Source organism: Brachybacterium kimchii, from assembly GCF_023373525.1.
GTDB lineage: Bacteria > Actinomycetota > Actinomycetes > Actinomycetales > Dermabacteraceae > Brachybacterium > Brachybacterium kimchii.
The window spans coordinates 509,382-1,415,612 of sequence record NZ_CP097218.1 but is presented as its reverse complement, the minus strand read 5'-3'; the positions used below and the strand labels follow the sequence as shown (position 1 = coordinate 1,415,612).

The following is a 906,231-nucleotide window of genomic DNA, read 5'->3' as shown; positions in this document are numbered from 1 at the left end:
CACCTCCCTCGGCTCCCGCGCGACCCGCCCCGAGGAGGCGCCGGACGCGCGCGACGCCGTTCGTGAGCTGGGGCGATGGGGTAGGGCACTCGCCGTCGGCGGCGTCGGCGCGCTCGGTGCGTTCGCCCTCAGCGCAGGGGCGCTCGCGGCGGGGGCCCGGCTGCTCGCGAGGGTCCCGCTGACCCCGCAGACGTCCCAGCGCGGGAAGCTCGACCAGATGGTGCGGGCCGCGTATCCGGACCGTGTCCACCTCGATCGGACGGCGGAGGCCGTCCGCGGAGGCGTGATCGCCCTGCGCCGCTCCGGCGGGGCCGTCCACGTGCGCCTCGGCCCGGTCGACGGCGAGCCGACGCCCACCACCGTCTCCCGCCCGATCCTCGCCCGCGACACCGACGAGCCGATCGGGATCGGTCCCGTCGGCCTCGACGGCTTCTTCTGGCCCGGCACGCCCGAGACGTCGCTGGGCCTGCCCACCCGGGAGGTCGAGGTCTCCTCGCCCGTCGGCCCCATGCCGGCGTGGCTGGTGCCGGGGCGCCCCGGCATCTCGGGGGAGGAGCCCGGTGCCTCGAGCGAGGACGGGGCCTCGCGGGAGGACGGCGCAGCGGGGCCGACGGGCGACACCTGGGCCGTGCTCACGCACGGTCACGGCGCCACGCGCGGGGAGACCCTGCGCGCCATGTCCCTGCTGCACGAGCTGGGCCTGACCTGCCTCGCCCTGACCTACCGCAACGATCTCGGATCGCCCGCGTCGGCCGATCGGATGCACCATCTGGGCCTGGACGAATGGGAGGACACCGAGGCGGGCATCGAGTACGCCCTTGCCCACGGGGCGCGCCGGATCGTGCTCATGGGCTGGTCGATGGGCGGAGGCATCACGCTGCGCACCTCCGTGCACACCGCGCATCCGGAGGCGATCGCCGGACTCGTCCTGGACTCGCCGGCCGTGGACTGGCAGGACATTCTCACCTACCACGCGACGGCGCTCCGCGCCCCCGCGCCCATGCGGCGCCTGGCCCTGTGGATGATGACGAGCCCGCTCGGAGCGCGCCTGGTGCGCCTGCACGAGCCGCTCGCGCTCGCCGAGATGCGCGCCGAGCACTACGCGCAGCACCTGCGTCACCGCACCCTGCTCATCCACGCCCTCGAGGACACGACGGTGCCGCCGGCGCCGAGCGCCCGCCTGGCCGCGCTGCGCCCCGACCTCGTGGAGTTCGTGCCCTTCGCCGGCGCGAGCCACACCCGCGAGTGGAACCGCGATCCCGCCCAGTACGAGCGGCTGCTCGCGGACCACCTCGTGGACCTGCTGGACCTGGACGTCGACGTCGAGGCCATGGAGCTGCCCGTGCGCGACCCCGCGGCCGCGCCCCTGGAGGGGTCGATCGGCGCCCGGGTGTGATCCGTGCGCGCGGGGCCGGTCCTCGCGACCGGGCCGATCCTCGGGATCAGGCCCGGTCGCGCACCGTCCGGTCGCGCACGTAGCGGGAGAGCGTCGCGTGGGCGCCGACCGTGAGGGAGCCCAGCTCCCACACGCCCTCCGCGTCGACGCCGCGCATCACCCGGGAGGCGTCCCCTCCGACCGTCCGATGGGTCACCGAGAAGCACAGCTCGTCGAGCTCCCCGGCGCCGGCGAAGCGCGCGAGAGCGCTCGGGCCGCCCTCGAGCTGGATCCCGCGGTGCCCGAGGCCGGCGAGGGCGCGGCGGATGCCCTCCGGATCCTCCGCGAGGATCAGACTGCTCTCGGGCAGACCGCTCGCGGCGAGTGCCCGCTCGCCGTGCGCGGCGTCGGTCACGAGGTACGTCGGCCACGCGGGGTCGATGCTCGCGGGCAGCCGACCGGACTGCGACATGATCGCCAGGGCCGGGCGCTCACCGCCGGCCGGCCGCAGCGACGGGGCGAGCAGGTCCGAGCGGCCCTGGGGGCGGCGGTAGTCCTCGACGCGCACCGTCTCGGCGCCCACGAGCACCACGTCGGCGAGCGCGCGCAGCACGCCGAAGGCGAAGGAGTCGGTGGGATTGCGCAGGGGACCGCTGGTCCCGTCGGCACCGGTGATCGCGCCGTCGATCGTCGTGTTCATCATCGCCCGCACCCACGTGCGGTCCGCGGAGTACGCGTAGACCTCGGCGAGCGCGCGTGCGCCGGCGGCGTCCTCGGTGATCTCGCGCGGCGCGGCCAGCGCGCGCCCGTCGTCCCAGAGCAGCTGCATGGCCTCGATCCTCTCGTCGTGCGGGCACTGCGTGCTCTCCGGATCATCCCGCACCTGGGACGGTCCCGCGGACCGACGCGCGATCGTGGACCTGCCCACAGGGGATCTGCCCGGATCGGCCGTGCCCCTAGACTTGGCGGCCGTGACCGAGTCCCTCACCGCGCGCACCCCAGCCCCCTCCCTCGAGCGCCTGGTCGCCGACCTCGTGCCGCCGCCGCGCTTCGCGAAGGCGCGGCTGGACAACTACGTGCCCGATCCGCAGTACCCCTCCCAGCAGGAGGCCAAGGAGCGGATCGCCGAGTTCGCGCGCGGCATCGGCCGCAGCGGCGGCTCGAAGGGCCTGCTGGGCATGTTCCGCAAGCGGCCGCAGGCGGCGCGCGGCCTCTACCTCGACGGCGGCTTCGGCGTGGGCAAGACCCACCTGCTGACCTCCCTGTTCCACATCACCGACGGGAACCCCGTCTACGGCACCTTCGTCGAGTACACCAACCTCGTGGGCGCTCTGGGCTTCACCCGTGCCGTGGACCTGCTGGGCGGCTCCTCGCTCGTGTGCATCGACGAGTTCGAGCTCGACGACCCCGGGGACACCCTGCTGATGACGCGGCTGATCCGTGAGCTGTCCGATCGCGGCGTCGCGATCGTGGCGACCTCGAACACGCTGCCGGAGGCGCTCGGCGAGGGGCGCTTCGCCGCCCAGGACTTCCTGCGCGAGATCCAGTCGATGTCCGAGCGCTTCGACGTGCTGCGGATCGACGGCGAGGACTACCGGCGGCGCGAGGCCGTCGCCGAGGCCCCCGCCCTGCCCGAGGAGACCGTGCGCGAGCACGCCGAGGCCACGCCGGGTGCGACGCTCGACGATCTCCCCTCCCTCCTCGCGCACCTCAAGACCGTGCACCCCTCCCGCTACGGGGCGATGCTCGACGACGTCTCGTTCGCCCACCTCACCGAGGTGTCCACGATCGCCGACCACAACAACGGCCTGCGCTTCGTGGTGCTCGTGGACCGGCTCTACGACCGGGAGATCCCGGTGCTCGCGAGCGGGCAGGACGCGGCGGGCATCTTCACCGAGGAGCTGCTGCGCAGCGGCTACCGCAAGAAGTACTACCGCTCCCTCTCGCGCCTGACCTCGCTCGCGCGCGACGGCGCGAAGGACCTCGAGGGCGCTGCTCAGGACGCCTCGGCCGACTGAGCCGCAGCGGCGCTCCCGCGGACGACGAGCGCGCCGGGGCCCGCGAGGCCGGCGACCCGCTCCCGGGCATCGCGGCGCAGCGCGCCGAAGGAGGCGAGGACCTCCCCGCCGGCAGCGGCGTCCGACCCGGGCATCCCGGCCCCTCCCTCCGCGCGGCTGACGAGCACGTGCACGTCCCCGCGCCGCAGCACGAGGGACTCCTCGTCCAGCACGACGGCCTCGACGCGGCGGAGGTCAGGATCCCTGAGCTCCGGCAGCGCGCGGCGCAGGCCGATGAGCGTGCGGTACCACTCGAGCATCGTGCCGTGCGCGCCCTCGTGCCTCTCCTCCCAGTCGAGGAAGGAGTCGGTGAACGTGGAGCGCGACTGCGGGTCGGGCACGTCCGATGAGTCCCAGCCCATCTGCGCGAACTCCTCGCGCCGCCCGGCGGTGACCATCGCCCCGAGCTGCTCGCCATGGTCGGTGAAGTACCGGAACGGGGCGCTGCACGCCCACTCCTCGCCCTGGAAGAGCATGGGCGTGGGGGCACCCAGCAGGATCAGAGCGATCGCGGCGGCGTGCTCGGCGGGGGAGAGGAGCTGGTGGACGCGGTCCCCGCGGGCACGGTTGCCCACCTGGTCGTGGTCCTCGAGAAAGGCCACGAAGGAGTGCGCGTCGTAGGCGTCGGTCGCCGGATCGACGGGCGCGCCCCACACCCTTCCGCGGAAGGTGGAGCGGGTCCCGGCGTGCTCGAAGACGCGGGTGAGGGTGCGTGCGAGCACCTCGGCGCTGCCGAAGTCGACGTAATAGCCCTGCCGCTCGCCGCTGATCCACGCGTGGACGGCGTGGTGGACGTCGTCGGCCCACTGCATGTCCATGCCGAGACCGCCGCGAGCGGTGGGGGTGACGGTCGCGGGGTCGTTCCGGTCCGATTCCGCGATCAGGGTGAGCGGCCTGCCGGTCTCCCGCTCCCAGTCGGCGACGGCGTCGGCGAGCTCGGCGAGGAAGTGCCGGGGCGAGTCGTCCTGCAGCTCGTGCACCGCGTCCAGGCGCAGACCGTCCAGCTGCATGTCCACGAGCCAGTGCCGGGCGACCCCGCGCAGGAAGGCGCGCACGTGGTCGCTGCCCGCGTCGTCGAGGTTCACGGCCCAGCCCCACGGGGTCTCGTGGCGGTCGGTGAAGTAGGGGCCGAAGGCGCTGAGGTGATTGCCGTCGGGACCCAGATGGTTCAGCACCACGTCGAGGACCACCGCGAGGCCCCGCGCATGGGCCGCCTCGACGAAGCGGGCGAGGGCGGCGGGACCGCCGTAGGCCGGGTGCACGGCCATGAGGTCCACGCCGTCGTACCCCCAGCCGCGCTCGCCGGGGAAGGTCGCGAGCGGCATCAGCTCCACGGCGTCGACGCCGAGCGCGACCAGGTGTTCCAGGCGCTCGATCGCGGTGTCCAGGGTGCCGGTGCCGCCGTCGGCGGGCGGCGCGAAGGTGCCCACGTGCAGCTCGTAGACCACGCCGCCGCGGAAGGAACGTCCCTCCCACGGCGCGTGCGGGAACAGCCCGGGGTGCACGACCTCGCTCGGGCCGTGGACCCCGTCCGGCTGGGCGAGGCTGCGCGGGTCGGGCAGCCAGTCGCCGTCCCCGTCCAGGCGGAACGCGTAGCGGACGCCCGTGCCGGGCACGGCGGCCGGGCCCTCGGCGTCGGCCCCCTCGTCCCGCAGCCGGTGCCAGCCGTCCCCGACGGGCTCGAGGGTGCGCACGTGCGCGTCCTCCGGGTCGGGGACGGACTCGGTCTCGCCGCCGCGGAGCGGGGCCTCGAGGCGCACCTGCACCGTCCGTGCGCGCGGCGCCCAGACCTCGAGGGCGCCGTCGCTGTCTCGCACCGGCAGGGGAGCGGGGCCCGACGGGGGTCTCGTCGTGGAGGGGGACGGCGCCGTGCGCGTCCCCTCGGTCCCGGCCGCGTCGCTCGCGTGCTCACTCATGCGTTCCCCTCGTCCTCGTCTTCGTCCTCGATGTCGTCCTGCCCGGACGTCCCGTCGGTCCTCACCAGCAGCGCCGCCGGCCAGTCCTCGAGCAGAGCCGCCAGGCGCACCTGGCCGCCGTCCGTCTCCCGGCCGCTCAGCAGATCGCGCCAGCGGCCCTCGGGCAGCACGAGGACGGCGTCGCCGAAGCCGCCTCGCTGGGCGAGGCCGTGCGCGAGGCGGGTGACCACCGTGACCACCTCGAGGGGGCCGTCCTCGAGGGCGCGGCCGAAGGCCACCGCGTGCGCGGTCGACGTCGGCACCGGGCGGTAGACGGCGGAGCGCCCGCGGAAGAGCTCGGGACGCTCGCGGCGCAGGCGCAGCGCGCGATGGGTGAGCCAGAGCTTCTCGTCGGCCACGCCGTCGGGCCGCGCGCCCTCGCGCATGCGGGCGAGCCGCGCCTCGTGGCCGGCGTGATCGACCTCGCGGCGGTTGTCGGGGTCGACGAGGGAGAGGTCGATGGACTCGCACCCCTGGTAGACGTCGGGCACTCCCGGCATGGTCAGCTGCACGAGCTTCTGGCCGAGGATCGCCGCACGCTGCGCGCCGAGCGTCCTGCGGGTGAGGTCCTCGAGGATCGACGCGACCTCGGAGGAGTCGAGGGCCGCGCGCCCCAGCTCCCGGACCTGGTCCTCGTACTCGGAGTCCTGGTCCGTCCAGGTCGTGCGGGTCTTCGCCTCGCGCATGGCCTTCTCGAGGTAGCCGATCAGCCGGTCCTCGTCGATCCGCTCGCTGCTCCCGCCCGGCAGGTCCCAGGTCCCCAGCAGCGTCTGCCACAGCAGCAGGCGCAGGGCCCCGTCCACCCGGTCACCGATGTGCGCGGCGACCGCCCGTTCGAGGTCGAGCACCGCGAGGCCCCACTCGTGGGGGACCTCGGTGAGCACGGAGAGACGGGCGCGCACGTCCTCGCTGCGCTTGGTGTCGTGCGTGGAGAGGGTGGTCATGGAGTCCGGGCGCGTGTGCACCATCGTCGCGCAGTGGTCGTGGAGGTCGTCGGGCTCGACGCCGATGCGGTCGGGATCCGCCCCCACCTCGGTGACCGGCAGGAACCGCGGATAGCGGTAGAAGGCGGTGTCCTCCAGGCCCTTGGCGTGCACGGGCCCGCAGGTCTGCGCGAAGCGGATGATCAGCTCGGCGCGGTCCGCGTCCGCCGTCCGGCCGGCGCTGCCCACCTCGTCGCCGCACACGAGCGCGAGCACCACCTCGAGTGCGGCCCGCAGGTCCGCGTCCTCGCCCAGGAGGCCGCGGGCGCGGGAGGCGGCCGCCTCGAGCACCGCGCGCTCCGCACCGCTCGTGCTCTCACCGGGGACGATGTAGGCGCGATAGCGGTCCATCGAGGCGAGCATCGCGACCAGCACCCGCTGGATCTGGCGGCGCGTCGTGTCGCGCAGGCGGATGTCCTCCGCGCAGATGCGGTGGACGAGGTCCGTGAGGCGCTCGACCTCCGCCCACAGGCTCGTGGAGATGATCAGCGCCGTGGACTCGGCGGCGATCTCCTCGAACGGACGCAGGTCCCCCGTGGTGCGCTGCCAGACGTGCGTGAGCCCCAGGGCCCCGCGCGGGTCGTGGAAGAGGCCGCCCACGCGCCACAGGGCGTCGTACCCGGTCGTGCCGTCGCACGGGAAGTCGCCGGGCAGCTGCTCGTCGCCCTCGAGGATCTTCTCCACCGCGGTCCAGGCGCCGCCGGAGGCCTCATGCAGGTCGCGCAGGTAGCCGCGCGGATCGGCGAGGCCGTCGGGATGGTCGATCCGGTAGCCGTCGACGACGCCCTCCGACTGCAGCTGCAGGAGCAGCGCGTGGGTCGCGGTGAACACCTCGGGCAGCTCCACGCGCACGGCCGCGAGGGTGTCGACGTCGAAGAAGCGCCGGTAGTTCAGCTCGTCGTCGGCGACCTTCCAGTAGGCCAGTCGGTACCACTGGCGCTCGAGCAGGTCGACGAGCCCCAGGTCCTCGGTGCCCGGAGCGATCGGCAGCACGTGGTCGTAGTAGCGCACCACGCTCTCCTCGCGCGTGCCGCCGTCGCGCTGGGGCACGTCGGCGCGCGACACCTCGATCTCGCCGTCGGCGAGGACCTGGCCGATGGGGCGCCCCAGCACGGGCATGAGGATCGAGTTCTGGGCGGTGATGTCCACGTCGAACCAGTCGGCGAAGGGCGAGGCGGGGCCCTCGCGCAGCACCGACCACAGGGCGCGGTTGTGCCAGACGGGCGTGGGGATCGCCATGTGGTTGGGGACGACGTCGACGATCAGGCCCATGCCGTGGGCGTGGACGGCGGCGGCCAGTCTGCGCAGGGCGTCGATCCCGCCGATCTCCTGGCCGATCCGCGTGTGGTCCACGACGTCGTAGCCGTGGGTGGAGCCGGGGGCCGCCTGCAGCACCGGGGAGCAGAACACGTGGCCCACCCCGAGGTCGGCGAGGTAGGGGACGATCGCGGCGGCGTCGTCGCACGTGAAGCCCGCGTGCAGCTGCAGCCGGTACGTGCTGGTGGGGACGATCCGGGAGGGGGCGGGGAGGGTGACCATGTGCTGCGTGCTCCTTCGCGGGTCGGGACCGGGGCGGGACCGCGGTGGGCCGAAGGGGTCAGCGCCGCGGATGCGAGGCGCTCGTGATCCGCGGCGCGGCGAGCGGGCCGGGGGACTGCGAGGACGCGCTCGTGTACGCCGGTGCGCGCGGCGGCAGGGCGGCCTCCGAGGACCCGTCCTGCTCCTCGGCCTGCGCACCGCCGGTCTCGTCCGCCGCGGGCTCGGCGGGGTGCCGTCCCAGGATCAGCACGGAGTGGGCGGGGCGCGTGATCGTCTGCCCGGGCTCGAGCCTCTCGCCCAGATCGAGCTGGTGGGCCGTGCCCGAGGCGACGTACCAGGCGGCGCCGAACTCCTCGGGCGGGACGCGGAAGTCCACGTCGTTGCCCGCCCAGTTGAACATGAGCAGCGCGGAGTCGTCGATGATGCGCTCGCCGCGGGTGTCCGGCTCGGGGATCGCGGAGCCGTTGAGGAACACGTCCACGCACTTGTTCTGCGGGTCGTCCCACTGCTCCTGCGTCATCTCGGTGCCGTCGGTCGCGAGCCAGACCACGTCCGGCAGCGACTCATCGCCCTCGCAGGGGTTCTGGCCGCCCAGGAAGCGCCGGCGCCGGAAGATCGGGTGCGCCCGGCGCAGGGCGATCATGTGCCGGGTGAAGTCGAGCATGTCCTGCTGGTCGTCGTCGAGGTCCCAGTCGACCCACGAGATCTCGTCGTCCTGGCAGTAGGTGTTGTTGTTGCCCTGCTGGGTGCGGCCCATCTCGTCGCCGTGGAGGATCATCGGCACGCCCTGGCTGACCAGCAGGGTCGCCATGAAGTTCTTCGCGCGGCGCAGGCGCAGCGAGGTGATGGCGAGGTCCTCCGTCGGACCCTCGGCCCCCGAGTTCCAGGAGCGGTTGTGGCTCTCGCCGTCGTTTCCGCCCTCGCCGTTGGCCTCGTTGTGGCGCTCGTTGAAGGAGACGAGGTCGCGCAGGGTGAAGCCGTCGTGCGCGGTGACGAAGTTGACGGAGGCGATCGGGGTGCGGCCCGTGTGCTGGTACAGGTCTGAGGAGCCCGCGAGGCGCGAGGAGAAGTCCGGCAGCACGCCCGGCTCGCTGCGGCCCGCGTCGCGCACGGTGTCGCGGTAGCGGCCGTTCCACTCCGACCACAGGGGCGGGAAGCCTCCCACCTGGTATCCGCCCTCGCCGAGGTCCCAGGGCTCGGCGATGAGCTTGACCTGGGAGATGATCGGGTCCTGCTGGATGATGTCGAAGAAGGCGGAGAGCCGATCCACCTCGTGCAGCTCGCGGGCGAGCGTCGAGGCGAGGTCGAAGCGGAAGCCGTCCACGTGCATCTCGCTGACCCAGTAGCGCAGCGAGTCCATGATCAGCTGCAGCACGTGCGGGGTGCGCATGAGCAGGGAGTTCCCCGTGCCCGTGGTGTCGTAGTAGTGGGCCTTGTCGTCCTCGACGAGCCGGTAGTAGGAGGCGTTGTCGATGCCGCGGAAGGAGAGGGTGGGTCCCTTGTCGTTGCCCTCGGCGGTGTGGTTGTAGACGACGTCGAGGATCACCTCGATGCCGGCGGCGTGGAGGTTCTTGACCATGGTCTTGAACTCCTGGACCTGCTGGCCGGCGTCCCCCGCGTAGGAGTACTCGTTGTGCGGGGCGAAGAAGCCGATCGTGTTGTAGCCCCAGTAGTTGCGCAGGCCCTTCTCGACGAGGTGGCCGTCCTGGACGAACTGGTGCACGGGCATCAGCTCCACGGCGGTCACGCCGAGCGACTGCAGGTGGCGGATGATCTCGGGGTGGCCCATCGCCACGTAGGTGCCGCGGATGGACTCGTCGATCCCCGGGTGCTGCATCGTCAGGCCCTTGACGTGCGCCTCGTAGATGACGGTGTCGTGGTACTCGTGGCCGGGGGAGTGGTCGCTGCCCCAGTCGAAGTAGGGGGACACCACGATCCCCAGCATCGTGTGCGGCGCCGAGTCCTCCTCGTTGCGCTGCTCGGGATCCTCGAAGTCGTAGGAGAAGAGCGAGGGATGGTTCGTGGCCATCCCGCTGATCGCCTTCGCGTACGGGTCCAGCAGCAGCTTGGACGGGTCGCAGCGCTGGCCGGCGGCGGGATCGTAGGGGCCGTGGACGCGGTAGCCGTAGCGCTGGCCGGGCTGGACCGCCGGAAGGTAGACGTGCCAGACGAACGCGTCGACCTCGGTGACCTGCACGCGGGTCTCGGTGCCGTCCTCGTCGAACAGGCACAGCTCGACCCGCTCGGCCGCCTCGGAGAACAGGGCGAAGTTGGTGCCGCCGCCGTCGAAGGTCGCGCCGAGGGGGTACGGCTGTCCCGTCCAGATCTGCATGTGTGCACAGTACCCGGGCCCGCCTGGGGCCGGACGGGGCGCGGCGGGGGCCGACGGCGCTCTCAGGACCCCTCGGGCCAGTTGCCCGGGCTGTCGGCCCCGCCCTCGACGACCTCCTCGTGCGCTCCGGGGAAGGCGGTCCAGTCGTCCTGCGGGCGGTACCCCAGCTCGAGCATCGTGTCGGTGATGTCCCAGCGGCGATTGGGGTTGGCGGAGATCGCGTAGTAGATGCCGAAGGGGACGTCGGCCTCGAGCGCGCTGCGGACGGCCCGGGCCGCGTCGTCCGGGGAGAGCCACATGGCGCGCAGTAGGTCCACGTCGGTGGACAGCGGGTCCTCGCTCATCCATCCGATGCGCAGGGCGATCACCTCGAGGCCGAAGGCGTCGTGGTAGTGGCGCCCCAGGGCCTCGCCGAACACCTTGGAGACCCCGTAGAGGGAGTCCGGCCAGGGCGGCATGTCGCTGTGCACGGGCCACTGCTCATGGCGGTCGTAGCCGCCCATCGCATGGTTCGACGAGGCGAGCACGACCCGGCGCACGCCCGCGTCCCGCGCCGCCTCCAGCACGTTGCGCTGGCCCACGATGTTCGGGCCCAGCACCGCTTCCCAGTCGGACTCGGGGGAGGCCGATCCCGCGAGGTGGACGACCGCGTCGATCCCGTCCATCAGCGCGCGGACCTGGTCGTAGTCGGTCACGTCGGCGATGCGCAGCCGGTCGCGCAGCCCTTCGGTGCGTGCGTGCCGACCCTGCGGGACGATGTCGTACTCGTCGTCGAGCCGGGCGAGCAGCGCCGTGCCCACCCCGCCCGTCGCCCCGGTCAGCAGGATCCGCTTCTTCGCGTCATCGCTCATGGGGCCATTGTGGGACGTGCGCGGGGAGCTGGCCAGAGCCGGGCGCGGACACGAGAAAGGCCCCGGTCGATGACCGGGGCCTTCAGCGTGGGCGATACTGGGATCGAACCAGTGACCTCTTTCGTGTCAGGAAAGCGCGCTACCACTGCGCCAATCGCCCATGCAGCCGAGCTGCGAGGGGACGGAGCGGACGACGGGACTCGAACCCGCGACCCTCACCTTGGCAAGGTGATGCTCTACCAACTGAGCCACGTCCGCGCATCTGCCGGATCCATCGCTCCCGGATCGCCCCGGAGCGGGTGGTTCCTGCTGACGAGGAGACACATTACGGGTGGGTGCGCGCCGTGTGCAAATGCACGTGATGCGCGGCACCAGCCCTGCGGGGCGTCGACCGGGGTGGCTCACGCCACAGCCCGAAGTGGTCTCTGACGTTCGGATCTGCGCCGCCGGTGGTGTAATCTCGTCCAGGTCCGATCGGGAGCCCGGCTCTCGCAGAGGACGTCGGAGGGCTCGCTCACGGGCGGCCCGACGGGCGATTGGCGTAGTGGTAGCGCGCTTCCTTCACACGGAAGAGGTCACTGGTTCGATCCCAGTATCGCCCACGACAGGATCCTCGGATCCTCGTCATGCGGACGTGGCTCAGTTGGTAGAGCATCACCTTGCCAAGGTGAGGGTCGCGGGTTCGAGTCCCGTCGTCCGCTCCGGGAGGCGGCGCGCCCGACACTGTCGGGAGCGCCGTTCCTCATGAGGGGCCGTCCTCGCGTCGGTCGCTCGTCCGGTGGGTTGGCCGAGAGGCGAGGCAACGGCCTGCAAAGCCGTGTACACGGGTTCGAATCCCGTACCCACCTCCGCTTCCGCCTCCGTGCGGAGGACGATCAGGGCGATTGGCGCAGTGGTAGCGCGCTTTCCTGACACGAAAGAGGTCACTGGTTCGATCCCAGTATCGCCCACCCTTGAAGGCCCTGACCGGCGCATCCGGTCAGGGCCTTCGTCATGTCCCGACCGTTCCCGAGCTCTCCCGACCGTCTCCGGACGGCCTCGGGCAGGTGTCGCCGCGGCGCCGGCCCGAATGGTCCGTGCGCCGCCGCCGACCGTGTAGCGTCTGCACGTCCGGTCCTCACGATGCTGTGCAGGAGACCGGTATCGCCCCGCCCCTTTCCCCCGAGCTCGATGCTGAGGAGCCCGCCATGTCCGTGCTCGAACGCGACGCGATCGTCGCGCCCGTGAAGTTCAACCGCTGGCTGATCCCGCCCGCGGCGCTCGCCATCCACCTGAGCATCGGCCAGGTCTACGCGTTCTCCGTGTTCAAGGCCCCGCTCATCGACCACTTCGGCTTCGACGAGGGCAGCGGCGAGGTCGCGACCGGGTGGATCTTCTCCCTCGCGATCGCGATGCTCGGCATCTCCTCGGCGATCGCGGGCGCGTGGGTCGAGAAGGTCGGCCCGCGCAAGTCGATGGTGGTCTCCGGCGCCTTCTGGGTGGCGGGCTTCCTCGTGGCCACCCTGGGCGTCGCGACCAGTCAGCTCTGGCTCGTGTACGTCGGCTACGGAGTCATCGGCGGCATCGGGCTCGGGATCGGCTACATCTCGCCGGTGTCCACGCTCATGAAGTGGTTCCCGGATCGTCCGGGCCTGTCGACAGGGCTGGCGATCATGGGCTTCGGGGGCGGCGCGCTCATCGCGAGCCCCACCTCGAACGCGCTGATGGCCCTGTACGGCGGCGGCGCCGATCATCTCGGCGACGGCATCACCGGCACCTTCCTCACCCTCGCGGTGATCTACCTGATCGTCATCGCCCTCGGCGCGTACGTCATCCGCCTCCCGCATCCCGACTGGGCGCCGGCCGGATTCGACGCCTCGCGCGCCACGGCCAAGCCCATGCAGTCGGCGGGCAACGTCTCCGTCCGGGGAGCGATGCGCACTCCGCAGTTCTGGCTGCTGTGGATCGCGCTGTTCACCAACGTCACCGCCGGCATCGGCATCCTCGAGTCCGCCTCGCCGATGATCCAGGGGTCCTTCGCCGGCATCACCGCGGTCGCCGCCGGCGGCTTCGTGGGGCTGCTCTCGATCTTCAACATGGGCGGCCGCTTCGTGTGGTCCACGGCCTCGGACTACCTGGGCCGGAAGAACACGTACCTGGTGTTCCTCGGCGGCGGGATCCTCCTGTACCTGCTGCTGGTGACCATCGGCTCCCAGGCCCTCGCGATCTTCGTGCTCTCGGCGCTCGTGATCATCTCCTTCTACGGGGGCGGCTTCGCCACGGCGCCCGCGTACCTCAAGGACCTGTTCGGCGTGTATCAGGTGGGCGCGATCCACGGCCGCCTGCTCACGGCGTGGTCCGCCGCGGGCATCGTGGGCCCGCTGATCGTGAACTCCGTGGTCGAGCACCAGAAGAGCGCGGGCCAGGAGGGCTTCGGCCTCTATCGCCTGGCGCTGATCATCATGATCGGCATCCTCGCCGTCGGCTTCGTCGCGAACCTCCTGATCCGCCGCCTCGACCCGCGCCACTTCGAGGCCCCGGAGGTCGTCGCGAAGAAGGCCGAGCACGACCGCGAGGCCGCGGCCAAGGCGTCCGCCGCCCGGCACGGCGCCGACGGGGCGGCGTCCGCGAGCGGTGCGCACACCGCCGCGGCCGGCGTGCTCGCGCTCATCGTGGTCGCGGCGCTGGCCTACGGCGTCGTCAAGACGCTCATCACCGCCGTCGGACTGTTCACGGGCTGATCCCGCGGGGCCCGGTCGCGCGCCGCCCCCGGTCCCGCGTCGCGCGCGTCTCGCGGCGGTCGAATGCGGTTCTCGGGGGAGGCGGAGGCCGGATACGATCGTCCGCGGAGCCGGCATCGTCGGCCGGCTCGAACCGACCAGCAAGGAGCACCCCGTGGCCCAGATCGCCATCACCCTCGACGGATCCCCCCAGCAGATCGAGGAGGGGACCACGGGCACCGAGCTGTTCGAGGGCCAGGGCACGATCGTCGCCCTGCGGGTCGACGGCGAGCTGCGTGACCTCGCGACCGCCGTGGCCGACGGCCAGGAGATCGAGGGAGTCGAGCTCGGCAGCGAGGACGGGCTCTCCATCCTGCGCCACTCCACCGCGCACGTGCTCGCCCAGGCGGTGCAGCGCGTGAACCCCGAGGCGAAGCTGGGCATCGGACCGCCCATCACCGACGGCTTCTACTACGACTTCGACGTCGAGACCCCCTTCACCCCCGAGGACCTCAAGGACCTCGAGAAGCAGATGGGGCGCATCGTCAAGGAGAACCAGCGCTTCGTCCGCCGCGAGGTGAGCGACGACGAGGCCCGCGCCGAGGAGTCCGGCGAGCCCTTCAAGCTCGAGCTGATCGGCCTCAAGTCCACGGCCGACGACGCCGCCGAGGGCGCGAGCGTCGAGGTCGGCGCCGGCGGACTGACCATGTACGACAACGTCTCCAAGAAGGGCGAGGTGGTCTGGACCGACCTCTGCCGCGGCCCCCACCTGCCCTCGACCAAGCACATCGGCAACGGCTTCGCCCTCACCCGCTCCGCCGCCGCGTACTGGCGCGGGAGCGAGAAGAACCCGATGCTGCAGCGCGTCTACGGCACCGCCTGGCCCACCAAGGACGAGCTCAAGGCCTACCAGGAGCGGATCGCCGAGGCCGAGCGCCGCGACCACCGCCGCCTGGGCTCCGAGCTGGACCTGTTCTCGTTCCCCGACGAGATCGGCTCCGGGCTGCCCGTGTTCCACCCCAAGGGCGCGATGATCAAGATGGAGATGGAGGACTACTCCCGCCGTCGTCACGTCGAGGCCGGCTACTCCTTCGTCTCCACCCCGCACATCACCAAGAAGAACCTCTTCGAGACCTCCCGCCACCTCGAGTGGTACGCCGACGGCATGTACCCGCCCATGCATCTCGACGAGGAGCAGGACGCGGACGGCAACGTCACCAAGCAGGGCCAGGACTACTACCTGAAGCCCATGAACTGCCCGATGCACAATCTCGTCTACCGCTCCCGGGGACGCTCCTACCGCGAGCTGCCCCTGCGGCTGTTCGAGTTCGGCAGCGTCTACCGCTACGAGAAGTCCGGCGTGGTCCACGGCCTCACCCGCGCGCGCGGGTTCACCCAGGACGACGCGCACATCTACACCACGCGCGAGCAGATGCGCGACGAGCTCGCGAGCCTGCTGACCTTCGTGCTGGACCTGCTGCGCGACTACGGGCTCGACGACTTCTACCTCGAGCTGTCCACCCGCGATCCCGAGAAGTCCGTGGGCGACGAGGCGACCTGGGAGGAGGCGACCCGCACCCTCGAGGAGGTCGCGCGGGAGTCGGGCCTCGACCTGGTGCCAGACCCGGGGGGCGCAGCCTTCTACGGACCGAAGATCTCGGTGCAGGCCAAGGACGCCATCGGCCGCACCTGGCAGCTCTCGACCATCCAGCTCGACTTCTTCGAGCCCGAGCTGTTCGAGCTCGAGTACACCGCGTCCGACGGCTCCCGCCAGCGCCCGGTGATGATCCACCGCGCGCTCTTCGGGTCGATCGAGCGCTTCTTCGGCGTGCTGCTCGAGCACTACGCGGGCGCCTTCCCGGTCTGGCTCGCCCCCGTGCAGGTCGTCGGCATCCCGGTGGCCGCCGAGTACGCCCCCTACCTCGACCAGGTCGCGCAGCGGCTGCGCGAGCGGGGCGTGCGCGTGGAGGTCGACGCCTCGGACGACAGGATGCAGAAGAAGATCCGCACGCACACCAAGGAGAAGGTGCCCTTCCTCCTCATCGCCGGCGGCGAGGACCAGGAGAACGGCGCGGTCTCCTTCCGCTTCCGCGACGGCAGCCAGGACAACGGCATCCCCGTGGACGAGGCCGTCGAGCGCATCGTCGAGTCGATCCGCACCCGCGCACTGGTCTGAGGAGGTCCGATGGGCACGCCCGAGCAGAACGGCTCCGCGGAGCAGAGGGCCCAGGACGAGCGGGCCGACGAGCCCGTGCGCGTCGAGGCCCCGAGCGCCTTCGCCGGGGAGGATGACGGCATGGACCGGCTGTGGACGCCCCATCGGATGGTGTACATCCAGGGCGAGGGCAAGCCCGAGGACCCCGACGACGGCGAGCAGTGCCCCTTCTGCGCGGGGCCCGCGAAGAGCGACGAGGACGCGCTCATCGTCCATCGAGGGTCGCTCGCGTTCGTCATCCTCAACCTCTTCCCCTACAACAGCGGCCACCTCATGGTGTGCCCGTACCGCCACGTCGCGGACTACACGGATCTCACCGAGGACGAGGTCGTCGAGGTCGCGGACCTCACCCGGACCGCGATGAGGGTGGTGCGCGAGGTCTCCCGTCCCGACGGCTTCAACCTGGGCATGAACCAGGGCGAGGCCGGCGGGGCGGGCATCGCCGCCCACCTCCACCAGCACGTCGTCCCGCGCTGGATCGGTGACGCGAACTTCCTGCCCGTCATCGGGCGCACCAAGGCGCTGCCCATCCTGCTCGCCGACACCCGCGCCCAGTACGCCGCGGCCTGGCCCGGCGGGGTGGGGGAGGGCGAGCGCGCATGACCGCGCCGGGGACCGCCGCCGACTACGGGTACGACGTCGATCGCACGGACCCGCAGGCGCCCGGGCACCTGCGTCCGGGCGCGGCACGGCGCACCCGCAGGCGGCGCCCCTGGGTGCAGCTCCTCGTCTGGGGAGGGGCGATCGCGGCCCTGATCCTGGTCGCCGCCGGCGTGTGGTTCTTCACGATCCGGCCGCTCGGCACGGGCACCGCCCTGGTCGCGTTCACCGCCGCGCTCGTGCCCGTGAGCCTCGTGCTCGCCGCCGTGTGGTGGCTCGACCGCTACACCCCGCAGCCGCGCATCACCCTCGTCTACTCCTTCGTGTGGGGCGCGGCCGGATCGGTCGCGCTGACCTTCGTCATCGGCGGCGCCGTGACCTGGTGGATCACCCCGCAGGACGCGGGCGAGAACACCGCGAACTTCCTCGCCGCCGTGGTCCAGGCCCCCCTGGTCGAGGAGTCGATGAAATCCTCCGGGCTCATCGCCCTGCTGATCTGGGGGCGCCGCTTCATCGGCGGGCCGATCGACGGCGTGGTCTACGCCATGCTCATCGCCGGCGGCTTCGCCTTCACCGAGAACGTGCTCTACTTCGGGCGCGCCTTCCAGCAGGCCCAGGCCTCGGGCACCGTCGACGCCTTCTGGCAGACCTTCCTGCTGCGGGGCCTGCTCTCCCCGTTCGCCCACGCGAGCTTCACCTCGCTGTGCGGGCTGGGGCTGGGGATCGCCGCCGAGCGCCGCTCACTCATGCTCTACTTCGGACTGGGCGTGGGCGGTCTGTCGCTGGGCATGTGCCTGCACGCCCTGTGGAACGGCTCCACCTTCTTCATCGAGGTCGACCAGGCGGCGCCGATGTCGGGCTTCCTGCGCTACTACCTCGCGATCCAGCTCCCGCTGTTCCTCCTGCTCGCCGGCATCATGACCTTCCTGAGGCTGCGGGAGAAGCGGATCGTGCGCACGCAGCTCTCCGCCTACGGGCGCGCCGGATGGTTCGCTCCCCGCGAGGTGGACATGCTGGTCTCGATCCGCGCCCGCCGCCGGGCCGAGAAGTGGGCGTCCGCGCACGGGGCCGTGCCGCGGACGGCGATGCACGACCTCATCCTCGCCTCGGTGGACCTCGCCATCACCCGCCACGGCGTGCTCCACGGGAAGCCGACGGCGAAGACCCGCGAGCGCGAGCGGGAGCTGCTCGAGCGGATCACCGCGGACCGTCGGCTGATCGGCGCGCTCAGCCGACCCGTCGCCCCCGCCGCACCCGCCGCGGACGGCTGAGGGCCGCGCCGGCCGTAGACTGTCGGGGTCCAGACCGAAGGATCGACCAGCCGAGGAGACACATGTCGGGTCACTCCAAGTGGGCGACGACCAAGCACAAGAAGGCCGCGATCGACGCCAAGCGCGGCAAGCTGTTCGCCAAGCTCATCAAGAACATCGAGGTGGCGGCGCGTACGGGCGGGCCGGACCCCGCGGGGAACCCGACCCTGTACGACGCGATCCAGAAGGCCAAGAAGACCTCGGTCCCCAACGACAACATCGACCGCGCCGTCAAGCGCGGCGGCGGGCTCGACGGCGGCGGCGTCGACTACCAGACGCTCATGTACGAGGGGTACGCGCCCGGCGGCGTGGCGCTGCTCGTCGAGTGCCTCACGGACAACAAGAACCGCGCCGTCTCCGAGGTGCGCCTGGCCTTCACCCGCAGCGGCGGCAACATGGCGGACTCCGGCTCGGTGGCCTACATGTTCAACCGCAAGGGCGTCGTCGCGGTGCCCAAGGAGGGCAACACCGAGGACGACCTGCTCGAGGTCGTGCTCGACGCGGGCGCCGAGGAGATCAACGACGAGGGCGAGACCTTCGAGATCATCTCCGAGGCCGGCGACGTGGTCGCCGTGCGCACCGCCCTCCAGGAGGCGGGCATCGACTACGACAGCGCCGAGGCGCAGTTCGTGCCGAACATCCGCACCGAGGTCGACCTCGACGGCGCCCAGAAGGTGCTGCGGCTGATCGACGCGCTCGAGGACAGCGACGACGTGCAGAACGTCTACTCGAACCTCGACATCCCCGAGGACGTCGCCGCGCAGCTCGAGGACGAGGACTGATCCTGCTGTCCCTGCGCACGGAGTCCCCGTCCGCACCCGGAGCGTCGCAGCGATGACGCTCCGGGTGCTCGGCGTGGATCCCGGGCTCACGCGCTGCGGCTACGGCGTCCTCGACGCCGGGCGCGGCCGCTCGGCGTCCCTCGTCGACGTGGGCGTCGTGCGCTCCAGCCCGGAGGAGGGCATCGACCAGCGTCTGCTCGTGATCTCCCGGGGCCTCGAGGAGAAGATCGAGGAGCACGCACCGGACGTCGTCGCCATCGAGCGCGTGTTCAGCCAGAACAACACCTCGACCGTGATGGGGACCGCCCAGGTCTCCGGGGTCGCGATCCTGCTGGCCGCGCAGCGCGGCATCCGGATCGCCATGCACACGCCCTCCGAGGTCAAGGCCGCTGTCACCGGCAGCGGGCGCGCCGACAAGAAGCAGATCCAGACCATGCTGGTCAAGCTGCTGCACCTCGAGGCCCCTCCGAAGCCGGCCGACGCCGCCGACGCCGTCGCGATCGCACTCACCCAGCTCTGGCGCGGACCCGGACCGGTGCGCCTGGACGCGAGCGGCCGCGCCCGCACGAGCGCGCAGTCCGTGTGGGCCGAGGCGGAGCGCAGCGCGCGGCGCGCCCGGGAGTCCTCGACCTCCCGCTTCTGATCGAACACGCGTTCTAGGGTGGTGCCGTGATCGCTTCTCTCACCGGGACGGTGGCCTCGATCGGCCTCGATTCCCTGGTCCTCGACGTCCAGGGCGTGGGCTACCTCGTGCGCACCACGCCCGCCGCCCTCACCCAGACCCGGCATGGCGCCCCGCTGACCCTGCACACCGAGCTCGTCGTGCGCGAGGACTCGATGACGCTGTTCGGCTTCCCCTCCGCGGAGGACGCGGAGACCTTCCGGATCGTGCAGTCGGTGAGCGGCATCGGCCCGCGCCTCGCTCTCGCCGTGCTCGCGGTCCTGTCCCCGGAGGACCTTCGCCGCGCGGTCGCCGCGCAGGACGTCAAGGCCATCACCCGCACGCCCGGGATCGGCCCCAAGGTCGCGAGCCGCATGATCCTCGAGCTCGGGGGCAAGCTCGCCCCGCCCGCCGAGGAGCAGGGCGAGCCGCAGGTCGACGCCGCCGGAGCCCCCGTCGCAGGTGCGAACCCGCTGGACGACCAGGTGGTCACGGCCCTCGTCGGCCTCGGCTGGCCCGACAAGGCCGCGGCCGACGCCGTCGCCGGCGTCCACGGCGAGCCCGAGGACCCGCAGGACGCCGCCGGGCTGCTGCGCGCCGCGCTGCGCCGTCTCGGAGGCAGCCGGTGAGCGCGTCGACGGAGGGCTTCGACGAGGCCGACGACGGCGGGCGCACCCTCACGAGCGCGGAGTCGGGCGCCCTCGAGCGGGCCGCCGAGGCCGCGCTGCGTCCGAAGAGCCTCGCGGACTTCGTCGGCCAGGAGGTCGTGCGCGAGCAGCTCTCGCTGGTGCTCGACGCCGCCAAGGGCCGTGGGCGCGCGCCCGAGCACATGCTCCTCTCGGGCCCCCCGGGGCTCGGCAAGACGACCCTCGCGATGATCATCGCGACCGAACTGTCCGTCCCCCTGCGCATCACCTCCGGTCCCGCCGTGCAGCACGCGGGGGACCTCGCCGCGATCCTCTCCGCCCTCGAGGAGGGGGAGGTGCTGTTCATCGACGAGATCCACCGGCTCGCGCGTCCCGCCGAGGAGATGCTCTACATCGCCATGGAGGACTTCCGCGTCGACGTGGTGGTCGGCAAGGGCGTCGGCGCGACCTCGATCCCGCTCGAGCTGCCGCCCTTCACCGTCGTCGGCGCGACGACGCGCGCGGGTCTCCTGCCCGCGCCGCTGCGCGACCGCTTCGGGTTCACCGGACACCTCGACTACTACCGGGCCGAGGAGCTGCACCGCGTGGTCACCCGCTCGGCCGGGCAGCTCGCGGTCGAGATCGAGGACGAGGCGGCCGGCGAGATCTCCTCCCGCTCGCGCGGCACGCCCCGCATCGCCAACCGCCTGCTGCGGCGCGTGCGCGACTGGGCGCAGGTGCGCGGCGACGGACGGCTCGACCTCGACGCCGCCCGTCGCGCCCTGGACGTCTACGAGGTGGACGCGAGAGGCCTGGACCGCCTCGACCGCGCCGTGATCTCGGCGCTGTGCAAGCGGTTCGCCGGGGGACCGGTGGGGCTGTCGACCCTCGCGGTGTCGGTGGGCGAGGAGACGGAGACCGTCGAGACGGTCGTCGAGCCGTACCTCGTGCGCGAGGGCTTCCTCACGCGCACGCCGCGCGGCCGCATCGCGACCCCGCTGGCCTGGTCGCACCTGGGGCTCGCGGCCCCCGAGCCCGCACAGGGCGCGACCCCGCCGCTCGGGCGGTTCTGAAGGATCGGACGGCCGCCGGCCCGCCCTCGCGCCGCCGCGGCCACGTTCCGAGGGGACGTTCGGGGACGGCAGGTAGAGTGGTGCGGGTGCGCGTGCGGCCGAGCCGCCCCGCGCCCGCCCGTGCGGCTCCTCCGCACCCGTCGATCAGCTCGCGCCCCGCGCCTCCGGTGCCAGGCGGCGCTCGAAAGGACCCCCATGCAGTCCATGATCCCCCTCATCGTGATGTTCGGTGCGATGATCCTGCTGATGGTCTGGATGTCCAGCCGCCAGCGCAAGGCCCAGGCCGCCCAGCAGGAGAAGGTCCGGGCGCTCGGCGTCGGGGACGAGGTCCGCACCCACTCCGGCTTCTTCGGGCTCATCGTCGAGGAGTACGACGACGTCGTCATCCTCGAGACCGAGTCCGGCGCGCACACCAAGTGGGCCCGCCAGGCGATCGCCGGCGCGGCGGATCCGAACGCCGCGCACAACGACGCCCCCGCCCCCGAGGGCGAGACCGTCGAGAGCACGGAGGGCTCCGAGGCCTCGCGCCCCACGCAGGACGCCACCGCGCTCGACTCGACCGCAGGCGGCGCCGAGGATCGCGCGGAGTCCCTGCCCGACTTCGACAGCGAGTCGCCGGCATCGGCCGATGCCGGCCGCGAGGGCGAGATCCCCGGCGTCACCACCCGGGGCGACGAGCCCCGCACCGCACGCTGACACGCCCTGACACGTCGCCCCGCTGAGGAATCGCATATCGCATGAGCGCACGTCGCACGTCCCTGGGAGGACTCGTCCTCCTGATCGTGATCCTGATCGGCATCGTCGGTGCCGGGGTCTGGAAGGGCGGCTGGCAGGCCTCCCCGAAGCTCGCCCTCGATCTCGAGGGAGGCACGCAGATCATCCTCCAGGCGAGCACCACCGATGGCTCCGCCATCGATGCCGACTCGATGGATCAGGCCCGCGAGATCATCTCCCAGCGCGTGAACGCGATGGGTGTCGCCGAGACGGAGATCAGCGTCCAGGGCGGCACCAACATCGTCGTCGACGTGCCCGGGAACCTCGACGAGGAGACGCGCGAGGCGCTCGGCGCGACCGCGGCGCTGTCGTTCCGGCCCGTGCTCGCCACCCTCGACGCCTCGGGGACGGGCACCGCGAAGGCCAGCGACGACGGGGGCTCCGACCCCTCGGACGAGGTGTTCACCGGCGCGCTCACGCTGGACGACCCGTATGCGCCGAACTCGACCGCGCAGGCGACCGGCGCCTCCGATGCGTCCGACGGCGCCTCCGACAGCGGCGGCGACGGCTCGTCCTCCGACGTGCCGGCCGCGTGGTCCTCGGACTGGGCGACCACGGCGCTGCAGTCGCAGGCGGCCGCCGTGGACTGCACCCATCCCGAGGCGCAGCAGGAGATCGCGTCCTCGGCCCCGAACTCCCAGCCCGTCGTGGCCTGCAGCGACGACGGCTCGGCCAAGTACCTGCTGGGCCCGGAGGTCCTGCCCGGCACCGTGGTGACCAACGCCAGCGTGGGCAGCGACACGAACTCCTCGGGTCAGTCGACCGGCGCCTACCTGGTGAACATGCAGTTCACCTCCGAGGGCAGCAAGACCTTCGGCACCATGACCGATGCGCTCTACAACAAGAAGGGCGCGACCGACTCCTTCGCGATCGTCCTGGACGGCCAGGTCGTCTCCGCCCCCTACGTGCAGACGCCCTCCTCCAACGGCGCCTCGATCAGCGGCAACTTCGACCAGGACACCGCGAAGCAGCTGGCCGACCAGCTGAAGTTCGGCGCCCTGCCGCTGCAGTTCGACATCCAGTCGGAGCAGCAGATCTCCGCGACGCTCGGCGGCGACCAGCTCGAGAAGGGCCTCATCGCAGGCATCATCGGACTGGTCCTCGTGGTCGCCTACGCGGCCCTGCAGTACCGGGTGCTCTCGATCGTGACGACCTCGAGCCTCGTGGTCACCGGTGTGCTCACCTATCTGACGCTCACCGTGCTCTCGCACATCCCGGAGATCGGCTACCGCCTCTCGCTCGCGGGTGTGACGGGTCTGATCGTCGCGATCGCCTTCACGGCCGATTCGTTCATCGTCTACTTCGAGCGCGTGCGCGACGAGATACGCGACGGCCGCGGCATCGTCGCGGCCGTCGACCACGGCTGGAACCGCGCCAAGCGCACCATCCTCGCCTCGGACACGGTGAACCTCATCGCCTCGATCGTGCTGTACATCCTGTCCACGGGCAGCGTGCGCGGCTTCGCGTTCACGCTGGGCCTCACCACGATCATGGATCTCGTGGTGGTGTTCCTGTTCACCCACCCGCTGCTGCAGACCCTCGTGCGCAGCCGCTTCTTCGGCAAGGGGCACCCCATGAGCGGGCTCGATCCCGCCCAGCTCGGGCGCCAGGTCCCCGCCTACGCGGGCCGCGGGCGCGTCCGCTCGGCCGCCGAGCGCGGCCCGGTCGACGGCGCGGACGACGAGGCCCCTGTGCGCGAGACCCTCGCCCAGCGCAAGGCGCGCCTGGCACGCGAGGCCCGCGAGGGGACGGCGACGGGGGAGACGACCCGGAAGGGGGCGTCCGCGGACACCGGCCCGGATCCCGGCGGCGAGGACAGCGGATCGCAGGGCGACGAGGACGGGAGTGACGCACGATGAGGCTCAGCACGGCGAATCTCGGCAACGACCTGCACACCGGTGCGGTCTCCGTCCCCATCGTGCGGCGCCGGCGCACCTGGTACCTCATCAGCGTCATCGTCGTCGTCATCCTCGGCAGCATTGCGCTGGTGCGCGGCGTGAACCTGGGCATCGAGTTCACCGGCGGATCCGAGTTCCAGGTTTCCGGCGTCAGCTCGTCCCAGGAGTCGCAGGCGCGCGACGTCGTGCGCGAGGTCGTCAGCGACAACGAGCCGAAGGTGACGATGATCGGCGGCAGCACGCTCCGCGTGCAGACCGCCCAGCTCGACACCCAGCAGACCCAGCAGGTCGCCCAGGACCTGGCGGACACCTACAGCGTGCCCGTCTCCGACGTCTCGACCTCCTACATCGGCCCGGTCTGGGGCGGCGACGTCACCACCAAGATGGCCCGTGGCGTGGCCGTGTTCATCGTCCTGGTCGCCGCCGTGATGGCGCTCTACTTCCGCAACGTGAAGACCTCGCTCGCCGCGATGATCACACTCGTGCACGACATGCTCTTCACCGCCGCGGTGTACGGCGTCGTCGGCTTCGAGATCACCCCGGCCACCGTGATCGGCTTCCTCACGATCCTCGGGTACTCGTTGTACGACACCATCGTCGTGTTCGACAAGATGCGCGAGAACACCGCGCACCTGACGGACCAGAACCGCAGGACCTACGCGGAGTCCGTCGAACTCGCGGCGAACCAGACGCTCATGCGCTCGCTGAACACCTCGATCGTCGCTCTGCTGCCCGTGGGCTCGATCCTCGCGATCGGCGCCTTCGTGCTCGGCGCGGGCACCCTCAAGGACATCTCCCTGGCCCTGTTCATCGGCATCTTCGTGGGCACCTACTCCTCGGTGTTCCTCGCTCCCGGCCTCGTGGTGACCCTGCGCGGACGCGAGAAGGACATCGCCTCCCACAGTCGCAGGGTCCTCGAGGCCCGCAGCGCGGGCAGCGAGGGAACCGGCGAGGACGACGCCTCCGACGGTGACCTCGAGACCGCCGGGGGCTCCACGACCACCACGACCAGGAGACGCCGATGACCCCCGCCCTCGCGAGCCCCGCAGGCTCGACGCCGATCGGCCCCGCGACCGCCGGTGCCGGCGTCGGCGGCCGGCCCACCGTCCGGCTCGGCCCTGAGCAGGTGCGGGAGCTCATGGCCTCCCACATCGACACCTACCAGGACTTCCCCGAGCCCGGGGTGCTCTTCCGCGACATCACCCCGCTGCTGCGCGACCCCGAGTCCTTCCACGCCGTGATCGGGCACTGGAGCGCGATCCTGCCCGAGCAGGTGGACCTCGTGGTCGGCGTCGAGGCGCGCGGCTTCGTGCTGGGCGCGCCCCTGGCCTACGAGATGGGCGCCGGCTTCATCCCCGCGCGCAAGGCGGGCAAGCTGCCCGGCGCCCCGCGCTCGATCAGCTACGACCTGGAGTACGGCAGCGCCCAGATCGAGATCGCGGTGGACGCGCTCCCGCGCGGCGCGCGCGTGGTGGTGGTCGACGACCTGCTGGCCACCGGCGGCACCGCCGCGGCGACGATCGAGCTCGTGCGACGCTTCGACGTCGAGCTGCTGGGCGTCTCCTTCCTCCTCGAGCTCGAGGGGCTGGGCGGGCGCGATCGCCTTCCCGCGGACGTCCCCGTGGTCACCGTGGAGTCCGTCCCGAACTGAGCCGCCGGACCGCTCCGCCCCCGCCGCGGCACGGCGCTCGGATCCCTCCGGATCCGGAGGGCTCCGCCGTCCGCGGACGGCGGACACCACCACTCCCTACGGGGTCGTAGACTCGGGTGACTGCGCAGGAGGTTCGGATGAGTGAACACGGGACCACCCCCCGGTCGGAGTCGCGCCCGGCGCCCGTCCATCGGCGCTCGCGGTCTCCGTTCTCGTTCCTGGTCGGACGCACGTCGCCGACCAGTCCGAACCCCTCGTCGGCCTATTTCGAACCGCTCGTCCAGGCGGTGACCGCGGCCCATCCCAAGGAGGACCTGGGACTCCTGGAGCGCGCCTTCGCCGTCGCCGAGAGGGCCCACCAGGGACAGTTCCGCAAGAGCGGCGACCCGTACATCACCCACCCGGTGTCGGTCGCGATGATCCTCGCGGAGCTCGGCAGCCCGCAGGAGGTCCTCGCCGCGGCCCTGCTCCACGACACGGTCGAGGACACCGACTACTCGCTGGACCAGCTGCGGGGCGACTTCGGTGACGAGATCGCCCTGCTCGTCGACGGCGTCACCAAGCTCGACAAGGTCACCTACGGCGACGCGGCCCAGGCCGAGACCGTGCGCAAGATGATCGTGGCCATGAGCCGCGACATCCGTGTGCTGCTCATCAAGCTCGCCGATCGCCTGCACAACGCCCGCACCTGGCGGTACGTGCCCGCCGCGTCGGCGGAGCGCAAGGCGCGCGAGACCCTCGAGATCTACGCCCCGCTCGCGCACCGCCTCGGTCTGAACACCATGAAGTGGGAGCTCGAGGACCGCTCCTTCCAGGTGCTCTACCCGAAGGTGTACGCGGAGATCGTCTCCCTGGTCGCCCAGCACGCGCCAGCCCGCGAGCAGTACCTCGCGAGCGTGTCCGGGCAGATCCAGGACGACCTGCGCAAGGCGAAGATCAAGGCATCCGTCACCGGGCGCCCCAAGCACTACTACTCGATCTATCAGAAGATGATCGTGCGCGGCCGCGACTTCGCGGACATCTACGACCTGGTGGGCATCCGCGTGCTCGTGGACACCGTGCGCGACTGCTACGGGGTGCTGGGCATCCTGCACGCCCGATGGTCGCCCATCCCCGGGCGGTTCAAGGACTACATCGCCCTGCCCAAGTTCAACCTCTACCAGTCGCTGCACACGACGGTCATCGGCCCCACCGGCAAGCCCGTCGAGGTGCAGATCCGCACCCGCGAGATGCACCGCCGCGCCGAGTACGGCGTCGCCGCGCACTGGAAGTACAAGGCGATGGCGGGCCCCGACCCGGCCCCGACGGCGAAGTCGGGGGAGATGGCCTGGCTGCGCCAGCTCATGGACTGGCAGAAGGACACCTCCGACTCGGGCGACTTCCTGGACTCCCTGCGCTTCGAGATCAACAGCCAGGAGGTCTACGTCTTCACCCCGAAGGGCGACGTGATCGCTCTTCCCCAGGGGGCGACGCCCGTGGACTTCGCCTACACGGTGCACACCGAGGTGGGCCACCGCACCATCGGGGCGCGTGTGAACGGCAAGCTCGTGCCGCTGGACTCGGCGCTGAGCACGGGGGACGTGGTCGAGGTCTTCACCTCGAAGGCCGACGGGGCCGGACCCAGCCAGGACTGGCTGGGCTTCGTGAAGACTCCGCGCGCCCGTACGAAGATCCGCCAGTGGTTCTCGAAGGAGCGGCGCGAGGAAGCGCTCGAGAAGGGCAAGGACGAGCTGTCCAAGGCGCTGCGCCGCCAGGACCTGCCGATGCGCCGCCTGCTCACCCACGAGACCCTGCAGTCGGTCGCGCTGGACCTCGACCAGAACTCCGTGGACGCCCTCTACACCGCGATCGGCGAGGGACACGTCGGCGCCCAGAACGTCGTCGAGAAGCTCCGGGCGACCTTCGGCGGGACCGCCGGGGCCGAGGAGGACGTGGTCGAGACGACCCTGCCCTCGAAGGTTCTCGCGCGCCCCTCCGAGGCGCAGCGCCACACCAGTGAGACCGATCAGGGCGTCATCGTCGACGGGCAGAAGGACCTGTGGGTCAAGCTCGCCAAGTGCTGCGCACCCGTGCCGGGCGATCCGATCATCGGCTTCGTGACCCGCGGCTCGGGCATCTCGGTGCACCATCGCGAGTGCTTCAACGCCACGCAGCTGCAGGAGGAGCAGCCCGATCGGATCGTGGACGTCCACTGGTCCGGCCGCATGGGCTCGGTCTACCTCGTGCACATCAAGGTCGAGGCGCTCGATCGGGACCGACTGCTCACGGACCTCGCCCTGGTGATCGCCGACCAGCAGGTGAGCCTGCAGTCCGCCTCGTGCCAGTCGCACCGTGACCGTCTGGCCACGGCGTACTTCTCCTTCGAGCTCGCCGACCCCTCGCACCTGCAGGCCGTCCTCGCGCAGGTCCGCAAGGTGGAGGGCGTCTACGACGCCTACCGGGTCACGGCCGACGGCAAGGTCGTCGAGGGCAGGGGAATGGTCGAGGCCTGAGCCCCGTATCCTCGGCGCGCCCAGAGCTCCACCTCCCGCACCCGCAGCACGGCGCGCTCGCGCGTGTCGGCGTCCTCCGCGCCCGCGGGAGCCGACTCGCAGCGCCGCACGATCTGCTCGAGAAGCCTGCGGGCGATCCTGCTCCCGGAGCCTCCGCGCGCCGCCGCCAACCGCTCTCCGATCTGCTCTCCCGTGCACAGGCCGGTGCGCACGAGCACTTCCACGCCCGCGAGCGCGGCCTCGCCGTCGGAGCGCAGCAGGTCGGCGCCCGTCTTGGCGGGAGTCGTCACCGGCGTGCCGGCGATCTGCTCGATGTCCGAGAGCACGACGCCGGAATGGTGGACGCGCACCCCCGGAATCACGCTGCGGTGGGAGAGGGTCATCAGATCGATGGGATCGGGGAACGCCGCACCCGTGTGCACCCAGTGCGCCGACCAGAGGGCGATCACGTGATCGCTGCGCAGCCTCGCGCCGACGGCGCAGCCCACCAGCAGAGCCCGGTCCGAGGCGTGCTCGGCGAGGTAGAAGGGGACCAGCCGTCCCTTCCCGACGGGCACCAGGGCTCCCGTGCGCACGTCGTCGTAGTGGGAGAGCGTCGCCGGCCAGCGGGCGACCTCCTGCTCGAGGGGGACGGCGAGCTCGGCAGCCTGCTGCGACCATGCCGCACACGGAGCATCGGCCCACGGCAGGGACGGGGACTCCTGGGCGGAGATCGCAGGGGAGGGGGCGGCTGGGCCGGCTGGGCCGGGCGAGGCGGACGGAGTGGACGAGGCGGCGGCGGGGGAGGGCGACTGGGGCGGAGGCATGCGCCGAGCATTCCGGGTGGGAGTCCGCGCATCAAGGCGCCCGCCCGTCCTGTGGACGAGCGGGCGCTGTGGAGGAGCGGGAGCGGCGCGCGGAGGCCGCGCCCGATCAGCCCAGATCGCGGGCGGAGCGCTCGATGACCTCGAGCCACTCGCGCCGCGCGCGCAGCGCCTCCTCGGCCTTCGCGATCTTCGCGGGGTCGCCGGTCGCGCGTGCCTTCTCGAGATCGTCCTCGTAGCTGGAGATCGCCTCCTGGAGCTGCGAGGACGCCCCCTCGACGCGGGCCCGGGTACGAGGATCGGTGCGACGCCACTCGGCGTCCTCCGCCTGCTTGAGCGAGCGCTCGAAGGTGCGCAGGCGATCCTCGATGCGCCGCATGTCGCCGCGGGGCACCTTGCCGGCCTCGTCCCAGCGGTCCTGGATCCGGTGCAGCGCCGCCCGGGCGCCGTCGAGGTCCTCGGCCGGGTCGACGGCCTCGGCCTCTGCGAGGAGAGCCTCCTTGACCTTGAGGTTCTCCTTCTGCTCCGCGTCGGAGGCGGCGAGGTCCTCATTGCGCGCCGCGAAGAAGGTGTCCTGGGCCGCCTTGAAGCGGGCCCACTGGGCGTCGTCCTTCTTGCGGTTCCCGCGCGGCGCCGCGCGCCACTCGTCCATGAGGGAGCGGTAGGCGCGGACCGTCGGGCCCCAGTCCGTCGAGTCCTTCATCTCCTCGGCGCGGCGGATGATGTCCTCGCGGACCTTCTCCGCCTCCGCGTGCTGCTCGTCGAGGTGGGAGAAGAACTGTCGACGCTTGCGGTCGAAGGCGCTGCGTGCCGTCGAGAGCCTCTTCCACAGCGCGTCCTCGGTGGAGCGCTCGAGGGAGGGCCCCTCCTTCTGCATCGACTTCCAGGTGCCGACCATGCCGCGCATGGTCTCGCCGGCGCTCTTCCAGCTCATCCGCTCCGGCTCGGTCTCCACGAGCTGCTCGATCGACTCCACGAACGCGGTGCGCTCGGCGGTCGCCGCGTCGCGGGCCTGCAGACGCTCCTCCTCGAGGGTGTGGATCTTCTCCTTGGCGTTCTCGCGCAGCTCCGACGCCCGGGCGCGCAGCGCCGGGATGTCGCCGATGACCTGCGGTTCCTTCATGTTCTTGCGAAGGTTCTCGAGCAGTCGGTTCAGATCGGCCTGCGTGAGCTGCGGTGCCGCCAGCCGCTGCTGGGTGACGTCGAGGAAGGCCACGAGATCGAGGTAGGCGCGTGCGAAGGGCGCCAGCGCCTCCTCGCGGTCCGTGGAGGCCGCGGTCCCCAGCGAGCGCTTCTGCGTGCCGTCCTGCACGCTGACCGTGCCGTCCTCCTCGAGCGTGCCGAAGGCCAGGGCCTCCTGGATCGCCGCGTCGTCGTACTCCTGCACGGGAGGCGCGACGGGGATCAGCGGGGCCGACGGGCGCCGACCGGCGAGTGCGGCCGGGCTCGGCGTGCCGGGACGAGGCGTCGGCCGAGGCGTCGGACGCGGAGCCGGGGCGGCGGGAGCCGCGGACTCGGGCGCAGCGGCCTCGGACGTCCCGCTCTCGCTCTCGGTCGCGGACTCGGGCGTCGTCGCCTCGTCGTCGGCGTCCGACGTCGCGGTCTCGGGCGCGGTGTCGGGCGTCGCCCCCTCGGCCGCGGCATCCGGCGTCGCCGCCTGGGTCGTCGCGCCGTCGGACGTCGCGCCCTCGGTCGTCGAGGCGTCGGGGGTCGCGCCGTCGGGCGCGGTGGCATCGGGAGTCTCGGACTCGCTCACGGGGGAGCTCCTTCTCTCGTTCCGCTGGATCGCGGGTCACTGCCGTCGCCGGGACGGCGTCATGGTCGTGGCGCGGAACACCACGCCAGGGAACTCTACCGCCGATCGCGCACGCATCCGCGCGCGTCCCAGCGGCTCGCATCCTGCGGGTCCCGTCCGGTCGCCCCGGGCCCCCGCAGCAGATCCCGCCCGTCCGCCCGCCACGCGGGCGCGGTCCCGGGCGAGGGGCTCATGGGTCGATAATGGGTCCTCGGCGCGCGGGCACCCACCGCCCATGCGCCCCGCACGCCGCACCGGTCGCGCCAGCACGCGCGGTCCGCCGCACGCACAGCACGCAAGGAGCACACCCGTGGCGAAGATCAGCGCCCTGTCCGGATTCCCCGAGCACCTGCCCGAGCAGCGTCTCGTCGAGCAGCACGTCATCGACGTGTTCCGCCAGGTCGCCGAGCTCCACGGTTTTTCCGGCATCGAGACCCGCGCGGTCGAGCCGATGAGCCAGCTGCTGCGCAAGGGCGAGATCGACAAGGAGGTCTACGTCCTCCGGCGCCTGCACGCCGAGGAGGACGACGGGTCCGACGCCGATCCCGATCGTCAGCTGGGCCTGCACTTCGATCTCACCGTGCCGCTCGCGCGCTACGTGCTCGAGAACGCCGGCAGGCTCGCCTTCCCGTTCCGCCGTTTCCAGATCCAGAAGGTCTGGCGCGGGGAGCGTCCGCAGGAGGGCCGCTATCGCGAGTTCTACCAGGCCGATCTCGACATCATCGGCCAGGACTCCCTGCCCTCCCACCAGGAGGCCGAGGTCGTCGTGGTGATGGCGGAGATCCTCTCGCGCCTCCCGCTGCCCCCCTTCACGATCCGTGCGAACAACCGGAAGCTCTCCGAGGGCTTCTTCCGCTCGATCGGCCTCGAGGACTTCGAGGGCGTGCTGCGCACGATCGACAAGCTCCCGAAGATCGGTGACGAGGCTACCGCGCGCCTGCTCGTCGAGGACGCCGGCGCGAGCGAGGAGCAGGCGCGCACCTGCCTGGCCTTCGCCTCGATCCGCACCCACGACGACTCGTTCGCCCAGCAGGTGCGCGATCTGGGCGGCGAGGGCGAGCTGCTCGAGGAGGGCATCGCCGAGCTCGCCGCCGTCCTCGAGCAGGTCGAGGCGGCCGTGCCCGGAGTGATGATGGCCGATCTCTCCATCGCCCGGGGGCTCGACTACTACACGGCAGGGGTCTTCGAGACCTTCCTCGAGGGCAGCGAGGCGCTGGGCTCGATCTGCTCGGGCGGTCGCTACGACCGGCTCGCCGCGGACAACCGCCACACCTACCCCGGTGTGGGCCTCTCGATCGGGCTCTCGCGCCTGGTCTCGCGGATGCTCTCGGTCGACCTCGCGCGCCCCAGCCGCGCGGTCCCCACGTGCGTGCTTGTCGTCGTGGAGAGCGAGGAGACCCGGCGGCGCAGCGAGGCCGTCGCCCGCGACCTGCGCTCCCGAGGCATCCCCACCGAGGTGTCGCCGACCTCGGCGAAGCTCGGCAAGCAGATCCGGCACGCCGACCGCCGCGGCATCCCCTTCGTGTGGTTCCCGCACGAGGACGAGGCGGACGCGGTGCGCGACATCCGTTCGGGCGAACAGGTCGAGGCCCGTGCCGACTCCTGGCAGCCCCCGCACGAGGACCTCCACGTGCAGGTCCTCGCGGGCCCCGGCGGCGAGGGCTGACCCGCTCGCGCCGCACCGCCGGACGCCCCGGTGCCGGGAGACATGGGTCACCGGGCGTCCGCACGGGAATGTGCGAACGGCCCGGGGCGTTGTGGGGGGCATGGCTACAGTCACGCTGACGTCCGAGAACCACGACGAGACCGTCAAGGACGGCGTCGTCCTCATCGACTTCTGGGCAGGATGGTGCGTCCCCTGCCAGCGCTTCGCGCCGATCTTCGAGCAGTCCTCGGAGGATCACGGCGATGTCACCTTCGCGAAGCTCGACACCGAGGACCAGCAGGAGCTGGCCATGCGCTACGGCGTGACCTCGATCCCGACCCTCGTCGCCTACCGCGACGGCGTGCCCGTCTTCCAGCAGGCCGGCGCCCTCCCGCAGGCGGCGCTCGAGGACCTCATCTCCCAGGTCCAGGGCCTGGACATGGACGAGGTCCGCAAGGCCTACGCCGAGGCGCAGGCCCAGCAGTCCTGACCCTCCCGCCGGCAGGCGGCCGGCGGTCCCACCACGCGGAACGGCCCCGCACCCATCGGGTGCGGGGCCGTTCTCCGTCCGTTCGGGGGCGCGACGCGTCGCCCGGGCCGGCGTGCGCGTCGCGCTGCGCGCTCAGCGGCCGCCGTGTCCGCAGCTGTCGCGGCGGGGCCCGCCCTCATGGCGCGGTCCGCCGAAGCGCCGGCCGCCCTCGTGGCGTCCGCCCTCGCGGGAGTCGGGACGACGCGAGCCGTGCTCGCGGCGGCCGCCGGTGCGCGGGCCGCGGTCCTCGCTGATGCGCAGGGTGCGCCCGGCGATCTTCGCGTGGCCGATGCGGTCGATCTGGTCGTCCTTGAGGGACCCGCGGATCTGGACCAGGGAGAACGAGCCGAAGATGTCGATCTTGCCGATCGACTTCCCGTTCAGGCCGCCCTCGCCCGTGATCGCGCCGACGATCGCCGCGGGCTTCGCCCCGTGGGAGTGGCCGACGGACACGCGGTAGCTCGTGAAGCCCTTCTCGGGCTGGCCGGGCGCGGGACGGCCCTTGCCGTCCGACTCCCGATCACGGTCGGAGCCCTTGAGGTGGGCGCCGGTGAACTCCTCGTCGCCCTCGGCCTCGGCACCCGGCCCGTCGTCGCCGACGGCCGTCGCGGCGAGCACTGCCGCGAGCATCCGCGGCTCCATGCCGCTGCTCTCGAGGAAGGCGTCGACCTTCTCGAGGTAGAGATCGAGGCGCCCGCGCTCGGCGCGCTCGGGCACGGAGGCCAGCAGCTTCTCGGTGCGGTGGGCGGAGACGTCCCGCGGGGAGGGGATCGAGATCTCCTGCAGGGTCTGGCGCGTGGTCTTCTCGATCGCGCGCAGCTTGCGCCGCTCGTGCGGGGCGACGAAGGTGAGCGCCTCGCCGGTGCGGCCCGCGCGGCCGGTGCGGCCGATGCGGTGGACGTAGGCCTCGGGCTCGCCGGGGACGTCGAAGTTCACGACCAGGCCGATCTTGTCGACGTCGAGGCCGCGAGCGGCGACGTCGGTCGCGACGAGGACCTGCAGCGAGCCCTCGCGCAGGCGCTCGACGATCTTCTCGCGCTCTTTCTGTGGCACGTCGCCGCTGATGGTCGCGGCGACGACGCCCCGCGAGACGAGCGCGGTGCCGACCTCCTCGGCGGCCGAGCGCGTGCGCACGAAGACGATCGCCGCCTCGGCGTCGGAGGTCGCGAGCACGCGGGCGAGCGCGCCGGTCTTGTGGCGGAAGGGCACGACCGCGAAGCGCTGGGAGACGTTGGTCGTGGTGCTCGCCTGACGCGACACCGAGACCCGCACCGGCTCGCTCATGTGCTCCTCGGCGACCCGCTGGATCGCGGGCGGCATGGTTGCGGAGAAGAGAGCGACCTGCTTGGACTGCGGGGCGTGGGAGAGGATCTCGTCGACGTCCTCGGCGAAGCCCATGCGCAGCATCTCGTCGGCCTCGTCGAGCACCAGGTACCTCAGGGTCTCCAGGTGCAGGTTGCCGCGCTTGAGATGGTCGATGACGCGTCCTGGGGTCCCCACGACGACCTGGGTGCCGCGCGAGAGCGCGCGCTCCTGGGGGCCGTAGGGCGAGCCGCCGTACACGGAGGTCACCGAGAGGCCGTCGACGTCCTGGGCGAAGGTGCTGATCGCCTCGGCGACCTGCATGGCGAGCTCGCGGGTGGGGGCGAGCACGAGCGCCTGGGCCGCGCGCTCCGAGGGATCGACCGCGGTGAGCATCGGCAGGCCGAAGGCGGCCGTCTTGCCCGTGCCGGTCTGGGCCACGCCGATGACGTCGCGTCCCGCCAGCAGCTGCGGGATCGCCTCGCTCTGGATGGGGGAGGGGCGCGTGAAGCCGAGCCGGTCCACCGCGCTCTGCAGCACGCCCGGCAGGTCCAGGTCCGCGAAGGTCGGCTCCTCGGGAGCGGCCGGGGCCGCAGGGGCCGACGGCGCCTCGGACGCGGACTCCGCGACCGGGCCGTTGGGCTCGTCGGTCGAGGGGGTCTCGGGTGTGGGATCTGTGGCGGAGGGGCGTGCGTCGTTCATGGTGTCCTTCGACTGCGGGGCGGGGTGGACCCGCCAGCGGTGCAGGTCGGGACAGATATCCAGGATACGGAGCGGGCATGCCGGGGCACAGGGGCGCAGGGGGCGAGATCGCTCACCCCGCGATAGCATCGGGGCGACCGCATCCCTGAGACGAAGGACTTCTTCCGTGCTGCGCACCCATCATGCCGGTGAGCTCCGAAGCGAGCACATCGGCCAGACCGTCACCCTCACCGGCTGGATCGCCCGCCGCCGCGACCATGGAGGCGTGACGTTCCTGGATCTCCGCGACGCCAGCGGCGTCGCCCAGGTCGTCGTCCGCGAGGACGAGGCCATGCACCTGCGCAACGAGTACGTGCTGAAGGTCACCGGCACCGTGGACCGTCGTCCCGAGGGCAACGAGAACCCCGCCCTGCCGACGGGCGAGATCGAGGTCACCGCGAGCGACGTCGAGGTGCTGAACCCCTCGGCGCCCCTCCCGTTCCAGCTCGACGACCACGCCGAGGTGGGGGAGGAGGCGCGCCTGCGCTACCGCTACCTCGACCTGCGCCGCTCGGGTCCGGCGCGCGCGCTGCGCCTGCGCTCCGACATCAATCGGGCCGCTCGCGAGACCCTCCTGGACGACGGCTTCGTCGAGATCGAGACGCCCACGCTCACGCGCTCGACCCCGGAGGGCGCGCGCGACTTCCTGGTGCCCGCGCGACTCGCCCCGGGCTCCTGGTACGCGCTGCCGCAGTCCCCGCAGCTGTTCAAGCAGCTGCTCATGGTCTCGGGGATGGAGAAGTACTTCCAGATCGCCCGCTGCTACCGCGACGAGGACTTCCGCGCCGACCGCCAGCCGGAGTTCACGCAGCTCGACGTCGAGCTGAGCTTCGCGGAGCAGGAGGACGTGATCGCCCTCGCCGAGGAGCTGCTCGCGAACGTCTGGAAGGTGGCCGGGCACGACATCACCACGCCGATCCCGCGGATCACCTACGAGGAGTCGATGCGCCGCTACGGGTCGGACAAGCCCGACCTGCGCTTCGACCTCGAGATCACGGAGATGACCGAGTACTTCGCGGACACCCCCTTCCGCGTGTTCCAGTCGCCGTACGTCGGCGCGGTCGTCATGGCCGGCGGCGCCTCCCAGCCCCGCCGCCAGCTCGACGCGTGGCAGGAGTGGGCCAAGCAGCGCGGCGCCAAGGGCCTCGCGTACGTGCTCGTCCAGGAGGACGGCACGCTGACCGGTCCGGTCTCCAAGAACATCTCGGACCAGGAGAAGGCGGGCCTCGCGGCGCAGGTCGGCGCGAAGCCGGGCGACTGCGTGTTCTTCGCGGCGGGCGAGCCGAAGTCCTCGCGCGCCCTGCTGGGCGCCGCGCGCAGCGAGATCGCCGAGCGCCTGGGGCTCATCGACCACGATGCCTTCGCGTTCGTCTGGGTCGTGGACGCGCCCATGTTCGAGCCCGCGAGCGAGGCGGTCGCCGCGGGCGACGTCGCCGTCGGCTCGGGTGCCTGGACGGCCGTGCACCACGCCTTCACCTCGCCCAAGCCCGAGTTCATGGACACGTTCGACACGGATCCGGGCAGCGCGCTGGCCTACGCCTACGACATCGTCTGCAACGGCAACGAGATCGGCGGCGGCTCCATCCGCATCCATCAGCAGGACGTGCAGGAGCGCGTGTTCCGCGTGATGGGGATCGACGAGGAGCAGGCGCGCGAGAAGTTCGGCTTCCTGCTCGACGCCTTCGCCTTCGGCGCCCCGCCCCACGGCGGCATCGCCTTCGGCTGGGACCGCATCGCGGCGCTGCTCGCCGGCACCGACTCGATCCGCGACGTCATCGCCTTCCCGAAGTCCGGCGGCGGCTACGACCCGCTGACCCAGGCGCCCGCTCCGATCACCGCGCAGCAGCGCAAGGAGGCGGGTGTCGACGCGAAGCCCCGCAGCGACGGGGCGAAGGACGGCGCCGAGACGAAGGACGGCGCCGCCCGGGACGCCGACGGGAGCGCCCCCTCCGGGCAGGCCTGATCCCGGAGCGGCCCGCTCCGCCCGCGGAACGCACAGGGCCGGAACGCACAGGGCGCCGGCACCCCGAGGGGTGCCGGCGCCCTGTGCGTCATCCGCCCGCCGAGAGCGGGGGAGCGGGAACGATCAGCGCGGGTCCTCGCCGTGGCGCACCTGCGCGCGCGGCAGGCGCCACCGGCGGATCTGCAGCGAACGCATGATGCCGTACCCCACGAGCCCCCGGCGGACCTCGCCGAAGCGCTCGGTCAGTCGCGCGCGGATCCTGCGGCGCAGGATGAGCGAGTCGACCACGCACAGCAGGATCCCGCCCCACAGCACGACGAGCATGATCACGCTCATGGACGTGTAGAGGCCGGGCATGACCAGCGGGAGCACGAGCGCCACGATCATCAGGATCAGGGCGACGGGGAAGAAGAACTCCGCGATGTTGCGCCGCGCGTCGACCAGGTCGCGCACGAAGCTGCGGTCCCGCCCGCGGTGCTGGGCGGGCATGTTCGCTTCGTCGCCCGACATCAGGGCCTGCTGGGAGCGCTGGCGCTCCTGCGCGGCCGCCTGGCGGTCCCGGCGCCGGGCCTCCTTGCGGTCGGTCTCCACGATGGGACGCCGACGAGCGGCCTCGGCCTCCTTCCGCGTGCGGGTGGGGCGGCCCTTCCCGGCGGAACCGGCGGGGTCGCCCTCGGGCGACGAGGTCACGCCGGGCACCTCCCCGCGGCTGCGGCCGCGGCGGCGCGGCGAGGGGGACGTGTCGGCATCGGACGTGTTGCGGGGACTCACACCTCCAGTCTAGGCGGAGCACGGCGCCGCCCCGACCATCCGCGGCGACGCACGCCGCACGCCGGGGCGCCCGCGGGCGCCCCGGGCGGCGATAACGTGGGAGCCATGTCCCACGAACCCGCCCCCGAGGGCGACACTCCCCGTCCGTCCGACCGCCCCGCGGCCCCCGAATCCGCCGTCGGCCCCGCCGCCGCGCCCCAGGAGGAGGTCGAGGGACTGCGCGCGCGCCTCGAGGGGATTCTCCCGCGCGCGATCGAGGACCTCTCGGCCCTGGTGCGGATCCCGTCCATCGCGTTCCCCGGATACGACCGCACCCCCGTGCACGAGAGCGCCGAGGCCGTCGCCGCGCTGCTGCGCGGCGCCGGGATGCCCGAGGTGACCATCACCCACGTCGACGAGGGCGCCCCTGCCGTCATCGCCCGCCGGCCGGCCCGCGACGGCCTTCCCACCGTGCTGCTCTACGCCCACCACGACGTCCAGCCGACCGGCGACCCGCAGGCCTGGACGACCGATCCCTTCACGCCCGCGCGCGAGGGCGACCGGCTGTTCGGCCGCGGCGCGGCCGACGACAAGGCCGGCGTGATGGCCCACGTCACCGCGCTGCGCCTGGTGGGGGAGGAGCTCTCCGAGCTCGGCGTCGGCGTGACGGTGTTCGTCGAGGGCGAGGAGGAGGCGGGGTCCCCGACCTTCCGGCGCTTCATCGAGGCCCACAGGGACCAGCTCGAGGCCGACGCGATCGTCGTCGCCGACTCCGCGAACTGGGCCGTCGGCACGCCCGCGCTCACCACGAGCCTGCGCGGAGTGGTCGACCTCACGGTGACCGTGCGCGTGCTCGAGCGCGCCGTCCACTCGGGCATGTTCGGAGGGCCGGTCCTGGACGCGCTCACCCAGATGGGACGCATGGTGGCGACGCTGCACGACGAGAACGGCGACGTTGCCGTCGAGGGACTCGTGCGCGCGGACGCGCCCGAGGTCGAGATGCCCGAGGCCGACTACCGGCGCGACGCCGGCATCCTCGAGGGCCAGCCCCTCGCGGGCACCGGCTCGATCACCTCGCGCCTGTGGTCCGCACCCGCTCTCTCGGTGATCGGCATCGACGCCCCGTCGGTGCGCGATGCCTCCAACACGCTCGTGCCCGCGGCGCGCGCCAAGATCTCGCTGCGCATCCCGCCGGGCCAGGATCCGCAGGCCGCCATGGACGCGCTCGTCGCGCACCTCGAGTCCCACGCCCCGCGCGGGGCCGTCCTCGAGATCGCCCGGGGCGAGCAGGGACGCCCCTTCCTCGCCCCCTCGGACACCCCGGCCATGCGGCTCGCGCGCTCCGCCTTCCGCGATGCCTGGGGCACGGAGCCCGTGGACACCGGCCTCGGAGGGTCGATCCCTTTCATCGCCGACCTGCTCGAGGTGTTCCCCGGGGCGGAGGTGCTGGTCACCGGTGTCGAGGACCCCGACTCCCGCGCCCACGGCGTCGACGAGTCCCTGCACCTGGGGGAGTTCGCCAGGGTGTGCCTCGCCGAGGCGCTGCTGCTGCGCGGCGCGGCGGGGCTCGAGAGGCGACGCGGCTGACCGGGCGCGGAGCATGTGACGTGACGGACGCTGTCCCCGGTCGCGCCCGGCGAGGCGTAACCTGGAGGCACCTGCAGTGAGGAGGAACCCAGATGACCACCACCATCGACACCGAGGCCCCCGCGCACGGCGTGACGCTCACCGGCGAGGCCGCGGCGAAGGTCACGTCCCTGCTCGAGCAGGAGGGGCGCGACGACCTGCGACTGCGCATCGCGGTGCAGCCGGGCGGATGCTCCGGCCTGATCTACCAGCTCTACTTCGACGAGCGGCTGATGGACGGTGACTCGACCGTCGGCTTCGACGGCGTCGAGGTCGTCGTCGACCGCATGAGCTCGCCGTACCTCGCGGGAGCGACGATCGACTTCGCCGACACGATCGAGAAGCAGGGCTTCACGATCGACAACCCCAACGCGGGCAGCTCGTGCGCCTGCGGGGACTCCTTCAGCTGACGTCCGCGTCGGCGCCCTGCGCGAGAGCGCAGCAGCTCGACGGGCCCGCCCTCGCTCCGCATGTGAGCGAGGGCGGGCCCGTCGGCGTCTGTGCACGTCGTCACCCCCGACGACACCGGAACCTGAATGCTGAACCGAGTCCGGGAAACACGTATGATGACGCTGTGCCGTCATGTTCGTCCCGCGTGATGCGATCAGCTGTCGCCGACGGTGAGGGTCCCGCCCCCGCCGGCCTGCTCGACGCCGCCGCCGTCGGGCCGCGCACGACGCACGTCCCCGGGTCTGCCCCGACCCGCGAAGCACCCGCCCTCCCCGCGCGTGCGACGCGCTGCCCCCAGCAGGCAGCACGCCGCGCCTCCTCCCGGAGGGCCGACGAGTGGAAGGTCATCCTGTGATCCCCCAGGCCACACAACGCCGCCGGCGCCTGCGCCGCGTGGCGGCCGTACTCGCGCCGGCGATGCTCGCGCTGTCCGGCTGCACCGCGGAGCAGAAGCGCGGCTTCCTCCCCGGTGCCGACGACGGCGTCCAGATCACCGACAAGACCGAGCGCATCACCCAGCTGTGGACCGGTTCCTGGACCGCTCTCGTGCTCGTCGGTCTGGTCGTGTGGGGCCTGGCGATCTGGAGCGCGATCGCGTACCGGCGTCGCAAGGACGACACGGGCTTCCCCGTGCAGCTGCGCTACCACATGCCGATCGAGATGATCTTCACCCTCGTCCCGGTCGTCATGATCATGACGCTGTTCTACTTCACCCAGCGCGACGTGGGCGAGATCGAGGACACCTCGGCGAAGCCCGACGTCACGGTGAACGTGGTCGCCAAGCAGTGGAGCTGGGACTTCAACTACGTGGACGCCGACGTCCACGAGGACGCGGGGGTGCAGTCCTTCGAGACCGGCACTCCGGGCGCCGCGGAGTCGCTGCCCGTGCTCTACCTGCCGGTGAACCAGACCGTGCGCTTCGACCTGGACTCGCGCGACGTCGTGCACTCGTTCTGGATCCCGGACTTCCTCTACAAGAAGGACATGTTCCCGGGGCACACCAACACGTTCCAGGTGACCCCCACGCGTGAGGGCACCTACGCCGGCAAGTGCGCCGAGCTCTGCGGCGAGTACCACTCGGACATGCTCTTCAACGTGAAGGTCGTCTCCCAGGAGGAGTACGACCAGCACATGAAGGACCTGCGCGACAAGGGCAACACCGGTCAGCTCTCCGTGGACCTCTCGAGGAACCTCGAGGACTGGAACATGCGCGAGAAGGACGACGCGGCCAACGGCCGCACGGGAGATGAGGTCCAGAAATGAGCACCCAGGTCCCCGCCGCGCCGGCGCGCGCGACGGCCGTTCACCAGCCCGTCCGTGAGACGTCTCTGGGCAGGAACTTCGTCCGGATCATCACCTCGACCGATCACAAGGTGATCGGCCTGATGTACCTGGCCATGGCGTTCAGCTTCTTCTGCATCGGCGGCGTGCTGGCCCTGATGATCCGCGCCGAGCTCTGGGAGCCCGGCCTGCAGGTCGTCGTCTCCAAGGACCAGTACAACCAGCTGTTCACGATGCACGGCACGATCATGCTGCTGATGTTCGCGACCCCGCTGTTCAACGGCTTCGCGAACTACTTCATGCCGCTCCAGATCGGCGCCGTCGACATGGCGTTCCCGCGCCTGAACATGTTCGCCTTCTGGATCACCCTGTTCGGCTCGCTCATCGTGCTCGCGGGCTTCCTCACCCCCCAGGGCGCCGCCTCCTTCGGATGGTTCGCCTACGCCCCGCTGTCGGACACGACGTTCACACCGGGACTCGGCGGTGACCTGTGGGTCTTCGGCCTGGGGCTCCAGGGCTTCGGCACCATCCTCGGCTCGGTCAACTTCATCACCACGGTCATCTGCATGCGCATGCCCGGCATGACCATGTTCCGCATGCCGATCTTCACCTGGAACGTGCTGATCACGGCGCTCCTGGTGCTCATGGCCTTCCCGCCGCTGGCCTCCGCGCTGTTCGCCCTCGGCGCCGACAGGAAGTTCGGAGCGCACATCTTCGACCCGGAGAACGGCGGAGCGGTGCTCTGGCAGCACCTGTTCTGGTTCTTCGGGCACCCCGAGGTGTACATCATCGCCCTGCCGTTCTTCGGCATCGCGACCGAGATCTTCCCGGTCTTCAGCCGCAAGCCCGTCTTCGGCTACAAGACCCTCGTCTACGCGACGATCTCCATCGCGGCCCTCTCGGTCACGGTGTGGGCGCACCACATGTACACGACCGGCGCCGTGATGCTGAACTTCTTCAGCTTCATGACCATGCTGATCGCGGTGCCGACGGGCGTGAAGTTCTTCAACTGGGTGGGCACGATGTTCCGAGGGTCGTTGACCTTCGAGACACCGATGCTGTTCTCGCTCGGCTTCCTCACGACCTTCCTCTTCGGCGGTCTGACCGGCGTGATCCTCTCCAGCCCGGCGCTGGACTTCCACCTCTCCGACACCTACTTCGTGGTCGCCCACTTCCACTACGTGGTGTTCGGGACGGTCGCCTTCGAGATGTTCGCGGGCTTCTACTTCTGGTGGCCCAAGATGTTCGGGTACAAGCTGAACGAGAAGCTCGGCAAGTTCCACTTCTGGATGTTCATGATCGGCTTCCACATGACCTTCCTCATCCAGCACTGGCTGGGCGTGGAGGGGGCTCCCCGCCGTTACGTGAACTACCTCGCCGAGGACCAGTTCGACTGGATGAACAAGCTCTCCACCGTGGGCGCCTTCATCCTCGGCGCCTCGACGCTGCCGTTCCTCCTGAACGTCGTCATCACGCACGTCCAGAAGAAGAAGATCGAGGTGGACGACCCCTGGGGCTACGGCGCCTCGCTCGAGTGGGCGACCTCGTGCCCGCCCCCGCGCCACAACTTCCACTCGCTGCCGCGCGTGCGCTCCGAGCGACCCGCCTTCGATCTGCACCACCCGGAGGTCGGCGCCCAGTCGCATCTGCTCGCGGAAGAGCCGATCAAGAACCCGAGGAGCAACTGACACATGCGCACCACTGCATTGATCTTCTGGATCCTCGCCGCGTTCTTCCTCATCGTCGGCGTGGTCTACGGCGTCTGGACCGGCGGGTACGCCCCGCTCGGCATCGAGACCGCGGGCTTCCCGGCCCTGCTCATGGCGACCCTGCTCGCGGCGATGATCGCCACGACCCTCACCTGGGCCTCCAAGCGGTTCCCGGACCGGGCCGAGGAGAACCTCGAGGCCGAGGTCTCGGACGAGGCCGGCGTGCAGGGCAGCTTCGCCCCGTACAGCTGGTGGCCCCTCTGGGCCGGGATCGGCTGCGGTCTCGCGTTCCTGGGCGTCGCGGCCGGCTGGTGGATCCTCGCGATCGGCTCGGTCTTCGTGATCGTCGGCGTCGTCGGCTGGGTCATGGAGTTCTCCCGCGGCCAGCACGCCCACTGATCATCCGGCGCTCCCCTCCCGAGGGGGCGCACTCCTCGACGGCCCGTCCACCGCATGGTGGGCGGGCCGTCGTGCTGTGCGCGTGGGATCATGGCCGCAGGATCCGGCCGCACCGCAGAGCGGGGAGGCGAGCCGGGGAACGGGGGACAGGATGGCGCTGCGCAGACACATGATCGGCGGTCTGCCACGGGACGTCCGGGACGCGGGACTCGTGGTGATGGGCGTCTTCGCGGACGACGGGGCGCTCGAGCGGGCCCGCGCATGGGCGCGGGACGTCCTCGCCCGACGACGTCTCGACGCCGAGAGGTCACCACTGCGGGCCAGCCGGGCGCTGCGAGCGGAGGATCCGCGTCTCACGCTCGCTGCCGCGCGCTGGCTCGTCGCCCACCTCGAGGAGGACCCCGGCGGGGCTCCGGAACGAGGGCCGCGACCGGGACGGCTGCACTGAGTCCGAGCGCCCCACGGGTGAGCGGGATCACATAGGCTTCGTCGTGAGGGACCGGCGGACGGTGACGTCCTCCTGGTGTCCACTGAGAACGGCCCGGTCGATCCGGGCCCGAACCGAGGAGAACTCATGGCGAGCAACGCATCCATCCCTCAGACCGGCCAGCAGCGCGAGCGGGCCGTCGCACGCGCCCAGGAGGCCGATGAGAAGCAGCAGGACCAGCAGCAGACCGCTGCACCCCGTGGGCCCCTGCAGACGGACCGCGGCGTGACCACCGTCGAGGAGACGGTCGTCGCGAAGATCGCCGGCATGGCCGCCCGCGAGGTCCCCGGCGTCTACGACATGGGCAATGCCATGCGCCGGGCATTCTCGGCCGTCACCGACCGCATCCCGAACTCGCAGACCAATGTCACCGGCGGCATCGGCGTCGAGAAGGGCGAGACCCAGGCCGCGATCGACGTGACCGTCGTCGTGGAGTACGGCGCCTCCGTGGTCGAGGTCGGCAACGCGATCCGTCGCAACGTCATCGAGCAGGTCGAGAAGGCGACCGGACTCGAGGTCATCGAGGTCAACGTCAACGTCGTCGACGTCCACCTCCCGGACGAGGACGACGAGCAGTCCGGCGGCGAGCAGCGCAGCAGCGACCTGCGCTGAACGAGCCTCCGCGCCGGGCGCTGACCTGCGCCGGGCGCAGAACCTCGGCGGGCCGGGCACGACGCCCGGCCCGCCCCTGATCGAGGAGCACACATGAAGACATCACAATTCGCCGTGCTCGTCGGGCTCCTGCTCGGCGCCGCACTCGCCTTCGGATCGTTCGGCCAGTTCTTCCTCGTCCTCGTGTTCGGTGCCATCGGCCTCGCCGTCGGCATGGTCATCGACGGACGGATCGAGATCCGCGGGCTCACCGACCGCTGGAGGCGGTGACCGTGGCGTCCGTGCAGGAGGCGACCACATCGGGAACGGACCTCTGGTCGCAGGACGATCACGCGGGCGATCCGAAATCCGCTCCCGGCGCGGGCTCCGGCGCCGCCGGACGGCCCGCGGAGTCCCGCGGCACCACCACGGTGCCCGCACGCGTCGTCGCGCGGATCGCGGAGCAGGCCGCGAGCGAGGTCCCGCACATCGGCTCATCGGCCGGGGGAGTGCTGGGCGTCGGCGCCCGCCGTGACTTCGGCACCAGACCCTCCGTCCACTGCGACCTCTACGGCCGCACCGCCGTGCTGCGCGTTGACGTCGGCGTCGCCTTCCCCGCTCCGCTGCACGACGTGCTCGCGCAGCTGCGCTCCCACGTGGAGCGGACGGTGAGCACCCTGACGGGCCTCGAGGTCGGGCGCATGGACGTCGAGATCTCCTGGCTGAATCCCGAGACCACGAGGAGGGCCCTGCGATGATGACGACACCCCGCCGCCTCGACCGTCGGCCCGCCCGCACGACGCCCGTCGTGCTCCTCGCCCTGGTCCTGCTCGTCCTGGGCGGGCTCGGCGTCTGGACTCTCGGCGCTCTCGTGATCGACGGCGCGTGGCCCGCATCGGCATCCTCCGCGGTCGCCGACCTCGGAGCCCTGCGACTCGACTCGACCCCGGTCCTCGTCACCGGCTGCGTGCTCGCGGTCCTGGGCCTGCTCATGGTCCTCGCCGCGATCCTGCCCGGCGGCCGATCGCGCATGCACCTGCTCGAGGACGACGTCCCCGGCAGCACCGTGATCTCCCGCCGTGACCTGGCGAACCGGGTGCGCGCCCGCACCGAGGAGGTCGACGGCGTGCAGGGCACCCAGGTCGACGTCGGCCGGCGCACGGTCACCGTCCGCGCCCGCACCGTCGTCGACGAGGTCGGACCCGTCGAGTCCGGCGTGCGCGACGCCGCGCAGGCGGCCGTCGCCGAGCTCCGCCCCGACACCATGCCGAGCATCCGCGTGCGGATGCGTCGGATCGACTGAGAGGAGGACGTATGCGTTCCGTCTCCGGAGTCCGCAACAGGCTCCTGCTCGTCCTTGCGGGCATCATCGCCCTTTTCGCGGGCCTCTGGCTCGCTGCCGGGCGTCTGGATCTGGCCGGGCGCTGGCCGGGTGCCGACGCCGTGCTCCCGCACGGGGATTCCACGCCGGCCGCGCTCGCGGAGGCCCACCACGCGTGGATCCTCCCCGTCGCCTGCGTCCTCGCGGTGCTCGCCGTCATCGTCGGAATCTGGCTGCTCGTGATCCAGGTGCCTCGGAGGACTCCCACCGTCCCGCTGAGGATCACGGCCGAGGGCAGCAGGCCCTTGGGCACCCTCGCACCGTCCGTGCTGGAGCGGGCGCTCGCGGAGCACGTCGAGGGCATCCCCGGCGTTCTCGACGCGTCCGTCCAGGTGAGCGGCGCGACGTCGTCGCCGTGGGTGCAGGCGTCGGTGAGCACGAGCCAGGATGCCGAGACGGCATGGGTCGTCGAAGGCGCGCGCCGGCTGCTCGCCGACGACGTCGCCACCGTGCTCGGCGCAGCGCCTCGTCACGTGGACCTGCTCCTGACCCTGCGCTCGGCGACCTCGTCCACGAGGACCAGGATCGACGAGGGGCCGGCGACCGCCACCGGCGGCCCCGGCACGATGAGGAAGGCCGCCCCCGTCCCCGCTCCCTGAGCGTCGTCGGCGCGAGCCCCCTCGGCGTGCGCCGGCCCGACAGCGGGATCACGTCCCCCGGGCCCCGTCCGCCTCCCTGCTCCGGCAGGGAGGCGGACGGGGCCCTCGTCGTGCTCCTGCAGGGGCGCGGAGCGAGGGGTGGAAGCGTTCGGTGGGGGTGGTGCCGGGCGACGCTCGTCGCGACGCCGTCGGCTGTGCACCCCTGCATGTCGCGGGGCCGTTCGCGCCGTGCTGCGCGGGCGGGCGCTGTGCAGCGCGCGGACGCGGGGCGACACCGGGACGAGGACGGGCCCGGAACGCCATGGGCGCCGGGGACGGCACGCGGAGCCGGCGGTCGGGTCGACGTCCGACGCGGGGCACTGCGTGCACGGCCCGGCAGAGGAGCCCGATGATCACGCCGGGAGGCGGCAGGGCCCGGGGAGTGGGCAGGGCCCGGGAAGCGGACAGGGTCAAGGGAAGCGACGGGCCCTGGGGGAGCGGCGCAGCCGGGACGTGAGAGGGCCCGGACGGCAATGCCGTCCGGGCCCTCTCACGTCGGGGAGCTCGTGCGTCAGTGCGAACGCACGTCCGGAGTGCGGTAGTCGCCGCCGGTGAGCTCATCGATCTTGTGGCGCTCGTGGCCCGCGTGCTCGAGGGCCTCCCGGAGCTCGGTCGGGGTGACCGGGGCCAGCTGGTCCTTGAAGAAGAACGAGGTGGCCGCGGCGCGCAGCGACGAGACGCCCTTGCCCGCCTTCAGCGGACGGTAGTCGTCGTGCTGGACCAGGACCCAGCGATCGAACTCGTTGAGCGGCTCGTGGATCTCGATCATCTCGCCGTTCTCCATGCGGACCACCTTGGAGGTCTCCTCGCCGTGCAGGGCGAGGTCCCGCTTCTGGCGCTGCATCGCCAGGCACAGGCGCTTGGTGATGTAGAAGACGATCACCGGTGCCAGGAAGAAGGCGATGCGGAACGTCCACGTCAGGTCGTTGATCGAGAGGTGGAGCTTCACCGCGATGAGGTCGTTCGTGGCGGCCATCGCGAGGATCAGGTACTCGGTGATCCAGGCGACGCCGATGCCGGTGCGGACCGGGGCGTTGTACGGCAGATCCAGGAGGTGGTGCTCGCGGTCGTCGCCCGTCACCCACGACTCGATGAACGGGTAGAGGGCGAGGAACGCCAGCAGACCGCCGTAGACCACCATCGGCAGCAGGATGTTCAGCGACACCGTGTAGCCGAAGACGGTGAACTCCCAGCCCGGGATGAGGCGCAGGCCGCCGTCCGTCCAGAGCATGTACCAGTCGGGCTGCGATCCGGCCGAGACGGGGGAGGGGTCGTACGGCCCGTAGACCCAGATCGAGTTGATCGCCGTGGTGGCCGAGATCAGCGTGATGATGCCGAACACCAGGAAGAAGAAGCCGCCGGCCTTCGCCGCGTACACCGGGAACACCGGGAAGCCGACGACGTTGCGCTCGGTGCGGCCCGGGCCGGGGTACTGCGTGTGCTTGTGCAGCACCAGCATCACCATGTGGATCGCGATCAGACCCAGGATGGCCGCGGGGACCAGCAGGATGTGGATCGTGAAGAACCTCGGGATGATGTCGTGCCCGGGGAACTCCCCGCCGAACAGCAGCATCGAGATGTAGGTGCCGACGATCGGGATGCCCTTCATGAGGCCGTCGACCACGCGCAGGCCGTTGCCCGAGAGGACGTCGTCCGGGAGGGAGTAGCCGGTGAAGCCGGCGACCATGCCCAGCACCATGAGGGCGAAGCCGACGAGCCAGTTGAGCTCGCGGGGCTTGCGGAACGCGCCGGTGAAGAACACGCGGAACATGTGCACGAAGATCGCGACCATGAACACTAGGCAGGACCAGTGGTGCATCTGCCGGAACAGCAGTCCGCCCTTGACCTCGAACGAGATGTGCAGCGTGGACTCGTAGGCCTTCGACACGTGGGCGCCCTGGAGGGGCGCGTAGATGCCGTTGTAGACGACCTCATCCATCGAGGGGACGAAGAACATCGTGAGGTACGTGCCCGAGATCAGCAGGATCACGAAGCTGTACAGCGCGACCTCGCCGAACATGAAGGACCAGTGGTCCGGGAAGATCTTGCGCCCGAAGAACCGGACCAGGCCCGCGCCGGAGACGCGGCGGTCCAGCCAGTCGCCGCCGACGGCGCCGAGCTTGAGCATGCGGCCCTCGGAGCCGGAGTCCGCGGGGGCCTCCGTGCGAGGACGGGTGGGAGTCGTGGTCGCCATCAGATCACTTGTCCTTGTGCAGGTTCCAGAAGCTGGGACCGATGGGCTCGGGGAAGTCGCCGCCGGCGACGAGGTAGCCCTCGGCGTCGACTTCGATGGGGAGCTGCGGGAGCGGGCGGTGCGCGGGGCCGAAGATCACCTTCGCGCCGTCGGTGACGTCGAACGTCGACTGATGGCACGGGCACAGCATGTGATGCGTCTGCTGCTCGTACAGCGCGACCGGGCAGCCCACATGGGTGCAGATCTTCGAGAAGGCGAGGATGCCCTGGTACCCGTGGTCCAGGCTGTCCTGGTTCTGCCCCAGCGCCGGGTCGATGCGGATGAGCACCGCAGCCGCCTTCGCGCGCTGCTCGAGGTAGTCCTCCATGTCCTCGGTCAGGCCCTCGGGCATGACGTGGAAGATCGAGTTCATGGCGACCTCGGAGGCCTTCACCGGGGTCCCGTCGGTGTCGCGGGTGATCCGCAGACCCTTCTTCCAGAACGTGTGGTGCAGCTTGTTGCCCGGGAGGGGGCCGAAGGTCGACAGGGGCGCGAGCACCGCGATCGGCAGAGCGGTGAGCGCGGCGACCATGGCCGTCACGATCACGGGGCGACGCCCGACGCCGGACTCCTCGAGGCCGTCGGTGATGATCGACGCGGCGACCTCACGGGTCTCGTCAGAGCCCTCGATGTGGTGACGCTCCTCGACCCATTCCTCATCGGGCATGAGGGTCTTGGCCCAGTGCACCGCGGCCGCGCCGATGAAGAACACGGCGACCGCGAGGCCGAGGCCGGTGAACAGGTTGGACCAGTGCACCGCGTGCAGCGTGCCCGGCGTGCCCAGCAGGTTCGTCCCCAGCGGCGTGAAGATGAAGTAGCTGGCGACGAACAGGACGGTGCCCAGGACGGAGAGCACGAACATCGCGGCGACCATGCGCTCGGCGCGCTTCGCGGCCCGCGGGTTCTCGTCGGCCTGGCGGTGGACGTGGGGAGGGAGCCCGGGGTTCGGGAAGCCGCCGCCCTCCTTGGGAGCGATCGTGCTCACCGAGGAGGACCGTGCCTCCGACTCGCGGTTCTCGTTCACGTGGTCGCTCACTTCGCCTTCGCCCCCAGCCACACGGCGCAGCCGACGAGGAGGGAGAGCACGATGGTCCAGGCGTACAGGCCCTCGGTCACGGGACCGAAGGAGCCCAGCGAGATGCCGCCGGGGGAGCCCTGCTCATCGAGCGCCTTGAGGTAGGCGACGACGTCGCGCTTGTCGGAGGCGGAGATGTTGTCGTCGTTGAAGACGGGCATGTTCTGCGGGCCGGTCTCCATGGCCTCGTAGATGTGCTTCGACTCGACGCCGCTGAGCGACGGCGCGAACTTGCCGCGGGTCAGGGCGCCGCCGGCGCCGGCCGCGTTGTGGCACATGGCGCAGTTCACGCGGAAGATGTTGCCGCCGTTCTCGAGGTCGGCGTCCTTCGAGTCGAGCGCCTCCTCGTCGGGGACCGACGGGCCGGGGCCGAGGGAGGCGACGTAGGCCGCGAGCTGACGGGTCTGCTCGTCGTTCATCTGCGGGGGCTTGCGCCACGCCTGCGCACCGGAGTTCTGCATCGGCATGCGGCCGGTGCCGACCTGGAAGTCGACCGCGGCTGCGCCGACGCCGATCAGCGACGGGCCGAGCGTGTTGCCCGAGTCGTCCTGCATGCCCTGCGCGTTGGTGCCGTGGCAGCTCGCGCAGTTGGCCAGGAACAGATCTTCGCCTTTGTCGACGTCGTCCTGGGTGTACGACTCGGCCTGGGCGCTGCGCGGCTGGAACGCGGCGTACAGGCCGCCGGTCGCGACGAGCGCGAGCAGCAGGATCGCGACGAACGCCAGCGGGTGGTGTCGACGCGCTGCGAGTGCCTTCACGATGAGGACCTCGTTTCGGTGTGCGGGGCGGGCGGGAAGGGACCCCCGGGGCCGGGGGATCCGGAGGATCAGAAGAGGGAGGAGAAGAACTCGAAGTTCCACGGGACCGTGCCGTTGAGCAGCGGGTCCATCAGGTACACGACGAAGAACAGTCCGATCCAGACCACGTCCACGAAGTGCCAGTAGTAGGAGATGCAGATGGCGCTGATCTTCTCGTGCTGGGTGAACTCGTTCGCGGAGAACGCCCGGGCGAGGACGAACAGGAACGCGATGAGGCCGCCGATCACGTGGAGGCCGTGGAAGCCGGTGGCGAGGTAGAAGACCGAGCCGAAGGGCGAGCTGCTGAGGGAGACGCCGGCCTCGGCCAGCTCGGTGTACTCGAAGGCCTGCCCGGACACGAAGACCGCGCCCATGAGGAAGGTCAGGGTGTACCACTCGATGACGCCCCACCCGGCGATGTTGAAGATCGAGCCGGTGCGGCCCTTGCGGGACTCGCCCTTGGCCCAGGGCAGCACGCCCTCGGCGGCCATGACGCCGATCTGGCAGGTCACGGAGCTCAGCACCAGGATGATCGTGTTGGCGATCGCGAAGTCGTGGGTGAAGTGCTCCTCGCCCGCGACGAACGTCTCGGGGACCATCGCGTGCAGCGTGAAGTACATCGCGAAGAGGCCGGCGAAGAACATCAGCTCGCTGGAGAGCCAGACGAGCGTGCCGATCTGCGTGGAGTTCGGGCGGCCGACTGCGGGGGCAGGGCCTGTGCGCTGGGGCAGAGTCGCAGTAGTCACGTCACCATTATGCCGTGTCGTCAGATTCGATGCCCCGGGTACACGGCCGACCTGGGGAACCGCTGGGGCGCGAGGCCCTGACGGACCCCGCCAGCATAACCCTCACGACACGCTGTCACGAACCTGGACACGCTCTGTGGCGAGGGCCTCTCAGCTGGGGATCCTGACATCCGGGCGCACGCGCACGAGCGGGCCCGGGATGGGATGATCGGCACATGTCCGCCACCGCATCCGCGCCCTCGCCGACCTGGGCGTCCCTGACCGCCCGACTGGTCCGCCACGAGGATCTCGACGCCGCGCAGGCGGCCTGGGCGATGGACGAGGTCATGTCCGGGAACGCGTCCGCGCTCCAGCTCGCCGGCTTCCTGGTCGCGCTCGAGTCGAAGGGCGTGACGAGCGTCGAGCTCGGCGCGCTCGCGGACACGATGGTCGCGCACGCGCGGGAGCTCGACGTGGACCGCCGGGCGGTCGACATCGTCGGCACCGGAGGGGACCTCGCGCACACGGTGAACATCTCCACGATGGCCTCCGTGATCATCGCCGCGAGCGGGCGGCGCGTGGTCAAGCACGGCAACCGCGCCTCCACCTCGCGATCGGGATCGGCCGACGTGCTGGACGCCCTCGGGGTGCGGCTCGACCTGCCGGCCGAGCGCTCCGCGCAGCTGCTCGACGAGCTCGGGATCGCGTTCCTGTTCGCGCAGGTCTTCCACCCCTCCATGCGGTTCGGGGCGGAGGCGCGCAAGGGACTCGGCATCCCGACGGTGTTCAACGTGCTCGGTCCGATCACGAACCCCGGGAAGCCCCTGGCGAGCGCGGTCGGCGTCGCGAGCTCCGTGATGGCCCCGGTCGTGGCCGGGGTCTTCGCCGGGCGCGGCACGAGCGCTCTGGTGTTCCGCGGCCAGGACGGCCTCGACGAGCTCACCGTGGGCGCGCCCTCGGACGTCTGGGAGGTGCGCGGCGGGAGCGTGCACGAGCACGTGCTGGATCCGGAGGCGCTGCTCGGCATCCCCCGTCATGGGGCCGAGGCCCTGCGCGGCGGCTCCGCCGACGAGAACGCGCAGGTGGCTCGCGACCTCTACGCGGGAGAGGGGACGTCAGCCGTGCGGGACGCGGTGCTCCTCAACGCCGCGGCCGGACTGCTCGCGCACGATGGCATCGGCGCGGGATCCGGGACCGCGGGCGAGGACGCGGCCTTCGAGGACCGCTTCCGGCGGGCCTTCGAGGAGGCGAGCGCCGTGCTCGACTCCGGGGCGCCCGCCCGACTGCTCGAGGCCTGGGCGCGGACCACCCAGCGCTTCGTCGGCGAGGAGCGGTAGCGCAGGTCGGGACGCGGTTCGGCTCGGGAGACGGGCGGCCTCAGCCGTCGGAGCCGAGGTCGAAGGCGACCTCGAGGTCCTGGCTGGAGTAGGTGCGGAAGGCGATGTTCGTGGAGGTGTCCACGACGCCGTCGATCTTGCTGATGCGGTCGGCGATGACGCCCGCGAGATCCTCGTGCTCGCGCACGCGCACGATCGCGATGAGATCCACGTCGCCCGTGACCGAGTAGACGTGGTCGACGCCGGGGACGGCGGTGATCTCCTGGGCGGCCTCCGGGATGCGGTCGCTGCGGGCGATGATCGAGACGATCGCGGTGATCATGCTGTCCTCCAGGGTGTCGGCCGGGCCTCGGGTGCGTGCTCAGCCTAGTCGGCGCTCGTGAAGGCCGCCTGCAGCGTCTGCGGATCGAACCGGGCGCGCAGGGGCACCGCCCAGGTCCCCTCGACGGCGACGAGGCGCATCCCCTCGCCCTCGAGCCAGTGGAGCAGCAGCTCGGACTCCTGATGATGGCCGTGGCACAGCGGCCCCGACGGGAGCTCCTCGAGCGGGATCCCGGCGCCGCGCCGCGCGAGCTCGCGCGCGACCGGCACCGGATCCGTCCCGCGGGGCACGATCGCGGTGCCCGCATGGCGCCCCGCGCGCACCGCCAGCAGCTCCCATGCACCGGCGGGATGGCGACGCGGCTCGGCGGGTCGCGCGGCGACGAGCATCGGGCAGGCCGCGAGAGCGCGCAGCCGCTGGGCGCGCTGGGCAGCGGCCAGGAAGGCCTCGGCCTGCCCCTTGATCCTCGCGGCGTCCTCGAAGCGATGCGCTCCGACGTGCGCGCGCATCCGTGCCGCGGCGTGCGCGATCACCGGTGCGGGATCCTCGAGCATCGCCCGTCGGATCCGTGCATGGGGCTCGGGATCCAGGCGGCGTCCCGCCCCGGTCGCGCCGGAGCCGCCCGCGCCCTCGAGGGAGGCGCCGCGGCCCATCACCGCGTCCGTGAGCAGGGCTCGCAGCGGCTCCACGTCATGGCGCGAGCGCAGCGGACCGATCTGCGCCGAGCCGTCGTCCTCGCTCCGTGCGATGCGGGCCGCGCGCAGACCGTCGGCCCCCGGGCCCAGGCGCAGCCAGAGCGCCTTCTCCGGCTTCAGGCCCTGGCGGTTGGCGGGCGGCTGCTCGCGGGCGATGATCCGCAGCTCGCGCACGGACGCCTCCAGACGGGAGGCGCACTCGATGGTGCGGATCTCGTGGAGCCGCGGGAGCACGTCGAGCACGCGGCGGCGGGTCTCCGAGGCGCTGAAGTAGGTGCGCACCCGCGAGCGGAGGTCGTGCGAGGTGCCGACGTACAGCACGCCGCCCTCGCGGTCGACGAACTGGTAGACGCCCGGCACCGGCGGCACGGTGTCGGCGAGGTGGCGCTTGCGGGCCTGGACGGGAGAGACCTTGCGATGGGCCGAGGCGAGGTCCTCGACCGTGCGCGCGCCGCGATCGCCCAGCCGGGCGATGATCGCGTGCAGCACGTCGACCGTGGCGCGCGCGTCGGACAGGGCCCTGTGGTCCGGCGTCACCTGGGCGCCCACATGCGCGGCGAGGGTGCCGAGCTTGTGGTCGCGCACCTCGTCGCGCTTGAAGACGCTGCGAGCGAGGGCCAGGGTGTCCAGGACGGGAGGGGAGGGCCAGGTGATCTCGAGCCGGGCCGCCTGGGAGCGCAGGAAGCCGACGTCGAAGCGGGCGTTGTGAGCGACCAGCACTGCGTCGTGCGCGAAGTCCAGGAACATCGGGAGCACCGCCTCGATGCGCGGCGCCCCGCGCACGGTCGCGTCGGAGATGCCGGTGAGGGAGGCGATGTAGGCGGGGATCGGGCGCTGGGGGTCCACGAAGCTGCGGAACTCGCCGAGCACCTCCCCGCCGCGCACCTTGACCGCGCCGATCTCGGTGATCGCGTCCTGCGACGGATCGGTGCCCGTGGTCTCGAGGTCCACGACCACCATCTCGGCCTCCTCGAGCGGAGTGCCGAGATCGGCGAAGCTCAGCTGCCGGCGGCGGCCGGAGCGCAGGGGAGCGGTCATGATCGAAGACTAGGACGAGGGGCGGACATCCGGGGCGGCGCCTCCGGCGGGGGAGCGCCGGGGCGTCACGGACGACGGCTCAGGACCGACGGCGCACGACCGTCGTCTCCTGGCCTCAGTCCTTCTTCGGGCGGGAGTAGATGGTCTCGATGAGGTCCGCGTAGTCCTTGGTGACGACGTTGCGCTTGAGCTTGAGGGAGGGGGTGAGGTACCCGTTCTCCTCGGTGAAGTCGGTGTCGATCACCTCGAACACGCGGATCGACTCTGCGCGGGACACCGAGGTGTTCGCGGCGTCGACCGCCTCCTGCAGGGCCCCTCGGACGGTCTCGTCCTCCGCCGCCTCGGCGATCGTCATCTCGGGCAGGCCGTGGTTCTTCAGCCAGGTGGGGAGCATCTCCTCGTCGAGCGTGAGGATCGCGGCGACGAACGGCTTCTGGTCGCCCACGACGATGCACTGGCTGATGAGCGGGTGGGCGCGCAGGGCGTCCTCGAGCGGGGCGGGGGAGACGTTCTTCCCGCCGGCGGTGACCAGCAGCTCCTTGGTGCGGCCGATGATCGTGATCGAGCCGTCGTCGTCCAGGGTCGCGAGGTCGCCGGTGCGGAACCAGCCGTCCTCGAAGGCGGCCCGGGTCGCCTCGGGGTTCCCGTGGTAGCCGCGGAAGACCATGACCCCCTTCACGAGCAGCTCGCCGTTGTCGGCGATCGCGACGCTCCCTCCGGGCAGCGGCGGGCCGACGGTGCCCGGCTTGACGTCCCAGGGCAGGTTCACGGCCACGGGCGCCGTGGTCTCGGTGAGCCCGTACCCCTCGAGGATCGTCACGCCGATGCCGCGGAAGAAGTGCGCCAGACGGTCGCCCAGCGGCGCCCCGCCGGAGACGGACCAGCGCACGTGCCCGCCCATGGCCCCGCGCAGCGTCCGGTACAGGACGAGGTCGAAGAGCTTGTGCTTCGCGCGCAGGGCGAGGGGCACCCGGCCCGCGCTCAGCGCCTTCGAATAGGCCACCGCGGTGTCGGCGCCGGCGGCGAAGATCTTTCCCTTGCCCCCCGTGATCGCCTTCTGCTCGGCGCCGTTGTAGACCTTCTCGAAGACGCGCGGCACGGCCAGCAGGAAGGTGGGCTGGAAGGCGGCGAGGTCGGGCAGCAGGTTCTTGGTGTCCGGGGTGAAGGCGGTGGTCGCCCCCGCGAGCGTCTGGGTGACGTGCAGGAGGCGCGCGAAGACGTGCGCGAGGGGGAGGAACATCAGGGCGCGGGATGCCGTCGGCAGCACCTCGTCGCCGAGGAAGCCGACGGCGCTGCGCGCCGTGTCCACGAAGTTGCCGTGCGTGAGCTCGACGCCCTTGGGCCGCCCCGTCGTGCCCGAGGTGTAGATGAGGGTCGCGACATCGGCCAGGCGCCGCGAGGTCCTGCGCTCCTCGAGCTCCTCGGCGCTGATCCCCGAGCCGCCGTCGGTGATCGACGTGAGGTCGCCGTCGTCGATCACCCAGATCTTCTCCAGGTCCGGCAGCTCGCCCCGCACCGACTCGAGGTCCTCGCGGTGGCGGGAGGACTCGACGACCGCGAAGCGCGCCCCGGAGTCGCTCGCGATCCACTGCACCTGCGAGGGGGAGGAGGTCTCGTAGATCGCGACGGAGACGGCACCGGAGAACCACAGCGCCCAGTCCACGAGCACCCAGTCGAAGCTCGTGCGGGCCATGATCGCGACGACGTCGCCCGGCTTCACGCCCGCGGCGATGAAGCCCTTGGCCAGCGCCTGCACCTGCAGCAGGAAGTCGGTGGAGGAGAGCGGGCGGAAGGGCCCGTCGCCCTCGCGCAGCTCGAAGATCGGGGTGCCGGAGTGACGCGCGTGGCGCTCCAGCAGCAGATCCGTGGTGTTCTCGTCCTCGCGGCTGCGGTGATTGGCCGGGGTGCCGTACTGCTTCACGGAGGCTCCTTCGATCGGGACCCCGTGGGGCGGTCCCGGACGTTCTCGTCGGCGGACCCATCTGCGCGCCGGCCGCGTCGCCGGCGCTCTCGGGACCTGGTCTGGCCTGCATCCTACGGCAGGCGAGACCGTACGATGGGCGGGCGCGGCGGAGCGTGGGGGCCGCTTCCCGCGGCGCCCCGGCGACACGCGCAGCGTCCACCATGCGCATCGCGCTCCGCGCGCACGGCGCACAGACCGGAAGGGGTCCCATGCACTCGATCGGCGTCGACATCGGCGGCACGAAGATCGCCGCAGGCGTCGTGGACGAGGAGGGACGCATCGTCGCGAGCACTCGGCGCGTGACCCCTGCCACGGACCAGGACCTCATCCAGTCCGCGGTCGTGGACGCCGTGCACGAGCTGCGCGAGGACCACGAGGTGGCCGCGGTGGGCATCGGCGCGGCGGGATTCGTGGGCGCCGACCGCCGCACGATCGTCTTCGCGGCGAACCTGGCCTGGCGCGACGCCGCGATCGCCGACGAGGTCGAGGGACGCATCGACCTCCCGGTCGTCGTCGAGAACGATGCCAACGCCGCGGGCTGGGCGGAGTTCCGCTTCGGCGCCGCCCAGGACGCCTCGGACATGCTCATGCTCACCGTGGGCACGGGGCTGGGCGGGGCGCTCGTCCTCGATGGCCGCCTCGTGCGCGGCAGCGGCGGCTTCGCGGGGGAGGTCGCGCACATGAACCTCGTGCCCGAGGGCCAGTGGTGCGGCTGCGGCCGTCGCGGCTGCCTCGAGCAGTACACCTCGGGCACGGCGCTCGTGCGCGCCGCCCGCGCCCGCGCCGTGTCCTCGGAGCCGCTCTACGCCCCGCTGCTCGAGCGGGCGGGAGGGGACGCATCCGCGATCGACGGCCCGATGGTCACCCATGCCGCCCAGGAGGGCGACGAGGGGGCGCTCGCGCTGCTCGCCGAGCTCGGCCACTGGCTCGGATACGGAGCGGCGAGCCTGAGCGCCGTGCTCGATCCCGAGATCTTCGTCGTCGGCGGGGGCGTCAGCAGCGCCGGGGACCTGCTGCTGGATCCCGCCCGCACCGCGTACGCCTCCGAGCTCGTCGCTCGCGGGCACCGGCCGCTCGCCCGCTTCGCGGTGGCCCGCACGGGCAACGGCGCCGGGATGATCGGCGCCGCCGACCTCGCCCGTCAGGACGCCTGAGACCGCTCAGACCTGGGCGCCGTCCGTCGGGTCGGAGCGATCCGGCGGGACACGGGCGATCAGCGCGACGAGGCCTCCGACGGCGGCGATGCCGCCGAGGGCGCCGGCCCACGTAGGGATCGAGTCGAGCACGGCGGCGAGGAGCGCGAGCAGGACGCCCCCGATGAGAGCGGTCCACGACCACACCGCGTAGTCCGAGGCCGGGGGCAGATCGGGGTCAGGGGGCTCGAAGTCCCCGAGCAGCACCTCGTCCTCGGGGTCCTCGGGGTCGTCGGGATTCTCGGGCTCGTCGCGGATCCCGGGGGCCGACGCGGAGGGCGCCTCGGGCCGCGGGGCGATCCCCTCGGCGTCCACGATCCGGGCGAACTCCTCGTCGAAGTCGCGGCGGCCGCCCTCGTCGCCCGCCTCCTCCGGCTCCGGAGCCGGCGTGCTCGGCGTGCTCATCGGCGTGTCTCCGTGCTCGTCGGCATCCGGCGCACGAGATGGGCGCGGGAACGGGCGAAGAGGTCCTCGGCGTCGTGGTCGAGGGTCGCCAGGTGCCCGCTCGCGCCCAGCGTCATCCTCTCCACGGGGCCCGCGACCCGGGAGGCGATCACGTCGCTCGAGCGCGGCGGGACCGTGCGGTCCTGCGGGGAGACCGCCACGAGAGCGGGAGCCGTGATCCGGCCGAGGCCCTCGCGGGTGCGGCGCACGAGGGCCCGCAGCTCGCCGACGGCGCGCAGCGGTGTGCGGTCGTAGGCCTCCTCGACGACGTCCTCGCGGCGGATGTCCCCGGCGATCGCCCCGACGGAGGGCACGAGGCGGGAGAGCGCGGGTGCGAGGGCCCAGACGGGGGAGTCGACCATGGCGGCGTTGACCAGGACCAGCGCACCGATGTGCGGTGCGACGGCGGGGTCCTCGGCGAGCGCGGCGGCCAGGGTCCCGCCCATGGAGATGCCGCCCACGCCGATCGTGCCGTGCTCGCGCTGCAGCTCCAGGGCGCTCTCGCGCACCGTCCGGTACCAGTCCTGCCAGGTGGAGGCGGACATCTCCTGCCAGGTGCTGCCGTGCCCGGGGAGCAGCGGAGTGCGCACGTCCCAGCCGTGGGCGGCGTGGTCCTCGGCCCAGGGGCGCACGGCGTGCGGCGTCCCGGTGAAGCCGTGGCACAGGAGGAGACCGCCCGCCGGGTTAGAGTGGGGCGCGCTCCGCCACGGCTGGGACAGCTCGCTGAAGGCCATGCCCCCATGGTCGCACCTGGCCCGCACCGATGGGGCCCGCCCGAGGACAGAACGATCGACGAGGACACCGCCGATGCTCTACGAGGTCGCGAAGCCCGTGGTCGCCGCCGTGCTGCGCGTGGTCTACGCGCCGCGGATCTCCGGTGCCCGGCACATTCCCGATGAGGGCCCCGCGATCCTCGCGAGCAGTCATCTCTCCGGCGCCGACACCGTCTTCATGCCCGCCCAGGTGCGGCGCACCGTGCATTTTCTGGCCAAGTCCGACTTCTTCTCCGGCACCTCCCTGGCCTCCCGCGGCTTCGGGCGCCTCATGCGCTCCCTGGGGGTGATGCCCGTGGACCGCAACGGGGGCAGCGCCTCGGAGGGTGCGATCGAGGCCGGCCTGCGGATCTTGCGCAGCGGGGAGCTGCTGGGCATCTATCCCGAGGGGACGCGCAGCCCCGACGGCCGTCTGCATCGCGGCAAGACGGGGGCTGCGCGCCTCGCGATCGCGACCGGGGCCCCGCTGGTCCCGATTGGCATGCTCGGCAGCTTCGAGGCGCAGCGCGGGCGGCGGATCGTCCCGCGCCGGCGCCCGCGCATCGAGGTGCTCGTCGGGGAGCCGATCGACCCCGCCGACGCGCTCGGGGACCTCGAGGCGGCCCGCGCGGATCCGCAGGCCGCGCGCTTGCTCACCGACCTGCTCATGCTGCATGTCCAGCAGCTGACGGGTCAGGACTACGTCGACACGTATGCGGCCGACGTCAAGGCCGCGCTCGCGCGCGGGGAGTCCGCCCCGCGGACGACGCGCGCGTCCCGCTGACCGCGTCGGACGGGGCCGACCGGCCCCCGCCGCTTCCGCACCGCCGGTGTGCGATCCGTGCGACGGGCCGCCGCGCACGGGCGCCCGCGCGCGGTGCGCGCGGTTCTCGGTAGGGTGACCCGGTGACCTCCACGACCCACCACACGCCGGCCCGCGCCCACGCCTTCTCCCTGTCCTCGACGAGCGAGGAGCTCGCCGCGCTCGGGACCTGGCGCGAGTATCCCCGGGTGCAGCAGCCGTCGTGGCCCGACGAGGGCGAGCGCGCAGCCGTCTTCGACCGGCTCCGCGCCGCCCCGCCGCTGGTCTTCGCCGGTGAGGTCGACGTGCTGCGCTCGCGCCTGGCCGACGCCGCGCGCGGAGAGGCGTTCCTGCTGCAGGGCGGCGACTGCGCCGAGACCTTCGCGGACTCCACGGCGGACCGCATCCGCGCCAAGATCCGCACGATCCTGCAGATGGCGGCCGTCCTCACCTACGGCGCGTCCGTCCCCGTGATCAAGATGGGGCGGATGGCCGGCCAGTTCGCCAAGCCCCGCTCGTCGGACATGGAGACCCGCGACGGCCTCACCCTGCCCACCTACCGCGGCGACGCCGTCAACGGCTTCGAGTTCACCCCCGAGGCGCGCCGCCCCGATCCGCAGCGCCTGTGGGAGATGTACACCACGAGCGCCCAGAGCCTGAACCTCATGCGGGCCTTCACCAGCGGCGGCTTCGCGGACCTGCGCGAGGTGCACAGCTGGAACCAGGGGTTCGTGCGCGGCCCCGGCTACGACCGCTACGAGCAGATCGCCCGCGAGATCGACAAGGCCGTGCGCTTCATGGAGGCCATCGGGGCCGACTTCGAGGCCCTGCAGAGCGTCGAGTACTACGCCTCGCACGAGGCGCTGCTGCTGGACTACGAGGAGGCGATGAGCCGCATCGACTCCCGCACCGGCGAGATCTACGGCTGCTCGGGCCACTTCCTGTGGATCGGCGAGCGCACCCGTCAGCTCGACGGCGCGCACGTCGAGTTCATGTCGCGCCTGCGCAACCCCATCGGCGTGAAGCTCGGCCCGAGCTCGACCGTCGACGACGCGCTGCGCCTCATCGACACCCTCGACCCCGAGCGCGAGCCCGGGCGCATCACGTTCATCTCCCGGATGGGCGCGGGGAAGATCCGCGACGTGCTGCCCGGCCTCGTCGAGGGCGTGCGCGACGCGGGCGCCACCCCGGCCTGGGTCACCGACCCCATGCACGGGAACACGATCACCTCGTCCAACGGGTACAAGACGCGACGCTTCGAGGACATCCTCGAGGAGGTCCGCGGGTTCTTCGAGGTCCACAGGGCGCTGGGCACGGTCCCGGCGGGCCTGCACATGGAGCTCACCGGCGACGACGTCACCGAGGTGCTCGGCGGCACCGGGCACATCGACGAGGCCGGCCTCGAGCGCCGCTACGAGACGCTCGTCGACCCGCGGCTGAACCACCAGCAGTCCCTCGAGCTCGCATTCCTCGTCGCCGAGATGCTCGGACAGGACGTCCGCTGAGGCCCGCGGACCGCGACGTGGGTCGCTGAACGACGCGGCAGGAGGGCCGACGGGGAACCGTCGGCCCTCCTGCCGTCTCAGAACACCGAGATCGTGATGGTCGAGCCCTTCGCGGCCTTCTCGCCGCCGTTGGTCGACTGCGCGTAGACGGTGCCCAGCACGGGCGCGCCGCGGTCGTACTGGACCTTGGGCGTGAAGCCCGCCTTCGTCAGGGCCGCCTTCGCGTCCTTCTCGCTCTTGTTGAAGACGTTCGGGACCTTCACCATCTCCGGTCCGGAGGAGATCACGAGCTGCACCGTGTCCCCGCGGTGCGCGCTGCCGCCGGCGGGCGACTGGGAGGCGACCTTGCCCTTGGCCACGTCCGAGTGCTTCGTGGACGTGGTCACGGTGAAGCCTGCGTCCTCGAGGGCGCTGCGCGCCTGGTCCTCGCTGCGCCCGGTCTGGTCCGGGATCGAGATCGGCACGCGGCCCTTGGAGACGACCACGTGCACCTCGCCGCCCTCGGGGAGTGCGTCCTGGGCCGCCGACTGGGAGATCACCTGGCCGGAGGGCACCTTCTCGGAGTACTCGCCGTCGTCCTGGACGAGGGTGAGCCCCTGGTCCTCGACGGCCTTCTTCGCGTCCTCGAGGCTCTTCCCGGTGACCGTGGGGACGGGGAACGTCTCGACCCCCTTGGAGACGACGAGCTTCACGCTCTCGTCCCTCTTGAGGAGGGTCCCCGCCGCGGGGGTCGAGGAGATCACGTGCCCGGCGGGCACGGAGTCGCTGAAGGCCTCGCTCGTCGCCGTCTCGAGGTCCTGCGAGGTGAGGGAGGCGTCGGCCGCATCGAGGTCGGTGCCCGCGAGGGCGGGGACGGTGCGATCGCCGCCGGGCCCCTCGTGCAGGTACCAGTGACCGGCGCTCGCTCCGCCCGCGGCGAGCGAGCCGACGACGGCGAGCACGGCCGCCGCCCGCAGGCCGCGCGAGGTGCCGCGCAGCGGGCGGGCGAGGTGCCGGCCGCGTCGCGGGCGCACCGCGGGCAGGGCCACCTCGCGGGAGGAGGCTCCGGCGTCCTCCGCGGAGGACGCGTCGTCCTGTGCGGGGGAGGCGGTGTCGGCGGGGGCGGCGGGGGCGGCGCCCCCTGCTTCGGCGGCCTCCGGCTCGTCGATGCGGGCCGGCCCGCTCTCGGCGCCCCCGTTCTCGTCGTCGTCCGGCGCGTCGTCGGCGCCGAGGCGGGCGGCGAGCGGGAAGGCGCGGGCGGCGGCCTCACCGGCGAGGTCGACGTCGTCCAGGTGCGCGGTCAGGCGCGGAACGTCCTGGGTGTCGACGTCGTGGAGCTCGGAGGGCGCGGCGTCGAGCACCGCGGCGGGCAGGGTGCGCAGGAGGTCGCGGACGCCCGCGAGCAGATCGCCGGCGCCACGGGGACGGTGCTGCGGATCGCGGGCGCACGCCCAGGTCACCAGGGAGTCCACCTCGCGGGGGACGGTCGAGACGCGGGCCGACGGTGCGGGCATGTCCTCGTGCACGTGCTGGAAGGCGATGTGCACCGCCTGCTCACCGGTGTACGGCTGGATCCCGGTGAGCATCTCGTAGAGGACCACGCCCAGCGAGTACAGGTCGCTGCGCGCATCGCAGTGCCCACGGGTGACGACCTCGGGGCTGATGTAGGCGACCGTCCCCAGCAGCGTGCTGCTGGCCGACGTGTTCGCGGTGCCGATGGCGCGGGCAAGCCCGAAGTCGGCGACCTTCACGGAGCCGCCGGGGGCGAGCAGGATGTTCTCGGGCTTGATGTCGCGGTGCACGATGCCCGCGGTGTGCGCGGCGTCGAGCGCCTCGAGGATCTGCTCGGTGTCCTCGAGGGCCTCGCGGACGGTGAGCCGCCCGGCGTCGGTGATGCGGTTGCGCAGCGTCCCGCCCTCGATGAGCTCCATCGAGAGGTAGATGCGGTCGTCGTCCTCGCCCTGGTCGAACACCCCGACCACGTGCGGATGGGCGAGTCGGGCCGCACTGCGGGCCTCGCGGGCGAAGCGGCGGCGGAACTGCTCGTCGACGGCGAGGTGCGGATGCATGATCTTGAGGGCCACGGTGCGGTCCAGACGTTCGTCATGTCCGCGATAGACCGTGGCCATACCGCCGCGGGCGATCAGCTCCTCGACGGCATAGCGGTCGTCGAGGAGCACGCCGGTGTCAGGGGAAGTGGCAGGCGCGCTCACGAGGCTCACTGTACGGCCGCACGCGCACGCCGTCCCGCAGCGACACGAGCACTCAGGAACCGCTCAGGCTGTCGGCGGGAACCCGCGGGGCGTGGCACCCTTGAGGGGTGAGCGCACAGCACGAGACCCCCGAGACCTCCCTGGACGATCTGATCGGCAGCTGGCTGCCGCTGCCCGACGCGGCCGAGGAGCTCGGCGTCGAGGTGTCGGCCGTGCGGCGGATGGTCGACGACGGCTCCCTGGTCGAGATCCGCCGTGGTACGCCGAAGGTGCGCTGCGTGCCCGCCGAGCTCATCAAGGACGGTGAGCTCACGCCGTACGTCGCGGGCACCATCACCGTTCTGCGCGACGCCGGCTTCGAGGACGAGGAGCTGCTGCGCTGGCTCTTCACCCCGGACGACTCCCTGCCCGGCCGGCCGATCGACGAGCTGCGCGCGGGGCGGCGCGGAGAGGTCCGCCGCCGCGCCCAGGCGCTCGGCTTCTGATCCGTCCACGATCCGCTGGGCCGCGGGCGCCCGGGACCCCCTCGGTGCGGGGCGCTGGTGCGTGCGGCGCGTCGGCCCGTGAGCCCGCCTAGCGGTCGACGTCGAGGCCGGTGAGATCGGTCGCCGCGCGGCCGAGCCGCACGAGGCCCTCGCGCCCCTCCGCCTCGAGGCCGGGAGCGCCGGCGAGCTCGGCCTCGGCCCGTGCCGACAGCGCACGGATGTCCGCGGCGACGGAGGAGACCGCTCCGGTGGCGTGCATGAGGTCGTGGACGGCCTCGATCGCGTCGTCGTCGGCATCCTCGCGGCCCACCACCCGGTCCAGCAGGTCGAGCCCGCGCGCGTCCTCGTGGGCCGCCGCGCTCGCGCGCGTGCGCGCCAGGAGGACGGTGCGCTTGCCCTCGCGGACGTCGCCGCCGGTGGGCTTCCCCGTCGAATGCTCGTCCCCCACCACGCTGAGCAGGTCGTCGCGCAGCTGGAAGGCCGTGCCGATCGCCTCCGACCAGGCATCGAGCTGCTGGCGCACCGCATCGTCCGCCCCCTGCTGTGCGGCTCCCATGAGCACCGGGCGCCGCACGGAGTAGGAGACCGTCTTCCAGCGGATCACGGCGAGGGCCGCCGCCTCGTCGTCGGCGGGGGAGCGGAACCCTCCCTCCTGATGCAGCACGTCGAGGAACTGGCCGGTCATGACCTCCGTCGCGAGCGAGGAGAACTGGGCGCGGGCGTCCCGCATGCGCGTCTGAGCCCCGGGGAGGGCATCGGCATCGGCCAGGTCGCGCGCCCAGCTCAGCGCGAGATCACCGAGGATGATCGCGACGGCGCCCCCGAAGCGGTCGGCCTCGCCGCGCAGTCCCTGGGCGCGATGCAGCTCCGCCATCTCCACGTGCACGGCGGGTCTGCCGCGCCGGGTGGGGGAGCGGTCGATGAGGTCGTCGTGCAGCAGGGCGGCGGCCTGCAGCAGCTCGATCGCGCCGCCGAGGCGAGCCAGGGCGAGCAGCTCGTCCGGGTCCTCGGCCGACGTCGAGCACGCGCGCGCCGCACCGAAGCACAGGCGCGGGCGCAGCAGCTTGCCTCCGACGAGGAAGGCGCGCAGCGAGTCCACGAGCCCGGAAGCCTCGGGGGCGATCGCCGCGAGCTGAGCGCGACGCGCGTCGAGCTCATCGGTCAGCACCTGCTGCAGCAGCTCGTGGAAGCTCGCGTCGAGCTCGCTCGGGGCGGACGGAAGATCGGAACTGGTCATCAGGGGCTGCTCCTTCGGCGGGACGTCCTGATCCTCCCATGTCCGCAGGCGGGAGGACCGCGCTCCCTCCGGCGCCGAGCCGCCTCGAGCCGGGCCCTGGGCCTCCCGTGCGTCCCCCATCGGTCCTCCCCAGCGCGCACTTGTCCCCAATCCGTTCCGGGGCGTGGTCGTGGAGGAGATGGCGAGGAAGCCTCGGGGGCATGAGCACATCCCCCGCGCACCGCCTCCCCTCCGACTCCTCGTCAGGCTCCCCTGCGGGGGCCTCGAGGACACCTCCCTCTCCGTGCGCGACGGACGGCCCGCTGCCCCGGGACCGGCAGGCCCCGCGGTCCCGCCCGGTCCGGCAGGAATCGCCCCCTCGGGAATCGGCCCCGCGCACCCTGCGGGCGGACGATCCCTCCGAGCTCCTCGCCGAGGCGCGCGTGACGCTCGGCTGCGTGCCGCGCGACTGCCTGGTGATGATCGGGCACAGCGGCCGCCGTCTCTCGCCCCTGGCCACCCGTGTCGCCCTGCGCGACGTCGGCGACGGGCCGGGAGGCGTGGACCTGCCGCGCCATCTCGCGCTCCTGGACCGGGCGGGCTGCGACGGCGCCTTCGTGCTCGTGCTCGCGGGGGACGGGTGGGAGGCCGTCGAGCAGTCCCGTGCCGACGACGCCCGCAGGGTCGCCCTGGAGGTGGTGCGCGCGGCGGCGCTGTGCGGGCCGGACGGGTTCGACGTGCCCGAGGCCTGGGTGGTCTCGGGCGGATGCGCGGACTCCTTCTCCCTCACGCCGGAGGAGGACGGCACCTTCGCCCTGCGCGTCCAGCAGTGGCCCGCACCGCTGACGGCCCCTCGCGACACCCTCGTGGGCGTCCAGGAGATCCATGCCGGGCGTCGGGTTCCCGAGGACGACCCCGCCGCCGAGCGCGGGCTGCGGCAGCTCGGGGACGTCCTGCGGGGCCTCGCCTCCGCGGAGGGCGTGCCCGGGGGCCGCCCCGGGGCCTTCGAGACCTCTGCCCGCTGGCATGCCCTGCCGGCGGCGCTGCGGCGGGCGCGCACCCGGGGAGCGGCCGCCGACCTCTCGATGTCGCACTGTGAACCGCTCGCCGGGATGCGCGATCTGCTCGCCGCGCCCGACGCCGCGCTCTCGCTCCTGCACGTCCTCGCGGGCCTCGAGGAGGACGGGGCCGACGGTGGTATCGACGGGCTGGTGGGGCTCGTCGCGAGGCTCGCCGCCGACCCCTCGCTTCGACCCGCATCCCGTATCTGTGCAGGTGGGGAATGGTTCGAGGCGCTTCATGAGATGCGGATGGCATGCGAGGGGACCGGGAGGGCGCCGATGGTCGGGGCGAGCGCCGAGGCGTGGGTCGCACTGGGAACGACGCTCGCCGTCCTGTCCTGGTGGAACCACCGCTTCGCGACCGCCGACGATCTCGCCCAGGAGATCGAGATGCGCGGAGAGGACGAGGTTCTGGCACTCTTCCTACTGCAGATCGCCCGCGCCAGGGTCCGCCCCGCCTGGAGACCCGCGACCGCCTGAGGCGGTCCCGGGCCCGTCATCCGGCGGACGGCGGCGGGCGAGAGCGCGGAACCCGACCACCCCGACCCCTGGAGGGCTCATCGCATGACCGCCTCGACCGTCCCGAGCACGTCGGCCGCTCCGGCACGAGCGCGGGTCCATGGCTCCGGTCCCGAGGTCCCTGCGTCCGGCGCCTGGCGACCCGAGCACGGACCGGGGCACCGTCGCTTCGCCCGGGTCGGCGCGCTCGAGCTCGAATCCGGAGAGCGCCTCGACGACGTCGAGCTGGCCTTCGAGACCTGGGGCGAGCTCGCCCCCGACGGTTCCAACGCGGTGCTCGTGCTCCACGCGCTCACCGGCGACTCCCACGTGATCGGCGAGGCCGGGCCCTCCCACGCGACGGCCGGCTGGTGGAGCGATCTCGTGGGTCCCGGCCGCGCCGTGGACACCGACCGCTTCTTCGTCGTCGCACCCAACGCCCTGGGCGGCTGCCAGGGCACCACCGGTCCCAGCACCGCCGCCCCCGACGGGCGCCCCTGGGGCGCGCGCTTCCCGCGGGTGACCATGCGCGACCAGGTCTCGGCGGAGCAGCTCCTGGCCACGCAGCTCGGCATCGAGAAGTGGGCGCTCGTGATCGGCGGCTCCATGGGCGGCATGCGCGCCTTCGAGTGGGCGGTGAGCGCGCCCGAGCAGGTCGAGCGTCTGGCCGTGATCGCCTCCTCGGCCAGGGCGAGCGCCGATCAGATCGCCTGGAACAGCGCCCAGATCGCCGCGATCCGCGCCGACGCCGGGTTCCACGGCGGCGACTACTACGACCGCTCCGACGGCGAGGGCCCCGATCAGGGGCTCGGCGCAGCACGCCGCATCGCCCACATCACCTACCGCACCGGCGCCGAGTTCGAAGAGCGCTTCTCCAACCGGTCCCAGGGGGAGGAGGACGTGCTCGACGGGGGCCGCCATCAGGTCACGAGCTACCTCGACCACCACGCGGACAAGCTCGCCCGCCGCTTCGACGCGAACTCCTACGTGCGCCTCGCCGAGTCCATGAGCACCCACGACGTGGGCCGCGGCCGGGGCGGCACCGCCGCCGCGCTGCACCGCGTGCAGGCGCGCACCCTCCTGGTCGCGATCTCGAGCGATCGCCTCTTCCCGCCGGATCTCGTGGCCGAGGCCGCCCAGGAGATCCCCGACGTGCACCACCACGTGATCGACAGCCCGCAGGGCCACGACGGGTTCCTGCTGCCCCACCCCTCGCTGCGCGAGTGGATCGGCGACCTCCTGGAGGGTTAGGCTCCAGACCCAGCCACGCCATCGGCGTCCCGCGGCCGGCAGGCAGGACCGCAGATGCGGGCCCACCGGCCAGGACGTCCCGACAGAAGGGTCCGGGTGCTCCATGAGCGTCGTCGTCGGATACTCCCCGTCAGCCCAGGGGGACGCGGCGCTCGCCGCCGCGGCCCGGGAGGCGAAACGGGGCGGTGACACCCTCGTCGTCGCGTCCCATGCGTACCACGACCCCGAGGCGGGGCGGACCGTCGCCGATGCGGCGAGGGTCGGCGCCGCGATCGACGCCCTGGGCATCGCCGAGCCGCCGCAGGTCGAGGTCCGCACGGGCGAGGACCTCGACGTGGGCGACTTCCTGCTGCAGGTCGTCCATGAGGCCGGCGCCCGCATGATCGTGATCGGCCTGCGTCGGAAGTCCCGCATCGGCAAGCTCAATCTCGGGGCGTCCGCGCGGCGCGTGGTCCTCGAGAGCCCGTGCCCCGTGCTCGCCGTGAAGCACGCCGACGCGATCGCCGCCTGAGACCCAGAGCCCCGGGCGCCGCGCCACCCCGGTGCGGAGACCTCCGTCACACGGGAATAGATCCCGCTGGGGCGTCGTTGCACTCCCCGAGGCTTGACGGCACCGCCCCTTCGTGCGCCCTCACGCAGGTATCCTTCGGGTCGGGTGGTGCATCGGCCCGTGCACCATCGTTCGCCCGCGAGACACCGGTCCGGCCCTGCGAAGGACCGGCGGAAGAAGGAACTCAGTGACTGCTTCGCACACCACCGTCGACGACAAGACCGCCGTGACCGATGACGCGAAGGACGCCGCGCCCGTGAAGGGGAAGGCGACGGCCTCGTCCGCGAAGTCCACCAAGAAGGCCCCCGCCAAGAAGACGGCCGCGAAGAAGACGGCCGCCAAGAGCGCCGCGGGCAGCACCGCCGGCAAGAAGAAGACGGCCTCGAAGGCGAAGGAGGCCGCGGTCGAGGAGGACCTCGAGGCGACCGCGGAGGACGAGCAGGCGCCCGAGGAGGGCGAGGAGACCGAGGAGAAGGACCCCAAGGGCGTCCACAAGGCGAACCAGAAGTCGGACGAGGAGTCCGGCGGCCTGGTCATCGACTCCTCCGAGGACGACTCCCCGGCCCAGCAGGTCGTCACCGCCGGGGCCACCGCGGATCCGGTCAAGGACTACCTCAAGCAGATCGGCAAGGTCGCGCTGCTGAACGCCGCCCAGGAGGTCGAGCTGGCCGAGCGCATCGAGGCGGGCCTCTTCGCCGAGCAGCTCCTCAAGCGCGACGAGAGCATCGTGCGCACGAAGAAGGGCCGCGAGCTCGGCATGATCGTCGAGGACGGCCGCGCCGCCAAGGACCACCTGCTCGAGGCGAACCTGAGACTGGTGGTCTCCCTCGCCAAGCGCTACACCGGCCGCGGCATGCTCTTCCTGGACCTCATCCAGGAGGGCAACCTGGGCCTCATCCGTGCGGTCGAGAAGTTCGACTACACCAAGGGCTACAAGTTCTCGACCTACGCGACCTGGTGGATCCGTCAGGCGATCACCCGCGCCATGGCCGACCAGGCACGCACCATCCGCATCCCCGTGCACATGGTCGAGGTCATCAACAAGCTCGCCCGCGTGCAGCGCCAGATGCTCCAGGACCTCGGTCGCGAGCCCACCCCGGAGGAGCTCGCCAAGGAGCTCGACATGACCCCCGAGAAGGTCGTCGAGGTCCAGAAGTACGGGCGCGAGCCCATCTCGCTGCACACCCCGCTCGGCGAGGACGGCGACAGCGAGTTCGGGGACCTGATCGAGGACTCCGAGGCGATCGTGCCCGCGGACGCGGTGAGCTTCACCCTCCTCCAGGAGCAGCTCCACTCGGTGCTGGACACCCTCTCCGAGCGCGAGGCCGGTGTGGTCTCCATGCGCTTCGGCCTTGAGGACGGCCAGCCCAAGACGCTCGACGAGATCGGCAAGGTCTACGGCGTGACCCGCGAGCGGATCCGCCAGATCGAGTCGAAGACCATGAGCAAGCTGCGCCACCCCTCGCGCTCGCAGGTCCTGCGCGACTACCTCGACTGAGAACCCCTCCCGCAGCAGTCGACGGCCCGGCACCTCCTGCAGGTGCCGGGCCGTCGTGCATGTCGCGGGCATGGCGCCGCGGACGGGGCGTGAACACCCGACGAACATCCGTTCCGGATGTTCCGGAGAGTCTGGTCACCCGTTCCAGCGCGGCCTAGGCTCGCACCGTGATCCCGGACACCCCGCCGCTGTCGACCTCCCTGCATCCCGCCGGGGGTCCCGTCGTGGTCTTCGACTTCGACGGCACCGTGTGCCTGGGTGATGGTCCCGTCCTCGCCTACGCCGAGGCGGCCTGCGCCCGCATGCAGGCGGACGACGCGCGCAGCGTCCGCTCCCGCTTCGAGGACTGGATGGCGGGCCGCTCGTCCGACCATCACGCCGACGCCTACGTCGCCCTCGCCGCGCTCGCCCGACCGATCCTCGGTGCCGAGCTCTCCGAGGCCTACCTCGACTCCCGCCGCCGTCTCGTCCACGACGACCTGGGCGTGCGTCCCCCGGAGGGCCTGCTGGACCTCCTGGACGAGCTCTCCGAGGCCGGCGTGCGCCGCGCCCTGCTGACGAACTCTCCCGCCGTCGGCATGGACGAGACCCTCGTCCACCTGGGCGTGCGCGGGCGCTTCGACCAGATCGTCGTCGGCGCGAAGAAGCCCTCCCGCATGCCCGAGCACCTGCGCGCCGTGCTCGGCGACGAGCCCGCGCACCACCTCGTCTCGATCGGCGACAACTGGCGCAACGACGTCGCCCCCGCCGTCGACCTCGGCGCCGTGGGCATGCTCATCACCGGTGCCTGGGGGGACAGTGCACTGCCTCCGCAGGCCCTCGCCGTCCAACGGGGCCACCAGCTGTCCGAGCTGCTGCCGGCCCTGCGCCGCTTCGCCGCCGACGCCGAGGCCTTCGCCCCCAGCCGGGACCTCGCCCGATGAGCGCACCGCGTTCCTCGACCCGCGCGAGCGCGACCGCGCTCGCCCCCGCGCTCGCCTCCCGCCTCGCGGCCGCCGCGCCCACCCTGGGCCCAGCCGAGGAACAGGTCGCACGCGTCCTCCTCTCCCACGCCCAGGAGCTGCCGGAGCTGTCCACCGCCCAGGTGGCCGAGCTCTCGGGCACCTCACGGGCGAGCGTCGTGCGGACCTGCCAGCGCCTCGGGTACACCGGCTTCCAGCAGCTGCGGGTGCTCGCCGTGCGCGACGCGGCCGGTGAGCGCAGCGGCGCACAGGCGGCCCCGGACACGGTGATCGGCGCGGCCCGAGCCCTCGCCGAGCAGACGGTGCAGGCCACCGACATGCTCGAGGAGGATCCTCTGCAGAGCACCGTCGCCGATCTCGCCACCGCCCGCCGGGTGCTCGTGGTCGCCGGCGGGCTGAGCGCCTCCGTGGGCGGGGCGCTCAGCGCTCGCCTGCTGCGCCTGGGGGTCACCGTGGTCTCGCCGTCCGACCCCTTGGACGCGGAGATCGCCGCGGCCGCGCTGGGACCCGAGGACCTCTGCATGGCGATCTCCGCCTCCGGTGTGAACGCCCAGACCCTGCGCTGCGTGCGCGCGGCCGCGGGTGCGGGTGCGCGCACCATCGCGCTGACCGCCTTCCTGGGCACGCCGCTGGAGCAGGCCGTCGGCCGCACCCACATCACGCCGCTCCCGCACCGTCACTACCAGGACGAGTTCCACAGCCCCTCGCGGCTGGCGCAGCACGCGCTCGTCGAGGCGCTCGGAGGGGCCCTCGAGCGCCGGCTCGGCGAGGGCGCGGGAGCCGTCCAGGACCGGATCCTCGAGGTGGTGAGCGGCCATGTCGACGAGTGAGAGCTCCCTCCCGCAGACGCTCCCGCGGACCGGGGCCGGCCGGCCGGGGAACCCCGCGCCCCGCACCGGCCCCGCCCGCCGCCGCAGCCGTGCCCGCCGCGCCCTGACCTCGCCGATCGCCTACCTCTTCGTGGCCCCTGCGATCGCGATCTTCGGGATCTGGACGATCTTCCCGACGCTGTACACCTTCCGGGTCTCGGCCTTCGACTGGAATCAGCTGAACCCCGCGATGAGCGAGTTCATCGGCCTGGGCAACTACCGGGACATGCTCTCGGGAAGCACCAACCCGTCGTTCTGGCAGACCTTCGGCGTCTCCTGCTACTTCGTGATCGCCAACGTCGTCGTCGGCACGATCCTCGCCCTGCTGCTCGCACTGCTGGTGCGTCGCGGCTCGAAGATCATGGCGGCAGCCCGCACCAGCTTCTTCCTCGCCTACATCGCCCCGGGGGTCGCCACGGCACTGATCTGGCTGTGGATCTTCAACCCGCGCTTCGGACTCGCCAACGGGATCCTCTCGCTCCTGCACCTGCCGGTGATCGACTGGCTGGGCGACTCCCGCTACGCGATGCTCTCGATCATCGTCTACTCGGTCTGGCACGAGGTCGGATTCCTGGTCCTCGTGTTCGTGGGCGGACTGATGACCACGAGCGGGGAGCTCTCCGAGGCGGCGAAGGTCGACGGCGCGAACCCCTGGCAGGAGTTCAGCCGCGTCACCCTCCCGCAGCTCATCCCCTACGTGGCGTTCGTCGTGATCATCTCCTCGATCTCGTCCCTGCAGGCCTTCACCCAGTTCTTCGTGCTCACCGGGGGCGGCCCCGGCTACTCGACCTCCACGATCGGCTTCCAGCTCTACCAGCAGGCGTTCGTGCTCGGGAACACCGGGTACGGGGCGGCCCTCGCGGTGGTCCTGTTCCTCATCACCCTCGTGCTCTCGATCATCCAGCTGCGGATCTCCGCGAGGCTCTCGCGGTGATCGGCCGCCCTCCGCCGACCCGCCCGCCGCGCCCTCGACCACCCCGCTTCCGACGACCTCTGCCACTCATCGCCCCGCCGTGCCCACCCGCACTCTCACCCAGGAGAACCCGATGAACGCCATGCGCCGCACCTCCGCCCGCACCGCACACAGCATCTCGTCCCGCATCGCATCGGCGCCCACGCGCCGCACCGTCCTCGCCGGCGCCGCCGCCTCGGCGAGCGCCCTGGCCCTCGCCGCCTGCTCCTCCGGGTCCTCCGGCTCCGGCGACGGCGACGACTCCGGCAGCGACGCCGTGCCGTCCTTCGACCCCGACGCGAAGACCACCATCACGTTCATGCACGCCATGGCCTCGGGCGACCAGAAGACCGCTCTCGAGAAGATCGTCTCCGACTTCGGGAAGGACCATCAGAACGTCACCATCGAGCTGCAGGACCAGCCCGACTACGGCACCCTGCAGACCAAGACCAAGGCGCAGGTCGGCGCCGGCAGCGCGCCCACGATCGCCCAGGCCTACGGCAACTGGGCCAGCGAGTACGCCGACTCGAAGGTGATCGTGCCCCTGGACGCCTACGCGAAGGCCAACGAGGACTTTGCGGACTTCGCCGAGGCCGTGAAGAAGGACATGCAGCTCACCGACGGCAAGATCTGGATGTGGCCCTTCAACAAGTCCGTCGTGGTCGTCTACCGCAACGCGGAGATGGTGAAGGAGGAGCCGAAGACCTGGGACGACTTCGCGAAGGTCAGCAAGGACGTCTCGAAGGACGGCGTGGTCGCCCTGTCCATCGACCCCGGCAGCGCCAAGGGGCCGGCCGGCGGGACCGCCCTCTACGAGATCCTCGCCGAGTCCATGGGCAGCACGGTCTTCGCCGACGACGGCACACCGCAGTTCTCCGAGGACGGCTGCGTGAAGGCCCTCGAGTACCTCGTGGACCTCAAGGACGCGGGCGCCCTCGCGATCGCCTCGGGCTACCCCGGCCAGGAGGCCCTCGGCGCCGAGAAGGGCGCCTTCGACGTCTCCTCCGTGGCCTCGTTCCCGTTCAACGAGCAGGCCGTCGGCGGGAAGTTCGAGATGGGCGTGAGCGCCCTCCCGGAGGGGCCCTCCGGCGCGGCGAACCAGCTGGCCGGCACGAACATCGTCCTGTTCGCCGATGCGAGCGATCAGGAGCGCGCCGCCGCCTGGGAGTTCATGCAGTTCATCACCACCCCGGAGCAGCAGGCCTCCTGGGCGGCCGCCACCGGCTACCTCCCTGTCAGCTCCGCCTCCCTCGAGCAGGACGCCATGAAGAAGGTCGTCGAGGAGCGCCCGTGGATCACCGACGCCGTCAAGCAGCTCGACACCGCGCGCGCTCTGCCGCCGGTCACGAGCGTCACCGAGGCCTCGGGCCTGCTCTCGGTCGCCCTGCAGGACGCCCTGCAGGGCAAGGCGAAGCCGGCCGACGCCCTCGCCGACGCGCAGAAGAAGGCCGAGGCGCTGGGCTGACGCGGCGCGAGCAGGGACCACGAGGACCACGGGTGACACGAGGGACGGGGAGGCGAGCGAGCCGATGACCAGCACGAGCACCACGCTGCGCAGCAGCACGGGGGAGGAGATCCCGCGCAGGCGCCGCCGGACCCGCCCCGCCCAGCGGGTGCTGTCGGCCCTCGCCGCCCTCGCGGCGCTCGCCTTCCTCTTCCCCCTGCTGTGGACCCTGTACACCTCGATCTCCACGCCCGACGACGTGTACACCCTCCCGCCGCGGATCCGACCCCCCGGCGAGTGGGGCCACTACATCGAGGCCGCCGCGCAGAACTATGCGCGGGCGTGGGCGGCCGCGCCCTGGCCGCGCTACTTCGGCAACACGGTGTTCATCGCGGTGTGCGTCGTGGGGCTGACGCTGCTCACGGGACTGCTCGCGGCCTTCGCCTTCGCACGCATGAGGTTCCGCGGCCGCGGTGTGCTGTTCCTGCTGGTGATGAGCGTGATGATGGTCCCGCAGACGGTGCTGCTGGTGCCGAACTTCCTGCTCGCCCAGAAGATGGGCCTCTACGACACCTATGCGATCCAGATCCTCCCGTGGGGCGCGTCCGTGTTCGGCATCTTCCTGCTGCGGCAGTTCTTCCAGACCCTGCCCGCCGAGATCTTCGAGGCCGCCGAGCTCGACGGCGCGGGCCCGGTGCGCATGCTCGCGCAGGTCGCCGGGCCCCTGGCCGTGCCCACGATGATCCTCGTGGGCCTGAACGCCTTCATGGGGTCCTGGAACTCGTTCGTCTGGCCCTACTTCATGACGAAGTCCGATCAGCTGCGCCCCATCGAAGTGGGACTGCAGACCTTCCAGTCCGAGAACGGCAACGACTGGACCGGGATGAGCGCCGCGGTCGTCTTCACGACGATCCCGGTGATCCTGCTCTTCCTGTTCCTCCAGAAGTACTTCGTGCGCGGCGCCTTCTCGACCGACGGGGCGGTGCGCGGATGAACGGGCGGGAGAGCGGGTGGGGGAGCCGGCCGACGGGAACGACGAGGAGCGAGCCGATGGACGACCCGACGGGCACGAGCATAGAGATCCACGGCGGGGTGCGCGTCATCGGCGGCACCAAGGTGCTGATCAGCACCGCGCGCGCCCGCGTGCTGCTGGACATCGGCGAGGACATCCCGGGCGAGGCGGACCTGCTGCGCGACAGCACCCATGCGCGCGGGGGCCACGGCCTCGCCGATCGCCTGCGTCTGGGCGGGGCGCCGCGGATCACCGGGCTGTTCGCGCCGGAGGAGCTGCGCGCCGTCGGCCCCGGGGCGCAGGAGGTGCACGCGCTCGCGGCCGCGGATGACCGACCGCTCGTCGTCGTCCTCTCCCATGCCCACATCGACCACGACGGACTGCTGGCGCACCTGCGGCCCGAGGTCCGCGTCCTCGCCCATCCCGACACCATCGCCCTGCACCACGCTCTCGAGGAGGCGGGTGCCACGACGCCGGGCACCTCCGCTCGCCTCACCCCGATCGCGGAGGGGCAGGAGGTCGCCGTCGAGGATCTCGCCGTCACCGTGCACCGGGTGGACCACGACGTGCGCGGTGCGATCGGGACCATCGTGCGCGCCTCCGACGGCGTCCTCGCCTACACCGGGGACGTGAACCTGCACCGCGAGGGCGGGATGCACACGCGCGCCTTCCTCGAGGCCGCGCGGGGGGCCGACGTGCTCGTATGCGAGACGACGATGCTGAGCTTCGACCCGCTGCCTCCCGAGCCCCGCAGCGAGGAGGAGATCGCGCGCGTCGTCACCGAGACGCTGACCGGCAGCGAGGACCTCATGCTGCTCAGCGCGTACGAGCGGGACGTCGACCGCGCCGCACTGCTCATCCACGCCGCCGCCGACGCCGGTCGCACGCTCGTGTGGCCGGGACGCCACGCCGCCGTGCTCACCGCGATGGGCATCGGGGGAGTCGTCACCTGGGACGGGACACGGCCCCAGTCCGGGAGCCAGCGCCGGGCGGGGGAGCTCGCGACCGGTCGCGGGCCGCACGCGGCGCGCACCGTCGGCATCGACGAGGTCCTGGCGGCCCCCGGGCGCTTCCTCGTCCAGATCGATCCCGAGGACTTCACCTCCCTGCTCGATCTCCCGCTGGGGCCCACGAGCGCCTGGATCCATTCCCAGGGCGAGCCGCTGGGACCGTTCATGCGCGATTGGGACGTGTGGCAGGACTGGCTCGAGCGCCTCGGGCTCACGACGGTCCCGGCCGGGTCCACAGGGCATGCGGGCCCGCTCGCCCTGTGCGAGATCGTCGAGCGGATCGGCCCGGCCCGGTTGATCGCCCTGCACGGCTTCCACCCCGAGCGCCTCGAGGTCGACGGCGTGCAGACGGTCCTGCCCGAGATCGGCGCAGCGATCCCGCTGCGCGGCGACGGCACGCGCTGATCGGGGCCCGCCGGACGCGCGAGGGCCCCGCATCCGCGGCGGATGCGGGGCCCTCGGGAGTCAGGTCGTGTGCGGGATCAGTCCTCGACCGGCACCGGACGGGCGTGCAGGCGCTCGGTCTCGTCGATGACCTCCGAGGCGAGCGGACGGAAGGCGTCCTCGTGCGCGCGGGCATGGTGCCCGCAGAACAGCAGCTCGCCACCGGCGGAGAGGGAGACCTTGACGTAGGCCTGGGCGCCGCAGCGGTCGCAGCGGTCGTGCGCGGTCAGTCGCGGGGCTTCGACGGTCGTGTTCATGCCCCACATTCAAGCACCGCGCGGGCGTCAGCGGCGTGATCCGCGCCTCCGGTTCGCTCACCGCGCAACGCCCGTGCGCCCCGCCACGCCGGGGACGCCCGTCGGCCCTGGTCGTCCGGCTCGCCGCCGTAGAATGACGCGCGTGTCAGACACCACCGCGTCCTCCGAGTCCCCGGCCGCCGACTCCTCGTCCCCGGGGCGCTCCGCGTCGTCATCCGCGAAGCCCGCCGCGAAGAGCTCGACGAAGGCCCCCGCGAAGACCGCCTCGAAGCAGGCGGCCTACGACGCCCGCCATCTGCAGGTGCTCGAGGGCCTCGAGGCCGTCCGCAAGCGCCCGGGCATGTACATCGGGTCGACGGACTCGCGCGGCCTCATGCACTGCCTGTGGGAGATCCTCGACAACTCCGTGGACGAGGCCCTGGGCGGCAACGGCGAGAGCATCGAGGTCATCCTCCACGAGGACGCCTCCGTCGAGGTCCGCGACTCCGGGCGCGGCGTGCCCGTCGACACCGAGCCGCGCACGGGCCTGACCGGCGTCGAGGTCGTCTACACGAAGCTGCACGCGGGCGGGAAGTTCGGCGGCGGCTCCTACGCCGCCTCGGGCGGCCTGCACGGCGTGGGCGCGAGCGTCGTCAACGCGCTGTCGGCCCGCCTCGACGTCGAGGTCGACCGCGCCGGGGTCACCTATGCCATGAGCTTCCAGCGCGGCGTCCCGGGCGTCTTCGCCGACGGGGCCGACGGGCCGGGGCCCGACGCCCCGTTCACCGCCGCCGACGGCCCCGCCGAGCTGCGCAGGGTCGGGAAGGTCAAGCGCGGCGTCTCGGGCACCCGCGTGCGCTACTGGGCCGATCCCCAGATCTTCATCAAGGGCTCCCACTTCTCGAGCGAGGAGCTCGTGCGCCGTGCGCGCCAGACCGCGTTCCTGGTGCCGGGCCTGGGGATCACGATCTCGGACCGTCGGCCCGAGCGCAGCCCCGATCAGGACGAGGAGCGCTCCTTCCGCTACGACGGCGGCATCTCCGAGTTCGTCGAGTACCTCGCGCAGGACCAGAAGATCACCGACGTGATCCGCCTGCAGGGCAGCGGCGACTACACGGAGACCATCCCCGTGCTCGACTCCAAGGGCCACATGGTCTCCAAGGACGTCGACCGCACGTGCGAGGTCGATGTCGCGCTGCGCTGGGGCGCCGACTACGACACCACCCTGCGGTCCTTCGTGAACATCGTGGCGACCCCCAAGGGCGGCACCCACACCTCCGGCTTCGAGCAGGCGCTGCTGAAGACGCTGCGCAAGCAGGTCGAGAACCAGGCGCGCCGCGTGAAGTTCAACGCGAAGAACGAGAAGATCGAGAAGGACGACGCGCTCGCGGGACTGACGGCCGTGGTCACCGTGCGCCTCGAGGAGCCGCAGTTCGAGGGCCAGACGAAGGAGGTGCTGGGCACCCCCGCGGTGCGCCAGATCGTCTCCAAGGTCGTCGAGCAGCAGCTCACCGGCTTCCTCACCTCCACCAAGAAGGAGGAGAAGGAGCAGGGAGCGCTCGTCGTGGACAAGGTGGTCTCCGAGATGCGCGCCCGCATCGCCGCGCGCATGCACAAGGAGGTCTCCCGCCGCAAGAACGCCCTGGAGTCCTCGACGATGCCCACGAAGCTCGCCGACTGCCGCTCGACCGACGTCGAGCGCTCCGAGCTGTTCATCGTCGAGGGCGACAGCGCACTGGGCACCGCGAAGAACGCGCGCAACTCCGAGTTCCAGGCGCTGCTGCCGATCCGCGGCAAGATCCTGAACGTCCAGAAGGCCTCGATCACCGACATGCTCAAGAACACCGAGTGCGCGGCGATCATCCAGGTGCTCGGCGCGGGATCCGGGCGCACCTTCGACCTCGAGCAGGCGCGCTACGGGAAGATCATCATGATGAGCGACGCCGACGTCGACGGCGCCCACATCCGCACCCTGCTGCTGACCCTCTTCCACCGCTACATGCGGCCCATGCTCGAGGCCGGGCGGATCTTCGCCGCCGTGCCGCCCCTGCACCGCGTGGAGATCATCCACGGCGGCAAGAAGAAGAACGAGTACGTCTACACGTACTCGGAGAACGAGCTGAACCGCCTGCTGAAGAGCCTGGACAAGCGCGGCAAGCGGTACAAGGAGCCGATCCAGCGCTACAAGGGCCTGGGGGAGATGGACGACGACCAGCTCGCCGACACCACCATGGACCCGCGCCACCGCACCCTGCGCCGCGTGCGCATCGAGGACGCGGAGGCCGCCGCCTCGATGTTCGACCTGCTCATGGGCAGCGACGTCGCCCCGCGCAAGCAGTTCATCATCGAGGGCGCCGAGGAGCTGGACCGCGAGAGGATCGACGCATGAGCCTCGCCGTCCGCGTCATCCCCTGCCTGGACGTGGACGACGGCCGCGTCGTCAAGGGCGTGAACTTCCAGGGCCTGCGCGATGCGGGAGATCCTGTCGAGCTCGCCCGCCGCTACGGCGAGGAGGGAGCCGACGAGCTCACCTTCCTCGACGTGAGCGCCTCTGCGAGCGGACGCGGCACCATGCTCGACGTGGTGCGGCGCACCGCCGAGCAGGTGCTGATCCCACTCACCGTGGGCGGGGGAGTGCGCTCGGCGGAGGACGTCGACCAGCTGCTGCGCGCCGGAGCCGACAAGGTCGGCGTGAACACCGCCGCCATCGCCCGGCCGCAGGTGATCACGGAGATCGCCGAGCGCTTCGGCAACCAGGTGCTCGTGCTCTCGGCCGACGTCCGCCGTGTCACCGAGGAGACGCCCGACGGCCCCGCGCGCTCCGGCTCGGGCTTCGAGGTCACCACCCACGGCGGCCGCCGCGGCACCGGCATCGACGCGATCGCCTGGATCGCCGAGGCCGCGCAGCGCGGCGCCGGCGAGATCCTGCTGAACTCGATGGACGCCGACGGCACCACCAGCGGCTTCGACCTCGAGCTGATCCGCGCCGCCCGTGCGGCGGCGGACGTGCCGCTCATCGCCTCGGGCGGTGCGGGCCACGCGGAGGACTTCCCGCCGGCGGTGCGGGCGGGCGCCGACGCCGTGCTCGCCGCGAGCGTCTTCCACTTCGGCACCCTCACCATCGGCCAGGCGAAGGAAGCCCTCGCGGCCGACGGTCTGCCCGTCCGCTGACGGCACCCGTCGGGTGACCGCGCGGATCCGACGACGGCCGGTCTCCGCGCCCGCCGAGCAGGCGCTCCGAGCGTCCGGGCTCAGCTCCGAGCGACCTCGTAGCGCGCCTTGAGGCAGTGGGTCGCGCCGGGGGCGAGGGAGACGAAGCCGTCCTTGGCGACGGCGGTCTCCACGCACACGAACTGCTTCCATGCATCGAGCGGCATGTCGTCGAGGTGCGCGGCGCCGTCGCTGAACGGGTTCCACAGCACGGTGCGGCTCGAGCCGTGCGGGCTCACCACGATGTCGCGCTCGAGCACCGGGTCGTGCACGGTGACGGGACCGGAGACCTCGTACACCCGGTCCACGGGGCCGTCGATCTCGGGCTCGCCCTCCTGCACGGCCGGCGTGAGGTCACGGAGGTTGTCGAGATAGGAGGCGCCGGCGAGGCCGGTGAAGCGCGCCGCCTCGACGTCGCCCACGGAGAGATACGTGTGCAGGGCGGCCTCGAGCTCGAGAGGCTCGTCGCCGGCGGTCACGTCCAGACGCACCTGGAGATGATCCGCGCCGATCACGAACTGCACCTGCGCGGCGATGCCCTGCCCGGAGGGATCCGCCCCCTCGAGGCCCAGGGTGATCGCGACGGAGTCCGAATGCACCACGTCCGCGTCCTCGTCGGCCCAGCCGTGGAAGTGCTCGCCCGCGACGACCTCCCAGCGGTGGTTGCGCAGCCAGCCGTGGGAGGGCGTGGTGCGCCCGTCGCGGCCGGGCCCGAACCAGGGGCCGATCAGCGGGATGCCGCCGCGGATCGGCTCGCCCTCCGCGTAGACCGCGTCGGGGCTGGTCCACAGCACGTCGTCCTCGCCGTCGGGCACCCAGGAGGTCAGGTGGGCGCCGTCGAGGTGGATGACGGCGGAGCAGGCCGGGATGTCCACCACGAGCGCGGGCGTGCCGTGCAGGTCCTCGAGGGTGACTCCCTGGGGCAGGTCTTCGGGGCTGGTCGTGGTGCTCATGCCCCTATGGTCGCACCGTTTCGGCCCGTGGGTGCAGGGGTGGGGACCAATCCGTCCGGAGCGTCCGGTGCCCGGGTCCCGTCAGGAGCTGCGGACGAGCCGGACGGCCTCGTCGACGGCGGCGGCGAAACGGATGTCGGCCGGGCGCGGCGGCTCCGTCCGGGGGGAGTCGGGAGAGGGGATCTCCTCCTCGCCGATGAGGACGACGTCCGGGGTCCGACGGGCCGGATCTCCCAGTCTCGCCCCGCGCACCTCCGCGGCCGGCCACTGCCGGCGCACGCGGTAGGCCATCTCGCCCTGCATCTCGAGGAATCTGCGGTCGGTCATCACCCAGATGCGCTTCGCGTCCATGAAGGTCTGATCGGTGCCGCGGGTGTCGAGGGCGAGCCCCTTGTCCCAGCGCTGGGCGGCGAGCGGCACCTCGTCCGGGTCGAGGCGGGCGATGATGTCCGTCGCCTCTCCGGCGACGCTGCTGCCGTCCCGACCCCGCAGGAACTCGAGGGCCTCGAGCCGGGGGTCCATGCGTCGTGGCGTGATCCCGGTGATCTGCTGCCAGTGCTCGGCGAGGGAACCGCCCCGGGAGAGGACGTCGAGAGCGGCCTGCGCGCGGCGGACGACGTCCTTGGCGCCGGCACGGCTGCGATCGGCCACGTCCAGGTCCGTGCCGTCTCGGAAGCGCACGCGGATGCCGCGCAGGCCCTTCCGCGAGATGTCGGTGACCTGGTCCCATGTCCACTCGCGATGCTCGGTGGGCAGCTGCGTCGTGAGCTCGCCGTGCTGGCGGTGGACCATGATCCGACGGTCGGTGAGGATGAGCGGTCGCATCTGGCGCAGCGGAGCGGCGACCGCGATCGTGAGCTCGCCGGGCGCCATGAGCAGGTCCGGCAGGAACCAGATCTCCCAGGGAGTGATGGTGTGTGCGGAGGTCCGCGTCAACCGGTCGGAGCAGATGTCCCGCAGGCAGCGCGCGCTGTCGAGATTGCGCAGAGCGTGCTGGGGATAGGCGACGGGCATGACGGTGATGATACGTACGACGGGATCACCCCCGGCGGATCATCCGCGGCGGATCGCCTCGACGGCCTCGTTGATGGCCGAGACCGCCCGGATGTCGCTCATCGTGGGCCTCTCGACGCTGGGTGCGCTGGGGAAGGGGATCTCGCCGGCGGTCGTGATCAGGGTGTCGGTCGTGCGGCGCTCCGTGTCCCGCAGGCGCGCTCCGAGGATGTCGCGGGCGTCCCACTGGCGGCTCACCCGGAAGGACGTGTCCCCCTGGAGCTCGAGCAGGCGGCGGTCGGTCATCACCCAGATCCGGGTGCCCTGGGCGAGGAGCTCGTCCGTGCCGCTGCTGTTGACCGTGAGGCCCCGGCTCCACTGCTGCGCCGAGAGGGGTACCTCGTCCCGCTCCAGCGCCTTCATGATGTGCCAGCTGTTCCCGGAGACGGAGCTCGTGTCCCTGCCGCGCAGATACTCGAGAGCCTCTATGCGGGGATCGCGGGACTGCGGCGTCATCCCGGTGATGCCCTGCCAGTTCTCTCGCAGCGACCCGCCGGCGCGGTGGACGTCGAGGGCTCGACGCAGTCGTTCGACGACGTTCTTCGCGACGGAGCGCTTCCTGTCCCGCACGATCGTGCGGCTGCCGTCCTTCCACCCGAGTCGGATGCCCGTCCACCCCGTCGACCCGACCTCGGCGAGCTGGTCCCACGACCACTCCTGATGCACGAGCGGGGCGTTGTGGAGGTAGCCGCCGTGCTCCCGGTGGAGCATGATCCGCCTATCGGTGGCGAACAGCGGCATGATCGGCTTCGTCGGTGCGGCGACGGCGATCGTCAGCTCGCCGGGGGCGAACGAGCGCTCGGGGACGAACCAGATCTCCCAGGGCGTGAGCGTCGGCCTCATCGACCTCCGCATCCTGTCGTCGCACACGTCGTACAGGCATCGGGCGCTGGGCAGGTTGCGCAGGGCGCTCTGGGGGAAGGCGACGGGCATGACGGCGATGATACGCACGGAAGTACCCGAGATCCGCTCCTCGAGCATGGGGACTTCTCCCCATCGCCGGTCCCCAGTGCTCACGGCTAGCCTCAGCACCGCGGTGGTCGCGGCCGCGACGTCCGCGGCACGGAAGACGACGGAGGGGACACGCATGACGAGCTTCTGGGGTGCCAATACGGAGCTGCTGCGCGACTTCGCCTCCACGGTCTCGGACCGAGCAGGGGACCTGGGCAGGATCCGAGCCGACATCGGCGGCACCGTGGCCACCGCGGCATGGGAGGGGCCCGACGCCGAGAGCTTCCGCAGCGACTGGGTGCGCACGAGCAGCACCATGGGACAGGTCGAGGAGAAGCTGCGGGCGCGCTCCGAGGAGCTGATCCGGCATGCCGACGAGCAGGATCGCGCCTCGAGCCCGGACGGCGACGGGACCGGAGATGGCGCGGAGTCCTCGCAGCCGTGGTGGAAGCGCGTGATGGACTTCGGCAGGGGCCTGTGGGACCGGTTGCCGATCACCGCTCTCACGACGCTCTACACGGGAGCCAAGCTGGTCTTCCAGCAGATGAAGAACCTGAAGGAACTCAGCGCGGCCTGGAGAGCGTACCGAGCCGGCAACCAGCAGCTCTGGAAGGACTTCGTCTACGGCAAGACCGTGGGGAAGGTGTTCTCGTCGCTCTGGTCGTGGACGAAGAAGGGCCTGGGCCTGGTCACCGGGGGACTCTCGGACAAGGTCCTGAAGGTCCTCGAGAGCGGCGTCGGGAAGTCCGTGCTGGGGAGGATCTTCTCCGGGACCAGCCAATTCTTCAAGAACGTGGGGGAGGCGTCGAAGGCGATCTACGAGACCGGTCGGACCATCGAGGAGGTGACGAGCGAGTTCGGCAAGTGGGCCACTCGCTTCGGGAAGTTCGCCAACGTCGTCGGTAAGGCCGTCCCCGGGCTGGACATCCTCACCGGCGGATTCGGGCTGGTCAGTGCGATCAAGGACGGTGACACATACGGCGCGATCGCCAACGGGCTGGTCACCGCGGGTGGCGTGGTGGAGGCGATCGGCCTCGCGTGCGACGGAACGGTCTTCGGCGCGCCGGTCGGCGTCGTCCTCAACATCGTCGGCGGCGTCCTGGTCGTGGGCGGCCTGGGTATGGAGCTGGGCCGCGACATCTACCGCAACTGGGACAAGATCACCACGGGCGTGAAGGACAGCGCGTCATGGGTCAAGGACCGCGGCGCCGACGCGGTGGATGCCGCCAAGGACGGCTACCGTGCGGTGTCGTCGAAGGCTCACGAGGTGGCCGACGACATCGGCAACGGCGCCAAGAGCACGATCGACCACGTGAGCAGCGGCGTGGGCAAGGCCATGGACTGGGCCTTCGGCTGATCCCTGCAGCCACGCCCGCCATCGACCGCGACAGCACCAGGAGCAGACATGAGCACGAGCACCGCATGGGAGCCCACCGGAGCCCCCAGCACCGGTCCCGTCTTCGACGAGCGCGACTACTATTGCGCGACCGGCCTGCTGGCCATGGCCGAGGACCGCATCGGCGACCTCCTGGTCCTCACCGACGAGGAGGTCATGGCACTGGACGGCGCGGACCGCCCCACCCTCTCGGCGACACCGCTGCTCGATCTCGCGGGGGAGGGCCTGGACCGGCCCCAGGCGGCGCTCGCCGTGCTGCGCGGCCTCGTGGCCCGCGGCCTGCTGGGGCCGGACACCTTCGATCCCACCTTCCTCAAGGTGTTCGGGAAGGACCTGCCGCCCGAGCGGGTCGCCGCGATCGCCGCGGATGCGGGCATGGCCGACGACTACGTCCTCGCGCCCGCGCTCGCCGGCATCCACTGCCTGCGCCACCGGCCCGATTCCCTGCTCGATGTGCTCGTGACCCGGGGCGCCCGCCGCACCGAGTGGATGTACTACCTGCACGCGGGCGGCGGAGTGCTCGAGGAGAAGATCCTCCAGGACGGCTTCCACGTCTTCTCCCTGCTCCCGCTCACGGATCTGCCGGAGCGCGTCGCTGGACTGATGGATCCGCAGGGCGTGATCGCGCGCGCTGGCGGAGCGGCCGACGCGGACGGCGAGACCTCGGGAACCGATCAGCGGGAGGATTCCGTGCCCGGACGGATCGCGGACCGCACTCTCACTCTCCGACGCGAGGGCGAGGACCCCGCTGAGCTGGGCGAGCTGCCGACGATCTCGGTGCTGAGCGCCTTCGGGGTCTTCCCGGATGACATCGAGGCCGAAGCGCCAAGCGCCCGGGGTGATGCCTCCTGGGACAGCACGGCACCTGGCCTCGAGGACGTCGACCCCGGGACCGCCGAGCCCCGCGGACGGCGGTTGGTGGTCGCCGCAGGGGCCGACGGCGTGTACGGCGCGGCGATCGAGGACGAGAGGCCGGATCTCTTCGACGCCGACGGGACGCTCGTCCTCGACGAGACCACGCGCGAGGAGCTCCTGGGATCGATCCTGATGGCGTCCCCGCTCGCTCGCCTCGAAGGCGAGATCCTGCGCACTGAGCCCGACACCTCGGGACTCTCCCGGGACGGCGACCGCAGCGGCGCCCGCGCCGCGACCCGCGTCATGCTGCAGGTGCTCTCCGAGGCCACCGAGGCCACCGAGGCCGCCGACGCGGCTGCCCGCCCGCGGTCCGACGCCGACTGAGCAGCGGGGCGGAGGGTCGAGGCCGACGCCGACGGGCCGACGCTCCCCGCCACCAGGCGGCAGCCGGCCCGACGGCCGGACGGCCGGCCCGTCAGCCGACGGCGGCGATCGGGACCGCGACCGGAGAGCCCGAGCCGTCGCGCCGCCCGACGGGGCCGGGCAGGTCCACGGGCTGGCCGGCCTCGGAGCAGGCACGGGCGGGGGAATTGACGGCCCAGGCGCCGATCAACGCGTCCTCGCCCCGCAGGAAGCGGTGGCAGCGCACGCCGCCGGTCGCACGGCCCTTCGCCGGGTACTCGGTGAAGGCGCTGACCTTCAGAGATCCCGTCTGGGTCATCGGCAGCGCGCCCGAGGTGCCGGAGATCGTCACGACCTCCGCCTCGCGGGTGACGTCGACAGCCCCGAAGGAGACCACGTGCGCGCCCTCGGCGAGCTTGATGCCGGCGACGCCGCCCGCGCCGCGGCCCTGCGGCCGCACCCCTGCGGCGGGGAAGTGCAGCAGGTGGGCGTCGGAGGTGATGAGGACCAGGTCGGTGTCGCCCGCCGCGGAGTCCTCGGGCAGGTCCACGACCCCCACGACCTCGTCACGATCCTTGAGCGAGATGATCTCGAAGCCGTCGCCGCGCGGGAAGTCGAGCGTCACCCGCTTGACGATGCCCTGGCGCGTGCCGAGCGCGAGGCTGCCGCCGCGCTCGAGATCCGCGCCCGCCGCGCGCACGAGCCCGATCACCCTCTCGCCCTTCTCCAGGGTCAGCAGGTCGGAGAGCTTCGTGCCTCCCGCGAGGCTCGGCGGGCCCGCCGTCGGGGCGAGCGCGGGCAGCTCCACGACACCCACGTGCAGCAGGCGCCCGAGGTTGGTCACCGCGCCCACCTGGGAGCGGGCGGTGGTGAGGACGTCGGCGACCACCACGTCGTGCGAGGAGCGGCCGCCCTCGCGGACCACGTCCTCCGCGTCGCTCGTGCGGGCGATGAGCCCGCTGCCGGAGAGCAGCACGCGGCAGGGCTCGTCGGCGACCTCGAGCGGTGCGGCCTGCGAGGTCGCCTGCTGCGACCCCGCCTCCAGGAGCACCGTGCGGCGCGGGGTCCCGTGCTCGGCGGCGACGTGCGCGAGCTCGTCCGAGACGACCTGTCGCAGCAGTTCCTCGGAGTCGAGGATCTCCTCGAGCCGCTCGATCTCGGCGCGCAGCTCGTCGCGCTCGGTCTCGAGCTCGATGCGGGAGAACTTCGTGAGGCGGCGCAGGCGCAGCTCGAGGATGTACTCGGCCTGCGCCTCGGACAGGTCGAAGGCGGCCATCAGGGCGGTGCGGGCGCGCTCGCCGTCGTCGGCCGCACGGATGATCTGGATGACCTCGTCGATGTCGAGGATCGCGATCAGCAGACCCTCGACGAGGTGCAGGCGCTCCTTGCGCTTGCCCAGGCGGTGGGCGGTGCGCCGGCGCACGACGTCCAGACGGTGCGCGATGAACACCTCGAGCAGCTGCTTGAGGCCGAGGGTGCGCGGCTGCCCCTCGACGAGCGTCACGTTGTTGATGCCGAAGGACTCCTCCATCGGCGTGAAGCGGTAGAGCTGCTGCAGCACCGCGTCCGGGTTGAAGCCCGACTTCACCGTGAGCTCGAGGCGCAGCCCGTGGCGGCGGTCGGTGAGGTCCTGGTAGTTGCTGATGCCCTGGACCTTCTTGGACTGCACGGCGTCGCGCAGCTTCTCGGCGAAGCGCTCGGGCCCCACCTGGTAGGGCAGCTCGGTGACGATGATGCCCTTCTTGCGGCTGGTGATGTTCTCGACCTTGGTGGTCGCGCGCATCTTGAAGGAGCCGCGTCCTGTGCGGTACGCGTCGCGCACGCCGTCGAGGCCCACGATCCGCCCGCCCGTGGGCAGGTCCGGGCCGGGGACCAGGCGCATGAGGTCCTCGAGGTCGGCGTCGGGGTGGGTGATCAGGTGGCGGGCCGCCGCGATGACCTCCACCAGGTTGTGGGGCGCCATGTTCGTGGCCATGCCGACGGCGATCCCCGAAGCACCGTTGACCAGGAGGTTCGGATACTGCGCAGGGAGCACGGAGGGCTGCAGCAGCTGGTTGTCGTAGTTCGGGATCATCTCGACGACGTCCTCGTCGAGCGAGGCCGTCATGAGCTGCGCGGCCTTCGCCATGCGCGCCTCGGTGTAGCGGGCGGCGGCCGGGCCGTTGTCGAGCGAGCCGAAGTTGCCGTGGCCGTCCACGAGCGGCATGCGCATCGAGAAGCTCTGCGCCATGCGCACCAGGGCGTCGTAGATCGCGCTGTCGCCGTGGGGGTGGAGCTTGCCCATCACCTCGCCGACCACGCGCTGGCTCTTGACGTGCCCGCGATCGGGGCGCAGCCCCATGTCGTCCATCATGTAGAGGATCCGGCGCTGGACCGGCTTCAGGCCGTCGCGGGCATCGGGCAGGGCGCGCGCGTAGATGACGGAGTACGCGTACTCGAGGTACGAGGTCTCCATCTCGCTGGTGACGTCGACATCGACGACGACGCCGTCGATGTTCTCGTCCTCATCGCTGCCTGCGGTGCTGCTGCGTCGTGCCATGACGTTCATCCTGCCGTATCCGTGCCCAGGAACCGTGCAGGCGGGGGCGGTGATGTCGCCGACGCCGCGGCCGCGGTGCCCGCTCGCGCGGCCGGCGGGGCCTCCCGCCGAGGACCGTCGGGACCATGGACCCGCACTCGGGACGGCGGGCGCTCAGTATGATCGGGGCATGGGAGCACGACGCGACGCGGGCTCCGGCGCGGGCGCCGGGGCGACCGCGGCCTCCGCCGCCTACCCCGCCCACTGGGAGGCGGACATCGCGCTCAGCGACGGCAGCGCCGCCCACCTGCGGCCCATCCTCCCGAGCGACGCCGACGCCCTCCAGCGCTTCCACACCGCGCAGTCCGAGCACTCCCGGTACCTGCGCTTCTTCGCCCCGATGCCGGAGCTCTCCCCGCGGGACCTCACACGCTTCACGGTCGTGGACCACCGCGACCGCGTCGCCCTGATCGTGCTCATCGGCGAGGACATCGTGGCCGTCGGCCGCTTCGACCGCCTCGAGGGCACCTCCGAGGCCGAGGTCGCCTTCAACGTGGCCGATTCCCAGCAGGGCAAGGGCCTGGGATCCGTGCTCCTGGAGCACCTCGCCGCTGCCGCGCGCGAGCGCGGGGTCGCCACGTTCGTGGCGGACGTGCTCCCGCAGAACAGCCGGATGATCAACGTGTTCACCGACGCGGGCTTCGACGTGCGCCGCACCTACGACGACGGCGTGGTCGTCGTCGAGTTCAGCATCGACCCCACCGAGCGCTCCCGCGCCGTGATCGCCGAGCGCGAGCACCGTGCGGAGGCCCGCGCCATGGAGCGCATGCTGCACCCCGCCTCCCTCGCCGTGCTCGGGGTCTCCTCCCATCGCGACTCGATGGGCGGGAGGATCCTGCGGCACATCGAGCAGGCCGGCTACGACGGCGAGCTGCACGTGGTCGCCAGGGACGCCCTCGAGCTGCAGGGACACAGCACCTATTCCCGGATCGCCGATGTCCCCGGGCCCGTCGATCTCGCCGTCATCGCCCTCGCGCGCGCCGAGGACTGCATCGCCGCGGTCGAGGAGTGCGGGCGCGCCGGGGTGCGCGCCGTGCTGCTGCCCACCGAGGCCTTCGCCGAGACCTCGGGGAGCGGGGCGGCCGGCGGTCGCGGGGCCGATCCGTCGGGCGCGGGGGAGAGGCCCTCCCTGCAGCGCCGTCTGGTCGGCGCGGCGCGCCGCGAGGGCGTGCGCGTCCTGGGTCCCGGCTCCCTCGGGTTCCTGCGCACCGGGGAGCACTCCCTGAACGCCTCCCTCGTCCCGCACCTCCCGCGCGCGGGAGGCGTCGCGCTCGCCGGCCAGTCCGGGGCGCTCTCGGCGATGCTGCTGGGCGGCGTCGAGTCCCGCGGCATCGGCGTGCACGAGTTCGTGTCCGTGGGCAACCGCGCCGACGTCTCCCTCAACGACACCCTCCAGCACTGGCAGGACGACGAGGACGTGCGCGTCATCGCGCTCTCGCTCGAGTCCATGGGCAACCCCCGCAAGTTCACGCGCATCGCGCGGCGGATCACGCGGAAGAGGCCGCTCGTGGTGCTGCGCCCGCCGGGGACCACCACGGCGGCCCCTCCCGGGCACGACGTGCGCTCGTCCCAGCTGCCCCGACGGGCGCTGGACCAGGTGCTGCTCTCCGCCGGGGTCGTGCCGACCCTCAGCGTCGACCAGCTCACGGACGTCGTCGACGCCCTCGACCGCCAGGGCGTGCCGCCCGGAGACCGCGTCGGGCTGCTCGCGAACACGGCGGCGCTCGGGGAGTCGCTGCGGGGCGCGGCCGACGCGGCCGGGCTGCGCGTCGTGCGCGACGAGCGACGCGCCCTGCTGAGCACGGACCCCCGCTTCGTCGAGCGCGCCTTCACCTCGCTCGCGGCGCTCGGCGAGGTGGACGTGGTGGTCCTCGCCGTCCTCGACGCCCTGGGCGAGGATCTCTCCGCCTCCCTGGCGCGGATGGCGCGCACCGCCCGCGGGGCCGACGTGCGCCTGGTGGTGTGCGCGGTGACCGACCTCGACCGCTTCGAGTCCCTCGAGCGGGCCACCCGCGCCGACGACGAGATGCCGCCGCTGCACCCCACGCCGGTGCTCGCCGTGCGCGCGGCCGCGGGCATGCTCGCCGCCCGGCGCGGCGCCGTCGGCGGGGACGAGCCCGCCTTGCGCGAGGGCATCGACCGGGAGGCGGCCCGCCGCATCGTCCAGACGGAGATCTCCGCGCCCGGGGCCCCGGGGACGGCGCCCCGCGCGCTCGACCAGGAGCGCACCTCGGCCCTGCTCGAGACCTACGGCCTGCACCTGCTGCCCTCCCGCACCGTCGCCGATGCCGACGACGCCGTGCGCGCCGCCTCGGAGATCGGGTATCCCATCGCCCTCAAGAGCACCGACCCCGTGCTCAGCCACCGCAGCGACCTCGGCGGGGTGCGCCTGGACATCCCCGACGCCGTGCAGCTGCGCCACGCCTTCGCCGCCATGCGCCGCGACCTCGCCTTCTCGAGCGCCGACCTCGCCGTCCAGGCGATGGCGCCCCCCGGTATCCCGGTCGTGGTGCGCAGCGTGGAGGACCCGTCCCTGGGGCCCGTGCTCGCCTTCTCCCTGGCGGGGGACGCGACCGACCTCCTCGACGACGTCGCCTACGCGATCCCGCCGCTCGACGACGAGTCGGTGACCCGGCTCATCGACGGCCCCGCGACCTCCGTGAAGCTCCGCGGCCACCTGGGACTGCCGGCCGCGGACCGCGCCCGGCTCGAGGACCTCGTGATCCGCGTGGGCCTCATGGCGGAGGACCTGCCCGAGCTGCACTCCCTCGTGCTGCACCCCGTGGTGGTCGGCCGCGGAGGGTGCACGATCATCGGCGCCCGCGCCGAGGTCGCCCAGGCGCCCAACCGCACCGACAGCCTGCGCCGCACCCTGAGCGGGCCCGCGAGCGCCTGAGAGCACCCGGCCGGGCGTGCGCGAGCGGTCACGGGCGCGGTCACGGGCCGCGTGCACGCGTGGAAGGATGGACCCCATGTCCACCGCACTTCCCACGGATCTCCTCGGCGAGCTCGAGAGCGCCGGGTACTTCCCGCAGACCGCCGCCGCCTGCGTGCAGCGCGCCCTGCGCGCGGCGCCGGTGCGCGCCCACCTGGTGCGGCCCGAGACCACCTTCGACGGGCCCGAGGTGCGGCGCCACCTCACGGTCCTCGTGATCACCGACCGCCACCTCGTGGTCACCCATCTCGACGACGATCCGGCCGACGAGCTCAACCCCAGCCAGGTCGTCTCCACGACCGAGCGCGTGCGCCTGGACCGTGTGCACACCACGGGCATGTCCCAGGTGTTCGACTCCGACGGCACGCGGGTGCGCGGCAGCGAGGCCGAGGTCACCCTCGCGGTCACCTGGGGCGGCAGTCGGCGCCTGGACGTCGAGCGGGCCTGGTGCGACGACCCCGAGTGCCAGGCGGAGCACGGCTGGAGCGGCACTCTCGCGCCCGCCGATCTCGCGCTGCGCGTGAGCGCGCTCGCCGACGGCCAGGACGCCGTCGACGCGGCCGTGCGCTTCCACGACCGCCTGCTGGACGCGATCGACGCCGTCGGATGACCCCGGCAGGCGACGCCTCCGCCTCCCCCCGCGGGGACCGGGCCGGGACGACCTTCCCGTCGGCCCCCGACCTGCTGTCCGCGCCGTTCGCGGGCGGCGCCCGCCCGGGCCAGCTCGACATCGTCCCGCCCCTGCTCGCGCGGGCCGACGGCGGGCGCGACCTCGTGGTCCTCGTGGACGGGCTGGGCAGCGAGCTGCTCGAGGAGCACCTCGCGCTCACCCCGACCCTGCGCCGACTGCGCGACGAGGTGCGCACGGTGCGCACCGTCGCCCCGTCGACGACCGCGACCGCGATGACCTCCCTGATCACGGGCCTCGCACCGCTCGAGCACGGAGTCCTCGGCTACCTCACCCGGGACCCGCGCAGCGGCCGGGCCGTCAATCAGCTCACGGGCGCCGCGGGCATCGATCCTGCGCAGTGGATGCCGTGCCCCGTGCCCGCCGAGAGGACACGGCGGCGCGCCCTCCAGGTCGCCCCCGCGAAGCACGCCGGCAGCCTGCTCACCGGGAGCGCCTTCCGCGGCTGGGAGTTCTTCGCGCAGGCCGAGCGCGGTGACCGGACGGGAGCGGCCCTCGCGGCCCTGCGCGCGGGCGGCGACGACGCGCTCGTGCATCTGCACGTGGACGACGTCGACCACGCCGGCCACAAGCACGGGGTGGACTCGGACGCCTGGCGCGACGCGCTGGCCGGCGCGGACTCCCTGATCGGGACGCTGCTGCGGCGCGCGCCCACGGGAACGCGCGTCCACGTCACAGCCGACCACGGCATGGTCGACACCGCCCCCGAGCGCACGATCGACCTCGCCCGCGTGCCCCAGGTGCGCCGCGGCCTCGCGATGGTCGCGGGGGAGCCGCGTGCGCTCGTGCTCTTCGCCCGTCGTCGCGAGGACGCCCCGGCCCTGGTCGAGGCGACGCGGGAGGCGGTGGGGGAGCACGCGGTCGTGCTCTCGCGCGAGGAGATGCTCGGCGCGGGTCTGCTGGGACCTGGGACGTCCCCCTCGATCCCCCCGCACCTCCACGGCCGAGTGGGCGATGCGATCGTGCTGGCGCGCGGGCGATGGGTCGTCGACGACTCGCGTCGTCATGCGTCCTCACGCCGGCCGGAGACCGGCGTGCACGGCTCGCTCACCAGTGCGGAGTCCCTGGTGCCGCTGCTCACCGTGGAGGTGTGAGCGGACCTCGGAGCGACGGAGCCCGGGGACCGGGCCCGACGTCAGTCGTGCTTCGAGCCGAAGACGATCTCGTCCCAGCTGGGGATGCTCGAGCGCTTCGCCCGCGAGGACGACGACTTCTTCTCGCCCTTGCCGGACTTCTTCTCCTTGCTCCCGGAGCGCTGGCCCGTGGCCTTGCCCTGCTGGCCGTCGCCGCCCTCGGGAGCCTGCGCGTCGGAGTCCTCCGCGGGGGAGTAGGCGACGTCGTCGAAGCCCGGAAGGGGAGTCAGGTCCACGGTGTCGTTCGCCGCGGGGGCGACGCCGGAGCCGAGGTCCTTCCCGTCGGAGCCCGAGGCCGCGGACGGCTCGTCCTCCGCTCCGCGATCGCCGGTGGCGACGGACTCCTCGAGCGTGCGCCCCGGGACCACGAGGGGCTCCGGCTCGGCGTCCGTGTCCTCGGCGCCCGAGCCATCGCGCTCCGTGTCGACGTCGCCCTCGGGGCCACCGGTGACCTCGAGGTCCTCGTCATCGGCCGAGGCGCCGCCGTCGACGTCGTCCTCGTCGACGTCCTCCGGCAGGTCCTCGCGGGGGGAGTCGGAGTATTCGCGCAGCGCGTCCTCATCGGCCGAGCGGGTGCTGCGCTCCTCGTCCTCCTCGAGGGTGGACCAGGTCGGCTCGTCGTCCAGGGAGGCGGGGACGGACCGCAGGCCGCGGCGGGCGTTGAGCGCGTCCAGGGCGTCCTCGTCGAAGGCGTCGCCCCGCGCTCCGCGCGCGGAGGGGCCGGAGGATGCTCCGGCTCCGGTCGCGCCGCGCGAGGGGTGGTCCTCGTGGGCAGGGGCCTGGCGGCCGAGGCTGCGCGGCGCCGTGCGACGAGGACGGGCGGAGGCGCCGTCGACGTCGGACTCCTGGTCGTAGACGGAGCTCTTGAGCGAGGTGAGTCGCGCGCGACCCGCGACGGGCTGGTCGAGCGCGTCGTCGTCGAGGCTCAGCCAGCGGGCCTCGTCGTCCTCCGCGACCACGACCTGGCGGGTCATGTCGGCGATCCAGTGCGCCTCGCGATCCCGGCCGCCGGAGCGGAAGACCAGTTCGAGGTTCCAGGTGCCGTCCGGCAGGCGCCAGGCGTCCCAGCGCAGGCCCTCGAGGGCCTGCCGGGCGGCCAGCCGTTCGGTGACGATCTCGTCGAGGACCGGGCCGCCGGAGCGGTCGACCTTGAAGGTGCGGGCGCGCTCGGCGGTGAAGCCGCGCTCGGCGAGGACGGGGCCCTCGTAGCGGCGCACGTGCTCCACGTCGATCGAGGCCATCTCGGAGATCTCGTCGGCCGTGCGGCCCCCGCGCAGCAGCGCCTGGATCTCGCGCGGGCGCAGCGCCGTCGCCTCCGAGGACTGGATCAGCCCCAGGGCCGGTCGGTCGCGGCGCACGGCCGCGCGCAGCGCCTCGTCGATCCTCAGCGTGTACTGCTCGCCGTCGAGATCGCGCAGGACGATGTGCTCGCCGTCGTCATGGATCCCGTCGAGCTCGAGCTCTCGCATCGTGGTCCTCTCCCGTCGCAGCATGGTCCGCGACGTGATCAGATCATAGATCGCGCCCGGCCCGCGACCTCGGCGGACGCGCCCGCCGGACCCGGTCGGATCCTCCGTGTTGTGATATGACACCCGCTCTGCAATAATCGCGCCGCATCCGGCGTGGACAACACCGAGGGGCACGCCGGGGGAGCTGACAGCCATGCAGGCCAGACACTCCTTTTGTGCCCGGACTCCCGACTCTTCTCCTGATCGAGGTATTGACTTCCGATGGCCACTGATTACGACGCACCGCGCAAGAACGACGACGAGTCCTCCGAGGATTCGATCGAGGAGCTGAAGGGCCGCCGGAACGAGGCCGCGACCCCCGCGGTCGACGAGGACGAGGCCGAGGTCGCCGACGGCTACGAGCTCCCGGGGGCGGACCTCTCCGGCGAGGAGCTGTCCGTGCGCGTGCTCCCGCGCCAGGCGGACGAGTTCACCTGCGGGAGCTGCTTCCTGGTGAAGCACCGCAGCCAGATCGACCATGTCGAGGGCACGGTCATCATCTGCAAGGAATGCGCCTGAGGGGACGCATCCCGCGCCCTGCGGCGCCGGCGCTCATGAGAACGGGGCGGCACACCATGTGGTGTGCCGCCCCGTTCCTCGTCCCGTCGTGATCACGGACCCGATCGGATGATCGGGCCCGCAGATCGGGGGTCGGGGCCCCGCGGGTCAGGAGCGCTGGGAGCGCGCGCTGCGCAGGGCCAGGGCGAGATCCTCGGGCCGACGCGTGGAGAGCACCCACGCCGGGGTGGGATCCGCCTCGTCGAGCACCGGCACGCGCACGCCCGTGTGCACCCACCCGCGCGTGAGATGGAAGGCGAGGGGTTCGAAGCCCACGGACATCGCGACGGTCCAGCCCTCCTTGTCGAGGACCTCGGGCTCGCCCAGCAGATCCACGGGGATCTGCGCGCGTCCCGCCCTCAGGGCGGCGCCCGAGACCTCGAGGACCGGGCTCGCCATCGCGAGCATCACGCACACGCCGACGACGCCGACGATCCCCACGGCCAGCGAGAGCGCATGGGACAGCGGCACCAGGATGACCCCCAGGACGCTGCCGAACGCGACCCCCACGATCCAGACGCCGATGCTGGGCAGGAGCCTCTCGCGATGGAGCGGGGCGGCATCGGAGAGCGCGCGGGGACGGGCGGAGTCGGCGGAGGCGTCGGGCATGCGCCAATCGTCTCACGCGCACCGGAGAGCATTCTGCGGCACCCGGGTGCGCCTAGTCTGGAGTCATGACCATCGACGAACAGGCCGCGGCCGAGCCCGGGGGAGCGCCCCGCATGCCGGTCGTGCTCGCGGAGGAGGCCGTGCTGCCCTACCGCGCGCACGCGCACGACGCCGGCTTCGACCTCATCAGCTCCGAGGAACTCGTGATCCCCGCCCTGGGCAGGGCCCTGGTGGGAACGGGCGTGAGCCTCGCCCTGCCGGAGGGGACGGTGGGCCTGGTGTGCCCGCGTTCCGGGCTCGCCGTGCGCCACGGGGTGACCGTTCTCAACGGACCCGGCGTCGTGGACGCCGGCTACCGCGGCGAGGTCAGGGTGCCGCTGGTGAACCTCGACGGCGAGCAGGAGTTCGCGGTCCACCGCGGGGACCGCATCGCGCAGCTCGTGGTGGTGCCCTTCGTCGCACCGCGCCTCGAGGTGGTCGCCGACCTCGAGGAGAGCGAGCGCGCCGACCGCGGCTTCGGCTCGAGCGGCGGCCTGCGGGCCGCCGAGGATCCGGGCGTGACCGTGATCTCGACCGAGGGCGCCGCCGCGACCGCGGCCGGCGCCGACGGGAAGGAGTGAGCATGGGACTGTTCTCCCGCAAGGACAAGGACACAGGCAGGGCCGAGGAGACAGGAACGGCCGAGGGCCGGGACGACGAGGCCGCCGCCGAGCAGGCGCTGTCGACGGACGAGAAGGACGACGCCTCGGCGTCGATGACGTCCGGCGATGCCGCGGTCGGCCCCGAGCAGGCGAGCTCGGAGGCCCAGGAGCCCGCCGCCGGGGACGAGGCGCTCGGCGGCGACCACCTCGAGGACGGGCCCCTCGACGCGGCCGATGCCCCCGAGGAGGACCGCATCGACCTGGGCGGACTCCTCGTGCCGATGATCGAGGGCATGGAGCTGCGCATGGAGATGGACCAGCGCACCCGGGCCGTCACCGGGGCGAACCTCGTCATCGAGGGCTCCTCATTGCAGGTCCAGGCGTTCGCGGCCCCGAAGTCGCGCGCGCTGTGGGACGAGGTGCGCACCTCGCTGCGCGGCTCCGTCGTCGAGCAGGGCGGCACCGCGGAGACCCGGCCGGGCCCCTTCGGCACCGAGCTCATCGCGCGCCTGCCCGTCAAGCGCTCCGACGGCCGCGTCGGCTACCGGCCCGCGCGCTTCATCGGGGTCGACGGCCCGCGCTGGCTGCTGCGGGCGATCCTCTCCGGCCCGGCCCTCGGCGACGCCGAGGCCTCGCGCGCCTTCGAGACCCTGATCTCGCGCATCGTGGTGGTGCGGGGCAGCGATGCCATGGCTCCCCAGGAGCTCATCCCGCTGAACCTCCCCGGGCAGCGACCCGGTCTGGTCCCCGCCGAGGACACCACGCTGAACCCGCTCGAGCGCGGGCCCGAGATCACGGAGATCGGCTGAGGGTGACCCGATGAGGACCAAGGAATCACGGAACCAGGATCCCCGGGCCGCGGAGGCGCGGGCCCGCGCGGGAGAGCGCCACGGCCGCGCCGAGCAGCTCGCCGAGCGCCTGCGCGGCCACTTCGTGGACAGCGAGGTGCTCGACGCCCGCGAGGCCGGCCGGCGCGCCCGGGAGGACGGCTTCGACTGCGCCCAGGACATCGAGCGCCGACGGGAGGTCCGCGTCACGGGCTTCGTCAGCTCGATGGTGATCCCGCCGACGAGCGCCCCGCAGTCCTTCGAGATCGACGTGTTCGACGGCACCGGCACCGTGACGGCGATCTGGCTCGGCCAGTCGCGGATCCCCGGGGTCGGACCCGGCACCCGGCTCGTGCTCGAGGGCGTGGCCGCCCGCCGCGGCCACCACAAGGTCATGTACAACCCGCGCTACGAGATCACCGGCCTGCCGGGCGAGGAGGAGGACGCGTGAGCTCTGCGCAGCGACCGGAGGAGAGGGCCGCTGGGCGCGCCGAGGACGCGACCGCTGGGCGGCCGGGCCGCGCCGCGCCGCGCTCGGACCACGCCGCGCCGCGCTCGGGAATGGGCGCTGTGCTCGCGGGCGAGGAGTTCTCCGTCGGCGACGCCCTCGGCGGCCCGCGAGGGATCGTCGAATCCGTCCTGCCCACGGCGCTGTTCGTGGTGCTGTTCGTGATCACCCGGTCGATCCCGATCGCGGGCGGGGCGGCCGTGGCCGTCGTCTTGGTCGCGCTCGTGGTGCGGCTCGTGCAGCGTCAGAACCCCTCGCAGGTGCTCGGCGGGCTGATCGGCGTGACCGTCGGCGCGATCTGGGCGCTGCGCTCGGGACAGGGCACCGACTTCTACGTGCCCGGGCTGATCACGAACGCGGTGGCCGCCGCCGTGCTCGTGGTCTCGATCCTGGCGCGCTACCCGCTGGTCGGCGTCGTCGTCGGCCTCCTGGACCCGCGCGTCGCCGCCTGGCGCGGGAAGCCCCTCGCCCGGCGCGCCTACACGCAGGCGACCTGGCTGTTCGTCGGCCTCTACGTGCTCAAGCTCGCCGTGCAGCTCCCGCTCTACCTGAGCGGGCAGGTCGCCGCGCTCGGCGTCGCGAAGCTCGTCATGGGACTGCCGCTGTTCGCGCTCGTGGTGTGGCTGGTGTGGATGCTGCACCGCTCGGTGCGCGCCCGCCTCGAGGCGGAGGCGGAGAGCGCCCCGGACGCGACGGTCTGAGCCCGCGCTCAGCGCTCCTCGGGGCGCACGCTGGGCATCTCCTCGGTGCGGATGCTCGGCAGCTCCTCGGGGTCCTGCGGTGCGCTCGGCGGTGCGAGCAGCTCCTCGAGGGCCTGCAGGTGCTCCGACTCGGCGAGGAACATGAGCTCGTCGTGCGCCTCGAGGGCGTCGTGGGCCGACGGGGCGATCGGCTGCCCGTCGCGGATGATGCCCACGAGCACGCACGAGGCGGGCCATCGCATCGAGCCCACCAGGCGTCCGACGATCGGGCTGCGGCGCGGGATCGTGATCTCGACCATGTCGGTGCGCGAGCCGGAGAAGCTGAAGATCTTCACGATCCGGCCCACGCTCACGGCCTCCTCGACGAGGGCCGTCATCGTGCGCGGCGTGGAGACCGCCACGTCCACGCCCCACATGTCCCCGAACATCCACTCGTTCGAGGGGTGGGAGACGCGGGCGACGGTGCGCGGCACCAGGAACTCCGTCTTCGAGAGCATGGAGGCGACGAGGTTGACCTTGTCGTCGCCGGTCGCGGCGACGACCACGTCGGCCGAAGCCACGTCGGCCTCCGAGAGCACGGCGAGCTCGGCCGCGTCGCCCTCGACCCACTGCACGCCGGTGACCGAGGTGCGCTTGTCCGGGGAGACGGAGCGGTCGACGAGCGTGACCGAGCGGCCCTTGGTCAGCAGCTCGCGGGCGATCGAGCGGCCCACGCTGCCGGCGCCGATGATGACGACCCTCATCGCGTCTCCTCCTCGGCGCCGCCGGTCCCGACCCTCCCGGCGGGGCCGCCGGTGTCGCCGCCGCGCGCATGGGCGAGGGTGCTCTCGATCTCGGGCAGGCGCGGTGTCGGCACCATCAGATGCAGCACGTCCCCCTCCTGCAGGCGGGTCGCGGGACCCGGCAGCACGCCCTCGCCGAGTCGGGTGAGCAGCGCCACGCGCGCCCCGGTCTCCTGTTCGATCCTGGACAGCGGCGCGGCCATCCAGGACTCGTCGGGCACCACGGCGATCATCGTGACCTTCCCGGAGATGTCCTGGTACTCGCGGCTCGCAGCGCCGGGGATCAGACGCCCCAGCATCTGGGCGCTCGTCCAGCGCACGGTCGCCACGGTCGCGACGCCCAGGCGCTCGTAGACCTCGGCGCGGCGCGGGTCGTAGATGCGGGCGACGACGTTGCGCAGCCCGTACTCCTCGCGCACCACACGGGCGGCGATGATGTTGGAGTTGTCGCCGCTGGAGACGGCCGCGAAGCCCGCGGCGGAGCGAATCTCGGCCTCCTCGAGGGTCTCGCGGTCGAAGCCGATGCCCGTCACGCAGCGGCCGGGGAAGTCACGTCCCAGGCGCTGGAAGGCCACGGGATCGCGATCGATCACCGTGACCTCGTGCCCGATGCGGAGGGTCTTGTGGGCGAGCATCGCCCCCACGCGTCCGCAGCCCATGATCACGAAGTGCACGGGGCCACGATAGTCCGCGCACATCCTCGGCGCGCACGCGGTCGTCGCGTCGTCGGTCCGGGAGCGCCGGGCTCCCGGTCCGCGTCCTCCCTCGGTGCGACGCCGACCGTCGGTGCAACTAGAGTGGACGTCGTGCCTGGCCCCTCCGGCGCGTTCAAGCGTCTCGTCCTCGGGCGCGCCTTCGCGACGGATCGCCTGTCCCGGGAGCGCCTCCCCAAGCGGCTCGCGCTTCCGACCTTCTCCTCGGATGCGCTGAGCTCGGTCGCCTATGCCCCCGACCAGATCCTGCTGACCCTCGCCCTCGCGGGCGTGACGGGCTACGTCATCAGCTGGTGGGTCGCCGTCGCCGTCGTGCTGCTGATGGCCGTCGTGGTCCTCACCGGTCTCAACACGGTGCGCGAGTATCCCGGCGGGGGCGGCGACTACGAGGTCGTGCGCACGAACCTCAACAGGGGAGCGGGACGCCTGGTCGGCTCCGCGCTGCTGGTCGACTACGCGCTCACCGTCGCGGTCTCCGTCGCCCAGGCCGCGAACTACACCTCGGGCATCCTGCCCTTCCTGCACAGCCACGAGATGTGGGTCGCGCTCGTGCTCATCGCCCTCATCGCGCTCGTGAACCTGCGCGGGGTGCGCCAGTCCAGCTCGCTGCTCGCGATCCCGGTCTATCTGTTCGTCGCCGCGATCGGCCTGATGGTCGTGATCGGCGCGATCGAGTCGTTCACCGGCGGCATCGGGCGCGCACCGAGCGCGGACCTCGATCTGGTCGCCGAGCCCGGGTACGCGCAGGGGCTCACGGCGCTCGGCGGCGCGCTCCTCGTGCTGCGCGCCTTCTCGAGCGGCAGCGCCGCGCTCACCGGCGTCGAGGCGATCGGCAACGGCGTGCCGTCCTTCCGTCCGCCCAAGGCGCGCAACGCCGGGATCGTGCTGCTCGCGCTCGGCGCGATCTCCTCGGCGATGATCCTGGGGATCATCGCGCTGGCCGCCCGCACGGGCGTGCGCTACGTCGAGGACCCCGCGAGCGAGCTCGTGCGGGACGGCGCCCCGATCCCCGACTACCAGCAGCTGCCGGTCATCGGACAGATCGCCCAGGCGCTCTCCGGCCCGGGGTCCCTGCTCTTCTACGCGGTGACCGCCGTGACCGGCATCGTCCTGTTCATCGCCGCGAACACCGCCTTCAACGGCTTCCCCAACCTCGCGAGCGTGCTCGCCGCGGCCGGCAGCTTCCCCAAGCAGATGCGCGTGCGCGGAGACCGCCTGGCCTACTCCAACGGCATCATCCTGCTCGCGGTCGCCTCCGGGCTCCTGGTGTGGTGGACCGGCGCCCGCGTGAGCGTGCTCATCCAGATGTACATCGTGGGCGTGTTCGTCTCCTTCAGCCTGGGGCAGCTGGGGATGGTCCGCCACTTCACGCGCGCCATCCGCCTCGAGATCCGCGGCGGCATGCGCCGCACCCTGCGCCTGCGCCGCGTCGTCAACGTCATCGGCTTCGTCGTCGTCACCGCCGTGCTCCTCATCGTGGTCACCACGAAGTTCACGCACGGCGCCTGGGCGGCGGTCGTGATCATGGGCGCCCTCTGGGTGCTCATGAGCCTCATCGAGCGCCACTACGCCTCCGTGCGTGCGCAGCTCGCGATCCCCGCACTCGCCGACGACGGGCCCGACGGTCCCGACGGCGACGGGGCCGAGGGGGAGAGCGCGGACGCGGACGGCGCGGGCCGGTCCGATGCCGTCGCGGGAGGCGACGCCGACGCCGTCCCGTCGGCCGCGGGGGAGGGGACGCTCATCGGTCCCCGCCTGCCCGGCCAGGGCGTGGACGACCCGACCGCACTGCCCTCCCGCTCCCATGCGATCGTGCTGGTCTCGGGGCTGGACCGGCCCACGATGCGCGCGCTGTCCGTCGCCTCCGCCGCTCGGCACTCGACCCTCGAGGCCGTCGCCGTGCACGACGAGGACGCCGATGCGCGCCGCGCCGTCGAGCGCTGGCGCTCCCTGGGGATCCAGGTGCCCCTGCGCGTGCTCTACTCTCCCTATCGGGACGTCAACGGTCCGGTCCTCGCCCACGTGCGCAGTCTGCTCAAGCGCAACCCGCGCGACGTCGTGATCGTCTACCTCCCCCTGTTCCTGGTGGGACACTGGTGGCTCTCGCCCCTGCACAACCACTCAGTGCGCCGTCTCGGCGACCGTCTCGCGCACCTGCCGCGCGTGGTCGTCGCGAGCGTGCCGTGGCAGCTCGGGCGGGACGGCGGACCCGACCGCCCGCAGCAGACCGACATCCTGGCGAGCGCGGGCACGGCCACCGCACAGGACCATCGCCGCGCCCGCCGGGCGCGCGAGGAGGCGAGGAGCGCACGGCTCCTGGGAAGGTGAGGACGATGGCACGGGACATGCGGCGCGCTGCGAGCGCCGAGCCCGAGCGGACCGCGCTGGGACGGCTGCTCACGCTCACGGTCGGCGCCCCGGCCGCCGGCGGCACGTTCGTGGCCCGCCATGAGGGCCGCGTCGTGTTCGTGCGCGGCGCAGTCCCCGGTGAGACCGTCGTCGCGCGCCTGCTCGAGGACGCGAAGAACTCCGCGAAGGCGCGCTTCTGGCGCGCCGAGACCCTCGAGATCCTCGACCCCAGCCCGGACCGCGTGCCCAGCGTCTGGCCCGAGGCGGGGACCGACGGCGTCGGCGGGGCCGAGTGGGCGCACATCGGCCTGCACGCGCAGCGCCGCCTGGCCACCGAGGTCCTCCAGGACCTGCTGCGCCGTGCGGGCGTCTCGACCCTCGCGACCGAGGAGGCGCAGGTCGAGCCCGCGCCGCATGACACCGACGGACTGGGATGGCGCACCCGGGTGCGCCTCACCCGTGGGGCCGACGGGCTGCTCGGCATGCGCGGCTGGCGCTCCCACGAGGTCCACCCGGTGGGGGAGAACCCCCTGGCTGCGGTAGAGATCCGCGAGCTCGGCCTGCCCGATCTCGCGCTGCCCGACGCCGTGGAGGCCGTCGATGCGGTCGCGCCGTCCGTCGGCCGTCCCGCCGTCGTCCTCATCGGCCGGGGCCTCTCGGCCGCAGGCGCCGGCGCCTCCGGCGGGTTCGAGGTCCCCGAGGGCCTCGAGGGCGTCGATCTCGCCGTCCAGGGGCCGACGGGTCTCACCGCGGTCTCGGGCGACGGCATGGTCACCGAGGAGGTCCTGGGACGGCGGTTCCGCGTGGGCGCGACGGGCTTCTGGCAGGTCCACCGCCAGGCCCCCGAGGTGCTCACCTCCGTGGTGCTGCGCGACATGGAGGCCCGCGAGGGCGACACCGTCTGGGACCTGTTCGGCGGCGTCGGGCTGTTCGCGGCCGCGCTGGCCGACGAGGTCGGGTCCGCGGGCCGCGTGCTCAGCGTCGAGGGCGACCGCCGCGCCGGGGCGCTGGCCGAGGAGAACCTCGCGGCCCTCCCGCAGGCGAGCGCCGAGACGGCCGACGTCACCGCGTGGGTGCGCGCCCAGGAGAAGGACCCCGATCGCGTGGTCATCGACCCGCCGCGCGCGGGTCTCGGCCCCGAGCTGATGACGATGCTGTGCGCGCGCACCCGGGAGCGGATCGTCTACGTCTCCTGCGAGCCCTCGACGCTCGCGCGCGACCTGAAGGCGGCCGAGGAGGCCGGCTGGCGGGTCGAGGACCTGCGCGCCTTCGACCTGTTCCCCCACACGCATCACATCGAGTCGGTGGCGGTTCTGACGCGCGCGTCATGATATATTTATCTTGACGTCAAGAGATAAAGTCCGGGCGGACGGCCGGCGTCGGCCGCCGCGCACCCCCTGATCGGGGGCCGGACGAGCACTGCGAGCCGTCGGATCACGCACGCCCCTGCGGATTACGATGGCACCACGCCCCACAATCGAAGGAGTTGCGCTCCGTGAGCACCGTGAACTCGTTCGGCGCGAGGGAGACCCTCGCCGTCGGCGACACCGAGTACGAGATCTATGGCATCGACACCGTCGACGGCCACGAGAAGCTGCCCTACAGCCTGAAGATCCTGCTGGAGAACCTGCTGCGCACCGAGGACGGTGCGAACATCACCGCGGACCACGTGCGCGCCCTCGGGTCCTGGGACCCCAGCGCCGAGCCGGACACCGAGATCCAGTTCACGCCCGCCCGCGTGATCATGCAGGACTTCACCGGCGTCCCCTGCATCGTCGACCTCGCCACCATGCGCGAGGCCGTCTCCGACCTCGGCGGCGACCCGGAGCGCATCAACCCGCTCGCCCCCGCCGAGATGGTCATCGACCACTCCGTGATGATCGACGTCGCGGGCCGCCTCGACGCGCTCGAGAAGAACATGGAGCTCGAGTACGAGCGCAACCGCGAGCGCTACCAGTTCCTGCGCTGGGGCCAGACCGCCTTCGACGACTTCAAGGTCGTCCCCCCGGGCACCGGCATCGTCCACCAGGTCAACATCGAGTACCTGGCCCGCACCGTCATGACCCGCGAGGTGGACGGCGTGCTGCGCGCCTACCCCGACTCGTGCGTCGGCACCGACTCGCACACCACCATGGTCAACGGCCTGGGCGTGCTGGGCTGGGGCGTCGGCGGCATCGAGGCCGAGGCCGCGATGCTCGGCCAGCCCGTGTCGATGCTGATCCCGCGCGTGGTCGGCTTCAAGCTGACCGGCGAGATCCCGGCCGCGGCCACCGCGACCGACGTCGTCCTCACGATCACCGAGATGCTGCGCCAGCACGGCGTGGTCGGCAAGTTCGTCGAGTTCTACGGCGAGGGCGTCGGCCAGGTGCCGCTCGCCAACCGCGCGACCATCGGCAACATGAGCCCCGAGTTCGGCTCCACCTGCGCGATCTTCCCGATCGACGACGTCACGGTCGACTACCTGCGCCTCACCGGCCGCTCCGAGGAGCAGCTCGCGCTCGTCGAGGCCTACGCCAAGCGCCAGGGCCTCTGGCACGACCCGTCGACCGAGGCCCAGTACTCCGAGTACCTCGAGCTGGACCTCTCGACCGTCGTCCCCTCGATCGCCGGCCCGAAGCGCCCGCAGGACCGCATCATCCTCACGCAGGCCAAGGAGAGCTTCCGCGAGGTGCTCCCGAGCTATGCGGCCGACGAGGAGCCGGCCGAGGCCGAGAGCACCGTGGTCCCCGAGGACGAGGGGACGTTCCCCGCCTCCGATCCGGCCTCGCTCGGCTCGGACAACGACTCCGGCGGCGACGCGCCCGTGCTGGACCTCAAGGTCCACGGCCGCGCCTCGAAGCCCACCGCCGTCGAGGGCAAGGACTTCTCGATCGATCACGGCATCGTCTCGATCGCCTCGATCACGTCCTGCACCAACACCTCGAACCCCTCGGTGATGATGGCCGCCGGCATCCTCGCCAAGAACGCCGTCGAGAAGGGCCTGGTCTCGAAGCCGTGGGTGAAGACCTCGCTGGCTCCCGGGTCGCAGGTCGTCACCGGCTACTACGAGAAGTCCGGTCTCACCGAGTACCTCGACGCGCTGGGCTTCCAGCTCGTCGGCTACGGCTGCACCACGTGCATCGGCAACTCGGGCCCGCTCGCGCCGGAGATCTCCGACGCGATCAACGAGGCCGACCTCGCCGTCACCTCGGTGCTCTCGGGCAACCGCAACTTCGAGGGCCGCATCAACCCCGACGTGAAGATGAACTACCTCGCGTCCCCGCCGCTGGTCATCGCCTACGCGCTCGCGGGCACGATGGACTTCGACTTCGAGAACGACGCGCTGGGCCGGGACGAGGACGGGAACGACGTGTTCCTGCGCGACATCTGGCCCTCGCCCACCGAGGTCGAGCAGACCATCGCCGAGAACATCACCCAGGAGATGTTCAAGGACGACTACGCCGACGTCTTCACGGGCGACGACCGCTGGCGCTCGCTGGACACCCCCGAGGGCGCGACCTTCGACTGGGAGGGCGACTCCACCTACGTGCGCAAGCCCCCGTACTTCGAGGGCATGGGCAAGGACCCGGAGCCGGTCGAGGACATCTCGGGCGCCCGCGTGCTCGCCAAGCTCGGCGACTCGACGACCACGGACCACATCTCTCCCGCGGGCGCGATCAAGGCCGACTCCCCGGCCGGCCGCTACCTGCGCGAGCACGGCGTGGAGCGCAAGGACTTCAACTCCTACGGCTCCCGCCGCGGCAACCACGAGGTGATGATCCGCGGCACCTTCGCGAACATCCGCATCAAGAACCAGCTGCTCGACGGCGTCGAGGGCGGGTACACGAAGAACTTCCTGACCGGTGAGCAGGAGTTCATCTACGACGCGGCGCAGGCGTACGCCGAGAAGGACATCCCGCTGGTCGTCCTGGCCGGCAAGGAGTACGGCACCGGCTCCTCGCGCGACTGGGCCGCCAAGGGCACGAAGCTCCTGGGCGTCCAGTCCGTCATCGCCGAGAGCTACGAGCGCATCCACCGCTCGAACCTCATCGGCATGGGCGTGCTGCCCCTGCAGTTCCCCGCGGGCGAGACCGCCGAGTCCCTCGGCCTCACCGGCGAGGAGACCTTCGACATCGCCGGGATCACCGCCATCAACGACGGCGCGACCCCGAAGACCGTGAAGGTCACCGCGACCCGCGAGGGCGCCGACCCGATCGAGTTCGACGCGGTCGTGCGCATCGACACCCCCGGCGAGGCGGACTACTTCCGCAACGGCGGCATCCTGCAGTACGTGCTCCGCTCGCTCGTCGAGGCCTGAGCCGCCGCAGTCGCACCCGACGGGCGCGGTGCCGGGCGACGAGCCCGGGCGCCGCGCCAGTCTCGTGCGTCGGCCCGCCGGATCGCCGACGGGCCGGGTCGCCGGCCCGCCGAACTGTCTGACCGCCGAACTGTCGGACCGTCGGTGCCACGATGGCCAGGATCTATGTCGTTCTGATGCCCAGAACGTCATAGATTCTGGCCATCATGCATTCCGAGGGCGACGGGGTTCCGCCCTCGCCCGAGATCTCCGTTGCGAGGCCGGGGAGGTCCGGTCATGCTGGGCCGATGGCCGACGAGACGGACACTGCAGGAGCCCGGGCGCATGCCGCAGGCTCGCCCGAGGCGCTCCGAGAGCTCTTCGACCTCGCAGAACTGGAGCCGGTGAGCCTGACGCGATTCGCCCGCGTGCACAGGGGGAGAACGGACGGCGGCGAGTCCGTCGTCGTCAAGGTCACCGATCGCCGTGCCGAGGCGATGGCTCGGTGGACGCGCGCCCTCGCGACGCGCGGGATACCCGTCGTCAGCCCGGTCCGCGGGCCTCGCGAGCACGCGGGGGAGCACTGGGTCGTCTACCCGTACATCGAGGGCGAGGTCTACGCGGGTCGTTCCGGACAGATCCGCAGTGCGGGCGATCTGCTGGGCAGGCTTCACGCGAGCGACGCACCCACCGCTGGGCTGGGGGAGTACGGGCACCCCGGGACCCGTCGGGCAGAGGTCGACAAGGATCTCATGGGGCTGCGCGAGGTGTTCGACGCGAAGCTCGCCCCTGACGCCGCGCGCCAGGCCCGAGCCATCGTCACCACCCTTGCCGAACGATGGTGGTCACGGTCGTGGCCGCTTCTGAAGGAACGCGACGAGGAGCTGCCGCGATGCGGAGTGAGCTCGGACTTCAAAGCCTCCAACCTCGTCTTCGCATCGCTCGGCCCCGTGCTCATCGATCCCGACAACGGCGGGGTCGAGCCGCGCCTCTTCGACCTCGCTGAGGCGCTCGTCCTGTTCCACTACGAGTCCCCGGGCGGCCCCGCGCGCATGATGGCGCCGTACGAGTGGCGGACCTTCGTCGCGGCGTACTCCGAGCACGTCTCTCTCACCCCCGCCGAGCGGGAGCTCTGGCCTGCTGCGATCGATCACCTCTGGTGGGAGGAGGGCACGTGGGTTCTCGCGGACAACGACGACGCCGCCTGGGCGGACCCGGTCCAGGGCGGCTACCTGCGCTCGCTCGCCCTGTGGGACCCGGAGCGCTATGGGCTGCCTGCTGAGGCGGCGTGATCTTCCCGCGTGTCGACGGATCACGACATTGCGGTGCGTTCGGCCGTGCGAGAGCAGCCAGCGGAAAACGGCGGGATCACCTGCTCGCACACGCTGTTGCGCCATCTGATCTCGGCGCGCCAGCCGTGCGGTGAGGCATGGGACCGCGACCCCTGTGATCGAGGCGAGTGGTGGATACGTGGAGAGCGCCACGAGTCGGAGCAGGCGACGCTCGAGTCTGTCGGAGTTCTGCTCGAGCTCGGCGATCTCGAGGTGACTCGGCAACTCCGAACGGGAGGCGAGAGACACGGGTCCGCGCTCCGTGCGGGCTCTGGGGGGATCTGTCAGGCCCTCTCGGTGGTCGGCCCGATTGCGGTGCACTGTATGAGGGCTTCTTCGGCCATCCGGCAGTGACAGGCGCCCACGATCACCGAATGAAGGGAACACCATGACGATCCTCGACGAGACCTTGACGATGAACGACGGCCACGAGATCCCGACGCTGGGGCTCGGCACCTGGATGATCGATGATGACGTCGTCGCCCAGGCCGTCCGCGACGCGGTATCGCTCGGCTACCGACACATCGACACCGCGGAGGGCTACGGCAACGAGCGCGGCGTCGGCGAGGGCGTCCGGACCTGCGACGTGCCGCGCGAGGAGCTGTTCGTGACGACGAAGCTGCAGGCCGATTTCAAGACCTACGAGGAGGCGAAGGCGGCGATCCAGGAGTCCCTGGAGCTGCTGGACATCCAGTACATCGATCTGATGATCGTCCACAGCCCGCAGCCGTGGGCGCAGTTCCACGGCGAGGACCGGTTCTTCGAGGGCAACCTCGAGGCGTGGCGGGCGCTGGAGGAGGCCCGTGCCGCCGGGCAGATCCGCTCGATCGGCGTGTCGAACTTCGAGCCGCGGGACATGGAGAACATCCTCGAGCGCGGCACCGTGGAGCCGGCCGTGAACCAGGTCCTTGCGCACGTCGGGAACACTCCGTTCGAGACGCTCGCGTTCTGCCGGGAGCACGGCATCGTCGTCGAGGCGTACTCGCCGATGGGCCACGGGGAGATCCTGGAGCACCCCGCGGTCGTGGCGACGGCCGAGAAGTACGGTGTCTCCGTTCCGCAGCTGTGCATCCGGTACACGCTGCAGCTGGGGGCGGTGTCGCTGCCGAAGACGGCGAATCCTGAGCACATGCGCTCCAACGCTGAGGTGGACTTCGAGATCTCGGCCGAGGACATGGAGGCGCTGAAGACGGTGGAGCAGGTGACCGACTACGGCGAGTCCAGCGAGTTCCCCGTGTACTGGCAGAAGGACTGAGCCGTCCATGATGGGCTGGGCAGGGAGAATCGACGCATGAGCACGAAGGACGAGATCCGCGACTTCCTGACCTCGCGGCGGGCGAACGTGACGCTCGAGCAGGCCGGGCTGCCCGACTGGGGCGACGAGCGCCGGGTGCCGGGTCTGCGCCGCGAGGAGGTCGCGCAGCTGGCCGGCGTGACGGCGGACTACTACACGCGCCTGGAGCGGGGGAACCTGCAGGGCGCGTCGGACAGCGTGCTGAACGCGCTCGCGCGGGCGCTGCGGCTGAGCGACGTGGAGCGCGAGCACCTGTTCGCCCTCGCCCGGCCGGTCCCGTCCAGGGAGAGGCCGGCCCCGGCGAAGGGGGTGCGGGAGTCATTGCAGCGGATGCTGGACTCGTTCACCGGCCCGGCGGTGATCTACGACGTGACCCAGGAGATCGTGGCGTCCAACGTGCTGGGCCGGGCGCTGTTCGCGCCGCTGTACGAGGCGGGGCGGCCGAACATGGCCCGGTTCACGTTCCTGGACTCCCGTGCGCCGGAGTTCTACCAGGACTGGCTCCTGGTGTGCTCGATGACGGCGGCGACGCTGCGGTTGGAGGTGGGCCGGGATCCGCTGAACGAGGAGCTGACTGCGTTGATCGGCGAGCTGTCCACGCGCAGTCCGCAGTTCCGGCGTGACTGGGCCGACAACGACGTGCACGAGCACCGGACCGGCACCAAGGGCTATCGGCACCCTGTTGTGGGCGAGCTGGAGCTGCAGTTCGACAACCTCGAAGCGCCGGGGGAGCCGGGGCTGCAGATCCTCGCCTACACCGCCGAGCTCGGGAGCCCGTCGGCGGAGAAGCTGACGATGCTCGCCTCCTGGGCCGCCAGCCAGGAGCTGGGAGACCGAGCCGAGGGGGAGTGATCCCGCTGGCCGGGGGTGACTGACAGGTCCTCTCACCCCGGGGCGGGTCCGGGAGACGCTTGATGCGGCGGCGCGAGAACGCGCCGCCGCATCCCGCATGGAAGGACCTGGTCGTGACGATCCCCGCCCTGGAGCTCCGCGACGGCAGCCGCATCCCGCAGCTCGGCTTCGGTGTCTGGCAGATCACCGGCCGCCGCACCGTCCCGACGGTCGCCGCGGCGCTGGAGGCCGGCTATCGGCACGTCGACACCGCCGCCGCCTACGGCAACGAGCGCGGCGTCGGCGAGGCGATCCGTGGCTCCGGGATTCAGCGCGAGGACCTGTTCGTCACCACGAAGCTCGACACGTCCGACATGGGCCGGGCGCGCGCGGCACTCGAGGAGAGCCTCGAGGAGCTGGGCCTGGAGCAGGTCGACCTGTACCTGATCCACTGGCCCGTGCCCCGGCACCGGCTCCGCTTCGATGCCTGGGAGGCGATGCAGCGGGCGCAGGCCGACGGGCTGGTCCGCTCGATCGGGGTCTCGAACTTCACCGAGAAGTACCTGCAGGAACTCGTTGACCTCGGCGGTGCGGTGCCCGCGGTGAACCAGGTCGAGTATCACCCGGGCTACCAGCAGCGCCGGCTTCAGCAGTTCGCCGCCGAGCACGGCATCGCCACCGAGGCGTACTCGCCGCTGGGCATGGGCTCCGGACCGAAGAACGAGGCGGTGGCGCGGATCGCCGACACGTACAGCCGGACGCCGGCGCAGGTGATCCTGCGCTGGCACCTGCAGCAGGGCCGGATCGCGATCCCGAAGACAGCCACGGCCTCGCGCATCGTCGAGAACTTCGCCGTGACGGGCTTCCAGCTCTCCGCCGACGACATGGCGGCCATCGACTCCCTGGACACCGGCCGGTACGTCGGCTGGGACCCCGAGCACGTCTGAGAGAGGACACGACATGCGCAACGCCACCAAGACCACTACCGCCTTCGCGGCCTCCGCGGTCGCTCTCGCCCTCGCGCTGACCGGCTGCTCCGGCGAGTCGAGCGCGGACCAGGGCACGGCGGCCCCGACCCCGTCGCAGAGCTCCCCGCAGGCGGGCGACGGCGGCTCCACCGCCCCGAGCCCGGCCCCGTCGGACTCGCAGGACGGGTTGCGGACGCTCTCGGGCCACAGGGTCTCGATGACCGTGGACGGGCACGACTACACGATGACTCTCTACGACAACCCGACGGCGGACTCGCTGCTGGAACAGCTCCCTCTCACGGTCACGTCCGACGACTACCCCGGCTACGACGAGAAAGTCCTCCGCCTGGAGAAAGGCCTGTCGATGGAGGACGCGCCGAAGGGCGACGACCCGCAGCACCCGGAGGTCGGCTGGTACCAGCCCGGCGGGTGGATCGCGCTCTACTACGGCCACATCGGCTACTTCGACGGCAAGGTCCCGCTCGGGCGGATCGACGCCACCGACGACCAGCTGCGCAGCATCCCCGTCGGCGCGGACGTCACCTTCGAGATCCAGGACTGAGAAAGACACGTCCCCATGACCACCACCACGACTCCGCATAGTTGCATGGCGTCGCGCCTGCTGCCCTGGTTGCTGCTCCTGCTGACGACCTTCGGGCCCATCTCGATGGACCTCTACCTCCCGGCGCTGCCCGCGCTCACCCGCGAGCTCGGCGCGCACACCTCCATCGCCCAGCTGACCGTGACGGCCTGCCTGATCGGCCTCGCCGCCGGGCAGCTCGTCTCCGGACCGATCTCCGACCAATTCGGACGCCGCCTGATCCTCCTCGTCGGCGTGATCGCCTACATCGTCATGTCGGTCCTGTGCGCCGTCAGCCCGAGCGTCGAGGTCCTCATCGCGGTGCGTTTCGTGCAGGGTCTGGCCGGGGGAGTGGGCATCGTCATCGCCCAGGCCGCAGGCCGCGACGTCTTCGACGGCAAGGAGCTGATCCGCTTCTACGGCCGCCTCGCGGTGACCGGGTCGATGGCAGCGATCGTCGGCCCCATGCTTGGCGGCCTGCTCACCTCGGTCGTCGACTGGCGGGGGCTGTTCGTGTTCCTGGCCGTCCTCGGCGCGCTGATCCTGGTCGCGGTGCTCGTGATGTTCCGCGAGACGTTGCCCGTCGAGCGGCGCACCAGCGGCGGCTTCGCCCAGACGGCGCGGGACTACCGGACGCTGTTCGGCGACCGGGTGTTCGTCGGCGCGGTGCTGAACCAGGGCTTCATGTACGCCGCCGTGTTCGCTTACCTGGCGGGCTCCACGTTCGTGCTGCAGGACATCTACGGGCTCTCCCCGCAGCGGTACGCGGCGTGCTTCGCGCTCAACAACGTCGGCGGGGTGATCGCGGGCTGGCTCGGCGGACGCCTCTCCGAGCGCTGGAGCGTCGTCGGTGCCCTCGTGATCGGCATCGTCGTCGGCGGACTGGGAGCGCTCGGTCTCCTCGTCGCCGGGCTCGTCCACGTGCCTGTCGGCGTGGTCATCGCTGCACTGTTCTTCCTGGCGTTCGGCGTGCTGGTCTCCGGCCCGCCCGCCACGACCCTCGCCCTGGCCGAGTACCCGCAGATGGCCGGTACCGCGGGATCGGTGCTCGGCACCGTCCGCTTCGGCTTCGGCGGCGTCGCAGCCCCGCTCGTCGGCCTCGCCGGCTCCCTGAGCATTCTTCCGCTCGGGCTCGTCACCACTGGAGCGGTGCTCCTCGCTGGCGCGTCGTGCCTGATGCTGATCGGCAGGACGCGGCTGCCACAGGAGGAGGAGTCCTCCGCCGTCGGCACTGCGTCGACCTGAACTTTGTGTTCGGATCCGGGCCCGACTCCGTGCGGAAATCAAAGGGCGGGCCAGGCCACCGTTCCGGACACATCCGCGAGCAGTTCAGAGAGTGAGCAGAACCTTGGTGGCGCGGCGCTCGTCCATCGCCTTGTAGCCCTCGGCAGCCCGTTCGATGGGCAGCTCGAGGTCGAAGACGACGCCGGGGTCGATCTGGTCGGTCATGATCAGGTCGATCAGCTCGGGCAGGAACCGTCGCACCGGAGCGGGGCCGCCGAGCAGGCTCACGGTGGCGAAGAACAGGTCCTGTCCCTGGAGCTCGACGCCGTGGGAGACGCCGACGTAGCCGACGTGGCCGCCGGGGCGGGTCGCGCCGATGGCCTGCGCCATGGACTCCTGGGTGCCGACGGCCTCGATGGTGGAGTGCGCTCCGTAGCCGCCCGTGAGCTCCTTGATCCTGGCGATTCCCTCCTCGCCGCGCTCCTCGACGATGTCGGTCGCGCCGAATTGCGTGGCGAGGTCCTGGCGGTCGGTGTGGCGGGACATCGCGATGATCCGCTCCGCGCCGAGGCGCTTGGCAGCGAGGATGCCGAGGAGGCCGACGGCTCCGTCGCCGACGACGGCGACGGTCTTGCCGGGGCCGGCCTCGGCGGCCACGGCGGCGAACCAGCCGGTGCCGAGGACGTCGGAGGCGGCCAGCAGGCTCTTCGTCTGGGCCGCCGTCGGTGTGCCGGGGACCTTCACCAGGGTGCCGTCGGCCAGCGGGATGCGGGCATAGTCGGCCTGGGTGCCGATCGCGCCCATCATGACCTGGTGGACGCAGCGGGACTGGAAGCCCGCCTGGCAGATCTCGCAGGTGTTGTCGGAGGCGACGAACGAGCCGACGACGAGGTCGCCGACCGCGATGTCCTTCACCTCGTCCCCGATCTCCTCGACGACGCCGATGTACTCGTGGCCCATCGGGGAGGGCCGGTCCACGTTCTCGATGCCGCGGTAGGGCCACAGGTCGGAGCCGCAGATGCAGGCGGCGGTGACGCGGATGACCGCGTCGGTGGGTTCGACGACGGCGGCCTTGGCGACCTCATCGGTGCGGACGTCTCCGGGGGCGTGCATGACGACTGCGCGCATGAGCTTGACTCCTCAGGTTCTCGATCATTCGACCCGTCTACGACACCACCTCCGGGACCGGGATGGGAGTCCCTGTCAGGGCCCCCGTCCCGGAGTCGCGCTCGTCGGATCGTCGCCTGCTCGTCCGCCGCGATCTCAGCGTGCCTCCCGAGCCGGCGGCGCATCCCGCGTGCGGACGAGGGAGAGGGCTGCCAAGGACGCCGTCATGACCGCGATGCTGAGCACCCCGAGGGTGGTGCCGATGCGGGCGTCGCCGAAGAGGCCGACGACCGGGGCGGCAGCAGCGCCGAAGGCGTACCGGGCGAGGCCGAGCAGCGAGGACGCGGACCCGGCGGCATCCGGGTTGGCCGCCATGCCCAGGGAGGTGGCCGCCGTCGTGGCCGCGGCGATACCGGACACCATCACCAGCAGCGCGGCCATCATCGCCGCGAGCGGCAGGTGGAGCAGGGCCGTGGCGAGGACACCAGCAGACCCGGCCAGGCCGACGACCACGCTGAGCAGGAGCGACCTCCCGGTGGACCAGATCGTGCCGACCCGGCCGGCCAGCCAGCCGAAGAGCATGTAGACGCCGGAGATGATCCCGATCAGCACCGAGTAGGCCTGCGGGCCGACGCCGTACGTGGATTGGAGGATGAACGTCGATCCGGACAGGTAGGCGAAGAGCCCTCCGTTGACGAGGCCCATCACGAGCACGATGCCGAGGAACCTGCGATCTGCCAGCAGACCGAGCACCGAGACGTCCCTGCCTCCTCCGAGTCTCCTCCGCTCCGGTCGCAGCGTCTCGGGCAGGCCGAGCACCACGGCCAGCAGAACGACCGCGCCGAGGATCGTCAGGGCGAGAAAGGTACCGCGCCAGTCGGTGAACAGGGCGAGCAGCCCGCCGAAGACCGGGCTGATCGCGCCTGCGAGGCCCGACAGGACGGTGAACCGTCCGTAGTAGGCGACCAGCCGGTCGCCCGAGTAGACGTCGCGGCCGGCCGCCAGGGCGATGACCACGCCGGTGGACGCGGCCACGCCCTGCAGCAGTCGGCCGACCAGCAGCACCTCGATCGATGGGGCGGCCGCGCACAGGAGCGACGTCACCACGTAGGCGACGACGCCGACCAGCAAAGGCAACCGACGTCCGTACCGATCCGACAGGGGACCGGCGACGAGCTGACCAGCGGCCAGGCCGATCAGGCAGCCCGTGATCGTCAGCTGGGCCAGCGCCGTCGTCGTCTCCAGGTCGTGGGTGAGCCCCGGAAGCACCGGGAGGTACAGGTTCATCGAGAACGGTCCGAACACGGCCAGCAGGCCGAGCACGACCGCTACGACGAGCGGTCTGCGTGTCCCCGCAGCCGGTCGTGGTCCGGCCGAGCGATGCTCCACAGCGGCCCTCATGCCTCGGGGATCACCATCGGCGACTCATCGGGGTCCAAGGTCTCCGGGTCGGGTCCGCCGCGATGGCCGGTGTCGAGTGCATCGATGGCGTCGAGCTCGACCGTGGTGAGCTCGAAGTCGAAGACGTCGAAGTTCTCCGCGATGCGTCCGGGGTCGGTGGACTTCGGGATCGCGGACCGGCCCTGGTCCAGGTGCCAGCGCAGCATCGTCTGCGCCGGAGTCTTGCCGTGCGAGCGCGCGATCTCCTGGATCGTCGTGTCGTCCAGGGTGCTCCTGCGATCGTCCCCGAAGCCGGGGTAGAAGGTGATCCCGCCGATCGGCGACCACGCCTGCGACACGATTCCGTGCTCCTGGTTCGCCTGCTGGGCGGCGGTCTGCCGGAAGTAGGGGTGGATCTCGATCTGGTTGACCGCGGGCACCACGTCGGCGGCGGCGAGGAGCCGCTCCAGGTGCTCGGGCATGAAGTTACTGACCCCGATCGCGCGCACCCTGCCTTCCGCCAGGAGCGATTCCAGGCCCTTGTAGGCGTCGATCGTGCGCTCGAAGCGCAGCGGGACGGGCTGGTGAAGGATCAGCAGATCGATCATCTCGACGCCGAGCTTGCCGGCGGCCTTGTCGAACGCATGCCGGGTCGCCTCGTAGCCGTAGTCGGTGGCCCAGACCTTGGTCTCGACGAAGACCTCGTCCCGGCCGAGTCCGGAGCGGCGGATGCCCTCGCCGACCTCGCGCTCGTTGCCGTAGGCGGCGGCGGTGTCGATGTGCCGGTATCCGGTGGCCAGGGCGGTCTCGACCGCCGTCGCCGTCTCCTCCGGCGGGGACTGGAAGACGCCGAAGCCAAGAGCGGGCATCGTCACGCCGTTGTTCGTGGTCACGGATGGAACGGTGGTCATGAGGGTGTCTCCTTCGCAGTTGTGCTCATTCGAGTCCGCGGAGCATCTCGAGCATCCGCGGGTCACGGTGGGTGAAGCCGGCGATCGGCTGCTGACGATCGAGGTCGGCGATGCGTTCCATCTCGTCGCCGCTGAGCGAGAAGTCGAAGACGTCGAGGTTCTCCCGCAGCCGATCCTCATGCGTCGACTTGGCGACCACGGCGATGTCGCGCTGGATCAGCCAGCGCAGCATCACCTGCGCGACCGTCCTGCCATGCGCCGCGGCGATCTCCGCCAGGGCCGGGTCGCCGTGCGCCTCAGGGTCTCCCTGGACGAGAGGCGCCCACGCCTGGAGCACGGTGCCATGCCGGCGGGCGAGGTCGAGCATGTCCTTCTGCTGGTTGAACACGTGCGTCTCGCGCTGGTCGACCGCCGGAACGATCCGGTTGTGGGCGACGAGGTCGGCGTAGCGGTCGGGATAGAAGTTGGACACGCCGATCGCGCGGACGAGGCCCTCGTCGAGGAGGTCCTCCATCGCCCGCCATGCGCCGTAGTAGTCGCCGAAGGGCTGGTGGATCAGCCACAGATCGAGGCGGTCGAGGCCCAGCTCGTCCAGGGAGACCCGGAGGGCGTCCTTGGTCTGCTGGTAGCCGTGGTCCTTGAACCACAGCTTGGTGGTCACGAACAGCTCCTCGCGCGGCACCCCCGATTCTGCGATCGCGCGGCCAACGGCTTCCTCGTTGTAGTAGCGGGAGGCGGTGTCGATGAGCCGGTAGCCGGCATCGAGGGCCTTCGGCACGGTCTCGAGGACCTGCTCGTCGTTCATCTGGAAGACGCCGAGGCCGAGCTGGGGCATCTCGACGCCGTTGTTCAGGGTGATGGACTGCATCTGCTTCCTGCTCTCTGTCTCGTCATGGGGTCGGGAGGGGAGGGCACGGCCGTGCTGCTCCCAGTGCGCGGTTCACGCCCCGCGGACGACCTTGATGTTGAAGTCGAAGGTGTCCAGGACTCCGGCGAGGGTGAAGTAGAGACGCGAGTACATCTCCGCGCCTCGGGCACCGGTGATGCCGCCGAGATCGATGATCGCGCCGGTGGGCCAGCCGAAACCCTCGAGCAGGCTGCGCACGGCGGCCTTCGCGTCCTCGTGGTCCCCGGCGACGAAGACGCTGTGCTCGCCCGGCACCCGGGACGGATCCACCATGACGGGGAAGGCGACCGAGTTCAGGGACTTGACGACCTTCGCCTCGGGGTAGGTGCGCTGGATCTGCTCGGCGAGGCTGTCGGTGTTCGCCACTGTCAGCGTGGGCGGCATGCCCTGCGACAGGTCCAGGGGCAGCGCGACGTCCAGCAGGACCTTGCCGTCCAGATTCTCCGCGCCGACGGCCTCGAGGGCCGTGAGGGAATTCGCGCCGTTGGTCGCGTTGAGGACGATCTCGCCGAATGCGCCGGCCTCGGCGAACGGGAGCAGCTGGATGTCGGTGTGCTCCTGCTGCCACTGGGAGTAGGGCGGATTGCCGAACACGTCCGGCTCGGTGCGGGCGAGCGTGTTCTCGACGCTGCGGGTGCCGACGGCGACCTCGTGGCCGAGGGTGGCGAGGGCCGCGGCGAGGGTGCGGCCGACGCCGCCGGTGCCGATGACTGCGATCTTCATGGGTGGATACTCATTCCGTTCTTCGTGGGGTGGTTCAGACTGCGGGCGCGACGTCGACCGTGGCGGCGCGGGCGCGGGAGGAGACCATGGGCGGGAGGTACGGGCTGCCGGCGTACTTCTCCTCGTAGGCCTGGTCGATCCGGTCGTCGAGGGCGGGGTCGGCGGGGGCGAAGGCGACGTCGTGGGTGGCGCCCGCGGCGTCGATGCGGCCGGCGCGCTGGGCGATCGCCGAGCGGTGCCAGCGGCCGTCGGTGCCGTGGTAGGCACGGACGAACAGCCGTCCCTCGACGACCACCGACCAGATCCACGTCGGGGTGCCGTAGGTCCTCCCGTCCTCACGGAAGGGATAGATGTGCAGGTCGTCGGTGGATGCGATCTTCTCGATGACGTCCGTCGGCCATGCGGGCATGGGGTCCTCCTTCGTCGATTGCGACGCCTCGCGCGCATGCTGCGCCGCGTCGTCCTCATCCATCGTGGGACGGGCCGGGTGCGCCTGACAGGCACTGTCGGGGACCCCCAGGGGCGGAACAGCGGCCGTAGCCTGGAACGCATGGAGATCAAGCGAGAGGTCAGGGACTTCCTGATGAGCCGACGCGCCCGGGTCACGCCGCAGATGGCCGGGCTGCCCTACGCCGGGGGCGGCGACCGGCGCGTTCCGGGGCTGCGTCGCGAGGAGGTCGCGATGCTCGCGGGCGTGAGCGTCGAGTACTACACGCGGATGGAGCGCGGCGCCCTCGGCGGCGCGTCGGAGAGCGTGCTCGAGGCGCTCGTGTGGGTGCTGCAGCTCGACGACGACGAGCGAGCGCATCTCCACGACTTGGCCCGCAGCGTCGGAGCGCCGTCCCGGACGCGGGAGAGGCCCGGGCGGGAACCGGCGGTCACCGATGCGGTGCAGCAGGTGCTCGACTCGATGAGCGTGCCCGCGGTGGTGATGAACACGCGGATGGACCTGGTCGCTGCCAATGACCTCGGCCGCGCGCTCTACCCGGGGCCGTTCAGCATGGCTGGTCAGGCGAACTTCGCCCGCTTCGCGTTCCTGGACTCCCGGGCCGCCGACTTCTACGCCGACTTCGAGGGGGCGAAGAACTTCACCGTCTCCTTGCTGCGCGCCGCGGCGGGACGGGACCCGCTGGACACCGAGCTCAGCAACCTGATCGGCGAGCTCGCCGCCCGCAGCCAGGACTTCTCGGCCCGGTGGGGCAAGCACAACGTGCACCGCCACACCCAGGGCCGCAAGACCTTCCACCACCCCGGTGTGGGGACGCTCGAACTCGTCTACACCGACCTCGCGCTGCCGGGGGATCCCACGATCTCCATGACGACGTACACAGCGGCCCCGGACAGTCCCAGCGCGGACGCGCTCGAGCTGCTGGGAGCCTGGGCGCGGACGCAGCAGGAGGAGCAGGGCCGCGCGGAGGCCGGCCCCGACTCGCGCGAGCAGGAGCAGGGGAGCGCGCACCACGGCTGACCCTCTCCCTCGACCCCTCGCAGGGCATGCCGCCCGCCCTGACGGTGGCGGACACCGACAGCCTCGGCGAGCGGATCCAGCGCGCATTCCCCGACGCCCGCGTCGTCACGTCCCTCAGCACCGTCCTGGCCGACCTGATGGTGGAACCATCCCGTCTGCCCGGACCCCACAGCATCTTCGTCGCCGGCGACGACACTGACGCCAAGGCCACGGTCCGGGGCCTGCTGGAAGCCTCCGGCTGGCCCGCGGCGGAGATCATCGACCTCGGCAGCATCACCGCCGCACGCGGGGCCGAGATGTACGCCGGCCTGTCCTTCGCCCTGTTCGGGGCGTTGGGCACCTTCGAGTTCAACATCGCCGTCATTCACCGAGCAGGAGCAGAAGCATGAGCACAAAGATTCTCCAGCACGCCTTCGGAGGCCCCGAGGTCCTCGAGATCATCGATGCGCCAGCACCGACCGCCGCCGATCTCGGCCCGGGCGACGTTCTCGTCGCCGTCACCGCGGCGGGCGTCAACACGATCGACGTCATGACCCGCGAGGGCGGAGGCATGGCGGCGGCCGGGGTCGTCACGCTGCCGTTCACCCCCGGCTGGGACGTCGCCGGCACCGTCGAGGCAGTCGGCGCTGACGTCACCGGCCTCGAGGTCTGCCAGCGTGTTCTCGGGCTGGCCCGGTTCCCGCGCGAAGGCAGCGCGTACGCCGAGCACGCGGTCGTCCCCGCCGATGACCTCGCTCTGACGCCGGAGAGCCTGACCGATGAGCAGGCCGGGGCGCTGCCGATGGCGGCGATGACGGCCTGGCAGGCCTTCGCCGACACGACCTCGGTCGGGCCCGGGCAGCGCGTGCTCATCACCGGGGCCGGTGGAGGGGTCGGCCACCTCGCCGTCCAGATCGCCCACCTCCTCGGCGCGCACGTCGTCGCGATCGCCAGCGAGGGCAAGCACGACTGGCTGCGAGGTCTCGGCGCGGACGAGACGGTCGACTACCGCGATCCCGAGGCCGTCGGGGCCCTGGCGGGAAGCGTGGATGTCGCGCTGAGCCTCGCCGCCGGCTCACGCGAGGCGGCGCTGCGGGCCGTGCGCCCCGGAGGGACGCTCGTCGCTCTCGGCGGGGGAGCCGGGGACCTCGAGGCGGACGCGGAGCGCGCCGGCGTCCGGTTCGCCGCCACCCACGTCCACACCCAGCGCGAGTGGCTCGAAGGCGTCGTCCGCCTGGCCGCCGACGGCGAGCTGGTGCCGACGGTCTCCGAGACGTTCGCGCTCGCCGACGTCGCCGATGCCCACCGGGCCGTGGAGTCAGGTCACAGCACCGGCAAGGTCGTCCTGCTCACCACGCCCCAGCTCTGACCCACGCACGCGTCGAGGAGGGACGAGACGCTCCATGACCGACCACTTCACGCTGAACAACGGCGTCGAGATCCCGGCGACGAGGTTCGGCCCGATGACCGACCCGACAGGGTTCGATGCCGGGTGCACCTGACAGGGACTCCCGCAGGGCGCTGACGCCCGCTTACCGTTGTGGCATGACCTCGAAGGACGAAGCGCGAGCGTTCCTAGTCTCCCGCCGCGCCCAGATCACGCCCGCCGAAGCCGGCGTGCACGACCACGGAGACGAGCGGCGGGTCCCAGGGCTGCGGCGCGAGGAGGTCGCAGAGCTGGCCGGCGTCAGTGTCGGGTATTACAAGCGGCTCGAGCGCGGCGAGCTCGGCGGCGCATCGGAGAGCGTCCTCGACGCGGTCGCGAGGGCCCTTCGCCTCACGAACATCGAGCGCGAGCATCTTCTCGACCTCGCACGGCAGGCCTCGACGTCCCCGTCGCGGTCCGAAGTGCACGGGACCGCCGAGGTCCGGGCGTCCCTGCGCCGCCTCGTCGAGAGCATGGGCGTCCCGGCGATCGTCCAGACACCGCGTCTTGACCTGGTCGCGGCCAACGACCTGGCCCGTGCACTGTTCTCGCCCGTCTTCGAGGCGCAGGAGCCGAACTTCGCGCGGTTCAACTACCTCGACCCGCGCGCCCGGGACTTCTACGTCGACTGGCCGCTGGCGCGGCGCACAGGGGCGGCGATCCTGCGCCGGGAAGCGGGCAGGGACCCGCGGGACAAGGGTCTGACCGAGTTCATCGGGGAGCTGACGACGCTCAGCCCGCTGTTCCGCGAGGACTGGGCCCGGCTCGACGTGCACGAGCACCGCACCGGCACGAAGCGGTTCGTCCATCCGGACGTCGGTCGTCTCGACCTGGCCTTCGAGGTGCTGGAAACGCCCGGCGACTCAACGCATCGGCTCGTCACCTACAGCGCCGAGCCCGGCACCGAGGCCGACGAGAAGCTCGCGATCCTCGGCAGTCTCGCCGCCGAGCGCCGCCCCTGATCCCCCTGACCGGAACCATCCGGGCGCTCCTCGGCCAACCGGCCGCGCCCGACCCTGAACAAGGAGAGAGCACATGAAGATCGTCGTCATCGGCGGATCCGGGCACATCGGCACGTTCCTGGTCCCGCGCCTCGTGCGCGCCGGCCACGACGTCGTCAGCATGACCCGGTCCGGGCGCACGCGGTACGCGGCGTCCCCCGAGTGGGAGGAGGTCACGCACGTCGCCGTCGACCGCGAGGAGCAGGACACTGACGGGACCTTCGGACGGACCGTCCTGGCGCAGCGCCCGGACGTCGTCATCGACCTGCTCTGCTTCACCATCGAGTCCGCCACCGCGCTCGTGGACGCGCTGCGGGGCGAGGTCGGTCATCTCCTCCACTGCGGCTCGCTCTTCCGCTACGGCCCGACGGTCAAGTACCCCATCCACGAGGGCGGCGGGACCGAGGCGATCGACGAGTACGGCCGCCAGAAGGACGCCATCGCCCGGATGCTCATCGCCGAGTCCGCCTCGCCGGGTGGCCTCACGACCACGTCGATCCATCCGGGGCACATCGTGGGCCCGGGCTGGCTGCCCATCAACCCCCTCGGCAACACCGACGTGAGCGCGTGGCACCGCATCTCCTCCGGCACGCCGCTGCGGGTGCCCAGCCAGGGCGGCGACACGATGCACCACGTCCACGCCGACGACGTCGCGCAGCTGTTCCAGCTCGCGGTGGAGAACCGCGAGGCGGCGGCCGGCGAGGACTTCCACGCCGTGGCCCCGTCCGCGCTGACCGTCCGCGGCTACACCGGGATCGCCGGCGGCTGGTTCGGTCGGCCGGGCGAGATCGAGCCGATCACCTGGGAGCAGTACCGCAGCGAGACCACCGAGGCCTTCGCCCAGCACAGCTGGGACCACCTCCACCGCAGCCACTACCTCAGCATCGACAAGCCGAAGTCCGTGCTCGGCTATGCCTCTGCCTACGAGCCCGAGCAGGCGATCCTCGAGTCCGTGCGCTGGTTGATCGAGCACGGCGAGCTTGAGGTGGCACGCCCGCTCCGGGTCTGAGCGGGACGCCGGGTGTCGGGCGGGACGATCCCCGCTCACCGCATGCGCGGACGTGCCGCGCGCGCGGACGTCACCGCGGCGGCGCGACCCCCACGGGAAGGTCCTCGCCCTCACGAGCGGTGAGCACGATCGGCTCGCCGTCGGTGACCTGCAGGGTGTGCTCGGCGTGCGCGCCTCGCGAGCCGTCGTCGGACATGACCGACCACCCGTCCCGGTCCGTGATGTGCACGGCGTCGGTCGAGTGCATGAGGAACGGCTCGACCGTGAGCAGCATGCCCGCCTCGAGCACCGGTCCCGTCCCGGCCGTGCCGTGGTTCGGGACGAAGGGCGCCTCGTGCATCGTGCGTCCCACGCCGTGCCCGCCGAACTCGTGGTTGATCACGTGGCCCAGGCGCTGCGCGGCGTCCTCGACGGCACGGCCGATGTCGCCCACGTGCGCGCCCGCGCGGACCTCCGCGATACCCGCCCACATGGTCGTCTCGACGTCGGGGATGAGGGCGAGGTCCGCCGGGTCGGCGGCGCTCCGCGGTCCGACCACGAAGGACAGCGCCGAATCCGCGACCCAGCCCTCGAGCTCCACCGCGAAGTCCAGGGAGAGCAGATCACCGGCCTCGAGCACGCGCTCGTACGGCCTGCCGTGCAGCACGGTGTCGTTGACCGAGGTGCACATGACGCGGCCGAAGGGGTAGGCCCCGAACCGAGGATGGTAGTCGAGGTAGCAGCTGGTCGCGCCCGCCTCTCGGATCATCCGATGCGCCTCGGCGTCGATGTCCAGCAGGGAGTCGCCGGCGGCCACGGTCTCGCGCAGGTGCGAGAGGACGTCGGCGACGAACCGCCCGGCGGGGGCGGCCTCGGCGGTCGTGGGCCGCTCCGGTGCGGGGCGCTGGCGGCGACGACGCAGGATCATCGGCGACGCGCCTCCTCGTCGGCCGACGTCGCCGGGCTCGTCGCGCCGGCGACCACGTGCACGTCGGCGGCGGACGGGGCGAGGTCGGTCCACGAGAAGCAGGTCGAGACGATCGCGGTGACGGCCGCGGTGAACAGCGCGGCACCGGTCATGTGGAGGCCGACGAGTACCTCGGGCAGTCCGGTGAAGTACTGCGTGTAGCCGATGACGGCCTGCAGCAGGGTGACCGCGACGACGAGCCAGGCGGTGCGACGGGGGCGGCGCGGGGCCTTCATGAGGTGCAGGCACAGCACCAGGCCGACGAGCAGGCCGCAGAACAGCATCACCGAGTCCGCGTGCAGCCAGGAGACGGTGCGCGGGTCCAGGCCCAGCCGCAGCGTGGCGCCGATGTCGCCCGAGTGCGGCCCGGAGTTCGTGGTGAGGGTCCCCAGGAACAGCACGGCGGCGGCGACGACGGCCATCACCGCGGACAGCGCGACGAGCGGGGTCGGCACCACGCGGCGCAGCCGCCCGTCGCCGTCGTGGACCCGGACCACGAGGATCGCCGAGACCACCACCAGGGCGATCGAGATGAGGAAGTGCGGGGCGACGGCGATCGGGTGCAGGTCGAGCTTCACGACCGCCATCCCGACGATCGCCTGCGCCGCGGTGCCGACGAGCGGGAGGATCGAGAGCACGATGAAGGAGGTGCCCTTCCGGCGCAGCCACAGCAGCGCGACCACGAGCAGCGCGATCGCGAAGATGCCGAGCACCCCGGTGAGCGTGCGGTTGCCGAACTCGATGAACGGGCGGATGCCCATGTCCGGCGAGTAGCGGGGCGTGAACTGGCCGGGCTCGCAGCTGGGCCACGTGGTGCACCCCAGTCCGGACTTCGTCAGCCGCACCACGCCGCCGGTGACGATGATGCCCATCTGGCAGATGAGGTTCCCCCAGAAGACCACCTGCACGAGTCGGCGCTTCCACGGCGCGAGCGCGGCGAGGGAGGCGGAGACGGTGCCGGGGCGGGCGGAGCCGGACGCGACGGGGGCGGTGGTCATGGGGCGGTCCTCGCGAGTGGGAAGGGACGACGGGGCGATGAGGGGGCGGTGATCGCAGGCGCGATCGGCACCTGGTCGGGGCTGCTCACTCGGGTGCTCACGCGGAGGTCCAGCGGAACCAGCGGGCCACGGCGAGGGACGCCGCGACCGCCCAGAGCACGAGCACCACGAGCGAGCCGACGGGGAAATGCCCGCCCGCCAGGACGGCGCGCAGCAGCTCGCCGAGCGCCCCGGAGGGCAGCAGGTCGACGAGGCCGCCGAGCATGCGCGGGTAGGCGGCCGAGGGGATCGCGACACCGCCCACGGCCACGAACAGCACGAACAGGACGTTGGAGACGGCGAGGACGGCCTCGGTGCGCAGCGTGCCGGCGACCAGCAGGCCGAGGGCCCCGAAGGCGATGGTGCCCACGAGCCAGATCGGGACGGCCTCGAGCAGCCCGACCGGATGGGGCCTCCACCCCAGGATCAGCGCGATCACGCCCAGCACCACGACCTGCAGCACGTGCACGCAGAGCGTCGCGAGGATCTTGCCGGCGAGGTAGCCGTCACGGCCCAGCGGCGTGGTCGCGATCCAGCGCAGCACCCCGCCGCGGCGGTCGAAGCCGGTCTGGATGGCCTGCGAGGTGAAGGAGGTGGAGATCAGGGCGGTCGCGGCGGTGGCGGCGACCGCGGTGTCGATCGAGGCGAGGCCGTCGACGCGGCCGACGGGCACGAAGCGCAGTGCGAGCAGCACGAGCGCGGGCATGAGGATCGCGACCATGAGCTGCTCGCCGTTGGTCAGCAGGATGCGGGCCTCGAGCCCGGCGTGGGCGAGGATGCGGCGAGTTCTCGGCGCGGGCGCCGCGCGGTGCTCGGTGGCGGGGACCGTGGTCATCGGGCGTGCTCCTGCGCTTCTCGCTCGTCGATGAGATCCAGCAGGACGCTCTCGAGGTCGGCGGCGCCGCCGGTCGTGATCTCGAGCTCGGCGCCGTGTCGGGCGGCCGTCTCGCGCAGATCCTTCGCGAGGACGTCGGCCATCGAGGGGTCGATGCCGCGGGCGCGGGCGCTGAGCGTGAGCGTCGCGTCGGGGGCGCGGTGGGCGGCGATCACCTCGTCGACGGTCCCGGCGGCGACGGTGCGTCCGTCGGAGATGACGACGACCTGGTCGGCGAGCCCCTCGACGTCGTCCATGAGGTGCGTGGTGAGGAGGACCGCGGTGCCGGTGCGGGCGAGCGCCCTGATCAGGTCGCGCACGGTGCGGCGGATCGCCGGGTCCATGCCGGCCGTCGGCTCGTCGAGGAACACCAGCTCGGGGCGGCCGATGATCGCGAGCGCCAGGGCGAGGCGCTGGCGCTGCCCGCCGGAGAGACGCCGCACGAGCGTGCCGCCGAACTCGGTGATGCCCAGGTGCTCGGCGACCTCGTCGACCGCGAGCGGGTCGGCGTAGAGCTCCGCGCCGTAGCGCAGCAGCTGCAGGGCGGTCGCGCCGGAGGCGAGCCCGCCGTCCTGGATCATCACGCCCACCCGCGCCCGCAGCTCGGCGCCCGCGCGCCACGGGTCCTCGCCGAGCACGCGCACGGTGCCGGCGTCGGGATGCAGCAGACCGGTCGCGCAGCCGATGGTGGTGGTCTTGCCGGCGCCGTTGGGACCGAGCAGTGCGGTGACCTCGCCGTGGCGCGCGCAGAACTCGACGCCGTCCAGGGCGCGCACGGAGCCGAAGCTGCGCGTGAGGCCCTGGGCCTCGAGAGCGGGGGAGTGGTCGTTCATGACGCCGACCATGCTAGGCCCCCGCTCCCGGGAGGTCCCTGCACCTGTGACCCGGCTCCATCCATTGGGCCCGGCCTCATCCGACGGGCCCGACCTCATCCAACGGGCCCGACCTCATCCCACGGGCCGGACCTCTCGGCCCCCGGGACGTCGGGGAGCCTCAGCGACCCGTCGGATGCAGGGGAGTGTGCGCGGGATCGACGACCTCGTCGGCCTTCGGAGGCAGCGGCGCCGTGCCGCCGGGGCCCCAGGTGTCGGTGTCGAAGCGGTCGCGGTCGTGGGGCTCGAGGAAGATCGAGGTGTCCGGTCCCAGCGGCACGATCTGCGTGGGGTTCAGATCGGTCTGCACCACGTAGTAGTGCTCCTTGATGTGCTGGAAGTCGACGGTGTCGCCGAAGCCCGGCGTCTGGAACAGGTCCTTCGTGTAGTTCCAGAGGTTGGGCATGCTCGCGAGCGGCTGACGGTTCGCCTTGAAGTGCGAGTGGTAGACGGGATCGAAGCGCACCAGGGTCGGGAACAGGCGCACGTCGGCCTCGGTGATCGCGGGGCCCATGAGATAGCGCGAGCGGGAGAGCCGGTCCTCGAGCGCGTCGAGGCTCTCCCAGAGGTCCGTGTACGCCTTCTCGTAGGTCTCCTGCGAGCCGGCGAACCCGGTCTTGTACACGCCGTTGTTCACGTGGTGCAGCACCCAGTGGTTGAGCTCGTCGATCTCCCCGCGCTGCCCCTCGGGGTAGAGGTCGGGCGCGCCCTCGCGGTGGAAGTCCGTCCACTGGGTCGCGAAGTCCAGGGTGATCCGGTTGAAGTCGTTGGTGACCACGCCGCCGGTGGGGACGTCCACCATCGCGGGCACGGTGATGCCGCGCGGGTAGTCGGGGTACCGGGCGAAGTAGGCCTGCTGGAGGCGCTCGATGCCCAGCACCGGATCCTTGCCGCCCGGGTCGAGGTCGAAGGTCCACGAGCGCTTGTCGTGCGTGGGGCCGGCGATCGCCATCGAGATCGCGTCCTCGAGGCCCAGCAGGCGGCGCGAGATGATCGTGCGGTTGGCCCAGGGGCAGGCGCGCGAGACGGCGAGGCGGTAGCGGCCCGCCTCGACGGGCCACGGGCTCGACCCGTCGGACGTGATGCGGTCGGGGATGTAGTTCATGTCGCGATCGAAGGCCTCGCCCGCGTGGACGTACGAGCCGGTCTGGTCGTGGGGGTCCTTCTCCATCTCCATGTCTCCTCCTCCGTGACGGTCCGGGGCGTCTCCCGGACACCGACCATGATAGTTGAAGGATGAACTATGTGCACGGGGTGCGGGGCGCGGGGCGCAGGGGCGATGCGACAAGGGTTGCGGCGCCGATCGTCGGGTCGGATCGCCGGTGCGCCTCGATGCGCTGCCGCGCCGCCGACCTGCGGTGAGCCTTCCCTAACGTGGGCAGACGCACGTCGGCCCTTCGATGCCCCCTGCCTTTTCGCAACGTTCGGGTTGTAAAATCGGGCATGTCGGCGTCGCCCGCGTCGACCCCGCAAGGGAAGGAGGGCATCCGATGGCAGCGCACGCAGCGGCGCAGCAGCGCGACTCCGCCGCGCCGCACGGAACTCGAGAACAGCCCGACCACCAGGACCAGGCCGAGCACCAGGACCGGACCGGTCACCCGGACGACACCGAGCAGCACGATCGGGCCGAGCACCGGGACACCCGCGAGCGGCTCATCGATGCGATCTCCGCCCACGGCCCGATCTCGGCCCGAGCCCTCGCCGAGATGTTCGGCCTCACCAGCGCAGCCGTTCGTCGGCATCTCTCCGCCCTCGAGGCCGACGGCGTGATCGAGGAGCACGACGTCCCCGTGCACCAGCGCGGGCGCGGACGCCCCTCCAAGAGCTTCGTGCTCTCGGCCTCCGCGCACGAGGACCTCGGGAGCGAGTACGACGATCTGGCGATGCTCGCGCTCGACGAGCTCGCCCGCCGCGGCGGGGGAGAGGCGCTCACGCATCTCGCCTGCGCACGCGTCGCCCCCTGGGAGGAGGACCTCTCCGCCCGCGTCGACGAGCTCGAGGAGGCGGGCGAGGAGGTCTCCCGCGCGCGCCGCGTCGAGATCCTCGCCGACATCCTCACCGAGCGCGGCTACGCCGCCACGGTGCGCCCCGTGACCGTGACCATCCCGGCCTCCGGCACGTCCGGCAGGCCGCGTACGGTGGAGACCGCCCAGCTGGTCCAGGGCCACTGCCCGATCCAGGACGTCGCCGCTCGCCACCCCGAGCTGTGCGAGGCGGAGACCACGGCCATCGGCCGGATGGCGGGAGCGCCCGTCCAGAGACTCGCGACACTGGCAGGCGGCGCCCACGCCTGCACGACCCACATTCCGCTCACGGAGGGAAACACACCACGATGACGAGTGCACCCGAGCAGCAGATGAGCCAGGACGAGATCATCTCGTCCATCGGCAACTACGCCTTCGGCTGGCACGACGAGGACGCCGCCGGCGCCTCGGCCCGCCGCGGGCTGAACGAGGAGGTCGTGCGCGACATCTCCGCGAAGAAGAGCGAGCCCGAGTGGATGCTCGAGCGCCGCCTGAAGGGCCTGCGCCTGTTCGACAAGAAGCCGATGCCCCAGTGGGGCGCCGACCTCTCCGGGATCGACTTCGAGAACATCAAGTACTTCGTCCGCTCGACGGAGAAGCAGGCCGCGTCCTGGGACGACCTCCCGGACGACATCAAGGAGACCTACGACCGCCTGGGCATCCCCGAGGCCGAGAAGCAGCGCCTCGTGGCCGGCGTCGCCGCCCAGTACGAGTCCGAGGTCGTCTACCACCAGATCCGCGAGGACCTCGAGGCCCAGGGCGTCATCTTCATGGACACCGACACCGGCCTGAAGGAGCACCCGGAGCTCTTCGAGGAGTACTTCGGCACCGTCATCCCCGCCGGTGACAACAAGTTCTCCGCCCTGAACACCGCGGTGTGGTCCGGCGGCTCCTTCGTCTACGTCCCGCCGGGCGTGCACGTGGAGATCCCGCTCCAGGCCTACTTCCGGATCAACACCGAGAACATGGGCCAGTTCGAGCGCACCCTGATCATCGCCGACGAGGGCTCGTACGTGCACTACGTCGAGGGCTGCACCGCGCCGATCTACCAGACCGACTCGCTGCACAGCGCCGTCGTCGAGATCGTCGTGAAGAAGAACGCCCGCGTGCGCTACACGACCATCCAGAACTGGTCGAACAACGTGTACAACCTCGTCACCAAGCGCACCACCGTCGAAGAGGGCGGGACCATGGAGTGGGTCGACGGCAACATCGGCTCCAAGGTCACCATGAAGTACCCCGCGGTGTGGCTGATGGGCGAGCACGCCCGCGGCGAGACCCTGTCGATCGCCTTCGCGGGCGAGAACCAGCACCAGGACACCGGCTCGAAGATGGTGCACATGGCGCCGCACACCTCGAGCTCGATCGTCTCGAAGTCGGTCTCGCGCGGCGGCGGCCGCTCGAGCTACCGCGGGCTCGTGCAGGTGATGCCGGGCGCCGAGCACAGCGCCTCGACCGTGCTGTGCGATGCCCTGCTGGTGGACACGATCTCCCGCACCGACACCTACCCCTACGTCGACGTGCGCGTCGACGACGTGCAGATGGGCCATGAGGCCACCGTCTCCAAGGTCTCCGAGGAGCAGCTCTTCTACCTGATGAGCCGCGGCATGGAGGAGACCGAGGCGATGGCGATGATCGTGCGCGGGTTCATCGAGCCCATCGCGCGCGAGCTGCCCATGGAGTACGCGCTCGAGCTGAACCGCCTGATCGAACTGCAGATGGAAGGAGCCGTCGGCTGATGACGACGACCGATGTGAAGGGTCCCGAGAGCTCGGGGGACGAGCAGGCCAACGAGGCGGTCGGCGGCGCCGCGGGCGCCGCGCCTGTCGCCGCTCAGGACGTGCTCGTCGAGGACGAGGACCGCGGCGAGGCCGGGCGCACCGTCCGGGCGGAGCTCGAGGACGAGGGCATCGCACTGCCCGGCTCCCCGGCCTCCGGAGAGGATTCGCACGCCACCCGCGCGAACCGGGTGCGCTCCTTCGAGGTCGCGGACTTCTCCCGGCCGACGTCCAAGGACGAGGAGTGGCGCTTCACGCCGCTGCGTGTGCTCTCCCCGCTGTTCGAGGACCTGCCCACCGAGGACCTCGAGGGCGATCCGGCCGTCGCCTACGAGGTCGGCGTCCCCGAGGGTGCGCCCGAGGCCTCGACTCTCGCCCCGGGCCAGAGCCCGCGCGGCACCGCGCTCGTGCCCGAGGACATCGTCTCCGCGGTGGCCTCGGCCCGCACCGAGCAGGCGCTGCACCTGCGCGCTCCCCGCGGCGCCGAGCTCTCCGACCCGTTCCGCGTGGCGATCGCCGGACGCGGCGCCGAGCGCCGCGGCAACGCCCACGTGGTGCTGGAGACCGAGGAGTCGTCCGTCGCGACCTTCGTGCTGGACCACACGGGCAGCGCGCGGTTCGCCGAGAACGTCGAGATGATCGTCGGCGACAACTCGCAGATGACCGTGATCTCCCTGCAGAACTGGGACGACGACGCGCTGCACATCTCGGCCCACCACTCGCGCCTGGGACGCGATGCGCGTCTGAAGCACATCGTGGTGACCCTCGGCGGCCGGGCGGTGCGCATCAACGCGATCGGCGAGTTCAGCGCCCCCGGCTCGGAGCTCGAGAAGCTGGGCCTGTACTTCTCCGACGAGGGCCAGTTCCTCGAGCACCGCATCTTCGTGGACCACGCGGCCCCGAAGTGCACCTCGAACTCGGCCTACAAGGGCGCGCTGCAGGGCAAGGGCGCGCGCTCGGTCTGGGTGGGCGACGTGCTCATCCGCAAGGAGGCCGAGGGCACCAGCACCTACGAGCTCAACCGCAACCTCGTGCTCACCGAGGGCGCCCGCGCCGACTCGGTGCCGAACCTCGAGATCGAGACCGGGGAGATCGAGGGCGCCGGCCACGCCGCCGCCACCGGTCGCTTCGACGACGAGCAGCTGTTCTACCTGCGCGCCCGCGGCATCCCCGAGCTTGAGGCCCGCAGGCTCGTCGTCCGCGGCTTCTTCGCCGAGCTGATCCAGCAGATCGACGTCCCCGAGATCCGCGAGGCCCTCACCGACTCGATCGAGGCGGAGCTGCAGCGGAGCATGAACTGATGAGCGACTCCTTCGTCCCCGTCGCGCGCCTCACGGACCTCGCCCCCGGCGAAGCCCTGGGCCTCGAGGTCTCCGGCCTCGAGATCGCCCTGGTGCGCGACGAGGACGGGGGAGTGCACGCCCTCGCGGACATCTGCTCCCACGACGACGTCGCGCTGTCCGACGGCGACGTCGAGGGATGCACGCTGGAGTGCTGGAAGCACGGGAGCCAGTTCGACCTGGTGACCGGACGCCCCCTCCAGCTGCCCGCCGTCCGTCCCGTCCCCGTCTATCCCGTCCGCGTCGACGCGGACGGCCAGATCGCCGTCGACCCCGAGCACGCGCTCACCGGGTCCGCGGGCTGAGCGGCCGTCCTCCCGACGCACCGAACGTCCTGTCACTTCCGAAGGAGACCACCCACCATGTCGATCCTCGAGATCCGCGATCTGCACGCCACCGTCGAGACCCCTGAGGGCACCAAGGAGATCCTCAAGGGCGTCGACCTCACCATCCGCAGCGGCGAGACCCACGCGATCATGGGCCCCAACGGCTCCGGCAAGTCCACGCTCGCCTACTCGATCGCCGGCCACCCCAAGTACGAGATCACCTCGGGCACCGTGACGCTCGACGGCGAGGACGTCCTCGCGATGAGCGTCGACGAGCGCGCCCGCGCCGGCCTGTTCCTGGCCATGCAGTACCCGGTCGAGGTCCCCGGCGTCACCGTCTCGAACTTCCTGCGCACCGCCAAGACCGCGATCGACGGCGAGGCCCCGGCCCTGCGCACCTGGGTCAAGGACGTGCGCGGCGCGATGGACAACCTGAAGATGGATCCCGTCTTCGCCGAGCGCAACGTCAACGAGGGCTTCTCCGGCGGCGAGAAGAAGCGCCACGAGATCCTCCAGATGGAGCTGCTGAAGCCGTCCATGGCGATCCTCGACGAGACCGACTCCGGCCTCGACGTCGACGCGCTGCGCGTGGTCTCCGAGGGCGTGAACCGCGCCAAGGACACCACCGACGTGGGCGTCATGCTGATCACCCACTACACGCGCATCCTCAACTACATCAAGCCCGACTTCGTGCACGTGTTCGTCAACGGCCAGGTCGCCGAGCAGGGCGGCCCCGAGCTCGCCGAGCGCCTCGAGGCCGAGGGCTACGAGCGCTTCCTCACGGGTGCCAAGTGACCGCCCCGGCGAACGACGGAGCGGACGCCCAGGTCCCGGCCGAGGGCGCGGTCCCGGCCGACGGCGCAGCTCCGGCCGACGGCGCAGCCCCGGCCGATGGGGCGCCCGCATCGGACGGCGCCGCCGTGACGGAGGGCGAGCCCTCGACCTTCGTGAGCGAGGAGGAGGTGCGCGAGTCCCTCAAGGACGTCATCGACCCCGAGCTCGGGATCAACGTCGTGGACCTCGGCCTCGTCTACGGCATCACCGTGGACCAGGGCAACGCCGTGGTCGACATGACGCTGACCTCCGCCGCGTGCCCGCTCACCGACGTGCTCGAGGAGCAGACGTTCGCGGCGCTCGACCCCATCTGCGAGACGCACCGCATCAACTGGGTGTGGATGCCGCCGTGGGGCATGGAGATGATCACCGAGGACGGTCGCGAGCAGCTGAGGGCCATCGGCTTCAACCTCTGACGGCCGGGCTTCGGGCGTCCGCCCCGTTCCGCGGCGGGCCCTCCGGCATCCCGTGCCAGGCGCCCACTCCCGGCCAGGCTCTCGCTGAGACCACTCGCGCGACCGCACGTGAGCGGTGCCGGTGAGGGCCATGCACCGAACAGTGCTGCGCAATCGTCGTTATGGAGCCTCATAACGACCATTGCGCAGCACTGTTCGTGGTTCGGGGGTCGGTGAGCGGGCGGCGACCGGTCTGGCACGTACGTCTCGGAGCACGTCGACATCGCGCCGCCCCGTGACCGCGTGCGCGAACGCCGCGCGGTCGCCCCGCCCTCAGCCCAGCACGACGGCCGGCTCGACCGCGTCGATCCCGTGGGCCTCGCCGACCCCGGTGTTGGTGAGCGTCCCGGCGTGGGCGTTGAGCCCCTTGGCGAGCGCGGCGTCCGCGCGCAGCGCGTCGCGCCATCCGGAGCCGGCGATGCGCATCACGTAGGGGAGCGTCGCGTGCGTGAGCGCCGCGGTCGCCGTGACCGGAACGCTGCCGGGCATGTTCGCCACGCAGTAGAAGTTCGTGTCGTGCACGCGGAACGTGGGTGCGTCGTGCGTGGTGGCGTGGGAGCCCTCGAAGCAGCCGCCCTGGTCGATCGCGACGTCCACGAGCACCGAGCCGGGCTTCATCGTGCTCACCATCTCGTCGGTCACGAGCTTGGGGGCGCGCCTGCCCGGGATCAGGACGGAGCCGATCACCACGTCGGCCTGCCGGATCATCTCGGAGAGGTCCAGGCGCGTGGAGTAGCGGGTGAGGATGGCGCCGGAGTGGACGGTCGCGATCTCCTGGAGCCGCGCGAGGTTCACGTCCATCACGGTGACGTCGGCATGGAGGCCGTTCGCCATCACCGCGGCCTGCTCGCCCACGACGCCGCCGCCGATCACGAGGACCTTCGCCTCGCTCGTGCCGGGCACGCCGCCCATCAGCACCCCCGAACCGCCCAGCGGCTTTATGAGGTGGTAGGCCGCGACCTGGGTCGCGAGCCGCCCGGCGATCGCGCTCATCGGCGCGAGCAGCGGCAGCGAGCGGTCGGCCCTCTGCACCGTCTCGTAGGCGATGGCCGTGGTCCCGGAGTCGAGGACCGCGCGGGTGAGGGACTCGTCGGCGGCGAGGTGGAGGTAGGTGAACAGGATCTGCCCCGCGCGCAGCAGCGCCTGCTCGCTCGGCAGGGGCTCCTTGACCTTCACGACCATCTCGGCCCCGCCCCACACGTCGGCGGCGTCGGGCACGATCCTCGCGCCGGCCTCCGCGAAGTCCTCGTCGCGCACGCCGGCGCCGAGGCCCGCGGAGGCCTCCACGAGCACCTCGTGCCCGGCGTGGGTGAGCTCGTGGACGCCGGCGGCGGTCAGCCCCACCCGGTACTCGTTGTTCTTGATCTCGCGGGGGACCCCGATGATCATGCTCGCTCCTTCGACGACGCGATCTGCGGCCCCCGGCGGCGCGCCCCGCGGACCGGAGGACCTCGATGTCCTCCTCACCACATCACAGCACACGGGAGCGGTGTTCGGGGGCGTCCTCGGCAGGTGAGGATCTAGGGTGGACCGGGCCCCGGAGCGGGGTCCCGTCCACTGCGCGAGGAGCCCTTCCGTGATCACCGTCTCCGACCTCGAGATCCGCATGGGAGCGCGGCTGCTCATGAGCGGAGTGTCCTTCCAGGTGACCGCGGGCGACCGCATCGGTCTCGTCGGCCGCAACGGCGCCGGCAAGACCACCCTCACCAAGGTCCTCTCCGGCACCATGCAGCCCACCGAGGGGCGCGTCGAGGTGAGCGGGGAGCTCGGCTACCTGCCGCAGGACACCCACACCGGCGATCCCGATCAGCTGGTGATCGCCCGCATCCTCTCCGCCCGCGGCCTCGACGACATCATGCAGCGCCTCCACCGGGCCGAGCTCGACATGGCCGACATGACCATCTCCGACGCCAAGCGCGAGAAGGCCATGGATCGCTACGTGCGGATCGACGCCGAGCTCACCTCGCGCGGCGGTTACGCCGCGGAGTCCGAGGCCCGCCGGATGGCGGCGAACCTGGGCCTCCCGGACCGCCTGCTCGAGCAGGGCCTCGGCACGCTCTCGGGCGGCCAGCGCCGTCGCGTCGAGCTCGCGAGGATCCTGTTCTCCCAGGCGGACACGATGATCCTCGACGAGCCGACGAACCACCTCGACGCCGACTCGATCATCTGGCTGCGCGACTACCTCATGACCTACAAGGGCGGGCTGATCGTCATCAGCCACGACGTGCAGCTCGTCGAGCAGGTCGTGAACAAGGTCTTCTACCTCGACGCGAACCGCGGCGCGATCGACATCTACAACATGGGCTGGAAGCTCTACCTGCGTCAGCGCGAGGACGACGAGAAGCGGCGCCGGCGCGAGCGGCAGAACGCGGAGAAGAAGGCCACCCAGCTCACCGCGCAGGCGGAGAAGATGCGCGCGAAGGCCACCAAGGCCGTCGCCGCCCAGAACATGCTGCGGCGCGCCGAGCGCATGCTCGACGGCGTCGAGGGGGAGCGTCAGCAGGACCGCGTCGCCTCGCTGCGCTTCCCGAAGCCGGCCTCCTGCGGGAAGACCCCGCTGATGGCGGAGGACCTCTCCAAGTCCTACGGGAGCCTGGAGATCTTCACCGGGGTCGATCTCGCGATCGACCGCGGCAGCCGCGTCGTCGTCCTGGGGCTGAACGGCGCGGGCAAGACCACGCTGCTGCGGGTGCTCGCCGGCGTCGACGAGTCCGACACCGGCCGCATCATCCCGGGCCACGGCCTGCGCGTCGGCTACTACGCGCAGGAGCACGAGACGCTCGACCCGGACCGCACGGTGCTCGAGAACATGATGACGGCCGCCATCGAGCTGCCCGAGGTCGAGGCCCGCAAGATCCTCGGCTCGTTCCTGTTCAGCGGGGACGACGTGCACAAGCCAGCGGGCGTGCTCTCGGGCGGGGAGAAGACCAGGCTCGCCCTGGCCACGCTCGTGGTGTCGAGCGCGAACGTGCTGCTCCTGGACGAGCCGACGAACAACCTCGACCCCGCGAGCCGCGAGGAGATCCTCGGCGCGCTCGCGGCCTTCGAGGGCGCCGTCATCCTGGTCTCCCACGACCCGGGCGCCGTCCGCGCGCTCTCGCCCGAGCGCGTGCTGGTGATGCCCGACGCGGTCGAGGACCTGTGGAACCAGAGCTACGAGGAGCTCATCGAGCTCGCCTGACAGCAGAACACGGCTGTATGCCGCGTCATCGAGTCTTTCATGCGTGGTGCGGCTAGACTCGCGGTCATGTTCGTCCTCACCGTCGACCAGCACGACAGCCGGCGCACCACCGATCGCGTGCCCGAGCTGATCGCTGCCCTGCACGACGTGCCCCTCCGTCTGCGTCCCGAGCGGACGGCGGGCGACGAGGTGCAGATGCTCGCCGACTCGGCCGACCCGGTGCTCGCCTGCGTGCTGCGCATGCTCGAGCTCGGCGGCTGGAGCGTGGGAGTGGGCATCGGACCCGTCGAGCTCCCGCTGCCGGCCTCCGTGCGCGAAGGGCGCGGAGACGCCTTCATCGCCGCGCGCCGGGCGGTGGAGAGCGCGCGGCGCACCAGCTCGATCCCCGTGAGCGTGCGCACCGCCGATCCCCGTCAGCGGGAGCAGACCGAGGAGCTTCAGGCGCTGCTGCGTCTGGTCGGACGCGAGGTCACCTCCCGCAAGCCCGGGCAGTGGCGCGTGGTCCACGCGATGCGCGAGGACCCGTCGGCCACGCAGGCGCAGATCGCGGAGCGCCTCGAGGTGACCCAGCAGACCGTCTCCCGGGCCTTCACCACGAGCGGCTGGCGCGAGGAGCAGGCCGTGCACCCGCTGGTGCGGCGCCTGCTCGCGATGCTCGACCTCACGTCGGACCGCTCGATGGACCGTCCGGGCCATCTGCCATGATCCAGGACATGCTCACCCACCTGCCCGAGCTCGCGGTGATCGTGCTCGCCCTGCTGCTCGCCTCGCTCGGCGGCTGGCCGCTGTCCTCGTTCGTGCTGCGTCTCTCGCGCTCGCCCCGGCGCGCACGCCCGGCCGCGCGCCGACCGGGCGAGGTCCCTGTCCTCGAGGCGCCCGCGCATCCGGCGAAGGAGTGGAGCACCCCGGAGCTGCTGCGCGGAGGACTCTGGATCGGACTGCTCGAGAGGGTCGCCGTGACCGCCTGCGTGCTCGCCGATCACCCCGAGATGATCGCTGTCGTCGTCGCGCTCAAGGGCCTCGGTCGGTATCCCGAGCTGCGCTCCCACGAGGGCGCCTCCGAGCGGTTCCTCGTGGGCACCTTCGCCTCCCTGCTGTGGGCGGTCGCGATCGGCGCGATCGGTCTCGCCCTGCTCCGCACGGTCGCCTGACGGGGCGGCGCGGGGTCGAGCGATGCGAGCTTCGCTACGTCGGGGCGTCCGCGAGCGGCCCGGGGGAGCGGAGGATGCGGGTCCAGGCGGTAAAGTGAATGAGCCTGCGGCGTGACCTCGATCGCGCCGCACGCGCACCGCAAGGCGCGAGAGCGCACACCGGGCGAGACGCCCGTCGACTCCCGAGGAGACCCATGGCGACGACCAACGACCTCAAGAACGGCATCGTGCTGAACCTGGATAACCAGCTCTGGCAGGTCGTCGAGTTCCAGCACGTGAAGCCGGGCAAGGGCCCCGCCTTCGTGCGCACCAAGATCAAGAACGTGCTGTCGGGCAAGACGGTCGACAAGACCTTCAACGCCGGCGTGAAGGTGGAGACCGCGACGGTCGACAAGCGCGACATGCAGTACTCGTACCTCGACGGCGACCTCTACGTCTTCATGGACACCTCCACCTGGGAGCAGACCAACGTCCCCGGCGACGTCGTCGGCGATGCCAAGGACTTCCTGCTCGAGGGCGCCGACGTCGTGGTCGCCTTCCACGACGAGAAGGTGCTCTACGTCGAGCTGCCCGCGAGCGTCGTGCTGGAGATCACGCACACCGAGCCCGGCCTGCAGGGCGACCGCTCCTCCGGCGGGACCAAGCCGGCCACCCTCGAGACCGGCCGCGAGATCCAGGTGCCGCTGTTCCTCGAGCAGGGCACCAAGGTCAAGGTCGACACCCGCTCCGGCGACTACCTCGGGCGCGCCTGACGTGCAGGATCCGCTGAGTCTTCCCCTGCCCGGTCGCGAGGGCGAGGAGGTCGAGCTGCTGGAGACGCATCCCGCTAACCCCAAGCGCCTGACCTCCCGCTCCCGCGAGCGGGTGCGGGCGATCGACGTCGTCTTCGAGGCCGACGCCCGCGAGCGCGACCTGGGCGATGTGCTCGCCGAGCGGCGGCTGCGCACGGCGGCCCAGACCGCCCTTCCCGAGCGCTCCGCGCACCTGGTCGAGCTCGTCGCCGCGCACCGCGAGGAGATCGACGAGCAGCTCTCGACCCACAGCCGCGACTGGCCCCTGCACCGCATGCCCGCCGTGGACCGCGCGATCCTGCGCACCGGTGCCGCGGAGATCCTCCACGACACTCCGGCCGACGGCGTCGGCCCCGTGATCGGCGAGTACGCGACGATCGCGCGCGAGCTGTCCACCGAGGACTCCCCGCGCTTCGTCAACGGCCTCCTGCAGCGCATCGGCGAGATGCGTGACCTGCTGGGCTGAGCACCGCCCGTCGACCCGCTCCTCTGAGACGTCCGCAACAGCTCCCGCCACCACCTGAGACGACGCGCGGGAGCGTGCGCCCCGCGCGCTACGATCAACAGCGATCGCACCGATCCACCACCCTTTAACCTCGCGTCCCGTGAGACGCGGAAGGGAGAAGATCATGACCGCAGATCGACCGGGCCCCACTGCGCCCGGGAGCGAGAAGACCGTCCTGGATCAGGACGACATCTCCCGCTCCCTCACGCGCATCGCCCACGAGATCATCGAGACCGGCCACGGGGCCGACGACCTCGTGCTGCTGGGCATCCCGCATCGCGGCGTCCCCCTCGCGCGGCGCATCGCCGCCATCATCGCCGAGGCCGAGGGCGCGGGACGCGACCCGGACTCCCTGGCCGGCGCCCTGGACATCACCCTGTACCGGGACGACCTGCGCCGCAGCCCCGCGCGGCTGCCGCACCCCACGCACATCCCCTCCGGCGGGATCGACGGGAAGGTCGTCGTCCTCGTCGACGACGTCCTCTACTCCGGGCGCACCGTGCGCGCCGCCCTCGACGCTCTCTCCGCGATCGGCCGGCCCGCCGTCGTGCGCCTCGCGGTCCTCGTGGACCGCGGCCACCGCGAGCTGCCGATCCGCGCCGACCACGTCGGCAAGAACCTCCCCACCTCCCGCAGCGAGCGCGTGGGCGTGCTGCTCACGGAGACCGACGGCGAGGACGCGGTGAGGATCTCCCACCCCGCGTCCCCCGAGGACGAGGGGGCGCGGCGATGAAGCACCTGACCGGCATCGGCGACCTGGACCGCGCCTCCGCGATCGAGCTGCTGGACACCTCGACCCGCATGGTCGCCACCCAGGAGCGGCAGATGCGCAAGCTGCCCACCCTCGTCGGCACCACCGTGGTGAACCTCTTCATGGAGGACTCCACCCGCACCCGCATCAGCTTCGAGGCCGCCGCGAAGCGCCTCTCGGCCGACGTCATCAACTTCTCCGCCAAGGGATCGAGCATCTCCAAGGGGGAGTCGCTCAAGGACACCGCGCTGACCCTGCGCGCGATGGGGGCCGACGCCGTGGTGGTGCGCGCTCCCGCTTCGGGCGCGGCGCACAAGCTCGCGCACTCCGGCTGGATCGACGTCCCGATCGTCAACGCCGGCGACGGCACGCACCAGCACCCCACCCAGGCGCTCCTGGACTCCTTCACCCTGCGCCGCCATCTGGGCGGGGAGCAGAGGGCCGGGGAGCGCTCGGGCAGCGTCGATGGGAAGGGCCTGGACGGCCTGCACGTGGTGATCGTCGGCGACATCATGCATTCGCGCGTCGCGCGCTCGAACGTGCAGCTGATGACGCTGCTCGGCGCGCGTGTCACGCTCGTCGCGCCGCCCTCGCTGGTCCCCGTGGGGGCCGACGTCTGGCCCTGCGACGTTCTCTACGACCTCGACGAGGCGATCGCCCTGGCCCCCGATGCCGTGATGATGCTGCGCGTCCAGCGCGAGCGCATGCTCGGCGGCGGCTACTTCCCGAGCGCTGCCGAGTACACCCGGCGCCTGCAGCTCACGCAGGAGCGTGCCGACCGCCTGCCCGATCACGCGATCGTCATGCACCCCGGCCCGATGAACCGCGGCTTCGAGATCGCCGGGGGAGTGGCCGACGGTCCCCGCAGCGTGATCGTCGAGCAGGTCGCGGCGGGCGTGAGCGTCCGCATGGCCGTGCTCTTCCACCTGCTGGCCTCCAACGCGAGGGAGGAATCATGACCCCCACCACCGCTTCCGCCGCCGATGCCGCGACCACCGCCGCCGCCGCAGCCGCACTGCTGATTCGCGGCGGCCGCCCCTACGGCGAGGACGTCGCCGACGTCCTGGTCGAGGACGGGACGATCACCGCCGTCGGCCCCGACCTCTCCGCCCCCGAGGGCGTCGAGGTCGTCGACGCCGAGGGCTGCATCGTCCTGCCCGGCCTCGTCGACCTGCACACGCATCTGCGCGAGCCCGGCGGCGAGGAGGCCGAGACCGTCGAGACCGGCACCCGCGCCGCGGCCCGCGGCGGCTTCACCGCCGTGCACGCGATGGCCAACACGACGCCCGTCGCGGACACCGCGGGCGTCGTCGAGCAGGTCCTCCAGCGCGGGGAGGACGCCGCCTGGTGCGCCGTCCACCCGATCGGCGCCGTCACCGTGGGGCTGGGAGGGGAGCGCCTCGCCGAGCTCGACGCGATGGCGGGCTCCCGCGCCCGGGTGCGCGTGTTCAGCGACGACGGCAAGTGCGTCTCCGACCCGGTGCTCATGCGCCGCGCCCTGGAGTACGTGAAGACCTTCGACGGCGTCATCGCCCAGCACGCGCAGGACCCGCGACTGACCGAGGGCGCGCAGATGCACGAGGGCCGCGTCTCCGCCGAGATCGGCCTCACCGGCTGGCCCAGCGTCGCCGAGGAGTCGATCATCGCCCGCGACGTGCTGCTGGCCGAGCACGTCGGCTCGCGCCTGCACGTCTGCCACCTCTCGACCGCCGGCAGCGTCGAGATCGTCCGCTGGGCCAAGCAGCGCGGCGTGGACGTGACCGCAGAGGTCACCCCGCACCACCTGCTGCTCACCGACGAGGAGGCGCGCGGCTACGACGCGGTGTACAAGGTGAACCCGCCGCTTCGCACGCAGGCCGACGTCGAGGCCGTGCGCGAGGGACTGGCCGACGGCACGATCGACATCGTCGCGACGGACCACGCCCCGCACCCGGCCGATGCCAAGGACCGCGAGTGGGACACCGCCGCGTTCGGCATGACGGGCCTGGAGACCGCGCTCGGGATCGTCCAGCAGACGATGGTCGACACCGGGGTCCTGAGCTGGCGGGATGTGGCGCGGGTGCTCTCGGAGACCCCCGCCCGGATCGCCCGTGACGTCGACCAGGGTCGCCCTCTCGCGGCCGGCGAGGTCGCCCACGTGCTGGTGTGGGATCCGCGGCCGGCCGCCGAGGTCGACCCCGAGGAGCACGCCTCCCGCGGACGGAACTCGCCCGTGGCGGGCCGCACCCTGCCCGGACGCAACCGGCTCACCCTGCTCGCGGGCCGCCCCACGGTGCGGGACTCCCGCCTCGCGGAGCACTGAGCGGGCGAGCATGGACCTCACCCGCTACCTCCCGCCCGTCCTCGCCCTGGTCGTCGTGCTCGCGCTGTGCGTGCTGCTGGCCTGGTGGGGCTGGCGGCGACGCGCCGCCCGCCAGGGCGATCTGCCCGAGCTCCCGCAGCCCGTCGCCGGCGGCAAGGCGCTGAGCTGGGGGAGCGAGCCCGGCTCCGCGGAGGGCGTCTACGTCGCCACCACGCTCGCCGGCCGCCCGCTCGAGCGCGTCACCGCGCGCGGCCTCGGCCCTCGCAGCCGGGCGTCGGTCTCCGACGCGGACGACGGCGGACGGCCCGTCCTGCACGTGGAGCGCCAGGGCGCCGCGAGCTTCCTCGTCCCCTGGGCCGACGTCCGCTCCGTCCACACCGCCTCCGGCATGGTCGGCAAGTGGATCGGCGGCGACGGCCTCCTCGTCGTCCGCTGGCAGCTGGGCTCGACCGAGCTCGACACCGGCTTCCGCCTCGACGAGCGCGCCGACCAGGACCGCTTCCTCGCCCTCGCCGCCCGGCGCCTGCCCGCCGACCAGCGCCCGTCCGCCGACCCGTCGGGCCCGCCCCCGTCGGACCCCGCACTCCCGTCCACCGACCCGCAGCCCCGGAAGGAGCTCCCATGACCACCACCGCCCCCGACGCCCGCGTCGGCCGCGCGCGCCGCACCCCCGACCCCGCCCTCCTCGTCCTCGAGGACGGCACCGTGCTGCGCGGCGAGGCCTACGGCGCGCGCGGTGCGCGTCTGGGCGAGGTCGTCTTCGCGACCGGCATGACCGGCTACCAGGAGACCCTCACCGACCCCTCCTACGCGGGCCAGATCGTCGTGCAGACGGCGCCGCACATCGGCAACACCGGCGCCAACGCCGAGGACATGGAGTCCCGGACGGTCTGGGTGCGCGGCTACGCCGTGCGCGAGGCCAGCCGCGTCGCCTCGAACTGGCGCAGCGAGCAGAGCCTCGACGACCTGCTGGTGGGCAGCGAGGTCGTCGGCATCTCCGGGATCGACACCCGCATGCTCACGCGCATCCTGCGCGAGCACGGGTCCATGCGCGGGGGCATCTTCTCCGGCAGCGCGCTGGAGGACGCGAGCGAGCAGCAGCTGCTCGAGCGCATCCAGGCCGAGCCCGCCATGGAGGGCGCGAGCTTCGTCGAGGAGGTGACCATCCCGCAGCCCGTGGTCCTCGAGCCCGAGGGCGAGGCGATCGGCACGGTCGCCGCCGTCGACCTCGGCATCAAGGGCGCGACGCCGCGCAACATGGTCGCCCGCGGCCTGCGCGTGCACCTGCTGCCCGCGACGACCTCCCTCGAGGAGCTGCTGGCGACCGAGCCGGACGCGGTGTTCTTCTCGAACGGCCCCGGCGACCCCGCGAGCGCCGAGGCCCAGGTCGAGCTGCTGCGCGGCGTCCTGGACCAGGGCCTGCCCTTCTTCGGGATCTGCTTCGGCAACCAGCTGCTGGGCCGCGCGCTCGGCTTCGGCACGTACAAGCTCAAGTACGGCCACCGCGGGATCAACCAGCCGGTGCTGGACCGCGAGACCGGCAAGGTCGAGATCACCGCCCAGAACCACGGCTTCGCCGTCGACGTCCCGCTCGAGGGCGAGCACACCGCTCCGCACGACGGCGGCCGCTACGGCCGGGTCGTCGTCTCCCACGTGGGCCTGAACGACGACGTGGTCGAGGGCATCCGCTGCCTCGACCTGCCCGCCTACTCCGTGCAGTACCACCCCGAGGCCGCGTCGGGCCCGCACGAGGCCTCCTACCTGTTCGACCGCCTCGTCGACCTCGTGCGCGTGCACCGCACCGGCACGGCCGACCAGACCCCCGCCGCCTCCGAGAAGAAGGACTCCTGATGCCCCGCCGCGACGACATCGCCTCCGTGCTCGTGATCGGCTCCGGGCCGATCGTCATCGGCCAGGCCGCCGAGTTCGACTACTCCGGCACCCAGGCCTGCCGCGTGCTGCGCGAGGAGGGCCTGCGCGTCATCCTCGTGAACTCGAACCCGGCGACGATCATGACCGACCCGGACATCGCGGACGCGACCTACATCGAGCCGATCGACCCCGACGTCATCCGCTCGATCATCGCGAAGGAGCGCCCCGACGCGGTGCTGCCGACCCTCGGCGGCCAGACCGCGCTGAACGCCGCCATCGCCCTCGAGGAGCGCGGCATCCTCGCCGAGTTCGGGGTCGAGATGATCGGCGCCTCGATCGACGCGATCCAGAAGGCCGAGGACCGCCAGCGCTTCAAGGGCGTCGTCGAGCGCGTGGGCGGCGAGTCCGCCCGCTCGCGCATCTGCCACACCATGGACGACTGCCTCGAGGCCGCCGAGGACCTCGGATACCCGATGGTCGTGCGCCCGAGCTTCACCATGGGCGGGCTCGGCTCCGGCATGGCCTACGACGAGGCGGACCTGCGCCGCATCGCCGGCGACGGCCTGCACTACTCGCCGACCACCGAGGTGCTCCTGGAGGAGTCGATCCTGGGCTGGAAGGAGTTCGAGCTCGAGCTCATGCGCGACCGCAAGGACAACTGCGTGGTCGTCTGCACGATCGAGAACGTCGACCCCGTCGGCGTGCACACGGGCGACTCCGTGACCGTGGCCCCGGCCCTCACCCTCACCGACGTCGAGCAGCAGAGGCTGCGCGACCTGGGCATCGGCATCATCCGCGAGGTCGGGGTGGACACCGGCGGCTGCAACGTGCAGTTCGCGATCCACCCCACCACCGGGCGCATCGTCGTGATCGAGATGAACCCCCGCGTCTCGCGCTCCTCGGCCCTCGCCTCGAAGGCCACGGGCTTCCCGATCGCGAAGATCGCCGCCCGCCTGGCGCTGGGCTACACGCTCGACGAGATCCGCAACGACATCACGGGCACCACCCCGGCGAGCTTCGAGCCGACGCTGGACTACGTGGTCGTGAAGATCCCGCGCTTCGCCTTCGAGAAGTTCCCGGCCGCCGACCCGACCCTCACCACCACCATGAAGAGCGTGGGCGAGGCGATGGCGCTGGGCCGCAGCTTCACCGAGGCCTACGGCAAGGCCCAGCGCTCCCTGGACGTGAAGGCGGCGAACGTCGACTACACGGGACCGGCACCGGACGCCTCCGAGGTCGCCGAGCTCGTCGAGGCCGTGCGCATCCCCTCCGACACCCGCATGGTGGCGATCGCCCGCATCCTGCGCGCGGCCGCCGCGGGCGTCGTCGACCCCGCCGAGACGATCGAGCGGCTCTACGAGACCACCGCCATCGACCGCTGGTTCCTCGACCAGTTCCTGCTCGTCGCGGAGATCGCCGAGGAGGTCCGCGCGGCCGAGGTGCTCGACGCCGGCCTCCTGGCCCTGGCCAAGCGCCACGGCATCTCCGACGACCAGATCGGGCAGCTGCGCAGCGTCTCCGGCGACGTCGTCAAGGGCGTGCGCGAGGCGCTCGGCGTGAACCCGGTGTACAAGACCGTGGACACCTGCGCGGCGGAGTTCGCCTCCCGCACCCCGTACCACTACTCGAGCTACGACCAGGAGAGCGAGGTCGAGCCCCGCACGAAGCCCGCGGTGCTGATCCTCGGCTCCGGCCCCAACCGCATCGGCCAGGGCATCGAGTTCGACTACTCCTGCGTGCACGCCGCGATGGTGCTGGGCCGCGACCTCGCCGAGGGCGGGGGAGGCTTCGAGACCGTCATGGTCAACTGCAACCCCGAGACGGTCTCGACGGACTACGACGTCGCCGACCGGCTCTACTTCGAGCCCCTGACCTTCGAGGACGTCGTAGAGGTCTATGAGGCCGAGCGCGCCGCCGGGCCCGTCGCGGGCGTCATCGTGCAGCTGGGCGGGCAGACCCCGCTCTCCCTCGCGCGGCGCCTGGAGGACGCGGGCCTGCCGGTCATCGGCACCTCGCCCGGCGCGATCGACATGGCCGAGGACCGCGGCGCCTTCGGCGGCGTCCTCGCCCGGGCCGAGCTGCCCGCCCCTCCCTACGGCACCGCCTGGGCCCTGGCCGACGCGATCGACACCGCCCGCGAGGTCGGGTACCCCGTTCTCGTGCGCCCGAGCTACGTGCTCGGCGGGCGCGGCATGGAGATCGTCTACGACGAGGCCGGGCTCGTGGACTACGTGGGCCGCAACATCCCCGAGGGCGGTCGTGCCGAGGCGCCGATCCTCATCGACTCGTTCCTGGACACCGCGACCGAGATCGACGTCGACGCGCTGTACGACGGCGAGGAGATGTACCTCGGCGGGATCATGGAGCACATCGAGGAGGCCGGGATCCACTCGGGCGACTCCGCGTGCACCCTGCCGCCCGTGACCCTGGGCGCCGGCGTGCTCGAGCAGATCCGCCGCTCGACCGAGGCGATCGCCGAGGGCGTGGGCGTGCGCGGCCTGCTCAACGTCCAGTACGCGCTCGCCCACGGCGTGCTCTACGTGCTCGAGGCCAACCCGCGCGCCTCCCGCACCGTCCCCTTCGTCTCCAAGGCGACGGGCGTCCACCTGGCCCAGGCGGCCTCGCTGATCATGGCGGGCCGCTCGATCGCCGAGCTGCGCGCCCAGGGCGCGCTGCCCCGCGAGGGCGACGGCGGGGACCTCCCCGCGGACACCCCGATCAGCGTCAAGGAGGCCGTGCTGCCCTTCAAGCGCTTCCGCACCCACGAGGGCCGCAGCGTCGACGCGCTGCTCGGCCCCGAGATGCGGTCGACGGGCGAGGTCATGGGCATGGACGCGACCTTCCCGCTGGCCTTCGCGAAGTCGCAGCTGGCGATCTCCGGGCAGGGCCTGCCCACCTCGGGCTGCGTCTTCGTCTCGGTCTCGGATCGCGACAAGCGCGGCGTCGTGCTCCCGGTGGCGCGTCTGGCGGCGCTCGGCTTCGACATCCTCGCGACCGTCGGCACCGCCTCGGTGCTGCGCCGCTCCGGGGTCCCGTGCCGCACCATCGCCAAGGCCTCCGAGGCCGACGCCTCCGGCAGCGTCATCGAGCTCATCGAGGGCGGCCAGGTCGTGCTCGTGCTGAACACGCCCTCGGGCTCCGACGCCCGCGCCGACGGCTACGAGATCCGCGCGGCCGCGACCTCGATGGACGTCCCGATGATCACCACGCTGCAGGAGTTCCAGGCGGCCGTGCAGGCGATCGAGGCGCTGCCCAGCGGCGCCTTCGACGTCGAGAGCCTGCAGGACCACATCGCCTTCCTCTCGCGCCACCGCGGCGAGACGGTGCGCGCGTGAGCGGGGGAGGGGCGAGCCCCGTGCCGGGCACGGCCCGGACCTTCGGCGAGCGGCTGCGCGCGGCCGTCGCGGAGCGCGGCCCCCTCGTCGTGGGCGTCGACCCGCACGCCTCCCTGCTCGCGCAGTGGGGCCTCGCGGACGACGCGGACGGTCTGCGGGCCTTCGCCCGCACCGTGCTCGACGCCTGCGCGGCGCACGCGTGCGCGCTCAAGCCCCAGTCCGCCTTCTTCGAGCGCCACGGCTCCCGAGGCATCACGGTGCTCGAGGAGCTGCTGGGCGCCGCCCGCGAGCGCGGCGTGCTCACGATCCTCGACGTCAAGCGCGGGGACATCGGCTCGACCATGGGCGGGTACGCGGACGCCTACCTGCGTCCGGGCGCCCCGCTCGAGGCCGACGCCGTCACCGTGAGCCCGTACCTGGGCTTCGGCTCGCTCGCCCCGGCGCTCGAGCTCGCCGCACAGCACGGCAAGGGCGTGTTCGTGCTGGCCCTGACCTCGAACCCCGACGGGCCCGAGGTCCAGCACGCAGCGAGAGCGCACGTCCCTGCGGCTGACGCCGCGCCCGCCAAGGGCTCTCCCGCGGGGAGCGGCGGGACAGATGCATCGTCCGTCGCCCGCACGATGGCCGACCACGCCCGCGCGGCGAACCTGGCGGAGATCGCCCAGGCGGGACTCGACCCCGCGCAGGCGTGGGGGAGCACCGGGCTCGTCATCGGCGCGACCGTGGGCGAGGCCCTGCGCGAGCTCGGCATCGTTGTCGCAGCGACCCGCGCCCCGGTGCTCGCCCCCGGCTACGGCGCCCAGGGCGCCGGACCCGAGGACCGTGCCGCGGTCTTCGGGGCCGCCGCCGATCGGGTCCTCGTCTCGCTCTCGCGCGGAGTGCTCTCCGCCGGGCCCGATCCGCAGGCCCTCTCGACCAGGGCCGAGGAGCTCGCCGCCGCGTACGCGCTCTGATCCCGCGGCTCCGTCTCGAGCGCGCGGCACGGGCCCGGCTTTTCGCCACACTTGCTGGTGCTCGCGTCAGAACAAGGGGCCGAAAGCCGTCCGAACTGGAGCGACGCGCCGAGAAGGGGCGAAATCCGCCGATCATCGGGTTACAGTCGTGCCACCGCACCCGCCCGAGACGTGCAGGTCCGCGAGGATCCCTGGTGATCAGGACCCGGATGGTCGGAGGGCGCGGTGGGACCCGGTCCCCGGGACCCTGGCATCAGGACACCCGTCACCGAACCAAGAACTGAGGTACGACAGTGGCTCTCCCTCCTCTCTCCCCGGAACAGCGCGCCGAAGCCCTCAAGAAGGCCGCCGAGGCCCGACGTGAGCGCGCAGCCATCAAGTCCCGCCTGAAGGAGTCCACCGGCCGCCGCGGCGAGGAGATCGCCAAGGTACTCAAGGAGGCCGAGGACAACGAGGTGATCGGTCGTCTCCGCGTCGCCGCTCTCCTCGAGGCCCTCCCGGGCGTCGGCAAGGTCAAGGCGCAGCAGATCATGGAGGAGATCGGCATCTCGCCCTCGCGCAAGGTGCGGGGCCTCGGCTCCCACCAGGCGGAGAAGCTCATCGCCCATTTCTCCGAGTGACGGAGAGCGTCGCGGCCGGAGCCCCGCGCTCCGGCCGCGTCCCTGTCACGGTGCTCGCCGGCCCGACGGCCGTCGGCAAGGGCACGGTCTCGGCGGCGATGCGCGAGCGCTATCCCGACGTGTGGCTGTCCGTCTCGGCGACCACGCGCGCTCCGCGGCCCGGTGAGGTCGACGGCGTGCACTACTCCTTCGTCAGCGACGAGGAGTTCACCCGCCTGGTCGAGACCGGGCAGATGCTCGAGTGGGCGATCGTCCACGGGCGCAACCGCTACGGAACGCCCCGCGGCGCGGTGGAGCAGCGCGTCGCCGACGGCCGCCCCGTGCTCCTGGAGATCGACCTCGCCGGAGCGCGGCAGGTCCGCGAGACCATGCCCGAGGCGCTCTTCGTGTTCCTCGCCCCGCCGGACTGGGAGACGCTCGTCGAGCGGCTCGTGGGCCGCGGCACCGAGGACGCCGAGGAGCGCGAGAGGCGCCTGGCCACCGCGCGCGTCGAGCTCGCCGCCGAGAGCGAGTTCGACGTCACCATCGTCAACGACACGGTCGCCGACGCCACAGATCGTCTGGCCGCTCTCATCGGCGTCGCCCCGCAGCACGTCTGAGCATTCGGCCGGGAGCACCCCGCTGCACGCGCTCCGCGCAGGCCGGGGAGCGACTCCTCCGGACGGGGCGTGACGCAACCCGCCCGCCCCCCGCTCGCCAGCGCGCGGATCGGGGCGTATCCTGGGTGGTCGCATGCGGCGCGCTCCGCGAGCTCAGCTCACTGCCGGACCGGCAGCGCCGTGCACATCGTCAATCGAAGGGACCTTCCGTGTTCGGAACCGTCGCCCAGCCCGAGGGCATCACGAACCCGCCGATCGACCGCCTCCTCGAGGACGTCGACTCGAAGTACGCGCTCGTGCTCTACTCCTCGCAGCGCGCCCGCCAGATCAACGCCTACTACTCGCAGCTCTCCGAGGGCCTGCTCGAGTACGTCGGCCCCCTCGTGGACGTCGAGAACCAGGAGAAGCCGCTCTCCATCGCCCTGCGCGAGATCGACGAGGGCCTGCTGGTCGCCCGTGAGATCGACGAGGCCGAGCTCGAGGCCAAGAAGCAGGCCGAGTCGGAGTCCTCGCTGGCTCCTCTGCAGCTCGGCGAGGACGCGCCCGAGCCGCCGTCCACCGACTTCTCCTTCTGAGCACACTCGGGGGAGTCCCCTCGAGATCCGCCGAGCATCGCGAGGATCCTGCTGAGATGACCCAGATCGCCGATGGGATCCGCGGAGCCCGCGTCCTGCTGGGCGTGAGCGGCGGCATCGCCGCCTACAAGGCCGCGCACGTGGTGCGCGGCCTTGTCGCGTCCGGGGCCGACGTCCGCGTGGTCCCCACCGCCTCCTCCCTCGAGTTCGTGGGCGCCGCGACCTGGGAGGCCCTCAGCCACCACCCGGTCACCACGAGCGTCTTCGAGGACGTCGACGAGGTCGCCCACGTGCGGCTCGGGCAAGAGGCCGACCTCGTCCTCGTCGTCCCCGCGACGGCCGACCTGCTGGCCCGGGTCCGCGGCGGACGGGCCGACGACCTGCTGAGCGCGACCCTGCTCATGGCCGGCCCGCGGGCCCTCCTCGCGCCCGCCATGCACACCGAGATGTGGGAGAACCCGGCGACCCGCGAGAACGTGGCGGTGCTGCGCGAGCGCGGCGTGCGGGTCCTCGAGCCCGCCGTCGGCCGGCTCACCGGCCCCGACAGCGGACCCGGCCGCCTTCCCGAGCCGGAAGCGATCCTCGACGCCGCCCGCGCGCAGCTCACCGCCCCGCGCGACGAGCACGGCGCCGTCGTGCAGGATCTCGGGGGAGCGCGCGTGCTGATCAGCGCCGGCGGCACCCGCGAGGAGATCGACCCCGTCCGCTTCCTCGCCAACCACTCCTCCGGCAAGCAGGGCTTCGCCCTCGCGCACGCGGCCCTCGCGCGCGGCGCGGAGGTCACCCTGATCGCTGCGAACGTCGACCTCGAGACGCCGCCCGGCGCCCGCCGCGTGGAGGTCTTGAGCGCCGCCGAGCTCGCGGAGGCCGTCGCCGCCGAGCGCGAGGACGCCGACGCGCTCGTGATGGCCGCCGCGGTGGCCGATTTCACCCCCGCCGAGAGGGCCGAGGAGAAGATCAAGAAGACCGGTGAGGACGACGTCCCCGTCCTCGCGCTGCGCCGCACCGAGGACGTGCTCGCCGCGAGCGTGACGGACCGCCGGCAGCGTCGCGGCGAGGCCGGAGCTCCCGCGGGAACCCGCGTGAACCCGCATGTCATCGTCGGGTTCGCCGCGGAGACCGGGGGAGAGGGGCGCACCTCCCTCGAGCTCGCGCGCGAGAAGGCGCGCCGCAAGCAGGCCGATCTGCTGGTGTTCAACGACGTCAGCCGCGGGGTCTTCGGCGCGGAGGACACGGCGATCGAGATCCTGGACGCCGAGGGCGCGGACGTGGACCGCGCCGAGGGGTCCAAGACGGCCGTCGCCCACGCTGTGCTCACGCAGGTCGCGAGCAGGCTGGGCAACGTACGCTGGACCCCATGACATCGCACGACCTGCGCAGCTTCACCTCCGAGTCGGTCACCGAGGGGCACCCCGACAAGATCTGCGATCAGATCTCCGACGCCATCCTCGACGACATGCTCGGCCAGGACACCGGCGCGCGCGTCGCCGTCGAGACCATGGTGACCACGGGGCTCGTCCACGTCGCCGGGGAGGTGCGCACGTCGGGGTACACCGACGTGCAGCGGATCGTCCGCGACGTCATCCGCGAGATCGGCTACGACTCCTCCGCGAAGGGCTTCGACGCCGACAGCTGCGGCATCGAGGTCTCCATCGGCTCGCAGAGCCCCGACATCGCCGCGGGCGTCGACACCTCCTGGGAGCGGCGCGACGGCGGCTCCGCCGAGCGCTTCGGCGACCTCGGCGCGGGCGACCAGGGGCTCATGTTCGGCTACGCGTGCTCGGACACGCCGACCCTCATGCCGCTGCCGATCCACGCCGCCCACCGCCTCTCCTCGAACCTCTCCGAGGCGCGCCGCAGCGGAGTCCTGCCCTACCTGCGACCCGACGGGAAGACCCAGGTCACCATCGGCTACGACGAGCACGACGTCGCCCGCAGCGTCGAGGCGGTCGTGGTCTCCACCCAGCACGACGAGGACGTCGACATCGCCGCGCAGCTCGACCCCGGGATCCGTCAGGTCGTCATCGCCCCCGTCCTGGAGGAGCTCGAGGGCATCGGCCTGGACACCTCCGAGGTGCGCTTCCACATCAACCCCTCCGGTCGCTTCGTCGTCGGCGGCCCCAAGGGCGACGCCGGCCTCACGGGCCGCAAGATCATCGTCGACACCTACGGCGGGATGGCCCGCCACGGCGGCGGCGCGTTCAGCGGCAAGGACCCCAGCAAGGTCGACCGCTCGGGCGCCTACGCCATGCGCTGGGTCGCCAAGAACGTCGTCGCCGCGGGGCTCGCGAAGCGCTGCGAGGTCCAGGTCGCCTATGCGATCGGCGTGGCCGCGCCCGTGGGCCTGTACGTCGAGACCTTCGGCACCGGCACCGTGCCCGACCACCAGATCGCCCGCGCCATCGAGAAGGTCTTCGATCTGCGTCCGGCCGCGATCATCGACGCCCTGGACCTGCTGCGCCCCATCTTCACGCTGACCTCGGCCCACGGCCACTTCGGCCGCGAGCTGCCCGAGTTCACCTGGGAGCGCACGGACCGTGCCGACGAGCTCGCGAGGGCGCTGTGAACGACGCCCCGGCACTCGACCCGGCGATCGCGCAGCGCCTCGCCCACGACGCCGCGGGCCTCGTGCCCGCCGTCATCCAGGACCACGAGGACGGCCGCGTCCTCATGGTCGGCTGGATGGACGACGAGGCCCTGCGCCGCACCCTGACCGAGGGCCGCGTGACGTTCTGGTCCCGCTCGCGCCAGGAGTACTGGCGCAAGGGCGACACCAGCGGGAACGTGCAGTACGTGCGCTCGGCCGCCCTCGACTGCGACGGCGACACGCTGCTCGTCCAGGTCGATCAGATCGGACCGGCCTGCCACCGCGGCACCGACACCTGCTTCGTCGGCGGCGAGCTCGGCGTCCGCGTGCTCGCGGAGGCCGAGCGCACACCGGCCGCAGACGCCGCCGGGCCCACCACGGCCACCGCCGCGACCGCCACCGCGACCGCCACCGCGCACCGCCCCGAGGAGGACACCGAGGGATGACCACGACCGATCAGCCGCTCCCGGATCGCACTCGTCCATCTGCCCCCGGGGGGCCGGCAGCGGTCCCCGAGGGGTCCGCAGCGGCCTCCGAGGGCACCGGCGCAGGAGCGTCCTACCCGGAGCTCGTCGGCGGGATCGAGGGCGATGCCCTCGGGGTGATCCAGCCCGATCGCGAGACCTTCCGGGCGCTGGCCGCCCAGCAGCGGATCGTCCCCGTGACCCTCCGCGTGCTCGCCGACGAGGACACCCCGCTCACGCTCTACCGCCGCATCGTCGACCAGGAGGACCCCCGCGGCACCTTCCTGCTCGAGAGCGCGGGGGAGGGCGAGGCCTCCCGCTGGTCGATCATCGGCGCCCGCGCCCGCGCCGTCCTCACCGAGAAGGACGGCCAGGCCCACTGGATCGGCGACGTGCCCGCGGGCGTCCCCGAGGACGGCGACCCGATGCAGGCCCTCGCCTCCGTCGCCGACGCGTTCCGCTCCGCGCGCCTCCCGCAGCTGCCGCCCTTCACCGGCGGACTGGTCGGCGTCGTCGCCTACGACGCCGTGCGCCACTGGGAGAAGCTGCCCGACGCACCGCCCGACGAGATCGGCGTCCCCGACCTCTCGATGATGCTCGCCCAGGACGTCGCCGTGCACGATGCGCACGACGGCACCGTGCTGCTGGTCGCCAACGCCCTGAACCTCGACGGCACCGACGAGCGCGTCGACGAGGCCTACGACGACGCCCTCGCGCGGTTGGACGCCCTGCGCGGCGCGCTGCACCGTCCGCTGCCCGCCCGCCCCGCCGTCTACGACACGGTCCGGGAGGTCGAGCCCAAGCCCCGCACGGCCGAGCTGGAGTACCAGGAGTCCGTGCGCGAAGCCGTCCGCGACATCGTCGACGGCGAGATCTTCCAGGTCGTGCCCTCGCAGCGCTTCTCTCTGCCCACCGCCGCGGATCCGCTGGACGTCTACCGGGTGCTGCGGCGCATGAACCCCAGCCCGTACATGTACCTGCTGCGGACCGTGGACGGCGACGGCGCGCCGATCGACGTGGTGGGCGCGAGCCCCGAGGCGCTCGTCACCGTGCGCGGACGCACCGCCGGCACGCACCCGATCGCCGGCTCGCGGCCGCGCGGGGCGACCCCCGAGGAGGACTCGCGCCTCGCGGAGGAGCTGCTGGCCGACCCCAAGGAGCGCAGCGAGCACCTGATGCTCGTCGACCTCGCGCGCAACGACCTGCAGAAGGTCTGCGAGCCCGGCAGCGTCACCGTGCGCGACCTCATGCACATCGAGCGCTTCAGCCACATCCAGCACATCTCGAGCGACGTCACCGGCACCCTGCGCGCCGACGCGAGCGCATGCGACGCCCTGCGCGCGACGTTCCCCGCCGGCACGCTCTCCGGGGCGCCGAAGCCGCGAGCGATGCAGATCATCGACCGGCTCGAGCCGGTGCGCCGCGGGGTCTACGGAGGCACCGTGGGGTACATCGACTTCGCCGGGGACATGGACATGGCCATCGCGATCCGCACCGCCGTCATCAAGGACGGCACCGCGCACGTGCAGTCCGGGGGCGGGATCGTCGCCGACTCCGATCCCGTGACCGAGCACCGCGAGTCCCAGACCAAGGCCGCCGCCGCCCTCCGCGCGGTCGCCTCCGCGCAGACGGTGCGCGACGCATGAGGGCGCTGCTGACCCGGCGCAGCCTCGTGCTCGCCGCCCTCGTCATGTCCCTCGCGCTCGCGGGGATGACCCGCGCGACCTGGACGACCGCCCTGGCCGCCGGCTTCACGGGCGCGAAGCAGAGCGTCGACGTCACCGGGCAGGACGCCGCCCCCGCGGTGCTCGCCCTCGCCCTCGTGGGCGGCGCCGCCGCGGTCGCGACGACCCTCGCCTCGCGCTGGGTGCGCTTCATCACCGGGCCCGTGCTGATCCTCGTGGGCATCGGCGCCGCTGTCTCCTCGATCAGCGTGCGCGCCGATGCCGTGAGCGCCTCGACCTCCGCGGTCGCCGAGGCCACGGGCGTGGTCGGCGGCTCGGTCGACGCCGAGGCGAGCATCTGGCCGCTCGTGGCCCTCATTCCCGCCGCGCTGCTCGTGGTCGTCGGCGTGCTCGTGCTGGCCGTCGGGGGGCGCTGGCCCCGGCGCCGCTCCCGCTACCAGCGCGACGCCTCCCGCGAGGTCGCGCCCGCCGAGCTCGACCCCTCCGACGACCCGGCGGCGGCCTGGGACGCGCTGAGCCGCGGCGAGGATCCGTCCGATGCGGCGGTCGAGGAGCCCTCCGCCGATGCTGCCGGCGGTGGGGTCCACGACCCGTCCGACGAACCGGCCGACGATACGGCCGAGCACCCGTCCGACGACACACGGACCGAGCCGCCGGGCGACTCCGGGCGCGTGGCAGAATAGGGCCATCCGCCCCCTGCACACGAGAGGTCACCCATGCCCCGCACGTACGCCGTCCCGCCGCCGCCCCCGCACAACGAGGGCAGCACCGTCGCCGCTTGGGTGAACACCGTCGGCTGCGTCCTCGGGGCGATCGTCGCGGCGCTCGGCATCGTGCTCGGCGACATGCCGATCATCATCGGCGGCGCGGCCGTCGTGGTGATCACGATGATCGTGAGCTTCGTCCTGCGCCTCGCGGGCTTCGGCCAGAAGCGCACCCGGGCCTCGGCGCAGTGACCCGGCGGGCCGGCGCCCGGGGAGCGGTGCTGCCGCTCGCCCTGGCGGCGGCCGCGGCCGCAGCGGCGATCGGGGTGCAGGCGGTCTTCGACCCCTTCACCCAGGACGTGCCGCTGTGCCCCCTGCACGCGCTCACCGGCCTGGACTGCCCGGGCTGCGGCGCCACCCGCGCCGTGCACGCGCTGCTCGCGGGCGATCCGCTGCTGGCCCTGCACAGCAACGCGCTGATCGTGCTGGCCATGCCCGTCGTGCTCGCCCTCTACGTGCGCTGGATCGTCGACCGCGTCCGCGGGCGCGGTCGCATCATCGATCCGCCCAAGGGCATGCTCCTCGGGCTGGGCGCCCTGGTGGCCGTCTTCACGATCGCCCGCAACCTCCCGGGCCTGGAGTTCCTCTCCGCGCCCTCGCTGGTCCCCGGGGCCTGAGCCCCGCGAGGCCGGCACGCAGCACCGGCGCCGAACGGGCACGCGGCCCGTCGGCGCCGCATCCGCATCGTCCGCGCAGACCAGGCTCCACGAGCCGGGACCAGGAGGGTCCGTGACAGCGACAGGCACCGTCCTCGACAGCATCATCGAGGGGGTCCGCGAGGACCTCGAGACGCGCCGCGCGCAGCTCCCGCGCCCCGCCCTCGAGCGCCTCGCCGCGCAGACCGCCCCCGCCCGCGACGCCCGCGCGAGCCTGGAGGGCGACGGCAGCACGCTGGGCCTGATCGCCGAGGTCAAGCGACGCAGCCCCTCGAAGGGCGACCTCGCCGAGATCGCCGATCCCGCCGCGCTCGCCCGCATCTACGCGGGCGCCGGCGCGAGCGCGATCAGCGTCCTCACCGAGCAGCGCCGCTTCGGCGGCAGCCTCGCCGACCTCGACGCGGTCCGCGAATCCGTCGACGTCCCCGTGCTGCGCAAGGACTTCACCGTCGAGGACTACCAGGTGCTCGAGGCCCGCGCCCACGGGGCGGACCTCGTGCTGCTCATCGTCGCGGCCCTCGACGACGCCCTCCTGAAGGACCTGCACGACCTCACCCGCGAGCTCGGCATGCAGGCGCTCGTGGAGACCCACACCGCCGCGGAGCTCGAGCGCGCCCTCGCCCTGGACCCCGCCATCGTGGGCGTGAACGCGCGCGACCTCACCACCCTCGACGTGCACCTGGACCGGGCGACCGCGCTGCTCGGCGACATCCCCTCGGGGATCCTCGCGATCGGGGAGTCCGCGGTCGCCTCGGTCGCCGACGTCGAGTCCTACGCCCGCGCCGGGGCCGACGCCGTGCTCGTGGGCGAGGCCCTCGTGACGGGGCCCGACCCCCGCCGCAGCGTCGAGGAGTTCCGATCCGTCCGCCGCCACGGCCGCGCCGTCGGCTCGAGCCCGAACGCGGCCGGCACCAGCACCACGACCCCCGGAGGCGACGCATGAGCCAGAGCCTGTTCCCGCGCCCGGACACCCCGCTGCGCAGCGAGGCCGGCCCCTACTTCGGCGACTTCGGCGGGCGCTTCCTGCCCGAGGCGCTCGTGCCCGCGCTCGACGAGATCCGCGAGGCCTACGAGAAGGCGATCGTCGACCCCGACTTCATCGCCGAGCTCCAGCGCCTCTCCCGCGAGTACACGGGCCGCCCGTCCCTGCTCAGCGAGGCGCCGCGGTTCTCCGCCCTCGCCGGCGGCGCCCGCGTGCTGCTCAAGCGCGAGGACCTCAACCACACCGGCAGCCACAAGATCAACAACGTGCTGGGCCAGGCCCTGCTCACCCAGCGCATGGGCAAGACCCGTGTGATCGCCGAGACCGGCGCAGGCCAGCACGGCGTCGCGACCGCCACGGCGGCGGCCCTGTTCGGCCTGGACTGCACGATCTACATGGGCGAGGAGGACACCGAGCGCCAGGCGCTGAACGTGGCCCGCATGCGCCTGCTGGGCGCCGAGGTCGTCCCCGTGACCCACGGCTCGCGCACCCTCAAGGACGCGATCAACGAGGCCTTCCGCGACTGGGTCACGAACGTCGAGACCACCCACTACCTGCTGGGCACCGTGGCCGGCCCCCACCCGTTCCCCGTGATGGTCCGCGACTTCCACCGGGTGATCGGCGAGGAGGCCCGCGAGCAGGTCCTCGAGCGCACGGGCGCCCTGCCCGACGCCGTCGTCGCCTGCGTGGGCGGCGGCTCCAACGCGATGGGCATCTTCCACGCCTTCCTCGACGACGCCGACGTCCGGCTGATCGGCTGCGAGGCCGGCGGGGACGGCGTCACCACCGGCCGCCACAGCGCGACCATCGGCGGCGGCAGCCCGGGCGTCCTCCACGGCGCCCGGAGCTTCGTCATGCAGGACGACGACGGCCAGACCATCCCCTCCCATTCGGTGAGCGCGGGCCTGGACTACCCGAGCGTCGGCCCCGAGCACGCCTGGCTCGCCGAGATCGGCCGCGCCGAGTACCGCGCGATCGACGACGACGCGGCCATGGACGCCTTCGCCCTGCTCTCCATGACCGAGGGCATCATGCCCGCGCTCGAGTCCGCGCACGCCCTCGCCGGGGCGCTCGCGCTGGGCCGCGAGCTCGGCGAGGGCTCCACCCTCCTGGTGAGCCTCTCGGGACGAGGCGACAAGGACGTGGACGCCGCCTCCCGCTGGTTCGGACTCCTGGACGATCCGTCCGACGGGTCCGACGGGTCCGAAGGGTCCGACGGGTCCGACGGCGCCGCCGCTCCTCGCGGCGACCTGGCCGCCCTGCGCGACCTCGCCCGCAGCACCCTGCCCACCGACCGCGCCGCCGCACCGACGGCCACCGCCGCGGCCGATCCCGCAACGCCCCTCACCGAGGAGGAGAACCGATGAGCACCACTGCGCGGCTGCGGGCCGGAGACGTCCTCGAGCGCACGCGCGAGGAGGGCCGCCCCGCGCTCGTCGGCTACCTGCCCGTCGGCTTCCCCGATCAGGAGCGCTGCATCCAGGCGGCGCGCACCCTGGTGGACAACGGCGTCGACGTGCTCGAGCTGGGGCTGCCCTACTCCGACCCCGTGATGGACGGGCCCGTCATCCAGCAGGCCGCGACCGCGGCGCTGGCCGGCGGCACCCGCACCCACCACGTCCTCGAGGCCGTCGAGGCGCTGCGGGGGAGCGGCGCGGCCGTCCTCGTGATGACCTACTGGAACCCCGTCCTCGCGCAGGGCGTCGCCTCCTTCGCGCAGCGCCTCGCCGCCGCGGGCGGCGCCGGGCTCATCACCCCCGACCTCATCCCCGACGAGGCAGGGGACTGGCTCGCCGCGAGCGAGGAGGAGGGGCTGGACCGCGTGTTCCTCGTGGCCCCCAGCTCCCCGCGCGAGCGACTCTCGCACGTCGTCTCCCACGCGTCCGGCTTCGTGTACGCCGCCTCGACCATGGGCGTGACCGGCACCCGCGACTCCGTCGGCGAGGCCACCCGGGGGCTCGTCGAGCGCACCCGCGCCGCGGGCGCCCGCAACGTCTGCGTCGGCCTCGGCGTCTCCACCGGGACCCAGGCGGCGGAGGTCGGCGCCTACGCCGACGGCGTCATCGTCGGATCGGCCTTCGTCAAGGCGCTCATGGAGGACCTCGCCGCGGCGGGAGCCGACGGGGCGGACCCCGGGGCGGAGGCCTCCCTCGATGCCGCTGTGCCCATGCCACGCCTCGCGGCGAAGGCGCGGGAGCTGCGCGAGGGCGTCGAGAGCGCCCGGAGCGGAGTGCGCGCATGATCCTCGCCGACATCCCCAGCCCCACGATCTCCGCGATCCACCTGGGCCCCCTGGAGATCCACTTCTACGCCCTGTGCATCCTCGCCGGCATCGGCGTCGCCCTCTGGTGGGCCACCAAGCGCTGGGAGTCTCGCGGGGGCAAGGGCGAGGACATGTTCGACATCGTCTTCGCCGCCGTCGTCGCCGGCATCATCGGCGCGCGCATCTGGCACGTGCTCTCCTCTCCCGCCCCCTACTTCGGGGCCGACGGGAACCTCCTGGACGTGCTCAAGATCTGGCAGGGCGGCCTCGCGATCTACGGCGCCGTCGCCGGCGGGGCCGTGGCCGTGTGGTTCATGGCCCGCCGCAAGGGCATCTCCTTCGTGGCGCTCGCGGACACGATCGCACCGACCCTCATGGTCGCCCAGGCGATCGGCCGTCTGGGCAACTGGTTCAACCAGGAGCTGTTCGGCCCGCCGACGACTCTGCCGTGGGGACTGGACATCTCCTGCGTCCAGAACGGCGGCACCATCCCCGGCTGCGTGCCCGGCACCTACCATCCGACGTTCCTCTACGAGCTGCTGTGGAACCTCATCGGCGTGGTCGTGCTGCTCGCGATCGCGAAGCGACTGCAGCTGGGCGGGGGCCGCGTGTTCTGGCTCTACGCCGCGATCTACTCGGCCGGCCGCGCCTGGATCGACGCCATGCGCACCGAGCCCGTGGCGATGATCGGCCCGCTGCGCATCCACACCGTGCTGGCCCTCGTCGTCCTCGTGGTCGCGATCGTCGTGCTCGTGGTGCTCACCCGGCGCAGGCGGCGGCGCGGGGGAGAGGTCCTCGCGGCCGACGGCTCGTGGACCCTGCCCGTCGCGTCGCCGGCGGGCCCGTCGGCCTCCGCGGAGGGGTCGGCCCCCGCGGACCCGTCGGCCGCTGACGGTGCCGACGGTGTCGAGCGGACCGTCGCCCCCGATGCGCGCCGCGGGCGGCGCAGGCGCCGCGACTGACCCGGCGCCCCGCGGGGCGCACGCCCGGCGGACGGGCGTCTCACGATGCGACTGCTGAGATTCCGCACGACGGACGCAGGCAGTACGCTGTCCCGACGGCAATCGGGGCCCCGGGCGGCCCCCTGCCCTCCGGGACCCGCGTCGCGGCCCCTCTGCGGGCCACGGTCCACAGCACCGGCCCCGGAAGGAACGCCCATGATCCCCCTGCGTTCGCGGTTCTCCGCGCAGCCCCCGGCCACCGGCCTGTACAGCCCCGAGGACGAGCACGACGCCTGCGGCGTCGCCATGATCGCCACTACGCGCCGCACCCCCGGGCACGTCATCATCGAGCACGCGCTCACGGCGCTCGAGAACCTCGACCACCGCGGTGCCGTCGGCGCCGAGGAGACCACCGGCGACGGCGCCGGGATCCTCCTGCAGGTGCCCCACCGCTTCCTCTCCGACGCGGCGGCCGAGGCCGGGGCCGAGCTCCCCGCGCCGGGCGCCTACGCCGTCGGCCAGGCCTTCCTCGCCCAGGACCCCGATGCGCGCGCCCTCGAGGTGGAGCGCGTCGAGCGCATCGCCGAGGACGAGGGCCTGCGCGCGATCATGTGGCGCGACGTGCCCGTGGTCGACGGCCTCGTCGGCCCCAGCGCCCGCGCCGCGCAGCCGCACTTCGCGCAGGTGATCCTCGAGGACGCCGCGCACGAGCGCACGGGACTCGATCTCGAGCGCGCCGCCTTCGCCGTGCGCCGCCGCGTCGAGCACTCCACGGGCGCCTATTTCGCGAGCCTGTCCACGCGCACGCTCGTCTACAAGGGCATGCTCACCACCACGCAGCTCGGCGAGTTCTACCCCGACCTGCGCGATCCGCGCCTCGAGTCGACCGTCGCGATCGTCCACTCGCGCTTCTCGACCAACACCTTCCCCGCCTGGCCGCTCGCGCACCCCTTCCGGATGCTCGCCCACAACGGCGAGATCAACACCGTGGTCGGTAACCGCAACCGCCTGCGCGCGGCGGAGGGGCGCCTGGCCTCGCCACTGTTCGGCGAGGACCTGGGCCGCCTGCTGCCCGTGAACTCGGCCGGCGCCTCGGACTCCGCGAGCCTCGACGAGGCCCTCGAGCTGCTGAACCTCGCGGGCCGCTCCGTTCCCCACGCGATGATGATGCTGGTCCCGGAGCCCTGGGAGAACGACACCTCGATGGACCCCGACCTGCGGGCGTTCTACGAGTTCCACGCGATGATCCAGGAGCCCTGGGACGGCCCCGCCGCGCTCGTCTTCACCGACGGCGACATGGTGGGCGCGAAGCTCGACCGCAACGGCCTGCGGCCGCTGCGCTACTGGGTGAGCGACGAGGGCCTGGTGGTCCTCGGCTCCGAGGCCGGCATGATCGAGATGGAGCCCGAGCACGTCGCACGCAAGGGTCGTGTCGCCCCCGGCGAGATGTTCGCCGTCGACCTGGTCGGCGGTCGCGTGCTCACCTCCCACGAGGTCAAGGACGAGGTCGTCGCGAGCCGCCCCTGGCGGCGCTGGCTCTCCGAGCAGAAGGTCGACATCGCCGATCTCCCGCAGCGCGAGCCCATCTGGCACTCGCGCTCCTCCGTGGTGCGCCGCCAGCAGACCTTCGGGTACTCCGAGGAGGAGCTGCGCATCCTGCTCGGTCCGATGGCGGCCAAGGGCGCCGAGCCCATCGGGGCGATGGGCACCGACACCCCCACGGCCGTCCTCTCGGACCGCCCGCGCCTGCTCTTCGACTACTTCACCCAGCAGTTCGCCCAGGTCACGAATCCGCCGCTCGACTCGATCCGCGAAGCCGTGGTCACCAGTCTGGGAGTCGCGATCGGCGAGTCGCGCAACCTGCTGGACGCGACCGCGCTGCACGCGCGCCAGCTGTCCCTGCCCGCGCCCGTCATCGACAACGAGCAGCTCGCCCGGATCCTCACCATCGACTCCGATCCCGGGACCGCGGACTTCCACACCACCCGCCTGCGCGGCCTGTACCGCGTGAGCGGGGGAGCCTCCGCCCTCGAGGAGCGCATCCAGGAGATCTGCGAGGAGGCGGTGCGCGCGATCGACGACGGCGCGACCTTCCTCGTGCTCTCCGACCGCGACTCCAACGCCGAGCTCGCCCCGATCCCCTCGCTGCTGCTCACGAGCGCCGTGCAGCACCACCTCATCCGCACCGGCCGGCGCACCCGCGCCGCCCTCCTGGTCGAGGCGGGCGACGTGCGCGAGGTCCACCACGTCGCGCTGCTCATCGCCTACGGCGCGAGCGCCGTGAACCCCTATCTCGCCATGGAGAGCGCCGAGGACCTCGTCGGTCGAGGGGTCGTCGGCGACATCAGCGGCGAGCAGGCGGTCGCGAACCTCCTGCAGGCCCTCGCCAAGGGCGTCCTGAAGATCATGTCGAAGATGGGCATCTCGACGGTCGCCTCCTACCGCGGCAGCCAGCTCTTCGAGGCCGTGGGCCTCTCGCGCGAGCTCGTCGAGCGGTTCTTCCCGGGCACCACCAGCCGCATCGACGGCATCGGGCTCGACGTCATCGCCGAGGAGAACGCCTCCCGCCACGCCCTCGCCTATCCGCGAGACGGCCTGCGCAACGCCCACCGCCGCCTCGACGTCGGCGGGGAGTACCAGTGGCGCCGCGAGGGTCCGCCGCACCTGTTCACGCCTGAGACGGTGTTCCGCCTCCAGCACTCCACGCGCTCGCGGCAGTACGAGGAGTTCCGCCGCTACACCGAGCTCGTCGACGACCAGTCCACGCAGCTGATGACCCTGCGGGGCCTCATGCGCCTGCGCACGGACGAGGCCTCCCCGGTGCCGCTGGAGGAGGTCGAGCCGGTCTCCTCGATCGTGAAGCGGTTCATGACCGGAGCGATGAGCTACGGCTCGATCTCCCGCGAGGCCCACGAGACCCTCGCGATCGCCATGAACCGCCTGGGCGGCATGTCGAACTCGGGGGAGGGCGGAGAGGAGCCCGACCGCCTCCATGATGCCGAGCGCAACAGCGCCATCAAGCAGATCGCCTCGGGCCGCTTCGGCGTGACCAGCGAGTACCTGACCTTCGCGCGCGACATCCAGATCAAGATGGCGCAGGGCGCGAAGCCCGGCGAGGGCGGCCAGCTGCCCCCGGAGAAGGTCTACCCGTGGATCGCCCGCACCCGGCACTCCACGCCCGGCATCGGCCTCATCTCGCCGCCGCCGCACCACGACATCTATTCGATCGAGGACCTCGCCCAGCTCATCCACGACGCGAAGTCCGCTAACCCTGCGGCCCGCGTCCACGTGAAGCTCGTGTCCCGCTTCGGCGTGGGCACGGTCGCCGCGGGCGTCTCCAAGGCCCACGCCGACGTCGTCCTGGTCTCCGGGCACGACGGCGGAACCGGCGCGAGCCCCCTGAACTCCCTCAAGCACGCGGGCACCCCCTGGGAGCTCGGCCTCGCCGAGACCCAGCAGACCCTGCTGCTCAACGGCCTGCGGGACCGCATCACCGTGCAGGTCGACGGGCAGATGAAGACAGGGCGCGACGTCATCATCGGCGCGCTCCTGGGCGCCGAGGAGTTCGGCTTCGCGACCGCCCCGCTCGTGGTCTCCGGCTGCATCATGATGCGCGTGTGCCACCTGGACACCTGCCCCGTGGGCGTGGCCACCCAGAACCCCGAGCTGCGTGCGCGCTTCACCGGGCAGGCCGACTTCGTGGTCACCTTCTTCGAGTACATCGCCGAGCAGGTCCGCGAGCACCTCGCCTCCCTCGGACTGCGCTCGCTCGACGAGGCCGTCGGCCGCATCGACCTGCTCGACGTCGAGGACGCCCGCCGCCACTTCAAGCAGCAGGGCCTCGACCTCGCGCCGGTGCTCGCCGCCCCCGAGGTCTTCGCGGGCGACCACGTGCGCCGCATGCGCGGTCAGGACCACTCCCTGGAGAAGGCGGCCGACGTCCCCTGGATCGCCGCCGCCGAGCCCGCGCTCGAGCGCGGGGAGGCCGTCGTCATCCGCGATCGCGTCCGCAACGTCCAGCGCACCGTCGGCACCCAGCTGGGCCACGAGGTCACCCGGCGCCACCGCGCCGAGGGGCTGCCCGAGGACACCATCCGCCTCGAGCTCGAGGGCACCGGCGGCCAGTCGCTCGGCGCCTTCCTGCCGCGCGGCATCACCATGGAGCTCACGGGCGACGCCAACGACTACGTCGCCAAGGGCCTCTCCGGCGGCGTGGTCGCGATCGGCCACGGCGAGGGCACCCCGTCGTCGCTGACCTCCGCGACCATCGCCGGCAACACCTGCGGCTACGGCGCGACCAGCGGCAAGCTGTTCCTCGCCGGCGCCGCGGGGGAGCGCTTCGGCGTGCGCAACTCCGGCGCCACGATGGTCGTCGAGGGCATCGGCGACCACGGCGCGGAGTACATGACCGGCGGCGCCGTCGTCATCCTCGGCGCGACCGGCAGGAACCTCGGCGCCGGCATGAGCGGCGGCACCCTGTTCGTCCTCGACCTCGACGAGAGCGACCTCAACCCCGCCGACGCCGCGACCTTCGAGATCACGCCCGTGCGCGAGGACCACCGCGAGTTCGTGCTCGAGGCCGTGCGCGAGCACGCCCGGCGCACCGGCTCCGACCGGGCCCACGCGCTGCTGGCGGACGAGGACGACCTGATCTCGCGCCTCGTCGAGATCGCCCCCCGCGCGTTCCTGCGCGTCACCGAGATCCGAGACCGCGCCCAGGAGGCCGGCATCGACCCCGATTCCCACGAGGTGTGGAACGAGATCCTGGAGGGTTCCCATGGCTGATCCCCGCGGCTTCCTGAAGACCCGCGACCGCGAGCTGCCTACGCGTCGGCCCGTGCCCCTGCGCCTCATGGACTGGCGCGAGGTCTACGAGTCCCGCGAGCAGGGTCGGCTCGGCGTCGTCTCCCGCCAGGCGGGCCGCTGCATGGACTGCGGCATCGCCTTCTGCCACCAGGGCTGCCCGCTGGGCAATCTGATCCCCGAGTGGAACGAGCTGGTCTACCGCGAGGACTGGCGGGACGCCTCCGAGCGCCTGCACGCGACCAACAACTTCCCCGAGTTCACCGGACGCGCCTGCCCCGCCCCGTGCGAGTCCAGCTGCGTGCTCGGCATCAACCAGCCGCCCGTGACCATCAAGAACATCGAGGTCTCGATCATCGATCGCGCCTTCGACGAGGGCTGGGTGACGCCCCAGGAGCCCGAGCGTCAGACCGGCCGCTCGGTCGCCGTCGTCGGCTCCGGGCCCGCGGGCCTCGCCGCCGCGCAGCAGCTCACGCGCGCCGGCCACTCCGTGGTGGTCCTCGAGCGCGACGACCGCATCGGCGGACTGCTGCGCTACGGCATCCCCGAGTTCAAGCTCGAGAAGCGCCACGTGGACCGCCGCCTCGAGCAGATGCGCGCCGAGGGCACCCGCTTCCGCACCGGAGTGGACGTGGGCGGCGACGACGAGGGCGCGATCAGCATGGAGCAGCTGCGCCGCCGCTTCGACGCCGTCGTGCTCGCGACCGGTTCGCAGATCCCGCGCGAGCTCCCGGTGCCCGGGCGCGAGGCCGCCGGCATCCACCCCGCCATGGAGTACCTCACCCAGGCGAACCGCCGGGTCGAGGGCGACGAGGTCGCCGACCAGATCAGCGCCGAGGGCAAGGACGTCATCGTCATCGGCGGCGGCGACACCGGCGCCGACTGCCTGGGCACCGCCCTGCGCCAGGGCGCCCGCTCCGTCACCACGCTCGCGATCGGCTACCAGCCGCCCACCGAGCGCGACGAGGCCCACCCCTGGCCCACGCACCCCGTGCTCTTCGAGGTCACCGGCTCCCACGAGGAAGGAGGCGAGCGCAGCTACCTCGCCTCCACGACCGGCTTCGAGGTCGGCGAGGACGGCGCGGTCACCGGCATCCGGGTGGCGCGCACGAGCGTCCAGGACGGCCGCCGCGTTCCCACGCCGGGCACCGAGAAGGTCCTTCCCGCCCAGCTCGTCCTCATCGCGATGGGCTTCACCGGCCCGCGCCGCGAGGGAGCGCTCGAGGAGGCCGGCGTCGCGCTCGACGACCGCGGCAGCATCGTGCACGACGAGACCTGGCGCACGAGCGCCGACGGCGTGTTCACCGCGGGCGACTGCGCACGCGGGCAGAGCCTCATCGTCTGGGCGATCGCCGAGGGCCGCTCGTGCGCGGCCGCCGTGGACGCCCACCTGATGGGATCCACGGCCCTCCCGCAGCCCGTCGAGCCCCACGCCCGGGCCCTGTCCGTCTGACCCGGAGGCCGTCGGCGGTCGCGCCGGGCGCGCTGCCCCGGATCGTTCGCCCGTGCTCCGACCGCTGGCCGGTCGCACCGCCCGGCTCCGCCGCGCGGACAGTACACTGGACGGCGACGGATCACAGCGGTGCGACCCGTGGCAGCGCGTTGCCCGGATGCACCCCGCTGCGACGGGGATGCGCGCCCCCACTTACCTCCGATAGATGGGTTGACATGCGAAAAGCCAAGATCGTCTGCACACTGGGCCCGGCGACGAGCTCGTATGAGCAGATCCGCACGCTGATCGACGCCGGGATGAACGTGGCCAGGATGAACCTGAGCCACGGCACCCACGACGACCACGAGAAGGTCTACGCGAACATCCGCCGCGCAGCCGATGACCTGGGGCGCAACGTCGCGGTCCTCGTCGACCTCCAGGGACCCAAGATCCGGCTCGGGAACTTCGCCGACGGCCCCCATCGCCTCGAGGTGGGCGATGAGTTCACCATCACCACCGAGGACGTCGAGGGCACCAAGGAGCGCGTCTCCACGACCTTCAAGGGCCTGCCCGGCGACTGCCGTCCCGGCGACGTCCTCCTGATCGACGACGGCAAAGTGTCGGTGCGCGTGACCGACGTGTCCGACACCGAGGTGCGCACCGTCGTCGAGGTCCCCGGGCCCGTCTCGAACCACAAGGGCATCAACCTGCCCGGCGTGGCCGTCTCGGTCCCCGCCATGAGCGAGAAGGACATCGACGACCTGCGCTGGGGCCTGAACCTCGGCGCCGATCTGATCGCCCTGTCCTTCGTGCGCGACGCGCACGACATGGACGACGTCCTGCGGATCATGCAGGAGGAGGGCCGCCGGGTCCCGGTCATCGCCAAGATCGAGAAGCCCCAGGCCGTGAGGGCGCTGCGCGCGATCGTCGGCGCCTTCGACGGCATCATGGTCGCCCGCGGCGACCTCGGCGTCGAGCTGCCGCTCGAGCAGGTTCCGCTCGTGCAGAAGCGCGCGATCGAGCTGGCCCGCCGCAACGCCAAGCCCGTCATCGTGGCCACACAGGTCCTCGAGTCGATGATCGAGAGCCCGCGCCCCACCCGCGCCGAGGCCTCGGACTGCGCCAACGCCATCCTCGACGGGGCCGACGCGGTCATGCTCTCGGGCGAGACCAGCGTGGGCAAGTACCCCTTCGAGGCCGTGCGCACCATGGCGCGCATCGTCACCAACACGGAGGAGAACGGCGCCGACCGCATCCTCCCGCTGGGCACCATCCCGCACACCCGCGGCGGCGCCATCACCCGCGCGGCGGCGGAGATCGGCAGCCAGCTGTCCGCCCAGTACCTGGTCACCTTCACCGAGTCGGGGGACACCGCGCGCCGTCTCGCACGCCTGCGCCCGTCGATCCCCCTGCTCGCCCTCACCCCGTACGAGCACGTGCGCCACCAGCTCGCACTCTCCTGGGGCATCGAGGCGCACCTCGTGCCGATGCAGAAGAACACGGACGAGATGGTCCTCGTCGTCGACGAGCTGCTGCGCGAGCACAAGGGTCTGCAGAAGAACGACCTGGTGATCGTCGCCGCCGGCTCGCCCCCCGGGGTCCACGGCTCCACGAACACCCTGCGCGTGCACCGCATCGGAGACCTCGACGGCACCGAGTCCGCACGGATCGAGGCCGACCGCATCGCCTCCGGCACCCAGGAGTCCTGAGCCCCTCCCCGGAGGCCCGGAGGCGCATCCGTCGCGCACCACGAAGGGCCCCGTCCCGGATCCGATGCTCGGATCCGGGACGGGGCCCTTCGTGCGTCCTCGCGTACCGGGTGCGGGACTCGAACCCGCACGCCCTTGCGGACAGCGCATTTTGAGTGCGCCGCGTCTACCATTCCGCCAACCCGGCGCGTCCGCGGGGGAGAGGGGCGCGGGAGCTCCCGTGACCCTGCTCGCCGTGCGGACCCGCGTGATCGCTCACGACGGGCCCTCGCGGGACAGCTGGTCTAGGATAACGCGTGTGCGACGCGCGCCGAGCGGGCGTCGCGACCTCATGCATCAGCGCCCCGGCCAGCACCGGAGCGAGCCACAGGAAGTGAGCGCGTACCCCATGAACGATGTCACCCCCGACGAGGTCCCCCTCGATCTCGATGCCAAGGCTCCCGAGGAGGAGGCCCCTGCGAAGGGCCGTCGCACCGCCGTCGTCGCGGAGGACGAGAGCCTGATCCGGATGGACATCGTCGAGACCCTCACCGAGGCCGGCTTCGACGTCGTCGCCGCCGTGGGCGACGGTGTGAGCGCCGTCGAGAAGACCCGCGAGCTGCGCCCCGACATCGTCGTGCTCGACGTGAAGATGCCCAAGGCCGACGGCGTCACCGCCGCCGAGAAGATCGGCGAGGACAACCTCGCGCCGGTCGTCATGCTCACCGCCTTCTCTCAGGGCGAGCTCGTCGAGCGGGCCCGCGACGCGGGCGCCATGGCGTACGTCGTCAAGCCCTTCACCGCGGCCGATCTGCTGCCGGCGATCGAGATCGCGATCTCCCGCCACGCCCAGATCGTCGAGCTCGAGAACGAGATCGAGGACCTCGGCGAGCGCTTCGAGACCCGCAAGCGCGTGGACCGCGCGAAGGGCCTCCTGCAGACCAACATGGGACTGAGCGAGCCCGAGGCCTTCCGCTGGATCCAGAAGACGTCCATGGACCGTCGTCTGACCATGCGCGAGGTGGCCGACGCCGTCGTCGATCAGCTCGGCGGGCGCGGCAAGGACTGACGAGGACCCCACGGCCCGCCGTCCGCGGCGGACCGTGGACCCTCCGCTCGCCCACGACCCCGCAGCCCGAGTCGCGAGAGAGGCCGCCGCATGAGCATCTCCCGGCGCGCTCTCGCGCGCTCGCTCGTCGCCGGCGCCCTCGGCACCACCGTGCTCGCGGGCTGCAGGATCGGGCCCCTGGGGCGGGACGACCCGACGACTCCCGCCGCGGGCGAGCTCTCGGAGACCATGCCGGACGAGCCCCTGCGCATCGGCGCGATCCTCACCACCGCCGGCCCCGTCGGCCAGGCGCATCCGCAGGTCATCGCCGCGATCAACCAGGCCATGCGCGAGATCAACTACGACGGCGGCGTCTTCGGGCGCGAGGTCGAGCTGCTCGAGCCGCGCATCGTCGAATCCGCCGACGACGACCTCGGTGCGATCGCCGAGGAGCTCGCCGCGGACAGGGCCTCCGCCCTCGTCCTCTCGGTGGACGACGCCCAGCTCGTCACGCACCTCCAGGCGATCGCCGACACCGGGATGGCGCTCGTCTCGCCGACCTCCACCTCCACGCGCGTGCGCTCGGGCGCCGCCGGGTCCGGTCTGCTGACCCGGCTGGCGCCGACGCAGGAGGCGATCGCGCGCCACCTCGTGGAGGAGTCCGTGGGCCTCCACCCCCAGAAGGGCGGCGCACCGGGGACGATCGCTTTCCTCGGCACGGATGACGAGGCGTCGGAGAACCTCCGCGACCAGCTCACCACCCAGGGGAGGCCCCACGGCGCGAAGCTCGTGCTCGAGGAGACCTACCCCTTCGGGAAGCTCGGGGACGCGAAGGCACGTGCGAAGAGGATCGCGAAGGCGAAGCCCGCGATGCTCGTGCTCACGGGCGGCGAGGAGACCGGGACCCTGCTGGGCGCCCTCCACCACGAGCTCGCCGACGACGACGGCCGGCCCCGCTTCGACATCGCCGTGCGGCTCCCGGGCCTCGGTGCTCGCGATCACGCTGGCGAGCACCTGCCGAAGGAGACGCTCAAGGGGGCCCAGGCGATCCAGGCCGGGGGAGCGGTGTCCGAGACCTTCCGCCTGATGATGCTCAATGCCGACTCGGACCTGGTCGAGCTCGGCCCGCCCGCCATGGGCGCGGCCACGCAGGCCTACGACGCGGTGGCGCTCCTGTGCCTCGCGGCCCAGCAGGCGCTCTCCCTGGAGGGGACGACGATCGCCGGCGCCATCCCGGATCTGCTAGACGGGGAGACGGAGTGCGCCGACGTCGGCGAGTGCGTCGACCAGCTGCGCTCGAGCCTGCAGTACGACGAGACCGCCTCGATCGCCTATGCGCTCGCGACCGGTGATCTCGCCCTCGGCAAGGAGGGCGACCCCGTCTCCGGCGCGCTGCGGACCTTCACCTTCGCCGAGGACGGGGCGATCTCCGCGCCCACCCCCGCGACCTTCGACCTCTCCGGGTAGGCGGGGATCCGGGGAGACGGGGCTGGGCCCCGCCCCGGGTCTCAGCCCCGCGGCGGCAGCAGCATGGTCGAGACCTGGATCGTGGACAGCAGGCGCTCCTGCTCGTCGACGACCTCGACGAGGTAGGAGGCGACCTGCCGGCCCAGGTGCAGGGCCCGGCAGTGCGCGGTGACGATCCCGCTGCGTCCCGAGCGGTGATGGGTGGCGGAGATCGAGGTGCCCACCGCCAGCGCCTCGTCGCCGTGGACGGCGCGGGCCTGCAGAAGGGCGGCCATCGAGCCGATGGTCTCGGCCAAGGCGATCGTCGCGCCGCCGTGGAGGAGACCGGCGGGCTGCAGATTGCCCTCGACGGGCATCGTCATCTCCCCGCCGTCGGGCCCCAGACGCACGCAGCGCATGCCCATGGTCTCGCTCAGGGTGCCGTGCAGCGCGCCCGCGGCGAGCGCGGCGGCGGCCTGATCGTCGGCGGATGTCTCGTGGGGATCCGTGGAGGTCATGGGGCCAGAGTGCCACAGCGGCGCGCGCGTCCGGGGGCGCCCCGTGCGAGACTTGACCCATGACCTCGAGCGAGCATCCCGGCAGCGACCAGGCCCCCGTCCGCCTCCTCCTCATCGACGGCCACGCGATGGCGTTCCGCGCCTTCTTCGCGCTGCCCGCGGACGGCTTCACCGACGGACGCGGCCAGTCCACGAACGCCGTCTACGGCTTCGCGCGGATGCTGTTCAACGTGGTCGCCTCCGAGCAGCCCACCCATGTCGCCGTCGCCTTCGACATGGCCGGCGGCACCTTCCGCGATCGGATCTACGACCAGTACAAGGCCGGGCGCGACGAGACCCCCGCGCAGTTCGTCGGCCAGATCGCGCTCATCCAGAAGACGCTCGACGCCCTCGGCGTCACCTGGCTCGAGGTCCCCGACTTCGAGGCCGACGACATCATCGCGACCCTCGCGACCCGCATGCGCAGCCGCACGCAGGAGGCGCTGATCGTCTCCAGCGACCGCGACGCGATCCAGCTCGTCGGCCCCGGGGTCACCCTGCTCCAGCCCGTCAAGGGCGTCACCGAGATGCGGCGCATGGACCCCGCCGCCGTCGAGGAGAAGTACCAGGTCACGCCCGAGCACTATCCGGACCTCGCGGCGCTCGTGGGGGAGAGCGCCGACAACCTTCCGGGCGTGCCCGGCGTCGGCCCGAAGACCGCCGCCAAGTGGATCGGGAAGTACGGCGGCCTCGAGAGCCTCCTGGAGCACGCGGAGGAGATCACCGGCAAGGCCGGCCAGTCGCTGCGCGACCACGTCGAGGATGTGCGCCGCAACCGGGTGATGAACGCCGCCGTCACCGATCTCGAGCTTCCGGACGACGAGGTCGTCTTCACGCTGGGCCGCGGCGACCGCGCCGCCGTCCACGCGGTCTTCGACGACCTCGCCTTCGGAGCGACCATCCGCCGCGACCTCCCCGCGGTCTTCCTCCCAGAGGGCGAGGACGGGGCCGCCCCGGCGACCGACGAGCAGGCGGCCGAGCTGCCCGAGATCACCCGCCCCCAGGGGAAGGAGCTCGCGGCGGCGCTCGGCGGGCCGTTCGCGGGCGGTGCGGCCCTCGGGATCGACGGCACCTGGGAGCTCGGACTGGGGGAGGCCCGCCGCCTTGCCCTGTCCACCGAATCCGCTCTGGCCGTCATCGATCTCGAGCGGCTCGACCCGGACGGGGAGCAGGCCCTCGCGGCCTGGCTCTCCGACCCCTCGATCCGCAAGGACGCGCACGACGCGAAGCTCGCCGTGCACGAGCTGTCCGCCCGCGGGCTCGACGTCGAGGGCTGGGGCACGGATCTCTCCCTCGCCGAGTTCCTGTGCCGGCCCGACCAGCGGCCGACGGACCTCGCGGGCCTGGTCATGCGGCACCTGCAGGAGGAGCTCGAGGCCGAGCAGGCAGCGCCCCAGCAGACCCTCGACCTCGAGGGGGACGACGGCGCCGCGGACGAGAGCCTCGCCCGCGCGGCCGACGCCGTGCGGCGGCTCGTCCCGCTGCTGCGCAAGGACCTCGAGGAGCACGAGGCGAGCGCCCTCCACGACGATCTCGAGCTGCCGCTCGCGACCGTCCTCGGGGAGATGGAGGCCGTGGGCATCCAGGTCGAGGACGAGGTGCTCGCGGATCTCGACGCCGAGCACGAGCGCCGGCAGAGCGAGGTCGCCGAGGCCGCGTTCTCCGAGATCGGCGGGGAGCGCATCAACCTGGGCTCGCCCAAGCAGCTCCAGGAGGTCCTCTACGAGAAGCTGGGCATGCCCAAGGGGCGGCGCACGAAGACCGGGTACAGCACCAACGCCGAGACCCTCACGGACCTCTTCGAGAAGACCCAGCACCCGTTCCTCGCGCATCTGCTCGCCCACCGCGACGTCACCAAGATGCGGCAGATCATCGAGACCCTGCGGCGGTTCATCGCCGAGGACGGCCGCATCCACACGACCTTCCACCAGAACATCGCCGCGACCGGCCGGCTCTCCTCGAACAACCCGAACCTGCAGAACATCCCCATGCGCACCGAGGAGGGGCGGCGCATCCGCAGCGCCTTCGTGGTCTCCGAGGGGTACGAGCAGCTGCTCACCGCCGACTACTCGCAGATCGAGATGCGGATCATGGCGCACCTCTCCGAGGACGAGGGCCTCATCGAGGCCTTCCGCTCGGGCGAGGACCTGCACCGCTTCGTCGCCTCCCGCGTCTTCGACGTCGCCCCCGAGGACGTGAGCGCGGCGATGCGCTCGAAGACCAAGGCCGTCTCCTACGGGCTCGCCTACGGGCTCAGCGCCTTCGGCCTCGCCCGCCAGCTGCACATCCCCCAGTCGGAGGCCACCGGCCTGCGCGATGGGTACTTCGAGCGCTTCGGCGGCGTGCGCGACTTCCTGCGCGAGAGCGTCGAGCAGGCGAGGAGCACCGGGTACACCGAGACCATCCTGGGGCGGCGCCGCTACCTCCCCGACCTCACGAGCGACAACCGCCAGCGGCGCGAGAACGCCGAGCGCGTCGCCCTGAACTCCCCGATCCAGGGGAGCGCGGCCGACATCATCAAGCTCGCCATGCTGCGCGTCGCGGCGGACCTGCGGGAGGCCGGGCTGCGCAGCCGCGTCCTGCTCCAGGTCCACGACGAGCTCGTCCTCGAGATCGCCCCGGGCGAGCTCGAGCAGGTGCGGGACCTCGTCGTCACCGGGATGGGCGACGCCTACGAGATCTCGGTGCCCCTGGAGGTCGGCGTCGGCGTCGGACGCACCTGGCTCGACGCCGCGCACTGAGCCGCTGCCCGGCTCGATCGGGCCCGCTCGGGCGCGACCGGACTCGATCGGGCCCGATCCGGCTCGTCCCGGCCCCGCCGGGCGTCGCGCAGACCACTCCCGCCCGCCCGGATCGCGGGTCGCGCCCGAGGCCGCGTGCTGGTACTCTGGACGGGTCTGTGCGCACCTGCGCCCGGGCACCAGATCGTCCACCCACTCATATCTGTCCCTACGGAGTTCCGACCTACATGACCGACACCACGACCCCCCAGATCGCCATCAACGACATCGGCGATGCCGATGAGCTCATGGCCGCCATCGACTCGACCATCAAGTACTTCAACGATGGCGACATCGTCGAGGGCACCGTGGTGAAGGTCGATCACGACGAGGTCCTGCTCGACATCGGCTACAAGACCGAGGGCGTCATCCCCTCGCGCGAGCTCTCGATCAAGCACGACGTCGACCCCGGCGAGGTCGTCGAGGTCGGCGACGAGATCGAGGCGCTCGTCCTCCAGAAGGAGGACAAGGAGGGTCGCCTGATCCTGTCCAAGAAGCGCGCGCAGTACGAGCGCGCCTGGGGCACGATCGAGCAGATCAAGGAGGACGAGGGCGTCGTCACCGGTCACGTCATCGAGGTCGTCAAGGGCGGACTCATCGTCGACATCGGCCTGCGCGGCTTCCTCCCGGCCTCCCTCGTCGAGATGCGCCGCGTGCGCGACCTGCAGCCGTACGTCGGCCAGGAGATCGAGGCGAAGATCATCGAGCTCGACAAGAACCGCAACAACGTGGTCCTCTCCCGTCGCGCCTACCTCGAGGAGACCCAGTCCGCGGTCCGCTCGGACTTCCTGCAGACCCTGCAGAAGGGCCAGGTCCGCGAGGGCGTCGTGTCCTCGATCGTCAACTTCGGCGCCTTCGTCGACCTGGGCGGCGTGGACGGCCTCGTGCACGTCTCCGAGCTGTCCTGGAAGCACATCGACCACCCGAGCGAGGTCGTCGAGGTCGGTCAGAAGGTCAAGGTCGAGGTCCTGGACGTCGACATGGACCGCGAGCGCGTCTCCCTGTCGCTGAAGGCGACCCAGGAGGACCCGTGGCAGCTCTTCGCCCGCACCCACGCCATCGGCGAGGTCGTGCCGGGCAAGGTCACCAAGCTCGTCCCCTTCGGCGCGTTCGTGCGCGTCGAGGACGGCATCGAGGGCCTCGTCCACATCTCCGAGCTGGCCCAGCGCCACGTCGACCTGCCCGAGCAGGTCGTGTCGGTCGACCAGGACGTGTTCGTCAAGGTCATCGACATCGACCTCGAGCGTCGCCGCATCTCGCTGTCGCTCAAGCAGGCCAACGAGGGCGTCGACCCCGAGGGTGACGACACCACCTTCGACCCGGCGCTGTACGGCATGGCCGCCGACTACGACGAGAACGGCGAGTACAAGTACCCCGAGGGCTTCGACCCGGAGACCAACGAGTGGCTCGAGGGCTACGAGACCCAGCGCGAGGAGTGGGAGGGCCAGTACGCGGCCGCCTACGAGCGCTGGACCGCCCACAAGGCCCAGGTCGCCGAGGCCATCAAGGCCGACGAGGAGTCCGCGAACCAGCCGGCCAGCACCTCCACCGCCTCGACGAGCAGCAGCTCGTCCTCGCAGGAGTCGGCCCCGCAGTCCTCGTACCAGTCCGCTTCCTCCGACGAGGGCACGCTGGCCTCCGACGAGGCGCTGGCCGCCCTGCGCGCGAAGCTCACCGGCAACTGATCGGCTGATCACCGGCCCGGCCGGCGGGGAGCATCCCCGCCGCTCGGATCCCGGAGCCCACGACGGGCGTCACCCCTGAGGGTGGCGCCCGTCGTCGCATGCGGGGGAGCGGGAGGGCGACGTCGCACCTGCGGACGAGCCGCAGGACAGGGCACACTAGGGGCATGACCACCGCTCTCGAAGACCACCCCGTCCACACCTGGCTCACCGACATGGACGGTGTCCTCGTCCACGAGCAGTCGGCTCTGCCGGGCGCCGCGGACTTCATCGCCGCCCTCCAGCAGTTCGACCGCCCCTTCCTGGTGCTCACGAACAACTCGATCTTCACGCCCCGGGATCTGCGGGCACGTCTCTCGCGCAGCGGCATCGACATCCCCGAGCAGGCGATCTGGACGAGTGCGCTGGCCACCGCCCGCTTCCTCGCCGAGCAGGCGCCCGGATCCTCCGCCTACGTGATCGGGGAGGCCGGACTCACGAGCGCCATGCACGAGGAGGGCTTCATCCTCGCCGACACGGACGTCGAGTTCGTGGTCCTGGGGGAGACCCGCACGTACTCCTTCGAGTCGATCACCCGGGCGATCCGCCTCATCGACAAGGGCGCGAAGTTCATCGCCACCAACCCGGACGTGTCCGGCCCGAGCGCCGAGGGGCCGCTGCCGGCCACCGGCTCGGTCGCCGCGATGATCACCGCCGCCACGGGCACCCACCCGTACTACGTGGGCAAGCCCAACCCGCTCATGATGCGCACGGCCCTGAACCGCATCGGAGCGCACTCCGAGACCTCCGTGATGATCGGCGACCGGATGGACACCGATGTGAAGTCCGGTCTCGAGGCGGGCATGCGCTCCGTGCTCGTGCTCACGGGCTCGACGGCGCAGCGGGACATCGAGAAGTACCCGTTCCGGCCGACGACCGTGCTGCCCGGCATCTCCGACCTGGTCCCGCTCATCGAGCAGCTCACCCCGCACGAGGCCGTCGAGCTCGACGAGGACTGAGGGAGCCGGCGCCCCGGCGCCTCCCGGCTGGGACGGCGCGACCCGCGCCCACCTGCACGTGAGAGGATCGGGGTCATGCTGCGCTGGCTCACGGCCGGGGAATCCCACGGCCCCTCCCTCATCTCCCTGCTCGACGGCGTCCCCGCCGGGATCGAGCTGACCAGTGACGATCTGCGCTCCGCTCTCGCGCGCCGCCGCCTCGGCCACGGCCGCGGCAGCCGCCAGAAGTTCGAGCAGGACGTGGTCGCGATCCACAGCGGCCTCCGTCACGGCCTCACCCTGGGCTCCCCGCTCGCGATCGAGATCGCGAACTCCGAATGGCCCAAGTGGGAGAAGGTCATGTCGGCCGACCCCGTGCCGCGCGAGGACCTGCTGATCGACGCGGGCACGGGCGACGAGCGCGAGATCGCCCGCAACCGCCCCCTCACACGGCCCCGCCCGGGCCACGCCGACCTCTCCGGCATGCTCAAGTACGGCTTCGAGGACGCCCGCCCCGTGCTCGAGCGCGCGAGCGCCCGCGAGACCGCCGCCCGGGTCGCCGCCGGACGCGTCGCCGCGGCCCTGCTCGAGCAGGCCGCCGGCATCCGCCTGGTCTCCCACACCCTGGCCGTGGGCACGGTGCGCGTTCCGGAGGACGCCGACCTCCCTCAGCCGGCCGACTCCTCGCGCCTGGACGAGGACCCCCTGCGCTGCTTCGACCCCGCGACCTCGGAGGCCATGGTCACCGAGGTCGACGCCGCGAAGGCCGACGGCGACACCCTGGGCGGCGTCGTCGAGGTCCTCGCCTACGGGGTGCCCGTGGGTCTGGGGTCCCACACCCAGTGGGACCGCAAGCTCGACGGCCGGCTCGCGCAGGCGATCATGTCGATCCAGGCCATGAAGGGCGTCGAGATCGGCGACGGCTTCACGACGGCCGCCCGGCGGGGCTCCCGCGCCCACGACGAGATCCTGCCCGCGCAGGACGCAGGGGAGGACCGCGAGTACCCGCGCGTGACCAACCGCGCCGGCGGTCTCGAGGGCGGCATGAGCAACGGTCAGGTCATCCGCGTGCGCGGCGCCCTCAAGCCGATCTCGACGGTGCCGCGCGCCCTGCGCACCGTGGACGTCGCGACCGGCGGCGAGGCCACCGCGAACCACCAGCGGTCCGACGTCTGCGCCGTCGCGCCCGCCGCGGTGATCGCCGAGGCCATGGTCGCGCTCGTCCTCGCCGACGCCCTGCTCGAGAAGACCGGCGGCGACAGCGTCGAGGAGATCCGTGCCCACCTCGCCGAGACCGTCGCCCAGCAGTCGCGCCTCGGCGGCGCCCCGTCGGCGTGAGCACGGTGCCCACCGACCCGACCCCGGCGGCGCCCGCGCCCGGCGGAGAGGATCCCGTCCCCACGACGCCGCGCGGTCCGCGCCTGGTGATCATCGGCCCCATGGGTGCGGGGAAGACCACCATCGGCAGGGAGGTCGCGCGCCGGCTCGGCGTGCCCTTCGCCGACCTCGACGAGCTGATCATCGAGGCCGCGGGCCGCAGCATCCCGGAGATCTTCGCAGCCCAGGGCGAGAGCGCCTTCCGCGACCTCGAGGCGCGGGTGCTCGCCCTCGCGCTCGAGGCGCACACGGGAGTGCTCGCCCTGGGCGGCGGCGCCGTCGTCGCCGAGGACTCGCGCGCCCTCGTCGCCGCCAGGCCAGCCGTGCTCCTCGAGATCGACGAGGAGACGGCCCGCTCCCGCGTGGGACGGGGCCGGGGCCGGCCGATGCTCGGCGGCGAGGACCCGCTGGGCCGCTGGCGCACCCTCACCGATGCCCGCATGCCGCTCTACCGCGAGGCCGCGCGCTGGAGCATCGACGCGACCGACGGCGGGATCGACCGGATCGCCCGCCGCATCATCGAGACCCTGGAGGGCGCCGAGCCGCCCGCACCGAAGGAGCACGCATGAGCCCCGAGAACCCCACCGGCACCGACGCCACCATGGACGGCGCCGACGTCACCGACGGCGCCGACGTCCCCGACACCACCGTGATCCCCGTGGCCACGCCCACGGGCAGCTACGACGTCGTCGTGGGCCGCGGGCTGCTCGCGGACCTGCCGCAGCGCATCCCCGCGCGCGCCCGCCGCGTCGTCATCGTCCACCAGCCCAGCCTGCGCACCGTCGCCGAGGAGCTGGTCGAGGCCGTCTCCGCGACCGACCGCTCCGCCTTCCTCGCCGAGATCCCCGATGGCGAGGAGGCGAAGACCGCGCAGGTCGCGGGCTTCCTCTGGCAGGTGTGCGGACAGGCGGAGATCTCCCGGAGCGACCTCGTGATCGGGCTCGGCGGCGGCGCCGCGACCGACGTCGCCGGCTTCGTCGCGGCGACCTGGCTGCGCGGCATCGACGTGCTGCAGGTGCCCACCACGGTCGCCGCCATGGTCGATGCGGCCGTCGGCGGGAAGACCGGCATCAATACTGCCGAGGGCAAGAACCTCGTGGGCTCCTTCCACCCGCCGATCGCCGTGATCGAGGACCTCGATGTGCTCGCCGGGCTCGGCGCGCACGACGTCGCCGCGGGCCTCGCCGAGGTCGTGAAGGCCGGCTTCATCGAGGACACGCGCATCCTCGAGGTCGTCGAGGCCGACCCCGCCGCGGTGCTCGACATCTCCACCCCCGCCTTCCGCGAGATCATGGAGCGCGCCATCCGCGTGAAGGCCCGCGTGGTCTCCGCCGACCTCACGGAGACCGGGGAGCGCGAGATCCTCAACTACGGCCACACCCTGGGCCACGCCATCGAGCACAACGAGCGCTACCAGTGGCGCCACGGCGCCGCGGTGTCCGTGGGCATGATGTTCGCGGCCGAGCTCGCGCACCTCGCCGGCAAGCTCTCCGAGGCCGACGTGGACCGCCACCGCGACGTCCTCGTCTCCCTGGGACTGCCCACGACCTACCGCGGGCGCCAGTGGCCCAAGCTCGAGGAGGCCATGAAGCGCGACAAGAAGTCGCGCGCCGGCCTGCTGCGCTTCGTGGTCCTCGACCGCGTCGGCAAGGTCTCGCGCCTCGAGGGGCCCGACCCTGCGCTGCTGCTCTCCGCCTACTCCGCGATCGCCGAGGACTGAGAGCGGTGGGGGCGACGGAGCACTCCGCGCACGCCGGCGGCGCCGGCGGCGACGGAGCCGGGGGCGTCGTGCGCGTGCGCGGGATCGAGCTCGGCACCGGCGTCCCCGAGATCATCGTCCCGCTCACCGGCGCGGACGAGCGCAGCGTGCTCGCCCAGGCCGAGCGCGCGCGCACGGCGCCGGCCCGGATCATCGAGTGGCGCGCAGACCTGCTCGCCCCGTCGGCGCCCGCGGCCGAGCACCGCGAGCGCGTGCTCGGCGCCCTCCCCGCCCTGCGCGAGGCCCTCGCGCCCGAGCAGGCGCTCCTGCTCACCGTGCGCACCGCCGCCGAGGGCGGAGGACGGGCCCTCACGGACGCGGACCTCTCCGCGCTGCTGCGCGCCGGGATCGCCCTGCGCGGCGCGGACGACACCGCGCTCGTCGACCTGGTCGACGTGGAGACCGCGCGCGCACCGGAGGCCGTCGGCGCCGTGATCGACGCAGCCCATGAGGCGGGCGTCGCCGCGGTCGGCTCCTTCCACGATTTCGCCGCCACGCCCCCGCGCGAGGAGATCCTCGCGACGCTGCGCGCGCAGCGGGCCCTCGGGGCCGACGTCGGCAAGATCGCCGTCACCCCGCGCACCGCGGACGACGTGCTCGTCCTGCTCGCGGCGAGCCTCGAGGCCGCGCGGGACGGGGCGGGGCCCCATCTGGCGATCTCGATGGGATCCCTGGGAGCGGTCAGCCGCGTCGCGGCCGAGGTGTTCGGATCCTGCGCGACCTTCGCGACGGCGGGAGAGGCCTCCGCGCCCGGTCAGCTCGGGGCCGACGAGGTCTCCCGGATGCTCGCGGCGCTGCGCCCCTGAGGACGCTCAGCGGCGCCCGTCGTCCTCGGACGCGTCGGGCTCCCGCTCGTCGTCCCCGGGCGCACGGTCCTCGTCCGCGGGCGAGTCCAGTGGCTCCGAGGAGTCGGGCGAGCCCGGCGTCGGATCGTCCTCGGGCGCCGGTGTCGGCTCGGCGTCGACGATCCCGGTCGGGAAGTCCACCGGGTCCTCCGGCGGGAGGGCGGTTCCGGCGCTCTCCCCGTCGCCGAGAGCGCGGCGCTCGAACTCCGCGGCGTCGTCGTCCGGGATCGTGGAGTCGTCCGCGAAGTCGTCGACCGACTCGTCCACCACCGGGATGGCGCCCGTCTCGAGGGCCACGCGGTGCCGCTCGTCCTTGCGCACCCGGCGCACGAGCGATTTCATCTGCGAGGCCGAGAGCGTCACCTGCCACTCGCCGTGGGAGGGCAGGTGCCAGCGGCGCCAGGCCGCGAGGCCCGCGAGCAGAGCACCCAGCGCGACGGCCGCCAGCACCCAGGCGGAGGGCAGCCCCAGCGCCACGACGCCCCAGGTCGCGACGGCCGTGACCAGCGCGCCCGTCGCGTACAGCGGGCCTCCGCCGAAGATCGCGGGGACACGCCCCACGAGCACGTCGCGGATCACGCCGCCGCCCACGGCGCTGGTGACGCCCAGCAGGACCGCCGGCAGCGGCTCGAGGCCGTATCCGATCGACTTCGCGGTGCCGGTCGCCGCCCACAGCGCCATCGCGAGGATGTCCAGACCGGTGACGGCGCGCCGCCACCAGGTGGCCTCGGCCGCGATCAGGTAGGAGAAGGCGGAGCCGGCGAGGGCGCACGCGAGATAGAGGGGCCCGTCGAACGCGGCGGGCGGGTCGACGCCGATGATGAGGTCGCGGACGATGCCTCCGCCGAGCCCGGCGACGATGCCGATGATCGCGAAGCCCACCGCGTCGAAGTTCAGGCGGGAGGCGAGCGCACCCGCCGCGACACCCATGATGAACACGCCCGCCAGGTCCAGCCCGCGGAGGAGGTCGTTGGTGACCAGCAGTTCGAGGGGATCCACGAGCACGACCGTAGTATGCGCGGGCCCTCGGGGCGATGGGTCCCGGACGGGATGTGACGGCGATGACCGGCGTCCTCCACTGCCCGTACGATCGGGAGCATGCACAGTCCGACCACCGGCGCGGCCTCCGCGCGCGCCGCCGACGCCGGCGACGACGACCTCCGCGCCGTCCGCGATGCCGGCCGCGACGTGGCTCCCGGGCTCGTCCGCCTGGGCCTGACCGGCGGCATCGGCGCCGGGAAGTCGAGCGTCGCCGGGATCTGGCGGGAGGCCGGGACCACCGTCATCGATCTCGACGCGCATTCCCGCGCGGTGCTGGACGTCCCCGGTGAGGGCGTCGAGGAGGCGGTGGACCGCTTCGGCGAGGAGTACCGCGCGCCCTCGGGCACGATCGACCGGTCGGCCCTCGCCCGCCTCGTCTTCGCCGACGCAGCGGCCCGCGCGGATCTCGAGGAGATCGTGCTGACGAGGGTCGATGCCGCCGTCGAGGAGGCGGAGCACGAGGCCGCCGCGGCGGGGGAGCGGCTCGTCGTCCACGACAGCCCGCTGCTGCTCGAGAAGCACCACGAGGACGAGTACGCGCGCGTGATCGCGGTGCTCGCCCCCCGCGAGGAGCGGATCGCCCGCGTCGTGCGCGACCGCGGCCGCGACCGCGCCTACGTCGAGTCCGTGATGGCGGCGCAGGCCACGGACCTCGAGCGGATCCGGCGCGCGGACCGCCTGCTCCTGAACAACGCCGACGCGGGCACCCTGCGCACACGCTCCCTCACCCTCCTCGAGGACCTGCGCCGGGAGCTGCTCGGCCCACCCGCCGTCCCGCCCGTCGGTCCCGTCGGCCCCTCTTCGCGGACTGCACGCGTCCGCTCTCACACGCAGGATGTCCGGCCCGGGACGTAGGCTCGAGGCATGCGCCCCGTCACCGACCTCACCCGCTCCGTCAGCCCCTTCGAGGTGGTCTCCGAGTACCGTCCGTCGGGCGACCAGCCGCAGGCGATCGACGAGCTCGCGCGCCGGATCAACGGGGGCGAGCAGGACGTCGTGCTACTGGGCGCGACCGGCACCGGCAAGAGCGCGACCACGGCCTGGCTGATCGAGAAGCTGCAGCGGCCGACCCTCGTGATGGCGCACAACAAGACCCTGGCCGCGCAGCTCGCGAGCGAGTTCCGCGATCTGCTGCCGCACAACGCCGTCGAGTACTTCGTCTCCTACTACGACTACTACCAGCCGGAGGCGTACGTCCCGCAGTCGGACACGTACATCGAGAAGGACTCCTCGATCAACGCGGAGGTCGAGCGCCTGCGCCACAGTGCCACGAACTCGCTGCTGACCAGACGGGACGTTGTCGTGGTCTCCTCCGTGTCCTGCATCTACGGCCTGGGCACGCCGCAGGAGTACGTGGACCGCATGGTGCGCCTCAAGCGCGGCGACGAGGTGGATCGCGACGACCTGCTGCGGCGCTTCGTGGACATGCAGTACGACCGCAACGACGTCGAGTTCGTGCGCGGCACCTTCCGGGTGCGCGGGGACACCGTCGAGATCATCCCGATGTACGAGGAGCTCGCGATCCGCATCGAGTTCTTCGGCGACGAGATCGACGCGATCTACACCCTCCACCCCGTCACCGGCGAGGTGATCCGCGAGGAGGAGGACATCCACATCTTCCCCGCCTCCCACTACGTCGCCGGCCCCGAGCGGCTCGCGAGGGCGATCGACTCGATCGAGTCGGAGCTGGGGGAGAGGCTCACGGAGCTCGAGGGGCAGAACAAGCTGCTCGAGGCGCAGCGCCTGCGCATGCGCACCGCCCACGACCTCGAGATGCTGCGCCAGGTGGGCACCACCAACGGCGTCGAGAACTACTCGCGCCACCTCGACGGCCGTGGCCCCGGCACCCCGCCGAACACCCTCATGGACTACTTCCCCGAGGACTTCCTGCTGGTCATCGACGAGTCCCACGTCACCGTCCCGCAGATCGGGGCGATGTACGAGGGGGACCGCTCCCGCAAGCGCACGCTCGTGGACTTCGGCTTCCGCCTGCCCAGCGCCCTCGACAACCGCCCCCTGACCTTCGGCGAGTTCACCGAGCGCACCGGCCAGACCGTCTACCTCTCGGCGACGCCCGCCGACTACGAGCTGGGCCGCAGCGACGGGGTGGTCGAGCAGATCATCCGGCCGACGGGCCTCATCGACCCCGAGGTCATCGTCAAGCCCGTCAAGGGGCAGATCGACGACCTGCGCGCCGAGATCGAGAAGCGCGTCGAGCTCGACGAGCGCGTGCTCGTCACCACGCTCACCAAGCGCATGGCCGAGGACCTCACCGACTACCTGCTGGAGAACGGGGTGCGCGTGCAGTACCTGCACTCCGACGTCGACACCCTGCGGCGCGTCGAGCTGCTGCGCTCCCTGCGCCAGGGCGAGTACGACGTGCTGGTGGGCATCAACCTGCTGCGCGAGGGCCTGGACCTCCCCGAGGTCTCCCTGGTCTCGATCCTCGATGCCGACAAGGAAGGGTTCCTGCGCTCGCGCACCTCCCTCATCCAGACCATCGGCCGCGCGGCCCGCAACGTCTCGGGCCAGGTGCACATGTACGCCGACACCGTCACGGACTCCATGCGCGAGGCGATCGACGAGACCAACCGCCGCCGCGAGAAGCAGATCGCGTACAACACCGAGCACGGCATCGATCCGACCCCGCTGCGCAAGAAGATCGCGGACGTCACGGACATGCTCGCCCGCGAGGACATCGACACCGACACCCTGCTCGCGACCGACTACCGCTCGGGCAAGGAGCGCGTCAGCCGCGACCGGGCCCGGGCGAACGTCGTGGACGCGGTCTCCTCGCGCACGGTGGACCTGGGCGACGACCCGGTGGGCGCGCTCAGCGAGATGATCGACGAGATGACAGCCCAGATGCACCAGGCTGCGGAGACCCTGCAGTTCGAGGTCGCGGCACGCATGCGCGACGAGGTCCAGGAGCTCAAGAAGGAGCTCAAGCAGGTCCAGCGCAGCGCATCCTGAGCCCGGCCCCGCCCGCCGCGGACGGCATGACGGGCGGGCGGGGCCCCGCGACGTCTCAGACGCCCTGGAGCCAGGCGGCGATGTGCGCGGGCTCGCGCACCGCGAGGTCCCGGGCGCCCGTGCGGCGCACCACCCAGCCGCGATCGACGAAGGCATCCGCGACCGCGGCGCCCAGCCCGCCGGCGAGATGGTGGCGCTGCTCGGTCCAGTCCGAGCACACCCGCAGCAGCGGGCGGCGCCGGCCCTCGAGGTCCGCGAGGTCGATGCCCAGCGCCCCGAACGCGTTGTCCGCGCGCGGTCCGAGCGCATAGGGGGAGCGGGGGACCGGCGCGCTGACCGGATCCCCGTCTGCCCGGCCGGTGCCCTCATGGCCGTCGGTCCGCACGAGCGCCCCGCCCTCGACGAGGCCCGCGAGCACGTCGGTGCCCAGGCTGCCCGCGAGATGGTCGTAGCAGGTGCGCGCGACCCGCAGCCGCTGCCAGCGCATCGAGGACCGCAGGCCGACGGCCGGCGGTGTCTCCGCGAGCGCCAGCAGCGCCTCGAGCAGCACGACCACCTGCGGGTCGGCGATCCGGAACCGTCGGTGCCGCCCCTCGCGGCGGACCTCGATGAAGTCCGCCTCCTGCAGCCGCGCGAGATGCGCGCTCGCGGTCGAGGCGGAGACGGCGGCCGCCTCGGCGAGTCGGCTCGCGGGCCTCTCGCTGCCGTCCACGAGCTCCATCAGCATGGCGGCGCGCGACGCATCCGCGACGAGCTCGGCGACGCCGGCGATGTCGGGCATCGGGTCCATGGGCCCAGTGTGCACCGACGACGCTTCGCCGCCCGTCGAAGCGTCCCGGACGCAGACTCGCCCCATGACCGGAGAGCCGCACCCGCCCGCCCTCGACACCCCGTTCCACGACCACCCCGGCCCGTCCCGGCTGCTGCTGCCCACCCTGTGCATCCCGATGTTCCTCGTCCTGCTGGACGTGATGGCCATGAACGTCGCGATGCCCTCCCTGGGGCGGGCCCTCGGCGTCGGCCCCGCCTCCTGGCCGCAGGTCGTCGACGCGTACACCGTCCCGCTCGCCCTCGCGCTCGTGCCGGCGGGTCTGCTCGTCGACCGTCTCGGTCCCCGGCGCTCCCTGCTCGCGGGCCTGCTGGTCTGCGTGGCGGCCTGCGTTCTCGGCGGCATCGCAGACAGCTGGGGGACGGTGCTGCTCGCGCGCCTGGTCCAGGGGATCTCCGCGGCCGTCATGCTCCCTGCGGGCCTCGCCGCGCTCACCCTCACCTGGACCGAGCCCGTCCCACGCGCCCATGCGCTGGGCCTGTGGTCCGCCGTGAGCGCGCTCGCGACGGCGATCGGACCGGGCGTCGGCGGCCTGCTCGTGGGCGCGGTGGGATGGCGGGCCGTGTTCTGGGTGAACGTGCCCCTCCTGCTGCTCGCCCTCGCGGGCACCGCCCGCCTGCTCCCCGGGCCCCGCCCACGGACCGACCGCGGGCCGAGGCCGGACCCGGGGCCGAGAGACGAGCACGGGCCGACGGCCGACGGGGGAGCGGCGGACGCGTCCCCGTCCCCGTCGGCGTCCGGGGCCTCGCCCGCTCTCCGTCCGCTGCTGGTCTCGATCCTGGTCGCGGCGATGATGACGAGCGGCGCGAACGGCACTCTGCAGGCGATCACCGTCCACCTCCAGCACTCGCTGCGCATCGCGGCCGCGCCGGCCGGTGCGGTGCTGCTGCTCGCGACCGCCCCGTTCGTCGTGCTCGGTCCGCTCTCGGGACGACTCGTCGCCGGGCGGGGCCGACGGGCGACGGCCACCGCCGGGCTCGTCCTGGGCGGCTGCGGCCTGCTCACCCTCGGTCACCTCGGCTCCGGCGCGGACGTGGTCTCCCTCGTGCCCGCGCTGCTCGGCATCGGCGTCGGCCTGGGGCTCATGACCTCTGCGATCGTCGGCGAGACCATGGCCGCGTGGTCCTCCCGCCCGGGGCTCGCGGGCGGGCTCAACAACGCGCTGCGCCAGGCGGGGACGAGCATCGGCGTCGTCGTCGGCGGAGCGGTCGCGGCCCACGACGCCGGAGCGGGGATGCTCACACGCGTGGGCGGCGCGGCGGGCACCTGGTGGCTGCTCGGCGCCGTCCTCGTGCTCTGCGCGTTCGGGCGGGGACGGGATGCGCGGTGACCCTCTCCCGGGCGCGAGCCGTCACTTCTCCGCGGAGCGCTCCACGATCTGCAGGTCCAGCAGGAAGTCGACGTCGCTCGCGGGGAAGAGCAGGCGCCCCGCCGCGTCGGCCGCCTCCTGCACGGCCCGCGCCGCCGTCTCCGCCTGCGCGGCGGGGGCGTGGACGATGACCTCGTCGTGGAGGAAGTAGGCGAGGTGCGCCCGGCGTGCGAAGGCCGGGCCGGACGGCGTCGCCGCCTGCTCAGGCTCCACCGGGTCGAGCGCGGCGAGGGCGAGCCGCAGCCCCGCCATCCAGGCGAGCGCCCATTCGGCCGCCGTGCCCTGCACGATGAAGTTGCGGGTGAACCGTCCGCGATCGCGGGCCGCGCGGCGCGAGCGCTCCTGCTCGCCCTCCTGCGCATCGGGCGAGTTGGCCCGCAGCTGGGCCTCGGACCAGGCCGGGTCGGGAGGGGGTGAGGAGCGTCCCAGCCAGGTGGTGACGGTGCCGCCGCGCTCCCCGGTCGCGGCGGCGTCGTCGACCAGTCGCATGGCCCGGGGGAAGCGTTCGCGCAGCCGCGGCACCACCCGCGCGCTGTCCCCGGTGGTGCCGCCGTAGAGCGCGCCGAGCACGCCGATCTTGGCCTCCTGGCGGGTGGCGACGATCCCGGCGTCGACGATGCCCGAGTAGAGGTCCTTCCCCGCGCCGGCCGCGGTCATCGCCCGGTCGCCGGACATGGCGGCGAGCACGCGCGGCTCGAGCTGGGAGACGTCGGCGCTGACCAGGCGCCACCCCGGGTCCGCCCGCAGTGCAGGTCGCAGTCGCCGCGGGATCTGCAGGGCGCCGCCGCCGCTGCTCGCCCAGCGCCCGGTGACCACCCCGCCGGGCACGTACACGGGCCGGTAGCGGCCCTCGTGCACCCACTCCTCGAGCCAGTGCCAGCCGTTCGCGGTGAGCAGCCTCGACATCTTCTTGTACCGCAGCAGCGGCTCGATCACCGGATGGTCGATCTCCTGGAGCTCCCACTGGGAGGTCGAGGAGACGTCGATGCCGACGCGTCGCAGCGCGCGCAGCAGACGCGGCGGGGAGTCGATGCTCAGCAGCGGATCGTCCAGCGCGGTGCGGACCTCGGCGGCGGCCTCTGCCATCCGGGCGGGCACCTGGTCGCGTCGCGGTCGCGGTCCCAGGGCCTCGGTGAGGATGCGGTCGTGCTCGACGACGTCCCAGGGGATGCCCGCGGCATGCATCTCCGCGGCGACGAGCGCGCCCGCCGACTCGGAGGCGAGCAGGAGCCGCATCCGCGAGGGCTCGGCGCAGCCAGCGACCGCCGCCTGCTGACGGGCGTGCTCGGCGAGCACCTCGTCCACGCCCTGGGGGACGCCTCCGGTGCGGCCCGCCGCGTCGAGATCGAACAGGGTCGCCCCGGAGCCGCGGCCCTCCCGCTCCGCCTCGACGAGGTCCTCGGGGGTCTCCCAGGCCCGCGCCTCGATCAGCGGCGCCGCCTCCGGGGCGCGCACGAGCGCGGAGCGCGCGAGGACGGTGTGGGCGAGGCGCAGGTCGTGGCAGCGTCTCAGGCGCACCCCGGCGCGCAGCAGCGCGGGGCACCAGGTCGCGGCGTCCGGCAGCACCCAGCGCGGGGACGACGGCGGCCCCAGGGCGGCGCCGTCGTCCTCACCTCCGCCGCTCTCGATCTCGCGGGCGCGATCCGGCCAGGCCTCGTAGGCGACCGTCTCGAGTCCGACCCTCTCGCCCTGCGCATCGAGTGCGACAAGCACGATCCGGCCCTCGGCCCCGCGCGCGACGACGATCGACGCCGGCGGGGGTCCCTCGGGATCGGGCGTGCTCACCAGCCCCGCTCGCGCCAGTCGCCGAGCTGCGGGCGCTCCGCGCCCAGGGTGGTGTCGTCCCCGTGGCCGGGGTATACCCAGGTGCTGTCCGGGAGCGCGTCGAAGATGCGGTGCTCGACGTCGTCGAGCAGCGAGGTGAAGCGCTGCGCATCGCCCTGGGTCGCACCGACGCCGCCGGGGAAAAGCGAGTCGCCCGTGAACAGGTGGTCGCCGTCCTCGCCGCCGCGCCACAGCAGCGCGATCGAGCCGGGGGTGTGGCCGCGCAGACCGATCACGTGCAGGTCGTTCACCCCGACGCGGATCAGCGCGCCGTCCTCGAGGGGCTCGTCCGTCGGCGTCGGGATGTCGCGCACGTCGGCGGCGCCCGCGAAGGTGCGCGCGCCCGTGGCCGCCACGAGCTGGGAGAGGGCGCCCACGTGGTCGTGGTGGCTGTGGGTGGTGACGATCGAGTCGAGGCGGCTCGAGGGGGAGCCCTCGCGCACCAGGCGCAGCAGCCGCGGGAGATCGGCCGCGGCGTCCACGAGCAGCTGCGCGCCGGACACCCGGCAGGTCAGCAGGTAGCTGTTGTTGTCCATGGGGCCCACGGACGCCTTGCGGATCACGAGGGTCGTCATGCGGCGGGTCGCCGTGGGGCCGTCGACCTCGACGTGGCCGTCGTAGGCGCTGCCGGCGTGGCCCCCGGTCGCGGAGACGACGTCCTCGTCCTGGGTCGGAGTGCGGTTCTCGGGCGCGGGGTGCTCGCTCATGCTCCTCAGTATGGCGCGCCGCGCTGATCTCTCCCATCGCGCGCCTCGCCACGCGAGAATCGGCCGACGGCGTCAGCGGACATGCGCGTGTCCGCGGAGCGCGGAATCGGGGTGGCAGCGGACTCACCGGGCCCTCGCGCGTCGGTCCCCGCTCGTAGGATGGGACGTGTGAGTGACACCCTCCTGGTCCGCGGCGCACGCGAGCACAACCTCAAGAACGTCGACATCGAGATCCCGCGCGAGCACCTGATCGTCTTCTCCGGCCTCTCGGGGTCCGGCAAGAGCTCCCTGGCCTTCGACACCATCTTCGCCGAGGGGCAGCGCCGCTACGTGGAATCGCTCTCGGCCTACGCCCGCCAGTTCCTGGGGCAGATGGACAAGCCGCGCGTGGACCTCATCGAGGGCCTCTCGCCGGCGGTCTCGATCGACCAGAAGTCCACCAACCGCAACCCGCGCTCGACGGTCGGCACGATCACCGAGGTCTACGACTACCTGCGCCTGCTGTTCTCCCGCACCGGCGTCCAGCACTGCCCCGTGTGCGGGGCGCGCGTGACGAGCTCGAGCGCGGAGCAGATCGTGGACGTGCTGCTCGGCGAGGAGTCCGGGACCCGCTTCCAGCTGCTCGCGCCGGTGGTGCGCGGGCGCAAGGGCGAGCACGCCGACCTGCTGAGCTCCCTGCGCTCGGAGGGCTATGCGCGCGCCCGCGTCGACGGCGAGGTGCGCCGCCTGGACGAGGAGATCTCCCTCGACAAGAAGTACAAGCACACGATCGAGGTGGTCGTCGACCGCCTGGCCGCGAAGCCCGACGCGCGCCGCCGGCTCACCGACTCCGTGGAGACCGCGCTGCGCCTGGCCGACGGCCTGCTCGTCGTGGACTTCGTGGACCGCGAGGCCGACGCCGAGGACCGCTCCCGCCGCTTCTCCGAGAAGCGCGCGTGCCCCAACGACCACCCGCTCACCCTCGACGACATCGAGCCGCGCTCCTTCTCGTTCAACGCCCCCTACGGCGCGTGCCCCGAGTGCACAGGCCTGGGCATGCGCCTCGAGGTCGACCCGGAGCTCGTGATCCCCGACGAGGACCTGAGCCTCGCGGAGGGCGCGATCGCCCCCTGGACGATGGGCCACGCCGACCACCACCAGCAGGTGATGGCGGGCCTCGCCGAGGAGCTCGCGTTCTCCCTCGACACCCCGTGGCGGGCGCTGCCCGAGCGCGCGAAGGAGGCGCTGCTGCACGGCAACGACTTCAAGGTCCACGTGCGCTACCGCAACCGCTTCGGCCGCGAGCGCACGTACTCCACGGGCTTCGAGGGCGTCATCCACTACCTCGAGCGCCGCCACGAGGACACGGAGTCCGACTGGGCCAAGGACCGCTACGAGCAGTTCATGCGCGAGGTGCCCTGCCCCGCCTGCGGCGGCGCCCGCCTGCGGCCCGAGGTGCTCGCGGTCACCGTGGGGGACCGCTCGATCGCCGAGGTCTGCGACCTCTCGATCCGCGAGGCGCACGCCTTCCTCGGAGGCCTCGAGCTGGGCGTCAAGGAAGCGCAGATCGCCTCCGAGGTGCTGCGCGAGATCGAGTCACGCCTGGGCTTTCTGCTCGACGTCGGCCTGGACTACCTGACGCTCGCCCGCGCGGCCGGCACCCTCTCGGGCGGGGAGGCGCAGCGCATCCGCCTGGCCACCCAGATCGGCTCGGGCCTGGTGGGCGTGCTCTACGTGCTCGACGAGCCGTCGATCGGGCTGCACCAGCGGGACAACGAGCGCCTCATCGGGACCCTCACACGCCTCCGGGACCTCGGCAACACCCTGATCGTCGTCGAGCACGACGAGGACACCCTCAACGCCGCCGACTGGATCGTGGACATCGGCCCCCTCGCCGGGGAGCGCGGCGGCCACGTCATCCACTCGGGCGACCTCGCGGGCCTCAAGTCCAACCCCGAGTCCCTCACCGGCCAGTACCTCAGCGGGAAGCTCTCGATCCCGGTGCCGCCCGTCCGCCGGCCCGTCGACAAGGAGCGCCGGGTCACGGTGCACGGCGCCCGCGAGAACAACCTCAAGAACGTCGACGTCTCCTTCCCGCTCGGCACCTTCACCGCCGTCACCGGCGTCTCCGGCTCGGGCAAGTCGACTCTCGTGAACGACATCCTGTACTCGGTGCTCGCCCGCGAGCTCAACGGCGCGCGCACCGTCGCCGGCCGTCACAAGCGCGTGACGGGGCTCGAGAGCCTCGACAAGGTCGTGCACGTCGACCAGTCGCCCATCGGGCGCACCCCGCGCTCGAACCCGGCGACCTACACGGGCGTGTGGGACCGGGTGCGCACCCTGTTCGCCCAGACCTCCGAGGCGAAGGTCCGCGGCTACAAGGCCGGGCGCTTCTCCTTCAACGTCAAGGGCGGGCGCTGCGAGACCTGCTCGGGCGACGGCACCATCAAGATCGAGATGAACTTCCTCCCCGACGTCTACGTGACCTGCGAGGTCTGCCACGGGGCGCGGTACAACCGCGAGACCCTCGAGGTGCACTTCAAGGGCAAGAACGTCGCCGAGGTCCTCGACATGCCGATCGAGGAGGCCGTCGAGTTCTTCGACGCGGTGCCGGCGATCCGGCGCCAGCTGCAGACGCTCGACGACGTGGGCCTGGGCTACGTCCGCCTCGGCCAGAGCGCGACCACGCTCTCCGGCGGCGAGGCCCAGCGCGTGAAGCTCGCCTCCGAGCTGCACAAGCGCTCCAACGGACGCACGATCTACGTGCTCGACGAGCCCACCACCGGGCTGCACTTCGAGGACGTCCGCAAGCTCCTCGAGGTCCTCGGTGGCCTCGTCGACAAGGGCAACACCGTGATCGTCATCGAGCACAACCTCGACGTCATCAAGAGCGCCGACCACGTCATCGACCTGGGGCCCGAGGGCGGGGACGGCGGCGGCCGCGTGGTCGCCACCGGCACCCCCGAGGACGTCGCGCGCGTGGGCGCCTCCCACACCGGCCGGTTCCTGCTGCCGGTCCTCGAGGCGGGGAGGCAGTGACCGCCCTCCATGGCTGATCCGTCGACCTACCGTCCCGCCACCGGGACCATCCCGACCTCCCCGGGCGTCTACCGCTTCCGCGACGCCGACTCCCGGGTGATCTACGTCGGCAAGGCGAAGAATCTGCGGGCGCGCCTGTCGAACTACTTCCAGGACCTCTCGGCCCTCCACGAGCGCACCCGGCGGATGGTCACCACGGCGACCGGCGTCGAGTGGACGGTGGTGCGCACCGAGGTCGAGGCGCTGACCCTCGAGTACACGTGGATCAAGGAGTTCGATCCGCGGTTCAACGTGAAGTTCCGCGACGACAAGTCCTACCCCTACCTCGCCGTGACGATGGGGGAGGAGGTGCCGCGCGTGCACATCACGCGCCGGCCGCGCACCAAGGGCGACCGCGTCTTCGGCCCCTACACGCAGGTGTGGGCGATCCGCGAGACCCTCGACCTGATGCTCCGCGTCTTCCCCGTGCGCTCGTGCACCCCGGGCGTCTACCGCCGCGCCGAGAGGTCCGGGCGGCCCTGCCTGCTGGGCTTCATCGGCAAGTGCTCGGCGCCGTGCGTGGGCGACATCTCGGTGGAGGACCACCGCCGCCTGGCCGAGCAGTTCAGCGACTTCATGGCCGGCAACACCGGCGCCTACCTGCGGCGCATCGAGAAGCGCATGCGCGAGGCCGCCGCCGCCCAGGACTACGAGACCGCCGCCGGGCTGCGCGACGACCTGCAGGCGCTCGAGAAGGTCATGGAGAAGAACTCCGTGGTGCTCTCCGACGCGACCGACGCGGACCTCGTCGCCCTCGTCCAGGACGAGCTCGAGGCCTCCATCCAGGTCTTCCACGTGCGCGGCGGCAGGATCCGCGGCCAGCGCGGCTGGACCGCCGAGATCCTCGACGAGTCCGGTCCCGGCGACCTCATGGAGCGCGCGCTGGCGACGCTGTACACCGACGGGGAGGCCCCCGCCGAGGTGCTCGTGAGCGAGATGCCGACCAACGCGGACCAGGTGCGGGAGCTCGTCGGCCGCCGGGTCGACCTGCGCGTGCCCCGCCGCGGGGAGAAGAAGGAGCTGCTGGAGACCGTCGGCGCCAATGCGGAGGAGGCCCTGCGCCTGCATCGGCTGCGCCGCACGGGCGACCTCACCGCCCGCACCAAGGCTCTCGAAGACCTCGGGGAGGCGCTCGACCTCGCGGAGCCCCCGCTGCGCATCGAGTGCTTCGACATCTCCCACTCCCAGGGCACGAACGTCGTCGGCTCCCAGGTGGTCTTCGAGGACGGGCTGCCCAAGAAGAGCGAGTACCGCCGCTACTCGGTGACCGGGGAGGCCGCGCGCGACGACACCGCCTCCATGTACGACGTCATCCGCCGCCGTCTCCAGCGCCACCTCGATCCCGCCCCCGCGGACGACGAGGACGCCCGGCGCTTCGCCTACCCGCCCGCGCTGATCCTCGTCGACGGCGGGCAGCCGCAGGTCGCGGCCGCGCAGCGGGCCTTCGAGGACCTCGGCGTCGCCGACATCGCCCTCGCCGGCATCGCCAAGCGGCTCGAGGAGATCTGGCTGCCCGGCGACGACTACCCCGTGATCCTGCCCCGCACCAGCGAGGCGCTGTTCCTCGTCCAGCGCCTGCGCGACGAGGCCCACCGCTTCGCGATCTCCTACCACCGCTCCAAGCGCGGGCGCGCGATGCAGGCGAGCGCCCTGGACGGCGTGCCGGGCCTGGGCCCCGCCCGTCGGCGCGCCCTGCTCGATCGCTTCACGACGGTCGCGAACATCCGCGAGGCCGACGAGGAGACCCTCCAGGAGGTCCAGGGCATCGGGCCGCAGCTCGCCGCGCAGATCCTCGCGACCCTGCGCGGGGACGAGCCCGGTCCGGCGGTCGACATGGCGACGGGCGAGATCCTCGAGTGAACCGTGCGCGGCGCCGGGGCGATCCTCACCACGGATCCCTCGGCGTCCATCCGCGGGCGGTACCCTTCACCAGCACGAGGACGAAGACGACGACCCCCGACCCCGACCCTGACGAAGGAGCAGCATCCATGTCGCAGGACAGCAGCGTCCCGGAGTCCGCGCCCGCCGAGGGCGCAGCGGAGCCGGAGCCCGATCGGGCCGCGCCGCCCGGCGACGTCGTGATCATCACGGGCCTCGCGGGCGCAGGTCGGGAGACGGCAGCCCATGCGCTCGAGGACCTGGGCTGGTACGTCGTCTACAACATCGCGCCGCAGCTGATCCCGCGCCTCTACGAGCTCCAGCAGCAGGCCGAGGGCCGCGAGACCCGCTTCGCCGTGGTCGTCGACCCCCGCTCCGGTCCGTTCTTCTCCGAGCTGTCCCAGGTGATCGAGCAGATGCGCGCCTCCGAGATGCGGGTGCGGCTGGTCTTCCTCACCGCCGACGAGCACACCCTCGTGCGCCGCTTCGACTCCGTGCGCCGTCCCCACCCGCTGCAGGGGGAGGAGGGCGTGCTCGAGGGCATCCGCCGCGAGCGCGAGATGCTCGCGCCCTACCGGCGCCTGGCCGACGTCGCGATCGACACCTCGCCGCTGAACGTGCACCAGCTGACGATGAAGATGCGCACCACCTTCGGCTCCCACAGCGAGCAGGCGCTCACCGTGAACGTCATGTCCTTCGGCTTCAAGTACGGGATCCCGATCGAGGCCGACCACGTCAGCGACGTCCGCTTCATCCCCAACCCGTACTGGGTGCCCGAGCTGCGCTCCCAGCGCGGCACGGACCCGGCGGTCGCCGAGTTCGTGCTCGCCGACCCCAACGGCGCCGAGTTCGCCGCCCGCTACCTCGACATGATCCGTCCCGTGCTGCGCGGGTACTCGGCGGAGAACAAGCACTTCACGACGATCGCGATCGGCTGCACGGGCGGCAAGCACCGCTCGGTGGCGATGGCGGAGAAGATCGGGGAGGACCTGCGCCAGGCGGGCTTCGCGGTGCGCGTGCGCCACCGGGATCTGGGGCGCGAGTGAGCGCCGGACTGCCCCCGCACCTGCGCCGCGGCCCGCGCCGGGCCCTGTCCGCGCCGCGCCGCGCGGTCGCCCTCGGCGGCGGCCACGGGCTCGCCGCGAACCTGCGCTCCCTGCGGCTGCTGGTCGACGACATCACCGCCGTGGTCACGGTCGCCGACGACGGCGGCTCCTCGGGGCGCATCCGCGCCGAGCTGCCCGTGCTGCCCCCCGGGGACCTGCGGATGGCGCTCGCGGCGCTCTGCGAGGATTCCGACTGGGGCGCGTTCTGGCACGACGCCGTCCAGCACCGCTTCGTCACCGACGGCGACCTCGACGGCCACGCCCTCGGCAACCTCATGATCGTGGCCATGTGGCAGATCCTCGAGGACCCGATCGCGGGACTGGACCGGATCGGCGAGCTGCTCGGCGCCCGCGGACGGGTCCTGCCCATGGCCCTGGATCCGCTGGACATCGAGGCGCAGGTGGCCTTCGCGGACGGCACCCGCGGCACGGTGCGCGGCCAGGCGCACGTCGCGAAGGTCCCCGGACGGGTCGAGTCGATGCGCCTGATCCCGGAGCGGCCGCGGGTTCCCCAGGAGGTGCTGCGTGCGATCGCCGACGCGGACTGGGTGATCGTCGGCCCCGGCTCCTGGTACACCTCGGTGCTGCCGCACCTGCAGATCCCCGAGATCGCGGAGGCCCTGCGCACCACCCGTGCCCACCGCTGCGTGGTCATGAACCTCTCCTCCGGGGGAGAGGAGATCGAGGGGATGCGCAGCACGGATCTGCTGCGCGTGCTGCTGGACAGCGCGCCCGAGACGAGCTTCGACACCGTGATCGCTGATCCGACGGCCCTCGAGGACGCGGTCGAGCTTGCGGAGTTCGCGCGCACACGAGGAATACGTACCCTGCTGAGGCAGGTGAGCGTGGGCGGCGGGGTGCCGGTCCACGACCCGGTGCGGCTCGCCGCCGCTTACCGCGACGTGTTCGACGGCGTGTACGGGGATGTCGAGGGGACGCAGGACGAGGAGGAGGGGACTCAGGATGGCATTGACCGCTGACGCCAAGGAGGAGCTGTCCCGGATCGACGTGGCGCGCCCGTCGGCCCGCAAGGCGGAGGCCGCGGCGATGCTGCGCTTCGCGGGCGGCCTGCATCTGCAGGGCGGGCGCGTGGTGATCGAGGCCGAGCTGGACAGCGCGGCGACCGCGCGGCGGCTGCGCGCGATCATCGCCGACGTCTACGGGCACGGCAGCGAGATCGCGGTGCTCGCGCCGTCGGGGATCCGCCGCTCGACGACGTACATCGTGCGGGTGCACGGCGACGGGGCGGTGCTCGCCCGCCAGACGGGCCTGCTGGACGCCCGCGGGCGTCCCGTGCGAGGGATGCCGCCCGCCGTCGTCGGCGGCGCCGCGGTGGACGCCGAGGCCGCCTGGCGCGGCGCCTTCCTCGCCCGCGGCTCGCTCACCGAGCCGGGCCGCAGCTCCGCGCTCGAGCTCGGCTGCCCGGGGCCCGAGGTCGCGCTCGCGATGGTGGGGGCCGCCCGGCGCCTGGGCATCGCCTCGAAGGCCCGCGAGGTCCGCGGGGGCGACCGCGTGGTGCTGCGCGACGGCGACGCGATCGCCGCGCTGCTCACGCGCATGGGCGCCCACCAGACCGTGCTGGTCTGGGAGGAGCGGCGCACGCGCCGCGAGGTCCGCGCGACCGCCCACCGCCTCGCGAACTTCGACGACGCCAACCTGCGCCGCTCGGCGCGGGCCGCGGTCGCCGCGGGGCAGCGCGTGGAGCGGGCGCTGGAGATCCTGGGGGACGAGGTCCCCGAGCACCTGCGCGAGGCGGGCCGCCTGCGCGTCGAGCACCGCCAGGCGAGCCTCGAGGAGCTGGGCCGCCACGCCGATCCGCCGATGACCAAGGACGCGGTCGCGGGGCGCATCCGCCGCCTGCTCGCGATGGCGGACAAGCGCGCCGAGGAGCTCGGCGTCCCCGGCACCGACGAGGTCGGCGAGGGCGGGGAGGACGCGCGCTCCTGAGCCGGGGGCCGCGCCGCGGTCCAGGGAGCGGACCCGTTCCGACGTGACCCAGTGCATTGATAGACTGATCCGCGGTCGTGATCGTCGTCTCGGGTTCCCGGGAGGCGCCGCGGTCGTCCGAGCGTACGAGGGCGTGCGCGACACATATCCCCGCAGCCTCCTGGGCTGCGATCCAAGGAGGAACCGTGACCACTAAGGTCGGAATCAACGGATTCGGTCGCATCGGGCGCAACTTCCTGCGCGCCGCCCTCGAGCAGGGTGCCGACATCGAGGTCGTGGGCGTCAACGATCTGACGGACAACGCGACGCTCGCCAACCTCATCAAGTACGACTCCATCGGCGGCGTGCTTCCCTACGAGGTCAGCCACGACGACGACTCCATCACCGTCGGCGACCTCACCTTCAAGGCCTTCGCCGAGCGCGACCCGAAGAACATCCCGTGGGGCGAGATCGGCGCGGACGTCGTCATCGAGTCCACCGGCATCTTCACGGACGCCGAGAAGGCCAAGGCCCACCTCGAGGGCGGTGCGAAGAAGGTCATCATCTCCGCTCCCGCGAAGAACGAGGACGCGACCTTCGTCATCGGCGTGAACGAGGGCGACTACGACCCGGCGAAGCACGACATCGTCTCGAACGCCTCGTGCACCACCAACAGCCTCGCCCCCGTGGCCAAGGTGCTGAACGACGAGTTCGGCATCGTCAAGGGCCTCATGACCACGGTCCACGCCTACACCTCGGACCAGGTCCTGCAGGACGGCCCGCACAAGGACCCGCGCCGCGCCCGCGCCGCCGCCCTGAACATCGTGCCCACCACGACCGGCGCCGCCAAGGCCGTCGCGCTCGTGCTGCCCGAGCTCAAGGGCAAGCTCGACGGCTACTCGCTGCGCGTGCCGGTCCCCACCGGCTCGATCACGGACCTCACCTTCGAGGCCTCCCGCGAGGTCACCGCCGAGGAGATCAACGCCGCGGTGAAGAAGGCCGCCGAGGGCCCGCTCAAGGGCATCCTGCGGTACACCGAGGACCCGATCGTCTCCAAGGACATCGAGCACGATCCGCACTCCTCGATCTTCGACAGCCAGCTCACCAAGGTGAACGGCAACCTCGTCAAGGTCTTCACCTGGTACGACAACGAGTGGGGCTTCTCCAACCGCCTCGTCGAGCTCACCTCGCTCGTCGGCAAGAGCCTCTGACCCTCTCCCTCACGGAGATCGGGTCCGACGGAGCCCGTCCGGCGCCGCCCCTGCGAGGCGCGGCCCGGGCGGGCTCCGTCGCACGCACCCCTCGACACTAGGAGCCAACCCCGTGCTGAAGACCATCGCGTCGCTCGGCGACCTGCGCGGCAAGCGGGTCATCGTCCGCGCCGACCTCAACGTGCCGCTGGACGGCACCACGATCACCGACGACGGCCGCATCCGCGCCGCCCTGCCCACGATCTCGACGCTCACAGACGCCGGTGCGCGCGTCGTCGTGATCTCCCACCTCGGCCGACCGAAGGGCGCCCCCGAGGAGAAGTACTCGCTGCGCCCCGTCGTCGGGCGGCTGTCCGAGCTCCTCGGCGCCGACGTCGCCTTCGCGACCGACACCGTGGGCGACAGCGCCCGGGAGACCGTGGACGGCCTCGCCGACGGCCGGGTCGCGATCCTCGAGAACCTCCGCTTCAACCCGGGGGAGACCTCGAAGGACGAGGGCGAGCGCCGCGCGTTCGCCGAGCAGATCGCCGCGCTCGGCGACGCCTTCGTCTCCGACGGCTTCGGCGTCGTCCACCGCAAGCAGGCCTCCGTGTACGAGCTCGCGCAGCTGCTGCCCTCCGCCGCCGGCGAGCTCGTGAGCAGCGAGGTCGAGGCGCTGCGCAAGGTGACCGACGACCCGGAGCGCCCCTTCGTGGTGATCCTCGGCGGCGCCAAGATCGCCGACAAGCTCGGCGTCATCGAGAACCTGCTGACCAAGGCCGATCGGATCCTCATCGGCGGCGGCATGGCGTACACCTTCCTCAAGGCCCAGGGCCATGAGATCGGCAAGTCCCTGCTGGACGCCGAGCGCGTCGACACCGTGCGCCAGTACCTCGAGACGGCGCAGCGCAACGGCGTCGAGCTCGTGCTGCCCGTGGACACGGTCGTCGCGCGGGAGTTCTCGGCCGACGCGGAGCCGACGACGGTCCCCGCCGACCAGATCCCCGCCGACCAGGAGGGCATGGACATCGGCCCGAGGACCGCGGAGCTGTTCGCGGAGAAGATTGCCGATGCGCGCACCGTCTTCTGGAACGGCCCGATGGGGGTCTTCGAGTTCGAGACCTTCGCGCGCGGCACGAAGGACGTCGCCACGGCCCTCGCCGGGGCCGACGGCTTCACCGTGATCGGCGGCGGCGACTCCGCGGCCGCCGTGCGCACCCTGGGCTTCGACGAGTCCGCGTTCTCGCACATCTCGACCGGCGGCGGTGCGAGCCTCGAGCTGATCGAGGGCAAGGAGCTGCCGGGCATCGCCGTCCTGGAGGAGGACCACGCATGAGCACCACCCGCACCCCGCTGATGGCGGGCAACTGGAAGATGAACCTCGACTGGAAGCAGGGCCTGTCCCTCGTCGAGGACCTGGGCGATGCCCTCAAGGGGCTGGACACCTCCGCGGTCGAGGCGGCCGTGCTGCCTCCGTTCGTGGACCTGCGCACCGTGCAGACGGCCGTGGACGCCGGGAAGCTCCCGATCTCCTACGGGTCCCAGGACGTGTCCGAGCACGAGTCCGGTGCGTTCACCGGCGAGGTCTCCGCCTCCATGCTCACCGCCCTCGGCGCGACCTACGCGACCATCGGCCACTCCGAGCGCCGCCAGTACCACGGTGAGACCGAGCAGGTCACGAACGCCAAGGTGAAGGCGGCCCTCGGCGGAGGGCTCACGCCGATCCTCTGCGTCGGCGAGCCGCTCGAGGAGCGGAAGGCGGGCACGCAGGTCGAGTACACGCTCGCCCAGCTCGAGGGCGGGCTCGAGGGCGTCGACGCCGCACAGGTCGGTTCCCTCGTCGTCGCCTACGAGCCGGTCTGGGCGATCGGCACCGGCGAGGTCGCGACCCCGGACGACGCCCAGGAGGTGTGCGGCGCGATCCGCGACTGGGTGCGCACCGCCCACGGCGAGGCCGCGGCGGATGCCGTGCGCGTCCTCTACGGCGGCTCCGTGAAGTCCTCGAACGTCGCCGAGCTGATGACGAAGCCCGATGTGGACGGCGCCCTCGTGGGCGGTGCCTCGCTGAAGGCCGACGAGTTCGCGAAGATCGTCCGCTACCAGGACGCCTGAGCGGCGCGACCGGACGAGGAGCCGAACGGCTCACATCCGGCGGGGCGGGTCCGGCGACGGATCCGCCCCGTGTCGTATCCTGGCGCAGTTCCAACGTCCCGTGAGGAGAGTCCGTGGACCTCAACCTGCTCAAGCTGATCCTGCAGATCGTGCTGGCGATCACCGGCGTCGCAGTGATCCTGCTGGTGCTGCTGCACCGCGGCAAGGGCGGCGGCCTGTCCGACATGTTCGGCGGCGGCGTGTCCTCCTCCGCGAGCGCCTCCGGCGTCGCCGAGCGCAACCTCGACCGCCTCACGGTCACCCTCGCCGTCGTGTTCGGCGCCGCGGCCGTGGGCCTGGGAGTGATCGAGCGCTTCATGTGATCGTCCGACGCGCAGCGCGCGTCGGCAGCCGTCCGAGAGGCCGGGAGGATTCGATCCTCCCGGCCTCTCGTCACTCTCGGCAGCGGACGTGCCCGGAGCCGATGGGGCCGAGCAGCGACGCGACCGAGGAGCGGCGCGGCCGAGCAGCGACGCGGCCGAGCGGCGACGCGGCCGAGCGGCCACGCGGCCGAGCAGCGACGCGGCGCGCCGCCGCACAGCGAGAGGGCCCGACCGCGCACATGGCGCGGTCGGGCCCTCTCGCTGCTCCGGGCGGTCCCGGGGTGCGGTCAGCCCGTCAGCCCTTCCGCAGGCCCGTCGCCGAGGACTCGTCGAGGTACCAGGTGGTGGACTCGAGCCCGCGCACCGAGGAGGCCGGGACCTCCCACGGGTCGATGCCCCGGTGGGCGCGCGCGACCGCGTCGGCCTTCTCCGCGCCGGCGGCCAGCAGGCCCACGTGGCGCGCGGAGTTCAGCACGGGCCAGGTCAGCGACACCCGCAGCGGCGGCGGCTTGGGGGAGTCGACCACGGCCACGGCGCTCGCGCCGTCGAGCTGCTGCGCGGGATGGCGCGGGAACAGCGAGGCCACGTGGCCGTCGGGACCGACGCCCAGCAGCAGCACGTCGAAGAACGCCTCGCCGCGGGTGCGGAACGGACGGTCGCCGCCCGCGCGATCCAGCTCCTGGCCGTACCAGGCGGCGGCCTCGTCGAGGGACATGCCGCTCGAGGTCGAGGGGACCGGATGCACCTTGCCGGGTGCGAAGGCGATCTTCTCGAGGAAGCCGACGCGCACCGACTGGTCGTTGCGGTCCTCCGAGTCGGCGTCGACGAAGCGCTCGTCGCCCCACCACACGTGCACGGCGGCCGGGTCGACCTCGTGCTCGACGAAGGCGACGGGGAGGGCGTCGGCGGTGGCGGTGCCGATGGTGCCTCCGGTGACCACGAGGTGCGCCTCGCCGCGCGCCGAGATCGCCTCGGCGAGGCGGGCGGCCACGTCGTCGGCGGCGCGCACGGCGGCGGCCTCGAGGGACTCGGAGACGGCGTCCGTCGGCTCCGGCTTGCCCTTCGCGAAGGTCGAGGCGTCCTCGACCTTGGAGAAGGCGTGGGCGAGGACCTCGCCGTAGACCTCGTCGGGGTCCAGGCGGCGCAGCTCCTCGGCGAGGAGCTCGTAGAGAGAGCTCGCGGGCACGGGGACGCGCTGGTCCTCCTGGTCGCCGGGCAGGGAGATGATGACGCTGTCGCCCTCGCCGCGGCGCAGGGCCACGGTCCCGTCCTCGCGCTCGAAGACGAGGGACTGGGGGCCGGCGGGGCAGCCGTCGACGGTCTCGATGTCGACCTCGAGGCCGAGCTCGAGGGCGAGCCATGCGGCCAGCAGGCGCACCGAGGGATCGCCCGCGGGGCCGGCGACGCTCACGCTGCGCGGGAGGGAGATCGGCGGGGTCTCGTAGGCCGTGGCGGCCAGTCCGCGCCAGCGGGTGATGCGGGCCCAGGAGAGGTCGGAGTCGCCGCTGGAGTAGCCGCGGCGCAGGCGCTTGAGGGTCGCGTCGGGGTCGCTCGAGGAGGCGGCGTCGGTGATGCGGCGCTGGGAGATCGAGCCCAGGACGTCGTGGACGGGCGAGGACGGGGCGTCCTCGGGCCACCAGGTGACGATCGGGGCGTCGGGCAGCAGCAGCGGGGTGATGAGGGTGTCCAGGCTGGACATGACGTCGCCCCGGGCGCGGAGGATGACGATCTCGCCGGCTCCCGCGTCGCGGCCCACGCGGATCTCCGCGTCCAGTCCGGTCTCGGCGTCGGTGTCGGCATCGACCACGATGACCCGCGAGGGGTGCTCGTGGCTGGCCTGCACGGCGGCCTGCAGGGGCTGATCGATGTCCTCGCCGGTCGCGACGATGATCAGCGTGAGCACGCTGCCCACGGTGGTCGCGCCGAAGGTCTCGCGCATCTGCGTCATCTTCTTGTCGACGGCGGATGCGGTGGTGTCGTTCAGAGTGGTGATCACGGTCGCCTCCAGGCGCGTCCGTCGCGCGTGAGCATCTCGTTGGCGGTCTCCGGGCCCCAGGTGCCGGGGCGGTACGGAGCGGGCGGAAGGTTCTTCGCCCAGTAGTCGGTGATCGGGTCGAGGATCTCCCAGGACAGCTCGACCTCCCGCTGGCGCGGGAACAGCGGCGGGTCGCCCAGGAGCATGTCCAGGATCAGCCGCTCGTAGGCCTCGGGCGATTCCTCGGTGAACGAGGACCCGTACTGGAAGTCCATGTTCACGTCCCGCACCTCCATCTGGGTGCCGGGGACCTTGGAGCCGAACCGCATGGTCACGCCCTCGTCGGGCTGGACGCGGATCACGATCGCGTTCTGGCCGAGGTCCGCGGTGTCCGTGGAGGAGAACGGCAGGAACGGGGCGGACTTGAAGACCACGGCGATCTCGGTGACGCGGCGGCCCAGGCGCTTGCCCGCGCGCAGGTAGAACGGGACCCCGGCCCAGCGGCGGGTGTTCACGTCCAGGCGCATCGCGGCGAACGTCTCGGTCGTGGAGTCGGCGGGGATGCCGTCCTCCTCGAGGTAGCCCTTGACCTCCTCGCCGCCCTGCAGTCCCGCGACGTACTGCCCGCGGGCGGTGTGCAGGGAGAGGTCGTCGGGCAGGGAGATGGCCTCGAGGACCTTCTCCTTCTCCGTGCGCAGCTCCTTCGCGTCGAAGGAGATGGGCTCCTCCATCGCGGTCAGCGCGAGCAGCTGCAGGAGGTGGTTCTGGATGACGTCGCGCGCGGTGCCGATGCCGTCGTAGTAGCCCGCACGCGAGCCGATGCCGATGTCCTCGGCCATCGTGACCTGCACGTGGTCGACGTAGTTCGCGTTCCAGATCGGCTCGAACATCTGGTTCGCGAAGCGGAACGCGAGGATGTTCTGGACCGTCTCCTTGCCCAGGTAGTGATCGATGCGGAAGACGTCCTCCGGGCGGAAGACCTTCTCCACGACGTCGTTGAGCTCCTTCGCGGAGGCCAGGTCGTGGCCGAAGGGCTTCTCGATGACCACGCGGCGCCACGAGCCGTCGCGCGGGGTGTTCAGTCCCGAGTTCGCCAGCTGCGAGCAGACCTGCGGGAACGCGTCCGGCGGGATCGAGAGGTAGAAGGCGTGGTTGCCGCCCGTGCCGCGGGTGCGGTCGAGCTCCTCGACGACCTCCGTGAGCTTCTGGAAGGCGGCCGTGTCGTCGAAGGTGCCGGTGACGAAGCGCAGGCCGCCGCGCAGCTGCTCGAAGGTCGACTCGTCGAACTCGGTGCGGGCGTGCTCGGTGACGGACGTGCGGACGTAGTCGGCGAAGTCGTCATGGCTCCAGTCGCGGCGCCCGTAGCCGACCAGGCCGAAGCTCGGGGGCAGCAGGCCCCGGTGGGCCAGGTCGTAGATCGCGGGGAGGAGCTTCTTGCGGGCGAGGTCTCCGGTGACGCCGAACATCACCATCGAGCTCGGACCCGCGATCAGCGGCAGGCGCCGATCACGGGGATCGCGCAGCGGATTGCGCGGAGTGGGGGTCGTGTTCACGATCATCCTTCCGGCACGTGGCGGAGCCGACCCGTCGGGGCGGCTCCGCCGTGTGCTCGATGGAGTGAGGACCGCCGCCCCCCCCTCCCCGCGCGGCGCCGCGGGCGGCGCTCAGGAGCGGACGGAGGAGGGGAGGCGGCGGGGTGGGATCAGGCCGAGGCGATCTGCGCCGCGACGGTCTCGAGCAGCTCGTTCCAGGCCTTCTCGAACTTCTCGACGCCCTCGCGCTCGAGGACGGCGTAGACGTCGTCGAGGTCGACGCCCGCGGCGGAGATCTTCTCGAGGTCCGCGGCCGAGGCCTGCGCGGCCTCCGCGTCCAGGGCCTTCCCGAGCTCGGAGTGGTCGGCGACCGCGTCGAGCGTCTTCTCCGGCATCGTGTTCACGGTGGGGGAGGCGACCAGCTGGTCGACGTACATGGTGTCGGCGTACTCGGGGTTCTTCACACCGGTCGAGGCCCACAGCGCGCGCTGCACGCGGGCGCCCTTCGCGGCCAGCTTCTCGAAGCGCTCCGAGGAGAACTTCTCGAGGTACACGCCGAAGGCCACGCGGGCGTTCGCCACGCCCGCCTTGCCGCGCAGCTCCAGGGCGTCGCCGCCCAGCTTCTCCAGGCGGGCGTCGATCTCGGTGTCGAAGCGCGAGACGAAGAACGAGCCGACCGAGCGGATGGTCGAGAGGTCGATGCCGGCGGCGTCGGCCTTCTCCAGGCCCGCCAGGTAGGCGTCGATGACCTCGCGGTAGCGGTCCACGGAGAAGATGAGGGTCACGTTGACGCTGATGCCCGCGCCGATCACCTCGGTGATGGCCGGCAGGCCCTCCTTGGTCGCGGGGATCTTGATCATCACGTTGCTGCGGTCCACGATCTCGCTGAGGCGGTGGGCCTGCGCGATCGTCTTCTCGGTCTCGTGCGCCAGGCGCGGGTCGACCTCGATCGAGACGCGGCCGTCCTGGCCCTCGGTGGCCTCGGCGACCGGGGCGAAGAGGTCGGCGGCGGAGCGGACGTCATCGGTCGTGAGCTTCTCGACGACCGCGTCGACGTCCTTGCCGGCCTTCGCGAGCTCGGCGATGTCGGCGTCGTAGTCCTGGGCGCCGGAGATGGCGGCCTGGAAGATCGAGGGGTTGGTGGTGACGCCCACGATGTTCTTCGTGTCCACGAGCTCCTGGAGGTTGCCGGAGGTCAGGCGACCGCGGGAGAGGTCGTCCAGCCAGATCGACACGCCGGCGTCAGAGAGGGCCTGGGTGCGGGTGTTCTGGGTCATGAGGGGAATCCTTCCTCGGCGCGCGCGGCGCCGATCAGATCATGGGGAGTCGGAGACGGATGGTCGCCGTGGATGCGCGGGGCGGGTGCGGGGCCCGAGGGCCGACGGCGGGCTCCCGCGCGGGCACGGCGAGAAGAGGGGGCGGGACCTCTGGGGTCCCGCCCCCGTCGGCGGATCAGCTCTGTGCGGCCTCGATGGACTCCTTCGCGGCGGCCACCACCGCGTCGGCCGTGAAGCCGTACTCGCGGAAGAGCGTGGCCGCGTCCGCGGAGGCGCCGTAGTGCTCGAGGCTGACGGCGCGGCCCGCGTCGCCCAGGTACTTGAACCAGGACTGGGCGATGCCCGCCTCGACGCTCACCCGGGCGCGGACGCCGCGGGGGAGGACCGACTCGCGGTAGGCTTCGTCCTGGTCCTCGAACCACTCGACGGACGGCATGGAGACCACGCGGGTCGGCGTGCCGGCCTCCTCGAGCTGCTTCTGCGCCTCGACGGCGTACTGCACCTCGGAGCCGGTGGCGATGAGGATGACCTCGGGCTCGCCGCTGCCGGCGTCCTTGAGGACGTACCCGCCCCGGGCGACGCCGTCGGTGCTCGCGTACTCGCTGCGGTCCAGCGTCGGCAGGGCCTGGCGGGAGAGGATCAGGCCGATCGGGCGCTCGCGGCGCTCGATCGTCGCCTTCCAGGCGGCGGCCGTCTCGTTGGCGTCGGCCGGGCGGACGACGTCCAGGCCCGGGATGGCGCGCAGCGCGGCGAGGTGCTCGACCGGCTGGTGGGTGGGGCCGTCCTCGCCCAGGCCGATGGAGTCGTGGGTCCACACGTAGATGTTGTCCACGCCCATCAGGGCCGAGAGGCGCACGGCGCCGCGCATGTAGTCCGAGAACTGCAGGAACGTGCCGCCGTAGGCGCGGGTGAGCTCGTCGAGGTTGATCCCGGAGAGGATCGCGCCCATGGCGTGCTCGCGGATGCCGAAGTGCAGCGTGCGGCCGTACTCGTCGCCCGAGAACTCCTTGGTCGAGCGGTCCTTCGGGATGAAGGAGGGCTCGCCGTCCATGGTGGTGTTGTTCGAGCCGGCGAGGTCGGCCGAGCCGCCCCAGAGCTCGGGCAGCACCGGGGCGAGGGCGTTCAGCACCTTGCCGGATGCGGCGCGGGTGGCCAGGCCCTTGGCGTCGGCCTCGAAGGTCGGCAGGGCGTCGGCCCAGCCGTCGGGGAGCTTCCCGGCGACGAGCCGGTCCAGCAGCGCGGCGCGGTCGGCGTTGGCCTCGCGCCAGCTCGCGAGCTTCTCGTCCCAGGCGGCGTGCGCCTCCTTGCCGCGCTGCACGAGCTCGCGGGTGCGGTCGAGGACCTCGGCGGGGACGTCGAAGGTCTTCTCGGGATCCAGGCCGAGCGCCTTCTTGAGGCCCGCGACCTCCTCGTCGCCCAGGGCGGATCCGTGGGCGGCGCCGGTGCCCTGCTTGGTGGGAGCGGGCCAGGCGATCACGGTGCGCAGGGCGATGAAGGACGGCTTGTCGGTGACCTTCTTGGCGTCCTCGATGGCGGTCTTGAGGGCGGCGACGTCCTCGACGTACTCGGTGCCGCCGTGGGTCCAGTCCACGTGGTGGACGTCCCAGCCCAGCGCCTCGTAGCGGGCCGCCGTGTCCTCGGTGAAGGCGATGTCGGTGTGGCCCTCGATCGAGATGTCGTTGTCGTCCCACAGGACGATCAGGTTGCCCAGCTCCTGGGTGCCGGCGATCGAGGAGGCCTCGTTGGTCACGCCCTCCTGCATGTCGCCGTCGGAGGCGATCGCGTAGGTGAAGCGGTCGAAGGGGCTCTCGCCCGCGGGGGCCTCGGGGTCGAACAGGCCGCGCTCGCGGCGCTGCGCCATGGCCATGCCGACGGCGGTCGCCAGGCCCTGGCCGAGCGGGCCGGTGGTGGTCTCCACGCCCTTGGTGTGGCCGACCTCGGGGTGGCCCGGGGTCTTCGAGCCCCAGGTGCGCAGGGACTCGATGTCCTCGAGCTCGAGGCCGAATCCGCCGAGGTAGAGCTGGATGTACTGGGTGAGGCTCGAGTGGCCTGCGGAGAGGACGAAGCGATCGCGGCCCAGCCACCCGGTGTCCGAGGGGTCGTGGCGCATGATGTCCTGGTACAGCAGGTAGGCGGCCGGGGCGAGGCTGATCGCCGTCCCCGGGTGGCCGTTCCCGACCTTCTGGACGGCGTCCGCCGCGAGGGTGCGCACCGTGTCGATCGCGCGCTTGTCCAGGTCGGTCCAGCCGTCGATTCCCTTGAACGATTCGCTCACGAGTTGTTCTTCCTTCCGTCAGGAGCTGCAGGAGCGGCTCGCGTCGCCCGGGTCCCGGGGCGCGCCGCTCAGCGACCATTCGATCCTATCGCCCCGCCCCGTGGCCAGGGGTTGCCGCGACTTCTCGTGGGACGCGCAACCGGTGAGCCATGTCATGCGAGGTCAGGGACTCTCACGCCCCGAGCAACGGATCGGGCGGCCGCGAAGATGTCCGGAGGTGACGAGAGGCACGCGGTGTGGCGCGTCGAGCATCGCGGCGGCGATCCGCGGGGCCGGCCGCCGGGTAGTATCGGGCCCGTTCGCCCCCTCGGCGCAGACGCGTCGGTCGCAGCAGGAAGGACGGTGGACGGTGACCGCTCCCCACGGCACCCCCGCTCCCGGGACCGCCCGGCGCACCCCGCAGACGTCGCAGACCCCCGGGTCGGAGTCGGCACCGTCCGCCTCGACGGCCCCGGCCTCGTCGGACACGGTCTCGTCGCCCCCGGCCCCGTCGGCCCCCGAGGGCCGCCGCGGCATCGGCCGCACCGTGCGCGCCTACGTCGCGCTCACCAAGCCGCGGATCATCGAGCTGCTGCTGATCACGACGATCCCCACCATGTTCCTCGCGGCGGGGGGCTTCCCGCACCCGCTGCTGATCCTCGCGACGATGATCGGCGGCTACCTCGCCGCCGGCGGCGCGAACACGCTGAACATGTACCTGGACCGCGACATCGACGCGAAGATGAAGCGGACGAAGAACCGTCCGATCGTCACCGGTGAGGTCTCCCCGCGGGCCGCCGTCGTGTTCGGCGTGGTGCTGTCGATCGTCTCCGCCCTCTGGCTGGGCCTGCTCGTGAACTGGGCCTCCGCCGTGCTCGCGATCGCCGCGATCCTGCTGTACGTCCTCTTCTACACGATGTTCCTCAAGCGCCGGACCTCGCAGAACATCGTGTGGGGCGGGATCGCCGGCTGCATGCCGGTCCTGATCGGCTGGTCGGCCGTCACCGGCACCGTCTCCTGGACCGCGTTCCTGCTGTTCCTCGTCATCTTCTTCTGGACGCCGCCGCACTACTGGCCGCTCGCCGAGAAGTTCACCAAGGACTACGAGACCGCGGGCGTGCCCATGCTCCCCGTGGTCAGCTCCCGCACGAACGTCGCCCACCAGATGGTGCTGCACAGCGTGCTCATGGTCGCCTCGAGCCTCGCGATCATCCCGCTGGGGCACACCGGCTGGGTCTACGCGGTCGCCGCCGTGGCCTCGGGCGCCTGGTTCCTCTTCCTCGTCGTCCGCTACGCGGTGCGCACCCACAGGGGGCTGACCGGCAAGAAGCTCGGCCCGATGGTCGTCTTCCACGGCTCGATCACCTACCTGACGCTGCTGTTCGTGGCGCTCGCGATCGACCCGTTCGTCCGCTTCTGAGGAACGTGCCCGTGGTCGCCGCCGACGCCGACCCCGCCGAGGTCCGCACGGACGACGCCCGCGATCTCGAGCAGTACCTGAGCCATCTGCGCGTCGAGCGCGGCCTGTCCGCGAACACGCTGGCCGCCTACCGGCGCGACCTCACCCGCTACCTGCGCCACCTCGCCCGCGAGGACCGCGCGCTGCACGCGATGACCCCGGAGGACGTCTCGGCCTGGCTGCGGACGGTCCGCTCGGGGGCCGACGGGGGATCGGCGCTCGCGGCCTCGAGCGCCGCCCGGGCCCTGGCCGCGGTCCGCGGCCTGCACGCTTTCCTCGACGCCGAGCGCACCTCCAGCACCGGGGATCCCACGCGGCTGCTGCCCGCCCCGAGCCGACCGCGCACCCTGCCGCACCCGATCACGATCGACGAGGCCGCGCGGCTCGTCGAGGCCGCGGGCCGGCCCGGCACCGGCGCGCTCTCCGCCGAGCGCGCCCTGCGGGACCGGGCCCTGCTCGAGGTGCTCTACGGGCTCGGGGCGCGGATCTCCGAGGCGATCGGCCTGGACGTGGACGACGTCGATCCGCTCGAGCGCGCCGCGGTGCTGCGCGGCAAGGGCGACAAGCACCGCGCGGTGCCCGTCGGGCGTTTCGCCCTCGAGGCGCTGGAGGCGTATCTCACCCGGGCCCGGCCCTCCCTCGCCTCCCGGGGACGGGGCACCCCGGCGATCTTCCTGGGCTCGCGCGGCACCCGTCTCACCCGGCAGGCGGCGTGGCAGATCGTGCAGCGCGCCGCCGCCGACGCGGACCTCGAGGGCGCGATCGGACCGCACACCCTGCGCCACTCCTTCGCGACCCATCTCCTGCACGGCGGCGCCGACGTCCGCGCTGTCCAGGAGCTGCTGGGGCACGCCTCGGTCACCACCACCCAGCTCTACACCCAGGTGACCGTCGACTCCCTGCGCGAGGCCCACGCGGCCGCCCATCCGCGCTCCCGCGACCGCGGCTGAGCCGGGGCCGAACGCCCGCGGCGGCGGCGCCGCGGGCTCCGCGGGCGGGACCGGCGGGCCCGAGGAACCCATGGGGCTTAGACTTGCGGGGCGATCCGCGGCCCCGCCACGTGCGGCGGAGCCGCCCCGCGTCCGCCGCGCGCACCGCGGCGGGACCCGAGCAGCGGGTCCCGATCGGCAGGATCGGCGCAGCAGCGCAGCAGTACGACGCCCGGACGAGCAGACGACAGGAACACCACGTGAGCGACTCCTCCAAGTTGACCCTGGACATCGACCTGGGACCCACGGGTCTCCCGCGGCCCGATTTCCCCGAGCCCCCGGCGCTGGAGAGCCACGGCCCCGCGCGCGTGATCTCGATGGTCAACCAGAAGGGCGGCGTCGGGAAGACCACGAGCGTCATCAACCTCGGCGCGGCCCTCGCGGAGATGGGCCGCAAGGTGCTCCTCGTGGACCTCGACCCGCAGGGCGCGCTCTCCGCCGGCACCGGCGTGAACCCCTACGAGCTCGACATCACCGTCTACAACCTGCTCATGGACCGCAGCCATGACGTCCACGACGTCATCCAGTCCACGAGCACCGACGACCTCGACGTGCTCCCGGCGAACATCGACCTCTCCGCGGCCGAGGTCCAGCTGGTCAACGAGGTCGCCCGCGAGATGGCGCTGGCCCGCGTGCTGCGCCCCGTGATGGACGAGTACGACGTCATCATCATCGACTGCCAGCCCTCGCTGGGCCTGCTCACCGTCAACGCGCTCGCGGCCAGCCACGGCGTGATCATCCCGCTCGAGGCCGAGTACTTCGCGCTGCGCGGCGTCGCCCTGCTCGTGGAGACCATCGAGAAGGTGCAGGACCGCATCAACCCCCGCCTCGACATCGACGGCATCCTCATCACGATGTTCGATCCGCGCACCCTGCACGCCCGCGAGGTCAGCCAGAGGGTCGTCGAGGCCTTCCCGGACCGGGTCTTCCGCACCACCATCAATCGCACGGTGAAGTTCCCCGATGCGTCCGTGGCGGCGGAGCCGATCACGTCCTTCGCCTCCTCCACCAAGGGCGCGGAGTCCTACCGGCAGCTCGCGCGGGAGCTCGTCGCGCGCGGCTGCGCCGCCTGATGGCCGAGCGCCGCCGCAGCGCCTTCACCCCGCCGCGCAGCGTCCGCCTGCGCGACAGCGACGGACGGCCGGCGCCCGCCGCCGAGTCCGCGTCGGCCAGTGGCGAGCGCCTGCAGAAGGTCCTCGCCCGCGCGGGCTTCGGCTCCCGGCGCGCCTGCGAGGCGATCATCTCCCAGGGCCGCGTGAGCGTCGACGGCGAGACCGTGCTCGAGCAGGGCGTGCGCATCGATCCGGCCCGCCAGGTCGTGCACGTGGACGGTCGCCGCCTCCAGCTCGACGGGGGCAAGCGCACCGTCGCCCTGAACAAGCCCCGCCACGTGGTCAGCGCGATGTCCGACCCGGAGGGCCGTCGCGACCTCACCGAGTTCGCGGAGCGCTTCCCGGAGCGGCTCTACCACGTGGGCCGCCTCGACTTCGAGACCGAGGGCCTGCTCCTGCTCACCAACGACGGCGAGCTCGCACACCGCCTCACCCACCCGAGCTTCGACGTCGAGAAGACGTACGTCTGCCGCTTCCCGCTCACCGGAGCCTTCCCGCGCGGCCTGCTCAAGGCGCTGCGCGAGGGCGTCGAGCTCGAGGACGGCCCCGCCCGCGCCGACCGTGCGCGGCTCGTCGCCCACGACGGGCGCGAGGCCGTCGTCGAGGTCACGCTCCACGAGGGCCGCAACCGCATCGTGCGCCGCATGTTCGCCTCCCAGGGCCACGAGCTCACGGCGCTCGTGCGCACCCGCATCGGCCCGATCCTGCTCGCGGACCTCGCGCCCGGCGAGACCCGCGAGCTCGAGCCGAAGGAGCTCGGCACGCTGATGGCGGAGGTCGGCCTGTGAGCGAGGCGCCTGCCGCTCACGACGCGCCCCTGCTGCCGAGCCCGGTCCTCGTCATCGGCACCGGCCTGATCGGCGGGTCCCTCGGACTCGCCCTGCGGGGCGCGGGCGTCGAGGTCCACGTGCAGGACGTCTCCCCGGGCACCACCTCGCTCGCGGTCGAGCTCGGCGTCGGACGCGTCCGGCGCGCGGACGACGCCGACCCCGCGCTCGTCGTCGTCGCCGCTCCGCCCGACGTCGCCGCCGCTCTCGTCGCCCAGGCGCTCGGCACCTACCCCGAGGCCCTCGTCGTCGACGTCGCGAGCGTCAAGCGGGTGGTCCTCGAGGGCCTGCGCGCACGCGCCGCGGCCGGCGAGATCACCGCGGACGACCTCTCCCGCTACCTCGGCACCCATCCCATGGCCGGTCGCGAGGTCTCCGGCGTGATCGCCGCCCGCGCCGACCTGTTCCTGGGACGCCCCTTCGTGATCTGCCCGCACGAGGGCACGCGCCGCGGCGCGGTCGCGAGGCTCCGCCAGATCGCGACCGAGCTCGGATCCCTGCCCGTGGTGATGGAGGCGGCCCGCCACGACGAGGCCGTCGCCCGCGTCTCCCACGCCCCGCAGGTGCTCGCGAGCCTGCTCGCGACCGGGCTGCTCGACGCCGAGGAGCAGGCGCTCGAGCTCTCCGGCCAGGGACTGCGCGACACCACGCGCATCGCCGCCTCGGACCCGCGGCTGTGGGTCGAGATCCTGGGCGCGAACGCCCGGGCCCTGCTCCCGGTGCTCGGCGACATGCAGGAGCGGCTCGCGGGCGTCGCGGACGCCCTGGCCACCATGCAGGGCGATCCGGACCCGTCCGTCGGCTCGCGCCGCGAGCTCGCGCGCCTCATCTCCGACGGCAACCGCGGGGTCGCCCGCATCCCCGGCAAGCACGGCAGCGGCACCGACGCCTTCGCGACGGTGTCCGTGATGGTGCCCGACAGCCCCGGCGAGCTCGCGCGCCTGCTCACCGAGACCGGACAGATCGGCGTCAACCTCGAGGACCTCCACCTCGAGCACTCGCTCGGCCAGCGGGTGGGCGTCGCCCACATCGCGGTGATCCCGAGCCATGAGGATCTGCTCACGAGGGAGCTCTCCCGGCGCGGATGGAGCGTGCTCGAGGGCTGAGCGCCCGTATCCTAATCCGATGGAGTCCTCCGCAGCCCTGCCCGCATCCGAGCACGCCGTCACGTCGGACGCCGCGCCCGCCGGCGCGCCCCGCGGCGTGACCGTCGCGATCGACGGCCCCGCGGGCTCGGGCAAGTCGACCGTGGCACGCCGCGTCGCCGAGGTCACCGGCGGCGGGTTCCTCGACACCGGCGCCATGTACCGGGCCGTGACCTGGCAGTGTCTCCGCGGCGACATCGACCTCGAGGACCGCGAGGCCGTCGCGCACGTCGCCGAGACCCTCGACCTGGACCTCGGGACCGACCCCGCCGGGGCCACCGTCGCGGTCGGCGGTCAGGACGTGACCGCCGAGATCCGCACCCAGGGCATCAGCGGCAGGGTCTCCGCGATCGCCACGAACACGGCCGTGCGCCCGATCCTCCAGCGCCGCCAGCGCGAGATCCTGCGGGAGACCGCCGATCTCCGCGGCCTCTGCGCCGCCGAGGGCCGCGACGTCACCACCGTCGTCGCTCCCGACGCCGACGTGCGCGTGCTGCTCACCGCGAGCGACGAGGCCCGCATGGCCCGGCGCGCCGCCGAGCTCGGCCTCGACGACTCCGAGGAGAGCCGCGAGCGCATGCGCGACCAGGTGCTGCGCCGCGACCGCGACGACTCCACGGTCTCCGAGTTCCTCACCGCCGCCGAGGGTGTCACCCCGATCGACACCACCGACCTCACGATCGAGCAGGTCATCGAGCGCGTCCTGGCCCTCGTGGACGAGGCCCGCGCGCGCCACGAGCAGGAGGCCGACGCGCAGGACGGCCCGCAGGAGTCCGACGCGCAGGACGACCCCGAGGTGCACTGGACGGGCGGCCCGGACCTCGCCGCCGTCCCCGGGGGCGAGCCCACCGACGAGGAGATCGCCGAGGCCTGGCGCGCCGGGCTCGAGGACTACGCCCTGGACGAAGAGGACCTCGCCCTCCTGACCGAGGGGGACGAGGAGGCGCCCGTCGGCCGCGCGGCGAAGAACCTGCCGGTCCTGGCCGTGGTCGGCCGCCCGAACGTCGGCAAGTCGACCCTCGTGAACCGCATCCTGGGCCGCCGCGAGGCCGTCGTCGAGGACGTCCCGGGCGTGACCCGCGACCGCGTCTTCTACGCGGCCGAGTGGGCGGGCACCGACTTCTGGCTCGTGGACACCGGCGGCTGGGAGGACAAGGTCCAGGGCATCGCCTACCGGGTCGCCGAGCAGGCCGAGGTCGCGATCGAGCTCGCCGACGCCGTCCTCTTCGTGGTCGACGCGACCGTCGGCATCACCACCACCGACGAGCAGCTGCTCAAGGTGCTGCGCCGCTCGGACCGCCCCGTGATCCTGGCGGCGAACAAGGTCGACGACGAGCGCGGCGAGCTCGAGGCCGCGGCCCTGTGGAACCTGGGCCTGGGGGAGCCGCACCCGGTCTCCGCGATCCACGGCCGCGGCTCGGGCGACCTGCTCGACGCCGTCCTCGCGGCGCTCCCGGAGGAGGGCCGCGGCGCGGCCCCCGACGACGGCCCCCGCCGCGTCGCGCTGCTGGGCCGCCCGAACGTCGGCAAGTCCTCCCTGCTCAATCGCCTCGCAGGGGAGAACCGCGTGGTGGTCGACGATCTCGCGGGCACCACCCGCGACCCGGTCGACGAGAAGATCGAGCTGGGCGGACAGGTCTGGACCTTCGTGGACACCGCGGGCATCCGCCGCCGCGTGCTGCAGTCCCAGGGCGCCGACTTCTACGCCTCCCTGCGCACCCGCTCGGCGCTCGACCGGGCGGAGGTCGCCGTGGTGCTGCTCGAGGCCTCCGAGCCGATCTCCACGCAGGACCTCAAGATCATCGACATGGTGCTCGAGTCCGGGCGCGCCCTCGTGCTCGCCTTCAACAAGTGGGACCTCATCGACGAGGACCGGCGCCGCCAGCTCGAATGGGAGATCGAGAAGGACCTCGCGCACGTCGCGTGGGCGCCGCGGGTGAACATCTCGGCCCTCACCGGACGCCACGCCGAGAAGCTCGTGCCGGCCCTGCGCACCGCCCTGGACTCGTGGGACACCCGCGTCGCCACCGCCCGCCTGAACGCCTTCCTGGGCACCCTCGTCGCCGCGCATCCTCACCCGCTGCGCGGCGGCAAGCAGTCGCGGATCCTCTTCGCGACGCAGGCCCGCACCCGGCCCCCGCGGATCGTCATCTTCGCGACCGGCTTCCTCGAGCACGGCTACCGGCGCTTCATCGAGCGCCGCCTGCGCGAGGACTTCGGCTTCACGGGCTCCCCGATCGAGATCGGCGTCCGCATCCGCGAGAAGCGCTTCCGCTGACCCGAACGGGAGCACCGCGGCCCGCGTCGACCGTCGATCCCACCCGCCCAGCACGACCGCCCGACCCGCACTGAGGAGCAGACCATGAGCCAGTCCTGGCAGCAGGTGCCGCCGCCCCAGCCCCCGGGCCAGGGCGCTCCGCTCCCCACGCCCCCGGTGCAGTATCCGGACCGCCAGTCCCTGCAGACGCAGGCGATCGTGCAGATCGTGATCGGCGCTGTGTGCGGGGCGATGATCCCGTCGATCCTCGGCATCATCGCGCTCGTGAAGCTCGACGAGCCCACCACGGCGCGCGCCCTCGTGAAGTGGGGCTGGATCTCGATGATCATCATCGCCGCGCTGATCGTCCTCGTGTTCCTGGTGACCCTCGTGGTGCCCCTGGTCATCACCCTGATCACCGTCGGCGCGGCGTCGGCGAGTTGAGGGAACCCATGGCGACCCCCGACTTCGTGCTCGCGCTGCGCGAGCACATCGGCCACGACCTGCTGTGGATGTCCGGCGTCACCGCGATCGTGCTCGACGCCGAGCGGCGGCGCACTCTCGTGGTGCGCCGCGCCGACACCGGCGACTGGACCCCGGTCACGGGCATCATCGATCCCGGCGAGCAGCCCGCCCGCGCCGCCGTCCGCGAGGTCGCCGAGGAGGCCGCGCTCACGGTGCGCCCCCTGCGGCTGATCGAGGTGCGCACCCTGCCGGAGACCACCTACGCCAACGGCGACCGGGCGCAGTACCTCGACCTGTGCTTCGTCCTCGAGCACCTCGACGGGGATCCCCGGCCGGCGGACGGCGAGAACACCGAGGCGCGCTGGGCGGACCTCGACGACCTCCCGCCGATGCCTGGCCGGTTCCGCGAGCAGATCGCGCTCGCCCTCGAGGACCGCCCCGAAGCGGTGTTCCGGGCATGAGCACCGCCACCAGCTCCGCGCGTCCCGGCGACGTGCTCGCCCTCGCCCTCACCCAGCGCACCGGGGACGAGGCCCGCGTGCGGCTGCTGCTGGATCAGCGCACGCTCGCCGACCGCGTGCCGGACGCCGCCGAGCACCTGGCCGCCTTCGGCGACGGCGTCCTGGTCGAGGTGCGGGTCGGCGAGCGCCTCGCGCTGCCGGGCGTCTGGGTCGAGCGCAGCGTGCTCGACCTGCGCCCGACGGGGGAGCACGAGCCCGTGCGCGAGGAGGACCTGCGGCTGCCCGCCGCCGTGGTCGGCGGCACCGGGCAGACCTCTCTGGCCTGGGGAGAGACCCGCTGGCCGCTGCCCCTGGACGCGACCGTCGCGATCCCGTCCTCGTGCCGGCCCGGGCCCCACTCCCTCCCGGAGCTGCGCCGTCTCGCCCTGCACGCGGCCGGTCGCCGCGCCGAGATCGCGCTGACGCTCTGGCAGGACCCCGGCTTCGACGTGCCCTGGCGCGATGTGCGCCTGGTCCCGCACGCCTCCTGGTGGTTCGAGATCGCGCAGGTCCCGCCGGGCACCCGCTACGCCGACGCCGCCGCGGGGCAGGGCGTCGAGGCCGCGCGGCTGCTCGCCGCCGTCCGCGACTGACCCGGCGGACACGCCCGCGCCCGGCCTCCAGGGCCTGCCGCGCTCCGCCTGTAGGCTGGCTCACAGCCACGCGCCGCTCGCGGGACGACCACGCGTCCCGCGGCTGCCGCCCCTCGATGTGGAGGAGCCTTCCCCATGGTCACCCCGGGACCGACCCGCCCCGACAGACGCACCTTCCTCAGGATCACCGCCGGCGCAGCCGTCGTCCTGCCGCTCGCCGCGTGCTCCTCGGACGCGGGAGCGGACACCGTGCGGATCGCCTACCAGCAGTTCGGCTCGGGCACGAACCTCAAGGACTGGCTGAGCGCGAGCGCGAAGACGTTCACCGCCGCCCATCCCGGCCTCAGCGTCGAGCTGGTGCCGATCGTCGCCGCGGAGAACGACTACTTCACCAAGAACGAGCTGCTCATGTCCTCGCCGCGGACCTCGGCCGACGTCGTCTACGAGGACTCCTTCATCATGCTCTCCGACGTCGGCGCCGGATACCTGCGGCCGCTCGACGCGCACATCAAGACCTGGGACCACTGGGGCGACGTGGTGAAGGCGTCCCGCGAGGCCTTCACCGCAGAGGACGGACACGTCTACGGCGCCCCGCAGACCACCGACACCCGCGCCCTCTTCTACCATCGCGACGTCTTCGAGGAGGCCGGGCTGCCCAGCACCTGGGAGCCGACCTCCTGGGACGACATCCTCGAGGCCGCCCGCGCGATCAAGGACTCCGATTCCGAGGCCGCGCCGCTGTTCATCTTCAGCGGGAAGGCGCAGGGCGAGAAGGCCTCGATGCAGGGCTTCGAGATGCTGCTCTACGGCACGACCTCCCGTCTGTACGACGAGGACACGAAGAAGTGGGTCCTGGGCTCGCAGGGCTTCGTGGACTCGCTCTCCCTGCTGCGCATGATCTTCGAGGAGGAGCTGACCCTCCCGGTCTCCCAGCACCTCGACCCGAACATCAGCGAGAGCATCTACTCCACGATGATCCCCGAGGGGAAGCTCGGCATCCTGCTGGACGGCTCGTGGATCACCCGGAACTGGGCCGAGGGATCGCCGGGGGAGTGGCCGGAGTGGACCGAGAAGGTCGGCCTGGCGAAGATGCCCACGAAGGACGGGCAGGACCCGGGCACGCTGACCCTCGCGGGCGGCTGGGGGCTCACCATCCCCCAGCACTGCCGGGACGAGGACGCCGCCTGGGCGTTCATCGAGGCGGCGACGTCGACGGAGAACTCGCTGGCCTTCGCGATCGCGGACAACCACATCACCGTGCGCAAGGACGTCGCGGCGAAGAAGGAGTACCAGGAGTACGCGCCCAGCGTCGAGTTCTTCACGGATCTCCTCGCGACCGCCTACTACCGGCCGGCCCTGCCCGCCTACCCCGAGGTCTCGGCGGCGATCCAGGAGGCCATGGAGGCGGTCATGTCCGACGCCGCGGATCCGAAGAAGGCCGCGGCCGACTACGACGCCGCGGTCACGGACATCGTCGGCGCCGAGAACGTGCAGGAGGAGTCCCGATGAGCACCCTCGCCCCCGAGCGCCCCGCGACCGGGCCCGTGCGACCCCGCCGTCGGCGCCCCGCCGGCATCGGCGACCGCCTCACCCTGCGGCGCGCCGCGCCCATGATCCCCGCCGCCGTGCTCCTGGTGCTGTTCATGGCCGGCCCCATCATCTACTCGCTCGACCTCGCCTTCACCGACAAGGCGATCCGCGGGGACGGCGCCTCGAAGACCTCCTTCGTGGGCGTCTCGAACTTCACCGACGCCCTCACCGATGGCGACTTCTGGAACTCGGTCGTGCTCACGATCCTGTTCACCCTGATCTCCGCCGTGATCGGGCAGAACCTGCTGGGGCTGCTGCTCGCCCTGCTCATGGAGCGGGCGAACCGGGTGATCAGCTTCGCGATCACCTCGATCGTGATCGCCGCCTGGATCCTGCCCGAGGTGGTCGCCGGCTACCTGCTCTACACCTTCTTCGCCGAGGGCGGCAGCCTCGACGGCATCCTCGGCCTGGTGGGCATCCCGCCGCAGACGCTGCTGTTCAGCGCCCCGATCGTCGCGGTGAGCTTCGCGAACGTCTGGCGCGGCACCGCCTTCTCGATGCTCGTGTACTCGGCGGCGCTCGGCGCGATCCCCGGCGACGTCCAGGAGTCGGCCGCGATGGACGGGGCCGGGCCGATGCGCCGCTTCACCTCGATCACCCTGCCGCTGCTGCGCCCGGCGCTCGCCACGAACCTCATGCTCATCACCCTGCAGACACTCTCCGTCTTCGGGCTGATCTTCATCATGACCGGCGGCGGGCCCGACCGGAAGAGCCAGACCCTGCCGCTGTACATGTACGAGCAGGCCTTCTCCTACGGCCAGCTCGGCTACGGCACCGCGGTCGCCCTGCTCCTGCTGCTGATCGGGGCCGCCGCCTCCCTCGTCTACCTCCGCCTGCTCCCCGAGGAGGAGAAGCGATGACCTCCACCGCAGCGGCCGACGCCGCCTCCGCACCCGCCTCCCCGTCCGCCGCATCCGCCCCGGGCCCCGCGACCGCGCGCCCCCGCCGCGGCCACAAGGGCGGCAAGGGGCCGCGCGAGCGCACCGCCGAGCTCGCCTCGAGCCTCGCGATGATCGTCATCGGCGTGGCGTTCCTGATCCCGCTGCTGTGGGTCGTGCTGGCCTCGTTCAACGAGAGCGCCACGCTCTCGGTCAGCTGGCCCGAGAAGTGGAGCCTGGGCAACTTCCGGGCGATCTGGAACACCGAGACCACGTTCCGCCCGCTCGGGAACTCGCTGCTGCTGTGCGGCGGGGCGACGATCGTGACCATGGTCGCCGCGGTCCTCTGCGCCTACCCGTTCTCGCGGTACCGCTTCGCGGCCAAGCGCCCGCTGCTGCTGACCGTCATCTTCGCGACCGGCCTGCCGATCACCGCGATCATGATCCCCGTCTACTCGCTGTTCGTGCAGGTGAACCTCATCGACTCGATGTTCGGGGCGATCCTCTTCCTGGGAGCCTCGTCCCTGCCGTACGCCATCTTCCTCACCAAGGGGTTCATGGACTCGGTGCCCGTGGAGATCGAGGAGTCGGCGTGGACGGAGGGCGCGGGCGTCCTGCGGACCCTGTGGTCCGTGGTGCTGCCGCTCATGCGCTCGGGGCTCTCCGTGGCGACGATCTTCACGTTCGTCGGCATGTGGGGCAACTTCTTCGTCCCCTTCATGCTGCTGCTGAGCCCCGATCACCTGCCGGCGGCGGTCACCCTGTACACGTTCTCCTCGCAGTACGGGCAGGTGGCCTACGGCCAACTCGCGGCCTTCTCGATCTTCTACTCCCTGCCCGTGGTCGCCCTGTACCTGATCATGGGCCGGAGCCTGGGCACGGGCTTCGCGGCCGCCGGCGGCGTCAAGGGGTGATCGGCCGACGGGCCGTGCGCCGGGGCGCGGGCAGCAGCGCCCGCGGCCTGCGGTGCCCGTTCAGCCACCGCCCGATCCAGGTGCTGCGCACCATCAGGTCGTAGGCGAGCAGGAGGATCCCCGTGGTGAGGAGCAGGTTCAACGCGACCTTCACGAGCGGGGGCAGCGGCATCTGGGCCATCGCCAGGCCCAGGGCCACGACGATCGGCAGGTGCAGCAGGTAGATCCAGTACGAGGCGTCGGCGAGGTAGCGGATCGCGAAGACCTCGCGGTCCATCGCGCGCGCGGCGACCCCGAGGAGCCCGCGCACCCAGGCCCACCCGGCCAGCGGGACGAGCACGAGGGTGAGGACGGGAGACCCGGGAGTCCCCGACCCGCCCACCAGGAGCGGCGCCGTGAGCAGGCAGGCGAGGGCGAGGCAGAGGGGCCACCCCCGGGCCATCCGCTCCAGGGAGGTGCTCTCGGCCTGGAGGAACCAGCCCACCAGGAACGCGCCGCCGTAGGCGAGCGACGCGCCCGGGACCGGCACCAGGGTGGTCGGCTCCTGGATGCCGCCGATGATCGTCCCCTGGGCGGCGAGGCCCGCCGCGTAGGGGAGCGCGGCCAGCAGCAGGCCCGCGGGGCTCGAGAGCACGCGGCCGAGCGCACGGGCGGGGCGGCCCGCGCGCTCGGCGCCCAGGGCCTTCACCAGCAGCGCCCGGACCAGGACGACCACGAGGATGATCTCGAGCAACAGGAGCAGGAACCACAGCTGGCCCGGCGTGAGCAGATCGAGCAGCCCCGGCGCGCCCCCGTCCGCCCCGCCCTGGGCATCGCCCGTGTCCCCGGCCCCGCCCTGCACGGCCCCGGGCAGGGGGCGGCCCAGCAGGGCGCTGCCCGCGACGATGACCACGGGAAGAGACAGCACCGCGAGGGGCCAGAAGGCGATCAGCGGGGCCCCGATGCGCAGCAGGCGGTCGCGCACGTACGACCCGGTCCCGCGGCGCATGAGCACCATGCGGCCGAAGTAGCCGGCCAGCATCATGAACAGGATCATCCGGAACAGGTGGATCACGACCATCACGGGCAGCGCCCACCATGCGGTCCGGGTGTCCTGGAAGAGCCAGGCGGCGCCGGGGACGAACCCGAGCACGGTGTGCAGCACGACGCCCAGCAGCAGGGCGCCGGCGCGGAGGGCGTCCAGATGGTGCAGTCGCGCGGACGGTGCGCGCGGTCCTGTATCGGTCGTCGGCGAGGGTGACGTGGACGGATGCGCGGGGGAGGCCATGACCACGACGCTAGGCAGGGGCGAGGAAGGACGGATCCCCTCACCGGCCTCCGCACCCTCCGCCGATCGGGGGATGCCCCGACGCTGGCGCCCGGTGCATGCGCGGGGGAGACTGGGGCGCATGCCTGTGGCGACTCCGCGTCCGACGGCGGGCGCGCGCCCGACGGGGCTCGCGGCCCCGCTGCCGATCCCCGTCCGCGGAACAGACGGCGAGGCGACGATCCCGACCGGTCCTCTCGGGCGGCTGCTGACCGTGTGGCTGCCGCCCCTGCTCGCCGCGGTCTCCTGGACCGTGGGTCTGCTCGCCTCCGACGCCCTCGGGTTCCGGCACCTGATCCTCTGGGCCCTCGTGCCCACCCTCGCGACGCTGCTCCTGCGCGTCGGGCTCACGCGCAGGGCGCGCGTGCACGGGGCGGGGGAGTCGGGTCTCGTCGCCCTGTTCGCCGTCCACCAGGCTCTTCTCGTGCTCGCGGTCGCCCTGAACCCTCTCGCCTGCATCTACGCCTTCGTCGGCTACCTCGACGCGCCCCGCTTCCTGGCCGGCCGGGCGATCCCGGTCTCGGTCGGGGTGACGGCGCTGATCTGCGCCTTCGGCCAGACGGGCGGAACGGCGGGCGTGGCCGCCGCGCCTGCGCTGTTCGTGATGCTCGTGCTGGTCAACGTCCTGCTGAGCCTCGGCATGATGCACCTGGACAAGGAGCGCGAGCGGGAGATGCTCACGCGTGAGGCGGCCGTCCGGGAGCTGACCGAGGCGTATCGCGAGAACTCGGCGCTGCACGAGGAGCTGGTGCGCCGCGCCCGCGAGCGCGGCGTGGCCGAGGAGCGCACGCGCCTGGCACGGGAGATCCACGACACGGTGGCCCAGGGCCTGGTCGGCGTGATCCGTCAGCTCGAGGCCGTGCCGCAGGAGGGCCTGGACGACTCCGCGCGCCGACGGATGCGGACGGCGGAGCAGGCGGCGCGCGAGAGCCTCGTGGACGCGCGCCGTGCGGTGGAGGCCCTGGCCCCTCAGCAGCTCGAGGGGGAGGACCCTCTCGAGAGCCTCGCGGAGCTCGTCGCCCGCTGGTCGCGGACCCACAGGATCGTCGCGACCTTCGACGCCGACGCGGCGCCGAGCCCCCTCCCGCATCCTCACGCGGTGGTGCGCGTGACGCAGGAGGCGATGGCGAACGCAGCCCGCCACGCCCGGGCGGGCGCGCTCGAGATCGTGCTCGAGGGGGAGCCCGACGCGCTGGTGCTGCGGATCCGCGACGACGGCCGCGGCTTCGACCCGGCGGAGGCCGCCGCCCGCGGCCGCGGGCACGGGATCCCGGGCATGCGCTCGAGGATCCGCGAGATCGGCGGGACCCTCGACGTGGACTCGGCGCCCGGCGAGGGCACCCTGCTGACCGCCAGGATCCCGCGGTGAGCCCCGCGGAGAGCCCCGCGGAGAGCCCCACGTGGGGACCCGCGGGGAGCCCCACGGTGAGGGTGCTCGTGGTCGACGACCATCCGGTGGTCCGCGACGGACTCGTGGCGATGCTCGGCGCCGACCCCGGGATCGAGGTGATCGGCGCCGCGGAGGACGGCGCCGAGGCGCTCGCCCTGATCGCCCGCGATCACCCGGACGTCGTGCTCATGGACCTGCGCATGCCGGGGGTGGGCGGCGTCGAGGCCATCCGCGAGCAGCGCCGCCGCGGGGGAGAGCAGCCGCGGCTGCTCGTCCTCACCACCTACGACACGGACCGCGAGATCCTGGGGGCGCTCGAGGCGGGGGCCGACGGCTACCTGCTCAAGGACGCGCGCGGAGAGGACCTCGCGCGGGCGGTCCACGACCTCGCCGCCGGGCGTCCCGTGCTGGTCCCGGCGGCGCTCGCGGCCCTCACCGCCCAGCGCGGGCCGCGCCCCGCGCTCAGCGACCGCGAGAGCGAGGTGCTGCGCCTCGTGGCCGAGGGATGCACGAACCGGGCCGTCGCCCGTCGCCTGCGCATCGGCGAGGCGACGGTAAAGACGCACCTCGCGCACGTGTACGAGAAGCTCGGCGTCGGGGACAGGGCCTCGGCCGTGCGGACGGCGTGGGAGCAGGGGCTCGTCTAGCTCCGACGAGCCCCTGCTCCCGGCGTCGTCCCGGCGCGACCGTCTCAGCGCGAGGCGACGAGGACGCCGCCCACGAGGGAGGCCTCCGCGGCGGCGCTCCCCGAGCCGCCGGACGAGGAGGTCGAGGAGCTGTTCTGCGTCCCGCTCGCGCTGCCGCCGTCGGATTCTCCGCCGTCGGACGCGCCGCCGCGAGGCGTGCCGCCCTGACCGCCGCCGTCGGACGGAGGCGCACCCCCGCCGTCGGACGGCGGCGTGCCGCCCTGTCCGCCGCCCGCGCCGAAGGCGTCGGTGGACTGCCCGGGCTCGGTGCTCGGGTCGATCGCGACGGGCAGCGTCACCGTGAACCCGCTGTCCGCGTCGCCGTCGACGTCGGCGAGCTGGAGCTCCCCGCCGTCGTCCCCGAAGACGTTGTCGGAGTCCAGGGTGACCTGCGCGAGGTTCTCGGCCGAGCCGTCGTACTCGTCGAGCGCGTAGACGGTCTCGCAGACGTCCTGGGGGAGGGCGACCTGCGAGGTGGCCAGCAGGTTGTCGGTGCTGGTGATGGAGTCCGCGTCGGGGTAGACCTCGAAGTGGATGTGGGGCCAGCGACCGGTGTAGCAGGCGGGGAAGATGCTCGTGAAGGTCACCTGCCCCTTCTCGTCGGCCACCTGGACGCCGCGCAGGTAGTTCTCGTCCTCGAGGCCCTCGGAGTACAGCGAGTACTCCCCGGCGGCGTCGCAGTGCCACACGTAGACGGCGACCCCCTCGTAGGGGTCGTTGTCCGCCTCGAGGTTCGTGAGGGTGAGCGTGAGCGTCATCGGTACGCCGTCGGCCCTCGCGCTCGCGTCGCCGAAGCTCGAGGTGATGTCCGAGCGCACGATCCCGGCCTCGGTGAGCACGTTCGCGCCGTTGGTGCCGTCGGCCGGATAGGGGCCGTTGGTCTCCTCGGGGATCTCCCCGTCGCTCGTGCCCGAGCCGCCCCCGTCCGAGGCGGAGGACGAGGCAGCGTCGTCGGAGGCGTCGGACGTGCAGGCCGCGAGGCCCACGGCGGCGGCCCCGAGCCCGAGGCCCGCGAGGGTCCGACGGCGTGAGAGCAGCGTGGCGAGGTCGAAGCCCAGGCCCTGGTCGGCCAGCGGCTCCTCGGGGTGGGAGAGGTCGCGTCCCTGGTAGCTCACGCGGCCGTCGCCGGCCACCTCCACGCGGGAGTCCTCGGTGTGCGAGGGATGGCGGCGGGGCTCGTCCGGCTGCGGGTTCCGCTCCGGCTGCGGCTGCGGGGTCTGCGGGCTGTGCGTGGTCATCGCAGGTCCTTCGGTCGTTCTTCTGGGGCGAGAACGATCCTGCGGGGCGAGCCCGTGCTGGAGGCAGGTCCCGCCTGTGCCGACGCTGTGCGACGCGGGCCGTGCGTCCGGGGAGGGGCGTCAGCGGAAGATGACCGTGCGCATCCCGTCGAGCAGCACGCGTGACTGCGCGAACCAGGTGACCGCCCGCCGCAGCGCGAGGCACTCCTGGTCCTGGCCGATCTCCCGCAGCTGCGCGACCGAGTGCGAGTGCTCCACGCGCGTCACGTTCTGCTCGATGATCGGGCCCTCGTCGAGGTCCGAGGTGACGAAGTGGGCGGTCGAGCCGATGAGCTTCACGCCGCGCTCGTGCGCCTGCCGATAGGGGTTCGCGCCCTTGAAGCCGGGGAGGAACGAATGGTGGATGTTGATGCAGCGACCGGCGAGGGCCTCGCACAGCTCGGGGGAGAGGATCTGCATGTACCGGGCGAGGACCACGAGCTCGATGTCGTGCGCGTCGACCGCTTCGAGCACGGCGCTCTCGAAGGCCTCCTTCTGCTCCGGGTCCGCGACGGGCAGGGAGTGGAAGGGGACGCCGTGGAACTCCACGAGGTCGCGCAGGGTGTCATGGTTCGCCATCACGAGCGGCACCTCGATCGGCAGGTGCCCGGAGCGCTGGTGGAACAGCAGGTCGCTCACGCAGTGGGCGGCCTTCGAGGCGAGGATCAGGGTCCGTCGGGGTCTGCCCGCGGCGTCGAGGGAGGCCTCGAGGCCGAAGCGCTCGATCACCGGGGCGAGCGCGCCCTCGAGCGCGTCGCGCCCCGTGTCCGAGGCGATCTGCAGGCGCATGAAGAAGCGCCCCGTGTCGGGGGAGGCGAACTGCTGGGACTCGGTGATGTTCCCGCGCGCGGCGACGACGGCGCCGCTGACGGCGTGCACGATCCCGGGCCTGTCCTCGCACGCGAGGGTGAGCACCCAGGTGGTCGGCGCGGTGGTCGGCTCCGCGGGGTTCTGGGAAGCGGTCGTGGGGCCGACGGGCGCGGCGGCCTTCTCGGCGGGGGTCTCGGGCATGGGAGGAGTCTAGGGAAGAGCGGGGCCGCCCCGGTGGCTCGGACCGCGGGATGGGCTGGTCGAGGGGCTGGACTTCTCCCCGAGGGCGGGGGACGATCTCGGTATCCGTGCACCGCGCTCCCGCGCGGTCGGGGGAGGGAGGTCAGTGATGATGGACGCGACCCCCACCGTCGTGGTGGGTGTGATCCCTGGACAGCACTCCCGGGTCGTCGCCGAGGCGGCGACCTTCGCCGAGCGCTTCGGCGCCGAGCTCGTGTGCGCGAGCGTCGACGCCTCGAGCTACACGCTCGAGAGACGGCCCGACGGCACTGTCACCGCACTGCCCGTGGACCCGGACGCCTTCGAGGAGATCGTCGAGGTCTTCGACCCGGCCCTGCACCGGGCGATCGCCGAGACGCTCGCCGACCGCGGCGTGCACTGGTCCACGGTGGCCCTCGCGGGCCCGCCGGCGCAGGAGCTCATGCGCCTGGCCGACCAGCTGGACGCGGCGATGATCGTGGTGGGCACCCGGGAGTCGGGCCTCCGCGCCTCCCTGCGGGAGTTCCTCAGCGGCTCCGTCGCCGTGCACCTCGCGCACCACCAGGAGCGGCCCGTGGTCGTCGTGCCGCTCGCCTCCCACGGCGAGGACCTCACCCTGCCCTGGGAGGACGAGAGCTGATCAGGGCGCGCCTCGCGCCTCAGCGCGGGGCGTCGGTGATCTGGAGCGTCGGCCGACGGCGGTGCACGGTGAGGTGGCGCAGCCCCTCCGGTCCCGCGGTGAAGGCGCGGCGCGAGCGGCGGGGGAGCAGCACCAGCTCGCCCGGCGCGACCTCGACCTGATCGCGCTCCGTGGTGATCGTGCCGCTGCCGGCGAGGACCACGACCAGCACGTCGTGATCCGGCCCGACGTGCTCGCCGATGCCGCCTCCCGCGGGCAGGATCACGAGGTTCGAGTCCAGGTCGCGCGGCTGCACGCCGATCGACCAGGCGGCTCCGCCGGCCGTCCCCTCGGGCAGCTCGACCTCGGCGGTGTCCACGAGCACGCGGGGGAGCGCGGTCGAGGCGAGCCGCGAGATCCGCACGCGCCAGTCGCCGTCCTCCGTTCCCTCGTACTCCCAGTCGAAGCTGCCCGGCTGGTCCCGCTCGAAGTCGTCCCGCAGGTGCAGGGGATCGTGGTCGTTGACGAGCACGAACGACTCGCCGACCCCGAGCTGCTCGAAGCGCGCGAAGATCCGGCCGTGCCGCTGGGGCTTCGGCACCTCGCGCACGTCCAGGATCGCGGGCTGCGGGGTGCGCGTGGAGTGCGGATCGGTCGACGGGGAGGGCACGGGGGACTCCTTCTCCGAGTGGGGCGGGAGGCGGTATGACCGCACCCTACGCGCGGCGCAGTACCCTCGAGCCGACGAAGGTCCCGGCGGCGAGGGAGGCGCGATGAGGGAGGGCGAGCCGGTGCGCGTCGAGGGCGGGGAGCCCGCCTGCTGGCTGCAGCGCGTGTGCCCGGACTGCGGCGCACTCACCGAGCAGCCCGGCGTGACCTGCTGGCGCTGCGGGCGCCGCCTCGAGGACTCCGAGGACGAGTCCGGGGCGTGATCCGCGGTCCGTCGATCCCCCTGCGTGCCCACGCGGTCTTCCGAGCGACCGGGATCGACCCGGGACAGGGGGCATGATCTTGAATCCTCTCCGGTCCGCCTCGGCGCCGAGCCGGTGGACCGACCGGTATCGGGTGCTAGATGCCGCTGTGGAACCGCTCGAATGCGGCGGCCGAGCGAGCGAACGCCAGGCTGTCCGGCGCCGTGAGCTCCCGGAACGGCTCGATGGTCGCCGTGGTGCGCCCGGCGGAGTCGGACCGTCGCCATGTTGCGATGACTCTGCCGCGGGCGAGCACCGTGGGGTGGAAGATGCCGTTGCGGCCGGTGGTGACACGGTCGACGTATTCCTCCGGGATCGCGGCGGAGCGGTCCCGGTAGCCGAGCAGATACTCGTCGTACCCGGGCAGCGCGTGCGTGGTCTTCGGGATGCGCAGTCGACGGACGACGTGGTCGCTCGCCTCGTCCATCGTCCGCGCGGTGGCCCAGTGCGTCACGCCGCGGTGCTGGAGCTCGATGAGGTCGGCGCCGGCCAGTCGGATGGCCGTGCGGGCCTGGGAGAGCGGCATTCCCGCCCACCAGGCGAGGTCCGAGTCCGTGGCAGGGCCGTGTCCGGCGAGGTACCGACCGGCGAGCTCGCGGAGGGCATCGTCGCCGGCCAGTTCGACGGAGTCGCCGATCCATTCCTCCGTCAGGACGAGCCCCTGTCCGGTGCCGCGTGCCGGTCCCCAGCAGACGATGCCGCTCTGCGACAACCACCAGATCAGGTGATAGCCGCGCTGCCCGCCCGTCGGGATTCCCGCAGCCTCCAGACCGCGGAGGTATTCAGCGCGGGGAAGGGCGGTGCGGTCGCCGAGAAGCGACTCGGTGACGGAGCGTGCACGGCGCAGCGCCGGGTCGTCGAGCTCGAACTGGCGAAGTCGCGGGCCGGCCGCAGCGATCTCCCGTGGAGCGGTGATGCCGAGCATCCACCGCAGATCTCGTGCGGCGAGGAAGTGGAGAGTGCCGCGAAGCGACGAGGCGCGGATGAGCTCTCCGCGCTCGAGCGCGCGGTGCACGTCGCGAAGAGCCGATCCGCGAGCGCGGATGCCGAGCGCCCATGCGCCCTGCGCGAGGTCCTGGGCCTGCACGGCCAGCATCCTGGTGGCGACGTCGTGGACCGAGAGCCTCGGACCCCGTGCCATGAGACCGTGGCTGCGCAGCCGGAGGGCGAGGAGCTGCGCTGTCGCGATCATCGATGACCTCCACCACGCCGACGGTCGTCTCGGTTCGAGACATTACCTCGTCGGCCGGCGCATGCTCACGGACTGCGCGCACACCGCCTCGTCGTCCCGCGGGGATGCACGGTCGCGCAGCGCGGTCTCGTGACACGGCCCTGTGCCACGGCAGAGCGAGAGGCCCGCCCCGGCGCTGGTCGGGTGCGGGCCTCTCGGTCCATCTATGCAGGTCGCCGATGTTTCCGGCGACCGATTCTCTCGGTCGGGCTGACAGGATTTGAACCTGCGACCCCTTGACCCCCAGTCAAGTGCGCTACCAAGCTGCGCCACAGCCCGGAACCTCCACGGCGGGAGGACCGGGATCGATGCTACCCCGGAAGATGCGTCGAGAGCGAATCCGCGAGCGCGTGACCTGCGGCACCCCTGTCGATCGCCCGTCGCTGCGCGCGTCAGCGGTGCGCATGCGATAGTGAGGCCAGCCCCGTCGGCAGGAGGTCCGAGGATGGATCAGCAGCACAGCGAGCACCCGTCGGCGCCGCGCGAGGAGATCCCCGGCGCGCCCGTGCCCGACCTGCTCGAGCAGAGCCCGGGCCTCGACCTGCCCGAGCTGCCCTGGCGCGTCGCGCAGACCGCGAGCGCGCTCGCCCAGCTCTCCCACCACGTGCTCGCGATCGGGCCGCGCGCCGCGCGCCTCCTCGCCCGCCTGCGGGGCACGCTCGCCGAGGAGGGCGTCGCCGCACTGCTCGTCGGTCCCGCACACTCCCGGACCCGTGAGCACCTGGGCTCCCTGGGTCTGGAGGTCCTCGACCACGATCCGTCGGACGTCGGTGCGACGCTGCCGTTCCCGCCCGAGCGCTTCGACCTGGTCATCGTGCTCGACGCTCCCTACGACCCTCGCGAGGTCCATCGCGTCCTCGCGCCCGAGGGGATGCTGCTCGCCCAGCAGCGGGGTCCCGGCGATCTCGCAGAGCTGGGATCCGAGGGCTCGCTGGACACGCTCGCCGAGCACCTGCGCCGCGTCACCGAGGCGGGACTCGAGACCGAGCACTCCGACACCTTCCACGGCGAGGGGCGGGTCACGACGCGCGAGGGTCTGCGCGCCCTGCGCGAGGGGGAGGGCCTCGCCCTCCCTCCGGCCGGCGACCCCGGGGCCCTGCCGCTGCGGATCACGCTCTCGCGGTACCTGGTCCAGGCGCGTCGCCCGAGCCGGCCCGCTCCGGCGCGCACCGACTTCGCCGAGATGCTCGACGACCCCCTCGAGGTTCCCCGCGTCTGACGCGACCCCGGGGCTGACCACCCGCGATGGACCGCGTGTCCACGATGCCCGATTTCGCGGACCGGGCGCGCAACCGGTCTCGGTCAAGTGTTCGTCAAATCTCCACAGCATTGTCCTTGCACCTCCCGGGAGCCCTCGTCCACATGGGAGGATGGTCCGACCTAGGGAAGGGGAGCTTCAGTGACCGAGAACGCCGACGGCACCTACGACAGCCTCGACAAGACCTCGACGCTGCACGCCATCCCCACGCAGGATGCGCTCGAGGAGCCGGAGCACGGCCTCAACCAGCAGGACCGTGCGGCGATCGAGAACCTCCCCGACGGCAGCGCCCTGCTGATCGTCCGCAAGGGCCCGAACCTTGGCGCGCGCTTCCTCCTGGACGCGGAGAAGACGGTCGCCGGCCGTCATCCCAACAGCGAGATCTTCCTGGACGACGTCACCGTCTCCCGCAAGCACGCCGCCTTCCTGCAGCAGGGCGCGGACTTCGTGATCCGCGATCTCGGCTCGCTCAACGGCACCTACGTGGGCATGGAGCGCGTGGACGAGGCCGTCCTGCGCAACGGCCAGGAGGTCCAGATCGGCAAGTACCGGCTGACCTTCCACCTCAAGCCCGGGAAGGACTGAGCCCGTGGCGGCATCGGCCTCGCGCAGGCCGACCCCGTCCGGCAGTGCGCGCCTGAGCATCGGGCAGGTCCTGGACGTCCTGCAGGAGGAGTTCCCCGACCTCAGCCACTCCAAGCTCCACTACCTCGAGGCGGAGGAGCTGATCTCCCCCGAGCGCACCGCGAGCGGCTACCGCAAGTACTCGCGCGCCGACGTGGACCGGCTGCTGTTCGTCCTGCGGGCCCAGCGCGATCGCTTCTGGCCGCTCAAGGTCATCAAGGAGCACCTGCTCGAGCACGGGGTCGACGACGACGTCACGTCGATCGCCTCGCGCCCCGGGCCCACCTCCCAGATCCAGCCCGTCCGTCTCGACCGGCGCGGCCTCCTGCGCGAGGCGCAGGTCGACGAGGAGCTGCTCGAGGAGCTCGAGAGCTACGGCATGCTCGAGGAGGGTCTCGTCTTCTACGGGGCCTCGGAGCTCGAGATCGTGCGCGCTGCCCGTGTCCTCGCCGACGAGGGGCTGCACCCGCGCCACCTCGTGATGGTCCGCACGTCCGTCGAGCGGCAGGCGCACATGCTGCGCTCCGTCGCCCAGCCCCATTCGCGGCCGACGGACGCCGCCGCCCGCGGCCAGGCGCAGAGCCTTGCGGAGGAGCTCGGTGAATCCTTGAACTCCCTGCACAACGCCCTGCTCAGGAAGCAGATCCACCGCGGCGGGTGACTCTGCCCCCCTTTCCGTCCCTCCCGATGGCGCGTCCGCGCGGCGGTGTCCGGATCCTCCGCGCGCGCCCGGATTCGTCGGCGACACGCGCGGGACGGGGAGGACGCCCGCGCGAGGAGACGCTAGGCTGTCAGCGTGCTCTCACCCTTCCCCATAGGAGAGCCGCTACCGGAGGCGAATGTGAACAGCGATCAGCGCGCGGACCGCACGACGCAGTCGACAGTGCCCGCCGAGGACGCGCAGGGCGTGCTCTTCGACGAGCTCGTGGATGCGCCCGGCGAGTTCGGCTACCGCGGCCCCGCAGCCTGCAAGGCCGCCGGCATCACCTACCGCCAGCTCGACTACTGGGCCCGCACCGGCCTCGTCGAGCCCGGCGTGCGCGCCGCGAGCGGCTCGGGCAGCCAGCGCCTCTACGGCTTCCGCGACGTGCTCGTGCTCAAGGTCGTCAAGCGGCTCCTCGACACCGGCGTCTCCCTCCAGCAGATCCGAGTGGCGGTCAGCGCGCTGCGTGAGCGCGGCGTCGAGGACCTCGCCCAGATCACCCTCATGAGCGACGGCGCGTCGGTCTACGAGTGCACGTCCGCGCAGGACGTCTTCGACCTGGTCCAGGGCGGCCAGGGCGTCTTCGGCATCGCCGTGGGCCGCGTCTGGCGCGAGGTCGAGAGCGAGCTCTCGGTGCTGCCGAGCGTCGATCCGGCCGACGACGCCGAGATCGCCCTGCACGACGAGCTCGCCGCGCGCCGGCGAACGCGCCACGCGGGCTGAGCGGACCACGAGCGGCACCGCCGCAGCAGACACGCACGAGGGCGGGCACCCGGGAAGGGTGCCCGCCCTCGTGCGATGAGTGGAGCGGAGCGCGCGCCGGGAGGCGCTGCTCAGCTGTCCTGGCGGGAGTCCATCACGCGCTTCAGCAGGGCGTCGAAGTCCTCGGTGAGCCGCGCGCCGCTCGCGCCGTGGTACTCGTGCAGGGGGACCGCTCCGCCCTGCGCCTGCTGCAGGCCCACGCGCTCCTCGATGATGGGGTCGAGCACGAGGTCGCCGAACAGCTCGCGCAGCTCCGCCAGGCGGTACTGGTGCTCGACGGAGCGCGGGCGGTAGCGGTTCACGACGAGGCCCAGCGGCTGCAGACGCGGCGCGAGATCCCCCTCGCGCATCTCCTGGGCGAGCTTGAGCGCCCGATCGGCCGCGGTGACGGCGAAGAAGCCCGGCTCGCAGACCACGAGCGAGCGGTCGGAGGCGGACAGAGCCATCTGCGTGAGCCCGTTGAGCGAGGGCGGGCAGTCCACGATGACGAGGTCGTAGCGGTGGGTGCGGCGGTCCAGGGCGTCGCGCAGGCGCCGCACCTCCCGGCCCTTGGGGGCGGGGGAGTCGACGAGCACCGAGCGGTGGCTGCCGGGGATGATGTCCAGGTGCGAGGAGGAGTCCTTCGACCACGGGGCCGGGATGATCGCGCGGTCCACGGTCTCGGTGCGCGGCGAGGACAGCACCTCGGCGACGTCGGTGGTGGTGCCCGGCTCGCCGAGCAGGCCCAGGGTCGCGTCCGCCTGCGGGTCAAGGTCGATGACGAGCGCGTTCACCCCCTGATGGAGGGCCGCGGACGCGAGGCCCAGGGTCACGGACGTCTTGCCGACGCCACCCTTGAGGGAACAGACGCTCACAGTGAACACACGGGGAGTCTACCGATCCCGAGCCGCTCGGCCCGCACCGGCGCACCGACGATGTGCCTCGGGTTACCGTGAGTGGCCGCCCGTCACCGTGCCGCGCCGCCCACGCCGTCTCACCCGCTCCAGGAGGGGCCCATGACAGCCGATCGCCCGGACCCCGCAGGCGAGCTGGTCCTCGAGGTCCTCGAGGGCTGCGGCCCGCTCGCCCGGCGCGAGGCGGAGCAGCTCGGCACCGTCGTCTCCGAGGAGCCGACGGAGCTCCGGCTCGCGGTCCCGGATCTGACGGCAGCGATCCCCGTCGCACGCTCCTGGCGCCGGGTCGTCGCCGCCTCCGCGGTGCTCGCCCTGCCCGCACGTCGACCGCGCGAGCTCCTCGAGACCTCCGCGCAGCAGCGCATCGGCGAGCTGATCGAGCAGGTGCGGCGCGCGAGGCCGCGCCAGCGCTTCGGTGCGCTGCGTCTGCGTGCGGCCGGCGCCGACAGCCCCGACATGCGGCGCCTGTCCGCGGCGATCGCCGAGCGAGTCGGGCTCCCGGTCGCGGACGACGGCGACCTCGTGGTCCGGGTCCGCCGGGCGCCGGCGGCGGGGGAGTGGGAGCTTCTCGTGCGCCTCACCCCGCGTCCGCTCTCGACCCGGTCCTGGCGCACGGGCGATTACCCCGGCGCCGTGAACGCGACGATCGCCGCGAGCTGCCTCGATCTGCTCGGCGTCGGCCCTCAGGACGAACTGCTGGACATGACCTGCGGCTCGGGCACGTTCCTCATCGAGCAGCTGCACGAGGTCGCGCCCCGTCGGGCCGTGGGCGTCGACCTCTCCGAGCAGGCGCTCGAGCTCGCGCGCGGCCATCAGCGGGCCGCGAGGCGCCGCGGCCGCATCGACTGGGTGCACGGGGACGTCCTCGAGACGCCGCTCGAGGGCGGCTTCACGCGCCTCGTGACGAATCCGCCCTGGGGCACCCTGCACGGGGAGCACGAGAGCAACGAGCAGCTGCTCGGGGCCCTCATGTCACGCGCCGCGGAGCTTGCGGCGCCCCGGGCGCGCCTCGCGATCCTCACCCACGAGATCCGGCGCATGCACGCGGCCCTCGAAGGGCGCGCGGGCTGGCGCCTCGTGGACGAGCACAGGTTCTTCCAGAAGGGGCATCATCCCCGGCTCTTCCTGCTCGCGCGGGGCTGAGCGGCGCGGGCGAGCACGGCCCCCGAGGGGCCGCGGTCCCGCCTCAGAACCCGCGGTCGCCGCGACGCAGCACGAGCAGCGCCTCGGGGTCGCCCTCGAGGCGCACGCGGGAGACGCGATCGCGGCCGAAGGCCCACAGGGTCAGCTCGGTCGGGCTGCCGTGCACGCGCACGGAGCCGATGGGGTCCTTCGACGGCACGCGCACCCCGCCGAGCGGGGAGACCAGGGTGACGTCGACGTCGGTGCGCACGAGCGGGCGCGCCATGCGCTTCAGATGCGTCCACAGCTCCTGGTCATGGGCCTCGGAGAGCGTCCGCGGCTCCCAGCCGGGGCGCGCGCGCAGCAGGTCCTCGTGATGGACGAGGTACTCGACCGTGTTCGCGAGCGAATCGACGAGGCGGAACGGGGAGAAGCGCGGCGGACCGCTGCGCAGCATCTCGACGCGATCGGCCCAGGTGCGCTCCTGGAGCCGGCGCAGGGCGGCGTACGAGCGGTCGGCGATCGGGCCGACGGGGAGCTTGGGGCCGATCATGAGGTCCTGGCGCTGCTCGCGCAGGATCAGATGCTCGAGGAGCGCGGACGCGTCCCACTCGTCGATCACGGTGGGGGCGTCGGGCCCGAAGGACACGAGGTCGTCGGCCAGGGCGGCGCGCTCGTGGCGGGCCAGGGGCTCGGAGTGGGGGGACATGGCGCCATGATAGGCGCGGCGGATCGGCGGACGCCGGGTGCGCCCTGTGTGTCCGCCGACCGCGCGCGGGAGCCTCACTCCTGGTTGCTGAAGGCGGCGTCGAAGGCGGCGTCGGACACCGGGTAGTCCAGGGACTTCAGATGCTCGATGGCCTCGGCGGCGCCGTGCAGGCGGTCCATGCCCGCGTCCTCCCACTCGACCGAGAGCGGCCCGTCGTAGCCGACCGACCGCAGCGCCCGCAGGCATGCGTCGAAGGGCACGTCGCCGCGCCCGAAGGAGACGAAGTCCCAGCCGCGGCGCGGGTCTCCCCAGGGCAGATGGGAGGACAGCCGTGTGTTGCGCCCGGTGATGCGCACGCGCACGTCCTTGCAGTGCGCGTGGTAGATCCGGTCGCCGAAATCGGTGATGAAGGAGACCGGATCGATCTCCTGCCACATCATGTGCGAGGGGTCCCAGTTCAGGCCGAAGGACTCCCTGTGGCCGATCGCCTCGAGGGTGCGCTGCGTGGTCCAGTGGTCGTAGGCGATCTCGGAGGGGTGGACCTCGAGGGCGAAGCGCACTCCGCACTCCTCGAAGACGTCGAGGATCGGGTTCCAGCGCTCGGCGAAGTCCTCGTAGCCCTTCTCGATGACGTCCGCGCCGACCGGCGGGAACATCGCCACGTACTTCCAGATGCTCGAGCCGGTGAAGCCCGTCACCGTGCTCGCGCCGAGCGCTCTCGCGAGCCGCGCGGCGTCCTTCATGTCCTCGGCGGCGCGCTGCCGCACGCCCTCGGGCTCGCCGTCGCCCCACACGCGCGAGGGCACGATCCCCTGGTGGCGGAAGTCGATCGGGTCGTCGCAGACGGCCTGTCCCACGAGGTGGTGGGAGATCGTCCACACCTTCAGGCCGTAGCGGTCGAGGATCTCCTTGCGTTCGGCGATGTACTCCTCGTCGTCCCATCGGGAGGCGTCGAGGTGCTCGCCGGAGATCGCGATCTCCAGGCCGTCGTAGCCCCAGCCCGAGGCGAGCCGCGCGACCTCCTCGAGCGTGAGGTCGACCCACTGGCCGGTGAACAGGGTGTGCGGCTGAGGCATGTCTGATGCTCCTTCGGATCGGACGGTGCGTACTTCGGTGGATGGAGTGGGCGTGCCCCGGGCCGATCACGCTCGGCCGGCGGGCATCAGGTGACGGGCGTCAGCCGACGGGCGTGCTCGCCCCGTCGGCCGCGTCGGAGGCGATGACGGCGTCGAGCACGCGCTGCAGGGCGAGGCCCTCGGCGAAGTCGGGGGAGAAGGGCTCGCCGCCCGTGATCGCGACCAGCAGGTCGTGCGCCTGGTTCGTGAAGGCGTTCTCCCAGCCCAGCGCGTGCCCCTGCGGCCACCAGCCCTCGAGGTAGGGGTGCTCGGGCTCGGTGACGAGGATGCGCGTGAAGCCCTGCTCGGCGACCGGGACGGTCCGATCCAGGAACCAGAGCTCGTTGAGCGCCTCGAGGTCGAAGCGCAGCGCACCCTCGGTCCCGAAGAGCTCCACGACCAGCTCGTTCTTGCGGCCGGTCGCGAGGCGGCTGGCCTCGATCGAGGCGATCGCCCCGCCCTCGAGCTCGAGGGTCGCCCACGCGGCGTCGTCGACCGTCACCGGCTCGAGGGCGCCGTCCTCCCCGGGCCGCTCGGGGACCGCGGTGGTGAGGCGACCCCGCACCGAGGTCGCGCGCAGCCCGGTGAGGAACTGGATCTGGTCGATCGCGTGGGAGCCGATGTCCCCGAGGGCCCCCGACCCGGCCGTCTCGCGGCGCAGCCGCCAGCTCATCGGGGCGCTCTCGTCCACGAGCCAGTCCTGCAGGTAGCTCGCGCGGGCCTGCAGGATCCTGCCCAGGCGCCCGGCCGCGACGAGACGGCGCGCCTGTGCGAGCGCGGCCACCCGGCGGTAGGTGTGGCCGAGCGCCGCGACCTGGCCGCGCTGCTGGGCGGCGTCGGCCGCGGCGACCATCCGCTCGGCCTCGGCGGTGTCGTTCGCGATCGGCTTCTCGCAGAGCACGTGCTTGCCCGCCTCGAGCGCGGCGATCGCGATCTCGGCGTGCAGGAAACCGGGCGTGCAGATGTCGACGATGTCGATGTCGTCCCGCGAGATCGCGCGCCGCCAGTCGGTCTCGTGCTCCTCCCAGTCCAGGCGGCGCGCCGCCTCGGAGACCTTCTGCTCGTCGCGTCCCACGATCACCCGGCGGGCGACGGGAGGGCCGTCGAAGGCGGCGCCCAGGGTGCGCCAGGCCTGCGAGTGGGCGCGTCCCATGAACTCGTAGCCGATGAGGGCGATCCCGAGCGGACGCTCCTCGCCCTCTCGGGGATGCTGGTCAGGGGTGGTCATGCGTGCTCTCCTCCGCTGATGCTCGTCGGTGCGCTGCCGTGCTCTGCTGTGCCCTGGAGTGCTCCGCAGGGCCCTGCAGTGCCATTCCCGGGGCTGCTCAGAGCGTCGACGCGCTCGGGTCGAAGTCGGCGGGCAGCGGCTCGGGGACGACGGTCGTGGAGGCGACGGCGACGGGCTGCGCCGTCGCCACGGCCTCGTCGATCGAGACCATGACGTCCAGCACGTGCGCGGCGAGCTCGCCGGTGAGGCGGTGGGGGACCCCCGCGCGGATCGCGCGCGCCATCTCGAGGGTGCCGAGCCCTCGTCCGGTGGCCGGGCCGCTCTCGGGCCGCGGCTTCCAGGTGTCGCCGCCCGCGCCCGCCTCCTCGCGCAGCGAGAGCATGCTCGCGCCGTCGAAGACGTTCGGGTCGGGAGCGGCGATCGTCCCGAGCGAGCCCGTGAGGTCGAGCTCGGCCGGGTAGGCGGCGCCGGAGTCGAAGGTGAGCATGACGGTCGCGGTGGTGCCGTTCTCGAAGGAGAGCAGGGCGCTGACCTGGGTGGGGACCTCGACGGGGAAGTCCTGGCCGGCCTTCGGGCCGGAGCCGATGGTGCGGGCGGTGACGGCCTGCGTGCCGACGGCCGTCACCGAGGCGACGGGGCCCTGGGCGAGCACGAGCGAGGTGAGGTAGTAGGGGCCGATGTCGAACAGCGGGCCCGCGCCGAGGGCGAAGAGGAAGGCGGGGTTCGGGTGCCAGGACTCGGGGCCGGGCACGCGGAACAGGGCGAGGCCGAAGCGGGGCTCCCCGATCGCGCCGTCGGCGATCTGCCGCAGGGTCGACTGGATGCCGGCGCCGAGCACCGTGTCCGGCGCGCCGCCCACGCGCAGTCGCTTCTCCTTCGCGCTCGCGAGCAGTGCGGCGGCGCTCTCCCGGTCGGTGGTCAGGGGCTTCTCGCTCCACACGTGCTTGCCGGCGGCGAGGATCTGCTCGGAGACCTCGAAGTGGGCGGCGGGGATCGTCAGGTTCACGACGATCTCGATCTCCGGATCGTCCAGGACGACCTCGGGTCCGCCGAAGGCGGGGACGCCGAACTCCTCGGCGCGCTGAGCGGCGGCCTCGGGGACGATGTCCCCGATCGCCCGCACGTCCAGGTCGGGGAAGGACCCCAGGTGCTCGAGGTACTGGGCGGAGATGGTGCCCGCTCCGATGATCCCGACTCCGACGCGTCCGGTTCCGCTCATGCTCGTTCTCTCCTCGGTTCTGCCGGCCGGTCGGCCGTGCTGATGGGTGGTGGGGCCTGTGGGTGCTGCGGGTGCTGAAGCTGCTGCGGGTCCCGCGAGGGCTGCGGGGAGGCTCAGCGCCCCTCGTCCAGATGCGCGAGCGAGGCGGCGATGCCTTCGAAGATGTCGCCCGCATAGTCGTCGAACTCGATGACGCCCAGGTGCCCGGCCTCCTGCGAGGCGGCGATGATCGCGTCGACGTCGATCTCGCCGCCGCCCAGCGGCTGCTGGGCGTCCTTGCGCCCGTCGCGCGGGCCGTCCTTGAGATGGACGGCGCGCACGCGGTCGCCGAGCGCGGCGAGCAGCGCGACGGGATCCGATCCGCCGACGGCCGCCCAGTAGGTGTCGACCTCGAGGACGACGTCCGCGCCGAGCGCCTTGTCGAGGACCTCGAGGCCCGTGCGGTCCGCGAAGACGGGCTCGGCCTCGAAGCCGTGGTTGTGATAGCCGACGGCCACGCCCTCGGAGCGCCCGACTTCGGCGGCGGCGTCGAGCAGCTCGGCCGTGCGCCGGATGTCGGCCTCCTGCGTCCACAGCGCGGGATCGCGGTGCGGCTGGATGACGGTGCCGATGCCGAGCTCGGCGGCGGTCGCGAACAGCGCCCGCTGGTCCTCGGCGCCGAGGACATCGGCGTGCGTCGTCGGCGCGCTGAGGCCGAGTGCGCCGAGGTGCTCCCGCAGCATGTCCGCGTGCTCGGCGAGGCCGAAGGGCTCGACGCGGGTCAGGCCCAGGTCGCGAAGACGCGCGAGGGTCCCGGCCGGATCGGCGGCGAGGGCCTCGCGCACGCTGTAGAGCTGGACGGAGATCTGCACGGGGGCTCCTTCGACGCGGTGCGGTGACGCGGCAGCAACCGGTTTCCTGTGCGCCGCGTCACCAGCCTACGAGGTCGAGGGGCCTGCCACAACGACCGCCCGCGACGCGGTCTCTCAGGCCTCGGGCGCGTCGTGCCCGGGGTCGCCGTCCGCGGGGCCCTCGTCGGCGGCGCCGTCGTCGCCGTCGTCGAGCCCCTGCAGGAACTTCTCGACCTCGGCGGCGATCTCCTCGGCGTCGGGGACGTCGGTGTCGTCGAGCGCTCCCGAGATCCCCATGCGGTCCACGTTCTCCTCGAGGGAGGAGACCATCTCCTGGAGCTGCGGGGAGGCCTCGACCTGCTGGGCGATCGACTCGCGCACGCTCTCGGCCATCGGCTTGAGGGCGGCGGCCGGCAGCAGCGGCCCGCCCTCCTCGCCGACGGCGCGCAGCAGGGAGATCGCGGCATCGGGGTACTCGAGCTCGTGCAGGTACTGGGGGACCTGCACGGCGATCCCGACCACCGTGTGCCCCGCCTCGTGCAGACGCATCGTCAGCAGCGCGGTGAACGGGGCGCGCAGGCGGAAGGTCGCGGGCACGGGGTGCGGGCGGGTGATGTCGGCGCGGTCGCCGGCGAAGCGGCTGACCTGCAGGGCGCGGGTATGGGGCACGGGCGCGGGGAAGCTCTGGGCCACCAGGGTGCGCTCGACGCCGAGCTGCTCGACGACGATCCGCAGGGAGGAGGCGACCCGCTCCCACTGGAACGACGGCTCGGGCCCGGTGAGCAGGAAGAAGGTCTCGCCGCTGGGGTCGGTGACCTCGTGCAGCAGGATCTCCGGCTTGTCGTACTCGGCGAACTCGTCGCGCTCGAGCGTGATCGAGGGCCGGCGGCCCGTGTAGTCGTGGACCTGGTCCATGTCGAGGCGGCCGACGACCCTGTTCTCCAGGGTGTTCAGCAGGTGGTCGTCGACCAGCCGCTGGGCGTGGCCGGCGTCGCCGAAGGCGCCGAGGGTGACCACGAGCGTGCGGCCGCGCAGCGCGCGCGAGTCGACATGGCGTTCGTAGCTGAACAGTGCTGTCGGGTCCATGGTGCGCCTCCTGGTCCTGCCGCTCGGTCGGTGCCGGCGCGGTCGATGCGGATGTCCAGGTCAACGTCCCCGGCGGATCCCGTATTCCGGTCCCGGGGCGCGCAGAGTGTGAGACGGGAGTCATCGGGCCGACGGCGCCTCCTCGCGGCCGCCCACGAGCCTGATCGCGAGCGCGGCGAGCGCCGCGAGCAGTGCGAAGGCCCAGAACGTCAGGCCGTACCCGCTCGCGCCGAGCGCGGCCAGGGCGAGCAGGGGACCGGTGAGGATCGCGCCCGCGCGACGCGAGTTGAGGTAGACGCCGGAGGCGAGGCCGGGCCTGTCGATCGCCTCCTGCATCCACGCGAGTCCGACGCCGGTGAGCGCCGCGATGCCGAGTGCATTGGGGATCTGCAGCGCCACGAGCGCCGCGGGGGAGGCCATCAGCGGCACGAGCGCGTAGTAGAGCGCGGCGAGGAGGGCGCCGGCGGTCAGGAGGGTCGTCGGCCGGATCGTGCGGGTGAGCCGGCCGAGCAGCAGGAGCGCGGGCGCCTCCAGCGCGGCGCAGACGCCGAGCGCGACGCCGGCCCAGACCGTGGCGAGGTGCAGGTGCTCGGTGACCAGCAGGGGCATCGCCGTGACGGATCCTGCGTTGCCCGCCTGCAGCGCGGTGATCGCGAGCACCACGACGACCAGCTCGAGCCGGCGGGCCGGCCTCCGTGGCGCTGCGGCCCCGTCGTCGGCATCGTCGGCCCGCCCGTGCGCGCGGCCTGTCCCCGTGCCGTCGGCCCGTCCCCTCGCGTCCTCGCCCTCCGCCGGCCCCGTGCGCGCGGCCGCGCGCCGCACGCTCCGCCGGATCGCGACGCTGAGGGCGAGCGACCCGAGGGCGACGGCGGCGATCAGCAGCAGCACCGCCCGATCGCCGAAGCCCGTCATCACACCCGTCGCGAGCGGCGGACCGGCGACCCATGCCACCGAGAACACGGCGCGGGTGCGCACCACCTGCTCGGAGCTCGACCCCTCGGAGCGCTGCAGCGCGAAGAGCATCCCCGACCACACGCCGGCGGGCCCGGCGAGCACCACGAGCACGATGCCCGCCACGGTGAGGCTCGTGGTGGCGGCGAGGCTGAGCACGGTGGCGAGCGTGAGCGCCGCGCACAGGATCATCGGGCCCGCGTAGTCGCGTCGGCGGTCCGCCCAGGCGGGGATCACGAGCGCGGCGAGGAAGCCGCTCGCGTTCATGATCGCGAGCACGAGGCCCACCTGTCCGGGGTCCGCGCCGAACAGCGCGGAGAGCAGCAGCGCGATCACGGGGTTCAGCAGGGCGAGCTGCAGTCCGCCGACGAGGGCGGAGGCGGGGATCAGGTAGCGGCTCACCCCGTGAACGATACGGAGCGCTCCGTGCGGGGCGAGTCCCGGCCGACGGGGGCACCGCCGCTGCCCCCGTCGGTCGTGCCCCGGTGGCCGGGGCCCCGGTCTCGCGGCCGATCGGGGCCCCTCGCGGCACGCGAGCGCATACGGTAACCCCCGAGCGGTGCCCTCTCGGCGCCGCGGACGAGGGGATGGGGAGGAGGCGATCTCGATGAGCTCGACGCTGAGCGATGTGGCGCGGGAGGCGGGAGTCTCCAAGGGGACGGCCTCCAAGGCGCTCAACGGCCGGTCGGGGGTGTCCGCGGCCACCCGGGAGCGCGTGGTCGCCGCCGCGGAGGATCTCGGGTGGAAGCCGTCGTACGCCGCGCGGGCGCTCTCGCGCTCGGCGACCGGGGTGTTCGGGCTCGCGATCGCGCGCTCGAGCGAGACCGTGGGCGCGGAGAACTTCTTCATGGCGTTCGTCGCCGGGATGGAGGAGGAGCTCTCCCACAGCGACCGGGCGCTGCTCATGCAGATCGTGCCCGACGTGGGCGCCGAGGCGGTGCTGCTCGAGCGCTGGGCGGCCGAGCGGCGGGTGGACGGGATCGTGCTCATGGACGCGCGCGTGGACGACCCCCGGATCCCGGTCGTCGCCGCCGCGGGAGTGCCGACGGCCGCGATGGCCTGCGAGGACCTGGGGGCGGGCATCGCCATGCTGCTCGTGGACGAGGAGGAGCGGATGCGCACGATGCTCGAGCACCTCGCCTCGCGCGCCGGGGGCGGCCATGAGCGCATCGCCTACGTCGCGGGGCCGCCGGAGTTCCTGCACGTGGCCCGCCGCCGTCGCGCCTTCGAGGAGATCTGCGAGGCCCGGGGGATCGGGGCGAGCGTGCTCACCTCGGACTATCGGCGCGCGTCCGTCGCGCGCTGGGGCCGCGAGATCCTCGCCCTGCACGAGGACGAGGGCTGCCGTGCCGTCATCGTGGACAACGAGCTGCTGGCCGCGCAGCTGCTCGCCCAGCTCCGCGGGGCCGACCTCGCCGTGCCGCGCGATCTCGCGGTCACCGCGCTCGAGGACTCGATCCTGTGCACGGTCACCGATCCGCCGCTCACCGCCCTCGGGAGGGACGTGGGCGAGAACGGCAGGCAGCTCGCGCGCCTGCTCGTCGAGCTCGCCGAGGAGGGCCAGGCGGGCGTCGTGGTCGCGGATCCGGGAGCGGTCGTCGAGCGCGGAAGCAGCTGAGCGGATCCGCTGAGCGCCCGTGCGCTCGCGAGCGGCGGAACGCGCACAGTCGCGCAGGTCACGGAAACCGGTTGCGATCGTTATTAGTTCGTGACCCCGGATTCGGTGCGGTGACCGACGGCACAGCCTAGATTCTGGAGCCATCGGATCAAGGCGGATCCGCGGCTCCAACGGCGGGGCCGATCCTTGAGAGGCCACGGTCACCATGTCCCACCTCGATTCATCCCAGCGCATCCTTTCCGGCTCCACCCGTCGCGGCTTCCTCGCCGCCTCCGGCGCGGCCGGCGGCGTCCTCGCCCTGGCCGCCTGCGGCGGCAAGAGCGGGGGAGGAGCAGGCGCGTCCGACGACCTCGTCGGCGTCGGCAACAACGGCATGGCCGGCAAGGGCCGCAGCGGCGATGCCGCGGACCAGCTGTTCATCGCCGGCTTCCAGTGGAGCCCGCCCACGAACTTCAACACCTTCGCCGCGGCGCCCGCGTGGCCCGCCTCGAACAACGTGGCCCAGTACGTCTACGAGACCCTGCTGCGCTACGACATCGTCTCCGGTGATCTGCTGCCCGGACTGGCGGCGAAGTACGAGGTCGACGGCACGTCCTCGATCACGCTCACCCTCCAGGACGGCATCACCTGGCACGACGGCACCGAGTTCACGGCGGACGACGTGCTGTACACCTTCGAGCTCGGGAAGATCGACGAGAGCCTGGGCGTCGCCTCCTTCTGGGTCGAGGTCGACGAGGTGACCGCCGACGGCAGCACGATCAGCATCGCGATCAACAAGGACCGCAAGAACGTGGGCATGGTGCTGGCGACCCTCGCCCAGCAGTTCGTCGTGCCCAAGGCCGTCTTCGAGAAGGCCGCGAAGGAGACCGGCAACAAGCTCGCCTCCTGGGAGACCAAGGAGTGCATGGGCACCGGTCCGTACACCCTCGAGAAGGCCGACCAGACCCAGATCATCCTGGCCCGCAACGAGAAGTACTGGGGCAAGGACTTCTACGGCGGCCTGCCCGCGCCCACGAAGGTCATCCATCCGATCTTCAAGTCCAACGAGGACGGCAACCTGAAGTTCCAGAACGGCGAGCTCGACGTGATGCAGCAGTTCATCCCGCAGATCTCGAAGATGTGGGACTCCGGCAAGCCCGTGGGCACCTACCTCCAGGAGGAGCCCTACTTCGTGCCCGGGTCGATGCCGATGTTCGTCATCAACACCACCAAGGACGGTCTCAAGGACCCCGAGGTGCGCCGCGCGATGGCCCATGCCGTCGATTACGCGTCGATCGCCGAGACCGCCATGTCGGGATACTCGGCGGACGTGCTGGCCTCGCTCATCGTCCCCGGCGGCGCCGAGGACCAGTGGCTGGACAAGGACAAGGCGAAGTCCGACGGCTGGAGCTACGACCCGAAGAAGGCCGAGCAGATCCTCACCGACGCCGGCTACGCGAAGGGCTCGGACGGCATCTTCGCCAAGGACGGCGTGAAGCTGGGTCCCTGGAAGCTCATCACCCCGCAGGGATGGACCGACTGGAACGCGGCCCTCGAGATCGTGGCCAAGAGCTTCACGGCCGTCGGCATCTCCGCGGCCACGAACTTCCCGCAGCAGGCGCAGGTGACGACCTCCATCCAGAACGGCGACTTCGACCTCGCCTGCTGGTCCGTGGCGGGCTCGAATCCGGCGACGCCCTGGCAGCGGTTCAGCGACGTGATGAGCAACGTCGAGATGGTCGCGCTCGGGAAGACCGCCTACCGCAACTATGGCCGCTGGGAGAACGACGAGGTCAACGACCTGCTCGAGGCCGCCGCCGCAGCCGCGGACGACGACTCCAAGAAGAAGGCGCTGACGGCCCTCGACGACCTCTTCCGCAAGGAGGTCCCGGCGTTCCCGCTCATGTACCGGCCCGACGAGTTCTTCGAGTTCAACGCGAGCAACTGGTCGAACTGGCCCACCGAGAAGAACGACTACGCGCCGCCGATGTTCCGCGGCGCCGGCAACCAGTGGATCTTCAAGATCCAGAAGATCGGCGGCTGAGGCACCGCCGTGAAGCTCGGACGCTACATCGCACGCAAGACGATGTGGTACCTGGTCGCGCTGGTGGCAGCAGTGTCCCTGAACTTCCTGCTGCCCCGGCTCGTCCCGGGCAACCCCGTCGACGTCATCGTCTCCAACCTCACCCGCGGCGGCTCCATCACGGGTGATCAGCAGAAGCAGATCTACGACAGCTTCGTCACCGAGTTCGGTCTGGACCAGCCCCTGTGGCAGCAGTTCCTCACCTACCTCGGCAAGGTGTTCACGGGTGATCTGGGCACGTCCTTCGGCTCGTACCCGACCTCGGTGAACACGCTCATCGGCGACGCCCTGCCCTGGTCGATCGCTGTGCAGCTGCCCGCGATCATCATCGGCTGGCTGCTGGGCAACCTGGTGGGCGCCGTCGCGGCGTTCCGCGGCGGCAACTGGGACCGCAGCGTGTTCACCTCCTCGCTGTTCCTCTCGGCCATGCCCTACTACTGCCTGTCGATCCTGCTGCTCTACGGCCTCGCCGTGGTCGCGGGTGTGTTCCCCGTGGGCGGCGCGTACTCGCTCGGCGAGACGCCCTCGCTCAGTCCGTCCTTCCTCATGGACGCGCTCAGCTACTACTGGCTGCCGTTCCTCTCGCTCGTCGTCGTCTTCATCGGCGGGCAGGCGGTGGGCATGCGCTCGATGGCGATCTACGAGCTGGGCGGGGACTACGTGAACTACGCCCGTGCGATGGGCATCGGCGACAACAAGATCACCCAGTACATCTTCCGCAACGCGATGCTCCCGCAGATCACGGGCCTCGCCCTGTCGATCGGCACGCTCGTCGGCGGCGCCCTGATCACCGAGCTGGTGTTCAACTACCCGGGCGTCGGGACGCTGCTGTTCACGGCGATCTCCAACAACGACTACCCGGTGATCCAGGCGATCACCCTGATCATCACGGTCGCCGTGCTGGTGGCGAACTTCTGCGTCGAGATCGTCTACGGCATCGTCGACCCGCGCATCCGCGCGGCGGCCACAGGGGAGAAGTGACATGTCCGCTCCGAACGCTCCCCTCACCGACGAGAAGGCCGCACCGCGGTCCAACCCGTTCCGCAGCATCAACCTCTCCACCCGGTTCTGGGTCGCCCTGGTCCTCGTCGCCTTCGTGGTGGTTCTGGGCATGGCCGGCTGGGTCTACCCGACGGGCCCGGGCGAGAAGGTCGGGTCCCTCTACGACCCGCCCGGCGACGGGCTGCTCTTCGGCACCGACAACTTCGGTCACGACGTGGTCTCCGTGCTCATGGCCGGCACCCGCACCTCGCTGATCATCGGGCTCGTGGCCGGCATCGTCGCGACCACGATCGGCGTGGCCGTCGGGCTGGTCTCCGGCTTCGTGGGCGGCTGGCTCGAGGAGCTCCTGATGGGCGTCACCAACGTGGTGCTCGCGATCCCCTCGATCATCGTGCTGATCCTGATCTCGATCTCGCTGCCCCAGAGCACCATCTGGTCGCTCGCGATCGTCATCGGCATCACCGCGTGGCCCTGGACGGCGCGCGCCGTGCGCGCACAGGCCAGCAGCGTCGCGACCCGTGAGCACATCGACGTCGCCCGGCTCTCCGGCTCGCGACTGCCCTCGATCCTGCTGCGGGACGTGCTGCCCTACATCCTGTCGTACACGGTGATGGCCTTCGTGCTGCAGGTCTCCGGCGCGATCCTCGCCGAGGCGGCGCTGTCGATGCTGGGGCTCGGCCCGTCGGGCGCGAACTCCCTGGGCACTCAGCTGCACTGGGCGCTCGCCTTCCAGGCCGTCGCGAGCGGCGCCTGGTGGGCGTTCCTGCCGCCGACCATCATCCTCACCCTCGTGTCCTTCGGCTTCCTGCTGCTGCAGGCCAGCCTCGACGAGGTCTTCAACCCGCGCCTGCGACGCGGCAAGCGCCGGCAGATGAAGCAGTCCGCCGCCCGCCGTGCCGAGGACGCCCGTGCGCTCGCCGCCTCGCGCAGCGAGCAGGACGGGGACGACGCACAGGATCCCGAGAGCGAAGCCGTCCCGGCCGCTGGCCGCGGCATCCAGGAAGGAGGCGTGGCATGAGCCTCGCCGCACCGGCCCCCGAGACGCCCTCCCGCCGCGAGGGGATGCTCGCCCGCGCCGTCGACGTCACCGCCGTCTACGGCGGCGGTGAGAAGGACTTCACCGCCGTGGACGCCGTCTCCCTCGAGCTGGGGGAGGGGCAGATCCTGGGCCTCGCGGGCGAGTCCGGCTGCGGGAAGACGACGCTCGGCAACTCGCTCGCGATGATCGCGACCCCGCCGCTGTACGTCCTCGGCGGGCGGCTCGAGATCGACGGTCAGGACATCGACCTCACCACCGTCCACGGCGCGGCCGACGTCAAGCGCCAGCGCCCCTACCGCGGCGGCACCGTCTCGATGCTCCCGCAGGGCGCGATGAACGCCATCAGCCCGACGGTGAGGATCCGCTCCCTCGTGCACGACGTGATGCGCGCGCACGACCGCTCGGTCACCAAGGAGCAGGCGCTCGACCTCGCGCGCGACAGGCTGAAGATGCTCGAGCTGCCCGTGCGGGTGCTCGACTCCTACGCGCATCAGCTCTCCGGCGGCATGAAGCAGCGCGTGATCACCGTGATCTCGACCCTGCTGAACCCGCGCCTGCTGATCGCCGACGAGCCGACCTCCGCGCTCGACGTCTCCAGCCAGCGCATGCTCGTGGAGATGCTGCTCGCGATGGTCGAGGAGGGCATCATGTCCGGCGTCGTCTTCGTGACGCACGACCTCCCGGTGCTCTCCCAGGTCTCGGACAGGCTCGCGATCATGAACGCCGGCCGGATCGTCGAGACCGGGCCGACGGAGCAGCTCGTCCACGACCCGCAGCACCCCTACACCAAGAAGCTGCTCTCCTCGGTGCTCGACCCCACCGAGGAGACCCGGCAGCGTGGCCAGGCCCGGGCGCGCGGGACGACGCCGTCCGCGGTGCCGGCCCCGACCCCTGAGCGAGAGGCGTGAGCACCATGGAGCAGATCACGACGGCCGAGGCGACCGGCGACCGGACCGATGACATGTTCAGCCACAGCGTGGTGACGGGGGAGGCCGTGCTGGCCTGCCAGAACGTCACCAAGGAATTCAGCGTGGCGGGCGGGAAGATCGTCGCGGTCGACGACGTCTCCCTGCAGTTCCCCGCCGGCAGCGTGCTCGCGGTGGTGGGGGAGTCCGGGTCGGGCAAGTCGACGCTCGCCCGCATGCTGCTGCGGCTGATGCCCGTCACCTCGGGCAGCATCACCTACCGCGATCAGGACGTCACGCGACTGCACGGTCGTCAGCTGCGCGGGTACTGGCGCGAGGTGCAGGCCGTGTTCCAGGATCCCTTCGCCTCCTTCAACCAGTTCTTCACGGTCGGCTCGCTGCTGCGGCGCAGCCTGCACCTGACGGAGGTCCCCAAGGACGAGGCCGACGACCTCATCGAGCAGTGCCTGGGCTACGTCGATCTCACGCCCGACGAGGCGATGGGGAAGTTCCCGCACCAGCTCTCCGGCGGCCAGCGCCAGCGCGTGATGATCGCCCGCGCGCTGATGATGAAGCCGACGGTGCTGCTCGCCGACGAGGCGACGAGCATGCTGGACGCGACCCTGCGCGTGAACGTCCTGAACGTGCTCCACGACCTCAAGCACGACCTGGGCCTCACCGTCCTGTTCATCACCCACGACATCGGCCAGGCCTGCTATCTCGCGGACCGCGTCGCGGTGATGGAGCACGGGCGCGTGGTCGAGCGCGGCACCACCGAGGAGGTCATCTTCGACCCCCACGGCGACTACACCAAGAGACTGCTCTCGGACGTCCCCGACCTGAAGGGGAGCCTCAAGCGCAGCGCCTGAGCCGACCGCGCGCGTGGGAGCATCGGGGCATGCGGGATCGGGACGGCGACGGCGATGGGGACGGGGACGGGGCGAGCATCATCTGGGACCTCGGCGGGACGCTCCTGGACACCTACCCGGACGTGGACCGGGCGCTGGCCCGCGCGGTCTTCGGCGACGACCCGTCGGGCCCCGCGCCGGGGCGGATCGCCGAGGTCGCGCGGCTGACGCGGATCTCGAGCGCCCGCGCGAACGACGAGCTGAGCGTCCGCCACGGCGTGCCGCGCCATGAGCTCCAGGAGGCGTACGACCAGGTGAAAGAGCACTGGCGAGAGCATCCCGCGCCCGCGATGCCCGGTGCCCGTGAGGTCATGGATGCCGTGCGGGAGGGCGGGGGAGCGAACCTGGTGGCCACGCATCGCGACGCGTTAAGCGCACGCATGCTCCTGGACGCGGCGGGGCTCGAGGTCGAGGACCTCGTGTGCGCGCCCGACGGCTTCGCCCGCAAGCCCGACCCGCAGATGCTGCAGGCGCTCATCGCGCGCCACCGCCTGGATCCCGCACGGGTGCTCGCGGTGGGGGACCGGAGCGCGGACGTCGAGGCCGCCCGCGCCGCCGGCGTCCCCGCCGTACTCCTCGAGACCCCGGGAATCCATCTGCCGGCGGGCTCCGCCCCGCGGATCACCCGCCTCGCCCAGCTGCTCGACATGCCGCCGCTCACCGCGCGCCGATAGGCTGGGCGAGGCGTCCGCAGCGGGCGTCGACCCAGGGAGAGGAGTCGCACCGTGGGCGCGATCACGCCATGGCATCTCCTCGCACTCGGCGAGATCGGCCCCGAGGAGCACGCGCGGCTCCGGCGGATCCTCGACTCCGAGAACGGAAGGAATCCATGACCGCGACCTCCCGGCCCGCACACCTCACCTGGGACACGCTGCGCCTCGACGACGCCGAGCAGCTGTGCTCGCTGATGAACGACATCGGCGAGGCCGACGGCACCGGCGAGATCATCTCCCTCGAGTCGACGCGCGAGTTCCTCGGGACGCCGGGCACGGATCTGGCCCGCGGGTCGATCGCCGTGCGCGAAGGCGATCGACTGGTCGGCTACGGCTGCGTCGACGTCGCGGCGCAGCCCGATCGCGAGGGACGTGCGCGGTGCCGTCTGCCGGGAGGGGTGCATCCTTCCCGCCGGCACCGGGGGATCGGCGGCCGGATCCTCGATGCCCAGCAGGGGATCGCCGAGCGCCTGGCGGCGTCGGAGCACCCGGGCCGAGCCGGTCACATGCACGTGGGCGGAGGGCTCGAGGGCTCGGACGTGCGTCCGCTGCTCACCGCCCGCGGTTTCGCGCCCGTGCGCTCCTTCCTGGAGATGCTCCGCGGGCTGCCGGGGGAGCAGGTGCCGCCCTCGCCGCCGATCGCGGGCATCGAACTGCGCGCCCCCGGTGACGCGGACTCCGAGTCCGTGCACGCCGCGCATGTCGCCGCCTTCGCCGACCACTGGGGATCGGCGCCGTCGTCCCCGGAGCGCTGGGCGCACATGTGGAGCGCCTCGACCCGTCGCCCCGAGTTCTCCTCGGTCGCGGTGGACGGGTCGGGTCGCGTCCTCGCCTACGTGATGACCGATGTGTGGGAGGACCGCCGCCTCTACATCGCGCTGGTCGGCACCCGGCCCGAGGCCCGCGGGCGCGGGATCGGCACCGCCGTGCTCGCCCGCACCCTGCGCCTCGCTGCGGCGGCGGGGGAGTTCGACGAGGTCCAGCTCGAGGTCGACGGCGAGAGCCTCACCGGAGCGACGCGGCTCTACGCGCGACTCGGCTTCGTGAAGGACAAGCAATTCACGCTGTATAGTAAAGATCTGTAGAAAAAGGCTGTATAGATGGCGATCATCCACAGGGCGCAGCTGACGCCCTCGAAGCCCGAGATCCTGCGCGGCCTGCTGACCTCCCGCGGCTGGCTCGAGGACGGGGACCTCACGGTCCTCGGTGCCTATAGATTCGATGATCCTGCAGGTCAGGTGGGTATCGAGTGTCATCTGGTGCGCACGGGGGAGACGGTCTTCCATCTGCCGCTGACGTATCGCAGCGCACCGATCGAGGACGGCCGCGCCGACGCCGACGTCGACGCCGTCGAGGTCGTCACGACCATGGAGCACTCGGTGCTCGGCACGCGCTTCGTCTACGACGCCCTCGACGACGAGGTGGCGCTCGACGCGTTCTGGCGCGCGCTGTGCGACGAGCAGCAGCAGGCGGAGCTCGACGTCTACGACGGCGACCGGCTCGTGGAGCGCCGCAGCCAGTCCGTCGAGCTGCGGCTCGAGATCGACGCGGGAGCGCAGGCGCCGCGCCTCGGACAGCTCGAGGACGACGGCGCGTCGTTCACGATCGCCCAGAGCATCGGCGGACTCGACGGCGCGGTCCGTCTCGTCGCCGACTGGGGAGAGGGCAGCGGGGTGATCGCCGCGTACGACGGGGACTGAGCGGCGCCCGTCGCGGGTCTTCCGCTCTACTTTACATAACGTGCATTATCGGCGTTGCGCGGAGTGCTCGCCACGTAGGCTCTTCCGCACGCCCGCGCACCAGAACCCACTGCAGAACCCGCTGACCTCGACGAGGAGACTCCGCATGCTGTTCGGCCCGGCCGACCCGAAGCACCTGCACCTGATGTCCTTCAACATCCGCATGGCGTCCGACGAGACGCGTCCGGGCGACAGCGACCACTGGCCGGACCGCGCGCCGCTCCTGGACGCACTGCTGCGCACCGAGCAGCCGACGCTCCTGGGCATCCAGGAAGGGACCTTCCCGCAGCTGCCCGTCGTCCAGCGCGCGCTGCCCGGCCACCGGATGGTCGGCTCCGGGCGCGAGGGTGGCAGCGCCGGAGAGCACGCGGCGATCTTCTTCGATGCCGAGCGCCTGCACCTCGAGGCCTGGGACCAGCTCTGGCTCTCGGACACGCCGCGCCTCGTCGGCTCGCGCACATGGGGCAACCAGGTCACCAGGATCCTCACCTGGGCGCGCTTCCGCGACGCTGTCACAGGAATCGTGTTCGCGCACGTCAACACGCATTTCGACCACGAGGTGGAGCATGCGCGCGTGCGCAGTGCGGGGCTCCTGGCGGGACTCGTGACGAGCCCGGAGCTCGCCGAGCTGCCGATCCTGGTGACGGGGGACTTCAACTCCCCCGCGCTCTCCCCCGCCTGGCAGGCGCTCGTCGCCCGCGGCCCGCTCGTCGACCTCTGGGAGTCGGCCGACCGTCGGGTCACGCCCGCGTGGGGATCCTTCCCCGACTACGGGCCTCCGGTCGAGGGCGCCGAGCGCATCGACTGGATGCTCGCCTCCCCGGACGTCCATGCGGAGAAGATCGGCATCGGCGCGGTCCCCGCCGGGCGGCCCGCGCCCTCGGACCATGCGCCCCTGCACGCGCTGATCCGCCTGGGCTGAGCCTCACGGCGGCCCGGGCGGATCAGGATCGGGCACCCCTCGGGCGCCCGGAGCGGGGATCTCCGGTCAGATCCCGCGCGGCGCGTAGTCCTTGTCGGAGACGAACGAGGTGAATGCGCTCTCCGAGCCCTGGAAGACGCTCGAGTCCCCCGCGAAGGGCGCGGAGTCGGAGAACTGCCACATGTCCCAGTCCCACCAGCGTCCGGGCAGGTTCGTCGGCTTCTTCGAGCTGTAGTACGCGATCTGCATGGGCGTGTGCGCGGGAGCGAAGTCCCCGACGTACTTGTCCCACCAGTTGGCGTTGGTATAGATCATCGGCCGACGGCCCACGGCGCTCCTGTACGCCGAGATGAAGCCGGAGATCCAGGTCTGCATCTCCTTCTGGCTGAGCCCGAAGTTCGCGGGCACGCCGGAGACGGACTCGAGATCGAGCATGCCGGGCAGCGTCCGACCGTCGGCCGACCAGCCGCCTCCGCCGTTCAGGAAGGCGTCGACCTGCTTCTCCGGACCGCCGGAGTCGGGGCGCGCGAAGTGGTAGGCGCCGCGGATGATCCCGGCCTTCGTCGCCGAGCTGTACTGCTGGCTGAAGGTGCTCGAGTGCCAGGTGTTGCCCTCGGTCGCCTTGATGAAGGCGTAGCGCGAGCCCTTGGACATCTGCGCCTTCCAGTCGACGCTGCCCTGGTAGGTGGAGACGTCCTGGCCGGGGATGCCGGCGGGGATCGAGGCGGCGAGCGCCGGTGCGGTCGCGAGTCCGCCGACGGTGAGCGCGGAGACGCCGACCGCTCCCCCGCGCAGCAGGGCGCGGCGGGAGGCGGGGTGCCGGGAGTCGGAGGTCGGAAGGGGGCGGGAGGGGCCTGTGGCGCCGGCGGCACGCGCGTGCCGGGGAAGATAGCGGGTCACGGGGATGCTCCTGAGGTGGGGGAAGTCGCGACTGCGGAGCGAGCCGCGCCCGGTCACCGTAGCGGCCTTGGAGGCCCAGGTCACTCCCCCGGCGCCCGTGTCGCCGGATTCGCCGGAACCTCGGGACGTCGATCCCGGGCCGCCGTCACGCGCTCGTCGCGCGCTGTTCGCCCGCCCGTCCACGCCGTTCACGCCGCGTGCGACGACGACCGAGCATCGCGAGGACCGCGACCACGAGGAGGTCGAGCCCCAGCATCCCGAGCACCCATGGCCCGCCGGCGCCGCCCGCCGCGGAGCGGTCGATGACGATCCCGCCGTCGCCCACCGTGAGCGCTGCGAAGAGCATGAACACCATGTTGTTGCCCACGTGGAAGGCGATGGAGGCCTCGATGCCTCCCGTGGCGATCGCCAGCAGGGCCCCGCACAGCCCGAAGCCCGTGTAGTAGAGCGCGAGCCAGGGATCGGTGGCGCCGTGGACCAGGCCGAACAGCACGGTCGACAGCGCGGTGCCCAGGATGATCGCCCCCAGCGGGCGATGTCGGATCCAGGAGCCCAGCAGCGGGAGCAGCGTCCCCCGGAACATGATCTCCTCGCCGGCCGCCTGCAGAGGCGTGGTCAGCAGGGTGATGAGCACCAGCGGCAGGGTCGACGCGCCGACCTGCACGGCGCTCTCCGCGCGCAGGTCGGGGCTCGCGAGGAGGGCGGCGCCCAGGGCGAGGGCGATCACGAGCAGCACGATCACGACGCCGCGCAGCGCCCGCCCCCAGGAGAAGGGCCGCGCGACGGCCAGGGCCGCCCGCCACGGCACGCCCGCGATCCAGCGCAGGGCGAGCAGCGAGACGGGGATCAGCAGCGCGAGGCAGAGGTTCGTCAGCAGCATCAGGGACGGGGACAGTCCGCTCCCCGCCGGCGCCGCCCCGTGCAAGGCCATCGTCGCGATCACCCAGAGGATGCCGGCGGCGATCTGCGAGGAGAACATGATCGCCATGAGCGCGACCAGAACGGCGATCGGCGCCCACCAGCGCGTGCGGACATGCGCCCCGAACGGCCGATCGCGGAGCACCGACGCCCGGGCTTCCGCGTGCGGTGCGGGCGGGGTCGGCCCGACGGGCGGGCCGGGCGCCCGGCCCGTCGAAGGAGGAGTCTGCGGGGCATCGGAGGAGGTCATGGCTCCACCCTTCCGGAGCCCTGCCCCTGCGGCATCCGCCTCTCGGCCAGGGGACGTCGGCCGATCGCGACCGGTGCCGGTGCCCGGCCGCGACTTTCGTCGCACGGCCCCTGGGCCGAGCGGCGACTCAGCTCGTCTGCTCGCGCCCGCTCCCCCGTCCCGCGATCACGAAGCACGTCACGGAGATCAGCGAGCCGATCACCATGACGACCGCCATCGGCAGGGAGGACTCGGTGCCGCCCAGTCCCACGAGGGGCGCGGCGAGGGAGGCGGCGATCGAGAAGCCCAGCCCCAGCATCGCCGAGCCCGTGCCGGCGACCTCGAGGGCGGCGCGGGAGGCGAGAGCGCCGCCGTTGCCGAAGATCATGCCCTGCGGGGCGACGGTGAGGAAGAAGGCCGGCAGCACGATCCATGCGGGCGTGTCGAGGAAGAGGCTGCCGATGAGCAGGGCGAACGACGCGCACACGACCACGCAGAGGCCGATCCGGATCAGCGGGCGCGGATGGATGCTGCGGGTCAGGCGTGCCGAGAGGAAGGACATGGCCATCATCCCCATCGAGTTGATCGCGAAGCTCACCGAGTACGCGGACGAGGAGAAGCCCAGCATGTTCTGCACGACGAACGAGGAGGCCGACACGTAGGCCATGAGCGCGAACGCCGAGAACGCGTTGACGAGCATGTAGGCGACGAACTGACGTCGCCGCAGCAGCATCGCGCAGTTGTGGGCGAAGGTGCGCAGCCCTCCGCTGTGGCGCCGCGAGGCCGGGAGCGACTCCGGGATCAGCAGCAGCGTCCCCACCAGGGAGAGCAGCGACATCGCGGCGATCACCCAGAACACCTCGCGCCACTGGCCGAAGAGCAGGATGATCCCGCCCAGCAGCGGCGCGACGATCGGGGCGATGCCGCCCACGCCCTGCATGATGTTCATGACCCTGAACAGCTCCGGCCCGTCGGTGAGATCGATGAGCACGGCGCGCCCGAGCACCATGCCGAAGCCGCCGCCGAAGCCCTGGAGCACGCGGAAGGCCAGCAGCACGCCGACGTTCGGGGCGAGGGCGCAGACGATAGACGCCGCCAGGCACAGGGAGATGCCGAGCAGCAGCGGGATCCGCCGCCCCACGCGGTCCGAGAGCGGCCCGGCGATGATCTGCCCGCTCGCGGTGCCCAGGAAGAAGGCGGTGATGGTCAGCTGCATCCGCGAGGCCGTCGTCCCCAGGTCGCCCGTGACCTCGGGGAAGGCGGGGATGTACATGTCGGTCGCGAGGGGGCCGATGGCGCTGAGCGTGGTGAGCACGAGGATCACGAGCGCGGTGACGCGGCCGCGGGTTCCTGCGAGCTCCTCGGAGCTGGGCAGGTGGGCGAGCTCGCGGTCCACCGCGTCCTCGAGGACGGGGATGCCGGAGGTGATGGTGGGCACCGCGCCGGTGATGGTCGGCACGTCGCCGGTGAGCGTGGGCAGGCCGCCGGTGGCGGTGCACGTGTATTCGGGGTCGCCGGGGCGCGAGGACACGGAGGGCCTTTCGAAGGGCATGCGGAGACGGGGAGGGGAAGGAGTCTGCGACCGCTCATCCCACGTGGGAGTGTCCGAGAAGCCTAGTCGCGCCGTTCCCCGCGCGCATCCTCCGCGCGGCGCCGTCTCATCGCTCGAGCACCGAGCAGCGCGGCGAGGGCGGCGATCGCCGCGTACAGGGTCCCGAGCCCCGCCGCCGCGAGCCATCCGCTGTGCTCGTAGCCGACGGAGCCCAGCGCCGATCCGGCCGTCGCCCCCACGTAGTAGGCGGTGAGATAGAGGGCCGACGCGGTCGAGCGGGACGAGGCCGGGGCGAGGCGGGCGACCGTCGCCGAGGCGCTCGAGTGGCCGAGGAAGAACAGTGCCGTCATCAGGCCGAGGCCGACGACGACCCACAGCAGCTGGGAGGGCAGGGCGATCCAGTAGCCGGCGGCCACCGCGACCGCGGAGAGCAGCAGGGCGGGCACCAGCCCGATCCGGCCGACGATCCCGCCGGCCCGGGCCGAGGTGAGCGTCCCGAGCAGATAGAGCAGGAACACGGCGTTCGCCGCGGCGGGGCCCAGCCCGAGCTCGGGCCCCTGGAGCCGGAAGCCGACGACGGTGTACGCGCTGTTGAACGCCGCCATCAGCGCGGCCCCGATCACGCACGCCGCGAGCACCCCGGGGATCGAGAGCGACTCCCGGGCGGCGCGGAGCGTGCGGGCGACGGCCCGCTCCCCCGTCGCCTGCTCCCCTGCTGCCTGCTCCCCCGTCTCCGGCCGCCCCCGCGCCCCGGCCGACGTCGAGCCCGCGCCCGCCGCCGCCCCGCGGGGACGCAGCAGCGCGACGCCCAGCCCGCACGCGAGGCACAGCACGGCCATCACGCCCATCGCCCAGCGCCAGGACGCGAACTCGGCGACGGCGCCGGGGATCAGACGCGAGCAGAGCCCGCCCACGGTGTTGCCGGCGAGGTAGATGCCGGTCGCGGCGGTGATGGCCTCGGGAGCGATCCTCTCGCCGATCAGGGCGAGCGCGCTCGCCGGCACCAGGGACACGGCGATGCCCTGCAGGAGCCGCGCCGCCACCAGCGACCACAGCGAGGGCATGAGCGCGCAGGCCAGGCCGATCACGCCGGAGAGGACGAGGAACACGAGCATGCGGTGGAACAGCCCGCGGCGCAGACCGACGGTGCTCAGCGGGATCATCCCGAGCGCCATGCCGAGCGTTGTGGCGGCGACGCTCCAGCCGGTCGCCGCCTCCCCCGCGCCGAAGCCCGCGCCGATCTGCGGCAGCAGGCCCTGCGTGTCGTACATGACGAGGAAGACCGCGAAGCCCGCGAGGAACACGGCGCCCACCACGCGGCGGTAGCCGGGCGAGCCCTGCGGATACGGGGCGGACGGGACGGGAGCGGTGTCGGCCGAGGTCATGAGGCGGCTGCCAGCGCCGCCTGGTAGGTCGGGTCCACGCGCTTGAGGAAGCGGATGACCGCGGCGGTGATCGGGATGACCGCGTACTGCACGGCCACCTTGTAGACGAAGCCCAGCACCGTGTACTCGGCCCAGTCGCCCACGCCGGTGATGCCGATCGCGGCGGCCGCGATCGTGCAGAAGAGGATGGTGTCCACGAGCTCGCCGGCGCCGCTCGCGGAGAACAGGCGGCCGATGAGGCCCCGCTCCCCCGCTCGTCGCTTCATGCGGCTCATGATCAGGGAGTTCACGCTCTGCCCGGCGGCGAAGCCCACGAGGCCCGCGAGGACCACGATCCACACCGGGCCGAGCGCCATCTCGATGGCCTCCTGCTTGGCCAGCCCGTAGTCGTCGGGGAACGGGGGCAGGGCGATGATCACCTGGTAGCAGATCGCGGCGAGGATGTTCACGACGAAGCCCATGATGATCGCGCGCCGCGCCGCGCGCACCCCGTAGAGCTCCGTGATGATGTCCCCGACGATGTACGCCAGGGGGAAGAGGAAGAAGCCGCCATCGGTGATGATGTCGAAGCCGATGCCCGGGATCGTCCCGAAGAAGACGCCCTTGGCGGCGCCGATGCCCGAGAGGATCACCACCGCGCACATGATCATGGCGAGGATGTCGTAGTGCGAGGAGCCCCGGTCGGCGTAGGCCACGCCGGCCGGGCGTCCAGAGTGCTCGGGGCTCTGCGGGGTCTGCGCGCTCTCGGCGCGCGGGGTCGGGGCGGTGCTCATGCGGTCCCTCCGGGGGTCGGTGCGGGGCCGACGGATCAGTCGGCCGTCCGGCATTCTCCCCCGTCGGCGGCCCCGGCGCAGACAGCGCCCGCCATGCCCTCCTCGCCCGGCTGCAGGAACGCGCGCAGCGTGCCCAGGATCGTCGTCGAGGCGAGGGCGGAGACGTCCTCGCTCTCGAGCTGCTCGCGTGTGATGAGGTCGATGAACACGCCGATCAGCAGCTGGGCGAGGTCCTCGAAGCCCAGCCCCTCGCGCGGGCCGACGCCGGGGGCGGTCGAGGCGAGGACCCCGGCGACCGTCGAGCGCAGCAGGCGGCGCTGGGAGACCAGCTCGTCGCGATCGGCCTGGGAGCGCAGGGAGTGGGTGACGGCCTCGGTGTGCAGCAGGCACCACTGCCGGCCGAAGGGGCGCATCGCCTCGAAGAGGTCGAGCATGAGCGCGGCCTCCTCGGTGCGCGCGCCCTCGTCGACCCCGTCGCCGGAGGAGGCGCCGGGGACCACGGATCCGAGCGGGCCGTGCGCGGCGCGCGCCTCGTCCACGCGCTCGTGCATGATCTGGATCACCTGCTGGGTCGCGAGCGCGAAGGCCGCCCGGAACACCTCGTCCTTGCTCGAGAAGTTCGAGTAGAACGCCCCGCGCGTGAATCCCGCGGCACGCACGAGGTCGTCGATCGTCGCCCCGTCCAGGCCCTTCTCCGCGAACACCTGCACGGAGGCGCGCACCAGCCGCGACCGGGTGTTCTCCTTGCGGCGGGTCTCGTCCCCGGCGGGCACGTTCCCCAGGAGGTCCGGCACGGGGTCGACCACTTCCGGATGTCCAGCTTCCATGAGTAGCATCCTACCGATACATTCGTGTATCGAGCGGACTCTCTGCGCACCTCACGGTCGCCGCCCGTCGGCCCAGCCCATCGACACCGCCCGTCGACACCGTCCGTCGACATTCTCCGCCGGCCCGATCCGTCGGCCCCGCCCATCCTCTCCCCGCCGCCGAACGTCAGGAGATCCCTCCGTGTCCTCCACCCTGTACCGCCTCGGACGCGCGATGGCCCATGCCCGCTGGAAGGCCGTGGGCGTCTGGGCACTGCTGCTGGTGGTCCTCGGCGGGCTCGCCGTCGGCCTCGGCGGCTCCTTCTCGAGCCAGTTCGAGATCCCCGGCACCCAGGGCCAGGAGGGGCTCGACGAGCTCGCCGACCGCTTCCCGCAGATGAGCGGCACGAGCGGCCAGCTCGTCTTCCTCAGCGAGGACGGGACGAGCATCGACGACCACGAGGCGCAGATCGACCGGGTCATGGACAAGGCGGCCGACGTCGACGGGGTCGAGGCCGCCCCCTCCCCCTTCGACGAGAACAGCCCCGGCACCCGCAACGACGGCGACACCGCGATCATCGGCACCGTGCAGCTCTCGGGCAGTCCCGGAGGCTTCGCCGACGGCGCCCTGGAGAAGCTCCAGAAGATCTCCGACGACGGGAACTCCGGCGGTCTGCGCGTCGAGCTCGGCGGACAGATCCTGCAGAGCTCGGACATCCCGATGGGCTCGAGCGAGATCATCGGCCTGCTCGCCGCGCTCATCATCCTCGCGGTGACCTTCCGCTCCGTGGTGCCCGCCTTCGTGCCCATCGTGAGCGCCGTGGTGGGCGTCGGGGTCTCGATGCTCGCGGTGATGGCGCTCTCGGCCGGGATGGAGATCCCCTCGGTCACCATCTCGCTCGGCGCGATGCTGGGCCTGGCGGTGGGCATCGACTACGCCCTGTTCATCCTCTCCCGTCACCGTGGGCAGCTGAAACGCGGCATGGACGTCGTCGAATCGATCGGCGAGGCGATCGCGACCTCCGGCAGCGCCGTGATCTTCGCGGGCCTCACCGTGGTCATCGCGCTCGTCGGGCTCTTCGTCACCCGCATCCCCTTCCTCACCATCATGGGCATCGCGGCGGCGGCGACCGTCGCGCTCTCCGTGGTCGTGGCCCTCACCCTGCTGCCGGCGATCATGGGCCTGCTGGGCGAGAACCTGCGCCCCCGCCGCGTGCGCCGCCTGATGGCCGAGAACGGCGGCGCGCTGCCGGAGCCCGAGCAGCCCGAGGAGGGCGAGGAGGGCAAGGGCGAGGGCAAGGGCTCCGCCGCGAAGCGCGCCGGCGGCAGCCGCTGGGTCCGCATCGTCACCAAGGTCCCGGCGCTCACGATCATCCTGGTGATCCTCGTGGTCGGCTCCCTCGCGATCCCGATCAAGGATCTGCGCCTGGGCCTCCCTGACCTGGGCACGGAGAAACCCGACACCCAGGCCCGACAGACCTACGACCTGGTCGCGGACGAGTTCGGCGCCGGTTACAACGGCCCGCTGCTGGTCACCGCCGACATCATCAACTCCGACGACCCCCTCGGCGTCGTCGACGACCTCAAGAAGCGCATCGGCGACCTGCCGGACGTCGAGGAGATCCAGCTCGCGACCCCGAACGAGGGCGCGGACATGGCCGTGGTCGTCGTGATCCCCGAGGGCTCACAGACCGACGAGTCGACCTCCGACCTCGTGCGGACCCTGCGCTCCGACTCCTCGACCTGGGAGAAGGACCTGGACATCTCCGACGTCCGCGTCACCGGGCAGACGGCCGTCGCGATCGACATCACCGACCGCCTCTCCGAGGCGCTGCTGCCCTTCGCGGTGTTCGTCGTGGGGCTCTCCCTGATCCTGCTGATGGTCGTCTTCCGCTCGATCTGGGTGCCGATCAAGGCCTCGCTCGGCTACCTGCTGAGCGTGGGCGCCGCCTTCGGCGTCGTCTCGATGGTCTTCGAGTACGGATGGGGCAACGAGGCGCTCGACATCCACGTGGTGGGCCCGGTGATCGCGTTCATGCCGATCATGTGCATGGGCGTCCTGTTCGGGCTCGCCATGGACTACGAGGTCTTCCTCGTCTCCCGCATGCGCGAGGAGTACGTGCGCACGGGCGACGCCCACGGGGCGATCGAGCGGGGCTTCTCCGCGAGCGCACCCGTGGTCATCGCCGCGGCCCTCATCATGTTCTCCGTCTTCGCGTCCTTCGTCCCCGGCGGCGCGTACATGCTGCAGCCGATCGCGGTCGCGCTCGCCGTCGGCGTGCTCGTGGACGCCTTCGTGGTGCGGATGACGCTCGTGCCCGCCGTGCTCGCCCTGCTGGGCCGCTACGCCTGGTGGCTGCCGAAATGGCTGGAGCGCCTGCTGCCCGTGGTCGACACCGAGGGCGAGGGCCTGGGCGCGGTGCTCGAGCACCGGCGCTGGACCGAGGAGCACGGCGACATGGCGCTGCGCATGGAGGACACGATCGTCCCGCTCGTCGGCGAGCCCGGGGTGCTCGGCCCGCTCACCGGAGCGGTCGACCCCGGTGCGCTGCTGGTGGCCCGCAGCGCGGACGACGCCGCCCGCGAGACCTTCCTCGACCTCGTCTCCGGGCGCATCGCGCCGACCTCGGGCGTCTTCGCCGTGCACGATCGCCTCTCCCCCGCGGACACCGGCGCGATCCAGGCGCGCGTGCACCGCATCGGCCCCGGCGAGGACGTCGCCGGGCGGATCGCGCAGATCAGCCCGCGCCGCGCCGCGCGGGAGATCGTGGTCATCGACCTCGTCACCGACCTCGCCCACGCGAGCGTGATCACCCAGGGGCGCGCGGTGCGCACGCTCGAGGAGCTCATGCGCCAGGGCGTCGCCGTGGTCACGGGATCCCGGGTGGACCTGGGCCTCGAGACCTCCCAGCCCGAGCAGACCGTCGTCGACGCCCTCGAGGACCCCTCCCGGCACGTCGCCCTGCGCGTGCACCGCAGCGCCTCCCGCACCTCCGTCTCCGCCACGTCCTCGCATTCCGATTCCACCCCCGTCGTGGAAGGAGCCCACGCATGAGAACGCTCTCCCGCCACATCCCCTCCCTGGTCATCGTCCTGCTGCTGCCCCTGCTGGTCGCCGGCATCGGCATGTGGGCCCTGACCGGTCGCGTGGACAACATCGACCGGGTGCCGGCCGCCGTGGTGAACCTCGACGAGGGCGCCACCATGAAGGTCGACGGCAAGGACCAGGAGGTGCCGCTCGGCCGCACTCTCGCGGGCGCCCTCACCCAGCCCTCGACCGCGAAGGACTCGGATCAGCAGACCGGCTTCGACTGGCAGCTGACCTCGCAGGACGACGCGAAGGACGGACTGAAGGACGGCTCCTACTCGGCGATCATCGTGATCCCGAAGGACTTCTCGAAGAACCTCGCCTCGATCGGCTCGACGGACGCGGCGAAGGCGCAGGTCCAGGTGCTCACCGACGACTCCTCTGGGATGCTCGACGGACTCATCGGCAACGCCGTCGCCACGGCCGCCTCGCAGTCGATGGGCAGTCAGTTCACCGAGCAGTACCTCGATCAGCTGTACGTCGGCTTCAACGACATGCACGACAACTTCAAGGACGTGGCCGACAGTTCGGCGGACCTCTCCGACGGCGCCGACCAGCTTGATGACGGCGTGAAGAAGTCCGCCGACGGCACCCACGACCTCGCCGACGGCGCGGGCGACCTCTCGGACGGCTCCCAGGAGCTCGCCGACTCCACGCCCGAGCTCGCCGAGGGCGCGCACGGCGTCGCCGACGGCAACAAGAGCCTCGCGACGGGGCTCGGCACCCTCGCCGACGGCACGGACTCGCTGTCGAGCGGCACGAGCGATCTGGCCGACGGCCTCGACGACCTCTCCGACGGGGCCGACGGGCTCGCGGACGGCACGAAGAAGCTCTCCGGCGGCCTCGACGACCTCTCCGACGGCTCCCGGGGCGTGGCCGACGGCGTGGGCGCCCTGAAGACCGGACTGCGCGGCGACGGCACGAAGAAGAACCCCGGCCTGGTCCCCGCGGCCGACGCGATCACCCAGGGCATCGCCGGCGACGGCACGAAGGAGAACCCCGGCCTCGCCGAGGGCGCGAAGCAGCTCGCGGACGGCGCCGAGCAGGTGGGCGACGGCGCGGACAAGGCCTGGAACGGGGACGGCACGGAGCAGAACCCCGGCCTGAAGGGCGCGGGCGACGGACTGGGCGAGGGATCCCAGGACGTGGCCGACGGCCTCTCGCAGCTCCAGACGGGGCTGAAGGGGGACTCGTCCCAGGGCGCACCGAGCATGGAGGACGCGGCGTCGAGCAATCGCGACGCTGTCTGCAAGATGGCGGAGGCTCAGCCGGACGACGAAGATCTCGCGGGCCTCTGCAAGCAGGCGAAGCTGCTCGTCAAGTACTCGGATTCGGTCGACGGCGCCCTCGCGGGCGACGGTTCGGACGAGAACCCGGGCCTCGTCGCCGGCTCCCAGGGCGTCGCCGACGGCATCGACCAGTACACCTCGGGCGTCTCCCAGGTCTTCGAGGGCGACGGCACCGCGAAGAACCCGGGTCTGGCGGCGGGCGCGAAGCAGGTCGCCGAGGGTTCGGACACCTTCAGCACCCAGGTGCCCGATCTCGTCGACGGCCTGCAGGAGTTCGACAAGGGCCTGCACGGCTTCGCCGGCGGCGTCGACGACCTCTCCGACGGCGCGACCAAGGTCGCCGACGGCACGGCGTCGAGCGCCGAGGGCGCGTCGGACCTCTCCGACGGCGCCACGAAGCTCGCCGACGGCACCGGCAAGAGCGCGAAGGGCGCGCACTCCCTCGCTGACGGCGCCTCGGACCTCTCCGACGGCGCGCGCTCGAGCGCGGACGGCGCGGACACTCTCGCGGACGGCTCCTCGAAGCTCGCCGACGGCACCGACCAGCTGGTCACCGGCACCCAGGGCCTCGCCGACGGCGCCTCCGGGCTGGCCGACGGCACCGAGAAGCTCGCCGACGGCAACGACAAGCTCGCCGACGGCGCGGACCAGCTCTCCGACGGCACCGGGAAGCTCTCGGACGGCCTCGCGAAGGGCGCCGACCAGATCCCGAGCTACTCCAAGGGCGAGCGCGAGAAGATGTCGACGATGGGCGCCCAGCCGATCTCGACGTTCTCCTCGCGCGCGAACGAGGCCTCGGGCGCGGCCACCGCGACCTTCCCGTTCGTGGCGGCGCTGGCCCTGTGGCTGGGCGCCTTCGGCGCCTTCCTGCTGATGCCCGCGCTCTCCAAGCGCCTCCTGGACGGCGCGGTGCCCATGTGGAAGGTCGTGCTGCGCTCGCTCGTGCCCGGCCTGCTGCTGGCGGTCGTGCAGACCGTCGCGGTGCTCGCGGTGATCACGGCGATCGGGATCTCCCCGGTCTCGCCGCTCGCGGTGGGGCTCGTGTGCCTGGCGGGGGCGGTGATGTTCGCGGCCTTCCACCAGGCGCTGCTGGCCCTGCTCGGGGACAGGATCGGCAGGATCCTCTCGATCGTGCTGATGGTGCTGCAGGTGGTGGTGCTCGTGGGCATCCTGCCGCTGCAGACGGCCCCGGAGCTGCTGCAGTCGGTGAGCGGGCTGATGCCGATCACGATCGTCAGCCGGGGCCTCGTGCACGCCTCGCTCGGCGGATCCCTCACCTCGACGACGGCGACGCTGCTCGCGATCGCCGCCTGGTTCGTGGTCTCGGTGCTCGTCACCCTGATCGCCTCCCGGAACGCGCGCACGGTGAAGCCCGCGAAACCGCCGAAGCACGCGCGCGGAGGCGCCCACGCGGCGGCCTGAGCCCGTCGGTCCCGGGGCCTCCCGCCCTCAGTGGAAGTCCCGGGACCTCCCGGCGCCGGCGAGCTCGAGCACCTCGACCCCGTCGGCCACGAGGTTCACCGCCCCGGTGAGGTTCTCGACGATCCCGCGGACCACCACCGAGCGCGAGGTGCGCAGCACCGCCCGGTGCCGTGACCAGAACCCCTTCGAGCAGACCACGTTGAGGATCCCGGTCTCGTCCTCGAGGCTGAGGAAGGTGATGCCGCTGGCCGTCGCGGGCCGCTGGCGGTGCGTGATCACCCCGCCCACGCGGATGCGCGTGGAGTCCTCGGCCTCGCGCGCCCCGCGGATGGAGAGCACGCCCGCCTCCTCCATCTCCTCGCGCACGAGCACCATCGGGTGGTCGGCGAGCGTGATGCCCGTGGCCCAGGAGTCGGCGGCGGCGAGCTCGGCGTCGCTGAGCCCGGGCAGCATCGGCGCGTCGGCCCCGATGGCCAGGTGCGGCAGCACGTCGGGCGACTCCTGCGCCGCAGCGCCCGCGGCCCACAGGGCCTGCCGGCGCGAGGACGCGAGGGCGTCGAGCGCCCCGGCGGTCGCGAGCGCCTCGAGCTGACGGGCGCTGAGGCGCACCCGCCGCGCGAGGTCGCTGATGGAGGCGAAGGGCCCCTCCTTCTCGCGGGCGCTCACGATCTCCTCGGCCTTGTCCTCCCCGATCCCGCGCACCTGCGCCAGCCCCAGCCGGATCACCGGCCCCCGTCGCGCCGCCTCCCCCGTGACCTGCGGTCGCGCGGCGCGCAGGGCGTCCTTCTCCGGATCCGTCCAGCCCTCCGGGCCCCGGTGCCGCGCGGCCGGGCCCAGCACGTCCTCGTTGCCGGGCAGCGTGTACGCGCGATGCCCCGTTCCGTCCCCTGCGCCTCCCGTGTCCCCCGTGTCCCCCGCGTCGGTCTCGAGCCCGGTCTGCACCTCGGAGACGGTGACGTCGACCCCGCGGGTGAGGACGCCGTGGCGGCGGGCGTCGGCCACGAGCGACTGCGGGGAGTAGAAGCCCATCGGCTGGGAGCGCAGCAGCGCCGCGGTGAACGCGGCCGGGTAGTGGCACTTGAGGTAGGCGCTCGCGTACACGATGTAGGCGAAGGAGTAGGCGTGCGACTCGGGGAAGCCGTAGTTCGCGAAGGCCAGCAGCTTGCGCTGGATCGCCTCGGCGTCCTCCCCCGTGATCCCGTGGCGCGCCATGCCCGCGAACAGCTGGTCCGAGAGCGCGAGCATCTTCTCCGTGGACCGCTTGGAGCCCATGGCGCGGCGCAGCTGGTCCGCGAGCGCCGGGGTGAAGTCGGCGACGTCGACCGCCATCTGCATGAGCTGCTCCTGGAACAGCGGCACCCCGTAGGTGCGGCCCAGGGACTTCTCGAGCAGCGGATGCAGGTAGGTGGTCTCCTCCTCCCCCGTCCGACGGCGGATGTAGGGGTGCACGGAGCCGCCCTGGATGGGGCCGGGACGGATCAGGGCCACCTCGACCACGAGGTCGTAGAAGCACACGGGACGCAGCCGCGGCAGGGTCGCGATCTGCGCGCGGGACTCGACCTGGAAGACGCCCACGCTGTCGCCCGCGCACAGCATGTCGTAGACCGCCGGGTCCTCCTGCGGGAGGGTGCGCAGACCGTGGTGCTCCCCGTGGTGCTCGGCCACGAGGCGCAGGCAGTGGTCGATCGCGGTGAGCATCCCGAGGCCCAGCAGGTCGAACTTCACCAGGCCCGCGTCGGCGCAGTCGTCCTTGTCCCACTGCAGCACGCTGCGGTCCTCCATCGCCGCCCACTGCACGGGGCAGATCTCGATCACGGGGCGGTCGGCGAGCACCATGCCGCCGGAGTGGATGCCCAGGTGGCGCGGCGCGTCGCGCAGACGGTGGGCGAGCTCGACGACGTCGGCGGGGATGTCGGCATCCGCGAGGGAGCGGAAGGAGCGCTCGATCCGCTTGGACCATGCGTCCTGCGTGCCGACGTCGTAGCCCAGCGCCCGTGCCGCATCGCGCACCGCGAGCTTCGCCCGATAGCTGATGACGTTGGCGACCTGGGCGGCGCACTCGCGGCCGTAGCGCTCGTAGACGTGCTGGATGACCTCCTCGCGGCGGTCGGAGGCGATGTCGAGATCGATGTCCGGTGGCCCGTCCCGCTCGGGCGCGAGGAAGCGCTCGAAGAGCAGGTGATGGCCGACGGGCTCGACGGCCGTGATCCCGAGCGCGTAGCAGACGGCGCTGTTGGCGGCCGACCCCCTGCCCTGGCACAGGATCTCCTCCTTCTCGCAGAAGGCGACGATCTCGCGGACGATGAGGAAGTAGCCGGGGAAGTGCAGGCCGGAGATGACCTGCAGCTCCCGGTCGATCTGCGCCCACGCCCCGGGGACCTGCTCCTCGTCGGCCGGCGCATCGGACCTGTCCGTCCCGTCGGCCCCGTCGGACCCGGAAGCCCCGCCCTTCCTGCCCGACCCGGGCCGCGGCCCGTAGCGCTCGCGCCCGCCCTGCTCGACGAGCTCGCGCAGCCAGCTGTCCTCGGTGTGCCCCGCGGGCACGGGGAAGGGCGGCAGGTCGGGGGCGAGCAGCTGCAGGTCCAGCGCGCACTCCTCGGCCATCCGCGACGCGGCCGCGACCGCCTCGGGATGGCGCGGGAGCAGCTGCGCCATCTCCTCGCCGCTGCGCAGGTGGCCGGGCCTCGAGGGCAGGTGCGGATCGGCCTCGGCGAGGGACGTGCCCGCGCGCAGGGCGGCGTGGACGTCCACGAGGCGCGTGTCCGCAGGGCGGGCGCAGTGCGCGTTCGTGGTCGCCACGAGCGGCAGGGTGAGCTCGTCCAGACCTGTCTCCTCGCGCACGAGGCGCGCGCCCTGGGCGAGGGCGTCGTGGATCTCGTCGTCGAGCTCGTCCCCGCCGACCATGAGCTCGACGGCGACGTTCCCGTGCCCGTACAGCTCGAGCAGCCGGGCGATCTCGCGCTGCGCCGCGCGGGCCGCGCCCTCGCGGTCGCCGTCGGCCACGAGCGGGCGCACCGCCCGCAGCACCGCTCCCTTGCGGCAGCCGGTGAGCACGAGCCAGTGCCCCTCGCGGGCGATCCGGGAGAGCTCGGCGAGGCGGTAGCGGGGCGTGGCCTTCCGCCTGCTGTCGAGGTGGGCGCGCGCGATCGCGGCCGACAGCGCGCGGTACCCCTGCTCGTCGCGCACCAGGACCAGCAGGTGCTCGCCCTCCGGGTCGGGGACGCCGGTGCGCTCGGGCGAGAGCACGGGGGTGCTGCTCGCATGCTCGCTGCCGGGCTCGCTGCCCAGGGTGAGCTCGGCGCCGAGCACGGTCGCGAGGCCCGCCTCGCGCGCGGCGCGCGAGAAGCGGACCGCGCCGGGCAGCCCGTCGTGGTCGACGAGGGCGAGCGCGCGCAGCCCCAGCCGCGCGGCCTCGGCGACCATGTCCTCGGGGCTCGAGGCGCCGTCGAGGAAGCTGAAGTGCGAGTGCGCGTGCAGCTCGGCATAGGCGATGTCGGTGCCGGGGCGCCCGTCGGACGACGGGGCCGACGGGCCGGGCTCCCCCTCCCCCGGCTCCCCCGCCGGCGCATGCTGCGGCGGCAGCGCGCGCTCGGACGGCACGGGGCGGTCCGAGAGCAGAGCCTCGAGATCGTTCCAGGAGGGCGGACCCAGGAACCAGCGGCTCATCGGGACTCCTCCGCCACGGATCCCCTCGTCATGGATCCCCTAGTCATGGATCCCCTCCACGCTCCAGGCGCCCTCGCGGCTGAGCAGCACGAGGGCGCGGCCGGGCTCGATGACGACGGCGAGACGAGCGGCGCGCTGGCCATCGGGCCGCCACCAGCGCTCGTCGAGGACCGTCGGCGCCCCGTGGGCGAGCACGCGGTGGGTTCTGCCCGCGGCGACGCCGTGGCTCACGAGCGCCTCGATCCCGTCGGCCCCCGTGCTCCCCGCCCGCGGCACCTCGAGGACCGCGGGCGAGGCGCTCAGCAGGGCGCGGGCGGTGACCACGACCTCCGCGCCCTCCGCGTCCCGCAGCACCACGAACGGCGGGGTGCGCAGCACGACCGACGGCAGCGGGCGCGGCATCGACCCCGGCCACGGCCCGGGCCGCGCCGTCGGCCGCTCGCTGCGCCAGGGCACCAGCGCCACCTGCTCGGCGAGCAGACGGCCCCCGACCTCGACGGGGACGAGCACCGCCTCCTCCCCCGCGAGCCCCTGGGCGCGGGCGAAGGCGCGGCCGGCCCGCTGCGCGGCCTCCCCCGCGCTCCCCCACAGCGCCGGTGCGCCCTCGCCCGCGGGGAGCAGCTGCACGGGCTGGAGGGCGAGCCGCGTGATCTGCCCGGTCTGCTCGCCGCGCAGTCGCGCCCGGGTGATCCAGCCGTCGCACTGCCAGCGGATGCGGTCCACGACGTCGGCCGGGGACAGGGCGCCGTCGTGGCGCCAGGTGCGCTCCATCTCCTCGCCCGAGGCGGTGAGCGCGAGGATCCGCAGGCGCGTGCAGATCAGCCCGCGCGCGACGAGCATGCCGTGCAGCTCCTCGGCCATCGGCCGCGCCGCGAAGGCCGCCTGGTCCACGCGCACGAGCGGCGGGTCCAGGGTGCGCGCGACCTCGAGGGGCTGCGTGGGATGGTGCGCCTGGGGCGGGGTGGGCTCGCCCCCGCGCGCGAGCAGGTGCAGCTGGGCGACGTCGGGCCCGAAACGTGCGGCGACGGAGGTCGCGGGCAGGTCCGCGAAGTCCCCGAGGGTGCGGATTCCCAGGCGCTCGAGCAGGTCGATGACCTCGGCGAGATCCACGCGGCGGGTGCGGCCGGCATCGGCCGCGGGCTGATCGCGGTGCCCCCATCCGGGGCCGACGGGCGCGTCGCGCAGGGCGGCGATCGCATGCGGGCCCAGGTAGTCCCGGCTGCGGCCGGGGCGCACGATCCTGCCCGAGCGCGCCGCCAGGAGCGCGGCGAAGGGGCCGTCGGCGATGCCGACGACGGCGTCCCAGCCGGTGAGCTCGGCGACCGCGTCGACGATCGCCTCGGCGAGGGCATCCTCCCCGCCGCGGTGGCGGGCGGGCCCGCGTGCGGACATCAGCAGCACCCCCGGGCGCAGCACGTCCACGCCCGCGGCGACGGTGTCCACGGCGGCCGCGACCAGCTCGAACAGGGCGCTCTCGTGCTCGACGTCGGCCTCGACCACGACGGCCTCGGGACACGCGGCCTGCGCGGCGCGGCGACGCATCCCGATCCCGACGCCCACCTCGAGGGCGGCGGCATCGGCATGGGAGACCCGGTGGCGATCCATGACCACGACGGGAGTCGGCGCCCCCTCCTCCGCGACCCCGGCCCCGCTCCCCGCCCCGGCGGCCTTCTCCCGGGCGAGCTTCTCGCGCGCGGCGAGGAGCGGCCAGGCGGGGACGACGACGGCCGCGATGCGCGTCGCGGGCGGGGTGCCGCCGTGCTCCGCCTCGTCGCCGTGACCCGTCTCGTCGACCTGATCCTCCTCGCCCGCGGGCAGGACCCCGGGCAGCAGGAGCTCGCTCCCGTTCATCCCGCCCTCCGGATCACGCGCAGCGGTGCGGGGTCGGCCTGGTCGGGCACGGCGACCTCGGCGAGGAGGCCGTGCACCTCGGGCAGCACCACGTCCACGGCGCGGCCCTCGGGGATCCCGCGCCCGGCGGCGCTCACCCGCAGAGTGCGCCGGCGCAGACGGCCGGTGCCCCGTCCCAGCCCCTCCCACGACTCCGCCTCGGCGCGCAGGTGCAGGTCGGCGCGGGCGACGGGGGCGGCGGCGAGGACCAGGGTGTCGTGCGCCCGCGCGCGATCGGTCAGGCTGCGCCAGAGGGAGGCCGTCAACCGCAGTCGCGGGCCGAGCACGAGCACGCCGACCCCGTCCACGAGCGCGGACAGCACCTGCGGCAGCTGCGGCATCTCCTCGACGGCGGTGGCCGGGGCGATCGCGAGGCGCTCGAGATCGAGCCCGGCGTCGCGCGCGGCGCGCAGGCCGAGGTCCGGCATGCCTGCGAGCGCGCACCAGCCGTCCTCCCCCGCCGCCGCGGCGGCCATCGCGAGCATCAGGGAGACCGAGCAGGAGCCGTCGACCGCGACCGTGCTCCCCGCGCGCAGGGATCCGTAGGGAGCGAGCGGGGCGAGCGGCGGGGGCAGGGGCACACGGCTGTGTTCGTCGGCCGCCTGGACCCGTGCGGTCCCCGCGCCGGCATCGGACGCCGGGGCCCGACGGGACGCTCCCCCGGGACCGGCGGAGCCGACGATCCCCGTCGGCCCGCCGAGGCCGGTCGGTCCGTCGAGGCGCGCCGACTCGCCGGGACCCGTCGTCCTGACGGCGGAGAACGCGGTGCGGTCGATCCTCCCGCCATGACGCGCGGTGGTGCGCTCGGCGGCACCGAGCGCGGCGCGAGCGCGGGCGAGCCGCTCCTCCTGAGTGCCTCTTCCCGCCGTCCTCGGCGGCGTCCTCTCCTCGTGCGGCGCCGATGCCTTCCCCTGCGTCGGCGCCTCGTGCATCTGCAGATGCGTGCTCATGCTCCACCTCCTCCTGTCCGGCCGTCATCCAAGATCGAACACGCGTTCGAATTCTACGCCCGCCCCGACGCGCCGGGGCGGGCGCGGTGGTCGCGCGAGCCTCGCGCTGCAGGGTCGTCGAGGAGTCTTGATCACCGGACCGACATCTGAACTGGAGTGATCCCTCTGTCCGGTGAGCCATATCACACTAGAACATGCGTTCGAGCACTGGTGCTCGGACGGGTGATGGTGTTGCATAGAGCTATGGACATTTCGGGCACGATGCGGTGCATGCCGATGAGGGACGGCGGGGACGACCCCCGCCGCACCCCTGGTCGTGCCCGTCAGCTCGTGCTGCGCGATGCGCCCACGGAGGCCGAGCACGTGTGCGAGATGGTCGCGGCGGATGCGGCGCCCGGGAACGGGCTGGAGCTCCTCGACATCGCCCACGCGCTGGGAGAGCTCGCGAAGGGTCCGGACGGCCCCTTCGGCGCCGCGGACGCCGGCCTCACGGCCTTCGAGCTCTCCGACACCCTCGCCGCCTTCGAGCAGCTGCGCTCAGCCCTCGGCGCGCTCGAGATCCGCGTGACCACCGCCCTCGACGAGCGTCTGCGCGAGGAGGACTCGGCACAGGGCGTCGCCGAGCGCGATCACGGGCGCCGCACCGCCGGGGAGATCCGGATGGCCTCACGGGTCTCCCCTGCCATCGCCTCTGCGCGGCTGCACTCCGGCAGGCGGCTCGTGCGGGACATGCCGCGCATGTTCGAGGCGCTGGCCGACGGGCGCATCGGACTCGATGCCGCCCACGCGATCGGGCGCAGCAGCGGCCCGCTCCGGCCGGAGCAGCGGCGGGAGGTCGATCGGATCATCGCCTCGCGCGAGCCCGATCTCGACGGCGCCTCACCGGCTCAGTGGGGCCGGGAGGTCTCGGCCCTCGCTCAGCAGCTCGACCCCCGTGGCGAGGACGGGCGCCACGTGCGGGCGCGCATGCAGCGCGGCGTGACGGTCACGCCGGGGCCGCACGGCATGGGGCACGTCCACGCACATCTCCCGGCGCTCGACTGCGCCGCGATCCAGCGCAAGCTGACCATCGAGGCGCAATCGCTCAAGGCCCAGGGGGACACACGCACCCACGCGCAGATCATGGCGGACCTCCTCTCCGACACCCTGCTGGGGCGCGATGAGCAGATGGACCCCGTGCACCTGGAGGTCGGCGTCGTCATCACGGAGCGCACTCTGATCGCGCCGGATCACGGCGACCCGGCGATGATCGAGGGCTACGGAGTGGTGCCGCCGCGCACCGTGCGCGACGAGATCGTCCAGCGGCTCCCCCGCCCCGAGCGCGACGCCCCGGAGAGCGCACCCGCACAGGGCGTGCCCGTCACGGCCGACGCGACGCCGGAGGACCGCCGAACGCTCACCGACGACGACCTGCTCCCGCCGCAGGAGCCCGCGGAGACCGCCGCGGCGGACCCTTTCGACGAGGAGTCCCGGCTGACGCTCCGGCGTCTGTTCACCCATCCCGCTTCCGGCGAGCTGATCGCCATGGAATCCCGCGCCCGCGCGTTCCCCGCCAGGCTCGGGTACCTCGTCCGGCTCAGGGACTTCCGCTGCGCGGGGCCCTACTGCGCGTCCTCGATCCGCCAGATCGACCACATCCAGCCCCACGCGCAGGGCGGTGCGACCAGCGCCGACGACGGGCAGGGTCTGTGCGCCCACTGCAACAGCACCAAGGAGCTCCTCGGGACGGCCGAGAGGGTCGGTGAGGAATCGGATCCGCACCGCGTGCACTGGAGATCGAAGCTCGGACGCACCGCCATGGTGTCCCCGAGCCCGCTGGCAGGGCTGCCGCCGGGCGGCCCTCCCGTCGAGGCCCCACCACCCGGTATGACCCCTCCGGGCACGCCGCCATCGGCCATGCCCTCATCGGCCATGCCCCCGAAAGCCATGACCACACCCGAGGACGATGCGTCCGACGGGGAACCCGCCCTGCTCCCGCCGATCCACCGGATCGAGGACCTGCGCTGGGAGCGCGACCGCCGACGCGCCGCGGGGATCCGCGACGAGGAGCGGCGGCCCGACATACGCAGTGCGTGAGCAGCCCGCGCACTGACGCGCGCCCGAAGCGCCCCGACCCGCCGCGCGAACGGCCCTGTCCCCGTGTCCACCCGCCCCGTAACCTGGCCGGAACCATTCCGAGGAGGAGCGAGACATGCGTGCACTGGTGCTGCAGGAGAAGGGCCGGATGGGGATCGAGGACGTACCCTCCCCCGGCGCCCCGGGACCCGGGGAGGTCCGGATCGCGATGCACACGGTCGGGATCTGCGCCTCCGACGTCCACTACTGGACCGAAGGCCGTATCGGCCCCTTCGTCGTCGAGGCGCCGATGATCCTCGGGCATGAGGGCGCGGGCACCGTGGCAGAGATCGGCGAGGGCGTCACGGGCCTGTCCGTCGGCGATCGTGTCGCGATGGAGCCGGGCGTCCCCGATCCCGCCTCGCGGGCGACGCTCGAGGGCCGCTACAACGTCGACCCGGCCGTGCGCTTCTGGGCGACCCCGCCGATCGACGGCTGCCTCGCCGAGGAGGTCGTCCACCCCGCCGCCTTCACCTACCGCCTGCCCGATGCCCTCAGCTTCGCCGAGGGCGCGCTCATCGAGCCCTTCGCCGTCGGCATGTTCGCCGCGACGAAGGCGCAGATCAGCCCCGGGGACGTCGTCGCCGTCATCGGCAGCGGGACGATCGGCATCATGACCGCGCTGGCCGCGCGCGCCGGCGGGGCGAGCCGGGTGTACATCAGCGACGTGCAGAGCGCGAAGCTCGGCCTGCTCGACGGCCTCACGGGCATCATTCCGGTCGACGCCACCCAGGAGGACCTCGGCGAGCGGGTGCGCGCGGAGACCTCGGGATGGGGTCCGCAGGTCGTGATCGAGGCCTCGGGCGCCGCCCCCGCGTACAAGGGGCTGTGGACTGTCCCCGCGCCGGGCGGACGCGTGGTGCTCGTCGGCATGCCCGTCGAGCCCGTGGCCTTCGACGTCGCCACGGCGCAGAGCCGCGGGATCTCGATCGAGACGATCTTCCGCTACGCCAACGTCCACCAGAAGGCCATCGATCTCGCCGCGAGCGACGCCGTGGATCTGGGCCGCTTCGTCACCGAGACGTTCGCGTTCGAGGACTCGGAGAAGGCCTTCGAGCGCTTCCTCGAGGGGCGTCCGACGGACGTGAAGCTGCAGATCGCGTTCTGACCGGAATCGCTCCCTGACCGGAGTCGCTCCGACCAGCGCCGATCCTTGTGGAGGAACGGTGGTGTGGATGACCGGGAGGGGCGCGGGGAGCACAGCGCCATGCTTGCCGCATGCTCTATCGACTCGGATTCTGGCTCGGCCCCGTCCCCTCTGATCCCATCGACGCCTGCGCCGCCCTCAACCAGCACATCTTCGCCGCCGATCACGCCTGGGGCGAGACCGGCACGGCGGTGCCGCCGGTGCCTCGGATCGCCGCCTTCGTGCGGGAGGCGCTGCGGCGATATCCCCTCGACGAGGGCGACGAGAGCGGTGAGGGCGGTGATGCCGCGGGCGGTGGGCAGGGCATCCCCATCTGGAAGTACACCGACGTCGAGGCGTGCGCCGCGGGCCAGGCATTCCATGCGAACCTCACCGGGCTGGGCGCCGAGATCGCACGGCACGACCTCGCGGAGCTCGCCGCATCGCTCGACATCAACGCCTTCGACCTCGTGCAGCACAGGATCCTCCCCGACCGCCGTCCGGGCGCCGCGCCCGGCGAGCAGCACCCGCACCCGGACGTGCTGCCCCCGTTCCTCGCCCGGGAGGAGCGCGACGACGTGGGGACGGGCGGACCCCTCAGAAGCGGGACCGGAGGAGAGGCGCGGGACTTCCTCGCCCTCGAGCGCGCCGCCTACTCCCCTGGTGCTCGTGTGTGCGACGGGCCCGAGCGCGCGCAGGAGGCGCTCGGGCTGCACGGCGTCGAGATCCCCCAGCCCACCGGGGCGAGGCCGCTGTTCTGAATCAGCAGCGCACCCGGCACTCGTCGAAACGCCTGGACAGCGCGCTCGACGAGTGCTTGCCTCCTTCCATGGACACCAGTGACCCCATGGACGCCCGCGAAGCCATGGGCACCTACGACGAGACCCGGCGCGCATGGGACGACGCCTCCCACAAGCACGTGCGCGAGTACGAGAGCCTGCTCGTCGAGGCGCGCACGGCACGTCTGCTGCAGTGCGAGGAGCGTCTCCTCAGCGGGCTCGTCGAGCATGCCGAGGTGATCCACCCGCAGAGCGGGCACGGCATCGACGACCACGCGCTGCTGCGCCTCGGCGCCGCCTCGGTGCTGGGCGTCGACTACTCGCCGACAGCGGTGACGGCGGCGCAGCGCCGGGCCGACGAGCTGGGCGTCGCCGCGCGCTACACCGTCGCGGAGCTCCCGGACACGGGCCTCGATCCCGCGTCCGCCGACCTCGTCTACACGGGCAAGGGTGCACTGATCTGGAACGAGGACCTCGAGGCGTGGGCGACGGAGATGCACCGGCTGCTGCGGCCCGGCGGCCACCTGTTCGTCCATGAGGCGCACCCGCTCGTGCCGCTGTGGACGTGGGACGCCGATGCGCCGCGCGTGAGGGAGGACCGCGGCTATTTCGCGTCCCGCCACGTCAACGACACCTTCCCCGCTCGCGGGGCCACCGAGCATCAGCGCACGCTCGCCGGGACCGTGATGGCGATCGTGCGGGCGGGCTTCGTCCTCGAGCAGCTCGAGGAGCATCCGGAGCCGTTCTGGCGACCCGACGACGCGGAGCCCGCGGCGGCCTGGGACGGTCGCCTCCCCAACAGCTTCAGCCTGCTCGCGCGCCGCGGCAGCTGACCAGCGGGAAGCGGGTCGAAAGAGGGTCTCAGCCCGCCCTGACGGCCGCCCGTCGCTGCCAGAACACCACGGCGCTCGCGGCGGCGACGTTGAGGGAGTCGACCGCGCCGCTCATGGGGATGACCACGTGCTCGTCGACCGCTTTCAAGGTGGACGGCTCGAGGCCGTGGCCCTCGGCGCCGAGGACGAGCGCGACCTTGCGGCCGGCACCCAGGTCCACCTCGTCGAGCGCCGTGGCCTGCTCGGTGAGCGCCAGGGCGAGCACGTCGAAGCCGGCGTCGTGCAGCAGGTCGACGCCGTCGTGCACCGTGTCCTCGCCCGGAGGATGCGGCGCATGCGGCCAGGCGCCGAGGCGCGTCCACGGCACCTGGAAGACGGTGCCCATCGAGACGCGGAGGGAGCGGCGGTACAGGGGATCCGCGCAGCGCGGGGTGACGAGCACGGCGTCGACGTCGAGCGCGGCGGCCGAGCGGAACATGGCGCCAACATTCGTGTGGTCCACGATGTTCTCGAGCACCGCGACCGTGCGCGCCGTGCTCAGCAGCTCCGCAGCGGTCGGCAGCACGGGCCGCTGCATGGCCGCGAGCGCACCGCGGTGCAGGTGGAACCCCGTGAGGGACTCGAGCAGGGCCTCCTCGCCCACGAACACCGGCACCTCGGGGAAGCGCGTGAACAGGGGCGCGAACTGCTCCACCCAGCGGGAGGACATGAGGAAGGAGCGCGGGACGCAGCCGGCGTCCATCGCCCGCTCGATCACGTGGAAGCTCTCCGCCATGAACAGTCCGCGCTCGACCTCCATGCTCGCGCGCAGCCGCACGTCGGTCATGCGCAGGTAGTCGTCGAGCCGGGGGTCCTCGAGCGTCGTGATCGGGACGATCTGCGAACCGGGGGCGTCGGGGCCCTCCGGTGCCGATGCTCCCATCTCAGTCCAGCTGCACGGAGCGGGCGCTGAAGCGCTCGCCGTGGCGCTCGACCACCAGCGGCAGCCCGAAGGTGCGCGTGAGGTTCTGCGAGGTGAGGGTCTCGTCGATCGGGCCGGCGGCGACCGCCTTCCCGTCGCGCAGCAGCAGGGCGTGCGTGTACCCCGGCGGGATCTCCTCGACGTGATGGGTGACCAGCACGGTCACCGGGGTCGCCGGATCCTTCGCGAGGCGCGCGAGGTTCCGCACGAGCTCCTCGCGGCCGCCCAGGTCCAGACCCGAGGCGGGCTCGTCCAGGAGCAGCAGCTCGGGGTCGGTCATGAGGGCGCGCGCCGAGAGCACGCGCTTGCGCTCCCCCGTGGAGAGGGTGCCGAAGGCGCGGCCCTCGAGGTCGAGGACGCCGAAGGCGTCGAGCAGCATGCGCGCGCGGTCGAGATCGAGGTCCTCGTACTCCTCGCGCCAGCGGCCGACGACCCCGTAGCCGGCGGTGACCACCACGTCGAGGACCTTCTCGTGCCCGGGGACGGTGTCGGCGAGCTCCTGGCTCGCGAGGCCGATGAGGGGCCGCAGCTCGAAGACGTCGATCCTGCCCAGGCGCTCGGCGAGCAGTTCGACCGCGCCGGAGGTGGGGTGCATGCGGGAGGCGAGCAGGCGGATCATCGTCGACTTGCCGGCCCCGTTGGGGCCCAGCACCACCCAGCGCTCACCCTCCCCGATGCTGACGGTGAGCCCGTCCAGCAGGTTCCTCCCGCCACGGCGGACGACGACATCGGTGAGTGCAGCAGCCTCGGACATGGCTGAAAGCCTATCGGCTCCGGGACCGACTCCCGTGCAGCGACCCGACCCGGCCCGAACGCAGGACCGACCGTCGTCCTGGCCCTCGATGCGTCGCGACCGTCGACGCGCCCCGACCGCCTGCCCGATCTCCGGAGAAGCCGCTCGCCCCGGTGACCGGGACGGTAGGGTGCCCGGGGTCGCGGACGCCGTGCGCGGCGCCGATCCCCTGATCCCCCCGATCCCTTCTCCTCCTACCCCCCCCACGACGCGAAGGAGCGCCACCATGGCACATCCCGACCCGGCCGCCGACCCGTCGGCCCCGATGCCCCGCGAGGAGTCGTCGACGCCGAAGCGCCGACGGGTCAGCCCGCACTTCCTCTACATCGCCGTGATCGTCGCGGTGCTCGCGGGCATCGGCTTCGGTCTCGTCGCGCCGGAGACGGCCGCCTCGTTCAAGATCCTCGGCGACCTCTTCGTCTCCCTCATCAAGATGATGATCGCGCCGATCATCTTCTGCACGATCGTGCTGGGGATCGGCTCGGTGCGCAGTGCGGCGACGGTCGGCCGCATCGGCGTCCTCGCCCTCGTCTACTTCCTCGTCATGTCCACGTTCGCCCTCGCGATCGGGCTGGTCGTCGGCAACATCCTGCAGCCCGGGCAGGGCCTCACGATCCCCACGGACGGCGACGTCAGCAAGTACGTGAAGGACGCCGAGGAGGCCGGCGGACTCGCCGACTTCGTCGCCTCGATCATCCCCGAGACCCTCGCGAGCTCCCTCACCGAGGGCTCCGTGTTGCAGGCGCTGCTCGTGGCGCTGCTCGTGGGCTTCGGCATCCAGGGCGTGGGCGGACGCACGGCCGAGGTGGCCCTCGAGGCCGTCGAGATCGCGCGCCGCGTCATCTTCCGCGTGCTGATGATGATCCTCTGGCTCGCCCCGATCGGTGCGTTCGGGGCGATGTCCGCCGTGGTGGGCTCCTCGGGCGTGGGCGCCGTGTGGGAGCTCGTGAAGCTCATGATCGGCTTCTACATCACGTGCATCATCTTCGTGGTCGGCATCCTCGGCCTGGTGCTGTTCGCCGTGGCCCGCGTGAACGTGTTCTCGCTGCTGAAGTACCTGGTCCAGGAGTTCATCCTCATCGTGGCCACGAGCTCCTCGGAGTCCGCGCTGCCCACGCTGATGGCGAAGATGGAGCACATGGGCGTGAAGAAGTCGACCGTCGGCATCGTGGTGCCCACGGGCTACTCCTTCAACCTCGACGGCACCGCGATCTACCTGACGATGGCGTCGATCTTCGTGGCCGATGCCATGAAGATGCCGATGACGATCCCGCAGCAGATCGGCCTGCTGGTGTTCATGATCATCGCCTCGAAGGGCGCCGCGGGCGTCTCCGGGGCGGGCCTCGCGACGCTCGCGGGCGGTCTCGCGGCGCACCGGGCGGACCTCGTGCCGGGCGTCGCGGTGATCGTGGGCATCGACCGCTTCATGTCCGAGGCGCGCGCGATCACGAACTTCGCGGGCAACGCGATCGCCACCGTCGTGATCGGCACGCTCACCCGGACGATCGACCGCGAGCGCGTCACCGAGGTGCTCTCGGGCCGGGTCCCCTTCGTCTCGGCCGACGAGATCGAGACCGAGGACGCCCAGCACGTCGTCGCCGAGGAGGGCGGGCGCTCGTAGACTGACCGGGCCCGATCCCGGCCCTGCGAAACAGGAGGCCGCCGTGCCCCACCGTCCCGTGTCCCTGCGCGCCCCGAAGGGCTCCGTCGCCGCCTCGGAGATCGCCGCCGCGATCGACGCGCTGCTCGCCGACGCCGCGGCCGACGGCGCGCCGAGCGTCGAGTTCCCCGCCGAGGTGCTCGCGGCCGCCGAGGCGGCGGCCGGCGCCTGGCGCGAGGGCGCCGACGCCCATGAGGACGCGACCGACGTCCCCTTCGTGACGCTCGACCCGGCGACCTCGACGGATCTCGACCAGGCCATGCACCTCGAGCGCACGGAGGACGGCTATCGGGTGCGCTACGCGATCGCCGACGTGCCCCTGTTCGTCGCCCTGGACTCCGTGCTCGACGCCGAGGCCCGCCGCCGCGGCGAGACCGTCTACCTCCCCGACCGCAGGATCCCCCTGCACCCGACGGCGATCTCCGAGGGCGCGGCCTCGCTGCTGCCGGACCAGGCGGCCCCCGCGTTCGTGTGGGACCTGCGCCTGGACCGGAGCGGGACGGTCACGGGGACGTCGCTCGGACGGGCGGTCGTCCGCTCGCGCGAGAAGCTCGCCTACGACGCCGTGCAGGACGGGATCGACGCCGGCGACGGCCACCCGATGATGCTGCTGCTCCAGGAGATCGGCGCCCTGCGCACCCGGAAGGAGGCCGAGCGCGGCGGCGCGAGCCTCAACATCCCCGAGCAGGACGTCGAGGCCGACGGGGACCGCGTGCGCCTCACCTGGCGCAGCATCCTCCCCATCGAGGACGCGAACGCGCAGATCTCGCTCATGACCGGCATGGCCGCGGCCGATCTCATGATCCGCGGGGGCGCGGGCATCCTGCGCACGATGCCGCCAGCCCCCGAGGAGAACGTCGAGCGCTTCCGCCGCCAGGCCGCGGCCCTCGGCGTGCCCTGGTCCGAGGACCTCGACTACGGCGCCTTCCTGCGCACCCTGGACTGGCACGATCCCCGCCATCTCGCCCTGCTCAACCAGGCCGCGTCGCTGTTCCGCGGCGCCGCCTACGCGGCCTTCGCCCACGCCGACGAGCTCCCGGAGGACGCCGAGCAGGCGGCGCTCGGCGCGCCCTACGCCCATGCGACCGCGCCCCTGCGCCGGCTCGTCGACCGCTTCGTGCTGCTGACCTGCCTGCACCATGCGCGCGGCGAGGAGGTGCCGCCCGCGCTCGCGGCGGCGCTCCCCCTGATCCCCGAGATCATGCAGGCCACGGGCTCGGTGGCGGGCAGCCTCGAGCGCCGTGCCCTGGACCTCGTGGAGCGCACCGCGCTCGCCGGGCTCGTCGGCGAGACCTTCGAGGGGACGATCATCGACCGCCGCGGGGGCGAGAAGAAGGACGACGAGAAGCACGAGGGCGGGAAGAGGGACCACGGGACGTCCCCGGTCCGCGTCGAGGTGCAGCTCCTGGATCCGCCCGTCACGGCCTGGGTCGAGACCGACGGCGAGCTCGGCGAGGCCCTGCGCATCCGGCTCGAGGCCGTCGACGTGGCTGGGGCGGGAGCGCGTTTCGTGCCCGTCGGGGCCGACGGGGCCACCGCGGGCGCAGCGGACGAGGGGCCCGCGTCATGAGCTCCCTGCCCGAGCACGACGAGACCGGTGCGCGACCCGATCCCGAGGCCCTCGCGCTGCCGCGCGCCGCGGCGCTCGTGCTGTGGAGCGCCGCCTATCTGCGCGGGGACATCGGCCCCGACGACGCGGCGGTGCTGTCCCAGGGCAGCGGGCACCGGCAGACGACCGGGGGCGGCGAGGACCTCTTCGACTGGATGACGGGGCTGCGCCGCCTGCCGCTCGCCCAGGTCCACCTCGTGCTCCCGGTCGCCGGGCGCATCGCGGGGCTCGTCGGCCCGCCCGAGGCCGTCGCCTCCGCTCTCGAGGCCGAGCAGGCGATCGTGGTGAGCGCGGCCGGGATGGCCGACCACACGCTCGTCCCCCTCACCGACGCGCTCGGCCCGGACGGCACCCGCGGGACCCTCGTCTCCTGGCGGCGGATCCCCGCGCGCGGCGGCGCCCCCGCACCGGTGCCGAGTTCCGGAGGGGCCCGGGACCAGTTCCTGCGGTCCCTGCAGCGCGCGGCCTCGGGCACCGTCGAGCTCGACCTCGTCCCCGAGGAGGCGATCGGGCTGCAGGCGCTGCCGGCGACCTGGACCTCCGTGCCCCTGCCGCGGCACGTCGGCCCCGCGGCCGAGCATCTGCTGACGCTCGCCGCGCGCACCCTGCTGCTGGCCGATCAGGAGCTCGACACCGGATCCGCGCTCACCCGCGGCCTCGGCGAGGAGACCGAGCGCCGCGAGGTGCTGCGCGACCTGCGCGACGGGGCGCGCGAGGCGCTCACCGAGACCGTCGGCCTCGTGATCGCCGACGAGCTCGGCTGACGCGCGGCCCGATGGCCGCGGCGGGTCAGCTCCGCGCCGCGTGCTCCTGCAGCACCGTCTCGTAGACCTCGAGCGTGCGCTCGGCGATCGCCGTCCACGAGAAGTGCTCGGCGGCGCGGCGACGCGAGGCCGCACCCATCTGCCGGGCGCGCTCGGGGTCGCCGATCATGCGGGTGAGGGCGCCCGCGAGATCCGCGACGAAGCGCTCGGGGTCGAGCGGCGTCCCGGTGCCGTCCTGCGCCTGCTCGAGGGGCACCAGGTACCCCGTCTCCCCGTCGACCACGACCTCGGGGATGCCGCCCGTCGCGCTCGCGACCACCGGGATCCCGCACGCCATGGCCTCGAGGTTCACGATGCCCAGCGGCTCGTAGATGCTCGGGCACACGAAGGTGGTCGCGTGACTGAGGATCTGGGTGAGCTCGCCGCGCGGGAGCATCTCCGAGATCAGGTGCACGCCCTCGCGCGTGGACTGCAGCTCGGAGACCAGGGAGTCGACCTCGGCGGCGATCTCCGGGGTGTCGGGAGCGCCCGCGCACAGCACGACCTGGGCCTCCGGCGGCAGCTCTCGCACCGCGCGCAGGAAATAGGGCAGGCCCTTCTGGCGGGTGATGCGGCCCACGAACACGATCATCGGGGCGTCGGGGTCGATCCCCCGGGAGGTCAGGGCGTCGGTCGAGGGGTTCGGCTGCCAGGTGTCGATGTCGATCCCGTTGTGCACGACGTGCACCTTCGCGGGATCGACGCTCGGGTAGGAGCGCAGGATGTCCGCGCGCATGCCGGCGGAGACCGCGATGACGCCGGCGGCGCCCTCGTAGGCGGTGCGCTCGACGAAGGAGCTCAGCGCGTAGCCGCCGCCCAGCTGCTCGGCCTTCCACGGGCGCAGCGGCTCCAGCGAGTGGGCGCTCAGCACGTGCGGCACGCCGTGGAGCAGGGAGGCGAGGTGTCCCGCGAAGTTCGCGTACCAGGTGTGGGAGTGCACGAGGTCGGTGCCCGCGCAGTCCGCGGCCATCGGCAGGTCCGTGCCCATGGTGCGCAGCGCCGAGTTCGCGCCCTCGAGGTCCGCGGGAGCCTCGTAGGCCGTGGTGTCCGCCTCCTCGCGGGGCGCGCCGAAGCAGCGCACCTGGACCTCGACGTGCTCGCGCAGCACCCGGGTGAGCTCGGCGGCGTGCACGCCCGCTCCCCCGTAGATCTCCGGCGGGTACTCCTTGGTCAACAGGTCGACGCGCATGGGCTCCTCCTGGTCTGCGGGGCGGGGTGGGCTGCGGGGCGTGGTCGTCCGTGGGGCGTCCGGCCCGGGGGCGACGGGACGTCTCGCCTCGGGCGACGGGACGATCGGCGGTCCGGTGTGTGAGTGCCCCCACATGGGCATTATGCTCGGTTCATGTCTACCGTGCTCGCCATCGTTCTTGCCGGGGGCGAGGGCAAGCGGCTGATGCCGCTGACCCTCGATCGTGCGAAGCCGGCCGTCCCGTTCGGGGGCATCTACCGGCTCATCGATTTCGCCCTGTCCAACATCGTCAACTCCGGGTACCTGCGCATCGTCGTGCTCACCCAGTACAAGTCGCATTCGCTCGACAAGCACATCGCCTCGACCTGGCGGATGAGCTCCCTGCTGGGGAACTACGTGGCGCCGGTGCCCGCCCAGCAGCGCATGGGCAAGCACTGGTACCGCGGCAGCGCCGACGCGATCTACCAGTCCCTGAACCTCATCGAGGAGGAGAAGCCGGACTACGTGGTGGTCGTCGGCGCGGACCACGTGTACCGCATGGACTTCTCCCAGATGGTCGACGCCCACATCGCCTCCGGGAAGGCCTGCACCGTCGCCGCGATCCGACAGCCCCTCGAGGAGTCGGACCAGTTCGGGGTGATCGAGACCGATCCGGCCTCGCCCGAGGTGATCTCCCGCTTCGTCGAGAAGCCGAAGGAGACCGCCGGGCTCGCCGACGACCCCAGCCAGGTCCTGGCCTCCATGGGCAACTACGTCTTCACGGCCGACGCCCTCGTCGAGGCCGTGACCGAGGACGCGGAGAACCCCGATTCGGCCCATGACATGGGCGGGGACATCGTCCCCTACTTCGTCGACCAGGGCGAGGCGGGCGTCTACGACTTCATCCGCAACGACGTGCCCGGCTCGACCGACCGCGACCGCGACTACTGGCGCGACGTCGGCACGCTCGATGCCTTCTACGAGGCCCACATGGATCTCATCTCGATCCATCCCGTCTTCAACCTCTACAACGAGAAGTGGGCGACCTTCGCGGGCACGCGCAACGTGCCGCCGGCCAAGTTCGTGCACGCCGGGCCGGGCCGCGTGGGCTCGGCCGTCGACTCGATCGTCTCGCCCGGGGTGGTGGTCTCCGGTGCGCAGGTCTCGAACTCGGTGCTCTCCCCCGGCGTGCGCCTGCACTCGTGGTCGAGCGTCTCCGACTCGGTGCTCATGGACGGCGTCTCGGTGGGCAGGCACTGCCAGGTCCACCGGGCGATCATCGACAAGAATGTGGTGATCCCGCCCCGCACGCAGATCGGGCTGGACGCCGAGAAGGACCGCGCCCGCGGCTTCCACGTCACCGAGTCCGGTCTCACCGTGATCGGCAAGGGAGTCGTCATCACCCCGTCGTGATCCCCGACCGCCCGCGCCGAGCAGCTGTCGGGGAGGCGTCGGGCGGCCGACGGGACCGAGTCCGACGAGACCGAGGAGAGCGTTGAACCAGTCCCCCGAGAACTCCACGACCCCGTCGACCCCCGGTGCGCACGCCCCTGCTCACCATGCCCCCGCGCGGGCACTGCTGGTCAGCGACGTCGACTCGACCTTCCTCACCCAGGAGGTCATCGAACTGGTGGCCGAGCATGCGGGCGCCCGCGAGCAGGTCGCGGAGGTCACGACGCGCGCGATGCGCGGCGAAATGGACTTCACCCAGTCCCTGCACGCGCGGGTCGCGACGCTCGCGGGGCTCCCCGTGAGCGTGCTCGCCGAGGTCCGCGCGGCGCTCGTGCCCACCCCCGGCGCGCTCGAGCTGGTGGAGCGCTGCCGCGCGGCGGGCGTGGTGACGGCGCTGGTCTCCGGCGGATTCCACGAGGCGATCGACGAGCTCGCCGCCTCGGCCGGGATCGACCACGTGCTCGCGAACCGCTTCGAGGTCCGGGACGGCCGCCTCACCGGGCGGGTGAGCGGGCCGATCGTCGACGCGCAGACCAAGCGCCGCACCCTCGAGGAGCTCGCGGCGCGCCACGGAGTCCCGATCGAGCGGACGGTCGCCGTCGGCGACGGTGCGAACGACGCGCCCATGGTGCGCGCCGCCGGCATCGGCATCGCCTTCCGCGGCAAGCCCGCGCTCGTCGAGGTCTCCGACGTGCACCTGGAGGGTGAGAGCCTGCTCGACGTGTGGCCGCACCTCGAGAGGATCCTCGAGCGCGACTGAGGGACCCGGCCCCTCAGCCGCGGACGACGGTGTGCAGCGTGAGGGACTCCTCCCCCAGGTCCGACCAGTGCGGGACGCTGCCCGAGAGCACGCAGAGCGCGCCGGTGGGCAGGCCGATCCGGGTCTGGGCGACGGATCCGGGGTCGGAGTCCTCCGCGGCCAGGCCGTGCGTGAGCGAGGCCATGGTCGGCTCGTGGCCGATGACCATCACCACGTGCTCGGCGTCGTCAGTGGCGCGGACGAGGTCCAGCACCTCCGCGGGGCCGCCCTCGTAGATCTCCGGGAGGAAGTCCACGGTGCCGTCGAAGCCGGGCATCGAGGCGAGCACGCTCTCCCAGGTCTCCCGCGTGCGGACCGCGTCGGAGACGAGGACGCGCGTGGGCCGCACGCCCTGCGACTCGAGGTACTCGCCGGTCATCCGGGCCTGCGTGCGGCCGCGGTCTGTCAGCTCCCGCTCATGATCCGGATCCTGCGCGCTGTCCGCCTTGCCATGGCGCATGAGCAGGAGCAGGCGACTGTCGGGGTCGGAGGGCATCGGGTCGAGTCACGCCTTCTGTCTGGAGTGTCCGGTGGCAGGGGTCGCAGGTGCGCCGGACGCGCGGTCGCTGCGGGACTCAGTGTCCCATGCCCAGGCCGCCGTCGACAGGCACGACGGCGCCGGAGATGTAGGACGCGTCGTCGCTCGCGAGGAAGGCCGTCACGCGGGCGACCTCGGCGGGCTCGGCGAAGCGACCGGCGGGGATCTGCGAGAGGTAGTTCTTCTGCAGGTCCTCCGGCAGTGAGTCGGTCATGTCGGTCGCGATGTACCCGGGGGCGACGACGTTCGCGGTGATCCCGCGCGAACCGAGCTCGCGGGTGATGGAGCGCGCGATGCCCAGGAGGCCGGCCTTGGACGCCGCGTAGTTCACCTGCCCCGGCGAGCCGAGCTGGGCGACCACGGAGCTGATGAGGACGATGCGGCCCTTCTTCTTGCGCATCATCGACTTGATCACCCGCTTCACGGTGCGGAAGGAGCCCGTGAGGTTCGTGTCCACGACCTTCTCGAAGGACTCGTCGCTCATGCGCAGCAGCAGCTGGTCGTCGGTCATGCCGGCGTTGGCGACGAGCACCTCGATGGGGCCGTGCTCGGCCTCGGCCTGCTTCACCGCGGCGTCGAGCGAGTCGCCGTCGGTGATGTCCGCGGTCACGGTGAGGGTGCCCTCGGGACCCTCCTGGCCCGAGCGCGAGGTGATCGCCACGCGGTCTCCGCGGCGCACGAACTCCTCGGCGATCGCGCGGCCGATGCCGCGGTTCCCGCCGGTGATGAGGACGCTGCGGGGTTCCGTGCTCTCGAGGGACATGCGTGGTGCTCCTTGCTGTGCGGGATGATGCGGATGCTGTGGGTGACGCGGGGCGCGCGCAAGCGCGGCCGGGGACGGCCGGTGCTCTAGCATACGTAGGGACCAGTGCACGGGGATCCGCCACACGCGGTCCCGGCAGGACGTACAGCATCCCTTCCGGAAGGTTCCTCCCTGATGGCTTACCGCTTCAACCCCCCGCCGAACTGGCCGATCGACGAGGAGGGCTGGACGCCGCCGCCGGGATGGCAGCCCGACCCCGCCTGGGGGCCGGCCCCCGAGGGATGGAACTTCTGGGTCGCCGACGAGGTGCCGCAGGCCCCGACCCAGCAGGCGGGCGAGGATGCGCACGTGCAGTCCGGCCCCGATGACGAGGCGACGCGGGTCGCCGGCGCCGCGTCCGCACAGGACATGTCCTCGGAGCAGGGCGTCGCGGCGGAGCAGGGCGCCGCTGCGGAGCAGGGGGCCGACAGCGGAGCGGGCACCGATCCCGAGGCGACGTCGTCTCCCGAGACCGCCGTGTACACGGGCCCGAGCGACGAGGAGACCTCCGCGGCGCTCGCCGGCTCGGCGCCGTACGAGAGCGCCGAGCCCGAGAACGACGAGGCCGGTCGGGCCGCGGCCGAGGCCGCGCAGGACGAGCGGTCGGACGGCGCGCCCGCCGCGGGCGAGCAGGCTCCTGCTGGTGCTTCCGATCCCGCTGCCGAGGAGCCGGTGTCCGCGTACGGCCAGCAGCCTCCGGTCACCCCCGCGTACGGGGCTGCCGCCCAGGACGGCGCGGCCTCCCAGCCGGCGCAGGGCTACGGGTCCCAGGTCCAGGAGGAACAGGGGTTCGGCCAGGGATCGCCCGCGCAGGGATACGGCCAGGACCCGCACGGCTACGGCCAGCCGTCGCCCGCGCAGGGATACGGCCAGGGATCGCCCGCGCAGGGATACGGCGCCGGCGACCAGCAGGGTCAGGGATACGGAGCCCAGGGATACGAGGGCCAGGGATACGGCGCGCAGGGGTACGGCGCCCAGGGCGCACCGGCGTACGACCAGGGCGGGGCTGCCCCGGGCCAGGGGTCCCCGGCCTACGGGCCCTCGTCGGCCGGGGCCTACGGATCGCCCGATCCCGGCCCCGCGAGCGATCCGCAGGCCCAGTGGTCGACCGTGCCGAACGCGGCGGAGCCCGCGAAGAAGGGCGTCATCGCGCGGTTCTGGTGGATCGGCTGCATCGTGCTGCTCGTTCTCGCGATCGTCCTCGTCGTCCTCGGCATCTTCGCAGTCCGCGCGCTCGGAGGCTCGGACGACCCGAGCCCCTCGGCCGGGGCGACCACCAGTCAGGACGCAGCCTCCGAGGATCCCTCGCAGTCCGAGTCCGTGAGCGAGGACGCCGAGCCCACCGTCACCCCGTCCGTGCTGCCCACCGTCGACCCGTCGGCGAAGGAGATCGACGTCGTCGGTCCCGAGGGCAAGGGGAAGGTCCAGGTGTCCATGGAGTGGAAGAACGCCGAGGATCTCGACACGCAGTATGAGATCGATGACGCGAAGTACGGCCCCTACCTCGTGGTGACCACGCACCTCGAGGTCACCGAGGGCACGATGGACTGGGCGAACTGGGACTACTCCGTGGAGACCCCGTACGGCGGCACGGTCCAGTCCGACACGAACACCTACGCGCTGAAGAACTCCGGGATCGAGGGCAACAGCCCCTACGAGTTCTCCGAGGGCGACGAGTACTCCATGACGATGCTCTTCGCAGTGAAGCGCGCGGGCGGCAACAAGCTCGTCATGGACTCCGGAAGCGACACCTACAGCTGGGACATCAAGAAGTGACCTCGTCCTTCAATCCGCCACCCCACTGGCCGGAGCCGCCCGAGGACGGCTGGCTCCCGCCGGAGGGGTGGCGCCCCGACCCCCGATGGGGTCGGGTGCCCGCCGGATGGCGGGTCTGGATGGACCGCACGCGGGCAGGAGGCGCCGAGGACGGCCCTCTGCTCCTCTCCGAGGACGTCCCCGCGAGCGGTGCCCGCGTGCGCCGCCGCATCCCCAGCTATCCCGTGACGGTCATGAACCCCGGGATCTGGTCGGAGAACCAGCTCGAGCACGAGGACTACGGCTTCCCGGAGCCGGCCGAACGCCGCGCGCGTCCCCGACTGCGCCTGGGCATGACGATCGTGGCGACCGTGGTCGGACTGCTGATCGCCGCCGGCACCGCGGTGCTCTTCGTGCAGCTCATGCACTACGCCAGCGATTCCCTGCCCGCGACGTCCATGCCCGCGACGTCCCAGTCGACAGCTTCCCAGCCCGCCGCGCCGGCCGCCCCCACGGCCCCGACGTCCCTCGCCGAGGTCACGACCGCCGCATGAGAATGGCCCTGAAGATCCTGCGTCGCCTCTTCACCCGCGACGCCCTGGGCGCCGTCCTCGGCGTCGTCCTCGCCGCCGCCGTCTGCATCGGCCTCGGCTTCTGGCAGTGGCACCGCTTCGAGGGAAAGCGCGAGAACGCCGACGTCATCGAGACCAACTACAGCGCCGCGCCCGTCGGCCTGGACCAGGTGCTCCCCTCCCCCGGCACGCCGCTGGCCTCCTCCGACCGCTGGAAGCAGGTCGAGCTGACCGGCAAGTACTGCACCCAGCCCGACTGCCTGCTGTGGGTGCGCAACCGTCCGCTCTCGGACTCGGTGGGCTTCTGGCAGCTCGTCCCCTTCACGACCGACCAGGGCACGCTCCTCGTCGTGCGCGGGTGGGTGGACGGCGCCGAGACCTCCTCCACGCCTGCGAGCGAACCGCCCGTGCCCGAGGGCCGCACCACCATCGTGGTGCGCATGCGCGTGGTCGAGCCGACCCTGGAGAACCGGCGGAACCCCCCGGGACAGGTCCAGACCGTCACCCCCAGCGCGATCGCCCCCGAGCTCCCCGATCTCGGCGGCAGCGTCTACACGGGGGCCTTCGGCGAGCTGGTCTCGGAGGACCCGTCGGTCAGCCCGATGCCCCACGTCCTCGAGGAGCCCGACACGAGCCTCGGCCCGCACCTCTCCTACGCCGTGCAGTGGTGGCTGTTCGCAGCCTTCTTCCCCATCGCCCTGGTGGTGCGCACGCGCCGCCAGATCCTCGACGAGGAGAGCGGGGACGACGAGAGCGGCGGCGAAGGCGGCGGCGAGGACGGGGCACGGAGCGGACCGGCGGAGACGACACGGGAGGCCGCGACCACCGCGCCGCGGGCGGCCTCCGCCGAGCTGCGCAAGGCGCGCCCGCGCACGCAGGACGAGGAGGAAGAGGATGAGCTCCTGGACCACGGACGCCGCTGAGCGCGGACGGTTCCTGCCCGGACCGCGACCGCGGCGCATCGCCCACCGCGGGCTCGCGCTCGACGGCGCCGAGAACACGCTGCGCGCGTTCTCCGACGCGCTCGACGCCGGCGCCGACATGCTCGAGACCGACACCCGGGCCACGGCCGACGGGGTCGCCCTCGCCGTGCACGACCCCGACCTCACGCGCATCGCGGGCGACCCCCGGAGCATCGACGTCCTGCACGAGAGCGACCTCGAGGGCATCCGGGTCGCCGGGAGCGAGCCCCTCGCCCGACTCGAGGACGTGCTCGGGAGCTTCCCGGAGGTCCCGGTGAACATCGACGTCAAGGACGAGGCGGCCGTCGGCCCGGCGGTCGAGGCGATCGCCCGCACCGGCGCCGCGGGGCGCGTGTGCGTGACGAGCTTCCGCGGCTCCGTCGCCTCGCGCGCCGTGCGCGCGGTGCGGGGCGTGACGGGGGCGACTCCCGTGCGCAGCCCGTCGCGGGAGGTGATCGCGGGCTTCGTCCTCGCCCGGGCGCTCGAGCTGCCCGACCCCGCGCTGCGCTCCCTGCTGCGCCCCTACGGCGCCCTGCAGGTGCCCGTCTCCCAGTCGGTGCTGCGCATCGTCACGCCCGCGAACGTCGCCGCCGCCCATCGCGTCGGCTGCGAGGTGCAGGTGTGGACGATCGACGAGACCGCGCGGATGAGGGACCTGCTCGCGATCGGCGTCGACGGCATCATCACCAATCGCGTCGATCGCCTGAGCGCCCTGCTCGACGGGACGGAGCCGCCGACCGGCGACGTGATGTGACCCACGCCGCGGCCCGGGAATGTTCCGTGCCCACGGGACGTTCTGGTCACTGTCGCGCCGCAGTGCGCGTGCGACCGCCGCCCCCGGAACCGTCAGGAAGGCACCATCGGATGAACAGCCGCAGCCTGCGAGGAACCCGCCTCGGATCCTTCAGCATGGAGACCGACGAGAACGTCCTCGCCGCCCCGCGCCAGGAGGCCGTCTACGACTGCCCCAACGGCCACACGATCATCCTCCCCTTCTCCGTCGAGGCCGACGTCCCGGCGATCTGGGAGTGCCGCTGCGGCAACACCGCCGTCCTGCGCGACCACGAGAAGCCCGAGGCGAAGCCGGGCAAGCCCCAGCGCACCCACTGGGACATGCTCCTCGAGCGCCGCAGCGAGGAGGATCTGCAGGTGCTCCTCGATCAGCGCCTCGACCTCCTGCACGCCGGCAAGCTGCATCAGCGCCGGAACCTCTGAACCACGGGCCCTGCGCCCGGCGGCCGTGCGCCGCATCCATGAGAAGGGCCCCGCGACCGTCATCGACGGCTGCGGGGCCCTTCTCGTGATGCGCCGGCGCGGCGGCGGGCGCCTCAGTCCTGGGTGATCAGCGGCGGGCCGTCCGGTGACTGGCCGGACGAGGCGCCGCCGGAGGGCTTCTGCGGCGTCACCACGATCTCGCCGTCGATCACGCCTCCCGAGCTGCGCCGGAAGAGGACGCGGTGCGCGGCGTCGCCGCCGCCGGACAGGCCGAGTCCCTCGACCGTGCGGCGCTGGACGGGCGTGAGCAGCAGGATGATCCCGACGATGTCGGTGAGGACGCCCGGGAAGAAGAAGCACGCGGCGGCCAGCACCGTGAACGCGGGGCGGCTGAGATGCTTCTGCACGTCCCCCGTGCCGCGCACGGCCCGCCACAGGGAGCGCGCACGGGAGAGGGACTGCTGGCCCGCGGCGATCAGCAGGGCGACGCCCACGATCCAGCCCACGACGATGATGAGCAGCGACCACCACAGCGAGGTCTTCACGCCGATGAGGATCAGCAGCGCGATCTCGACGATGCCCAGCACGAGCGCCGCATAGGGCAGCAGCGCGGCCAGCCTGGAGCGCCTGCCCGACGGCGGACGGCCGTGCGACGCGCCGGTGGACGAGCCTGCGGAGGAGCCGCTGGTCGAGCGGCCGCTGGACGAGGAACTGCTGGGAGACGAGAAGGTGGAGCTCATGGGATCACCTGCCGGACGGGAGCGAACTCTCACGTGATGCGTGGCGACCAGGGTATCGGAGCAGGGTGAGGAGCTGCTGGGAGCGGCGCTGCAACCCCCACCAGGTGACCTTCACGAGGGCTTCGCGCACGATCGCCGAGCTCATCTTGCTGGCGCCCTCGGTGCGCTCGTCGAAGTCGATGGGGACCTCGCGGACGACGGCGCCGCGCGCCGCGGAGCGCCGCGTCATGTCGACCTGGAAGCAGTAGCCCTGGGACGCGGGTCCGGACTCGACCAGGATCCGCGCGAGCGGGGCGCGGTAGGCGCGGAAGCCCGCGGTGGCGTCGTGCACCCGCAGACCCAGGGCGAGGCGCGCGTAGACGTTCGCGGCGCGGGAGAGCAGCAGGCGGCGCAGCGGCCAGTCGTGGACGCGTCCGCCCGGCACCCATCGCGAGCCGATCGCGAGGTCCGCCCCGCCCTCGACCACGTCGAGGAGGCGCGGGAGCTGCTCGGGCCGGTGGGAGGCGTCGGCGTCCATCTCCACGAGCACCTCGGTGCCGCGCTCGAGCCCCCAGCGGAAGCCCGCGAGGTAGGCGGGGCCGAGGCCCTCCTTGCCCGCGCGGTGGAGGACGTCGACCTGCGGGTCGTCCTGCGCGAGGGTCTCGGCGAGCTCGCCGGTGCCGTCCGGGGAGGCGTCGTCGACCACGAGCACGTGGGCGTCCGGGACGGCCGCCCGCAGACGCGCGAGGGTCGAGGGCAGGGTCTCGCGCTCGTCGTAGGTCGGGATGACGACGAGGACCCGGGCGCTCACCGGGAGCTCCCGCCGCGCGCGGCGGCGCGCTCGCGACGGCGCACCGCGGGGGCGACGGCCCGGCGTCCGCCGGCGCCCGCGAACAGCACGCCCGCGATCGCGAGGGCGGAGAGCACGATCTCCGGCCAGCGGCCGGCCGCGACGGCCGGCGTGGTCCCGGTGCGCAGCGGCACCTCGCCGATCACGGATCCCTGCGTCCAGTGGTCCTGGTAGTCGAGGGTGCGGCCCTCCGGGGTGAAGATCGCGCTCTGGCCGACGGTCGAGACGTGCACGACGCTGCGGCCGCTGACGACCGCGAACACCTTCGACTCCGCGACCTGCTGGATCGCCTCGTCGGAGTCGCCGAACAGGGCGTTGTTGGACTGCACCACGATCACCTGGGCGCCGTCGTCCACGACGTCGTCCACGAGGTCCTGGTAAGCGATCTCGAAGCAGATGAGCACGCCCACGCCGTGCCCGTCGACGTCGAAGACGCCCGGCTGCGTGCCCGCCTTCATGTCGGAGGAGACGAGGTCGACCTTGTCGCTCAGGGTGCGGAAGAACGAGCGGTAGGGGATGTACTCGCCGAAGGGCACCGGGTGGCGCTTGGCGTAGACGCCGGCGACGGTGCCGTCCGTCGTCCACAGCAGAGAGTTGTTGTACCTGCCGCCGTCGTCCGTGGGGGTCTGGGTGCCGACCATGATCGGCGCCTGGGCGTCCTGCGCGGCGGCGGTGATCGCCTGGCCGCGGGAGGCGTCCGCGCGCGGGTCCCAGCCGGTGGAGTCCTCGGGCCAGACCACGAGGTCCAGCTGCCCGCCGTCCTCACGCACCTGCTGGACGGCGTCGGCCGTGGCCGTGAGCTGGTTCGGGAAGATCTCGGAGGGCATGGCGAGGCTCTCCGGGTCGATGGGCGGCACGTTGCCCTGGACGCCCGCGATGGTCATCGAGCCGTCGTCCGACGGGGCGGGGTTCTTGGGCAGCGGGACCACCATGGTGCCGATGACGACGCCGACGACCGTCGCCATCGGCCACACCCCGCTGAGCCCCCTGACGCCGCGATGGCGCCGACCCAGCAGGGCGAGCGCTCCCCCGCACAGGAACTGCGCCAGTAGGGCGACCACGAAGGACAGACCGGCGGTGCCGATCCACGGGCCCAGGTTCAGCAGCGGCGAATCGCTGAGGGCGAAGGCCACCGAGCCCCACGACAGCCCGCCCCAGGGGAAGGTCGAGCGCAGGGTCTCGACGGCCACCCAGAGCGCGGCCAGCACGATCCCGGAGCCCAGCCCGATGCCGCGGCGCACCAGCACGGCGCGCGCGGCGAGCCCGTAGAGGACGATGTAGAGGGCCTCGAAGGCGCCGAGGGCGAGCCACGGAGCGGGGCCCGCGTAGGTCTTCGCCCAGATGGTCAGGGGGACGAAGAAGGCGAGCCCCCAGAGCAGGGAGGCCAGGGCCGCGACGTGCCAGCGCCGCGTGAGCACGCACGCGTTGAGGGCGGCGATCGCGAAGGGCAGCAGCATCCACAGGTCGTAGGGCGGGAAGGCGGCGAGGGCCCCGAGGCCGCCGAGGACGCCCAGCACGAGCGCCGCGAGCGCGGGCGTGGGCGCCACCTGGTCGCGCGGGGTGCGCACGCCGCGCCGCACCGCCGGGTGGGCGCCGCGGGCCCCGCTCGTGGTCCGTGTCATCAGCCGAGGGCCCCCGGCACGTCGTGGACGATCTCCCCGCGCACGAGCGTGCGCAGCGCCCGCGGCGCGCCCTCGGTGAGGTCGGGGAGCATGGGGGTGCGCGAACGGGGGTCGACGGACCAGGCGTTGGTGCGGATGTCCGAGGAGTGGACGGTGAAGTCCCAGGGCTCCCACACCACGAGCGTCGCCTCGACGCCGAGGTTCAGGGCACCGGGATGGGGCACGTCCAGCAGCCGCAGGCCCGCGCGTGTGGAGGCGAGGAAAGCTGCCCGGTCGCTGATGCGCTGGGCGGGATCCCCGCCGTGGGCGGCGGCGCGCACCCAGCTCCACGGGTCCAGGGCGTCCTCCGCCCCGAGCGAGCCGAAGGCCAGCGGGACGCCCTGCGCACTGAGGTCCTTGAGCGGCAGCGGCTCGGCGACGGGGCTCAGCACGCGCATGCCCTCGCGCGTCCCCGCGCTCCCGGGGACGGCTCCGGTGATGCCGCGGGAGGCCGCGGCGGCGCGCCAGTCGTCGTCCACGGCGGCGCCGTCGGGCGTGGGAAGGCAGTCGACGAATCCCGGGGTGAGCAGGCAGCCGGTCGCGTTGATGCGGCGCGCGCGGGGGTGGAGGCCTTCCGCGGTCTCCGACGGCCCGATCCATGCCACCACTCCCCCGGAGACGAGGACGGCGGAGGCCTCCGGATCCTGCGTGGAGTAGACGACGACGCCGGTGAAGAGCACCTCGTCCTGCGCGGAGGTCGACGGGGCATCGGTGCCGGGCGCGGTCATGACCGGGGTACTCCTTGCGGACGTGGTGGGAGCGGGCGGGCTCGTGGCGGAGGCGGCGGGCTGGCGGGACGGACGCCGCGCGGGGTCATCGCTCCATCTCCTGGGCGACGAGACCGCGGCGCACGCCGACTATGGCATCCCTGGCTGAGAGGGAGACGTGCGGTGAGTCGGTGAGCTGCTCGAGCAGGTCCACGACCTGCCGGCAGTGGCGGACGAAGTCCCCCGGGGTGAGATCCGCGTCCTGGAGGGCGGCGGCGAGATGCTCGCCGCTCGCCCAGCGGTGCATGATCGCGCTGATCGCCGGATCGGGCGCCGCCGTCGGGTCGACGCCGTGGCGCTCCTCGGCGGAGCGCAGGTCCTTCGCCACGCGCTCGGTCGCGACCAGGGACGCGTCGAAGCGGGCGCCGGGAGGCAGCTCGGGCGCCTGCGGGGAGTCGCGCCGGGCCTCGTAGGTGCAGGCGGAGACCATCGCGGCGAGCTCCGCCGGGCGCAGCTCGTCCCAGGCGCCGCGCTCGAGGCACTCGGCGACCAGCAGGTCGCGATCCGAGAACAGTCGGCGCAGGCGGAGGCCGCGCTCCGTCGGCCGCAGGCCGCCGTCGGGAGCCTCGGCGAGGTGCCCGAGCTCGGTGAGCAGGGCGATCAGGCGATCGAACTGGCGGGCCAGCGACGAGGTGCGGCCCTCGATGCGCCGCTGCACGGAGGCGAGGTCCTTCTCGGCGCGGCCGAGGCGCTGCAGCCACCGCTCATGGGCCTCGAGCTCGGGGCACGTGTGGCAGGGGTGGGCGCGCATCCGCTCGCGGAGCTCGATGAGCTCGGGATCCTCCGCGGCGGTCGACGGGGTGCGCCCGGCGAGACGACGGACCTCGGCGCGCGCGTCGTGGTCGTGCCCGGCCAGGCGCTCGCGCAGGGCGGCGGCGGTGTCCTTGCGGACCTTCGCCGACCCCATGCGGTCGGGCCGCGGCAGGCGCAGGGTGTCGATGACCGCGGGAGGGCTGGGCACGTCCCCGGGGCGGAGGCTGCGCACGCGGCCCTCCGCCGTGAGCACGTCGACCTGCGGGCCGCCGAGGACCTCGCGGTCCACGTCGAGCACGACCGCGTACCCCTGGCGCCGGCCGCCCGGGAGGGCGATCACCTCTCCGCGGCGCAGGGCGCGCAGCGCCCTCAGGGTGCGATCGCGGTCGCCGGCGGAGCGGCGCTGGGAGAGGGTCTTCTCGCGCTCGGTGATGCGGCGCCGGATCTCCGCGTACTCGCCCAGGTCTCCGCGCTCGCAGACCGCCGCCTCGCGGTAGGAGGCGGCGGTGTCCTCGAGCTCGCGGGCGCGGCGGGCCAGACCCACCACGCTGCGATCGCTCTGGAACTGGGCGAAGCTCATCTCGAGGGTCTCGCGGGCCTGCTCGAGATCGAAGCTGCTCAGCAGGTTGACGGCCATGTTCGCCGTCGGGTGGAAGGCGGAGCGCAGCGGGAAGGTCCGTCGGGAGGCGAGGGAGGCCACCGCCGAGGCGTCGAACCCGGGGGCGGCGACGACGATCGCGTGACCCTCCACGTCGATGCCGCGGCGGCCCGCCCGCCCGGTGAGCTGCGTGAACTCCCCCGGTGTGAGGTCGGCGTGCTCGACGCCGTTGAACTTCGTGAGCTTGTCCAGGACGACCGAGCGCGCGGGCATGTTGATGCCGAGCGCGAGGGTCTCGGTGGCGAAGACGACCTTGATCAGGGCCTCCTCGAAGAGGTCCTCGACGCAGGCCTTCAGCAGCGGGAGCATGCCGGCGTGGTGGGCGGCGAAGCCGTTCTCGGCGGCGCGGCGGAACTGGGCCAGGTGCAGGATCTGCTCGTCCTCGACGCCGATCACGGACAGGCGCTCGTCGAGGATCGCGCGGATGCGGGTCCGCTCGGAGTCCGTGGTCAGGCGCACGCGCGACTGGTCGAGTCGGCGCACGGAGGCGTCGCAGCCGGCGCGGGAGAAGATGAAGAAGATCGCGGGCAGCAGGCCCTCGTCGTCCAGGATGGCGACGATCTCCGACTGCCGCGGCGGCCGCGGCAGGTGCGGCGCGTGGCCCGTCTCGCCGCGGCTGCTGCCGCGGTGTCCGTCCCCGCCGTGACGCCCGTCGCCGCCGTGCCGGTCGTGGCCGCGCGGGCGGTGGCGTCCGCGGGTGCCCCGGCGGTCGCTGCGCCCGCGGCCCCCGTGGCCCCTGCCGGCGCGGCCTCCGCCGCCGTGCTCTCCATGCCCTCGGTGACCGCCGGAGCCGCCGCGCGCTCCCCCGCGCCGGCCGTCGACCGGCGCCGAGAGCGACGAGACCTGCTCGAGGTCGGGGTTGATCTCGCTGCGACCGCGGGCTCCCGGGCCGTGGGAGACGACCCTCTCGCCGTCCTCGTCGACGAAGAGGTCCATGAGCTCGGTCCCCACGAGCACGTGCTGCCACAGCGGCACCGGGCGGGTCTCCGAGACGATGATCGCGGTGCTCCCGCGCACCTCCTGCAGCCAGGTGCCGAACTCCTCGGCGTTCGAGACGGTGGCCGAGAGCGCGACGAGCTGCACGGAGCGGTCGAGGTGGATGATGACCTCCTCCCAGACCGGTCCGCGCAGTCGATCGGCGAGGTAATGGACCTCGTCCATCACGACGAAGCCGAGGCCCTCGAGCAGCGGCGAGCCCGCATAGAGCATGTTGCGCAGCACCTCGGTGGTCATCACGACCACGTCGGCCTCGGGGTGCAGGCTCACGTCGCCGGTGAGCAGGCCGACCCTCTCGTGGCCGAGCCATGCGCGCAGCTCGTCGTGCTTCTGGTTCGACAGCGCCTTGATCGGGGTCGTGTAGAAGACCTTGCGCCCCTGGGAGAGGGCGAGGTGGACCGCGAACTCGCCGACGATGGTCTTGCCGGCGCCCGTGGGCGCCGCCACGAGGACGGAGTCGCCGTGCTCGAGGGCCTCGCAGCCGTCGACCTGGAAGGGGTCGAGGGCGAAGTCGAAGCGCTCGCGGAACACGGCGAGCTCGGTCCCCTGGCGCCGCTGCTCCGCGCGGAACCGGGCGTAGGCCTCCGAGGGCGAGCTCATCATGCCCTCCCTTCCGCGTGGGGGAGGTCGGCGAGGATGCGCACCGCCCCCGGGAGGACCCGGGCGCGCACGGGGAGCTGGCTGCGCGGCTCGCCGTCGGCGAAGGCGCGCAGGAGCATCGGCTCCCGCAGGCCCAGCCGGATCTCGCGGACCTGCCGCACGGAGAAGACGGAGAGGTCCGTGTGGGTACCGCGGAAGACCCGGGGGAAGAAGCGCACGAGCCCGCCGCGACCGAGGCCGGAGACGATCGCGAGGTCGAGCAGGCCGTCGTCGACGCGGGCGTCGGGCACCAGGCGCATCCCGCCGCCGAAGATCCCCGTGCTGCACAGGGTCATCAGGCTCGCGTCGATCTCCTCGCGAGGGCCGCCGTCGACCTCGATCCAGTACGGGAAGGGCCGGAACGAGGCCAGCTCGCGCATCACCCCGCCCGTGTAGCGCAGGCGCGGCGACAGCCGGGAGGAGTTCGCGCGGGCGTTCACGAGCGCGTCGAAGCCGAGCGACACGTTGCCCACGGCGATCGTCGGAGCGCCGGCCGAAAGCCCGTCCTCGACGTCCGCCCGCAGCTCGATGGCGTCGATCGTCACCACGGGCCGCGAGAGGGCGTGCAGGAGGTTGCGCACGGACGCCTCGACATCGGTCTCCTCCAGACCCAGTGCGCGCGCGAAGTCGTTGCCGCTCCCCGCGGGCACGACGCCGAGGCGCACCGCGGTGTGCGCGACGATCTCGGCGCCGAGCGCCACGGTGCCGTCCCCTCCCACGACGACGAGCGCCGTGAGGGTCTCGCGGACCTCCATGGCGCGGGCGCGGGCGACGGCCGCGCTGGACGCGGTGAGCTCGACGACGGAGATGCCGGCGATCCGCAGGAGGTGGGCGACCTGGCGCCCCGTGCGCTGGGCGGCGCCGTGGGCGGCGGACGGATTCGTCAGCAATCCGATCCGCAGGCGGCTCACCGGTCGTCGTCCTCGTCGAGGGACGACGGCCCGTCGATCGCCTCGGGGGCGTCGTCGATGCTGCTCGCCTGCTCGTCGTCGAGCTCGGCGCCCTCCCGTTTGGCGCGGCGCCTGTCGTTCCAGAAGCTGACGGCGACGGCGGCGAAGTAGAGGGCCACCATCGGCAGGGTCATCCCGATCATCGTGAACGGATCGGGCGTGGGCACCATGACCGCCGTGAAGGCGAAGCAGAGGAAGACCACCCAGCGCCAGGCCTTGAGCATGCTGCGGCCCGAGAGGATCCCCAGGAAGTTCAGCAGCACGAGGACCACGGGCAGGTCGAAGGCGACGCCGAAGGCCAGCATGGTCTTGATGAACAGCTTGAGGTAGTCGCCGAAGTTCAGGTTGGCGGTGACGGCCTCGCTGTTCGGGGCGAAGCTCAGCAGGATCGGGATCGCCTTGTCCATGATCCAGTAGCCGGCCACGCAGCCGATGAAGAACAGCGGGATCGCGGAGCCGAAGAAGCCGATCGCGTAGCGGCGCTCGGTCTTGTGCAGACCCGGGACGAGGAACATCCAGATCTCGTAGATCACCACGGGCGCGGAGAGGATCAGGCCGATGTACGCCGAGATCTGGAGCTTCGTGCTGAGGAAGTCCCCGGCCTTCGTGTAGCTGATCCGCGCGTCGAGGTTCGGGTTCAGCACCTTCGCCGCGTTGAACGGCCGCTGCAGGAAGGAGTACACGAAATCGAAGGCGAACCAGCCGACGACGGAGAGGAGGAGGATCGCGACCGCGCAGATCACCAGGCGGTTGCGCAGCTCGATGAGGTGCTCGTTGAGGGCCATGCGGCCCTCGGGATCGCGACGACGCCTCGTCTTCGCCGACGACTTCGACGAGCCGCGGCCCCGGCGAGCCTTCGCGGGCTCGGCGGCCTCGTCGGAGGTCTGGTTCTGCGCCACGGGCGATTCGTCCTTCCGGCATCGAGGGTCCGGGCGCCTGGGACGCCCGGACCCGTCAGATCATGCGGGCTCGCGCTGGGAGCGGGAGCCGCGGGGAGACAGCGAGGAGAGCAGGAGCTCAGTCGCGACGGTAATCGTCCTCGGGCCGGTCCTGTGCGCGCACCGCGTCGCGGTCTCGCTCGTCGCGCGGATCGTAGGTCCGGTCCCGGTCGTCGCGCCCGGAGCGCTCGTCACGCGCGTCGGCGGAGCCGCGCGCATCCCGCTCGTCCCGACGGTCGCGGCTCGAGCGGTCGCGCCGATCGCGGGGCTCCTCGTCCTGCTCGTCCTCGGCCTCGTCCCCGCGCAGCTCGTCGACCTCGCTCTTGAAGATGCGCATCGACTTGCCCACGTTGCGGGCCAGGCTCGGGAGCTTGCCCGCACCGAAGAGAAGCAGCACCACCAGGACGAGGATGATGATGTGCCAGGGCTTGATCGCACCCATGGTCTTTCCTTTCGTCGGGGCCGCGGCGGGAGGCGGCCTCAGTATCGTCCCACAGCGGGACTGTATGGAGTCCGTGGAGCGGGGACGCGCAGTCCGCGGCGACGCCGCCAGGGCGCTGCGCACGCTCGAGGGTTCAGCCTACCGACTGCCCGTCGGCGTGACGCTCAGCACCGCCCCAGGAAATGGTCACGATCTCATCTCTCACCTCGCGCGGCGAGAGCACCTCGGCCGCTCCGGCCGCCTCGATGACCGCGTCCACGAGGGCCGCCCGCACGGGACTGCCGAGCCGGGCGAAGACGCTGCCCCCTTCGAGGTCGCGGATCTCCTCGGCCTCGAAGGCCTCCGCGATCCAGAGGCCGCCGGCCTCCACGCGCAGCCAGACATGGCCGTCGACCCGGCCGCTGCGCGTGGCGGGGACCGCGGAGGAGGCGGGATCCCGGGCCGTGCTCTCGGCCCGCGGACGGGAGAGCGGCGCATCCTCGTCGAGGATCTCCACGATGCGGTCGAGGCGGAAGCGGCGCTCCTCCCCCGCCAGCTCGCAGGCCGCGCGCACGTAGGTGCGGGAGCCGACGGTGAGCAGCTCGAGCGGATGGATGCGTCGCACCGTGGTGCCGGGCGCGGCAGGAGGCGAGTAGCGGATGACCAGCGGCCCCTGCGCGCCGATCGCGTCCTGCACGGCGTCGAGCACCGCGGTGCGGCGGTCGGACCCGGGGACGGACGGGTCCTGCGCCCCCGCGGGAACGGCGGGGGCGTCAGGGGCGTCGGCGGTCTCGCCCGTGCTTTCGTCGCCCTCGCCCAGGTGGGCGGAGAGCTTGCGGCGGGACGACTCCACGAGGGCCGCCTCGGAACCGGCGGCGGGATCGAGGGTCGCCAGGCCCGCGAGCAGGGCGGTGGTCTCGGGCACGCTGAGCTGCAGGGGCCGGCGCAGGGCGTCGGCGTTGCGCACGCGCACGAGGCCCGAGTCCCATTCGGCCTCGATGAGATCCTCCCAGCCGGTGCCGAGGTCCCCGCACACGAACAGCACCTGGAGGTCCTCGATGACCTGCTCGGTGGAGACGGCGAACTCCTCGGCGACCTGCTCGAGCTCGACCTCGCCGCGGCTGAGCACGTAGGAGGCCTCGCCGATGAGTCGCGAGAGATGGTCGGTGCCGCTCGCGCTCACGCGGATGCGCGGACCGCTGCGCACGCTCGCGCGCTCCAGGGCGGCCAGATCGGGCGCGTCCTCGTGGCTGCGGGCGATCTGGGTGAAGATCCCTGCGAGCTCGCGGCGCCAGGGCGCGGGCTCGAGCAGCGCGATCCAGCGGGACTCGGCGAGGACGAGGCGCCGCACCTGGGTGCGGGCGGCCTCGGACAGCACGAGCTCGGGCGCGTCGAGCGGGGCGCCGAGGCGGTCGCGCAGCGCGAGCGCCTTGAAGGGCTCGACGGCCAGGCGGGCCGCGGACTGCTCGCTCGCCGAGTCGGAGCGGTGCAGGGCCTCCTCGATCGAGGTGCGGGCGGGCCGCTCGGCGCTCGCCCGCCCCTTCACGCGCGGATAGGTCTCGATGCGGGAGGCGCGGAACAGCCGAGGGGCATCGCGGTCCGCGTCGTGCCCCCACAGGTACCAGCGGCCCTCGTGGACGGCGACGACCCAGGGCTCGACCGTGCGCTCGGCCAGGCGCCCGTCGGCGGTGCGGTAGGAGAAGACGACCCGTCGGCGCTGGGTGACGGCCTCGAGCAGCGGCGTGAGCACGGGCAGCGACTCGAGCGCGCCGCGGGGCGTGCGGCGCAGGAGGTCGGGATCGGCCTCGATGCCCAGGCTCAGCAGCTTCGCGCGCACGCGGCGCGCCGCTCCCCCGGCGGCGGCGTCGTCCCAGGCGCGGCTCGCGGCGAGGAGCACCGTGTACTCCTCGGGCGTCACGTCGAGGGCTCCGCCCTCGCCGCCGGCGATCCGGTAGAGCACGCGCGACTCGTCCCACGGGTCCCGCTCCGAGACCAGGGGCAGCCCGAGCTCGAGGATCGCGGTCTTGTCCCGCTCGAACATCTTCTCCGCCGCGTCAGCGCTCTCGGCGTTCGCGTAGTCGGGGATGACGTCGAACAGCTGGGCACGGTCGATCCGGGACCGTGACCCGATGGTCATGATGACGTTGAGCAGTCGTTCCACACCTCGAGCAGCCACCGCACCACCGTATCCGCCCACTCGCTACGCTGGCCGCATGCTGCAGTGGGAGCGAGGGCGTGTCCTCGAGGTGAGCGCGCCCTGGCGGGGCGTCCAGATGCTCCGGGTCTCCCGGAGCGATGAGCCCGTGGAATCGGAGGGTGAGGCGTCGACGGACGGTCCGAGCACCGTGCCGGCCCTGTCCTATCCCGAGCTCGTCGGGGAGGTCGCCGAGGGCGAGGAGGTGCTGCTGAACGCCAATGCGCTGCGGCGCGGACTCGGCACCGGCGGCCAGGCGCTCGTGGTCGCCCGCACCGGGGAGCTCCCGGAGGCGCAGCAGCCGACGGGCCACATGGTCAAGGCTCGCTACACCCCGATGCAGACCCTCGTCGACGCGCTCGACGATCCCGGTTCCCCCCACCGCGCGGCCCTCGAGGCGACGCACGGCCTGGGCGGCATGCCGGTGGTGCTCGCGGACCTCCACTCCGCCCTGCCCGCGGTCGTCGCCGGTGTGCGCGCCCAGGCGCCGGAGGCGCGGATCGTCTACGTGATGAGCGACGGCGCGGCGCTCCCCGCCGCCTATTCGCGCACGGTCGCACGCCTGCGCGAGACCGGGGACCTCGTCGCCTGCATCAGCGCCGGCCAGGCCTTCGGCGGGGACCTCGAGGCCGTGACCGTGCACACCGCGCTGCTCGGCGCGAAGGCCGTCTGCGGGGCCGACGTGGTGGTGCTCGCGCAGGGGCCGGGGAACCTCGGGACCGGCACCGACTGGGGCTTCTCCGGGATCCAGGCCGCCGAGGGGCTCCATGCCGCCGCGGTGCTGGGCGGCCGACCCGTCGCCGCGCTGCGGGTCTCCGGGGCCGACGCCCGCTCCCGCCACCACGGGGCGTCCCACCACAGCCTCACCCTGCTGGGGCGGGCAGCGCTGGCCGCGGCCGACGTGCCCGTGCTCGCCGCGGAATCCGACCCCGATACCGATCCCGAGGACAGAGCTTTCACGCAGTACGTGAGGCAACAGCTGGAAAGCGGCGTAGTCGAGCCCGCCCTGACGCGAGGGGTCGGGCACCGCATCATGGACGTCCCGCGGGCGGGCCTGCGCGAGGCGCTCGACGACTCCCCCGTCGGCCTGAGGACGATGGGACGCGGGATGGAGGAGGACCCGTGGCCCTTCCTCTTCGCGGCCGCCGCCGGCCGCCACGCGGCCCGGCTCGCGGACCCTGCCGGCCGCTGAGGCTCACCGAGGTCCGCGCCGCAGAGCGCTTCGGGAGAGGGTCAGCCCTTCGCGGAGCCCTCGGGGCCCTCGGCACCCGAGCGCGCGGCGATCATGCCGGCGAGGCGGCGCGCCGCCGTCATGCCCTTCTCGCCGTCGGTGCGCTGCACGGCCATCACCGAGAGCGTGTCGCCGTCGGCCAGATCGAGCTTCGCCCACGGGTCACCGGGCGGGAAGACCACGCCGATGATCTCCGCCCACTCGAGCTCGCGCGTCGCCATGAGGTTCCGCACCACGAGCCTGTCGGCGTGCGCGGTCGCGCGCACGGAGCCCTCGCGGTGGCAGAACCAGAGCACGGCCAGGCCGAAGGCGAGGAAGCCGACGGTGTCCGCGAACCCGAAGTGGGTGAGGAGGGACAGGCCGATCGCGGCGAGCATCACCACGGAGCCGATCACGTAGGCGACGACGCGCGTCACCCGCGGCCGCAGGACGACCGTGCCCTCGGGCCCGTCGGGCGCGCTGATGCTCATGCGCTCACATCCGGCAGGCCTGGATCGCGGTGACGAGGATCGCGCGGGCGCCCGCCTCGTACAGCGCGTCCATGACCTGGTTGGTCTCGGAGACAGCGACCATCGAGCGCACGGCGGACCATCCGCTGCGGTGCAGCTCGGACACCGTGGGCGCCTCGAAGCCCGGGGTGACAGCGACCGCGCCCTCGAGCTTCTCGGTGGGGATGTCGTAGTCGATGAGCACGTACTCCCGCGCGACGAGGACGCCGCGGACGCGGCGCACGAGCACCTCGAGGGTGTGCGCGGCGTCGTCGTCCAGCGTGAGCCCGGGCCGGGAGAAGAGCACGGCCTGGCTGGTCATGATGGGGTCGCCGAAGACGGAGAGCCCCGCCTGGCGCAGGGTGGTGCCGGTCTCGACCACGTCCGCGATGACGTCGGCGACGCCCAGGCGGATCGAGCTCTCCACGGCGCCGTCGAGGTGGACCACCGTCGCCTCCACGCCGTGCTGGGCGAGGTGGTCCTCGACGAGGTTCTCGTACGAGGTCGCGATGCGCGCGCCCGCGAGTCCGCCGAGGTCGCGCTCCTCGCCCGCCTGGGCGGCGAAGCGGAAGGTGGAGTGCGCGAAGCCCAGGGGCAGGATCACCTCGGCCGCGGTGCGCGAGTCGGCGAGCATGTCCTGCCCGGTGATGCCGACGTCCACGGTCCCCGATCCCACGTAGACCGCGATGTCGCGGGGGCGCAGGAAGAAGAGCTCGACGTTGTTGGGCTCGTCGACCAGGACGAGCTCCTTGGCGGTGCCGCGGCGGCGGTAGCCCGCCTCGGAGAGCAGGGCGGCGGCGGGTTCGGACAGGGCGCCCTTGTTGGGCACGGCGATGCGGAGCACGGGATTCCCTTCGGCGGAGGGGCGGCGGGAGGACAGGGCGGTCTGCGGGACGGAGATGCGGGGCGGCCCGTCACAGATGTCGGTAGACGTCCTCGAGCGTGATGTCCTTGGCGATCATCATCACCTGGAGGTGGTAGAGGAGCTGGGAGATCTCCTCGGCGGCGGCCTCGTGCGACTCGTGCTCGCAGGCCATCCAGACCTCGGCGGCCTCCTCGACGATCTTCTTGCCGATGGCATGCACGCCGGCGTCCAGCTCGGCGACCGTGCCGGACCCCTCGGGGCGATCGGCGGCCTTCTGGGTCAGCTCGGCGTGCAGCGACTCGAAATCCTTCACGGCACCAGGGTATCGGTCGTCGGCGGTGTCGGGGCCCGCCATCTCAGCGGCGGCCGCGGCGTGCGGTCACGGCCGCCGGCGTCGGCCGACGGTGGGATCCAGATGGGCGGTCTCGACGGTCACCGCGCGGTCCTCGCGGGTCCGCACGCGCCACCAGACGAAGAACCCGGTGAGGGTGAACAGCCCGTAGAAGACGTACATGAGACCGCTCGCGTAGTAGCCGGCGGAGAACAGCAGGGGCACGCCGACCACGTCGACCGCGACCCAGATCAGCCAGAACTCGACCCAGCCCTTGGCCATGCCGAAGGTCGCCAGGAGGCTGCCCATGAAGATCCAGGCGTCGGCCCAGACCGGCTCGTAGGAGCCGAGCGCGCGGAACAGCGGCGTGAGCGCGGCGGTGCCGCCGACGAGGACCACGACGAGCAGGGCGCGCGTCCCCCATCCGGCCCATCGGGGCTCGACGGCGGTGCCCCCGCCGGTGCGCGCGGAGTGCCAGCGCCACCAGCCGTAGATGCTGGTGACGATGAACATCACCTGACGGCCGGCCTGGCCCAGGAGGTCGACGGGGTTCGGGGTGCCGAACACGCTGCCGAGGAACACGGTGAGCAGCAGCAGGTTGCCGATGATGCCGATGGGCCACGCCCAGACCTTCCGGCGCATGCCGCCGAGGGCGCTGAGGAGCCCGAACACGTTGCCCACGACCTCGCGCCAGAGCAGGAACTGCCCTCCGGCGAACTCGATCTTCGCGTTGAAGAGCCACTCGATGACTCCCATGACCACTGCCTTCCGCTCGGGGCGACGAGCGCGGGGAGCGGGGTCCGGCAGGCGGGCGCGCGCCCGGATGCGCCGGGCCGCGGCATGCAGGACGTGCGCCTCTCATCCAGGCTGTGACTGTCGGTGCCGGAGTTCCACCGGCTCCACCGTCCTGCACGGGCGGGACGGGTCGCGGACTATGACCGCCGGCTCGGATTTCCACCGACCCCGGAGCACGTCACCGTGGTGACGAGGAGACTCTAGCCCGTTCCCAGGTCACGGCGGGTTCCGGTGTGTCCCGCAGGACATCTGCGTTCACGCTGCGCGGTCGCTCCCCAGGAGCGCCCGGGGGCGGGGCCGGGCTCCTGCGCTCAGTGGCCGTGGCTGCTCGCCAGCGTGCGCAGGGCGTCGATCTCGGAGGCCGCGTCCTGCGCGCGGTAGATGGCGGAGCCGGCGACGAACACGTTGGCCCCCGCCTCGGCGCAGCGCTCGATGGTCTCGCGGTTCACTCCCCCGTCGACCTGGATCGAGACCTCCAGGTGCGCGTCGCTGATCGCCTTCCGGGCACGGCGGATCTTCGGGAGCATGGTCTCCAGGAAGCTCTGGCCGCCGAAGCCGGGCTCGACGGTCATCAGCAGGAGCATGTCGAACTCGCCGATGATGTCCAGCAGCGGCTCGACGGGCGTCGCCGGGCGCAGGGCGACCCCGGCGCGGGCGTTCTTCGCACGCAGCTCGCGGGCCAGGCGGATGGGGGCGCTCGCGGCCTCGAGGTGGAAGGTCACCGAATCGGCGCCGGCCTCGGCGTAGGCGGGGGCCTCGCGGTCGGCGTCCTCGATCATGAGGTGGGCGTCCACCGGGATCGGGCCGTGGCGGACGATCTGGGAGACCATGTCCACGCCGAAGGTGATGTTCGGGACGAAGTGGCCGTCCATGATGTCGACGTGGACGCTGTCGGCGCTGGCGATGCGATCGAGCTCCTCGCCGATGCGCATGAAGTCGGCGTTGAGAATGCTGGGGTGGATGAAGGCGGAATCGGTCGAGTAGGTCACGGGTGCGTCCTCTCCTCGGAGGTGTCTGCGGGCTCAGGGGTCTCGGGCAGGCGGCGCAGGAGTGCCAGGAACATCGCGTCGGTGCCGTGCACGTGCGGCCACAGCTGCACGCTCGGGCCCTCGCCGAGCTCCGTCCCCTCGAGCGCCTCGGGGAGCAGCCCCGCGCGGACGGCGGGGCGGGCGTCGAGCTGCTCGACGTCGTCGCGGCGACGCAGCACGTCCTTGACCACGAGCAGGGTCTCGGCGACGTGCGGCGAGCAGGTCACATAGGCGATCACTCCCCCGGGGCCGGCCGCGTCCAGGGCGCTGGCCAGCAGGTCCCGCTGCACGCGGCCCATCGAGCCGACGTCCCCCGGGCTGCGGCGCCAGCGCGACTCCGGCCGACGGCGCAGCGCTCCCATGCCGGTGCACGGCACGTCGGCCAGCACGCGCGAGAAGCGACCGGGCATCTCGGCGCCGACCTTCGTGCCGTCGCCCTCGCGGACCTCGGTCTCGGCGCCCGCCTCGACGAGCGTCGCGATCGCGCGGCGCACGAGGTCGACGCGGTGGGGCTGCAGCTCGATCGCGAGCAGATCGGCGTCGCGCTCGAGGGCGAGCCCTGCGAGCAGGGCCGTCTTGCCGCCGGGGCCCGAGCAGAGGTCGAGCCAGTGGAGGTCGGGCCCCTGAACGAGGTCGTCGGCGCCGAGGCCCAGGGCGAGTGCCATCAGCTGGGAGCCCTCGTCCTGGACGGCGGCGCGCCCCTCGGCGACGGGAGCGGCACCGCCCGGGTCGCCGCCGGGCCAGGAGGCGGCGAAGACGCTGAGGCGACCGGGCTCGGCGCCCGCGGCGGCGAGCTCCTCGGGATCGGTGAGACCGGGGCGCATGACCAGGGAGACCGAGGGCGCGGCGTTCTGCGCGGCCAGCAGGTCGTCGATCTCGGAGCGGTCCCGGCCGTGGGCGGCCAGGGCGTCGGAGAGGGCGCGCACCATCCACACGGGATGCGAGTGGGCGACGGCCAGGTGCCCGATCTCGTCCTGCTCGCGGTCCGGGGCGGCCTCGGCGACCCAGGTCGGCAGGTCCTTCTCCCCGACCCGGCGCAGCACGGCGTTGACGAAGCTCGCGGCGCCCGCGCCCACCCGGGAGCGGGCGAGGGCCACGGTCTCGGAGGTCGCGGCGTGCGGGGCGACGCTCATGTCCAGCAGCTGGTACGCGCCGAGCCGCAGCACGTCGCGCACCGCCTCCTCGACGTCGTCGAGGGGACGGTCGATGCACAGCGCGAGGATCGCGTCCAGGCGGCCCTGGGCGCGCAGGGTGCCGTAGAACAGCTCGGTCGTGAACGCGGCGTCGCGACCGTGCAGGCGGGCGCGGCGCAGCTGGTGCGGGAGGGTGAGATTCGCGTAGGCGTCGTCCTCGTGGACGGCGCGCAGGGCGTCGTAGGCGACGGTGCGGGAGCTCGTGGTGCTGCGGCGGCGCTCGGACGGGCGCTCCTGGGACCATCCGCGGCGGGGGCCTCCCCGCCCGCGGGACCCGGAGCGCTCGCGGCCCTTGGCGTCGCGCCCGGCGCCGTGGTGGCCGTCGCGCCGGTCGTCCCGGCGATCGCCGTGGTCACGCCGGTCCCGGTTGTCGGGCCGGCCCCGTCCCTGGTCCTGGTGCGGGTTCATCGGGTGCTCTCCTGCTCGTCGGCGGGACGCTCGGCGGGATCGTCAGCGGAATGGTCTGCGGCGCCGAAGGCGGCGCCCTCGGCGAGGCCCGCGCCGCGCGCCCAGTCCGCCGCGCGCATGGCGCGACGCCCGGCGGGGGCGAGCTGGGCCAGGGCGAGGGGCTCGCTGCCGGTGCCGATCAGCAGCTGCCGGCGCGTGGCGTGCAGCCGGCCGGGCGCCAGGGGCGGGGCCTCGGCGCGCAAGGGCTCGACGCTCAGCACCTTCATCCGCTCGCCCTCCCAGGTGGTCCACGCTCCGGGGTGCGGGCTCATGCCGCGGATGCGGGCGGAGACCTCGGGGGCGGGGAGACTGAGGTCGAGCTCGGCCTCGGCGGGCGTGAGCTTGGCTGCGCGGGTCGCGCCCTCCTCGCTCTGCGGGACCGGGCGGGCGGTGCCGTCGGCGAGGGCGTCGAGGGTCTCGACCAGGAGCGGAGCGCCGTCGACCGCCATCCGGTCCAGGAGGGATCCGGCGGTCTCGAAGGGGTCGATGGCGACGTCCCGGGTCGCGAGCACGGGCCCGGTGTCCATGCCCTTCTCGAGCAGGAAGGTGGTCATGCCGGTGCTCTCCTGCCCGGCGAGCACCGCGCGCTGGGCGGGGGCCGCTCCGCGCCAGGCGGGGAGCAGCGAGAAGTGCAGGTTCACCCAGCCGCGCGGGGGGATCGCGAGCGCGGCCGGAGGGACCAGGTTCCCGTAGGCGACGACGGCCGCCGCCTCGACGTCCAGGTCGCGCAGCTGCGAGAGGACGTCCTCCCCGCGCAGCGAGTCCGGGGTGAGGACGGGGACGCCCGCCTCCTCGGCGAGGACGCGGACGGGGCTCGGCCGCAGGGCCCGGCCGCGTCCCGAGGGGGCGTCGGGGCGGGTGAGCACGGCGACGACCTCGTGGGGCGAGTCGAGGAGCGCGCGGAGCGAGGGGACGGCGACCTCAGGGGTGCCGGCGAAGAGGATGCGCATGATCAGCCATTCTACGGGCGGGGGCTCAGAACACGTCGGGCGGATCGAGGCGCACGCGCAGGGAGCCGGGGACCTTGTGCGCGCTGCGGGCAGCGATGCCGGCGCGGAGGGCGTCGGCGAGCTCGCGCGAGCGCTCGACGGGGAGGCGCAGCACCGCGCGCGAGCGGATGCGGTCGTCCTCCTCGGGGACGTCGACGGGCCCGAAGACGTCCGTGCCGTCGGGCAGGGCGGTCTGGGCCAGGAAGGAGCGCACGGCGGGCCGGTCGCCGACGACCTCGGCGACCTTCGAGATCGGCGGGAGGTCCAGGGCGCGGCGGTCCTCCATGACCCGGTCGAGGAAGATGCGCGAGCGGTGGGCGACGAGATCGCGGATCGCGGGCAGGGTCGCGGTGCCGACGATCAGCACGCGCCCTCCCTCCGCCTGGGGCCGCACGAGCGCGATCGCGTTCGACCAGCGGCGCACGGCCTCGACGTCGGCGTCGTAGGCGGCACGGGCGAGCATCGCGTCGGCATCGAGCAGCAGGGCGGCCGCGAACCCTCCGGGCGGCGCGGGCTCGGCGCCCGGGGTCGCGACGACGATCGCCCCGTCGGGCACGTCGTCGTCGGGGACCGGGCCCTGGGCCCCGCCGGCGACCCGGAAGGGGGCGTCGGGGAAGGCGCGCCGCAGCTCCTCGGCGGTGCGGGCGGAGCCGATGACGAGGGCCCTCACCTGCGTGCGCGAGCACTCCGGGCAGCGGTAGGCGTCCTCGCGGCGCCCGCACACGGTGCACTGGAGGCCGCCGCCGTGCCCGCGCAGCACGAGCGGCGCGGCGCACTGGGGGCAGCGGCAGCGGGTGCCGCAGAAGGTGCAGGCGACCGCGGGGACGTAGCCGGAGCGCGGCACCTGCACGAGCACGGGACCGCGGGCCATCCCCTCGCGCAGCACGCGCATGGCCTGCTGGGGCATGCGGGAGCGGCCGCTGGGGCCCTCCCTCTCGCGCAGGTACTCGTCCATGGCCTCGATGTGCGGGCGCACCGCCGTGAGCGGCGCGGGCACGGGCGGCAGCAGGTGCAGGTAGCCGGTCTCGGCGAGGAACAGGGTCTGCGGGTCCAGGGACCGGCTGACCAGCAGCAGGGCGCAGTGCTCCTGGGCGGAGCGGGCCTGCAGGATCGTGCGCAGGTGCGGGTACGGCGCGCGGGGCTCGACGAGGAGGTCGTCGGCCGGATCGAGGCAGATCGCCAGGGCGAGGTCCGCGACGGGGGCGAAGGCGGCCGAACGGTTGCCGATCACCACCCGGGAGGCGCCGCGCAGGATCCGGCGGAAGGCGCGGTAGCGCTTCTCGGGACCGTCGGCGCTCGTGAGCACCTCATGGGCGATCCCGTGCGACTCGAGACAGCGATGCAGGCGCTGCACATCGCGCTGATCGGGCGCGATGACGAGGGACCCGGCTCCGTCCGGGAGCGACTCGATCGCCTGGGCGGTCAGCTCGTCCCAGGAGTGGGCGGGCTCCAGGACGACGGCGGCGCGGGGCACGGGACCCTGCGGGGCGCCGGCGCGGGAGACCAGCGCGGGGAGTCCCGCGTAGGCGGTGAGGAGGTCATCGGACGGAGCGGCCGACGCCTCGTCCTCCTCGTCGGTCTCCTCGGCGGGGACGGGATCCTTCGGGGGCGCGCTCGCCTCCGTGCTCTCCTTCTCCTCCGCCGCGCGATCGGCCTTCTCCGCACGGGCGTGGCGCGGCGGGATCGCGAGCCGCAGCACGTCCCCGACGCTCCCCGCGCACCTCTCGGCGACCTCCTCGCACACGCGCAGCATGTCCGGGGAGATCACCACGTCCTCGGAGACGAGGCGGGCCAGGGGCGCGAGCGGGCGGTCCGTGCTCGCCCGAGCACTGCGTGCGAGCACGATGCCGTCGTGCTCCCGCCCCGAGAAGCGGACCTTCACGCGCATGCCGGGGCCCGCCGCGTCCAGGGTCGCCGGCACCGCGTAGTCGAAGGGACGGTCCAGATGGGGCAGAACGCCGATCAGCCGCACGGAGGCGACGGGATCGTGGCCGGCGACCGCGAACCCCGCCGTGGTGCGCGGTCGCGAGGACGGCGCAGGGGCGGGATCGGCGGCAGGGGCAGGCGCCTCGAACAGACCCTCCTGCGCATCACGGGTCACGAGGGCGTCAGCGCGAGTGGACGGCCACCAGGTCGCACACGAAGATCAGCGCCTCCCCGGGCGCGATCACGGGCGGCGCGCCGCGGTCGCCGTAGGCGAGCGAGGACGGGATCTCGAGCCGGCGACGGCCGCCCACGCGCATCCCCTGCACGCCCTGGTCCCAGCCGCTGATGACCTGGCCCACGCCCAACTGGAAGCGCAGCGGCTCGCCGCGGTTCCAGGAGGCGTCGAACTCGTCACCGGTCCCGTGGGAGACGCCCACGTAGTGCACGTCCACGACGTCGCCGGCCTTCGCCTCGGGGCCCTCGCCCTCGATCTCGTCGACGATCACCAGCTCGGTGGGCGCCTCGGTGCCGGGGAACTCGATCTCGGGCTTGCTGCGGTCCATGGTGTGCTCCTGGTCGGTGGGAACGGCGGGATGGGGATGCGCCCGGGGGCGTCGGGAGAGCTGCGCGCTGTGGCGCGCGGGCTCAGGAGTTCTTCTGCGTGGGGGCCGCGTCGAGGACGTCGATGACGAACACGAGGGTCTTGCCCGCGAGCTCGCCGCCGGACTTCTCGTCGGTCCCGTACGCATCCTTCGGCGGGATCACGAGCATCACCTGGCTGCCGATGGGCAGTCCGGTGAGGTGCTCGTCCCAGCCGGTGATGACGTCGCCCTGGCCCTGGGTGAAGCCGAACGGCACCTTCCGCTCCCACGAGGAGTCGAACTGCTTGCCGTCGTCCCAGGTCCATCCGGTGTACTGCATCACCAGGTGGTCGCCCTTCCGGGTCTTGTCGCCCTCGCCCTCGATGAGCACCTCGCGGGTGGTCTTCGACGGCGGATCCCCCTCGGGCTTGCCCTCGAGGGACGGGGCGCCGTCCTTGCCGAGCTTCACGGCGGGCAGGTCGCCCGAGGGCTTCTGCTCCTTGCCCTTCGCGCGCAGCGGGGAGACCACGCGGTCGATGTCGGCCACCTGGATGAGCGAGACCATCGAGCCGCTCGCGTCCTGCTGCCAGCCGGCGAGGGCGACGCGAGAGCCCACGGTGGCCGTGACCAGGAAGTCCGCGGCCTTCTCGCCGATCTGGTCGGTGGAGACGGTGACGCTGCCGGCGGGGCCGTCCTCCCACCAGGACTGCTTGGTCTTGCCGCTGCTCGCGTCCACGTAGAGGGGGCGCCAGATGATCGTGTCGCCCTCGGCGATCTGCGCGCCCTTGCCGGCGACGATCGTGCGGGCGTCCGGCTGGTCGATGCTCAGCGGGGTCTTGAACTCGACCTTCGGCGCCTTCTTCAGGTCCTTGCTGACGGTGACGCCGTCGAGCGCGGGCGTCGCGCTGTCGGACGCGCCGCCGCCGTCCGAGGAGCCCGAGCCGTCCTGGTCGTCGGAGCAGGCGGCGAGGCCGATCGCGGCGGATGCCGCGAGGGCGGAGCTGAGCAGGGAGCGGCGAGAGATCACCAGGGGGCCTTTCGTGTCGGGGAGGCCGCGGCGGCGGCCCATGCCCTCAGAGTACGGGGTCGAGGTGGGGCCGGGCTGGAAGAGGAACGGGCCCACGGGCGGAGGGAGAACGGCGTCGACCCGCTGAGCGGGCGCGCTCCCCCGCGGGGTTCAGGCGGGTGGTGCCGCGTCCGTCGATCCGTGCGCGCGGATCTGGGCGATGAGCGCATCCACCTGCTCCGATTCGGTCTGGAACGGGTCCATGACGCTCACGGGCATCGCGCCCTGGCGCACGAGCCGCATCGTGGTCCAGTCGGCGACGTGGTCCACGTGCGCCTCCTCGGACGCGGTGACGAAGCGCCCGCGCAGGTGGGCGCGGGTCGTCGCGGGCGCTGCGGCGCGTGCGGACTCGATCGCCGTCTCGGACAGCACGGAGGGCGCCTGTCCGCGCCGGCGCAGCGAGGCCGCGAGGCCCTGCTCCGGGTCGATGTCGTGGTAGGCGAGGTCGAGGCGCTCGATGCGCGGATCGCCCAGGGCGAGCCCGTGGCGCGCGGCGACCTGGGTGAACAGTCTCTCCTTGATCGCCCAGTCCAGGGTCTGCGCGGCCCAGGAGCGGTCGCCGGTGAGGACCGCGTCCAGGGCGCGCTGCCAGGTCTCCAGGACGTCGTGCTCGTCCTCGCGGGCGAGGGGCGCGACCAGGTCGAGATAGCGCTGCTGGATCTGCAGGGCGCTCGCGGTGCGGCCGCTGGCGAGCGGCAGCGGCTCGGTGCCGGGGAGGTCGCGGGCGACGACGCGGATCGCGGAGATCGTGTCCTCGAGCTCGGGGACGTCGACCGCGCGGCCGGACTCGATGAGCCGCAGCACGAGGTCGGTGGTCGCGAAGCGCAGCCACGTGGAGACCTCGGACATGGTCGAGTCGCCCACGATCACGTGCAGACGGCGGAAGCGCGTGGGGTCCCCGTGGGGCTCGTCGCGCGTGTTGATCAGCGGCCGGGTGCGGGTCGTCGCCGAGGACACGGCCTCCCACATGTGGTCGCTGCGCCGCGAGAACACGAAGCGGGAGCCGCCGTCCTCCTCGGTGACCACGCCGCCCGCGCCGGTGACGATCTGGCGGGTGGCGAGGAAGGGCAGGAGGATCCGCGGCAGGCGGGTGAACTCGCCGCGACGGTCCACGAGGTAGTTCTCGTGGCTGCCGAAGGAATTGCCCTCGTGGTCCACGTTGTTCTTGAACAGGTGGATGCGGGCGTCCTCGCCGCGCTCGGCGAGGGCCGCGTTCGCGCGCGCCATGAGGTCGGCGAGGATCCGCTCCCCCGCCTTGTCCTGCGCCACCAGCTCCCACCAGTCGTCGCACTCGGCCGTCGCGTACTCGGGGTGCGAGCCGACGTCGAGGTACAGGCGGGCGGCATTGCGCAGGAACACGTTCGAGGAGCGGCCCTGGGCGACCACGGGCCGGAACAGCTCGCGCGCGGCCGCCTCGGGCTCGAGGGCGCGCGTGCCGTCGGCCCGCACGCACACGAGCCCGAACTCGGTCTCCAGTCCCCCGATGCGGCGCTCCATCAGCTCACTGACCGCCCTTCTGGACGAAGGAGCGCACGAACTCCTCGGAGTTCGACTCGAGAACGGAGTCGATCTCGTCCAGGAGGTCGTCCGCGCCCTGGGCGGAGGCGAAGACCTGTCCGCCGGCCAGGGTCTCGTCGTCGCTCTGCTCGTCGTCCGACGGGCCGGATCCGCTGAGGCTCTGCTGTGTCATCTCGTCTCCTCCGAGGGGATGTCCGATGGGGTGGGGGCTGGGGTCGGGACCGGGGCCGAGGGGGCGTCGGCCGCGCGCGCGAGGGCCTCGAGCACCTCGGGCAGCGGGGCCGCGGGATCGAGACCGCGGGCCTCGCACCAGGCGCGGGATCCGGCGCGCGGATCGGCGAGCCGCACGCGCGAGGTCGTCGCGGCGTCGCCGCCGGACGCCTCGCCCGCGAGGGTGATGACGTCCCATCCCGCGGACGGCACCTGCGCCTGGTGGTGGCGCACGAGGCCGCCGCGCAGATGGGCGCGGGTGGAGGCGGGCGGGGCGAGCACGGCGTCCAGCACCTCCTGCTCGCCGACGAGTGTGCGCACGCGACCGGCCGCGCGCAGCTTCGCGAAGAGGCCGCGCTCCGGGCGCAGATCGGTGAACTGGAGGTCGATCGCGCGCAGGCGCGCATCGTCCCAGGCGAGGCCGCCGCGGGCACGGTAGCTCTCGAGGAGCTGGTGCTTGGCGACCCATTCGATGCGGTCCGCGGCGCGTGCGGGGTCCGTCTCCAGCGCGTCCAGGAGGTCGCGCCACAGGTCCAGGACCTCGGCGGTCTCGCGGTCCGTGCGGTCCGCGCGCGCCGAGATCGCCTCGAGGTACGCGCGCTGGATCTGCAGCGCCGTGACCTCGTCGCCCTCGGCCGTCATCACCGCGGTGCGCAGGGCGGGGTCGTGGCTGATCGAGCGCAGCGCCTGCACCGGGTCCGCGAGCGCGATCCCGGGCAGGATCCGCTCGCCGCTCGCGTGCTCGGCCTCGAGGGCCGCGAGCACGAGGCTCGTCATGCCCATCTTCAGGAAGGTGGAGACCTCGAGCATGTTCGCGTCGCCGATGATCACGTGCAGTCGGCGATGCCGCGCGGCGTCCGCATGGGGCTCGTCGCGCGTGTTGACGATCGGACGGTCCAGCGTCGTCTCGAGGCCGACCTCCTCCTCGAAGAAGTCGGCGCGCGAGGAGATCTGGAAGCCCGGCTCGCTGCCGCGGGTGCCCAGGCCCACGCGTCCGGCGCCGACGAGGATCTGCCGGGTCGCGAAGAACGGCAGCAGCGCCTCGACCACGCGGTCGAAGGGCACCGACCTCTCCAGGAGGTAGTTCTCGTGGGTGCCGTAGGAGGCGCCCTTCCCGTCGGTGTTGTTCTTGTACAGGGCGACGTCCGGGACGTCGTCGGCGGCGCGCAGCACGTCCATGGCGCGCTGGGCGACGATCTCCCCCGCGCGGTCCCAGACCACGGCCTCGCGCGCCGTGGTCACCTCGGGAGAGGAGTACTCGGGGTGGGCGTGGTCGACGTAGAGGCGGGCGGCGTTGACCAGCACGCTGTTGCCGATCGACCGGCGTCCCGCCCAGGCGAGGACGTCGGCGTCCGATCCCTCGGGCGCGACCTCGGGCGCGGGCAGCGGCATGTCGAGGTCGATGCTGGGGAGGTGGGCGTCGTGCACCTGGTCGGTGAGCTGGCTGGGGTGCGCGGCGGCGCGGCGGATCTCGAAGCCGCGGGCGTCCTGCAGCGGCGACTCGTCGCCGTAGTCCCAGCGCACGCGCCTGCCCCGCGCGCCCTGGTCGGGGTGCAGGAGGGCGTAGGCGCCGACCACGAGATGGCTGAGCGCGATCGAGCTCGACGCCTCGCCGCTGCGTGCGCCGAGGTCCGCGTGGAGGATGCCGAACTCGGTCTCGATGCCCATCACGCGCTCGGTGACGAGGGGGCGGGCGGCTCCGGTGGGGTCGGTGGCCTCATGCATCGTGAGGCTCCTCCCCCGTCGGCCCGTCGGCCTCGGCCTGCGCGGCGGGCACGCCGCCCGCGCGCAGCGGCACGACGTGCTCGACGCGGCGGCCGCGGCGACCGGAGATGCGGGCCCAGTCATCGGGGTGCGCGCCGGAGGGCAGGTCCTCGTTCTCCGCGAACTCCTGGGCGACCGCGGCGCTGAGGTGCGCGCCGGCGATCCCGGGCACGCCCGTCTCCAGGTAGTCCTTGACGGCGTACTTCTTCGCGCGGTCCACGATGTTGCGCAGGGTCGCGCCGGAGACGAAGTCCCGGAAGTGGAGGGTCTCCGCGGTGCCGTCGGAGTACTCGAGGCGCACGAAGGCGGTGTGCTCGCCCTCGGCGTAGATCTCGGAGACCGTGAGGTCCAGCAGCGCATCGCGGCTCTCGCGCAGGGGCACGCCCGCATCGAGGTAGAGGCCGAGGATCTCGCGGGCCGCGTCCGCGTCGGGCCGGCGGATGCGGATCTTCACGTCCAGTCGGCCGGGGCGCAGGATCGCCGGGTCGATCATGTCCTCGCGGTTCGAGGCGCCGATGACGATCACGTTCTCGAGGGACTCGACGCCGTCGATCTCGGCGAGCAGCTGGGGGACGATCGTGGTCTCGACGTCGCTCGAGAGCCCCGTGCCGCGGGTGCGGAACAGGGATTCCATCTCGTCGAAGAACACGACCACGGGGTGCCCGGACTCGGCGTGCTCGCGGGCGCGCTCGAAGACCAGGCGGATCGAGCGCTCGGTCTCGCCGACGTACTTGTTCAGCAGCTCGGGGCCCTTGACGTTGAGGAAGAAGGAGCGCTGCAGGGCCTCCTGGACGCTCACCCCGCGGGCCTCGGCCGAGCGCACGGCGAGCTCGTGGGCGACGGCCTTGGCGATCATCGTCTTGCCGCAGCCGGGAGGGCCGTACAGCAGCACGCCCTTGGGCGGGCGCAGCCCGTACTCGCGGTAGAGGTCCTGCTGCAGGAAGGGCAGCTCGACGGCGTCCCGGATCGCCTCGATCTGCTCGCCGAGCCCGCCGATGCGGGAGAAGGAGGTGTCGGGCACCTGCTCGAGGACGAGGTCGGTGATCTCCGCACGATCGATGCGCTCGAGGACGAGCTGGGCGCGCAGGTCTGCGAGCACGTGGTCGCCCGCGTCCAGGGTGATCTCGGCGACGGCGCCCGAGCGTCGGAAGGCACGCAGGTCGTCGGGCCCGACCTGCACGAGCACACGGCCGTCGGCGAGGGCCTCCTCGACGACGATCACGCTGCCGGTCTCCTGGGCGTCGACCACCTCGACCACCGCGAGGCTCTCGTTCAGCCGCAGCTCCGCGCCGGGGCGGAGTGCCTCGAGGTCGATGTCGGCGCTGGTCGCCACGCGCAGACGGCGGCCGTTGTGGAGGACGTCCACGGTGGTGCCCTCGGCACGGCGCAGGAAGGTCGCGTACGAGTTCGGCGGATCGCCCACGCGCTCCAGATCGCTCTTGAGGTCGACGATCTGGGCCCGCGCGGAGCGCAGGCTCGTCACCAGACGGTCGTTCTGGGCCGCGAAGCGCTCGAGCTCCTCGGTCATCTCCTGGTAGGTCTTCATCCTCACCGGTCCCTGCCCTGGCGGATGTCCCGCAGGGCTCGCTTGATCTTGCGGGGCGCGACGCCGCGCTCCCCCAGGTCCTCGCCGCCCCACTCGGTGGTGGAGCCGCCGAAGCCCTCGTTGTCCGGATGGTTCACCTCGGCCTCGTCCTGCGAGCCCGGCGCGGGCCGACGCGTGCGCCGCAGGGCCTGGGTGCCGTGGGCGGTGCGGCGCGCAGTGAGCAGGAAGCCCGTGTGGGCGTTCATGCGGTGCTCGGGACGCACGGCGAGGCCCTCGAGGTGCCAGGGCCTCACGAAGCTCTCCCAGGCGGAGGGCTCGGTGAACTCGCCGTGGTCCCGCAGCGCCTCCGCGGTGCGCGAGAGCTGGGTGACAGTCGCGACGTAGGCGAGGTACACGCCTCCCGAGACGAGGACCTCGGCCGCGGCGTCCACGCACTCCCAGGGCGCGAGCATGTCCAGGACCACGCGGTCCGCGCTCTCCCCCTCGCGGGCCATCTGCGCGGCGACGTCCTGGAAGTCCCCGATCCGCAGGTCCCATGTCGAGGGCGCGCCGCCGAAGAAGGTCTCGACGTTCTCGCGGGCGACCTGCGCGAACTCCTCGCGGCGCTCGATCGAGCGCAGGCTCCCGTGCTCGCCGATCGCGCGCAGCAGCGCCGTGGTGAGGCCGCCCGATCCCACGCCCGCCTCGAGGACGCGGGCGCCGGGGAAGATGTCGCCCCACATGAGGATCTGCGCGGAGTCCTTGGGGTAGATGATCGCGGCGCCGCGGGGCATCGAGAGCATGTAGTCCGCGTAGAGGGGCCGCAGCGCCTGGAAGGGGTTGCCCTGCGAGTCCTCGACGATCACGCCGTCCTCCGCGCCGAGCAGATCGGCGTGGCGCAGGACGCCGCGATGGCTGTGGAACTCGCCGCCCTCGCGCAGGGTGATCGTGTGCAGACGGTTCTTGGAGTCGGCCAGCTGGACCTTGTCGCCGAGGACGAAGGGCCCCGTGCGGTCCAGTCCCGGCCGCTCCGCCCGCGGGGCGGGCTGGGGCGACTGCGGCTGCGGGGTGCTCTGCGGAGTCTCCTGCGGAGCCCCGTGCAGGGGGGTCTCATCGGCGGCTGAGGTCATGCACACCAGTCTAGGCGTCAGCCCTGCTGGAGGGCGCGATCGATCATCGCCGTGGTGACGACGCCGACGATCTCCCCGCTGTCCCCGATCACGAGGTGCACGGCGCGGCGCTGGGTCTGCACCGCCTCCACGAGGTCCTCTCCCGAGAGGTCCTCGGAGAGTCGCCCGGGGGCGCCGAGCCAGGTGGTCACCGCGCCCGTCGGGACGGCAGGGCGCTGGGGCTCGGGCACGGAGGCGAGGGCCTGCTCGTCGAGGACGCCGACGCCGTGCGACGGGTCCAGCACGAGAAGGTGCGGTGCCCCGCGGTCGGTGGCGTCCGCGGGCTGCGCGGCCGCGGAAGGATCCTCGGCCCCGGAGGGCAGCGAGGTGAGCGGTGCGTCGGCCCGCACGAGGGGGATGCGGACCATGAGGTCTCCTGCGCGCAGCGCGAGCACGCGCTCGCGCAGACCCGCCTCGCGCAGGGCGTCGCCGGCGCCGCGCCAGAGCATCATCCCGATCATCACGCCCCACAGCACGAGGATCAGGCTCGTGCTGCCGGGGAACCGGAGCGCGGCGAGCAGCGGGCCGGCGACGACCATGATCGCGATCACCCGTCCGATCCAGGCGGTGATGCGGGTGGCCGTGCGGGGGCTGGGCAGGAGCGCGCCGAGCAGGGACTCGAGCGCCCGGCCGCCGTCCATCGGCAGCCCGGGCAGCACGTTGAACACCGCGAGCGCCCAGTTCAGGCTCGAGATCATCGTGAGCAGGTGGGAGCTGCCGGCACCGGGGGCCGCGCGCTCGGCCAGCGCCGCCGCGACGGCGATGACGAGGTTCACGGCGGGACCGGCGAGGGAGATCAGGACCGAGGGCAGGGATCCCACCCGTCGGGCCCGGTAGGTGGTGTGGCCTCCCCACAGGGTGAGAGCGATGTGGTCGACGTGCGCGCCGGAGGCGCGCGCGACGAGGGCATGGCCGATCTCGTGCAGGGCCACGGAGACGACGAGCGAGACGCCGACGGCGAGGGAGAGCACCAGCACCCCGGCCGAGGTGATGCCGGGGATGATGCGGAAGCCCGGGGCGACGAGCAGGGTGATCACGGCGACCATCACCAGGGTCGCGCCGGAGATCCGGATCGGCGGCAGTCCGGGCAGGCGCAGGCTGGGCGCGGGCATCGATCCTCCGGCGTGGTCGCAGGCGGGCGGCGGACGGACCGCGCGGGCGGACGGCATCCGGGTGGCGTCGCAGGTGACGGCCACGTCACCGCACCCTACGCGGGCGACCTGGAGGGTCCTAGACTGCGGGGATGACCCGCATCGCGATCTGTGCCTTCAGCGGCTGGAACGACGCCGGCGAAGCGGCGACCGGGGCCATCGAGCACCTGCTGTCGGCCTGGCCCTCCCGCACCATCGCCCGGATCCCGGCCGAGGAGTACGTCGACTTCCAGGTGCACCGCCCCGAGCTGCGTCTGGACGCCGACGGCCGCAAGGTCATCGACTGGCCGGACACCCGGATCGAGCTGGTGACCCCTCCCCGCGGACCCGAGCTGCTGCTCGTCCACGGGGCCGAGCCGTCCCTGCGCTGGGGCGCGTTCTGCCGTCAGGTCCTCGACCGCCTGCTGGGGGCCGACGCCACCCGGCTGATCTCCCTGGGCGCGCTCCTGGCCGACGCCCCGCACACGCGGCCGCTCCCGGTGAGCGACCAGATCGAGCCGGGCACCGCCGAGCAGGCCGACGCCGAGTCGTACGAGGGGCCGATCGGCATCCCCACCGTGCTCGCGCGCGCGGCCGTGAGCCTGGGCGTGCGGACCTCGAGCATCTGGGTGCAGGTCCCCCATTACGTCTCGCAGAACGCCTCGCCCAAGGCCGTGCTCGCCCTGGTGCGAGCGCTCCAGGACCATGTCAGCGCGCCGCTGCCGATGCAGGAGCTCGAGGAGGACGCCGAGGCCTGGGAGCGCGGGGTCGAGGAGCTCTCGCGCAACGACCCGGACATCTCCGAGTACGTCGCGCGGCTCGAGGAGGCGCAGGACGCCGAGGACCTCCCGGAGGCCTCGGGCGATGCGATCGCCAAGGAGTTCGAGCGCTTCCTGCGCCGCCGCGAGGGCGAGGACTGAGGGCCCAGCGAGCACCCGGAGGAGCGGAGCCCCGGAGGATCGACCGGGGAGGCTCCTTCCGAGACCGCGGCGGCGGTCAGTCCAGGACGATCCCGAACAGCGCGTCGAGCGCCGCGGGGACGTCGGACGGCTGCTCGGAAGCCCGATCGCCCTCGTCCGCCGAGCGCGCCGGGGCGGCCTCGGCGTCCTCGGCCGGCGCGGCCAGGCGGGCGTCGAGGGGGCGGCCGGCGGCCCAGTCGTCGAGCACCGCGAGCGCGGTCGGGGTGTCGAGGTCCTCCCGCAGGGCGTGGCGCAGCGCGGCGACGATCTCCGTGCGGGGCGACTCGGCCTCCCCGTCGGCCGCGGATCCGCTGCGCTCGGCGTCGCGGGCGGCGGCGGCGCGGTAGGCCGCCAGTCGCTCCTCGGCCGCGGCCAGCTCGGCGTCGGTCCACTCCCAGTCGGAGCGGTAGTGGTGGGCCATGAGGACCAGGCGGATCGCCATCGGATCCGTTCCCGCCTCGACGAGCTTGGAGACGAAGACGAGGTTGCCCAGCGACTTGCTCATCTTCTCGCCCTCATAGGCGACCATCCCGGTGTGCGGGTAGACGCCAGCGAAGGGGCGGCCGAGCGCCGTGGCGTGCGCGGCGCACATGTCGTGATGGGGGAAGACGAGATCGCGCCCTCCGGTCTGCACGTCGACGGGCAGGCCCAGGGCGTCGCGGGAGATGCACACGCACTCCACGTGCCAGCCCGGGCGGCCGCGACCCAGCTCGCCGGCGTCCCAGGCGGGCTCGCCCTCGCGCTCCGCGCGCCACAGCAGAGGGTCGAAGATGCCGCGCTTGCCGGGCCGCTCGGGGTCTCCCCCGCGGTCGGCGAAGACCTCGAGCATCTGCTCCTCGCTCCACCCGCAGACCGCGCCGAGGGAGCCGTCCATCGCCAGATCGAGGTACCAGTCCTCGCCCGCGGCGTCGGGAGTGGGGACCTGGTAGGCGCGGCCCGCGCGCCGGATCTCGTCGACGAGGCCGATGATCCCGTCCATCGACTCGCTCACCGAGCGGTACGTCTGCGGGGCGAGGATGCGCAGGTGCGCCATGTCCTCGCGGAACAGGTCGGTCTCCCGCTGGGCGAGGTCGCGCCAGTCGATGCCGTCGCGGTCGGCGCGCTCGAGCAGCGGGTCGTCGACGTCGGTGACGTTCTGGGCGAGCTCGACCTCGAGGCCCTGGTCGAGGAAGGCGCGGCGCATGAGGTCGGCCGCATGGTAGGTCGCGGCGTGGCCCAGGTGGGTCGCGTCGTACGGGGTGATGCCGCAGACGTACAGGCGCGCGCGCCCCGGGGTCAGCACGGGCACGGGCTCGATGCGACCGGTGCGGGAGTCGTGCAGCCGCGGCGGGAGCCCGGAAGCGGGAAGCGGGCTGATCAGGGGCGAGTTCCAGGAGCGCACCCGATGATCATACGGACCCCGTCCCCCGGCCCGGCGGGGCGGGAGGGATGGACCACACGGCGCGTCCGCGGCCCGGGCCGCCGACGGCGGGAGCCGCCGTGCGTCAGGCGGTCGAGCCCGCGAGCGGGTCGAGCACGCCCGTGGTCAGCAGCACCAGCAGCAGCGCGCCGGCGGCGATGCGGTAGGCCACGAAGGGCAGGTAGGAGCGGTTCTCGATGAGCTTCATGAACCAGACGATGACCGCGTAGCCGATGCCGAAGGCGACCACGGTCGCGATGATGATCGCGAGCAGCGAGGGCTGTCCCGCGGCGGCCGCCGCGGCGCGGCCGTCGGCGCTCAGCAGCGGCGGCACCTCCTTGGCCGCCTTGTAGAGGCCCGAGGCGAAGACCGCGGGGACCGCGAGCAGGAAGGCGTAGCGCGCGGAGGCCTTGCGGGTGTAGCCCATGGCGAGGCCCGCGGTGATGGTGCCGCCCGAGCGGGAGACGCCGGGGATCAGCGCGAGGGCCTGGGCGAGGCCGAACAGGATGCCGTCCCTCCAGCTGAGCTCGGTGAGCTGCTTGCGCTGGGGCCCGAGGCGGTCCGCGGCGGCGAGGAGCACGCCGAACAGGATGAGCATCGCGGCGGTGATGTACAGGTTCCGCAGACCGCTGTCGATCTGCTCCTCGAAGGCCAGGCCGAGCACGCCGATCGGGATCGAGCCGATGATCACCAGCCACCCCATGCGCACGTCGGGGTCCGACTGCGGGACCCTGCCGACCAGCGCCCGGAACCAGCGGCCGATGATCCGCGTGATGTCCTTCCAGAAGTACAGCAGGACGGCGGTCTCGGTGCCCAGCTGCACGATCGCGGTGAAGGCCGCGCCGGGATCCTGGCCGGGCATGAGCAGCTCGCCGACCACGCGCAGATGCGCGCTCGAGGAGACGGGCAGGAACTCGGTGAGCCCCTGGACGATGCCGAGGATGATCGCATCGAGGATGGACACGCGTTCTCCTGCAGTGCTCGGGGACGGAGGCCGGGCGCTCAGCGCCCCGCACACAGTACGCGGCGCCCGCCTGTGGGGCGGGCGCCGCGCGCCGTGGGTGGCGAAGGAGTAGGGAACGTCTCCCCGTCAGCCGGTCGGGAAGGTGCTCTCAGCGCTCCAGGTCCTGGGCGCCGTCGAACTCGCCCTCACCGTCGGGACCCTCCTCGTCGTCCTCGTCGTCCTCGAAGCCGTCGTCGTCCAGATCGTCGTCATCGAGGTCGTCGTAGTCGTCGTCGTCCTCGTAGTCGTCGTCCTCGTCGTCCCCGTCGAAGACGATGAGCGGCGTCGCCACGTCGTAGGCGTCGAACAGGGCATCGTCGTACGCGTCGAAGGCCGTGGTCAGGCCCTCCGTTGCCGCCTCGAGGGCGGGGTCGTCGTCGCCGCGCGAGGAGGCGGCGGCCTCGTAGTGTCGTTCCAGAGCGGCGATGAGTGCGGCGAGGGCCGAACGCGGGTCCGTGTTCATGGTTGGACCGTACCCCGTCGCCGGGCAGAATGGACAGTCCCCGTCGACACCGGACGGCGCCCGGACGCGACCCGCGCCCTGCCGCTCGGCGCCGCGCCGATCCGCTCCTGTGAGGAGAGTGCTCGTGCCCCGTCCGCAGGGTCCCCCGCCGTTCCGCCGCCTGCCCGTGCCCTCCCCGCTCGGGGGCCGCGATCTCCCCGTCGAGAAGGGCCGCTCCCCCGAGGACTACGAGTTCCAGGTCCTCGCCGTCCCGCGGGGGACTTCGATCCGCAGCGTGCGCACTGCGCTCGCGGCAGAGTCCGAGTACGGACGCTGGGACCTCGTGCGCACGCGGCACTACTACGGCGGCGAGAAGCGGGTGTGGATGCGACGCCGGATCATCCGCGTCTCCTCGACGCTCCCCGCCCCCGTGCGCTGACCCGCCGCGCAGGGCCGACGGTCCTCCCCAGGGGGCGTCGTCCACAGCGCGGCGACGAGTCGGTGCCCGCGCGCCGCGCATCTGCTGGAATGAGCGCGTGAGCCCCGTCCCCGAGATCCTCCTGGTCCCGCTGCTCGCGGTGTACCTCCCCCACGCCGTCGTGCTCAGCGCGATCGACGGCGCCCAGCATCGCCTGCCCAACCGCTGGGTCGCCTCGCTCACGGTCCTGCTCGCGCTCGTCCTGGGCGTGCTCGCGCTTCTCGAGCCTGCGCTGCGTCCCCGGCTCGGCGCGGCCGCGGTCCTCGCCCTCGTGGTGGCCGCGGCGGGGATCGGGATCGCCCTGCTCGCGCCGCAGCTGATCGGCATGGGGGATGCGAAGACGGCGCCGGCCGTCGTGCTCATGAGCACGGCGCTGGGACCCGAGGTGCTCATCGCGGGCGCGCTCGGCACCGCCCTGCTGGGCGGGATCATCGGGGTCGCGGTGATGATCGCGACCGGCTCGGGCGGATCGCGCTTCGCCTTCGGCCCGGTGCTGCTCGCGGGTCCCTTCCTGGGGCTCCTGGGCGCGCCGCTCGTGCGGTCCGCGCTCGGGATGTGAGCCGCCGGCGAGGGTCAGGGTCAGGCGCCGCCGGGATACCCCTGCTGTCGCCACGCCTCGTAGACCGCGATCGACGCGGCGGCCGCGAGGTTGAGCGAGCGCCGGGCGGGGAGCATGGGGATGCGCACCTGGGCGGTGATGCGCGGATGGGCCAGGACCTCCTCGGGCAGGCCCGTCGGCTCCGCACCGAACAGCAGCACGTCCTCGTCCCGATACTCGACGTCCGCGAAGGAGTGCTCGGTGTGCGAGGTGAAGGCGAAGACGCGCGACTCCGGGAGCGCCGCGAGGGCCTCCTCGATGTCCGGGTGCACCGTCGTCGTGGCGAGATCGTGGTAATCGAGTCCCGCGCGACGCAGCTTGGAGTCCTCGAGGGCGAAGCCGAGGGGCTCGATGAGGTGCAGAGGCGCGCCGGTGACCGCGGAGAGCCGGATCGCGCTGCCCGTGTTGCCCGCGATGCGCGGCTCGTGGAAGAAGACATGGACCATGGGCAGAATCCTTCCACCCCTGCGGACCCGTCACCGACACGCGGCCGTGGCGCGCCGCGCGGTCCCCCACACATGGACTTCCCAGTAAAGGATGAGTAAAGTTCTGTCCTGGTGGCGATGCCCGGCGTCCACCGCAGCGCCCCGGAGAGGGGCCGGCGGACAGCGGGCACACCGAGGACCCACATGGAGGTGGATATGTCCGCGATCGCGACGACCCACGAGGGCTCGTTCCGACCCGTCGCCCCTGCCCCCGCTGAGCACGATGTGCTCGACGCAGGCGCTCTGCTGCCCGAGGAGTCGACCATCGAGGCCCCTGAGGTCGCCGCGGTCCCCGAGATCCCCTCCCCGATCGTCGCCCGGCCGCGCCCCGCGCGGGCCGACGAGCTGCTGCGCCGCTGCGCGTCCCTCGCGGCTCGTGCGCGCGTCGACGCGATCACGGATCTCGAGGCGACGAGCCTGCACGAGCTGCGAGCGGTGCTGGCCGAGATCCATGTCGCCGTCGAGTCGGGCGAGGCTCCTCCGCGCGCGCCGCTGCCCTGCCTGGCTGCGGCGGCGCTCGAGGACCTCCGCCACCAGCTCGACCAGCAGCGCGAGGACCCGTCGGCGGCGAGGGCGCTCGACGAGATCGACCGCGTGCTCAGCCTTCTCGAGGGCATCCGCGCTGCCGCCGAGTGACTCTGTTCACGAACGGGCCGGATGGGCGTATGCGGAGGTGGCACGGCCCTTTCTCCGTGCTAGAGTCTCCATGTCGCCGACACGGTGACCACCTGTCCGGGTGGCGGAATTGGTAGACGCGCTAGCTTGAGGTGCTAGTGGCCGTATTAGGTCGTGGGGGTTCAAGTCCCCCCTCGGACACCCGCTCGAAGGCCCCTGATCTGCAGTGCAGATCGGGGGCCTTCGCCGTGCGAGGAGCCGGACCGCCGAGCGTCCGCACCGCCGTGCGTCGGATCAGGACTGCGCGGGACCGGCCTGCTGCGCGAGCGCGCTCCGCGCGGCCTCCCGCATCGCCTCCAGCGGTGCGCCGGAGATCCCCAGCATCGAGCGCAGCTGCATGTCCGCCTGGTGCACGAGCATCTCGAGGCCGCTGGCGACCTCTCCCCCGTGCTCGGCGACGATCGCCGCGAGCGGGGCCGGCCAGGGATCGTAGAGAGCGTCGAGGAACACCGGCGGCACGGAGTCGACGCCCTGCCTCCGCCAGTCCTCGGCGACGCGCCGGGCGCCGTCGATCGCGAGTGCGCTGACCACCGCGTCGGCGCCGAGCACCTCGCGGCTGCGGGAGAAGGGCACCTCGCGGCTGCCCATGCCGAGGTCGCGGGCGAGGGCGCGCAGGGGCGCGAGCTTCTCCGGGCTGCGGGCCGTCAGCAGCACCTCGGAGGCGCCGAGTCGTGAGGCCGCCGCGAGCGCCGAGACCGCCGTCGCCCCCGATCCCAGGACGCCCACCGTGCGACAGGCGCTCAGGGAGTGGTCCCCGAGGGCCGCGACGATCCCGTGGACGTCGTGGTTCTCCGCCCGCCAGTCGCCGGACGGCGTGCGCACCAGAGTGTTCGCGATCCCCAGCATCCGCGCCGTCGTGTCGCGGGAGGACGCGAGATCATGCGCCTCGACCTTGCCGGGCATGGTCACGCTCAGTCCCTGCAGGCGTGCGCCCTCCCCCATGGTCAGGAAGGTCTCCAGCTGCCCGGAGGGGACTTCGAAGCGACCGTACTGCGCGTCCGCGATGCCCAGCGCGCGGTACGCGGCCGTGTGGAGCGCCGGGGAGAGCGAGTGCGCGATCGGCGAGCCGACCACGGCGAAGAGCCGCGGTCCGTGCCCGGAGCCGCTCATCCGTCCGCGTCCTTCGACGCCGCCCGCTGCTTCCACTCGGCCACGTTCTTCTCGTGCTCGGCATAGGTGTCGGCGAACTTCGTCTCGCCCGTGCTGGTGTCCACGGTCACCCAGTACAGCCACTTGCCCTGGGGCGGATCGGCCGCCGCCTCGAGGGTCGCCTTCCCGGGGTTCGAGATCGGGCCGGCCGGCAGCCCCTCGTGCAGATAGGTGTTGTACGGGCTGTCGGTCTCGCGCTGCTTCGGCGTGGTGGAGATCGAGTCGCTGCCCGAGAAGTAGGCGACCGTGGAGTCGAGCTGCAGCTTCATGGGCTTGCCGTGGGCGTCGCCCGCCCCCTCGAGGCGGTTCTCGAGAGTGCGCACCACACGGCCGTAGTCGTCGGGGTCGCGCGCCTCCTTCTCCGCGATCGACGCGAGGGTGAGCACCTTCTCGCGGTCCTCGGGGGCGACGTCGAGGTCGTCGAGCTCGGTCTCCATCCGCTCCCACATCATGGTGAGGACATCGCCCGCGGAGGCATCCTCGGGGATGTCGTAGCGCCCCGGCCACAGGTACCCCTCGGGGCTGTCCGCCTTGTTCTTCGGGATGCCGTAGTCGGTGTAGTTCTTCGCGGCCTTCTCGAAGTCCTTCTCCGGGATCCCGGTGGTCTTGGAGACGCGCTCGAAGATGTCCTTCATGCGCATGCCCTCGGGGATCGTGACGCGCAGACCGGTCTGGCTGGAGGGATCCAGGAGCGCCTCGAGCGCCGAGGCGGAGGACATCTTCGTGTTCACCCGGTACGAGCCCGGCTGGATCTTGCTGGCCTCCTGGCTGGTGCCGAACAGGCGCACGAAGGGGGGCGCGGACTTGATGACGCCCTTGTCCGTGAGGGTCTTGGCGATGTCGGACCCGGTGTCGCCCTCGGAGATCTCGATGACGACCTCCTCGTCGCTGCCCGTGCCCGTGAAGTCGTCGTCCTGCGCCTGTCCCACGCTCACATTCCCGCGCAGCCAGGAGTAGCCGTACACCGCGCCGGCCCCCACGGCCAGGACGACCACGAGCACCAGCAGGACGGGCAGGATGTGCAGGGGCGAGCGGCGCTTCTGCTCGTGCGCGAAGCCGTCGAAGGGGTGGGCATCGTCCTCGTGGTCCTCGACCTCCTCGTCGTCGTCCTCATGGTGGGAGTCGACGGCCTCGTGGTCGTCGTGGACGACGTGGTCGTCATGCTCCTCGACGTCCTCGCGACGGCCGTCGGCGGCGAGTGCGGACGCGGACGCGGGTGCCGCCTCGTCGTCGCCCGGTCCTGCCTCGTGATCGGCGGGCTCGTCGGGCTCGTGGTCGGGCGCCGGGTCTCGGTCCCCGTGCGGGTGCGCGTCCCCGTGCGCCTGCGGCGCGGGCGTGAGCACAGGCTCGGGCCGGGCCGCGGCCGCGCGATGGCCGCGCGGGAGGTCGCCGCTCGCCGCGGGCGAGGTCTCGGGGGCGGCGTCCTCGCCCCGGCGCACGCGCAGCGCGTGACGGGCCTCCTCGAGCGCGCGCCGCTGCTCGTCAGAGCGGCCCGCGGCGACGCCCGGGGTCGAGCCGCCGGGCTCGGCGGCGGGATCGATCCGGCGGGCGCGTCGGCCATGGGGGCGCGGCCGACGCACATGGCGCGAGCCCGCGGCCTGCTCCGGCGACTCGCGGTCGTCCTCGCTCATCGGCCCTCTCCCTCGGTGTCCGGCGCGGTCTCGAGCAGCTCGCCGGGGGCGCGCCCCGTGCTGCGCTCGACCTCCAGCGCCTGCTGCAGGATCATCACCGCCGCCACCTGGTCCACGACGGACCTGTGCCGGCGGCCCTTCCGCCCGGAGCGATGGAGGGCCTGGTGCGCCGTGACCGTCGTCAGACGCTCGTCGACGAAGCGGATCTCGGCCACGATGCCCTGCGCGCGCAGGGCATCGGCGAGCTCGTCGGCGAAAGCACGCGCCTTCGCGGCGGCCGGCCCCTCCTGCCCGCTCAGCGAGCGCGGAAGCCCGACCATGATGGCACGGGCCTCGAGCTCGCGGGCCTGCGACACGACGCCCGCGACCGCCCCGTCCCGCGGCAGGGTCTCGACAGGCGTGGCGAGCAGCCCGTCCAGATCGCTCCGGGCGAGGCCCACCCGCACGTCTCCGACATCGACCCCGAGCCGTACGAACCGCCGGGGGGTCTCCTGCGGATCCTCGGGCATCAGGCGTCGGCGCCCAGCGCGGCGGCGATCGCGTCCAGGGCCTGCGAGGTGCGCTGCGGATCGCCGCCCCCGCCCTGGGCCATGTCGTCCTTGCCGCCGCCGCGGCCGCCCATCGCCTCCGCGCCGGCCTTCAGCAGCGCACCGGCGCGACGGCCGGCCTCGCGCGCGGCCGCGTTCGTCGCGACCACGAGCGCCGCCTTCGGCCCGTCGGCCCCGACGACCGCGACCACGGCCGGGGAGTCCTCGCCGAGACGGTTGCGCAGATCCTGGACCAGGGTGCGCAGGTCGCCCGCGGCGGTGCCCTCCCCCGCATCGTGCAGGAGCACGCGGGTGCCGTTGATCGTGCGGGCGCTCTCCACGAGCCGCCCGGCCTCGGCCTGCAGCTGGGCGCCGCGCATGGCGGCGAGCTGCTTCTCGGTGTCCCGCAGGCGCTGGGCCAGCGAGCGGACGCGCTCGGGCAGGTCGTCGGCGCCGACGTTCATGATCTCCGAGAGCTGGGAGACCAGCGCCTTCTCCTTGGCCTGGTGGCGGTAGGCGTTCAGACCCACGAGGGCGTCGACGCGGCGCACGCCCGACCCGATCGAGGACTCCCCGACCAGGTTGACGGAGCCGAGAGCACCGGTGGTGGGCACGTGCGTGCCGCCGCAGAGCTCTCGCGACCAGTCCCCGCCGATCGAGACCACGCGCACGATGTCGCCGTACTTCTCGCCGAACAGGGCCTGGGCGCCCAGCGCCTTCGCCTCGTCGATGGGCATCTGGGCGTCGGTGACCTCGAGCTCCTGCTGCAGCAGGGTGTTCACGCGGCCCTCGACCTCCTCGAGGCTGGACTTCGGGACGGCCTGGCCGAAGCGGAAGTCGAAGCGCATGCGCCCGGGCGAGTTCTCGGAGCCGGCCTGGGTCGCGCCCTCGCCGAGCTCCTCGCGCAGCGCCTGGTGGACCATGTGCGTCGCGGTGTGCGCGCGGGCGATCGCGCCGCGTCGCTCGAGGTCGATCGTCGCGATCGCGCTCTCCCCGGGGTGCGCCTCGCCCTCGACGAGGCGGCCGCGATGCACCGGCAGTCCCTTGACGGGCGCCTGCACGTCGTCGACCTCGATGATCCCGCCGCCGGTGAGGGCGATGCGGCCCTGGTCGGCGAGCTGGCCGCCCATCTCCGCGTAGAACGGGGTGGAGGCGAGCACGATCTCGACGTCGGCCGGGGCCCGGACGGTGTCGACGAGCGCCCCGTCGACCAGGACGGACTCGAGCGTCGTGGCGACCGAGGACTCGGTGTAGCCGAGGAAGGGAACGGCCTCCCCGCGCTGGCCGAGCAGCCTGTTGTAGAGCGCGGTGTCGGTGTGGCCGGTCTTCTTCGCCGCGGCGTCGGCGCGAGCGCGCTCGCGCTGCTCGGACATGGCCGAGCGGAAGCCCTCCTCGTCCACGCTGAGGCCCACCTCCTGCGCCATCTCGAGGGTCAGGTCGATGGGGAAGCCGAAGGTGTCGTGGAGGCGGAAGGCGTCCTCGCCCGCGATGCTGCGGCCACCCTGCTCGCGGACCCCGCCCACCAGCTGGTCGAAGATCGTGGTGCCCGAGGCGAGGGTGCGGCGGAACGCCTCCTCCTCCGCGTAGACGACGTCGCTGATGCGCGAGAAGTCGCTCTCCAGCTGCGGGTAGGACTCCTTCATGACGTCCTTGGAGACCGGCAGCAGCGCGGGCATGGAGGGATCGTCGTAGCCGAGCAGGCGCATCGAGCGCACCGCGCGGCGGATGAGGCGGCGCAGCACGTAGCCGCGGCCCTCGTTGCCGGGCTTCACGCCGTCGGCCACGAGCATGAGGGCGCTGCGCACGTGGTCGGCGACCACGCGCAGGCGCACGTCGTCCTCGCCGTCGGCGCCGTAGACGCGGCCCGAGAGCTCCTGGGCCTTCTCGATGACGGGGAACACCTGGTCGATCTCGTACATGTTGTTCCTGCCCTGCAGGATGTACGCGAGACGCTCGACGCCGAGGCCGGTGTCGATGGACTTCTGATCGAGCTCGCCCAGCAGCGGGTAGTCCTTGCCCTTGCCCTCGCCGCGCAGGAACTGGTCGAACACCAGGTTCCAGATCTCGATGTAGCGGTCCTCGGCCTCCGGGGACCCGGGCCACTCGGGAAGGACGCCGCGCGGCGCGTCGGGCCCGAACTCCGGGCCGCGGTCGTAGTGCCACTCCCCCGTCGATCCCGCCGGGCCGGGCTGGCCGGTGTCCCAGCAGCTCTCCTCCCAGGGCAGGCGCACGATGCGCTCGGCGGGGAAGCCGACGACCTCCACCAGGTGGTCGAAGGACTCCTGGTCCTGCTCCCACAGGGTGATCCACAGGCGCTCGGGATCGAGCCCGTACCCGCCCTCGTCCTGCGAGCCGGTCAGCAGCTCCCAGGAGAAGTCGATCGCGCCCTTCTTGAAGTAGTCGCCGAAGGAGAAGTTCCCGGCCATCTGGAAGAAGGTGCCGTGGCGGGTGGTGCGCCCGACGTTCTCGATGTCATTGGTGCGGATGCACTTCTGCACGCTCACGGCCCGCGCGTACGGGGCCTTCTCGGTCCCGACGATGTACGGGATGAACGGGACCATGCCGGCGATCGTGAAGAGGATCGACGGATCGGAGGAGACCAGCGATGCGCTGGGCACGACCTCGTGCTGCTTCTTCGCGAAGAAGTCGAGCCAGCGGCGATGGATCTCGGAGGTGCGCATGGAGGTCGGGGTCCTTCCTGGGCCGCCGCGGGGGCGGGATGGGCGTGGGGCGCGGGATGTCGCGCGGGCAGGATCGTCGGGAGTCTGCCCGAGGACGACGAAGCCCCGGTCAGGGTACGTGAAGCACACCTGCCGGGGCACGTTCCGGACGGGCCAGGGCCCGCCCGGGACGAGGTCGTCGCGAAGGGTCAGCGAGCGTAGTACTCGACGACCATCTGGACCTCGCAGGTCACGGGGACCTCGGAGCGCTTGGGGCGCGCCACGAGCTTCGACTTGAGCTGGTCCAGCTCGACCGACAGGTAGGAGGGCGTGGCGGCGAGGACGTCGCTGTTGCCCCCCTCCGCGGCGATCTGGAAGCCCTCGACGGCCTGCGAGCGCGGCTTGACCTGGATGGTCTGCCCGACCTTCACGCGGTAGGAGGGGCGGTCCACGATCTTGCCGTCCACGAGGATGTGGCGGTGGGAGACGGCCTGGCGGGCCTGCAGGGTGGTGCGGGCGAAGCCGGAGCGCAGGACGAGCGCGTCCAGGCGCATCTCGAGCAGCTCGACCATGCTCTCACCGGTCAGGCCGGCCTCCTTGCGCGCATCGAGGTAGATGCGGTGCAGCTGCTTCTCGCGCAGCGCGTACTGAGCGCGCAGACGCTGCTTCTCCTTCAGGCGCACCGCGTAGTCGGACTCGGTGCGGCGGCGGGCACGGCCGTGCTCGCCCGGGGGGTAGGGGCGCTTCTCGAAGTACTTGACGGACTTCGGGGTCAGCGGGAGCCCGAGGGCTCGGGACAGGCGCGCCTGGCGACGCGCGCGGGTGACGTTGGTCACGAGGTATACCTCTGTTCGCGTGGTGTGAATCCAGTAAGGCAGCCGCGGATTCAGCGGCCCAGTCTATCCGCGCCTCGACCCGCCCTCAACTCACCTGCGCCGATGTCACGCCGTCAGGGCTGTGGAGTCGGTCACGAGGAGGGGCCCTCCCCGCGGACGATGCGCCGCAGCTCGGGGAGGCTGCGGGCGATCGGGCCCTCCGCCCCGCGCGAGGTCGGCTCGTAGTAGTGGGAGTCGGCGAGGTCATCGGGAAGGTACTGCTGTCGCGCCACGCCGTGCGGGGCGTCGTGCGCGTACCTGTAGCCCTCGCCGTGGCCCAGGGATTCCGCTCCTCCGTAGTGGGCATCGCGCAGGTGCGCGGGGACCGAGGCACCCTTGCCCGCCCGCACGTCGGCGATCGCGGCGTCGAGCGCCTGGTAGGAGCGGTTGGACTTCGGGGCGGTCGCGATGTGGACGACGGCCTGGGCGAGGGGGATGCGGCCCTCGGGCATGCCGAGCATCTGCACCGCCTGCATCGCCGCGACGGCGACCTGCAGGGCCTGGGGGTCGGCCATGCCGACCTCCTCGCTCGCGGCGATCACCACGCGCCGGGCGATGAAGCGCGGGTCCTCCCCCGCCTCGATCATCCGTGCCAGGTAGTGCAGGGCGGCGTCGGGATCCGAGCCGCGCATGGACTTGATGAAGGCGCTGGTGACGTCGTAGTGCTGGTCGCCTTCGCGGTCGTAGCGCAGGGCCGCGCGATCGACGGCCTGGGCGAGGGTGTCCGCGTCGACCTCATGGGCGCCCTTCATGAGGGCCGCGCCGGCCGCCGCCTCCAGGGAGGTGAGGATCTTGCGGGCATCACCCCCGCCGAGGCGCAGCAGAGAGGAGCGGGCGTCGTCGGTCAGCGTGATCTCGCCGCCGAGCCCGCGCTCGTCGGTGAGGGCCCGTTCGACGAGGTCCTCGAGGTCCTCGGTCGCCAGCGACTCGAGCGTCAGCACGATCGAACGGGACAGCAGCGGAGAGATCACCGAGAAGAAGGGGTTCTCCGTGGTCGCGGCGATCAGGGTGACCCAGCGGTTCTCGACGCTCGGCAGCAGCGCGTCCTGCTGGGACTTCGAGAAGCGGTGCACCTCGTCGACGAACAGGACGGTCTCGCGCCCCGTGGTGCGCAGGCGCGAGCGCGCCCGGTCGATCACCTCGCGCAGATCCTTGACGCCTGCGAGCACGGCGCTGACCTCCACGAACTCGCGGTCACCGGAGGTCGCGACGACGTAGGCGAGGGTGGTCTTGCCGGTGCCGGGCGGGCCCCAGAGGATCACCGAGGCGGGGGCGGTGCGGGCGTCGTCGGCCGCGACGAGCCGCCGCAGCGGACTCCCGGGATCGAGCACCTTGTGCTGGCCGACGACCTCCTCGAGGCTGCGCGGCCGCATGCGCACGGCGAGCGGCGCGCGATGGTCCCGGTTGCCCTCGGAGAGCGTGCGCGGCGCGGGCGCATCGCCCGAGAGCGTGAAGAGATCCTCCTCCATCGCTCCGCTCCCTCCTCTCCAGGATGCTGGTCTGCTCCGCGCCGTCGCGCCCGGGCCGTCGGGGCCCGCGGGCTCAGTCGCGGCGGTCCCGGCGCCCGCGCCCGAGGGCACGGGCGATCCGTCCGGGCCAAGCCGGGCCCTCGTAGATGAGGGACGTGTAGCCCTGGACGAGGTCGGCGCCGGCGTCGAGGCGCTCCTGCACGTCCTCGGCGGTGACGACGCCCCCGCAGCTGATGATCGTCATCTCCGCGGGCAGCTGCTCGCGGAGGATCGCGAGGACCTCCCGCGAGCGGTGGGCGAGGACGGGCCCCGAGAGCCCGCCGGCGCCGATGCGCTCGATCCGGTGACGGGCCGTGCGCAGGTCCCGAGGCCGGTCGATGGTCGTGTTGGTCGCGATCACGCCCGCGAGTCCCAGGTCCCTCGCGAGGGCGGCGACCGCGCGCACGTCCTCGTCGTGCAGGTCGGGGGCGATCTTCACGAGCACCGGCACCTCGCGGCCGAGCCGCGAGCCCACGGCGCCCGCCTCCTCGAGGACCGCGGCGAGGATCGGGCGCAGCGCGTCGGTCGACTGCAGGTCGCGCAGCCCCGGCGTGTTGGGGCTGGACACGTTGATCGCGAGGTACGAGGCATAGGGCGCGAGCGTGCGGGCGCTGAAGCGGTAGTCCTCGGCCGCGTCGGCGAGCAGCGTCGCCTTGGTCTTGCCGATGTTCACGCCGATCACGGCGCGCTGTCCGCGCTCGGTGCGGCGCACCAGGGCGAGCCGCTTGGCGGCGGCCGCCGCTCCGTGGTTGTTGAAGCCCATGCGGTTGACCAGAGCGCGGTCGGCGAGAAGGCGGAAGGAGCGCGGGCGCGGATTGCCCGGCTGCGGCTTCGCCGTGACGGTGCCGACCTCGACGTGCCCGAAGCCCAGGTCCAGCAGGCCGAGCGGGACCTCGGCGTCCTTGTCGAAGCCGGCGGCGAGGCCGAAGGGCGTCGGATGCTCGTGCCCGAGCGCGTGCACGGGTGCGTGCCCGCGGCCCAGAGGGCGCGGGGTGCCGAACAGGGTGCGCAGCGCGAGATGCCCGCCGGGGACCGCCTGCGAGAGGCGTAGCGCCTGCACCGTGAGGCGATGCGCGCGCTCGGGGTCCAGGCGCGTCAGCACGTGGTCGAAGAGCACCGCGTAGGGCCGCACGGCGCGGGGCGGGGCGCCGGCCGGGACCGGGCGGGCCGACGTGCGGGAGCGGGGGTCCGGGGTCGAGGAGGTCACGCGCTCACCGTACGTCCTGCGTCGGACGCCCCGCGCGCGGCCGCACGGCGGTGCACGAGCAGGTAGACGATCGCGACGATCGGCAGCAGCAGCGGCACGAAGCCGTAGCCCGAGCCGAAGTGCGACCAGACCGTCGAGACCTCGAAGAGGCCCGGGGCGAAGGTCGTCAGCGAGCCGACCACAAGGATGCCGACCAGCTCGATGCCGCACACCCAGAGCGCCGCACGGGAGCGTGCGCCCCGTCGGACCAGCAGGACCGTCACCACGACGTACGTGAGCGCCGAGAGCAGCGAGAGGGCGTACGGCAGAGGGGCCTCGGTGAACTTCGTGGCGAGCTCGTAGGTCGCGCGGCCCGTCGCCGCGAGGGCGAGGATGCCGTAGACGACGATGAGCAGCGTCGCGAAGCCCCGCTCGCGTCGGCGCACCGACCCCGTGGGGTCGACGGCGTCCCGGCGGGACGGGTCGCGGCGGTCCGGGCCCCCGGCGGATGCGGGACCGGTGGACGTGGGATCGGAACTCATGCGGGGCCTCCGGGCCAGATCTGGGGCAGACGCATCTGCAGGACGAGCTGGGTGATCGCGGCCAGGGCGATCCCGGCGCTGCCCCAGCGGGTGCGCTCGGTCGCTCCCAGCCAGGCGGCCCCCAGCGGCATCACGAGACCGGTCAGCAGGTAGCCGTACAGGGTGATCCGATCCGGCGCGGGGCCGACCGTCATGTCCTGGTAGGCCCAGACCAGTCCCTCGATCAGCCAGACGAGCATGATCGCGGCGGGGCCGGCGAGCAGCAGGAAGTCCGCGGCGAGCGACTTGGCGACGTACAGGAGGGCCAGCGCGGCGGTGAGGCCGGAGAGCGCGTACACCGCGACGGCGAGCACGCCCACGCCCACTCCTGTTCCGCGATCGCATGGTGCGCGATCGCCTGCCGCCGACGGATCCGAGGTCCGGGCGCCGACCGGTCGAAGGGCCGCGGACCTCCGCATACGATAGTGGAATGGTCTCCATCACCACATCCCCCAGCACAGTTCAGTCCGTCACGGCCGACGTCCTGATCCTCCCGGTCCTCACGGGCGAGGAGGGCGCGGGTCCCGCTGTCGTCGGCCTCCCCGAGCTCTCCCCCGTCCTCGTCGCCGTCGGCGCGTCCGGCGCGCAGGACGAGCTCACGCGCCTGCCCGCGCCCGAGGGCGTCGCTGCGTCCACGGTCCTGCTCGCGGGCCTGGGCACGCGCAGCCTCGCCGACGCCGACGCGGTGGTCCTGCGCCGCGCCTTCGGCGGCGCGACCCGCTCGCTGAGCGGCGTGGGCAGCGCTGCCGTGGCCGTGCCGGGCGGGACGGGCGAGCAGCTCGCCGCCGCGGCCGAGGGAGCGGCGCTCGGCGCCTACTCCTTCACCGCGCACAAGTCGGACGCGTCCTCGTCGTCCGCTCCCCTGCAGCAAATCGTGCTCGTCGCGGACGAGGGGACGGCGGACGACGGAGCGGCAGCGGCCTCCGAGCGCGCCGGGATCCTCGCCGACGTCGTGAACGTGACCCGCGACCTCGTCAACACTCCCCCGAACCTGCTGTACCCCGAGTCGTTCGCGCAGCGGGTCGGCGAGATCTCCGAGGGACTGCCCCTCGAGATCGCCGTGCTCGACGAGGAGCAGCTCGCGGCCGGCGGTTACGGCGGCATCGTCGGCGTGGGCCAGGGCTCGGCCCGTCCGCCGCGGCTCGTGCGCGTCCAGTACGCGCCCGAGGGCGCGACGGGCCACGTGGCGCTCGTGGGCAAGGGCATCACCTTCGACACCGGCGGCATCTCCCTCAAGCCCGCTCCCGGCATGGACGACATGACGTCCGACATGACCGGCGCCGCGACCGTGCTCGCCGCGACCGTCGGCGCCGCCCGCCTCGGGCTCCCCGTGAAGGTCACGGCCTTCCTCGCCATCGCCGAGAACATGCCCGGCGGCGGAGCGCAGCGTCCGGGCGACGTGGTCACCATGCGCAACGGCCGCACCGTCGAGGTGCTGAACACCGACGCCGAGGGCCGCATGGTGATGGCCGACGCCCTCGTCGACGCCGTCGCAGAGGAGCCCGACCTGGTGATGGACGTCGCGACCCTCACGGGCGCGGCCGTGGTCGCGCTCGGAGACCGCACCGCCGCCGTGATGGGCACGGACGAGGCGCGCACGGAGGTGCTCGCCGCCGCCGAGGCCGCCGGCGAGCCGTTCTGGCCGCTGCCCTTCCCCGAGGAGCTGCGGGCGGGCATCGACGGCCGCGTCGCCGACCTGCGGAACATCGGCGCGGGCCGCGCCGGCGGCGCGCTCACCGCAGGCATCTTCCTGCGCGAGTTCGTGGGCGGCACGCCGTGGGCCCATCTGGACATCGCCGGCCCCGGCTTCGCCGACTCCCCGCAGGGGTACATGGGCAAGGGCGCGACCGGCATGAGCGTGCGGACCGTGCTCGCGGTGCTCGAGGCGCGCGCCCGCTGATCCCCGCCCCGGCGCATCGGGCGCCGGGCGGCGCCCGACGCCGGTGAGACGTGCCCGACCCCACCGTGCTCGGCCCCCGAATCCTGCCCACCCCGGGCTGTGAGGTGGCCTAGCATGGTGGGGTATGGGCACGGCCGCCACGGCCCGTGCCGGTTCGGACGACCCGAGGGAGCTCACCGGTGACGGAATCACCCACTGACCAGTTCGACATCGTCATCCTCGGAGGCGGCAGCGGCGGCTATGCGGCCGCGCTGCGCGGCGCGGAGCTCGGCAAGAGCGTCGCGCTCGTCGAGAAGGACAAGCTCGGCGGCACCTGCCTGCACCGCGGCTGCGTGCCCACCAAGGCCCTCCTGCACGTCGGCGAGGTCGCCGACAACGCCAAGGAGGGCGGCACCTTCGGTCTTGACATCGACGTCAAGGGCGTCGACGTCCCGCAGATGCTCGGCTTCAAGGACAAGGTCATCGGCCGCCTCTACAAGGGCCTCCAGGGCCTCGTCAAGAGCCGCAAGGTCGAGTACGTCGAGGGCTTCGGCCGCCTCACCGGCCCGAAGACCATCACGGTCGAGACCGAGAACGGCACCCGCACCCTGACCGGCGAGAACATCGTGCTCGCCTCCGGGTCCTACTCGAAGTCGCTTCCCGGCCTCGAGCTCGGCGGGCGCGTGCTGGACTCCGAGGCGGCGCTGCAGCTGCCCGAGATCCCGAAGAACCCGATCATCCTGGGCGGCGGCGTGATCGGCGTCGAGTTCGCCTCGGTGTGGAAGTCCCTCGGGGCCGAGTCCGTGACGATCGTGGAGGGCCTCCCCCACCTCGCCGCCAACGAGGACGAGTCGCTCTCCAAGGCCCTCGAGCGCGCCTTCAAGAAGCGCGGCATCGCCTTCTCGCTCGGCATCTTCTTCGAGAAGTGCGAGCAGACCGACACCGGCGTGAAGGTCACCCTGGCGGACGGCACCGTCTACGAGGGCGACTACCTCCTGGTGGCCGTCGGCCGCGGGCCCAGCACCAAGGACCTCGGCTACGAGGAGCAGGGCATCGAGATGGACCGCGGCTTCGTGCTCGCGAACAAGGAGACACTCGAGACGAACGTCCCCGGCGTCTACGCCGTCGGCGACATCGTGCCCGGCCTCCAGCTCGCCCACCGCGGCTTCCAGCAGGGCATCTTCGTGGCCGAGCGCATCGCCGGCCTGAACCCCGCCCCGATCATCGAGTCCGGCATCCCGCGCGTGACCTACTGCGAGCCGCAGCTGGGGTCCGTCGGGCTCTCCGAGAAGCAGGCCAAGGAGGAGTTCGGCGACGAGGGCGTCGAGACCTACGAGTACGGCCTCGGCGGCAACGGCAAGTCCCAGATCCTGGGAACGACGGGCTTCGTCAAGCTCGTCCGGGAGAAGGACGGCCCGGTCGTGGGCGTCCACATGATCGGCACCAACATGTCCGAGCAGATCGGTGAGGCGCAGCTCATCGTCAACTGGGAGGCCTACCCCGAGGACGTCGCCTCCCTCATCCACGCCCACCCGACGCAGAACGAGGCCCTGGGCGAGGCGCATCTCGCGCTCGCCGGCAAGCCTCTGCACGCCCACGCCTGAGCCGCCCCCAGGAGGAGAAGAACATGTCCGAAACCGTGAAGATGCCGGCACTCGGCGAGTCCGTCACCGAGGGCACCGTCACCCGGTGGCTCAAGTCCGTCGGTGACACCGTCGAGGTCGACGAGCCCCTGCTCGAGGTCTCGACCGACAAGGTCGACACCGAGATCCCCTCCCCCGTCTCGGGGACGATCGAGAAGATCCTGGTCGAGGAGGACGAGGACGCCGAGGTCGGCGCCGATCTCGTCCTGATCGGCGACGGCTCGGGCTCGGGCGACTCCGACTCCGGGGACTCGGGTGCGAGCGAGGACGCGTCGCAGGACGGCGGTGAGGACCTCGCCTCCGACGAGACCGCCGCCCCCTCGACCGAGCAGTCCGCCTCCGAGCAGCCCGCCTCCTCCGACGACTCCGACTCCTCCGAGGACGAGGGCTCGGCGGATGCGGCCCCGGCAGGCGGCTCCGCGAGCGGCACCGAGGTCTCCATGCCCGCGCTCGGCGAGTCCGTCACCGAGGGCACCGTCACCCGCTGGCTCAAGTCGGTCGGCGACAGCGTCGACGAGGACGAGCCGCTGCTCGAGGTCTCGACCGACAAGGTCGACACCGAGATCCCCTCGCCCGTCGGCGGCACGCTGCTCGAGATCCGCGTCCAGGAGGACGAGGACGCCGAGGTCGGCTCCGTCATCGCCGTCATCGGCGACGCCTCCGGCGCCTCCTCCGCCCCGGCCGCCCCGGCGGCCGCTCCCCAGGAGGAGCCCGCGCAGGAGGCGGCGGAGGAGCCTGCGGAGAAGGCCGAGCCGAAGCCGGAGGAGAAGGCGGAGTCGAAGCCCGCTGAGAAGACTCCCGAGCCCGCCCCGGCACCCGCTGCCGCGCCCGCCGCGTCGTCGAGCCCGGCCCCGAAGGCCGCTGACGCCGTCTCCGGCGCCGAGGCCTCCGGGTACGTGACGCCCCTCGTGCGGAAGATGGCGGCCGATGCGGGCGTCGACCTGTCCACGGTGACCGGCTCCGGTCTCGGCGGCCGGATCCGCAAGCAGGACGTCCAGAAGGCGATCGACGAGCAGAAGGCGGCGTCCGCCCCGGCCGCGGCGCCCGCCGCCGCTCCGGCGTCGGCGGCCCCGTCCGGCCAGGCGCCCAAGGTCGAGGTCTCCCCGCTGCGCGGCACCGAGGAGAAGATGTCGCGTCTGCGCAAGATCGTCGCCTCGCGGATGGTCGAGTCCCTGCAGACGCAGGCGCAGCTGACCACGGCGGTCGAGGTCGACATGACCCGCATCGCGAAGCTGCGCACGCAGGCCAAGGACTCCTTCGCCCAGCGCGAGGGCGCCAAGCTGACCTTCCTGCCGTTCATCATGCAGGCGGCCGTCGAGGCGCTGAAGACGTACCCGAAGCTGAACGCGGAGATCGACGGCGACGTCATCAAGTACCACGGCTCCGAGAACATCGGCATGGCCGCGGACACCGATCGCGGACTCGTGGTCCCGGTCATCAAGAACGCCGGCGACCTGAACCTGGCGGGCCTCGCGCGCCAGATCGGCGAGCTGGGGTCGAAGGCCAAGGGCAACAAGCTCGGTCCGGACGACCTCCAGGGCGCGACCTTCACGATCACGAACACCGGCTCCGGCGGCGCCCTGTTCGACACCCCGATCGTGCCGAACCCGCAGGTCGGCATCCTGGGCTGCGGCACCATCGTCAAGCGTCCCGCGGTGATCACCACCGAGGAGGGCGACGAGGTGATCGCCGTCCGTTCGATGATGTACCTGTTCCTCTCCTACGACCACCGCCTGGTCGACGGCGGGGACGCGGCGCGCTTCCTGTCCTTCATGAAGCAGCGCCTCGAGGGCGGGGCCTTCGGGTCCGAGCTCGGCCTGTGACGGTCTGATCCGCTGCGGCTGATCCGCTCCGGCGGACCGCACCGCGAGAGCCCGGCACCGTGATCGGTGCCGGGCTCTCGCGCGTCTCGGGGCGTTCCTGCCGGGCGCTCGCGGACTAGGCCTCGACGGGGCGTGCGGCGCGCACCCGCCAGCTGCCGTCCTCGCGGACGAGGTCGAGGACGACCTCCTCCTCGCCGGCCGCGGGCCGGACCACGACCGCGCCGTCGCTCGTGGTGAGCCGCAGCTCGCCCTGGTCGAGCGTGGCCCGGACACGCGCGGTCCCGTCCTGTTCGTCGAGCCGCTCGATCTGCGCGCTCGTCACCGCCGGCCCCTCCCCCTCCACCTCGACGCCCTGGTAGGCGTCGCGCAGTGCCTCGTCCTGCGCGGCGGCGGGACTGCCCTGGGCGCACACGGTCGTCTCCGCCTGTCCCGTCACGTAGCGGTGGCGGCCGAGCGCGAGCTCCTGCACGAGCGCACGGGGGTCGTCGACCCCGGTCGCCTCCGCCACGGGCGCGTCGGCGGGGGCGGAGGAGGCGGTCCCGGAGGACGCCGAGGTCTCGGTCGCCACCGGAGTCTCGGACGGCACCGGGGACGCGACAGGCGCCCGAGCGTCGCGGTGGACCAGTGCGGCGCCGACTGCTGTCGCGCCGCCCCCGAGCACGAGCACGGCGGCAGCGGCCACGAGCACCATGCCGCGCCGCGGAACCCACCAGCGCGGGCGCCGATGGCGGGTGGGACCGCTCCGTCCGCGGGCCGGGCGCCGCCCGCGGAGGGATCTCGGCGAGAGGCCCCGTGGTGCGGGGTCATGGGCCTCCGGGCCGAGGATTCCCTCGTCGGACACGAAGGCCTGCGTCGGGTCCGTGCCGCGTGCGAGACGCGCCCGCCACCCCTCGGACCACGCCGGGGGCGGCGCGGGCGCGGGAGGGGCCGGAGCGGCCGGGGACGCAGGAGAGGAAGGAACCGATACGGGAGGAGGAGACGGTGCGGCGGGCGCGGGCGCCGGCGAAGCGGTCTCCTTCGCGGCGTGGGCCGTCGTGTGTCCTGGGAGCGTGTCGAGCCGCCTGCGCAGCGTGCGTCCCTGATCCTCGAGCACGGAATCGAGCCAGTGCTGGTCCTGCATGCGGGCACCCACCGACCCCTCGCGCCGCAGTGCGCGCAGGTCCGAGATCACCACCGTGCCGTCGGGCCTCGCCCCCAGCCCCGCGCCGGGCGCGAGACCGACCACCCAGCCGCGCGCATGCAGTGCGCTCACGAGGCCTTCGAGGTCCTCGCGGGCATCGTGCAGCGCATGCCGCTCGAGCGTGGGCGGTGTCGACTCCTCGGGTTGGGCCCGGCGCCTGCCGCCGCCCAGGCGCAGCGGAGCATGCGGCTCCAGGAGCAGCCCGGCCGGGTCCTCGCCCCGCAGCCGCGGCGCCGCCCTCACCCCGTCCGCCCCGAGGTCGTCCAGAAGGCGCGCGACGTCGCGCAGATGCGCCCTCTCCTCGCGCGTGGTGGCACGCACCCGGCACCATCGCCTCCCGTCCCGCTCGACCAGCAGCACCTCCTGGTCGCCGTGCGAGGAGACGACGGCGAGCACGGCCTCGGACGGCTCCTCGCCGCCGGCCTCGGGCTCCTCATGCGCAGTCATGGGCTCAGTGAACACCTGCGCGCGGCCCGCCCCTCCCCGTCATCCACAATCCGCAGGCAGCGGGGCGGAGGCACGATCCCCCGGAGCCGCGCAGGGCGGGTCCTGGACGCGTCCGTCGGCCGGGCCCCTCGGCGGTACGCTGGAGGGCGTGCTCGACGTCATCCGCCTCGGTTTCAGCGAAGACCTCCCCGGAGGGGACCAGCACGACGAGTTCGGGCTCCCGCCGGGCCCCGTCGATTACCACGCCGCCTGGGACGTGCAGAGGCAGGTCCACGCCGATGTCGTGGCCGGGCGTCGGCCGAACTCGCTGATCCTGCTCGAGCACCAGAGCGTCTTCACCGCCGGCAAGCTCACGTCCGAGAACGAGCGCCCCCGCGACGGCGCCCCCGTGGTCGACATCGATCGCGGCGGCAAGATCACCTGGCACGGTCCCCAGCAGCTCGTCGGATACCCGATCGTCACCCTCCCCGCGCCGATCGACGTCGTCGGCTTCGTGAGGGCGCTCGAGCAGGCGCTCATCGGCGTGGCCGCGGCGTTCTCGCTCGAGACGGTGCCGGTCGAGGGCCGCAGCGGGGTCTGGGTGGTCCGCGAGGGCGAGGAGGACCGCAAGCTCGCAGCGATCGGGATGCGCGTCTCCAAGCGCACGACGATGCACGGCTTCGCCCTGAACTGCGCGAACGACCTCTCCTGGGCCGAGAACGTCATCCCCTGCGGGATCGACGACGCCGGGGTGACGAGCCTGAGTGCGGAGCTCGGCCGGAGGGTTCCGGTCGCCGAGGTCATCGACGTCGCCGAGGCCGCCATGACCGATCTCGTGGCGGAGCGCACGTCGGCGCGCTCACGCTGACGCGGCCGCGCGGCGCGCGCGCCACTAGACTGGACCGACACCGCGAACGGAGGAGGAACGCGTGACGATCGCTCCCGAGGGACGCCGTCTGCTCCGCGTCGAGGCACGCAACGCCGAGACCCCCATCGAGCGCAAGCCCGAGTGGATCAAGACCCGCGCCGTGATGGGCCCGGAGTACACCGCCATGAAGAAGCGGGTGCACGGCCGCGGCCTGCACACCGTGTGCGAGGAGGCGGGCTGTCCCAACATCTTCGAGTGCTGGGAGGACCGCGAGGCCTCGTTCCTCATCGGCGGTGATCGCTGCACGAGGCGCTGCGACTTCTGCGACATCGCGACGGGCAAGCCCGATCCGCTGGATCCGATGGAGCCCTTCAAGGTCGCCGAGTCCGTCAAGGAGATGGGCCTGCGCTACTCGACCATCACGGGCGTGGCCCGCGACGACCTGGCCGACGGCGCCGCCGGGCTGTTCGCCGAGACCTGCACGCAGGTGCACGCCCTGAACCCCGGCTGCGGGGTCGAGCTGCTGATCGACGACATCAAGGGCTCGGACACGGCGCTGCAGAAGGTCTTCGACGCGCGCCCCGAGGTCTTCGCGCACAACCTCGAGACCGTGCCGCGGATCTTCAAGCAGATCCGCCCGGCCTTCCGCTACGAGCGCAGCCTCTCGGTGCTCTCGATGGCGAAGTCGGCCGGCATGATCACGAAGTCGAACCTGATCCTCGGCATGGGCGAGACGCCCGACGAGGTCGTCGACTCCCTGCAGAGCCTGCACGACGCCGGCTGCGACATCATCACGATCACGCAGTACCTGCGCCCCTCGAAGCTGCACCACCCCATCGACCGCTGGCTCAAGCCCCAGGAGTTCGTCGAACTCTCCGAGATGGCCGAGGAGATGGGATTCCTCGGCGTCATGGCGGGGCCGATGGTGCGCTCCTCGTACCGCTCGGGCCGACTGTGGGCGCAGGCGATGAAGAAGCTCGGCCGCGAGATCCCCGAGAACCTCCGGCACCTCGACCAGGACACCCCCGCCCGGCAGGAGGCGGCGAGCGTGGTCGCTCGCATGTCCGCCGCGCAGGCGGGCTGACACCTCATTTAGGAAGAACCATGGCACGCACCAAGGACACGGACGCCACCGCGGCGAAGCCCAAGAAGCAGGGCCGCATCAAGCAGATGGTGGAGGTCTTCAAGGTCACCCAGGAGGCCGACCGCTCGACCCTGCCCTGGATGATCGGCGCGCTGGTCGTCTCGATCCTCGTGCTGACGATCCTCAGCAAGCTCATCCTGGGCATGGTCTGGTACGGGATCTTCCTGGGCATCGCCGTGGGTCTGCTCGCCGCGATGTTCATCCTCGCGCGCAAGGCGGAGTCCGCCGCGTTCAACCGGATCAAGGGCCAGTCCGGCGCTCCGCTCGCGGCCATGCAGTCCATCCGCCGCGGCTGGAACGTCGAGGAGGAGCCCGTGCAGATGGACCCGCGCTCGCAGAAGATGATCTTCCGCGCCTCCGGCCGCGCAGGCGTCGCGATCGTCGCCGAGGACGGCTCGGGCCCCTCGATGCGGATGCTCGAGAAGGAGACCCGTCGGGTCAAGCGCGTGCTGAACAACGAGCCGATCCCGATCCACCGGATCGTCGTGGGCGACGGCGAGGACCAGACCCCGCTGCACAAGCTCCCCTCGTACCTGACGCGCATGAAGAAGACGCTCACCAAGGACGAGTCCGCTGCCGTGGGCAAGCGCCTCGCGGCCCTCACGCCCTCGCTGCGCACCGCGGTCCCCAAGGGCATCGATCCCACGCGCACCCGCGGCGTGAGCAAGAAGGCCATGATGCGCGGAGGGCGCTGAGCCCTCCCGCCTCGGCGCTCACGTCCGAGCGCGTCCCGCGACCACCCGCCCCCCCCCCCGCCGCCCTGCCGTCCACGACTGCACGGACGGCGGGGGCGTTCGCGTGCCGTGAGGGAGCGTGAGGCCGCGAACGCCGTGCCGCGTCGTCCGCCGGGCCAGTCGTGATCGGCCCGCGCCGAGGCCGTTACCGTTCCGTGATATTCGTTATCCAAACGTGATGTGAATGGAAGTGCAGGTCAGGGCGTTGATTCCGGCGGCTGGTGGGCAGCGAGGGGGCCGGGTCGCGAGTGTCGGGAGGACCGCGCCGAGCGCGTGAGGGCGGGGTGAGCGGAGGACGGCTGCGCCCTCCCCCGTCCTCGCCGGTGCCGTGACGGACACGCGGGCGTCCACGCCGGCTGCGCGGCATCGCGGTCGCGCCCCCGGGTCGGCACCGGGGGTCGAAGGCTCTGTCAGGCGCGGACGACGGCCGTCGCCGCGGCGACGTCGTGCAGGGGCTGGCGATCGCGGTTCCAGATGATCCCCGGGATCACCAGGAGCAGCAGCGCGGTCCGCAGGAGGGAGCGCACGAGGATCGGCATCCGGCCCGCGACCGGCGTGACGCGCACACGCATGACGAGCTGTCCGACGGTGAGGCCGAAGAGGCTGATGAGCAGGATGTTCTCCGCAGCGAAGAGGGCGAGCGTGGCCATCGGCGCGCCCTTCGCGGTGAGCTGCGAGACCAGCAGGCACAGCCCCCAGTCGATCAGCAGCGAGAGCACGCGGCGACCGAACGGCGCGACCGATCCCGAGCCCTCGGCCGGAAGCCCCAGACGGGAGCCGGGGACGTACTCGGCATCCACCGGCGGGCCCTCGAGCCAGGCGCCCAGATCCTTGCGTTCGATCACCGCCCCAGCCTACTGAACTCCTCTCCGAGGGCGGCGCGCGCACGCGCTCGCGAGGCCGTGAGAGCGGCCACGGGGACCGCTGCGAGGGCGCGTCGACCCGTCCGCAGGGCCGGTCGGCCGCTGTGCCGACGCCGGTCCGCGGCGCCGTCGGGCCCTCCGGCGGGCGCGGGGACCTCTCGGGCGCGCGTCCTAGACTTAGGGGAGCAGGGTCGCGGTCCGCCGCGATCCAGGACGGCGGTCAGCATCGCGCGCGTCGTCCGGTGACCGCCCCCAGGGGTTCAGCAGCGCATGCGGGAGCATGCGGATGGAGGAGACGTGTTCAGCAATCCCAGTGAGGCCATCAAGTTCATCGAGGAGGAGGGCGTCGAGTTCGTCGACATCCGCTTCTGCGACCTCCCCGGTGTGATGCAGCACTTCAACGTGCCGGCGAGCACCTTCGACGAGGACGCCATCGCGACCGGCCAGCTCTTCGACGGCTCGTCGATCCGCGGCTTCCAGGCGATCCACGAGTCGGACATGAAGCTCGTGCCGGATCTCGACACCGCGTACGTGGATCCCTTCCGCGAGCGCAAGACGCTCGTCATCAACTTCTCGATCGTCGACCCGTTCACCGATGAGCCGTACTCGCGCGACCCGCGCACCGTCGCCACCAAGGCCGAGGAGTACATGCGCTCGACGGGCATCGCCGACACCGCGTTCTTCGCGGCCGAGGCGGAGTTCTACATCTTCGACGACATCCGCTTCAAGACCGAGATGCAGGGCGCGAGCTACCACATCGACTCGGACGAGGCCTCGTGGAACTCCGACCGCGACGAGTCGGACTTCGGCGGCAACCAGGGCTACAAGACCCGCGTCAAGGGCGGGTACTTCCCGGTCTCCCCCAACGACCAGATGGCGGACCTGCGCGACGAGATGGTCGTGCGCCTGCACGAGGTCGGCCTGAACGTCGAGCGCGCGCACCACGAGGTGGGCACCGCCGGCCAGCAGGAGGTCAACTACACCTTCGACACGCTGCGCAAGGCCGCGGACGACGTCATGAAGTTCAAGTACGTCATCAAGAACTCGGCCTGGGAGAACGGCAAGACCGCCACCTTCATGCCCAAGCCCCTGTTCGGCGACAACGGCTCGGGCATGCACACCCACCAGTCGCTGTGGAAGGACGGCGAGCCGCTGTTCTACGACGAGCGCGGCTACGGCGGCCTCTCGGACCTTGCCCGCTGGTACATCGGCGGCCTCATCGAGCACGCCCCCTCGCTCGTGGCCTTCACCAACCCCACGGTGAACTCCTTCAAGCGTCTGGTGCCCGGCTTCGAGGCGCCCGTGAACATGGTCTACTCGGCGCGCAACCGCTCGGCCGCGATCCGCATCCCGGTGACCGGCACCTCCCCGAAGGCCAAGCGCCTGGAGTTCCGCGCGCCCGACCCGTCGGCGAACCCGTACCTGTCCTTCGCCGCGCAGCTGATGGCGGGCCTGGACGGCATCCGCAACCGCATCGAGCCGCCGGAGCCGATCGACAAGGACCTCTACGAGCTGCCTCCGGAGGAGCACGCGCAGATCAAGCAGCTGCCCGAGTCCCTCGGCGCCGCCCTGGACGCCCTCGAGGCGGATCACGAGTACCTCACCGAGGGCGACGTGTTCCCCCAGGACCTCATCGAGACCTGGATCAGCTACAAGCGCGAGAACGAGATCGACCCGTTCCGCTTCCGCCCGCACCCCTTCGAGTTCGAGCTCTACTACGACATCTGAGCCGACCCCTGCGGTGATCTGACGAACCGGCCCTCGACCTGCGGCGACGCATGTCGGGGGCCGGTTCGTCACGTCCGGGTGCGATGAGCGGGGCGTGCACTGGATACGATCGCTGCATGCCCGAGCGCGTCCTGCCCTCACGCACCCCGTACGCGCTCGCCCTGCGCTGGCTCGTGCACGTGCTGCTCTACCTGCTCGTGGTGGTCGTCGCCCTGCGCACCCTGGGCGATCTGCCCTCCGCGAGCGCCTTGGCCCGCCTGGTGCTGCTGCTCGTGCTCGTGAGCGTCTACTCGATCGGGGCTCGCCGGACCGCCGGGCGCGGCGCCGACCACCGCGGATCGTGGCGAGCGCTCGGCCATCTCCTGCCCGCGGTCCTCGCCTGGGCCGCGTGCCTCGCCCTCACCCCCGATGCGACGTGGATCGCCTTCGGACTCGACTTCGCCGTCCTCTACGCTCTGCCGCTCGCCGGCGGGATCGTGGGCCTCGTCCTGGTCACGGCGATCGCCGTCGGAGGGTTCGCCGCCTGGCAGGGCGCACTTCCGGTCGCGGGCGTCGTGGGCCCCGTGATCGGCGCCCTCGTGGCACTCGCGGTGGTGCTCGCGGTGCGCGCCCTCCAGGAGGAGATCGACGAGCGGACCCGCCTCGCGCGCGATCTCCTCGCCGCGCAGGAGGATCTCGCGCGCACCCAGCGCGAGGCGGCCCGCGCGGAGGAGCGCACGCGCATCGCCCGCGAGCTGCACGACACCGTCGCGCAGTCGGCGCTGTCCATCCAGATGCTGCTGGACGCCTCGCGCACCGCGCTCGAGGGCGGTGACTCCCCCACTGCCCTCGGACACCTGGGCGAGGCCCGGAGGACGGCCGCGCTCACGAGCCGGCAGACCCGCTCCTTCGTCGACCAGGACGCGGCCGACGAGCGCGAGGGCATGGGCCTCGAGGAGCGCCTGCGCGCCGTGATCGATGAGTCGGCGCCCGCGGCAGGAGCCTCTCCCGTCGTCTCCCTCCGCTGCGAGCTCGACCCCGGGACGCCGGGCCTCGTGCCGGAGCGCACCGCGAGCGGCCTCGAGCGGATCCTGCGCTCGCTGCTGGGCAACGTCCTCCAGCACGCCGACGCCGCCCGCGCCGTCGCGACGCTCTCCGTGCAGGACGGCGACCTGGTCCTCGACGTGGTCGACGACGGCGTGGGGATGGCGCCGGGGAGTCCCGAGGGAGCCGCCGAGGGCTTCGGGCTGCGCACGGTGAGGGCGCGCGCCCGGGCGCTCGGAGGCGCCATGGCCCTCGAGAGCGCCCCCGGTGAGGGGACGGCGGTGCAGGTCCGCGTGCCGCTCGGCGCACCGCCGACGCGCGCAGGCGCAGCCGACGGGCACGACGAGCGGACGACGAACGAGGAGGGAGAGCAGCGATGATCCGGATCCTGGTGGCCGACGACCACGCGATCGTCCGCCGCGGCCTGGTCTGGGTGCTCGACGCGCACGAGGACCTGCAGGTGGTCGCCGAGGCCGACTCCCCCGAGGCCGCCCGTGACCGTGCCCGGCGCGGTGACGTCGACGTGGTGCTCCTGGACCTGCAGTTCACGACGAGCCGTCTGCGCGGCAGCGCCGTGATCCCCGATCTGCGGGCGGTGGAGGACCCGCCCGCCGTCGTCGTGCTCACCACCTACGACAACGACCAGGACGTGCTCGAGGCGATGGAGGCGGGAGCCTCCGGCTACCTGCTCAAGGACTCCTCGCCCGAGGAGCTGGCGACCGCGGTGCGGCGCGCCGCGCTCGGCTCCCGGGTGGTCGACGAGCGGGTGCGCTCCCGCCTGGACCCCACGGGACCCGAGGCGCTCAGCGAGAGGGAGCGGGAGGTGCTGCTGCTGGTGGCCGCGGGCCGCACGAACGCGCAGATCGCCGCCGAGATGTTCCTGTCCCAGGCGACGGTCAAGACGCACCTCGTGCACGTCTTCGACAAGCTCGGGGCGGGCAGCCGCACCGACGCGGTCGCCAGAGCGCGGGCGCGAGGGATCCTGCGGCCCGACGGCTGAGCGGGGGTGAGGGGACGCCGCCGGCCGCCGACCGGGCGCGGGCGGATCAGCCGAGGGCGTCGATCCCGCCGAGCCCGCCCTTGGACTTCAGCAGCGAGACCAGCAGCTGCTGGGGCTGGCTGCAGGTCTCGAGGACGCAGTCGTCGGCCTCGAAGGCCCAGATGCGGCGCAGCGCCGTGAAGGCCTCGAACTCCTCGGGGCCCGTCTTCAGCGGGACGACGGAGTATCCGCCGGCCTCGGGGAGATGGATGATGAACGCACCCGTGAGCTCGGGCATCTCGCGCACGGTGCCGTCCTCGTCGAGCAGCGCCTCGGCGTTGACGACGGCGACGCCCTGCAGCGCGTAGTCACCGCGCACCTTCTTCGAGGTCTTGATGTCGCCGCTCAGCAGTGCGCCGCCGACCCGGACGATGCAGTCCGTGGTGCCCGCGTAGCCCACGGTGTGGTTGACGACCGTCTGCTCGACCTCGACGAACTCGGGCTGGAACTCCTCGAGGAACCTTCCGTAGCCGTCCAGGCGCACCGCCGCGCGCGCGAGGAGGTCCTCGGCGCTGGGCTCCCTCGCGAAGGCGCCGTCCTCACGGCGCATGTCCTCGGCGATCGCGGAGACCTGGTCGGGCGTCGGCCGCTCACCGGCGCGCCCCCATTCCTCGCAGGCGGCATGCACGAGGGTGCCGAACTCGGAGGCGATGCGGGTGTGCTCCTCGGCCGCCGCGGCGATGCGCTTCTGCGTGGCCCAGCGATCGCGCGAGACCCGGGAGATCTCGGAGGCGGCGCGATCGGGGTTGCGGTCCAGCCAGGCGTACATGTCCAGCGCCCGCTTGGAGGCCATGGTCGCGTACCAGCCCTGCAGATGGTCCTTCGCGCGCATCCCGGCGACCGTGGTGATCGAGGGATAGACCGGCTTGCCGTCCGGCTCGATGCGGTACATGCGCCCGCGCGCGGTCTGCTCGCTCAGCTTGGGTGTGGTCATGGCTCCTCGGAGGGACGACGGACGGGACGGCCCTGCTCAGCGTACGGCGTCGGCCGTCTGCGGGCGGGACGCTGTGGACGGGCGAGCGGAGGATGTGTGCTCGCTCTCCGTGCGCGCCCCGCCCCGCCCGCGATCCCGACGGGACGGGTCCGATCAGTCGCCGTCCCCGAAGATGATCTCCTCGGCGACCGTGCGCGCATGGCGGGTCGCGCGCAGGTAGTTCTCCTCGAGCTCGGAGGCGCTCCCCTCGTCGCCGTCCACGAGCACGGCGACCGCGTACAGGTCGATGCGGTCGGCGGGCAACACGTCGCCCTCGCGGCCGCGCCACAGGAAGATCGCGCGGCGCATCTGCCAGGCGAGCGTCCAGGCCCCCGTGAGGTCCTCCTGCTGCCGCGGGGTGAGCAGCTCCGCGTGCCGGGCCTCCTCGAGGATCCGCAGGGTGGTGGTGCTGCGCAGCTCGGGGACGTCGTGCGCGTGCTCGAGCACGAGCAGCTGGGCGACCCACTCGACGTCGGTCATGCTGCCGCGGCCGAGCTTCAGATGGCGGGCGGGATCCGTGCCGCGGGGCAGGCGCTCGGACTCCACGCGCGCCTTCATGGTCGCGATCTCCCTGCGGGCCGGCTCTCCGAGGCCGCCGCGGGGATAGCGGTGGAGGTCCATGGCGGCCTCGATCTGCTCCTGCAGATCCCGCGAGGCGACCACGACGCGCGCGCGCACGAGGGCCTGCTTCTCCCAGGTCAGGGCGTCGCGCCGGTAGTAGTCGCGCCAGGCGTCGAGGCTGCGGGCGAGCAGTCCGTTGCGCCCCTCGGGGCGCAGGTCGGCGTTGACCTTCATGTCCGCGCCCGCCGAGGGCGCGTTGAGGATCCGCTGCACCTGGGTCGCGATCGCGACCGCGATCGTGCCCGCCTGCTCCCCCGCGCCGCGGTCGACGAAGACGAACTGGACGTCGGCGTCGGAGGCGTAGCCCATCTCCCGGGCCCCGAAGCTGCCCATCGCCACGAGGGCCATCTCCACGCCGAGCGCCCGCGAGGGGTCCGAGCGCCGCTCGCGCAGGTCGCGGGCGCTGAGCTCGAGGTCGTCGCGCACGGGGGCGACGTCCTCGCCGATCGCCCCGCGCTCGCGCGCGACCGCGTGGTAGGCGACCAGCAGGCCCGCCTCGAGGACGGCCTCGGCGAGGTCGGTGAGGCCGCGGGCGGCGGCGCGCGCGTCGAGCAGGCCCAGCAGATGCGCCATGGAGATCCGCAGCAGCTCGCGCAGTCGGGCGCGTCGCAGCAGGTCCTGCGCGGATTCGATCGAGTCGACGCGGCGGATGACGGCGAGGAACTCCTCGTGCAGCTTCTCGCGGCTCAGCGGCCGCAGGGTGTCGTCGCGACCCAGCCAGCGCACGGCTTCGGGGACCTTCTCGAGCTGCTCGCCGACGAACCGGGAGCTCGAGAGCACGCGGGTCAGGCGCCGGGCGGCGACGCCGCTGTCGCGCAGCAGGGCGAGGTACCAGTGCGCGGAGCCGATGGTGTCGGACAGCCGCCGGAAGGCGAGCAGGCCCAGGTCGGGATCGATGCCGTCGGCGAACCATTCGAGCAGCGCCGGGAGCAGCTGGCGCTGGATCGCGGCGCGCCGGGAGATGCCCTCGGTGAGCGCCCGGATGTGGTCCACGGCCCGGCGCGGGTCCCGGTAGCCGATCGCCGCCAGCCGCGCCCGCGCGGACTCGGCCGAGAGCCGCACCTCGTCGTCGCTGAGCTGCGAGGAGGTCAGCAGCAGCGGCCGGTAGAAGATCTCCTCGTGCAGCTGGCGGACGCGACGCCGGGTGCGCTCGTAGACGCCCCGGAAGTCCTGCGGCGCGATGTGGACGCTGCGCGCGAGGCGCCGCAGGTCGGCCTCCGCCGTGGGCAGCACCTGGGTGCGGCGCATCCGATGCAGCTGCAGACGGTGCTCGACGGTGCGCAGGAAGCGGTACGCGCCGTCGAGCTCGACGACGTGGCGACGCGAGATGTAGCCGCCCGCACCCAGGCGCTCGAGGGCCGGCAGCGTGCCGCGCACGTGCAGGGACTCGTCGGTGCGCCCGTGGACCATCTGCAGGAGCTGCACGGTGAACTCGACGTCGCGCAGGCCCCCCGGGCCGAGCTTGATGTTGCGGTCGGCCTCCGCGTGCGGGATGTGGGCGATGACCCGTCGGCGCATGGCGCGGCTGTCCTCGACGAAGCCGTCGCGGGTGGCGGCCTGCCAGATCCAGGGCTCGACCATCTCCTCGAAGGCGCGGCCGAGCTCCGCGTCGCCGGCGACGAAGCGTGCCTTCAGCAGGGCCTGGAACTCCCAGGACTCCGCCCAGCGCTGGTAGTACCGGCGGTAGGAGTCCAGGGAGCGCACGAGCTCGCCGTCCTTGCCCTCGGGCCGCAGGTTCGCATCGACCTGCCACAGGGACCCCTCGCCGGTGCGGTCCGCGCACACCCGGGCGAGCTCGCGGCAGAGCGCGGAGCCGACGGCGGTCATGGTGCGCTCGTCGACGTCCTCGGCGGCGGGCGCCGCGACGTAGACGACGTCCACGTCGGAGATGAAGTTCAGCTCGCGGGCCCCGGTCTTGCCCATCGCGAGGACCGCGAGGCGCACCGACTCCTGGTCGTCGACGGCCGTGCGGGCGATCGCGAGCGCGGCCTCGAGGGACGCCCCCGCGAGGTCGGCGAGGGAGGCGGAGACGAAGGGCTGGATGGCGACGGGGTCGGGAGCGGTGACGTCGGCCGCGGCGATCTGCAGGAGCCGCTCGTGGTAGGCGATGCGCAGGGCGTCGCGGCCCTCGCGGCCGCTGAGCGAGGCGAGCGGGATCTCGGCGCCCGCGACGGCGCCGACCGCGCCGAGCATGCGCGCGCGGACGTCCGCCGCGTCGAGCGTCAGCGTGTCCTCGTCGCTGTGCAGGGCGACGGCCCGATCGGGGTGGCGGGTGAGGAAGTCGCCGAGCGCCGCCGAGGTGCCCAGCACCCGGATCAGCCGCTCCCCCGGGCCGCCGCGCTCCCCGACGCTGCCAAGCAGCTCGCCGAGCTCCCGCTCGCGGCCCGCCTCGAGGGAGGCCTCCGCGAAGCGGAGCAGGCCGAGCACGGCCTCGTCGGGATCGGGGACGCGGCCGATGGCCTCCGCCGCCCGGGGGCCGAGGCCCGCGAGGGCGGGCTCGGCGAGGAAGCGCTGGACGCGGTCGGTGCGGGTGAAGCCGAGGCGCGCGAGTGCTCCGGTCGTGCTCGGCGGCTCGGCCGACGAGGACGCGGCCGACGACGAGGGGGACGGGGATGGGGGCTGCGGGGTCATCCTGCGAAGAAGGAGGTCTCGAGCTCCCGCGAGGTGACCTGTTCGCGGTAGCGCCGCCACTCGTCGTGCTTGTTGCGCAGGAAGAACTCGAAGACCTGCTCGCCGAGGGTCTCGGCCATCAGCTCGCTGCTCTCGAAGACCTCGAGCGCGCGGTAGAGGTCGGTGGGCAGCGGCTCGATGCCCATCGTGCGGCGCTCGCGGTCGGTGAGCTCCCAGACGGTGTCCTCCGCGCCCTCGGGCAGCTCGTACTCGTCCTCGACGCCCTTCATTCCCGCGGCGAAGAGCACGGCGAAGGCCAGGTAGGGGTTGCACGACGAGTCGGTGCCGCGGAACTCGACGCGCGAGCTGGTGCCCTTGGTGGGCTTGTGGAACGGCACGCGCACCAGCGCCGAACGGTTGTTGTGGCCCCAGGTGATGAAGCTCGGCGCCTCCTGCGCGCCCCACAGGCGCTTGTAGGAGTTCACGAACTGGTTGGTGACGGCGCAGTACTCGGAGGCGTGCCGCAGCAGACCGGCGATGAACTGGCGCCCGGTGCGCGAGAGGCCGTACTCGGCGCCGGGCTCATGGAAGGCGTTGCGGCCGCCCTGGAACATCGAGAGATGGGTGTGCATGCCCGAGCCGGGATGCTCGATCATCGGCTTCGGCATGAAGGTCGCCACCTGGTCCATGCCCAGGGCGACCTCCTTGACCACGGTGCGGAAGCTGAGGATGTTGTCCGCCGTGGTGAGCGCGTCGGCGTAGCGCAGGTCGATCTCGTTCTGCCCGGGCCCGTTCTCGTGATGGGAGAACTCGACCTGGATGTTCATCTGCTCGAGGTACTTGATGACCGTGCGGCGGAAGTCCTGGCCCTGCCCCTTGTGGACGTGGTCGAAGTAGCCGGCGTTGTCGACGGGCTGCAGCGGGCGCCCCGGCGCCCACGGCTCCTTGAACAGGTAGAACTCGATCTCGGGGTGCGCGTAGAGGTCGAGCCCCTGGGCCGCGGCCCGGTCGGCGACCTGTCGCAGCACGCGCCGCGGGTCCGACGCCGCGGGCTCGCCGTCGGGCGTGAGGACGTCGCACATCATCCTGCCGGTGCCCTCGACCTCGCCGCGCCACGGCAGCATCTGGAAGGTCGCGGGGTCCGGACGCAGCAGCATGTCGGACTCATAGGCCCGGGTGAAGCCCTCGATCGTGGAGCCGTCGATGCCGATGCCCTCGTCGAAGGCGGTCTCGAGGTCCTCCGGGGAGATCGCGATGGACTTCAGCGTCCCCACCACGTCGCAGAACCAGAGGCGGATGAACCGCACGTCCTTCTCGGCGACCGTGCGCAGGACAGCATCGTGGTGGCGTTCCATGGGACCAGTGTGCCGCATGGGTGCGCTCCGGCGGCCCGTCCCACGTGGCAGTGGAACCGTGCGGGCGCGCAGACGACGAGAGGGGCGGGCACCGCGCGGTGCCCGCCCCTCTCGTGGTGAGGCTCTCGAGGCTCAGCCTCAGGAGTCCATACCCGTCTGCAGCAGATCGATGCGGAACTCGCCGTCGTCGTCGCGGGCCATGTAGAGCTTCTGGTCCCCGGCGCCGCTGACGGTCACGACGATCGTGTCGCTGCCCTTGGGCGTGGTCTTGAAGTCGACCTGGTCGATGTACTTGGCGATGTCATCCGGGTAGCTGCCCGATGCCTGCTTCAGGGTGCTCGCACAGGTGTCGTCGGTGAGCCCCATGGAGTCTTCCTTCTTGACGTACTTGCACGCCTTCTCGTAGTCGTCGTCGTCCATGGCGACGTAGAAGCTCTTGAGGTTCTTGACGGCGGCCTTCTCGTCGCTCTTCGTGATCTCCTTGCCGGAGGAGTCGTCGGAGGAGGAATCGTCCGAGGCGCTCGAATCGTCGCTCGCCGAGTCGTCCGAGCTCTCGTCCGAGGCGGAGGAGTCGTCGGAGGTCGAGGAGTCGTCCGAGGCCTCGTCCGAGCTGGTGTCGTCGGCGGCCGACGAGTCCTCGTCGCTGCTGCTGTCGGAGTCCGTGGACTCCCCGGCCTTCACCTTGCCGCCGCCGTCGTCGCCCGACGCGTCGTCGGAGCTGCTGCCGCCGCACGCGGCGAGCGAGAGCGCCAGCGCGAGCGAGCCGGTCCCCACGGCGAGGCCCTTGGCGATTCCTCGGATCCTGGTCTTCATCGTTCTACCCCTCGTGATTCGGTGAGTGCCGGCCACGGACGTGGCCGCCGAGTGACTGAATACTTGCATGGACCCTGGGAGCCCGCCATGGGGAGAAGTGCCCATGGGACGGGGCACCGGACGTCGGCCCCGCGAGCAGGTCGCACCGGCGCCCGCCGGAGAGCGCCGCGGCGGCTAGGCTGGGACGGCCCTGCCGCCGCCGGCAGGCCCCGCATCCGTCGCCGCCCCGTGGAGGATCCCCGTGAACACGTCTGCCGTCCCGATGCCCTCCGAGCGGTCCCACCGCCCCGCGAAGGTGCGACTGCGCCATCTGCAGGAGGCGAAGGAGGCGGGACGCACGTTCTCGATGCTCACCTCGTACGACGCGCTCAGCGCGCAGGTCTTCGAGGAGGCCGGGATCGACGTGCTGCTGGTGGGCGACTCCGCCGGCACCACCGTGCTCGGCTATGACTCGACCGTGCACACCACCCACCAGGACATGCTGACCTTCACCGGCGCCGTCTCCCGCGCGGTGCGTCGCCCTCTGGTGGTCGCGGACCTCGCGTTCGGGACCTACCAGGTCGACGCCGCCGAGGCCGTGCGCCACGGCGTCGAGCTCCTGCGCGCGGGCGCCGAGGCCGTGAAGCTCGAGGGCGGCGCCGCGCGCGCCGACACCGTCCGCGCGCTGGTCGACGCCGGGATCCCGGTCATGGGCCACCTGGGCTTCACGCCCCAGTCGGTCAACGCCCTCTCCGGGCACCGCGTGCAGGGTCGCGATCACGCCGCCGCGGACAGCCTCGCCGAGGACGCCCGGGCCCTGCAGGACGCGGGCGCCTTCGCGATCGTCCTCGAGCTCGTGCCCAGCGAGGTCGCCGGGCGCATCACCGAGTTCCTCGAAATCCCCACGATCGGGATCGGCGCCGGCCCCGACTGCGACGGGCAGGTGCTCGTGTGGCAGGACATGGCGGGTCTCTCCGGCTTCGAGGGCCGCTTCGTGCGCCGCTTCGCCGATCTGCGCGGCGAGCTGCTGCGCGCGGCGAGCGACTACCGCACCGCCGTCGAGAGCAGGGAGTACCCCACGGCCGAGCACTCCTTCGAGTGAGCTCCTCACTCGGGTGACGGCCGTGGGGACGCCTCACTCCTCGTCCCAGTCCTGGTCCTCGCCCTCCCAGGCCTCGTTCCGCTGGGCGGCGGTCCTCAGCGCGGACGCCGCCTTCTCGCGGGTCGCGTAGGGACCCATGAGCTCGCTGCCCGAGGACTGCTTGCCCTCCTCGACCTCGCCGGTGTCCATGTTGTAGTAGAACTCGCTCTGGCTCATCGACTGCTCCTGACTGTGCGGTGAGAGACTGCCCCCATGACTGTAGAGCAGCGATGGATCCGTCCGGAGGGCCGCGAGGTCCTGGTCCCCGGGAGGGTGGGCCCCTCGCGGGCGGTGCCGGCCTCGATCGAGCGTCCGGAGTACGTGGGCAAGGACGAGGCGGTCTCCGATTCCGGCCCCCGCGTGCAGAGCGCGGAGATCATCGAGCGCATGCGCGAGCCCTCCCGGATCGCCGCTCTCGCGCTGCAGGCCGCGGGCGAGGCCGCCGTCCCCGGTGCCACGACCGACGACATCGACGCCGTCGTCCATGACGTCATGGTCTCCCACGGCGCCTACCCCTCGACGCTCGGCTACCTGGGCTTCCCGAAGTCCTGCTGCACGAGCCTCAACGAGGTCGTGTGCCACGGCATCCCCGACTCGACGGTCATGCAGTCCGGCGACATCCTCAACGTCGACGTCACCGCCTTCAAGAACGGCGTGCACGGGGACACCAACGCCACCTTCCTCGTCGGCGAGGTCGATCCCCGCGTCGCCGAGCTCGTCGAGCGCAGCGAGGAGGCCATGATGCGCGGGATCCGCGCAGGCCGCGCCGGGAGGCAGGTCAACGTGATCGGCCGCGTGATCGAGAAGTACGTGGGCCGCTTCGGCTACGAGTCCGTGCACGACTTCACGGGCCACGGCGTCGCCGAGGGCTTCCACAACGGCCTGGTGATCCCCCACTACGACTCCGCGCCGATGTTCGACGACGTGATCGAGCAGCGCATGACCTTCACGGTCGAGCCGATGGTCACGCTCGGCTCCCAGGACTGGGAGCAGTGGGACGACGGCTGGACGGTGGTCACGAAGGACCGCTCCTTCACCGCCCAGTTCGAGCACACGCTCGTGATCACCGACGACGGCTACGAGCTGCTGACCGTCGTCTGACCACGCGCGGCACGGCATCTCGGCATCCGCCCCGCGCGTGTCCTGCACGCGGGCGATGTCCGGTTGATCCCGTCGCTCTGTCACACTGTCCTCAGCTCGCGGGCACCGGCCCGGACGGAGCGCCATCGGAGGGCCCGCATTGCTCGGATCGCGGCCCGTGCGAGGAGAGATCATGAGCAAGGAAGCATTCGGCATCGACATCGGCGGCAGCGGCATCAAGGGCGCCCCGGTCAATCTCAAGAAGGGCAAGCTCGCCGACGATCGGCTGCGCATCCCCACCCCGCAGCCCTCGGTGCCCGACGCGGTCGCCGACACCGTCGCCCAGCTCATCGGCTCCTTCGACATCGACGAGGACATGCCGGTGGGCGTCACGTTCCCCGCCGTCATCCAGCACGGCGTCGCCAAGACCGCGGCGAACGTCGACGACTCCTGGATCGGCACCGACGTGGACGCGCTGCTCACCGAGCGCACGGGCCACGACGTCTTCGTGGTCAACGACGCCGACGCCGCCGGCATCGCCGAGATGGAGTTCGGGGCGGGCGCCGGCCAGAAGGGCGTCGTGCTGATGACCACGCTCGGCACAGGCGTGGGCAGTGCGCTGTTCAACGACGGCGAGCTCGTGCCGAACACCGAGCTCGGCCACATCCTGTACAAGGGCGAGAGCTACGAGAAGTACATGGCCGACTCCGCGCGCGAGCGCAGCCACCTGAGCTGGGCGGAGTGGGCCGAGAGGCTGCAGGGCTACTACGAGCTGCTCGAGTTCCTGTTCACGCCCGACCTGATCATCGTCGGCGGCGGGGTCTCGAAGAAGCACGAGAAGTTCCTCCCGCTGCTGGACCTGGAGGCCCCGATCGTCCCCGCGGGGCTGCGCAACGAGGCCGGGATCATCGGCGCCGCCGTGCTCGCCCGCAAGGAGCGGAAGAAGGCCAAGAAGGGCAAGAAGAAGGACTGACCTGTATGTCCGAGGGAAGCAGCCGCACGGGGCATCCGTGCGGTGCGGCGCCGGGGCGGACCAGCCGGCCTGTAAGCCGGGTTCTGTGATCGGCAGTCATCCCTCTCGGATCGCCGTTGCCGACGACCTCCAGCGGCCTACCCGGGGACTCGGTCCGGCGACCTGCGTGCGTCCCCTGTCTGGCCTTGCTCCCGGTGGGGTTTACCGTGCCGGCCCTGTCACCAGGACCGCGGTGGTCTCTTGCACCACCCTTTCACCCTTACCGGCCCGCAGCACGAGGCTGCGGGCAGGCGGTCTGCTCTCTGTGGCACTGTCCCGCGGATCGCTCCGGGTGGGTGTTGCCCACCACCGTGCCGGAAGGAGCCCGGACTTTCCTCGGCTCCGCGGCGCATCCCGGAGGATGCGCACGAAGACGCGACTGCCCGGCCGACTGGTCCGCCCACGATCCTAATGCCCCGCGGGCACTGCCCCGCACCACGGGATCCGCCTCACCCCATCACCCTCACCACCCCTGGAAGGACCGCCTGGTGCTCATCCTGCTGCCGCCGTCGGAGACCAAGACCCGACCGGAAGCATCCGCTCCTCCCCTGGCTCTCGACGAGCTCGCGCATCCCCCGCTGCAGGTCCCTCGCGAGCGCATGCTGCGCGCCGCGCGCGCGACCGCTCGGGGTCGCACGGCCGCGGAGGACCTCGGCGTCCCCGCGAGCGCCCCGGATCTGGTCGAGCGCATGGCCTCGATCGACGAGGAGCCCGCGGCCGCCCCGCTCTCCGTCTACTCCGGGGTGCTCTTCGACCAGCTCGGCGACGCCCGTCCCGGCCCGGACCGTCGCGTGCTCGTGCAGAGCGCCCTGCTGGGGCTCGTCGACGCGGGAGCCGATCGGATCCCGGCCTACCGGCTCTCCGCCGGCTCGCGCGTGCACCGGCTCGGGAAGGCGGCCTCGTGGTGGCGTGCGCATCTCTCGCCGCTCGTGCCGGGCATCCTCGAGGAGGTCGCGGCCTCGCCCTCGCCCTTCGTGCTGGACTGCAGGTCCGGCTCCTATCGCACGATGATGCCCGTGAAGGCCCGTGCAGGGGTGCACGTCCTCGAGGTCGCGCCCGTGAAGGAGGCGGGCGGGAAGCGCACCGTGATCTCGCACGACGCCAAGCGCTTCCGCGGCCTGCTGACGCGCGCCCTGCTCGAGGATCCGCGGCCCCTGCCCGACGAGGATGCGCTCATCGCGTTCCTCCAGGAGGCCTTCGCAGGGCGGCTCGGGATCGAGATCGAGGGCAGTCGTCTGGTGCTCGTGGACCGCGGGCAGTAGCGGCGGAGGCCGGAGCGGCTCGGGCCCGGCGATCGATCCGGGCGGTTCGATCGGGGCTGATCGCTCAGCGCCGCTCTGTGCTCTGCTCAAGGAGTGCGCGCACGGCATCGGCGGTCTCCTCGAGGTCGCCGCGCGCGTCGACGCTCTGCATCTGCGGCCGGGCGCCGCGCATCGCGTCGAGGGACGCGAGCAGGCGCTCGGCGTCCCCCGGGCCGACGAGGCGGGCGTTGACCGCCTGCTCCGGCCTCGCGGGGTCCGTCGCACGGGCGGCCAGGCGTGCGGCGAGCGTGCGCTCGTCGACCTCCAGGAGGAGCTCCCGGAACTCGGCGCCCGCGCGGGCGGCCGCCGCCTCGAGCTGCTCGGGGAAGGCGGTGCGGGCGAGGTACTGGCCGAGGATCACGTCCTGCCCCGCATCGAGCTGGACGTCGATGAGGGCGAGCGCGAGCTCCCGGGCACGCATTCCTGAGGCCGCGGTGTCCTCCTCCCAGCCGCCGAGCGCGTGCTTGAGCTGGTCGACGTCCACGGCGAGGGTCAGCGGACGGTCCTCGGCGAGCAGCCGCGCGAGCGTCGACTTGCCGGCGCCGGGCGCTCCGTTGAGCAGGACGAGGCGGGGCGTGCGTCCGGGCGCGGCGGGAGGCATGGGCTCAGTGTGCGCGGCCGGTGGAGGCGCCGCGGGCGCTGGGCGCATCGGGGACGGCGGGGCCGGCGCGGCCGGTCCACGGGTCGGTGGAGAGCTCGGAGATGCTCACGGCGATCCCCGGCAGCGCGGCGGCGAGGAGCTCGCGGGCGAGCGGCAGCCAGAGTGCCTCGCTCGCCGCGTGGGCGACGTCGATGAGGGCGGGCACCGCCCCCTCGTCGGCCGCGGACTCGAGGTGCTCGAGCGCCGGGTGATGGCGCAGGTCGGACGTGATGAAGACGTCGGCGCCGCTCGCGGCCGCCGTCTCCAGCAGGGAGTCGCCGGCGCCCGGGCAGACGGCCGCGCGGCGCACGCGCCGCTGCGGGTCGCCGGTGAAGCGCACGCCCTGAGCGGTCGCCGGGACCAGGGCGGCGATGCGGTCGGCCAGGGAGGCGACGGTGCTCGCATCCTCCGTCCCCGCCTCCCCCAGCGAGCCGACGACGCCGAGGCCGATGAGCTCCGAGCCGTGCGCGGCCTGCGCAGTCTCGCCGTCCGTCGGCCCCGCCGCGAGGGGCCGCACGTCCTCGAGGCCGAGCGCGCGGATCCAGGCGCCGACAGTGCCGAGGCTCGAGCGGTCGACGTTGGTGTGCCCGCACCACAGGGACATCCCGGCGCGGACGAGCTCGGTGACGACCGCGCCCTTGCCGGTGTCTGAGGCCAGGAAGGACGCGCCGCGCAGCAGCAGCGGGTGATGGGTCACCAGCAGCTGCGCGCCCGCCGCGCGCGCCTCGCGCACGACGGCGACGGTCGGGTCGACGGCCAGGTGCACGCGGTCCACGGAGTGAGCCGGATCCCGGCGGTCGCCGACGACGAGCCCGGGACGGTCCCAGTCCTCCGCCCAGCGCAGCGGATAGGCGCTCTCGAGGACCTCGAGCACCTCGGCGAGGGTGCGGCCGGAGTCGCCGCCGTTCATGCGCGGGCCCCCTCGAGGGGCCCGCCGGCCTCGATGACCGCGGCGTGCAGCGCCTTCCAGGACATGAGGACGCACTTCACGCGGTTGGGGAACTTGGAGGCGCCGACCAGGGCGACCGCATCGCCCAGCAGGTCCTCGTCGCCCTCCTCGCGTCCGCGTGAGTGCATGACGGCGTCCATGTGCTCGGAGACGGGCTCGATCTCCCGCAGGGTCCGGCCGATCACGAGATCGCTCATCGTCGAGGCCGAGGCGCGGCTCATCGCGCAGCCGGTCGCGTCGTAGGAGACGTCCTCGATGCGCGGGTCCTCGGGGTCGCCCGCGAGGTGCACGCGCAGGGTGATCTCGTCCCCGCAGGTGGGGTTCACGTGATGCACCTCCGCTTCGTAGGGCTCGCGCAGGCCCGCGTGGAGGGGCCGCTTGTCGTGCTCGAAGACGATGTCGGTGTACAGGGAGGTGAGGTCCATGGGAGCTCCTCTCACTCGAAGCGGGCGAAGAAGTCGATGACGGCGCCCATGCCCTCGACCAGCGCGTCGACCTCCGCGGGCGTCGTGTACACGGAGAAGGTCGCGCGGGTGGTCCCGGCGAGGCAGTACCTGCGGTGCAGGGGCCAGGCGCAGTGGTGGCCGACGCGCACCTCGACGCCGCGGGCGTCGAGCACCTGGCCGACGTCGTGCGGGTGGCGGCCCGCGAGGTCGAAGGAGACGGCTCCGGCGCGCTCGACGTCGAGAGAGGGTCCGATGATGCGCACGCCGGGCAGCTGCTCGAGGCCCTCGATCGCGCGGCGGGTGAGATCGCGCTCGTGGGCCGCGACGGCTTCCATGCCCAGGGCGTCGAGGTAGTCGCAGGCGGCGGCGAGGCCGACGGCCTGGCTGATCGGCGGGGTGCCGGCCTCGAAGCGGGCGGGCGGCTCGGCGAAGGTGGTGCGCTCCATCGTGACGGTCTCGATCATCGAGCCGCCCGTGAGCACCGGGGGCAGCTCCTCGAGCAGCTCGCCGGCGCCCCAGAGCACGCCGATCCCCGTGGGGCCCAGCATCTTGTGCCCGGAGAACGCCGCCGCATCCACGCCCAGTGCGGGGAGGTCGATCGGCATGTGGGGCACCGACTGGCAGGCGTCGAGCACCACGAGCGCGCCGACGGCGTGGGCCTTCGCCGCGAGCTCGGCGACCGGGTTCACCGTTCCCAGCACGTTCGACTGGTGGGTCAGTGCCAGCACCTTCGTGCGCTCGGTGAGGAGCGATTCGAGCCCGGAGAGGTCCAGGCGGAAGTCCTCGCCCAGGGGGATCCAGCGCAGGGTGGCGCCGGTGCGGCGGGCGAGCTCCTGCCAGGGGACGAGGTTCGCGTGGTGCTCCATCTCGGTCACGAGGATCTCGTCGCCCTCGCGCACGCGCAGATGCTCGGGGGCGGTGGGGTCGCCGAGCGCGAGGGCGAGCACGTTCAGCGCCTCGGTCGCGTTCTTCGTGAAGGCGATCTGCTCGGGACGGGCCACGCCGACGAACGCGGCGATCCGGTCACGGGCGCCCTCGTAGGCGTCGGTCGCGGCCTCGGCGAGGCGGTGCGCGCCGCGTTTGACGGCGGCGTTGTCGCGGGTGAGGAAGTCGACCTCGGCGTCGATGACCTGCCGGGGGCGCTGGGAGGTCGCTCCCGAGTCGAGGTAGACGAGCGGGGTCGTCCCGTCGAGCATCCGGTCGAGGATCGGGAAGTCCCCGCGGATCGCGGCGACGTCGAGCGGTGCAACAGCGGTGGGCGCCTGGGGCGCGGGCATACGGAGCCTTCCGACGCGAAAGGAGCAGCGGGAGGACGACCCCTCGGAAGGAGCACGCGCGCGGCCCGCTGCCTGGTCCTTCAGTATAGGAACGCGGGGTGCGCCGCGGCAGGGTCGGGCCGTGAGAGGGTGTGGCCGTGCCCACGTTCATGTACCTGGTCTTCGGCGTCGTCATCCTCGGCGCGCTCGTCGCCGCGATCATCCGCATGGTCCAGCGCCTGCGGTCCGACGCCGCCGCGCCGCAGCAGCCCCGCACCCCGGCCGAGAAGCAGCACGACGCCCGCACGGCCGTGATCTGGGTCGTGGTCCTCGTGGTGCTGATCGCCGTGCTGCTCGCGGCCTACGCCCTCACGCGCCTGCCCAGCTGAATCGTCGATGGACGAGCAGCCCGGGGACGACGGGCTCACGGCGCGGCTACGCGCGGCAGGGAGCGTCTTCGCCGAGGAGGAGGCCGCTCTCCTGCGCGCGCACGCGCGCGACGCCGACCATCTCGAGGAGTCCGCGTCCCGGCGGATCGCCGGCGAGATGCTCGAGCACGTGCTCGGAGAGGTCGACTTCTGCGGGCTGCGGGTGCAGGTGCGCCCCGGGACCTTCGTGCCGCGCCGACGCAGCCGCCTGCTCGCGCGCCTCGCCGTGGCCGCAGCCTGCACGGCTGCACGTCGGCCGGGCCGCGATCCTGTGCTGCTCGAGCTGTGCGCCGGGGTCGCGCCGATCGCGAGCGTGAGCGCCGCGCGCGTGCCCGGGATCCGCCTGCATGCCGCCGACGTCGACCCGCTGCCGCTCGAGAGCGCGCGGGCGAACCTCCCCGCGAGCGCGCAGCTGCACCTCGGGGACCTCTTCGCGGCGATGCCCGTCGCCCTGCGCAGCACGATCGACGTGATCGCGGCCGTCCCTCCCTATGTCCCGGACGGTGCGCTCGCACTGCTGCCCCGCGAGGCGCGCGAGCACGAGCCGCCGCGGGCCCTGCGCGGCGGGGCCGACGGACTGGACGTGGCGCGCAGGATCCTCGCGGAGGGCCCGTACTGGCTCGCACCGGGAGGCCGGATCCTGCTCGAGATGCATGTGGACCAGGCGCGCACGCTGCGCCGCGAGCATGCGGAGGACGGGACGGCCGGGTCGGTGCTCCGGGTGCATCCCGGGGCCGACGGCCGCACCGCGGTGTGCGAGGTCACGCCGTCACCTGCGGAAACGGGCTTCGAACGGGAATAGACGTGCGCTCGGCGGCGTTGTGAGGGATCGTGGTGGCGCAGCGCCGCCCGATGGACCGTTCCCACGGGGCCGTCACGCAGCGAGCCGCCACCGGCGAGCGAGCGGGACGCGCATGAGGCGCTGCGGCAACGGGCAGATGTGCGAGCTCCGCCTCTCGTGGAGGAGACCACGGAGCACACGCACCGTCCACGTGCAGCTGACGCGCAGATCGCGTCGCGCACCCGCCACCCGCCGCCGGGCACCCCCGGCGGCGCACCGAACCTCGCGTCGGCTCCGCCGACGCCGTCATGCGTCGGCCCTGCCGGCGCCGAAGGAGAACAGATGCACACCACGACCACCATGCGCCGCATGCCCCGCAGCGCCCAGCGCCCCGTCGTCCTGCGCGACCAGAGCGCCGGCCTGCGCTACCTGAGCCTCTCGGACCGCTCCACCGACCTCTCCACCACGTGGAAGGACGGCAAGGTCTACCCCGTCATCGAGGTGGACCTCTCCTCCGAGCACCGCCCGGAGCCCCAGCCCGAGCTGGTCTGAACGATCGACCGCTGAGCGATCGACCACGAAGGCCCCCGGCCCGCGCATCCGCGCGGGTCGGGGGCCTTCTTCTGCGTGTGGGTCAAGAGGGACTCGAACCCTCCCGGGAGGTCAGCCCGACGTGCCAGTTTCGGCAATGAGCTGCACGGATGAGGTTGCCGGGGTCTCCCCGGATGGGGCCGAATCGGAAGCAGTTGTGCTCAAATTGTGCTCACGTCGAGCGCTCTGTCGCACGCCGTCGAGGCGCTCGGCGACGTCGTCGAGGTCGGAGTCGAACAGGTCGGCGTAGGTGTCGAGGGTGAGGGCGGCGGACTTGTGGCCGAGCATCCGCTGGAGCGACTTCACGTTCGCGCCGGCGGAAACCGCGAGCGACGCCGCGGTGTGCCGCAGCTCGTGGGGCGACATGTAGGGCAGGCCGACGGTCGTGAGGGCGGCCTCGAGCCAGTCGACGCGGACCTTCCCCGGGCGGTCCGGCCGCTCGGCGGACTTCCTCGGCGCGATCATGTATCCGCCCTTCGTCCGCGCCGGCGGGAACAGCAGCCGATCGGGCCCGAGGTCGTCGGGGTCCGGCAGGTCTCGGATGTGCTGGGCGAACTCGGTGTACACGGACTTCGGAAGCGCGACAGAGCGCCGCTGGTGCCCCTTCGTGTCCGTCACGTGCCACTCCCCCGCCGTGTACTCGACAGCGCGCTGCACGAGCAGCCGGCGCCGCACCTGGTTCACGTCCCGCACGCGCAGCGCAACGGCCTCACCCCACCGCAGCCCCGTCCACGCGAGCACGAGGAACAGCATCCGCCGCGGCGCCCAGACCGTCTCGGCGACGACCTCGACCTCGGCGGGCTCGAGGTACCGCCTCGGCGCCGACACCTTCTTCGGCAGCGCGACCCCGCGCGCCGGGTTCCGGGCGAGCCGCCGATCCGCGACCGCGTCGTCCAGCACCCCCGCGAGGATCCCGTACGCCCGGATCACCACGCTCGCGGACTTCTCGTCCGCGAGCTCCGCGACCCAGTCCCTCACCGCGGTCGACTTCACCGCCGAGATCCTCACCTCGGCCCACCGCTCCTCCACGTGCGTACGCCACGACGACTCCAGCGTCGACCCGTACGTCTTCGACGACACCGCCTTCTTGTGGTCGAGCCACGGCCGAGCGATCTCCCCCACCGTGACCCGGCCGGCGGCCTGCGCGATGAACGACCCGTCGGCCTTCGTGCTTTCCTGCTCAACGAGGAAGTCCTTCGCGTCCCGGAGCGTCCGGAAGCCGCGCTTCATCGTGAGCTTGTGCTCGTCGGTCCGATACCGCACCAGGTACCGGGTCGCCCCGGTGCGCCTGTCCTCGTACTTCTTCACCTGCGGATGGGTGGTGGCCGTGTAGAACGGCATGCCCCTCATCTCCTTCCTGCGGCCTCGCCTCTGCCCCTCCATGGCTCCAGTCGAGTACGCGGGCGGGGCGCTGCGCTCGCCGTCGAGCGTGGGTTTACCTACCTTGGCCGCATCAGTCTTCTGGGTCGAGCAGGGTGAGCTGCTCGGCCTCCTTGGACGGGCCGGAGATGGCCTCGATGGACTTCAGGACTCGTGCGTCCTGCCGGCGGGCGTCGACCATTCCGTCGATCCGGTTCTCGAGGTACCGGACCCTCACGTGCTGGTCCGGTATGGCGTTGAGTTGGGCGACTTGCTCGAGCATCTCGTCTTCGTGGACGGTGATGGCGATCGGCCGATCAGAGGACGGCGCGAGGTACAGCATGTGGGACGACTTCCGGAATCCGTCGAGCAGGCCAGTTTTCGTGACCGGCGTGGGGACCACGGGCTGTTGGTCGATGACGGCCGCGAGCCTGACCGCGCGATCCGGCGTGAACGTGAGGTCGACGGGGCGCCGTCCGCGCTCGCGCACGTCCCCCTCGATCTCGAAGTTGCCGTCTCGGACGGCAACCGCCACGGATCGCAAGGGGCTGCGTGCCGTCGGCGGGAGTTCCTTCACCATCCGGTCGAGCGGGAGGTTCGTCTCGAGCCCGGGAGTCGCCGCGGAGAGCAGTTCGGCGACGGTCCGCAGCGCGTTCGACTCCTCGGATGGTTGATGGAACGCCGGGCGGACCTCCTCGGGCACCTCGGGGCCTCGCCTCGAATGACGCGGCCGGACGTTGGGTGCCTCGATCACGAGACGCACGGATCCTGGCATCACGCCGCGGACGAGGTAGTCGTTGCTGAGCTTCGGGAGCTGTCGCGCCTGCTTCGCGATCTCCTTCGAGGCATCAGTGACGCCGGACAGCAAGGACGCGACGTAGTGCGCGACTATCGAGTGCTCATGGACGCCGTCGCCGCCTAGGTGCATGTCGAACACGGCGCGGGTGGGCCCGAGCTTGAAGCGGATGTGCTGCATGACGAGGGGGTTGCGCCCCCACGCTTGCGTGAGCTCGCGGAGAAGGTTTGGATCGTCGGCGCCGACCTCGAGGATGATCTCGTCGATCTCGTCGTAGACGGCCTTCATGGGGTCGTTCTGCTCGGTCACACGATCACCTCCACGATGCCCTTCTCCGTACCAGGGATCAGCTCCCCGGTGTCCTCCCAGTCATTGCCCCAGCCCCGCTGCCACTGCTTCTCGTACATCAGGGTCTCGCTGACCGCGAACCCGTCGACGAGACCTCCCATCGGCTGGAGCCGATCCAACTGGGTGAGGCGCTCGTCCCCGACGGCCTTGAAGTCGATGTGCTGAAGCGTCTGCAGCTCGAAGGTGGACCGGTGTCCGTCAGCTCGAAGGTTCTCGATCCGCCCGACGGGTGTCCAGGCGAGCACGTCAAGGTCGCCGGGTGGCTGCCTGTCCGTGATGAAGCTGCCCCCGAACCAGAAGCGAACCGGCTCGTAGCGTTCGATGGCGAGCTCTCTCCAGATCTCGAATGCGTGCCAGATCCGTGCCCGGTGCGGGGTGGTCACAGCGTAGTCCTGGAGGGCCCCGAACGAGGTCTGGTGGACTCCGGGAGTGAGCTTCCCCGTCCCGGGGTCCTGGAGCGCCCTGAGCCCATCAGCGTCAACGCTCATGCGTCGTCCCGCGGCGTCTCTTCACTGCGGCGTGTCCCCATGTCCTCGTTCCAGGCCTCGCCGCTGGTACCACCGGGGCTGTGGAAGCGCCCTCGAAGTCGCAGTCTCTCGGTTCCGCTACGGTCCTCACATCAACTCCCCCTCGACTCTGAGCATGAGCGTGGGCCCGGCCTCGATGATGCCCCTCGCGACGCTCACGTCGCCCCGTGATGCCTTCCGGCGGACGAGCGGGAGCACGGAGCTGCTCACGGTCTCGCTCAGGTGCCCGATGACCTGGCCGCTGATCGCCGCCTCGATCAGTGGAACGTCGCGTCGCGCGTTCGCCTTGTGGACGGCGCGCAGCGTGACGGCGACGGCCCCACGACCCCGGTTGTTTGCGAGCGCCGCCACGAGCGACTCGCCCTGCTTCTCGAGCTTCACCTTGACCGGTCTGCCTTCGGGGAGCACGGCGGCGTTGCTCGGGATCCGATTGACGGGGGCGATCAGATCAGCGGGCGGGAGGGACAACCATCCGGCGTAGCCCCACCGGCCGCGTTCGTCGCTGTAGGCCCCGTTCATGGAGATGGGGGCGTGGATGCTGTAGCCGCTGTCGCGGAGCGTGCACAGGTCGTCGAAGCACCGGGCGCTCTCGTCGCTGGGGAAGTAGCCCGCGTGGCCTCCGTTGACCCAGATCGCGACGGCGTGGCCTTTGCCGTTCGGGTTCGCAGGGTCGGGGTACAGGGTCGCCACGGCTCGCGCCTTGTGCCAGGCGCCGTCCGGTGGCGCATCGGCCAGAGATTCTGCGTAGGGTTCCCGCCGCGCAAACACGCCCTCGACCTTGAAGCTGTTGCCCGCGTGCTTTCCCCAGGCTTCGAGTGCGATCCCTCGGGGCGGCGGTGGTCGATGGTCGGCAGCGGCTGCCTTCGCGTAGTGGTCGAGGTCGGCCTGACCCAGGTAGCTGGCGATCACCTGGAGGTCGCGCTCGGTGAAGGTGTCCAGGCCGACGAGCTTCGCGGAGACGCCCGGCACCCAGAGCCCCATCTGCGCGTACTCGTTGTCGTCGAGATTCCTGGGGATCCCTCGGGCGCGGAGGTCGGCAGCGATGCCCATTCGGATGAAGTGGTCGCGTCCCTGCGCGAGGAAGGACTCGCCGCTCATGCTTCGTCCCGAGGTGCCTTTTCCGTGCGGCGTGTCCTCATGTAGTCCGACCAGAGCTCGTCGCCCTCGCCGCTCCCCTCCGCGCCAGCGGACGTAACCCCATCTTCGACAGCTGGATCTTCCACCTGGCCGCCGCTGGTCGGTGCCGAAGGATCGAAGGTCGGCGACGGAGCGTAGTCGTCGTCATGGTCGATTCGGCCTGGGTGGCTGCGTTCGGGCCGCGGTCGACGTGTTGGTGGTTGGAGTTCCCGCTCTTCCCAGTTTTCAGGCACATCACGCATCTCCCGTATGACCGCCAGCAGGATGCTGCGGTCTCGTTCCGAGAGGTCCGGGTCTCGCGCGATCGCGACGGCGGCGCCGGCCTCTGACTTGCTGAGGTCGTGAACGCCCATGGACTCAAGGAGTGCGACTCCCACGACTCGTTCAGGCAAATCGAGTCCCTCCGCCAGTGCTCGGATCGTTTCGTAGGACACCGAGCGGATGGACTGCCGCTTGAGCTTGCCTAGGTACGCGTTCGACAGGTTCAGCTCCGCGCGCTCGATGCGCCGAGCGATCTCGCGAAGCGTCCACCCTCTCGAGTCCTCGACCGACTGGATCAGTTGGCCGAGCGGGTGCAGTTCGTTCACGGCGGCAATCCTCAGACGGTAGGCAGCGTGTGGCGAATCCACCGGGTACCGGCTCGCCGTCACCAGTGGACACTAGAAGTTTCGCAGATCGTTCCCTCGAACATACGTCTACGGAGCATGTGGCGCGGATACCTTGCGATAAGTCCTCTCTTGCGCGTGGACACTAGAGGGTGTTTACTGCATCCTGTCAGTGGACACCCGACCACCAGGAGGATTACGATGCATCTCGTCACCACGGCACAGGCAGTAGGAGCGATCTGGATGGAGCTCATCGACCGCGACAAGCTGGTCCGGCGCATGAAGAAGCTCGGCGTCTCACAGCGCGAGCTGGCTAGAGCAGCTGGCTGGAAGTCGCACAGCTACATGCGGCGGCTCATCACCGGCGAAGCCAAGACCCTGAACACGGATCCCGCACTACGCATCGCGTATCGACTCCAGCTCGACGTCGACGACATTTTCGTGACTCGAGTGTCCACTCCGGCGACGCAGCTGCCCGCTCCGGGGAAGCGCCCGTTGGTGGAGACCCGTCACCGCACAGCTGCTTGACCCGCCCCGACAGCACCTCAAAGGAGACGAGACCCATGACCATCACCCCCATCCCCGAACCCCGCGCGGTCGAGGGAATCCGCGAGCAGATCACTACCGCGCTCGCCGCCCGTCGCCCGGCCGAGCTCGAGCTCGTGTACCCGGCGCCCGGGTTCGGCTCGGACGAGGTCTGCGCGTACTGCGGAGCGTTCGAGTCTGACGAGGACGCCGAGCGCCGCACCCGCGAGCACGTGCTCCATGACCTGTTAGCCGTCCACCGCGCCGCGGAGGAGCTCGCGCGCGAGTTCCGCGTCGCCTCCCCCGGTCGTGACGACGACGTCTACGACCTGCTCTGCGAGCTCGACCAGATCGACCGCGCGGACCGTGCCTGGGGTGAGGCGGCGTGATTCAGAGCAAGGCGAGCGACTCACTCGTCGGGGTCGTGGAGGAAGTCATTGGGGCAGTGCTTGTGCGCCACCCCTCCCTTCGACTTCCAGTAGAGACGCATGGTTACCCAGGTCTGCTGACCGGCCAGGCCAGGTGGCGCTACGAACGTGTGTTTCAGGGTGGCTCGAGCCTCCCTCATGTCCTTGCGGTACTGGCGCACGACTTCAGGGAACTCGAGTCGGATGACCCCACCCGCGCCGACGTGCTCGACCTGGACTTCGCGCTTCGTGCCGTCGATCTCGACGAATCCGTGCACATCGATGGCTTCGTCGTGGCCCGTGTTCCAGACGGCGTAGGTGTTGCCCTCCCAGCGGCCGTCCCAGTCGACGTCGTGGCTCTCCTGTACCTGCGTAAGCAGCCCACGCGAGATGCCATTCGCGTCCTCGGCCAGCTTGCGCGTGTCTACAGCTGCGCCCTTGACCGCCTTGAGGTCAGCGCCGAGACCGTCAAGGCGCTTCGCGAGTCGCTCGGCCTCATTCTCGGCGTTCTCCGCTCGACCGTTGGCCGCGTGTCCTTGCCGCCAGGCGATGCCGCCGAAGACGAGCGAGATGAGGACGCCTACGAGCGCGATCCAGTTTCCGACGCCGAGTGCGCCTAGCGCAGACCACATCTGTTCCGCCTCACCCATGTCCGCAACGAGCTCGAGCACCGCGAATACCGGGCCAGCTCACGAAGAAGCGCCCCCGCCATGCAGGGCGGGGGCGCGCGATCCCCGGAAGGGAACGACTCTCATGACCCAGCTTACCTTGCACACGGAGGGGAGCCCGTTCGACGCGATCAGGCGCGCGGGCCCCGACGGCACGGAGTACTGGTCGGCCCGTGAGCTGATGCCGCTCCTCGACTACGACAAGTGGGAGCGCTTCGCGGATGCCGTCGAGCGGGCCCGGGCGGTCATCATCAACCAGGAACTCGACCCCGAGATCGAAGCTTCCCGCCTCCGGGAACCTTCGGGCCTGACCCGGCAGATGCGCGAGGACTTCCACCTGTCCCGCTACGCCGCCTACCTCGTCGCGATGAACGGCGATCCCCGGAAGCCGGGCGTCGCCTCTGCGCAGTCGTACTTCGCGATCCGCACCCGTGAGGCCGAGCTCGCGCCGACGGCGCCGAGCACTCGCGAACTGACCTTCGAGGAGAAGACCCTCGAGGTCCTGTCGGGGCTCACGGCCCGCGTGGACGCCCAGCACCGCGAGCTCGAAGCCCAGCGTCCCCTCGTCACCCGTGCTCGGACGTACGAGGCCCACGCTGGCGACCAGAACCGGCAGGAGTTCGCCCGGGAGATCTGCAAGGCCCTCCGCGAGCAGCACGGCATCACGGTGACGCAGCTCGCCGTCTACGAGTTCCTCGGCCGCAAGCTCCACCTCTTCGTCGTCGGCGACCGACGCGACCACGGCCACGCCACCTCGCACGCCGAGAAGAACGGTTACGCGGTCACGGAGAAGGGCACCACCGAAAAGGGGTTCAACTTCGCGACCGGACGACTCACCCCCAGGGGCCAGGCCTACGCGTGGGAACGCATCGTCGCGTTCGCCCGCGAGCACGGCCATCTCGACTTCAAGGAGACGAACGCAGCATGAAGCACTACATCTATCGGCCCGTCGCGACCGAGGACGACGGCCCCCAGTTAGAGGGCGATTTCGGCACCTTCGTCGGGCAGAACCTCGGCGGCCGGCAGGTCGGCTACTTCTCCCGCTCCTCGGCCGTCGCCGCCGGCCATGGATCCGGCCATCCCTTCATGATCGAGCGCTCGAACCCGGTCACATTCGGCCACACGCTTCCCTCCCCCGAGGAACAGGCCCGAGAGACCACCGCGCGCCTCGGCGCCGCCCTCGCCGAACTCGTCCTCGCAGGCAACACGGCCGCGGCCCACGCCCTCGCAGAGGAGATCGCACGATGAGCCCCCAGACCCCCACCCAGTACCTCCCCGAGCTGTTCGCCTGGCTCCCCGACGGAGGCGCGGTCGTGAACCCATCGGTCGACGGGAAGACGGTCGGCATCGTCCTCGACCTCGAGCACGGCGACCTGACGGGCCACCACTTCCTCGAGCTCGACATCCCCTCGGCGGAGTCGCTCGCCATCGGTCTGGCCGCCGCGCTCGCCGACGCGAAGGAGCGGAACCGATGACCAAGCCCCGCCGCCACCGCGGCACCCCGCACAAGACCGCTCGCGCAGAGCTACGCGCCCTCAAGGCCCGGCTCTCCGACTACCACCGGCCCACGCACAAGAAGGAGAAGGCGCGATGACCGCGAAGCTGCACTCCCTGGACACATCGGCGGCGGCGCCGCGCTCGCCGTGGATGGACGAGAAGGACGTGGCCGACTGGACGGGCTTCACCCGTGCAGCCCTGCGGTCGATGCGCTACGAGGGCCGCGGACCAGCGTTCTCGAAGCCGGGCAACCGGATCCGCTACCGCCTCGAGGACGTGGAGGCGTGGATGAAGACGGGCTCCTCGCGCCCTCGGGTCGAGCGGAGGCGGTCGGCGTGATCGTCCTGATGCTGCTGGGCGCCCTCGCCCGGGTGCTGCTCCTCGCGGGCCTGATCGCCGCGGCCGCGTTCCTGACGTGGGACGCGCTCGCCGGCCCGTCGGCGCGCACCGCGGCGCGGCGTGAGGGGGACGTGGAGTGATGGCTGGCCGTCGAGGGGTCGCGACACGGCCTGCGCGTCCCGCACCAGAGTGCGAGACGTGCGGTGCGTACGTGTGGTGGGCGTGGGGTCTGCACGGGAAGGTCTGGACTCCGCTCGCCCCTGAGCAGTACCCGATCGACGGCACGTTCGGGACGTACGAGGTGTGGCAGGACGCCCACGGTGGGCTGCTGTGCCGGCACCTGGGCCCGGGCGAGCGGGGCGTCCAGTCCCGCTCCTGGCGGGGCGCGCACCACAACGCGGCGTGTGGCCGCTGGCGCGCTGAGGCCACAGCCGGACTGGTGAGCGAGTCGCTGGCCGCGGTGCCGGCGATGACGGATGGAGACCTCCTCGCGCTGGGCAGGCGCCTGCGCGAGGTACAGGACGGGATCTCGGCGGAGCTGCACGCGCGGGCGCTGGCAGCAGACCGGGACTGAGAAGGAGACGAGGAAGACGATGGAGCAGATCACCCTGGTGCAGATCGAGAAGCTGCACCCTCACGAGTACAACCCCCGGATCGACGCCGCCCAGGTCGAGGACCTGGTCGCTTCGGTACGCGAGCACGGCATCGAGGTTCCCCTCGTTGCCGCGCCGGCCGCGGGCAACGGCGACGAGTACGTGGTGCTCGGCGGCCACCGCCGCCTCACCGCGGCGCACGAGCTCGGCCTCACCGAGGTTCCGGTGCAGATCCGGGCGGACCTCACCGACGCGAAGACGCAGCTGGCGTTCATGGCCACGGAGAACCTCATGCGGGACCAGCTCTCCGCCGTCGAGGAGGCTCGCCTGGTGCAGGACATGCTCGACCTGGGCATGACCGAGGCCGAGGTCGCGAAGCAGACCGCGCTCGGCCGGGCACGGGTGAAGGAGCGCCGGCGGCTCGGTCGGCTCGCGGAGCAGACCGGGGAGAAGGTCCACCGTGGCCAGATCAGCGTGGACCAGGCGCTGATCATCGCGGAGTATGCCGACGACGAGGAGTCCGCGGCGAGCCTCGAGGAGGCCGCGGGCACGTACAACTTCGACTGGGCGGTCTCTCGCGCGAAGCAGCGCCGCGAGCAGGTCCGGATTCGCGAAGAGGCGGAGCGGTCCGTGAAGGCAACGGGCGCCCGCCTCGTCGACTTCGACACCGACATGGTCGGACTGGACGAGCTGATCTCCGAGGGCCGCTGGGAGACCAAGAAGCTCGAGGAGGCGGCGGCCGACGAGATCGGCGCCGACGAGTGGACCGACCTGGTCATCGCCGAGCACCGTTCCTGCCCGGGCCACGCCGCCCGCCTCACGTACGGCAACCAGCTGCAGTACGGGTGCGACCAGGCCGAGACCCAGCACCCGGCGACCGCCGCAGCGGAGACCGCGGAGGAGCCGGCGCCGGATCCGTGGGACGAGCTGACCCCAGAGGGCTTCGAGGCCGCCGCGATCCACCGCCTCACCTGGCTCCGCTCCCACCTGCCGGCCCTCGACCTGACCGACTGGGTCCACGAGCGCACGGTCGATGCCGTCGTCTCGTCGGCGTGGACCAGCTATGGCGACAACACCCAGATGATCGGCCTCCTGGAGGGCATCACCGGCGCCGAAGGCAAGAACGCCGTACGCAAGGCCCTCGACAAGCTCCCCACCCCGGCCCTCACCTACCTCGACGTGAACCACTGGAACCTCGTCCGCGACCACGACGGCATGGCCCGCGGCCGCAACGGCTCCTCCTACTGGGGGCCGGCGTCGTCCATCCGCAAGCTGCTGACCCTCACCGCGTACGACCCCTCCCCTGTCGAGGCCCGCGCCTGCGAGCTCGCCACCGGCACCACCTGGGACGGCGACCCCGTCGAGGCCGAGGCGGGTGAGGCGGCATGAGCACCATGACCCGCTTCCGCGTCTACGGCACCGAGTTCTGCAACCACCTGCAGGCCGTCGCCTTATTCCAGGCAGACGCCCGCAAGATCCCCCAGTACGCCGCCGTCCGCTGCATCGCCCGCACAGACGGACTCACGATGATCGCCCACAACGGCCTCTCCTGCGCCGTCGCCGACCTCTCCACCCTCGACCCCGAGGGCGCGGGCCTGTTCTCCATTCCCACCACCCAGGTCAAGGCCCTCCTCGCGATCTTCCACCGCAAGCTCCCGAAGGGCACCCTCCCCGACGAGTACGTCCTCGAGGTCAAGCTCACGGCCCGGACCCTGACCGTCACCGACGTCTCCGGCCTCTTCACCGGCGACGAGTACGTGATGGCGCTGCCCGACCCCGACAGCCTCGAGCCCCACGAGGAACCTGAGGACGCGCACACCATGCGGGCGGCCGCATCGGCCCGCGGCGCCCTCGCCGACGCCGCACCGACCGACCTCACCGACGGCGTGCACTTCTCCCCCACCGAGCTCGGCCGCCTCGCCCGCGCCGCGGGCACCCTCGGCTGGAACCTGCACATCCGGCCCGTCGGCCACATGCTCATCGCGCCCATCGCCGAGACGTTCGTCGCCGCCACCTACGCCGAGCTCAACGACCGCCCGGCCGACGGCCCGCACGCCCCGTTCATCGACGAGCGCGCGCTCGCCGATGTTCGTCGGCGGCTGGACGAGATCGTCGAGCAGGGGGCCTTGTGATGCTGAAGCTCGACACCGCGGTCGTGTTCGTGGACACGGAGACGACGCACCTGGACACGTGCAAGGCGAGGGCGTGGGAGGTCGCGCTGATCCGCCGGGACCCGCTCAAGCGGGAGCAGCGCGCGCACTTCATGATCGCCGGCATCGGCCTCGAGGACGCCGACCCGGTCTCCCTGGAGGTCGGCGGCTTCGAGCAGCGCTACTACCCGGGCCGGCCGGGCGCAGGCTGGGTCACCGAGGACCACGCGGCCCAGATCATCGCCTCGTGGACCGCCCCGTACCTCGGGCAGCCTGCGGTGCTCGTCGGCTCGAACCCGGCGTACGACGCCGAGGTCCTCGCGGCCGTTCTGCGCCGTCACGGCCTCGAGCCCGCCTGGTACCACCACACGTTCGACCTGCACACCGCGACGGTCTTCCACCTCGCCGGGGACTACGAGCGTGCCGTCGGGCCCACCGACCGCGCCTACGACCTCTCCGAGGCGCTCGGCGCCGACCGCCCCGCGGACGACGACCGGCACACCGCAATGGGCGACGCCCAGTGGGCCGCCCGCTGGTGGGACGCACTCATCGAGGACGTGGAGGTCGGGCCATGAGCGACCACGGCACGAGGTCCCACTACCGTGCGGGCTGCCGCTGCGACGACTGCCGAGCAGCGAACGCCGCCTACGACCGCGCGTACCGCGCCGGCCACCGCGAGCACGGCACCCGCGCCGCCTACACCAGGGGCTGCCGCTGCGACGCCTGCAGGAGCGCGAACGCCGAAGCCCACCGTGCCTGGCGAGCCGCCCACGGCGCGACCCCGCGAATCTCGCAGGAGGAGATCGAGTACCGCCTCGACGAGCTCGAGCACCTCCTCGAAGGATCCGTCTACCCGCCCGAGGCATGCGCCCGCGTCGGATGGAAGGTCGACGCCGCCGAGCGGTACGCCTCGATCAACGGCCGCGACAGCGTCGCCTCCCGGCTCGCGGGGGTGAACGCATGACCGACCACGGCTCCGAGACCACGTACGCCGACGGCTGCAGGTGCGACGCCTGCAGGAACGCCCACCGCAGGCACATGCGCCGCCCCGAACGCGCCGCCACCCGCACCGACCACGGCACCCCGACCTGCTACTCCGCGGGCTGCCGCTGCGCGCCCTGCCGTACCGCCCACGCCCACCAGACCGAGGGCTACCGCCATGGCGGCCTCTCTCCCGCCGAGCGCTCAGCGCTCCGCGCGAAGGCCGCACGCGACCGCGCCGCCAAGACCTACCCCGACACGTTCCTGGTGCTCGTCCCGCTGCCACCCCGTATGAAAGAGGCCCGCGCCCGCCGCTACGCCCGCTCCGTCGTCCTCGAGCTCCCCGAGTCTGATGCCGTCGAGTTCTCCGGCGACTGGACCTGGCGGATGATCACCCGCCCGACTGGCCGCTACATCGCCGGCCGAGTCCCCGCCCGCTCGTCCCGCCCTGCCTCGCAGGACGAGGCGGCGGCGCTCGCCGCGGCCGAGGTGTACGGCGACCATGTGCCGGCGTTCGCGCGGCTGGTCCGGGGAGAGGTCGCCCGGTCCGAGGGGGTGGCGGCGTGATGCAGCTGCCCGTGAAGCCGGCGTGGATGGACGACGCCCTGTGTACCCAGACGGACACCGAGCTGTTCTTCCCCGGCCAGTTCGATTCCGGCACTGCGAAGGCCGCGAAGCAGGTCTGCGCGAAGTGCCCGGTCCGGGAGGCCTGCCTCGAGTGGGCCGTGACCGAGGTCGAGCACGGGATCTGGGGCGGCACCACCGACCAGCAGCGCCGGCGGATCCGCCGCGAACGGAAGGACGCCGCCGCATGAAGATCACCCACCTGCTCGCCGGACGTCGCACCGGGCACGTCCTCGCCGAAGAGCCCTGCCCGTGCTGTCCGGATTAGACCGTGACCGCCCGCCCCGGCGAGCAGACCGCCGTCGTTCTCACCCACCGCCCACTGCCCCGGAAGGCCTCGTGATGGACCACCGCACCGTGTACATCGACCTCGACCATGCCCGCCTCGAGCACTCCCGGGAGGGCATCGAGGTCGAGACGGAGACCGAGCATCTCGTCCTGAACGGCACCGCGGACGCCTTCGCGGCCCTCCTGCGTCTCGCGACGATCGACACCGCCCGCAGTGACGGGGAGGTGGCGTGATGAGCGTGCTCCACGAGCCCTCGCAGACCCCGACGACGGCCGATGTGAGATCCCGGTACGCGACCTCCTGGTACGAACCGTTCGGCGCCGCCTCCGCGGACGCACGGGACGCCTTCGACCGCTGGCTGTCCGCCCACGACTCGGAGGTCGCCGCCCAGGCCCTCCGCGACCAGAAGGAGGCTCACCGATGAGGCTGTTACGCCGCGCCCGCGCCGTGCTCGTATCGACCACGGGCACCGAGCGCATCCTGTACACGATGACCGCCGGCTATGTGGCCCTGGCGATCCTCGAGGGCGTCCGACACGAGGACGTTGCCGCTGTCGTCGGCTGCGGTTCAGCGGCGTTCCTCGCCCTCGTCTGCGCCCTCATGACTCGCGAAGCGGCGACGCTCGCACGGACGACGGCGGGGCCGCTCGGTGGGCGTGGCTGCACTCTCGTCGCATTCCATGGCGGACCGCTCGACGGTGGCACCAGCATGGTCCCCCACTCGCACGCGCCGGGGGCGCAGGTCGATGCAGTCGTCGTGCCCGTCGAAGGCGGCCGCTACGTCGCCGTGGACGTGGAGTCCACCGTGTATCGCCTGGAGTTCGAGCCCGAGGAGGCGACCGCGTGATGGCCACGTACCGCCTGAAGGTCCGCACGTCCACGTCGGCCCTCCCCTTCGCCTACCTCTCCGACCCGTACCACCTCACGCCCGACCAGGCAGATGAGCAAGTGCAGGACATGCGCCGGCTCGCCAAGCTCCGGGCTGTCCACCTGCGCGTCGATGGGGAGCTCGTCGTCATCAACCCCCGGCACATCGTCGCGATCCACCGCACCGAGATCCAGGAGGAGTCGTGATCGGTCTCTACGTCCTCGCCGGCATCGGCGCCCTGTGCATCACCAGCTGCCTGTTCGTGATCGGCCTGATCGCCGTCACCGAGTTCCGCCACCACCGCCACACCAGGAGACAACGATGACCAGCACGGCCACCGACTTCACGACCGCCCGGTTCGCGACGAACCCGGACGGGAGGATCGCCGCACGCGTGGACGACCGGGACGAATACCCGTGGATTGTCCAGGTGCCCGGGGACTATTCCGTCTGGGGACGCGACGAGGACATGGTCGCTGACGGCTGGTCCCCGCTGGACGAGACCCGCCTCCCGCGCGTCGTGACCGACAAGATGATCGAGCGCGGCAGGAACGCCTACTGGGGCGACACCTACGGCGGCCTCGCCGAGGACCGGGTGCGCGCGATCGTCTCCGCCGCCCTGTCTGCCGCCCCGACGACCGACGACGACGCGGGGATCGGGCCGGAGACTCGCGCCGCGTACCGGGATCTCCACGCCCCGACGACCGACGAGCCGACGACCGACGAGCCGGCGGACGACTGGCAGGGGCTGTTCAACATCGAGAGCCGCCGGAAGACGGAGGCGATCGCTCGCGCGGAGAAGGCCGAGCAGGAGCGGGACGAGGTGCGGGAGGCCGGTCGTCTCGCGGTCCAGCAGCGCGGCGCGGAGAAGGAGCGAGCGGACACCGCCGAGCAGGGGCTGGCCGATCTGAGCGAGCGCTATCGCGAGCAGGGCGGTGCCTTGCTCCGCGCCGAGTCCCTCACCGCCCGCGAGCATCTTGACGCCGCGTGGGAGGCCGCGCACGTGCCCGCCGACGGGACCATCCCCGCCGGGGCCGAGTACCTGTACCGCACGAGCGACTGCAGGGTCGGAATGGGGGCAGAGATGGGGGTACCCATGCCAGTGCGGGACACCTACGGACAGGAGCGTCGTCTCCTGGACCCGCCCGCGCCCGACTGGCTCGCAGATGCCGCCCCCATCGAGGCACTGCTCCGCGAGATCGAGGGCGTCGGCTTCGTGACCGACCCCGTGCTGCTCTCCCGGCACCTCGCCGAGCGCGGCGTCCGCGTCACCGAGGAGGACCGATGAACATCACCAACCGCGCCCGGACCGAAGCAGAGGCCAGATGGCCGAAGCAGCGTCACGGCGTACACGTGAATCCCTCCCTCATCCGGGATGAGTTCGTCGCTGGTGCCGAGTGGGCCGGATCCTTGCCGCCTAACGGCGCCGAGCTCGAGGCAATGGCCCGCGCGATGGCCGAGCACGAGTGCAAGGGCAAGCCCTGGGACCAGATCCACGAGAACGTCCGCGACATCTACCAACGCCTCGCAACCGTCGGCGCGGCCGCGCTCGCCGACGCGAGGCGGTCGAGGTGAAGTCGTGGCGCCCGGGCGAGCTCGTGAAGTTTCGACGGGGCCGGGTCGCGCACATCGTCGGTCGCTCCTCCGCGGGCCGTCGTGGCGCGTCGTGGCGCACAGCGTGCGGGCAACCCATCAGCCTCGAGGACCTGCCAGCACTCCCTTCTGACCCGCCCTGCCGCGCATGCGAGCAGGCTCCCCCGACCCAGCGCCCACTGCGCAGCATCTGACAGGAGACCCGAATGGACAACGACCCGCTCGAGAAAGCGCTCGAGGACGGAATCCGAACGGGGCACGCGGCCCTGCTGCGTGGCCTCGCGGACATGATGCGCGCCATCTCGGACGATGCGATGTTCCCGACGCCGCAGTTCGCGACCGATACCAGTGCGCGAGGGATCTCCCGAGCGTGGGCCGACCTGCTCGACGGATCAGCCGACCAGATGGAGCAGGAGGTCTCGCCATGAGGGCGCGAGTCGACGTGGAGCTGTCTGTGAAGGACCTCGACCCCGGCGAGGCGGTCGAGGTGTGGAACCGGATGAGCCTCGTTGCGACGGGCTTCCTGCTCGACGACCACGAGGTTGAGGTCACCACCTACCGGTACACCGACGACGACGGTGACGACATCGAGGTCCTCGCGGGCCCGCCGTCGGATGAGGCGGACTCGTGAGCGGCCGCACCAGCTTCCGCCGGGGCAGGGCGCCTCGGCCGCGCCATGCGCAGAGAGGAGGTGATGGCGATGACGGAGCGGATCTGTGAGTCCTGCGACCGGGTGATCAACCCGGTCACCGGCGAGTGCAGCTGTTCGGACTAGAAGAAGGGGGTCTCGTGTTCTTCACGCTGGTGGATGAGCTGAACGCGAATCCGAAGATCAGGAGCCTGCTGGATCGGAATCTGGCAGGTGACGCGACGGGCACGATCGCGTGCACGTTATGGACGCTCGCAGGCACTGCCTCGCGGGGCGCCATGACCGACGGCGTGATCACCCGGGCGGACACCGTCCGCATCATGCTCAACCACGACTGGGCAGACCTGGGCGCTCGACTCCTTGTCGAGGTCGGCTTGTGGCACGACGCGGTCTCCGAGGCCGCATGCGAGACGTGCACCCAGCACCTCGCGTCGTGCTCGACGTGCCGGCCGCTCCGTGGCGACGAGTACCGCTTCCACGACTGGTGGCAGCGGGGCTACGACCATGGTGTCCAGGCGAAGCTCAACATCGCGAAGAAGAAGGAGCTCCAGAACAAGCAGCTACGCGCCCAGGTCTGGGAACGGGACTGCACACCTGGAGACCCCGAGACGGCGCCGTGCCGTCTCTGCGGGACCCTCTTGAAGCGACAGGACCGGAAATCGGACCGCGCCCCGGAGACGGACCACGTTGACCCGTGGCTCGCGATCGGCGCCGCGAACCTGATCACGGTCTGCCGCAGTTGCAATCGCACGAAGGGACAGCGCACGCCGGAGGACGCAGGCATGACCCTGCTGCCGCCGCCGTCGAAGGATCGAAGCATCACCGCCGCTCCGGAGGACTCGCGCCCGCATCGGGCCGCTGGGTCGCCGTCGAGCAGCAGCGCGCACTCGCAGCCGACTGGGTCCGCAGGGTCGCGCGTGACGGTGCCGGTTCAGGTCCCGGGCAAGCCCCTGGCGGGCGGAGAGGGCCGTGGCAGCTCTCCCTCAACGGTCGAAGGGCGCCGGCCCTCTCCTCCCGCCAGCGAGGCCGCCCGGGCCGCGCATCCCGCTCCCCCACCAGATCAGAGGAGCTCGACTCCTCTGATCCCCGCACGGATCAGAGAAACGGAGCTGTCCTCGCGCGCGCATGCGGGCGTAGTCGGTTCTGGTGATGGTGATGGTGATGGTGATGGTGAAGGTTCTGGTGGAGGTAGAGGTGACGGTGATGGTGCCGGTAGGCGCCGCCGCAGGCGGCGCCGGGGCTCCGGCCGTCATCGTGGATCTCCGTCGGCTGGAACGGGTGAGGGGCAGGGCAGGGCTGGGTCGGTGCCTCCGGTGGACTTCCAGAGGGTGCCAGGCAAGGAGGGGTCGCCGTTCAGGAACCATCACGGTCCCTGGGTGGATCGCGATGAGGTGTCGACGTGTTCGAAGCATGGCTGTGATCGGCCGTGCTGGAAGTGCGAGGAGGAGCGGGGATGAGTCCTGAGGAGATCGAGTTCGAAAACCGTGTCGTGAGGCTCAAGAGGCTGATGGAGGAGGTGGTGGATCTGCTCGAGGTGGTGCCCGAGGTGATGCTGACGATCTCGTCGCGGCCGATGTCGCTCGCTCCGGCGGCGGCGTCCCCGGTGCCGGCGTTACCGGGGGGCGAGGCTCTGGTCGTGCTGTCGGGTGCGTCGGACTGGGCGACGATGGAGGACAGCACGCCGCATCCGGTGACGGTGTTCCGGGCGCTGGCTGATCAGGTGCGTGAGGCCATGGGTCGGCCGTCGGTGCCGGCCGAGTCGATGGGGTCGGCGTCGTCGTTCCTGCTCGAGCATTTGCGGTGGATCGCGGCGCGGCCCGAGGGTGCTCGGCATGTCGAGCAGCAGCTTGGTCGTGTGCGTCGGCATCTGCAGGTCCTCGTCGGCGACGCCGAGCCGCCGCGCATGCCATCAGCCGAGGAGCTCGTGCAGCAGATGCTGGCGATGGTCGATGAGGAGCCGGACCGGTATCGGATGACGCTGGTTGAGGCTGACGTGCTGTGGCCGGGGATCCATGCCCGGATCCGGAAGGCGAAGCAGCGGGGCTCGTTCGACTACGAGCCGGGCGCCGACGGGAGGTTCCCGGTGGCCCTGCTCCGACTGTTCACGATCGACCGGAGGACTCGACGCGCCGAGGGTGTCGTGGGTGCTACCTCGCGCGCGTGAAGCTATGTCACACTGGGGCCAGCCACTAGTGCGTCCGGACCCCGGTGAGGAGCGATCCTCCCCGGGGTCCGGTGCGTTCGGGGTGGCGTCGTCACGGGCTGCGGGTCCTTCCTCCGCGCCCTGTGCCGTCGGGTGTGTGGGTGCTCCGCCTCGACGTGAACGGGTGAGCACCATCCTCTCGGTCGGCGCGCCTGCCCCCTCGACTCCCGGGCGCGCCGGCCGGGACACCAAGGGGGTGAGCGGCATGGCGACTATCAAGCCCGACGCCGTCGCGAACCCGACGCGCGGCAGCCGCGGCTACCTGAAGTGGTACTGGACGAAGGGCGAGGGCCTCGCGAAGTGGGCGGCCTCGCCGACGCCGTACCGCACGCTCGTCGCTCACCTCGCGAAGTACATGTCGCTGCCGATGGCGAAGCGCACGGCGGCGAACTGGTTCAAGGCGGTGTTCGGGATCTGGCCGGGCGAGCGCAAGGGCAAGAACCCGCTGGGGCCGGGCTGATGGCCGGCGGATGGCGGGGATCGACCCGCAAGGCGACGCTGCCGCGTGACTGGTCGAAGATCCGAGCGCAGCGCCTCGCGATCGATGGATTCAGGTGCACGCACACCCGGGTCGATACCGGGCGCCGCTGCGTAGAGCGCGCGACCGACGTCGACCACGTCGGTGACCGCGCCGATCATCGCCTCTCGCAGCTGCGGTCGAAGTGCTCGTGGCATCACCTGGAGAAGTCGTCCCGCGAAGGCGGCGACGCCGCGACGAAGTGGGCCGCGATTCGCGCCCGTGAGCAGCGCGCGGCCCGGAAGCATCCCGGTCTGCGCTGACCAGGGCCACCACCCCTCCCCCCGGGGATCTTCTCCCCCCGGCCCTGTCCTGGTACTCAGAGATCGTACGGGTCTGGGGAAGTCGATTCGCAGGCCAGGGGCACATTCGACCGGACCCGCCGAGAGGCGGCGAGACGGCCGAGAGGGCGTCAGAACGAACGGAGGTGAGCTCATGGCCGGTCGTGGACCCGCAAAGGATCCGAACGCGATCCGTCGGAACAAGGACGCGATCCCCACGGTGAAGGTCCAGGCGGACCACAAGCTCCGCGGGCCCGAGCTCCCCGAGGATGCGCTGCCGGATGGCGAGTCGTGGCACGTGCAGACGCGTCGCTGGTGGGAGAACTGGCGGCGCTCGCCGCAGGCCGTGCAGATGATGACCGATCCGGACTGGGACTTCCTGCTGGACACGGCGCTGATGCACCACAAGATGTGGTCCTCGGGCCGCTGGGACTTCGCGGCCGAGATCAGGCTGCGCGCGCAGAAGTACGGGGCGACTCCTGAGGACCGGAACCGGCTCCGGCTGACCGTCGAGCTGCCCGAGGAGCCCGACGGCAATGGACAGGCCGGCGCTGTGATCGACATGGGCGAACGGCGCGGGCGCTTGGGAGGCTGACGTGCCGCACCGCGTGATCACGGCGCCCGGCTACGACCGGGACAAGCGCGGGAATCGCGTGCTGTGGGTCGCGCTGTGGTGGCTGGAGACGTTCGTGGTCTACGGCCCGGGCGACGTCGAGGGGCAACCGATCCGGCTGTCGGACGAGCGTGCTGGCTTCATCATGGACTGCTACGCGCTGGACGCCGCCGGGCGCCGGCTGCACAACAGCGCGTTCTTCTCCCGGCCGAAGGGGTGCGACAAGAGCGGCCTCGCCGGGTACCTCGTGCTGCTCGAGGCGCTCGGCCCCTGCCGGTTCGAGGGCTGGGCCAAGGGCGGCGAGACGTACACGTTCCTCGGCCGGACCTACACCTACCGGCAGGGCGAGCCCATGGGGCGACCGGTGCACTCGCCGGTCATCCGGATCGTCGCCACCGAGGAGGACCAGGCCGGGAACATCTTCGACAACGTCCTCACGAACCTCGACCCGAAGTACGGGCACGGCCTCTCGCAGCTCGTCGCGTACGGGCTGAAGGTCACGCAGACCGAGATCGGCCTGCCCGGCGGCGGGAAGATCACGCCCTCGTCCTCTGGCGCCGACTCGAAGGACGGCGGCAAGGAGACCTTCGTGGCCTTCGACGAGACCCACCTGTACACGTCGAACGGCCTGCGCCGCATGTACAAGACGACGAAGAGGAACCTGCGGAAGCGGCGCGCGTCGGCCGGCACCTGGCTGCTCGAGACGACCACGATGTACGAGCCGGGCACGAACTCGATCGCCGAGGACACCTACAGCTTCGCGAACGAGATCCAGGAGGGCCGAGCGAAGCGCGGCCGCCTCCTGTTCGATCACCGCTGGGCCGAACTCGACGACCTGTCCGATGAGGACGCGCTCGCCGACGCGATCGCCGAGGCCTACGGGGACGCGCTGGAATGGAACAGCGTCTCCGACGTCATCGACGACATCTTCGACCCGCGCCAGTCGGAGTCCGAGTCCAAGCGGTACAGCCTGAACACCCTCGTCGAGGGCGACGACGCATGGATCACACCACAGGACTGGCAGGCCGTTCTGAACAGGAAGCAGCGGGCCCGCCCGGGCGACCGCATCACCCTCGGGTTTGATGGCTCGGTCGACGACGACGCCACGGCGCTCGTCGCTTGCAGCATCGACCACGGCCACCTGTGGCCGATCCTCATCGACGAGATCCCCGACGGACCCGAGGCCCGCGGCTGGTCCGTGAACGTCGAGAGCTTCAACAAGGCCGTCGCCTGGGCGTTCGAGACCTTCGACGTGGTCGGCTTCTTCGCTGACCCGCCGTACTGGCAGGAGCAGATCGAGGACTGGGCGAAGAACGCCGGTGACCGCCTCCAGGTCAAGGCGTCCACGAAGCACTCGATCAAGTTCTGGACGACGCAGACGAACCGCATGAGCGACGAGCTCGAGCGGCTGCACACCGCGATCCGCCGACACGAGGACGTCTCCCACGAGGGAGTCCCGTCCCTCTCCCGGCACATGCTCAACGCCCGCAACCGCGAGTACTCCCGCTTCGGCCGCCGCCTGATCGGCAAGCGATCGAAGAAGTCCCCGCACAAGATCGACGCGGCCATGGCCGCGACCCTCGCCTACGCGGCCCGCGCCCAGTACCTCGCCGAGGTCCAGGCGCAGCCCGAGGTGTTCGTGCCCCGCCGTATCGAGAGGAAGGAGCGCCGTGGAGTCCGTTGACGACCTCGACCTGCTCGAGCACATGGCAGACGAGCTCGGCCGCGCCCAGTCCGACCTGCGCCGCTGGCGCGACTACTTCGAGGGCAAGCCTCCGCTCCCCGACGTCGACGATCCCGCCCAGCGGGAGAACTACGAGCGCCTGCTGCGAATCTCCCGCATCAACCTCACCGAGACGACGACGCTCGCGCTCGCCGACCGCACGCAGCTGCTGTCGTTCCGCACGGCGCTCGACTCGGACGCCGAGGGGGATGCGAAGGCGGATCAGCTCATGACCGCTTCCGGGTTCCACGCGATCAAGCGTGACCTGATGGAGTTCGTCTACTCCTACGGCCGGGGCCTCACCCTCGTCGAGCGCGCGTCGGCCGAGGGCGCCGCGCCGCGCTGCACGCTGGAGTCGCCGGAGCAGACCACCGCGTACACGTCGCCCGGGGCGCCGCTGGACGTGCAGGGCGCTCTGAAGGTGTACCGGGATCCGCTCGCGCGCGAGGACGTGCTCGTCCTGTTCCGTCCGGGCTACAACCTCGTGGCCCGCCGCCCGTACAAGGGCCGGGGTGCGGGCTTCACGCTGCCCGGGCAGGGCAAGAAGTGGCGGCTCCGCCTGGATCAGTGGGAGTTCGACGCCGAGGTGGAGGCGACGGGCCTCGACGAGGTACCGGTGACTCCCTGGTCGAACCGTCGGGGGCTGCCGGAGGTCGAGGGGCACATCGAAACCGTCGACCGCATCAACCATCGGCTGATGCAGCAGATGGTCATCATCGCCCTGCAGGCCTTCCGGCAGCGCGCGCTTGAGGGCGCACCGCTGAAGGACCCGCAGACCGGCAAGCCCATCGACTACGACGAGATCTTCTCCTCCGATCCCGGGTCCATGTGGGTCCTGCCGCCCGGCGTGAAGCTGTGGGAGTCGGGCCAGGCCGATCTCTCGCCTGTGCTGAAGAGCGTCCAGGACGACATCCAGTACTTCGCGCTGGAGACGCGCACCCCGATGTACATGTTCACCCCGGACGCCGCGAACGGCTCGGCCGAGGGTGCTTCCCTGCAGCGTGAGGGCATCGTCTTCAAGGCCGAGGACCGCATCGACCGTCTCGCCTCCCCTGCGGTGCGGACGATGAGCCAGCTGTTCCGCCTCTCCGGTGACGCCGAGCGCGCGGACATCGGCTCCCTCGAGGCCGTGTGGGCACCGCCCGAGCGGGAGTCCGCGCAGGCGCGCGCCGAAGCCGCGGCCCGTGCGAAGGAGGCCGGGGTGCCGTGGCGCGACCGGATGGCGATGTTCATCAAGGCCTCGCCCCGCGAGATCGGCCGCATGGAGACGAACCGTGCCGCTGACGCGCTGCTGGAGGGAGACGCCCAGTGACCGCCGCCCAGGTCGCCGTGCTCGTTGCGAAGTCCGCGACCGCGCGCGGCCGCCTCCTCGAGCAGCTCGTGAAGCTCCTGCTGAAGGTGTGGGACGACGACCGGGAGGCGATGTACGACCCCGACCGGGTGCTCGCGCGCGCCGCGGGCTCCGCGGACCTCGTCGAGGACGCGATCGAGCGCGCGTTCCGCACGGGCTACGAGTTCCCGCGGATGTCCCGCCGGGTCGACGGCCTGTACGTCCCGGACGGGCCCGCGCTCGAGGTGCCCGGCTACGTCCGCGACGGTGTCTCCGTGCTGGACGTCTACCAGCGCCCAGCCGAGCAATACCGCTACTGGATCTCCGTGCAGGAGCGCCAGGACGAGCTCGCGAAGCTCCTGCGGGACGACCCGCGGGACGCCGGCCGCCGCATCGAGGCGTTCCTCCCCGCGCTCGACGGCACCGCCGAGCACGCGGAGGCTGAGCGTCTCGTGACCACGCTGCGCGGCGTCGACGAGCTCGAGCAGGCCGCCGACGCTCTCGAGCGGGAGCAGGTGAGCCTGGCAGAGCGGCGCGTCTCCGACGCTGATGCCCATGGCAAGGCCACCGAGCGCGCCGAGGTCCTCGCAGACGACGACGTCTCGCTCGCGCGCCGCGCCGGCACCCGCGCCGGCCTCCGCTCGATCAAGGCCACAAAGTACCGCCGCGTGATCCACCCCGAGCTCTCGAAGTCCGGCACCTGCGGCCTCTGCGTCGCGGCCTCCACCCAGGTCTACTCGGTCGACCAGCTCATGCCCATCCACGACCGCTGCCGCTGCGAGCAGGTGGAAGTTCGGCCCGGCGCCGACTACGGCCAGCAGTTCAACGACGCGGACCTCAAGGCGATCTACGAGGCCGGCGTCGGGACGAGTGCCGAGGACCTGAAGGCCGTCCGCTTCGAGATCACCGACAACGGTGAGCTCGGCGCGATCATCGCTCCGAAGCGCCAAGCGAAGCCCACCCGGGCCAGCAAGCCGGCCACGTCGCCGAAGACCCCTTCCCTGGGCCTCGACGACCAGCTGAGCGCACTGCGCGCCGCGCTCGCCGCCGTTGACGACAACCCGAAGGCGACCGACATCGAGCGCGGCTACCTGCGCCGCCGGATCCAGCGCGTCGAGGACGCGGTCGCGAAGGCCGCGGCATGACCGTGCGTCTGGTGACCGGTCCCCCGTGCGCTGGGAAGAGCAGCTTTGTGCGCGAGCACGCCGCGCCCGGAGACCTGGTCGTGGACTACGACGACATCCTCACGTCCCTCGGCGGCGACCGCGCCGACCGGGACGGTCCCCGCCGGGGCGCCGCGGATATGGTCCGCGCCGCCCTGGAGAAGCACCTGCCGTCCGATCGGGACGCGTGGGTGATCCGCACACTCCCGGATCCCGCTGAGCGCCATGCTCACGCGGCCCGGATCGGCGCCGACGAGGTACTGGTGCTCACTGCACCGGCACCGGACCTGAAGCGCCGCGCACGCGACGCCGGCCGCCCGGAATGGACGGCCGACGTCATCGACACGTGGTGGGACCGCTACCGCGCCCACGACGACGACCACTCGCCCGACATGGGCCCCACTCCGACAGGAGACACCTCAGCCATGCACCGCACCACCCTCTCCCGCGCGCAGCAGACCGGCGCACTGAACTTCGCCACCTCGCCCGAGACGGATCCCGCTGGCGCGGGAGACGGAGACGGCACCGAGGAGCCGAAGGACGGCACCGGCGACAGCGGCGAGGCACCGAAGGAAGAGCAGCCCAAGCCGAAGCCCCGGGCCAAGCCCGAGGCACCGGCCGGGCCCGATCTCGGATACCCGGTCGGCACACCGACGGCGGACATGACCCCCGACCAGCGTGCCGCGTACTGGAAGTTCCAGGCGTTCAAGCACGACGACGAGGCGCTCGCCGCCAAGTCCCCGGAAGAGCGCGAGGCGTACTGGCGGTCCCTCGCGCGCACGGCCGAGTCCGCGAACAAGCGGGGCCCCGGGTATGTCGCTGGTCTGGAGGCCAGCGCCCAGGAGGCCGCGCAGGCGGAACTGTCCGCGGAGGACCGCACGGTCCTCGAGCAGCAGTCGAAGCTCGTCCGCTACGCCGTGAAGGCCCAGCTACCTGGTGTCTCGGCCGAGGACTTCGACGTGCTGATGGGCGTGCTGAATCCGCAGGCGCTGATCGGTGAGGACGGCGATCCCGACGAGCAGCAGATCGAGAAGATCGGCGCGCTCGTGCAGAGGGAGCCGCGTCGCCAGCAGCACGGAGGGCAGCGGGATCCCGGTGAGGGATCCGCGGCTGAGGACGCACGGGAGCGCTACAACCGGCGCTTCCGCAACAAGAACCGATCTCGCTAAGGAGATTCGTCATGGAACTCGGATTCCGGAAGACCCAGACGGTGGGCGGTGACTACCGCTGGCTCGGCTCGAGCCACGGCACGTCGAGCGCCCGCCCCATCACCATCAAGCGCAGCGCCCTCGTCGAGGGCTCGAGCCTCGTCACCGAGGCCGCCGACGGCACCAAGCTCTCCACGAAGCATGTGCCCTCGGGCCTGCCCGTGAAGAAGGAGGCGGACGGGACCTACAGCCCGTTCACTGCCGACGACGCGGTGGAGGGGATTCTCGCGGGCTTCGTCCTGGAGACGCAGGACGTCTCCGACGAGGCGACCGAGGTGCTCGCACCGCTGCTCGACCACGGGCGCATCATCGCCCAGTTCCTTCCCGTCCAGGTCGCCGGCATCGCTGATGCCGACACCTCGGGCCTGTTCACCTGGGGGGTGGCCTGATCCATGCAGTACCACGACTCTGTCATCAACGCCGAGGAGGCCTCGACCTTCGCGCGCGAGGCCTCCGCTGACCAGGACACCCAGTTCCTGTACAGCTTCCAGCTGCCCACGAAGACGGTCGACGATCTCGACTACGCCTTCCAGCAGGGCGGGTCGCAGCTCATCGCCGCGGCCGCCTACCGGACGTTCGACACCGAGGCTCCCCTCGGTGCGAACCCCGAGGGCATCGAGGTGAAGGGGAAGCTCCCCCCGATCTCCGAGAAGACGCCCATCACCGAGTGGCAGCGGCTGAAGCTGTACCGCCGGGACGACGCGATGCGCACCGCGTTCGAGAACCATGCCGTGAATCGCGGCAAGGCGATCGCGACGCGTCTCGAGCTCGCCCGCTCCGAGGCCCTCAACTACGGCCGCGTGACCCTCAACGAGAACGGCCTGGAGGCCACGGTCGACTTCGGTCGCGACGCGGCCCTCTCGCCGACCGTCACGACCCCGTGGGACGAGGCCGACACCGCCGGTGCCCTGGACGACCTGATCGCCTGGGCGCAGGCCGTGCAGGACCTCTCCGGTGAGATGCCGGGCCGTCTCTACGGCTCGACGAAGGTTCGCACGCTCCTGCAGCGCAACAAGCAGGTCATCTCGGCCGCGCAGGGCACGAACACGACCACCAGCCGGATCAGCGCCGACGCGCTGAACGTCGTGCTGGAGTCCGAGGGCCTGCCCGCGTTCACCACCTACGACAAGCAGGTGCTGACGCGCGCCAACGGCCGCCGCCGCATCCAGCCGGAGAACCGCATCGTGTTCGCGCCGGCCCCCGGCGATTCCGTCTCGGACGAGTCCGGCACCAGCGGTGTCCTCGGCTCTACGGCCGTCGGCATCCCGGCGGAGGCCCTTAACGGCCAGTACGGCATCGCGGAGGCCAACCAGGCCGGCATCTTCGCCGCGGTCATGCACGGCACCGACCCCGAGGGCTTCTGGACGCTCGCTTCGGCGATCGCCCTGCCCGTCGTGGAGCTGCCGAACGCGACCGCGTCCGTCGAGGTGGTGGGCGCCTGATGGCCAAGGTCGCTGCCGGTCACCTGTACGTGACCACGCGTGGCGGCGAGGTCTGGCACTTCGCTCCCGGGGACGCACTGCCGTCCTGGGCGCAGAAGGTCATCAGGAACCCCGCCGCCATCACCGACGACGGCCGGTCCGCGTCCCGCGACTCGGACGAGCCGTCGAAGACATGGAAGGTCGACGACCTGAAGGCCTACGCGGCCGAGCAGGGCGTCGACCTCGCGGGCGTCTCGACGAAGGCGGACATCCTCGCTGCGCTCGCCGCGGCGGAGGCGTCGGCCGACGAGTCAGTGGACGAAGAGGTCGACGAGCCTGCGCTGCAGGACGTCGCTTCCGAGGCCCCGGCCGTCGAGGACGACGAGGAGGACGACGACCTCGAGCCGTCGCCCACCTTCGACCCGAAGGCCTGACCCGCAGGCGGGCGTCCCGGCATCACCGGGGCGCCCGCTCGGCCCGACCGACAAGGAGGAGCGGACGTGTCGAACAAGCTCGGCATCACCTGGAACGACATGAAGGACCGCTGGAACGGTGGCCCTCTGCTCGGTGACGACGAACCCGAGGGGGACGTCGACGCCGCCGTGCGCTTCCTCCTGCGCAAGCTGCCCCTGCTCGAGCAGTGGGTGACGCAGGGCGTCGTCGATCGCGCGGACGTGATCGACGTCGTCTTCCCTGCCGTGGCGCGCGTGCTGCGGAACCCCGAGGGCTACGAGCGCGAGTCCGACGGCTCCTACTCCTACGGCATGTCGTCGCTGTCGGCATCGGCGAACGTGTGGATCCCCGACTCCGACTGGCAGACGCTGATCCCGTACTCGCCCCTGCGGCCGGGGACGACCGGCCGGATCGGCATCACGCGCGGCTGGGGGTGGCCGGCGTGAGCCTGCTGACCAGCGGCCCCCACTCCGTCACGGTCACCCCGATGGAGCGGGTCCAGGACGTCGACGGGACCACGGTTCGCCCCGGCGCCCCGGTGCCGGTTCGCGGCGTCTCGGTGCAGCCGATCTCCGCGACCGAAGCCCAGGGCCTCGGCCTATCGGTCCTCTCGACCTACACCGTGATCGGCGCCGGCGTCTGGCCCGGCGGCCCCTACTCCCAGGTGACGATCGACGCCGGCCCGCCGGAGATCGTCGGCGAGACCCTGCAGCAGCAGGGCCGCCCCCGCGGGTACGCGATGTCTCGCCGTACAGCCCACTTCGAGGTCACCCTCTCCACCGAGTTCGCGGAGGTGCACTGATGGTCAGCCTCTCCAAGAACATCGGCACGCGCGCCGCGAAGATCGCCTGCGAGCTCCCGGAGTTCGATGGAGCCGCGGACGGCATCCGCGCCGAGGTCTCCGCTGAAGCGTCCCGCCACTCCGACACCGGCCACTTCGCCTCCTCGATCAAGAAGGAACGCGTCCGAGGGTCCCGAGGCGTCACCGACCGCCTCATCACCTCGACCGACCGGGCAGCCCTCTCCATCGAGTACGGCCACTTCGCCCACGGGTCGAAGGACTCCTCCGTCTCCTACGTCCCCGGCAAGCACGTCTTCGGCACCGTCGCGGAGCGCCACCGATGACCCGCTTCTCCCTCGACGCCTCCGCGCTCATGCGCACGCTCGTCCTCGAGACTGTCGCCGGCCGCACCCAGCCCGTGACCGTCGAGACGGAGCCGCCCACCGACCTCCGCGACCACCTGCCCCTCGTGATCGTCGACTGCTCCCCCGCGACCGGCATCGCCAACGGGCGCCCGGAGACCGGAGCCACGTTCACCCTGACCCTGCACACGGCCGCCACCGAGCGCGCGGCCGCGAAGGAGCTGTGCGACGACGTCTACGGCGGCCTCTACCGCCTGTGGCGCGCCGGCACCACCACCGACCACGGGTGGCTGAGCCACCTGAGCGACCGCCAGCAGCCCGCCAGGGCTACCACCCCGCCGACAGGCACCACCGGGCTCTACGCCTACACCGCAGCGCTCGCCGTGACCGCACGGCACTGAGCGCACACCCGCAACCCCTTGAGCGCCACGGCACCGCCGGCGGCGCCCTCACGCACACCCTCTGGAGGGAACACTCATGGCCGACATCACCGAGTTCACTGGTCACATCGCCGGCATCGGCCACGTCTTCTACAACGACGTGGACGCCGACCCGATCGACCTCGCCGCCTTCGACTTCTCCAAGCCCGCCACCTTCGGCGACTGGACCTGGCTCGGGGACACCTCGAGCGAGAACCTCATCGAGTTCGACAAGGACGGCGGCGACGTGACGAACAAGCGCACCTGGGACCGCCTCAACACGGGCGTCTCCCGCGAGCCCACCTCGCGCTCGTGCGTCATCAACGCCGTCAACACCTCGCGCGACACCTTCGCCCTGGGCTTCTCCGACTACGAGTACGACGAGGAGACCGACTCTTACGCGGTCGGCTCCTCGCTCGTGGCGGCTGAGAAGGCCATCCAGATCATCTCGGAGGAGGGCGCACTCGTGGCGTCGCTCTACCTCTACAAGACCTCGATCATCGGCGACCTCCCGACGTTCGACCTCGAGGAGTACATGGAGTGGCCCCTGAACGTGGCTCTCCTGGACTCCCCGACGAAGGCCAAGCAGTTCCGCTGGTTCCCGCCGCGCTCGCGCACGGGCATCACCGCGCCCGAGGGCCAGAGCCTGATGGCCGCGCGCAGCGGCGCCGTCGAGTCCGCGAAGTCCTCCAAGGCCTGACCCCCTGATCCGCCTGCCGTCGCGCCCCCGTGAGCCGGCGCGGCGGCAGGCCCCACCCATCCCCCGGCTCACACCGCTCACAGAAAGGCTCACGCCACCATGCCCACGAAGACCCCGCAGGACCGGAAGACTCCCCAGGCCGAGCAGGACGCCGAGAAGCAGCGCCAGTTCGCCGATGTCGAAGGCCACGAGCTCCTGAAGCCCTTCTCCAAGGTGAAGGGCTCCGACCAGGCCCGCCTCACGAATCGCCTGATCCGTCTCGACGTCTTCGACGACGTCGACGAGGACACCGAGGACGCGGACGAGAAGGACTTCTCGATCCAGGATCTCGACCTCGACGCCGTCGCCGACCTCATCGACTACGTGTCCGAGAAGTTCGCCCTGGACAGCAACAAGTTCGACGAGTTCACGATGGGCCAGGGCGGCATGCAGCGCGCCATGGACCTCACCATCGCCTACGCGAGCGAGATGGGAAAAGGCGAGGACTGAGCGACTGGGCCGCTGAGCGCCCCGAGGTCATCGGAGACCTCTGGGCGCTCTACCGCCTCGACCTCTACGAGCAGCTGGACAGTCCACGCCTGCACCTGCTCGAGGCCTGCCTCCGCCGCCTCGCCACAGAGCCCGATTCCCTGTGGCGAGCCGAAGAGCTCGGCGGCGAGCAATGGCGCGGCTGGTCCCTCGAGACATCTCTGCTCGCGGACCTCATCGACGCCGTCAATTTCAACACGGCGGCGTCCGGCACGAACAAGAAGGCCAAGCTCAAGCACCCCGTCGAGCGGCCTAAGCCCAAGAAGGTCCGCATCACCGAACGCGCAGAGCACGTCGCCGACATGAACTGGGGCGCCGCCCTCACCGCGCTCACCAGCTGAACCCCTGGGAGGAGGCCGACGTGGCAGAGCAGATCGGCATCAAGGTCTGGCCCGACTCCCGGGGGTTCCGCGAGGACCTCAAGAAGTCCCTCGCTCGCGTCGAGCGGCAGCTCAAGGTCCAGATCCCCGCCGAAGTCAACCTCGGCCGCGCCGCCGTCGCCGACATCAAGCGGCGCCTCAAGGACATCCGCGCCGAGATCCCCGCCACCATCGACCCCCGCACCATCCGCGAATCCGCCGAGCGCGCCCGCGAGACTGCTGAGAAGGCAACCTCGCGCAGCCCGGTCGAGATCCCCGCGACCCTCGGCGACCTCGACCGGAAGTTCGTCTCCCGCCTCAAGGCCCAGGCGCAGCGCGCCGCCGATGCCGCCGAGGCCGCGATCCCCGCGACCGTCGACGGCGAGCACCTCCGCACCGAGCTCAAGGCCAAGCTCGAGCAGGTCGAGCGCTCCCTCAAGGCCACCATTCCCGTCGAGCCTGAGAAGGCTGCCGCCTGGCGCGCCGAGCTCAAGCACATGGTCGATGACATCAACGACCAGAAGGGCGAGATCGAAGCCAACGTCGACCTCGACCACGGCATGGCCTCGGCGAAGCTCGCCGCCTTCACCCGCCCACGCTCGCTCCCGATCAATCTCACCGTCACCAAGGCCTCCCTCGCGAAAGTCGGCACCGCGCTCGCCGCTCTCTCGGGCGCGCGCGTCCTGAAGAGCTTCGGCTCGTCGATCCGCGGCGTGATCACGAACCTCGACCGCTCCCTTCCTGCGCTCGCCGCCGTCACCACCGCGATCGGAACCCTCTCGGCCGGTGCGCTCGCTGGCACGTCGAACCTCCTCGGCATCGGCGCTGGCCTCGCGTCCATCGCGCCTGCCGCGCTCGCCCTGCCCGGCCTGTTCGCCGGGTTCGGTGTCGGTGTCGGCGTGATGGTCGCCGCCCTCAAGGACGCCGGGAAGTACCTTGGCGACCTCGGCCCGAAGTTCGGGGCGATCCAGGACAAGATCTCCGGGAACTTCTGGGGGAAGGCAGCAGGGCCCATCCGCGACCTCGCGAACAACGCCCTGCCGATGCTGTCGGCCCGCCTCGGCGAGGTCGGCACCCAGCTCGGCTGGTTCTTCTCCTCGATGGCGAGCGCGCTGAACACTCCGACGAACCTCGGCTTCATCAACGGGATCCTCGCGAACGTCCGCGATTCCATCGACATCGCAGCCGAGGGCATCGCCTGGTTCACCGACGGGCTCCTCAACCTCGCCAATGCGGGCTCCGCATACCTGCCGCAGCTCGCAGGCTGGTTCAACCAGATCAGCGAGCGCTTCTCCGCCTGGGTGCAGACGAACACCGACAACGGCCAGCTGTTCCAGTGGATCGACGGCGGTATCGCCGCCCTCCAGGACCTCGGCTCCATCCTCGCCAACACCGGTGGGATCCTCGCTGGATTCGCGACTGCTGCCGCAAACGCCGGCGGGGCGTCCCTCGGCGCGCTCGCCGACGGCCTCGCGAACGTGAACGCCGCCGTCAATGGCCCGGCGTTCCAGGGCGCCCTCACGACCGTGTTCCAGGGCGCTCACGACGCGATGGCCGCCCTCGGCCCCGGCGTGTCCGCGCTCGGCGACGCGTTCGTGTCCCTTGCGCCGACACTCGCGCAGATCATGACGCTCGCCGGGCAGATAGGCTCTGTCGCCCTCACCGCGATCTCGGCCGCGTTCCAGAACCCCGCGTTCCAGGGCGGCCTCGTCACGTTCTTCCAGGGCGTGCTGTCCGGGGTGCAGGCTCTCGCTCCCGCGCTGCCCGCCCTCGCCTCCGCGATCGGCTCTGTCGCCACGTTCGCCGGGACCCTGGCGTCCGTGATCGGCCCCGTGCTGGGCACCGCCATCCAGGCGCTCGCGCCCGTGGTGGCTGCGCTGATGCCTGCCCTCTCGTCGGTGGCGGAAGTCCTCGGTGGTGTCCTCGTCTCGGCGATCTCCGCCGTCGCACCGTTCATCCAGCAGACCGTCACGGCGATCGCCTCGTGGGTGCAGCAGAACCCGGGGCTCGCCGCCGGCCTCGCGGCAGCTGCCGTAGCGATCGGTGGGCTGGTCGCCGGCGCCGTGTCGCTGTTCACGGCCCTCGCCCCGATCATCAGCGCGGTCATCGGCATCGTCTCCGGTCTCGCCGGCCTCGGCATAACGGCCACTGCCGTCGGGTCCGCGATCGCGGCCGTCGCCCCGGTCGTCGGGATCGTGGTTGCTGCGATCGCCGCGGCGGTCGCGATCGTCGGCGCGCTCGTCGCCGCGTTCGTGTACGCGTGGAACACCAGCGAGCAGTTCCGGACCGCGATCGCCGGGCTCGGCCAGGCCATCATGGGGTTCCTGCAGCCCGTCATCGACTTCGTGACCGGCACTCTCGTCCCGGTCCTGCAGCAGATCGCAGGATCCTTCCTCGCCATGCTGCAGCAGATCGGCGACGCCCTGACGCCGCTGATGACCGTCGTCGCGCAGATCGCGACCCAGATCTACACGCTGCTGACGCCGCTCGTGTCCTTCCTGATGAGCGTCCTCGCGCCCGCGTTCACGTTCCTGGGGAACGCCGCATCGGTCGCGTTCTCCCTGATCGGGACCGTGATCTCCGGCGCCCTGGCCTTCATCACCGGAATCCTGCAGGGGTTCCTCGCGCTGCTGCAGGGGAACTGGGCCGGCGCGTGGGCCGCGGTCTCCTCGACCGTCTCCGGTGCCCTGAGCGGGGTTCTCGGGTTCGTGTCCTCGATCCTCGGGGCGGTCGGCTCGTGGATCTCCGGCTGGGTCGGCCGGGTTGTCGCGTTCTTCGTGTCCCTCGGCGCGCGGGCAGTCGCGGCCGTGTCCTCCGGTATGGCCACCGTGCGCGCCGCGTTCTCGACGGCACTGTCCGCCGCCGCGTCGGTCGTTTCGAGCGTCCTGGGCCGCATCGTCGGATTCTTCTCGAGCAAGATCGCGGCGGCCAGGTCCGCGGTTTCGTCGGGACTGAACGCCGTGCGCTCTGCCTTCTCGACGGCACTGTCCGCCGTGTCGTCGGTGGTGTCGTCGGTGCTCTCTCGCGTGGTCGGGTTCTTCACCAGCAAGATCTCCGCCGCCCGCTCCGCCGTCTCGTCGGGACTCGCCGCCGTCCGATCCGCGTTCTCGTCTGTGCTCGCCGCGGTCGCGTCGGTCGTGTCCTCGAAGCTCGCCAGCGTGGTCTCGTTCTTCTCGAGCAAGATCGCTGCGGCCCGCTCCGCCGTCTCCTCCGGGCTGAACGCGATCAAGTCGGCGTTCACGTCGATCCTCTCCGCGATCATCTCCGCGGTCTCCGGCAAGGCCGCCCAGGTCGTGAACAAGTTCCGCGACATGGGCAACCGGGCTCTCGCCGCCGTCACCGGCTTCGTCGGACGATTCACCTCGGTGGGCCGAAACATCGTGCAGGGCATCATCAACGGCGTCGGCGGCGCAGCCGGGGCGCTGTACGGCAAGCTCAAGGGTCTCGCCTCCGGCGCCCTGAACTCCGCGAAGTCCGCACTCGGCATCCACTCCCCGTCGAAGGAGTTCGCGAAGATCGGCTCCTACTCGGTCGCCGGTCTGATCCAGGGCCTGCAGGACAACGAGTCGAAGGTGAAGTCCACCGTCGGGCAGCTCGCGAAGGGCATCACCGCCGAGTTCTCCAAGCGCGGCAAGGTGTCCAAGGCGAACGTGCTGAGCGGCCTCTCCGATCAGCTGACGTCGCTGCGCCGGCAGCAGCAGGATCTCCGCAAGGCCGCGAAGGCGACCCGGAAGGTCGTCTCCGTCGTCGGCAAGACCAAGACCGGCAAGGTCAAAACCCGCACGAGCACCGTGTCGACCTCGAGCGCGAAGAGCGCCCAGGCCGGTCTGTCCACGGTCGAGAAGCGGATCCGGGCCGTGCAGGACCAGATGGCGAAGATCCGCAAGGCCGACGTCACCGGCACCGCCGAGGTGCAGGCGAAGGCGTTCTGGACGAAGTACGCCGCGACCACGACCGCGTCCCTGGAGGATCTCGCGAAGCAGAGGGAGAGTCTGACGGCTCGCCTGAAGTCGGCCAATGAGAAGCTCGCCGACGCCGTGAAGCTGCGCGACAACTACGCGGGATCCCTGTCGGACAAGCTCAGCGGGACGTTCAGTCTCACCTCCGACTCGCTGAAGATGTCGCCCGAGACCATCACCAAGGGCTTCAAGGACGCGGCCGCATCCGTCGGAGCGCTCGCCTCACGACTTCGTCGCCTCGGCAAGCGTGGACTCGACAAGGGCGTCATCGACCAGATCGCCCAGCTTGGCGCAGTCGATGGTGCGCAGATGTCCGCCAGCCTTCTGAAGGCCTCGGACAAGCAGCTGAAGTCGATCTCGTCCGCGTACAAGAAGCTGCAGGGGAATTCCGACAAAGCCGGCGCCTCGGTCGCCAACCAGATGTACGGCGCTGGAGTGCAGGCCGCCCAGGGCCTGGCGAACGGGCTGAAGTCCCAGCTGAAGGCCGTGAACTCGGCCGCGTCAGTCCTCGCGAAGTCCGTCGTCACCACGGTCAAGAAGAACCTGAAGATCCACTCGCCGTCCCGTGTGATGACCAGTCTCGGCCAGTACACCGGGGCCGGATTCGTGCAGGGCCTGGATCAGATGGTCGGCGCAGCTCAGGCGTCGATGACGACCATGACCCGGCTGCCAGACGTGTCGACCGCCACGGGGAGCGTCGGGCCAGCCGATGCGACCCCGGGCGGCATCGAGGATGCCCTGGTTGCAGCGCTCGGTCGGTGGCAGCCGGTCGTGAATCTCAACGGCCGCGAGTTCTACGGCGTGATGGTCGACTCGGCCCGATCGAACCGTCGCTCGCTCGTCACAGAAAGGGCGTGAGCACAGCATGCTGTGTCCGCTGATCGGGCCCGCCGGGCGCCTCATGGAGATCCCCTACACCGACACCGAAGACGTGTCGCGTGAGGACCGTTACTCGGTGCAGACGACCCTCGAAGGGCGTCGCCGGGCGCAGCATCTGCCTGGATCGGCGCGCACCTGGAGCGTGAGCATCCCCGTCGGGCACCCTGAGGACCTGCTGCATCTCGACGCGTTCGCACAGGGCGCCTGGGGGCCGGGCCCGTGGCACTGGCTGCCCGTGCAGGCGCAGGTGGGGAACCTCCTGACGCCGAACGAGGCAGCACTCCTGGAGCGCGCGACCCCGGCGTACACGCTCGACGGGGGGCCTCTGCAGACGCCAGACGGCACATGGACGCCCAGGTCCCTGCTGGTGGATCTCGAGACCGGCTCCGATTGGCTGTTCAAGGGCATCCCGGTGCTGCCGGGCCGGCCGTTCACCTGGTCGCTCGATGTCATCGGCGACGGAGTGAGCGCACCCGAGCTGATCACGATCTACAGCGACCTCGACGGCAACCGCATCGGAACAGGAGACCGACGCGCCTCAAGCACCGTCAAGGGCTTGCACCGTACGTCGATGACTCTGACTCCTCCGGCTGGAGCGGCAACGGTCGACGTGGGAGTGCGTTCCACTGTCAAGCGTCTCGCTCGACCCCAGCTGTCGTGGACTCCTGTCGCTACCCCGTACACGACTGGGCACGGGTGCCGTACTGCGATCGTCGACGGCCTGGAATCAGCGCTGAAGACCATCGACCAGCACGGGCCGGTCAACGCCGTGAGCTTCACCGTGATGGAGGTGTCCTGATGCAGGAGGGCTCCCTCGCAGCTGGTGTCCCCCAGTGGCGCCGCCGAGTAGAGGTCAACGGGATCGCACGGGAAGCGGAGTCCCTCTCGTTCGACGCCGAGCTCTCCTCGGACATGCCAGACGCGATCGGCGGGGTCTCCGGCATTAAGCCCCGCACGGGCACGATCAAGTGGTCCCCGCAGGCGGCAGTCGTGGATGTGCCGGCGTCGCCTTGGTCCCGCCGCAACGGATGGCCGCCCTCCCCGGGCGATCGCGTGGATGTCTGGGTCGGGGACACCGGCACGACCTGGAAGGTCTTCACTGGGAGGATCGACAAGACCACCGGTGACGTGGACACCCTGAGCTCGAGCATCGTGGACGACTCCGACCAGCTTGACCGGGTCATCACGATCGAGCCCGTCGCCTATCAGATGCCCGGGATGATGCAGTCCAACGGCGTCTACCGCGAGTACGTGCCCGTCTACGTGCGCCCCTGGTACGCGATGTACAAGTGCCTGCGGGCGGGCGGCTGGGGCGTGTCCACGCCTTCGGGGGCACAGGGCCTCACGGTCGTGTCCGTCGACATGCAAGGCTCGTTCTACCCAGACCTGGGGACGATCGGCCGTTCCACCGACGATCTCGACCTCCAGTATGGCGACGGGTTCACATACCAGGCCGCCGGGTCCATCTCGTACGAACCTCGCGAGCACGCTGCCTACTCGACAGGCGATGGGGTCCGCGTGTGGCTCCGCTGGACCGGAGTGCAGGCCGTCGCCTACCTGAGGTTCTCGGACGACCGGGCTCTGCGCTTCTACCTGACGCACAACCCGTCCGGGGCGACGTCCCTGTGGATTCAGGCCTCCTCCGGCGGCACTGTGCCCAATGGGGGGATGCTGATCGCTGAGACCACGGTCAACCTGCAGGTCGACGCGGCTGACGGCTCCCAGTGGATCGAGCTGTTCATCCCCGCCGGCGGGCAGACCATCCGGTACACAGCCCCCACAGTCAACACTCCTTCGGGCACCCGCAACGGGGCCGCGGAGTCCACGATCACCCTCGGGACGACGTTCAACACCGGGACGACCCTGTCGCTCGTCACGTTCACGGGCAGCCTCGTGGCCGCACGAGTCGGGAACCTGACGCTCACCCAGTGGCGCGGCTTCTCCTCCCACTCCGTGGGATCGAAGGTCCGGCATTGGGGCCGCAGCGATCTGGTCCGTCTTCAGCAGATCCAGCGCACGCTCGAGAACGTGTCCGCCTCGGAGGTTCTCGACGAAGCCTCCGAAGCGACGCTCACACCGATGTGGCTGGACGAGACGGGCACCATGCAGGTCGCCGCATCCGATGTGCTCTACGCGCAGCGCGCCTCGCACACGGTCACGACCGCGCAGGACATCTTCTCCCTCGGCTGGGAGGAGTCCCTCCAAGCCACCCGCCGCACCGTGCACGTGAACTACCAGGCCGTCGCCTACAACTACATGCGGCAGGAGCGGGTGCTGCTGTATCAGCCATCCTCAGCAGCTCAGCTCGATCCGAACGGCGTCGTCTACGAGGAGTTCATCAAGCCCGACGACGACCAGGAATGGATCTGGCCGGACACCACCCTGGCCGACGTCAACGGTCACGTCGACGACTTCAACCACGGGTACGGCAGCTTCTACGGCGCCAGCGTCGACAACAGCCTCGGCGTGAACACGTGGGGACGCCAGCTCACCCCGAAGATCGAACGGCTCGGCCTGCGCACCCTGAAGTTCTCCATCTCCACGGCGGACACCAGGACCATGGAACTCTCCACCCCGGACGACGAGGAGACGCTGTACAAGCGCCGCCGGGGCGTCACCCTCCCCCTCATCCGCGGGTACGGGCTCGTGACCCTCGCGGACGCATCGAAGGACGGGACGACGACCGGCCCGACATGGGCGCCGGACCTGACGCACGAGCTCGACTACTGGGGCCGCGAGGACGACGCGCAACGCGTCGCGGACTGGCTCTCGGAGCGACTCGCGACCCCGCTGATCACCCTGACGGATCTCGAGATCGCCTACGACCCCAGGATCCAGCTCGGCGACGTCATCCTCGTCGACTCCACCACCTTCCTCGGGTTCTCCGTGGAGGTCCTCGTGATCGGCAAGTCCGAATCCCACGGGAGCGACGGCTCAACCCTCTCCCTCACGGTGCGGGTCGTGCGAACGATGACGACGTACGCGACCTATGAGGCGTTCGAAGCCGCCTACCAGGGCCGCCACTACTCGGCGCTCGAGTCCGCCTGGGCGGGCGCCCGCTACATCGACATGGAACGCAAGCCCCTTGAAGGAGGTGCCTGATGGTGAAGTACACCGGCAGCGAGTCGCTGCCCTACCCCGAGGCCGGGGACGATATGAAGATCCAGTCGCGGGACATGAAGGCCCTCGCCGTCGCCACGGATCAGGCTCTCGCACGGGAGAAGCTCGCCCGCACCGAAACAGACGAGCAGACGGCCACCGCGCTCGACGACATCGAGGACCGCCTCGAGGCCACGGAGGTCACCCTCGAGTACGTACCCACCGTGGAGCCCACCGATGGTGAGTGGATGCTCGCTGAGACCGACGAAGCCGGGAAGATCTCCCGGGCCGTCGACGCGCAGGCCCGCACCTGGCTTCGCCTGCACCCGGACTCCGAGGGCGTCGTGAACCCGACCGTCGCCGGGGAGATCCAGCCACTGAGCGTGGAAGGGTGGGCGTGGGCGGTCACCGACGAGACCGGCCAGGTCGCCCTCGGTGTCCGCACAGACGGCACCGCCTACACGGGCGACGCCGCCACAGCCACGCAGCCCTACGACGTGGTCCTCCTGATCGGCCAGTCGAACATGAAGGGCCAGGGCCAGCCATCCGCAGTGCGTGACCCGTGGCCGGGCGTGGACCAGTACCCGGCGGCGAACAAGCCCGAGGCCGGCCGAATCCTGTCCGCGACAGAGCCCCTCCTCCACCAGGGCCCGGTCACGAATGCGACCGGCACCGGGTTGGGCATCCCGTTCGCGCGCCGCTACCGGCAGGAGCAGCCCGGCCGACGGATCCTCATCGTGCCCTCGGCGTGGGGCGCCACGGGCTTCTCCACCTCGGCGCCCGCGCAGGGCGGCACATGGGACTGGACCGCCCCGGACGATGGCACGAACCTCGCGATCAACGCAGTCCGCCAGTGCAAGGACGCCCTGGCCGCTGCCGGTGACGGGGCGCGCCTGACGGGCATCCTGTGGCATCAGGGCGAGGGCGACACCGGCATCGCCGACCAGTACGCGGCCAAGCTCGACGGGCTGATCGACTGGGTGCGCGAGCAGCTCGACGCCCCCGACGTGCCGTTCGTCGTCGGCCAGATGTCCCCGGACCGGCAGGGCGGCGCGGGCGGCGTCACGATCGACGCGGCCCACCAGCAGACCCCCGCCCGCCGAATGTTCACGGCGTTCGCCCCCACCCCACCAGGGATGCACAACCCGGGCGACCCCACCCACCTGTCCACCCACGCCCTCGAGGTCATGGGACGCGGCTTCTTCGACGCTCTCCAGCGCGCGAGCTTCAACCGGCCCGGCGTCGGCCCAATCGGCCCCGAACACGTCCGCGCGCACCGCTCGGGCGACACGGTCACGGTGTCCTGGGACGCGGCCTGGTGCCGGGCCACGGACTACCAGGTCGAGTGGCGCGCCCCGGGCGGCACCTGGGCGGCCACAGGCGTCACGCACACGCCCGCGCTCGGCACGACCGCCACGCTCACGGCCACTGGCCCGGTCGAGGTGCGAGTCACCACCATCAACGAGACCGGCGAGGCCACACCCGTCGTCACCACCGCCTGAGGAGGCACCCCATGACTCTGCAGATCGTCGTCCCCGGAGTGTTCACCGCGGCGGGGCTGCCCGACCTCGGCCTCCTCGGGTTCACCGACACGTTCGAACGCGCGGACACGACCACCCTGGGATGGACGGAGAAGCCCCGTAGAGCGTGGCAGGTCCAGTCCACCCAGTCGACCGAGGCCGGCATCATCGGCGGGGAGGCTTACACCCGGACCACGAGCGGCACCACCCACTCGGTGGCGACCGCTGATGCGCACACCGCGGACGGCACCTTCGAAGTTACCCTCGGCGCATTCGCGGCCGGCCAGTTCGGCCCCGCCTTCCGCGTCTCCTCCCACACGTCCGCGTTCCGCCTGTGCTCGATCGACGGCGCGCTCTACCGCCTGAACCGTGTCGACGGGAGCACGACCACAGCCCTGTGGAACAGCAGCGGGATCACCCCGACGACCGGTGACCGGCTCAAGGTCGTCCTCGACGGCGCCTCGATCACCGTGTACGTCAACGGCACGAAGGCCACCCAGGTCACCGACTCGTTCAACCAGATGGTCACTCGCCACGGGTTCTGGAACAACACGGCCACGACTGCGAACCGGATCCGGGACATCGCCTTCACGGTATGAGGCTCACTCAGAGCCTTGGTCCGTCTCCACCCATCCGTTCCTGAGCGGGACGAAAGCGCGCGCGGGGCGGGTCTCGGTCGCCGGGTAGTCCACGCGCACGGGCTTCACGTAGTCGCCCTCGTCATCCTCGAACGTCTCGAAGGTGACCTCGGCTTCCTCCTTCGGGAGCTCAGCCCAGGAGAACAGCGAGGCGGATGAAGCATCAGACATCGGAGCAGCCTTTCCATGCGCACGGGGTCCTCTCCCCCTTTGGAGGGTCCTTCTGCGCAATGGCACGAAGGTATTGGACAGTCGCACACCCCGATGGCTCTTTCGTCCGATCGTGACCGTTCGGACGCCGACCCGTGACACGGCTGTTATCAGCCAATACCCCAGCCACTTCCAGACCGCCCCTCGCCTGAAGGCAGGGGCTCTTCTCATGCCCAGGAGGCACCCCATGGCCACGAAGTGGGCCTCGCTCCCCGCGAACTACTCCAACAAGCGGAAGGTCGAACGCCTCGACCCGGCAGCTGCCGCATCCCTGCACCGCATGTCCTTGCGCATGGTCCCCGGGGCCGGCGCGAACTTCTCCATTTACTCGGCGCTGCGCACGCATGCGGAGCAGGTCGCCCTGTTCACGGCGAACTACACGCCCGCCGGCCGCGGCCGCCAGCTGTCTACGGACCGTGCCTACCAGGGGCAGATCTGGAAGCGGAAGGCCGGTGGCGTCTCGGTCGCCTCCCCGGACCTCGGGTCGAACCACGAGGACGGCAAGGCGATCGACATCCACGGGGCCGAGATCCAGAGCTGGCTGGCGAAGAACGGTCTCCGGTTCGGCTGGTCTCACGACGAGGGCGCACGCGTCGGCGAGGCTTGGCACTACCGGTACATCGCCGGCAAGGACCAGTACCGGTCCGAGGGCACCCCGAAGATCGCCGCCATGCAGAAGGCCCTCGGTGTCACCGCGGACGGCAAGATCGGCACCGGCACCGTCGCGAAGATCAAGGCGTTCCAGAAGGCGCACAAGCTCACGGTCGATGGGATCGCCGGGCCGAACACGCAGGCGAAGATCCTCGCGGGAAAAGGTGAGGCCGCCCCCGAGGCGGCCACGCCGACGCCCACCATCCCCACCGTCGTGACCGCGACCCCGGGATGGATGCCCGGCGTCGACACGTCCCAGACGTGGACCGGGAACAGCCACAAGGCCGACGTCACGAAGATCGTCCTGCACACCACGGAGGGGTCCGGGTTCATCGACTACCAGGGTGGGAAGGTCGCCCCGCACTTCACCGTGCACCGCGACGGCCGGATCCGGCAGCACTTCCCGACGACGCAGTCCGCGAAGGCACTCGAGCATCCCGCCGGGACGGTCGAGACGAACAACGCCGGGTGCGTGCAGATCGAGTTCATCGGCTCCTGCGACCGCGCCTATGCCGCGAAGAACGGCCTGTTCTTCACCGAGGACGCACAGGACGAAGACCTCACGGGCCTCGCGGCCGTCCTCGCCTGGATCTCGGCGGCGCACGGCATCCCGCTCACCGTCGACGGCCTCACCTGGCCCACGACGAACGCGGCCTACACGAGTGCCCCGCAGCGCATGAGCGACAGCGAGTGGCTCGCCTATGCCGGCGTCTGCGGGCACACCCACGTCCCGCACAACTCCCACTGGGACCCCGGCGCGTTCCCCGTCGCGCGGCTGCTCGCGCTCGCCGGTGGCGCGCCGGCGGCCGTCACCGGCAAGCCCGCCACGAAGCCTGCCACCACCGTGACCCTCCCCGAAGGAAAGGCCCTCCTGATGAAGCTGAAGGATCTGCCGGACTACCCGCTGCTGCGCACTGCGGAGCACCTCTGCTACTACGGCGACGAATCGAAGATCGAGTCCGTCTCCGGCAAGTCCCCGAACTCGCTGAACCCCGGCGAGATCTTCGGGACCGGGAAGTCCTCCGGTGCGCGCGGGCTCAAGGCGTGGCAGAAGCGACGCGGCATCACGGCCGACGGCCGCTTCGGTGCCGGCACCGACAAGGAGGTCCGCGCCGTCCAGAAGAAGGCCGGCCTCACGGTCGACGGGAAGCTGGGGCCGACGACGTTCTACGCGGGCTGGCTGGTGTGAGCCGGGAGGCCACCGACACGGGGTCGATCGAGTCCCCGGTCGGAGTCGTCGGCCACGTCCTCGCGCGCAACCGCACCTGGGCGCTGCGCTACATGGGAGGGAAGGGCCTGGCGATCGCCCTGATCGGCCTGTCGTGGATCGTGCAGCCCTCCGCCGGTCGCGCGGCAGGCATCGAGTGGATGGACCTCGTCCAGCCCTGGATGATCGGCAGCGTGTGGATGCTCGCCGGCCTGTGGGCGGCGATCGCTTCCCGCACCCGGGCCCTGGCGCTGCACAAGGTGGCCTGGTTCGGGCTGATCGCCACCCCGGCCATCACCGCGCTCTACTTCACCGTCTCCTGGGTGTACGCCCTGCTGCCCGTGGACGGCGGCTCGCAGCGCGGCTGGATCACGGCCGCCTCCTACGTCGCGTTCTCCATGGCCTACTGCGTGGCGCGTCTGCACCTGGAATCGGAGGAGATCTCAGAGGCGTGGGGTGATGACTGAATGGATTCCACCATCATCGGCATCGTCGTGTCGGCCGTCGTCACGTTCGGCGGCGCCTGGATCGGGCTGAAGGCGACCCGGTCCACGAACCAGGGCACGGACCTCGCGCAGGCAGCCAGCTACTGGAAGTCCGCCGTCGAACGGCAGGACATCAAGATCGCCGCGATGGACGTGAAGATCGAGAAGGTCACCTCGGAGAACCGGACGTACCGGCGCACCCTCGTCGGCGTCATCGAGCGGCTGCAGCGAGTGCCTCCGCCCGCGCACAACCTCGTCCTCGAGTACATCCACGACAACGTCCCCTCTCTGAAGGAGAAGCCATGAGCGACACGACCATCACCCCTCCCGCGCAGGTGGGCGTCTCCGAGAAGGAGCCCGTCCTCACCGCCGGCGCGATCATCGCCCTGATCGAGGCGATCCTGATGGGCCTGACCGCGTTCGGCATCGCCGTCACCCCGGACCAGCACGCCGCGATCGTCGGCATCGCCGGCGCGATCCTCGCGATCCTCGGCGCCGTCCTCCCCAGCCTCCACACGCGCGGGAAGGTCACCGCGAACCCGAACGTCGTCGAGCACGTGCAGGACGGCGCCGTCCTCGCTGGCGAAGCCTCCGAGCTCCCCACTGGCGACCAGATCCGCCAGGCCGGAGACCTCTACGACGGTTACACCGACCCGCTCGCAGAGGACGCACCCGCCGAGCTCGACGAGGATCCCGACGACGTCCTGACCGCCGCCGAGGCTGCCGAGGTCGACGACACCGTCCGCGAGCACACCCATCGGGCGGGCGACGATGGCTGACCACGAGTGCCCCGAGTGCGGGGCCCGCTACGGCTCCGAGGCTGCCCGCGACCAGTGTGCGTTCCGAGATGCGGAAGCGGATCGAACCGAACGCGCCCGCCAGCGACACCGCTGACGTAGCGTGGCGAGAGGCGGCCATCGGGAGCCCCTGCGGCGGGGGCTGGCCGCCTCGAGCGGGGTCGTCGCTCCGCTCCCGGTGCCCCCGCCCCTTCCGCTGGGGTGGGGGCACTTCCTGCGCAGTGTCGGACTTGCCCCCACGAATCTTCCCCACGCCGTAGAGTGGGTTCTGGTGGCTCTCTTGATTGAAGCCCGGGAGTGTCCACCCCTGGAGTGGCACACTTCGAGAACGTCCCCGTCTCCCGTACCTGGGAGGCGGGGACATTCTCGTGCGCAGGAGTACGCTTCGTGGATGGATGACATCGTCGTTCTCCACGCGAACAACACGCACCTCTACCCGGGCGCGCAGCTGCAGGCTGACCGGGAGGAGCCCTTCCTCGCGATCCACACCGACGTCGTCGTCCTGTTCACCGACCACTCCCGCGCAGAGGGAGCCGTGCGCCGCTCGAGCGACGGGTTCGTCCTCCAGGTCGACCGGTACGTCACCGACGCAGGTTCCCACCTCGCCGCGAAGACCTGGTCGCTCACACCGCACGACGGCATCTTCACAATCAGCGGCCGGCTCGTCTGAAGCTCCGAGCACCGCGAGGCAGCGGCCGAGAGCGCTCGAACCGGGCTAGCGGCACCCGCACCCAAGGCGTAGCATCCGCGCCAGGTGACTTCTTCTGTGGACCGTCGGGGAGGTTACCACGTCGCGGGGACTGCCTATCCCGCAACCACAATCGCCCCCACCTTGACCTCACGGTCGAGGCGGGGGCGTTTTCATGGGTTCGGATCAGGAGCGGCGGTGATCGGCGATGACCTTCATGAAGTCCGCGCTGTCGACATCCAGCAGGCTCGGATCATCTGATGATGCGAGGAGCTCGTCGGCGATCGCGTCGACGTCGAAGTCGTCTGCGGTGCTGCTACTCGGCCCGTCCTCGCGCTGCGTGATGGTGTCGCTGATGATGACCTTCAGCTGCTCTCGATCCACGGCGACTCCTTCGTAGGGAAGTCCGATCGTAGTCCTTCCTTGTTATCCACATCTCATCCACATCGGTGTGGGCCGCGGGTAGGGTCGCCACTCATGTGGACCGAGAACGAACAGCGCACCGTCGCCGACATGCTGCACGCCGGCCCCGCTGAGGACATGGCATCCGAGTACGTCGCCCTCGCGTGGGATCGGCACGGCGCGCTCGTGAGTCCGGACGAGGCACGGCTCGCCGTCGCCCGCTGGAGGAGGTAGCCCGCAAAGTGAAGCGCCCCCATCCTGACCTGACGGTCGGGGTGGGGGCGCTTTCGTGCGTTCCGGGTCACTCACTCGGTGCCGGAGCACCAAACCGAACCTTGCCTCGCTCGATGGTTGGCAGGATGTAGCTGGCGCCCACGCTGCGCTGAGTGAGATTTCCGAGCGCCTCCCGGATGTACGGGAAGAGCGTCATGATCCCGACCTCGTCGGCGAAGTCGATGCATGCATCGTTCGTCGCCTCGAAGTCGGCTTCCGCTTCGTACTCCGCTGCGGCATCAAGCTTGACCAGCCAGTCCCGATGTCGAGCCTCGAACTCGACCCGGATCCCGAGCTGCGGGCCTGATTGGCGGGTCCGAAGTCCGAAGTCCATCGAGACCTCACCGTCTTCGAGCTCCTCGTCTGGTCGCTCCTGGGAGTGGTTGGGGCCTCCCTCGTTGAGCTCCGACAGCTCCACGAGCATCTTGTAGAACCGGACGTCCTTGAGGACGGGACCCGGCCCTGTGACGATTTCCGACGCTGACTTCAGCGGGGACATGCTCTCCTCAGGCATGCGCGTACGCGCTGTTCTGGACGATGGCCTTGCCGCGCTTCGGCACGATCGCTCTGATCGGTGCGTTCACTCGAGGTTCATGGCGGACGGACCACTCACTCGGTACGGAGCGCTCGCAATCGTCCACAACAATCGTCCGCAGCATGGCCTCTACTGCCATGGCGTAGCGATGAATGGTGGACAGCGTGGGGTTGCTGTCGTAGTGCTCGAACGCGGCGACGGTGGGCTGGGTGACGCCCATACGCTCCGCGACGTCCTTCTGCGTGAGCTTGTGCTCCTTGCGGATGGCGATCAGGGTCTCCATGAGCTGCTCGCGGTCATCGACGAGTCGCTCGGCCCGCTTCTCGAGTCGATCGAGGTTGGGTGCTGACATAGACCAGACTCTATATCCACTCCGAGTAGACGTCCACCACTCAGGTGCGCGGGGTCACGGGCCAGCCTGCAGCCTCAAGCCGCAGATACTCAGCGAGAGCTTGCTCAATCTCGCGGTCCTGAGCGCGCTTGTTCTCTCCGTCGGTGCCGGCTACGAACTTCTCGTGAGCACGGATGCCCACGATGCAGACTCCGAGCTTCGCGGGCTCGCCATGGAGCAGCCGCACCGACACCTTCCGGTGCGCCTCGTCTGCGCCCTCCTCAGGGCGCTCCAGGACATCGATATCGCTCCACCGAATCTCGTATAGCGGCACCCTGCCATCGCTGACGGGCTTGAGCTCCGAGCGTGGACGTAGCTCACCCCGTGACGCCTTCTCGATGCGCTTCTTGAACGTAGCCCGGACGTAGGCCTTGCTGTAGGGCGACCACAGACGCGTTCCGCTTCCTCGGATCGCTTCGAACAGCGCGTCTACCGCCGCCGCAACATGCTCGCGCTCTTCGGAACTCGAGCAGCTGAGCCAATAGACATCAACGCGCAACCCGCCCGTGGCATTGGACGATCGCTCGTGTTGGTGCACGTCCCCGATCATATGGGGCACTCGAGCAGGGAATCGCACATTACGCAGGATTCGCCTTCTGCCACACCCGCACCCACCACGGATCCGGCCGCCGGCCGTGCCCGCGCTTCGTGCCCTCGAGGTGTATCCGCTCGAGTAGCCACCGGCGGAGGTGTTCCTCGAGCTCGTCGTCCCGACCGGTCCACACCAGCGCCGTGTAGACGATGGAGTCGTCCGCCGTCGACACCCGCACCGAGTAGCGGGGCAGTGACTCGTCGCGGTGCCAGGGCATCGACTCGACCGGGGTGCCGCCGCCGATTGTGAGTCGGTAGCCGATGAGGACCGAGGAGACGATCTGCTCGATGCGCTGCGACGCCTGGTACTGGTCGACGTCGCTCACGCCGCTTCCCAGTCGCCAGGGTCCTGTGACTCCTCGCCTCGGCGCGCGCACTCGTCGTCGGCCGGCGGCGTGGGCGGCTCGAAGAGCGGGTGCACCTGCTCTTCGATCCTCATCCGCACCTCGCGCGCCCACTCCGCGTCCCGCTCTCGCATGCTCCTCGTCATGGGTGCAGTGTGCGCCAGCTGTCGGACGTTCAGAATCCGGGGTGTGCTCAAACTGTGCTCAACTCGCATCCGAAGGCCCCCTCGTCTGAACGTCGTTGCAGGTGAGGGGGCCTTCTCTCTGTGGGTCAAGAGGGACTCGAACCCCCGACATCCACGGTGTAAACGTGGCGCTCTGACCAGCTGAGCTATTGACCCGAGGACGGACCCGCAGGCCCGTCGGTGCGGATGCGGGAGCCGTCGGAACGGACCCGCAGGCCCGTCGGCCGTTCAGGCCTGGCGGCTCGCGAGCCGCGTGCCCGACCACTCGGGGGCGAGGTTCTGGTTGCCCATGGTGCGCAGACCCGAGGTGCTCGCCGCCTCGTCGATCTCCGCGGGCAGCACGTGGCCGTCGCGGCCGGCCTTCGGGGTGATCACCCAGATCGGGCCGCCGGGGGACAGCATCCCGAGGCAGTCCACGAGGGCATCGGTGAGATCGCCGTCGCCCTCGCGCCACCACAGCACGACCGCGTCGACCATCTCCTGGCTGTCCTCGTCCTCGAGGTCCGCGTCGATGAGGTCCTCGATCGCATCACGCAGCCCGAGGTCGACGTCGTCGTCGTAGCCGAACTCCTGGACCACCTGGCCCTTGCTCAGCCCGAGGCCCTCTGCGGTGGGACCGGACGCGGTGGCGTCTGCCGACGGTGACAACGAAATGCTCCTTCTCAGCTGGGGACAACGATGGGAGGAGGACGTGGGCCCCCTCCTGCTCGCGCCGAGTCTATGCCAGGACATCGCGCCGGTCACATCGTCGTCGCCGAGAACGGCCGATCAGGGGCGATAGGCGCCGATACGGACCGCCCCGCGAGCGCGGCCCCGCCCCGAGCGCGACGTGAGCGAGTCATCAACCACACCCGTCCCACCGGGGCCTTCCGGCACGCACCCCGCGGGTACGCTGTCGGAAGACGAGGTCCGGGGTCTGGTCCCCGATTCGCGAATCGCATCGGCGCGACCCCCGGATCCACGCCCTGCTTCGGAAGAGAGAAGGACAGCGTGACCACGAACGACACCCCGCGTCCCATCGGCATCAACCTCCCCGCGCACGCGGAGGATCCGGATCCCGAGGAGACCAGGGAGTGGCTCGACTCGGTCGACGAGCTCATCGAGCATCGCGGCGACGACCGGGCGACCGACGTCCTCCAGCACGTGATCCAGCACGCGCGCCAGGCCGATCTCCACCTTCCCGACTCGCTGATGACGGACTACGTCAACACGATCGAGGTCGAGGACCAGCCGGAGTACCCCGGCGACCTCGCGCTCGAGAAGGAGATCCGCAACATCATCCGCTGGAACGCGGCGATGATCGTGCACCGCGCGCAGCGCCCGGGCGTGGGCGTCGGCGGGCACCTCTCCTCCTACGCGTCGATCGCCTCGATGTACGAGGTCGGCTTCAACCACTTCTTCCGCGGCCGCAAGCACGAGGGCGGCGGCGACCACGTCTTCTTCCAGGGCCACGCCTCCCCCGGCATCTACGCCCGCGCGTTCCTCGAGGGCCGCCTGTCCGAGGAGCAGCTCGACGGCTTCCGCCAGGAGAAGTCCAGCGCCACGGGGATGCCCTCCTACCCGCACCCTCGCGCGATGCCGGACTTCTGGGAGTTCCCGACCGTGTCCATGGGCATCGGCCCGGTCAACGCGATCGAGCAGGCGTCCTTCGACAAGTACATCCAGAACCGCGGCCTCAAGGACACCTCCCAGCAGCACACCTGGGCGTTCCTCGGCGACGGCGAGATGGACGAGGTCGAGTCCCGCGGCGCGCTGCACATCGCCGCCAAGGAGCACCTGGACAACCTCACCTTCGTGGTCAACTGCAACCTGCAGCGCCTGGACGGGCCGGTACGCGGCAACGGCAAGATCATCCAGGAGCTCGAGGCGCAGTTCCGCGGCGCCGGCTGGAACGTCATCAAGGTCGTGTGGGGCTCCGGCTGGGACCCGCTGTTCTCCGCCGACGACGACGGCGCGCTCGTGGACCTCATGAACGCCACTCCCGACGGCGACTTCCAGACCTACCGCGCCGAGAACGGCGGCTTCATCCGCGACAACTTCTTCGGCCGCGACCCGCGCACGAAGGCGCTCGTGGAGTCGATGAGCGACGACGACATCTGGTGGAAGCTCAACCGCGGCGGCCACGACCCGGAGAAGATCTTCGCCGCCTTCCAGGAGGCGCTGGCGCACAAGGGCCAGCCCACCGTGATCCTCGCGCAGACCATCAAGGGCTACCGCCTGGGCAAGAGCTTCGCGGGCCGCAACGCGACCCACCAGATGAAGAAGTTCACCCTCGAGGACCTCAAGGCGCTCCGCGACACCCTGCAGATCCCGATCGACGACGAGCAGCTCGAGTCGGGCAGCGTCTACGACGCCCCCTTCTACATGCCGCCGGCGGACTCCCCCGCCATGCGCTACCTGGAGAAGCGCCGCGACGTCATGGGCGGCGGGGTCCCCGAGCGCAACAACGTCCACAAGGCCATGGACCTCCCGGGCGACAAGGCCTACGAGGTCGTCAAGCGCGGCTCCGGTAAGCAGGAGATCGCCACCACGATGGCGCTCGTGCGGCTGCTGAAGGACCTCATGCGGGACAAGGAGACCGGCAAGCGCTGGGTCCCGATCATCCCCGACGAGGCCCGCACCTTCGGCATGGACTCGCTGTTCCCGACGGCGAAGATCTACAACCCCGACGGCCAGAACTACATCTCCGTGGACCGCGACCTGCTGCTCGCGTACAAGGAGTCGGCCCAGGGGCAGATCAAGCACATGGGCATCAACGAGATCAGCTCGACCTCGGCCTTCACCGCCGCGGGCACCTCGTACTCCACGCACGACCTGCCGATGATCCCGTTCTACATCTTCTACTCGATGTTCGGGTTCCAGCGCACGGGCGACTTCTTCTGGGCCGCGGGCGACCAGATGGCCAAGGGCTTCGTGATCGGCGCGACCGCCGGCAAGACGACCCTCGCCGGCGAGGGCCTGCAGCACATGGACGGCCACTCGCCGATCCTCGCCTACACGAACCCCGGCACCGTCATCTACGACCCGGCCTACGGGTACGAGATCGGGCACATCATCCGCGACGGCCTCAAGCGCATGTACGGCGAGGACGACCGCCTGCAGGAGGTCTTCTACTACATCACCGTCTACAACGAGCCGATCGTGCAGCCGGCCGAGCCCGAAGGGCTCGACGTCGAGGGCCTGCTGAAGGGCATGTACGAGCTCGAGCCGGTCTCCGAGGGCGACGGGCCGACGGTCCAGCTCCTCGCCTCCGGCGTCGGCGTGCCGTGGGCCCGCCATGCCCGCGAGATCCTCGCCGAGGACTGGGGCGTCCGCGCGGCGGTCTGGTCGGTGACCTCGTGGACGGAGATGCGCAAGGACGCCATCGAGGCGGACGACCACAACTTCCTCCACCCCGAGGAGGAGCCGCGGGTCCCGTGGATCTCGCAGCGCCTGGAGGGGACCGAGGGCCCGTTCGTCGCCACGAGCGACTACGACTACCTCGTGCCGGACATGATCCGCGAGTGGATCCCGGGCCGCTACGGCGTGCTCGGGGCCGACGGCTTCGGCTTCTCGGACACCCGCCCGGCCGCCCGCCGCTTCCTGAAGATCGACGCGCACTCGATGGTCGTCAAGGCCCTCCAGCTGCTCGCCAAGGACGGCAAGGTCGACCCGGCCGTGGTGTCCCAGGCCATCGCCAAGTACGACCTGCTGAACTCCAACGCCGGCGAGTCCGGCTCGTTCGGGGGCGAGTCCTGATCTCCGCCGCCGACACCGTGTCCGACACCCTGTCCGACACCGCCGCAGCGCCCCCGGCGGGAGCGACCGGCCCGGCCGGCGACGACGTCGGGCCCGCGTCGACGCGGACGGTCCTCACCGGGATCGTCCGCGTCGACCGGACCTCGCTCGACTCCCCCGCCCAGCAGATCTACCAGTGCATCGCGCGCGCCATCCAGGACGGCCGGCTCGTCCCCGGCACGCGCCTGCCCACCGTGCGGGCCCTCGCAGCCGACGTCGAGGTCGCGGTCAACACTGTCGCCAAGGCGTTCCGCCGGCTCGGCGAGGCGGGGCTCGTGATCACCCGCGGTCGTGCCGGCACCGTCGTCGCGCCGCTGGACACCGCGGGCTCCCGCGCCGAGCGCGCCGCCCGCGAGTACGCCGCGGCGGTCTCCGAGCTCGGCTACGACGCCGAGGCCGCCGCCAAGCTCCTCGCCGCCGTCTTCGCCGAGACCGCCTCGGCCGTCGGCCGCGACTAGCATCCCCGGGCTCCGCTCGACCGCATCGCCCGCCCGCATCCCGCGCATCCACCGTCTTCCATCCACACCCCGGAGGTCCTCCCGTGCTCGCCATCGTCTGCCCCGGCCAGGGCGCCCAGAAACCCGGATTCCTCAGCCCGTGGCTCGAGCTTCCCGGTGCCCGTGAGGCGCTCGGCGCACTCAGCGAGGCCGGCGAGGTCGACCTCGCGACCCACGGCACCGTCTCCGACGCCGACACCATCCGCGACACCGCGGTCGCCCAGCCGCTGCTGGTCGCCGCCGGGATCCTCGCGGCCGACGCCCTCGCGACGCAGGCCGCCGACGGGTCCGCCGCGGGCGGCGTCGTCCCGGGAGCCTTCGCCGCGGCGTCGCCCGCCGACCTTCTGGCCGGGCACAGCGTCGGCGAGGTCACCGCGAGCGCCCTGGCGGGCGTGCTCTCCGCGGCCGATGCCATGCGGCTGGTCGCCGTGCGCTCGCGTGCGATGGCGACCGCGGCCGCTGCGGAGGAGACGTCGATGGCGGCGGTCGTCGGCGGCGTGCGCGAGGAGGTCCTGGCGGCGATCGAGGCCGCGGGCCTCACCCCGGCGAACATCAACTCGGCCGCCCAGGTCGTCGCGGCGGGCAGCGCCGCGGGCGTGGCCGCGCTCGGCGAGAACCCGCCCGCCCGCGCCCGGGTGATCCCGCTGCAGGTCGCGGGCGCCTTCCACACCCCGTACATGGCGGGCGCGCGCGAGGAGCTCGCCGCCTTCGCCCCGCAGCTCTCCCCCGCTGCCCCGTCCGTGCCGCTGGTGACGAACGCCGGCGGTGAGAGCATCACCGACGGTGCGCGCTACCTCGAGCTCATCGTCCAGCAGGTCGCCTCCCCCGTGGACTGGCAGGCCTGCATGGCGACCTTTGCCGAGCGCGGCGTCACCGGCATCCTCGAGGTCAACCCCGCCGGCACCCTCACCGGGCTCGCCAAGCGGGAGCTGAAGGGCGTGGGCCTGCAGAACCTCAACTCCCCCGATGACCTCGAGGCCGCGCGCGCGTTCGTCGAGGCGCACGCGGGCGCCGCCGCCGACGACGGTGCGTCCGACGGCGGTTCGTCCGACGGCGCGGAGCGCTGACGTGACGGTCTCCCTGCGCCCGCACCCCACCGTCGCGGGCTCGAAGGTGCTCGCGTACGGCGCCGCCCGCGGCGACCGCACCGTGCCCAACGAGGAGCTCGTCGGCCCCATCGACTCCTCCGACGAGTGGATCCGCCAGCGCACGGGCATCGTCACCCGTCGCCGCGCGAGCGCCGAGGTCGGCGTCGCCGATCTCGCCGAGCAGGCCGGTCACGAGGCGATCGAGGCCAGCGGCGTGGACGCCTCGCAGATCGACGCGATCATCGTCTCGACGATCAGCTTCCCCTACGCGACGCCCTCACTCGCGACGCTGCTCGGCGCGAAGCTCGGCTCCCCGGCCGCGATCGCCTACGACATCTCCGCCGCCTGCGCCGGCTTCTGCTACGGCATCGGCCAGGCGGACGCGCTCATCCGCTCCGGCAGCGCCCGCCACGTGCTCGTGATCGGCGCCGAGAAGCTCTCCGACTTCGTGGATCCCGCCGACCGCTCGATCTCGTTCCTGCTCGGGGACGGTGCCGGCGCGGCGGTGCTCGGCGCCTCGGACGTACCCCTCGTCGGCCCCACCGTGTGGGGCAGCGACGGCGAGAACTGGAGCACGATCCGCATGACCGGCTCCCTCACGGACTTCCGCGACGGCAGGACCCCGTGGCCGACGATGGAGCAGGACGGCCGGACCGTCTTCCGCTGGGCCGTGTGGCACACGGCCGAGAGGATCCGGCAGATGCTCTCCGAGGCCGGCCTCACGGTCGACGACATCGACGTGTTCGTCCCCCATCAGGCGAACATGCGGATCATCGATGAGCTCGCCAAGCAGCTCAGGCTGCCCGAGAGCGTCGTCGTCGGACGCGACATCGCCGAGACCGGCAACACCTCGGCCGCCTCCATTCCCCTGGCCACCCACCGGCTGATCCAGGAGGGCGCGGCGCGCAGCGGCGACGTCCTCGTGCAGTTCGGCTTCGGCGCCGGCCTCGCCTTCGCCGGCCAGGTGCTCGTCCTGCCCTGATCCCGTACCCCGGGGCGTCGTGCACAGGTGATCAAGGCCCTGCGCGTCGCATCGTGCAGGTGCGCATGCGCCGACGCCGTCCCGGGTAGTCTTTCCCTGCCAGCAGTACCCAGACCGAAGGAGAACCCCATGGCTCACACCGAAGACGAGATCCTCGCGGGCCTCGCTGAGATCGTCAACGAGGAGACCGGTGTCGAGACCTCGGACGTCCAGCCCGAGAAGTCGTTCACGGACGACCTCGACATCGACTCGATCTCGATGATGACCATCGTGGTGAACGCCGAGGAGAAGTTCGAGGTGCGCATCCCCGACGAGGAGGTCAAGAACCTCGTCACCGTCGGCGACGCCGTGAAGTACATCGCCGGCGCCCAGGCCTGACCCACCTCGGACGCCCGGAGCAGATGCTCCGGGCGTCCCTCGTCATCCCCACCTTCCCGGAGGACATCCCGCATGTCAGCTGATCGCACCCGCGTCGCCATCACCGGTCTGGGCACCGTCAACCCGCTGGGCGGGGACGTCGCCTCGACCTGGGAGGCCGCACTCGCGGGCACCTCGACGGCGCACACCCTCGACAACGACTGGAAAGAGCGCTACGGCCTCTCCGTCGACTTCGCCTGCCAGGTCGGGATCGACCCCCTCACGATCCTCTCCCGCCCCGAGGCCAAGAAGCTCGACCCCTCCGGGCAGTACGCCATGATCGCGGCCCGCGAGGCGTGGGCCGACGCGGGAGCGCCCGACGTCGACCCCTACCGCCTCGGCGTGGTCGTCGGCACGGGCATCGGGGGCGTCTGGACGATCCTGGACCAGTGGGACGTCGTCAAGGAGCGCGGCGCGCGCCGCGTGAACCCCTTCACCGTCCCGATGCTCATGGCCAACTCCTCGAGCGCGCACATCGAGATGGACCTGGGAGCCCGCGCCGGCGCCCACACGCCCGTCTCCGCGTGCGCCTCGGGCTCCGAGGCCGTCGCCCAGGCCTTCGACATGATCCGCTCCGGCCGGGCCGACGTGGTCGTCTGCGGCGGCACCGAGGCGTGCGTGCATCCGCTGCCCCTCGCCGGCTTCGCGAACATCCGCGCGCTGTCCACGCGGACCGACGACCCCGAGCACGCCTCGCGGCCCTACGACGTGGACCGCGACGGCTTCGTCCTCGGCGAGGGCGCCGCGATCCTGGTCCTCGAGTCCGAGGAGCACGCGAAGGCGCGCGGGGCGAAGGTCCACGCCTATGTGGCCGGCCGCGGCATGGCCTCGGACGCCCACCACATCTCCGCTCCCCTGCAGGACGGCCAGGCGCACGCCATCAGCGAGGCCGTGGAGGACGCGGGGATCACCGCCGCGGACATCCGCCACGTGAACTCCCACGGCACCTCGACCCCGCTCGGCGACATCGGCGAGCTGCAGGCCGTGCGCCAGGCCCTCGAGGACGAGACCGATCAGATCGTCGTGAGCTCGACGAAGTCGATGACCGGTCACCTGCTGGGCGGCGCCGGCGCGATCGAGTCGCTGTTCAGCGTGCTCGCCCTGCGCGAGCGCCTCGCCCCGCCGACGATCAACATCGAGAACCTCGATCCCGAGACGCCGATGCAGATCGCCCAGAACAGCCCTGTGGCCCTCCCCGAGGGCGACATCGCCGTGCTGAACAACGCCTTCGGCTTCGGCGGTCACGACGTCGCGGTGGTGTTCACGAACTCCTGAGCCGACGAGCCCGCGGATTCGCGCCCCGGAGCGCGAGCGCGCGGGCCCAGGCTCCGCGGAACGCACGAGGAAGGGCCCCGCACCACCCGAGGTGGTGCGGGGCCCTTCCTGCATCGGAGAGCGGTGCCGTGTCCGGATGCCGGCCCCGTGCCCATGGGTGCGGGCGGACGGGACGACGGCCGCGGCGGGGTCAGCTCACGCGGTGGAGCCAGCGCATGGGCACTCCCTCGCCGCCGTAGCGGTAGATCTCGAGGTCCTCGTCCCAGGGCTCGCCGAGGGCGACACCGATCTCGTGGCGCATGCGCTGCGGGTCCATGCCCGCGCGCTCCATGCATCCGCGCAGATGGTCCTCGGTGAGCACGGTGTTGCCGGCGCGGTCGGTGACGGCGTGGTGGGCGCCGAGGTCCGGGGTGAAGCTCCAGCGAGCGCCGTCGGCCTGCGTGGTCGCCTCCTGGGTGACCTCGAAGCGCACGTCGCCCATGCTGCGCAGGGCGCTCACGAGGCGCGCGCCGGTGTCCTCCCGGCCGCGCCAGCCGAGCTCGGCGCGCACGAGGCCGCGATGCGCGGGCTGGTCCTCCCAGCGCAGGCGTGCGGGCACGCCGAGTACTCCCTGCGCGGCCCATTCGATATGCGGTGCGAGGGCTCGCGGAGCGGAGTGGATGAAGAGCACACCCTGGGTCATGACGCCCCTTCCGATGTCCGATGCGTCTTCCCCAACGAATCGGCGCTCAGCAGAAGGTGTGCTGTCCCTGGTCGTGCAGGGTAGAGCCTAGAGCCTCTCGCGGATGTCGCGCAATGCCCGCTTCTTCACAGGACGCTCGAGGCCGTCGATGAAGAGGTGCCCGTCGAGGTGCCCGACCTCGTGCTGGATGAGGCGCGCGACGAGGTCCTCGCCCTCGAGGACGACGGGGCGGCCCTCGAGGTCCGTGCCCTCGCAGCGGGCGAAGGCCGCACGGGTGCGGGGATACCACAGGCCGGGCACCGAGAGGCAGCCCTCCTCGCCGTCCTCCTGGAGCTCCTCGGAGAGCTCGGTGATCTCGGGGTTCAGGACGTAGCCGAGCGTGCCGGTGCCGTCCTCGTCCTCGAGGCGCCAGGAGAAGGCGCGCAGGGCGACGCCGATCTGGTTGGCGGCGACGCCGGCGCGGCCCTCGTCGTCCACGGTGTCCAGGAGATCGGCGACCAGGGTGCGCACCCCCTGGGTGATCTCGCGGACGGGATCGCAGACCGTCCGCAGCACGGGGTCACCGATCACGCGGATGGGACGGATGGTCATCGCTGCTGCTCCTCGTCCTCGTCGTCCTCGAGGGCGGAGTCCAGGCCGAGGATCTCGTGGTCGACCCCGACACCCGGGACCACGGTGCGCTGCACCGTGCACGACGCCTCGATGGAACGGTCGATGACCGCGCGGAGCCGGCGGAGCTCGTCGGGCGAGAGCCCGTCGAGGTCCAGCTGGATCTGCTCGTGGATGGCCTCGTAGCGGTTGGACGTCTCGTCGGAGGTGCCGTGCGCCCACAGCCGCACAGCGAAGTCCTCCCCCAGGCGCCGCGAGGTGGGGATGTCCATGCTCATCCCTGCGCAGCCGATCAACGCGATCTTCAGCAGCTCTCCCGGGTCGACCTGCCCCTCGCCCTTGCCGATCGGGATCTCGACCCCGCGGCGGTTGCGCCCGACGAGCGAGCGCTCGCCCACGCGGTCCACCCACACGCTGCCCTCGCCGAACTCGTCGGGGAGCGGGAACGTCGCCTCGGGAACGCTGGTCATGATCGCCTCCGGTCTGCCGACGGCGGGTGACCGCCGCTGCGCCGGGGTCCGTCCCCGCCGCGCGCAGGAACAGGTCAGCCCCGGCCGTGACCGGGGCTGACCTGTTCCTTCTGGCTCCCGCGACTGGACTTGAACCAGTAACCGTTCGATTAACAGTCGAATGCTCTGCCGATTGAGCTACGCGGGATCGCGACCTGCACGACTGTAGCAAAGCGCGCTCGGGCGCGCACCCCGGAAAGCGGCTCCAGGCGGGGATTATGACGCAGTCCACGTTCGCTCCGGGGCCGTCGGGGCGACCATGCCGAGGCGGTGTGCACGGCGAGGGATCGCGGGCGTAGCGTGCGGCGGTGACCACTTCGGAGAACACCCCCGCACCGATCCCCTCCTACGCGCAGGAGGCGGTCGACCACCTCGACGACCTCGTCGGCCTGCGCCGCGCCCTGCACCAGGACCCCGAGCTGGGACTGGACCTCCCCCGCACCCAGGAGCGCGTGCTCGCGGCCCTGCAGGACCTGGGCCTGCGCATCACGACCGGCACGGACCTCAGCAGCATCGTGGCCGTCCTCGAGGGCGGACGCCCCGGCCCCGTCGTGCTGCTGCGCGCGGACATGGACGCGCTCCCCCTGCGGGAGCGGACCGGGCTCCCCTATGCGTCCCCCACGGACCGCATGCACGCCTGCGGCCATGATCTGCACACCTCGGCTCTGGTCGGCGCCGCCCGCCTGCTCGCGGCCCACCGCGAGGAGCTCCCCGGCCGCATCGTGTTCATGTTCCAGCCCGGCGAGGAGGGCCCTGGGGGCGCCGAGCCGATGATCCGAGAGGGCGTGCTCGACGCCGCGGGCGAGCGACCGATCGCCGCCTACGGCATCCACGTGGGCCCCGGGCCCCGCGGCACCTTCATCACGCGCGCGGGCACCGTCATGGCGGGCGCCGCGAACCTGCGCGTGCGCGTGCACGGCGCCGGAGGCCACGGGTCCCAGCCCATGCGGGCCATCGACCCGGTCGCGCCTCTCGTCGAGATCGCGGGCTCCCTGCAGACGATGATCTCGCGACGCTTCTCCTCCGCGGATCCCGTGGTGGCATCGGTGACCACGCTCGAGGCGTCCAGCGCCATCAACGTCATCCCGGACTCCGCCGCCCTCGGCGCGACGGTGCGCACGATGACGGCGGAGTCCGCCGACCGCTTCGGTGAGCTGGTGCGGCAGTTCGCGGAGAACATCGCCCGCGCCCACGGAGCGCGCGCCGAGGTCGACTGGGAGATCCTCTACCCGGCGACTGTCAACGACGACGCGGAGGAGGCGTTCGCGGTCGCGGAGCTGCGCGAGGCCTTCGGTGAGGTGCGCGTGCACGAGTCGCCCCAGCCGCTGATGGGCTCCGAGGACTTCTCCTACGTGCTGCAGGAGGTGCCCGGCTGCTTCGTGTTCCTGCTGTGCTCCCCCGACGACCTGCCCGAGGGGGAGCTCGCGGTCAACCACTCGGCCGAGGTGCTCTTCGACGACTCGGTGCTGGCCGATCAGGCGGCGGCGCTCGCCTCGCTCGCCCACGGTCGGCTGCGGAAGGCGGCCGCCGGCTCCTGAGCGCGAGACGAGGGCGCCGCGGCGGTCGGGATCAGACGATGATCCCGACCACCGTGGCGCTCACGAAGGACACCAGGGTCGCGCCGTACAGGAGGCGCAGACCGAAGCGGGCGATGGTCTCGCCCTGCTCGGGGGCGAGGGACTTCGCAGCGCCGGCGATGATGCCGATCGAGCTGAAGTTCGCGAAGGAGACGAGGAAGGTCTGGGCGATGGCGGTGGCCCGGGCGGACAGCTCGAGCTTCCCGCCGGGGTTCGCGTCGGTGAAGGAGAGCATGGCCACGAACTCGTTGGAGATGAGCTTGGTGGCCATCAGCCGGCCGACGTCGACCGATTCCGAGATCGGCACGCCCGTGAGCACGGCCAGGGGCGCGAACACGTAGCCGAGCAGCTGCTGGAAGCTGATGCCCAGGACGGAGTCGAAGATCCCGTTGAGGATCGCCATCAGCGCCACGAAGCCCACGAGCATCGCGACGACCGACAGCACGACCTTGCCGCCGTCGGTGATGTACTCCCCCAGCACCTGGAAGAAGGACTGCTTCGAGTGCTCGGGCTCGACGATGACGTCCTCCTCCTCGGTGAGCGTGTAGGGATTCAGGAGCGAGACGACGATGAAGGCCCCGAAGAGGTTCAGCACGATCGCGGCGACCACGTACCGGGGCTCGATCATCGTCATGTACGCGCCGACGATCGACATGGACACCGTGGACATCGCCGAGGCAGCGATCGTGTAGAGCCGGTGCTCGGGCAGCGTGGGCAGGATGCGCTTGATCGCGATCAGGTTCTCCGACTGCCCGATCATCGCCGAGGAGACCGCGTTGAACGACTCGAGCTTGCCCAGGCCCGTCACCTTCGACAGGACCAGGCCGACGCCCCGGATCACCAGGGGCAGGATCCGCAGGTACTGCAGGATGCCGATGAGCGCGGAGATCACGATGATGGGCATGAGCGAGGTGAAGATGAAGGGGCCGCTGCCGTCGGCCTCGACGTCGATGAGCCCGCCGAACACGAAGCTCACGCCCTCGCGCGCGTATCCGAGCAGGGTCTCGAAGACCGCGGCGATCACGGAGATGACCGCCTGCCCCACGCCGGTGCGGAGCATCAGCAGACCGAGCACGAACTGCAGCGCGAGCATGATCCCGATGTAGGGGGCCTTCTTCTTCAGCATCCCCACGTCGCGGGAGGGCAGGAAGGCGAGCGCGAGGAAGACGACGAGTCCGGCGATGCCGACGAGGACGTGCATGAGGGTCCGATCCCTGGGAGGCGGTGGCCGCCAGGCACCCTACTCGCCCCGCGCGCGGAGCGGCATTCCAGGAATCGGGGCGATGGGACGGTGGACGGGCGCGCGGCGCGGAGACGATATGCTCGCTCCCGTTGTCAGGGGCCAGTAGCTCAGCCGGTCAGAGCAGCGGACTCATAATCCGTCGGTCGCGGGTTCAAGCCCCGCCTGGCCTACTTCACCAGCAGTTTTGCGTCTCCGGCACCATTCGGTGCATCCCAAGTACGATTTAAGTACGAGTTATGGGCGCGCCCGCGTCACTCCAGAACGGACGCGGCCACGTCGACATCCACACTCTTGCTGTCCACGTACGAGGCCCAAGACGTCGCAGGATCGTGCCCCATGACCGACATGATGACGCGAGGATCGACTCCCGCATCCATGAGCTGTCGCTCCACCGTCCTACGGAGAGTGTGGAAGGTGACCCACGGGAACCCAGCGCGGTCGAGCTTGCGGCGCACCGCCTTGCGGGCTGCAGTCTGGTCCGGCAGTCCGCCCCGCTGCGCCGGGAACACGTACGCGTCTCCCGGGGATGCGCCTTGGAGCTGTGCATCCAGCGCTCCCCGCTGACGGGCCCTGAGCAGCTCAGCTGCTGCGGGGGGAAGCGGGACGGTCCGTCTGCTCGAGTCGCGCTTGAGCATAGGCTTCCACTCTCGGGCCTTCCCGGATCCGTACACTTGCCCCTGGACCGTCAGGAAGGAACGCTCGCTGCCCAGATGGACGTCAACCCATCGCAGCGAGTTCGCCTCGTTGATGCGAAGCCCCGTGTAGGTACCGAGAACGATGAGGTCCGCGACGTCGAGCCGCTGCTGAGGATGACGGATGCGCACCTTCTCCCGAAGGGTCGTCAGTTGCTCGTTGGTGAGCGAGTTCTTCAGCGGGCGCGATGCCCCGTTCTTGTAGGTGTGCGTCTCCGGAGAAGTAGTAGGTGCAGGGAGGCGGAGGTTCACCGCTGGGTCGACTGTGATGTAACGGAGGGCGATCCCACGAGCCGTGGCCTTTCGCCATAGAGCCCGCAAGTGAGTGAGTGATCCAGCACCCAGCTCCGCGATGCGTTCCAGCTCGTCGGAGAGGTCGGCAGGCGTCAGCTGATCGATCGGAATGTCGCGGACTCGCGACTCATGGGGAGTGGTGCGCCGGATGTGAGAGCGATCGCCGGCGAGATCCTCGTCGTCAGGGGGAAACGGGTGCCCCGCCCACAGACGGGCGACCCCTCGATACTTCGACACGGAGTTCGGAGAGTTCACCTGCGGATCACGGCCGCTTTCGATCCGCTCGACGGCCCACGCGATTAGGTCCCCTAGCGTCGGGACCGCATCGTCCGGATCGGACGATCTACGCTCGTGCGCTATCACGCGTTCCAGGGCTGCCTGCGCCATCGATGGGGTCTGCCCCGACCGCGAGAGCTGCGTCATCGTTCCATCCGCACGGCGCATCCGACACCGGGCTCGCCATTGCCTGCCCCGCTTGGCTCGCGACAGTGACGGGTCCGAGGGGTCAGCGGCGCGCCACGCCCCGCCGTCGGTACGGAGATGGAACGAGATCTCCGTTGTGGCGCCTGGCGGAGTTTTCCTTCGGCTCATCGCGCCACCAACGCCATTCGGCGGCCCGTGTGCGTGATCGATCGAAACCCAGAGGGTCGCGTCATGGGCGCGCAGATGATGCGGGGACGCTTGCCCGCACGCTCGCGGCCCCAGTACCTTGGGGCTGACATCTTGAAGGTCCTCCTGCCGGATCTTGCCGGAGGGGCCGGTTCGCACCCGGGCTCCTCAGACTTTCTATTCGCCCCCGTGTTCGCGCCAACGAGCACGGGGGCGAGGTCTATCACGAGAACTTCTCCTCGCAGTTGAGCTGGAGTCCCTGTCGCCTGGTGGGCGGGACGGTCCAGTCAGCACGCAGACACCGTAACGTGAGGGCGTCGACGGAGGGCACTCGAAGATCGATCCGCCGGTTGGCCGCGGCCATCCGGCCAGGCGCCTGCGGCAGAGATGAAGGAACCTCCACCTCCATGGGCCTGTGAGGCAGAGGTGCTCATGCTTCGCAGGCCTCGGAGTAGGCACGTTCGATCTCAGGCAGCTGAGTAAGCCGCGCTCGCGGGTAGAGCCTCCACGCGATGTCCAGCAGGTGATTCAGCCACGCCTCCTGGTCGGAGGGGAGACTCGTGCGACCGTCGTCTATGCGCTCGAGGAAGTCATGGACGGATGCGACGTGCCAACGGTCTGCGGAGACCAGATCAGTGCCCCATTTCCGAGCGGATGCGGCCGTGGGCAGGAGGGCGATGAAGTCGACGTCCTCCAGTCCACCGTCGGGAATCTTCACCTCGTCCGGCAGGTATGAGATGACCGAGGTGTAGACGTCACCCTGGTGCACACCCGCAGTGTCGCTCCCCGTGTGCAAGGCGCACTGGTCCTGCGCTGCACGACAGTCGGCAAACGCGTGCGGGACGTCCCACGCGGGATCGGTGGGGACGGCTGCGTCGGTGATCTTGACCGAGCGTGCATCGCGGACCTGGCCCTCGCGTGCGAGGCGCGCGTCGGACAGGGAAATGGCGCGACGTACTGTCGCAGCGCCGGTTGCGTTGACCTTCGTGTGGGTGCCCTTGCCCTCCATGACAAGGGCGAGAACGTCTGCTTGGTCAGTGGCGACGACATCGGGTGCGAGACGCGGCCGCAGGTCCCAGTGCCAAGAGTCGCTGTCGACCCATCGTCCCGTGAGCGTCGACGGGGAGTTCGTGGAGGCAACGAGGGACTTCGTGACCAGTAGGCGAAGGTCGCGCTGATCAGCCTGCCTTCGGGTCGCGCTGAGATACCTCCCGAGAACCTTCGTGAACGTCTCCTCCTTGACCTCGTCGGGCACAGGTCCCGGCACTGGCAGATGCGGCCGTGTCATCGAGTCCTCCTGCGAAACGCTTGGGCCTGCAGTGTGGCACTGGCCGCCGGCCGTCCTTGCGGCACGGCACGTCGGACACGTTCCTGACGGATGCCCCCGACGGTGAGCCCACGCTTCTCGATGCCGGCCGCTTGCGTACCGAGCAGGGATCGTCCTCGTTCGGCGGGGCCACTGCGGTGTTATCAGGAGGAGGAGTTGGCGAGGAGACTCTTCACTGGGATCTGGAGTCGGCCGGCGGCTCGCAGGGACGCGTCTGTGGTGACCTGCTCGAGCGTAGGCGAATCGGCCTCCTCTGCAGGGAACCCGGAACCCTGGAGAGCTCGACCGAGATCCGCTGCAGCGTCTGCCGGCGCTCCTCCCGCGTATCCCAGGTGATGCCCGGTACGGCCATGAGGACTCACGGGGACGATCCCGATGAGGTTGCCGGCACGTCGGACGAAGAGGGGGACGTCGTTGATGTTGTCTCCGAGGGCCCCGCTGACGATCTCATCCGACGCACGGATCTTCGGAGCGTCCTGGGTGTCTTCGAGGACGAGCAGTCGCCGGCGTCCAGGCTGTGAGGAGAGGACGGCAGGGCGCCCGAACGCATCGCGCCCGATCAGCTTGTCCGGATCATTCCAGTACCGCGTCGCGTGGGAGAGGTGTTCGCGCTCGTGGGGTCCGAGGTCGCTGGCGCCCTCGTGAGGGGTGAAGGCGTCGACGTACTCGGTCATCACGTCATCGGCCGCCAGGGCGTCGAACGTGCGCTCGACGATGGGGTGCAGGGGGTAGCGGTCCTCGAGGTGGCGTAGGAGCTGCCCGAAGTCCTCCATGTCGATGTCGGTGCGAGGCACGACCCCCGGGAGTGCGGACGCGGCGAGGCGCTCGATGAGCGGATCAGGAGAGCGTCCGAACTGCTCGGCGTCGTTGGCCGTCTGCGCGAGCAGTTGGTATGCCTCTTCGGCCTGGCTGGGGGTGAATCGGAGTCCGTCGGGTTCGTCGGCGAAGCGGGACTGAATCTCGTCGAGAGTCGCTGCGCTCGCATGCTGACGTCGAAGTACGCTGCCTTGCGGCGCCCAGGGGTAGGTGAGCCCGTCGAGCTCTCCCGTTGAGGAGATCGAAGTTGGCCGGTTGGACATCAGTCGGGAGCCGTCAAGAAGCAGGTCGCGGATCAGCCGGGCGGCAGGTCCGTCGTAGGCCTCAAGGGCGTGGAGGTTCGCCTCTCGGGTGAGGTGCTCGTCGGGGTCCCAGGGCACGGTGACGGGGCGGCCGGTGCGGGTGTACGCCTCGACGTTCTCCGGTGTGTACGCGCTGCGGTGGAAGAGGGTGGGGCGGTGACCGATCCGCTCTGCGAGCGAGTCGAGGTGGACGATGTTGCGGATGGGGTTCTCGAAGACGCGGGGCGAGGTGGGCCCGGTCTTCACGGTGAGCACGGACTCCATGAGCACGTAGGCGTCGGTCCCCTGGAAGGGGTCGCGCTCGAGCGCGAGGAGCACGGTGCGTGAGGGCTCGAGCTGAGGGATCAGGGTGAAGATGGCGGCGGCGGTCTCCGTGGCGCTGGAGTCGAGCAGCCCGGAGTAGTAGGTGTCTGTGGCGCTCGCGACGAGCACGACTGCGTAGTTGTCTTCGTCGATCCAGGCTCGCAGATGCACCGGGTCTTCGCGGAGTGTGCCGCTGGGATTTGGGAAGCCGGTTGCGAGGCGGTCGTATGCCGTTGGCAGGGACGAGGGCGCCTGGGGGATCTCGCTCAGTGCGAGGGTGCTCGTCGTTCGGCGGTCGCGATTTCTAGTCCGGGCCAGACGTCGGCGCACGCTGGCGGCGGTGACGAAGAGGTCCCGGCCCCCGACGTCGGCACGATCGAGTTCTCCGCTGTCGGCGTACTGGCGAATGCGCCCGACTGTAACGCCGAGCATCTCCGCGGCGTCCGCCGCACGCATCGGTGGTTCGGGTCGGAAGAGACGGAGGGCGGCAGAGATGAGCTGATTGCTGGGCATGGTGGCTTCCTCTCGATCAGGGTTCTCACTCTAGCACGCGCCCCTATCGCTAGCGATAGTGCTTGCGTCTTCGCCCACCTGGCCGCGCGCAGCCGGCCCTTCAGGCGCCGGCGCGTCGATGTGTGATTGCGTGCGGACGTCCTGCGTGCGGTAGTCGCGATCCGACTGATTTACAGATTTTGAGGGATGCCCTATCGCTGATCGCTGGGACACCGCGGCGGAACGGACTAAAACCACTAGCCGTCGGCACCAGGAATCCGATGTCCGATAATGGATCTTATCGGACAATGGCGCTCTTCCCTGCCGCTGGAGGCAAGCAACTGGCGGCCACCTGCATGCACTAACGGCCGAGCAACCGTCCGCTTCAGCACGGCCGTCTCATTCACACCACACCACGAAATCTGTCCACTCCGCATCACGGTCCAGGCACGTGCGAATATGGATACATGCCCGCCATCCGTAGCACTAGGCCGAACCTCAATGAGCAGCTCCCCGTCGCCCTCGCCGCGCGTGTAGCGGGCACCGACCGGGCCTCCCTCGCCCACCTGATCGACCACGGACTGGTCCCCGGTCTCGACATCGACTCTGTCCGGGCCCTCGCCGCCAGCGGAGAAGTCACGGCCAAGGCGACCGACGACCCTGGCTTCCTCGTTGCTCGCCTCGACATCGACCCGATGGCACGCCGGATCACAGACATGAGCGAAAGCCAGCTCGAACAGGCACTTGAAGGCCCCCACAGGATCCCCGGCTCCTACCTCGGGCGAGAGCTCCTCGTCGCCGTGCGGTCGTTCGTCATCGCCACGGGCAGGATCGACGCCCTCGCAGACCTCGTTGCCCTGCGCACCGACCGCCGCGGCCGCGAGATCTACGCCAGAACGATCACGGTCCGCCTCGAGCGACGCCTCACCGACCTCACCTCGCGCCCACCGAAGGCCGACGGCGACTCGAGATGGCTCGGACGCCGTGCACGCATGGGAACCGGCGGCGCCGTCCTCGCGCTGGAATCCTGAACGGCACCATCCGCCTTTGCCGACCGCGAGCACGCCGCACCCCGAAGGAGCCCCGATGGGTCAACGCTTCGACATCCGCTGGACCGACACCGGGGCGCACCTTGACATCCAGCTGTCCCACACAGCGGCCATCGCCCTCGAGCTCGACGACGCGGAGATCGACTCGCTGCGCGAGTTGCTCTCGACCGCCCAGCAACCGCCCCAGGCGACACCCCTCACGGCACGCCCAGCACCTCCCACGAGCCCTGATCCCGATCGACTCCCAGCGGCACCCCACTCGCATCCGGTCTTCACCACCGGCACGAACAGCCCGGACACCGCGGAGCCTCCCGCACCAGAAGACCTGGTCATCTTCGACTCCGCCGCACCGCACATGGCCCGGCTCGGTCTGAGCCGAGAAGACCTCGCCGCCATCCTCGATGACCCCGACGATGAGTGGGTCGACCGCCGAGGTGTGGCCTGCGTCGTGGTGCGCGGGAACAGCGCCGTCGTCGTCGGACTGCGTGACCACGCGATCATGTCCGTCATGGACTCCCGGCTCGCCTACGCCACGCGTCCCCGCGACCGCGAGCCGATCCCCCGGCACCGGGGAGGCAACGGCACGCGATACCCCACCAGCGCCGAGGAGCTGTGGAGCCTGCTGCGTCAGCGCGGAGCAGACGTCTCCCGCACAGGAGGCGGGCACATCGAAGCCAGCTACCAGGGGCACCGCTGCACGATGGCCTCCACCCCCTCGGACCATCGGTCACTGCGCAACGCCATCACGCAGATGGAGCGCACACTCGGACTCGACCTGCGTCGCGAGGACTAGTAGCACCGCGTCCCACCACGAGGCCCTTCCGCCCACTGGAGAGATACCCGGAGAGACCGGGGCTCTCATGAAGGGAATGGCCATGGCTCACCTCGCCGCCGACGCAGACCTCTCGCTGCTCGAGGATCCCTCCACCGCACACCGCGTGCACGCCGCCGCCGAGTTCAGCGACGACCCCGAGATCCTGGACGGACTCGCGCGCAGCCGCGCCCCGCTCGGCGTCCTGCGGAAGATCGCGCACAACCCGGCGACCGCCGAGCACACCCTCGAGTACCTCATCGACGTCGACGAGCGGTGGCTCACCTACCCCGTCACGCGCCGCACCGACCTCTCGGCCGAGTTCATCGACCGGATCGCCCGCCGCCTCAGCGACCGCAACGCGATCTACCACGTCACCTCGGCCCCCGCCGCATCGGAGTCGACCCTCCGCTACCTGGCGTCGCATCCGAACGCGCCGCGCGGCGCCGTCGAACAGGTCGATGCTCGCCTCGGAGCACTCCCCGCATTCGCGGCGTAGGGCTCCTCCGGCAAAGGCGAAACCCCAGGGAGATCATCTCCCTGGGGTTTCGTGCATACCCTGTCATGGCCCCATCCGCCGACGACATTGGAAGCCTACCCGAAACGACCAATTCGAATACATCGATGCTGGTCACGGTGCGCAGAATGTCCCGCAAAAGAGCCTTCCCGCCCACTGGAGAGGGTGAGCGTCCACCCCTGCGGAAGGCCCTGCAATGCGTGCTCTGACCGAGGCTGTCCTCTCCCGAGACCTCTTGAATATCCGACACCATCTCCAGGAACTCGTCGAGTCTGGGGATCCGAGCATCAGGGGCAACGGCGGACCCTGCACCCTCGTCGTCGCCATGTGGGCAGGGATCATCGCCGTCGGGCCCCAGGCCACAGGAGACGCGATGCGAATCGCATCCTGCATGCTCGCCGACGCCACGCGGATCCGCCCGTTCGCCTGAACGGCCCGCGGCAGCGCCTGCCCGCCCACTGGGGAGCGCAGAGTGCCCAGGCAGGAGGACCACCATGGCCATCACGCACTACGAACTGCTCGGCGTCGCCCCCGACGCTTCTCGGTCTGAGATCACTGCGGCCTTCCGGGCGCAGATGAGAGCGCTGCACGGTGACGCCGGCGGCAATGATGAGCTCGCGAAGCAGGTGAGCTCAGCGTTCAATGTGCTGTCGAACGCGGAGCGGCGCGCGAAGTACGACCGCACCCTCTTCTACGAGCGGTCCTCCAGTGCGAGCGCCCCGACACCTCCGCCCTCATCGGAGCCGACTCGCGGCCGCCGGAAGGTCTTCCGCCCCGACCGCGACGTGCCGGACGTGTCGATGATGACCGCGGACCCCACCGCGTGGGGGTCCTGGTACACCGCACCAGACGACCAGGCACCGGCCCGGTCGCGCCTCCGACGGTCACCCCACATCGTGCGACGCGTGCTGCTCGCGCTCGGGTTCCTTGCGTGGGTGCTCGCGGGCGCCGCCGCGGCGCGAACGATCGGGCTCCCCCTCGCGCGGGTGGGGATCCTCGATGTCGTGCCGGCGCTGGCGGTCGGAGCCGGCATCCATCTCGTGTGGTCGGCGCTCGTGTTCTTCCGTGCGCTTCACTCGCGCTGGGGCGTCATCTCTACGCTCGTGCTCGCGGGCGCCGCGGCCGCGGTGATCTACCGGGACGCAGGCACACCGCTGCCGATGCTTGGGAGTCCGCTGTGCCTGGTCGCGAGCGCACTCACCACGCGGCTGTCCTTCGTGATCGCGCTGTCGCGGTCCGGGCGCACCGACGGGGACAAGATCATGCGCTCGTCGTTCATCACGCAGGCCGGCGCGACTTCTCTGGGTGAGCGACCGGCGGACATCGATCGGCTCCTGGGCGCGCTCGTCGGTGCGTTCGGCCAGCGCGAAGGCGTCCGTGTGATCCTCCTGCCGGACCGCGTGACCCCGCATCGTGACGCCTCCCCGGTGCGGTCTCAGGTGGCGGTAGTGATCGGGCGCACCCTGCACTTGGTGGCGATCCCCTCCATCGGCGCCGACGGTATGGAGATCGCGGGGTCAGACCTCATCGCGGACGGGAGCGTGTATCGGAACGTGGTGCGCGACGAGATGCGGGCGCTCGAGTCCCGGTTCGGACGGACGGGCAAGGTGCGGGGCTACGTGATCCCCACGCGCATGGTCTCCTCGCAGCCCCGTGCGGCGACGGTGGACGGGGTCACCTTCGGTTCACTCACGCAGGTCATCGACGAGATGGGCTCCGTGGCCGGCGCGCACCTCGACAAGCCGAACACCCTGTTCCGCAGCCAGGCGCTGCAGGCCATGGCGATCCTGCTGTGATCCAAGGGCGGCCAGGAACCATGGTGCCGGCAGCGAGCCGAGCGTCTATGTCGCTAGGTCTTCGTCCCTCATCGGAGGAAAGTAACCCAGCCGGCGCCGAATCCGCAGATCGGTGATCCAGTCTGGGTCGGGTTCGACGTTTGCGATCACCACGTCGGTGAAAATCATGGCGCACGTTGGGCCAATACGTACCCTTGAATCGCCCCGGGTTTGTTAGAGGCTCGCAAGTGCCGCTTCGGCGGTCGCCGGCACGGTCTGGTGGTGATGGTAGATGTCCTCGAACTCAACGGGCGGGATCATACTGATCTCGCCGTGGAGCCGTCGGTGGTTGAACCAGTCGATGTACTCCGCGGCCGCGATCTCGAGGTCGTCGATGCCCGTCCAGGGACCGTGGTTACGGGCCAGCTCGGCCTTGTAGAGCGAATTGAATGTCTCGGCCAGTGCGTTGTCGTAGGAGTCGTCTGTCGAGCCGACCGAGGCGACGGCGCCGGCTTCGGCGAGCCGCTGGGTGTAGCGGATGGCGACATATTGAACGCCTCTGTCGCTGTGGTGCTTGAGTCCAGTAGCGGCCTGGCCTGCGTGCTCGCGGGTCCCGATCCCCATCTCCAGCGCGTCGAGCGCGAGGTCGGTCCGCAGCGACTTCGACAGCTGCCACCCCACGACGCGGCGAGAGAACACATCGATGACGAACGCGGCATACGCCCACCCCGCGAACGTCCGGCAGTAGGTGATGTCCGCGACCCACAACTGGTTCGGAGCTGTCGCCGTGAAGTCCCGCGCGACCAGGTAAGGACGAGAATCCGGTCCGCGACCGGGGATCGTAGTGCGTGGCCCCTTCGCACGACTGATGCCACGCAACCCCGCGGAACGCATGAGCCTCTCGACCGTGCAACGCGCGATCTCGATCCCTTCCCGGCGTAGCTGGGCGTGCAGCTTCTTCGCCCCGTAGACGCCGAAGTTCGCCGAGTGGACTCGGCGGATCTCGACCAGCAGTTCCTCGTCGCGCAGTGCCCGCTTCGAGGGCGGGCGGGTCTTGAAGGCGTAGTACGTGCTCGGCGCGATCTGCGTGCCCGCCACGGTGAGCGTGCGACAGATCGGCTCGACGCCGAACTCGTGCTTGTGCCGGTCGATGAACTCCACGATCAGCGCGGTGGGCGGTCGAGCTCCGCTGCGAAAAAAGCCGAGGCCGACCGCAGGATCGCGTTGGCCCGGCGCAGCTCGCGCACTTCCTCCTCCAGTTCAGCGAGCCGCTCGGACTCACTGGTCGTGATCCCGGGTCGGTGCCCCTGGTCGATCTCGGCCTGCCGGACCCAGTTCCGCAACGTGTCGGGATGGATCCCGAGCTGCTCGCCCACGCGACGAAACGTTCCCAACCTCGTCGCTGGATCCAGTCGCGCTTCCACGGCCATCCTCGTGGCCCGCTCCCGAAGCTCGTCCGGGTACTTCCTCGGTGCTGCCACGCTCCTCATCCTCCCCTGGGATCAGAGCCTCCACCAGACCCGGGGCGATTCAAGCTGCCCGGAAGCCTTCAACCCCTCGACCAGGTCCCGGCCCCTGGGCTCGCCCGGCTCCTTCTCATCGGTCATGGTCATGATTCTTACCGTTCCTCTTGGTACGGCTTACACAGACCATCTGACACGCCCCTGCGCGCCCGGCCGGAGGCTCGACAGATCAACGCCAAGGCACCCTGCGGGCCAATCGTAAGCAAGGGTCAGAACATCCCGGCCAGGACTTCCTCATCCTCGCGGGATGCGGCAGAAACAGACTGACAATCGTAGCTATCTCCAACGGCGCCGACTGCCGCTTTCATCCCTGCAGTGCTCAGAGCGTCCGAATAGGCCAACGGGGCGCATTGACGGCCTCGGTCGCTGTGATAAACCAAGCCGCTACTGGAGGCCTCGGCGCGGGTGCTCGGCAGGGCGTGCGCGAGGGCCTGCAACGGCAATGCCTCGGTGTGCAGGCTGGCCGCGACGGTCCAGCCGACGATCCGCCGGGTGCAGACGTCCGTGATGAACGCGGTATGGCAGAACCCGTTGGGGATGCGAACGTAAGTGATGTCCGCGACCCAGAGCAGATTTGGCCCCTGCGCAGAGAAGTCCCGCTCGACGAGGTCGGGGCAATGATCGGGTGCTCCCGTTGTCGTGAGCGCTTTGCGGCCACGCCGAACCCCTTCCAGGCCAGCGACTTTCATCAGTCGAGCGGTCTGGTCTCGGCCCATTTCCCAGCCAGCTCGGCGCATGGCCTGGTGCACCTTGCGATACCCGTCGACGCCGTAGTTCTCAGCGTGGACTCTTCGGATCTCGCCGATCAGCATCTCGTCGCGGATGTCCCGGGCAGAGGCTGGGCGCTGCTTCGCGGCTCGGTAACCGCGAGAGGTGAGGAACCCGCAGTCTGTCGCGCTGAGCACGCGGCAGATGGCCTCGACCCCGAACTGATCACGATTCACGTCGATGAACCGGATCATTTCGTCGTGGGGCAGTCGCACCAGGACCCGACGCCGCGCGGCCGCGACCGCCCCGCAACTCTTTTGCATTCGCAACCATCGGAAACCGGCGGCATCGAGCGAAACCCATAGAATTCATTGACCAAAATCAAACCCAATCGTACAGCAGCATATTGCCATCAAAGATGCAACATCTATAGGCTCGTTCCCAGACACGCGCCGAACCGCCTACTTCAACGACCGCAAGTACTCGTTGTATGCGTCCAGCTCGACATCACCTTGCCTTGCAACCTGTCGATCTCGTACCCGATTTAGGCGCTCATCACTACGGGCCCAGGCAATCATGACGATCAGAAGCACCAGGAGCGAAGGTAGTTCTCCGTAAGCCCAGGAGATCCCGCCAGCCAAGTATTGGTCTTTCATCGTGTCCACGCCCCAGGCTTCTGGCGCCGAAGTGAATGCGCTCACTAGCGGGGCGGGTGCCATCATGACAAGAACCCCAAAAAACGCAAATAAACCGGCCTCAAAGAAAGCATCCAATACTCTGGAAAGATAGCTAGTGCGGGAAGGTAAGGGATCACCGGGGACAAGAGTCAGGTTGAATAAGATGCCACAAACCAGGAAAAGCAGTTCTAATACCAGATGCCCCGTTGTCGAGCTCAGGAATCGACTCGCCACGTTTGCCAAATAGAGACCATAAAAGAGAAACAAGAACAATGGCAACGTAAACAGGGGATGCGTAAGAAGTTTGCCAAACCGCGAACGGAGTCCAAATAATGCAATCCTGAGGATCGGTTGCCCCCACCAATTATGGGGTGTAGCACGCAAAAGCAATGTTCCGGGCTTTCCGAGCAAAAGAAGTGGCGGGATGGTGAGCATGAACGTCATCTGCTGGAACATAAACACCGAGAACATCGCATAGCCGTACCCTTCTACCGCAAGGCCGGTCATCCCAACAAGAATAAGCGTTCCGAGGAGAAACGCCGCGCCGCGCCAAGCCGCCCAACCCCTCCCGGAAAATATCATCGCGATCCAACCGGCGATGTACATCAATCCAATTGAAGCGGCAATGATTGGAATAACCGGCACGGTCGGTAACTCCAGACGAAAAAAGTTCGCCAAAGACGGCGGTTCCGTCGGGATCCATGCCGCGTGCCACACTCAATCTCACCATCCTTGTTTATGCGCTTGAACGAGAAACTCCTCGCCGAGAAGTCTACAGCACCACCGGTGTTCCGGCTAGAGCGTAGCTCCTGCAAGCGTTGGCGCCCACGAATATTACGTGGCAAAAGTGATCGGGTAATATTCCTAACGTATATCGGACTGACGAGCTGCGCCCGGAGGCCGCGGAGACCGTCGCCGCCCTGCATGCCTAGGGGATCCGCACCATCATGTTCACCGGCGACAACGCGCTCACCGCGAGGGCGATCGCCGCGGAGGCCGCCCACATCCGCCGCCTGGCCGAGCAGTCCCCGACCGCGATGATCGGCGACGGCATCAACGACGCCCCCGCTCTCGCCTCTGCTAACCGTCGGCATCGCGATGGGCGTCACCGGCACCGCCGCGGCGGTGGAATCCGCAGACGTCGCCTTCACCGGCACCGACTTGCGCCAGCTCCCCGCCGCCCTCGCCCACGCCCGCCGCGGGCAGTGGATTATGACCGGGAACATCGCCCTGACGCTCGCGATCATCGTGGTGCTCTTCCCGCTCGCCCTGCTCGGCGTGCTTGGCCTCGCCACCGTCGTGCTCGTCCACGGGGCGGCGAAGGTCGTCGTCATCGCCAACGGCATGCGCGCCACCCGCACCAAGCGCCTGGCGACGCAGGGAACGCCCAGCAACATTGGGCAGGATCAGCGCGGGACGACCCCCACCCGAGAGGCCGCCGCATGAGCCGTAGCACGAAACTCACCCTCGGACTGATCGCCGTCGCGGCGCTGATGCTTACGGGATTCCTCATCATCCCCGACACCGGACGCGATGCACCGGCTACCGAAGAGGCCTCGGACACCGCGAGCCCTCAGCTCCTGCGGGAGGACAGTCCCCGCCTTTCCGAGGGCAGCAGCGAGGTCGTGTTCGTGGAGTACCTCGACTTCGAGTGCGAGGCCTGCCTGTCGCTGTACCCGACCGTCGAGGAGCTCCGCGCCGAGTACGGCGACAAGGTCACCTTCGTGGTGCGCTACCTGCCCCTGCACGGCAACTCCACCGAAGCCGCCCAAGCCGCAGAAGCCGCAAAGGACCAAGGCGCATTCGAGGAGATGTACAAGGCCCTGTTCGACAACGCCACCGAATGGGGACACCAGCAGACCTCCCAGCGAGAGCTCTTCTTCTCCTACGCGGAGGAGATCGGCCTGGACATGGAACGCTTCGAGCAGGTCTACGACGACCCCTCCACCGCGGAGCGGATCGAGCAGAGCGCCGCGGATGCCCAGGCCCTCGGAGTCACCGGCACCCCCACCTTCTTCGTCGATGGGAAGCGCCTGGAACCGACCCGCGTCGAGGACCTCACCGATCCCCTCGATGCCGCCCTCGCGGGCTGAGCACATGCCCGAGGACACGTCCACGGTCGCCGCTCCGTCCCGCGGACCCGGCGCTCTCTTCACCGGCACCGGGGCGATCGGCCTGGTCATGGCCGTCGTCCTGCTGGTCGAGAAGATCGCACTGATCGAAGACCCCGCTTACGTCCCCTCCTGCAGCCTCGACCCGGTCCTCTCCTGCGGATCGGTGATGGAAACCCCGCAGGCCTCCGCGTTCGCCATCCCCAACCCGATCCTCGGCATCGCCGGCTTCTCCGCCGTCCTCACCCTCGGGCTCGCCATCCTCGCCGGAGCCCGCACGGCCCACTGGATGAGCGTGCTCATCCAGATCGGCGTCACCTTCGCCGTGCTGTTCGTGCACTGGCTGATCGGGCAGAGCCTGTACGAGATCGGGGCCCTGTGCCCCTACTGCATGATCGTGTGGGCAGTGACGATCCCCCTGTTCTGGTTCACCACCCTCCACCACCTGCGCCGCTGGACCCGGGACTCCGGCCCCGCGACTCACAGAGCAGTCACCCTGCTGCACGAGTTCCGCCTCCCGATGGTCGTCGCCTGGTACCTCGTGATCCTGACGCTCATCGCCGTGAGGTTCTGGGACTATTGGTCCGCCCTGCTCTGAGCGCCCGCAAACTCGCGACCAGCACATCCGCCCCTCGCCCCCCCCCCCCCCCCTGAAGGAAAGTGACTATGCGAGCCCGCTCCCGGCGACATCTCCTCCACGCGACCGGACTGGCTGCCGCCATCGGCCTGACCACAGCCTGCGGCAGCTCGGACAACCGCGACCGCTACGACTCCGAGAGCTCCGGATACGTCTCCGGGAACGGCGTCACCACGGAGATCGACCCCAGGACCGTACCGAGCCCCTCGAGTTCTCCGGGACCACCTATGACGGCGACGTGTTCGACGCGGTCGAGCAGCGCGGCTCCGTCCTCGTCGTGAACGTCTGGTACGCCTCCTGCCCGCCCTGCCGGATCGAGGCCCCGGACCTCCAGGCCATCCACGAAGAGTACGCCGACCAGGGGTCGCCATCATCGGCATCAACCTCCGCGACGCCGCGGGGCCCGCCAAGGCCTTCGAGGAGAACTACGGCATCACCTACCCCTCGATCCCTGACCGGCAGTCCGAGATCATGTATCAACTCCGTGGATTTGTCGCGCCCAATGCCGTCCCGACGACGCTGGTCCTGGATCACGAGGGACGGGTGTCCGGCCGGATCTCCGGAGCGATCGACCCCTCGATTCTGCTGGGGATGCTCGATGGCGTCCTCGAGGAGGCGATTTGATGAGCGGGGGAGGGCTGGCGGAGACCCTTCAGTCGATCGCTTTGTCCGGGTCGCTCGCACTGGCCATCGCCGTGGCGGCGATCGCGGGGCTGATCGCCTTCCTCTCGCCCTGCGTGCTGCCGATCGTGCCCGGCTACCTCGGCTACGTCTCCGGACTCGCAGGACAGTGCTCGGGAATACCTGCACCATCCCGCAAGCTTTCAGGCACAGACGAAAGCACGCAAAGTCGCAGAGCTCCCCAACAGACAACTGGACGAATGCTGGGAGGCAGTGCACTATTCGTCGCAGGATTCACGGCGGTATTCATGGCTCTCGGAGGATTCGCCGGCGCGATGGGCTATCTGCTGCAAGAACATGCCGTGTGGATCAATCGCGTCGCCGGCCTCATCGTCGTGTTCATGGGACTCATTTTCATGGGGCTTCTACCACGCCTCTCAGTAAACATCAGGGCTACGAAGTAGCGACCCGATGCTGGTCTCCTGGGAGCCCCGCTCCTCGGCTTCGTCTTCGGGCTGAGCTGGACGCCATGCATCGGCCCCACCTATGCCGCGATCATCGCGCTGTCCCTCGATCCGGGAGTCGACGGCTCCGGGGCGGCCCGTGGTGCCGTCCTCGCCCTCGCGTACTCCCTCGGGCTGGGCATCCCCTTTGTCATCAGCGCCCTCTTGCTTGACAAGGCCATCGGCGTCAGCAGGTCGCTTTCACGCCATCGACGACTCATTGGGATCCTCTCCGGGGTCCTGCTGATCGGTATCGGCCTGCTGCTGCTCACGGGGACGTGGGTCTCCTGGATGGACCAGCTCCAGGGCTCCATCGCCTCGTTCCAGCCCGCGGTATGAGCACCCCCGCGTCAGATTTCATGCGGGCCTGCCGCATCCTGCGATAACTCAGGATCCGGAAGAGTCCACGGCAGGTGTGACATGAGCCCCACCGAGTCACCGGAGTTGAGTAAAGAGAAGGTGCGGGACGTCGGCCAGACTTGGGTCCGGTTCAAGAACGAGTGAAGTCATCGAACAGGATCGCTCTTCACTGTTCCCGTCGCCTCGGCCCTTCGGTACGTTGCTCATACCGGTTACGAGGTACGAGAGTTTCTTCCTGATACTTGCGTTGCTTTTGCGTTGCCGCGACCCAATGCCCGACTCTCCCTGTACATTCCAGGGATATTCACGGAGAACATTCATGGCCACGAGCAATTCCCATCGCGCGCCCGGCCGCGCAGTCACCCCCCTTCGTCACAGCGGACGTGCCCTGCGCGGGACCGGCGGCGCAGCTGTCCTCGGCACCGTTCTGCTCGGCTCCGCCTTCGCCGGTGGCGCTGCCCAGGCAGCCCCTGCCGCCCCGGCGTCCACCCCTGCCGCCTCGCCGACCGCCGCGTCCCCGGCCCCGGCAGCCGCACTCCAGTCTTCGGAGAAGCTCCGCTGGGGCTCCCAGGGCTCCACGGTCGAGCAGCTCCAGTCCGCGCTGAATGACGAGGGCGCCGACCTCGCCGTGGACGGCAAGTTCGGCAAGCTCACCCACGGCGCCGTGAAGGACTACCAGCGCGCCAACGGGCTCCAGATCGACGGCGTCGTGGGCCCCGAGACCCGTGGCTCCCTCAATGGCGGCGCTTCCGTCGGCGGCTCTGGTACCTCGGTTCCGACCCGGGGTGCGTCCACCTCCTCCAGCAGTGGCGAGGCGATCGTCGATGCGGCACGCACCCAGATCGGTGCCTCCTACTCCTGGGGCTCTAGCAAGCCGGGCGTGAGCTTCGACTGCTCCGGTCTGACCCAGTACGCCTACAAGCAGGTCGGAATTGACCTCCCCCGCACCTCCGGCCAGCAGGTCGCCGCGGGCACCCAGGTTTCGAAGTCCGAGGCCCAGCCCGGCGACATCGTCGTGTGGCCCGGCCACATGGGCATCTACGCCGGCGGCGACAAGGTCGTCGATGCGGGCCGCTCCCCCGGCGCCGTCACCGAGCGCACCATCTGGGGCAACCCCACCTTCATCTCCTTCCGCTGAGCCCGGCGTCATCGATCGGCGTGCACCCCACTACGTGGTGGGGTGCACGCCGATCGTCATACGTAACACAGATTCCCGGCGAACGGGGGTTCTCATGTGTGGAGCGTCTTGCCGGCTTCGCGTTGCCGCACCGACGGGCTCTCCAGCTGAATCGTGGCGTGCTCGAACGCCACTGGGAGGTGGGTGCTGACGCAGACCTGGACCTCCTCCAGAATCCTGAGGGCATGCACCGATTCGAAGCATTCCTCACCGACCGCAACGTGCGCGGAGATGATAGGGAGGTTGCTTCCGATCGCAGAGGCGCTCAGGCCATGGACGTCTTCCACATGTTCGAGCGCGACGATGCGCTCCCGCACCTCATCGAGATCAACACCCTTCGGGGTGTAGTCCATGAGGATGCGCAACGTGTCGACCATGATGCGGACGGCCCTCGGAACGATCAGAGCAGCAATGAACAGCCCCATCAACGCATCCGCTTGCTGGAAGCCCGTCACCTGGATCACGATCGCGGCCGCGATCACGCCCAGAGACCCCAACGCATCATTGAGCACCTCCAGGAACCCGGCACTCATGTTGAGACTCGAGTCCCTGCCACCGGCGAGGATGAGGATCGCGATGATGTTCGCGACCAATCCGATCACGCCGAAGATCAGCAGCTGATCCGAGGGGACCTCCGGCGGCTCTGACAGCGCGAGATCCCCTCGACGGCTGTGTAGGTGCCGACCACGATGAGGAGCTTGGGCCTGCGCCAGCGCCGCCAGCACTTCTATCCGGGCGAAGCCCCCAGGTCCGGGTGCTGCTCGCGGGCCTGAGCATCATGGTCGCGGCGATCAGCGCGACGAGCAGCCCCGAGGCGTCTACCAGAGCGTGTGCCGTGTCCGTGAGCAGCGCAAGACTGCCGGTGACGGGGCTCCCCACCGCCTGCGCCAGCACGGTGACGGCAGTGATGGAGAGTGCGATCGCGAGCCGGGTGCGCGCGCCGCTGGACGCTCCGGAACCACGTGCATGGTCATGCCCCGCGCCCATCTGAGATCGACGTCCTCGAACTCGGCGTGGTCTTGGTGGTACTTCAGCAATAGCGAGGCCCCGGCCGCGGTGAGCAGCCTGTCCGCTGCTCCGAAGAGGTCGGCGAGTCTGCCCGGGTTGGTGAGGGAGAACCATGACGAACGACCCTCGATCCGCACGGTCACGACTCCGCAATCGCGTAGGCAGGACAGCTGCTGGCTGACCGTAGACTGCGCAAGGTGCATGTGCTCGACAAGGTCGCGCACCCGCTGCTCGCCTATCGAGAGGTGCTGGATGGGTCTGCCCCGAGTTTGGTTGGCACCTGAACTGTGAGGATCTTGTACTCGCTGGAAGGTTGTCCCCGTGGCAAAGCCCTATCCCAAGAAGTTCCGCGACGACGTCGTGGCCGTCGCCCGCAAGGGCCAGGCGTCGCTGGCGCAGATCGCGAAGGACTTCGGCATCTCCGAAGGCTCGCTGGCGAACTGGATGAAGCAGGCCGAAGTCGAGGACGGTCGCCGGCCCGGTCTGAGCGAGGCCGACAAGGCCGAGCTGCGAGAGCTGAAGAAGCGCAACCGGCTGCTGGCGCAGGAGAACGAGGTCCTGCGCAGGGCGGCGGCCTACCTGTCCCAGGCGAATCTGCCGGGAAAATAGGGCTCTTCAGAGGTGAGTGTGGGGCGAGGCGTCGAGTCCGCCGGTGATGAGGAGCATTCGGAGGCGGTAGTGCTCGTAGTTGCGGAACCCTCGGGCGATGCGGCGGCCGAGTTCGATGATCCCGTTGATCGCCTCGGTGCCACCGTTGCTCGCGCCGTCGGTGTCAAAGTAGGCCAGGAACGCTGTCTTCCAGTGGCGCAGAGTCTTCCCCCAGTCTCGCGATCTCGGGGATCGGGCATATCTGGGCAGGGTGGCGATCAACTGCTCGGCGAGCTGTCGGCCCTTCACGGGGGTCGGCTGATGGAAGACGTCGCGGAGGTCCTGAGCGCATTGGTAGGCGACCTCGACCGCGACATGATCGGGATGGGCAGCGAACGCGCTGTTCAGACGGGCCTGCTGGCGTGAGGTGAGGCGTTCGCGCCCGGGGCGGAGGATGTGGCGGATCCCGTAAAGAGGATCGCCCTTGCGTCCGCGATGACCGAAGGTCTCCTGCTGGATCCGGCGGCGCACATCATCCACGGCGGCCGTGCCGAGCTTGACGATGTGGAACGCATCGAGCACGCGGGTGGCGTCTTCGAGCTGGTCATCGATCGCGTTCTTGTAGCCCTGGAACGGGTCCAGCGTCGCGATCTCGACCCGCTTGCGGAACGCCTCGCCCCGTGCGTCCAGCCAGTCACGGTAGGCCTTGCCGGACCGTCCGGGGACAAGGTCGAGGAGCCTGGCAGTAGGGTGAGGGCCGCGGGTCAGGCCCACCATCCCGGTAAGTTCCTTCGGGCCACGCCGGCGCGGGTCTCGATGGTGCCAGATGTGCTCGTCCACGCCCAGGACCTGCACGCCCTCGAACCGGACCGGGTCGTTCGCGGCCCGGGCCAGGATGGGCTGGACCTGAGTCCAGAGCGTGTTCCAGGTCGTGCCGAGTTGCCGGGCCAGGCCCTGGATCTTCGCGCCCTCGCGGCGGAGCAGGCCAATCGCCCACCGAATCGCGCGAGTGCTCAGCAGGCCACGGGTGCGCAGACCTCGGGGGCTTGCTCGACGAAAGAGACCACCGTACAGACGTCCTCGAGGCAGATCCAGCGGCGCTTGCGCCATCGGATCCGCACCGGCCCGCCCGCCCAAGGCGCATCGATCATCTCGACCGTCACCAGTGGCGATGACCCCGCAACCAGGGCAGCCGGTCACCGGATCGCAGGACTCCACCTCGAGCATCAAACCCGCCTGGGGCTTCGTCACCGAGACCAGGTGGAGGCTGGGGAAGTCGAGGAGGAGATCGCATCGACCGCAGCGATCGAGCGCGTCAGGGCATACGCAACTATGGTTGGGCATCGTCGAGGTCCTTGGTGCGAGCAGGGGGTAAGAGTCCGCTCATCATCGAGGACCTCGAAGCCTACGCCCAGCTACCCCGCACCACCGGCGCGCTCACACTCACCTCTGAAGAGCCACCAATCGCGCGGCAGTCCCGGCTGAAGTACGCGTTGACCACCCGCGGCAACAGGGTAGGTGCGACATCGAGCTCGTGCTGGATGCTCGGCAGGGCGATGTTCACGATCGAGTCGTCGAGCACCACCATCAACTGGGCCGAGGCGATCACCAGCGGCGGCAGCAGGCCCCGCCGGTCGGAATCGTGGACGTCATCGATCTTCCTCGATCGCGCGGCGGTGGGCCGTGCGGAACGCTCATGTTCAGGCTCGCCGTTCGCGGCGCGCACCGTCATGCCATCCGCGGTGGGGGCATGCTCCCCGTATATCCGTCGGGAGCACCCCGGCACCCGGGGCGTTCTGTCCCTCTCGCGATGCGACTCCGTTGAGGGAATACCTGGAGGGGGTATACTCTTGTATCGAGCACATACCCCTCCAGGGTATGTCCGACGGAAGGAAGAACGATGGCAGTCAGCGAATACCAGGTGACCGGGATGACCTGCGGGCATTGCGAGATGTCGGTGCGCGAGGAAGTCGGCGAGATCGCCGGTGTCACGGGCATCGACGTCAGCGCCCAGACCGGCAAGCTCGTCGTCACCGCCTCCGACGAGGTCGATGACGCGAAGGTCCTCGCCGCGGTCGAGGAGGCCGGCTACCAGGCGGAGCGGGCCTGATGAGAGTCCCTGTCCGTCTCGCGATCTACGGCGCGGGCCTGGTGGCGACGTTCGGCGGATCCTACGGGCTGGCCGGCGTCATCGTCCCCGACAGCGTCGTGCAGTCGTGGACGCAGCAGAGTCAGATGAACGAGCACAGCGAAGGAGAAGGCGTGAGCAACGACGACAGCACACACACTGACGGCGGCATGGACGGCCACGACCACCCGGCCGACGGCGGCGCACCGCCGGCAGGCATCCAGGAAGCGGCGGATCCCACGTACCCGGTCGGGACGACCGTGCGGCTGAGCGCGGACCACATGCCGGGTATGGACGGCGCGGAGGCGACGATCTCCGGCGCGTTCACCACGACCACCTACTCGGTTAGCTACACGCCCACCGATGGCGGCCAGCCCGTGGCCGATCACAAATGGGTCGTCCACGAGGAGCTCGAGAGCCCCGGCGAGGCACCGCTGGCCGACGGCACCGAGGTCGTGCTGGAAGCCGAGCACATGACCGGGATGCAGGGAGCGACGGCGACGATCGACCACTCCACCCAGGAGACCGTCTACATGGTCGACATCCCCGGCGGCGAGATGCCGATGACGAACCACAAGTGGGTCGTCGAGAGCGAAGTCCACCCCGCCGGCTGACCAGGCCGCGGACGGATCACGACAGGAAGGGGCGGGCAGTGAGCACGCACACGCAGCCGGTGGCGGACGCCGGCATCGAGCTGGAGATCGGCGGGATGACCTGCGCGTCCTGCGCGAACCGGATCGAGAAGAAGCTCAATAGGCTCGACGGGGTCGCAGCGGCGGTCAACTACGCCACCGAGAAGGCGAAGGTAACCGTCCCCGACGGCTACGACCCGGCGCTGCTGATCAGCGAGGTCGAGAAGACCGGCTACACCGCGGGGCTGCCGACGCCGAAGCAGACGGACCCTGCGTCCACTGCCGAGGTGGACGATGCGGTCGATCCCGAACTGACCTCGCTCAGGCACCGGCTGATCGGGTCGATCGTGCTCACCGTGCCGGTGATCGCGATGGCGATGATCCCCGCCCTGCAGTTCACCTACTGGCAGTGGGCCTCCCTGGCCCTGGCCGCGCCGGTGATCGTGTGGGCGGCCTGGCCGTTCCACAAGGCGGCATGGACGAATCTCCGCCACGGTGCCGCGACGATGGACACGCTCATCTCGATGGGCACCATGGCGGCGTTCCTGTGGTCGCTCTACGCCCTCTTCCTCGGCACTGCCGGCGTGCCGGGCATGACGCACGCCTTCGAGTTCACTATCGCCCCGTCGAACGGTGCGGCGAACATCTACCTCGAGGTCGGTGCAGGGGTGACGATGTTCATCCTCGCCGGCCGCTACTTCGAGAAGCGCTCCAAGCGGCAGGCCGGAGCGGCGCTTCGCGCCCTGCTCGAGCTCGGCGCGAAGGAGGTCTCGGTGCTCCGCGACGGCGTCGAGGTGAAGATCCCGACCTCCCAGCTGGCCGTCGGGGATCAGTTCGTCGTCCGTCCCGGGGAGAAGATCGCCACCGACGGCACCGTCGTCTCCGGCACCTCCGCAGTGGACGCTTCGATGCTCACCGGTGAGTCCGTGCCCGTCGAGGTCGCAGAAGGCGACCAGGTCACCGGGGCGACAGTCAACGCCGGCGGACGCCTCGTCGTACGCGCCACTCGGGTCGGCTCGGATACGCAGCTGGCGCAGATGGCCAAGCTCGTCGAGGACGCCCAGACGGGCAAGGCCGAGGTCCAGCGACTGGCCGACCGGATCTCCGGGGTGTTCGTGCCCATCGTGATCGTCATCGCCGTGATCGCCCTCGGGGCATGGCTCGGGGCAGGGTTCCCCGTCGCCGCTGCCTTCACCGCAGCCGTGTCCGTGCTCGTCATCGCCTGCCCCTGCGCCCTCGGGCTCGCCACGCCGACCGCGCTGTTGGTCGGCACCGGCCGCGGCGCGCAGATGGGCGTGCTCATCAAGGGCCCCGAGGTGCTCGAGTCCACCCGCAAGGTCGACACCGTGGTGCTGGACAAGACCGGCACCGTCACCGCCGGGAAGATGACCCTCATCGACGCGATCACCGAGCCCGGCGTCGACCGCGCCGAACTGCTCCGCTTGGCCGGGGCTCTCGAGAACGCCTCCGAGCATCCCATCGCGCAGGCCATCGCCACGGGCGCGGCCGACGAGGTCGGCACCCTGCCCCCACTCGAAGACTTCGCCAACGTCGAGGGCAAGGGCGTACAGGGCATCGTCGAGGGCACCTCCGTGGTCGTTGGGCGCGAGTCGCTGCTGGCCGACTGGTCGCAGAAGCTCTCTACTGAGGTCGCCGAGGCCAAGGTGGCTGCTGAGAACGAGGGTAAGACCGTCGTCGCGGTCGGCTGGGACGGAAAGGCCCGCGGCGTCCTCGTCGTCGCCGACACGGTCAAGCCCACCAGTGCCGAAGCGATCCGTGGGCTCAAGGAGCTCGGTCTCACCCCGGTGCTGCTGACCGGCGACAACGACGCCGTCGCACGACAGATCGCCGCCGAGGTCGGCATCGACGAGGTCATCGCCGAGGTCCTGCCCAAGGACAAGGTCGACGTCGTCGCCCGACTGCAGGGCGAGGGCAAGGTTGTGGCGATGGTCGGCGACGGTGTCAACGACGCCCCCGCCCTGGCCCAGGCCGATCTCGGCCTGGCGATGGGCACCGGCACCGACGTGGCGATCGAAGCCAGCGACATCACGCTCGTCCGCGGCGACCTGCGGGCCGCCGTCGACGCGATCCGCCTGTCCCGGAAGACCCTGTCGACGATCAAGACGAACCTGTTCTGGGCCTTCGCCTACAACGTCGCGGCCATCCCGGTCGCAGCGCTGGGCATGCTCAACCCCATGCTCGCCGGCGCGGCGATGGCGTTCTCGTCCGTGTTCGTCGTCGGCAACAGCCTCCGCCTGCGCGGGTTCCGCAGCGTCGTCAAGCAGTGACCAACGGCCGCACGCACAACTGATCCCCTCAAGACCGAAAGGCACCACCATCATGACGAACGACATCGAGGCCACTGCCGGCTGCTGCAGCACCACCGACGCAGATGCTCCGCACAACGACCGCGAGAACCTCCTCGCCGACGCCGGCTGCTGCGGCGGCGCTACCGGGCAGGCGCTCGACCCGGAGGCCTCCGACGAGCATCAGCACGGCTACATCAGCGACAAGCAGGCCTATCTGCGCCGGCTGAGCCGCATCGAGGGCCAGGCGCGCGGCATCTCGAAGATGATCGACGAGGAGAAGTACTGCATCGACATCCTCACTCAGGTCAGCGCGCTGACCCGAGCGCTCCAGGGCGTCGCCACCGGCCTCCTCGACGACCACCTCAAGCACTGCGTCCTCGACGCCGCCCGGCTCGGTGACGATGAAGCGGCCTTCGAGAAGATCCAAGAGGCCAGCGACGCCATCACTCGCCTCGTCCGCTCCTGAACCTCGTCTCCCGCAGGGGATTTGGACGGACCAGCGCATGAGGGGAAGACCCGCCGCGCCTCGCTTCACCCCACTCACGCCAGAGATCGCTGTCGGCGTGCCCCGGTAGCCCCTCGGAGAAGGTGATTGAGCACCATGACACTGTGGGCGATATGGCCGCCTCGCCGGCCGTGCTCAGGGGGTACGTAGAGTCCACCCGGGCAATGTGCCGCGCGAAGCTTGACAGGAGGACCAGCGACCTGGTCGCGAGAGCGGACCAGGCCCGGCGCGGCTGCGGCATGCGCCTTGGCTCCGAAGCGGCAGGCACGCTCTGCCCGCTCGAGGAAGGGATCCTGTTTGCCCATGAGGGGGCATCAGACCCGGCGACGCCGGCGTCATAGGGCTCAGGGTCCAGCTCTGTCTCGTCTCAGCATCGGTGGCCGACAGGCAGGTCGACGCGCTCCGCGCGTTCGGATACAGCAGCCGGGCGGTAGCCGACGTCGTGGGAGCGCTCCTGTTCAACATCATCACCGGAGCGTTCCACCTCGCCCCGGCCCCATCCCACCCGGCTGCGCACCGGCCCCAGAGCTGCCCCGTTCTCGGGGCCTGCGCGCGTGTCCTTCGCCGGTAGAGCCTCGGCCCGCATCGGGCGCAATTGCCAACATCGTCATATTGCGCTAGCATCGTCGATTGACGATGATTCATGCGGGGTTCCGCGGCCGACGAACCGCGGGGGAAATGGAGAACCAGCAGACATGGGCGCAGGACACGACCACGGCCACTCGGCCGGCGAGGTGGGGCATCCCGGCGACTTCCGCAAGAAGCTCTGGGCCGCTTTCGCGATGACCGCGACGATCGTCGTCGCGCAGGCCATCGGCTCATTCGTCACCGGCAGCCTCGCGCTGCTGACCGACACTGCGCACGCAATCGCCGATGCTTCGGGGCTGCTCGTTGCCCTGATCGCCGCGACCCTCATGCTCAGACCGGCGAGTTCGAAGCGTACCTGGGGGTTCCGGAGAATCGAGGTGATCGCCGCGCTCGGCCAGTCAGTGCTTCTCCTCGTGGTCGGCACTTATGCCGCCGTCGAGGGTGTCCGCCGCCTGTTCGAGCCTCCTGAAGTTCCTGCGACCGAGCTCCTGGTCTTCGGAGTCGTAGGACTCTTGGCGAACATCGTGGCGATCGTCATCCTGTCCTCCAGCCGCGGGGCGAACTTCAATATGCGCGCCGCCTTCCTGGAAGTTCTGAACGACGCCCTCGGTTCGCTCGGGGTCATCGTTGCCGCGATCGTCATCGCCACCACCGGCTTCCAGCAGGCCGATGCCGTGGCCGGCCTGTTCATCGCGGCCCTTATCGTTCCCCGCGCGCTCAAGCTCATGCGCGAGACGGTGGGCGTGCTCATGGAGTTCACCCCCAAGGGCCTGGACCTCGACGAGGTCCGCGAGCACATCCTCGCCCTCGACCACGTCAAGGACGTCCACGACCTGCACGCCTCCACCGTGGCCACCGGCCTTCCCACGCTGACCGGGCACGTGGTGGTCGACGACGAGTGCTTCACCGACGGCCACGCGGCCGAGACCCTCCACGCAGTCAAGGGCTGCGTGGCCGAGCATTTCGAAGTGTCCGTCCACCACTCCACGTTCCAGGTCGAGACCGAGCACATCGCCGAGCACGAGCCCGAGTCGGTCAAGCACGGCTGAGCATGCTGCGGGCTGAGCCGAACGATGAGCGAGAAGGAGTATCATCGCCATATGGGGATGAAGAGTGTGAACGCGGAGCCGGCGACCTGGGCCGACGAGGTCTCGGAGATGACGGTCGTGGCCTGCCTCTTCCACAGCTTCAGCGATCCCTCGCGCCTGGTGATCCTCCAGCACCTCCGGCTCGGCGAGCACCGCGTGGTCGACCTCACCGAGCACCTCGGCCTGTCCCAGAGCACTGTCTCCAAGCATCTGTCCAGCCTCAAGGAGACCGGCCTCGTCGTCTCCCGCCCCGAGGGCCGCGCTTCCGTCTATTCGCTGCAGCACCCCGAGGCGCTCGTCGAATTCTTCGCCGCGGCCGAGAAGTTCCTCGCCCTCACCGGTGACGGCGTGACGCTGTGCTCTCTGCACGACCACGGGGCGTCTGGACAGATGGCCGGCTGAACCGGCGTTCGTCCCGAGTCGCGCGACTTCTCGGACGCCGCTTTTCCATCGAGCCGCATCCTCGCCGCGCCGCAGGAAGTCAACTGCGCGCTGGACGGCAGCGACCGTGACACTCTCCACCCAGCCACCTACCTGCCGATCGACGACGTCCCGCAGCCGTCTGCCTCGCCTGTTCCGCGCAGGAGACCCCTTCGCAGCCTCGTGCTTTCGCCAAGCCTGGGCAGGGCTACTTCGAGAGGCGCATCGAAGCGGGAACGCCGCCGCTGATGCTGTCGGAGGATGACAGCCCGGAGTGGTCGCGGCGCGACGATCAGGTTGCCGCCAGCCAATAGGTCAGCAATTGATGTATGGTCAGTGCATGCTGACTATTGCTTCACGTGTGGACGTCATGAATCGGCTCGGCCGCGCCATGACCGATGCCACCCGCTCCCGCATCCTTCTGTCCCTGCTCGAGGAGCCGGGCTACCCGGCCAGACTCGCTCGCGATTTGGAGCTGACGCGCACCAACGTGTCCAACCATCTGTCGTGCCTGCGCGGCTGCGGCATCGTCGTCGCCGAACCAGAGGGCCGACAGACGCGTTATGAGATCGCCGACCCGCACATCGCCGCGGCGCTCACCGCGCTGGTCGACGTCACGCTGGCCGTCGACGAGAGCGTCCCCTGCATGGACCCGCAGTGCCCTGTGCCGGGATGCTGCGCTGCCTCCGAGGAGGAGGGACTGTGAGCGACGAGTGCTGCGGCGTCGACGAGGCGCGCCGCGAAAACCAGACGATGAAGACGGTGTCGACCCGGCCCGTCTCGATGAGCAAAGGCCCGACGAGCACGGGCGATGCCTGCTGCGGACCGCTCGAGCAAGCCCCTGAAGCACCCACCCTCGACGAGGGCGACGCGTGCTGCGGGCCGTCCGAGCCCCGCCGCGCCCCGCACGAGGACATGCCCCCGTGGTGGCGAGACCGCGCCCTTGCCCTGCCGGGCGTCTCCGGACTGCTGTGGGCGGCCGGGTTGGTCCTGGAGGTCACGGGGCTCGGGATCCCGGCGCTGGTCGCCTTCGCCGCCGGCCTCGCGGCCGGGGCGTGGACCTTCGTGCCCAGCACGCTCAAGCGGCTGTTCACCGCAAGGGGGCGCGGACGCCTGGGCGTGGGTCTGCTGATGACCATCGCCGCGGCCGGAGCGGTGCTGCTCGGCCACGTCGGGGAGGCTGCGGCCCTGGCGTTCCTGTTCTCCCTGGCCGAGACCCTCGAAGACCGCGCGATGGACCGCGCCAAGGAAGGGCTGCGCGCGCTGCTCTCGCTGGTCCCCCAGACCGCGCGGGTCTCCCGAAAGTCGGGCAGCGTCGACGTCCCTGTGGCGGATCTGCGCGAGCTCGACCTCCTCATGGTCGGCGCGGGCGAGCGGGTCGCGACCGACGGCGTCGTCGCCGAGGGACGGTCCAGCATCGACGCCTCCGCCGTCACCGGCGAGTCGATCCCCGTCGAGGTCGGTCCCGGCGACCCTGTGCCCGCGGGCGCGGTCAACGGGTCCGGCTCGCTGCTCGTCGAGGCCACCGCCGACGGCCGCGACAACTCGCTGACCCAGATCGTCGCGCTCGTCGAGCAGGCCCATGCCCGCAAGGGCGAGCGGGCCCGCCTGGCCGACCGCATCGCCCGCCCCCTCGTCCCCGCCGTGCTCGTCGTCGCCGCCCTGGTCGCGCTGTTCGGCGTGCTCGTGGGCGACCCGTCGACGTGGATCGAGCGCGCCCTCGTCGTGCTCGTGGCCGCCTCGCCGTGCGCGATGGCGATCGCCGTTCCCGTCACCGTCATCAGCGCCATCGGCTCGGCCTCGAAGTTCGGCGTCGTCGTCAAGTCCGGCGCGGCGTTCGAGCAGTTCGGCAGCATCCGCACGGTCGCCTTCGACAAGACCGGCACGCTCACGCAGGGCCACCCGCAGGTGACCGAGGTCCGCACCACAGCCGGCTTCGACCGCGGACAGGTCCTCGCCTGGGCTGCGGCGCTCGAGGCGACCAGCACCCACCCCCTGGCGGCCGCGATCACCGCCGCCGTGCCCGACGCCTCGGCGGCAGAGGACGTGCACGAAGAGGCCGGGCACGGACTCACCGGCCGCGTCGACGGCCGCACGGTCAGGGTCGGCAACCCTCGGTGGCTCAACCCGTCTGGGCTCCGCGACGACGCCGATGAACTCGCCGAGACGGGCATGACCGTCATCGTGGTCGAAGCAGACGGTGCAGTCATCGGTCTGATCGGCGTGCGCGACGAATTGCGCCCCGAGGCCGCCGAGACCGTGCGCATGCTCCATGCCCAGGACATCGACACAGTCATGCTCACCGGTGACGATGCCCGCACCGCCCGCACCCTCGCAGCGCAGGCAGGCATCGACGACGTGCGCGCCGAGCAGCTCCCCGCTGACAAGGCCGCCGCGATCACGCAGCTGGCGGCCTCGGGGCCGACCGCGATGGTCGGCGACGGTATCAACGACGCCCCCGCCCTGGCCACGGCCACCGTTGGCATTGCGATGGGCGCGACGGGCTCCGCTGCCGCCGTGGAATCCGCCGACATCGCCTTCACCGGTCACGACCTGCGCCTGATCCCCGCTGCCTTCACCCACGCACGCCGCGGACGGCGGATCATGACGGCCAACATCGCACTGGCACTGGCAATCATCGTCGTGCTGTTCCCGCTCGCCTTGTTCGGGGTGCTCGGGCTGGCCGGCGTCGTCCTCGTCCACGAGGCAGCCGAGGTCGTCGTCATCCTCAACGGAGTCCGCGCCGCGCGTCGTCAGGCTGCTCTGCGGACGAGCGGTGCGGTGAGAGACCGGGTCCCGGCGTGACGCCCTCCGGACCGCTGAACGGCCTGCCCATCGCCTGTACGCTCGCCGTCGGTGCAGGCAGGGGCCAGATCGAACGCTGGCGAGCCTTCGACGACGAGCGATCGCTCGTCGTCGAGGGCACGGAGACGTCGTCGGTCATGCACTACGCGCCGACCGACGTCGCGGTCCGGCGGCTGCGCGAGCTCGGCGCGGTCGAGAGCTCCTGCTGTCCCTTCGTCGACTGGAGCGTCGAGGACGACCACGAAAGCCCGGGTCTGATCGTCACCGGTAGCGCCGAGCACCTCGCTCCCCGACATGCACATCAAGACCGAGGCGGGAGGGAAGTCCTCCAGCAGGCCCTCAACCTCTCGGGACACGGTCGCGCGTTGTGCCATGAGCTCTTTGACCTGTCCGGCGACTCGTGCGATAACGAGCTCCACCGCCGCTGTTGCGGGCACGGCCACGCTCCACTCACCAAGCGCAGTGAAGATCGCCTCGACCAGGCGTTGCGGATTACGCCGGGACCGACCGCGAGCGAATCGCAGCACCCGAGCGCCACCGGCCTCTTTCAGCCCGGTCTGGCCCCCGTACTTGATCAACAGCTCGAGGGCGCGGGTTCTAGGGGTGATCGCAACACTCGACGTGAGGAGGGTGTTGTGGTTGGTCGTGGGAGGCCGGGGTTCGAGATGGGTCCCCGCTGGAAGATCGAGCAGTTCTGGCATGCTCGTGCTATGGGGCTAGCGCTGCGGGATATCGCCGGTGAGATCGATACGAGCCATGCCACGTTGGCTCTGTATGTCCGGGCCACGGGCGGTATTGCTCCGGCTCGGTGGAAGGATCCTGATCGCTATATCACCGATGGGGAGCGGTTCAGGATCAAGGAGCTCCTCATCGAGGGACGCTCGATCCGGTATGTCGCGAAGGTCCTGGACCGGGCCCCTTCCACGATCTCGCGTGAAGTGCGGCGGGGGTCGGCAAAAGGAACTCCGGGCGAGTACGCACCCTCACGCGCTCGGCGTGACGCCTTTGAGAAGCGCCGGCGTTCGAAGGAACTGAAGATCCCGTCCGACCCGGTGCTCCACGCTGCGGTCCAGCACGGCCTCGACGAGGGCTACTCGCCCGAGCAGGTCGTGGGACGCTTGCGCCGTGAGCATCCCGACGACCCGAGGTTCCACGTGAGCCACGAGACGATCTACCGGACCATCTACCTGCAGGCCAGAGGTGGTCTCAAGCGCGAGCTGAAGGCGCTGACCCGCACCGGACGCACAGTCAGGCATCCCCGCCGCAGTGCGCAGAGACGCCGGGGGCGAATCAAGGACATGGTCTCGATCTGGGAGCGGCCGGCCGAGGCGCTGGACCGCGGTGTTCCCGGGCATTGGGAAGGCGATCTGATCGTGGGCAAGGACGGGGCCTCGGCGATCGGGACCGTGGTCGAGAGACGTTCGAACTACGTGATCCTGGTGCGTCTGGACCCCACCAAGTCACGAGTCGAAGCGACCCGCGATGGATTGATCGAAAAACTCTCCACTCTCCCGGCCACGCTGAAAGCAACATTGACGTGGGACCAAGGCAAGGGAGGAATCGTCAAGACCTGTGGATCGGTGAGTTCTACGGGTTGCTGGCGTGGAGCTCGACTTCGTAGCCGTCGGTGTTCGAGAGGTGGGCGGCGTAGGTCTGGGGACCGCCGACGTGGGGGTGCTTGTCGGCGAACATGAGATCCCAACCGTTGGCGGCCGCAGCCGCGGTGAGGGCGTCGACGCGGTCCTGGCCGGGTGCGCAGCGCTCGGCTTCTCAGCCGCCGTTGACAGGGAAGTGGACGCTATGCGAACAGCTCGCGCACAGGCCGTGAGCGTGACCCCGCTGGCTCGTCAGTTCGGGGTGCACCGTGGCACGGTCTGGGCCAAGACACGGATGCGACGTTGAGGTCGGGTGTCTCACGTGAGCTCGTCTGCGCGTCGGAGGAGGTGAGTCCTTTCTGCAGTGTTCTCCGCGATGCTCGCAGCGCGTTGGAATGCCACTCGGGCATTGGCCGCGTCGCCGAGTCTGGCGAGAAGGTCGGCGCGCACCGCGAGCTCATAGTGGTCGCCTGATTCTGGGGCGATCTGTTCCAGTGCTGTTTCGACGCTCTCGACGTGGGAGAGTGCCACGATCCGGGCTGTGCGCACTGCTGCGGTAGGGACGAGCGGCAGGAGCATGTCGTACAGCGCGAGGATCTGCCGCCAGTCGGTGTCCGCGTCTCGTGAGGCGTCGCAGTGTACGGCTTGGATCGCGGCCTGCAACTGATACTGGCCGGGCTTGTCGGCGGTGAGGCACTCACGCACGAGGGTCTGTCCCTCGGCGATCATGTCACGGTCCCACAGCCGTCGGTCTTGTTCAGGCAACGGGATCAGGCTGCCATTGCCCGCGATACGGGCCGGACGGCGGGCCTGGAGCAGCACGAGAAGCGCCAGGAGTCCCTTGGCTTCGAGCGCGCCTTTCGAGTGGGCGACCACGAGTCTCGCCAGCCGGACTCCTTCCTGGCTGAGGTCGAAGCGGCTGAGCGGCCCGGACGTGGTGACGTAGCCCTCGTTGTAGATCGCATAGATCACGGCGAGCACGACGCCGAGCTGGTCGTGGATGCGTCCCGACCCGGGCAAGTCGATCCGGGCGTCTTTGATCTTCCGCTTCGCGCGCGAGAGCCGCTGCGCGATCGTCGCTTCTGTTGAGCCGAATGCCCGCGCGATCTCTGTCGCCGTGAGTCCGCCGACGTAACGCAGAGTCAGTGCGACTTGTGTTTCTGGCGACAGGCTCGGATGGGCGCACAGCAGGATCATGCGCAGCTCGTCGTCGCCGGTCCCCTCCGGCGCGGCGACAGATGGTCGCGCGATATGCGGGGCGTACCGCTGCTCCGTCTGCGTGCGTCGGATGCGGTCGATCGCGCGACGACGCGCGGTCGTGACGATCCATGCCTGCGGGTTCGGGGGAACGCCCTGGGCGGGCCAGACGTCGGCGGCTGCCGTGAACGCGTCCTGTACCGCATCTTCGGCGGCGTCGAGGTCGCCGATACTGCGCATCAGGATCGCGACAGTGCGGCCGTACTCCGAGCGGAATGCCCGGTGCACGGCCGCGAGCGCGTCGATCATCGTTCTTCCTCAGCCGCCGAAGCTCGGCGCGGGGCGAACCTCGATCTTCAGTCCCGTCGCCTCGGAGACCTTGCCTGCCCACGTCGTCGCCGCGTCGAGGTCGGTGACGTCGATGATCGTGAAGCCACCGACGTACTCCTTGAGCTCGGCGAACGGCCCGTCGGCCAGTGTAACCGTACCGTCCTGGCTGGACACGACCGTCGACGACGACGGGTCGGCGAGGGGCATCGAGAACACCCAGACACCGGCGGACTGCATCTCCTGGGTGACCTCGGTGACATTCTTGATGACCTGCTGGAACTGCTCGGGCTCAAGCGTCCGGCCGGTGGGGGTGACATTGCTCAGCATGTACTGGGTCATGATCTTCTCCTTGCTAGCGGCACGGCCGTGATGCCATGCTCACTCTCTATACGTTCGAAACCGGCCACTCTCGACATCCTCCCAAGAAAGTCTCCGAGAGAGTCTCGGACAGGGGGTAAGCCCCAACTTCAGCTACCCGCTTGTGGTGCCATTGATGGAGCGTGCCCAAGGCGGGACGATGATGTAGCCGCCGTCGCCGCGGAAGTCGATCGTCGAGCGGAGCTCGCAAGCGGATCGCTGAATGGGCATCAGGCTTGCGATGGCTGCTGAACGTGGCGGCGGGAGAGGAGCAGTCCAGCGGTGAGTGCGACTCCCCACAGGAGAAACAGCGGATCCCACAGCCACGCGTGTCCGATCATGCCGTCGCGGTCGTAGCCCCCGCTGGGGTCGATGACGCCAATGAGCACGAAATTGCCGGTGACAGTGTTGATGCCACCCCACACCATCAACACGACGGCGCCCAGCCAGCACACCAGCCGCCCGGGGCGAGGCCACGGCCGGTCCCACACGGCGAGGGCCAGCGGAAACACTGCGAACCCGATCTTGACCACACCGACGGGGAACAGGAGCCAGCGCCGACCCGCGAAGTCACTCACGAGTTGGTGACCGAGCGTTGCCACCAGCCAGTTTCCGCCAGCGGCCCAGTAGAGGCTGAACGACCCGTGCGCTACACCGGTCGCTGCCGCGATGATCAGGACAGTCACCGCTGCGCGGGAAGCGAGCGAGAGGGGACGACGGGTCGTCTGCACACGCCCGATTCTACCAGCCCAGCGCGCATGCCCCGGCCGGCGACCGGCTCAAAGACCCACTCGACAAGTTCCAGCTCTACGGGCAGACCACCACCGCGATCGTCCAGTCGAGCCCAGCCCCCCTGGAGCAATCTGTGGATCGGCGTGTCACGCGGCGTGAGCGTCGTCTCCTGATTCGTGGTCGTCTGTGCGTTCGACCAGGACGCCCTTCTCGAACTTCGCGCCGGCGCGGACCAGTGCGACGAGGTGGGGTGCGTTGACCGCGCGCCACCTGGTCTGGGCGGACTCGATGAGTTTGAACGCCATCGCGACTCCGGCGGCGCGGGAGCCTGGTCCCTTGGTGACTCGCTGCCGGAGCCGGACGGTTGCGAAGGTCGACTCGATCGGGTTGGTGGTGCGCAGGTGGACCCAGTGCTCGGCCGGGTAGTCGTAGAAGGCCAACAGGACGTCGAGGTCGTCGGTGATCTTCGCGGCGACCTTGGGCCACTTGGCCCCGTAGTCGGCGGCGAACGCCCGCGCGGCTTGCTCGGCGTGCTCGCGGTCTTCGGCGTTCCAGATCTCGGCGAGTGCGGCCTTCGCGCCGGGCTGAGCGGACTTGGGCAGGCAGTTGAGCACGTTGCCGATCTTGTGGAACCAGCAGCGTTGCTCGCGGGTCTCGGGGAACACCTCGCGCACCGCGGCCCAGAACCCGAGAGCGCCGTCGCCGACCGCGAGCACCGGAGCGCGCATGCCGCGGCGCTTGCAGCTGCGGAGCAGGTCGAGCCAGGACTCGGTGGACTCGGGGTGCCCATCGTCGAGCGCAATCATCTCCTTCGAACCGTCGGCACGCACCCCTACCATGACCAGCAGGCACACCTTGTCCTGCTCGAGGCGGACCTTGAGGTGGACCCCGTCGACCCACACGTAGACGAAGTCGGTCTCGGCGAGCGATCGCTTGTTGAACGAGGCGGCCTCGTCCTGCCAGTCCTTGGTCAGCCGGGTGATCGTGGCCGGCGACAGCCCGTTGCTGGTGCCCAGGAACTGGGTCAGTGCGGGACCGAAGTCGTTGCTGGACAGGCCATGCAGGTACAGCAGCGGCAGCACCTCGGCCACCCGCGGCGACTTCCGTACCCAAGCCGGCAGGATCGCCGAGGAGAACCGCTGACGCTCCCCGGTCACCGGGTCGGTCCGCTTGTCGTTGACTCGCGGCTGCTTGACCGGCACCGCACCCGCGGCCGTGGTCACCTCGCGCTCGACGTGGAAGCCGTTGCGGACCACCAGCCGCCGACCGTTCTCGTCGAGCTCGTCGGCGAACACCTCGACGTAGGCGGCGACCTCGGCCTGCAACGCGGCCGCCAGCATCTGCCGAGCGCCGTCGCGGACGATCTGATCGAGCAGCGACCCACCGCTCGCGACCGCCGTGTTCTCGTTGGACGCCTCGGCGTCGTGGACTACCTTGAGCATGGGCGTACCTTCCCGAGCCGGCGCACCCACGCCGGTCCTGATCAGAGTTCTGTGACTACGAGATCTTCCTCGGGACGGTGCGCTCCATCGCGTTCACCCCGCCGAGGGTCATCCACAGGTTCTGATCATTGCTCGTTCGAGGACATCTACCATCACAACCACCCCGTGCCGGCGACCGCCGACGCGGCACTTGCGAGCCTCTAACAAACCCGGGGCGATTCAGCCTTCATCGCGCAAGCGCCACTGGGTCTCTCTGGGGTCGTCGGTGTGATCGTCCCGGTAGGGGAAGTGCGAGAGCACTACTCGATGCGGCACCGATCCGTTCTTGGCACCGAGCTCTTGGGTCGCGGGGATCTTGACGACAGCGAAGGTGCCGACCCACTCGAATCCGAGCGCGAGGGTCTCTTGCTGAGCGCGGATCGACCGTTCGCCGAAGAGGGGGTGCGCGTGATCGTGATTGCCCAGGACCAGCCGGATGCAACCGTTCAGACGCGGCACGATCTCCGTGAGCCTCGATGGCTTCACGAGGGCCAGGTCGCCCAGGTGCCAGACGATGTCGTCGCGGGCTACGTTGCGGTTCCACGTCGCGATGATGGCCTCGTCGTGCTCGCGGATGTCTTCCGAGGTGCAAGCTCCGGGCGCGAAGTCGCGCTCGCGCACCATCAGGCGGTGACGGAAGTGGGTGTCGGACGTGAAGTGGACGGTAGGCATCAGTGTCCGCTCTCGTCGAAGAAGAAGAAGGGGCGGTATCCCGTCTCGTCCGGAACGGTCGATTGGATCTCCCAGGGGGTGCCGTCGGCGCGCCAGGTGTTTCTGCACTCGTCGGCTGCGCACTCGAACGAGTCCACGAACTGCTCCTGCATGTAGGAAGGGCCCCGGTACTCGTACGAGATGATGAAGTGGGCATCGAAGCTCGGCGTGCGGATCGCCATCCGAGCTGCCTGGTCTTCGTTCTCGATGATCATGCCCCATCCCTTCTCTCGCTGCCCCTTGGGCCTCTCATGCGGAAGTGGGCGGACGGCGACTCCTGTGGGACAGCGTGGTCAGTTCGGCTGCCGGTAGTCCGCGAAGGCTGCACGTGCCATCTCCAGCACCGTGCGCAGGTGCGAACCGAGCTCGCGGCGGGCGGCCGATTTCTCGGCGCCGAGCTGCCGTACGAGGTCGTTGCGCGTGGGGTAGATCCCCTCGCGGTGGTGTGCGAAGTAGGCGCGGGCGACGTCCGCCAGCAGCAGAGGCTCTCGGTTCATCCTGCGCGCCCGCGCAGCTTCCCGTTCCCGATCGAGCTGCTGGCAACGACGGACGATGCGAATGATCCTCTTCTCGCGTTCACTGGCCCCGGGATCGGGGGTGTCCTGAGTCAGCAGCGCCGGTTCGCTGGACGCGTTTGGGTCGTCCAGTGCGACGGGTTCTGAACGGCGCAGGTCCTGCTTTGTGATGAGGACCGACTGCCGTGCGGCATCCCGACGCGTGGCCCGCATGCGCTCGTTGTGGAAGGCCACGAGCTCGTCGTCGCTGGGCGCGGTCTCGCGCTCGAGCTCGTACAGCTGGCGGGACTTCTCGACGAGGGATGTCCGGCGGTCGTGTGCTCCGGCGCCGGGGACGCCGGTGCTGTCGTTGAGCATTCCCTTGCGCCTGTCTTCGCGGAGTGCTGCTCGAGTCTCGGCCTCGAGGAGCATGGGGAGGTTCCGCGAGTAGTTGAAGACCTGGCTGGTGCCGGGGCCGCCGTTCTTGGCGCGCCACCGCTGGTCGACCATGTGGAGGAGGGCCTGGCCGAAGTAGGAGAACATCAGGCTGTCGCCCTCGTCGTCGAGGTGGGCGGTGCGCTTGGCGCGGTGCAGGATCCGCGAGATCTCCTTGTGGTGCTCGCGGATGAAACTGTCGAGCAGCTCTCGCGACTGAGCGTGGCTTCCTGCATGGAGAACCGCGCACATCTCGACCTTCCATGGAGCCTGGAGGGTGTCGCGATCGCACTCGCATGCGGGCTGGTGGCGAGCCCTACTGGTGGGCGCCGCGGCTGCGAGTTCCAGGGCCATCAGTGGTCCCTGCCGTCCGAAGGGGTCTCAGCGACCGGCATCCGTGTGGAGCCCGAACTGCGATGGACGGCGCTGGCGGTGCCGTGAGGGTGCTCGTGGTCGAAGCAGTTGTGCATCGGGTGATCGCTCCCTTGCAGTCAGGAGCGCGGTCTTGGTGCGACCCGTTGGTCGCGTCCGCGCCGAACACCTCCAGCATCGCACACCCGTGGAACTTTTTCCAGTGGCGTACCTATGTGGATGTGCGTCCGGCTTCCGGTATCGAGAGGAGTGACTAGTCGGCGTCAGGGCGGTGGGCCGACGGGCTGTCCAGCCTCTCGCTCCTTCGCGCCATCTCCACGATGCCGCGCACGTTCGCCAGAGCTTCATCGCTCAGCCCGTGCATGCGCAGAGCGATCTCCCGCTCCTCGGGGTTCAGCTGGGATGCCGCCTCGAAGGAGGGGGAATCCTCGGCCGTGAAGTACGAAGGGGGCACGTCAAACGCGTCAGCCAAGGCGCGCAGGTGCTGCAGACGTGGATTCTTCGCCTCACCCTTCCGCAACTGCTGGAGGTAGCTCAGCGACATCGTTGCGATGCCGCCCCTCTCCATCCTGCGAATGATCTCCTGCATCGTCACTGGACGCCCACCCGGGCCAGCGGTGCGGGCGAACAGGTCTTCGAGCAGTTGAGCGATCGACACGGCGGCCTCTCTAAGAGCGGACGATGGGTGCGGTGCGAAGCAGGCCCTTGCCGAGCCTGCAGTTGGCATACTAGTGGAAAGAATTCCACAAGCCAACTACCTGTCCAGTACGGGAGTGCTACCCAGCAGCCGGGGCGACGATCGCCGCGAGCAGCACGAGCAGCACTGCGCAGATCGAGCCAACGACGACTTCCCGGGCCGTGTGCTCGCCCAGATGGACACGGGCGAAGAGCATCAGCGGGACCATCAGCACGACGGCCACCAGCCACCAGGTCGAGAAGAGCACGCACAGCATCATCAGCAACGAGATGAGGCAGAACGCGTGCATCGAGACCTTCAGGCCGGCGGCGGTGATCGCCGAGGTCGCCACGAGCCCGACAAGCATCGTCGCCAGAGCCCACAGAGCCAGGGGCGGCGCATGGAAGACGACGGCGAGCACCACGCAGCACACGATGGATGCTGCGCTCACCGCGAAGGCCAGCCAGCGCTTCCGCTTCCAGCCGCTCTCCTGCGTGGTGATCGTGCCGCGTCTCTTGGCGAGCTTCACCGCGCTCATCGGGACCGCGGCGCACAGGATGGCCAGCACCAAGCCCCAGACGAGTCCAGACCACGCGTGCGGGCGGCCAGCCACCCCGGCCACGAGGCAGATCAGGAAGACGCTGACTGGCGGCGCGAGGAGGTCGCTGATCAGGACCGCTACACGGTCGGTTGCGCTCAACCGTCGAGAGGCACCTGCGGCGCTCATCACGGCCGACTCATCGCCAGTCGGATCTCGTAGAGGCTGCGGACGGAGGAGTTGAGCTCCTCGTCGTCCCTCAGCTCCAGCGTGCACATCCGGTTCAGGGCGATCGTCAGCCAGCCCAGCGGCGGAACGGACCGCTCCCCGCTCAGGTGTCGGACCAGGCGGGCAGACAGCTGCGGGTCGTCGGGGCTCTCCTCGTGGACGCTCCGGAGGGCGGGGTCGTCGTCCTCTCGGATTAGACGCAGTGCGTCATGCGTCTCGATGGTGAGTCGGGACAGGGTCATCAGCTCGTTGAAGTCCCGCTGCTCCTCCTCGGGCAGACGCACGTCGGGGTGCAGAGTCGTCGTCGTCCGCCACAGGGGGATCACCAGATCTCGCGCCATCTGCAGGGCAAGGGTCTTGTGGACGCTCAGGGTGATGCGGCGGATCACCCCGGTGGCGAGGCCCACCAGGAAGATGCTCACGATCCCGATGAGCAGGTACTTGCGGACATCAGGTCCGCCCAGCAGGGCGCGCCCCGTGAGGTCGGTCATCGATGAGACGACGAAGAGTGCCGTCCCGAGGGCGCCCAAGAAGACGCACCCCACGGAGAATCGGGCGGAGGCGGGCTGGTTGCGCTGGAGCAGCGTGCGTCCGCAGGCCGTCAGCACGACGATGGCGGCCGCGGCGAAGGCCGCCAGGTAGAGGCCGTGGTAGAGGACCAGGGCCCAGGCCTGGTCGGTCTTGGCGACCTCGTCGACTTCCGCCTGGTGGTAGACCTCTCCGTCGGCGTGCACGGGCAGGAAACCGACGAGGGCGGCTTCGCCGAGAGCAACCACTCCTGCTGCCGCCCAGATTGCGCGGGTCGCCCGGCGGGACAGCGGCTCTTCGCGGAAAGAGAGGATGATGAGTACGACGCAGACCTGCGCGAGCAGGATCGAGTACCGCTTGGCCAGGTCGATGAGGGACCCGTTAAAGCCGGGCTCGATCCCGCGGCACACCGTGGTGATGAACAGCGCCACGCACGCGATGCGAAGAAGCATGACACGGCGCCTGCCCCGGTACAGCGTGGCGACGACGGCAACCAGTCCCATGGCGATGCCGACGACGATGATCTCAGCCATCAGGAAGCCCTCCGAGCGTCGTTCCCGGAGAAGAACGCGAGGACCTCGGAGGCTCCGCGGCTGTCGCGCTCCTGGCGGCGGCGGTGCAACTCATCGAGAAGTCGCATGCCCGTCGTCTCTGCCCTCTTCTCGATGGGGTCATCGAACACGCACCTCAGGTGCGTCGCATCGCTGTGCGCCCGCACATCGCGGTGCAGGATGTGCGCGTACTCGTGCAGGATCGTCTGCTCGCGGTTCAGCGGCGACAGCTCGGCGTCGAAGTACACGTGCGCGGTGGCGTCGATCATGACGGTCAGGCCGCTGATCTCGCGGTGACGCACCTCTTCGGGGATCGGGCCGAGCTCCACGCGCAGCCCGACTGCGGTGCCAATGTTCCGACCGAGTGACTCGACGGTGAGGTCGTCGGGCCACTCGAACCCGAATTGGCGATGAGCGGAGTCCGGGTTATCGCGTCGGCGAGAGGTATGCCGGAATAGTACTTTGGGACCAGGGATGGCACCTTTGTCCGAAAGTGATTCACGATGCTTGCCACGCCGCATACGCACGACCTTGCCGGTGCCGCGACCGCCATCGGGCGGACCTTCGTGGCCGTCGTCCCAGGTCACGAGACTAAACGGGTGTGGCGATCTGGCAGGCATGTGCATTCCTCAATTGAGTGGGGAACGGACACCACCGGCGTTCACCAACGCAGGGGTACAAGTCCAGTAACGTGCTCGGTGCCGCATGTTACAGGAGGGAGAGGACATGGCAACAGAGCTGCCTGGAGCACCCACGATCCGTGAGGATCTCGCGGGCATGACCAGCACCTCCCCGGGTGTCGGTGCCAGGGTGGACTCGTGACAATCGAGTACGCGGTCGGCTCCTGGGGCCTCTTCTGCGGGGACGAGCGCCGACAGCTCGTGATGATCGACGATGCCCCCTACGGGCCGAGTTCTGCCCGCAAGTCCATGCAGGCCACCCCTCGCCGGCTACTTCTCGATGATGGACGCATCGACCAGGTGTACAGCACCGGTGTCCCCCTCGACGAAGTCGCGGCCCAGGGTGGGTCCTCCTGGAGGGTCCTCGTCCGACCGGTTCACTCCCCGAGGTCATCCACGCTCATCGCGGTGTTCGCCATCGTCCTTCCGCTCGATGCCCCCGTTCCTGAGCAGCCCCTGGTGGGCTGTTGGGAATGGGAGATCGCGAGCCGCGGATACAGCTGGCCGACGTCGCACAGGCGCACCTACTGGGACGAGAACCTGTTCAAGATCTACGGCATCAGCACCGACGTCATCGCCAAGCACGGGGGCTCCTGGGAAGCGGAGGAGTGGACGAGCAATCTCATCGCGCGCTCCGACCAGATGCGCATCAACTCGGCCTTCCGGAACATCATCCAGGACGGCATCAACGGCGATGCGAACGTGTTCCGCTGCCTCACCTATCACATCGTCGCAGGCTACGGAGCCGACGGTGAACGGGAGACACGGCACCTGCGCCTCGTCGGCAAGGTCGCCCCGTACCAGCCCACCGACGAGACGATCCTCATCCACGGCTTCAGCTACCCGGTGAGCGAAGAGTTCCACGACGCCGTGTTCGGCCAGGACATCAGCTCCTCCCGAGTCGACGAAGTGCTGCGAGGGGTCATGGGGCTTGCCCCTCAGCCGACAGCCGTGCTCGACGTCGCCACCTTAGACACCCTGATGACTTCGGCCTCGTGGAAGACAGAACACTTCGGCAACATCCGCGCCTTCGGGGAGCTCGTGACGCTTCCCCACGAGGATCTGCGATCCTTCATCGCGCGCGCGGCAGCTGATCACGCCAACCCGCACTCGACCGATGCCCTGGTCCATCGACCCGACGGGGTGGTGACGCCGGCGCGTCTGACCGCCATCGGGGTCAGCTCGAGCATCCAAGGGCAGGACGTCGTAGTGCGACTCGACCTGTGATCGCTGCGCGGGATCCCTGCCTCAGGCGGTAGCCCCGCGGGCAGAGAACATGGCGACGCGGCCGACGACGTCCACGCGCACCTCTCGGAAGCGGGCCTCGAGCGCGCGTTGCAGGCCTGCAACGTCGTCGTCGGAGTTGTGGAAGATCCCGACTCGGTTGTAGAAGCGCATGAGCCTGCGGCCGAGCGCATTGTGCTCGACCCCCGAGCCGAGAATCGTGCTGCCGAACAGGACGCCGTCGTCGTCCAGGTGGGGTGCGAGGTGGTCCAGAGCAGCACCCTTGTCGTCCCACGTCCCGGGAAGGCAGTGGAAGAGGTAGTTGACTCCGATGGAGTCGTAGACCGCGACGCTCCCCGGAAGCTCCTCGAGGACGTCTGCCGTGATCGTCTTCGGGTGCAAGGACGCGATGCGCGCGGAGGCGGTCTCGAGGCTGTTGGGGTTCAGGTCCATCAGGGTGATATCTACTCGTGAGCCGCTCCGCGTGTGCTTGAGGAACCAGGCCGTGCCTGGCCCAACGTCCAAGTGCCGCGCCCCCAGGAGGTCCCGGTATTGGGCGAGCATCCTCCTGCTTGGGCACATCCAGGCCAAGGAGTTCGATATCCCCACGACGACGAGGTCGTAGATCAGTAGCGCAGGTCGACTGTAGAACCGGGCGCTACGGCGCATCGTGTTGTCGTGCACGGGCTTTCTGCCTCGATTCTCGCCAGATCGGTTTTCAGGGCGCGTGAGGAAACGATGCCACAGCCGATGCAGCCCGCGATTGCCGGCGCCGTGGCTGAACGCGCTCGACGAGGATCATCGGGCGGCTGCAGGCAAGTTCTGGCGCCTGACGGCAAGGACGCGGATCGCGGCGACCCCGACGGCGCACCCGGTCGCGGAGACGACCAGGTAGAAGCCGATGTCGACGGCTGGGCCTGCGCACATGAGAGCGACGAGGAGCCAGACCATGATGGTGGGTGCGAGGTGCTCGAGAGTCCAGCGCAGGTTCCACTTCAGGTCGAGTGTCTCTGCGTGGGGATCCCATCGGCTCTGGAGGGCGACGCTCGTGTCCCGAACACGGGCCCACAGTTCAGCGGCGAGCACCGCGGACGCGAGCAGCATCCCGATCATCGTGGCCGCCGCCGGGTCGGGCATGGTGAGCATCGGCAGGCCGCCAGCGAGGAGGACCCCGGCCGGATACCGGATCTTGGCCGCGAGCGCACCGAGCGGGCCCGAGAGGTCAGGGAGCTCGCCCAGGAGGGCGCTCCCGCCGGTGGACAGGATGAGCGCGCCTCCGAATACGAGGAAGAAGGGCGCATCACCCAGCGGGATGACGACGGGCAGGGGCAACGTGCGGGTCAGCGCGTAGGCAGCGAAGCCGACGCTCCCAGCGAGCATCAGCAGGTACAGCAGACGGTAGGTCAGGTCGCGCATAGGAGCACTCCTTCGTCGTGGCTCGGTGAGGGCAGCCGCCCCAACGGGGCGGCGCGGGCGTATTGCTCCCTCCAGTGGGCGGGGAACAGGCGGACGGGCATCAGCCTGATCTCCGCCGGGCCGCCAACGAGGCCGCTGGGTGTCTCGGTCAACCCGCGCTCAGCAGGAGCCATGCAAGGCAGGCCAGCATGCCCAGGAGAAAGACGAGGGCGAACACTCGCCAGCCCCCTGCGTTGTTCGGCTGCGGGAAGTTCTGCTCACGGGCAGACTTCACGAGCGACAGAACAGATGCGACACCGCAGAGCAGAGCGCAGACGGCCAGGGAGAGGGCGTTGCGGTCGCCCAGAATGGAGCTGATGACGTTCATGTCTCCTCGATCTCTGGCATCCACGGGATCTCACCGAGAGTTCTCGAGCACCCCGCTCAGCGCGCCGGCGACAGCGTCGTCACCGCGCGACAGGTAGGCGTCGATCATCTCCTCGATCTGCTCGTCCGACAGCTCACTGCGCACGCGCTCGAGCGGCCAGCCGGCAGCAGAGAGGAGATCGACGTCGTCGCTCATCTGCACGCTTCGGGTGCTCACGGTCATGGTTTCCTCCTGTTGATGCGGCTCGCCCCTCCCGGGGCGCAGGACTGGACGGGTGGGACGCTCATCGCGGCCCCATCGGCAAGTAGTACGAGTCGCCGGGCAGATCGGCGCGGATCCGCAGCGCCATGCGCTCGAGCAGATCCCACGACCGCCGGGCGTGGAACCCGCACAGGTACAAGGTGCCGCTGGCGAGGATGACCTTGACCTTCGCGGATGCCGACGGGCAGCGGTCGCAAGCCATCGCCTCCGAAGAGACCGTCGGAGTCTGGCCGAACAGAATGTCCGCCCTCGGCTGCTCGGTTGCGCTGGCGGATGTGCCCGCCCGCGTCTTCGTGGCTGTGCTCATGCCATCCCAGTGGGCGTGCGGGTCGTCCCGCGGGACACGACCGGCGTCGCGGCATCACGCGGCCACCGGTCGGCGCCGCTCAGCGGGCGCTCCCCAGCACGACGAGGAGACATCGATGTCCAAGGCGCCGAGCGCGTCGGCGATCTGCTCGAACGTCTCGGCGGGAAGATCCCTGTTGTGCCTGCCGAGCATCTGGACGAGCCCGCGCTCGTACGTGATCTGCGCGTTCGCCACCAGCTGGTCGCCCTCGTAGATGCCCACCAGCAGGTCTCGGCGCAGACTCGACCTGTAGCTGCGGATGCAGTTGTCCAGCGTCTCGGACCAGGCGGTGAGCGTTGAGGCGTCTCGCGCGACCCGGACGCTCATCGCCCCGATCGTGAGCTTCTCGATCGCCTCTCGGGTGCCCTTATGCCAGGTCTCCCGCTGCTCTTCGGCGTGACGACGGCGCTCCTCCTCACGACGCCGACGGGCCGCCGCCTCCGGATGGTCCGCATCCCATTGGGCCTGCTCGCGCTCGCGGGCTTCCCTGCGCTCTCGCTCCGCGATCTCTCGGGCCTGGCGCGCGATCTCCTGTCGACGAGCCGCATCCGCATCGCGGTCCGCCTTGCCCGCCATCCACTGCTCCCAGGTCTGATGGACCCCAGTGACCTTCTCGTCGGCCTCCTTGTGCCTCAGCTCGATGAGCTCAGCTGCGCGCACCTCCACGGCTGTGCGCTGCCGGTCGTGCGCCTTCTGCGTGACCGTGCGGTACCCGTCGTCGACGAGAGCATCCATGCGGCCGGTGACCAGCTGGTGCAGGTCGTGCAGAGAGCGGATCCTGCCGATCTCGCGTCCCTCCAGCGCGGTCTTCACCGCGGACACGTCGAGGTTCGCCCCGTACCGTGCACAGTCGTAGATCATCCCGCTGACTGCGTCTCCGCCGCCCGCGATCTCTCGCAGGAAGCGCCGCCGGTCGGCCTCGCCGACAGCGCGGATGAGAAGCCTCCACGTGCGCATGTGCACCGAGGTGAAGTAGTAGCCCAGCCGGATCTCCGGTTCTGCCCGGTAGGCGTCGATGATCCAGTCGATCGGCACGAGCCCCCGGAAGGGCATCAGCACCGGGTGGACGGAGAGCTCGGAGTGCTCGACGGCCCGTCCGAGCGGCTTGCGGTAGCTCTTCGCCCCGTACATCTGCCGTGCGACCTGGGCGAAGTCCTCCGCGTCCAGCAGCGTGTGCACGACCGGCCAGGGGGCAGCCCCTTCGGGTTCGAACGTGTCGCGGCCCAGGCGGGCGGCGATCTGCTCGCCCAGCGGAAATCGCTCAGCGATCACCGGGAGAGACCCGACGACGCCGTCGAAGGCCTGTCGGGCGTGGATCCTGGCAGGCCCCGCGAAGTGATCCCTGCGTTCCTCCTCGGAGCCGGCGAACACGTGGCTGGTGAAGTACTGGTGCTTCCTATGCTCGAACACCGTGCGCAGGACGAGCCCGTCCCGGGTGCGCTTCCACGACACCGTGTAGTTCGGCGACCAGTAGGAGTAGCCCTTCCCGCTGGCGCGACGGCCGACGTAGAGCGTGTGACCGCTTTCGACGAATCGCGGCGCTGACTCTCGATCGCGGCGCCGGACGATCTCCACGCTCCGGCGTCCCTTCGGTTCCAAAGCGCCAGCCTCCATGGTGCCGACTTCGGTGTCCTCCGGGCTGGTGGTGCCTTCCTCCCAGACGACCGTGTCGTGCAGACCTTCGATGTTCGTGGCCATGACCCCTCCTGATCTGTGCTCGTGCACAGTCAGTGGGCGAGTGCGGCCGTTCCACGGGACGGATCAGTGTGCGGACTCGCGCACGACCGTCCCCCGGGAGACGAAGCCGTCGTCTTCGACGCGCGCGTACCCCTCGATGACCGCGTTGTCCTCGACGACTGCCCGCTCCCCCAGGTCGGCCCCGTATCCGACCTCGACACCGTTGCCCACGGTCGACCCGTCGCTGATGCTTCCGGCGACGATCGAGAAGTCCCCAACAGTGGCATTGTCCCCGATTCGGGAGTCGTTGCCGGTGACGACCCTCTTGCCGACCGTGGACGATGAGCCGATGGTCGTGCCGGCACCGAGCTGCGAACCCTCCTTGACGACGGCGCGCTCATAGACCACGCAGTCACCTCCGAGCTTCGTGGCCACATGGTCCGTCTCCGGACTCTTCGGCCTGGGGGTGCCCTCGACGAGGGTCTCCTCCCCCACCTCGACTCCGTCCTCGAGCGTCACCGCACCGGTCACTCGAGCGCCCGGGCCGATGCTGGCACCTCCCGTGAAGTCGACAGTGCGCCGCCCGCCGTCGACCTCGGCGCCCTCGCCGACGGACAAGGACCCGTCGATCGAGATGCGGCTGATCTCGGCGTTGTCGCCGATGTCGGTGTCATCGCCGAACCGGCACCGGTCAGAGGTATCGATTGTCGCGCCATCTCCGATCCGCACGTGTCTGCCCCACGAGCTGCGGCCGATGACCCTCGCCCCTTCTCCGATCCGAGCCTGGTCTCCGAAGGCCCCGTGAACCCTGGCCCGGTCCCCCACTTCGCACCCGTCGCCGAGTGAAGAGTCCGCCGAGATCTCGGCGCTCTGGCCGATGATGCACTGCTCGCCGACCGTCACGGAGTGGCGCAGGGCGGTGCGTTCGTCGATCTCGGTGGAGTCTCCGACGTTGACGTCCTGGTCGATGGTGACGTCGGATCCGGTGCGGACGTAGTTGCCGATCGTGACGTCGCTGCGGACGTTGCTGCGAGCACCGATGGTGGTCTCCTGGCAGATCGTGGAGCGGTCTCCGACGGCGACCATGTCCTGCAGTTGAGCGCCGCCTTCGACGGTGACGCTCTCCCCGAGGGTGGATCCGGCGCGCACGGTGGCATCCTCCCAGAGGTGGCTGCCGGCTCCGATGACGACCCCATCCTCGATGACCGCTCCGCGCTCGATGACCGAGTCTGATCCGATCACGACGTTCTCCCCGATCCGCACGTCATCACCGATCGTCACCTCGTCGTCGATGCGCGCGGTGGGGGCGATCTCGACGTCTTCACCGATGGTGGCGCCCAGGCCGATCTGGGGTGACTGAATCTGCACGTCGGCGTCCGTGCGGGTGATGGTCCCGAACTCGCCCTTGTTGCCGGACTCGCCGGTGTCGCGCTTGCGGATCTTCGTGCTCGCCATAGTGGGCTCCTCCTCGTGTGGACACTTCTACTGGAGGAAGTGGGCGGAACCGAGGTGTGGCGGGTCAGCTCCAGGCGGCGGGTTCGACCATGCCGTGGGCCCTCCCGTGGATGGGGATCACGTACTCGACCTCTTCGAGCTTCATAGCCTCGGTGGGCAGGCCGCTGTCTGCCGGCTCGATCAGACCTGCGTGTTCGTGCCACGGGATCATGCTGCGATCGACGTCGCCCCAGGTAACCTGCATCTCGTCCCAGCAGCCGGAGTCTTCGACGTCCGCGACGCTGCCGTCGCTGTGCACCCATCGCAGCCCTCGGAGAGAGTCCTCAGGTCGTTCAGGATCGTCGTCGTACTCGGCGGCGATCCCGACCGCGACGGCTTCCTCGGGCGCGCTCTCCACGCCGATGCGACTGAGCTTCTCGAGGACCATCTCGTTGACCCGCACGGACAGGCTTTCGTACGCACGGAAGGCTTCGTTGGACTCCGCCATCAGCGACTTGTAGCGGTCCTCGAAGCTGCCGGCATCCTTCTGCTGCGGGACCTGTACGTTGGCGTCGCTGCGGGTGACGGATCCGAACTGGCCGCCGTTGCCCTGCTCGCCGGTGTCCTTCTTGCGGGTGATCGCTGTGCCCATCTGCCCCTCCTGTGGTGCGTTCACTAGGAGAAGTGGGCGGGTCACTCCTCGTCCCGCTGGTTCCTCGCGATGAGCTCATCAACCCGCTGCTCGCGCCTGCGCCCCTCGGCCACCTCGTGGGCGTGGTCCCGCATCCACTGTTCGTGTCGTTCATCGAGAGCGGCTCGACGAACGTCGGCCTGCAAGCGCTCAAGCATTGCATTAAACGTTTCGTCGTCAACCATTCCCGCCTCCCACAAGACGCGTTTCGTGTCGACACCCTCAAATTTGCGAGGCAGGGCATGCAGCGCATCGGCGACAATGAGGTCATCTGTTGCGAGATAAGCCTCGGGATGCTGAGCATGCACGCGGCGCTGACGACGTTCGATATAGCTGTCGACAGCCAGTGACACGCCGATGATTAGCAAAGCCCCGACAAACCCCCAGATCGCAAGCAACTCTCCGGGGCGGGGCGTGGCTACCGGCACACCAGCGCCGCGAATGAGGGAAATGGACACATTGGCAAGTGTCGGAAGTGAGAACAATACCGAAAGGACAACAGCAAGGGCCGTCGCAGGCTTCAGCCAGCGCCGCATGGGCATTTTTCGTATGAAAGCCCGTCCGTCGCGGTCATCGGGCACCAGATAGAAATAGCGCCCGGACGGGGTTCTCGTCGTGTGCAGAATGATTTTCTTCATCAGACTGTGCCTCCCATCGTGATGGTTTCGCCCTCGAGGTGGGTCGGCATTCCAAGGGAGCCCGGCACGAGATATTCGACCTTGCCGCCGGGCAGATGCGTCGTGTGCAGGAAGACGGTCATCGCGGTGTCCCCGTTCGACGCGCGCTCATGCGCGGTCCTTGCAGCTGGTCTCGAGGCTCTTCAGCAGCGCGTAGTCGTCACGGGTGACGGAGAGCTCGTAGGTGGCGACGACGTGGACGTACTGGGCAGCGTAGCGACACTGGGCTCGATCACTCGGTGCATCCCACGCCCCATACCACTCGGAGATGGAGTCGTCGCTCTTGGACATGTTCGTCGAGGCGTCCACGGCCACGAGATTCGCGGGGTCGTTGGCGAACCTCTCCCGCTTCTCCGCGCTCCACCCGCTGGCCCCGGAATACCAGGCAGACCCCAGGGACACGACGTGGTCGATCTGGACCGTCTTGCTGAGGTCCCCGCCGATGGTCTTCCCGGTGTACGGGTCGTGCAGCGTCCCGGCCGAGACCTCGCAGTGGGAGCCGTCCTCATAGGTCACATCGACGAGATCACGAGCGAGAATGTCCGACCTCGTGTCGCACGAGTTCCCGTCGACATCGGCCCAGCGGGCGCCGAAGGCGGAGCGCTCATAGTCATCGGCAGACCGGTCCTGACGCTCGACATCCAGACCGGCGAGCTCCTGCGGGTCGATGACCGCGGGCCCCGCATCCAGCCACTCGGAGTGCTGCACCTCCTCGGCTCGAGCCGGTGCAGGCAGGCCCTCGCGGATCCTTTCGATGACCTCGTGCACCTCGGCGCGATGATGCGTGTACAGCAGGAACAGCACGACGATGCCTCCGGCCAGCAGCAAGAGGGTCCTGGTGCGAGCGAGCCGGGGGTGCTGCTTCTTGTTGCTCATGGCTCCCCAGTGGGCGACCGATGAGTCTCACGGGACGGCTGGGTGGCGCCGCGCCGTCACCGGGACACGTAGCCGTCCTCGCCGTCGGCCTCGAAGCATGCGGCCAGCTTCGGGAAGTCCCGCTCCATCTCGTCGCGGGTCAGGTCGTCGAGCCGTCGCTTCTCCTCCAGGGCCGTCGTGCCGTGCTTCTCGGCGAGGGCCTTCGCGATCGTCGGCCGCATGCGTGCTCGCGCATCCGCTCGAGCCTGCTGGTCCTGCCGGAGCGCCACGGACTCCGGCGTCACGTCACCGGCGGTCCTCTGGAGGTTGATGGAGTCGCCGATGCCGCGAGACCACTCCCGTTCGGCGTCCTTCTCCGTGGAGATCACCAGCCGGAGCACGCCGGCCTCACCGAGGTCCTCTTCGAAGCGCAGCGGGCGCCCGTTCTTCGTCGCGGCCAGGGCAAGCTTCTCCTCGCGCTTGCGGGCGCGCTTCTCCGCGGGAGTCAGCTTCGCCCACGACTCCTTCTCCGCTCTTTCCTTCTGAGACGCGAGCTCCTCGGGGGTGAACATCTTCGTCGGCAGGCTTCGAGAGTCGCCGATCGGTGCCGACGGGTAGCAGGTCGTGCATGCGCGATGTCCCGCGTCCTGCACGATCGTGCCCTCGTCGGCGCCGGAGTACTGGGTCATCCACGCGAACCTGGTCGATGGCCGGCACGTCGAACAACTCGTGGACGAGTGGACGTGACCGTTCGCGTTCGACACCAGGAAGGCGCGGTTCCATCCGCCCCGGATGCGGAACGCCTCCTCGAGGCCGTCGACCTGCTGCCGGGCATGGTCCACGTCGTCCTGGGACTTCTCCGTGTCGCGCAGGGGCTGGCGGATCCGTGCACCGGTCGCCTCCGATGCTGCACCACCATCGGCCAGCATCACCCATTCGTGTGCGGCCTGGAGCGTCTGCTCGTCGCTCTTGCCCCAGTGCCCTCCTGGCTTCTTGCTGTCGCCGATCGCGCGGTGCAGCGCGTCGAGACGGGACCGATGCTGCGAGCGGGCCTTCGCCAGCTTCTTCGCGGCTGCCTCCGCGTGCTCGTCGAACTCGACAGGGTCTGCGGTGCGCACGTCGAACCCGAACTTGTCCACGAGGTCCGGACCGATGTCGAGCGCCACCTTCACGTCAGCGTCTCCACGGACGACGGTTCCGAACTCGCCCCGGTTGCCCCTCTCCCCCGTGTCTCGCTTGCGGACCTTCGAGCCGCCAGCCATCGCACCCTCCCCCATCGTGTCTCTGCGTAGGGAAGTGGGCGGGAGAGACTGTCACAGGACATCTCTGGGCCTACTCCCCCGCGCCTGCCGAGGGTGTGGGGTCGCGGCGGTACGTCTTCCTGCCCAGATGGGCGTCCTCTACGAAGTGCAGTCCGGGGATGTCGCGCTGGTACGCGGTCTCGAGCTCAGGAACCGATGTCTCGAGGACGATCGGAATCCGATGGCGGTCCGCGGCCGAGAGGATCGTCGGCAGCAGCTTCTCGCGCAGTACCTTCCCGGCCCCGGAGCCCGGCTGTGCGGAGGCATGGTCCTGGATCAGCCACGATCGCTTCGTCGCGGCGACGGCAAGCACGGCCGTGCGCTCGACATCAAGGTAGTAGCGCGAGTGCGGGCTGGCGATCATGACGGCGTAGACCGGAACCAGCAACGGGGACATGATCAGCCCACAGGCAGCGAAGAGACTGTTCCGAATCGCGGCACGCAGCCTCCGCTTCGACCATGAGCGCGTCGTGCCATGGACCCAGCCGCGCACCTGCCAGAAGTACACGCGGCCGCAGTCACGCCACGTGGCAAGGACTGTTCCGGGGATGTCGACCGGGGCGGCCGGCACACGGTCTCGGGTGTTCATCTGGTCATCCTGTCGAAGTTCAGGCCGCGCGATCGGCGAACACGCGGCGATGGGACGTGGCCCCGGTGACGAGCATGCGGCGCAGCCTGCCCAGGCGGACCTGGAACGCGGCGGCGTCCTCAGTTGACCACGGGGTCCGCTGCTCCTGGACCCTCGCTTCCAGCAGCAGCTGCACAAGATCCACCGGCGCCAAGAGCGTGTTCCCCGGGTCCCTGCTGTGCGGCACGGCGACGATTCCACTGGTGGCGTGGATGACCGTGAGGACCTGGACATCACCCCACCCCATCTGTCCCAGCGCTTCCGCTGCGGCAGGCATCGCGCTCGCTCTTACTGTCCCGTCCTGGGTCAGCACCGTCTCCGCTGAGACCTGACGGTACGTGCCTCCCTTCCATGCCTTCGAGTCGATGATGAACACGCGGTGCCCGATCATGACGACGTGGTCGATGTCGGCGCGCTCCGACCCGGGGAAGCGCAGCGAGTGCAAAATGGCGACCCTGCTGATCCCGTCGAGCCAGGTCTCCAGCAGTTCAGCGGTGCGCTTCTCCCCCGCGACCCCGACAGCCTCGGCCCCTCCGAAGGCCTTCGCGTCCGCCAGATTGCCGCCGACGCACCCGTGCTCGTGGAAGGGTGTGAACCCCGCGTCGGGAACCTCGGCGACGCGCGAGGGAGGGATGGTCGTATCCGGGCGGGCCACGACCCCTGCCGTGAGCGCGCAGCCCAGTGCCGCGGCGATGAGGGCTGCCGCCAGCGGTGCCCACGCGAGGAGCATGCTGGCGATGGTCACGACACCGGCGGCGAGCACCACGAGGAGCATCAGACGGAGGCGGCGGGAACGGCGCACGTGCTCGAGGTGAACCGGATCCACAGACCCCTTGGCCATGAGGTGGTCGGTGGCGGCGACGCGATCCGCTGTGGTGCCCTCCCGCAAGGTCTGGCGCACGCGGCGCAGCTGTTCGACCGTGCGGGAGTCGGGATGGGTCGCAGCAAGGGTCCGGGTGGGCACCTGGGCCACGGTGCGCTCGCGCACGGGCTCCGGCAGGTCGACCCCCTGCGGTCTCCGCACCTCGACAGCGGTGGGCTCCGGGAGGCTCGACAGCACCGCCAGCTCGCGGATGCACAAGGGGACGGCAGCCAGAAGCCCGGCGGCGGGTGCGACGGCAGGGCCCAAGAAGTGCCCTGCGACCACTGCTCCGATGCTGGCCGCGGCGAGGAGGACGCCGATCAGGACGGGGGCGGGCAGTGGCCTGGCCGTGTGCATTCTGTCGTCCTCCCGAGAGCCGTGTGTCCTCTCCAGTGGGCGGAGGAGTGGGTCACGTGTTCGCGAAGGCCCCGAGGAGGGAGCTCACGGCGCCGAGCAGGAGAAGTGCGGACGCGAACGCTGGCGTGTCCTCGGAGCGGATGGTGCGGACGGCGGCGTAGGCGAGGACCACGGCGAGCACCCCGCACAGGAGCGGCAACATCAGGAGGCCGCCATCCGCTCGGGCGCCGTTGCGGGGAGCCGGCGAAGAAGGCACGGGGCCATGTCCATCAGCGAGAGCGGCTGACCCGCGAGGCGAATCCGATCCGCGCGCATGGCGATGCCCGCGGCCTCGAGGACTATGGGGAGCCCGCGATGGCGGTCGTAGTCGCGCACGGCGATCTGGTCGCAGTTCGGGGCATCCCGAAAAGAGCTGGTCGAGACGGTCAGCGGTTCGATCGGCTCACCTGCGACGGCCAAGAAGAGGAGGACCTCGCCGTGCGTCGTCCTGATACTTGCCAGGTCGGCGTTGTGGATGCCGAGCGTGCGGGAGACAGCGGAGACGTCGCGGCAGAGGATGTGCATCGGGGTGCCCTTCGTGCTGGACGGGACTCTTCTCCCGTCTCTCCCCGAAAGCGGGCGACCTCGCGTCCTCACGGGACGGCGCCGGTGCTCGACAGGTTGCGGGTGACCCGTCCGATCCCTTGATCCTGAACCCGGTCGGTGCGCGGTCAGTGCAGTGGGCTGCGTCGAATGCGGTGGATCTCGGCGGCGTGCAGGGCACCGAGGAGGGCGTAGCTGACGACCGCGAGGGCCACGGCGGCGAGCAGCGGGGTCAGATCGCCAGCTGCGCAGGAGAGCGCTCCAGAGAGCACGAAGAGCACGCTGAGGACGATCGCGAAGCCTCGTGCGAGACCGCGGGTGATGGCGCGCGCCTCGCGGATCCTGGTCTGCTTGCTCATGCGCCTGCGCCCCTCGAGTTGGCAAAGGGGGCGTGAGCGGGCAGGAGCCGGGCGGCGAGGTCGAGCTCGGAGACGATGCGTGCGATCGCCGCGTCGGCCTGCTCGAGCAGCTCTTGGCGGACCTCCTCGTCCTGCACCTGCCACGCGTAGATGGGGTCGACGTCGCCCTGGGTGACCATGAGCATGTCGACGGCGACCTGCTTGCGCAGTTGTGCGCGGCCGCCGTTCTCGTCCTCGGATCCCGGGGCCTTGCCCTCGGCGTGGGTCATGTCGTCGTTCACGAGATCAGTCCTTCGGATGGTTGTCGGCGAGGTATCGGTCGATGTGGGCTCGCATCATCGGGATGTGCGCGCTCCGCTCGGGGTGAGCAGCAGCGACCTTCGCGAGCCACGCCGAGAGGCCTTCGAGCGCCTCCCGGGCAGCGGCCTCGCGGACCTGGGCGTCGTGGCGTTCGCGCCAGTCGCGGGCGGCGAGCATCCCGACCGCCCAGTCGGCGAACTCCGGAGGGAACTCCGTGCCGAGCCCGCGCGCGAGGTCGTCCTTCGTCATGTCGGCGGCGTGCTCGTGGAAGCACGTCTCGATCGTGCTCCAGCCGACTCGCAACCGCTCCGGGATCGGATCGCGGCGTACACGCTCGACCTTGTGCACCTCGGTCTCGGTGCTTGTGAGCCCGTCTGCCACGGCACGGGCCTGTGCCTCGGTCGCGTGCTCTCGCCCGGTGCTGGCGAGCTTGCCGTCGCGGAGCTTCCACACCTCCCAGTACGTCTCCCAGGGGTCGTAGCGCTCCACGTCCGCGCTGGTGGTCGCCTCGCCGTGCGTTGCGGTGCTCATCCACGTCTCCTCTTCGCCGCTTCCTGGTCAAACGCACAGTGGGCGGACGGGGCGTCTCGCGGGACCGAGGACTGCCACGTTGCACGGGCCTCTCCGTCGCCGTGCACCGGAGTCATCCGTGGGCATGCGCCTCACGCGGGTCGCCAGTCGGCACAAGGAGGGAGAGCCCCCGCACGATCCCCACCACTCGTTTGTGCAGGCCACCGACCGATTTCCGGGTCGTTCCCCACGGCCCCCACCGGTCCTCCACCCAACAAACGCGCAGGTCCGGGCAGGAACCCCCTCATCCCCTAAATACTTTCTCTATCTCTTAAGAAGAGAAATGTATGTATGTATGAGGGGGATATGTTCTCCGATCTCCCCTATAGGCCTATGGTTCACGCGGCGGGATGTGGGGGATGTAGGAGATCGACGCATGACCTGCGAAGATCGCCCTCCCCAGCAGGTGGGATCACGGCGGACAAGGGTGGGGCAGACTCCACCGCCAGGCCATCACCGCGCTGAGGACCACTCGCTTCTCGTTACCCCGCGTCGCTCTTCCCTTCGGGCGCCGGCCCAGGCAAGAACATCAGAACTATCCTCGCGCACACGACCCAGACCATCGCGGATTGGAAGAGTGCGAGGAGGGTGAGCAGGCACGTGAGGAAGATACCCACGGCGCACAACCCCAGCACCTCGAGGGGAGCCGGGACGGGGGCGGACATCAGAACGCTGCCGATGAACCCCAGGGCGGCGATGCCGACCAGGACCGGGCCGACGGCCCGTGGCGGACGCAGGATCTGACCCCACGATGCGCCCGCGTCCGCAGGGCGTAATGGTGCGCGGCGAGCAGGAATCCTCCAGGCACCAGGATCGCGACGCAGCGCACGCACCTTGCGCAACACGAGGGCGCTGCCCCCTCCGGCTGCTCCGAAGGCGCAGGCAAGAACTCCCGTCGTGGCGGACAGCTGAACGTCCCGCGAGTACATACTCACGGCACCGAACGCGCAGGCTCCAGCCAGGAGAAGACCAGCGAGGGACAAGGCGAGAAGCCCCCTCATGGCATCTCTGCGAGTCGCGACGAGCTCGACGCGGCCCAGAGGGTCGACCGTGTACGGGCTACCGGCGATGTCGACGATGCTCACTCCGTCTCCCTCCGTCCCCCATCGAGGCCTCCGCCTACGTAGTGCACCAGTTCTCCGTCGACGACTCGCGTGCGCGCCACGACGCGCGCTCCGGGGTCCCCGAACGCACCGCGCAGCCAGTAGGTATGCACGCCACCGGCATTGCGCACGACGATCCCGAAGCATCCTGCCGGCGTCCTCTCATCGACGAACGCACCGTCGAGACTCACGGTGACCGCATCTCTGCGTACCTGCGCATAGGTCACCGCGCCAGGGCCGGGCTCCTGGGCCGCCGGCACGGGCGACCTCTCCTCGTAGGTGGTGGTCATCGTTCACAGCCCCAGCTCGTCGAGCATGTCCTCGGCCACGTCCTCCACCTCGACCGACTCGTAGGTGTACGTGCCGAAGCCACCTCTGTGGAGGCGATCGACCAGGCGCTGCTTGAGCTCCGCACGGTCCCGCGTCGCAGCGGACAGCTGACGTCGCTCCTCTGCACGGCCCTGCTCGAACGCCTTGGCCACCACCTGCTGGAGCGCCTCGGTGTTCACCAGGTCCATCATCAGGCACACGTTGTCAGCGCCGGCGGTGTGCTGCGCGTACTCCGTAGCGAGATTCCTTGAGCTCACGATCTGCCTCCTCCTGCGCCGGAGGTCTCCGGCATCACCAGACCAGTGGGCGATCGCAACCTGCTGCAGGACATCGCCCCGCTCGCGACCGGGACCGTACATCGCCCTGCCCCACCACGATCCGTCCCGCGGCCGCGACTCTTCGCCCACTTGAAGGGCCCACCGTGAACGAGACGAGGTCCCATGAACACCCAGCCCTACCTGTCCGCTGGTCTGCCCAGCGTCGGCGACATCGTCACCGCCTTCCTCCCCCTCGGTGCAGGAGTCCTCTGCGCCGTCCTCATCCAGATGCTCGATCGCGTCCTCGCCCGTTCCGCGCCCGACACCGACAAGGCCGCTCAGCACACCGCGAGAGTCCACGTCGTCAGCGCCCTCGCGGCAGGAATCACCGCCCTCGGCGGGCTGCTGCTGACCGGGGCGAACTTCCTTGCGATCTACGGCGGGCTCTCCGGCATGGCCAAGGTCCTCGCGTTCTTCGTCGGACTGGCCCTTCTCATCCCCGGCCTCATCATCGCCATCGCAGTAGTCCCCGGGCTCGGGAGTCGGCGATGAACGACCCTGCCACGGACCACGAGGACCCGGTGCCCATTCACACCCTGACTGCCACCGACCTCTTCGCCGGCGCCGGCGGATCCTCAGCGGGACTCGAACAGGCCGGCTACCGGGTCCTCGCCGCCGCGAACCACTGGCCGACGGCGGTGAAGACTCACGCGGCGAACCATCCGAAGACCCAGCACCACCTCGCGAACCTCTCCGAGACGGACTTCCGCGCCTTCCCCTCCACGGACCTCCTCTGGGCATCGCCCTCGTGTGTCTGGCACGCCCGCGCCGGCGGCAGAAGAAAGCCCCCCGTCGAGCAGGAACGGCTGAAGGCCGACGCCGGAGCGATCGACAGGGCAACCGCCTTCGCCGTCATCGCCGCGGCCGAGGTCCACAGGTACCCGGCCGTGGTCGTCGAGAACGTCCGCGAATTCACCGACTGGAGCCTGTTCCCCTGGTGGCTCGACGGCATGCAACACCTGGGCTACCAGGTGCAGCAGACCGTGATCGACGCGGCCACCATCGGCGAGGCCCAATCCCGCCGCCGCTGGTTCGGCGTCTTCACCCAGGGCGACAGCGTCGACCTGACTCCCCCATCGATCGCACCCCGGCACGCTGACCGGATCCTCGACCCGGACCTCGGGAAGCCAGTCACCCGCCGCCTGTACGTCACCCCGCAGATCGAACAGATCACCGAGAAGGACATCCCGCACCTGGTGATGTACCGCCGCAACGCACGCCCCCGCCGAGCAGATCAGCATCCACTGGCGACCGTCACCGCCGGCGGCAACCACCATGGCATCGCGACCTTCACTGCCGCCGGCCCTCGCTTCCGCATGCTCACCCCACGCGAACGGGCGCGAGCACAGGGGTTCCCCGACGCCTACCGCTTCCACGGCTCGCAATCCGACGTGGTCAAGCAGATCGGCAACGCTGTGCCCGTGCGCGTCTCCCGCTTCCTGGGCGAGCGCGTGGCCGCCTCGCTGGGGGCACTTCCGGCATCGTCCCCTCGGTGAGCTCGTAGCCGTCCCGCCGAACGGCCGCAGCGCCCACTGAGTCCTCGAACCGCACGAGACGAGGAAGGCCGACCATGAGCGTCCATGTTGAGACCCATCGCAACCCCCGGTTGGAGCTTCTGTCCAAGGGGGAGCTCGCCGAGAACATCGACTTCCCGTGCCAGGAGTGGGAGACCGATGACCGCGTGCTGACCATCGAGACCGACGAGGTGACCGTGATCGACGGCGAACTCGAAGGCTTCGCCCGAGACGTCTGGCGCACCGTTTTCGGGGAGAACCACCCCTCCGATTCCGCTGACGAGGAGAACTGACCATGAGCATCCGCACCTACACCATGGCCGAGTACGTCTTCCGCACCCGGACGGTCGAGATCAACACCGACCGCCTGACCCCCGGTCAGATCGCAGTGCTGGACCACAGCGACGGGGCTGATGAGGCGAGCCGTGAGGCGCAGGACATCCTGCACACGACGGGTCTGGCCCACGTGACCGAAGAGATCTACGGCGAGGCTGACGAGCCGGGCACCTACTACGAGACGGAGCACTGACATGGGCAGTCACGACGAAAGCACCCTGGCCCTGCAGGTCGCCCTTCGAATCGATGACCGTGACCCCGCGCAGTGCGCAGCGTGGATCGAATCCGCCGAGCGGGTGTGCGCGAAGGCGTCCACCCGGCCCTGGCTGTGCTCTCGGCACGCCACGGTCGCCAGTCGCCGGCTCGCGAAGGCTCAGGAAGAGCACGAGGCCGCTCGCACCAAGGCACTGCGACGGCGCGAGGAGGCCCGACCGCGCCTGGAAGCTCGCCTCGAAGCGATCGACCAGAAGCTCCGCAGGATCGACCCTCTCTTCGGAGGGATCGAGCACGGTGCGGACCGAGCGGCACAGAACGCTCCCCTGCGGCAACGCCTCCCTTCCGATTCCAGGATCGCCGAGCTCGCACGCTTGCATCGCAGCCGCGATCAGATCCTCAGCCAGCTGGGACGGGACGCGTGACGGGCCCTCTCGTCCCACCGCACGCGGAGCTCGCCCACTAGAAGGTCGACCCACAATCGAGAAGGGGCAGACCATGATCAGCAAGATCCTGAGGGACCGAGCAGGCGACGTAGTGACCCTGTCGTCGGGAGAGCTGACCGCCCGCCGCAACGAGGTCACCGTCCACGTCCGCGAGACATTCCGCGGCCGCGAGCACACTGCAGCCGCTCATGTAGATGCAGGCGACCTCCGCGCGGCTCTGGACGAGATCGCGCCCGCTCCGATGCCGTCCGCGATCACCGACGAGATGGTGGAAGCGTTCATCCGCGCCTACATGGCTGTGGGCGGCCCCCAGGAGGGCGCAGTGCGGGCAGGATTCCACGCCTCCCTGCCTGCCGCGCCGGCCCCGAAGACCGACGAGGACGACCTCACCTGCAACTGCACCTATGCCCTGGACCTGATCGCGCAGGCGCAGGCCAAGACCACCGAGGCCGAGGCCCGCGCGGAGAAGGCCGAGGAGGAGCGGGATCGGGTCGTCGAGGTCCATACCCGTGTCCGCCGCGAGCGGGACGAGGCGCTGACCCGCGTGCGCGAGCTGGAATCCCTGACGGCGCGCGAGCATCTGGACGCCGCCCTGTTCGAGGAAGTGATGATCGCTCAGCGGATGGCCGACAACCTCCGCGCCCTGTACCCGGACACCCCCATGGCGACGGACGACATCACGGAAGCCGTGATCGAGGCGTTCGATCCGCCGACCCCGAAGCGACCCGAGGGAGCCGAGGACTGGGACGAGGAGCTGGGCGAGATGCCCGCCGCGAGCGACCTCACGCCGGAGCAGCGCGGCCGACTGGCGGACGCGCTGGCCGAGCGGGATCACGCTCTGGGCGTGCGCGTCACCGAGGACGGGGAGGGCGAGGGATGAGCACCCACACGATCACCTATGACCTCACCAGCCCTGGCAACGGCGAGATGACCTGCCACGCACCGGCAGACGCGCCGTGCCATGCCGTCTGGGACTGCGACTGCGAGAGCATCTACAACTACCACGTCGCGTTCGGGGTGCCGCACCACTACAACACCTACGACGACGGGTACACCGTCCGGGCTCATCACGTCGGACGGTTCGACCCCAGCGAGTGCGCGATCACGGTCTGGCACGAGAACAGCGACGAGGACGTGCGCGGCACGGTCGTGGTGACCGTGGAGCCGGTCTGGCAGGGCGACTACTTCGAGTTCCGCGCCGGGTCCGCCCGCGTGGACGAGGACGGTGCATCGTGAAGCGGGCGGTCATCACCCGCGCGGATACGCGGTCAGTCGCACAGCGGGAGGGAACCCCGTGGGTGGTCCTGGTGGGCACGCCGTCCCTCCGCCCCGGCAGCGCCCCGATGCTGCTCCGCATCGCAGCATCAGGGGTCCACAGCAAGTGGACCTATCACCCCACCCACACCGAGGCTTTGGCGCACGCCCTGGCCGCTGTGGGACTCGCACCCAAGGAGGAGCGATGATGGACCTACTCGACGCTCTGCCCGAGGTCCCAACGAAGGTCACCGAACGGAACATGCTCGACCTGCTCCATGATCGCTACTCGCAGACCAGCCAGGGCACCGCCCGCCGCTACGCCTGCGCCGAGCACGTCGCCGAGCACTCCGGGTGGACGACAGCCGACGGCCGCTACCGGGATCCGCGCCGTGCGGACTTCCTCGCCCAGGACTGCTGGACGTACCACGGGCTCCTGCTGCACGGCCACGAGGTCAAGGTCAGCCGCTCCGACTGGCTCACCGAGCTCCGCGACCCGACGAAGGCCGAAGCGGTCAAGCGCTACTGCGACCGCTGGTGGCTGGTCGTGCCGGATCGAGCGATCGTGCACGACGACCTACCGGAGGACTGGGGCCTCATGGCCCCCGGACGCGACGGCCGGCTGCGCGTGTTCCGCCGCGCGCCCGCCCTGACACCCGAACCGATCCCGGCCACGTTCCGCGCCGCTCTCATGCGCGCCGTCGCCAAGACCAACCACCGCCGAGGAAGCGAAGACCGATGAGCACCTATGCGAAGTCCACGACCGTCGACCCGAGTCGGTCGCGCGCTGAGATCGAGTCCGTGCTCGCCCGCTACGGGGCGACAGGGTTCGGGTATGCCACGGAGGACGATGGGGAGACCTCCCGCGCGGCCGTCACGTTCATCGCTCACGGCCGCCAGGTGCGGTTCCTGATGACCATGCCGTCTCGCAGCGACCGGAAGTTCACGAGGACGCCGGAGCGTGGGACGCCCCGCAGCGCGGACGCGGCGTTCAAGGCGTGGGAGCAGGCCTGCCGGCAGCGGTGGCGGGCGCTCGCTCTGGTGATCAAGGCGAAGCTCGAGGCCGTCGAGTCGGGGATCGTCACGTTCGAGGCCGAGTTCCTCGCGCACACGATCGTGCCAGGCACAGGCCAGACTGTCTCCGAGCAGATCGAGCCGTCGCTCGCACTGGCGATCGAGTCCGGCCGAGCACCGGCCATGCTCCAGATCGAGAGCGGGTCGACCCGATGAGCGACTTCACCGGCCGCGCCCAAGTCGAAGCCGAGGAGCGCTATCGCATCCAGCGCATGGAACCCGTGATGACGCTCAGCGAACACAAGGTGACCGCCTTCATGGACGGCGCCGAGTGGGCCGCATCGCAGGAACCGACCCGCGATGAGGTCGAGGCCGCTCTGCGCGCCTACAACACCAGCGAGGGATTCACGCTCGGAGACATCATGCGCGACGCCCTGATCGCCGCGAGGAAGGCAGCCCGATGAGCCCCACTGGTATGGGGAAGACCAACGCAACGCCGTGTAATGCGAGATAGCGTCCCGTCGTAGGTCCTGCCCGCCCACTTGATGGTCGACCCACGAACGAGAAGGGACCGACCATGGCCACGATTCCCGGCAACCCGCATGCGGCAGACGCGGAGGGCTCTGTGAAGATTCTGCGCGCGTGGATGGACCGCGAGGGCGACACCAATACCGCGGCCCTTGCGGTCGCCATCGAAGCCCAGGCGCAGGCGACACTCGCTCTGGCCTACGAGCAGCGGACCGCGAACCTCATTGCGGCCGCGACGGCCACGTACGCGGACGGCACCGCCATGTTCCCGGAGCTGATCCACGCCAAGCATGGGGAGACCATCAAGAGGCTCGCGGAGGAGACGACCCGATGACCACGTTCACCGACCGCGCCCGAGCCGAAGCCGAGGACGCCGCCACCATCGCGCACTCGCCCATCCGGCGCGAGGACGGGAACACCTACGACTCAGACGAGCACATCGCGTACCGGCGCGGGTTCGTCGCGGGTGCCGAGTGGGGCGCATCGCAGGAACCGACCGACGCTGAGGTCGAGGCCGCGAGGTCGGTGCTCGATGAGTACGAATACGCCGACGAGCCGCAGGCGATCCGTGCCGCCCTGATCGCCGCGCGGGAGGCGAGAGCATGACCGGCACCGACACCCTGCGCGAGCAGATCCGGGACGAGGTGGAGGGCATCGTCATCGGTTCGGGCTACTACTCCATCGCGATCGGTATCGACGCGGCCGGGGAGGTGGCCGACGCCGTGCTCGCGGTCGTCCAGCCCGCCACGCGCGAGGAGAAGGCCGAGGCGTGGAACGAGGGGCACGAGATTGGCTGGCTCAACGCCGATGAGCGCTGGCGATGCGACGGTTCGATCCCCGCCTACTACAAGGCAGAAACGACACCCAACCCCTACCGAGACGAGAGGAGCACGGGCGCATGACCGGGTACACGCCGAGCGAAGCGGACGAGCGGATCGCACATGGCTACGCCGAGGTGGTGCACCACGCGAGCGAGGGCATGGTGACGCACGAGGAGGGTGTGCAGGAGTTCTACGCGTACCTCGCCGCCCACGACGCCCAGGTCCGCCGCGACGCCGCCAGGGAGGTCGGGCTGTACATCGAGCATCTCCACCCGAACGGCCCCACCCACACCACCGCCGTGCTCGCAGACATCGACCTCGCCGCCGACCGTATGGGACGAGGCCTCCACGCCAACGGAAGGGAGCGCGAGACCCCGTGACCACCATCGACCGGGAGCACCTGCGCAAGCTCGCGGACGCCGCCACCCTCGGACCATGGGAGGCGGAGCGCATCCACCACCGTCCGCTCGGGCAGCCCCCGCATCACTGCTGGGAGGTGACCGTGGACGGCCAGCCCCTCATCGACTGCTTCCGAGAGGACGAGGACGATGCCGCCGAGACTGCTGATTTCATCGCCGCCGCCCGAGACGCCGTGCCCGAGCTGCTGGACGCCCTCCAGCGGGTCCGGGACCTCCACCACCCCTGGGGCGACACCCTCAGCGGGACACGCATCTGCAACGAGTGCGACCATGCATGGCCGTGCGCCACCGTGCGCGCCCTGGAAGGATGACCCCATGACTCCCCGCACCATCAATCGCCTCGCCGCACGCGGCGAAAACCTCGTGGACCCCGCGATGAAGGAAGCCGCGCGATTCCCCGAACCCCACTCGAACGGTGTCGGCATGTTCATCGCGGGCGCGTACTGGGGACGCCACAGGGAGCGGTCCAAGGGCAAGCCCACACGACGTCCAGCACGGCCGCCACGAAGCCTCCGTCGCGCGCTCGACGATCAGGGAACAGAGGAGACCCGATGAGCCACCCAACACCCGAGCACAAGCCGGCTGGAGGCTTCTCCCCGGCAGCCCTCGTGACCGCAGTCCTGGCGGTCGGCGGGATCATCGCCTTCGGCCTCGGTGCGTACGACGTGCTCACCCACCAAACGCCCGCGGGCTACGTCTTCCTCTTCGGCGGCAGCTTCTCCCTCGCCGCAGCACAGGTGCTGCACCATCTGCGTGTCGGCGGCAGGAGCCTCTGAGCGCGACCCGACAACCGGTCTGGCCGCAGCGGAGTGTCCTTCAGGGTCGGGGAGCCACCGTGACGCTGCAGTCCGCGAGATGCTCGAGGCGAACCCGGAAGTACGACTCGTCGTCGAAGACCTCATCGGGAAGTGCCGCCCATGCAGGCACGAGCACGTGCATGACAGTCTGCCCGTACTGCCGGCTGCGCTCCCCCACCGGATTGTCCGTGAAGAAGGCATGCTCGCGATCCTGGCAGAGACTGATGAAGCGCCCAGTGCGGGCGATCTCGGCGGCAGCCTCCGAGCTCGTCCGGTGGTAGAGATCCACGACGGATACGACGTACCCGTCCCGGTCCTCGACCAGACGAGTAGCGCCCCGCCTGATCGTTCCGCCTCCCGCAGAGGGTTCCGGCGCCGGCACAGCGGGCACTACTTCCCCGCGGTCTCGCACGAGAGGATGTTGCGGTACGTCGAGACGACGGGAATCCGAACCCCCGACACCGTGCACGTGTAGGTCGTCCCCTCATGGAGCCTGCCCTGCAGGTCGGAGGAGGCGAACTTCCCCTGCGACAGGGAGTCGGAGTTCTTGAACGTCTCCCCCTCCTTCGACCACACGAGGTAGTAGGAGTTCTCGCGCGTGACGACGCGATCCTTCTCCGTCACCGTGATCTTCACGCCCTCTTCCTTCGTGGACGTCGTGAAGGCGAACCCGCCCAAGACCACGACGACGACCAGAGCAATCAGACCGCCGCGCGCAAAGCCGTGGCCGCGTTCAGTACCGCGTTCCATGAGCACCCCCATGTTCGTCACCGCCGGAGCCTCCGGCGTCGCCCGAATAGTGGGCGGCCCATCCGTCTCGGAGGACGTCACACGCGCCCGTTGCTCCCGGCGCCCGGGGCAGCCGCGATACTGGAAGCATCATGATCACCGCCTACGCCCGCGTCGCCCTCGACGTCGACTTCACCGACGTTCCCGTCCGCGACCGCGACATCAGCGCCTTCGACACCGCGACCGTCTCCGGCGAAGGCGAGACCTGGGAGGAAGCCCAGGCTGCTTGCCCGGTCCCCGACAGGGCACAGGTCATCAGCTGGGCGCGCTGGCCCATCTGATCGCCCAGCCGACCGCGGGGAGACTGGGCGCGCTCCCGGATCTGCGGTCGACGACGAGCTGGACGCTCGCGCTGCGCCCTCCGGGACGTCAGCTCGACGAATCCTGCAGCGCCCTGGAGGGCACGGCCACGTTCGACCACTCGTGGTGCTGCCGGATGATGCCGACCTCCAGCTGCCGGTCCGTCAGGGGCAGGTCGTATCTGAGGCCTCCCGTAGCGACGCAGCGCCGCGCGCGCATCACGGACGCGGCCGCCTCCAGATTCCAGCCCGGCCAGTCCTGGTCGTGCATCTCGGTGTACCCGTCCGCGTAGACGGTCGTGATCTTCAGGTGCGTGGTCATCTCTGGACCTCCCGACACTGGTGCTGTCACCTCGACAGTGGGCGCGCCCGTCGCGTGGCAGGACAGCACCCCGGCCCGAAGCCGTCACCGACCACACCCCACGACGCTCTCGGGTGCCGGCGCGGGACGGCCTGCGACGCGCAGCACCCGCCCACTGGTGCAGCGACCAGCTCTGCGAAAATGAGGCCGGACGCGCGGAAGGACCACGGCGATGGGAACCACCAACGACAGCGGCGGCGAACTACCCCGGAAAACCCCGTGCGCCTCATGCCCCTACCGCTGCGGCGTGCCCTCCGGCGTCTGGGACCGCAGCGAATACGACAAACTCCCCGCCTACGACGGCGACATCCCCGAGCAGACATCCGCACGCGAGTTCTCCTGCCACCAGCAGGACGGCACCGTCTGCGCCGGCTGGCTCGGACACCGCGACCCGCTCGAGCTCCTGGCCGTGCGGATCGGCATCATCGACGGGAGCCTCGACCCTTCCTGCGCCGAGTACTCCACCACGGTGCCCCTCTGGCCCACGGGCGCAGACGCCGCGCGCCACGGGATCGCATCGATCGACGCACCCGACGAACGAGCGCAGGACACCATCGCCAAGCTGGAGCGCACCCGCGACATGCGCGAGCGCAGCGACCGCGCCTGACCCCAGGCCATCTTTCGACGACCACGGCCGCCGTTCGCCGAGCCTCGCTAATCTTCAGGAATGACGCAGATCGACCTTCACGGGGTGGTGTCCCGAAGGGAACTCCTCGAGGCGCGGGAACGAACCCATCGTCGACCCCCGCACGAGTACGAACGGCCGCAGCGAGAACTCCGCACGGCAACCTGGACGACGGCACGAGCGATCCCCCTCGATGACTCCCGCGACTTCGAAGAGGTCCCCTTGAAGTGGATCGGTGTGCGTGGCGCCCTGTACGCCGACCCATCGTGCTGGTTCCATCCCCCGGGCACATGGGTGGAGACCTGGGGCGAACTCGTCCCCGAACCCTTCAATGCACACGACGACCACGCACTGGCCATCGACCTCAACGGCTCACGCCTGGGGTATGCGTCTGCCCGGTACGCGTACTACGCGCATGCGATGATCGCGACGCTCAACAACACAGGAGCTCGAGTGCTGGTTCCCCTCCAGTACCGCAGTGACTACGACCGGCGATCCAAGCTGCTCATCGCGAGTGCCTTCGCCGCGCTGCCCACCTTCCCCGAGCTCAACAAGCTGCTGCCCTCGGACGAGGAGTACGTGCGCCTCCTCGATCCCCTCTGGGAATCCCTCGATGAATCGGTCCGCGAGCAGATCGCCCGCGACGGCTTCCACCTCACCAACGACACGCTCCCCCACCTCATCGCACTCCGGCACCGCGCGCCAGAAGCCGGACTCCCATCGACGGTTCGCCTCGGCGCCGTGCCCCGAGGAGTCGAGCGCTATCTCGCCGAGAAGCGCTACGAGCGCCAAAGAGCCGAGGACGCCCGGATCCGGAAGAGGAACGAGACCATCGTCGCGGACTTCCACGACGGCTGGAAGCAAGTCGACATCGCTCGACGCCAAGGAGTCTCTCCCGCCGTCGTTTCCCGGGCGCTGCAGAAGGCCGGCGTCGACACCCGCGCTCCTCGCATCGACCCCGAGCAGCGTCGCATCCGTGCCGAGATCGTCTCGCTGCTCGAGGATGGGCAGTCCCGGCACGAGATCTCCGAAACGCTGGGAGTGTCCGCGCGAACGATCACGATCGCGGCCCAGGATGCAGGGGTCGACCTCCCCTCCGACGCCGGCGTCAACGACTACTCCCGACGCAAGATGCGCGATCGCCTGGAGCTGTGCCAGCAGGCCGTGAAGCTCCAGAGCGAAGGACTTACGCGCGCGGAGATCGCCCGAAGGCTCGAAGTCAGCAGCGACATGGCCAAGCTCTACCTCGCCGACGGCCGGTTCTTCACCGACCCCTCAGCGAACGGCGACAGGCTGGACGCGGCGAGGCATGCGCGCGCCACCGGAATGACCACCAGCCAGGCGGGGACCAACCAGGAGCGCCGAGCGATCCGAGACGCGAACATGCTCGACCTCATCGGCGACACCTGGCGATGAACTCCCCCGCAGCATCACGCCCCGGACTCTGCTCGTATCGGCTCCCTACTCTTGAGCCATGTACATCTTCAGCGTCGACTCGCCGGACGCTCCCGCGCATCTCGAACGATCGATGTCGATCATCGAACACCTCGAGCTGCCTGCGACCCACGCATGGATCCGTCAGCCCCCTGCCACGTCCAGTGAGATCGCGGCGATCGACAGCAGCTTCCCCGACGCCCCGGTGTCCCTCGAGGACTCACTGCGCGACGCCGTGATCGCGGCGCTCGAGTCCGCATCGCATCTGCGCCTCGCGATCCAATCGGACCTGTTCGCGCCGGCGCCGTTCCGCGCAGAACTCCGCACGATCCTCATGGCCGCAGGACGACTCGGGTACATCTCCCTGCCCACGCAGTCCGACGACCGACGCGAGCACGCCGAGCACATCCTCGGTATGGAAGCCCGCAGCCTCGACCGCGCCCTCACAGACATCGACCGCATCGAACATCTGCCGGGCCTGCGCTGGGACACCGACGAGGTCGACGAGCTCCGCCGGAAGATCAAAACCGTCAACACGGCCGGCCTCCCGGGCGACAGGTCATTGATCCGCATCGCCGCGGACCTGATCGGACGCGAAGTCACGGCCGCCGATGCGAGGATTGAACCGGGCGTGCTGCGCGATCACCTCACGTGGATCTGGCACACCGCCAGTGGATCCGCGCACGGGTTCGCGTGGCAGTCCCTCTCCCACGGGGACTTCGTCACCGACCTCGGCGACGTGCTCTCTGCGTTCCACTACGCACTGGACGCGGCCAAGAACATCTGGGAGCCGGAGACCGTTTAGAGCTCGCCCTCGCGCCTCGATGCGTCCGCTGCGTTCTCGATCCGGCGCATCCTCGCGTTCGCCCACACGGACCATCCGCAGAGCAGGACCAGACCACAGACGAGCACGACGGCGCCGCGCCCCAGATCGCTCCCCGTGACCTGACTGTGGGACGTCAACGTCCCGAGCAGTAGGAGCGCAATCGCCCCGTACACGGCCACTACCGACAGGGCGGGGATGCGCGTCCCGGGAACCGAGTACACGCGGTTCTTCACCTGCACGAAGAGCGCACCGCCCAGCCCGAGAAGGATCGACAGCGCGCAGCCGACCACCAAGAAGTCGCCGGGGACGTGGGAGAGACTCGCGCCCACCTCATCGATCGACATCTTCAATGCGTCAACGAACCGTCCGAACATGGCGGGTCTCCTCTCGAGCGGGCTCCACGCGCCGGCATACCGGGCGCTCCAGAGAAGTGGGCGGACCGCCGAGCCCGCAGGACACCCTCACCATCCGACGACAGGCGCCGAACCGAACCGCCGAGCCACCGCGAGGCGACCGGGCGTGGGCGACAGCCCCGACGCCGCGAGCCGATCGAACCGCGCCGAGAGCGATAACAAGAGGTCGCTCACTCTCCCTCACCGGCCGACTCGCCCCGTCGTCGTCCTCGCTGGCGCTCGTCCTCCTCGGTGCTCCCTGTCCGGATCGGTCGGTTCGCTCCCTGGGGGCTTCGCCCCTCGTGGTTCGTTGCGGAGAGCGTGGCGTGTTCGGTGCGGTGTGCGTGACGTGGTGCTGGTGTGGGGTCGTGACGCAACCTTCGCGGTGTCGGTGCGTCCTTCTCGGTACGTGAGCATGGTGGATTCGGGGCGCTGCGCGCAGCGCAAATCCGACTTGTGCTCGTGTGTGCTGGTTCGTGTCGGTGGGCTGATGCGTACGGGGGATCCTCGTGACGCTAATGCCACTGTTCGTGGTGTTCCCGGCGGGGTGCATGCACTGGTGGGGACGCGTTGCGGCTGGTCGCGGCGTCGTCGATGCGTGAACGTCCCGTGAGAGGTTCTTCCCGCCCACTTCATGGAGTGCGATAAGCCCCTGCGGGGCCGGGTTCGTGGCGACGGATCGTCCATCGATGCGTCGTCTCGGCGTTGCCGTTGCGCGCAGCGCATGCGTTCCGCCCTGCGGGACGCCACGCGTAGCGGCGGAACGATCCCGCGCAGCGGGAGCGTGACGTCCGCGCAGCGGTACGCGAAGCGTACTGGCGAGTGCTCCGCACGAGCGTCCCCGCCGGATCGGATGACCTCACGAGGGAACGCAGGATCGACCACCGAAGCGGCGAAGCCATCAAGCACAGGGGTCGATACGAGGACGAGGTCATACGACTGGACGCACCACGATTTCCGCGGCGAAGCCGCATCGTGGACACAGCGCGTTCAGGGCGGGGACCGGCGGCGGTGCTGGCGGGCGGATTGTCGAGGTCAGGCCTCGTCCGGAAGGTGTTGTTGCTGGTGAGAGAGCCAGACTTGATTTGAGGGCCCGTGGTGGGGCGCTCCTTCGCATATGGGGAGGGTATGAGTCGCAACATCGTGGTCCGCCGAGTGACGCGCGCGTCGGGCGGTCAGAACAACCCGGAGATGGTCGCCACGCGGATGCGTGCGTTCGCGTCGGCGCTGAGTCCTCGCACGCCTGTCACGTTCCTCGCGGTGATGACGGACGACGGCCTGGAGAACTACCTCGTCACGCCGGACACTGAGGAGATGAACAAGGCTGCGTTGTCGGCGGCGAAGGCGGTCACCGGGAAGCTGGCCTACGTCGATGGGCTGCCGCGACTGGATGCGGCCCGGGAGGTCGGCCACATGTTCTACCGGCCCGGCGGGACGCGCTCGTCGACGACGCAGTCGGGGAAGGATCCGTTCTCGATGGCGGCGTCGCTGGCTGACATGTCGGTGGGGTCGTGGGTGGCGATCACGATGCGCGCACCGCATCGGAGCAAGCTGCTGCACGAGGACCGGAAGTGGGACACGTGGATCAAGGGGCGCATCGTTGGCGGCACTCATCATTCGCTCGAGCCCAACGGTGTCATCGCGCACGTGGCTGCGGCGTCGTCCTCACGCGAGGGAACTGAGTCGCTGATGCGTCAGGTCGCCGGCGACATGCACGGATTCGATCTGGAGACGCGCGCCGTCCGCTTCCCTCGTCGTTGGGTGGTTGCGGCACTGGCTGGTATCGCCCTGGTGGTGCTCGCTGCGGGCGTCGCCGTGCGGGTCGCTGCGGCGGCGGTCGCGGCGGTGATCCCACCGGGCGCCGTTGCCGCGGTGTCGATGGTGCTCATGCTCGCGACGCTCATTCCTCTGCTCGCGCTGGCGGGGTATGTCGCCTGGGGTGTGCGGTACGAGAGGCGGTTCCGCCGCGGCGACTTCCCGCTCCCCCGGATCCGGTGGGCGTTGCGCACGAGGCCGCCGACGCAGGGCAACGATCAGGGGCGCGCGGAGTCGGCCGACGACTTCCAGGGCGGCGGTTCGAAGGGGAAGCCGAAGGGCCCGGGTGACTATCCGCTGGACCGGGGCTCGTTCAAGCTCGGCGCCCTGCTTCCGGTGGGTGCGCTCGCGCCCGCCGCGGGTTCGACGTCGGGCACCTCGGAGACCGGGGACCGTGGCGCCCCGCCGGCACTGCTGCAGCGCATCGGACCGGTGATCGGACTGGACGCGGTCTCCCGCATGGTGCGCCTGAGCGCACGAGACCTGTGGGCCGGTATCGCCGTGTTCGGCAAGCCCGGATCGGGCAAGTCCTATCTGCTGCGTGCCCTGTTCGCGTTCTTGCTGGCCGACCAGCAGCCGCTGCCGCGCGAGGACGCGGAGTCCCCCGAGCAGTCGCGTTCGGTGCTCGGGTCCAAGGGCGCCATCGTCGCGTTCGAGTCGAAGACGGGCAAGGACGCCGCGGAGTACCAGCGCTGGGCGAAGGCACTCGGCAAGAAGAAGGTCCACGTGTTCGATCTGGCCGACCCGGAGGGCGCGAGGATCGACATGTTCGCCGGGGGAAGCGACGTCAAGGACTGCGCCGCGAAGTTCGTGGAGAAGATGATCTACCACTGGGGCGACGACTCGATCGGCGCCGCCTCCGCCAAGACGCTGCGCGGCGTGTTCACCGCAGCGCTCGGCGCACCCGTGGATGTGCTCACCGAGGCGACCGAGACCAGCCGGGACGCACCGTCGCCGGCACCGGTCGCGACGCCGGTGTCGATCGCGCACGCCCTGTTGGGCGGCTACGGGGATGCGTTCGGTGCACACCTGGCCGAGAGGATCCGCCGTCGCCTGGTCGACGTGAAGAAGGGGACCATCGACGGTGACGTCGAGCGTCTGCAGATCGCGGCCAGCGGGCTGACCGAGCTGTACGGCGAGTCGGTGAAGGCGGCCAGTCGCGCCGCCTTGCAGAAGGCGCCGTCGTCCAAGGTCGAGGTGCTCATGCTCGCGCCTCATTGGTGGCGCACCGACGGCCGCGTCGTCTCCTTCGAGGAGATCTTGCGCCGGTACCTGCGGGTCGTCATCAACTCCGGATCCACGTCGACGGCGACCGGTGCGAGCGCCGACAACCTCCGGCTGCCGCAGGCGGTGGGAGACGCGCTGAGCGGGATGCTCCTGTACTCGCTGAAGGAGGCCATCGAGTCGGTGTGTGCGGGATGGGAGGACGACGGCAAGTACGTCGCGATCATCTCTGACGAGCTCGCGCGCGTCGCCAAGAACTCGCCGGACGTCATCAAGTGGTCGCGCATGCAGGGACGCAACTTCGGCGTCATCCCGATCTACGCGACGCAGGAACCTGAGCAGCTTCCCGACGATGTGCGCCGCACGATGTTCTCGCTGTCCACGGTGATCTCGTACGCGCAGGAGAACTCGGACGTGGCCGCTGAGATCGTCCGCGACTTCACGGGCGGGGCGACGGAGGGGTTCGAGGTGGTGCACACCAAGGAGGTGATGGATCTGCCGCAGTACATGGTCATGGTGCGCACGTCGGTTAGGCAGCAGCGGCAGAACGTGTTCACCGCGAGGGTGCACCCGTTTGAGGACGACCGTGACGGATTCCGGTCCGTGGTCTACCCGCCCGGTGAGGAGGCGTGACCTCATGACGACGTGGGATCTCGCAGAGCTTCCCGGGCGGATCGACGAGCGACCGTTCCGCGCCGCCGAACGGGCGGACCCGTACTGGGAGGGCATGTTCGCCACCGGAACGTCTGACGGCTGGGTGAGCGCTTCGCAGCATCGCCGCGCGAGCTCCGACCAGAAGCGATGGTCGGGCCTCCCCGCCAGCTTCGTGATGCCGCAGGGTGAGGCGATGGGGCAGCTGCGCTCCAACCGTCACCGGGCGTCGATCCTCGGTGCACTCGGTGCGGTCTCGGCGTGGCGAACGGTCACGCGCGAGCAGCTGGCGTGCATCACGGGCTCGAAGGTCATGGGTACCACGTACCCGGCGTCGCTGTCGGCTCCTTTCAGCGCGGGACTGCTGGCGCACGGCTACGTCTCGGCGGGCACGAACCGTCTGGCGCCGGCGCGCGAGCGCATGAGCATGTGGACGGTCGGCGACCAGGTGGATGCCTACAGCACGTATCGCAAGTCCCTCACGTTCGCGGAGCATGTCGCGGTCACGGGTGGGCAGGGCTGGGACAGCGAGCACCGGTTCGATCGGCACAACGTGCTGACGACGGAGCTGGCGCTGCGCGTCGCCGAGTTCTGCGATGTCGCGACGGTCCTCGGGGAGAAGCAGGTGGGGCTGGCGCAGATGCTGGCGGCCGCGGGGCAGCGCGCGGCGCAGGAGGACCTGGGGCGGAAGGCGGACGCGGGGATCGTCCGTCACGATGGTCTGGTGATCGCCGTGGAGACGACGGCGTCGGTCGGCGAGGCGTTCCGCCGGAAGGTCGCGAAGTGGGCGCAGGTGCTGCAGCGCCACCCGTCCTATGAGCTGCCTCTGGTGGTGCTCGTGGTGGACGTGTCCACTCCGTCGCAGGCGACGAGCGCGGCCGCGAAGAACACGACCCGCTCGGAGATCCAGGCGGCGATTCGTGAGGCGGTGAGGGACTTCCCGGGGACGGCCCGGAACCGTACGGCGTCCAGGCTGGGGATGACGTCGTGGCAGTCGTGGTTCCCGGGGCGCCGGGAGGCCTCGGATGACTTCCTCGAGCTCACGGCCTCGTTCCTGCGACGCGACAGCGAGGGGCAGGAGGGATGGCATCGTGTCCGGCTTCTGGACGCAGAGGAGATGCCGTTCGCGGACGGCTCGGCGGACGCGGGGCAGACGATCGCCGCGAACGCGCGGCTGCTTGCGGGCACACCGTTCTGGCTGCGCACCGGGAGAGTTCCGCACCTCGACCGGCACATGGTGGACTTCGCCGGCGCTGCGGATGTCGACGCGTTGACGGACCCGCTGGTCCCTGACCGCATGACGGGTTCGGGGTTCACCCAGGCTGTCGCGGGCAGGAAGTGGCGTCACCTCGTGAAGTTCTGACCGGCTCTCGAGCAGCAAGCGAGGCCGAGCTTGCCGGACGGATCTGGTAGTTGATTCTCAGATGAATCTCTTCCACTCCGGGCCGAGAGGCTCATCTACAGACTCGGGTAGTTCGGTACCCTCCGCGGCTTGGTATGCCGCCCGGACCGTGGGTGCCCACTCTTTGGCAATGACCGTGACCTGGCGAGTAAACGGCCCCTCGCCGACGTCGATGCGCCCTTGTGCCTGGAGTAGCTCTAGGAAGTCCAACGTGTGAAGAGATGCGAGTATGAGTCCGCATGTCATCCGCTGGGCCTCGACGAACACAGACTCGGGTGTTAACTGAGAGGTGTAGCTCTGCCGTGAGGCGTCTGCGTGGACCAAGTCCCCATACAGCCACGAGCTTCCGATCCGGGTGTTAGACACCGGAGCACCTGGGATGTGCGGGCCCATCCGTTTCCCTGCTCGGGCCTCCGGATCGAACTCTTCGAACTCTCCTCGCCAAAGCGCCAATTCCTCGCGTTCGCTCGTAGAAAGATCTTCCCCCAGCGCTCGTAGGACCTGCTTGTAAGAAATCCCGTCGCCATCCACCAAGAGGGGCCTGATTCGAGCGATCGCGCTCTCGACTTGCTCGGTAGGGAGGAGTGGTATCGGCTTGAGAGTCGGGGCGCCACCTGGCTCTGGCGGCGGCTTAAATACCCAACTGTGCTCGGATAGATCGACGAGACGTTGCCGGTCCTCCGCAAGGCTATGATCCGCGATGATGCGTAGCCGCACGATGAATCTGCCAAGCTGAGCAAGCTTCTTGCGTTTGCGCTCTGTCTCGTCCCGCGCTCCGGATGTCAAGGTTCCCATGGTCGCAAGCATGGCACCCCGCCCACTTCATGCAGTGACAGCACCCCGACGTCGAAGGACGGGACATGACGATCAAGCGCAAGAAGGACACCGGCGAGCAGGGCAACGGCGGCCAGTTCGGATCCGTCGCCCGCAGCGACGCGGAGGTGGCCGTCACGGGCGCGTCCGGGCGGGAGCACCCTTTCCCGAACAAGGACTACCTCTCCGCCGACGAGCTCTTCCGCGGGCTCGCCGATCGTGGCATCACCGTGGAGGCCTCGTCCCGACGGAACAGCACCCCTCGTGTCGACAGGGGCGCCGACATCGGATCCGGCACCACGATCGCGCCCAACACGTGCATCGAGAGCGGCGCCAGCATCGGCCAGAACTCCAGGGTCTTCGACGACGGCGTGGTCGCGGTGAACGCCCGGGTGGGCAACGGTGCCACGGTCGGCAAGCGCGCGGTGATCGGCAGCGGAGCCCAGATCGGCGACCGCAGCGACGTCGAATGGCGCGGCTTCGTGCACCAGAACGCGGCGATCGGCCAGGACTCCATGGTCGGCGCCAACAGCAGCGTCGGTGAGCGCAGTCGTATCGGCGACCGCAGCTGCGTCGTCGACGGCGCCCAGGTCGGCAAGGATGTGCAGGCCGGCGACGGCGTCGTGATCGGGGCCGGAGCTCGCATCGACGACGGCGTGAAAATCGGAGATGACGCCCTGGTCTGGGGTCACATCACCTCCGACGTGGCACCGGGCGAGGTCCGCCGCGACGACCAGACGTTCGACGGGCGCACTGCGTCTCGCGAGGAGCTCGCCTTCGGATCCCAGGGAGGCTGGCTGCGAGGGAAGTTCGGCACCGCGGACTGACGTCCCCTCGGGGTTGAAGTCCCGCCAGAGCACTCCCCCGCCCACTGACCGTAGCGACACGACTCGCTACCGAAGGTGGAGACGATGGAACTCGGACGCGGCCCCCGGTTCGACAAGGACTCGAACGACCTCGCGGACTTCCTCGCGAAGGGCGGGGTGAAGATCGCCCTGTTCATCATCCTGGCGGTCTTCGTAGGCTCCCTGCTGCTCGGAGTGATCCTGTGAGCGGCACCGTGTACGGTGTCGCCGGAGGCTCCGTCGAAGACCTCGGCACCGAAGCCTCCGAGGTCGGCCGGCAGGGCGAGGAGCACACCGGCCGCGTCCTCGACCTCATCGCCGTCGAGTCGCAGCGCGACGTCTGGCACGACCTCAACGTGCCCGCCAAGGGCGTCCTGGCGAACATCGACCACATCGTCACCGGTGGCAACGTCGCCTTGATCATCGACTCCAAGCGCTGGAAGCCCGGCCTGTACTGGACGCTCGACGACGTCTCCTACCGGTGGCTGACGAAGGTCGAGCACGCCGACCGCCGCACCATGCCCATGCTCCAGCAGCGCATCGCCGCGCACATCCCGCGCGCCCTGGTGCGCCGGCCCCTGGTCTCCGTCGAATGCTCCCGCGACTCGGGAAGCGTGAACGTCCGCTTCCTGCACATCCCGGGAGCCAACGTGGTCCGCGCATCCACCCTGCCGCGCCGCGTGCGCACCCTCGTCCCCGACGCCCCGACCGACCCCGACATCACCGCAGCCCTGTTCCCCCTGCTCCGCTCCAGCTGAGAAGGTCCCATGCCTCAGAAGTACGTCAAGCCCGCCCTGAACCTCACCATCATCCTGCTGGCCGCCACCGCCGCGCTCACGATCGTGACGGCGTTGCTCGAGCTGCCCGCTGGGTGGGTGCTGTTCCTCGGGGTGCTCATCGTGGCTTGGGCGCATCCTGCCCCGACGCTGACCGGCCCCAAGGAGACCCCGGCCAACAAGCTCGAGGAACGCCAGGTGCGCCGTCACCGTTCCTGGCTGGACACCCGCACCTCCCTGCTGCTGGGCAACACGTGGGGGCGGGAGACCCTGTGGCCGGGCATCCCTCCGCGCCTGTCGTTCTTCGTCTCGATGGCGATCGGCCTGCTCATCACCGCGCTCCCCCTGTCCGGCGACGTCCCGGCTCTCGTGCTCGAGAAGGCGTTCGCCTTCCTCCCGTGGGATGCTCCCGCAGTGTCGATCCCCTGGTGGGTCCCCGCGACCTCCGGGTTCCTCACCCACCATGTGATCGCGTCCCTGCTTGCGCGCTCGCGCCGCATCCAGGACAAGCCGGCCGTCACCATCGGGCGCCGGTCCGTCGCCGCTCTCTGGTCGTCCACGTCCCGGCCGTACCTCCTCGTCATGCCTCTGGCCGTCGCCGGGGGCGCCTGGGCAGTCGGATATACCCTCACCCTCATCGGCCAGACCGACCCCCTCTGGCATCCTCTCGGGGTGCTCGGCGGCGGGATCCTCGCTGGCGCAGCGGTGATCGGTCGTCCCCTGTCCTCGGTCTGCCTCGCCCGCTGGCGCGCGGTGACCGAGGCGCGCGCGGAGTGGGCACCGAGATTCCAGGAGGCGTTCAACGAGAAGGACGGCGCCCCGCGCCTCGTCGAGCGCACCATCGCCCCCTGCGGCGCGATCGTCGACGTGATGGATGCTCCCCCGAAGATCCGGGCCGAAGGGCTGCAGGAGCGCGCGGAGCTGATGTCCGCTGCCTACGGCGACCCCTCGACGGTCATCGACGTCCTGTCCAGCCCGAACCTCGACGCCTCCGGACGGCAGATCCCCGGCACCGCCCACCAGCTGCGGTCTCGAGTCGTCCAGTGGCCGGAGGGATCGTTCCCGAACCTGCTGGACCCCGACATCGACGACCTCTCCCGGGATCTCGCCCTGGAGGCGGCGATGTCGCGCGCGCTGGACGAGATTGGCATCAACCGGATGGTCCTGACGGAGGCCACCCAGGTTGCGGCTCTCCCTCAGCGTGTGGACCCGCGGGTCGCTGAGGCCTCCGAAAAGCGCGATGCGAAGGTCCGCAAGCAGATCGACAAGCTCGGCGCCGACCAGGACGAGGAACGCGACCGACTGGAGAGCTCGCTTTCCGAGCCCATCGAGGCACCCCCGGAGGGTGTGCTCGGCCGCGCGTGGCGCTGGGTGCGCGGAGCATCCAAGACGCCCTTGGTCTACCCGGAGGACTCGCCCCTGGCGATCTGGAAGACCAGCTGGGTGATGCCGAAGATCCCCACGCCGCCGTGGCAGAGCATCCAGGCGGAGCATCAGAGCATCGCCCAGCACTGCTCGACCGTCATCGACGAGCAGGCGGCTGACGTCGACGCGGTCGTCGATCGACGCGAAGGGTTCGTGCTGGTCGGAGACCCGCTGTCGGACGACGCCGAGTACACGGACGACTCCGGGCTGACCCTGCAGCAGGTCCGCAACATCCAGTCGGAGATCGAGTGGGAGCAGAGGTGGCAGCAGACCCTCCCCCAGGGGTTCATGCCTCCGACGACGCGCTTCGAGATCACCAGGGATGTCGAGCTGCCGCAGCGGTTCTCGCGCGATGCCCTGACGCTGCACGAGCAGCTGTTCGCGACGAAGACGGGGCTGGACGCCGGGGACACGTACATCGACCCGCGGGGCAAGGACTTCGAGAAGGGGATGCGAACCTCCATCACCGGCGCCCAGATGGTCTCCATCGTCGGCTGGCCCGGCGACAAGGAGGGTCAGGGCTCCAGGCACCCGCACCTCTTCGTGGTGCGCTGGTCGACGCAGCCCGTCCCCACGACACCGCAGGACGTCACCCCGACCGACGGGCCGGCGCCCGTGGCGACGAGCGCGCCCGCCTGGGTGCTGTCGCACCTGGTGAACATCGCGTTCCGGGCGTCGAACGTGAAGCTCCCGAAGCCGGAGATCGTCTCGGCTGACCCGCTGACCCAGGCCTCGAGTTCCAAGCACGCGTGGAAGGTCACGCTGCGCCTGCACGGCGGGACGACGCTGGCCGACGTCCGCAAGAAGGCCGACGCGATCCGCTCTCAGCTCGCGTGCCCGTGGATGCGGATCAAGGACGCCGGCGACGGTGAGGTCACCGTCTACATGGGAGACCCGGGGTCGGGGGCGAAGCTGCGCCGAGGCGCCGAGGTCGAGATCCGCAGCGTCGACTTCGATCAGGCGTTCGTCGACTCGAACATCACGAACCTCTCCGGCATTGTCCCCGCGCTCACCAGCATCGAGCGTCTGGCGACCAACGATGAGGTCGAGGTGCTCGACTTCGACCTCCCTGCGGGCGTGGACTTCGCCAAGGTCAAGGGCAACCGCGAGAAGCTCCGCTCGAACCTCAACGTCGAGTTCCTGGACGTGCGACGGAAGGGAGCCTCCGGAGTGCGGCTGTTCATGGCCGAACACGACCCTCTCCCGACGCGAGTCGGGATCCCCTTCGATGCGCTCGGCTCGGTGCCCTCAGCGTTCGGCGTGAACGCGCTCGGCGAGCAGACCGTCTTCGATCCGATCGAGAACCCGCACTTGCTGGTCCTCGGCGGTACCGGCTCGGGCAAGTCCGCAGGCATCAGCACCATGCTGTTCCATCTGATCCTGTGCGGGTTCCACCCCGTCATCATCGACCCCACCAAGGGCGGCCACGACTTCCTGTTCGCCAAGGACTGGGCCATCGCCCCCTTCGCCGCAGACGTCTACCAGGCCGCCTCCACGATGAAGGCGCTGTACGGCGAGCTCGAACGACGCAAGGCTCTCAACGGCAAGCACGGCGTGGTGAACGTCGACAAGCTGCCCGAAGAGGTCCGTCCGCGGCACATCGTGGTCGTGATCGACGAGTTCACGTCTCTGATCGGGAAGTCGGCTGTGCCGCCGAAGTCCGAGGATCCTGCCGCCGACCATGCCCGGCTGGAGGCGGAGGCCGAGAACAACGCTCGAGCGATCACCGGCAACATCGTCGGGAAGCTGGCCAGAGAGGCACGCTCCGTGGGGATCCACCTGATTCTCGGTACGCAGAAGCTCAAGCAGGACACGCTGAACAAGATGCCCGGTGGAGAAGACCTCAAGGTCAACCTGGCCCGCATGGGGCTCGGAAACATGACCCAGGGCGATCGCATGAGCGCGTTCCGCAACCCGCTGGAGGCCGACACGATCGCAGAGCCGCGAGTCGGACGGGGACTCTTCGAACCGTTGACGGCGCCGCACCCGGCGATCATGCAGGTCTGGTACGAGGAGAACTCGACCCTTCGACAGCAGCTGATGGAGAGGGGCGTCGCGCATCCGGAGGAGGACCGTCGACTGAACCCGGCGGATCCGCGATTCGCGGTGTTGCCGCTGAAGGACTTCGTCGACGTCGTGGAGGAGTCCACGCCGAGCGTCGAAGAGGTGGACCTCGACCTGAACATCGACTTCGACCTGGGCGCTCTCCTGAGCGAGGACGAGACCGCGTCGTCATCGCCGGATCCGGTCGAGACTCGGGACAATGACCAGGAGAGCCCCAGCATCGGGACGTCCCCCGAGTCGCCCGAGCTCGACGAGCAGGCAGCGCCCGATAAGGATCAGGGCCCGGTCCTGAGGCTGTCCGAGGTCTCCGGCGACAGCGCGTTCGCCATCGTCGAGGAGCTGCAGCGGCTGCTGGAGACGACTCCGGTCAGCGAGGTGATCGCGGACATCACCGTGCTGGACGACGAGTCCGAGGTGGGCGTGACCTACCGGGAGCTGGTCGAGGATGCGGCGTTCGAGGCGGGCGTGAGCGTGCGCGATGAGTCAGCGCCGGCCGCCCCGGATCCAGGCCCTGCACAGGAGCCTCCGGCACCGGCGCCCGCGGCCGAGGACAACGAGGAGGAGTGGGTCGACGTCGGCTTCACTCCCCCGCCCATCGTGCGCGGAGGCCTGTGAACGCATCCATGCGTTCCTCCCGCCCACTGGGGTGAGCGAGGAGGTCTCGCATGGCGAACGAGCACGCGCAGCCCGGTGATATCACCGGGGACTCGAGCACGCCCGAACCGGACGATCTCGAGGGACCCGGCACAGGAGATCTCGGATCGGGAGCCGACGGCGGCTCCTCCTCGCAGATCGCCGACACCGGCAAGCAGCTCGCCCAGAAGGGCGCCGAGATCGGCGTCAAGAAGGCCACCGGGTCCGACATGGCCGTCAGCGCAGTGCAAGGCGCGCAGAAGGCCCGCAACGGGGACATCGTCGGTGGAGCCCAGGACGTCGCAGCCTCCGGCGCCGGCGCCGCGACGTCCGCCGCACTGGCATCCACCGGCGTCGGGGCGCCCGTGGCAGGCCTGGCGGGCTCCGCGGTGACCAGCATCTTCAAGACGAAGGCCTTCCGGTGGGCGATCGGGGGGATCGCCTTCGCTCTGGCCCTCATCATCGCCCTCGAGACGTTCTACCTCGCGGCCGTCGCAAGCGCCGTGATCGCCGCCATTGCGCCGGCGAGCAGTCAGACCACCGCCTTCGCCTCCGAATGCCAGCCGGGGTCGACCTCGAGTGCGGTCGGTGACCCGGGAGCCGTCGTCGGCGACGACATCCGGGAGAAGGTCTGGAACTACCTGCGGGGTGCCGGGTACAGCGAAGAGCAGGCCGCCGGGGTGATGGGCAACATCGAGCGGGAGTCGAAGTTCAACCCGTTCGTCTCCCAGGGCGGAAGCGGCACACCCACTGTGAGCTCGGGCTGGGCGCTGGTGCAGTGGACCGCCGACCGGCACGCCGCCGTGCGCGACGCCGTCATCAAGGAGCTCGGGGCGAAGTACTACGTCGGGGCGCCGACGATCGACCAGCTTCCCGGGTCCCTGACGGACGAGGACGTCGACAAGATGGTCCTGTTCCAGATGCGCTACATCATCAGCGAGCTGGAGGGACCGGAGAAGGCCGCCGGGGACGCCCTGGCGAACTCCACGAGCGTCGAAGACGCCACGCGCGTGTTCGAATCCAAGTACGAGCGCGCCGGCGTGTCAGCGATCGACGAGCGTGTCGCCAACGCCCAGAAGATCTACGAGCAGTTCAAGGGGTCGAAGGTTCCCGACGCGGGAGGCACAGACCCCGGCGACGAGTCCGGGAATGCACCCGACCCCGGAGGTGACGCGGCCGCACCTGCGACCTCGTCGGAGGGCGACGAGGCGTCCTCATCCGGGGAGTCGACTCAGCTTTCCGCCGCCACCTCCACGACACCCGATCCGGGCCCCAGTGGCACGACAAGCACCGCGTCCTGCGCGAGCACGACGACCAGCGGCACCACGGAGGCCGGCTCCGTCAAGCCCTGCCCGGACGGCAAGGATGGCTGCGTGAACGTCGCCGAGCTCACGAAGTCCTCCAAGGACCTCAAGTGCCCCGAAGGCACCAGCGACGGCGGCGTGGTGACGGCCTATTTCGAGGGCACGGGCAAGGAGATCCGGCTGTGCAACCTCGACGGCGCGACGACCGCCAACGGCGGCCCCGTCCAGTTCAACGCCATGGTCGCCACCAACTTCGTCGCCTTCTACAACGAGGCGAAGAAGGCCGGTCTCGACCCCGGGTTCACGTCGACCTTCCGGTCGCACGAGAAGCAGCAGTCGCTGTACGCGAGCTCTCCGGGCGGGGCTGCACGGCCGGGCTACTCGAATCACGAGTTCGGGATGGCCGCCGACATCGATGGGTTCTCCGCCTCGTACTCGCGCAACAACTGCGGGCCGTCCAAGACGAAGGAGGGCGCCTGCTCGTACCCCGGTGAGGGTGCTGAACTGGAACGGTGGAAGGAGCTGCGGAAGATCGGGCTGAAGCATGGCCTGTACATTCACGACCAGGAGTTCTGGCATATCGAAGCGATCCCCTCCGGCAGCAACCGTGACCGCAACATCGACATCTACAAAGGATGAACCCCTATGACCCCCAGGATCCGACTGGTGATCATCATCGTGGCCCTCGCAGCCCTGCTGGGCGGCGCGCTCTGGTTCGCCCTCGCCCGCGGCGGCAACGGGCAGGACGACCCGAAGCCCACCGGGGTGGCCGTGCTGCCGTCAGACCAAGGGGGCGAGAATCCTTCCGATGGAGGGGCCTCGGACCAGGGCGGCGAGGATGAGCAGCCGAAGCCCACGGGGGACTTCACCGACCCGGAGCAGGTCGCGACCGCGTTCGCGGACTCCTACCCGGGAGACGTGAAGGCGATCTCGGATGCGACGTTCCAGGCGTCCCTGAAGGGCACCGACTCGTCGCTGGCGAAGGAGATCTCGAACCCTCGAGTCGAGCAGGACGACCACGGGTCCGACGACATCTACGAGACCTACGCGTACACGATCTACGGCACCTACAAGGGTGAGGAGATCCCCGCCTACTCCATCACCGTGGCCCGCCCGGTCGATGCCGAAGAGGGCGACGAGGAGAACGACACCGAGTACCGCGTCCAGTCCTTCGACTGGACCCCGCAGATGCTCGGCGATGAGGACTCCCCCGGGCCGGCGGCCGACGTCATCTCCCCGATCTCCAGTCAGCAGCGCATCGACCTCGCATCGAACGTCCGCAAGGGCGCGCTCGCCCAGACGCTGGTCTACAAGGACGGCGAGACCGCGAAGGAACGCAAGGACCGCCTTGCCGACTGGATCCTCACCCCCACGAAGGTAAAGCCGGAGGCCTCCCCCAGCGGCAGGTACGGCTACAAGCCGGAGATCCTCTCGCAGGTCTACACCACCGAGGACGGCGGCCCGATCACGATCGGCTACACCGGCCGGTGGATCGATCCCTACGACCAGGGGAACACGTCCCCGGCGGACTACACGGTCACGATCGTGCGGGACAAGAACGGGAAGTACCAGGTCAAGTCCATCGAGGAGACGAAGGTCCCCAAGAACGACGGGGGCGACGAGTGACCCCATCCCGCGTACGGGCGCCCTCGCGCCGCGAGCTCCTCGCCGGGGTGACGCTCACGGGAGCCGTCTGCGTGATGAGCGCCTGCCACGGCCCCGAGGAGGAGCCAGTGGCGTCGACGGCACCGACGGTCTCGACGAAGAACGTGGAGTCCCCTCGCGGGCTCGCCGACCACGGGACCCGCGCCCCGGAGGGCCCCGACGGTATCGCCGCGTTCGTGAGCGAGCAGCTGATCGTCCGCGACGGCACGGCACTGGAGGACGTCACCAATCGGCTGCGCGAGACGGGCGTGGTCACCAAGGATGCCGACATCGAGATCGATGCTCCCGGGCTGGACGAGATCATCGACGCGTCCTTCGATGAGGGGAAGCCCCTGGCTCTGCGTGAGGAGCCGACGGTCAGCAGGTACAGCGACCGCCCAGATGGGAAGGACGCCTGCGAACGCTCGGTCTCCCTCAGCCTGCAGGGCGTCTCGCCAGTGGCGAAGGATGATGAAGGGGCATCCCCGTACACGGCGGTTCTCTACCTCGTGCTGTCCGCGGCGAAGGACTCTTGGAGCGCATCGGGTGTTCGGGTGATGCTGTTCGCCCCGGACTGACCACGGCGGCGTGGACTCAGATCGCGGCGCCGAGTCGCCACTCGATGCGAGCAGTCTCCTCCGGCGGGAAGTAGCGGCGGCGTCGGCGCTGCAGGCGGATGATGTACATCCGCGTAGGTACGGACCCTGACTTGCGGTTGTTGTGGAAGGCGCAGAGGGCCTGCTGGTTGCTCATCGCCGTCCGTCCCCCGTGGGACCAGGGGAAGATGTGGTCGCCTTGGGTGGCGGTGTTGGTGCAGCGCGACCAGAACATGGACTTGTGCTCGCATCGCATCCCCGCCCGTGCGAACGCTTGAGCGCGCTCGGCCGAGGTGAATGTCCTGCGCGGGTCACGGGAGCTGCAGGCCCCTCCGGCAGGCGACCGCAGGACAAGGACGACGAGCAGGATCACCCCGGCGACGGCGAGCAGCCACGGATGGTCGTGGACCGTCTCCGCGGCGGTCACGACGGCCTGCAGTGCCTCGCTCACTTCTTCCCCTTCTCGTCCTTCTTGTCGTCCTTCTTCTTGTCCGCCTTGAGGGGGTCGGACTTCTTCTTCACCTCGTCGCCATCGTCGACCTTGTCCCCATCGGTGTCCTTGCTGAGCGGGTCGGTGCCGCGCTCTCGTTCGTCGCCGTCCTCGAGACCGTCCCCGTCGCTGTCCTTCTTCTGCGGGTCGGTGCCGTCATGGAGCTCGTCGGCGTCGTTCACTCCGTCACCGTCCGTGTCAGGCTTCCGCGGGTCGGTGCCCTCGGCCTTCTCGCGGAGGTCAGGAACCCCGTCGCCGTCGGTGTCCAACGGAGCCTGCTCTTCGCGGTCTGCGGGGACGGTAACCGGAACGGGCACCGGGACGAGTACGACGTCGTCGTCGGTGAAGGTCTCCCAGGGGCGAGTGAACGCGAGAACGGAGACGATGATCAGGGCGCCGAAGGCCGCGAGGATGGCGATGGCCACGCGCGAGGACAGGAACCACATGAGGGTGCCTGGCCACGTGCGCTGGATCCGGATCGGTCGCCGCTTCTGTAGGAACTGCACGAGTCTGCCTCTCTGGTGCCGGGAAAGCCGCCGATGCACCCGGGCGGATGCATCGGCGGCCTATGGGGAGGTCCGGCTCAGAAGTCGAAGTCGTCGTCGCCGTCGGACGAGGAATCGCTGGACTCCGCCTTCGAGGACGCCCCGGCCTTGGCCTTCGCCTTCGGCTTGGACTTGTTGCCGGAGGCCTTGTTGCCGTTGCCCTTGACCCGCGTGGCGGTGGTCGTGGCGTACCGGTTGGACGGGCCGGCCTCCTCGATGACCAGCTCGATACTGGTGCGCTCGTTGCCGTCCTTGTCGGTGAAGTTGTTCTGCTTGAACTTCCCGACGGCGAGGACGCGGTCACCCTTGCTGTGGGACTCCGAGAAGTTCTCGCCGGACTCGCGCCAGTACGAGTAGCGGATGAACAGCGGGTCCCCGTCCTTCCACTCGCCGGCGTCCTTGTCGTAGACGCGATCGTTGTGGGCGATGGTGCCGGAGGCGACCGCGACGCCCGACTGGGTGTACCGCAGTTCGGGGTCAGCCGTGAGCTGCCCGATGATGACGTGTGCGTTGCCGTCGATAGCCATGTGAACTCCTCTTTTCGTGGTCGTGACATCGCTCGTGCTCTGTCACATGGCGTCGGCCCGGGGGCCTCCACGGGAACTCCCCGTGTGCCCTTGTAGTGGGCGGGGGCTCCCTCCGGTGGGACGCTCACGCCTGAAGGAGGGTCAGGCGGTCCGCACGGCTGCGGGTTCGACCCCGTCGACGCTCGTCGCAGAGGGGTCGATGAAGCCGGAGTTCACGGCGTCGGTCATGGCGCGCAGGTGCGTGGACCAGTGCCTGGTGTCGATGACGACGCAGCGCAGCTTGTCGCTGGAGATCACCGCGGGAAGGCGACCGGCTGCTGCGAGATTCGAGAGGCGTCGCTGGGCCGACACGGGGACGAGCGCGGCACCGTGCAGGGTCTCGACACGCAGGAACGTGCCGACGTCGTTTCCGGTCATGGAGTTGCGGCGCGGGCGGGCGATGGTGAAGTCCTCGCCGGTCGCGAGCTGCAGGGCGTCGTGAAGTCGCGCCCACTGCTCGCTTTCGGACACGGTCTCCAGGTCGGCGTCCGTGCTCTCCGTGCTCGAGGGGCCTGCCGCGGTCGACGTGTTCCGCTGGCTCTTCGCGGCGGGATCGCGCACGGCGATCTGGGACGGTGCCGTGTCCGCGCTCTGCTCTCCTGTATCGGGGCTCGGGGAGGGTGCCGACATCGGCTCGAAGTCCTCCTCGTCCTCGCCGGCGCTCGGAACCGTCGGCGCCGCGTCCTCGCGCACGGGCTGGGTCGGCTCCTGGTCTGCGGAAGGCATCTGGCGGGGAAGGTCCGTGCCGTCGGCGAGCAGCTGGCCGACCGACAGCTCGGGGTCACCCTCAGCGTCGCGGTCGGGGTCCTCAACGTCCATGTACTCGACGTCGGACAGGATGATCGAACGCTCGGTGGACACCTGCGTCCTCGACTCCCCTGTCTCTTCGTCGATGACCTCGCGCTCGACCTCGCGGACGCGCACCTGCCCGCGGATCTCGACGAGATCGCCGACGGCGGGCATTCCGATCTCCTTGAGAGCGGCGTGGACATCGGAGAAGCCGACGGCCTGGATGGACGTGTGGGAGTTCTCGAGCTCCATCGTGACCATCCAGGAGCCCTTGCGTGTGCGGCGTTCAGTGAAGGCGGAGACCACCCCGACGGTGTGGATACGGGATCCGTCGGAGCTCGGCAGACGGTGCAGGCCCAGCGGCGGCTTGGGTGCGGCGTCGCTACCGGCCGGACGCTGGTACAGCGCGCCGATCTGGCGGGCGAGGGTCTTCGTGGGGTGGGTGCCCGTGATCGCGAGGATCACCTCGCGCTGGCGGGTCGCCTTCTCCAGCACCGAGTACTCCATCTGCGGGATCCGCACCTGCGGGTCCTTGCGGACCGCGCGCGCGGCGATCACGTGCCCGAGGCGGAACCCGTCTCCGAAGGAGTCGAAGGCGCCGGCGTGGGCGAGAGCCGACAGCTGGGCGCTGGTCAGGGACTTGGTGGCTTCCTTCCCGTCGGAGTCCGTGGAGGTGACCGAGACGCGGCTCGCGAGGTCTCCCATGGAGGTGAAGGGGCCGTTGCGAGTGCGCTCGTCGACGACCGAGGCGGCGATCGTGCCGACGCCCTTGATCTCACCGAGCCCGATCCACACCTTGCCGTCGCGCGCGACCGTCGACTCGTCGGAGGCGTTGATGTCGGGGGCCATCACCTCGACGCCCTCTGCACGCAGGGACCGGATGGTCCCCACGCGAAGGTGCGCCTTGTCCTTGCCCGAGCCGGTGAAGCGCAGGGCCGCGGCCCCGAACTCGGGAGGCCAGTTCGCCTTGAGGTAGGCGGTCTGGTAGGAGAGCACGCCGTAGGCGGTGGTGTGGGACTTGTTGAACGCGTAGGAGCCGGATCCCTCGAATGCGGTCCACAGTCGCTCGGCGGTCTCGGAGGAGAACGCGGGGACCGGCGTGGTCCCGTCTTCGCCGACGCCTGCGCGCTGGGCGCCGGCGATGAAGTCGGGCTTCAGGGAGTCGATCAGCTTCTGCTTCTTCTTGGAGATCGCGCGGCGCAGGTTGTTCGCGCGCACGGCGTCGAACTTCCCGACGATCTTGCCCAGGCGCATCATCTGCTCCTGGAAGAGGATGACGCCCTGCGATTCCCCGAGGACGGACCCGATGGTGCGCTGCTCGTCAGGGTCGGTGCTCAGCGCGCTGTAGGACACGGGCGCCTTGCCGCCGGCGCGCAGGGCCCACTCGGTGTGCATGCCGGCGCTCATCGGGCCGGGACGGTAGGCCGCGATGAGGGCGGAGAGGTCGTCCAGAGAGCGGGGGTGGGCTGTGGTGAGCAGCTCGCGCATCCCTTCGGACTCGAGCTGGAACACCCCGGTGGAGTCGCCGCGACCCAGGAGGTCCCAGGTGTTGTCGCCGCGGGGTCCTTCGGTGCGCAGCTGGTCGAGGTCGAACTCGATGTCGCCCTGCTCGGCGATGACGTTGCGCTGGGTGGCCTTGACGATGTCGAGGGTGCGCAGACCGAGGACGTCCATCTTCAGCAGGCCGAAGTCGGCGACGTCCGGGCCGTCCCACTCGGTGACCCAGTCGCCCTTGTCCAGGCGCATGGGAACCAGCGGGGTGAGGTTCTCGTCGGAGACGACGACGCCGCAGGCGTGCATGCCGGGGCTGACCACGACGCCCTCAAGGACCGCCGCGTACTCCACCATCGTGCGGATCTCGTCGTCGGCCGTGGCCAGGTAGCGGCGCAGGGTATCCCCCGATGCATGCCGTTCCAGCAGCGCTTCGGCGTCCTTCTCGCTCAGCGAGCTGGTGTCGGGCGGGTCGGTGTCCATGAGCATGCTCAGGTCCGCCCCATCCTGGGGAAGCTGCTTCTTGACTTCGGCGACCTGGTTCACGGAGATCTCGAGGTAGCGGCCGGCGCTGTCCAGGGCGCGCTTCATCTTGTTGGTGCCGTGCATGCCCAGGCGGCACACGTTGTCGTGGCCGTAGCGCACGGAGAGGTAGTGGATGACCTCGGATCGGCGTTCCTTCTCGAAGTCGACGTCGATGTCGGGCATCTCGAAGCGCTCGAGGTCGAGGAAGCGCTCGAAGAGCAGCCCGTTGGCGATGGGATCGACGCCGACGATCTTGAGGCTGTAGGAGACGGCGGATCCCGGGGCCGAGCCGCGGCCGGGTCCGACCGAGATGGGCTCCTTGGCCTGTCGATGGTCGGGGGTGGTGTCCGTGTCGTGGCGGCTGACCCAGTCCTCTGCTGTCCAGTCGGAGCGAGCCCAGGCGATGAGGTCTGCGACCAGCAGGAAGTAGTCCATGACGCCGAGGCGGCAGATCACGGACATCTCGAACTTGATGCGCGAGGACACCTCTGACGGGAGGTCCGCGCCCCAGCGTTCGAGTGCACCGGCGTGGACGCGGTGCATGAAGTAGGAGAACGTGACGGGGTCGGTGCCGTCGGCGGCAGAGGACGGCACCGTGTAGCGCTTGAAGGTGCCCTCCTCCAGACCGCTGGTGAACCATGCGGGGATCGGGAAGCGGGGCACGCGCAGCCGGGTCTCGGGGAAGATGTCGTCGTCGACGCGCGCGGCGATACGGACGGTCTCGTCGCAGCCGCGCTGCCAGGTCTCGTCATCGGGGCGCACCGCGCGCATCTGGGCCTCGGTGCGGAAGAAATGGCCGTGCCCGCTGAAGTGGTAGCGGTCCGGGGAGCTGATCGTCCGACCCTTCTGCCCGAGCGCGATGTGAGCCTCATGGACGACCTGGTCCTGTTCGTCGACGTAGTGGGAGTCGTTGGCGACGACGACGGGGAGGTCGTTGCGCTCGGCGAGGTCGTAGAGGCCTTGCAGAGCGCGTTCCTGGGCCTCCTGTCCGTGGTCGGCGAGCTCGACGTAGACGTTCTCGCGGCCGACGGCGGCGATCAGCTTGTCGAGGTTCTGCTGGGCGCGCTGGGCCTCGGCGGCATCGGCGTCGGGGTCCTCGCCGGTGATGCGGGACAGGGGGCCGGCGACTGGTCCGCCGATGCATCCGGTGAGGACGATGAGTCCTTCGGCGTGGTGTGCGAGGAGCTCGTAGTCGATCAGCGGGTACTTGCCGGTCTTGGACTCCTGGGAGGTGTTGGACATCTCGATGAGATTGCGCAGTCCGGTGCGGGTGGAGGCGAGCAGCGTGAGGTGCTCGTACTTCTTCGTCTTCGTGCTCGACCCCTTTCCGGGGGAGCTGGAGCCTCCCGCGTCGAGGTCGTCCGAGTCGGAGGCGACTTGGATCGTGCCGGGGTTCTCCCTGGTACCGGAGACGACGATGTAGGCCTCGATGCCAGGGATGGCCTTGACGTCGCCGGCATCGGCGCAGGCGGTGCGCAGTGCCCAGAGCGCGGCGAGCCGCCCGTGGTCGGTGATCGCCAGGGCGCCCTGGTGGTCTGCGGAGGCGGCCTGGACGAGTCGCTTCACCGAGGACAGTCCGTCGAAGTCGCTGTACTCCGAGTGGGTGTGGAGGTGGACGAAGCCGCCTGTGCTCACTTTGGCTCCTTCCGCGAGTCGTGCCATACGCAGGAGGCAGTGGGCGGGGGCGGGGTCTCGCGGGACGGTGGCCCGTTCGAGGGAGCTCTGCTGGCTTCTCCACCCGGCTCCTCCGCGTATTCACCCGGCGTGGGGGCGCGTTCTCGCAGATCAGGGGGCAATCTCCCCCATCTCCCACAACCCGACGCGTGAACCATAGCCCTATAGGGGAGACCGGAGAACACATCTCCCCTATACATACATACCTCTTTCTTCAAAGAGATAGAGAGAGTATGTAGGGGATGAGGGGGTTCCCCTCCCGACCTGCGTGTTCGTTGGGTGGAGCGCGGTCGGGACCGGTGGGGAATCACGACAACGCCAGTGCGCAACCGCGTGCCGACCAGCACGAACTCCCGCCGATCCCCCGGGTGGGGAACCAGCGTTCTCCAGGACCACCGGGCTCCTTCGCATATGGGGAGGGTGCACGGATGAACCACCCCTGGAGGACACATGCACACCCGACGAGTCCGATACCTGCTGCAGCCCGGCGAAAGCCTCACGCTCCCCGAGCGCATCGTCCCCCAAGTCCTGAGGGTCGGTCTCGCGCGCGACATTCTCGGGCTCGACGACGACCACCTCATCACCTCGCCCGCGGTCTCGTTCCCCCTGCCGAGGTACACCGACGGGGCGCCGCTGCGCGGCACACCCGGAGTGCGCCCCGATGCGCTGCGGTTCCCCTTCATGTGGCTTCCCGACACCCTGCGCGAGCGCTACGACATCACCACCGACGAGGGCATGATCCCCGAGAGCGACGACGCCTGGGCGCTGCGCATCGCCTTCGAGATGTGGGGCAACGGCCTCTACGACCTCGACAGCGGGGGTTGGTTGGACATCCTCGCCCTCTACGACCTCGACGCCGACGACCCCGCGACCCAGGACCGCATCAGCGCCTGGTGGGACGGAGCCGACGACGCCGACCTCGACGCGATCGACATCGCTCCGATCTTCGTGCCCGACGACAACGAGGACTCCGACTGGGCATCGATCGCCGCCCTCGCGCTCGTCGAGAGCTTCGACCACGCGTCCATGGCCCTGTCGGCGCTGGACACCGTCGCCCTGTGCGAGCTCATCTCCGAGGGCGACTTCGCCGCGCTGGGAACCTCCGATCCCGCCCGCGCCGTCAGCTCCCTCGTCCGCGTCGCCCGCTCCCGCTTCACCGCACTCCCGGAAATCTCCGCTCTGCTCAACCACCTGCAGACCCAGGCCGACCGTCCGGCCGCTGACGGGGCCACGCTCGTCGGCGAGATCGTCCCCCAGCTCAACGAGATCGCACAGGGGCTGTACCTGACGTACCAGCCCGTGCTCGCCGAGGTCGCCAAGAGCTTCTCCGACGAGAACCTCGCGGCCGCCGGCAACTGAAGGGAGCATCCATGGGCAGCAACACGCAGATCCAGCGCACCAGCCACAAGATCCCCGGCTTCGACCCCTACAACGACGCCCACGTGCTCGCCGTGGAGAAGAAGATCAGCGACGAGGCGGGAGTCGGGTTCAAGGTCTCCAGCTTCGACCCCGACACCGAGACGGTCACGTTCGAGCGCATCCGCACCGTCACCGAGGTCTCCTCGGAGCGAGGGTCGACCCGACTGATCGCCACGCTGCGCACGGACGCGAAGCCGTCCGACGGCGACCGCGAGGCCGCCCGCCTCGAGCACGCCAACCCCGGCTACACCATGACCCAGTACGAGCCGCACCTGATGAGAGGGGTCCTGGAACAGCTGAGCGAGGAAGTCGTGCGTTGCCGCAGCGCCGTCGCCAACGCCCTGTCCGTCAAGCCGTGGGACGTGCAGGTCTCCGAGCGCTCCGGCGGCGGCTTCGACCTGCGTCTGCCCAAGTCGTACATGCCCTCCAAGCACGATGAGAAGCTCACCGAGGTCGCCGAGAACGTCGTCGGCGCCCCCGGATGGTACGTCGACGTCTCCCCAAGGGCCCTGTCCGCGCAGATCATCCCCGGCCAGCCACCCACGTTCCCCGAAGCGATCCCCTACCCCTTCGACGAGAAGATCCCGGACCGCGCCACGGATCGCAGAGCGTGGGCCCAGCTGCCGATGGGCCAGATCCTCCCCGAGCGCGCGGACGCCGCCTCTCCGCGCTTCGCCCTCGACCTCGAGTCCGGACCGCACACCGCCATCAACGGTGTCTCCGGCGCCGGCAAGACCGTCACCATCAGCGCAGCGATCTTCGGGGCCCTCGCCCGCGGCATGCAGCTGGCCATCGTCGACCTGCCCTCGAAGAAGGTCGACTTCCTGTGGGCCAAGAAGTTCTGCGCCCCCGGCTTCTGGGGGTGCGACAGCCTCGAGGCGTCTGTGACCACCATGGGTCTCATCTACGACGAGGGGCAGCGGCGCGCCGAGATTCTCGAGCGCCACGGAGCCGTCAAGGCCTCCGAGCTCCCGCCGTCCGAGCAGTTCCCGCCGATCTTCGTCGTGGTCGACGAGCTCACGGGTCTGCTCCTGCCCGAGGAGGTCCCCAAGATCTCCAAGGAGGACCCGATCCGGATCGAGGCTGAGCAGATCAACTCCGACAAGGCGAGGCTGAAGAGGTTCATCAAGAAGACCGCCGCCGAGCTGCGCTTCGTGGACACCAAGCTGCTGCTCTCCACGCAGGTCGCCTCGCAGAACACGGGCATCACGCCGGACCTCCGCACGAACCTGCAGAACAAGGTCCTGCTGGGAGCGAAGCCGACCGACGGCAACCGCAGGCTGGCGCTGAATGACCCCAGCATGGTCCCGCGGATCCCGGAGAACGTCGCCAACGACAAGGTCGCCCGCCTCGGTGTCGGGGTCTTCGAGACGGAGGCCGAGCCAGGGGTGTTCAAGAGCTTCTACGCGGACTTCCGCGAGTACGAGCGGCGACTCACTGCGATGGGCGTCCCCACGTGCGATTCTCCGGCGCCGTCGAAGGCGCAGATCTCCCAGTACACCGGCGGGGAGACCTTCGAGGACGCCGGGCAGCAGCTTCCCGATGACGACCCGTGGAACGGGCGCCGGGTGCCGAAGGCCGCGTCGGACCGGGTGTACAGCGAGGACGGCACGGAGCTGCGAGGAGCCGCCGCTGCGGCACGCGCCGGCCGACAGTCCAGCGCCTGACCACACGGCGCCTGCGACCCCGCCCACTGTCACCAGTGCAGGGGTGTAGGGCAGTCCTGCTGAGCGGGGAGCGTACGGGGCGCTCCCCGCTCTTCATGTCCGCCGCGGGATCTCCCGCCCACTGCAGTCAGTGCATGCCCTACATCCCACGATCGAGGAAGTCGCGATGAGCATTTGGACCCCTGATCCCACGGAGACGACCCGCGATGGCCAGTTCTCCATCCGCATCGGTTCGCGCGAGGTCAGCGCTGACCGCAATGACGAGCTGCTGGCCGCCGTGATCGGCGAGGAGTACCTCGAAGAGGACGATCGTGAGCTGCTGTTCCTCATGCGTCTCGAACAGGCGATCCTCATCGCCACGGCGGTGCAGGAGTCGATCGTGGCCGGTGCCGTGCAGCGGGAGGACCTGGATTCCACGACCGACGAGGACACCTGGTCGACGCTGCTCGCCGGCAGGGAGAGCGCGGACCCCGGACCCCGATGGGACAGCCCCGTCCCACTCGTCCTGGTGAGCTCCCTGTTCTCGCCCTTCACCGGCCGCGAACGTCCGACGGGGAACATCGCCTGGATCGACCCGGCCGACGACGTGTCGATGCTCGACTCCCTGCAGGGCCTGGGCCTCATCGAGATCGTCGAGCACGAGGATCTGGCGGTGGGCCAGTGACTCCCGCTCTCCTCCTGGGGTCCATCCCCCACCGCGCGGTCTCCACGGAGAAGGCAGACCACGTCGTCCCCCTGCAGGCCCGATACGTCGAGTACCTCTGCGGACAGTGCGAGATCACCACGGCGGTGAACCTGCACCCCGAGGCGTCGGTCCCCGCAGTATGGCCGTGCAGGCGGTGCCGCGAACCCGCCGTGTGCACCCAGGAGGCTGATGAGGACGCAGGCCTGATCGGCGTCGGGTCCGGGCGGACGGCGAAGCCCCCGAAGACGCACTGGCAGCAGGTCACGGAGCGTCGAACCGAGCGCGAGCTCGAGGCCCTGTTGCAGCGTCGCCTGTCGCTGCTACGCGCCGGCAAGCTCCACACCGGTCCCTCCCACAGGTGACCGCGCGTCCCGCCTGAGCACCCGCGCGCCCACTGAGAACCGCGAAAGCGCGGCAAGAACGTTGGGAGGGGATCGAGATGATGGGTGGGCACCACGCCATCAGTGGAGCTGCAGCCTGGATGGCACTCTTCGGGTCCGCCGAAATCTCCGGGCACTCACTCGGCATCGACGCCCTGTCCTTGAACGGGCCGCAGGTGCTCGCGGGAGCCATCGTGACCACGGGGGCGGCCCTGCTTCCTGACGTCGACCATCCGGGAGCAACGATCTCGCGGTCCGCAGGGGCGACCTCGAAGTCGATCACCTCGGCCATCGGCGCGATCACGGGCCATCGAGGCGCCACCCACACGCTGCTTGCTGCGCTGGTGTTCACCGCCGTGACTGCCCTGGTCGCCGGGGCGAACTGGACGATGCGCGTCCCCATGCTCGGGGAAGTGCAGATCGGTGCCGTCATCGTCGTGACCCTGATGTGCGTGTTCGCCACGCGCGCTCTGAAGGTCGTGGACGGCACCCTCGTGCCGTGGCTGGTGGGCGCCGGCGCGGGACTCGCCGTCGCTGCCGCCGCCCCGGCCGCCGCCATCTGGCTCCCCTTGGCCGTGGGCCTGGGCGTCTGCGTGCACCTGCTCGGCGACCTGTTGACCACCGAGGGCGTGCCCTTCCCGACGTGGCCATTCGTTGCGCGCCCCTCCCGGAAGGCGGCATCGGCACTGTGGCACGCCGACGGCAACGTCGCCCTGCCGGTCCTGGGCAATGCGGGCAGCGGACGCGAGTGGGCGCTGTGCACCGTTCTCTCCGCGTATGCCCTAGTCACACTCGGCGCCACGGCCTTCGATTCCGCCGACGCGGTGATGGCGTCCGTGTGATCGTCCCGCCGCACGCGTTCTCCGCCCACTGAATCGAGTAGATCCCACCGAAGGAGAACCATGGCTTCGCTCATTGAGTCCGTCCGCAAGCTGCACGGGCCCACCCTCGTCACCCATGAGAACGGCTACGACGTCGACGTCATCTGCGCCGAGTGCACCAGGCTGCGCCTGGAAGCCCTCAACCTCGCCACCGCTGACGGGGACGACTGGAAGTTCTCGGAGGAGTCCGCACGGATCACATACCCGTGCCCCACGCGGGTCGTGGCCGGGACCTCGGAATCCGAGGGCAAGGTCGAGGCCTCGCAGATGCGACTGGAGCACCTGGTCGTACAGCGGGACGAGCTCGAGGAGCGCATGGAGCGCCTGGACGCGGTGATCAGCCTGATCCGTCGCGACCTCGGCGAGGACGAGGAGAAGCCCAGCAGCCCGGAGCCTCCGGCCGAGGACGCCGGTGACGCGGACGAGCAGCCCGCACCGGACGATCCCGGCGACGAGGCGGACTTCGACTTCTGAGCACCCGCCGCCGCCCCGACCGTCGATCCGCCTTCGGCCCACCGGGTCCACCTCTCCCCCGCCCACTTCCGCCAGTGAAGTGAGGCGGAGCGGAGCCCGCTCCATCCACATCATCGAATCGCCGAGGGGAGGGACCGATGACGACCGCCACCCGCGTCCGCAAGCGCGACACCGGAGAGGCCGGCAACAAGGGCGAGTTCGGCAGTGTCGAACGCCGGGAGGCCGATGTCGTCGTCGGCGCAACCGCACCGGCGGCGAACACCCCCGACGCTCAGCTCGCCTCACGCCTGACGACCAGCCAGCGAGACGAGCTCGCCCGCGCCGCACTGCAGGCGTACGTCCAGCCCGACGACACCTTCTGCGCGGACACGTTCCTTGCCTCCAGCACCCTCGCCCTGGCGGTGCATGACGAACGCGACGAGGATGCCTCCGCTTCGTTCGTGACCCGCCCCGCGCTCGAGTCCGTCCCCGACGATCTCCTCGCCCGCGACATCCCTGTGCGGCGCCGACCAGCGGCCATCGAAGAGCTCTGGGGTGCTCTGGACGTCGACGAGCGGCGGGCACTGGCAGAGACCGGGGTCCGAGCCCACCGTCTGCTCGCCGACGACCCCGAATGGGTCGACACTGAACGCTTCACCGCGGAGATCGACGACGGCGCCGGCAGGATCGTCATCCCCCACCTCTCCTCCCTCCGAGATGATGCGTGGGCGGTCCCTCCCGATGATGAGCCGCCCCTGGAGGGCATCGACCCGCACGCGCTCGTGTCCCAGCGGGCGCGCGTCGAGGAGGGGGCAGCGATCGGAAGCGGTGCCGTGATCGCCCCGGGCGCACGCATCGGAAGGTCCACCCTGTGCGCCGACGTGCACGCCGGCATCGGCGCTCGCGTCCACGACGGAGTTCTCGTAGGCCCTGGCAGCACGCTGGGGGCATCCTCGCGCGTCGGCTCGCACGCACGCGTCGGCGCGGACAGCTCCGTCGGCCTTCGTTCCCGGGTCGGGAAGAGTTCGTCCCTCGGGGCGCGCACGATCATGGGTCCCGGCACCTGGGTCGGGGATCACGCTCGCCTCGGCGACGGGGCTTGGCTGACCGAGGGATCCGGGATCGGCCGCGGAACGGTGCTGGGCCCCCGCGCGACGCTGTCCACGGGCGCCCACGTCGGCGCTGGCGTGCGCGCCGGAGGCAGCTGCAAGCTCGAGAAGGCGTCGTCCGTGGGCGATGCCGCAACTCTCGGATACCGGGTGCGTGTTCGGAAGGACGCGCCCATCGGTGCCGGCGCCTTCATCGGCGACCGAGTCCTCGTCGATCTGCGCGGGAACGTCGGCGAAGGGGTCCGCATCGGCGACGGTGCCCAGATCGGCAAGGACGCCGTCGTCGAAGCGGGCGCGAACGTACCTGCAGGAACCATCGTCACCGGTACATGGAAGAAGGACCAGGCATGAGCGGAAGCACGGCACGCAGGAAGGACACCGGCGAGCAGGGCAACGGCGTCCAGTTCGGTCACACGCGGCGAGGCGAAGCTGACGTGTCGGTGGACGCATCCGCCCACGGGCCGGGCCAGGCTCGACCGGACACCACCGAGCTCGCCCGTTGCTTCAGCGACCGGGAGAGTGCGCTCACGCGCTCGACGCCGAGCGACATCGAGCGCTTCAACGAGAACATGCCCGAGGGCACCGCCCTGGTCGCGGTGTGGGACGCAGGGATCGACGAGGTCGAGGAGTACGGACACAACTCGGACTCCCAGTACGGAGCCGAACTGTTCGTCCGTGCAGAGAGCGGGGCCGTCTACCACCTCGGCGATCAGGCGGCCGCCTATCTCACCGACTTCAACGGCCGGGCGCCGTCGCCGGACGAAGTGCTCGGCGAGGAGATCGGCGCCGTCGAAGGGCTCGGTGCGAGCGGAGGCGTGAACTTCCAGTCTGAGCGCTCGGCGGTGCGCGAGATCGAAGCTGCAGAGGCCCGCGTGCGAGACCTGAAGGCGCAGCTTCAGGAGTCCTTCGGGCGCCACTCTCGCGAGCGGTGAGGCTCATGCGCTTGGCACATCTGCGAAGGAGGGCATCGTGAGCACGACGAAGATCCGCAAGCGCGACACCGGCGAGGCCGGCAACAAGGGCGAGTTCGGGACCATCGCCCGCACGGACGCCGTTGTCGACATCGCGCAGCCTGGCCCGTCCATCGGAGACATCGACGACGCCCTGGCACGCGACCGCGCGGCCGAGGATCTGCGGCGGCGCACCGTCAGCATGGACTCGAGATTCGCGGAGCGCGCAGAGGCCATCATCGAGAAGGCGAACCGCCGCCTGGAACGAGAAGGCATCGACCACCGGTTCACCTTCGAGCGCACAGACACCGTGAAGCGCCGCTCCCCTACCGCCAGCGAGACACGCGAGGGCGAGATGCCCGGGACGATGATCGAGGAGCGGACCACCACCTTCGTCCTGAACAGGCCGGAGATCAGCCATGAGGGATGGACGTTCGGCGCCGTCCTCGACCGGGAACCAGGCACCGACACCTTCATGCTGCGCAGCGCCGGCCGAGACTTCGGCGGCTGGCGCCCCGAACCGGGCCGATGCGACCACTGCGGCCAGTTCCGCGAACGCAACCAGACCTTCCTCGTGTCCAACCCGGAGACCGGCGAGATGCTGCAGGTCGGGTCCACCTGCGTCCAGGCGTTCCTCGGTGTGAAGCCGAAGGGCCTGTGGGCTCTCGGCGTGGACCTCACCGATGAGATCGATGACGACATGCGCAGCGAGCCCGCCCCCGTGCGTGTCATGGACAACCGGGAACTCATCGCCCGCTCGATGGTCGCGTCGGACAACGGCAAGAGGTTCGTCGGCAGGGGGACCGCGGTGGAATGGGGAACCGTCTCGACGGTCGACAGCCTGGACGGCATGTTCGAGTACCGGCGGGGAGACTCTCCGGAGAGTCGTCTGGAGAAGGACGAGCTGCGCGCACAGGCCCAGTCGCTGATGGCGGACGGCACCGTCGACGACGTGATCGCAGCGGCCCGTGAAGTCGGCGCCGACACGGACTACGGCCGGAACCTCACGACACTGCTGGACAACGGGTTCGTCAGCGAGAAGGGGATGGGCACTGTCGCCTCGGCGGTCGCTGTCTACGGGCGCAAGCAGCGCGAAGCCGCAAGGGAGCAGGCCCAGGAGGATCGCGTCCAGTCCGCTGCCGCCGGGTTCATCGGAGAGGAGAAGGACCGCCTCCGCGACATCCCCGTGACCATCACGAACATCTACGAGGGGACGCAGCAGCAGTACGCCTGGCCCCATGGTGATGAACCGTTCCAGCTCATCACCATGCGCACGGAGGACGGGCACGAGGTCGTCTGGCGCACGACCAATCTGGTCGATCTGGAGATCGGCACGTCGACCGTGCTCACCGGGACCGTGAAGTCTCACGAGCAGTACCGGGGTGTCGACCAGACGAAGGTGATCCGAGCGAAGCTCGAGGTGCCTGTGGAGAGGGACGCCGACGGCATTCCGGTGGCCGACTCCCCCTTCGATCCATCGGCGCTCGGCCGCGTGGGCAAGAGGCTGAAGAATCAGGTCGTGCGCGTCGAGGAGGCCCGCGAGGACGGTGGCGTGTGGCGGCTCGTCGGACGCACGCCGGACAACCACCGCATCCGTTGGGACTCCGATGATCCGGAGGAGTCGGGGCAGGTGGTCACGGTGGACGGCACGGTGGACTGGATCGACGACGTCGGGGTCAAGACCGCGGTGATCGCACGCCCATGACGGGGACCGCGCGGCCGGCCCAGCAAGGGGGTCACTCCGCGCTCAGCGGCTCGATGAGCGCAGGGTCTGTACGGTCGATCTTCCGGGCGTTGTTGACCTCTCTGCTGACCGGGTAGGTCATGAGGGTCTTCGCGATCTCTTCGGAGACCTCGCCGAGGCCCTGGTGCAGGTCGGCCTTCTCGTCGTCGTCGAGCTTGCCGGGAGCGAGCCACTCCCCCAGCTTCTCGTCCGGGAGGTAGGCGGGCATGCGGTCGTGGACGTCGCCGGCGGCGTCCTTCGCCTCGCGGGTGATGATCGTGAAGGTGACCTGCCAGTCGTCGCCGTCCTTGCGAGCGGCCGCGAGGCCGGCGGCGTTCAGCAGGCCGCCCTTCTCGGGGTGGACGTAGTAGGGCTGCTTCGTGCCGTCCTCCTGCTCGACCCACTCGTAGTAGCCGGTCATGGGCACGACGATGCGCTGCGAGGTGAAGGAGCCCTTGAACATGCCGTTGGTCATCACGGTCTCGTAGCGGGCGTTGATCGGCCGCGGGCCTTTCTCCTTCGCCCACGAGGGTCGCAGGCCCCAGCGCGCCGGCTCCAGGGTGCGTTGCAGCTCGCCCTCGTCGTCGTAGTGCTCGCGCACCACGGGAACGAGCGTGGATGGGGCGATCGAGTAGACCGGCGACCAGTCCGGACCCTCTCGGTCGGCCTTGGTCGCGACGTAGGCGTGCAGGAGCCCCGTCTCGTCGTAGTCGAGCACGAACCGTCCGCACATGATGGATCCCCTCGTCGTCGGTGGGTCGATCGTAGCCACGCGCAGGATAGGGCGAGCCTCTCGCACCGCAACACCGGGGCGCGGTGCCCCTCCGTAGCATGGCTGAATCGGCAGCGTCAGGTGAGGTCCAGATGAGCATCAAGAGCTTCAGCCGCATGTTGAACGGGCGTGTGTGCCTGAACGAGCGCTGCTCTCAGCCACTGCCCGAGGGCAAGTCGTCCTGCGTCCGCCATGCCTTCGCCTCAGGGAGAAATCACGACGACCCGCTGGACCCTCACAGCGACGATGTCCTCGCCTGGTGGGAGCGCAGTGCCCCACGGCGCCGCAAGCTCGAGACGCTCCAGGCGTCCCCTCCCGGAACCCTTGTACTTCAGCTGGCCTCCTGGGAGCTCGAGCGGATACGCACGCACATGGCGGTGAATCTCGTCGAGCTCGCCGTCGCCGCGTGGCGAGCCGAAAGTGCGAGCCAAGGATGGAGACTCCCACCGGATGGCTGGATACTGCAGCGCATTCGCGACGAGCACCCCGACATCGGTCTCCAGTCGACTCATCGAGCGCCTCAGGTGCCAGGCTTCGAGCACGTCACCTGGATGGACGGCTTCATCGACCGTGCCGCCCGCGTGCTTCACGCTGACCGCAATCCCGCTCCTGCCCCGTTCCGTCCCCTCACCGAACGACGACGCACGGACGAAGACGCCGTCTCGACGCTCTCCCTGCAGGACCAGAAGAACGCCCAGGTGCTCGGCGATCACGCGGAGGGTCTCCACGCTGCAAAGCACGACAACGCTCGCGCAGCGATCAAGGAGATCTTCGCGCACCCCCAGGTGGACACCGAGGTCCCCGAGGGGATGGTCGTCTTCCATCAGATCGTCGACCCCGTCGGGATGACGACGATCTACTCCGCAGAGAGGGACCGATGGTCTTTCGCCCGGCATATGCAGCTGGAGGCCGGGGACGTCGTCCGCTACGACCACGCGCGCTCGGCCACCCTCGCCGCCGGCTGGCTGGGGAATCTGGGGAAGACCACTGGGGATCCGGTAGGGCTGAACAGTGGCGCCCCGGAGACCATGCTGCGTCTCGAGCTCGCGCCGATGCACGGCCTGTACGTCGGAGACGCGCTCTGCGACCTGGCCCAGTCCCACCTCTCAGCAGAACTCGAGGTGATCCTGCCGGGAGACACGATCTGGGAAGTCGTCGCAGTCGTCGACGCCGAGCATCCCGTGGACTGGCGACACGGCTCCAGGGACTACAAGCGCCTGAGAACTATCCAGATGATCGAGATCGGAGCCGACGACGTGCGCTCGGCGCGCCCTCTGCGCATGACAGCGACCTCGGCAGAACTCGACGCCCTGTCGCAAGATCTCTCCTGAGCAAGACGCCGTTCGGTCCCCGTGGTCGGCAGAGACCTGGGATCATGCCCCCATGAGCCAGAAGCCTCTCGTGCTGTCCGACATCCGCTCGCGCGCCGGCGCCTTCGTTGCGCAGTGGAAGGACGCCGAGGGATACGAGCGCGGCGAGGCCCAATCGTTCATCCGCGACCTGCTGGAGGTCTTCGGAATCGCCAGGTCCACCGCGGTTTCGTACGAGAAGCGGGCGCTGCGCGCATCAACGGGCAAGCGCGGATACATCGACGCTCTGATCTCCGGCACGGCCATCATCGAGATGAAGTCGGCCGGCGAAGACCTCGAGAAGGCTGAAGCGCAGGCGCTTGACTACCGGGACTCGATCACGGACAAGTCACTGCCGGACTACATCCTGTGCAGCGACTTCCGCCGCTTCCGTCTGACCAACCTTCTGGCAGAGCCCGACGAGCAGGGCGTCATCGAATTCGACCTCGCCGATCTTCCAATCCACGCTGAGGACCTCATGTTCCTCGCTGGATACCGCCGCACCTCGTTCGGGTCTGTCCAGCAGGAAGCCGCATCGATCAAGGCTGCCCAGCTCATGGCGAAGCTCTACGAGCACCTCGAGAAGACCGGCTACGACGACCACCAGGCGAGCATCTTCCTCATCCGCACCCTGTTCTGCCTGTACGCCGACGACTCCGGGCTCTGGGAACGCGACCTGTTCTCCCGATGGATCGAAGAGCGCACGAGTGAAGACGGGTCCGATCTCGGATCGCAGCTCGCCACGCTCTACCAGGCCCTGAACAGGCCCGAGGAGAAGCGCTACGGCCGGGACGATGACCTCCTGATGGCCTTCCCCTACGTCAACGGGTCCGTGTTCGGAGAGGCCGTCGACATCCCCCACTTCGACCGCGCCTCCCGCGAGCTGCTGCTGCAGGCTGCCTACTTCAACTGGTCGAGCATCTCGCCGGCGATCTTCGGATCACTGTTCCAGGCGGTGAAGGACAAGAAGGCCCGACGGAGCCTGGGCGAGCACTACACGACCGAGACGAACATCCTGAAGGTGATTCGCCCGCTGTTCCTCGACGAGCTCGAGGAGCGCTTCACGAAGGCCCGCGCGCGCAAGGGCGAGCTGGAGAAGCTCCTGGACCATCTGGGGTCGCTCTCGTTCCTGGACCCGGCCTGCGGCTGCGGGAACTTCCTGATCATCGCCTACCGGGAACTGCGCGCGCTGGAACTGCGAATCCATCAGCGCCTCCAGGAGCTCAGGGATGAGGGTGCGAACCGGCAACGTGGAGACAAGCTCTCCAAGCTGGGGATCCAGGGCAACGATCAGCGCGAGAGAGGCGTACAGCTCGCGCTCGGCGCCGATGACCTGGTACGCGTGAAGCTCGCCCAGTTCCACGGCATCGAGCTCGAGGAGTGGCCCGCAACGATCGCGCGTACCGCCATGTTCCTCGTCGAGCACCAGGCGAACCAGGACATGAGCCGCACCCTCGGCTACGCCGCCCCGATGCTCCCGCTCGAAGACTCTGCACAGATCACCGTAGGCAACGCCCTGCGCACCGACTGGGCCGACGTGCTCCCGCCTGAGGAGCGCACCATCATCATGGGGAACCCTCCGTTCTTGGGCCACTACACGCGCACCTCGGACCAGGCTGAGGAGCTGCGCGAAGTTTGGCAGCGCAAGGACATCGGCCACTTGGACTACGTCACCGGCTGGTACCGAAAAGCCCTCGACTTCTACGGAGATGTCCCTGGTCGATTCGGGTTCGTCTCGACCAACTCCATCACCCAGGGGGAACCTGTATCGGCACTGTTCGGACCGGTCTTCGACACCGGTTGGAGAATCCGATTCGCCCACCGAACCTTCGCGTGGACCAGTGAGGCCCCTGGTGCCGCGGCGGTTCACTGCGTGATCGTCGGATTCGACCGTGAGACGAAGCCCGCCCCTAGGCTGATCACGTATGCCCGCCCCAAGGGTGCCCCTGAGGAGATCGCGGCTCGCACGATCAATGGGTATCTGGTGGATGCGCCGCGAGTGAGCGTTGACAGCCGCAGGGCCACATTGAGCGATGTCGTGCCTCCGGTGCAGTTCGGCTCGATGCCGAATGACGGAGGGCACCTTCTTGTCGATAGGGACGATCACCGTGAGGTCGCGGAGGACCCGATCGCGAACAAGTACCTGAGGCGCTTCGTAGGCGCGCGAGAGCTCCTTCACGACGCTCCGCGCTGGTGTCTATGGATGGAGAACCTTGACCCGAAGGACCCCGGTCGGTCCGCTCCACTGCACAGTCGAATCGAAGCGACCAAGGACTACCGCTCCGCCTCACGTCGGGCCGCAACGAACAAGCTGGCCGACACGCCCGCCCTGTTCGGTGAGCGCCGTCAACCCACTGTGCCGTACGTCTGCATCCCACGGCACTTCTCCGAGACTCGGAACTTCGCCACGGTCGCACACTTCGATCCCGACGTGATCTCGGGCGATGCGAACTTCACCGCCGAGGACCCGTCGGGCTTCCTGTTCGGCATCATCAGCAGCTCGATGTTCATGGCCTGGCAGCGAGCCACCGGTGGACGGATCAAGTCGGACCTTCGATTCTCTGCCACGGTCGTCTGGAACAACCTGCCCCTTCCGGAGATCACCGATAAATTGCGCGACCAGGTGATCGCCGGGGGCCGCGCTGTCCTCGAGGCCCGCGCGTTGCATCCGGAGCGTTCGCTCGCCGAGCACTACGCCCCGCTGGCCATGGACCCCGCGTTGCTCAAGGCTCACCGCGTGTTGGACACGGCGGTGGACAAGGCGTTCGGCGCCCGGCGCCTGTGCAGCTCCGAGCAGGAGCGTCAGCAGATCCTGTTCGAGCGCTACGCCGACCTCACCGCAGACGAGCACCCCTGACCGACGTCACCGTGCTCGCGCGATGGAGCAATCAGAGATCGTCTGACCCCGGCAGAGCCTGGCCGTTCGCTTCGAGCTGCCGTTCGATGTCCGCGAGCATCCGCTTGGCGCGCTCCGCGTAGTCCTGCAGGAGCTCACGCTTACTCCACTTGCTCTCGGGGTCGAGACCTTCCTGGATCTCGTCGGAGATCTCTCCTTCGGCGCGGGAGATGAACTCTTCGAGGGAGTCGGTGATAACGAAGTAGTCGGTGTGGCTGCCAAGGTTCAGCACGACGGGGTCGAAGTCGTCTTCTCCTGTTGGATCAGCACCGTGCCTGTTCATGCTGCGCGTCATCGGTCCAGTCCACCATGGCCGTCCCGGCAAGGCCACTTCCCGCCCACTTCTCGTGATGACCGCTCGGGTGATCGGGAGGGCTGCAGATGTCGGGGAAGATCCGCAAGCGCGACACCGGCGAGTCCGGCAACAGGCCGCTGTCTGCTCTGGCTCGATGAGCGCTGTGTCCCGCCAGCCGACTCCCCCGCCCACTTCTGTGGTCGTGGCATCCCCCAGTGAGCGTCTCACCGAGACGGACCTGATCTACTTCTCGTCCGCCTCGGAGAACACGCGCCGGTTCATCGACAAGCTCGAGGTCACCGCGGCCCGGATTCCGCTGCGCCGAGGCGACGACTCGCTTGTGGCCCTCCGCCCCTTCGTGCTCATCACCCCGACCTACGGCGGTGGGGAAGGCACCGGCGCTGTGCCCAAGCAGGTCGTCACCTTCCTCAACGACCCGCGCAACAGGGGCCTGCTGCAGGGCGTGATCGCCGCAGGGAACACGAACTTCGGTGCCGCCTACGGGCTCGCCGGAGACGTGATCTCCGCGAAGTGCCGGGTGCCCATGCTGTACCGCTTCGAGCTCTTCGGCACGCCACGAGACGTCGAGCGGGTCCGAGATGGCCTGGACGGGTTCTGGCACCGCGCCCCGAACGTCGCCCCCGACACGCCAGCTGATGAAGGAATCGACAAGGAGGACTGCTCACGATGACCACCATCCATGCGACCGCCGCAGACCGGTCGGCAACGGACTTCCATGCGCTGAACGCGATGCTGAACCTCTACGGGGCCGACGGGAAGATCCAGTTCGACAAGGATCGTCTCGCCGCCCGTGAGTACTTCCTGCAGCACGTGAACCCCAACACGGTGTTCTTCCACTCCCTGCGGGAGAAGATCGACTACCTCGTCGAGAACGAGTACTACGAGTCCGAGGTGCTGGACCAGTACTCCTTCGATTTCGTCGAGGAGCTGTCGGAGCAGGCCTTCGCGAAGAAGTTCCGCTTCCCGACGTTCCTGGGCGCCTTCAAGTACTACACCTCGTACACGCTGAAGACCTTCGACGGCAAGCGGTACCTCGAGCGCTTCGAGGATCGCGTGGTCATGGTGGCCCTGACCCTCGCCCGCGGTGACGAGGAGCTGGCCCGCCGGATCGTCGACGAGGTGCTCGACGGCCGCTTCCAGCCCGCGACCCCCACGTTCCTCAACGCCGGCAAGGCCCAGCGCGGCGAGCTCGTCTCGTGCTTCCTGCTGCGCATCGAGGACAACATGGAGTCCATCGGCCGTGGCATCAACTCGGCGCTGCAGCTGTCCAAGCGCGGCGGCGGCGTCGCCCTGCTGCTCTCGAACCTGCGCGAGTACGGTGCGCCGATCAAGCACATCGAGAACCAGTCCAGCGGCGTCATCCCCGTGATGAAGCTGCTCGAGGACTCCTTCTCCTACGCGAACCAGCTCGGTGCGCGTCAGGGCGCGGGCGCGGTGTACCTCCACGCGCACCACCCGGACATCATGCGGTTCCTGGACACCAAGCGCGAGAACGCGGACGAGAAGATCCGCATCAAGACCCTCTCGCTGGGTGTCGTGATCCCCGACATCACCTTCGAGCTCGCGAAGAACAACGAGCCGATGTACCTGTTCTCCCCGTACGACGTGGAGCGCGAGTACGGCAAGCCGTACGCGGACGTGTCGATCTCCGAGAACTACCGCGACATGGTCGACAACCCGCGGATCGCGAAGAAGAAGATCAAGGCCCGCGACTTCTTCCAGACCCTCGCGGAGATCCAGTTCGAGTCCGGCTACCCGTACATCATGTTCGAGGACACGGTGAACAAGGCGAACCCGATCGCCGGCAAGGTCACCCACTCGAACCTGTGCTCGGAGATCCTGCAGGTCGCGACCCCGTCGCACATGAACAACGACCTCACCTACGACGAGATGGGTCGCGACATCTCCTGCAACCTGGGGTCGCTGAACATCGCCAAGGCGATGGACTCCCCGGACTTCGAGCGCACGATCAGCACCGCGATCCGCGCGCTGACGGCGGTCTCGGACACCTCGGACATCGAGTCCGTGCCCACGATCGCCGAGGGCAACCGCAAGTCCCACGCGATCGGCCTGGGGCAGATGAACCTCCACGGCTACCTGGCGCGCGAGGGCATCTACTACGGGTCCGACGAGGGCCTGGACTTCACGAACATGTACTTCTACGCGGTCACCTACCAGGCCATCAAGGCCTCCATGGGGCTCGCCAAGGAGCTCGGCGAGACGTTCTACGACTTCGAGAACTCGAAGTACGGGACCGGCGAGTACTTCGACAAGTACACCGATGAGGTGTGGGAGCCGCGCACCGCGAAGGTCCGCGAGCTGTTCGCGAACTCGAACGTGCACCTGCCCAGCCAGGACGACTGGAAGCAGCTGCGCGAGGACGTGAAGACCCACGGCATGTACAACGCGTACCTGCAGGCGGTCCCGCCGACCGGGTCGATCTCCTACATCAACCACTCGACCTCGTCGATCCACCCGATCGTCTCCAAGATCGAGATCCGCAAGGAGGGGAAGATCGGCCGCGTCTACTACCCGGCGCCGTTCATGACGAACGACAACCTGGAGTACTACCAGGACGCGTACGAGATCGGCTACGAGAAGATCGTGGACACCTACGCCGAGGCCACCAAGCACGTGGACCAGGGCCTGAGCCTCACGCTCTTCTTCCCCGACACCGCCACCACGCGCGACGTCAACAAGGCGCAGATCTACGCATGGCGCAAGGGCATCAAGACCCTCTACTACATCCGCCTGCGGCAGATGGCGATCGAGGGCACCGAGGTCGAGGGCTGCGTCAGCTGCATGCTGTGACGCTCCGCGGATGCAGGTCCGGCGGCGCGCCGCCCACTGTCGCTGGCGAAGGAGGTCATTCGATGACGACAACCACCCTGATCCACCCGCTCAGCAGTCGGACCGCCGGCGACTCGCTGTCCTTCGCCGGGATCCGACTGGCCCGAGGCCCTATCCGGACCACAGTGCGATGCCGCAGCGAGCGGTACATGATCTGCGATCTCCGCGTCGGCGGCGTCGACCGTCACCTGGTCGTGGACCTCTCCCGCGGGACGCGATTCGCCGTCCCGGATGGCTACGGGGGCCCTCAGGCATCGACCACATGGTGCCAGCGCCTGCTCGAGGACCTCGAGGCCGGCCGAGTGTCTGCCACCGGGGCTACGGTCCATCCCCTGGACGTCGTCGAAGAGGAGGAAGCTGCGTGAGGCACCACGAGCCAGCAACCTCCACATGCTGCCCGTACCCGCGCGTGAGCATCCGCGCCGGCGCCGCCTCCGTCATTGCTCCCGTTGCCCACGTCCGCACACCCATCCTGTCCTCCGGGAACCCCGGATGGGTGAGCCTCAGCCCGAACGGCGCACTCACCCTCACCCCTCCACGGGAGACCCCGGTCGGCCACCACCACGTGCGCATCCGCGCCACGGGGCAGGACGGGTCTCCGAAACCCGTGTCGGCGGACATCGACGTGCTCCCCGCCGCGCTCCTGGACGCAGACCGACACAGCATCGACGCATGGTGCGAGGTGATCACCCGACCGGACTCTCCAGGGGGAGTCGCCATCGTCACCATCGACGGCGGGAGAGCCCTACCGGAAGGGGCACACGTCGAGTCCGCGCACCACGGAACCCGCATCTCGGCCGTTCCCGTGAACGACGACCAGATGTGGGTCGCTTCCCCGAGGCTCATACCCAGCCTGCGACTGCGCGTGGTCTACCCCGACGGCAGCACCGACGTCGCCGGTGCCGCACTCCTGGTGCACGAACGCAGCTAGGCGTTCGCCCCGCCCACTTCTCCTGGTGAGTGATCGCCAGATCGAGGAGGACACATGGGCAAGGTCGTTCCGCTGCGCCGCTCCACCGCGCGCACCCGCAAGCGCGACACCGGCGAGGCCGGCAACAAGGGTGAGTTCGGGACCATCGTCCGTTCGGACGCCGACATCAGCGTCCTCGCGCCCGCGCAACCGATCCTCGAGACGGACCAGGAACGCGAGATCCGCCTCTGCTCCCAGATGGTGCACAGCAGCGGCATCGACCCGAGCCACATCCTCCCGTTCGACCAGGCGTCCACGGTGCTGCGCATCAACGAGGACGAGGGCACCGGCGCGGCACGCACCTACATCGAATCGCTCCCGGAAGACAGCCGCCGACATGCGATCGGCGCCCCGAGGTCCCCGCAGCGAGTGGCCACGTCGGAGCTCTTCGCGGACATGGCCGCTGGACGATCCAGCCTCTCCCCCACGCAGCGCCGCGAGCTTCTCAGCGAAGCTACCGCGCTGGCGGAAGACAACGACCTCCTGCAGGCGGGCTCCGCACAGTGGGCGCCCGGGACCACCCATCCAGGCCAGATGGCATGGCTGCGCCTCACCCAGGTGATGGTGGGCGTGAAGCACGCAAACGGCCCCGACGAAGCACATGAGATCGCCGACCAGTTCATGCGCGAGACGGACCCGGAGCGCCGTCAGCGACTGGGCGAGGCGATCATCCATGAGGCCGAGATGGCGGAGACTCTGCGCGAGAGTGCACAGGTTCGCGACTACTCCGGCGGCGGGGAGACCGACGACGGCGGTGAGATGTACGCCGGCTACTACGGCTCCAACTACGAGCGCACGCAGAACGTCCACGGCGCCGAGCTGACCAAGCAGATCCGCACCGACCTCAAGAGCGCCAGCGCGGACGGCTTCATCCCCCAGGGGTACACGGTGCGCGTGAACCAGGCGGGCAGCAGCAACATGCACCAGTCCATCAATGTGCTGATCACCCCGCCCAAGGGCCACCGTCCCTACTACCGCGGCCGCAAGTGGCAGTACGGAGGTCTCGAGGAGGCCCCCATCGAGAAGCCCGCCGATTCGATCATCCGCGAGCGCATCGAGACGCTCGTGAACTCCTACAACCGCGACACGTCGAACTCGCAGATCGACTACTTCCATCGCAAGTTCTACGACCACGTGCGCTGGACCGAAGGGGACTCCCTCGACGAAGCCGACTGACCGTCCCGCCCACTTCATAGATCACCAGGCGCGACGGACATCTGCAGGAGGAGCCATGGCCAGGACAGCCACGAAGGTCCGCAAGAAGGACACCGGCGAGCAGGGCAACGGCGGCCAGTTCGGATCCGTCACCCGCAGCGACGCGGAGGTGGCCGTGGATACCGGCACCAGCAGCCCCGGGCGGAAGATCATGCCGGGACTTCCCCAGCCCATCGAGGGCCACAACGGCGACCTCTACGGCATCGACGAGATGACAGGGACGCTTCTGCCCGAGGGAAGCATCCGCATCGAAGGCGCGACGAGCATCCCGGCCTGCAACCTTGAGGACGTGGACCCGCAGGAGCTGGCCAGGCAGATGAACCTGGCCGACCCCTACGCGGAGGCGCGGGCGACGAGCGACGGCAACGTTCAGTGCAAGGTCGTCGTGACTGCTGACAGCGCCGACAACTTCGACATCGACTACGCCCTGGAGGGCCACCCGTGGGCGAGCCTCAACCGGAGCGGGCCCGATGTCGAGGCCGAGAGGATCATCGATGCCGCGCGGAAGTCGACTGCGCTCAATGCCGCACGGCAGTCGCTGGGCGAATACGCGGAGCTTTCTCGAACTCCTCAGCAGACGCCGACCCAGGCCCGCGCAGCGGCAGCACGTGAGCTCTACCGCGAAGCCGCCCAGGCGGAGTCGTCCGAGGCCATCGACGGCTTGCGAGACCTCGGATCCCGTCACAGCGCCGCGTACCTCTCCTTCCCCACCAGCGACGACTTCGAGGACACCTCCTTGCTGTCGGCCTTCCCGACCTACTACGACGCTGACGGGCAGGAGATGGACTGGCAGACGCACCCGGACATTGAGAACGGCCCGGAGTACAGCGCCTGGATCATGGCGGATCGCGACGAGTGGGTCGTCCAGGACCTGTCCCCCTCCACCAGGGAGTACCCGGACCTGGAGTCCATGACGACGAGGACCGATCACGTCTTCACCTACCGCTGCGCTCGAGACACCGAGGGGGCGTGAACATGGCCAGCAAGCGCCGAGGCGAGGTCGGCATGAACGGCAACGGGGGCCAGTTCGCCCCTGTCGGTCGCACCGAAGCCGACGTGCACGTCGCCACCGATCAGGAGATCATCGACGCGCTCCCGCACTCCCCTGACTTCTTCCGGCCCGTGCTGAACGACCGCGACGGCGCCGAGGCTGACGACTTCGGGCTCGACGGGTACGCATCCACCTTCTCCTGCTGGTTCGACCACGAAGACGGACGGACGCGAGCCGAGGTCACCGTCTTCGTGCCCGACAGGAGCATCACCGGCACCCGCGACCCCGACACGGCGTCGTACGGCCCGGAGGACGAGGCTGACGCGCAGGAGGCGAGCGTGGTGCTCGATCAGGTCCTGAGGGATCGCTACCCGGGCGCCGACATCAGCTACGACGCGGAGGATCCGCAGCTGTCGTGGGAGTACAGCACCGAGGGCCTCACCAGCAGGGAGCAGATGTACCAGACCGCATGGGACGCCCCCGGTGGCCCAGTGACCTTCGCCAATGAGGCCGACGTGGGCACCTTCGGGCACGAGAGCCTGGGACGGCTGTTCCGGGAGCGGATCACGAGCTCTGCGATGACACGAACGCCCACGATGTACGACTCCTCGCCGTCGCTCGAGAACGTCACGGCAGCGGACCGCGAGAACGACTCGCAGGCGCGGGCGCAGTTCGACGACTCGGAGCCGGTGGACTTGCCCACCGACGCGAACGTGCGCCGGTACGCGCGCCGACTCGCAGACGGCAGCGACCAGATGAAAATGCTCAGCGAGCATGGGTGCTGCGATGCGGAGCGCGCGCTGTCCGAGGTCGACGACGTGACGTCGGCGCCGGGCGGCCCCGGTCGGCGGCAGATGTTCGAGGTGCACCAGTTGAGGACGTGGGTTGAGCGATCCCGAGGCCGTCTCAGCGAGCGTTGGGGGAACTGACCTCGGGCGAGCCGTGACCTGCGGGGATGCTGCTTCGCGACGAGTCGGCCGATCCCCCGCCCACTACTCGAAGTGCCGCGGGAAATCCGTGGCGTCTGTCCGGGGCCTCCTCTACGGTGGGCGCCGAACGTTCTCAAGGACCGGATCGGAAGGAGGCAGCCATGCAGCACCAGTTGGCGCAGAACAAGCGCACCACGGGCACGTCGTGGCTGCGCACCTTCTCATGCCCGGGTCTTGGCGACCGGCTGGAGACGAATCCGAGGGCGGGCGAACCTGTCGTCCGTGGCGCGTATCTGCGACCTCACCTCGAGATTCAGAGCCACTGAGCTCCACCCGCCGACCGCCGAGCCCTCACCACGGGCCGATCCATCTCCCCTCCTCTTCGCAGGGTCCGTCCTGCCAGAGGAATCGACCGCCCACTGGGTGTGTCGTGAGCGCCGGGCCGCAAGGCCGAGTGCGCCAGCACCTTGAGAACTGCACAGAGACATTCCAAGCACGACCTCGTGCGGCACCACGCCGCCCGTCGTGCAGCCGCTCATCCCGCGCAATGCGCCGGGTGGGCGGAACACCCCGGCCGACCGAGCCGGGGTCGTCCCGCTGACGTGGTGCAGCAGCGGGGCTCCTGGGGATTGACCCGAGTGGCAAAGGGACCTGTCTGTAAAGCAGGTGGCATCACGTCCTTCGCGGGTTCGAGTCCCGCATCCCCAACGGGTCCCCTGCATGCGGGACATCCAGAGCGGCACGACGCCCTGCGGCCGCGGGGCGCGCAGTCGAGCATGCCGGTACCGTCACGTCACGACGGGCGGCCTGTCCCATCTCCGGGTGGGCGCCGCATAGTCGTTTAGCTCAGTGGAAGAGCATCTGGTTTACACCCAGCGGGTCGGGGGTTCGAATCCCTCAGCGACTACGCCTCGTTAGCTCAGCGGAAGAGCTTCCGACTCTTAATCGGCAGGTCCGGGGTTCGAATCCCTGACGGGGCACGTCTGCGCGTCGCGGTTCGACTCCGCGTCACCCTCATCGGTCCCTTTGGGGATGTGCTTCCGGTGGAGCCGCAGACTAGCGCGGTGGGCGAGGTTCGACTCCTCGAACGACGATGGGTGAGCCCTGGCGGGCACCGCCGCCCTCGCGGATGTAGCGCAGTCGGTAGCGCGTCACCTTGCCAAGGTGAAGGTCGCCGGTTCGATCCCGGTCGTCCGCTCCATGCATGCCCGAACGATCAGGAAGGAGGCACAGCATGGCGAAGAATCCGCATCGTCACGAGAACCCTGAGCTGCACCTCTCCGTGATCCAGCGTGCCCGCTCGAGGGCGGCCGGGGTGCATGGTGATCGCCGCATGAAGCGCCTGCGTGATCGTGGCGCCCTGCGTCGTGCAGCGATCAAGGAGCAGCTGACCCGGTGATGGGCACGATGCGCTTGTAGCTCAGCGGAAGAGCACCGGTCTACGGAGCCGGGTGTCGGGGGTTCGAGTCCCTCCTGGCGCGCGACGGAATGCCTCGCCGCGGCGAAAGCCGAAACGAGGCGACGGGGGTGTAGCTCAGTCGGTAGAGCGCCTGCTTTGCAAGCAGGATGTCCGGGGTTCGATTCCCCGCTCCTCCACGTCTACGAATGATTCCCGTGGGACTTCGGTGAGATTCCGAAGCCAGTGACGGTACTTGGTGAGAGCCGGGCGCCCGATCTGCGAAATACATAAATGGAGGAATCTCGGCGGAACGCTAGAAGCCTCGCTCTTCGAACGGCCGCGTGCGCGTCTGGCGCTCAGCGACCGCGTCGAGAGGCGAGTACGGCTGATGCTCGGTACTGGGTCCAGACCTCAGTGCCGAGCGGATGCTTTGCCCCCTTGGTCTAGTGGCAAGGACGCCTGGTTCTCAGCCAGGAGATCACCGGTTCGATCCCGGTAGGGGGTACCAGCTGCGCGAGGGGTCATCGCCCGTGCTCGCGTAGCTCTCGCCCCCTTCGTCTAGTGGACCAGGATGCTCGCCTTTCAAGCGGGACGGCGCCGGTTCGAATCCGGCAGGGGGTACGGGCCCACGCAGCGAGTTCCCGCTCCGCGTGGGCACCACGCGGAACGCCGACCGTGTCGTGCCGGACAGCCAGGGTTCGATTCCCGGACGTCAGGCGCACGGAGGTTGCAACCTTCCTCGCAGGTCGTGGTCTGGGACCGCTTCGGCCGCGGTCGAACCGTTTCGTGCACGGACTTGTAGCTCAGTTGGTCAGAGCGCCCGCCTGAAAAGTGGGAGGTCAGCGGTTCGATTCCGTTCGGGTCCACGCAGGACAGACCTTGGCCGCGGCCCTCGACGGGTCGGGGCCGCTGGGGCTTTGCGCTCGTAGCTCAGGGGATAGAGCGGATGCCTCCGGAGCATCAGGTCGGGGGTTCGAGACCCTCCGAGCGCGCTGGGTCGCTCAGGCCCTACCGGGATGTGGCGCAGTAGGGAGCGCGCACCGTTCGGGACGGTGAGGTCGCAGGTTCGAGCCCTGTCATCCCGACGTTGGCCCGCTGGAACGGGTCATCCGGGCTTCCGTGGCCCAGGCAGATGTCGCCCTCGCGTGGGATGGACGGCAACACGGGCGCGCGGGGCCTGCGCGTCACCATGGTCGTAGATTCGGTCCGTCCTTCCAGGGGCGGACCGGCATGGTGTTCGTAGCTCAGTCGGCAGAGTCCCCGGTTGTGATCCGGGCGGTCGCGGGTTCGATCCCCGTCGGACACCCTCGGCGTCCCCCGTGTCTTACGCACGGATCGGGCGCAGTGCGTAGGCGGATGCCAACCGTCCGCGTGGGTACATGCGGAATCCCGGCGCTCCGGGAGGCGGGTTCGACTCCCGCCGCTGCCCAAGCCCCGAGACCGTGGGCCTGAGATCGGCACAGGAGAAGCATCGCAACAGCGGGCGCCAGGACGGTGACCTTGGGGTTCGATCCCCAGCCCTGAACGATGTGTATGGCCGCGTAGCTCACTCGGGAGAGCGCCACCCTGTCACGGTGGAGGTAGCCGGATCGAAACCGGTCGTGGTCGCTGAGGTGATGCGATGGAGGACCGGCCCACTCCTTTCAGGGCTTGAAGGATGCCCCCCCGAATACCGGTGTCGGTCGCGACGTCCCCTCTCGTTGGCACATGCGAGACGCGGGGACGCGCGCGACGTAGCCGGGCCGCATCGCCCCACCCGCCCAGGCGCGACTCGTCGCGGGCAACGCCTCGGCAGCACGACGGAGCGTGCAGCCGCCTCCTAAGCGGAAGGTCCAGGTTCGACTCCTGGCCGAGGCACGCAGCACCGATGGGCGGTGGTCTGTTGGCAGGCCAGCGCGGCCCTGACCCGCGCCACCGCAGGTTCGATTCCTGCCCGCCCAGCCTTGCCCTGGTGGCGCAATCGGTAGCGCAGCCGTCTTGTAAACGGCAGGGTGCCGGTTCGATCCCGGCCGAGGGCTCTCAGGGGACGGTCCAGGCCGAGCCGTCACTCGCAGCCCCGCCCGCTCACCGTGCGGGAATCGGCCCCCCATAGGCGCGTAGCTCAGATGGCCAGAGCAGCGGTCTCCAAAACCGCCGGTCACAGGTTCGAATCCTGTCGCGTCTGCTGCGTTCTCCCGCCGCCCACTGAAGTTGGTGCACGGGAGATGATCGTCAACGCGAGGAGACGAGACCAATGGTCGACACCAAGAGCAAGCCCGAGCTGGCGGAGTCGTACATCAGCGACTACTGGTCGGACTGCGTGTCCGACGTCGGCCTCCGGACAGCCATGACGGAACCTCCGGCGGCCTACGACGAGGACTGCCTGGGCGGCGACGGGCTCGATGACTACTCGGCCATCGCGTACGCGCCACTGCGGGGGACCCTGCAGATCCCGGACCGCATCTTCGAGGCGATGATCGTGGCGGACGCCAATATCGACCGGAAGGTCAGGGCGCAGTACGACGACACGCTGGCCCCGGGCGCGAACGAGCGCTACGACGAGACCTGGTCAGCACACGTCAGGAACATCCACATCGGCCACCCTGAGCTCGAGCGGGCTGTGGGCGTCTTCGGGGTCCTCGCGTCCTGTCAGGGCGGCGAGGAGGTGGGCATGATCTACGCGCACCCGATCCACGGCGTCCGTGACCACATGGCCCCCGAGGCGTACAGACACCTCAGCGCCCCGTACGTCGCGGCGTTCGGCGTCGAACTGTTCCATGGCGACCTCGACGCCGGGCTGGTCCTGCCCGAAGTCCAGCAGTCCCTCATGAGCTCGCGATGATCCGACTCGGACCTGTCGCACACGATCTCGGCTTGGCGATGTCGAGGGTCTCCGGCGGGAGGCCCGAAGCCGATCCCCCGCACCTCACGATGCCGGACGGACTGCCGGCTCGGGGGAACCGCGTTCGCCTCTGCCTCGGTAGCTCAGCCGGCCAGAGCACCCCACTCGTAATGGGAAGGTCACCGGTTCGACTCCGGTCCGAGGCTCTTGGGAGATCAAGGCCGGTTCAACTCCGGCGCTTCACCGGCTGTGCTGATCTCCCCGCTGCGGGCGACCCGTTCGATTCGGGTCCTCGGGGATGGTTCCCGCCCGCACTCAATCTTCCCGGGATCGCACCCGGGGACGGGGCACGGCAGTGCCTGCGCCCGGCGGGGCGCGAAGCTCGGAGATACGCCTCAGATGTCCGGGAGGGGAACCGGCCCGATCAGCCGGAAGCCCCTTCATGGGCCGTGGGAGAGCGGCGGGGAGACCCGTGGTTGCCGGTTCAAGCCCGGCGACCCGAGCACGCATTGGAAGGCATCCGATCGGTCAGGAGCCCCGCTGGAATCGGGGTGCGGGGCGAGAGCCCTCGGTGGGTTCGACTCCCACGTCTTCCGCGCTCGCGTAGCCCAATTGGCAGAGGCGTCCGGTTCAGGTCCGGAAGGTTGGGGGTTCGAATCCCTCCGCGAGTACGAAGCGAGTCGCTCTCGCTTTCGGCGCCGACGGCCGGTCTGAACAGTCGGCAGGATTCGGCATCCTGACTCCAGCCGACCGATCGACGCGGGAATAGGCCGGGCGATGCACCGTCCACCGTCCCACGTCGAGGGTATGCAGCCGCCACGAGTGCGAGGGCTTCCGGGTGTACGGGTCATCGCGAGGCCCGCCCCGTCATGGTGATGTGGCCGAAAGGCGAGGCGCTGGCCTGCAAAGTCAGTTCATGCGGGTTCGAATCCCGTCGTCACCTCGATGCCGCGCACGTCCATGTGCCGGCACTGGCCTGCCTGGCGGAATCAGGTAGACGCGCACGGTTGAGGGCCGTGTGGCCCGTGAGGGTCGTGCCGGTTCGATCCCGGCGGCAGGCACGGAGCGAGGGGCGATACGGCGCAGCGCCGTTCTCCGTCGCCTCTGCTCCAACGTGACCGCTGAGGTAGGACGTTGTCCGCGTGTGGGTGGTGCGCCTGCCAAGACGCCGGTGGTGCGCCTGCTGGTGCAAGTACATAGGACAGCAACATCGCGGATCAGGCAGACTCCGGCCGAATAACACCGAGAGCCTGGGCGCCGGGCAGTTCACGCTTCGATGGCGCAGTGGCAGCGCACCGTCTTGGTACGACGGAGGCCGCGGGTTCGACCCCCGCTCGAAGCTCTCAGGAAGGTTGGCAGAGCGGTAATGCAGCGGCTTGCTAAGCCGTAGCCCTTCGGGGCTCGTGGGTTCGATCCCCGCACCTTCCGCGAGCGGTCCAGGGTTGACCGCTACGCCGGGCTGTCCGATCGGCGCACCCGGGTCTCGACCAGTCGATCATTGCGGGGCCCGGGGTGGTGCTCGGGCTCCGTTCCACGGGATGTGGCGCAGTAGGGAGCGCGCACGGCTGGGGGCCGTGAGGTCGCAGGTTCGATCCCTGTCATCCCGACGACTCCTCTCAGCAGAGGAGATGTGATCCCTTGTAGCTCAGTGGCAGAGCGCCCGCCTGTTAAGCGGATGGTCGGAGGTTCGATCCCTCCCAGGGGAGCTCGGGGCGAGAGACGTCACGAGGGCATAGTTCGGGTGGCTCCGGACTGGGTCTCTCGTGCGGTACTCCAGGGGCCGTCGTCGCCAGCGATGGTCGCGAAGTCCGGGCGCCGTCGGAGGGCCGGTACCTCGGAGTCGAGTCCGGGGCGCTCCACCACGTCGCGTAGCTCAGCGGTAGAGCGCTCCCTCGACGCGGGAGAGGCCGGTGGTTCAACACCACCCGCGACGACGCACGCCCACCATGAGAGGTCGCCATGAACCGCAACGCAGTCGAGAAGCACTTCACCACCGCTCTGCAGGATGACCGGACCCCCGTGCTGGTCGTCGATGTCCACTTCAGTGAGCTCGTCGAACCGACCATCTCTGCCCTCCGAGACGCTCTCTCGGCCATCGGAGATGACGTGTCGGGCGAGGACGTCGCGGCCGGCATGAAGATGGTCGCAGAGGTGCAGGTGCTCGCCACAAGCTCCCCATCCGCCGCCTCAGCGCTCAGCGGCGCCAGGAAGCGGGCACAGGGCGTTGTTCTCGTGCACGCGTCGTCGGAGCCCTCGCCTGAGGCTGACAGGGTCCTCGAGATGGCAGACGGGTGATGACCACAGACTTCGCGCGGCGACCTCGCCGTGGCGATGAGGGGACCGAGCGCGGCCGTGCCTGAGGGGTACGCGCATCGGGGCCATGGCCCCATCGGACTCCCCGAGCCGATCCGGACGGCCAGAACCTCAGGTGGAGGGCCCATGGCGCAGTCGGTAGCGCGTCTCGATGGCATCGAGAAGGTCGCCGGTTCGATCCCGGCTGGGTCCACTCTCCCTCGATCGTCTTCGGCAGGGCCGTCCCGCATCGCGGGAAGTCCGCCAAGTCGGCCGTCGCGTCGGTGAGCCGCGGGCTCGAGGGAGGCTCGGGAGCATCTGCTCCCCGGACGCGGGCCTGCAGGCGTGTCCGGGTGCCGGAGAATCCCCGGCCCGAGCACCACGGGATGTAGCTCAGGTGGTAGAGCGCCCGCCCTGGGAGCGGGAGGCCGCAGGTTCGAGCCCTGCTATCCCGACGACGGCCCGCGCGTGCCGCGAACGCGTGATGGAGGGCTGGCAGAGCGGTAATGCGTCCGTTTCGAAAGCGGCAGCCGGGGCGGGAGTCCCGCGGGGGTTCGATCCCCTCGCCCTCCGCTTCCCTTGGGATGGGGATAGGGGCCCGGCGGGAGCCCGCGAGGTCATGCTCGCCAATCCCGCCTACGCGGATGAGGTCCCAGTGGAGGGACGCCTGGCTTCCAACCAGGAGGCGGCGGGTTCGAACCCCGTCATCCGCTCGAGGTCGGCATTCTGTCGGCCCTTGCACGCATAGCTCAGCAGGTCAGAGCGTCGTCCTGATAAGACGGAGGCCCCTGGTTCAAGTCCAGGTGCGTGCACTCGCGGGGTGGAGAAGCCGGTATCTCGCCAGGCCCATAACCTGGAGACCGAGGGTTCGAATCCCTCCCCCGCCACGAGACGCCCCTGCGGCTATGCTCCGCCCATGGACCGGTTCCGCAGGCAGGCCGTAGGTGATGGGGCGATGGCTGTGGTCACCGCCTACGAACATTCTCGCGGCGCGAGCGTCGTGGACGTCAGCCTTGGGCGCGACCCTCGCCTATCCGCAGAGCTCGAGAAGCTGGGAGTGGAATCTCCACGGGTGCCCAGCGCCGACCTCGTCTCGGCGTCGAACGGGCACGTGCGGCTGATCGAAGTGAAGGGACGCGGATCGTCGGGCCCCATCAAGGTCATGGAGCGGGAGCTGTACACGTTCCAAGCCGCCGGGGATTCCTCGTGGCTCTACGTCGTCTGGAACGTCACTCAGACCGCGCCGTACCGTCTCGTCCTCGTGCAGGACCCGCAACGTCTCTCCTGGGAGAACATCCGCCCCGCGAGGAAGCCGGTGGACTCCCCCAGGGGTGTGGGCGAGGAGGGCCAGTTCCAGTGCGAGGCCGCGGAGATCACCGAGCTCGGTGTCGAGGTCGACCTCGCCGGCGTTGCTCTCCCCGAGAAGGCACGGTAGCCGAGGCAGCGTCCCGTCCTGTGGGATCCGATCCCCGCCCACTACGGTGGAGACGGCAGTCGAGCCTGCCGCTCTCCGAGCTCTCTCCCCCGTGCGGCGCGAGCAACGAGGACAAGGCCCACGGGGTGCGCTCGACCTGCAGGATCCGTATCCAGCTTCGGCGGATTCGGGCACGGGACGACCGCCAGGAAGTAGGAACGCCATGCCGTCGACGTCGGACAAGAAGCTCGCCCGGGCGATCATGGGTCGCCATGAGGGCGTCAAGTACACCGAGGCGCTGCGCTTCGTCGCCGAGCTCAAGGAGATGCGCGAGCGCAACGAGTCCCGCATCGCCCTCGGGGCGGCCCCGGTCATCGAGCTCGATCCGCAAGGGTCAGCCTGGAAGATCGAGGAGTCGCGTCGGTACTTCGTCACGCCGGGCGATCCTCGCATCGTCATCAAGCTGGACGAGGTACACCACCTGTCGGGCGGCCGTGAAGCTTTCACGTCCTGGTTCGAAGCGATTCAGCGAGCAGCCCGGGTGGCCTCCGGCCAGGCTCGAGATGAAGAACGTCGACTGGCCCTCACGCGAGCGCTCATGCAGACGTCGGTTCGCTCCAAGATCATGGGCCCCGATGAAGCTCGGGAGGCCCTGCGTGAGCAGCGGGGGACTCTCCGGGAGCAGGCGGAGGGCCGGAAGGACTCCGGTCCAGGTGCCCCGATGTTCGACGAGTGGCATGTGATGGCGCACGCCTCCAGGTCCCGTCGCCGCTTCGGCGAGATGCAGCGGGCAGTCCGGGCGGCATCAAGCGAGAGCCGAGACGATGCCGGCACCAGCAGGTGCGGGCGCTCGAAAGGACCATGGACAGTCTCAGGCCCATCGTCTTCGGCAATCCCGGGGCCGGGAAGTCGTACTGGAAGGCGGAGCAGCTCGCCCGAGGTTCCCGAGCCGTGTGGGATCCGACGACGGGCGAGCTACTGGATACGTCCGGCCCCGACTCTGAAGCCTGATTACCCTCCCCTGTAGTCCTTGGCCTGCCTCTCGAGATAGAGACAGGTTGAGGACATTGCCCGCCTGGCGGAACTGGTAGACGCGCCGAGCTCAAACCTCGGTGCCGCGAGGCATCCGGGTTCGATCCCCGGGGCGGGCACAAGCCGCTGTCGAGCGCGAAGCGCCAGCAGCCGGCCATTGCTCCGTAGCTCAGCAGGTAGAGCATCCCCCTCATAAGGGGCTGGCCGCGGGTTCGAGCCCCGCCGGAGCGACCACGGGCTCAGCGTCCGATCCCGAGCCATTGCACGATCAGTTCGACGATCACCTGGTCGGTGACGTGCAGTGCATGATGAAGGGCGATTGCTGCGGCGGCGATGACGGTGGCCTTCACGGTGGGCATGCTGTGCGCGCCGCGGCGGGCGGTTCTCGTTCTCTTGTGCGTGTTCATGCACAGGGGTGTGCCGGTGGACGGGTGCCCCGTACACGAGTCGACCGCGAACCCTCCTGATCCCCGTTCGTCTATTGGCAGGACGCCGGATTTTGGTTCCGGCAAGCGAGGTTCGATTCCTCGACGGGGAGCTGCGCCTCCACCGCTCACTCGGCCAGAGCATCCGCATCGGCGGGTCTCAGGTTCGAGTCTCGGTCGGGGGCGCCTTGCCGGCGTGGCCGAAAGGACAGGCGCCCGACTTCTAATCGGGACGATGCGGGTTCGAGTCCTGCCGCCGGCACTGCACCGCCCCGCGGGCCTGGTGCATCAGGAGGGGCCAGCCGAGGGATGGCGGCGGCCGCGGCCTTGAAAGCCGAGTGCCCTTCGGGGCGTGCGGGTTCGATCCCCGTCCCCTCCGCCACGATCCCGCCTACTCGAGGGTGCACGACGGCCCGGGCGGCCCATACGCCGAGAAGGCCTCTGGGGCAGCCCCCGCACCGAGGCGGCCCGCGACGGCACCGATGCGCCCACTGCTCACGTGACAGATGCGCCCGCACCCGGCAGACGAAGGAGGTGGTGGCCGTGGCGATCGTGAAGGTCTACAACAAGGGCTACGACCGCTCCACCGGGATCGGCGAGCTGCTGCACACCACGACGGTGCGCCACGCGATGGGAATGATCCGCCGACGCGTGGCGGAGCCGGCCGACCTCGTACTCGTTGATGACGAGATCGTCCCCGTGGTGCTCGAGCTCACGCGCGAGATCAGCGGTGCGTGGATCGAAGGCGGCCAGCGCACTTCCGTCGGGTTCTCGTTCCTCGCCGTCCACGAACGGGACCACTGGACCTGTGCGTACTGCGGGAGGGGCGTCTCGAAGCGGCCGCGTTGCGACGAGCTCCTGGCCACTGTCGACCACATCCTGCCGTCTTCACGCGGGGGCGAGTCGAGCTGGCTGAACCTGGTCTCGTCCTGCAAGGGGTGCAACAACCGCAAGGCCGACCGCACCCCTGAGGAAGCCGGCATGCAGCTGCGATTCGACCCCTTCGATCCGATGGTCTCGTACCGAGTGGGCGGGCACGTCGAGCAGATCTTCGTGGCCGCCTGACCAGGCTCCGCCCGGGATGCCCCGGGCGGAGCCCTTGGAATGTCTCCGTGCAGATCCCAGGGCATCGCTTCGAGCTCGGGCCTGACGACCGAGGCGCGGATGCACCGCTGCTCCAGCGATGGTCTTCCCCCGCTGATCGACTCTCGGTGATTCCAGCGAGTCGTCGGCGTCCCGTGAATGCGAGCCCCCGCCCACTTCAGGGGTCACAAGGGATCCGGTTCCGGGTGCATACCCCTCGGCCCCGGGTCTCGGCGGATCGTAGAGACTCGGCCGCCACCCGGGGGGAAGCGCCCCATCCGCGACCTCCGCAAGGGCCCCGCCCGCCGGCATCGTCCGGACAGCGGCGGGGCTCGCCTTGTGCCTCACCCCCAGGGGTGGGCCTTGCGCCACTGCTCCACCCAGAACGGGTCGCGGCGCCGCGATCGGGGCCGAAGCCTTGCGTTCTCCAGCGGGGCTCGCGCCCGGATCCACTCGCGCAGGAAGGGTCGAACCTCGTCCATGCGGTCACTCCACTCGCGGGCCAGCAGGGTCAGCGAGTCGTCGCCGCATCGCACCCGTATCGAATGGTCCGGGAGCGATGGCTCGCGGAAACTGGGGATCGACTCGACTTCCGGCGCCCTGGAGAGGGTGAGACGGTAGGCGATCAACACCGAGTCGACGGATCGCTGCAGTTCTTGGGCTGCCAGGTACTCCCCGTAGGTTGCCTCGAGGTCCCCATCCATGAGGTGAGCATCGCACGGCGCTGCGACACTCGGCACCTCCCGCACCTGCGGAGGGTCGCGATGTGAGCGGGCGTGTGCCAGGAGGTCAGGGCGTGTCCTTGTCAGACGAGGTCGGGTGATAGTCGGTCCAGTCGGTGCAACCGACGACTCTGCAGCCGTCGTGCTCCACGACGCAGCGCAGCTCATGGCCGGCCAGTTCGACGGTGGTGGCGTCAAGCGCGGCCTGGTCGAGGTTCAGCTCGACTGCCAGGTAGGGCAGCTCACTGCGCCGCACTTCGTCAGAGGTCTTCGGCCGGAACACCCGCGGCCTGAGCTCGATGGGACGGTCGAAGTGCTTGGGCAGTTCGGCGCCGGCCAAGCGGACCAGCCCGTCGTCGACGAGATGACAGTGCCTGATGTCCGCATGGCCAGGTGCTGAGATCGTGAAGACCTGTCGCAGCTGCGTTGACACGTTCACGTGCGCACTCATGTCGTCGGCCCACTTCTCGGATCGGGTGATCGTCAGGTAGCGCCCGTCGCAGCTATAGGTCAGCGATTTCAGCGCGTCGACGAGACGGGCCCTTTTGGTCGTCGCAGCCCTATCCCTCTTGTCGACCCAGCGCGCGAACAGGACGAACAGGGCGGAGATGAGAAGCACGACGAGGACGGTGATGGGGACAGTTGCGGGGGCGGACACGAGGACCTCCTGGTTCTCAGATGAATGGGCGGACGGGGAGTGCTCGAGTGCTACGGCGGGCACCTAGGCCTGCCGGCGCTTACGCTCGACTGCTGTGATGCTCTCGATGCGGGTCTGCAGGCGCCGTTCCTTCTCGGACTTCTCGGTGCTCTTCAACACGCCGTCGATGAGCTCGGCGTCGAGGTCGCCGGCATCCGCTGCCAGCCAGAAGAACATCGATGCGGGGAGCCCTCCGATCTCGGGCATCGTTCTGATCTGCTGTGCGGGGATCTGCACGTTGTGGGCTCCGGGAGCTGATCGGAGCCGTTGCGCAGCACGTCGAGGGATCGCGAGGCTCGACACGAAGACCACGAACGACACGAAGAGCGCGCCGACGAGCACCCGCCACACCACGGCCGTGATCGACGGTGTCGGTGGGTACGTCTCCCCCGAGAGCATGCCGTGATCGAGAGCCCACAGCGCGAACCTCACGCCTCTCCAGAGGAGGAAGACGAGTACGGCGCATACGCTGCCGAAGAGCGAAAGCATCGAGGCCATAGAGAGCGAATCGGCCCAGGAGGGGCGGTCGAAGTCCTGCTCGAGAGCGCGGTTCTCGGGGGTGTCCGGAAGCAGATAGGACGACCGCAGGTCTCCCGAGTCGATGACGAGAATGTCCTCGGGAGTCTCGGTCGCGCGAGACGAAGATGGGACGGTCATGCGATCTCCCGCAGTCGCGACCCCGGATGCTCCTCGCGATACCCGAATCGTCCCCGCCACCAGTGGGCCTCGAAGGACTCGACGGTGGGCCGGTCATGGTCCTCCCACCAGTCGCGGAGCTCTTCGGAGGCGTAGCAGTAGGCTCGTGCGCCGTTCCCCATGAACAGGGAGTAGGGGTCGACGTGCGCTGCTCGTCCTCGGTCGTTCAGCAGTTCGCCGTTGAGGTCGCGGTACGCCCGCTGGTAGGAGGCGTGGCGGTGGAGCTCGAACTCCTCGCGCATGAGTCGGCGCGCGTGGAGGGCGTCGTTGAAGATCTCGCTCATGGGTCCTGCCTCGATTCGGATGGTGCGGTGCCGCGTCCATGTCGAGCGGATACGGCACCGCACCAGTGGGCGGTCGAGGCACCTCGTAGGACGCCGGGCTACTCCTGGATCGTCCAGGAGAGATCATCAGCCAGGCGCACGTGCTCGCTCATCCCGAAGACCGCAGGGGGGCAGCACACTCCGGTCGAGTCTCTGGCCGGCGAGCACCACGTGAATACGCTTCGACCTGCCGTACCGCAGAAGGAACTCCAGCACCTCCCGAGACTCGTCCTTCGCCAGGGATTCGACGAAGAAGCGAGCCTCATCGATCACCACGACCGTCGGGTACGGCGAACGTGCGGCGCCGAGCAGGGCGCTCAGAGCCTCCAGGATCTCCGAGGACTCGGTGAGCACGTCGCGGCCGGACCACCCTTCGCAGTCGAAGCCGGACTTGAGCGGATCGCCCAGGATCACCGGCCATGCGGTCGGCAGCTGCTTCACGAGGCGGCTGAGCATGCAGCTCTTCCCGGAGCCGGGCCGGCCTTCGATGAGCAGGTGGGGTGGCGCGCCCCCAGCCCATGGCTCCCAGATGATTCGTCCACCCTGGGCGCTCGGCCCGAGGTCGATTGCAGGGAACGGATCGACGTCGAGCGTGCGTTCGGCATCGAGGTAGGCGCGTCCTGTCGCGGACATCTGCCGGCGGATCGCCTTCTTGCGGGCGCTGTTGTGGACCATCACGTTCTTCTTCCTGACATCGCCTCGCGCCCGACGCCGAGAGACGTGGGTTCGTAAGCCCGATGATCCGGTGGACCTTGCCCCTGTGATGGCGAGGCTGCGCGAGAGCCTGACGCCTGGGTCGAGCGTTCCGGGACGCTCACCTCACACAGTGGGCGGGAACGCGAGAAATCGTCATCGAGGATCCGACGATCCGGCCTTGTCGATCGATCCCGGAGGGAGCTCGAGGGCGGACTCGAGCCGGGATCCGAGGATCAGGCGAGGGTCGTACGTGCCGGCCTCGATTGCGGCCAGTGTGGCTTCGGGGATTCCGACACGCTCCGCGAGCTGCGCCCTGGTGGCCCCGAGTGCTGTGCGTCGGATGCGCACGTATGCGCCGATACGCGCTACGACGAGGGCCGGCGTTGTGGGGGCGGTGGGTGTAGTGGTCGTCTTCACGGCTGCACCCGATCTGGGCGCGTGACTTCGCCGTCGACCCGGCAGATCCAGGCGCCCGGCGCCAGGCGCATGGGCCACCCGTGGCACTGCGGCACCTCGCGCGGATCGATCTTCGTTGGGGGCTCGATGGCCCGGTGTCGGTGCTGCCACGGCAGCGGCTGGATACCGCCTCCGGTCTCGAAGAGAGCGAGCAGCGTCGAGTAGGTCTCGAGGCCGTCGTGGAGCGACTCGGCATGGTCGAGGAGGTCGATCCAGGTGGTGGGCGCATCTTCGGGCACGTGGGCGCCCGGGGTGGTCCCGTGCTCCGTGCCGTCGTCGGCTCGCCAGCGGAAGTCCGACAGGTCCCCGAGCCACGCGCGGGTCATCGGGGTCCCGCAGATGGCGCATTCGGAGGCGTCAGCGACGGTGGTCGGCGGTGGGATGTGCTGGGAGAGGCGTGCCATGGCTTCCCAGTGGGCGTAGGCGACCTGCCGCGGGACATCGCGGCGTCCCGCGGCGTCGGAGCTTCGCCCACTGATGGGTCACCACCGCACAGAGGAGAGATCCGTGAACGGAACATGTGCCAGCCCGTCGGAACCGAAGGGAACGCCGCGCGAGGACGAAGCGAGTGCACCGACCGTCTACATCCGCCTCACGAAGGACCCTCGCGATCTGCGCGCGGGCCTCATGCGACTGGGCAGGAAAGTGCGTGGGGAGGAGCGGTAATCGCCGCTGTGCCGGTCTAGGCGCAGCGACTCGCAGCGCACCGAGTTCTTACCCGCCCACTGGTGGACATGCGTTGTCGGCGCGACGATCCGCGACCCCTCGCGCCTGCGGCCACGCAGCACCCCGACCCAAGAGACGGAGAAGTACCCAGGTGAAGAACCCAAGCCTCCCGCTGGCCCGCGTGACCGCGATCGCAGCAGCGACCGTGCCAGTCGCTCTCCTGCCCGCGTTGCTCACCAGGCTCGTCCACGCGCGACGTCCCCACCACTCCTCCGATGCTCGCGCGACCGGGAGGCAGTTCCCTCCCCCAGGCGCCGCGAGGGCAGCAGATGTGCTCGACATGGAATTGCTCCCCGAGATCGACGCCCCGCTGTGGCGAGCACTGGTCGACCTCACCGAGACCCCCATCATCACTCCCCGAGAGAAGATCAGGCTCGAGGCCCTCTACGCCGCGGCCAGCGGCACCGCTGAGGACGGGCTCGCCACACGCCGCGAGATCCTGACGTGCTCGTGGCTGGTGAACCATGCTCTGCCGACGTTCACGGGCATCGACCACGACCCCGCCTTCGACCTGTCGACTCTCGACGGAGCCCAGAGAGCTCTTGCCCACACGGTTCGGGTCTCCCAGTGCGTTCCTCCCACTTTTGCCGGCTGGAGAAGAGACGAGAAGCCGGTGTACACCGGGACCGGGGTCAAGGGGGCCTGCGAGCTCATCTACGAATACCGGCCCCGGCAGGCCTCATGGCTCTCTCCCGAGCACACGCGCTGCCTGGAGGAAATCGCAGACACCGCTGCCCGAATCTCGCTCGACGTGAAGGACCCCGACGGGCTCATCACGTCACGACTGCGAGAGGGGTTCCTCCTTCACCTCGAGAGCCTCGTGCACACGGAGGCATGGTCCCCGCCCACTGGCGCAGATGGGTAGGTCGACCGAGGAGGCAGGGCGTGGGTTTTCGCATCCAGAAGCGTGTGAAGGTCGGGAAGAAATCGCACGTCAACGTGTCGAACTCCGGCGTCAGCACGTCGGTGAAGATCGGCCGTCTCACTCTGAACTCCCGCGGCCGCAACTCGATCAGGCTCTTCAAGGGCCTGAGCCTGAAGTTCTGAGGAGGACCCCGCATGCTGCCCTTCCGTGAAGCGTCCGTCGGAAAGCCGATCATCGCGCTCGTCCTCGGGGTGATCTGGCTGGTCGCCGTCCCCGCGGACCTCTACGGCTACCCCACCGCGCCCCTGGGGTGGATCGTGATCATCTGGGCCGGTGTGTGCCTGATCGGCGAGATCGTCGCCAACGGCACTGCCCGCGCCCAGGCGAACGGGAACCTGATGTTCCGCAGGGCGAACATGTTCTCCCCCAGCGTGCTCGGAGCACTCGGGTCGCTTCTCGTGGTCTACGCCCCGGAGTCCCTCGGTACCGTGCCGGTCCATACGGTCGGCTGGGTCATCGTCGCCGGAGCTGTCGCGTGGCTGGCGCTCGAAGCGATCGCCAACGGGGTGACGAGAGCGCGACGCCGCACCCGCAGCGACGACGGCGAGTCCGGCAGGCCCCCGATCATCGTGGACTGACCGGCCGATCGGTCCTGGCCGCGTCCTGGCTCGCTCCCCGCCCACTGGAGTGAGCATGAGCAGCAAGATCCCGGACACCGTTCTCATTCCCCTCTCGCGCAACTGCCCGCCCTACCGGATCGACGACGTCTCTGCTGACAGTCGGTACGTGCGCATCCGCAAGACGGGCCCCGACGTCCTCGCGCTCGTTCCACCTGGCGACGACGCCGGCGGGTACCGCATTCGACTGATCAGCGAGCTGCAGGCCTACTCCACGAAGTCCATCACCACGCGCCGCTACCACCGTCTGCTGTACGCGCTGCTCTTCGGGTTCGCACCGCTGCTCCTGATCGCGGCGCTGATCGTCACCTCCGCAGGCCTCATCCCGATGCCTGACAACTCCGTCCTCTCCAGTACGGCGCCGATCGTGTGCCTGGGCGTCCTGATCATCTACCTGGTCCTGATGCTCACGCCGAACGTCGGCGCCGCCTACACGCTGACCTCCGCCGTCTACCCGACGAACCCGGAGTACGCGCTGCGCGACATCTCCACCTCCGGGTCAGGGATCCGCTACCTCACCGAGGACGACTTCGCCGGCGAGGCAGCCATGGAGGCGCTTCGCCATGACGTCCTGAGCCTCCCGGAATCCGTGGGCAAGGAGGAATGGGCGGCGCTGTGGGTTCTCGCCGCCCGCAACCACCTGTATGCCTCTGCCCTCGTGTCGATCCGGAAGCTCGCCCAGCTGCGCCTCGACCAAATCCTCAAGGAGCGTCGACGGGAGTTCGCCGCCGAGCTCCAGGTGTGCCTCGAGGACCTGGGTGACACGTCTTCGCAGTCCCCGCCCACTTCTCCTGGCGAGGGCACCGATACGAGGGAGGCGGCATGAGCACCGGCAAGAAGATCCGCAAGCGGGACACCGGCGAGCAGGGCAACAAGGGGCAGTTCGGCACTATCAGCCGTGGCGAAGCCGAGGTGTCCGTGCCGCAGGAGCGATTCGCGGACACGGACGGGTCGGCGCAGTCCGCTCAGCAGTGGTGGGACCGTGCTGCTCAGATGACGGACGTCTCGGGGAAGGTGCCCACCATGGGCCGCGACAGCGGTCGCCCCCGGCGCCGGACCTACTCCGGCGACGACTACAGCCTGACGATGCCCTCTCACGCCTCCGTGCGGCGGTTCGCGAAGGACGTCGCCGCGCGCACCGGTGACGAGTCGCGCCCCTTCGAGATGCCGATCGAGTACACCGGGCCGGACGGAACGACCACGATGTCCGCAGTGCGCGTCTCGAAGCAGGGCCGCTCCTACCAGGTGACGATGCCCTCCGGCTTCGACCCCGAGCGCAAGGCCCAGGTGTCCGAGTCCGTGCGCGCGACCCTCGAGTCGCGCCGGCCGACGCTGACCCGAGAGCACACCGCACAGCTCGTGGCCTCCTACCGTCACCGCGCCGCGGGCTCCGGCGTCGAGACGCGCAAGGCAGCCTCGTCCTGGATCAAGGGCATGGGCTACAACGCCGAGGCCCAGCAGGCGACCATCGTCATGAGCCCGACCAAGAACAACCCCACGGGCGCCTACGTCTACGACATGGACCCGGACACGTGGGGCCGCATGTCCTCGTCGTCCTCCGTCGGCAAGGCCTACAACACCTACGTGCGCCGCGCCGGCAACTCCAGCGTCGACGTGGCGGTGCAGTGCGCGGACTGCGGTCGCTACTACGGCACCTCCACCACCCACGCCTGCCGCGCCAAGGTGTCCTGACCGTCCCGCGAGCCTCCGATACCGCCCACTACCTGCGTAACCGCACAGGAAGGGCGAGGCCATGGACACCACACGCGACACGGAGATCACCTGGGAGGACCGTCTGCCCGCGCAGGCGTCAGCGTTCATCGGTGCGCTCTGCGCACTGGTCTCGTTCTTCCTGGGCGATGAACTCGCACTGTTCGCCTTCCTGTTGGCTGCCGTCGGTGTGCTGGCCGTCGTGGCGATGATCCTTCGCCTCCCCGCCGACGGATGGCTCGCCGCGGAGGAGGCCCGGTGAACGCGACGGGATCCATGAAGGCCTCCGAGTACGCCGCCCAGCGCCGCGCGGAAGCCTCGACAACGGGCCGTGCACTGCAGCGCATGTCCGAGACGCTTCCGACGCTGCACGCGCGAGAGAAGTTGTTCGTCTGGGTCGACAAGGGGCGCGTGCGCACCTCGGACGGCCCCATGAAGGGCCGCGAGATCGCGGCGGTCCTGATGAATACCGACGACGAATCCGAGGGGCGCCGCGAGGTCGTCATGCCCACGATGAGGGACCTGCGTCTGCTGCTGCGCGCCTTCTCCAAGGCCCGCTTCGACACCATCGACCAGCGCAACGCCGTCCTCTCCGCTCGGCGCGTTCTCGATGTCGCGGTCGTCGCGCCCTGGTATTCGTCGCTGACCGTGATCACGCGCGCCCTGGGCATGCGCTACTGGGCGCCGTTCGAGGACACCGACGATCTCCGGGCCTGGGGCCGGGCACTCCGTATCAGCGGCCCGCTCTCGGTCACAGGCATGGAGGACCTGTATCGCACCGCGATCCACGGGTCCACCACCCACGGCGGACTGTGCGCACGTATCACCGCCGCCTGCGATCGCATCACCCGGTCTCGCTCATTCCCCAGCGCCCTCAACGACGCCCAGGCTTACGTGGCGATGGAGGCCCTCGGCGACCAGTGGAAGGCCCTCTGCGCCGTCGACAGCACCCTGCGGCCCTACAACCTCGCCGGACGACGCACCGTGGCCGCAATCCCCCAGCGGCCCTCGCGCGAACGCAACACCGAGCGCTGCCAGATTCCCGCAGGGTCGATCCCGTTCCGCGAGGGGTCCACCGTGTGGGTCGTCGACCCGCAGAACCCCGACTCAGACCTCCGGGGCGGCCGCGTGGCTGGCTTCGGATACGACCAGGGGGACTTCATCCTCGAAGTCGACCCGGACGCGAAGGGGTCATGGTCGTTCCGGAAGGCGTACGGGCGAGAGGTGTTCCTCGTCGAGGCACCGTTCGGTGGGGCTCCTCGCTTCACGCGCAAGGAACCTTCGTCCTGGGAGGGCGGTGTGCCGCCCGAGGACCCCGTCGACCGGATCGTGCCCGCCGAACTGTCCCTCGCGGGCATGGAGACCACGCCCTTGTGAACGTCCTGCGGACCGGGTTCACCGCCCACTAGAAATGCATGGTCAGTAAGCAGGAAGCAGTGTTCCGCGCGAGCGTCGCGGCGAACGTCCCCGTCTTCATCAAGGGGCTGTCCGGCATCGGGAAGTCCTCGGTCATCCGTGACTACGCGATCGCCTCACGCCGCCACCTCGAGTCCGTGGTGATGATGCACAAGGAGAAGTCCGACATCTCGGGGATCCCCTCGCTGAACGAGGAGAACCACACCACCGAGTTCGCCGTCCCCGGCTGGGCCTCGCGCCTGATCGACGCGCGCCGTGGACTGCTGCTGCTGGCGGAATTCAACCTCGCCGACGAGGACGTGCAGAAGGCCTGCATGAACATCCTGCAGGAGCGGCAGGTCGGAGAGAACACCTACCTCCCGGAGTCCGTGGCGATCGTCCTGGACGGCAACCCTCCCGAGTACTCGGCAGGTGCCGTCGATGTGCCCGGCCCGATCGCCAACCGCATGCTCCACCTGGATTGGGAACTGGACCGCGAAGCCTGGTTGAACGGGATGGCGGCGGGGTTCCCCGCGACGGAGACGATCGTGGACGCCGACGTGCGTCCGGAGCGCCTGGCCCGCGAGCGCTCCCTGGTGCTCGCCTTCCTCGACGCGCACCGGCCGTTCATCCACGACCAGCCCACTGACCCGTCACGAGCGGGCGGACCGTGGCCCTCTCCGCGCTCGTGGGACAACGCGATCCGCGTGCTCTCCCGACTCGACGACTCACAGGTCGACACGCAGCGCCTGGCCCTCGTCGGACTCGTCGGCGAGCGGGCGGCGGACAGTTTCATGCGCTGGCGGATCGAAGCCGCGAACTTCGATCTGCAGGCGGTGTTGTCCGACCCCTCCACCGAGGACTGGTCGAGCCACCATCCGTCGAAGACCCTCACCGTGCTCGGCGCGGTCGCCTCGTACGCGACCGACCGGGGCGAACTCGCCACCTGGAACCGCGCCGTCGAGGTGCTCCTGCACTGCGCAGAGACGACGGGGCGCAAGGACGTGTGCCTGCGTTCGGCGCGCGTGCTGCTGTCCCGGGCGCCCAAGGGCGCGAAGATCCCCCGTCGCGCCGAGGACACCTTCGGGCCGATGCTGCGAAGCGTCGGCGCATGGCAGTGAGGCGTCCCGCCACGCCGCTCATCTGCCCACTGACCTGATGCCCTACGAGAAGGAGAACACCATGTCCGGGTATGCACGTCGCCTCACCACCGAGCAGGAAGATCACCTGTCCGTGTGGCGCGCTCTGGCGGAGAAGGTCGCCCCGTACACTGCAGCGCTGCTGTACGCCGCTCGGTACGTCAACGCCCCCGGGCTGGGAACGCTCGGCGCCGTCGACCCTCGCCTGCGCGTGTTCCTCGACGTCGACGCGATGTCTGAGAAGTGGAGCGACCAGGAGAACGCCCAGGTGCTCGTGCACCTGATGTTCCACGTCATGTTCGACCATCACTCCGTGGCCGAGCAGAAGCTGCAGGCCGAAGGGGACCTCTCGCCGGACCTGTGGCGCATGGCGGCCGACGCCGCCGTGAACGACGACCTCGAGGATGCCGGGATCACCTTCCCCTCGACCGTCTCGACGACCGCTGAGCAGATCGGCATGGACCGTGGCCTGTCCGCTCCGGAGTACTACGACGAACTCTCCCGGCGCGCTCACGACGCCGACATGGATCTCTTCCACCTTGACGAGATGGCGAGCGGCCTCATCGGCGGAGCGCTCACCCTCGGGACCGACCTGCAGGACCGCGCGTCCCTCGACTTCCTCACCAGCACGTGGGAGGACCTGGACCTGATCGCGCCCCCGGCGGAGGACTTCGAGGTCGTCGCGGCCGTGTACTCCGTCGCCGAGGAGATCTCCAAGGGCAAGGGGGCGGGCGCTGGGCGACTGGGGCGCTGGGCCGAGGAGGTCACCGCACCGAGCGTGATCCCCTGGCAGATCGTGATCGGCGGGTACCTGCGGAAGGCCTCGCGTCGCAAGCCCCGAGGCCTGATCAAGACGTTCTCTCGTCCCTCGCGGCGTCAGACGGTGCGTGTGCGGATGCCCGACGGCTCCAAGGGCCGCAAGATCATCCTGCCCGGCACCGTGCGCCCCGTGCCCACGCTCGTGGTCATCCGCGACACCTCCGGGTCCGTGTCGGACCACGAACTCAGCGAGGTGGGCCGGGAGGTCGCAGAGATCGCCGCTCAGTGCGGAGTGCCCGAGGACCGGGTGTTCGTCCTCGACGTCGACGATGCCGTCTACAGGGCCCGGACTCTGTCCGAGAAGGGGACACTGCGCTCGGCGACCGGCGGCGGTGGAACCGATATGCGGCTGGGCCTCGCTGCGATCCCGGAGGTGTTCGACAGGACGCCTGACCTGGTCGTCGTCGCCACGGACGGCGGCACGTCCTGGCCCGAGACGCCCTCAGCGTTCCCCGTGGTCGCACTGATCACCTCCGACGGGCTGGACACCACCCCTGTGTGGATTCCCTCGGTCCCGGTCGACGGCGTTCCCGCCTGACCCCTCGGTGCCGTCCCGTGGGTGGCTGTGTCCGCCCACTGGGGAAGGAACCGGCAGCAGATGGAGGAACCGTGGCGCTGAGCATTGCAGACCTGAACACCCTGGGGATCGACACGTCGAAGGCCCCGCGGGTGGAGCCGTCCCCCGAGGAGGTGAAGGCCTCCCGTCAGATTCCGTCCTGGCAGCGGCTCGTGCCCGGGTCCGTGCTCTCTCGCACCCTGTACGAGGCGGCGTCGGGCCGGCGCGTGACGATCGTGGACTCTCCGCCTGGGTCGGGGAAGACGACGCTGCTGGTCGACGCGGCCCTCTGGCTCAGCGCGAACACGGATCTCACTCTCACGATCGCCGCGCCCACCCGATCTGCCGCCACCTCGGTCGCCGAGCGCCTCGCCGCGGTGTGGGAGAACGCCTCGGTGGTGCTCGCCCTCAGTGGAGTGGAGAAGGCATCGACCTCAGCGATCCACGCCCCGGGCAGCGGCTCCTTCCAGGGGGCGCCGGGAGACATCGTGGTCAAGACCATGGCTTCGCTGGGGATGAGCACCAAGACGACCAGCGACCTGCTGATCGTCGACGAGGCCTACCAGTCCACGTTCGCATCCCTCGCCGCCGCCGCGAAGGGCTGTGAGCAGGTGCTGATGGTCGGCGACCCGGGGCAGATCGGACCGGTCACGACCGCCGATACGTCCGTGTTCGAGGACAGCCAGTACCCACCCCACGGCCGGGCGCCCGATGTCCTGCGCCGTCACCCGTCGGCGAAGATCCTGCATCTGCCCACGTCCTACCGGCTCGGGCAGCGCACAGTAGACGCGATCGCCCCCCTGTACGACTTCCCCTTCGACTCCGGCCGACCCGACCGCCACGTTCTCGGGCATGAGGAGATCGAGAGCATCCAGATCGACCGGGACGACCCCGTAGACCTCTACGCCGAGGTGGCCCGCCTGGCGCAGACCTACGTGGGCGCCGAGGTGTGCACCGACGACGGCACCCGCCCGCTCACGAGTAGCGACGTGTGCGTGGTCGCGGGCGACAACATGGCGGTCAACGGCATCGCCGGGTTCCTGTCCACCCTCGGCCTGTTCCCTGGCATCACAGTGGGCACCGCCGATCGACTGCAGGGCGGCCAGTGGCACGCGGTGATCGCCGTCGACCCGTTGGCGTCCGCTTCCACAGTCTCCGACCATCACCTGTCACTGGGTCGCCTGTGCGTCATGGCATCACGGCACATGACCCACATGCTGTGGGTGCATCGCGGGGACTGGCGGTCGCTGATCGACGAGCAGGACGTGGAGGACATCGACCGGATGGTCTCGGTGCGAGAGAGCCTGGTGGGCTGACCCGTGCGACTCCGTCATGCCTGTGCGACGCGCTGTGCGGCGGCGAGGAGTTCGGAACGCAGCTGCTCGAAGGACGAAGCGTCCCCCACTTCCTCTCGCACCTCGCGCGTCTGGCCTCCGAGCGTGATCGTGCCTGCCAGGACGATGAGGTCGCCTTCGCGCAGGATGTCCAGTTCCCCGTCGGCGACGCCGTCTCCATCGACGTCGATCTCGAGATCCTCCTCGAGCTCCATGTCCTCGATGGCGTCTGCGAGGTCGTCGTCGCTGATCGAGGACAGATCGATGGCTGCCTCGTCTCGCTGGGATCTGCCGAACTGGCCGCGGTTGCCGGCCTCGCCGGTGTCGCGCTTGCGGGTCTTCGGCATGAGGGCTCTCCTTCGTCGGTATCTGGGTCTCGTGCTCTCCAGTGGGCGGGGGCCGCGGACCTGCTGCGTCTCGAATCGTGGGAGCCCGATCGCATCTTGCGGGCCGCTCCGCCCACTTCTCTCAATGCATACCCCGGGGCCGGAGAGTCCGGTCCCGTCACCCCATCCGAAACGGAGGGAGTTCCGATGACCATCACCGTGTACTCGAAGCCCATGTGCGTCCAGTGCGATGCGACCAAGCGAGCCCTGACCAAGAGCGGCATCGACTTCGACGTCGTGGACATGACCGAGGACGCCGAGGCTCTCGCTCATGTGAAGGAGCTCGGCTACGTGAAGGCGCCCGTCGTCGAGGTCGGCGAGGATCGCTGGTCGGGCTTCCGCCCCGACAAGATCAAGGCGATCGCGCAGTCCCTGACCTCCAGGGCGCCGGCTATCGCCTGATCCCTGAACAGCAGCGGCCCGTGCACCATGTCGGTGTGCGGGCCGCTCTCGTGCGTCAGGAGATCAGCGCCATGGGAGCCATCCGGGAGATTCCCGCACACTGCCGCCTTGTCCCGCGACTGCGCTCCCCCGCCCACTTTCTCTCTCGAGGACGTCGAGTGAGGAGAGCACCCATGGCGAGCACGAAGATCCGCAAGCGCGACACCGGCGAGGCCGGCAACCGCGGCCAGTTCGGCACGACAGCTCGCCCCGAAGCGGCCGTGAGCGTCCCTTCTCCGGCACCCACCAGGCACGGGCGCACCATCGATGTCGGCCCCGAGGTCTCGCACCTCGTGACGGACGTCGAGTCGACGTTCGACGAGGACGGTCGGACCGTCATCCACGTCCAGGTCGACCGGGAACACCTGCCCACCTCGTCCTACCGCGTGGGATCGGCGCCGTGGGACATCGACGACGAAGACGTCACCGATGACCAGGTGGACGCCTACCTCGAATCCCGCAGCGATAATCCCGAGGCCTTCGCCTACGATCTCGGGTTCCCCGGCCGTGCCCGCTGGAACTCCCCCACCAGCACGCTCGAACTCACCCATGAGGGCTTCGAGGGCATCGACGATGACGAGCTCTCCGGGACCGTCAGCGAAACGCTGCGCGACTTCGGCGACGACCTGCGCCTGCACGAGTGGTCGTGAACCACCGTCCCGCCAGACGTGGCGCCCGCCCACTTCTCGGTGTGAGACCCCATCGCGATGAAGAGGAGTGGCCCGACATGTCAGAGAACGCGTCGAAGACCCCGAAGATCCGCAAGCGCGACACCGGCGAGGCCGGCAACAAGGGCCAGTTCGGCACCACGAGCCGCGGCGAGGCCGACGTCGAGGTCACCTACGACCCCATGGACGACTCCCTCGAGTGGGACCACGAGGACGCGGGCATCTACTGGGAGTACCCGGCGACCGACGCCGAGAGCACGTTCCACGACAACGGCACGATCGCGGATCGCGTCCTTCTGGACGGGACCATCGAGCATCACGACGCCGACGGCACCCTCACCCGCGTCACCCGGGACGACGGGTCCACCATCCTCATCGACGGCGACATGGACCACCCCTACGTCGTGCATCGCAAGCTCTCCGAGTTCGCCTTCGAGACCCACGAGCTCAACCGCATCCAGGCCCGCGCTCGATTCACCGAGATGAGCCCTGCCCTGTCCGCCCACGACTCCGGGAACGCCGACCGGCTCGCCGACGCCATCGCCGACCGGGTGGCGTCCGATGACCTCTATGAGGTCGAGGAGCTGTGCGAATCTGCCTCCCAGCAGCACGCCATGACGACGTGGCTGCGCAACCACCCTCGGGCGAACACCCCTCACGCACCCTCTGTGGCGCCGGAGTCCCTGAGCGAGGCGCGCCGGATGCGTGACGCCCTCCTGGACAGCTTCGCCGTGGACACGCAGTCCCAGGAATTGCCCACCGGGCCCGCCTACACGCCGATCATCACCCTCGAGCGCGGCAAGCCGTCCTTGAGCGTCGAGGTGCGCAACGTGCCGGACTCCCTCACCCGCAACCGCTACGACGACGGCGAGTCCCTCAGCCCGGTCGGCAAGGAGCTGCGCGCGCGAGTGGAGCTCGCCTGCCGGCGCTCGCAGATCCATGTCGACCACGTGGACCTCGAGTCCGACTGCCAGCGTGCAATCCGCCGTCTGCGGACCCACCGTGAGGCAATGCGCGAGGAGGCGGAAGCCGCATGATCGTCGCCGGCATCGACCTGTCCCTCTCGTGCACGGGGCTGGCGCTCGTCCGCTCCCCGGAGCGGGTGGAGACCAACACCGTCACTTCGAAGCCCCCGCCCCCGGGGACCGAGACACTCCGCTCTCGATTCGAGCGCATGGAGAAGATCGCCGATGGTGTGCTCGCTGTCGCCGGCGGCGCCGACATCGTCGGCATCGAGGCGCCCGCCTACGGGATGCGCAACGCCGGGAAGGTCCACGACCGCTCCGGCCTGTGGTGGCACATCGTCGCGCTCCTCGAACGCGAAGGGGTCCCCGTCGTGGAGGTCTCGCCTCCGTCGAGGATGATGTACGCGACGGGGAAGGGCAACGCGGGGAAGGACCTCGTCCTGGTGACCGCGGCGTCGACCTACAAGCAGGCGGAGATCACCGGCAACGATGTCGCGGATGCTGTGGTGATCGCGGCGATGGTCTCCCGCCTGGTCGGTCAGCCCATCGAGTTGCGTGAGCCCGCGCAGGCGAAGCTGAAGGCGCTGGCGAAGGTGCACATGCCCGCACCCCTCGGGGCGGCCGTCGCCTGAGGGGCGCGTCGTGGCGGATCGGAGGCGGGGTGCGGCACCGAGGTTCGGCGGGCTCATCCGTCCCACATAACCCCCTCGGCCTCCTGGGGTCCCCCACGTGCGCGAGCTCCAGACAGTTGCCGCACACCCATCGTATCCAGGGTCCACCGATGCGAATGAGCGACGTCCCGTCATCGGTCCAAGCGGCACTGGGGTGTCCTGCGGGACGGTCCGCTCGCCCACTGTGATCCCGAGTCGAACACGACGCCGCACGAGGGCCGGATGGCTCTGCGGAGGGCCTTGGGACATGACAGACCCTGGTCTCCGCACCGCGGTCGAACATCCGCGAGAGGAACGAGCAGTGGCGCTTCACAGGACCCGTCCCGAGCCCCTTGTCGTCGTCCACGACGTGCTGCAGTGGGTGTGGAGCGCGCTCTGCCGCTTCGGTCGGCGGATGCCGTGGACCCTGGTGTTCGCCACCTTCGCCCTCACGATGCTCTCCCCCTTCCTGGCCGTGACCCTCGGAGAGTTCGCGCGGAAGGCCGGAGCCGAGGGCGTGGTCTTCCTCGGCATCATCTGCGCGGTCGCTCTGCTCATGGTGAGGATCGGCAACATCTTTGCGCGTCGAACCCGGGAAGAGCACCGGGATCCTCCGTTCGACGTACTCCGGGCCAGGAGAATCGCCACGGCCTCGCCAGCGCCCAGTGACCTCGTCACGGAATACGGCGAAGACGTGGCCAGCGCAGCGCGTGACGCGGCCCCGCCCCATGCCGACTCCACCGTCCTGCGCGATCTCGCTCGCGACTTGGCCACTCGTTCGACCCCGACGCAGTGGCAGACCCTGCGGCGTCGCGCAGAGCACGAGGCCGCTCACACGGTCGCCGCTCACGAGCTCGGTGCCGTGATCACGGGCGTCTGGGCCACGGGCAGTCGCGCCAGCCAGATCGGCGGTGCAGTGCATTCGAGCATTGCGGGCCTGGGCGCGACCGGCGTCGCGCACGAATGGGCATCCGCAGTCGGTGCCCTGGCGGGCACCGTATGGGACCAGAACCACGGCATCACCGACCAGGGCGGCAGGAACGACCTCCAGATCGTCGCCGGACTGCTCACGCAGATTCTCATCTGGGGCGAACGCCCGCCGGGATTCGAAGGCCCCATGACCTACGAGTCGCTGCTCACCGGACTGACCACCCGCACCCGCCAGCTCCTCACCGACAACGACGCCCTGGTCCACGCTGTCGCGGACCGCATCGAGGCCCGCCCCGACGAAACCCTGACCGAGCACGACCTCGCCGACCTCTGGGAGAGGGAGTAAGCCCCCAGTCGAAGCCGGGAGCATTCTCGCTCGAATGTCCGACGTGTGCCCCATCCTCGGTCGAGATCGGACTCGTCGTCCTGTGGGAGACGGGTCTTGCCCACTTTCGCCCCGAGACGAGCATGACTGGGAAGGGAGGTGATGGCCATCGTGGAGCGGCTGCGCGCGTACAAGTACGCCCTGGACCCGACCCTCGCGCAGCGCGCACGCCTCGAGCAGTGCGCCGGAGCCGCTCGCCACGCCCACAACCTCCTGGTCGCCGAGAACCGTGCCCGCGGCGACCGGTATCGGCTTCTACGCGACCACCTCGTCACGCTGGGCCGCACGCCCGCCCAGATTAAGACCGACCTTCGTCAGCATGACCTCGAGCATCCCGAGGAGCCAGTCCACCCGATCAGCTATCAGGCCTACGCCACCCGGTACCTAACCGGCATGATCGCCGGACACCGCGACGCAGCGGCCCGTATTGCTGCCGGGGAGAGACCCGAGGATGCCTGGAACAATGATCGGTTCGACGAGCCGTGGATGCACGAGATCTCCCGTCGCGTCCACGTCTCCGGGCTCCAGCACGCCGACGCCGCCGTCAAGAACTGGTTCGCCTCCCTCACCGGTGCGCGGAAGGGCCGCAGGGTCGGTGAACCGCGCTTCAAGAAGAAGGGTCAATCCCGGGACTCCTTCACCATCCCCTCCCCCGAGGCCATGGGACCCCGCTCCAGATACCACCGGGGCCTCGACGAGCGGCGCGGCCAGATCAGCGACTACCGGCACGTGCGCCTCGCGTCCCTCGGCACCCTTCGCACCCACGACACGACGAAGCGGCTCGTGCGGGCCCTCGACCGCGGCGCGGCCCTCCGCTCGTTCACCGTCTCCCGCTCCGGCACCCGCTGGTACGTCTCCCTCCTCACCGCCGAGAACGTCCCCGAGGCCCAGCCGACCCATGCGCAGCATGTAGCGGGTGTCGTCGGCGTCGATGTCGGGGTGAAGGTCCAGGCGGCTCTGTCCACCGGCGAGCTCGTTGACAACGTCCGACCTGGCGCCCGCGCGGCGAAGCGCATCACCCGCCTCCAGCGCGCCATCGCCCGCTGCGAGAAGGGGTCGCGCCGCCAGCAGATGCTGTACCGGCGGCTCGCCGCCGCGCAACACCACGTCGCCCAACAGCGCGCCACCGCGCAGCACGCCCTCACCAAGCGCCTCGCTACGACCTTCGAGCACGTCGCGATCGAAAACCTCAACGTCGCCGGCATGAGCTCGTCCGCCTGCGGGACGCTCGAGCAGCCCGGATGCAACGTCCGCCAGAAGGCGGGCCTGAACCGGGCGATCCTGGATGTCGGCTTCGGTGAGATCCGCCGGCAGCTCGACTATAAGACCAGCTGGTACGGATCCCAGCTCCATGTCATTGACCGGTACCTGCCCTCATCGAAAACCTGCCACGCGTGCGGGACAGTCAAAGCCACACTGTCCCTGCGTGAGCGGGTCTTCGTATGTGAGTGCGGGTGGCGCGAGGACCGAGATGTCAACGCCGCGATGAACATCGCCGCGTTTGCTGTCCCCGGCTCCACAGACACTGGTCATCTCGCCGCCGGCAGGGCGGAGAGGCGAAACGGACGCGGAGACCGCGCCGCTGCACCTCCACTCGGGGTCTTTAGCGGCACGGTCGACGATGCGTCAAGACCCCTCCACCGTGAGGGGCCACCGGCCGGGAGCGATCCCGACCTGTTCCCACACGCCACACGGACGAGGTAAGACCCCTGCTCAGCAAGACTCCTGCCCGTTTACGCAGGGACCAGCCCCCAGCTGCTGCGGGACGCCTCAATAGACGCCGGTCCCGCCCGCGTAAGTGGCGAACAGCCCAGCTTCTTCCACATCCATTTCGACCCGAAATATCGGCCCGCGCCTTCAGGGCACCCAAACGCACTTTCGAGCCAGATAGTAACGATGGGCGCCCTGAGAGCGGACATTAGGTCTGCCGGACATCGCCCGTCCTCAAGCCGGTTGCGTTCGACCGTTCTGCCGCCGCTTGTCGACCAGCTGGCGGGTCGAGCAAAGGGCGGCGAAGACCACCAGCCACGGGACCGAGTGGAACGCAACCAAAGACGCAATGTCACGCGGGAGCGTCTCGGCCCAATTGCCGCCGTCAAGTGGACCGGGCAGCGAAGCCACCACGTAGAGAACCACCGAGATAGCGAATGTAACAACCGTTACACCGAAGGTAAGCGTTGCTACTTGTATTGTTGACAGCCTTCGGCACGCCAGCCGTGCCACAAAAACCAGTGGCACGGTTGCCCACAACACGACAGGAACTGAGACCTGTTGATGAAATAACAGCAATGCGAAGAACAATGCTGGAGACACTTCTCCCCCGCTGAGAGCTCCACTCATTTGCGCCGCCGAGCCAGCTATCCACGACGCAATCACCGCGGCGATGATTGCCGGAACCGGAACATATCTACGTGCCACAGAAGGTTTCTCGCTGTCAGTCAGTGGGATTTGGCGTTCTGGCAGGTCCGAAGGGTAAACTTTCTCCATGTCGCCTTAGCATGAGTCTTGTTGAGGAACTCTGGGACCTTAGTTCCCTTCACCTTCGCCGTCACGCCCAGCACAAACTCAAGGTCTCGCCCTTGGAAAACGTTGAAGTTAATGGTTGACCCTGCGGCATCAAAATGCCCCTTAAGGGCCGTGAACTGCCAGCTGCCGGCCTTGGAGTTTGACTGCGTAATTTTGACTGGAGCTTTTATTCCGCCGGAAACCACAAGGGGGAAAGTTACACCCTTTTTTGGGAAGGCTTTAGTTGCCCCCTTGATGGGGAAGCTGCAGCTGAAGCAGCGCTTCAGCTCTTTTAGAGCGTCAGTCATGGACACATAACCGCCGGGCGCGAGGTCCTTAGAGTTGTATGTGGCAGTGTAGCTGAACCCGCCCTTCAGGGCCACGATTTCGTCAGGTGAGCCCACTTCGACTGTCGGCTCGATCGCCACACCCTCGCCACGCGCAACGTATCGGCCAGGCACCGTGCCCCCTCCCCTGGAGACCAGGGTAGGCAACTCCAGCACCCCGTAACTCAGGGGATTCGACGGGTCAGAGGGGAGCGCGAGTGCCCGCCCATCCGGCTGAACCACTACATCGACCGGCGCGCCGGATTCGAAGTCCACGGGGATCGCCCGAACGTTTGCTGAAGATACATTGGCGCTGAACTTAACGGAATTGCCTGAATGCGTTGAGCGGAATTTCGATGTATTCCCCAGCGTGAACGCGAGCGCGTCTGCAGCCGTTGCGGCCCGTCGCGACTGAGTGCGTGCCTCACTTAAGGTCTCGGCCCCACTGAAAGACACTGCTCCAAGATTGAGCTTCGAATCATCGGTGTCTGACTTATCGGGTTCCCCAGGCTCGGCGAATGCGGAGGCCGACATCCCCGTCCCCGCGATAACCGCAGGAAGAAGAGCTGCCAGACGCCTCGAGATGACGCGTTCGTTCGACTTGTTATTCATGATCCCCCTCTAGTTGTGATGAGGGTTACATCATGCTCCGGACGGGCGCCCCCGTCAACCGGGACACGCTGAACGCGCGCCTCACCGACGTTTGCCCTAACGACTCGGCAACGCGCAGGCGCACGCGATGTCGGGCGCGTCGTGCTCAACGCTCGCACTCGGGTCGCCTTCGACTACGAACCGCACGGACTCGACGCCTTCGAGATTGTGACGCCTCGGAGCCGAGGTCGAACTCGCTACCGAGAGCCGCGGTTCCAGAAGATCCACGCTCGTCACCGTCACTGGGGCGTGCATACAGTACACCGTCCTCAGCGGGGCGCAGACCCATTGCAAGACTAAACGCAGTGTCACGCCGTGCGCCTTGCCTCCGGACGATGCACTCAGCTCTTCCTGAAGCTCTTCAACGCCTTCTTCTGACCGACTGGGGCTCCGGGCTCTCGCCCCTGGAGAGCGGCGTCGATCTGCTCGGATGAGTGCCCGTGCTCGGCGAGGTACCCCGCGTAGTGGGACGAGGCGCGGGCGCCGTAGGTGTCGACCTGGCGGCGCAGCTGCTCGAGTTGCCGCTTGAGGTCGGCGTTGTCGTCGGGGAGGCGCGTGAAGGCCTCGGGGTGACGTGCCGCGAATCCGGGCATGGCGTACCGCGTGGAGATCTCGGCTGGAGTGCCCGTGTAGTCGCCGACGGTCACCTGTGTGGTCTCGAGCTGCTGCTGCTCGTCGTTGGGCAGGGTGTAGCGGTAGGTCCATGCGAGGTGTGTGCGGACGGCGTCGCGGACGGCGAAGCGGTCGAGTTCCTTCGGAATCTGCTGCTGCCATCTCCGCACAACCTCGTTGTGCCTATCGGCGTCTTCACGCGCCCGCGCCTCGTACTCGGCCTGGCTCCACTCGGGCTTGCGAGGCGGCGCCTGCCACTTGCCGCCCACCATCGCCCCGATCGTCGCGGTGCGACTCGCGTCGTAGTCGTCCATGATGGACTGCAGGACCTCGTCCGGCACCAAGACGCTCGACCACCACTGCAGGTGCTCTTCGGCGCTGTGCAGTCGTGCGGGGAAGTAGATCGACCCGTCGGCCCCGTCGGTGCTCATGGGCACGAGTGTCGCATCCGCGCCCACTTCCGAGCGAGCAGCACCGGCGAACTGCCCGCCGTCCCGACCTCCTGCTGGCATTCGAGGCTGTGTGCTCACGGTTCGTCACCTCCGCTTGTCTCGTCTGGGTCTCACTGGCCGATATTGCCGGGGTCACCTGCCCGGTGGCGTCCGTCGCGAGGCAGTGCGAACGACCCCTGGTCCTGGGGGACCGTCACAGGCTGCGCGGGGACCGGATCGTAGGACCGGGCGTCGACAGCCGTCAGAGGCGACGCTCCGATCGCTGCGGGAGCCGATGCGCTCCCCATCCCCTCCAGGTGGAGTGAGCCCTGGCGGGGATCGAGCCCGAGCACGGACTGGGAGTAGAACGGCAGATCGCGGGTGGCTTCTCGCATCTGCTCGCGGGCCATCTGGTCGCCGTGCTCCTGCTGGTGGGCGGAGAAGATCTCCTGGGCCTTCGTCGTCTCCTCGGCGACCTTCTGATCGAACATCGCCTTGAGCTGCGGGTCGGAGTTCATCGACGAGTAGAACGGGAGGTCCTCGACCATCGACGTGCGCTCGGCGGCATCGGGTACTCGCCCGTTCTCCGCCTGGAAGGCGTCGTAGGAGGCGAGCGCATCCTGGAGCTCGGTGGTGAGCTGACGCTCCTGGACGACGGGAAGCCCGTGTGCGAGCTCGGTGATCGGCGCCTGGGCGTCGGCGCTCAGATCCGCCTTGATGCGGGCCTCCAGCTCCATGGTCTGCAGTGCCTCCTGCCGGTCGGTTGCGGACATCTCGGGAACACCTGCGCGGTAGGCGTTCTTCGCAACGCCCGTGAGGGCGCCGACGCTCACGCCGGCAGCTCGTCCGGCACCGTGGGCGATCGACCGCCGGTGCTTGAGGAGCGCCCGGCCGCCCAGGACGGCTGCGGGGACCGCGAGACCCCCCGTGGCGAGGCCGAGTCCTCCGTAGAGGGCCGCACCCTTCAGAGCCCGCTTGTAGGTCCCGGGGTCCTTCGCCGCTGCGGCGAGCTTCGAGCCCGCGGTGCCAACGACCTTCATTGACGTCCCCAGACCTCGGGTGGCGAGGTACTGGGCCGTGAGCGCCTTGTTGTTCCAGATGGCGCTACGCGTGTCCTGCCCGGACTGCCACTTCTTGCGCAGGGTCTGGGCACCTCCGGCGATCTGCCGACGGACGTTGGCCGGGATCGATGCTGCGCGTCCGAGTGCGAGGCGCGAGCCACGGCCGAATCCCTTCGCGGTCGCTCCAGTGGCGACGGCTGCGGCGCTGACCTTCTCCGCCCCCGCTTCGATGGTGTCGTCGCGGCCTCCGCTGTCCTGGAATGCGGCGAGCTTGTCGGCGAACGAGAGGCTGTCAGCGTCCTCCCCCTCCACGGCGTTCAGCGGATCACCGATCATGGAGGCATCGCCGAGGAGACCGTCGGTGTCGTCGTCTGCGGCCTGGATGGACAGCGAGTCCTCCGCATCCGCCTCGGCACCCGTCACCTTCTCGGTCGACGCACCGTCGGTCACGTCGTCCTCGGACACGTTCGAGCCAGAGGTGACGGCGTCGCTCTTGCCGCTGGTCTCCACAGGGTTCTCCGCGTCGGCGACGAGGTCATCGTTCTCCGCCACCGAGGACGCATCCGTGCTCTTGCCCCCACCGAGCTTGCTAGCGCCGGCGTTGACGAGGGAGTTAGTGAGCTTTCGGCGTCCAGCGTCCATCGCACCCTTGGCGAGGGTGCCTCCAGCCAGTGCGGCACCACCGACGGCCAGGGGGTTGCCCGCCATCGCCTGCATCCCGCGCAGTGTGAAGGGCGACTTCGCCTGGAACAGCTTCTTGAACATCCAGTTCAGCAGGAAGATTGACAGAGCCGGGGCCAGGCCGATCCACAGCAGCATCGCGACTGCCCACTGTCCGAGGAATCCGTCTCCCATGCGGATGAGGGCCATTGCGACCATCTGCACGAAGGCGAACAGCAGAGTCGTGACCGACGTGATCGCCGTGTAGCCGATCCAGCTCTTGAAGAAGGACACCGAGGAGCCGAATCCCTGGGAGACGACCCCGGCCAGTGCCGCGATGATCAGGAAGAAGGCCATCACGTAGCTGAGCAGCTTCATCACGAACACCGCGGCGGCCAGGAGCGCCATCGCCAGTCCACCGATGACTGCGGAGACCGCGTAGGTCCAGGCAAGGATCGAGTGGGCCGTGCGGGTGGTGCCGGACACGTTGCTCACGTAGGCGTAGGCGGTCGGGTGCGAGGCAAGGCCGTTGTCCGGGTCCTGAAGGGTGTCCTTGTCGCCGACGACGGCGAACTGGACGTCGGAGAGCTCCTTGATGGTGGTGTCAGCGGACACCTTGTCGGAGAACGGCAGGTGGAAGACGAACTTCGATTCGTTCTGGTTGCCGCTCCCGGTGAAGATCTGCTTGCACGCCTCCGGGGTGATGGGGCCCCCGATCTTTCCGCCGTCGATGCCCTCCTTGGGAAGGTCGGAGCGCAGGGAGTAGTTGCCCTTCGCGTCGATCGCGCACAGGCCCCATGCCTGCGACTGGCGGGCGACGCGCTTGTCGTTGTTCGTGTCGTTGAGCATCGGGGAGCCCGCGGCCGGCACTGCGACGGCGTAGCTCTCCTTGCCGCTGGTGTAGGCGTTCTGGAGGATCTCGTGCCGATCCTGGGCGTCGATCTCGAGGTGGCCGTCGAGCTGGTGGCATGCGGCGTAGTCGGCGCCGAGGCTGCTCTCGTCGCCGTACTGGACGTCGGAGAAGACGCGGTATCCGGTCTCCTCCCACCAGCGGGACATGACGTTGAGGGCGGCGGGGGCCGTCTCGCCGCGGTCCTTGTAGTAGCCCGTGTACTCGCGGTGGAGCTCGTCGATGTAAGCCTTGCAGGAGGTCGGGTCCTTCTTCGCCGCGTCGGAGAAGACGGTGGACTCCTTCGAGGATCTGTCCGATACCGGTGCGGCGATCGCGTCCGATGCCTTGGAGAAGGCTGCGGAGGTCTCCTGGACCATCCACGCCGGGGATGCGGTCCCGGGTTCGTAGGTTCCGCCTTCTCCGGTGTCGTTGAGGGACCCCATGACAAGGGCGCAGAACGCGCCGAGAGCGACGAGCATCGTCAGCAGGCGGCGAAGGTTGAACTCTCCCGCGAAGGTGGCCCAGGCCAGCGCGATGCCGCCCGCACCGATGACCAGGAAGATGGCACCGGAGTCGATGATCGTGGTGCCGAAGCTGGCCGCGAAGTCGTTCAGCGGCTTCACCAGCTGCGCGTTGACCTTCCAGTTCGTGGAGGCGTCGACGAGGAGGGCGGCGAGGAGCCAGGCGAAGTTGCCGACGGTCATGACGCCGACGAAGGAGGGCTTCTCGAGGATGTTCACCTCGACGCTGCGCAGTGGCTGGGTGACGTTGAACTCGACGGAGTCGGTCATCGCCATTGCCATCGTCCACCGGGTGATCGGCAGGCACTTGATGGGATCCGTTTCCCCGTCGACTCGGGCGCACGCGGGCATGTTGTCCTCGGCGCCGCCCCTGTCCAGTGCTGCCGGCTGGATACCGACCGCCTGCGCCACCATGCTCTGGGGGCTGATCGCCTCGCCGGGGCTGGTGAGAGAGCTGGCGCTGGCTGGGGACAGTGCGAACGCACTGGCCCCCAGGATCACGGCCAGCGGGAAGAGGATCTTGAGGATCCATGCAGGGAGTCGTCCGGTGCGGTCCATCAGGCATACACCTCGTCGAGAATCAGTTCGGTGTCCCATTCCTGGGTGCGGTCGTTGTCGACACTCGACGGTGTGACACGAATGGGTGTCGACTCGAGCGGATCGATAATGAGGAGCCCTCCGGCCTGGGAGGAAATCCCTCCTTGGATGAACACGCCGAGTTGGCTGCGGCCCTTGGCGAGCTTCTTGTCGATGAATGCACGCCCGTGACTGAGCTGAAGCCCGCGCCGCTGACGGAGAAGCATGAGTCCAAGCGCCACGAAGAAAGCGAGGGCTCCGGGCAGTACGCCCAGATAGGTGGGGATGTAGGGGATCACCTGGAAAATCGCGAGCGCGGCGGCGAAGACGGGGATCGAGATGATGACCGAGGCGATCAGCGATACGAGCGTGCCTCGCTTCATGTCGATGGTCAGGTGCACCGACCGACGCTCGGCCTGCGCTTCCTTCCCAGTCATGGATGTGAGGTTGTACAGGTAGACCTCACGTTCCTTCTCGTTCTCGTCGCTCACTTAGCCGCTCCGATCTGACGTTCCGCTCAGCCGTTTGCAAGCCCGAGGAGGGCGAGACCCAGGTTGAGAAGTGCGTCTGCGATGAGCAGGAAGAGCGGGAGGAATGCCGAGGGTGCGGCAAAGATGCCCGCGATGAGCAGTTCGATGGCGAGCTCCTTGCCGCCGCCGGCGCCGCCATTGCTTCGCCTGTTCTTGACGATGAACTTGATGATCGCGAACAGCGCGATGCCGATCGCGATCGCGATGAGCATGAGGTCGACGCCGGAAATGCTGTCCTGCACTCGCCCCCAGATCTGGCTCCACGATCCGCTGAGATCGACCTTGGACTTGTTCATGGTTTCCCCTTCCGTGGTGCTGCCTGCTGGCCTGCGCTCTCGATCTCGCTAGTGGGCGGGGACCGGCCGAACTCGCGACGAGGAGCCGTTCACCGGTTCTCGAGCTGGCTGGGGAACTCGAAGTTCTTCAGCTGCGGGTCTGCGCACTTCAGTGCGGACCCCCACATCTCGTCGGCGTACGGGCTCGTTTCGAACTGCGAGGCGAAGGCCTCCCGGCGCTCGTCGTCGATCTCGCCGAAGGGGAGGAACAGCGCCTCCGTGCGCTCATCACGAGCGCCGTCGAGGTAGTCGGCGCACACGCCTTGCACCCCGCGCTCGTGGGAGCGGACCGCGCGGCCGGCATTCATCGCCTGGCGGTGGCTCACCGAGTTCGGCTGGGCCGGCGGGATGCGCATGGACTGGGCGAGCGTGTTGTAGATCGTCGTGCTCGTGTTGCGCGAGTGGATCGGCATCGGCGACTCGTCCTTGTTCTGGACGAAGTAGAGCATCTCGGAGGCGTCCATCTGGGAGCGGTCGATGGCCTCCGGGAACGGGGCGCGGGGCTGGTCGTCGAGGACCGAGTCGTCCGGGGACACGGCGAGACGGTTGGAAGCGCCGCTCTCCTCGTCATCGACCGAGAGGAACCGGTCCTTGCGAGCGATGTGGAAGTCCTCGGGAGGGCGGTTGTTGGCCGGGAACGTCATGCGGACCTCTGCTGCCAGACGGTCCTTCTCTCGGCCGGAGAGCTCGCGACCGAGCTCCTGCTCCTTCTGGGCGACCCGCTGTGCGAGACGGACCTGCCCGGAGCGCACCTCGGAGCGCTCGACCTCTCCCGAGCTCAGGCGATGGTTGAGGTGCCCATTGACGATGCGTCGCACGAGGGATGCCGTGGCGACGGCGCGCACGTGTCCGTCGCGGTCCTCGCTCTCGCGGATGCGCTTGATGATGTCGTGGGCGGTGTCGCCGATGACGTCGTCGACGTGCTGCATGGCGCCTCGCCGCCGGCACATGCGCTCGGCGTCACGCTGGATTCGTTCGAAGACCTCGTTCTCGTCGAGGAGTTCGGCGTTGGCATCGACCTCTGCACGGGTGAGCAGGGCGCTGGAGTCGAAGTGGTCCTGCAGCTTGTCGTTCCACCAGCCGACGGTGAGGTAGCGGTAGCCGTCGTCGCCCGTGCTGACACGGATGTCCGCTTCATCGCGGGCGTGTGTGCCGAACTGGCCGCCGTTTCCCTGCTCGCCGGTGTCCCGCTTGCGCAGGACGCGCGCTGCGTCGCCCGCTCCACCGCGGATCCGAGATCCGTTCGCTGCCATGATCTGCTCCATCTCGTCGCATTCGACTCTTCGATGGAGGTAGTGGGCGGCGCGCTCTGGGAGAGGTGATGTGGCCCGTCAGGAGCCTGTTCCGAGCGTGTAGTCGGGCAGGCCGATCTTGGTGACCTTCCCGCGGCATCCGGATGTCCAGGGGCAGCTCTTGGGCGGGGCGGAGCCGGCGATGTATCCCCACCGCTGGCAGGTGTCGCATTCGGCGATGGTGGTGACGATGGAGGCCCGGTTCCCGCTGCTTCGACGCAGTCCGCGCAGTGTCTGCTCGTGGGTGTCGAGGTTCTGCAGGTCTTCCAGGGGCAGGTTCACCCCTCGCCGGATTTCCTGGCTTCGCTCCGGGTCGGACCGCAGGAGCTGCGCGAGTTCGTCCCATGTCGTGACCTTGGCGGCCAGCATGATCACGAGGGCGTGCTGGACGGCGCGGGCTCTGTCGCTCAGGTGGTGTTCCAGGGCCCACCGGATGACGAAGCCGCTCACGGGTTGCCCTCGCGACCGAGCAGTCCGTCCCAGTCGACCTTCGGGATCATCCCCGCGAACTTGGACTGATGGTTGTCGGCGACGACCCGGGGTTCGTGGCCGATGGCGTCGCTGATACCGCCGAGGAGTCCAGCGGTCACCAGGACGAGCGACTGCGTGAGGTGCTCCTCGTCCATGCTTCGGAGGATCTGAACGTGGAGAGCGCGGGGGGTCCAGGACGAGGTCCCCTCGTGGCAGAGCCACTCGGTCGTGGCCAGCATCTCCTGCGGGTGGTAAGGCAGGTCTCGGGCCTCGAGTCCGGCGATCACGAGGCCGGTGACGAGGTAGGGCTCGAAGCGTTCGGAGATCCCCCGGTTGTTCAGGAGCATTTCGTGGCGCATGGCTCGGGCGTAGAGGTACGCGCCGGTGCGGTCCGCCCCTTCGGCGAGGGTCAGTTCACCCTTCTCCAGCGTGTTCAGCGCCGACGTGAGGGCAGCGTTCATCGGGAAGATGGAATCTGTCATGCCACCACAGTGGGCGTTCGGCGGTCCTCGTGGGACGTTGCGACCGGCTCCCCGTAGACCTGTTCGCAGTGCCGGATGCGTGGACGGAGGACGTCCTCGATGATGCGCCCCTCGTCCAGGACGACCCCGGTGACGGTGCGCTCTCCCCCATCGGCTGCGTTCAAGGCCATTGCGACCTCGAGGGTGGTGCCGGACCCGAGGAACGGGTCGAGGATCCGGGCGTTGTCCGCTGCGACGGTGTCGAACCAGCGTGCGAGCACGTCCACGTCCTTCGGGAAGGGGAACGCGGCGGCTCCTTCGACGCGGGCCAGATGCCGGGCGCCCTCGCGTTCCTGGCGGAACACCGAGCGGGGTACGGCGGTGGCGTTGTCCTGCAGCATCCGCTTGAGCTTGGGCTGCGTGGTGTGGTCGGGCCCGAACTCGATACGTCCTTCTTCGAGCATCCGGTCCATCGAGGCGTCGTTCATCCGCCATCCGCGCTTGGGGACGGGGCAGTCGCGGCCGGTCACGGGGTGCTGGAGGGGACGGAACGATCGGCTTGCTTGCTCGGAGGGGGCTCCGGGGTCTGAGACCCGGTAGAGGGACCCGTTCTCGTCGATGCGGTCGTATTCGGTCAGCCCTCGGGGCAGCACGGCGCGTCGGGGCAGCAGCCATGCACGGAATCGCTTCTGCGCTTCGTCGGCGTTGCCGTGGCCGGCGCGCCAGGCGCTGTCGGCGGCCTCGAGCATGGTGCTGGCGTCCGGGCGCTCTTGTCTCCACCTCGTGCCGGTCGCCTTGATCGCGGCGAGGTCCTTCGCGTAGATCACGAGGTAGTCGTGGGAGACGCTCAGCAGGTGGTTGGCGTTGATGGTGGATCCATCCCAGACGATCGTGCCGACGTGGTTGTGAGCGCCGAGCAGATCGTCGAGGAGGACACGCAGGTGGTGCACTTCGCGGTCGTCGATGGAGGCGATGACGATGCCGGCCTCGGTGAGCAGTCTGGGCAGGTGGACGAGCCGGGGCGCCATGAAGCCGGTCCAGTCGTCGAATCGGTCCGTGTAGGCCTGCACGACTCGGCCACCGGTGTTGTAGGGCGGGTCGAGGTAGATTAGGTCGAAGGGCTCGGTCAGGGTGGCCAGTACATCGAGGTTGTCTCCGACCCGGACCGTGTGCTGTGGCGAGGTGCTCATGCTCTTATCAGTGAGCGGGGAGCTGCGGCAGCCGCGCTCAAGCGCGGGGGCGCGGGGTTCAGTACCTGGTCTGGCGCGGGCGCATGTAGGTGTGTCGGCGCACGCCGATGCCGCGCAGGTAGGCGTCTCGCGCGGATTCATCGGGGTCCTCGCGCGATGCGGCGAGAGACTCCCAGGCTGATCCGTCGTCGTGGGAGTGCTTCTTCAGCAGCTCCCCCAGGGCTTCGGGTCCTGCGGAAGCGTCGAAGTCTTCCTCGCGGGATGCCTCGGTGTCAGCGGTGGGGTAGTCCTCGTCCGCGAAGTCGTAGTGGAGGGTGGCGGTGCTGGTCGTCAGGTCGATCTCGGCCTGCTGCATGATGTCGTCTTCGTGCTTCGCCGCTCCGTAGAGGTACTCGGCGTGGATGCGGTGGGGGCCGTCGGGGCGGAGGTAGTACTGCAGGTCGCCACGCTCGTCGGAGATCTTGAAGACGCCGGCGTAGGTGCCGTCGCTCTCGACGTCGATCTCGGGGCAGAGGGAGGCGATGACCTCTCCTGAGGGTCCGGAGTCGCGCAGGGCGGCAGCGTGAGCGGAGGGGTGTTCGGGGGTGCGCACCGAGACGTCCGCGTCGTCGCGGCCGATCGACCCGAACTGCCCCTTGTTGCCGGTCTCTCCGGTGTCGCGCTTGCGGATGATGGTGCTCATCGCCTGTCCTCCTGGTAGTCGTCGCTCACTGGGGTGAGTGGGCGGGAGGTCGCGGGGCGCGTTCTCCAGGCATCGGGGCGGGCTCTGGCCATCGTGGAGCCTGACCACCCGGGCTTACACCGCCTTACACTTGATCAATCTGTAAGGAACAGTCCGAAGGAGCACCGTGCAGCTCAGCCCGTACACCCCCGGGGAAGTAGCCCGAGACGTCCCCGGCCGCGAAGTCCAGCTCCAGGAGATCGGCGGGATGCTGACCCTGCCCGCCCTCCATGGGCGCTTCTCCGGCCGCATCCGCGTCGACACCGGGCCCCGCGGCGTCGGCAAGACGAGCCTGCTGCGTCGCGTCCAGGGAGACGCTGTGCGTCTCGGGCTCGCCCCGATCTACGTGACTGCAGGAAATGGGCCGCTCTCCGCCGTGATCGCCGACCAAGCGAGCAAGCTCGTCCATGACTGGGGCACTCCCAACGATCCCGGCAGTTGGATCGACCGACTCTCCGTCACGCTCGGCGTTCCCGGCGTCGGGCATGTCACCGCCGAGCACCGCAAATCCCCGTCGTCTGCGCAGGCCACGCGGGCGTTCCGTGAGCTCATCGAGAAGACCACGAAGGAGGCCGTCGCGCAGGGGCTCTCTGGAGTCGTCGTGCTCGTCGACGAGTTCCAGGACGCCGACAGCGACAGCCTGAAGACCGTCGCCTACGCCTGGCAGGAGATGCAGGGAAGCAGGGTGCCCGCCGCGTTCGTCGCCGCTGGCCTCAGCCACACAGCGGACGTCGTGACGGCCGCCGTCACCAGCGCTGAGCGGTTCGCCTTCCGAACGATGCGCGACCTCGAGGACGCCCAGGTCCGCGAGGCGCTCACCGAACCCGCGACAGAGCTCGGCGTCCGCTGGGAGACCCCGGTCCTGCAGGACGTCGTGCGCGAGACCCGCGGCTACCCCTACGCCGTGCAGCTCTGGGGAGATGCGATGTGGGCCGCCGCCGGCTCACCCGACCCCGACGGCGTCATCGGCGCCGGCGCATTCGAGAGCGCGAGGGAGTCGGTCAACAACGACATGGAGGCGCTGTACCGCGCGAGATGGTCCAAGGCCTCCCCCAGGGAGCGCGAGGTGCTCACCGTCATGGCCACGCTCGGAGGGAACGAGGTCGCACGGGCGAGCATCGCCGAACACCTCGGCGTCGCATCGGGATCGCTGGGCGTCGTTCGGCAGTCGCTGCTGGACAAGGGGATCATCCAGATCGCAGGTCACGGGCTGCTGTCCTTCAGCGCCCCCGGATTCTCGGAGCATGTCCTCTCGCACTCATCACGCTGAACAGCCTGCGGGGCGTCAGGCTGCGGCCAGTTCCCCTCGTCGGGCGAAGGCCCTCTCGCACTTGCGCAGCAGAGGCTCGGCGATCTCCCACATCACGTCCCCGATCGCCAAGGAGTCCATGTCCTGCTCCGCGACCGCGACACGGTGCCCGGTGCCGCCGACGACCTGGTCGAGGACCTCGATGTTCTTGCGCAGTACGCGCTGGATCGTATGGTCCAGCGTGCCCGGGGCGACCATGGTCGTGACCATGACGGTGCGCTCCTGACCGATGCGGTGCTGGCGGTCTTCCGCCTGAGATACCAGGTCGGGGATCCATTCGGTCTCCACGAACAGAGCATCGGAGCCCCGCGTGAGTGTGATGGCGACGCCTGCGGCGACGATGTTCGCGAGGATCACGGCGATCTTGCCGTCCTGGTAGGCGTCCTTGATGCGGTCGCGCTGGACCATCGAGGTCTTCCCGTTGATGACCGCGTGGGGGACGCCGAGCTTCTCGAGGTGTTCGTCCAGCGAGTCCATGACGACCTGGTGAATGCCCCACACGATCAGGGGGCGGTCGTAGACCGTCTCGCCGTTCTCCTGCCGGCTGGTGGACTCCACCCACTCGGAGATGTGCTCGGCGGCGGCGGGGGTCTTCGAGAGACCGGCCGCTCGGCGCAGCAGGGACACGCAGCCCATCTGGTCGGCGCACCAGGCACGCACCTCGCCCTCGGATGGCGCGCCGCCCAGCTCGCGGCTGCGATCCCGCAGGTACTGCGCTATCTTCTCCTGTACTTCGCGAGTGGCCTTGCGGTACTCGGTCGGTGGGACGTCGACGATCATCGTCGAATGCTGCTTCTCGGGGAGGTCGGGCAGCACCTGCTCCTTGGTGCGGCGCACCCACACCTGCTCTCGCAGGATGTCGCCGAGCTCCCCGAGGTGCTGCTTCGCCGGCACGACCTTCGTGATCGTCTGGGAGCCGACCTGGATGTCGTAGGAGCGCGTGTAGCGGTTCATGAAGGCGGTGCGGGACCCGAAGATGGGCTTGAGCTGCCCGGTGATCTCCAGCAGTGAGGGCAGGTCTGCGGGGTTCGTCATCAGGGGCGTCCCGGTGAGCACGAAACGCTCCGTGGCGCTGTGGGCGAGTCGTCGCATCGCCTTGGAGCGCTGGGAGTCCCAGTTCCGTGCTCGATGCCCCTCGTCGTAGATGAGGACGTCGGCGTTCCACTCCATCAGGTCTTCCAGGAGTTCACTGCGGGTCGGGGCGGCGAGCAAGGAGTCGGTGACCACGACCATGCCCCGTTCGGGGAGCTCGGGAACCTTGCGGCCGGGCCGGATGACGGCGATGGCTCCATCGATGTGCTCGGGCACCCGACAGCGTTCGATCTCGGCGGCCCAGTTCGACTGCGCGACCGGCGGGCACGCGACGATCCAGCGTTGCGCTCCGAGCAGCACCGCGGCGAGGATGCCCTGGACGCTCTTGCCGAGTCCGGGCTCATCTGCCAGGAGGTGGCGTCCCCCGGCGGCCACGCACAGCGCACCGATGTGCTGGTACGGGTAGGGGTCCATGCCGAACCAGTCGGGTGCGTCGCCCACGGCTCGGGTGAGGAGTGCGAACTCCTGTTCGTAGCCCTGGACGCTCGGGGCAGCGGCGGCGTTGCGCGCGGCCTCTTCGGGAGTCGAGGGGTTCTCGATCCGTGCGATCGCGAACTCGGTGCCGCCGACGTCCTGCCCGGGTCTCGCGTTCTTCGGGGGTTGTGCACGGTTCAGCGTGTCGGGGAGAAGTGCGCGGGGCCAGTCCGACACGGCAGATGCTGTCGCGGTGAAGCTGCCCGTGGCGGGATCGAAGTCGGCGCCCTCGCCCAGGTTGAAGGCGACGTCGTCGCGGAGCGCAAGGCGGGGGTAGACCTCGATGCGGTCATGCCCCCGGTCCAGCACCAGAGGGTCGTGCAGAGATGCGAGGGTTTCGGGGAAGTCGAAGGCGTCTACCAGCACGCCGGCGTCTGCGAGCAGTCCCAGCATCGGAGCGGTCGGCGAGTCGGCGACGCACCGGCCGGTGGCCGTGTCGACGGTGATGCCGGGGATGGCTCGCAGTGCTGCCACGAGATCCTCGCCGGTCCTTCGGTGCACACTGCCTCGGGCGACATGGAAGTCCAGGCGGGGGTTCTCGCGCGTGCCGGTCAGCAGCGCGTACGGCATCGTTCAGTCCTCTTCGTCCTGGAGAGGGTGCGGCCACTGCCGGCGCCATGCTCGAGCCATCACGATTCCGTATCCCGCGATCAGCAGGATCGCCCCGTAGAGGGGGACGGCGGTGATGAAGAACAGCCAGACCAGCGCGTACTCGTGCCAGTGTCGTCGGCGTTCCCGCCGGGACAGGCACATCGGGATGACACCGGGGAGGATGACGAGCACGACCACGAGGAGGGCACTGCCTGTGGCCTCGGTGACCAGGGAGATCACCATCAGCCAGAGGCTGGAGGCGATGGCCGCGAGGGCGAAGGGCAGCAGGTAGATGCGCAGGGCGCGGATCACGGATCCGAGCGCGGAGAACGTGCCGGTGTGGAGCGTGTGCAGCCAGGTGCTCGTCGTGTTCATCGGGCGAACCTCCATGGGGTCGGGGTGAAGTGGTCGGGGTCGGCGACGGGCACGGGGTCGATGAACAGTGCGATCAGCCCGGAGAGCAGGTCGAGTCGCGTGATGCCCATCTGGTGCGCCGCGTCCTTGAGGAGGACGGGGAACGTGCATGCAGAGGCGGCGCGCCGTGCTTCTTCCTCTGGGGGCAGTGGGCGGCGGATGCGGTCGAAGTCCGTGTAGGCGTCGACGAAGGTGTCGAGGAAGGAATCCAGTGCGCCCATGAGACTGTCCTCCGCATGCGCGGGGACCTGGCCGCGGACGCGGTTGCGCGTACGCGCGAGCTCGCCAGAACGGGCCTTGGGTCGGGGCAGGGGCATGATCGCGGCCGCGCACAGCAGGTGCGGGATGTCGCGCGCCTCGGTGGACTTCGCGAGCATCTCGGCGATCTCGTCAGGTCGCCAGTGTGCCCACATCGATTGGATCGCGTACGCGGGCTCCGTGGTGTCCGGGGTGGAGCGCGAGAGCACCTTCCGCGGAAGGGAAGGATCCTGCTCGATGGCATCCTTCAGCAGCTGCCGCTGACGGGGAGTGAGTGTCCACGAGGCCACGGGAGGGAGTCCCAGGAGCTGGTGGATGGCGGAGGCGTGGACGATGCGGAGGGTGGAGCTCGTCGACGGCAGACCCTGCGTGTGCTCTTCGATCTCGGGGGTCCCGGATCCGAGCACTTCGTCTTCGGCGCTGGGCGTGGTGACCTGCTCGAGCTCGAAGGGCTGGGCGATGGCGCGGGTGTCCACTCGCATCTCCCGGAGAATGCGTGTGGTGCGCATGGCTCCGATGACCTTCCCGATCCAGCCAGAGGCGGACGTCGTGCCGTCGGCGAAGCGCTTCGCGTCCAGGTGCCCCCGGCCCTCGGTGCTTCCCAGGGCGTACTGGGTGAGCATCGTGGTGACCGCGCTGGTGATCTCTTCGACGTTCCACGTCTGCGCGAGGTGCCGGTGATGGCGGGCGCACATGAACCGCACGACGTCGCTCTCGACCGCCACGGAGAGGATCTGGCAGGCGGCGTCCTCGGGGGTGACTGCTCCGGCGACGACGAGCTGCCCGATGCGGCGCGCCTGCTCGTCCAGGCTGCGTGTGCCTGGGTCGAGGGTGCTGGTGCCTGATGTCGTCACGCGGCTCTAGTGGGCGGGGCGAGACGCTCACGGGACGCCGGCCGGGTCAGATCACCTGGCGTCCTTCTCGCTTTGCGCGGTCCAGGGCGTTGGTCGAGGACTTGTCGAGGAAGTTCTGCGGGATGGTGACCTCGATGTCGACGGCGCGATCGTCCATGTCGCAGTACAGGCCGATGGCCCCTCGGATCAGGCCTGTGCGATTGCCCTTCTCGTCGTACGTGAACAGGGGCTTCCTGCTGTTGAAGTTGGCGCCGCCCTGGCCGATGCGCTCGGGCGCCATGGTGTAGGCCACGCGCTCCTCGGTGGCCTGCACCCCGAAGAGCTTGAAGGCGGCCTCCGCTTCCTTCTTGTCCTTGGTGTGCAGGATGATCCCGCGGGCGATGTGGTTCGTGAGGTTCGCTTCGATGAGGTCCGAGATGCGCTGGGTGAACAGGATCGGGAACACCTCGAGCGAGCGGGCCAGGCGACCGAGTCGTTCGACCTCCTCGGCACCGGCGCCCAGGAACACCCACGCCTCGTCGAGCTCGAGCACGCCGCGACGGCCGCGCAGCGCTTCGGCGGAGCCGTAGACCATCATGCGGATGAGTGCTGCCGATACGCGCTGGGTGAGGCTGAGCGACCTCTGGTCGACGCCCATGGGCGGCAGTTCGAGGTCAGCGTTGCCGACCTTGATGTACGTGATGCCCTCCGAGGCGCTCAGCACCGCGCCCTCGTCGCTCAGGCCGACGATGGCCCCGAACATGGGGTCGTTCTCGGACTGGCGGATGATCGGGTCGGCGAGCTCGGCGCTGGCCCTGCCGTGCTCCTTGGCGACCTTGAGGGCGGTCCCGATGGCCTTGGCGCCGTGCGCGACGCCGAACTTCAGGGCCGCCTGCAGGTCGGCCTCGAGGTTCTGCGTGGATTCGGGCCACACGTTCACGGCGTGCAGCATCGACACGGCGGTGTTGATGCCGTCTGCGGGTGTCTTCGAGAACCGCAGCGGGTCGAACACTCCCGTGCCGCCTGCTCCCCCGATGCCGCCGGAGCTGCCGGCGAACGAGTCCAGCGAGAACGACGTGCAGTCTTCGCCGAAGGCCTGCGTGAAGTCTTCGCCCTTCTTGGGGGTGATGGCGATGACGGGGCGGCCTTCCTTGCAGAACTGGTCGGCTGCGAAGGCGAACAGCTGCGACTTGCCGGCGCCGCTGGACCCCACGACCGCTCCGAGTGGGTAGACGTCCTGGTCGGAGGACCTGGTCGCGCTCATCAGCGCGGGCTGTCGATCGTGGACGGTGAAGCCCAGGGTGATGCCGGTGGCGTCTCCGACCGTCGCCAGGGACGGCATGCCCGAGTAGGCGACGGTGGAGGACGGCAGGTCCATGAGGTTCGGGTTCGAGCGCACAGGGGATGCCACCCAGCTCTCCGCGAGCGCCGGATGCTGGCGGTTGTTCATGGGGGCGACCTCGAACGCCGTGCCATTGCCCAGCGTGTCCAGCCGCTTCTTCCCGATACCGGCGAAGGCTGCGACGACGCTCGTCTCCACCAGCGTGGGGAAGGCCTTGCCCGTGGAGTAGGCGCCTTCGACGGAGTGCAGGGTCTGCTCCATCTCGTCCTGCTGCTGGTCATCCAGCTTGCCCTCGGCGCGGGCGTTGCGGATGTCGCGGAGGTACCGGCGACGCTGTCTGCGCAGCTCGCTGCGGGTGATCGCGCTGGGTTCGATCTTTCCGCGGATCGACACCATCACGGCGCCCTTGTCCAGCAGCGACGTCACCCAGGAGCTCAGCTTCTCCTTCGCCGCCTGGAAGGGCAGGTCGAGGCCGTGCACGGAGCCGAGCTGCAGGACGTGGTGACCTTCGATGCCCGAGGGCCAGGTCGCGCATGACGCGACGTCGGCACGGGCGGCTGCTTCGGCGCCGGCGACGGTGCGGAAGACGTGGATGTGGTCGGCGTGCGGCAGCAGGGACGCGTCCTTGGACCCTCCGGCGGCCCACCAGGTCTCAGCCAGGTGGAAGTCCCTAGTGGTGGGGATGGTGAGCCCGGACCGCGTGAGCATGTCGTCGACGTCTTCGTAATCGGGCTGGTAGTCGCTGAGCGGGACTTCGGCGGTCACGAGCGACGTGGCCAGGGAGTCGACGGCATCTCGCAGGGAGCGGTCTGCTCCCCCGATGACGTCGTTCAGCCCGGTGCCGAACAGCAGCACGCGGTCCTGGATGCGCCGGTTGCCGAACCATGCCTGCAGGTCCTCGGGGTATCGGGACTCCGGCGGTGGCGAGTAGCGGCGCGGGAGATTCACCAGCAGCAGGTGGAAGGAGCGGTACCGGCTGCGGGCGACGGATCGGCGAGCGGCGGTGTACGAGGTATCCGCTGCGAGCTCCTCGAACGCCGCTGCGAGGGAGTCGCCGACGTTCAGGGCGTCGCTGTGGGTCTTCGCATCGCGCACGGGGGCCATGGGGACCTTGCGGTACAGGTTCAGCTTGCCGGCCACAGGGAGGATCCGGCCGTCGGGGTACCGGATCTTCGTGGCGGTCGGCATGATGGGCGAGTTGAGGCTCTGCAGTGAGATCTGCGGTGCCTTCGCTGTGTTCGCCACCTGGTCACTCCCCTCCGTCGGATGCGGTCTGCTGGTCTGTCTGATCGGCGCCACCTGCGTCGGAGGCACCCGACTGGTTGGTCGATTCGGAGTCGACGTCCCCGTCCAGAGAGACCGCGTTCTGGTAGTTGCTCAGGCCGGTGCCAGAGCCGACGGGTCCCCAGGCGGTGACGTAGGGCGCGGCGGTGTCGGCGCCGCGCACGAGGACGTCGTACTGGACGTTCGTCTTGGCGTCTCCGCTGCCCTTCGAGTCGGCCGGCAGGAGCTCGACGTTGACGGTCGCTACCACGGTGGAGGTGTCGGCGGTGCCCTGCTTGGTCACCGGGGATGCAGCGGTGATGACCTGCACCTCCCCGGCGGTGACGCCGGTGAGCGAGGAGTACACGTGCGAGGAGTCGCCGTCGCGCGTTGCGAGCTTGAGATCGTTCGGCGATGTGGTGAGCGCCTTGGCCCACGAGGTGATCGCGCTCGTGGTGGAGTCCGACGCGCCGCTGGTGCGCCATCCGTCCATGGGTTCCTGGGGGTCCCAGTCGGAGACCGCGCTGGCATCGATGGGGGTGATCGTCGGCGTGGACAGCACCTTCACGCCGCGGCTGGCGGCGTAGGCGGTGCGCACTGCCGCGTGGTAATAGGTGCCGTCCGAGGTGCGGATCGTGAACTGGTGGGTCATCAGGGTGTAGCCGACGTCCTGTTCGGTCGCCTTGACGGACTCGGTGTCGGTGACTCCGTCCCAGGAGGAGATCTCGGCCCCGTGGAAGATGGAGTCGTTCGAATCCAGCCAGGACCGCAGGGAGCTCTCGGCTTCCGTGCGGCCGGTCTGATTTGCGGACGCCGACGAGGCTTCGCTGTCCCCGGTGACGGCGTTGCTCAACAGGACGATGGCCGCCAGGAGCAGCACGACCGAGAACGGGGCGACGATGAGGTTCGTCCAGATGCTGCGTCGGACCCAGGCGTAGCGCCTCTTGCCGGGGTTGGAGCGCGCGGTGTCGCTGGGCACCGTGACGGCGGTGTCCAGCATGTCCTCGACCTGGTTGCGGCCGCGTGTCTTCTTGCGTGCCATCAGCTCGTCTTCTCCATCCAGTCGATGTCGTCCGAGGCGCGGTCCTCGGCGTACCGAGCGACTCGCTCCCTCGCGGCGTAGGCCACGGGCGCGTCCATGTCCTCGGTCATGTCCTGCAGCACTTCCAGGGGGATGTCGTCGCGGGAGACCACGGCGCTGCGCACGTCCACGGAGCGGTGCGTGGCCAGCCGCAGCCAGCAGTCGTCGCAGAAGTCCGTGCCGGGTCGGCGCGCCTCGAAGCACGGCTGCCAGCACACCCGGCACGTGCCGGGGTCGTGTGAGAACGGGTGGTCCTCGCGTCGCGGTGCCGGCCTCCAGGCGCGGCACGCAACGCGGATGGTCTCCCAAGGGCTGCGCATCGTCACCAGGTCACTTCGCCAGCAGGCCGATCAGGCGCTCGATGGCTGCCTGGTCGACCTGGGCCTCTCGTACGGGGTCGACGAGCACGAGCGCGGCGTCCGTGGACTTCGTGGGGATCTTGTCGGGGATCTCGACGTCGGCGAAGGCGGTGACCACCTGGGCCAGGGACTGCAGCTCGGGCTTGGACATGCCCACCAGGTGCACGACGGCCTCGGGGATGCTCCCGTCCTGGATGACGTTCAGGTCCGCCACGGCGCGCTCGAGCGGGGTGCGCTTGGCTTCCATGATCGAGGTGGTCAGGTCGGCGATACCGACGGAGGGCGCCCCGATCATCTGGGCGACGAGCTCGCGGGTCTGATCGTCCGTCTCGGCGATCTCCTCGGCCTTCTCGGCGATCCGTCGCACCGACGGCTTGGGGGTGCGCCCGGACCGGGACCTCGCCTTGGGTGTGCGCTTGGCGCGAGGCGCGGGGTCCTCGACCACGTCAGGGGCGGTGTCGACGGCCTCCGTAGGGGCGTCGTCGGTGATGTCGTCGGTGGCGAGCATCTGGTCGGTCATGTGTTCCTCCACGGGGTCGAGGGCCTGTCATGTCTCCTAGTGGGCGGAGACCTTCCGAACTCGTCGTGAGCGCTGTCGGTGCAGGTGATCTGGCGGGACTCTCCGCACAGGGACGGGCCGTGCCGGTCTGACGTGCAGGTCGGCACGGCCCGTGTCCATCGGTGTGAGGAGGACCGTGGACGGCTCAGGCGTCGGGATCGAACTCCCCGGTCTCGGGATCGAACCTGTTGTCGGCTCCGAGGTCCATGAGGTGCTGGAGGACCCGGGTCTTCTTGTTCGGGTTGTTGGCCCAGGGCTCGAGGATCACCCACAGCAGGACTCGGTGACCGAGCAGGGACTTCGCCTCGGAGGCGACCATCAGGCCCTCGGGGTTGTCGGTCCTCTCCGTGCGCACGATCTCGTATCCGAGGTCGACGCCGTCGATCTCCTGCTGCGTACCCGTGTACAGCAGGAGCTTGCCGCGGGTGGAGGACTTCTCCCGGGTGACCTTGACGATCGTTCCCGTGAACCGCTTGAGGTCGATGCCCTGCGCGGTGCCGCTGAGGCGGTCGATCAGCTTCCACGAGGCGGATCCGTCGGACAGCTCGGCGACGAGCTCGCGGATCGACTTGGACACCGCCACCTGGCGCGGCACTGCCTGTTCGACGCCGGGCACCTGGACGAAACCGTCGTCGGTGACGTCGTACTTCGCGACGCGGTCGTGCGCCGCCATGATGATCTGGGCGTGGTCGAGCGTGGTCATGGGTCAGTCCTCCTTGCCCGCGGGGGCGATGGTGGCCAGGGTGTCGAGGTCGGCCTCGGCACCGTCGGAGTCCGCGAGCCGGATGGCGGCGGCGGCGATGGATCGGGTGTGGCCGGTGGTCATCTTGATCCACGTCGACCAGCTCTCGGCGTCCTCCCCGAAGGGCGGGGGAACGGCGTCGAGGACGGTGCGCAGGACGCCGCGGATGCGCGTGTTGGTGCCGTCCTGGAAGGACGTGGAGCCGGTGAGGCCCGACTGCACGGTGGTGACGATGCTCGCCAGCACTCCCGTCAGGGCGTCGACGGAAACGCGCTGGATCGGGATGTCGTGCTTGTGCAGCGTCTCGTAGGACAGGGAGGCGATGCCGAAGTAGCCGATCGAGGCGTAGCTGGCGCCGTTGAGCCTGTCGTTGACGGTCTCCTCCCAGGGCTTGCCCTCGGCGAGGGAATGCTCGGCCATCTCCATCAGTCCTTCCATGTGGGGTTCGATCAGGTCTCCCGTCTCTGCCGGGGACACCTCTTCAGTGGGCGGACCGGGCACCTCGTAGGACGCCTCGGAGGCGTCGATGTCCAGCAGGTCCGTGGCGCACAGGGCGGTCTGGCTGTCCGTGCGGTCGGTGTTGAAGCGCGACTCCTGCGCTGCGGGGCAGAGGTTCACCAGTGGGCACCATCCGCACAGGGGGCCGACCTTGGTGGGGAACATCTGCTCGGCGACCATGTCGTTGTGCGTGTCCCAGGCGCGGGTGAACTCTCCGACGGTCTGGGAGACGCGCTTGTCGGAGACCGCGACGACGCTGCTCTTGCCGTGGCGCACGTAGTAGACACGGCCTTCGAGGACGGGCTCGTCCTGGAGCTTGCGCAGGGCGGCGGCGTACAGGCGGATCTGGTCGCCGTGGTCGTCGCCGTAGCGCTCGATGGTGCGTCGGTCCGGCACCTTGTTGCTGGTCTTGTGGTCGACGACGCGCAGTCCGGTCTTGCCTCGCGCGGTCACGCGCTGGGTGAGGTCGACGTACCCGGTGAACGGGACGCCTCCCAGCTCGATGCCGCCAAGGGGCCATTCGGTGGCGACCACGTCGATGTTCCGGGGGTCCTCGATGTCGAAGATGCCCTGGTACTTGCCCATCACGTCGGAGATGAACAGTTGGCGGGTCACGGGGTCCATCAGCTGGGGGAACTCACCGTGCCGCCACTGGGCGACCATGGACAGCAGGAGGTTCGCTGCCCGGCGCCGAGTGCGCTTCCCGCGCGGGAGCTTGTACAGCTCCTCGAGCACGGCGTGCACAGCGGTGCCCTGGGTGGTCGCGGCGAAGGGATCGTTGTCCCTCTCCCCGACGAGCTTGCCGAAGGCATACCCGGCGGCACAGTTGTGCAGCAGGGACTTCGCGGTCGAGGCGGACAGCGCCCGGCGTCGCACCTTGTCCACGTCGAGGGCGTCGAGATGAAGCCCCTCCCGTGTCAGGGTTGTGGACACGCGGTCTCCCTTCGTGGACTGTCCGTACCCCTATGAAGTGGGCGGGCGGGAGCTCTCGTGGGACCGTGAACGGGCGTCCACCTCACGCCTCGTCCTCGCCGTACAGGGTCGACATCGCGATGGGGACGCCGCGAAACCGTGACCCGCCGGCCTGCGTCTCGATCTCCCCGGTGCGTGCCCCGTCGCGGACGCGCTGCTCCCAGATGCCGTCGGCCACGAGGCCCTCGTGCCAGACGGCCTGCCAGCTGGTGCGTGCCGTCTGCCCGGCGGGGATTAGGTGCCTGGCATGCTGCCGGGCGGCCTGGAAGGCGTCGCGGGAGAACACCACGACGTCGACGCCCTTGCCGCGCGCGTTGGGCACGAAGCGACCGAGGATCTCCCCACGTGGATCGCGGCCGGTCGGCCATCCCAGACGCAGGTTCAGGCTGGTGTCCGCAGTGGGCCCGTTGCCGGTGTCCTGCGGGACGATCGCCTCGACGTACCCCTTCTGGCTCTCCAGGAGGTAGCGCAGTGCATCGACGAGGGCGTGCCCGGCGGTGCGCCCCTGCTGGGTGCGCGAGAGATCGACGGTGAGGGTGGCCAGGTCCTCGCGCATGGAGGAGATCCGGTCGCAGAACTCGTCGTCCATCTCGAGGTGGGCGGCGTACTGCTCGAGCATGGTGACGCTGAGCAGGTACTCGCTGGCGATCTAGGCGTGCCGGGTGGCGTTGACCTTGCTGCCGAGCTCCCGCTCGACGTGGCGTCGGATGTCCGCGGCCGCATCGTCTCGCTCGGCGACGAAGGTCGAGCGAACCTGGGCGTAGCTGTCGCGAGCGAACCAGTCGCACATCCACCGCAGCATCTGTGCGGACAGGCGGGCCTGGTCGCCCCTCTTGAGCATGGTGTTCAGGGCTCCGAGCGGGTCCTCGGAGGCGGAGTTGATGAACCCGCCGCCGCCGTCGCTGTAGAGGGTGAGCATGCGGTCACGCACGGAGTCGACCTGCAGCTCGTTCTCGGCGGTCACGACGACGAACGAGCGTGGAGGGTTCTGCACTCGGGTCTTCATGTCCGAGGTCATGCGGCCCTTGCCTGCGCCGTTGAAGGCGGACCGGACCATGGCCTCGAGGTCACTGGTCTGCTTCTCCCACTGCCGCTGGTCGGAGTTGGGGGCGAAGTCGTCGATGACCCACATCATCGACTTCGAGACGGCGTTCTCCATCCATGCGCGCGTGTCCATGGCGGAGCCAGGGAGGCGCTCTGCGCTCCAGGCGCCTCCGCGTGACTGCCAGAACCCCTGGATCATCGAGGCGATCCAGGACTTCCCGGAGCGACGGCCTCCCACGAGGTACAGGACGCTGTGCGGGGTGATGGGTGCGATCGGGCGCACGCCGGACAGGAGGGCGACCATGCCGAAGCGCGGGTCGACGAACGTGTCGGTGGACGTGTAGGCCTCGACGATGCGTCGCAGGAGGTCACGCTGCTCGGGGATGGTCAGCGTCTGGTCGATAACGCCGAAGTCGTCAAGGTTGGGGAAGTCGTCTGCGGTCAGTCCGGCCTGGGAGCGCTCATCTCCTTCACCGCCGGGCCCGACCACGTGTCGCCCGGCGATGAAGGAGGGGATCCCGTCCTTGGTGGGGACCCATCCCTGGCATCCCCACAGCACGTCGTCGGTGGTCTCGGAGGCGCGGTAGGCCTTGATGGCGCGCGTCCAGTTGATCCCGGAGCGCGGCGGCCAGGAGGGCAGTGCGGAGACCTTGGTGGGGACGTCCGCCCTGTAGCGGGTCTCCCAGCGCGCGGGGTCCTCGTCGAGCATGCCCTTGGGGCCTCGGATGGTGGCGGAGTCGACGAGTCCGTCGGCCGTGCGCCACTGGACGAAGATGGCGACCTGGCGTTCGGAGCGGGAGACGGCGCCGGGGATGATGCGGCCGCTCTCGAGCTCGTCGGAGGTGGGCATGCGGAACTCCTCGAAGCTCAGCAGGCGTCCGCCGACGTCGTCGATCTTCTGCCAGGTCTTGATGTCCGGGCCGCCGTTGGGGTCGGTGCGGACGTTGCAGACCTCGACGCCGAGCCCGTCGGGGGTCACGCGGGTCTCGCCCTTCTCGCCGGTGTCGTCGACGGGGCGCTCGGGCAGCTCGGTGATCAGCAGGTCCATCGCGTCCTTCCAGCGGCCGGAGTAGGCCAGGAAGTCGTCGATGCCTCGCTTGGGGTCGACGGTGTCGTCGCCGCGCGGGGAGAGGTCGACCAGCGACGTGTCGGAGGCGTTGCGCTCGCGCAGGAACTCCATGAGCCCGTGGGCGGCATCCCACACGGCGGCGTTGCGCGCGATGTCGCCGTCGAAGCAGATGATGGCCCGTCGCTCGCGCATGGTGACGGTGTTCCACTCGTCGTTGCGGCGCCAGGACTGCACGCCGGGGATGGCGAGGATGAGCACTCGCTTGTCCTCGGGGATCCTCTCGAGCAGTCCGCGCAGTCCTTCGAGAGGATCAATGGCGCCCACGGCTGTGCGCAGTGCCTTGTCCTCGACACCGGCGTCGCGGAGCATCGCGGTCAGTGCCGAATCAGCCTTCACGACGCCCTCGGTGAAGAGCATGGGGATGCTGGAGTCGGAGAACCACTCGGGCGGGGTCGCAGGGTGGGCGTCGATGGCGGTCCCGCTCCCGCGGAGGAACATGTACTTCGCCCAGCTGGACCCCTCGGGCGGATCGTCCTCCGGGCGCAGCTGGAGGGTGCCGAGGATGTGCTCTCCGCGTGCGACGGAGTCCATCTTGAAGTAGGGGATCTCCATCCATGCGCCCTGGCGGGCGAGGTTGAGCAGGTGGCGGCCGGGGTTGCGGCGGCCGTCGTATCCGAAGCGGCGGAGGGTGTCGCGGGCGTCGTCGTCGCCGGAGATGGTGCGGTAGCCGCGGGCTTGGGCGACCAGCGGGGCGACGATCGAGGACTGCAGCTTGACGACGGAGACGTCTCCGATGGACCCCGGGTACTGGGATGCGGGGAACGGCTCCTCGCGCATGGAGGAGATGGCGGTGTCGATGTCGGCGATGGAGGTGCCGCCCTCTTCATCGAAGGCGGCGTCCTCCTCCTCGACAGGTGCGGGGGTCGCCTCGAGATCGGGGTCGGTGGCCTCGACGTCCACAGCTGCGGTCTTGGGATCCTTGGCGCTCATGCTGGGGACAGTGGGCGGGGCGCGACTCTGGTGGGACGCGGCACCTGGGATCCCGACGGGCGATGGGCGTGCTGTTCGCGCTGGCTGGACGTGGGTTCCGGTGGGATTCGCGCGTGGATCCCCACCGGTCCCGACCGAGTTCCACCCATCGAACGCGCAGGTCGGGACGGGAACCCCCTCATCCCCTACATACTTTCTCTATCTCCTAAGAAGAGGAATGTATGTATGTATGAGGGCGTCATGTTCTCCAGTCCCCTCATGTGTATACGTCGCGCCCGTCGGGATGGGGGATCCGGGGGTAAACCGGCGTTGGCCTGCACATAAGTAGCCCCCACGACGATGGGGCGGCGTGGGGGCTGGGTGGGGCTGCGGGAGAGTCAGATGTCGAGATGGCGTGCCGGGTGCTCGGACTCGTCGTCCATGCCGGCGACCGCGCGATAGTCCTCATCGGTCAGCGCTGCCGTGAAGACGTCAGGGTCGATGCTCTCGTGCGGCACTCCCCTGCCGTCCTCGACCATGAGGGCGTAGGACAGCCAGCTGTACATCATCGACAAGGGGAACTCGTCGTCCGCCCCCCTGTAGATGCGCCGCCTCCACAGCGACCACAGCACGATCGACTGCGCGATGTCGGCGGTGCGCATGTCGCGCCTGGTCGCCTCGGACTGGTTGCGCACGTCCGTGAGCGTGAACTGCCCATCCTCGGCGCCGGCGGCGCATGCGGCCATCACGCGGGCGGCGCCGGGAGGCATGGGGTCGGCCATCGCGGCGAGGCTGAGGTCCAGCAGCATGCGCTGGCGGTCCCACTCGTCCTCTTCGTCAGGGATGAAGGTGACGTCGCCGGCGTCGCGCCAGGTTCCGAACCCCGGGGTCGGGTGCCGCCATGGGTCGTTGGGCGGGAGCGTGTCCAGGATGGAGGCTGCGACACCGGTCGCCCAGGCGATGGTGAAGGTGGGGGTGCGCCTGGTCCACTCGCGGAATCGTCGATCGATGTCGACTCGTGTGGAGATCGGCAGGAAGGGCTCGTAGGCGCCTGCTGCCCATTGGGCGAAGGTGCGTCTACGGGCCGTCGCCTCTTCCCGAGTGATCTCCATGATCGTGCTCCTGTGAGTGTCTGGGCGCCGCATGGGGTCAATACTCCCTGATCATCGTAGTCTGGCGAAGTCGGGGCGCACTTGATTTGCCATGGCTTGGCATATAGCCACCATGAGCAACTACCGCATCGGTGTCATCGGCTTGCCGGAGGTTCGAGATGCCCTGCAGCAGCTGGGCGTCGATGTCGTCTCCGGCGACACGTTCCCGGAGACGTCTCGGAACATCCGAGAGGCAGTGAGTGCCTCGACCCTGCCAATCCTGGTCGAGGATCACAAGCAACTCGGACTGGCGCAGCTGCTGGCCCGGGTTCCCGAGGGAACTCCGGTGGCCATCGTACGCAGAAGTGAACACGTGATGAACGACAGGTGGCCGTCTGTGCCCGTCGCGTCGCCGCTCGGGGACTACCTGCGCGCCGTGCAGATCTCCGACATCGACCCCCTGTTCGACGACATCCACGTCGACGAGAACGGGTCGATCAGCGAGGACGCGGACGGCGAGATGAGCGCCGCTGAGCAACTCGCATCCGAACCCGAGAAGGTGTCCGACGTCGCAGAGGACGACGCGTCCGACTGGCTGTCCGATGAGACCGACGAGACTCCCCTCCCTGCACCGCAGGCCACTCCCCCGCGCGCGCCTGAGCCGAGCACCCCCTCCAGCGCCTCGGACTGGCTGTTCGACGAAGAGCCTGGCGAGGACGACGTCACGGAACCGGCGCCCCAGCAGCTCGAGTCGCCCGCCGACGCCGAGGACGAGGAGGATGACGAGGAGGACTTCGAAGGGTTCACCGCTGCGCCCCCGGCCGCCCGCACCGCGCGGTACCACCGCGCAGAGCCGACACCGACACCGTCCACTCCCACCCCTGCTCCCGCCGAGCAGGCCGCGCCCGCGCCTCGTGGTCGCCGGCGCGTCTCCATGCCCACCTTCGCGGACCCGGCCCCGACGCAGCAGGACGCTCCTGGAGTCGCAGTGGAGGCCATCGATCGCGACTTCGATGACGTCCTCATCCCCGACGCCGAGGAGACCGACGATGAGGACCTCGACGTCGACCAGGCTCTGGACGGGGCCTTCTCGAGCAGCTCCCGGTCGGCCGCACACCGCAGCGCCCCACTGGGCATCGTCATGGCCATCGTCGCCGGGAAGGGCGGCGTCGGGAAGTCCACCGTCTCCCTGTGCATCGCACAGGCCGCAGCAGAGGTCGGCGGCCTCTCCGTGTGCCTGATCGACGCCAACCGCGGCCAGGGAGACCTGGGCCTTTACCTGAGGGTGCGCAAGTCGGACCTGCCCTCCATCTACGACGCCGTCACCATCGGTGACCTGTCCACCGCGATCCTCTCCCCCGAGCAGATCGCCTCCGCCAGGAACGGGTCCGGAGATCGAATCTCCTTCAGCTTCGTGCAGGCCCCGCGCCCACTGCCCGGCGGGGAGGTGTCGCATGAGATCCGCGCTGTGCGCCCCGAGCACTACGCGGAGGTCATCGATCGCGCCCGCGGGCAGTTCGACCTGGTCATCGTCGACACCCAGATCACCGAAGGCCTCGACACCTCCGGAGTGATCGACGATGTGGTCGGCCCCCTGCTCCACCGGGGAGGCTACGGACTGGGCATCGCCGAGTTCAGCACGACGGGAGTCGAGAACCTCCTGATCGCCATGAACTACCTGCGCAACCTCGGTGCCGACAGCGCCCGCATGATGTCGATCGTCAACCGCCTCGACTCCTCCGTGCACGAGTACGGGAAGCTCCCGCAGCTGCTGGGGCGCGAGTCGAAGTGGAAGGGCGCCGTCCAGTACAACGAGCGCATCTACGACGACATGGTCTCGCGCCACGTCCCGTACAACGTGCCCACCATGCGCAGGGTCGTCATGGACGTCCTGTTCACGGTCACCGGGATCGACGAGTTCACCACCCGCGGCGAGACCGAACCGAAGACCTCCAAGCTCCCGTGGTGGAAGCGGTGGTTCCGCCGATGACCTCCACCAGCTCCGAGAGCCTGTGCACGCTGCTGGATCGCATGAGCTGGGCCCACTCGGCCGCGACCCACGAGCACCCCGCTCACCCTGTGCGCCTGCATGCCCTCCCACCCACGATGTGGGTCACCCCCGCCGGGCCGATCGGCGGGCACAAGGCGGCCTCACGCGGGGTCCTGCCGGCGGCCGTCGGATGGGACGAGGGAACGGTCTGCGTCGCCCGCCCTGACTCCCCGCGGGATGCGCGTGCCACCTGGTCCCTGAATGCCGCCGGCACGCATCAGTCCGGCGCCATGGTCCTAGCAGAGGGTTCTCCCCCGTCTGGCCGCCCCGACCGGCGCATGTGGAGTCGCCACACTGCCCCGGTCATGTCCACTTACGAGGCGGGCCGGGCACTGGAGGACCTCAAGGAGCGGGGCGAGCTCGCGAAGTGGGAGATGCTCCAGGCTCTCGAGCTCTTCGCCCACGAGAAGATCGGCTCGATCACCTCCGCGATCTGCCGCGAGATCTCGGGCATCGATGAGGCCGACACCGCCCCGCATCTCCTCGACGACGAGCAACTCAACGTCGTCATCACCAACGTCATCTACGGCACCTCCGGGAAGTCCAGCCGAGCGCTGCGCGGGATCGAGCGATGCCTGGACCCCGCGACCACCCGGAACGTCGACCCGGTGCGCTACCTGACCACGCAGGTCCGTCGCGATCTCGCCGACGGGGTGCGGGTGGCTGTCGGCGACCCGCAGGTCGGCTCGCGGGTACGCCGCATCGCCCGGGGCCTGGGCACGGGGGCCACCCTCGACCAGATCATCGAGCACTACAACCAGGCGCACACCTCGGACCGGATCTCCACCTCGCGCGCGATCCGCGCCCTGACCGTCGCCCCCACCCTGGAGTCCGCCGCAGTCCGCACCCGATTCGAGGCCCGACATGCCTGAGACACGCAGCCCTCACGTCGACATGTACGAGCTCACCGAGACGCGCCGCCGAGCCAACGCAGCCCGCGGGGAGCTCCTGCAGCTCATCGCGGACGAGACCCTCACCCCGTGGGAGGCGGTCATCGCCGCAGCCACCTCCGGCGACAAGCACCTGATGCGTCTGCAGCTGGCGCAGCTGATCACCGCACACCCGCGGTTCGGGCAGGCGCGGGCCAGCCAGGTCATCGAGCAGGTCGCGAACATCCTCGACACGACCCCCGCGCACAGCCCCAACGGCAGGATCACCCTCGCGTTCATCCTCGACCACCAGGCGCAGGGCAAGCGCCTCCTGGCCGTGCTCGACGCCTTCATCTCGCACGGTCTGATCCACGACGGCGAGGACCTCGCCGTCTGGCCGGGGTTCCCTTTCACTCCCCCGCCACTGCTCGCCCCGAAGGAGGGACGATGACCCCGATCGCTTTGGATTCCCCGATCCACACCCGGAAGAAGCGTCACCACCACAGGTGCGAATGCGAGCGGGACACGCTGGACTCGCCGTGGAAGGCGGAACTGTGCACCATCCTGCACACCGGCGATGAGGAGAAGGCCCAGACCCTTCTCGACGACTTCCTGAACGCACATCACGGCGAGATCGAACAGGTCATCAAGCGCGTCCAGTACAACGCCCATCTGGACTACCGGGATCGCGTCACACCGTTCTCCTACTTCGGGCAGGCACTGCTCCAGATGATCACCAACCGGTGGCGCGCAAAGGACCGGGAGGGCACCACTCAGGTGTTCAACCATTCCCACAACCTCCCCTCGATCCTGGAGATGGAGACGAGATACTGCGTGCGCGAAGACCGCAAGCGCGGGCTGCTGGACGGGTCGGCCGGCCTTCCCGGAGGGAGTGCGCACGAGCGCAAGAAGCGGCTACTCGACAAGTCCCGGCAGCTGTTCGAGGACGAGAAGGGCCACGCGGCGACAGACGACGAGATCGTGGCGTTCCACAATGAGCGGATGCTCGCCACCAGGAAGGATGCCGCGCGCCAGTCCGTCCTGATCACCCTGAAGGATCTTCGCACCCAGCAGGCAGTCCCGCTCGATGACGCGTCGTTGGCGTCGGAGGAGCGGCTTACGTCGGTGGATCGCCCCGACATCGGAGCGTTCGAGCGCGAGCAGCGCCTGCAGACCCTGTTCGCGCTGTGCGAGCGTCGCGACCGGGAGGTCCAGGAGGCCAGGACCCGGCCGCTCAAGCGGGACCCGGTCCACATGGCCGATGTCGCGCGCGCCTACTTCGCTCGCCATCTCGAGGGCGAGTACCCCACGCGTCGCGAGCTGGTCGAGGAGCTCGGTGCCACCGAGTCGCTGAGGCGCCGCGAGGTGGGGTCTCAGCTCAATGCCGTGCTCCAGCTGGCGCGCACGGTCTTCTCCGACTACCGGGAGGACTGAGCGCCTTCCGGGCGCTCCATGACGACGTCCCGGACCTGGGGAAATCTCGCGGTGATGAGCTCGCGGGATGCCTCGCGGACCGCTGGGTCCTGCTCCCCGCTCGCCCCGCGCCGAGTGAGCAGCTGGGCGATCTGGTCGGCGATGATGTTCAGGTGGTCCTGGACGTGCTCGGGACTCTCGCAGTGAGCGCGCACCCAGCGCACGCGGGTGACGCCTTCGGCGAGGTCCCTGCCCAGGTCCTGGGCGTGACGCATGATCCATGGCTGCAGTCCGCCGTAGGGGCTGGGAGCCCCGCTGGAGAGGACCAGTCGGGCGATTTCGTCGGCCGAGGCGTCTGCGACCTTCTGGGCGAGGCGGATGGCGGCTCGGCTGTCGCTGTAGATCGTGCGTGTGCGCTGTCGCGGCCCCTCGAGGTGGATGGCATTCCCCTGAAGGATGCCGGTCAACTCGGCGATATGCAGGGGCGTGCGCAGGGCCCTGCGCGTGCGCACGCGGGCGACGGCCCCGTCGAGGGCCACGGCAACGCTCGCTGTCCGTCGGGCAGATCGGTACGAGGCGTCGCTGGCGACGATGACCTCGTGTGTGAGCAGGGAGCTCGCTCTCTTCATGCGCATCAACTCGCGCTCACTGGACCCGTCGAAAGGGCGCAGGACGTAGAGACCCGTGGCGTTCTCGATCTCCTCGGCGTGGGCCAGTGCCGTCGGGTCATCGGTGAGGAGGACGATGTGTCCGCCTTCGCCATCAGCGAGTATCTCCTCGAGTACAGCGTTGAGGTTGTCTCGGTAATTGAGGGGCTGTTCGGGGCCTGGAGGATGCACCTCTGCCCCTCTCGTGACATGAGGAATGTGCGCATCATCGTGCGTCCCCTCGTCGACGCGCGCTGTTCGGCGTTGCGTGAGGTGGCGAGTTGTGTGCGGACTTGGTGGCCATGACGCCCCTTCCTTCGTGGCGAAGAGGAAGTGGGCCCTCCTGTCATCTCGCGGGCCATGCACCGCAGCGAAGTACTGGCAGCGCATTCACGCGCAGGCCACGATGTCTTTGCGCGGCGATTCGTATACGCTCGATTCCATACGGAATCGCTTTGAGGAGGACGAAATGGCACGGAAGACCCATGTACTGCTGGTGGACGATGTCGATGGCTCCGAAGCAACGGACACGATCCGGTTCGGTCTGGATGGCCTCGACTACGAGATCGATCTGAACGAGACCCATGCGCAGGAACTGAAGTCGGCGGTCACGGCGTGGTCGACTGCCGCTCGCCGAACGGGAGGACGCTCCCGGCGAGGGAGCTCGGCATCTCGCGAGGAGACCCGCAGGATCCGACAGTGGGCACGCGAGAATGGCTATGAGGTCTCCGACCGCGGGCGCGTCTCCGCGAAGATCCGGGAGGCGTACGCGAAGGCGAACTGACCCTCCCCTACCCCGCGTCACGCCCGGAGCGGGCGCACTTCGTGGGGTCTGGGACCGCGTGCGGTCACAGACCGATCTTCCCCGCCGTGGAGTCGTCGACAGCGCTGGCGGGCCTCACGTACCTCGACAGCGAGTCCAGGCGCCGGTGACGTGTCGTGCGCGCGATGGTCATCGGGTCGAGTCCCGCTTCGGCCGCCGAGGTAGCGTGCCCAGCCCGCAGCGAGTGGCCGGAAATCCAGGATCCGGTGCCGAACACTTGGGAGTACTCCTTGCCGGTGATGCCGGCTGCCGTCGCGCGGGCCTGGATTATCCGGGCGATGGAACGGTCTGAGAGCTTCGTCTTGGCGATGCTTGCGTGGTTGAAGATGCGGGAGAACAGCGGTTTGCCGTCGCCGATCTTGCGTCCGCTGACCTCGAGCCAGTCCTCGATCGCGAGCACCGGGCACGTTTCGCTGTGCTCCCCCAGCGGGACGCCGATCACGTCGCCCTTGCCTGTCTGGTCGGTCTTCGAGCGCCGAATGCGCACGAGGAGCCCCGTGTCGAGACGGGTGAGGTCCTTGGTGGTGAGGTCGGCGACCTCGCTGCGCCGTTGAGCGGCAGCCAGTCCGATCAGGAGGATCGCCCGGTCGCGCTTGCCGACCGAGGTATGGAGGTCGTCCATCGATTCGATGATGTGGCGCATGGCATCGGTGGTGACGGGGGCCGCGCGTCGCGAGGGCGCCGTCCCGTGGCTACGGCCGACGGAGCGCAGTGCGAGGCGGACTCCGTGATGGGTTGTGGGATCCTCGAGTCCACTGTCCAGGTGCAATGCGGAGATGGCTGCGACGTCGCGGGAGATCGTCGAGTGGGTGACGCTGCTCGCGCGGTAGGCGATGAAGGCCGCCACCACTTCGGCCGACGTGGGCATGTCCGGGTAGTGCCTGTGCTGACACCAACGGGAAAACGTCCTGATGGCTGAGGCGTAGGACCGACGAGTCTCGAGTGACCGTCCGGCGGCGAGAAGATTCGCAACACGCCTGGCGTCCATGTACGTGATTGCCTGTCCGGAGGGTACCTGCCTTGGGGTCACTTCAGTCACTGTCGCTCCTTCGTCATGAGCGACCGTATCTGAATCACGGATCTCAATGTTCAGGAACTGTGAGGAACACGCAACTACTGGGCCCCACATAGCCACATAGCCACATAGCCACATAGCCACATAGCCAGGATTCCGGTTACGAGCGTTTGATGCGATCACGTATTGTGGGCGGATGCGAATCGCGGTGATCTCCACCAAGGGCGGGGTAGGGAAGACGACTTGCGCAATGCATCTCGCGCAAGCACTGTCCTCGTTAGGCACCGTTGAGGTCTTCGACATGGACCCGCAGGGATCAGCCACCGACTGGGCATACAGGGCTGAGGACTCCGGGGACCCCCTGGATTTCAGGGTCAACCCGTCGAACACACGTGAACTGTCCCACCTCGAGAGGGCACAAACCGCAGATCATCTCGTGATCGATACTCCGCCTGGGTTGCCAGACGTCATCCTGGCGTCGGCAAGGGTCGCGGACGCGGTCATTATCCCGACTGAGCACTCCGGCCTGGACATGGCCCAGGTGTGGAAGCTCATCGAGGCACTGCCTGACGTGCCATTTGGGGTGCTGATCTCCAAGTCGAATCCACGCACGATCTCGTACCGGCAAGCCGTCGCCGAACTTCAGAGCCACGACGTTCCCCTGTTCGCCACGGATGTACGCCGAAGCGAGCGGGTCAAGGAAAGCTTCGCGCGGACGGTGCGCTCTGAGAGACTGTTTGGGTATGACTCAGTGCTGGATGAGCTGATCCGAGCATTGGGGGTTCGATTGAGACCTGCAACTAGGGAACGCAAGGAGTCGAGATGAACCCGAGCACTCCGGGGGGCGCGTCGCTCCGAGACCCGTTGACCATGGGGCGCGCAGCACGGGCGGCCCCTTCAATCTTCTCGCCCGCAGGCGCTCCCCGACTTGAAGAGGACCGGCTGACGGTCGACATCCCCGCGGTTCTGAAGAAGAAGGTGAAGCTGGAGGCTGTCCGTCGAGACTCAACCGTGAAAACGCTCGTGATCGCAGCACTGGAGCGAGAGCTGACAAGCAACGAGGAAGCGGAAAAGGACACCGCACGAGATAGTGCCGACAGGTGACGGCGGTGTGACCGAAGCTCGCCCGCGTCCCCACAACCACACGTTCCCTCAAACGTGGCGGACCGGAGACCCACGTTTCAAGGTCGAGGCGAGCTCGAGCGGCAACCCCTTGCTCGTCGGAACCGCAAAGCCGCCTCATCAGACGGTCAGCTCGCGACCTTGCGCTCCTGCTCGGCCACCCAGAGATTCAGGCTCGTGATGCGGTAGCGAACCCGCCCCCCGACCTTCACGTACTTGGGGCCCAGCTCGAGGCTCCGCCAGTTCGCGAGCGTCCCGGTTGAAAGCCCAAGCGCGTCCGCGACCTCCTTGGCGGTGAGCAGTCCGTCGACCGTGACGATGTCCTGCGGCTGAGCCTTGCGAGCCATGATGACCTCCAGAGCGAGAGGAGCCGTGGGTCGGCCCCTGTACTCACGTCAGTGGGCGGGGGCTCACGGAACTTGTCGCGAAGGTACCGGCGGATACGCATCGGGCCTGGTGGCGCACGCTCAACCATGTCTCCGCAGGCATATTCACTGACGCGGGCCACCCACGGGTCCGTTGAACCTGGAACTTGGCACCAAGGGCGCCACGCAAAGCCATCCAGATGACGCAGGTACGAGTTAAACGCCTCTCTCGGCGGGAGACCGCAATTGAGACTGTGAACCTTTCTGTACGTGAATGAGACTCCTTCAGGCCTTCCCCTCACCGTAACTTGGCCGCACCCAATCCACCATGACGAACAAGCTATACGGGCCGACAATCCGGAGTCGGCGGCGCGAACTGGGTATTTTCCGGATTCACCAACACACTCGATATGGGGCTCTTCAGAGTTGAGTGTGGGGTGAGGCGTCGAGGCCGCCGGTGATGAGGAGCATTCGGAGGCGGTAGTGCTCGAAATTCCGGAAGCCGCGGGCGGTGCGGCGGCCGAGCTCGATGATCCCGTTGACGGCCTCGGTGCCGCCGTTGCTCGCGCCGTCGGTGTCGAAGTAGGCCAGGAACGCTGTCCGCCAGCGGTGCAGGGTCTTCCCGAGTCTGGTGATCTCGGGGATCGGGCAGGACGGCAGGGAGGCGATGAGCCTCTCGGCGAGCTGTCGCCCTCGTGCGGGTGTGGGCTGGTGGAAGACGTCGCGGAGGTCTTGGGAGCAGTGGTAGGCGACCTCGACCGCGACATGATCGGGATGCGCCGCGAACGCGCTGGCCAGCCGAGTCTGCTGGCGCGGGGTGAGGCGTTCGCGCCCCGCGCGGAGGATGTGGCGGATGCCGTAGAGGGGATCTCCCTTGCGGCCGCGGTGGCCGAGGGTCTCCTGCTGGATCCGGCGGCGAACGTCATCGACCGCCGCCCCGCCGAGCTTGACGATGTGGAAGGCGTCCAGCACGCAGGTCGCATCTTCGAGCTGGTCATCGATCGCGTTCTTATATCCCTGGAACGGGTCCAGCGTCGCGATCTCGACCTTCCGGCGGAACGTCTCGCCCCGCTTGTCCAGCCAGTCTCGGTAGGCCTTGCCGGATCGGCCGGGGACCAGGTCCAGCAGCCTGGCGGTGGGGTGGGGTCCTCGGGTCAGGTCGACCATCCCGGTGAGCTCCTTCGGGCCGCGCCGGCGCGGGTCCCGGTGGTGCCAGATGTGCTCGTCCACGCCCAGGACCTGCACTCCCTCGAACCGGGACGGGTCGTTCGCAGCCTCGATCAGGAGTGGTCGGACCTGGGACCAGACCGTGTTCCAGGTCGTGCCGAGCTGGCGAGCAAGGCCCTGGATCGTCGCTCCCTCGCGCCGGAGCTGACCGATCGCCCAGCGGATCGCGCGCGTGCTCAGCAGGCCCCGCGGAGCGCAGACCTCCGGGTCCTGCTCCACGAACGAGACCACCTCGCAGATGCCCTCGTGGCAGATCCAGCGGCGCTTGCGCCACCGGATCCGCACTGGACGGCCCGCCCAGGGCGCATCGATCACCTCGACCATCACTCGGCCGTGACCAGCGGCGATGACTCCGCAACCAGGGCATCCGGCCACTGGATCGCAGGACTCGACCTCGAGCACCAGGCCCGTACGGCCCTTCACCACCGAGGCCAGATGGAGGCTGGGGAAATCGAGGAGAAGATCGCAACGGTCGCAGCGGCCGAGCGCGTCAGAGCAGGCGCACGTAGAGTTGGGCATTGTCGAGGTCCTTGAGATCAGCGGGGGTAGAAGTCCGCTCATCATCGAGGACCTCGACGTCTATCCCCAGCTACCCGACGCCACCGGCGCGCCCACACTCAACTCTGAAGAGCCCGATATGGGCTACACACCGCCCGCAATTGTAAGTTCCGGCCATCGGCCTCCAACAGTTCTCCGACATGCTCCAACCTCACGCGACCCTACATTTGGACCCAAGCCGAGACGAACCCGAAAACTAGAAACCGATCCTCCCTCACCGACGAACCCTATAATCGATCACAATAGCGAACCCGGCGCGCCCAGCCTAATTAACACGCTCGACCACCTTCAGGAACACCACGTTGATGGAAGAACATGGTCCACAAAGCGGTGGTGATCACCGCGGCTGCGATGGGGAAGATCCACACGGGCCACCAGTCCGCCGCTGCGGCCTGTGGGTTTCCGCCGATAGTGGCGTTATAGATCGTGCCCGCCACTAGAGACCCGATGGATGCACCGATCCCCTGGATGACCAGGATAAGCATGCTCTGCGCCTGCGCCTGCAACTCGCGAGGAGCCACCCGATCGATGAACATCGCGCCAACGATAATGAAGAAGTCGTTGCAGATTCCATGCAGTCCGACGGCGACGACAGCAACCCAATTCTCCGTCGAGGCCGCCACCCCAAGCAGAAGGAATCGCACGGCCCAGAGCGCCATGCCGCAAAGCAGCGTGTACTTCATGCCGAACCGCTTGAGCACGAAGGGGATTGTGAGGATGAAGATGACCTCTGACATCTGACCGATGGACAGGACCCCGGCGACGTTCTCGATTCCGAGAGCGCCCAGGTACGGCGAAGCGTAGGAGTTGTACGTACCCAGGGAGATCGAGGTGAGAACGGCGCAGATCATGAAGACGAGGAAGCTGCGCTGACGGAGCAGGACGAAGGCTCGGGCTCCCACAAGATCGGCCCAGCTGAAGCGCTTCGCAATGCCCTCAGGGCGCGTTGCAGGGAGGGTGAAAGCATACACGCCGATCACGAAGCTCCCGATCGCAGTGACCAAGAAGGCACCGGTGGAAGCAGAGAGGCCCATCCAGCCGATGGTCAGGCCCGCGAGGACCCACCCTAGAGTGCCGAACACCCGGATGTACGGGAACATCCGGCTGCCCCGGCCCAGGTGCCGGAAGGCGATCGCATTCGAGAGGCCGACGGTGGGCTGGTAGAAGATCTTGTACACGAAGATCAGCAGCAGCACCACCAGGGCATTGCCTGCGTGCACGGCGGCGGGGATGAACAGAAGCAGGACGCCGCCGACGATGTGCGACAGGCCGAGGACGTGCTGCGTCTGCAGGAGACGATCTCCCAGTGCACCCAGGAACATCGGCGAGACGATCGCAGCAACCGCCGCCAACGTGTACGAGAAGCCAATGATGCTCGAGAGGTCGTTGGTGGCGAGCACGAGCCCCATGGTCGCCACGAACGTCCCTGGCACGAAGAATTCAAGCAGCATCATCGCAATCAGGCGCACATGGAGTGCGCGGGGTTTCGGATTATCGCTGTACAGATCATCGCCGACGGTGTCGGCGCTCACGTTCGCCATTGAAAGTGCCCCTCTTTGGGATTCGAATGAAAACTCGCTGACGGATTGCGTTATGAGCGCGCGAGTGTGGCGGCTCCGACGATTCCGGCGTTATTGTGAAACCGTGCGCATCGGATGAGGGTGGAAACCTCGAGGTGATGGGCGAAGTGATCGAAGTGGGCACTGCCGCCGCCGCCTATGACGATCAGATCCGGAGAGAACAGCCGCTCGATGTCACGAATATATCTCGATATCCGGCCGGCCCACTCGCGCCATTCGAGCTGTTCACGACGCAGGCTGGAAAACGCCGCGCGGCGTTCGGCAATCTCGCCGTCGATCTTCAGGTGCCCAAGCTCAGTGTTGGGGACGAGGGCACCGTCGATGAACAGCGCGCTGCCGATCCCCGTGCCGAGGGTGATGACGAGGGTGACGCCAGGAGGTGCAGTGCCCCTTCCGAAGCGGACCTCCGCGAGGCCAGCTGCATCGGCATCGTTGATCAGCCGCACAGGACGCCCGAGAGTGTGTTGGAAGAGCCCTTCAGCATCGAGACCGATCCACTCGGCAGAGATGTTCGCAGCGGAGAGCGTTCGTCCTTGACGGACGACCGCCGGCACACACACGCCGACGGCCCTCCCCGCCGAGTCCACGTTCTCCAGGACTTCCTGCGTCACCCGTGCAACGTCCTGCGGACGTCCACCCTCGGGAGTGGGGACAACGAGCCGATCCCCTACGAGCTCTCCCGAGTCGAGGTCGACCACTCCCCCCTTGATTCCTGTTCCACCGATATCGATGCCGATGGCCTGGCGCGCGCTCATTGGTTCGAGAACGCGCTGTCGAACGCGGCTTCCGGAAGCTTCCACAAAAGAGACCGGATGTACTGGACTGCTTCGCTGGCGCCGTGCAGGCGGTCCATCCCCGCGTCTTCCCACTCGATGGAGATGGGGCCGTCATATCCGATACTGGCAAGCGCGCGGAACGCGTCCTCCCAGGGGATGTCGCCGTGACCTGTGGAGACGAAGTCCCACCCGCGGCGCGGATCGCCCCACGCCAGATGGGAGCCGAGGATTCCCTGCCGCCCGCTCGCCCTGCGAATGCGCGTGTCCTTGCAATCGACGTGGTAGATCCGATCTGCGAAGTCCGAGATGAACTCCACCGTGTCGATGCCCTGCCAGGCCATGTGGGAGGGATCCCAGTTGAACCCGAATGCGTGGTGATGATCGATGGCTTCGAGAGCACGCACGCTGGTCCAGTAGTCGTAGGCGATCTCGGAGGGATGCACCTCGTGGGCGAAGCGCACTCCCTCGCCGTCGAACACTTCGAGGATCGGTTTCCACCGGCGCGCGAAGTCTTCATACCCGGCGTCGATGACGTCAGCGGGCACCGGAGGGAACATTGCAACGTAAGGCCAGATTGCAGACCCGGTGAAGCCGACGACGGTGTCCGCCCCCAGCTTCCGAGCGACGCGGGCGGCACGCTTCATGTCCTCGGCGGCGCGACGGCGCACGCCCTCTGCGTCTCCGTCGCCCCAGACGTAGTCGCGCACGATCGCGCGGTGGCGGAAGTCGATCGGGTCATCGCACACTGCTTGCCCGGCGAGGTGGTTCGAGATCGCCCATGTCTTCAGTCCATGGCGTTCGAGGATCTCCTGACGCGAGTGCAGGTAGGCGTCGTCCTCATCGGCTCTCTTGAGGTCCAGATGGTCCCCGCTGGCGGCGATCTCGAGACCGTCGTATCCCCATTCGGACGCGAGACGCGCGACCTCTTCGAAAGGCAGATCTGCCCATTGCCCTGTGAACAGGGTGACCGGCTGTCGATTCTTCTGGTTCATGCTTCTCTCTCGTGGTTTCAGCAGATGCTGGAAGGGGCGTGCTGCATGCTCGGGACGTCGATCCACCCGCCGGAGTCCGCGGACGTGAGCACCGCATCGACGATCTGCGCGGACCGCAGACCGTCGTCGAACGTCGGCAGACCATCGGGCACGCTGCCCTTGACGGCGCGGTAGACGTCCGCCACGAAGTTTTCGAAGCACTGCGCGTAGCCCTGGGCATGTCCTGCGGGCAGGGTGGAGAGCCGGCGCTGCTCGGCGCTGCCGTGGCCGGGGTCGCGCTGGAGCACCTCCGCGCGGTCCTCGCCTCCGAGCCAGATCGTCTCGGGATTCTCCTGGTCGAAGACGGCGGAGCGCTCGGCCCCATCGACCTCGATCCACAATCGGTTCTTCCGCCCGGCAGACACCTGCGAGATCGTGACGTTGCCGAGCGCCCCGCTCTCGGTTCGGAAGATCATGGAAGCCGCATCTTCCGTGTTGACCTCGACAAGGGGGCCTGTGGCATCGCCTGCTGAGAAGGTGGGCGCTGCCGTGGCGGGACGCTGAGGAACCGTGATCGCTGTCGCGGCGGTGAGCGACGCGATTCTCTCCCCGGTGATGAACTCCATCAGGTCGCACCAGTGGGAGCCGATGTCCGCGAATGCGCGCGAGGGTCCGCCCACGGCTGAGTCGACTCGCCAGCTGGTGGCCGAGGGCGAGAGCAGCCAGTCCTGCAGGTAGCTACCGTGGATGAGCTGCACCGCACCGAAGTCACCGGTGCGCACCCGGTCGCGGATCTCCCGCACCAAGGGATGGAACCGATACACGAACGGAACGGCCGCAAGACGATCATGCGCCCGTGCGCGTTCGACCAGGCGTCGGGCGTCGAGGGTATCGATGGCCAGCGGCTTCTCGCAGATCACGTGGGCGCCGGCAGCGAGTGCCGACTCCACATGCTCGACGTGGAGTCCATTGGGGCTGCATACGTGCACGACATCGGGCGCGAGGTCGGCCAGCTCCTCGATCCGGGCGATCGGTGTCGTCTGCCACTGCTCGGCCACCTGTTCGGAGCGCTCGGACGAGGAGGCCATGACACCGACGAGCTGCGCGCCGTTGAGGAGTGCAGCCCGCCGATGCACGGTTCCGATCATCCCCGCGCCGAGGATCGCCACGCGCAGGCCCTCGGCGCGTGCTGCAGGGGTCGTCATCACGACGCGGCTCCTTCGTACTGTCCGTTGTCAGTCGGCGACGGAATGATGACCGCGGCCGGATTGGGAACGGTCACCTCCGCCAGCGGACTGAGCGCGCCGTCGGTCCCTATGGAATAGCTGCGCACGAGACCGGAAGGGCGATCGGCGACCAGGAGGAACGCTCCCTCGGGGTCGACGGCGAAACTCCGCGCCGCCAGACCGGGGTGGATGGACTCCCCCAGCTGCACCTGGCCCCGACGCGTCAGGTATCCATCACTGCTGACGTCGAACCATGCCAGCGAGTCCTCACCTCGGTTGTTGACATACACGACGTCCCCGCGGGGATGGATGTGGATGTCCGCCGGCTCGTTCAACCGACCCGGGTCCCCTGCGACGGTGCTGATCGCATCGATCGCTGTGAGCGTGCCCGTCGACGGATCGAAGTCCAGAGAGACCAACTGCGAGGAGAACTCGTAGGTCGCGAAGAGCCGGCTCTGGCGGGGGTGGAAGACCAGGTGTCGCGGGCCGGTGACCGGCGGGGCCTGGTACACCGAGACCTGGCGTAGCTGTCGATCGATCTCGAACACGTAGATCCGGTCGGTGGACTTGTCCGTCACCAGCAGATACCGCCCCGAGGGATCGACCACTGCGCAGTGCGCGTGTGCGCTCGCCTGGCCGTGGCCTCCTGCCTGCGGCGAGGGATTCGGATCCACTCCGTGGCCTTCGAGAACCTGCACATCACTCACGGCACCGATGCCGCCGTCGTCGTCGAGCGCGTAGCAGACCACGGTCGAATCGTCGTAGACGTACTCCGTGTGCCAGGTGCCATCGGGATCGCGCACCACTCGCTCGATGTGCTCGAAGCTTCCGTGGGAGATCGAGACCAGGAGGTCGCGGCCCTCGACGACGACGAGGTAGGTGGGGAAGGGCCCGAGCGCCGGAGCAGTGGACAGCTGAGTCAGACGCCCGCCTTCACCCACGGTGAACGCGTGCACTGCCGCTGGCGGCTGCACAGGCCCGCGTCCGTCGGTCTTGCGCTCGTCGACGGCATACATCGTGGCCGTGGAGGGACGATATGCAAGGTAGCCGGCCTGGTCCGGTGCCGTCACAGGCTTCTGCGGCGCCAAGGAGGCACCACCGTCGCCGACCAGAAGAGGGGTGATCCCACCTCGATCGCTCTCATCGGCATAGGAGCCGACGTAGGCGAGCACCGTCGAGGCGTGCTCGGCGCCCACATCCTTCGGTCCGGCGCTCATGCGCCCACCAGCCGGGTGAGCATCTGCTGATGGCGGCGCACCTGCTCCACCTCGTTCTCGAGGTCCTCCACCCCGCGGTCCTGCCAGTAGCGCTGACCTTCGTACTCGGAGTTCACGAAGCCGTCGAAGCCGCCATCCTGCAGGGCGCGGATGGCTGACGGGTAGTCGATCGCCGCCTCCTCGTACTCGCCCGGGTGGCCGGGGATCTCGGTCATGTGGTTGAACTTCGCGTGGACGTGGGTCACGTAGGGCACGAGATCTCGAAGACGGTTCGGATCCGTGTGGGAGAAAAGGAGGGACTCGGCCACCACCGTGTAATCGATGGCCCCCGGATCCTCGACCCGCTCGTCGGTCCAGGTCCGAACAGCCTCGAACGCATTCTGTTCATCGGCCGGTGCAGCTCCGGAGGCGAGGAATCTCGTGAAGTCCGAGCGGATGTTGCCGGCGGTGTGCGCGAACATCGCCGTGTGGTCCAGTGGTGCGGTGCCCTCCGTGATGGCGAGCGCAAGATCCACGGATGCCTTGCGTGCAGAGAGCTGGGCACCCTGGCGACCGAACCACTGCAGCTGCGCCTCGGAGAGCCGGAACTGGAAGATCCCGAAGTCCGGCACGATCCCCACGTGCGAGCTGCCCGTGCGCTGGGCGAGATCGATGATCTCGGAGACCTGCTCTCCCTCCAGTCGCATGGGCTGGTGGACCTCCTTGCCCAAGCGGATGTCCAGTTCCTCCGCGACCGGCAGAGCCATCTCGATGACATCGACGGGAACCACCGAGAGGGTGCGCACATTGCGGAAGCCGAGCCTATGAGCAAGGCGGATGTCATGGACCAGGCGGTCCGCGGCCTCTCGATGGGTCATCACGTGGTCGCGGAACTGCAGGACGTCCAAGCCGACGTCCATCGCGACGGGGGTCGTCCCGTAGGCCTCCATCCACCCGAACCATCGACGGACGAACTCCTCACCGGGGTCCGGATAGTGGAGGGACATCTCGTCGATGATCTCGATGCCCTGTGCACCGAGCTCGGCGCCCACCTCCCGGATCTGGTCCTCGAGATTGAGCTGCTTGAAGAACTGGGACTGCTGGTAGCTGTACAGCGAGACGCCGCGGCGAATGGTCATCGGGTCTCGACCTCCTCGGTCAGGGGCAGGCGGTAGGAGATGATGTGAGGGGTCTTGTCGGAGCCCGCTCCGGTGCCGGGCTCGGGCGGGTTGACCACCCACTCCTCATCAGTGGGCAGGTATCCGTAAGCCGCGAGCACGGACTGCTGAAGCCTCACCACGTGCTCGCCCGCGGCGAGCCCGCCCGGAAGCGCGACGTGAAGGATCCCTTCGTCGTCGTAGTCCCAGTGCTCCCATGTGGCTTCGCAGAGCTCTTCGAATGTGCGCGGCACCTGGCCGTTGATCTCGAAAGTCTGCACTGAACGGTCGAAGGGCACGCCGTCGACCTCGAGGAAATACCCGTTGTGCAGGGAGAGATAGACACCGCGATAGTTCGCGTTCCTCACGGCGAGACGGAATCCGACCACCTCACCATCGATCACGGTGTTCCGCAGACTGTCGTGCCGGACGAGGAAGTTATCAAACATGCGATGCACCCTTCTTGTGGAGGTCGCCGGATCGGTGCTGCTCGGCGATGAACTCGCAGGCGCGAGCAGTCATCGCCATGATCGTGAGGGTCGGTCCTACAGCACCGTTGGTCACGTACGTGCTCGCATCCGTGACGAAGAGGTTGGGCACGTCCCAGCTCTGGTTGTGCGAGTTGACCACCGAGGTCGACGGGTCCGACCCCATGCGGGCGCCCCCGCACTCGTGGATGGCGGCACCCATCGAGACGCTCTTCTTGAAGGCGAGGATGAACATGGCCCGGCTGATCGGATCCGCGTTCGGCCACACCTTCTTCGAGTCGAGCCCCAACGGGGAGCCGGCGAAGTTGATGCGATACCCGCTGGCAAGCGCCATCTCCTTCAGGCCCGAGACCTGTGCACGCATGAGGTTCCGCTCGTTCTCCCCGACCGCGAGTCGGATGCGAGGAACCGGGATCCCCCAATGGTCCTTGCGCCTGCGGCTGATGGTGACGTTGTTGTCGCGGATCGGTTCGATCTCGCCGAAGCCCATCAGGCCGACCGTGCCCCCGTGCCCCTCGGGCACGGGAATCCGGCCGACGGTCCCTTGCATCGCCCAGCCGTGCTGGATCGACGGATTCGTGATGGTGTCGAGATTGTCGAACTGCGGGATGTAGACGCCACCGACCGGCGGGTAGTACGGGTCAGCGGGGGCCGGATCGATCCGCTCGAACCCGGGATGGTTCGGATCATCGCCGAAGAGCAGACTCGGAGTCTGGTCCATGAAGTACTTGCCGAGCAGGCCGGAGGAGTTCCCCAGCCCGTCCGGGTGCCCCGACCCGGCCGAGTTCAGCAGCAGGCGGATCGACTCGATCGTCGAAGCGCACAGCACGACGGTGTCTGCCGTTGCTCGGTGCTCCTGCTTCGTGTGCCGGTCGATGAACACCACACCATCGGCGAGACCGGTACGGGAATCGATGGTCACGCGGTTGACCACTGCGTTCATCCGCTCGGTCAGTCGGCCGGTCTCACGCGCAGCGACCACCCCGAGGGGCACACGGTGCAGGTTCGGTGCGGCGTACCTCCACCCGACGACCTTCCTCTCCGGCCAGCGCTCGGCGACGATCTGCTGGAATCGCTTCTCCGCCTCCGTCAGCAGCGACGGCCCCCGGTACACACCGTTGGGGAGGTTCTCGATATCGTCCGAATTGCCGTAGAGACCGAGGAACTCTTCAATACTGTCGTAGTAGGGCTCGAGATCGGCGTATGAGATCGGCCAGTCCTCGCCCCGTCCGGTGAGAGAGCGTCCCTTGAACTCGTGGTCAGAACCGCGAAGCAGCATGCGACCGTAGGAGTGGAATCGTCCGCCCAGCTGCTGACCTCGGATCCAGAGGAAATCTCCGTCCTTGGTGGAGTAGGGCTGCTGGAAGTCGTTGACCAGGAACGGGTCCTTCTGAGGCTGGTACATGGCGCGACGGGCCTGCACGAATTGTCCGCGCATGAAGGCCCGGGCACGGCCACCCAGATCGATGCTCATCGCGGCAGGAGGGGTCGGCGGACCAGGAACGAAGTCATCTTCGGTGATCTCCCGCCCCGCCTCGAGCAGAAGAACCTCGAGCCCGCGCTCCGTGAGCTCCTTGACCGCCGTGGCACCCGCAGGTCCCGAACCGACCACGATCGCGTCGTAGTGCTTACCGAGGGAATCAGTCACAGTGCTTCTCTTTCAGTCTAAAAAAATTATGTATTCGACGCTCACGAGAATCCGGTCGGACCGCGCAGTTCGCGCAGCCCCAGTCGTTGCGACCTTCCAGAGATCTGACTCGGAGACGAACACGGCACCCTTGGCGAAAGGATCACGGCCCCACCTCCAACGGCGCGGGCTTCGTGCTGTCGGAGTCCCGACGCGCATCGTGGAAGAACACGGCCCACACCACGGCGGTGATGGCCGCCGAGAAGACCGGGATGATCAGCACCGGCGTCCAGTCGGCGGCGGTAGCCGCCTGGTTCGCGCCCACCGTCGCGCCGAACACCTCTCCGGACACGAGGGAGCCGATGAGTTGCCCGACGCCGGATACGGCAAGAATCAGCATGCTCTGCGCCTGCGCGGAGTACTTCACGGGAACCACCTCGCCGATGTACATCGCGGCGAGCACGAGGAAGAAGTCGTTGCAGATCCCTTGGAGAGCGACACCGAGGATCGCGAGACCCGTGCTGGACACGAGGCCCGCAGCGATGAACACGAGGAACCGCATCCCCCACATCACCATGCCCGCGAACAGCGCCCACTTCATGCCGACGTGCTTGACCACCCACGGGATGGTCAGGATGAAGGCGACCTCGGCCGCCTGGCCGACAGCGAGAACACCCGCGACGTTCGTGATGCCGAGAGCCCCGAGGAACGGAGAAGCGTAGGAGTTGTAGACCCCGAGAGCGATCGCCGTGAGCACGGCGCAGATGATCAGCGTCAGGAAGTTCCGACTCTTCAAAAGCTTGAAGGCGCGGGCGCCCACGATGTCACCGATGGTGAATCTGACCCCCTTGGCGGGAGCCGGCGTCGACGGGAGCGAGAACGCATAGATCCCGTAGACGAAACTGGTTGCAGCGGTGACGTAGAACAGGTGGGTCGACGCCGAGAGCCCCAGCGCTCCGACTCCCACTCCGGCCAGCACCCATCCCAGCGTCCCGAAGACGCGCATGTAGGGGAAGAGCTTCTCGTTGCCCCCGAGGTGACGCAGGCCAATGGAGTTGACCAGGCCCAGCGTCGGCTGGAAGAAGACCATGTAGAGGAAGATCAAGCCCAGAGCGAGTGCGCCATTTGCCGCTGTCACCACCGATGGGAGCAGCAGCATGACGGCTGCGCCGCACAGGTGGGCGATTCCCAGGGCCTTCTGCGAAGCCAGGAAGCGATCAGCGATCGCGCCGAGGAACATGGGCGAGACGATCGCTGCGACCGCGGCGAGCGAGTAGGCCAGTCCGATGACGGATCCGAGGCCGTTCGTCACGAGCACCAGGCCAAAGGTGGCGAACCAGGACCCGAACACCATGAACTGCAGCAGCATCATCGCCACGAGCCGCATGAACATCGGCGCGTCAGCACGCGTGTCCGCGGTCGACTCCCCACCGTCGATGCCGCCACCGTCGCGGCCCCCGCGTACTGCAGTCCTCGTCCTCGAGTCGCTTCTCATCGTTGAGATCCTTCAACCGTTAAGGGTTCGAACGGTCATACCGTCGATCTGTCGGCGATGATCTTCATGGTTTGAACACTAGTTGTCAAGCGCGAACATCCAGTGTTCGCCATACGAACAGTTCGTGCTACATCCGGAGCCAGGCGGGTAGCTCGCTGACATCTGCACCCTCGCTTCGCAGGAGTGCTGCGATGCCGCCGAGCTCGACTTCGCCCGCAACGAGCTGGGCGGGCCGGAACTGGATCGACGGGGAGACCGCTCGAAGACTGGTCACCTCGATCGACGCTCTGAGACCCGCGAGCAGAAGGCTTCCGGCTCGCCCGAGCTCGCCTCCGAGCACGATGGTGTTGGGCGCGAGGAGCTTGCCCACATCCGCCAGGGCACGCCCCATCTGCCGCCCCACGTCGAACAGGACACCACGAGCCCTCAAGTCGCCCTCCCGGGCGGCGCCGATCACGTCGGGCAGCGAGGCGAAGGACCCCTCGGACCTCAGGGCCCCGATGATGGCGCGCTCGGAGGCGTAGACCGCCAGACACCCTCGACTTCCGCACTCACACATGGGGCCAGAGCTGTCGACGACCATGTGCCCGATCTCGCCGGCGAGACCGTCCGCCCCACGCAGCACTTCGCCGTCCAACACGATGGCACCGCCGACGTGCGAGGACGAGAGCACATAGAACAGCACTCCGTCTCCTTGGCCCGCACCCCAACTCCACTCGGCGAGTCCTCCAAGATTCGCGTCATTGTCCACGATCACGGGAACTCCCAGCAGCTCCTCCAGGTGCGCAGCAACAGGGATGCTCTTCCAACCGGGCAGACGTGTGCCGGCCCACGAGGCGACCTCTCCACTCGCCCTCGAGATGGGGCACTGCATGCCCACAGCAGCTCCCGAGAGATCCGACCGCTCGAGGCCGGCGAGAGCGAGAAGCTCGCCCACGAGGCGCACGTAGGCTCCGGGCCCTTCCCCGTCGTGCTCCGGTGTCAGCACCGATGCCTCCCAGTAGCGCTCGGCCGTGAAGTCGACCAGCACGCCATGCATCGTCTTGGGCCTCACCGACACCGAGACATACCTGCCCGTCTGCGGCGCGAGCGTCACAACGGTCTCCCGCTTGTTTAGCGCCCGCGTCTCCACTCGCCCCGACGACACCAGAGTCCGCACGATGCTCGTGATAGTCGCGGGAGACAGTCCCGTCTCGCGGGCCAGCCCTGCTTGCGACGACGGTCCCTTCAGTCGTAGGGCATCGAGGACCAGCTCAATGTTCGCTCTCCGGAGGGTCGAGAGCCCGGGACGACGGTCTGGATTAGTCTGTGCCATGACACGACCCTACTGTTCACTCTCTAAATTGTCAGCCGACCGTCGAAGAGCCGACCCTCGGACGAAGGAGCCAGGAGGATGGAGCCACCACACCTCACCAGCAATCGCGTTGACCCGGATGGGGCTGCGCCACCCGCCGGTAGGCGACCCACTCCGATGCCGGTTCACGCGAAAGGGAACCGACTGCTGGCATGGGGTGCGACCCAGGTGGCAGTGGCGGTCACCCTTCCCCTGGGCATCTTGATGGCTGCGGACAGGACGGACCTCATCCCGTACGCCGTCTTCGCCGCTATGGGCTCGGTCTACGGCAAGCAAGCCGCCCTGCTGCCCCGACTCCTGACGCAGTCAGTCGTGGGCGTTGCCATGGTCATCTCGATTGCACTCGGCGTGATCGGCTCCATCCGGGGAGCAGAGACTCCGTTGGCGCTTGCGGCGATTGCAGTGGTCTCCCTCCTCGGCATTGCAGTCACCAGCGTCACGGGATGGAGACCAGTCCCCTCACTCTTCCTCGTCTTCTCCACCGGCACCATCGCGGCGCTGCCGCACACGTGGAGTGACCTGTCGGTCGCTGTCTTGGTCGCGAGCTCATCCGCGACGCTCGCCCTCCTTATCGGCCTCGCCATCGCGCTGGTCCAGGACTCCACGGCCCTCACCACTCGCTGCCTCCTGGACCCACGCGACACGATCGGGACGGCATCCAGGGGCCGACTCGTGGCGCTCTACACCATCGCTCCCCCACTCGCTGGCGCCATCGCGTTGGGCCTGCACCTGGGTCATCCCTTCTGGGCGGCGGTCTCGGCCACGGTTCCGCTGGCGGGAATAACCTTCCGCCACCAGCTTGTGCGTACCGGACATCGCATGGGCGGCACGATCCTCGGCGTCACTGTTGCGTACGCATTCCTCTGGCTCGAGCCGCCTGGCTGGGCACTGGTCATCGTGGTCGCTCTATGCCAATTCGCGACCGAATTGTTCGTCGCGCGCAACTATGGGATAGCGGTTTTCTTCATCACGCCGATGGCGCTTATCCTCACCGAAACTGGGTCCCATGCTGCCCCGGGCCCTCTCATCTTCGACCGGATCCTAGAAACCGCGCTGGGTGTCGCCGTGACGACGGCGCTCCTGGCCGCTCTGCACCTTGTGCCGCGCCAGCGGGGGCGAGACAAAGGCCGACGCACGAGCCTCACCAAGGCGTCCGCATGAAGAGACCACACGCCGATCGAGAAGTCGGCCGCGGGCCACATTCGCCCCCACTAGCAGCGCTCGTGCTGATCACGGCGACGGGCCCTTTCTGCACGGACACTTACCTCGCGGCGCTTCCGGAGCTGCGCTCCGCCTTCGGCACGACCGTTTCTGCCGTCCAGTTGACGATCACCGCCTGCATCGTGGGGCTCGCGCTGGGCCTCCTCACTGGAGGTTCTCTCAGCGACAGTGTTGGTCGACGCCCACTACTCCTCGCAAGCACCCTCCTATTCGTCGTCACGTCTGCGGTCGCGGGAATGTCCTCGAACATCGGACTGCTCATCGCCCTTCGAGTTCTGCAAGGAGCTTCCGCGGGCGCGGGGGCATCTATCGGACGGGCGATAGTATCTGACTGCTGGTCAGGGACGGCCGCAGCACGCCGATTCGGAACCCTGGGGGCCATTGGGCTCTTAGCGCCGATCAGTGCGCCCGCGATCGGTGGGCTGATTCTCTCGCACTTTGATTGGCGCTGTGTCTTCGCGTTCATGACGGCGCTAGGACTTGCTCAGGTGGCAATCGTCGCAACGCTCGTCCCTGAAACCCTGGCAGTCAAGAATCGCCATACTGAGCTTCGCGACCTTCTAAAACGCGCAATGCAACTCGTGAGCCAACACCGCTACCGGAGGGCCGTCGAGATCCAGTGTCTCGCCACAGCGGGATTCTTCGTATACATCGGTGGGTCATCATTCGTGCTTCGCAACAACTACTCACTCACCGCCACCGAGTACTCGTCGATCTTCGCCGTGAACGCGACCGGTCTGCTCGTGTGCAGCATTCTCTTCAGGTTGATGGTCTCTCGGGTCTCCTCACGGCGTCTCAGATCGATCGGCACGTGCATGTCTGCCGGCGCCGCGATCCTCCTCGGCGTCCTTGCACTCCTTTCGGGAGGAAACCCGCCCATCGGAACTGCATGTGTTCTGATCTTTCTCTCTGTATCGGGAAACGGGTTCACGCAGATACGTCCGTCGGCCTGTCGGCCATCCAGCGATTCCAGCGGCCCATCGCGTTGCAGAATCTCCCTGAGGCACTGGTGCCGGGCCTCGCGAGAACGGACTGAGAGCATCCCTCACTCGAACACGACCGTCCGGCCGTCCCTGCTCACCACCCTGTCCTCCAGGTGTGCCTGCACGGCCCTCGAGAGCACCGCGCGCTCCACATAGGCACCGCGCTTCTGGAGATCCTTCGGCCCGTACGTGTGGTCCACGCGGGCGACGTCCTGCTCGATGATCGGACCGGCGTCCAGCTCGGGCGTGACGTAGTGAGCGGTGGCACCGATCAGCTTGACCCCTCGCTCCCAGGCCTTGCGGTAGGGGCCCGCCCCGACGAATGCGGGGAGGAACGAGTGGTGGATGTTGATCACGGGAGCACCGATGGCCCGCAGGAAGTCCTCCGAGAGCACCTGCATGTAGCGCGCCAGCACCACCAGATCGGCCCGGCCGCGCACGAGTTCGAGGATCTCCGCCTCCGACGCGGACTTGTCCTCGCCGCCCGAGGGCACGTGCACGAAGGGGATGCCGAAGAACTCCACTCCCGCCTGGACGTCCCGATGATTGGAGATGACCAGGGGTATCTCTGCTGCGAGCTCACCGCGTCGGTGCCTCCACAGCAGTTCGAGCAGGCAGTGGTCCGAGCGCGAGGCCAGGATGATCATGCGCTTGGGCGCCGAGGCGTCCGAGATCGTCCATGTCATCCCCTTCCCGTCGAGCAGCTCGTGGAGAGCCTGTTCGACGAGCGGCACACCGGTGCCCGGCTCCTCCACACGGAACGCAGCGCGCAGGTACGACGTCGGTCCGGCGTGATCTGCCGGGGCGGGTGCGGCAGGCGTCAGCTGATCGAAGCGGACCACGTCCGCCCCCTGCTCCGCGAGCGCCCCGCTGACGGCAGCGGACAGCCCGGGGTGCTCGGGCCCGCTGACGAGCAGTCGGAACTCGCCGAGGCCCGGCGGCCGTGTCTCGCTCATCGGTCCCCGTCCTCTCGGTCGTCCTCCTGACCGGCCGTGGGCCGAGCGGCAGACCGCGCCAGCCAGGCGGCGGATCCTTCGAGGCCGCCGAATGTGTACAGGTGGATCCCGGTCGTACCGTGCTCCACGCTGCCCAGCGCTGACGCCGTCCTCTCGACGAAGACCTGAGGGGTCGAGCGCCCCACGAGCTGGGTGACCGACAGGCCGTACTTCTTGATGAGGCTCGTGTTCGCGGAGATGCCCAGACGCCGCGCGAAGCCCAGGAGGCGCTTGATCCCGGCCGGCCCCGGCGCACCGATGCGGACGGGGGCGGTCACTCCCTGCCGGCGGAGGCCGCCGATCCACGCCGCGACCGCGTCCGCGTCGAAGGAGAACTGGGACGTGATCCACGTGTCCAGGCCCGCCTCGGCGAGCGCAGCGAGCTTGTGCCGCTGCGACTGCTCAAGCGCATCGTTGGTGATCTGCGGGTGACCCTCGGGGTACCCGGTGATGCCGGCGGCGTGCACGCCGTGCTCCTGGAGATGGCCCGAACGGATCAGGGAGAGAGCGTCCTCGTAGGGCCCTTCCGGACGTGCCGGGTCGCCCCCGACCAGGAAGACCTTCTCCGATGCGCCGAGCTCCGCGAGCCCTTCCAGGTAGTCGCGCAGGTCCTTCTCCGACCTCAGCCTCCGTGCCGCGATGTGCGGGACCGGCACCAGACCCGCTTCCCGCACCGCGCGGGCGGCCTCCAGGCGCATCGGGAGCGTCTCGTTCTCCAGGAAGGTCAGATGCATCCTCGTGCGAGGCGGCAGCTGGGGCACGGCGTCGGCCAGAGAAGCCACATCGCGTGCCGTCATCTCGAGCGAGCAGTCCCGGAGGAGAGCCCTCGCACTCCCGCTCAGCTGGGGGTCAGAGGTCACGGTCCGCGACTGCGCTCCTGCGTCCGCGCTCATGCCCGGATCTCCTGGGCCGGAGCCGGGTCGTTCTTCCGGTACTTCTCCCGCGCGAACGGGGAGTAGGGAGCGGGTGCCACGGTGGCGCGGATCGCGACCTGGCGGTGCTCCTCCACGGCGGGCTTGGTCGAGACGGGATCCTCCCCCCACAGCAGTTCGACCTCGGTGCCCGGTTCGCTGAACTCGTTGTCGATGCTCGCGAGGGAGATGAACGCGTGCTCGTTGGCGATGTAGCCCGCGTCGTGCGAGATCCCCACGACCCGCCCGTCCGCGCGCACGGCATCGACCTGGAAGAGCCCGTACCGGGCCTTCGGGAACTCGACGTACTTCGCGGGGATGCCGGGCTCGTAGAGGGACCGCTGCGCGGCCGCGAGGTCCTCCGGGTCCCACACGAGGCTCACCTTCGTGCGCGGCGGGGCCTGCGCGATCCTCTCGAGCGCTGCGCGGCCGATGAAGTCGTGGTCAAACTTCACCGTGCGCCCGTATCCGATGTCGTACGGAGTGTTGTAGTAGTCCTCGATGTTCTCCGACGCGAAGCTGCCCGCGATCGAGCCCATCCTCGAGGCGGGGAGCCAGCGCAGGTACTCCTCCATGCGCTCACCGGTGAAGATCGCCGCGAGCGGAGAGGGCACCCATGCCGACTCGAGATTCGCCGTGGAGTAGGCCTTCGCCCCTGCGCGCACGAGCTCGTGCCGCTCTCCGCAGGCGAGGATCGCGTCGCGCACGTCGTCCCCTTCCGCCCACGGGCCGAAGAGCTCGAAGCCGGGCTGCCCGGCCATGCCGTGGCGCAGGGAGCGGACACGGTGCCCCGCGATCTCGAGGTCTGCCATGCCGAAGAACTTCGCCTCGGGGACCGGGCCGCCCAGGACGTCCTCCATCAGCTGGAGCGCACGAGGGCCCTGCACCTCGTACCGGTAGAGGACCGGGTCGCCGCTCTCGCGCATGATCGAGTTGAAGTCGCGCTCGAAGGTCACGTCGTAGTCCCCGGTCTCACCGATGAACTGCACCCAGTCGAGCACCATGTACCACCCCACGAGGTCGAAGGAGTTCTCCTCCAGGTGGAACAGCACGGCGTCGCCGATGAGGTAGCCCTCGTGGTTGACGGCCACGAACTGCTTCGCCCGGCCGGGGCTGAAGTTCTTGAAGCTGTTCACCCCCGTGTCCGTGAGGAGACGGAGCGCATCCGGGCCGCTGATGAACAGGTCGGTCATGTGATGCGACTGATCGAGCAGCGCGACGGACTCGCGCCACGCCCTCTGCTCGGAGCGCCAGTTGGTGAACTCCGGGGTGACGGGGAAGATCGCGGGCAGAGCCTGTGCGTTGCGCAGGGCAGGCAACGGCCCTCCGGCGGCGGCGATGGCTTCGGCGGCAGATGCGTTCACGGCAGCTCCTTCACTACGGGGGACTCGCAGAGCCCATGGATCCTCCGCACGCTACTTATGGAACCGGGGCCGTAAGATGACTCCTGCTAATAGTCCGATGAGTAATCCGGCGCTGCGTCGGGAGCGGGGGTGGGAGAACGTTGGCTGTCGACCTGAACCTGATGCGCGTCTTCGTCGCCGTGTTCGAGACCCGGAGCCTCACGAGTGCGGCACAGCGCCTGTTCGTCACGCAGTCGGCGGTGAGCCAGTCCCTGCGGCGGCTGCGGGTCCACTTCGGCGACCCGCTGTTCGAGCGGCGAGCGGGGCAGATGTCACCGACTCCGGTCGCCCTCGACGCCTACGGGGATCTGCGGCAGGCGCTCGACCATGTCGACGCCGCCCTGAGCCGTGTGCGCGACTTCGACCCCACCACCTCCCGGAGGACCTTCCGCGTCGCACTCTCGGAGCTGGGGGAGATCGGATGGATGGGGGCGATCGTCGCCGAGGTGCGACGCGTCGCACCGGAGATCGTCGTCGAGTCCGTCGCCCTCGACCAGGAGCAGCTGGGCGAATGGCTCCGGCGTGGCCACGTCGACGTCGCGATCGCGCCTGCGGACGACATCGAGGACGTGATCAGCACCCGCGTCAAGGATCAGGACTACGCGGTGGTCATGGTCGACGCCCATCCCCTGGCATCGGCGCCCCTGACCGTCGAGGACTGCCGCAGGTCACCGCATGCGGCGGTGATGGGCGACTCCGGAGCCGCTCATCTCGACTCGGCATTGCGGCGGGGCGATGCCTATGAACGGCCCGCTGCCTACGTGCAGCGCTTCGCGGCGCTCCCCGGTCTCCTGATGGCGCAGCCGGAGCTGCTCGCCTTCGTACCCCGCTCCATCGCCGAAGGCTGGCGGTCGAGCCTGGGGTTCGCGATCCGGGACCTTCCGATCGACGTCCCTCCCGTGCGACTGCACGTGTGCCGACGCGGGACCTCGCAGAGCCAGGGCGCTCTCGACTGGTTCTACGAGACCACTGTGCGTGCCGTCGTCAGCTCGCAGGAGCGCTTCGAGGCGATCCGCGCCGACGCGCGACCTCAGTCGTCCGAGGGCCGATAGGGGCGCCCTTCGATCGCGGCGCGGTCGATCTCCTCCTGGTCCTCCACGAACGGCGTGCCGTGCGTGTGGAAGGTCGCGACCGTCTTCATCCCCCATGCCTGGCCTCGGGCGCGCTCGGCCTCCGACCATTCGACGACCGGCCAGTCCGGGTCCATGACGAGACGCGCGCCCGCGTTGGCGAACTCGATGCGGTTGCCGCCGGGCTCCCAGACGTACAGGAAGAACGTCTGGTTGATCGCGTGCTTGTAGGGCCCGTACTCGATGTGGATCCCGTTCTCGAGGAAGATGTCCGCAGCCTTCAGGATGTCCTCCCGGGTGTCCGGTGCGAAGGCCAGATGGTGAAACCGTCCCCGTCGGCCGGTCCAGTCGTCGGAGTAGACGACGTCGTAGGACTTCTGCTGGAAACGGAACCACCAGGCGGCATAGCCGCCCTCGTCCAGCCGGACCCGCTCGGACTCCCGAGCTCTCATGACATCGCGCCAGAACTCCCCGGCGGCCGTGACGTCCGACGCCAGGTAGTTGATGTGGTCGAGACGGCGGGCATTGACGCCGCGCCCGGGGAAGGCCGAGGCCTGGTTCTTGAGAGCGGGACGGTCCTCCTCGTCGGCGGTGTAGCGCTCGGCGGCGAAGTAGATCGCCATCAGATGACCATCGGGGTCCTCGAACTCGTAGGACGGCCCCACTCCCACCTCGGGCTCACGCCACCCGTGCCCCAGGCCGGCGTCCTCGATCGCCCGGATCCGTCGCTCGAGGGCCTCGGGGCTCGAGGTGCGGTAGAGCGTGCGGCCCACTCCGTTGTTCGCCGAGGCGGTGAGCTTGATCGAGTAGAGCTGGTACTCGTCCCAGCAGCGCAGGTACGCCGAATCGCCGATCCGGGCGACCTCGCGCATCGCGAGAAGATCACGGAAGAAGTGCAGGCTCCCCTCGAAGTCGGGGGTCAACAGCTCGACGGCGCCCAGGTGCGACAGGTCGAAGTTCTCGGTCGAGGTCATGCTGGTCCTCTCTGCATCCCCGGCGTCGGTGCCGGACGGTGGTGAATGGGGTGATGACGTCGGCCCCTGCGCTTCTGCCGGTCAGTCGACATAGGTCAGACCGGCTGCGTCCAGGGTGTCCCGCATGGAGTAGAGGTCCAGCCCGAGCCGGCCCTCCGCGAACTTTTCGCGCTTCGCGGCCTCGTTGTCCTCTCGACGCTGCGCGGCCTCGACCACCGCCTGCACGCGGTCGCGCGGCACCACCACGACGCCGTCGCGGTCGCCGACGACCGCATCCCCGGGGTGTATCAGGGCGTTGGCGCAGACCACGGGCACGTTGACGGAGCCCAGCGTCGCCTTCACGGTGCCCTTGGCACTGATCGCGCGGGAGAAGACAGGGAAGTCCATCTGCTCGAGCTCGAGAGTGTCCCTGCAGCCGCCGTCGATGACGAGACCCGTGGCACCGCGTGCCCGCAGCGAGGTGGCCAGCAGTTCGCCGAAGAAGCCGTCCTCGCTCTCGGTCGTGCAGCCGGCCACGACGACGTCACCCGGGCGCACCTGTTCGGCGGCGACGTGCAGCATCCAGTTGTCTCCTGGTTGGAGGAGCACTGTGACGGCCGCTCCGCACAGGCGGGCGCTCGGATAGACGGGTCGGATGTAGGGCCGCATCAGCCCCACCCTCCCCATCGCCTCGTGGATGGTCGCGACACCGAAGGCTCGGAGGCGATCGAGGTCCTCCGGCTGCGGTCGCTGGATCGTGGTGTGGACGACGCCCAGGTCGAACATGCTTGCCTTCTCTCGTGTTGCAGTCATGAGCCCCTCGGCACGGGGCATGGAGGGGCGCTCAGGCGGCGGTCGCCCGGGCGATCCGCCGCTCGAGACGCGGATAGACCCGACGGGCGTTGCCCTCTCGGATCGCTGCGCGCTCCTCGGAGGTGATCGAGGCGGCGTCGAGGTACCGCAGCGTGTCATCGAACGCGTGGCCTGTGGTGGGGTCGATGCTGCGCACGGCGCCGATCATCTCCGAGGCGAACAGGATGTTCCGGCTGGGGATGACGCGCAGCAGCTCGTCGATCCCCGGCTGGTGGTAGACGCAGGTGTCGAAGTGGACGTTGCGCAGCAGATGCTCTTCCAGCGGCGGCTTGTCGAGGGCCATCGCGAGACCACGGAGGCGCCCCCAGTGGTACGGGGCGGCTCCTCCGCCGTGCGGGACGACCAGCTGCAGGTCGGGATAGCGCGTGAACAGGTCCCCTTGGATCAGCTGCATGACCGCAGTGGTGTCGGCGTTGAGGTAGTGGGCACCCGTGGTGTGGAACGCGGGGTTCACGGAGGTGGAGACGTGGACCATGGCCGGCAGTCCGTGCTCGATCATCGACTCGTAGAGCGGGTACCAGGAGGGGTCCGTGAGCGGTGGGGACGTCCAATGCCCGCCCGAGGGGTCGGGATTGAGGTTCACGCCCACCACGTCGTGCTCCTCGACGCAGCGCTCCAGTTCGGGGATGGACGTCGCCGGATCGGCACCGGGCGACTGCGGCAGCATCGCGACGGGCGCGAACCGGTCGGGATACAGGCCGGCCAGGCGGGCGCACAGATCGTTGCAGATCCTGGCCCAGTCCCGGGACGTCCTCAGATCACCGACGTGGTGCTCCATGAACGAGGCGCGCGGCGAGATCAGCGTCAGATCGATACCGCGCTCGTCCATCAGCCTCAGCTGTTGGGGCTCGACCGCCTCGCGCAGCTCGTCGTCGGAGATCTTCGGCCCGTCGATCGCGGGCGCGGGTCCCCCGCGCAGCGAGGCCTTCTGCGCCTCCCGCCAGCCTCCCAGCGACTCCGGCGCCGTCGTGAAATGTCCATGGCAGTCGATGATCATCGGCTCTCTCCCTGCGTTCCGTCCCAGACTTGCCCAGGGACCTCAACGGTTCCCGCCATCAGCGTGCGCGCCGTGCGCGTGATCCCGACCGCCTCGACCGTCCCCTCGTCAGACATCCGCATGTCGATCTCGAGCGCTCCGCTCGGGTGCTCGATGGCCAGTCGACGGCGGACCCCGCTGCCGGGCCGGCCGAGCTCCGCGGCCACGCTGCCCGGCATGCACGCGGCGGTCGCGACGGTGAGCGCGGCGAGCACTCCGATCGATGTGTGGACCGTGTGCGGGATGAAGCTGCGCGTGGCGACGGCACCGCCCGACCGAGGGGCCGAGAGGAGGGTCATCTTGGGGTAGTTCGCGGCGCTGACATCGCCCAGTCCCATCAGCTCCCCCGCGCGTATCCGCAGCGACTCCAGAGTGGTGCGCAGCCCGCGGTCCGCCCCGAGGCGAGCAGGATCCTCCGTGCCCTCGATGCCCAGGTCACGGGCGTCCAGGAGCACGAGGGGCTGCCCGTTGTCGATGAGGGTCGCACGGAACGACTCCCCGTGTCCGATGGTCAGGTCGTCGACGAGGTTCCCCGTGGGCAGGAGCGAGGGGGCCACGGACCCTGCCGTGTCGAGGAAGGTCAGGAAGACGGGGCTTCCGCTGCCCGGGGCGCCGTCGATGGCGCAGTCGCCCTCGTACTCGACGTAGCGCTCCCCGTTCCGGTCTCGCGGCGTGCGGACCTCCGCCTGCACCACGAGCCCGGTGTTCACGGTGCGGACGACCCGCGAGGTGGTGTCGTGCTCGGGACGGATCATTCCCGTCTCGATCGCGAAGGGCAGCACCGCGGCGAGCATGTTCCCGCAGTTGGCCGTTGTCTGGACGACGTCCGAATCCGGTTGCATCTGCGCGAAGGTGAAGTCGAGATCCACGCCGGGGACGCTCGACGGTTCGACGATGCCGGCTTTGCTGGTCAGGGGATGCCCACCGCCGATGCCGTCGACCTGGAGAGGGTGCGGACTGCCGAGGACCGAGAGCAGGACCCGATCACGCGTTCGGACATCGCGAGGAAGATCCTCGGCGCGGAAGAACGGCCCGCGGGACGTCCCACCTCGCATCAGACGGCTCGGGACGGCAGTCTGCCTGCTCATCGATCCACCTCCTCGTCGGCAGTCCCGTACGGAAGGGCTGCTGCTCGAACACTATATGTTGACAATATTGTTGACAATCACGGGCACGCTCTGGCGCCTCCGTCCGACGCCGCTTCCGGCGGCCGCAGGCGATCGATCCCGGAAGCGAGCGGCTACCCTGGCCGCACCATTTCCCCCGAACCTCAGGAGCCCATCCATGGCTGCGTCGGCCCGCACGCGAGAGAGCCGAGAGAAGAGCGGCGCAGGACCATCCGGCGGCGAGCTCGCAGCCCTGCTGCGAGAGGCGATCACCTCCGGGCGCATGGTTCCCGAGCAGCGCCTGGTGGAGGCAGACCTCTCGCAGCAGTACGGCGCTTCGAGGGGGAACGTGCGCATCGCGCTGTCCGAGCTCGCCGTCGAAGGGCTCGTCGAGCGGATGCCCCACCGCGGCGCACGGGTACGAGCGGTCTCGGTCTCCGAGGCCATCGAGATCACGGAGGTCCGCGGGGCGCTCGAGTCCCTCTGCGCGAGCAAGGCCGCCGAGCGGGTCACCGACTCCCAGGTCGCGCAGCTGCGCGAGCTCGGGACGAGGATGGATGACGCCGTCCGGCAGGGCGACCTCGCGGAGTACTCCGCAGGCAATGCACGACTCCACGCTCTGATCATCGAGATCAGTGAGCAGCACACGGCCGCCGAGACCATTCGACGACTCCGCGGCCAGGCCGTTCGGTTCCAGTTCCGTCTCGCGGCGCAGCCCGGGCGCCCCAGCGTCTCCCTGCCCCAGCACCTCGCCATCATCGAGGCCGTCTGCTCCCGGAAGCCCGAGGCTGCCGCTGCAGCGATGCGGGCTCATCTGGCGAGTGTCGCCGAAGCGATCGCAGACACGGAATGACGGAGCGTTCACAAAATTGTCAACGCGATTGTTGACAATCGTCGAGCCGCGCTGATTCACTCGTGACCGTCGGGCACCGGAGCCCGATCCCGCCCAGCGGAGCCCCGCGCGGTCCGCCCGGCGGCCGGGCTCCGTGCTGCAGCGAGTTCTCCAGGGAGCCTCCCGTGCTCCTGCTCGTCGACACGAGAACGCCTCATGAAGGAGGCACAGTGGGCACCGGAGCACTCCACCGCGCGTCGGAGGCGTCGGCAGGATCGACGTCGCACCGCCGGGCCGCGTTCGTCGTGCTGGCGCTGTCATGGCTCGTCGTACTGTTCGACGGGGTCGACACCTTCATGTACGGGGCGACGATCCCCTCGATGACCAGCGATCCCTCTCTTGAGATGAGCGCCTCCCTGGCGGGCCTGATCGGATCCGGGGCGACCCTCGGAATGCTCGTCGGCGCGTTGGCTGCGGGACTGGTGACGGACGCCATCGGACGACGGCGCGGCATGATCGCCTGCGCTCTCGTGTTCTCCCTGGCCTCTGCGGTGTGCGCCCTCGCACCGAGCGCTGCGGTCTTCGGGATCGCGCGGACCGTGGCAGGGGTCGGACTGGGCGGGCTCCTCCCCACCGCGATCGCCATGGTCTCGGAGTACGCCCCGGACGGATCACGGAACCTGCTGATCGCAGCACTGATGACCGCTCATCAGACGGGCGGGATCGTTGCAGCGATCCTGGGCATCACGATGCTCCCGGCCTGGGGGTGGCGCTCGCTCTATTGGGTCGGCGTTGCTCCGCTCGTCCTCGCCGTCCCGCTCATCCTCGCCCTGCTGCCCGAGTCCCTCGCCTTCCTTCTGGCCAAGGGCCGTGTCGAGGACGCCCGCCGGACCGCCGCTCGCCTGGGAGTCCCGCTTCCCCGCTCCACGAGCAGCGCCCGTACGGCGAATGCGGAGCGGCGGAGCAGCGCGACCGGGAGGCGCGGCGGACTCGCAGCGCTGTTCCGGCCCGACACCATCGGTCTGACACTGCTGTTCTGGGGGGCGTCGTTCGGAGGGCTGCTCCTGGTCTACGGCGTCAGCACCTGGTTGCCTTCCCTGATGGGTGCGGAGGGCTTCGCGCTCGGGTCCTCGCTCGCTTTCCTCCTGGTCGTCAACCTCGGGGGGATCGTCGGGCTGCTCATCGCGGGCCCTCTGGCCGACCGCCTCGGGCCCGTCCGCGTGGCGATGTTCTGGTTCCTCATGACCGCCGTCGCGGTGTTCCTGCTCGGGGTGCGGCTCCCGACCGCCGCGGCCTACCTCGTCGTATTCGTCTCCGGCGTCTTCCTGTTCAGCGCGCAGACCATGGTCTACGCCTCCGTCGCCCATGTCTTCCCCACCCGCATCCGCGCCACGGCCATCGGCTGGACGACGGGCATCGGTCGCTTCGGGGCCGTCTTCGGTCCGTGGATGGGCGGCCAGCTCTTCGCCCTCGGCCTCGAGCGATGGGGGTTCGCGGCGTTCGCCGCCTTCGCGCTCCTGTCCACGGCCTTCCTGCTCACTGTACTCACGGTGCTCCGCGGACGATCGCGCGGCCCCTACAGCTCGACTTCTGCCTCGCGAGCACCCCATGACCGCCACGACTGAGATCTAGGATGTCCCGCCGGTCGCCTGCTATGCCCGAGTCGGCTTCGAGCCAGGGCTGTAAAGATCCGACGAGGCCGAGGTGGTGACGCTGTGGGCGATACGGAGCAGGTACGAGTTAAGTACGACTTTGGAAGGGAAGCACCGTTACTCGTCGTGAACCTTCCTGAACTTGACTTACACCCCTGGGGTCGTCGTCGCAGGTCACGTGACATCCTTGCGGCTCTCACCAGGCAGTACACCCGGGACTGGTCGGTACTCCGTCGGTCGCGGGTTCAAGCCCCGCCTGGCCTACCAGGGAGCCGTACGGTCTCCATCTCGAACAGCGACGACTGATCTCCGGTCGATCGCTCCGCCATCTCCCGCACCCGGCGTCGGCAGCTCGCCGAGGCGGGCGGGAGGAGCTTCTCCTTCGCGCATGGCGCCGAGGATGACGGATCGACGGGATCGAGGCGGTGGCCGTGCGCGACGATGGCGCCGCCGTGACCGCCGTGCCGCCTCCCAGGTCAACCGCGATCATCGGACCCGAGGACGGGCCCGGGCCGACGTCCCCGTCGATCAATCGTGGTCCGCCCTGCGCATCCCGTGCTCGGCGTCCTCACGCGCGCGGCGATAGGCCCGGCGCAGCACCTCGAGCTGCGCGGGGTTGTAGAGGTCCGTGACGGCCTGGTTCAGCGCCTCCCTCACGGCCTGCTCGCGGTTCCCGACGGCGGTCGGCGGCGTCAGCGTGCTCGGGTAGCGCTCGTGGATGGCCCGCAGAACCGTGGCCATCTGCGCCGCCACGGCGCTCACGGTGTCGTCGTCCGCATCGGGCGCGAGCGCGTTGAAGTCCTCGTCGGCCTCCTGATGATCCGCGACGATGCTGTGCAGCTCGCGCATTCCCGAGTCGTCATGGAGCGCGCCGCTGATCGTGATCATCGCGCGGTCCGCGGCGGTGAGGCTGTCGGCGACGCCCTCGAAGCCGGCCGGCACGTCCGGTCCGGCGGAGTGGACCATCAGGTCCGCCAGCTCTGCGCGGACGGCCTGCTGACGCGCGATCGAGTCGGCGAGTCGGGCGTCGAGCGCCTGCACCGCCTCGACGTAGCTCGCGTCGGACTCCCCGGCCTCCGCGATGTCGGCGAGGGACATCCCCAGCTTCCGCAGCCGAGTGATCTGCAGCAGGCGCACCAGGTGGGACGTGCCGTACTGCTTGTACCCGTTCGCCGCCCTGCCGGGCTCCTCGAGCAGACCCACGGCATGGTAGTGGCGCACGCTCTTCACCGTGGTGCCGGCCAGTTCCGCGAGCCTGCGCGTGCTCCAGGTCATCGGGAGCTCCTCGTCGACGCGACCATTCCCCCATCCTCGCGGACCGGGCGGCGATGGGGAAGACACGGCTTGACCGTGCCCTGAGGGCACGGTCTCTGATGGTCCGTCCGAGCCCGCCACCCGGAGGAGAATCCCGTATGACCAGCATTCCGCACCGACCGCGCCCGCTCGAGGCCGAGGAGCTCTTCGCCGATCCGGAGTTCTCGAGCCCGATGATCTCTCCGGACGGCGCCCTGCTCGCCTATCTCGCCCCCGCGCACGGACGGCGCAACATCTGGGTGCGCGGGATCGACGAGGGCCATGAGGACGCCCGCTGCGTGACCCATGACGAACGGCGCGGCATCTCCACGTTCTTCTTCTGCGAGGACCCGCGCTGGCTGCTGTACCTCCAGGACACCGACGGGAACGAGGACTGGCACCTGTTCCGGGTCGATCTGCGCTCCCCCAGCGCCCCGGCCGTCGACCTCACCCCGCTGGCCCCGGGATCGCGAGTCTTCGCCGCGGAGCCGCTGCGGTCCCGTTCCGCCACGGTGCTCGCCACGATGAACCGCCGTCCCGCCGCGCTCGACACGTTCCTGATCGATGTGGCCTCCGGCGAGACCGCCCTCCACCATGAACAGCCCGGCCGCGGGCAGGACCTGCTCCTGGACGGCGAGGGCACCCCGGCGTTCCTCGCCCGCGTCACCGACGAGGGCGACACGCAGTTCTCCGCGATCGATCCGGTCTCCGGGGAGCACCGTGCTCTGCTGCGGGTCGGGGGCGCGGACCACCCGATGGGGGTCGAGATCCAGCAGTCGACGCCCGACGGCACCGGGCTCGTGCTCGGCAGCTACCTCGAGGGCGACGACCTGCAGCTGGTGCGCGTGGACCGCGCGACCGGGGAGATCCGCGTGCTCGCCGCCGTCGAGGGCTGGAGCCTCGACATCCTCAGCGTGCTGGCTCCCGGGGCGCTGCCGCCGACGCTGTACACCGACCGCCGCAGCGGCGAGATCCTCGCGGCCCGCTTCACGGGCCCCAGGCCCCGGATCGTGGTGATCGATCCCGGCTTCGTCGAGGTGCATGCGGCGCTGTCCGCACTGTCCGACGGCGTTCTGGGGGCGCTGTCCTCGGATCTCTCGGGCCAGCGCTGGGTGGCGACCTTCCTCCACGACCGGGAGCCGGACGTGGCCTGGTTCCACGACCGCACGACCGGTGAGAGCCGCCGACTCTCCCCTTCCTCGCCGCACCTGGACCCGCAGGATCTCGCCCCCATGGAGCCCGTCTCGCTCACCGCCCGCGACGGTCTGCCTCTGGACGGCTTCCTCACCCTGCCGCCCGGACGCCCGCCGCGGGACCTGCCCCTCGTGCTCGAGGTGCACGGCGGGCCGTGGGTGCACGACAGCTGGGGCTTCAGCCCCCAGTCCCAGTTCCTGGCGAGCCGCGGGTATGCGGTGCTGCAGGTGAACTTCCGCGGCTCCTCCGGGTACGGCAGGCGCCACACCCTCGCCGCGGTCGGCGAGTTCGCCGGGGCGATGCACGACGACCTCCTCGACGCGGTGGACTGGGCGGTCGCACAGGGGATCGCAGACCCTGACCGCCTGGGCATCCTCGGCGGCTCCTACGGCGGCTACGCGGCACTGGTCGGTGCCGCCTTCACCCCGGAGCGCTTCTCCGCGGCCGTGGACATCGTCGGCATCGCCGACCTCGCGAGCTTCCTGCGGAGCCTGCCGCCGGTGAGCCGCCCCTACCTGCGCAGCAACTGGCTCACCTACGTCGGCGACCCCGAGGACGCGGCGCAGGAGGCGGAGATGCGCGCCCGCTCGCCGCTCACCCACGTCGACCGGATCAGCACGCCCCTGCTGATCGCCCACGGCGCGAACGACGCCCGGGTCCAGCGCACCGAGTCCGACACGATCGTCGCCTCACTGCGCGAACGCGGCGTCGCGGTGCGCTATCTGCTGGCCGACGACGAGGGGCATGGGTTCGGCAACCCGGAGAACCGGATCCGCCTTCAGCACGCGATCGCGGAGCACTTCGCGACCCATCTGTGACGGCGACCCCCTGCAGGGCCGCTCGGCCTCCGACGAGGGCAGACCGGTCATCGACCGAGGTCGATGTCGCATGGAACGTTCCGAGCGCTACCGTGTGATCGCACCGTCGACCTCCGAGGAGCCCTCCATGACGTATCCCCCGTCCTCCCCGCAGGGGCAGCCGTCCGCCGGCGACCCCGCCTCAGCCGGTGAACCGCCCTTCGCGGGCGGTTCCGGCTCGCCGGGCGCGCCCGGGTACCCCGGCGGTCCCGGATCCCCCGGCGGCCCCGGTTCGCCGGGCGGCCCGGGAACGCCCGGCGGCCCTGGCCTCCCTGGTGGTCCGCCGTCGGGCGGAGGCTTCGGTCCCGGTGGCGGCGCATCGCCCGGCGGACCGTCCGCGCCGAACCTCGTCAACGGCGCGACGACGCACGGGATCCTCGGCCAGCGGGGCATCCGCCACCCGTGGGAGATCCCGCTGCTGATCGTGGGCATCGTCGTGACCCTCAGCGCCTACCTGCTGTGGACGATCCTCGTGGTGATGAGCATCGTCAACGCGATCCGCGGGGAGGGGCCGACGCTCCTGGACCTGCAGACGGGTCCCTTCGGCTCCCTCGTGATCCAGCTGTTCGCGATCGTGATGCTGCTGCCGCTCATCCTCTGGATCTCCCGCGCACTGCTGTACGCGCAGCAGCGCGCCGCGGGCATCCGGATGTCGCCCACCCAGTTCCCCGAGGGCTACCGCATGGTGGCCGAGGCGGCCGCCCACCACGGTCTGCGGCGCGTACCCGATGCCTACGTGGTCCTTGGCAACGGTCTGATCAACGCCTTCGCCTCCGGCCACGGCTTCCGTCGCTTCGTGGTCGTCTACTCGGACATGTTCGAGGTCGGCGGCGCCGTGCGCGACCCGGAGGCCCTGCGGTTCGTGATCGGGCACGAGGTGGGTCACCTGGCCGCGGGCCACGTGTCGTACTTCCGTCTGCTGTTCAGCAATCTCCTGGCGCAGATCCCCCTCCTGGGCGCCGCGTACTCGCGGACGCAGGAGTACACGGCGGACAACTTCGGCTACGCCTTCTGCCCGCAGGGCGCCCCGGGCGTGATGGCCGTGCTGGGTGCCGGCAAATACCTCAATGCCGACGTCAACGTCAACGAGCTCGCCGACCGCGCCGCGACCGAGAAGGGGCTCTGGCTGCACATCGCCAACTGGCAGGCGAGCCACCCGATCAACACCTGGCGCGCCCATGCGCTGCGCGACCGCACCCGACCGGGCCACCTGTGGTTCCGCCCCGGGCTGTTCGGCGCCGGCGCGGGCGCCTGGTACCCGCCGGTCCTGCCCGCGGGGAGCTCGTTCAGCGACCGATACCCGACGCCCGACCAGGCCCTCTCCCTGCTCGAGCGGGCCGAGGCGCAGCACGCCTCCGGCCGCACCGACCAGTTCGGGCGCTTCCCCGGCGTCGACTACGCCCGGCAGCCGAGCGTGCGGGAGGTGCAGACGGCCTCGCCCGTCATCTGATCGGCTCCCGTCCCTCGGGCCCTCACTCGTCGTGCGAGTGCAGGGCCCGTCGGCGTTCCTGGGCGGCGGTGAGCTGGCCGAGGATGCGCTGGTACTCCTCGGGGTCCGCACCGGCATCGGTGCGCTGCAGCCGCTGGCGCAGCACGGAGAACTCGCGGGTGATCGAGAGCTCGGTGAGCCTGTCCAGCAGCGAGGTCGCGAGGCGCTGGAGATCCTGCTCGTCGCGCGCGGGGAGCTCGACGTTGGCGATCTCGATGATGAGCGGGCGCACCGTCTCCCCCGCGATCTCGAGCACCTGATCGATGAACCGGGCCGCCTCGAGCGTGCCCTCGACCGCGTCGAGCAGCGTGCCGGTCGCCAGGATCACGTCCCAGACCCCCTGCAGGGCCGGGACGTGGAAGGAGTCGTCGGGCAGGGAGCCGACGCGCTCGACGTCGAGCATCCGCGGCACCTGCAGCATCACGGCGAGCGACTGCAGCTCGACCTGGCCGACGGGGTCCCGGCGGTTGACGACGTCCGCGAGGCGCATGATCGGGATGCCGGTCGCGGCATCGTCGGCGCCCGTGCGGGCCCCGTCGGCCGAGGAACCCTGGCCGCCGGTGCCCTGTCCGGCTCCGCCCTGGGGCGCTGACTCCCCCGGACGCTCGGCGTGCCTGCCCTGCTGCGGGGCGGTGCGGGCGGCGTCGTGGACCGCGCGCAGCACCGTGCGCTCGTCCATCCCGAGCCAGCCGGCCAGGCGCCGGGCGTACTCGGGGCGCATGGCGCGGTCGCGGATGCGGGCGATCACCGGCGCGGCCATCCGGAGCCCGGAGACCTGGCCCTCGACGGTGTCGAGGTCGACCTGGGCGAGGACGGAGCGGATGGCGAACTCGAAGAGCGGCTTGCGGGCGTCCACCAGATCGCGCACCGCCGCATCGCCCTGGGCGATCCGCAGCTCGCAGGGATCCATGCCGCCGGGCTCGACCGCCACGAAGGTCTGGGCGACGAAGCGCTGGTCCTCCTCGAAGGCGCGCAGCGCCGCCTTCTGACCGGCGGCGTCGCCGTCGAAGGTGAAGATCACCTCGCCGCCGAGCCCGCGACCGTCGGCGTTCAGGCGCAGTCCGGCCGAGGGGTTCGTGTCCCCCATGATGCGGCGCACCACCTTCACGTGGTCGGCGCCGAAGGCGGTGCCGCAGCTCGCGACGGCCGTGGTCACGCCCGCGAGGTGCGCGGCCATCACGTCGGTGTACCCCTCGACGACGACCACGCGGTGCTGGGAGGAGATCTCCTTGCGGGCGAGGTCGAGCCCGTAGAGCACCTGGGACTTGTGGTAGATCGGGGACTCGGGCGTGTTGAGGTACTTGGGGCCCTGGTCGCTCTCGAGCAGCCGGCGGGCGCCGAAGCCGATGGTCTTGCCGGTGACGTCGCGGATGGGCCAGACGAGCCGGCCGCGGAAGCGGTCGTAGACCCCGCGCTGGCCCTGGGAGACCAGGCCGCTCGCGGTGAGCTCGGGCTCGGTGAAGCCGCGTCCGCGCAGATGCCCCAGCAGGCTGTCCCAGCCCTCCGGGGCGAAGCCGACGCCGAAGCGCTCGGCGGCGTCGCGGTCGAAGCCGCGCTCGGCGAGGAAGCGCCTGCCCACCTGCGCGCTCGCGGTCGCGAGCTGCTCGCGGAAGTACTCCTCGGCGATCGCGTGGGCATCCAGCAGGCGCTGGCGGGTGCCGAAGTCGGGGCGATCGCCGCCGCCGCGGCCGATGTCCTCGTAGTGCAGCTCGACGCCGTAGCGGCCCGCGAGCATCTCCACGGCCTCGACGAAGCTGAGGTTGTCGATCTTCTGCACGAAGGAGATGACGTCGCCGCCCTCCCCGCAGCCGAAGCAGTGCCAGTGGCCCAGCTGTGGACGCACGTTGAAGCTGGGCGTCTTCTCGTCGTGGAAGGGGCACAGGCCCTTCATCGAGCCGATGCCGCCGCTGCGCAGGGTGACGTGCTCGCCGATGACCTCGTCCAGGCGCGCGGTGCCCCGGACCTTCTCGACGTCCTCGCGGCGGATCCTGCCCTGGCTCATCGGCTCCTCGTCCCCTCCTTCGGTCCTTCTCGTGGTGCTGCGGGCGCTCCCGCCGCTACAGGTCCGAGCCGAGGCCCGGGAGCGGCGTGTCCGCGGCGGTCACGTGCGTGGTGCCGCCGCGGTAGAGCGCCTCGTGCAGGCGACGCGCGGTGACGTCGGTGAACGAGGCGATCTGGTCGATGACCACGCGCGCTCTCCCGGCGTCGTCCTGGGCATCCTCCCAGAGCTCGGAGAAGATCGGGCTGAGATGCACGCTGCCGGTGTTCCAGAGGTGCGCGTACAGGTCGCGGAGGATCTGCTCCTGCTGCGCGTAGACCGGCCGCTGGGCCGCGGAGCTCATGACGTAGGCGGCGGCGAGCCCCTTGAGCACCGAGATCTCCAGCCGCGTCTCCTCGGGGACGACGACCTCCCCGGCGAAGCGCGCGATCGGGCCCTCGCCGTGGCGCTCGCGCGTCGCCTCGACGACGGCGTGGGTGAAGCGGCCGATGAGCTGGCTGGCCATGTCCTTGAGCGCGGCGGCGTCCCGCATCGAGCCGGTGTAGCGCAGCACCCACCAGGGCTGGTCCTCGAGCCGGGCGAGGGCCGCGTCGAGCACGTCGATCGGGTCGGTCGGCGTGTACCAGTCCTGGACGACGTACAGCGCGGCGGCGCGCTCCATCGGGTCCGCGAGGAGCGCGAGGTCGAGGGCGCCGCCGGTCACCGAGTCCTCGATGTCGTGCACCGAGTAGGCGATGTCGTCGCTGATGTCCATGACCTGCGCCTCGGAGCACTTGCGGATGCCCGGAGCGCCGTCGCGCGCCCAGTCGAAGACGCCCTGGTCATCGGGGTAGACGCCGAACTTCGAGGAGGCGGGGTCCGGTCCTTCGCCGCGGCGCCACGGGTACTTGACCGCGGCGTCGACCGTGGCGCGGGTGAGGTTCAGCCCGAAGGGGCGGTCGGCCCCGATGAGCTTGGGCTCGAGGCGCGTGAGCAGACGCAGGGTCTGCGCGTTGCCCTCGAAGCCGCCGATGCCGGACGCGAGCTCGTCGAGCACCTTCTCGCCGTTGTGGCCGAACGGCGGATGGCCGAGGTCGTGCGAGAGGCAGGCGGCGTCGACCACGTCGGGATCGCAGCCGAGGGCAGCGCCGATGTCGCGGCCCACCTGGGCGACCTCGAGCGAGTGGGTGAGGCGGGTGCGCACGAAGTCATTGGCGCCGGCGCCCAGGACCTGGGTCTTCGCACCGAGGCGTCGCAGCGCCGAGGAGTGCAGGACGCGCGCGCGGTCCCTCTGGAACGGCGTGCGCGTGTGCGACTTGGGAGGCTCCTCGCCCCAGCGCTCCTGGTCGGAGATCGTGTACCCCGGCGGGAGGGCGACCAGCGGGGAGTCCGCGGAGGTGCCCCGCTGCGTCAGGTGCTCCATGCGGGCGCTCATCCTCCCGAGGTGTCCAGCTCGGCCTCGTGGAGGCGGGCCCGGTGCTCGTCGCTCAGCTCCCGGGACTCCATCCATCCCTCGGGGCAGACCGCTCGCTTGGGGGTGCCGGCGCGGCCGCGGGGCCCCTCGGCGTCGACCCCGGGGTAGAGCGAGTCGAGATCCAGCTCGGCGAGCTTCGCGTCGAGATCGGCGAGCGACTCCATGGTCGCCAGCCGGTGCCGCATCTCGCCGCCGACGGGGTAGCCCTTGAAGTACCAGGCGACGTGCTTGCGCAGGTCGCGCATGCCGCGGCCCTCGTCCTCGAAGAACTCCACGAGGAGCTCACCGTGGCGGCGCATGGTGCGGGCGACGTCGCCGAGGGTGGGGCGGATGCGCTCGGGACGGCCCGCGAAGCCGGCGGCGAGATCGGCGAACAGCCACGGACGTCCCTGGCAGCCGCGGCCGACGACGACCCCGTCGGCGCCGGTCTCCTCGACCATGCGCAGGGCGTCCTCGGCCGACCAGATGTCGCCGTTGCCCAGCACGGGGATGTCGGTGACCAGCTGCTTGAGGTCAGCGATCGCCTCCCAGTGCGCCTGCCCGCTGTAGTGCTGGACGACGGTGCGGCCGTGCAGCGCGATCGCGGACGCGCCGACCTCCTGGGCGATCAGGCCGGCGTCGCGGTACGTCAGATGGTCCTCGTCGATGCCCATGCGGGTCTTCACGGTCACCGGGACGTCCCCGGCGGCCTCGACCGCGCCGCGGACGATGCGCGTGAACAGCTCGGTCTTCCACGGCAGGATGCCGCCCCCGCCGCGGCGCGTTACCTTGGGGACGGGGCAGCCGAAGTTCAGGTCGATGTGGTCGGCGCGGTCGCGCTCGACGAGCATCTCGACCGCGCGGCGCACGGTCGTCGGGTCCACGCCGTAGAGCTGGACCGAGCGCGGCGTCTCGCGCTCCCCCATCGTGACCAGGCGCCATGACTCCGCGTGATCCTCGACGAGGGCGCGGGAGGTCACCATCTCTGAGACGAACAGCCCGCCGTCGTCCTCCGAGTGCAGCGCGCCGAACTCGCGGCACAGAAGGCGGAAGGCCATGTTCGTGATGCCGGCCATCGGCGCGAGCACGACGGGCGTGTCGACGGTGTGCGGGCCGATGGTGAGGGTGCGCCGCTGCGGCTCCGCGGTCGGGGACGCCGGGGAGCTCGGTGCGGTGGGGGCGTCGAGGGTGGTCATCACCGCCGATTGTCCCATCCCCTGTGCCGCACCGGGAGGCCCGGCGAGGGTGATGTGCATCGGAGGACTGTGGGGAGGACCCGTGTGAGGGCATCCGCCCGTGAGTGGACCTGCGCGCCTACGATGCGGCTATGCCCCAGGTGAGAGTCGAGCAGCATGTTCCCGCGGCCCCACCAGACTTCCCGACGGAGGACCGATGACCCACGAGACGCACTCCCCCGATCGCCAACGGCCGCGGAGCCTGGGCTTCCTCGCCTTCGTCGACCACACGGGCATCGACCACACGAGCACGGCGGGCGCACGCTCCCAGGGGCTCGACGACGGGCTCGATCTCTTCGAGCGGGCCGAGGGCATGGGGATCGACGCGGGGTACGTCCGGCACCGCCATCTCCAGGACTTCCTGTCCGCGCCGCTCCCCTTCCTGGCCGCGGCCGCTCAGCGCACGCGCACCATGGCGCTCGGGACGGCTCTGATCCCTCTGCGCTTCGAGCAGGCGGGCCGCCTCGCCGAGGACGCCGCGACCACCGACCTCCTCGCCGGCGGCCGCCTGCGCCTGGGCGTGGGGTCGGGGTACGCGAAGCAGGACGCCGTGAACGAGCGCGCGTTCGGCGCGGTCGACGGCGACGTGCGCGCACGGGTGGACCAGGTGCTCGAGGACCTGCTCGCCTTCGTCGACGGCGAGGTGGTCGCGACCGCCGACGAGTTCTTCGAGACCGAGGACGCCGGCACACCCCTGCGCGTGCGCCCGCAGGCCCCCGGCCTGCGCTCGCGCATCGCCTACGGCGCCGGCTCGATCGCGAGCGCCGAGAGGGCGGGCCGTCTCGGGATCGGTCTGCAGGTCTCGACGCTGCAACCGGCCGACGGCTCCGGCCGCTCCTTCGAGGAGCTGCAGAGGGAGCTGATCGAGGCCTACCGCGCCGCGAGCCGGACGGCCGGCCACGGCGAGGGGCACGTCTCGGCGAGCCGGCAGGTCCTTCCGGTCACGCGGCGGTCGGATCTGGACGACTTCGCGCACCTCATCGAGCGGGACCGGGAGCGGCAGGCGGCGATGCGCGAGGGCACCGCGCTGATCGGCGGGCGACACGCAGCCTTCGGACGCGTGGTCGCGGACTCCCCCGAGGAGGTCGCGCGCTTCCTCGCCGACGACGTCGCCCTGCAGGCGGCCGACGAGGCGATCCTCGCGCTCCCCTTCGGCCACCCCTACGACGTGGTCCGCCGGATCACCACCGTCTTCGCCGAGCAGGTGGCGCCGCCGCTGCGGCAGGCATGGGCGTGAGTCGGCCGGGCCAGGCCGCGCACGGCACGAGGGCGACCCGCGGGCAGAAGGCGATCCGCTGGGAGAGGACGACGCGATGGCCGCTGCTCTCGGTCTCGCTGCTGTTCCTCGCGTCCTATTCCGTGCAGGTGATCGCGCAGCCGGATGGGCTCGTGCGCCATCTGCTGAACGGGATCACGTGGGTCGTGTGGGCGGCCTTCGCCGTCGACTACGTGGTCAGCCTCGTCCTCGCGCAGCACCGCCTGCGCTGGATCGTGCGCCATCCGCTCGACCTCGCGCTGGTGGTCTTCCCGGGCCTCGCGATGCTGCGCCTGGCCCGGTTCATCTCGCTGGTGGTGCTGCTGCAGCGGCACGCGGGCGCCCTCGTGCGCGGGCGCGTGGTCACCTACGTGGTCGGCGCGTCGTCTCTGGTGACGTGGGTGGCCGCCGTCGGGGTGCTCGACGTCGAACGCGGCGCGCCCGGAGGGAACATCGAGACCATCGGCGATTCGCTCTGGTGGGCGATCGCGACCATCACGACCGTCGGCTACGGCGATTACACACCGGTGACGCTGCCGGGTCGCCTGATCGCCGTCGGCCTCATGATCTGCGGGATCGCCCTCGTCGGCGTCATCACCGCGACCTTCGCCAGCTGGCTCATCGGCCAGGTCCGCACCCCGGCGCCCGCGGAGCCGGGAGCACCCGCGAAGTCGGACGCTCCCGCCGGAACGGGAACCACGGGGCACGACGCCCCGCAGCCCCCGTCCGACGACGACCGGCCCTCCGTCAGGCCCCGATCAGACGCTGCGCCAGGTAGCCCTTCACCTCGGTGAGGGCCACGCGGGTCTGCTCCATCGAGTCGCGCTCGCGGATGGTCACGGCCTGGTCCTCGGCGGTGTCGAAGTCGACGGTGATGCAGAAGGGCGTGCCGATCTCGTCCTGGCGGCGGTAGCGGCGGCCGATCGCCTGCGAGACGTCCATCTCGACGTTCCACAGCGGGCGCAGCTCGTCGGCCAGGGCGCGGGCGCGCGGCACCAGGTCCTCGCTCTTGGACAGCGGCAGCACCGCGACCTTGACGGGCGCCAGGCGCGGGTCGAGGCCCAGCACGGTGCGGGTGTCGACGCCGCCCTTGGTGTTGGGTGCCTCGTCCTCGCGATAGGCGTCGACGAGGAAGGCCATCATCGAGCGCGTGAGACCGAAGCTGGGCTCGATCACGTACGGGGTGTACCGCTCGCCCGAGGCCTGGTCGAAGTACTGCATCTTGGTGCCGGAGACCTCGGTGTGGCGCCCCAGGTCGAAGTCCGTGCGGTTGGCGATGCCCATGAGCTCGCCCCACTGCCCGCCCTGGAAGCCGAAGCTGTACTCGATGTCGATGGTGCCGTCCGAGTAGTGGGCGCGGTCCGCCTCGGGCACGTCGAAGCGGCGCATGTGGTCGGGATCGATGCCCAGATCCACGAACCAGTTCCAGCAGTCCTCGACCCAGCGGTCGAACCACTCCTGGGCCTGCTCGGGCGGGGTGAAGAACTCGATCTCCATCTGCTCGAACTCGCGGGTGCGGAAGATGAAGTTGCCGGGGGTGATCTCGTTGCGGAAGGCCTTGCCGACCTGACCGATGCCGAAGGGCGGCTTCTGGCGCGCGGCGGTCACCACGTTCAGGAAGTTCACGAAGATGCCCTGCGCGGTCTCGGGCCGCAGGTAGTGCAGCCCGGACTCGTTGTCGACGGCGCCCAGGTAGGTCTTCATGAGCCCCGAGAACTGCTGCGGCTCGGTGTACTCGCCACGCGTGCCGCAGTTCGGGCAGGGCACCTCGGCCAGCCCGCCCTCGGGGGCGCGGCCCTTCTTCTCCTCGAAGGCCTCGAGGAGATGGTCCTCGCGGAACCGGCTGTGGCAGCTGCGGCACTCCACGAGCGGATCGGTGAAGGTCTTGACGTGCTCGGACGCCTCCCACACGCGCGTGGGCAGGATGATGGCCGAGTCCAGGCCGACCATGTCCTCACGGCCCTGCACGAAGGTGCGCCACCACTGCTTGCGGATGTTCTCCTTGAGCTCGACGCCGAGGGGACCGTAGTCCCAGGCGGAGCGGGTGCCGCCGTAGATGTCGCCCGAGGGGAACACGAACCCGCGCTTCTTGGCGAGGGCGATGACGTTGTCCAGGGTGCTGGCGGGGGCCTTGGCCACGGTGTGACTCCTGCGATGCGGCGGTGGGGCGCTCCGCGGTGGCCGCTGGCGCCGGCCCCTCGCGAGGACGCGAAGGGGTGCGACGGATCCAGGTGCGGCGTGGGCCGCGACGGCGGGCGGAGCGCCAGGACGAGCGTCCAGCATATCGACGAACGGGCCCGGCGGCGCCGCGCGGCCGGAGCGCCACGGCGCGCCGCTGGGGAGCCTGATCCTCCGGCGGCCGACGGGGCGCGATGCGCGCCACATCCCGCGGCTCCTCGCACACCGCGAGCTTGCACTCGAGCGAGCTCAACTCTGATAATCACTCTCATGTTCGCCACGCCCCGCTCCCCCCGCCGCTCCTCGTCCGCCCACCCGTCCGGCGCCGCCGCGGCGTCCGTCCTCGCGCGGCCCGCGACGACCACGCGACGATCGCTGCTGGGCCTCGCGGGCATCGGCGCGGCCGGCCTCGCGCTGAGCGCATGCGGGGGGACCTCCGGCTCCTCGGGGAAGCCCGTCATCATCACGGGCTGCTACGGCCTCACGTATGCCGCGCAGCAGGTCGCCGGTGACCTCGCCGAGGTCGTGAGCCTCGCCCAGCCCGGCGTCGACCCGCACGACCTCGAGCTGTCCGTCGCCCAGGTCGCGCAGGTCCAGGAGGCGACGCTGATCCTCCAGATCCCGGACTTCCAGGCCTCCCTCGACGACGCGATCTCCTCGAAGGACCTCTCGGACGCGACGCTCGACGTGTCCACCGTCGTCACCATGCTCTCGGGCAGCGGCGAGGAGGACGAGCACGCCCACGGCGGCGAGGAGGGCGAGGACGGGGCGTCCGACGAGGGCGGGCACGAGGACCACGACCACGGCGCCCTCGACCCGCACTTCTGGAACGACCCCGTGCGCCTCGGGAAGGTCGCCGAGGCCATCGGCGAGCACCTGGCGAAGGCCGATCCGGACAACGCCTCCACGTTCCGGGAGAACGGCGCGAGCGCCCGCAAGGCACTCGAGGACCTCGACGCTGAGCTGAAGAAGGAGTTCGACGCCGTGAAGGGGGACAAGCCCTTCGTCACCAGCCACACCGCCTTCGCCTACCTCGCCCAGCGCTACGGGCTCGAGCAGATCGGCATCACCGGGATCGATCCCGAGGTCGAGCCCTCCCCCAAGCGCCTGCTGCAGCTGCAGAAGGTCATCGAGGACCAGCACGTCACCACGGTGTTCTTCGAGACCACCGCGTCGCCGAAGGTCGCCGAGACCCTCGCCGACAACGTGGGAGCCGAGGCCGAGGAGCTCGACAACCTCGAGACCCAGCTCTCCGAGGACGCGGACTACCCTGCCGTCATGCGCGAGAACTGCTCCAAGCTCGTGGCGAGCTGGTCATGACGCCCTCCCCCGCGACGCCGGCGGTCGCCGTCGAGCACCTGGACGTGGACCTCGGCGGCACCCCGGTGCTGCACGACGTCTCCCTCGAGGTCGCCCCCGGCGAGCTCGTCGGCCTGCTCGGCGCGAACGGCTCCGGCAAGTCGACGCTGCTGCGCGCGATGGTGGGCGTCCAGGCCGCGAGCGCCGGCACGATCAGCCTCTTCGGCCGTCCCGTGAAGGACCGGAAGGTCCATGCGAAGGTCGGCTACGTCCCGCAGTTCGCCGCGGGCGGCGGATCGATCCCGGCGACCGCCCGGGAGACGGTCGCCACCGGGCTGCTCGGGCCCGGCCGCTGGTTCTCGCGCCTGCACGATCCCCGCGTGGACTCGCTGCTCTCCGACGTCGGCCTCGCCCCGATGGCTGACCGCCCGATCACCCAGATGTCCGGCGGACAGCGCCAGCGCGTGATGATCGCGCGCGCCCTCGTGCGCTCCCCGCAGCTGCTCGTGCTCGACGAGCCGTTCTCGGGCGTCGACGTCGCGACGCAGGACGCGATCGCCGCGATCTTCCGCCGCCTCTCCCAGCGCGGCACCACGGTCGTCGTGGTGCTGCACGAGCTCGGCCCGCTGAGCGAGGACGTGCGCCGCGCCGTGGTCCTGGACCGCGGCCGCGTCGTCCACGACGGAGCGCCCGAGGATCGCCCGCTGTTCGACCCCGGGCACGACCACCAGGCTCTGCACGAGGAGTGCCTGGGACAGGAGATCCACCCATGACCATCGCCCCCTGGGACCTGCTGACCAGCGACATCATGCGCTACCCGCTGATCATCGCCGTGCTCATCGGCCTCACCGCCCCGATCGTGGGCACCTACCTGGTCCAGAAGAACCTCTCCCTGCTCGGCGACGGACTCGGGCACGTGGCGCTCACGGGAGTGGCCGTCGGCTGGCTCGTCGGCGCCTGGATCAGCGCCTCCCCGCAGGACCTGCTCGCGATCCCCGGCGCGCTCGTCGCCTCCGTGATCGGCGCGGTCGTCATCGAGATCGTGCGCGAGGTCGGGCACACCAGCCGCGACGTCGCCCTCGCGATCCTCTTCTACGGCGGCATCGCGGGCGGCGTCGTCATCATCCAGCTCGCGGGCGGCGGCTCGCAGAGCCTCGTCGGCTACCTCTTCGGGTCGCTCGCGACGGTCACCGCGACAGACCTCGTGATCGCGGTGGTCCTCGCCGTGATCGTCATGGTCATCGGCATCGGGCTGAGCCGCGTGCTGTACACGGTGACGGGCGACGAGGAGTTCGCGCGCGCCTCGGGCCTCCCCGTGCGCGCGATGAACATCCTCATCGCCGTGATCGCGGCGCTCACCGTGACCCTCGCGATGCGGATCGTCGGCGCGCTCATGGTCTCCGCCCTCATGATCGTCCCGGTCGCCGCGGCCCAGAGCGTGGTCGTGGGCTTCACCCGCACGATGCGCACCGCGATGGGCATCGCGGTGGTGTGCGCGCTGGGCGGGCTCGTGCTCACCGCCTACGTGGACCTGCCGCCCGGCGGCGTGATCGTGCTGCTGACGATCGCCTGCTACGCCGTGAGCCTGATCCTGCGGCCGATCGTCCAGCGCCTGCGCGCGCGCCGGGCCGCGGTCGAGAGCCGTTCCGGCGTGAGCGAACCGATGCCCGCGGACGGCTGAGTCCTGGGATGATGGTGAGCATGCAGCGAAACACGAGGCAGCGCACCGCGATCCTCGACGCGCTCGGCCGTCAGGACGACTTCCGCAGCGCGCAGCAGATCCACGAGCAGATGCGGGCCGACGGCGAGACCGTGGGCCTGGCCACCGTGTACCGGAACCTGCAGACCATGTCCCAGGGCGGCCAGGTCGACGTGCTCGTCACCGACGACGGCGAGTCCATCTACCGCCAGTGCGCCGAGAGCGGCCACCATCACCACCTGGTGTGCCGCGAGTGCGGGCGCACCGTCGAGTTCCAGGCGCCCCAGGTCGAGGACTGGGCGCGCCGCGTGGCCCGCGAGCACGGCTTCACCGAGGTCGACCACACGATGGAGATCTTCGGGCTCTGCCCCGAGCACTCGGACTCCCCGTCCGGCGCCTCCCCCGCCTCCGGGGCGTGACGGCGTGCTCGAATGGATCGGCTCGCTCCCGCTGCTGCCGGCCGTCGGCCTTCTCTGGGTGATCGTGCTGTGCCGCGCGGGCGGCACCTACCTCGTGGGCCGCGGGGCGCATCGGCTCGCGCACCGGGGGCGGCTCGCGAGGATGATCGAGAGCCCGTCGGTGGATCGCGCGATCACCATCGTGAACCGGTGGGGCGCGCCCGTCGTGGCGCTGAGCTTCCTCACCGTCGGCTTCCAGACCGCCGCGAACCTCTCGGCCGGCCTCACCCGCATGCCGGCCGTGCGCTACGTGCCGGCGCTGCTCATCGGCGGCCTCGCCTGGGCCGTCATCTACGCGACGATAGGACTGGCCGTCGTGATCACCTGGATCGAACTGTTCCTGCTGAGTCCCTGGGTCGCGATCCTGGTGCTCGCGCTCGTCATCGCGCTGGTCGTCCTGCTCGTGCTCAGACGCCGCCGGTCGCGGGAGAGTCGGGAGCAGCAGTCGATGGAGCAGCCGCGGGGGCAGGAGAGCCTGCCTCGGGAGTCGGAGCGTCCACCGCTCCCCCGTAGCGACGATCCCTCCGCGCGTACTCGGTGACCGCGCGCCACAGCACCCGGCGGTCCACGTCCGGCCACAGCTCGGGCACGAACACCAGCTCGGCGTAGGCGGCCTCCCAGAGCAGGAAGTTCGAGGTGCGCTGCTCCCCGCTCGTGCGCAGGAAGAGGTCGACCTCGGGCATCTCGGGGTCGTCGAGGTACCGGCGGAACGAGGACTCCGTGATCGCGCGCGGGCTCAGACGGCCCTCGCGGGCGAGCGCCGCGACCTCGCGGATGCCGTCGACGATCTCGGCGCGGCCGCCGTGGTTCACGCACATGTACAGGGTCATCCGGGTGTTGCCCGCGGTGAGGCGCTCGGCCTCCTTGAGCTCCTTGATGACGGAGCTCCACAGCCGCTGCTCACGGCCGATCCACCGGATCCGCACGCCCCAGGAGTGCAGGGTGTCGCGCTGACGGCGCAGCACGTCGCGGGAGAACCCCATGAGGAAGCGGACCTCCTCCGGGGAGCGCTTCCAGTTCTCCGTGGAGAACGCGTAGGCCGAGAGATGGGTGACGCCGATCTGCAGGGCCCCTGCGACCACGTCGAGCAGCGCCGCCTCGCCGGCCTCGTGGCCCGCGGTGCGGGGCAGCCCGCGCTGGTTCGCCCAGCGTCCGTTGCCGTCCATGACGACCGCGACGTGACCGGGGATGGTCTGCGGCGGCAGCTGCGGGGGCCGGGCCCCGCTGGGATGCGCGAAGGGCTCGGCGGGACGGCGCGGGGCGTCGACGGTGCGGCGTCCGCCGTCACCGGCGCCCTCCGCGCCGGGCCGTTCCCTCCGCTGCGTGCTCCTGCGTGCCACGACTGCTCCTCAGCGCTCGACGTACCCCAGGGAGCGGACCGATCGCTCCAGGTGCCAGGTGATCGTATCGGCGATCAGGCGGCTGGCCTCCTCGCGGGTGGTCTGCTCGGAGTCCAGGACGTTCTCCCAGTCGCCCGCCATGAGGAAGATCATGTGCTCGATCGCCGCCTGACGGACGGCGACCGCCCCGGGGCGGCGGCACGCGCTGCAGACGAGGCCGCCCGCGGAGACGTCGAAGGCGTGGTGGGGACCGTCGGCCCCGCACGTCGCGCACACGCGCAGCTCGGGCGACCAGCCGGCGAGGGCCAGGGTGCGCAGCAGGAACGAGTCGAGCACGAGCGAGGCGGGGATCGCTCCCGCGGCGACGGTGCGCATCGCCCCCACGAGCAGCAGGAATCCGCGCTGCGAGGGATCCACGACGTCGTCGGTGAGGCGGTCGGTGGTCTCGAGCATCGCGGTGGCCGCGGTGAAGCGCGAGTAGTCCGCGGCGATGGCGCCCGCGAACCCCTCGATGGTCACGGCCTGGGTGACGGTGTGCAGGTTCCGTCCCGCGTGCAGCTGCAGGTCCACCAGGGTGAACGGCTCCAGGCGCGCCCCGAAGCGGCTGCCCGTGCGCCGCACCCCCTTGGCGACGGCGCGCACCTTCCCGTGCCGGCGAGTCAGCAGGGTGATGATGCGGTCGGCCTCGCCGAGCGGGTGGGTGCGCAGGACGATCGCGTCGTCCCGGTAGAGCTTCTGCATGATGGGTCGAATCTACCGCCGGGGGCCCACGGTCGGCGCCCGCCGCGCCCCGTCGGCCGGCGTGGGATCAGGCCAGTCTGCGGGCCACGGCGAAGATCCGGCGGAACGGGAGGACGACCCCCTGGCCGTCGTCGGGGTAGGCCTCGCGCAGCCGCTGCTTGAACGCGGCGACGAAGCGCTCGCGCAGCTCCGCCGGCAGGGCCTGCAGGGTGGGCCGGGCGCCCGTGCCGCTGACCCACTCGAAGACCGGGTCCTCGCCGTGCAGGACGTGCAGGTAGGTGGTCTCCCAGGCGTCGACCTCGCAGCCGGTGTCCTGCAGCGCGCGCAGGTAGGTCGCGGCGTCGTGGGACGCGGGGCTCGCGATGCCCTCGAGGTGCTCGGCGAAGGGGTCCTGCGACGCGAGCTCGCGGCGGATCGCGTGGCTGGGCTCGTCGAAGTTGCCGGGCACCTGCATGGCGAACCATCCCCCGGGCGCGACCTGGTCGATCAGCTGCGGCAGCAGTTCGAGGTGGCCGGGGACCCACTGCAGGGCGGCGTTGGTCACCAGGACGTCGACCGGACGCGGCGCGCGCCACGCGGCGAGGTCCGCGAGCTCGGCGCGCACCCCGTCGACCGTCGCGGCGCGCTCGATCATCGCGGGGCTCGAGTCCACGGCGATCACCTCCGCGCCGGGCCAGTGCCGGGCGAGCAGGACGGTGAGCGTCGCCGGCCCGGCGCCGAGGTCGACGACGAGCCCCGGGTCCTGCGCGCCGATGCGCGAGGTGAGGTCGAGGAAGGGACGGCCGCGCTCGTCGCCGAAGGCGAGGTACTGCGAGGGGCTCCAGCTGTGCGGCGGGACAGGCGCAGGGGGCGTCATCGGCGGACTCCATCCGTGGGTGCGGTGCGGGGCGAGCCCACGTTATCTTGATATCAAGAGAGGTTCGGGGGAACCGCGGAAGCCAGCGTGGCGGCGGCCTCGGCGAGGGCCGTGCGCAGCGCCCGTGTGGCCGGATGGTCGCGGCGGCCGCTGCGCACCGCCGTGTGGAGCCGGCGGCGGGGCGCGCCGGCGAGCTCGAGGAGCCGTGCGGGTCCCAGGTGCTCGCGCGCCACGAGCCCGGGGAGGATCGCGACCGCGTGCCCCGAGCGCACCAGGTGGGCCTGCAGGAGCAGGTCGATGGTCTCGAAGCGGACGCGCGGCTCGAGGCCCAGGCGGCGCAGGTGGTTGCGCACCCAGACCCCGGGCATGACGGTCTCCGGGTCCGCCGTCCAGCTGGCATCTGCGAGATCCTCGATCCGCGCCGGCTCGCACCAGGGTCCTGACGACGGGACGGCCAGCAGGAGCGGGTCCTCGAGGAGGGGCTCGCGCTGGACGCCCGGCCTGTGCGGCTCGTCGAGCCCGGGGTACTCCTCGCCGAGCACGAGGTCGAACTCATGGGCGAGCAGGCCCTCGTACGCGGGCTCGACCTCGCGCTGGTGGACCTCGATCTGCAGGTCGGGATGCGCGGCGGAGAGCACCGTGAGCGCGGGAGGGATGAGCGAGAGCATGACCGACTGGAAGGAGGCGACCCGCAGCACTCCCGAGAGCGCGGGCCGGGTCGCTGCGAGGTCCGACTCGGCGCGCTCGACGCCCTCCAGCAGCACGGCGGCGTGCTCGGTGAGCAGGCGGCCCGCGTCGGTGAGGACCAGGCGTCTGCCCATCTGCTCGGTGAGGCGCGCACCGGTCTCCTTCTCGAGCTGGGCGAGCTGCTGGGAGACGGCGGACGGCGAGTACGCGAGGCTGCGCGCGACAGCGCCGACGGTCCCGAGGCGCGCGAGCACGTGCAGCGTGCGCAGCCGGGAGAGGTGGAGCATCGGACCTCCTGAGGGCCTTCGAGCGACCATTCAGCAACGCTTCACGATATCGCGCACGAATCCTCGCCCTGCTGATCTTCCACGTGCCGGTGAGCGCGCGGAGAATCGATGCGTGACCTCCTCGCCCGCGCCCTCCACCGCAGCCGCCCAGCCCGGCGCCGCCTCGACCGCACCCGCGCAGCCCTCCCCCGCGTCCCCCGTCGCTCCCGCGGTGCTCATGATCCTGGGCTCGTGCACCTCGCTGCAGTTCGGGGCGGCACTCGCCGCACAGCTGTTCCCCGCACTCGGCTCATGGGGCGTGACGTGCCTGCGCCTGGGGATCGCGGCGATCGTCCTGCTGGTCCTCGTCCGCCCCGCCGTGCGCGGCTGGAACGGCGGGCAGTGGCGAGCAGTGCTCGCCTTCGGCCTCGCACTGGGCGCGATGAACGGCAGCTTCTACGCGGCGATCGAGCGGATCCCGCTGGGCACCGCGGTCGCGATCGAGTTCCTGGGCCCGCTCGTGCTCTCGGCGATCCTCTCGCGCCGCGCCGCCGATCTGGCCTGCGTGGTGCTCGCCCTGGCGGGGATCGGGATGTTCGGGCTCGAGAGCCTCGCGGGTGCCGGGGCGCTCGATCCCGTCGGCGTCCTGTTCGCGCTGATCGCCGCCGTGTTCTGGGGGTTCTACGTGCTCGCGAGCTCGCACGTGGGTCGGCAGGTCCCCGGTCAGGGCGGTCTCGCGGTCGCGCTCGCGATCGGGGCTCTCGCCCTGCTCCCGCTCGGTGCGGGCGGCGCCCTCACCGCCGTCACGCGCCCGGGGCTGCTGCTGCTCGCCGTGGCCACCGCACTGCTCGCCTCGGTCATCCCCTACACCCTCGAGCTCGCGGCGCTGCGGCGCCTGCCCCGTCACGTGTTCGGGATCCTGCTGAGCCTCGAGCCGGCGATCGCCACGATCGCCGGGCTCGTCCTGCTCGCGCAGGTGCCCACCGTCTACGGACTGCTCGCCGTGGTGCTCGTGGTCGCCGCGAGCGCGGGGACCACGATCACCGCCCGGCGCGCCCAGTCCCGCGGCGCGGACGATGCGGACCGGGCGGCACGCCCCGCGCCGAGCGACGGCGAGCTCGAGACGCTCCCGGTCGACGAGTACCCCGCCGCGCTGTCCGTGCAGGCGATCGCCGAGCCGGAGGCCGTCACCGGGCAGTTCCCGGTCCTCGACCCTCAGGAGCACGAGGCCGACGACGTCGGCGGGCCCGACCGTCCCTGAGGGCCGCCGGGTCCGGTCCGCGCCGAGTCAGCAGCCCGGGGTGCCGCTGCTCCAGCCGAGTGCGACGAGCTCGCGCAGCACGTCCTCGTCGACGTCCGTGAGGCCGTTGACGTACACGCAGCCCGCGCCCTGGCGGTGTTTGCCGAGCGTCTCGAGCAGCGGCGCCGCCTGTGCGTGGTCCTGCAGGCCGTACAGGGAGATCGCGGCCTTCCGGGGGCTGAAGCCGACCCGGAACCAGGTGCCGTGCGAGGTCCGGCCGCGGTACTCCCTCTCGCCGTAGCCGATCATGCTCGGTCCCCACATGACGGGCGTCGCCCCGGTCACCTCGCCGAACAGGTCGAGCAGACGGGCGCCCTCGTCGCGCCGCCGAGAAGTCGGCAGAGCGGCGCAGTAGGCGACGGGGTCCTCCTGCGTGGGCTTCGTCTTCACCTCGTGGGCCATGGCGCGAGCCTACTGAGGTTCCGGGAGCTGGAGGGCACGCGGAGAGCGGCGGCCTGCCAGAGGTCGGCCCCCGTGCGCCGGCCGTGCGGTGTCGTGGAAGGGCCGTTGGTGGGGAGCCATGGCGTATATGGCACGGCTCGCCACCAGTGGCCCGTGGAGGCCGCGTCGGGCCGAGAAGGCAGTCTCCAGAGGGCACGAAGGGGCCGACGGGAATGCCCCGTCGGCCCCTCCCCCGGCACCATGCCGCGCCCGGTCAGCCCTTCGCGCGCTCGGCCCGGTTCAGCGCCGAGACGATCGCCTGCAGCGAGGCGCGGGTGATCGAGCCGTCGATGCCGACGCCCCAGAAGATCCGGTCCCCGATCTCGCACTCGATGTACGAGGCGGCCAGGGAGTCGTCGCCCTCGGTCAGCGCGTGCTCGGCGTAGTCGAGGATGCGCAGCTGCACGCCCTGGCCGGCCAGGGCCTTGACGAAGCCGTCGAGCGGGCCGTTGCCGTACCCCTCGACGGTCTCCTCGTGGTCGTCCACGCGCAGCTCGACGGTGATGCGGTCCGAGCCCTCGCCCGCGGACTCCTGATGCACACCGTGGAAGCCGAAGCGCCCCCAGGTGCGGGCGGGGTCCTGCGCGGGCAGGTACTCGTCGGTGAAGCAGTCCCACAGGGAGGCCGCGGAGACCTCGCCGCCCTCGGAGTCGGTGATGTTCTGGACGATGCCGGAGAACTCGATCTGCAGACGGCGCGGCAGGTCCAGACCGTGCTCGGTGCGCAGCAGGTAGGCCATGCCGCCCTTGCCGGACTGCGAGTTCACGCGGATCACGGCCTCGTAGGAGCGGCCGATGTCCTTGGGGTCGATGGGCAGGTAGGGCACCCGCCACACGATGTCGTCGATGTCCTTGCCGGCGGCCTCCGCGTCGGCGCCCATGCGGTCCAGGCCCTTGTTGATGGCGTCCTGGTGGGAGCCGGAGAAGGCGGTGAACACGAGGTCGCCGCCGTAGGGCACGCGCTCCGGCACGCGCATCTGGTTGCAGTGCTCGACGGTGCGGCGCACCTCGTCGAGGTCGCTGAAGTCGATCTGCGGGTCCACGCCCTGGCTGAACAGGTTCAGGCCCAGCGTCACCAGGTCCACGTTGCCGGTGCGCTCGCCGTTGCCGAACAGGCAGCCCTCGATGCGGTCGGCCCCGGCCATGTAGCCGAGCTCGGCGGCGGCGACGCCCGTGCCGCGGTCGTTGTGGGGGTGCAGGGACAGCACGATGGCCTCGCGGGGCTCCAGGTGGCGGCTCATCCACTCGATCGAGTCGGCGTAGACGTTCGGGGTGGCCATCTCGACGGTCGCCGGCAGGTTCACGATCATCTTGCGCTCAGTGGTGGGCTTGATGATCTCGGCGACCGCGTTGCACACGCGCACGGCGTACTCGAGCTCGGTGCCCGTGAAGGACTCCGGCGAATACTGGTAGGTGATCTGCGTGTCCGGGACGGTCTCCTCGTACTTCTTGCAGAGCAGAGCGCCCTGCACGGCGATGTCGAGCACGCCGTCCTCGTCGGAGCGGAAGACCACGTCGCGCTGCACGATCGAGGTCGAGTTGTACAGGTGGACGACGGCCCGCTTCGCTCCGGCGATCGCCTCGTAGGTGCGCTCGATGAGGTGCTCGCGGGACTGGGTGAGCACCTGGATCGAGACGTCCTCGGGGATCCGGTCCTCCTCGATGAGCGTGCGCACGAAGTCGAAGTCGGTCTGGCTCGCGGCGGGGAAGCCGACCTCGATCTCCTTGTAGCCCATGCGCACGAGCAGCTCGAACATCCGCAGCTTGCGCTCGGCGTTCATGGGGTCGATGAGCGCCTGGTTGCCGTCGCGCAGGTCGACCGCGCACCAGCGCGGGGCGCGGGTGATGCGCACGTCGGGCCAGGTGCGGTCGGGCAGCTCCGCGCGGATCTGCTCGTGGAAGGGCAGGTACTTGTGGATCGGCATGCCCGAGAGCTGCTGGGGCGCCTCGCCGTCGGAGCCGACGACGGGCAGCGACGGGTCGGCGGTCGCGGCGCGGGCCGGTACCGGGGGAACCTCGCCGGTGTGCGCGTCGGTGCGGGGATCAGCGGGGGCCGACGGGGCGCTCGCGGCGGAGGCGGAGGGCTGGGAGGTGCTGGTCGCAGTGGTGTTCACGGAAGATCCTTCGTCTGCTGATGCGGGTCGCCGGGTGGGCAGAGGAGCAGCCGCGGCGAGGTCCCGGCGTATCAGGCCTCGACGCGGCGGCTAAGCAGGAGGATCGTTCCCAGCACGTGAGACACCGTACACCCGGCGCGGCGCACCCGATCCCCGTCTCAGAATCCGAGCCGCCCGAGCTGGCGGGGGTCGCGCTGCCAGTCCTTGGCGACCTTGACGCGCAGGTCGAGGTGGACCCGCCGGCCCAGCAGCGCATTGATGCCCTCGCGGGCGTGCGCGCCGACCTCCCTCAGCCGGGAGCCGCCGCGGCCGATGATGATGCCCTTCTGGCTGTCGCGCTCGACGAAGAGGCTCGCCCGCACCACCAGGCGCCCCTCTCCGGGGGCGACCTCGGCGAAGGGGTCGCCGTCGGGATCGGTCTCGGCGATCTCCTCGACCACCACGGCGATCGAGTGCGGGAGCTCGTCGCGCACGCCCTCGAGGGCGGCCTCGCGGATGAGCTCGGCGATGCGGTCCTCGTCGCTCTCCTCGGTGAGCTGCCCGTCGGGGTACAGCTGCGGGCTCTCCGGCAGGAGGCCGGCGATCACGCCCACGAGGTCGTCGATCTGCCGTCCGGTGACGGCGCTGATCGGGACGATCGCGTCGACGTCGAGCAGCTGGTCGACGTCCATGAGGTGCTCGGCGATCCGCTCGGGTCGCACCAGGTCGCACTTGGTGACGATCGCGACCACCTTCGGGCCGCGCCGGCCCTGGCGCATCTCGGCGAGGTCCTCCGCGATGAAGCGGTCGCCGGGGCCGATCTTCTGATCGGCGGGCAGGCAGAAGCCCACCACGTCGACCTCGGTCAGCGTCTCGCGCACGAGGTCGTTCAGGCGCTCCCCCAGCAGCGTGCGCGGGCGGTGCACGCCGGGGGTGTCCACGAGGATGATCTGGGCGTCCTCGCGGGTGAGGATGCCGCGGATCGCGCGGCGCGTGGTCTGCGGCTTGGAGGAGGTGATCGCGACCTTCTCCCCCACCAGGGCGTTGGTGAGCGTCGACTTGCCGACGTTCGGCCGGCCCACGAGCGCGACGAACCCCGCCCGGTGCTCGAGAGGACCGTCGGCCTCGCCGCTCCCGATGCTGCTCTCAGCCATGGTGCTCCTCCTCGGAGACGGCGTCGCCGCTCTCGTCCTCGTGCGCGGCGATCACGGGCACCGCGCCGGTGCGGGTGTCCTCGCGCTCGTCCTTGGGTGTGCGGCTGACGAGCACGGTCGCGAGCTGCTTGCGGCGCCCGCCGGTGCGGTCGGCCTCCAGGTGCAGGCCCAGCGCGTCGCCCTCCGCGCCGAGGATCGGGATCCGCCCGAGCGCCTTGGCGAGCAGGCCGCCCACGGTGTCGACGTCCTCGTCCTCGATGTCCAGGCCGAAGAGCTCGCCGGCGGCCCCGATGCTCTCGCGCGCCGGGACGCGGAACATGCCCTCGCCGAGGTCCTCGATGCGCAGCTCGGCACGGTCGTGCTCGTCCGCGATCTCGCCCACGATCTCCTCGAGGACGTCCTCGATGGTGACCATCCCGGAGACGCCGCCGTACTCGTCGACGAGGATCGCGATGTGCACCCGACGGGTCTGCATCGCGTGCAGGACCTCGTCGGCCCCGAGGAACTCGGGCAGCACCATGGGTGCGCGCATGATCTCGCTGACGGGCCGCTCGGGGCGGGGATCCCACGGGGAGTGGATCGTGCGCATGACGTCCTTGACGTAGAGGACGCCCTGGAGGTCGTCGACGGTCTCGCCGACCACGGGGATCCGGGAGTACCCGGAGCGGACGAACAGGCGCATGGCCTTCTCCGCGGTCGTGTCCGCGGTGACCGTGACGATGTCCGTGCGCGGCACCATGATCTCGCGCACCAGCGTGTCGCCGAGGTCGAAGACGCCCTGGATCATGTCGCGCTCGGAGTCCTCGAGCTCCTCGTTCTCCATGGCCCGGTCCACGTACTGGCGCAGCTCCGCCTCGGTCGCGTACGGGCCGCCGGAGATCTTGCCGCCGGGCGTGAAGGCCGAGCCCACATGGATCATGAGGCGCGCGAGCGGACCGAGCAGGCTTCGCACCACGCCGATCAGCCCCGACAGCAGCGTCGAGAAGCGCTCGGGACGGCGCCGTCCCACGGTGCGCGGGGACACGGAGACCACGAGGAACGAGCCGACGACCGCGATCGCCACGGAGATCAGGGTGGGCAGCACCCAGCCGTCCATGGTCTCGAACACGATCGCGGTGATCGCGACGGCCATGATCGACTCGGAGATCACGCGGCCCAGGCTGATCGCGGCGAGGGTGTGCGGGGCGTCCTCGTGCTGGTGGAGCACGCGTCGGCGCACGCGCTCGGGGGCCTCGGCCTCCTCGAGGTGGCGCTCGAGCGCCGCGCGGGAGGTGCCCAGCAGCGCGGCGTCGGCCGCGGAGAGCAGACCGCCGCAGACCATGCCGAGCACGGCCAGCGGGATGAGGACGAGGAGGAGCGCCGTCACTCGGCGTCCTGGCCGCGCGTGGAGAGGAAGGTCAGCAGCAGCCGGCGCTGGAGATCGAACATGACCTTCTTCTCGTCCTCCTCGGCGTGGTCGTAGCCCATGAGATGGAGCATGCCGTGGGTGGCCAGCAGCAGCATCTCCTCGACCGCACTGTGTCCGGAGGAGGCGGCCTGCTTGGCGGCGACGCTCGGGCAGATTGCGATGTCGCCGAGGAGGCCCTCAGGTGCGGCCTGGTCCTCGGTGCCCGGCGTGAGCTCGTCCATGGGGAAGCTCAGCACGTCCGTGGGCCCCGGCTCGTCCATCCACTGGATGTGGAGCTGCTCCATGGCCGACTCGTCCACGAAGAGGATCGAGAGCTCGGTGAGCGGGTGCATCCGCATCTTCTCGAGCACGAAGCGCGCGAGGTCGACGAACTCCCGCTCGTCGATGCGGGTGGTGGTCTCGTTGCGGACCTCGATGCTCATCGGCCGGTGCTCCTGCTCTCGTGCCGGCGCTGGCCGGATCCTCCGCGGCCCCCGGAGGAGCCCCTGTTCGTGCGCCCTCCCGTGCCGCCGGGACCGCCGCGGGCATCGCGGCCGCCGATCTCCCAGCGCCCGTAGGCCTCGACGATCTCGGAGACCAGCCGGTGGCGCACGACGTCCTGCGGCGTGAGCCGACAGAAGGAGATGTCGTCGATCCCCTGCAGGACCTGCTCGACGACCTTGAGCCCGCTGGGCTGGCCGCCGGGCAGGTCGACCTGGGTGACGTCGCCGGTGACGACCATCGTCGAGTTGAAGCCGAGGCGGGTGAGGAACATCTTCATCTGCTCGGGGCTCGTGTTCTGGGCCTCGTCGAGGATGATGAAGGCGTCGTTCAGGGTGCGCCCGCGCATGTACGCCAGCGGCGCCACCTCGATGGTGCCGGCGCCCATCAGCCGCGGGATCGACTCGGGGTCGAGCATGTCGTGCAGCGCGTCGTAGAGGGGACGCAGGTAGGGGTCGATCTTCTCGTTGAGGCCGCCCGGGAGGAATCCGAGCCGCTCCCCCGCCTCGACCGCGGGCCGGGTGAGGATGATGCGATCGACCTGCTTGGTCAGCAGCATGCGCACCGCGACGGCGACGGCGAGGTAGGTCTTGCCGGTGCCGGCGGGGCCGATGCCGAAGGTCACCGTCGAGTTCTCGACGGCGTCTATGTACTGCTTCTGGCCGAGGGTCTTGGGGCGGATCGTGCGCCCCCGCGAGGAGAGCACGGCCTGCGAGAGGACGGTGTCGATGCGCTCGCCCGCGGCGCGCTCGTCGCCGTAGAGGGCGGCCGCGCGGCCGACGGCCTCGGGCGTGACGGTCTGGCCCTGCTGCGCGATCTGGATGAGCGAGCGCACGATGTGCTCGCCGCGGCGCACCGCGTCGGCGGTGCCGCGCAGCGTGACCTGGTGACCGCGCACGACGATGTCCGCCTCGGGGACCGCCCCTTCGAGGGCGTCCAGGGCGCTGTCGGACTCGCCGAGCACCTGCAGGGGGCTGAGGTGGTCGGGGATCGAGAGGTGCCTCTCGGTGAGGGCGGGCTCGGGGCCCGGTGCGGGAGTGGCGGGGTCGCTCACATCTCTCCTTCTGCGAGCTCTCCGCCCGCGAGCACGTGCGCGTGCACGTGGAAGACGGTCTGGCCGGCCTGTGCGCCGGTGTTGAAGACGAGCCGGAAGTCGCCGTCCGCGAGCTCGGCGGCGAGGTCCCCCGCCACGGAGGCCACGTGGGCCAGCAGGGACGGCTCGTCCGCGAGCTCGCGGACGTCGCGCAGGTGCGTGCGCGGCACGACGAGGACGTGGACGGGCGCCTTCGGCGAGAGGTCCTTGAAGGCGATCACCGTCTCGTCCTCGTGGACGCGCTCGGAGGGGATCTCCCCCGCGATGATCCTGCAGAAGACGCACTCGGGGTCGACGCGGATCGCGGCCGCGGAGCCGGGCGTCGGGGCGCTGGCGGGCTCGGTGCTCATCATGGTCTCGATTCTACGGGCCGCGGGCCGACGGGGCGTGCGCGTGGGGTCGACCACAGCTGGTTCATGATCCTGGCTTTCGAGGGTGCCAAGGAGTTGACTGGCCCCGACTGGTTCAGTTGTCAACTATTTTCGTGAGGTCCCCGGAATGCCCAAGCTCGGAATCATCCTCTCCAGCGCCCGCCCGAACCGCGTCGCCGACCACGTGGCGCGCTGGGTCGCCGATGCGGTCGACGACCGCTTCGAGGTGGACCTGATCGATCTGCGCGAGGTCGCGCTGCCCGCCTTCGACGAGCCGCAGTCCCCGAAGTCCGGGGCCGACAAGACCACCGACCACGGCCGGACCTGGGGCGAGCGCATCGCCGCCCTCGATGCCGCCGTGATCCTCACCCCCCAGTACAACGGCTCGTACCCCGGCGCCCTCAAGAACGCCGTCGACTTCCTCTACGGCGAGTGGAGCGGCCTGCCGCTGCTGCTCGTCGGCTACGGCTGGAACGCCGCGAACGAGGTGCTCCCCCTCCTGGAGACCCTGATGACCCGCGTCGGCGCCGACGTCGTCGACACGCTCGGGCTCGGCTTCCGCCAGGACCTCTCGCTCGAGGGCGAGCTGTTCGTCGGCGAGGAGAAGGTGGCGCGTCTGGCCGCGGACCTCGCCTCCCTCGAGGAGAAGGCGCTGCAGCCGGCCGCCTGACCCGCAGGGCGCGCCCAGGGCGCGCGCAGCGGCATCGACCACCGGGCGGGCCCGGGATTCCCGAGGGGTCCCGGGCCCGCCTGTGTCCGGGCGAGGGCGGGAACCCGGTCGGCCGAGGGCCTCAGTTCCCGGGGCTCGTGTACCAGCGGGACATGAGGCGGAAGCAGAGCACGCCCGCCACCAGCAGCACGGGCCCCGCGAGCGGCGAGAGCACGGCGACCGCCGACGGGACCACCGCCTCGTCGGCCCGTCCGAGCACCACGGTGATCGGCAGGTACGCCATGAACGCGAGCGGGATCAGCGCCGTCAGCAGCCAGCCGCCGACGACCCCGAAGATGTTCATCGGGTAGGCGCCGAAGTCCGTGAGGATGCGGTCGATCGTGTCCTTGACGCGGGTGATCGGCCCCCAGCGGAAGTCGAGTCCCGAGATCGCGATCTGCATGCCCGCCTCCACGAGGCCGCCGCCGATCGCGGCGAGGGCGAGGTAGACGATGCGGCCCGGCGTCCAGGCGACGTCGACCATCCCGGCGGCGGTCACGAGGATCGCGAGGCCCAGCACCAGGTCGCCGATCGTGCCCGGGTTGAACATCCGGGTGAGCAGCTGCATGAGCGGCGGCGCGGGCCGCAGCAGGAAGCGGTCCCAGATGCCGTCGCGGATCGCCTGGGCGCTCCCGCGGTGCTGGCCGAAGTTGATCGTGCAGACGCCGTGCGCGGTCAGACGCAGCCCGTAGAGGAGAGCGACCTCCCCCACGCTCCAGCCGGCGATGGCGCCGAAGGCGTTCAGCAGCACGCCGATGAAGGCGAGCTGCGTGCCCTGCAGCGCCGCGCTGCCCAGGAACGTCATCGCGAGGTTCACGCGGTGCACGCGCATGCTGCGCCAGGTCGCGCGCACCAGGATCGCGTACGTGCGCCAGGCGGGGACGGGTCTCGCGAGGGTCTCGGCCGGACGCGCGGGCCCCGTCGGCCCGGCGGGTTCCGAGGGTCCGTGCATCTCAGCCACCGAAGATCACCAGCCGTCGGATCGCGCGGCGCCAGACGAGCGCCGCCAGCACGATCAGCAGTCCGATCCACAGCAGCTGGCCGCCGATCGCGCTGACGGTGTGCCACCCGGGGTCGGGGTCGACGTAGAGGGAGATCGGCACGAAGATCTGCGCGGAGAACGGCAGCCAGCCGAGCACCGCGCGCAGGGCGCCCGGCATGAACCACAGCGGTATCAGCGCTCCGGAGCTGAACTGGGCGAGCATGCGGTACACGAGGAATGCGCCCCCGACCTCGAGCGTCCAGAAGCCGACGAGGCCCACGGTGAAGTTCATGATCTGGGCGATCACGAGGCCCAGCGTGATCGAGACCGCGAAGGCGACGCCCGAGGCGATCGTGGGCGGAGGATCCACGGCGCCGAGCGCGAGCCCGACGACGAGCGCGCAGCCGGCGGCGGGCAGCTGCGCGAGGCTCGAGCCGAGCTGCTGGGCCAGAGCCATGGGCACCGCGGAGACCGGCCGCATCACGTCGAAGGCGATCGCGCCGGTGCGCAGCCTGCCGTACAGGGTGTCGAAGACGAAGGGCTGGAAGACGAGGGTGGCGAGCACGCCGAGGACGGCGTAGGTGATCGCGACGGACTGGTCGACCCCGGCGACGCTCTCCCGGCTGCCGTAGACCGCGGTCCACACCAGGTGCACGAGGATCACCTGCAGAACGGCCCCGACGATGCCGCTCCACATGGAGGCCCTGAACACGAACTGCGAGCGCCAGGACTGCCCGCAGGCGGCAGCGAGCGCACGTGCCGCGAGCGCCAGGGGCAGGGAGCTGCCCCCGAGGGCCGTTCCCTGCGCAGGGATGGTCTGCGCGCCGGATGTCATCGGCCGCTCCGTCCGACGCTCCCGCTGAGGTAGATCCGGCGGATCACGTCTTCGACGCCCGGCTCGCGGGAGGTGATGTCCAGGACCTCGAGCGCGTCGGAGAGCCTGCTGATCGCTGCCGGGGCGGGGATCCGCACCGGGTCGAAGCGGAAGGCGGTGAGGTGGTCGTCGCCGTCGGGCCGGGTGGTCGTGCGCTCGATGTCACCGACGTGCGCGAGCGTCGGCTCCTCGCGCGTGCGCACGACGATCTCGCGGTAGGGCGCGTACTCCCGACGGAGCTGGGCGAGCGTGCCGTCGTAGAGGATCCGCCCTTCATCGATGATCACCACCCGGTGCGCGAGCTGCTCGATGTCGGCGATGTCGTGCGTGGTCAGCAGCACCGTGGTGCCGGCGTCCCGGTTGCGCTGGGCGATGAACTCGCGGATGCGCACCTTGGCGACCACGTCGAGCCCGACGGTGGGCTCGTCGAGGTACAGCACTGGCGGACGGTAGAGCATCGCCGCGACGATGTCGCCGCGCATCCTCTGGCCGAGGGAGAGCGAGCGCACCGAGGTGTCCATGAAGGACCCCATGTCCAGCAGGTCGACGAACTCGTCGAGGGCTCGGCGGTAGTCCTCGCGTCCCAGCCCGTAGAGCCGGGAGATCAACTCGAAGGAGTCCCGCAGGGGCAGGTCGGTCCACAGCTGGGTGCGCTGGCCGAAGACGGCTCCGATGTTGCGTGCGTTCGCGCGCCGGTCCTTCCAGGGCACGATCCCCTCCACCTCGACGTGCCCGGAGGTGGGCACGAGGATGCCGGTGAGCATCTTGATGGTGGTGGACTTGCCGGCTCCGTTGGGGCCGAGATAGCCGACGATCTCGCCGTCGTCGATCCGCAGCGAGATGTCGTCGACCGCGCGGGTGAGGACGCGGCGCGTGCTGAACAGCGAGCGCACCGAGGACAGGGGCCCCTCGACGCGCGCGGGCCGGGAGAACTCCTTGACGAGGTGCTCGGCGCGGATCATCCGCGGAGCATCCCGGCCGCCGCTCCGCCGTCGGTCCCCGATCCCGTCGACAGCGGGACGCCCGGTGGGATCACGATGCGCCGGATCATCGAGGAGGGGAGGGACGGAGCGGCGCGCAGCGACATGGGTCGCTAGGTTTCCATGGCGTGACCCAGCACACAAGGACATTCGGTGCGTGCCCCGGGTTCGGGCCACACATCGAGCCCGCTCAGAGGGCCGCTCTCAGCCCCAGCGGCCGATGAGTGCGCTGATCACGGAGAGGGCCGCGGGGCCCGCGGTCGAGGAGCGCAGCACCTCGGGGCCCAGCAGCACGGATCGCGCCCCGGCCTCCTTCAACTGCGCGAGCTCCTCCGGGGAGATGCCGCCCTCGGGGCCGACGACCACCACGATCTCGGGCACAGCGGCAGGCACCTCGTCGGCGCGCAGGGCGCGCAGCTCCTCGGCGAGTCCCATGAGCCCCACCGACTCCTGCTCGTGCAGCACGAGGAGCAGGGCGCCCGCCGCGGAGCGCGCACGCAGATCCTCGACGAGCTGGGGGCTGGTCCGCGCGTCGTCGACCACAGGGATCCCGCGCCGGCGGCACTGCTTGACGGCCGCACGCACGGTGTTCTCCCAGCGCGCACGCCCCTTGCGCAGCTTCTCGCCCTTCCAGACGGACACCGAGCGGTGCGCGATCCAGGGCGTCACCCGGTCCACGCCCAGCTCGGTCGCCGACTCGATCGCCTGCTCGTCGCGTCCGCCGGTGGCCAGCGCCTGCACGAGGGACAGGCGCGGGGTGCGGGTCACCTGATCCGAGGGGGCCTCGAGCAGACGCAGGGTCAGCTCCTCCTTGCGCGCCTCGGTCACCTCGGCGCGGGCCTGACGGCCGGCCGCGTCGCTCAGCAGGATCCGCTCCCCCGCGCGGATGCGCGCGACCTTCGCCGCATGCCTGCCCTCCTCGCCCGCGAGGTCGTACATCGAGCCCTCGCAGAGCGCGGCGAGGGCGTCGTCGAGCACCAGGAAGGCGGCGGGGGTGTCGGGCACGGCGGGGCTCCTCGGCGGATCGGGTCTCAGCGCTCGCGGAGGCGATCGCGCAGCTTGCCGAACACGCCGTGGGATCCGCGCCGGCCGGACGTGGCGGCGGGCTTCTCCTCGTCGCGGACGCTCGCGAGCTTCTCGAGCAGCTCGCGCTGGTCGTCGTCGAGCCGGGTGGGGATCTGCACGTCGAGCTCGACGCGGATGTCGCCGCGGGTGCTGCGGCGCAGCGGGGTGACGCCGAGGCCCTTGAGGACGATCTCCTCGTCGGGCTGGCTGCCCGCCTGGATCTCCACTGTGCGCTCGCCGTCGAAGGTCTCCAGGGGGATGCTCGCGCCGAGCGCGGCGGCGGTCATCGGGATCCGCAGACGGGTGACCAGGTCCGAGCCCTCGCGCACGAAGACGTCGTGCTCGGCGACGGAGAGCTCGACGAAGAGGTCGCCCGCGGGGCCGCCGGCCTCACCGACCTCTCCCTCACCGCGCAGCTGGATGCGGGTGCCGTCCTCGACGCCCGCCGGGATGCGCACGGTGACCGTGCGCTCGCTGGGGGTGCGGCCGTGGCCGGAGCACTGGGTGCAGGGGGATTCGATGACGTCGCCGTGGCCGCCGCAGACGGGGCAGGGCGCCATCGTCACCATCTGGCCGAGCAGCGACTGGGCGACGCGCTGGACATGGCCGCTGCCGCTGCAGTTGGTGCAGCGGGTGGGGCTCGTGCCGGGCTCGCAGCAGGAGCCCTGGCAGCGGTCGCAGGTGACGGCGGTGCGGAAGGTGACGTCCTGCTCGGTGCCGAAGACGACGTCGCGCAGGCTCACCTCGGTGCGCCGCAGCACGTCGCCTCCGCGGCGCCGGCGCGGGGTGGGGCCCTGTCCGCGGCCGCGCATGCCCGAGGCGCCGGCGAACATGTCGAAGATGTCCGAGAAGTCGAAGGACGCCCCGCCGGGGAACCCGCCCATGCCAGGGCCGCCGCCCATGTCGTACTGGCGACGCCGGTCGGGGTTCGAGAGGGTCTCGTAGGCCTGGGAGACCCGCTTGAACTTCTCCTGCGCCTCGGGGTCGGGGTTGACGTCCGGGTGCAGGGTGCGGGCGAGCTTGCGGTAGGCCTTCTTGATCTCGTCGGTCGAGGCCTCGCGGCTGACGCCGAGCAGCTCGTAGTAGTCGTCGTTCACGAAGGGGTCCTTGCTGTGGCGGTGGTTCGGTGGGGCGCGGGCAGAAGCGTCGGGTGCCTCATCTCGGGGACGAGCATCAGCCCAGGAAGCGGGAGACGTAGCGCGCGAGGGCCTGGACGGTCGAGATCCCGGTCACGTAGTCCATCCTGGTGGGGCCCAGGATCGCCAGGTGCGAGCCGTCACGGTACCCGGCGCCCACGAGGGACGCCTGGGTGAGCGCGTGCTCGGGGATCTCCTGGCCGATGCGGACCTCGACGGCTCCGGGCTCTGCGCGCATCGAGCCCAGCAGGCGCAGCAGCACGAGCTGCTCCTCGAGCACGTCCAGGAGGGGCTCGACCTGCGTGGTGAAGTCCCCGGCCGAGCGCGCGAGGTTCGCGGCCCCGGCCATGATGATGCGGTCCTCGGTGCGGCTGTCGGCGAGCCCCAGCAGGGCGTCGACGACCTCGCGGCACGCCTCCTGGACCGCGGCGGGGCTGCGGGTGACGAGCTCGGCGAGCGGCCCGTGGAGGTCGGTGACCTCGCGGCCGACGACCGCCTGGTTCATGCGCGCGCGCAGGTCCGCGTAGAAGTCCGTGTCGAACTCGGCGGAGCGTCCCGCGAGGAGCGGGATGGTGCGCTGGTCGACCTGACCGGACTCGGTGATGAGGACGACGAGCAGGAGCGCGTCGGCCACCTTCACGAGCTCGACGTGGCGCACCCGGGCCTGTCGCACCGCCGGATACTGCACGAGGGCGACCTGGTGGGTGAGCTGGGCGAGCAGACGGACGGTGCGCGTCAGCAGCTCGTCGAGATCGCCGGCGTCGTCGAGGAAGGAGCGGATCGCCCGCTTCTCCGGCGAGGACAGCGGCTTGATCGCGGCGACGTGGTCGACGAAGGCGCGGTAGCCCTTGTCGGTGGGCACGCGACCGGCGGAGGTGTGGGGCTGGGTGATCAGCCCCTCCTCCTCGAGCAGCGACATGTCGTTGCGGACCGTCGCCGCCGAGACCCCCAGATCGTGGCGGTCCAGCAGGGATTTCGAGCCCACGGGCTCGCGGGTGGCGACGTAGTCCTCGACGATCGCGCCCAGGATCTGCAGCCTGCGCTCCTCCACGTGCTCACCTCCCATGCGCTGGCACTGTTCGCTTCCGAGTGCCAATCCTACGCGTCACCGACGCCGCTCCACGAGAGGCGTTCGCCACCGGTGTACGGTGTCGGCCGTGTCACCGCGATCCTTCCCCGACCGCTACGGCCAGGACGTCCTCTCCTCGCCCGCGCCCTCCCACCACCGCCGCGCCCCGCAGGCCGCCGATGTGCCCGCGCAGCGGGATCTCGTCGTCGAGGAGGCGTCCTCGGGCTTCACCGGCGCGATCGTGCGCCTCGAGAAGATCGCCGGCGAGCTCGTCGTCGAGCTCGAGGACGGACGCGGCCGGCGCCGCGGCTTCCCGATGGGCCCCGGCTTCATGATCGACGGCAGACCTGTGCGCCTGGTCCCGCCGCAGCGCGCCGCGGCCGCCGCTCCCGCCCGGCAGCGCTCGGCCTCCGGCTCCGTCTACGTGCAGGGCGCGAAGGCCCGCACGGCCCGCGCCTCGCGGATCTGGGTCGAGGGCAAGCACGACGCCGAGCTGGTGCAGAAGGTGTGGGGCCACGACCTGCGCATCGAGGGCGTCGTCGTCGAGATGCTCGACGGGGCGGACAACCTCGCCGAACGCGTGCGCGACTTCGCCCCCGGCCCGGGCCGGCGCCTGGGCGTGCTCGTCGACCACCTCGTCAAGGGCTCGAAGGAGACGCGGCTGGCCGAGGAGACCATGCGGCTTCCCGGGGCGCGCGGGAACGTGCTGATCCTGGGCCACCCGTACGTCGACGTCTGGCAGGCCGTGCGCCCCGCGCGCGTCGGACTCAAGGCATGGCCCCACGTGCCCCGCGGCACCGACATCAAGGTGGGGACGCTGCGGGCGCTCGGCTGGCCGCACGCCGAGCAGGCCGACATCGCCGAGGGCTGGCAGCGGATCCTCTTGACGGTCCGCTCCTACGCCGACGTCGAGCCGACCCTCTCCGGACGCATCGAGGAGCTCATCGACTGGGTGACCACCGAGTCCTGAGCCCGGCGATCGGGGGCTTTCCCCCGGGGGACGCCGCGGAACTCCCCCGCGCGCGGCCGTGATCCGCCCGATAGGCTCGTGGCGCACGTGAACCCGCTCGGCCTGCGCGACCGCGCTGCGGAGCGATCGAACCGGACGAGGAGCGATCCCATGAGCGAGAACAACGGACCCGTCGACCCGTATCGGCCGACGCAGGAGGGCACGGACGAGAGCGCGTGGACTGCCGGCCGCCCACAGGCCGACGCCGCACCCGAGGGCGCCCCCGGCGCCGAGGGGACGGATGCGCCCGGCGGCAGTGCGACCGCAGAGAGCATCGCCGCAGACGGCGCGACCGTCGACGAGGGCGGGGCCTACGCCGTGGAGAACGAGTTCTCCGCTCCGCGTCCGACGGACGACGGGCAGGCATCGGACCCGACCTGGGGACCGGCTCCGGATCCGGCGACGGCGTCCGACGAGTCCTCGGCGTACGATCAGGCGTCGCCCTACGGCCAGGCGTCGCCCTACGGCCAGGCATCGCCCTACGGGCAGGCCACTCCGTACGGGCAGGCCTCCCCCTCTGGGCAGGCCAATCCGTACGGCGCGGGCGAGGCGGCGCCGTCGTCCGCCGCGGGCGCGGCTCCGAGCGGTGAGCAGAGCGGCTACGGCTACGGCCACGGCGGGCCCGCGCAGAGCTCCGGGCAGGCCGGCCCCCAGGGCGCGGCTCACCCGAACCCCGCCGATGGGCAGGGCGGATACCAGGAGAACTCCGGGTACGCGCAGAACACCGGATACCCGCAGGGTGCGAGTGGGCAGCAGGGCGCCTACCAGCAGATCCCGGGCCAGGCCTCCGCGGGCGACTGGTCGAACACTCCCCCTCCGCACATCAAGGGCGTGTTCACGGGGCCGCTGACCGGCCAGCCAGCGGCCGAGTCCGACGTGAAGCTGTGGTCGATGCTGGCGCAGCTCGCCGTGGTGATCGGGTACGTCGTCAGCTTCGGCACGCTGGGCTGGCTCGGACCGCTGATCATCTTCCTGGTCTTCAAGGACCGCAACCGCTTCATCCGGTTCAACGCGGCCGAGGCCCTGAACGCGGCGATCGCCGTGGTCATCGCGGAGATCGTGCTGACGATCGTGTGCGGGATCCTCGCCCTGATCTCCCTGGGGATCCTCTCGTTCCTCTTCGTGGTGGTCGCCGTCCCCGCGGTCCTGCACATCATCTTCGCGATCATCGGCGCCGTGAAGGCGAACGACCGCCAGTGGTGGAACTACCCGATGAACATCCGCCTGGTGAAGTGAGCCGGGGCCGCGCGAGCGGTCCCCGCATCGGACGACGGGAGGGCCCGGGATCATCTGGATGATCCCGGGCCCTCCCGTCGTCCGCACGATGTCGGTGCTGACGTCCCCTACCTCCAGGTGACGCCGTCCACCTCGTACTCGCGGAGACGGTGGCGCATCATCTCGCGCAGCAGGTCGACCGGGATCCGCCGTCCGTACGGGAGCTTCACGGTGCCCTTGCCGGTCTCGAAGTCCTCCAGCTGCGCATCGAAGGCCTCGCGGGTGCTGGGCGTGAAGGCCGCGTTCGCGTGCTTCGCGTGGGTGCTGACCACGAACAGGATCATGCCCTGCGGATGCACCCAGGCGATGTTGCCCCACTTCAGCTGCTCGCTCGCCTCGGGGACGACCTCGCGCGCGAGCTCGCGCAGCTGCTGGGCGAGCTCGAGGGCGGGGCCGTCCAGCCCGGCGAAGTACTCGTCGACGGTCTTCGGCTTCCCGGTGCGCGCGGTCATGCCAGCAGTCTGGCACCGGCCCTGCGCCCGTGCACGGGATCCCGTGCATCCGCACCCGGAGGACGCGGCGCTGGAGTCCTTGACGTCAGGGCACGAGGTCGCGGATGACGGCGTCGGCCAGCAGGCGGCCCTCGCGCGTGAGCACCGCCCGGCCCTCGGCGAGGGCGTCCGGATCGAGGTGACCGCGATCGCGGTGGACGGCGAGCATCCCGCGGGTCTGCGCGGGGACCTCCTGGACGGGGAGCCCGTCTGCGATGCGCAGCTCGAGCATGATCCGCTCCAGGAGGCGATCCTGCGCGCTCAGCTGCTCGGACTCCTGGACGGGAAGGACGCCCTGGGCCAGGAGCCCCGCGTAGCGGCTGGGGTGCTTGACGTTCCAGGCCCGCATGCCGCGTCGATGCCGGTGCGCGCCGGGGCCGATCCCCCACCAGTCCGCACCGCGCCAGTAGGCGAGGTTGTGCCGGCAGCGCTCGGCGGTGGTGCGCGCGAAGTTCGAGACCTCGTACCACTGCAGACCGTGTGCGCTGGTGAGGTCGTCGATGAGCTCGTACTTGTCGGCCATGTCGTCCGGATCGGGCTCGGAGATCTCGCCGTGGCGCAGCCGACGGGCCATCGCCGTGTTCCCCTCGATGATCAGCGAGTAGGCGGAGAGATGGTCGACGTCGCAGGCCAGGGCCGCGCGCACCGACGTCTCGACGTCGGCGACGGTCTCCCCCGGCGTCCCGTAGATCAGATCGAGGCTCACCGAGAGCCCCGCCTCCTTCGCCCAGGCGACGGCCTGCGGGACCCGCTCGGGATCATGTGTGCGGTCCAGCGTCGCGAGCACGCTGCGCACCGCGGACTGCATGCCGAAGGAGACACGGGTGATGCCGCCCTCGACGAGGGTGCGCAGCGACTCGGGCGTGACCGAGTCCGGGTTCGCCTCGGTCGTGACCTCGACGTCCGGCGCGAAGGGCACGAGGGAGCGCAGATGGGAGAGCATCGCGACGAGATCGTCGGCGGGCAGCAGGGTGGGCGTGCCGCCGCCGAAGAACACCGTGGAGACCCGGTCGTAGTCGATGCCGTGGGCCGCGTCGTCCGCGAGGGTCAGGTCCATCTCGCGCATGGCGTTGGCGGGGTATTCGCGCTGGGACCCGCCGCCGCCCAGCTCGGTCGCGGTGTAGGTGTTGAAGTCGCAGTATCCGCAGCGCACCGCGCAGAACGGCACGTGGATGTAGGCCGAGAGGTCGCGTGATCCCCCGGCCTGGTCCGCCTCGGGCGCGGGGGCTGTCGTGGTGCTCATCCGGGGTTCTCCTCGCTGCGGCCGGGGATCTCGATGCCGGGCAGGGGCTCGAGACCCGTCAGGGCGTCGTGCAGTGTGATCGGGAGCGGCGGGATCCGGCGGGCGAACTCCTCCGCGCTCATGGCCTGCAGCTCCCTGCCGAGCTCGATGGCCGTGTCCTCGAGCATGGCTGCGCGGACGGCGTGCTCCCAGCCCTCGGCCGCTTCGCCCAGGAACAGCACCCATCGCACCTCGCCCGTGCGCAGGTCCAGCACCTGCAGCGAACCGACGGCGGCGGCCGCACCCTCGGCGGGGTCCAGGTCTATCTCGGCGAGGGCCGGCGCCACCTCGAACTCGAGGACGAAGTCGGCGAACTCCCCCGGCCGGGGCCACCCGTGGGGCACGTGGCGTCCGAACCCGCGACGCCCGGGCCGGGCCAGGCCGCGGCCGTCCCGCAGCCGGTGGACGAGGCCCGTGCGCGTGCCCACGCGGGCCTCGCCGTTCCTGCGCCCGAGGGAGATCGTCTGGATGTTCGCGATGCCCCGCTTCTCCGGGGACGTGAACCGGGTCCCTCGCTCCACATGCGTCTGCAGCGAGTGCTCGGCATCCACGCGCAGCGCCTCGCGCTGCTGGTCGCGGATGACCGCGGCGCGATCGGCCGGAAGGTCCAGGCGGACGGCGTTCCACAGCGTGGGCACCGCAGGCGCGTCGGCCGCCTCGGACAGCTCCTGCTCGAACGCGGCGTGCAGGTCCTGAAGGTGGCTCTCGTCCGTCGGCGCGGAGAGGGCGGCGGCGAGCTCGAGGATCACGTCCGGGTGGGCGCGGGAGGCGGTGTCATCGAGCAGCACGGCGGGCAGCGCGGGGACGCGCCGGCGCAGCCGCTCCGGATCGATGTCGCGCAGCTCTCGGGCGAGGTCGAGGCAGCGACGATAGGGGAAGCCGTCCCGGATCGCCTCGTTCCACAGCGCCGCCGCCCTGCCCGTGAAGAGCATCCAGCGGACCTCCTGGCGCGCCGGATCGGCGACCAGGAGCGATCCGATCTCTGCGCGCGGCCGACCGGGACGGGGCAGGCATCCGGCCAGCAGCGGGGCCAGTCGATCCCTGAGCACCGGCAGCACGCTCGGATCCGGAGCGGGCCTGAGATCTTCCTTCTCGCCCGCGGACGGGGCCGGGCCGCGCAGCACCTTCCCGTCGCTCATGCGCACCGAGGTGCCGCCGATCTGCTCCACCGACTGCGGCGCGAGGGCGTCCAGGAGGAGCAGTCGCAGGTCCACGATCCCGTCGGCCGGCGACCATGCCGCGGCTCCGGAGGCACCCTGCGCCCGCGCCTCGGTGTTCTCCCGGTCCAGCCGCTCGGCCCGCGCGTGGTCCGCGAGGATCGCAGCGGCCAGATCGGACGGGACCTCGAGCCGCAGGCCGTCCTCGAGACCGGGGACGTCGCGCACCTCGCGCGGCCCGGACGCCGGTCCGGAGTCGCAACCCGCTGCTGCGGCGGTCGTCGACGGGTGTGACCCGCTCGTCGTCCGTTCGTACCTGTACCAGGTGCGCCCCAGCATGTCCCCCGCGTCCTGGGAGACCGAGACCGTGCGCAGGAGGGTGCCGCCGTGATCGAGGGCGAGGCGGTCGGAGACCGTGGTCGTGTCGGCTCCGTGGAGCACTCCGTCGACCTCGTAGGAGACCCGCCCGATCCCGGCGCGGGGCACCAGGTGGAGCGCATCGCCCTCAGCGATGACGCGGCCATCGCTCGGGGCCGGTGTGTCCAGCAGGGTGCCGTCGAGCTCCCACCATGCGGTCGGCGGCGCGCCGTCGACGGTCTCGGTGAAGGCGCCCTCCGAGGAGATCTCGAGCTTCGCACCTGCCGCCGTGGCGAATCCCGACGGGGGCGCCGAGGGATCCTCGTGCACCCAGCGCTTCGCGAGAGCGGGACTGTGTCCCTCCTGGCCGGTGCCGAGCAGGACCGGGTCCGTCGCGCCCGTGAGCGTCCAGTGCCCCGCGACCGGGCACGCCGGCGTGGACCGGCCCGGGGACTGCGGGGCCGCGGCCATCACTTCTTCTTCGCGTCCTTGCTGCCGCTGTCGCCGCCGCCGTCCGAGGAGAGCGCGGCGATGAAGGCCTCCTGCGGCACCTCGACGGAGCCGATGTTCTTCATCCGCTTCTTGCCCTCCTTCTGCTTCTCCAGCAGCTTGCGCTTGCGCGAGATGTCGCCGCCGTAGCACTTGGACAGCACGTCCTTGCGCATGGCGCGGATGTTCTCGCGGGCGATGATGCGGGAGCCGATGGCGGCCTGGATGGGCACCTCGAACTGCTGGCGCGGGATGAGGTTCTTGAGCTTGCCGGCCATCTCCACGCCGTAGTGGTAGGCCTGCTCGCGGTGCACGACGGCGCTGAAGGCGTCGACCGGCTCGCCCTGCAGCAGCATGTCGACCTTCACGAGGTCGGCCGCCTGCTCCCCCTCGACGTCGTAGTCGAGGGAGGCGTAGCCCTTGGTGCGGGACTTCAGCTGGTCGAAGAAGTCGAAGACGATCTCCGCGAGCGGCAGCGTGTAGCGCAGCTCGACGCGGTCCTCCGAGAGGTAGTCCATGCCCAGCAGGCTGCCGCGCTTGGACTGGCACAGGTCCATGATCGCGCCGATGAACTCGCTCGGGGCCAGCAGCGTGGCCCGGGTGATCGGTTCGCGGATCTCGCGCACCTTTCCCTCGGGGAAGTCCGAGGGGTTGAGCACGTCGACCTCGGTGCCGTCCTCCATGGTCACGTGGTAGATCACCGAGGGCGCGGTGGCGATGAGGTCGAGGTCGAACTCGCGCTCGAGGCGCTCGCGGATGATCTCGAGGTGCAGCAGCCCCAGGAAGCCCACGCGGAAGCCGAAGCCCAGGGCCGTGGACGTCTCGGGCTCGTAGTTCAGGGCCGCGTCGTTGAGCTTGAGCTTGTCCAGCGCGTCGCGCAGGTTGGGGTAGTCCGAGCCGTCGATCGGGAACAGGCCCGAGAACACCATCGGCTTGGGATCCGAATAGCCCGCGAGGGGCTCGGTGGCGCCGCGGCGCGCGGAGGTGACGGTGTCGCCGACCTTCGACTGGCGCACGTCCTTCACGCCGGTGATGAGGTAGCCGACCTCGCCCGGGCCCAGGCCCTTGGTGGGGATCGGCTCCGGGGAGATCACGCCGAGCTCGAGCAGGTCGTGCTCGGCGCGCGTGGAGAGCATCTCGATGCGCTCTCGCGCCGAGAGCCGGCCGTCGAAGACGCGCACGTAGGTGACGACGCCCCGGTAGGTGTCGTACACGGAGTCGAAGATCATCGCGCGGCAGGGGCCGTCGGCGTCGCCCGTCGGGGCGGGCAGGGTGCGGACCACGTGGTCGAGCAGCTCGGGCACGCCCACCCCGGTCTTCCCCGAGACGCGCAGCACCTCGTCGGGATCGACGCCGACGAGCTGGCCGATCTCGGCCGCGTACTTCTCGGGCTCGGCGCCGGGGAGATCGATCTTGTTGAGCACCGGGATGATGGTGAGGTCGTTCTCCATCGCCAGGTAGAGGTTCGCGAGTGTCTGCGCCTCGATGCCCTGGGCGGCGTCGACCAGCAAGATCGCGCCCTCGCAGGCGGCGAGCGAGCGGGAGACCTCGTAGGTGAAGTCGACGTGCCCGGGGGTGTCGATCATGTTCAGCGCGAAGTTCGTCCCGTCGACCTGCCAGGGCATGCGCACGGCCTGGCTCTTCACGGTGATGCCGCGCTCGCGCTCGATGTCCATCCGGTCGAGGTACTGGGCGCGCATCGCCCGTTCGTCGACCACGCCGGTGAGCTGGAGCATGCGGTCGGCCAGCGTCGACTTCCCGTGGTCGATGTGGGCGATGATGCAGAAGTTCCGGATGCGCTCCGAGGGCGTCGAGGCGGGCTGGATGTCGCTCGCGGCATCGGCGGGGATCCTCGGGGTCACCGGCATCTGTCCTCTCATCGTGGCGCCGACGGGCACATCCCGGGGCGCGCGCTGGCAGCACCAGCCATGGTCTCATGGCGGGCGCTGATCGCGAGGCGGAGGGGCCGCTTGGGGGCGCACATCACCCGGGTCCTCCGTCGTGCGCGAGGCGGCGACGACGACCGCGCTCCCCGCCGTCCACCACCGGGAGGCTGTCTACGATGGGCGCGATCCGCACGCCCTCGCACCGACCGCACAGGAGGACACGCATGTCCCTCGGCTCCCGACTCGGCTCGATCCTCACCCGCGCCGCCCGCTCCCGCACGGTGCGCCGGGCCGCGCGCGATCTCGGACGCAGCGCCGCTGACGCGCTGCGCAACGGCGAGGCGAACGGGTCCCGCGAGGGCGGGCACAGCCCACGCGGGCGCACCCGCGATCGGGCGGACGGCTCCACCGGCGAGCACGCGGTGCTGCGCGACCGCTCCTCCTCCCCCGCCCCGGCCATCACCTATGCGCCGAGCGCCGACGGGGACGCCGATCCCGGCGAGATCGTCTGGGCGTGGGTCCATTTCGAGGAGGACGTCCATCAGGGCAAGGACCGCCCCGTGCTCGTCCTCGCCCTCGAGGACGCGTCGGCGGGCGGCGCCGACGGCTCGGGGCAGGCGGTCGTCGCCCTCATGCTCACCTCGCGCGATCGCGGGCAGGGCACCCACACCGACGCCCACGGCGCGACCTGGGTCGACATCGGCACCGGGTCATGGGACTCCCAGCACCGCCCCTCCGAGGTGAGGGTGGACCGTCTCCTGAGGATCCCCGCCTCCGCGGTGCGCCGGGAGGGCGCACGCGTGGACCGCGACCGGTTCGACGCGGTCGTCGCCGAGGCCCGCCGGGTACACGGCTGGTCGGCCTGACGGAGGGCCCTGCGCGACCTGGGCGCGACACGTCACATGGTCGCGCGATTCCGGGCCGGCTGCTGGTAACCTCGTCTGCTGTATGTGTGACATACCGCCCGGTGTGCGCACACCCGGTCGCCCGCCGTGTCAGGGCCGATCGGAGTGAGCGTCTCGGGTGCGTGACCGCGGCAGCGACCCGGCACCGACGTCTCCAGGCGATCCCCACCGCCCGTCCCCGTCGTGGCCGTTCCTCTGTAGCTGCGGACGTTCCACCACATCCCAGAGCAAGAGAAGAGTCCCGTGGCAAACATCAAGTCGCAGATCAAGCGCAACAAGACCAACGAGAAGGCCCGTCTGCGCAACCGTGCGTACAAGAGCGAGCTGAAGACCTACGTGCGCAAGGTGCGCACCGCCGTCGCCGCGGGCGACGCGGACGCCGCGCAGTCGGCCCTGCAGGTCGCCGGGCGCAAGCTCGACAAGGCCGCCTCGAAGGGCGTCATCCACAAGAACCAGGCCGCGAACCGCAAGTCCGGTCTCGCGAAGCTCGTCGCCGGCGTCGCCGCCTGAGACGGCTCCACGCCTTCCACGAGGGCCCCGCACCGTTCGGTGCGGGGCCCTCGTGCATGCGGGGCGGGGTCAGCGGGTGCGTCGGGCGCGCGAGATCTCGATGATCATGCGCTGCACGGACCACTGCGGGTCCCTGCCCGCGCCCTTGACCTCGTGATCCGCCTGGGCGACGGCGTTCAGTGCGTGGGCGAGCGAGCGGTCGCTCCATCCGCGCGCGTCGCGGGAGAGGTTCTTGACCATCCACTCGGGCATGCCGAGGCTGCGTGCGGAGGCGCCGGGGGTGGAGACCTTCGCGAGGCCCCGCATCTTCGAGGCCATCGCCGCGACGAGCGGCACCGGGTCGGCGCCGGCCAGGCGGGCCTGCTGCAGCAGCACGAGGGCCTCGGCCTCGCGTCCGGCGATGGTGGCATCGGCGACGGCGAAGGCGGTGGTCTCCACCCGCCCGGCCGTCACCCCGCGCACGTGCTCGAGGGTGACGGGCGCCGCCTGCTGGCCGCCCTCCGGGGTGGTGTCCTCGATGAGCTGGCGGCTGATGGCGGCGAGCTCCGAGAGGTCGGTGCCGAAGGCGTCGACGAGCGCGGCCGCGGCGTCGGGCTGGATGCGGCGTCCGGCGCGGGTGAACTCGGCGGTGACGAAGGTCTGCTTGTCGCCGGCGCGCTTGAGCGGATCGGCAGCGACGCGCTGGACCCCGGCCTTCTTCAGGGCGTCCAGAAGCTTCTTGCCGCGGTTCCCGCCGCGGTGGACGAGCACCAGGGTGACGTCGTCCTCCGGGGACTGGATGTAGCTGCTGACCTCGTTGACGAGCGACTCGGGCGCGGACTGCAGGTCGGGCACGAGGACGAAACGGCCTTCGCCGAACAGGGACGGGCTCGTGACCTGGGCGAGTGCGCCGGCGACGGCACTCTCGCCGCCGATCTCGTGGATCGCGACCTCCGGATCCCTCTCGCGCGCGAGGGCCTTCAGCCGCTCGAGGGCGCGCGCGGCGATCAGCGGCTCCGTCCCGTGGACGAGCACCACGGGCGCGAGGTCGACGCTGTGCCAGGCGACGTCGGCCATCGGCAGCTCCTTCGGGGTCGGCGGGTCGGATGGTGGGTGGCTTCGGGCGGGTGCCGGAGGCGGCGGACACGCCGCGACGGATGCGCGGGGATCCGCTCCGGGCGCGGGCCGGGAGGCCCGCTCGATCCTATCCGGCCGGGCCGACGGCCCGGGGGCTCAGCGGGTCCTCGGCGGGGAGCAGGACGGTGCCGTCGACGTCCGTGCGGGCGGAGCGCGCCCCGAGTCTCTCGGCGATCGAGAGGGTCTGCGGCGAGGGATGGCCGAAGGTGTTGTCCTTGCCGACGGTGAACAGCATGAGCTGCGGCGACAGTGCATCGTAGAGGCCGGTGGTCTGTCGCTTAGAGCCGTGATGGGCGGTCTTCACGATGGTCGCCGGGGCGGGCCGTGCGGCGAGCAGGCGCGCTTGGCCGACGGGCTCGAGGTCCCCGAGTCCCACGTAGCTCACGCCGTCCGGCCACGTGGCGCGCACGACGACCGAGCAGTCGTTGAAGTCGTCCCCCTCGCCCCCGGTCTCGAGGTGGGAGGCCTGGCGGGCGCCGTCGGCCGACGGCGGCCACAGGACGTCGAGGCCCAGGGTGCCCTCTGCCTGGGCCGTGCCGGTGGTGACGGTGGTGATCGGCACGGCGGGGACCGTCTTCGCCGTCGCCTCGGGCAGAGGGCACACCCACTGCGCGCTCGGTGTCCGCTCCCCCGTGAGGGCGTCGATCCCGCCCACGTGGTCGGCGTGGGGATGCGTGAGGACGAGAAGATCGATGCGGGTGACGTGCAGTCGGTCGAGGCATGAGCGCAGGGCATCGGGGTCGGGACCGGTGTCCACGAGCACGGTCGCGGGCTCGGCGCTGCCCGGGCTGTCCTCGGAGGAGCCCGCGTCCTCGGGCCGTTCGCGCAGCAGGACCGCGTCGCCCTGGCCGACGGCGCAGGCGGCGACGCGCCAGTCGTCGGCCCCGACGCCGGGGACCGGAAGGCGCTGAGCGAGCGGCGGGGCGAGCACGGCGACGAGCACCGCCGCGAGGACGAACCGGAGGATCCGCGAACGGTGGCCCAGCACCCCGGCGACGACGAGCGCGATCGCGAGCAGGGCGAGCACCGCTCCCCACGCCCCCTCGGGCACGGCGATGCGGGAGCCCGGCAGGGCGTCGGCAGTGCGCGCCACGAGGATGACCAGGCGCGCGCCGCCGGCGGTGAGGTGCCACAGCGGGGTCGCCAGGGCAGGGGCGACGGGGCCGATGAGGGTCGCGATCATCCCGATCACCGTGGCGGGGCCGACGATCGGGGCGACCACCATGTTGACGGGCACCGCCCACACCGACACCTCGGGGGTGAGCAGCACGAGCACGGGCGTGCACGCGAGCTGCGCGGCGAGGGGGATGGCGATCACGAGCGCCCACGTGCGGCGGATCCTCTCCCCGCTCATGCTCACGGCCGCGCTCGCCACGGCGGGGGCGAGCACGAGGATCGCCGCGGTCGCGAGGGCGGAGAGCAGGAAGCCGGCGGAGGCCGCGGTCGCCGGGTCGAGGCAGGACCACAGGGCGATCGCCGCCCCGAGCGAGGCGACCGGAGAGGCGCGCACGCCCATGAAGCGGGCGGCGAGCAGCGGTGCGGCCATGGTCGCCGCCCGCAGCACCGACGGCTCGTCCCCGACGAGGGCGACGTACGCGGCGCCGGCGATCGCCGCGGCCGCGATGCGGGGTCGTCGAGGGACGCCGAGCAGCAGGGCCGGGACGAGCACGGCGCCGAGGACGAGCGCGATGTTCGCACCGGAGACCGCGACGAGGTGCGAGATGCCGGCCCGGCGCATGATCTCCTCGGTCTCGGTCGACATGCCGCGGGTGTCGCCCGTGGTCATCCCGCGCGAGAGCGCCGCCTCATCGTCCGGCAGTGTCGCGGTGAGGTCGCGGGCGACCTCGCGGACGTGCTGTCCGGGGCCGTGCGCCGCCCCGAGGACCTCCACACGTGCGGCGGCGAGGATGACGATGCCGTCGGTCTGGGCGACCCGGGCGCGCACCCGGATCACGTCGTGGTCGTGCACGGGGTCGAGGAGGTCCTTCCCGCCGGTGACGAGCATGCGCGTGGAGGCGGGCAGCTCCGACGCGGCGGAGCCGATCCGCGCGGGTCCGGGACGCAGGCGGACCATCACCTGGCGGCGGTCCTCGGCGCCGGGGAACGTGCTCGAGGACTCCTGGCTGTCTCCGGTCGCGACGGCCTCGAGCTCGACGATGCGACCGGTGGTGGACGCGTCCTCGAGGGCGAGGACCGTGGTCTCGTGGCGGTCGATCCCGGGGACCAGCAGCGCGGCCCCGAGTCCGATGAGCAGGAGGTGCGCGCCGACGGCGGCGATCGCCCCGGGTCGGCGCAGGCAGGCGGCGATGCACAGGGTGAGCGCGGCGAGGGCGAGCAGAAGGAGGAGTGCGGCCCTGATGCCGCAGGCGATGCCGAGCACCGCGAGGGTCCAGAGCATGGCCGCGGCGGGGACGGTGCGCAGGTCGGCGCGGGTGAGCACGCTCAGACCGTCGCCTGCGGACGGATCTTCTCGAGGGTCGCCGGGCCGATGCCGGAGACCTCGGCGAGGTCGTCGACGCTCGCGAAGGGGCCGTTCTGCTCCCTGTGGTCGATGATGCGCTGGGCGATGGCAGGGCCGACTCCGGGGAGCTCGTCGAGCTGGTCGGCGTCGGCCGTGTTGATGTCGATGGCAGCCGCCCCGGAGCCGTCGGGGGATGCCGCGCCGCCGCTGCTCTGTCCCGTGTCGGCCGAACTCCCGGAGGCGCCCGCTCCCCCGGATGTGCCCGCTTCCCCAGTGCTCCCGGGCGCCGCCTCGCCTGCGGGCTCCTCCCCTTCCTCGGGGACCTGGATCTGCTCGGCGTCGACCAGGACACGCGCGAGGTTCACGGAGGTCAGGTCCGCCGTCTTCGTCTGACCGCCCGCCTCCTCGAGCGCGTCCGCGACGCGCGAGCCCGCCGGGAGCTCGACCACCCCGGGGTCCTCGACGGCGCCCGAGACGTAGACGACCACCGTGCCCTCCCCCGCGCCACCGGAGGGGCCGCCTGCTTCTCCGGACGCATCCGCGGACGACGAGGCGGTGGCCGATGCCGAAGGGGACGCGGCCCCGCCGACGGGCCTCTCACCCCCAGTGCCGCCCCCCTCGGCGGACGACGGGTCCGAGGACGCGGACGCGGAGGCCGCGGAGGACGACGTGGCCGGCGTCGTCGGCGCGGACCCGGCCACCGCGCTGCCGCGGCCCGTGAGGTGGATGGACGCGCCGGCGATGAGGACGAGCACGGCGATGCCTGCGAGAGCGGCCGGAGAGGGCCGTGGGATCCTCTGCCACCAGGGCGCGCGCTCGGTGCCGCGATGCTCGCGGACGTCGACGAGGTCGTCCTCGGACTCCCACCCGAAGTCCTCCAGCGCGGTGTGGTCCTGCGCGCCGTCGGCCTCTCGCCGCCGGCCGGGATCCCTGCGCCGATGCCGCCCCGGCCGCGGGCGCGCGGGGGCAGAGTGGTCTCCGCGCCGCCGGGAGCGGGATGTCCGGGAGCGTGCCCGGCCGGTGGGCCGGGCGGAGCGGGATGCGTGCGACATGCCGGTGAGGCTAGGTGCACGGCGGGGCGCGGGTCAGCGTCGGATGCCCCGATGGGGACAACCGGGCACTGGGGAGGAACGGCGGGCCGCTTCCCGGGTCCCGGTTCCCGGGCCCTCAGTTCAGGCCGAAGGTCGCCATCCACTGGGGCCAGAACGCGATCACGATGACCACGGCGACCAGGGCGTACCAGAGCAGCGTCAGCACGACCCAGCGGCGCAGCAGCGAGGCCAAGGCCCCGCGCACCGCCAGCGTGCCGGTCTCGACGGTGTGGGCGAGCACGGCGAAGAACATCGGCGCGGTGACGACCCAGACCACCAGGCACCACGGGCACAGGGCGTGGATGACGAAGATCGCGGAGATCGCGAGGAAGTGGACCATCGCGAAGGCGAAGACCATCCCGCCGAGCGTCGCCCAGCGGAACCAGCGGGGCACCGCGGCGCGGGAGACCAGCAGGGAGCCGATCGCGCCCATGATCGCGAAGCCGCCCAAGCCGATCGCCATGTTCGGGATGCCCAGGGCGCTCGCCTGCCAGGTCATCATCACGGTGCCGCACGAGATGAAGGGGTTGATGTCGCAGCCGAGCTGCGCGTCGGGATTCGCGCTGAGGAAGATCTTGTCCATGAACAGCGCGAGCGCGGCGATCCAGCCGAGCGCTCCGCCGATCAGCAGCACGAGCCCCGTCACCAGGTCCGGGGCGCGGCGGCGGGAGGCGCGCTCGGCGGCGAGCTCGGCCTCGACCTCGGCGCGCAGCGCGGCCTCGTCGTCGTGCGGCTCCGCACCGCGGTGCGTGTTCTCGGAGCGGGGTCGTGCGTTCATCGGGCCCTCCTCAGGCGCTGCCGACGACGGGGTGCTCGGCGAACCATCGCGAGAGGCGCTCGAGGCCCTCGTCGAAGTTCACCGCGGGGGTCCAGCGCAGACGCTCGCGGGTGCGGCGCTGGTCGAACCAGTGGGCGGTGGACATCTGCTCGGCCAGGAACTCCGTCATCGGCGGCTCGTCCTCGCCGGGCCGGATCTCCCAGACCTTCTCGACGACGCGACCGGCGAGCCGCGCGAGCGAGCCGGGGATCCGACGGCTGGGCCGGGCCACCCCCGCGGCCTCGCAGAAGCCGCCGAGGACGTCGCGCACGGTCCGGGGCTCGCCGTTGGTGATCACGAAGCTCTCGCCGTGCACGTCCTCGATGGCGTCGAGGCCGGCGACGATCGCCGAGGCGGCGTTGTCCACGTAGGTGGTGTCGATGAGGGCCATGCCGTCGTCGAGGATCGGGAGGGTGCCGCGTCGCCCGCGGTCGACGATCCGCCCCACGAGCTGCGTGTCCCCCGGGCCCCACACGATGTGCGGGCGCAGCGAGGTGACCAGCAGATCGTCCGTGCCGTCGGCCGCCATCGCCTCGAGCTCCGCGGCGGCCTTCGTGCGGGCGTAGCTGCCCCGGGCGCGCTCCGGGTCGGCGGGCGTCGCGTCGAGACCCACGATGGAGGTCCCGAGATGGGCGACCGAGGGCGAGGAGATGTTCACCAGGCGCCCGCCGCCGTGCGCGCGCAGCGCGTCCAGGACGTGCCGGGTGCCGTCCACGTTGACCGCCCGGAACTCCTCCTCGGGGCCCGCGAAGGAGACCTTCGCGGCGAGGTGGACGATCGCGTCGACGCCCTCGGCCGCGCGGCGCACGTCGTCGGCGTCGGTGAGGGATCCCTGGACGTCCCGCACGCCGGGCAGTCCGGCGGGTCGGCGCTGGAAGGCGCGGACGTCGTCGCCGCGGTCGCGCAGGGCGGTCGCGACGGCGCCGCCGAGCATGCCGGAGGCGCCGGTGACCAGGACGCGGCGGCTCACAGCGCGGGCGCCTTCCGCCCCTGGAGCGTCGCCTCGGACCATGCCGAGAGCGCTGCCCGGTCGATCTTCGAGTTGTGGCGGATGTCGGTGGGCAGCGACGCGGTCGTGAACACGGCCGCGACCTCGACGCCCGTCGCCTGCGCCACGGCCTGGCGCACGGCCTCCTGCAGGGCGGTCTCCGCCGGGTGCGGCGTGCGGGCCCTCCCGGGCCGGTAGCCGTCCTGGGTCTCGAGGATCACGACGACCTGCTGGGTGCCGCGGGGGCCGACGGCCGCGGCTCCTGCGCGGCGCACGGTGGGCACCGACTCGGCGGCGGACTCGACGCGCACGGGCGTGACCAGGCCCTGGGCCGTGGCGAGCACGTGCGCCGTGCGGCCCTCGACCCAGAGGCGGCCGGCCTCATCGAGGTGGCCGACGTCGCCGGTCGCGTGCCAGCCCTCGAAGCGGCTCGCGCGGGCGGTGGTGCCCCAGAGCATCAGGTAGCGGTCGCGCACGTGCGGCGCGCGCACGAGGATCTCGCCGGTGCGATCGGGATCGGTGGTGATCTCGCCGCTGGTCCCGCCCTCGCCGTCCATGACGGCGATCGCGATCTCGGTGCGCGGCACGGCGGTGCCGACGCACACGCCGGGGCCCTCGCCCGCCGCCTCGATGCCCTCGAGGTCGATGGCGGCGACCGCGAGGCACTCCGTCATCCCGTAGGGGGTGAGCGCGCGGGCGCCGGGCAGCACGCCGCGCAGCTCGCGCAGCAGCGGGGTGGGGATCGGTGCTCCCGCGGAGAAGAAGCTGGGCACGCGCGCGAGCGCGGCCCGCCCGGTCTCGTCGAGCTGGTCGGCGGTGTCGATGATGTTGCGCAGCGCGGCGGGTGCGGTGAACACGGCCGGGGCGCCGAGCGCCTCGACCGCTGCCGCGAGGGCGGGAGCGGTGAGATCGCCCGGGCGGGTGATGTCCATGTCCGGGACGACCGAGGGCGCGCCGAGCGCGGGGCCCAGCAGCGCGAACGGTGCGAAGCCCGCGACCAGGCCGCGATCGGCCTCGAGGTCGAGGGTGTCGCCGACGGCCGCGAACATCGCGCCCATCTGCCGGTGGGTGAGCACGGCGCCCTTGGCGGGTCCCGTGGAGCCGGAGGTGAACAGCACGGCGGCGTCGGCGTCCTGGTCGGGCCAGGGGGCGTCGATGCCGGCGCCGAGGGCGCGCATCTGGCGGCCCTCCTCGGCGAGCTCGGCCACGGAGGTCTCGACGTCGAGGGCGGCGCGGTCGACCGTGGGCAGCTGCGGGACGCTGATGCGACGGCCGGGCCAGCCGAGCGCACGCGCGCCGACGAGGGCCTTCTCGATGCCGATGATCCAGTCCGGGTGCGATCCGATCACGGCGCGGGTGAGCCCGTCGGTGCCCAGGCCCGCGTCGGCGATCACGGCGACCGCGCCCAGGCGCAGGCAGGCGTACAGCACGGCGGTGAGGTCCGCACCGGGGGTGACCAGCACGCTCACGCGGTCCCCGGGCATGATCCCGTGGGCGCGCATGCCGGCGGCCAGGTCCTCGGTGCGCTCGGAGAGCAGGGACCAGCTGATGCGGCGGCTCTCGCCGGGTCGCGCGCCGAGCTCGACGACGGCGGGCAGGTCGGCGGTCGCGGGGTCCTGGGCGCGGCGCGTGATGGCCTCGCCCAGGTGGATCTCGGGGGCCTGCTCGGCGAAGGACGAGACGGGACGCAGCGCCTCGCCCGCGCCGGCCGCATCGCGCGGGTGCTCGGCGTCGCCGAAGGTGTCCTGCAGCCAGGTGGCGACGAGGCCGGCGACGTCGGCGTCCTCCCACACCAGGTGGGAGGCGCCCTCGAAGCGGTGGACGTCGGCATGGGGGACGCGTTCGATGAGGTCGCGCAGGTAGCGGTCCGAGAAGGTCACGTCGCGCGGCCCCCAGGTCATGAGCGTGGGCACGTCCATGCCGGTGATGCCTCCGGCGAGGCGCTCGAGGGTCGCGCGGCTGGGGTGGTTCGCGCTCGCGGGGATGTCGGCGACGAACTGCTCGATGCCCAGGCGCCGCGAGCGGCCGCGGTAGGGGGCGAGATAGGCCTCTTGCACCTCCCGGGGCAGGGCGGGCCTGGAGAGGGCGACCGTGGTGCGCAGGAACGCGTCGGTGACCGAGGTGCTCAGCGGCAGCATCGCCGGGGCGGTCGCGAGCTGCAGCGCCTTCGGCAGGGACTCGCCGAGCTCCTGGTGGATCCCCGTGTTGGTGAGGATCATGCCGGCGACGTCGTGACGGTTGTCGAGCGCCCAGCCCACCGAGACGATGCCGCCCCAGTCGTGGCCGACGGTCACCACGGGGCCGCGCACGCCGAGCGCGTCGGTGAGCAGGGAGAGGTCCGTGATGCGGTCCTGCAGGCCCCTCGTCTCCCCTGTGCGCTCGGAGTACCCCATCTCGAGCTGGTCGACCGCGATCACGCGCCAGGGGATGTCCTCGCGGATCAGCGAGCGGTACAGGAACGAGTACGTGGGGTTGCCGTGGACGGCGAGCAGGGTGCCGCGCGGGGCGACGCCGCGCTCTGCCAGCAGCGGGGCGGAGTCCAGGAGATGCCAGGTGCGCAGCTCGCCGGTGTGGTCGCGGGCCTCGACGAGCCGGTGGGCGCGGGGATCCACGCCGGGCAGCTCGGGGGCTGCCACGGCCCGGGAGCCGCGGGGGCGCTCGATGCTCACCACTTGACCTCCATCATCGCGGTGTTCAGTCCGGAGCCGACGCCCATCAGCAGCACGCGCTCGCCGCGAGCGATGTTCTCCTGGTGGTGGGCGAGGGTCATCGGGACCGCCTCGGCGGCGACGTTGCCCCATTCGGGGAACGTGATGGGGATGCGGTCCATGCCGACCCCGGTGATCTTCGAGAAGTTCCGGGTGTAGACCATGGAGACCTGGTGCGGGATCACGTGCTCGATGCTCCCGAAGTCCAGGCCCTGCGCGTTGGCGTCCTTCCAGGTGTCCAGGATCAGCTCGATCCCGTTCTCCAGCAGACCCTCGCTGTCGGTGCGCATGTCGTCCATGTCGCCGATGCACAGCTCATGGTGCTCGGTGCCGGCGCGCGCCTGCGTGACCGTCACCCGGTGCCCCTCGGGGTGCTCGTCGGCCCGGCCCAGCACGGCGGCGGCGGCGCCCGAGCCGAGGGTCAGCGCGGCGAACTGGTTGTTGAAGTCGGCGCGCACGGCGCCCTTGGAGTTCAACCGGGCGATGGTGTCGCGCTGGACCTGCTCGACGTCCTCGGCGCCGACGATCAGCGCGTACTGGATCTGGCCGGAGTCGATCATTCCGGCCGCGACGGTCATCGCGTTGACGAAGCCCAGGCACGCATTGGTGATGTCGAAGTTCAGGCAGCTGCGGGGCATCCCGAGGGCGTCGTGAACGGACGCGGAGACGGCCGGCTCGAGGTGCTGACGGCACACGGAGGCGTTGATCAGCACGCCCACCTGGTCGCGCGTGATGCCGGCCTTGGACATCGCCCGCTCGGCGGCGAGCACGATGCCCTGCTTCCACCCGGACTCGGTGTCGCGCCACCAGCGGCGCTCCTGGACGCCGGCGACGCGCTGGAGGACGCCGCGGGGAAGGCGCAGGCGGCGGCGCGCGGGCGCGAGCATCTCGTCGATCTCGTCGGAGGACACGGGGACCTGGGCTTCGGTGGCCTCGACGGCCAGCAGCGCCGTGTTCCTATGCACGAATCCCGAGTTGTCGCTCACACCGGTCACCTTCGCAGTCGTCGTCTCGTCGCAGTCTCTGCGCCGCCCTCTGCGCCGCCTGCGCGCCCAGGGGCGCGCGGAGAGCGCTCGCGGCATTCTTCCACCCTGATCCTGGGGCCGCTCGGGAGCCGTGTCCGACGCCACCCGGTCGTCGCCCCGGGGCCCGGGGCCCGGATCAGGGGCGTCGGGAGCCCGGCCCGTCGCCGCCCGAGCCCCCACCCGATGCGTCGGCCCCCGGGCCCGCGGCGGCCGTGTCCTGGTCCTGCATCCGGTGCGGGGCATCCGCCTCGGGCCCCAGGTGCCCGCGCCCGCTGCGCAGCAGCCTCTCGTCGAGGTGATGGCCCAGGTGATAGCGGGCGAACAGCAGGCTCTGGCGCAGCAGGTCCTCACGGTGCGTGGGGCGTCCGTGGCCGCCGCGGGTGGAGATCTCCAGCAGCACGGAGCCCTCCCAGCCGCGGTTGGCCAGGCGCCGCAGCACCTCGGCGCAGGGCTGGTTGCCCTCCCCGGGAGGCAGATGCTCGTCCTTGGTGGTGCGGCCGGTGCCGTCGGCCAGGTGCAGATGGGCAAGGCGGTCCCCGAGCCTGTCCACCATCGCCAGGGCGTCGTCCCCGGCGGTCGCCGCATGGGAGAGGTCCACGGTCACGTGGTCGTACTCTTCGTCGGTCGGGTCGTGATCGGGCAGGTAGACCATGGCCTCGCGCACGCCCAGGCGCCACGGGTACATGTTCTCCACGGCGATCGCGATCCCGTACTCGGCCTCGAGGTTCTTCACGCCCTCGACGAACTCGCGGGCGTAGGAGCCCTGCCAGCGGAACGGCGGGTGCGCGACGACGGTCGGGCAGTCCACGTCCACCGCCATCTGCACGGTGCGCTCGAGCTTGACCCACGGGTCCCTCCCCCAGACGAACTGCAGGAAGAACAGCGTGGGGGCGTGCAGGGAGAGGATCGGCTGGTCGTACTCGCGGGCGAAGTCGCGCAGCAGCGCCGCGTCACGGCTCGCCCTGTCCACCGAGACCATGACCTCGACGCCGTCGTAGCCGATGTGGGAGGCGAGGCGGAAGCAGTCCTCCACGCCGAGGGGGAAGACGGAGGACGTCGAGAGGCCGACGGGGATCCTGCGCTGCGGCTCCTGCTCGCTGAGCGGGGCGCCCGCGCTGAGCCGCCGGGTGAGGTCGTCCCTCGCCCCGTCCCGCGCCTGGTTGGAGCGCGTGATCGGCTTGCGCGGGGCGCGCTGGTGCAGGGTCGAGTGCCGTGTCGAAGGCCGGGAGCGCTGGGGCACGATGTCTCCTTCTGTGCTGCGGCGTCGTGGGGCCGGCCGACGGTCGGGGTCCGACGCGGCCGGCGGGGCGGGTCCATGGTTGATGGGCCGCCGCGGCCGGGTCCGTGCGGGCCCGCGTCCCTCGATGCCGGGAACGGCCTCACTGTAAGCCCCTCGGACCGTGCGTCGGCTGGGTCCGACCCCTCTAGACTCCTGTGCATGCCCGTGCGAGAGCTGACCAGCGATGACCGGCCCGCCTACCGGCGGCTGACCGCCCAGGCCTTCGGCGGCGGGTCCGCCGAGGAGGTCCCCGGACCCTTCCCGGAGGGCGAGATCCCGCTGGGCGTCGACTCGACCGCCCGCCCCGGCGGGCAGGAGGGCGTGCTCGCCGCCGGAGCCAGGATCCGTCGCGACACGATCGCGCTGGGCGGCGGGATCACGTCGTGCGGAGGGATCGGCGGCCTGGCCGTGCACCCCGCGCACCGCGGCGGCGGCCTGTTCGGAGAGCTGCTCGAGGGGGTCCTCGCCCGCTGCGGCGCCGAGGGCATGGCCTTCTCGATGCTCTACCCCTCGAACCCCGCGATCTACCGCCGCCACGGCTACCAGGTCGTCGCGCGGACCGAGCGCATCGTCGTCCCGCTCGGGGAGCTGCAGCGGATGCGGAACGTGCCCGGTCGTCGCCTGGTGCCCGTCACCGAGGCGACCATGCCGCGGCTGCGACGCCTGTACACGGAGCTCACCTCCGAGGACAACGCGATGCTGCGCCGTGAGCCGCCGCTGTTCCCCGCCGGGCTCCCGTCCCCGCCGTGGGGCGCCGTGCTGCTGGAGGACGAGGCGGGCGAGGATCGCGGCTATCTCTCCTTCTCCCGGATCGAGCCGGGATCAGACGGCGCCGGGCTCGAGGTCCACGAGATCCTCGGCCGGGACCGTGACGATCTGCTGGCGCTCCTGCAGCACCTGGGCACGTGGTCGACGGTGACCACGGCGGCGCGGATCCGCCTGCGCACCGAGGACCCGATCCTCGATGTGCTGCCCGGCGGTGGACTGCGCACCACGCCCGACATCGTGCCGCTGGTGATGATGCGCCTCGTGGACACCGCCCGCGCCCTCGCGGACCGCCCCCGCACCGGCAGGGCTCACAGGGAGCGTGCGCCTGGAGGTCCGGGATGGGACGCCGTCGGCGACGGCCTGTCGCGCGGAGGGGTGCTGGGACGTGCGCGCGCAGGATGGCCGCGTGCACGTCGAGGAGATCACCAGGGGCGAGCCGGCCCTGCAGCCGGGCGGGCACGAGGCTCCGACGGCCCGGGCCCGCCTCGACGTGCATGCCGCCGCGCTCCTGCTCACGGGCGGCCGCAGCCTCGCCGACGCCCGGCGGGTGGGCCTGGAGGCAGAGGCCGACGCCGCCGGAGAGGCGTTCCTCGATACCCTGCTCCGCGGTCCGCGCCCGAGCGTCCTCGACGCGTTCTGACGCACCCGCCCCGCCGTCCCGCCTCTCCCCGACCGTCCCGGAGCCGCCACCTCATGTCCAAGCTGCACTTCAAGTACGGAGCGATGAACTCCGGGAAGTCCGACACCCTCATCAAGACCGCCTTCAACTACGCCGAGCGCGGTCTCGCGACGCTCACCGTGAAGCCCGCGATCGACACCAAGGGCGAGGACTGGGTGGTCGCCCGCGGCGGCGCCCGGCGCCGGGTCGACGTGCTGTGCTCCCCCGCGGACGATCTGCGCGCGCGGATCACAAGGACCGCTGACGCCGAGGGCCTGCGTCCCCTGCACTGCGTGCTCGTGGACGAGTGCCAGTTCCTCACGCCCGCGCAGATCGACCAGCTGTTCCTGGTCGCGAAGGCCGACGGCATCTCCGTCATCTGCTACGGGCTGCGCACGGACTTCACCACCCGCGAGTTCCCCGGCAGCCGCCGCCTCTTCGAGCTCGCCGACAACTTCGAGAAGCTGCCCACGATGTGCCGCTGCGGCTCGCAGGCGGAGTTCAACTGCCGCACCGTCGACGGCCGTCCGGTCTTCGCGGGCGACCAGGTCGAGATCGAGGACCGCGCCGAGGTGCGCTACGAGTCCCTGTGCGGCGCCTGCTTCATGGAGGAGCAGGAGCGCGCGGGCGTCCGCGTCATCGGCTGACCGCGCGCCCGGCGACGTCGGCCCTCGTGCCTGCGTCACGGGCCACCGGCCGCCGAGCAGAGAGATGAGCGTGGCGAGCCACGATCCGCGGATCGTGGCTCGCCACGCTCAAATCGTCGTGCCGCCGGCAGATGCGCCGGCGGCGGGGCCGACGGCCTCGCCGGCGCCGGGGCTCAGGCGCTGAGGGGCTTGTCGCCGACCTCGCCGTCGCCGCCCGAGGTGGTGTCGGGCGTGCCGCCCGCGGAGCTGTCCGGAGTCGCGGACGTCGATCCCGCGCCGGAGCCGGCCTTCGTGCTCTCGCCGCCCTCGTCGTCCCCCGAGGCGTCATCGGCGCGATGGGTGGCGCGGTCCTTGACCGCGGTGGCGGCGCCCGCGGCGGCGCCCTTCACCGAGTCGGCGACATCGGGCGCGCGGTCCTTCGCGCGCTGGGCCAGCGCTTCCGCCGATTCCTTGGCATCGGACGCCTTCTGCTGGACCGTCGGGTCGTCGGCGATCTGGCGGGCGGTGGACTCGAGGGACTCGTAGGGGCCGCGGCCCATGCGGGAGCCCGCGAAGAAGCCGAGCACGAGGCCGAGCAGGAAGATGACCTTCTTCATGGTGTTCTGCCTTCCGTCGGGGCAGCTTCGGACACTGCCGCATGTGCCCCATCGTGGCACAGGCACCCAATCCCCGGACGTACGATGGCAGTCCCTCGGGCGCGCGCACGGACCCGAGGACGGCAGGAGGGCACCGTCGCCCTCCACCCACCGCGGCGCACCCGTCGCGGGCCCCGCGCCGCCGTCCTCCCCGCCGCTCCTCGGGACACCGCGGGCCCTGCCCCGCACCCAGCTTCAACCAGCTTCAGCGAGACGTCTCGTCCCGTCGACAGATCAGGAGAACAGCGTTGCCCACGACCACGGGGACCCGCACCACGTCCATCGCGCCCGAACAGGTCGCATCGCAGGTCAGGGACTGGGTCCACGAAGCCGCAGCGCGGCCCGTCCCCCGCTCCGCCCAGCTGCTGGCCGATCTCCTCAAGGACCCGAAGGGCCTCGACTTCACCGTCGCCTTCGTGGACCGCGTGATCCGCACCGAGGATCCCCGCGCGGCCGCCTCCGAGCTGAAGCGGCTCGCAGCCGACCCGCCGTCGTTCCTGCCGGCTCCGCTGCGCCGCGTGATCTCCTTCGGCGGCGCCACCGCGCCCACCCTGCCCCACGCCGTCATCCCGACCGCGCAGGCCGTCATGCGGCGCATGGTCTCCCACCTCATCCTCGACTCCCGCGACCCGCACCTCGCGCGCTCCGTGCGCCGACTGCGCGCGGAGGGCACCGATCTGAACATCAACGTGCTCGGCGAGGCCGTCCTCGGCGCCCGCGAGGCCGGCCGCCGCCTGGCCTCCGTGCGCGAGATGGCCGGCCGCGACGACGTCGACTACGTGTCGATCAAGATCTCCTCGATCATCGACCACCTCTCGCTGTGGGGCGCGGAGGAGACGGTCGACCACGTCGTGGAGACCCTGCTGCCCCTCTACCTCGACGCCTCCCGCCAGGACTCCCCCACCTTCCTCAACATGGACATGGAGGAGTACCGGGACCTCGAGCTCACCCTCGACGTCTTCGAGAAGCTCCTGGACCGCCCCGAGCTCATGCACCTGCGCGCGGGCATCGTGCTGCAGGCCTACCTGCCCGACTCCTTCGACGCGATGCAGCGCCTGCGCGCCTTCGCGAAGGATCGCGTCGCCCGTGGGGGCGCCCCCATCAAGGTGCGCGTGGTCAAGGGCGCGAACCTCGCCCTGGAGACGGTCGACGCCTCGCTGCACGGCCTGGACCAGGCGCCGTTCCACACCAAGGAGGAATCCGACGCCCAGTACAAGCGGATTCTCCTGGACTCCCTCGAGCCCGAGCACCTGGAGGCCGTACACCTGGGCATCGCCGGGCACAACCTCTTCGACGTCGCCTTCGCGCACCTGCTGATGGGCGAGCGCGGCATCGACGGAGCCGACGGCGCAGTCGAGTTCGAGATGCTCGCCGGCATGGCCCCGGGCCAGCAGCAGGTGGTGCGCGAGGCCGTCGGCTCGATGCGCCTGTACGTGCCGGTGGTCTCTCCTCGCGAGTTCGACGTGGCCGTCTCCTACCTGGTGCGACGCCTCGAGGAGAACGCCTCGAGCGAGAACTTCATGTCGGCCGTCTTCGAGCTCGAGGACAGCGAGGAGCTGTTCGCGCGCGAGCAGGCGCGCTTCGAGGCGTCGCTCGCGCGCGCCGTCGAGGGCCCGGCGGAGGCCACCCACCGCGACCAGGACCGCGCGGCGGAGGAGCACGGAGAGCGGCCGGCGCTCGGATCGGCCGTGATCCCCGCCCGCCCCGGCGCCTTCCGCAACACGCCCGACACCGACATGTCCACGGCCGCGAACCAGGAGTGGGCCGCCGGGATCATCCACCGCGTGCGCGGCTCCCGCATCGGCATCGACGAGATCGAGGCGGCGCAGGTGACCACCCGCGAGGGCGTCGACGACGTCTACCGCCGCGCCCTCGCCGCCCAGGAGGCCTGGGCGAAGAAGGGCGCGAGCGAGAGGGCGCAGGCGGTCCGCGAGGTCGCCCGCGTCTTCGCAGCGCACCGCGCCGACCTCCTCGAGGTGATGGCCGCGGAGACCGGCAAGGTCCTCGAGCAGGGTGACCCCGAGGTCAGCGAGGCCATGGACTTCGCCCTCTACTACGCCGAGCAGGCCGAGCTGCTCGAGGAGCTCGACGACGCCGTCCTCACGCCCCGTCGACTGACCCTGGTCACGCCGCCCTGGAACTTCCCGGTCGCGATCCCCACCGGTGGCCTGCTCTCGGCGCTCGTCACCGGCAGCGCGGTCGTCATGAAGCCCGCCCCGCAGGCCCGTCGCTGCGGCGCGATCATCGGCGCCCTCGTCCACGAGGCCGGGATCGACCAGGACCTCGTCCAGATCGTCGATGTCCCCGAGGACGAGGTCGGGCGCGCCCTGATCACCGATCCGCGCGTGGATCAGCTCGTCCTCACGGGCGCCTACGACACGGCGTCGCTCTTCGCGTCCTGGAGGCCCGAGCTGCCGATCAAGGCGGAGACGAGCGGCAAGAACGCCGTCATCGTCACCCCGCACGCGGACCTCGACCTCGCGGCGAAGGACGTCGCCGCGAGCGCCTTCGGCCACGCCGGCCAGAAGTGCTCGGCCGCGAGCCTCGTGATCACCGTGGGCTCCGTCGCCCGCTCCCGCCGCTTCTCCTCCCAGCTCGCCGACGCGGTGATGAGCCTGCACGTCGGCTACCCGACGGATCCGATCTCCCAGATGGGCCCGATCATCGAGGAGCCCGCCGGCAAGCTCGCCGACGGACTGGGCAGCCTCGGCGCCGGGGAGCGCTGGCTCGCCGAGCCGCAGCAGCTCGACGAATCCGGCCGCCTGTGGAGCCCGGGCGTGCGCGAGGGCGTGGAGCCGGGTTCCGAGTACCACCTCACCGAGTACTTCGGGCCGATCCTGGGCATCATCCACGCCGACACCCTCGAGGAAGCGACCGAGATCCAGAACGGCACCTCGTACGGGCTCACCGCCGGCCTGCACTCCCTGGACCTCGGCGAGATCGCCTGGTGGACCCAGCACGTGGAGGCCGGGAACCTGTACGTCAACCGCGGGATCACGGGTGCGATCGTGGAGCGCCAGGCCTTCGGCGGCTGGAAGCGCTCCGCGATCGGCGAGACCTCGAAGGCCGGCGGCCCGAACTACCTCATCCACCTCATGGATGCGGCCGACGTCGAGGGCCGGCGCACGGCCTCGGGAGCCATCCGGGACGAGGCCACGTGGCTGACCACGGCGAAGCACTCGGACGCCGCCCACTGGACGAGCACCTTCGCCGCCCGGGATCCGCAGGACCTGCACGGGGAGATCAACGTGCTGCGCTACGTGCCGATCCCCACGGTGGTGCGCGCCGCCGAGGGCGCGCGGGAGGTCGAGCTGCGTCGCGTGCTGCACGCCGCGGCGACCGTGGGCGCCGACATCGAGGTCTCCGTGGCGACCGGCGCCCTGCGCGCCGCGGCCGCCCAGGAGCTGCCGGCGGGGACCACCGTGCGCATGGAGGACGCCGCCGCGTTCGCCGCGGCCGTCCCGGCGCAGTCCCGTCTGCGGATCCGGCTGGTCGGCGAGGCCGACGACGCCCTGCTGGGCGCGATCTCGCGCCGCGTCGAGGTGGCCCTGTTCCGCGGCCCGGTGACCGCGAGCGGGCGGATCGAGCTGCTGAGCTTCCTGCACGAGCAGGCCATCAGCGCGACCGACCACCGCTACGGCAACATCATCCCCGAGACCCTCGACGTCACCGGCGGCACGGGGTACATCCACGGTCGCGACTGACGGGGCGACGGACCGGGCTCCGGCCCGTCGGACGTGTCCGATCCGACGACGCCCGGTCCGTCGACCCGCTCACATGCGCCCTCGGAGCGGGGCGCGATGCATCCCATTCGCGGCGCGGCCGCTTGAGCGCGTCACCTTCCGGTCCTAGCCTCGTCACGTTCCGTTCACCCCCGACGAGAGGCGCATGCGCATGGCCGGCCAGCAGGATCCGAGCGCGGAGCCAGCCCCCACCGAGACAGCCGGCACAGGACCGGCCGGTGGGAGCGCGCCGTCCGGGCCGACGCACACGCCGCGGCGCCCGCCCACGCATCGCGCCCACGGCGACGCCCACGGGGCATCCGCTCCCGGAGCGCTCGACACCCGCGCGGCGTCCTCCGCTCCCGCGCCGTCCGATCCCGCGCGGACCGCGACATCCGCGCCGCCCGCGGACTCCGCGAAGCCCGCGAAGAAGCCCCGTGATCCGCTGCTGGACAACGCGCGCGCGATCCTCATCGCGCTGGTCGTCGTGGGCCACACGATCGAGAGCAACGACAACCCGCACCTCGACGTCCTCTACACGTGGATCTACTCGTTCCACATGCCGGCCTTCGTCGCGATCTCCGGGTTCCTCTGCCGCTCCTACCGCAACGAACCGCGTCAGATCTCCCGCCTGCTCACGGGGATGCTCCTGCCGTACCTGATCTTCCAGGTCATCCATTCGGTCGAGGGCGACCTCCTCGACGGCGACCCGATCAGCGTGAGCCTGTGGCACCCGGCCTGGACGCTGTGGTTCCTGCTCGCGCTGACCTTCTGGCGGGTGTTCTCGCCGGTCCTGCGCTCCCTGCGCTACCCGCTCGTCTTCGCGGTCGCGATCTCCGTGCTGGCGCCCCTCGAGGCGGACCTGGACACGGTCCTCACCTGGGGCCGCGTGCTCAGCTTCCTGCCCTTCTTCGTGATGGGCCTGATGTGCACGCCGGAGATGCTCGCGCGGATCCGCGACGTGCGCTGGGGACGGGCGATCGGCGCGGCGGCCTTCGCCTGCGCCCTGGTGGTCGCAGTGATCACCCACGACAAGTTCTCCAACGACATCTTCACGATGTCCCGCAGCTTCTCCGAGAACGACCTCGGGAACGTCTACGGCATGGTCACGCGCGTGCTCGTGCTGATCTGCGGCACGATCCTCACCGTCGCGCTGGTGATGGTCGCCCCGCGTCGCCACCACTGGTTCACGGCCCTGGGCGTGGAGTCCCTGACGATCTACCTGATCCACCCGCTGCTGCTGCAGATCCCCCGCGACCTGGGCTGGTTCGACACGATGACCTCGAACCTCGACGCGGTGCTGCTCGTGGTCGGGGCACTGCTCTTGGTGCTGATCCTCTCGCGCGCCCCGGTCGTGAAGGTGCTGTCCTGGATCACCTCGCCGCCCATCGGCCACTGGCTCGTGCGGGAGGAGAAGGGAAGCGCCGCAGGGCCGGCGCGGCGCTGAGCCGGAGGCTCGCAGCGGCAGGGCCGGCGCGGCGCTGAGCCCGAGGCTCGCAGCGGCGCCGCGCACGGCCCGACCCGCGCCACAGGTGGCAGCGCACCGCGCGGTCCACCACGTCGGTGGCGTCGGGGGGAAGGCGGGTCCCACTCACGGGAATGCGACTGAAGGTGCCGTGTCCCAAGGGCCCGGCGGACGTGGCGCAACCCGCGCGGGAGTGGGGCGCGACCTGGGCGGCAGTCGCGCACCGGCAAATGGCGGACGTCTCTGCCATATCTGGCAGAGACGTCCGCCATACGCCGCTGCATGACCGATGGACCGCGTCGACCATCCACAGATCCGCAGGGGGCGCCCCGCGAGCGGGGACCCACCCGCAGGTCCTCAGCCGCCCAGCACGGTCCCGTCGGGGATCTGCGCGGGGTCCTCGGGGCCGACGACGGCCTCGCCGCGGGCGACGACGTCACGCCCGAAGGTGTGGTCGCCCTCCACGCTCAACGAGGTGGCCTCACGCAGGGACGGCACCCCGTGCGGGAAGCGCGCGTCGAAGTCGCCGATCAGCTTGAAGTGGTCCCCGTCGAGGGAGACGGTCGGCGCCGACGGCACCTGCTGGACGAGCGCGCGCTTGGGATCGAGCTCGTAGACGTCCGAGCGCACCAGCAGCAGGTCGCTCGTGGCCTTCACGGGCAGGAAGCGGTCACGGCCGACGACGATCGCGCTCGCGCCCTCGAACACCTCGATCGCGGCGCCCATCGCGGACTCGATCTGGTAGACCGGCGTGCTCGACTTGTCCGAGGGGTCGACGGTCTTGGCGTTGCGGATCATCGGCAGCGGCATCACGCCGTCGTGGGCGCGCAGCACCGCGTCGAGCTTCTCGAGGTCCATCCACAGGTTGTTGGTGTGGAAGAACGGGTGGCGGTGCTCGTCGGTGAAGAAGTCCATCTCCTCCTCCGGCGTCTGCGCGGTGTCGCGCAGGATGAGCCGGCCGTCGGACTTCCGCACGGCGAGGTGGCCGCCCTTGCGGTCCGCGGGGGTGCGCGGGCACAGCTCCGCCGCGTAGGGCGCGCCGGAGGCGGCGAACCAGCCGGCCAGCACGGGGTTCGGCAGCGTGCCGAGGTTGTCGGAGTTCGACACGGACGCGTACTTGAAGCCGGCGTCCAGGAGCTTCTGGAGGACGCCGGAGGTCTGCAGCGCCGTGTAGAGGTCGCCGTGTCCCGGCGGGCACCACTCGAGGTCGGGCTCCGCGTCCCAGGTGACGGGCTCGAGGTCGTCGGCCCGCAGCTTGGGCTCCTTGTTCTGCAGGAAGTCCAGCGGGAGGTCGCCGACGGGCAGGTCCGGGTACTCCTCGAGCACCGCGAGGGTGTCCTCGCGCGTGCGGAAGGAGTCCATGAACAGCAGCGGCAGCGGGGAGCCGGTCGCCTCGCGGGCGGCGAGGACCTGCTCCACGATGATCTGCAGGAAGGACCTGCCGTCGCGCACGGGCAGCAGCGACTTCGCGCGGTCCATGCCCATCGAGGTGCCCAGGCCCCCGTTGAGGTTGATGATCGCGAGGCGGTCGAAGGCCTCCTTGGCCTGGAACGGGTCGATCGTGACGTCCTCGAGCCGGGGCGGGTCGAGGTACGGGGAGATGGTGTCCTCCGGGATCGACCCGGTGACGCCCTCCTCGAGCTGCTGGTAGTAGCGGGAGAACACGTCGATCGCCGTCTGGGCGACGCCGGCGTCTCGCATCTTCTGCTGGGCTGCGGAAAGGCCATGGGTGCTCATGTGGCCAGGGTATCGGTCGGCGCGGGCCGTTCGCGGTCCGCGTTCGCGCGCGGTGTCCGTAGACTTGCGTCCCATGAGCACAGTCCTGTCCGCGGTCGCCTGGCCGTACGCCAACGGTCCCCGCCACATCGGTCATGTCGCCGGCTTCGGCGTCCCCTCCGACGTCTTCTCGCGCTACATGCGCATGGCGGGCCACGACGTGCTCATGGTCTCCGGCACCGACGAGCACGGCACCCCGATCCTGGTCGAGGCCGACAAGGAGGGCGTGACCGCCCGCGAGCTCGCCGACCGCAACAACCGGATCATCGTCGACGACCTCGTCGCCCTGGGCCTCAGCTACGACCTGTTCACCCGCACCACCACCCGCAACCACTACGCGGTGGTGCAGGAGATGTTCGAGGTCGTGCGCGACAACGGCTACATGATCGAGCAGACCACCTCCGGTGCGATCTCGCCGTCGACCGGCCGCACCCTGCCCGACCGCTACATCGAGGGCACCTGCCCGATCTGCGGCGCGCCGGGCGCGCGCGGCGACCAGTGCGACAACTGCGGCAACCAGCTGGATCCGACGGACCTCATCGACCCGGTCTCGCGGATCAACGGCGAGACGCCCGAGTTCATCGAGACCACCCACTGGTTCCTGGACCTGCCGGCGCTCGCGGCGGAGCTCGGGCGCTGGCTCGACGAGCGCGAGGCGACGGGCCTGTGGCGCCCGAACGTGATCCGCTTCAGCCAGAACATCCTCCAGGACATCAAGCCGCGCGCGATGACCCGCGACATCGACTGGGGCATCCCGGTGCCGGGCTGGGAGGACCAGCCCACCAAGCGCCTCTACGTCTGGTTCGACGCCGTGATCGGCTACCTCTCCGCCTCCATCGAGTGGGCGCGCCGCCAGGGCGATCCGGAGGCGTGGCGCCGCTGGTGGAACGATCCCGAGGCCCTCACCTACTACTTCATGGGCAAGGACAACATCGTCTTCCACTCGCAGATCTGGCCGGCGGAGCTCATCGCCCAGAACGGCGAGGGCGACAAGGGCGGCGAGCCCGGCCGCTTCGGCGAGCTGAACCTGCCCACCGAGGTGGTCTCGAGCGAGTTCCTCACCATGGAGGGCAGGAAGTTCTCCTCCTCCAAGCGCATCGTCATCTACGTGCGCGACATGCTCGAGCGCTACCAGCCCGACGCGGTGCGCTACTTCATCTCCGCCGCGGGCCCCGAGAACCAGGACGCGGACTTCACCTGGTCCGAGTTCGTCTCCCGCACGAACAACGAGCTCGTCGCCGGCTGGGGCAACCTCGTGAACCGCACGGCCGCGATGATCGCGAAGAACGTCGGCGAGATCCCCGCCGCGGGCGAGCTCCAGGACGTCGACCGGGCGCTGCTGTCGCAGATCGAGGCGGGCTTCGAGGCCGTCGGATCCCTCATCGAGGCCCACCGGCAGCGCGCCGCGATCGCCGAGGCCATGCGCCTGGTGGGCGAGGCGAACCGCTACGTCTCGGAGACCGAGCCCTTCAAGCTCAAGGCGCCCGAGCAGCAGGAGCGCCTGCACACGGTGCTCCACGTGCTCGCGCAGGCCGTCACCGACCTCAACACCATCCTCGCGCCGTTCCTCCCGTTCTCCGCGAACGCGGTCGAGCGGGCGCTCGGCGGGGACCGGCAGATCGCCCCGCTGCCCGAGGCCCGCGAGGTCGAGGACCTGGACGGCGGCCCCTCCTACGCGATCATCACGGGCGACTACACGGACGTGCCCGCATGGGGCCACCGCGAGGTCGAGACCGGGCGCCCGGTCTCCAAGCCCTCGCCGATCTTCACCAAGCTCGACCCGAAGGTCATCGACGAGGAGCTCGAGCGGCTCGACCCCGAGGCCTGATCCGCAGGCGGGTCACTCCCCCGTCGTGCCGCCGAGCCCGCCGAGGTCGAAGACGCGCGCGGTGACGGCGAGCCCGCCGCCCTCGGCCTGCGCGCCGCCCTCCTGCAGGGCGCGAGGGATGAGCTCCTCGGGCGCGGGGTGCCCGGTGACGTGCGCGAGGTACGCCTCGTGGCTGCGCAGCGAGGCGATCGACGCCTCTGCGTCGTCGGGGCCGACGGGGATCGCGTGGGTCGGCCGCGAATGCCCGACGACGAGCAGGGCACGCGCCTGCCAGGGCCGATAGCCGTCGTGGCCGAGCTCGCGGAACACCCAGGGGTTCGCGGCGTCGCGGGTGCCGTCGGCGGCGGCCGTGCCCGCTGCGCGGTGATCCGCCTGGTTCAGGGAGCCGTAGGCCTCGACCTCGTAGGTCGTGGTGAGCACGAGGTCCGGGCGCACGTCGCGGACGGTGCGGGCCACGTCGCGGCGCAGGTCGAGCGAGGTCTCGAGCATGCCGTCGGGATGGGCGAGGATCCGGAGGTCCTCGACGCCCACCGTCGTGCAGGCGGTCCTCTGCTCGCGGGCGCGCAGCGGGGCGACGACCTCGGGGGACTCCGCCATGCCCGCCTCCCCCGCGGTGAGCAGGAGATAGGTGACCTCGACGCCGCGCGCGGTCCAGCGGTGCACCGCGGCGGACGCCCCGTACTCCATGTCGTCGGGGTGCGCGACCACGCACAGGACGCGGCGCACGTCCTGGTCGGGGAGCGTCGGCAGGGCGCGGGCGGCCTGGTGGCTGGGCATGCGAACTCCCCTCGGTCGGAGGGCGGCGCCTCCTCGGGCCGCCCGGGCTCCGAGGCTACTCGGCGCCGGCCTGCGCGCGGGAGGGGTGCGCGGCGCCCGTGCGCGCAGCGCGCCGTTGGAGGACCCGCCCGCGCAGTCGCGCGGCGATCCTCTCGAGCGGCAGGAACGCCGCCCAGCACACCACCGTGGGCAGGAAGTGGATCCCGAGCGCCACGAAGGTCGCGAGATGGAAGACGAGGAAGACGCCGATCAGTGCGTAGAGCTTCCGCCCCCGCAGGAACAGGGCGAGCGGCGAGATGGTCTCGAGGACGATGAGGGCCCACTGGGCCGGCCGGAACAGCCAGGGCGCGTCCAGCATCCACTGCACCCACGGGGCGCCGCGGCGGATGAAGGCGAACGCGAACACGGCGCTGTTCGCCCAGGTCGCCGGCGACCCGGAGATCACCGACTTCTCGAGCACGGAGTAGAAGTAGGTGAGCACCACGGCGATCTGGATGCAGCGCAGCGCCCAGCCCGCCTGCCGGGAGAGCACGCCTGCGTCGGCCCCATCGGCCCCGTCGGCCCCGTCGGCCCCGTCCGCCCCGTCGGCCCGGGTCTTCGCGATGCCGGCGGTGGGCAGCACGGCCACGGCGACCATGAGGGCGACGTGGTCGTGGCTGATGTAGCCGTAGCCCTGGGAATAGAGCATCCAGATCCAGAAGCTCACGGCGAGGACCCCGCCGCTCGCGCGCGGCGCGCGCCCCAGGGCTCCCAGCGCCCCGGAGGCCAGGACGGCCACCAGCAGCCCCCAGCCCAGCGCCGGCGTCACCGCGGGCAGGTGCAGGAGTCGCGTGAGCGCCGTCGGCCGGAAGTACTCGGGGTTCGCGGCGTGGCCGATCACGTCGTTCGAGACCAGCAGCACGTCGAAGACCACGAACGCGCTGATCAGGCGTCGCATCACCGCGAGACGCGCGAGAGGGAGCGCCGGGGCGAGGACATCGAGCAGTCGTCCCGTCGCTCGCCTCGCCGCGGGCGCGGTGCTCGTGTCCGTGGAGATCGCCGCGCTCATCGCGCCTCCCAGGTGACCAGGGCGACGTGCTCGGGCGGGCCGTCGGGCGCGCCCGACCGCAGGTGATAGCGGTCGCTGCAGACGGTGAGGCTCGTCAGCCGCGGCGCGTCGGGATGGTGGGCGTCGACGGCGCGGGCGAGCGGCGCGAGCTGCTGCGGGTCCTTGCGGATGCTGCGCAGGTTCCCCTCGACGTCGGAGCGCGCGATGCCGGCGTCGGGGAAGCCGAGCGGGACGACCTCGTCGCTGCCCTCGCGGGTGCCCTCGAGGCAGGTGTCGTCGATGACGCCGTCCGGGTCGCGGGGCTGGGCGAACATGGCCATCGCGCTGAACGGGAAGAAGTCGTCGGTGTGGCCGATCTGCGCTGCCGTCAGCACGGCCAGTCCCGCGGCCATGGCGAGGACCCGCCAGGCGAGGCCGACGGGCCCCATCCGTCGCACGCGCGGCGCCGCGGGGCCGGGGCCGGGGCGTCCCGCGGCCTCTCCCCTCGAGGGGACGCCACCGTGGTCATGGGCCTGCTCGGGGCCGTGCCCGGTGGGTCGATCGCGAGGAGGCGCGGGATCTTCGGTCATTGCGCCCACGATAGGGAACACGGCGCCGCCCGGGCCGAAGCCCACGCCGACCACGCCCCTCGACCTGGAGGTCCGGGTTCCGCGCGCGATGCCCCGGCCCCGACCACTAGGCTTCGAGCATGGCTTCCCCCTCGCTGGACGCAGTGGTCGTCGGCTCCGGGCCCAACGGGCTCGCGGCGGCGGTCACCCTCGCCCGTGCGGGTCTGAGCGTCCAGGTCCTCGAGGCCGAGGAGACCCTGGGCGGCGGCGCCCGCACGCTCGACCTGGGCCTCGCCCCCGGGATCGTCCACGACATCTGCTCGGCCGTGCATCCGATGGCGCTCGCGAGCCCGTTCCTGCGCGAGTTCGACCTCGCGGCGCGCGGCGTGCGCACGATTGTGCCCGAGGTCTCCTACGCCCAGCCGCTGCCGGGCGGCGACGCGGGCATCGCCTGGCACGACCTCGAGCGCACCGCGGAGGGGCTCGGGCCCGACGGACCCTCCTGGCGTCGCATGTTCGAGCCCCTCGCCCGTCATGCCGACGCGGTTACCGCCCTCGCGCTCGGCGACAAGCGCTCGATCCCACCCGAGGTGCTCTCCCCCGCCGGGCTCACGGCCGGCGCACGGTTCGGGCTGCGGGTGCTGCAGCAGGGCACCCGGGCCTGGGACTCGCCCCTGCGCACGGAGAGGGCGCGCGCGCTGCTCACCGGGGTCGCCGCGCACGGCATCAGTCCCCTGCCCTCCCTCGCGGGGGCCGGGGTCTCCCTGCTCCTGGCCTCGCTCGCGCACGCGGGCGGCTGGCCGATCCCCGTCGGCGGCAGCCAGGCCATCGCCGACGCCCTCCTCGAGGACCTGCGCGCCCACGGCGGCAGGGTGGCCGCAGGCCGCCCTGTGCGCTCGCTCGCGGATCTTCCGCCCGCCCGAGCCGTGCTCCTGGACACGAGCGCCGACGACGCCGCCCGGATCCTCGGCCGCTCGATCCCCCGCCGCACCGCTCGCGGCCTGCGTCGCCTCGGTCATGCGGGCGCCGCGGCGAAGGTCGATCTGGTGACCCGCGGGCCGATCCCGTGGGCGCATGCGGACGTGGGCCGTGCGGGAACCGTGCATCTGGGCGGCACTCGCGAGCAGGTCGCCGCGGCCGAGAACCAGGTGCTCGCGGGCCGCTTCCCGGAGCATCCCGTGGTGCTCGTGAGCGATCCGGCGGTCGCCGATCCCTCCCGCGAGGTCGGCGGGCTGCGGCCGATCTGGGCGTACGCGCACGTGCCCGTCGGCGGCATGGAGGATCCCACCGAGGCCGTGATCGCGCAGATCGAGGCGAGCGCGCCCGGATTCCGCGACACCATCGTCGCCGCGCGCGGCATCCCCGCCGCGCGCATGGGCGAGCACGACCGGGCGATCGTGGGCGGCGACATCGCGATGGGGACGATCACCATGTTCCGCATGATCGCGCGGCCCCGCGCGGTGTGGGACCCCTACCGGCTCTCGGACGACGGCCACTTCCTGTGCTCGTCCGCGACGCCTCCGGGGCCCGGGGTCCACGGTCTGAACGGCCATTTCGCCGCGCGGCGCGTCCTGCGCGAGCGCTTCGGGATCCGTCGGGCCCCTGACCTCGGTCCCGGCGGCTGACGGCGCGGGGACCCCGCGCACCCCCAGGGAGCCGACCTGCCGAGGCACGCGGCCCGTTCGACGGATCTGCCCCGCTGGGGCAGACTCGAGGCATGGCTCAGCGATGCGAACAGTGCAGGAGAGTGATCCGCGGCCGCGCCCGGAGGTCGTTCACGGGGCGCGTGCTGTGCGAGCGCTGCAACGACCGGATCCTCGGCGCGTCCGCAGGGCATGCGGTGGGCGGCGGCGTCGGCAACGCCGTGAGCACCGCCGGCTGGTTCGGCCGGGTCAAGCAGTTCGCGAGCGGGAAGCGCCCGCGCCGCTGAGGACCGAGGCGCGACCCGGCGTGCCCGTCGGCGCCGCGTCTCCCCGTTCCGCGTCTCCCAGCTCCACGTCGCCCGGTCCCGAGTCGCGCGCCGCGCACGCGGCGGCGAGGCTCCGCCGCAGGTCGGCGAGCAGATCGTCCAGGTCCTCGAGGCCGATGCTGAGCCGCACCGTGCCCTCGCCCACGCCGCAGGCGGCCCGCTGCTCGGGACTCAGGTGCGAGTGCGTCGTCGTCGCCGGATGGCAGACCAGGGAGCGGACGTCGCCGATGTTCACGGCCAGGGTGAAGACGCTCAGGGCGTCGCAGAACGCGGCCGCGGCCGTCTCCCCGCCCTCGAGGTCGATCGAGAACACTCCCGAGGTGCCGCGGGGGAAATCCCGTGCGGCGAGATGCGCGTCGGCGCGCCCGGGGGCCGACGGGTGGTTCACGCGGGCGATTCCGTCCGCGCCCTGAAGGCTGCGAGCGATCTGCTCGGCGTGCGCGCTGATGCGCTCCAGGCGCAGGTCGAGGGTCTCGATGCCCACGAGCACGTCGCGGGCGCTCTGGGCGGGAAGGGTGGCGCCGAAGTCCGTGACGTACTTGGCGCGGGCGAGGCCCAGCAGCCCGGAGCCGCCGTCCTCGTACTCGTCGGCGAACGTGACGTGGAAGCGCTCGTTGGGGGTGGTCAGGCGCGGCCAGCGCTCGGGACATCGGCGCGGATCGAAGGAGCCGATGTCGACGATGAGGCCGGCGATCGTGGTGCCGTGCCCGGCGAGGTACTTGGTGGCCGAGTGCACGACCACGTCGGCCCCGTGCTCCCCGGGACGGTAGAGGGCGGGGCTCGCGAGGGTCGAGTCGACGACCACCACCGCGCCGTGCTCGTGCGCGACGGCGCTGATCGCATCGAGGTCGGCGAGCTCCGCGCCCGGGTTCGCGATCGACTCGAGGAGGAGGACGCGGGTCTCGGGTCGGATCGCGTCGCGCCAGCCGTCGACGTCCCAGGGGTCGACGGCGCTCCAGCTCACCTGCAGGTCGGCGAGGGTGTCGTCGAGGAACTCGGTGGTCCCGCCGTAAAGCCGGGAGGACGCGACGACGTGTGTGCCCGGCTCGAGCAGGGAGCACAGCGCGATCGTGGTGGCGGCCTGCCCGCTCGCCACGGCGATCGCTCCGATCCCGCCCTCGAGAGCGGCGATGCGCTGTTCGAGGACGGCCGTGGTGGGGTTCCCGGAGCGGGAGTAGGCGAACCCCTCGCTCTCCCGGGCGAAGAGCGCCTTGAGGGAGGCGTGCCCACTGTGGGCGTAGGCGCTGGTCGCGTAGATCGGGGGGACGAGCGAGCCGTGGGCGTCGCGCGCGTCCCAGCCGGCGTGCACCGAAGTCGTGGACATGACCTCTCCTCCCGAGCGGCCGACGGGGTCGAGGACGCCGCTCCCGGCCACTCTCGCGCGCACGCGGGCCCAGCGCCCAGGAGTGTGACCACGTATGACCGCACGTGCGGCGCGCGCCATCGGAGGTGCAGGTCGGGCTCGGAGCGTGCTGCTCAGTCCGGGGGGCGCGCGGGTCAGGCGCGGGGCGCGCTGTTCACGCGCGGGGCGTGCCGGTCTCGTCCCAGAGGCCGGAGCTGCCGCGGCGGTGGGAGCCCAGCAGGTGGGTGTCGACCACGCCGAGCGCCTCCATGAGCGCGAACATCGTCGTCGGCCCCACGAACCGGAATCCGCGGGCCTTGAGCTCCTTCGCGAGCGCTCGGGACTCGGCGGAGGTCGTCGGCACCTCGGCGGCGGTGCGCGGGGCGGGGCCGGTCTCCGGCCGGTAGCTCCAGACCAGGTCGGCGAGGGTCGAGCCGCGCGGGAGGTCGCCGCGGGCTCCGATCCCCTCGGCCTCGCGCAGGGCGAGGGTCGCGCGGGCGTTGGCGATGGTCGCCTCGATCTTGCCGCGGTGGCGGATGATGCCCTCGTCGGCGAGAAGACGCTCCACGTCGGCCTCTCCGAAGCCGGCGACCGCCTCGGGGTCGAAGTCCGCGAAGGCACGTCGGAAACCGGGCCGACGCCGCAGGATCGTGGCCCAGGAGAGACCGGACTGGAAGCCCTCGAGCGCGAGGCGCTCGAACACCTCGGCCTCGGTGCGCCGCGGCATCCCCCACTCGGTGTCGTAGTACTCGCGCAGGTCCTCGTGACGGCTCGCCCAGACGGGCCGGGCCAGCCCGTCCTCGCCGACGACGAGGTCCTCGCTCGGATCGCTCATCGCGCGGGACTCAGTCCTCGTCGATGCGGCCGACGGGCTCGCGCTTCTCGGCCTGGAACTGGTCCTCGACGCGGCCGGCCGCCCAGTAGGCGGAGATCGAGATGAGGGAGCGGTCGATGCCGCGCTCCTTGACGAGGTTGCGGCGGATCTGCTTGATGATGCCGCGCTCACCGTGGGCGAACACCTGGAGCCCGTCCTCCGGGAGGTCCAGGCCCTCGGTCTCGCTGACCAGCTGCTCGCGGTCGCCGATCAGCCAGCGCAGCTCGACGCCCTCGGGGTGGTCGATGTCCTGCTGGTCCTCGGCGTGATCGAGCTGGACGAGGGCGATGCCGCGCGCCCCGGGCTCCATGGCCTCGAGGGCGGAGGCGATGGCGGGCAGCGCCGAGTGGTCGCCGATCAGCAGGTGGAAGCCCGTCTTCGGATCGGGGGCGTAGCCGCCGCCGGCGCCGTTCGCGGCCACCACGTCACCGGGAAGGACGGCGTCCGCCCACGCGGCGGCGATCCCGTCGACCGTGCCCTCGCCGTGGAGCACGAAGTCCAGGGCGAGCAGCTGCTTCTCCCGGTCCCAGGAGCGCACCGTGTAGGTGCGTCGGGACGGCATGGACTCGGGCGCGGTCTCGCGCAGCCCCTCCATGTCGTAGGGCGGCTGCAGTCCGCTTCCCGGCTGCGGGAGCAGGAGCTTGAGGTACTTGTCGGTGGAGTCGTTGTCGTTCAGGACGCCGACCTGGTCCCCGCCGACGATCACGCGCAGCAGGTTCGGCGTGATCCGCTGCTTGCCGATGACCTCGAGGACCGCCTGCGGGCGCGGGGGGCGCTTCCCCCGGTCCTTGGGCGTCGGTGCTGCGGTCCCGGATCCTGTGGCGTCGCTCATGCCTCCGACAGTACGGCAGACCGCCGACACCCTGCAGGACCGAGGGATTATCGCCACACGTCCCTTGCGTTAAATCGGGGCTGGTCGAGGCGGGACGTCAGCGGCGGAGGAGACGGCGGGCGGCGGCGCGGCCCGCGCGGTTGGCGCCGATGGTCGAGGAGCTGGGGCCGTAGCCGACGAGGTGGATGCGGGGGTCGCCGGCGACCTGGCTGCCGTCCATGCGGATGCCGCCGCCCGGGGCGCGCAGATGCAGGGGCGCGAGGTGGTCCAGGGCCGCGCGGAACCCGGTGGCCCAGAGCAGCACGTCCAGGGGCGTCGTGGTGCCGTCGGCCTCGATCACGCCCTCGGGCACGATCCGCGTGAACATCGGCCGTCGGTGGAGCGCTCCACGGGCATCGGCGGCCGCGAGGGCCGGACTCCAGGGCAGGCCGGTCACGGAGACCACGCTGAGCGGGGCGAGTCCCTGCGCCACGCGCTCCTCGACCATCGCGACGGCCGCGCGGCCCTCGATCTCCGGGGTGAATCCGCCCTCGCGGAAGACCGGCTGACGGCGCGTGTACCAGAAGGTCGTCGCGACCTCGCTGAGCTCGGCGAGGAAGCCGGTGGCGCTGATCCCGCCGCCGACGATGCCGATCCGCTGCCCGGAGAGGGCCTCGGCGCCCGGGTAGTCGACCGTGCGCAGCATGCGGCCGCGGAAGGTGCCGATCCCCGGCACGAAGGGGACGAACGGGTTGCTCCAGGTGCCGGTCGCGTTCACGATCGCGCGCGTGCGGATCGGCGTGAGCGCCCTCCCCTGCCCGTCGACGCTGTCGACGCGCAGCGGCGAGTCGACCCCCGTCTCCGGATCCTCGGGGCGCACGGAGGTCACGCGGACGGGCCGCTCGATGGGCAGGGAACGGCGGCGCTCGAACTCGGCGAAGTAGGCGGGCACCGCCACGTTCGCGCTCTCCGTCTCGGGGACGTCGTCCTGCGGCATGTCGGGGAGGTCGGCGATGTGGTTGACCGTCGCCATGGTCAGCGAGTCCCAGCGATGTCGCCAGGCGCCGCCCGGACCGTCCTCGGCGTCGAGCATGATGACGTCGGCCCCGCGGCGCAGCAGGTGGTGGCCGGCGCTGAGGCCCGCCTGTCCCCCACCGATGACCACCACATCCGCCTCCCGCAGGGAGGGCCCATCGGACGGGACGGACCCGTCGGACGGGACGGACCGGTCGGGCGGGAGAGGCGGCTGGTTCATGGCCACGCGAGCGCTCGGAGCGCGCCGGGGAGATCCGTGATCGTGGAGATCACCGCATCGGGGCGTGCGAGCGGATCGTCGGGGTCGACGCGCGCCTGCTGGCGCCCGGCGAGATCACGGAGGAAGTCCGTGAAGGGCTCGTCGTCGGCGGGGGCCGAGGGGCAGTAGAGGATCGCGGCGCCGCCCGCTCCGTGGGCGCCGAGCACGTCGTCGTCGAGCCGGTCCCCGAGGTGCACGAGGGGGCCCTCGCCGCTCTGGGCGCTCGCGAACATCACCGGGTCGGGCTTCGGCGCGCCGGCGGAGTCGGCGGTGACGAGGTCGTCGACGAGGTCGAGCAGGCCGACCGCCCGCAGGGCCGGCACCTGATAGCGGCGCCAGCCGTTGGTGATCACCACGAGCCGCCAGCCCTCGGCCCTCACCGCGCGCAGCACGTCCGGAGTGTCGTCCTCGAGGAGGCGGGTGCGCGCCGGGGCGACCTCCTCGAGGCGCTCGACGATGTCGAAGGGCAGTCGGGCACCGCGCTCGCGGGCCACCCGGGCGAGGGTCGCCTGCCAGTCGTAGGCCGCGGCCGGGTCCTCGGCGAAGAGGACCTGCGCCTCGGCCATCACCTGGTCGTGGAGGCCGACGATGCCCTGCTCGCGAGCGACCTGCGCATCGAGGTCCGCGATCACGGTCCCCAGCGGGCCGTGGATGAGCGTCGCGTCCACATCGAGGCCGAGGGTCCCGACGCGCGGTGCGGATCGCTCGGGCGGTGCGGCGGCAGCGCTGGTCATGCCGTCCATTCTGCGGTCTGCGGCGTCACGCCGCTCAGGCGGCCGATTCGACGGGGATCTGCTGGGGCTCCTCCTCGGCCTCCTCGGGCGGGCGGATGAACCAGGCGAGCACCACGGGCACGAGGGCGATCAGGCCTGCGACGAGGAACGCCGCCCGGGCGCCCGGGGCGCCGGCCGTCGCGGTCGAGAGGCCGTCGGCCTCCCCCTGATGCAGGATCGAGGAGTACAGGCCGATGAGGACGGCGACGCCGGCCGCGCCGCCCACCTGCTGGAGCGTGTTCAGCGCGGCCGACCCGTGGGAGTACAGACGGCGCTGGAGCGAGCCGAGCGAGGCCGAGAAGAGCGGCGTGAAGGTCATCGCGAGGCCCACGGACATGAGGGTCTGGACGATCATCAGCACGGGCCAGGCGGTGTCCTCGCCCACCGTCGAGTAGAACAGCAGGGCGCCCGCGACCACGATCGTGCCGGGCACGAGGAGGACGCGCGGCCCCTTGGCGTCGTAGACGCGGCCCATCACGGGTCCCAGCAGTCCCATGAGGATCGAGCCGGGCATGAGGATCAGCCCGGACATGAGCGCGTCCAGGCCCGCGACGTTCTGCAGGTACAGCGGAAGCAGGGTGAGCGTGCCGAACATGGCCATCGCGACGACGCCCATGATGATCACGGCCAGGGTGAAGGTGCGCGAGCGGAAGACCCGCAGGTCCAGCAGCGCGTCGTCGGCGCGCTGCAGGGAGATCTGACGCAGGCAGAACAGGGCCAGGATCACGAGGGCGACGACGATCAGGACGGCCGCCGTGCCCTGGGTGCCCAGGCCCGGGACGGTCGCGCTCGCTCCGCCGCCGCTCGCGGATTCGTGCGCCGACCCCAGCAGGCTCAGCCCGTAGACGAGGCCGCCGAAGGCGAGGGCGGAGAGGATCACGGAGAGCACGTCGAGCGGGGCGCGGAGCGTCTCCCCGAGGTTCGTCATCCAGCGGGCGCCGAGCAGCAGGGCGACGAGGGCGATCGGCAGCACGATCCCGAACAGCCAGCGCCAGCCCAGGGTGTCCAGGACCGCCCCGGAGAGGGTCGGGCCGATGGCGGGGGCGAGCGAGATCACGAGGCCCACGCGGCCCATCATGCGGCCGCGCGAGTGCGCGGGCACGACGTTCATGATCGTGGTCATCAGCAGCGGCATCATGATGCCTGTGCCGATCGCCTGCACGACGCGCCCCAGCAGCAGCATCGGGAAGCCGAGCGCGAGCAGGCACACGAGCGTCCCCAGGGAGAACGCGCTGATGGCGAAGAGGTACACCTGGCGCGTCGTGAAGCGCTGCAGCAGGAAGCCGGTGGTGGGGATGACCACGGCCATCACGAGCATGAAGCCGCTGGTGAGCCACTGCCCGTTCTCCGGGGCGATGCCCAGGTCGTTGTTCAGATGAGGGATCGCGATCGCCATCGTGGTCTCGTTGAGGATCGCCACGAAGGCGGCGACCAGCAGCAGCCAGATGACGCGCATGCCCTGGGGATCGATGCCCGTGGCCGGCGGCGCGGCGGGCTGCGGGGAGGGCGCGGTCTCGTGCGAGGACATGGGACTCCTGGGTCAGGGCGGCGGCGCGCTCGCGGGAGAGAGGCGCCGGTGGGTCGTCGAGGGCCCGCGGCCGGAGCGGCGGAGCCGGCGGCCCTGCGGGAAGGGCGGGAGCGCCGAGGCCGACGGCGGACGCCGTGGACCGGCGCCTGGCGTCGACGCGAGCGGCACTGAGGGGAACGTCGGCGGATCGGGAGGTATTCCCGTGGTCCGCACCGCGGGAGCCGACGATCACGCCCTCGAGTATCGCCGTCCGGGGCCGCTCGCGTCACGGGGGTTTTCCGAGGGATCGTCCGACGGAGGTCGCGCACGCCGCCGCGAGGGTGCCGGAGGGCTGTTGTCGCCTCCACGGCGCCCTCGATAGCCTCGACGGGTGAGAGACGCCTCCACCCCCGACCAGCCCTCCGCCGACCGACCCGGCCCTCGGGTGTCGCCGGGTGCGAGCCCGCGGGAGCTCGTCGGCAGCTGGCTGCTGAGGCGCCGCATCGAGGACCGTCGGGCCCGCGAGACCCTGCACGTCACCGGGACGACCGAGCTCTCGATGCGCGAGGACGGACGCATCGCCTGGCGCGAGAGCGGCGAGCTCACCCGCGGCGCCGCGGATGCGCCGCCGATCCCCGTGCGCCGCGAGCTCCTCATCGAGCGCCGCGACGGAATCCAGGACGGGGAGCCGCGCACGGAATCCCCCGGCGAGGAATGGATGGTCCTGTTCGCCGACGGCCGGGACTTCCATCCCTGGGCGCCCGGACGCGCCGTGGTGCACCCCTGCGGCGAGGACCGCTACGACGGCCTCGTCGAGATCGCGGACGAGCGTGAATGGCGCGTCACCTGGGAGGTCAACGGTCCGGCCAAGGACATGACGATCCGCAGCGTCCTCACCGCTCCGCGGCCCTGAGGCCCCGCCGCCCGGGCTCAGTACACGTCCTCCCGGTACCTGTGCTCGGCCTGGAGCCGCGCCACCCAGGCCGCGCCCCGCTCCGGAGAGCCCAGCTGCCGTGAGGCGACGGCGCGCAGGGCGAGTCGCACGGCGGGCGCCATCTCGCGCGCATCGCCGCACACGTGCAGGTGCGCTCCCCCGTCGATCCACGCGAAGAGCTCGGGACCGAGGCGATCGATCGTGTGCTGGACGTACTCGGCGCCGTCCGCCGCACGCGACTCGGCGATGTCCAGACGCGTGAGCACCCCGTCCTCATGCCACGCCTCGAGCTCGCGCGCGTAGAGCAGATCCCGGGTGCGCTCGCGGATGCCGCACAGAAGCCAGTTGCGGCCCGTGTCGCCGCGGGTGCTCCGCTCCTGGAGGTAGCCGCGGAACGGTGCGACGCCCACGCCCGGTCCGATCATCACGAGATCGGCCGACGGGTCGTCGGGCAGGCGGAACCCGGGTGCAGGTCGGTGTCGCACGAGGACCTCCCGGGAGCGGCGCTCGCCGGAGTCCGCGCCCGCGACTCGACAGAGCCGGGAGAGGGCGCCGCTCGCGGTGCCCTCCAGGGTCCGGCCGGCCCGCTCGTAGCGGAGGGTCCGCACGGTGAGGTCCACGCGACGGGCGTCCACCCGTGGGCTCGAGGCGATCGAGTAGGCGCGCGTCTGCAAGGGGCGCAGCCACCGCGCGAGGTCCTCGGCGTCGGCCTGCAGCTGTGGGACCTCCTCGAGGACGGAGAGGAGGTCGCGTCCCCATCTCCAGCGCTCGAAGTCGGCGACGCGCGAGGCGAGCAGCCGCCCGAGCTCGACATCACCGGTGCGTTCCTGGATCGCCTCCACCAGCGATCGCGGCAGCTGGCGCAGCTCGAGCCGCTCGGTCAGCAGACGTGCGGCGGAGATGCTCGTCGTCCCGTCCTCCACGATCTGGTCCGGGTCGATCCGCAGCCGGTCGAGCACGGCGGTGACGAGGCGAGGGTCGTTGGGCTCGAGCAGATCGACCGAGTCGCCGACCTGCCAGGACGCTCCCTCGGGCCCCGAGGCCACGAGCGCGGGTGGCAGAGCGAGCGTGCAGTGCAGGATCTCCCGATCGGGGTCCGTGTCGGTGAGCACCCGCACGTGCTCGATGACCGCGGTCCCGTCGGTCCGGGCCGCGGGGTCGGGGATGCGCAGCGGCTCGGGCTCGACCATCAGTGACCCGGCCGCGGCGGGCTCGGGGCCGCTCGCACCCGTGTCCGTGCTCGACGGCTCCCGAGGGTCCGCCCCACCGGTGGCCTCGGCCATGTCGCGGGCGACCGTGTCGATCCCCTCGCGCAGCCAGCGCGAGGCGGGGGTCTCGTAGTCGTAGTCGCAGGTGACGAGGTCGACGAGACGCTGCGCGCCGAGCTCGGCGAGGCGGTCGTCGAACTCGATGCCCGCCTGGCAGAAGTCCGCGTAGACCCGGTCCCCGAGGGCGAGCACCCCGAAGCGCAGCTGGTCGAGCTCCGGCGCGTCCGAGGCGATCAGCGCGTCCCACAGCTCCTCGACGTCGTAGGGGACATCGCCCTGCCCGGTGGTGGAGACGACGAACAGGGCCCAGCGCATCTGCGCGAGCTCCTCGAGGGGCACGGCGTCGATCTCGCGCACGCGCACGCCGATGCCGGCGGCGCGGGCGGCGGGCAGCGCGACGCGTTCGGCGAGCTCCTCGCCGTTCCCGGTCTCGGACGCGTAGAGCACGTGGAGCACGGGCTGCGCGCTCGAGCCGATGGTGTCGTGGGTGCCGACGGTGGTGGTCCAGCTGGTCGTGGCGATCGCCTCCAGGGCAGACGGAGTTCCGTTCCTGATGGGGCGTGCCTCCAGCGTACGGACCCCCGCGGCGGCCTGCGGATGCCGTGGGTCACACAGCCTGCCCGACGTGGGGCGCCGAGGTCACTGGTTCCGCAGGCCCCGGCCGTCACTGCCCGGGTTCCCGTGCTCTCGCTCAGCTCCGCTCGGTGAGGGCGGCGCTCGCGCGCAGCACCTCGAGCCGCTGGCGGTACTCGGCCTCCTCGAGGTCGCCCCGGGCGAAGCGCTCGGCGAGGGTCAGCTCGGCGCGGCGCAGCGGCGCGAGGGCCTCGTCGGCCCGACGTGCTCGCTCCTCGACCCGGTGCTGCTCGCGCTCCTCGCGGCGCTCGGCGGACCAGCGCCGGCGTCCTCGGGTCAGCAGCAAGATCGCGACCACGAGCACCACGAGCCAGAACAGGGGTGCGAGCAGGAAGAACGGACCGACGGGGTGGGCGCCCCACGGGCCTGCTCCGCCGTCGGCGAGCAGAGGAGCGGTGTGCGTCGAGGTGAGAGCGGTGGTGATCGCGGTGTGCATGGCGTGTCCTTCCGACAGGGGCCGCACGTGCGGCGACCCGATGCCTCCAGCGAACCGGGCACGGGTCCGTCGCACATCCCGCGCGGGGAGTCACTCCGTCTGCTCCCCCGGGAGCAGGGGCGAGGTGCCGGGGCTCGCCGGCCCCGGCCGGACCCCATCAGCGCCAGCCGGGTCGCACCACTCCCGTCTCGTAGGCGAGCACGACCAGGCGCGCGCGATCACGGGCGCCGACCTTCTGCATGATCCGCGAGACGTGCGTCTTCGCCGTGAGCGGGGAGAGCACGAGCCTGCCGGCGATCTCCTCGTTGCTGAGCCCCTCTCCGACCAGGCGCAGCACCTCCCGTTCGCGCTCGGTGAGCTCGCCGAGCGCGGCGGGCTCCGGGCGCTCGCGCAGGCCTCCGGCGGCGCGGTCCAGGAGCAGTCGGGTGATGCCCGGCGAGAGCAGGGCGCCGCCCTCGTGCACGACCCGCACGGCGCGGATCAGATCGGCGGGCTCGGTGTCCTTGACCAGGAAGCCCGCGGCGCCCGCGCGGATCGCCCGCACCACGTACTCGTCGAGCTCGAAGGTCGTCACGATCACCACGCGCAGCGCGCGGAGGGCGGGGTCGGCGGCGATCTGCTCAGTGGCCCAGAGCCCGTCGCCCTCGGGCATCCGGATGTCCACGAGGGCGACGTCCACCGGGGTCCGACGCAGCGCCGCGAGCAGCTCCCGGCCGCCGGCGGCCTCGAGGACGACGTCGATGTCCTCCTCGGCGTCGAGCAGGGCGCGGAACCCGCCGCGCACGAGCTGGTGGTCGTCGGCGATGGCGACGCGGATCATGTCTGCCTCCAGGGAAGCCGTGCGGTGACGATCGTCCCGCGTCCCCGCGGACCGGGGCCGAGGGCGAGGGTCCCGCCGAGGAGCTCGGCGCGGTCCCTCATGCTGCGGATCCCCGCCCCGGGATGGGCGAGCGCGGTGCCCACTCCGTCATCGACGACCTCGATCCGGAGCGCCGCGCCCTCGCGGCGCAGCCTGACCTCGGCCGTCTCCGCCCCGGAGTGCCGCACCACGTTGGTGAGCGCCTCGCGGACGATGCGGACGGCGGTCGCCTGGGTGCGGCCCGCCGGGGCCCCCGCATCGCGCGGGTCCGCACCGAGTGGGTCCGTGCCGCGAGGGCCCGCGCCCTCGAGGTCGCTGTCCAGGGTGATCGCGAGCCCGAGGCCCCGATGCTGCTCGAGGAGCGCGGGGAGGTCCGCGAGCTGCGGCTCCGGGGTCAGCGGCGCCTCCTCGCCGCGCAGGGTCGCGAGCACTCCGCGGGCCTCCTCGAGGCCGCCGCCCGCGAGGCGGCGGACGTTCCCGAGGGATTCGCGGGCCTTCGCAGGGTCCCTGTCGAACAGGTGGAGTCCCATCCCCGCCTGCACGGAGATCTGGGAGAGGGAGTGGGAGAGGACGTCGTGCAGCTCGCGGGCGATCTGGTCGCGCTCGGCCTGCTCGGCCTCCCGGCGCCGCTGCTCGAGCAGGGCCTCCCGCCTGCGCATCCGCTCGGAGCGCGAGCGGATGCCCATGCCGAGGCCGAGGCAGACGGCCAGCATCACGGTCCCCGCGATGATCCGCTGGGGTGCACCGGTGGGCCACAGCAGTTCGGCGAGCACGACCCCCAGCACCCACGTGCTGCACGCGGTCGCGAGCGCCCACACGGGGGCGGCGCGCACCAGCGCGATCACCAGCGCTATGCCGAGAGCGACCGGCGGAGGGCCGAAGGGCGGCGGCAGGAACAGCAGCACGAGCGCGAGCGGCGCGATCACGATCACCGTCGGCCCGGGCCGCTTCCAGACCGCGAGCAGGGCGAGCGCCGAGAGCACAGCCGCTGCGGTCCGCACCGCGATCAGTGCGGGAGCCGTCTCCGTCCACACGCCGACGGCGAGCGTCGGCGGCACCTGGACGAGGAGGGCGACGAGGGCGGGCACCAGCGCGACCACGCGCCCCGGACCCCGTCGGCCCCGGGGGCGGGGCGAGGGATCCGCCCCGTCTCTCGCGCGCATGCTCGAAGGCTACGCCGGAGCGTGCGCCGGGTCGCCCTCCCCCGGGAGCATGTCCCACTGCTCCCGGGGGAGCAGGCCGAGGCGCGGGCGGTGGGGCCTGCGCGCTCCGATTGCCCCTGGCGCCCGCGGAGGGCTACCGTGGCGCCGTGCTGACCTGTCGTTGTCGTCCCTGAGCGCCTGCGCTCGGCCCGAGCGCGCCCGCGCTCCCTGCCGAGCGCGCCCGACGATCCATCGACCACCGCGCGGCGTCGACGCCTTCCGCCGCGCCCCGTCCAGAGGACACCTTCCGTGCACTATGCCCAGTCCGCAGCCGATCTGATCGGCTCCACTCCCCTCCTCCGCCTGCAGCGCGTCACCGAGGGGATCGACGCGACCGTCCTGGTCAAGGTCGAGTACTTCAACCCCGGCGGCTCCTCGAAGGACCGCATCGCCCGCACCATCATCGACGCCGCCGAACGGGAGGGCCGTCTGCGCCCGGGCGGCGTGATCGTCGAGCCCACGAGCGGCAACACCGGTGTGGGCCTCGCCCTGGTCGCCCAGCAGCGCGGCTACCGGACGGTCTTCGTGGTGCCGGACAAGGTGGGTGCGGACCGCCGCGCCGTGCTCAGCGCCTACGGCGCGGAGGTCGTGGTGACGCCGGCCGCGGTGCCGAAGGAGGACCCCCGCTCCTACTACAGCGTCGCCGATCGGCTCACGCGCGAGATCCCCGGCGCCTTCCAGCCCAACCAGTTCGTGAACCGGAACGGTCCGCTCGCGCATTTCCAGACCACGGGGCCGGAGGTCTGGCGCGACACCGACGGCGCGGTCACGCACTTCGTCGCCGGCATCGGCACGGGCGGGACGATCAGCGGCGCGGGACGCTTCCTCAAGGAGGCCTCCGGAGGTCGCGTGCGGGTGATCGGCGCGGATCCGGAGGGGTCGATCTACTCGGCGGACCCCGACGATCCCGAGCAGATCCACGCGAACCTCATCGAGGGCGTGGGCGTCACCTTCGTCCCCGAGACCTTCGATCCCGAGTTCGTCGACCGCCTCCAGCGGGTCCCCGACGCGGAGTCCTTCGCGATGGCGCGTCGCCTCGCCCGCGAGGAGGGTCTGCTGGTGGGCGGCTCGAGCGGCATGGCCGTGGTCGCCGCCCTGCGCGAGGCTCGGGAGCTGCCGGCCGACGCGGTCGTGGTCGCCCTGCTCCCCGATCACGGGCGCGGATACCTCGGGAAGCTCTTCGACGACGCGTGGATGCGCGAGAACGGCTTCGAGGTCGACGAGCCGGAGTCCCTGGTGCCGACAGCCGTGCTGCGGGAGCTCGATCTCGAGCAGTGACAGGGCCGCCGGCCGCCGGCCGACGGTCGTCGTCCGGTCCGACGGCTCCACGAGCGTCCCGGACGCGACGAAGGCCCCCACCATCCGGTGGGGGCCTTCGTGACGAGTCACTGTCTCACGGTTTCTCGAGTGGAGCTAAGGGGATTCGAACCCCTGACCTCTTCCATGCCATGGAAGCGCGCTACCAACTGCGCCATAGCCCCGTACTGGGTGCCGATCCGGCTCTGACCTCTCGGTCCGGCCTTGCGACTCGACGAGTCTACAACCTCGGCCAGCTCATGCGAAATCGGCCGGGACGTTGTGTGACAGCAACCTCATCGCCCTCCCCGTGGGGTCGGAGTGCAGCGGTTCGAGCAGGCTGCGGTGGCAATTGCCCATGCCGCCTATCCCGTGGAAAGCGCCCGCGTCCAGGCCGATCAGGGTGGTGATCCCGGCGCGGATCGCGGCGCCGTGGGAGACCACGAGGATCGTCGCCCCGGGGTTCTCCGACATCAGTGCGCGGGCGGCGACGGCGAACCGCTCCCCCACGCTCTCGCGGTCCTCGATGCCGAGGCCCGGGACTGTGGTGCCGGCGCGCCACTGGGCGTGCAGCTCGGGCCAGCCCTCGCGGATCTCCTCGCCCGTGAGGCCCTCCCACTTCCCGAAGCTCTGCTCGATGAAGGCGGCCTCGGTCTCCACCTCGGCCGCGCCGACCGCGTCTGCGATCGCGCGGGCCGTGTCGCGGGCGCGGGTCAGCGGCGAGCTGATCACGAGATCGAAGCTGTGGCGGGACAGCGCATGCGCGACCGCTCGAGCCTGCTCGCGGCCGGTCTCGTTCAGCGGGATGTCGACCTGTCCCTGCAGGCGCCCCTGGACGTTGTGGTCGGTCTGCCCGTGCCGCACCAGCAGCAGGCGGCTGCGGGGATCGCTCATGCGCCGGCGCCCTCGACCTGCAGGTCGACGACGGGCGCGTCCCGCCACAGGCGCTCGAGCGCGTAGAAGGCTCGGTCCTCGGCGTGCTGGACGTGCACGACGACGTCTCCGTAGTCGAGCAGGACCCAGCGGTCGTCCCGCTCGCCCTCGCGGCGCAGGGGCTTGCGGCGGTGCTCCTTGATGAGGTCCCCCTCGATGCCGCCGACGATGGCGCTGACCTGGCGCTCCGAGGAGCCGCTGCAGACCACGAACACGTCGGTGATCACGACCTGCTCGGACACGTCCAGGCCGATGATCTCCTCGGCGAGCTTGTCGGCGGCCGCGTGCGCGGCGGCACGGGCGAGGTCGAGGGATTCGGGCGAAGCGCTCACGCGGAGGTGACCTCCAGGTCGGTGGGAACAGCAGTCATCACAGGGGCGGCGGAGTGCAGGGCATCGTGCAGAGGAGCGGCCAGGGCCTGGTCGGACCCGGGGCCGAGGACGCCCGTGGCCAGCAGGACCACGAGCGCGATGATCGCGAGGGCGATGAGCACCCACACGACCCACAGCAGCGGCTTCCCGCGGCCCTGCTCGGGACGGTTCAGCACGCGGCCGTCGAAGCGCGGCGCGGGCTTGGGGCCCGGCGCCTCGCCGACGCCCATCTCACCGAGCTCTACGCCGTCGGCGTCCCGCTCGATGGTGGCTGTGGAGGTGCCGGTGGTCTGCGCGCCCGCAGAGGCGGAGCCGATCACAGCACCGGAGGGGGTCGGCTGGGCCGAGCCGTTCGAGGCCGACTCGTGCGCACCATCTGCGTCGGCGCGGCCGGCGTCCCCGCCGACCGGGCTCTCCCCGGCAGCGCTCGAGGGCTCCGACGTCGAGGTCTTCGTCGAGGGGCCGACGGGCTCGGACTCGGCCGTGTGCTCGGAGTCCTGGTCGCGGCTCGGCGCCTCTGCGGTCGTCGCGGAGTCGGCCGACGGGGTCGGCTCCTCCGGCTCGACCTCGATGATCCGGGCGCGCTTGCCGAACTTGCGGAGCTTCGGGACGGGGGCGTCTGCCGCCGGGGAGGCGACCGCGCCGCGAGAGGAGGGACGACCCGCGGGCAGCGCCTCCGAGGATGCGGAGGCACCGGACGTCCCCGCGCCGCCGCTGGAGGCAGCGTGATGGGCGGCACCGGGCGCGCGCCCGTGCGCCTCGGTGCTCGGGGCCGAGGCATCGTCGGATGCCGCGCCGGACGCGCCGCCGGAGGCGGGCCCGTCGGTCTCCGGGCCCGAGGCCGCCGCGGCGTCGTCGTCACCGGGAGCGGGGCTCGGGCCGTCGCCGGTGGCCGGGAGCTCGCCGGTGTGCTGGGCGGCGAGGGCCCGCTGCTCGGCGGTCTCCTCGGGGGTCAGCTGGCGGGCACGTCGACCGTGGCGCCTCGGCGCCTGCGGGGCGTCGTTCTCACTCACCGCCCTCACCTCCTGTGTACAGGGCGTACTTGTTGATGTACTGCACCACGCCGTCCGGGACCAGGTACCACACGGGCTGGTCGGCGGCGACGCGGATGCGGCAGTCGGTCGAGCTGATCGCCATCGCGGGGACCTCGATGAGGGTCACCCGGTCCGCGGGCAGGCCCTCGGTCTCGAGCTCGTGGCCGGGCCTCGTGACGCCCACGAAGTGGGCGAGCTCGAAGATCTCCCGGGTGTCCTTCCAGGTGAGGATGGACTGCAGGGCGTCCGCACCGGTGATGAAGAACAGGTCCGCGTCGGGGTGCATGCGCTGCAGATCCCGCAGGGTGTCGATCGTGTAGGTCGCGCCCGGACGGTCGATGTCCACGCGGGACACGGTGAACACAGGGTTCGCGGCGGTCGCGACGACCGTCATCAGGTACCGGTGCTCAGGGTCGGAGATGACCTTGTCCGACTTCTGCCAGGGCCGGCCGGTGGGCACGAAGATGACCTCGTCGAGCCCGAAGACGCTCTGCACCTCGCTCGCGGCGACCAGGTGGCCGTGATGGATCGGGTCGAACGTCCCACCCATCACGCCGATCCGGCGAGGCTGCCCCTCCATGCGTCAGTGCCGACGCGCGTCCGTCGAGGCGCTCTCCTGCGCCGTGTGCGCGCGAGCACCGGTGCGGGTCTTCGCGGGGCGCTGGTTCTGGCCGCTGAACAGGTAGGTGATGCCCAGCAGGATGAGCAGGCCGAGGAACATGGCGCCGCCGACGAGGATCGGGGGGACGCCGCCCTCGGAGGCGTGCGAGCCGCCCTCGGCGAGGATCAGGACGTGGTCGAGCATGTGTGCACCTTTCGATGACGTGAACCCTCACATCATCCCATAGCCGAGCGCTCCCCGGACCCGGGCGCGGCCGGGTGGTGCGCGGTTTCTCAAGCAGGTCCTCAGGGCTTCACGTGCCCGTCGCCGATGACGATCCACTTGGTGGAGGTGATCTCCTGCAGGCCCATCGGCCCGCGGGCGTGGAGCTTCTGCGTGGAGATGCCGATCTCCGCGCCGAAGCCGAACTCGGCGCCGTCGGAGAAGCGGGTCGAGGAGTTCACCATCACCACAGCCGAGTCGACGGCCGTCGTGAACAGCCGCTGCGAGGCGAGATCCGACGTGATGATCGACTCGGTGTGACCGGAGGACCAGCGGCGGATATGGGCGATGGCCGCCTCGACATCGTCGACCACGCGCACCGCGAGATCGAGCGAGAGGTACTCGGCGGCCCAGTCGTCCTCGGTCGCGGGGACCACCGGCAGCACCGCCGGGGCGTCGCCGGCGTCGTCGCGGGTGAGGATCGCGCGGGCCGCGTCGTCCGCATGGAGGGTGACGCCGTGCGGGGCGAGGACCTCCGTGATCGCGGCGAGAGCCTCCTCGGCGACGTCGCGGTGGACGAGCAGCGTCTCCAGGGCGTTGCACACGCCGATGCGCTGGGTCTTCGCGTTCTCGACGATCGCAGCGGCCTTGGCGAGGTCGGCGCTCGCGTCGATGAACACGTGCGTGGTGCCCGTGCCGGTCTCGATCACCGGGACCTTCGCGTTCTCGACGACGCGTCGGATCAGGCCGGCGCCGCCGCGCGGGATGAGCACGTCGACCAGACCGCGGGCGCGCATGAGGACGTCGGCCCCTGCGCGCCCGTGCTCGTCGATGCCGACGACGAGGTCCCGCGGGAGCCCCTGCTCCTCCAGGACGTCGCGCAGCACGGCGATCAGGGCGGTGTTCGAGTGCAGCGCGGCGGAGCCGCCGCGCAGCACCACGGCGCTGCCGGCCTTGAGCGAGAGCCCGGCGGCGTCGACGGTGACGTTCGGGCGCGCCTCGTAGATCATGCCGATCACGCCGAGGGGCACGCGGACCTCGCGCAGCTCGAGCCCGTTGGCGAGCAGGCCGCCGCGGACCACCTCTCCGATCGGGTCGGGCAGGGCGGCGGCGTCTCGCAGCTGCTGGGCGATGGTCGCGACGCGGTCCTCGTCCAGGAGCAAGCGGTCGCGGAGGCCCGCCTCGATGCCGGCGGCGTCGGCCTCGGAGATGTCCTGGGCGTTGGCCTGCACGATCTCGGCGGCGCGCGCGACGAGGGCGTCGGCCATGGAGCGCAGCACCTGATCCTTGCGCTCACGGGTGAGGGTGGCGAGCGCGGGCTGGGCGTCCTTGGCGCGACGGGCGGCGACGAGCACCGCCTCCTCGACGTCGGCCGCGGCGCCGGGGGCGGGCGTGCCGGGAGCGGGAGCAGAGGTGGGCGTGGGCGTGGGCGTGGGCGTCGAAGTCGTCTCGTCCATCCCTCCACAGTAGGCGCGAGGCGCGTCCCGCAGGCAGGTCCGTCCCCCTTCTGGACGCGGGGAGGCGTGCGCGGAGTCACGTTCTGCGGTGCTACGGTCGCGAGCACCGGCGCAGACCCGTCGGCACAGCACCGTCGACCGGGCACCATCGACATGGCACCGTCGACACGGCCCCGTCGGAAGGAGTCCACGATGACCACGATCCGGGTCCGACGCGTCTACGAGGATTCCGAGCGGTCCGACGGCGCGCGGGTGCTCGTCGACCGCATCTGGCCGCGCGGCGTGAGCAAGGAACGGGCGGACCTCACGAGCTGGTGCAAGGGCGTCGCTCCGTCGACCGAGCTGCGGAAGTGGTACCAGCACGACCCGGAGAAGTGGGAGGAGTTCGCCGACCGCTACCGCGCGGAGCTCGACGAGCCCGAGCGCGCGGAGGCCCTCGACGAGCTGCGCGGCTTCGCGGCGAAGGGGGACCTCACGCTCCTCACCGCGTCGAAGCGCGACGACATCAGCGAGGCGACCGTGCTGAAGGACGTGCTCGAGGAGGAGCGCACGGGCCAGGGGTCCTGAGGCCAGGACCCTGAGCCCGAGGTCCCGGATCCGCGACGTCCTGGGCCCGGGGTTGCCGCGAGCTGCGGAGCAGGCAGCGCTGATGGGACAGAATCGGAGCATGCACTCCGACTCCCACTCCCCTGCGCCCGCGCCGTCCGCGCCGTCCGCCTCGGCGCCATCCTCGCCCGGGCCCTCTCCGTCCCGTCGCTCGCCTTCCGTGTCCGCGTCGACCGCGCCGGGCCCGTCGGACCCGTCGGACCCGTCGGACCCGCGGATCGTGGTGGTCGGCTCGATCAACGCGGACCTCTCCACGCGCGTCGCCCGCCATCCGCAGCCCGGCGAGACGCTGCACGGCACGGGCGGTGAGGTGCGCCCGGGCGGCAAGGGCGCCAACCAGGCGGCAGCCGCCGCGCTCCAGGGCGGAGCGGTCGCGATGGTCGGCGCGGTCGGCGACGATGCCATGGCGTCCGATGCCCTCTCCGTGCTCTCCTCGAGCGGCGCGGACCTCTCCGCGGTGCGCACCGAGGAGGGGCCGACGGGCCTCGCCGTTGTCACCGTCTCCGACGACGGCGAGAACACGATCGTCGTGGTGCCCGGCGCGAACGCGAGCATGAACGCCGCGCGGGTGCGCGAGAGCACTGACCTCATCGCCGGCGCCGCCGTCGTCGTCCTCCAGGGCGAGATTCCGCGCGATGGGATCGAGGAGGCTGCCCGCGGCACGCGCGGACGCCTGATCCTGAACCCCGCTCCCGTGCTCGAGCTCGACCGCGACGTGCTGCTGCGTGCGGACCCGCTCGTGGTGAACGAGCACGAGGCAGCGCTCGTCCTCGACCTGCTCGAGGGGGACGCAGGCTCCTCCCTCGCTCCGGAGGACCTCGCCCACGCCCTGCGCACGGCCGGTATCGAGAGCCTCGTGATCACGCTCGGAGCCGAGGGCGCCCTGGTCGGAGTGTCGGGAGCCGACGACGATCCGCGGTCCGACGCGGCCTGGTCGCTCGTGCGGGTGCCGGCCGTGAGGGTGCGCGCGGTGGACACCACGGGAGCCGGGGACGCCTTCGTCGGCTCCCTCGCGGTGCGGCTGGCGGAGGGCGCGTCCCTCGTCGACGCCGCCCGCTTCGCGACACGGGTCTCCGCCGCATCGGTGACGCGGGAGGGGGCGCAGACCAGCTACCCGCGCGGGGGCGAGGAGCTGCCCGGCGGCTGAGGGTGCTGCGCACTCCGGCGGCTGAGGGTGCTGGGCGCTTCCCGGCCCCCGAGAGTGCTGCACTCGTCCCGGCCCCCGAGAGTGCTGCGCAATGGTCGTTATGAGCGCTCATAACGACCATTACGCAGCACTGAACGCCTCGGAGGGGCCGACGCGCCTCGGAGGGGCCGACGTCCGCCGGCCGCCGCTCACTCGGCGGAGCCGGTTCCGCCGCTCACTCGGCGGAGCCGGTGGCGTCCGCGACGGGAGAGGTGATCAGCACCATGTCGTCGCGGTGCACCACGGAGCGGCCGTAGCGGTCGCCCATGCGGTCGCGGAGCTCCTTGGTGGTGAGCCCCGCCATCGCGCGCAGGTCCTCGCTCGAGTAGGTGACCAGGCCGCGGGCGATCACCTCGCCGTCGGGCGCCGCGATGTCCACCGGGACGCCCGCGGGGAACGCGCCGTCGACCTCGGCGATGCCCACGGCGAGCAGGGAGCGGCGGCGGGAGCGCAGCGCATCGGCCGCGCCCTTGTCGACCACGAGGGTCCCCGCGCCGCGGGTCGCGTATCGCAGCCAGACCAGGCGGGAGCGGCGACGGCCCTGCTGAGCGGGGAAGAACGTGCCCACGTCCTCGCCCGAGACGCCGCGCCCGAAGTTCTCGGCGGCGGTGAGCAGCGTCGCGGTGCCGGTGCTCGCGGCGTGATGGGCGGCGTCGAGCTTGGTGACCATGCCGCCGGTCCCGACGGAGGAGCCCACCGAGCCGACCTTCACGTCTGTCAGCGCCGCGAAGTCCTCGACCACGCTGAGGCGCTCGGCGTCCGGCTCGGCCGGGTTCTTCGTGTAGAGCCCGTCGACGTCGGTGAGCAGCACCAGCAGGTCGGCGCCCAGCAGCTGGGAGACGAGCGCGGCGAGGCGGTCGTTGTCCCCGAAGCGGATCTCGTGGGTGGCGGTGGTGTCGTTCTCGTTGATGATCGGGATGATGCCGAGGCCCAGCATCGCCTCGAGGGCGGTGCGGACGCTGCCGTAGGTCTCGCGCCGGATGACGTCGGCCTCGGTGAGCAGCACCTGCCCGGTGATCCGGCCGTGCGCGCCGAAGGCCGCGGACCAGGCCGTGGCCAGCAGCGCCTGGCCGACGCTCGCGGCGGCCTGCTGGGAGGGGACGTCGGTCGGCCGCGCATCGAGGCCCAGGGGGCGCAGCGACGCGGCGATCGCGCCCGAGGAGATGATGACGACGTCCCAGCCGTCCTCGAGCAGTCCGGCGATCCGGTCGGCGATGATCCGCAGCCCGGTCTCGTCGAGGTGCCCGTCGTCGCGGGTGAGGCTCGAGGAGCCGATCTTCACCACCGCCCGACGGGGTCCGGGGATGTCGGTGCGCGCCTGCAGTCGCGCCGGCTGGTGCGGTTCGTCGGTCACGGTGGCCATGGTCAGTCCTCCTGGTCGTCGATCGCGGGATCGGCCCAGTGCCCGGCGCGGCGCTCCTCCTCCATCGCTGCCAGGCGATCCATGCGGGCGGCGACGCGGGCCTTCTGGTCCTCGCGCTTCTCGTCACGAGTCGGTCGGTGGTTGTCCTCGACACGGCGGTCCGTGCCGCGGCGGCCGAGCATCTCGGCCCCGCCCACCATTGTGGGCTCCCAGTCGAAGACCACGGCGTCCTGTCCAGGACCGATGACCACGGTGCTGCCTGCGACGGCGCCGACCTTGTAGAGCTGGTCCTCGACGCCGAGGGTGGCGAGGCGGTCCGCGAGGTAGCCGACGGCCTCGTCGTTCGAGAAGTCGGTCTGGCGCACCCAGCGCTCGGGCTTGTCGCCGACGACCCGGTACGCCTTGTCCCCGTCGTACTGCTCGGTGACGACCTCGAACTCCTTGACGCCGACGGCGCGAGGGGTGAGGACGATGGGCGCGGCCTCCGGCTCGGGAAGCCGGGCGCGGGCCTCCTCGACGAGCTCGGCGAGGGCGAAGCCGAGCTCTCGCAGTCCGCTGCGGGAGACGGCGCTGACCTCGAACACGGGCACGCCGCGCTCGGCGAGACGGTCGCGCACGAGGTCGGCCATGTCGGCGCCGTCGGGCACGTCGGTCTTGTTCAGGACGACCACGGTGGGGCGCTCCATGAGCGGCGTGCGGTCCTCGGCCTCCTCGTCGAGGCGGCCCGCGTAGGCGGCGAGCTCGCCCTCGATGGTCTCGAGGTCCTTGACGGGGTCCCGGTCGGACTCGAGCGCGGCGGCGTCGAGCACGTGGACGATCACGTGGCAGCGCTCGATGTGGCGCAGGAAGTCCAGCCCCAGGCCCTTGCCGCTGCTCGCGCCCGGGATCAGCCCGGGCACGTCGGCGACGGTGAAGCGGTGCTCCCCCGCCTCCACGACGCCCAGGTTCGGCACCAGGGTCGTGAAGGGGTAGTCGGCGATCTTGGGCCGTGCGGCGCTCATCGCGGCGATCAGGGAGCTCTTGCCGGCGCTCGGGTAGCCCACGAGGGCGACGTCCGCGACGCTCTTGAGCTCGAGGACCAGGCTCCGCTCCTGACCGGGCTCGCCGAGAAGGGCGAAGCCGGGCGCCTTGCGCTTCGGCGAGGCGAGCGCCGCGTTGCCGAGGCCGCCCTGCCCTCCGCGGGCGGCGACGAAGCGGGTGCCGGTGCCGACCATGTCGACGAGCACGTTCCCGTCCTTGTCGGCGACGACGGTGCCGTCGGGCACGGGGAGGATCAGGTCCTCGCCGCGGGAGCCGTGGCGCATGTCGCCCTTGCCGAAGTCGCCCGAGCTCGCGCGCTGGTGGGGCTTGTGGTGGTAGCTCAGCAGCGTCGTCGTCGACGGGTCGACCTCGAGGACCACGTCGCCGCCGCGGCCGCCGTTGGCCCCGTCGGGCCCGGCGAGCGGCTTGAACTTCTCGCGGCGGATGGAGGCGGAGCCGTGCCCGCCGTCACCGCCGGTGACGTGCAGGACGACGCGATCGACGAAGGTGGCCATGGGTCTCTCCTGCGGACGGCGGGATGGTGCTGCGGGGAAAAGCGTGAAGGGGCGGAGCAGGTGCTCCGCCCCTTCACGAGGGTATGTGCTGCGTCGCGCTGTGCGCGCCGCGCCGGGACCGAGGTCTCAGGCGCCGGCGATCACGTTGACGACGTTGCGGTCGCGCTTGCGGCCGAACTCCACGGTGCCCGCGCTGAGCGCGAACAGCGTGTCGTCGTTGCCGCGGCCCACGCCCGCACCGGGGTGGATGTGGGTGCCGCGCTGGCGCAGGATGATCTCGCCCGCGCCGACCTGCTGGCCGCCGAAGCGCTTGACGCCGAGGCGCTGCGCGTTCGAGTCGCGACCGTTCTTCGAGGAGCTCGCGCCCTTCTTGTGTGCCATGGGAAGAACCTTCTCTCGTTCAGCCTGGAAGGGCGACGCTCAGGCGATGCCCGTGATCTTCAGACGGGTCAGCTCCTGGCGGTGGCCCTGGCGCTTCTTGTAGCCCGTCTTGTTCTTGTACTTGAGGATGCGGATCTTCGGACCGCGGAGGTCCTCGACCTTCTCCGCCGAGACGGTGACCTTGTCGAGGTCACCCTTGGCCGAGGTCACCGAGTCGCCGTCGACGAGCAGCACGGGCGTGAAGTCGACGCTCTGGCCCGGCTCGCCGGCGACGCGGTTGATCACGATGGTGTCGCCGACCGACACCTTCTCCTGACGACCGCCTGCGCGGACGATTGCGTACACCACGTCACTGCTCCATCTTGGTTCGTACTGGGTCGTCGTCTCCCGCCGCACCGCCTCCGGCGCTCCGGGGCGGAGAGCTGGGCGGGTGACGTCCGGGCCGGGTGCGCGACCCGCGAGGGTCGCGGCTCCGCCGACCGAGCGGCCGGGAACGACGATCGACGCGTTCTGCGCCGAGGGACAGCCTACGAGGCCCGGCCGGACCGGTCAAGGCTCATGACCGGTCCGACCTGCGATTTCATCGCTGAGAGCCTGTGGAACTCATCACGCGTCGGCGGCGCTGTCGTCGCGCGCCTCGGCGCTCGCGGACCCGTCCGCGGCATCGGGGGTGACCTCGGTCGCCTGCTGCGGCGTGTCACCGGCGGCCTGCGGGGCCTCGGCCTCCACCGTCACGGCCTCGCCGTCGACGACGACCTCGGGGTGCTCCTCCTTGGTGCCCGTGGCCGCGGCGATCGAGGCGATGGTCGCGCGGGCGAGGGCCCGCGAGGCGCTGTCCGACTCGAGACGGTGCACGTCGGTGGAGGCGGTGAGCTCCTCGACGGCCTCCTGGGCGCTCTGGGATCCGCGGCCCGAGCCGCCGTTCCCGCCGCCGGAGCCGTTCGCGCCGCTCCCGTTCCCGCTGTTCCCGCCGCCGTTGCTGCCGTTCCCGTTCCCGCTGTTCCCGCTGCCGCCCTTGGACTTGCCCTTGCGGCGGCGGCCGCCCTTCGAGGAGTCGTCGTCCTGGGAGCCCTGGCCGCCGTGATGCTGATGGCCGGTGTCCACGCCGTCGAGGTCCACGATCATGCCGCGGCCCGCGCAGGCCTCGCAGGTCGTCGAGAAGGTCTCGACGAGCCCCGCGCCCACGCGCTTGCGGGTCATCTGCACGAGGCCCAGCGAGGTGACCTCGGCGACCTGGTGCTTGGTGCGGTCCCGGCCCAGGCACTCCACGAGGCGGCGCAGCACGAGGTCGCGGTTGGCCTCGAGCACCATGTCGATGAAGTCGATGACGATGATCCCGCCGATGTCGCGCAGGCGCAGCTGGCGGACGATCTCCTCGGCGGCCTCGATGTTGTTCTTGGTGACGGTCTCCTCGAGGGAGCCGCCGGCGCCGGTGAACTTGCCGGTGTTCACGTCGATCACGGTCATCGCCTCGGTGCGGTCGATGACCAGGGAGCCGCCCGAGGGCAGGTAGACCTTGCGGTCCATGGCCTTCAGCAGCTGCTCGTCGATGCGGTGCTTGGCGAAGACGTCCTTCTCGCCCACGTGCTTGGTCACGCGCTCGAGCAGGTCGGGGGCGACGTCGGAGACGTACTCGTGCACGTCCGAGTGGACGCTCTCGCCCTCGACGATCAGCGAGGTGAAGTCCTCGTTGAAGACGTCGCGGACCACCTTGATGGCGAGGTCGGGCTCCTGCGAGAGGGAAGCGGGAGCGGACTTCGACTTCTGCGCCTTCTGGATCCTGTCCCACTGCTTGCGCAGGCGCTCGACGTCGCGGGTGAGCTCCTCCTCGCTCGCTCCCTCGGAGGCGGTGCGCACGATGACGCCGGCGTCCTCGGGGATGACCTGCTTCATGATCTTCTTCAGCCGCGAGCGCTCGGCGTCGGGCAGCTTGCGGGAGATGCCGGTCATCGAGCCGCCCGGCACGAAGACCACGTAGCGGCCGGGCAGGGAGATCTGGCTGGTCAGCCGCGCGCCCTTGTGTCCGATCGGGTCCTTGGTGACCTGCACCAGCACCGGGTCGCCGCTGGAGAGCGCGAGCTCGATGCGGCGGGGCTGGCCCTCGAGGCCGGCGGCGTCCCAGTTGACCTCGCCCGCGTACAGCACGGCGTTGCGGCCCTTGCCGATGTCGACGAAGGCCGCCTCCATCGACGGCAGCACGTTCTGGACCTTGCCCAGGTACACGTTGCCGACCATCGAGGTGTGCGACTTCTGTGCGACGTAGTGCTCGACGAGGATGTCATCCTCGAGCACCGCGATCTGGGTGCTGCCCTTGCGCTCGCGCACCACCATGGAGCGCTTGACGGACTCGCGGCGGGCGAGGAACTCGGCCTCGGTGATCACGCTGCGGCGGCGGCCCTGGTCGCGCCCCTCCCGGCGGCGCTGCTTCTTGGCCTCCAGGCGGGTCGATCCCTTGACGGCCTTGACCTCGTCACGGGCCTCGCGGACCTTGACGACGGTGTTGGGCGGATCGTCGGCCGACGCGCCGTTCTCCGAGCCCGACGAGGAGCCGGAGCGGCGACGACGGCGACGACGGCGCGAGCTCGACCCGCCCGAGGAGCCGTCCTCGTCCTTGCCCTGGTCCTCGCCGTCCTGCGTGTCGCGGCTCTCGGAGTCGTCCGCCGACGAGTCCTGCGTGTCCTTCTTCTCCTTCTTCAATCGCTCGGAGGCGTCGTCGGAGGAGTCCTCGGAGCGCTCGTCGTCGCGGGAGTCCTCGTCCTCGCGATCGGCGGAGTCCTCGCCCCGTCCGCGTCCGCGGCGACCACGGCCGCCCCGGCGACGGCGGCGACGCGAGGAGCCGGAGGACTGGCCGTCCTCCTCCTCGCCGCTGCCGTCGTTGTCCTCGTCCGCGCCGCTCGCATCCGCCTCGGCGTCGTCGCGGGCGTCATCGCGCCGGGCGCGGCGGTCCTCGCCGGATGCCGGGCCGTTCTCCTCGCCCGACTCGTCCTCGGAGGCCTCGCCCCGGGACGAGCCGCGGCGGCGACGGCTCGAGGAGCGGCGCCCGCGGGAGCCGCGGCCGCGGCCGCCCTGCTCCTCCTGCGCCTGCTCGTCCGAGCTCACGTCTGTCTCGTCGGCCTCCGCGGCGTCCTCGCCGTCCGAGGGCGCGTGCTCCTGCTCGGGGAGCACCGCCTCGCTCTGGGGCCGGGTGGCGCGGCGGCGGCGCGAACCGCGGGAGGCGGTGCCGAAGGACAGCTCCGCACTGCCGGACTCGTGGTCCTCGTCGTCGTGGCCGGCGCGCTGCTCGGGCACCGTGGTGCGCTTCTCGGGCGTGGGCGCCTGGAAGATGAGCGAGGCGAAATCGATCTGGGTCTGCTCGCGCACGGCCCGCTTCGGCTCGTGCGGGCGGTTCTCGGCGAGAGCCTGCAGGTCCGCGGCGACGCCGCTGGGCTGCTCCGAGTCCTCGGCGTCATCGGAGTCCTCGGGCTCGACCTCCGTGCTGGCGGCGTCGTCGGTCTCGTCCGCGGCATCGGTCTCGTCCGCGGCATCGGCCGCAGGGGCCGTCTCGGGCGCGGGCTCGGCGGGGGTCTCGGCCGCGGCGGTCTCGACGACGGGAGTCCCGGCGGCATCAGCTGCCGCGGTCCGCTCGTCGGCGGCCTCGACGGGCTCGGCGGGGGAGGTCGGCGCGGCGGGCGGGCCGGCGGGGGCGCCGGCGGCGCGGCGTCGGCGCGTGGTCGCGGGCTTCTCGGCCGGTGCGGGGGCCGGCTCGCTCGTCGGAGTCTGCTGGGCGGCGACGGTGGTGTGCCGCTGGGGAGCGTCGGGCTCGGGCGCCGTCTCCTGGTGCTGCGGCGCGCCGACCGGGGATCCGGCGCGGCGGCGCGGACGCTTCGCCCTCCCCGTTCCGCTCGTGGTGCTGGGCGTCTCCTGCGACGCCGACGTGTCGGGGGTGCTGATGTCCTCAGCCATGGGGCTGCTCCTCATAGAGGGACCGACGCACCCCGGGCCCTTCGGTCATCGTCCATGCGGACGGAAGTCGTTCGCCCTCTCCGGCGCGCGGCTCCAGGTCAGGAGCGCTGCGATGTCGGCCGCTCGATGCATCTCGATCGCGCTGTGCGCGGTATCGGTGCATGGCTGGTCGGCCCCGAGGAGGTTCCCCCTCCGGGTACGCGGAGGAAGAGCGCTCCCGGCAGTATGGCACAGGCGAGCGCCCCTTCCGGGGACCCGCGCACCCGTGAGACGCGTGCGAAGGCTCCGGGGCGAGAGGACCGGAGGTGCCCGGACGGGCTCTGGACAGCTTCGGCGGATCCCGCTCGGATCCCGCCGGCGGCAGGACCATCGTCCCTCGGCGCCTGCTCCCCCGGGTCCTACGCTGAGCGTGAACGCGGCGCACTCGCGTGCCGCGCCGTCCCCTCGCCCCACGGAGGACAGGACCCATGGAAGCCCTCGACATCGCTCGGTGGCAGTTCGGCTCGATGACCGTCTACCACTTCCTCTTCGTCCCGCTCACGATCGGCCTGTCCTTCCTGGTCGCCGTCATGCAGACGATCTCCATGCGCTCGCGCAACCCGATCGCCAAGGACGCCTGGACCCGTCTGACGAAGTTCTTCGGCTCGATGCTGATCGTGAACTTCGGCATCGGCATCGCCACCGGCATCCTCCAGGAGTTCCAGTTCGGCATGAACTGGTCGGAGTACTCGCGGTTCGTGGGCGACGTGTTCGGCGCACCGCTGGCCCTCGAGGGCCTCGTCGCCTTCTTCATGGAGTCGGTGTTCCTGGGACTGTGGATCTTCGGCTGGGGCCGCCTGCCCGAGAAGGTGCACCTGCTGACCATCTGGTGCGTCTCCTTCGGCACCATGGCCTCCGCCTACTTCATCGTGGCCGCGAACTCCTTCATGCAGCACCCGGTGGGCGCCTCGATCAACCCCGAGACGGGACGTGCTGAGCTCGATCCCGACAAGGGCGGGCTGTGGGCGATCCTCACGAACATCACCACCCTCGTGGCCTTCCCGCACATCATCTTCGGCGCCCTGCTGGTCGCCGCCGCCTTCGTCACCGGCGTCGCCTCGTGGCACATGGTCACCCACCACAACCGCGCCCGCACCGCGGGCCTGACCACCGACGAGGGCCGCGCGCACGACCAGCAGGCGCGCACGATCTTCCGTCCCGCCGTCCGCTTCGGCGTGATCGCTCTGTTCATCGCCGGCCTGGGCCTTTTCGTCACGGGCGACCAGCAGGGCCAGATCATGTTCAAGCAGCAGCCGATGAAGATGGCCTCGGCCGAAGCGCTCTGCGAGACGGAGACCGGGGCGTCGTTCTCGATCCTCACCGTCGGCGGGCCCCAGGCCTTCCACCAGGACTGCGGGGACGTCACCCACGTCATCCAGGTCCCCTACGTGACCTCGTTCCTGGCCACGCACACCTTCGACGCGACCCTCCAGGGCGTCGACGAGCTGCAGGCGAAGGACCTCGAGACCTACGGCACCACCGTCACCGACGTGCACGGCGAGCAGCACGCGGCCGACTACCGGCCCAACCTGTTCGTCACCTTCTGGTCGTTCCGCCTGATGATCGGCCTGGCCGTCTTCAGCGCGGTCCTCGCCTTCTGGGCGCTGTGGATCACCCGCGGGCGGGGCGAGAAGGCGCGCACCTCCGGCTCGCAGGTCTTCAAGTGGTTCGCCGTGCTGTCGATCCCGATGCCGTTCTTCGCGAACGCCGCCGGCTGGGTCTTCACCGAGATGGGCCGACAGCCCTGGGTGGTGGTCCCCAATCCGGATGACCCCACGGTGTTCCTGATGACGATGCAGGGGGTGTCGGGCAATCCCGCCTGGATGGTGATCACCTCGCTCACGTCCTTCGCCCTGCTCTACACGGTGCTCGCCGTGATCTGGTTCCACCTCATGCGCAAGGCCGCGCTCAAGGGCATACCACTGCCCCGGCGCGACCCTGAGACGCAGCAGCTGGACACCCCCACCCTGTCCTTCGAGTACTGAGGGAGACACGGAGCCATGGATCCCGTCCTCACCGACCCCACCGCCGTGCAGACCGCGTGGTTCTGCCTCATCGCGTTCATGTTCGCCGTCTACTTCGTGCTCGAGGGCTTCGACTTCGGTGTCGAGATGAACCTGGGCGTCCTGGGTCGCGGCGACAGCGAGCGCCGCGGCACGATGCTCTCGACCATCGGCCCTATCTGGGACGGCAACCAGGTCTGGCTGATCACCGCCGGCGCCTCCCTGTTCGCGGCCTTCCCCGAGTGGTACGCGACGCTGTTCTCCGGGTTCTACATCCCGCTGCTGGTCATCCTGCTCTCGCTGATCCTGCGCGTCTGCGCCTTCAAGTGGCGGGACAAGCTCGAGGGCCGTCGCTGGCGCGCCTCCTGGGACGTCGTCCACACGATCACCGCGCTGCTCCCCTCGTTCCTGTGGGGCGTCGCCTTCTCGAACATCGTCGCGGGCGTCGCGATCGACGAGAACAAATGGGTGACGACCTCCGTGCTGGGCCTGCTCACCCCGTTCGCCCTGCTGGGCGGGCTCGTGTTCGTGATGCTGTTCTGGACCCACGGCTCGCTGTACCTGGTGCTGCGCACCGGCGACCCGCTGCGCGCGGACGCCCGCACCCTCGCGGGGCGCACGATCTGGCCCACGACCGTGCTGGGCGCCGTCTACCTGATCTGGGCGCAGCTGACGGTGTCCCACACCGCGCTCACCTGGATCCCGCTCGCCGTCGCCGCGCTCGCCCTGGTCGCGGTGATCGCGACGAACCGTGCGCGCCGCGACGGACTCGCCTTCATCGCGAGTGCGATCGCGATCGCCGCCGCCGGCGTGCAGCTGTTCGCGGGACTCTTCCCGTTCGTGATGCCCGCCGCGAACGATGCGGCCCATTCGTTGACGGTCGCGAACGCCTCCTCGTCCCCGCACACCCTCACGGTGATGCTGATCGCCGCGTGCGTGCTGCTGCCGTGCGTGATCGCCTACACGATCTGGGCGTACTGGGTGTTCCGCCATCCGGTGACCGGTGACGGCTCGGACGCCCCGGAGACCCTGCTGGCGCGCGCCCGCCGCGGGTACCGACAGGCCTTCGAGCAGGAGTGAGCCCCGCAGCCATGGACCAGGCAGCCCCGAGCGCGGACGCACCGACCGCGGCCGCATCGACCGGTACCACGGCTCCCGGGGTCGCGGATGCCGCGTCGCCGGGGACCGGTCGGCGCTCGCGCGAGCGCCGTCCGCCGCTGGATCCCCGGCTGCTGCGCGAGGTCGTGGCGGCCCGCCGGCACGTCGTGCGGACGACGGCGCTCGGCCTCGTGCAGGCGGGGGCCGTCATCGCGACGGCCCTGCTCCTCGCCCGGCTCGGCGCCGACCTGCTCGTGGAACAGCGCTCCCCGCTGGACTCCCCCGCCCTGCTCGCAGGGCTCGTGGCCGCGCTCGGCGTCCGCGCCCTCGCGGTCCTCGTCGAGCAGCGCACCGCCCATCGGGCGGCCACGGCGGCCATCGCCGACCTCCGCTCCCGGCTCATCGGCCACGCGGCGCGCCTGGGCCCGCGGGCGGGCGCCGGGCGCGGGGCGGACCTGACGACCCTGGCGACGACGGGCCTGGAGAAGCTCCGCCCCTACCTCGTCGGCTACGTGCCCCAGCTCCTGCTCTCGGCCACCGTCACCCCGCTCACGCTGCTGACGATCCTGCTGCTGGACCCCACGAGCGCCGGCATCGCCGTCATCACGCTGCCGCTCGTCCCGCTGTTCATGATCCTCATCGGCAGGCTCACGGTGGGACGCTCCGAGGCCCTCCTCGCCGACACCCGCACGCTCTGGTCGCAGATGCTCGACCTCGTCGACGGGCTGCCCACGCTGCGCGCCCTCGGTCGCGAGCGGGGGCCCGAGAAGATGGTGCGCGCCCTGGGCGATCGGCACCGCCGCTCGACCATGGGATCGCTGCGCTACGCCTTCCTCTCCTCGATGGTGCTCGAGCTGCTGGGCACGCTGTGCGTCGCGCTCGTCGCGGTCGCGATCGGCCTGCGCCTGGTCTACGGGGACATGGAGCTCGCTCCCGCGCTCGCGGTGCTCGTGCTGATCCCCGAGGTGTACCTGCCGCTGCGCCAGGTGGGAGCCCAGTTCCACGCCTCGTCCGACGGCGTCGCCGCCGTGTCCGCCGCCTTCGACGTGCTCGGCGAGAGCGCCCCGGCCGACGGCACCGTCCGCTGCCCCGACCTGCGCACCGCGACGCTGCGCCTGGACGGCGTCGGCGTGCGATCGCGCGACGGCCTCGCCCCGCACGACGCGAGCCTCGTCGTCCGGCCCGGCACGGTGCATGCGATCGCGGGCCCGAGCGGCAGCGGCAAGACCACCGCCGTGCAGGTCATGCTCGGCCTGCTCGCACCCGACGAGGGCTCGGCCCGGGTGGTCGCCGCCGACGGCACCGCCACCGCGGTCGCGGACCTGCGCCGGGAGTCCCTCTGGTCCCAGACGATGCTGCTCCCCCAGCGGCCCGTCCTCCCCACCGGCAGCCTGCGCGAGGTCCTCGCGGAGGCCGCGCCGCACGGGAGCGCCGACCAGGACCGGCTGGACCGCGCGGCGCGCGCCGCGGGACTGGACCGCGTGATCGCCGCGCGCGGCTGGGACGCCCCGGTCGGGCGCGGCGGCAGCGGCCTCTCGCTGGGCGAGCGCCAGCGCCTCGCGCTCGCCCGCGCACTGCTCGCCCCGGCGCCGCTCGTGGTCCTCGACGAGCCCACGGCGCACCTCGACGGCGCCACCGAGGAACTGGTCCTCGATCTCGTGGGCACGCTGCGGGCCGAGGGCCGCACCGTCGTGCTCGTCGCACACCGCTCGCGACTGCTCGAGGTGGCCGACGAGGTCACGCGGCTGCGTGCCGCGCACGTCGGTCCGGACATGGCCGAGGAGGGAGCAGACCGTTGAGCGCGATCCTCAGCAGCAGCAACAGCAGCGGCGGCGGTTCCAGCGCCGGCACCAGCAGCGACGTCGTCTCGGGGCCGTCCGCCGTGCGCCGGATGGTGGGGCTCCTGGAGATCCCCCGCTCCCGACTGCTCGCGGCCGTCCTCGCGGCAGTCGCGACCCTCGCCTCGTCCTTCGCCCTCGCGGCGCTGGCCGCCTGGCTGGTGACGACCGCATGGACCATGCCGAACGTCCTGGACCTCACGGTCGCCGTGGTCGGGGTGCGCGCGCTCGGGATCTCCCGCGGCGTCTTCCGCTGGCTGGACCGCATGCTCACCCATGACGTCGCCCTGCGGGGCGTGGTCTCCCTGCGCACCAACCTGTACTCGGCTCTCGCCCGCCGCCGCGGGGACGCCCTCAGCCGGGTGCGACGGGGCGACCTCCTTGCCCGCCTGGGCGACGACGCGCAGGAGCTCGGGGACCTCGTGATCCGGGCGATCGTGCCGGGACTGGTGGCCGTGGTGATGACGGTGGTGGTCGTGCTCACGATCGCCCCGCTCAGCCTGCCGGCGGCCCTGTGCATGCTGCTCGCGCTCGTGCTCGCCGGGGTCCTCGCGCCCCTGGCGGCCCACCGGGCGGCGCGGCTCACCGAGGCGGCCGTCGTCGAGACCCGCTCCGAGCTGACGGCGAGCGGCCTGGGGGTCCTGGACGATGCGACCGCCCTGCGGGTGCAGGGTCGACTGGACGAGCGCATGGAGGAGCTCGCGCGGGCGCAGAGCGACCACGACGCCGCGATCGACCGCGCGGCGCTCCCCTCGGCCCTGGCCGCGGCGTCGGTCCCGGCGGTGATGATCCTCGCCGTGCTCGGCTCGGTCCTCGCGGCGGGCGGCGCCTGGCTGCACGGCGGCGCGGGGGCGGGGGCGATCGGCATGCTCGTCCTGCTCCCCCTCAGCAGCTTCGAGGCCGTCACCGCGCTGCCCGCGGCGGCCTCCCAGCTGGCCCGCACGCGCGCCGCCGCCGCACGCCTCGAGGACGCCGTCGGCCCCGACGCTCCGGCGCCCGGGCCCGACGCGACGGGCGGGACCGACGGGACCGCCGTCGCCGCGCCGGGCGGTGCCGGGACCGCCGGCCGCCCCACGGCCCTGCATCTGTCCGCGCACGGACTGGCCGCGGGCTACGGGCAGGACGCCGTGCGGGTCCACGATCTCGACCTCGACCTCGCCCCCGGCGAGCGGATCGCCGTGACCGGCGGCTCCGGCACCGGCAAGACCACGCTCGTGCAGACCCTGGCGGGCCTCCTGGAGCCCGTCGCCGGCATCGTGCGCCTGGGCGGCGATGCGCTCGGCGCGCTCTCCGAGGACACGGTCCGCACACAGATGATCGCGCTGCTCGAGGACGCGCACGTCTTCGCCACCACCGTGCACGAGAACCTGCGCGTCGCCCGCGGCGACGTGAGCGCGAAGGAGTGCGCCGCGGCGCTGCGCGCCGTCGGCCTCGACGACTGGGTCGACACCCTGCCCCGCGGCCTGGACACGATGCTCGGGCCCGACGGCACCACGATCTCCGGCGGCGAGCGGAGACGGCTCCTGCTGGCCCGCGCCGTGGTGCGCGCAGCGCCGATCACGCTGCTCGACGAGCCCACGGAGCATCTCGATGCGGCGCGCGGCGACGACCTTCTGCGCCGGCTCCTGGATCCCGCCGACGGCTCCCTCCTCCCCGTCGGCGCGAGCGCCCTCGTGGTGACCCACAGGGTGGAGGCGATCCCCGCGGGCACCACGGTCCTGCGTATCCTGCCCGGTGGCGGGCACGAGCTCGTGCGTGCCGAGCCCCGCACCGACGAGCACGGAAGCACGCCATGACCAGCCAGACCCCCACCTCTCCACGACCGGCCGAGGCGAGCCTGCACGAGCTCGCGGCCGCCGTCGGCGCGGGCGGGGACGTCGAGGACCTCCTGGACCTGCTGGTCCGCGCGGTGCCTCCCCGCACCGGAGCCGCCGGCGCGGCGCTGGTGCTGCCGCAGCGCCGGGGCGAGTGGAGCGTCGAGGTCGCCGAGGGTCGCGAGGCCGCGCTCCTGCTGGGCGCCGCCCCCGACCCGGGATCCGCGCTGCACGCCGCTCTGGTCAGCGGCGACCCGGAAGCGGTGGGCGCTGTCGACGAACTCGCCCTCGAGGGCAGGATGTGGAGCGCGAGCGCGGAGATCGTCGAGGCGGGAGAACAGGGCCCGGGCGCTCTGCTCGCCGTCGGCGGAGAGACCTCGCGCAGGGCCGCGCGCCGGGCCCTCGAACCCCTCGCGCTGCTGGTGTCCCTCGCGCTCGACGACCGTCGCGGCACCGCCGAGCAGGACCTCGACGACGAGCGCCGCCGCATCGCCCGGGACCTGCACGACCTCGCGATCCAGGAGCTGTTCGCCGTGGGGATGGAACTCGAGGGCCTCACCTCCGCGCTCGACGAGGCGGCGGGCGCCGTCTCCAACGCCACGATCCGCCGCAGCGTCGAGACCTCGCTGCTGGGCGTCGAGAACGCGGTCGCCCAGATCCGGCAGATCGTCCAGTCGCTGCGCCGTGAGCGCAGCGAGGCGACGCTCAGCGAGCGGCTCCGTCACGAGACGGGGCTCGCGACCGCCGGTCTCGGCTTCGCACCCGCCCTGCGCCTGCCGCGGAACGCCGCGGCGATGGACGCCGAGGTGCCCGAGGAGATCGCCGAGGACGTCGTCGCGGTGGTCCGCGAGGCGCTCGCCAACGCCGCCCGCCACGCGCACGCGAGCGCGGTGGCCGTCTCGGTGACGCTGTTCAGCGAGGGTGTGGACCGTGTCGTGCAGGTGGCGGTCTCCGACAACGGCCGCGGCATCGACCCGAGCGTGAGCCGCCGCAGCGGCCTGGCGAACATGTCGAGCCGGGCACGCCGCCATCAGGGCTGGGTCGATGCGATCTCGCTCGAGCCGGGCACGATGATCAACTGGCGGGTGACTCTCCCGCCCGCCTGAGGCGGGGTCCCGGCGAGGCGCGGGCTCCCCGGATCGGAGACCCGCTGCTCAGGGCTTCCAGCCGGCCCGACGACGCGCCGCCACCATCGCCGCGACCTGTGTGCGCCGCTGCAGCCCCAGGGCCTGCAGGATCACGGTGACCCGGTTCTTCACCGTCTTCTCCGCGATCCCCACCTCCTCGGCGATCTCCCGGTTCGAGTGCCCGTCGCCGATGAGCTCGACGATGCGCTGATCGGAGGCGGACAGCTCCGGCCCGTCGGCGACGCGGTCCTCTGGCCAGATCGACTCTCCGCGATGCACGGCGAGGATGGCGCCGACGATGTCCGCGGCCCGCGCCGACTTCAGCACCAGCCCCGCGGCTCCCGCGGCCCGCGACTCGTGCACGGCCGGGTCGTCGTCGAAGCTGGTGAGCACCAGCATCCGCATATCGGGGTCGACGGCCCGCGCCGCGCGCATGACGTCGATGCCGGTGCCGTCAGGCAGCTGGAGGTCCACCACGAGCACATCGGGCCGGATCGCGGGCAGACGGCGCGCGGTCTCGGCGACGCTCGCGGACTCCCCCACGACCCGCAGGCGCGCATCGGCGGCGACCACCGTCGCGATCCCTCGCCGGACCACCTCGAAGTCGTCGACGAGCATCACGCCGATCGGGGCGTCGTCCATGGCAGAGTCCTCCGCGAGTGGTCGGTGCTGGTGGTGGGATCCGACGCTCGACACGCTACCCCAGCAGGTCACCGCCTTCCTGGGGGCGGCGGGAGAGGCGGGGACCGACGGGCGCCCGCAACGCGGGTCCTCCCAGGTCGTACGATCGTCGGGTTCCGTCGGCCCGGCCCCGAGACCCGACCGGCGCGGAGCGAGGACGAGGAGGACTCCGGTGGACCACATGCCCGATGAGCACACGCACCACGAACACGCCCCGGGCACGGCGGACCCGCACCACGGGAGCCGTGCTCACGACATGTCCGGGATGGCCGTCGGGGCGACGCTGCACTGCCTCACGGGGTGCTCCATCGGGGAGATCATCGGGATGCTGGTCGGCACCGCCGCAGGGTGGACGAACCTCCCCACCACGGTCCTCTCGATACTCCTCGCCTTCGTCTTCGGGTACTCGCTCTCGGCGCTGCCGCTGGTCCGGGGCGGGATCGCCCTGGGCGACGCGCTGCGTCTGGTGCTCGTCGCGGACACCCTGTCGATCGCGACCATGGAGGTCGTGGACAACCTGGTCATGCTGGTGATCCCCGGTGCCATGGGGGCGACCCTGCTCGACCCGCTCTTCTGGCTCTCGATGGCGATCTCCCTGACGATCGCGTTCTTCGCCGCCTGGCCCGTCAACCGCGCGCTGCTGCGCCGCGGCAAGGGGCACGCCGTCACGCACCATGCGCTCGGCGAGGACGCGGCGATGGACAACCGGCCGCTGCTGATCGGCATCAGCGCCTTCCTGCTCGGCGGCTTCATCGCCTCGATCGGCTCGCTGCTGGGCTGATCACGGCTCCCGGCGCGCAGGGCCGTGTGGAGGGGCCACGCGACGAGGCCGCGCCCTGAGCCCCGTGCCTCCTCAGGCCTTGCGCTGACAGTTCGGGCAGTAGAAGCACGAGCGCTGCTGCAGCACGGAGCGACGGATGATCGTGCCGCAGCGCGGGCACGGCTCCCCCGCCCGGCCGTAGGCGGCGAGGGAGCGCGCGAAGTAGCCGGACCGGCCGTCGACGTTCACGTACAGGTCGTCGAAGCTGGTCCCGCCCACGTCGAGCGCCCGGTGCATGACGGCCTCGGCGCCGTCCAGGACCCGCCGGGCACGGCCACGGGTGAGCGACTCGCCGGGGGCGTCGAAGCGGGTGCGGGCGGCCCACAGCCCCTCGTCGGCGTAGATGTTCCCGATCCCGCTGACCAGGGACTGGTCCAGCAGCAGGGCCTTGATCGGGGCGCGCCGCGCGCGCATCACCGCGATCACCGCCTCGCGGTCCTGGGCGGGGTCGAGCAGGTCGCGGCCGATGCCGACCACGTCGGCCGGCAGCAGGTCGTCGATCGAGTCCGGGGTTGCGGGGAGCCCGTCGGCGTCCTGTTCGAGCGCACTCGTCCACAGACCGCCGAAGATGCGCTGGTCCACGAAGTCGACCTGCGCGCCGTCGTCCAGATGGAGCACGATGCGGCGATGCCTGTGCGGATCGCTGGCCGGGCCCTCTCCGCGCGGGGCGGGGGCCGACAACGCGACGGTCCCCGCGTCGGCCTCCGCCTCGGCCGCTCCGCCGCGGACGCGCATCTGGCCGCTCATGCCCAGGTGCGTCATGAGGGCCTCGCCGAGCTCGTCGCCGCGCTCGTCCTGCAGACGCCACCACAGGAACTTCCCGCGGCGCTCGAGCCGGGCGACGCGGGCACCGGTGACAGCCTGCACGAACGCCTCGGGCCCGCCGATCTGGCGGCGCAGGGACCGCGGTTCGTGGACGTCGACGCGCGTGATGACGCGGCCGTCCACGTGCGGGGCGAGGCCGCGACGGACCACCTCCACCTCGGGCAGCTCGGGCATGGGCGGGCTCCGGTTCAGCCGCGCGGGAGCACGGACTCGCCGCGGGCCTCCAGGAGGCTGCGCACGGCGTGCTGGGCGGCGGCGAGCTCGGCGTCCTTCTTCGAGGCGCCCTCGCCGCTCGCGGTGACGATGCCGGCGATGGTCGCGGTCGCGGTGTAGGTCTTCGCATGCTCGGGACCGGTGCCGGTGATCTCGTAGACGGGCACCGTCCCGGTCTCCGCGGCGATCTCCTGCAGGCGCGTCTTGAAGTCGTACCCGGCCTCGAGGATCTCGTCGCTCTCGAGCAGCGGGCGCAGCAGCTCGAGCACGTACCGGCGGGAGACGTCTTGTCCGCACGAGAGGTGCACGGCGCCGATCAGCGCCTCCATGGTGTCGGCGAGGATCGAGGCCTTGTCGCGGCCGCCCGAGAGGTCCTCGCCGCGGCCCAGCTTCACGTACTGGCCCAGCTCGATGCGTCGGCCGATGAGCGCGAGCGCGCGCGTGTTCACCGTGGCCGCGCGGCGCTTGGCGAGGTCCCCCTCGGGCAGCGTCGGGTGGACGGTGTACAGCTCCTCCGTGGTCGCGAGCTGCAGCACGGCGTCGCCCAGGAACTCGAGGCGCTCGTTGTGCGGGATCTGCTCGTGCTCGTAGGAGTACGAGCGGTGCGTGAGCGCGAGGTCCAGCAGTCCGGACTCGGTGAGCCGGCGCGCCTGGTCGGGGAACAGCGGCAGCGTCGCGAGCAGCTCCTGGGGGTCCTTCGCCTCGGTGGACCTCCGTGAGCGGGCCATCAGCGCTCCTCGTCGACGGGCGCGCCGTCGTCGGGGTCGCCGTCGGTGCGGTCGGCGTCGGTCCCGCCCTCGGAGCCGGCGGACTCGGAGTCGTCCGCATCGGCCGACTGCCCCTCGCCGCCGAGCAGGCCGCTCAGGGCCGCCCAGCGCGGGTCGATGACGTCGTGGTGGTGGTCGGGATCGTCCTCGAGGCGCGCGCCGCACTGGGCGCACAGGCCCATGCACGACGGCTTGCACAGCGGGCGCTCCTCGGCCTCGAGCGCGATGACGTCGTGCACGAGGGGGCCGAGGTCCACGTCGTCGCCGCTGAGGGCGGGGACGTCGTCCTCCTCGTCGGCCCTGATCTTCTCGGGGTAGCTGAAGAGCTCGTCGACGCGGGCGTCGACCTCGCGCTCGAGCGGGTCCAGGCAGCGCGAGCACTCGCCGGTGACGCGGGCCTCGACCGTGCCGCTGACGAAGATGCCCTCGGCCACGGACTCGAGCTCGGCGTCGAGGCTGATCGACTCGCCCGCGGGGACGGTCAGGGCGAGGTTCCCGACCTTCTGGTCGGCGACCTCCACGGTGCGGTCCACGTGCCGGTGGGCTCCCGGGCGGCCGATGAGGTCGACGACGTCGAAGCGGAGGTCGAGATCGTCGGGCGCGGGGATGCTGGCTCGAATGTTCACGGCCCCAGGATACGAGCGCGAGCGCCGACGCGGCTCGGGGCGCGCGGGACGGGTGACGGGTCCGACCCGGGGCGTCAGGCCTCGGACGATCCCGTGGGCGCCTCGCGCTCCGCGAGCGCCGCCTCGAGGGCGCGGCGGGAGGCCTCGGGGAGCATGTCGTCGATCGGGCCGCCCAGCTGGGAGACCTCGCGCACGAGGCTCGAGGAGATGTGGGAGTACCGGGCGTCGGTGAGCAGGAAGACGGTGTCGACATGCGCGAGGTGCTGGTTCATGCGCGCCATCGGCTCCTCGTAGGCCAGGTCGATCTGGCCGCGCATGCCGCGCACCACGGCCCGTGCGCCGTGCTCGCGGCAGAAGTCGACGAGCAGTCCGCGCGGCAGCACGGCGCTCGTGACCTTGGGGTCGAGCCCCTCGGCGCGGATGGTCTCGTCGATCGCCTGCTGGCGCGCCTCGAGGCTCAGCATCCCCTTCTTGTTCGGGTTGTGGGAGATCGCGATGATCAGCCGGCTGCACAGCATCGCGGCCCGGCGGGCGAGGTCCAGGTGGCCGAGGGTGAACGGGTCGAAGGAGCCCGGCAGGACGATGGTGCTCATGGAGGAAGCCTAATCGGCCGACGGCGACTGCCCGGCCGGCCTCTGGTCAGGGTGCTGCGCGTGCCACTCCTCGTCGAGGATCGCCCAGGTCATGCCGTCCATCCAGCCGCGGGTCGCATGCAGCGAATCCCCGCGGAAGACGCCCTCGCAGCGCAGCCCGATCTTCTCCATGATCCGGGCCGAGGGCGCGTTCGCGGCGAAGCAGCTGGCCTCCACGCGGTGCAGCCCCAGCCCGGCGATCGCGATGCGCAGGAGCGCCGCCGCGTACTCGGTGCCGAGCCCCTGGCCGTGCACGTCGGGGTCGAGGACCCAGGACAGCTCGCCCTGACTGCGGTGGGCGGCGGCGATCGCCTGGCGCTGGGACCAGGCGTCCTGCACCATCACGCCGCCCACGGCGACGACCCTGCCGTCGACCTCCCCGACGATCCTCGCCGCGAGCGACTGCTCCCAGGTCTCGACATGGGCGGCGCGCGAGGCGGGCAGGCCGTAGGTCCATTCGTGGACCTCCGGCCTGCCGTACCAGGGCCAGATAGCCTCGGCATCCTCGGCGCGGGCGCGGCGCAGCGTGAGTCGCTCGGTGCGGAGCGGCCAGTCGAGGTCTGCGAGCGTGGTGGTCACCGCGCCAGGGTACGCACGTGAGCACGGTCCGACGGGGGAATCGCCGGGGCCGGGATCAGGGCTTGCCGTGCGGGTCGCGAGCGTTGAGCATCTCGACCACCTGCGGATAGTCACCGCGCACCTCGGCATAGCGCAGCACCTTCACGGCCTCCACCTGGATCTCGCGCAGGGAGGACGCGTCCCGCGCCTCGAGGATCTCCATGACCTCGTCGGCGAAGGCGTCGAGCGGCATCGCCATCTCGTTCTCGGCGTGGCCGGGCATGAGGTCGGTGCGCACGGCCGGCGGCTCGAGCTCGAGCACGCGCACGCCGGTCCCCGCGAGCTGCAGGCGGATCGACTCGCTGAGCATGTGGATCGCGGCCTTGGTCGCGTTGTAGGTGGGGGTCGCGGCGAGCGGGGTGAAGGCGAGTCCGGAGGAGACCGTCATGATCGTCGCGTCCCCTCGGGAGACGAAGTGGTCCAGGAAGGCGGAGATGAGGCGGATCGGCCCCAGCACGTTGGTGGTGACGGTGGCCTCGGCGGTCGCGAGCAGGCCGTCGGACGTCGTCCAGTCCTCGGCGCGCATGATCCCGGCCATCGCGATGAGGGTGTCGAGGTCCGGGTGCTCGGCGCGCACCGTGCGAGCCGCCGATTCGATGCTCCGGGGGTCGGTCACGTCCAGGGCCACGGTGCCGAGTCCCGGGTGCTGGGCGGCGAGCTCGGCGAGCCGCTCGGTGCGTCTGCCGCCGATGATGACGGTGCTGCCGCGCTCCTGGAGGCGCAGGGCGAGGGCGAGGCCGATGCCGCTGGTCGCGCCGGGGATGAAGATCGTGTGTCCGGTGAGTTCCATGGCAGGCAGTCTTCGCCGCGCCGCGGGCGCGCACCAGGGCCGACTGATCGGGGGATCCGCGATCCCTGGAGGCGCGGGCGCGCTGCAGGGATACTCGGGGCATGGATGCAGCGAGCAGAGGGGCCGACGGGGCACCCGTCGCCGACGGGACGCGCGCGAGCGCCGCGCGCACGGGCACGGGCACGGAGCGCACAAACATGGACCGCACGGGTATGGACCGGGAGGCGCTCGCGGGCTTCCTCGTCGCCCGCCGAGAGGCCATCTCCCCGGCTGACGTGGGCCTGCCCGCGGGCGCGCGTCGGCGCACACCGGGGCTGCGGCGCGAGGAGGTCGCGCAGCTGGCCACGATGTCCGTGGACTACGTGACCCGGCTCGAGCAGAGGCGCGGGCCGCAGCCGTCGACCGCGATGCTCGCCGCGCTCGCACGCGCCCTGCGGCTCACGGCCGACGAGCGCGACTACCTGTTCCGCGTCGCCGGGCACAGCGCCCCGGACCGTGCGACCGTCCATTCCCATGTCGCGCCGGGACTGCTGCGGGTGCTCGACCGGATCCAAGACGTGCCGGCGATGATCATCTCGAACCTCGCCGAGCCTCTCGTGCAGAACGAGCCCGCGCGCGCTCTGTTCGGGGACGCCTCGCTCCTGGAGGGATGGGAGCGCAGCGCGATCTTCCAGTGGTTCGCCCACCCTGAGAACTGTCGAGGCATGTACCCGCCGTCCGATCACGCCCGGCAGAGCCGCGCGCAGGTCGCGACCCTCCGCGCCGCCTACGGCGCGATGGGTCCGCGCTCGCGGGCCGGTGAGCTGGCGCGGCTCCTGCAGGCCCGCAGCGAGGAGTTCGCCCAGCTCTGGGACGCGCAGATCGTGGCGCGACGCTTCGAGGACCACAAGGTCGTGGTCCACCCGGAGGTCGGCGAGATCGAGGTGGACTGCCAGGCCCTGTTCACGGAGGACGAGACGCAGGTCCTGCTGGTGCTCACCGCTCCCCCGCACACGGAGGACGCGAGCAAGCTCGAGCTGCTGGCGGTGCTGGGGACGCAGGCCACCCCGGCCACCCCAGGGCGGTGAGCCGATCCGGCTCGCTCCCGGTAGCCCTCACAGCGTCCACCGCGCCTCGATCGACCCGTGCGGCCTCGCGCCGGGATCGGTGCGCCGCTCGACCGCGGAGACTGTGAATCCGACGTTCCCCAGCAGCCGCTCGAGCTCGGCCACCGGCCAGAAATGCGCGGCCGTGATCGCGTGCTCGAACCTCTCGACTTGCGGCCCCTCGAAGAAGCCGATCAGCAGAGTGCCGCCGGGATGCAGCACCCGGCCGATGGACGTGAGCGCCTCCTGCATCCGCTCGGGCGGGAGATGGATCAGGGAGTACCAGGCGAGCACACCCGCGCAGGAGGACTCCTCGACTCCCGGGTCGAACACGTCGCCCAGCCTGTACTCGACGCCAGGGTGCGCGGTGCGCGCGCGATCGACGAACTCCGGCACCGGGTCGATGCCGAGCACATGATGTCCCTGCGCGGCGAGGTGCGCGGTCCAGTGGCCGGGTCCGCAGCCCAGGTCGAGGAGCGGTCCGGCCGGGCTGCCGCCGGCGTCACCGGCCCCGTCGGCCGTGCTGCCCGCGCTCATCCGCCGCGCCCAGTCCTCGATGCGCCGACGGTCCGGGCCCGCCATCTGATCGATCGATCCGAGCACCCGCGCATATTCCTCGGCACGTGCGGCGTACGCCTCGCGCGTCCCCTGCTCGCTCACCCCTGCAGAGTAGGGGCGCCGAGCACGACGGTTCGGCTGAATCGCCGACACACGTACACGCGCGCGAAGCTCGCGCGGATCTCCGCCTCGTCGGCCAGGTCCGCGTGGCAGAACGCCGTCACTGGGCGCCGCAGCGGCTCTGATCTCTTCCGCTCACAGCAGAGGCCCGCGCGCCCGGCCGATCCGCGCCGTAGGCTCCGAGCATGGATGCCACCGAACCTCTGCTTCGTGAGCTCGTCGGTGCGGCTCTGCGCGAGGAGCGGCGCCGACAGGGGCTGACCCTCGCGCGGCTCGCTGAGGCGAGCGGCGTGAGCATGCAGCACGTCTCGGACGTCGAGCGCGGACGCAAGGATCCCTCGAGCGAAGTCCTCGCGGCGATCACGGGCGCGCTCGGGATCAGCGTCTTCGACATCGGCCGATGGGTGCACCTGGCAGACGTCCCGCGCCACGATGCGGATCAGCGCGGAGCGCGTGAGGGAGTCGCGCATCAGAGGGCCGTGCACCAGGGCGTTGTCCTGGACCTGACCGCCCGAGGTGGCAGTTCTCCTGTCCAGGAGAATCCGTGGCTGCCTGCTGTTCACGGTCTCTCCTCCTCGTCGGCGCACGAGCCGATGCTCAGCGCAGCCTGACGCAGCACGTCCGGCGGAAGCCTCCTCCCGTCACGCGTCATCCTCGCGGAACCCGGAAGCCCCGCGCCCTGCGCTCATGCGTCCTTGTCCCCGAGTCCCGTGCCCCCTGTTGAGTTGCCTCTGACTCGTGCTCCTTGATGCGCATGCGCAGCTCCGCTCGCCGGCCACCGTGCTCCGTCCACCCTGCTCCGTCCTCCGCACAGCGCTCTCGGTGCCCCACCTTTGTCGCATGGTTTGTCGCAAACGTTCCCGCGGGAACGTCACATCGGCCCCTTGTGTCAGATCCCGGTGAGCTCTGCGGGCGTCACGACGGTCGCAGCGCGAGCAAGCCAAACCCGGTGTGCCCGGTAGGACGGCGGCGACGGTCCTGCGAATCGGTCGTGAGCACGCCGACAGTGCTGCGCAATGGTCGTTATGGGGCCTCATAACGACCATTGCGCAGCAGTCAACATTCGACGATGAACCGCAACGGCCCGGAACGACCAGGCGCGGCTCGTGGGCACGGCACCGCGCGGCACAGCCCAGCCATCCCGCGCCCGTCGTCGGCCCCCTCACCCGCCCTTCACCGCCTCCGCAGCACCCTGTCCGCGAGGCCGTAGTCCACGGCGGCCTGTGCATCGAGCACCCGTTCGCGCTCGAGGTCGGCGCGGACGGTGGCGAGGTCCTTCGCGCTGTGCTCGGCGATCACGGCCTCGAGCTCCCGGCGCACGCGCTCGACCTCCTGCGTGGCGAGAATCAGATCGGGCACCGCGCCCCGCCCGCTCGCCTCGAGCGGGTGCAGCACCACCCGGGCGTGCGGCAGCACGGCGCGCATGCCGGGTGTTCCCGCGGCGAGCAGCACCACGGGTGCGGCGACGACCTGACCCACGCAGGTCACGGCGATGTCGCTGCGCACGTACTCGAGGGCGTCGTGGATCGCGAGGACGGCCTGCGCGTCCCCGCCCTCGGAGTTCAAGTAGAGCTGGATCGGGCGGTCCGGGGCGTCGTTCTCCAGATGCAGGATCTGGGCGATCACGGTGTTGGCGACCCCGTCGTCCACGGGCGTGCCCAGGTAGACGATGCGGTCGCTGAGCAGCCGGGAGAAGACGTCCGCGCTGCGCTCGGCGCCGTGACTGGTGCGCTCGATGACCGATGGGATCGTATAGCTGCTCATGACGCTCCTCCCGTCCGGATCCCCGCCCGGGCGCCTGCCACGCGTCGCTCGCCGAACGGCAGGAGCTGGTCGAGGGACTCCACCACGTGGTCGCAGAATCCGTACTCGACGGCGTCGGACGCCTCCCAGATGCGGTCGCGCTCGGAGTCCCGGGCGACCTGCTCGCGGGACTGTCCGGTGCGTTCGGCGGTGATGTCGATGAGCCGGTCGCGGCCCCTCCTCAGGTCCTCGGCCTGGAGCTCGATGTCCGCCGCGCTGCCGCCGAAGCCGGCCGACCCCTGGTGCATGAGCACGCGGCCGTGAGGGAGGATGAATCGTTTGCCGGGCGCGCCGTGGGTGAGCAGGTACTGCCCCGCGCTGTAGGCCATGCCGAGGGCCACCGTGCGGACGTCGCACGGGATCACGTCCATGAGGTCGCCGATCGCGAGCATCGCGGGCACGAGGCCTCCGGGCGAGTTGATGAGCAGGGTGATGTCGCGGCTCGGGTCCTCGGCGGCGAGCAGCACGAGCTGCGCGCACAGCTGGGCGCCGTTGTCCTGCTCGAGCTCCCGGTCCAGCAGCAGGATCCGCTGGTGCAGGAGTCCGGTCGCGGTGCGGTCCGCGAGGGCGGGCGGCGGGGTCGGCGCGCTCTGGTCGGGGTCATCGGTGCCGGCCCGCGGGCCGATCGACCGGTGGATGCCGGTGCTGGGGCCGACGGGGCCCGTGTACGGGGCTGTTCTCTGTGTCATGCCCTCGAGCCTCGCGTCTCGAAGGGGCCGACGGGCGCTTCTCCGTCGTCCGCTGATCCACCCTGCGCTGATCCACCCTGCGCTGATCCCCCGTCGGCTGATCCTCCCTGCGTTGATCCACCGCCGGCTGGTCCGCTGACGGCTGGTCCGTCCTGCGCTGACCAGCCCTCGTGACCGCTCCCCTCGTCCCCGCGCCGCACCTCACCCCTCCCGTCCTGCCCCGGCCCCGCGGTGCGCGACTACAGTGGACGCATGCAGAATCCGGACAGGTCAGCCACGATGATCACCGTGTCCGACCGCTCGGCGGAGGGCACCAGGGAGGACCTCTCCGGTCCCCTCGGCGCCCGCCTGCTCGAGGAGGCCGGATGGGAGGTCGAGGGCGTCGTCGTCCCGGATGACAGGGACGCGATCGCCGGCGCGATCCTCGCCGCGGTCGACGGCGGCGCCGCGCTCGTGGTCACCACGGGCGGCACGGGGCTGGGGCCTCGCGACGTGACCCCGGAGGCCACGGGCCCGCTGCTGGATCGGCCGATCCCCGGGATCGCCGAGCGCCTGCGCGCCATCGTCGCCGACCGCCTTCCCGCCTCGATGCTCTCGCGCGGCCTCGCCGGTCTGCGCGGCCGCACGCTCGTGGTGAACCTCGCCGGCTCCCCCGGGGCCGTGCAGGACGGCATGCCCGTGATCCTCTCGGTCGCCGCCCACGTGGCCGACCAGGTCCGCGGAGGTGACCACACGTGATCGTCATGTCGGCCGTGACCGCCGCGCCCCTGGACGTCGCTGCGCACCTCGACGCGGTCTCGCACCCGGCGGCCGGAGCGACCGCCGCCTTCATCGGCACCGTGCGCGACAACGATCCCGAGGCCACCGGGACGGTGGTGCGCCTGGACTACTCCGCGCACCCCGAGGCTGAGCGGCTGCTCGCGGAGATCGCGGCGCGCTGCGACAGCGAGGACGTGCGCATCGCCGTCTCCCACCGCACGGGATCGCTCGAGGTGGGCGGGGTCGCGATCGTCGCCGCCGTCTCGAGCGTGCACCGCGCCGACGCGTTCGACGTGGCCCGCGAGGTCGTCGAGCGCGTCAAGGCCGAGCTGCCGGTGTGGAAGCGCCAGGTCGAGGCCGACGGCACCGCCGAATGGGTGGGGCTCGGGAGCCTCGCCGAGACGGGGCTGAGCGCATGACCACCGCGTACCACCCCGGTCGAGCGAGCGCCGATCCGCCAGCTCCCGCCGCCGCGCCGAGGCCCACCGCCGTCGCCCTGCCCATGCCGACGGTCCGGGTGCGCACGGCGCAGGCTCCCCCGTCGGCCCCCTCCGATCCCGTCGACCCCGCCCACTCTGTCGACGCCACCCGCCCCGTCGGCGCGTCGACCTCCGGGACCGTCCCCGGGGGCGTCTGGGACGGCCCGCTCGTCGACAGCTTCGGACGCGTCCACCGCGACCTGCGGATCTCGCTCACGGACAAGTGCAACCTGCGCTGCACCTACTGCATGCCCGCCGAGGGCCTGCCGTGGCTCGCGAAGGAGAACGTGCTGACCACGGACGAGATCGAGCGCGTCGCGCGCGTCCTCGCCCGCCTCGGCATCGTCGAGGTGCGGCTCACCGGCGGCGAGCCGCTGCTGCGCCCCGACATCGTCGACGTGGTGCGGCGCCTGCACGCGATCGAGGGGGCCGAGGGGCCGCTCGACATCTCCATGACCACCAATGCGATCCGACTGGACCGCGTCATGGAGGACCTCGAGGCCGCGGGCCTCTCGCGGCTGAACATCAGCCTGGACACCGTGGACCCCGAGCGCTTCAAGGAGCTGACCCGTCGCGAGCGCTTCTCCGCCGTGCAGGCAGGGATCGCCGCCGCCCGCGAGTCCGGGCTGCGTCCGCTGAAGATCAACGCTGTCGCCATGCGCGGCGTGAACGACGACGAGTTCTGCGATCTGCTGCGCTTCGCGATCGACCACGAGGCCCAGCTGCGCTTCATCGAGCAGATGCCGCTGGACGCAGGCCACGTCTGGTCGCGCCACACCATGGTCGACGGCGCCGAGATCTTCGAGAAGCTCTCCGCCGAGTTCGACCTCGACCCTGTCGGCGACCGCGGCTCGAGCCCTGCGGAGGTGTTCCGCGTGCGTGGCACCGACGCGACCGTGGGCGTGATCGCCTCGGTCACCGCGCCGTTCTGCGGGGCGTGCGACCGGGTGCGGCTGACGGCCGACGGGCAGCTGCGCAACTGCCTGTTCGCGCGGGAGGAGTCGGATCTTCTCTCCCTGCTGCGCTCGGGCGGGTCCGACGAGGACGTGGCCCGGATGATCCGCGCGAGCATCGGTGCCAAGCGCCCCGGTCACGGGATCGACGATCCCGGCTTCCTGCAGCCCGACCGCCCGATGTCCGCCATCGGCGGCTGACCGGGCCGGAGCACCGGCGGGACCGGCACCCGGCCCGGGCGGACCGCTCAGGCGTCGTCCTCCTGCGGGTGCGTCTCCTCCCAGGCGGCGAGCTCGTGCTTGACCAGGCGCGTCGCCTCCTGCGGAGAGATGCCCGCGGCGACCGCGAGCCCCATGAGGTAGGTCGTCACCGGCGCGGCCGGGCGGGTCACCCCGTGGGCAACCTGGCCGGTGAGGCCCAGCAGCAGGTTCGTCGGAACCTCCTCGGCCGTGAGTCCGAGGGCGGGTGCGAGCTGCTCGATCCAGGGCTCGAGCTCGGGCGGGACGCTGCGGGGCATGAGATCTCCTTGATGCGGCGGGCGGGTTACGTGGGGTGACCTGCGTGGGGTGGGGTGCGTGGGATGGCGTGGAGTGCGCGGGGCGGGGAGGATGCAGGACGACCCCCGGCCGGCGGCCGACGGTCGACGAACGCCGTGATCCGCGCCCCCGGTGCTCAGGTGCGGCGCCAGGTGCCGCTCTTGCCGCCGGTCTTCTCGACCAGCTCGATGCGCTCGACCGCGACGGACTTGTCCAGTCCCTTGACCATGTCGACCACCGCGAGAGCGGCGATCGAGACGGCGGTCAGCGCCTCCATCTCCACGCCCGTGCGGCCGGCGGTGCGCACGGTCGCGCGCAGCTCCACGCCGTCGTCCTCGATCTCGGCGTCCAGCACCGCGCCGTGCACGCCGATCACGTGCGCGAGGGGCAGCAGCTCCGGGGTGCGCTTGGCGCCCTGGATGCCGGCGATGCGGGCCACGGCGAGCACGTCCCCCTTGGGGACGGTCCGATCGCGCAGGGCGGCGACGATCTCCGGGGTGCACAGCACCTTGCCGCGCGCGGTCGCGCTGCGCACCGTCGGCGACTTCTCGGTGACGTCGACCATGCGCGCCCGGCCGTCGTCGTCGAGGTGGGTGAAGGGCTGGGAGTTCTCGCTCATGACAGCACCATCACCTCGATCTCGTCTCCCTCGTGGACCCGTTCGACGTCCGCGGGGACGATCGCGAGATCGTGCGCCCGGGCGAGGGAGACCACCAGGTGGGAACCGCTGCCGCCCGCGCTCGCGGGCGCGACGGTCCACTCGTCCATGACCGCAGGCAGCGCCTGGGCGCGGCCCACGGGGCAGGTCCATGCGGCGCGCGCCCGCCGCTGGACGGTGGGGCGGAAGAGGTCGCTGCGGCCCGCCATCGTGCGCAGCGGCGGCCGCACGAACAGCTCGTAGCAGACGGCGACCGCGACCGGATTGCCGGGCAGGCAGAAGACGGGGAGACGCTCCCCCACGACGCCGAACCCCTGCGGCTTGCCGGGCTGGATCCCGACCTTCTCGAAGCGCACGCCGAGCGGCGCGAGCGCATGCTTGGCGACGTCGAAGGCGCCGACGCTCGCGCCGCCGCTGACCACGACGGCGTCGGCGAGGTCCTGCTCCGCGAGCGCGCGGACGTGGCGGGCGAGCTCCTCGCCGTCCTCGTCGCGGAACCAGGAGACGTCCGCGATCTGGAGTCCGTCGGCCGCGAGGGCCGCGGCGAGCAGCACAGAGTTGGACTCGGGGATCTGGCCGCGCCGCAGCTCCTGCCCGGCGGGCACCAGCTCCGACCCGGTGGAGACGACGGCGACGCGCGGCCGCCGGATCGCGCTCACGCGGCCGTGGCCGGCCGATGCCACGGCGGCCAGACGCCACGGCGTGAGCTCGACACCGGCGGGCACGGCGACCTCTCCCTCGGGGGTGTCCTCGCCGCGGCGGCGGATGTGCGCGCCGGGCTTCGGCTCCTCGAGGATCTCGATCCGGGCGGGGAGCTCGTCGACCCCCGTCGGCTCGCTGTCCGTCGGCCCGGTCCGGACCTTCTCGATCGGCACGATCGCGTCAGCGCTCGTCGGGACCGGCGCACCGGTCATGATCCGCACCGCCTCGCCGGTGCCGAAGGGCGGGTCCTCGGAGGAGCCCGCTGCCACGTCGCCCACCACGAGCAGGCGCGCATCGACTCCCGCCTCGGAGCGACGCACGGCGAACCCGTCCATGGCGGAGTTGTCGAACAGCGGCACCGGATGCGCGGTGCGGACGTCGTCGGCGAGCACGGCGCCGCGCGCCTCGGCGAGTGGCAGCTCCACCGCATCGAGCCTGCGGACCGCCGCCAGGAGGCGGGCGCGATGGTCCTGCCAGGGGATCATGCCCTCGCCCCTGCGCGCCGGATCCGGAGGGTCGTGGTCGAGGTCAGCATGCTCTCCATGCTAGTCGCGCCCCCGTCCCCGACGGCGGCGTCCGGTCCCGCGGGATCCGGCCGGTCCCGGCTTCTGCGGGCCGTCCGCACCCGCCCCCTTCGTGCGGCTCCACCCGCATCCGCGGGAAGTCGGCCGAGATTCCTCCGCATGTGCGGGTCCGTGGTGTACTGGAGCGCATGACCACCTTCCGCGTGAGCGAGGCCGCCGGCCTGCTCGGCGTCAGCGATGACACCGTGCGGCGCTGGATCGACAACGGGGCGCTCACCGCCTCGGCGGACGCCGCGGGCCGCACCGTGCTGGAGGGCAGCGAGCTCGCCGCGCACCTCGAGGCCTCTGCCGGCGGTCCCGGCGATCCCGTGCAGCGCGGATCGAGCGCCCGCAATCGTTTCGTGGGTCTCGTGACCGGCATCGTCAGCGACCGGGTGATGTCCCAGGTGCAGATGCAGTGCGGTCCGCACCGCGTGGTCTCGCTGATGTCCACCGAGGCCGTCCGCGAGCTCGAGCTCGAGGTCGGCTCCCTGGCGACGGCCGTGGTCAAAGCGACCACCGTGATCGTCGAGACGCCCTGACCCGGAGCGTCCCGCCCGCCTCTCCCTGCTCTCCCGTCCCGCTGTCCCCTCCCGCAGAATCGAAGGATCACCCCATGTCCCTGTCGACCACCGCCCGCCTGCGCACCGCCGGTGCGCTCCTCGCCGTCTCCGCTTTCGCCCTGGCCGGGTGCTCGGACTCCGGATCCTCCGACTCCGCGGCCTCGGACTCCGGCGACGGCTCGACGAAGACCCTCACGATCTTCGCCGCCGCCTCGCTCCAGGGCCCCTTGGACACCGTCGCCGAGGACTTCTCGAAGGCGCACCCCGAGTACGAGGTGAAGCCGATCGTGTACGACGGCTCGCAGGCGCTCGCCACCCAGGCGATCGACGGGGCGGACGTCGACGTGCTCGCCTTCGCCTCCGAGAAGAGCCTCGAGCCCGTCACCGAGGCCGGCATCACCGACGACTCGAAGATCTTCGCGACCAACACGCTGGAGATCGCCGTGGCCCCCGGGAACCCCAAGGGCATCAAGACCTTCGAGGACCTCACGAAGTCCGGCGTCTCCGTGGTCACCTGCGCCTCCGAGGTCCCCTGCGGCCAGGCCACCGACAAGGTCGAGGACGCCACCGGCGTGACGCTGAAGCCGGTGAGCGAGGAGACCAACGTGACCAGCGTCGTCAACCGCGTCTCCGAGGGCGAGGCGGACGCGGGCCTGGTCTACACCACCGATGTCACCGCCGCGGGCGACAAGCTCGAGGGCGTCGACTTCCCCGAGTCCGACGAAGCCGTGAACAAGTACCCGGTGGCGGTGAGCACCAAGGCCAAGGATCCCGAGGGCGCCCAGGCCTTCGAGGACTACCTGCTCTCCGACGACGGCCAGAAGGTGCTCGACGAGGCCGGCTTCGGCGCGCCGTGAGACCTCCCGCCTGGCTGCGGACCATCGCCCTGGTGGGCCTCGCCGTGCTGGTGCTGCCGCTCGCCGGGATGCTCACCCGGGTGCACTGGTCCACCCTCGGCGAGGACCTGGTCGCCCCCTCGACGGTGACGGCGCTCTGGCTCTCGCTGCTCACCGCCTTCTGCTCGACGATCGCATGCCTGGTCCTGGGCTTCCCGCTCGCGTTCCTCATCGCCCGCGCGTCCTCGCGCACGGCCGCGGTGCTGCGGGCGGCCGTGATGGTGCCGCTGGTGCTGCCGCCGATGGTGGGAGGCCTCGCCCTGCTGTCCCTGCTGGGACGCTCGGGCGTGATCGGGAGGCCGATCTTCGAGGCCACCGGGTTCTCCCTCCCGTACACGACGGCGGGCGTGATCGTCGCCCAGACCTTCGTGGCCATGCCGTTCCTCGTCATCACCCTCGAGGGCGTGCTGCGCACCTCCGGCCAGGGCCATGAGCGGGTGGCCGCCTCCCTCGGCGCGAGCCGCTGGCGCGTGCTCACCCGCGTCACCCTGCCGCTGGTGACGCCCGGCCTGGTCGCGGGGACCGTGCTCGCCTTCGCGCGCGCCATGGGCGAGTTCGGCGCGACCGCCCTGTTCGCGGGCAACTCCGAGGGCGTCACCCGCACCATGCCCCTCGCGATCTACACGGCGTACAACGGGGTGGGCGTCAGCCAGGACTCCGCCCTCGCGCTGTCCCTGCTGCTGCTGGTGAGCGCCGTGGTGATCGTCGCCGGCCTGCGCTCCTGGCGCGAGGAGGCCGTGCGGTGAGCGCGGGATCGGAGCGCCCGACGGGTGCGGGCCTCACCGCCGATCTCGTGGTCCGCCGCGAGAGCTTCGACGTGCGCGCCCGCCTCGAGGTGCCCCCGGGCGGCCGCCTGGCACTGCTCGGTCCGAACGGGGCCGGCAAGTCCACGATCCTCGGCGCCCTCGCCGGCGCCGTCCCGCTCGCCGACGGGCGCATCGCCGTCACCGAGGGCGGCGAGCAGGCCCGGGAGCACGTGCTCGATGCCCCCGGTCGCCGCAGCGTCCCCACGCATCTGCGCAGCATCACCCTGCTCGAGCAGCGTCCGCTGCTGTTCCCCCACCTGGATCTGGTCGCGAACGTGGCCTTCGGCCCGCGAGCACGCGGCATGGCCCGGCGCCCGGCCCGCGCGCTCGCCCTGGACTGGCTCGACCGGGTGGGACTCGCCGACCGCGCCGCCCAGCGCCCGCACCGCCTCTCCGGGGGCCAGCAGCAGCGCGTGGCCCTCGCCCGGGCCTTCGCCTCCGGCCCCTCGGTGATCCTGCTCGACGAGCCCTTCGCGGCCCTCGACGCCGAATCCACTCCCCGCGTGCGAGGGCTCCTCACCCGCGAGCTCGCCCGCACCGGCACCACCGCGCTGCTGGTCACCCACCAGCTCAGCGACGCCTGGGACCTGGCCGACCGCTGCGTCGTCCTCGAGTCCGGCACCATCCGCGAGCGCACCGTCCCCGAACAGATCGCGACGTCCCCGCGCAGCCGTTTCGGCGCCCGCCTCGCGGGCTTCGGCGTCATCGAGGGCACGTGCACGGCCGGGGAGGACGGTGCGGCGGCAGCGGCCCTCCGCGTGGGCGACGCGGTGCTGACCGGCGCGCCCGATCCCGAGGCGCTTCCGCAACATGGCGAGAGCGCCCTGGGGATCGCCGCCCCGGAGGACGTCGATCTGCTGCCGCTCGACGACGGGGCCGCGGCGGGCGACGGCGACGCCCAACGGGGCCCGTCGGGTGTGGTCGGCCAGGTCATCGGGGTGCAGGCGAGCGCCGGTCGGGTCCGCGTCGAGGCCGACAACGGCCTGGTCGCCCAGGTCTCCCCCGACGCCGCCGCACGGGCCACCGGCAGCGGCCTGCCGGTCGTCGGCTCCCGGCTCCGCTTCGCCCCGCGCGCCCTGCGCCTCGTGGAGGACCGCCGCCAGGACGAGCCCGCCCGCTGACGTCGACCGCTCGTGCCGCGCGAAGGCCCCGGCGTACCCTGTGCGGCATGGGTCGCATCACCTCCAGCCGTCCGATCACCCGCATCCGTCTCGGGTACGGCAGCACCCGCAGGCCCGACACGCTCGCGGTCGAGGAGCCCCTCGAGATCCGGGCGGACGGACGCCCGGTCGCGGTCACGATGCGCACTCCCGGCCATGATGTCGAGCTCGCGACCGGCTTCTTCCTCTCCGAGGGGATCATCCGCGGTTCGCGGGACGTGGTGCAGGCGATCCACTGCGGCGGCCCCGGCACGGGCGGCGAGGTCAACACGTACAACGTGCTCGACGTGACGCTCGCCCCGCACGTGCCTCCGCCCTCCCGGTCGACCGAACGGAACTTCTATACGACCAGTTCGTGCGGGGTGTGCGGGAAGGCGAGCATCGACGCCGTCCGCACCGTGTCCGCCTTCGGCGTCACCGACGACGACCTCCGCATCGCCCCCGAGCTCATCGCCTCCCTGCCCGACACCCTGCGCGAGCACCAGGACGTCTTCGACAAGACCGGCGGGCTGCACGCGGCGGGGCTGTTCGACGCCGCGAGCGGTGAGCTGCTCGTGCTGCGCGAGGACGTCGGGCGGCACAACGCCGTCGACAAGGTCGTGGGCTGGGCCGCGCAGAACGGCCGCCTTCCCGCGCGCGGCACGATCCTGCAGGTCTCGGGCCGCGCGAGCTTCGAACTGGTCCAGAAGGCCGTGATGGCCGGTATCCCGATGCTCTCCGCGGTCTCCGCCCCCTCGTCGCTCGCGGTCGAGCTCGCCGTCGAGTCCGGTCTGACCCTCGCGGGCTTCGTGCGCGGGCCGCGGCTGAACGTCTACTCGCGGCCCGACCGGGTGCTCGAGCCTGCCGTGGAGCAGCAGGGCGCGGGCGGGGCCGACGTCGGGACCGAGGTCGAGGAGAGCCGGCCCGCCGCGGTCCGCTGAACGGCGCGCACCGGGTGAGTCCCGGTGGATGCAGGGCGCCGGGTCAGCCGGAGACCCGCCGGGCGTAGCGGGCAGGGGTCTCGCCGGTGACGGCCCGGAAGTCGCGGATGAAGTGCGACTGGTCGAACCAGCCCAGAGCGGTGGCGGTGTCGCTCAGTGAGCGCGGGTCTCCGCGATCGAGCGCGGCCGTCGCGTCGATCACCCGGGCCCGCACGAGCATCCGCTTCACACCGACACCGAGCCCTCGGTCGAACAGCCGCTGGAGCGTGCGCGCCGAGACGCCGCTGCGACGCTCCAGATCAGCGAGCGAGTGCGTCGCCGAATCGTCGATGATGCCCAGGAGGCGACGCAGCGTCGGGGCGTCGGGCGGCTCCTCCGGGCCCCGTGCGAGGAGCCACGCGTCGAGACGCGCGGCCGCGGACACCGCATCGTGGGGCAGGGCGTCCGACGGCTCGACATCGGCCAGGTGCGTCGCGGCCTCACCGAACCACTGCTCGGCGGGGATGGTGCGATCGCGCAGCGCACGCAGGTCCTGCGTCGAGAACGCGCGCGTCCCGCCGAGCGCGAACTTCACGCCCACCACGCTGCCGCTGCCGGTCAGTCGCACGTCGAAGCGCCCCCGGGTCACGGGCCCGGTGATCCAGACACCTGCTCCCTCCGTGGTGCCCGCCGCGTCCGTGCCGTCCCGCTGCGCGCCTCCGCGTTCGACGGTGAGGTTGATCGACGGATCGTCGAGGGTCGCGACCGGGAAGACCTCCCCGTCCTCCAGGTCCCAGCGGACCGACCAGTACCGCTCGACCCAGGGTCGCAGCGCGGCACAGGGCCGGGCGAAGTCGTAGCGCGCCCGCTGCAGGAGCTCCTCGGGGCGCAGCACATGGCCGTACATGTGCGGAGGTGTCGCCTTCGTCCTATCGGCGTCCGTGCCCATGGCGGCAGTCTTCCACCCATGGACGACACCGCTGTTGCACGCCTTGCCATGACGACTCTCGACGCCGCCGAGACCGAGCCGGAGGCGCGCTTCTGGTCCGCGGTGCTGGGATGGCCGATCGCCGTGCTCACCGAGGACTACGCGATGCTGACCGGCCCCTCCGGGGCCCTCGGCATCGGCCGCATCCCCGACCACGTGCGCTCGACCTGGCCGGACGACGGCCGCAAGCAGTTCCACCTCGACCTCGCCGCCTCCGACCCGCAGGCCGCGGCGGAGCGCTGCGTCGAGTTCGGCGCCACTCGGGTCGAGCCCCAGCCCGGCGACACCTGGATCGTGCTGCAGGACCCGGCCGGGCACTTCTTCTGTCTGACCGACGAGAAGAACTGGGGCTGACGACGGGAGAGGCGCGCGCGCCATACTGGCACCCATGCGCGAATCCCCGGACCCGACCCCGCCCGCACGGCCCGAGTTCACGATCGATGTGCCGGTCCTCGCCGATGCCGACGCCCTCGCCGCCCTGCACACGCGGGTGTGGCGCGAGGCCTACACGGGGATCGTGCCGTCCTTCGCCTACGACGACGTCTCCCTCGGCCGGCGCCGCACCATGTGGCGCCGGATGCTCGATCCCGAGCGCGAACGGACTGTGCGCGAGCGCCTGCGGATCGGCCGTGACGCCGAGGGAGCTCCCGTCGGATTCCTCATGATCGGCACCGGCCGGGACGAGGACGCCCCGCATCCGCTCGAGCTGCAGGCCCTCAACGTCGGCCGCGAGTTCCACGGCACCGGTCTGGCGCAGGCGCTGGTCGCGGAGCTGCTGGGCGATCGGCCCGCCTACCTGTGGGTGGTCGAGGACAATCCGCGCGCCCGCCGCTTCTACGAGAAGGTCGGCTTCCGGGCCGACGGCGGCGCGAAGGTCGATCCCTCCCTGGAGGACCTCCGGGAGATCCGCATGTCCCGTTGATCGGGCCCGCCCGGTCAGTCGGTCGCGGGGCCCCCGTACTGCAGCACGGTCTCGCCGTAGGTCTTGGTGCCGTCGTCCGCCCAGCCCTCGGGCCAGGCGAGGGGGCGGGAGCGGCTCGAGCGCTCGATCACCACGAGCGCGTCGTCCGCGAGCGCCGGGCGCAGCGCGCGCAGCAGCTGCTCGAGCGCCTCGGTGGGCAGGTCGTAGGGCGGGTCGAGCATCACGAGCGAGAATCCCCCGTCGGCCGGCGCGCCGGCCTCCGCGAGCTGCGCCGCGGCCTGTTCGGCCTTCCCGGTGCGCACCGTGCAGCGCGCGGCGAGGCCGAGTCGCTCCGCGGTCGTGCCGAGCTGTCGCGCCGTCGGCCCGTGCATCTCCACCAGCAGCGCCGACTCGGCGCCGCGCGAGAGCGCCTCGAAGGCGAGCGCTCCCGTGCCGGCGAACAGGTCCAGCACGCGCGCACCGCGCAGGGCGTCCCAGCCCTCGAGCCGGGAGAAGAGCGCCTCGCGGACCCTGTCGGACGTGGGGCGCGTGCCCTTCCCCGGGGGCCCGGGGATGGTGCGTCCGCCCAGCTCGCCGGCGATGATGCGGGGCATCTCAGCTCCTCTCCACGTTCGGGTCGGCGTCCCGCAGGCGGCGCTCGACGGCCGCTGCGAGCTGCGGATGGTCCTCGAGGTCCACATCGCCCGCGACCAGGTCGAAGGCGATGCCGCGGGCACGCGCGATGATCTTCTCGTCGCGCAGCACGTCCAGGTGCTCCAGTGTGCGGTGCAGACCGGACTGCTCCTCCCCCACCAGATCGCCCGTCCCGCGACGGCGCATGTCGATCTCGGCGAGCTCGAAACCATCGGTCGTCGCGGCGATCTTGGTGAGCAGCTCGGACGTCTCCGAGCCGTGCGGGGTGCGGGTGTCGAAGAAGGCGATGCCGGGGTGCTCGCCGCGGCCGATGCGCCCGCGCAGCTGGTGCAGCTGGGAGATGCCGAAGCGCTCGGCGTCCATCACGACCATCACGGAGGCGTTGGGCAGATCCACGCCCACCTCGATGACGGTCGTCGCGACCAGGAGATCGAGCTCCCCGGTGACCATGGCGTCCATGACGTCCTGCTTCTCCTGGGCGGAGAGCCGCCCGTGCATGACGCCGATGCGCGCGTCGCGCAGCTGGGGCCGACGGGCCAGGCGCTCGGCCGTCTGGGTGACGCCGCGCGCCTCGAGCCCCGGGTCGGCCGCGCTGGGGACGCCCTCGAACACCTCGCCCATGATCTCGAGGTCCGATCCCTCCTCGCGCTCGTCGATCCGCGCGCAGACCACGAACGCCTGGCGGCCGGCGCCGATCTCCTCGGCGGTGCGCGCCCACATGCGCGTCTCCCACGCCGGGTCCTCCTCGTGGACGACGTGGGTGGTGATGCCGGGGCGGCCGCTCGGGCTCTGGGTGAGGCTGAGGACGTCGAGGTCCCCGGCGGTCGCGAGCGCCGCGGTGCGCGGGATGGGCGTCGCGGTCATGACGATGACGTGGGGGTTCTTGCCGTCGGCCCCCTTGGTGCGCAGTCGCCTGCGGTGGTCCACGCCGAAGCGGTGCTGCTCGTCGATCACGACGAGGCCGAGCGCCGCGTACTCGACGGACTCCGTGAGCAGCGCATGGGTGCCGACGATGATCCCGGCCTCGCCGCTGGTGACGTCGAGCAGGGTGCGCCGGCGGTCGGCGACGGACTGCGAGCCGGTGAGCAGGCGCACGCGCGTGGCGTCGGGGTGGGCGTGCATGTGATCGGCGCGCCCCAGGTCGCCCAGGAGGTTCAGGATGGTGCGGTGGTGCTGCTCGGCGAGGACCTCGGTGGGGGCGAGAAGGACCGCCTGGTGGCCCGAGTCCACGGCCTGGAGCATGGCCCGCAGCGCGACCACGGTCTTCCCGGAGCCGACGTCGCCCTGGAGCAGCACGTTCGTGGGCCGCGAGCGCGCGAGCTCGTGGCGGATCGCCTCCCCGACCTCGGCCTGGCTCGCGGTGAGCGTGAAGGGCAGGCGCTCGTCGAGCAGGGGCTGCAGCGGGCCGCTCGCGCCGAGGGCGGGCGCGGGCGTGCGCGCGTCGAAGGCGCGGCGCTGCGCGAAGATCGTCTGCAGGATGAAGGCCTCCTCGAAGACGAGGTGCCTCGTGCCGCGCTCGGTCTCGGCCATGTCCTGCGGGGTGTGGATGAGGCGCATGGCCTCGGGCAGCGTGGGCAGGTGCTCGGCGGCGCGCACGGTGGGCGGGAGGATCGTGGTGAGCTGGTCGGCGAACTCGACGGCCTTCTTGTACGCCGAGCGCAGGGTGGCCTGCTTGGCCTTCTTGCGCAGACGGTAGACGGGGACCGGCCGCATCAGCCGCGCCCGCGCCTCCGCGCTCCCGTCGTACGGCTCGTAGCGGGGATTCGTGATCTGCGGGGCGCCCTGGTGGAAGCGGGGGTCGAAGTGGACCGTGCCGAACACGGCGATGCGGGCGCCGGGTGCGAGGTGCTCCTGGTGCCAGCGCACGATGTGGTCCTTGGGCAGGAAGAACGTGAGGGTGAGCTGCGCGTTCTCGTCGGCGACGCGGACCTCGAGAACCGAGCCGGGCCTGCGCTTCATGCGGCGGGCCTGCGAGCCGACGACGCGGACGATCACCGTGGCGTCGTCCCCTTCGCGCAGCGCGCCCAGGTCGCGGAGCTCGCCGGGGACGATAAAGCGCAGCGGCGTCAAGCGCAGCATGTCGTCGAGGTCCTCCGCGCCCTGCGCGTGGACGGCCCGCAGCTCGGCGGCCGTGAGGAGCTCGGAGAGCTCGGGCACGCCGGAGGAGCGTCGCGGCGCGCGCGCCGTGCGGCCCGTGCCGCTCGCGTCAGCGTTCATGGTGCGACGTCCTTCTCCCCGTTCCCTGCCCTGCCCTGCCAATGACTCCCGTCACCGGCCCTCGCCTGCACGGATGCGTGCGGGACAATGGTGCCACCTGCACGGGACGCTGTGTCTGAATCCACAGCGCTGGGCGCTCTCCGCGCTTCCGACGCCCGGCAGCCGTGGGCTATGCTGTCGGGGTTGCCTTGCGCGACCGCTCTTCCTGTGGTCGACCACGGTATGCGAACCCTCCGACGATCGAGCGTCGGCCGGGGCGCGTCCGGCGGGCGAGGCACCCGCAACGATTCGATCTTCAGGAGACGACAGTGGCTTCCACGTGTGACATCTGCGCCAAGGGCCCGAGCTTCGGCAAGAGCGTGTCCCACTCGCACCGCCGCACCTCGCGCCGCTGGAACCCGAACATCCAGACCGTGCGCACCGTGATCAACGGCACCCCCACGCGCCTGAGCGTCTGCACCTCCTGCCTCAAGGCCGGCAAGGTGCAGAAGGTCGGCGCCTGAGCAGGACGCGCTCGGCCCTCGCGGCCAGGCCATCCCTCGGGATTCCCCGTCGGAGCCCCCATCGGAGACGGTGGGGGCTTCCGTGCGTCCGGGGCCGGTCCGATGCGTCGCGCCACGTACGCTGAGCCGATGGTCGACGCACTCGCTGACTATCGCGCCCTCCTCGCCGAGGGAGACGTCCAGGTCGCGGTGAGCGACCTCGACGGGGTCCTGCGCGTCTTCGACACGACGCCCTGGGCGGCGCTCGACGAGCAGCTCGGGCTCCCCCAGGGCTCCGCCTTCCGCGCCGTGCTGCGCGACCCGCTGCTCGAGGACGTGACGCGCGGTCGCGCCACCCATGCGGACTGGCGGGAGTCCATCCTCTCCACGCTCCGTCGGCAGGGCGTTCCCACGGGCCGCGCCCGTCGTGCCATCGCCACCTGGGCGGACGACCGCGGCCGGCTCGACACGGACGTCCTCGACGTGCTGCGGGACGCGCAGCGGGAGGGGATCGACGTCTTCGTGCTCACCAACGGCACCGACAGGGTGCGCGAGGAGCTGGAGGGCCTGCGCGCCCACGAGGATCCTGCCCACTCACCGCCGCGGCGTTTCAGCTCTCTCCTCGATCCCCGGGGTGAGCGGGTCCTGAACACGGCCGAGCTCGGCGAGGCCAAGCCCGATCCCGCTGCATTCGCCGTCGCCCACGCACGCATCGAACGCGTGCTCGGCCGCCCCGTCCCCCGAGGCGCCGTCGCCTTCCTCGACGACAGCGCCTCCCACACGGAGGGCGCAGAGGAGTTCGGCTGGCGCGCGGTCCGACTGCGTCGGGCGTGAGCGCGCCGCCGACCTCCTCCGCCGGGCGCCCCTCGTCACCTCACGCGAGCGCGGGCAATCCCAGGTTCTCGCGCAGCGTCGTCCCCGCGTACTCGGTCGGGTAGACGCCGCGCTCCTGGAGGCGGGGCACGAGCTCGTCGACCACGTCGTCGAGGCCTCCGGGGACCAGCCACGGGGTGATGTTCAGCCCGTCGATCGCTCCCCACCGGGCGTACTCGGCGAGCTGCTCGGCGACCGAGTCGTAGGAGCCGGTGAAGCTGCTGCCGCGCGAGCCCTGGCGCGAGCGCGCGAACTCGAGGATCGACAGCCCCTTCTGGGCGGCCTCCTCGCGCCAGGCGCGCGTGAGCTCCTGGGCCTTCTCGAACTGGAATCCGGCACCTCGGGTGACGCCGGACTCGACGACCAGGGGGTCCACGTCGGGCAGCGGCCCGTCGGGGTCGTAGTCGGTGAGGTCGCGGCCCCAGTACTGCTCGAGCAGCGCGATCGCCTGCTGCGGACCCACCTGCTGCTCGCGCACCCAGCGCAGCTTGTCCTCGGCCTCGGCATCGGTCGCGGCCAGGATGAACTCGGCCCCCGGGAAGATCTGCACGGACTCGGCCGAGCGGCCCGCGGCGAGCGTGCGCTCGACGATGTCGTGGCGGAAGTCGATCGCCCGCTCCAGATCGCCGAAGGGCGAGAAGATGACGTCGGCCGTGCGGGCGGCGAAGTCGCGCCCCTGCGGGGAGACGCCGGCCTGGAAGAGCACGGGCTCGCCCTGGCGCGAGCGCGGCAGCCTCCCGCTCGCGCGCACGTGGTAGTGGCGGCCCTCGTGGTCGACGTCCTCGCCGCGCCAGATCCGTCGGGCGACGTCGACGAAGGCCTCGGCGTGCTCGTACCGCTCGGCGTGGTCGACGTAGCCGCCGCGGCGGAAGTTCTCGCCGGTCCAGGCGTTGTCGGTGGTGACGATGTTCCAGGCGGCGCGGCCGTCGCTGAGCAGGTCGAGGCTCTGCAGGCGCCGGGCGAGGTCGACCGGGTCGTTGTACGTGGTGTTCTGGGTGGCGACCAGGCCGATGTCCGTCGTGATCGAGGCGAGCGCCGCGAGCAGGGTCTGCGCATCGGGACGGCCCGCGACGTCGAACTCGAGAGGCACACCCTGGTGCTCGCGCAGGCGCAGCCCCTCCCCCAGGAAGAAGGCGGAGAACACGCCGCGCTCGGCGGTCGTGATGAGGCGCTCGAAGGACTCCCAGGCGACCTGGTCGCCGGCGCCCGGCGCGCGCCAGGCGGTCGAGGAGTTCACGCCCTGGAAGAAGACGCCCAGGCGGATGGTCCCGCTCGGGGTGTGCGCGGCGTGGATGGGGTGGGCGGAGTCGGCGGGCGAGGCTGCGGCTCCGGCGGTGGTCTGCTCGGCGGTGGTGCTGCTCATCGAGCGGTCTCCTTCTGGGCGGTGCGGGCGCGGTCCGAGCGGCGCGCGGGGTCGATGGTGACGTCGGGGCGCGGGAGTCCGAACTGCTCGCGCAGGGTGGCGCCGGCGCTCGGAGCCGGGGCGACGAGTCCGTCGGCTCGGAGCTGCGCGGCGGCGTCGGCCACGCGCGAGGCGAGCTCGGCGGGTCGGAACGCGTCCTCGTCCGCCTCGGTCGGGTGCGGCTCCGACTCCTCGTCCGCGGGTTCCTCCTGGCCGAGCAGACCGACGAGCCGCACGAGGCGCGGCGCAGTGGGGGCGGCGCCCTCCGGGGCCGCGTCCGCGGACGTCGGGTCGAGATCGGCGCCGACGATCCCTGCCGCGCCGAGCGCCTCGCGGACAGCTCCCGCGATCTCCTGGGCGGTCGCGTCGGCGTCGAGCACGACGTCGACGGCGCGGCCGTCGGCCAGCTGCTCGGCGACCACGTCGCCGACCGCGGCGCGGTCGGCGTCCGCCACGAGCACCGGCAGCAGGCCCTGCGGGGAGCGCGGGGTGATGGACGGCCCGCGCACGGAGAAGGTCTCCCCCTCGAAGTCGACGTACTGCAGCTTCGCGGCATCGACGTAGACGCCGGTCTCGGCGTCGCGCACCACGGCGTCGTCGCTCCAGGAGTCCCAGACCAGCCGGGCCACGGTGACGACGTCCGTGGTCTCGCGGCGCGCCGCCTCGAGGTCCAGGGCCTCGCGTCCGACGACGTGGGCGGCCTCGTCGTCGGTGCGGGTCTCGACGAGCCAGCCGGCGCGGCCGCCGCTGATGTGGTCGAGGCTCATGAGCTGGGTGGCCAGGTGGAACGGCTCGACGTCCACGGCGTCGGTGCGGACCACGAGGGACAGTGCGCGGGTGAGCGGGGCGAGGTGCGAGGCGACGTGGATCGGGTGGAGGTCTCCGCGCTCGGCGTCACCGCTGATGCTGAGGGCGCCGAGGCCGGCCGCGTCGAGCGCCCGGGCGAGGTCGCGCACGGCCCCCAGGCGGGCGGGCGTGCTCGGCAGGTCGACGGTCAGGACGGGCGGTGTGGTCATCACGGGTTCTCCTTGGTGTGTGCACGGCACTCGGTCACCGCTTCTTCGGTCAGTCCCCAGCGGTCCAGGACCTTCGCGTAGGTGCCCTCGTCGATCGTGGCCTGGAGGGCCTTCGCGTAGACCTCGGCGATCCCTGTGCCCCGCGTGAAGGTCGCGGCGACCAGGGTCTTCCCGGGTGAGAGCTCGTCGATCTTCCCCTGGGTCTCGACGTCGTCGCGGGTGGAGGCCACGTAGCTCATCGTCTCGTAGGGGGCGAGGTAGGCGTCGATGCGTCCGGCGCCGAGGGCGAGCAGCACGTCGGCGTCGCTCGAGAAGTTCTTGAGCTCGGCCGGGTCCTTGCCGTCCTTCTGCAGGTCCTCGTTCCAGCGCATGAGCAGGGCCTCCTGGTTGGTCCCGTTGCCCACGGCGATCACCCGGCCGCTCACGGAGTCGGGCTCGCCGAGCCCGAGGCCGGCGCCCTTCGTCACGAGGAACGTCATGAAGGCGCGCCGGTAGGAGGCGAAGTCGAACGTCTCCAGCCGCTCGTCGTTGATGCCGACGTTCGAGTGGACGACCTCGAACTCGCCCGCCTTCAGCTTGAGCGGCCAGTTCTCCCAGCTGGTGATCTTCAGGTCCAGATCGAGGCCGAGCTTGTCGGCGGCGAGCTGGGCGATGTCGGGCTCGGACCCGATGGGGGTCTTGTTGTCGTCGGCCATGAAGCACAGCGGCGGCCCGCCCACCACGGTGGTCGCGACGGTCAGCTTGCCGTCCTTGCGGAAGGACTCGGGAACGGCCTTCGCGAGCTTCTCGTCGACGGTCGTGCGGATCCTCTTCTGCGTGCCGGAGGTGTCGATCGGCGAGGAGCCGCCCGAGCCGCCGTCGGAGGCTCCCCCGTCGGAGCCGCCCGAGCCCGCCGCGCTGCTGGCCGTGGTCGGATCGGCGCACGCCGCGAGCGCGGCGAGGACGGGCAGGGAGGCGGCCCCGGCGAGGACCCTCCGGCGCGGGAGTCGGTGCCGACGGGCGTCGGCGGGATGCTGGGTCATGGAGTCTCCGGTGGGGGCGTGGGTGGAGGACGGGCCGACGGGGCCCGGACCGCGACGGGTGCTCATGCGGCGTGGATGCGCTGCAGGAAGCCGCGGGTGCGCTCGTGGCGGGGCGCGCCGATGACCTGATCGGGCGGCCCCTGCTCCACGATGCGACCGCCGTCCATGAAGACGACGTGGTCGGCGACGTCGCGCGCGAAGGCGATCTCGTGCGTGACGATGAGCAGGGTGGTGCCGGCGCTCGCGAGGTCGCGGATCACGGCGAGCACCTCCTCGACGAGCTCGGGGTCGAGCGCCGAGGTGGGCTCGTCGAAGAGCAGCACCTTGGGGCGCAGGGCGAGGGCACGGGCGATCGCGACGCGCTGCTGCTGGCCGCCGGAGAGCTGGCGCGGGTAGACGTCGGCCTTCGCGGCCAGTCCCACGGTCTCCAGCAGTTCGCGGCCGCGCGCGAGCGCCTCGCGCTTGGGGACGCCGAGCGCGCGGCGCGGCGCCTCGGCGACGTTCTGGAGCGCGGTCATGTGGCCGAAGAGGTGGAACTGCTGGAACACCATGCCCACCTCGGTGCGCTGGCGCAGCACGTCCTTCTCGGACAGCTCGAGCAGCAGGTCGTCGCGGCGGCGGTAGCCCATGATCTCGCCGTCGATCGCGACCACGCCGCGGTCCAGGGCCTCGAGATGGTTGAGCGTGCGCAGCAGCGTCGACTTCCCCGAGCCGCTGGGCCCGAGGATCGCGGTGACGGTGCCGGGCTCGACGGTCAGGTCGACCCCTCGCAGCACCTCGAGATCGCCGTAGGCCTTGTGGGCCGCACGGACCTCGACGCGCCCTCCGCGGGGCGCCGTGATGGCGGTGGTCTCCGAGGTGGTCCCGAGCGCGGTCATGCGCGCACCTCCGTCCTCTTCGAGCGCAGGCTCGAGAACTGCGCGCGCAGCCGCTGCAGCGGGGTGGGCGGCAGCGTGCGCACGGCTCCCTTCGCGAAGTGGCGCTCGATGTAGTACTGGGCGATGGACAGCAGCGAGGTGATGACGATGTACCAGAGGGTCGCGACCATGAGCATCGGCAGCACCTGCTGGGTGCGGCCGTAGATCAGCTGCACGGTGAAGAACAGCTCGGCGTGGGCGATCACGTAGACGATGGCCGTGCCCTTGACCAGGCCGATCACCTCGTTGAACGCTGAGGGCAGGATCGCCCGCATGGCCTGCGGGAGCACGATCCGCAGGTTGCGGTCGCGGGCGGGGATGCCGAGCGCGCTCGCGGCCTCGACCTGTCCGGCGTCGACCGAGAGGATGCCGCCGCGGATCAGCTCGGAGGCGTATGCCGCCTGGTGCAGGCCCAGGCCCAGCACCGCGGCGACGAGCGGGGTCATGAGGTCGCTCGTGCGGGCGTCGACCAGGCTGAGGTCCGTGAAGGGGACGCCCACCGCGATGCGGTCGTAGAGGTAGCCGAGGTTGAACCAGATGAGCATCTGCACCAGCAGCGGCGTGGAGCGGAAGATCCAGGAGAACGTCCAGGACAGGCCCGAGGCGAGCCGCGAGCCGGAGAGCCGCATGAGCGCGAGCACCAGGCCCAGGCCGAATCCGAGCACTCCCGAGAGGACGGTGAGCTTCAGCGTCTCCCCGAGCCCGCGGATGATCGACCGCGCGAGGAACCAGCTGCCCACCACGCCCCATTCCCACCGCGGGTTCAGGGCGATGGCGACGAGCGCGGCGAGCACGAGGACGCCCACGATGGCCACGACGACACGGCGCACCGGCCGCCGGGCGGGCGCGACGCGCAGCCGGTCGATCTGCTCCGCGCCCAGCGCGTCGAGCGAGCGGCCCTCGGCCCCGTCGTCCTCCGGCCGGCCGGGCATGTCCGAGGCACAGGACTCCTCGCCGCTCGTGCGGAGCGTGCGGGATGCGGCGTCGCGTGCAGTGAGGGTCACGGCTGTGCCTTCCGGTCGAGGGGCGGGGCCGACGGTCGTCGGCCGCGGGATGGCGTGGATCTGTGTGAACGCACGTAACACCCCTGTTGCAGTTATGGACCGTATAAGCGAGTCTTTAGTTGTGGCAAGCGGAGACGTCTCGACCGGACACATCACGACACAGAAGGGAGCGCCGATGAGCACGAGCAGCGCGCGGATCGTCGTCGTGGGCGCCGGTCCGCGACCCTCTGGCCTGCTGGAACGCCTCGGCGCGAACGCCGCGGAGTTCGCCGACGCGCACGTGCGGATCGACCTCGTCGACCCCAGCACGCCGGGCGCGGGACGCATCTGGGACGCGCACGAGAGCCCGCTCCTGCTCATGAACTCCCGCGCCATGGACGTGACGATGTTCACGGACGAGGCGTCCAGCATCGACGGCCCCGTCCGACCCGGCCCCTCCCTCGCGCAGTGGGCCGAGGGCATCCGCGAGGGCAGCATCGCGGCCCCGACGGCCGGCACCGAGCGCCTCGCGGAGATCGAGGCGCTCACTCCCGAGTCCTTCCCGAGCCGCCGCGTGCAGGCGCTCTACCTCGAGTGGGTGTTCGGCCGCGTGCTCGCGGACCTGCCGGAGAGCATCGAGGTGCGCATCCACCGCCGCCTCGCGACCGGCATCGAGCAGCACGACGCCTCCGCGAGGGGCGCTGCGGAACCCGGCTCGTCCTGGCGCGTCGCGCTCGACGACGGCACCTCGCTCTCGGCGGATCTCGTGCTCGTGACCGTCGGCCACACCGATGCCCGCCCCACCCCCGCGCAGCGGGACCTCCATGACTTCGCCGCCCGCCACGGCGGCGTCTACGCCTCCCCCTCGCACGCCGACGGCGTCGACCTGGCCTCGCTGCCCGCGGGCCGGGACGTCATCCTGCGAGGGATGGGCCTGGGCGCGGTGGACCTCATCGCCCTGCTCGCCGAGGGCCGCGGCGGCAGCTTCTCCCCCGCTCCGCTCGCGGGCGAGCCGGACCGGCTCTCGTACGAGCCCTCCGGCGAGGAGCCCGTGCTGTGGCTCGGCTCGCGCCGCGGCACGCCCTTCCACTCGAAGGTGCGCGGGGAGGACGTCCCCGCCGGCCCCTCCGAGCTCGCCCACCTGACGCCGGAGGCGCTCGACGCGGCAGAGGACGCCGAAGGGCACGTCGACTTCGAGCGCTCCGTGCTGCCGCTGGTCGCCGCCGAGATCCGCCATGCGGTCCCCGGCGTCGCTCTCGGCCGCACGGACAGCGAGGGCTGGGATCTGCTCACCGCTCTCGACGATCCGCTGGTCGGGCTCTTCGCGAGCGATGGCGCGCCCCCCGACGACGCCGCCGAGGCGCTGCGCCGCACCCGTGACGTGCTCGTCGGACACATCGAGAGCGACCTGCGCGAGCGCACAGAAGAGGACCCGACGCAGGCGCGCGCGCTCTTCCAGGTGCTGCTGCGCATCACGGGAGCCCTCGCCCGGCTGCTTCCCGCCGAGCGCCTCTCCCCCGCCTCGCGCGGCAGCTACCCGGGACTGTGGCACTCCCTGTTCAGCTTCGTCTGCTCGGGTCCGCCGCCGCGCCGCCTCCAGCAGATCCTCGCGCTCGAGCGCGCCGGCCTCCTCCACTTCCTCGGGCCGCGGCTGCAGGTGACGGCCGACGAGGAGACCGGTGAGTTCGTCGCCGAGGGCGCGGGCGGCGCACGGGTGCGGACCTGTGCCCTCGTGGACGCGTTCCTCCCGGCGCCCACGCTCGAGGGCTCCTCGAACTCCTTCCTGCGCCGCCTCGGCACGGACATCGGAGCGAGCGATCCCCATGCGCCGGGCCGACTGCGCACCGACGGCGAGGGCCGGGTGCTCGACGCCGAGGGAGAGCCGGTCCCGGGGCTCTGGGCCGTCGGCCCGGCGACCTCCGAGTTCCCGCTCGGCGCCTTCGCCCGTCCCCGCACGGATGCCCCCGTCTTCCGGCGCAACGACGCCCTCGCCCGCACCCTGCTCGCCGAGGCGGAGGCCGTCGCCGCCGGTGGTCCGAGCACCGATGCCGGCCACCCCGCGCACGATGTCGGCATCGTGGGCGCCGGCAAGATCGGCACCGCGATCGCTCGCCAGGCAGTGCGCAGCGGGCTGCACGTGCACGTCGAGACCTCCCGCGACGCCCGCTCGCTGAGCGCGCGGATACCCGGCGCCGTGGCGGGCCTGCGCACGCCGTCGGCCGGGGAGGTCGTCGTGCTCACCATGCCGTTCCATGCCGTCTTCGACCTCGATCCCGAGCGCCTGCGAGGGGCGGTCGTCGTCGACGCGACCAACCCCTGGGGACCCGAGGACCTCGCGGCGATCGAGCAGGCGCGAGGGCGCTTCGGCGCCGACCTCTCGAGCAGCGAGCTGGTGGCGGCCCACCTCGTCGCGAGCCGCGTCGCCAAGGCCCTGAACCACATCGGCTACCACGACGTCGAGGACCATCCGCGGCCGGCCGGGGCGAGCGATCGCCGAGCCCTCGCGATCGCCTCCGACGACGAGTTCGCGGCCGCCCGGGTCGCGTCGCTCCTGGACCGGCTGGGCTATGACGCGGTGCTCGTGGACGGACTGGGCCAGGCCCGCCACCTCGAGCCCGACGGCGCCGTCTTCGGCTCCCACGCCTCCCGCGACGTGCTCACCGCGGCCCTCGAGGCGGCCGACGCCGCGGTGCTCACCGCGGCCTGACCCGGCCCGCGCGTCGCACGGGTCGGGCATGCTGGGCCCATGACCGCCTCCGCACCGACCATCCTCGCGACCAGCGCCGGCTGCGTCCCCCATCCGCGCCTGCGCTTCGCCTTCGGGCCGATGATGCGCCTGGCGACCGAGCTCGCCGCCGAGGACGGATGGCACGACCCGTCCGGACCGCCGTGCATCTGCAACGTCTCGACGGCCTCCGGCGATGACGCGCGCTTCCAGAGGGACATGGAGGAGGCCGCCCGCGAGGCCGGGTACGAGCTCCACCACCTCTCGCTGTTCTCCACGCCGAACGTCGCGGACATCCCCGCCTACCTGCGGTCCTTCGACGTGATCTGGGTGAACGGCGGTTCCGTGGTCAACCTGCTCGCGGTGTGGCGGGCCCACGGCCTGGACCGCGTGATGCGGCAGCTGTGGGAGGAGGGCGTCGTGCTCGCGGGCGTCTCCGCGGGATCGATCTGCTGGCACACGGGCGGGGTGACGGACTCCTTCGGCCCCGACCTCGCGCCGGTGACCGACGGCCTCGGCATGCTCCCCTGGGCGAACGGCGTGCACTGCGATTCCGAGGAGGCGCGGATGCCGCTGCTGCGGCGACTCGTGGCCGAGGGCACGCTCGGCGAGACGCACTGCACCGATGACAGCACGGGACTGCTGTACCGCTCGCAACAGCTGGTGGAAGCTGTGAGCGAGAAGCGCGGTGCCCGGGTCCGCAGACTGCGCCGCGACGACGTCTCCGGGGGTCTCGTCGAGGAGGACCTCCCGGTGCGGCTGCTCGAGGGCGCGCTCCCGGGCGAGTCCGCCGACTGACACCGGACGGACGACGGGCCCGGCAGCCTCCCCTGAAGGAGGCGGCCGGGCCCGTCGGACGCCGGTGCACGGGGCACCATGTGCGGCGCGGTCGATCACCGACCGTCGCGCGGGTCGGGGCTCACACGCCGACCGGGGCGTCCTCGAAGGTCGCGGTGTCGATCACGGCGCGGAAGTAGACCTCGCCGTTGACCACGCGGTCGTAGGTCGCGTCGACCTCGTCGACCCCGATGACCTCGATCTGGGCGCCGATGCCGTGCTCGGCGCAGAAGTCGAGCATCTCCTGGGTCTCGGCGATGCCGCCGATGTTGGAGCCGGCGAGCACCTTGCCGCCGCCGATCAGCGCACCGAAGTGCAGCGGCTGCGCGGCCGGCGGGAGGCCGACGACGGCCATCACGCCGTGCGGCTTGAGCAGCCGCAGGTAGCTGTCGACGGGGATGTCGGCGCTGATCGTGTTCAGGATCAGGTCGAACTCGCCGCGATGCTCCTCGTAGAAGCCGTCCTCGGTGGTCGGGAGCATCCGGGTCGCGCCCAGATCGATCGCGAGCTGCTCCTTCTTGCGCGAGCGCGAGAGCACGGTGACCTCGGCGCCCATGGCCGCCGCGAGCTGGACGCCCATGTGGCCGAGGCCGCCGAGGCCCAGCACGGCGACCTTCTTTCCCTCGCCGACGCCCCAGCGGGCGAGCGGGGCGTAGGTCGTGATGCCGGCGCACAGCAGCGGGGCGGCGACGTCGAAGTCGAGACCGTCGGGGATGCGGCACACGAAGCGCTCGTCGACGACGACCTTCTGCGAGTAGCCGCCCTGGGTGATGGTGCCGTCGACGTCCTTGACGTTGTAGGTGCCGACGCTGCCGTTCAGGCAGTCCTGCTCCTGGCCGGCGAGGCACTGCTCGCACTCGCCGCACGAGTCGACCATGCAGCCCACACCGACGCGGTCGCCCACGGAGTACTTCGTGACCTGGTCGCCGACGGCGGAGACGACGCCCGCGATCTCGTGGCCGACGGTGAGCGGGAAGTGCGCCTCGCCCCACTCGTTGCGGATGGTGTGGATGTCGCTGTGGCAGATGCCCGCGGCCTTGATGTCGATGACGACATCGGCGGGTCGGGGGTCGCGACGCTGGATCTCTGCGACCTTGTACGGCTGGTCGGGGCCGGTCTTCTGCAGGGCCTTGACGGTGAAGGGCACGGTCGTCTCCTCGGAGCTCGGGTGCGGATGGATGCCCGCCGGGCTGTCCGGAGCGATGCTCCTGCGACGGGTGCGATCTCGCGAACGCACCCCCGCGGCGGGCGACCCCTCAAGCGTAGTCCCGCAGGTCCCCGCGTGATCGGCCGACGAGATTCTCCAGACACTCGGGAATCCGCGGCGGCTCCGACCGTCGGCCGCGGCGGCGGTCGGGTGCCGCTGAGGGCGCTCAGTCCGGGGCACCCTCGAGGATCTCGCCGCGACGGGGCGTCCCGCAGGGGAGCACGAAGGGCACCGGCGCGGTGCGGTCGATGTCGAGCCCCTCCATCGCCTGCAGGTGGACATGGGGCTCCATGCTGTTGCCCGAGTTGCCGCACGAGGCGAGCACGTCGCCCGTGCGGACCGAGTCCCCCGTACGGACCCTGATGCTGCCCCGCTGCAGGTGGCACAGCGCGACGAACACCTGTCCGCGGTGCGGGTCCTCCGTCGCGATCACCACGTGGTTGCCCGCCAGGCCGTTCCAGCCCTCGGCGGCGCGACGGCCCTGGGTGAGCGCGTAGCCGAGCGAGGCGAGCCCGCGGTGGGCGTCATGATCGACCTCCCCGTCGTGGGCCTTCACGACGCGGCCCTCGCACGGAGCGAGAACGTCCCGGCCGAAGCCGGGGAAGCGCTCGGGAGGCTCGGGGCCGAGCAGGGCGCGGACGTCGAAGGGGCCCGTGCGCGAGTCCGTCCCCACGGGCACGAGGTCCAGCGCGAGGGCGGTCGCGAAGCGCTCGGTGCCGTGGCTCGGGACGCGGTCGGCCGGGGAGTTGCGCGGGGTCCAGCGACCGCGCAGAGGATGGGCGAGACGCAGCGGAGGCACGAGCTCCGCGTGCTCCGCCCGGCCGTCGGCGCGGCGCTCCGGCATCGGGGTCGCTCAGCCGACCTGCTGGAGGCGGACGATGTTGCCCGCCGGGTCGCGCAGCGCGCAGTCGCGCGGCCCCCAGTCCTGGTCCGTGGGCTCCTGGATGACGTCGGCCCCGGCGGCCTCGATGCGTGCGAACTCGGCATCGACGTCGTCGGTGGACAGCAGCACCATGGCGAAGACGCCCTTGGCCATGAGGGAGGCGACGGCGGCGCGCTCCTCGTCGGTCGCGGCGGGGTCGACGACCGGCGGGGCGAGGACGATCGAGACGGACTCGTCGTCCTTCGGGCCGACGGTGATCCACCGCATGGCGCCCTGGCCCACGTCGAGGCGGACGTCGAAGCCGATGACGTCGCGCCAGAAGGCGAGGGAGGCGTCGGGGTCGGTGTGAGGGAGGAACGAGGTGCGGATGCCGATGCTCATGGCCCCATTGTGCGCGCGGGCGAGGCGGGGTGTGCGGATCGCCGTCTGCGCGCGGTGGGTCATGGGAGGAGCAGCAGCCGCCCGGTGCTCGGATCCCCCCATGTGACGCACGGATCGCGCGCGGCGCAGGCAGGCACTGTGCATCGGCCCCCGGCAGTGGCAGGATGTCCGCTCGTGGTCACTGAACCAGGCCGTGCCCCGCATTCTCGCGGGAGCATCACCCCCGCAGCCGCCCCGTCGGCTGAGTCCCCTTCCACGGCAGACGCCCCGAGCACCGAGGCGCCCGGCGCGGGCTCCCCGCGCGCGGCCTCATCGGACGCGGATCCCTCGGACCCTGCTCCGCACATGTCCCCCGGGACGCCCTCGACTCCCCCGCCGCGCGGCCCACGACGCTCCCGTCGGGCCCTTCTCGATCCGGACGGCCGGCCCCGCCGCCGCCAGCCCGTCGCGGCTCTCATGCTCGGCGCCGCGGGCGTCGTGTTCGGCGACATCGGCACGAGCCCCCTGTACTCCCTGCAGACCGTCTTCAGCACCCACCACAACTCCGTCGCCCCCACCGAGCAGGACGTGCTCGGTGTGATCTCGATGATCGTGTGGTGCCTGATCCTCATCGTCACGGTCACCTATGTGGGCGTGATCCTGCGGGCCGACAACCAGGGCGAGGGCGGGATCCTCTCCCTCGCGAACCTCATCCAGCGCAAGCTCGGCAAACGCTCCGCGCAGGCGTCGATCGCCCTGATCCTCGCGATCATCGGCGCGACTCTCTTCTACGGGGACTCCGTGATCACCCCCGCGATCTCCGTGCTCAGCGCCTTCGAGGGCCTGCAGGTGGCGAACCCGGAGCTGGGCGCCTGGGTGGTGCCCGCAGCGGTCGTGGTGCTCACCGGGCTCTTCCTCGTGCAGCGCTGGGGCACGGGTGCGATCGGGAAGGCCTTCGGGCCGATCATGGTGTGCTGGTTCCTCGCGATCGCCGCGCTGGGCCTGCCGCACCTGCTCTCGGACCTCTCGATCCTGCGCGCCATCTCCCCCAGCTATGCGATCGTCTTCGCGCTGGACCGGCCCGTCGTCGCGTTCATCGCGATGGGCGCGGTGGTCCTCGCGATCACGGGCGCCGAGGCGCTCTACGCCGACATGGGCCACTTCGGCCGGCGCCCGATCGCCCTCGCGTGGCTGTGCCTGATCCTGCCGTCCCTGCTCATCTGCTACTTCGGGCAGGGCGCGCTGATCCTCTCCGACCCCTCGGCCATCGCCAGCCCCTTCTTCCGCCTCGCCCCGTCGTGGGCGCGGATCCCGCTCGTGGTGCTCGCGGCGATGGCCACGGTCATCGCTTCCCAGGCGGTCATCTCCGGCGCCTTCTCGGTCTCCCGGCAGGCGACCCGACTGGGCCTGCTGCCGCGGCTGAAGGTCCTGCAGACCTCGAAGATCCACGGCGGGCAGATCTACCTGCCGGTGGTGAACCTCTTCCTGTTCCTGGGCGTGCTGACCCTGGTGCTCGCCTTCCGCTCCTCGGAGTCCCTGGCCTCCGCCTACGGGCTCTCGGTGACGGGGACGCTCCTGCTCGAGCTGTCCCTGTTCCTCCTGCTCGCCCTGCGCGTGTGGGCATGGCCGCTGTGGCGCGTGGTGCTCATGGCCGTCATCGTCGGCGGGCTCGAGCTCGCCCTGTTCGCGGGCAACGTCATCAAGGTCGCCTCGGGCGGCTGGCTGCCCCTGGTCATCGCCGCGGCGCTGCTCGTGGTCATGCTGACGTGGCGGCGCGGGGCGCGCGAGTACTTCGGGCGCCGACACGCCCTCGAGGGACCGATCGACGAGTTCGTCCGGGAGATCCGCGAGAAGCATGTCCGACGGGTCCCGGGCCTCGCTGTCTACCCGCACGGCGATCCCACGACGGTCCCGCTCGCGCTGCGCTCGAACCTCCGGTTCAACCGGATGGTGCATCGCAACGTCGTCATCATCACGATCCGCAACGTGGGGGTCCCGCACGTGCTGCACGATGCCCGCGTGCAGGTCAGCGACCTCGGCGATCCGCACGACGGCATCGTGCACGTCACCTACAAGGTCGGCTTCAACGACTCCCAGGACCTGCCCGCGGCGCTCGCCGAGGCCGTGGGCCTCTCCCCCGAGCTGCGGGTGGACCCGAGGAAGGCGATCTACTTCCTGTCCGTCTTCCGCATCGAGCCCGGCGAGGACCGCTGCATGCCGCGCTGGCAGAAGGGCCTGTTCCGTCTGCTCGAGAAGTTCTCCGCGAACAAGACCCACGCCCTGCACCTGCCGCCCGAGCGCACCGTCGTGATGGGCGCCGAAGCGCAGGTCTGAGCTGCACTCTCCGGCGACGGGTCAGAGGGCGGCCTTGCCGAACCTCCAGTAGCCGGTGAACTCGATGCGCTTCTTGGGCACCTCGTGCGCGACCAGGTGGCGGCGCCCCTCTGCCACGAGCGCCTGCTCTCCGGCGAGGTACGCCTGCAGCTCGGCACCGCGCGCCGGTCGCAGCTCGCGCAGCGCCTCGAGGGCGAGCACACCGGGGCGGTCGTGCGGGTCGGCGCGCGGGATCCAGCGCACCTCCATGTTCTCCGGGGCCTCGTGGGGCTGCTCGTCGGCCGCCTCGGGGATCTCGAGGATCGCGGTGCCGCTCGTGCTGCGCGGAAGGTCGCGCAGGATGCCGAGGATCGCGGGCAGCGCGGACTCCTCGCCGACGAGCAGCACGGAGGCGGCGTCGGCCAGGAGATCGAATCCGCGGCCCTGGTCGATCATCATCACCTGCTCGCCCTCCTTCGCGCGGCGCGCCCAGGGGCCGGCGATCCCGGCGTCGCCGTGGGAGACGAAGTCGATGTCGAGCTCGCCGTCCTCGGCGCGCAGCTCGCGGATGGTGTAGCTGCGCACGGGCGGACGCTTGCCCGAGCTCGTGGTGAGGTACTTCAGCGCCCCGGCGAGGCCGAAGCCCTCGGGCACGCGCGAGTAGTCGGTCCCGCCCTCGGGGTGCGGCAGGAACAGCCGCACCCACTGGTCGAAGCCGTGGGCGGGGATCGTGGAGACGTCCTCGCCCTCGAGGGTCACGCGGATCATGTGCGGGCCGACCTGCGCGGTGCGGGCGACGTGCGCGAGGTGGTGCCCGCGGAAGCGGCGGGCGTCGGTGAACGCCATGGGCGGTGGGCCTCCTCGGATCGTCGGGCCGACGATCGGCCCGCAGTGAGGTGAGCCTATCCGAAGTGATCGAAGCCGAGGTCGGCGAGCACTGTGCCGTCGAGCACCACACCGGGCTCCTCCCCCGGCGAGGGGGCGCGCACCAGGCCGATCCTTCGGAACCCTGCGGGGATCTCGCCCTCCTCGAAGGTCGCGAGGAGGGCATGCTCCTCCCCGCCGCCCAGCACCCATTGCCAGGGGTCGGCGGGCTCGGTGAGGAGATCCGCGGCCGGTGCGAGAGCGTCGGCATCGGCCGCCAGCACGGCGCGGTCCAGGTCGAGGACGACGCCGCTCGCCCGTGCGATGCGTCCGCCGTCGCGGGCGAGTCCGTCGGACACGTCGAGCATGGCCCGAGCGCGCCCGGGGCATGCCGTCCAGCCCAGGGAGATCTCGGGGTCGGGTGCGTCGTGCCAGGCCACGAGGGCGGCAGGGGTCACGTCGGGGCTCCGGACGCCGTCGTCTCCGTCGTCGCCGTCGGTCCCACGATCTCCGGCCAGCGCCTCCCCCTCTCCCGCGAGGACGAGCGCGAGGCCGGCGGCGGAACGGCCGATCAGAGGGCTGCCGAGCGCGAGCACCTGGTCGGGCCGGGCTCCGTCGCGTCGGACCGGCGCCTGCCCCTCCGGGAGCGCCCCGACCGCGGTGACGGTGATCGAGAGCGAGTCGGCCGCACCGAGGTCGCCGCCCACGACGCTCACGCCCTCGCGCGCGCACCGCTCGGCGAGCCCGCGGCTGATGCCCTCGAGCAGCTCCGCGGGCGTCTCGCGCGGAGCGGAGACCGAGACGACGACGGCCTGCGGGCGCGCGCCCATCGCGGCCACGTCGGCGAGGTTCTGCACAGCGGCCTTGCGACCGATCCATTCCGGCCGGGTCGCGGACAGCAGGAAGTCGTGCCCCTCGGTGAGGGTGTCGGTCGTGATGACCAGTCGCGGGGAGGCCAGGCGCACCACGGCCGCGTCGTCGCCGGGGCCCAGCTCGACGTCGGAGCCCTGGGCGAGTCCGGGCGTGATCCGCTCCAGCAGGCCGGACTCGGTGAGGTGCTCGATGCGCGTCATGCCCCCCAGTGTGCCCGAGGTCAGGCCCGATATCCTCGGGGGATGCGTCGCGCTCTGCCCCGCCTCCCCGCGCTCCCCGCCCTGCTGGCCGGAGCGCTGGTGCTCGGCTGCTCGGCGTGCGCCACGGTGCGCGTGCCCGCGGGCGAGGACGCCGCGGATCCGGCGTGCGCGCAGATCGTGCAGGACGCGCCGGAGCAGCTCGAGGGCCAGTCGCGACACGCGACCAGCAGCCAGGGAACTCTCGCCTGGGGCAGCGGGGACGAGGCGATCGTGCTGCGCTGCGGCGTCGCTCCCCCGGGTCCGACCACGCAGATGTGCACGACCCTCACCGACGCCGACGGCACCGGCGTGGACTGGATCATCGACGAGGACGGCTCGTCGGACGGGATCGTGCGGTTCACGACCTACGGACGCACCCCGGCGATCGACCTCACCGTGCCGCGCGAGGTCGTCGGCGACCAGGCCTCGGCCGCGGCACTGGACCTCACCGACCTGGTGACGTCGATCCCCGCCGAGCGCCACTGCCTCGGCGCCGACGACGTCCAGTAGTCCCCTCAGCGCAGACCGATGCGGCGGGTCCGCGCCTGCTCGAGCAGGTCGCTGATGAGGCTCGTGTAGTCCATGCCCATGTTCTCCCAGAGCACGGGGAACATCGAGGACGGCGTGAAGCCGGGCATCGTGTTGACCTCGTTGACGACGACCTCTCCCGTCTCGGTCACGAAGACGTCCACGCGGCCCAGGCCCTCGAGGCGCAGCGCGGTGAAGGCGCGCGCGGCGACCTCGCGCACGCGCTCCGCGGCGCCGTCCGGCAGGGCCGCGGGCACCTGGATGCTCACGGTCCCCTTGCCGAAGTACTTCGACTCGTAGTCGTAGAAGTCCAGGTCGTCGCCCACGATGACCTCGCCCGGCTCGGTGGTGCGCGGAGCGTCGCCGCCGCGGCCCTGGAGCACGCCGCACTCGACCTCCCTGCCCGCCACGCCCTGCTCGATGAGGATCAGCGGATCCTCGGCGAAGGCGGTCTTCACGGCGTGCTCGAGCTCCGCGGGGTCGGTCACCTTGGAGACGCCCAGGCTCGATCCGGCGCGGGCGGGCTTGACGAACCACGGCGGAGCGAGGCGCTCGCGCACGCTCCCGGTGACCTCCTCGGTCCGCTGCGCCCACTCGTCCTCGTGGACGCTGATCGACGGCGCCGACGCGATGCCCGCTGCGTCGAGGGCGGCCTTCGTGGCCGTCTTGTCCATGCAGGTGGCGGAGGCGAGGACGCCGCTGCCCACATAGGGGATGTCGAGCAGGTCGAGGGCGCCCTGGACGGTGCCGTCCTCGCCGTAGGGGCCGTGCAGCAGGGGGAGCACCGCGTCGACCTCCGCGAGGGGCTCCACGCGACCGTCCCGGACCACGCGCAGCGGCACCGGTGCGCCGGGGGTCTTGGTGACCGCGGGCAGGAGCACCTCGTCCCCGTCGGCCGGGACCTCGGGCGGGGTCTCCCCGTGCAGCTGCCAGTCGGCGGGGTCGTCGCTCACGTGCAGCCAGCGCCCCTGGCGGGTGATGCCGATCGCGACGACGTCGTACCGCTCGCGGTCGATCGCGCCGAGGATGCCGCCCGCTGTCACGCAGGAGATGCCGTGCTCGCCGGAGCGGCCGCCGAACAGGAGCGCGATGGTGGAGGTCATGGGGTCGAGAGTAGTCACTCGGGTCGGACGGAGCGTGCGAGCAACGCCGTGGTGACCTGCTCGATCGGGACTCCGTGATCGACGACGTCGACGACGCCGCGCGTGATCGGCATGTCGATCCCGAGCCTGCGGGCGGTCTCGTCCACGGCGCGCGCGGTGGCGACGCCCTCGGCGGTCTGGCCCACCTCGGCGGCGGCCGCCTCGACGTCCAGTCCCCGTCCCAGCGCGTGGCCCATGCGGTGGTTGCGCGAGAGCGGGGAGGCGCAGGTGGCGACGAGATCGCCCATCCCCGCGAGTCCCGCGAAGGTGCTCGCCTGCCCGCCCACGGCGACGCCCAGGCGGGTGATCTCGGCGAGACCGCGGGTGATGAGGCTCGCACGGGCGTTGTCGCCGTAGCCGAGCCCCGCGGCGGCGCCGACGGCGATCGCGATGACGTTCTTGACCGCTCCGGCGACCTCGACGCCGATGACGTCCTGCGAGGTGTACGGGCGGAAGGAGGGGGCGGCGCACCAGGTCGCGACCATGCGCGCGAGCTGCTCGTCGTGCGCGGCGATGACGCTCGCGCACGGCTGGCGCCGGGCGATCTCCACGGCGAGGTTCGGACCGGACAGCACGGCGACGCGCTGCGGGTCGACCTCTCCCGCCTCGGCGATCACCTGGCTCATGCGCAGGTCGGTGCCGCGCTCGATGCCCTTGGCGAGCGAGAGCACGGGGACCGCGGGCAGCGTGCTGCCTCCCGCGCGCCAGGCGGAGAGGTTCTCGCGGAGGCTCTGGGCGGGCAGGGCGAGGACCACTCCGTCGACCCCGTCGAGCGCCTCGTCGATCTCGGAGGTGGCGGTGACCCGCTCGGGCAGACGGACATCGCCGAGATACGAGGGGTTGGCCCCGTGGTCGCGGATCTCGCGGGCGGTCTCCTCGCGCCGCGCCCAGAGGACGACCTCGCAACCGGCGTCGGCGAGGACGAGCGAGAAGGTGCTCCCCCAGCTGCCGGCGCCGAGCACGGCGATGCGGGTCATCGGCCGAGGAACCTGCCGCGGCCGAGGGCCCGACGGGGCGCACGGTCGGTGACGGTGCGCGGGCCGGTGGTGCGGGGTCCGAGCGCACGGCGGCGCACGGTCGCGGGCGCACGCCGGGCGAGCGCGTTGACGGCCGCCGCGTGCATCATGCGCCGCGGCGCGAAGGCGATGCGGCCGCGGACCGAGCGGTACTTCACGGCCGTGGTGACCTGCAGCAGCTCGCCGCCGGGCAGGAGCGCCACGCCGATCCGCACCGAGAGGTTCTGGTCGTCGTCCTTGATCAGCGCCTCGCTGCCGCGGACCTCGTCGGTCACGTACTGCTTCTCGGGCGGAGGGACCATGTCGAACAGGCGCACGGCCTCGTCGCGCAGGGCGCGCAGACCGCGCGTGCCCAGCGGCGTGTTCTCGTGGGAGAAGATCGCCTCCGCCCACACGCGCGGGTCCTCGACGTCGACCCCGCGGGTGGGGACGATCACCACATCGCAGTAGTCGGGCACGGGGATGTCACGCAGCGCGAGCGAGCTCGCCGCCGCGCTCGTCACCCCGTCGCCGCGATCCTCGGACGCGCGGTCCCCGGGCGTGCGGTCGACGGTCGTGCCCTCGAGGATGTCGTCGTGCTGCTCGCTCATGCGTCCTCTCAGTCCTCCCAGTACTCGGCGCCGAGCGCCGTGAGCTTGTCGCGGAAGGCCTCGTAGCCGCGGTCGATGAGGTCGATGCCGTGGATCGAGCTGACGCCGTCGGCGCCGAGCGCGGCGATGAGGTACGAGAACCCGCCGCGCAGGTCGGGAACGGTGATGTCGGCCCCGTGCAGCTCCTGGGGCCCGGAGATCACGGCCGAGTGGTTGAAGTTGCGCCAGCCGAAGCGGCAGCTCGAGCCGCCCAGGCATTCGCGGTAGACCTGGATGCGGGCGCCCATGTCGTTGAGGGCCCGGGTGAAGCCCAGGCGGTTCTCGTAGACGGTCTCGTGCACGATGGAGATGCCCTCGGCCTGGGTGAGCGCGACGACGAGCGGCTGCTGCCAGTCGGTCATGAAGCCGGGGTGGACGTCGGTCTCCATGGCGATCGAGCGCAGCGGCTCGTCGGGCCGGAAGAAGCGGATGCCCTCCTCGGTGATGTCCAGCCCGCCGCCGATCCGGCGGAACACGTTGAGGAACGTGGACATCGGCTTCTGCTGGGCGTTGCGCACGAAGACGTCGCCCTTGGTCACGAGCGCCGCGCAGGCCCAGCTGGCCGCCTCGATGCGGTCGGGGATCGCCACGTGCTCGTAGCCGCCGAGGCGCTCGACGCCCTCGATCGTGATGGTGCGGTCCGTCTGCAGGGTGATGAGCGCGCCCATCTTCTGCAGGACGGCGATGAGGTCCTCGATCTCCGGCTCGACGGCCGCGTTGGTGAGCTCGGTGAGGCCCTCGGCGCGCACGGCCGTCAGCAGCACCTGCTCGGTCGCGCCGACGCTCGGGTACTCGAGATGGATCTTCGTGCCCTTGAGCCCGTTCGGCGCGGTGATGTGGATGCCCAGCTCGCGCTTGTCCACGTGGGCGCCGAACTCGCGCAGCACGTCGAGGTGGTAGTTGATGGGGCGGTCGCCGATGCGGCAGCCGCCCAGGTCGGGGATGATCGCCTCGCCCAGGCGGTGCAGCAGCGGGCCGCAGAACAGGATCGGGATCCGCGAGCTGCCCGCGTGCGCGTCGATCTCGGTGGCGTGCGCGCGCTCGACGTTCGAGGGGTCCATGCGGATCAGGCCCGCCTCGACGTCGCGCTCGATCTTCACGCCGTGGACCCTGAGCAGATCCGCGACGATCTGCACGTCGCGGATGTCGGGCACGGACCGCAGCAGGCTGGGCTCCTCGCCCAGCAGCGCCGCCACCATCGCCTTGGAGACGAGGTTCTTGGCGCCGCGCACGGTGATGTCACCGTTGAGCGGGCGCCCTCCGCGCACGTGGAATGTCGAGGTCATATCGTCCTTGAAGCGTTCCGGGGACCCCCGGGCGGGGTCCGTCCTCCGATCCCGACAGAGTACCGGAGGGCGATGTGGCGGGGCTGGACGTCGGCCGCTGCTCAGTCCGCGGCGCGCGCGGGCAGCGTCTTGGGCATCCAGCGCGGGCGCCTCTCCTCGAACGCGGAGATGTCGGCCTCGTGGCGCAGGGTCAGGCCCACGTCGTCCAGGCCCTCCATGAGGCGCCAGCGGGTGTACTGGTCGATGTCGAAGCGGAAGGTGGCGTCGGCCGCATGGACCTGCTGGTTCTCGAGGTCGACGGTGATCTGTGTGCCCGGCGCCTCCTCGAGGATCTTCCACAGCTGCTCGATGTCGTCCTGGGAGAGCTTGGCCGCGACCAGGCCCTGCTTGCCGGCGTTGCCGCGGAAGATCTCGGCGAAGCGGCTCGAGAGCACGGCCTTGAAGCCGTAGTCGCGCAGCGCCCAGACGGCGTGCTCGCGGGAGGAGCCGGTGCCGAAGTCGGAGCCGGCCACGAGCACCGAGCCGTGGGAGTAGGGCTCCTGGTTCAGGATGAAATCGGGGTCCTTGCGCCAGTTGACGAAGAGTCCGTCGTCGAAGCCTGTCTTGGTGACCCGCTTGAGGTAGACGGCGGGGATGATCTGGTCGGTGTCGACGTTGCTGCGGCGCAGCGGGACGCCGACGCCGCTGTGGGTGGTGAACTTCTCCATGGTCTGTGCTTCCTCGCTCGTGGGTCGTCGGCCGATGTGTGCTCGCGCTCAGGCGATGCGCAGTCCGCCCGGGAGCGGCACGCGCTCGGCGCGGGGCGGCTCGGCCGCGGGGTCGACGGGCTCGAGGTCCGACGGGGAGCTCAGGGTGCCGCGCACCGCGGTCGCCGCGGCGACCACCGGGGAGACCAGGTGGGTGCGGCCTCCCTTGCCCTGCCTGCCCTCGAAGTTGCGGTTCGAGGTCGACGCGCAGCGCTCCCCCGGCGCGAGCTGATCGGGGTTCATGCCCAGGCACATGGAGCAGCCGGCCTGACGCCACTCGGCGCCGAAGGCGAGGATCTCGCGGTCCAGGCCCTCCTGCTCGGCCTGCAGCTTCACGCGCGCCGAACCGGGCACCACCATCACCCGCACGTCCGGGTCCTTGCTGCGCCCGCGGATCACGTCCACGAAGGCCCGCAGGTCCTCGATGCGCGAGTTCGTGCACGAACCCATGAACACGGTGTCCACGCGGATGTCCTTGAGCGGCGTGCCGGGCACCAGGTCCATGTACTTCAGAGCGCTCTCGGCGCTCGCCCGCGAGGTGTCGTCCGTGAAGTCCTCGGGCGCGGGGACCGCGGCCGACAGCGGCAGGCCCTGCCCGGGGTTCGTGCCCCAGGTGACGAACGGCTCGAGCTCGTCGGCGTCGATCACGACCTCCGCGTCGAAGGCCGCGCCCTCATCGGTGCGCAGCGACCTCCAGTACTCGACGGCCTCATCCCACAGCTCGCCCTCCGGGGCGTGGGGACGGCCCTTGACGTACTCGAAGGTGGTCTCGTCGGGGGCGACCATGCCCGCGCGGGCGCCGGCCTCGATCGACATGTTGCAGATGGTCATCCGGCCCTCCATGGAGAGGCTGCGGATCGCCTCGCCGCGGTACTCGAGCACGTAGCCCGCGCCGCCGCCGGTGCCGATCTTCGCGATCACCGCGAGGATGATGTCCTTCGCGCTCACGCCCGGCTTGAGGGTGCCGTCCACGGTGATCGCCATGGTCTTGAAGGGGGCGAGCGGCAGCGTCTGGGTCGCCATCACGTGCTCGACCTCGCTGGTGCCGATGCCGAAGGCGAGCGCACCGAAGGCGCCGTGCGTGGAGGTGTGCGAGTCGCCGCAGACCACGGTGATGCCCGGCATGGTGAGCCCCAGCTGCGGGCCGACGACGTGCACGATGCCCTGCTCCCTGTCGCCCAGGGAGTGGATGCGCACGCCGTACTCCTCGGCGTTGCGGCGCAGGGTGTCGATCTGGGTGCGGGAGGTGATGTCGGCGATCGGCTTGTCGATGTCGACCGTAGGGGTGTTGTGGTCCTCGGTCGCGATGGTCTGGTCCACGCGGCGCAGGTCGCGGCCCTCCTGGCGCAGCCCGTCGAAGGCCTGGGGACTGGTCACCTCGTGGAGGAGCTGGAGGTCGATGTAGAGCAGGTCGGGCTCGCCGTTCTCTCCCCGGCGCACCACATGGTCCTTCCACACCTTCTCCGCGAGCGTGCTCGCCATGGCTCCTCTTCCTTCCCTCGTGATCATCCGGCGTCCGCGCCGGATGAGGTCCGGCACGATGCCGGGTCGGCCTCCGGTGCGGGTTCGGTGCGGGCCGACGGGCCCGACGGCCCGGGGGCCGACGAAGTCGTCGCACGCACCGACGCTCGGCCGGAACACTGCAATCGTCGCGAGGGAAATGCCGCTGCGCACTTGCGTCTCAACAAATAAGACGGCAATATCGGAGCATGGACACCACCACGGAGGAGGGCGGAAGCGGCGTCGGCGTGCTCGACAAGGCCGCAACCGTCCTCGGAGCCCTCGAAGCAGGCCCTGCGACCCTCGCCCAGCTCGTCCAGTCCACGGGACTGGCCCGCCCCACGGCCCATCGCCTCGCGGTGGCACTGGAGCATCATCGCCTGGTGGCGCGCGACATGCAGGGTCGTTTCATCCTGGGGCCCCGCCTCGGGGAGCTCTCCGCCGCCGCGGGCGAGGACCGTCTGCTCGCCGCCGCGGGCCCCGTGCTCACCGCGCTGCGCGACCACACGGGCGAGTCCGCCCAGCTCTACCGCCGCCAGGGCGACCACCGCATCTGCGTGGCGAGCGCCGAGCCGCCCATCGGCCTGCGCGACTCCGTGCCGCTCGGGTCCACCTTGACGATGAAGGCCGGCTCGGCCGCCCAGATCCTGCTGGCCTGGGAGGAGCCGGACCGCCTGCACCGCGGTCTCCACGGCGCCCGCTTCACCGCGACCATGCTCTCCGCGGTCAGGCGCCGCGGCTGGGCCCAGTCCATCGGTGAGCGCGAGGCGGGCGTCGGCTCCGTCTCGGCCCCGGTGCGCGGCCCGGGCGGGCGCGTGATCGCAGCCCTGAGCGTCTCGGGCCCGCTCGAGCGCATCACCCGACAGCCCGGCCGCCTGCACGCCGCCGCCGTGATCAGCTCCGCCAACCACCTCAGCGAAGTCCTGCGCCGCGCGGGGGGCTGAGTCGGGGCGGAGCGGTCGCGGGCGGGGTGGCCCTCTCGTGGGCGGTGCTCGCTGTCGCGGGGCGGCGCCGCCACGGGGCGGCACTGTCGCCGGGCGGCGGTGGGGTCTCTGGCGGAAATAGCGTCTCTGGCGGCAGTGTCACGGGGCGGCGTATACGGGACATCTCTGCCATATCTGGCAGAGATGTCCCGTATACACCGCTCCACAACACGACCGTCTGCCCCGCACGCAGGTGGAGCCGGCAAGCGACCGCCCCGCACGCAGAAGGAGCCGGCATCCGCGTGGATGCCGGCTCCTTCTGTCCTTGCTCGTACCCCGTACCGGATTTGAACCGGTGTTACCGCCGTGAGAGGGCGACGTCCTAGGCCGCTAGACGAACGGGGCCTGTGCTGATCAGAAGATCAGCTGCCGATCCGAGGATCGACGGTCCGGAGCGATGACCCGACGCGCAGGTCATGGTTCCGAGATGCGATCCCGAGGACCGCGATGCAGGTGCTGGACCTGCCGCAGATCGAGGATCTGCTGGTACCCCGTACCGGATTTGAACCGGTGTTACCGCCGTGAGAGGGCGACGTCCTGGGCCGCTAGACGAACGGGGCGCGGACTTCGAACTCCTCGCCTGAGCGAGGGTGAAGCGCTGGGGTACCAGGACTCGAACCTAGAATAACGGTACCAGAAACCGTCGTGTTGCCGATTACACCATACCCCAAGGTCAGAGCACCTTTCCGAGGACCGGGGTCCGCGGTGCGGGTGCCGCAACGAGATAGAACATTACCCGGTCCGCGTGCCCGTCGGCAAAGCGATCGCGGCCGCGACCCTTGTGAGGTCTCCCACCTCGCAGTATCTGCGCTGGTCAGGGCGCGGTTCTCGGTGCCCGAGGGAGCGTTCGTCGGTGGGGCGCCTGAGAAGCACGCCACGAAGGCCTGCGAGTGCTGCGGCCTGGGCGTCCACGTCCGGCTCGTCGCCCACGTACGCGGCGCGGGCGGGATCGACGCCGAGCAGGCGGGCGCCCTCGCGGAAGACGCGCGGATCGGGCTTGCCCACGCCGAACGTCTCGACGGTCACGAGCAGCGGGACGACGTCCGCGAGCCCCGCGGACTCCAGCTTGCGCTCCTGCAGGAAGCGGGAAGCGTTCGAGACCGCGCCGACGGACACCCCGGCCTCGTGCAGTGCGAGCACGGCGGGTCGGGCGTCCTCGAAAGCAGTGCACGCGGGGATGAACTCCGCGTCGAAGGCACGGGCGAACGCCTCGTACTCGGTGTCCGAGAAGGAGGCGAGGCCCAGCCAGTGCGCGATCTCGTCGATCCGGGCGTGGCGCTGGACGGCGTAGGGGACCTCGCCCCGCGTGTAGGAGCGGTAGTGATCCCCCGGATCGGCCGACCAGCGCGCGATGATCGCCCCGTCGTCGACGCCCGCCGCGCGGCCGTCGGCGCCCGTCGCCTGTTCGTCGACGCCCGTCGCCCGGTCGCCGGTACCCGTCGCGTGATCGTCGGAGCCCGAGGCGAGCTCCGAGCTCCCGGCCTGCATGGACGCGCGGTGCCGCGTCCTCAGCATCGGGATCAGCGACCGGCCGAGGGCGCGGGCGAAGGCAGCGGCCGTGTCGACGAGTGTGTGGTCGATGTCCAGGAGCACGGCGTCGACCCCTGCCAGGCGCTCGGCGAGGTGCGCCGGAGCGGGAGTCGGCCCGTCGGTCGACGCATCCCGCTCCCCCGCTCCCACAGGGCTCACTCCGTCTTCGCGCACGACGCGTCCACTGCCCCGACGCCCACGGATCCTGACGCTCAGGCGAGCCCGGCGAAGACCTCGCGGCCCGCACGCAGACGGGCGAGGGAGGAGTCGCGGCCCAGCAGCTCCATGGACTCGAACAGCGGCGGGGAGATGCGGCGGCCGGAGATCGCCGAGCGCAGGGGGCCGAAGGCGAGGCGCGGCTTGATGCCCATGTCCTCGACGATCGCGGCGCGCAGCGCCTCCTCGAGGCGGGCGGCCGTGAAGTCGTCCTCGGCGATCGCCTCGACCTCCGTGATCGCACGGTCCACGACCGCTGCCGGATCCTCGCCCATCTTCTTCAGGGCGTCCTCGGCGATGGTGAGATCCGCGTCGTCGATGAAGAGGAAGCGGAGCATGTCCGGGGCCTCGCCCAGCAGGTTCATGCGCGGCTGGACCAGCGGGGTGGCCGCGGCGAGCACCGAGTGCTCGTGCTCGGTGATCGGGTCCGAGACGATGCCGGCCTTCTGCAGGTAGGGGACCATGCGCTCGGTGAACTCGACCGGATCCAGCATGCGCATGTGGTCCGCGTTGATGGCGGTCGCCTTCTTGAAGTCCACGTGGGCGGGGTTCGGGTTCACGTCGCTCGCGTCGAAGCGCTCCACCATCTGCTCGCGGGTGAAGACGTCCTTGTCGGCGCTGTAGCCCCAGCCCAGCAGCGCCAGGTAGTTGACCATGCCCTCGGGCAGGAAGCCCTGGTCGCGGTAGTTGAAGAGGTTGGACTCCGGGTCGCGCTTGGAGAGCTTCTTGTTGCCCTCGCCGAGCACGTACGGGAGGTGCCCGAAACGCGGGATGGCGGTCGCGACGCCCACCTCGATGAGCGCGCGGTACAGGGCGATCTGGCGGGGCGTGGAGGAGAGCAGGTCCTCGCCGCGCAGCACGTGGGTGACGCCCATGAGCGCGTCGTCCACGGGGTTGACCAGCGTGTACAGCGGCTGGCCGTTGCCGCGGACCACCACGAAGTCCGGGGTCGAGCCCGCCTTGAAGGTGATCTCACCGCGCACCATGTCCTCGAAGGTGATGTCGTCGTCGGGCATGCGCAGGCGCCACACCGGCAGGCGGCCCTCGGCGCGGAAGGCGGCCTTCTGCTCCTCGGTGAGGTCGCGGTCGAAGCCGTCGTAGCCGAGCTGCGGGTCGCGCCCGGCGGCGCGATGGCGCTCGGTGATCTCCTCGGACGTGGAGAAGGACTCGTAGATGACGCCGGCGTCCTTGAGCTTCGCGATCACGCCCGCGTAGATCTCGCCGCGCTGGGACTGACGATAGGGACCGTCGGGCCCGCCCACCTCGACGCCCTCGTCCCAGTCGATGCCGAGCCAGCGCATGGCGTCGAGCAGCTGGTGGTAGGACTCCTCGCTGTCGCGCGCGGCGTCGGTGTCCTCGATGCGGAAGATGAGCGTGCCGCCGTGGCGCCGCGCGTGCGCCCAGTTGTACAGGGCGGTGCGCACCATGCCCACGTGCGGGGTGCCGGTGGGGCTCGGGCAGAAGCGCACGCGGATGTCGGCGCCGGTGGCCTCGGTGGTCGGTGCGGTGGCGGGAGCGTGGGTCACGCGGGAGGACTCCTTCGGGATGCCGCGGGAGGCGGCGGGCGGGTGATGAGAGGGGCGGGGGCGGCCCGTCGCCTCAGCGGCGGACGACGGGGTTGGTGAGCGTGCCGACGCCCTCGATAGTCACGTCGATGACGCTGCCGGCGCCGACCGAGCGCACGCCGGCGGGCGTGCCGGTGAGGATGACGTCGCCCGGGAGCAGCGTCGTCACGCGGGAGATCTCCGCCACGAGCTCGGGGACGCGACGGAGCATGTCGGCCGTGCTGCCGTCCTGGGCGAGATCGCCGTCCACCGTCGACCCGATCGCGAGGGCCGACGGGTCGACGTCGGTCTCGATCCAGGGTCCGAGCGGGCAGGAGGTGTCGAAGGCCTTCGCGCGGAACCATTGGTTCTCGGCGCGCTGGGCGTCGCGGGCGGTGAGATCGTTCGCGCACGTGTACCCCAGGATCACGTCGGAGGCGTGCTCCGCGTCGATGTCCTTGGCCATGCGCTGGATGACCACGGCGAGCTCCGCCTCGAGGCTGACCTCGGTGCTGTAGGCGGGCAGGACGATGGGCTCGTCGGGGCCGATCACGGCGGTGTTGGGCTTGAGGAAGTAGAGCGCCTGCTCGGGGACCTCGGTGCCCATCTCCGCGGCGTGCGCGGCGTAGTTCTTGCCGACGCACACCACCTTCGAGCGCGGGATCACCGGGGCCAGCAGGCGCACGTCCGCGAGCGGATGCCGCTTCCCGCTGGGCCGGATCTCGGTGTACAGGGGGTCTCCGGTGATGCCGTAGACGTACTCCGTGCCGTCCTTCTCCTGGACGATGCCGAAGCTGGGGTCGTCACCGGTCGTGTATCGGGCGATGCGCATGGCTCCCAGTCTAGGGCCGACGGGGCGGGCGGGTCCGCCGCGATCCCGGGCACACGGGGCGGGGCGGCGACGACGGCGGATGCCAGACTGGCCGGGTGCCCCTTCCGCCCTCCGACTCCCCCGCGGCGCCCGGCGACGTCCCCGCCGCGAGCGCCGATGTCCCGGTCCCGGTCTCGGCCCCCGTCCCCGCCCCACGCGCCGTCCTCTCGGCCGACGAGGCGAGGACGCTGCGCCGCGCGCACGAGGAGCGGGCGGACGCCCTGACCGCGGAGCACCGGGAGCGTCGCCGACGCGGCGAGAAGCACCCCGTCGAGGACTTCCTGTTCACCCATTACCCCTTCTCCCCCGCGCGCCTGCGGCGCTGGCATCCCGGCTGGGAGGTCGCCTACGACGCGGCGGCGGATCCGGGGCCGGGCGACGGCACGGTCGGCGACGTCCATGACGGGGTGCGCTCGTGGTACCTCGACCGGCCCGCCGACACGGCGCCCACGGAGACGGCGTCGCGCACCGGGGGCCCGCACCGCGCTCCGTCGACGCTGCGCCGAGCCGACGTCGGCCGCTATCTCGCCGAGCGGGCCGACGCGCTGGTATTCATGGCCCGCCTGCTCCGCTCGTCCTCGCTGCGCGAGCGCCGGCCGAACCTCGCGTGCTTCGGGCTCCACGAATGGGCGATGGTGTACCGCCTGCCCGAGGGCGCGCAGCGCCACGAGGACCTGCCGCTGCGTCTGGGCCGGGAGGAGACCGACGCGGTCGTCGAGCGCGAGCGGCTCGTGTGCTCCCACGTGGACGCGTTCCGCTTCTTCACGCCCGAGGCCGTGCCGCGCAACGCGATGGCGCCCACGCGCGACACGCAGGTGCGACGCGACAACCCTGCGTGCCTGCACGTGGGCATGGACCTGTACAAGTGGGCGATGAAGCTCGTGCCGCTGGTCCCTTCCGACCTGGTCCTCGACTGCTTCGAGCACGCGCGCGCAACGCGCGTGCTCGACATGGAGGCGAGTCCGTACGACGTGCGCCCGCTCGGCTTCGGGGCCGTCCCGATCGAGTCGGCCGACGGCAAGTCCGAGTACCAGCGGCGCCAGCGGGAGCTCGCTGCGGGCGCCGACGAACTGCGCGAGCGGATCCTCGCGCACGTCGAGCCGCTCGCCGCGCTGCTGCCCGCCGCCGGCTGACTCCGCGGGCGAGGACGACGCCCGCCAGGACGGTGCGCCCGAGGACGTCGCACGCCCGATCGATGCGCTCCCGTCCGGTGCACGCAGGACGGGCCGGCACCCGCAGGTGCCGACCCGTCCGAGGGGAAGTGCGCGAAGACCTGGATCAGGAGTTCGCGGCCTCCTGGTAGGTGGACTGGATGACGTCGCCGAAGTAGGGCCCGTACATCACGTTGGCCTGGCTCGTGTAGCCGAAGCTGTTCACCGAGTTCTGGGCGCCCGAGGCATCGCCGCCCAGGAACCAGGGGCCGCCGGACGATCCGCCAGTCATGTCGCAGTCGATGCCCTGGTCGTCGGTGTCGCCGAGGGTGTCGTCGAACGCGGTGCCCTGGCAGTTCTCGAGGCTCTCGCCGTCGAACGGCACGGCGGCCGGGTACCCGTAGGAGGTGTACTGCTGGCCGCGCTCGGCGTTGAAGGCCACGGCCGAGCCGCCGACGGTGTCGGTGAGGCTCGCCGATCCGCTCTCGGGCGAGACGACCGCGAAGGCCGCGTCGTAGTTCATGTCCTCGCTGCTGATCCACTGCTGCGTGGAGTAGAGGTCGGAGGCCGTCCACTTGCCGTAGGGGGCATCACCGTGGTCGTAGCCGGGCACGAAGGTCCAGTTCGTGGCCCAGGTGCCGTCCTCGTTGGTGCAGTGGCCGGCGGTCGCGACAGTGGACTTGTTGCCCGAGGAGACGGCGTTGCCGGAGCACACGTAGTCCGTGCCGCCCTGGGTGAAGAACACCTTGCCGATGTGGTCGGTGCCGCCCGCGGCGGCGGTCTCGGCCCCGTCCGTCGCAACCTTCTTCTGCACGGACTTCTGGACGGCCGGGTCGGCCTTCTGGGAGGGCACGGTGCTGGGCTCGGACGAGGCCACGTCACCGCTCGGGGCGTCCTTGTCGTCGACGAGCGCATCGGCCGACTTCGCGTTCTCCATGCGCTCCGGGGTCCAGTAGTCCGAGGCCGCCTTCTGCTCGCTGACCGACGGGGCGTGGCTCTCGCCGCCCCAGTCGTTGTCGCCCGGGTCGGCGCCGGCGAACGAGGCGCTGCCCATGACGAGCCCTGCAGCGAAAAGACCGCCGCCGGCGAGGTGGAGGCAGCGGCGCAGACGCGAGGAGCCGGGCCGCGAGGAGGATTCGGAAACGGTGCGAGGAGTGATCACCGGAGGTCCTTTCGGGTGGGATCGGGATGGGCCCGGAAGGGCCGCGGGCGCCACCGTAGACCATGTGATGCGTCACACAAAAGTCACGCCAACCGGTCCGATCCGGACAAGGCGGGACGCATCGCCGGGAACCGAAACCCGTTTCCTCAGAGCGATTCTCCGCGACCGGTATCAGCATTTCCGCTGGACGACTCGGGCGATTCCTCGGAGGCGTCGCAGTCGCTCTCGGATTCCTCGGAATCCGTTCTCCGAGAGCCCGGATCGAGGCGGATCTCGGCGGGGATCGCGGCGTGTCGCCGCTCCTCGTCCCAGTAGTCGGAGGGGGCGGGCGCGTGCTCCTCGCGCTCGCGGGCGGCGGGGTCGTCGGATCGCTTGGGGGTCATGCGTGAGTCCTTCCGTGAGGGCGGTACGCGTGGCGCCCGGGTGCGGGGCATCGATCATCAGGGCGCGGCGCGGACGGCAGCCGTGTCTCGAACGTACTCGGTCGTTGTACCGCACCGGTCTGCGGCGACCGTCGGCCCCGCCCATGGGCTGCCGCAGCACCCTCGCTACTGTGGTGAGCCCGAAGCGCCGGTCCGCACGTCGACACGAGCGGGTTCGTCACGCGCGCTCACGACCGAACTCCCCGGGCGGCTGATGGCGGGGCATCGGACCGACCCCCTCCCTGGCAGACTGTCCCCATGCCCTCGCTGACCCCCTTCCTCCCCCCTGTGCCCGCCGATCAGGATCAGGTCGTCGACGGCTTCATCGCCTCTCAGGAGGCTTCGGGCCGCTCTCTGTACCCGCACCAGGACGAGGCGCTGCTGGCGATCGCCGCCGGCGACCACGTGATCGCGGCGACGCCCACGGGATCGGGGAAGACGACGATCGCCTACGCGGCGGTCTTCGCTGCGATGGCCCGCGGCGAGAAGGCGTACTACACGGCGCCGATCAAGGCGCTCGTCTCGGAGAAGTTCTTCGATCTCGTCGCGATGTTCGGCGCCGAGAACGTGGGCATGATGACCGGCGATTCCTCGGTGAACCATGACGCCCCGATCATCGTGTGCACCGCCGAGATCCTCGCGAACCATGCGCTGCGCGACGGGCCGACGTCCGATGTGCGCGTGGCCGTCATGGACGAGTTCCACTACTACGGGGACTCCCAGCGCGGCTGGGCCTGGCAGGTGCCTCTCATCGAGCTGCCCGCGTGCCAGTTCGTGCTCATGAGCGCGACCCTGGGCGACGTCTCCTTCTTCGTCGAGGACCTCGAGGCGCGCACGGCCCGGGAGGTCACCGTCGTCGACGACGCCCCCAGGCCCGTGCCGCTGGACTTCCGCTGGTCGCTCGACCCGCTGCCGGAGACGATCCAGACCGTCCTCGACGACCGCGACGCCCCGGTGTACATCGTGAACTTCACGCAGAAGGACGCCCTGGACCAGGCGACCGCGCTGATGGGCACGAAGATCCTGGGAACCGAGGAGAAGGAGCGGATCCGCGAGCTCATCGGCGACTTCCGCTTCTCCAAGGGCTTCGGCCAGACCCTCTCGAAGCTCGTGCGCCAGGGCATCGGCGTCCACCACGCCGGCATGCTCCCGAAGTACCGCCGGCTCGTCGAGCGCCTCGCCCAGTCGGGTCTGCTGAAGATCATCTGCGGCACCGACACCCTGGGGGTCGGCATCAACGTGCCGATCCGCACCGTGCTGCTCACGGGCCTCGCGAAGTTCGACGGCAAGCGCATGCGACTGCTCAACGCGCGCGAGTTCCACCAGATCGCCGGGCGCGCGGGGCGCGCCGGATACGACACCGTCGGCCATGTCGTGGTGCAGGCGCCCGAATGGGCCGTGGAGTTCGCGAAGGAGCAGGCCCGCGTGAAGGCACGGGAGGAGGCCGGCAAGGCGCCCAACAGCGCGAAGAAGCGCAAGAAGGAGCCCAAGCCGCGGATCCCGGACGGTGCGATCAACTGGACCGAGCAGAACATGACCAAGCTGATCGAGTCCCCGCCCGAGACGCTGCGCCCGCACCTGCAGATCACCCCGTCGATGGAGCTCGCGCTCATCGCCCGTCCCGGCAGCGCGGTCGCCTCGGCACGGCACCTGATCATGGAGTCCCATCAGACGAGCAACCAGAAGCTGCGACTGGTCAAGCAGGCGGCCGACATCTTCCGCGGCCTGCGGGAGGCGGAGATCATCGAGACGCTCGAGAAGGACGACCACCTGGGCCGGCGCATCGCGCTCGTCGAGGATCTGCAGCTGGACTTCACGATGACCCAGCCGCTCGCGCCCTTCGCGATCGCCGTCATCGACTCGCTCGACGAGGACTCCGAGTCCCTCACGATGGACACCGTCTCGATCATCGAGGCGATCCTGGAGGACCCGATGCAGATCCTGCTGGCCCAGCAGAACGCGGCCCGCGGGGAGCTGCTCGCCGAGCTCAAGGCCGACGGCGTCGAGTACACCGAGCGCATGGCCCTGCTGGACGAGGTCACCTGGCCCAAGCCCCTCGAGGAGGACCTCGAGGCCGCCCTCGAGATCTACCGGAAGAACCGCCCGTGGGTGCGCGAGGGCGACCTCTCGCCGAAGTCGATCGTGCGCGAGATGTACGAGACGGGCCAGACCTTCAGCGAGTTCGTGCAGCGCTACGGCCTGCAGCGCTCCGAGGGCATCGTGCTGCGCTACCTGTCCGACGCCTTCCGGGCGCTCAGCCGCACGATCCCGCAGGACCTCCGCACCGACGAGCTCGAGGACGTCATCGAGTGGCTGGGCGTGCTCGTACGAGGCATCGACTCCTCCCTGCTCGACGAGTGGGAGGCGCTCACCCATCCCGAGGACGAGGCCGACGCCGCGAGCGAGGTGCGGCCGACGTCCCCGCGGGGTCTCTCCGCCCAGACCAAGGTGCTGCGCCAGATGGTCCGCGCCTCACTCTGGCAGCGCGTGGAGCACTTCGCCTTCGAGCGCGAGGAGCGCCTGGGCGAGCTCGACGGCGCCTCCGGCTGGGAGCGCAAGGCGTGGGCGAACGCCATGGACGAGTACTACGACGCCTACGACAACGTGGGCATCGATGCCCCCGCGCGCTCCCCGCAGCTCCTCCAGATCCGCGAGGAGTCCAAGCGCTGGATCATCCGCCAGGTGATCGACGACCCCGACGGCAACCACGACTGGGGCATCGAGGCCGAGCTCGATCTCGAGGCGACCGACGAGGCCGGCGAGCCCGTCCTCGCGATCACCCATGTCGGCGAGTTCGGGGCCGAGCCGGCCTGAGGACGGCCCGCGACGCTGCGCCTCAAGGCGTCCGGCGCTCCCACGCGGCGTGCTGCTCCCAGGTGTCCACGTCCTCCATCGCGACCTCTGGGACCAGGACGGACTCGAGAGCGAGCGGGGCGAGCAGCGAGCGCACCGAGCGGTCGCGGGCGCCTCCCTCGCGGATCGACGCCTCGAGCGCGGCGCGATCGGCGAGGACCGCGAGCAGCTCGCGGCGTCCGTCGGCGTGCGCGGCGATCACCCCGTCGCAGGCGGCGTGCGCATCGGTGCGCACGTCCGGCCCGGCCGACCCGTCCGGGCCGTCCGGGCCGTCCGGGCCGTCCGGGCCGTCCGGGCCGGACGACACCCCCGGTGTGCGAGGCTCCACGAACTTCGCCCGCGCAGCCTGCAGCGGGCCGATGAAGCCCGCGGCGCCGGGAAGATCGCACGCCACGACGAGCACGTCTCTCGGCCCGTCGGCGGAGCCGTTCCCGAGGTCGCCCGCTGACTGCCCCTCCTCGTGGGCGCGCAGCAGCGCAAGGCCCGCGGCGATGCCTGCGACGGGGCCTCCGGCGGGCGGGTCCTCCAGGGTGCGCAGGACTCCGCTCGGCACCTCCACGCTGTCCGGGGCGACGACCACGAGCGGGGCGCAGCCGGATCCCGCGTCGAGCACACGGTCCAGGAGACGTCGGCCGCCGAGGAGGAGGTCGGGTTTGGAGACGCCGCCCAGGCGGCGGCCCTCACCGCCTCCGAGCACGATCATCGCGGTCGTCGTGCTCATCCCCTGTCGTTCCCGGTGCTGGACGGGGCTCCTGTGATCGAGGGGTCTCCTGTGGTCGAGGAGGTGCCCTCGAGCAGCTCGGGAGCGAGACGTGCGAGCTCCTGGATGCCGCCGCGCAGGTAGCGGACGTCGTCCGACCCGTGCGAGGAGAGCAGGCGTGCCGCGCGCACCGAGCGCGGGTCGCGCTCGCAGTGCACGATGACCGATCGCCGCGGGCCCGGTGCCGGGGCCGGGGCCACATCCTCCAGGAGGTCGCGCCGGGTTCCGTCCTCGGCGCGGGCCTCGAGCTCGGCGAGAGGCAGCAGTCGGGCGCCGGGGATCCGCAGACGCGCCGCCTCCTCGGGATCGCGCACGTCGAGGATCACGGGCGCCGTGGCGGCGCGGTCGCCGTCCTCGGCCGCGTCGCCTCCCGCGCCCTGGGCATCCCGCACATCACGCAGGCGCGCGGCGAGCTCGTCGGCCGCGACCGAGGGCGGCGCGTCGGGCCCGGCGCAGAACAGCTCGTAGTCGACGAGCCCGGTCACCGGCTCGGCGTGCGGATCACGGGCGAAGGGGATCTCGCGGGTGCGGGCGCTGAGCGCGTCGTAGACGAGGACGCGGCCGATCAGGGGCCGGCCCACCCCGCAGATCAGCTTGAGGGCCTCGGTCGCCATGAGCGTGCCGATGGTGCCGCACAGACCGGGCAGCACGCCGCCCGTGCTGCAGCTGACCACGTCCTCGGGGGCAGGGGGCGCGGGGAACAGGTCGCGGTATCCGGGGCCCCGCTCGTGCCAGGCGACGGAGATCTGCCCGTGGTGCTGGAGGATCGCTCCCCACACGAGCGGGATGCCGGTGAGCCGCGCGGCATCATCGACGAGGTAGCGCGTGGGGTAGTTGTCGCTCCCGTCGAGCACGAGGTCGTACCCGGAGAGCACCTCGAACGCATTCCGGGAGGTGAGCCGCACACGATGCTCGTGGATCCTCACCGCCGGATCCAGGTCGCGCGCGGCGTCGGCGAGCGAGGCGGTCTTGGGTCGACCCACGTCCGCCGTGCGATGGGAGACCTGCCGATGCAGGTTCACGAGGTCCACGACGTCGTCGTCGACGATCCCGATGGTGCCGACGCCCGCCCCCACCAGGTAGGGCACGCTCGCGCTGCCGAGCCCTCCGGCGCCGATCACGAGCACGCGGGCGGCGGCGAGGCGACGCTGCGCGGTCTCGTCGAAGCCCGGCAGCGAGAGCTGGCGACGGGCCCGCTCTGCCTGCTCGGCGGTGAGCGGCGGCCCCGGCGCGACCAGCGGCTCCACAGCAGGTGCGGCGAGAGTGTCCATAGCTGCCCATGGTAGGCGCGCAGGGGTGCGCGGGGGCCGGGCGGACGCGGGTCCGGTGTCCGTTCGGGCCCGCTCACCCGGGCTCCCGTGGTCCCCTCCCCGGGCTCTTAGACTGGAGGCATGTCCACGCTCACCGTTCGCTTCTTCGCCGCCGCGGCGGACGCCGCCGGCACCGACCAGGAGACCTGGGAACCGGACGACGCCCCTACGCTGGGCGCTCTGCGCACCCGGCTGGTCGAGCGCTTCGGGGACCCCATGCGACGCGTGCTCGCCACCGGGTCGTTCCTCGTCGACGGCGTGGTGCGACGGGACGACGGCCCCGTGGACGGCGATCGCGTGGACGTGCTGCCGCCCTTCGCGGGCGGCTGACTCGACCGGGCGGTTGACGCGACGCGGAGGTCAGGCGCCCGTCGGCGCGGCGGCGTCCTCGAGATCCAGGTCGACCATGAGGTCGTTCGCAATCGGCTCGAGCACGCGGCGCACCATCTCGACGTCGCCCGTCTCCCCGTCGGCGCCGGGCAGGCGCGCGAGCGCCTCGGCCTCGAACAGCACCCCGCCGCCCTCCGGGGCGTCCAGCGTCCAGGAGCGGAAGGACTCGATGCTCACGCCCTGCTCGGCCAGCGCGCGGCTGACCTGATGGACCATCCCGGGACGGTCCTGGCCGAGGAGGTGGACGCGCAGCGGCTGCTCGTCGAACGCGGCGGAGCCGGGTGCGCGACCGCGCGCATCGGAGGCGCTCTCCGGCGCACGGGTCACCTCGATGCTCCATCCGACCTCGGAGAGCAGGTCCGCCACGGCGGCCTCGAGCGCTGTGGCGCGCTCCTCCTGGATCTCCACGAGGACGATGCCCGCGAACGTTCCGGCGAGACGGGCGAACTGGCTGTCGAGCCAGTTCCCTCCCTGCGCCTCGACCACGCGGGCCAGGGCGGAGACGAGTCCTTCGCGATCCTCACCGATCGCGGTCAGCACGAGTTGCGTCATGCGGCCGAGCCTAGACGACGCCGTCAGGGCGCGTCGTGGTGCGTCGGTGGGACGTCGCCCGAGCATCACCGCCGCCGCCGAGGCGGGCGGCCTGGCGCAGCAGGTGCTCGCGCTCAGGCAGGCTGCCCGCATTCCGCGCGGCACGAGCGTAGAGCTCTGCGGCGAGCTCGGTCCGCCCCGCCTTCTCGTGCAGGTATGCGGCGGCGGCCGTGCGGCGGGGCACGTCCTCGGCGACCTCGGCGAGTGCGGCCAGGCCGGCGAGCGCGCCGTCGGCCTCCCCCACGGCGATCGCGCGGTTCAGCGCCACCACGGGGCTCTCGGTGAGTGCCAGCAGGTCGTCGTACCAGCCGACGATCTGCACCCAGTCGGTCTCCTCGACGGTGCGGGCGTCCGCATGCAGCGCGGCGATGGCCGCCTGGGCCTGGAAAGGACCGATCGAGTCGTGCGCGAGGGCGCGCTGGAGGATCCCCACGCCTTCGGCGATGCCGCGGGAGTCCCACAGCGAGCGGTCCTGGTCCGAGAGCGGGACCAGGCCGCCGTCCGCGGCGAACCGGGCGGGACGCCGGGCATGGTGCAGGAGCATGAGCGACAGCAGCCCGGACGCCTCGGGATGATCCACGGCGCGGTGCAGCTGGCGGGCCAGACGGATCGCCTCCGACGCGAGGTCGATCTCTCCCCGGTATCCCTCGTTGAAGATCAGGTACAGCACCTGCGCCACGGTGGAGACGTCGCCGGGCTCATCGAGCCGGCGTCCGGCGATCGTGCGCTTGGCGCGGCTGATGCGCTGGGCCATCGTGGCTTCGGGAACCATGTGGGCGGCAGCGATCTGTCTCGTGGTCAGGCCGCCGACCGCGCGGAGGGTGAGAGCGGCGGCGGCGGACGGACTGAGCGCACGGTGGGCGCACAGGAAGAAGAGCTCGAGGGTGTCGTCGAGGCCCTGGGCGCCGGACGTCGTCACGCCGGGATCCGTGTGCGCCCGGTCCTCCGCCTGCCTCGTGCTGAGCGCGTGGTCCGCCTCCTCCCTCCTGCGGCGGGAGGATGCGGAGCGCACGGCGTCCACATGGCGTCGCCACGCGACGGTGACGAGCCATGCCGCAGGGTCGCCCGGAGGTTCCCGCGGCCAGCGCTCGAGCGCCTGGACGAGCGCCTCCTGGACGGCGTCCTCGGCGTCGGCGAAGTCGGCCCCGCGACGTCGCATCGCAGCGATCGTCGCGGGGACCAGCTTCCGGACGCGCCGGTCATCGATCGGCGGGCGCGTCCCGCCCTCGGGGCCCACGGCGGGTGCTTCAGTCCTCGGCGGGCGCGCCCTCGCCGAGGAAGGGGCGCACCTCGAGCCATTCGTGGATCGGCAGGCCGTCCTTGCCGGGCTCCGCCGAGAGCTCGGCGGCGAGCTCGATGGCGCGCTCGCGGCTCTCGACGTCGATGACCATCCCGCCGGCGATGAGGTCCTTGGACTCGGGGAATGGGCCGTCGGTGACCGGGGGCTTCCCCTCACCGCCGTATCGGACCCACAGGCCCTCGTCGGCGAGCGCGCCGGTGGCGACGAACTCGCCGCTCTCGCGCAGCCGGTCCATGAAGTCGTCCATGTACCGGAGGTGCGCCGTGACCTCGTCGGGTGTCCACGTGTCCATCGGGTGGTCGTTCACCCCCTCGGGGGCGCCGCGGTAGTGCTTGAGGAGCAGGTATCGGGCCATGTGGTTCCTCCTTGTGCGGGGCGGCGGGCTGCCGCCGGTGTCATGCAGGGGTCGGAGACGCCGGGCGGTTCTCGACATCATCCTCCGAGACGGATCGCGAGGGCTTCCGGGCCTCGATGAGGTGACGGCTCGAGTGGGCGACGAAGGGCCCGTCGGACCGGATCCGCTCGTGCAGGTCGCGCAGGCGTTCGCGGTGGGCGTCGACGGTGAAGCCGGGGACCCACCAGATCACCTTGCGCAGCAGGTAGACCACGGCGGCGACGTCGAAGATCTCGATGCGCAGCCGCGCGGTGCGCAGGTCGACGACCTCGAGGCCGGCGGCTCGCGCCTGCTCCGCCTCCACGCCGGGGTCGCGCCCGAGTCGCTGCTCGGGCAGCGGTCCGAGGAAGAACTCGATGAGCTCGAAGGCGCTCGCGGGGCCGACGTGCTGGGCGAAGTAGGTCCCTCCGGGTCGCAGCACACGGGCGATCTCGCCCCAGTGGATCGTGGCGGGGTGCCGACTGGTGACCAGGTCGAAGGCGCCGTCGGCGAAGGGCAGAGGCGGCTCATCGGGGTCGGCGACCACGGCGATCCCGCGCGGATGCAGCAGCGCCGTGGCGCGTGCGATGTTCGGCGGCCAGGACTCCGTGGCCACCGCGAGCGTCGGAAGCCTCGATGCCTGGGCGAGCACCTCTCCCCCGCCGGTCTGGATGTCGAGCGAGGCAGACGCCCCCTCGAGCCGCTCACCGAGCCGCCGTGCGTAACCCCATGGAGGGCGCTCCTCGGTCGCGCGCCCATCGAGCCAGGAGAAGTCCCAGCCGGAGACGTCGGCCTCCGCGCCGATCCGCAGCAGCTCTTCGAACGATGAGGTCATGGCGCAACGCTAGGACTGGCGGGGCAGCGGCACCACACGTTTCCTCGAACCGGCGACGGCGCCCGCCGCTCGACCACCGGCGGCCACCCCTCCGCCTTTGGTCTCGAACTCCGCCGACCTTCCGCCAAAAGTGTCCACCAAACGTTGACACCCTGTCGTCGGCGGCGGAGTCTCGAGGACATGAGCACCGCAGCCCAGAACCCCGCACCCGAGCATTCCGTCCCTCATGCATCCGCAGCGCCGCAGCGCCCGGCACCGCGGATCGTCCCGCCGGTGATCCTCGACCGGGTGCCGTGGAAGCGCGTGGGCCTGTTCGTCCTGCTCGCCTATGTCATCTTCGCCGTGTTCGCCGCGCCCTTCTGGTTCCTGCCCGGCGGCATCGCGAATCCGTTCTTCACCCTGGTGATCGCGGTGGGCATGTGGGCGCCCGCGCTCGCCTCGATCATCATGGCCAAGGGCGTGGAGAGGACGAACTGGCGCACCCGCGTGGGTCTGCGCTTCCGCGGACGCTGGCGCGGGATCCTCGCCTGGTCGGTGATCGGCGTCGTCGCCATCGCGGCCGTGATCCTGCTGACCTCCGTGATCACGGTGCTGCGCGGCGTCCCGGGCGATCTCACCGGCGGCACCTGGCTGGCCGTCGGCACCCAGCAGATCTCCGACCTCACGGGCGCCGACATCCCTCCGATCGCCTTCGTCCTGATCATGGCGTTCAACCTGGTCTTCGGCCTGGTCGTCACGGCCTTCGCGACTCTCGGCGAGGAGATCGGATGGCGGGGCTGGCTGTGGCCCGCACTGCGTCCGCTGGGCCGGGTGCGCGCCGCGCTCGTGATGGGCGTGATCTGGGCGCTCTGGCACACGCCGGTGATGGCGATCGGGTACAACTACCCCGGTGTCGCCCGCTACGTCGCGATCCCCTTCTTCATCCTCCCGTGCATCGTGATGTCGCTGCTGTTCTGCGGCCTGGCCGACCGCGCGGGCGGCAGTCCCCTCCCCTCGACCTGGGCGCACGCGGCGGTGAACGCGCTGGGCGCCACGCTGCTCGGCATCTTCAGCACGATGGCGACCGGTGCGGCCCTGAATCCGCTGATCGACACGCAGGCCGGGATCATCGGTGTCGTGCTGCTGCTGATCACGGCCGCCGTCATCGTCCCGTGGAGGGCACGGCGACCGATCGTGCGCGGGCTCCCCTCGGCGCCCGTCCCGTCGGACGCCTCCCCTGCGAGCGCCCATGCGTCGGACCCCGCCCCGTCGGCGCCCGGATCCGGCAGGATCGAGGGGTGAGCACCGAGAGACCGGTCCGAGGGGCCGACGCGGAGGCGCAGCTCCTCGAGGAGCTGCGCTTCTCCGCGTCACTGTGCACGAGCGCCCTGGGGAGCGCGGAGATGGGAGGCGAGGAATCGCTTGCGGCCGCGGCGCAGCTGGTCGCCTCCGCGGACCGCACCCTGCACCGCTTCGTCGCCGCCGCGCGCGCCGAGGAAACCTCGTGGGCGCACATCGGCAGCATCCTGGGCATCACCCGTCAGGCTGCGCAGAAGCGCTTCTCCTCACCGCCCCAGAGGGTCATCGCCGAGGCCGAGACCCCTGACCCCTCGCTGGTCGCCCGCGCGGTCGAGGTGATGGAGCACGCGGCGGCGGGCGAGGCCGAGCTCCTCGATGAGATCGCGAGTCCCCGCATGCGACGCGCGCTGGGCGAGGGCGGCGCCGCGCCGGTGCTCGCGGGTGTGGAGCCGGTGTTCGGCGCCTGCCTCGGTCGAGGGACGCCCGAGGCCCGCGTGATCGCGCGGGTCACGCTGGTCAGTGCGCGGGAGCATCGGGAGCGCGTCGACGCCACGGTGAGCGTCAGCCTCACGGCCGAGGGTCGCCTGCTCGGCCTGCATTACGACGTCGCAGAGCCGAGTACGCTCGACGCCGTCCGGGAGCCCTGAGTCCGGGCCTCTCGACTTCGGGGCGGCAGCCGGTGCACGCGCCGCCGGCCCGACCCCGGCTCCGGCAGGGATGCCGACGATCCGAAGGAGCACCCCATGGCACCCGAGTCCTCGATCCCTGCCCACGCGACGGCGGACACCTGGGGCATCGTGCTCGGCGGCGGGGGCGCCACGGGCAACGCCTGGCTGATCGGCGTCCTCGCGGGACTCCGCGACGGCGGCCTCGACGCGGCCGACGCCGACCTCCTCGTCGGCACCTCCGCAGGAGCGACGGCCGCGGCTCAAGCGGCATCCGGAGACCTCGCCGCGCTCTATGCAGCCGCCCTCGAGACGCCACCCGCTGCTCCCGCCCCTGGCCCGCGCGCCGCGTCCCTACGCGCCGACGGCGCGCCGGATGCGCCGCGGGCGGCTCCGCCCGTGGACCACCTGACCCGCACGCAGCGGATCATCGATGCCGCCGAGGACGCCCCGCACATGCGGCGACTCCTGGGCGCCGCGGCGCTGGACTTCCCGGACGCTCGCTCGAACGCCTGGACCGAGCGCTGGCGGAGCATCGTCGGCGGGCGACTGCCCACGTCCCGATGGCCTGAGATCCCACTGCGGATCACGGCGCTCGACGCCGAGACCGGCGAGGGCACCGTCTTCGATCGCGAAGCGGGTGTCCCGCTCGTGGATGCGGTCGCGGCGAGCTGCTCGAGCGGACTCCCCTACCGGATCGGGGACCGCTGGTTCCTGGACGGCGGCTACCGGCGCAACGAGAACGCCGACCTCGCCCGCGGCATGGAGCGCGTGCTGGTGCTCTCCCCCTTCGGCGGGCGCACCCGCCATCCCCTCGCCTGGAACATGCAGCTCTCGGCACAGGTCGAGGAGCTGCGCGCAGCCGGAGCCGAGGTGCAGGTGATCGTGCCTGATCCCCGGACGCAGCCCCTCATCGGGGCGGGCGCCATGGATCTCTCCAAGCGTTCGGAGACGGCGCGCGCCGGTCACCGCACGGGGCTGCAGCACGCCGGATGACGGGGATCCGCCGCCGTCCCCACCTCGTCGCGACCGTGCCGGCGCCCTGAGATCGGTGTGCGGTTCGTCTCCTGCCGAGCGCTCGCGTAAGGGAAGATGGAGGCATGGGCGAGCTGCTGGTGACCTACCTGGTCGTGGTCTTCGGACTCGGCCTGCTGGCACGCCTGCTGCGGCTCCCGCCCCTCATCGGCTACCTCGGCGCAGGCTTCCTGCTGCACGCGATCGGCGTCGCGGAGCTCTCCGCCCTGCCGATGCTCGCGGACCTGGGCGTGGCCCTCATGCTCTTCGCGATCGGCCTCCACCTGGACCTGCGCGTGCTGCTGCGCGTCGAGGTGTGGCTGACTGCGGGCGCGCACATGCTCGCCATGACCGTGATCGGCGCCGTCTTCCTCGCCGTCCTGGGCCTCGTCGGGCTCGCAGGTCCGGAGCCCCTGCACAAGCTGCTCGAGCTCGCGCTGGTGCTCTCGTTCTCCTCCACGATCATGGTGCTGAAGGTCCTCGCCGACCGCGACGACGAGCAGTCGCTGTACGGGCGCATCTGCATCGGCGTGCTGATCATGCAGGACGTGATCGCCGTGGTGCTGATCGCCGTCTCCACCGGCAGCGCGCCGAACCCGTGGTCGCTGGGCCTGCTCGTCATCGTGCCGGTGCTCGTGGTCATCACGAGGCGCTGGCACCGCCTGGGCGACGGCGATCTGGGGGCGCTGTTCGGACTCGCCATGGCGCTCGTGCCCGGGTACGCGCTCTTCGAGTACCTCGGCCTCTCGGGCGGGCTGGGATCGCTGCTGATGGGCGTGATCCTCTCCAAGCACACGGGAGCCGACAAGCTCGCCCGCACCATGTTCACGCTCAAGGAGCTGCTGCTGGTCTGCTTCTTCGTAGAGATCGGCTTCGAGGGCGTGCCGACGCTGCGGGACGTCATCGACGGACTCTCCCTGCTGCTCCTGCTGCCCGTGCAGGCGGCCGTGTACTGGCTGCTGCTGTGGCTGCTGGGGCTGCGCAATCGCACGAGCGTCCTCGCCTCGCTGCTGCTGGCGAACTACTCCGAGTTCGCACTGATCCTCGCCGCGGTCGGCGTGCAGGCCGGATGGCTCTCCACGCAGTGGCTCAACGCCCTGGTGATCGCGGTGACCGGTGGATTCATCCTGTCCTCGCTGAGCAACCCGCTGGCCACCACGTTCGGCACGCGCCTGGCGATGCGACTGCCCAAGCACGCCCCCGACCGGCTCCACCGGGACGACAGACCGATCGATCTCGCCAATGCGGAGGCCGTGGTGCTCGGCATGGGACGAGTGGGCCGGATGGCCTACCTCCAGCTGCGTGACGTGCACGGCTACCGGGTGCTCGGCGTCGAGCACGACGCGGCGCTCGTGACCACGCTGCGCTCCCACGGCTTCCGTGTGGTCGAGGGAGATGCGACCGACCGGGACTTCTGGCTGCGGGTGCGGGAGGACGCCGGCGTGGTCGTCGTGGTCCTCGCCATGCCCTCGCAGACCGCGAACCTCGGGGCCCTCGGCGAGCTGCGCCTGGTGGGCGGCGAGCGTCCGGGCCGCGTGATCGCGGCGATCGCGAAGTACACGGAGGACGTCGACGAGTTCGAGCGCGCGGGCCTCTCGACCGTCGTCCACCTCTACGCGGGCGCCGGCGAGACCCTCGCCGACCGCGCCGCGGAGGCGCGGGCGGAATGGTCAGACGGCATGCCGAGGTCCGACGGGTGAGCACGGGCCTCCGCCCGTAGCGGCCCGTCAGTTCGCCCTGCCGTCAGCCCTCGAAGTACTCCGGCCGCTCCAGGTCCGCGAGCACGCCGGGACCCGTCGGCGCCCAGCCCAGCTGCTCCCGGGTGATCGCGCTGTAGGCCGGCCGGTCCGCGGTCGCGTAGGGCGTGTACGCGCCGAACGCCCGCAGCGTGGCGAGGCCGCGCGTGCTCACGGTCGGGACACCCAGCCCTGCGCCGATGGCCTCCGCGATGGCGCGGAAGGGGACGCCCTCCTCGGCCACGGCGTCATAGCGCGCGCCGGGGACCGCCCGCTCGATGGCGCCGACGAAGACGCGCGCGGCGTCGACGTGGTGCACGGCGGGGATCCGGTTCGCGCCGTCGCCCGCGAAGGTCGAGCGGCCGTGTCGGCGGGCGAGCGCGATGAGGTGCGGCAGCGTGAAGCGGTCGCCCTCGCCGTGCACGCACGGCAGTCGCACCACGGAGGCGTTCGTCCCTGCCGCGGCGAGGCGCATGAGCGTGCGCTCGACGTTCCTGCCCAGCAGGCCCGCGCGGTCGGAGGCGCTGTCCTCCTCGGTGATCAGGGGGCCGACGCTCCGCACGGGCGCGAAGCCGCCCGCCGCGACCAGGGGCCGCAGGCTACCGGAGAACCCGGCGGCGATCGCCTCGAGGGCCGCGCGCTCGGTGCGGGCGGCCCGGCGCATGCGCAGCGGGCTCGCGTTGTCGAAGGCCGTGTGGATCGCGGCGTCGGCCCGCCCCGCGGCGGCGTGCAGGGCAGTCGGGTCCTCGAGGCTCCCCCGCACCGGCTCAGCGCCGGCGGCCGCGAGGGCGTCGGCCGAGCGCTGCGAGCGCGCGAGGCCGAGCACGTGGTGCCCGGCCTCGCGCAGCTCGCGCACCACGGCGGCGCCGATGAACCCGGTGCCGCCGGTGACCAGGACCCTCATGCCGCCCGCCCCGGTGCGCCGCACGCCTGATGCGCCGTCGTCACGCGAGGCGGTGCAGCCATCCGTGGCGGTCCTCGACCGTGCCCGTCTGGATGCCGGTGAGCTCCTCGCGCAGGGACAGGGTGATCTCGCCCGAGCCGCCGTCGCCGACGGTCCACGACCCCTTCGGGGAGCGGAACTCGCCGATCGGGTTGATGACCGCTGCGGTGCCGCAGGCGAACATCTCGACGATCTCGCCGCTGGTGATCCTGTCCGTCACCCAGTCCATGCTCATCTTCTGCTCGGCGGGCTCGAGGCCGCGGTCACGGGCGAGCTGCAGGATCGAGTCGCGGGTGACGCCCTCGAGGATCGAGCCGGTGAGCTCGGGGGTGAGGATGCGCCCGTCGTTCGTGATCGCCATGACGTTCATGCCGGAGAGCTCGTCGATGGTCGTGTGGGTCTCGGAGTCCAGGAACAGGACCTCGTCGGCCCCGTGCTCGGCGGCCTCCTTCTTGCCCAGCAGCGAGGAGGCGTAGTTGCCGCCGCACTTGGCGTCGCCGGTGCCGCCGGCGCCCGCGCGGGCGTAGTTGTCGGAGACCCAGACCACGAGGGGCTGCACGCCGCGCGGGAAGTAGGCGCCCGCGGGCGAGGTGATCACGTAGTAGTCGACCTGCTGTGCGGCGCGCACCCCCAGGAACGCCTCGGAGGCGAACATGAACGGCCGGATGTACAGCGAGTCCTCGCCGCCGGCGGCGGGCACCCACGGCTCGTCGGCCGAGACCTGGGCCTTCAACGACGCGAGGAAGTCCTCGGTGGGCAGCTCAGGCAGGGCGAGACGGCGGGCAGAGCGCTGCATGCGCTCGGCGTTCTTCTCAGGACGGAAGGTCCACACGGAGCCGTCGGCGTGACGGAACGCCTTGAGGCCCTCGAAGATCTCCTGGGCGTAGTGGAAGACGGCCGCGGCCGGGCTCAGCGTGAGCGGGCCGAAGGGCACGACCTCGCCACTGGTCCAGCCGTCGTCGGCGGTCCACTGCGCGTGGGTCATGAAGTCGGTGAAGTGCTCGCCGAAGCCGGGCTTGGCGAGCACCGCCGCGCGGTCCACGTCGGACTGGCTGCGGGTGGTCTCGGTGAGCGGGAACTCGAGATGGGACATGGAAGGACTCCTTCGGGGCGACGTGTGCAGGATACGGCGGGGCGAGGGCGATGCGACGCGGGCACGGCCGATGTGCCGGGGCACGGGACGGCCGACGGGCCGGCGGCGCCAGAGCGGCGGACGGGCCGGCGGCGCCGATGCGGCCGACGGGGCGGGCGGACGGGGGCGGGTGCCCTCGTCAGCCCTCGCGTACGGCCGCGGCGCCGGATACGCCCGCGACCAGGGCGTCGCCGATCTGCGTGGTCGTGCGCGCGCCGAGTTCGGCGCGGCGGGAGAGGTCCTCGTCGACGGCTGCGCGCACGCGGGCGGCGGCGTCGGCGAATCCCTGCTGCTCGAGCAGGAGGGCGACGGAGAGGACCGTCGCGGTGGGGTCGGCCTTCTGCTGGCCGGCGATGTCCGGGGCGGAGCCGTGCACGGGCTCGAACATCGAGGGGAAGGCACCCGTGGGGTTGATGTTGCCGCTCGCGGCGAGTCCGATGCCGCCGCTGATGGCGCCGGCGAGGTCGGTGAGGATGTCGCCGAAGAGGTTGTCGGTGACGATCACGTCGAAGCGCGCGGGATCGGTGACCAGGAAGATGGTCGCGGCATCCACGTGCAGGTAGTCGACGGCGACATCGGGGTGCTCGGCGCCGACCTTCTCGACGATCCGGCGCCACAGGTGCCCGGCGTTCACGAGCACGTTGTGCTTGTGGACGAGGGTGAGCTTGCTGCGGCGCGCCTCAGCCTGGTCGAAGGCGAAGCGGACCACGCGCTCGACGCCCACGGCGGTGTTCAGCGAGACCTCGGTGGCGACCTCGAGGTCGGTGCCCTCTCGCATGGTGCCGCCGTTGCCCACGTACGGGCCCTCGGTGCCCTCGCGCACCACGACGAAGTCGACGTCGCCGGGGTCGGCGAGCGGCGAGGTGACGCCGGGGGCGAGACGCGTGGGGCGCAGGTTCACGAAGTGGTCGAAGCCGAAGCGGAGCTTCAGCAGCATCCCGCGCTCGAGGATCCCGGAAGGGATGTCGGGATCGCCGACGGCTCCCAGCAGGATCGCGTCGTGCCCGGCGAGCTGCTCCATGTCCTCGTCGGTGAGGGTCTCACCGGTGCGGCGCCAGCGGCCCGCGCCGAGGTCGAAGTCGGTGGTCTCGACCTCGACGCCCTCGGGCGCGAGGGCGGCGCGCAGCACCTTGAGACCCTCGGGGACGACCTCGTGGCCGATCCCGTCGCCCTCGATGACGGCGAGTCGGATGCTCTTCGTGCTGCTCATGGCTCCTGCGTTCTCCTTCGTCGGATCTGCGGTGGTGCCGGCGGGGCGTCGGCGCTCGACGCCCCGCCGGGCGGGTTCAGTAGGTGATGTCGACCGCGAGCGAGGCGCTCGCGCCGACGGCCTCGCCGATGCGGTCGGCGAGGTCCTGGTCGACGCCCTGGTCGAGGTTGAGGACCACGAGGACCTCTCCCCCGCGCTCCTCGCCGCGGCGGGAGACCTGCATGCCGGCGATGTTCACGTCGGCGTCGCCGAGGAGTGCGCCGTAGGCGCCCACGAGCCCCGGGCGGTCCTGGTAGGTGATGAGCAGCAGGTGGTCGCTGAGCTGGACGTCGAGGTCGAGGCCGTCGACCTCGGTGAGCTTCTGCGACTGCTCCGTGCCCGAGAGGGTGCCGGAGACGGAGACCACGCGGCCGTCGCGCAGGGTGCCGCGGATCTGCACCACGTTGCGGAAGCGCTCGGAGTCCTCGCTGGTGACGAGGTCGACGCGGATGCCGCGCTCCTCGGCGAGGACCGGTGCATTGACGTAGCTGACCTGCTCGGTGACGACCTGGCGGAACACGCCGCGCAGGGCGGAGAGCTTGAGGGCGGTGACGTCGCGGGTGGCGATCTCCCCGCGCACCACGACCTCGAGCAGCTCCGGGCCCTCGGCGGCGATCGCGGTGAACAGCTGGCCCAGGCGGTCGGCCAGGGCGATGCCGGGCCGCACGAGGTCGTCGATCGCGCCGCCGGCGACGTTCACGGCGTCCGGCACGAGCTCGCCCGCCAGCGCCAGGCGCACGGAGCGGGCGACGGCGACGCCGGCCTTCTCCTGGGCCTCGGCGGTGGAGGCGCCCAGGTGCGGGGTGAGCGTGATGTTCGGGAGGTCCAGCAGCTTCGCGGCGGTCTCGGACTTCGCCGGGGGCTCGCTCGAGTAGACGTCGAGGCCGGCGCCGGCGATCCTGCCGGTGCTGAGGGCGTCGAAGAGCGCCTCCTCGTCGATGAGGCCGCCGCGGGCGGCGTTGACGACGTGGAGGTTGGGCTTGGCGATCGCGAACTGCTCGGCGCCGATGAGGCCGACGGTCTCCGGTGTGCGCGGCATGTGCACGGTGACGACGTCCGCGGTGCGCATGAGCTCGTCGAGCTCGACGACGCGGGCGCCGAGGTCGGCGGCGCGCGCGTGGTTGATGTAGGGGTCGTAGGCGAGCAGGTTCACGCCGAAGGGGCGCAGGCGCTCGGCGACGAGCTGGCCGATGCGGCCGAAGCCGACGATGCCGACGGTCTTCTCGAGGAGCTCGACGCCGGTGAGCTGCTTGCGCTCCCACTTGCCGGCCTTCACGGAGGCGTCGGCACGGCCGAGGTTGCGCAGCGAGGCGAGGATCAGCGTGATCGCGAGCTCGGCGGCGGAGACGATGTTCGAGGTGGGGGCGTTGATGACCATGACGCCGGCGGCGGTCGCGGCGGGCACGTCCACGTTGTCCAGGCCCACCCCTGCGCGGGCGACGACCTTGAGGTGGCCGGCGGCGGCGAAGACCTCGGCATCGACCTGGGTCGCCGAGCGCACCAGGATCGCGTCGGCGTCCTTGACGGCCGACAGCAGCGAAGGACGGTCGGTGCCGTCCACGGTCTGGATCTCGACGTCGGACCCCAGGACCTCGAGGGTCGCGGGCGACAGCTCCTCTGCGATGAGCACGACGGGACGCGTCACGGAATCTCCTCCGGTGCGGATGGCGGTCGTCGCACGCATCCTCGAGAGCGACGGGTACGGGGACAGCCTAGACCGCTGTCCGCCATGCGGGCGGGAGGGTCATCGAGTGAGACGACGCCTCGTGTGCCCGAGCGACCTCGGGCACGCGAACGGCGGGCCCTCCCCTCGGGGAGAGCCCGCCGCCCGTGGATCAGCCGATCAGTGGGATCAGCGCGCCGCGCTGCCCTCGACGTAGTCGGAGTCCAGCTGGTCGTTGTTCCAGGAGAACATGCCGCGCAGCTCCTTGCCGACCTTCTCGATCGGGTGGGCGGCCTCCTTCTCGCGCAGCTCCTTGAACTCGGGCGCGCCCTTGTCCTGGTCGTCGATGAAGCGCTTGGCGAAGGCGCCGTCCTGGATGTCGGAGAGGACGTCCTTCATGGCCTGCTTCGTCTCGGAGGTGACCACGCGGGGGCCGGAGACGTAGTCGCCGTACTCGGCGGTGTCCGAGCAGGACCAGCGCTGCTTGGTGATGCCGCCCTCGTTCATGAGGTCGACGATCAGCTTGAGCTCGTGGAGCACCTCGAAGTAGGCGATCTCCGGCTGGTAGCCGGCCTCGGTGAGGGTCTCGAAGCCCGCCTGGACGAGGTGGCTCACGCCGCCGCACAGCACGGACTGCTCGCCGAACAGGTCGGTCTCGGTCTCCTCGGTGAAGGAGGTCTTGATGACGCCCGCGCGGGTGCCGCCGATGCCCTTGGCGTAGCTGAGCGCGAGGTCCCAGGCGGTGCCGGTCGCATCCTGCTCGACGCCGACGATGTCCGGGATGCCGCGGCCGCCCTCGAACTCGCGGCGCACGGTGTGGCCGGGAGCCTTGGGGGCGATGAGGATGACGTCCACGTCGGCCGGGGGCTTGACGAGGTCGTAGCGGATGTTGAAGCCGTGCGCGAAGGCGAGGGCCTTGCCCGCCGACAGGTTCGGCTCGATCGACTCGGAGTAGATGGAGCGCTGGTTCTGGTCGGGCGCGAGGACCATGATGACGTCGGCCCACGCGGTCGCGTCGGCGACGTTCTTGACCTCGAAGCCGAGCTCCTGGGCCTTCTGGGCCGAGTTCGAGCCGTCGCGCAGGGCGATGACGACCTCGACGCCGCTGTCGCGGAGGTTCAGGGCGTGCGCGTGCCCCTGGGAGCCGAAGCCGACGATCGCGACCTTCTTGCCCTGGATGATGGACAGGTCGGCGTCGTCGTCGTAGAAGATCTCGGCCACAATGTGCTCCTTCGTTGGTGTGTCGGCTGTTCGGGCGACGCTCTCATCGTAGTCCGGGGACAGCCTGGCGTGTCTTACGTGTTGAGAAGTGGACTTCGGTATCTGAGACCGATCGGGCGGGCCCGTCGGCCCGCCCGTCCGGGGAGGCCATGTCGGCCCCGTCGGACGATCAGTCGGGCAGGAACTCCTCGACGAGCGACTCCGGGCCGCGGCTGATCGCGACGGCGCCGGACTTCACGATCTCCCGGATCCCGAAGGGCTCGAGCATGTCCAGCAGCGCGACGAGCTTGTCCTCGGTGCCCGTGGCCTCGATGGTCACGGCCTCCGCGCCGGCGTTGACGACCTTCGCGCGGAACATCTGCACGATCTCGAGGACCGAGGTGCGGGTCGCGTTGTCGGCCCCGACCTTCACGAGCACCAGCTCGCGCTGCACGGTGCGGCGCGGCTCGAGGTGCACGATGTGCAGCACGTTCACGAGCTTGTCGAGCTGACGCACGATCTGCTCGAGCGGCTGCTCGGCGACGTCGACGACCACGGTGATCCGGGAGATCTCCGGGTGCTCCGTCGGGCCGACGGCCAGGGAGGAGATGTTGAAGCCGCGGCGCGCGAACAGCGCCGAGACGCGGGTGAGCACGCCCGGCTTGTTCTCCACCAGCACCGAGAGGGTCTGGGTGTCGTGCAGTGCCGCCGCGTCCGCGCGGGAGCTGCTCTGCGTGCTGTCGGAACGGGTGTCCTTCGTGGTGGTGTCCATGGCTCAGATGTCCCTCTCCCACTCGGGGCTCATGCCCTGGGCGATCTGGATCTCGTCATTGGAGACGCCGGAGGGCACCATCGGCCACACCATGGCGTCCGCGCTGACCGTGAAGTCGATGACGACGGGGCGGTCGTTGATCTCCATGGCCTGCTGGATGGTCGCGTCGATGTCCTCGTCCCTCTCGCAGCGCAGGCTCACGGCCCCGTACGCCTCGGCGAGCTTCACGAAGTCCGGGACGCGGCGCGTGCCGTGCCCCGTGTTCAGGTCCGTGTGGGAGTAGCGGCGGTCGTAGAACAGGTTCTGCCACTGCCGCACCATGCCCAGCGAGCTGTTGTTGATGATCGCGACCTTGATCGGGATGTCGTTGATGACGCAGGTCGCGAGCTCCTGGTTGGTCATCTGGAAGCAGCCGTCGCCGTCGATCGCCCACACGGTGCGTTCGGGCGCACCGACCTTCGCGCCCATCGCCGCGGGCACCGAGTAGCCCATGGTCCCCAGGCCCCCTGAGTTGATCCAGGAGTTCGGGCGCTCGTAGTGGATGAACTGGCTGGACCACATCTGGTGCTGGCCCACGCCGGAGACGAAGATCGACTCCGGCCCGGAGATCTCGCCGATCCGGGAGATCACCTTCTGCGGCGCGGTGAAGCCGTCGTCGGTCGCGGTCCATCCCAGCGGGTAGGTCTCGCGCAGGTTGTCCAGCACCTGCCACCAGGCGCTCAGGTCGCGGGCGCCCTCGCGCTCGATGCGCTCGCGCAGCTCTGCGGTGAGCGCCGAGGCGGCAGCCCCCGCATCGCCGATCAGCGCGACGTCCGCGTGGCGGTTCTTGTCGATCTCCGCGGGGTCGATGTCGATGTGGATCACCTTCGCGCGCGGGGCGAAGGAGTCGAGCCGGCCGGTGACGCGGTCGTCGAAGCGGGCGCCGATCGCGATCATGAGGTCGGCGCGCTGCAGGGCGGAGACCGCCGCGACGCTGCCGTGCATCCCGGGCATCCCCAGGTGGTGGGGGTGGGAATCGGGAAGGGCGCCGCGTCCCATCAGCGTGGTGGTGATCGGACCGTCGGTGAGGTCGACGAGCTCGCGCACCTGCTCGCTCGCCCCGCCGCGGATCACACCGCCGCCGATGAGGAAGGCGGGGCGCTCGCTGGCCATGATCAGCTCGGCGGCCTCGCGCACGTCCTTGACGGGCGGCTGCGTGACGGGCTGGTAGCCGGGGAGGCTGACGTCATCGGGCCAGACGAACTCCGTGATGCCCTGCTGGGCGTCCTTGGTGACGTCCACGAGCACCGCGCCGGGCCGGCCGGTCGCGGCGATCTCGAAGGCCTGCTTGATGACGGTGGGGATCTCCGCCGGGTCCTTGACCAGGAAGTTGTGCTTGGTGACGGGCATCGTCATGCCGACGATGTCCGCCTCCTGGAAGGCGTCGGTGCCGATGAACATCGAACCGACCTGACCGGTGATCGCGACCATCGGGATGGAGTCCATCTGGGCATCGGCGATCGCGGTGATGAGGTTCGTGGCGCCCGGCCCGGAGGTCGCCATGCACACGCCGACCTTCCCGGTCGCGTGGGCGTAGCCGCTGGCCGCGTGCCCCGCGCCCTGCTCGTGGCGCACCAGGATGTGACGCAGGGTCTCCGCGTCCATGAGCGGGTCGTAGGTGGGCAGGATCGCCCCGCCGGGAAGGCCGAAGACGACGTCGGCCCCCGCGTGCTCGAGCGACATGATCAATGATGCGGCGCCGGTGACTCTCTTGCCTGTCATCGGAACTCCTTCGGTCTTCGCGGATGGGGCTGTGCAGATCCTCGGCCGATGTCCCCCGCTCCACCCGTGGCGGGGACTGGGCCCCGCGTGGGCATCAAAAAGCCCCTCGGCCTGGGGCTCTCGAGGGGCGCGCGGGACGTCTCGTTCTGGAACGGTGGCGTCAGCCGCGCTCTGGAAGTACGAGAATGATCGTCTGCATGCTGGCGACTGTAGTGCGCCCCACACCCGCGCGGCAAACCGTCCACCCTGTGGGACGGGCGCTCAGAGCAGTCGCCGCGAGAGCGCCCAGGCCGTGAGCTCGTGCCGCGAGGACAGCTGCAGCTTGCGCAGCACGCTCGACACGTGCGTCTCCACGGTCTTGATGGAGATGAACAGCTCGGAGGCGACCTCCTTGTAGGCGTACCCCTGGGCGATCAGGCGCATCACCTCCTGCTCTCGACGGGTGAGACGGTCAAGCTCCTCGTCGCTCGCCGCCTCCTCTCCCCCGGCGGCTCCGAAGGCATCGAGCACGAAGCCCGCGAAAAACCACTGCCTCAATCGGTCCGATAGACACCCTTCTACGCAGGAGGACCGCTCGCCATCCGTGACCGGACGACACGCAGGTCAGCCCGGTACTTCGATGACACCCTTTCGACGACAGCCCTCTGCCAATCATGCGCTTCAGGCGAGACGTAGACCTGTTCGATCAACACGGCGAGATCTACCGGCACCCTAAGAACCTTTGGAGGATCATCCGACGCTGACTCTACGGCAATCCCATTTTCCACCTTGAAAACTTCGGGCTCCCAGTTGGCGATTAGGCGATACTCGTTCTCGTGTTGAAAGTGCTCACGCTTATGAATCAACGACCCTAGGATATTATCCTCCGGGATGAACGTCTCATCATAGTCCACGTACTTCACTGTGGACCCGAACATCGCAGGGCCACCGCGAGAGGGAAGCGACTCTTTGAGTCGACCGATCGTGCTCTTCAGCGCAACTCCAACAGGCCCTGAGGCGTACTGGTGCCACAGTGCGTCCGATTCATTTCTCCCGATGTTCCAACAGTTCAAGTAGAAGTGTGTTCTCGCGTGACGTTTCGCGGCTCGAAGCGAATGAGATACGACGTTGGCAATCTCCGCCCCATAGATAAATGGGCGAACCGCGGCGTTAGCTTGGCCGTACACGCCCTCCCACTGGTCAACCATGGTGTCGACGCGAGTCATGTGCAACTCACTCGTCTGGAGCAGGTCGAGATACTTGCTCAAGTCCATGTATCGCCAGACAGATACGCGGGGATCTTGCACATCGAAGAGTCCAGGATGCTCCCTGAAGACCACCTAAGACCCCCTAAGACCGCCGGAACATCCTCATTGCCAACATCGACTGGGCTCATGGTAGCGAAGGGTTCAAGCCATCAGCGCAGCGCGTCGTGACCTGACAAAAGTTCAGTCCAACGGCCTCCGGGTCGCGCCGTAGGTCGCCGAGCGCACCAGGTGCGCGTAGACCTTGAGCGCCTGGGTGACCTGGCGCTCGCGGCTCTCGGGAAGCCAGGGCAGGTCGCCCTTGGCCGCGCGGCGACGGGTGAGCTCGTCCTCGGGCACGTCGAGCTGGAGCAGTCGCTTGTCGACGTCGATGATGACCTTGTCGCCGTCCTCGACCAGGCCGATGAGCCCGCCCTCGGCAGCCTCCGGGGAGATGTGGCCGATGGAGACGCCGCTGGTGCCGCCGGAGAAGCGCCCGTCGGTGATCAGGGCGCAGGCCTTGCCGAGCCCGCGGCCCTTGAGGAACGAGGTCGGGTAGAGCATCTCCTGCATGCCCGGACCGCCCTGCGGGCCCTCGTAGCGGATGACGACGATGTCGCCCTCCTTGACCGTCTTGTCGAGGATCTTCTGGACGGCCTCCTCCTGCGAGTCGCACACCACGGCGCTGCCCTCGAAGTGGAAGAGGTCCTCGGTGATGCCCGCCGTCTTGATGACGGCGCCCTCGGTCGCGAGGTTGCCCTTCAGCACGCAGAGGCCGCCGTCCTTGGTGTAGGCGTGCGGGACCGCGCGGATCGCACCGCCCTCGGCGTCGAGGTCGAGGTCGTCCCAGAGGTTCGCCTGGGAGAACGCCTGCGTGGTCCGCACCCCGCCGGGGGCTGCGCGGAAGAAGGTCTTGGCCTCCTCGCTGGTCTCCCCGCTGCGCACGTCCCACTCGGCGAGCCAGGACTGCAGGTCCGGCGAGTGCACGGAGTGGACCGAGTGGTCGAGCAGGCCGGCACGGCTGAGCTCGCCCAGGATGGCGGGGATGCCGCCGGCCCGGTGGACGTCCTCGATGTGGTACTTCTGGCTGTTCGGGGCGACCTTGGAGACGCACGGCACGGACCTCGAGAGTCGGTCGATGTCCTCGAGGCCGAAGTCGATCCCGCCCTCGATCGCGGCGGCCAGGATGTGCAGCACGGTGTTCGTCGAGCCGCCCATCGCGACGTCCAGGCTCATCGCGTTCGTGAACGCGGCCTTGGTGGCGATGTTGCGCGGCAGCACCGACTCGTCGTCGTCGCCGTAGTAGCGGCGGCACAGATCCACGACGGTGCGGCCGGCGCGCAGGAACAGCTCCTTGCGCAGCGCGTGGGTGGCGAGCGTGGTGCCGTTGCCCGGCAGCGAGAGGCCGAGCGCCTCGGTGAGGCAGTTCATCGAGTTCGCGGTGAACATGCCCGAGCACGACCCGCACGTGGGGCAGGCGTTCTCCTCGATCTCGGCGAGCTGGACGTCGGTGACGCTCTCGTCGGCCGAGATCGAGATCGCGTCCACGAGGTCCAGGCGGTGGTCGACGACGCCCTCGACGGGCTTGCCGGACTCCATCGGCCCGCCGGAGACGAACACGACCGGGATGTTCAGGCGCATGGCGGCCATGAGCATGCCGGGGGTGATCTTGTCGCAGTTCGAGATGCACACGATCGCGTCCGCGCAGTGGGCGTTGACCATGTACTCGACGCTGTCGGCGATCACGTCACGACTGGGCAGCGAGTAGAGCATGCCGCCGTGCCCCATGGCGATGCCGTCGTCCACGGCGATCGTGTTGAACTCCTTGGCGACGCCGCCGGCCTCCTTGATGGCGCCGGCGACGAGGTCGCCCATGTTCTTCAGGTGGACGTGGCCGGGCACGAACTGGGTGTACGAGTTCGCGATCGCGATGATCGGTTTGCCGAAGTCGGACTTCTCCATGCCGGTCGCGCGCCACAGGGCGCGGGCACCGGCCATGTTGCGGCCGTGGGTCGAGGTTCGAGAGCGCAGTTGGGGCATATGACCATTAGGCCACGGTGGTGCGGAACCCACCAAGACGCCAGCACTACTAGTGGTGGAACTGATAGTTTTCGGCGCGTGGACGAACCAGCACGCAAGGAGCTCGGCGCCCTGCTGCGCCGACGGCGCAACGAGGTCGAGCGCTCGGACTACGACCTGGGACCCGTGGGCCGCGGACGCACCACGGGTCTGCGCCGCGAGGAGATCGCCTTCCTCTCGGGCGTCTCCGTCACCTGGTACACGTGGCTCGAGCAGGGGCGCGACATCAACCCCTCACGCCAGGTGATCGACGCGGTCGCGGTGAACCTGCACCTCAGCGAGGCCGAGCACGACTACGTGCTGGGCCTCGCGGGCTTCACCCCGCGCCCTCGGCCCGAGCTCGCCGAGCCCGAGCCGGTCCCGCCGCACGTCCAGCACCTGCTGGACGCCCTGGATCCGGCGCCCTCCTTCGCGCTCACCGCGCACTGGGACGTGGCCGCCTGGAACCGCAGCTACGAGGGACTGTTCCCCGGCGTGCTCGACGCCGATCCCGCCCAGCGGAACCTCCTGCAGTTCATCTTCACCGACGATCGCGTGCGGGCGATGCTGCCCGAATGGGAGCTCACCAGCAGGCAGTTCCTCGCCGAGTACCGTGCCGAGGCGGGCGGGCGCGCCGGCGGACCGCAGCACGTGCGCCTGGTCAAGCATCTGCGCGCGCTCTCCCCCGACTTCTCCCGCGCCTGGGACGCCCACGAGGTCGACCGCTTCAGCTCGCGCGTGCGCATCTTCGAGCACCCGGAGGGCGGACGCCTGGTCTTCGAGCAGGTCAACATCGTCCCGCAGGACGCGCCCGACCTGCACATCGTCTCCTACCTGCCGCTGCCGGAGGGCGACACCCCCGCGGGCGTGCGCCGCCTCGCCGGCGAGGAGTGAGGGGCCGACGGGCTGTGCCCCTCAGCTCAGCGCGCGTCCCCGCGCGGATCCTCCAGGGTGATCGCGACGACGAAGGGATCGCCCGGCAGGTAGCGCACGGCGATCCGACGGCCGGCCACCAGGTGGCGCAGGCTGTCGGGATGCAGGAACGCACGGGTGTCCGCGTCCCACGGGGTGCGGACCCCGCCGGGCTGCACGCGCACGCTCACGGCGACCTCGACCTGGTCGTCCAGGCTCGTGCCCGTCGGCCGCGCGCTGATCACGCGGGCAGGGGCGAGCACGCCGTGCAGTCGCGCCGCCGCGACCTCCGGCGGGATCAGTCCCAGGGCGATCCGTCGGCGCAGCAGCAGCTCGCGCACCAGCGGGTCCGCCGCGTCGACGAGCTCGGGGAAGTCCCCGCCGCCGGGGCCGAAGCGCACCGGGAACGGGGCACCGGGCACGAGCGCGGAGAGCTCCGCCGGGGTCAGTCGCACCCGCAGCGCGAGCAGCGAGGGCTCACGGCCGTCGCCCTCGATGCGCAGGCGCACCAGATGCTCGCGGGAGGCATCGGCCCGTGCCTCGCGCGTCCGTGGGTCCTCGGCGCGGGAGGCGCCGTCGGTCGACCGTTCGGTGCACCAGAGGTCCAGCACGCTCGCGACGCCGATCGCGGACGGCCCGGAGGCGGAGGGCCCGGACGACGCCGGTCTCGCGCGCCTCGCCCCGAGCAGTGCAGCGCCGAGGCTGAACCGTGCCATCCCTGTCCGTCCCTTCCGCCGCTCGCCCGTCGGCCGAATATCCGATCATCCATCGGCCGCTCGATCCTCGGCCGCTCGCGGCTCCGCTGATCACGCGCCGCACCGCGGTGCGGCGCGTGATCGCATGCTAGCGGCGGATCAGGCGACGGGCAGAGCCGGTTCGGCCTCCGGGACGTCGGCGGTGCGCGCGACGGGATTGGGCATCGTCCCGGCGTAGAGCAGGGATTCGGCCTGGTTGCCGATGTCGACCATCTGCAGGGTGTTGCGCAGCTGCAGACGGTTCAGGCACGAGTGCGCGAACTCCTCCGTGCGCAGGTCCACGTCGCCGGAGAGCCCCCGCGCGAGCTCGGGGTGGCGCGCCTCATAGGCGTCCAGGGCGGCGGCGACCCGCTGCCAGAACACCTCGGCGCGCAGGACCCCGTCGGCCTCGAGGATCCCGGAGAGGTGGCGCAGCACGCCGTCGAAGACGTCCGTGAAGACCGACAGCGCCTTCTCGTCGCCCGGGACCACCGCGCGGATCCGCGCGATCCGCTCTGGCAGCTCGCGGTGGCCCAGCACGGCCGTCTCCTCGCCGATGTCCTTCATGAACGCGCCCACCACGCGCTGCTCGCGCACGCGCAGGATGAGGTTCTCGCCGTGCGGCATGAACACGAGGTCGTGGCCGAGCAGGGCGTGGACCAGCGGCTGCAGGTACGCCGAGAGGTAGTCGTCGAGCCAGACCTCGGGGGCGAGTCCGGAGGCGCGGATCATCTGCGTCGCCAGGGCCGTGCCCTCGTGGTCGCGGTGGAGCAGCGCCGCCATCGTCATGGCCCGTTCGCCCTCGCCGAGCAGCGGCAGGGGGTTCTCGCGCCACAGGGCCGCGAGCATCTTGCGGTGCGGGTTGGTCGCGGGCGTGCGGTGGTAGACGTCGCCCGTGTACCCGAGCGCCGCGCGCTCGCGCAGCACGGAGAATCCCTGCGCCGCGAACTCGGGGTCGCCCGTGACGACGCCGTGCACCCAGTCGTTGATGGCGGGCGTGTCGCGCATGTAGCGCGGGGAGAGCCCGCGCAGGAAGCCCATGTTCTGGATCGCGAGCGCCGTCTTCACGTACGGGGCGCCGGGCCGGCTGAGGTCGAAGAAGGTGCGCAGGGACTGCTGCGCCTGGAACTCGTCGCCGCCCGGGCCGAGGGGCACGAGGTCCTGGCGGGCCACGTCCGCGGCGAAGGTGAGCGGCAGCCGGTGGTCGGCCTGCCAGGGATGCAGCGGCATGAGGTGGTAGTCCGACGGGTCGAGCCCCCGCGCGAGGAGCCGGTCGGCGAAGGCAGCGCGCTCCTCGGCGCTGAGCGCTCCGGCCAGATGGTCCTCGAGGTCGTAGCCCTCGCCGAGGCTGAGATGGCTGAGCTCCCGGCGCACTGCGATCCACTGCAGTCGCGTGCGCCGACCCTGCTCGGGCGCATAGGCGCGGTAGTCGCTGAGCGCGTAGCCGATGCGGCCGCTGCCCGCGAGGAAGCCCGGGTGCCCCTCGGTCATCGCGGACTCGATCTGCTGCAGATCGGCGTCCAGCAGCTGCCGGGCCGTGGGACGACGGCCCTCGCGGGCGTCCTGCAGCTTGGCGCATGCCGCCGCGAAGGTCGAGGCGAGCTCTTCGAGGTAGGTCGAGAGCAGGTCGTCGGGGATGCCGAGCGCGCTCTGGAAGGCGGTGACGAACTCGAGCACGTCGAGGCGGCCGTGGGCCAGACGCTCGCCGCCGCCGACCGGCGTGCCGTCGGCCGGCGCGCCGTCCGTCGACGTGCCGTCCGCCGGCGTCTCGTCGGACGCGACCTGGTCCTGCGCGGCCTCGATCCGCACGATCGAGTCCTCGTCGACCAGCCAGTGCTCGAGCGGCAGCACCCGGGCGCGGAAGCGGTAGCTCGTCCCCTCGTCCGAGGGCCCGGTCAGCTCCCACCAGCCGTCCTCGAGATCGACCGGCGCCAGGATCCGCTCGTGCGAGAACTCGGAGATCGCCTTGGCGAGCAGATGCCGGTGCACGGCGTCGGCGACGTCGGGACGCAGGTGGGCGTGGGGGTCCTCTGCGCCCTCGCCGCCGCTGTCGCCGAGCGGGGAGCCCGCGAAGTCCTCCCGGGTGCAGACGCTGAGGGCGGCGCGCTTGGGGTGGCCGTCGACCGTGAGGTCGAGCTCGCGCAGCACGCGGAAGCCCGCGGCGGCGTTCTTGGCGAGGATGCGGTCGTTGCGCGCGTCGGGCTCGACGACGACGCGCTCGGCCCCGCGCTGCGCGAAGCAGAAGCGCATGACGGCGGCCATGGCGTCCGCCGTGAAGCCGTGGCGGCGCTCCCCCGCCGGCGGGCCGACGAGCACGTGCATGCCCAGGTCGCCCGGGCGGATGCGCAGCGCGTGCCGCGGGATGAGGATCGCGGGGTCGTAGGTCTCGACGTAGACGACGTCGGCGCCGGTCCCGGGTGCGTCCTCGCTCTCGACGGAGCCGATCCAGCCGTCCTGGGCGGGGTCGTCGGCGATCGTTCGGAGGTAGGCGAGGGTCTGCTCGCCGGAGTTCTCGGTCATCTCCCAGTAGCGGGCGCGAGGATCGGTGAGCCAGGTGTGGACGAGGGCCGCGTCGCGCGCGGGGTCGACGGGTCGGAAGGTGATCTGCACGGGGGTCTCCTGGTGGGTCAGGCGTCGTCGGCGGGGAGGCCGAAGGTCTGGAAGGCGATGCGGCGCTCGATCGGGTAGGGCTCGCGGCCGGTGATCGCATCGAGCACCACGGAGGCGCGCCAGGCGCCGAAGCCGAGGTCGGGGGCGGTGACGCCGTGGGTGTGCTCCTCGGCGTTGAGCACGTGGATCCGCTGCTGGTCGTCGATCGTGTAGTCGCGGGAGACGTCGAGCCGGCCGCGGGAGTCGCGGCGGATCCTCTCTCCCAGGGGCGCGAGGAGCGCGGGCGCGCTCGAGCGGTACCCGGTGGCGGCGACCACGGCGTGGGTGCGGTGCTCGCGCCGTGTGCCCAGCTCGCCGTGCTCGAGGGTGAGCACGTGCTCGCCGGTCTCCGCGTCGTGGCGCGCGGCGGTCACGGCGGTGTCGGTGAGCAGCCTGGTGGGGACCTCGGCGCCGCCCTGGCTGAGCCGATAGAGCAGGTCGTGGATGTCGTCGATCAGGTCGCCGCTGATGCCCTTGTACAGGGTCCGCTGCTCACGGCCGAGGCTCTCGCGCCGCTCCTCCGGAAGGGAGCGGAACAGGTCCGTGTACTCCGGCGAGGTCATCTCGAGGGTGAGCTTCGTGTACTCCATCGGGAAGAACCGTGGCGAACGGGTCACCCAGTCCACGCGGGTGCCGCGCGCGGCCGCGTCCTCGAGCAGATCGCGGTAGATCTCCGCGGCGCTCTGGCCGCTCCCCACGATCGTCACCGATCCCGCATCCAGCAGCTGCTCGCGCGCGGGCAGGTACTGCGAGCTGTGGATCACGGGCGGGGCCGACGCGTCCGCCGCCTCGGCGAGCTCTGCGAGGGCGGGCGGCAGCACGGGCCGCGTGCCGACGCCGAGCACCACGTGCCGGCCGCGATGCTCCTCGGTGCCCACGACCGCGCCCTCCGCGTCGAGCACGTCGGCCACCACGAGGAGGTGCTCGCCCTCCTCCTGGACCGCGCGGACGCGGCGCCGCCAGCGCAACGTGTTCAGCTGCTCGGCGACCCAGCGGCAGTAGCGGTCGTACTCGGAGCGCAGCGGGTAGAACGACTCGCGGATGTAGAAGGGGTAGAGCCTTCCGGTCTCCTTGAGGAACTGCAGGAAGGAGAAGCGCGAGGTGGGGTCGGCCATCGTCACCAGGTCCGCGAGGAAGGGCACCTGGATCGTCGCGCCGTCGAGCATCATCCCGGGATGCCAGGAGAAGCCGGGCGCCTGGTCGAGGAAGATCGCGTCGACGTCCTCGAGGGGCTCGCTGAGCGCGGCCATGCCGAGGCCGAAGGGCCCGATGCCGATGCCCACGAGGTCGTGGACGCGGGCGTCGTCCGCGGGAGCAGGCGCGCTCATCGCTCGCTCCCCTCGGCCGCGAGGCGGCTGCCCGCGAGCAGGCCGCGGCCCGTCGCGCGCACGAGGTCGAGCACGGCGGCGACGTCCGTGAGGGTCGCCTCGGGGTTCAGCAGGGTGAGCTTGAGCCACGGGGCGCCGTCGATCGTGGTGCGGGCGACCATCGCGCGGCCGGACTGGAAGAGGATCCGGCGGATGAGGGCGACGTGCCCGTCGGCCGTCCGGTCATCCACGCCCTCGGGCTGGAAGCGGAACAGCACGGTGCTGAGGTCGCTCGTGCCCAGCACGGTGAAGTCGCGGTCGGCGAGCAGCAGCGTGCGGACCTCGAGGGCGAGGTCGCAGACCGCGTCGACCATCTCGCCGAGGCGTCCGGGCCCGAGCGAGCGCAGGGTGGTCCAGAGCTTGAGGGCGTCGAAGCGGCGCGTGGTCTGCAGCGACTTGTCGACCTGGTTGGGCTCCGCCTCGGCCGACGCCGCCTCCGCCGCGGGATTGAGGTAGTCGGCGTGCCAGGCGGCGGCGCAGAGGTCCGAGGGATCGCGCACGAGGATCGCGCTCGAGGAGACGGGCTGGAAGAAGGTCTTGTGGAAGTCGATCGTCACGGAGTCCGCGCGCTCGATGCCCGTGAGCAGGTGGCGGCGGCGCTCGGAGACGAGCAGGCCTCCCCCGTAGGCGGCGTCCACGTGCAGCCAGACCCCGGTCTCCTCGCACGTCTCGGCGATGGCCGGCAGCGGGTCGATGATCCCGCGGTCCGTGGTGCCGGCGGTGACGGCGACGGCCATCGGCCGCTCCCCCGCAGCCTCGAGCGCGGCGAGTCGATCCCGCAGGTCAGCGGGATCCATCCGCCCGTCGGCGTCGGAGTCGACGGCGATGACGGAGTCGGCGGCGAGCCCCAGCAGGTGCGCGGAGCGGGCGACCGAGAAGTGGCTTGCGGCGGTGGTGAGCACGCGCAGGCGCGGCAGCACGTCGGTCCGCTCGCGCGGGTCCGCACGCAGAGCCCGCTCGCGCGCCAGGAACAGCGCCTGCAGGTTGGACTGCGTCCCGCCCGAGGTGAAGACGCCGTCCCCGCTCGCGAATCCGACGAGGCCCGCGGCCCACTGCACGAGGCGCCGCTCCATGTGCGTCGCGACGAGCGACTGGTCGAACGTGTCCACGGACGTGTTCACCGCGGCGAGCATCGCCTCGGCGGCGACCGCGGGGAGCACCACGGGGCAGTTCAGGTGCGCGAGGTACGAGGGGTGGTGGAACCAGACGGCGTTCCTCGCATAGAGCGCGTCGGCCTCGACGAGGGCCGCGCGGTCGCCGATGCCGGAGCCGTCGAGGTCCACGTCCTCGACGAGGCGCTCGAGGGAGTGCCGGTCGGGGCCGACGGAGGGGGCGTCGACGGTGCGGAAGCGTTCCGCGACGGTGTCGACGACCTCGTGGAGGAGCTCGGAGTAGGCGTCGGCCGAGGATCCGTTGAGCAGTGCGGTCGTCGAGGCGGTGGTCGCGGTGGCCGTCGCGGTCGACGCCGCGGGGGCCGTCGCCGCGGAGGGCTGGGCGGGGGGCGCGTCGGCGCCGGCGGAGGCCGGGAGCTCGTGCGCAGAGGTCTGCGGGAGCAGCTGGGACATGGGGGTCGGAACCTTCCTGCCGGTGGGGCGGAAGCTCGCCCCACGGTCGTTGAGGGTTGCCTACCCTAAGCGTGCTCGAGCGACGCCGCGCAAGCAGGCTTCCGGCCCGGATGAGATAGCCGACAGTTCCCGAGCATTGCTCGCCTGGCGAGACGAAAGCGCAGGCAGGGCGGATATTCGCGGTGCCCAATCACGGCGGGTCGTTGCCGACCAGTCCGTCGATCGCTTCGCGGACGATGGACGTCTGCCCAGTGTGCAGGAGGTTCTCCTCGAGGATGTCCACGAGCCGCCGACGCCGACTGACCTGGTACTCCGGGTCGTCCTGGACGAGCTCGTCGAGGCCGCCGTCCCGGATCAGCTCGCTCCACTCCCGGCGGCAGCGTCCGATCGTGCCGTACCAGAGGGCGTAGAGCTCCTCGGGCGGGCTCTCGGCGGCCGTGGTCCATTCCGCGTCGTAGGCCGTCCATGGCTCGGGGCCGGTGGTGGGCGGGCCGGGTGCGCGTCCGGCGGCCGAGGCGGTCCACATCTCCTCGACCTTCGCGAGGTGGACGATCGTGCCGGCGATCGTCACCCCCGAGGGCGGGTGGCGCGTGCCGAGCTGCTCCTGCGTGAGACCGCCGGATTTCCAGGCGAACTGGCGGTGCACGCGATCCAGGGCGAAGACGAGCATCTCCCCCTCCCCACCGCGAAGGCAGTCCTCGATGGGTACGTCGTTGTAGTCCATGCCGCGAGCGTAGACCTCACGACCGGAGTTTCGGCCGGCTGTCATCAGCGGAGCACGAGCGCTCCGAGCGGGACCTGCCAGCGGCAGCTGATTCAGGACGATCGCGCGGCCGACCGTCCGCGCGGGGCGATGCCCTCCCGAACGCTACGAGTTGCGGTGGATTCTGGTCGGAATGGATAGCGACCAGAATCCACCGCAACTCGTAGCCTCAGCGCCCCATCCCACTCGCGTCGGTTCGCCAGGCGTGCAACCCCGGGTCGGGATCTCCGCGCGCGAGCCGCCTCGCCGCCTTCCCGCTGCATCGCCGGCTCCGGGTATTCGATGGCTCTTCGGCGCGCTCCGCGTCAGACTTCCGGTCAGAGAGGAGCCGCCTCATGCCCCGCTACTACGAGCACGAGCATCGGCAGGGCTATGCCCGGATCCGACGAGACGGGCTGGACCATTGGAACGACCTGCACCCCGCCGACAGCGGCGACGGATACGCGAACTTCGCCGCCCGCCCCTTTCTCGAGCGCGTTCTGACGCCTCCCCTCAACGGCCTGAGCGTCTTCGAGTACGGCTGCGGCACAGGTGGCGCCGCGTGCTGGCTGGCCGCGAACGGCTGCGTCGTCACGGCGATGGATCTGATTCCCGATGCGATCACCGTGGCGCGAGAACGGGCCGCGCTGCAGGACCTCGACATCGCGTTCTCCGTGGGCGACATCTGTGCGGGCGACGGGCCGGAGATCAGCGCTGATCTCGTCCTGGACTGCTTCTGCCTGCAGTCCGTGGTGATGGACGAGGACCGCGAAGCACTCTTCCGGGCAGTGCGGGAGCGTCTGGCGACGTCCGGTCGCTATCTCATCGCGACGGCCACGGCTGATCCGGACCGGGAGTACGGCGAAGACATCCGCGACGACGGGACGGGGATCGTGTGGACGCCGTCGAACGCGCCCGGGGATGTGGAGCGCCGCATCGGCGGGACGCGCTACGTGCCGACGCGCCGCCACCTCACGCCGGAGACCCTCCATCACGAGCTCGAGAGCGCCGGTTTCGAGGTGCTCGAGCAGGCCGGGGACGGCGGCGGAGAGCTCGTGTGCCGACGTCGGCCCTGAGACGACGGGAGCGCCGCACCCGACGAGGGGTGCGGCGCTCCGGCGCAGAGCTGCGAGGGACGGTCAGCCCTGGACGCCCAGCTTCTCCATGATGATCTCGCGCACGCGGCCGGCGTCCGCCTGACCGCGCGTGGCCTTCATGATGGGCCCGATCAGCGCGCCGATCGCCTGGACCTTGCCGCCCTGGATCTTGGCGACCACGTCGGGGTTGTCGGCGATCGCCTGGTCCACGGCGCCGGTGAGCACCGAGTCGTCGGAGACGACCGCGAGGCCCTCCTTCTCGACGATCGCACCGGGATCACCCTCGCCCGCGAGCACCTTGCCGAGCACCTGACGGGCGATCTTGTCGTTGATCTTCTTGTCGTCGATGAGCTTCTGGAGCTCGGCGACCTGCGCCGGGGTGGCCGTGAGCTCCTCGAGCTCGACGCCCTGCTCGCCGGCGGTGCGGGCGAGCTCGCCCATCCACCACTTGCGGGCGGACTGGGCGCTCGCGCCCGCGACCACGGTCGCCTCGATGGCCTCGAGAGCGCCGGCGTTGATGACGTCGCGCATCTCGAGATCGCTGAAGCCCCACTCCTCGCGCAGACGGCGGCGGCGGGCCGCCGGCAGCTCGGGAAGGTTCGCCCGCAGCTCCTCGACCCACTCGCGGCTCGGCGCGACGGGCACCAGGTCGGGCTCGGGGAAGTAGCGGTAGTCCTCGGCGTCGGACTTCACGCGCCCGGCGCTCGTGTGGCCGTCCTCCTCGTGGAAGTGACGGGTCTCCTGGGTCACCGACCCATCGGCGTCGAGGATCCCCGCCTGGCGGGAGATCTCGTAGCGCACCGTGCGGTCGATCGAGCGGAACGAGTTCACGTTCTTCGTCTCGGTCCGGGTGCCCAGCGGCGCATCGGCCGACGGGCGCAGGGAGACGTTCACGTCGGCCCGGACGTTGCCGCGCTCCATCCGCGCCTCGGAGACGTCGAGGGCTCGGAAGATGTCCCGCAGGGTCCGCACGTAGGCGGCGGCGACCTCCGGGGCCCGCTTGCCCACGTTCGGGATCGGACGGGTCACGATCTCCACGAGCGGCACGCCCGCGCGGTTGTAGTCCACGAGGGAGTGCGTCGCGCCCTGGATGCGGCCGCTGCCGCCCACGTGCGTGGACTTGCCGGCGTCCTCCTCCATGTGGGCGCGCTCGATCTCGACGCGCACGATCTCGCCGTCCTCGAGCTCCACGTCCACCCAGCCGTCGTGCGCGATCGGCTCGTCGTACTGGGAGGTCTGGAAGTTCTTCGTGAGGTCGGGGTAGAAGTACTGCTTGCGCGCGAAGCGGCAGGACTCGGCGATCTCGCAGTTCAGCGCGAGGCCGATGGTGATCGCGTACTCGACGGCCTTCTCGTTGACCACGGGCAGCGTGCCGGGCAGGCCCAGGCTCACCGGGGTGATCGCGGTGTTCGGGTCGGCGGCGAAGATGTTCGGCGCACCGTCGAACATCTTGGTCGCCGTGCCGAGCTCCACGTGCACCTCGATGCCCAGCACCGGGTCGTAGCGGTCGGTCGCGTCCTCGAAGTCGACGAGGTCGGTATCGATGGTCGTCATCACTTCACCTCTCCGGTCTGAGCGCCGGACTGCGCACCGGTCAGCGCGGGGGCGCGGTCCAGGAGCGGGCCTCCCCAGGAGTCCTCGAGCAGCGCCTCGAGCGCGCCGCCCACCCGGTACAGCCGCTCGTCGGCCCGCGCGGGGGCGAGGAACTGGACGCCCGCGGGCAGTCCGTCCTCCGCGAGTCCGCTGGGCAGGGACAGTCCGGGCACGCCCGCGAGGTTCGCGGGGATCGTGGCGATGTCGTTCATGTACATCGCCAGCGGGTCGTCGGTCTTCTCGCCGAGGCGGAAGGCGACGGTGGGCGAGGTCGGAGAGGCGAGCACGTCGACCTGCTCGAAGGCGCCGGCGAAGTCGCGCTGCACGAGCGTGCGCACCTTCTGGGCGCTGCCGTAGTAGGCGTCGTAGTAGCCCGCCGAGAGCGCGTAGGTGCCCAGCAGGATGCGGCGCTTGACCTCGTCGCCGAAGCCGGCGCCGCGGCTGGCCTTCATGACCGACTCGGCCGTCGGATGGTCCTCGGGCACCACGCGCAGCCCGTAGCGCATGCCGTCGAACTTCGCGAGGTTCGAGGACGCCTCCGAGGGCATGATCAGGTAGTACGCGCCGAGGGCGTACTCGAAGTTCGGGCAGGAGACGCGGACGATCTCCGCGCCGGCCTGCTCGAGTGCCGCGAGGGACTCCTCGAAGCGGGCGCGCACCTCGGGGGCGAAGCCGTCGCCCTCGAGCTGCTCGACGACGCCCACGCGCAGGCCCTTGACGTCCTTGCGGCGGGCGGCCTCGCCGAAGGCCGGAACGGCCTCGGGCAGGGAGGTCGAGTCGCGCGCGTCGTGGCCCGCGATCAGCTCGTGCAGGAGCGCGGCGTCCTCGACGGTGCGGGTCACGGGACCGGCCTGGTCGAGCGAGCTCGCCATCGCGATGAGCCCGTAGCGGGAGACGGAGCCGTAGGTCGGCTTCACGCCGACGGTCCCGGTGACCGAGGCCGGCTGGCGGATCGAGCCGCCGGTGTCGGTGCCGATCGCGAGCGGCGCCTCATAGGCGCCTACGGCCGCGGCGCTGCCGCCGCCCGAGCCGCCCGGGATCCGCTCGCGGTCCCAGGGGTTGCGCGTGGGCCCGAAGGCGCTGTTCTCGGTCGAGGACCCCATGGCGAACTCGTCCATGTTGGTCTTGCCGAGGATCGGCAGGCGCGCGGCGCGCAGCTTCTCGACGAGCGTCGCGTCGTACGGGGGCACCCAGCCCTCGAGGATCTTCGAGGCGGCCGTGGTGGGCGTGCCCTTGGTGACCACGACGTCCTTGACGGCGATCGGCACGCCGGCGAGCGCGTGCAGCTGCTCGCCCGCCGCGCGCCGATCATCGACGTCGCGCGCGACCTCGAGGGCCGCGTCCTCGCTCACGTGGAGGAAGGCGTTGAGGTCGCCGTCCACGGCCGCGATGCGGTCGAGGTGGGCGCGGGTGAGCTCCTCGGAGGAGAAGTCGCCGGATGCGAGGCCCTGGGCCTGCGCCGCGGCGGAGAGGCGCGTGGGATCCGCGCCCGGGTGGTTCTGGGTGCTGCTCATGCTCACTCCTCCCCCAGGATCTGCGGGACCTCGAAACGACCGTCCTCCGCCTCGGGGGCGCCGGAGAGCGCCTCCTCCTGCGTGAGAGTCGCGGTGACGACGTCCTCGCGGAACACGTTCGTCATGGGAATGGGGTGGCTGGTCGCGGGCACGTCCTCCGTGGCGACCTCGGAGACGGATGCGACAGCGTCCATGATGGCGTCGAACTCGCCCGCATAGCGGGTGATCTCGTCATCACTGAGCTGGATCCGTGCGAGGTCGGCGAGGCGTGCGACGTCTTCTCGTCCGATCGCTGGCATGCCATCCATCCTAGAGGCGATCGCGGGATGGGTGGACCGGCCCCATCTACGATGCGCAGATGACACAGCGACCCCAGCAGGCACGCATCGATGCCCGGGTGCTCGAGTACTACGGGCTCGGGCGGGAGGCGAGAAGACTCCGCTCCACCGCGGGCGGTGTGCTCGAGTTCCGTCGCACGCAGGAGATCGTCGGGGTCGAGATCGCTCGCCTGGTCGACTCGTCCCGCCGACCCGCGCTGCGCATCGCCGACGTGGGCGGGGCGACCGGCATCCACGCCGCTCCCCTGGCGGAGCAGGGCCATGTCGTGACGCTCGTGGATCCAGTGCCCGAGCAGGTGCGCCTGGCCGAGGGCATCCCCGGGGTCTTCGCGCAGATCGGCGATGCCCGGGAGCTGCCCGTGGAGGACGACACGCAGGACCTCGTGCTCCTGCTCGGTCCGCTCTATCACCTGGCGCACGCCGACGATCGGGATCGCGCCCTCGCTGAAGCGCGCCGGATCACCCGGCCGGGCGGAACCGTCCTGGCGGCCGGCATCTCGCGGCTCTCGTCCTTCACGGACACCTATCTGGCAGCGATGGCGGGTCACCACGATGCGCGCAGGGGCGAGGAATGGGACGACGCCTGGAGGGATCTCCTGGCCGACGGATGGATCGATGCGACCGAGGTCGCCTTCCCGTTCGGCCACTTCCACACATCGGCGGAACTCGCCTCGGAACTCTGCGCCGCAGGTCTCGAGGAGGTCGAGGTGCACGGGATCGAGGGTCCTATCGGCGTCGCCGCAGAGCACCTCCCGGCTGATGACCCTTCCCTGGACGCCCTCATGGGTCTCGCACGACGATTCAGCATGGACGGGAGTCTCCGTGACGCGTCACCGCATCTGCTCGCGGTGGGACGAGTCCCCGGCGCTCAGCTCCGGACCCGGTAGTGGTAGCCGCCCAGGCGCCGGAAGCCGAGCTTCCGGTAGAGGGCGAGCGCCGCGGGATTGTCGGACTCGACCTCGAGGAGCGCGCGCTCTGCCTCCTGCACCTGCGAGGCCGCGGCCAGGGTGCGAACGACTGCGGTCGCGAGGCCCTCGCGACGGTGCTCGGGATCGGTCGCGATCTGGTTGAGCACGGCGGAGCGGGTACGGCCGTGGTCGACGAGAGCCGCCCTTCCCACCGCTGTGGGCTCCGCGCGCCCCTCCCCGTCTGCAGTGCCCTCGGCCGGGATCCCGACGTGCACGGCCGGGGTCCCGGCGAGGATGTCGCGCATCGTCTCGCGCGCACCCTCTCCGCTGCGTGGGGAGAGCCGCCAGGATGCGGCGAACCAGTCGTCGGGCAGCGGGCCGATGCTGATCGTCGCCCGAGGGTCGGGCGCGGGGGTCTTCGCGCCGAGCGGCAATTCGAGGACGTCGCAGGGCGCCTCGACGGAGAATCCGCGTTCGGCGAGCGCCTGGTCGACGGCGGCGTGGCCGCTGTCGGGATAGAGCCGGACGAGCACGGGATCGTCGGACGCACCGGCGAGGCCGAGGACGCGATCGAGAGAGTTCTCGAGCGCCTGCGGTTCCGTGGGCGGGTCGACGGGCACGATGCTGTTCGCGCGACGGGTGATGCCGCGCGAGCGCAGGATGGCGAAGCCGCCCACGTCAAGTCTCGACAGCGGGCGCCAGCCGCCCACCAGGGTCTCCACGAGAGCCGTCGGCCCCAGGGGCTTCGGGCCCGCGCCTGCCGTGCCGGTGCCCTTCGCGGACCGGTTCTTCGCACTCTTCCTGGCCATCGATCGATCGTACCGAGAACGCGCCGCTCCAGTGCACCGGGGCGTGATCCAGGACGTTCGCGCGAGCGTGTGCGTAGGATCAGGCATCTCGCCCCCGAGAGCCCGATACCTCTTCAGCGCTGAAGGTGATCGCATGTCCGTGGACCCCCACATCGACTTCCACTCCCATGATCCGGAGGACGGCGAGGAGCTGTCCGACAACCCCGCGATCCGGGAGGCCCAGATCCTCGAGGCGCGCATGCGCAAGGCGCTCGCGACCAAGGAGGACCCGCTGCGCGAGGGCGAGAGCACGTCGGACCGCATGCACCGGGGCGAGTGACGCGCAAGGGACGAATGCTCCGGCGTGCGCGAGGTGCGGCGTGGGCGGCGCGTCGGCCGCCGTTCCTCCCCAGCGGCCCTCCATGCACATCGCTCCTGATCTCCCACCGGGATGTCATGACCCGATGACACACTGACGCCCATGACCGCGAGCGCCGCCGAGACCCACCCGCAGCTGCACGCCGAGGCCCTCGAGGCCCTGCGCGACCTCACCGGCAGGGCCGACGCCGCCTTCCATCCCGGCCAGTTCGAGGCGATCGCCGCCCTCGTGGACGAGCATCGCCGGGCGCTCGTCGTCCAGCGCACGGGCTGGGGCAAGTCCGCCGTCTACTTCCTGGCCGCTCTGCTGCAGCGCAGGCGCGGCGCGGGCCCGGCTCTGATCGTCTCCCCGCTGATCGCCCTCATGCGCGACCAGGTCGCCGCGGCGGCCCGCGCCGGCGTGCGCGCCGAGGCGATCAGCTCTGCGAACCCGACGGCCTGGACGCAGATCGAGCAGTCCCTCGCGGCCGACGAGATCGACGTGCTCCTGGTCTCGCCCGAGCGCCTGGTCAACCCCCGTTTCCGCGACGAGCAGCTCCCCCGCCTGATCGAGCGCTGCGGGCTCCTGGTGATCGACGAGGCGCACTGCATCTCCGACTGGGGCCACGACTTCCGTCCCGACTACCGGCGGCTGCGCGTTCTCGTCGCCCAGCTCGGCCCGCAGGTGCCCGTGCTCGCGACGACCGCGACGGCGAACTCCCGCGTCGTCGCCGACGTCGAGGAGCAGCTGGGGGTGGCGGCGCAGGGAGGGCCGACGGCAGACGCGGCACCGATGGGCGAGCATCCCGGGGTGCTCACGCTGCGCGGTCCGCTCACCAGGGACTCGCTGCGCCTGGGCAGCCTCTCCCTGCCCGACGATCGCGCCCGCCTCGACTACCTGGTGCGCCACCTCGACGCCTTCGAGGGCTCCGGCATCATCTACACGCTCACGGTCTCCGCGGCCGAGGATCTCGCCGCCCTGCTGAACACCCCAGAACGGCCCGTGCGCGCCTACACGGGGCGCACCGACGCCGAGGACCGGGCACAGCTCGAGGCGGACCTCAAGGACAACCGGATCAAGGCGCTCGCCGCGACCAGCGCACTGGGCATGGGCTTCGACAAGCCGGACCTCGGCTTCGTCATCCACCTGGGCGCCCCGAGCTCCCCCGTCGCCTACTACCAGCAGGTCGGCCGCGCGGGCCGCGCCACCGACAGCGCCGACGTCCTGCTGCTCCCCGGCCGCGAGGACCGCGCGATCTGGGAGTACTTCGCGACCGCCTCGATGCCCTCGCAGGATTCCGCCTCCCAGGTCCTCACCGCCCTCGCCGAGGCCGGTTCCCCGCTCAGCACCGCGGCCATCGAGGCGCGCGTCGACGTGCGCCGCGCCGCCCTCGAGCTGCTCCTGAAGGTCCTCGCGGTCGACGGCGCCGTCGAGGCGGTCAAGGGCGGCTGGATCGCGACGGGCCGCCCTTGGGAGTACGACGCGGATCGCTACGAGAACGTGGCCCGCACCCGCCGCGAGGAGCAGCAGGCGATGCTCGCCTACGAGCGCCTTGGTTCCGACGGGAGAGGCCCCGACGTCGTCGCCTCGGATCCCGCGCAGTGCCGCATGGTATTCCTGGCCCGCCAGCTCGACGACACCACGGCCGTCCCCTGCGGCCGCTGCGACGTGTGCGCGGGATCCTGGTACCCGTCGGCCGACGCCCCGGCGGGATCGGCGGACGCTCAGGTCTCGGCCCTCCTGGACCGCGTCGGCGTGCCCGTCGAGCCCCGCAAGCAGTGGCCGCAGGGACTCGACCAGCTGCACATGCGCGGGCTCCAGGGCGCCGCTCCCAAGGGGAAGATCGCGGAGGGCGAGCGCTGCGAGGAGGGCCGCGTGATCGCCCGCATGTCCGACCTGGGCTGGGCGGTCCCCCTGCGCAGCCTCCTGCGCACCGACGAGGACGGCCGGCGCATCGACTCCCCCGTCCCCCAGAACATCGGCTCGCGGATCATCGAGGTCCTGAAGGAGTGGGACTGGCAGCAGCGCCCCGTGGGCGTCGTCGCGATCCCCTCCACGACTCGACCGCAGCTCGTCGGCTCGCTCGCCTCGGGCATCGCCTCCATCGGACGGCTGGAGGACCTCGGCCAGCTCGGCCTCGCCGCCGATGCCGCGCCGCTGAACGGTGCCCGCAACAGCGCCTTCCGCGTCGCCGCCCTCTGGGACCGCTTCGTGATCACCCCCGAGCTCCAGCAGCAGATCGACGCCCTGGGCGGTGCCCCGATCCTGCTCGTGGACGACGCGATCGACACCCGCTGGACGATGACGATCGCCGCCCGGCTGCTGCGCCGCGCGGGCTCCGGGCCGGTACTGCCGCTCGCTCTCGCACAGGAGGCGTGAGGGCAATACCGTGCACTCCATCCCCACGAACCCGACGAGGCAGGACGAGGCGAGAGGCATGGCATCAGACGTCGAGGTCAGCGCGCTGGCGATCAACATCGCCGTCCCTGAGGTACTGCAGTGGACCGACATCCGTCGCGGTCAGGAGTTCCGGCTCACGAGCGTCACCGTGCGCCTGCTCCCCGATTCCACGCTCGCTGCCAAGGCCTACGGGCGCCCCGTCGAGGGAGGTCGCGGAGGCTACGTGTCCTTCCCTGTGCCCGAGACACCGGAGATCCGCGCGCTGATCGAGGCCGGTGCTCGCGAGGCGGCGGCGCGCTGGTCGGGTCAGAGGGGGCTGGGCTGACGCGCTCCCGCGCATGATGGGATGCCGGAATGTCCTCGATCTCCCGCCCCGCGCTCTCCGACGGCGTGATCCGGCTGCGCGCCGAGCATGCTGACGACGCGGCTGCCCACGCGGCGACCTTCGCCGATCCCGAGTTCCTCCGGTTCTCCGACTGGCACCCGCTGCTCCACGGCGAGATCGTGGAACGCATCCATGGCTACGAGGTCCAGCGTGAAGAGGGCGTGGGCATCGCCTTCGCGATCACCGCCGCGGTGGACGGCTCTGTGCTCGGCGAGATCACGGTGAACGGCATCGACAAGAGCCGGTCCGTCGCCAGCATCGACTACTGGCTCACCCCCGATGCGCGAGGACGAGGAGCATCCACGCGCGCGGTTCGTCTGGTCGCCGCATGGGCGCTCGGCAATCTCGGCCTCGAGCGACTGGAGATCACGTGCGGTCCGGACAACGTCGCATCCCGTCGCGTGGCAGAACGCACCGGCTTCCGCTTCGAGGGCAGACTGCGCTCGCACATCCCGTTCAAGGGGCATCGCCGCGACAGTCTCCTGTTCAGCCTGATCCGGCAGGACCTCGCCGCGGGCTGACCCGGCGGGCGCGCACCACCCCCTACCTCGTGGTCACCACCCATTCGCCCACATCCATCTGTCCCCACGCATCATCCCCCGCCGCGAGCACGCTGCCGTCCGCGCGCAGCGCCAGGGAGTGCTGCGGGCCGGCGGCGAGGTCGACGACGTCGTCCCACGTCTCGGCCTCCGCCCGGCCCGGCGTGCTGTCTCCGGCGACGAGCACCCGACCGTCGGCCCGCAGTCCGAGGACGTGGTGACTGCCGGTGGAGATCGCGACGACGTCCGCCCACCCGCTGACGGCGTGCCGACCATCGCCCGTGTCGCCGGCGATGAGCACACGACCGGTCGAGGTGAGGCCCACGGTGTGCAGGTGGCCGGCGTCGACGGCGACGAGATCGCGCCAGCCGCCCACGGCGCCCTGGCCCCGGGTGTTGTTCCCCGTCGCCCGGGCAGTGCCGTCAGCGGTCAGGCCCACCGTGTGCCAGTCGCCGCAGGCGGCGTCGACGATGCCGCGCCATGCGCTCACGTCGCACGCGCCCTCGTCCCGGCGTCCGACGGCGAGCACCGTGCCGTCCTCCCGCACGCCTACGGTCCTGCGCCAGCCCGCGGCGATCGCCGAGACTCCGCTCCACCCCGCGACGTCGCACTGGCCATGGGTGTTCCAGCCGACCGCGGCGACGCTGCCGTCCGACCGGAGCGCGACGGAGTGCGCGCGGCCGGTGTTCGCGGCGACGTGGACGCTCCCCGCCGCGACCGAGACGATGCCCGTCCAGTCCTGCACGCGCTCGGCCCCCGACGGGTCACGGCCGGCGGCGACCACGGTCCCGTCGGCCCGGAGCCCGAGGGAGTGCCGGGAACCGCGGCCAGGACGCGGCGCGCCGCGCGCGACGGCGCGGTCACGGGGTCACTTCTTCTGGTCTGCTGCGGAGGCGTCGGAGGAGTCCTCGGCGTCCGCGCCGTCGGACCCTTCCTCGTCGGACGAGCCGTCGTCCGCCGGACCGTTCTCCAGCAGGTCCTTGAACCCCGCTTCGTCGAGGATGGTGAGGCCGAGGTCGCGGGCCTTGTCCTCCTTGGAGCCGGCGTTCTCGCCCACCACCACGAAATCCGTCTTCTTGGAGACCGATCCGGAGGCCTTGCCGCCCCGGGAGATGATCGCCTCCTTGGCGCCGTCGCGCGTGAAGTCCTCGAGGCCGCCGGTGACCACGACCGTGAGCCCTTCGAGGGTCTTCACGAAGCCCTCCTCGACATCGTCGGCCATGCGCACCCCGGAGGCAGCCCATGCCTCGACGAGCTCGCGGTGCCAGTCCACGGCGAACCACTCGTGGACGCTTTCGGCGATGATGCCGCCCACGCCGTCGGTCTCGGTGAGCTGCGCCAGGTCGGCCTCGCGGATCGCGTCCATGGACCCGTAGGCGGTCGCCAGGGAGCGTGCGGCCGTCGGCCCCACATGCCGGATGGAGAGGGCGACCAGCACCCGCCACAGCGGCTGGGACCTGGCCTTCTCGAGCTCGTCGGCCAGCAGCTCCGTGTTCTTCAGGACGGTCGAGGGCTTCTGCTGCTTCCACGCGTTCTCGCGCTTGTAGTGGCGGAACGTGGGCCGCGACCAGAACGTCGGCTGTACGCGCCAGTCCCCCGTCACCTCGCCGTCGCGCCGCTCGGGCTGCCACACGAACACGTCGCGCAGGTCCTCGGCGGTGAGATCGAAGAGGTTCGCGCCCGTCGTCACCACGGGCGTCTGCAACGCGGGCAGCAGCGGGTCGTCCTCGCGCGTGATCCGCAGCAGCGGCACGCCGTCGGCCCCCTGGACCTCCTGCCCGTTCTTGAGCACCACGAAGTTCTCGAGCTCGGCGTCCTCGGCCGAGCGGATCGGCAGGTAGACCACGTGGCCGCCGCGCAGAGCGGCGAGCGCCTCGGCCCGCCGCTTGTCCGGGTCCGTGAGCGCGATCGCGCTCTCCTCGCCGAGGGACTCGATGTCGAACGCGCCGCGCGACGCGGCGTGCTCGATGCGGCCCGTGACCTGGCTGGGGCACGACTTCGTGTTCGGGCAGCGCCAGTCCTTGTCGCCCTCCTTCGACGGTCCGATGGGCGTGCCGCAGGCGGGGCACTCCTTGGGCATCTCGAACGCGTGCTCGCTGCCGTCGCGCAGCGCCTCGACCGGCCCCAGGATCTCGGGGATCACGTCCCCGGCCTTTCGCAGCACCACGGTGTCGCCGATCAGCACGCCCTTGCGCTCGACCTCGAACTGGTTGTGCAGCGTCGCCATCTGCACGGTCGACCCGGCGACCTTCACCGGCTCCATGACGCCGAAGGGCGTCACGCGCCCGGTCCGTCCCACGTTGACCTGGATGTCCAGGAGCTTCGTGGTGACCTCCTCCGGCGGGTACTTGAAGGCGATCGCCCACCGGGGCGCGCGCGACGTCGAGCCCAGCCGGCGCTGCTGCGCGAAGGAGTCGATCTTCAGCACGATCCCGTCGATCTCGTGCTCGACGTCGTGGCGGTGCTCGCCGTGGTGCTCGATGAACTCGTGCACGTCGGCGAGCGCGTCCAGCACCCGCCAGTGCGGCGAGGTGGGCAGGCCCCAGGCCTTCAGCTGCTCGTACACCTCGGACTGGGAGGCGAGGGTGACGCCCTCGTGCACGCCGATCCCGTGGACGTAGACGGCGAGATCGCGCGAGGCCGTCACGTTCGGGTCCTTCTGGCGCAGAGAGCCCGCCGCCGTGTTCCTCGGGTTCGCGAACTCCGGCAGACCCGCCTCGCGGCGCTGCTCGTTGAGCTCCTCGAACGCGGCCGTCGGGTAGAAGACCTCGCCCCGGACCTCGAGCACCGCAGGCGGGTCGTCCGTCTCCAGACGATCGGGCACGTTGTCGATCGTGCGCACGTTCGCCGTGACGTCCTCGCCGACGCGGCCGTCGCCACGGGTGACACCTCGCGTGAGCACGCCGTCCTCGTAGACCAGGTCGATCGCGAGCCCATCGATCTTCAGCTCGCACAGGTACTGGACGTCGGCCCCCGACCCCAGGCCCTCGCCGGCCCGGACCGCCCAGGCGTCGACCTCCTCGAGGCTGAACGCGTTGTCCAGGCTCAGCATCCGCTCCAGGTGCTCGACGGGCGCGAAGCCCGCCGCGACGTCGCCGTGCACGGTCTGGGTGGGCGAGTCCGCCTTCGCCAGCTGCGGGTTCTTCGCCTCGAGCTCCTTGAGCTCGCGTTCGAGCTCGTCGTACTGCGCGTCGGCCATCGTGGGCGCGTCGTGGACGTAGTAGTCCTCGATGGCCTGCTCGATCTGTGCGGTCAGCTCCGCAATGCGCTCCTGCGCGCTGCGCGGGTCCTCGACGGATTCGGTCGAAGAGTCCGTGTCCGAGTTCTGGGGTGCGGGGGTGTCGTGTCCACTCACCCGTCCATTCTCCCCCATGGGTCCGACGGCTCAATGGCCGGACGGGGCGTGGATGGCCGGGCGGCACGACGAGGGCGCAAGGGGCCGGGGCTGGCGGAGGGTGCAGATGGAGGGCGCGGGAAACGGCGTGTCAGCCGCCGGCTTCGACGCCTATCGTGCGGGCATGGACGAGACGGTGCGGATCCGCGAGGCGAGGCGTGAGGACCTCGATCGCCTCCAGACGATCGAGGCCGCGGGCGATGCCATGTTCGCGGACCTCTTCGGTCCGGAGCCCTTCGGTCCGGACTCCGCCGAGAGTGGGGAGGCGCGGGCGGCGGAGCCGGGGGTCCTGCTGGTCGCCGTCGTCGGGGGCGGAGCGGGGGCCGACGAGCGGGTCGTCGGCTTCGCGCACGTGCTCGAGATCGACGGGGCCGCCGCTCGCGGGGACAGGCCGGAGGCGCATCTCGAGCAGTTGGCGGTGCTGCCCGCCTTCGGCCGCCGCGGCATCGGCCGAGGGCTCGTGGAGGCGTCGTGCGCATGGGCTGCGGGACGGGACCACATGCGGATCACCCTTCGCACCTATGCCGAGGTGCCGTGGAACGCGCCCTTCTACGCCCGCTGCGGGTTCCGGGTCGTCGACTCGACGGTCGAGGGCGGAGAGTTCGACACGGCCTTCCAGCGAGGGCTCGTCGAGACCGAGCTCGGGGCGGGGCTCGAGAGGCGTGGACGACGGGTTCTCATGGTGCGGGACGTCGGCCCCGGCGTCGGTCACGGAGCTCCAACCGCGACGCGCGCACGCTCCTGCGCACCTGGTCCAGGCCGATGAGCAGCATCGACAAGCACAGCGCGGCTGCCCCACATGCGAACCACAGGGGCGCCGACGACGGGTGGGGCTCCCATCCGTACTCCCCTGACCCATAGCGGTAGATCGTGATGTGTTCGCCGACGTCCGCGGATCCTCCGGAGACCGTGTCCTCGAGTCCCCGGTCCGTGCGGAAGACGACGACCGTTCCACGCCTGAAATGGGTCACCTGCGTCGCGGTGGCATGGACTTCCACAGGCTCAGCCGCGCCGTTCCCGGAGTAGATCGATAGGGCGACCACGGCCGCCGCTCCGAGCATCAGGGCTGCGACTGCGAAGGTGACGGCGAGGAAGGCGGTGCGCACAGGATCGGAGCCTAGCCCGGCGGCGCATGCACGCGGCCCCGGCGAGTCGAGCCGGTGCGACGGACGGCCTGAGGACCTCCCGCACTGCGCTGCATTCGCACCGAAGAGTTCTCCACAGTGCCCGATTCGTACTGGTTTTCGAAGGCGGCATCGCCTAAACTGGACATATCGAACACAGTTTCGAGCCGAGCTCTCTCGGGCACCCCGCTGCAGCACTCGCGATCACGAGGAGGTGAGCACGATGACGATGACCGATCCCGGCATCCACCAGGGCGTTTTGGGTGGCGCCGACTTCTTCGAGCCTCTCCCCTCGGGCGATGTGGTCGTGCTCGAGCCACTTCTCCCGGCGCGGACGAAGACCCCGGTGAACCGTGAGAACGCCTCCCGCCACGTCCAGGTCAGCCCCACCATCGAGGTCGACGAACTGGTGCACACGACCTGGGACCAGGGCGTCCACGAAGCACGCGAGCTGGCGCGCTCCCTTCTCCTCCTCGCACCGAAGTGGGAGGCCCGTCATCTCCCGGATGCGGATCGCGACAGGGTCCGTGTCGCCGACCTCGCGGTCGCGACCGCTCTGCGCTGCACCATCGATGCGGCGCAGCGCCGCATCCGCGACGCGCACCGCGCCGTCGATCTCCTTCCCCATGTGCACGCCCTCCTCGAGACGGGCGCCTTCCCGGCGTCCTGGTTCACCGAGCTCCTCTCCCGCACCAGCGGCCTCACGGACGACGAGATGGCGGTCGTCGACCTCACCGTGCGCTTCTGGGACGTCGGCATCGCGCCCGAGCAGTTCACGCGCAGCCTGAGCTCGGTGATCGCACGGCTGCTCTCCCGCCGCGAGCTGCCGCCGCATCTCGCGCCCGAGAACCGTCGGCGCGTCGAACTCCTCCCGGACGACACCCCGGGGATCGCCCGCATCGAAGTGCAGGGGCCGGCGCACGAAGTCGTCTCCTTCGCTCGCCGCCTGGACGCGAGCGCCCGCGCGGTCCAGCGGGCCCAGCGCCACGCCCTCGAGGACGGTTCCCCGATCCCCTGGGATCCCGAGGGCGAGGTCCTCGCCACCGGCATGCCCCTCTCGCTCGGTCACATCCGCTATCTGCTCACCACCCTCACCACGCCCGACACCCAGGGTGTCCACGTGCCCGCGGAGCGCTTCCGGCTAGGCGTGCTGGTGCCGATGATGACGATGCTCGGCCAGGACGACACCCCCGGCATGCTCGACGGGCGCATCCCCATCCCGGCGGACATGGCCCGTGACATCGCCGCCGGCCAGAGCGACTGGGTGCGGATCCTCACCGATCCCAGCAGCGGCGAGTTCCTCCAGCTCCCCGCAGACCGCTACCGGCCCACGCAGTCCATGCTCGAGCACCTGTGCGATCGCATGACCACGTGCGGCCTGCCCGGATGCACGCGCCCCGCGACCACGGCCACCGAGGCCGACCACATCGTCGAGTACGACCACGAGGATCCCGCGAGCGGCGGCACGACCTCGGTCGACAACCTGCACATGCTCTGCTGGCAGCACCACGCGATGAAGACCGAGGGGCTCATCGACCCCGTGCGCATCGAGCCCGAGGACTCCCCCAGCGGCCGACGGGGCACGCTCTGGGACGTGGCGGACAGGTTCCGCGTCTTCCTCGAGGACAACTCGGACATGGCCACGGCCGAGACCGTCGCCGACCTCGAAGGGGCCTGGGACCAGCTGTGCGACGCCCGCGCCAAGCATCGGCGGGCGCGCGACGGGCTCCCCTCGCTCACCGATCACCCGCCGGGTGCTGACCCGCCGTCCGGGTCGGGCTCCCCACCACCAGCGGGCTCACCGCCCCCGTCACCACGGGCCCCCTCGCCGCCTCCACCGTTCTGAATCCACGGCACCTGAGGCGCAACTCCTGATCCGACCGGCTGCGTCCTATCATCCGGTCACCGCACCACCGGCATCTCACCGACCGCACCCGGTCGCGCTGCACCCGCTGTTTCTTCGGCGAAGGCATGCGCGCCGGGTACGAGTCGTGCCCGGGCACGTGCATCCTCTGCCCGCACCACTCACATCGGCCCATGCCTCGCACGCACGTCCCCCATCACCCGCGCTCAGCACCGTCGGCGATCAGCGCCTGGAGCGCGCCCTCGAGCCGTCCCGGCCTCACGCCCGACCACACGGCCCGCAGTGAGCGCTCCAGCTCGACGTCTCTCACCGGCACCTCCACGAGCCGCCCCTCGCGCAGATCCCCGGCGACCACCAGTCGGCTCAGCAGGGCGCAGCCCGCACCGCCCGCCACGGCCGTGCGCACCGCGGCGTTCGAGTGCAGCTCGAGCGCGGGCGCCGCGACCTCACGAGGCGCGAGCGCCCGGGTGAGCACGTCGCGCGTCCCCGACCCCTCCTCGCGCACCACCAGCGGCGTGCCGGCGAGCAGATCGGCATCGATCCCGTGCTCGAGCACGTCCCGATCCTGCGCCCACGGATGCCTCGGAGCGACCACTGCGACCAGTCGGTCCCGCGCGACCTCGAGCGTGGTGAGCTCGTGCGGCACCTCGAGGCCCTCCACGAACCCGAGGTCGCCGCGTCCGCGGCGGAGCGCCGCGATCACCCCCGCCGTGTTCTCGACCTCGAAGGAGACCGGCACACCCGGCTGGTCCGCGGCGAGAGCGGCGAGGAACGTGGGCATCAGATGCTCGGCGATCGTCTGCGAGGCGAGGATCCGGATCCGCCCGGCGCCAGCGGCCGAGCGGACCTGCTCGACGAGCCCGTCGGCCGCGTCGAGCACTCGCCGGGCGTGCTCCACGGCGACGCGGCCCGCGGCCGTCGGCTCGGAGCCCCGCGCGCCCCGATCCACGAGGCGAGCACCCAGGCGTCGCTCGAGACGGGAGAGCTGTCGCGAGGCGTTGGGCTGGGCGAGGCCCAGGGCCGAGGCCGCGGCGGAGACGCTGCCCAGGTCGATCACGGCGACCAGCAGCTCGAGGGAGGCCAGGTCGGGCCTCGACGCATCATGCAACGGCATATCGACGATGATATGCGCCCGATCAGATCGACCACTACCGGGGACTGCCCTCAGCCGTGAGGCTGGATCCCATGCCCGAACCCCGCCCAGACACTTCCCCGCGCACCTCGACCGCGACGGCGACGACGCCCGCGCCGTCGACCGGTCCGACGACACCGTCCGACCCCGCCACGGGTTCCCCGCTCCTCCGCGTCCTGCCCGGGCTGCTGCTCTCGTTCGCCGTCGCCGGTCTCGCCTACGGCCTGGGCATGCTCGTCCCCGTGGCGTCCCCGGCGCTCGCCGCGATCCTCGTCGGCGCGCTCGCCGCGAACCTGGGACTGCTGCCGCCGGTGCTGAAGCCCGGACTGGACTTGGCCGCGAAGCCCGTGCTGAGGATCGGGATCGTGCTTCTCGGTCTGCAGCTCGCGATCGGCGACGTGATCGCCCTCGGGCCGCTGACCATCGTGGTGATCGTGGCGATCGTCGGCATCGGGATGGTGAGCGGCCTGCTGATCGGCCGGGCACTGCATCTCCCGCCCACGCAGGCCCTCCTCATCGCCTGCGGGTTCTCGATCTGCGGCGCCGCGGCCGTGGCGGCGGCCGGCGGGGCGATCACGCCGCGGCGTCGCGAGGGCGAGAGCGCCGAGGAGGCGACCGAGCGCCTCGAGACGCAGATCGCGACGGCCGTGGCGCTCGTGGTCGTGTTCGGGACGCTGATGATCCCGCTGCTGCCGCTCGCGGCCCGCGCCCTGGGCCTGGGCACGGATGCATCCGGGACCTGGGCCGGGGCGTCGATCCACGAGGTCGCGCAGGTCGTCGCCGCCGGCAGCATCCTGGGCGGCGGGGCGCTCGGCATCGCCGTGCTGGTGAAGCTGGGCCGCGTGCTGATGCTCGCACCGGTGATCGCGATCCTCACCGCCGTGGAGAGGCGACAGGCGGAGACCGACCGGACGTCCGCCGACTCACGCGCCGGCGCTCCCGCTCCCGCCGCCAAGCGCCCGCCGCTCATCCCCTTCTTCGTGCTCGCGTTCATCGTCGCGGTGTGCATCCGTTCGACCGGCCTGCTGCCCGAGGCTGTGGTCGACGTCTCGAAGCCCGTGCAGGCGCTGTGCCTCGCAGCGGCCATGTTCGCGCTCGGCACCGGGGTGCGCGTGCGGCTGCTGAAGCAGGTCGGCGGACGTCCCGTGGTGCAGGCCGCGCTGGTCACGCTCGTGGTCGCGGTCGTCGGCCTCGGAGGGGCGCTCCTGGCCGTCTGATCCGTCGACGCCGGACGGCACGGACCTCTCGCCTGGCGATCCCGCCCAGGCGGCCCGCATACCCTGGCCCCATGGAGGACCCGACTCGACGCGAGGGCGAGCGCCCGTGAACCCTCTGATGCGGGCGGTGCTGCGCCTGTTCGCCGCACCTCGCATCGACATGCGCCAGGACTACGCGAAGGTGCGTCGGCTGCAGCGGCAGCTGGCCGCGCGGCCGATCCCCCGTTTCCGGTCCCTGGATCGGCGGATCATGTCCGCCGACGGCGGGCACCAGATCCCCGTGCGCGTGTTCTCCCCCAAGGAGCGCCGGCGCGAGGACGTGCTGCTCTTCTTCCACGGCGGAGGCTGGGTCACGGGCGATATCGAGAGCTACACCCCGGCGTGCGCGACGATGGCCGATCTCACCGGCTGCGTCGTCGCCTCGGTCGACTACCGCCTCGCGCCGGAGCATCCCTTCCCGGCGGGGCTCGAGGACTGCGCGCGCGTCGCACGGCTGCTGCTCGAGGATCCGCAGCGCGCGGGCATCAGCGACCCGCGGCGCATCGTGCTGGTGGGCGATTCGGCGGGCGGGAACCTCGCCGCCGTGCTCTCGCTGATGCTGAGGGACGAGGGCGGTCCGGCCCCCGTGCGCCAGATCCTGCTGTACCCGGTCACGCACTGGGACCACGACCCCGAGACCGCGCCGTTCGCCTCGGTGCGCCGGCACGGCAGCGACTACCGCCTCACCGACACCGAGGTCCAGGACTACATGGAGCTCTACGTCCCGGACCGGGGGCGCCGGCAGGACCCGCTGGTCGCGCCGCTGATGTCGAAGGATCTGAGCGGACAGCCCGAGACGCTGCTGATCACGGCCGAACTCGACCTGTTGTGCGACGAGGGCGAGGCCTACGGCGCCGCGCTCGCGGAGGCCGGGAACGACGTGGAGGTGCACAGGGTCGACGGCGCCCTGCACGGCTTCATCACCCTGCCCCGCTTCGCGCGCCCCCTGCGCGAGGCATACCAGCACATCGACGCGTTCCTCGAACGGACCGCGCCCACATGACCCGCAGGACCTGGGTGCGGCTCGACAACGCCTCGAACATCTTCCTCGCCGCGCGCACCGAGTCGGACACCAAGGTGTTCCGCCTGAGCGCCGAGATGGATGCCGAGGTGGATCCGGGCATGCTCCAGGAGGCGCTCGACGCGGTCTTCGCGCGCTATCCGCTCTACCGCGCCGTGCTGCGCCGCGGTGTGTTCTGGTACTACCTGCAGGACAGCGACCTGCGCCCCGTGGTCGAGCCCGAGCGCCGCCCCACCTGCGCGGCGATCTACCAGGACGGCAGGCGCACCCTGCTGTTCCGGGTGATCCACCATCGCCGGCGGATCTCCCTGGAGGTCTTCCACGCGCTCTCGGACGGGACCGGGGCCATGTGGTTCCTCTCCGACCTGCTCGTCGAGTACGCACGGCGGCGGTACCCGGCGGGTGCGACGGACGAGTCGGGTCGGCCGGGAGAACAGGGCGACCCGAGCGCGTCGCTCGCAGCGGACGACGCGGCCTCGCCGGACACGCCGGATGCGGCCGCCGAGGGCGCCGCGCCGCCCTCCCACGCGCTGGAGACCGACAGTTTCGCCCACTACTTCCGACGCCGCCGGCCCACCGCCTTCCAGGAGGCGTTCGCAGAGGCCGCCGCGCCGGCCGCCCTCACCCTCGCCGAGAAGGCCGTGCGCGCCGAGGCCTCCGCCGACGGAGACACGGCGGGCGCCTCCCGCACGCCCTCCGATGCCGACCCTGACCGGCCGTCGCGCCGTGCCCGCATCCACCGCGTCCGCGGCACCCGCACGCCGGACGGCCGGACCCGCGCCGTCGAGCTCACGATGCCGGCGTCCCAGCTGCTGGCGGCCTCGAAGGCCTCCGGGGCGAGCCCGACCATGTACCTCACCGCGCTGTTCATGGACGCGGTGCGCGAGTCCTCGGGGGGCCTGGGCGGGGCCCGCACGATGAGCGCCTCGGTGCCGGTGAACCTGCGCCAGTTCTTCCCCTCCACGAGCGCCCGCAACTTCTTCGCGACCATCCGCGTCGAGCATGCCTTCTCCCCCGACGGCGCCGAGGCCCCCGAGGAGGTCGCCCGCGCGCTCGAGGCCGAGTTCCGCCCGCAGGCATCGGCCGCGGCCCTCGCGCCGAAGGTCGCACGGTTCATCCGCGTCGAGCGCTCCCCGCTGCTGCGCATCGTGCCGCGTCCGCTCAAGGACCTCATCCTGGGCTGGCTGAACGCCGCCTCGAACCGGAAGCTGAGCCTCGCGGTCTCGAACCTGGGACGCCTGCGCCTGCCGGAGCCGGCCGCCTCGCACGTGCGCCGGGTGCTCTTCCAGGTCTCGGCCGCGCGCCCGCAGTTCTGCGCGATCTCCCACGGCGACCAGATGACCGTCACCTTCACCTCGCCGTTCACGCAGACCGGTCACGTGCGCGCCTTCGCGCGCTCGCTCAGCGCACGGGGGATCGACGTGTCCGTCACCGCCGCGCGGGTCACCGAGGCCGAGCTCGAGGAGGTCGCGCCATGAGGCGATGCACCGAGTGCGCGGTGCGGATCGAGGGGAACTGGTCGCGCTGCCCCCTGTGCGGATCGCACCTGGTGGGGCACCCCTCCCCCGATCCGCTGCCCAGCGTGCCGCTGCGCTTCTCGCGCCGTCGCCTGCTGCGGATTCTCACGGTGATCTCGCTCGTGCTCGTCGCGCTCTCGTTCGTCGTCCAGCTGTGGCTGGGGCATCGGCCGTCCGAGTTCGGCGCGGTCCGCTCGGTGTGGCTGGGCGTGTGCACCATGTGGCTGGTGGCCCTGATGGCCCTGCGCGGCCGACGCGACCTCGCCAGGTCCACGCTGACGCTGCTGGTCCTGGCCGCCCTCGTGTGCACGTACTGGGACTATCTGACCGGCTGGCACCGCTGGTCGCTGACCTTCGCGGTGCCGATCATGTGCGGCTGCGCGATCATCGCCCTGGTGATCCTTGAGCACGTCATGCGCCTCGAGGTCGGAGAGCACGCCCTCTACAGCGCGCTCACGGTGCTGCTGGGGATCGTGCCCATCCTGTTCCTGCTGCTGGGCTGGGTGACCACGCCCGTGCCCTCGGCGATCTGCGTGGTGCTCGCGCTGCTCTCGCTCGCGCTGCTGCAGCTCGAGCGCGCGGCGGACGTCCGCGACGAGCTCGCCAAGAAGCTCCACGTCTGAGGCGAGCTCCTCGGGGCGGCCGGTGGCGCGTCCTTCGCACTCGACTCTCGACGCGCTCAGCTCTCGACGCGCTCGGCCCAGGCGGGCGCCGCGCGCAGCAGGGTCCGCAGATCGGACTCGCCCAGGAGGGACTCCCGGGAGGGCTCGGCCGACGGGTCGGTGCCGCCGCCGGGAAGGGCGGGGCCGACGGTCCGATCCGGCCGATGGGCGAGCCACGTGAAGCCGGCGAGGTCGCGCGGGCCGTAGCCGAGCTCGCGCCAGCTGCGGGCGACGGACTCGAGCTGCGCCTCGAGGTGCTGCGGGCCGGCGGGGTCCACGACGAGCTCGATGCCGGTCCCGGCCTCGCGCAGCTCGGCGAGCAGCTCCCAGGCGGCGAAGCCCGCCGGGGAGAGGGCGAGGCGCGAGGCGCCGGCGGTGCGGGCGGCGCGCAGCAGCGCCGTGTCGCTGCTCGGCGCGAGGGTGACGTCCTGCGCGGTGAGGCGGGCGTGCTCGAGGAGGTCCTCGAGCAGGCCGCGCCAGATCTCCCCGATGTCCGGGACGGGCAGCGCCGGGTAGCGCCGGTACTCCGAGGGCGTGGGGATCGCGCCGCGGGCCAGGGCGAGGGCGGCGCCGTCGCGGATCAGCAGACAGGGTCGCGCACCGGGCACATGGCTGCGGACCGCGTCGAGGTGCTCGGCGATGCCCTCGGCGAGCAGGTGCGGGAGGTCGCGCAGGGCCCCGCGGTCGGCGAGGGTGCGCTCGCCCGAGCCCAGGAACGTCGCGGCCGCGAGGGTGAGCGGGCCGAGCGCGGTGACGACGAGGTCGCCCTCGTAGCCGTGCAGGGCGATGCGGGCGGCCTCGAGGAGTCGCTCGCGCAGCTCCTGGGCGCGGCGCCAGGTGCGCGAGCTGCCGGGCCCGATCCGCCAGCCGAAGCTCGCGAGGTCGCCCGTGGTGCCGGCGAGCAGGGTGAGCGACTGCGGGAGCAGCTGATCGGCGCCCTCGGTGCCGAGCGCCGCGGGCAGGAACAGGCGCGTCGCGATCTGGTCCTCGAGGTCGTCGCCGAGTAGGCCACGCAGGCGGGTGAGGGCGAGCAGTCGGTCCGCGTCGGCGTCCACGAGGTCGGAGGCGCCTCCGGAGGCGCCCGCGTCCCGGTCGCCGGTCGTCGTGGTCGGCACCCGCCACGTCCCGTCGCCCGTGATCGTCACGAGCGGTTCGGTGCCTTCCCTCCGGTCGTCCGTCATGCGGCGCGGCGCTCGAGGGTCGCCGAGGCGATCACGCGGTCCCCGTCGTACAGCACGAGGGTCTGCCCGGGGGCGACGCCGCGCACCGGGGAGCTGAGCCGCACCCGCAGCACGTCGTCGGCCTGCTCGATGATGCCGGGCAGCGCCTCGCCGTGGGCGCGGATCTGGGCGCTCACCTCGCGTCCCGGCGCGAGCGGCTCGAAGGGGATCGGCGCGGAGGCCTCGAGCAGCGTGGTGGAGAGCAGCTCGGCGGCGCCGACGACGACCTGTCGGGTCTCGGGCTTCACGTCGAGGACGTAGCGCGGGGCGCCGCCGGCCGCGGGGCGGTCCAGGCCCAGTCCCTTGCGCTGGCCCACGGTGAACCCGAAGGTGCCGCGGTGGGATCCCAGCACGGTGCCGTCGGCGTCGACCACCTCGCCGGGGGCCTCGCCGAGGCTGCGCTCGAGGAAGCCGCGGGTGTCGCCGTCGGCGATGAAGCAGATGTCGTAGCTGTCGGGCTTCGTGGAGACGCCCAGTCGGCGCGCGCGGGCCTCGGCGCGCACGGCCTCCTTGTCCTCGAAGACGCCCAGGGGGAACACGGCGCGGGAGACGGCCTCGGGGCCCATCACGGCGAGCACGTAGGACTGGTCCTTGGGGAGGTTGCGGGCGCGGTGCAGCGACGGGGCGCCGTCCGGGCCGTCCGCGCGCACGTCCGCGTAGTGGCCGGTGCACACGGCGTCGAAGCCGAGGGCCCGGGCGCGCTCCATCAGGGTCGCGAACTTGATGTGCTCGTTGCAGCGCACGCACGGGTTCGGGGTGCGTCCGGCCGCGTACTCGGCCAGGAAATCCGAGACGACGAGGTCGTGGAAGTCGTCGGAGAGGTCCCAGACGTAGAAGGGGATGCCGATGCGCTCGGCGGCGCGGCGGGCGTCGGCCGCGTCCTCGACGGTGCAGCACCCGCGCGATCCGGTGCGGGTCTCGGCCCGGTTCTTGGACAGCGCCATGTGGACGCCGACCACGTCGTGGCCGGCCTCGTGGGCACGCGCGGCCGCGACGGCGGAATCGACGCCGCCGCTCATCGCTGCCAGCACCTTCATGGGGACCTCGCCTCCTGCTCGGATGCCGCGCGGATGCGGGACGCGCGGCCGCTCCAGTCTACGAAGCGCCGGAGGCGGACAGGGGCCCGCCCGACGAGCGCTTGCTCACCGGCTTCCTCGTCGCGACCGGCTCACCGCACGAGCGCGCCGACGGCCCGCGCCCGCTCGATGGCCTCGGGCAGGGCGGCGAGCACGCGGTCCACGTCCTCCTCGCGGCTCGACCAGCCCAGCGACAGCCGCAGGGCGCCGCGGGCGAGATCGGGCTCGACGCCCATCGCGGTGAGCACGTGGCTGGCCTGGGTGACGCCCGCCGAGCACGCGGAGCCCGCCGAGGCGTCGATCCCCTGCTGGTCGAGCATGAGGAGCAGGGCGTCCTGGTCGCAGCCGGGCAGCAGCACGTGCACCACGTGCGGGCTGCGCGGGGCGGCCTCCGCGGTGAGCACGGCGTCCGGGGCGATCTCCCGGATGCCCGCGCGCAGGCGCTGGGCCATCTCCCCCAGTCGCGCCGACTCCGCCTCCCGGTCCGCGAGGGTGCGTGCGAGGGCGGCGGCGAGCGACGCGGTGTGCGGGGCGTCGAGGGTGCCGGGGCGCACGCCGCGCTGCTGCCCGCCGCCGGTGAGCCCCGCGACGAAGGGGATGTCGGGGCGCACGACCAGCAGGCCCACGCCCACGGGGGCGCCGATCTTGTGGCCGGTCAGGCTCAGCATGTCGACCGTGCGCACGGGCAGCTCGACATGGCTCGTGGCCTGGACGGCATCGGTGTGGACGAGGGCGCCCGCGGCGTGGGCGATCCCGGTGACCGCCGCGAGGTCCTGGATCACGCCGGTCTCGTTGTTCACGAGGGCGACGCTCACCACGCTCACGTCGCCCGGCGCGAGGGCTTCTCGCAGCGCCTCGAGGTCCAGCAGGCCGTCGCCGTCCACGGGGATCTCGCGGGACTCGATGCCGGGGGCCAGCGAGCGGGCGGTCTCGAGCACCGCCGGATGGTCGGTCGCGCAGACCGCGACGGCCCGGCGGGACGGGTCGGCCGCCTGGGCGGCGAGGGCCGCTCCGCGCACGGCGAGGTTGTCGGCCTCGGTCCCGCCGGAGGTCAGGGTCAGCCAGGAGACCGGGACGTCGAGCGAGGCCGCGAGCGAGTCGAGGGCGTCGTCGAGGACGCCGCGGGCGCGGCGGCCGGAGCCGTGGCGCGACGTCGGGTTCCCCGGCAGGGCCGAGGCGTCGAGGAAGGCATCGCGGGCCTCGGGCCGCAGGGGCGCCGTGGCCGCGTGGTCGATGTAGACGCGCGGCGCCGTGCCGTGCTCACCAGGGCTGGCTGGGGTCACTGCTCGCTCCGTCGTCCGAGTCCTCGCCGTCGCCCGAGTTCGCGTCTCCGTTGCGCTTCTCGAGGTCCTCGGCCTTCTTCTGGTCCTCCGCGTCGCCCTGCGTGGGCGCCTCCTCGTCGGGCCCGTCGCCCTTCGGGTCCTCCTTCTTGGGATCGCCCGGGTCCTTGGGCGCATCGCCCTTCCCGTCCTGATCGCCCTGGTCCTCGCCCTGGCCCTGGTCGTCGCCGTCCTGGCCCTCGTCGCGGGCGTCCGGGTCGTTGCCGGCCTCCTTGTCGGACGAGCGGCGCTCCTCCTCGATGCGCTTGCCGTTGTCGCCGGTCGTGCCCTCGTCCTCGTTGCCCGAGCCCTCGCCCTCGCCCTGCTGGTCCTCGCCCTGGCCTCCGCCGCCCTGGCCCTCTCCGTCGCCGCCTCCCCCGCCGCCGGCGCAGGGCGCGAGCAGCTGCTCGGCCTCGTAGAGGCGGTCGGCGCGGTCGCCGGCGTCGTCGATCTCGTTCGCCTGGCGCTCGATGGAGATCGCGAGGTTGTTGAGGATCTTGCACTGGGCGTGCGGCGGCTGGTTGAGGTCCTTGCCCTCCTGCCAGTCCTTCAGGGCCAGGCGCAGCTCGGTCTCGGCCTCGGCGTTCTGGTCCTGCTGGAGCAGGTCCGTGCCCTTGCTGAGGTGCGGGAGGTAGGGCTCGAACCAGTTGGCCTTCTGCACGGGCCAGAGCCGTTCGCTCGCCCGGGCGTACTCGCCGTCGCCGTAGGCGCCGCCGTGCCATGCCTGCGTGAGGGGCATGGAGACGAAGCGGACGGCGAGCAGCGCGAGGATCAGCAGCGGGATCGCGAGGACCGCGAAGGCGATGAGCCGGATCCGGCGCAGCAGCCTCACGTCGAGGCCGAAGTCCTGGGGCCGACGGGGCTCGTCCGCGGCGAGCGGCCGCGCGGCGTCGTCGGCCGCTCCTCCCTGCGGGGACGGGCTCGCGGGGCCCGACGGATCCGAGGCGCCGGGCGGCGCGGGCGGAGGTGGGGTGAGGGTCGAGCTCATGACCTGCCTCCTTCGTCCGAGGAACCGCCCGGACCGGCGGATCCCGCACCGGTCGCGGAGAGCAGCTCGCCGCGGTCGCGCCGACGCGGCAGACGATACGTCATCTCCCCCAGCTCCCAGATGAACAGGGCGGCCAGCGGGATCGCCGCCACCCAGTACCAGTCGCGGAAGCTCGCCACGTCACGGCGGGACTCGATGGGCACGGGCTTCAGGGTGATGCCCTCCATCGTGCCCTCGATCGGGGCCTCGGGATCGGTGCGGTGCAGGTACGGGACGCCCATCTGCTGCGCGATGGTCTTCAGCTGGTCCTCGTCGATGCGGGAGATGCCCTTGGCGCCCGAGGAGTCGGTGATGTACTCGCCGTGCGTGCCGGCGCCCGAGGCCTTCATCGGCCCGCCCTCGCTGGTGCCGTAGCCGAGCACCCCGCCGCCGTCGATCAGCGGTTTCAGCTGGTCGAAGGGCTCCGCGTCGCGGTCGTCGGTGTTCTCGCCGTCACTGAGGAAGTAGACGAGGGAGTACGAGTCCGGGTCGTCGGTCTGCGCGTCGGAGAGTGCCTTCGTGAGGGTCGCGAGCGGGCGGTCCACGTTCGACCCCTTGGACTGGGCGGTCGACTCGGTGGCGAGGGTGTTGATCCAGGCCTTCGCGGCGCCCGCATCGGTGGTCAGCGGCAGCTGGGAGGCGGCGGTCGAGTCGAAGGAGATGATCGAGTAGCGGGACCCCTGGGTCTCGGACATGATCTGCTCCATGTCGTGCTTGACGCCGTCGAGACGGGGCTGGCCCTGTGCGTAGTCCTCGGCGTTCATGGACCCGGTGCGGTCCACGACGAAGAACACGTTCGCGTTCATGCGCTGGGTCTGCTCGGCCTCCGTGTACGTCGCGGGGCGCAGGGCGACCACCGCGAGCAGCGCGACCATCAGCGCGCGCCGCAGCCATGCCCAGCGCTGCCGCGGACGGCGCACCATCATCACGACCGCGAGCGCGAGCAGCGGGACGAAGACGAGGATCGTGGCCCACAGCGGGATCAGATGCTCCAGATGCATGCTCTCCTCCGTCTCTCAGCGGTTGCGCCAGCCCACGATCAGCACCCCGGCGAGGGCGATGAGCGTGAGCACGAAGGCGAACAGCGGATGATCGGTGCGGATGAGGGTGGGCTCGGCTCCCATCTTCTGGGCCTGGGTCTGCTGGATCTCCCGGATGATCGAGGGGATCGCGTTCGGGTCCGAGGACTGGTAGAGCGTGCCGCCGTGGTCCTCGGTCACCTTCTGGAGCTCGTCGAAGCACTCCTCGGAGCATTCGTAGGCGCCGGGGTAGAAGGTGTACAGGTCGATGTCGCGGTCCTCGATGGTCTTGGCGGCCTCGTCGAGGGAGTAGATCGGGTCGCCGTTGACCTCGTTGTCGGTCGCGAAGATGATCGAGCGGCTGCGATCGGTCTCGGCGTGGTCGAACAGCTGACCGCACGAGGCGAGGCCGTCGGGCACGATCGAGGCCTGATCGTCGAGGCCGCGGGTGCCCTCGACGAAGTCCGCGTACTTCTCGACCTTGTCCTGCGGGTAGTCGCGGCTGCCCAGGCGGTAGCCGAACTCGTCGAAGTCGATCGCCTCGGCCCCCTCGCTGAGCTCGCGCTCGACGAGGTCGTAGTCGTCGGTGAGCGGGAAGACGGTGCGGGACGTCGAGTTGAAGATCGACAGGGCGATCCGCTCGCCGTGGAAGTCGTCGACCATGGAGGCGAAGGTCTGCAGGATCTCCGTGTCGTACTCGTACATCGAGCCGGAGACGTCGAGGCACAGCACGATGTCGCGATCGGCGAACTCGGGCGTCTGCACCCGCTCGGTGGCGATCCTGCCGGAGAGCAGGGCGGCGGCGAGCAGGCCCAGCACGGCGATGCCCACCTGCACCACGCGCAGCACCCGCGCCAGGCGCTGGCTGCGCACGAAGCTCGGGATCCGCTCGAGGAACGAGGAGTTCGCGACGAGCACGGGCGCGCGGTGCATCGAGCGGCGGTTCCAGAAGGTGATCGCCCAGACCACGATCCCGGCGACCAGGAGCAGGCAGGCCACCCACCACAGCGTCATGACCATCGGCGGATCACCTCCCTCGCCCGGTGCACGGAGCCCTCGAGGTCGACGTCGCTCGCCGGCGCGAAGTCCGGCTCGTAGAGGCGGGCGATGAGCTCGCCGACGTCGCGGGTCCTGGGGTCGGCGATGAGAGTGCCCACGTCCTGGCTGGTGACGTCGTGCCCGGTGGTGCGGCGCACGAAGCGGCGCATCACGGCGGTGAGCTCGAGGTGGCCGGTGCGCTCGTCGATCGCGCCGTCCTCGTGGCGCGCCGCGATGTCGTTGACGGAGCGCAGGAACTCGGCCTTGAGCGACTCGGGCTCGTCGGGCCGCTCGCGGTAGGCGCGGCGGGAGACGACGGCGCGGGAGATCCGCAGCACGCCCACGATGATCGCGACGATGACGATCACGCACAGGACGGCGAGGATCAGCCAGGCGATCGAGTACTGGGGCGGATCGATGATCGTCGCGGGCGAGGGGCTCGGCGTGGGATCGGCGAGCACCGTGGACTCATGCACGGGCATGGCGGTACTCCCTCTCGCGCAGCATGGCGATCATGTCGTCCACCACGGTGCTGTCGCCGGCCGTGAGCAGATGGGTGATGTGCAGGCTGTCGAGCATCTCCGTGGTCGCCTCGCGGCGGGCCCGGCGGTAGTTCTCGACATCGCGGGCGACCTTCGTGGAGACGCGGGCGAGCTCGGAGATCTCCCGGGGCGACTCGACGTCGACGACCTCGTGGTCGAGGTCGCCCGCCTGCAGCGGGTCGGCGTCGCCGATGCGGATGACCATGACGTCGTGCCGCGTCGCCAGGCGCCGCAGCAGGGAGTGGTCCTCGGGGCCCGGGTGCGCCTCGTCGGTGATGATCGTCATCAGCGTCGAGCGGCGGGTGACGCGGAAGGCCCGCTCGAGCAGCCAGGAGACGTCCGATGGGCGGGAGGCGGCGGTCGTGGACTGCTGGACGGTGCGCAGGAGCAGCTCGAGGTGCCCGTCGCTCGAGCGCGAGGGCAGCTGCACCGGCCGGGACTCGGATCCGCCGACCAGTCCCACGAGGTCGCCGTTGTTCTGGGCGAGGAAGCACACGAGGCCGGCGGCGGTGACCATGGCGTCGCGCTTGGAGGTGCCGTCGGCCGCGAGGGTCGACATCGCCGAGGAGGTGTCGGCGACGATCGAGAGGTGCCGCACCCGCTCCTCGTTGAACTGGCGGATCAGCGGCTCGCCCGAGCGGGCCGTCGCCTTCCAGTCGATGTCGGAGATGCGGTCGCCCGGCTGGTAGTACTTCAGGTCGTCGAAGTCCTCGCCGCTGCCCTTGAACACCGACCGCCCGCGCCCCTGGACGATGCCGCGGGCGCGGCGTCCGGTGTGCAGGTCCACGCGCGCCTTGACGCGGGTGAGCAGGGAGGTCGCCATCAGCGGATCCCGCTCAGGGCATCGGCACGGCGTGGAAGACCGCGTCGATGATCTGCGCGGGGGTCACGCCGCCCGCGAGGGCGTCGAAGGTGAGCACCAGGCGGTGGCGCAGCACCGCGTAGCGCATGGCGCGCACGTCGTCCGGGGTGACGTAGTCGCGGCCGTGCAGGAGGGCGTTCGCCTGGGCGACCCGCATCAGCGCGAGGGAGCCGCGGGGGCTCGCCCCCACCCGGACGCTCTGGGTGAGGTTCGCGACCGGGCGCGGGCCGGAGCCGCGGGTCGTGAAGACGAGGTCGATGATGTAGCGCTTGACGCTCTGGTCCACGTACACCTGGTCGACCATCTCCTGGAGGAACCGGATGTCCTCGAGGCCGACGGTCTGCGCCGCCCGGCGGGGCGCGGTGAGGGTGCCGCTCGTGGAGCGGTCGAGGATCTCGTGCTCCTCGGCGGGGCGCGGGTAGGTGAGGACCTCCTTCATGAGGAAGCGGTCCATCTGCGCCTCGGGGAGGACGTACGTGCCCTCCTCCTCGATGGGGTTCTGGGTCGCGAGCACCATGAACGGCTCGGGCAGCGGGTAGACCTCGCCGCCGATGGAGGTCTGGCGCTCCTGCATCGCCTCGAGCATCGCCGACTGGGTCTTGGCGCTCGAGCGGTTGATCTCGTCCAGCAGGACCACGTTCGCGTGGACCGGGCCCAGCTGGGTGGTGAAGGTGCCCGAGCCGTAGTTGAAGATCTGGGTGCCGATGATGTCGTTCGGCATCAGGTCAGGCGTGCACTGGATGCGGGAGAAGGAGCCGGAGATGCCGGAGGCGAGCGCAGAGGCCGCGGTCGTCTTCGCGAGGCCCGGCACGGACTCGAGCAGCACGTGGCCGCCCGCGGCGAGCGCCGCCAGCAGGGTGCGGCGCAGGTTCTCCTGGCCCACCACGCGCGACTGGAACACCTGGGTGATGCTGCGGACGATGCTCCCCGCACGCTCCATGCTCGCCGGAGGGATCGCGGGCTGTGCAGGGGCGAAGGCGGCGCCCGAGCGGCCGGGGGCGGGATGCCCGGGGGATTCCTGAGGCTGCTGGGTCATCTGCAGGGGTGCTCCCGTCGCGTGGTGCTGCGTGCGGATCGTGCGGCAGTCGGGACGCCCGGAGGGGCCGACGCGCTGCTGGTGCTGCATGGGGACGACGGGCCGCGCCCGGCGCCCCGACGATCCTAACCTCTCCGGGCCCCGCGGCCCGGTCCTGTTCGCGGGGCGTCCCGGACGGGTGCGCAGGCCGCTCGTGTCATGCCCGGCGCGGCGTGCGCCCGGTGGAAGAATGCGGCGATGCCCCATCCCCCGATCACCGATCCCGGCGGTGCCGGCGCCGTCCGCGCACCGCGCCGCGCGCCGTCCTCGCCCACGCGCCCCGGCCTGCAGGTCGACCCGTCCGGACGCGGGACCTTCGCCGTGGCGGCGCCGCGCGCCGAGAGGATCGAGCTGTGCGTGCGCCGCGACCTCGGCGGCGGACGCTTCCGCGAGGAGCGCACGCCGCTGCGGCACGTCGACGGCGGCCTGCACTGGGACGAGGTCGAGGCGATGGTGCCCGGCACCCTGTACGGCCTGCGCGCGCACGGCCCGTGGGATCCCGAGCGCGGCGCCTGGTTCAACCCCGCGAAGCTGCTCGTGGACCCGCGCGCCCGCGCCGTCTCGCACGCCTCCCCGCTCGCCTCCGGGATGTTCCCCCACGAGGTCGACGCGATGCTCGACCCGATCTCGCCCCTGCGCCGCAGCGAGGACGACGACGCCGACGTGGCCGTGTGGTCCGTCGTCGCGGGCGCCCCGGAGCCGATGGCCGCCGGTGGCGCCGGCTCGTCGGCCGCCCCGCCCCGCACACCCTGGCCGGACACGGTCGTCTGCGAGCTGCACGTCAAAGGGTTCACCCAGCTGCACCCCGACGTCCCGCCCGAGCTGCGCGGCACGTACGCGGGCCTCGCGCATCCCGCCGTCACCTCGTACCTGAGCGGCCTGGGCGTCACCGCGGTGGAGCTGCTGCCGATCCACGCGGCCATGGACGAACCGCACCTCACGCGCCGCGGGCTCACCAACTACTGGGGCTACTCGACGCTCTCCTATCTGGCGCCGAACCCCGCCTACGCGAGCGCCGCCGCCCGCCACGAGGGGCCGCTCGCCGTGCTCGAGGAGGTGCGCGCGATGATCCGCGCTCTCCACGCCGCGGGCCTCGAGGTCATCCTCGACGTCGTCTTCAACCACACCGCCGAGGGCGGCTCCGGCGGGCCCTCGCTGAGCCTGCGCGGGCTCGATGCGAGCGAGCACTACTGGATGGACGGCGGCGCCTTCGTGGACGTCACCGGCACCGGGGCGACACTCGACCCGCGCTCCCCCGCCGTCGTCGACCTGGTGCTCGAGTCCCTGCGGCACTGGGTCCTCGACATGGGGGTCGACGGCTTCCGCTTCGACCTCGCGGCGACGCTGGGGCGCGACTCCGGCGGCTTCCGGCCCGACCACGCCCTGCTGCGGGCGATCACCCTGGATCCCGTGCTGCGCGACGCCAAGCTCATCGCCGAGCCCTGGGACGTGGGAGGAGGCGGCTGGCAGACCGGCGCCTTCCCCGCCCCCTTCGCCGAATGGAACGACGCCTTCCGCGACGACCTGCGGTCCTTCTGGCTCACGGACAGGGCTGCGCGTGAGCGGGAGGGCGAGGTCGGCGGCAGCGGCGTGCGCGACCTCGCGAGCCGGCTCGCCGGCTCCCGCGACGTGATGGCCGCACGGGACCCCGGGGACCTGCCCGCGGGCCGCAGCCTGCGCGCCCCCTGGGCCTCGGTCAACTACGTCACCGCGCACGACGGCTTCACCCTCCAGGACCTCGTGAGCTTCGACGAGCGGCACAACGAGGCCAACGGCGAGGCCGGACGCGACGGCACCGCCGACAACCGCTCGTGGAACCACGGTCACGAGGGCCCGCCGCCCGCCGACGGCCCCGGCGCAGCGGCCCTCGAGGCGCGTCGTGAGCGCACGGCGCGCGCACTGCTGTCGAGCCTGCTGCTGGCCGCGGGGACGCCCATGCTCACCGCCGGCGACGAGTTCGGCCGCACCCAGCGCGGCAACAACAACGCCTACTGCCAGGACAACGAGATCTCCTGGGTCGACTGGTCGCTGGCCGCGCAGCGCCCGGGGCGGATCGAGGCGGTGCGCGCGCTGCTCGCGATCCGCGCCCGCTTCCCGCAGCTGCGCTCGGCCCGCTACCTGCGCCCGCTGGACCCGAGCCGTCCGGGCCCCGGGCAGGCCGGCTGGTACGACGAGCACGGCGAGGGCATGGACCACGAGCCCTGGCAGGATCCGGGCCGGCACGTGCTGCAGATGCTGCTCCCCGGTGGGACGTGCAAGACCGACGGGATCGACGGTGCCGACGGCGCCGATCATCTGCTGGTGATCCTCTCCGCTGACGAGGTCGATCTCGAGGTCACCCTCCCCCGTGAGCCGTGGCTGGACGGAGCCGTCAGGGTGCTGTTCGACAGCGCGAGCGAGGACCCCGCGGCGCTGCTCGCCGCAGGTGACGACGGACGGGTGCGCGAGGGTCGTACGCACGTGCGCGCGGCCTCCGTCCTGGTCCTCGCGATCGCGGGAGACGGGCATCCCGACGAGCGGCTATCGTGAGTCCACCGGCGGCCCTGTGAGACCGCCGTCACCTCGCGAGACCCCGTGCACGACCGAGCGATCAGGAGCGTCCATGGCTTCCCTCCCCCCGTCCTCCGCCGCCGCGCAGCCGACGGGCCTCGACGCGGGCATCGGCCGGATCCCGGTGATGGCCGCCGGCCCCGTGGTGGACGCCGACCGCTTCCCCGCCTCGTGCGCCGAGGGCGAGAGCGTCCGCATCACCGCGAACGCCTTCCGCGAGGGGCACGACGCGATGGGCGTGCAGGTGGTCCTGCGCGATCCGGAGGGGAACGCCACCCGGCAGTCCCTGGTCAGCACGAACCCCGGGCTCGATCTCTGGGAGACCCGCATCCGCCCCCGGGTGACCGGGCACTGGCAGTTCACGATCGAGGCCTTCGGCGACGTGTATGCGACGTGGGCGCACGTCGCCGAGGTGAAGATCCCCGCCGAGATCGACGTCGACCTCGTCATCGCCGAGGGCGCCGAGGTGCTGGGGCGCGTGCTCGCCGAGATCGAGTCTGGCGAGCGCCCCGCCTCCGACGGTCCCGTCGTCCGCGCCGCGATCGACGCCCTGCGCAACCACGCTCTCTCCCCGTCAGCCCGGGTCGCCCCGGCGCTCGCCGCCGACCTCCGGGCGATCCTCGCCGCGCGGCCGCTGCGCGAGGGCGTGACGTCCGACGGCCCGCACGAGCTCGTCGTCCACCGGCGCCTCGCGCTCTTCGGCTCCTGGTACGAGTTCTTCCCGCGCTCGATCGGCGCGCGCTTCAGCGCGGAGGACGGCGGCTGGAGGAGCGGCACCCTGCGCAGCGCGGCCGGAGAGCTGGACCGGGTGGCCGCGATGGGCTTCGACGTCGCCTACCTGACGCCGGTCCATCCGATCGGCGAGACCTTCCGCAAGGGCCGCAACAACACCCTGGACCCCCGGCCCGGGGACCCCGGGTCGCCCTACGCGATCGGCGGGGCCGAGGGCGGGCACGACGCGATCCACCCCGACCTGGGGACGATGGAGGACTTCGAGGCGTTCGTGGGCCGCGCCCACGATCTCGGTCTCGAGGTCGCCCTCGACGTGGCGCTGCAGTGCTCCCCCGACCACCCGTGGGTGAAGGAGCATCCGGAGTGGTTCGTGGTGCGGCCCGACGGCACCATCGCCTACGCGGAGAACCCGCCCAAGAAGTACCAGGACATCTACCCGCTGAGCTTCGACACCGACTACGAGGGGCTGTACGCGGCGATCCGCGACGTCCTCGAGGGCTGGGTCGAGCGCGGCGTCACGCTGTTCCGCATCGACAACCCGCACACCAAGCCCGTGCGCTTCTGGCAGGAGCTGCTCGCCGAGTTCGACGAGAAGCACCCCGAGGTCATCTTCCTCGCCGAGGCCTTCACCCGGCCCACGATGATGCACACGCTCGGCAAGGTCGGATTCCACCAGTCCTACACGTACTTCACGTGGCGCCACACCCCGGAGGAGCTCGAGGAGTACCTGCTCGAGCTCGTAGACTCGGCGCCCTATATGACGCCGAGCTTCTGGCCGACGACCCACGACATCCTCACGCCCTTCATGTCCCAGGGCGGCCGCCCCGCGTTCCGCCTGCGCGCGATCCTCGCCGCGACCCTCGTGCCCACCTGGGGCGTCTACTCGGGGTACGAGCTCGTCGAGGACGTGCCGCGACCCGGCGCCGAGGAGCAGATCGACAACGAGAAGTACGAGTACCGGCCCCGTGACTTCGCCGGCGCCCTGCAGCGCGGTCAGAGCCTCGAGCCGCTGCTCACGCAGCTCAACCTGATCCGGCGCGAGCACCCCGCGCTGCAGACGCTCACCGAGATCGTCTTCCACGAGGCGGACGACCCCCAGGTGGTCGTCTTCTCCAAGCACCTGCCGGGCTCGCAGACCGATTCCGGCCGCGCCGACACCGTCATCGTGGTGTCCCTGACCCGGTACGACGAGGGCACGGGCTCCACCATCCACCTGGACACCGGGGCCCTCGACGTCGAGGGGAGCTTCGAGGTCGAGGACCTGCTGACCGGCGAGCGCTTCACATGGGACGAGAACCCCTTCGTGATCCTCTCGCCCACCGACCGCCCCGCGCACGTGCTGCGCGTGGTCCGCAGCGAGGAGTGAGCACCATGGACGAGAACATGTCGAACACCGGATCCGGCGCGGCCCCGGGCGGCCCGTCGTCCGTCCCTCCGTCGTCCCGGCCTCCGTCGACCCCCACCCCGTCCACCGGCGGCACCCCGGCCCCGCGGGCGATGCCCGTGGGCACCCACGAGCTGGGGGCCGCGGCGACCGGCAGCTACCACGACCCGCACTCGGTGCTGGGCGTGCACTCCTACGACGGCGGCGTCACCGTGCGCACCCTCAAGCCCCTCGCACACGAGGTCTCGCTCGTCCTCCCCGACGGCACCGTCCATCCCATGCGCCACGAGTACGACGGCATCTGGGTGGTCGCGGTGCCCCGCGCGCACCTGGACTCCTACCGGATCCGCGTGCAGTGGGCGCCCGAGGGCGGGAGCGTCGAGCTCGAGGAGCCCTATCGCTTCCTGCCCACGCTCGGCGAGCTCGACCTGCACCTCCTCCGCGAGGGACGCCACGAGGAGCTGTGGCAGGTGCTCGGAGCGCATGTGCGCGAGGTCGACGGCGTGCCCGGCACCTCCTTCGCCGTCTGGGCGCCGAACGCCCGCGCCGTCCAGGTCGTCGGCGACTTCAACGGCTGGGACGGCCGCGGGCACGCCCTGCGCTCCCTGGGCTCCGCAGGGGTGTGGGAGATCTTCGTGCCCGGCGTCGGCGACGGGGCGGTGTTCAAGTTCCGCATCCTCGACGCGACCTCGCAGTGGCGCGACAAGGCCGACCCGATGGCGCGGCGCACCGAGGTGCCGCCGGCGACCGGCTCGATCGTCACCACGAGCGACTACGAGTGGTCCGACGACGCGTGGCTCGCCGCGCGCGCCCAGCACGACGCGCTGGCCGCCCCGATGTCGGTCTACGAGGTCCACCTGGGCAGCTGGAAGCCGGGGCTCGGCTACCGCGAGCTCGCCACCGAGCTCGTCGAGTACGTGCAGGCCATGGGGTTCACGCACGTCGAGTTCATGCCCGTGGCCGAGCATCCCTTCGGCGGCTCCTGGGGGTACCAGGTCACCGGCTACTACGCGCCGACGTCGCGCTGGGGCACGCCCGACGATCTGCGAGCGCTGATCGACGCCCTGCACGCGGCCGGCATCGGCGTGATCATGGACTGGGTGCCCGCCCACTTCCCGAAGGACGAGTGGGCGCTCGCGCGCTTCGACGGCACCCCGCTGTACGAGCACGCGGACCCCCGACGTGGCGAGCACCCCGACTGGGGCACGCTGATCTTCGACACCGGCCGCAGCGAGGTGCGCAACTTCCTGGTCGCCAACGCCTGCTACTGGCTCGAGGAGTTCCATGTCGACGGCCTGCGCGTGGACGCCGTCGCCTCGATGCTCTACCTGGACTACTCGCGGGACGACGGCGAATGGGTGCCCAACCGCGAGGGCGGCCGGGAGGACCTCGAGTCCATCGCCTTCCTCCAGGAGGCGAACGCCACCGCCTACAAGCGAGCGCCCGGCATCGTCATGATCGCCGAGGAGTCCACGTCCTTCCCCGGCGTCACCCGTCCCACGGACGCGGGAGGCCTGGGCTTCGGCTTCAAGTGGAACATGGGGTGGATGCACGACACCCTCGAGTACGTCGGCGAGGACCCGATCAACCGCCAGTACCACCACGGCGAGCTGACGTTCTCGATGGTCTACCAGTACTCCGAGAACTTCGTGCTGCCGATCTCCCACGACGAGGTCGTCCACGGCAAGAAGCCCCTGCTGCGCAAGGCCCCGGGCGACGACTGGCAGCAGGCGGCGACGCTGCGCGCCTACCTCGCCCTGCAGTGGACCCATCCGGGCAAGCAGCTGCTGTTCATGGGCAGCGAGTTCGGGCAGTCCTCGGAGTGGAACGAGTCGACGGGCCTGGACTGGTGGCTGCTCGAGTTCGACATGCACCGGGGCATCCAGCGCTACGTCCGGGACCTCAACGCCCTGCTGCGCGAGCACCCTGCGCTCTCCGAGCTCGACCAGGACCCCGACGGCTTCGAATGGCTGCTGGCCGACGACGCCTCCCACGACACCATCGCGTTCCTGCGCCGCGACCGCGCCGGCCGCGAGCTCGTGGTGGTCCTGAACTTCTCGCCCGAGCCCTGGCACGAGCACCGCATCCCCATGCCCTCGGGCGGGTCCTGGAGCGAGGTCCTGAACTCCGACGCGCCGGTGTACGGCGGCGGCGGGGTCGGGAACCTGGGCCGCGTGGACGTGGAGCAGGTCCCCGCCGGCGGACGCTCACACTCCGTGCGGCTCTCGGTGCCGCCGCTCGGGGCCCTGGTGCTCCGCCCCGACGGCCGCGGCTGAGGAGTCTCGGAGCGCGCCCGCCGCGGCGCGGGTCAGAAGAGCAGGTTCGCCAGGCGCTTGCGGGCGGGTCCGACGCGCGGGTCCTCGGGGCCGGCGACCTCGAAGAGGTCGAGCAGGCGCGCGCGCACGCGGTCCTTGGTGTCCTGGTCGGCGCCGCGCAGCAGGTCGAGCAGACGGCCGAAGGCGTCGTCGACGTGGCCGCCGAGCATGTCGAGGTCGGCGACGAGCAGCTGCGCGTCGAGGTCCTGCGGCGCGTCGGCCGCTGCCTGGCGGGCGGCGTCGAGCTGGGCGTCCCGGGTGCGCTCCATGAGGTGCACGGTCGCCAGGCCCGCCTTCGCCTCGGCGTCGGCCGGGTTCTGGTTCAGGTGCTCCTCGAAGGCGGTCTGCGCGCCGGAGAGATCGCCCGCCTCGATCGCGTCGTAGGCGGTCTGCAGCAGGGGCGGCAGCTCGGGCTGCGCAGGGGCCCCGCCGTCCGCGTCGTCCGCGCCGGCGCCGTCGGCCCCCTGCCCGTCGCCCGCACCGCTCACGTCCAGACCGGTCTGCTGCGCGACCTGCACGATCTGGTCGAGCAGTCCGGGGATCTGGTCGGCGGGGACCATGGACTCGGCGATCGGCTGCAGCTGCCCCTGGAGGAGCAGCATGAGGGTGGGCAGCTGCTGCACACGCAGGGCGCCCGCCACGCGCGGCTGGGTGTCCGCGTCGACGACGGCGAGCCGCAGCGCGCCGCCCTTCGCGTCGACGCCCGAGCGCAGCGCGCCCAGCAGCTCGTCGATGCCGGGGACGCGCGAGCTCGTGACCAGCAGGAGCGTCGCGACGCTCGCGGAGTCCTGGATCATCTGCTCGAGGTTCGCCTCGTCGACGGTCACCTCGTGCTCGCCGACGGTCCCCGCCCCCTCGGAGCCCTCGGGCTTCTTGAGCGATGCGAGGTCGATGACGCCGTAGGGATCGGTCATGGGATGCTCCTTCGCGTTGCGTGACTGCTGGGGTTCTCGAAGTGTGTCGCCGGCCGCTCACCCGTCGAACGAGTCGGGCGGGTCAGCCTGGTCAGGCGGGTCCAGCGGGTCGGGCGGGTCGGTCAGCCCGGCCGGACCCGCGTGGCCGATCACTCGCCGCTGGCGCCGATCACGGCGCGCGTCGCCCCGATGGGCTGGACCTTCGCGTCGGACCCCTTCGGGGGGATGTAGAGGGCGACGGTCGTGCCGTACTCGCGCACGTACTCCTTGGTGAAGGTGCGGCTGCCGATGATCGTGGTGAAGATGTTGTCCTTGCCGTAGCTGACCTTCGAGCCGTCGGTGACCTTCAGGGTGCGCTTCGAGGTCATGGTGCCCAGCACGATCGCGCCGCCGTCCTCCGTGCGCAGGCCGGCGATCTCGTCCTTCACGGGCGTGTAGATCTCGCGGATCGTCCCCACCTCGTCCTTCTCGACGCCCTCGTTGAGCTGCTTGCGCTCCTCCTGGATGTCCTTGTGGGTCCGGGTGGTGAAGGGATCGCTCGCGAGCTGCTTCTTCGAGTCCTTGCCGCCGCCCCAGGCGAGCACCTCGGAGTAGAGGGTCATGGCGTCGGCAGGGGTCATCAGCAGGTCGTCGGCCTTGCCGTCGACCGCCTCGCTGCCCACCTTCGCCGAGGGCACCGTCGGCATGTCCACGCCCACGGCCTGCTGCGCCCAGCCCCAGGTCGCGTACGGGGAGTGCGCGTCCTTCTGCTGCAGGATCATGAAGTACGGGGCGGCGTCGTCATCACCGTCGGCCTCGACGAGAGCGATGGCGGTGCGCGGGAAGTCCGAAGTGGTCGAGGTGATCGGCACGACGGCCTTCTCGCCGGGCCGGTCGAGGGCGCTGGCGCGGAAGTCCTCGGCGTTCTTCGCGATCCAGTCCTTGTTCTTCGTCAGGATCGAGTAGGTGTCCTTGCGGAAGGAGGCGGCCGAGCCGATCACGCGGGGCGCGAGGGCCTTCGCGTCGAGGTCGTCGTCCGCCTTCTCCACCGCGGCGTGCACCGCCTTGAGGTAGGAGGCCATCTGATCGCTGGTCACCGCGGGGGTCGGACCCTCGGCCTCGGGTCCCGTGGGCACCGCGGGCGGGGTCGAGTCGTCGGACCCGCAGGCCGCCAGCAGGCCGCCGACGGCGAGCACGCCGACGCCGCCCAGGAACCCGCGCCTGTTCCACGCGCTCATCGCTGCTCCTCCTCGGTGTCGAGCCCGTGCTCGGGGCCCGTGTGCTGTGCGTCGTCATGGGGGGTCTCGCCGTGCTCCGGCTCCGGCGTCGCGGCGCGGTGGCGGTGCGAGCGACGCGGCAGGGCGGCCGACGCATCCTCGCCGGGTCCCGCGATCGGCTCCTCGATGCGGTCGATGACCTCCGTGGGATCCTCGGAGCCCTCGGCGTCGTCATGGCCGGCGGCCGCTCCCTCCGAGCCGCCGACGGGGATCGGCGCGGTCACCGGACGCTGCTCGCCCGGGTCCGCATCGCCGGCACCGGGCTCCTCGTCGATCCGATCGAGGACGTCCGTCGAGGGCTCGGCCGACGGGTCGTTCGCCGCACCGTCTTCGGCCGCAGACTGCTCCGGCCCTTCGTCCGCGGACGACGCCGTGTCCGCCGCCGCGGCGTCGGCCGTGGGTGCGGCCTGCGCCTGCTCGTCGCCGAACTGCCACGCGTCGATGCTCTCGTGCTCGCGCGTCGGGGCCTCGTCGGTCTCCTGAGCCCCCTCGACTTCATGGGTCTCGTCGGCTTCGTGGGTCTCGTCGACCCTGTCGGTCTCGTCGGCCCCGTGGGGCTCGTCGGCCGCGGAGCCGCCGGCGAGATGCGCCGCGCCCGCGCCCGCGGCGCCGAGCCCAGCGGCCCCACCGAGGACGGCGCCGGTGGGCTCACCCGCGGACGCGTCCGCAGAACTCGCGCCCGCAGAGGCCGACGCGGGTGCGGATGCCGACGCGGACTCGAGCTCCGGCTCCCGGGCGTCGTCCGCCCCGAGCCCCTCGGAGTCCTCACCGGCGCCGGCCCGCTCGCGCTCGCGGCGCGAGGAACCGAAGGAGACCACGAGCATCACGAGGCCCACGATGATGAGGGTCGCGCCCGCGGCGTACGCGAAGGGGACCCACTCGTTCTTCTCGTCGACCGGCCAGGTGATCGAGATGCTGTCGGCGCCGGGCTCGCTGCCGTCGGTGACGAGCAGGATCGCGCGGTAGGGCTGCGGATCCGTCGAGGTCTCCTCGGCGTAGAAGTCGCCGACGTCGATCGTCGTCGGGCTCTTCGAGGTCTTGACGCTGCGCCACAGGTCGGAGGAGGTGGGATCGGAGATCGAGTCCTCGCCGTCGTCGTCGACCGTCTCGGTCTTCAGCGTGCTCCAGTCGCTCAGCCCCGTGACCTGCGTGTGCTTCACGCCGTCGAGGTAGGCGTCGATGTCGTCGTTGGAGGCGGTGATCACGGAGACGTCGGAGTCCGCGGTGATCTTCACGTCCCCCTGGGTCCCGCCCACGTACAGCACGCCCGGGTCGATGACGACGGCCGGGCCGGGGTCGGACAGGTCCACGGTCGCGGTGCGCTCGGTCTCGGGAGCCCACGTGGTCTCCCCCAGGCGCCCGATGAGGAGCCCCACCAGTCCCAGCACCACCAGGACGGTTGCAATGATCTTGTAGATGATGACGATCTCCTCGTTCGCACCGAATCCCTGCCACGATACGAGAATCGAACGACGAGCACACCCCCTTCGCGCGCGAGCGTGAGAGGCCGCACGCGTGGCGCGCGCCTCTCTGAGGCCGTGCGCGGCACGGGCACGGTCGGCGCACGGCGCAGGCCCCGTCCGTCCTGCCGTACCCTGGCCGGGTGCGTCTCGTCGTTGCTCAGTGCTCGGTCGACTACACCGGTCGGCTCACCGCCCATCTGCCCCTGGCCACCCGCCTGCTCATCGTCAAGGCCGACGGCAGCGTGCTCGTCCACTCCGACGGCGGCAGCTACAAGCCGCTGAACTGGATGAGTCCGCCGTGTCAGCTGAAGGTCGTCGACCGGGCCGATGTCGAGGACGCGGCGGATGACCCCGCTCCCCTGCCCGGGGAGGACTGGGTGCAGCAGTGGGATGTGGTCCATGCGAAGACCGGAGACCGCCTCCGCGTGCGCCTGCACGAGATCCTCGAGGACACCAGCGTCGAGCTCGGCGTCGATCCGGGCCTGCAGAAGGACGGCGTCGAGGCGCATCTGCAGGCGCTGCTCGCCCAGAACATCGAGACCCTCGGGACCGACTGGTCGCTCGTGCGCCGGGAGTACCCGACCGCCATCGGACCGGTCGACATCCTGGCCCGCGACGCCGACGGCGCGACCGTCGCCATCGAGATCAAGCGGCGCGGCGAGATCGACGGCGTCGAGCAGCTCACCCGCTACCTCGACCTGCTCAACCGCGATCCGCTGCTCGCGCCGGTGCGCGGCATGTTCGCCGCCCAGGCCATCAAGCCCCAGGCCAAGGTCCTCGCCCACGACCGCGGCATCGACTGCGTGACCCTGGACTACGACGCCCTGCGCGGCATCGACGACGCCGAGAGCCGCCTCTTCTGATCCCGCACGCACCAGGAGCACCGATGCCCCCGACCGACGCCCACGTCGACCCGCAGCACGCAGAGCCCCTGCATGCCGATCTCGCCCTCCGCGGCACGGCAGTGCTCGACCGGGGCGTGCTCCCGGGGTCGCTGGTCCTCCTCGCAGGGGGCCGCATCCTGTGGGCAGGCCCCGAGGAGAAGGCGCCTGCCCACCGCGCCGAGCGCACCCTCGAGCATCCCGGGCTGATCCTTCCCGGCCTCATCGACCTGCACTGCCACGGCGGAGGCGGGGCCTCGTTCCCGGACTGCGCGGACGCCCAGGAGGCCATGGTCGCCGTGCGCGAGCACCGTCGCCACGGCACCACCTCGCTCGTCGCCTCGCTCGTGACCGCCTCGGCCGAGGAGCTCGGTCGGCGCGTGCGCATGCTCGCCGGGCTCGTCGAGGACGGGGAGGTCGAGGCGATCCACCTCGAGGGCCCCTTCATCTCCGAGGCGCGCAAGGGCGCCCAGAACCCCGCGCACATCACCGGAGGCGACGCGGCGCTCGTCGGCGAACTGTGCGCGGAGGGCCGCGGCGCCGTCGCGACCATGACGATGGCGCCGGAGACGGCCGACGCCCCCGCGGTCATCGACGCCCTCGCCGCGGGCGGCGCCCTCCCCTCGCTCGGGCACACCGACTGCGACAGCGCGCAGATGGACGCGGCGATCACCGCCTCCCGCGACGCCCTGCGACGGCACCACGGCCGATCCGCGCTGCCCACCGCGACGCATCTGTTCAACGGCATGCGGCCCATCCACCACCGCGATCCGGGGCCGGCCCTCGCGGCGCTCGATGCGGCCGGCCGCGGGGAGATCGTCGCCGAGGTCATCGCCGACGGGGTCCATCTCGCCGCCGAGACCGTCGCCCACGTGTTCTCCCTCGCGGCCGACGACTGCGTCGTGCTCATCACCGATGCCATGGCCGCCGCAGGCATGGCCGACGGCAGCTACCGCCTCGGCGCGCTGGACGTGGACGTGCAGGGCGGCGTCGCGACCCTCGCCGACGGCGGCTCGATCGCCGGCGGCACCGCGCATCTGATCGACGTCGTGCGCTTCGCCGTGCGCGAGGCCGGCGTGGATCTGGCCGCCGCTGTGCGCGCGGCCACCGTGGTCCCGGCGCGCGTCCTCGGACGCGAGGACGAGATTGGGGCGCTGCGGGCGGGACTCGCGGCCGACGTGCTGCTGGTCGACTCGGAGCTGCGTCCCGTGCAGGTCATCCGTCGCGGCGAGCTCGTCGGCACCGCGCAGCCGGACTGAGCTCGAAGCACCGACCGGCACCGCGCCGTCGGACCGACCTCACGGCACCCGGCCGGCACCGCGCACACTGCTCAGTCGGCGTCCCCGCGCACCGAGCCCGTCGGCGCCGCCTCGTACCAGGCGATGACGGCCGAGGAGGTCGTGAAGGGCAGCATGAGCCACAGCGGCTCGCCTTCTCCGCGGACGAACTCGATCTCGGTGTCCAGGACGATGCGCGCCCCTCCGGACCCGTCATCCGCGTCCTCACCGCCGCCCGAGCCGACGGCGACGTTCCGCCGCTGGACGTCGAGGATCTCGCTGCGGCGCAGCAGCACCTCGCCGCCGGCGAGCAGGGCGTCGGTGCGGTGCCAGAGCAGCCCCTGGGAGGTGAAGCGCAGGCGTCCGCCGCGCCAGGCGCCGCGTCCGCCGCGGGCACCGGGGCGCCACAGGAAGCAGTCGAGCGCTCCCCCGCGGCGCGCGATCACCGCGGAGCGCACGAGCACCGCGATCGCCAGCAGAACGACCAACGTCCCGACCACCACGAGGGTGATCGGGACGTTGACGTGCATCATCGGTGCGCGTGCGCCTCAGCGGGCGGCCGTGGCGCGATCGGCATGATCGACGGCGATCGTCACCACGTCGCGATCCATGGAGACGAAGCCCCCGTCGACCGCTCGCTCGGTGACCTCGCCGTCCTCGCCGATGATCCGCACCGCGCCGCGCTCGAGGATCGCGAGCGTGGGCTGCATCCGCGGCAGGATGCCCATCGAGCCGTCGGCGGCGGGGACCACGACCTGGGCGGCATGGCCGCTCCAGACCGTCCGGTCCGCGGAGACGAAGGTGACCTCGAGGGTGCTCACTCTCCGAGCTCCTTCTGGATCCGGTGCCAGTTCTCCATGACCATGTCGATCCCGCCGACGTTGAAGAACGCCTGCTCGGGGATGTGGTCGAACTCGCCGTCGCAGATGCCCTTGAAGGACTCGATGGTGTCCTTGAGCGGCACGTCCGAGCCGTCCACGCCGGTGAACTGCTTGGCCAGGTGCGTGTTCTGCGAGAGGAACTGCTGGATGCGGCGGGCGCGGCCGACGATGACCTTGTCCTCCTCGGAGAGCTCGTCGACGCCGAGCATCGCGATGATGTCCTGCAGCTCCTTGTTGCGCTGGAGGATCTGCTTCACGCGGTTGGCGACGTCGTAGTGCTCCTGGCCCACGTAGCGCGGGTCGAGGATGCGCGAGGTCGAGGTCAGCGGGTCGATCGCCGGGTACAGGCCGCGCGAGGCGATCTCGCGGGAGAGCTCGGTGGTCGCGTCCAGGTGGGCGAAGGTGGTCGCCGGGGCCGGGTCCGTGTAGTCGTCGGCCGGGACGTAGATCGCCTGCATCGAGGTGATCGAGTGGCCGCGCGTCGAGGTGATGCGCTCCTGGAGCTGCCCCATCTCGTCGGCCAGGTTCGGCTGGTAGCCCACGGCCGAGGGCATGCGGCCCAGCAGCGTGGAGACCTCGGAGCCCGCCTGCGTGAAGCGGAAGATGTTGTCGATGAACAGCAGCACGTCCTGGCTCTGCACATCGCGGAAGTACTCCGCCATGGTCAGGGCCGAGAGGGCCACGCGCAGACGCGTGCCCGGCGGCTCGTCCATCTGGCCGAAGACCAGGGCGGTCTTCTCGATGACGCCGGACTCGGTCATCTCCTCGATGAGGTCCCAGCCCTCACGGGTGCGCTCGCCGACGCCGGCGAACACGGAGACGCCGTCGTGGTTGTTGGCCACGCGGTAGATCATCTCCTGGATGAGGACCGTCTTGCCGACGCCCGCGCCGCCGAACAGGCCGATCTTGCCGCCCTGCACGTACGGGGTGAGCAGGTCGATCGACTTGATGCCGGTCTCGAACATCTCGGTCTTGGACTCGAGCTGGTCGAAGCTGGGGGCGGTGCGGTGGATGGGCCAGCGCTCGGAGACCTCGAAGGTCTGGCCCTCCTCGACGTTCAGCGGGTTGCCGACGACGTCGAAGACGGTGCCGAGGGTGACGTCGCCGACCGGCACGGAGATCGGGGCGCCGGTGTCGGTCACGGACTGCCCGCGCACGAGGCCGTCGGTCGGCTTGAGCGCGATCGCGCGGACCATGCCGTCGCCGAGGTGCTGAGCCGTCTCGAGCGTGAGGACCGAGGGCAGGAGGCCCGCGCCCTCGGCGCTGATCTCGGTGGTCAGAGCGTTGTAGAGATCGGGGATGTTGCCCGGGGGGAACTCGATGTCGACGACCGCGCCCGTGACACGGGCGATGCGGCCGGTGCCCTGCTGCGCGGAGGCAGCGGGGGCGTCGGTGGTGACTGGGGTGCTCATTCGTTTCTCTCCAATGGGTCAGGCCGGCGCGCGGAGCGCTCGCGGCGGCTCAGCGTTCGGTGCGACCGGATCCCGAGAGGGCGTCGGCGCCGCCGACGATCTCCGAGATCTCCTGGGTGATCTCCGCCTGGCGCGCCGAGTTGGCCAGCCGGGTGAACTTGCGGATCTGCTGTTCGGCGTTGTCCGTGGCCGTCTTCATCGCGCGCTGCGTCGCCGCGTGCTCGGAGGCCATCGACTGCATGAGCAGGTTGACGATGCGCGACTCGAGGTAGCGCGGGATCAGCTCGTCCATGACCGTCTCGGCGTCGGGCGCGAACTCGTACAGCGGGTACGAGGGCGCCTCGGCGCCCGCCTCGGCGTCGACGACCTCGAGCGGGACCAGGCGGGTCGCCCGGGCCACCTGCCGGAACCGGCTGAGGAAGCGGGTGCCCACGAGGTACGCCTCGTCGAGATGCACCTCCGGGTCCTCGCTGAGCAGGTCGCCGGTGAGACGCTGCGCGATCTCGTGGCCGAGCGCAGGGATCTCGCTCTCCTGGAACGGGGTCCAGGCCGTGACCGGCGGACGGTTGCGGAACGTGTAGTAGGTCTCGCCCTTGCGGCCGACGACGTACAGCACGGGCGTCTTGCCCTCGTCGATCAGGTGGTTGGCGAGCTCCTCCGCGGCGCGGATCGCGTTGTGCGAGTACGAGCCCGTCATCCCGCGGTCGGCCGTGATGAGCAGGATGCCGGCGCGGCCGGTCTCGCTGCGCTCCTGGTCGAGGAACGGATGCTCGACGTCGGTCGAATGGGTCGCGACGGCGCCGATCGCCCGAGTGATCGCCTCGGCGTACGGCGTGGTCGCGAGCACCCGGGCGTGGGCCTTGGCGATGCGCGAGGCCGCGACCATCTCCTTGGCCTTGAAGATCTTCTTCATGCCCTGAGCGGAGGTGATCCGCTTCTTGTACTCCCTCTGCTGTGCTCCCATGTCTCTCCTTCGCGGGATGCTCCGGCTGGTCCCGGCGCCGCCCTCCCCAGCAGGGTCTCCCCTGCCCGGTCGGACGGCGCACCGGATCATCCGCGGACGATGCGCTCCTGGTCGATGTCCTCGTCCTCCGCGCTCTCGTGCACGTCGGTGCGAGCCTCGCTCTGGCCCTTGCCGGCCAGGAAGTCGCGCTTGACCTGCTCGAGCAGCTCGGTGGCCTGCTGCTCGGTCTCCTCGGAGAACTTCTTCGAGGTGCGGATGTCCTCGAGCACGGTGCCGTTGTGGCGCAGGTGCTCGAGCAGCAGGGACTCGAACTCGCGGACGTCCTCGACCTCGATGTCGTCGAACTTGCCGGTGGTGCCGCCCCAGATCGAGATGACCTCCTCCTCGACCGGGAAGGGCGAGGACTGGGGCTGCTTGAGCAGCTCCATGAGGCGCGCGCCGCGGTTCAGCTGCTGCTTCGAGGCGGCGTCGAGGTCCGAGGCGAACATCGCGAAGGACTCGAGGTCGCGGTACTGCGCGAGCGAGATCTTCAGCGTGCCGGAGACGCCCTTCATCGCCTTGATCTGCGCGGAGCCGCCGACGCGGGAGACCGAGATGCCGACGTCGACAGCGGGGCGCTGATCGGCGTTGAACAGGTCGGACTGCAGGAAGACCTGGCCGTCGGTGATCGAGATGACGTTGGTCGGGATGTACGCCGAGACGTCGTTGGCCTTGGTCTCGATGATCGGCAGGCCGGTCATCGAGCCGCCGCCCATCTCGTCGCTGAGCTTCGCGCAGCGCTCGAGGAGGCGGGAGTGCAGGTAGAACACGTCACCGGGGTAGGCCTCGCGGCCCGGCGGGCGGCGCAGCAGCAACGACACGGCGCGGTAGGCCTCGGCCTGCTTGGTGAGGTCGTCGAAGACGATGAGGACGTGCTTGCCCTCGTACATCCAGTGCTGGCCGATGGCCGAGCCCGCGTAGGGGGCGATGTACTTGAAGCCCGCGGGATCGGAGGCGGGGGCCGCCACGATCGTCGTGTAGTCGAGGGCGCCGGCCTCCTCGAGGGTGGCGCGGACCGACGCGATGGTCGAGCCCTTCTGGCCGACGGCCACGTAGATGCAGCGCACCTGCTGGCTCGGGTCGCCGGACTCCCAGTTCGCCTTCTGGTTCAGGATCGTGTCCAGGGCGATGGTTGTCTTGCCGGTCTGGCGGTCGCCGATGATGAGCTGGCGCTGGCCGCGGCCGATCGGGGTCATCGAGTCGATGGCCTTGATGCCGGTCTGCATCGGCTCCTTGACGCTCTTGCGCTGCATGACCGTGGGGGCCTGCAGCTCGAGGGCGCGGCGCTCGGTGCTGGCGATCTCGCCGAGACCGTCGATGGGGGCGCCGGTGGGGTCGACCACGCGGCCGAGGAAGTCGTCGCCGACGGGCACGGAGAGCACCTCGCCGGTGCGGCGCACCTCCTGGCCCTCCTCGATGCCGGAGAACTCGCCGAGGACGACGACGCCGACCTCGCGCAGCTCGAGGTTCAGGGCCAGACCGAGAGTGCCGTCCTCGAAGCGGACGAGCTCGTTGGCCATGACGCCGGGGAGACCCTCGACGCGGGCGATGCCGTCGGCCGACTCGGTGACGCGGCCGATCTCCTCGCGCTCGGGCGTGCCGGCCTGGTAGGTGGACACTGCGGTGTCCAGGGCGTTCCGGATGTCCTCCGGGCGGATCGTGAGCTCAGCCATCGCGGTGCTTCGCTTCCTTCTCTGCCCCGCGGGCGGGGCGGTGGTCGTACCAGCTGTGGTCGTCAGATGGGAGGTCCCGGGGGATCTCCGGTGGATCTCGCCGCGCGGCCGTCAGGCCACCAGGCGGGAGCGCGCCTGGGCCAGGCGCGCGAGGACTGTCGCGTCGTAGAGGTCGTCCCCGACCTGGACGCGCAGGCCGCCGACGACGTCCTCGTCCAGCTCGAAGTTGGTCTGGACCTCGCGGCCGTAGATCCGGGTGAGGATCGAGGACAGTCGCGACTGCTGCTCGGGGGTGAGCTGTCGCGCGCTGCGCACGATCGCCAGCAGACGGCGGCGCCGCGCCGAGGCGAACTCGGCGAAGCCCAGGAGGCGGCGAGCGGGCTTGACGTCCGTGCGCCGACCCACCGCACGGCGGGCGAGCGCGAGGGTCAGCGGGTGCACGCGGCCCTCGAGCAGTCGCGAGACGATCCCCGCGCGCTGCTCGGGATGCTCGCGGGCGTCGTCCAGGGCGCCGGTGAGCTCGCCGCTCTCGTCGATCACGCGGGAGATCTGGAAGAGCTCCTCCTCGACCTGCTCGAGCACGCCCTCGCGGGTCGCCTGCTCGAGGAGGGCCTCGACGCCGAGCTGCTCGAGGGCGTCCAGGACGTCCTCCTGCTCGGACCAGCGGCGGCCGACGATCTCGAGGATCACGGAGAGCGCCCCGGGGCTGACGCGCCCCTCGAAGAGCGAGCGCGCCACGGACTGCTTGACCTCGGCGGGTCGACCGCCGTCGCTCAGCATCCGCACCAGCTGGTTGCTGGAGTCGATCGCGTCGGCGGCCCCGAAGAGGTCCTCGGCGACCTGCGACAGCGACACGTCGTCGCCGCGCAGGAGGTCCTGGGACCGCTGGGTCACCTCACGCAGGGAGGTGGAGGAGGTTCCTCGCATCTGGTGTCCTTATCGGGTCGCGGTCTGGGACGACTCGAGGTCGTCCAGGAACCGGTCGATCACGCGGCGGGAGCGCTCGTCGTCGGTGAGGGACTCCCCGACGATCTTGGAGGCGAGGTCGCTCGCGAGCGTGCCGACCTCTCCCTTGAGCTGGGCCGCGGCGGTGGTGCGCTCGGCCGAGAGCTGCTGACGGCCGGCGCTGAGGATGCGGTCGTTCTCGGCCTCGGCGCGCGCCTTGGCCTCCTCGACGATCGCGGCGCCGTCCGCACGGGCCTTCTCGCGGATGGAGGCGGCCTCCTGGCGCGCCGCCGCGAGCTCCTGCTCCTGCTCGTCCTTCAGCTGGTCCGCCTGCTGCTGGACCTCCTCGGCCTTCTTCAGACCGCCTTCGATCTTCTCGCTGCGCTCATCGAGCACGGCGTTGAGCCGCGGCAGGATGAACTTGATGAAGACGACGGCGAAGATGACCAGGAAGATCAGCGACCAGACGATCTCCTGGGGCTCGGGCACCAGGATCTTCCAGCCCTCGACCTCTTCCGAGGTGCCTTCGGCAAGAATCATGGTGGGGGTCCTCAGCTGTTGAAGAGGAAGCCGGTGACGATCGCCAGCAGCGTCAGGATCTCGGTGAAGGCGATACCGATGAACATGGTCGACTGCAGGGCGCCGCGCAGCTCGGGCTGGCGGGCGGTCGCCTCGGCGGTCTTGCCCACGATGATGCCGATGCCGATGCCGGGGCCGATCGCCGCGAGGCCGTAGCCGATCGAGGCGACGTTGCCGGAGAGCTCTGCGAGAGTGGTGGCGTCCACAGGGTTTCCTTTCGTTGTGCCGACCGGGTGGACGGCGCGTTCTGGGGAGGGTACGACGGAGCGGGTCAGTGCTCGTCCGACGTCGCCATGTTGATGTACACGGCGGTCAGGATGGTGAAGATGAAGGCCTGCAGGGCGGCCACGAAGATCTCGAAGCCGTAGATGCCGATCGCGAGGGCCCCGGAGAACGGCGCGACCGCGATGAGAGCGGAGCCCGAGAACAGCAGACCCTGGGTGAGCCCGATGAAGACCACGAGCATGATGTGCCCGGCGACCATGTTGGCGAGCAGTCGGATCGTCAGCGAGGCCCAGCGGATCACGGCGAGCTGGAGGAACTCGATCGGGATCAGGAGGATGTAGATCGGCTTCGGCACGCCGGGGGGCATCGTCTCGTGCTTGAGGTAGCCGCCCAGGCCGTGCTTCTTGATGCCGAAGGAGATGTAGACGATGAACGTCCACAGCGCCGCGAGCAGCGGCAGGCCGATCACGGAGGTGCCCGCGAGGTTCAGCCCGGGGATCACGCCCGCGAGGTTCATCGTGAGGATGAAGAAGAACATCGTCACGAGCATGGGGGCGTACTTCTTGCCCTCGCGCATGCCCAGGGTGTTCTCGATGATCGAGTGATCGACGAACTCGATGATCATCTCGACGATGCTCTGCGCGCGACCGGGCACGAGCTTGGCGCGGGAGGCGATGACCGCCATCACCGTCAGCACGACGACGAGGATGATGAGGCGCACGAGCTGGACGCGGTTGAACTCGAACCACGTGCCGCCGAACAGGATGGCGTCCGGGAAGAACTCGGAGATGCTCGGCGTGTGGAACTCGAAGCCCTCGGCGAGGAGGTTCGGAGTGGCGTCGGCGGTGTTCAGCGCGATCTCCCGTGGTCGTCGTGTCGGCATCCGCCCCGCCGGTTCCGGCGGACGGGTGACGAGGCCCTGGGGCCTCGGCCGTCGCTGGCGTCAGCAGTCTGGATGGTCGTGCATGTCCTCTGATCCCCCACCGGGGTCGGGGATGCCGCGGGACGGTGCCGCCGGACCGCGGACGAGCCGAGGTCGGGGAGGCGGCGTCGGGAACGATCCGGGACCCACCGAACCCACGGCTCACCCCGGAGGGGCGGTGTGGAGGAGTGTCACGGGGGCCGTTCCAGGCCACGCGAAGACACCCTGAGCATATCAGAGCGTCACTGCTCCCGAGGGGGTTCGGCGACCTCCAGACGGGCACGTGAGCGCACCATCCCGACCGCCTCGGTGACGGCCGCCACGACCGCCCCCGCGAGCAGGGCGACACCGAGCCACGGCCGCGAGAGCCAGGTCGCCTCACCGAGCAGAAGGAGCGCGATGACCAGCACGAACATCTTCACGAGCCAGCTGCCCATGAGCACCATCGCGTAGGAGGTGCCGGGCAGCGGACGTGCGATACGGGCGCTCGCCACTGTGGGCAGGGTCACCACGAGAGCGAGACCACTCCCGACCAGCGCGCCGGGCAGCGCGCCCGCGCCGCCGAGCAGCGCGGCGAGCACGATGACGACGGCGTCGACGACGATCCCCGCGAGGATCGCGAGCAGCAGGGCCCGCATCAGCAGACGGTCGTTGTGGCGGCGGGCGCGCGCGATCCCCTCGTCGCTCGGGGCGGAGGGATCGGGTCGGTCGGCGGCGGGCATCGGCGTCTCGGATTCCTCGGTGTTCTCGGGTCGGGTCGGGTCTGGTGTGGGGCGGCGGCCGACGGGGTCAGCCGGCCTCGCGCTCGTGGGCGGGATGGCGCCTCCCGGAGCGGCGGCGCAGCCGGGCGATCGGATCGATCGTCACCACGAAGGCGACGAGCAGCCCGATCCCCCAGAAGATCACGACGGTGCGCATGTCCACGAGGGCCGGCAGCAGCATCCCCACCGAGATCACGATCGCCCACATGTACATGATGAGGACGGCCCCGAGCTGCGAGTGGCCGATCGCGAGCAGGCGGTGGTGGAGGTGGAGCTTGTCGGCGTGGAAGGGCGAGTGGCCCGAGCCGATGCGGCGGACGACGGCGAGCACGAAGTCGAGGAACGGGATGAACATGACGCCGATGGGCAGCAGGATCGGCAGGAACTGACCGATGACCTTCGCGTCGGACAGCTGCGCGGTGTCGATCTGGCCGGTGACCGTGATGGTGCTCGCGGCGAGCAGCAGGCCCAGCAGCATGGAGCCCGAATCCCCCATGAAGATCTTCGCGCGCGGCAGGTTGTGTGGCAGGAACCCCAGACAGGCGCCCACCATCGCGGCCGTGATCAGGGCGGCGAGCGAGGAGTAGTCCGTGGTCGAGGCGCTGCGGGTGAGCATGTAGGCGTAGGCGAAGAACGCCGTGCCCCCGATCGCCATCACCCCCGCGGCCAGCCCGTCCAGACCGTCCACGAAGTTCACCGCGTTCATCGAGACCACCACGACGAGCACCGTGAGGATGATGGCGCTGCGCGAGGAGAGCAGGGTGACGCCGCCGATGGGCAGGGACACCAGGCGCACTCCCTCGGCGGCCAGCAGCACGGCGGCGAGCACCTGTCCCGCGAGCTTGGTGACCCAGTCGAGGTCCCATTTGTCGTCGGCGGCGCCCAGGAGGGCGACGATCCCGGCGGCGGCGAGGATCGCCCAGGGCTGGCTGCTCTCGTGGAACAGTCCGTGGAGGAAGGGGATGCGGCTCGCGATGAGCATCGCCGCGGCGACCCCCACCAGGATCCCCAGTCCCCCGAGGCGCGGGGTCACGACCGTGTGCACGTCGCGCGAGCGGACCGCCGTCATCGCCCCGATCCTGCGCGCCATGAGGCGCACCGCGGGTGTGACCAGGAAGGTCACCGCCGCCGCGAGGAGCAGGACGAACAGGTAGATCCTCACGCGGGGCGGCTCCCGCTCCCGGTCTCCCCGGGTCCGTCGGCGGAGGAGTCGGGCTCTGCGGCGTCGACGGCGTCGGCGGGCGCGGGCAGCGGCGTGGAGCCGGCGGCGGCGAAGGCGTCGGCGCCGATGTCCTCGACGTTCTCCTCGCCCTCCGCCTCGGCGGGCTCGTCGGTCTCGGTCGCCGTCTCCGTCGTCGCGTCGGCCGACGCTCCCCCTGCCGTCGCCTCGTCGACGTCGGCGTCGGCTGCGGCGTCGGCGTCGCCGTCGGTCTCAGCCCCGGCGTCGGTCCCGGTGACGGTGTCGGGCTCCTCCGGCTCGGGGGCGGTGAAGATGTCGCCGACGGCCTCGACGATCTGCTCGCGGGTGAGCGCGCCCTCGCGGACGATCTCGGCGGGCTCGACCGTGGTGTCGATGATGGTGGAGGCGGTGCCCAGGCGTGCGGGGCCCCCGTCGAGGTAGACCTCGACGCGGTCGCCGAGCTGGGTCGCGGCGTCCATGACGCTGAGCGCCGCGGGCTTGCCGTGGCGGTTCGCGCTCGAGACGGCGAGCGGCCCGGTGCGGCGCAGCAGCTCGAGGGTGACCTCGTCGTCGGGCATGCGCAGGGCGACGGTGCCCCGGGTCTCCCCGAGGTCCCAGTTCAGCGAGGGCTGCGCGGTGAGGATCAGGGTGAGCGCGCCGGGCCAGAAGGCCTCCGTGAGGCGCTCGGCGTACTCGGGGACGTCGACCGCGAGTCCCAGCAGCACGGCGGGATCCCCGACGAGCACCGGCGGAGGGGCGTCGCGCCCGCGGTCCTTGGCGTCCAGCAGCGCCTGCACGGCGTCCGGGGTGAAGGCGTCCGCGCCGATGCCGTAGACGGTGTCGGTGGGGAGCACGATCAGGCCGCCGTCGGACAGGGCGTCCTGTGCGGCCTGGAGGCCCTCGTCGCGGGTGGCTTCGTTCGTGGTGTCGTACACGCTCACGGCGCTCAGTCTCTCATCTCGTGCTGGGGGTGGACGGGTGGGCGCGGAGGGCGACCAGGAAGCGGTCGCGGCCGGTGAGGTCGCGGACCGTGCGGATGTCGACGAAGGACCCCATTTCCTCGGCGAGGGCGCGCGTCGACGGGCCCTGCACGTCGGCGTGCTCCATCACGAGCAGACCGCCGGGCCGCAGCAGTCGCCCGGCGAGGGCGACCACGGAGCGGGGCACGTCGAGTCCGTCCGCTCCCCCGCCGAACAGTGCGCGCGCCGGGTCGTGCTCGCGCACCTCCTGCTCGCGGGGGATCGCATCGGCGGGGATGTAGGGCGGGTTCGCGAGCACCGCGTCGACTCCTCCGGCGCGGGCGCCGAGCACGGGTTCCGGGTCGGCCAGGAGCTGCGTGTCCCCGACGTCGCCCGTGCGGACCTCGCCGCGCTCCGGATCCACGGCCGCGAGGTTCCGCGCCGCCAGGTCGCGGGCGGCGGGGTCGATCTCGAGGGCGAGGACGCGTGCGGAGGGCATCTCGTCGAGGACCGCGGCCGCGAGGGCGCCGCTGCCCGTGCAGAGGTCCACGACGGTGCGCACGTCGTCCGACCGTGCGTGCTCGAGCAGCAGATCGATCGCGAGCTCGGTCTCCGGGCGCGGGATGAACACGCCGGGAGCGGTCTCGAGCAGGAGCCGTCGAAACGGGGCGCGCCCCAGGATCAGCTGCAGAGGCTCCCGGCGCTCGCGGCGGGCCACGAGCTCCTCGAGGCGCGCGTCGAAGTCCTCCGGGAGCGCATCGAGCAGGACCAGGGGCCCGTCGGCCCGCGCGGCGGCCTCGATGAGGGTGCGGGATTCGGCGCTCGAGGACACGATGCCCGCCTCTCCCAGTCGGGCGGTCGTGCGCGACAGCGCGGTGCGCAGGCGCATCCGCACGTCGATGCTCACAGCTCTCCCTCGGCGGCCTCGCGCAGGCGCTGCTCGGCCTCTGCGCGGCGGGAGGAGTCGATGAGGGCGTCGAGGTCGCCGGCGAGGACGGCCTCGAGGTTGCCCGCCTTGAAGCCGGTGCGGTGGTCGGTCACCCGTGACTCGGGGAAGTTGAACGTGCGGATCCGCTCGGAGCGGTCGACGGTGCGCACCTGGGAGCGGCGGCTCGCGGAGGCCTCGGCGTCCTGCTCGGCGCGGCGCGCCTCGAGCAGGCGCGAGCGCAGGATCCGCATCGCCTGCTCCCGGTTCTGCAGCTGGCTCTTCTCGTTCTGGCAGGAGACGACGATGCCGGTGGGCAGGTGGGTGATGCGCACGGCGGAGTCAGTGGTGTTCACGCTCTGCCCGCCGGGCCCGGAGGAGCGGAAGACGTCGATGCGCAGGTTCGCTGGGACCATCTGCTCGGCGAGCAGCTCGGCCTCGTCGGTCTCGTCGGCCTCGGGCATCACCAGGACGCCGACGGCGGAGGTGTGGATGCGCCCGGCGGACTCGGTGACCGGCACGCGCTGGACCCGGTGGACGCCGCCCTCGTGCTTGAGGTGCGCCCAGACGCCGTCGGCCGCTCCTCCGCCGGTCCCGGCCCCGCCGTCGACGGCGGACGAGCCCGCGCGGATCGAGAGGGTCGCGTCCTTGATGCCGCCCAGGTCGGAGTCGGTGGAGTCGATGACCTCGAGCGTCCAGCCCCGGGAGAGCGCGTACTGCCGGTACATGCGCAGCATCTCCGCGGCGAACAGGGCGGACTCCTCGCCGCCGGCTCCGGCCTTGATCTCCATGAGCACGTCCCGGGAGTCGTCCTCGTCGCGGGGGGCGAGCAGCTCGCGCAGGTGCTCGCGGAGGGTCGCGACGCGCTCGGCGTCCCGCTGGGCCTCGGCCGCGAACTCGGGGTCCTCCGCGGCGAGCTCGCGCGCGGCGTCGCGGTCCTCGGCCGCACTGCGCAGGTCGCGCAGCGCGGTGACGATCTGGTCGACCTCGGCGTAGCGGCGTCCCACGCGTCGCGCGCGGGAGGCGTCAGTGTGCAGGGAGGGGTCCGCCATGCGCCGCTGCAGCTCGGCGTGCTCCGCCTCGAGGGCGCTCAGCCGCTCGAGCGGGAGGCCGTCGAGGTCATCGGCAGGATGCGCCACGGCCTCTCCTCGGATCAGGACACCGGCAGGATCATGTCATCGCCCGACCGGGAGGCCGGAGACACGACACCGGCGGCTCCCCAGGGGGAACCGCCGGTGTCGGAAGCGCTGTTACTTGGACTTCTTGCCGTAGCGGGCCTCGAAGCGGGCCACGCGACCGCCGGTGTCCAGGATCTTCTGCTTGCCCGTGTAGAACGGGTGGCAGGCGGAGCAGACCTCGGCGCGGATCTCGCCGTCGCCCTTGGTGCTGCGGGTGGTGAACGTGTTGCCGCAGGTGCAGGTCACCTGGGTCACGTGATAATCCGGGTGGATGTTCGCCTTCATGATCTCTCCTTCGTGAGGTCGCTGGGTCGGTGCCCGACGGGCGCCGTGAACCAGAACCGACGCCCGATTGTGCCACGTGCGCACGAGCAGGCACAGCCCCCGACGCGTGGGGGTGACGAACTCCCCACGGGGCGGGATCCGCACAGGGGCGCCCGAGCACCGGGGAGGCGGCCCGTCCCGCTCTCAGGCGGACTCGCGGATGATGAGCCGGTAGGGCACGGTGCGCACGGCCCCGCCGTCGGCCGCGCTCAGGCGTCCGGTGAACAGCCCGTCCACGAGATCGACCGCTTCGCGGGCCACGGCCTCGAGGTCGACGCCGATGGTCGTGAGCTCCGGGGAGACGAGCTCCCCCAGCGCGAGCCCGTCGACGCCCGTCACACGCACGTCGTCGGGGACGTTCAGACCGCGGGTGCGCAGCGTCTTGAGCACCTGAAGCGCGTGCACGTCGTTCCAGGCCATGAGGGTGTCCGCGCCCGCCTCGAGCGCCGCCTCGACCTGGGCCGGGATGCCGCCCGCCGACGCGGGGACGAGGTCCACCGCGGCGATCCGCCGGCCGACGGCCTCCCGCATCTCGTGCGCGCGGCGGCTCTCCCCGTCCTGGGTGCTGTCGAGCACGGCGACGCGTGCGGCGCCGGAGCGCTCCAGATGCGCGGCGAGCCCGCTCATCGCGGCCTCCTCCGCGAAGCGCACGCCCGCACCGTCGGCCTCCTGGAGGTCGAGGCGCACGAGCGGCATGCGCGCGGGGACGATCTCGTCGGCGTCGGCCGGGAGGCTGTAGCCCAGCAAGGCGTCGGCCCGTCGCACGAGCTCGGTCGCGATCGCCTCGGCCTCCGCTCCGTTCTCGGTCTCGGCGACCACCACGTTCCACCCGCGCCGTGCGCTCTCGCGGATCACGGCGGCGGCGATCTCCGGGAAGAACGTGTTGGTGAGCTCGTTGACCAGCAGGCCGAGGGTGGGCGGCCCCTGGGAGACGAGGCCGCGTCCGAAGCGCGAGGGTCGGTAGTTGAGCTCCTCGGCCGCGGCGAGGACGCGCTCGCGGGTGTCGGGGCTGATGCCGGGCATGTCGTTCATGGCCCGGGTGACCGTCTGCCGCGAGACGCCGGCGCGCGTGGCCACGTCGACGATGGTGGCGCGCCGGGCGCCCGTCGTCCGGGCGTCCGTCCGCGCACCGGCGCTCTCACGGCTCCTGCTCACGCCATGTCCTCCCGAAGATCCAGCCAGGCGACCTGCTCGGGGGTCAGCTGCACCGAGAGGCCTTCCATAGAGGATCGCATCTCCGCGATGGAGCGGGGACCGAACAGCGGGAACGTGGGGAACGGCTGGGCGAGCACGTACGCGAGCGCGATCGCGGTGGGCGGGACACCGAACTCGCGGGCGAGGGTGCGGGCGCGCTCGAGGCGCTCGAAGTTGTCGTCGGAGTAGTAGCAGCGCACGAGCTCGGCGTCCGAGCGGTCCTCGGGCGCGGCACGGCCGGTGAAGAAGCCCCGGGCCTGGGAGGACCAGGGGAAGAGCGGGATCTTCCGCTCCTCGAGCCAGGCCTTCGAGGCCGGGTCGGTCGCGTGCACGCAGCCGGCCCAGGGGACGTCGAGCGCCTCGGCCAGGCCGAAGTGGTTGCTCAGCAGGCTGAAGCCCTGCTTGCCGTGGGCCGCGGCGTACGCGTTCGCCTCGTCGACACGCGCGGGCGTCCAGTTCGAGCCGCCGAACGCCCGGATCCGGCCGGCCTCGAGGTGCTCGTTGAGCACGTCGACGAACTCGCCGACGGGGATCTCGAGGTTGTCCCTGTGCATCATGTAGAGATCCGCGTAGTCGGTCTGCTGGCGCTCGAGGGACTCGAGCAGCTGACGGCTCAGGGAGTCGGGGTCGCAGTGCGGCGTGTGCGCGCCCTTGGTGATCACGACGACGTCCTCGCGGATGCCGCGGTTCGTGATCCATTGCCCCAGCTGCACCTCGTGGTGACCGCCGCCGTAGATGTAGGCGGAGTCGAAGGTGGTGCCGCCGGCCTCGACGAAGGCGTCGAACAGGGCGGAGGCGTGGGCGAGGTTCGGCTGGTTGTCGCAGCCCATGACCAGGCGGGAGATCTTCTTGCCGACGCCCGGGATCTCGCCGTAGGGCATGGCGGAGTGCTCGCGGTCCGCCCGCACGCGCAGCGGGGCGCCCGAGACGGTGGGGATCGCGGAGTCCTCGCGCTCGAAGGGATAGCGCAGGCCGATCTGCTCGCGCCAGTCGTCGAGCGCGCGCGCCTGGCCGAGGCTCGCCTCGAGATCGAGCTCGGGGACCTCGGACCGCCCGGCGAGGACGGCGCGCGCGAGGGCGTCCGCCTCCAGGGCGTAGGGGTGGGCGTGCTCCACGCGGATCTCGCGCGGCTCCTCGCCCGCCGTGTCGAGACTGATCACGGTGTCCTCGCCGAGCGTCCACGGATCCTCGAGACGGATCACGCCGCGGCTGCCGGTGATCGTGGCGGACTGCGGATCCGCCAGACGCACACCGGTGCGCAGGCTCGCGGTGGCACCGCCCGCGAAGGTGAGCTCCGCGGCCGCCCACTCGTCGACGCCCGTGGGGCCGACGGTGCCTGCGGCGCGGAGCGCGGCGGGCTCGACGACGGTGCGCCCGGCGGCGGCCCCGGCGACCAGGCGCGCCAGGGACAGCGGGTAGCAGCCGACGTCGAGGATCCCGCCGCCGGCGATCTGCGGGTCGAACAGACGTCCCTCGCGCGCCCCGGTGTCGAACGAGAACGAGGCGTCGACGTGCACGAGCTCGCCGATCGCGCCCTCGCGCACGAGGTCGAGCACCTGGACGGTCTGCGGATGGAAGCGGTACATGAAGGCCTCGAGCAGCACGCGCCCGGTGCGGCGGGCGACGTCCGCGACGGCCATCGCGGTGCCGTGGTTCACCGCCAGCGGCTTCTCGCAGAGCACGTGCTTGCCGGCCTCGAGGGCGGCGATGCTCAGGCGCGCGTGCTCGGTGTGCACCGTGGAGACGTAGACGGCGTCGACCGCATCGGAGGCCAGGACCTCCTCGTAGGTGCCGATCACGGCACCCGGGTCCTCGGCGATGCCGAACTCGCGCGCGAACTCGCGGGCCCGCTCCGGGTCACGGCTGCCCGCGCCCACGAGCACGCCGAGCTCGCTGTGGGGCAGCTGGCCGGCGAAGCGACGGGCGATCGAGCCGGGCCCGAGGACCGCCCAGCGCAGGCGCGCCGGAGCGCCGGGCGCGGCCGCGCGCTCCGTGCTGCTGTCGTCGTGGGTGGGGGCGCTGCTGTCGGTGTTCATGGATGCGACCTCGCTGTCGATGGGTGGGAGCTGCGGACGGCGGATGGATGCTGCGGCGGATGCCGGACGCGGACCGCACCGGGGCAACGCGGCTCATCCGCCTGCCGTGAACGTTCACGACTAAGATCACGCTACACGTCCGGCGGCCGCGGCGCCATGCGCGACAGAACTCCGCCGGGGCGCGTCGATCCGCCGCGGCCGCCCAGGGCGGCGGCACAGAGATGCGACGGAGACACGATCCGGCATCCGTCGGAGGAGCCGCACCCGCCGAACATTTGTGACCCTTGACACCCCCGCGAGCGGATGCCATAGTCCTGGCCAGCTGTGAACGTTCACGGCCCTGATCGCCTGCTCGATGACGAGGAGAGCCCATGCACCCACCCACGCGACGACACGTCCTGCGAGGCCTCGGCCTGGCGGGACTGGCAGCGGGAGGACTGGCCGCCTGCGGCTCCTCCCCCACGATCTCCGACGACCCCGACGAGCTGGTCATGTGGTACTGGAACCGGTCCGCCAGCCCGAAGCTCCTCGAGCAGGCCGCGAAGAACGTCCCCGGCACGGATCGGCACGTGCGCGCCGACGTCATCGGCACCACCTTCGACACCAAGCTGCGCACGAGCCTCGCGGGCGGCGCCTACATCCCGGACATCACGTACATCAACTCGAACAACGCCCTCTACTTCCGCAACGAGCACCAGTTCCTGGACATGAGCGACCTGGGGGCCGCCCAGCACGCGGACGACTACTACGAGTGGAAGTGGAAGCTCGGGATCACGCCCGAGGAGCGCTTCTGCTTCTTCCCTCTCGACATCGGCCCGACCGGCTTCTACTACCGCCAGGACGTGTTCGAGAAGGCGGGGCTGCCGACGGAACCGGACGAGGTCTCCTCCGCGGTCTCGACGTGGAAGGAGTGGATCGCCCTGGGCGCCGAGCTCCGGAAGGCGACCGGCTCCGCGCTCGTCAACACCGCGCAGTCCATCTACGAGCAGTTCCTCAACGCGAGCCCCGAGCGCTACCTCGACGCCGAGGACACGCCCCTGTACACGGCCGAGGGCTCGGCGGTGCGCGAGGCCTGGGACACGGCCATCGCCGCGATCGACGCGCACATCACCGCGGGGATCCCGGACGCCCGCGGCACGGACCAGAACGCCGCGTGGTCCAGCGGGAAGACCGCCGGCCACGTGAACGCCTCGTGGTGGTCCCAGATCATCCAGGAGTCCGCGCCGGACTCCGCGGGCCTCTGGCGCCTGGCCGACCAGCCCGTGCGCCCGGGGAACTCAGGAGGCTCCTTCGCCGCGATCCCCCACACCTGCAAGGACCCGGAGGCCGCCTTCGCCTTCATCCGCTGGATCAACACGCCGGACCACCAGGCCGAGGCCTACAACGACGTCCAGCTCTTCCCCTCCGCACCCGCCTCCTACGAGAGCGGCACCATGAAGTACGCGGGTGACTTCTTCGGGGACCAGGATCCGCTCGCCTTCTTCTCGCACGCCGCCGAGCAGGTGCCGGAATCGTTCATCAGCACGTGGGAGAGCGTCGTCTCCGGCAGCTTCACCCTCGAGATCACCAACGTCGAGACCGCCGGCAAGGACCCGGACCGCGCATGGGCCGATGCGATCGCCGCCGCCGAGAAGGCACTGCGCAAACGAGGAGTCCAGCGATGAGCGTCATGACCACTCCCCCGCCCGTCGACGCCGCCCGGGCCCCCGCCGCGGCCGTCCCTCGCACCCGGGCCCGCGGCTGGCGAGGAGTCCTCTCCCACTGGCCCCAGTACGTCGCGATCGCCCCGTTCTACGTGCTCTTCCTCGTCTTCGGGCTGTTCCCCATCGTGTTCTCGATCGTGCTCTCCTTCACCGACTGGGACGGCATGGGCGAGATCCGCTTCGCCGGGCTCTCCCAGTACATCTACCTCGTCCAGGACTCCCGGTTCTGGAACGCGGTCGCGAACACGTTCATCATCTGGTTCCTCTCCACGGTCCCGATGCTGTTCCTGGCGCTCGTCATCGCGTTCCTGCTGCACCAGAACATCCGCTTCCGCGGGTTCTACCGGGTGGCCTTCTTCCTGCCGAACGTCACCAGCATGGTCGCGATGGCGATCGTCTTCGGGTCGGTGTTCTCCGACTCCTTCGGACTCGTGAACTCGGCGCTGACCGCCCTGCACGTCGACTCCGTGCCCTGGCTCTCGAGCAGCCTGGGCATCAAGGTCACCATCGCCGTCATGGTGATCTGGCGGTTCACCGGCTACAACGCGATCATCTACCTCGCCGGGCTCCAGTCGATCCCGACGGACCTGTACGACGCCGCGAAGACCGACGGCGCCTCGACCTGGCAGATCTTCACCCGCGTGACGATCCCGATGCTGCGGCCGATCATCCTGTTCACCGTCATCACCTCGACCGTCGGCGGGCTGAGCCTGTTCACCGAGCCGCAGGTGCTCCTCGGCGACGCCGGCGGCAACGGCGAGGCCGGCATGACCATTGTGCTCTACCAGTACAACCAGGCGTTCACGCAGTTCGACTTCGGCTATGGCTCGGCCATCGCCTGGGCGCTCTTCGTCCTCGCCTCCGTGTTCGCGATCATCAACTGGCGCCTGCTCAGCGAGCGCAGGGACGCGCCCCGACGGACCGGCAGGAAGGCACGCTCATGACCACCGCTGATTCCACCCGCACCTCCGAACGCACGGCGCCGGGAGGCCCGGCGGAGCCGCGCGCGAACGACCGGCCGGGACTGCGGACCTCGGGCGACCGGGCCGCGATCGCGCGCGCCCGCCTCGAGAAGGTGATCACGCATCTGCTGATCCTCGTCGGCGTCGTGCTGTCGGTGTTCCCGTTCTACTGGCTCGCGGTGATGTCGACGTCGACGACCGCGCAGATCTTCGGGTACCCGCCGCGTCTCACCTTCGGCACGAGCTTCGCGGAGAACCTGAGGAACCTGTTCTCGAGCGTGGACATCCTCTCCGCCCTCGTGAACACGATCATCGTGTCCGCGCTGTGCGCCGTGCTGGTGATGTTCTTCGACTCCCTCGCCGCCTTCGCCTTCGCGAAGTACGACTTCCCTGGGAAGAACGCCCTGTTCGTGCTGATGATCGCGACCTTCCTGATCCCCGGGAGCCTCTCGCTGGTGCCGAGCTTCATCCTCATGTCGAAGATCGGCTGGGTGGGGACGCTGCAGGCGCTCATCGTCCCGGGCGCCGCGAACGCCTTCGGCATCTTCCTGCTGCGGCAGATGGCGAGCTCGTCCATCCCCGACGAGCTCGTGGAGTCCGCGCGGATCGACGGCGCCGGCTTCTTCACCATCTACCGCCGGATCGGCGTGCCGATGATGCGCGGCGGCCTCGCGTTCCTGGGCATCTTCACGTTCATCACCGCATGGAACGACTACGTGTGGCCGTTGATCGTGCTGGTCGACCCGAATCGCCAGACCCTGCAGACCGCCCTGCAGAACCTCAACTCGCTGTACCTCACGGACTACGGGATGGTCATGGCGGGCGCGCTGGTCAGCGTGCTGCCGCTCATCGGCGTCTTCATCATCGGCTCGCGCCACTTCATCGCGAACATCGCGGCGGGCGCGATCAAGGGATGACGGAGCCGGGATGACGAAGCGGGGCGGGCACCGAAGTGCCCGCCCCGCCGTCGTCGGCCCGGATATCCGGGCCCAGGAACCCAGTCCCCGGGGAGGTCAGTCGCCGGAGCGGCCGCCCACGCTGGGGGTGTTCTTGGAGACCGTCATCAGGAACTCGGTGTTCGACTGGGTCTTCTTCACGCGCTCCAGGAGCAGCTCGAGCGCCTGCTGCTGGTCGAGCGCGCCGAGCACGCGGCGGAGCTTCCACATGATGGCCAGCTCCTCCTTGCCCATGAGCTCCTCCTCGCGGCGGGTGCTCGAGGCGTTGACGTCCACCGCCGGGAAGATGCGCTTGTCCGCGAGGTTCCGCGAGAGGCGCAGCTCCATGTTGCCGGTGCCCTTGAACTCCTCGAAGATGACCTCGTCCATCTTGGAGCCGGTCTCCACCAGGGCCGAGGCGAGGATGGTCAGCGAGCCGCCGTTCTCGATGTTGCGGGCGGCGCCGAAGAACCGCTTGGGCGGGTACAGCGCCGAGGCGTCGACACCGCCGGAGAGGATGCGGCCCGAGGCCGGGGCGGCCAGGTTGTAGGCGCGCGAGAGGCGGGTGAGCGAGTCCAGCAGCACCACCACGTCCTTGCCCATCTCCACGAGGCGCTTGGCACGCTCGATCGCGAGCTCGGCGACGATCGTGTGGTCCGACGCAGGGCGGTCGAAGGTCGAGGCGATGACCTCGCCCTTCACCGTGCGCTGCATGTCGGTGACCTCCTCGGGGCGCTCGTCGACGAGCACGACCATGAGGTGGGCCTCGGGGTTGTTCGTGGTGATCGCGTTCGCGATCTGCTGCATGATGATCGTCTTGCCGGCCTTCGGGGGCGCGACGATGAGGCCGCGCTGGCCCTTGCCGATCGGCGAGACCAGATCGATGATGCGCGGGGCGATCGCGTTCGGCGCGGTCTCCAGGCGCAGGCGCTCGTCCGGGTACAGCGGGGTGAGCTTGCCGAAGTCCACGCGCTGCTTCGCCCGGTCGGGCGTGAGGCCGTTGATCGTGTCGACCTGGAGCAGCGGGGCGTACTTGCCCTGCTGGTTGCCGCCGCGGTTGCGTCGGTTGCGCCCGCCGCCGCCCTGCTGGGGCTGCTCCTGGCGCTGCTCCTCGCCGTCCTTGGGGGCGCGCACCAGGCCGGTGATCGCGTCGCCCTTGCGCAGGCCGTTCTTCCGCACCATGTTCATGGAGACGTAGACGTCGCTCGATCCGGGCAGGTAGCCGGTGGTGCGCACGTAGGCGTTGTTGTCGCGCACATCGAGGATGCCGGCGACGCTCACGAGCTCCTCGCCCTCGCGCACCTGCTCGTCGTCGCCGCCCCCGTTGCCGCTGCCGCCGCCGTCCTGCTGCGGGTTCTCCCCGCCGTTGCGGCCCTTGCGCTTGCGATCGCGCGAGCGGTTGCGGGAGCGGCGGTTGCGGCCGTCCTCGGAGTCTCCGCGGCCGCCCCGGCCGCCCTGGTCGTTGCGGCTCATGTCGGAGTCCTCACCCGTGCGATCGGGCAGCTCGATGTCCTCGAGACGGGGGCGCGAGCCGCGCCCGCCCTGATCGCCGTGGTCGTTGCGGTCGTTGCTGTCCTTGCGGTTGTCGCGGTCCTTGCGGTCCCCGCGGCCCGAACGGTCGTTGCGGTCCTGACGGTCGCCGCGATCCTGGCGGTCGCCGCGGTCCTGACGATCCTGGCGGTCGCCGCGCTGGCGGCCCTCGCCCTGGTCGCCGTGCTCCTGGCGCTCGGCGCGATCGTTCTGCTCCGCGCGAGCCGGGCGCTCGCTGCGCCCGCCGCGCTCCTGGCGCTCGTCGCGACCCTGGCGGTCGTCGCGGCTCCGGCGCTCCTGGCGCCCGCCCGTGGGGCGCTCGTCCTGCGCGGGAAGATCCAGGCCCAGGTCCAGGACGTCGGCCGACGAGGCCGAGCCCTCGGAGGCTCCGCTCGTCGGCGCCGTGCTCTGCGGCGCGGCGGCGTCTGCTGTCGCGGTCCTCGACGCGTCGGCCTTCGGAGCGGTGCTCGTCGGGGCGCTGCTCGTCGAGGAGGTGTTCTTCGGGGCGGCGGAGCCGCCCCCGCTGATCGCGTCGATGAGCTCGCCCTTGCGGAGGCGACGCGCCCCCTTGATGCCGAGCCCGGCAGCGATCTGCTGCAGCTCGGGAAGCTTCTTCGCCGCGAGCGACGTGCTGTCGCCCTGCGGTGCGGTGGTGTCGTTCACCCAGGTTCCTTCCTGTGGATCGCGCGGCGCGCGTCCGTGATGAGTGCATGAGCTGCGCGGCGACCGGGCCGGTGGACGGCGGGGTTCGCGGCAGTCCTCTCCCCGAGGGCGGCCGTGGCGCACAGCGCACGGAAGCACGCGAACGCGGCGTCGCCGGGGATTCTCTGGGGTACGTCCTCGCCCAGGACCTCTCTGCACCCACTGTGCGGAAGTCCCCGGGCCGTGGTCGCCGGCGCTGGGCCGGGCCGATCACGTCGTCGGACGCGGCTTCAAGGTACCACAGGCTCCGCACCGGTCGATGAGAGTCCGACACGGGCGATGCGCCATGCACGGGGATCGTCGACCACGCGTCGCACGAGCGGCGCGAGCTCGGGCCCCGCACCGTCGATGACCAGCACGGACGGGCCCGCGCCGGAGATCACGGCGGGGTACCCCTCGCTGCGCAGCACGCGCACGAGCTCGACGCTCTGCGGCATGCCCGGGGCGCGGTACTCCTGGTGCAGGCGGTCCTCGGTCGCGGGCAGCAGCAGCGACGGGTCGCTCGTGAGCGCGTGCACGAGCAGAGCGGCCCGGGCCGCGTTGAAGGCGGCGTCGGCATGGGGCACGGTCTCGGGCAGCAGCGAGCGCGCCGCGCTCGTGGCGAGCCGGGCCGTCGGCAGGAGCACGACAGGGTTGATCGTCGGCTCCTGCGCGGCCCCGCTCCCGCTCTGCGCGGTCCGGACGCCGCGCGGCGCACGGCCGCCGGGCGCCGCGAGGTCGAGGCGCTCCGCGCGGGCGCCGACGCGGTCCGTCCAGGAGAGGACCACGCCGCCCAGCAGCGCCGGGGCGGCGTTGTCCGGGTGGCCCTCCATCTCGGTCGCCAGATCCAGCAGCACCTGGTCGTCGAGGGCCTCCGGCTCGGAGACCAGGAGGCGCGCGAGCATGAGCCCGGCGACTGTCGCCGCCGCGCTCGAGCCCAGGCCGCGCCCGTGCGGGATCCGGTTGCGGCAGTGCAGGCGCACCCCGGCCTGCGGGGCGCCCGCGTGGTCGAGGCCCCGGCGCAGGGCGCGCACCACGAGGTGGTCCTCCCCTGCCGGGACGTCGCCCGCACCCTCCCCCTCGACGGTGACCTCGACCGGACCGGTGGTGGCCTCGAGCTCGAGGTCGTCCACGAGGTGCAGGGCGAGACCCAGCGCGTCGAAGCCCGGTCCCAGGTTCGCGCTGGTGGCGGGCACGCGCACGCCGACGCGCTCGGTGGTGATCCTCATGCCGGGCGGCTCACAGCCCCATCGCGTCGGCCGCGGCCTCGACGTCGACCGGGATGACGGTCGGGGTCAGGTCCTGGCGGGTCAGCGCGGTGTCGATGTCCTTGAGCCCGTTGCCGGTGACGGTGATCGCGATCGTCGCGCCGCGGGGCACGAGCCCCTTCTCCGCCTGCTGGAGGAGACCGGCGACCCCAGCGGCCGAGGCGGGCTCGACGAAGATGCCGACCTCGCCCGCGAGCAGCGCCTGCGCATCGAGGATCTGGTCGTCGGAGACGGCGTCGATCAGGCCGCCCGAGTCGTCGCGCGCCGCGACGGCGAGGCTCCAGGAGGCGGGTGCGCCGATGCGGATCGCGGTGGCGACCGTCTCGGGATCGGTGACCGGGCGACCTGCCTTGAAGGGCGCGGCGCCCTCGGCCTGGAAGCCCCACATGGCGGGGGCGGAGCCGGTGATGCCCTTGTCGCGGTACTCGGTGTATCCCATCCAGTAGGCGGAGATGTTCCCCGCATTGCCCACGGGCAGGACGTGGATGTCCGGGGCCCTGCCGAGCGCGTCGCAGACCTCGAAAGCGCCCGTCTTCTGCCCCTGGAGCCGGAAGGGGTTCACGGAGTTCACGAGCTCCACGGGGTGGGCGGCGTCGAGCTTGCGGGCGATCTCGAGGCAGTCGTCGAAGTTGCCCTCGACCTGGATGAGCTTCGCCCCGTGGACCACGGCCTGGGCGAGCTTGCCGGCGGCGATCTTGCCCTGCGGCAGGAGCACGGCGCACGTGATCCCGGCGCGCGTCGCGTAGGCGGCGGCCGAGGCGCTGGTGTTGCCCGTCGAGGCGCACACCACGGACTTCGCGCCGTCGGACACGGCCCGGGACATCGCGGAGACCATGCCGCGGTCCTTGAAGGAGCCGGTGGGGTTCATGCCCTCGACCTTGACGTGGACGTCCGCCCCGACCGTGCGGGAGAGGGTCGGCGAGTGCACGAGGGGCGTGCCGCCCTCGCCGAGCGTCAGCAGGGTGTCCTCGTCGGAGAACGGGAGGTGCTCGCGGTACTCGGCGAGCACGCCGCGCCACTGGTGTGCCATCGGGTCATTCTCCTTCGAGGCGGATCACGGAATCGATCGTGAGGACGGCCCCGGAGCTGTCCAGGTCGTCCAGGGCGGAGTCCATCGCGGACTCGAGCGCCCGGTAGGTGGCGATGCCGATGCGCGCGCGCTCGGGCTCGCCCTCCTCGGCCGGCTCCGTCTCCTGGTGGATCGTCGAGATCGAGATGCCGTGGGAGGACAGGGTGCCGGCGACCTCGGCGAGCACGCCGGGCTTGTCCTGCACGGTGAGGGAGACGTAGAAGGCGTTGCGCAGCGCGTCGACCGGGATGATCCCGAGGTCCGCGTAGCGCGACTCGCGCGGGCCCACGCCGCCGTGCACGCGCTGGCGGGCGACGGTCACGAGGTCGCCCAGGACCGCGGACGCCGTCGGCGCGCCGCCCGCGCCCTGCCCGTAGAACATGAGGGAGCCGGCGGCCTCGGCCTCGACGAACACCGCGTTGTAGGCCTCGGACACCGAGGCGAGCGGGTGGCTGTCGGGGAGCATCGCCGGGTAGACGCGCGCGGAGACGCGCTCCTCGCCCTCCTCCTCGACGCGCTCGACGATCGAGAGCAGCTTGATCGTGCGCCCCATGCGGGAGGCGGCGGCGATGTCGGCGGCGGTGACCGTCGTGATGCCCTCGCAGTGCACGTCCTGCATGCCCACGCGGGTGTGGAAGGCGAGGGAGGCGAGGATCGAGGCCTTCGCGGCGGCGTCGTGGCCCTCGACGTCGGCCGTCGGGTCCGCCTCGGCGTAGCCGAGCTCCTGGGCGCTCGCGAGCGCGTCGTCGAAGGTGGCGCCGGTGCGGGCCATCGCGTCGAGGACGTAGTTCGTGGTGCCGTTGACGATGCCGAGCACCTTGCCGATGCGGTCGCCCGCGAGCGACTCGCGGATCGGTCGCACCAGCGGGATCGCGCCGGCGACGGCCGCCTCGAAGTGCAGGTCCACGCCGTTCGCGTCGGCCGCCTCGTAGAGGGCGACGCCGTCCTGCGCGAGCAGGGCCTTGTTCGCGGTCACGACGCTCGCGCCGTTCGCCATGGCCTCGAGCAGCAGGGTGCGGGCCGGCTCGATGCCGCCCATCAGCTCGACGACGATGTCCGCGCCCGCGATCGCGGAGGCCGGATCATCGGTGAGCAGGGACGCGTCCACGTGCTCCCCGCGGTCCTTGCCGAGGTCCGTCACGGCGATGCCCGTGACCTCGAGCGGCGCGCCGATGCGGTGCGCGAGCTCGTCTCCGCTGGTGCCGATGACGCGCAGCACGTCGGCTCCGACGGTGCCGGCGCCGAGCACGGCGACACGCAGCGGGGCGTGGTCGGGCAGGGGATCAGTCATCAGTGGTCCTTCCGCAGAATCCGGGCGACGACGGGCGATTCCAGCGTGGCCAGCGGGCTCGAGGGCCCCGCGGGCTCAGGAAACTGTATCCAACTCCGAGACGCGAACGCGTCGCCATGTGTCCGTATGCGTCGTGCGCGGGGCGCCCGTGGTGGGTCGCTCCCCTCAGCCGACGTCGAGGGCGAGCAGGTCCTCCTCGCTCTCGCGACGCACGAGGGTGCGCCAACGGCCGTCCTTCACCGCGACCACCGGGGGCCGCGGCACGTGGTTGTAGTTCGAGGCCAGCGAGTAGCAGTAGGCGCCGGTCACGGGCACCGAGACGAGGTCCCCGCGCTGCACGTCGGCGGGCAGGTACTCGTCCTTGACCACGATGTCGCCGCTCTCGCAGTGCTTGCCGACCACGCGCACCACCTCGGGCGGGGCGTCGGAGACGCGGCCCGCGAGCAGGCACGAGTAGTCGGCGTCGTACAGGGCGGTGCGGACGTTGTCGCTCATGCCGCCGTCGACCGAGACGTAGACCCGGTGGTGCGGACCGCCCAGTCGGACGTCCTTCACGGTGCCCACCGTGTAGAGGGTCTGTGTCGAGGGCCCGGCGATCGCGCGCCCGGGCTCGAACGCCACGTGCGGGACCTCGAGCTCGAGCTCGTGGCACTCCTTCTCGATGATCGCGGCGATGCCGCTCGCGAGGTCCTCGGGCGTCGAGGGCGTGTGCTGCGTGTTGTACATGACGCCGAAGCCGCCGCCGAGGTCGAGGTGCTCGATGGTGTGCCCGAGCTCCTCGCGGACCTGGGCGACGAGGTCGAGGACGCGGCGGGCGGCGACCTCGAAGCCGCCGACGTCGAAGATCTGGGAGCCGATGTGCGAGTGCAGGCCGACGAGGCCCAGCTCGGGGCTCGCGAGCACCTCCCGCACGGCCGTCAGGGCGTCGCCTGAGGTGATCGAGAGGCCGAACTTCTGGTCCTCGTGGGCGGTCGCGATGAACTCGTGGGTGTGCGCCTCGACGCCGGTGGTCACGCGCAGCATGACGTGCGCCTGCACGCCCAGGTCCGACGCCACGCGCGCGGCCTGCCGGACCTCGGCGAGGGAGTCGATGACGATGCGGCCGACGCCCGCTTCGAGCGCGCGGGCGATCTCGCGGTCGGACTTGTTGTTGCCGTGCAGGGCCATGCGGTCGGCAGGGAACCCTGCGCGCAGCGCGACGGCGAGCTCGCCGCCGGTGCACACGTCCAGGCCCAGACCGTCCTCGTCGACCCAGCGGGCGACGGCTCCGCAGAGGAACGCCTTGCCGGCGTAGTAGACGTCGGCCCCGGCGTGGGGGGCGAAGGCCGTGGTGAAGGCGGTGCGGAAGGCGCGGGCGCGCTCGCGGAAGTCGTCCTCGTCCAGCACGAAGGCGGGGGTGCCGACCTCCTCGGCGAGGGTCGTGGCGCTCACGCCGCCGATCTCGAGGGCTCCGTCCGCGTCGCGCACGCAGGTGCTCGACCAGAGTCCCGGGATCAGGGCGTTGACATCGGTGGGGAAGGGCAGCCAGGTGGGCGCGGCGTCGTTGCCGTGCAGTGCTCCTGCTTCATGGGCTCGCATCGCGCGTGGCCTCCTGGGTCGGGCATCGGACATCGGGCGTCGGGTCGGGCGTGCAGGGCGGTCGGCCTCTCCGGCCGATTCCCGGGGCCCGCGCATCCGCGCGAACGCGGGCGCGGTCCCGAGGAGGAACACTATGCGGCGCGGTCGCCCGCTCGCTGGCCGTGTCCACGCAGTGAGGAGCGGCGCACCCGTGCTGCGGTGCGCGCCTGCCGCCAGGGCCCCTCCCGCCCTCTGCGCGCCGGGTGCGCACCGGGCGGCGAAGAGAGGTCCACGCATCCCGTCGTGCACTCATCGGTCCTGGTGAGGGGACAGATGCCGAGGACATGGCGCCGTCGCGGACGGGTCCCCGGCGGGCGATCGCGACGCGCGTCGCGGAGCCATCGCGGGGTCTTCGTGACCCCTCTCACTTGATAGCCTGACGGTGTCGTCCCCCCATGTCAGGAGGCCCCTGTGGCATCGCAAGAACTGCACGATCTGGTGGTCGTCGCCAACCGTCTCCCGGTCGACGCGAAGACCCTTCCCGACGGCGCCACCGAGTGGGTGACGAGTCCCGGCGGTCTGGTCACCGCCATGGAGAGCGTGATGCGGAACGTCGACTCGGCGGCCTGGGTGGGCTGGGCCGGCTCCCCGGGCGAGGCGCCCGAGCCGTTCCGCGCCGACGGCATGGACCTGTACCCGGTCTCCCTCGACGCGACCGACATCGAGAAGTACTACGAGGGCTTCTCCAACGCGACCCTCTGGCCGCTGTACCACGACGTGATCGTCGACCCCGCCTACCACCGCACCTGGTGGGACACCTACGTGAGCGCGAACCGCCGCTTCGCCAAGGCCGCGGCGGCCGTGACCGCGCCCGGCGGCACGATCTGGGTGCACGACTACCAGCTCCAGCTCGTGCCGGAGATGATCCGCTCCGAGCGACCGGACGTCCGCATCGGCTTCTTCAACCACATCCCCTTCCCGCCCGTCGAGCTGTTCAGCCAGCTGCCCAAGCGCAACCAGGTGCTCCGCGGGCTGCTGGGCGCGGACCTCGTGGGCTTCCAGCGCGAGAGCGACACCCTGAACTTCCTCGCATCGGTGCGCCACCTGCTGGGCTACCAGGTCGACCAGCGCACCGTCACGGTGCCCGGGATCGGCGCGGTCGAACCGCGCGACGTGATCGCCGGGACCTTCCCGATCTCGCTCGACACCCAGGCCGTCACCGAGCTGACCGAGGATCCGGAGATCAAGGAGCGCGCCCGCCAGCTGCGCCACGACCTGGGGGATCCCGAGAACGTCGTGCTGGGCGTGGATCGTCTCGACTACACCAAGGGCATCCGCCACCGCCTCAAGGCCTGGGGCGAGCTGCTGAACGACGGCTCCATCGATCCTCGCGAGACGGTTCTCGTGCAGGTCGCCACGCCCTCGCGAGAGAGGGTCGACGCCTATCGGCAGCTGCGCGACGAGGTCGAGCTGACCGTCGGCCGCATCAACGGCGACCACGCCCCCATCGGCCGCCCGGCCATCTCCTACCTGCACCGCTCCTTCAACCGTCGGGACATGACGGCTCTGTACATGGCGGCCGACGTGGTGCTGGTGACCGCCCTGCGCGATGGCATGAACCTCGTCGCGAAGGAGTACGTCGCCTCGCGACCCGACCTGCGCGGCGTGCTGGTGCTCTCCGAGTTCGCCGGCGCGGCCGACGAGCTGCGCGCCGCACTGCTGGTGAACCCGCACGACATCGACGAGCTGAAGTCCGCGGCGCTGCGGGCGCTGAGCATGCCGGAGGAGGAGCAGGAGGAGATGATGACCTCCCTGCGCCGGCAGGTCCTCGACCACGACGTGCAGTCCTGGGCGAAGCACTTCCTCGACGAGCTCGAGGCCGTCGGCGAGCCCGCTCCCCCGTCGGCCCCGATCATCCGTCTGTCCGGGGACGAGACCCCGGATACCGCGCAGCTCGACGCGGCGCTCGAGGCCTTCGCGGACACCCCGCGGATCCTCGTCGCCTCGGACTTCGACGGCGTGCTCGCACCGATCGTCGCCGACCGCGACGCCGTGCAGGCGAACCCGCGCTCGATCGGCGCGCTCCGGGAGCTCACGGAGCTGTCCGGGGTGAATGTCGCGCTCGTCTCCGGTCGGGCGCTCGAGGATCTGCAGCACCACGCGGGCATGCCCAGCTCCGTCGCACTCGTCGGCTCGCACGGCGCCGAGGTCGGGGCCCTGCCGTCGGACCTGCACGCCGACGTCATGGACGCGGGCACGATGACCATGGACGAGACCCGGCAGAACCTGCGCGACTCCATCGCGCGCCGCCTCCAGCACATCGCCGACCAGCACCCGGGTGCGGAGGTCGAGGTCAAGCCCGCCTCCGCCGTGCTGCACACGCGCAATGCGAAGGGGCGCGGCGCGGGCAACGCCACCGAGGCCGCGCTCGAGTTCGCGCGCGGCCTCCCCGACGTCACCGTCACGCCGGGCAAGGAGGTCGTCGAGTTCTCCGTGGTCGACTCCCACAAGGGCACCGCCGTGCGCGCGCTCGGCCGGGCCGCCGCGGCCGACGCGCTCCTCTACCTCGGCGACGACGTCACCGACGAGAACGTCTTCGCGATCCTCGAGGACGGGGACCTGGGGGTGAAGGTGGGCGACGGCGACACCGCCGCCGCGTTCCGCATCGAGGGGACCGACGCGGTCGCCGATCTCCTCGAGCGCCTGCTGGAGCTGCGCACCGGCGAGGAGTGAGGTCCGGGGCGCGCCCGCGTCTCGCACCCTCACGCAGGAATCCCCGGCCGGTGACCTCGAGAGGTCTCCGACCGGGGATTCCGTCGGTGCCCGCGACAGGATTCGAACCTACGACCTTCTGCTCCGGAGGCAGACGCTCTATCCACTGAGCTACGCGGGCGGACCTTGACAGTCTAGCGCGAGGACCCCGTCGCCCGCGCCCCGAGCCGGGTCGCGCGGCGCGAGTGAGGCACAGGTCTCAGACGGCGAAGCCCGCGGGCAGCGGCAGCTGCGCGCCGTGGAGCACGGCCGAGGGGTCCGCGGCGATCTGCAGGCCGCTCGGCGAGGCGCCGCCGCGCACCAGCAGGTCGCCGACCGCGGCGATCATCGCGCCGTTGTCGGTGCACAGCCGGATCGGCGGGATGCGCAGCTCGACGCCCGCGGCGTCGCAGCGCTCCTGGGCGACGGCGCGCAGCCGCTGGTTCGCGGCGACTCCCCCGACGATGACCAGGGTGTCGAGGCCCTTCTCCTGCACGGCGCGCAGCGCCTTGGTGACGAGGACGTCCACGACGGCCTGCTCGAAGGAGGCGGCGATGTCGGCGACCGGCACCTCCTCGCCCGCGCGCTCGAGGGACTCCACGGTGCGGGCCACGGCCGTCTTCAGCCCTGAGAAGGAGAAGACGTACGGCTGGTCGCCGGGGCGCAGCATGGCGCGGGGGAAGGAGAAGGCCTCGGGGTCCCCGCCGACGGCCGCCTTCGAGATCGCAGGGCCGCCCGGGTAGCCGAGGCCCAGCAGTCGCGAGACCTTGTCGAAGGCTTCGCCGGCGGCGTCGTCGAGGGTGTCGCCGAGGTGCTCGATGGGGTCGGCGACCAGATCTTTCACGTGGAGGATCGAGGTGTGCCCGCCGGAGACGATGAGGATGATCGACTGCGCGGGCAGCGGGCCGTGCTCGAGGGTGTCGGCCGCGGCATGCCCGGCGAGATGATGCACTCCGTACAGCGGGACGCCGAGGGACCAGGCGACGGACTTCGCAGCGGCCAGTCCCACGTGCACGGCGGTCGCGAGGCCGGGTCCGGAGGTCGCGGCGACGTGCGTGATGTCGCGCAGCTCGACGCCGGCGTCGTGCAGGGCGATGCGCAGGGTGGGGACCGCGGCCTCGAGGTGGGCGCGGGCCGCGATCTCGGGGACCACTCCCCCGAACTCGGCATGCTGGGAGGCGCTCGAGGCGAGGCCCTGGCCGAGCAGGACGCCGTCGCTGACGATGCCGAAGCCGGTCTCGTCGCACGAGGACTCGACACCCAGGACGACGGGGACGCCGCTCACAGGACTCCTCCGTCAGAGGTCGCGGGGATGACCGCGCTCAGCGAGGTCACTTGAACAGCGACATCGGGTTCGAGTAGGTCCCGGACTCGTCCATCTTCGCGAAGTGCAGGTGGCAGCCGGTGGAACGGCCGGTCGAGCCGACCTCTCCGATGACGTCGCCCTGCTCGACCTTCGCGCCCACGCTCGTCTTGAACGAGGAGAGGTGGTAGTAGCCGGTGATGACGCCGTCGCCGTGGTCGATCTTCACACGGTTGCCCGAGGCCGAGTTGTGCTCGACGGCGACCACGGTGCCGGCGGCGGCGGCGCGCACGTCGGTGCCGCAGGCCGCGCCGAAGTCGACGCCGTCGTGCATGATGCGCGTGTGCAGCACCGGGTGGACGCGCTCACCGTACGGGGAGGTGATCCGGGCGTTCACCGGGTGGATGAAGCCCTCGTCGGACTCGCCGCCGAGGGCCTCGATGGCCTCCGCGTTGGGCGAGGTCTCCACGGAGAGGTCGCCGGTGGCCTCCTGCGCGGACGAGGAGGTCGACGCCGCGTCGGCGTCGTCCGCGTCGGAGCCCTCGGCGGCCGTGGCGATGGAGACCGGGGCGAGCTGTGCGCTCGCGGCCTTCGCCTGCGCGGCGGACTGGCCGCCGTTGATGGTGGGCAGCGGAGCGGACTGGCCGCCCGCGCTCGCGGACGCGAGCGGGAACGCGATGGTGGCGGTCGCGAGCGCGCCGAGCACGCCGACCTTCAGCACACCGGCCTGCACTGCCGAGTCACGATGGGAGGCGCTGCCTGTGCGCAGCGTCCGGACGTGTGCCCGGCCGAGGGCGCGATGATTCGCCACGATGGAGCTCCTGGAGGGGGGTCGGAGACGCAGAGTCCTGGTGAGTGCCCGGGGTGCGACGCCGGACGGGGAAGGACGCGTCGCCGAACAACGCGGTCCAAGCTACCCAGGTCAGAGAGGTCCGACGTCACGGGAAGCGACCTCATTACCGAACCTTTGCCCCGCCCCACAGGCGGGTAAAGACCCTTGACCCGCCGCGCAGGACGCGTGTCGTGTCGGTCACCTCGGCGCACGGGCGCCGGACCGGGCGTCAGGCCGGACGTCAGGCCCGGCTGCGCTGCATGACGTCCTTGACCTCGCCCACGAGCTCCTCCAGGACGTCCTCGAGGAACACGGCGCCCACGCTGCGCGAGGTCGGGGCGTCGACGCGGGCCAGGTGCGCGCCGTTGTACTGCATGGCGCGCAGGGCCTCCTCGATCTCGTCGTCGTCGGCCACGGAGACCACGGCGCGCACGATCCCGGGATGGATCGGCCGGTCGTAGTCCTCCTCGGGGGCGTCGGCCGGCAGCAGCACGTCCTTGAGGTGGACGTACCCCACCAGATCCCCCGCATCGTTGCGCACCCCGATGCGGCTGAAGCCCGTGGTCGCGACGATCTGCTCGATCTGGCCCGGAGTGACGTCGTAGGTGACGGTGACGACGTCGGCCATGGGCACCATGACGTCCCCCGCGGTGCGGTCGGAGAACTGGATGGCGCCCTGCAGGAGCCCCTGCTCGTCCTCGAGGAGCCCCTCGCGGCGGGACTCGTCGACGATCGCGGAGATCTCCTCCGCGGTGAAGCGCGACTCGACCTCGTCCTTGGGCTGGACGCCCAGCAGTCGCAGGATCATGTTCGCCGTGTGGTTGAGCACCCAGATCACCGGGGTGAACACGCGCGCCACGAGCACGAGGGGCGTGGCGAGCACGAGCACCGCGCCCACGGGCACGGCGATCGAGATGTTCTTGGGGACCATCTCGCCGAACACCACGTGCAGGTAGGAGGCGATGAGGAGGGCCACCACGAAGGCGATCGGGTGGGTGAGCACGGCGGGCACGGAGAGATGCTCGAGCAGGGGCTCGAGGAAGTGCGCGATCGCGGGCTCGGCGACGGCGCCCAGGGTGACCGAGCAGACAGTCACGCCGAACTGGGCGGCGGCGAGCATCACGGAGACGTGCTCGACGGCCCACAGCGCGGTCTTCGAGCCCGGCCGTCCGGCCTCGACGAGGGGCTCGAGCTGGCTGCGGCGGGCGCTCATCACGGCGAACTCGGCGCCCACGAAGAAGGCGTTGCCGAGCAGCATGGCCAGGCCCAGGACCAGGGCGGCGGTGTCGCTCATCGGTGGTCCGCCTTCCGCTCGTCGGCGCTCTCGTCCTCGTCGTCCTCCTCGCGGCGCACGAGCGCCGCGGGATCGGTGGCCCTCAGCCGCACCTGGTCCACGCGCCGCCCGTCCATCTCGACGACCTCGAGGCGCAGGCCGGAGACGTCCACGACGTCCCCTGCGGCGGGGACCCGGTGGAGGCTGTCCATGACGAGCCCGCCCAGCGTGTCGTAGTCGGCGGACTCGGGCACGCGCACGCCGAGCTCCCGTCGGATCTCGTCGGGCCGCATGAGGCCGCTGACGCTCCAGCCGTCCTCGCCGTCGGGCAGGAAGCGCTCGGGCTCGTCGTCGTCGTGCTCGTCGCTCACCTCGCCGACGATCTCCTCGATGACGTCCTCGAGGGTGACGATGCCGGAGGTGCCGCCGTACTCGTCGACGACGACGGCGAGCTGCGCGCCGACGTCCCTGAGGTCGATCAGCAGGTCGTCCAGCGGCACCGTCTCCGGCACGCGCGGGATCTCGGCCATCAGCTCGCTCGCGGGGGTGCGCGCGCGCTCGGGGCGCGGGACCGCGACGGCCTGGCGCACCTGGACGACGCCCACGATGTCGTCCTCGCCGCCGTCGGTGACGGGGAAGCGGGAGTGCCCCGTGGTGCGGGAGAGTTCGAGGACCTCCTGGGCGCTCGTGTCCGCGGCGACGCTCACCATCGCGCCGCGGTGGGTGAGCACGTCGCCCGCCTCGCGGTCGCCGAGCTGGAGGGTGCGGGAGAGCAGCACTGCGGTGCCCTCGTCGAGGGTGCCGGCGCGGGCCGAGTGCCGCACGAGGGACTCGAGCTCCGCGGGCGAGCGGGCGGCCGAGAGCTCCTCCTGGGGATCGATGTTCACCAGGCGCAGCACGGCGTTCGCGGTCGCGTTGAACACGGCGATCAGCGGCTTGAAGAGCATCGTGAAGCCGTGCTGGATCGGGGCGACGATGCGGGCGGTGCCCATCGGGGTGGCGATCGCGAGGTTCTTGGGCACCAGCTCCCCGAAGATCATCGAGAACGCGTAGGCGATGATCATCGCGACGACCACGGAGACGGGGACCGCGACGTCCTCGCCGAGGCCCGCGGCCCGTGCGAGAGGACTGAGCAGTCCGGCCAGCGGGTCCTGGACGGCGAAGCCGAAGAGCAGGGTGGTGATGGTGATGCCCAGCTGGGCGCCGGAGAGGTTCGTGGAGAGGTGCGTGAGGGCGTGGAGCACGCCGCCGGCGCGCTTGTCCCCGCCGTCGCGGGCCTTCTCGACCGTGTGGCGGTCCAGGGCCACGAGCGAGAACTCGGAGGCGACGAACACCGCCGTGCCCAGCGTGAGGACGATCCCTGCTGCGAGCAGGATCCAGGTCATCGGGTGATCTCCCCACGGGCGGGGAGGGCGCGCATCCGCGGCACAGTGTCCGTCCGGGTGCGCGCGCCGGTACTCGGCACGGGCGAATCGCTCATAGTGGCACCGAGTGTATAGGAGCGCGTGCGCGCGGGCGCAGGGAGCGTCCAGGGTCCGACGGGGCCGTGTGCAGGACCGCGCGGATACAGTGACGCCATGTCGAAGCCTGCCGAGACCGAGAGCGCGAGCCGCCCGACCCGCGTGGTCGTCGTCGAGGACGAGCCCACCATCACCCGCGCGATCGCCGACCGCCTGACCGCCGAGGGCTGGGAGGTCTCGACCGCGCTCGACGGCCCCTCCGGCGTCGCCGCCGTGCGCGAGGCCGCGCCCGACGTCGTGGTCCTGGACGTGATGCTCCCGGGCTTCGACGGCCTCGAGGTGTGCCGCCGGATCCAGGCGGAGGACCCGGTCCCCGTGCTCATGCTCACCGCGCGCGACGACGAGACCGACATGCTCGTGGGCCTCGGCGTCGGGGCCGACGACTACATGACCAAGCCCTTCTCGATGCGCGAGCTCGTGGCGCGGCTGAAGGCGCTGCTGCGCCGGGTGCGCCGCGCCTCGTCGACCCCCGACGTCGGGACCGGGGGCGCCGGCGAGGCGGCCGCCGTGCTGCAGCTGGGCGACCTGGTCATCGACCGCGCCGCGCACCGCGTCACCCGTGCCGGCGCGCCCGCGCACCTCACCCCCACCGAGTTCGATCTGCTGCTGTGCCTGGCGAACGCGCCCGGCACCGTGCTCACCCGCGAGCAGCTGCTCGCGGACGTCTGGGACTGGGTCGACGCGACGGGCACCCGCACGGTCGACTCCCATGTGAAGGCGCTGCGCCGCAAGCTCGGCGCGGACCTCGTGCGCACCGTCCACGGCGTCGGCTACGCGCTCGAGCTGCCGGACGACGAGGACGAGCCGGAGCCCGACGGGCTCGGGGCCGACGGGTCGGGGCGGTCCTCCTGAGACGCCCGAGCCGCGCGGCGGTCCAGGAGTCGCTCGAGAACCTCGAGGTGCGGCCTCTGGACCAGCTGCGCTCGTTCAAGGTCAAGCTCGGCGTGCTGGTCGCCGTGAGCGTCATCGTGGCCGTGGTGCTCACCTGGCTGAGCCTCGCCGCGAACCTGCATCCCCTGCTCACCCTGCCGCTCGTGGTGCTCGCGGCGCTCGCGGTCACCCAGGTCCTCGCGCGCGGCATGACCTCCCCGCTGCGCCAGATGACCCGGGCCGCGCGCGCCATGGCCCGCGGCGACTACTCCCAGCGCATCGAGGCCTCGAGCCGCGACGAGGTGGGCCAGCTCGCCGAGGCGTTCACCCGCATGGCCACCGAGCTGCAGGTCACCGACAAGGTGCGGCGCGACCTCGTGGCGAACGTCTCGCACGAGCTGCGCACGCCCGTGGCGGGGCTGCGCGCCCAGCTCGAGAACATCGTGGACGGGGTCACCGACCCCGATCCGGCCGCGCTCGAGGTCGCGCTCGGGGAGACCGAGCGGCTCTCCGACCTCGTCGACGACCTCCTGGACCTCTCGCGGATCGATGCCGGCGTGATCGACATCGACGTCGAGCAGGTCGCCCTCACCCCGTTCCTGCACGAGGCGGTCGACGCCGCGGATCTGGGCGCCCGGGCCCGCGGTCGCGAGCTGCGCTGGGTCGTCGAGGTCGACCCGGCCGACCTCACCGCCGCGGCCGACGCCGCCCGCATCCGCCAGGTCATCGCGAACCTCCTGGACAACGCCTCCCGCCACTCCCCGCCTGACGGCAGGGTGCGCGTGCGCGCCGAGCGCACCGCGGCCGACGACGGCGTGCTCATCGAGGTGCGGGACGAGGGCCCGGGCATCGCCCGCGCCGACCGCGAGCGCGTCTTCGAGCGCTTCCAGCACGGCGGGGGCACCGACGACGGCTCGGGCGGCACCGGACTGGGCCTGGCGATCGCCCGCTGGGCGGTCGAGCTGCACGGCGGTCGGATCCAGGTGATCGACGATCCGCGGCCGCACACGGACCCGGATCGCTCCTCGGCGATACGCCTGACGCTCCCCGATCGCTGAGCCCCGCGTCCGCGGTCGCCGCGGCCTCCGGGGACCGTCGGCTCCGGCCCCTCGCACCAGAGGTGATCTACCCCTCCGTCATCGGTGCGCGGATGCCCACTTCATGGGCGCGGGGACCCCTCCCCTCGGTTAGGGTGGACGAGTCCGCTCCATTCGATTTTCATGAAGGTTGGCGATCGCAGAGTGTCACAGAAGACACCCCTCTCCGATTCCGTTGACGAGGAGCCCGAGTTCGGGCCCAACCAGTGGCTGGTGGACGAGCTCCACGAGCAGTGGAAGGCCGACCCCTCGAGCGTCGATCCGAGCTGGGCAGAGTTCTTCCGCTCACGCACGCAGCAGACCCCGAGCGCTCCCGCATCGTCGTCCGAGTCCCCGTCGTCCTCCGGCGA

At 71.1% G+C, this 906,231-nt stretch carries 849 protein-coding genes, 54 tRNA genes, 1 other RNA gene, 9 pseudogenes, 1 riboswitch and 1 other annotated feature (2 of these 915 running past the window's edge); of the genes and pseudogenes, 485 read left to right on the top strand and 428 right to left on the bottom strand.

Going from position 1 to position 906,231, the window contains the following annotated elements; translation table 11 throughout:
- On the top strand, positions 1-1,396 hold the 3' portion of the coding sequence (locus tag M4486_RS06830) for an alpha/beta hydrolase family protein (protein ID WP_249480385.1). 11 nt of this gene lie to the left of the window's left edge; only the last 1,396 of its 1,407 coding nucleotides appear in the window; its start codon lies beyond the left edge, outside the window; it ends in the stop codon at positions 1,394-1,396.
- A 46-nt stretch (positions 1,397-1,442) separates the two neighbouring features.
- Here M4486_RS06830 and M4486_RS06825 read toward each other — a convergent pair whose 3' ends face one another.
- Complete coding sequence (locus tag M4486_RS06825) at positions 1,443-2,204, bottom strand: dihydrofolate reductase family protein (RefSeq protein ID WP_249480384.1); 762 nt, start codon at positions 2,202-2,204, stop codon at positions 1,443-1,445.
- 142 nt (positions 2,205-2,346) lie between these two features.
- On the opposite strand from M4486_RS06825, the gene zapE reads away from it, so the two are divergent.
- Positions 2,347-3,393 carry a cell division protein ZapE gene (gene zapE / locus M4486_RS06820; RefSeq protein ID WP_249481088.1) on the top strand — a complete coding sequence of 349 codons (1,047 nt, stop codon included), beginning with the start codon at positions 2,347-2,349 and terminating at the stop codon, positions 3,391-3,393.
- Here zapE and treZ read toward each other — a convergent pair.
- From treZ to M4486_RS06790, 6 genes are all read right to left on the bottom strand, one after another.
- Complete coding sequence (gene treZ, locus M4486_RS06815; protein WP_249480383.1) at positions 3,372-5,348, bottom strand: malto-oligosyltrehalose trehalohydrolase; 1,977 nt, start codon at positions 5,346-5,348, stop codon at positions 3,372-3,374. The genes zapE and treZ overlap by 22 nt on opposite strands.
- A complete protein-coding gene (treY, locus tag M4486_RS06810; protein WP_249480382.1) occupies positions 5,345-7,909 on the bottom strand; it encodes a malto-oligosyltrehalose synthase in 2,565 nt (854 codons plus the stop codon). Before treY ends, treZ begins: the two co-directional genes overlap by 4 nt.
- A gap of 58 nt (positions 7,910-7,967) precedes the next feature.
- Positions 7,968-10,241: a glycogen debranching protein GlgX gene (gene glgX, locus M4486_RS06805; RefSeq protein ID WP_249480381.1), complete on the bottom strand. Its 2,274-nt coding sequence runs from the start codon at positions 10,239-10,241 to the stop codon at positions 7,968-7,970.
- Between the two features lie 62 nt (positions 10,242-10,303).
- A complete protein-coding gene (locus M4486_RS06800; RefSeq protein WP_152353151.1) occupies positions 10,304-11,092 on the bottom strand; it encodes an NAD-dependent epimerase/dehydratase family protein in 789 nt (262 codons plus the stop codon).
- An 88-nt stretch (positions 11,093-11,180) separates the two neighbouring features.
- Positions 11,181-11,252, bottom strand: a tRNA-Val gene (locus M4486_RS06795).
- 25 nt (positions 11,253-11,277) lie between these two features.
- Positions 11,278-11,350, bottom strand: a tRNA-Gly gene (locus M4486_RS06790).
- Positions 11,351-11,622: 272 nt separating this feature from the next.
- On the opposite strand from M4486_RS06790, the gene M4486_RS06785 reads away from it, so the two are divergent.
- The 17 genes from M4486_RS06785 (at position 11,623) to M4486_RS06705 (ending at position 27,873) form a co-directional block, all read left to right on the top strand.
- Positions 11,623-11,694: transfer RNA gene (locus M4486_RS06785), tRNA-Val, on the top strand.
- 26 nt (positions 11,695-11,720) lie between these two features.
- Positions 11,721-11,793: transfer RNA gene (locus M4486_RS06780), tRNA-Gly, on the top strand.
- 76 nt (positions 11,794-11,869) lie between these two features.
- Positions 11,870-11,940, top strand: a tRNA-Cys gene (locus M4486_RS06775).
- Between the two features lie 30 nt (positions 11,941-11,970).
- Positions 11,971-12,042, top strand: a tRNA-Val gene (locus M4486_RS06770).
- A 237-nt stretch (positions 12,043-12,279) separates the two neighbouring features.
- On the top strand, positions 12,280-13,812 hold the full coding sequence (locus tag M4486_RS06765; RefSeq protein ID WP_249480380.1) for an OFA family MFS transporter: 1,533 nt from the start codon (positions 12,280-12,282) through the stop codon (positions 13,810-13,812).
- Positions 13,813-13,966: 154 nt separating this feature from the next.
- The gene (gene thrS, locus M4486_RS06760; RefSeq protein ID WP_249480379.1) at positions 13,967-15,967 is read left to right on the top strand and encodes a threonine--tRNA ligase; all 2,001 of its coding nucleotides are present in this window, start codon (positions 13,967-13,969) and stop codon (positions 15,965-15,967) included.
- Between the two features lie 9 nt (positions 15,968-15,976).
- Complete coding sequence (locus M4486_RS06755) at positions 15,977-16,609, top strand: HIT family protein (RefSeq protein ID WP_429798326.1); 633 nt, start codon at positions 15,977-15,979, stop codon at positions 16,607-16,609.
- A complete protein-coding gene (locus M4486_RS06750) occupies positions 16,606-17,877 on the top strand; it encodes a PrsW family intramembrane metalloprotease (protein WP_249480378.1) in 1,272 nt (423 codons plus the stop codon). Before M4486_RS06755 ends, M4486_RS06750 begins: the two co-directional genes overlap by 4 nt.
- Before the next feature lie 62 nt (positions 17,878-17,939).
- The gene (locus tag M4486_RS06745; RefSeq protein ID WP_249480377.1) at positions 17,940-18,698 is read left to right on the top strand and encodes a YebC/PmpR family DNA-binding transcriptional regulator; all 759 of its coding nucleotides are present in this window, start codon (positions 17,940-17,942) and stop codon (positions 18,696-18,698) included.
- Between the two features lie 52 nt (positions 18,699-18,750).
- Positions 18,751-19,341 carry a crossover junction endodeoxyribonuclease RuvC gene (gene ruvC, locus M4486_RS06740; protein WP_249480376.1) on the top strand — a complete coding sequence of 197 codons (591 nt, stop codon included), beginning with the start codon at positions 18,751-18,753 and terminating at the stop codon, positions 19,339-19,341.
- Between the two features lie 26 nt (positions 19,342-19,367).
- Positions 19,368-19,988: a Holliday junction branch migration protein RuvA gene (ruvA, locus tag M4486_RS06735; protein WP_249480375.1), complete on the top strand. Its 621-nt coding sequence runs from the start codon at positions 19,368-19,370 to the stop codon at positions 19,986-19,988.
- The gene (gene ruvB, locus M4486_RS06730; RefSeq protein ID WP_249480374.1) at positions 19,985-21,058 is read left to right on the top strand and encodes a Holliday junction branch migration DNA helicase RuvB; all 1,074 of its coding nucleotides are present in this window, start codon (positions 19,985-19,987) and stop codon (positions 21,056-21,058) included. The genes ruvA and ruvB overlap by 4 nt, the downstream gene beginning before the upstream one ends.
- A 195-nt stretch (positions 21,059-21,253) precedes the next feature.
- The gene (locus tag M4486_RS06725) at positions 21,254-21,754 is read left to right on the top strand and encodes a preprotein translocase subunit YajC (RefSeq protein WP_249480373.1); all 501 of its coding nucleotides are present in this window, start codon (positions 21,254-21,256) and stop codon (positions 21,752-21,754) included.
- Between the two features lie 41 nt (positions 21,755-21,795).
- The gene (secD, locus tag M4486_RS06720) at positions 21,796-23,691 is read left to right on the top strand and encodes a protein translocase subunit SecD (RefSeq protein WP_249480372.1); all 1,896 of its coding nucleotides are present in this window, start codon (positions 21,796-21,798) and stop codon (positions 23,689-23,691) included.
- A complete protein-coding gene (gene secF, locus M4486_RS06715) occupies positions 23,688-24,755 on the top strand; it encodes a protein translocase subunit SecF (protein WP_249480371.1) in 1,068 nt (355 codons plus the stop codon). The genes secD and secF overlap by 4 nt, the downstream gene beginning before the upstream one ends.
- Positions 24,756-24,868: 113 nt before the next feature.
- Positions 24,869-25,381 (top strand): adenine phosphoribosyltransferase, encoded by a 513-nt coding sequence (locus tag M4486_RS06710; RefSeq protein ID WP_249481086.1) that lies wholly within the window; start codon positions 24,869-24,871, stop codon positions 25,379-25,381.
- Between the two features lie 137 nt (positions 25,382-25,518).
- Complete coding sequence (locus M4486_RS06705) at positions 25,519-27,873, top strand: RelA/SpoT family protein (protein WP_249480370.1); 2,355 nt, start codon at positions 25,519-25,521, stop codon at positions 27,871-27,873.
- Here the strand turns inward: M4486_RS06705 and M4486_RS06700 are convergent.
- Entirely contained in the window at positions 27,816-28,679 is an 864-nt protein-coding gene (locus M4486_RS06700; RefSeq protein WP_249480369.1) for a hypothetical protein, read from the bottom strand. The two genes, M4486_RS06705 and M4486_RS06700, sit on opposite strands and share 58 nt — an antisense overlap.
- Positions 28,680-28,785: 106 nt before the next feature.
- Positions 28,786-30,432 (bottom strand): DUF349 domain-containing protein, encoded by a 1,647-nt coding sequence (locus M4486_RS06695; protein WP_249480368.1) that lies wholly within the window; start codon positions 30,430-30,432, stop codon positions 28,786-28,788.
- Positions 30,433-30,781: 349 nt separating this feature from the next.
- Between M4486_RS06695 and hisS the strand changes: the two genes are divergently transcribed.
- A complete protein-coding gene (gene hisS, locus M4486_RS06690; RefSeq protein WP_249480367.1) occupies positions 30,782-32,137 on the top strand; it encodes a histidine--tRNA ligase in 1,356 nt (451 codons plus the stop codon).
- Between the two features lie 100 nt (positions 32,138-32,237).
- Positions 32,238-32,606, top strand: a complete 369-nt coding sequence (trxA, locus tag M4486_RS06685) for a thioredoxin (protein WP_152353135.1) — start codon at positions 32,238-32,240, stop codon at positions 32,604-32,606.
- 132 nt (positions 32,607-32,738) lie between these two features.
- Here the strand turns inward: trxA and M4486_RS06680 are convergent, their stop codons facing one another.
- The gene (locus M4486_RS06680; RefSeq protein ID WP_249480366.1) at positions 32,739-34,649 is read right to left on the bottom strand and encodes a DEAD/DEAH box helicase; all 1,911 of its coding nucleotides are present in this window, start codon (positions 34,647-34,649) and stop codon (positions 32,739-32,741) included.
- A 166-nt stretch (positions 34,650-34,815) separates the two neighbouring features.
- On the opposite strand from M4486_RS06680, the gene aspS reads away from it, so the two are divergent.
- Positions 34,816-36,651 carry an aspartate--tRNA ligase gene (gene aspS, locus M4486_RS06675; protein WP_249480365.1) on the top strand — a complete coding sequence of 612 codons (1,836 nt, stop codon included), beginning with the start codon at positions 34,816-34,818 and terminating at the stop codon, positions 36,649-36,651.
- 123 nt (positions 36,652-36,774) lie between these two features.
- On the opposite strand, the gene M4486_RS06670 is transcribed toward aspS, so the two are convergent.
- Positions 36,775-37,422 (bottom strand): DUF3043 domain-containing protein, encoded by a 648-nt coding sequence (locus M4486_RS06670; protein WP_249480364.1) that lies wholly within the window; start codon positions 37,420-37,422, stop codon positions 36,775-36,777.
- Positions 37,423-37,527: 105 nt separating this feature from the next.
- Between M4486_RS06670 and M4486_RS06665 the strand changes: the two genes are divergently transcribed.
- The 11 genes from M4486_RS06665 (at position 37,528) to M4486_RS06615 (ending at position 45,924) form a co-directional block, all read left to right on the top strand.
- A complete protein-coding gene (locus tag M4486_RS06665) occupies positions 37,528-38,988 on the top strand; it encodes a dipeptidase (RefSeq protein ID WP_249480363.1) in 1,461 nt (486 codons plus the stop codon).
- A 92-nt stretch (positions 38,989-39,080) separates the two neighbouring features.
- Positions 39,081-39,437: an iron-sulfur cluster insertion protein ErpA gene (erpA, locus tag M4486_RS06660; protein WP_152353131.1), complete on the top strand. Its 357-nt coding sequence runs from the start codon at positions 39,081-39,083 to the stop codon at positions 39,435-39,437.
- A 391-nt stretch (positions 39,438-39,828) separates the two neighbouring features.
- Positions 39,829-40,740 carry an aa3-type cytochrome oxidase subunit II gene (gene ctaC, locus M4486_RS06655; protein WP_249480362.1) on the top strand — a complete coding sequence of 304 codons (912 nt, stop codon included), beginning with the start codon at positions 39,829-39,831 and terminating at the stop codon, positions 40,738-40,740.
- Complete coding sequence (ctaD, locus tag M4486_RS06650) at positions 40,737-42,446, top strand: aa3-type cytochrome oxidase subunit I (protein WP_152353129.1); 1,710 nt, start codon at positions 40,737-40,739, stop codon at positions 42,444-42,446. The genes ctaC and ctaD overlap by 4 nt, the downstream gene beginning before the upstream one ends.
- A 3-nt stretch (positions 42,447-42,449) precedes the next feature.
- Positions 42,450-42,866 carry an aa3-type cytochrome oxidase subunit IV gene (gene ctaF, locus M4486_RS06645; RefSeq protein ID WP_152353128.1) on the top strand — a complete coding sequence of 139 codons (417 nt, stop codon included), beginning with the start codon at positions 42,450-42,452 and terminating at the stop codon, positions 42,864-42,866.
- A gap of 151 nt (positions 42,867-43,017) precedes the next feature.
- Entirely contained in the window at positions 43,018-43,314 is a 297-nt protein-coding gene (locus M4486_RS06640; RefSeq protein WP_249480361.1) for a hypothetical protein, read from the top strand.
- A 126-nt stretch (positions 43,315-43,440) separates the two neighbouring features.
- Positions 43,441-43,965 (top strand): Asp23/Gls24 family envelope stress response protein, encoded by a 525-nt coding sequence (locus tag M4486_RS06635; RefSeq protein ID WP_249480360.1) that lies wholly within the window; start codon positions 43,441-43,443, stop codon positions 43,963-43,965.
- Positions 43,966-44,058: 93 nt separating this feature from the next.
- Complete coding sequence (locus M4486_RS06630; protein ID WP_193636253.1) at positions 44,059-44,235, top strand: hypothetical protein; 177 nt, start codon at positions 44,059-44,061, stop codon at positions 44,233-44,235.
- A gap of 2 nt (positions 44,236-44,237) precedes the next feature.
- A complete protein-coding gene (locus tag M4486_RS06625; RefSeq protein WP_249480359.1) occupies positions 44,238-44,702 on the top strand; it encodes an Asp23/Gls24 family envelope stress response protein in 465 nt (154 codons plus the stop codon).
- A complete protein-coding gene (locus M4486_RS06620; RefSeq protein ID WP_249480358.1) occupies positions 44,699-45,247 on the top strand; it encodes a DUF6286 domain-containing protein in 549 nt (182 codons plus the stop codon). The genes M4486_RS06625 and M4486_RS06620 overlap by 4 nt, the downstream gene beginning before the upstream one ends.
- An 11-nt stretch (positions 45,248-45,258) precedes the next feature.
- The gene (locus M4486_RS06615) at positions 45,259-45,924 is read left to right on the top strand and encodes an alkaline shock response membrane anchor protein AmaP (protein WP_249480357.1); all 666 of its coding nucleotides are present in this window, start codon (positions 45,259-45,261) and stop codon (positions 45,922-45,924) included.
- A 550-nt stretch (positions 45,925-46,474) separates the two neighbouring features.
- Here the strand turns inward: M4486_RS06615 and qcrB are convergent.
- The 4 genes from qcrB to ctaE all read right to left on the bottom strand — a co-directional run bounded on the left by qcrB (position 46,475) and on the right by ctaE (position 50,814).
- Positions 46,475-48,157: a cytochrome bc1 complex cytochrome b subunit gene (qcrB, locus tag M4486_RS06610; protein ID WP_249480356.1), complete on the bottom strand. Its 1,683-nt coding sequence runs from the start codon at positions 48,155-48,157 to the stop codon at positions 46,475-46,477.
- Between the two features lie 4 nt (positions 48,158-48,161).
- Positions 48,162-49,232, bottom strand: a complete 1,071-nt coding sequence (qcrA, locus tag M4486_RS06605; protein WP_249480355.1) for a cytochrome bc1 complex Rieske iron-sulfur subunit — start codon at positions 49,230-49,232, stop codon at positions 48,162-48,164.
- Positions 49,229-50,029, bottom strand: a complete 801-nt coding sequence (gene qcrC / locus M4486_RS06600; protein ID WP_152353121.1) for a cytochrome bc1 complex diheme cytochrome c subunit — start codon at positions 50,027-50,029, stop codon at positions 49,229-49,231. The genes qcrA and qcrC overlap by 4 nt, the downstream gene beginning before the upstream one ends.
- A 68-nt stretch (positions 50,030-50,097) precedes the next feature.
- Entirely contained in the window at positions 50,098-50,814 is a 717-nt protein-coding gene (gene ctaE / locus M4486_RS06595) for an aa3-type cytochrome oxidase subunit III (RefSeq protein WP_249480354.1), read from the bottom strand.
- A 215-nt stretch (positions 50,815-51,029) separates the two neighbouring features.
- On the opposite strand from ctaE, the gene trpD reads away from it, so the two are divergent.
- Entirely contained in the window at positions 51,030-52,130 is a 1,101-nt protein-coding gene (gene trpD, locus M4486_RS06590) for an anthranilate phosphoribosyltransferase (RefSeq protein ID WP_249480353.1), read from the top strand.
- 40 nt (positions 52,131-52,170) lie between these two features.
- Here trpD and M4486_RS06585 read toward each other — a convergent pair whose 3' ends face one another.
- From M4486_RS06585 to M4486_RS06575, 3 genes are all read right to left on the bottom strand, one after another.
- The gene (locus M4486_RS06585; protein ID WP_152353118.1) at positions 52,171-52,452 is read right to left on the bottom strand and encodes an Lrp/AsnC family transcriptional regulator; all 282 of its coding nucleotides are present in this window, start codon (positions 52,450-52,452) and stop codon (positions 52,171-52,173) included.
- A 44-nt stretch (positions 52,453-52,496) separates the two neighbouring features.
- Positions 52,497-54,185 (bottom strand): DEDD exonuclease domain-containing protein, encoded by a 1,689-nt coding sequence (locus M4486_RS06580; protein ID WP_249480352.1) that lies wholly within the window; start codon positions 54,183-54,185, stop codon positions 52,497-52,499.
- A 115-nt stretch (positions 54,186-54,300) separates the two neighbouring features.
- Positions 54,301-56,106: an AMP-dependent synthetase/ligase gene (locus M4486_RS06575; protein ID WP_249480351.1), complete on the bottom strand. Its 1,806-nt coding sequence runs from the start codon at positions 56,104-56,106 to the stop codon at positions 54,301-54,303.
- A 251-nt stretch (positions 56,107-56,357) separates the two neighbouring features.
- On the opposite strand from M4486_RS06575, the gene M4486_RS06570 reads away from it, so the two are divergent.
- A complete protein-coding gene (locus tag M4486_RS06570) occupies positions 56,358-57,302 on the top strand; it encodes an ROK family glucokinase (protein ID WP_249480350.1) in 945 nt (314 codons plus the stop codon).
- A gap of 6 nt (positions 57,303-57,308) precedes the next feature.
- On the opposite strand, the gene M4486_RS06565 is transcribed toward M4486_RS06570, so the two are convergent.
- Positions 57,309-57,746 (bottom strand): hypothetical protein, encoded by a 438-nt coding sequence (locus M4486_RS06565; protein ID WP_249480349.1) that lies wholly within the window; start codon positions 57,744-57,746, stop codon positions 57,309-57,311.
- A complete protein-coding gene (locus M4486_RS06560) occupies positions 57,743-58,519 on the bottom strand; it encodes an alpha/beta hydrolase (RefSeq protein WP_249480348.1) in 777 nt (258 codons plus the stop codon). The genes M4486_RS06565 and M4486_RS06560 overlap by 4 nt, the downstream gene beginning before the upstream one ends.
- 73 nt (positions 58,520-58,592) lie before the next feature.
- Between M4486_RS06560 and M4486_RS06555 the strand changes: the two genes are divergently transcribed.
- The gene (locus tag M4486_RS06555) at positions 58,593-59,321 is read left to right on the top strand and encodes a lysophospholipid acyltransferase family protein (protein WP_249480347.1); all 729 of its coding nucleotides are present in this window, start codon (positions 58,593-58,595) and stop codon (positions 59,319-59,321) included.
- A gap of 170 nt (positions 59,322-59,491) precedes the next feature.
- Complete coding sequence (locus tag M4486_RS06550) at positions 59,492-60,844, top strand: class II 3-deoxy-7-phosphoheptulonate synthase (RefSeq protein ID WP_429798339.1); 1,353 nt, start codon at positions 59,492-59,494, stop codon at positions 60,842-60,844.
- Between the two features lie 77 nt (positions 60,845-60,921).
- Here the strand turns inward: M4486_RS06550 and pknB are convergent, their stop codons facing one another.
- A complete protein-coding gene (pknB, locus tag M4486_RS06545; protein ID WP_249480345.1) occupies positions 60,922-63,036 on the bottom strand; it encodes a Stk1 family PASTA domain-containing Ser/Thr kinase in 2,115 nt (704 codons plus the stop codon).
- A gap of 107 nt (positions 63,037-63,143) precedes the next feature.
- On the opposite strand from pknB, the gene M4486_RS06540 reads away from it, so the two are divergent.
- Positions 63,144-63,521, top strand: coding sequence for an Rv2175c family DNA-binding protein (locus tag M4486_RS06540; RefSeq protein WP_249480344.1), 378 nt, complete (start codon positions 63,144-63,146; stop codon positions 63,519-63,521).
- 88 nt (positions 63,522-63,609) lie between these two features.
- On the opposite strand, the gene M4486_RS06535 is transcribed toward M4486_RS06540, so the two are convergent.
- A complete protein-coding gene (locus M4486_RS06535; protein WP_249480343.1) occupies positions 63,610-64,758 on the bottom strand; it encodes a polyprenyl synthetase family protein in 1,149 nt (382 codons plus the stop codon).
- Between the two features lie 200 nt (positions 64,759-64,958).
- Between M4486_RS06535 and M4486_RS06530 the strand changes: the two genes are divergently transcribed.
- The 10 genes from M4486_RS06530 to M4486_RS06485 all read left to right on the top strand — a co-directional run bounded on the left by M4486_RS06530 (position 64,959) and on the right by M4486_RS06485 (position 76,249).
- Complete coding sequence (locus tag M4486_RS06530) at positions 64,959-66,278, top strand: hypothetical protein (protein ID WP_249480342.1); 1,320 nt, start codon at positions 64,959-64,961, stop codon at positions 66,276-66,278.
- Positions 66,279-66,362: 84 nt separating this feature from the next.
- Positions 66,363-67,547 (top strand): homoserine O-acetyltransferase MetX, encoded by a 1,185-nt coding sequence (gene metX, locus M4486_RS06525; RefSeq protein ID WP_249480341.1) that lies wholly within the window; start codon positions 66,363-66,365, stop codon positions 67,545-67,547.
- A 103-nt stretch (positions 67,548-67,650) separates the two neighbouring features.
- On the top strand, positions 67,651-68,058 hold the full coding sequence (locus M4486_RS06520; protein ID WP_249480340.1) for a universal stress protein: 408 nt from the start codon (positions 67,651-67,653) through the stop codon (positions 68,056-68,058).
- A 196-nt stretch (positions 68,059-68,254) separates the two neighbouring features.
- Complete coding sequence (locus tag M4486_RS06515; RefSeq protein WP_429798338.1) at positions 68,255-69,595, top strand: RNA polymerase sigma factor; 1,341 nt, start codon at positions 68,255-68,257, stop codon at positions 69,593-69,595.
- Between the two features lie 167 nt (positions 69,596-69,762).
- Positions 69,763-70,518 (top strand): HAD family hydrolase, encoded by a 756-nt coding sequence (locus tag M4486_RS06510; protein ID WP_249480339.1) that lies wholly within the window; start codon positions 69,763-69,765, stop codon positions 70,516-70,518.
- Entirely contained in the window at positions 70,515-71,387 is an 873-nt protein-coding gene (locus tag M4486_RS06505) for a MurR/RpiR family transcriptional regulator (protein WP_249480338.1), read from the top strand. The genes M4486_RS06510 and M4486_RS06505 overlap by 4 nt, the downstream gene beginning before the upstream one ends.
- Positions 71,374-72,360 (top strand): carbohydrate ABC transporter permease, encoded by a 987-nt coding sequence (locus tag M4486_RS06500; protein WP_249480337.1) that lies wholly within the window; start codon positions 71,374-71,376, stop codon positions 72,358-72,360. The genes M4486_RS06505 and M4486_RS06500 overlap by 14 nt, the downstream gene beginning before the upstream one ends.
- 79 nt (positions 72,361-72,439) lie before the next feature.
- Complete coding sequence (locus M4486_RS06495) at positions 72,440-73,843, top strand: ABC transporter substrate-binding protein (RefSeq protein WP_249480336.1); 1,404 nt, start codon at positions 72,440-72,442, stop codon at positions 73,841-73,843.
- Between the two features lie 64 nt (positions 73,844-73,907).
- Complete coding sequence (locus M4486_RS06490) at positions 73,908-74,816, top strand: carbohydrate ABC transporter permease (RefSeq protein ID WP_249480335.1); 909 nt, start codon at positions 73,908-73,910, stop codon at positions 74,814-74,816.
- Positions 74,817-74,872: 56 nt separating this feature from the next.
- Positions 74,873-76,249, top strand: a complete 1,377-nt coding sequence (locus tag M4486_RS06485; RefSeq protein WP_249480334.1) for an MBL fold metallo-hydrolase — start codon at positions 74,873-74,875, stop codon at positions 76,247-76,249.
- A gap of 77 nt (positions 76,250-76,326) precedes the next feature.
- Here the strand turns inward: M4486_RS06485 and M4486_RS06480 are convergent, their stop codons facing one another.
- Entirely contained in the window at positions 76,327-76,545 is a 219-nt protein-coding gene (locus M4486_RS06480) for a DUF7455 domain-containing protein (RefSeq protein WP_152353098.1), read from the bottom strand.
- A 301-nt stretch (positions 76,546-76,846) separates the two neighbouring features.
- Here M4486_RS06480 and M4486_RS06475 point away from each other — a divergent pair, with 301 nt between their 5' ends.
- On the top strand, positions 76,847-78,913 hold the full coding sequence (locus M4486_RS06475) for a DNA gyrase/topoisomerase IV subunit B (protein ID WP_249481084.1): 2,067 nt from the start codon (positions 76,847-76,849) through the stop codon (positions 78,911-78,913).
- On the top strand, positions 78,910-79,695 hold the full coding sequence (gene hisF, locus M4486_RS06470) for an imidazole glycerol phosphate synthase subunit HisF (RefSeq protein WP_249480333.1): 786 nt from the start codon (positions 78,910-78,912) through the stop codon (positions 79,693-79,695). Before M4486_RS06475 ends, hisF begins: the two co-directional genes overlap by 4 nt.
- Positions 79,696-79,775: 80 nt before the next feature.
- Here hisF and M4486_RS06465 read toward each other — a convergent pair whose 3' ends face one another.
- The 3 genes from M4486_RS06465 to M4486_RS06455 all read right to left on the bottom strand — a co-directional run bounded on the left by M4486_RS06465 (position 79,776) and on the right by M4486_RS06455 (position 82,673).
- Positions 79,776-80,687, bottom strand: coding sequence for a D-hexose-6-phosphate mutarotase (locus M4486_RS06465; protein WP_249480332.1), 912 nt, complete (start codon positions 80,685-80,687; stop codon positions 79,776-79,778).
- Between the two features lie 81 nt (positions 80,688-80,768).
- Complete coding sequence (locus M4486_RS06460; protein ID WP_249480331.1) at positions 80,769-81,701, bottom strand: hypothetical protein; 933 nt, start codon at positions 81,699-81,701, stop codon at positions 80,769-80,771.
- Between the two features lie 39 nt (positions 81,702-81,740).
- A complete protein-coding gene (locus M4486_RS06455) occupies positions 81,741-82,673 on the bottom strand; it encodes a hypothetical protein (RefSeq protein WP_249480330.1) in 933 nt (310 codons plus the stop codon).
- A gap of 154 nt (positions 82,674-82,827) precedes the next feature.
- On the opposite strand from M4486_RS06455, the gene M4486_RS06450 reads away from it, so the two are divergent.
- The gene (locus M4486_RS06450; RefSeq protein WP_249480329.1) at positions 82,828-84,048 is read left to right on the top strand and encodes a WXG100 family type VII secretion target; all 1,221 of its coding nucleotides are present in this window, start codon (positions 82,828-82,830) and stop codon (positions 84,046-84,048) included.
- A 48-nt stretch (positions 84,049-84,096) separates the two neighbouring features.
- Positions 84,097-85,326, top strand: coding sequence for a hypothetical protein (locus M4486_RS06445; protein WP_249480328.1), 1,230 nt, complete (start codon positions 84,097-84,099; stop codon positions 85,324-85,326).
- Between the two features lie 91 nt (positions 85,327-85,417).
- On the opposite strand, the gene M4486_RS06440 is transcribed toward M4486_RS06445, so the two are convergent.
- On the bottom strand, positions 85,418-87,883 hold the full coding sequence (locus M4486_RS06440; protein WP_249480327.1) for a DNA gyrase/topoisomerase IV subunit A: 2,466 nt from the start codon (positions 87,881-87,883) through the stop codon (positions 85,418-85,420).
- Positions 87,884-88,052: 169 nt separating this feature from the next.
- Here M4486_RS06440 and M4486_RS06435 point away from each other — a divergent pair, with 169 nt between their 5' ends.
- From M4486_RS06435 to M4486_RS06425, 3 genes are all read left to right on the top strand, one after another.
- A complete protein-coding gene (locus tag M4486_RS06435; RefSeq protein WP_249480326.1) occupies positions 88,053-90,818 on the top strand; it encodes a GNAT family N-acetyltransferase in 2,766 nt (921 codons plus the stop codon).
- A gap of 76 nt (positions 90,819-90,894) precedes the next feature.
- The gene (locus M4486_RS06430; RefSeq protein WP_228358564.1) at positions 90,895-91,467 is read left to right on the top strand and encodes a DUF5998 family protein; all 573 of its coding nucleotides are present in this window, start codon (positions 90,895-90,897) and stop codon (positions 91,465-91,467) included.
- On the top strand, positions 91,464-92,639 hold the full coding sequence (locus M4486_RS06425; RefSeq protein WP_249480325.1) for an alkaline phosphatase family protein: 1,176 nt from the start codon (positions 91,464-91,466) through the stop codon (positions 92,637-92,639). Before M4486_RS06430 ends, M4486_RS06425 begins: the two co-directional genes overlap by 4 nt.
- A gap of 41 nt (positions 92,640-92,680) precedes the next feature.
- Here the strand turns inward: M4486_RS06425 and sepH are convergent, their stop codons facing one another.
- Positions 92,681-94,147 (bottom strand): septation protein SepH, encoded by a 1,467-nt coding sequence (sepH, locus tag M4486_RS06420; RefSeq protein WP_249480324.1) that lies wholly within the window; start codon positions 94,145-94,147, stop codon positions 92,681-92,683.
- Positions 94,148-94,408: 261 nt separating this feature from the next.
- Between sepH and M4486_RS06415 the strand changes: the two genes are divergently transcribed.
- Positions 94,409-94,705 (top strand): DUF4193 domain-containing protein, encoded by a 297-nt coding sequence (locus M4486_RS06415; protein ID WP_152353089.1) that lies wholly within the window; start codon positions 94,409-94,411, stop codon positions 94,703-94,705.
- A 147-nt stretch (positions 94,706-94,852) separates the two neighbouring features.
- On the opposite strand, the gene M4486_RS06410 is transcribed toward M4486_RS06415, so the two are convergent.
- Positions 94,853-95,353, bottom strand: a complete 501-nt coding sequence (locus M4486_RS06410) for a DUF3093 domain-containing protein (RefSeq protein ID WP_249480323.1) — start codon at positions 95,351-95,353, stop codon at positions 94,853-94,855.
- Positions 95,354-95,418: 65 nt separating this feature from the next.
- Between M4486_RS06410 and dut the strand changes: the two genes are divergently transcribed.
- Genes dut through M4486_RS06390 form a run of 4 tightly spaced genes read left to right on the top strand, consistent with a single transcriptional unit; the run spans position 95,419 to position 98,030 of the window.
- A complete protein-coding gene (dut, locus tag M4486_RS06405) occupies positions 95,419-95,973 on the top strand; it encodes a dUTP diphosphatase (RefSeq protein WP_346731773.1) in 555 nt (184 codons plus the stop codon).
- A gap of 2 nt (positions 95,974-95,975) precedes the next feature.
- The gene (locus tag M4486_RS06400; RefSeq protein ID WP_249480322.1) at positions 95,976-96,803 is read left to right on the top strand and encodes a DUF3710 domain-containing protein; all 828 of its coding nucleotides are present in this window, start codon (positions 95,976-95,978) and stop codon (positions 96,801-96,803) included.
- Between the two features lie 10 nt (positions 96,804-96,813).
- Positions 96,814-97,272, top strand: coding sequence for a single stranded DNA-binding domain-containing protein (locus M4486_RS06395; RefSeq protein WP_249480321.1), 459 nt, complete (start codon positions 96,814-96,816; stop codon positions 97,270-97,272).
- Entirely contained in the window at positions 97,269-98,030 is a 762-nt protein-coding gene (locus M4486_RS06390; RefSeq protein ID WP_249480320.1) for a DUF3159 domain-containing protein, read from the top strand. The genes M4486_RS06395 and M4486_RS06390 overlap by 4 nt, the downstream gene beginning before the upstream one ends.
- 8 nt (positions 98,031-98,038) lie before the next feature.
- Here the strand turns inward: M4486_RS06390 and M4486_RS06385 are convergent, their stop codons facing one another.
- Together M4486_RS06385 and M4486_RS06380 are read right to left on the bottom strand one after the other, a co-directional pair.
- A complete protein-coding gene (locus M4486_RS06385) occupies positions 98,039-98,773 on the bottom strand; it encodes a potassium channel family protein (protein WP_249480319.1) in 735 nt (244 codons plus the stop codon).
- Positions 98,770-99,486: a potassium channel family protein gene (locus M4486_RS06380; protein ID WP_249480318.1), complete on the bottom strand. Its 717-nt coding sequence runs from the start codon at positions 99,484-99,486 to the stop codon at positions 98,770-98,772. The genes M4486_RS06385 and M4486_RS06380 overlap by 4 nt, the downstream gene beginning before the upstream one ends.
- Before the next feature lie 132 nt (positions 99,487-99,618).
- On the opposite strand from M4486_RS06380, the gene M4486_RS06375 reads away from it, so the two are divergent.
- From M4486_RS06375 to M4486_RS06335, 9 genes are all read left to right on the top strand, one after another.
- On the top strand, positions 99,619-101,853 hold the full coding sequence (locus M4486_RS06375; RefSeq protein ID WP_249480317.1) for an APC family permease: 2,235 nt from the start codon (positions 99,619-99,621) through the stop codon (positions 101,851-101,853).
- 5 nt (positions 101,854-101,858) lie between these two features.
- On the top strand, positions 101,859-103,205 hold the full coding sequence (locus M4486_RS06370; protein ID WP_249480316.1) for a class I SAM-dependent RNA methyltransferase: 1,347 nt from the start codon (positions 101,859-101,861) through the stop codon (positions 103,203-103,205).
- A 164-nt stretch (positions 103,206-103,369) separates the two neighbouring features.
- Positions 103,370-106,171, top strand: a complete 2,802-nt coding sequence (locus tag M4486_RS06365; protein ID WP_249480315.1) for an aconitate hydratase — start codon at positions 103,370-103,372, stop codon at positions 106,169-106,171.
- A 287-nt stretch (positions 106,172-106,458) separates the two neighbouring features.
- Complete coding sequence (locus tag M4486_RS06360) at positions 106,459-107,442, top strand: phosphotransferase enzyme family protein (protein ID WP_249480314.1); 984 nt, start codon at positions 106,459-106,461, stop codon at positions 107,440-107,442.
- A 427-nt stretch (positions 107,443-107,869) separates the two neighbouring features.
- Positions 107,870-108,736 (top strand): aldo/keto reductase, encoded by an 867-nt coding sequence (locus M4486_RS06355; RefSeq protein ID WP_249480313.1) that lies wholly within the window; start codon positions 107,870-107,872, stop codon positions 108,734-108,736.
- Between the two features lie 36 nt (positions 108,737-108,772).
- Positions 108,773-109,627: a helix-turn-helix transcriptional regulator gene (locus M4486_RS06350; protein ID WP_249480312.1), complete on the top strand. Its 855-nt coding sequence runs from the start codon at positions 108,773-108,775 to the stop codon at positions 109,625-109,627.
- A gap of 113 nt (positions 109,628-109,740) precedes the next feature.
- Positions 109,741-110,553, top strand: coding sequence for an aldo/keto reductase (locus M4486_RS06345; protein WP_249480311.1), 813 nt, complete (start codon positions 109,741-109,743; stop codon positions 110,551-110,553).
- A gap of 13 nt (positions 110,554-110,566) precedes the next feature.
- Positions 110,567-111,136, top strand: coding sequence for a cyclophilin-like fold protein (locus M4486_RS06340; protein ID WP_249480310.1), 570 nt, complete (start codon positions 110,567-110,569; stop codon positions 111,134-111,136).
- 45 nt (positions 111,137-111,181) lie between these two features.
- Positions 111,182-112,399 (top strand): multidrug effflux MFS transporter, encoded by a 1,218-nt coding sequence (locus tag M4486_RS06335; protein ID WP_429798325.1) that lies wholly within the window; start codon positions 111,182-111,184, stop codon positions 112,397-112,399.
- Positions 112,400-112,483: 84 nt separating this feature from the next.
- Here the strand turns inward: M4486_RS06335 and M4486_RS06330 are convergent, their stop codons facing one another.
- The 6 genes from M4486_RS06330 to M4486_RS06305 form a co-directional block, all read right to left on the bottom strand.
- Positions 112,484-113,506: a zinc-dependent alcohol dehydrogenase family protein gene (locus M4486_RS06330; protein ID WP_249480308.1), complete on the bottom strand. Its 1,023-nt coding sequence runs from the start codon at positions 113,504-113,506 to the stop codon at positions 112,484-112,486.
- A 135-nt stretch (positions 113,507-113,641) separates the two neighbouring features.
- Positions 113,642-114,886 carry a multidrug effflux MFS transporter gene (locus tag M4486_RS06325; RefSeq protein ID WP_249480307.1) on the bottom strand — a complete coding sequence of 415 codons (1,245 nt, stop codon included), beginning with the start codon at positions 114,884-114,886 and terminating at the stop codon, positions 113,642-113,644.
- Positions 114,883-115,776 (bottom strand): aldo/keto reductase, encoded by an 894-nt coding sequence (locus M4486_RS06320; protein ID WP_249480306.1) that lies wholly within the window; start codon positions 115,774-115,776, stop codon positions 114,883-114,885. The genes M4486_RS06325 and M4486_RS06320 overlap by 4 nt, the downstream gene beginning before the upstream one ends.
- Positions 115,777-115,801: 25 nt before the next feature.
- Complete coding sequence (locus M4486_RS06315) at positions 115,802-116,644, bottom strand: aldo/keto reductase (protein WP_249480305.1); 843 nt, start codon at positions 116,642-116,644, stop codon at positions 115,802-115,804.
- Positions 116,645-116,716: 72 nt separating this feature from the next.
- Entirely contained in the window at positions 116,717-117,406 is a 690-nt protein-coding gene (locus M4486_RS06310) for an NADPH-dependent F420 reductase (protein ID WP_249480304.1), read from the bottom strand.
- Between the two features lie 34 nt (positions 117,407-117,440).
- Positions 117,441-117,815 (bottom strand): DUF2255 family protein, encoded by a 375-nt coding sequence (locus M4486_RS06305; RefSeq protein WP_249480303.1) that lies wholly within the window; start codon positions 117,813-117,815, stop codon positions 117,441-117,443.
- Positions 117,816-117,851: 36 nt separating this feature from the next.
- Between M4486_RS06305 and M4486_RS06300 the strand changes: the two genes are divergently transcribed.
- The 5 genes from M4486_RS06300 to M4486_RS06280 all read left to right on the top strand — a co-directional run bounded on the left by M4486_RS06300 (position 117,852) and on the right by M4486_RS06280 (position 122,289).
- Positions 117,852-118,874: a helix-turn-helix transcriptional regulator gene (locus M4486_RS06300; RefSeq protein ID WP_429798324.1), complete on the top strand. Its 1,023-nt coding sequence runs from the start codon at positions 117,852-117,854 to the stop codon at positions 118,872-118,874.
- A gap of 26 nt (positions 118,875-118,900) precedes the next feature.
- A complete protein-coding gene (locus M4486_RS06295; protein WP_249480301.1) occupies positions 118,901-119,263 on the top strand; it encodes an NAD(P)-binding domain-containing protein in 363 nt (120 codons plus the stop codon).
- Positions 119,260-120,222: an NADP-dependent oxidoreductase gene (locus tag M4486_RS06290; protein ID WP_249480300.1), complete on the top strand. Its 963-nt coding sequence runs from the start codon at positions 119,260-119,262 to the stop codon at positions 120,220-120,222. The genes M4486_RS06295 and M4486_RS06290 overlap by 4 nt, the downstream gene beginning before the upstream one ends.
- A 176-nt stretch (positions 120,223-120,398) precedes the next feature.
- Positions 120,399-121,241 (top strand): helix-turn-helix domain-containing protein, encoded by an 843-nt coding sequence (locus tag M4486_RS06285; RefSeq protein WP_249480299.1) that lies wholly within the window; start codon positions 120,399-120,401, stop codon positions 121,239-121,241.
- Between the two features lie 73 nt (positions 121,242-121,314).
- Positions 121,315-122,289, top strand: coding sequence for an NAD-dependent epimerase/dehydratase family protein (locus tag M4486_RS06280; protein WP_249480298.1), 975 nt, complete (start codon positions 121,315-121,317; stop codon positions 122,287-122,289).
- Positions 122,290-122,359: 70 nt separating this feature from the next.
- On the opposite strand, the gene map (M4486_RS06275) is transcribed toward M4486_RS06280, so the two are convergent.
- The 5 genes from map (M4486_RS06275) to M4486_RS06255 form a co-directional block, all read right to left on the bottom strand.
- Positions 122,360-123,196 carry a type I methionyl aminopeptidase gene (gene map / locus M4486_RS06275; protein ID WP_249480297.1) on the bottom strand — a complete coding sequence of 279 codons (837 nt, stop codon included), beginning with the start codon at positions 123,194-123,196 and terminating at the stop codon, positions 122,360-122,362.
- On the bottom strand, positions 123,193-124,233 hold the full coding sequence (locus tag M4486_RS06270; RefSeq protein ID WP_249480296.1) for a COX15/CtaA family protein: 1,041 nt from the start codon (positions 124,231-124,233) through the stop codon (positions 123,193-123,195). The genes map (M4486_RS06275) and M4486_RS06270 overlap by 4 nt, the downstream gene beginning before the upstream one ends.
- A 97-nt stretch (positions 124,234-124,330) precedes the next feature.
- A complete protein-coding gene (locus tag M4486_RS06265) occupies positions 124,331-125,107 on the bottom strand; it encodes an ABC transporter permease (protein WP_249480295.1) in 777 nt (258 codons plus the stop codon).
- Positions 125,104-125,979 carry an ABC transporter ATP-binding protein gene (locus M4486_RS06260; protein ID WP_249480294.1) on the bottom strand — a complete coding sequence of 292 codons (876 nt, stop codon included), beginning with the start codon at positions 125,977-125,979 and terminating at the stop codon, positions 125,104-125,106. Before M4486_RS06260 ends, M4486_RS06265 begins: the two co-directional genes overlap by 4 nt.
- A 160-nt stretch (positions 125,980-126,139) precedes the next feature.
- Positions 126,140-127,195, bottom strand: a complete 1,056-nt coding sequence (locus tag M4486_RS06255; RefSeq protein WP_249480293.1) for a glutathione S-transferase family protein — start codon at positions 127,193-127,195, stop codon at positions 126,140-126,142.
- Between the two features lie 313 nt (positions 127,196-127,508).
- Between M4486_RS06255 and M4486_RS06250 the strand changes: the two genes are divergently transcribed.
- The 6 genes from M4486_RS06250 to M4486_RS06225 all read left to right on the top strand — a co-directional run bounded on the left by M4486_RS06250 (position 127,509) and on the right by M4486_RS06225 (position 132,736).
- A complete protein-coding gene (locus M4486_RS06250) occupies positions 127,509-128,354 on the top strand; it encodes a helix-turn-helix transcriptional regulator (protein ID WP_249480292.1) in 846 nt (281 codons plus the stop codon).
- Positions 128,351-129,781 carry a Fe-S cluster assembly protein SufB gene (gene sufB, locus M4486_RS06245; protein ID WP_200500587.1) on the top strand — a complete coding sequence of 477 codons (1,431 nt, stop codon included), beginning with the start codon at positions 128,351-128,353 and terminating at the stop codon, positions 129,779-129,781. The genes M4486_RS06250 and sufB overlap by 4 nt, the downstream gene beginning before the upstream one ends.
- A complete protein-coding gene (gene sufD, locus M4486_RS06240) occupies positions 129,781-131,121 on the top strand; it encodes a Fe-S cluster assembly protein SufD (RefSeq protein ID WP_249480291.1) in 1,341 nt (446 codons plus the stop codon). Before sufB ends, sufD begins: the two co-directional genes overlap by 1 nt.
- Positions 131,121-131,465, top strand: a complete 345-nt coding sequence (locus M4486_RS06235) for a non-heme iron oxygenase ferredoxin subunit (protein WP_152353072.1) — start codon at positions 131,121-131,123, stop codon at positions 131,463-131,465. The genes sufD and M4486_RS06235 overlap by 1 nt, the downstream gene beginning before the upstream one ends.
- A gap of 57 nt (positions 131,466-131,522) precedes the next feature.
- Positions 131,523-132,281, top strand: a complete 759-nt coding sequence (sufC, locus tag M4486_RS06230; RefSeq protein ID WP_200500589.1) for a Fe-S cluster assembly ATPase SufC — start codon at positions 131,523-131,525, stop codon at positions 132,279-132,281.
- A gap of 125 nt (positions 132,282-132,406) precedes the next feature.
- Complete coding sequence (locus M4486_RS06225; RefSeq protein ID WP_249481082.1) at positions 132,407-132,736, top strand: metal-sulfur cluster assembly factor; 330 nt, start codon at positions 132,407-132,409, stop codon at positions 132,734-132,736.
- A 312-nt stretch (positions 132,737-133,048) separates the two neighbouring features.
- Here the strand turns inward: M4486_RS06225 and ald are convergent, their stop codons facing one another.
- Positions 133,049-134,164: an alanine dehydrogenase gene (ald, locus tag M4486_RS06220; RefSeq protein ID WP_249480290.1), complete on the bottom strand. Its 1,116-nt coding sequence runs from the start codon at positions 134,162-134,164 to the stop codon at positions 133,049-133,051.
- 187 nt (positions 134,165-134,351) lie between these two features.
- On the opposite strand from ald, the gene M4486_RS06215 reads away from it, so the two are divergent.
- The 29 genes from M4486_RS06215 (at position 134,352) to pyk (ending at position 167,696) form a co-directional block, all read left to right on the top strand.
- Positions 134,352-135,956 carry an ABC-F family ATP-binding cassette domain-containing protein gene (locus M4486_RS06215; RefSeq protein WP_249480289.1) on the top strand — a complete coding sequence of 535 codons (1,605 nt, stop codon included), beginning with the start codon at positions 134,352-134,354 and terminating at the stop codon, positions 135,954-135,956.
- A gap of 66 nt (positions 135,957-136,022) precedes the next feature.
- The gene (locus tag M4486_RS06210; RefSeq protein WP_249480288.1) at positions 136,023-136,661 is read left to right on the top strand and encodes a MarR family transcriptional regulator; all 639 of its coding nucleotides are present in this window, start codon (positions 136,023-136,025) and stop codon (positions 136,659-136,661) included.
- A gap of 8 nt (positions 136,662-136,669) precedes the next feature.
- The gene (locus M4486_RS06205) at positions 136,670-137,107 is read left to right on the top strand and encodes a hypothetical protein (protein WP_249480287.1); all 438 of its coding nucleotides are present in this window, start codon (positions 136,670-136,672) and stop codon (positions 137,105-137,107) included.
- A gap of 194 nt (positions 137,108-137,301) precedes the next feature.
- A complete protein-coding gene (gene efp, locus M4486_RS06200) occupies positions 137,302-137,859 on the top strand; it encodes an elongation factor P (protein WP_249480286.1) in 558 nt (185 codons plus the stop codon).
- Between the two features lies 1 nt (position 137,860).
- On the top strand, positions 137,861-138,364 hold the full coding sequence (gene nusB, locus M4486_RS06195) for a transcription antitermination factor NusB (RefSeq protein WP_249480285.1): 504 nt from the start codon (positions 137,861-137,863) through the stop codon (positions 138,362-138,364).
- Between the two features lie 163 nt (positions 138,365-138,527).
- On the top strand, positions 138,528-139,136 hold the full coding sequence (gene pyrR, locus M4486_RS06190) for a bifunctional pyr operon transcriptional regulator/uracil phosphoribosyltransferase PyrR (RefSeq protein ID WP_249480284.1): 609 nt from the start codon (positions 138,528-138,530) through the stop codon (positions 139,134-139,136).
- Positions 139,133-140,113 carry an aspartate carbamoyltransferase catalytic subunit gene (locus M4486_RS06185; protein WP_249480283.1) on the top strand — a complete coding sequence of 327 codons (981 nt, stop codon included), beginning with the start codon at positions 139,133-139,135 and terminating at the stop codon, positions 140,111-140,113. The genes pyrR and M4486_RS06185 overlap by 4 nt, the downstream gene beginning before the upstream one ends.
- Positions 140,110-141,456 (top strand): dihydroorotase, encoded by a 1,347-nt coding sequence (locus M4486_RS06180; RefSeq protein WP_249480282.1) that lies wholly within the window; start codon positions 140,110-140,112, stop codon positions 141,454-141,456. Before M4486_RS06185 ends, M4486_RS06180 begins: the two co-directional genes overlap by 4 nt.
- Positions 141,457-141,466: 10 nt before the next feature.
- Complete coding sequence (locus M4486_RS06175) at positions 141,467-142,081, top strand: PH-like domain-containing protein (RefSeq protein WP_249480281.1); 615 nt, start codon at positions 141,467-141,469, stop codon at positions 142,079-142,081.
- Positions 142,078-143,307, top strand: coding sequence for a glutamine-hydrolyzing carbamoyl-phosphate synthase small subunit (gene carA / locus M4486_RS06170; RefSeq protein ID WP_249480280.1), 1,230 nt, complete (start codon positions 142,078-142,080; stop codon positions 143,305-143,307). Before M4486_RS06175 ends, carA begins: the two co-directional genes overlap by 4 nt.
- Complete coding sequence (gene carB, locus M4486_RS06165; protein ID WP_249480279.1) at positions 143,307-146,663, top strand: carbamoyl-phosphate synthase large subunit; 3,357 nt, start codon at positions 143,307-143,309, stop codon at positions 146,661-146,663. The genes carA and carB overlap by 1 nt, the downstream gene beginning before the upstream one ends.
- Positions 146,660-147,616 carry an orotidine-5'-phosphate decarboxylase gene (gene pyrF / locus M4486_RS06160; RefSeq protein WP_249480278.1) on the top strand — a complete coding sequence of 319 codons (957 nt, stop codon included), beginning with the start codon at positions 146,660-146,662 and terminating at the stop codon, positions 147,614-147,616. Before carB ends, pyrF begins: the two co-directional genes overlap by 4 nt.
- A gap of 293 nt (positions 147,617-147,909) precedes the next feature.
- Complete coding sequence (gene mihF / locus M4486_RS06155; protein ID WP_152353058.1) at positions 147,910-148,236, top strand: integration host factor, actinobacterial type; 327 nt, start codon at positions 147,910-147,912, stop codon at positions 148,234-148,236.
- A complete protein-coding gene (gene gmk / locus M4486_RS06150; protein WP_249480277.1) occupies positions 148,233-148,835 on the top strand; it encodes a guanylate kinase in 603 nt (200 codons plus the stop codon). Before mihF ends, gmk begins: the two co-directional genes overlap by 4 nt.
- 209 nt (positions 148,836-149,044) lie before the next feature.
- Positions 149,045-149,410 carry a DNA-directed RNA polymerase subunit omega gene (gene rpoZ, locus M4486_RS06145; RefSeq protein ID WP_152353056.1) on the top strand — a complete coding sequence of 122 codons (366 nt, stop codon included), beginning with the start codon at positions 149,045-149,047 and terminating at the stop codon, positions 149,408-149,410.
- Positions 149,411-149,466: 56 nt separating this feature from the next.
- Positions 149,467-150,771, top strand: a complete 1,305-nt coding sequence (coaBC, locus tag M4486_RS06140; RefSeq protein WP_249480276.1) for a bifunctional phosphopantothenoylcysteine decarboxylase/phosphopantothenate--cysteine ligase CoaBC — start codon at positions 149,467-149,469, stop codon at positions 150,769-150,771.
- Positions 150,768-151,976, top strand: coding sequence for a methionine adenosyltransferase (gene metK, locus M4486_RS06135; RefSeq protein WP_249480275.1), 1,209 nt, complete (start codon positions 150,768-150,770; stop codon positions 151,974-151,976). The genes coaBC and metK overlap by 4 nt, the downstream gene beginning before the upstream one ends.
- On the top strand, positions 151,973-152,443 hold the full coding sequence (gene hisI, locus M4486_RS06130) for a phosphoribosyl-AMP cyclohydrolase (protein ID WP_429798323.1): 471 nt from the start codon (positions 151,973-151,975) through the stop codon (positions 152,441-152,443). The genes metK and hisI overlap by 4 nt, the downstream gene beginning before the upstream one ends.
- Positions 152,440-154,107 carry an anthranilate synthase component I gene (locus M4486_RS06125; RefSeq protein ID WP_249480274.1) on the top strand — a complete coding sequence of 556 codons (1,668 nt, stop codon included), beginning with the start codon at positions 152,440-152,442 and terminating at the stop codon, positions 154,105-154,107. Before hisI ends, M4486_RS06125 begins: the two co-directional genes overlap by 4 nt.
- Positions 154,104-154,829, top strand: a complete 726-nt coding sequence (locus M4486_RS06120; RefSeq protein WP_249480273.1) for a Trp biosynthesis-associated membrane protein — start codon at positions 154,104-154,106, stop codon at positions 154,827-154,829. Before M4486_RS06125 ends, M4486_RS06120 begins: the two co-directional genes overlap by 4 nt.
- Positions 154,830-154,862: 33 nt before the next feature.
- Positions 154,863-155,102, top strand: a complete 240-nt coding sequence (locus M4486_RS06115) for an HGxxPAAW family protein (protein ID WP_152353050.1) — start codon at positions 154,863-154,865, stop codon at positions 155,100-155,102.
- A 26-nt stretch (positions 155,103-155,128) separates the two neighbouring features.
- Entirely contained in the window at positions 155,129-155,527 is a 399-nt protein-coding gene (locus M4486_RS06110) for a DUF2752 domain-containing protein (protein ID WP_249480272.1), read from the top strand.
- 112 nt (positions 155,528-155,639) lie between these two features.
- Positions 155,640-156,509, top strand: a complete 870-nt coding sequence (gene trpC, locus M4486_RS06105; RefSeq protein ID WP_249480271.1) for an indole-3-glycerol phosphate synthase TrpC — start codon at positions 155,640-155,642, stop codon at positions 156,507-156,509.
- A complete protein-coding gene (gene trpB / locus M4486_RS06100) occupies positions 156,506-157,915 on the top strand; it encodes a tryptophan synthase subunit beta (RefSeq protein WP_249480270.1) in 1,410 nt (469 codons plus the stop codon). Before trpC ends, trpB begins: the two co-directional genes overlap by 4 nt.
- Entirely contained in the window at positions 157,912-158,790 is an 879-nt protein-coding gene (gene trpA / locus M4486_RS06095; protein WP_249480269.1) for a tryptophan synthase subunit alpha, read from the top strand. Before trpB ends, trpA begins: the two co-directional genes overlap by 4 nt.
- Entirely contained in the window at positions 158,787-159,773 is a 987-nt protein-coding gene (lgt, locus tag M4486_RS06090) for a prolipoprotein diacylglyceryl transferase (RefSeq protein WP_249480268.1), read from the top strand. Before trpA ends, lgt begins: the two co-directional genes overlap by 4 nt.
- A 195-nt stretch (positions 159,774-159,968) precedes the next feature.
- Positions 159,969-164,537: a glutamate synthase large subunit gene (gene gltB, locus M4486_RS06085; protein ID WP_249480267.1), complete on the top strand. Its 4,569-nt coding sequence runs from the start codon at positions 159,969-159,971 to the stop codon at positions 164,535-164,537.
- Positions 164,530-166,008 carry a glutamate synthase subunit beta gene (locus M4486_RS06080; RefSeq protein ID WP_249480266.1) on the top strand — a complete coding sequence of 493 codons (1,479 nt, stop codon included), beginning with the start codon at positions 164,530-164,532 and terminating at the stop codon, positions 166,006-166,008. The genes gltB and M4486_RS06080 overlap by 8 nt, the downstream gene beginning before the upstream one ends.
- A 215-nt stretch (positions 166,009-166,223) precedes the next feature.
- A complete protein-coding gene (pyk, locus tag M4486_RS06075; protein ID WP_249480265.1) occupies positions 166,224-167,696 on the top strand; it encodes a pyruvate kinase in 1,473 nt (490 codons plus the stop codon).
- Positions 167,697-167,800: 104 nt separating this feature from the next.
- Here the strand turns inward: pyk and M4486_RS06070 are convergent.
- Positions 167,801-167,883, bottom strand: a tRNA-Leu gene (locus M4486_RS06070).
- A gap of 201 nt (positions 167,884-168,084) precedes the next feature.
- Here M4486_RS06070 and M4486_RS06065 point away from each other — a divergent pair.
- Together M4486_RS06065 and M4486_RS06060 are read left to right on the top strand one after the other, a co-directional pair.
- Positions 168,085-168,744, top strand: a complete 660-nt coding sequence (locus M4486_RS06065) for an ANTAR domain-containing response regulator (protein ID WP_249480264.1) — start codon at positions 168,085-168,087, stop codon at positions 168,742-168,744.
- 90 nt (positions 168,745-168,834) lie between these two features.
- A complete protein-coding gene (locus M4486_RS06060) occupies positions 168,835-170,190 on the top strand; it encodes an ABC transporter substrate-binding protein (RefSeq protein WP_249480263.1) in 1,356 nt (451 codons plus the stop codon).
- 41 nt (positions 170,191-170,231) lie between these two features.
- Here M4486_RS06060 and M4486_RS06055 read toward each other — a convergent pair whose 3' ends face one another.
- Positions 170,232-170,687, bottom strand: coding sequence for a hotdog fold thioesterase (locus M4486_RS06055; protein WP_249480262.1), 456 nt, complete (start codon positions 170,685-170,687; stop codon positions 170,232-170,234).
- Between the two features lie 59 nt (positions 170,688-170,746).
- Here M4486_RS06055 and polA point away from each other — a divergent pair, with 59 nt between their 5' ends.
- The 7 genes from polA to aroD all read left to right on the top strand — a co-directional run bounded on the left by polA (position 170,747) and on the right by aroD (position 180,107).
- Positions 170,747-173,467 (top strand): DNA polymerase I, encoded by a 2,721-nt coding sequence (polA, locus tag M4486_RS06050; protein ID WP_249480261.1) that lies wholly within the window; start codon positions 170,747-170,749, stop codon positions 173,465-173,467.
- Between the two features lie 227 nt (positions 173,468-173,694).
- On the top strand, positions 173,695-175,191 hold the full coding sequence (gene rpsA, locus M4486_RS06045; protein ID WP_152353037.1) for a 30S ribosomal protein S1: 1,497 nt from the start codon (positions 173,695-173,697) through the stop codon (positions 175,189-175,191).
- Positions 175,192-175,355: 164 nt separating this feature from the next.
- Entirely contained in the window at positions 175,356-176,186 is an 831-nt protein-coding gene (locus tag M4486_RS06040) for an HAD-IIA family hydrolase (protein ID WP_249480260.1), read from the top strand.
- A 75-nt stretch (positions 176,187-176,261) separates the two neighbouring features.
- A complete protein-coding gene (aroC, locus tag M4486_RS06035) occupies positions 176,262-177,503 on the top strand; it encodes a chorismate synthase (RefSeq protein ID WP_249480259.1) in 1,242 nt (413 codons plus the stop codon).
- Positions 177,500-178,111, top strand: a complete 612-nt coding sequence (locus tag M4486_RS06030; protein ID WP_249480258.1) for a shikimate kinase — start codon at positions 177,500-177,502, stop codon at positions 178,109-178,111. The genes aroC and M4486_RS06030 overlap by 4 nt, the downstream gene beginning before the upstream one ends.
- A 32-nt stretch (positions 178,112-178,143) precedes the next feature.
- The gene (gene aroB / locus M4486_RS06025; protein ID WP_249481081.1) at positions 178,144-179,262 is read left to right on the top strand and encodes a 3-dehydroquinate synthase; all 1,119 of its coding nucleotides are present in this window, start codon (positions 178,144-178,146) and stop codon (positions 179,260-179,262) included.
- Positions 179,263-179,267: 5 nt separating this feature from the next.
- Positions 179,268-180,107, top strand: coding sequence for a type I 3-dehydroquinate dehydratase (gene aroD, locus M4486_RS06020; RefSeq protein WP_249480257.1), 840 nt, complete (start codon positions 179,268-179,270; stop codon positions 180,105-180,107).
- Positions 180,108-180,113: 6 nt separating this feature from the next.
- Here aroD and M4486_RS06015 read toward each other — a convergent pair whose 3' ends face one another.
- Positions 180,114-181,151, bottom strand: coding sequence for a TRIC cation channel family protein (locus tag M4486_RS06015; RefSeq protein ID WP_249480256.1), 1,038 nt, complete (start codon positions 181,149-181,151; stop codon positions 180,114-180,116).
- Positions 181,152-181,244: 93 nt separating this feature from the next.
- On the opposite strand from M4486_RS06015, the gene coaE reads away from it, so the two are divergent.
- Positions 181,245-182,042, top strand: coding sequence for a dephospho-CoA kinase (coaE, locus tag M4486_RS06010; RefSeq protein WP_249480255.1), 798 nt, complete (start codon positions 181,245-181,247; stop codon positions 182,040-182,042).
- Positions 182,043-182,051: 9 nt separating this feature from the next.
- Positions 182,052-184,160: an excinuclease ABC subunit UvrB gene (gene uvrB / locus M4486_RS06005; RefSeq protein WP_249480254.1), complete on the top strand. Its 2,109-nt coding sequence runs from the start codon at positions 182,052-182,054 to the stop codon at positions 184,158-184,160.
- Positions 184,161-184,215: 55 nt separating this feature from the next.
- Here uvrB and M4486_RS06000 read toward each other — a convergent pair whose 3' ends face one another.
- Positions 184,216-184,950, bottom strand: a complete 735-nt coding sequence (locus M4486_RS06000) for a helix-turn-helix domain-containing protein (protein ID WP_249480253.1) — start codon at positions 184,948-184,950, stop codon at positions 184,216-184,218.
- Between the two features lie 64 nt (positions 184,951-185,014).
- Here M4486_RS06000 and M4486_RS05995 point away from each other — a divergent pair, with 64 nt between their 5' ends.
- Positions 185,015-186,319, top strand: a complete 1,305-nt coding sequence (locus tag M4486_RS05995; RefSeq protein WP_249480252.1) for an MFS transporter — start codon at positions 185,015-185,017, stop codon at positions 186,317-186,319.
- A 21-nt stretch (positions 186,320-186,340) separates the two neighbouring features.
- Here M4486_RS05995 and M4486_RS05990 read toward each other — a convergent pair whose 3' ends face one another.
- Positions 186,341-188,143, bottom strand: a complete 1,803-nt coding sequence (locus M4486_RS05990) for a bifunctional 3'-5' exonuclease/DNA polymerase (RefSeq protein WP_249480251.1) — start codon at positions 188,141-188,143, stop codon at positions 186,341-186,343.
- Positions 188,140-188,757, bottom strand: a complete 618-nt coding sequence (locus M4486_RS05985; protein ID WP_249481080.1) for an MBL fold metallo-hydrolase — start codon at positions 188,755-188,757, stop codon at positions 188,140-188,142. Before M4486_RS05985 ends, M4486_RS05990 begins: the two co-directional genes overlap by 4 nt.
- Positions 188,758-189,057: 300 nt before the next feature.
- On the opposite strand from M4486_RS05985, the gene uvrA reads away from it, so the two are divergent.
- The 9 genes from uvrA to secG all read left to right on the top strand — a co-directional run bounded on the left by uvrA (position 189,058) and on the right by secG (position 200,520).
- Positions 189,058-191,907, top strand: coding sequence for an excinuclease ABC subunit UvrA (gene uvrA / locus M4486_RS05980; protein WP_249480250.1), 2,850 nt, complete (start codon positions 189,058-189,060; stop codon positions 191,905-191,907).
- A gap of 9 nt (positions 191,908-191,916) precedes the next feature.
- The gene (gene uvrC / locus M4486_RS05975; RefSeq protein WP_249480249.1) at positions 191,917-193,806 is read left to right on the top strand and encodes an excinuclease ABC subunit UvrC; all 1,890 of its coding nucleotides are present in this window, start codon (positions 191,917-191,919) and stop codon (positions 193,804-193,806) included.
- A 128-nt stretch (positions 193,807-193,934) separates the two neighbouring features.
- The gene (rapZ, locus tag M4486_RS05970; protein ID WP_249480248.1) at positions 193,935-194,870 is read left to right on the top strand and encodes an RNase adapter RapZ; all 936 of its coding nucleotides are present in this window, start codon (positions 193,935-193,937) and stop codon (positions 194,868-194,870) included.
- Positions 194,867-195,910: a gluconeogenesis factor YvcK family protein gene (locus M4486_RS05965; RefSeq protein WP_429798322.1), complete on the top strand. Its 1,044-nt coding sequence runs from the start codon at positions 194,867-194,869 to the stop codon at positions 195,908-195,910. The genes rapZ and M4486_RS05965 overlap by 4 nt, the downstream gene beginning before the upstream one ends.
- Positions 195,894-196,877 (top strand): DNA-binding protein WhiA, encoded by a 984-nt coding sequence (whiA, locus tag M4486_RS05960; protein ID WP_249480247.1) that lies wholly within the window; start codon positions 195,894-195,896, stop codon positions 196,875-196,877. The genes M4486_RS05965 and whiA overlap by 17 nt, the downstream gene beginning before the upstream one ends.
- A gap of 185 nt (positions 196,878-197,062) precedes the next feature.
- On the top strand, positions 197,063-198,067 hold the full coding sequence (gene gap / locus M4486_RS05955; RefSeq protein WP_200500634.1) for a type I glyceraldehyde-3-phosphate dehydrogenase: 1,005 nt from the start codon (positions 197,063-197,065) through the stop codon (positions 198,065-198,067).
- A gap of 112 nt (positions 198,068-198,179) precedes the next feature.
- Positions 198,180-199,382 (top strand): phosphoglycerate kinase, encoded by a 1,203-nt coding sequence (locus M4486_RS05950; protein ID WP_249480246.1) that lies wholly within the window; start codon positions 198,180-198,182, stop codon positions 199,380-199,382.
- Positions 199,379-200,158 carry a triose-phosphate isomerase gene (gene tpiA, locus M4486_RS05945; protein WP_152353022.1) on the top strand — a complete coding sequence of 260 codons (780 nt, stop codon included), beginning with the start codon at positions 199,379-199,381 and terminating at the stop codon, positions 200,156-200,158. Before M4486_RS05950 ends, tpiA begins: the two co-directional genes overlap by 4 nt.
- 113 nt (positions 200,159-200,271) lie before the next feature.
- Positions 200,272-200,520 (top strand): preprotein translocase subunit SecG, encoded by a 249-nt coding sequence (gene secG / locus M4486_RS05940; protein WP_152353021.1) that lies wholly within the window; start codon positions 200,272-200,274, stop codon positions 200,518-200,520.
- A gap of 295 nt (positions 200,521-200,815) precedes the next feature.
- On the opposite strand, the gene pgl is transcribed toward secG, so the two are convergent.
- From pgl to tkt, 4 genes are all read right to left on the bottom strand, one after another.
- Positions 200,816-202,516 carry a 6-phosphogluconolactonase gene (gene pgl, locus M4486_RS05935; protein ID WP_249480245.1) on the bottom strand — a complete coding sequence of 567 codons (1,701 nt, stop codon included), beginning with the start codon at positions 202,514-202,516 and terminating at the stop codon, positions 200,816-200,818.
- Entirely contained in the window at positions 202,513-204,054 is a 1,542-nt protein-coding gene (gene zwf / locus M4486_RS05930; protein WP_377855099.1) for a glucose-6-phosphate dehydrogenase, read from the bottom strand. Before zwf ends, pgl begins: the two co-directional genes overlap by 4 nt.
- A 143-nt stretch (positions 204,055-204,197) precedes the next feature.
- Positions 204,198-205,304, bottom strand: coding sequence for a transaldolase (gene tal / locus M4486_RS05925; RefSeq protein ID WP_249480243.1), 1,107 nt, complete (start codon positions 205,302-205,304; stop codon positions 204,198-204,200).
- A 175-nt stretch (positions 205,305-205,479) separates the two neighbouring features.
- On the bottom strand, positions 205,480-207,579 hold the full coding sequence (gene tkt / locus M4486_RS05920; RefSeq protein ID WP_249480242.1) for a transketolase: 2,100 nt from the start codon (positions 207,577-207,579) through the stop codon (positions 205,480-205,482).
- Between the two features lie 514 nt (positions 207,580-208,093).
- On the opposite strand from tkt, the gene M4486_RS05915 reads away from it, so the two are divergent.
- The 12 genes from M4486_RS05915 to M4486_RS05860 all read left to right on the top strand — a co-directional run bounded on the left by M4486_RS05915 (position 208,094) and on the right by M4486_RS05860 (position 220,287).
- Positions 208,094-208,978 (top strand): heme o synthase, encoded by an 885-nt coding sequence (locus M4486_RS05915; protein WP_249481078.1) that lies wholly within the window; start codon positions 208,094-208,096, stop codon positions 208,976-208,978.
- Between the two features lie 11 nt (positions 208,979-208,989).
- Positions 208,990-209,967, top strand: coding sequence for a tyrosine recombinase (locus M4486_RS05910; protein WP_249480241.1), 978 nt, complete (start codon positions 208,990-208,992; stop codon positions 209,965-209,967).
- A 239-nt stretch (positions 209,968-210,206) separates the two neighbouring features.
- Positions 210,207-211,079, top strand: a complete 873-nt coding sequence (locus M4486_RS05905; RefSeq protein ID WP_152353016.1) for a ParA family protein — start codon at positions 210,207-210,209, stop codon at positions 211,077-211,079.
- Positions 211,079-211,906, top strand: coding sequence for a pseudouridine synthase (locus tag M4486_RS05900; RefSeq protein ID WP_249480240.1), 828 nt, complete (start codon positions 211,079-211,081; stop codon positions 211,904-211,906). The genes M4486_RS05905 and M4486_RS05900 overlap by 1 nt, the downstream gene beginning before the upstream one ends.
- On the top strand, positions 211,903-213,051 hold the full coding sequence (locus tag M4486_RS05895) for a prephenate dehydrogenase (RefSeq protein WP_249480239.1): 1,149 nt from the start codon (positions 211,903-211,905) through the stop codon (positions 213,049-213,051). The genes M4486_RS05900 and M4486_RS05895 overlap by 4 nt, the downstream gene beginning before the upstream one ends.
- A 19-nt stretch (positions 213,052-213,070) precedes the next feature.
- On the top strand, positions 213,071-215,368 hold the full coding sequence (gene der, locus M4486_RS05890) for a bifunctional cytidylate kinase/GTPase Der (protein WP_249480238.1): 2,298 nt from the start codon (positions 213,071-213,073) through the stop codon (positions 215,366-215,368).
- Between the two features lie 84 nt (positions 215,369-215,452).
- Entirely contained in the window at positions 215,453-215,791 is a 339-nt protein-coding gene (locus M4486_RS05885) for a hypothetical protein (protein ID WP_249480237.1), read from the top strand.
- A gap of 8 nt (positions 215,792-215,799) precedes the next feature.
- On the top strand, positions 215,800-216,273 hold the full coding sequence (locus M4486_RS05880; RefSeq protein ID WP_249480236.1) for an NUDIX hydrolase: 474 nt from the start codon (positions 215,800-215,802) through the stop codon (positions 216,271-216,273).
- On the top strand, positions 216,270-216,905 hold the full coding sequence (locus tag M4486_RS05875; RefSeq protein WP_249480235.1) for a hypothetical protein: 636 nt from the start codon (positions 216,270-216,272) through the stop codon (positions 216,903-216,905). The genes M4486_RS05880 and M4486_RS05875 overlap by 4 nt, the downstream gene beginning before the upstream one ends.
- 135 nt (positions 216,906-217,040) lie before the next feature.
- Positions 217,041-218,414, top strand: a complete 1,374-nt coding sequence (locus tag M4486_RS05870; protein WP_249480234.1) for an extracellular solute-binding protein — start codon at positions 217,041-217,043, stop codon at positions 218,412-218,414.
- Positions 218,411-219,355 carry a carbohydrate ABC transporter permease gene (locus M4486_RS05865; protein ID WP_249480233.1) on the top strand — a complete coding sequence of 315 codons (945 nt, stop codon included), beginning with the start codon at positions 218,411-218,413 and terminating at the stop codon, positions 219,353-219,355. Before M4486_RS05870 ends, M4486_RS05865 begins: the two co-directional genes overlap by 4 nt.
- Positions 219,352-220,287 carry a carbohydrate ABC transporter permease gene (locus M4486_RS05860; RefSeq protein WP_249480232.1) on the top strand — a complete coding sequence of 312 codons (936 nt, stop codon included), beginning with the start codon at positions 219,352-219,354 and terminating at the stop codon, positions 220,285-220,287. Before M4486_RS05865 ends, M4486_RS05860 begins: the two co-directional genes overlap by 4 nt.
- Here the strand turns inward: M4486_RS05860 and M4486_RS05855 are convergent.
- Entirely contained in the window at positions 220,277-221,554 is a 1,278-nt protein-coding gene (locus tag M4486_RS05855) for an acyltransferase family protein (RefSeq protein ID WP_249480231.1), read from the bottom strand. The genes M4486_RS05860 and M4486_RS05855 overlap by 11 nt on opposite strands.
- 121 nt (positions 221,555-221,675) lie before the next feature.
- Between M4486_RS05855 and M4486_RS05850 the strand changes: the two genes are divergently transcribed.
- Complete coding sequence (locus M4486_RS05850) at positions 221,676-222,962, top strand: sensor histidine kinase (RefSeq protein WP_249480230.1); 1,287 nt, start codon at positions 221,676-221,678, stop codon at positions 222,960-222,962.
- Positions 222,959-223,630: a response regulator gene (locus M4486_RS05845; RefSeq protein WP_283257961.1), complete on the top strand. Its 672-nt coding sequence runs from the start codon at positions 222,959-222,961 to the stop codon at positions 223,628-223,630. Before M4486_RS05850 ends, M4486_RS05845 begins: the two co-directional genes overlap by 4 nt.
- Positions 223,631-223,674: 44 nt before the next feature.
- Here M4486_RS05845 and M4486_RS05840 read toward each other — a convergent pair whose 3' ends face one another.
- Both M4486_RS05840 and purU (M4486_RS05835) read right to left on the bottom strand, forming a co-directional pair.
- Positions 223,675-224,907 carry a dioxygenase family protein gene (locus M4486_RS05840; RefSeq protein ID WP_346731771.1) on the bottom strand — a complete coding sequence of 411 codons (1,233 nt, stop codon included), beginning with the start codon at positions 224,905-224,907 and terminating at the stop codon, positions 223,675-223,677.
- 120 nt (positions 224,908-225,027) lie between these two features.
- Positions 225,028-225,957 (bottom strand): formyltetrahydrofolate deformylase, encoded by a 930-nt coding sequence (gene purU / locus M4486_RS05835; protein ID WP_249480229.1) that lies wholly within the window; start codon positions 225,955-225,957, stop codon positions 225,028-225,030.
- A gap of 148 nt (positions 225,958-226,105) precedes the next feature.
- On the opposite strand from purU (M4486_RS05835), the gene M4486_RS05830 reads away from it, so the two are divergent.
- Positions 226,106-226,615: a universal stress protein gene (locus M4486_RS05830; RefSeq protein WP_249480228.1), complete on the top strand. Its 510-nt coding sequence runs from the start codon at positions 226,106-226,108 to the stop codon at positions 226,613-226,615.
- Between the two features lie 19 nt (positions 226,616-226,634).
- Here M4486_RS05830 and M4486_RS05825 read toward each other — a convergent pair whose 3' ends face one another.
- Positions 226,635-227,264 (bottom strand): DUF2249 domain-containing protein, encoded by a 630-nt coding sequence (locus M4486_RS05825; RefSeq protein ID WP_249480227.1) that lies wholly within the window; start codon positions 227,262-227,264, stop codon positions 226,635-226,637.
- 103 nt (positions 227,265-227,367) lie between these two features.
- On the opposite strand from M4486_RS05825, the gene M4486_RS05820 reads away from it, so the two are divergent.
- Positions 227,368-227,526 carry a hypothetical protein gene (locus M4486_RS05820; protein WP_249480226.1) on the top strand — a complete coding sequence of 53 codons (159 nt, stop codon included), beginning with the start codon at positions 227,368-227,370 and terminating at the stop codon, positions 227,524-227,526.
- Between the two features lie 136 nt (positions 227,527-227,662).
- Here the strand turns inward: M4486_RS05820 and M4486_RS05815 are convergent, their stop codons facing one another.
- Together M4486_RS05815 and M4486_RS05810 are read right to left on the bottom strand one after the other, a co-directional pair.
- Positions 227,663-228,757: a winged helix DNA-binding domain-containing protein gene (locus M4486_RS05815; RefSeq protein ID WP_249480225.1), complete on the bottom strand. Its 1,095-nt coding sequence runs from the start codon at positions 228,755-228,757 to the stop codon at positions 227,663-227,665.
- A 244-nt stretch (positions 228,758-229,001) separates the two neighbouring features.
- Positions 229,002-229,075 (bottom strand) — tRNA-Pro (locus M4486_RS05810).
- A gap of 166 nt (positions 229,076-229,241) precedes the next feature.
- On the opposite strand from M4486_RS05810, the gene M4486_RS05805 reads away from it, so the two are divergent.
- The 4 genes from M4486_RS05805 to M4486_RS05790 all read left to right on the top strand — a co-directional run bounded on the left by M4486_RS05805 (position 229,242) and on the right by M4486_RS05790 (position 232,104).
- Positions 229,242-230,015 (top strand): class I SAM-dependent methyltransferase, encoded by a 774-nt coding sequence (locus M4486_RS05805; protein ID WP_249480224.1) that lies wholly within the window; start codon positions 229,242-229,244, stop codon positions 230,013-230,015.
- A 180-nt stretch (positions 230,016-230,195) separates the two neighbouring features.
- Positions 230,196-230,639: an FHA domain-containing protein gene (locus M4486_RS05800; protein WP_200500655.1), complete on the top strand. Its 444-nt coding sequence runs from the start codon at positions 230,196-230,198 to the stop codon at positions 230,637-230,639.
- A gap of 4 nt (positions 230,640-230,643) precedes the next feature.
- Positions 230,644-231,339 (top strand): transcriptional regulator FtsR, encoded by a 696-nt coding sequence (ftsR, locus tag M4486_RS05795; RefSeq protein WP_249480223.1) that lies wholly within the window; start codon positions 230,644-230,646, stop codon positions 231,337-231,339.
- Positions 231,340-231,519: 180 nt separating this feature from the next.
- Positions 231,520-232,104, top strand: a complete 585-nt coding sequence (locus M4486_RS05790; protein WP_152352998.1) for a MerR family transcriptional regulator — start codon at positions 231,520-231,522, stop codon at positions 232,102-232,104.
- 110 nt (positions 232,105-232,214) lie between these two features.
- Here the strand turns inward: M4486_RS05790 and M4486_RS05785 are convergent, their stop codons facing one another.
- A complete protein-coding gene (locus tag M4486_RS05785) occupies positions 232,215-233,006 on the bottom strand; it encodes a ParA family protein (protein WP_152352997.1) in 792 nt (263 codons plus the stop codon).
- A gap of 132 nt (positions 233,007-233,138) precedes the next feature.
- Between M4486_RS05785 and M4486_RS05780 the strand changes: the two genes are divergently transcribed.
- Positions 233,139-234,179, top strand: coding sequence for a methyltransferase (locus tag M4486_RS05780; protein WP_249480222.1), 1,041 nt, complete (start codon positions 233,139-233,141; stop codon positions 234,177-234,179).
- Between the two features lie 43 nt (positions 234,180-234,222).
- Here the strand turns inward: M4486_RS05780 and M4486_RS05775 are convergent, their stop codons facing one another.
- From M4486_RS05775 to M4486_RS05745, 7 genes are all read right to left on the bottom strand, one after another.
- Positions 234,223-234,867 (bottom strand): TIGR03085 family metal-binding protein, encoded by a 645-nt coding sequence (locus M4486_RS05775; protein ID WP_249480221.1) that lies wholly within the window; start codon positions 234,865-234,867, stop codon positions 234,223-234,225.
- 74 nt (positions 234,868-234,941) lie between these two features.
- On the bottom strand, positions 234,942-235,943 hold the full coding sequence (locus M4486_RS05770) for a sugar phosphate isomerase/epimerase family protein (protein WP_249480220.1): 1,002 nt from the start codon (positions 235,941-235,943) through the stop codon (positions 234,942-234,944).
- A 100-nt stretch (positions 235,944-236,043) separates the two neighbouring features.
- The gene (locus tag M4486_RS05765) at positions 236,044-237,210 is read right to left on the bottom strand and encodes a Gfo/Idh/MocA family protein (protein WP_249480219.1); all 1,167 of its coding nucleotides are present in this window, start codon (positions 237,208-237,210) and stop codon (positions 236,044-236,046) included.
- Between the two features lie 97 nt (positions 237,211-237,307).
- A complete protein-coding gene (locus M4486_RS05760; RefSeq protein WP_249480218.1) occupies positions 237,308-238,429 on the bottom strand; it encodes a Gfo/Idh/MocA family protein in 1,122 nt (373 codons plus the stop codon).
- A 113-nt stretch (positions 238,430-238,542) separates the two neighbouring features.
- Positions 238,543-239,280 (bottom strand): sugar phosphate isomerase/epimerase family protein, encoded by a 738-nt coding sequence (locus M4486_RS05755; protein ID WP_249480217.1) that lies wholly within the window; start codon positions 239,278-239,280, stop codon positions 238,543-238,545.
- A 114-nt stretch (positions 239,281-239,394) separates the two neighbouring features.
- Complete coding sequence (locus M4486_RS05750) at positions 239,395-240,345, bottom strand: PAC2 family protein (RefSeq protein WP_249480216.1); 951 nt, start codon at positions 240,343-240,345, stop codon at positions 239,395-239,397.
- A gap of 120 nt (positions 240,346-240,465) precedes the next feature.
- Positions 240,466-241,698, bottom strand: a complete 1,233-nt coding sequence (locus M4486_RS05745) for an MFS transporter (protein ID WP_249480215.1) — start codon at positions 241,696-241,698, stop codon at positions 240,466-240,468.
- Between the two features lie 205 nt (positions 241,699-241,903).
- Between M4486_RS05745 and M4486_RS05740 the strand changes: the two genes are divergently transcribed.
- The 10 genes from M4486_RS05740 (at position 241,904) to M4486_RS05695 (ending at position 252,204) form a co-directional block, all read left to right on the top strand.
- Positions 241,904-242,914: a LacI family DNA-binding transcriptional regulator gene (locus M4486_RS05740; protein ID WP_249480214.1), complete on the top strand. Its 1,011-nt coding sequence runs from the start codon at positions 241,904-241,906 to the stop codon at positions 242,912-242,914.
- Between the two features lie 205 nt (positions 242,915-243,119).
- Positions 243,120-244,937: an ABC transporter substrate-binding protein gene (locus tag M4486_RS05735; RefSeq protein ID WP_249480213.1), complete on the top strand. Its 1,818-nt coding sequence runs from the start codon at positions 243,120-243,122 to the stop codon at positions 244,935-244,937.
- 9 nt (positions 244,938-244,946) lie between these two features.
- Entirely contained in the window at positions 244,947-245,957 is a 1,011-nt protein-coding gene (locus M4486_RS05730; RefSeq protein ID WP_249480212.1) for an ABC transporter permease, read from the top strand.
- A 1-nt stretch (position 245,958) separates the two neighbouring features.
- On the top strand, positions 245,959-246,996 hold the full coding sequence (locus M4486_RS05725) for an ABC transporter permease (RefSeq protein ID WP_249480211.1): 1,038 nt from the start codon (positions 245,959-245,961) through the stop codon (positions 246,994-246,996).
- Entirely contained in the window at positions 246,993-247,925 is a 933-nt protein-coding gene (locus M4486_RS05720; protein ID WP_249480210.1) for an ABC transporter ATP-binding protein, read from the top strand. Before M4486_RS05725 ends, M4486_RS05720 begins: the two co-directional genes overlap by 4 nt.
- 5 nt (positions 247,926-247,930) lie before the next feature.
- Positions 247,931-248,791 (top strand): ABC transporter ATP-binding protein, encoded by an 861-nt coding sequence (locus tag M4486_RS05715; protein ID WP_249480209.1) that lies wholly within the window; start codon positions 247,931-247,933, stop codon positions 248,789-248,791.
- Positions 248,792-248,820: 29 nt separating this feature from the next.
- On the top strand, positions 248,821-249,504 hold the full coding sequence (locus M4486_RS05710) for an HAD-IA family hydrolase (RefSeq protein WP_249480208.1): 684 nt from the start codon (positions 248,821-248,823) through the stop codon (positions 249,502-249,504).
- Positions 249,505-249,659: 155 nt separating this feature from the next.
- On the top strand, positions 249,660-250,628 hold the full coding sequence (locus M4486_RS05705) for a GNAT family N-acetyltransferase (protein ID WP_249480207.1): 969 nt from the start codon (positions 249,660-249,662) through the stop codon (positions 250,626-250,628).
- A 15-nt stretch (positions 250,629-250,643) separates the two neighbouring features.
- Entirely contained in the window at positions 250,644-251,243 is a 600-nt protein-coding gene (locus M4486_RS05700) for a maltokinase N-terminal cap-like domain-containing protein (RefSeq protein ID WP_249480206.1), read from the top strand.
- A 145-nt stretch (positions 251,244-251,388) separates the two neighbouring features.
- Complete coding sequence (locus tag M4486_RS05695) at positions 251,389-252,204, top strand: endonuclease/exonuclease/phosphatase family protein (RefSeq protein WP_249480205.1); 816 nt, start codon at positions 251,389-251,391, stop codon at positions 252,202-252,204.
- 66 nt (positions 252,205-252,270) lie between these two features.
- Here M4486_RS05695 and M4486_RS05690 read toward each other — a convergent pair whose 3' ends face one another.
- From M4486_RS05690 to M4486_RS05665, 6 genes are all read right to left on the bottom strand, one after another.
- Positions 252,271-253,104, bottom strand: coding sequence for a GH25 family lysozyme (locus M4486_RS05690; protein ID WP_249480204.1), 834 nt, complete (start codon positions 253,102-253,104; stop codon positions 252,271-252,273).
- 145 nt (positions 253,105-253,249) lie between these two features.
- Positions 253,250-254,272: a CPBP family intramembrane glutamic endopeptidase gene (locus M4486_RS05685; RefSeq protein ID WP_249480203.1), complete on the bottom strand. Its 1,023-nt coding sequence runs from the start codon at positions 254,270-254,272 to the stop codon at positions 253,250-253,252.
- A 127-nt stretch (positions 254,273-254,399) separates the two neighbouring features.
- On the bottom strand, positions 254,400-255,782 hold the full coding sequence (locus M4486_RS05680) for a multidrug effflux MFS transporter (protein WP_249480202.1): 1,383 nt from the start codon (positions 255,780-255,782) through the stop codon (positions 254,400-254,402).
- Positions 255,783-255,865: 83 nt separating this feature from the next.
- The gene (locus M4486_RS05675; protein ID WP_249480201.1) at positions 255,866-257,188 is read right to left on the bottom strand and encodes an MFS transporter; all 1,323 of its coding nucleotides are present in this window, start codon (positions 257,186-257,188) and stop codon (positions 255,866-255,868) included.
- Positions 257,185-257,961 (bottom strand): queuosine precursor transporter, encoded by a 777-nt coding sequence (locus M4486_RS05670; protein ID WP_249480200.1) that lies wholly within the window; start codon positions 257,959-257,961, stop codon positions 257,185-257,187. The genes M4486_RS05675 and M4486_RS05670 overlap by 4 nt, the downstream gene beginning before the upstream one ends.
- A gap of 35 nt (positions 257,962-257,996) precedes the next feature.
- Positions 257,997-258,788, bottom strand: a complete 792-nt coding sequence (locus tag M4486_RS05665; protein ID WP_249480199.1) for a TetR/AcrR family transcriptional regulator — start codon at positions 258,786-258,788, stop codon at positions 257,997-257,999.
- A 181-nt stretch (positions 258,789-258,969) separates the two neighbouring features.
- Here M4486_RS05665 and M4486_RS05660 point away from each other — a divergent pair, with 181 nt between their 5' ends.
- Both M4486_RS05660 and M4486_RS05655 read left to right on the top strand, forming a co-directional pair.
- On the top strand, positions 258,970-261,822 hold the full coding sequence (locus tag M4486_RS05660; protein WP_249480198.1) for an MMPL family transporter: 2,853 nt from the start codon (positions 258,970-258,972) through the stop codon (positions 261,820-261,822).
- The gene (locus M4486_RS05655; protein WP_249480197.1) at positions 261,819-264,566 is read left to right on the top strand and encodes a YhgE/Pip domain-containing protein; all 2,748 of its coding nucleotides are present in this window, start codon (positions 261,819-261,821) and stop codon (positions 264,564-264,566) included. The genes M4486_RS05660 and M4486_RS05655 overlap by 4 nt, the downstream gene beginning before the upstream one ends.
- A gap of 27 nt (positions 264,567-264,593) precedes the next feature.
- Here the strand turns inward: M4486_RS05655 and M4486_RS05650 are convergent, their stop codons facing one another.
- The 3 genes from M4486_RS05650 to M4486_RS05640 are packed head-to-tail and all read right to left on the bottom strand — an operon-like array spanning position 264,594 to position 271,072.
- Entirely contained in the window at positions 264,594-268,232 is a 3,639-nt protein-coding gene (locus M4486_RS05650) for an error-prone DNA polymerase (RefSeq protein ID WP_249480196.1), read from the bottom strand.
- Positions 268,233-268,271: 39 nt separating this feature from the next.
- The gene (locus M4486_RS05645) at positions 268,272-270,083 is read right to left on the bottom strand and encodes a DNA polymerase Y family protein (protein WP_249480195.1); all 1,812 of its coding nucleotides are present in this window, start codon (positions 270,081-270,083) and stop codon (positions 268,272-268,274) included.
- Entirely contained in the window at positions 270,080-271,072 is a 993-nt protein-coding gene (locus tag M4486_RS05640) for a hypothetical protein (RefSeq protein WP_249480194.1), read from the bottom strand. The genes M4486_RS05645 and M4486_RS05640 overlap by 4 nt, the downstream gene beginning before the upstream one ends.
- A 270-nt stretch (positions 271,073-271,342) precedes the next feature.
- Here M4486_RS05640 and M4486_RS05635 point away from each other — a divergent pair, with 270 nt between their 5' ends.
- The 4 genes from M4486_RS05635 (at position 271,343) to M4486_RS05620 (ending at position 275,925) form a co-directional block, all read left to right on the top strand.
- Positions 271,343-273,148, top strand: a complete 1,806-nt coding sequence (locus M4486_RS05635) for an HNH endonuclease (protein WP_249480193.1) — start codon at positions 271,343-271,345, stop codon at positions 273,146-273,148.
- 115 nt (positions 273,149-273,263) lie between these two features.
- A complete protein-coding gene (locus M4486_RS05630; protein ID WP_249480192.1) occupies positions 273,264-274,295 on the top strand; it encodes an NAD(P)-dependent alcohol dehydrogenase in 1,032 nt (343 codons plus the stop codon).
- 110 nt (positions 274,296-274,405) lie between these two features.
- Positions 274,406-275,074 carry a hypothetical protein gene (locus M4486_RS05625; RefSeq protein ID WP_249480191.1) on the top strand — a complete coding sequence of 223 codons (669 nt, stop codon included), beginning with the start codon at positions 274,406-274,408 and terminating at the stop codon, positions 275,072-275,074.
- Between the two features lie 68 nt (positions 275,075-275,142).
- The gene (locus tag M4486_RS05620) at positions 275,143-275,925 is read left to right on the top strand and encodes a class I SAM-dependent methyltransferase (protein WP_249480190.1); all 783 of its coding nucleotides are present in this window, start codon (positions 275,143-275,145) and stop codon (positions 275,923-275,925) included.
- Positions 275,926-275,953: 28 nt separating this feature from the next.
- On the opposite strand, the gene M4486_RS05615 is transcribed toward M4486_RS05620, so the two are convergent.
- Both M4486_RS05615 and M4486_RS05610 read right to left on the bottom strand, forming a co-directional pair.
- The gene (locus M4486_RS05615; protein ID WP_249480189.1) at positions 275,954-276,847 is read right to left on the bottom strand and encodes a TrmH family RNA methyltransferase; all 894 of its coding nucleotides are present in this window, start codon (positions 276,845-276,847) and stop codon (positions 275,954-275,956) included.
- 1 nt (position 276,848) lies between these two features.
- A complete protein-coding gene (locus M4486_RS05610; protein ID WP_249480188.1) occupies positions 276,849-277,640 on the bottom strand; it encodes an ABC transporter ATP-binding protein in 792 nt (263 codons plus the stop codon).
- 265 nt (positions 277,641-277,905) lie between these two features.
- Between M4486_RS05610 and M4486_RS05605 the strand changes: the two genes are divergently transcribed.
- From M4486_RS05605 to M4486_RS05595, 3 genes are read left to right on the top strand one after another with little or no spacing between them, the layout of a single operon-like run.
- Complete coding sequence (locus M4486_RS05605; protein ID WP_249480187.1) at positions 277,906-279,300, top strand: cation:dicarboxylate symporter family transporter; 1,395 nt, start codon at positions 277,906-277,908, stop codon at positions 279,298-279,300.
- A gap of 43 nt (positions 279,301-279,343) precedes the next feature.
- Complete coding sequence (locus tag M4486_RS05600) at positions 279,344-280,909, top strand: RNB domain-containing ribonuclease (RefSeq protein ID WP_249480186.1); 1,566 nt, start codon at positions 279,344-279,346, stop codon at positions 280,907-280,909.
- Entirely contained in the window at positions 280,906-281,712 is an 807-nt protein-coding gene (locus M4486_RS05595; RefSeq protein ID WP_249480185.1) for a hypothetical protein, read from the top strand. The genes M4486_RS05600 and M4486_RS05595 overlap by 4 nt, the downstream gene beginning before the upstream one ends.
- Before the next feature lie 25 nt (positions 281,713-281,737).
- Here the strand turns inward: M4486_RS05595 and glgA are convergent, their stop codons facing one another.
- Positions 281,738-282,940, bottom strand: a complete 1,203-nt coding sequence (glgA, locus tag M4486_RS05590; RefSeq protein ID WP_249480184.1) for a glycogen synthase — start codon at positions 282,938-282,940, stop codon at positions 281,738-281,740.
- A 153-nt stretch (positions 282,941-283,093) separates the two neighbouring features.
- Between glgA and glgC the strand changes: the two genes are divergently transcribed.
- Complete coding sequence (gene glgC, locus M4486_RS05585) at positions 283,094-284,332, top strand: glucose-1-phosphate adenylyltransferase (protein WP_249480183.1); 1,239 nt, start codon at positions 283,094-283,096, stop codon at positions 284,330-284,332.
- A 163-nt stretch (positions 284,333-284,495) separates the two neighbouring features.
- Positions 284,496-285,131 (top strand): phosphoserine phosphatase SerB, encoded by a 636-nt coding sequence (gene serB, locus M4486_RS05580; RefSeq protein WP_249481075.1) that lies wholly within the window; start codon positions 284,496-284,498, stop codon positions 285,129-285,131.
- A gap of 13 nt (positions 285,132-285,144) precedes the next feature.
- Here the strand turns inward: serB and M4486_RS05575 are convergent, their stop codons facing one another.
- The gene (locus M4486_RS05575; protein WP_249480182.1) at positions 285,145-285,666 is read right to left on the bottom strand and encodes a SixA phosphatase family protein; all 522 of its coding nucleotides are present in this window, start codon (positions 285,664-285,666) and stop codon (positions 285,145-285,147) included.
- A 79-nt stretch (positions 285,667-285,745) separates the two neighbouring features.
- Positions 285,746-286,471 carry a beta-ketoacyl-ACP reductase gene (locus M4486_RS05570; RefSeq protein ID WP_249480181.1) on the bottom strand — a complete coding sequence of 242 codons (726 nt, stop codon included), beginning with the start codon at positions 286,469-286,471 and terminating at the stop codon, positions 285,746-285,748.
- Between the two features lie 174 nt (positions 286,472-286,645).
- Here M4486_RS05570 and M4486_RS05565 point away from each other — a divergent pair, with 174 nt between their 5' ends.
- The 5 genes from M4486_RS05565 (at position 286,646) to M4486_RS05545 (ending at position 291,014) form a co-directional block, all read left to right on the top strand.
- On the top strand, positions 286,646-288,286 hold the full coding sequence (locus tag M4486_RS05565) for a hypothetical protein (protein WP_249480180.1): 1,641 nt from the start codon (positions 286,646-286,648) through the stop codon (positions 288,284-288,286).
- A 119-nt stretch (positions 288,287-288,405) separates the two neighbouring features.
- Positions 288,406-288,819 (top strand): hypothetical protein, encoded by a 414-nt coding sequence (locus M4486_RS05560; RefSeq protein ID WP_249480179.1) that lies wholly within the window; start codon positions 288,406-288,408, stop codon positions 288,817-288,819.
- Positions 288,816-289,760, top strand: a complete 945-nt coding sequence (locus M4486_RS05555; RefSeq protein ID WP_249480178.1) for an SURF1 family cytochrome oxidase biogenesis protein — start codon at positions 288,816-288,818, stop codon at positions 289,758-289,760. The genes M4486_RS05560 and M4486_RS05555 overlap by 4 nt, the downstream gene beginning before the upstream one ends.
- Positions 289,732-290,553, top strand: a complete 822-nt coding sequence (locus M4486_RS05550; protein ID WP_249480177.1) for a glycerophosphodiester phosphodiesterase family protein — start codon at positions 289,732-289,734, stop codon at positions 290,551-290,553. The genes M4486_RS05555 and M4486_RS05550 overlap by 29 nt, the downstream gene beginning before the upstream one ends.
- A gap of 110 nt (positions 290,554-290,663) precedes the next feature.
- Positions 290,664-291,014, top strand: a complete 351-nt coding sequence (locus M4486_RS05545) for an RNA polymerase-binding protein RbpA (protein WP_152352953.1) — start codon at positions 290,664-290,666, stop codon at positions 291,012-291,014.
- Between the two features lie 113 nt (positions 291,015-291,127).
- Here the strand turns inward: M4486_RS05545 and M4486_RS05540 are convergent, their stop codons facing one another.
- From M4486_RS05540 to M4486_RS05500, 9 genes are all read right to left on the bottom strand, one after another.
- Positions 291,128-291,754, bottom strand: a complete 627-nt coding sequence (locus M4486_RS05540) for an FxsA family protein (RefSeq protein ID WP_249480176.1) — start codon at positions 291,752-291,754, stop codon at positions 291,128-291,130.
- A 4-nt stretch (positions 291,755-291,758) separates the two neighbouring features.
- Complete coding sequence (locus M4486_RS05535; RefSeq protein ID WP_249480175.1) at positions 291,759-292,544, bottom strand: polyprenol monophosphomannose synthase; 786 nt, start codon at positions 292,542-292,544, stop codon at positions 291,759-291,761.
- A complete protein-coding gene (gene lnt / locus M4486_RS05530; RefSeq protein WP_249480174.1) occupies positions 292,541-294,205 on the bottom strand; it encodes an apolipoprotein N-acyltransferase in 1,665 nt (554 codons plus the stop codon). Before lnt ends, M4486_RS05535 begins: the two co-directional genes overlap by 4 nt.
- Complete coding sequence (locus tag M4486_RS05525) at positions 294,205-294,972, bottom strand: amidohydrolase family protein (RefSeq protein ID WP_249480173.1); 768 nt, start codon at positions 294,970-294,972, stop codon at positions 294,205-294,207. The genes lnt and M4486_RS05525 overlap by 1 nt, the downstream gene beginning before the upstream one ends.
- An 85-nt stretch (positions 294,973-295,057) precedes the next feature.
- Positions 295,058-298,018 (bottom strand): DEAD/DEAH box helicase, encoded by a 2,961-nt coding sequence (locus M4486_RS05520; protein WP_249481074.1) that lies wholly within the window; start codon positions 298,016-298,018, stop codon positions 295,058-295,060.
- Entirely contained in the window at positions 298,018-298,968 is a 951-nt protein-coding gene (locus M4486_RS05515) for a diacylglycerol/lipid kinase family protein (protein WP_249480172.1), read from the bottom strand. The genes M4486_RS05520 and M4486_RS05515 overlap by 1 nt, the downstream gene beginning before the upstream one ends.
- Positions 298,965-299,906, bottom strand: coding sequence for a twin-arginine translocase subunit TatC (gene tatC / locus M4486_RS05510; RefSeq protein WP_249480171.1), 942 nt, complete (start codon positions 299,904-299,906; stop codon positions 298,965-298,967). The genes M4486_RS05515 and tatC overlap by 4 nt, the downstream gene beginning before the upstream one ends.
- A gap of 118 nt (positions 299,907-300,024) precedes the next feature.
- Complete coding sequence (tatA, locus tag M4486_RS05505) at positions 300,025-300,387, bottom strand: Sec-independent protein translocase subunit TatA (RefSeq protein ID WP_249480170.1); 363 nt, start codon at positions 300,385-300,387, stop codon at positions 300,025-300,027.
- A gap of 133 nt (positions 300,388-300,520) precedes the next feature.
- On the bottom strand, positions 300,521-302,542 hold the full coding sequence (locus tag M4486_RS05500; RefSeq protein WP_249480169.1) for a WYL domain-containing transcriptional regulator: 2,022 nt from the start codon (positions 302,540-302,542) through the stop codon (positions 300,521-300,523).
- Between the two features lie 37 nt (positions 302,543-302,579).
- Between M4486_RS05500 and M4486_RS05495 the strand changes: the two genes are divergently transcribed.
- Entirely contained in the window at positions 302,580-303,752 is a 1,173-nt protein-coding gene (locus M4486_RS05495; protein ID WP_249480168.1) for a DUF3866 family protein, read from the top strand.
- A 41-nt stretch (positions 303,753-303,793) separates the two neighbouring features.
- Here the strand turns inward: M4486_RS05495 and M4486_RS05490 are convergent, their stop codons facing one another.
- The 16 genes from M4486_RS05490 to M4486_RS05415 form a co-directional block, all read right to left on the bottom strand.
- Entirely contained in the window at positions 303,794-304,261 is a 468-nt protein-coding gene (locus M4486_RS05490; protein WP_249480167.1) for a PH domain-containing protein, read from the bottom strand.
- 4 nt (positions 304,262-304,265) lie between these two features.
- On the bottom strand, positions 304,266-305,123 hold the full coding sequence (gene hisG, locus M4486_RS05485; protein ID WP_249480166.1) for an ATP phosphoribosyltransferase: 858 nt from the start codon (positions 305,121-305,123) through the stop codon (positions 304,266-304,268).
- Positions 305,124-305,193: 70 nt separating this feature from the next.
- Positions 305,194-305,457 (bottom strand): phosphoribosyl-ATP diphosphatase, encoded by a 264-nt coding sequence (locus tag M4486_RS05480; protein ID WP_152352942.1) that lies wholly within the window; start codon positions 305,455-305,457, stop codon positions 305,194-305,196.
- A 66-nt stretch (positions 305,458-305,523) separates the two neighbouring features.
- Positions 305,524-306,231, bottom strand: coding sequence for a nicotinamide riboside transporter PnuC (pnuC, locus tag M4486_RS05475; RefSeq protein ID WP_249480165.1), 708 nt, complete (start codon positions 306,229-306,231; stop codon positions 305,524-305,526).
- A gap of 90 nt (positions 306,232-306,321) precedes the next feature.
- Positions 306,322-306,450: riboswitch (FMN riboswitch) on the bottom strand.
- Between the two features lie 131 nt (positions 306,451-306,581).
- Entirely contained in the window at positions 306,582-307,259 is a 678-nt protein-coding gene (gene rpe, locus M4486_RS05470; RefSeq protein WP_283257960.1) for a ribulose-phosphate 3-epimerase, read from the bottom strand.
- Complete coding sequence (locus tag M4486_RS05465) at positions 307,256-308,899, bottom strand: RsmB/NOP family class I SAM-dependent RNA methyltransferase (RefSeq protein ID WP_249480164.1); 1,644 nt, start codon at positions 308,897-308,899, stop codon at positions 307,256-307,258. Before M4486_RS05465 ends, rpe begins: the two co-directional genes overlap by 4 nt.
- The gene (gene fmt / locus M4486_RS05460) at positions 308,896-309,888 is read right to left on the bottom strand and encodes a methionyl-tRNA formyltransferase (RefSeq protein WP_249480163.1); all 993 of its coding nucleotides are present in this window, start codon (positions 309,886-309,888) and stop codon (positions 308,896-308,898) included. The genes M4486_RS05465 and fmt overlap by 4 nt, the downstream gene beginning before the upstream one ends.
- 25 nt (positions 309,889-309,913) lie before the next feature.
- Positions 309,914-312,028, bottom strand: a complete 2,115-nt coding sequence (locus M4486_RS05455; protein WP_249480162.1) for a primosomal protein N' family DNA-binding protein — start codon at positions 312,026-312,028, stop codon at positions 309,914-309,916.
- A 7-nt stretch (positions 312,029-312,035) separates the two neighbouring features.
- Positions 312,036-312,416: an FKBP-type peptidyl-prolyl cis-trans isomerase gene (locus M4486_RS05450; RefSeq protein ID WP_249480161.1), complete on the bottom strand. Its 381-nt coding sequence runs from the start codon at positions 312,414-312,416 to the stop codon at positions 312,036-312,038.
- An 82-nt stretch (positions 312,417-312,498) separates the two neighbouring features.
- Positions 312,499-313,503 (bottom strand): FKBP-type peptidyl-prolyl cis-trans isomerase, encoded by a 1,005-nt coding sequence (locus M4486_RS05445; RefSeq protein WP_249480160.1) that lies wholly within the window; start codon positions 313,501-313,503, stop codon positions 312,499-312,501.
- A 108-nt stretch (positions 313,504-313,611) separates the two neighbouring features.
- The gene (gene pafA, locus M4486_RS05440; protein ID WP_249480159.1) at positions 313,612-314,997 is read right to left on the bottom strand and encodes a Pup--protein ligase; all 1,386 of its coding nucleotides are present in this window, start codon (positions 314,995-314,997) and stop codon (positions 313,612-313,614) included.
- A gap of 4 nt (positions 314,998-315,001) precedes the next feature.
- The gene (locus M4486_RS05435) at positions 315,002-315,190 is read right to left on the bottom strand and encodes a ubiquitin-like protein Pup (protein WP_249480158.1); all 189 of its coding nucleotides are present in this window, start codon (positions 315,188-315,190) and stop codon (positions 315,002-315,004) included.
- Positions 315,187-316,953 (bottom strand): depupylase/deamidase Dop, encoded by a 1,767-nt coding sequence (gene dop, locus M4486_RS05430; RefSeq protein WP_249480157.1) that lies wholly within the window; start codon positions 316,951-316,953, stop codon positions 315,187-315,189. The genes M4486_RS05435 and dop overlap by 4 nt, the downstream gene beginning before the upstream one ends.
- Positions 316,946-318,538, bottom strand: a complete 1,593-nt coding sequence (gene arc / locus M4486_RS05425; RefSeq protein WP_249480156.1) for a proteasome ATPase — start codon at positions 318,536-318,538, stop codon at positions 316,946-316,948. Before arc ends, dop begins: the two co-directional genes overlap by 8 nt.
- Before the next feature lie 2 nt (positions 318,539-318,540).
- A complete protein-coding gene (locus M4486_RS05420) occupies positions 318,541-319,647 on the bottom strand; it encodes a tRNA (adenine-N1)-methyltransferase (protein WP_249480155.1) in 1,107 nt (368 codons plus the stop codon).
- Positions 319,648-319,664: 17 nt separating this feature from the next.
- Complete coding sequence (locus tag M4486_RS05415) at positions 319,665-320,798, bottom strand: site-2 protease family protein (protein ID WP_249480154.1); 1,134 nt, start codon at positions 320,796-320,798, stop codon at positions 319,665-319,667.
- Positions 320,799-320,929: 131 nt separating this feature from the next.
- Here M4486_RS05415 and M4486_RS05410 point away from each other — a divergent pair, with 131 nt between their 5' ends.
- Positions 320,930-321,736, top strand: coding sequence for a PAC2 family protein (locus tag M4486_RS05410; protein WP_249480153.1), 807 nt, complete (start codon positions 320,930-320,932; stop codon positions 321,734-321,736).
- Positions 321,737-321,812: 76 nt separating this feature from the next.
- Here the strand turns inward: M4486_RS05410 and mshC are convergent, their stop codons facing one another.
- The 3 genes from mshC to M4486_RS05395 form a co-directional block, all read right to left on the bottom strand.
- Positions 321,813-323,156: a cysteine--1-D-myo-inosityl 2-amino-2-deoxy-alpha-D-glucopyranoside ligase gene (gene mshC / locus M4486_RS05405; RefSeq protein WP_249480152.1), complete on the bottom strand. Its 1,344-nt coding sequence runs from the start codon at positions 323,154-323,156 to the stop codon at positions 321,813-321,815.
- 103 nt (positions 323,157-323,259) lie between these two features.
- Positions 323,260-324,138 carry an undecaprenyl-diphosphate phosphatase gene (locus M4486_RS05400; protein ID WP_152352927.1) on the bottom strand — a complete coding sequence of 293 codons (879 nt, stop codon included), beginning with the start codon at positions 324,136-324,138 and terminating at the stop codon, positions 323,260-323,262.
- A gap of 148 nt (positions 324,139-324,286) precedes the next feature.
- Entirely contained in the window at positions 324,287-324,640 is a 354-nt protein-coding gene (locus M4486_RS05395) for a DNA primase (protein ID WP_249480151.1), read from the bottom strand.
- Positions 324,641-324,764: 124 nt separating this feature from the next.
- On the opposite strand from M4486_RS05395, the gene M4486_RS05390 reads away from it, so the two are divergent.
- Both M4486_RS05390 and M4486_RS05385 read left to right on the top strand, forming a co-directional pair.
- The gene (locus M4486_RS05390; RefSeq protein ID WP_249480150.1) at positions 324,765-325,058 is read left to right on the top strand and encodes a DUF5703 family protein; all 294 of its coding nucleotides are present in this window, start codon (positions 324,765-324,767) and stop codon (positions 325,056-325,058) included.
- 97 nt (positions 325,059-325,155) lie between these two features.
- Positions 325,156-325,656, top strand: coding sequence for a prepilin peptidase (locus M4486_RS05385; RefSeq protein ID WP_249480149.1), 501 nt, complete (start codon positions 325,156-325,158; stop codon positions 325,654-325,656).
- A 20-nt stretch (positions 325,657-325,676) separates the two neighbouring features.
- Here the strand turns inward: M4486_RS05385 and M4486_RS05380 are convergent, their stop codons facing one another.
- Positions 325,677-326,141 (bottom strand): tRNA (cytidine(34)-2'-O)-methyltransferase, encoded by a 465-nt coding sequence (locus M4486_RS05380; RefSeq protein ID WP_249480148.1) that lies wholly within the window; start codon positions 326,139-326,141, stop codon positions 325,677-325,679.
- 195 nt (positions 326,142-326,336) lie between these two features.
- Between M4486_RS05380 and M4486_RS05375 the strand changes: the two genes are divergently transcribed.
- Positions 326,337-326,816: a hypothetical protein gene (locus M4486_RS05375; RefSeq protein ID WP_249480147.1), complete on the top strand. Its 480-nt coding sequence runs from the start codon at positions 326,337-326,339 to the stop codon at positions 326,814-326,816.
- A gap of 94 nt (positions 326,817-326,910) precedes the next feature.
- Positions 326,911-326,996: transfer RNA gene (locus M4486_RS05370), tRNA-Leu, on the top strand.
- Between the two features lie 93 nt (positions 326,997-327,089).
- Here M4486_RS05370 and M4486_RS05365 read toward each other — a convergent pair.
- From M4486_RS05365 to M4486_RS05325, 9 genes are all read right to left on the bottom strand, one after another.
- The gene (locus M4486_RS05365) at positions 327,090-327,965 is read right to left on the bottom strand and encodes a shikimate dehydrogenase (protein WP_249480146.1); all 876 of its coding nucleotides are present in this window, start codon (positions 327,963-327,965) and stop codon (positions 327,090-327,092) included.
- The gene (gene mltG, locus M4486_RS05360; RefSeq protein WP_249480145.1) at positions 327,962-329,635 is read right to left on the bottom strand and encodes an endolytic transglycosylase MltG; all 1,674 of its coding nucleotides are present in this window, start codon (positions 329,633-329,635) and stop codon (positions 327,962-327,964) included. Before mltG ends, M4486_RS05365 begins: the two co-directional genes overlap by 4 nt.
- Entirely contained in the window at positions 329,632-330,144 is a 513-nt protein-coding gene (ruvX, locus tag M4486_RS05355) for a Holliday junction resolvase RuvX (RefSeq protein ID WP_249480144.1), read from the bottom strand. The genes mltG and ruvX overlap by 4 nt, the downstream gene beginning before the upstream one ends.
- Positions 330,144-332,843: an alanine--tRNA ligase gene (gene alaS, locus M4486_RS05350; protein WP_249480143.1), complete on the bottom strand. Its 2,700-nt coding sequence runs from the start codon at positions 332,841-332,843 to the stop codon at positions 330,144-330,146. The genes ruvX and alaS overlap by 1 nt, the downstream gene beginning before the upstream one ends.
- Before the next feature lie 188 nt (positions 332,844-333,031).
- Positions 333,032-333,658, bottom strand: a complete 627-nt coding sequence (gene rpsD / locus M4486_RS05345; protein WP_152352918.1) for a 30S ribosomal protein S4 — start codon at positions 333,656-333,658, stop codon at positions 333,032-333,034.
- Positions 333,659-333,789: 131 nt separating this feature from the next.
- Positions 333,790-335,166, bottom strand: coding sequence for a replication-associated recombination protein A (locus M4486_RS05340; protein WP_249480142.1), 1,377 nt, complete (start codon positions 335,164-335,166; stop codon positions 333,790-333,792).
- Positions 335,167-335,239: 73 nt separating this feature from the next.
- On the bottom strand, positions 335,240-336,337 hold the full coding sequence (locus M4486_RS05335; protein ID WP_249481072.1) for a quinone-dependent dihydroorotate dehydrogenase: 1,098 nt from the start codon (positions 336,335-336,337) through the stop codon (positions 335,240-335,242).
- 71 nt (positions 336,338-336,408) lie between these two features.
- The gene (locus M4486_RS05330; protein ID WP_249480141.1) at positions 336,409-336,933 is read right to left on the bottom strand and encodes a hypothetical protein; all 525 of its coding nucleotides are present in this window, start codon (positions 336,931-336,933) and stop codon (positions 336,409-336,411) included.
- The gene (locus M4486_RS05325) at positions 336,930-337,292 is read right to left on the bottom strand and encodes a hypothetical protein (protein WP_200500737.1); all 363 of its coding nucleotides are present in this window, start codon (positions 337,290-337,292) and stop codon (positions 336,930-336,932) included. Before M4486_RS05325 ends, M4486_RS05330 begins: the two co-directional genes overlap by 4 nt.
- A gap of 110 nt (positions 337,293-337,402) precedes the next feature.
- Here M4486_RS05325 and M4486_RS05320 point away from each other — a divergent pair, with 110 nt between their 5' ends.
- The 3 genes from M4486_RS05320 (at position 337,403) to sucB (ending at position 342,317) form a co-directional block, all read left to right on the top strand.
- Positions 337,403-338,872 (top strand): leucyl aminopeptidase, encoded by a 1,470-nt coding sequence (locus M4486_RS05320; protein ID WP_249480140.1) that lies wholly within the window; start codon positions 337,403-337,405, stop codon positions 338,870-338,872.
- Positions 338,873-339,051: 179 nt separating this feature from the next.
- On the top strand, positions 339,052-340,455 hold the full coding sequence (lpdA, locus tag M4486_RS05315) for a dihydrolipoyl dehydrogenase (protein ID WP_249480139.1): 1,404 nt from the start codon (positions 339,052-339,054) through the stop codon (positions 340,453-340,455).
- A gap of 23 nt (positions 340,456-340,478) precedes the next feature.
- The gene (gene sucB / locus M4486_RS05310; RefSeq protein WP_249480138.1) at positions 340,479-342,317 is read left to right on the top strand and encodes a 2-oxoglutarate dehydrogenase, E2 component, dihydrolipoamide succinyltransferase; all 1,839 of its coding nucleotides are present in this window, start codon (positions 340,479-340,481) and stop codon (positions 342,315-342,317) included.
- A gap of 115 nt (positions 342,318-342,432) precedes the next feature.
- Here the strand turns inward: sucB and M4486_RS05305 are convergent, their stop codons facing one another.
- Complete coding sequence (locus tag M4486_RS05305; RefSeq protein WP_249480137.1) at positions 342,433-343,944, bottom strand: hypothetical protein; 1,512 nt, start codon at positions 343,942-343,944, stop codon at positions 342,433-342,435.
- 148 nt (positions 343,945-344,092) lie between these two features.
- On the opposite strand from M4486_RS05305, the gene lipB reads away from it, so the two are divergent.
- From lipB to M4486_RS05290, 3 genes are all read left to right on the top strand, one after another.
- Positions 344,093-344,791, top strand: coding sequence for a lipoyl(octanoyl) transferase LipB (lipB, locus tag M4486_RS05300; RefSeq protein WP_249480136.1), 699 nt, complete (start codon positions 344,093-344,095; stop codon positions 344,789-344,791).
- Between the two features lie 61 nt (positions 344,792-344,852).
- On the top strand, positions 344,853-345,875 hold the full coding sequence (gene lipA / locus M4486_RS05295) for a lipoyl synthase (protein WP_249480135.1): 1,023 nt from the start codon (positions 344,853-344,855) through the stop codon (positions 345,873-345,875).
- A gap of 20 nt (positions 345,876-345,895) precedes the next feature.
- Positions 345,896-346,630, top strand: coding sequence for a DUF4191 domain-containing protein (locus tag M4486_RS05290; RefSeq protein WP_249480134.1), 735 nt, complete (start codon positions 345,896-345,898; stop codon positions 346,628-346,630).
- Between the two features lie 449 nt (positions 346,631-347,079).
- Here the strand turns inward: M4486_RS05290 and M4486_RS05285 are convergent, their stop codons facing one another.
- Positions 347,080-347,514: an RDD family protein gene (locus M4486_RS05285; RefSeq protein WP_249480133.1), complete on the bottom strand. Its 435-nt coding sequence runs from the start codon at positions 347,512-347,514 to the stop codon at positions 347,080-347,082.
- A 315-nt stretch (positions 347,515-347,829) separates the two neighbouring features.
- On the opposite strand from M4486_RS05285, the gene glnA reads away from it, so the two are divergent.
- The 3 genes from glnA to M4486_RS05270 all read left to right on the top strand — a co-directional run bounded on the left by glnA (position 347,830) and on the right by M4486_RS05270 (position 351,283).
- Positions 347,830-349,260 (top strand): type I glutamate--ammonia ligase, encoded by a 1,431-nt coding sequence (glnA, locus tag M4486_RS05280; RefSeq protein WP_152352907.1) that lies wholly within the window; start codon positions 347,830-347,832, stop codon positions 349,258-349,260.
- A 116-nt stretch (positions 349,261-349,376) separates the two neighbouring features.
- Complete coding sequence (locus M4486_RS05275; protein WP_249480132.1) at positions 349,377-350,663, top strand: sensor histidine kinase; 1,287 nt, start codon at positions 349,377-349,379, stop codon at positions 350,661-350,663.
- The gene (locus tag M4486_RS05270; RefSeq protein ID WP_249480131.1) at positions 350,660-351,283 is read left to right on the top strand and encodes a response regulator; all 624 of its coding nucleotides are present in this window, start codon (positions 350,660-350,662) and stop codon (positions 351,281-351,283) included. The genes M4486_RS05275 and M4486_RS05270 overlap by 4 nt, the downstream gene beginning before the upstream one ends.
- Positions 351,284-351,329: 46 nt before the next feature.
- On the opposite strand, the gene M4486_RS05265 is transcribed toward M4486_RS05270, so the two are convergent.
- The 4 genes from M4486_RS05265 to M4486_RS05250 all read right to left on the bottom strand — a co-directional run bounded on the left by M4486_RS05265 (position 351,330) and on the right by M4486_RS05250 (position 357,694).
- Positions 351,330-352,256: a PD-(D/E)XK nuclease family protein gene (locus tag M4486_RS05265; protein WP_249480130.1), complete on the bottom strand. Its 927-nt coding sequence runs from the start codon at positions 352,254-352,256 to the stop codon at positions 351,330-351,332.
- 153 nt (positions 352,257-352,409) lie between these two features.
- A complete protein-coding gene (locus M4486_RS05260; protein WP_249480129.1) occupies positions 352,410-355,547 on the bottom strand; it encodes a bifunctional [glutamine synthetase] adenylyltransferase/[glutamine synthetase]-adenylyl-L-tyrosine phosphorylase in 3,138 nt (1,045 codons plus the stop codon).
- Positions 355,544-356,881 (bottom strand): glutamine synthetase family protein, encoded by a 1,338-nt coding sequence (locus tag M4486_RS05255; RefSeq protein ID WP_249480128.1) that lies wholly within the window; start codon positions 356,879-356,881, stop codon positions 355,544-355,546. Before M4486_RS05255 ends, M4486_RS05260 begins: the two co-directional genes overlap by 4 nt.
- 138 nt (positions 356,882-357,019) lie before the next feature.
- A complete protein-coding gene (locus M4486_RS05250; RefSeq protein ID WP_249480127.1) occupies positions 357,020-357,694 on the bottom strand; it encodes a hypothetical protein in 675 nt (224 codons plus the stop codon).
- A 262-nt stretch (positions 357,695-357,956) separates the two neighbouring features.
- Between M4486_RS05250 and panB the strand changes: the two genes are divergently transcribed.
- The gene (gene panB, locus M4486_RS05245) at positions 357,957-358,775 is read left to right on the top strand and encodes a 3-methyl-2-oxobutanoate hydroxymethyltransferase (protein ID WP_249481071.1); all 819 of its coding nucleotides are present in this window, start codon (positions 357,957-357,959) and stop codon (positions 358,773-358,775) included.
- A 33-nt stretch (positions 358,776-358,808) separates the two neighbouring features.
- Here the strand turns inward: panB and M4486_RS05240 are convergent, their stop codons facing one another.
- Positions 358,809-358,991 (bottom strand): SPOR domain-containing protein, encoded by a 183-nt coding sequence (locus tag M4486_RS05240; RefSeq protein WP_249480126.1) that lies wholly within the window; start codon positions 358,989-358,991, stop codon positions 358,809-358,811.
- Between the two features lie 36 nt (positions 358,992-359,027).
- Here M4486_RS05240 and map (M4486_RS05235) point away from each other — a divergent pair, with 36 nt between their 5' ends.
- On the top strand, positions 359,028-359,915 hold the full coding sequence (map, locus tag M4486_RS05235) for a type I methionyl aminopeptidase (RefSeq protein ID WP_249480125.1): 888 nt from the start codon (positions 359,028-359,030) through the stop codon (positions 359,913-359,915).
- Positions 359,916-360,087: 172 nt separating this feature from the next.
- The gene (gene ppgK, locus M4486_RS05230; RefSeq protein ID WP_249480124.1) at positions 360,088-360,867 is read left to right on the top strand and encodes a polyphosphate--glucose phosphotransferase; all 780 of its coding nucleotides are present in this window, start codon (positions 360,088-360,090) and stop codon (positions 360,865-360,867) included.
- Positions 360,868-360,923: 56 nt separating this feature from the next.
- Here the strand turns inward: ppgK (M4486_RS05230) and rnpB are convergent.
- An RNA gene (gene rnpB / locus M4486_RS05225) (RNase P RNA component class A) lies at positions 360,924-361,301 on the bottom strand.
- A gap of 93 nt (positions 361,302-361,394) precedes the next feature.
- Between rnpB and yaaA the strand changes: the two genes are divergently transcribed.
- The gene (yaaA, locus tag M4486_RS05220; protein ID WP_249480123.1) at positions 361,395-362,168 is read left to right on the top strand and encodes a peroxide stress protein YaaA; all 774 of its coding nucleotides are present in this window, start codon (positions 361,395-361,397) and stop codon (positions 362,166-362,168) included.
- A 64-nt stretch (positions 362,169-362,232) separates the two neighbouring features.
- Here yaaA and M4486_RS05215 read toward each other — a convergent pair whose 3' ends face one another.
- Genes M4486_RS05215 through M4486_RS05200 form a run of 4 tightly spaced genes read right to left on the bottom strand, consistent with a single transcriptional unit; the run spans position 362,233 to position 365,519 of the window.
- Positions 362,233-362,808, bottom strand: a complete 576-nt coding sequence (locus M4486_RS05215) for an AAA family ATPase (protein ID WP_249480122.1) — start codon at positions 362,806-362,808, stop codon at positions 362,233-362,235.
- A gap of 4 nt (positions 362,809-362,812) precedes the next feature.
- Positions 362,813-363,757, bottom strand: coding sequence for a Nif3-like dinuclear metal center hexameric protein (locus tag M4486_RS05210; RefSeq protein WP_249480121.1), 945 nt, complete (start codon positions 363,755-363,757; stop codon positions 362,813-362,815).
- Positions 363,754-364,221, bottom strand: a complete 468-nt coding sequence (gene sufU / locus M4486_RS05205) for a Fe-S cluster assembly sulfur transfer protein SufU (protein WP_249480120.1) — start codon at positions 364,219-364,221, stop codon at positions 363,754-363,756. Before sufU ends, M4486_RS05210 begins: the two co-directional genes overlap by 4 nt.
- An 11-nt stretch (positions 364,222-364,232) precedes the next feature.
- Positions 364,233-365,519, bottom strand: coding sequence for an aminotransferase class V-fold PLP-dependent enzyme (locus M4486_RS05200; protein WP_249480119.1), 1,287 nt, complete (start codon positions 365,517-365,519; stop codon positions 364,233-364,235).
- A gap of 137 nt (positions 365,520-365,656) precedes the next feature.
- Here M4486_RS05200 and M4486_RS05195 point away from each other — a divergent pair, with 137 nt between their 5' ends.
- From M4486_RS05195 to M4486_RS05185, 3 genes are all read left to right on the top strand, one after another.
- Positions 365,657-365,887: a hypothetical protein gene (locus M4486_RS05195; protein ID WP_249480118.1), complete on the top strand. Its 231-nt coding sequence runs from the start codon at positions 365,657-365,659 to the stop codon at positions 365,885-365,887.
- Between the two features lie 7 nt (positions 365,888-365,894).
- A complete protein-coding gene (locus tag M4486_RS05190) occupies positions 365,895-366,728 on the top strand; it encodes a class I SAM-dependent methyltransferase (protein WP_249480117.1) in 834 nt (277 codons plus the stop codon).
- Between the two features lie 321 nt (positions 366,729-367,049).
- A complete protein-coding gene (locus M4486_RS05185) occupies positions 367,050-367,259 on the top strand; it encodes a hypothetical protein (RefSeq protein ID WP_249480116.1) in 210 nt (69 codons plus the stop codon).
- A 111-nt stretch (positions 367,260-367,370) separates the two neighbouring features.
- Here M4486_RS05185 and M4486_RS05180 read toward each other — a convergent pair whose 3' ends face one another.
- From M4486_RS05180 to M4486_RS05160, 5 genes are all read right to left on the bottom strand, one after another.
- Complete coding sequence (locus tag M4486_RS05180) at positions 367,371-368,639, bottom strand: tyrosine-type recombinase/integrase (protein WP_249480115.1); 1,269 nt, start codon at positions 368,637-368,639, stop codon at positions 367,371-367,373.
- Positions 368,640-368,751: 112 nt separating this feature from the next.
- Positions 368,752-369,762 carry a hypothetical protein gene (locus M4486_RS05175; RefSeq protein ID WP_249480114.1) on the bottom strand — a complete coding sequence of 337 codons (1,011 nt, stop codon included), beginning with the start codon at positions 369,760-369,762 and terminating at the stop codon, positions 368,752-368,754.
- Positions 369,759-370,289, bottom strand: a complete 531-nt coding sequence (locus M4486_RS05170; RefSeq protein ID WP_249480113.1) for a DUF6932 family protein — start codon at positions 370,287-370,289, stop codon at positions 369,759-369,761. The genes M4486_RS05175 and M4486_RS05170 overlap by 4 nt, the downstream gene beginning before the upstream one ends.
- A gap of 126 nt (positions 370,290-370,415) precedes the next feature.
- Positions 370,416-371,426: a hypothetical protein gene (locus M4486_RS05165; protein ID WP_249480112.1), complete on the bottom strand. Its 1,011-nt coding sequence runs from the start codon at positions 371,424-371,426 to the stop codon at positions 370,416-370,418.
- Positions 371,423-372,052: a hypothetical protein gene (locus M4486_RS05160; protein WP_249480111.1), complete on the bottom strand. Its 630-nt coding sequence runs from the start codon at positions 372,050-372,052 to the stop codon at positions 371,423-371,425. Before M4486_RS05160 ends, M4486_RS05165 begins: the two co-directional genes overlap by 4 nt.
- Before the next feature lie 219 nt (positions 372,053-372,271).
- Between M4486_RS05160 and M4486_RS05155 the strand changes: the two genes are divergently transcribed.
- A complete protein-coding gene (locus M4486_RS05155) occupies positions 372,272-372,598 on the top strand; it encodes a helix-turn-helix domain-containing protein (RefSeq protein ID WP_249480110.1) in 327 nt (108 codons plus the stop codon).
- A gap of 35 nt (positions 372,599-372,633) precedes the next feature.
- Positions 372,634-372,984, top strand: coding sequence for a hypothetical protein (locus M4486_RS05150; RefSeq protein WP_249480109.1), 351 nt, complete (start codon positions 372,634-372,636; stop codon positions 372,982-372,984).
- 20 nt (positions 372,985-373,004) lie between these two features.
- Here the strand turns inward: M4486_RS05150 and M4486_RS05145 are convergent, their stop codons facing one another.
- Positions 373,005-373,673 (bottom strand): hypothetical protein, encoded by a 669-nt coding sequence (locus M4486_RS05145; RefSeq protein WP_249480107.1) that lies wholly within the window; start codon positions 373,671-373,673, stop codon positions 373,005-373,007.
- A gap of 82 nt (positions 373,674-373,755) precedes the next feature.
- Here M4486_RS05145 and M4486_RS05140 point away from each other — a divergent pair, with 82 nt between their 5' ends.
- From M4486_RS05140 to M4486_RS04955, 40 genes are all read left to right on the top strand, one after another.
- Positions 373,756-374,598 carry a hypothetical protein gene (locus tag M4486_RS05140; protein WP_249480105.1) on the top strand — a complete coding sequence of 281 codons (843 nt, stop codon included), beginning with the start codon at positions 373,756-373,758 and terminating at the stop codon, positions 374,596-374,598.
- Entirely contained in the window at positions 374,595-374,918 is a 324-nt protein-coding gene (locus M4486_RS05135) for a hypothetical protein (protein ID WP_249480103.1), read from the top strand. Before M4486_RS05140 ends, M4486_RS05135 begins: the two co-directional genes overlap by 4 nt.
- The gene (locus M4486_RS05130; protein WP_249480101.1) at positions 374,915-375,145 is read left to right on the top strand and encodes a hypothetical protein; all 231 of its coding nucleotides are present in this window, start codon (positions 374,915-374,917) and stop codon (positions 375,143-375,145) included. The genes M4486_RS05135 and M4486_RS05130 overlap by 4 nt, the downstream gene beginning before the upstream one ends.
- A complete protein-coding gene (locus M4486_RS19805; protein ID WP_283257959.1) occupies positions 375,142-375,264 on the top strand; it encodes a hypothetical protein in 123 nt (40 codons plus the stop codon). Before M4486_RS05130 ends, M4486_RS19805 begins: the two co-directional genes overlap by 4 nt.
- Positions 375,261-375,506, top strand: coding sequence for a helix-turn-helix transcriptional regulator (locus tag M4486_RS05125; protein WP_249480099.1), 246 nt, complete (start codon positions 375,261-375,263; stop codon positions 375,504-375,506). Before M4486_RS19805 ends, M4486_RS05125 begins: the two co-directional genes overlap by 4 nt.
- Entirely contained in the window at positions 375,503-375,646 is a 144-nt protein-coding gene (locus tag M4486_RS05120) for a hypothetical protein (protein ID WP_249480097.1), read from the top strand. Before M4486_RS05125 ends, M4486_RS05120 begins: the two co-directional genes overlap by 4 nt.
- Positions 375,647-375,717: 71 nt before the next feature.
- Positions 375,718-376,080, top strand: a complete 363-nt coding sequence (locus tag M4486_RS05115) for a hypothetical protein (RefSeq protein WP_249480095.1) — start codon at positions 375,718-375,720, stop codon at positions 376,078-376,080.
- Positions 375,983-377,488: a ParB/RepB/Spo0J family partition protein gene (locus M4486_RS05110; protein ID WP_488154002.1), complete on the top strand. Its 1,506-nt coding sequence runs from the start codon at positions 375,983-375,985 to the stop codon at positions 377,486-377,488. Before M4486_RS05115 ends, M4486_RS05110 begins: the two co-directional genes overlap by 98 nt.
- Positions 377,485-378,231 (top strand): hypothetical protein, encoded by a 747-nt coding sequence (locus M4486_RS05105; protein ID WP_249480090.1) that lies wholly within the window; start codon positions 377,485-377,487, stop codon positions 378,229-378,231. Before M4486_RS05110 ends, M4486_RS05105 begins: the two co-directional genes overlap by 4 nt.
- Positions 378,231-378,824 carry a 3'-5' exonuclease family protein gene (locus tag M4486_RS05100; RefSeq protein WP_249480088.1) on the top strand — a complete coding sequence of 198 codons (594 nt, stop codon included), beginning with the start codon at positions 378,231-378,233 and terminating at the stop codon, positions 378,822-378,824. The genes M4486_RS05105 and M4486_RS05100 overlap by 1 nt, the downstream gene beginning before the upstream one ends.
- Positions 378,821-379,213, top strand: coding sequence for a hypothetical protein (locus M4486_RS05095; protein WP_249480086.1), 393 nt, complete (start codon positions 378,821-378,823; stop codon positions 379,211-379,213). The genes M4486_RS05100 and M4486_RS05095 overlap by 4 nt, the downstream gene beginning before the upstream one ends.
- Complete coding sequence (locus tag M4486_RS05090; protein WP_249480084.1) at positions 379,210-379,797, top strand: hypothetical protein; 588 nt, start codon at positions 379,210-379,212, stop codon at positions 379,795-379,797. Before M4486_RS05095 ends, M4486_RS05090 begins: the two co-directional genes overlap by 4 nt.
- A complete protein-coding gene (locus M4486_RS05085) occupies positions 379,797-380,045 on the top strand; it encodes a WhiB family transcriptional regulator (RefSeq protein WP_249481070.1) in 249 nt (82 codons plus the stop codon). The genes M4486_RS05090 and M4486_RS05085 overlap by 1 nt, the downstream gene beginning before the upstream one ends.
- Before the next feature lie 151 nt (positions 380,046-380,196).
- Positions 380,197-380,376, top strand: a complete 180-nt coding sequence (locus M4486_RS05080) for a hypothetical protein (RefSeq protein ID WP_249480082.1) — start codon at positions 380,197-380,199, stop codon at positions 380,374-380,376.
- A complete protein-coding gene (locus M4486_RS05075; protein WP_249480080.1) occupies positions 380,376-380,567 on the top strand; it encodes a hypothetical protein in 192 nt (63 codons plus the stop codon). The genes M4486_RS05080 and M4486_RS05075 overlap by 1 nt, the downstream gene beginning before the upstream one ends.
- Positions 380,564-380,989 carry a hypothetical protein gene (locus M4486_RS05070; protein ID WP_249480078.1) on the top strand — a complete coding sequence of 142 codons (426 nt, stop codon included), beginning with the start codon at positions 380,564-380,566 and terminating at the stop codon, positions 380,987-380,989. Before M4486_RS05075 ends, M4486_RS05070 begins: the two co-directional genes overlap by 4 nt.
- Positions 380,989-381,216: a hypothetical protein gene (locus M4486_RS05065; protein WP_249480076.1), complete on the top strand. Its 228-nt coding sequence runs from the start codon at positions 380,989-380,991 to the stop codon at positions 381,214-381,216. Before M4486_RS05070 ends, M4486_RS05065 begins: the two co-directional genes overlap by 1 nt.
- Entirely contained in the window at positions 381,213-381,335 is a 123-nt protein-coding gene (locus tag M4486_RS19800; protein ID WP_283257958.1) for a hypothetical protein, read from the top strand. Before M4486_RS05065 ends, M4486_RS19800 begins: the two co-directional genes overlap by 4 nt.
- Positions 381,332-382,297 (top strand): hypothetical protein, encoded by a 966-nt coding sequence (locus M4486_RS05060; protein WP_249480074.1) that lies wholly within the window; start codon positions 381,332-381,334, stop codon positions 382,295-382,297. The genes M4486_RS19800 and M4486_RS05060 overlap by 4 nt, the downstream gene beginning before the upstream one ends.
- On the top strand, positions 382,294-382,584 hold the full coding sequence (locus M4486_RS05055; RefSeq protein WP_249480071.1) for a hypothetical protein: 291 nt from the start codon (positions 382,294-382,296) through the stop codon (positions 382,582-382,584). The genes M4486_RS05060 and M4486_RS05055 overlap by 4 nt, the downstream gene beginning before the upstream one ends.
- Before the next feature lie 224 nt (positions 382,585-382,808).
- Entirely contained in the window at positions 382,809-383,030 is a 222-nt protein-coding gene (locus M4486_RS05050) for a hypothetical protein (protein WP_249480069.1), read from the top strand.
- Positions 383,027-383,233 (top strand): hypothetical protein, encoded by a 207-nt coding sequence (locus M4486_RS05045; protein ID WP_249480067.1) that lies wholly within the window; start codon positions 383,027-383,029, stop codon positions 383,231-383,233. Before M4486_RS05050 ends, M4486_RS05045 begins: the two co-directional genes overlap by 4 nt.
- 158 nt (positions 383,234-383,391) lie before the next feature.
- Positions 383,392-384,708 carry an HNH endonuclease signature motif containing protein gene (locus tag M4486_RS05040; protein WP_249480065.1) on the top strand — a complete coding sequence of 439 codons (1,317 nt, stop codon included), beginning with the start codon at positions 383,392-383,394 and terminating at the stop codon, positions 384,706-384,708.
- The gene (locus M4486_RS05035; RefSeq protein WP_249480063.1) at positions 384,705-385,415 is read left to right on the top strand and encodes a hypothetical protein; all 711 of its coding nucleotides are present in this window, start codon (positions 384,705-384,707) and stop codon (positions 385,413-385,415) included. Before M4486_RS05040 ends, M4486_RS05035 begins: the two co-directional genes overlap by 4 nt.
- A 244-nt stretch (positions 385,416-385,659) precedes the next feature.
- Positions 385,660-385,914 carry a hypothetical protein gene (locus tag M4486_RS05030; protein ID WP_249480060.1) on the top strand — a complete coding sequence of 85 codons (255 nt, stop codon included), beginning with the start codon at positions 385,660-385,662 and terminating at the stop codon, positions 385,912-385,914.
- The gene (locus tag M4486_RS05025) at positions 385,914-386,234 is read left to right on the top strand and encodes a hypothetical protein (protein WP_249480058.1); all 321 of its coding nucleotides are present in this window, start codon (positions 385,914-385,916) and stop codon (positions 386,232-386,234) included. Before M4486_RS05030 ends, M4486_RS05025 begins: the two co-directional genes overlap by 1 nt.
- 172 nt (positions 386,235-386,406) lie before the next feature.
- Positions 386,407-386,847: a phage terminase small subunit gene (locus M4486_RS05020; RefSeq protein ID WP_249480056.1), complete on the top strand. Its 441-nt coding sequence runs from the start codon at positions 386,407-386,409 to the stop codon at positions 386,845-386,847.
- 1 nt (position 386,848) lies between these two features.
- Complete coding sequence (locus tag M4486_RS05015) at positions 386,849-388,549, top strand: terminase large subunit domain-containing protein (RefSeq protein ID WP_249480054.1); 1,701 nt, start codon at positions 386,849-386,851, stop codon at positions 388,547-388,549.
- Positions 388,536-389,900 (top strand): hypothetical protein, encoded by a 1,365-nt coding sequence (locus M4486_RS05010; protein ID WP_249480051.1) that lies wholly within the window; start codon positions 388,536-388,538, stop codon positions 389,898-389,900. Before M4486_RS05015 ends, M4486_RS05010 begins: the two co-directional genes overlap by 14 nt.
- Positions 389,897-391,063 carry a hypothetical protein gene (locus M4486_RS05005; protein ID WP_249480049.1) on the top strand — a complete coding sequence of 389 codons (1,167 nt, stop codon included), beginning with the start codon at positions 389,897-389,899 and terminating at the stop codon, positions 391,061-391,063. Before M4486_RS05010 ends, M4486_RS05005 begins: the two co-directional genes overlap by 4 nt.
- Positions 391,060-392,250, top strand: coding sequence for an AAA family ATPase (locus tag M4486_RS05000; protein WP_249480047.1), 1,191 nt, complete (start codon positions 391,060-391,062; stop codon positions 392,248-392,250). The genes M4486_RS05005 and M4486_RS05000 overlap by 4 nt, the downstream gene beginning before the upstream one ends.
- Positions 392,251-392,261: 11 nt before the next feature.
- Positions 392,262-392,678 carry a hypothetical protein gene (locus M4486_RS04995; RefSeq protein ID WP_249480045.1) on the top strand — a complete coding sequence of 139 codons (417 nt, stop codon included), beginning with the start codon at positions 392,262-392,264 and terminating at the stop codon, positions 392,676-392,678.
- 3 nt (positions 392,679-392,681) lie between these two features.
- Positions 392,682-393,731, top strand: a complete 1,050-nt coding sequence (locus M4486_RS04990) for a major capsid protein (RefSeq protein ID WP_249480043.1) — start codon at positions 392,682-392,684, stop codon at positions 393,729-393,731.
- A complete protein-coding gene (locus M4486_RS04985) occupies positions 393,731-394,144 on the top strand; it encodes a hypothetical protein (RefSeq protein ID WP_249480041.1) in 414 nt (137 codons plus the stop codon). Before M4486_RS04990 ends, M4486_RS04985 begins: the two co-directional genes overlap by 1 nt.
- Before the next feature lie 66 nt (positions 394,145-394,210).
- On the top strand, positions 394,211-394,609 hold the full coding sequence (locus tag M4486_RS04980) for a Gp19/Gp15/Gp42 family protein (protein ID WP_249480039.1): 399 nt from the start codon (positions 394,211-394,213) through the stop codon (positions 394,607-394,609).
- Positions 394,606-394,965, top strand: a complete 360-nt coding sequence (locus M4486_RS04975) for a hypothetical protein (RefSeq protein WP_249480037.1) — start codon at positions 394,606-394,608, stop codon at positions 394,963-394,965. Before M4486_RS04980 ends, M4486_RS04975 begins: the two co-directional genes overlap by 4 nt.
- The gene (locus M4486_RS04970) at positions 394,965-395,288 is read left to right on the top strand and encodes a DUF5403 family protein (RefSeq protein WP_249480035.1); all 324 of its coding nucleotides are present in this window, start codon (positions 394,965-394,967) and stop codon (positions 395,286-395,288) included. Before M4486_RS04975 ends, M4486_RS04970 begins: the two co-directional genes overlap by 1 nt.
- Positions 395,285-395,707, top strand: coding sequence for a hypothetical protein (locus tag M4486_RS04965; protein WP_249480033.1), 423 nt, complete (start codon positions 395,285-395,287; stop codon positions 395,705-395,707). Before M4486_RS04970 ends, M4486_RS04965 begins: the two co-directional genes overlap by 4 nt.
- Positions 395,708-395,783: 76 nt before the next feature.
- Positions 395,784-396,425: a phage tail tube protein gene (locus M4486_RS04960; RefSeq protein ID WP_249480031.1), complete on the top strand. Its 642-nt coding sequence runs from the start codon at positions 395,784-395,786 to the stop codon at positions 396,423-396,425.
- 99 nt (positions 396,426-396,524) lie between these two features.
- Complete coding sequence (locus tag M4486_RS04955; RefSeq protein ID WP_249480029.1) at positions 396,525-396,914, top strand: hypothetical protein; 390 nt, start codon at positions 396,525-396,527, stop codon at positions 396,912-396,914.
- Here the strand turns inward: M4486_RS04955 and M4486_RS04950 are convergent.
- Complete coding sequence (locus M4486_RS04950; RefSeq protein WP_249480027.1) at positions 396,881-397,246, bottom strand: hypothetical protein; 366 nt, start codon at positions 397,244-397,246, stop codon at positions 396,881-396,883. The two genes, M4486_RS04955 and M4486_RS04950, sit on opposite strands and share 34 nt — an antisense overlap.
- 68 nt (positions 397,247-397,314) lie before the next feature.
- On the opposite strand from M4486_RS04950, the gene M4486_RS04945 reads away from it, so the two are divergent.
- The 5 genes from M4486_RS04945 to M4486_RS04925 are packed head-to-tail and all read left to right on the top strand — an operon-like array spanning position 397,315 to position 407,368.
- Entirely contained in the window at positions 397,315-402,129 is a 4,815-nt protein-coding gene (locus M4486_RS04945) for a hypothetical protein (RefSeq protein WP_249480025.1), read from the top strand.
- A 43-nt stretch (positions 402,130-402,172) separates the two neighbouring features.
- The gene (locus M4486_RS04940; protein ID WP_249480023.1) at positions 402,173-402,949 is read left to right on the top strand and encodes a hypothetical protein; all 777 of its coding nucleotides are present in this window, start codon (positions 402,173-402,175) and stop codon (positions 402,947-402,949) included.
- Positions 402,949-405,252 (top strand): hypothetical protein, encoded by a 2,304-nt coding sequence (locus M4486_RS04935; RefSeq protein ID WP_249480021.1) that lies wholly within the window; start codon positions 402,949-402,951, stop codon positions 405,250-405,252. The genes M4486_RS04940 and M4486_RS04935 overlap by 1 nt, the downstream gene beginning before the upstream one ends.
- Positions 405,252-406,751 (top strand): sialate O-acetylesterase, encoded by a 1,500-nt coding sequence (locus M4486_RS04930; RefSeq protein WP_249480019.1) that lies wholly within the window; start codon positions 405,252-405,254, stop codon positions 406,749-406,751. Before M4486_RS04935 ends, M4486_RS04930 begins: the two co-directional genes overlap by 1 nt.
- Positions 406,752-406,762: 11 nt before the next feature.
- Positions 406,763-407,368, top strand: a complete 606-nt coding sequence (locus M4486_RS04925; RefSeq protein WP_249480018.1) for a hypothetical protein — start codon at positions 406,763-406,765, stop codon at positions 407,366-407,368.
- Between the two features lie 3 nt (positions 407,369-407,371).
- Here M4486_RS04925 and M4486_RS04920 read toward each other — a convergent pair whose 3' ends face one another.
- Complete coding sequence (locus M4486_RS04920; protein ID WP_249480016.1) at positions 407,372-407,578, bottom strand: hypothetical protein; 207 nt, start codon at positions 407,576-407,578, stop codon at positions 407,372-407,374.
- A 226-nt stretch (positions 407,579-407,804) separates the two neighbouring features.
- On the opposite strand from M4486_RS04920, the gene M4486_RS04915 reads away from it, so the two are divergent.
- The 5 genes from M4486_RS04915 to M4486_RS04895 all read left to right on the top strand — a co-directional run bounded on the left by M4486_RS04915 (position 407,805) and on the right by M4486_RS04895 (position 411,427).
- Complete coding sequence (locus M4486_RS04915; protein ID WP_249480014.1) at positions 407,805-409,457, top strand: peptidoglycan-binding protein; 1,653 nt, start codon at positions 407,805-407,807, stop codon at positions 409,455-409,457.
- Positions 409,454-409,942 carry a hypothetical protein gene (locus M4486_RS04910; protein ID WP_249480012.1) on the top strand — a complete coding sequence of 163 codons (489 nt, stop codon included), beginning with the start codon at positions 409,454-409,456 and terminating at the stop codon, positions 409,940-409,942. The genes M4486_RS04915 and M4486_RS04910 overlap by 4 nt, the downstream gene beginning before the upstream one ends.
- The gene (locus M4486_RS04905) at positions 409,943-410,266 is read left to right on the top strand and encodes a hypothetical protein (protein ID WP_249480010.1); all 324 of its coding nucleotides are present in this window, start codon (positions 409,943-409,945) and stop codon (positions 410,264-410,266) included.
- Complete coding sequence (locus M4486_RS04900) at positions 410,263-410,739, top strand: hypothetical protein (RefSeq protein WP_249480008.1); 477 nt, start codon at positions 410,263-410,265, stop codon at positions 410,737-410,739. Before M4486_RS04905 ends, M4486_RS04900 begins: the two co-directional genes overlap by 4 nt.
- A 409-nt stretch (positions 410,740-411,148) precedes the next feature.
- On the top strand, positions 411,149-411,427 hold the full coding sequence (locus M4486_RS04895) for a hypothetical protein (RefSeq protein ID WP_249480006.1): 279 nt from the start codon (positions 411,149-411,151) through the stop codon (positions 411,425-411,427).
- A gap of 204 nt (positions 411,428-411,631) precedes the next feature.
- Here M4486_RS04895 and M4486_RS04890 read toward each other — a convergent pair whose 3' ends face one another.
- The gene (locus M4486_RS04890; protein ID WP_249480004.1) at positions 411,632-411,829 is read right to left on the bottom strand and encodes a hypothetical protein; all 198 of its coding nucleotides are present in this window, start codon (positions 411,827-411,829) and stop codon (positions 411,632-411,634) included.
- 93 nt (positions 411,830-411,922) lie between these two features.
- On the opposite strand from M4486_RS04890, the gene M4486_RS04885 reads away from it, so the two are divergent.
- Positions 411,923-412,081, top strand: a complete 159-nt coding sequence (locus tag M4486_RS04885) for a hypothetical protein (RefSeq protein ID WP_249480002.1) — start codon at positions 411,923-411,925, stop codon at positions 412,079-412,081.
- 67 nt (positions 412,082-412,148) lie between these two features.
- Here M4486_RS04885 and M4486_RS04880 read toward each other — a convergent pair whose 3' ends face one another.
- The 7 genes from M4486_RS04880 to M4486_RS04850 form a co-directional block, all read right to left on the bottom strand.
- Positions 412,149-412,619 carry a hypothetical protein gene (locus M4486_RS04880; protein WP_249480000.1) on the bottom strand — a complete coding sequence of 157 codons (471 nt, stop codon included), beginning with the start codon at positions 412,617-412,619 and terminating at the stop codon, positions 412,149-412,151.
- Between the two features lie 7 nt (positions 412,620-412,626).
- Entirely contained in the window at positions 412,627-413,007 is a 381-nt protein-coding gene (locus M4486_RS04875) for a helix-turn-helix domain-containing protein (RefSeq protein ID WP_249479998.1), read from the bottom strand.
- A 40-nt stretch (positions 413,008-413,047) separates the two neighbouring features.
- Complete coding sequence (locus M4486_RS04870) at positions 413,048-413,584, bottom strand: hypothetical protein (RefSeq protein WP_249479996.1); 537 nt, start codon at positions 413,582-413,584, stop codon at positions 413,048-413,050.
- 40 nt (positions 413,585-413,624) lie between these two features.
- Entirely contained in the window at positions 413,625-413,963 is a 339-nt protein-coding gene (locus M4486_RS04865; RefSeq protein ID WP_249479994.1) for a hypothetical protein, read from the bottom strand.
- Positions 413,960-414,127, bottom strand: a complete 168-nt coding sequence (locus M4486_RS04860; protein ID WP_249479992.1) for a hypothetical protein — start codon at positions 414,125-414,127, stop codon at positions 413,960-413,962. The genes M4486_RS04865 and M4486_RS04860 overlap by 4 nt, the downstream gene beginning before the upstream one ends.
- Positions 414,128-414,248: 121 nt before the next feature.
- Positions 414,249-414,322: transfer RNA gene (locus M4486_RS04855), tRNA-Val, on the bottom strand.
- Positions 414,323-414,394: 72 nt separating this feature from the next.
- The gene (locus tag M4486_RS04850; protein ID WP_249479990.1) at positions 414,395-414,814 is read right to left on the bottom strand and encodes a DUF3052 domain-containing protein; all 420 of its coding nucleotides are present in this window, start codon (positions 414,812-414,814) and stop codon (positions 414,395-414,397) included.
- 342 nt (positions 414,815-415,156) lie between these two features.
- Here M4486_RS04850 and aceE point away from each other — a divergent pair, with 342 nt between their 5' ends.
- The 6 genes from aceE (at position 415,157) to M4486_RS04820 (ending at position 422,202) form a co-directional block, all read left to right on the top strand.
- Complete coding sequence (aceE, locus tag M4486_RS04845) at positions 415,157-417,904, top strand: pyruvate dehydrogenase (acetyl-transferring), homodimeric type (protein ID WP_249479988.1); 2,748 nt, start codon at positions 415,157-415,159, stop codon at positions 417,902-417,904.
- Positions 417,905-417,921: 17 nt separating this feature from the next.
- Complete coding sequence (locus M4486_RS04840; protein ID WP_249479985.1) at positions 417,922-418,401, top strand: GntR family transcriptional regulator; 480 nt, start codon at positions 417,922-417,924, stop codon at positions 418,399-418,401.
- A gap of 83 nt (positions 418,402-418,484) precedes the next feature.
- A complete protein-coding gene (locus M4486_RS04835) occupies positions 418,485-419,507 on the top strand; it encodes an ACP S-malonyltransferase (RefSeq protein WP_249479981.1) in 1,023 nt (340 codons plus the stop codon).
- Between the two features lies 1 nt (position 419,508).
- Complete coding sequence (locus M4486_RS04830; RefSeq protein ID WP_249479979.1) at positions 419,509-420,510, top strand: beta-ketoacyl-ACP synthase III; 1,002 nt, start codon at positions 419,509-419,511, stop codon at positions 420,508-420,510.
- Positions 420,511-420,639: 129 nt separating this feature from the next.
- Positions 420,640-420,888 carry an acyl carrier protein gene (locus M4486_RS04825; protein ID WP_152352887.1) on the top strand — a complete coding sequence of 83 codons (249 nt, stop codon included), beginning with the start codon at positions 420,640-420,642 and terminating at the stop codon, positions 420,886-420,888.
- Positions 420,889-420,960: 72 nt separating this feature from the next.
- On the top strand, positions 420,961-422,202 hold the full coding sequence (locus M4486_RS04820; protein WP_249479977.1) for a beta-ketoacyl-[acyl-carrier-protein] synthase family protein: 1,242 nt from the start codon (positions 420,961-420,963) through the stop codon (positions 422,200-422,202).
- Positions 422,203-422,392: 190 nt separating this feature from the next.
- Here M4486_RS04820 and M4486_RS04815 read toward each other — a convergent pair whose 3' ends face one another.
- From M4486_RS04815 to M4486_RS04800, 4 genes are all read right to left on the bottom strand, one after another.
- Positions 422,393-422,884 carry a DUF3145 domain-containing protein gene (locus M4486_RS04815; protein WP_200500769.1) on the bottom strand — a complete coding sequence of 164 codons (492 nt, stop codon included), beginning with the start codon at positions 422,882-422,884 and terminating at the stop codon, positions 422,393-422,395.
- A gap of 87 nt (positions 422,885-422,971) precedes the next feature.
- Positions 422,972-423,475, bottom strand: a complete 504-nt coding sequence (gene def, locus M4486_RS04810) for a peptide deformylase (protein WP_249479975.1) — start codon at positions 423,473-423,475, stop codon at positions 422,972-422,974.
- The gene (locus M4486_RS04805) at positions 423,472-423,963 is read right to left on the bottom strand and encodes an OsmC family protein (RefSeq protein WP_249479972.1); all 492 of its coding nucleotides are present in this window, start codon (positions 423,961-423,963) and stop codon (positions 423,472-423,474) included. Before M4486_RS04805 ends, def begins: the two co-directional genes overlap by 4 nt.
- A gap of 111 nt (positions 423,964-424,074) precedes the next feature.
- Positions 424,075-424,150, bottom strand: a tRNA-Asn gene (locus M4486_RS04800).
- A 160-nt stretch (positions 424,151-424,310) separates the two neighbouring features.
- Between M4486_RS04800 and M4486_RS04795 the strand changes: the two genes are divergently transcribed.
- Positions 424,311-425,540, top strand: a complete 1,230-nt coding sequence (locus tag M4486_RS04795) for a M20 metallopeptidase family protein (protein WP_429798321.1) — start codon at positions 424,311-424,313, stop codon at positions 425,538-425,540.
- 31 nt (positions 425,541-425,571) lie between these two features.
- On the opposite strand, the gene M4486_RS04790 is transcribed toward M4486_RS04795, so the two are convergent.
- Positions 425,572-426,780: a NupC/NupG family nucleoside CNT transporter gene (locus M4486_RS04790; RefSeq protein ID WP_249479967.1), complete on the bottom strand. Its 1,209-nt coding sequence runs from the start codon at positions 426,778-426,780 to the stop codon at positions 425,572-425,574.
- Between the two features lie 138 nt (positions 426,781-426,918).
- On the opposite strand from M4486_RS04790, the gene M4486_RS04785 reads away from it, so the two are divergent.
- A tRNA-Ile gene (locus M4486_RS04785) sits at positions 426,919-426,992 on the top strand.
- Between the two features lie 81 nt (positions 426,993-427,073).
- On the opposite strand, the gene M4486_RS04780 is transcribed toward M4486_RS04785, so the two are convergent.
- The 3 genes from M4486_RS04780 to M4486_RS04770 form a co-directional block, all read right to left on the bottom strand.
- Complete coding sequence (locus M4486_RS04780) at positions 427,074-428,231, bottom strand: tyrosine-type recombinase/integrase (RefSeq protein WP_249479965.1); 1,158 nt, start codon at positions 428,229-428,231, stop codon at positions 427,074-427,076.
- A 616-nt stretch (positions 428,232-428,847) separates the two neighbouring features.
- Positions 428,848-429,705, bottom strand: coding sequence for a hypothetical protein (locus M4486_RS04775; RefSeq protein WP_249479963.1), 858 nt, complete (start codon positions 429,703-429,705; stop codon positions 428,848-428,850).
- Between the two features lie 182 nt (positions 429,706-429,887).
- Positions 429,888-431,678 (bottom strand): helix-turn-helix domain-containing protein, encoded by a 1,791-nt coding sequence (locus tag M4486_RS04770; RefSeq protein ID WP_249479961.1) that lies wholly within the window; start codon positions 431,676-431,678, stop codon positions 429,888-429,890.
- A 446-nt stretch (positions 431,679-432,124) separates the two neighbouring features.
- Here M4486_RS04770 and M4486_RS04765 point away from each other — a divergent pair, with 446 nt between their 5' ends.
- The 5 genes from M4486_RS04765 (at position 432,125) to M4486_RS04745 (ending at position 435,830) form a co-directional block, all read left to right on the top strand.
- A complete protein-coding gene (locus tag M4486_RS04765; protein ID WP_249479959.1) occupies positions 432,125-432,688 on the top strand; it encodes a hypothetical protein in 564 nt (187 codons plus the stop codon).
- Positions 432,689-432,743: 55 nt separating this feature from the next.
- Positions 432,744-433,499 carry a hypothetical protein gene (locus M4486_RS04760; protein WP_249479957.1) on the top strand — a complete coding sequence of 252 codons (756 nt, stop codon included), beginning with the start codon at positions 432,744-432,746 and terminating at the stop codon, positions 433,497-433,499.
- An 82-nt stretch (positions 433,500-433,581) separates the two neighbouring features.
- Complete coding sequence (locus M4486_RS04755; RefSeq protein WP_249479955.1) at positions 433,582-434,016, top strand: hypothetical protein; 435 nt, start codon at positions 433,582-433,584, stop codon at positions 434,014-434,016.
- Between the two features lie 214 nt (positions 434,017-434,230).
- Positions 434,231-434,464 (top strand): hypothetical protein, encoded by a 234-nt coding sequence (locus tag M4486_RS04750; protein WP_249479953.1) that lies wholly within the window; start codon positions 434,231-434,233, stop codon positions 434,462-434,464.
- Positions 434,465-434,528: 64 nt separating this feature from the next.
- A complete protein-coding gene (locus M4486_RS04745; protein ID WP_239201690.1) occupies positions 434,529-435,830 on the top strand; it encodes a J domain-containing protein in 1,302 nt (433 codons plus the stop codon).
- Positions 435,831-436,043: 213 nt separating this feature from the next.
- Here the strand turns inward: M4486_RS04745 and M4486_RS04740 are convergent.
- The 3 genes from M4486_RS04740 to M4486_RS04730 all read right to left on the bottom strand — a co-directional run bounded on the left by M4486_RS04740 (position 436,044) and on the right by M4486_RS04730 (position 439,434).
- Positions 436,044-437,299, bottom strand: a protein-coding gene (locus M4486_RS04740) for an IS3 family transposase (RefSeq protein ID WP_239201692.1) whose coding sequence is annotated in 2 segments (ribosomal slippage) — positions 436,044-437,005 and positions 437,005-437,299 — 1,257 coding nt in all. Because the reading frame shifts where the segments join, the coding sequence is not laid out codon by codon here.
- Positions 436,884-437,012, bottom strand: a sequence feature (AL1L pseudoknot). It overlaps the preceding gene by 129 nt.
- Before the next feature lie 242 nt (positions 437,300-437,541).
- The gene (locus M4486_RS04735) at positions 437,542-438,363 is read right to left on the bottom strand and encodes an IS3 family transposase (RefSeq protein WP_255719116.1); all 822 of its coding nucleotides are present in this window, start codon (positions 438,361-438,363) and stop codon (positions 437,542-437,544) included.
- A 138-nt stretch (positions 438,364-438,501) separates the two neighbouring features.
- Positions 438,502-439,434, bottom strand: a complete 933-nt coding sequence (locus M4486_RS04730; protein ID WP_239201696.1) for a cytochrome c oxidase assembly protein — start codon at positions 439,432-439,434, stop codon at positions 438,502-438,504.
- A 164-nt stretch (positions 439,435-439,598) separates the two neighbouring features.
- Between M4486_RS04730 and M4486_RS04725 the strand changes: the two are divergent.
- The 6 genes and pseudogenes from M4486_RS04725 to M4486_RS04700 all read left to right on the top strand — a co-directional run.
- Positions 439,599-440,163: pseudogene (locus tag M4486_RS04725) on the top strand (HAD-IC family P-type ATPase); the annotation flags it as partial.
- Complete coding sequence (locus M4486_RS04720; protein WP_239201698.1) at positions 440,160-440,810, top strand: DsbA family protein; 651 nt, start codon at positions 440,160-440,162, stop codon at positions 440,808-440,810. The pseudogene M4486_RS04725 and the gene M4486_RS04720, both read left to right, overlap by 4 nt.
- Before the next feature lie 4 nt (positions 440,811-440,814).
- Positions 440,815-441,426, top strand: a complete 612-nt coding sequence (locus tag M4486_RS04715; RefSeq protein WP_239201700.1) for a vitamin K epoxide reductase family protein — start codon at positions 440,815-440,817, stop codon at positions 441,424-441,426.
- Between the two features lie 510 nt (positions 441,427-441,936).
- Entirely contained in the window at positions 441,937-442,089 is a 153-nt protein-coding gene (locus tag M4486_RS19865; RefSeq protein ID WP_346731769.1) for a TlpA family protein disulfide reductase, read from the top strand.
- Positions 442,089-442,928, top strand: a pseudogene (locus tag M4486_RS04705) (cytochrome c biogenesis CcdA family protein). Before M4486_RS19865 ends, M4486_RS04705 begins: the two are co-directional and overlap by 1 nt.
- 340 nt (positions 442,929-443,268) lie before the next feature.
- Positions 443,269-444,087, top strand: a complete 819-nt coding sequence (locus M4486_RS04700) for a C40 family peptidase (protein WP_239201702.1) — start codon at positions 443,269-443,271, stop codon at positions 444,085-444,087.
- Positions 444,088-444,179: 92 nt separating this feature from the next.
- Here the strand turns inward: M4486_RS04700 and M4486_RS04695 are convergent, their stop codons facing one another.
- The 3 genes and pseudogenes from M4486_RS04695 to M4486_RS19790 form a co-directional block, all read right to left on the bottom strand.
- The gene (locus tag M4486_RS04695) at positions 444,180-444,851 is read right to left on the bottom strand and encodes a cation diffusion facilitator family transporter (protein ID WP_283257957.1); all 672 of its coding nucleotides are present in this window, start codon (positions 444,849-444,851) and stop codon (positions 444,180-444,182) included.
- Between the two features lie 73 nt (positions 444,852-444,924).
- Positions 444,925-445,113: pseudogene (locus tag M4486_RS19795) on the bottom strand (cation diffusion facilitator family transporter); the annotation flags it as partial.
- Positions 445,114-445,283: 170 nt separating this feature from the next.
- Positions 445,284-445,373, bottom strand: a pseudogene (locus M4486_RS19790) (ArsR family transcriptional regulator); the annotation flags it as partial.
- Positions 445,374-445,455: 82 nt separating this feature from the next.
- Between M4486_RS19790 and M4486_RS04685 the strand changes: the two are divergent.
- Positions 445,456-445,722, top strand: a pseudogene (locus M4486_RS04685) (transposase); the annotation flags it as partial.
- 27 nt (positions 445,723-445,749) lie between these two features.
- On the opposite strand, the gene M4486_RS04680 reads toward M4486_RS04685, so the two are convergent.
- The gene (locus tag M4486_RS04680; protein ID WP_249479951.1) at positions 445,750-446,973 is read right to left on the bottom strand and encodes an ISL3 family transposase; all 1,224 of its coding nucleotides are present in this window, start codon (positions 446,971-446,973) and stop codon (positions 445,750-445,752) included.
- A 154-nt stretch (positions 446,974-447,127) separates the two neighbouring features.
- The gene (locus M4486_RS04675) at positions 447,128-447,454 is read right to left on the bottom strand and encodes a hypothetical protein (RefSeq protein ID WP_239201708.1); all 327 of its coding nucleotides are present in this window, start codon (positions 447,452-447,454) and stop codon (positions 447,128-447,130) included.
- 168 nt (positions 447,455-447,622) lie between these two features.
- Here M4486_RS04675 and M4486_RS04670 point away from each other — a divergent pair, with 168 nt between their 5' ends.
- The 8 genes from M4486_RS04670 to M4486_RS04635 all read left to right on the top strand — a co-directional run bounded on the left by M4486_RS04670 (position 447,623) and on the right by M4486_RS04635 (position 456,197).
- Positions 447,623-447,832 carry a heavy-metal-associated domain-containing protein gene (locus tag M4486_RS04670; protein WP_239201710.1) on the top strand — a complete coding sequence of 70 codons (210 nt, stop codon included), beginning with the start codon at positions 447,623-447,625 and terminating at the stop codon, positions 447,830-447,832.
- Positions 447,832-448,464 carry a YdhK family protein gene (locus M4486_RS04665; protein WP_239201712.1) on the top strand — a complete coding sequence of 211 codons (633 nt, stop codon included), beginning with the start codon at positions 447,832-447,834 and terminating at the stop codon, positions 448,462-448,464. Before M4486_RS04670 ends, M4486_RS04665 begins: the two co-directional genes overlap by 1 nt.
- 38 nt (positions 448,465-448,502) lie before the next feature.
- Positions 448,503-450,770, top strand: a complete 2,268-nt coding sequence (locus tag M4486_RS04660; RefSeq protein ID WP_346731768.1) for a heavy metal translocating P-type ATPase — start codon at positions 448,503-448,505, stop codon at positions 450,768-450,770.
- 214 nt (positions 450,771-450,984) lie between these two features.
- On the top strand, positions 450,985-451,257 hold the full coding sequence (locus M4486_RS04655; RefSeq protein WP_239201775.1) for a metal-sensitive transcriptional regulator: 273 nt from the start codon (positions 450,985-450,987) through the stop codon (positions 451,255-451,257).
- Positions 451,258-451,991: 734 nt separating this feature from the next.
- On the top strand, positions 451,992-452,933 hold the full coding sequence (locus tag M4486_RS04650; protein WP_239201717.1) for a cation diffusion facilitator family transporter: 942 nt from the start codon (positions 451,992-451,994) through the stop codon (positions 452,931-452,933).
- Between the two features lie 57 nt (positions 452,934-452,990).
- Entirely contained in the window at positions 452,991-453,374 is a 384-nt protein-coding gene (locus M4486_RS04645) for an ArsR/SmtB family transcription factor (RefSeq protein ID WP_370645925.1), read from the top strand.
- Positions 453,375-453,732: 358 nt separating this feature from the next.
- Positions 453,733-454,098, top strand: coding sequence for a Cd(II)/Pb(II)-sensing metalloregulatory transcriptional regulator CmtR (gene cmtR / locus M4486_RS04640; RefSeq protein WP_239201785.1), 366 nt, complete (start codon positions 453,733-453,735; stop codon positions 454,096-454,098).
- Positions 454,099-454,307: 209 nt separating this feature from the next.
- Positions 454,308-456,197, top strand: a complete 1,890-nt coding sequence (locus M4486_RS04635) for a heavy metal translocating P-type ATPase (protein ID WP_239201788.1) — start codon at positions 454,308-454,310, stop codon at positions 456,195-456,197.
- Between the two features lie 287 nt (positions 456,198-456,484).
- Here the strand turns inward: M4486_RS04635 and M4486_RS19910 are convergent.
- Positions 456,485-456,784, bottom strand: a pseudogene (locus tag M4486_RS19910) (IS110 family transposase); the annotation flags it as partial.
- A gap of 123 nt (positions 456,785-456,907) precedes the next feature.
- On the opposite strand from M4486_RS19910, the pseudogene M4486_RS19905 reads away from it, so the two are divergent.
- Positions 456,908-457,750, top strand: a pseudogene (locus M4486_RS19905) (IS30 family transposase); the annotation flags it as partial.
- A gap of 360 nt (positions 457,751-458,110) precedes the next feature.
- Here the strand turns inward: M4486_RS19905 and M4486_RS04625 are convergent.
- From M4486_RS04625 to M4486_RS04575, 11 genes are all read right to left on the bottom strand, one after another.
- Positions 458,111-459,298: an RNA polymerase sigma factor gene (locus tag M4486_RS04625; RefSeq protein WP_239201719.1), complete on the bottom strand. Its 1,188-nt coding sequence runs from the start codon at positions 459,296-459,298 to the stop codon at positions 458,111-458,113.
- A gap of 9 nt (positions 459,299-459,307) precedes the next feature.
- Positions 459,308-459,658 (bottom strand): YciI family protein, encoded by a 351-nt coding sequence (locus tag M4486_RS04620; protein ID WP_239201720.1) that lies wholly within the window; start codon positions 459,656-459,658, stop codon positions 459,308-459,310.
- 248 nt (positions 459,659-459,906) lie between these two features.
- A complete protein-coding gene (locus M4486_RS04615) occupies positions 459,907-460,407 on the bottom strand; it encodes a DUF3995 domain-containing protein (protein ID WP_239201721.1) in 501 nt (166 codons plus the stop codon).
- 147 nt (positions 460,408-460,554) lie between these two features.
- Positions 460,555-461,850, bottom strand: a complete 1,296-nt coding sequence (locus M4486_RS04610) for an IS256 family transposase (RefSeq protein ID WP_249481068.1) — start codon at positions 461,848-461,850, stop codon at positions 460,555-460,557.
- Positions 461,851-462,069: 219 nt separating this feature from the next.
- Positions 462,070-462,561 (bottom strand): metallophosphoesterase, encoded by a 492-nt coding sequence (locus tag M4486_RS04605; protein WP_239201723.1) that lies wholly within the window; start codon positions 462,559-462,561, stop codon positions 462,070-462,072.
- The gene (locus M4486_RS04600; protein ID WP_239201724.1) at positions 462,561-462,815 is read right to left on the bottom strand and encodes a hypothetical protein; all 255 of its coding nucleotides are present in this window, start codon (positions 462,813-462,815) and stop codon (positions 462,561-462,563) included. The genes M4486_RS04605 and M4486_RS04600 overlap by 1 nt, the downstream gene beginning before the upstream one ends.
- A 78-nt stretch (positions 462,816-462,893) precedes the next feature.
- On the bottom strand, positions 462,894-463,781 hold the full coding sequence (locus M4486_RS04595) for a hypothetical protein (RefSeq protein ID WP_239201727.1): 888 nt from the start codon (positions 463,779-463,781) through the stop codon (positions 462,894-462,896).
- 373 nt (positions 463,782-464,154) lie between these two features.
- Positions 464,155-464,559: an insulinase family protein gene (locus M4486_RS04590; protein WP_239201728.1), complete on the bottom strand. Its 405-nt coding sequence runs from the start codon at positions 464,557-464,559 to the stop codon at positions 464,155-464,157.
- 118 nt (positions 464,560-464,677) lie between these two features.
- Positions 464,678-465,304, bottom strand: a complete 627-nt coding sequence (locus M4486_RS04585; protein WP_249479949.1) for a hypothetical protein — start codon at positions 465,302-465,304, stop codon at positions 464,678-464,680.
- Complete coding sequence (locus M4486_RS04580) at positions 465,304-466,404, bottom strand: hypothetical protein (protein WP_239201731.1); 1,101 nt, start codon at positions 466,402-466,404, stop codon at positions 465,304-465,306. The genes M4486_RS04585 and M4486_RS04580 overlap by 1 nt, the downstream gene beginning before the upstream one ends.
- Positions 466,404-467,009 carry a hypothetical protein gene (locus M4486_RS04575; protein ID WP_239201733.1) on the bottom strand — a complete coding sequence of 202 codons (606 nt, stop codon included), beginning with the start codon at positions 467,007-467,009 and terminating at the stop codon, positions 466,404-466,406. Before M4486_RS04575 ends, M4486_RS04580 begins: the two co-directional genes overlap by 1 nt.
- A 231-nt stretch (positions 467,010-467,240) precedes the next feature.
- On the opposite strand from M4486_RS04575, the gene M4486_RS04570 reads away from it, so the two are divergent.
- Complete coding sequence (locus M4486_RS04570; protein ID WP_239201735.1) at positions 467,241-468,329, top strand: hypothetical protein; 1,089 nt, start codon at positions 467,241-467,243, stop codon at positions 468,327-468,329.
- A gap of 21 nt (positions 468,330-468,350) precedes the next feature.
- Here the strand turns inward: M4486_RS04570 and M4486_RS04565 are convergent, their stop codons facing one another.
- From M4486_RS04565 to M4486_RS04470, 21 genes are all read right to left on the bottom strand, one after another.
- Positions 468,351-468,890 carry a methyltransferase gene (locus tag M4486_RS04565; protein ID WP_239201791.1) on the bottom strand — a complete coding sequence of 180 codons (540 nt, stop codon included), beginning with the start codon at positions 468,888-468,890 and terminating at the stop codon, positions 468,351-468,353.
- Between the two features lie 234 nt (positions 468,891-469,124).
- Positions 469,125-469,742, bottom strand: a complete 618-nt coding sequence (locus tag M4486_RS04560; RefSeq protein ID WP_239201737.1) for a hypothetical protein — start codon at positions 469,740-469,742, stop codon at positions 469,125-469,127.
- A 148-nt stretch (positions 469,743-469,890) separates the two neighbouring features.
- Positions 469,891-470,109 (bottom strand): hypothetical protein, encoded by a 219-nt coding sequence (locus tag M4486_RS04555; RefSeq protein WP_239201739.1) that lies wholly within the window; start codon positions 470,107-470,109, stop codon positions 469,891-469,893.
- Between the two features lie 30 nt (positions 470,110-470,139).
- Positions 470,140-470,331, bottom strand: a complete 192-nt coding sequence (locus M4486_RS04550) for a hypothetical protein (RefSeq protein ID WP_239201740.1) — start codon at positions 470,329-470,331, stop codon at positions 470,140-470,142.
- Between the two features lie 61 nt (positions 470,332-470,392).
- Positions 470,393-470,677 (bottom strand): DUF7455 domain-containing protein, encoded by a 285-nt coding sequence (locus M4486_RS04545; RefSeq protein ID WP_239201746.1) that lies wholly within the window; start codon positions 470,675-470,677, stop codon positions 470,393-470,395.
- A gap of 54 nt (positions 470,678-470,731) precedes the next feature.
- The gene (locus M4486_RS04540) at positions 470,732-472,414 is read right to left on the bottom strand and encodes a hypothetical protein (RefSeq protein ID WP_239201747.1); all 1,683 of its coding nucleotides are present in this window, start codon (positions 472,412-472,414) and stop codon (positions 470,732-470,734) included.
- 63 nt (positions 472,415-472,477) lie between these two features.
- Entirely contained in the window at positions 472,478-473,848 is a 1,371-nt protein-coding gene (locus tag M4486_RS04535; RefSeq protein ID WP_239201749.1) for a hypothetical protein, read from the bottom strand.
- Between the two features lie 64 nt (positions 473,849-473,912).
- Positions 473,913-474,479, bottom strand: coding sequence for a hypothetical protein (locus tag M4486_RS04530; protein ID WP_239201751.1), 567 nt, complete (start codon positions 474,477-474,479; stop codon positions 473,913-473,915).
- Between the two features lie 41 nt (positions 474,480-474,520).
- Positions 474,521-475,156, bottom strand: a complete 636-nt coding sequence (locus M4486_RS04525; RefSeq protein WP_239201753.1) for a hypothetical protein — start codon at positions 475,154-475,156, stop codon at positions 474,521-474,523.
- Positions 475,156-475,278: a hypothetical protein gene (locus M4486_RS19785; RefSeq protein WP_255719119.1), complete on the bottom strand. Its 123-nt coding sequence runs from the start codon at positions 475,276-475,278 to the stop codon at positions 475,156-475,158. The genes M4486_RS04525 and M4486_RS19785 overlap by 1 nt, the downstream gene beginning before the upstream one ends.
- Positions 475,279-475,303: 25 nt before the next feature.
- Positions 475,304-476,071 carry an HNH endonuclease family protein gene (locus tag M4486_RS04520; RefSeq protein WP_239201755.1) on the bottom strand — a complete coding sequence of 256 codons (768 nt, stop codon included), beginning with the start codon at positions 476,069-476,071 and terminating at the stop codon, positions 475,304-475,306.
- Positions 476,072-476,127: 56 nt separating this feature from the next.
- The gene (locus M4486_RS04515) at positions 476,128-477,222 is read right to left on the bottom strand and encodes a hypothetical protein (RefSeq protein WP_239201758.1); all 1,095 of its coding nucleotides are present in this window, start codon (positions 477,220-477,222) and stop codon (positions 476,128-476,130) included.
- 160 nt (positions 477,223-477,382) lie between these two features.
- Entirely contained in the window at positions 477,383-477,940 is a 558-nt protein-coding gene (locus M4486_RS04510; RefSeq protein WP_249479947.1) for a hypothetical protein, read from the bottom strand.
- Positions 477,941-477,959: 19 nt separating this feature from the next.
- On the bottom strand, positions 477,960-479,198 hold the full coding sequence (locus M4486_RS04505; protein WP_239201765.1) for a nuclease-related domain-containing protein: 1,239 nt from the start codon (positions 479,196-479,198) through the stop codon (positions 477,960-477,962).
- Positions 479,199-479,250: 52 nt separating this feature from the next.
- A complete protein-coding gene (locus M4486_RS04500) occupies positions 479,251-479,400 on the bottom strand; it encodes a hypothetical protein (RefSeq protein WP_239201766.1) in 150 nt (49 codons plus the stop codon).
- The gene (locus tag M4486_RS04495; protein WP_249479944.1) at positions 479,400-479,762 is read right to left on the bottom strand and encodes a hypothetical protein; all 363 of its coding nucleotides are present in this window, start codon (positions 479,760-479,762) and stop codon (positions 479,400-479,402) included. The genes M4486_RS04500 and M4486_RS04495 overlap by 1 nt, the downstream gene beginning before the upstream one ends.
- A gap of 146 nt (positions 479,763-479,908) precedes the next feature.
- The gene (locus tag M4486_RS04490) at positions 479,909-480,139 is read right to left on the bottom strand and encodes a hypothetical protein (protein WP_239203760.1); all 231 of its coding nucleotides are present in this window, start codon (positions 480,137-480,139) and stop codon (positions 479,909-479,911) included.
- Positions 480,136-480,420, bottom strand: coding sequence for a hypothetical protein (locus tag M4486_RS04485; RefSeq protein ID WP_249479942.1), 285 nt, complete (start codon positions 480,418-480,420; stop codon positions 480,136-480,138). Before M4486_RS04485 ends, M4486_RS04490 begins: the two co-directional genes overlap by 4 nt.
- Before the next feature lie 4 nt (positions 480,421-480,424).
- Positions 480,425-480,970, bottom strand: a complete 546-nt coding sequence (locus M4486_RS04480) for a hypothetical protein (protein ID WP_239203758.1) — start codon at positions 480,968-480,970, stop codon at positions 480,425-480,427.
- Between the two features lie 1,120 nt (positions 480,971-482,090).
- Positions 482,091-482,402 (bottom strand): hypothetical protein, encoded by a 312-nt coding sequence (locus M4486_RS04475; protein WP_239203757.1) that lies wholly within the window; start codon positions 482,400-482,402, stop codon positions 482,091-482,093.
- A 3-nt stretch (positions 482,403-482,405) separates the two neighbouring features.
- Positions 482,406-482,699: a hypothetical protein gene (locus M4486_RS04470; protein ID WP_239203756.1), complete on the bottom strand. Its 294-nt coding sequence runs from the start codon at positions 482,697-482,699 to the stop codon at positions 482,406-482,408.
- A gap of 183 nt (positions 482,700-482,882) precedes the next feature.
- Between M4486_RS04470 and M4486_RS04465 the strand changes: the two genes are divergently transcribed.
- The 17 genes from M4486_RS04465 to M4486_RS04385 all read left to right on the top strand — a co-directional run bounded on the left by M4486_RS04465 (position 482,883) and on the right by M4486_RS04385 (position 490,080).
- Complete coding sequence (locus M4486_RS04465; protein WP_239203755.1) at positions 482,883-483,251, top strand: hypothetical protein; 369 nt, start codon at positions 482,883-482,885, stop codon at positions 483,249-483,251.
- Positions 483,248-484,255, top strand: a complete 1,008-nt coding sequence (locus tag M4486_RS04460; protein ID WP_239203754.1) for a DNA cytosine methyltransferase — start codon at positions 483,248-483,250, stop codon at positions 484,253-484,255. The genes M4486_RS04465 and M4486_RS04460 overlap by 4 nt, the downstream gene beginning before the upstream one ends.
- 74 nt (positions 484,256-484,329) lie before the next feature.
- Positions 484,330-484,566, top strand: a complete 237-nt coding sequence (locus M4486_RS04455) for a hypothetical protein (RefSeq protein WP_239203753.1) — start codon at positions 484,330-484,332, stop codon at positions 484,564-484,566.
- 2 nt (positions 484,567-484,568) lie between these two features.
- The gene (locus M4486_RS04450; RefSeq protein WP_239203752.1) at positions 484,569-484,802 is read left to right on the top strand and encodes a hypothetical protein; all 234 of its coding nucleotides are present in this window, start codon (positions 484,569-484,571) and stop codon (positions 484,800-484,802) included.
- Between the two features lies 1 nt (position 484,803).
- On the top strand, positions 484,804-485,247 hold the full coding sequence (locus M4486_RS04445) for a hypothetical protein (RefSeq protein WP_239203751.1): 444 nt from the start codon (positions 484,804-484,806) through the stop codon (positions 485,245-485,247).
- Positions 485,248-485,320: 73 nt separating this feature from the next.
- Entirely contained in the window at positions 485,321-486,148 is an 828-nt protein-coding gene (locus M4486_RS04440; protein WP_239203750.1) for an Asp23/Gls24 family envelope stress response protein, read from the top strand.
- Positions 486,145-486,504, top strand: a complete 360-nt coding sequence (locus tag M4486_RS04435) for a hypothetical protein (RefSeq protein WP_239203749.1) — start codon at positions 486,145-486,147, stop codon at positions 486,502-486,504. The genes M4486_RS04440 and M4486_RS04435 overlap by 4 nt, the downstream gene beginning before the upstream one ends.
- A 223-nt stretch (positions 486,505-486,727) precedes the next feature.
- Positions 486,728-487,264 (top strand): hypothetical protein, encoded by a 537-nt coding sequence (locus M4486_RS04430; RefSeq protein WP_239203748.1) that lies wholly within the window; start codon positions 486,728-486,730, stop codon positions 487,262-487,264.
- On the top strand, positions 487,261-487,752 hold the full coding sequence (locus M4486_RS04425; protein ID WP_239203747.1) for a hypothetical protein: 492 nt from the start codon (positions 487,261-487,263) through the stop codon (positions 487,750-487,752). The genes M4486_RS04430 and M4486_RS04425 overlap by 4 nt, the downstream gene beginning before the upstream one ends.
- A complete protein-coding gene (locus M4486_RS04420; protein ID WP_239203746.1) occupies positions 487,749-488,000 on the top strand; it encodes a hypothetical protein in 252 nt (83 codons plus the stop codon). Before M4486_RS04425 ends, M4486_RS04420 begins: the two co-directional genes overlap by 4 nt.
- A 113-nt stretch (positions 488,001-488,113) precedes the next feature.
- Positions 488,114-488,398, top strand: a complete 285-nt coding sequence (locus M4486_RS04415) for a hypothetical protein (RefSeq protein ID WP_239203745.1) — start codon at positions 488,114-488,116, stop codon at positions 488,396-488,398.
- Positions 488,395-488,670 (top strand): hypothetical protein, encoded by a 276-nt coding sequence (locus M4486_RS04410; RefSeq protein WP_239203744.1) that lies wholly within the window; start codon positions 488,395-488,397, stop codon positions 488,668-488,670. Before M4486_RS04415 ends, M4486_RS04410 begins: the two co-directional genes overlap by 4 nt.
- Complete coding sequence (locus M4486_RS04405) at positions 488,667-488,966, top strand: hypothetical protein (protein ID WP_239203743.1); 300 nt, start codon at positions 488,667-488,669, stop codon at positions 488,964-488,966. The genes M4486_RS04410 and M4486_RS04405 overlap by 4 nt, the downstream gene beginning before the upstream one ends.
- Complete coding sequence (locus M4486_RS04400; RefSeq protein ID WP_239203742.1) at positions 488,963-489,265, top strand: hypothetical protein; 303 nt, start codon at positions 488,963-488,965, stop codon at positions 489,263-489,265. The genes M4486_RS04405 and M4486_RS04400 overlap by 4 nt, the downstream gene beginning before the upstream one ends.
- Positions 489,262-489,615 carry a hypothetical protein gene (locus tag M4486_RS04395; protein WP_239203741.1) on the top strand — a complete coding sequence of 118 codons (354 nt, stop codon included), beginning with the start codon at positions 489,262-489,264 and terminating at the stop codon, positions 489,613-489,615. The genes M4486_RS04400 and M4486_RS04395 overlap by 4 nt, the downstream gene beginning before the upstream one ends.
- Positions 489,616-489,619: 4 nt before the next feature.
- On the top strand, positions 489,620-489,859 hold the full coding sequence (locus M4486_RS04390) for a hypothetical protein (protein ID WP_239203740.1): 240 nt from the start codon (positions 489,620-489,622) through the stop codon (positions 489,857-489,859).
- Positions 489,856-490,080: a hypothetical protein gene (locus M4486_RS04385; protein WP_239203739.1), complete on the top strand. Its 225-nt coding sequence runs from the start codon at positions 489,856-489,858 to the stop codon at positions 490,078-490,080. The genes M4486_RS04390 and M4486_RS04385 overlap by 4 nt, the downstream gene beginning before the upstream one ends.
- 40 nt (positions 490,081-490,120) lie before the next feature.
- On the opposite strand, the gene M4486_RS04380 is transcribed toward M4486_RS04385, so the two are convergent.
- Together M4486_RS04380 and M4486_RS04375 are read right to left on the bottom strand one after the other, a co-directional pair.
- Positions 490,121-490,390, bottom strand: a complete 270-nt coding sequence (locus tag M4486_RS04380; RefSeq protein WP_239203738.1) for a hypothetical protein — start codon at positions 490,388-490,390, stop codon at positions 490,121-490,123.
- A 101-nt stretch (positions 490,391-490,491) separates the two neighbouring features.
- A complete protein-coding gene (locus M4486_RS04375) occupies positions 490,492-490,872 on the bottom strand; it encodes a hypothetical protein (protein ID WP_239203737.1) in 381 nt (126 codons plus the stop codon).
- 110 nt (positions 490,873-490,982) lie between these two features.
- Between M4486_RS04375 and M4486_RS04370 the strand changes: the two genes are divergently transcribed.
- Entirely contained in the window at positions 490,983-491,171 is a 189-nt protein-coding gene (locus M4486_RS04370) for a hypothetical protein (RefSeq protein ID WP_239203736.1), read from the top strand.
- 88 nt (positions 491,172-491,259) lie between these two features.
- On the opposite strand, the gene M4486_RS04365 is transcribed toward M4486_RS04370, so the two are convergent.
- Positions 491,260-491,511 carry a hypothetical protein gene (locus tag M4486_RS04365; protein WP_239203735.1) on the bottom strand — a complete coding sequence of 84 codons (252 nt, stop codon included), beginning with the start codon at positions 491,509-491,511 and terminating at the stop codon, positions 491,260-491,262.
- Positions 491,512-491,722: 211 nt separating this feature from the next.
- On the opposite strand from M4486_RS04365, the gene M4486_RS04360 reads away from it, so the two are divergent.
- The 3 genes from M4486_RS04360 to M4486_RS04350 all read left to right on the top strand — a co-directional run bounded on the left by M4486_RS04360 (position 491,723) and on the right by M4486_RS04350 (position 494,414).
- On the top strand, positions 491,723-492,157 hold the full coding sequence (locus M4486_RS04360; RefSeq protein ID WP_239203734.1) for a DUF6283 family protein: 435 nt from the start codon (positions 491,723-491,725) through the stop codon (positions 492,155-492,157).
- 240 nt (positions 492,158-492,397) lie between these two features.
- A complete protein-coding gene (locus M4486_RS04355; protein WP_239203733.1) occupies positions 492,398-493,591 on the top strand; it encodes a helix-turn-helix domain-containing protein in 1,194 nt (397 codons plus the stop codon).
- Between the two features lie 58 nt (positions 493,592-493,649).
- Positions 493,650-494,414 carry a hypothetical protein gene (locus tag M4486_RS04350; RefSeq protein WP_239203732.1) on the top strand — a complete coding sequence of 255 codons (765 nt, stop codon included), beginning with the start codon at positions 493,650-493,652 and terminating at the stop codon, positions 494,412-494,414.
- Here the strand turns inward: M4486_RS04350 and M4486_RS04345 are convergent.
- Complete coding sequence (locus M4486_RS04345; RefSeq protein WP_249479940.1) at positions 494,411-494,779, bottom strand: hypothetical protein; 369 nt, start codon at positions 494,777-494,779, stop codon at positions 494,411-494,413. The genes M4486_RS04350 and M4486_RS04345 overlap by 4 nt on opposite strands.
- Positions 494,780-495,955: 1,176 nt before the next feature.
- On the opposite strand from M4486_RS04345, the gene M4486_RS04340 reads away from it, so the two are divergent.
- The gene (locus M4486_RS04340; RefSeq protein ID WP_249479939.1) at positions 495,956-498,499 is read left to right on the top strand and encodes a type IV secretory system conjugative DNA transfer family protein; all 2,544 of its coding nucleotides are present in this window, start codon (positions 495,956-495,958) and stop codon (positions 498,497-498,499) included.
- Between the two features lie 4 nt (positions 498,500-498,503).
- Complete coding sequence (locus M4486_RS04335; RefSeq protein ID WP_249479937.1) at positions 498,504-499,880, top strand: hypothetical protein; 1,377 nt, start codon at positions 498,504-498,506, stop codon at positions 499,878-499,880.
- A 57-nt stretch (positions 499,881-499,937) separates the two neighbouring features.
- Here the strand turns inward: M4486_RS04335 and M4486_RS04330 are convergent, their stop codons facing one another.
- A complete protein-coding gene (locus M4486_RS04330) occupies positions 499,938-500,714 on the bottom strand; it encodes a hypothetical protein (RefSeq protein ID WP_249479935.1) in 777 nt (258 codons plus the stop codon).
- Between the two features lie 65 nt (positions 500,715-500,779).
- Here M4486_RS04330 and M4486_RS04325 point away from each other — a divergent pair, with 65 nt between their 5' ends.
- From M4486_RS04325 to M4486_RS04295, 7 genes are all read left to right on the top strand, one after another.
- On the top strand, positions 500,780-501,559 hold the full coding sequence (locus M4486_RS04325; RefSeq protein ID WP_249479933.1) for a DapH/DapD/GlmU-related protein: 780 nt from the start codon (positions 500,780-500,782) through the stop codon (positions 501,557-501,559).
- An 84-nt stretch (positions 501,560-501,643) separates the two neighbouring features.
- Positions 501,644-501,784: a hypothetical protein gene (locus tag M4486_RS04320; RefSeq protein ID WP_249479931.1), complete on the top strand. Its 141-nt coding sequence runs from the start codon at positions 501,644-501,646 to the stop codon at positions 501,782-501,784.
- Positions 501,781-502,335, top strand: a complete 555-nt coding sequence (locus M4486_RS04315) for a nuclease-related domain-containing protein (RefSeq protein WP_249479929.1) — start codon at positions 501,781-501,783, stop codon at positions 502,333-502,335. Before M4486_RS04320 ends, M4486_RS04315 begins: the two co-directional genes overlap by 4 nt.
- Before the next feature lie 9 nt (positions 502,336-502,344).
- Positions 502,345-506,457 carry an FtsK/SpoIIIE domain-containing protein gene (locus tag M4486_RS04310; RefSeq protein WP_249479927.1) on the top strand — a complete coding sequence of 1,371 codons (4,113 nt, stop codon included), beginning with the start codon at positions 502,345-502,347 and terminating at the stop codon, positions 506,455-506,457.
- Between the two features lie 50 nt (positions 506,458-506,507).
- Positions 506,508-508,418 (top strand): phage tail tip lysozyme, encoded by a 1,911-nt coding sequence (locus M4486_RS04305; protein WP_249479925.1) that lies wholly within the window; start codon positions 506,508-506,510, stop codon positions 508,416-508,418.
- Positions 508,419-508,424: 6 nt separating this feature from the next.
- The gene (locus tag M4486_RS04300; protein ID WP_249479922.1) at positions 508,425-509,405 is read left to right on the top strand and encodes a hypothetical protein; all 981 of its coding nucleotides are present in this window, start codon (positions 508,425-508,427) and stop codon (positions 509,403-509,405) included.
- A complete protein-coding gene (locus tag M4486_RS04295; RefSeq protein ID WP_249479919.1) occupies positions 509,402-510,001 on the top strand; it encodes a hypothetical protein in 600 nt (199 codons plus the stop codon). Before M4486_RS04300 ends, M4486_RS04295 begins: the two co-directional genes overlap by 4 nt.
- Before the next feature lie 16 nt (positions 510,002-510,017).
- On the opposite strand, the gene M4486_RS04290 is transcribed toward M4486_RS04295, so the two are convergent.
- The 4 genes from M4486_RS04290 to dnaE all read right to left on the bottom strand — a co-directional run bounded on the left by M4486_RS04290 (position 510,018) and on the right by dnaE (position 516,060).
- Complete coding sequence (locus M4486_RS04290) at positions 510,018-510,470, bottom strand: HNH endonuclease (protein WP_249479917.1); 453 nt, start codon at positions 510,468-510,470, stop codon at positions 510,018-510,020.
- Positions 510,467-511,015 (bottom strand): MSCRAMM family adhesin SdrC, encoded by a 549-nt coding sequence (locus tag M4486_RS04285; protein WP_249479915.1) that lies wholly within the window; start codon positions 511,013-511,015, stop codon positions 510,467-510,469. Before M4486_RS04285 ends, M4486_RS04290 begins: the two co-directional genes overlap by 4 nt.
- Positions 511,016-511,092: 77 nt before the next feature.
- The gene (gene ssb, locus M4486_RS04280; protein ID WP_249479913.1) at positions 511,093-511,581 is read right to left on the bottom strand and encodes a single-stranded DNA-binding protein; all 489 of its coding nucleotides are present in this window, start codon (positions 511,579-511,581) and stop codon (positions 511,093-511,095) included.
- A 141-nt stretch (positions 511,582-511,722) separates the two neighbouring features.
- On the bottom strand, positions 511,723-516,060 hold the full coding sequence (dnaE, locus tag M4486_RS04275; protein WP_249479911.1) for a DNA polymerase III subunit alpha: 4,338 nt from the start codon (positions 516,058-516,060) through the stop codon (positions 511,723-511,725).
- 489 nt (positions 516,061-516,549) lie between these two features.
- On the opposite strand from dnaE, the gene M4486_RS04270 reads away from it, so the two are divergent.
- The 9 genes from M4486_RS04270 (at position 516,550) to M4486_RS04230 (ending at position 525,348) form a co-directional block, all read left to right on the top strand.
- A complete protein-coding gene (locus M4486_RS04270) occupies positions 516,550-517,458 on the top strand; it encodes a hypothetical protein (protein WP_249479909.1) in 909 nt (302 codons plus the stop codon).
- An 11-nt stretch (positions 517,459-517,469) separates the two neighbouring features.
- Positions 517,470-519,185, top strand: a complete 1,716-nt coding sequence (locus M4486_RS04265) for a cell division protein FtsK (protein ID WP_249479907.1) — start codon at positions 517,470-517,472, stop codon at positions 519,183-519,185.
- Between the two features lie 166 nt (positions 519,186-519,351).
- Positions 519,352-519,849: a hypothetical protein gene (locus M4486_RS04260; RefSeq protein ID WP_249479905.1), complete on the top strand. Its 498-nt coding sequence runs from the start codon at positions 519,352-519,354 to the stop codon at positions 519,847-519,849.
- On the top strand, positions 519,846-520,232 hold the full coding sequence (locus tag M4486_RS04255) for an RNA polymerase-binding protein RbpA (protein WP_249479903.1): 387 nt from the start codon (positions 519,846-519,848) through the stop codon (positions 520,230-520,232). Before M4486_RS04260 ends, M4486_RS04255 begins: the two co-directional genes overlap by 4 nt.
- Before the next feature lie 77 nt (positions 520,233-520,309).
- Positions 520,310-521,092, top strand: a complete 783-nt coding sequence (locus tag M4486_RS04250) for a metal-dependent hydrolase (protein WP_346731767.1) — start codon at positions 520,310-520,312, stop codon at positions 521,090-521,092.
- A gap of 60 nt (positions 521,093-521,152) precedes the next feature.
- Positions 521,153-521,605 (top strand): hypothetical protein, encoded by a 453-nt coding sequence (locus M4486_RS04245; RefSeq protein WP_249479900.1) that lies wholly within the window; start codon positions 521,153-521,155, stop codon positions 521,603-521,605.
- A 137-nt stretch (positions 521,606-521,742) separates the two neighbouring features.
- On the top strand, positions 521,743-523,044 hold the full coding sequence (locus M4486_RS04240; RefSeq protein WP_249479898.1) for a hypothetical protein: 1,302 nt from the start codon (positions 521,743-521,745) through the stop codon (positions 523,042-523,044).
- On the top strand, positions 523,041-523,625 hold the full coding sequence (locus M4486_RS04235; RefSeq protein WP_249479896.1) for a hypothetical protein: 585 nt from the start codon (positions 523,041-523,043) through the stop codon (positions 523,623-523,625). The genes M4486_RS04240 and M4486_RS04235 overlap by 4 nt, the downstream gene beginning before the upstream one ends.
- Before the next feature lie 37 nt (positions 523,626-523,662).
- Entirely contained in the window at positions 523,663-525,348 is a 1,686-nt protein-coding gene (locus M4486_RS04230) for a hypothetical protein (protein WP_249479894.1), read from the top strand.
- A 31-nt stretch (positions 525,349-525,379) separates the two neighbouring features.
- Here M4486_RS04230 and M4486_RS04225 read toward each other — a convergent pair whose 3' ends face one another.
- Complete coding sequence (locus M4486_RS04225) at positions 525,380-526,099, bottom strand: SOS response-associated peptidase (protein WP_249479892.1); 720 nt, start codon at positions 526,097-526,099, stop codon at positions 525,380-525,382.
- A 131-nt stretch (positions 526,100-526,230) separates the two neighbouring features.
- Between M4486_RS04225 and M4486_RS04220 the strand changes: the two genes are divergently transcribed.
- Positions 526,231-527,469, top strand: coding sequence for a hypothetical protein (locus M4486_RS04220; RefSeq protein ID WP_249479890.1), 1,239 nt, complete (start codon positions 526,231-526,233; stop codon positions 527,467-527,469).
- A gap of 52 nt (positions 527,470-527,521) precedes the next feature.
- A complete protein-coding gene (locus M4486_RS04215) occupies positions 527,522-530,344 on the top strand; it encodes a DNA methyltransferase (RefSeq protein WP_249479888.1) in 2,823 nt (940 codons plus the stop codon).
- 31 nt (positions 530,345-530,375) lie between these two features.
- On the opposite strand, the gene M4486_RS04210 is transcribed toward M4486_RS04215, so the two are convergent.
- Positions 530,376-530,678 carry a hypothetical protein gene (locus tag M4486_RS04210; protein ID WP_249479885.1) on the bottom strand — a complete coding sequence of 101 codons (303 nt, stop codon included), beginning with the start codon at positions 530,676-530,678 and terminating at the stop codon, positions 530,376-530,378.
- 154 nt (positions 530,679-530,832) lie between these two features.
- On the opposite strand from M4486_RS04210, the gene nrdI reads away from it, so the two are divergent.
- The 47 genes from nrdI to M4486_RS03975 all read left to right on the top strand — a co-directional run bounded on the left by nrdI (position 530,833) and on the right by M4486_RS03975 (position 546,846).
- A complete protein-coding gene (gene nrdI, locus M4486_RS04205) occupies positions 530,833-531,369 on the top strand; it encodes a class Ib ribonucleoside-diphosphate reductase assembly flavoprotein NrdI (protein ID WP_249479883.1) in 537 nt (178 codons plus the stop codon).
- Positions 531,366-533,510, top strand: coding sequence for a class 1b ribonucleoside-diphosphate reductase subunit alpha (gene nrdE / locus M4486_RS04200; RefSeq protein ID WP_249479881.1), 2,145 nt, complete (start codon positions 531,366-531,368; stop codon positions 533,508-533,510). The genes nrdI and nrdE overlap by 4 nt, the downstream gene beginning before the upstream one ends.
- Before the next feature lie 62 nt (positions 533,511-533,572).
- Positions 533,573-533,914, top strand: a complete 342-nt coding sequence (locus M4486_RS04195) for a hypothetical protein (protein WP_249479879.1) — start codon at positions 533,573-533,575, stop codon at positions 533,912-533,914.
- A 131-nt stretch (positions 533,915-534,045) separates the two neighbouring features.
- Positions 534,046-534,480 (top strand): hypothetical protein, encoded by a 435-nt coding sequence (locus M4486_RS04190; protein ID WP_249479877.1) that lies wholly within the window; start codon positions 534,046-534,048, stop codon positions 534,478-534,480.
- 54 nt (positions 534,481-534,534) lie between these two features.
- Complete coding sequence (locus M4486_RS04185; RefSeq protein WP_249479875.1) at positions 534,535-535,695, top strand: hypothetical protein; 1,161 nt, start codon at positions 534,535-534,537, stop codon at positions 535,693-535,695.
- 55 nt (positions 535,696-535,750) lie between these two features.
- Positions 535,751-536,707 (top strand): hypothetical protein, encoded by a 957-nt coding sequence (locus M4486_RS04180; protein ID WP_249479874.1) that lies wholly within the window; start codon positions 535,751-535,753, stop codon positions 536,705-536,707.
- Between the two features lie 2 nt (positions 536,708-536,709).
- Positions 536,710-537,654, top strand: a complete 945-nt coding sequence (locus M4486_RS04175) for a hypothetical protein (RefSeq protein ID WP_249479871.1) — start codon at positions 536,710-536,712, stop codon at positions 537,652-537,654.
- A 161-nt stretch (positions 537,655-537,815) separates the two neighbouring features.
- Complete coding sequence (locus M4486_RS04170; protein WP_249479869.1) at positions 537,816-537,980, top strand: hypothetical protein; 165 nt, start codon at positions 537,816-537,818, stop codon at positions 537,978-537,980.
- Between the two features lie 297 nt (positions 537,981-538,277).
- Positions 538,278-538,362 (top strand) — tRNA-Tyr (locus tag M4486_RS04165).
- A gap of 127 nt (positions 538,363-538,489) precedes the next feature.
- A tRNA-Val gene (locus M4486_RS04160) sits at positions 538,490-538,561 on the top strand.
- Between the two features lies 1 nt (position 538,562).
- Positions 538,563-538,634, top strand: a tRNA-Lys gene (locus M4486_RS04155).
- Positions 538,635-538,779: 145 nt separating this feature from the next.
- Positions 538,780-538,855: transfer RNA gene (locus tag M4486_RS04150), tRNA-Gly, on the top strand.
- Positions 538,856-538,888: 33 nt separating this feature from the next.
- Positions 538,889-539,053: a hypothetical protein gene (locus M4486_RS04145; RefSeq protein ID WP_249479867.1), complete on the top strand. Its 165-nt coding sequence runs from the start codon at positions 538,889-538,891 to the stop codon at positions 539,051-539,053.
- A gap of 10 nt (positions 539,054-539,063) precedes the next feature.
- Positions 539,064-539,135 (top strand) — tRNA-Arg (locus tag M4486_RS04140).
- A 42-nt stretch (positions 539,136-539,177) separates the two neighbouring features.
- A tRNA-Ala gene (locus tag M4486_RS04135) sits at positions 539,178-539,250 on the top strand.
- Between the two features lie 235 nt (positions 539,251-539,485).
- Positions 539,486-539,561 (top strand) — tRNA-Glu (locus tag M4486_RS04130).
- Between the two features lie 39 nt (positions 539,562-539,600).
- Positions 539,601-539,674 (top strand) — tRNA-Glu (locus M4486_RS04125).
- 171 nt (positions 539,675-539,845) lie between these two features.
- Positions 539,846-539,919, top strand: a tRNA-Phe gene (locus tag M4486_RS04120).
- A 53-nt stretch (positions 539,920-539,972) separates the two neighbouring features.
- Positions 539,973-540,045 (top strand) — tRNA-Arg (locus M4486_RS04115).
- 20 nt (positions 540,046-540,065) lie between these two features.
- Positions 540,066-540,138: transfer RNA gene (locus M4486_RS04110), tRNA-Pro, on the top strand.
- 148 nt (positions 540,139-540,286) lie between these two features.
- A tRNA-His gene (locus M4486_RS04105) sits at positions 540,287-540,359 on the top strand.
- Positions 540,360-540,588: 229 nt separating this feature from the next.
- Positions 540,589-540,661: transfer RNA gene (locus M4486_RS04100), tRNA-Asp, on the top strand.
- A gap of 177 nt (positions 540,662-540,838) precedes the next feature.
- A tRNA-Arg gene (locus tag M4486_RS04095) sits at positions 540,839-540,910 on the top strand.
- Positions 540,911-540,921: 11 nt separating this feature from the next.
- Positions 540,922-540,994: transfer RNA gene (locus tag M4486_RS04090), tRNA-Gln, on the top strand.
- A 4-nt stretch (positions 540,995-540,998) separates the two neighbouring features.
- Positions 540,999-541,071 (top strand) — tRNA-Thr (locus M4486_RS04085).
- Positions 541,072-541,143: 72 nt separating this feature from the next.
- Positions 541,144-541,217, top strand: a tRNA-Trp gene (locus M4486_RS04080).
- A gap of 69 nt (positions 541,218-541,286) precedes the next feature.
- Positions 541,287-541,874, top strand: coding sequence for a hypothetical protein (locus M4486_RS04075; RefSeq protein WP_249479865.1), 588 nt, complete (start codon positions 541,287-541,289; stop codon positions 541,872-541,874).
- A gap of 132 nt (positions 541,875-542,006) precedes the next feature.
- Positions 542,007-542,080, top strand: a tRNA-Thr gene (locus M4486_RS04070).
- Between the two features lie 305 nt (positions 542,081-542,385).
- Positions 542,386-542,470, top strand: a tRNA-Ser gene (locus tag M4486_RS04065).
- Between the two features lies 1 nt (position 542,471).
- Positions 542,472-542,545, top strand: a tRNA-Leu gene (locus M4486_RS04060).
- A gap of 200 nt (positions 542,546-542,745) precedes the next feature.
- Positions 542,746-542,817: transfer RNA gene (locus M4486_RS04055), tRNA-Cys, on the top strand.
- Positions 542,818-543,144: 327 nt separating this feature from the next.
- Positions 543,145-543,216, top strand: a tRNA-Thr gene (locus M4486_RS04050).
- A gap of 4 nt (positions 543,217-543,220) precedes the next feature.
- Positions 543,221-543,302 (top strand) — tRNA-Ser (locus tag M4486_RS04045).
- A 106-nt stretch (positions 543,303-543,408) separates the two neighbouring features.
- Positions 543,409-543,481: transfer RNA gene (locus M4486_RS04040), tRNA-Pro, on the top strand.
- Positions 543,482-543,508: 27 nt separating this feature from the next.
- Positions 543,509-543,580 (top strand) — tRNA-Asn (locus tag M4486_RS04035).
- Positions 543,581-543,736: 156 nt separating this feature from the next.
- Positions 543,737-543,808: transfer RNA gene (locus M4486_RS04030), tRNA-Val, on the top strand.
- Positions 543,809-543,833: 25 nt separating this feature from the next.
- Positions 543,834-544,169 carry a hypothetical protein gene (locus M4486_RS04025; protein WP_249479863.1) on the top strand — a complete coding sequence of 112 codons (336 nt, stop codon included), beginning with the start codon at positions 543,834-543,836 and terminating at the stop codon, positions 544,167-544,169.
- Between the two features lie 138 nt (positions 544,170-544,307).
- Positions 544,308-544,380: transfer RNA gene (locus M4486_RS04020), tRNA-Ala, on the top strand.
- Between the two features lie 168 nt (positions 544,381-544,548).
- Positions 544,549-544,621: transfer RNA gene (locus M4486_RS04015), tRNA-Pro, on the top strand.
- Between the two features lie 31 nt (positions 544,622-544,652).
- A tRNA-Ser gene (locus M4486_RS04010) sits at positions 544,653-544,739 on the top strand.
- A 67-nt stretch (positions 544,740-544,806) separates the two neighbouring features.
- Positions 544,807-544,879 (top strand) — tRNA-Gly (locus M4486_RS04005).
- Between the two features lie 25 nt (positions 544,880-544,904).
- Positions 544,905-544,978: transfer RNA gene (locus tag M4486_RS04000), tRNA-Ile, on the top strand.
- 2 nt (positions 544,979-544,980) lie between these two features.
- Positions 544,981-545,053, top strand: a tRNA-Met gene (locus M4486_RS03995).
- A 29-nt stretch (positions 545,054-545,082) separates the two neighbouring features.
- A complete protein-coding gene (locus tag M4486_RS03990) occupies positions 545,083-545,601 on the top strand; it encodes a protein NO VEIN domain-containing protein (protein WP_249479862.1) in 519 nt (172 codons plus the stop codon).
- Between the two features lie 202 nt (positions 545,602-545,803).
- Positions 545,804-546,607, top strand: coding sequence for a hypothetical protein (locus M4486_RS03985; RefSeq protein ID WP_249479860.1), 804 nt, complete (start codon positions 545,804-545,806; stop codon positions 546,605-546,607).
- Between the two features lie 42 nt (positions 546,608-546,649).
- Positions 546,650-546,731 (top strand) — tRNA-Leu (locus tag M4486_RS03980).
- A 39-nt stretch (positions 546,732-546,770) separates the two neighbouring features.
- Positions 546,771-546,846 (top strand) — tRNA-Ile (locus M4486_RS03975).
- Positions 546,847-546,851: 5 nt separating this feature from the next.
- On the opposite strand, the gene M4486_RS03970 is transcribed toward M4486_RS03975, so the two are convergent.
- Positions 546,852-547,019 (bottom strand): hypothetical protein, encoded by a 168-nt coding sequence (locus tag M4486_RS03970; RefSeq protein ID WP_249479858.1) that lies wholly within the window; start codon positions 547,017-547,019, stop codon positions 546,852-546,854.
- Positions 547,020-547,079: 60 nt separating this feature from the next.
- Here M4486_RS03970 and M4486_RS03965 point away from each other — a divergent pair.
- The 4 genes from M4486_RS03965 (at position 547,080) to M4486_RS03950 (ending at position 548,102) form a co-directional block, all read left to right on the top strand.
- Positions 547,080-547,150, top strand: a tRNA-Gln gene (locus M4486_RS03965).
- Between the two features lie 77 nt (positions 547,151-547,227).
- Positions 547,228-547,299 (top strand) — tRNA-Arg (locus tag M4486_RS03960).
- A gap of 29 nt (positions 547,300-547,328) precedes the next feature.
- A tRNA-Ser gene (locus M4486_RS03955) sits at positions 547,329-547,419 on the top strand.
- A gap of 161 nt (positions 547,420-547,580) precedes the next feature.
- Complete coding sequence (locus M4486_RS03950; RefSeq protein ID WP_249479856.1) at positions 547,581-548,102, top strand: HNH endonuclease; 522 nt, start codon at positions 547,581-547,583, stop codon at positions 548,100-548,102.
- A gap of 362 nt (positions 548,103-548,464) precedes the next feature.
- Here M4486_RS03950 and M4486_RS03945 read toward each other — a convergent pair whose 3' ends face one another.
- From M4486_RS03945 to M4486_RS03920, 7 genes are all read right to left on the bottom strand, one after another.
- Positions 548,465-548,824: a hypothetical protein gene (locus tag M4486_RS03945; protein WP_249479854.1), complete on the bottom strand. Its 360-nt coding sequence runs from the start codon at positions 548,822-548,824 to the stop codon at positions 548,465-548,467.
- Between the two features lie 85 nt (positions 548,825-548,909).
- Positions 548,910-549,500 (bottom strand): hypothetical protein, encoded by a 591-nt coding sequence (locus tag M4486_RS03940; protein ID WP_249479852.1) that lies wholly within the window; start codon positions 549,498-549,500, stop codon positions 548,910-548,912.
- A gap of 63 nt (positions 549,501-549,563) precedes the next feature.
- On the bottom strand, positions 549,564-550,196 hold the full coding sequence (locus tag M4486_RS03935; protein WP_249479850.1) for a hypothetical protein: 633 nt from the start codon (positions 550,194-550,196) through the stop codon (positions 549,564-549,566).
- Positions 550,193-550,519, bottom strand: coding sequence for a hypothetical protein (locus tag M4486_RS03930; protein WP_249479848.1), 327 nt, complete (start codon positions 550,517-550,519; stop codon positions 550,193-550,195). The genes M4486_RS03935 and M4486_RS03930 overlap by 4 nt, the downstream gene beginning before the upstream one ends.
- 126 nt (positions 550,520-550,645) lie before the next feature.
- Positions 550,646-551,233, bottom strand: a complete 588-nt coding sequence (locus tag M4486_RS03925) for an AAA family ATPase (protein ID WP_249479846.1) — start codon at positions 551,231-551,233, stop codon at positions 550,646-550,648.
- Positions 551,234-551,407: 174 nt separating this feature from the next.
- Positions 551,408-551,602, bottom strand: a complete 195-nt coding sequence (locus M4486_RS19860) for a helix-turn-helix transcriptional regulator (RefSeq protein ID WP_346731766.1) — start codon at positions 551,600-551,602, stop codon at positions 551,408-551,410.
- Positions 551,603-551,667: 65 nt separating this feature from the next.
- Entirely contained in the window at positions 551,668-552,036 is a 369-nt protein-coding gene (locus M4486_RS03920; protein ID WP_249479844.1) for a hypothetical protein, read from the bottom strand.
- A 521-nt stretch (positions 552,037-552,557) separates the two neighbouring features.
- Between M4486_RS03920 and M4486_RS03915 the strand changes: the two genes are divergently transcribed.
- The 10 genes from M4486_RS03915 to M4486_RS03870 all read left to right on the top strand — a co-directional run bounded on the left by M4486_RS03915 (position 552,558) and on the right by M4486_RS03870 (position 560,913).
- Positions 552,558-553,301 carry a hypothetical protein gene (locus tag M4486_RS03915; RefSeq protein ID WP_249479842.1) on the top strand — a complete coding sequence of 248 codons (744 nt, stop codon included), beginning with the start codon at positions 552,558-552,560 and terminating at the stop codon, positions 553,299-553,301.
- Positions 553,302-553,321: 20 nt separating this feature from the next.
- A complete protein-coding gene (locus tag M4486_RS03910) occupies positions 553,322-553,483 on the top strand; it encodes a DUF4236 domain-containing protein (RefSeq protein WP_249479840.1) in 162 nt (53 codons plus the stop codon).
- Positions 553,484-553,495: 12 nt separating this feature from the next.
- Positions 553,496-553,939 carry a hypothetical protein gene (locus M4486_RS03905; protein ID WP_249479838.1) on the top strand — a complete coding sequence of 148 codons (444 nt, stop codon included), beginning with the start codon at positions 553,496-553,498 and terminating at the stop codon, positions 553,937-553,939.
- Between the two features lie 55 nt (positions 553,940-553,994).
- Complete coding sequence (locus tag M4486_RS03900; RefSeq protein ID WP_249479836.1) at positions 553,995-554,804, top strand: hypothetical protein; 810 nt, start codon at positions 553,995-553,997, stop codon at positions 554,802-554,804.
- Positions 554,801-555,670, top strand: coding sequence for a hypothetical protein (locus M4486_RS03895; RefSeq protein ID WP_249479834.1), 870 nt, complete (start codon positions 554,801-554,803; stop codon positions 555,668-555,670). Before M4486_RS03900 ends, M4486_RS03895 begins: the two co-directional genes overlap by 4 nt.
- Before the next feature lie 61 nt (positions 555,671-555,731).
- Positions 555,732-555,950 (top strand): hypothetical protein, encoded by a 219-nt coding sequence (locus tag M4486_RS03890; RefSeq protein ID WP_249479832.1) that lies wholly within the window; start codon positions 555,732-555,734, stop codon positions 555,948-555,950.
- Positions 555,947-557,065 (top strand): hypothetical protein, encoded by a 1,119-nt coding sequence (locus M4486_RS03885; protein ID WP_249479830.1) that lies wholly within the window; start codon positions 555,947-555,949, stop codon positions 557,063-557,065. The genes M4486_RS03890 and M4486_RS03885 overlap by 4 nt, the downstream gene beginning before the upstream one ends.
- Before the next feature lie 38 nt (positions 557,066-557,103).
- On the top strand, positions 557,104-558,204 hold the full coding sequence (locus M4486_RS03880; protein ID WP_249479828.1) for a MoxR family ATPase: 1,101 nt from the start codon (positions 557,104-557,106) through the stop codon (positions 558,202-558,204).
- 61 nt (positions 558,205-558,265) lie between these two features.
- A complete protein-coding gene (locus M4486_RS03875) occupies positions 558,266-559,579 on the top strand; it encodes a vWA domain-containing protein (protein WP_249479826.1) in 1,314 nt (437 codons plus the stop codon).
- A gap of 71 nt (positions 559,580-559,650) precedes the next feature.
- Positions 559,651-560,913: an AAA family ATPase gene (locus M4486_RS03870; RefSeq protein ID WP_249479824.1), complete on the top strand. Its 1,263-nt coding sequence runs from the start codon at positions 559,651-559,653 to the stop codon at positions 560,911-560,913.
- Between the two features lie 14 nt (positions 560,914-560,927).
- Here M4486_RS03870 and M4486_RS03865 read toward each other — a convergent pair whose 3' ends face one another.
- Positions 560,928-561,278, bottom strand: a complete 351-nt coding sequence (locus tag M4486_RS03865; protein WP_249479823.1) for a hypothetical protein — start codon at positions 561,276-561,278, stop codon at positions 560,928-560,930.
- A gap of 186 nt (positions 561,279-561,464) precedes the next feature.
- Between M4486_RS03865 and nrdH the strand changes: the two genes are divergently transcribed.
- The 6 genes from nrdH to M4486_RS03835 all read left to right on the top strand — a co-directional run bounded on the left by nrdH (position 561,465) and on the right by M4486_RS03835 (position 567,060).
- Positions 561,465-561,719: a glutaredoxin-like protein NrdH gene (nrdH, locus tag M4486_RS03860; protein WP_249479821.1), complete on the top strand. Its 255-nt coding sequence runs from the start codon at positions 561,465-561,467 to the stop codon at positions 561,717-561,719.
- 173 nt (positions 561,720-561,892) lie between these two features.
- On the top strand, positions 561,893-562,408 hold the full coding sequence (locus M4486_RS03855; RefSeq protein ID WP_249479819.1) for a hypothetical protein: 516 nt from the start codon (positions 561,893-561,895) through the stop codon (positions 562,406-562,408).
- A 77-nt stretch (positions 562,409-562,485) separates the two neighbouring features.
- Complete coding sequence (locus M4486_RS03850) at positions 562,486-563,463, top strand: hypothetical protein (protein WP_249479817.1); 978 nt, start codon at positions 562,486-562,488, stop codon at positions 563,461-563,463.
- Entirely contained in the window at positions 563,460-564,023 is a 564-nt protein-coding gene (locus tag M4486_RS03845; protein WP_249479815.1) for a hypothetical protein, read from the top strand. The genes M4486_RS03850 and M4486_RS03845 overlap by 4 nt, the downstream gene beginning before the upstream one ends.
- 340 nt (positions 564,024-564,363) lie before the next feature.
- Complete coding sequence (locus M4486_RS03840) at positions 564,364-565,317, top strand: hypothetical protein (protein ID WP_249479813.1); 954 nt, start codon at positions 564,364-564,366, stop codon at positions 565,315-565,317.
- A 141-nt stretch (positions 565,318-565,458) separates the two neighbouring features.
- Complete coding sequence (locus M4486_RS03835) at positions 565,459-567,060, top strand: RNA-guided endonuclease InsQ/TnpB family protein (protein ID WP_249479811.1); 1,602 nt, start codon at positions 565,459-565,461, stop codon at positions 567,058-567,060.
- Positions 567,061-567,300: 240 nt separating this feature from the next.
- On the opposite strand, the gene M4486_RS03830 is transcribed toward M4486_RS03835, so the two are convergent.
- From M4486_RS03830 to M4486_RS03780, 11 genes are all read right to left on the bottom strand, one after another.
- The gene (locus tag M4486_RS03830; RefSeq protein ID WP_249479809.1) at positions 567,301-567,843 is read right to left on the bottom strand and encodes a hypothetical protein; all 543 of its coding nucleotides are present in this window, start codon (positions 567,841-567,843) and stop codon (positions 567,301-567,303) included.
- Positions 567,795-568,799 (bottom strand): hypothetical protein, encoded by a 1,005-nt coding sequence (locus M4486_RS03825; protein ID WP_249479807.1) that lies wholly within the window; start codon positions 568,797-568,799, stop codon positions 567,795-567,797. Before M4486_RS03825 ends, M4486_RS03830 begins: the two co-directional genes overlap by 49 nt.
- A gap of 380 nt (positions 568,800-569,179) precedes the next feature.
- A complete protein-coding gene (locus tag M4486_RS03820; RefSeq protein WP_249479806.1) occupies positions 569,180-569,881 on the bottom strand; it encodes a hypothetical protein in 702 nt (233 codons plus the stop codon).
- Positions 569,882-570,012: 131 nt separating this feature from the next.
- Complete coding sequence (locus M4486_RS03815) at positions 570,013-573,573, bottom strand: hypothetical protein (protein WP_249479804.1); 3,561 nt, start codon at positions 573,571-573,573, stop codon at positions 570,013-570,015.
- Positions 573,573-574,082 (bottom strand): hypothetical protein, encoded by a 510-nt coding sequence (locus M4486_RS03810; RefSeq protein WP_249479803.1) that lies wholly within the window; start codon positions 574,080-574,082, stop codon positions 573,573-573,575. The genes M4486_RS03815 and M4486_RS03810 overlap by 1 nt, the downstream gene beginning before the upstream one ends.
- A 26-nt stretch (positions 574,083-574,108) precedes the next feature.
- Positions 574,109-574,417: a hypothetical protein gene (locus M4486_RS03805; protein ID WP_249479801.1), complete on the bottom strand. Its 309-nt coding sequence runs from the start codon at positions 574,415-574,417 to the stop codon at positions 574,109-574,111.
- 89 nt (positions 574,418-574,506) lie between these two features.
- Positions 574,507-575,709, bottom strand: coding sequence for a hypothetical protein (locus M4486_RS03800; protein WP_249479799.1), 1,203 nt, complete (start codon positions 575,707-575,709; stop codon positions 574,507-574,509).
- 78 nt (positions 575,710-575,787) lie between these two features.
- Positions 575,788-576,198, bottom strand: coding sequence for a hypothetical protein (locus M4486_RS03795; protein ID WP_249479797.1), 411 nt, complete (start codon positions 576,196-576,198; stop codon positions 575,788-575,790).
- The gene (locus M4486_RS03790; RefSeq protein WP_249479795.1) at positions 576,195-576,701 is read right to left on the bottom strand and encodes a hypothetical protein; all 507 of its coding nucleotides are present in this window, start codon (positions 576,699-576,701) and stop codon (positions 576,195-576,197) included. Before M4486_RS03790 ends, M4486_RS03795 begins: the two co-directional genes overlap by 4 nt.
- A complete protein-coding gene (locus tag M4486_RS03785) occupies positions 576,698-577,870 on the bottom strand; it encodes a site-specific DNA-methyltransferase (RefSeq protein ID WP_249479793.1) in 1,173 nt (390 codons plus the stop codon). The genes M4486_RS03790 and M4486_RS03785 overlap by 4 nt, the downstream gene beginning before the upstream one ends.
- 58 nt (positions 577,871-577,928) lie before the next feature.
- Positions 577,929-578,552 (bottom strand): hypothetical protein, encoded by a 624-nt coding sequence (locus M4486_RS03780; RefSeq protein ID WP_239202201.1) that lies wholly within the window; start codon positions 578,550-578,552, stop codon positions 577,929-577,931.
- Positions 578,553-578,718: 166 nt separating this feature from the next.
- On the opposite strand from M4486_RS03780, the gene M4486_RS03775 reads away from it, so the two are divergent.
- Positions 578,719-579,861 carry an ATP-binding protein gene (locus M4486_RS03775; RefSeq protein WP_239202199.1) on the top strand — a complete coding sequence of 381 codons (1,143 nt, stop codon included), beginning with the start codon at positions 578,719-578,721 and terminating at the stop codon, positions 579,859-579,861.
- A 15-nt stretch (positions 579,862-579,876) separates the two neighbouring features.
- On the opposite strand, the gene M4486_RS03770 is transcribed toward M4486_RS03775, so the two are convergent.
- The 12 genes from M4486_RS03770 to M4486_RS03715 form a co-directional block, all read right to left on the bottom strand.
- Positions 579,877-582,036, bottom strand: coding sequence for a DEAD/DEAH box helicase (locus M4486_RS03770; RefSeq protein WP_239202197.1), 2,160 nt, complete (start codon positions 582,034-582,036; stop codon positions 579,877-579,879).
- 3 nt (positions 582,037-582,039) lie between these two features.
- On the bottom strand, positions 582,040-582,432 hold the full coding sequence (locus M4486_RS03765) for a hypothetical protein (RefSeq protein ID WP_239202195.1): 393 nt from the start codon (positions 582,430-582,432) through the stop codon (positions 582,040-582,042).
- Positions 582,429-583,583 carry a hypothetical protein gene (locus M4486_RS03760; protein ID WP_239202193.1) on the bottom strand — a complete coding sequence of 385 codons (1,155 nt, stop codon included), beginning with the start codon at positions 583,581-583,583 and terminating at the stop codon, positions 582,429-582,431. Before M4486_RS03760 ends, M4486_RS03765 begins: the two co-directional genes overlap by 4 nt.
- 46 nt (positions 583,584-583,629) lie before the next feature.
- Positions 583,630-586,149, bottom strand: coding sequence for an ATP-binding protein (locus tag M4486_RS03755; protein ID WP_239202191.1), 2,520 nt, complete (start codon positions 586,147-586,149; stop codon positions 583,630-583,632).
- A 4-nt stretch (positions 586,150-586,153) separates the two neighbouring features.
- Positions 586,154-587,209: a hypothetical protein gene (locus M4486_RS03750; protein WP_239202189.1), complete on the bottom strand. Its 1,056-nt coding sequence runs from the start codon at positions 587,207-587,209 to the stop codon at positions 586,154-586,156.
- Positions 587,209-587,466, bottom strand: a complete 258-nt coding sequence (locus M4486_RS03745; RefSeq protein WP_239202187.1) for a hypothetical protein — start codon at positions 587,464-587,466, stop codon at positions 587,209-587,211. The genes M4486_RS03750 and M4486_RS03745 overlap by 1 nt, the downstream gene beginning before the upstream one ends.
- A 112-nt stretch (positions 587,467-587,578) precedes the next feature.
- Complete coding sequence (locus M4486_RS03740) at positions 587,579-588,127, bottom strand: hypothetical protein (RefSeq protein ID WP_239202185.1); 549 nt, start codon at positions 588,125-588,127, stop codon at positions 587,579-587,581.
- A gap of 184 nt (positions 588,128-588,311) precedes the next feature.
- Positions 588,312-588,869 carry a hypothetical protein gene (locus tag M4486_RS03735; protein ID WP_239202183.1) on the bottom strand — a complete coding sequence of 186 codons (558 nt, stop codon included), beginning with the start codon at positions 588,867-588,869 and terminating at the stop codon, positions 588,312-588,314.
- A 3-nt stretch (positions 588,870-588,872) separates the two neighbouring features.
- Complete coding sequence (locus M4486_RS03730) at positions 588,873-590,339, bottom strand: RecB family exonuclease (RefSeq protein WP_239202181.1); 1,467 nt, start codon at positions 590,337-590,339, stop codon at positions 588,873-588,875.
- An 82-nt stretch (positions 590,340-590,421) separates the two neighbouring features.
- Positions 590,422-590,997: a hypothetical protein gene (locus tag M4486_RS03725; protein ID WP_249479791.1), complete on the bottom strand. Its 576-nt coding sequence runs from the start codon at positions 590,995-590,997 to the stop codon at positions 590,422-590,424.
- Positions 590,998-591,027: 30 nt separating this feature from the next.
- Positions 591,028-593,481, bottom strand: a complete 2,454-nt coding sequence (locus M4486_RS03720) for a toprim domain-containing protein (protein WP_249479789.1) — start codon at positions 593,479-593,481, stop codon at positions 591,028-591,030.
- 377 nt (positions 593,482-593,858) lie between these two features.
- Positions 593,859-594,572, bottom strand: a complete 714-nt coding sequence (locus M4486_RS03715; RefSeq protein WP_249479787.1) for a hypothetical protein — start codon at positions 594,570-594,572, stop codon at positions 593,859-593,861.
- A 376-nt stretch (positions 594,573-594,948) separates the two neighbouring features.
- On the opposite strand from M4486_RS03715, the gene M4486_RS03710 reads away from it, so the two are divergent.
- From M4486_RS03710 to M4486_RS03695, 4 genes are all read left to right on the top strand, one after another.
- Positions 594,949-596,541: a CpaE/TadZ family protein gene (locus M4486_RS03710; RefSeq protein WP_249479785.1), complete on the top strand. Its 1,593-nt coding sequence runs from the start codon at positions 594,949-594,951 to the stop codon at positions 596,539-596,541.
- 365 nt (positions 596,542-596,906) lie between these two features.
- Positions 596,907-597,473 (top strand): hypothetical protein, encoded by a 567-nt coding sequence (locus M4486_RS03705; protein WP_249479783.1) that lies wholly within the window; start codon positions 596,907-596,909, stop codon positions 597,471-597,473.
- The gene (locus M4486_RS03700) at positions 597,466-597,921 is read left to right on the top strand and encodes a hypothetical protein (protein WP_249479781.1); all 456 of its coding nucleotides are present in this window, start codon (positions 597,466-597,468) and stop codon (positions 597,919-597,921) included. The genes M4486_RS03705 and M4486_RS03700 overlap by 8 nt, the downstream gene beginning before the upstream one ends.
- Positions 597,918-598,904, top strand: coding sequence for a hypothetical protein (locus M4486_RS03695; protein ID WP_249479779.1), 987 nt, complete (start codon positions 597,918-597,920; stop codon positions 598,902-598,904). The genes M4486_RS03700 and M4486_RS03695 overlap by 4 nt, the downstream gene beginning before the upstream one ends.
- On the opposite strand, the gene M4486_RS03690 is transcribed toward M4486_RS03695, so the two are convergent.
- Complete coding sequence (locus M4486_RS03690) at positions 598,889-599,722, bottom strand: ribonuclease H family protein (RefSeq protein WP_249479777.1); 834 nt, start codon at positions 599,720-599,722, stop codon at positions 598,889-598,891. The genes M4486_RS03695 and M4486_RS03690 overlap by 16 nt on opposite strands.
- A gap of 127 nt (positions 599,723-599,849) precedes the next feature.
- On the opposite strand from M4486_RS03690, the gene M4486_RS03685 reads away from it, so the two are divergent.
- A complete protein-coding gene (locus M4486_RS03685) occupies positions 599,850-600,314 on the top strand; it encodes a histone-like nucleoid-structuring protein Lsr2 (protein ID WP_346731765.1) in 465 nt (154 codons plus the stop codon).
- A 64-nt stretch (positions 600,315-600,378) separates the two neighbouring features.
- On the opposite strand, the gene M4486_RS03680 is transcribed toward M4486_RS03685, so the two are convergent.
- Positions 600,379-601,221, bottom strand: coding sequence for a site-specific integrase (locus M4486_RS03680; protein ID WP_249479776.1), 843 nt, complete (start codon positions 601,219-601,221; stop codon positions 600,379-600,381).
- A gap of 343 nt (positions 601,222-601,564) precedes the next feature.
- Between M4486_RS03680 and M4486_RS03675 the strand changes: the two genes are divergently transcribed.
- Positions 601,565-602,194, top strand: a complete 630-nt coding sequence (locus M4486_RS03675; protein WP_249479774.1) for a ParA family protein — start codon at positions 601,565-601,567, stop codon at positions 602,192-602,194.
- Positions 602,191-602,472, top strand: coding sequence for a hypothetical protein (locus M4486_RS03670; protein ID WP_249479772.1), 282 nt, complete (start codon positions 602,191-602,193; stop codon positions 602,470-602,472). The genes M4486_RS03675 and M4486_RS03670 overlap by 4 nt, the downstream gene beginning before the upstream one ends.
- Before the next feature lie 146 nt (positions 602,473-602,618).
- On the opposite strand, the gene M4486_RS03665 is transcribed toward M4486_RS03670, so the two are convergent.
- The 12 genes from M4486_RS03665 to M4486_RS03610 all read right to left on the bottom strand — a co-directional run bounded on the left by M4486_RS03665 (position 602,619) and on the right by M4486_RS03610 (position 616,471).
- Positions 602,619-602,837 carry a helix-turn-helix transcriptional regulator gene (locus M4486_RS03665; protein WP_249479770.1) on the bottom strand — a complete coding sequence of 73 codons (219 nt, stop codon included), beginning with the start codon at positions 602,835-602,837 and terminating at the stop codon, positions 602,619-602,621.
- A gap of 438 nt (positions 602,838-603,275) precedes the next feature.
- A complete protein-coding gene (locus M4486_RS03660; protein ID WP_249479769.1) occupies positions 603,276-604,601 on the bottom strand; it encodes an ISL3 family transposase in 1,326 nt (441 codons plus the stop codon).
- A 308-nt stretch (positions 604,602-604,909) separates the two neighbouring features.
- Positions 604,910-606,172, bottom strand: coding sequence for an MFS transporter (locus tag M4486_RS03655; RefSeq protein ID WP_249479767.1), 1,263 nt, complete (start codon positions 606,170-606,172; stop codon positions 604,910-604,912).
- Positions 606,173-606,231: 59 nt separating this feature from the next.
- Positions 606,232-606,975 carry a polyphosphate--glucose phosphotransferase gene (gene ppgK, locus M4486_RS03650; protein WP_249479765.1) on the bottom strand — a complete coding sequence of 248 codons (744 nt, stop codon included), beginning with the start codon at positions 606,973-606,975 and terminating at the stop codon, positions 606,232-606,234.
- Entirely contained in the window at positions 606,972-607,988 is a 1,017-nt protein-coding gene (locus M4486_RS03645; RefSeq protein WP_249479763.1) for a sugar phosphate isomerase/epimerase family protein, read from the bottom strand. The genes ppgK (M4486_RS03650) and M4486_RS03645 overlap by 4 nt, the downstream gene beginning before the upstream one ends.
- Positions 607,989-608,005: 17 nt before the next feature.
- Complete coding sequence (locus M4486_RS03640) at positions 608,006-609,172, bottom strand: Gfo/Idh/MocA family protein (protein WP_249479761.1); 1,167 nt, start codon at positions 609,170-609,172, stop codon at positions 608,006-608,008.
- Positions 609,172-610,410, bottom strand: a complete 1,239-nt coding sequence (locus M4486_RS03635) for a lactonase family protein (RefSeq protein ID WP_249479759.1) — start codon at positions 610,408-610,410, stop codon at positions 609,172-609,174. The genes M4486_RS03640 and M4486_RS03635 overlap by 1 nt, the downstream gene beginning before the upstream one ends.
- Entirely contained in the window at positions 610,407-611,528 is a 1,122-nt protein-coding gene (locus tag M4486_RS03630; protein ID WP_249479757.1) for a sugar phosphate isomerase/epimerase family protein, read from the bottom strand. The genes M4486_RS03635 and M4486_RS03630 overlap by 4 nt, the downstream gene beginning before the upstream one ends.
- Complete coding sequence (locus M4486_RS03625; RefSeq protein WP_249479755.1) at positions 611,525-611,995, bottom strand: C-glycoside deglycosidase beta subunit domain-containing protein; 471 nt, start codon at positions 611,993-611,995, stop codon at positions 611,525-611,527. Before M4486_RS03625 ends, M4486_RS03630 begins: the two co-directional genes overlap by 4 nt.
- Positions 611,988-613,682 (bottom strand): GMC oxidoreductase, encoded by a 1,695-nt coding sequence (locus M4486_RS03620; RefSeq protein WP_249479753.1) that lies wholly within the window; start codon positions 613,680-613,682, stop codon positions 611,988-611,990. Before M4486_RS03620 ends, M4486_RS03625 begins: the two co-directional genes overlap by 8 nt.
- A 142-nt stretch (positions 613,683-613,824) precedes the next feature.
- The gene (locus M4486_RS03615; RefSeq protein ID WP_249479751.1) at positions 613,825-615,156 is read right to left on the bottom strand and encodes an MFS transporter; all 1,332 of its coding nucleotides are present in this window, start codon (positions 615,154-615,156) and stop codon (positions 613,825-613,827) included.
- A gap of 127 nt (positions 615,157-615,283) precedes the next feature.
- Positions 615,284-616,471 carry an ROK family transcriptional regulator gene (locus M4486_RS03610; RefSeq protein WP_249479749.1) on the bottom strand — a complete coding sequence of 396 codons (1,188 nt, stop codon included), beginning with the start codon at positions 616,469-616,471 and terminating at the stop codon, positions 615,284-615,286.
- Between the two features lie 213 nt (positions 616,472-616,684).
- On the opposite strand from M4486_RS03610, the gene M4486_RS03605 reads away from it, so the two are divergent.
- Positions 616,685-617,671, top strand: coding sequence for an FUSC family protein (locus tag M4486_RS03605; protein WP_249479747.1), 987 nt, complete (start codon positions 616,685-616,687; stop codon positions 617,669-617,671).
- A complete protein-coding gene (locus M4486_RS19900; protein ID WP_429798320.1) occupies positions 617,668-618,870 on the top strand; it encodes a Bcr/CflA family efflux MFS transporter in 1,203 nt (400 codons plus the stop codon). The genes M4486_RS03605 and M4486_RS19900 overlap by 4 nt, the downstream gene beginning before the upstream one ends.
- Here the strand turns inward: M4486_RS19900 and purU (M4486_RS03595) are convergent.
- Genes purU (M4486_RS03595) through M4486_RS03585 form a run of 3 tightly spaced genes read right to left on the bottom strand, consistent with a single transcriptional unit; the run spans position 618,777 to position 621,984 of the window.
- Positions 618,777-619,670, bottom strand: a complete 894-nt coding sequence (purU, locus tag M4486_RS03595; protein ID WP_249479743.1) for a formyltetrahydrofolate deformylase — start codon at positions 619,668-619,670, stop codon at positions 618,777-618,779. The two genes, M4486_RS19900 and purU (M4486_RS03595), sit on opposite strands and share 94 nt — an antisense overlap.
- Entirely contained in the window at positions 619,667-620,602 is a 936-nt protein-coding gene (locus M4486_RS03590; RefSeq protein ID WP_249479739.1) for a methylenetetrahydrofolate reductase, read from the bottom strand. The genes purU (M4486_RS03595) and M4486_RS03590 overlap by 4 nt, the downstream gene beginning before the upstream one ends.
- A complete protein-coding gene (locus M4486_RS03585; protein ID WP_249479737.1) occupies positions 620,599-621,984 on the bottom strand; it encodes an aminomethyl transferase family protein in 1,386 nt (461 codons plus the stop codon). The genes M4486_RS03590 and M4486_RS03585 overlap by 4 nt, the downstream gene beginning before the upstream one ends.
- A gap of 140 nt (positions 621,985-622,124) precedes the next feature.
- Here M4486_RS03585 and M4486_RS03580 point away from each other — a divergent pair, with 140 nt between their 5' ends.
- Positions 622,125-623,075 carry a LysR family transcriptional regulator gene (locus tag M4486_RS03580; RefSeq protein WP_249479735.1) on the top strand — a complete coding sequence of 317 codons (951 nt, stop codon included), beginning with the start codon at positions 622,125-622,127 and terminating at the stop codon, positions 623,073-623,075.
- Here the strand turns inward: M4486_RS03580 and M4486_RS03575 are convergent.
- The 4 genes from M4486_RS03575 to M4486_RS03560 form a co-directional block, all read right to left on the bottom strand.
- Positions 623,054-624,067 carry a VOC family protein gene (locus M4486_RS03575; protein ID WP_249479733.1) on the bottom strand — a complete coding sequence of 338 codons (1,014 nt, stop codon included), beginning with the start codon at positions 624,065-624,067 and terminating at the stop codon, positions 623,054-623,056. The genes M4486_RS03580 and M4486_RS03575 overlap by 22 nt on opposite strands.
- Before the next feature lie 81 nt (positions 624,068-624,148).
- Positions 624,149-624,832 (bottom strand): 4-carboxy-4-hydroxy-2-oxoadipate aldolase/oxaloacetate decarboxylase, encoded by a 684-nt coding sequence (gene ligK / locus M4486_RS03570; RefSeq protein ID WP_249481066.1) that lies wholly within the window; start codon positions 624,830-624,832, stop codon positions 624,149-624,151.
- 58 nt (positions 624,833-624,890) lie between these two features.
- A complete protein-coding gene (locus M4486_RS03565) occupies positions 624,891-625,916 on the bottom strand; it encodes an amidohydrolase family protein (protein WP_249479731.1) in 1,026 nt (341 codons plus the stop codon).
- Positions 625,913-627,043, bottom strand: coding sequence for a 4-oxalomesaconate tautomerase (locus M4486_RS03560; protein WP_249479729.1), 1,131 nt, complete (start codon positions 627,041-627,043; stop codon positions 625,913-625,915). Before M4486_RS03560 ends, M4486_RS03565 begins: the two co-directional genes overlap by 4 nt.
- A gap of 196 nt (positions 627,044-627,239) precedes the next feature.
- Between M4486_RS03560 and M4486_RS03555 the strand changes: the two genes are divergently transcribed.
- Both M4486_RS03555 and M4486_RS03550 read left to right on the top strand, forming a co-directional pair.
- Complete coding sequence (locus M4486_RS03555) at positions 627,240-627,914, top strand: GntR family transcriptional regulator (protein WP_249479727.1); 675 nt, start codon at positions 627,240-627,242, stop codon at positions 627,912-627,914.
- A gap of 209 nt (positions 627,915-628,123) precedes the next feature.
- The gene (locus M4486_RS03550; protein WP_249479725.1) at positions 628,124-629,518 is read left to right on the top strand and encodes an MFS transporter; all 1,395 of its coding nucleotides are present in this window, start codon (positions 628,124-628,126) and stop codon (positions 629,516-629,518) included.
- A gap of 555 nt (positions 629,519-630,073) precedes the next feature.
- Here M4486_RS03550 and M4486_RS03545 read toward each other — a convergent pair.
- On the bottom strand, positions 630,074-630,820 hold the full coding sequence (locus tag M4486_RS03545) for a MerR family transcriptional regulator (RefSeq protein ID WP_249479723.1): 747 nt from the start codon (positions 630,818-630,820) through the stop codon (positions 630,074-630,076).
- A 137-nt stretch (positions 630,821-630,957) separates the two neighbouring features.
- Here M4486_RS03545 and M4486_RS03540 point away from each other — a divergent pair, with 137 nt between their 5' ends.
- Both M4486_RS03540 and M4486_RS03535 read left to right on the top strand, forming a co-directional pair.
- Positions 630,958-632,850 carry a S9 family peptidase gene (locus tag M4486_RS03540; protein ID WP_249479721.1) on the top strand — a complete coding sequence of 631 codons (1,893 nt, stop codon included), beginning with the start codon at positions 630,958-630,960 and terminating at the stop codon, positions 632,848-632,850.
- 127 nt (positions 632,851-632,977) lie between these two features.
- Positions 632,978-634,339 (top strand): M48 family metallopeptidase, encoded by a 1,362-nt coding sequence (locus tag M4486_RS03535; RefSeq protein ID WP_249479719.1) that lies wholly within the window; start codon positions 632,978-632,980, stop codon positions 634,337-634,339.
- Positions 634,340-634,361: 22 nt separating this feature from the next.
- Here M4486_RS03535 and dnaG read toward each other — a convergent pair whose 3' ends face one another.
- From dnaG to dusB, 3 genes are read right to left on the bottom strand one after another with little or no spacing between them, the layout of a single operon-like run.
- Entirely contained in the window at positions 634,362-636,380 is a 2,019-nt protein-coding gene (gene dnaG, locus M4486_RS03530; protein ID WP_249479717.1) for a DNA primase, read from the bottom strand.
- A 55-nt stretch (positions 636,381-636,435) separates the two neighbouring features.
- Positions 636,436-637,779: a deoxyguanosinetriphosphate triphosphohydrolase gene (locus M4486_RS03525; protein ID WP_249479715.1), complete on the bottom strand. Its 1,344-nt coding sequence runs from the start codon at positions 637,777-637,779 to the stop codon at positions 636,436-636,438.
- Between the two features lie 8 nt (positions 637,780-637,787).
- Positions 637,788-639,005, bottom strand: coding sequence for a tRNA dihydrouridine synthase DusB (dusB, locus tag M4486_RS03520; protein WP_249479713.1), 1,218 nt, complete (start codon positions 639,003-639,005; stop codon positions 637,788-637,790).
- 196 nt (positions 639,006-639,201) lie between these two features.
- Here dusB and M4486_RS03515 point away from each other — a divergent pair, with 196 nt between their 5' ends.
- Together M4486_RS03515 and M4486_RS03510 are read left to right on the top strand one after the other, a co-directional pair.
- A complete protein-coding gene (locus M4486_RS03515) occupies positions 639,202-640,281 on the top strand; it encodes an LLM class flavin-dependent oxidoreductase (protein WP_249479711.1) in 1,080 nt (359 codons plus the stop codon).
- Positions 640,278-641,093, top strand: a complete 816-nt coding sequence (locus M4486_RS03510; protein WP_249479709.1) for a potassium channel family protein — start codon at positions 640,278-640,280, stop codon at positions 641,091-641,093. The genes M4486_RS03515 and M4486_RS03510 overlap by 4 nt, the downstream gene beginning before the upstream one ends.
- Here M4486_RS03510 and M4486_RS03505 read toward each other — a convergent pair.
- Positions 641,047-642,438, bottom strand: a complete 1,392-nt coding sequence (locus M4486_RS03505; RefSeq protein WP_239202735.1) for a glycine--tRNA ligase — start codon at positions 642,436-642,438, stop codon at positions 641,047-641,049. The genes M4486_RS03510 and M4486_RS03505 overlap by 47 nt on opposite strands.
- A 309-nt stretch (positions 642,439-642,747) precedes the next feature.
- On the opposite strand from M4486_RS03505, the gene M4486_RS03500 reads away from it, so the two are divergent.
- From M4486_RS03500 to M4486_RS03485, 4 genes are read left to right on the top strand one after another with little or no spacing between them, the layout of a single operon-like run.
- On the top strand, positions 642,748-643,797 hold the full coding sequence (locus M4486_RS03500; RefSeq protein ID WP_249479707.1) for a metal ABC transporter substrate-binding protein: 1,050 nt from the start codon (positions 642,748-642,750) through the stop codon (positions 643,795-643,797).
- Positions 643,794-644,549, top strand: a complete 756-nt coding sequence (locus M4486_RS03495; RefSeq protein ID WP_249479704.1) for a metal ABC transporter ATP-binding protein — start codon at positions 643,794-643,796, stop codon at positions 644,547-644,549. Before M4486_RS03500 ends, M4486_RS03495 begins: the two co-directional genes overlap by 4 nt.
- The gene (locus tag M4486_RS03490) at positions 644,546-645,457 is read left to right on the top strand and encodes a metal ABC transporter permease (RefSeq protein WP_249479702.1); all 912 of its coding nucleotides are present in this window, start codon (positions 644,546-644,548) and stop codon (positions 645,455-645,457) included. The genes M4486_RS03495 and M4486_RS03490 overlap by 4 nt, the downstream gene beginning before the upstream one ends.
- A 20-nt stretch (positions 645,458-645,477) precedes the next feature.
- A complete protein-coding gene (locus tag M4486_RS03485; protein ID WP_249479701.1) occupies positions 645,478-645,894 on the top strand; it encodes a Fur family transcriptional regulator in 417 nt (138 codons plus the stop codon).
- Between the two features lie 446 nt (positions 645,895-646,340).
- Here the strand turns inward: M4486_RS03485 and M4486_RS03480 are convergent, their stop codons facing one another.
- The 4 genes from M4486_RS03480 to M4486_RS03465 form a co-directional block, all read right to left on the bottom strand.
- Positions 646,341-647,138 (bottom strand): isoprenyl transferase, encoded by a 798-nt coding sequence (locus M4486_RS03480; RefSeq protein ID WP_249481065.1) that lies wholly within the window; start codon positions 647,136-647,138, stop codon positions 646,341-646,343.
- Between the two features lie 144 nt (positions 647,139-647,282).
- Entirely contained in the window at positions 647,283-648,014 is a 732-nt protein-coding gene (recO, locus tag M4486_RS03475) for a DNA repair protein RecO (protein ID WP_249479699.1), read from the bottom strand.
- 67 nt (positions 648,015-648,081) lie between these two features.
- The gene (locus tag M4486_RS03470; RefSeq protein ID WP_249479697.1) at positions 648,082-648,870 is read right to left on the bottom strand and encodes a methyltransferase domain-containing protein; all 789 of its coding nucleotides are present in this window, start codon (positions 648,868-648,870) and stop codon (positions 648,082-648,084) included.
- A 53-nt stretch (positions 648,871-648,923) separates the two neighbouring features.
- Positions 648,924-649,844: a LysR family transcriptional regulator gene (locus M4486_RS03465; protein WP_249479695.1), complete on the bottom strand. Its 921-nt coding sequence runs from the start codon at positions 649,842-649,844 to the stop codon at positions 648,924-648,926.
- Between the two features lie 112 nt (positions 649,845-649,956).
- Between M4486_RS03465 and M4486_RS03460 the strand changes: the two genes are divergently transcribed.
- Entirely contained in the window at positions 649,957-651,084 is a 1,128-nt protein-coding gene (locus M4486_RS03460; protein ID WP_346731763.1) for an EamA family transporter, read from the top strand.
- A 27-nt stretch (positions 651,085-651,111) separates the two neighbouring features.
- Here M4486_RS03460 and M4486_RS03455 read toward each other — a convergent pair whose 3' ends face one another.
- From M4486_RS03455 to M4486_RS03425, 7 genes are all read right to left on the bottom strand, one after another.
- A complete protein-coding gene (locus M4486_RS03455) occupies positions 651,112-651,525 on the bottom strand; it encodes a DUF1801 domain-containing protein (protein WP_249479693.1) in 414 nt (137 codons plus the stop codon).
- Positions 651,526-651,778: 253 nt separating this feature from the next.
- A complete protein-coding gene (gene leuA / locus M4486_RS03450) occupies positions 651,779-653,488 on the bottom strand; it encodes a 2-isopropylmalate synthase (protein WP_249481063.1) in 1,710 nt (569 codons plus the stop codon).
- Positions 653,489-653,835: 347 nt separating this feature from the next.
- Positions 653,836-654,810: a GTPase Era gene (era, locus tag M4486_RS03445; protein WP_249479691.1), complete on the bottom strand. Its 975-nt coding sequence runs from the start codon at positions 654,808-654,810 to the stop codon at positions 653,836-653,838.
- Complete coding sequence (locus M4486_RS03440; RefSeq protein ID WP_249479689.1) at positions 654,803-656,176, bottom strand: hemolysin family protein; 1,374 nt, start codon at positions 656,174-656,176, stop codon at positions 654,803-654,805. Before M4486_RS03440 ends, era begins: the two co-directional genes overlap by 8 nt.
- Positions 656,173-656,640, bottom strand: coding sequence for an rRNA maturation RNase YbeY (gene ybeY / locus M4486_RS03435; protein WP_228358367.1), 468 nt, complete (start codon positions 656,638-656,640; stop codon positions 656,173-656,175). Before ybeY ends, M4486_RS03440 begins: the two co-directional genes overlap by 4 nt.
- The gene (locus tag M4486_RS03430) at positions 656,637-657,752 is read right to left on the bottom strand and encodes a PhoH family protein (RefSeq protein WP_249479686.1); all 1,116 of its coding nucleotides are present in this window, start codon (positions 657,750-657,752) and stop codon (positions 656,637-656,639) included. Before M4486_RS03430 ends, ybeY begins: the two co-directional genes overlap by 4 nt.
- Entirely contained in the window at positions 657,749-658,141 is a 393-nt protein-coding gene (locus tag M4486_RS03425; RefSeq protein WP_249481062.1) for a histidine triad nucleotide-binding protein, read from the bottom strand. Before M4486_RS03425 ends, M4486_RS03430 begins: the two co-directional genes overlap by 4 nt.
- Before the next feature lie 148 nt (positions 658,142-658,289).
- Between M4486_RS03425 and M4486_RS03420 the strand changes: the two genes are divergently transcribed.
- Positions 658,290-658,832, top strand: a complete 543-nt coding sequence (locus M4486_RS03420) for an NADPH-dependent FMN reductase (RefSeq protein ID WP_249479684.1) — start codon at positions 658,290-658,292, stop codon at positions 658,830-658,832.
- A gap of 121 nt (positions 658,833-658,953) precedes the next feature.
- Here the strand turns inward: M4486_RS03420 and M4486_RS03415 are convergent, their stop codons facing one another.
- The 6 genes from M4486_RS03415 to hrcA all read right to left on the bottom strand — a co-directional run bounded on the left by M4486_RS03415 (position 658,954) and on the right by hrcA (position 664,974).
- Positions 658,954-659,823, bottom strand: coding sequence for an ABC transporter permease (locus M4486_RS03415; RefSeq protein WP_249479682.1), 870 nt, complete (start codon positions 659,821-659,823; stop codon positions 658,954-658,956).
- Position 659,824: 1 nt separating this feature from the next.
- Complete coding sequence (locus M4486_RS03410; RefSeq protein ID WP_249479679.1) at positions 659,825-660,688, bottom strand: ABC transporter permease; 864 nt, start codon at positions 660,686-660,688, stop codon at positions 659,825-659,827.
- Positions 660,685-661,689 (bottom strand): ABC transporter ATP-binding protein, encoded by a 1,005-nt coding sequence (locus M4486_RS03405; protein WP_249479676.1) that lies wholly within the window; start codon positions 661,687-661,689, stop codon positions 660,685-660,687. Before M4486_RS03405 ends, M4486_RS03410 begins: the two co-directional genes overlap by 4 nt.
- Before the next feature lie 222 nt (positions 661,690-661,911).
- Positions 661,912-662,712 (bottom strand): 16S rRNA (uracil(1498)-N(3))-methyltransferase, encoded by an 801-nt coding sequence (locus M4486_RS03400; RefSeq protein WP_249479673.1) that lies wholly within the window; start codon positions 662,710-662,712, stop codon positions 661,912-661,914.
- Positions 662,713-662,738: 26 nt separating this feature from the next.
- The gene (gene dnaJ / locus M4486_RS03395; RefSeq protein WP_249479671.1) at positions 662,739-663,869 is read right to left on the bottom strand and encodes a molecular chaperone DnaJ; all 1,131 of its coding nucleotides are present in this window, start codon (positions 663,867-663,869) and stop codon (positions 662,739-662,741) included.
- A 76-nt stretch (positions 663,870-663,945) separates the two neighbouring features.
- Positions 663,946-664,974 carry a heat-inducible transcriptional repressor HrcA gene (gene hrcA / locus M4486_RS03390; RefSeq protein ID WP_249479669.1) on the bottom strand — a complete coding sequence of 343 codons (1,029 nt, stop codon included), beginning with the start codon at positions 664,972-664,974 and terminating at the stop codon, positions 663,946-663,948.
- A gap of 82 nt (positions 664,975-665,056) precedes the next feature.
- Between hrcA and M4486_RS03385 the strand changes: the two genes are divergently transcribed.
- Together M4486_RS03385 and M4486_RS03380 are read left to right on the top strand one after the other, a co-directional pair.
- Positions 665,057-665,947 (top strand): DUF3097 domain-containing protein, encoded by an 891-nt coding sequence (locus M4486_RS03385; RefSeq protein WP_249479666.1) that lies wholly within the window; start codon positions 665,057-665,059, stop codon positions 665,945-665,947.
- 150 nt (positions 665,948-666,097) lie between these two features.
- Positions 666,098-667,222, top strand: coding sequence for a DUF4870 domain-containing protein (locus M4486_RS03380; protein WP_249479664.1), 1,125 nt, complete (start codon positions 666,098-666,100; stop codon positions 667,220-667,222).
- 107 nt (positions 667,223-667,329) lie between these two features.
- Here the strand turns inward: M4486_RS03380 and M4486_RS03375 are convergent, their stop codons facing one another.
- The 4 genes from M4486_RS03375 to lepA all read right to left on the bottom strand — a co-directional run bounded on the left by M4486_RS03375 (position 667,330) and on the right by lepA (position 672,905).
- On the bottom strand, positions 667,330-667,713 hold the full coding sequence (locus M4486_RS03375; RefSeq protein ID WP_249479662.1) for an iron chaperone: 384 nt from the start codon (positions 667,711-667,713) through the stop codon (positions 667,330-667,332).
- A gap of 85 nt (positions 667,714-667,798) precedes the next feature.
- Positions 667,799-668,995, bottom strand: a complete 1,197-nt coding sequence (gene hemW / locus M4486_RS03370; RefSeq protein WP_249479660.1) for a radical SAM family heme chaperone HemW — start codon at positions 668,993-668,995, stop codon at positions 667,799-667,801.
- Positions 668,992-671,019, bottom strand: coding sequence for a hypothetical protein (locus M4486_RS03365; RefSeq protein WP_249479657.1), 2,028 nt, complete (start codon positions 671,017-671,019; stop codon positions 668,992-668,994). The genes hemW and M4486_RS03365 overlap by 4 nt, the downstream gene beginning before the upstream one ends.
- A complete protein-coding gene (lepA, locus tag M4486_RS03360) occupies positions 671,019-672,905 on the bottom strand; it encodes a translation elongation factor 4 (protein ID WP_152352850.1) in 1,887 nt (628 codons plus the stop codon). The genes M4486_RS03365 and lepA overlap by 1 nt, the downstream gene beginning before the upstream one ends.
- A 242-nt stretch (positions 672,906-673,147) precedes the next feature.
- On the opposite strand from lepA, the gene M4486_RS03355 reads away from it, so the two are divergent.
- The gene (locus M4486_RS03355) at positions 673,148-673,789 is read left to right on the top strand and encodes a type II toxin-antitoxin system PemK/MazF family toxin (RefSeq protein WP_249479655.1); all 642 of its coding nucleotides are present in this window, start codon (positions 673,148-673,150) and stop codon (positions 673,787-673,789) included.
- 282 nt (positions 673,790-674,071) lie between these two features.
- The gene (gene rpsT, locus M4486_RS03350; protein WP_152352848.1) at positions 674,072-674,338 is read left to right on the top strand and encodes a 30S ribosomal protein S20; all 267 of its coding nucleotides are present in this window, start codon (positions 674,072-674,074) and stop codon (positions 674,336-674,338) included.
- A gap of 69 nt (positions 674,339-674,407) precedes the next feature.
- On the opposite strand, the gene holA is transcribed toward rpsT, so the two are convergent.
- The 8 genes from holA to M4486_RS03310 form a co-directional block, all read right to left on the bottom strand.
- Complete coding sequence (gene holA, locus M4486_RS03345; protein WP_249479653.1) at positions 674,408-675,394, bottom strand: DNA polymerase III subunit delta; 987 nt, start codon at positions 675,392-675,394, stop codon at positions 674,408-674,410.
- Between the two features lie 127 nt (positions 675,395-675,521).
- Positions 675,522-677,894, bottom strand: a complete 2,373-nt coding sequence (locus M4486_RS03340; RefSeq protein ID WP_249479650.1) for a ComEC/Rec2 family competence protein — start codon at positions 677,892-677,894, stop codon at positions 675,522-675,524.
- A gap of 2 nt (positions 677,895-677,896) precedes the next feature.
- Complete coding sequence (locus M4486_RS03335) at positions 677,897-678,967, bottom strand: ComEA family DNA-binding protein (protein ID WP_249479648.1); 1,071 nt, start codon at positions 678,965-678,967, stop codon at positions 677,897-677,899.
- Between the two features lie 115 nt (positions 678,968-679,082).
- On the bottom strand, positions 679,083-679,784 hold the full coding sequence (locus tag M4486_RS03330) for a vitamin K epoxide reductase family protein (RefSeq protein ID WP_249479646.1): 702 nt from the start codon (positions 679,782-679,784) through the stop codon (positions 679,083-679,085).
- 10 nt (positions 679,785-679,794) lie between these two features.
- Entirely contained in the window at positions 679,795-680,835 is a 1,041-nt protein-coding gene (locus M4486_RS03325) for an NAD-dependent epimerase/dehydratase family protein (RefSeq protein WP_429798319.1), read from the bottom strand.
- Complete coding sequence (locus M4486_RS03320) at positions 680,790-683,480, bottom strand: alpha/beta fold hydrolase (protein ID WP_249479644.1); 2,691 nt, start codon at positions 683,478-683,480, stop codon at positions 680,790-680,792. Before M4486_RS03320 ends, M4486_RS03325 begins: the two co-directional genes overlap by 46 nt.
- Positions 683,477-684,505 carry a 3-oxoacyl-ACP synthase III gene (locus tag M4486_RS03315; protein WP_249479640.1) on the bottom strand — a complete coding sequence of 343 codons (1,029 nt, stop codon included), beginning with the start codon at positions 684,503-684,505 and terminating at the stop codon, positions 683,477-683,479. Before M4486_RS03315 ends, M4486_RS03320 begins: the two co-directional genes overlap by 4 nt.
- A 175-nt stretch (positions 684,506-684,680) precedes the next feature.
- A complete protein-coding gene (locus tag M4486_RS03310; protein ID WP_249479637.1) occupies positions 684,681-685,784 on the bottom strand; it encodes a sugar phosphate isomerase/epimerase family protein in 1,104 nt (367 codons plus the stop codon).
- Between the two features lie 75 nt (positions 685,785-685,859).
- Between M4486_RS03310 and M4486_RS03305 the strand changes: the two are divergent.
- A pseudogene (locus M4486_RS03305) lies at positions 685,860-686,312 on the top strand (GNAT family N-acetyltransferase); the annotation flags it as partial.
- 972 nt (positions 686,313-687,284) lie between these two features.
- Positions 687,285-687,896, top strand: a complete 612-nt coding sequence (locus tag M4486_RS03300; RefSeq protein WP_249481060.1) for a thymidine kinase — start codon at positions 687,285-687,287, stop codon at positions 687,894-687,896.
- Between the two features lie 173 nt (positions 687,897-688,069).
- On the opposite strand, the gene M4486_RS03295 is transcribed toward M4486_RS03300, so the two are convergent.
- On the bottom strand, positions 688,070-688,492 hold the full coding sequence (locus M4486_RS03295) for a hypothetical protein (protein WP_249479635.1): 423 nt from the start codon (positions 688,490-688,492) through the stop codon (positions 688,070-688,072).
- Between the two features lie 287 nt (positions 688,493-688,779).
- Between M4486_RS03295 and M4486_RS03290 the strand changes: the two genes are divergently transcribed.
- Positions 688,780-692,235, top strand: a complete 3,456-nt coding sequence (locus tag M4486_RS03290; RefSeq protein ID WP_249479633.1) for a bifunctional proline dehydrogenase/L-glutamate gamma-semialdehyde dehydrogenase — start codon at positions 688,780-688,782, stop codon at positions 692,233-692,235.
- Positions 692,236-692,425: 190 nt separating this feature from the next.
- Entirely contained in the window at positions 692,426-693,700 is a 1,275-nt protein-coding gene (locus M4486_RS03285) for an acyltransferase family protein (protein ID WP_249479631.1), read from the top strand.
- A 375-nt stretch (positions 693,701-694,075) separates the two neighbouring features.
- Here M4486_RS03285 and M4486_RS03280 read toward each other — a convergent pair whose 3' ends face one another.
- Entirely contained in the window at positions 694,076-695,455 is a 1,380-nt protein-coding gene (locus M4486_RS03280; protein WP_249479629.1) for a UTP--glucose-1-phosphate uridylyltransferase, read from the bottom strand.
- Positions 695,456-695,528: 73 nt separating this feature from the next.
- Here M4486_RS03280 and metG point away from each other — a divergent pair, with 73 nt between their 5' ends.
- Positions 695,529-697,322, top strand: coding sequence for a methionine--tRNA ligase (gene metG / locus M4486_RS03275; RefSeq protein WP_249479627.1), 1,794 nt, complete (start codon positions 695,529-695,531; stop codon positions 697,320-697,322).
- 12 nt (positions 697,323-697,334) lie between these two features.
- Here metG and M4486_RS03270 read toward each other — a convergent pair whose 3' ends face one another.
- Genes M4486_RS03270 through M4486_RS03260 form a run of 3 tightly spaced genes read right to left on the bottom strand, consistent with a single transcriptional unit; the run spans position 697,335 to position 699,716 of the window.
- A complete protein-coding gene (locus M4486_RS03270) occupies positions 697,335-698,099 on the bottom strand; it encodes a PIG-L deacetylase family protein (protein ID WP_249479625.1) in 765 nt (254 codons plus the stop codon).
- A 55-nt stretch (positions 698,100-698,154) separates the two neighbouring features.
- Entirely contained in the window at positions 698,155-699,147 is a 993-nt protein-coding gene (locus M4486_RS03265) for an HTTM domain-containing protein (RefSeq protein WP_249479623.1), read from the bottom strand.
- Positions 699,144-699,716, bottom strand: a complete 573-nt coding sequence (locus M4486_RS03260; RefSeq protein ID WP_249479621.1) for a hypothetical protein — start codon at positions 699,714-699,716, stop codon at positions 699,144-699,146. The genes M4486_RS03265 and M4486_RS03260 overlap by 4 nt, the downstream gene beginning before the upstream one ends.
- 119 nt (positions 699,717-699,835) lie before the next feature.
- On the opposite strand from M4486_RS03260, the gene M4486_RS03255 reads away from it, so the two are divergent.
- Together M4486_RS03255 and M4486_RS03250 are read left to right on the top strand one after the other, a co-directional pair.
- Positions 699,836-701,320, top strand: coding sequence for a phytoene desaturase family protein (locus M4486_RS03255; RefSeq protein ID WP_249479619.1), 1,485 nt, complete (start codon positions 699,836-699,838; stop codon positions 701,318-701,320).
- A gap of 92 nt (positions 701,321-701,412) precedes the next feature.
- The gene (locus tag M4486_RS03250) at positions 701,413-701,625 is read left to right on the top strand and encodes a hypothetical protein (RefSeq protein ID WP_249479617.1); all 213 of its coding nucleotides are present in this window, start codon (positions 701,413-701,415) and stop codon (positions 701,623-701,625) included.
- On the opposite strand, the gene M4486_RS03245 is transcribed toward M4486_RS03250, so the two are convergent.
- From M4486_RS03245 to M4486_RS03220, 6 genes are all read right to left on the bottom strand, one after another.
- Positions 701,588-702,988, bottom strand: a complete 1,401-nt coding sequence (locus tag M4486_RS03245) for an O-acetylhomoserine aminocarboxypropyltransferase/cysteine synthase family protein (RefSeq protein ID WP_249479615.1) — start codon at positions 702,986-702,988, stop codon at positions 701,588-701,590. The genes M4486_RS03250 and M4486_RS03245 overlap by 38 nt on opposite strands.
- A 193-nt stretch (positions 702,989-703,181) precedes the next feature.
- Positions 703,182-703,841, bottom strand: coding sequence for a DNA-3-methyladenine glycosylase I (locus M4486_RS03240; RefSeq protein ID WP_249479610.1), 660 nt, complete (start codon positions 703,839-703,841; stop codon positions 703,182-703,184).
- Positions 703,842-703,851: 10 nt separating this feature from the next.
- Entirely contained in the window at positions 703,852-704,712 is an 861-nt protein-coding gene (locus M4486_RS03235; protein WP_249479608.1) for a siderophore-interacting protein, read from the bottom strand.
- A 97-nt stretch (positions 704,713-704,809) separates the two neighbouring features.
- The gene (locus M4486_RS03230; RefSeq protein WP_249479606.1) at positions 704,810-705,856 is read right to left on the bottom strand and encodes an FAD-dependent oxidoreductase; all 1,047 of its coding nucleotides are present in this window, start codon (positions 705,854-705,856) and stop codon (positions 704,810-704,812) included.
- Positions 705,857-705,942: 86 nt separating this feature from the next.
- A complete protein-coding gene (locus tag M4486_RS03225) occupies positions 705,943-706,719 on the bottom strand; it encodes an HAD family hydrolase (protein ID WP_249479603.1) in 777 nt (258 codons plus the stop codon).
- 34 nt (positions 706,720-706,753) lie between these two features.
- Positions 706,754-708,286 carry an MDR family MFS transporter gene (locus tag M4486_RS03220; RefSeq protein ID WP_249479601.1) on the bottom strand — a complete coding sequence of 511 codons (1,533 nt, stop codon included), beginning with the start codon at positions 708,284-708,286 and terminating at the stop codon, positions 706,754-706,756.
- 370 nt (positions 708,287-708,656) lie between these two features.
- Here M4486_RS03220 and M4486_RS03215 point away from each other — a divergent pair, with 370 nt between their 5' ends.
- Entirely contained in the window at positions 708,657-709,178 is a 522-nt protein-coding gene (locus M4486_RS03215; protein ID WP_249479597.1) for a DUF6314 family protein, read from the top strand.
- Positions 709,179-709,195: 17 nt separating this feature from the next.
- On the opposite strand, the gene M4486_RS03210 is transcribed toward M4486_RS03215, so the two are convergent.
- The 4 genes from M4486_RS03210 to M4486_RS03195 all read right to left on the bottom strand — a co-directional run bounded on the left by M4486_RS03210 (position 709,196) and on the right by M4486_RS03195 (position 713,558).
- Entirely contained in the window at positions 709,196-710,923 is a 1,728-nt protein-coding gene (locus M4486_RS03210) for a diflavin oxidoreductase (protein WP_249479595.1), read from the bottom strand.
- Between the two features lie 235 nt (positions 710,924-711,158).
- On the bottom strand, positions 711,159-711,536 hold the full coding sequence (locus M4486_RS03205; protein ID WP_249479593.1) for an SHOCT domain-containing protein: 378 nt from the start codon (positions 711,534-711,536) through the stop codon (positions 711,159-711,161).
- A gap of 157 nt (positions 711,537-711,693) precedes the next feature.
- The gene (locus tag M4486_RS03200) at positions 711,694-712,356 is read right to left on the bottom strand and encodes a response regulator transcription factor (protein ID WP_249479591.1); all 663 of its coding nucleotides are present in this window, start codon (positions 712,354-712,356) and stop codon (positions 711,694-711,696) included.
- On the bottom strand, positions 712,353-713,558 hold the full coding sequence (locus M4486_RS03195; RefSeq protein WP_249479589.1) for a sensor histidine kinase: 1,206 nt from the start codon (positions 713,556-713,558) through the stop codon (positions 712,353-712,355). The genes M4486_RS03200 and M4486_RS03195 overlap by 4 nt, the downstream gene beginning before the upstream one ends.
- A 288-nt stretch (positions 713,559-713,846) precedes the next feature.
- Here M4486_RS03195 and M4486_RS03190 point away from each other — a divergent pair, with 288 nt between their 5' ends.
- Positions 713,847-714,875 carry a pyridoxal-phosphate dependent enzyme gene (locus M4486_RS03190; protein ID WP_249479587.1) on the top strand — a complete coding sequence of 343 codons (1,029 nt, stop codon included), beginning with the start codon at positions 713,847-713,849 and terminating at the stop codon, positions 714,873-714,875.
- A gap of 130 nt (positions 714,876-715,005) precedes the next feature.
- On the opposite strand, the gene M4486_RS03185 is transcribed toward M4486_RS03190, so the two are convergent.
- The 7 genes from M4486_RS03185 to M4486_RS03155 all read right to left on the bottom strand — a co-directional run bounded on the left by M4486_RS03185 (position 715,006) and on the right by M4486_RS03155 (position 719,511).
- Positions 715,006-715,078, bottom strand: a tRNA-Ala gene (locus M4486_RS03185).
- Positions 715,079-715,151: 73 nt separating this feature from the next.
- On the bottom strand, positions 715,152-715,787 hold the full coding sequence (locus M4486_RS03180) for a histidine phosphatase family protein (RefSeq protein ID WP_249479584.1): 636 nt from the start codon (positions 715,785-715,787) through the stop codon (positions 715,152-715,154).
- The gene (gene rsfS / locus M4486_RS03175) at positions 715,784-716,158 is read right to left on the bottom strand and encodes a ribosome silencing factor (RefSeq protein ID WP_249479582.1); all 375 of its coding nucleotides are present in this window, start codon (positions 716,156-716,158) and stop codon (positions 715,784-715,786) included. Before rsfS ends, M4486_RS03180 begins: the two co-directional genes overlap by 4 nt.
- Positions 716,155-717,210: a prolipoprotein diacylglyceryl transferase gene (locus M4486_RS03170; protein WP_249479578.1), complete on the bottom strand. Its 1,056-nt coding sequence runs from the start codon at positions 717,208-717,210 to the stop codon at positions 716,155-716,157. Before M4486_RS03170 ends, rsfS begins: the two co-directional genes overlap by 4 nt.
- Complete coding sequence (gene nadD, locus M4486_RS03165; RefSeq protein WP_152352816.1) at positions 717,203-717,811, bottom strand: nicotinate-nucleotide adenylyltransferase; 609 nt, start codon at positions 717,809-717,811, stop codon at positions 717,203-717,205. Before nadD ends, M4486_RS03170 begins: the two co-directional genes overlap by 8 nt.
- A gap of 3 nt (positions 717,812-717,814) precedes the next feature.
- Complete coding sequence (locus M4486_RS03160) at positions 717,815-718,036, bottom strand: hypothetical protein (RefSeq protein ID WP_152352815.1); 222 nt, start codon at positions 718,034-718,036, stop codon at positions 717,815-717,817.
- A gap of 101 nt (positions 718,037-718,137) precedes the next feature.
- Entirely contained in the window at positions 718,138-719,511 is a 1,374-nt protein-coding gene (locus M4486_RS03155; RefSeq protein ID WP_249479576.1) for a glutamate-5-semialdehyde dehydrogenase, read from the bottom strand.
- 192 nt (positions 719,512-719,703) lie between these two features.
- Here M4486_RS03155 and M4486_RS03150 point away from each other — a divergent pair, with 192 nt between their 5' ends.
- Positions 719,704-720,078, top strand: a complete 375-nt coding sequence (locus M4486_RS03150) for a DUF488 domain-containing protein (protein WP_249479571.1) — start codon at positions 719,704-719,706, stop codon at positions 720,076-720,078.
- Between the two features lie 199 nt (positions 720,079-720,277).
- On the top strand, positions 720,278-721,264 hold the full coding sequence (locus M4486_RS03145) for a ribokinase (RefSeq protein ID WP_249479569.1): 987 nt from the start codon (positions 720,278-720,280) through the stop codon (positions 721,262-721,264).
- 214 nt (positions 721,265-721,478) lie between these two features.
- On the opposite strand, the gene proB is transcribed toward M4486_RS03145, so the two are convergent.
- The 5 genes from proB to M4486_RS03120 all read right to left on the bottom strand — a co-directional run bounded on the left by proB (position 721,479) and on the right by M4486_RS03120 (position 728,524).
- On the bottom strand, positions 721,479-722,666 hold the full coding sequence (gene proB, locus M4486_RS03140) for a glutamate 5-kinase (RefSeq protein ID WP_249479567.1): 1,188 nt from the start codon (positions 722,664-722,666) through the stop codon (positions 721,479-721,481).
- 2 nt (positions 722,667-722,668) lie between these two features.
- Positions 722,669-724,201: a GTPase ObgE gene (gene obgE / locus M4486_RS03135; RefSeq protein ID WP_249479562.1), complete on the bottom strand. Its 1,533-nt coding sequence runs from the start codon at positions 724,199-724,201 to the stop codon at positions 722,669-722,671.
- 126 nt (positions 724,202-724,327) lie between these two features.
- Positions 724,328-724,582: a 50S ribosomal protein L27 gene (gene rpmA, locus M4486_RS03130; RefSeq protein WP_152352809.1), complete on the bottom strand. Its 255-nt coding sequence runs from the start codon at positions 724,580-724,582 to the stop codon at positions 724,328-724,330.
- A 39-nt stretch (positions 724,583-724,621) separates the two neighbouring features.
- Positions 724,622-724,930 carry a 50S ribosomal protein L21 gene (rplU, locus tag M4486_RS03125; protein ID WP_152352808.1) on the bottom strand — a complete coding sequence of 103 codons (309 nt, stop codon included), beginning with the start codon at positions 724,928-724,930 and terminating at the stop codon, positions 724,622-724,624.
- Positions 724,931-725,188: 258 nt separating this feature from the next.
- A complete protein-coding gene (locus M4486_RS03120) occupies positions 725,189-728,524 on the bottom strand; it encodes an Rne/Rng family ribonuclease (RefSeq protein WP_249479560.1) in 3,336 nt (1,111 codons plus the stop codon).
- 467 nt (positions 728,525-728,991) lie between these two features.
- Between M4486_RS03120 and M4486_RS03115 the strand changes: the two genes are divergently transcribed.
- The 5 genes from M4486_RS03115 to M4486_RS03095 are packed head-to-tail and all read left to right on the top strand — an operon-like array spanning position 728,992 to position 736,422.
- Positions 728,992-730,548, top strand: a complete 1,557-nt coding sequence (locus tag M4486_RS03115; RefSeq protein ID WP_249479558.1) for a cytochrome ubiquinol oxidase subunit I — start codon at positions 728,992-728,994, stop codon at positions 730,546-730,548.
- A 15-nt stretch (positions 730,549-730,563) separates the two neighbouring features.
- Positions 730,564-731,646 carry a cytochrome d ubiquinol oxidase subunit II gene (gene cydB / locus M4486_RS03110; protein ID WP_249479556.1) on the top strand — a complete coding sequence of 361 codons (1,083 nt, stop codon included), beginning with the start codon at positions 730,564-730,566 and terminating at the stop codon, positions 731,644-731,646.
- A gap of 11 nt (positions 731,647-731,657) precedes the next feature.
- Complete coding sequence (gene cydD, locus M4486_RS03105; protein ID WP_249479555.1) at positions 731,658-733,463, top strand: thiol reductant ABC exporter subunit CydD; 1,806 nt, start codon at positions 731,658-731,660, stop codon at positions 733,461-733,463.
- Positions 733,460-735,298: a thiol reductant ABC exporter subunit CydC gene (gene cydC / locus M4486_RS03100; RefSeq protein ID WP_249479550.1), complete on the top strand. Its 1,839-nt coding sequence runs from the start codon at positions 733,460-733,462 to the stop codon at positions 735,296-735,298. Before cydD ends, cydC begins: the two co-directional genes overlap by 4 nt.
- The gene (locus M4486_RS03095; RefSeq protein WP_249479548.1) at positions 735,295-736,422 is read left to right on the top strand and encodes a sensor histidine kinase; all 1,128 of its coding nucleotides are present in this window, start codon (positions 735,295-735,297) and stop codon (positions 736,420-736,422) included. The genes cydC and M4486_RS03095 overlap by 4 nt, the downstream gene beginning before the upstream one ends.
- A 48-nt stretch (positions 736,423-736,470) precedes the next feature.
- On the opposite strand, the gene M4486_RS03090 is transcribed toward M4486_RS03095, so the two are convergent.
- A complete protein-coding gene (locus M4486_RS03090; RefSeq protein ID WP_228358316.1) occupies positions 736,471-737,085 on the bottom strand; it encodes a response regulator transcription factor in 615 nt (204 codons plus the stop codon).
- A 220-nt stretch (positions 737,086-737,305) separates the two neighbouring features.
- Between M4486_RS03090 and M4486_RS03085 the strand changes: the two genes are divergently transcribed.
- Complete coding sequence (locus M4486_RS03085; protein WP_249481059.1) at positions 737,306-737,905, top strand: DUF4396 domain-containing protein; 600 nt, start codon at positions 737,306-737,308, stop codon at positions 737,903-737,905.
- Positions 737,906-737,977: 72 nt separating this feature from the next.
- Here the strand turns inward: M4486_RS03085 and mutM are convergent, their stop codons facing one another.
- From mutM to M4486_RS03055, 6 genes are all read right to left on the bottom strand, one after another.
- Positions 737,978-738,943 (bottom strand): bifunctional DNA-formamidopyrimidine glycosylase/DNA-(apurinic or apyrimidinic site) lyase, encoded by a 966-nt coding sequence (gene mutM, locus M4486_RS03080; RefSeq protein WP_249479546.1) that lies wholly within the window; start codon positions 738,941-738,943, stop codon positions 737,978-737,980.
- 14 nt (positions 738,944-738,957) lie between these two features.
- Positions 738,958-739,710 (bottom strand): ribonuclease III, encoded by a 753-nt coding sequence (gene rnc / locus M4486_RS03075; protein WP_249479544.1) that lies wholly within the window; start codon positions 739,708-739,710, stop codon positions 738,958-738,960.
- A complete protein-coding gene (locus M4486_RS03070; RefSeq protein ID WP_249479542.1) occupies positions 739,710-740,375 on the bottom strand; it encodes a YceD family protein in 666 nt (221 codons plus the stop codon). The genes rnc and M4486_RS03070 overlap by 1 nt, the downstream gene beginning before the upstream one ends.
- A 74-nt stretch (positions 740,376-740,449) precedes the next feature.
- Positions 740,450-740,968: a pantetheine-phosphate adenylyltransferase gene (gene coaD / locus M4486_RS03065; RefSeq protein WP_249479540.1), complete on the bottom strand. Its 519-nt coding sequence runs from the start codon at positions 740,966-740,968 to the stop codon at positions 740,450-740,452.
- Positions 740,969-740,977: 9 nt separating this feature from the next.
- Entirely contained in the window at positions 740,978-741,586 is a 609-nt protein-coding gene (locus M4486_RS03060; RefSeq protein WP_249479535.1) for a GNAT family N-acetyltransferase, read from the bottom strand.
- Positions 741,587-741,641: 55 nt separating this feature from the next.
- Positions 741,642-742,415, bottom strand: a complete 774-nt coding sequence (locus M4486_RS03055) for an SDR family oxidoreductase (protein WP_249479534.1) — start codon at positions 742,413-742,415, stop codon at positions 741,642-741,644.
- Between the two features lie 212 nt (positions 742,416-742,627).
- Between M4486_RS03055 and M4486_RS03050 the strand changes: the two genes are divergently transcribed.
- Positions 742,628-743,482: a helix-turn-helix transcriptional regulator gene (locus M4486_RS03050; protein ID WP_249481058.1), complete on the top strand. Its 855-nt coding sequence runs from the start codon at positions 742,628-742,630 to the stop codon at positions 743,480-743,482.
- A 27-nt stretch (positions 743,483-743,509) separates the two neighbouring features.
- Here the strand turns inward: M4486_RS03050 and M4486_RS03045 are convergent, their stop codons facing one another.
- The gene (locus M4486_RS03045) at positions 743,510-744,160 is read right to left on the bottom strand and encodes a class I SAM-dependent methyltransferase (RefSeq protein ID WP_249479532.1); all 651 of its coding nucleotides are present in this window, start codon (positions 744,158-744,160) and stop codon (positions 743,510-743,512) included.
- A 203-nt stretch (positions 744,161-744,363) separates the two neighbouring features.
- Here M4486_RS03045 and M4486_RS03040 point away from each other — a divergent pair, with 203 nt between their 5' ends.
- On the top strand, positions 744,364-744,789 hold the full coding sequence (locus tag M4486_RS03040) for a helix-turn-helix domain-containing protein (protein WP_249479530.1): 426 nt from the start codon (positions 744,364-744,366) through the stop codon (positions 744,787-744,789).
- A 562-nt stretch (positions 744,790-745,351) separates the two neighbouring features.
- Here the strand turns inward: M4486_RS03040 and M4486_RS03035 are convergent.
- Positions 745,352-745,942 (bottom strand): ClpP family protease, encoded by a 591-nt coding sequence (locus M4486_RS03035; RefSeq protein WP_249479528.1) that lies wholly within the window; start codon positions 745,940-745,942, stop codon positions 745,352-745,354.
- Positions 745,939-746,670 (bottom strand): ClpP family protease, encoded by a 732-nt coding sequence (locus M4486_RS03030; protein ID WP_249479526.1) that lies wholly within the window; start codon positions 746,668-746,670, stop codon positions 745,939-745,941. Before M4486_RS03030 ends, M4486_RS03035 begins: the two co-directional genes overlap by 4 nt.
- A 252-nt stretch (positions 746,671-746,922) precedes the next feature.
- On the opposite strand from M4486_RS03030, the gene M4486_RS03025 reads away from it, so the two are divergent.
- The 3 genes from M4486_RS03025 to moaA all read left to right on the top strand — a co-directional run bounded on the left by M4486_RS03025 (position 746,923) and on the right by moaA (position 749,062).
- Positions 746,923-747,408 carry a MogA/MoaB family molybdenum cofactor biosynthesis protein gene (locus M4486_RS03025; protein WP_249479524.1) on the top strand — a complete coding sequence of 162 codons (486 nt, stop codon included), beginning with the start codon at positions 746,923-746,925 and terminating at the stop codon, positions 747,406-747,408.
- Between the two features lie 5 nt (positions 747,409-747,413).
- A complete protein-coding gene (locus M4486_RS03020) occupies positions 747,414-747,848 on the top strand; it encodes a molybdenum cofactor biosynthesis protein MoaE (protein WP_249481057.1) in 435 nt (144 codons plus the stop codon).
- 83 nt (positions 747,849-747,931) lie between these two features.
- Positions 747,932-749,062, top strand: coding sequence for a GTP 3',8-cyclase MoaA (moaA, locus tag M4486_RS03015; protein ID WP_429798337.1), 1,131 nt, complete (start codon positions 747,932-747,934; stop codon positions 749,060-749,062).
- Between the two features lie 47 nt (positions 749,063-749,109).
- Here moaA and M4486_RS03010 read toward each other — a convergent pair whose 3' ends face one another.
- The 3 genes from M4486_RS03010 to M4486_RS03000 all read right to left on the bottom strand — a co-directional run bounded on the left by M4486_RS03010 (position 749,110) and on the right by M4486_RS03000 (position 751,243).
- On the bottom strand, positions 749,110-749,379 hold the full coding sequence (locus tag M4486_RS03010) for a DUF6457 domain-containing protein (RefSeq protein WP_249479521.1): 270 nt from the start codon (positions 749,377-749,379) through the stop codon (positions 749,110-749,112).
- A 155-nt stretch (positions 749,380-749,534) separates the two neighbouring features.
- Positions 749,535-750,017 carry a cyclic pyranopterin monophosphate synthase MoaC gene (moaC, locus tag M4486_RS03005; protein WP_249479519.1) on the bottom strand — a complete coding sequence of 161 codons (483 nt, stop codon included), beginning with the start codon at positions 750,015-750,017 and terminating at the stop codon, positions 749,535-749,537.
- Positions 750,014-751,243 (bottom strand): molybdopterin molybdotransferase MoeA, encoded by a 1,230-nt coding sequence (locus tag M4486_RS03000; protein WP_249479517.1) that lies wholly within the window; start codon positions 751,241-751,243, stop codon positions 750,014-750,016. Before M4486_RS03000 ends, moaC begins: the two co-directional genes overlap by 4 nt.
- Positions 751,244-751,470: 227 nt before the next feature.
- On the opposite strand from M4486_RS03000, the gene M4486_RS02995 reads away from it, so the two are divergent.
- The 5 genes from M4486_RS02995 (at position 751,471) to fdhD (ending at position 755,666) form a co-directional block, all read left to right on the top strand.
- On the top strand, positions 751,471-751,863 hold the full coding sequence (locus M4486_RS02995) for a TOBE domain-containing protein (RefSeq protein ID WP_249479515.1): 393 nt from the start codon (positions 751,471-751,473) through the stop codon (positions 751,861-751,863).
- 74 nt (positions 751,864-751,937) lie between these two features.
- Positions 751,938-752,741 carry a molybdate ABC transporter substrate-binding protein gene (gene modA, locus M4486_RS02990; protein ID WP_249479513.1) on the top strand — a complete coding sequence of 268 codons (804 nt, stop codon included), beginning with the start codon at positions 751,938-751,940 and terminating at the stop codon, positions 752,739-752,741.
- Positions 752,738-753,526: an ABC transporter permease gene (locus M4486_RS02985; protein ID WP_249479511.1), complete on the top strand. Its 789-nt coding sequence runs from the start codon at positions 752,738-752,740 to the stop codon at positions 753,524-753,526. Before modA ends, M4486_RS02985 begins: the two co-directional genes overlap by 4 nt.
- A complete protein-coding gene (locus M4486_RS02980; protein WP_249479509.1) occupies positions 753,523-754,707 on the top strand; it encodes an ABC transporter ATP-binding protein in 1,185 nt (394 codons plus the stop codon). The genes M4486_RS02985 and M4486_RS02980 overlap by 4 nt, the downstream gene beginning before the upstream one ends.
- Positions 754,708-754,754: 47 nt before the next feature.
- Positions 754,755-755,666, top strand: coding sequence for a formate dehydrogenase accessory sulfurtransferase FdhD (gene fdhD / locus M4486_RS02975; RefSeq protein WP_249479499.1), 912 nt, complete (start codon positions 754,755-754,757; stop codon positions 755,664-755,666).
- 43 nt (positions 755,667-755,709) lie between these two features.
- On the opposite strand, the gene M4486_RS02970 is transcribed toward fdhD, so the two are convergent.
- Complete coding sequence (locus M4486_RS02970) at positions 755,710-756,594, bottom strand: helix-turn-helix domain-containing protein (protein ID WP_249479497.1); 885 nt, start codon at positions 756,592-756,594, stop codon at positions 755,710-755,712.
- An 18-nt stretch (positions 756,595-756,612) separates the two neighbouring features.
- On the opposite strand from M4486_RS02970, the gene M4486_RS02965 reads away from it, so the two are divergent.
- A complete protein-coding gene (locus M4486_RS02965) occupies positions 756,613-756,987 on the top strand; it encodes a VOC family protein (RefSeq protein WP_249479495.1) in 375 nt (124 codons plus the stop codon).
- Between the two features lie 34 nt (positions 756,988-757,021).
- On the top strand, positions 757,022-757,555 hold the full coding sequence (locus M4486_RS02960; RefSeq protein ID WP_249479493.1) for a GNAT family N-acetyltransferase: 534 nt from the start codon (positions 757,022-757,024) through the stop codon (positions 757,553-757,555).
- A gap of 14 nt (positions 757,556-757,569) precedes the next feature.
- On the opposite strand, the gene rsmD is transcribed toward M4486_RS02960, so the two are convergent.
- Positions 757,570-758,148, bottom strand: a complete 579-nt coding sequence (gene rsmD / locus M4486_RS02955; protein ID WP_249479491.1) for a 16S rRNA (guanine(966)-N(2))-methyltransferase RsmD — start codon at positions 758,146-758,148, stop codon at positions 757,570-757,572.
- 1 nt (position 758,149) lies between these two features.
- Positions 758,150-760,405 (bottom strand): ATP-dependent DNA helicase RecG, encoded by a 2,256-nt coding sequence (locus tag M4486_RS02950; RefSeq protein WP_249479488.1) that lies wholly within the window; start codon positions 760,403-760,405, stop codon positions 758,150-758,152.
- A 308-nt stretch (positions 760,406-760,713) separates the two neighbouring features.
- On the opposite strand from M4486_RS02950, the gene rpmB reads away from it, so the two are divergent.
- Together rpmB and M4486_RS02940 are read left to right on the top strand one after the other, a co-directional pair.
- A complete protein-coding gene (gene rpmB / locus M4486_RS02945; RefSeq protein ID WP_152352778.1) occupies positions 760,714-760,908 on the top strand; it encodes a 50S ribosomal protein L28 in 195 nt (64 codons plus the stop codon).
- A 129-nt stretch (positions 760,909-761,037) separates the two neighbouring features.
- Positions 761,038-761,721 carry an HAD family hydrolase gene (locus tag M4486_RS02940; RefSeq protein WP_249479486.1) on the top strand — a complete coding sequence of 228 codons (684 nt, stop codon included), beginning with the start codon at positions 761,038-761,040 and terminating at the stop codon, positions 761,719-761,721.
- Positions 761,722-761,761: 40 nt separating this feature from the next.
- Here M4486_RS02940 and M4486_RS02935 read toward each other — a convergent pair whose 3' ends face one another.
- The 5 genes from M4486_RS02935 to M4486_RS02915 all read right to left on the bottom strand — a co-directional run bounded on the left by M4486_RS02935 (position 761,762) and on the right by M4486_RS02915 (position 767,121).
- Complete coding sequence (locus M4486_RS02935; RefSeq protein ID WP_249479484.1) at positions 761,762-763,123, bottom strand: LLM class flavin-dependent oxidoreductase; 1,362 nt, start codon at positions 763,121-763,123, stop codon at positions 761,762-761,764.
- Entirely contained in the window at positions 763,120-764,178 is a 1,059-nt protein-coding gene (locus M4486_RS02930) for an LLM class flavin-dependent oxidoreductase (protein ID WP_249479482.1), read from the bottom strand. The genes M4486_RS02935 and M4486_RS02930 overlap by 4 nt, the downstream gene beginning before the upstream one ends.
- A complete protein-coding gene (locus M4486_RS02925) occupies positions 764,178-765,200 on the bottom strand; it encodes a transporter substrate-binding domain-containing protein (RefSeq protein WP_249479480.1) in 1,023 nt (340 codons plus the stop codon). Before M4486_RS02925 ends, M4486_RS02930 begins: the two co-directional genes overlap by 1 nt.
- A gap of 62 nt (positions 765,201-765,262) precedes the next feature.
- The gene (locus tag M4486_RS02920) at positions 765,263-766,078 is read right to left on the bottom strand and encodes an amino acid ABC transporter ATP-binding protein (protein ID WP_249479478.1); all 816 of its coding nucleotides are present in this window, start codon (positions 766,076-766,078) and stop codon (positions 765,263-765,265) included.
- Positions 766,075-767,121, bottom strand: a complete 1,047-nt coding sequence (locus M4486_RS02915; RefSeq protein ID WP_249479476.1) for an amino acid ABC transporter permease — start codon at positions 767,119-767,121, stop codon at positions 766,075-766,077. Before M4486_RS02915 ends, M4486_RS02920 begins: the two co-directional genes overlap by 4 nt.
- Positions 767,122-767,296: 175 nt before the next feature.
- Here M4486_RS02915 and M4486_RS02910 point away from each other — a divergent pair, with 175 nt between their 5' ends.
- Positions 767,297-769,807 carry an FAD/NAD(P)-binding protein gene (locus tag M4486_RS02910; RefSeq protein ID WP_249479474.1) on the top strand — a complete coding sequence of 837 codons (2,511 nt, stop codon included), beginning with the start codon at positions 767,297-767,299 and terminating at the stop codon, positions 769,805-769,807.
- A 39-nt stretch (positions 769,808-769,846) separates the two neighbouring features.
- Positions 769,847-770,623, top strand: coding sequence for a Type 1 glutamine amidotransferase-like domain-containing protein (locus M4486_RS02905; RefSeq protein ID WP_249479471.1), 777 nt, complete (start codon positions 769,847-769,849; stop codon positions 770,621-770,623).
- Positions 770,624-770,744: 121 nt separating this feature from the next.
- Here M4486_RS02905 and M4486_RS02900 read toward each other — a convergent pair whose 3' ends face one another.
- The 3 genes from M4486_RS02900 to M4486_RS02890 form a co-directional block, all read right to left on the bottom strand.
- Positions 770,745-771,809 (bottom strand): NAD(P)-dependent alcohol dehydrogenase, encoded by a 1,065-nt coding sequence (locus tag M4486_RS02900; RefSeq protein WP_249479469.1) that lies wholly within the window; start codon positions 771,807-771,809, stop codon positions 770,745-770,747.
- A 226-nt stretch (positions 771,810-772,035) separates the two neighbouring features.
- Positions 772,036-772,713: a M23 family metallopeptidase gene (locus tag M4486_RS02895; RefSeq protein WP_249479467.1), complete on the bottom strand. Its 678-nt coding sequence runs from the start codon at positions 772,711-772,713 to the stop codon at positions 772,036-772,038.
- Between the two features lie 9 nt (positions 772,714-772,722).
- Positions 772,723-773,133, bottom strand: a complete 411-nt coding sequence (locus tag M4486_RS02890) for a VOC family protein (protein ID WP_228358279.1) — start codon at positions 773,131-773,133, stop codon at positions 772,723-772,725.
- Positions 773,134-773,478: 345 nt separating this feature from the next.
- Between M4486_RS02890 and M4486_RS02885 the strand changes: the two genes are divergently transcribed.
- Positions 773,479-775,446: a potassium transporter Kup gene (locus M4486_RS02885; RefSeq protein WP_249479465.1), complete on the top strand. Its 1,968-nt coding sequence runs from the start codon at positions 773,479-773,481 to the stop codon at positions 775,444-775,446.
- Between the two features lie 21 nt (positions 775,447-775,467).
- Here M4486_RS02885 and M4486_RS02880 read toward each other — a convergent pair whose 3' ends face one another.
- On the bottom strand, positions 775,468-776,271 hold the full coding sequence (locus M4486_RS02880; RefSeq protein WP_249479462.1) for a siderophore-interacting protein: 804 nt from the start codon (positions 776,269-776,271) through the stop codon (positions 775,468-775,470).
- Positions 776,272-776,327: 56 nt separating this feature from the next.
- Positions 776,328-777,362 carry a thiamine-phosphate kinase gene (thiL, locus tag M4486_RS02875; RefSeq protein WP_249479460.1) on the bottom strand — a complete coding sequence of 345 codons (1,035 nt, stop codon included), beginning with the start codon at positions 777,360-777,362 and terminating at the stop codon, positions 776,328-776,330.
- Between the two features lie 42 nt (positions 777,363-777,404).
- Between thiL and M4486_RS02870 the strand changes: the two genes are divergently transcribed.
- The gene (locus tag M4486_RS02870) at positions 777,405-777,911 is read left to right on the top strand and encodes a DUF3515 family protein (RefSeq protein WP_249479459.1); all 507 of its coding nucleotides are present in this window, start codon (positions 777,405-777,407) and stop codon (positions 777,909-777,911) included.
- Positions 777,912-777,916: 5 nt separating this feature from the next.
- On the opposite strand, the gene M4486_RS02865 is transcribed toward M4486_RS02870, so the two are convergent.
- The 6 genes from M4486_RS02865 to leuC all read right to left on the bottom strand — a co-directional run bounded on the left by M4486_RS02865 (position 777,917) and on the right by leuC (position 784,230).
- Positions 777,917-779,032, bottom strand: a complete 1,116-nt coding sequence (locus tag M4486_RS02865; RefSeq protein ID WP_249479458.1) for a D-alanine--D-alanine ligase family protein — start codon at positions 779,030-779,032, stop codon at positions 777,917-777,919.
- Between the two features lie 14 nt (positions 779,033-779,046).
- Positions 779,047-780,048 (bottom strand): NAD(P)H-dependent glycerol-3-phosphate dehydrogenase, encoded by a 1,002-nt coding sequence (locus M4486_RS02860; protein WP_249479457.1) that lies wholly within the window; start codon positions 780,046-780,048, stop codon positions 779,047-779,049.
- Entirely contained in the window at positions 780,045-780,677 is a 633-nt protein-coding gene (locus tag M4486_RS02855; RefSeq protein WP_249479456.1) for a DUF2867 domain-containing protein, read from the bottom strand. Before M4486_RS02855 ends, M4486_RS02860 begins: the two co-directional genes overlap by 4 nt.
- An 8-nt stretch (positions 780,678-780,685) precedes the next feature.
- On the bottom strand, positions 780,686-782,002 hold the full coding sequence (gene murA / locus M4486_RS02850; RefSeq protein ID WP_249479455.1) for a UDP-N-acetylglucosamine 1-carboxyvinyltransferase: 1,317 nt from the start codon (positions 782,000-782,002) through the stop codon (positions 780,686-780,688).
- 101 nt (positions 782,003-782,103) lie between these two features.
- A complete protein-coding gene (leuD, locus tag M4486_RS02845) occupies positions 782,104-782,709 on the bottom strand; it encodes a 3-isopropylmalate dehydratase small subunit (protein ID WP_249479454.1) in 606 nt (201 codons plus the stop codon).
- Between the two features lie 48 nt (positions 782,710-782,757).
- Entirely contained in the window at positions 782,758-784,230 is a 1,473-nt protein-coding gene (leuC, locus tag M4486_RS02840) for a 3-isopropylmalate dehydratase large subunit (RefSeq protein WP_249479453.1), read from the bottom strand.
- Positions 784,231-784,457: 227 nt separating this feature from the next.
- Here leuC and M4486_RS02835 point away from each other — a divergent pair, with 227 nt between their 5' ends.
- On the top strand, positions 784,458-785,192 hold the full coding sequence (locus M4486_RS02835; RefSeq protein ID WP_152352762.1) for an IclR family transcriptional regulator: 735 nt from the start codon (positions 784,458-784,460) through the stop codon (positions 785,190-785,192).
- 311 nt (positions 785,193-785,503) lie between these two features.
- Here M4486_RS02835 and M4486_RS02830 read toward each other — a convergent pair.
- The 6 genes from M4486_RS02830 to M4486_RS02805 form a co-directional block, all read right to left on the bottom strand.
- Positions 785,504-785,576 (bottom strand) — tRNA-Glu (locus M4486_RS02830).
- Positions 785,577-785,715: 139 nt separating this feature from the next.
- Positions 785,716-785,791, bottom strand: a tRNA-Glu gene (locus M4486_RS02825).
- Positions 785,792-785,829: 38 nt separating this feature from the next.
- Positions 785,830-785,901, bottom strand: a tRNA-Gln gene (locus M4486_RS02820).
- A gap of 62 nt (positions 785,902-785,963) precedes the next feature.
- The gene (locus M4486_RS02815) at positions 785,964-786,935 is read right to left on the bottom strand and encodes an HAD family hydrolase (RefSeq protein WP_249479452.1); all 972 of its coding nucleotides are present in this window, start codon (positions 786,933-786,935) and stop codon (positions 785,964-785,966) included.
- Between the two features lie 38 nt (positions 786,936-786,973).
- Positions 786,974-788,503 carry a glutamate--tRNA ligase gene (gene gltX / locus M4486_RS02810; RefSeq protein WP_283257955.1) on the bottom strand — a complete coding sequence of 510 codons (1,530 nt, stop codon included), beginning with the start codon at positions 788,501-788,503 and terminating at the stop codon, positions 786,974-786,976.
- A 73-nt stretch (positions 788,504-788,576) separates the two neighbouring features.
- A complete protein-coding gene (locus M4486_RS02805) occupies positions 788,577-789,353 on the bottom strand; it encodes a fumarylacetoacetate hydrolase family protein (RefSeq protein ID WP_249479451.1) in 777 nt (258 codons plus the stop codon).
- Positions 789,354-789,580: 227 nt separating this feature from the next.
- Between M4486_RS02805 and M4486_RS02800 the strand changes: the two genes are divergently transcribed.
- The gene (locus tag M4486_RS02800) at positions 789,581-790,525 is read left to right on the top strand and encodes a 3-methyladenine DNA glycosylase (RefSeq protein ID WP_249481055.1); all 945 of its coding nucleotides are present in this window, start codon (positions 789,581-789,583) and stop codon (positions 790,523-790,525) included.
- Positions 790,526-790,670: 145 nt separating this feature from the next.
- Here M4486_RS02800 and M4486_RS02795 read toward each other — a convergent pair whose 3' ends face one another.
- The gene (locus M4486_RS02795; protein ID WP_249479450.1) at positions 790,671-791,705 is read right to left on the bottom strand and encodes a trypsin-like serine peptidase; all 1,035 of its coding nucleotides are present in this window, start codon (positions 791,703-791,705) and stop codon (positions 790,671-790,673) included.
- A 146-nt stretch (positions 791,706-791,851) separates the two neighbouring features.
- Positions 791,852-792,088: a hypothetical protein gene (locus M4486_RS02790; RefSeq protein WP_249479449.1), complete on the bottom strand. Its 237-nt coding sequence runs from the start codon at positions 792,086-792,088 to the stop codon at positions 791,852-791,854.
- Positions 792,089-792,385: 297 nt separating this feature from the next.
- Between M4486_RS02790 and M4486_RS02785 the strand changes: the two genes are divergently transcribed.
- Positions 792,386-794,941, top strand: coding sequence for a DEAD/DEAH box helicase (locus tag M4486_RS02785; RefSeq protein ID WP_249479448.1), 2,556 nt, complete (start codon positions 792,386-792,388; stop codon positions 794,939-794,941).
- Positions 794,942-794,963: 22 nt separating this feature from the next.
- On the opposite strand, the gene mobA is transcribed toward M4486_RS02785, so the two are convergent.
- Both mobA and M4486_RS02775 read right to left on the bottom strand, forming a co-directional pair.
- On the bottom strand, positions 794,964-795,701 hold the full coding sequence (gene mobA, locus M4486_RS02780; protein ID WP_249479447.1) for a molybdenum cofactor guanylyltransferase: 738 nt from the start codon (positions 795,699-795,701) through the stop codon (positions 794,964-794,966).
- Positions 795,698-797,011 (bottom strand): ThiF family adenylyltransferase, encoded by a 1,314-nt coding sequence (locus M4486_RS02775; RefSeq protein ID WP_249479446.1) that lies wholly within the window; start codon positions 797,009-797,011, stop codon positions 795,698-795,700. Before M4486_RS02775 ends, mobA begins: the two co-directional genes overlap by 4 nt.
- A gap of 120 nt (positions 797,012-797,131) precedes the next feature.
- Between M4486_RS02775 and M4486_RS02770 the strand changes: the two genes are divergently transcribed.
- Positions 797,132-797,380: a MoaD/ThiS family protein gene (locus M4486_RS02770; protein WP_249479445.1), complete on the top strand. Its 249-nt coding sequence runs from the start codon at positions 797,132-797,134 to the stop codon at positions 797,378-797,380.
- A 30-nt stretch (positions 797,381-797,410) separates the two neighbouring features.
- Here M4486_RS02770 and M4486_RS02765 read toward each other — a convergent pair whose 3' ends face one another.
- The 4 genes from M4486_RS02765 to M4486_RS02750 are packed head-to-tail and all read right to left on the bottom strand — an operon-like array spanning position 797,411 to position 800,539.
- Complete coding sequence (locus tag M4486_RS02765) at positions 797,411-797,992, bottom strand: glycine cleavage system transcriptional repressor (RefSeq protein ID WP_249479444.1); 582 nt, start codon at positions 797,990-797,992, stop codon at positions 797,411-797,413.
- 10 nt (positions 797,993-798,002) lie between these two features.
- Entirely contained in the window at positions 798,003-799,238 is a 1,236-nt protein-coding gene (locus tag M4486_RS02760) for an RNA polymerase sigma factor (RefSeq protein ID WP_283257976.1), read from the bottom strand.
- Between the two features lie 40 nt (positions 799,239-799,278).
- A complete protein-coding gene (locus M4486_RS02755; protein WP_249479442.1) occupies positions 799,279-799,686 on the bottom strand; it encodes a YciI family protein in 408 nt (135 codons plus the stop codon).
- A 40-nt stretch (positions 799,687-799,726) separates the two neighbouring features.
- Complete coding sequence (locus M4486_RS02750) at positions 799,727-800,539, bottom strand: class I SAM-dependent methyltransferase (protein ID WP_249479441.1); 813 nt, start codon at positions 800,537-800,539, stop codon at positions 799,727-799,729.
- Between the two features lie 180 nt (positions 800,540-800,719).
- Between M4486_RS02750 and M4486_RS02745 the strand changes: the two genes are divergently transcribed.
- The 4 genes from M4486_RS02745 (at position 800,720) to M4486_RS02730 (ending at position 805,196) form a co-directional block, all read left to right on the top strand.
- The gene (locus M4486_RS02745; protein ID WP_249479440.1) at positions 800,720-801,820 is read left to right on the top strand and encodes a CPBP family intramembrane glutamic endopeptidase; all 1,101 of its coding nucleotides are present in this window, start codon (positions 800,720-800,722) and stop codon (positions 801,818-801,820) included.
- Positions 801,817-802,464, top strand: a complete 648-nt coding sequence (locus M4486_RS02740) for a hypothetical protein (RefSeq protein ID WP_249479439.1) — start codon at positions 801,817-801,819, stop codon at positions 802,462-802,464. The genes M4486_RS02745 and M4486_RS02740 overlap by 4 nt, the downstream gene beginning before the upstream one ends.
- 96 nt (positions 802,465-802,560) lie before the next feature.
- Entirely contained in the window at positions 802,561-803,478 is a 918-nt protein-coding gene (locus M4486_RS02735) for a patatin-like phospholipase family protein (protein WP_249479438.1), read from the top strand.
- A gap of 104 nt (positions 803,479-803,582) precedes the next feature.
- Positions 803,583-805,196 (top strand): cation:proton antiporter family protein, encoded by a 1,614-nt coding sequence (locus M4486_RS02730; protein ID WP_249479437.1) that lies wholly within the window; start codon positions 803,583-803,585, stop codon positions 805,194-805,196.
- Between the two features lie 43 nt (positions 805,197-805,239).
- On the opposite strand, the gene M4486_RS02725 is transcribed toward M4486_RS02730, so the two are convergent.
- From M4486_RS02725 to ilvD, 10 genes and pseudogenes are all read right to left on the bottom strand, one after another.
- The gene (locus tag M4486_RS02725) at positions 805,240-806,136 is read right to left on the bottom strand and encodes an NAD-dependent epimerase/dehydratase family protein (RefSeq protein ID WP_249479436.1); all 897 of its coding nucleotides are present in this window, start codon (positions 806,134-806,136) and stop codon (positions 805,240-805,242) included.
- Positions 806,137-806,176: 40 nt separating this feature from the next.
- A complete protein-coding gene (locus tag M4486_RS02720) occupies positions 806,177-807,268 on the bottom strand; it encodes a branched-chain amino acid aminotransferase (protein WP_249479435.1) in 1,092 nt (363 codons plus the stop codon).
- Positions 807,269-807,446: 178 nt separating this feature from the next.
- The gene (locus M4486_RS02715) at positions 807,447-808,517 is read right to left on the bottom strand and encodes a 3-isopropylmalate dehydrogenase (RefSeq protein ID WP_249479434.1); all 1,071 of its coding nucleotides are present in this window, start codon (positions 808,515-808,517) and stop codon (positions 807,447-807,449) included.
- Positions 808,518-808,593: 76 nt separating this feature from the next.
- On the bottom strand, positions 808,594-810,201 hold the full coding sequence (gene serA / locus M4486_RS02710; RefSeq protein WP_249479433.1) for a phosphoglycerate dehydrogenase: 1,608 nt from the start codon (positions 810,199-810,201) through the stop codon (positions 808,594-808,596).
- A gap of 207 nt (positions 810,202-810,408) precedes the next feature.
- On the bottom strand, positions 810,409-811,440 hold the full coding sequence (gene ilvC / locus M4486_RS02705) for a ketol-acid reductoisomerase (protein WP_249479432.1): 1,032 nt from the start codon (positions 811,438-811,440) through the stop codon (positions 810,409-810,411).
- A gap of 169 nt (positions 811,441-811,609) precedes the next feature.
- Positions 811,610-812,191, bottom strand: a complete 582-nt coding sequence (gene ilvN / locus M4486_RS02700) for an acetolactate synthase small subunit (RefSeq protein WP_249479431.1) — start codon at positions 812,189-812,191, stop codon at positions 811,610-811,612.
- Positions 812,192-812,194: 3 nt separating this feature from the next.
- Positions 812,195-813,952 carry an acetolactate synthase large subunit gene (locus M4486_RS02695; protein ID WP_249479430.1) on the bottom strand — a complete coding sequence of 586 codons (1,758 nt, stop codon included), beginning with the start codon at positions 813,950-813,952 and terminating at the stop codon, positions 812,195-812,197.
- Positions 813,953-814,213: 261 nt separating this feature from the next.
- Positions 814,214-814,471, bottom strand: a pseudogene (locus M4486_RS02690) (response regulator transcription factor); the annotation flags it as partial.
- Positions 814,472-814,509: 38 nt separating this feature from the next.
- Entirely contained in the window at positions 814,510-815,271 is a 762-nt protein-coding gene (locus M4486_RS02685) for a DUF2971 domain-containing protein (protein ID WP_249479429.1), read from the bottom strand.
- Between the two features lie 108 nt (positions 815,272-815,379).
- Positions 815,380-817,215: a dihydroxy-acid dehydratase gene (gene ilvD, locus M4486_RS02680; protein ID WP_249479428.1), complete on the bottom strand. Its 1,836-nt coding sequence runs from the start codon at positions 817,213-817,215 to the stop codon at positions 815,380-815,382.
- Between the two features lie 78 nt (positions 817,216-817,293).
- Between ilvD and M4486_RS02675 the strand changes: the two genes are divergently transcribed.
- Positions 817,294-818,127: a helix-turn-helix transcriptional regulator gene (locus M4486_RS02675; RefSeq protein ID WP_249479427.1), complete on the top strand. Its 834-nt coding sequence runs from the start codon at positions 817,294-817,296 to the stop codon at positions 818,125-818,127.
- A 26-nt stretch (positions 818,128-818,153) separates the two neighbouring features.
- On the opposite strand, the gene M4486_RS02670 is transcribed toward M4486_RS02675, so the two are convergent.
- The 5 genes from M4486_RS02670 to M4486_RS02650 all read right to left on the bottom strand — a co-directional run bounded on the left by M4486_RS02670 (position 818,154) and on the right by M4486_RS02650 (position 825,184).
- Positions 818,154-818,861 carry a hypothetical protein gene (locus M4486_RS02670; RefSeq protein WP_249479426.1) on the bottom strand — a complete coding sequence of 236 codons (708 nt, stop codon included), beginning with the start codon at positions 818,859-818,861 and terminating at the stop codon, positions 818,154-818,156.
- Between the two features lie 138 nt (positions 818,862-818,999).
- Entirely contained in the window at positions 819,000-821,489 is a 2,490-nt protein-coding gene (locus M4486_RS02665) for a GNAT family N-acetyltransferase (RefSeq protein WP_249479425.1), read from the bottom strand.
- Positions 821,490-821,506: 17 nt separating this feature from the next.
- Positions 821,507-822,856, bottom strand: a complete 1,350-nt coding sequence (locus tag M4486_RS02660) for a lysine N(6)-hydroxylase/L-ornithine N(5)-oxygenase family protein (protein ID WP_249479424.1) — start codon at positions 822,854-822,856, stop codon at positions 821,507-821,509.
- Positions 822,853-824,460 (bottom strand): pyridoxal phosphate-dependent decarboxylase family protein, encoded by a 1,608-nt coding sequence (locus M4486_RS02655; protein ID WP_249479423.1) that lies wholly within the window; start codon positions 824,458-824,460, stop codon positions 822,853-822,855. The genes M4486_RS02660 and M4486_RS02655 overlap by 4 nt, the downstream gene beginning before the upstream one ends.
- A 190-nt stretch (positions 824,461-824,650) precedes the next feature.
- Entirely contained in the window at positions 824,651-825,184 is a 534-nt protein-coding gene (locus tag M4486_RS02650; protein WP_249479422.1) for a mycothiol transferase, read from the bottom strand.
- 374 nt (positions 825,185-825,558) lie between these two features.
- On the opposite strand from M4486_RS02650, the gene M4486_RS02645 reads away from it, so the two are divergent.
- Positions 825,559-826,278 (top strand): class I SAM-dependent methyltransferase, encoded by a 720-nt coding sequence (locus tag M4486_RS02645; protein ID WP_249479421.1) that lies wholly within the window; start codon positions 825,559-825,561, stop codon positions 826,276-826,278.
- A gap of 63 nt (positions 826,279-826,341) precedes the next feature.
- Here the strand turns inward: M4486_RS02645 and gatB are convergent, their stop codons facing one another.
- Genes gatB through gatC form a run of 3 tightly spaced genes read right to left on the bottom strand, consistent with a single transcriptional unit; the run spans position 826,342 to position 829,705 of the window.
- Positions 826,342-827,853 (bottom strand): Asp-tRNA(Asn)/Glu-tRNA(Gln) amidotransferase subunit GatB, encoded by a 1,512-nt coding sequence (gatB, locus tag M4486_RS02640; RefSeq protein WP_249479420.1) that lies wholly within the window; start codon positions 827,851-827,853, stop codon positions 826,342-826,344.
- Positions 827,853-829,406 carry an Asp-tRNA(Asn)/Glu-tRNA(Gln) amidotransferase subunit GatA gene (gene gatA / locus M4486_RS02635; protein WP_249479419.1) on the bottom strand — a complete coding sequence of 518 codons (1,554 nt, stop codon included), beginning with the start codon at positions 829,404-829,406 and terminating at the stop codon, positions 827,853-827,855. The genes gatB and gatA overlap by 1 nt, the downstream gene beginning before the upstream one ends.
- Positions 829,407-829,408: 2 nt before the next feature.
- On the bottom strand, positions 829,409-829,705 hold the full coding sequence (gene gatC, locus M4486_RS02630; protein WP_249479418.1) for an Asp-tRNA(Asn)/Glu-tRNA(Gln) amidotransferase subunit GatC: 297 nt from the start codon (positions 829,703-829,705) through the stop codon (positions 829,409-829,411).
- A gap of 59 nt (positions 829,706-829,764) precedes the next feature.
- Between gatC and M4486_RS02625 the strand changes: the two genes are divergently transcribed.
- The gene (locus tag M4486_RS02625) at positions 829,765-830,631 is read left to right on the top strand and encodes a class I SAM-dependent methyltransferase (RefSeq protein ID WP_249479417.1); all 867 of its coding nucleotides are present in this window, start codon (positions 829,765-829,767) and stop codon (positions 830,629-830,631) included.
- On the opposite strand, the gene M4486_RS02620 is transcribed toward M4486_RS02625, so the two are convergent.
- Positions 830,613-831,461 carry a GNAT family N-acetyltransferase gene (locus tag M4486_RS02620; protein WP_249479416.1) on the bottom strand — a complete coding sequence of 283 codons (849 nt, stop codon included), beginning with the start codon at positions 831,459-831,461 and terminating at the stop codon, positions 830,613-830,615. The genes M4486_RS02625 and M4486_RS02620 overlap by 19 nt on opposite strands.
- Positions 831,462-831,594: 133 nt before the next feature.
- On the opposite strand from M4486_RS02620, the gene M4486_RS02615 reads away from it, so the two are divergent.
- The 4 genes from M4486_RS02615 (at position 831,595) to M4486_RS02600 (ending at position 835,104) form a co-directional block, all read left to right on the top strand.
- Entirely contained in the window at positions 831,595-831,780 is a 186-nt protein-coding gene (locus M4486_RS02615) for a hypothetical protein (RefSeq protein ID WP_239201423.1), read from the top strand.
- Positions 831,781-831,921: 141 nt separating this feature from the next.
- A complete protein-coding gene (locus M4486_RS02610) occupies positions 831,922-834,177 on the top strand; it encodes a RecQ family ATP-dependent DNA helicase (RefSeq protein ID WP_249479415.1) in 2,256 nt (751 codons plus the stop codon).
- Between the two features lie 58 nt (positions 834,178-834,235).
- Positions 834,236-834,523, top strand: a complete 288-nt coding sequence (locus M4486_RS02605; RefSeq protein ID WP_249479414.1) for a hypothetical protein — start codon at positions 834,236-834,238, stop codon at positions 834,521-834,523.
- Positions 834,524-834,552: 29 nt separating this feature from the next.
- Positions 834,553-835,104 (top strand): GNAT family N-acetyltransferase, encoded by a 552-nt coding sequence (locus tag M4486_RS02600; protein ID WP_249479413.1) that lies wholly within the window; start codon positions 834,553-834,555, stop codon positions 835,102-835,104.
- A gap of 22 nt (positions 835,105-835,126) precedes the next feature.
- Here M4486_RS02600 and M4486_RS02595 read toward each other — a convergent pair whose 3' ends face one another.
- Together M4486_RS02595 and ligA are read right to left on the bottom strand one after the other, a co-directional pair.
- Complete coding sequence (locus M4486_RS02595) at positions 835,127-835,906, bottom strand: RCC1 domain-containing protein (RefSeq protein WP_249479412.1); 780 nt, start codon at positions 835,904-835,906, stop codon at positions 835,127-835,129.
- A gap of 84 nt (positions 835,907-835,990) precedes the next feature.
- Complete coding sequence (ligA, locus tag M4486_RS02590) at positions 835,991-838,477, bottom strand: NAD-dependent DNA ligase LigA (protein WP_429798318.1); 2,487 nt, start codon at positions 838,475-838,477, stop codon at positions 835,991-835,993.
- Positions 838,478-838,640: 163 nt separating this feature from the next.
- On the opposite strand from ligA, the gene M4486_RS02585 reads away from it, so the two are divergent.
- Positions 838,641-839,282 carry a GNAT family N-acetyltransferase gene (locus M4486_RS02585; RefSeq protein WP_249479411.1) on the top strand — a complete coding sequence of 214 codons (642 nt, stop codon included), beginning with the start codon at positions 838,641-838,643 and terminating at the stop codon, positions 839,280-839,282.
- Between the two features lie 581 nt (positions 839,283-839,863).
- A complete protein-coding gene (locus M4486_RS02580; RefSeq protein ID WP_249479410.1) occupies positions 839,864-841,486 on the top strand; it encodes an HNH endonuclease signature motif containing protein in 1,623 nt (540 codons plus the stop codon).
- A gap of 214 nt (positions 841,487-841,700) precedes the next feature.
- On the opposite strand, the gene M4486_RS02575 is transcribed toward M4486_RS02580, so the two are convergent.
- Positions 841,701-842,618: a LysR family transcriptional regulator gene (locus M4486_RS02575; protein ID WP_249479409.1), complete on the bottom strand. Its 918-nt coding sequence runs from the start codon at positions 842,616-842,618 to the stop codon at positions 841,701-841,703.
- Between the two features lie 71 nt (positions 842,619-842,689).
- Here M4486_RS02575 and M4486_RS02570 point away from each other — a divergent pair, with 71 nt between their 5' ends.
- From M4486_RS02570 to M4486_RS02555, 4 genes are all read left to right on the top strand, one after another.
- On the top strand, positions 842,690-843,853 hold the full coding sequence (locus M4486_RS02570) for a YeiH family protein (RefSeq protein ID WP_249479408.1): 1,164 nt from the start codon (positions 842,690-842,692) through the stop codon (positions 843,851-843,853).
- 106 nt (positions 843,854-843,959) lie between these two features.
- Positions 843,960-844,895, top strand: coding sequence for an alpha/beta hydrolase (locus M4486_RS02565; protein WP_249479407.1), 936 nt, complete (start codon positions 843,960-843,962; stop codon positions 844,893-844,895).
- Positions 844,892-846,391, top strand: a complete 1,500-nt coding sequence (locus M4486_RS02560; protein WP_249479406.1) for an alcohol acetyltransferase — start codon at positions 844,892-844,894, stop codon at positions 846,389-846,391. The genes M4486_RS02565 and M4486_RS02560 overlap by 4 nt, the downstream gene beginning before the upstream one ends.
- Positions 846,388-847,053, top strand: coding sequence for a DUF6320 domain-containing protein (locus M4486_RS02555; RefSeq protein WP_249479405.1), 666 nt, complete (start codon positions 846,388-846,390; stop codon positions 847,051-847,053). Before M4486_RS02560 ends, M4486_RS02555 begins: the two co-directional genes overlap by 4 nt.
- A 56-nt stretch (positions 847,054-847,109) precedes the next feature.
- Here the strand turns inward: M4486_RS02555 and M4486_RS02550 are convergent, their stop codons facing one another.
- The 9 genes from M4486_RS02550 to M4486_RS02510 form a co-directional block, all read right to left on the bottom strand.
- A complete protein-coding gene (locus M4486_RS02550; RefSeq protein ID WP_249479404.1) occupies positions 847,110-848,237 on the bottom strand; it encodes a hypothetical protein in 1,128 nt (375 codons plus the stop codon).
- Between the two features lie 32 nt (positions 848,238-848,269).
- Positions 848,270-849,349: a tRNA 2-thiouridine(34) synthase MnmA gene (gene mnmA, locus M4486_RS02545; RefSeq protein WP_249479403.1), complete on the bottom strand. Its 1,080-nt coding sequence runs from the start codon at positions 849,347-849,349 to the stop codon at positions 848,270-848,272.
- Between the two features lie 131 nt (positions 849,350-849,480).
- Positions 849,481-850,671, bottom strand: a complete 1,191-nt coding sequence (locus M4486_RS02540; RefSeq protein WP_249479402.1) for a cysteine desulfurase family protein — start codon at positions 850,669-850,671, stop codon at positions 849,481-849,483.
- Positions 850,649-851,695, bottom strand: a complete 1,047-nt coding sequence (locus tag M4486_RS02535) for a hypothetical protein (protein WP_249479401.1) — start codon at positions 851,693-851,695, stop codon at positions 850,649-850,651. Before M4486_RS02535 ends, M4486_RS02540 begins: the two co-directional genes overlap by 23 nt.
- A complete protein-coding gene (locus M4486_RS02530) occupies positions 851,692-852,735 on the bottom strand; it encodes a vWA domain-containing protein (protein WP_249479400.1) in 1,044 nt (347 codons plus the stop codon). The genes M4486_RS02535 and M4486_RS02530 overlap by 4 nt, the downstream gene beginning before the upstream one ends.
- 15 nt (positions 852,736-852,750) lie before the next feature.
- The gene (locus M4486_RS02525; RefSeq protein WP_249479399.1) at positions 852,751-853,773 is read right to left on the bottom strand and encodes a vWA domain-containing protein; all 1,023 of its coding nucleotides are present in this window, start codon (positions 853,771-853,773) and stop codon (positions 852,751-852,753) included.
- Positions 853,764-854,273 (bottom strand): hypothetical protein, encoded by a 510-nt coding sequence (locus tag M4486_RS02520; protein WP_249479398.1) that lies wholly within the window; start codon positions 854,271-854,273, stop codon positions 853,764-853,766. The genes M4486_RS02525 and M4486_RS02520 overlap by 10 nt, the downstream gene beginning before the upstream one ends.
- Positions 854,260-855,156 carry a DUF58 domain-containing protein gene (locus M4486_RS02515; protein WP_249479397.1) on the bottom strand — a complete coding sequence of 299 codons (897 nt, stop codon included), beginning with the start codon at positions 855,154-855,156 and terminating at the stop codon, positions 854,260-854,262. Before M4486_RS02515 ends, M4486_RS02520 begins: the two co-directional genes overlap by 14 nt.
- A 13-nt stretch (positions 855,157-855,169) precedes the next feature.
- On the bottom strand, positions 855,170-856,231 hold the full coding sequence (locus M4486_RS02510; RefSeq protein ID WP_429798317.1) for an AAA family ATPase: 1,062 nt from the start codon (positions 856,229-856,231) through the stop codon (positions 855,170-855,172).
- Positions 856,232-856,468: 237 nt separating this feature from the next.
- Here M4486_RS02510 and glgX (M4486_RS02505) point away from each other — a divergent pair, with 237 nt between their 5' ends.
- From glgX (M4486_RS02505) to glgB, 3 genes are all read left to right on the top strand, one after another.
- Entirely contained in the window at positions 856,469-858,799 is a 2,331-nt protein-coding gene (glgX, locus tag M4486_RS02505) for a glycogen debranching protein GlgX (RefSeq protein ID WP_249479396.1), read from the top strand.
- A gap of 73 nt (positions 858,800-858,872) precedes the next feature.
- Entirely contained in the window at positions 858,873-860,918 is a 2,046-nt protein-coding gene (locus M4486_RS02500; RefSeq protein WP_249479395.1) for an alpha-1,4-glucan--maltose-1-phosphate maltosyltransferase, read from the top strand.
- A gap of 131 nt (positions 860,919-861,049) precedes the next feature.
- Positions 861,050-863,212 carry a 1,4-alpha-glucan branching protein GlgB gene (gene glgB, locus M4486_RS02495; protein WP_429798336.1) on the top strand — a complete coding sequence of 721 codons (2,163 nt, stop codon included), beginning with the start codon at positions 861,050-861,052 and terminating at the stop codon, positions 863,210-863,212.
- Between the two features lie 32 nt (positions 863,213-863,244).
- On the opposite strand, the gene M4486_RS02490 is transcribed toward glgB, so the two are convergent.
- The 3 genes from M4486_RS02490 to M4486_RS02480 all read right to left on the bottom strand — a co-directional run bounded on the left by M4486_RS02490 (position 863,245) and on the right by M4486_RS02480 (position 866,812).
- Complete coding sequence (locus M4486_RS02490; RefSeq protein ID WP_249479393.1) at positions 863,245-864,165, bottom strand: co-chaperone YbbN; 921 nt, start codon at positions 864,163-864,165, stop codon at positions 863,245-863,247.
- Positions 864,166-864,314: 149 nt separating this feature from the next.
- Positions 864,315-865,382 carry a DUF8094 domain-containing protein gene (locus tag M4486_RS02485; protein ID WP_249479392.1) on the bottom strand — a complete coding sequence of 356 codons (1,068 nt, stop codon included), beginning with the start codon at positions 865,380-865,382 and terminating at the stop codon, positions 864,315-864,317.
- Positions 865,379-866,812 carry a hypothetical protein gene (locus M4486_RS02480; RefSeq protein WP_249479391.1) on the bottom strand — a complete coding sequence of 478 codons (1,434 nt, stop codon included), beginning with the start codon at positions 866,810-866,812 and terminating at the stop codon, positions 865,379-865,381. The genes M4486_RS02485 and M4486_RS02480 overlap by 4 nt, the downstream gene beginning before the upstream one ends.
- 212 nt (positions 866,813-867,024) lie before the next feature.
- Between M4486_RS02480 and nucS the strand changes: the two genes are divergently transcribed.
- Both nucS and M4486_RS02470 read left to right on the top strand, forming a co-directional pair.
- Positions 867,025-867,747 carry an endonuclease NucS gene (nucS, locus tag M4486_RS02475; protein ID WP_152352692.1) on the top strand — a complete coding sequence of 241 codons (723 nt, stop codon included), beginning with the start codon at positions 867,025-867,027 and terminating at the stop codon, positions 867,745-867,747.
- Between the two features lie 23 nt (positions 867,748-867,770).
- Positions 867,771-869,024 (top strand): N-acetylglucosamine-6-phosphate deacetylase, encoded by a 1,254-nt coding sequence (locus M4486_RS02470; protein ID WP_249479390.1) that lies wholly within the window; start codon positions 867,771-867,773, stop codon positions 869,022-869,024.
- Between the two features lie 71 nt (positions 869,025-869,095).
- On the opposite strand, the gene M4486_RS02465 is transcribed toward M4486_RS02470, so the two are convergent.
- The 17 genes from M4486_RS02465 to M4486_RS02385 all read right to left on the bottom strand — a co-directional run bounded on the left by M4486_RS02465 (position 869,096) and on the right by M4486_RS02385 (position 885,239).
- Positions 869,096-869,575 (bottom strand): DUF2550 family protein, encoded by a 480-nt coding sequence (locus M4486_RS02465; protein WP_249479389.1) that lies wholly within the window; start codon positions 869,573-869,575, stop codon positions 869,096-869,098.
- A 15-nt stretch (positions 869,576-869,590) separates the two neighbouring features.
- Positions 869,591-869,863, bottom strand: coding sequence for a F0F1 ATP synthase subunit epsilon (locus M4486_RS02460; protein WP_249479388.1), 273 nt, complete (start codon positions 869,861-869,863; stop codon positions 869,591-869,593).
- Complete coding sequence (atpD, locus tag M4486_RS02455; protein ID WP_152352688.1) at positions 869,860-871,335, bottom strand: F0F1 ATP synthase subunit beta; 1,476 nt, start codon at positions 871,333-871,335, stop codon at positions 869,860-869,862. Before atpD ends, M4486_RS02460 begins: the two co-directional genes overlap by 4 nt.
- A gap of 49 nt (positions 871,336-871,384) precedes the next feature.
- The gene (locus tag M4486_RS02450) at positions 871,385-872,299 is read right to left on the bottom strand and encodes a F0F1 ATP synthase subunit gamma (protein ID WP_152352687.1); all 915 of its coding nucleotides are present in this window, start codon (positions 872,297-872,299) and stop codon (positions 871,385-871,387) included.
- Positions 872,300-872,385: 86 nt separating this feature from the next.
- Entirely contained in the window at positions 872,386-874,011 is a 1,626-nt protein-coding gene (gene atpA / locus M4486_RS02445) for a F0F1 ATP synthase subunit alpha (protein WP_249479387.1), read from the bottom strand.
- 111 nt (positions 874,012-874,122) lie between these two features.
- Complete coding sequence (locus tag M4486_RS02440) at positions 874,123-874,938, bottom strand: F0F1 ATP synthase subunit delta (protein WP_249479386.1); 816 nt, start codon at positions 874,936-874,938, stop codon at positions 874,123-874,125.
- A gap of 9 nt (positions 874,939-874,947) precedes the next feature.
- Positions 874,948-875,496 carry a F0F1 ATP synthase subunit B gene (locus tag M4486_RS02435; protein WP_249479385.1) on the bottom strand — a complete coding sequence of 183 codons (549 nt, stop codon included), beginning with the start codon at positions 875,494-875,496 and terminating at the stop codon, positions 874,948-874,950.
- An 11-nt stretch (positions 875,497-875,507) separates the two neighbouring features.
- Positions 875,508-875,741 (bottom strand): ATP synthase F0 subunit C, encoded by a 234-nt coding sequence (gene atpE, locus M4486_RS02430; RefSeq protein ID WP_152352683.1) that lies wholly within the window; start codon positions 875,739-875,741, stop codon positions 875,508-875,510.
- Positions 875,742-875,806: 65 nt separating this feature from the next.
- Positions 875,807-876,643, bottom strand: coding sequence for a F0F1 ATP synthase subunit A (gene atpB / locus M4486_RS02425; protein ID WP_152352682.1), 837 nt, complete (start codon positions 876,641-876,643; stop codon positions 875,807-875,809).
- A gap of 281 nt (positions 876,644-876,924) precedes the next feature.
- Entirely contained in the window at positions 876,925-877,404 is a 480-nt protein-coding gene (locus M4486_RS02420) for a Cg1360 family ATP-synthase-associated protein (protein WP_249479384.1), read from the bottom strand.
- Between the two features lie 67 nt (positions 877,405-877,471).
- Positions 877,472-878,605 (bottom strand): MraY family glycosyltransferase, encoded by a 1,134-nt coding sequence (locus tag M4486_RS02415; RefSeq protein ID WP_152352680.1) that lies wholly within the window; start codon positions 878,603-878,605, stop codon positions 877,472-877,474.
- Positions 878,602-879,564, bottom strand: a complete 963-nt coding sequence (locus M4486_RS02410) for an L-threonylcarbamoyladenylate synthase (RefSeq protein WP_249479383.1) — start codon at positions 879,562-879,564, stop codon at positions 878,602-878,604. The genes M4486_RS02415 and M4486_RS02410 overlap by 4 nt, the downstream gene beginning before the upstream one ends.
- Before the next feature lie 13 nt (positions 879,565-879,577).
- The gene (prmC, locus tag M4486_RS02405; RefSeq protein WP_249479382.1) at positions 879,578-880,489 is read right to left on the bottom strand and encodes a peptide chain release factor N(5)-glutamine methyltransferase; all 912 of its coding nucleotides are present in this window, start codon (positions 880,487-880,489) and stop codon (positions 879,578-879,580) included.
- Positions 880,486-881,646, bottom strand: coding sequence for a peptide chain release factor 1 (gene prfA / locus M4486_RS02400; RefSeq protein ID WP_283257954.1), 1,161 nt, complete (start codon positions 881,644-881,646; stop codon positions 880,486-880,488). The genes prmC and prfA overlap by 4 nt, the downstream gene beginning before the upstream one ends.
- Positions 881,647-881,757: 111 nt before the next feature.
- A complete protein-coding gene (gene rpmE / locus M4486_RS02395; protein ID WP_200500990.1) occupies positions 881,758-881,970 on the bottom strand; it encodes a 50S ribosomal protein L31 in 213 nt (70 codons plus the stop codon).
- Between the two features lie 183 nt (positions 881,971-882,153).
- Positions 882,154-883,164, bottom strand: coding sequence for a LacI family DNA-binding transcriptional regulator (locus M4486_RS02390; protein WP_249479381.1), 1,011 nt, complete (start codon positions 883,162-883,164; stop codon positions 882,154-882,156).
- The gene (locus M4486_RS02385; protein ID WP_249479380.1) at positions 883,161-885,239 is read right to left on the bottom strand and encodes an aldo/keto reductase; all 2,079 of its coding nucleotides are present in this window, start codon (positions 885,237-885,239) and stop codon (positions 883,161-883,163) included. Before M4486_RS02385 ends, M4486_RS02390 begins: the two co-directional genes overlap by 4 nt.
- Positions 885,240-885,610: 371 nt before the next feature.
- Between M4486_RS02385 and M4486_RS02380 the strand changes: the two genes are divergently transcribed.
- Genes M4486_RS02380 through M4486_RS02370 form a run of 3 tightly spaced genes read left to right on the top strand, consistent with a single transcriptional unit; the run spans position 885,611 to position 888,821 of the window.
- A complete protein-coding gene (locus M4486_RS02380) occupies positions 885,611-886,903 on the top strand; it encodes an ABC transporter substrate-binding protein (RefSeq protein WP_249479379.1) in 1,293 nt (430 codons plus the stop codon).
- A complete protein-coding gene (locus M4486_RS02375) occupies positions 886,900-887,886 on the top strand; it encodes a carbohydrate ABC transporter permease (protein ID WP_227488102.1) in 987 nt (328 codons plus the stop codon). Before M4486_RS02380 ends, M4486_RS02375 begins: the two co-directional genes overlap by 4 nt.
- Entirely contained in the window at positions 887,883-888,821 is a 939-nt protein-coding gene (locus M4486_RS02370) for a carbohydrate ABC transporter permease (RefSeq protein WP_249479378.1), read from the top strand. Before M4486_RS02375 ends, M4486_RS02370 begins: the two co-directional genes overlap by 4 nt.
- A 96-nt stretch (positions 888,822-888,917) precedes the next feature.
- On the opposite strand, the gene rho is transcribed toward M4486_RS02370, so the two are convergent.
- The 5 genes from rho to lysA form a co-directional block, all read right to left on the bottom strand.
- Entirely contained in the window at positions 888,918-891,032 is a 2,115-nt protein-coding gene (gene rho / locus M4486_RS02365; protein WP_249479377.1) for a transcription termination factor Rho, read from the bottom strand.
- 269 nt (positions 891,033-891,301) lie between these two features.
- The gene (gene thrB, locus M4486_RS02360; protein WP_249479376.1) at positions 891,302-892,279 is read right to left on the bottom strand and encodes a homoserine kinase; all 978 of its coding nucleotides are present in this window, start codon (positions 892,277-892,279) and stop codon (positions 891,302-891,304) included.
- 10 nt (positions 892,280-892,289) lie between these two features.
- Positions 892,290-893,348: a threonine synthase gene (gene thrC, locus M4486_RS02355; RefSeq protein ID WP_249479375.1), complete on the bottom strand. Its 1,059-nt coding sequence runs from the start codon at positions 893,346-893,348 to the stop codon at positions 892,290-892,292.
- Between the two features lie 4 nt (positions 893,349-893,352).
- On the bottom strand, positions 893,353-894,678 hold the full coding sequence (locus M4486_RS02350) for a homoserine dehydrogenase (protein WP_249479374.1): 1,326 nt from the start codon (positions 894,676-894,678) through the stop codon (positions 893,353-893,355).
- 165 nt (positions 894,679-894,843) lie between these two features.
- Complete coding sequence (gene lysA / locus M4486_RS02345; RefSeq protein ID WP_249479373.1) at positions 894,844-896,256, bottom strand: diaminopimelate decarboxylase; 1,413 nt, start codon at positions 896,254-896,256, stop codon at positions 894,844-894,846.
- 450 nt (positions 896,257-896,706) lie between these two features.
- On the opposite strand from lysA, the gene M4486_RS02340 reads away from it, so the two are divergent.
- The gene (locus tag M4486_RS02340; protein WP_249479372.1) at positions 896,707-898,968 is read left to right on the top strand and encodes a bifunctional alpha,alpha-trehalose-phosphate synthase (UDP-forming)/trehalose-phosphatase; all 2,262 of its coding nucleotides are present in this window, start codon (positions 896,707-896,709) and stop codon (positions 898,966-898,968) included.
- An 87-nt stretch (positions 898,969-899,055) separates the two neighbouring features.
- On the opposite strand, the gene M4486_RS02335 is transcribed toward M4486_RS02340, so the two are convergent.
- The 5 genes from M4486_RS02335 to M4486_RS02315 all read right to left on the bottom strand — a co-directional run bounded on the left by M4486_RS02335 (position 899,056) and on the right by M4486_RS02315 (position 903,779).
- A tRNA-Arg gene (locus tag M4486_RS02335) sits at positions 899,056-899,128 on the bottom strand.
- Positions 899,129-899,206: 78 nt separating this feature from the next.
- Positions 899,207-900,271, bottom strand: coding sequence for a tRNA (adenosine(37)-N6)-threonylcarbamoyltransferase complex transferase subunit TsaD (gene tsaD, locus M4486_RS02330; RefSeq protein WP_249479371.1), 1,065 nt, complete (start codon positions 900,269-900,271; stop codon positions 899,207-899,209).
- Positions 900,272-900,317: 46 nt separating this feature from the next.
- Positions 900,318-901,100 (bottom strand): M23 family metallopeptidase, encoded by a 783-nt coding sequence (locus M4486_RS02325; protein ID WP_249479370.1) that lies wholly within the window; start codon positions 901,098-901,100, stop codon positions 900,318-900,320.
- A 262-nt stretch (positions 901,101-901,362) separates the two neighbouring features.
- Positions 901,363-902,415, bottom strand: a complete 1,053-nt coding sequence (locus M4486_RS02320; protein ID WP_249479369.1) for a hemolysin family protein — start codon at positions 902,413-902,415, stop codon at positions 901,363-901,365.
- Positions 902,412-903,779: a hemolysin family protein gene (locus M4486_RS02315; protein ID WP_249479368.1), complete on the bottom strand. Its 1,368-nt coding sequence runs from the start codon at positions 903,777-903,779 to the stop codon at positions 902,412-902,414. Before M4486_RS02315 ends, M4486_RS02320 begins: the two co-directional genes overlap by 4 nt.
- A gap of 192 nt (positions 903,780-903,971) precedes the next feature.
- Between M4486_RS02315 and M4486_RS02310 the strand changes: the two genes are divergently transcribed.
- The 3 genes from M4486_RS02310 to M4486_RS02300 all read left to right on the top strand — a co-directional run.
- Positions 903,972-904,766 (top strand): response regulator transcription factor, encoded by a 795-nt coding sequence (locus tag M4486_RS02310; RefSeq protein WP_249479367.1) that lies wholly within the window; start codon positions 903,972-903,974, stop codon positions 904,764-904,766.
- A 47-nt stretch (positions 904,767-904,813) separates the two neighbouring features.
- Positions 904,814-905,842 carry a HAMP domain-containing sensor histidine kinase gene (locus M4486_RS02305; RefSeq protein ID WP_249479366.1) on the top strand — a complete coding sequence of 343 codons (1,029 nt, stop codon included), beginning with the start codon at positions 904,814-904,816 and terminating at the stop codon, positions 905,840-905,842.
- Between the two features lie 183 nt (positions 905,843-906,025).
- Positions 906,026-906,231 carry the 5' end (the start) of a multifunctional oxoglutarate decarboxylase/oxoglutarate dehydrogenase thiamine pyrophosphate-binding subunit/dihydrolipoyllysine-residue succinyltransferase subunit gene (locus tag M4486_RS02300; RefSeq protein ID WP_429798316.1) on the top strand. The gene runs 3,709 nt beyond the window's last position, so the window shows 206 of its 3,915 coding nt (coding positions 1-206); the start codon lies at positions 906,026-906,028; the stop codon falls past the right edge of the window.

Bases quoted from the DNA above. Each gene is read 5' to 3' on its own strand.
- M4486_RS02525 (WP_249479399.1), bottom strand. From the start codon at position 853,773: ATGGTCATGACGCTGTGGTGGGTGGCCTGCCTGCTCCTGGTCGCCGGG.
- M4486_RS03300 (WP_249481060.1), top strand. From the start codon at position 687,285: ATGTCCAAGCTGCACTTCAAGTACGGAGCGATGAACTCCGGGAAGTCC.
- M4486_RS03845 (WP_249479815.1), top strand. From the start codon at position 563,460: ATGATCGTCGCCGGCATCGACCTGTCCCTCTCGTGCACGGGGCTGGCG.
- ilvD (WP_249479428.1), bottom strand. From the start codon at position 817,215: ATGCCCCAACTGCGCTCTCGAACCTCGACCCACGGCCGCAACATGGCC.
- M4486_RS04790 (WP_249479967.1), bottom strand. From the start codon at position 426,780: ATGCACGTCCTCGTCGGCATCGCCGGACTCGTCGTCTTCCTCGCGCTC.
- M4486_RS05880 (WP_249480236.1), top strand. From the start codon at position 215,800: ATGGCGACCCCCGACTTCGTGCTCGCGCTGCGCGAGCACATCGGCCAC.
- M4486_RS05140 (WP_249480105.1), top strand. From the start codon at position 373,756: ATGACCCAGCTTACCTTGCACACGGAGGGGAGCCCGTTCGACGCGATC.
- M4486_RS05695 (WP_249480205.1), top strand. From the start codon at position 251,389: ATGCTGTTCGGCCCGGCCGACCCGAAGCACCTGCACCTGATGTCCTTC.
- M4486_RS03225 (WP_249479603.1), bottom strand. From the start codon at position 706,719: ATGACCAGCGCTGCCGCCGCACCGCCCGAGCGATCCGCACCGCGCGTC.
- M4486_RS03830 (WP_249479809.1), bottom strand. From the start codon at position 567,843: ATGGAGAAAGTTTACCCTTCGGACCTGCCAGAACGCCAAATCCCACTG.
- M4486_RS04780 (WP_249479965.1), bottom strand. From the start codon at position 428,231: ATGACGCAGCTCTCGCGGTCGGGGCAGACCCCATCGATGGCGCAGGCA.
- M4486_RS06065 (WP_249480264.1), top strand. From the start codon at position 168,085: ATGAACGATGTCACCCCCGACGAGGTCCCCCTCGATCTCGATGCCAAG.
- M4486_RS05130 (WP_249480101.1), top strand. From the start codon at position 374,915: ATGAGCCCCCAGACCCCCACCCAGTACCTCCCCGAGCTGTTCGCCTGG.
- M4486_RS05885 (WP_249480237.1), top strand. From the start codon at position 215,453: ATGAGCCAGTCCTGGCAGCAGGTGCCGCCGCCCCAGCCCCCGGGCCAG.
- M4486_RS05090 (WP_249480084.1), top strand. From the start codon at position 379,210: ATGACCGACCACGGCTCCGAGACCACGTACGCCGACGGCTGCAGGTGC.
- M4486_RS04585 (WP_249479949.1), bottom strand. From the start codon at position 465,304: ATGAGCGCCGCAGGTGCCTCTCGACGGTTGAGCGCAACCGACCGTGTA.
- obgE (WP_249479562.1), bottom strand. From the start codon at position 724,201: ATGGCCACCTTCGTCGATCGCGTCGTCCTGCACGTCACCGGCGGTGAC.
- M4486_RS04505 (WP_239201765.1), bottom strand. From the start codon at position 479,198: ATGCACACGGCCAGGCCACTGCCCGCCCCCGTCCTGATCGGCGTCCTC.
- M4486_RS05685 (WP_249480203.1), bottom strand. From the start codon at position 254,272: ATGACCTCCTCCGATGCCCCGCAGACTCCTCCTTCGACGGGCCGGGCG.
- M4486_RS03150 (WP_249479571.1), top strand. From the start codon at position 719,704: ATGACCACGATCCGGGTCCGACGCGTCTACGAGGATTCCGAGCGGTCC.
- M4486_RS06800 (WP_152353151.1), bottom strand. From the start codon at position 11,092: ATGAGCGATGACGCGAAGAAGCGGATCCTGCTGACCGGGGCGACGGGC.
- M4486_RS04645 (WP_370645925.1), top strand. From the start codon at position 452,991: ATGAAGAGTGTGAACGCGGAGCCGGCGACCTGGGCCGACGAGGTCTCG.
- M4486_RS06185 (WP_249480283.1), top strand. From the start codon at position 139,133: ATGAAGCACCTGACCGGCATCGGCGACCTGGACCGCGCCTCCGCGATC.
- M4486_RS06235 (WP_152353072.1), top strand. From the start codon at position 131,121: ATGAGCGACTCCTTCGTCCCCGTCGCGCGCCTCACGGACCTCGCCCCC.
- M4486_RS03660 (WP_249479769.1), bottom strand. From the start codon at position 604,601: ATGCCCAACTCTACGTGCGCCTGCTCTGACGCGCTCGGCCGCTGCGAC.
- M4486_RS03625 (WP_249479755.1), bottom strand. From the start codon at position 611,995: ATGTTTGATAACTTCCTCGTCCGGCACGACAGTCTGCGGAACACCGTG.
- sufC (WP_200500589.1), top strand. From the start codon at position 131,523: ATGTCGATCCTCGAGATCCGCGATCTGCACGCCACCGTCGAGACCCCT.
- M4486_RS04075 (WP_249479865.1), top strand. From the start codon at position 541,287: ATGGTCGACACCAAGAGCAAGCCCGAGCTGGCGGAGTCGTACATCAGC.
- M4486_RS06210 (WP_249480288.1), top strand. From the start codon at position 136,023: ATGTTCGTCCTCACCGTCGACCAGCACGACAGCCGGCGCACCACCGAT.
- dnaG (WP_249479717.1), bottom strand. From the start codon at position 636,380: ATGAGCCAGGGCAGGATCCGCCGCGAGGACGTCGAGAAGGTCCGGGGC.
- gatA (WP_249479419.1), bottom strand. From the start codon at position 829,406: ATGAGCAGCACCCAGAACCACCCGGGCGCGGATCCCACGCGCCTCTCC.
- M4486_RS03090 (WP_228358316.1), bottom strand. From the start codon at position 737,085: ATGGACGACGCCCCGATCGGCGTGATGCTCGTCGACGACTTCGAGGTG.
- M4486_RS04755 (WP_249479955.1), top strand. From the start codon at position 433,582: ATGGCTCACCTCGCCGCCGACGCAGACCTCTCGCTGCTCGAGGATCCC.
- thrB (WP_249479376.1), bottom strand. From the start codon at position 892,279: ATGAGGATCACCACCGAGCGCGTCGGCGTGCGCGTGCCCGCCACCAGC.
- ligK (WP_249481066.1), bottom strand. From the start codon at position 624,832: ATGTTCGACCTGGGCGTCGTCCACACCACGATCCAGCGACCGCAGCCG.
- M4486_RS02880 (WP_249479462.1), bottom strand. From the start codon at position 776,271: ATGGCGTTCACCGACGCCCGCCGCTTCCGCGGGCACCACCTCGCGCAC.
- M4486_RS03470 (WP_249479697.1), bottom strand. From the start codon at position 648,870: ATGACGCCCCCTGCGCCTGTCCCGCCGCACAGCTGGAGCCCCTCGCAG.
- M4486_RS03515 (WP_249479711.1), top strand. From the start codon at position 639,202: ATGACCCACGAGACGCACTCCCCCGATCGCCAACGGCCGCGGAGCCTG.
- M4486_RS03455 (WP_249479693.1), bottom strand. From the start codon at position 651,525: ATGGCCCACGAGGTGAAGACGAAGCCCACGCAGGAGGACCCCGTCGCC.
- M4486_RS05100 (WP_249480088.1), top strand. From the start codon at position 378,231: ATGCTGAAGCTCGACACCGCGGTCGTGTTCGTGGACACGGAGACGACG.
- sepH (WP_249480324.1), bottom strand. From the start codon at position 94,147: ATGCGAGAGCTCGAGCTCGACGGGATCCATGACGACGGCGAGCACATC.
- M4486_RS03155 (WP_249479576.1), bottom strand. From the start codon at position 719,511: ATGGACGAGACGACTTCGACGCCCACGCCCACGCCCACGCCCACCTCT.
- nrdE (WP_249479881.1), top strand. From the start codon at position 531,366: ATGACCACCATCCATGCGACCGCCGCAGACCGGTCGGCAACGGACTTC.
- M4486_RS04465 (WP_239203755.1), top strand. From the start codon at position 482,883: ATGAACACCCAGCCCTACCTGTCCGCTGGTCTGCCCAGCGTCGGCGAC.
- sufB (WP_200500587.1), top strand. From the start codon at position 128,351: ATGACGAGTGCACCCGAGCAGCAGATGAGCCAGGACGAGATCATCTCG.
- M4486_RS03380 (WP_249479664.1), top strand. From the start codon at position 666,098: ATGAGCGAGAACAACGGACCCGTCGACCCGTATCGGCCGACGCAGGAG.
- M4486_RS02930 (WP_249479482.1), bottom strand. From the start codon at position 764,178: ATGACCACACCGCCCGTCCTGACCGTCGACCTGCCGAGCACGCCCGCC.
- M4486_RS03560 (WP_249479729.1), bottom strand. From the start codon at position 627,043: ATGAGCAGGCAGACTGCCGTCCCGAGCCGTCTGATGCGAGGTGGGACG.
- trpA (WP_249480269.1), top strand. From the start codon at position 157,912: ATGAGCACCACTGCGCGGCTGCGGGCCGGAGACGTCCTCGAGCGCACG.
- M4486_RS06505 (WP_249480338.1), top strand. From the start codon at position 70,515: ATGAGCGCACCGCGTTCCTCGACCCGCGCGAGCGCGACCGCGCTCGCC.
- M4486_RS03095 (WP_249479548.1), top strand. From the start codon at position 735,295: ATGACCAGCCAGACCCCCACCTCTCCACGACCGGCCGAGGCGAGCCTG.
- M4486_RS03410 (WP_249479679.1), bottom strand. From the start codon at position 660,688: ATGACATCCGGCGCGCAGACCATCCCTGCGCAGGGAACGGCCCTCGGG.
- M4486_RS03280 (WP_249479629.1), bottom strand. From the start codon at position 695,455: ATGAGCACCCATGGCCTTTCCGCAGCCCAGCAGAAGATGCGAGACGCC.
- M4486_RS04525 (WP_239201753.1), bottom strand. From the start codon at position 475,156: ATGAAGAAAATCATTCTGCACACGACGAGAACCCCGTCCGGGCGCTAT.
- M4486_RS02890 (WP_228358279.1), bottom strand. From the start codon at position 773,133: ATGAGCATCGGCATCCGCACCTCGTTCCTCCCTCACACCGACCCCGAC.
- M4486_RS05415 (WP_249480154.1), bottom strand. From the start codon at position 320,798: ATGCCCGCGCCCAGCCTGCGCCTGCCCGGACTGCCGCCGATCCGGATC.
- M4486_RS03825 (WP_249479807.1), bottom strand. From the start codon at position 568,799: ATGAATAACAAGTCGAACGAACGCGTCATCTCGAGGCGTCTGGCAGCT.
- M4486_RS04420 (WP_239203746.1), top strand. From the start codon at position 487,749: ATGAGCGACTTCACCGGCCGCGCCCAAGTCGAAGCCGAGGAGCGCTAT.
- M4486_RS06680 (WP_249480366.1), bottom strand. From the start codon at position 34,649: ATGAACGACGCACGCCCCTCCGCCACAGATCCCACACCCGAGACCCCC.
- M4486_RS02905 (WP_249479471.1), top strand. From the start codon at position 769,847: ATGACCGCCTCCGCACCGACCATCCTCGCGACCAGCGCCGGCTGCGTC.
- M4486_RS19785 (WP_255719119.1), bottom strand. From the start codon at position 475,278: ATGACCGTCTTCCTGCACACGACGCATCTGCCCGGCGGCAAGGTCGAA.
- glgX (WP_249480381.1), bottom strand. From the start codon at position 10,241: ATGCAGATCTGGACGGGACAGCCGTACCCCCTCGGCGCGACCTTCGAC.
- M4486_RS02755 (WP_249479442.1), bottom strand. From the start codon at position 799,686: ATGGCCCGATACCTGCTCCTCAAGCACTACCGCGGCGCCCCCGAGGGG.
- alaS (WP_249480143.1), bottom strand. From the start codon at position 332,843: ATGCGCACCTCCGAGATCCATCGCCGCTGGCTCGACTTCTTCGCGAAG.
- M4486_RS02510 (WP_429798317.1), bottom strand. From the start codon at position 856,231: ATGACCCAGCAGCCTCAGGAATCCCCCGGGCATCCCGCCCCCGGCCGC.
- gatC (WP_249479418.1), bottom strand. From the start codon at position 829,705: ATGCCAGCGATCGGACGAGAAGACGTCGCACGCCTCGCCGACCTCGCA.
- M4486_RS05995 (WP_249480252.1), top strand. From the start codon at position 185,015: ATGACCGGAGAGCCGCACCCGCCCGCCCTCGACACCCCGTTCCACGAC.
- M4486_RS06295 (WP_249480301.1), top strand. From the start codon at position 118,901: ATGCCGCCCGCCCTGACGGTGGCGGACACCGACAGCCTCGGCGAGCGG.
- M4486_RS02950 (WP_249479488.1), bottom strand. From the start codon at position 760,405: ATGAACGCTGACGCGAGCGGCACGGGCCGCACGGCGCGCGCGCCGCGA.
- coaBC (WP_249480276.1), top strand. From the start codon at position 149,467: ATGACCCAGATCGCCGATGGGATCCGCGGAGCCCGCGTCCTGCTGGGC.
- M4486_RS06255 (WP_249480293.1), bottom strand. From the start codon at position 127,195: ATGGAGATGGAGAAGGACCCCCACGACCAGACCGGCTCGTACGTCCAC.
- M4486_RS06280 (WP_249480298.1), top strand. From the start codon at position 121,315: ATGAAGATCGTCGTCATCGGCGGATCCGGGCACATCGGCACGTTCCTG.
- M4486_RS04455 (WP_239203753.1), top strand. From the start codon at position 484,330: ATGAGCGTCCATGTTGAGACCCATCGCAACCCCCGGTTGGAGCTTCTG.
- coaE (WP_249480255.1), top strand. From the start codon at position 181,245: ATGCACAGTCCGACCACCGGCGCGGCCTCCGCGCGCGCCGCCGACGCC.
- M4486_RS04825 (WP_152352887.1), top strand. From the start codon at position 420,640: ATGGCTCACACCGAAGACGAGATCCTCGCGGGCCTCGCTGAGATCGTC.
- M4486_RS04665 (WP_239201712.1), top strand. From the start codon at position 447,832: ATGAGAGTCCCTGTCCGTCTCGCGATCTACGGCGCGGGCCTGGTGGCG.
- M4486_RS04305 (WP_249479925.1), top strand. From the start codon at position 506,508: ATGGCGAACGAGCACGCGCAGCCCGGTGATATCACCGGGGACTCGAGC.
- M4486_RS02500 (WP_249479395.1), top strand. From the start codon at position 858,873: ATGGCTTCCCTCCCCCCGTCCTCCGCCGCCGCGCAGCCGACGGGCCTC.
- M4486_RS03905 (WP_249479838.1), top strand. From the start codon at position 553,496: ATGCTGCCCTTCCGTGAAGCGTCCGTCGGAAAGCCGATCATCGCGCTC.
- M4486_RS04440 (WP_239203750.1), top strand. From the start codon at position 485,321: ATGATCAGCAAGATCCTGAGGGACCGAGCAGGCGACGTAGTGACCCTG.
- M4486_RS03485 (WP_249479701.1), top strand. From the start codon at position 645,478: ATGCAGCGAAACACGAGGCAGCGCACCGCGATCCTCGACGCGCTCGGC.
- treZ (WP_249480383.1), bottom strand. From the start codon at position 5,348: ATGAGTGAGCACGCGAGCGACGCGGCCGGGACCGAGGGGACGCGCACG.
- nadD (WP_152352816.1), bottom strand. From the start codon at position 717,811: ATGGAGGGGCAGCCTCGCCGGATCGGCGTGATGGGTGGGACGTTCGAC.
- M4486_RS03970 (WP_249479858.1), bottom strand. From the start codon at position 547,019: ATGAACACGCACAAGAGAACGAGAACCGCCCGCCGCGGCGCGCACAGC.
- M4486_RS03865 (WP_249479823.1), bottom strand. From the start codon at position 561,278: ATGCCGAAGACCCGCAAGCGCGACACCGGCGAGGCCGGCAACCGCGGC.
- M4486_RS04985 (WP_249480041.1), top strand. From the start codon at position 393,731: ATGGCCAAGGTCGCTGCCGGTCACCTGTACGTGACCACGCGTGGCGGC.
- M4486_RS05605 (WP_249480187.1), top strand. From the start codon at position 277,906: ATGGCACATCCCGACCCGGCCGCCGACCCGTCGGCCCCGATGCCCCGC.
- M4486_RS05635 (WP_249480193.1), top strand. From the start codon at position 271,343: ATGCCGATGAGGGACGGCGGGGACGACCCCCGCCGCACCCCTGGTCGT.
- M4486_RS06570 (WP_249480350.1), top strand. From the start codon at position 56,358: ATGCACTCGATCGGCGTCGACATCGGCGGCACGAAGATCGCCGCAGGC.
- ybeY (WP_228358367.1), bottom strand. From the start codon at position 656,640: ATGAGCATCGAGGTCCGCAACGAGACCACCACCCGCATCGACGAGCGG.
- M4486_RS05365 (WP_249480146.1), bottom strand. From the start codon at position 327,965: ATGAGCGGCTCCGGGCACGGACCGCGGCTCTTCGCCGTGGTCGGCTCG.
- M4486_RS02560 (WP_249479406.1), top strand. From the start codon at position 844,892: ATGACCCGCAGGACCTGGGTGCGGCTCGACAACGCCTCGAACATCTTC.
- M4486_RS04345 (WP_249479940.1), bottom strand. From the start codon at position 494,779: ATGTCGATCGATGAGGTGGGCGCGAGTCTCTCCCACGTCCCCGGCGAC.
- whiA (WP_249480247.1), top strand. From the start codon at position 195,894: ATGGCATTGACCGCTGACGCCAAGGAGGAGCTGTCCCGGATCGACGTG.
- zwf (WP_377855099.1), bottom strand. From the start codon at position 204,054: ATGATCGTGAACACGACCCCCACTCCGCGCAATCCGCTGCGCGATCCC.
- M4486_RS04960 (WP_249480031.1), top strand. From the start codon at position 395,784: ATGGCCGACATCACCGAGTTCACTGGTCACATCGCCGGCATCGGCCAC.
- M4486_RS03720 (WP_249479789.1), bottom strand. From the start codon at position 593,481: ATGAGCGCCAAGGATCCCAAGACCGCAGCTGTGGACGTCGAGGCCACC.
- M4486_RS04875 (WP_249479998.1), bottom strand. From the start codon at position 413,007: ATGTCAGCACCCAACCTCGATCGACTCGAGAAGCGGGCCGAGCGACTC.
- erpA (WP_152353131.1), top strand. From the start codon at position 39,081: ATGACCACCACCATCGACACCGAGGCCCCCGCGCACGGCGTGACGCTC.
- M4486_RS04885 (WP_249480002.1), top strand. From the start codon at position 411,923: ATGTGGACCGAGAACGAACAGCGCACCGTCGCCGACATGCTGCACGCC.
- M4486_RS06340 (WP_249480310.1), top strand. From the start codon at position 110,567: ATGCGCAACGCCACCAAGACCACTACCGCCTTCGCGGCCTCCGCGGTC.
- M4486_RS04325 (WP_249479933.1), top strand. From the start codon at position 500,780: ATGACGATCAAGCGCAAGAAGGACACCGGCGAGCAGGGCAACGGCGGC.
- M4486_RS05330 (WP_249480141.1), bottom strand. From the start codon at position 336,933: ATGAGTTCCGATCCCACGTCCACCGGTCCCGCATCCGCCGGGGGCCCG.
- M4486_RS06355 (WP_249480313.1), top strand. From the start codon at position 107,870: ATGACGATCCTCGACGAGACCTTGACGATGAACGACGGCCACGAGATC.
- M4486_RS03935 (WP_249479850.1), bottom strand. From the start codon at position 550,196: ATGACCGTCCCATCTTCGTCTCGCGCGACCGAGACTCCCGAGGACATT.
- M4486_RS04405 (WP_239203743.1), top strand. From the start codon at position 488,667: ATGACCGGCACCGACACCCTGCGCGAGCAGATCCGGGACGAGGTGGAG.
- M4486_RS03160 (WP_152352815.1), bottom strand. From the start codon at position 718,036: ATGCTCGACCACGTCCTGATCCTCGCCGAGGGCGGCTCGCACGCCTCC.
- M4486_RS04510 (WP_249479947.1), bottom strand. From the start codon at position 477,940: ATGAACACCCGAGACCGTGTGCCGGCCGCCCCGGTCGACATCCCCGGA.
- moaA (WP_429798337.1), top strand. From the start codon at position 747,932: ATGCCGACGGTCCGGGTGCGCACGGCGCAGGCTCCCCCGTCGGCCCCC.
- atpB (WP_152352682.1), bottom strand. From the start codon at position 876,643: ATGCCGACACGACGACCACGGGAGATCGCGCTGAACACCGCCGACGCC.
- M4486_RS03055 (WP_249479534.1), bottom strand. From the start codon at position 742,415: ATGGAACTCACCGGACACACGATCTTCATCCCCGGCGCGACCAGCGGC.
- M4486_RS04215 (WP_249479888.1), top strand. From the start codon at position 527,522: ATGAGCCAGAAGCCTCTCGTGCTGTCCGACATCCGCTCGCGCGCCGGC.
- M4486_RS02865 (WP_249479458.1), bottom strand. From the start codon at position 779,032: ATGACCTCCACCATCGCGCTCCTGTTCGGCGGCCGCTCCGGCGAGCAC.
- M4486_RS02440 (WP_249479386.1), bottom strand. From the start codon at position 874,938: ATGCGAGGAACCTCCTCCACCTCCCTGCGTGAGGTGACCCAGCGGTCC.
- M4486_RS04620 (WP_239201720.1), bottom strand. From the start codon at position 459,658: ATGACCCAGTACATGCTGAGCAATGTCACCCCCACCGGCCGGACGCTT.
- dut (WP_346731773.1), top strand. From the start codon at position 95,419: ATGACCATCGACGAACAGGCCGCGGCCGAGCCCGGGGGAGCGCCCCGC.
- M4486_RS04250 (WP_346731767.1), top strand. From the start codon at position 520,310: ATGATGGGTGGGCACCACGCCATCAGTGGAGCTGCAGCCTGGATGGCA.
- M4486_RS06460 (WP_249480331.1), bottom strand. From the start codon at position 81,701: ATGCCCGTCGCCTATCCCCAGCACGCTCTGCGCAATCTCGACAGCGCG.
- M4486_RS03405 (WP_249479676.1), bottom strand. From the start codon at position 661,689: ATGATCCGCGCCGAGCACCTCGTCAAGGAGTTCTCCCGGCCCGCGCGC.
- M4486_RS06415 (WP_152353089.1), top strand. From the start codon at position 94,409: ATGGCCACTGATTACGACGCACCGCGCAAGAACGACGACGAGTCCTCC.
- M4486_RS05765 (WP_249480219.1), bottom strand. From the start codon at position 237,210: ATGACCACCCCTGACCAGCATCCCCGAGAGGGCGAGGAGCGTCCGCTC.
- M4486_RS04905 (WP_249480010.1), top strand. From the start codon at position 409,943: ATGGATTCCACCATCATCGGCATCGTCGTGTCGGCCGTCGTCACGTTC.
- M4486_RS03195 (WP_249479589.1), bottom strand. From the start codon at position 713,558: ATGCGCGCGAGAGACGGGGCGGATCCCTCGCCCCGCCCCCGGGGCCGA.
- M4486_RS06635 (WP_249480360.1), top strand. From the start codon at position 43,441: ATGGCGAGCAACGCATCCATCCCTCAGACCGGCCAGCAGCGCGAGCGG.
- M4486_RS03635 (WP_249479759.1), bottom strand. From the start codon at position 610,410: ATGAGCGCCGGACCGAAGGATGTGGGCGCCGAGCACGCCTCGACGGTG.
- M4486_RS04625 (WP_239201719.1), bottom strand. From the start codon at position 459,298: ATGATCGACGCGCTCGCGGCCGTGCACCGGGCATTCCGCTCGGAGTAC.
- M4486_RS05305 (WP_249480137.1), bottom strand. From the start codon at position 343,944: ATGACTGCGCATGAGGAGCCCGAGGCCGGCGGCGAGGAGCCGTCCGAG.
- M4486_RS06300 (WP_429798324.1), top strand. From the start codon at position 117,852: ATGCTGCGCCGCGTCGTCCTCATCCATCGTGGGACGGGCCGGGTGCGC.
- ruvC (WP_249480376.1), top strand. From the start codon at position 18,751: ATGACGCTCCGGGTGCTCGGCGTGGATCCCGGGCTCACGCGCTGCGGC.
- M4486_RS04970 (WP_249480035.1), top strand. From the start codon at position 394,965: ATGGTCAGCCTCTCCAAGAACATCGGCACGCGCGCCGCGAAGATCGCC.
- M4486_RS03325 (WP_429798319.1), bottom strand. From the start codon at position 680,835: ATGGTCCGAGGCGACGCTCCAGGGGCGGAAGGCGCCCGCGCTGTGAGC.
- M4486_RS05165 (WP_249480112.1), bottom strand. From the start codon at position 371,426: ATGAGCGGCGAGTCCTTCCTCGCGCAGGGACGCGACCACTTCATCCGA.
- M4486_RS04745 (WP_239201690.1), top strand. From the start codon at position 434,529: ATGGCCATCACGCACTACGAACTGCTCGGCGTCGCCCCCGACGCTTCT.
- M4486_RS02745 (WP_249479440.1), top strand. From the start codon at position 800,720: ATGAGCACCGCAGCCCAGAACCCCGCACCCGAGCATTCCGTCCCTCAT.
- ppgK (WP_249480124.1), top strand. From the start codon at position 360,088: ATGAGCAAGGAAGCATTCGGCATCGACATCGGCGGCAGCGGCATCAAG.
- map (WP_249480297.1), bottom strand. From the start codon at position 123,196: ATGATCCTGCGTCGTCGCCGCCAGCGCCCCGCACCGGAGCGGCCCACG.
- M4486_RS04805 (WP_249479972.1), bottom strand. From the start codon at position 423,963: ATGACCAGCGTTCCCGAGGCGACGTTCCCGCTCCCCGACGAGTTCGGC.
- atpD (WP_152352688.1), bottom strand. From the start codon at position 871,335: ATGAGCACCCCAGTCACCACCGACGCCCCCGCTGCCTCCGCGCAGCAG.
- M4486_RS02670 (WP_249479426.1), bottom strand. From the start codon at position 818,861: ATGGCACGGTTCAGCCTCGGCGCTGCACTGCTCGGGGCGAGGCGCGCG.
- M4486_RS05675 (WP_249480201.1), bottom strand. From the start codon at position 257,188: ATGACCTCGGCCGACACCGCTCCCGTCCCGTCCGCCCCGTATCCGCAG.
- M4486_RS05840 (WP_346731771.1), bottom strand. From the start codon at position 224,907: ATGACCACGCACAGCCCGCAGACCCCGCAGCCGCAGCCGGAGCGGAAC.
- gltB (WP_249480267.1), top strand. From the start codon at position 159,969: ATGATCCCCCTGCGTTCGCGGTTCTCCGCGCAGCCCCCGGCCACCGGC.
- M4486_RS04600 (WP_239201724.1), bottom strand. From the start codon at position 462,815: ATGATCATCGAGAACGAAGACCAGGCAGCTCGGATGGCGATCCGCACG.
- M4486_RS04765 (WP_249479959.1), top strand. From the start codon at position 432,125: ATGCCCGCCATCCGTAGCACTAGGCCGAACCTCAATGAGCAGCTCCCC.
- fdhD (WP_249479499.1), top strand. From the start codon at position 754,755: ATGGGTCGCATCACCTCCAGCCGTCCGATCACCCGCATCCGTCTCGGG.
- M4486_RS04965 (WP_249480033.1), top strand. From the start codon at position 395,285: ATGACCCGCTTCTCCCTCGACGCCTCCGCGCTCATGCGCACGCTCGTC.
- M4486_RS05740 (WP_249480214.1), top strand. From the start codon at position 241,904: ATGAGCTCGACGCTGAGCGATGTGGCGCGGGAGGCGGGAGTCTCCAAG.
- M4486_RS03785 (WP_249479793.1), bottom strand. From the start codon at position 577,870: ATGAGCACCTCGCCACAGCACACGGTCCGGGTCGGAGACAACCTCGAT.
- panB (WP_249481071.1), top strand. From the start codon at position 357,957: ATGCCCTCCGAGCGGTCCCACCGCCCCGCGAAGGTGCGACTGCGCCAT.
- M4486_RS05240 (WP_249480126.1), bottom strand. From the start codon at position 358,991: ATGAGCCAGAGCGAGTTCTACTACAACATGGACACCGGCGAGGTCGAG.
- M4486_RS02835 (WP_152352762.1), top strand. From the start codon at position 784,458: ATGGACACCACCACGGAGGAGGGCGGAAGCGGCGTCGGCGTGCTCGAC.
- M4486_RS02785 (WP_249479448.1), top strand. From the start codon at position 792,386: ATGCCCTCGCTGACCCCCTTCCTCCCCCCTGTGCCCGCCGATCAGGAT.
- M4486_RS05180 (WP_249480115.1), bottom strand. From the start codon at position 368,639: ATGCCGTTCTACACGGCCACCACCCATCCGCAGGTGAAGAAGTACGAG.
- M4486_RS03285 (WP_249479631.1), top strand. From the start codon at position 692,426: ATGGCCGGCCAGCAGGATCCGAGCGCGGAGCCAGCCCCCACCGAGACA.
- M4486_RS06305 (WP_249480303.1), bottom strand. From the start codon at position 117,815: ATGCCCGCATGGCCGACGGACGTCATCGAGAAGATCGCATCCACCGAC.
- M4486_RS03855 (WP_249479819.1), top strand. From the start codon at position 561,893: ATGGCGAGCACGAAGATCCGCAAGCGCGACACCGGCGAGGCCGGCAAC.
- M4486_RS06560 (WP_249480348.1), bottom strand. From the start codon at position 58,519: ATGGCCTTCAGCGAGCTGTCCCAGCCGTGGCGGAGCGCGCCCCACTCT.
- M4486_RS03420 (WP_249479684.1), top strand. From the start codon at position 658,290: ATGCCCAAGCTCGGAATCATCCTCTCCAGCGCCCGCCCGAACCGCGTC.
- M4486_RS02580 (WP_249479410.1), top strand. From the start codon at position 839,864: ATGACGATGACCGATCCCGGCATCCACCAGGGCGTTTTGGGTGGCGCC.
- M4486_RS04460 (WP_239203754.1), top strand. From the start codon at position 483,248: ATGAACGACCCTGCCACGGACCACGAGGACCCGGTGCCCATTCACACC.
- M4486_RS02620 (WP_249479416.1), bottom strand. From the start codon at position 831,461: ATGGCCAGGAAGAGTGCGAAGAACCGGTCCGCGAAGGGCACCGGCACG.
- hisF (WP_249480333.1), top strand. From the start codon at position 78,910: ATGAGCCTCGCCGTCCGCGTCATCCCCTGCCTGGACGTGGACGACGGC.
- rpsA (WP_152353037.1), top strand. From the start codon at position 173,695: ATGACCGACACCACGACCCCCCAGATCGCCATCAACGACATCGGCGAT.
- M4486_RS06435 (WP_249480326.1), top strand. From the start codon at position 88,053: ATGGGAGCACGACGCGACGCGGGCTCCGGCGCGGGCGCCGGGGCGACC.
- sucB (WP_249480138.1), top strand. From the start codon at position 340,479: ATGTCCGAAACCGTGAAGATGCCGGCACTCGGCGAGTCCGTCACCGAG.
- M4486_RS03985 (WP_249479860.1), top strand. From the start codon at position 545,804: ATGCCGTCGACGTCGGACAAGAAGCTCGCCCGGGCGATCATGGGTCGC.
- M4486_RS06115 (WP_152353050.1), top strand. From the start codon at position 154,863: ATGCCCCGCACGTACGCCGTCCCGCCGCCGCCCCCGCACAACGAGGGC.
- leuD (WP_249479454.1), bottom strand. From the start codon at position 782,709: ATGGAGAAGTTCACCACCCACAGCGGCGTCGGCGTCCCGCTGCGCCGC.
- M4486_RS06260 (WP_249480294.1), bottom strand. From the start codon at position 125,979: ATGAACGACCACTCCCCCGCTCTCGAGGCCCAGGGCCTCACGCGCAGC.
- M4486_RS06400 (WP_249480322.1), top strand. From the start codon at position 95,976: ATGGGACTGTTCTCCCGCAAGGACAAGGACACAGGCAGGGCCGAGGAG.
- M4486_RS05495 (WP_249480168.1), top strand. From the start codon at position 302,580: ATGCTGCAGTGGGAGCGAGGGCGTGTCCTCGAGGTGAGCGCGCCCTGG.
- M4486_RS05250 (WP_249480127.1), bottom strand. From the start codon at position 357,694: ATGAAGACCAGGATCCGAGGAATCGCCAAGGGCCTCGCCGTGGGGACC.
- M4486_RS03220 (WP_249479601.1), bottom strand. From the start codon at position 708,286: ATGTCCTCGCACGAGACCGCGCCCTCCCCGCAGCCCGCCGCGCCGCCG.
- tal (WP_249480243.1), bottom strand. From the start codon at position 205,304: ATGACCCAGAACACCCGCACCCAGGCCCTCTCTGACGCCGGCGTGTCG.
- M4486_RS04500 (WP_239201766.1), bottom strand. From the start codon at position 479,400: ATGTTGCCGCTCCTGTGCGGGGTGCTCGCCGTGGTCCTCGCCTACGCC.
- M4486_RS03630 (WP_249479757.1), bottom strand. From the start codon at position 611,528: ATGACCATTCGCCGCGGCGTCTCGCTGTACAGCTACCAGCAGTCCCAG.
- M4486_RS02570 (WP_249479408.1), top strand. From the start codon at position 842,690: ATGCCCGAACCCCGCCCAGACACTTCCCCGCGCACCTCGACCGCGACG.
- M4486_RS06665 (WP_249480363.1), top strand. From the start codon at position 37,528: ATGTCCCACGAACCCGCCCCCGAGGGCGACACTCCCCGTCCGTCCGAC.
- M4486_RS05265 (WP_249480130.1), bottom strand. From the start codon at position 352,256: ATGACCACACCCAAGCTGAGCGAGCAGACCGCGCGCGGGCGCATGTAC.
- M4486_RS03490 (WP_249479702.1), top strand. From the start codon at position 644,546: ATGACCATCGCCCCCTGGGACCTGCTGACCAGCGACATCATGCGCTAC.
- M4486_RS05595 (WP_249480185.1), top strand. From the start codon at position 280,906: ATGAGCTCCCTGCCCGAGCACGACGAGACCGGTGCGCGACCCGATCCC.
- M4486_RS02625 (WP_249479417.1), top strand. From the start codon at position 829,765: ATGACACAGCGACCCCAGCAGGCACGCATCGATGCCCGGGTGCTCGAG.
- M4486_RS03500 (WP_249479707.1), top strand. From the start codon at position 642,748: ATGTTCGCCACGCCCCGCTCCCCCCGCCGCTCCTCGTCCGCCCACCCG.
- M4486_RS03750 (WP_239202189.1), bottom strand. From the start codon at position 587,209: ATGGCACGCAAGAAGACACGCGGCCGCAACCAGGTCGAGGACATGCTG.
- M4486_RS04430 (WP_239203748.1), top strand. From the start codon at position 486,728: ATGATGGACCTACTCGACGCTCTGCCCGAGGTCCCAACGAAGGTCACC.
- M4486_RS05380 (WP_249480148.1), bottom strand. From the start codon at position 326,141: ATGGTCCATGTCTTCTTCCACGAGCCGCGCATCGCGGGCAACACGGGC.
- M4486_RS03465 (WP_249479695.1), bottom strand. From the start codon at position 649,844: ATGCTCCACCTCTCCCGGCTGCGCACGCTGCACGTGCTCGCGCGCCTC.
- M4486_RS04350 (WP_239203732.1), top strand. From the start codon at position 493,650: ATGTACATCTTCAGCGTCGACTCGCCGGACGCTCCCGCGCATCTCGAA.
- M4486_RS06710 (WP_249481086.1), top strand. From the start codon at position 24,869: ATGGCCTCCCACATCGACACCTACCAGGACTTCCCCGAGCCCGGGGTG.
- M4486_RS05715 (WP_249480209.1), top strand. From the start codon at position 247,931: ATGGAGCAGATCACGACGGCCGAGGCGACCGGCGACCGGACCGATGAC.
- M4486_RS05200 (WP_249480119.1), bottom strand. From the start codon at position 365,519: ATGCCCGCGCCCCAGGCGCCCACCGCTGTTGCACCGCTCGACGTCGCC.
- M4486_RS06755 (WP_429798326.1), top strand. From the start codon at position 15,977: ATGGGCACGCCCGAGCAGAACGGCTCCGCGGAGCAGAGGGCCCAGGAC.
- ilvN (WP_249479431.1), bottom strand. From the start codon at position 812,191: ATGGACACCACCACGAAGGACACCCGTTCCGACAGCACGCAGAGCAGC.
- qcrB (WP_249480356.1), bottom strand. From the start codon at position 48,157: ATGGCGACCACGACTCCCACCCGTCCTCGCACGGAGGCCCCCGCGGAC.
- M4486_RS04700 (WP_239201702.1), top strand. From the start codon at position 443,269: ATGGCCACGAGCAATTCCCATCGCGCGCCCGGCCGCGCAGTCACCCCC.
- M4486_RS06205 (WP_249480287.1), top strand. From the start codon at position 136,670: ATGCTCACCCACCTGCCCGAGCTCGCGGTGATCGTGCTCGCCCTGCTG.
- M4486_RS03715 (WP_249479787.1), bottom strand. From the start codon at position 594,572: ATGGAGATCACTCGGGAAGAGGCGACGGCCCGTAGACGCACCTTCGCC.
- M4486_RS03700 (WP_249479781.1), top strand. From the start codon at position 597,466: ATGCCTGAGACACGCAGCCCTCACGTCGACATGTACGAGCTCACCGAG.
- mltG (WP_249480145.1), bottom strand. From the start codon at position 329,635: ATGAGCGAGGACGACCGCGAGTCGCCGGAGCAGGCCGCGGGCTCGCGC.
- hrcA (WP_249479669.1), bottom strand. From the start codon at position 664,974: ATGGGAGGTGAGCACGTGGAGGAGCGCAGGCTGCAGATCCTGGGCGCG.
- lysA (WP_249479373.1), bottom strand. From the start codon at position 896,256: ATGCGAGCCCATGAAGCAGGAGCACTGCACGGCAACGACGCCGCGCCC.
- M4486_RS04990 (WP_249480043.1), top strand. From the start codon at position 392,682: ATGCAGTACCACGACTCTGTCATCAACGCCGAGGAGGCCTCGACCTTC.
- rpmE (WP_200500990.1), bottom strand. From the start codon at position 881,970: ATGAAGGCGAACATCCACCCGGATTATCACGTGACCCAGGTGACCTGC.
- M4486_RS05030 (WP_249480060.1), top strand. From the start codon at position 385,660: ATGGCGACTATCAAGCCCGACGCCGTCGCGAACCCGACGCGCGGCAGC.
- M4486_RS02385 (WP_249479380.1), bottom strand. From the start codon at position 885,239: ATGAACACCGACAGCAGCGCCCCCACCCACGACGACAGCAGCACGGAG.
- secF (WP_249480371.1), top strand. From the start codon at position 23,688: ATGAGGCTCAGCACGGCGAATCTCGGCAACGACCTGCACACCGGTGCG.
- M4486_RS02775 (WP_249479446.1), bottom strand. From the start codon at position 797,011: ATGGACACTCTCGCCGCACCTGCTGTGGAGCCGCTGGTCGCGCCGGGG.
- M4486_RS04650 (WP_239201717.1), top strand. From the start codon at position 451,992: ATGGGCGCAGGACACGACCACGGCCACTCGGCCGGCGAGGTGGGGCAT.
- M4486_RS03705 (WP_249479783.1), top strand. From the start codon at position 596,907: ATGTCCACTTACGAGGCGGGCCGGGCACTGGAGGACCTCAAGGAGCGG.
- trpD (WP_249480353.1), top strand. From the start codon at position 51,030: ATGTCCGCCACCGCATCCGCGCCCTCGCCGACCTGGGCGTCCCTGACC.
- M4486_RS03820 (WP_249479806.1), bottom strand. From the start codon at position 569,881: ATGAGCACCGACGGGGCCGACGGGTCGATCTACTTCCCCGCACGACTG.
- ruvX (WP_249480144.1), bottom strand. From the start codon at position 330,144: ATGCCCGAGGATCCGCAGGAGACCCCCCGGCGGTTCGTACGGCTCGGG.
- M4486_RS02435 (WP_249479385.1), bottom strand. From the start codon at position 875,496: ATGATTCTTGCCGAAGGCACCTCGGAAGAGGTCGAGGGCTGGAAGATC.
- nrdH (WP_249479821.1), top strand. From the start codon at position 561,465: ATGACCATCACCGTGTACTCGAAGCCCATGTGCGTCCAGTGCGATGCG.
- M4486_RS04385 (WP_239203739.1), top strand. From the start codon at position 489,856: ATGAGCCACCCAACACCCGAGCACAAGCCGGCTGGAGGCTTCTCCCCG.
- M4486_RS03890 (WP_249479832.1), top strand. From the start codon at position 555,732: ATGGACACCACACGCGACACGGAGATCACCTGGGAGGACCGTCTGCCC.
- M4486_RS04820 (WP_249479977.1), top strand. From the start codon at position 420,961: ATGTCAGCTGATCGCACCCGCGTCGCCATCACCGGTCTGGGCACCGTC.
- M4486_RS05075 (WP_249480080.1), top strand. From the start codon at position 380,376: ATGAGCGTGCTCCACGAGCCCTCGCAGACCCCGACGACGGCCGATGTG.
- M4486_RS05060 (WP_249480074.1), top strand. From the start codon at position 381,332: ATGACCAGCACGGCCACCGACTTCACGACCGCCCGGTTCGCGACGAAC.
- M4486_RS03240 (WP_249479610.1), bottom strand. From the start codon at position 703,841: ATGAGCGATCCGAGCGAGGACCTCGTCGTCGGCGAGGACGGGCTGGCC.
- M4486_RS03115 (WP_249479558.1), top strand. From the start codon at position 728,992: ATGGAAGCCCTCGACATCGCTCGGTGGCAGTTCGGCTCGATGACCGTC.
- M4486_RS05870 (WP_249480234.1), top strand. From the start codon at position 217,041: ATGGTCACCCCGGGACCGACCCGCCCCGACAGACGCACCTTCCTCAGG.
- mnmA (WP_249479403.1), bottom strand. From the start codon at position 849,349: ATGAAGGTGCTGGCAGCGATGAGCGGCGGCGTCGATTCCGCCGTCGCG.
- M4486_RS02870 (WP_249479459.1), top strand. From the start codon at position 777,405: ATGCGTCGCGCTCTGCCCCGCCTCCCCGCGCTCCCCGCCCTGCTGGCC.
- M4486_RS05025 (WP_249480058.1), top strand. From the start codon at position 385,914: ATGGCCGGCGGATGGCGGGGATCGACCCGCAAGGCGACGCTGCCGCGT.
- uvrB (WP_249480254.1), top strand. From the start codon at position 182,052: ATGCGCCCCGTCACCGACCTCACCCGCTCCGTCAGCCCCTTCGAGGTG.
- M4486_RS02610 (WP_249479415.1), top strand. From the start codon at position 831,922: ATGACCGCGAGCGCCGCCGAGACCCACCCGCAGCTGCACGCCGAGGCC.
- M4486_RS06465 (WP_249480332.1), bottom strand. From the start codon at position 80,687: ATGAGCACCACGACCAGCCCCGAAGACCTGCCCCAGGGAGTCACCCTC.
- M4486_RS04555 (WP_239201739.1), bottom strand. From the start codon at position 470,109: ATGAACGTCATCAGCTCCATTCTGGGCGACCGCAACGCCCTCTCCCTG.
- M4486_RS04520 (WP_239201755.1), bottom strand. From the start codon at position 476,071: ATGAGCAACAAGAAGCAGCACCCCCGGCTCGCTCGCACCAGGACCCTC.
- M4486_RS04545 (WP_239201746.1), bottom strand. From the start codon at position 470,677: ATGAGCACAGCCACGAAGACGCGGGCGGGCACATCCGCCAGCGCAACC.
- M4486_RS04210 (WP_249479885.1), bottom strand. From the start codon at position 530,678: ATGACGCGCAGCATGAACAGGCACGGTGCTGATCCAACAGGAGAAGAC.
- M4486_RS02805 (WP_249479451.1), bottom strand. From the start codon at position 789,353: ATGCGCATCGCCCGATACACGACCGGTGACGACCCCAGCTTCGGCATC.
- carA (WP_249480280.1), top strand. From the start codon at position 142,078: ATGACCACCACCGCCCCCGACGCCCGCGTCGGCCGCGCGCGCCGCACC.
- M4486_RS06350 (WP_249480312.1), top strand. From the start codon at position 108,773: ATGAGCACGAAGGACGAGATCCGCGACTTCCTGACCTCGCGGCGGGCG.
- M4486_RS03000 (WP_249479517.1), bottom strand. From the start codon at position 751,243: ATGATCCCCTGGCAGGACCATCGCGCCCGCCTCCTGGCGGCGGTCCGC.
- M4486_RS03900 (WP_249479836.1), top strand. From the start codon at position 553,995: ATGAGCAGCAAGATCCCGGACACCGTTCTCATTCCCCTCTCGCGCAAC.
- M4486_RS04400 (WP_239203742.1), top strand. From the start codon at position 488,963: ATGACCGGGTACACGCCGAGCGAAGCGGACGAGCGGATCGCACATGGC.
- M4486_RS05650 (WP_249480196.1), bottom strand. From the start codon at position 268,232: ATGAGCCGCTGGTTCCTGGGTCCGCCCTCCTGGAACGATCTCGAGGCT.
- der (WP_249480238.1), top strand. From the start codon at position 213,071: ATGGAGTCCTCCGCAGCCCTGCCCGCATCCGAGCACGCCGTCACGTCG.
- sufD (WP_249480291.1), top strand. From the start codon at position 129,781: ATGACGACGACCGATGTGAAGGGTCCCGAGAGCTCGGGGGACGAGCAG.
- M4486_RS02770 (WP_249479445.1), top strand. From the start codon at position 797,132: ATGTCCACGCTCACCGTTCGCTTCTTCGCCGCCGCGGCGGACGCCGCC.
- M4486_RS04940 (WP_249480023.1), top strand. From the start codon at position 402,173: ATGGAGATCCCCTACACCGACACCGAAGACGTGTCGCGTGAGGACCGT.
- M4486_RS04605 (WP_239201723.1), bottom strand. From the start codon at position 462,561: ATGCCTACCGTCCACTTCACGTCCGACACCCACTTCCGTCACCGCCTG.
- lepA (WP_152352850.1), bottom strand. From the start codon at position 672,905: ATGCCGGTGACCCCGAGGATCCCCGCCGATGCCGCGAGCGACATCCAG.
- M4486_RS05860 (WP_249480232.1), top strand. From the start codon at position 219,352: ATGACCTCCACCGCAGCGGCCGACGCCGCCTCCGCACCCGCCTCCCCG.
- M4486_RS03545 (WP_249479723.1), bottom strand. From the start codon at position 630,820: ATGACCTGGAGCACGCGCAGGCTCGCGGAACTGGCCGGCACCACGGTG.
- atpA (WP_249479387.1), bottom strand. From the start codon at position 874,011: ATGGCTGAGCTCACGATCCGCCCGGAGGACATCCGGAACGCCCTGGAC.
- M4486_RS05720 (WP_249480210.1), top strand. From the start codon at position 246,993: ATGAGCCTCGCCGCACCGGCCCCCGAGACGCCCTCCCGCCGCGAGGGG.
- ctaF (WP_152353128.1), top strand. From the start codon at position 42,450: ATGCGCACCACTGCATTGATCTTCTGGATCCTCGCCGCGTTCTTCCTC.
- M4486_RS06535 (WP_249480343.1), bottom strand. From the start codon at position 64,758: ATGACCAGTTCCGATCTTCCGTCCGCCCCGAGCGAGCTCGACGCGAGC.
- M4486_RS03010 (WP_249479521.1), bottom strand. From the start codon at position 749,379: ATGCCCCGCAGCGTCCCGCCCGAGCTCGAGCCCTGGATCGAGCAGCTC.
- M4486_RS05700 (WP_249480206.1), top strand. From the start codon at position 250,644: ATGGCGATCATCCACAGGGCGCAGCTGACGCCCTCGAAGCCCGAGATC.
- M4486_RS05670 (WP_249480200.1), bottom strand. From the start codon at position 257,961: ATGAGCACCGCCCCGACCCCGCGCGCCGAGAGCGCGCAGACCCCGCAG.
- M4486_RS02315 (WP_249479368.1), bottom strand. From the start codon at position 903,779: ATGACCTGGATCCTGCTCGCAGCAGGGATCGTCCTCACGCTGGGCACG.
- M4486_RS03565 (WP_249479731.1), bottom strand. From the start codon at position 625,916: ATGATCATCGACTGCCATGGACATTTCACGACGGCGCCGGAGTCGCTG.
- M4486_RS05770 (WP_249480220.1), bottom strand. From the start codon at position 235,943: ATGCCTCAGCCGCACACCCTGTTCACCGGCCAGTGGGTCGACCTCACG.
- M4486_RS05615 (WP_249480189.1), bottom strand. From the start codon at position 276,847: ATGGGAGCATCGGCACCGGAGGGCCCCGACGCCCCCGGTTCGCAGATC.
- M4486_RS03835 (WP_249479811.1), top strand. From the start codon at position 565,459: ATGGCCATCGTGGAGCGGCTGCGCGCGTACAAGTACGCCCTGGACCCG.
- M4486_RS03930 (WP_249479848.1), bottom strand. From the start codon at position 550,519: ATGAGCGAGATCTTCAACGACGCCCTCCACGCGCGCCGACTCATGCGC.
- M4486_RS02725 (WP_249479436.1), bottom strand. From the start codon at position 806,136: ATGAGGGTCCTGGTCACCGGCGGCACCGGGTTCATCGGCGCCGCCGTG.
- ssb (WP_249479913.1), bottom strand. From the start codon at position 511,581: ATGGCTATCGACGGCAACGCACACGTCATCATCGGGCAGCTCACGGCT.
- M4486_RS06450 (WP_249480329.1), top strand. From the start codon at position 82,828: ATGACGAGCTTCTGGGGTGCCAATACGGAGCTGCTGCGCGACTTCGCC.
- M4486_RS02925 (WP_249479480.1), bottom strand. From the start codon at position 765,200: ATGACCCAGCATCCCGCCGACGCCCGTCGGCACCGACTCCCGCGCCGG.
- M4486_RS06825 (WP_249480384.1), bottom strand. From the start codon at position 2,204: ATGCAGCTGCTCTGGGACGACGGGCGCGCGCTGGCCGCGCCGCGCGAG.
- M4486_RS05780 (WP_249480222.1), top strand. From the start codon at position 233,139: ATGACAGCCGATCGCCCGGACCCCGCAGGCGAGCTGGTCCTCGAGGTC.
- M4486_RS02420 (WP_249479384.1), bottom strand. From the start codon at position 877,404: ATGCCCGCCGCCGACCGACCCGATCCCTCCGCCCCGAGCGACGAGGGG.
- M4486_RS05135 (WP_249480103.1), top strand. From the start codon at position 374,595: ATGAAGCACTACATCTATCGGCCCGTCGCGACCGAGGACGACGGCCCC.
- dusB (WP_249479713.1), bottom strand. From the start codon at position 639,005: ATGACCACCCTCGACGCCCCCACCGCACCGAGCTCCCCGGCGTCCCCG.
- M4486_RS03990 (WP_249479862.1), top strand. From the start codon at position 545,083: ATGGACCGGTTCCGCAGGCAGGCCGTAGGTGATGGGGCGATGGCTGTG.
- M4486_RS02695 (WP_249479430.1), bottom strand. From the start codon at position 813,952: ATGACAGGCAAGAGAGTCACCGGCGCCGCATCATTGATCATGTCGCTC.
- M4486_RS05290 (WP_249480134.1), top strand. From the start codon at position 345,896: ATGGCACGCACCAAGGACACGGACGCCACCGCGGCGAAGCCCAAGAAG.
- M4486_RS05275 (WP_249480132.1), top strand. From the start codon at position 349,377: ATGCCCGAGCGCGTCCTGCCCTCACGCACCCCGTACGCGCTCGCCCTG.
- M4486_RS02605 (WP_249479414.1), top strand. From the start codon at position 834,236: ATGGCATCAGACGTCGAGGTCAGCGCGCTGGCGATCAACATCGCCGTC.
- cmtR (WP_239201785.1), top strand. From the start codon at position 453,733: ATGCTGACTATTGCTTCACGTGTGGACGTCATGAATCGGCTCGGCCGC.
- M4486_RS06440 (WP_249480327.1), bottom strand. From the start codon at position 87,883: ATGGCACGACGCAGCAGCACCGCAGGCAGCGATGAGGACGAGAACATC.
- M4486_RS02855 (WP_249479456.1), bottom strand. From the start codon at position 780,677: ATGAGCGAGCAGCACGACGACATCCTCGAGGGCACGACCGTCGACCGC.
- cydD (WP_249479555.1), top strand. From the start codon at position 731,658: ATGGACCAGGCAGCCCCGAGCGCGGACGCACCGACCGCGGCCGCATCG.
- M4486_RS02935 (WP_249479484.1), bottom strand. From the start codon at position 763,123: ATGAGCAGCACCACCGCCGAGCAGACCACCGCCGGAGCCGCAGCCTCG.
- pnuC (WP_249480165.1), bottom strand. From the start codon at position 306,231: ATGGGAGTCATCGAGTGGCTCTTCAACGCGAAGATCGAGTTCGCCGGA.
- thiL (WP_249479460.1), bottom strand. From the start codon at position 777,362: ATGACGCGCATCGAGCACCTCACCGAGTCCGGCCTGCTGGAGCGGATC.
- M4486_RS03735 (WP_239202183.1), bottom strand. From the start codon at position 588,869: ATGACCACGCTCGACCACGCCCAGATCATCATGGCGGCGCACGACCGC.
- M4486_RS06585 (WP_152353118.1), bottom strand. From the start codon at position 52,452: ATGATCACCGCGATCGTCTCGATCATCGCCCGCAGCGACCGCATCCCG.
- M4486_RS02490 (WP_249479393.1), bottom strand. From the start codon at position 864,165: ATGACCGATCCCTACGGCGTCATCGACCTCGCATCGCTCAAGAAGCCC.
- M4486_RS03880 (WP_249479828.1), top strand. From the start codon at position 557,104: ATGGTCAGTAAGCAGGAAGCAGTGTTCCGCGCGAGCGTCGCGGCGAAC.
- M4486_RS03260 (WP_249479621.1), bottom strand. From the start codon at position 699,716: ATGACCGAAGATCCCGCGCCTCCTCGCGATCGACCCACCGGGCACGGC.
- M4486_RS04310 (WP_249479927.1), top strand. From the start codon at position 502,345: ATGCCTCAGAAGTACGTCAAGCCCGCCCTGAACCTCACCATCATCCTG.
- M4486_RS06490 (WP_249480335.1), top strand. From the start codon at position 73,908: ATGACCAGCACGAGCACCACGCTGCGCAGCAGCACGGGGGAGGAGATC.
- M4486_RS04025 (WP_249479863.1), top strand. From the start codon at position 543,834: ATGAACCGCAACGCAGTCGAGAAGCACTTCACCACCGCTCTGCAGGAT.
- M4486_RS02920 (WP_249479478.1), bottom strand. From the start codon at position 766,078: ATGACCGCGCTCGGGACCACCTCGGAGACCACCGCCATCACGGCGCCC.
- M4486_RS05150 (WP_249480109.1), top strand. From the start codon at position 372,634: ATGACCATCACCCCCATCCCCGAACCCCGCGCGGTCGAGGGAATCCGC.
- M4486_RS06290 (WP_249480300.1), top strand. From the start codon at position 119,260: ATGAGCACAAAGATTCTCCAGCACGCCTTCGGAGGCCCCGAGGTCCTC.
- ald (WP_249480290.1), bottom strand. From the start codon at position 134,164: ATGATCATCGGGGTCCCCCGCGAGATCAAGAACAACGAGTACCGGGTG.
- M4486_RS04320 (WP_249479931.1), top strand. From the start codon at position 501,644: ATGGAACTCGGACGCGGCCCCCGGTTCGACAAGGACTCGAACGACCTC.
- M4486_RS04715 (WP_239201700.1), top strand. From the start codon at position 440,815: ATGCCCGAGGACACGTCCACGGTCGCCGCTCCGTCCCGCGGACCCGGC.
- M4486_RS03610 (WP_249479749.1), bottom strand. From the start codon at position 616,471: ATGGCACAGACTAATCCAGACCGTCGTCCCGGGCTCTCGACCCTCCGG.
- M4486_RS06055 (WP_249480262.1), bottom strand. From the start codon at position 170,687: ATGACCTCCACGGATCCCCACGAGACATCCGCCGACGATCAGGCCGCC.
- M4486_RS05750 (WP_249480216.1), bottom strand. From the start codon at position 240,345: ATGGACCCGACAGCACTGTTCAGCTACGAACGCCATGTCGACTCGCGC.
- M4486_RS04480 (WP_239203758.1), bottom strand. From the start codon at position 480,970: ATGAGCACCGCAACGCACGGCGAGGCGACCACCAGCGCGGACGTGGAG.
- M4486_RS03030 (WP_249479526.1), bottom strand. From the start codon at position 746,670: ATGACACAGAGAACAGCCCCGTACACGGGCCCCGTCGGCCCCAGCACC.
- M4486_RS05095 (WP_249480086.1), top strand. From the start codon at position 378,821: ATGAGCGACCACGGCACGAGGTCCCACTACCGTGCGGGCTGCCGCTGC.
- M4486_RS06385 (WP_249480319.1), bottom strand. From the start codon at position 98,773: ATGAGGGTCGTCATCATCGGCGCCGGCAGCGTGGGCCGCTCGATCGCC.
- M4486_RS06125 (WP_249480274.1), top strand. From the start codon at position 152,440: ATGACCACGACCGATCAGCCGCTCCCGGATCGCACTCGTCCATCTGCC.
- M4486_RS04220 (WP_249479890.1), top strand. From the start codon at position 526,231: ATGAGCATCAAGAGCTTCAGCCGCATGTTGAACGGGCGTGTGTGCCTG.
- M4486_RS05555 (WP_249480178.1), top strand. From the start codon at position 288,816: ATGAGAATGGCCCTGAAGATCCTGCGTCGCCTCTTCACCCGCGACGCC.
- M4486_RS05085 (WP_249481070.1), top strand. From the start codon at position 379,797: ATGCAGCTGCCCGTGAAGCCGGCGTGGATGGACGACGCCCTGTGTACC.
- M4486_RS03525 (WP_249479715.1), bottom strand. From the start codon at position 637,779: ATGGAGCACCTGACGCAGCGGGGCACCTCCGCGGACTCCCCGCTGGTC.
- M4486_RS06555 (WP_249480347.1), top strand. From the start codon at position 58,593: ATGCTCTACGAGGTCGCGAAGCCCGTGGTCGCCGCCGTGCTGCGCGTG.
- M4486_RS05410 (WP_249480153.1), top strand. From the start codon at position 320,930: ATGACCCGCATCGCGATCTGTGCCTTCAGCGGCTGGAACGACGCCGGC.
- cydB (WP_249479556.1), top strand. From the start codon at position 730,564: ATGGATCCCGTCCTCACCGACCCCACCGCCGTGCAGACCGCGTGGTTC.
- M4486_RS05850 (WP_249480230.1), top strand. From the start codon at position 221,676: ATGCCTGTGGCGACTCCGCGTCCGACGGCGGGCGCGCGCCCGACGGGG.
- M4486_RS05550 (WP_249480177.1), top strand. From the start codon at position 289,732: ATGAGCTCCTGGACCACGGACGCCGCTGAGCGCGGACGGTTCCTGCCC.
- M4486_RS05645 (WP_249480195.1), bottom strand. From the start codon at position 270,083: ATGAACGGGAGCGAGCTCCTGCTGCCCGGGGTCCTGCCCGCGGGCGAG.
- M4486_RS04815 (WP_200500769.1), bottom strand. From the start codon at position 422,884: ATGACCCAGGGTGTGCTCTTCATCCACTCCGCTCCGCGAGCCCTCGCA.
- M4486_RS02650 (WP_249479422.1), bottom strand. From the start codon at position 825,184: ATGGACTACAACGACGTACCCATCGAGGACTGCCTTCGCGGTGGGGAG.
- M4486_RS04720 (WP_239201698.1), top strand. From the start codon at position 440,160: ATGAGCCGTAGCACGAAACTCACCCTCGGACTGATCGCCGTCGCGGCG.
- M4486_RS02960 (WP_249479493.1), top strand. From the start codon at position 757,022: ATGCGCGAATCCCCGGACCCGACCCCGCCCGCACGGCCCGAGTTCACG.
- M4486_RS04415 (WP_239203745.1), top strand. From the start codon at position 488,114: ATGGCCACGATTCCCGGCAACCCGCATGCGGCAGACGCGGAGGGCTCT.
- M4486_RS06080 (WP_249480266.1), top strand. From the start codon at position 164,530: ATGGCTGATCCCCGCGGCTTCCTGAAGACCCGCGACCGCGAGCTGCCT.
- M4486_RS04535 (WP_239201749.1), bottom strand. From the start codon at position 473,848: ATGGCGAGCACGAAGATCCGCAAGCGCGACACCGGCGAGTCCGGCAAC.
- M4486_RS05395 (WP_249480151.1), bottom strand. From the start codon at position 324,640: ATGAACACGGACCCGCGTTCGGCCCTCGCCGCACTCATCGCCGCTCTG.
- M4486_RS05725 (WP_249480211.1), top strand. From the start codon at position 245,959: ATGTCCGCTCCGAACGCTCCCCTCACCGACGAGAAGGCCGCACCGCGG.
- M4486_RS03085 (WP_249481059.1), top strand. From the start codon at position 737,306: ATGCCCGATGAGCACACGCACCACGAACACGCCCCGGGCACGGCGGAC.
- M4486_RS03920 (WP_249479844.1), bottom strand. From the start codon at position 552,036: ATGACCCGCGCGTGGCTCGGGGACCTGTCGGACTTCCGCTGGCGAGCC.
- M4486_RS03805 (WP_249479801.1), bottom strand. From the start codon at position 574,417: ATGAACAAGTCCAAGGTCGATCTCAGCGGATCGTGGAGCCAGATCTGG.
- M4486_RS02585 (WP_249479411.1), top strand. From the start codon at position 838,641: ATGGACGAGACGGTGCGGATCCGCGAGGCGAGGCGTGAGGACCTCGAT.
- M4486_RS04635 (WP_239201788.1), top strand. From the start codon at position 454,308: ATGCCCCCGTGGTGGCGAGACCGCGCCCTTGCCCTGCCGGGCGTCTCC.
- M4486_RS02535 (WP_249479401.1), bottom strand. From the start codon at position 851,695: ATGAGCTCGACCCTCACCCCACCTCCGCCCGCGCCGCCCGGCGCCTCG.
- M4486_RS06320 (WP_249480306.1), bottom strand. From the start codon at position 115,776: ATGACCACCGTTCCATCCGTGACCACGAACAACGGCGTGACGATGCCC.
- M4486_RS05820 (WP_249480226.1), top strand. From the start codon at position 227,368: ATGAGGGAGGGCGAGCCGGTGCGCGTCGAGGGCGGGGAGCCCGCCTGC.
- M4486_RS05110 (WP_488154002.1), top strand. From the start codon at position 375,983: ATGGAGACCTCCTCGCGCTGGGCAGGCGCCTGCGCGAGGTACAGGACG.
- M4486_RS03035 (WP_249479528.1), bottom strand. From the start codon at position 745,942: ATGAGCAGCTATACGATCCCATCGGTCATCGAGCGCACCAGTCACGGC.
- M4486_RS04735 (WP_255719116.1), bottom strand. From the start codon at position 438,363: ATGCAAAAGAGTTGCGGGGCGGTCGCGGCCGCGCGGCGTCGGGTCCTG.
- M4486_RS04300 (WP_249479922.1), top strand. From the start codon at position 508,425: ATGACCCCCAGGATCCGACTGGTGATCATCATCGTGGCCCTCGCAGCC.
- M4486_RS03665 (WP_249479770.1), bottom strand. From the start codon at position 602,837: ATGGCTCGCAAGGCTCAGCCGCAGGACATCGTCACGGTCGACGGACTG.
- M4486_RS04425 (WP_239203747.1), top strand. From the start codon at position 487,261: ATGAGCACCTATGCGAAGTCCACGACCGTCGACCCGAGTCGGTCGCGC.
- M4486_RS03425 (WP_249481062.1), bottom strand. From the start codon at position 658,141: ATGAGCACCGAGCCCGCCAGCGCCCCGACGCCCGGCTCCGCGGCCGCG.
- ppgK (WP_249479765.1), bottom strand. From the start codon at position 606,975: ATGAGCGCGCGCCAGGCCATCGGCATCGATATCGGTGGAACAGGAATC.
- M4486_RS04675 (WP_239201708.1), bottom strand. From the start codon at position 447,454: ATGACGGTGCGCGCCGCGAACGGCGAGCCTGAACATGAGCGTTCCGCA.
- M4486_RS04880 (WP_249480000.1), bottom strand. From the start codon at position 412,619: ATGTCCCCGCTGAAGTCAGCGTCGGAAATCGTCACAGGGCCGGGTCCC.
- tpiA (WP_152353022.1), top strand. From the start codon at position 199,379: ATGAGCACCACCCGCACCCCGCTGATGGCGGGCAACTGGAAGATGAAC.
- M4486_RS02860 (WP_249479457.1), bottom strand. From the start codon at position 780,048: ATGACCCGCATCGCCGTGCTCGGCGCCGGCAGCTGGGGGAGCACCTTC.
- M4486_RS04370 (WP_239203736.1), top strand. From the start codon at position 490,983: ATGATCACCGCCTACGCCCGCGTCGCCCTCGACGTCGACTTCACCGAC.
- secD (WP_249480372.1), top strand. From the start codon at position 21,796: ATGAGCGCACGTCGCACGTCCCTGGGAGGACTCGTCCTCCTGATCGTG.
- era (WP_249479691.1), bottom strand. From the start codon at position 654,810: ATGGCTGAGAGCAGCATCGGGAGCGGCGAGGCCGACGGTCCTCTCGAG.
- M4486_RS05625 (WP_249480191.1), top strand. From the start codon at position 274,406: ATGCTCTATCGACTCGGATTCTGGCTCGGCCCCGTCCCCTCTGATCCC.
- M4486_RS04475 (WP_239203757.1), bottom strand. From the start codon at position 482,402: ATGACCACCACCTACGAGGAGAGGTCGCCCGTGCCGGCGGCCCAGGAG.
- M4486_RS06765 (WP_249480380.1), top strand. From the start codon at position 12,280: ATGTCCGTGCTCGAACGCGACGCGATCGTCGCGCCCGTGAAGTTCAAC.
- arc (WP_249480156.1), bottom strand. From the start codon at position 318,538: ATGAAGACCTACCAGGAGATGACCGAGGAGCTCGAGCGCTTCGCGGCC.
- M4486_RS03040 (WP_249479530.1), top strand. From the start codon at position 744,364: ATGGATGCCACCGAACCTCTGCTTCGTGAGCTCGTCGGTGCGGCTCTG.
- M4486_RS05805 (WP_249480224.1), top strand. From the start codon at position 229,242: ATGGATCAGCAGCACAGCGAGCACCCGTCGGCGCCGCGCGAGGAGATC.
- M4486_RS05435 (WP_249480158.1), bottom strand. From the start codon at position 315,190: ATGACACAGCAGAGCCTCAGCGGATCCGGCCCGTCGGACGACGAGCAG.
- M4486_RS02320 (WP_249479369.1), bottom strand. From the start codon at position 902,415: ATGAGCGACACCGCCGCCCTGGTCCTGGGCCTGGCCATGCTGCTCGGC.
- M4486_RS03850 (WP_249479817.1), top strand. From the start codon at position 562,486: ATGTCAGAGAACGCGTCGAAGACCCCGAAGATCCGCAAGCGCGACACC.
- M4486_RS03540 (WP_249479721.1), top strand. From the start codon at position 630,958: ATGACCAGCATTCCGCACCGACCGCGCCCGCTCGAGGCCGAGGAGCTC.
- lgt (WP_249480268.1), top strand. From the start codon at position 158,787: ATGATCCTCGCCGACATCCCCAGCCCCACGATCTCCGCGATCCACCTG.
- M4486_RS06175 (WP_249480281.1), top strand. From the start codon at position 141,467: ATGGACCTCACCCGCTACCTCCCGCCCGTCCTCGCCCTGGTCGTCGTG.
- leuC (WP_249479453.1), bottom strand. From the start codon at position 784,230: ATGGCGAGCACGCTCGCGGAGAAGGTGTGGAAGGACCATGTGGTGCGC.
- M4486_RS03765 (WP_239202195.1), bottom strand. From the start codon at position 582,432: ATGAACACGACGAGCACCTGGCTGCACACGCTCCACACCGGCACGTTC.
- coaD (WP_249479540.1), bottom strand. From the start codon at position 740,968: ATGAGCACCATCGTCCTGCCGGGCTCCTTCGACCCGTTCACCCTCGGC.
- M4486_RS05255 (WP_249480128.1), bottom strand. From the start codon at position 356,881: ATGGAACGCCACCACGATGCTGTCCTGCGCACGGTCGCCGAGAAGGAC.
- fmt (WP_249480163.1), bottom strand. From the start codon at position 309,888: ATGCGCATCCTCTTCGCCGGCACCCCTGAGGTCGCCGTCCCCTCGCTC.
- M4486_RS02350 (WP_249479374.1), bottom strand. From the start codon at position 894,678: ATGACTGATCCCCTGCCCGACCACGCCCCGCTGCGTGTCGCCGTGCTC.
- recO (WP_249479699.1), bottom strand. From the start codon at position 648,014: ATGCAGAAGCTCTACCGGGACGACGCGATCGTCCTGCGCACCCACCCG.
- M4486_RS06330 (WP_249480308.1), bottom strand. From the start codon at position 113,506: ATGCGCGCAGTCGTCATGCACGCCCCCGGAGACGTCCGCACCGATGAG.
- M4486_RS05620 (WP_249480190.1), top strand. From the start codon at position 275,143: ATGGACACCAGTGACCCCATGGACGCCCGCGAAGCCATGGGCACCTAC.
- M4486_RS05540 (WP_249480176.1), bottom strand. From the start codon at position 291,754: ATGAGCTCCACCTTCTCGTCTCCCAGCAGTTCCTCGTCCAGCGGCCGC.
- pyk (WP_249480265.1), top strand. From the start codon at position 166,224: ATGCGAAAAGCCAAGATCGTCTGCACACTGGGCCCGGCGACGAGCTCG.
- M4486_RS06410 (WP_249480323.1), bottom strand. From the start codon at position 95,353: ATGCCCGACGCCTCCGCCGACTCCGCCCGTCCCCGCGCGCTCTCCGAT.
- M4486_RS04490 (WP_239203760.1), bottom strand. From the start codon at position 480,139: ATGAGCAAGCAGACCAGGATCCGCGAGGCGCGCGCCATCACCCGCGGT.
- M4486_RS05610 (WP_249480188.1), bottom strand. From the start codon at position 277,640: ATGTCCGAGGCTGCTGCACTCACCGATGTCGTCGTCCGCCGTGGCGGG.
- M4486_RS04145 (WP_249479867.1), top strand. From the start codon at position 538,889: ATGGCGAAGAATCCGCATCGTCACGAGAACCCTGAGCTGCACCTCTCC.
- M4486_RS04935 (WP_249480021.1), top strand. From the start codon at position 402,949: ATGCAGGAGGGCTCCCTCGCAGCTGGTGTCCCCCAGTGGCGCCGCCGA.
- mobA (WP_249479447.1), bottom strand. From the start codon at position 795,701: ATGAGCACGACGACCGCGATGATCGTGCTCGGAGGCGGTGAGGGCCGC.
- M4486_RS03270 (WP_249479625.1), bottom strand. From the start codon at position 698,099: ATGCCCAGCCACCAGGCCGCCCGCGCCCTGCCGACGCTCCCCGACCAG.
- M4486_RS03945 (WP_249479854.1), bottom strand. From the start codon at position 548,824: ATGGATGGGGACCTCGAGGCAACCTACGGGGAGTACCTGGCAGCCCAA.
- M4486_RS03575 (WP_249479733.1), bottom strand. From the start codon at position 624,067: ATGACCTCGACCGAGAACTTCGACCTGTCGCACCTGGGCGCCGTCGAG.
- M4486_RS05050 (WP_249480069.1), top strand. From the start codon at position 382,809: ATGGACAACGACCCGCTCGAGAAAGCGCTCGAGGACGGAATCCGAACG.
- map (WP_249480125.1), top strand. From the start codon at position 359,028: ATGACTGTAGAGCAGCGATGGATCCGTCCGGAGGGCCGCGAGGTCCTG.
- M4486_RS05760 (WP_249480218.1), bottom strand. From the start codon at position 238,429: ATGAGCGGAACCGGACGCGTCGGAGTCGGGATCATCGGAGCGGGCACC.
- rapZ (WP_249480248.1), top strand. From the start codon at position 193,935: ATGTCGCAGGACAGCAGCGTCCCGGAGTCCGCGCCCGCCGAGGGCGCA.
- M4486_RS05545 (WP_152352953.1), top strand. From the start codon at position 290,664: ATGAACAGCCGCAGCCTGCGAGGAACCCGCCTCGGATCCTTCAGCATG.
- M4486_RS06725 (WP_249480373.1), top strand. From the start codon at position 21,254: ATGCAGTCCATGATCCCCCTCATCGTGATGTTCGGTGCGATGATCCTG.
- M4486_RS04530 (WP_239201751.1), bottom strand. From the start codon at position 474,479: ATGGGCACAGCGATCACCCGCAAGAAGGACACCGGCGAGCAGGGCAAC.
- M4486_RS04860 (WP_249479992.1), bottom strand. From the start codon at position 414,127: ATGACGAGGAGCATGCGAGAGCGGGACGCGGAGTGGGCGCGCGAGGTG.
- M4486_RS04265 (WP_249479907.1), top strand. From the start codon at position 517,470: ATGGGCAGCAACACGCAGATCCAGCGCACCAGCCACAAGATCCCCGGC.
- M4486_RS05855 (WP_249480231.1), bottom strand. From the start codon at position 221,554: ATGGCCTCCCCCGCGCATCCGTCCACGTCACCCTCGCCGACGACCGAT.
- purU (WP_249480229.1), bottom strand. From the start codon at position 225,957: ATGCCCGAGACCCCCGCCGAGAAGGCCGCCGCGCCCGTCGGCCCCACG.
- M4486_RS03895 (WP_249479834.1), top strand. From the start codon at position 554,801: ATGAGCACCGGCAAGAAGATCCGCAAGCGGGACACCGGCGAGCAGGGC.
- M4486_RS05320 (WP_249480140.1), top strand. From the start codon at position 337,403: ATGGTCTCCATCACCACATCCCCCAGCACAGTTCAGTCCGTCACGGCC.
- metK (WP_249480275.1), top strand. From the start codon at position 150,768: ATGACATCGCACGACCTGCGCAGCTTCACCTCCGAGTCGGTCACCGAG.
- M4486_RS03495 (WP_249479704.1), top strand. From the start codon at position 643,794: ATGACGCCCTCCCCCGCGACGCCGGCGGTCGCCGTCGAGCACCTGGAC.
- aroB (WP_249481081.1), top strand. From the start codon at position 178,144: ATGGACGGCGCCGACGTCACCGACGGCGCCGACGTCCCCGACACCACC.
- M4486_RS02910 (WP_249479474.1), top strand. From the start codon at position 767,297: ATGAGCACGAGCAGCGCGCGGATCGTCGTCGTGGGCGCCGGTCCGCGA.
- M4486_RS02470 (WP_249479390.1), top strand. From the start codon at position 867,771: ATGCCCCCGACCGACGCCCACGTCGACCCGCAGCACGCAGAGCCCCTG.
- M4486_RS03615 (WP_249479751.1), bottom strand. From the start codon at position 615,156: ATGAGAAGCGACTCGAGGACGAGGACTGCAGTACGCGGGGGCCGCGAC.
- M4486_RS05815 (WP_249480225.1), bottom strand. From the start codon at position 228,757: ATGATCGCGACAGCGCAGCTCCTCGCCCTCCGGCTGCGCAGCCACGGT.
- M4486_RS05210 (WP_249480121.1), bottom strand. From the start codon at position 363,757: ATGAACGGCGGCGACTCCGGCCGCACCCTCGCCGAGGTGCTCGAGGTC.
- M4486_RS02380 (WP_249479379.1), top strand. From the start codon at position 885,611: ATGCACCCACCCACGCGACGACACGTCCTGCGAGGCCTCGGCCTGGCG.
- M4486_RS03295 (WP_249479635.1), bottom strand. From the start codon at position 688,492: ATGAAGAAGGTCATCTTCCTGCTCGGCCTCGTGCTCGGCTTCTTCGCG.
- M4486_RS03120 (WP_249479560.1), bottom strand. From the start codon at position 728,524: ATGGCTGAGGACATCAGCACCCCCGACACGTCGGCGTCGCAGGAGACG.
- M4486_RS06745 (WP_249480377.1), top strand. From the start codon at position 17,940: ATGTCGGGTCACTCCAAGTGGGCGACGACCAAGCACAAGAAGGCCGCG.
- M4486_RS04760 (WP_249479957.1), top strand. From the start codon at position 432,744: ATGGGTCAACGCTTCGACATCCGCTGGACCGACACCGGGGCGCACCTT.
- M4486_RS04900 (WP_249480008.1), top strand. From the start codon at position 410,263: ATGAGCGACACGACCATCACCCCTCCCGCGCAGGTGGGCGTCTCCGAG.
- M4486_RS04770 (WP_249479961.1), bottom strand. From the start codon at position 431,678: ATGCCCAGCAATCAGCTCATCTCTGCCGCCCTCCGTCTCTTCCGACCC.
- M4486_RS05630 (WP_249480192.1), top strand. From the start codon at position 273,264: ATGCGTGCACTGGTGCTGCAGGAGAAGGGCCGGATGGGGATCGAGGAC.
- M4486_RS05565 (WP_249480180.1), top strand. From the start codon at position 286,646: ATGGCTTACCGCTTCAACCCCCCGCCGAACTGGCCGATCGACGAGGAG.
- M4486_RS05080 (WP_249480082.1), top strand. From the start codon at position 380,197: ATGGACCACCGCACCGTGTACATCGACCTCGACCATGCCCGCCTCGAG.
- M4486_RS05490 (WP_249480167.1), bottom strand. From the start codon at position 304,261: ATGAGCATCAGCGCGCCCGACGGGCCCGAGGGCACGGTCGTCCTGCGG.
- M4486_RS06180 (WP_249480282.1), top strand. From the start codon at position 140,110: ATGACCCCCACCACCGCTTCCGCCGCCGATGCCGCGACCACCGCCGCC.
- def (WP_249479975.1), bottom strand. From the start codon at position 423,475: ATGACCATCCGTCCCATCCGCGTGATCGGTGACCCCGTGCTGCGGACG.
- M4486_RS04335 (WP_249479937.1), top strand. From the start codon at position 498,504: ATGACGACGTGGGATCTCGCAGAGCTTCCCGGGCGGATCGACGAGCGA.
- M4486_RS02645 (WP_249479421.1), top strand. From the start codon at position 825,559: ATGCCCCGCTACTACGAGCACGAGCATCGGCAGGGCTATGCCCGGATC.
- M4486_RS02555 (WP_249479405.1), top strand. From the start codon at position 846,388: ATGAGGCGATGCACCGAGTGCGCGGTGCGGATCGAGGGGAACTGGTCG.
- M4486_RS05875 (WP_249480235.1), top strand. From the start codon at position 216,270: ATGAGCACCGCCACCAGCTCCGCGCGTCCCGGCGACGTGCTCGCCCTC.
- M4486_RS05215 (WP_249480122.1), bottom strand. From the start codon at position 362,808: ATGCCTCCCGCCGCGCCCGGACGCACGCCCCGCCTCGTCCTGCTCAAC.
- M4486_RS04915 (WP_249480014.1), top strand. From the start codon at position 407,805: ATGGCCACGAAGTGGGCCTCGCTCCCCGCGAACTACTCCAACAAGCGG.
- glgB (WP_429798336.1), top strand. From the start codon at position 861,050: ATGCCCGTGGGCACCCACGAGCTGGGGGCCGCGGCGACCGGCAGCTAC.
- rnc (WP_249479544.1), bottom strand. From the start codon at position 739,710: ATGGCCCGCTCACGGAGGTCCACCGAGGCGAAGGACCCCCAGGAGCTG.
- M4486_RS04180 (WP_249479874.1), top strand. From the start codon at position 535,751: ATGGCCAGGACAGCCACGAAGGTCCGCAAGAAGGACACCGGCGAGCAG.
- M4486_RS06750 (WP_249480378.1), top strand. From the start codon at position 16,606: ATGACCGCGCCGGGGACCGCCGCCGACTACGGGTACGACGTCGATCGC.
- M4486_RS19805 (WP_283257959.1), top strand. From the start codon at position 375,142: ATGACCAAGCCCCGCCGCCACCGCGGCACCCCGCACAAGACCGCTCGC.
- M4486_RS02995 (WP_249479515.1), top strand. From the start codon at position 751,471: ATGACCACCTTCCGCGTGAGCGAGGCCGCCGGCCTGCTCGGCGTCAGC.
- murA (WP_249479455.1), bottom strand. From the start codon at position 782,002: ATGACCTCGACATTCCACGTGCGCGGAGGGCGCCCGCTCAACGGTGAC.
- M4486_RS06705 (WP_249480370.1), top strand. From the start codon at position 25,519: ATGAGTGAACACGGGACCACCCCCCGGTCGGAGTCGCGCCCGGCGCCC.
- M4486_RS06580 (WP_249480352.1), bottom strand. From the start codon at position 54,185: ATGACCGCTCCCCTGCGCTCCGGCCGCCGCCGGCAGCTGAGCTTCGCC.
- M4486_RS05045 (WP_249480067.1), top strand. From the start codon at position 383,027: ATGAGGGCGCGAGTCGACGTGGAGCTGTCTGTGAAGGACCTCGACCCC.
- M4486_RS06565 (WP_249480349.1), bottom strand. From the start codon at position 57,746: ATGAGCACGCCGAGCACGCCGGCTCCGGAGCCGGAGGAGGCGGGCGAC.
- M4486_RS05525 (WP_249480173.1), bottom strand. From the start codon at position 294,972: ATGACCGCGCCCGGCACCGATGCCCCGTCGACCTCCGCGCAGGACGAG.
- M4486_RS02970 (WP_249479497.1), bottom strand. From the start codon at position 756,594: ATGGGCACGGACGCCGATAGGACGAAGGCGACACCTCCGCACATGTAC.
- M4486_RS06040 (WP_249480260.1), top strand. From the start codon at position 175,356: ATGACCACCGCTCTCGAAGACCACCCCGTCCACACCTGGCTCACCGAC.
- M4486_RS05900 (WP_249480240.1), top strand. From the start codon at position 211,079: ATGGCCGAGCGCCGCCGCAGCGCCTTCACCCCGCCGCGCAGCGTCCGC.
- M4486_RS04170 (WP_249479869.1), top strand. From the start codon at position 537,816: ATGCAGCACCAGTTGGCGCAGAACAAGCGCACCACGGGCACGTCGTGG.
- M4486_RS04240 (WP_249479898.1), top strand. From the start codon at position 521,743: ATGACGACCGCCACCCGCGTCCGCAAGCGCGACACCGGAGAGGCCGGC.
- M4486_RS02790 (WP_249479449.1), bottom strand. From the start codon at position 792,088: ATGACCCCCAAGCGATCCGACGACCCCGCCGCCCGCGAGCGCGAGGAG.
- thrC (WP_249479375.1), bottom strand. From the start codon at position 893,348: ATGGCACACCAGTGGCGCGGCGTGCTCGCCGAGTACCGCGAGCACCTC.
- metX (WP_249480341.1), top strand. From the start codon at position 66,363: ATGACCGCCTCGACCGTCCCGAGCACGTCGGCCGCTCCGGCACGAGCG.
- M4486_RS03815 (WP_249479804.1), bottom strand. From the start codon at position 573,573: ATGGACCGCACCGGACGACTCCCTGCATGGATCCTCAAGATCCTCTTC.
- holA (WP_249479653.1), bottom strand. From the start codon at position 675,394: ATGGCCGACGTCGCCTGGCACAGCGTCGACCTCGCGCCCGTGGTGCTC.
- lnt (WP_249480174.1), bottom strand. From the start codon at position 294,205: ATGACACGGACCACGAGCGGGGCCCGCGGCGCCCACCCGGCGGTGCGG.
- M4486_RS03020 (WP_249481057.1), top strand. From the start codon at position 747,414: ATGTCGGCCGTGACCGCCGCGCCCCTGGACGTCGCTGCGCACCTCGAC.
- M4486_RS04560 (WP_239201737.1), bottom strand. From the start codon at position 469,742: ATGCGCGACCTGACCTACCGTCTGCTGTACCTGCTGATGCTCGCTGGG.
- M4486_RS04195 (WP_249479879.1), top strand. From the start codon at position 533,573: ATGACGACAACCACCCTGATCCACCCGCTCAGCAGTCGGACCGCCGGC.
- M4486_RS06060 (WP_249480263.1), top strand. From the start codon at position 168,835: ATGAGCATCTCCCGGCGCGCTCTCGCGCGCTCGCTCGTCGCCGGCGCC.
- M4486_RS02765 (WP_249479444.1), bottom strand. From the start codon at position 797,992: ATGACGCAACTCGTGCTGACCGCGATCGGTGAGGATCGCGAAGGACTC.
- M4486_RS03925 (WP_249479846.1), bottom strand. From the start codon at position 551,233: ATGGTCCACAACAGCGCCCGCAAGAAGGCGATCCGCCGGCAGATGTCC.
- M4486_RS06285 (WP_249480299.1), top strand. From the start codon at position 120,399: ATGACCTCGAAGGACGAAGCGCGAGCGTTCCTAGTCTCCCGCCGCGCC.
- leuA (WP_249481063.1), bottom strand. From the start codon at position 653,488: ATGCCGATCCACAAGTACCTGCCCTTCCACGAGCAGATCCGCGCGGAG.
- M4486_RS02485 (WP_249479392.1), bottom strand. From the start codon at position 865,382: ATGAGCGCGTGGAACAGGCGCGGGTTCCTGGGCGGCGTCGGCGTGCTC.
- M4486_RS03235 (WP_249479608.1), bottom strand. From the start codon at position 704,712: ATGAGCGACGCCACAGGATCCGGGACCGCAGCACCGACGCCCAAGGAC.
- M4486_RS05560 (WP_249480179.1), top strand. From the start codon at position 288,406: ATGGACCGCACGCGGGCAGGAGGCGCCGAGGACGGCCCTCTGCTCCTC.
- glgA (WP_249480184.1), bottom strand. From the start codon at position 282,940: ATGCGCGTCGACCTGTTGACCAAGGAGTACCCGCCGGAGATCTACGGG.
- M4486_RS03200 (WP_249479591.1), bottom strand. From the start codon at position 712,356: ATGATCCGCGTCGCCATCGCCGACGACCACCAGCTCGTGCGCGGCGGG.
- M4486_RS04930 (WP_249480019.1), top strand. From the start codon at position 405,252: ATGGTGAAGTACACCGGCAGCGAGTCGCTGCCCTACCCCGAGGCCGGG.
- trpB (WP_249480270.1), top strand. From the start codon at position 156,506: ATGAGCCAGAGCCTGTTCCCGCGCCCGGACACCCCGCTGCGCAGCGAG.
- treY (WP_249480382.1), bottom strand. From the start codon at position 7,909: ATGGTCACCCTCCCCGCCCCCTCCCGGATCGTCCCCACCAGCACGTAC.
- modA (WP_249479513.1), top strand. From the start codon at position 751,938: ATGTCCCTGTCGACCACCGCCCGCCTGCGCACCGCCGGTGCGCTCCTC.
- M4486_RS05985 (WP_249481080.1), bottom strand. From the start codon at position 188,757: ATGACGACCCTCGTGATCCGCAAGGCGTCCGTGGGCCCCATGGACAAC.
- efp (WP_249480286.1), top strand. From the start codon at position 137,302: ATGGCGACGACCAACGACCTCAAGAACGGCATCGTGCTGAACCTGGAT.
- M4486_RS02370 (WP_249479378.1), top strand. From the start codon at position 887,883: ATGACCACCGCTGATTCCACCCGCACCTCCGAACGCACGGCGCCGGGA.
- uvrC (WP_249480249.1), top strand. From the start codon at position 191,917: ATGGCTGATCCGTCGACCTACCGTCCCGCCACCGGGACCATCCCGACC.
- M4486_RS04235 (WP_249479896.1), top strand. From the start codon at position 523,041: ATGAGCGGAAGCACGGCACGCAGGAAGGACACCGGCGAGCAGGGCAAC.
- M4486_RS06445 (WP_249480328.1), top strand. From the start codon at position 84,097: ATGAGCACGAGCACCGCATGGGAGCCCACCGGAGCCCCCAGCACCGGT.
- M4486_RS04995 (WP_249480045.1), top strand. From the start codon at position 392,262: ATGGAACTCGGATTCCGGAAGACCCAGACGGTGGGCGGTGACTACCGC.
- M4486_RS04225 (WP_249479892.1), bottom strand. From the start codon at position 526,099: ATGTGCGGACGGTTCGTGCTCGACTACGACGAGACGGGGCTCCTGCAC.
- M4486_RS03355 (WP_249479655.1), top strand. From the start codon at position 673,148: ATGTCCCTCGGCTCCCGACTCGGCTCGATCCTCACCCGCGCCGCCCGC.
- M4486_RS03695 (WP_249479779.1), top strand. From the start codon at position 597,918: ATGACCCCGATCGCTTTGGATTCCCCGATCCACACCCGGAAGAAGCGT.
- M4486_RS05070 (WP_249480078.1), top strand. From the start codon at position 380,564: ATGAGGCTGTTACGCCGCGCCCGCGCCGTGCTCGTATCGACCACGGGC.
- M4486_RS04775 (WP_249479963.1), bottom strand. From the start codon at position 429,705: ATGACACGGCCGCATCTGCCAGTGCCGGGACCTGTGCCCGACGAGGTC.
- M4486_RS05830 (WP_249480228.1), top strand. From the start codon at position 226,106: ATGATGGACGCGACCCCCACCGTCGTGGTGGGTGTGATCCCTGGACAG.
- polA (WP_249480261.1), top strand. From the start codon at position 170,747: ATGACCTCGAGCGAGCATCCCGGCAGCGACCAGGCCCCCGTCCGCCTC.
- M4486_RS02450 (WP_152352687.1), bottom strand. From the start codon at position 872,299: ATGGGAGCACAGCAGAGGGAGTACAAGAAGCGGATCACCTCCGCTCAG.
- M4486_RS06620 (WP_249480358.1), top strand. From the start codon at position 44,699: ATGATGACGACACCCCGCCGCCTCGACCGTCGGCCCGCCCGCACGACG.
- pafA (WP_249480159.1), bottom strand. From the start codon at position 314,997: ATGGAGCGCCGCATCGGGGGACTGGAGACCGAGTTCGGGCTCGTGTGC.
- M4486_RS02515 (WP_249479397.1), bottom strand. From the start codon at position 855,156: ATGGCGACCTCCCTGCTCACCCGCGTCAAGGCGCGCGTGGACCTGCAC.
- M4486_RS04435 (WP_239203749.1), top strand. From the start codon at position 486,145: ATGAGCACCCACACGATCACCTATGACCTCACCAGCCCTGGCAACGGC.
- hemW (WP_249479660.1), bottom strand. From the start codon at position 668,995: ATGAGCACCACGACAGCCCCCGCGCCCGAGGCGGACCAGGCCGGGGGA.
- M4486_RS05420 (WP_249480155.1), bottom strand. From the start codon at position 319,647: ATGACCTCAGCCGCCGATGAGACCCCCCTGCACGGGGCTCCGCAGGAG.
- M4486_RS05465 (WP_249480164.1), bottom strand. From the start codon at position 308,899: ATGAACCCGCACCAGGACCAGGGACGGGGCCGGCCCGACAACCGGGAC.
- M4486_RS03770 (WP_239202197.1), bottom strand. From the start codon at position 582,036: ATGCCGTACGCGCTGCTGACCGGCACGCGCGAGAACCCCCGCCTGGAC.
- M4486_RS02750 (WP_249479441.1), bottom strand. From the start codon at position 800,539: ATGACCTCATCGTTCGAAGAGCTGCTGCGGATCGGCGCGGAGGCCGAC.
- M4486_RS04895 (WP_249480006.1), top strand. From the start codon at position 411,149: ATGGATGACATCGTCGTTCTCCACGCGAACAACACGCACCTCTACCCG.
- M4486_RS06335 (WP_429798325.1), top strand. From the start codon at position 111,182: ATGGCGTCGCGCCTGCTGCCCTGGTTGCTGCTCCTGCTGACGACCTTC.
- M4486_RS03250 (WP_249479617.1), top strand. From the start codon at position 701,413: ATGGCTCAGCGATGCGAACAGTGCAGGAGAGTGATCCGCGGCCGCGCC.
- M4486_RS06310 (WP_249480304.1), bottom strand. From the start codon at position 117,406: ATGAAGATCGCAGTCATCGGCACCGGCGGCGTCGGCCGCACCCTCGCC.
- M4486_RS05035 (WP_249480063.1), top strand. From the start codon at position 384,705: ATGAGTCCTGAGGAGATCGAGTTCGAAAACCGTGTCGTGAGGCTCAAG.
- M4486_RS03590 (WP_249479739.1), bottom strand. From the start codon at position 620,602: ATGAGCGCGGACGCAGGAGCGCAGTCGCGGACCGTGACCTCTGACCCC.
- M4486_RS05705 (WP_249480207.1), top strand. From the start codon at position 249,660: ATGACCGCGACCTCCCGGCCCGCACACCTCACCTGGGACACGCTGCGC.
- M4486_RS02730 (WP_249479437.1), top strand. From the start codon at position 803,583: ATGGGCGAGCTGCTGGTGACCTACCTGGTCGTGGTCTTCGGACTCGGC.
- M4486_RS03640 (WP_249479761.1), bottom strand. From the start codon at position 609,172: ATGACGACCCCTGCAGCACGCGCCGAGGGCCTGCGCGTGGCGATCCTC.
- M4486_RS03180 (WP_249479584.1), bottom strand. From the start codon at position 715,787: ATGAGCGATCCCCGCAGCCGCCTGCTGCTGGTGCGGCACGGGCAGACC.
- M4486_RS05055 (WP_249480071.1), top strand. From the start codon at position 382,294: ATGAACATCACCAACCGCGCCCGGACCGAAGCAGAGGCCAGATGGCCG.
- M4486_RS06430 (WP_228358564.1), top strand. From the start codon at position 90,895: ATGTCCACCGCACTTCCCACGGATCTCCTCGGCGAGCTCGAGAGCGCC.
- M4486_RS05710 (WP_249480208.1), top strand. From the start codon at position 248,821: ATGCGGGATCGGGACGGCGACGGCGATGGGGACGGGGACGGGGCGAGC.
- M4486_RS04920 (WP_249480016.1), bottom strand. From the start codon at position 407,578: ATGTCTGATGCTTCATCCGCCTCGCTGTTCTCCTGGGCTGAGCTCCCG.
- M4486_RS03790 (WP_249479795.1), bottom strand. From the start codon at position 576,701: ATGACAGATTCCATCTTCCCGATGAACGCTGCCCTCACGTCGGCGCTG.
- M4486_RS02615 (WP_239201423.1), top strand. From the start codon at position 831,595: ATGTCCGTGGACCCCCACATCGACTTCCACTCCCATGATCCGGAGGAC.
- M4486_RS02530 (WP_249479400.1), bottom strand. From the start codon at position 852,735: ATGCATCTGGAGCATCTGATCCCGCTGTGGGCCACGATCCTCGTCTTC.
- M4486_RS06480 (WP_152353098.1), bottom strand. From the start codon at position 76,545: ATGAACACGACCGTCGAAGCCCCGCGACTGACCGCGCACGACCGCTGC.
- M4486_RS04340 (WP_249479939.1), top strand. From the start codon at position 495,956: ATGAGTCGCAACATCGTGGTCCGCCGAGTGACGCGCGCGTCGGGCGGT.
- M4486_RS03725 (WP_249479791.1), bottom strand. From the start codon at position 590,997: ATGCTCGAGCAGTACGCCGCCCACCTCGAGATGGACGACGAGTTCTGC.
- M4486_RS04550 (WP_239201740.1), bottom strand. From the start codon at position 470,331: ATGACCGTGAGCACCCGAAGCGTGCAGATGAGCGACGACGTCGATCTC.
- carB (WP_249480279.1), top strand. From the start codon at position 143,307: ATGCCCCGCCGCGACGACATCGCCTCCGTGCTCGTGATCGGCTCCGGG.
- M4486_RS03050 (WP_249481058.1), top strand. From the start codon at position 742,628: ATGGACCGGGAGGCGCTCGCGGGCTTCCTCGTCGCCCGCCGAGAGGCC.
- M4486_RS04925 (WP_249480018.1), top strand. From the start codon at position 406,763: ATGACTCTGCAGATCGTCGTCCCCGGAGTGTTCACCGCGGCGGGGCTG.
- M4486_RS03330 (WP_249479646.1), bottom strand. From the start codon at position 679,784: ATGAACGCACGACCCCGCTCCGAGAACACGCACCGCGGTGCGGAGCCG.
- M4486_RS06000 (WP_249480253.1), bottom strand. From the start codon at position 184,950: ATGGACCCGATGCCCGACATCGCCGGCGTCGCCGAGCTCGTCGCGGAT.
- M4486_RS04365 (WP_239203735.1), bottom strand. From the start codon at position 491,511: ATGACCACGCACCTGAAGATCACGACCGTCTACGCGGACGGGTACACC.
- glgX (WP_249479396.1), top strand. From the start codon at position 856,469: ATGCCCCATCCCCCGATCACCGATCCCGGCGGTGCCGGCGCCGTCCGC.
- M4486_RS04495 (WP_249479944.1), bottom strand. From the start codon at position 479,762: ATGCACATCCTCTGCCGCGACGTCTCCGCTGTCTCCCGCACGCTCGGC.
- M4486_RS05450 (WP_249480161.1), bottom strand. From the start codon at position 312,416: ATGGACCGCAGCAAGCCCGAGATCGAGTTCCCCGGCACCGAGGCGCCC.
- M4486_RS03255 (WP_249479619.1), top strand. From the start codon at position 699,836: ATGGCTTCCCCCTCGCTGGACGCAGTGGTCGTCGGCTCCGGGCCCAAC.
- M4486_RS04580 (WP_239201731.1), bottom strand. From the start codon at position 466,404: ATGGCTGAGATCATCGTCGTCGGCATCGCCATGGGACTGGTTGCCGTC.
- M4486_RS04175 (WP_249479871.1), top strand. From the start codon at position 536,710: ATGGCCAGCAAGCGCCGAGGCGAGGTCGGCATGAACGGCAACGGGGGC.
- M4486_RS05125 (WP_249480099.1), top strand. From the start codon at position 375,261: ATGACCGCGAAGCTGCACTCCCTGGACACATCGGCGGCGGCGCCGCGC.
- aroC (WP_249480259.1), top strand. From the start codon at position 176,262: ATGCTGCGCTGGCTCACGGCCGGGGAATCCCACGGCCCCTCCCTCATC.
- M4486_RS03415 (WP_249479682.1), bottom strand. From the start codon at position 659,823: ATGCACGGACCCTCGGAACCCGCCGGGCCGACGGGGCCCGCGCGTCCG.
- M4486_RS03680 (WP_249479776.1), bottom strand. From the start codon at position 601,221: ATGCCCACGTCGGCCGAAGTGGTGGCGGCCTTCATCGCCTACCGCGCG.
- M4486_RS05375 (WP_249480147.1), top strand. From the start codon at position 326,337: ATGTCCGCGATCGCGACGACCCACGAGGGCTCGTTCCGACCCGTCGCC.
- M4486_RS06425 (WP_249480325.1), top strand. From the start codon at position 91,464: ATGACCCCGGCAGGCGACGCCTCCGCCTCCCCCCGCGGGGACCGGGCC.
- M4486_RS03245 (WP_249479615.1), bottom strand. From the start codon at position 702,988: ATGTCCACGACTTCGGTGCACGCCGGCTGGGACGCGCGCGACGCCCAC.
- M4486_RS04445 (WP_239203751.1), top strand. From the start codon at position 484,804: ATGGGCAGTCACGACGAAAGCACCCTGGCCCTGCAGGTCGCCCTTCGA.
- M4486_RS02575 (WP_249479409.1), bottom strand. From the start codon at position 842,618: ATGCCGTTGCATGATGCGTCGAGGCCCGACCTGGCCTCCCTCGAGCTG.
- M4486_RS05570 (WP_249480181.1), bottom strand. From the start codon at position 286,471: ATGTCCCTCGAGAGCACGGAACCCCGCAGCGTCCTCATCACCGGCGGG.
- trxA (WP_152353135.1), top strand. From the start codon at position 32,238: ATGGCTACAGTCACGCTGACGTCCGAGAACCACGACGAGACCGTCAAG.
- M4486_RS04595 (WP_239201727.1), bottom strand. From the start codon at position 463,781: ATGTGCGCGGTTCTCCATGCAGGAAGCCACGCTCAGTCGCGAGAGCTG.
- M4486_RS02655 (WP_249479423.1), bottom strand. From the start codon at position 824,460: ATGTCCCAGCTGCTCCCGCAGACCTCTGCGCACGAGCTCCCGGCCTCC.
- M4486_RS04955 (WP_249480029.1), top strand. From the start codon at position 396,525: ATGCCCACGAAGACCCCGCAGGACCGGAAGACTCCCCAGGCCGAGCAG.
- M4486_RS05270 (WP_249480131.1), top strand. From the start codon at position 350,660: ATGATCCGGATCCTGGTGGCCGACGACCACGCGATCGTCCGCCGCGGC.
- M4486_RS05020 (WP_249480056.1), top strand. From the start codon at position 386,407: ATGGCCGGTCGTGGACCCGCAAAGGATCCGAACGCGATCCGTCGGAAC.
- M4486_RS04270 (WP_249479909.1), top strand. From the start codon at position 516,550: ATGCACACCCGACGAGTCCGATACCTGCTGCAGCCCGGCGAAAGCCTC.
- M4486_RS02940 (WP_249479486.1), top strand. From the start codon at position 761,038: ATGGTCGACGCACTCGCTGACTATCGCGCCCTCCTCGCCGAGGGAGAC.
- M4486_RS04565 (WP_239201791.1), bottom strand. From the start codon at position 468,890: ATGCTCGCCCAATACCGGGACCTCCTGGGGGCGCGGCACTTGGACGTT.
- M4486_RS06455 (WP_249480330.1), bottom strand. From the start codon at position 82,673: ATGCCCGTCGCCTTCCCCCAGAGCGCCCTGCGCAACCTGCCCAGCGCC.
- M4486_RS04185 (WP_249479875.1), top strand. From the start codon at position 534,535: ATGGGCAAGGTCGTTCCGCTGCGCCGCTCCACCGCGCGCACCCGCAAG.
- M4486_RS03025 (WP_249479524.1), top strand. From the start codon at position 746,923: ATGCAGAATCCGGACAGGTCAGCCACGATGATCACCGTGTCCGACCGC.
- M4486_RS02715 (WP_249479434.1), bottom strand. From the start codon at position 808,517: ATGAGCAGCACGAAGAGCATCCGACTCGCCGTCATCGAGGGCGACGGG.
- M4486_RS04260 (WP_249479905.1), top strand. From the start codon at position 519,352: ATGAGCATTTGGACCCCTGATCCCACGGAGACGACCCGCGATGGCCAG.
- dop (WP_249480157.1), bottom strand. From the start codon at position 316,953: ATGCATGAGGCCACCGACCCCACCGGAGCCGCCCGCCCCCTCGTCACC.
- M4486_RS05170 (WP_249480113.1), bottom strand. From the start codon at position 370,289: ATGAGCGTTGACGCTGATGGGCTCAGGGCGCTCCAGGACCCCGGGACG.
- M4486_RS06615 (WP_249480357.1), top strand. From the start codon at position 45,259: ATGCGTTCCGTCTCCGGAGTCCGCAACAGGCTCCTGCTCGTCCTTGCG.
- M4486_RS05665 (WP_249480199.1), bottom strand. From the start codon at position 258,788: ATGGAAGCTGGACATCCGGAAGTGGTCGACCCCGTGCCGGACCTCCTG.
- M4486_RS06315 (WP_249480305.1), bottom strand. From the start codon at position 116,644: ATGCAGTCCATCACCCTGAACAACGGCGTCGAGATGCCCCAGCTCGGC.
- M4486_RS06630 (WP_193636253.1), top strand. From the start codon at position 44,059: ATGAAGACATCACAATTCGCCGTGCTCGTCGGGCTCCTGCTCGGCGCC.
- M4486_RS02965 (WP_249479495.1), top strand. From the start codon at position 756,613: ATGGACGACACCGCTGTTGCACGCCTTGCCATGACGACTCTCGACGCC.
- M4486_RS03645 (WP_249479763.1), bottom strand. From the start codon at position 607,988: ATGAACCAGAAGAATCGACAGCCGGTCACCCTGTTCACAGGGCAATGG.
- M4486_RS04245 (WP_249479900.1), top strand. From the start codon at position 521,153: ATGGCTTCGCTCATTGAGTCCGTCCGCAAGCTGCACGGGCCCACCCTC.
- M4486_RS04410 (WP_239203744.1), top strand. From the start codon at position 488,395: ATGACCACGTTCACCGACCGCGCCCGAGCCGAAGCCGAGGACGCCGCC.
- M4486_RS04540 (WP_239201747.1), bottom strand. From the start codon at position 472,414: ATGGCCACGAACATCGAAGGTCTGCACGACACGGTCGTCTGGGAGGAA.
- M4486_RS03740 (WP_239202185.1), bottom strand. From the start codon at position 588,127: ATGACCGACCAGATGCTCGCCACCGACGACATCACCGACGACGCCCCT.
- M4486_RS06640 (WP_249480361.1), top strand. From the start codon at position 43,018: ATGGCGCTGCGCAGACACATGATCGGCGGTCTGCCACGGGACGTCCGG.
- M4486_RS03800 (WP_249479799.1), bottom strand. From the start codon at position 575,709: ATGGCAGCGAACGGATCTCGGATCCGCGGTGGAGCGGGCGACGCAGCG.
- M4486_RS06360 (WP_249480314.1), top strand. From the start codon at position 106,459: ATGGCCGACGAGACGGACACTGCAGGAGCCCGGGCGCATGCCGCAGGC.
- M4486_RS03535 (WP_249479719.1), top strand. From the start codon at position 632,978: ATGACGTATCCCCCGTCCTCCCCGCAGGGGCAGCCGTCCGCCGGCGAC.
- M4486_RS06325 (WP_249480307.1), bottom strand. From the start codon at position 114,886: ATGAGGGCCGCTGTGGAGCATCGCTCGGCCGGACCACGACCGGCTGCG.
- rpmA (WP_152352809.1), bottom strand. From the start codon at position 724,582: ATGGCACACAAGAAGGGCGCGAGCTCCTCGAAGAACGGTCGCGACTCG.
- M4486_RS03555 (WP_249479727.1), top strand. From the start codon at position 627,240: ATGGCTGCGTCGGCCCGCACGCGAGAGAGCCGAGAGAAGAGCGGCGCA.
- M4486_RS03375 (WP_249479662.1), bottom strand. From the start codon at position 667,713: ATGACCGCGCGCACCGGGAAGCCGAAGACCGTCGACGAGTACTTCGCC.
- gatB (WP_249479420.1), bottom strand. From the start codon at position 827,853: ATGACGACCATCGATACCGACCTCGTCGACTTCGAGGACGCGACCGAC.
- M4486_RS06120 (WP_249480273.1), top strand. From the start codon at position 154,104: ATGAGGGCGCTGCTGACCCGGCGCAGCCTCGTGCTCGCCGCCCTCGTC.
- M4486_RS05735 (WP_249480213.1), top strand. From the start codon at position 243,120: ATGTCCCACCTCGATTCATCCCAGCGCATCCTTTCCGGCTCCACCCGT.
- M4486_RS04360 (WP_239203734.1), top strand. From the start codon at position 491,723: ATGGGAACCACCAACGACAGCGGCGGCGAACTACCCCGGAAAACCCCG.
- M4486_RS02520 (WP_249479398.1), bottom strand. From the start codon at position 854,273: ATGCCCGTGCATGAGTCCACGGTGCTCGCCGATCCCACGCCGAGCCCC.
- M4486_RS02895 (WP_249479467.1), bottom strand. From the start codon at position 772,713: ATGCCGGAGCGCCGCGCCGACGGCCGGGCGGAGCACGCGGAGCTCGTG.
- M4486_RS19865 (WP_346731769.1), top strand. From the start codon at position 441,937: ATGTATCAACTCCGTGGATTTGTCGCGCCCAATGCCGTCCCGACGACG.
- M4486_RS05575 (WP_249480182.1), bottom strand. From the start codon at position 285,666: ATGCCCTCCGACCCCGACAGTCGCCTGCTCCTGCTCATGCGCCATGGC.
- M4486_RS03780 (WP_239202201.1), bottom strand. From the start codon at position 578,552: ATGAGCACCATCATCCGCAAGCGCGACACCGGAGAGACCGGCAACAAG.
- M4486_RS05775 (WP_249480221.1), bottom strand. From the start codon at position 234,867: ATGTCCCCCCACTCCGAGCCCCTGGCCCGCCACGAGCGCGCCGCCCTG.
- M4486_RS02465 (WP_249479389.1), bottom strand. From the start codon at position 869,575: ATGATGCACGTCAACGTCCCGATCACCCTCGTGGTGGTCGGGACGTTG.
- M4486_RS05445 (WP_249480160.1), bottom strand. From the start codon at position 313,503: ATGGGCCGCCGCCGCGGCCTCCCCGACACGAAAGGCCCCCTGGTGATC.
- glgC (WP_249480183.1), top strand. From the start codon at position 283,094: ATGTCTACCGTGCTCGCCATCGTTCTTGCCGGGGGCGAGGGCAAGCGG.
- M4486_RS05155 (WP_249480110.1), top strand. From the start codon at position 372,272: ATGCATCTCGTCACCACGGCACAGGCAGTAGGAGCGATCTGGATGGAG.
- M4486_RS03205 (WP_249479593.1), bottom strand. From the start codon at position 711,536: ATGCACACCGCGATCACCACCGCTCTCACCTCGACGCACACCGCTCCT.
- ctaD (WP_152353129.1), top strand. From the start codon at position 40,737: ATGAGCACCCAGGTCCCCGCCGCGCCGGCGCGCGCGACGGCCGTTCAC.
- proB (WP_249479567.1), bottom strand. From the start codon at position 722,666: ATGGCCACCGTGACCGACGAACCGCACCAGCCGGCGCGACTGCAGGCG.
- M4486_RS06395 (WP_249480321.1), top strand. From the start codon at position 96,814: ATGAGGACCAAGGAATCACGGAACCAGGATCCCCGGGCCGCGGAGGCG.
- M4486_RS04330 (WP_249479935.1), bottom strand. From the start codon at position 500,714: ATGGGAACCTTGACATCCGGAGCGCGGGACGAGACAGAGCGCAAACGC.
- M4486_RS06250 (WP_249480292.1), top strand. From the start codon at position 127,509: ATGGCAGCGCACGCAGCGGCGCAGCAGCGCGACTCCGCCGCGCCGCAC.
- M4486_RS02375 (WP_227488102.1), top strand. From the start codon at position 886,900: ATGAGCGTCATGACCACTCCCCCGCCCGTCGACGCCGCCCGGGCCCCC.
- M4486_RS06265 (WP_249480295.1), bottom strand. From the start codon at position 125,107: ATGACCACGGTCCCCGCCACCGAGCACCGCGCGGCGCCCGCGCCGAGA.
- M4486_RS05865 (WP_249480233.1), top strand. From the start codon at position 218,411: ATGAGCACCCTCGCCCCCGAGCGCCCCGCGACCGGGCCCGTGCGACCC.
- tatA (WP_249480170.1), bottom strand. From the start codon at position 300,387: ATGGGTGCGATCAAGCCCTGGCACATCATCATCCTCGTCCTGGTGGTG.
- metG (WP_249479627.1), top strand. From the start codon at position 695,529: ATGAGCACAGTCCTGTCCGCGGTCGCCTGGCCGTACGCCAACGGTCCC.
- M4486_RS02720 (WP_249479435.1), bottom strand. From the start codon at position 807,268: ATGTCCCATCTCGAGTTCCCGCTCACCGAGACCACCCGCAGCCAGTCC.
- M4486_RS05190 (WP_249480117.1), top strand. From the start codon at position 365,895: ATGGACGAGCAGCCCGGGGACGACGGGCTCACGGCGCGGCTACGCGCG.
- M4486_RS05185 (WP_249480116.1), top strand. From the start codon at position 367,050: ATGCACACCACGACCACCATGCGCCGCATGCCCCGCAGCGCCCAGCGC.
- purU (WP_249479743.1), bottom strand. From the start codon at position 619,670: ATGAGCGAGACACGGCCGCCGGGCCTCGGCGAGTTCCGACTGCTCGTC.
- M4486_RS02310 (WP_249479367.1), top strand. From the start codon at position 903,972: ATGTCGAAGCCTGCCGAGACCGAGAGCGCGAGCCGCCCGACCCGCGTG.
- M4486_RS05655 (WP_249480197.1), top strand. From the start codon at position 261,819: ATGAGAACGCTCTCCCGCCACATCCCCTCCCTGGTCATCGTCCTGCTG.
- M4486_RS06700 (WP_249480369.1), bottom strand. From the start codon at position 28,679: ATGCCTCCGCCCCAGTCGCCCTCCCCCGCCGCCGCCTCGTCCACTCCG.
- sufU (WP_249480120.1), bottom strand. From the start codon at position 364,221: ATGGACCTCACCTCCCTGTACACCGACATCGTCTTCGAGCACGACAAG.
- M4486_RS06370 (WP_249480316.1), top strand. From the start codon at position 101,859: ATGGCACGGGACATGCGGCGCGCTGCGAGCGCCGAGCCCGAGCGGACC.
- M4486_RS04390 (WP_239203740.1), top strand. From the start codon at position 489,620: ATGACTCCCCGCACCATCAATCGCCTCGCCGCACGCGGCGAAAACCTC.
- nrdI (WP_249479883.1), top strand. From the start codon at position 530,833: ATGAGCGCTGTGTCCCGCCAGCCGACTCCCCCGCCCACTTCTGTGGTC.
- M4486_RS04670 (WP_239201710.1), top strand. From the start codon at position 447,623: ATGGCAGTCAGCGAATACCAGGTGACCGGGATGACCTGCGGGCATTGC.
- M4486_RS02600 (WP_249479413.1), top strand. From the start codon at position 834,553: ATGTCCTCGATCTCCCGCCCCGCGCTCTCCGACGGCGTGATCCGGCTG.
- M4486_RS06270 (WP_249480296.1), bottom strand. From the start codon at position 124,233: ATGACCACCGCCCCCGTCGCGTCCGGCTCCGCCCGCCCCGGCACCGTC.
- M4486_RS02660 (WP_249479424.1), bottom strand. From the start codon at position 822,856: ATGAGCGCGCCTGCTCCCGCGGACGACGCCCGCGTCCACGACCTCGTG.
- M4486_RS02885 (WP_249479465.1), top strand. From the start codon at position 773,479: ATGTCCCCCGGGACGCCCTCGACTCCCCCGCCGCGCGGCCCACGACGC.
- M4486_RS06485 (WP_249480334.1), top strand. From the start codon at position 74,873: ATGGACGACCCGACGGGCACGAGCATAGAGATCCACGGCGGGGTGCGC.
- M4486_RS19900 (WP_429798320.1), top strand. From the start codon at position 617,668: ATGAAGAGACCACACGCCGATCGAGAAGTCGGCCGCGGGCCACATTCG.
- M4486_RS05520 (WP_249481074.1), bottom strand. From the start codon at position 298,018: ATGAGCTCGCCCTCGGAGGCCTACGCCCGGTTCCGCGCGGAGCAGCGG.
- M4486_RS03365 (WP_249479657.1), bottom strand. From the start codon at position 671,019: ATGGCCGCGGCCCCGCAGTCCCCGGGCCGGTCCACGCCGGCGTGCCCG.
- rsmD (WP_249479491.1), bottom strand. From the start codon at position 758,148: ATGCCCCGCATCATCGCCGGCGAGCTGGGCGGACGCACCATCCCCGGG.
- M4486_RS05065 (WP_249480076.1), top strand. From the start codon at position 380,989: ATGGCCACGTACCGCCTGAAGGTCCGCACGTCCACGTCGGCCCTCCCC.
- M4486_RS05640 (WP_249480194.1), bottom strand. From the start codon at position 271,072: ATGAGCACGCATCTGCAGATGCACGAGGCGCCGACGCAGGGGAAGGCA.
- moaC (WP_249479519.1), bottom strand. From the start codon at position 750,017: ATGAGCGAGAACTCCCAGCCCTTCACCCACCTCGACGACGACGGCCGG.
- M4486_RS04450 (WP_239203752.1), top strand. From the start codon at position 484,569: ATGAGCATCCGCACCTACACCATGGCCGAGTACGTCTTCCGCACCCGG.
- pyrR (WP_249480284.1), top strand. From the start codon at position 138,528: ATGACCGCAGATCGACCGGGCCCCACTGCGCCCGGGAGCGAGAAGACC.
- M4486_RS05000 (WP_249480047.1), top strand. From the start codon at position 391,060: ATGACCGTGCGTCTGGTGACCGGTCCCCCGTGCGCTGGGAAGAGCAGC.
- M4486_RS06520 (WP_249480340.1), top strand. From the start codon at position 67,651: ATGAGCGTCGTCGTCGGATACTCCCCGTCAGCCCAGGGGGACGCGGCG.
- M4486_RS03670 (WP_249479772.1), top strand. From the start codon at position 602,191: ATGAACCCGAGCACTCCGGGGGGCGCGTCGCTCCGAGACCCGTTGACC.
- M4486_RS03335 (WP_249479648.1), bottom strand. From the start codon at position 678,967: ATGTCGCACGCATCCCGCTCCGCCCGGCCCACCGGCCGGGCACGCTCC.
- M4486_RS03875 (WP_249479826.1), top strand. From the start codon at position 558,266: ATGTCCGGGTATGCACGTCGCCTCACCACCGAGCAGGAAGATCACCTG.
- M4486_RS02735 (WP_249479438.1), top strand. From the start codon at position 802,561: ATGGCACCCGAGTCCTCGATCCCTGCCCACGCGACGGCGGACACCTGG.
- M4486_RS06500 (WP_249480337.1), top strand. From the start codon at position 71,374: ATGTCGACGAGTGAGAGCTCCCTCCCGCAGACGCTCCCGCGGACCGGG.
- M4486_RS03675 (WP_249479774.1), top strand. From the start codon at position 601,565: ATGCGAATCGCGGTGATCTCCACCAAGGGCGGGGTAGGGAAGACGACT.
- M4486_RS04750 (WP_249479953.1), top strand. From the start codon at position 434,231: ATGCGTGCTCTGACCGAGGCTGTCCTCTCCCGAGACCTCTTGAATATC.
- M4486_RS05105 (WP_249480090.1), top strand. From the start codon at position 377,485: ATGAGCACCATGACCCGCTTCCGCGTCTACGGCACCGAGTTCTGCAAC.
- M4486_RS04610 (WP_249481068.1), bottom strand. From the start codon at position 461,850: ATGCTCAAGGTAGTCCACGACGCCGAGGCGTCCAACGAGAACACGGCG.
- M4486_RS06530 (WP_249480342.1), top strand. From the start codon at position 64,959: ATGAGCACATCCCCCGCGCACCGCCTCCCCTCCGACTCCTCGTCAGGC.
- mutM (WP_249479546.1), bottom strand. From the start codon at position 738,943: ATGCCCGAGCTGCCCGAGGTGGAGGTGGTCCGTCGCGGCCTCGCCCCG.
- M4486_RS05260 (WP_249480129.1), bottom strand. From the start codon at position 355,547: ATGACCCCGCAGCCCCCATCCCCGTCCCCCTCGTCGTCGGCCGCGTCC.
- M4486_RS03265 (WP_249479623.1), bottom strand. From the start codon at position 699,147: ATGAGCGCGGCGATCTCCACGGACACGAGCACCGCGCCCGCGGCGAGG.
- M4486_RS05340 (WP_249480142.1), bottom strand. From the start codon at position 335,166: ATGGAGGAGGATCTCTTCACGCTCTCGGGCGATGCGCCCGCGCCGCGC.